Genomic DNA, 922746 nt, shown 5'->3' on the forward strand with positions numbered 1-922746 from the left:
GACTAGATTCTGCAATGTTTCCGGATGCTGCAATAAAGTTTTAGCGCGCAACCTATGCAACAAACACTACATTCGGATGAGGAAATTTGGCGATCCTCTCGCCGGGAAAGACAGGTTTGCCTCACCTGAGGTGAGATTTGAATTTAGTACCGAGATATCAGGTGAGTGCTTACTGTGGACCGGTGCAAAAAACAGCAAAGGATACCCACAACTAAAATCGGAAGGCCGCATCATTTCAGCCCACCGATATGCCTGGGAAAGAGAAAAAGGCCGAATACCTGACGGAATGGAGATTGACCACATTTGCCGCAATAGAGCATGTGTGAATGTAAATCATCTTAGGTTGGCTACTCGCTCTCAGAATATGCAAAATCTTTCACTTGCCGGGAGAGCCGAATCAGGTGTGAGAGGTGTATATAAGGACGGAAATATGTGGCGGGCCACTCTGTTCAACTGTGGCGAAGTGGTGTGGCAAAAATGGTTTAAAAATCTTTCTGACGCAGAAAAAGAAATTATCGCTGCCAGAAAACGAGTTCACACCCACGCACCGACAGAGGCTTACACATGAAATTCGTAGTTTGCGCTCATCACACCCGCTTAGAACATGCACAACGTCTTGCTGCGCTGCTGGATGCTCATCTGCTGATTGATGACGGTAACCACGGCGCGAACTGGAATCACCGACGCGCGCTTGAATGGGCTGCCGAGCAACCTTGCCGGGTAGTCGTGCTGGAAGATGACGCGATGCCTGTTGCTGGTTTTACTGATCTGGTGGGTGAGTGTCTTAACCGCTTCCCTGATTCACTGGTGAGCTTTTACCTGGGCACTGGCCGGCCACCTCAGTACCAGATGCAGATAGCCGAACGACTGATAGTTGCTGATAAAACTCAGGCTGACTACATCACACTTCCGCGGCTGATACACGGCGTTTGTTACAGCGTACCTTCTCAGCATATTGAACGAGTTTTTTCTCGATGGGTCAGCAGCAAGCCTGCCGATTATGCCGTTGGTGATGCCTATGGCGGCACTGTGGTTTATCCCTGTTACTCGCTGGTGGACCATGCAGATGGTGAACCTGTAGAGCGTCACCCTGACTCAGCGCCACGAACAGAACGCCGTCGGGCGTGGAGGTTGCATGTCTAAGCTAACAACGTTAAAGCCACGCCTGAAAGCCATTGATACGCGACGCATCAAGCCGATCTACGGTGAGCAGCGCCGCATAAGTGGAAGTGCAAGGGTGAGTTTGAAGCGCCGTATCTATGCGCGTGACAGTGGTCACTGCTGTATGTGTAATCGGGTTGTTGATTTGACTGACAGTGAACTCGACCACCGTATCGCGCTTCAGTTCGGAGGCGATAACTCGGAGAGCAACCTGTGGACGCTCTGCACTGAATGTCATGCAGGTAAGTCTGCACGTGAAGCCGCTACGGGTCAGCCTGATGAACAAGCCCTGAAGCATGAGGTGCATGATGTCGATCAGGAATCTGTATTTATAGGGCTCTGAGGCCTGCCAACCCCGGGGGGGTATCATCCAGAGTAAACATCGATCGCCCTGGACACCTCGCCCCCTCTCATTCGCAGAAAAAATCCCCCTCTGGAGGGTGTAAACATGTTAACAGCGCAGAAGCGGAAATATGCTCTCGCGCTGATGTCCGGGATGTCTCAGAAGGATGCGGCAATAAAGGCGGGATATTCTGAAAAATCCGCGCGTTCCAAGGGGTCGCAGCTTGCTAAAGACCCGGAGGTCATCGCGTTTATTGAGCGGAAAAAACGAGAAAAAGTTGAGGTGGATGACGAACCTGCGTATCGCAGGAATGTTTATACCCCAGCAGTAAACACGCCTGAAGAAAAACGACCTCCTGCGGCATCGTCCGCCGGTGAGTATGAAGACCCTCTCGACTTCCTGAAATCGGTTATGAACAACGTTGGTTACGAAATCGAAACCAGGAAAGATGCTGCAAAGGCCATGCTGCCTTATATGCATCAGAAGAAAGGTGAGGGCGGTAAGAAGGATGCAAAAGCTGAGGCTGCCAAAAAAGCGGCCAATAAGTTCGCAATTCAGCAGCCGCCGAAACTGGTGGTTAACAATCGCGGGAATACATGATGCCGGAGTGGACAACTGCCTGCCGTGACTGGGCGGAGCGCCTGAAGAAAGGCCAGTCTATTATTCCTGCCCCGATTTACCCGGAGCAGGCTGAAATAGCCCTGAACGTTTTCAGGCAACTGAAAATCGTTGATGCTCCAGGATCGCCAACGTTCGGTGAATCCTGCGCACAGTGGGTTTTCGATCTCGTTGCGGCGCTGTTCGGCTCGTATGATGCCGAAACTGGCCGCAGGCACATTACAGAAGTGTTTGTGCTCATCCCCAAAAAAAACTCCAAGTCTACGCTGGCCGCCGGGATCATGATGACGGCGTTGCTGCTTAACTGGCGTCAGGCTGCCGGGTACACCATCATCGCCCCGACCGTAGAGGTGGCGACAAACGCCTTTAACCCGGCGCGTGACATGGTAAAGCGGGATGATGATCTGGATGACCTCTGCCAGGTGCAGACACACATCAGGACAATCACCCACAGGGGAACGGACACGACGCTGAAAGTGGTGGCCGCCGACCCCAACACCGTTTCGGGGATTAAATCTGTCGGCACGCTCATTGACGAGTTGTGGCTTTTTGGAAAGCAACATAACTCCGAAGATATGCTGCGTGAGGCAGTCGGTGGCATGGCATCACGACCGGAAGGCTTTGTGATGTACACAACCACGCAGTCTAACGAACCGCCGGCAGGTGTGTTTAAGAAGAAGTTGCAATACGCCCGTGACGTTCGCGACGGAAAGATTCACGATCCGCATTTCCTTCCGGTGATATTTGAGCATCCACCGGAAATGGTTGCCAGCGGTGAACATCTTCTTCTGGATAACCTCGCGATGGTTAACCCCAACCTGGGTTACTCCGTAGACGAGCAGTTTCTATACCGTGAATACAATAAAGCGAAAGAGGCCGGGGAAGAAGATTTCCGTGGCTTTATGTCGAAGCACGCCAACGTTGAAATCGGTCTCGCCCTGCGCGCTGACAGATGGGCAGGGGCAGATTTCTGGGAGCAACAGGCAAGGCGCGTCACTTTTGACGATATTTTGCGCCGTTCTGAGGTGGTCACAGTTGGTATCGATGGCGGTGGTCTCGATGACCTTCTCGGCCTGGCTGTTATCGGGCGCGATCGCCAGACGCGCGAGTGGTTATGCTGGTGCCATGCATGGGCACATACCATCGCCCTGGAAAGGCGAAAGAGCGAAATTTCAAAATTAAAGGATTTTGAGAGGGCCGGTGACCTGACGATCGTTAAGCGGGTAGGCGAGGATGTTGAGCAAGTTGCAGAGTACGTCAGCCGGATTTATGAAGCCGAACTGCTGGACAAAATCGGGATTGACCCCTCTGAGGTAGGGCAAATTCTTGATGCGCTCAGTGAGGCAGGCATTCCTGATGAGGCTGTAACCGGGGTCAGCCAGGGCTGGAAACTCGGCGGCGCCATTAAGACTACCGAGCGAAAGCTGGCTGAAGGTGTTCTGCTTCATGGTGGTCAGCCTCTGTTGGCATGGTGCGTAGGCAACGCCCGTGTGGAGCCGAAAGGTAATGCCATACTCATCACCAAACAGGCCAGCGGGAAGGGGAAAATTGACCCTCTTATGGCCACATTCAACGCCGTTACGTTAATGGCTCTTAACCCCGAACCGGTCAAAAAAGACTACCAGGTATTTTTCGTTTAACACACACGTCAGTTAATGGCCCGCGCATGCGGGTTTTTTTCATTTCTGGAGGCCAGCAAATGACGCTTAAACGCGCCTGCACCCTCATGACGGTTAAGTCGGTAAATGAGGATGAGCGGATTATCACCGGCATCGCCTCAACACCGTCTCCCGATCGTGACGGTGACATTATGGAGCCGGAGGGGGCGAAATTCCGTAGCGATACGCCGTTCCTCTGGCAGCACGACCGCTCTCAGCCTATTGGCACCTGCACGCCAAAAATGGTGAAAGAGGGGTTGCAGATCACAGCAAAGCTCGTGAAACCAACCCCTGACATGCCATCCCAGTTAATCGCACGTCTTGATGAAGCGTGGGCTTCGATTAAGGCGGGGCTGGTACGCGGCCTGTCGATTGGGTTCCGCCCAATTGAGTATTCCTTCCTGGATGAAGGCGGTATTCGCTTTTTGTCCTGGGACCTGCTTGAGGTCTCGGCGGTGACCATTCCGGCCAATGCCGAATGCTCCATCCAGACCGTTAAATCTTTCGATCGCCAGTTTCTCGCCGCGTCAGGCAATGAGAAACCGGTAGTGAAAACCTCTAAAACCGCTGGCGCTACAGCACCCAAAACCAAAAAAGGAAACATTTCGATGAATATCGCTGAACAGATCAAAAGTTTTGAAAATAAGCGTGCGGCGCTGGCAGCTTCACAAAGTGACATCATGAGCAAAGCATTCGATGAAGGCCGTACCCTCGATGCTGAAGAAACTGAAAGCTATGACAACGTTTCTTCTGAGATCAAATCTGTAGACGAACACCTGAAACGTCTTCGTGATATGGAAGCCAGCATTGCAGCCACGGCTAAACCGGTAACAAAAACTGCCAATGGCGAAGTCACCACCGTTAAGGCAAACGCGCCGGGGATCATTCGCGTTGAGCAAAATCTGGAGAAAGGTATCGCCTTTGCCCGTTTTGCCAAGGCACTGGCGGCGGCAAACGGCAGCCGTTCTGAAGCGCTGGTAATTGCACGTAAGCAGTACCCGGATGATGCGAAACTTCACCATGTGCTGAAAGCCGCTGTTGGTGCTGGCACAACGACCGATCCTCAGTGGGCTGGTGCGCTGGTGGAGTATCAGGAATACGCAAATGATTTTGTTGAATTCCTCCGCCCGCAGACCATTATCGGTCGTTTCGGTCAGGGTGGTATTCCTGCCCTGCGTCAGGTCCCGTTCAACATTCGCATTCCGGCACAAACTTCCGGCGGATCTGCAAGCTGGGTAGGTCAGGGTAAGGCCAAGCCGCTGACCAAATTCGACTTTGAGTCCATCACGTTCAGCTTCGCCAAAGTCGCAGCCATTGCGGTGCTGACCGATGAGCTGATCCGGTTCTCCAATCCGGCAGCTGATGCACTGGTGCGTAATGCGCTGGCAGAAGCGGTCATTGCACGCCTGGATACGGACTTCATTAACCCGGCGAAAGCTGAAGTTGCTAACGTCTCTCCGGCCTCAATTACCAACGGTATTGTGGCTGTTCCATCAACCGGCGATCCGGATGCAGATGCTGAAGCGGCATTCGCTCAGTTTGTCTCCAATAACCTCCAGCCAACTGGCGGCGTGTGGATCATGTCCAGCACCAACGCGTTGGCGCTGTCCATGAAGAAAAATGCTCTGGGCCAGAAAATGTATCCGGAAATGACCCTGCTTGGCGGCACATTCCAGGGGCTTCCGGCTATCGTTTCGCAGTACGCCGGAAGCAATCTTACCCTGCTGAACGCGCCGGATATTTATCTGGCTGACGACGGTGGTGTGGCAGTGGATATGTCACGTGAAGCCTCTCTGGAAATGGAAAGCGATCCTACTGGCGACAGCGTCAGCCCAACCGGAACGGAGCTGGTTTCCATGTTCCAGACGAACAGCGTGGCTATCCGTGCCGAGCGCTGGATCAACTGGAAGCGTCGCCGCACGGCAGCGGTGGCGGTTATTTCTGGTGTGAACTACGGCTCTAACCAGGGAAGCTAACGCGAAAGGAGGGCGGGGGAAACCCCGCCAAATTGCATGGCAAAAATCAGATATCTGCAACGCACACATGACTCTGTTACGGGAGACGTAAAGACCGTGGACGATCGGTGCGCAAGGGTGCTGGTGCTGCTTGGCAAGGCAGAATATTTCACCGAGGTAACTACCAGGGTGAGGAAGAATAAGCGTAGAGCGGAGAACGGCTAATGTGGAATCCTTTCCGAAGAAAAGAGGGGCAAGTCAAAAATCTACAGCAGCCTGTTGTCAACCGCGGGGGCTGGACGCCGATGTTCAGTTATGTCCACGAACCCTACGCCGGGGCCTGGCAGCAGAACATGGAAATTAAGCCCAAAACGGTTCTCTCCTATTATGCTGTGTTTTCCTGCATATCTCTGATCGCAAGTGATATCGCTAAAATGCCTCCGCGCCTGATGAAACAGGATTCAAATGGCGTTCGGAGGGAAATTAAAACCGGAAAGATAGCCGCGCTGTATTCCAGGCCAAATGCCTTTCAGAACCGCATCCAGTTCTTTGAGCACTGGCTGAATTCCAAGCTGTGCGAAGGTAATACCGTTGCGCTCAAGATCCGGAACAATCGCGGTGAGATAACCGAGCTGAGGCTGCTGGACTGGAACAAGGTTACGCCGCTGGTAGCTGATGATGGCTCTGTCTTCTACCAGATCAATCCGGATAACATGGCCGGTATTGAATCATCTGTGACTGTACCGGCACGAGAGGTTATTCACGATCGGTTCAACTGTCTGTTTCATCCCCTTATTGGTCTTTCCCCGATTTATGCTGCTGGTCTGGCTGCAATGCAGGGTCACCATATTCAGGAAAGCTCAGCGTACTTTTTCCGCAATGGCGGGAAACCCAGCGGTGTTATCGAGGTTCCGGGCTCGATTACGGAAGAGAACGCCAGGAAGATCAAAGAAAACTGGGACACTGGTTATACCGGGGAAAATGCGGGTAAAACCGCCATTCTGAGCAATGGTGCGAAATATGTTCCCCGGACGGTCTCAGCTGCTGATGCGCAAACTGTCGAACAGCTTCGCATGACCGCGCAGATTGTCTGTTCAGTATTTCACGTGCCTGCTTATAAGGTTGGCATTGGTGAACTGCCAACGCATGACAACATCGAGGCGCAGGATCAGCAGTATTACTCACAGTGTCTTCAGTCCCTGATTGAGTCCATCGAATTGCTGCTGGATGAAGCGTTTGAACTTGAGGGTGATACAGGGACTGAGTTTGATGTTAATGCGCTGCTGCGTATGGACAGTGAACGCCGTATCAAATCCCTGGGGGAAGGGGTGAAAAATACTATCCTCACACCAAACGAAGCGAGGAAAAGTGAGAACCTGCCTCCCCTGGCTGGAGGGGACTCTCTTTACCTTCAACAGCAGAACTTCAGCCTTGAGGCGCTGGCGCGCCGTGATGCTTCGGATGATCCGTTTGGTAAAAGCAGTTTGTCCCAACCTTCAGCCTCATCGAATGAAGGAAAGGCTTTAACCGATGCTGAGCAGTCGGCAGCCAAAGCCATGATCAGAGGATTTCTTACAAAATGAATGAACGCGAACTATCCCTGATAAAGGTGCTGGGCGAGGAATTTGGTCAGGTTCTCGCTGAAATGCGTGACAGCTTCAGTAAAAGTATTCAGGCCCTGAAAGAGGACTATCAGGAGAGGCTAACCAGTCTCGCAAAGCAGGTTGAAGAAATCAGTAATGCGCCCGCTCCAGACGTCGAGAGCATGGTGAAAGCGGAAATTGCTAAATTACCAGCCCAGGCAGCGCCGGAGCTTCCAGATGTTGCCACTATGGTCAGCGAGGCGGTAGCTGCTATCCCGGTTCCGCGTGACGGTAAAAGTGTCACGGTCGACGATATCACCCCCGTTTTACAGGAGCTGGTCAGCAATGCCGTGGCAGAAATACCTGCACCAAAGGACGGTAAAGACTTTGATCCCGCCATGCTTAAACAGGCAGTTGAAGAAGCTGTCAGTGAGGCGGTAGCCGCCATCCCGGTACCGCAGGACGGTAAAAGTGTCACAACTGAAGACGTCCAGCCGATGATTCAGGAGTTGGTTTCCGCATCCATGCCGGAGCTGCCAGATGTGAAATCGCTGGTTAATGAGGCGATTGCAGCTCTGCCCGCAGCAGAGCCGGGTAAAGATGGAGAAAATGGCCGGGACGCCCTGGCGCTGGAAATTCTGCCTTTCATTGATGAGGGGAAAAGCTACCCACGTGGCAGCTATGCCACGCATAACGGCGGCCTGTGGCGCGCTTACGAGAAAACCCATGGTATGCGCGGCTGGGAGTGTCTTGTTGATGGTGTGTCGGGTATTGATATTCAGCAATCTGAGCAGCGTAACTTCACTCTGACGGTTAGCCGCACCAGTGGCGCCAGCGAAACCAAATCCTTTGACGTGCCAGTGATGATTTATCAGGGCGTATTCAAATCCGGTCAGGAATATCTGCCTGGCGACACGGTTACATGGGGCGGTTCGCTCTGGCACTGTGACGAACAGACGCAGGATAAACCTGGTGAGGCAGGTTCTAAAGGCTGGACTCTGGCCGCCAAGCGTGGCCGCGACGGGAGGGATAAGACGTGATTGAACTTGTGACACTGGATGAGATTAAGGAACACCTGCACATTGATCATGATGCTGACGACGGCCCACTTAAGGAAAAAATACAGGAAGCCAGTTCGGTGTTGCTGGCTTTTATTCAGGGAAGCCGGGACAAGGTCATTGATGAAACAGGAAAGTTAATAGAGGGTGAAGCGCTCAGTCGGATGAAGGCCGCCACGATGCGTCTGGTGGGTATGTTGTACCGAAATCCTGACCTGGCTGACAAGGAAGATTTACTTCATGGAGAACTTCCTTTCTCTGTGTCGTTTTTAATTCATGATCTCCGACTTCCGACAATTATTTGAGGGCATTCATGGCTATATCCGCTGGTAAGCTCATACAAATTGTTGTGATACAAAACCCCGTACATATCCGTGACGCATCAGGCCAGCCAGTTGAAACATGGGTGGATGGTGAAACCATCCGCGCAGATATAAGGGGCCGGAGCGGAAGAGAATTAATGGCAGCAGGCGCCGAAATTGCCCAGGCTGATGTCAGGGTATGGGTCCGTGGAAAATCGGGAGAAACAATAACGGCAGTATCCAGGATAAAGGTTCTGAGTGGACCATACCGAGGTAAAACACTTAACGTTATAGGCCCGCCTATCCCTGATGAAAAGGGTGAGCGTCTTGAGATATTGTGCAAGCTGGGAGCTGAAAAATGATTGAGACGAGCCTCGATTTTTCCGGGTTAAATGATATCGCAAAGGACCTGGAGGCGCTTAGCCGCGCTGAAAACAACAAGGTCCTGCGTGATGCTACGCGCGCCGGTGCCGAAGTGCTTAAGGAAGAAGTAATCGCACGCGCACCAGTGCGCACCGGGAAACTGAAAAAAAACGTGGTGGTGGTGACCCAAAAAAGCCGCCGCCGCGGGGAGATTTCTTCCGGCGTCCATATTCGTGGCGTGAACCCGCGCACCGGCAACAGCGATAACACGATGAAGGCGAATAACCCGAGAAACGCCTTTTACTGGCGATTCGTTGAATTGGGCACCGCGAACATGCCTGCACATCCGTTTGTGCGACCCGCTTACGATACGCGCGAGGAAGAGGCCGCCAGCGCCGCCATTGCCAGGATGAATCAGGCTATTGATGAGGTATTGAGCAAGTGAATGAAGATGATATCTACGCCTTGCTTTCTTCCCTGGCAGAAGGACGGGTATATCCCTATGTTGCGCCATTAGGTAGTGACGGGAAACCGTCTGTCTCTCCACCCTGGATTATCTTTTCCATCGTCGATGAGGTTTCCGCTGACGTGATGTGTGGCCAGGCAGAGAGCAGGGTTTCCGTTCAGGTCGATGTGTATTCCACTTCGATCGCTGAATCACGCTCCCTGAGAGATTTGGCGCTCGCTTCGCTTAAGCCGTTAAACCCTACAGAGGTGGTAAAAATCCCCGGGTACGAGCCAGAGTATCGGCTCTACCGTGCCACCCTGGATTTTAAAGTTACCCCGTGACAATTAATTCACCCAACGAACCCGCCTGATGGCGGGTTTTCTTTTTCCAGGAGACAGCTATGTCTGCACTTTATGAAAAATCGCAGCTGACGAAGATCCTTATTTCCTCCCTGCCTGCCACCAAAGAAACGATGGATTCCGCAACCTTCCTCGATCTGAGTTGCACCATCAAAGAAATTCAGTTCACCGGTGGTCAGAAGCAGGATATCGACGTAACAACACTTTGCTCTACCGAGCAGGAGAACATCAACGGCCTGCCTTCTCCGTCAGAAATCTCTCTGTCCGGCAACTTCTACAAGAATCCGGCGCAGGACGCCTTGCGTGATGCGTATGACAACGATACGACCTACGCTTTCCAGGTCATTTTCCCGTCCGGCAAAGGCTTTAAGTTCCTGGCTGAAATCCGCCAGCACACCTGGTCTTCCGGTACCAACGGCGTAGTGGCGGCAACGTTCTCCCTGCGCCTGAAAGGTAAGCCTGAAAACATCGAGTCTGGCTCCTGAGAGGTCGCATGAAGAATATTAAAAATCTCGCCCTGGCTAAGATGTCGGGTTTTCGTCATAAGACGGTCGCCGTTCCTGAGTGGGAGGGCGTCAAAGTGGTTCTCCGTGAGCCGTCAGGTGAAGCCTGGCTGCGCTGGCAGGAAGTGGTGAAAGCGGGTGCTGATGATGAAAATGTGTCGGTATCGGAAAAGGCACACCGTAATCTTTGCGCTGACGTGGTTCTCTTCATTGACGTCCTGTGCGACACCGATAAGCAACCGGTATTCAGCGTAGACGAAGAAGAGCAGGTGCGTGAAATCTACGGCCCCGTCCATTCACGCCTGCTCAAACAGGCGCTTGACCTGATCAACAATGCGGACGAAGCGCGGGAAAAGTCTCAACCCCCGGCGTAAAGTTTCTGATGTCGCTTGCGCTCCGGATGGGGCGCACGCTCTCAGAGCTTCGGCAGAATATGACGGCAAGCGAGCTTCTGATGTGGATTGAGTTCGACAGGCAAAGTCCGGTTGGCGATATCCGTGGCGACATTCAGGCAGCTCAGCTCGTCTCTGCCATCTACGGTTCGCAGGGGGCAAAAGTACCGCTGGACGATGCGATCCTGCGGTGGGGAGATGGTGAACAGACAGCACCTAAGGACCCGTTTGCCGGGCTTGAGGCGGCTCTTACAGCTGCAACTCAGTGACAAATGAACTGTAAAAGAATAGGATTATTTTTTTATAATTTGGTGAAGAAAATGAAAAAACTAGTTCTATTTGTATTATTTTATGGTTTCAGTTGTTTATCAAGTGCAACTCAAACACTGGCTCCATTAGAACCAAATGAGTTGCAAAGCTATACGTCTACGGTTTGCTCTGATCATGCAAATCCTGAATTGTGTAAAAAAGCTTTTATTAAATTCATGGGCTATATAAAAACAAACGATGATTACTACTATTTCTGTCAAAAGCAAAAAGAGGCAGGGATGACTGTTAATAAAGATTCCTGCAATAAATCGGAAGCTCTGAGAGAATTTTTAGATAAGCCATGAAATTTATATCACAACAAAAAGCCCGTTAATGGGCTTTTTTTTCGCCTGGAGAAAATTGATGGCAACCTTACGTGAGTTAATAATCAAAATTTCCGCTAACTCGCAGTCATTCCAGACGGAAATTTCCCGCGCCTCACGAATGGGGCAAGATTATTACCGCACCATGCAAAATGGTGGCCGACAGGCGGCGGCCGCGTCCAGAGAGACTCAGAGGGCTTTGGCTGACTTAACTGGCCAACTTAATTCTGCAAAGGCGTCAGCTGTTGGTCTTACTGGGGCATTTGCAGGAGCATATGCCACCGGACACCTTATTTCTTTGGCTGATGAATGGAGTTCAGTTAACGCCCGGTTAAAGCAGGCATCAAAATCCTCCGATGACTTCAAAGAGTCACAGCGCGCACTAATGGATATTAGCCAGCGAACCGGGACCGCATTTTCAGATAACGCCAGCCTGTTTGCCCGTTCAGCCGCCTCCATGCGTGAGTATGGCTACAGTTCAGAAGAGGTTCTGAAAGTAACCGAAGCTATATCGACAGGACTTAAGTTGTCAGGCGCAAGCACGTCTGAAGCCAGCTCAGTAATCACACAGTTCAGTCAGGCGTTAGCACAGGGCGTTCTTCGTGGGGAAGAATTCAACTCCGTTAACGAAAACGGCGATCGCGTTATTCGTGCGCTAGCTTCCGGTATGGGGGTTGCCAGGAAAGACTTAAAGGCGATGGCAGATCAGGGGCAGCTTACTGCCGATAAAGTTGTTCCGGCATTAATCAGCCAGCTTGGAACGTTGCGGGATGAATATAGTGCCATGCCGCAAACCGTTGCTTCAGCAACGACAAAAATTGAAAACGCATTTCTGGCGTGGGTGGGGGGGGCAAATGAAGCCACGGGTGCAACGAGCGCACTTACTGGCGCACTGAATTCCATTTCGGACAATATAAATACCGTGGCCTCTGCTGCTGGCGTGCTGGCGGCCATCGGCGGTTCAAGATTTATTGGCGGCATGATCGGCGAGCTTGGAAGCCAAACGGCACAACTGGTTGAGGCAAGAAAAAATGAAATAGCACTAGCCGCAGCCAGGGCAAATACTGCCACACAGTCACAGCGCAAGGCGGTCGCCGATGCCCTTTCTGCTGAGCGAGCATATCAACTGGCTCAGTCCGAACTTGTCTTAGCTAAAAATACAAATGCTGAGGCCACAGCGACTCAAAATGCTATTGCCAAACGCCGTGCAATGATTACAGCGAACGCTGCTCTGGTGCAGTCAAACAGGGCAGTGGCAGCATCTCAGCAAGCTCTTAACTCTGCAACATCTGTATTGGGGCTGGTAAAAACTGGCGCTACAGGCCTTTTAGGGTTGGTTGGCGGGTTGCCAGGGCTGCTGATGCTTGGCGCTGGTGCCTGGTACACGATGTATCAGAATCAGGAGCAGGCACGTCGTTCCGCTCAGGAGTACGCTGGTCAGATTGATGAAATTAGGCAAAAAACCTCAAAAATGTCTCTGACCGAGACGGATGAAAATCGTGGACAAACTGTTGAGGCTCTCGTTGAACAAAATCGACTTGTTGATGAGCAAGCCAGAAAGGTTGGTAAGCTGAAGAACCAGATCGACGATTTGAATGCATCGCGTGGAAAACCGGGTATTAACAGCGAGAACGATGCAGAAATCCTAAGAGCGATAGCTATTGTTACGGATCAACTCGCTGTTGAAGAGGGAAAATTAAATGACATGCGAGATAAATCTCGCGGCATACAGCAGGCTCTCGAAGAAATTGAGCGACGTCGTAATGATTTAATACGCGAACAAGCCTGGCGACAGAATGCGGTATATCAGTCGATGATCATGATGAATGGTCAGCATACTGAATTTAACCGTCTGCTGGGTCTGGGAAATCAGCTATTAATGGCCCGGCAAGGGCTGGCTAACGTCCCGCTCAGACTCCCTCAGGCCGACCTCGACAAAAAGCAAACTGATGCTCTCGAAAAGAGTCGCCGGGATCTGGAGTTGTCACGCCATAAGGGTGAGGCCAAAGAGCGCCTGCGTCTGAGTTATGCAGCCGATGACCTGGGGTTAACCAGTGATCCGCAATTCCAGACAGGCCGTCAGGAGTTTATTAATAACGGTCTTGCTGAATGGCGGAATAATGAGGCCAACAAACCTAAGGCGAAGGGCGGTAAAACCGAAGGCGAGAAAACCGAGGATGTGTATAAGCGCCTTATCAAGCAGCAAAAAGAGCAGATTGCCCTGCAAGGCCAGAATACTGAACTGGCGAAGGCTAAATACCAGGTCAGCCAGGGCGAACTTGCTTCTCTGACAGAAGCCCAGAAAAAGACGGTATTGCAGAATGCTGCGCTGATTGACCAGGTTAAATTGCGTGAGCAACTGCGGAATTACGAAGCCAACCTTGCTGACAGTAACGCCAGCGCCCGCGCAGCCAATGAAGCGCAACTGCTGGGCTACGGGCAGGGCTCCAGGTTCCGTGAAAGACTTCAGGAGCAGTTCAATCTGCGTAAGGAGTTCGAGCAGAAGAATACCGATCTTCTCCGCCAGCGTCAGGCTGGTGAAATCGACGAGACGTTCTATCAGCAGGGACTGGCACTTAATAAGCGCTATCTCGAAGAGCGCCTGCGCGACCAGGAGGGATATTACGCCGCTTCTGATGCGCAGCGTGACGACTGGATGACGGGACTGTCTGAGGGTTATGCGAACTGGGTGGACGAAGCTACTGACTATTCTTCCATGGCCGCTGAAGGCATGAAGCAGGCTATGGGGGGCGCGGTCACCACGATCACCGACATGCTCAATGGCAACGTTGACAGCTGGAAGGACTGGGGCGTGAGCGTACTGAAGATTATCCAGAACGTTCTGGTGAACATGGCTGTTGCTAATGGCGTCAGCTCAATTGGATCATTGTTCAGTTTTGGTGCCTCGTCAGCCGCAACCGCCAGCAGCGGTACCGCTATTCAGAATGCTGGCGCGAACTTTACCTTTAATGCGAAGGGTAATGTTTACGACTCTCCGTCCCTGAGCGCTTACAGCAATGGCGTTTTTCAGACGCCTCAGCTGTTTGCTTTTGCCAAAGGTGCGGGGATTTTCGGCGAGGCAGGTCCTGAAGCCATTATGCCACTCACGCGGGCACCTAATGGTGATCTTGCTGTTCGCGCAGTAGGGATGCCGCAGGTCTCTGGTGGCGTGCCTTCAGTTAACTTCGGCGATATCAATATTCAGGGCGGTTCTCCACAGGCGTCCAGTCAGGGTACTGCCGGAGCAGCAGGCAGGCAGCTTAAGGATGCCATCACTGGTGTCATTAACGAACAGGCCAGCATGCCGGGTTCGCCTCTGTGGCGATTAATCAAGGGAGTTTAACCATGGCAGTCGAAACCTTCAGCTGGTGCCCAAAGGTTGCCTCTCAGGTTGATACAAATTTTCGTACCCGAAAGGCACAGTTTGGCGATGGCTATGCGCAGGTTGCCGGGGACGGTATCAACCCGGTAACACCTCAGTGGAGCGTGAGCTTTACCGGTGACGAGGCTTACATTCAGACCATTAAAAACTTTCTGAACAGACATGCCGGGTGGAAGTCATTTATCTGGAAGCCGCCGCTTGAGCCTTCAGGTTTATGGCGCGCGGAATCCTTCCAGATATCTACCCACGGCAACAAAAAATACACCCTCAGCAGTACATTCATACAGGCATACCATCCATGAGTATTTCATCTGATGTCCAGAAACTGGAACCGGGTAAGCGCGTCCGCCTGATCGAGGTGGACGGCTCAGCGTTCGGTGCGGGTATTCTTCGCTTTCACAACGAGACAATCCCGCATACCGAGGCGGAAATCATCGCCGCAGGCGGCGACGAGTCAAAACTTGAGCCGAAGTCGGTGTGGTGGCAGGGGCAGGAGTATGGCGCGTGGCCGTATGAACTGACCGGCATATCTGTAAGCAGTGACGGCCAGAGTTCACGGCCGTCACTCACTGTTGCAAACATCAGCGGTACGATTGGCGCGCTGTGCCGCAGGTTTCAGGGGATGGCTAAAGCAAAGGTGATCATCCATGACACCTTCGCTCACTACCTGGACGCAAGAAATTTTCCTGGCGGGAACCCGACTGCGAATCCCAACGAGGAGCGCAAACAGGTTTATTACATCGACCGTAAATCAGGGTCAGACGATGAAACCGTAGAGTTTGAGCTTTCCAGTCCAGCCGATTTGCGAGGGCAACTCATTCCGACCCGGCAAATTCAGCCAATGTGCACGTGGTGCATGCGGGGCTGGTACAAAACCGGGAACGGCTGCACCTACGCCGGGCAAAACGGCTGGTTCGATAAAGACGGCAATCGGGTGGACGATCCTTCACAGGATGTTTGCTCCGGATTGCTGTCAACGGGCTGTAAACCTCGCTTCGGAGAGAATGAACAGCTGGATTATGGCGGGTTCCCCGGCGCTTCACTTCTGAGAGGATAATCATGCGCGACAAAACAGTTAGCGCCATTCTGGCGCATGCCGCCGCATCCTTCCCCGAGGAGTGCTGTGGCGTGGTTATTCAGAAGGGGCGGGTGGAGAAATACATCCCCTGCAAAAATAATGCTGAGTCGCCGACTGAGCAATTTGAACTTAATCCTGAGGATTATGCGGCCGCCGAAGAGCAGGGCACTGTGGTGGCGATCGTCCACAGCCATCCCGGCGACGGGGCAACAACTCAGCCGAGCGAGCTCGACATGCTGATGTGTGATGCCACGGAACTGCCCTGGATTATTGCATCGTGGCCGGAGGGCGACATTCGCACCGTCATGCCTCGCGGAGACCGTCCCCTCACAGGGCGTCAGTTTGTACTCGGGTATGCAGACTGCTGGTCTCTCATCATGGACTATTTCCGCATCGAGCACGGCATTGAACTGCCCAACTACAGCATAGATCGCCACTGGTGGGAGCAGGGTGAAAACCTCTATATGGATAACTGGCAGGAATGCGGTTTCCGTGAGTACGACGGTCCCGCTCAGCCAGGTGACATGGTTATCATGCAGGTTCAGTCCACCGTCCCGAACCATGCCGGGATTTTGCTTGATGGCAACATGCTACTGCATCACATGTATGGCCAGCTAAGCCAGCGTATTCCCTACGGTGGCTATTACCGTGACCGTACCATCAAAATTCTGCGTTATAAGGATTTGATGTAATGGAAAGAAAAACCGTTATCAAACTCAGCGGCTCAATGGCTCAGCGATTTGGCAGGACACATCGCCGTGCACTAACGTCCGCCAGCGAAGTATTCAGAGCGCTTTCTAACACCATTGATGGCTTTGATGCTTACCTGCGCGAGACCAGAGCGAAAGGGCTGGATTTTGTCATCTTCCGAAACCAAATTAACATAGGCAAGGAAGAGTTTGATCTTCTTGGGCCTGGCGATGAGATCCGAATTATCCCTGTCATACGCGGTAGTAAAAGGGCGGGCCTCTTTCAAATTGTTACTGCCGCCGCAATTGCAGCCTTTACCTGGTGGAACCCAATAGGATGGGCAGCAAGCACACAAATGGCACTATATGCCGCAGCTGGTTCTATGGCCGTTGGCGGTGTAGTGCAGATGCTCTCTCCTCAGGTTTCAGGTCTGCGAATGCGTCAGGAACCTGATAACAAACCCTCCTATGCGTTTGGTGGTCCCGTTAACACGACAGCATCTGGCAATCCCGTTCCCCTGCTTTATGGGCAACGGGAGATTGGCGGCGCGATTATCTCCGCCGGGATTTATGCAGAAGATCAGCAATAAGCCTCATCCCTGAGGCCGGAGAGATGTTATGGATAAACAGCTATTTTTACAGCGGTACAGCCTGGCCACTGATGATTTCAGAGTTCAGCCGTTTTGTGGTTTTCACGAGACTATCAAACATTGTTTCAAGCGAGAGCCAGGCATCTTGGATGCCATTCCCGTAAGCCTGGAAATAGATACAGAATCTGTGCCCGGTCAACTTGTTCCCGTCGGGGGTGATGTAGTCCGTTATGAGGGGGCTGATGCGGAAGGAGCCTTTTCTAAAATCGGACCTTTCTATCTGAAGGTATATCGATAATTTATCGTAAACCCATATGATTGCTTCTTTGTTTGCATTCATTTCTATCTGTCGAAGGAAAAATTCGAAGCGGCCTGTTATTCCATGTGTACACCTGAATAAGGCTGCTGATGGATCATCCTTAGGTTCTCCAGAGAGCATACAGTCAGTGCTTTCCAGGGCACTTCCTGGACCGTTTATCCATCTAATAAAATCGTAAAAATTTTGTACCGATATTTGGTCTGCGTGCTCTACAAAGTCTTCTAAATGTGTAGTGATGAGTTCGGGGTGCTCTCTAAAATTATAGTATTTCCCCGCTTTATACTGATGTCCTTCGGTTGCACCCCATGGTTGGGAACGTCTTCCGGATTCCGTTATTTCAAAGGATGACACGACAATCATTTCACTTTCCTTAACCTATTTGATCCAGACGAAAGTTTTATTTAGTAACTACAGCAAAGTACCAACATACCCAGGCTGTAAGGAATCAACATCCTGATATTCAAACAGTAGCCACCTTAAGGTGGCTTTTTTATGGGCGAAATATGACAACGACGATCATCAAAGGCCGCGGTAAAGGTGGCAGCAATCAGACCCGAACGCCCGTGGAAGCACCGGACAGCATTCAGTCTATTGCAAGGGCAAAGGTGTTGATTGCTCTTGGAGAGGGTGAGTTCGCTGGCGGGCTTGATGGTAAAAACATTTTTCTTGGTGACTCATCTTCGTACACGCCTCTTCAGAACGCCGACGGGAGTTATAACTTCAATAATGTGAAATATGAGTTCCGTTCCGGTACTCAGGACCAGGACTACATTCAGGGCTTCCCCGGCATTGAAAACGAACTTCAGGTTTCATATGAGCTGAAACAGGCTGTGCCGTACGTGCGCGCGGTATCCAACACGCAGCTCTCTGCGCTGCGAATTCGCCTGGGGTGGCCAACTCTTTTACTCCAGAAAAACAACGGTGATAAAGTCGGCACCCGCGTTGAGTATGCTATCGATCTGTCGGTCGATGGCGGGCCGTATGAAACGGTGGTTAACGGTGCGGTCGATGACAAAACCACGTCGCTTTATGAGCGCAGTCACCGCGTTAACCTTCCAAAAGCCTCGACTGGATGGCAATTACGGGTTCGCAGAATCACGCCGGATTCCACGAGCGTGAATATCGTGGACACCATGCGCGTTGTAGCTGTAACTGAAATTATTGACGCCAAACTTCGCTACGTTAACACCGCGCTGCTGTATGTAGAGTTTGACGCAAAGCAGTTCCCTAATGGCATTCCTCAGGTTGTGTGCAATCCGAAAGGGCGAATCATCCGTGTACCTGATACTTATGATCCCGAAACCCGCACTTATTCTGGTACATGGGAGGGCGTATTTAAATGGGCGTGGACGGATAACCCTGCCTGGATTTATTACGACATCATTCTGAACGAGCGCTTCGGGCTGGGTCAAAGAATCGATGCGACTCAGATAGACAAATGGGAACTTTATCGCATCGCCCAGTATTGCGATCAACTGGTACCAGACGGCAAGGGCGGCAGCGGGACGGAGCCTCGTTTTCGTTGCAACGTTTATATCCAGGACCGTAATGACGCCTGGACCGTACTTCGTGATCTGGCGGGTATATTTCGCGGCATGACGTACTGGGGTGACAATAAGATGTATGTCCTGGCTGATATGCCCCGCGATGTGTGGCATATCTATAACCACGCCAGCGTTGTTGAGGGTAAATTTACCTTTGCGGACCCGAGTGAAACCACCCGAAACACTGCCGCGCTGGTGAACTGGTCTGACCCAGCTAACCACTACAAAGACACGCCTGAGCCTGTTTACGATAACGATCTGGCCATGCGCTTCGATTATCGTCAGCTCGAAATGACTGCGATCGGCTGCACCAGGCAGTCAGAGGCAAACCGGCGGGGGCGCTGGGCGCTGCTTACCAACGGTATCGGCGAGGTGGTGACCTTCAGCACGGGCATGGACGTTCCCCCTGTTGGTGAGGTGATCGGCGTGGCTGCTAACGAGCTGGCCGGAAGAACTATCGGCGGCAGGGTGAGCGCGGTTAACGGCCGCAACATAACCCTCGATCGCGCTGCTGATGTGAAAGCCGGTAACAGGCTGTTTTTGAATCTTCCGTCAGGCACAGCTCAGGCCAGAACCGTCCAGGCCGTTAACGGAAACACAGTCACTGTCACCACACCCTACAGCGAAACGCCGGAGGCTGAATGTAACTGGGGCGTGGACTCTGACGATCTGTTTATAGCGCTTTTCCGTGTTACGGGAACGCGGGACAACAACGACGGAACTTTCGAGGTCACCGGGACGACTTACAACCCTGATATCTATTCCGCTGTTGATACCGGCGCAAGACTGGACGAGCGGCCAGTCAGTGTCATTCCACCGGGGGTTCAGGCTCCCCCAGAAAATATTGTCGTAGACAGTTACTCTACGGTTAACCAGAACATTGCGATTACCACCATGCGCGTTGCCTGGGATTCTGTTCAGGGTGCAGTTGCGTACGAGGCGGAATGGCGGCGTGACAGCGGCAACTGGGTAAGCGTTCCCCGAACGTCTTCTCTCGGCTTTGAAGTACAGGGTATCTACTCGGGTCGCTATCTGGTCCGCGTCAGGGCGGTGAACGCCAGCGACGTTTCATCAGTCTGGGCGACATCATCAAAAGTGAATCTTACGGGTAAAGTGGGCAATCCGCCGAAACCGGTCGGCTTCACCGCTTCTGATAATGTGGTTTTCGGTATCGAGCTGAACTGGGGATTCCCGGCGAACACCGACGACACGCTGAAGACGGAAATTCAGTACAGCCTGACCGGGACGGAAGACGATGCGATGCTGCTGGCAGACGTACCCTATCCGCAGCGCAAGTATCAGCAGATGGGCCTTAAGGCAGGGCAAATTTTCTGGTACCGCGCGCAGCTGGTGGACCGCAGCGGAAACGAATCAGGGTACACAGACTTTGTGCGCGGGCAGGCCAGCATTGATGTATCCGATATCACCGATGCAATCCTGGAGGAGATTAAAGAGACTGATACGTTCAAAGACCTGATCGAGAGCGCGGTGGAGAGCAGTGAAAAGTTCGCAGAACTGGCTGATGCAATCAAAGAGAACGCAGACGGCCTTGCTGCTGCGGTTGGCTCGAACAAGCAGACCGCTGAAGCAATCATCGGGAACGCGCTGGCTATTGCCGATGTTGTCGTGCGCCAGACAGCCCAACAGGGCGCTAACTCTGCGACCTTCGAACAACTCCGGGAGGTGATCGCCACTGAGACGGAGGCTCGCGTCACGGATGTTACTCGTCTTGAGGCAAAAACTGAGCAGAACGAGGCGGGAATTACCGAGGTAAGGCAGGCTCTGTCAGATGAAGCTCAGGCAAGGGCTACTGCTGTTGATCAGCTCACTGCGAGTACTCAGGTCATTTCTGATAAAGCTAATTCGGCTTCGAGTAAAGCTGATGCTGCATCAGGTAAGGCAGATGCAGCTGAACAAGCCAGCTCACAAAACACTGCTGATATCACCACGTTGCGACAGGTTGTCACCGACACGACTTCATCAATGGCATCCCGCCTGGAGGAGCTGGGAGCAAGAACCGATACTGCCAGCGGCGGCATCCAGAATAACGCTATCGCGCTAATAACGAGTACGCTGGCGCAGGTTGATCAGCAGGTGAGACTCAGCGCGCAGTACGGTGACAGCAAGGCCGGCATCGATCGTATTGATAACGTCATGGCAAGCGACAGGGAGGCAACAGCGCGTTCGCTGCTGAGTTTGCAGACTGACGTGAACGGCAACAAGGCAGCAATCAACAGCCTGAACCAGACGTTTTCCAATTATCAGCAGGCCACGGCCACGCAGATAAACGGCATTACGGCGACCATCAACGGGCACACTTCAGCGATCACCACCAACGCGCAGGCCATTGCGAACGTCAACGGCGACCTGAAGGCGATGTACAGCATCAAGGTTGCCGTGGATGGGAACGGAAAACAGTATGCTGCTGGTATGGGGATAGGTGTTGAGAATACTCCATCTGGCATGCAGTCGCAGGTATTATTCCTCGCAAATCGTTTTGCAGTGATGATGCAGGCAGGAGGAACCCCTACCATCGTCTTCACCACGCAAAATGGGCAGTTGATAATCCGTGATGCTGTTATCGGAGAGGGGACGATCGGTAACACCAAAATCGGTAATTACATCCAGTCATCAACCTGGGATGGGACAGGGAATGTCGGATGGCATATCAACAAGTCCGGGTATGCCGTGTTTAACAACGTGACCGTTCGTGGCTCAATTTACGCCACAACGGGTAACTTTGGATTCAGTGGGCCGAACAAGGCGACGGTGATAGACAGTAATGGTGTAACTATCAACCTGACCGGAGGCGGCCGTATCGTACTTGGAGAATGGACATAACATGCCAAGAGGACTACTAATTGATCTGAATGATGGCGGAAAGCGGATGGAGATAACGGCGGGTCTTCGGTGCCCGTCTTTTGGAGCCTACTTTGACAGTGGCTACCAGAAAGCCAAATACGCTGATATTGCCGGTTATGTTTCCGGGGCGCAGGTGCTGTTTATCCCGCACGCGACAGCTTACCTTGATTCAGGGCTGCTTCATAAAATGAACTCGGTCACCATATCCGGTGGCCGTGTGACGCAGAACTCCACGATGAAGGACGTAAGCATCAGTGAGCGTGAGAGTACGTACACGTTCCCCGGAAGCATCTGGCAGATATTTCCTCCTGGCCAGCGTAAAGGAGAAGGCCTGCTTATTGATGACAGTACTGACTTCCTGGCGATTACCAATGCCACGCAGTCAGGGCAGTGTATCTGGAAGGGTACCGTCAATGTTCCCACTGGCGGCTGGGCTGTTCCCATAATAGCGGGATACGACAAGTCCAAATATATCGTCTTTGGTCGCTGTAATAGTGGTAACACCGTCGATTTCGATGGCAACACGGTCAGATTCTTCAGCCCTCCTTCCACGAATGACGATGCTCCGACTACCGGAACGATTGATATCGTCATCTTCGCCAGTGGCTTGGCGCCGCAGCCTGGCACGGGGCTAAACATCTTTAATGCAGCCGGAGTCTGCACGTTTTCAACGACCAAGCGTCCCTTCGTCTACCTCAATCAGCTCTGGCTGCCTTCAAAAAATGCCGCGAGCATCGGCAGCGGCTATGTTCCGCTGGGCAGATTCGGGCTGATGGCTCACGAAGTAAATGGCATGTATGTGTATCGAATGTTCGGAATAAAAATACAGAACGGCAGTGCTTCAGTTCAGGGTGGGAAATATCTGGGGCGCGAGCGGTATGCAATTTTTGGTAATGACACGGTAACGCCGCTGAATCTTCCCGTTCTACCCGATATGTACGTCTGAAAAAACTGTCTTTTTAATCAACCCCGCTCCGGCGGGGTTTTTTATTGCCTGGAGAAAACATGATTTATACCACTGGCACTATCGCCATCAGCGGAAACACCCTTACAGGTACCGGCACAAACTTCACTGCTGCTGGATCTCTTATTCGTAACGGCTGTACCGTTATTGCAATGACCAGCCCTGTGCAGGTATTTCAGATTACCACCATCGGCAGCGCAACAAGCCTCACCGTAACGCCAGCGGCTAACCCAGCGGTTCCCGCCGGAACCCGATTTGCCATTCTTCTGAGTGACAGTCTGAGCGTGGATGGTCTGGCGCAGGATATCGCTGAAACCTTCACGATGTACCAGCGCTACATGAGCGGGTTCGCTGATGTAATGAACGGGACATCTGATGTCACCATAACTATCAATGGCACTGCCGTTACCGTACCGGGTCAAAAATCGCTGGCGAAGAAAGGTGCAAACAAAGACATTACCAGCCTGAGCGGATTAACAACTGCTCTCAGCATCGATCAGGGCGGTACGGGAGCGAAAACAGCTAATGACGCACTAACAGCACTTGGTGCTCTTAGTCTTAGCGGTGGTACGTTAACAAATGCCCTGAATATCGCCGGTATTGCCGGTAACCCTTACGCTTTCACCGTTGAAGGACTTTCAACGGTGGGTAGTGTATGGGCTCATACGGTGATGGTTAACGGTACTCCTCGCTTCAGGGCAGGTGTTGCAGGCATTGGTGGTGCCGTCTCTTACCAAATCGCAGGAAGAAATAATGGCACCGATGCATTCTCAACAATGCTGTCCGTGAAGCCAGGCTCAGTTGTTTACACTTCTGAAAATACCACTAAATCCTCCGATGGCACGCTGAAAGCAGCTTCGCCGGTGGCCAGAATCGTGAAATCTCAGAACGAGAATCAGCGCACCGATATTGATGAAAATGATTTTATCTGGTGCGGCTGCGGTACGGCTAACACAGAGGCAGAGGGCGTATCCATTTCTCGGCTCGACACAGGGGTTTACGAACTCACTGGTTCGGCTGGCCTGGCGTCTGAAGGATGGCAGTTACTACCGCCAATGGACCCAGGTGGCATGGGAGAGCTTGGGATTGTTGAAGCAGAGCAGACAGTAAGCGGTGGGCTGACTATCCGCCTGTTCAAGCGAAAATACATGCTGAGTGATGACGGAGAGATTGTCAAAACGAAAGGGGAACCGATGGACGTGCCGGTGAACAGTTGGATCGATGTACGCCTGGATATGCCCACTGATTCACACTTTAACCGGCGGATGAATCAGGAGCCTCAGGAATAGCGGCACGCTGATTCCAGATGCTGTTCTGCGGCATTTCCACACGGACGGACACAAACTGATCGCCGGGAATGTCGACAGGATCACCATCACTTACGCCGTCTATTTCGTTCCTGGAAAATGCTGGCGCATCAGGGTGTGTGCGGTGATAGGTTTTTACCAGCACCGAGCCATCCGCGTTAACCTCATAATCCAGCCAGATAAGCGGCTGCCTGTTGCGATCGGTTGGGATGTCAAAACCACCATCGATGCCGCCCCATGCTGCGTCTGAGTTCAGCCCCTGGCAACCTTCAACCAGATATTGGCCTGTGGCCAGACGCGTTACAGTGCAGCCCTCAGATTCATCGTTAGTCTGGTATGTTCCATCTGAAAATACTTTGATCACCAGTGATGCAACTTTAAGCGTTCCATCACTGGCTTTCGTGGCGTTCTGCGTCGAATAAAGGGTGTGCGTCGTTGAGAACCCGACGTTAGTATTGCCCTGAATTGTACCGTTGCCCTGACGATACTTCAGTCCTTGAGAGGTTGACGCAAGCTGCCACGACACATAGCCACCACCTGACGGATCATGCCACCCACGTAGCGTTAGCATACCCGTGTATGTATCTACTCCGCTTCCTCCTCCCCACGCATTACCACCGGACTGAATCCCGAAGGTGATGCCGAGAGGATATTGGGCTATAGAGTCATAAGAGGCGAGACTGCGGTAATCCCGATGAACCTGGGTCATGACAGCAGCTCCGTTCAGATACGCGGAACCTGGGGAAAACTGACTTTCAACGTCTCGTGTAGCGCTGTTTCCCAAACCGACGTTATATAGATTGCCCTGCGGCAGCCATGCCGATAAGTTCACCGGATTTTTTTGCAGAAAATATTGGGTGAAAAACATGCAAATTGGCTACGTAAGGGTGTCAACAAATGACCAAAACACAGATCTTCAGCGACAAGCTCTCGAACGCGCAGGATGTGAACAGGTTTTTGAGGAAAAAATGAGCGGGACGGTAGCGAACCGGCCAGCGCTTAAAAAGCTTCTGCGAACGCTGAGTGAGGGCGATACGCTGGTAGTGTGGAAGCTGGATCGCCTCGGGCGAAGCATGCGGAATCTGGTACTGCTGGTGGACGAACTCCGGCAGCGCGGCATCCACTTCAAAAGCCTTACGGATAGCATAGACACTTCCAGCCCAATGGGGCGTTTCATATTCCACATCATGTCAGCCCTGGCCGAGATGGAGAGGGAGTTAATCGTGGAACGTACCCGGGCAGGACTGGCGGCAGCCTGGGAGAAAGGGCGCATAGGAGGCAGACGTCCGAAGTTAACCCCTGAGCAATGGGCGCAGGCTGGCAGGCTGATCGCAAACGGAGTGGACAGAAAGCAGGTGGCGATTATTTACGACGTTGCGGTGTGCTCCTTGTATAAGAAATTTCCGGCGCGGTAGGGGCAGAGGAAAAAAATATTGAAAATTTAATCCAATTTTCGTAATAAAGTATTGAAAGAAAGTAATAAAATTGTTGAAATTTTGGTGAGCGGTTGGGTTGAGCATTGGGGGTATTCATGGCAAAAACAGATTCTATTACACCAGAAGAGTTCAGGGCTATTCACTTTGAATTGTCTAAAATCTCATCAACATGGGCAGACTTATGGTTAACATTGTTTTCTCTCCGTGCCGAAGGCAGCAGGGTGATTAGTATTAGATATTCCGATATCGAAGATGACATGCTGCACTTTGCTGGAACTCCAAAATTTGAGCCACGAACAATTAGATTAAATTTATTGCTTTCTAAGTTAATTGCGTACAGAAAGGATTGCAATCCTTCTGATATTTATGTTTTTCAGAGTAGATCAAATCGAGTTAAAGGGTTAGCTAGGCCTGTGACTGTAATAGCAATGAATAATGCCTTAAAACAAGCATCCAAATATGTAACAAGGAAAAACATCACCATGAAAAGTGCTTTAAGGGTAATCGGAAGGAACTAGTTGGACGGGGTTTATACACTACATATCCACCTGTTTATGGAAGGTTAGGGCGATGGTCTATGATCACGTCCTTTATCAAGTCATTATTCTCCCTGATGATTTTCGATTTACTACTCGATTGGATGTATGATATTTACTTGCATGAATCTTCGGAGGGATTTCAAGTAAGTAAGATGAGATCCTGATCAGAATAAATCAAACCTGGCATTGAGTAGAGTAAATAATAAAGCAGCACATGCAAGATTTAATAGTATAACAAAACGGGCGGAAACATTCACTGAACAAATCTACTGATCATGTATTAGACAGAGGATGACTGTAATGTAAAACCATCTTACACACACCTACTAAAAAAGATAGATAAACCAAGGTGGCGTCCGATGAGATAGCTAAGCATTTTTGCCTTGGATAGGTCTTATCATCGGAGCATGGGGTTATGTTGGCTTGTTGAGTGCTGAGAAATGAAGAGATTAGAGGTTTAGAAGAGGGAGCCGGCTTGTCAAACGAGATAGTTTACTTACGACGCTCAACCTATTGAATTATGTGGCTTTATAGTGGTGGGTTGAGGGGGGGTAAAACGAACTTATCACAATGCATCACAAGCATACAGTCCTCTTTCGCTTGGTGTCTGAAAGCAGATGGGGACAGTTTTTCACTTTTTCTTCTAAAGGTCCAGAGTACTTTGCCGATAGTGAACATAGCGGCGCAGGAGCCTAATGGTGGAAGCCGTATACTTAAATTAAGTTCAGTCAAATAGGAATTACTATCATGGCACAAGTCATCAATACCAACAGTCTCTCGCTGATCACTCAGAACAACATCAACAAGAACCAGTCTGCACTGTCTTCTTCTATCGAGCGACTGTCTTCTGGTCTGCGTATCAACAGTGCGAAGGATGATGCTGCGGGTCAGGCGATTTCTAACCGTTTCACTTCAAACATCAAAGGCCTGACTCAGGCTGCACGTAACGCTAACGACGGTATCTCTCTGGCACAGACCACTGAAGGTGCGCTGTCTGAAATCAACAACAACTTGCAGCGTGTTCGTGAACTGACCGTTCAGGCTTCGACTGGGACTAACTCTGAATCGGACCTCTCTTCAATTCAGGACGAAATTAAATCCCGTCTGGAAGAGATCGATCGTGTTTCTAAACAGACTCAGTTCAATGGCGTCAATGTGCTGTCTAAAACTGGCAAAATGGAAATTCAGGTAGGCGCTAACGATGGTCAGACTATCTCAATTAATTTAAGTGAAATAAATTCAAAAACACTGAAGCTGAATGACTTCAATGTAACAAGTGGCTTTACTGCAGTTGGTTCAAATTTAACAGGCAAAGATGGTGCAACTGACGTAACCGTTACTAGCGCAGACGCCAAGGATACTAGTGGCAATGCGGTAGACCTGTATACGTATAAAGATAAAAAAGGAGCTACTCAGTACGCTACTAAAGATGCCGACGGTAACTACACCAAAGCGACAGTTGCATTTACCGCAGCGAAGGACGCTGTTGAGGAAGTTGAAGATGATGAGGGTAATGTTACTACCCCAGCACAGGAAGCTCAGGCAGCCAAAGCCGTTGTGACAACTAGTACAGATGCAGTAGATGATAATTCTGTCAAAACGTCAAGCCCACTGGCCGCGCTTGACTCAGCTATCGCGTCAGTAGACGAACTCCGTTCTTCTCTGGGTGCGGTACAGAACCGTCTGAGCTCTGCCGTTACCAATTTGAACAACACCACCACTAACCTGTCTGAAGCGCAGTCCCGTATTCAGGACGCCGACTATGCGACCGAAGTGTCCAACATGTCCAAAGCGCAGATCATCCAGCAGGCTGGTAACTCCGTACTGTCCAAAGCTAACCAGGTTCCTCAGCAGGTTCTGTCTCTGCTGCAAGGCTAATTTTATATTAAGTGTTAAAGCCCCATATATGTGGGGCTTTTTATTGGCTGAATAAAGGTGTTAAAAGTAGTTAAACCCATCAATCAAAGCTCTTACAATAATTTAGTATTTGAGTAGTTCTGTTCCGTTTTATTAGGTCCTATTTGTGATTAAAAAACAGGCGTTCAAATTTTTGCTCGAACCTAATAAGAGCCAGTCATCTGACTTTTTGGCCTTTGCTGGTTCCTGTCGTTTTGTTTACAATAAAGGCCTTGCTCTTCTTAACGAGAATTACCGTTCTGGTAAAAAATTCATAGGCTACAATCAGCTGGCTTCTGAATTGGTTGAATGGAAGAATGAAGAGAGCCTTTCCTGGTTGAAAGAGGCTCCGTCTCAGTGTTTGCAGCAATCGTTAAGAGATTTAGACAAGGCATTCAGAAATTTTTTCACAGGGAAAGCACAATATCCAAATTTTAAAAAGAAAGGTCGGCATGATTCTTTCCGCATTCCGTGTCAAAGGGTTAGAGTTGATCAAGAAAAGAAACTAGTATCTCTCCCTAAAGTCGGCTGGGTAAAGTACCGCAAGAGCCGTGAAATCATTGGTGATTTAAAAAACGTAACCATCTCCATGAAGCACGGGAAGTGGTATATCAGTTTTAATACAGAGCATACTGTCCCTGATCCAATACACCCCTCTGATATCAAAACTACAATTGTACTTAATAATGAGAATAGTGTTCATCTGTCGACTAGGGTTGGCGGGGCTAATACTTACCAAGCGGAAGAAAAGAAAAAGTTAGTTCGTCTTAATAAGATACTGGCCAGAAGAAAAAAACACAGCAATAATTGGCTAAAAACCAAAGGTAAAATTGACAGTGTAATATCAAAGTCAGCAAGGATAAGACTCGATAACATCCACAAAGCCACCACGGCAATTTGTAAAAATCACGCAGTTGTTGAGGTTGTGAACTTGATGGATTCCGTATCGGATAAGAACGATAACACTCTGAGTATGAGATACGAATTTATCAGGCAGTTGATATACAAACAAGAGTGGCTGGGTGGTGAAATTATTCGCCGGTAGAGTCAACTTTTGTAACGGTTTTTTTTGTGATGATGTTGTACTTTGTGATGAGTTTTAAGCGGCAGGGCATGTCGTTTGTGCTTGTGGAGGAAGGTTAATTCAACTTCCGTTGAAGCAAGAATCTCTTGATTGTGAATGAGAATGTCAACGTCTGGTCCAATGCTTTACAAGCAGAAGTATCTTAGCATACTGAAATGAGTTTGAGGGTTTTCAGTTGTGGAAGTCAAAAACTAACCCAAAAAAGTTATCGCTACATGAAAACAGCTGGCTTCATCCGGAAGCTGCGAGGCATTAACTGGCAATTTACTAGTGCTCGATGCAAATTCATGAATAGAGCGCGACCAGCTAGGTTTCGCTGACAAGACGACAGACAGTAGCGACAATCGTTACTGGATCTTACGCAACATGGGGAGGGTTCACTGGTAGGCTTTCCTTCACCAACTATGGGTTACGTCGAACGCCGACTTTCTCCATCCGTTCTGTGCAACATAGGGGCCGAAAGCAGGGTGCTTGAAACAGATGTTGGCTTTGCAGTCATTGAGCCAGCCACGAAAAAAAGGCCGGGAGATGTATTGTTAATTCTTTGCAACGGTCACACTCAGTTTGCAAAACTGATGGGTAAGTCACTTATCACGGATGATGGCGAGGCAATAGAGGGAACCGCTCTGGAAGAGGTAGAAGTTTTGGGCAGAGTGACGTTTTTCATCAACCGAGCATTAGATGATGATTGCCCTGCAATATAGGTAGAGTTTCACCCTACGTCATTGAAGGCAAAAAACCAGCCATAAGCGGCTGGTTTTTTATGTTGTTTTGGTGGGCCCGATAGGATTTTACATCCATCGCATGATGACCATCCTAAAGCTCAAAGGAAGTTGTGCATAATCACTTCTTCAAAATCCCATTCCCCAAAATAAAAGCTAAGCGAATGAAAAATATAGTGAAAATGAAGGGTGAAAATGCAATAAAATCAGCCAGAAAAACATAGTTAACTGGCTGATTAATAACATTTAATTAGAGGTTGTAGAACTCTGCTTCTGGAACAGTTCCCGGAAGACCGGATAGATGTCATCCTGGTCACGAATGTGCTGCATCGCAAAGTTATCAAACATCGCTTGCAGATGCTCATACTCACGCCATAGCGTCTGGTGGGCGCGACGGGTAATTTCAATGTAGCTGTAGTAACGCACCACCGGCAGGATCTTCTTCGCCAGAATTTCATGACACAGCGGCGAGTCATCCGCCCAGTTATCGCCATCCGATGCCTGCGCGGCGTAGATGTTCCACTGCGCCGGATCGTAGCGCTCCTTCACTACCTCATCCATCAGCTTCAGGGCGCTCGACACGATGGTGCCACCGGTCTCCTGCGAGTAGAAGAACTCATGTTCATCCACCTCTTTCGCCTGAGTGTGATGGCGGATGTAGACCACCTCCACGTTCTTATACGTTCTGCTCAGGAACAGATAGAGCAGAATATAAAAACGCTTAGCCATATCCTTGGTGGCCTGATCCATTGAACCTGACACGTCCATCAGGCAGAACATCACCGCCTGGCTGGAAGGCTCAGGGCGTTTTTCGTAGTTCTTGTAGCGCAGGTCGAACGTGTCGATAAACGGCACCCGGTCGATCTTCGCCCGCAGTTCGGCAATCTCTTTTCGCAGGCGCTCCTCTTCCAGCAGTTGCGCCGGTTCCGTGTTTTCCACTACTTTCAGGCTGGTTTCCAGCTCGCGCAGTTCGCGCCGTTTGCCTGCCGTCATCGCCGTGCGTCGCGCCAGCGAGTTTTGCAGTGAACGCACCACGCTGATGTTGGCGGGCACCCCATTTGCGGTATAGCCCGCACGATGGGTTTTGTATTCGTTGAGCTGACGGTGCTGATTCTTTCTCAGATTCGGCAGGGCCAGATCCTCAAACAGCAGATCGAGATATTCGTCTTTTGAAATCTGGAAGACAAACTCATCCTGGCCTTCTCCGTCCTGGCTGGCTTGCCCCTGACCGCTGCCAGAACCGCCGCCTCCGCCTTGGGGTCGCTCGATTCTGTCATTCTGGACGAAGTGGTCATTACCTGGGTGTACACGATGGCGAAGGCCGCCACGCCCCTGATGAAACATCGGTTCGCTGATGTCATCGTTGGGGATGGAGACGGATTCGCCGCTGTCGACGTCGGTCACCGAGCGTTTGTTGATGGCCTCGGAGATCGACTGTTTAATTTGCGCTTTATAACGGCGCAAGAAGCGCTGGCGATTCACCGTGCTCTTGTTTTTGCCGTTAAGACGCCGGTCAATAAACCAGGTCATATATCCCCCGTACTGCATTTGCCAACTTGCAGCGTCCGTAAGTGCCGGACATTTTGTTGGCCCGGTAAGCGCGTTACCGGGCACTTGTTTTAAGACGATTTACGCACGCGCAGATACCATTCACAAAGCAGGCGGACCTGTTTGCGCGTATAGCCTTTTTCCATCATACGGTCGACAAAATCGTCGTGCTTTTTCTGCTCGTCGGTTGAGGTTTTGGCGTTGAACGAGATAACCGGCAACAGCTCTTCCGTGTTAGAGAACATTTTCTTCTCTATAACGGTGCGCAGTTTTTCGTAGCTGGTCCAGTTCGGATTGCGGCCGTTGTTATGCGCTCTGGCGCGCAGCACGAAGTTCACAATCTCGTTTCGGAAGTCTTTCGGGTTGCTGATCCCGGCTGGTTTCTCGATTTTTTCAAGTTCCGCGTTCAGGGATTCACGGTCAAACAGCTGGCCGGTATCCGGGTCGCGATACTCCTGATCCTGGATCCAGAAGTCAGCGTAAGTGACGTACCGGTCGAAGATGTTCTGGCCGTATTCGGAATAGGATTCCAGATAGGCGGTCTGGATCTCTTTGCCAATGAACTCGGCGTATTTCGGGATCAGGTAGCCTTTCAGGAACTCCAGGTAGCGTTCAGCCTGCTCCTGTGGGAACTGTTCACGTTCAATTTGCTGTTCCAGCACGTAGAACAGATGTACCGGGTTGGCGGCCACCTCCGCGTGGTCGAAGTTAAATACGCGGGAGAGGATCTTAAACGCGAAACGCGTCGACAGACCGTTCATCCCTTCGTCGACCCCGGCGTAATCGCGGTATTCCTGGTACGATTTCGCTTTCGGGTCGGTATCCTTCAGGCTTTCGCCGTCATACACGCGCATTTTTGAGTAGATGCTGGAGTTTTCCGGCTCTTTCAGGCGCGACAGGATCGAGAAGCGCGACAGCGTTTCCAGCGTTCCCGGTGCGCAAGGGGCATGGACCAGCTCACTGTGGTTGAGCAATTTTTCGTAAATCTTGATCTCCTCGGAGATCCGCAGGCAATAAGGCACTTTGACGATGTACACACGGTCAAGGAACGCCTCATTGTTTTTGTTGTTACGGAAGGTCACCCATTCAGATTCGTTAGAGTGGGCAAGGATAATCCCGTTAAACGGCAGGGCGGAAATACCTTCCGTCCCGTTGTAGTTCCCCTCCTGGGTGGCGGTCAGCAGCGGATGCAGCACTTTGATCGGTGCTTTAAACATCTCGACGAATTCCATAATCCCCTGGTTGGCACGGCACAGCGCACCGGAATAGCCGTAGGCATCCGGGTCGTTTTGCGCGTGATGCTCCAGCTTACGGATATCGACTTTACCCACCAGCGCCGAGATATCCTGGTTGTTCTCGTCACCGGGTTCTGTTTTGGCAATGGCGATCTGCTCGAGGATAGACGGCCACACTTTCACGACGCGGAATTTGGTGATGTCCCCGCCAAACTCGTGCAGACGTTTTGCCGCCCACGGCGACATGATCGTACCGAGATAGCGATGCGGAATGCCAAACTCTTTTTCCAGAATTTGCGCATCCTCTTGCGGATTAAACAGGCACAGCGGATGGTCATTGACCGGGCTGCGCTCGCCGTTGGCGCTCAGCACATAGATCGGCACGCGCTGCATCAGCGCTTTCAGCCGTTCAGCCAGGGAGGATTTACCCCCACCGACAGGACCCAGCAGGTAAAGGATCTGCTTCTTCTCTTCCAGCCCCTGAGCGGCATGCTTCAGGTAGGAGACGATCTGCTCAATGGCATCTTCCATGCCATAGAACTCTTCAAACGCCGGGTATCGGGCGACCACCCGATTCGAAAAGAGACGGGAAAGCCGTGGCTCCAGGGCAGTATCAACCATGTTTGGCTCACCAATAGCCATCAATAGCCGTTCTGCCGCATTGGCATAGGCACTGCGATCTTGCCGACAAATGGTAAGAAACTCCTGCAGTGTGAACTCTTCGTCCTTGGCAGCTTCGTAGCGCTGGCGATAGTGATCGAATATATTCATGGCATGCCGTCCTTTCGTTTTTTAGCACAGGATAAGAGCCGTTCGTATGAGTAGTGGAGGCTCCCGGAAGAGAATTTTTCGCACCTCACTGCCAGAGCAGCAACCTGTGTGCCAGGTCGAAGGCTATGAACCGCAGGGTGTTCAGCAAAACCTCTTCTTAAATTAAAGCGTAGATGGCAATTGCAAAACTTGCATACGGATAAAATCTACTTTCAATGACATATCAATAACTCATCCAAAAATTTCCACTGCGGTTATAAGCGAAAAGCGGGTTTTTCATTTATCGGTCACATAAATGAAAGCGGGATGTCATCTGAAAAATGAAAAATAACGGGTTAATCAAACGGATTAGTGCGCAAAAAATTTTGGGATGTACGGGAATGGCGGTTACACTTCACCCGCTGATTATTTGACTACAGGAAAGAATGGATTGTGACCAAACTCAAACTTCTGGCATTGGGCATCCTTGCCGCTACCGCAGCGAGCACCGTACAGGCTGAGAGCCAGTGGACTGTTGGCGCGGGTGCTGGCGTGATTAACAGCCCGTACAAGCAGTATGACCGCGACGTTTATCCTGTCCCCGTTGTCACCTATGAAGGCGATAACTTCTGGTTCCGTGGGTTGGGCGGCGGCTACTATCTGTGGAACGATACGGCCGATAAGCTCTCCATCATGGCCTATTACGACCCAACGCACTTTAAACCAGGCGACAGCGACAGCAATGCGCTTCGTCAACTGGACAAACGCAGAAGCTCACTGATGGCGGGGCTTTCTTACGTCCATAATACCGAGTATGGCTTCCTGCGCACTGCGCTGGCGGGCGATACCCTGGACAACAGCAACGGCTTCATCTGGGATCTGGCGTGGCTTTACCGCTATACCAACGGCGCAGTGACGCTGACGCCGGGTATCGGTGTGCAGTACAGCAGCGAAAATTACAACGACTACTACTATGGCGTGTCTAAAGCGGAGTCTCGCCGCAGTGGTTTGAATAGCTACAGCGCGGATGATGGCTGGGACCCGTACCTGGAACTCACCGCATCGTATAACTTCCTCGGTGACTGGAATGTGTACGGTACTGGCCGTTACATTCGTCTGAGCGATGAAGTGAAAGACAGCCCGATGGTCGACAAGTCCTGGTCTGGCATCTTCTCTGTAGGTGTGACCTACAAGTTCTGACCAGAACGTAATGCATTAAAACGGGGCGCTTGCGCCCCGTTTGTTTTTTATGATGCCTGAACAATATTAGCGCTTCACAATCTTGATCGTCTGGCCTAAGCGGGACGGTTTTTCTTCGCTGGTTTTCTGCGGCGCGGTCACGCACGCGGTTTCCACGCAGACGAAGGTCTTGTAACCGTCATCCGGGATATCCGCCATGCTGACGGAAAGGGCAGGGCCCGGGTTCCAGCCCACTACGTTGCTGTGGTGGTGATGAACCACATCAATACCGCGGTTCAGCGCGCTGTCGTGAATGACGCTACAGGCTTCCGGGTGCAGGTATACGCGGTCGGTACGATCCGGGAAAGTCTGCACGCCGTCGTCCAGCTTGCCTTCTTTCGCGTTATCCACTTTGTCGATAAAGGTATCGCCAAGTCCGCTCACCTTAACGGCCTGAATGTCGCCTACGTTGAAATAGGTGTGCAGGGCGGACGTAGTTTCGAATTCGCCGTGCGCTTCCAGTTCAATCTCGCAGGTTTTACCCAGCTTGAAGCGGGCATACAGGGTGAATTCATGTGGCCACAGGGCGCGCGTTTCATCATTCGCCTGGAGCTCAAAGGTCAACACCGCGCCGTTTTCATCTTCGTTGTGGGCTTTCAGCGTCCACTGCTGGTTACGGGCGAAACCGTGAGACGGTAATCCCTGCTGCTCTGACGGGCCAAACCATGGCCAGCAAATCGGTACGCCGCCGCGGATCGCCGCCCCTCTTTTGAACGAGGTGGCCTCGCTCAGCCACAGGCCTTCTTCTTCACCTTCTGGTTTCCAGGATAGCAGGTGGGCGCCATTGAGCGCGACGGAGGCTTTAACGCGCGGATGATCAACGACGATGATATCGGCACCGTCAATCTGACGGCGGGAGAGCACAGGGGTAAGTTGTTCGACTACCGGAAGTGCAAAAATTTTATTAATCATTAAGCAATCCTCTGTCTAAAAACAATAAAAAAGGCGACCGAAGTCGCCTTTTAGGATCAAGCACTCATCTCAACTTATTTGGAGATGTGAGCGATCAGGTCCAGTACTTTGTTAGAGTAGCCAGTTTCGTTGTCGTACCAGGAAACCAGTTTCACGAAGTTGTCGTTCAGTGCGATACCTGCTTTAGCATCGAACACGGAAGTGCACACTTCGCCGTTGAAATCGGTAGATACAACGTCGTCTTCGGTGTAACCCAGAACGCCTTTCATTGGGCCTTCGGAAGCAGCTTTGATTGCTTTCTTAATTTCTTCATAAGAAGCAGCTTTTTCCAGACGAACGGTCAGGTCAACAACGGATACGTTAGGAGTTGGAACGCGGAACGCCATACCAGTCAGTTTGCCATTCAGTTCTGGCAGTACTTTACCTACTGCTTTAGCAGCACCGGTAGAAGATGGGATGATGTTCTGAGCCGCGCCACGGCCGCCGCGCCAGTCTTTGTGAGACGGGCCATCAACGGTTTTCTGAGTAGCGGTGGTTGCGTGAACGGTAGTCATCAGACCTTCGATGATGCCGAAGTTGTCGTTGATAACTTTAGCCAGCGGTGCCAGGCAGTTGGTGGTGCAGGATGCGTTGGAAACGATGTCCTGGCCAGCGTAAGTTTCGAAGTTTGCACCGCGAACGAACATTGGGGTGTTGTCTTTGGAAGGACCAGTCAGAACAACTTTCTTCGCACCCGCAGTGATGTGTTTACGTGCAGTTTCGTCGGTCAGGAAGATACCGGTAGCTTCAGCTACAACGTCAACACCGATTTCGTTCCATTTCAGGTTAGCTGGGTCTTTCTCAGCAGTAACGCGGATGGTTTTGCCGTTAACAACCAGGTGGCCGTCTTTCACTTCAACGGTGCCGTCGAAACGACCGTGAGTTGAGTCGTACTTCAGCATGTACGCCATGTATTCAGCGTCCAGGAGATCGTTGATACCAACGATTTCGATGTCAGAACGTTTCTGAGCAGCACGGAAAACAATACGGCCGATACGGCCAAAACCGTTGATACCTACTTTGATAGTCATATATTCCACCAGCTATTTGTTAGTGAATAAAAGGTTGCCTGTAAAATTACAAAAACCTTACGCAGCGTCAAGCGGAATCGTGTCAATTATTGCGACAAATCAATCCTGTGACTAACGTTTGTGCGACTGACTCGCCTCACTTTCCCTTTGAGCTAGCAACCACATGGGGGCTGCGCCCGGAATTTTAAAGGCCTCGCAGGATTAAAATGTGAAATTGATCACAATTGCCTGACCGCCTTTTCGCGACACATAAGTTTAGAACAAAAGTGCACGCGCGGGTGTTAATGTTTTGTTAGAATCTGGGTTAAAAGATGTCTGTTTCAACAGCGAGATGTAAGCATATGTCGAACCAACGTAACCCCGACGATTTGAAAAAAAACCTTACAGAGATGCAGTTTTACGTGACGCAAAATCACGGCACAGAACCGCCGTTTTCCGGGCGTTTGCTGCACAATAAACGGGAAGGCGTCTACCACTGCCTGGTGTGTGATGCACCGCTGTTTAACTCCCAGACGAAGTACGATTCTGGCTGCGGCTGGCCGAGTTTTTACGAGCCTGTCAGCGATGATGCGATCCGCTACCTGACGGACACCTCGCACGGCATGGTGCGCACCGAAATTCGTTGCGGGAACTGCGACGCCCATCTCGGGCATGTCTTCCCGGATGGCCCGCAGCCGACGGGGGAGCGTTTCTGCGTAAATTCGGCTTCCATGAGCTTTACCGATGATGAAAACGGCGACCAGACCAAGGGTTGAAAAAACGATTCAGCAAATTATTCCTTTGAAAGGGAGAGATCATGAATATTGATGACATGATTGCAGGTATGACCCCGGAGGTTTATCAGCGTCTGGTGACGGCCGTTGAGTTGGGAAAATGGCCGGACGGTGTGGCGCTCACACCTGAGCAAAAAGAGAACAGCTTGCAGCTGGTGATGCTGTGGCAGGCGCGTCACAATACCGACGCCCAGCACATGACCATCGACACTAACGGTCAGATGGTGATGAAAAGCAAGCGCGAGTTGAAAGAAGACTTCGGCATCACGCCGAAGCCGATTGCGACGATGAAAATGCAATAACGGTGCGGGTTTATGCCCTCACCCAACCCTCTCCCAAAGGGAGAGGGCTTGATTGTCTTACTACTGATGCGGGATCCCAAGCGACTCCGCCAGCTGTTTCGCGAGCTGGTTTTCGTCGTCAGCCCCATACTCCCAGAACATGGCGCCGGCAAGTCCTTTCTCCTTGATGTAATCCGCTTTGATCGCCACGGAGCGCGGGTTCTCATAGGAAATCGCAAACAGCGCCTTCCCGTCGGCGGATTTCACCGACAGCCACGGCACCTTCGCCTGTTCGTCCCAGTGCTCGGTAAAGCGTTTTTGCGGATCGTTCAGCAGCTTGCGGACGATATCGTTGTATTTCACATAGGTATCTTTGGTCAGATCATAGCCAAGCGATTTGAACAGGCTCAGTTCCTGCGGCCCGAAGTAGGGCTGCGTCACCGGATTGTTTTGCGCGTCTGGTTTGCTCCAGTCGATCCCTGGCTCTACGGCACGTTTCGGCACGCGCCCATAGAAACCAATTCCGAGATTCATCTGCTGCGGCTTCAGCCCGGCGGCCAGATAGTTATTCACCACAAACTCGACGCTGTATTTGTCTGCGGCAGCTACCGTTGGCCAGTCGCTGGAGTCATACAGATTCGCGTTAAAATACTGAGTACCGTACGCCATGTCGTAGGTCATCAGGTTGATGTAATCGAGCAGGGGGGCAATAGCTTTCACATCCACCCAGCTTTTCGGACTTTCCGCATTCGCGCCCACCGCAATCGTGACCAGCTTTTTCTTACCAAACGCGTCACGCATCTCTTTTAACAGCGCGGTGAAATTATCCCGGTCGGCAGGGGTGCTTTCGACAAGTCCCCACGCGCCGTTGACCGGATATTCCCAGTCCAGGTCGATCCCGTCCAGGCCGTATTGACTGACGATCTCCTGCGCGGAGCGAATAAACACCGCGCGACTCTCTTTGGTTGCCGCTGCGCCAGAAAAACCACGCGCCCCCCAGCCGCCAACGGAAAGCAGGACTTTCAGGTTCGGGTTTTGTTTACGAAGCTGAGGAAGTAACGCCAGATCGGATGCCACCTTAGGCGATAACCAGATTTGATGCAGTTTTGCCGGATCTTTCAGCGCGGCGTTGGTTTCGTCTTTCTCGTTGTTATAGACCAGACCAAACGAGTAGTTGAGGTGGGTGATCTGGCGGACGTCCAGTTTATTAATATCGCCACCCGGTCCGGCGGTAACATCGCCACCCCCATTGAAGTAACCCACGGACATCAGGGGCGCGGCGGAAGCCAGTGACGCGCAAAGCAAGGGTAATGCTGCCAGCAAGGGCAAACGTTTCATATAATTTCCTCTTTGACTGAACAAAAATAACCACGCCACAGAAAAGGCGTGGCGAAAAAACAGCCTGAAGAGAATAGCATCGCCGTTTCGCTTGTGATGCGAGGGAGTTCACTTTATGGGGATTGGGGAAGAAATGCCGGGTGGCGCTGACGCTTACCCGGTCTACAAAACCAGAGAAAGTAGGCCGGGTAAGGCTAAGCCGTCACCCGGCTAAAAAGCTTACGCCTGCGTCTCCATCCAGTCAGCCAGCGTATACAGCGTTGCGCCTTCTGCGGCCATATCCATAAACGCCTGAGCGCTGTCATGCGGCTGAATATTTACCCCGCGACAGCCGTCGGTGATGACATTCACGGTATAGCCCAACTGGAGCGCATCCAGCACGGTGAACTTCACGCAGTAATCCGTCGCCAGGCCCAGCACAATCAGCTCGGTGATCTCATGGTGGCGCAACCACGCGTCCAGCGCCGTCTTCTGACGATGACCGTTATCAAAGAACGCGCTGTAGCTGTCGATGGTGGGGTTTTCACCTTTGTGGAACACCGCGTCGATGGCCTTCTGGTTCAGCAGCGGATGCAGCTCAGCGCCTTCCGTCTGCTGCACGCAGTGATCGGGCCAGAAGGTTTGTGCCAGCCCGTCCAGTTCGCCCTGGCTGTAAGGCTCAACGTTGTGCTGGCTGGCAAAGCTGCCGTGGTTTGCCGGATGCCAGTCCTGACTCGCCAACACCGCTTCACCACGAGCTTTACACCACGCAATCAGCGAATTCGCGACGTCTACGGTGCTGTCGCCTTCCGCGACGGCCAGTGCACCACCCGCACAGAAATCATTTTGCAAATCGACCAGTAACAGGGCGCGTTGCTTCATGGGATCTCCTTATTCGTCCGGCGTCAGTTCACCGCGCAGGTTTTGCATCATGGCGCGGCGAATGGAATCAATATCCAGATCCTGACTCAGTAAATAGTGAAGTTTAGTCAGCGTTGCCTCAACGGTCATATCGAAACCACTTATCACGCCTGCGTGAGCCAGAGCATTACCGGTGGCGTAGCCGCCCATATTGACCTTGCCGGACATACACTGGGTGAGGTTGACCACCACAATCCCGCGATCGCTCGCCTCCTGAAGCTCTTTCAGGAACTCACCGTTCTGCGGGGCGTTACCCACACCATAGGAGCGCAGGATCAGCGCCTTCACCGGCTGGCGCAGGAAGTTGCGCACCACGTCGGCGGAGATCCCCGGATAAATCGTCACCACGCCAATCGGCTGCGGGGTGATCGGATGAACGATCAGCTCGCCTGCCGTATTTGGTGCGGGCGGCGTGCCCAGACGACGGATATGGATCCCCGCTTCCAGCAGCGGTTGCAGGTTAGGTGAGGCAAAAGCGTCAAAGCCATCGGCGTGCGCTTTAGTGGTACGGTTCCCGCGGTACAGTCGGTTGTTGAAGAAAAGCGTTACCTCGTTGATCGGGTAATTAGCGGCCACGTACAGAGAGTTAAGCAGGTTGATCTGCCCGTCTGAACGCAGTTCCGCCAGCGGGATCTGCGAACCGGTCACGATGACGGGCTTGCTCAGGTTCTCCAGCATGAAGGAGAGCGCCGAGGCGGTGAACGCCATGGTGTCGGTACCGTGAAGGATCACGAAGCCGTCGTACTGGTCGTAATGGGCTTTAATATCATCCGCAATATGCTGCCAGTCTTCCGGCGTCATGTCGGAGGAGTCCATCAGCGGCTCATATTCGTGGATGGTAAAGTCCGGCATTTCCGGACGGTGAAATTCAGGCATCAGCGCCAGCTGGCGCTGCAAGTGGCCGGAAACCGGGATATAGCCATTTTCTGAGCGCTGCATACCGATGGTACCGCCGGTATAGGCGACATATATTGATTTCTTCTGCATGGTAATGAGTTCTTGTTCTTCAAAAGAAAAAATCCCCTCTTCACGGGAAGAGGGGACGGTTTTTAACGCACGTTCGCGCAGGTCAGGCAAAACGCGTAACGGCTCTGTGGATCATTAAAGGCTGCGAGCTTGTCGCTCTCCGCTTTCATGGCTTTCGCCGCGGTCGCCACCGGCGCCGGCAGATAAGCCTGAAGCGCGTCCGGCAGCATGGCACGGACGGAGCCGGACATGCTGTCCATGACCATATCGAAGAACGTCGGTTCGTCCTGATAATAGTCCACGTGCCACTGCTTGAGCTTCGCCAGTTCCGCCGCTTTCTTCACGGCGTCGTCGAAGTCACCCAGGCTGTCTACCAGACCGTTGCTCTTCGCATCCTGGCCGGTCCAGACGTGGCCCTGCGCGATCTGGTCAATCTGGTCTGGCGTCTTTTTACGGGAGTCCGCAACCAGCGTGATGAAACGTTTATAGCCACTCTCAATGCTGAGCTGCATCATCTCAGACACCTCAGGCGGCAGGGATTTGGTAACGGACACGTCTGCCAGCGGCGAGGTGGAAACGCCGTCGGTGTGGACGCCGAGATAATCCAGGCTGTTCTCAACGGTGTTGATCACACCGAAGATGCCAATCGAGCCGGTCAGCGTGCTTGGGTTAGCCACGATGTAGTTGGCTGGCGTCGAGATCCAGTACCCCCCGGAAGCCGCCATGCCGCCCATCGAGACCACTACCGGCTTGCCTGCGGCGCGCGCGGCGGCCAGTTCAGCACGGATCACTTCAGAGGCGCTGACGCTGCCGCCAGGGCTGTTCACCCTCAGGACAATTGCCTTCACTTTCGGATCCAGGCGCGCATCGCGGATCTGCGACGCGGTGGTGTCCCCGCCGACGTTCCCCGGCGTTTCTTCCCCGTCCATAATGGCCCCGTTAGCAAACACCACGGCGATGCTGTCACCGCTGTCGTCCGATTTTTTCGCGGCGTAGTCATACATGCTGATGGCGCTGTAGTTTTTGTCCCCTTTACTCCAGCCGAACTGTTTGGTCAGCGCTTTTTCAATTTCAGCGCTGGAACCCAGCTGATCGACCAGTTTGTTATCAAGCGCGTATTTCGCTGTATCGCCGTCCACCTTGCGCAGGCCGTCCAGCACGCCGCGCGCGCCCGGAAAGACCTGCTCAGCGGTAATCTGACGGTTAGCGGCAATGGTGCCGAGGTAGTTCTGCCACAGCTCGCCAATCCAGCGGCTGTCCGCTTCACGAGCGGCAGGGGACATATCATCGCGGATAAACGGCTCCACGGCGGATTTATAGGTCCCGACGCGGAAGACGTGGGTAGTGACCTTCAGCTTGTCGAGTAGCGATTTGTAGTACAGACCGTTAGTGGCGAAGCCATGCAGATCGACCGTGCCCTGTGGCGAAAGCCAGATCTTATTGGCAAAGCTCGCCAGATAATATTGCCCCTGGGTGTAGCTGTCGCCAATGGCAATAACCGGTTTACCGCTGTCGCGAAATTCGCGCAGCGCTTTACCGATGTACTGCATTGACGGCTGATCGGCGCCGGCAAAATCTTTCAGGTCCAACACGATACCGGTAATGTTACGATCGTCTTTGGCCTGACGGATGGTGTCGACAATATCAAACAAGGAGTTTTCCTGGAGACGGTCTGACGTTGCGCCGAACAGCTGGCGGCCAATCACGCCCAGACGGTTGCTGGTCGATGGCTTATCAACAATCACCCCGGTGATATCGAGTAACAGTGCGCCGCGCGTCGAATGCTGCGACTGGTTTGCGTTGCTGATATGCATCCAGATACCAGCGCATACCAGGACCAGGAAGATGAAAAAGATGTTCATCACCAGGTTGCGGACGAAGTTGAGCAGTCGCCACGTCCATTTAAAGAAACCGGCAAAGATTCGCCAAAGGGTTCGCATGTATTCTCCCTAACCAGAAAAGGACTGTTTCCGTCGCCACGGGACGGTAATGTGCGGTTATCGTAATGACCCAACCGCCACTTGTCAGCAGGAATCGCCTGCCACGCTGTAACAAATTCTGCTGTCGTGTTAATTTTGTGAGTAAATTTCATGAAAGGAGTTAACCAATGGACGCACTTGAACTGCTTGTTAACCGTCGTAGCGCTTCCCGCCTGGCCGAACCGGCACCCGTCGGCGAGCAGCTGGAAAACATTCTGCGTGCCGGAATGCGTGCGCCGGACCATGGCACATTGCAGCCATGGCACTTCTTTATTATTGAAGGCGAAGGGCGCGACCGCTTCAGCCATCTGCTGGAGCAGGGGGCTGTTGCCGCAGGCCAGGATGAGAAGGGGATTGATAAAGCCCGCAACGCGCCGTTCCGTGCGCCGATGATCATCGCGGTAGTCGCAAAATGCCTGGCCGATCATAAAGTGCCGGTCTGGGAGCAGGAGATGTCTGCCGGTTGCGCGGTAATGGCAATGCAAATGGCCGCCGTCGCGCAGGGCTTCAATGGCATCTGGCGCACCGGACCGCTGACCGAAAGTTCGGTCGTGCGTGATGGCTTTGCCTGTGGCGAGCACGATAAAATTGTCGGCTTCCTCTATCTCGGCACCCCGCAGCTTAAAGCCTCCAGCACCATCAGCGTGCCGGACACCACGCCTTTCGTCAGCCGTTTTTAATTACCCGCGCTAAACTGTCTGGATTCTGAGCATCCGCCGCAGAATTCAGACAGTCATACTTACCTCTTTATGGAATGAGCGCTACCATAGCGCGATTGAGATGACAGGAGACGTCCATGAGCGAGCAAACCATTCGTTTAACGCAATACAGCCACGGAGCCGGTTGCGGTTGTAAAATTTCCCCGAAAGTGCTGGAGACCATCCTGCACAGTGAGCAGGCGAAGTTTGTCGACCCGAACCTGCTTGTCGGTAACGAAACGCGTGACGATGCAGCGGTTTATGACTTAGGTAACGGCACCAGCATTATCAGCACCACTGACTTCTTTATGCCGATTGTCGACAACCCATTCGACTTCGGGCGCATTGCGGCCACCAACGCCATCAGCGATATCTTTGCGATGGGCGGTAAACCGATCATGGCGATCGCCATTCTGGGCTGGCCGATTAACACCCTGCCGCCGGAAATTGCCCGCGACGTGATTGAAGGCGGACGCTTTGCCTGCCAGCAGGCGGGTATTGCCCTGGCCGGTGGTCACTCTATCGATGCGCCGGAGCCGATCTTCGGCCTGGCCGTCACCGGCGTGGTGCCCACCGAACGCGTGAAGCGCAACAGCACGGCGCAACCGGGCTGCAAACTGTTCCTCACCAAGCCGCTGGGCGTTGGCGTACTGACGACCGCAGAGAAAAAGTCCCTGCTGAAGCCCGAGCATATTGGTCTGGCAACGGAAGTGATGTGCCAGATGAACCTCGCCGGTGCGGCATTCGCCAATATCGACGGCGTGAAGGCCATGACCGACGTGACCGGATTTGGTCTGCTGGGGCACCTCTCTGAAGTGTGTCAGGGCGCGGGCGTGCAGGCGCAGATCTGGTATCAGGATGTGCCGAAACTGCCGGGCGTGGAAGAGTACATTGCTCAGGGCGCGGTGCCGGGCGGGACGCAGCGCAACTTCGCCAGCTACGGCCATTTAATGGGCGAAATGCCGGAAGCATGGCGTAACCTGCTGTGCGATCCGCAAACCTCCGGCGGTCTGCTGCTGGCGGTGACGCCGGAAGCTGAAGCTGACGTTCAGGCGACGGCTGCCGAGTTTGGCATCACCCTGACGGCCATCGGTGAGCTGGTGACCGCCCGCGGTGGCCGCCCGATGATTGAGATCCGTTAATTCGATGCGGTTGTTTATTGCCGAAAAGCCGAGTCTGGCGCGAGCCATCGCCGACGTGCTGCCCAAGCCGCATCGCAAAGGTGATGGCTTTATCGAATGCGGTAACGGGCAGGTGGTCACCTGGTGTATCGGTCACCTGCTTGAACAGGCGCAGCCGGATGTCTACGACAGCCGCTACGCCCGCTGGAATCTCAACGATCTGCCGATCGTGCCGGAAAAGTGGCGTCTGCAACCGCGTCCTTCCGTCACCAAACAGCTCAACGTCATTAAGCGTTTCCTGCATGAGGCGACGGAAGTGGTCCACGCGGGTGACCCGGACAGGGAAGGGCAACTGCTGGTCGACGAAGTGTTGGACTACCTGGAGCTGGCACCGGAAAAGCGCCAGCAGGTGCAGCGCTGTTTAATTAACGACCTCAATCCGCAGGCGGTGGAGCGCGCGATCTCGCGCCTGCGCGCCAACAGCGAATTTATTCCCCTGTGTGTCTCCGCGCTGGCACGTGCCCGCGCGGACTGGCTGTACGGGATCAACATGACCCGCGCCTACACCATCCTGGGACGCAATGCGGGCTATCAGGGCGTACTCTCTGTTGGGCGTGTTCAAACCCCGGTGCTGGGGCTGGTGGTGCGTCGCGACGAAGAGATCGAAAATTTCGTCGCCAAAGACTTCTTCGAAGTCAAAGCGCATATCGTCACGCCGAAAGACGAACGCTTTACCGCCGTCTGGCAGCCGAGCGATGCCTGTGAGTCATATCAGGACGAAGAGGGACGGCTGCTGCATCGTCCGCTGGCGGAGCACGTGGTTAACCGCATTACCGGCCAACCCGCGATAGTCACCAGCTATAACGACAAACGGGAATCAGAGCCCGCACCACTGCCGTTCTCCCTTTCGGCGTTGCAGATCGAGGCCGCGAAAAAGTTTGGCCTGAGCGCGCAGAACGTGCTCGATATCTGCCAAAAGCTCTATGAAACCCACAAGCTGATCACCTATCCGCGTTCGGACAGCCGCTATCTGCCGGAGGAACACTTCGCCGGACGCCACTCGGTGATGAACGCCATTGGTGTCCATGCGCCGGATCTGTTGCCGCAACCGGCGGTAAACCCGGATACCCATAACCGCTGCTGGGACGATAAAAAAGTCGATGCCCACCACGCGATAATCCCGACGGCGCGCACCAGCAACGTCAACCTGACCGACAACGAAGCAAAAGTCTATAACCTGATCGCGCGTCAGTATCTGATGCAGTTCTGCCCGGACGCGGTGTTCCGCAAGTGCGTTATCGAACTGGACATTGCCAAAGGCAAATTTATCGCCAAAGCGCGTTTCCTCGCGGAAGCGGGCTGGCGCACGCTGCTCGGCAACAAAGAACGTGACGAAGAGAACGACGGGACGCCGCTGCCGGTCGTGGCCAAAGGCGACGAACTGCTGTGCGAGAAGGGGGAGGTGGTTGAACGACAGACCCAGCCGCCGCGCCACTTCACCGATGCGACGCTGCTTTCGGCCATGACCGGGATCGCCCGTTTTGTGCAGGATAAAGATCTGAAGAAGATCCTCCGCGCCACCGACGGTCTGGGTACGGAGGCGACCCGCGCGGGAATTATCGAATTGCTGTTCAGGCGTGGTTTCCTTGAGAAGAAGGGGCGTTACATCCACTCAACAGAGCCGGGCCGGGCGCTCATCCACTCCCTCCCTGAACTGGCGGCCAGACCGGACATGACCGCGCACTGGGAATCGGTGCTGACGCAGATCAGCGAAAAGCAGTGCCGCTATCAGGACTTTATGCAGCCGCTGGTGGGGACGCTTTATCAGCTGATAGACCAGGCGCGCAGTACGCCGGTGAAGCGCTTCAGAGGGATGGTTGCACCAGGCGCGGGTGCGAAGAAACCGTTTAAAAAGAAGAAAAGCGCGGCCTGATACGCCCGGTTTTCACCCTCTCCCTATGGGAGAGGGCCGGGGTGAGGGCACCCGGCCGCACGATATAAACCTTAAATCACACCCTGCCCAATCATCGCATCCGCCACCTTCACGAACCCGGCGATATTCGCCCCGCGCACGTAGTTGGTTTGCGATGCCTCCCCGCCGTACTCCACGCAGGCATGGTGAATATCCAGCATGATGTGGTGCAGGCGCGCATCCACTTTCTCCGCCTTCCAGCCGAGACGCGCGGCGTTTTGCGCCATCTCGAGGCCGGAGGTGGCCACGCCGCCAGCGTTCGCCGCCTTGCCTGGTGCAAAGAGTACGCCCGCGTCCAGGAACAGATCGGTCGCTTCAATGGTGGTGGGCATATTTGCCCCTTCCGCTACCGCTTTCACGCCATTGCTAATCAGCGTCCGGGCGGCATCCACGTCCAGTTCGTTTTGCGTCGCGCACGGCAGGGCGATATCCACCGGCACGCCCCACGGCTGTTTACCTTCCAGATAGGTCAGGCCAAACTCACGGGCATAATCCGCTACCCGACCGTCACGGCTGGCTTTGATTTCACACAGACGCGCCAGTTTTTCTGCCGTAAAGCCAGCTTCATCCACTACGGTGCCGCTGGAGTCGGAGGCGGTAACCACGCGCGCGCCAAACGCCATCGCTTTCTCGATAGCGTACTGCGCCACGTTGCCGGAGCCGGAGACCGCCACGCGCATCCCCTCGAAGCTCAGCCCGTGACGCTTAAGCATCGCTTCAGTGAAATAGACCAGACCGTAACCCGTCGCTTCCGGGCGAATCAGGCTACCGCCAAACGACAGACCTTTGCCGGTAAAGACGCAGGCGCTGTTGTTGGAGAGCTTTTTCATCATCCCGGCCATAAAGCCCACTTCACGCCCCCCCACGCCGATATCTCCGGCGGGAACGTCGGTGTCGGGCCCAAGGTGGCGATAGAGTTCAGTGACCAGCGCCTGGCAGAAGCGCATCACTTCGCCTTCGCTCTTGCCTTTCGGATCGAAATCACTCCCGCCTTTACCGCCGCCCATCGGCAGGGTAGTGAGCGCATTTTTAAAGGTCTGCTCGAAGCCGAGGAACTTCAGAATCGACAGGTTCACCGAAGGATGGAAGCGCATCCCGCCCTTAAACGGCCCAATGGCGGAGTTAAACTGCACGCGCCATGCGCGGTTGACCTGCACCTGATTGCGATCGTCCACCCACGCCACGCGGAACTGGATGACGCGCTCTGGCTCTACCAGACGTTCAAGCAGCGCCATCTGGCGGTAGCGCGGATTTTCCTCAAGGAAGGGCCACAGGGTGGTCATGACTTCACGAACGGCCTGGGCAAACTCGCTTTGATGCGGGTCGCGCTGCTGAACATGGGCAAGAAAGCTTTCCAGAGAGCGTGTCTGATCCATAGATATAAGAACCTCTTATAATAATTTATGCGTGTGGCGGAGATGTTTTGTGTCGTTTTTTTGACTATACCACCCGCACCGCTTTGAGAGGCAAGCAGAAATTTATGCTGCAAGGGAAATTAATGACAGGGCGCGCGTCATAACTAAAAGCGATGACGAGATACATTAAAGATCCCGTCCGGATCGACCGTTATAGATATAAACGATGCAAAGGAAACAAAGTCTATGAACCGTTACGCAATGGCCGCGTTATGTTTGATGGTGTCCGCCGGGGCACAGGCTGATCGCATTCGCCCGGATGTCGAGGTTAACGTGCCGCCAGAGGTCTTTAGCGCTGGCGGCCAGCGTGCGCAGCCGTGTAATCAGTGCTGTATCTATCAGGATCAAAACTATTCCGAAGGCGCAGTGGTCAGGGCGGATGGCGTGCTGTTGCAGTGCCAGCGTGATGAACGCACCCTCAGTACAAACCCGCTGGTCTGGCGTCGCGTAAAAGAATAAACGCTTCCAGCAGCGGTATATCCGCCGGGGCTAAATCATACGTGAACGCGTCTTCTGGCGTACACCATACCAGCGCCGAGTGATAATGCGCCTTCAGCTCACCGCTAAATTCAGGCACATGCCAGGCGTGGAGGTGAATCAGCCGCTGCGACACCTCCCGCTGGTGGCTTGCCACATACTGCGCGGGCACGGCCTCAATGCCGAGCTCTTCGCGCAGTTCGCGGATCAGCGCTTCCGGCTGGGTCTCACCGGCTTCAACCTTCCCGCCCGCAAATTCCCACATTCCTGGCTGATCGGCATGTTCGGGACGCTGCGCCAGCAAAATCTTGCCCTCATTTTCGAGGATGGCCGCAACCACATCGAGTGTTTTCAGCATGTTCGTCAATAATTAATAGCGAAAAACGACATATTATCGTGCCCTTCCAAAGAGTCCAGTCATCAGGAGAATCAGGTGAAAGAGATATCCGCCTGGGTTGCGCCCATGGAAACCCTTCCCGTCAGCCTTAGCCCCATCGCCGCCATGCAGAAAAAACACTTCGGCGCGGTGCTGAACCCCACTCGCTGGTGGGGTCGTATGCCGCGTCTTTTCTGGCTGGTGGCGCTGTTTGTCGGCTATCTGGAGCGGCGCAAGGCGCGTTTGACCCCGGTTCAGCGATCGCTACTAATGACGCGGGTCTCGCAGATCTGCCACTGCGCATTTTGTATTGATGCCAACAGCCTGCGTCTGGCCGAGCGGAGCGGGGCGCTGGATAAAGTGCAGGCCGTCAGCGACTGGCAAAATTCCACCCTGTTCAGCGAAGAGGAGCGCGCGGCGCTGGCCTATGCGGAAGCGGTCACCGCCACGCCGCCTGAGGTGGATGAAAATATCAAAAGCCTGCTGAAGCGCCACTTTACGGAAGAGACCATCACCGAAATGACGGCTCTGATTGCCTTTCAGAATCTTTCCGCCCGCTTTAACGCCGCGCTGGATATCCCGACTCAGGGGCTGTGCGCCACGTTTAAAGGTAAACCACATGCTGGATAAACATCTGCACCCCCGGCTGAAACCCGGGTTAAATCAGCTGGCCGCCGCGCTGGATAAACCGTTTATCACGCCTGATGGCTTAACGCTCGCCGGGTTTGCGATTGGCGTGCTGGCGTTACCTTTTCTGGCGCTGGGCTGGTATCCGGCGGCGCTGATCGCCATTGTGCTGAACCGGCTGCTGGATGGTCTGGACGGCGCGCTGGCGCGTCGCCGGGGCCTGACGGACGCGGGAGGATTTCTTGATATCGCCCTCGACTTCCTGTTTTACGCCCTGGTGCCGTTTGGCTTTGCGCTGGCCGCTCCGGCTGACAATGCGATTGCCGCCGCCTGGCTGCTGTTCGCGTTTATGGGGACGGGCAGCAGCTTCCTGGCCTTTGCCGCGCTGGCGGGGAAGCATGATATCGACAACCCCGGCTACGCGCACAAGTCGCTTTATTACATTGGAGGATTAACGGAAGGAACGGAGACCATCGCGCTGTTTGCGCTGTGCTGCCTGTTTCCGGCGCATTTCGCGCTCTTTGCCTGGGCGTTTGGCGCGTTGTGCTGGCTGACCACCACAACGCGCATCTGGAGCGGTTATATCACGCTGAAGTCACTTACCCGCTAGCGTGCGCTCTCCGGTCCGCGCTCGCCGGTGGAGACCGGGTTCTGCGGATGGCTGCTCCATTCGTACCAGCCGCCGTCGTAGACGGCAACGTTCTGCCAGCCCATGGCGCGGGCGTACATAAAGGCTTCAGACGCGCGCCAGCCGGTACCACAGTAAAACGCAACGTGCTGCTCCGGCAGGATATTCCACGTTTTCCACATGGCGGCAATATCATCGGCGCTGCGCATGGTGCCATCCGGATTGTGGAAATCTTCCATGTGGGTCGCGTCGCTGCCCGCATGGCCCCAACGCGCACCGGCAATTTCACCTTTTGGCTTGATATAGCTGTAGCCGCTGGTTTCACCGATAAACTCTGGCCAGGAACGAATGCTCACCAGCGACGCGTCCTGACGGTGCAGCATTCCCCGGGCCTGCTCCATATCCACCATCAGCTGCGGCTGGCCCGGGATCGGCGCGCCAAAATCAGGGGCTGGCTTCACGTTTGCAGGCGTTCCGCGCTCAACGGGCAGGCTGGCGTCGGACCACGCCTTCCAGCCGCCATCCAGAATCCGTACATCCTTCACGCCCGCGTAGAGCATGATCTGCGCCACGCGCGCGGCGGCATACACGTCGCGACCGTACAGAATGACGGTGGTATCGTGACGGATCCCGTGCTTCGCCAGCATCGCTTTCAGCTTTTCGTCAGAGACCTTATTCCACAGCGGTTCGCTTTCCACTTCATTGGTGTCGATATAGCCCGCGTCGGGAATGTGGCTCAGGAGATAAAGCTTCGGCGCACCCCAGCCAGCCTCGATCACCTTCCACTCTCCGGCTGGTGCGGCGGTAACGGGTTTGCCCTGCTGCAACTGGTGGATCCACTGCGAATAAACCAGCTGTTCGAAATGCGCCAGACGTTGCAGACGGTCGGATTGTTGCAGGGCATCGCTCAGGGTGGAGACGTGGGTAAAGCCCGCTTTCTCCAGCCGTGTTTTGACGGTCTGGTTGTCATTATCGTTGCCATAGAGCGCAACCGGCATGTCTGGCGTAAGCCGATGCTGTTTTGCCCAGCCGCTGAGCTGTTCATCGCTCATTGCCCCAAGCCAGCTGGCAGAGAGATTAAGTGCGGCGGGCTCGTGCCCGGACGTTCCGCTCAGGGTCTGCGGCCAGCCGTTATAGAACGCACTGATGCGCGTATCAATTACCGCGCCGTTTTGCGTCTGAAGCTGAGCCAGCGTGAGGGAGTGGGGCATATCAGCCGCCGTGGAGGAGAGTGAGGCGAGGCCGCAGATCAGGGCCAGCGCGGTCAGTTGAGAAACACGTTTCATCGAAAAACCTGACGTCATTAAAAGAGGGGGGCATTGTCGTCTCTCCTGAAGCCAAAAACATTGCGTTAGCACATTATTGCCAGCGAGAAATCTCAATCACCTCGCCGCCGGGCGGAATATCGTCCTCATCATGCGTGACCAGCACCACCGGGATCCTGCGCTGGCGAGTGACCTCGAATACCCACGCCCGGAATGAGGCGCGCAGCGTTTTATCCAGTCGACTGAACGGCTCGTCGAGCAGCAATGCCTGCGGCTGGGCGAGAAGGGCGCGCAACAGGCTGACCCTGGCGCGCTCGCCGCCGGAAAGGGTCGCCGGATCGCTGGTGTAGTGGTTTGCCAGCCCGGCAGTCTCCAGGGCCTGCTCGACCGCGTTGCGGCGGGCGCGCCCGACGATGTGCGCCGGCAGCGCCAGCATCAGGTTTTGCCCCACGCTGAAGGCGTCAAACAACAGGGCATCCTGAAACAGAATGCCGATCCCGCGCGTTTCCACGGGGACCATATCGCAGCGACGATCGTTCAGCCACAGCTCGCCGTGCGCCTTAAAATCAGCGGATAACGCCCCCACCATCCAGGCGAAAAGGCTCGATTTCCCACTCCCGGAGGGCCCCATCAGCGTGACGATCTCCCCCGCCGGGACGCGGAAGTTGACCTCATGTAGGAGCGGCGCAATGGTGAGATTTTTCACGGTCAGCATTAACGTAATCCTTGTCTGTGACGGCCCACGAGCCGGGAGAGCAGCGCGGCAAGGGCAAATACGCTGCTGGTCAACAACAACAGACCCAGCGCCCGGCTGGCGAGGATCGGAATGCTGCCGCCGCTGCTGAGGGCGACCGCCTCCGTCGTCACGGTGGTGAAACGTCCCGCCCCCAGCCAGAGGGTAGGCATGTACTGGGCCATGCTCACGGAAAAGCCGGTGGCAAAGGCCAGCAGGGCCGGACGAACCATCAATGGGCATTTCACTAGCCAGAAAATTTTCGCCCGCCGCCAGCCCAGCGTTCTGGCAGTGAGGATAAGCCGGGGATCGAGCCGGCGCCAGGCCGGTTGCAGCACCAGGAGCATCCACGGGAGGACCCAGAGCATATGGCTCCAGAGCACCGCAGCGTACTGGCCGTCGATGCCCAGCCACAGCGCCACGGCATACTGCCCGGACACGAGGGGCAGCGCCGGGAGGGCAAGCGGCAGCCAGATCCACACCGCGCCGCGCTGGGGTCCCCACTCAAGCCAGATCATGAGGATGGCCAGCGCTGTCAGGCTGGACAGCAGTCCCAGTGAAAGGCTGTCGCTGACGGGGCCGATGTCGTCCCGGCGTGCCAGCATCAGCAGAACCAGCGCACAGAGCACGCCGCACAGCGGCAGTAACCCGCCCAGCGTCCGTGCGGGCAGCGCGCTATGCGAAGCGCGACGTACCCCGGAGGGGGCAGGCTGGGCGCGCCGCCATGCCGTCCAGAAGCCGTATCCCACCGCGGCAAGCGCCGCCAGCAGCAGGAGCAACACCAGACACAGCAGCGTTCCCTTGGTTTGCTGCTGCGCATCGCCCTGGGTGAGCCACTGCCAGGCCAGCACCGCCAGCGTAGGCGGGTTGCCCGGCCCGAGCACGATCGCCACATCCACCACGGAAAGGGACCAGGCGAGCACCGCCAGCATCACGGCGCCCAGCGCGGGGGCGATTGCCGGGAGGACGAGCCAGTAGAGCGCCTGCATTCGTCCGTAGCCGAAGGTATGCAGGACAATTTTCTGCTGTGCGAGGCGCTTTTCAGGCAGCGCGGCGTAGATTGCCCACAGAACGAACGCGCTCTCTTTGACCGCAAGCGTCAGGCCAAGCCCGATACCGTAGCGGTCAAGCTGCGGCGAACAGACTGTACAGATCCGGTAAAACTGCCCCCCTTCCGCAAACAGCAGCAGCGCGCTGGTGGCGAAGGCGACGTGCGGCACGGCTAACAGCCATGGCAAACGGGTGCTCAGGCGCTGCCAGCCTTCACCCGGCCAGAGAAGCGCAAGCAGGGTCAGGGCGATAAACAGTGAGCCCAGCGTCGCGATAAGCGCTGACACCAGCGTGGCGGCCAGCGCCTGCGGCAGCTGCGGGTCGGCAAACAGCGTCGCCCAGTTGCCGGGAGAAAACGCCGGGGCCAGCAGCATGCCGCTGGCGGGAAGCAGGGGCAGATAGATGACCGCCATTGCCGCCCAGACCAGCCCGCTTAGCGGGTTCCGTAGCGGCGAAGCCATTCCTGCTCCAGGGCGTTAACCCAGGCGGCGTGCGGTTCGGGAAGCACATCAGGCGTGCTTGATGGGGTAAAGGCGCGAAGCTGTTTTGCCGCTTTCGCAGGCAGTTTTTCGCCATCCAGCACGCTCGGGTCACCCCAGACGGCAGGATTAGCTTTGCGGATCTGCGCCTGTGGTGACAGCAGGAAATTCGCCACCACTTTCGCACCTGCGCTCGCGCTGGCGTTTGCCGGGATGGCGACAAAATGGACGTTGCCGATCATGCCTTTGAGAAAGCCGAAACTGTAGCTGTCGGCAGGCAGTTCACCGCTCGCCACCTTTTGCATCGCATGGGCGGGGTTAAAGGTGAGCGACAGGTTCAGACTGCCGCTGGCCAGCAGCGTATCCATGCGCGCAGGCGACGGAGGAAAATCGTTTCCTTCGCGCCACAGCAGGGGGTGCAGCGTATCAAGGTAATCCCACAGCGGCGCGGTGACCTGCGCAAAGGTACTGTCTGGCGCGTTTTTTAACGCCTCCGGATGGGCGGTCAGCGCCAGCAGTAGCTGCTCAAGAAACGCCGTGCCGGTAAAATCCGGCGGTCGCGGATAGCTCACCTTGCCAGTGTGCTGTCGGGCGTATACCAGCAGCGCGTGGGGATCTGCCGGTGGTGTCGGCGTACTCGCTTTACGGGCGATAAAGGTTAATTGCGCGCCGCCCCACGGGGATTCTGCCCCATCGGTCGGGATGGCAAAATCTTCCGTTACCGGTTTACGGGTATCGACGTAGCGCCAGTTGGGCAGGGTTTGCGCCCAGCCGGTGAGCAGCAGGTTTGCCGCTTTCAGGTTGCGGAAGTTTTCCCCGTTTACCCAGAGCAGATCCACCGACCCGTTACTGCTACGTCCTGCGGCATGTTCCGTCTGGATCCGCTTCACCGCGTCGGCGGCATCGGCCAGATGAACGATCTTCAGGTTGATGGCGTAGTGCGTTTTCATCTCGCCGCTCACCCAGTCGAGGTAGCGGTTAACGGCCTCATCACCGCCCCAGGCGTTAAACCAGACGGTCTGCCCGGTGGCCTGTTGCTGAATGGATTGCCAGCTCTCTGCGGCGAAGGCAGAGGTTGCCAGCAGCAGACTCGTCAGAAACGCGCAAAAACGCACCCGGCGCATAATGCCTCACTTTTTAATCGAAGGGATGTAACGGGAAAACAGCCAGCGAGTGACCAGCGGTAATAACCCTAACAGTGTAAAGGCGAACAGCAGTCCCGGCGACAGAATATCGCGCAGCGAGGTAAGTTTTCCCAGCTCGCGTCCGGCGTTCAGATAAATGACGGTGGCAGGTAGCATCGCAAGCTGGCTGACCCACCAGTAGTGACGCACCCTGAGACGGGTTAGCCCCATCAGCAAATTGACCAGAAAGAACGGGAACAACGGCATCAGGCGCAGGGCAAAAAGGTAGCGTGCGCCGTCGCGATCCATCCCCGCATCGATCGTATTCATCTGTGCGGCAAAGCGCCGCTGCACCCAGTCGCGCAGCAGATAACGGCTGACGAGCATGGCAAGCGTGGCGCCGAGCGTCGAGGCAAATGACACCAACAGCGTCGCCTCCCACAGGCTGAAAAGCGCCCCGCCGAGCAGCGTCAGAAGCGCGGCTCCGGGGATCGATAGCGCGGAGAGCAGAACGTAAACCGCAAAATAGAACAGCGCGCTCTGAAGGGGCGCTTGCTCCACACGAGCGAGCAACGTTTGCTGGTGTATTTTTAGCGTGTCGAGGGAGAGCATGCCCGGAGGAAGCAAAACAACAATTAAAACAAATGCGCCCAGAAGGGCGCACAGGAGACTGATTTTTTTAATATCCACTGAAGTTTACAGCTTGAACGTTGCCCATACCGGCGCATGGTCGGACGGCTTTTCCATGCTGCGGATGTCATAGTCGATACCGGTTTCGATGCAGCGTTCGGCCAGGGGGGCGCTCGCCAGCAGCAGATCAATACGCAGGCCCCGGTTGTCATCGAAGCCTTTAGAGCGGTAGTCAAACCACGAGAAACGGTCCTGCGTTTCCGGGTTAGCCGTGCGGAAAGTATCCACCAGCCCCCAACCCAGCAGGCGCTCCATCCACTCGCGCTCCTCCGGCAGGAAAGAGCATTTGCCGGTGCGCAGCCAGCGCTTACGGTTCTCTTCGCCAATACCGATATCCAGATCCGTCGGGCTGATATTCATGTCGCCCATGATAAGCACCGGGTTTTCTTTTTTGAGTTCGGTTGTCAGGTAGTTTTGCAGATCCTGATAAAACTTCGCTTTGGCCGGGAATTTGGTTTCATGATCGCGGCTTTCACCCTGCGGGAAATAGCCGTTGATGACGGTCACATTGCCGAGTGCGGAAGGAATTTCCGCCATGATGATGCGGCGCTGCGCCTCTTCACCGTCACCCGGGAAGCCACGGCGCACCGACACCGGCGTATCTTTGGTCAGCAGCGCAACGCCGTAGTGGCCTTTCTGACCGTGGTAAAAAACGTTATAGCCCAGCTTCGCTACCTCTTCGAGCGGGAACATATCGTCGTGAACTTTTGTCTCCTGCAAGCCGATCACATCTGGCTGATGTTGCTCAACAATCGCTTCAAGCTGGTGAGGGCGGGCACGCAGGCCGTTGATATTAAAAGAGACAAATTTCATAGTCGCTGCCAATGCAAGGTGAATAGTGCAAGGATGGTAGCAGAATTTACGTCGTCTGTTATCCGCTTCGCCCAATTACTGCGACAGATAATGCCAACGGTGCAATATTTGCACCATTTCGGCGCGTTTTGCCCTCGAACAGGGCGTAAACGACCGATAAATTTCGCGAGCGATCACAATTCCAGAATTATATTTGGCCTCTGCATACTCTTTCTTGTTTTCATGCGGCAAAGCGCCGCTTGTCGTAAAAATATTCACTATTTATGCATTATAAGTGAATGACTCCATATTGTAACTCATTGATATTCTGTTACCCAAACCCATTTATGCATTTTTATCGCTGGCTGGCACGAACGCTGCAATCTACATTCACAGTGCAAACACTCAATTATTTAACATTTAAACAACCTTTTATTTACCGGATGAGGTCGCTATGTCTCTGTCAGTTACGCGTGAAAATTTCGATGAATGGATGATGCCGGTATACGCTCCGGCGGCTTTTATTCCGGTACGTGGGGAAGGCTCTCGCCTGTGGGATCAGCAGGGCAAAGAGTATATCGACTTTGCAGGTGGGATTGCGGTGAATGCGCTGGGGCATGCAAACCCGGCGTTGCGGCAGGCGCTGAATGACCAGGCGGCGAAATTCTGGCATACCGGCAACGGTTATACCAACGAACCGGCATTGTGTCTGGCGAAGAAGCTGATCGACGCCACCTTCGCAGAAAAAGTCTTTTTCTGTAACTCCGGCGCGGAAGCGAACGAAGCGGCGCTGAAGTTGGCGCGCAAATATGCGCACGATAAATTCGGCGCGCATAAGAGCGGCATCGTAGCCTTTAAAAATGCTTTCCATGGCCGCACGCTGTTTACCGTCAGTGCGGGCGGTCAGCCCTCATATTCTCAGGATTTTGCGCCGCTGCCGCCGGATATCCGTCATGCGGCGTATAACGATTTACACTCTGCCAGCGAGCTGATTGACGACACCACCTGTGCGGTGATTGTCGAGCCCATGCAGGGGGAAGGCGGCGTCATGCCCGCCCAGAAAGCGTTCCTGCAAGGGCTGCGCGAGCTGTGCGATCGGCATAACGCGGTCCTGATTTTTGACGAAGTCCAGACCGGCGTGGGCCGCACGGGTGAGCTGTATGCCTACATGCACTATGGCGTGACCCCGGATGTGCTCTCAACAGCCAAAGCGCTCGGCGGCGGTTTCCCGGTGGGGGCGATGCTGACCACCGAAAAATTCGCCAGCGTGATGACCGTGGGCACTCATGGCACCACATACGGCGGCAACCCGCTGGCAACCGCTGTCGCCGGACAGGTGCTGGATATCATCAACACCCCTGAGGTGCTGAACGGCGTGAAGCAGCGTCACCAGTGGTTTGTTGAGCGACTCACGGCCATTAACAGCAAAACTGGCCTGTTCAAAGAGATCCGCGGTCTGGGGCTGTTAATAGGCTGTGAGCTTGCCCCTGAGTTTGCCGGCAAAGCGAAGCTGATTTCACAGGAAGCGGCAAAGCAGGGCGTAATGGTGCTGATTGCCGGTGCTAACGTGGTGCGCTTTGCCCCTGCGCTGATCGTCAGCGAGGAAGAGGTCAGAACTGGCTTAGATCGTTTTGCGCTGGCCTGCGAACAGGTGAAGTCCGGGGTGTCATCATGATGGTCATCCGTCCCGTTGCGCACGGCGATCTCGCCGGGCTTATGCAGCTTGCCGGTAAGACAGGGGGCGGGCTGACCTCGCTGCCTGCTGATGAAAAAACGCTGTCGGCGCGCATTGAGCGCGCCCTGCAAACCTGGCAGGGGACGTTGCCAAAAAGCGAACAGGGCTATGTGTTCGTGCTGGAAGATACCGACACGGGAACCGTGGCGGGGATTTGCGCTATCGAGGTGGCCGTCGGGCTTAATGATCCGTGGTACAACTACCGCGTCGGCACGATGGTCCACGCCTCGAAAGAGCTGAACGTTTACAACGCGCTGCCGACGCTCTTTCTCTGTAATGACCATACCGGCGCCAGCGAACTCTGCACCCTGTTTCTCGATCCGGACTGGCGCAAAGAGGGCAACGGTTATCTGCTCTCCAAATCGCGCTTTATGTTTATGGCCGCCTTTCGCGACCGCTTCAACGAAAAAGTGGTCGCGGAGATGCGCGGCGTGATTGATGAGACGGGCTACTCGCCGTTCTGGGAGAGTCTGGGCGAACGCTTCTTCTCCATGGAATTTAGCCGGGCGGATTACCTGTGCGGCACCGGTCAGAAGGCGTTTATCGCCGAGTTGATGCCGAAGCATCCTATTTATACCCATTTCCTAACGCCAGAAGCGCAGGCGGTGATCGGCGAAGTTCACCCGCAAACCGCCCCGGCCCGCGCGGTGCTGGAGAAAGAGGGATTTCGCTACCGTAACTACGTCGACATCTTCGACGGCGGCCCGACGCTGGAATGCGACATTGACCGCGTTCGCGCCATCCGTAAAAGCCGCCTGGTTGAGGTTTCAGAAGGCCAGCCCGCGCCGGGCGAGTGGCCAGCCTGCCTGGTCTCGAACGAGAATTACACCAACTTCCGCGCCATGCTGGTGCGAACCAACCCATCATGCGAGCGTCTGGTACTGACGGCTGCGCAACTGGATGCCCTGAAATGTAACGCTGGCGACACGGTTCGCCTGGTGCGGCTCTGCCCTGAGGAGAAAACAGCATGACTCTATGGATTAACGGTGACTGGGTTACGGGCGAAGGTGACGCGCGGACAAAAACTAACCCGGTCGGCCAGGAGGTGCTCTGGTCTGGGAACGACGCAAGCGCCGGGCAGGTTGAGCAGGCCTGTCAGGCTGCACGCCGCGCGTTTCCGGCGTGGGCGAAACGGCCATTCTCCGAGCGCCAGGCGTTGGTTGAGAAATTTGCTGCGCTGCTGGAGGCCAATAAAGCCGAGCTGACCCGCATCATTGCTTGCGAAACCAGTAAGCCGCGCTGGGAGGCAACAACCGAAGTCACGGCGATGATCAACAAAATTGCGATATCGGTGAAGGCGTACCATACCCGCACCGGCGAGCAGCATACCGAGATGCCAGACGGCGCGGCCACGCTGCGCCACCGTCCGCACGGGGTACTGGCGGTGTTTGGCCCGTATAACTTCCCCGGGCATCTGCCGAACGGGCACATTGTGCCTGCGCTGCTGGCGGGGAATACTGTCATCTTCAAGCCGAGTGAGTTAACCCCCTTAACCGGAGAAGCAGTGGTAAAACTCTGGGAGCAGGCGGGGCTGCCGCCGGGGGTGCTGAATCTGGTGCAGGGCGGGCGTGAAACCGGTCAGGCGCTGAGTGCGCTGAGTGACATTGACGGTCTGCTGTTTACCGGCAGTGCCGGAACGGGCTATCAGCTGCATCGTCAGCTGGCGGGGCAACCGGAAAAAATTCTGGCGCTGGAGATGGGCGGCAACAACCCACTGATAGTGGAAGATCCGGAGGATATCGATGCCGCGGTCCACTTGACCATTCAGTCGGCGTTCATTACCGCCGGACAGCGCTGCACATGCGCCCGCCGCCTGCTGGTTAAGCGCGGCGCGCAGGGGGATGCGTTCCTGAAGCGTCTGGTGGAGGTGAGCGCGCGTCTGGCTCCCGCGAAATGGGATGCCGAGCCGCAGCCGTTTATCGGCGGGCTGATCTCCGGGCAGGCGGCGCTGAACGTACTGAAAGCGTGGCAGGAGCACGTGGCGCGCGGGGCGAAAACCCTGCTGGAGCCGAAGCTGGTTCAGCCGGGCACGTCGCTGCTGACGCCGGGGATTATTGAGATGAGTGCGACGAGCAACGTGCCGGATGAAGAGGTCTTTGGCCCGCTGCTGTGCGTCTGGCGCTATGACGATTTTGAGTCGGCGATCGAGATGGCCAACAATACCCGCTACGGCCTGTCGAGTGGCCTGATATCGCCGCATCGCGAGAAATTCGACCAGCTGCTGCTGGAAGCGCGCGCCGGGATCGTGAACTGGAACAAACCGCTGACCGGTGCGGCGAGCACTGCGCCGTTTGGTGGCGTAGGGGCGTCGGGCAACCATCGCGCCAGCGCCTGGTATGCCGCCGATTACTGCGCGTGGCCGATGGCAAGCCTGGAAACCCCGGCGCTGACGCTGCCGGAGACGTTGAATCCGGGGCTGGATTTTACTGAGGGTGACGCCCATGAAAGCGCGTGAGGTTAACTTTGACGGCCTCGTGGGGCTGACGCACCACTATGCCGGGCTGTCGTTCGGTAATGAAGCCTCGACGAAGCACCGTTTCCAGGTCTCGAACCCGAAGCTGGCGGCGAAGCAGGGGCTATTGAAAATGAAGGCGCTGTCCGATGCCGGTTTCCCGCAGGCGGTGATCCCGCCGCAGGAGCGCCCAAACGTGGCCGTGCTGCGCCAGCTGGGGTTCAGCGGTACGGATGAACAGGTGGTGGAAAAAGCAGGCACGCAGACGCCACACCTGCTTTCCGCAGCCAGTTCAGCCTCCTCGATGTGGGTGGCGAATGCCGCCACCGTTGCGCCGTCGGCGGATACGCTGGACGGCAAAGTGCATCTGACCGTTGCTAACCTGAACAACAAATTCCACCGCGCCAGCGAAGCGGAGACCACCGGGCGCGTGCTGCGCGCCATTTTTAATCATGATGCGCATTTCGAGGTACATTCGGCGCTGCCGCAGGTCGCGATGTTTGGCGATGAAGGGGCGGCAAACCACAACCGTCTGGGCGGCGACTATGGCGAGCCGGGTTTGCAGCTGTTTATCTATGGACGGGAAGAGGGCGGCCACGCCGCGCCGGTTCGTTATCCGGCGAGACAAACCTTAGCCGCAAGCCAGGCGGTTGCGCGGCTGAACCAGGTTAATCCTTCTCAGGTGATTTTTGCCCAGCAAAATCCGCAGGTGATCGACCAGGGCGTGTTTCATAACGACGTCATTGCCGTTTCCAACCGTCAGGTACTGTTCTGCCACGAGCAGGCGTTTGCCCATCAGGAAAAGTTGCTGGCCAAGCTGCGCGAACGCGTGCCGGGATTTATGCCGATTCAGGTGCCCACGCAGGCGGTAAGCGTGCAGGACGCGGTCGAAACGTATCTGTTCAACAGCCAGCTGCTGAGCCGGGATGACGGCAGCATGATGCTGGTGCTGCCGCAGGAGTCCCGAAACCATCAGGGCGTCTGGCGCTATCTCAGCGAACTGGTGCAGGCGGATAACCCGATTGATGAACTGCGCGTGTTTGATCTTCGGGAAAGTATGGCCAACGGCGGGGGACCGGCGTGCCTGCGACTACGCGTGGTGTTAACGCCGGAGGAATTGCAGGCCGTGAATCCGGCGGTGATGATGAACGACACGCTGTTCAATACTCTCAATGACTGGGTGGACCGCTATTATCGTGACCGTCTGGTTCAGGCCGATCTGGTTGATCCGCAGCTGCTGCGCGAAGGCCGCGAAGCGCTGGATGCATTATCAACCATCCTGCAACTGGGATCGGTTTATCCGTTCCAGCGCTAAGGAGACGATATGGAAAACTTACTGGCGCTGACGCTGGCCGAAGAGACACCGGAGCGGCAAGAGGGGGCAGGCCCTTCGTTCCACTGGCGATGGCTGGGGCCGGGCGTGCTTGAACTCACGCCGACGGGGAAATATAACCTGTCGCTGCTGCTTTCTACCGGCATTCACGGAAACGAAACCGCGCCCGTGGAGATTGTCGAACTATTGCTGCGCGCGCTGTATCGCGCAGAGATCACGCTGCACTGCCGTCTGCTGGTGGTGCTGGGAAATCCGCCTGCGCTGGCGCAAAATAAACGGTATCTCGTGAGCGACATCAACCGCATGTTTGGTGGTCGCTGGGCGCAGTTTCCACAGAGTGATGAGACGACTCGCGCGCAATGGCTGGAGAAGGTGGTCACGGCGTTTTTTGCCGGGGCGGGGGAAACGCGCTGGCACCTTGATCTGCATACGGCCATTCGCGCCTCGTACCACGTGCGTTTTGGCGTGTTACCGCAGCGTCATCAGCCGTGGGATGAGGCGTTTCTGACCTGGCTTGGCGATGCGGGGCTGGAGGCACTGGTCTTCCACCAGACGCCAGGCGGCACGTTTACCCACTTCACCTGCGAGAATGTTGGCGCGTTATCCTGCACCCTGGAGCTGGGAAAAGCGCTGCCGTTCGGGCAAAACGACCTGACGCGTTTTACCCCTACGCATCAGGCGCTCCGGGCGTTGCTAGCCGGGGTTGCGCCGGAACCCACCCGGGAACCCGTCGTGCGCTATCGGGTCGTGCAGCAGATCACGCGTCAAAGCGAGGCTTTCCAGCTTCATATGGCACCCCATACGCTGAACTTTACGCCGTTTCGCCAGGGCGTCCTGCTGGCGGAAGATGGTGAGACGCGCTATGCGGTACAGAAATCCACGGAATATGTTTTATTTCCTAATCCGTCGGTCGCGTTTGGTTTGCGAGCAGGTCTGATGCTGGAAAAAATGCCCTGAACGTCTCCCCTCGCGCAGACCGGAGGGGAAATGAAGAATAAATTTCTTAGCGTTAAAAGCGCTCTGGTATTGTTTGCGGAATATTCCTGGAGAATTGCTTTATTATTAAACGGCACTTCGCTATACTTCTCCATAATCTCTTTAAAATCATCCTGTTGAATATTTTTGTTTCATCTCTCCACGCTTTTTCCTTAATTTCTCCACAATTGGCGAAAAGTTGTTTTTTACACTTTCATTGTTTTACCGTTGCTCTGACTAATTGACGATAAACGCCGTAAAGTTAATCTCGTCAACACGGCATAGCGCCGAAGAATAACTGAAAGTAAGGAAAGACATTATGCGTAAATTAACTGCACTGTTTGTTGCCTCTACCCTGGCTCTGGGCGCTACCAGCATGGCGTTCGCCGCCGATACCGCGACCACTACCGCCGCGCCGACGGAAGGCAAAATGATGATGCATCATAAAGGCAAGCCGGGTATGCACCATGAGATGATGATGTTTAAAGATCTGAACCTCACCGATGCGCAGAAGCAGCAGATCCGCGACATCATGAAAAGCCAGCGTGACCAGATGAAACGTCCTCCGCTGGAAGAGCGCCGCGCAATGCATGACATCATTGCCAGCGACAGCTTCGATAAAGCAAAAGCGGAAGCGCAGATCGACAAAATGGCCGAGCAGCATAAAGCACGCATGCTGGCCCACATGGAAACCCAGAACAAGATTTACAACATTCTGACGCCGGAACAGAAAAAGCAATTTAATGCCAATTTTGAGAAGCGTCTGACAGAACGTGCAGCGCCGGAAGGTAAAATGCCTGCACCAACCGAATAATCGGTTCACTCTCTTAAGACCGCCGGGCTCCTGTCTACAAAAGCGAAAACGCTGTGGACAGGACCGGCGGTTTTTCTTTTATCCCATGCCTAAGGTCTGGCCTGACTGCTGCCGATAATACGTCTGTGAAAATGCCCTGGCGCACGGTGCGTCCTTCAGGAGTGGTCATGGAATTCTTTGATATCCGTAAAATGCCGGTCAGTCTCTGGCGTAATGGTGCGGGTGAGACGCGTGAGATTTGCTGTTTTCCTCCCGCGACGCGGGATTTTTTCTGGCGGGCCAGTATTGCCTCCATCGCCAGTAACGGCGAATTCTCCGCGTTCCCGGGCGTTGACCGGGTGATTACGCTGCTGGAAGGCGGCGAGGTGACCCTGGATGCAGGCAGGGCGTTTTGTCATACTCTGAAGCATCACCAGCCTTACCGATTTGCGGGCGATCTGGCGGTGAAAGCCGTGCTCACAGAGGGGCAGATGTCGATGGACTTCAACATCATGACCCGACGGGATTGCTGCCAGGCAAAGGTGCGCGTTGCTACCCGAACGTTCACTACCTTCGCGTCACGCGGTGGGGTGGTCTTTGTCTTAAGTGGCGCCTGGCAACTGGGCGACAAATTACTGACCGCCGATCAGGGTGCCAGCTGGGAAGCGGGCAGTCATACCCTACGTTTACTGGAAACGAAGGGGTCGCTGCTGTTCAGTGAAATTACCTGGCTGCCGGGTCACTGAGGACGATGATCTCATGTTTTCCGGTTAATAGTGGCTTACAGAGAATTTTGTAACCATCCTGATCGAACCCGGCAGGGGTGCGCAGCAGGGCGGTAGCGTCATCCAGACTTTCAACGGCGCCAAGCCAGAGCCAGTTGCGGATGATGTGATAGTGCGTCATCGCATCGCGGGTTTCTTTCAGCGCCACCGCGCCTTCCCACGGCCAGCAGTTAACGCTGATAGAGGCCAGGCCCGCCATAAACCGGGCATGATGTTCTTCAACGCTCTCTTTTCCACAACACGCCCCGGCGCAGCGTTTCAACGCGGAGCGGAAACAGGCGCGACCGCGGGTGGTGGCTTCCAGTCCTAACAGGCCGTAACAAAGCTGTAATTCATCAGCCAGGGATTGCAGGGTTTGCAGTGCGGCACGTTTGTTGGCAAACAGACCGTAAAGATTGGGTTCATGCGAAAAATCCACTTCCCGGGCATAAACAACCTGCGGTTTTCCTGCGTTAATCTGCAAGGAACACAGCTGGCGGTTGCGGCGCAGGCGTTTGTTAAACAGCGGCTGCTGTTCCTTGATGAGCCGGGCTTCGAGCAGAAGCGCGCCCAGTTCGCCTGCCGTCTCGATCCAGGTGATCCGCCGGGACTGCCTGAGCATCGATGCTTCATCCGGCGTACGCAGGTGCGACATCACCCGGCTGCGGATATTCACGCTTTTGCCGATATAGAGCGGCATGGTATCGCTGTCGCCGTGGAAGAAATAGACGCCAGGCTGTTTAGGCAGAGCCTCAAGCCAGGGGCGAAGATGCTCGGGATATTCGTAGATAGCCGCCGCTTCAAACTCAAGACGCGGGGCGGATTGACGCCTGCTCACATACTGCTCCATATACTGTTCAGGCATACAGTGTAGCAGGTGTTCGGTGGTTAAAAAAGAGCCGGGTGGCGGTTACGCCTTACCCGGCCTGTAAAACTGAGTTACCGTTTTGCTTTTACTTTTTCCAGAAATCATCAAACACCGTAATCGGCGGACGGCGCTTGTGCTCGGTTTTCAGATACCAGCCTTCGATAATTTTGGCGGTACCTTCGTCGAGCGTTTTGCCTTCCAGATAATCATCAATGTTGTCATATGTGACGCCCAGCGCGGCTTCATCCGGCAGGGAAGGGCGATCGTCCTCCAGGTCCGCCGTTGGCGCCTTCTTATACAGGTGCTCCGGGCAGCCCAGCGCCGCCAGCAGCTGCTTGCCCTGACGCTTGTTCAGGCGGAAGAGGGGGTTGATATCCGTGCCGCCATCGCCGTATTTGGTGAAGAAGCCGGTGATGGCTTCCGCGGCGTGGTCGGTGCCGACGACGACCCCTTTGGTCATCCCTGCGATACTGTACTGCGCTTTCATGCGCTCACGGGCTTTCTCGTTGCCGCGAACAAAATCGCTCAGTTCAATACCGGCTTCACGCAAGGCCTGCTCGCTTGCCAGTACCGAACCTTTGATGTTTACGGTAAGAACACGGTCCGGCTGAATAAACGCGATCGCATCCTGACAGTCCTGCTCGTCAGCCTGCACGCCATACGGCAGACGTACGGCAATAAATTGCAGCGCGGTGTCACCGGTCTCGTCACGCAGCTCGGAGATGGCCATCTGGCTCAGCTTGCCGGCCAGAGTGGAATCCTGACCGCCGCTGATACCCAGCACCAGCGTCTTCAGGAAAGGGTGTGCAGACAGGTAAGCTTTCAAAAAATCAACGCTACGACGGATCTCTTCATTGGCATCAATCGCAGGTTTCGCGCCCAGCGCCTGAATAATTTCTTGTTGCAGAGCCATTACGCCCTCCCTATGCAGAACCAAACAGAAAGTGTGATCTGTTAAAACTAACCCTTTGTCGGGGAAACGACAAGGATCACAGTTTTGAGTGTACTGTTTTACAGCGATTTAGCAGCTTACCGTTGTTTTATTAGAATTTTCCGAAATTCGTCTGGCGTAACTCGCAAAGTTGAACAATAGTAATTTTTATCCCATGCTTAGTTAACACGCTGATAAACAAGAGGACGGAATATGAACAAGAACGTAGCAGGAATTTTAAGCGCAGCGGCGGTACTGACTATGCTGGCAGGGTGTACAGCTTACGATCGCACCAAAGATCAGTTCACACAGCCAGTGGTAAAAGACGTTAAAAAAGGCATGACGCGTTCCCAGGTTGCAGCCATTGCCGGTAAACCTTCTTCAGAAGTTACTATGATCCACGCGCGTGGTACCTGCCAGACCTATATTCTGGGTCAACGTGATGGTAAGGCAGAGACCTACTTTGTCGCCCTGGATGATACGGGTCACGTGATCAATTCTGGTTACCAGACCTGTGCCGAATACGACACCGACCCACAGGCACCTAAGGCACAGTAAGCCTGTTTGCCTGAGAGCGTTAACAAACCGGCCGGAAGGCCGGTTTTTTTATGCATACGTGAATCTTATTTCTTGGCGCGAATTATTTGCCTGAAATGTGAAGGTAGTCAACAAGCCAGGTCAATGAGAGACAATTTCAGTCTATCCAGAATTATCCCCTCCCTGTACCATTGCGTATACTCACTTCAACGATAAACAATGTTCAGCACACTGCCCGTCAGCCAGGATAGCGAGTCGAGTGATAGCGAGACGGCGGGTAGCCAAACAAGAGGGAAGTTATCATGGAAAAGAAACATATCTATCTGTTTTGCTCTGCGGGCATGTCCACTTCGCTGCTGGTTTCCAAAATGCGCGCGCAGGCCGAAAAATATGAAGTCCCTGTGGTGATTGAGGCGTTTCCGGAAACGCTGGCGGGCGAGAAGGGCCAGACAGCAGACGTTATTTTACTCGGGCCGCAAATCGCTTATATGCTGCCAGAAATTCAACGTCTGCTACCCAATAAGCCGGTCGAAGTGATCGATTCCGTTTTATACGGCAAGATTGATGGTTTAGGTGTATTAAAAGCTGCCGTTGCGGCGATTAAAAAAGCTGCTAATTAATTTTTTATTTTTCCCGTCAAAGAGTTATTTCACACACAATACGCCGTAACGATCGTTGCGGCCTTTAAGGGTATTTTCCTATGAGTAAAGTCATCGCTTCACTTGAAAAGGTACTCCTTCCTTTTGCTGTTAAAATAGGAAAGCAGCCTCACGTTAATGCCATTAAGAACGGCTTTATTAAATTAATGCCGTTGACATTAGCCGGGGCAATGTTCGTTTTAATTAACAACGTTTTTCTGAGCTTTGGAGAAGGTTCCTTTTTTTATTCATTAGGAATTAGGTTAGATGCTTCAACTATTGAAACCCTTAATGGTTTAAAAGCCATTGGCGGCAACGTATACAACGGTACGTTGGGTATTATGTCGCTAATGGCGCCTTTCTTTATTGGAATGGCGCTGGCGGAAGAGCGTAAAGTGGATCCGCTGGCGGCAGGCTTACTGTCCATTGCCGCGTTCATGACCGTCACACCGTACAGCGTGGGTGACGCTTACGCCGTTGGCGCCAACTGGCTGGGTGGGGCAAACATCATTTCCGGTATTATTATCGGGCTGGTGGTGGCCGAAATGTTCACCTTCATTATTCGCCGTAACTGGGTTATCCGCTTGCCGGATAGCGTTCCGGCCTCTGTTTCTCGTTCATTTTCCGCGTTGATTCCGGGCTTCATTATTCTCTCCATCATGGGGATTATTGCCTGGGCGCTCTCTCACTGGGGAACTAACTTCCACCAGATCATTATGGACTCTATCTCAACGCCGCTGGCGTCGATGGGTAGCGTGGTCGGTTGGGCGTATGTCATCTTTACCTCCCTGCTGTGGTTCTTCGGCGTGCATGGTTCACTGGCACTGGCGGCGCTGGACAGCGGTATTATGACCCCATGGGCACTGGAAAACGTCGCGCTTTACCAGCAGTACGGCTCCGTCGATGCGGCGCTGGCGGCCGGTAAAACCTTCCATGTGTGGGCGAAGCCGATGCTTGACTCCTATATCTTCCTGGGCGGTACCGGGGCGACGTTGGGTCTGATCATCGCGGTCTTTATTGTTTCTCGCCGCGCCGACCATCGTCAGGTTGCGAAGCTGGCCCTGCCGTCAGGCATCTTCCAGATTAACGAGCCGATCCTGTTTGGTCTGCCAATTATCATGAACCCGGTGATGTTCATTCCCTTCATCCTGGTTCAGCCGCTGCTGGCCGCGATTACGCTGACGGCGTACTACCTGGGCATTATCCCGCCGGTGACCAACATTGCGCCGTGGACGATGCCGGCTGGTCTGGGCGCGTTCTTCAACACCAACGGTAGCGTGGCGGCCTTCCTGCTGGCGATATTCAACCTCGGGATTGCAACCCTGCTCTACATGCCGTTCGTGGCGATTGCGAACAAGGCCGCAACGGTTATCGATGAAGAAGAGAGCGAAGAGGATATCGCCCTCGCACTGAAATTCTAAAATTGCACGGCGCGGGGCAACCCGCGCCAGCGGAAAGGAGCTTAAAAAATGTTAGATTTAGAGAGTATCGTTGCCGAAGAAACCGCAGAGAACGATCTGGAAGAGGTGGTGATGGGCCTCATCATCAACTCCGGGCAGGCACGCAGCCTGGCGTATGCGGCGCTTAAGCAGGCTAAGCAGGGCGACTTCGTTGCCGCGAAAACCATGATGGAGCAGTCCCGTACGGCGTTAAACGAAGCGCATCTGGTGCAGACGAAGCTTATCGAAAGCGACCAGGGCGAAGGGAAGATGAAAGTGAGTCTGGTGCTGGTACATGCGCAGGATCATCTGATGACCTCCATGCTGGCGCGCGAGCTGGTAGCGGAGCTCATCGAGCTTCACGAGAAGATGCAATAAGTCAGGATGAAGTAGCAGGAGGTCAGCACGATGGAAATCAAAACCGCACATGAGCAGCAGCTGTTTAATGGCAAGAATTTTCACGTGGTGATTTACAACAAAACGGAGAGCGCCAGCGGTCTGCACCAGCATGACTACTACGAGTTCACGATTGTTCTGACCGGCCGCTACTATCAGGAGATCAACGGTAAGCGCGTCCTGCTTGAGCGTGGCGATTTCGTCTTCCTGCCGATGGGATCTTATCACCAGAGCTTTTATGAGTTTGGTGCGACGCGCATTCTGAACGTAGGCGTGAGCAGGCGTTTCTTCGAGAAGCATTATCTGCCGCTGGTGCCGTTCTGCTTTGTGGCGTCACAGGTGTATCGCGTTAAAAATGAGTTTATGACCTGGATTGAAACGGTTATCGCCTCGCTGAATTTCCGCGACAATGAATTTGATGAATTTATTGAAACCGTGACGTTCTACGTCATGAATCGCCTCCGCCATCACCGTGAAGAACAGCAGGTGGTGGATGATATTCCTCAGTGGCTGCGTAGTACCGTGGAGCTGATGCACGACAAAGGACAGTTCAGCGATAACGCCCTGGAGAATATGGTGGCGCTGTCGGGTAAATCGCAGGAATATTTGACGCGCGCCACGCAGCGTTATTACCGTAAAACGCCTGTGCAAATTATTAATGAAATCCGCATTAACTTTGCCAAAAAACAGCTGGAAATTACTAATTACTCTGTCACCGATATCGCTTACGAATCGGGTTACAGCAGTCCCAGTCTGTTTATTAAAACCTTTAAAAAATTGACTTCATTCACACCGAACAGTTACCGCAAAAATTTAACGGTAATTAATTAACTTTCGGCGGTTTATCCGCCAGGAATAGTGACGTAATGGCTTGCCCAAATAGCGGGAAGAGCACGCTATACCTTGCAGGCGATTAACCTGATACGCTAAGGGAGATATTATGCAACAGAAATTAAAAGTCGTAACCATTGGTGGCGGCAGCAGCTATACTCCGGAATTACTTGAAGGTTTCCTGAAACGGTATCATGAATTACCGGTCAGCGAATTATGGCTGGTGGATGTTGAAGAAGGTCAGGAGAAGCTGAATATTATTTTTGAACTGTGCAAACGCATGGTTGAAAAAGCGGGCGTGCCCTTAACCGTGCATAAAACGCTGGATCGTCGCCTGGCACTGAAAGATGCTGACTTCGTGACCACGCAGCTGCGCGTCGGCCAGCTGAAGGCGCGTGAGCTGGACGAGCGCATTCCGCTGAGCCATGGTTATCTGGGCCAGGAAACCAACGGGGCAGGTGGCCTGTTTAAAGGCCTGCGTACTATTCCGGTCATTTTTGACATCATTAAAGACGTGGAGGAGATCTGCCCGAACGCCTGGGTGATCAACTTTACCAACCCGGCCGGGATGGTCACCGAGGCAGTCTATCGCCATACCGGTTTCAAACGCTTTATCGGCGTCTGCAATATTCCGATTGGCATGAAGATGTTCATCCGCGATGTACTGGAACTGACCGAGCACGATGATCTGTCCATTGACCTGTTCGGCCTGAATCACATGGTCTTTATCAAAGATGTGATTGTGAACGGGCAATCGCGCTTTGCGGAACTGCTCGACGGCGTCGCCTCTGGTCGCCTGACTGCGGCCTCGGTGAAAAACATCTTCGATCTGTCGTTCAGCGAAGGGCTGATCCGCTCCCTGAATCTGCTGCCGTGCTCGTATCTGCTTTACTACTTCAAGCAGAAAGAGATGCTGGCCATTGAAATGGGCGAATACTACAAAGGTGGCGCACGCGCTCAGGTTGTGCAGAAAGTAGAGAAGCAGCTGTTTGATTTGTATAAAGATCCGAACCTGAACGTCAAACCGAAAGAGCTGGAGCAGCGCGGCGGGGCATACTATTCGGATGCGGCGTGTGAAGTGATTAACGCCATTTACAATGACAAGCAGGCCGAGCACTATGTGAACGTTCCCCATCACGGGCACATCGACAATATCCCGGCAGACTGGGCCGTTGAGATGACCTGCATCCTTGGACGCGAGGGTGCAAAACCGCATCCCCGCATTACCCACTTCGACGATAAGGTGATGGGGCTGATTCACACCATCAAAGGCTTTGAAGTGGCGGCGAGCAATGCTGCCCTGAGCGGCGAACTGAATGACGTGCTGCTGGCGCTGAATCTCAGCCCGCTGGTGCATTCTGACCGTGACGCTGAAAAACTCGCGAGTGAGATGATCCTGGCGCATGAAAAATGGCTGCCAAACTTTGCTGCAACGGTTGAGAAACTGAAACTCACACACCGTTAAGAGGAGGCGCGATGGAAAACCTGCTGATCGTCAATGCCGATGATTTTGGCCTGTCAAAAGGGCAGAACTACGGCATTATTGAAGCCTGTCGCCGGGGCGTCGTGACCTCTACAACAGCGCTCATCAACGGTGAGGCGGTGGAACATGCGGCGCAGTTAAGCCGTGAGCTGCCCGAGCTGGGCGTGGGCATGCATTTTGTGCTGACGCTTGGGTTGCCCCTTTCACCGATGCCGGGTCTGACGCGCGAGGGAAAACTGGGGAAATGGATTTGGGAAATGGCGGAGCAGGACGCTCTGCCGCTCGATGAGATTGCCCGCGAGCTGGAGTGCCAGTTTAACCGCTTTGTGGATGTGTTTGGCCGCGAACCTACCCATATTGACAGCCATCATCATGTGCATATGATCCCGGCGATTTTCCCGCTTGTGGCAGAGTTTGCGCAACGTAAAGGCGTGGCGATGCGCGTGGATCGTGAGGTGCGCGGGTTGCCGGACGTCGCGGTGACGTCAACGGAGGGGTTCAGCAGCGCATTTTATGGTGACGAGATCGATGAAGCGCTGTTCCTGAAGGTGCTGGATGACTCCGCCGCAAAAGGGGAGCGCTCGCTTGAGGTAATGGCGCACCCGGCGTTTGTCGATGAGATAGTACGTAAGAGCGCCTACTGCTGGCCGCGTCTGGCAGAACTGGATGTGCTGACATCGGCGTCGTTAAAGTATGCGATTGCCGAGCGTGGGTATCGTCTGGGGACGTTCAGGGATCTTTGAGGCAAAGCCCGGTGGCGAGGTAAAAGCAAAACGGTAACCTTTTGGTTACCGTTTTTATTGTTTTCTCCCTCTCCCAGGGGAGAGGGCCGGGGTGAGGGCTTCAGGTTTTTTACGCCGGTATCTGGTCAATCTTACTGCTGCGCGACCACACGCGGTGCGCGGCGAGCAGGTCAAACAACCGGGTCATAAACGCATCATCGACGTTATCACCTTCGACAATGCCTTCTTCCCCTTGATCCGGTACCTTCAGCAGAGTTTTAAACTTCCGCGCATCGCCTGCCAGAGCGATTGGCTTCAGGTGCTTATAGGCTTCCAGCAGATAATAGGCGGCATCACCGTTACCGAGCAGGCTCTCAACGTCGCCGCACGGCATAATCACCGCATCAACCGTCAGCGACGGTGCTCCGGCGAAGGTCGCGGCAATCGGCAGGACGGAGCCATCATCGGCCGTCACTTCACCCATGCGAGAGTAGAGCAGTTTGGCATGTACGCCCTGGGTTTTGAGCGCCCGCATGATCCCCAGTACGTCGCTGGCGCGCGGTTTATCGTTCAGCAGAATAGCCACTACGCGGCCTTTAATTGACCCGCCAGGTACCGCGTAAAGGCTCAGGGACGGATCCTTCTTCAGCCCGTTCACGTCTTTTGGCGGTGCGGCATGGCATTGCTCATCGGTGAGCGTGATGCCGAGATTATTCGCCACGCCCTGAGCAAGCTGGATATCAATATGCGCCAGATGGTCGACCACGCGCTCGCGAATGTAGGTACGCACCACTTTGCTCAGCTCAAAGCTGAAACCGCCGATAATGTGCTGCTGTTCAATCGGGGTCTGGCTGTTCCAGAACAGGCGAGGCTGAGCGTAATATTCGCCGAATGACGGGCTGCGCTCGCGAATTTTTGTTCCGTCCACGCGCTCCTGATACGACTCGAATCCGCCACGTTTTGGCCCCGGCGGGGTTTCACGCGGCCAGTTATCGTTAATGGAGTTTGGCTCGTAGTTCGCCGGGTTGGTATCGATATCCTGGCGATGCATCCCGTCACGCTGGAAATTATGGTACGGGCAGGTCGGACGGTTGATAGGAATTTCGTGGAAGTTCGGTCCGCCGAGACGGCTGATCTGCGTATCGGTATAAGAGAACAGACGGCCCTGGAGCAGCGGATCGTTGGTGAAATCCAGCCCCGGCACAATATGGCCCGGGTGGAACGCAGCCTGCTCATTCTCCGCGAAGAAGTTATCCGGGTTGCGATTAAGCACCATTTTGCCCACCAGCTGAACCGGCACCAGCTCTTCGGGAATAAGCTTGGTCGGGTCGAGCAGGTCGAAGTCGAATTTGAATTCGTCCTCTTCCGGGATCAGCTGTAACCCCAGCTCGTATTCCGGGAAATCACCGGCTTCAATGGATTCCCACAGTTCGCGACGGTGGAAGTCCGGATCGCGCCCGGTCAGCTTCTGTGCTTCATCCCACACCAGGGACGCTTTCCCCGCGACCGGTTTCCAGTGGAAACGCACAAACGTCGCTTTACCTTCAGCGTTAATCAGACGGAAGGTATGAATACCAAAGCCTTCCATGGTGCGATAGCTGCGTGGGATCCCCCGGTCAGACATCGCCCACATCACGTTGTGAAGGGTTTCCGGTTGCAGGGAGACGTAGTCCCAGAAGGTGTCATGCGCACTTTGTCCCTGCGGTATGGCCCAGTGTGGCTCTGGTTTTACCGCATGGACAAAGTCAGGGAATTTATGCGCATCCTGAATGAAGAAAACCGGGGTGTTATTCCCGACGAGGTCGAAAATGCCCTCTTCGGTATAGAATTTGGTGGCGAAGCCGCGAATATCACGCACCGTGTCGGCCGAACCCGCGCCGCCCTGTACGGTAGAGAAGCGCACAAATACCGGTGTAATTTTGTTCGGATCGGAAAGGAAATCCGCCTTCGTGATCTCCTTCAGGCTCTTGTACGGCTGGAAATAGCCGTGCGCCGCAGAGCCGCGAGCGTGAACGATACGTTCAGGAATACGCTCATGGTCGAAATGGGTGATTTTTTCCCGCAGGATGAAATCTTCCAGCAGCGTCGGGCCGCGCGTTCCGGCGCGCAAGGAGTTCTGATCATCGGCGATGCGCACGCCCTGATTGGTGGTCAGCGCATAGCCTTCACCCCCTTTGCGGTGCGGGTCGAGAGATTTTAACTTTTCGTTGTCCGCATCGGGTGACTTCATGCTTCCCGGTGCAGTAGGTTGCTCGCCCGGCGCGGAGAGGCCCGGCGACGGTTTATGAGAGCCATCCGCAGGGGCGAGTGAGTCCATTCCCGGTTGAGATTCTTCGGTGCCATGAATAGGGGATTGATGGGGTTTATCATTGTTCGACATTGCACGATTCTCCTTTGTTCGTTCCTGAAAACCCTATTAAGGATAGAACAATGTGATGAATTAGCAGGCGAACTAAGCGTTTTCAGAGGAAGTGATTAGCGAAAGGAGCCATCTGCCACATGTCAGGCGCGACGGGTGGGGGGAGAATCGGCTATGATAGAAATTTCCTGCTTTAAGAATTTGCTTTAGTGAACCCGTCGCTTATGAAACCTCTTCGTCAACAAAACCGCCAGGTTATTAGCTATGTGCCCCGCGTTGAACCCGCGCCGCCTGACCATGCCCTGAAAGTGGATGGTTTTCGCGATGTCTGGATGTTACGGGGTAAATACGTTGCCTTCGTGCTGATTGGCGAGCACTTCCGTCGCTCCCCTGCGTTTACTGTGCCAGAATCGGCGCAGCGATGGGCTATGCAGACCCGCCAGGATGAAGAGGTTGAAGAATAACAGCCATAAAAAAACCGCCCTCAGGCGGTTTTTTTATTTCGGCAGTGATTAACGATGGGCCAGTTCGGCATCATCTTCACTGTCGAGAATTGTTTTGTCGGTCTGCTTCAGCCACTGGCTGGTCAGGGTACCGGCGGTCATTGAGCCACTCACGTTCAGGGCGGTACGACCCATGTCGATCAGCGGTTCAACAGAGATCAGCAGGGCAACCAGCGTCACCGGCAGTCCAAGCGCAGGCAGAACGATCAGCGCAGCGAAGGTCGCGCCGCCGCCCACGCCCGCAACACCGGCGGAGCTAATGGTCACGATACCGACCAGCGTCGCAATCCAGACCGGATCCAGCGGATTAATCCCCACGGTTGGGGCAACCATCACAGCCAGCATCGCCGGGTAGAGACCCGCACAGCCGTTCTGCCCGATGGTGGCGCCAAAGGAGGCCGAGAAGCTGGCGATAGACTCCGGTACGCCCAGACGACGGGTCTGTGCTTCCACGTTCAGCGGGATAGATGCCGCGCTGGAACGGCTGGTAAAGGCGAAGGTCAGCACCGGCCAGACTTTACGGAAGTATTTCAGCGGGCCAACGCCGTTCACCGCCAGCAGAATGCCGTGCACAACAAACATGATGCCCAGACCGAGGTACGAGGCAATCACAAAGCTGCCAAGCTTAATGATGTCTTGCAGGTTAGAACCTGCAACGACTTTGGTCATCAGAGCCAGGACACCGTACGGCGTCAGTTGCATGACCAGACGCACCAGCTTCATCACCCAGCTTTGCAGGGTATCGATGGCCGTCAGAACGCGCTCGCCTTTCGGCGCATCGTCCTTCAGCAGCTTCAGCGCAGCCACGCCCAGGAATGCCGCGAAGATCACCACGCTGATAATGGAGGTTGGGCTTGCGCCGGTCAGGTCAGCAAACGGGTTCTTCGGAATGAAGGAGAGCACCATCTGCGGAACGGTCAGATCGGCCACTTTACCCACGTAGTTGGTCTCAATCGCCGTCAGACGCGCGGTTTCAGCGCTACCCTGCACCAGACCTTCAGCAGTCAGGCCAAACAGATTGGTTACCAGCACACCCACCAGCGCCGCAATCAGCGTGGTGAAGAGCAGGGTACCAATGGTCAGGAAGCTAATTTTACCCAGTTGAGAGGCATTGTGCAGGCGGGCTACGGCGCTCAGAATAGAGGCGAATACCAGCGGCATAACGATCATTTGCAGCAGCTGTACATAGCCGTTACCGACAATGTTGAACCACTGAATGGAGTCTTTCAGTACCGGGCTGTCGGAGCCGTAAATAGCGTGTAAGGCCAGGCCAAACACCACGCCCATGACCAGACCGACCAGTACCTTTTTCGCCAGGCTCCACTGTTTGTGGCGAGCCTGGGCGAGAAGCAATAGCAATACGACGAACACAACAATGTTCGCGATGAGTGGAAAATTCATCCCCGTTCTCCTGATTTATTATACGGTCGGTTTTTACCGAACCTGTTGGCGCAAGGTTATCAGAAGTGTGATGTCACGCTTATATCCATATGGAATGGTTTATGACAAAAGTGATTATATTGTCGGTTTAATGTTCAATCTGGTGATTAATAAAACGATTGAACTGAAATTGCAGCGAGTTGATCATCTGCGATGACCAGCGCACTGCACCATTTTCGGGCAATGTCTGCGGCATCCAGACGGCATACGCAAACAGCGCCATGCACAGAACGCGCTCCAGCTGGTTGCCTTTTTGCGGCACGAGGATTGGCAGGCGGAAACGCCAGCGGCAGGGCCAGAGCAGCGGTACGCCCGCTGGCGTCAGCATATCGGCGAGGATATGGCTTAAGTAGCCAAGCACCATGCCCTGAATGGCATCCGCCGGGACGATCCAGCTCTCCGGAACCTTTAAATAGAAGAGTGTAAGCAGGCCAAATACGGCCAGCAGGCTGTGGGTAAACCCGCGATGACCAAAGGCTCTGGCGATGGGCTTTGAAATCCACTTTAGCCGCTGGCCAAGGAATGACTTTGGATGATCTATGTCCGGCAGCAGGCAGGTAAGTACGGCGGAAGGGACAATATGCCACCAGTCCCCCTGTGCCAGCACAGGGGTCAGTTCAGCGTTTTTGGCAAACACTGCACAGGCAAGTGAAAAAAGCAGGTGGCCTTCCGCCGTCATGATAAAACCCGGTAAACTGTCGATTCATACAGTATAGGGTTTTTATACAGTGTGTGAAAGAGGTGACGGTGTAACTCTTTGTCACAAACGCGCGGTTAGCGCGCCAGCCAGCCACCGTCTACGGCGAGAGTATGACCGTTAACGTAATCAGATGCTCTTGAAGCCAGAAACACCACCGGACCCTGTAAATCCTCCGGGAGACCCCAGCGGCCCGCCGGAATCCGGTCGAGGATCGCCTGGCTGCGCTGCTCATCATCCCGAAGTTGCCGGGTGTTATTTGTCACCATATAACCCGGCGCAATAGCATTCACATTAATGCCCAGCGTTGCCCATTCGTTCGCCAGCAGGCGGGTGAGGCCCAGCACGCCGCTTTTGGACGCCGTATAGGAGGGCACCCGGATGCCGCCCTGGAAGGAGAGCATGGAAGCAATGTTAATGATCTTGCCGCCCTGACCCTGCGCGATAAACTGTTTCGCCACTGCCTGAGAGAGGAAAAAGACTGATTTCAGATTGAGATCGATGACCTCGTCCCAGTCCTTCTCACTAAATTCCAGCGCATCGGCACGGCGGATGGTGCCGGCATTGTTAACCAGAATATCGATGCGGCCCATCTCAGCGATTGCGGTATCCACCACGCTCTGAATACTCTCCTGCTTGCCAAGATCGGCGCGAATCGCGATAAAGCGTCGTCCCAGCGCCGTAACGCGCGCTGCCGTTTCGTCAGGAACCTTGCGGTTAACCCCCACGATATCGCATCCTGCTTCGGCGAGGGTAATGGCCATGCCTTGCCCCAGACCGGTATCGCACCCGGTCACCATCGCCACTTTTCCTGCCAGAGTAAAAGCATCCAGTATCATACGCGCCTCAGAAGTCAGGTTATTGTCATTCTGCACGTAAGAATAGGAGTCTGGAATGAGAAAAGCAAATAAAGTAAAACGTTGTTTTGATTTTGCGGGGCAGGCAGCCGAAGCTGCCTGAAAGAGCGTTACTCCCCACGCAGATGGCGGGCAGTCAATTCTTCAAGAGACGTCAGCCTGACATCCGCTAGGGCAAAACGGGGATCGTGTCGGCCTTCTTCAGCCGGCACAACGATGGAGCGCATACGTGCGGCTTTGGACGCCACCATGCCGTTAACCGAATCTTCCAGCGCCACACAGGTAAGCGGATCCAGCCCCAGTTTCGCGGCGCAGTCCATATACACCTGCGGATGTGGCTTGCTGTACGGAAGCTTTTCGGCCGAGGCCAGCGCGTCGAAGCTGTCGCGCAGCCCGAACATCGTCAGCACTTTTTCCAGCATATGCAGCGGTGAGGCGGAGGCCAGCCCCACTTTCAGCCCTTGCGCCTTGCACAGGGCGATAGCGTCGCGTACGCCCGGTAACAGAGGCTTATACTCTTCTACGAGGGAGATGGCGCGGTTGATAATGCGCGCCGTAACTTCGTCGCGATCCGGGCCAACCCATGGCTGGTGGGCATACCAAAGGTCAACCACCATATCGATGCGCAGCCCCAGGGTATCGGGAAGCTCGTTACGACGACTGATATCGACGCCGAGGCTGGCCATCACGTCCAGTTCAGCCCGATCCCACAGGGGTTCGGAATCAATCAGCAATCCATCCATGTCAAAAATAGCGGCAAGTATCTGGCGCGGTGTCGACATTACAACATCTCCTTATCTTGGGGTAAGACGAACGGTGCTAAGCACAAGCAATTTAGCATATTGCATGCAAAGAGCGGGCGAAATTGACCGACAGCAGGTAGACTTAGGCACAAATAACGCGTCTTTATGAAGAGGAACTAATGACGTATCAACAAGCTGGACGCATCGCGGTCTTAAAACGTGTTGCTGGTTGGGTTATTTTTATTCCCGCCCTGATTTCAACGCTGATCTCCGTACTCAAATTTATGTACGATCACAGCGAAAAACAGCCGGGCATCAATGCCGTTATGCTTGATTTTGCCCACGTCATGATTGAGATGATGCGGTTTAACACCCCGTTTCTGAACGTCTTCTGGTTCAACTCCCCCACGCCGGATTTTCACCACCAGCTGAATGTCGGTTTCTGGATAATCTATGCGTTGATATTTATCGCGATGGCGTTGCAGGCCTCCGGCGCGCGCATGAGTCGCCAGACCCGCTTTTTACGCGAAGGGGTGGAAGATCAGCTGATACTTGAGAAGGCGAAAGGCCCTGACGGGATGAGCCGCGAGCAGATCGAATCGCGCATTGTCGTTCCGCGTCATACCATTTTTGTGCAGTTTTTCCCGCTCTACATCCTGCCGGTCATCATCATTGTGGCCGGGTATTTCTTCTTTACGCTGCTTGGCTTCCTGTAAATCCTAAGGGAAGGGGCGTGATGCTGCCCCTTCCCGCTATGCCGCCAGAATACGGTCCAGCGCCCGCTGGGCATTTACCAGATGACTCCCGCCAAACAAAATAGCCCGGTTTAGCAAGGTGTACAGCTGATAAACCGGCTGACGATCAAGGAAACCCGCAGGTAACGGCGAGACAGACTGATAGCCATCATAAATTTGCGGCGGCTGTTCAGGGTGCAACGGCAGCATCGCGAGGTCACACTCTCTGTCGCCCCAGTAGCAGGCCGGGTCATATATATAGGGACCATCAGGCCCAAGCGCGCAGTTGTTTGACCATAAATCACCGTGCAGAAGGGAAGCCTGAGGCTGATGCGAAGCCAGACGCTGCTGAATATGTTCAACAATCGCGTCGATGTTGCCGAACGCTAATCCCTTTTCAGCGGCCAGCTCCAGCTGCCAGCCGATGCGCTGTTCGGCGAAAAAAGTCGACCAGCGGCGCTGCCATGCGTTTGGCTGTGGGGTGGTGGAGAGGTCGTTATCGAAATCGAGCCCAAACTGAGGTTGATCGCTCCACTGGTGCAAACGGGCGATCTGTTGCCCGAGAATAAAGGCGTTATGCGCATCCAGAGGACGCGCGGGAAGATAGTTCATCACCAGAAAGCTATAGTCACGATCGCTGCCGACGGCTAAAACCTGCGGAACGGTGACTGTTTTACTGCGCGATAACAGCTCAAGCTGATCGGCTTCGGCAGTAAAAATGGGGAGCAATTCGCGCTCATCACATTTAACGAAAAGATCGCGCCCGGCGTAACGTAAATGCCATGCGGCATGGATCTCTCCGCCTGGCAGTTCGTTACGCAGTTCAATTTCACCTTCACCCAGCTGCTCACTTAAAAGATGACTGATAGCCTGCCACATGATGTCTCTCCCATGTTGTCTGCCAGATCATAAAGTTAGCGCAAAACGGCTATAAAAAAACAGGAACTAACGCACAACTGAGCGGTTTAATTTTATACAGGGCACTTATTGTTCTTTTTTATGCCAGTTTTCCCAGCTATCCACATCAATTTCCGTGGCTTTGTCAGTCACGCTTTCCACCAGGCTACTGGCCAGCGCCTTCACCTCTTCCTGACTCAGCGGGCTTATCAGGCCAAATGCCAGTGAGCCGAGATCGTGAATATTGCCCTCATCGTCCGTCAGCGTAAGCAGAAAATTGGCGCGCGTGAACGCGTTGTTGAGTTCATTCAGTTCGGTCAGCGACGCCTCATGAATATTCACGGTTACGACGTAGCGGGTGATATCACCACTGCTCATAATTCACCTCGTTGTTATCCTGAAAGTTTTCTTAGCATAGTCGATAAGCTCTGTTTAGCGACTTCCCCCTCCATGGGAAGGGGAATTAGGTTCAGCTTCTCTCGAGGTAATCGACAATTTTCTGGGTATCCGCAAGCGAACACAGACGCGTTCCCTGATTGATGGTGGCTGCACTCCCTGCCGCGACGCCATAGCGAGCCATCTCCAGAAGCGAAGCCCCCTGCGCCAGCTTCAGCACCATCGCGCCAACCATACTGTCACCGGCACCCACGGTGCTCTGGCTTTTCATCGGCGGTGGCACAACCTGCACAAAGCCCGTCTTATCGACGGCCAGCGCCCCCTGAGGACCGAGAGAAACAACAACGCGATGTGCTTTGCCCGTACGTACCAGCTCTTCTGCGGCAGTACGAACGTCATCAGGCTGGCTGAGTTCTCGATTAACCAGGGCACTGAGCTCTTTCTGGTTAGGTTTAACGAGTTCAAGTTGTCCGGGTTCTAACGCCGCCTTCAGGGCTTCGCCCGAGCTATCGACAACGCAGCGGATGCCGCGCTGGAGCGCCGCCTGAACCAGCGCCGTCAGTTTCTCTGTTTTGACGCCCGGCGGCAGGCTACCGCTGATCACCAGTAATGAGCCGCTTTCAATGGTCAGCACTTTCTCTTCCAGTTGACGAAACTCATCATCGGTCAATTTCGCCCCCGGCATCACAAAGCGATATTGCTCGCCGCTGGATTCAACATGGACATGCAGGTTCTGCCGGGTCCAGTCTTTAGCGTCGACGGTGTCTACGGCCACCTGTTCATCTGCCAGCAACGCCATCAGATGTTCTCCCGTGGCGCCGCCAGCGGGGAAGATGGCGGTGGCTTTTCCGCCGAGATGGGTAATAGCGCGCGCCACGTTGATGCCGCCGCCGCCCGGCTCAAACACCGGCGCGCTACAGCGCAGCTTACCTTCCGGGTAGATTTGCGGCGTCATGGTCGCGGAGTCGAGGGAAGGGGAGAGTGTCAGCGTATAAATCGAAGCCATCATGACCTCCTTTTATCATGGGTTCTTTTAAGCCTGGCACCGTTTGGCAGGAAGGCAACGTAAATAACAGTATGATTTTAAATATGAATGCTGACAAATAAGCTGCGCCGGGCATATAAAATAAAACGCGTTTTGGGATCGTTCTTATTCAAAAAATGAAAGAAGAAAATATTGCTATGTTATTTGCGGCTTTTTATAATTTGTTACCTTTCTATGGTCGCCTTGTCATTGATCCGCAAGAAAGTTTCCGAGACCGTGACGGTCTCTTTTTATGTTGTACGGACTCCTTAAATAAAATGAAGCTTTTGAAGACAGTACCCGCAGCACTGATGCTGGCGGGTGGCGTATTTGCGTCACTGAATGCAACCGCCGATGATACCGTTTTTACTGTCATGGACGATCCCTCCACTGCCAAAAAACCCTTTGAAGGTAATGTGAATGCCGGGTATCTGGCGCAATCCGGTAACACGAAAAGTTCCTCCCTGACCGCAGACAGCACCCTGACCTGGTACGGCAACACCACTGCCTGGTCGCTGTGGGGAAATGCCAGCAACACCTCTGCTAACGATCAACGCTCATCGGAGAAATACGCGGTAGGCGGACGTAGCCGATACAACATGACCGATTATGACTACCTGTTCGGGCAGGCGAGTTGGCTGACTGACCGCTACAACGGCTATCGCCAGCGTGATGTCGTAACTGCGGGTTATGGTCGTCAGTTCCTCAATGGGCCGGTGCACAGCCTGCGTTTTGAATTCGGTCCGGGTGTCCGTTACGACGAGTACACCAACGGCGAAGATGAAACCCAACCGCTGGGTTATGCATCGGGCACCTATGCATGGCAGATGACCGACAACGCAAAATTCACCCAGGGTGTGTCGGTGTTTGGTGCTGAAGATACAACGCTGAACTCAGAAAGTGCGTTGAACGTGGCGATCAATGAACACTTTGGACTCAAGGTGGCGTACAACGTAACCTGGAACTCATCCCCACCTGATTCTGCACCGGAACATACCGATCGCCGAACCACGATTTCATTAGGTTATAAAATGTAATATCGTCGGGCCGAGAATAATCCCGGCCCGTTTTTTATTTTCTGAAACTGTGCTTATTTATATTAAATGGCGTTTTAAAATAATGTGTCTGGTTTCATCTTCATAATTTCTCCATAATTAGCTGGCCAGGGCTTATTCAGTTTATTTGACACGAATTGATAAATAATTTGACTAGGCAAGAATGTGATCCAGATATACACTTACGGCACAGGCGAAAAACTTGCCTCAGGCATATCGCATTAAATAAGTATGAGAATAAAATTATGAAAAAAATCAAAACCGCTACAGCAGCGATGGTGCTTTCCGCACTTTCATTTGGCGTATTTGCTGCTGATAATACGCAACCTGCCAATGACGTTAACAGCCCAATCGGGATCGCTAAAGCCTCTGATGTAGAAGCAGGCTCCAACATTGCCCCTGGCACTCAGTCTACCGGCCAGTCAATGAATGATGCATTTGATGTACATAAGCTGGTGGCGGGTGAGTGGTCCTGATATTTCAACTGCCACGTGTGACGGAATATATACGCTGCCACAGCCTGTCGAAAACCGGATTATGACGTACCGGTTTTGGACCATAAATTATCGTAAAGATAGTTAAGATTTATTCAGTAAATTCACGGCAGGTTTTCGCTGACAAAATATTAGCCCCAGATCATAGCGGCCCAGCGCAGCAGCAACATCGCGCCGCAAATAGCAATTAACACCACGACCATTTTCCAGTGCTTCACGGCAAATCTTTTTGTTGGCATAACCTAATCCTTGTCAGTTGATACCCTTAGTCTACCAAAGTCTGCGCCAGAAAGCGCTCAACAAGGGAGAACAGGTTATGCCGGAACACCGGTTCGGCTTAAAACCAATGGAATCTGTCAGCCAGAATCAATACCAGGCCAGCAGCGGAAAGTAGATTTAATATCACAACGGTTCTACTCGATACGTTCATGTGATACCCCTTCGATGTTTAAGGACCAGATCAAGAATAGCTCAGCACTTTCGGATTGCGAGCACCCGTCAACAAAAGTTCATTAATGCAGACAACAGGATGTGCGGTTCAAAACGGTCGCTGGAAGGTGCATTCGCCCTGTCAATAGTGTTACCATTACGTCGCCTGTCGTAAACCCGCATTATTCTGAAATCGGCCGGTGAATGATGACGAACCAATTTGACGATTGTTGGTCAGATGGTTTCGTAATCTACTGTTTAATCACGATTATTTTCTTTGTATATGCTCTTATGTGTGGGGCATCACTGCAAATAAGGATATAAAATGCCTGTAATTACTCTTCCTGATGGCAGCCAACGCCATTTCGACCACGCTGTTAGCCCAATGGATGTTGCCCTGGATATCGGTCCTGGACTTGCAAAAGCAACCATTGCAGGCCGCGTAAACGGCGAGCTGGTAGACGCGTCCGATCTGATTGAAAGCGATGCAACGCTTGCGATCATCACCGCGAAAGACGAAGAAGGTCTGGAGATCATTCGTCACTCCTGCGCGCACCTGTTAGGCCATGCTATCAAGCAGCTGTGGCCAAACACCAAAATGGCGATCGGCCCGGTTATCGACAACGGTTTCTACTACGACGTTGACCTTGACCACACCCTGACCCAGGAAGATATCGACGCGCTCGAAAAACGTATGCACGAGCTCGCCGAAACTAACTATGACGTCATTAAGAAGAACGTCAGCTGGCACGAAGCGCGTGAAACCTTCGTGAAGCGCGGCGAGAGCTACAAAGTCTCGATTCTTGATGAAAACATCGCTCATGATGACAAGCCAGGCTTGTACCATCACCAGGAATACGTCGACATGTGCCGTGGTCCGCACGTGCCGAATATGCGCTTCTGTCATCACTTCAAACTGATGAAAATCGCAGGCGCTTACTGGCGTGGCGATAGCAACAACAAGATGTTGCAGCGTATCTATGGTACCGCGTGGGCCGATAAGAAAGCCCTGAACGCATACCTGCAACGCCTGGAAGAGGCGGCTAAGCGTGACCACCGTAAAATCGGTAAGCAGCTTGACCTGTATCATATGCAGGAAGAAGCGCCGGGGATGGTGTTCTGGCATAACGACGGCTGGACTATCTTCCGTGAACTGGAAACGTTCGTGCGCTCCAAGCTGAAAGAGTACCAGTATCAGGAAGTGAAGGGCCCGTTCATGATGGACCGTGTGCTGTGGGAAAAAACCGGCCACTGGGACAACTACAAAGATGCGATGTTCACCACTTCGTCTGAGAACCGTGAATACTGCATCAAGCCAATGAACTGCCCGGGCCACGTTCAGATCTTCAACCAGGGTCTGAAATCCTACCGCGATCTGCCGCTGCGTATGGCGGAGTTCGGTAGCTGCCACCGTAACGAGCCATCAGGTGCGCTGCACGGTCTGATGCGTGTTCGTGGCTTTACTCAGGATGATGCGCATATCTTCTGTACTGAAGATCAGGTCCGTGAAGAAGTTAACGCCTGTATTCGTATGGTCTACGATATGTACAGCACCTTTGGCTTCGAGAAGATCGTGGTCAAACTCTCAACGCGTCCGGAAAAACGTATCGGCAGCGATGAGACATGGGATCGCGCAGAGGCGGATCTCGCCGTAGCGCTGGAAGAGAACGGTATTCCGTTCGAATACCAGCTGGGCGAGGGCGCATTCTACGGTCCGAAAATTGAATTTACCCTGTATGACTGCCTCGATCGCGCATGGCAGTGCGGAACGGTACAGCTGGACTTCTCCCTGCCGCAGCGTTTAAGCGCCTCTTATGTTGGCGAAGACAACGAGCGTCAGGTGCCGGTTATGATTCACCGTGCGATTCTCGGTTCACTGGAGCGCTTCATCGGCATCCTGACCGAAGAGTTCGCAGGCTTCTTCCCAACCTGGCTTGCGCCAGTGCAGGTCGTGGTGATGAACATTACCGATTCTCAGGCGGATTACGTTAAAGAATTGACGCAGAAACTACAAAATGCGGGCATTCGCGTAAAAGCAGACTTGAGAAATGAGAAGATTGGCTTTAAAATCCGCGAGCACACTTTACGTCGTGTCCCGTATATGTTGGTCTGTGGTGATAAAGAGGTGGAAGCAGGCAAAGTTGCCGTTCGCACCCGCCGTGGTAAAGACCTGGGGAGCCTGGACGTAAGTGAAGTGATTGAGAAGCTGCAACAAGAGATTCGCAGCCGCAGTCTTCAACAACTGGAGGAATAAGGTATTAAAGGCGGAAAACGAGTTCAAACGGCACGTCCGAATCGTATCAATGGCGAGATTCGCGCCCAGGAAGTTCGCTTAACAGGTCTGGAAGGCGAGCAGCTGGGGATTGTGAGTCTGAGAGAAGCGATCGAAAAGGCTGAAGAAGCTGGAGTAGATTTAGTTGAAATCAGCCCTAACGCCGAACCGCCAGTTTGTCGTATCATGGACTACGGCAAGTTCCTTTATGAAAAGAGTAAGTCTTCTAAGGAACAGAAGAAGAAGCAAAAAGTTATCCAGGTTAAGGAAATCAAATTCCGTCCTGGTACCGACGATGGCGATTATCAGGTAAAACTCCGCAGCCTGATTCGCTTTCTGGAAGATGGCGATAAGGCCAAGATCACGCTGCGTTTCCGCGGTCGTGAGATGGCCCACCAACAGATTGGTATGGAAGTGCTTAACCGCGTCCGTGACGATCTGAGTGAACTGGCAGTAGTCGAATCCTTCCCTACGAAGATCGAAGGCCGCCAGATGATCATGGTGCTCGCTCCTAAGAAGAAACAGTAAGGCCTTCAAGCAGCAAAATCTGTGGAGCCTTCGGGTTTCATAGGTTTTGTTCGCCTATGTTTCGTTTATTTAACAATGCGAAGTGGAAGTTATTAAAATGCCAAAAATTAAGACCGTACGCGGTGCTGCTAAGCGCTTCAAAAAAACCGGTAAAGGTGGTTTTAAGCACAAGCACGCTAACCTGCGTCACATTCTGACTAAGAAAGCTACCAAGCGTAAACGTCACCTGCGTCCAAAAGCCATGGTTTCTAAAGGCGATCTGGGCCTGGTCATCGCGTGCCTGCCGTACGCATAAGTCGTTAACGTTTAACTTTTTTAACTTAGAATAGATACAGGAGAGCACACATGGCTCGCGTAAAACGTGGTGTAATTGCACGTGCACGTCACAAGAAAATTTTGAAACAAGCTAAAGGCTACTACGGTGCGCGTTCACGCGTATACCGCGTTGCCTTCCAGGCTGTTATCAAAGCAGGTCAGTACGCTTACCGTGACCGTCGTCAGCGTAAGCGTCAGTTCCGTCAACTGTGGATTGCGCGTATCAACGCAGCAGCACGTCAGAACGGTATTTCTTACAGCAAATTCATCAACGGCCTGAAAAAAGCCTCTGTTGAAATCGACCGTAAGATCCTGGCTGACATCGCAGTATTCGACAAAGTAGCGTTCACCGCTCTGGTCGAAAAAGCGAAAGCAGCACTGGCATAAGCCAGTTGAGAGAGGGGGCTTTGCCTCCTCTTTTCATTTAACACCATCAGAAGATTGACATTTATCCGTGCAGGCTTTTCAATAAGGTCTTAACGGTTTTTACCCTACAAGGTAACGCAAGCATGAATGCTGCTATTTTCCGCTTCTTCTTTTACTTTAGCACCTGACTTCAGGAGGCTAGCGCGTGAAAGATGAAACGAAAAACAGCGCCAGATAAGCCTCCCGATGGAGGCTTTTTTTGTGCCTGAAGTTAAGAGAATACGTCCAACAATTCGGTGTCTGCACCGACATAATGAGGAAAACCATGTCACATCTCGCAGAGCTGGTTGCCAGTGCAACGGCCGCCATTAACCAGGCCTCAGATGTTGCCGCGTTAGACAATGTCCGCGTCGAATATCTGGGCAAGAAAGGGCATTTGACCCTTCAGATGACTACCCTGCGTGAACTGCCAGCAGAGGAGCGCCCGGCAGCCGGTGCAGTGATTAACGAAGCCAAAGAGCAGGTACAGCAGGCGCTGAACGCGCGTAAAGCCGAGCTGGAAAGCGCAGTACTGAATGCGCGTCTGGCGGCAGAAACGATTGACGTTTCTCTGCCGGGTCGTCGTATTGAAAACGGCGGTCTGCATCCGGTTACCCGTACTATCGATCGTATTGAAAGTTTCTTCGGTGAGCTCGGCTTTACCGTGGCGACTGGCCCGGAAATTGAAGATGATTACCATAACTTCGATGCCCTCAACATTCCTGGCCATCATCCGGCACGTGCTGACCACGACACTTTCTGGTTTGACGCTACCCGTCTGCTGCGTACCCAGACTTCCGGCGTTCAGATCCGTACCATGAAGGAACAGGAACCGCCTATCCGCATCATCGCGCCGGGTCGCGTCTATCGTAACGACTACGATCAGACCCACACCCCAATGTTCCACCAGATGGAAGGTCTGATTGTTGATAAAAACATCAGCTTCACCAACCTGAAAGGCACGCTGCACGATTTCCTGAACAACTTTTTTGAGGAAGATTTGCAGGTTCGCTTCCGTCCGTCCTACTTCCCGTTCACCGAACCGTCTGCGGAAGTTGACGTGATGGGTAAAAACGGTAAATGGCTGGAAGTGCTGGGCTGCGGCATGGTGCATCCAAACGTGCTGCGCAACGTGGGTATCGATCCAGAAGTGTATTCCGGCTTTGCGTTCGGTATGGGCATGGAGCGTCTGACCATGCTGCGCTACGGCGTAACCGATTTACGTGCGTTCTTCGAAAACGATCTGCGTTTCCTCAAACAGTTTAAATAAGGGCAGGACAGAACAATGAAATTCAGTGAACTGTGGTTACGCGAATGGGTGAACACCACGCTGGACAGCGACGCGCTTTCCAACCAGATCACCATGGCGGGTCTGGAAGTTGACGGTGTAGAGCCGGTTTCTGGCGCCTTCACCGGCGTGGTCGTGGGCGAAGTGGTTGAATGCGGTCAGCACCCTAACGCTGACAAACTGCGCGTAACAAAAGTCAATGTGGGCGGTGATCGTCTGCTGGATATCGTCTGCGGTGCGCCAAACTGCCGTCAGGGCCTGAAAGTGGTCGTGGCGACCGTCGGTGCGGTACTGCCGGGCGATTTCAAAATCAAAGCGGCTAAGCTGCGCGGTGAGCCGTCTGAAGGTATGCTGTGCTCCTTCTCCGAACTGGGTATTTCCGACGATCACTCCGGCATTATTGAACTGCCGCAGGATGCGCCAGTCGGTACCAATATCCGCGAATACCTGAAGCTTGATGACAACACCATCGAAATCAGCGTAACGCCAAACCGTGCCGACTGCTTAGGCATCATCGGTGTGGCCCGCGACGTGGCCGTGCTAAACCAGACCGAACTGAACGTGCCGGAGATCGCGCCGGTTGAGGCAACCATCAGTGACGTGCTGCCGATTCAGGTAGACGCGCCTGAGGCCTGCCCACGCTACCTCGGTCGTGTGGTGAAAGGTATTAACGTTAAAGCGCCAACCCCGCTGTGGATGAAAGAGAAACTGCGTCGCTGCGGTATCCGTTCTATCGACGCCGTGGTTGACGTCACCAACTATGTTCTGCTGGAGCTGGGCCAGCCAATGCACGCCTTTGATAAAGATCGTATCGAAGGTGGGATCGTCGTGCGCATGGCGAAAGAGGGCGAAACCCTGGTTCTGCTGGACGGCAGCGAAGCGAAACTGAACGCCGACACCCTGGTGATTGCCGATCACAACAAAGCGCTGGCGATGGGCGGTATCTTCGGCGGCGAGCACTCTGGCGTTAACGACGAGACGCAAAACGTCCTGCTGGAATGCGCGTTCTTCAGCCCGCTCTCCATCACCGGCCGCGCACGCCGTCACGGTCTGCACACTGATGCTTCTCATCGCTACGAGCGTGGCGTGGATCCTGCGCTGCAATACAAAGCGATGGAGCGTGCGACTCGCCTGCTGATCGATATCTGCGGCGGTGAAGCGGGTCCGGTAATTGATGTGACCAACGAAGCGACACTGCCGAAGCGTGCGACCATTACCCTGCGCCGCAGCAAGCTGGATCGCCTGATTGGTCACCACGTTGCCGATGCGCAGGTGACCGACATTTTGACGCGTCTGGGCTGCGAAGTCACTGAAGGTCAGGACGAGTGGAAAGCCGTTGCGCCATCCTGGCGTTTCGACATGGAGATCGAAGAAGATCTGGTGGAAGAAGTGGCCCGCGTTTACGGCTACAACAACATCCCTGACGAGCCGGTGCAGGCGGGTCTGGTGATGGGCAGCCATCGCGAGGCCGATCTGTCTCTGAAGCGTGTGAAAACCATGCTGAACGACAAAGGCTACCAGGAAGTGATCACCTACAGCTTCGTTGATCCTAAGCTGCAACAGCTGATCCACCCGGGTCAGGAAGCGCTGATCCTGCCAAGTCCGATTTCCAGCGAGATGTCAGCGATGCGTCTGTCCCTGTGGACGGGACTGCTGGGCACTATCGTTTATAACCAGAACCGTCAGCAAAACCGCGTGCGTATTTTCGAAAGCGGTTTGCGCTTTGTACCGGATACTCAGGCGAATTTAGGCATCCGTCAGGATCTCATGCTGGCCGGCGCCATCAGCGGTAACCGCTATGAAGAGCATTGGGACCTGGCAAAAGGGACAGTTGATTTCTACGATATGAAGGGCGATCTGGAAGCAATTCTCGATCTGACCGGTAAATTATCCGAAATTGAATTCCGCGCAGAAGCGATTCCAGCCCTGCATCCGGGTCAGAGTGCGGCGATCTATTTAGACGGCAAACGTGTTGGTTTCATTGGGGTTGTTCACCCGGAACTGGAACGTAAGCTGGATCTGAATGGCCGTACCATCGTATTCGAACTGGAGTGGAACCCGGTTGCAGACCGCGTCATTCCTCAGGCGCAGGACGTCTCACGCTTCCCGGCAAACCGCCGTGATATCGCGGTTGTGGTCGCTGAAAATGTGCCCGCAGCAGATATTTTGGCCGAATGTAAGAAAGTTGGCGTAAATCAGGTAGTTGGCGTAAACTTATTTGACGTGTACCGCGGCAAGGGCGTAGCAGAAGGTTTCAAGAGCCTCGCTATTAGCCTTATCCTTCAGGATACCAGCCGTACACTCGAAGAAGAGGAGATTGCCGCTACCGTCGCCAAATGTGTAGAGGCATTAAAAGAGCGATTCCAGGCATCATTGAGGGATTGAACCTATGGCGCTTACAAAAGCTGAAATGTCAGAATATCTGTTTGATAAGCTTGGGCTTAGCAAACGGGATGCCAAAGAGCTGGTAGAGCTGTTTTTCGAAGAGATCCGTCGTGCTCTGGAAAATGGTGAGCAGGTTAAACTCTCCGGCTTTGGCAATTTTGATTTGCGAGACAAAAACCAACGTCCGGGCCGTAACCCGAAGACGGGGGAAGATATTCCCATTACAGCCCGCCGCGTGGTGACCTTCAGACCCGGACAGAAGTTAAAAAGCCGTGTCGAAAACGCAACGCCCAAAGCAGAGTAATATGAACTAACTAAAAAGGCCGCTCACGCGGCCTTTTTTCTTTGCGCTATTTGCTAAACCCGCCGTAAAATCAATGATATCTCAACCGGATAACCTATCGTCTATGCTTGATCTTGCCCGTCTTCAGCACCGCTCCGATCTCCGCCGCCTGTGTCTGCTCGGGGTGCTGTTGATTGTCTCCACCACCGTCAGCCTGTGCGCGGGCGATCGGTGGCTGGGGCCGGAAAGCTGGTTTACGCCTGAAGGGCAGCTCTTTGTCTGGCAGATCCGCCTGCCGCGGACGCTGGCTGTCCTTTTAGTCGGCGCTGCGCTGGCGCTGTGCGGTACGATCATGCAGGCATTATTTGAAAACCCTCTGGCGGAACCCGGGCTTCTCGGGGTCTCGAATGGTGCAGGCGTCGGGCTTATCGCCGCCGTGATGTTGGGGGGAGGCGAGCTCTCCGGCTGGGGGATTAGCCTCAGCGCCATCCTTGGCGCGCTGTTGATAACCCTTATCCTTCTGCGCTTTGCTCGTCGCCATTTATCCACCAGCCGGCTGCTACTTGCCGGGGTAGCGTTGGGGATCATCTGTAGTGCGCTGATGACCTGGGCCGTCTACTTTTCTACCTCCTTCGATCTGCGCCAGTTAATGTACTGGATGATGGGGGGATTTGGGGGTGTTGACTGGCGTCAGGGGTGGCTGATGGTGCTCCTGATCCCGGTTATCCTGTGGATGGTGTTCCAGGCGCAGCCGCTGAATATTCTCGCGCTGGGCGAAACGTCTGCTCGCCAGCTCGGGATGCCGATTGGATTCTGGCGCAACGTGCTGGTTATCGCCATCGGCTGGATGGTGGGCGTAAGCGTGGCGCTTGCGGGGGCGATTGGCTTTATTGGGCTGGTGATCCCGCATATGCTGCGTCTGTGCGGCATTACGGACCACCGAACCCTGCTCCCGGCCTCGGCGGTTGCCGGGGCGGCAACGCTGCTGGTTGCCGATATCATCGCCCGACTCGCCCTGACGGCCGCTGAGTTGCCCATAGGCGTGGTGACCGCAACGCTGGGCGCGCCGGTCTTTATCTGGCTACTATTAAAAGCTGGACGTTAAAACACAACCTGTAAGTCAACCTGAGGGAATGCTATGCAGTCTGATATTCTGAATACCGAAGTGACGACCATTGACGGCGAGAAAACCACGCTGGTAGGCTACAAGGGCAAGGTGCTGCTCATCGTGAACGTGGCGTCAAAATGTGGCCTTACGCCGCAGTATGAACAGCTGGAAAACATTCATAAAGCCTGGGAAAAAGACGGCTTTACCGTACTCGGCTTCCCGTGCAACCAGTTCCTGGGCCAGGAGCCGGGCAGCGAAGAGGAAATTAAGACCTTTTGCAGCACAACCTATGGCGTGACGTTCCCGATGTTCAGCAAAATTGACGTGAACGGGGAAAATCGTCATCCGCTGTATGCCAAACTGGTGGCCGCGGCGCCGACCGCCGTTGCGCCTGAAGAGAGTGGTTTCTATGAGCGTATGGCGAGTAAAGGCCGCGCGCCGCTCTATCCGGACGATATTCTGTGGAACTTCGAAAAATTCCTGATTGGACGTGACGGTCAGGTCGTGCAGCGTTTTTCGCCTGACATGACGCCGGAAGATCCTATCGTGATGGAATCAATCAAGCTGGCGCTGGCGAAATAATGACGCTGCTGATGCAGCTCACGGACGTTGCCGGGAAGGGACGTCTTGAGCCTGTGACTGCCGCAGTCAACGCAGGTGAAATCCTTCACCTGGTTGGGCCAAACGGCGCCGGAAAAAGCACGCTGCTGGCGCGTATGGCGGGGCTGACCACCGGGGAAGGAGAGATAACCTTTCTCGGGCAATCGCTCGTCGACTGGCTACCCGCTACACTTGCCTCCCGTCGAGGCTACCTGGTTCAGCAGCAGGTTCCGCCCTTTGCGATGCCCGTCTGGCACTACCTGACGCTGCATCTGTCTGATAAAAATCAGGTGGGCTTGCTCAACGAGGTTGCTGCGGCGCTCGGGTTAGACGATAAGCTCACCCGGCAGGCAAATCAGCTTTCCGGCGGCGAGTGGCAGCGCGTGCGTCTGGCCGCCGTTATCCTTCAGATCCATCCGGCGGGAAATCCTCACGGGCGGATGCTGCTGCTGGACGAGCCGATGAGCGGGCTGGACGTTGCCCAACAGGCAGCGCTGGATACCCTGCTCAGCGCGCTATGTCGCAAGGGGATCGCCATTGTGATGAGCAGCCATGATTTAAACCATACGTTGCGCCACGCGCATCGGGTGTGGTTGCTGGCGCGTGGCAAACTGATTGCCAGCGGAACGCGCGACAACGTGCTGACGGCCGCCAATCTTGCGAGCGCTTACCACATGTCGTTCCGGAGGCTGGATATTGAAGGCCACAAGATGCTCATTTCCACGGCGCAGGAATAACCTTTCTTGCACAGTCGCATAGATGCACGCTAAATTACCGAAAGAACAAAAAAAGCAGAGGATTCGTCTGAAATGCGATTCTGGTTTCTCCTTGTTGCGGCGCTATTTCTTGCAGGATGCAGCAGCCATCATGCACCTCCGCCCAACCCACGGCTTTCCGATTCCATTACGGTCATTGCCAGCCTGAACGATCAGCTCAGCAACTGGCGCGGCACCCCTTATCGCTACGGCGGCATGAGCCGGGGCGGGGTGGATTGCTCAGGATTCGTGCTGATGACCTTCCGCGATAAATTTGACCTCCAGCTTCCGCGAGAAACGCGTATGCAGGCGAAAATCGGTACTGAAATTGATAAAGACGAACTCCTGCCCGGCGATCTGGTCTTTTTTAAAACGGGCTCCGGTGAAAGCGGCCTTCATGTCGGCATTTATGACACCGATAATCAGTTCATTCATGCCTCGACCAGCCGTGGCGTGATGCGCTCCTCTCTGGATAATGTTTACTGGCGTAAAAACTTCTGGCAGGCCAGACGTATTTAACCGCTGCATATAAATGCAGTGCGGAGGGCCTGGCGGTGAAAATAGACGTCAGGCTTTTCTTGCGGGTTGATTAAAGTTAAATTTTTTGCCCAATTATTTATGTCCGCATGTGCCTGTTTTATCTAAAACTGGCTATTATTCAATAACCAGGATAAAATTAATTAAGATTCAGGGAAAAATCTGAAAATTAATACGGAAAGAATGAAATTAATCTTATTAAAATCAAGACAGTGGAATTGTGCCTGCAATTGCTCCAGAGATGTTCTCTCTCATCTTTAATGCAGGACAAGCGCGATGATTATTACGCTAGATAATGCTTACCAGTCTGAACTTTTACTCCTTCCGGCGCGTGATAGTGCAGGTTTGCTTAAAGGTTTAGAGATTTTGGTTAACTTTACTGGCGTGGGTGCGGACGTACGGATCCCGACTGAACTGGTTATCCCCCATCTTTCTCAGGAAGATGAATTAGCGCTGTTTCAGGAGAAACTACAATTACTCGATACCTGTAAGCTATTTTTTATTCAGCATCAGTTAATTGCATGGATCAATATTACACCTGCAATTGTTGAGTTTTTATTAACTAATGAGAACGCTGTTTCAATCCTTGAACGATATCCGTTTCTTGAGTTTACTGTTAATGAGAACTATCCAGGTTTAAATAACGGGAAAGACGATCCCTGTCTGGCAAGAATGGCGATCCATTTCCCCTTAGTGCTGGCTAACTTCGGTGCAGGGGCTGCGTCCCTTAAGCCGGTTTATGATGGTCTGTTCAAACGGGTGGTTCTGGATAAAAACTTTATCCAGCAGCGTGTCTCGGCACTCTCGTTTGAGCCTTTTATGCGCGCTATTCTCTGGCAGATCGCGCCGCACTGTCAGTCGGTCATGGTCTCGGGAATTGACGATCACGGCATCTTACAACGCGTGCTGCCATTCAATTTTGGTGCAATGCAGGGAAGCCTGTGGCCTGCCGTCCCGGCAGAGCGGGTCACGACTCTCGTACAGCAATAACCCCTTTCTTCGCCCGTGTTTACGTCCAGGGAAACCCTCTACACTTAAAGCAGGAGGACTTATGACCCTGTCTTTTACTGCTCACTGGCACGATGAATTACCCGGCTTTTACACCGCGCTTAAGCCAACGCCTTTACAAAACGCGCGTCTTATCTGGCATAACGATGCATTAGCGGATTCGCTTGGCATCCCTTCGACGCTTTTTCAGCCAGAAAAAGGCGCCGGCGTCTGGGGCGGCGAAACGCTGCTTCCGGGCATGAAGCCGCTGGCTCAGGTCTACAGCGGACATCAGTTTGGCGTCTGGGCGGGACAGCTCGGCGATGGCCGCGGTATCCTGCTGGGTGAACAAGTTCTGCCGAATGGCGAAACGCTCGACTGGCACCTGAAAGGGGCAGGGCTAACCCCATACTCACGCATGGGAGATGGCCGCGCGGTGCTGCGTTCAACCATACGTGAAGGTCTGGCTTCCGAGGCGATGCACGCTCTGGGGATCCCTACCTCACGTGCGCTGTCCATTGTCACCAGCGACACGCCGGTGGCCCGCGAAACGATGGAGCAGGGAGCGATGCTGGTCCGCGTGGCGGAAAGCCATCTGCGTTTCGGTCATTTTGAACACTTCTACTATCGCCGTGAGCCGGATAAAGTCCGCCAGCTTGCCGATTACGCTCTTCGTCGTCACTGGCCGCACCTGCAAAACGAGCCGGACCGCTATGTTCTCTGGTTCCGTGATATTGTTGCGCGCACCGCCGCAATGATTGCCCGCTGGCAGGCCGTCGGCTTTGCCCACGGGGTGATGAACACCGACAACATGTCCCTGTTAGGGCTGACGTTTGACTACGGTCCGTACGGCTTCCTTGATGACTATCAGCCGGGTTACATCTGTAACCATTCGGACTATCAGGGGCGTTACCGTTTCGACAACCAGCCTGCGGTGGGGCTGTGGAACCTTCAGCGGCTTGCACAAAGCCTGTCGCCGTTTATCGACGTTGATGCCCTGAACGATGCGCTGGACAGCTATCAGGAGGTCCTGCTGCGGGAATACGGTGTGTTAATGCGCACCAGGCTGGGGCTGATGACGCAGGAAAAAGGCGATAACGCGCTGCTGAATGGGCTGTTTGCCATCATGGCGCGTGAAGGCAGCGACTATACCCGAACCTTCCGTATGCTGAGTCAGACAGCGCAGCAGAGCGCCGCGTCACCGCTGCGCGACGAGTTCGTCGATCGACAGGCGTTTGATGACTGGTTTGCCGCTTACCGGGCGCGTTTACAGCAGGAACAAATTGATGACGATACCCGCCAGGCGCGGATGAAGGCGGTTAACCCGGCGATGGTATTGGGCAACTGGCTGGCGCAGCGGGCCATTGAGCAGGCAGAGCAGGGGGACTATACCGAGCTGCATCGGCTACATATCGCCCTGCGCACGCCGTTTGCCGACCGGGAGGATGACTATGTCAGCCGCCCGCCGGACTGGGGCAAGCGGCTGGAAGTGAGCTGCTCAAGCTAAGGGGCGAGAAAAACCTGCGGCGCGGCGTGCGCCGGATGTCTGCCGACGTGCACCTGCGCACCGTACCAGCGTGCCAGCGCGTCGGCCTGCAAAACCTTCTCCGGTATGCCCTGAGAAACAATCCTGCCGTTGTGTAACAGCAGGATCCGGTCCGACCATAATGCGGCAAGATTGAGATCGTGCAGCACCACGCAGGCGTGAAGATGGCCCTGACGGGTCAGCGATTTCAACAGGCGCAGCAGATGCTGCTGGTGGTAGAGATCCAGCGCGGAAGAGGGTTCGTCGAGAAACAGCCAGCCGCGTGGCGTTCCGTCACGCCACAGCTGCGCCAGCGCGCGGGCGAGCTGGACGCGCTGTTGCTCGCCCCCCGAGAGGGCATGATAGCGCCTGCCGGCCAGCGGCAGGCAACCGGTCAGCTGCAACACCTCACGCACAATTGACGGTTCCGGGTGACGCGTCCAGGGCGCACGCCCCATTCCAACGATCTCCTCCACCTGCCAGTCAAATTCAGGCTGAGATTGCTGGCGCATCACCGCCCGATAGCGCGACAGCACCTGCGGATGCCATTCATCCAGCGCTTTTCCCGCCAGCGAACAGCCTCCGCTGTCGGGTTTCAGATAGCCGGTCAGCAGCCGCAGCAGCGTGGATTTCCCCGCGCCGTTGGGGCCGATCAATGTAACCAGCTCTCCCTGCGACAGTGACACCGAAACGTTATCTGTCAGCGTGCGGCCAGACCGGGTAAAAGTCAGATTTTCAGCCGTATAACGTTCAGCCATGCTGTTCTCCACGACGAAAAATGAGCCATAAGAACCAGGGAGCGCCAAGGATACTGGTGAGCAGGCCGACCGGCATTTCTGCCGGGGCGACCAGGGTGCGCGCGACCGTATCCGCCACCAGCAGCAGTAAAGCGCCCGCGAGTACCGTGCCGGGGAGGGTTGCCCGGTGATCGGCGCCCAACCACATGCGCATCAGGTGCGGCACCACGAGTCCGACAAAGCCAATCACGCCGCTGACGGCGACAGCCGCAGCGACCAGCAGGGCGCTGCATAACAGTAATATTCGCTGTACAAGGGCAACGTCCACGCCAAGGTAATGCGCTTCCTCTTCACCCAGTTGCAGTAAATTTAACGCACTGGCACAGCGCCAGATCGCCAGAGCGGCAGGCACCATCAGCGAGGTCACGGCGAGCAGCGTGGACCACTGCGCCTGACCAAGACTTCCCATTCCCCAGAGTGAAAGCTGACGCAGCTGGGCGTCATTGCTGACCCACGAAAGCACACCTACTGCCGCACCGCACAGGGCATTGATGGCGATACCCACCAGCAACAGACGTGACAGAGAGGTGTCATGCTGCTTGCTGAGCAGGAAGATCACGCCTGTGGCTGCCAGCGCTCCAAAAAATGCCGCCAGCATAGGGGCGTAAAGCATCACCAGCGCGGGCAGCGCAAGCGGGAGCACCACCCACAGGGCGACGGCCAGCGCCGCACCGCTGCTGATCCCGAGCAGGCCCGGGTCGGCAAGCGAATTGCGGAACAGCCCCTGCATGACGCAGCCGGCGAGCGCCAGCGACCCGCCAATCACCAGCGCCAGCAGCACGCGGGGCAGACGGATGGTGAGCCAGATCTGGCGTAGCGTCTCATCGCTGCCGCTCCACAGCACGTTCACCGGCAGGCGTAACGCCCCAAAACCGGTAGCCATGATCGTCATGACGATAAGCGACCCCGCCAGAAGCCATAACGATAACGTGATGCGCCGGGACATCAGGGCAGTTGCTCCGCTCTGGCACGCAGCTGTTGTATGGCTTTCGGCGTGCGGACGCTGAAGCCCAGCAGGGCCATGTCATCAATAGCCAGCACCTGCTTGCTTCGTCCCGCTGGCGTTTGCGCCAGACCGGGCAGTTTCCACAGATTTTCTTCGCCGCCCAGCGCGTTAAGGCCCTCCTGCGAAATCACCACCAGATCCGGCTGGCTGGCCATCACCCCCTCCTGGGAAAGCGGCTGATAGCGGGTAAAGCCCTGCATGGCGTTCTGCAACCCGGCGGCGCGTATTGCCGCATCCGCACCGGTCTGTTGCCCGGCCGCCATTGCGGTCATTCCGCCGTGGCTGAGGATAAACAGCACCCGCTTGTTGAGCGGTGTTGAGGGCAGTGCCGCCAGCGCCTGACGCAGCGAGTTGCGCAGGGTTTCCCCTTGCGCCTCATGATGCGTCGCCTGAGCTATCACCCGTACTTTTTCGTCAATCGCGCGCAGGTCAGGCGTGCCGGGAACGGTAACCACCCGGACGTGGCTCTGTTCAACCTGCTTCAGCGCCAGAGAGGGCTGCGCCTGGTCGCTTGCCAGCACCAGCGTCGGGCGTACGGACAAAATCCCCTCCGCATTCAGCTGGCGAAGATACCCCACGTCAGGCAGCGCGTTTGTCGCCTGCGGCCACTGGCTGGTACTGTCGCGCGCAACCAGAGAAGACTCCGCGCCGAGGGCGTAGACGATCTCCGTCACATCGCCGCCGAGGGCGACAATTCTCTCCGGCGCGGCGACGGCGACCAGCGGCAGGGCACAGAGCAGGGCAAACCAGTTTTTCATGCCGCCAGCCCTTCCGGCGTCAGGGCGTCAATCTGGCGACGCCACTGGCTCTGCTCAGGCTCGCCTTCGGTACGCTGCCCATAGAGCTGGGCGATCTGAGTGCCATCCGCAGCAAACAGCTCCAGGCTGGTAACGTGTCCGTCCGCCGTAGGTTTACGCGTTACCCACGTCTCGGCGATAGTCTCCTCCAGCAGATGCAGGGTAAAGGTTGGGTTGAAGATGTTCAGCCAGCCTTTCATGGGCGTCAGTTTTTCCACCACACCGGTGAAAATCTGCACGCAGCCGCGGTTGCCGACGAAGATCATGATTTCGTTTCTGTCCTGTCGCGCCGTCTCCAGCAGCTGTGCCAGCGCGCTGTTATCCACCTTACAGGCCAGATCGTCACTCACCAGACGAAACGCCTGCTGGCGGCTCAGGTTATGGCGCTTCAGTAAGCTAAAGAACTGATGCACGTCGGTCATGGCGCGCCACTCTTTCTCCACCGAGCCTGCATCAGCACCGTCGGAATGCGCAGGGGACTCGACAGCCTTTAGCGCCAGAGCGGGGTTATCGGCAATGATAAAACGGGTCAGCACGTCGCCCCAGGCGGCAACGTCGGTGTGATCCGTGGTGTAGACCTTAAGTAAAGCGTCGCCCTGATGATCGAAGAACTGAATGCTCTGACGTTCGCCGCGGGAGGTCGTTTCACTTATGTGAAACGCGCTCGCCCACTGGTTGAGGAACAAACGCAGATCCAGCGCACGCGGATTTAGCACCAGCCCGGCGTGGCCGCCGAGGTGCTGGTTAGTAAACGCTCCGATCTGTTCATGAACGGCGTATTCGTTACGGCAGATGCATTTGGTTTCCCCCACCGACTCCAGCGCCGCCAGAATCTCACGGATTTCACCGCGCAGCCGCCAGGCGTCGTGTCCAACACGCGCAAATGCCAGCTCTGCTTCGCTGATGTGCATTAATCCGGCGATATCACGGGCGTACTTACCCGGATGTTCTTCTTTAAGCTCAAGCCAGCGTGTGTAGTGACCCATAATCTTATCCTTCTGAATCGTTGCCCCGAAGGGAATTACCATTGATAACTGACGAAGATCTTGCCGTTGCGGCCATCCTGCGGGATGCCCTGAGGTGACCAGTAGGCTTTGTCGAAGGCGTTCCCCAGCACGAGGGTGGTGGTGATGCCTTTGAACTGCTGCTGACCTTTATAGCTGACGTAGAAATCATTCACTGCGTAGCCAGGCTGCTCGCTGTAGCTGCTGCTGATGTGCGTTGAACGTTCGACGAAGGAGCCGATCCAGCCCACGGAGAATCCGCTTTGCGCCACCGGGATATCCAGCTTGCTGGTGACGGTGTCCGGGTTGATGCTGGAGATGTATTCGCCCGTGTCGGTATCTTTCCCGCGCGTGCGGTTGTAGGCCACGTCCAGGTTGAACAGACTGGTCGCGTAGGTCGCCATCATGTCCCAGCCCCAGATTTTGGCATTTGGTACGTTATAGGACATGGTGGTGGCCGCCGCAAAATCGACGGTAGTGGAGATGTAATCTTTCGCTTTGGTGTCGAAGTAGCTGGCTTTGAACTCCAGCGCGTCGTTGGCGAGCAGCAGGTCGTCAAAACGTAGCCCAAAACCGAACTCCTGGGTTTCGTTAGTTTCCGGACGCAGGTTCGGGTTCGGCACCCAGTAGTTGGTGTAGAAGCTGCCGATAGAGAAGTGCTTCGAGTCGTTATACATCTCGCCCATCGTTGGCGCGCGGAAGGCCTGGGCGTAAGAGCCGAACAGCATCAGCCAGTCGGCTGGACTCACGGTTAACCCGGCGCGTGATGACCACTTATCCGCATCCACGTCATCGTAACCGCTGCTGCTGCCGCGGTAGTTGTCGTAACGCGTCCCGCCGAGAAGCGTTACCGGCAGGTCGCGCAGGGTAATCTCATCCTGCAACCAGCCGGAGCTGAAGTCGATTTTAGCGTCCGGGAAGCCGGTGGTCGCGCCGCCAGGGTGTTGCTCCTGACGATAGTATTCCCCGCCGTAGGTCAGCAGGTGCGAGGCGAAGGAGTCGCTGAACAGGCGGGTGCGGTTTTCGACTTTGCCGCCTTTGGTGGTCTGCTTACGGAACTCGCCGCTGGCGTCGATGTTCTGGGCGTTGATCCGCGCTTCGGACCAGTAAATTTTCGCATCGGCGTTCAGCCAGTTGTTTCCGGCTGGCGCAATGCGGTAGCCAAGCTGGGCATCGCGCTGAATGGTGGAACGATCGGTCATCGGGTTACTGCTGCTGGCATCCGTGGTCTGCGGATTTTTCGGCTCCTGCGCGTCGTTATTGTAGTAGCGCAGAGAGCCGCTCAGCGTCTGCGCCGGATCGATTTTCCAGCTGCCTTTCGCCAGCATATTGTTGATGGATTCGTCGTTTGGCGCCCTCGCGCCGTCACTCTGGCGAATGTCGCCGCGATCGCGGCTGGACCAGGAGACCACACCGTCCAGGGTATCGGTGCGGCCATAGGCGCTGGCGCCCATCCCGATGCTGTGATCGCCCGTTGCACCGGTAGCAAATACGCGATAGCCGCTGTTTTTACCTGCATCCAGCAGATCGCTGGCGTCGACGGTGTCATACGAAATTACGCCGCCCAGCGCGCCGCTGCCGTACAGCAAGGCGGAAGGGCCGCGCACCACTTCGATACGTTTGATCAGCGCCGGATCGAGGAACGTGCTGTTCAGGTGTCCGGTATCGGTGCCCTGGCGCACGCCATCCACCAGCACCAGCACGCCACGGCGGTCATAGCCACGGAGGTTAACGTCCTGACCGTTGGTGCGCCCGGTGCCGTCCAGCGTCAGACCGGGCACCTTGCGCAGCAGGTCGGCAGCGGAGCTGGCGGTCTGGTTTTCCGGCGCGGTGGCGTCAATCACGCTCACCATCATGGGGGCTTCAAAGGCGCTGCGGGCATTGCCGGTGGCGGTGACGGTGATCTCGTCTGCAGCGGCAACCGTAACGCCCGGCAGGGTGCTGACAATCGCCAGCGCCAGAAGAGACGGGCGTAAAGACGCGGATTGCAGGTGTGGCATAGCAACTCTCCATAAGAATTGAAAAGCGCTGGCTGCCTGGGGATCACCTGGGTGGCTGGCGAATGTGTTGTCTGGTTTATTTAGTCAGGATCAGTTTTCCGGCATTGGTCTGGCGCAGCAGGTAGTGCTGGCCGTCATGCTCGATAATGACCCGTCCCTCCTCACCCAACAGGCTTTTACTGTCGATTCGGCGATCGGTGGGAGCAGGGGACGGCGCTGTGTGTGTTTTTGTTGGCGTTGCCGCGCTGTTATCGGTCGGTGACATAATGTTTATAAATAACAATCAATGTAACAATGATAATCATTATCAATAAACTGCAAATTCACAGCAAGCGTTTTTGTGAAAATTGTGTGACGGGATCAAATTTGGGGGAGAGATGCGGTCTGACGCCCTCACCCCGACCCTCTCCCACGGGGAGAGGGAGAAGGGCACGAATCGTAGGCCGGGTAAGGCAAAGCCGCCACTCGGCAAGGGGTTAGAAGCGCGAATCTACCGCAGACGCCAGCATCTCCAGCAGCCGTTCGCTGTCTTCCCAGCTCAGGCACGGGTCGGTGATTGACTGGCCGTAGACCATTTGCTGTCCGGCGACGATCTTCTGCGTGCCTTCTTTGATAAAGCTCTCCGCCATAATTCCTGCAATGGCGGTCGAGCCGCTGCGGATCTGCTGGCAAACTTCCTCGCAGACGTCCAGCTGGCGGCGGTGCTGTTTCTGACAATTGCCGTGGCTGAAATCCACCACCAGATGCTCGGGCAGGTCAAATTCCGCCAGCGTTTCGCAAGCGGCGGCAATATCTTCTGCATGGTAATTCGGTTTTTTACCGCCACGCATAATGATATGTCCGAACGGGTTGCCGCTGGTCTGGTAGATGGTCATCTGGCCGTTTTTATCCGGGGAGAGGAACATATGGCTGGCGCGTGAGGCGCGGATGGCATCTACGGCAATTCGGGTATTACCGTCCGTTCCGTTTTTGAAGCCCACCGGACAGGAGAGCGCCGACGCCATTTCACGGTGGATCTGACTTTCGGTGGTACGCGCGCCAATCGCGCCCCAGCTTATGAGGTCGGCAATAAACTGTCCGGTCACCATATCCAGAAATTCGGTGGCAGTCGGCACGCCCAGCTTGTTAACCTGTAACAGCAGCTTGCGCGCCAGCGCAATACCGTGATTCACCCGGTAGCTACCGTTCAGATCCGGATCGGAAATCAATCCTTTCCAGCCCACGACGGTACGCGGCTTTTCAAAGTAGGTACGCATCACGATCTCCAGGCGATCCTGATACGTGCCGCGCAGCGTCTGAAGGCGTTGTGCATAATCCATTGCCGCGTCCAGGTCGTGGATGGAGCAGGGGCCAATCACCACCAGAAGACGTTTGTCTTCACCATTGAGAATTTTTTCGATGCGGCGACGGGAGGCCGTCACATGGTCCGCCACCTCGGCGGAAACGGGATGCAGCCGGGCCAGTTCAGCCGGTGTGACCAGGCTATCAATGCGCGCGGTGCGCAGTTCGTCGGTTTTGTTCATGGAATGTCTCAGAAATTTTTTGCTTCATCGGCAGACTACCGGGAAGTGATGGGCATCACCTTAAACCAATCCCTGCTGATTTCAAGTTCGGGGCACGTCGCCCCGAGGATGGCATGATAATAACTGAAACTGGATTAATGTACTAGCATATTAGTACATGCGGCGATTTAGCCCCATGATATCGAGGATCTTGGTGGCAATTTCTTCTACTGAATAGTTGGTACTGTTCAGCCAGGGAATTTGATTTTTCCGGTACAGCGCTTCGACTTCAGAGACTTCCATTCGGCACTGACGCATCGAGGCGTAGCGGCTGTTCTCGCGACGTTCTTCGCGGATCGCCGCCAGTCGTTCCGGGTTGATGGTCAGCCCAAACAGCTTATGCTGGAGCGGCTTGAGCGCGGCGGGCAGCACCAGGTTATCCATATCATCGGCAATAAAGGGGTAGTTGGCGGCGCGAATGCCAAACTGCATTGCCAGGTATAGGCTGGTGGGAGTTTTACCGCAGCGCGACACGCCGAGCAAAATCACCTGCGCCTGGTCGAGATTGCGCAGCGAGATCCCGTCGTCGTGCGCCAGGGTGTAGTCAATAGCGGCAATACGCGCATCGTATTTGGTCAGGTTACCGGGGTTCAGCCCGTGGGTACGGTGGGCGATCGGCGTCGGATCGAGCTTCAGCTCGCTTTGCAAGGGGGCAACCAGCGCCTGCACGATGTCCTGACAGAAGCCCTCGCTTTGCAGAATGATATTGCGGATCTCAGGGATCACAATGGAATAGAACACCAGCGGACGAACGCCGGTCTGCTGGTAAATGGCGTCGATCTGATCCTTGACCGCTTTGGCCCGGCTCTCATTTTCCACGAACGGCAGCGTGATGCTGTTTATCGATACCGGAAACTGCGACATCACCGCGTGTCCCAGCACCTCGGCGGTAATCGCCGTCCCATCAGAAATATAAAAAACGTGGCGATCGACAGCATTATCCATTTTATCCACCCTGAATAGCGTACGTAATTGCCTGAAAGCATAAATTAAAAAAGTTAATTTCACAGCAAAGAACTTATCTGAATTTAAAATGAAATGGTGTTTTTGATTTTCCTGAAAAGTGGATTTCATTTTTCGATTAGCGGCTTTATTTCTAAGGTTTTTGCCGGAATCTATAGGAATCATCGGGTTAGCGAATGGCGGGAAACTGTCCGAAAAGTTGAAAATTTAAATTGCTTACACGATTCACCGTTTTTTTAGCGGAAATAAATATGCCAGTATAAATACGTAGTCAGGTGTTTCTTACTCCGATCAAATATCACAAAAGGATTGTTTCGATGTCCAACAATGGCTCGTCACCGCTGGTGCTTTGGTATAACCAACTCGGCATGAATGATGTAGACAGAGTTGGGGGCAAAAATGCCTCCCTGGGTGAAATGATTACAAATCTGTCCGGTATGGGTGTCTCCGTACCTAACGGGTTTGCCACAACCGCCGATGCGTTTAACCTGTTTTTAGACCAGAGCGGTGTAAACCAGCGCATTTACGACCTGCTGGATAAAACGGATATTGATGATGTCACCGAGCTTGCCAAAGCCGGCGCGCAAATCCGCCAGTGGATTATCGACACACCTTTCCAGCCGGAACTGGATAAAGCCATCCATGACGCCTACAACCAGCTCTCCGCTGACGACGCGCAGGCCTCCTTTGCCGTGCGCTCTTCCGCTACCGCAGAAGATATGCCGGATGCCTCTTTCGCCGGGCAGCAGGAAACCTTCCTCAACGTCCAGGGTTACGAGGCGGTACTGGTGGCGGTGAAGCATGTGTTTGCTTCCCTGTTCAACGACCGCGCCATCTCCTATCGCGTCCATCAGGGCTATGACCACCGCGGCGTCGCGCTCTCCGCAGGCGTACAGCGCATGGTGCGCTCCGACGTGGGCTCTTCCGGCGTGATGTTCTCTATCGACACTGAATCCGGCTTCGACCAGGTGGTGTTTATCACCTCCGCATGGGGTCTGGGCGAGATGGTGGTGCAGGGGGCGGTGAACCCTGACGAATTCTATGTGCACAAGCCTACGCTGGCGGCTAACCGTCCGGCAGTGGTACGCCGCACCATGGGCTCGAAAAAAATCCGCATGATCTATGCCCCGACGCAAGAACATGGCAAGCAGGTCACCATTGAAGATGTGCCGCAGGAGCAGCGGGATCGCTTCTCCCTGACCGACGCCGAAGTGGAAGAGCTGGCGAAGCAGGCGGTGCAGATTGAAAAACACTATGGCCGTCCGATGGACATCGAGTGGGCCAAAGACGGACACACCGGCAAGCTGTTTATCGTGCAGGCGCGTCCGGAAACCGTCCGTTCACGCGGTCAGGTCATGGAGCGCTACACCCTGCACGCGCAGGGCAAAATTGTCGCGGAAGGCCGCGCAATCGGCCACCGCATCGGTGCCGGTCCGGTGAAAGTGATCCACGACATTAGCGAGATGAACCGCATTCAGCCAGGCGACGTGCTGGTGACCGACATGACCGACCCGGACTGGGAACCGATCATGAAAAAAGCGGCTGCCATCGTCACCAACCGCGGTGGCCGTACCTGTCACGCGGCAATCATTGCCCGTGAGCTGGGGATCCCGGCGGTAGTCGGCTGTGGTGACGCGACCGAACGCATGAAGGACGACCAGAACGTGACGGTCTCCTGTGCCGAAGGCGATACCGGTTACGTGTATGCTGATATCCTCGACTTCAGCGTGAAAAGCTCCAGCGTGGATACCATGCCGGATCTGCCGCTGAAGATCATGATGAACGTCGGCAACCCGGACCGCGCGTTTGACTTCGCCTGCCTGCCGAACGAAGGCGTGGGCCTGGCGCGTCTGGAATTTATTATTAACCGTATGATCGGGGTGCACCCGCGTGCGCTGCTGGAGTTCGACGACCAGGACGCAAAACTGCAAAACGAAATCCGCGAGATGATGAAAGGTTACGACTCGCCGAGAGAGTTCTATGTTGGTCGTCTGACGGAAGGGATCGCCACGCTCGGCGCGGCCTTCTACCCGAAACGCGTGATCGTGCGTCTGTCGGACTTTAAGTCGAACGAATACGCCAACCTGGTGGGCGGCGAACGCTACGAGCCGGAAGAAGAGAACCCGATGCTGGGCTTCCGTGGCGCCGGACGCTACGTGTCGGAAAGCTTCCGCGACTGCTTCGCGCTGGAGTGCGAGGCGGTAAAACGCGTGCGCAACGACATGGGGCTGACCAACGTGGAAATCATGATCCCGTTCGTCCGTACCGTGGATCAGGCGAAGGCGGTGGTAGATGAGCTGGCGCGTCAGGGGCTGAAGCGCGGCGAGAACGGGCTGAAGATCATCATGATGTGTGAAATTCCGTCCAACGCCCTGCTGGCAGAGCAGTTCCTGGAGCACTTCGACGGCTTCTCCATTGGCTCGAATGACATGACGCAGCTGGCGCTCGGCCTGGACCGCGACTCCGGCGTTGTCTCTGAGCTGTTCGATGAGCGTAACGAGGCGGTGAAAGCGCTGCTCTCCATGGCCATCCGCGCGGCGAAGAAACAGGGTAAATATGTCGGGATTTGCGGCCAGGGTCCTTCTGACCATGAAGACTTTGCGGCCTGGCTGATGGACGAGGGAATTGATAGCCTCTCCCTGAACCCGGACACCGTGGTGCAGACCTGGCTGAGCCTGGCAGAGCTGAACAAGTAAAACCTGCATAATCTGAAAAAGGCGAGGATATCTGTCCTCGCCTTTTTTATTTTCCTGCGAATATGCTCACCATCACAAATAAAGCAAAAAACCAAATATCATAATTTATCTGTTAATTTAGACAATTGTTAGCGGGCAGGGCGTTGCTAATACTTGAGCCTTACCGCGTACATCCGTCGGGATGATGCGCGACTGGTTGAAATACGTTTTAACCTGATAAAAAGGCAAATAACAATGACAATCTCCTCTGTATTACGTACCAAAGATAAAATAGGTTATGGCCTCGGCGATATGGCCAGCGCGCTGGTCTGGCAAACGGCAACGTTATTTCTCGCTTATTTCTATACGGACGTATTCGGTTTGCCTGCCGCCATTATGGGCACCATGTTTTTAGTGGTGCGCGTGGTCGATGCGTTTGTCGACCCGTGCATTGGCGCGCTGGTGGACCGCACTCAGACCCGCCACGGTCGTTTTCGTCCCTGGCTGCTCTGGTTTGCCATTCCGTTTGGCGTGAGCTGCCTGATTACCTTCTACGTACCGGATGCCGGGCAGACGGCAAAAATTGTCTATGCCTGCGTAACCTATGCCATCCTGAGTCTGATCTATTCTGCGATTAACGTCCCTTACTGTGCCATGCCCGGCGCGCTGACGCTCGACCCGCGCGAACGCCACTCGCTGCAATCCTGGCGCTTTGGCCTGTCGTTTATCGGCGGGTTGATTGTAACCGTCATCGCGCTGCCGCTGGTCTCATTATTAGGCCAGGGGAATGTGCAAAAAGGCTATTTCTATGCCATGAGCCTGATGGGGCTGCTGGGCATTGTTTTATTCTTCTGCTGCTTCTTTATGACCCGGGAGCGTTACTCGCCGCGCAATGACACCTCCGGTTCGATGCTGACGGATTTAAAACTGCTGGCCGCCAATAGCCAGTGGCGAATTGTTTTTCTGTTTAATATTTTACTGTTAACCGCCGTCGTGACGCGTGGCTCTGCGACCATGTATTACGTTAACTATGTTCTGTTACGTCCGGAACTGGTTTTTGCCTTTATTGTTTCCGGCATGGTGGCCTCCTTAAGCGGCGCATTATTATCTGAACGCCTGCTGGGGAAATTTGACCGGGTGCGTGCCTATCAGTGGACCATTATTTCTTTCGTTATTTTTGGTGCGCTGATTTTCTTCATTCCGCCTTCGCAGGTGTGGCTGATATTCGGTCTGAATATTGTGTTTAGCTTTATTCAGAACCTGACCACGCCGCTGCAATGGACCATGTTCTCCGATGTGGTGGACTACGAAGAACACCGTAGCGGCCGCCGCCTGGACGGGCTGGTCTTTTCTACAGCCCTGTTTGCCATCAAGTTTGGGCTGGCGCTGGGTGGGGCGGTGGTCGGTTGGGTGCTTGGCATGGTGGATTACGCTCCGGGTCAGGCAAACCAGGCGCCTCATGTTCTTGCAACCATCAATGCCCTGTTCACCCTGATCCCCTGCGCGCTGTTCCTCTGCATGGTGGCGCTCCTTGCCATCTACAAACTTAACAGCCGGCTGGTGGACAGCATCGCCCGCGAGCTGGCCAGCAAACGCGATAGTCGAAACGATGCGGGGCAGCTCAGCCCGGCAACCCAATCCGCACTACAGGAGTAAACCATGACTGCGATCTACAAGGACGCGGGACGTCCCGTACACGAGCGTGTCGCTGATTTACTGGCGCGTATGACGCCGGAAGAGAAATTTGCCCAGATGCACGCGTACTGGCTGATCCTCGATGAACACGGCAACCACCGCGAGCGCAGCGATCTGAGCGATGAATTCGCTGGCGTGAGCGAACAGGCGTCCCTCAACGAAAGGCTGAAGCTCGGCGTCGGGCAGATCACCCGTCCGCTCGGCACGCACATTGTTAATGCAAAAACCGGCGTGTGTGCCGCCAACCGCCTGCAACGCATGATGATGGAGGAGACCCGGCTCGGCATTCCGGCGCTGTTTCATGAGGAGTGTCTGGTGGGGCTGCTGTGCAAAGATGCAACCCTGTTCCCGTCGTCGCTGAACTACGGTTCCACCTGGGACCCGGCGCTGGTGCAGCGCGCGGCGGAGCAGATTGGTAAAGAGGCCCGATCCGTCGGTTGCCAGCAGGGGCTGGCCCCGGTGCTGGATGTCTCGCGCGATGTGCGCTGGGGACGGACGGAAGAGACATTTGGGGAAGATCCGTGGCTGGTAGGGGTGATGGCGACGGCGTACGTGAAGGGGTTGCAGGGCGATAAGCGCGATCTGCTGGCGACCCTGAAACATTACGTCGGCCACTCCTTCAGCGAAGGGGCGCGCAACCATGCGCCGGTCCATCTCGGTTTCAGCGAGCTAAACGATACCTTCCTGCTGCCGTTTGAGATGGCGGTGAAGCTGGCCAACGCCGGTTCGGTGATGCCAGCCTATCACGACATTGATAATCAGCCAGGGCACAGCGACCATTTCATGCTCACTACCGTGCTGCGTGAACAGTGGGGCTTCGACGGCATTATCGTGGCGGATTACGGCGGCGTCAGCCTGCTGCACCAGCACCACGGAATTTCTCACGATCCAGCGGAATCGGCGGCGCTGGCGTTTAACGCCGGGCTGGACGTGGAATTGCCGAAGGATGACTGCGCGCGTCATCTGGCGGAAGCGGTAGAGCGTGGGCTTATCTCAATGGCGAAAGTGGATGAGATTGTGGCGCGCGTGCTAAGTGAAAAATTCCGTCTCGGGCTGTTTGAAAAACCGTACGCCGACGAAGACGGCATCGATTTGCAGAGTGAGGCGACCCGGCAGGTGGCGCGCGAGGTGGCAACAAAATCGATCACGCTGCTGGAAAACAACGGCATATTACCTCTCGGCGGAAAACCCCGTGTAGCGGTGGTGGGGCCGACGGCTGACGATCCGCTGGCGCTGCTGAGCGGCTACAGCTTCCCGGTTCACCTGATCATCAGCGATATGGTTGAAGAGACCTCACAGGTAACGACGCCGCGCGCGGCGCTGGAGCAGTATCTTGGCGCATCGCAGGTTCGTTACGCGAAAGGGTGCCACATTATCGAAAAACGGATGGCGGGGGCGCCGGTATTTCCGGGCGACAGCGGCGGTAAACCGATGCAGCAATCGCCGGTTTCACAACGTATGGATCTGATCCCCGACGCCGTGAGCGCGGCAAAAGAGAGTGACGTGGTGGTGGCCTGCGTGGGCGACCTTGCCGGGCTGTTCCAGAGCGGCACCGTGGGGGAAGGATCTGATACCGACTCGCTGGATCTGCCAGGCGTGCAGCAACAGCTGCTGGAGGCGCTGGTGGCAACCGGTAAGCCGGTGATTGTCGTCATGACGGGCGGGCGTCCTTATAACCTTCAGGGGCTGGAAGAGAAGGTGGCCGCGCTGATGATGGCCTGGGCGCCGGGGCAGGAAGGGGGCTGGGCGATTGCAGATGTCTTAACCGGCCGCGCGGAGCCGCAGGGCAGGCTGGTAGTGAGCGTGCCGAAAAACGCCGGGGCGATGCCGTACTACTATAACCACAAGCTGAAAAGCGGCGGCACGCCGTTTGCGTTCCATTTCGGCGCACTTTACCCGTTCGGTTACGGTCTCGGCTGGACGCAGTTTCGCTGGGGCGCGGCCCGCCTGGCTGAAAGCCGCGTCCCGATCGACGGAGAGGTGGCGTTAAGCGTCGATATCACCAACACCGGCGAGCGCAGCGGCAGCGAAGTGGTACAGGTGTACGTACGCGATAAGGTCGCCACGCAGGTGTGTCCGCTTCAGGAGCTGAAAGCGTTCCAGCGCGTGACGCTTTCACCGGGAGAAACCGCCACGCTGACCTTTACCCTGCCGGTGGAGATGTTTAATTTCACCCGCCGGGACGGAAAGCGAATTGTCGAGCCAGGGGAGTTTGAGCTACAGGTTGGCGCGTCCTCGGCGGATATTCGCGAGGTGGTGAACGTGCAGGTAAGCGGAGAGACGCGGGTACTGGCGGGGGATTGGCGGATGCTTAGTCGCTGTGACATTACACTGGCGTAAAAAGGATAAAAAAAAGCCCATCGTGGGAGATGGGCAAAGACTACACACAGCAATTCGTTGTTTCACTCAGGGGATTTCCATGCTTATAAATCAAGATGTTGATTTATAACCGTGTCTTAATAGTAGGCATGCCAGGATTTTGAGTCGATCGGATTCGTCTCAATAGTTAAAGGCAGGTAAAGATTTCTTGAAGAGAATGACGGTTTTAGGCAGGAAAAGGCGGGTCTGACCAGTGTGCAGAGAATAAATAGTTTAGCAACGTTTAAGTATTGCTGTGGAGAGTGTAGGCCGGGTAAGCGTTAGCGCCACCCGGCATCCGTTCTTACTGCGCGTTCTTATCTTCCAGCTCTTCAAGTTCGCTTAAGATGACGTCTGGATCGGTTCCCGGCGGCGGTACTTCATGCACCCAGGCGGAGAAGAGACGCCAGGTCACCGCTAGCAGAACCGGACCGATGAACAGGCCAATCATGCCGAAGGCAATTAACCCTCCGATTACCCCGGACAGGATCAGAATCAGCGGCAGGTCAGCGCCCATGCGGATGAGGAGGGGACGGATCACGTTATCCATGGTGCCCACCACGCAACTCCAGACCAGCAGCACCGTGCCCCAGGTCGTATCCCCCGTCCAGTAAAGCCAGATAATGCAGGGAACCAGCACCAGCAGCGGACCGAGCTGCGCCAGACAGGTCATCAGCATGACGACGGTGAAAATGGTGGCATAAGGTACGCCGGAAATCGCCAGCCCGATTCCGCCAAGTACAGCCTGCACCAGCGCTGTGACCACCACACCGAGCGCCACCGCGCGGACGGCCTGGGCTGCCAGCAGCACGGCCGCATCGCCGCGTTTACCTGCCAGTCGGGTGGCGAAATGACGTACCCCCAGCGCAACCTGCTCGCCGCGCCAGTACAGCAGGGCGCTGAAGACCAGCATCAACGTACAATGCATCATGAAGCGACCAATGTGCGCAGCCTGCCCCACAAACCAGGTGGTGGTTGTGCCGATGTACGGACGCACTTTGGCCATCAGGGCGCTACCGCCCATCTCCAGCAGGCTGTGCCAGCCGCTGTACAGTTTTGCGCCCACAACAGGAATACTGTTCAGCCACGCGAGATCCGGCAGCGTCATATCACCGCTGGTGACCGCGCGAATAACCGGGCCGCTACTGTCAACCAGGCTGTTAACCAGTAGTGCAATGGGAATAATAAACAGCAGGAACAACAGCAGCGTCATCACCAGCACGGCCAGGCCGCGGCGACCAAACAGCAGTTTCTGCAAACGCAAGAGTAAAGGCCAGGTGGCGACGACGACGGTCGCGGCCCAGGCAAATCCGAGCACGAAAGGACGAACGATCCACAGACACGCAATAATCATAATGGCTAAGAACAGCACCGACAGCAGTATCTGCGCGACATCCCTGGGCTGACGAAGATTGACCATAAACGAAACTTTCCTTAAATGAACACCAGCAAGGCTGATGGGAATATAAACCGCATCTCTCTAATCATTAGTGATTTCAGCGATTTTTGACAGGCGGATTTTGCCCGTAATTCTACGAAGCACATAAGAAAAAAATGTGATAAAACTTTCCAGACACAACGCAAACGATTTCACACTATTCTCATTAGGGTCGACAGCAATGATCCCACAGATTTCTCAGGCACCGGGCGTCGTTCAGCTGGTGCTTAATTTTTTGCAGGCACTGGAGCAACAGGGTTTTACAGGTGACACCGCTACCGATTATGCCGACAGGCTGACGATGGCGACCGATAACAGTATTTACCAGCTTCTTCCCGATGCCGTCGTTTTCCCGCGCTCTACCGCCGATGTGGCGCTCATCGCCCGTCTGGCATCGCAGGAGCGTTTCAGCTCCCTGGTCTTCACCCCGCGTGGCGGCGGGACGGGTACCAATGGGCAGGCGCTGAACCAGGGCATCATCATTGATATGTCCCGCTATATGAACCGCATCATTGAGATCAACCCGGAAGAGGGGTGGGTGCGTGTGGAAGCGGGGGTGATCAAAGATCAGTTGAATCAGTTTTTGAAACCTTACGGCTATTTTTTTGCGCCGGAGCTCTCCACCAGTAACCGCGCGACCATTGGCGGGATGATCAACACCGATGCCTCGGGGCAGGGCTCGCTGGTCTACGGCAAAACCTCCGACCACGTTATGGGTGTGCGGGCGGTGCTGCTGGGGGGCGATATCCTCGATACCCAACCGATGCCGATCGAACTGGCCGAAACGCTGGCAGCAGAGAGCACCACCAGCGGACGGATTTATCGCACCGTGCTGGAGCGCTGCCGCGAAAATCGCGAGCTGATCCTTGACAAATTCCCGAAGCTAAACCGCTTCCTGACGGGCTACGATCTGCGACATGTCTTCAATGACGATATGAGCCAGTTTGATCTTACCCGCGTACTGACCGGGTCAGAAGGGACGCTGGCCTTCATCACCGAAGCGCGTCTGGATATCACCCGGTTGCCAAAGGTGCGCCGTCTGGTGAACGTCAAATACAACTCCTTTGACTCCGCGCTGCGTAATGCACCGTTTATGGTGGAGGCGCGGGCGCTGTCGGTGGAAACCGTCGATTCAAAAGTCCTGAACCTGGCCCGGGAGGATATTGTCTGGCATTCGGTGAGCGAACTGATTACCGACGTGCCGGATAAAGAGATGCTCGGCCTGAACATCGTCGAGTTCGCCGGGGATGACGCAGAGCTGATTGAGAGCCAGGTAAACACGCTCTGCCAGCGTCTGGACGAGCTGATTGCGCAGGGGGAAGGCGGCGTCATTGGCTGGCAGCTGTGTAACGATCTCTCCGGCATCGAGCGAATCTACGCGATGCGTAAAAAGGCAGTGGGGCTGCTCGGCAACGCGAAAGGGGCGGCGAAGCCGATTCCGTTTGCGGAAGATACCTGCGTGCCGCCGGAACATCTGGCGGATTATATCGTGGAGTTTCGCGCGCTGCTCGACAGCCATGGTCTGAGCTATGGCATGTTCGGGCACGTTGACGCGGGCGTGCTGCACGTGCGCCCGGCGCTGGACATGTGCGATCCGCAGCAGGAGATCCTGATGAAGGCGATCTCCGACGAGGTCGTGGCCCTCACGGCCAAATACGGCGGTTTGCTGTGGGGCGAGCACGGCAAGGGGTTCCGCGCCGAGTACAGCCCGGCCTTTTTTGGCGAACAGCTCTACGCCGAGCTGCGTAAGGTGAAGGCCGCGTTCGATCCTGATAACCGCCTCAATCCGGGAAAAATCTGCCCGCCGGAGGGCGTTGATGCGCCGATGTTGCAGGTGGATGCCGTTAAGCGCGGCACCTATGACCGCCAAATTCCGATTGCGGTACGCGCTTCCTGGCGCGGCGCGATGGAGTGTAACGGCAACGGGCTGTGCTTTAACTTCGATGTGAAAAGCCCGATGTGTCCGTCGATGAAAATCACCAGCAACCGCATCCACTCCCCAAAAGGGCGTGCCACGCTGGTGCGCGAATGGCTGCGCCTGCTGGCCGACCGCGGCGTTGACCCGCTCAAGCTGGAACAGGAGCTGCCGGAAAAACGCGCGAGCCTGCGCGGGCTTATCGAACGCACCCGCAACAGCTGGCATGCGAACAAAGGCGAATACGATTTCTCGCATGAGGTGAAAGAGGCGATGTCCGGCTGCCTGGCGTGTAAGGCGTGTTCAACCCAGTGCCCAATTAAAATTGACGTACCGGAATTCCGTTCCCGCTTCCTCCAGCTGTACCACACGCGTTATCTGCGCCCGATGCGCGATCATCTGGTAGCGACGGTGGAGAGTTACGCGCCGCTGATGGCCCGTGCGCCAAAAACCTTTAACTTCTTTATCAACCAGCCACTGGTGCGAAAACTGTCTGAAAAACATATCGGCATGGTGGATCTGCCGCTGCTGTCGGTGCCATCGCTCCAGCGTCGGCTGGTGGGGCACCGCTCGGCGAATATGACCCTGGAACAACTGGAAGCATTAAGCCCTGAGCAGAAAGCGAAGGTGGTGCTGGTGGTGCAGGATCCGTTTACCAGCTATTACGATGCGCAGGTGGTGGCCGATTTTGTCCGACTGGCCGAGAAAATCGGCTACCAGCCGGTGGTGCTGCCGTTCTCGCCGAACGGCAAGGCGCAGCACATTAAAGGCTTCCTCACCCGCTTTGCGAAAACCGCGCAGAAAACTTCAGATTTTCTGAATCGCGTGGCGCAGCTCGGCATGCCGATGGTGGGCGTCGATCCGGCGCTGGTGCTCTGTTACCGGGACGAATATAAGCAGACGCTCGGCGATAAGCGCGGTGATTTTCAGGTCTTACTGGTACACGAGTGGCTGCCTGCGGTGCTGACGCAAACGCCCCCTCAGGAGGTCAGCGGAGAATCCTGGTACCTGTTTGGGCACTGCACCGAAGTGACGGCGCTGCCGACGGCGCCTGCCCAGTGGGCTTCTATCTTCTCCCGGTTTGGCGCGAAGCTGGAAAGCGTCAACGTGGGCTGCTGCGGTATGGCCGGAACCTACGGCCATGAAGTCAAAAACCACGCTAATTCGCTCGGCATTTACGAGCTGTCATGGCATCAGGCGATGCAGCGCCTGCCACGCAACCGCTGTCTGGCGACGGGCTACTCCTGCCGCAGCCAGGTGAAACGGGTAGAAGGTAACGGCGTCCGCCATCCATTGCAGGCTTTACTGGAGATTATCGGATGATCTGGAAACGTGCGGTCACGCTGGAGGGCTTAAATGCCATGGGCGCGGAGAACATGGTCGGTTTGCTGGACATCCAGTTCACGCGCATTGGCGACAACGAACTGGAAGCGACGATGCCGGTAGACTGCCGTACTCATCAACCGTTTGGCCTGTTACACGGCGGCGCGTCCGTCGTGCTGGCCGAAACGCTGGGATCGGTGGCGGGCTACCTGTGTACGGAAGGAGAGCAGAAGGTGGTGGGTCTGGAGGTCAATGCCAACCACATCCGCTCCGTTCGCAGCGGGCGCGTGCGCGGCGTCTGCCGGGCGCTGCATGCTGGAAGCCGCCATCAGGTGTGGCAGATTGATATCCTGGACGAGCAGGATCGCCTGTGTTGTTCATCAAGGCTGACGACGGCCGTTGTGTAAAGTTTCCGGATGTCTTGCTTTTGGTCAAAAATTAGCCGCCTGATTGTGATATACTGGTCACGTTTTGAACATAAGCGAGGACATCATGGATACTGAAATAACCCCAACACAGCTGGCAATTGAATATTTACGTCGCGATAAAAGCAATCTGTCTCCAGCGCAGTACCTGAAAAAGCTGAAACAGCTTGAGCTGGAATTTACGGATTTGCTGGCGCTCTCTTCAAACGAACTGAAAGAAGAGATCTACTTTGCCTGGCGGTTGGGCGTTCACGTCCATTAAGCAGTGAAGAAAAGGCCGCAAGCGCGGCCTTTTTTGTGTCTGACAGTCAGTATCTGGCAGGCAGTTTATTAATTTTAATCAGCCGGCCTTCTTCCATTTCGATGAACCCGCCCGTTTTCAGGTCAGCCAGGATCCGCATTACGCCGCTGCGGGAAAGCTGGGTTTTATCCCTGATATACCTTTCCGCCGTCACGCTACGTCGGTAGCTGTCATCTTCCTGCATCAGCAGCACGAGCTGCTGGCGAATCATCTCGTACGCGGTTGGCGCGCCTTTCGGCATGACGTTGTGATAAAGCCGGTTATAGACAAACATCAGATGATTAGAAAGCAGCCCCCACAGCGCCTTCTCTTTGATAATTTCAGCCACCCGATCGGTCGTGAGCACACCAATCAGGCAAGGCGTTACCGTTCGAAGGTAGTCGGTAAAATAGATGTCCGTCAGGTTACCGAGGCCAAACAGGGCGGGACTGCGCGCCGTCGAAAGCATCATGTCGTCGCTTCTTCTGTATATGGCGACCGTGCCGTCAAGAATTAAATAACACATGCTCTGCCCGTTTACCTGGAGATTAAGTTGCTCGCCGGGATCGGTTTTATGCGTGGTGCAGTGCGGCTGTAAATGAGAAATCAGTTCCTGAGCATAGGGAGATCCGCGATGCGATGGTTTGTCAGAAGACATAGCGTTAACCTGGAAAGAGACTGTACTCTCTATAGTGTCGCTCTTCTTTTCCACCTTCTCCAGAGATAAATACAGCCTCAGTATTTACGGGGTAAGTGATGGATCTCTACTAGAACGCCACGCTCCATGGTGATGTATTTCCCCGTCCGCAACTCCGCGAGGATCCGCATAATGCCGCTGCGTGAAAGATAGGTGCGGTTTTTGATATAGGCTGCGGCGGTAATGTTTTGTCTAATGGCTTCAGGCTCCTGCATCAACTCAACCAGCTGAAAGCGGATAATGTCATAAGCCGACATTTGCGATATCTGGGCGCAATGTTCGTAAACGCGCGATGCGGTATAGATCAGCAGGTTTGAGAAGTGCTCCCATAAATTCTGTTGTGCGACAACATGATTGAAACGCGCCAGCGAAACGCTGGCCACCTCTGAGGTTTCCAGCGCTCTGACGTACAGGTGCTCAGACGATAACTGGCTGCTCACGCCGAGTATAAATGGCGCAGATTCAGAATTTAAGACGATACCGTCCCCGCGACGGTGCAACGCCACGCTGCCATGCAACAGTAAAAAGCATTGACGGGTATCGCCGGAGCAATAATGGATAATTTCTCCTCTGGCAATAATGCCTCTCTCCGCATGCGGCAAAACATTATCGATTATTTTTTCAATGTGCTTAAAAGGCTTAGCGCCGAGCACTGTTGATTTATCAATTTCTGACTCAGGCGCGAATCGGGTATTCATTTGAGACCTCACTGACTGATGCGATCATTTTTTGATCAGCATAAAGAATTATCTTAAAAAACAGCAGGTCAGGGAATGTTAGCAGCGAGTCTAATTATAGACTTATCTTTTTTTAAGTGTTAATTAATTGAAATTGCAACTTTTTTTGTTCAGGTCTAAAAGTAGACTGTGGACATTATTCTTAAGCTATTCCCGAGTGAATATGTTTTTTATTTGTTAAAAGAGGGTCTACAGCTAGACCTCAAAATTGATTGTATGCGGAAAAGGAGTTGTATAAATTTTGACTCGTCGGAAGGGGTTTAATTTCTGCAACTGAATGTCGGTAATAAATAGAGTAATACGGGGTATAAAATTATGAATAAAAAATTGATGATGGCAATGTTAGCGGCAGGTTCTGTACTCACTATGACCAATGCATTGGCAGCGGCCGGTACCGTTAATTTTAACGGAAATATTCTGGATTCTGCCTGCGACGTTGATGTGGCATCCCAGAATCAGGTGGTGGTATTGGGCGATTATTATAAAACGGAATTCCCGACAACCGGGGCGAGAACGGCTGCGACGCAGTTTAATATTATTTTGAAAAACTGTCCGGTAACGGTCACCAATGCAAAAGTCCGTTTTGATGGCACGCCGGATTTAACCAACGCCAGCCTGCTGGCGATTGATACGTCCGTGGCGGGAGCGGCTACCGGGGTGGCGATTAACCTGATGACGGCAGATAAAGCCGATCTGCCGCTGCACGGCAGCAACAGCTATACCTACGCACTCAGCAGTACGGCTGATAATACGTTGAGCTTCTACGCGCAGTATATTTCCACCGCGGCATCCGTTACCGCGGGCCCGGCTAACTCGGTCGCGAACTTCTCTGTGGTGTACAACTAAGTCAATGGCAGTAATTAGCAGGGGGCCGCCTGGCCCCTTGTTTTATGAGGTAAAAAAATGCGTTTTATCACCACAACGGGCCTGGTTATGGCGCTGTTACCGCTGACGTTAACATCCGCCAGTGCAGGAGTAATTATTGGCGGCACCCGTGTTATTTTTGATGGGGCTAAAAAAGAAGCGTCAATAAATATTACGAATCCTGATAACGGTCCTTATTTAATTCAGTCGTGGATAGATGTTCAGGATGAACAATCGGGTAAAGCGCCTTTTATTATTACTCCTCCGCTGTATCGGCTGGACGGCGGACAAAAAAACCTCGAGCGTATTGTCATGACAGGCTCTCTGCCTCAAGGGCAGGAGAGTTTATTCTGGCTGAACATCAAAGCTATTCCGTCAGCCTCTAAGCAGATGAACTCGCTGCAAATTGCCGTCAAAACGCGCATCAAATTAATTTATCGACCAGAGGCTCTTCGTGCGTCTACCCCCGAGGAGCAGGCCAATAAATTAACCTGGCGTCGTGCGGGAAATACCCATCTGGTTAATAATCCAACGCCGTACGTTATCAATTTCAATGAAATTACGTTGGGTAATAAGAAACTTGACGATGTCACGTATGTGATGCCTTCGGGCACAGCCCGTTTCCCGTTACCGAATGGAACCAGTGGCAATACGCTGACGTTTAAAGTCATTAACGATTATGGCAGCCCTGGTGAATTACACCGGGCTAGTTTGTGATCCTTACGCGTTAATCAGGTGCTCGTCATGACAACGGCATTGAATACAATGCAGCCTGCGCGCCTGGCAATATTTATTGCCCTCGCGCTTGCTGGTGTCTCTCCCACACTGTATGCCAGTGAGACGTTTAATACGGAACTGGTAGAGCTGGATAATCCCGGAATGGGGAAAGCGGATTTATCTGCCTTCGAATCCGGCTCGCAGGCGCCCGGGACATACCATGTTGATATTATTCTTGACGATCGGCTGCTGGAAACGCGGGATATTCGTTTCATGGCAGTGAAGGATGCTAACGGCAGTGAAACGTTGCAGCCGTGCCTGAGTCTCGGGCAGTTAAAAGCGTGGGGCGTGAAAACGGCGCTTTTCCCGCAGCTCGACGCCGCGGAAGGAGAATGCGCCGATCTCAGGGCGATTCCACAGGCCAGCGCGGATTTCCAGTTTGGCGCCCAGCGCCTGGCGATCAGCATCCCACAGGCGGCCATAGACCTGCCAGCGAGAGGTTATGTTCCGCCGGATATGTGGGATGAAGGCATTACCGCGGCCATGCTCAACTACAGCCTGAGCGGGGCAAACAGCCGGGCAAGAAGCGGGGCAGGCACCCGCAGCGACAGCCAGTATGCAAACCTGCGGCCGGGGATCAACGTCGGTCCCTGGCGGTTACGCAACTACACCACCTGGTCCCGCGATGCGTCCGGCCAGGATAAGTGGGACAACGTCTACACCTTGATGCAGCGCGCGATTATTCCCCTGCAAGCCCAGCTTACGCTCGGAGACAGTTCCGCGCCTGCCGATGTCTTTGACAGCATGCCGTTTCGCGGCGTCCAGCTGGCGTCCGACGACGATATGCTGCCGGATTCCCTGAAAGGCTATGCGCCGGTGGTGCGCGGTATTGCGCGAACTAACGCGCAGGTCGTGGTGCGTCAGAATGGCTATCAAATCTACCAAAGCTACGTGGCGCCGGGCGCGTTTGAGATCGCGGATATGTATCCCACCGGCGGCGCGGGCGATCTTGATGTCACGATCGTCGAAGCCGATGGCAGTGAGCAACATTTCACCCTGCCGTACGCTTCGCTGCCGGTCCTGCAACGGGAGGGGCGACTGAAATATGCCCTTACCGCCGGGCAATATCGCTCGTATAACCGTAGCGTGGAGTAAACCCCCTTCGGGCAACTGACCGGAATTTACGGCCTCCCTCACGGGATCACGCTCTATAGCGGCGTCCAGGGGGCAGATAAGTACCAGTCGGTGGCTCTGGGGATGGGCAAGAACATGGGCGATCTCGGGGCAGTATCCGCAGACGTCACCCAGAGCTGGTCAATGCCGGAGCATACCGCGAAAACAAGCGGTCAGTCGTGGCGGGCCAGATACAGCAAGAATTTTATCACTACCGGGACCAACTTTTCGATTGCCGGGTATCGCTACTCGACCCGCGGCTATTACGGGATGCAGGACGTCCTCGGTTCGTACGGAGACAGCAGCGCGCTTCAGGACAGGCGACGTAACCGTGCCGAGCTGACGATGAGCCAGACGCTGGGGGACAACCTGGGCGCGCTTACCCTCAGTGCGGCGCGGGAAGATTACTGGAATTACGGTAAGTCGATGGCTTCGTGGAGCGTCGGCTATAGCAACTACTGGCACAACATCAGCTATGGCCTGACATGGACCTACAGCAAAAATGTCCGCTCAGCGTCAGAAAACCGCAAAAGCCAAAAAAACGCTGACCACGACCAGCTTCTGTCGTTCAACGTCAGCATTCCGCTGGATAAATTTTTGCCGCAGACATGGGCTAACTATGGCATGAACGCCAGCAGCAATAACGGGACGACGTATAACGTCGGCCTGAACGGGGTGGCACTCGAGAACCGTGCCCTGAGCTGGAACGTCCAGCAGGGATATGGCACAGAGGGCGTGGGGAATACCGGCAACGTGAACGCGGACTATAAAGGCACCTATGGCGAAGTCACGGCAGGTTATGGTTATGACAAAAACAGTGAACGCCTGAATTACGGGCTGCAAGGCGGCATTCTCGCCCATGCTGATGGCATCACGCTTTCCCAGCCGCTGGGGGAGACCAGCGTCTTAATCAAAGCCCCAGGCGCCTACTACGTGGATATCCGCAATCAGCCCGGTGTACGGACAGATTTTCGCGGATATACGGTCGTGAGCAACCTTTCTGTCTACCGGAAAAACGATCTCACCCTCGACCCGGAAACGATGCCGGACGATGTCGAGCTGGAGATCAACACCCGCACGGTGACGCCGACGCGGGGAGCGGTGGTGAGAGCCGATTATCTGCCGAAGTCAGGTCGCCGGGTGCTGATGACCTTGACCGATAACGACCGCGCCGTTCCGTTTGGGGCGGTGGTCACCCTTGTGGGTGATGACAGCGGCAGTTTTATTGTCGGCGACCGCGGTCAGGTCTATTTAACCGGGATGCGCGAGCAGGGAACGTTAGTCGCCACATGGGGAAGTCAATCCAGCCAGCAATGCCGCGCTGATTTCACGCTGCCGAATCACTCAATGTACGGTGGGATCGCTGATATGCGCGCCACCTGCCGTCAGGAACGCTAACATGAAATGTCTTAACACGATGCTGCTGCTCTGTTTGCTCGCGGCGGGAAGTATCGCTCGTGCCGGTACCTGCACCACCATCATCCCACAGCTTTCCACCCTGTCCGTGGGGACGATCAACGTGCAGCGCGATGCGCCTGTCGGCACGGTGGTATTTTCCGGCGCGGCGTCAGCCACAGGCTCCTATCTTACCGGGTGTACGAATCCGCTGATGCTGGGATTCAGCATGCGCTACAACAGCGCCACGTTGAGCAGCTACGGCAACCATGTTTACAACACGAACGTCAGCGGGATAGGGATACGCTTTTCCTCCAACGGCTATTTTGAAAACCCGAGCAATACGTTCTCGTACAATGCGCAGACCTCCTATGTGGACTGGTACGGCGGGAGGATTGAGCTGGTGGTGACCGGCCCGGTCTCATCGGGGGCATTAACCCCGGGGGTGATTGGCGTCGTGACGCTTCAGGGAAGCGACGGCCTCTACCGTGACGGTCTGACCACGCAGCTCACCTCCGGCAACATCAATGCCCTGGCGTGCACGGTGAATACGGCCCAGATGACGTTTCCGATAGGGGATATTCCCGCTTCGGCGTTCGGCACCGTGGTGGGCACCACGCCAGCGGGAGCACAGAACACGCAAAACCTGGGCTTAACCTGCGCCGCCGGAACCAATATTACGGTCTCGCTCAGTGGAATACAGAATCCGGACAGCGCCAATACCAGCGTGATGGCCTTAACCGGGCAGGGAAATGCCGGCACTGCAAAAGGGGTGGGGGTGCAGCTAATCTATAACGGTGCACCGCTGGCGATGAACAGCCGACTATTTTTGCGACAGTCTGCCGGGGGGCAAGAGACGTTGCCATTAACGGCCCGATATTACCAGACGTTAACCCGCGTGGAGTCAGGTTCAGCGAATGCCTCCGCCACCCTGAATTTGACCTACCAGTAGCAGGTAAGAAGATGAAAATAAGATGCAGGACACTGCTGTTACTTGCCTTACTCAGCGGGAAGGTATGCTCCGCTGATAGCGTCAACATCGGTGTGACGGGAAATATCGTGGCGTCGCCATGCATATTTAATGGCGGCAATAACAATCTCGATGTCAATCTGGGCAATATTCAGGCAACCAATATGGCGACGCCGGGCTCAACATCGGATCCGGTGCCTTTCAGTCTGCTGTTTACCCAGTGCCCAACGGGAACGCAGAGTGTGACCGTCGCTTTCACCGGCAGCCCCGATCCTGAGGCGGGCGCGGACTATTTTATGAACAGCGGTTCGGCCACACATGTGGCGATAGCCATGCGCGATGCCCAAACCGGTGCGCTTAAAGGAACAGGCTCCAGCATGACCCAGACCATTGCCGCGGACAGAACCGCGACATTAGCTATGCTGGCCTCGGTAAAATCCATGACGGGGGGCGCCACGCCGGGAAGCATCCGCGCGGTTGTGGTGATGACGATGCAGTACAACTGAATGCCGGTGATAAGCCTTTTTTAAAGACGTTGGTGTGAACTATGTTAAATATTCTGATTCAGGAAACGGATCTGTTTTTTCAGGCTGGGCTACAGAGCTTTTTCGAAGATTTTTTTAAGCATAACTTTCATCGCTCCATCACTTTTCACCTGGCGCTGACCAATGAAAACGTCAGCCAGGCCGATATTATTGTTCTTTCATTATGTCAGGGGGAAACGCTGACCTGTTTTCCGGAATTACTGGCCCGGCAAAAAGGAATTGTGATAGGTCTCGTCGACGATGAGCTGCGCTTTTCGGCGCTGCCTTCCTGCTTTCAGGACATTATTTTTCTTCCTCGCCGGGCATCGCTTGATCGTATTAGCGGCGTTCTGTTTATTGCGTGGTTCACGACGCAATTACCGGGTTACACCTGGAATAAAAAGACCTGTTTCGACTGCCAGCATAAAGGGTTATCCCGGCAACAAATTCGTATTCTGGTCAATTTTTACCGAGGGCTGTCGGTAGTGCAGACCGCTCAGGCGCTGGAGATGAGCGAAAAAACGGTCTTTACCCATAAATATATGATGATGCAAAAATTTAATCTGCGAAGCGATTACGAGCTGATCGTACTGTTGAGAAGGCTGATGGAGAAAAAGAGCCGGCCGAACCTGCTTCGCGATTACCTGGAAAATAATTATGCACAACAAATAGCCTGAAACGGCAGCGGATAGCTGGCCGGGCAGCGATAGCCGCCACCCGGCAAGCATTTAAACGTTAACCGCAGCGATCAACCGCGACTTCATGGACTGATACGCCGATGCGGCATAGTCCTCTGCCCAGCGCTGGTCCTCGATTGCCTCAAGCTGCACGGCGCAATACTTCGTTTCCGGCGTTCTGGAGATCGGGTCGAGATTATCCTGCGTCAGCTCATTACAGGCGCCAATCCACCACTGGTAGGTCATATAGATTGCTCCCGCATTGATGCGCTCGCTGATGCTGGCGCGGGTGATCACTTTACCCCGGCGTGAACGTACCCAGACCAGCTGGCCTTCGGCAATCCCCCGTTCATCCGCGTCGGCCGGGTTAATTTGCACCCGGCCCGGCTCGTCGGCCAGGCTTTGCAGCGCGGCGCAGTTCCCGGTCATGGAGCGGCAGGAGTAGTGGCCCACTTCGCGCACTGTGCACAGTACCAGCGGGTAATCCGCATCCGGTGTCTCCGCCGGGGCGCGCCAGGGGGCGGCAAATAGCTGGCCTTTGCCAGTGGGGGTGTCGAACTGATTATCCTTGTACAGGTAGGGAGTGCCGGGATGATCGAGGGTTGGACAGGGCCACTGCACATGACCCATCTCGCCCATTTTTTCGTAGGTCACGCCGTAGAAGAGGGGGCACAGCTCGCGCATTTCGTCCCAGATCTGCTGGTTATCCTCGTAATGCATGGGATAGCCCATTTCCGTGGCCAGCAGGCTGATGATCTCCCAGTCACGCCTGACATTGCCGCTGGGCTCAATGGCTTTGCCGAAACGCTGAAAGCCGCGATCGGCACAGGTGAACACACCGGCGTGTTCTCCCCATGAGGTGGCAGGGAGCAGCACGTCAGCCAGCTCTGCCGTTTTGGTCATAAAGATGTCCTGAACCACCACAAAATCGAGCGCCTCAAAGCCGCGGCGGACCAGACCCAGATCGGCTTCTGTCTGAAGCGGATCTTCCCCCATGATGTAATACGCTTTGATCTTACCTTCCAGCGCGAGATGCGGCACTTCGGTGATACGCGTTCCGACGCGATCGTCCATCCGGTTGACATTGATTTTCCACGCATCGGCAAATTTCAGTCTGACCGCCGGATCAGTGACGTCCTGGTAGCCGGGGAACATATTGGGCAGAACACCCATATCGCAGGCGCCCTGAACGTTATTTTGCCCGCGAACCGGCCCCACGCCGACGGCAGGGCGGCCCAGATTGCCGGTCAGCAGTGCCAGGCTGGAGAGACCTTTCACCACATCGACCGCCTGACCAAACTGCGTGACGCCCATACCCCACATCACCGTTGCTGAAGGCGCCGCTGCGAACATGCGCATTGCCTGACGAACATCCCGCGCGGGGATCCCCGTCAGATGTTCAACCTGCTCGGGTGCGTAATCTTTTACCGTCAGTCGGTACGCCTCAAGCCCTTCTGTAAAGCGAGCAACGTAGTTTTTATCGTACAGTTCCTCTTCAAGCAGGACATAGCCAAAGGCATTGACCAGCGCCATGTTACTGCCATTTTTTAACTGAAGATGAAGATCGGCAATGCGTGCCGTTTCAATATGACGCGGATCGCAGACAATGATTTTAGCGCCATTTTCACGTGCTTTAAGCACGCGTCGGGCGACGATGGGGTGAGAGTCGGCGCAGTTATAGCCGAATACCAGCAGGCATTTTGAGTTTTCAATATCGTTAATGGAATTGCTCATGGCGCCGTTGCCGAGGGTCTCCTGTAAACCGGCAACGGACGGACCGTGACAGACGCGGGCGCAGCAGTCGACGTTGTTAGTATTCAACACCGCACGGGCAAATTTTTGCATCACATAGTTGGTCTCATTGCCCGTTCCCCGCGAGGAACCCGTGGTCATAATGGACCGAGGGCCGTACTGTTCTTTGATGCTTTTAAGCCTGTAAGCGGTATAGCGAATGGCCTCTTCCCAGGTAACAGGGGTAAAGGCCTCGCCTTTGCTGTAGCGGATCATGGGCTGCGTCAGGCGGGGGGTAAGCAACTGAGTATCATTAAGAAAGTCCCAGCCGTAGAACCCTTTCAGGCAAAGCGTGCCCTGATTAGTTACGCCATCAGCGGCTTCGGCACGGATAATCCGATTATTTTTAACGACGAGGTTAAGTTTGCAGCCTGCACCGCAGTACGGGCAGACGCTGGCGATTTTTTTCATCAATAACAGACCTGTTAAGAAATGAAGCAATGTTTACTGGAAAGCCCAGTCCCTTAGCGGACTAAGCAGGATCCATGCCACATTCGGCGTGCTTGATTAACAGGGCGTTAGGGGAGAGAGGGCGTGTCATCGTCAGTCCGTTCGTCAGAATTGACGATGACACGCTATCCGAAGAGATGGGAAGAGAGAGGCGTTAAAGATCGTCCATGGTGTAACCGACGACAATTTCCAGCGTCTTGCGGATCACATCCGCCTTAACGACATCGTCGGTGGATTCCAGCGTCTGGATCAGCCAGAGAATGATCGCTTTGTTGGTCAGATGACCTTCGGAAGCAAGAACACAACGAACCGCAGTCGAAAAAATGGCAGACTCTTCAGCAAAGCGATCGCCTGCGTGACGGAAATACTCCGACAACGCGCTATCTAAAAAGGCGGAGTGGTATTCGGGTTGAAGCTGAATATTTTGTCTCATTTGTTCTCACCGTAGCTGTAAAGTTGTAGTCAATGTATCTTTTTGGGATCGGACGGTTTTCCATTTCCAAATAACGGCACTACATTGTCTCGGTTATTTTTGAGAGATCCCTCTCTCTGAATTCGTCCTTGTGCGGTTCTGCGACCTTTAAAAGCGACCGTGCCAGAGCTGATTTCAGCTATCATCCTCGCTAATGTCTCCCGCCGCTGGGGATCCGTCTCACAGGCTTGCATGTTACGCAGACGCTGAACCAATCCCTCGGTCGTTACAGGACCGCGCTCCTTCAAAAGTGAAAGAGCGGCTTCTCCAATAAGCTGGTCGATCAGTCTGTCCGCATCACTGCTGTTCATAACATTAACGTTCGAAGAGCAGGCCAAGAAGCATGTGATAATGATGCTCCTCTTCCGGGCCATTGGCCTTTTCAAGGCGACTTAACAGTTTTGTGCAGAGCGATTTGCGATTCAGATTCCGTCCGTCGCTAAGGATTTCAACAACAACCTGACCCAATGTTTCCTGTTGGGTTGGAAGCGCGGCTTTTTCGAAGTACTGCGCAATTGCTGTTGCTGTGTCTGCGAGGTGTCCGTTCTGCTGCATGTTTCGCTCCTGTAAATTTTCGTAATCAGTAACGTTACATTTAAGGTATACATAATTTTCAAATCTGTACATTAAAAATGTACAATTTTTTAAATATTTTATTATATATTTGATAAAGTATATATTTATCATATGGTTATATGTATACAGCTTACTGCTAAATTCACAAAATATATTGTACAATTCGAAGTGGCGTTGCAGAGTTGTACAAGCCCGGAAAAGGCGCAAAGAAGTCATGTAAATTGTTGAGATGTAAATTATTTATTGGGTAATTAATGTGCTATAACAGAGTTCTCCCCACGTGTTTTCGTGGTCACCCCCTCAATCTTCAGGATTAGCATGCTCACAACCATTATTTACCGCAGTCATATCTGCGAGGACGTTCCAGTGAAAGCGCTGGAAGACATGGTCGCTGCTGCAAATTGTAGAAATCGCCAGTTCGATGTGACGGGGATTTTGCTGTTTAACGGCACACACTTCTTTCAGTTACTTGAAGGGCCCGCTGATAACGTTAAGGAGATCTATCAGCTCATCTGCCGTGACCCACGGCATCACAACGTGGTCGAATTATTAAGCGATCACGGGCCTTCAAGACGTTTTGGCAACGTAGGTATGGAGCTCTTTGACCTTCGTCAGTACGACACCGACGAAGTGCTACAAAAGGTACTCGATAAAGGCACAACCCGCTATCAGCTGACCTATAACGATCGCGCCCTACAATTTTTCCGCACCTTCGTTGAGGCCACTGAAAAAGCCAACTACTTTGAGCTGCCTCCGGCTGACGCCTGGGAGTTTGTCACCGAAAACACGCCATTATCCTCCCAGCCAACGGTAGTGGCAAAGGGCGCGGACTGTAGTTTCGCATTTCAACCTATCGTCGATCCGTTTATGCAGCAGGTGGTTTCCTGGGAAGCCCTGATCCGCACGCCGTCCGGTGAGTCCCCGGAAAGCTACTTTGCCAACCTGTCGCGTGAGGCGCTGTACGAATCGGATCTGAAGAGTAAGCAGGTGGCTTTGTCGATGGCCAGCGCGCTGGGCCTACAGACTCAAACGTTGTCCATTAATCTGTTGCCGATGACGCTGGTCAATGTTCCTGGCGCCGTCGATTTTTTACTGACGGCAATTGAGGCGAACGGTTTTGTGCCGGAGCAAATTGTGGTCGAGTTCACCGAGAGCGAGGCGATCTCGCGCTTCGAAGAGTTCACCAGCGCGGTCAGACAGCTTAAAAGCGCCGGGATCAGCGTGGCCATCGATCACTTTGGCGCGGGATTCGCCGGTCTGCAACTGCTGGCCCAGTTCCAGCCGGACAGAATCAAGATCAACCGTGATTTGATTGCTAACGTGCACAAGAGCGGCCCGCGTCAGGCAATCATTCAGTCAATCATTAAATGCTGCGCCTCCCTGGAAATTCTGTTCTGTGCGGTAGGCGTAGAGCTGGCTGAAGAGTGGATGTGGCTGGAATCTGCCGGGATTTCTCAGTTCCAGGGGCACCTTTTCGCCAGCCCGCGTCTGGGGGGCATTCCGGCGATTGCCTGGCCCGAGAAAAAGTACGATTTATAAAAAACCTGTACGTAACTGTTAAAAGTGACCTGTACGTACGGCTAAATTTATACAACAATATATTAACGAGTGAGTGGTTCTTTGAGCCATTCACTTGTCTCAGAACGAGGAGTTAGTTATACAAATGATTTGTACAATCTGATAAGGTTGGTTTGGTTAGGTATGGAAGTATTGTGCGTGAGGGAGTTAATGGCCTATTACAGTATCGGCGAAGTGGCCGAACGATGCGGTATCAACCCCGTTACGTTGCGTGCCTGGCAGCGCCGTTATGGATTGTTGAAGCCGCAGCGAAGCGAAGGGGGCCATCGTCAGTTTGACGATGAAGATATCCTGCGTATCGAAGAGATCAAACGCCTGATGAAAACGGGTGTTTCGGTCGGTAAAGTAAAAGCGCTTCTTGAAAATACAGAAGTGATGACTCAGGGGAACTGGGCATCGTTTCAGGAAGAGATGTTAACCGTTCTGCGCTATGCCAGCCCGGCAAAACTGCGCGCCAAAATCGGCGAGTTCCGCCGCGACCATGCGATGGATGTTCTGATAGATAACATCATCACCCCTGTGCGTCAGCGAATGAACCAGGACCAGAATACGGTGCGTCACATGGCGAGCCTGCTCGATGGTGTCCTGATTGAGTTTGCCGTTACAAGCCTGGGTGAGTCGCGAAAAAAAGCAGGTAAGGATGCGCTGCTGATTGGGTGGGAGTGCGACGACCGTACGCATTTATGGCTGGAAGCTGCCCGTCTTGCCTATCAGGGCTGGCATATTGACGTGCTGGCTGAGCCGATTGATTCTCCGCGTCCGGAACTCTTTCCCGGGCAAAAAATTTTCGTCTGGACCGGTAAAGCGCCTACGCCTCGTCAACAGGAGCAGCTCGACCACTGGCGTGAACAGGGTTTCGCCGTTTCGATCCATCACTGATGTTAAGGGGGCCAACGGTAAACCGCCAGCGCGGGTTTTTAGCCTTCTGGCGATACGACAGGGGTATCCGCGAAGATGCATAGCATCAGTACCCCTGTCATATCGTCGGTTTATTCCATCATCAGGTTGTCTGAAATATTCATACTGGCCACGGATTCAACTTTCCACACGCCATCTTCCTTGACCATGCAGTCAATTACGGTGTGATCCCGCTTATTGCCGAATGAGATATAAACCTGCATACAGGCGGCATCGTAATCCAGCGCCCGCGCACTGACGATGCCCCAGTCATCTTCATATCCCTGAGCCTTGATGAACATATCGACGTCAGGCACGTCATATTCATCTGGATCCAGCTTATCCATGTCTTTGAGTTTGCTGATGGTTTTACGGGTTACATAGGGCCTCAGCGCTTCATAGTTTTTCAGGGGCTCTTTCCCGATAATAATTTGCGAGATGTACCACTTATTAAACTGAAGGGCAGCGGATACCTCAGGGGGTAACTTCTGTGCAGCTGATGCGAGAGTGGGCAGAAGCAGGATCGCCAGAATTAAATTGCTTTTCATATCTTTAACATAATGTGTTCTGTAGATTAGCACCGCCGGAGCGAATGGATTTTGAAACAAATTCTGCACATCTTTTTTGGCTATACTGACCTGCATGCTGGCGAGCATAAACTGCGGCTTTATGGGCACTCCACATAATTTAATCCCTTACTGAGTGAGTGGTTAAAAAGGGAAACATTACGCCGAAAAGGGACAAGTTTATGTAATTAATCATGATCGGAATTTAACCACTATCAGACTGATAAATAATGGTTAACTCATCCATCAAACGTCTTTATGCGCGCCCAGGTAAGGCAAAAAAGATTAAAAAGAACCTGGCTTAAGGGAGATGCATACGTAAAAAATGTATAGGGTGCCAGGGCGTACTTTGGCTATCTTAAAAATAGGTATTTCCAATACAATTTTTATCATTGCCCGCCGCCTTACCGCCATTCTCATGAAATGCATTATTTATCAATGCATTGAACAAATCTAACCATCCCATCCGCATCCCGTCACAGGGTCTATGCTTAATGAAAGTAGCCAAAAAGGGCGGTTTAGCCCAAAGCCCCTGCTCGCAGGGGGTTGAAGTGATAATCGTTATCACTAACATGGTGTTATGCCCTGGTGGCTTATCAGATGAGGTGGACCTATGGAACTGCATTCAGAAACCTTCAATCCGGCCGATTTTGCCTGGCGTGGCTTAACGCTGACGCCCGCGGCGGCGGCGCATATTCATGAGCTGGTGGCAAAAAATCCCGACATCCTCGGCGTACGCTTAGGCGTTAAGCAGACTGGCTGCGCGGGATTTGGCTACGTGCTGGATACCGTAACCGAACCTGAAAAGGACGATCTGGTCTTTGAAACCGACGGTGCAAAGTTATACGTCGCACTACAGGCGATGCCTTTTATCGATGGAACCGAAGTCGACTACGTTCGGGAAGGTTTAAACCAGTTATTCAAATTTCATAACCCGAAAGCCCAGAACGAATGCGGCTGCGGCGAAAGCTTTGGGGTATAGGCGGTACTATGTCTCGTAATACTGAAGCAACGAGTGATGTAAACACCTGGAGCGGCGGACACCTCAACTATAAAGAGGGTTTCTTCACGCAGCTGCAAACCGATGAACTGGCGAAAGGCATCAACGAAGAGGTCGTGCGCGCCATTTCGGCGAAACGTAACGAGCCGGAGTGGATGCTGGAGTTTCGCCTGAGCGCATTCCGCGCGTGGCTGGAGATGGAAGAACCCCACTGGCTGAAAGCGCATTACGATAAGCTGAACTATCAGGATTATAGCTATTACTCTGCGCCCTCCTGCGGCAGCTGTGATGATACCTGCGCCTCGCAACCCGGTGCGGTACAGCAAACCGGTGCCGAGAACAGCTTCCTGAGTAAAGAGGTGGAAGAGGCGTTCAATCAGCTCGGCGTGCCCGTGCGCGAAGGCAAAGAGGTGGCGGTAGACGCCATTTTTGACTCCGTCTCGGTGGCAACCACCTACCGTGAAAAACTGGCGGAGCAGGGGATTATTTTCTGCTCCTTCGGGGAAGCCATTCACGATCACCCGGAGCTGGTGAAAAAGTACATTGGCACCGTGGTACCCAGTAACGATAACTTCTTCGCGGCACTGAATGCGGCGGTGGCGTCAGACGGTACCTTTATCTACGTGCCGAAAGGCGTGCGCTGCCCGATGGAGCTCTCGACCTATTTCCGCATCAACGCGGAAAAAACCGGCCAGTTTGAACGCACCATCCTGGTGGCCGATGAAGGCAGCTACGTTAGCTACATTGAAGGGTGCTCCGCTCCTGTGCGCGACAGCTACCAGCTGCACGCGGCGGTGGTAGAGGTGATCATCCATAAAGATGCGGAAGTGAAGTACTCTACGGTACAGAACTGGTTCCCGGGCGACGGCAACACCGGTGGTATTCTGAACTTCGTCACCAAACGCGCGCTGTGCGAAGGCGAAAACAGCAAAATGTCCTGGACGCAGTCAGAAACCGGCTCCGCCATTACCTGGAAATACCCGAGCTGTATTCTGCGCGGCGACAACTCCATCGGTGAGTTTTACTCCGTGGCGCTGACCAGCGGTCATCAGCAGGCCGATACCGGCACCAAGATGATCCACATCGGTAAAAACACCAAATCGACCATCATCTCCAAAGGGATCTCTGCCGGTCACAGCCAGAACAGCTATCGCGGGCTGGTGAAAATCATGCCGACGGCTACCAACGCGCGTAACTTCACCCAGTGTGACTCCATGCTGATTGGCGCGGACTGCGGGGCGCATACCTTCCCGTATGTCGAATGCCGCAATAACAGCGCCCAGCTTGAGCATGAGGCAACTACGTCACGTATTGGTGAAGATCAGCTTTTCTACTGCCTGCAACGCGGGATCAGTGAAGAAGATGCGATTTCAATGATCGTTAACGGCTTCTGTAAGGACGTGTTCTCTGAACTGCCGCTGGAATTTGCCGTTGAAGCCCAGAAACTCCTCGCCATTAGTCTTGAACACAGCGTCGGTTAAGGAAAGCACATGTTAAGCATTAAAGATTTACAGGTTAGCGTGGAAGAGAAAGAGATCCTGCGTGGCCTCAATTTTGACGTCAAACCGGGTGAAGTTCACGCCATCATGGGGCCAAACGGCTCCGGGAAAAGTACGCTTTCAGCGACGCTGGCAGGACGCGAAGATTATGAAGTTACCAGCGGCTCCGTTGAGTTTAACGGCAAAGATCTGCTGGAGATGTCGCCGGAAGAGCGTGCCGGCGAGGGCATCTTTATGGCCTTCCAGTATCCGGTGGAAATTCCGGGCGTCAGCAACCAGTTCTTCCTGCAAACCGCGCTGAACGCGGTGCGCAAGTATCGCGGCCTTGAGGCGCTGGATCGCTTTGACTTCCAGGATCTGATGGAAGAGAAGATTAAGCTGCTGAAAATGCCGGAAGATCTGCTGACCCGCTCGGTAAACGTGGGTTTCTCCGGCGGTGAGAAGAAACGTAACGATATTCTGCAAATGGCGGTTCTGGAGCCAGCGCTGTGCATTCTCGATGAGACCGATTCAGGGCTGGATATCGATGCCCTGAAGATCGTTGCCGACGGGGTGAACTCCCTGCGTGACGGCAACCGCTCATTTATCATCGTGACTCACTATCAGCGAATTCTGGACTACATCAAACCGGACTATGTCCACGTGCTTTACCAGGGACGCATTGTGAAATCCGGTGACTTTACGCTGGTTAAACAACTGGAGGAGCAGGGTTATGGCTGGCTTACCGAACAGCAGTAATGCACTTCAGCAGTGGCACCGGCTGTTTGAAGCGCAGGCTGGAGCGCGCTCTGAACAGGCTCAGCACCATCTCCAGCAGATGCTGCGTCTCGGTTTACCGACGCGTAAACATGAGAACTGGAAATATACCCCGCTGGATGGCCTGCTGAACGGCGAGTTTGTCACCCGTCTGGCGCAGGTCAGCCTCGATCAGCGCGATGTGCTGGCGCTGAGTGTGGATGCCGTGCTTCTGGTGTTTGTCGACGGTCTGTTCCGTGCGGAGCTGAGCGACAGCGTGCAGGAGAGCGGGTTCGATATCGTCATTAACGATGAACGTCAGTCGCTGAACGCGCCTGTTCAGCCTGAAGTCTTCCTGCACCTGACAGAGAGCCTGTCACAATCTGTCACCCATATTCGCGTTAAGCGTAACCAGCGCCCGGCGAAACCGCTGCTGCTGATGCATATCACCCAGGGCGTTGCGGGTGATGAGATTAACACCGCCCACTATCGCCACCATCTTGAGCTGGCAGAAGGGGCGGAGGCGACGGTGATCGAGCATTACGTCAGCCTTAACGACACCCGTCATTTTACCGGTTCGCGTCTGACGATGAACGTGGCGGCCAATGCCCAACTGCACCACATCAAGCTGGCGTTTGAAAATCCGCTCAGTCACCACTTCGCCCACAACGATATTCTGCTGGGCCAGGATGCCGCGGCGTACAGCCATAGCTTCCTGCTTGGCGGCGCGGTGCTGCGCCACAATACCAGCACCCAGCTGAACGGTGAAAACACTATGTTGCGTATTAACAGCCTGGCGATGCCGGTGAAGTCAGAAGTGTGCGACACGCGCACCTGGCTTGAGCATAACAAAGGCTACTGCAACAGCCGTCAGCTGCACAAAACCATCGTCAGCGACAAAGGACGTGCGGTGTTCAACGGCCTGATCAACGTGGCGCAGCACGCCATCAAAACTGACGGGCAGATGACCAACAACAACCTCTTGCTGGGACGTCTGGCAGAGGTGGACACCAAACCACAGCTGGAAATCTATGCGGACGACGTGAAATGCAGTCACGGCGCGACGGTCGGGCGTATTGACGATGAGCAGATGTTCTACTTGCGCTCGCGCGGGATAGACCAGCAGGCCGCGCAAAAGATGATTATTTACGCCTTTGCGGCTGAGCTGACGGAAGCGCTGCCCGATGGCGGACTTAAACAGCAGGTGCTGGCCCGTATCGGTCAGCGACTGCCTGGAGGCGAAGCATGATATTTCCCGTAGAGAAAGTCCGGGCAGATTTTCCGGTACTGACCCGTGAAGTGAACGGTCTGCCGCTGGCCTATCTCGACAGTGCGGCCAGCGCGCAAAAACCGAATCAGGTGGTGGATGCGGAAGCCGAGTTTTACCGCCACGGTTATGCGGCGGTACATCGTGGGATCCACACCCTGAGCGCCGAGGCGACCCAGCGCATGGAAAACGTGCGCACGCAGGTTGCGGCCTTCCTCAACGCGCGTTCGCCGGAAGAGCTGGTATTCGTGCGCGGCACCACCGAAGGGATCAACCTGGTGGCTAACAGCTGGGGCAATGCGCAGGTGCACGCGGGAGATAACATCATCATCACCCAGATGGAGCACCATGCCAACATCGTGCCCTGGCAGATGCTCTGTGAGCGTGTGGGGGCGCAACTGCGGGTGATCCCCCTGAATGAAGACGGCACGCTCCAGCTGGAAAAGCTGGACGCCCTGCTGGACGACAGAACGCGGCTGGTGGCGGTGACCCACGTTTCAAACGTGCTGGGCACGGAAAATCCGGTGGCGCTGATCGTCGACAAAGCCCATCAGGCCGGTGCGAAAGTGTTGATTGATGGTGCCCAGGCGGTGATGCACCATGCGGTTGACGTTCAGGCCCTGGACTGCGATTTCTACGTCTTCTCCGGGCACAAGCTGTATGGCCCGACGGGCATCGGCGTATTGTATGTGAAAGAGGACATTCTCCAGGCCATGCCGCCGTGGGAAGGGGGCGGGTCAATGATCGCCACCGTCAGCCTGACGGACGGCACAACCTACGCCCGTGCGCCCTGGCGCTTCGAGGCGGGTACGCCCAACACGGGCGGGATCATCGGGCTGGGCGCGGCCATTAGCTACGTCTCTGAAACGGGGCTGGCGGCGATTCAGGAGTACGAACAGCTGCTGATGCATTATGCCTTGCAGGAGCTGGCCAGCGTCCCGGAACTGACCTTATATGGCCCTGCTGACCGTCTGGGGGTGATAGCCTTCAACCTCGGCAAGCATCACGCCTATGATGTGGGCAGTTTCCTTGATAATTACGGCGTCGCCGTACGTACCGGGCATCACTGCGCGATGCCGCTGATGGCGTATTATCAGGTACCGGCTATGTGCCGCGCATCGCTGGTGATGTACAACACAACGGAAGAGGTCGACAGACTGGTGGCGGGACTAAAACGTATTCACCAGCTGCTTGGCTAACGGAGAGGCGAGAGATGGCAGATTTGCCGGACAGAGATAAATTGCTGCGCAACTTTGGGCGTTGCGCGAACTGGGAAGAGAAATACCTTTATATCATCGAACTGGGTCAGCGCCTGCCGCCGCTCAGCGAAGAGGCGCATAACCCGGACAACATCATTCAGGGCTGCCAGAGCCAGGTATGGATCCTGATGCAGCAGACGGATGAAGGCGTAATTCAATTACAGGGTGACAGCGATGCCGCCATTGTGAAGGGGCTTATTGCCGTCGTATTTATTCTTTATCACCAGATGTCGGCGCAGGATATTGTCGCCTTTGACGTTCGCCCGTGGTTTGAAAAAATGGCCTTAACTCAACACCTCACCCCGTCCCGATCCCAGGGGCTGGAAGCGATGATCCGCGCCATACGCGCCAAAGCCGCAATCCTTAGCTAAACTGACAGAACAGCATTCATTCTGTTTCGCGGGGTGGTTTCCACCTCGCTGGTTTTTCAGCTTTCTGACGTTTGGTCAGTGAATAAGGAATCTCAGCATGAAGCGCGCGTCTCTAATAACTCTATTACTCCTTGGTTCGCTCAGTGCTGTTAATTCAGCCAGGGCGGTTGATTATCCTTTACCGCCCGCAGGCAGCCGCCTGATTGGGCAAAACCAGACATACACCATTCAGGAAGGGGACAATAAACTTCAGTCTATCGCTCGTCGGTTTAATACCGCCGCACAGCTGATCCTTGAAACCAATAATACCATTGCACCGGTGAATCCTGCGCCAGGAACGGTCATTACGATCCCTTCCCAGATGCTACTGCCGGACACCGAGCGTGAGGGCATTGTGGTGAATCTGGCGGAGCTGCGTCTTTACTTCTATCCGCCTGGCGAAAATATCGTGCAGGTCTATCCGCTGGGTATTGGTCAGCTTGGGCTGGAAACACCGGTCAGCACCACCCGTGTGAGTCAGAAAATCCCTAACCCTACCTGGACCCCCACAGCGGGCATCAGAGCGCGCTCACTGGCCCAGGGAATTAAACTGCCGCCTGTTGTACCCGCAGGGCCAAATAACCCGCTGGGGCGCTTTGCGCTTCGTCTGGGTATCGGGAATGGGGAATATCTTATTCACGGCACCAGCGCGCCGGACAGCGTAGGGCTGCGGGTCAGCTCGGGCTGTATGCGGATGAACGCGCCGGATATCAAAGCGTTGTTTGAGCAAGTGCGCGTCGGCACGCGGGTGCAGATTATCAATGAGCCGGTGAAGTTCTCCGTCGAGCCGGACGGCAAACGTTATATCGAAGTGCACAGGCCGCTGGCGCAGGCAGAGGGCGAAAACCCACAGACGGTGCCGTTCACGCACTCGGCGGCGTTTACCGCTTTTGCAGCGGAGTCAGGTAGCGATAAAACGCTTATCGATAAAGCCCTGGCGCGCAGAGCCGGGATCCCGGTTGCCGTTTCAACAGGCAATGGTTCGTCAGCCAGCAATTCTGTCCTGTCGGTTCAGAATAGTCGTGTCTCAGCGGCGGTGGCGGAAGACGAGGGAGAGAAAGCGCTTCAGTAGAGGTTTGACTAAGGCAAAAAAAATGGCGCACAATGTGCGCCATTTTATTAACAGGTACTATTACTTACGGTATTTAGTAGCCTGGTTGTCCAGACGCTGGTTAGCGCGAGCTGCGTCGTCTTTAGCAGCCTGAACGTCGGAACGCATTGCGTTCACGTCGTTGCTCAGCTGGTCAACTTTAGCGTTCAGAGTCTGAACGTCAGAAGACAGCTGATCGATTTTAGCGTTGCTGGAGCAACCTGCCAGCAGAGTAGAACCCAGGATTACCGCGCCCAGTACCAGTTTAGTACGATTCATTATTAATACCCTCTAGATTGAGTTAATCTCCATGTAGCGTTACAAGTATTACACAAAGTTTTTTGGGTTGAGAATATTTTTTTGATGGGATTACGCCTATTTTTGATCGTTCGCTCAAAGAAGCAACGAAATCGGCAATTTTGACGAAAAAGCTATGTTAAAAAAGGCATTTTTCATCGGATTCATCTTAGATAAATCGCGATTAAATAGAAAAACCCGATTTGCTTTTTGAATAGTTCTGGTTAAAGGCGGGAATAAAAAAAGCGCCCCGAAGGACGCTTTTTAACAAAACAATAATTTGTTCGTGAAATATTACAGCACGTGGACAGATGCCGTGTTGGTGGTGCCGCTTGGAACCAGCGCGCCAGAAACCATAACCACCACGTCGCCTTTCTGAGCCAGGCCACAATCAACCAGTTCCAGAGCCACTTCTTTACCCAGACGATAGAAATCATCGGTAGAGGCAATCTCTTTCACCAGGTGTGGGATCACGCCTTTGCTCAGCACCAGCTGACGCGCGGTGGTTTCGTTGGTGGTCAGCGCCAGAATGGTCGCATCCGGGAAGTATTTACGCACGGCACGCGCAGATTTACCGCCCTGGGTCGCCACGACAATCAGCGGGGCTTCCAGTTTCTCGGCGGTTTCTACCGCACCACGGCACACGGCTTCGGTGATGCGCAGTTTACGGCTGTCGTTGTTGTAATCCAGACGGCTTTTCATCACGCGGTCGGTACGCTCACAGATGGTCGCCATGATGCTGACCGCTTCCAGAGGGTATTTCCCTTTTGCAGATTCGCCAGACAGCATAACGGCATCGGTACCGTCGAGGATGGCGTTCGCAACGTCGCCTGCTTCAGCGCGGGTAGGGCGTGGGTTTTTGATCATGGAGTCCAGCATCTGCGTTGCGGTGATAACCACTTTACGCGCGCGAACACATTTCTCGATCATCATCTTCTGCGCGAAGATCACTTCTTCAACCGGGATTTCAACGCCCAGGTCGCCACGCGCTACCATGATACCGTCAGACGCTTCGAGGATTTCGTCGAAGTTGTTCAGGCCTTCCTGGTTTTCGATCTTGGAGATGATCTGGATGTTCTCGCCGCCGTGCGCTTTCAGGTGCTCACGGATCTCAACCACGTCAGAACGTTTACGGATAAAGGAGGCAGCAACGAAGTCCACGCCTTGTTCGCAGCCGAAGATCAGGTCTTGTTTGTCTTTTTCAGCCAGCGCTGGCAGAGCAATGGACACACCCGGCAGGTTGACGCCTTTGTTTTCGCCCAGATCGCCGTTGTTCAGCACTTTACAGATAACTTTGTTACCTTCGATAGCGGTCACTTCCATGCCGATCAGGCCGTCATCTACCAGCACGGTGTTGCCAACAGACAGGTCGCTGGTGAAGCCTTCGTAGGTCACGGCAACGATTTCGTTATTACCCACAACGGATTTGTCGGTGGTGAAGGTGAAGGTCTGGCCCGCTTTCAGGGAAACGTCGTTACCGCCTTCCAGTTTGATGGTGCGGATTTCAGGACCTTTGGTGTCGAGCAGGATTGCCGCTTTTTTCCCGGTCGTGCTCATCACGTTGCGCAAGTTCTGGATACGCTGACCGTGTTCAGCATAGTCGCCGTGGGAGAAGTTCAGACGCATCACGTTCATGCCGGCATCCAGCATTTTGCTCAGCATCTCTTCGGATTCGGTTTTCGGGCCGATAGTACAAACAATTTTCGTCTTTTTCATGACAGTCTTAGTCTTTAAGTTGGGAAGGATATGGAAATCTCGCTCCGGGGGCGCGCCGCCGCGGAGTCAAACCTGTGTTGCGAAAGAGTATATGACACGCACTAAGAATAGGTGACATCAAATGAGCGTGCAGAAGAAAGTGTGCCTGAGTGCCAGCCCAACGAAGGAGAGGAGAAGTTGTACGTTGTTTTTTGTATTCCAAGCGCTGAAACCATTCACCAGGGATTTGGCGCGCATTATACGCTGATTTACAGTAAAAAGGAAAATGGAAACAGCGTTTCAAAAACAATCTGTGCAGATTCACATAAGTTTGTTATCAAGGCGTTAAGGCCTAATGTCATCTTATGATGGCAGGCGCAACGCCCGCCGTTTTTTGCTCACTTTTCCAGCGCTTGTTTAAGGTCGGCGATCAGATCCTTCGCATCCTCAATCCCCACCGACAGGCGGATAAGCTGCGGCACAATGCCGTTTGCAAGACGCTGCGCCAGTGGAATGGAGGCGTGGGTCATGCTGTAGGGCTGGCTCACCAGACTCTCCACACCGCCAAGGCTTTCCGCCAGGGTAAAGAGCGTAAGATGACGGATCACCTCTGTCGCGCGCTGCGCATCGCCTTTAATCACAACGGAGATCATGCCGCCCGGCAGCGCCATTTGTCTGCGGGCCAGCGCATACTGGGGATGTGATGCCAGCCCGGGATAGAACACGCTGTCTACCTGCGGATGCTGCTCCAGCCATTGCGCAATCGCCAGCGCATTGGCGCTGTGCTTCTCAACGCGCAGTGAGAGGGTGCGAATGCCCCGCAGCGTCAGGAAGCTGCTGAACGGATCCAGAACGCCGCCAATCGCGTTTTGCAGATAGCCCAGACGCTCCGCCAGATCCTTATTCGCCCCCACAACAGCCAGCCCGGCAACCACGTCTGAATGACCGTTGAGATATTTGGTGGCGGAGTGGACCACTATGTCGAACCCCGCCTCCAGCGGCCGGTGAATGACCGGGGAGGCGAAGGTATTATCCGCCACGCTGATCGCATTATGGCGCCGGGCAATGTCCGCGATGGTCTCCAGGTCGGCCAGTTTCAGCAGCGGGTTCGTTGGCGTTTCCACCCAGATCATGCGCGTGTCCGGGCGAATGGCGGCCTCAAGTCCGGCTACATCGTCCGGCTTAACCCAGCTCACCTGTAACCCGGTGCTGCGCTTGCGCACGTTTTCGATCAGGCGATACGTACCGCCATACACGTCGTCAATGGCGACGATATGGCTGTCTTTATCCAGCAGTTCGAGCACGGTGGAAATGGCCGCCAGCCCTGACGCGAAGGCGTACCCGCGCGTGCCGCCTTCCAGTTCGGCGATGGCGGTCTCCAGCGCATGGCGGGTTGGGTTGCCGCTCCGGGAGTATTCGTAGCCGGTATGTTCACCCGGTGCCGGTTGCGCAAACGTCGACGTGGCGTAAATTGGCGGCATCACGGCGCCGTGCGGGTCGTGATACTCACCACTGTGAACGCTGAGGGTGGCCAGGTTTTTCATCTTTTGCTCCTTTTATTTTGTCAGGCGGTTACGCCAGGCGGTGAGTACGTCACTGCGTGTGATCAAACCCAGAAAGCGGTTTTCGTCATAAATAATCGCCACCAGGCCACGGTCAAAGATGGCGTACAGGGCGCTCTCCGGGGCCTGCTTATCCAGATATTCGACCTGACGCGTCATGGCCGCCGTCACGGGGAGGGAGAAGCGATCGGCATCTCCCCCGATGTGTCGCAGCAGGTCCCACTCGTCGATGATGCCGACGACCTTGTTGTTATCGAGCACCGGCAGCTGAGAGATGTCGTACAGGCGCATGTGGGCCAGCACGGTGGAAAGCGTGTCGTCCGGGGCGGCAGTCACCGTCGCGCCTTCATCGTGGCGCAGGGCAATATAGTCCGAAAGATCGCCTGCCTGCGGACGCGAAATCAGCCCCTGCTGGCGCATCCAGTCGTCGTTGAACATCTTCGAGAGGTATTTATTGCCGCTGTCGCAGGCGAAGGTGACCACACGTTTTGGCGTAGTCTGCGCCTGGCAATATTTCAGCGCTGCCGCCAGCAGCGTGCCGGTGGAGGAGCCTGCCAGGATCCCTTCCGTTTTTAGCAGATCGCGGGCGGTGGTGAACGCCTCGCGATCGGTAATGCGCCAGGCGCGGTTAACCCCCTCGATGTGCGCCAGCGGAGGAATAAAGTCTTCGCCAATCCCCTCAACCAGCCACGAGCCGGCATCGTGATGGCGTCCGGTCTCAACCTGGTCCGCCAGTACCGACCCGGCCGGATCGGCAAGCACAAATTCCGTCTGCGGCGAATGTTCTGCAAACCACGCCTGTAAGCCGCCCAGCGTACCGCCGGACCCCACGCCGACGACGATGGCATCGATCTGGCCGTCAAGCTGTTCAAACAGTTCCGGTGCGGTAGTGGTGCGATGCGCCAGCGGATTGGCCGCGTTACTGAACTGGTCGATATAAAACGCGCCCGGCAGTTCGTTCGCCAGCCGCCGGGCATAATCCTGATAATAGGCCGGATGCCCTTTGTTCACATCCGAGCGGGTCAGCACGACCTGCGCCCCTAACGCGCGCAGGTGGAAAATCTTCTCGCGGCTCATTTTGTCCGGCACCACCAGGATCAGCGAGTAGCCCTTCTGCGCCGCAATCAACGCCAGCCCCAGGCCGGTGTTTCCCGCCGTAGCTTCAATAATGGTGCCGCCGGGCCTTAGCTGGCCCGTACGCTCGGCTTCGTTAATCATCGACAGCGCGACGCGGTCTTTAATCGATCCGCCGGGATTCTGGTTTTCCAGCTTCAGAAACAGCGAGCAGGGGCCGGTGTCCAGCTTGTGCAGCTGGATGAGCGGCGTACGGCCAATCAGTTCGGTGACGGAGTGGTAAAGCGTCATGGTCATGTCCTGTGAAGAGGTGATGACCGGATGATAGAACCATGAAATTTTCTCAATAAAGAACGTTTCACCAGGTTTAAGAACAGAAAGGAATAATCCTTGTGTTTTCAGATGGAAAGACAGCAAGACGTAAAGTTGTCCGGATGTGAGGATGGCTAAATCCGCATAAAGTGCTGCAAAATTAACCGATTTCGCCGGGTGAGTGTGACCTGATATGCAAATGGCAGATGATTATTGCTGACATTCATCTAAATGCTTTTTCACCCGCCAGTTCGCTGCTTATTCCGCAGAATTATAAGAAATTCTTTTTTGGTCATTTAAAAGCTGATAACGGCTGTTTACTATCTTTTGGACATCCATACTGCTAAACCGCTATATGCGTAACGGATAACGAATAAGAATGATCGTACTCAGCAATATTTCGAAGGTCTTTGACAACGGAAAGCTGGCGCTGACAGCCGTTGATAACGTCAACTTGACGATAGAGCAGGGACAGATTTACGGGATCATCGGTTACAGCGGGGCCGGGAAAAGTACGCTGATCCGTCTGCTGAACGGTCTGGAAAAGCCCAGCGCCGGCAGCGTCACCATTAACGGTCAGGATATCTCCGCCGCGAAGGGAGAAGCGCTGCGTCAGGCACGCCTGAAAATCAGCATGGTGTTTCAGCACTTTAATTTGCTCTGGTCGCGCACGGTGAAGGAAAACATCGCCTTTTCAATGCAAATTGCCGGTGTGCCAAAAGCGCAAATTCAGGCTCGCGTTGCCGAGCTGGTGGAGCTGGTCGGCCTGAAGGGACGCGAGAATGCTTACCCGTCGCAGCTGAGCGGCGGGCAAAAACAGCGTGTGGGCATTGCCCGCGCGCTGGCCAATCATCCGGACGTACTGCTGTGTGATGAAGCCACCTCGGCGCTGGATCCACAAACCACCGATCAGATCCTCGATCTGCTCCTGGACATTAACCGTCGTTTTAGCCTGACCATCGTACTCATTACGCATGAGATGCACGTGGTGCGCAAAATCTGCGACCGCGTGGCGGTAATGGAGAACGGCAAGGTAGTGGAAGAGGGGGACGTGCTGAGCGTGTTTACGCATCCGCAGCAGCCGATCACCCGGCAGTTTGTCCGCCAGGTGAGCCAGTACGCGGAGGAGGAGACCTTCAATACCGAACTGGCAAACGATCTGGAAGGCACGGTGATCAGGCTGACCTTCACCGGGCACAGCACGCACAGGCCGATCGTCGGTGAACTGACCCTGCGCTACGGCCTGCCGTTTAACATCCTGCACGGCAAAATGACGCAAACCGCCCACGGTGTTTTCGGCCAGCTCTGGGTGCACGTGGTGGCATCGGATGAACAACTGAACAATATCCTCGCCGACCTTAAGCAAAGCGATATTGAAGGCGAGGTAATCAAGCATGGCTGAAGAACTCTTTCCGCACCTGAAGTGGGATCAGCTTTGGGCGGCAACTCAGGAGACGCTTTACATGACCGCGCTTTCCGGCGTGGCGACGTTTGTCCTGGGGATCGCGCTTGGTCTGGCGCTGTTTTTAACCGCCCGCGGCGGGTTATTCCACAACCGCACGGTCTACAGCGTGATGTCGATTGTGGTGAACGTGTTCCGCTCGATTCCGTTCATCATTCTCATCGTCCTGCTGATCCCGTTCACCAAGACCGTTGTGGGGACCATTCTTGGCGCTAACGCTGCGCTGCCCGCCCTGATTGTGGGTGCGGCGCCGTTCTACGCCCGTCTGGTCGAGATTGCCCTGCGAGAAGTGGACAAAGGAGTCATTGAGGCCACGCGTTCGATGGGCGCGCGGCTGAGTACGTTAGTGTTTCGGGTTTTACTGCCGGAATCCTCACCCGCACTGGTTTCAGGTATGACGGTGACGCTGATTGCGCTGGTGAGCTACAGCGCAATGGCAGGGGTGATAGGTGCCGGCGGTTTGGGAAATCTGGCTTATCTGGAAGGATTCCAGCGCAACCATGGTGACGTCACGCTGGTGGCAACGGTGACCATTCTGATCATCGTGTTCATTATCCAGTTCTGCGGCGATGCCATTACTTCACTGTTAGATAAACGCTAATAAATACACACAGGAACCACATCATGAAAAAGACACTGACACTGATCGCCGCCGCAACCCTGAGCGCCCTGAGCTTTGCCTCCTGGGCGGATACGCTCACCGTGGGGGCGTCCAACACCCCGCACGCGGAAATTCTGGAGCAGGCTAAGCCGATTCTGGCGAAGCAGGGGATCGATCTGGAGATTAAACCCTTCCAGGACTACATACTGCCAAACACGGCGCTGGCGGGGCATGACATTGACGCCAACTATTTCCAGCACATCCCTTACCTGAACAGCGTGCTGAAAGATCACGCGGGCGATAAGGATTATGATTTTGTCAGTGCGGGCGCAATCCACATTGAGCCGATCGGTATCTATTCAAAAAAATACAAATCGCTGAAGGATCTGCCGGAGGGCGGCAAAATCATCATGCGTGATGCGGTTTCCGAGGAAGGGCGTATTCTCTCCATCTTCGAAAAAGAGGGCGTGATCAAGCTGAAGCCGGGCATCGATAAAGTGACCGCGCGCATCAGCGATATCGTGGAGAACCCGAAAAAGCTGCAATTTACCCCTAACGTCGAAGCGTCTCTGCTGCCGCAGATGTACAACAACGACGAAGGTGCTGCGGTGGTGATCAACGCCAACTACGCGATTGATGCCGGTCTGGATCCGGTCCACGATCCAATTGCGGTTGAAAGCGGTGAGAATAACCCGTACGCCAACATCATTACCGTTCATCGCGGTGACGAGAAGAAGAAGGATATCGTCGCGCTGGTGAACGTGCTGCACTCCAAAGATATTCAGGACTGGATCCGCACCAAATACAAAGGCGCAGTCATCCCGGTTAACAACTAATCGACTGATTTTCCAGACGAAGCCCGGCGAACAACACGCCGGGCTTCTTTTTTGTATCCAGCCGACGAATGATTTAAGCTGACGGTTTAGGGCAACGGAGTGATGGCAATGGGCAATGTGACCAAAGACGAAGCGCTGTACCAGGAGATGTGTCGGGTGGTAGGCAAGGTCGTTCTCGAAATGCGTGATTTAGGGCAGGAGCCGAAACATATTGTCATTGCGGGCGTACTGCGTACCGCGCTGGCGAACCAGCGCGTTAAGCGCAGTGAGTTGACCACCAAAGCGATGGAAACGGTGGTTAAAGCGCTGGCCGGCTAACGCGCCAGCGCTTCGCGAGCAGCTCAAGCGAGCAGCAGAGCAGGTAATAGATCACACCCGTAAAGATAAAAATGGCCGCCGGGTAAATTTGCACCCGGTTGTTGACCTGTCCCGCCACCGTGGTCAGTTCAGGAACGTTCACGATAAACGCCAACGACGTATCCTTCAGCAGGCTGATAAAAATCCCCACCAGCGACGGCAGAATATTTCTCAGCGCCTGCGGCAGCAGCACGCGCCACAGCGTTTGCTGCGTACTGAACCCTTGAGAAAGCGCGGCCTCATTCTGGCCCGACGGTAGGGCTCTCAGTCCGGCTAATACCGAATGCATCACCGCAGCCGCGGTAAACCAGGCCAGCGCCAGCGTGACGGTCGTCGCGCCAGGGAGATCCCTGCCGGTTATCAGCGGCAGCAGATACCACATCCAGAATATTACGAAGATCAGGGGGATCCCGCGAATCAACTCTGCCCACGCAAACAGCGCACTGCGCACCACGCCGGGATAGCGCCAGGCGACGCATGCCAGCACAATCCCGCCGGGCAGGGCAAGCGCGGCGGCGCCAGCGGCCATCAGCAGTGAGAGCAGTACGCCGCCGGGTTCTCCCGCAGTCGCACGTCCCCAAAGCAGATAATCCAGGTTTTCGACAATAACGTTAAATCCGGGGATCATGATTTTTCCTCCCTGAATGGGGGCCGAGGCGCACCAGCACGCTCCCCGTCACCATCCCGGTAAGTAAGTAGAGCACCGTACCGACGGTAAAGGCTTCCAGGGCATGGGCGTTGTAACTTTCTATCTGGCGAACCTGGTAGGTCAGTTCGGCGAAGCCAATTCCGCTCGCGAGCGAGGAGAGCTTCATCAGGTTAAGGTACTGGCCAACGACGGGTTGCCAGGCGTTAGCGAGTCCCTGTGGCAGAAGAATGTAGCGAAACAGACGCCATGAGGAAAATCCCTGGGCGAGCGCCGCCTCCCGTTGCCCGGCAGGTACGGAACGGAGCCCCGATTCGACTTCTTCAATTAAAAACGCCGAGGTAAATACGCCTAACCCCCAGGCGGAGCATAAAAATTCGGGCGTAAACCACCAGACGTCACCGGGCAAAATGGACCAGCTGTGGTCTGCATTCACCGCGTCACGCAGCTCCTGCGGCAACCCGTTCCAGGCGGCGAAATACCAGAACAGCAGCTGCACCAGCAGCGGCGTATTGCGAAACAGCGATACCCAGCCGCTGACGAACGACGTCCCGAGAAGTCCCCCGGAAAGCCGCAAAAGCATAAAGAACAAGGCGAGCAGGCTTGCCAGCATAATCCCCGCCAGCGTCACCCACAGAGTGGTGAGAAATCCGGAGAGGATCCAGTGCAGGGGCTGTCCGGCCAGCACCCCCTGCCAGTCCAGAGCGGGCATTACAGTTGCTCCTGATGCAGCGGATCCAGCACTTTTTGCAGGAACCGCCTCGCACGCGGATGCGACGGTTGGTTGAAAAATTGCGCCGGGGACGCGGTTTCCAGAATGTGTCCACCGTCGATAAAGACGATTCGATCGGCAATTTCCCGGGCGAACTGCATCTCATGGGTGACGACAATCATGGTGATCCCGCTGTGGGCAAGGGCTTTCATCACCAACAGCACTTCGCCAATCATCTCCGGGTCGAGTGCCGACGTTGGCTCGTCAAAGAGAATGATTTGCGGCGACGAGGCCAGAGCGCGGGCAATCGCCACGCGCTGCTGTTGTCCGCCGGAAAGTTCAGCAGGGTAGCGGTGCGCCTTCTCCAGCATGCCGACCTTCTCCAGCAGCGCCAGCGCGCGCTCCTGGGCGGGCAGGTGTTTCCAGCCGTGAACGTGCTCCAGTGCCAGGGTGATGTTCTGGCTGGCGGTAAGGTGGGCATAGAGATTGAACTGCTGGAACACAAACCCGACGCGGCTGCGTAACTGACGTAGCCTGCTGCCGGAAAGCTGTCCGGTCGGCTTGTGGTCGACCAGAATCTCCCCGCCGCTCAGGCTTTCAAGCTGGTTGATAAGCCGAATCAGGGTCGATTTTCCGGAACCCGAAGGGCCGAGAATGGCAACCACTTCACCCGGCATGATGGTGAGATTAATGTCGGTTAAAACCGGATGGTCGCCGTAGCGTTTGTCCACATGGCGAAACTCAACGCTGGCCTGTTCCAGACGTGAAAAATCCGCGGCATTGGCCGCGGAGTGCGAAAATAAACCTGAGAACATATTACCGGGCTTCTATTTTAAAGTTACGAGGCTGTGGAGCAGGGGTGCCTGGACCGAACCAGACGTCATAGATTTTTGCCGCCTGGCCGTTTTTCTCCAGGTTAACCAGCTCATCGTTAACGGCTTTCAGCAGCGCCGTTTCACCCTTTTTCACCCCCACGCCAATCTCTTCTTTACTGAGCAGGTCGGGCAGGATTTTGAAGTCGGCTTTATCCGGCGCCTGCGCCAGCAGACCAGCCAGAATGGTGCTGTCCTGGGTAATGGCCTGCACGTTGCCATTGCGCAGTGCCGTCAGCGCCAGCGGGATGTCATCGTAAGAGAGGACGCGGGACTGCGGAAAACGCTGGTGCAGCGCCTGTTCACCCGTCGTACCTTTTACGGCGCCAATGCGTGCCCGGCTATAGTCATCAAGCTTGTCCGGTGATTTTACCGGGACCAGGAACTGCTGGCCGGTGACGAAGTAAGGCGTCGAGAAATCAATGACCTGTGCGCGTTCCGGGGTGATGGTGATATCCGCCACGATGAGATCCGCTTTTCCGGACTGTAGCAGCGGAATGCGGTTAGCCGGATTGGTGGCGACCAGTTCAAGCTTGACGCCGAGCGATTTCGCCAGCGCTTTGGCGAAGTCCACATCGTAACCCACGATCTCATGCGTTTTGGCATCAATCGAGCCAAAGGGTGGATTAGCATCAAATGTGGCCACTTTCACCACGCCTGCTGCCTTGATATCCGCCAGCCGATCGGCCTGCGCCTGCGCTGAAACCAGGCCCCAGGCTGCCACTAATCCCAGAACCTGCGCCCGTTTTTTAAACCCTTTCATTTTTGCAGCCATAGTCATACGCCATCCCGTTGTTTTTGTTTTACCCCGTTACGCTCCCATAAGGGAAAGCTATCGCCAAATAAGGAATCGTTCTTTGCTATGAGAAAAAAAGCATGAGTGAACAAGGTGTTAAAGAAGAGAGCAGACGGTGGGGCGCTATTTGCAGATCCTGCACATCGACAGTGGATTTTGATATTTCCCCCCGGCGCAATTTGGGTGTTTAACTGAGGACAGGTTAAGCGAGAAGGGTAATGACGATGAAAAAATGGATAAGCACGTTACGGCGGTTTTTTGCGCCCCGACCAGCGAATGCGGAGAACAGCGCGCAACGTGTTCTTGAGTCAATACTGCCTGTCGCCAGCCTGTATGGCGTGGACGTAGCCAACATCGACCCGGAGTGGTTCCATGATAAAACGTCACGCTGAACTGCGCCGGACGCGCGAAATGTACTGGAATGAGTTGTGCGTGGTGTCTGTAAAGCGAGGATGAAGGGAAAAATACCCAGGCTAATCCTCGGTAATTGATGGCCGTTTTGTTACCACTATCTCCTTTCACAGATGGAGATAATAATGAAACGGACAGTATTAACCCCCGCGCTTTCTGCCACCGCACTTCTGCTTACCATGCAGGCGGCACACGCTGGTCCACAGGCACATGTTGTATGCAGTTATTCCCACACCCTCGGCGATGATGCCATTATGATGTTCGGCATGCCCAACGAGGCTATGCTGCACGATTTTTTTGGTAACGTGCATACGGATGCTTACTCCAGCCGTGAATCGCTGCGTACCCAGGAAAAGACCACCTGCGATAACAAAGCAGACAGCTCGGCCTACTGGGCTCCGTCGCTAAAATTGCCGGACGGAACGGTGGTCAAACCCGCCTATCAAAAAACCTATTATCAAGCATCGAACGTTGACGCCTGGCCGCTGCACCCGTTCCCGGCGGGGCTGTCGCTGCTGGCGGGCGATCACCACGGCACCGCGCCAAATCCGCATATCACCTTTTTATGCGCCAATGGCAAGGGTTACACCACCAGAACGGGTGAAGTCTGCGGCTTACGCAAGGCGAAGGATGCCGTGCAGTTTAATATCGGCATTCAGTTCCCGAACTGCTGGGACGGGGTCAACCTGAAGCCCGCCCACGGCCTGGCTAACGCCACCTACGATACGAAAGGACAGTGTCCGTCCGCCTTCCCGGTGAAGATCCCGACGGTGAACATGAATATTGCGTACGTGCTCCCGACAATTAGCTCTCTGGATACCAGTAAAGTCCAGCTTTCCCTCGACCCCATCATGCATGGCAGTGAGCGTGAAGAGCGGTGGGGTAGCCTGTATACGGCGCATGCTGACTTCATGAACGGCTGGACGGAAGATGCCGCGCGCTTTATGACCGACCTGTGCATGAACCGCGGAATGGATTGCGGCACCACCGTGCCGTATGGTTATTCAAAAGCGAAGGCCAACGTCTGGCTCAGCAGCATGGAACCCGCACTTTCACAGCCCGATCCCCAGGTCTTACTGGTGCAGGATAACTGGAAGAACGGTGGACGCACGAAAAACAGCGAAACATTGTCGCTGGTGAAGTTCCACATTCCACCGCTGCCTGCCGGACAGGATCCTGCCCAGTTTAAATACCGCGTAAGAATTTTTGGCGGGAAAGTGGAAACCAACGGCGCGGATCAAATTTTCTTCTATCCGGCGAGTAACGACTGGGATCCGGCCACCGTAAGCTGGCATTCACGACCGTCCTGCAACTACCGCTCGGATGCGGTGCTTTACCTGAACCACTCCCGCGAATACCGGATGGTGGACGTGGATAAAGCGGTGCGTAAGGCGCTGGCAGAAGGGAAGACCGAAATTTCGTGGTATATCGGTGGCGATCGTCAGGGAAATCACTATCAGTTTGAGACGGGCTCATCTCCCCAAAGCTTGATCTTGATGCTGACCGGGTTTAGCAAAACGCCGGAGATCTGATATCAGGTAGCAAAAGGCATTCATAAAAAAAGCACCGGGGAGCCCGGTGCTTTTTCTTCAGATCTTGCAGGCATCGCCGCAGTCGTCATCGGCGACAATCGCCTGGGCTTTTTTATCCGCATCGTCGAGACGTTCCGCGTTGCGCTCTTCTGCTTCATCCAGCCCGTTAAAGACTAAGTTATCGAGATCAATTTCCATGTGCCACCTGCGTTATTCAGTTTTTGATACTGGCACAGTATAAGTCAAAAAAAGCGGGCCAAGCACCCTTCAGCACATATGGATAATCCCTGCCATACTCAGTGCTTTATTGCTGAGGAAAGCCGATGATTACACTCTGTAAAACCTGCGGTACCGCTTACGATGAACAGCCCAAAAACTGCCCGATTTGCGACGATGAGCGCCAGTATGTTCCGGTGACGGGCCAGGCATGGACGGACTTCGACAGCCTTACGACCACGCACACCAACAAATGGCAACAGCTGGAGCCGCAGCTGTTCAGCATCAAAACCGTTCCCGCTTTTGCCATCAACCAGCGCGCGCTTCTGCTGCGTACGCCACAGGGCAATGTTCTGTGGGACTGCATCGCCAATCTTGACCCGGCGACCAGAGCGTTAGTTGACGCGCTCGGGGGCATCAGCGCGATCGCGATTTCGCACCCGCATTACTACACCACCATGCAGGAGTGGGCCGCCGCGTTTAACGCGCCGATCTACCTGCACGCCAGCGATCGGCAGTGGGTGATGCGTGACAGCCCGGCGATACGCTTCTGGGAGGAGGACGCCCTGGAGATTATGCCTTTGGTGACTCTGCTGCGGCTGGGCGGGCATTTTGCAGGCGGCACGGTGCTGCACTGGCAGTCAGGCGACGGTGTGCTGCTGGCCGGTGATATTTTGCAGGTTACACCCGGAAAAGAAGCCGTGTCGTTTATGTGGAGTTATCCGAATATGCTGCCGCTGCCTGCCCGCACCGTTGAGTCGGTGATCGGCCGACTGACCGGGAAAACGTACCAGCGCCTGTACGGGGCCTTTGAAGGACAGAACATCCCGGTGAACGCAGATGAGATCGTGCAGCGGTCGGGCCAGAAATATATTGCTTGTCTCCGCTAAGACGCGGTGGTTAAATTTTACGAGTGTGATCGCGATCATACCTAAACTAAAACAGATAAAAGAGAAATGGCTATGCAACATATCATTGAAGGTTTTCTCAGCTTTCAAAAAGAGATTTTCCCGCAACGTAAAGAGCTTTTTCGTAGTTTAGCGTCCAGTCAGAATCCCAAAGCGCTGTTTATCTCCTGCTCCGACAGCCGTCTGGTTCCGGAACTGGTTACGCAACAGGAGCCAGGACAGCTCTTTGTCATTCGAAACGCGGGCAACATTGTGCCTCCGTTCGGGCCGGAGCCTGGCGGTGTCTCTGCGACCATCGAATATGCGGTCGTGGCCCTGGGCGTGACCGATATCGTTATTTGCGGCCACTCCAACTGCGGCGCGATGAAGGCGATTGCTGACAACGCCGATCTGGAGCCGATGCCGGCCGTTTCCCACTGGCTGCGCTATTCTGATGCGGCAAAAGCGGTGGTGGAGAAGAAAACCTGGGATAAGCCAATCGATAAAGTGAATGCGATGGTGCAGGAAAACGTCTTTGCGCAGCTGAGCAACATCAAGACCCATCCGTCGGTGGCGGTAGGCCTGCGCAACAATGCCATTCGCCTGCACGGCTGGGTATATGACATCGAAAGCGGCAAAATCCTTGCCCTGGACAAGAACACTAAATCGTTCGTGTCGTTGTCGGAAAACCCGGAAGTCTTCTTCGAGTAATCCGACACCGCAGGGCAGGGAAGCCCTGTTAAAACTCCATGTAAGGTAACTTCCTTCGCACGCCCGACGCAGGTTTTCCAGCTGCTTCCGCCATCGCTCTACCAATTTCAGCGCACTCAGACAAACCCTGAACAAACGGATGATCGTGCATCAGCCAGGGGATTGCCCCAAAAGCGATACGCCCCCGCAGTGATGCAGGCGCCAGCAACGTATAGTCTTCCCCCACGTCCAGGACGTCATCGCCGGTTCCCGCAAGCTGTTTACGCAGGGTGGGGAAGGGAATGTCCTTGTTTCTGAGCGGCTTTTGTCCGCGCGCGTCGATAAACACGTCGAAGCGGTAACTTTTTTTTGCCGTGGTGATGACGGTCTGATCGCTGCCGATATCTAGGTCGTAATCATCACCGAGTGCGACCACGCTAATGATCCCTGCCTCGCGCAGCGCCAGTAACCGGCGGATAGACTGCGGTGGAATGGCGGCATAATTATCGATGAACACACGCTCCAGCCCGGATTTAAACCGCTCTCTGTCATGCTCATTGAGTGAAGGGACGATGGCCTGTACCACTTCATGCAGACGAAGCACGGTATAGCGCCAGGCAACGGTGCGTTTTTCGCGCTTGTTGCGCTCCACTTCTTTCAGATTCGCTTCGGCCCAGGTGAAAGGACCATGCTTTTTACGATCCTCAAACCAGGCATCACGGAGCGTGTCGGCATTCAGCGTGCCGAGCGCTATCGCCTGACACCATCGCGGATCGGCCAGCTCAAGCTCTTTCACCATCAGCGCAAAGATGCGGTCAAGCAGCCCACCCGCGCCTTTGTCGATTTCGCTTGCCACCACACAATCCGTTAACACCGACAGTGGTTCATAAGGGATAGGGCAGTAAAAATCGGCCTCCGGCAGAACGCCCGTGCGGGACATCAGCATGATTTTTAGCCCTTCGCTGCCTTTATTGACAACGAACTGCTTCCCGCTAAACCGGCCATGCTGCATCACAACCGCCATTGCAGCGTCCAGCCCGCTGAGGGATGTACCCATGATCCCCACTTCACAGGCTCGGACCTCCGCGTCCATCAGCCCTGACCATGGGCTTGGAAAATATGCGCGGGTGGTTTCATCTTCATCAGGCCAGACGTGGCCGGTGGCAACAACCGCAAGATCAAACCGCCTTGAGAAAGGGGCATCGTTCACTGAAAGGGCCACGCCGTCTGCATCAGCCTTAATATCAGTGACTTCTGCGTTGGGGTGAACCTCGATATGAAACCCAGCCTTTTTCGCCTCGGCAGCGACAGCGAGAAACCGGTCGTGGAAATATTCACCCAGCAGAATACGGGGCAGAAATTGCCGGTCGTGCAGCTTCTCACTGTCGACGTTATAGCGGGCAAAGCGGGCCGCATTCTGCTGTTTGAGCCAGTCCAGGTAAGTGATGAAAATGGGCGGTATTTCAATACTGGCGATGTTCGCCAGCATCAGCCGGGAATTATCCTCGTCGCTGTAGGGCATTCCGACACCGGGTTGGTCTGCCTTTTCGAAAACGGTGATCGAAAGCGGCGCTGCGTTGTTAAGAAGTGAGTAAAAGGTGTAAATCCCTGTTGGGCCTGAGCCGATAATGGCGATTTTTTTCATCGAAAGCGTTCCTGCGTTTCTGAACCATACAACAAGCGTAGCAGGAGAAAGGCTAAGTCATTCAATGAAGGGAGAAATTAAGACGTTTAGAAGAGGGGATGTTGCGCCCCTTCCTGAATTTATGGGAAAGTCAATTCAATTGACCCTGCTGATTAGATATAATTCTGCCTGATTTTCTGAAAGGAATAACTGTTTGGTCCCAGGTTTATCGATTATCTGTATGTGATAGGGGTTAAAAAGTACGGTAACTTTGCCGGCGGGCTTGACCTGCACGGCGTCAGTGAGGAGAACCAGCTGATTTTATCATGAGAATTCTCCTTCTTACGGTCAGTGTACTTTTTAACATGCAGGCTGATGCCGCCCGTGGAAGACAGCCCTGCTCTGGCTCAAAAGGTGGCATAGCACACTGTACATCGGATGGTCGTTTTGTCTGCAATGACGGCAGTCTGAGCCAGTCGAAGCGATTCTGTTCAGGTTATGGTGCCTCCGAACCGCCCCGGCAGGTAAAACCCTCCCCCCCGCCAGTTTAAACGTTCTTTGTCTGTTATTCGCACTGATAAGACGCTTGCAGGTGGAAACCCACCTGAACGCGCTGGGCGACCTGTAACAGCGTCTGGTATTAAAGCACGCCGTTCGCACCTTCCGGCTACATGGCGAACTTACTGCATGGCTGGCGTTTATGTTTTCTGCATGAGTGATAAAAGGGAGGGAAAATCATGACCAGGGCTGAAGAGTTTTGTCGTTCCTGAAATGTGAACACCGGCAGATGGATGCGCACGCATCGCTCAAAAAACGATCTTTTTCAGGCGGATACTGAGATCAGAAAAGCATATGACCTTGAACAGTAATCACAATGACTGGAGGGATATGCTAATGAAGCGACAAGATATAAACGCATTAAAGAATTTTGATTTTCTGGCACGCAGTTTTGCCCGTATGTACGCCCTGGGCCAGCCAGTTGATATCGATGCCGTGACCGGCAATATGAGTAATGAACAGCAGGCATGGTTCCGGGAGCGATATGACCACTACCGGAAGCAGGCTGAGCGGGCCAGAGTGATAGAACTGCGATGATGTAACGAACAACGGGCTTAACGGCCCGTTGCGTTTTTTAGGTTCCAGCTACATTTTGCAGACTCCTGAGGTTGAAATATTGTGCGGTACCCTCATATAGAAAGCGGGTAAGGAATACCTGCCCGTAAGACATGAACTTTTTGAATATTCTTTTTTACTGTTCAGGAGGTACATGATGACTCTCAGAACTTTTCCCATGTTGAACGATCTCTCCGACTCTCTGTTTGCGGACCGTTTTAACCGTATCGATCGCCTTTTTAGCCAGCTAACCGGCAGTACGCCGTTGCCCTCCACGCCTTCTTACAATATCCGGCGGGTGGGTGATAACCGCTATGAACTGACGCTCAGCGTGCCGGGCTGGAAAGAGAGCGAACTGGAAATTGAAACCGTTGGCGGTCAGCTGAATATCAGCGGTAAACGTGAAGAGGAGAAAACCGAAAACGGCGAAGAAGGGTGGATCCATCGGGGTATCAGCCGCAGCGACTTCCGGGCCAGCTATAGTCTGCCTGAGCATGTGAAAGTAACCGGCGCTTCGCTGGAAAACGGCTTGCTGGCGATTGAATTACACCAGGATATCCCGGAAGAAGAGAAACCGCAGCGCATCGCCATCAACAACAACCCGGCGATTGAACATAAGCCGTAATCATTGACTGACGTTGTTTTCACGCCCGGCAAATGCCGGGCGTTTTGCTAACCTGATGGGGCTTATGCCATTCCGCTTTTCCCGGTACGCGCGGGCTGGAGGTCACTTTCGATGTGCTTAAAAGGTTTGCTGCCTCTGCATGAGGCTGAACGGGAATGAAATGTGCGGAAAAACAGATTGGTGCGTCTGAATGGACTCGAACCATCGACCCCCACCATGTCAAGGTGGTGCTCTAACCAACTGAGCTACAGACGCAGAATGGTGCGTTCAATTGGACTCGAACCAACGACCCCCACCATGTCAAGGTGGTGCTCTAACCAACTGAGCTATGAACGCATTGTGTTGTCGGTGACAACGGGGACGAATATTAGCGGCACAGCCCCAAGGTGGCAAGAGGGAAAATGCATTTTTCTCTCTGATTTCACGCGATTGCTTCATTACCGCGCAAAGTGAAGAGAAAGTAGTCGCCAGCCGGCGGCTACAGGGTCATTAACGTGCAGCGCGCTGCAAAATAACCGTAGAGGGCTGACGTTGCAGGAAACGCATGCGCAGCATCATCATAATGGCCGCAGACGTTAAGCCGATGATAAAGCCCATCCAGAATCCGGCTGGCCCCATGCGATCCACCACCAGATCCGTGAGCGCCAGAATGTACCCGCACGGCAGACCCAGCACCCAGTAAGCGATAAAGGTGATAAAGAAGATGGAACGCGTATCTTTATACCCACGCAGCACGCCGCTGCCAATGACCTGGATGGAGTCAGAGATCTGATAAATGGCCGCCAGCAGCATCAGGTGCGAGGCCAGAGTCACTACCTCCGGGTTGTCGTTATAGAGCAGGGCAATTTGCTCACGCAACAGCACGGTAAAGAGGGCGGTACAGACCGCCATGCAGACGCCGACGCCCAGCCCGGTGCGGGCAGCCGTTTGCGCATCCAGCGTAGAACCTTGCCCCAGACGGAAGCCCACGCGAATCGTCACCGCAGCCGCCAGCGACATCGGCAGAACAAACATCAAAGAGCTGAAGTTCAGCGCGATCTGGTGGCCTGCCACATCAATAATCCCTAACGGCGAGACCAGCAGGGCGACGACGGCAAACAGCGTCACTTCAAAGAACAGCGCCAGCGCAATGGGCAGACCCAGCTGTGTCAGGCGGGTCAACATCGACCAGTCAGGCGTGCTAAAGGTGGTGTCGTTGCGAATGTCGCGCATGGATCGCGCATGCTTAATGTAGGTGAGCATGCTTCCGAACATCACCCAGTACACCGCTGCCGTCGCCACGCCGCAGCCCACGCCGCCGAGTTCCGGCATGCCAAAATGACCGTAAATGAAGATATAGTTCACGGGAATGTTCACCAGCAAGCCGATAAAGCCCATCACCATGCCCGGCTTGGTTTTTGCCAGCCCTTCACACTGGTTACGTGCCACCTGGAAGAACAGATAGCCGGGCGCGCCCCAGAGCAGGGCGCGCAGATAACCGACCGCCTTATCCGCCAGCGCCGGGTCGATATTATGCATGGCGCGAATAATATACCCGGCGTTCCACAGGACGATCATAATCAGGACGGAGACGAACCCGGCCAGCCAGAAGCCCTGGCGCACCTGATGGGCCACGCGGTCACGTCGACCGGAGCCGTTAAGCTGTGCGATGACGGGCGTTAGCGCCAGCAGCAGGCCGTGACCAAACAGAATGGCCGGGAGCCAGATTGAGGTTCCGATCGCCACGGCGGCCATATCGGTGGCGCTGTAACCACCGGCCATTACCGTATCCACAAATCCCATTGCGGTTTGGGCTACCTGCGCGACGATCACCGGTATTGCCAGTGCCAATAACTGACGCGCTTCGATCATATACTTCTGCACGTGAACACCTTTGTATTGTAGTTATTTGAGAGACTAAAAAGGCCGCCGTTACTGGCAGCAAGAAGAAAAAACAGAGGGATGCCAGCTATTGTAGCGGGGTTTAACTAATTATCTAGTGAAAAAATCGCCAGAAATTGCGCATCACTGGCAACCTGTTTTTTCAACTGTTATTGTGGTGGGATTATACGGTGTCATCGCCGTTCGGAATGAACAGGAGCTGTAAGCATGTTTACTGGTATTGTGCAGGGCACTGCCAAAGTGGTGTCCATTGATGAAAAACCGAATTTCCGCACTCACGTGGTTGAGCTGCCTGAATATATGCTCGACGGCATTGAAACCGGGGCGTCGATAGCGCATAACGGCTGCTGCCTGACGGTGACCGAAATTAACGGTAATCAGATTAGCTTTGATTTAATGAAAGAGACGCTGCGCATCACTAACCTGGGTGAGCTGGTGGTAGGAGATATCATCAACGTTGAACGCGCGGCGAAATTCAGCGATGAGATTGGTGGGCATCTGATGTCGGGCCATATTATGACCACCGCAGAAGTGGCGAAAATCGTGACCTCGGAAAATAACCGTCAAATCTGGTTCAAGGTGCAGGATCCGTCATTAATGAAATACATCCTTTATAAAGGATTTATTGGCATCGATGGGATTAGTCTGACCGTCGGTGAAGTGACGCCAACGCGTTTTTGCGTGCATTTAATTCCTGAAACGCTGCAACGTACTACGCTTGGCGCAAAAAAATTGGGGCAGCGCGTAAATATCGAAATTGATCCGCAGACCCAGGCGGTCGTGGATACCGTTGAGCGCGTGCTGGCGGCGAAAGAGGCGGCGATAATAAAGACCGTGGAAGAAGAATAAAAATTAACCCCGGGAAACCGGGGTTATTTTTTCAGCGAGCCACCCGCAAGCCGTGCTCAATCCCACGACTAAACACCACCTGCCACAGCTGTATATCCCGCGCACGGAACGCGCCCGCACAGGCATTCAGATAATAGCTAAACATCCGTTTGAATCGTTCCGAATAGTTGTCGGCGATTTCAGGCCATGCAGCCTGGAAACGTTCATGCCAGGCCATCAGGGTCGTGTCGTAATCTGCGCCGAAGTTATGCCAGTCTTCCACAATAAAATGCGGTTCGCTGGCGTTCGCAATCTGGCGAACAGAGGGTAAACAGCCATTCGGGAAGATATATTTGTTGATCCAGGGGTCCACATTGTTATCGGTGCGCTTAGAGCCGATGGTGTGTAGCAGGAAAATTCCGTCAGGCTTCAGGTTACGATCGGCGACCTCAAAGTAGGTCTTGTAGTTCTTCGGCCCCACGTGCTCGAACATACCTACGGAAACAATACGATCGAACTGCTCATTCAGGTCGCGGTAGTCCTGAAGCCGAATATCAACATCCAGTCCCAGACAGCGTTCCTGCGCCATCTTCTGCTGTTCAGCCGAAATCGTGACGCCGACTACGCTGACGCCGTAATTTTTCGCCATAAACCAGGCAAGACCACCCCAGCCACAGCCGATGTCCAACACACGCATACCGGGCTGTAACTGCAATTTATCGCAGATCAGTTGCAGCTTATCCTGCTGCGCCTCTTCCAGGGTCGTCGCTTTTTTCCAGTATCCGCAGGAGTACTGCATTAAAGGATCGAGCATACGGCTGAACAAATCGTTGCCAAGGTCGTAATGCTCTTTACCGACGATCCATGCCCGTTTTTTACTTTGCAGATTGAACAGGCGGGCGGAGGCGATACGTAAGGTATCTTTGAAATGACGAGGGAGCTGTTTTTCAAGACCGGCGCGTAATACGCTGGAGAAGAACATATCCAGCCGCTCACACTCCCACCAGCCGTCCATATAGCTTTCACCCAGCCCTAACGATCCCTCCTGTAACACGCGTTTGAAAAAATCGGGATGCTTTATCTGGGGATCGGAGGGGGATGAGCCATTAATCGTAATGCCCGCACGTCCCAACAGTTCACTGACGATCCGGGACCAGTTATCGTCCGGAACGCTGACTTCTTCTATACACGATGAACTCATAGCTTCTCCATCACCTTGCTGTGATCAGAACCTTAAAACAGCGTAGACGCTTTTTTGGTTTGTGAGAAATCTCACGGTAAATGCCCGCGAGGCTAATATCCGACGTAGAACAGAGGAAGGGAGATAACCCTTGCCGAAATGCCTTCCATGGTAAAACGGGAGCGCTCCGGCTCCCGTTAACACTTAATATTTATCGTATTTAATCGAACCAAATTCAGTATAGGCCGCAAAATTTGGTGATTCAACAGAAAATTGTTAGCTACCTAATCACTGGTTTTTAACATAGTTTCCCGCGCAATCAGGCGTGCGACGTTTCGGTTTGTGCATTGTCATTCTGCTCGCGAAGCGCGGAGGACTGCATGCGATAGCCCAATCCCGCCAGCGCAACGGTGATCAGCATCACGCTGGTAGTGGTGAGCAGCGGGGTTGCAATCAACGCAGAGACCACGAGACTTGCCAGGAAGCACAGGCCAAGTTGCAGGGTATTTTGCAGCGCGGCAGCGCGGCCTGTCGCCTGCGGAAATGGACGCAACGCCTGGGCTACAACGATAGGGTAGATGGCCCCGTTAGCGATCGCCATGACGCAGAACGGAATCAAAATTTCTGCAAGCCCGGCGCCGGGAATAAAGCCGACAGCCCAGGTCGCAATCACGCTTAGCGCATACAGCACCAGCAGCCAGGGCAGCATCTGTTGGCCTTCCCATTTTTGCAGCGCGGCGCGACAGCCATAGCCACCCACCAGGAAGGCGATGGTCTGTGGTACATAGCTCAGGCCGATAGCCGCCGGGCTGTAGCCCATGTCATGCAGAATGAACGGCGAACCGGTCAGCCAGGCAAAGAAGCTGGCAGAGCAGGCGGCATAAATCAGCACGTTACCGCGATAGGCTTTCGACCGCAGTAAAGAGGTAAAGGTGATGGGCTTCGCGTCCGGATGCGTCTCTTTTTTATGCGCCGGTTTAAGCCCGAACGCGGGCAGCATCAGGACCAGCGTAATAGCAAAGAGCGTGGCGAAAATGGCCTGCCAGTCGAAATGCGCCAGGATCCAGCTTCCCAGTAACGGGGCAAGCGCCGGCGACAGGCCGACCAGGGGCATAATGGTGGCGAATATACGGTTAGTGCGCGAGGCGGGGTAGTAATCGGTTACCAGCGCCTGCCAGGTCACCGCAGCGGCACAGACACCGACCGCCTGAATAAAGCGCAGCGCCAGCAGCCAGGCGGCATCGCGGACCCACAGCATGCCCAGACAGCCTGCGGCAAAAATCGCCAGCCCCAACAACAGGACGGGTTTACGGCCAAAACGATCCGAGAGCGGCCCCCACAGCAATTGCGCAAAAGCAAAACCGGCGAGGAACAAACTCAAACTGGCGCTGATGGCGGCGGCAGGGGTTTGCAAATCTTCCTGCATCGCGGCGAACGCGGGCAGATACATATCGGTCGCCAAAAAGCCCAGCACGCTTAAGCCGCCGAGCCAGACTAAAAATCCTTTCCTGGGTTGCACTTTTTTTCTCCTGAGGAGGCAGGTGTACGTTGGCGCAGAGTGTAGGGAGTGCAAAGCGGCTTGTGAAACGCTAATATTTGGCGGGTGCATTCAAAAAATTTGCAGGCTAAAGATGTGGTCAGATTATTCCCTTGAAGTGGTTGATGCCGTGGCGCGTAACGGCAGCTTTACCGGCGCCGCCCAGGAGCTGCATCGCGTTCCCTCGGCGATCAGTTACACGGTGCGTCAGCTGGAAGCGTGGCTGGCGGTGCCGCTGTTCGAGCGGCGTCATCGCGACGTGGAGCTCACGCCTGCCGGAGCGTGGTTTTTGAAGGAAGGGCGGTCTGTCATCAAAAAAATGCAGATCACCCGTGAGCAGTGCCAGCAGATCGCCAACGGCTGGCGCGGGCATCTCGCTATCGCGGTGGATAACATTGTTAAGCCGGAGCGGACCCGGCAGATGATCGTCGATTTCTATCGTCATTTTTCCGACGTCGAACTGCGTGTTTCGCAGGAAGTGTTCAACGGCGTCTGGGATGCGCTGGCGGACGGCAGGGCGGAGATGGCGATTGGTGCAACCCAGGCGATCCCGGTTGGTGGGCGCTACGCGTTTCGCGACATGGGCATGCTGAGCTGGACCTGCGTGGTCGCGCGCGATCACCCGCTGGCAGCGCTGGAAGGGCCGCTGAGCGATGACACATTACGCAACTGGCCCTCGCTGGTGCTGGAAGATACCTCCCGCTCGCTGCCCAAGCGCATTACCTGGTTGCTGGATAATCAGCGCCGCGTGGTCGCGCCGGACTGGGAGTCGTCAGCCACCTGTCTGAGCGCGGGGCTGTGCGTTGGCATGGTGCCGGTGCATTTTGCGCGCCCGCGCATCGACGCGGGAGAGTGGGTGGCTCTGACGCTGGAAAACCCCTTCCCGGATGCCGCATGCTGTCTGACGTGGCAGCAAAACGACGTCTCGCCCGCCATGGCCTGGCTGCTGGATTATCTGGGAGACAGCGAAACGCTGAACCGGGAGTGGTTGCGGGAACCAGCATAGCTGGCCCCGGAAAGTGATTAACGACGGTAGTCGCGGAACGGACCGTCCGCAACGGAACGGCGTTCTATCAGGCGCGGGTGAACTTCAATGGACTGGGACTGTTCACGCTTGTTGACGATCCTGTCCAGAAGCATGTTGAAGGCCGTTTCACCCAGCGAATCTTTCGGCTGGTGAATGGTGGTCAGCGCCGGGGTAAAGAAGCGGGCGTTGCGCACGTTGTCATAGCCGATCACCGAGATATCCTGGGGGACGCGCAGGCCGAGTTCATCTGCCGCGCATAGCGCGCCCATCGCCATGATGTCACCGCCGCAGAACACCGCGGTAGGGCGATGCGGCTGGGAGACGATCTGCTGCATGGCGCGATAGCCTGACTCCGGCTCGAAGTCGCCCTGAACAATCCAGTTTTCCGGCACGGTGATCAGCGCCTCTTCCATCGCTTTCATGAAACCGGCCAGACGGCCAGCACCGGTGTTACGCTCCAGAGGTCCCGGGATCACGCCAATTTCACGATGACCGCGTTCTACCAGATAACGCCCCGCCATGTAGCCGCCTTCAAAGGCGTTATCAATAACGGAGTCGGTGAAGTCTGCGCGCGCCTCGCCCCAGTCCATGACCACCATCGGAATGTGGCGATACTCTTCCAGCATGGAAAGGACCGACTCAGGGTATTCAGAACACATTACCAGAAGACCGTCGACGCGCTTTTGCGCCATCATTGACAGGTAAGCGCGCTGTTTTTCAATGTTGTTCCACGCATTGCCCAGAATCAGGGTATAGCCTTTCTGGAAGCAGTTTTTTTCAACGGCTTCGATGATTTCAGCAAAATAGGCCGCTTCACTGCTGGTGGCCAGCAGGCCAATCGATTTGGTGTGATTAACCTTCAGGCTGCGGGCGACGGCACTTGGCGAGTAGTGCAGTTCTTTGATTGCCGCCCAGACGGCATTACGCGTCTCTTCAGCGACGAAACGCGTTTTGTTAATAACATGTGATACGGTTGTAGTGGAAACGTTTGCGCGTTTTGCTACGTCTTTAATTGTTGCCATTAAATGTCACTCCAGACCATATCCTAAGCTCCTGAAAAAATTGAAGGTAAACGTTTGCCTTCTCTCACCCATATTACGCAAACATGAGTTGCGACACGCCGGGAAAACGACACAGGACGTCAGGAGGGGGTCAGTGGCCGGTACGCTAATAAATTTAGCGTGGAATTTTGTCCTATCTTGATGAAAAGGGGAAGAGGTAAAGTGGATATCCGTTTAAATCCTGGAAGATTTTTGACCTGAACTGTGTAAAAATGAGCAAGCTCACTTTTCGTAGGGTGAATAAAAGGAGAAAAATTGATGAGTACCGATCTGAAGTTTTCGCTGTTTACCACCATTGTTGTTCTTGCTCTGATTGTTGCCGGTGGTTTAACCGCTGCACTGCACTGATTCAGGCGGAGGGAGAACCTTCTCCCTCTCTTGCCGCTATTGTTACCTCTCCGGCAAAAATCTTTTGCCAAAATGTTAACTTCTCATTTTTTGTGATTGATGTCATGCTTTTGACTTCTTAGTTCTGTGCCGGGTTATGGCACGGTATCCGGAGCCTCTTCATGAAAATCAATTTTCCCCTGCTGGCCCTGGCGATTGGCGCCTTTGGGATTGGCACCACTGAATTCTCCCCGATGGGGTTATTGCCTGTTATCGCCCGGGGGGTAGACGTCTCTATCCCTGCGGCCGGTATGTTAATTAGCGCCTACGCGATCGGCGTGATGGTGGGCGCGCCGCTGATGACGCTGCTGCTTTCGCACCGTGCGCGCCGCAACGCGCTGATTTTCCTGATGGCGATTTTCACTCTCGGCAATGTGTTTTCCGCGATTTCGCCCGATTACACCACTCTGATGCTTTCGCGCATTCTTACCAGCCTCAACCATGGCGCCTTCTTCGGACTGGGCTCGGTTGTTGCTGCCAGCGTGGTGCCAAAACATAAGCAGGCCAGCGCGGTAGCCACTATGTTTATGGGCCTCACCATCGCTAATATCGGCGGCGTTCCCGCCGCCACCTGGCTGGGAGAAGCCATCGGCTGGCGTATGTCTTTCCTCGCAACCGCCGGACTGGGCGTGGTCGCGATGGTTGCGCTGTTCTTCTCACTGCCGAAAGGAAGTGCTGGAGAACGTCCGGAAGTACGTAAAGAGCTGGCGGTGCTGATGCGTCCTCAGGTGTTGTCCGCGCTGCTCACCACGGTGCTGGGGGCCGGGGCGATGTTTACGCTCTACACCTATATCTCCCCGGTGCTGCACGACATAACCCACGCAACGCCACTCTTTGTTACCGCGATGCTGGTGCTGATTGGTGTCGGGTTCTCGATTGGCAACTATCTCGGCGGGAAATTTGCCGACCGCTCCGTGAGTGGGACGCTGAAAGGTTTTTTAACGCTGCTGATTGTCATCATGGTGGCGATTCCGTGGCTGGCGCGTAACGAAGTGGGTGCCGCGATTGCCATGGTGGTGTGGGGCGCCGCAACCTTTGCCGTGGTGCCACCGTTGCAGATGCGCGTAATGCGCGTTGCACACGAAGCGCCGGGGCTCTCTTCATCGGTGAATATCGGTGCGTTTAACCTGGGCAATGCGCTGGGGGCCGCAGCGGGCGGGGCGGTGATCTCCGGTGGTTTGGGTTATAGCTTTGTGCCGGTGATGGGGGCGATCATTGCCGCACTCGGCCTGCTGCTGGTGATAATGTCTGGTCGTAAACAGCCTCAAGCGGTGTGTACGGCGGAATAAACAAAAACGCAGAAGGGCTGCCCCTTCTGCGTGTCTCTTACGCGGCGAAGTTCTTCGCAACAAATTCCCAGTTAACCAGTGCCCAGAAGTGTTCCAGGTAGTTCGGGCGCGCATTACGGTAATCAATGTAATAGGCGTGTTCCCATACGTCCACGGTCATCAGCGGCGTGGCGCTGGTGGTCAGAGGGGTACCCGCATTAGAAGTGGAAACGATAGCCAGTTTGCCATCAGCCTCTTTTACCAGCCAGGTCCAGCCGGAGCCAAAGTTTTTAACGGCTGCGTCAGTAAACTTCGCTTTAAAATCCGCGAAACTGCCGAACGCGGCGTTAATCGCTGCCGCCAGCTCACCGTCAGGTTCTCCGCCTGCATTCGGGGCCAGGCAGTGCCAGTAGAAGGTGTGGTTCCACACCTGTGCGGCGTTGTTGAATACGCCGCCGTCTGAACTGCGCACGATCTCTTCCAGCGTTTTGCCTTCAAAATCGGTGCCCTTGATCAGGTTATTCAGGTTGGTGACATAGGTCTGGTGATGCTTGCCGTAATGGTACTCCAGGGTTTCCGCGGAAATATGCGGGGCCAGGGCGTCTTTTGCATACGGTAGTGCAGGTAATTCGAACGACATTGCTTCTCTCCTTATAGTTTTATACGTTGCCAATAACCCTACAGACAACAAGGACAGGATAGCAAATTGAAAGGGTATGCAAAAGAGGAACTTACCCTGCCACAAGGGCGGCAGGGCAGGGGCTAGCGGATGGTTTTTGGCGTCATCACGCGGCGCGCACCCACATAGTGGCGCACCCAATAATCTTCGCTGAGAGAGGTGATCTGAATGTCCTGACCGCTGCGCGGTGACTGGATAAATTTACCGTTACCCACATACACCCCAACGTGATCTGCCGTACCGCGTCCCTGGGTGCGGAAGAACACCAGGTCGCCATTTTGCAGTTCGCCACGGTTTACAGGGGCGGCGTCGCGCAGATGGTACATCTCATTGGCGGTGCGTGGAATGCGAAACTTCACCAGATCTTTATAGGCATAATAAACCAGCCCACTACAGTCAAAACCGGTGCGCGGAGAGGTGCCACCCCAGCGATACGGTTTACCTATTTGCCCCATCAGTTTGTTCATCGCCGTTTTTTGCGCTTTCTGCATACGCGCTTTATGCACGTCAGCCAGCTTCGTCACTTTTGCGCATTTCGTTTTATGGCCTTTGCGCACGGTGCATTTTTCATTCACCAGGCTGGCGGTTGTTCGGGTGGTTTTGTGCGTGCCGGAACGGAGAGTTTTGGTTTTACTGGAGGCGGTCTTTTTGGTCTGAGCGGTGGTTTTCTTCTTTACTGTTTTACTGGTGGTTTTTTTCTTACGTTCTGTGGATTTTGCCAGATGCGTTTTTTGTACAGCAGAATGCCGCGCCTGTTCAGAGGCGTTCGCCGCTGGCGTAAATGAGAGTGTGGTAAACAGTAAAGCACAGAGCGTCATCGAGATTTTAGTTATCCGCGCCACTGGGCAGTCCCCTGATAAATGCAGGCCACAATGCATACCCGCGTGAGATTTACAAAACCTGTCGATTCTAATCCATAAAATCAGAAGAAGTTAATAGCATTTTTCATTCAAAAATTATGTTTCGTTAGCAAGTGCAAAAAAATTCACCATTCTGACGCACTCCTGTTCGCTCCTTAAGCAAAACCGCACCCCGTCTGGCGATAAACGACATTAGCAATGCAACTTTATGCGATAAGCGATAAAATAATTAGACGTGACAAAAATGTTATTTTCCGATGTCGGCCTGACCCGCTACAATGTCAGACTGATGCCGTAACAGAAGTTAAAGGAAGCAAGACATGAGCACCACTATTGAAAAAATTCAGCGCCAGATCGCTGAAAACCCGATTCTCCTGTACATGAAAGGTTCTCCGAAGCTGCCAAGCTGCGGCTTCTCCGCGCAAGCGGTTCAGGCGCTGTCCGCCTGTGGTGAGCGTTTTGCTTACGTTGATATCCTGCAAAACCCGGACATTCGCGCTGAATTGCCAAAATACGCAAACTGGCCGACCTTCCCACAGCTGTGGGTTGATGGTGAACTGGTTGGCGGATGCGATATCCTGATTGAAATGTATCAGCGCGGCGAACTGCAACAGCTGATCAAAGAGACTGCGGCGAAGTATAAAACCGAAGAGCCGGACGCAGAATAAGTTTTCTGCGGCTATAAAAAAGCGACCACATTATGTTGGTCGCTTTTTTTTGTCCTGTGGGGCTGTTGATAACCCAACCTACGATTGAAGATCGGCCTCGTCGCCCATCGGCAGCGGCCAGCCGCCCAGACGTTTCCAGCGGTTGACGATCTCACAGAACAGCTCCGCCGTACGCTCGGTGTCGTATAACGCGGAATGCGCCTGGGTACCGTCAAACGCAATACCCGCCGTGATGCAGGCTTTCGAGAGCACGGTTTGCCCCAGCGCCAGGCCGCTCAGCGCGGCGGTGTCGAAGGTCACAAACGGATGAAATGGATTACGCTTTAGCGAGGCGCGCTCGGCGGCAGCCATGGTGAAGCTGTGATCGAACGTAGCGTTGTGGGCTACCATGATGGCGCGGCTACAGTCATTCTCTTTCATGCCTTTGCGCACCATTTTGAAAATGGCGTGCAGCGCCTCGTATTCGCTTACCGCCCCGCGCAGCGGGTTTGTCGGATCGATACCGTTAAAGGCCAGCGCCTCTGGCTGTAAGTTTGCCCCTTCAAAGGGTTCAACGTGGAAATGCAGCGTGGTGTCCGGTACAAGCCAGCCCTGTTCATCCATCTTCAGCGTGATGGCGGCAATCTCAAGCAGCGCATCGGTTTTAGCGTTAAATCCGGCTGTTTCAACATCAATGACAACGGGATAAAAACCACGAAAACGGTCGCACAGACCGGTAAATTGAGCGTTATCGGACATCAGGGTCTCTTACAAGGGGAAAAAGCAGTGCGCATTATGGCAAATTTTGAGTGGGGATGCAGCAAAACAACGGGCGCATAGTGCGCCCAGCGGGATCAATTGCCCAGACCGCGACCAGCGTCTTTGGCTTCAATCAGTTCGATTTTATAACCGTCCGGATCTTCCACAAACGCAATGACGGTGGTGCCGCCTTTAACCGGACCGGCTTCACGGGTGACGTTACCGCCATTGCTGCGGATACGTTCGCAGGCTTCGGCGGCGTTATCCACTTCCAGCGCGATGTGGCCGTAAGCCGTACCCAGCTCATAGCTGTCCACGCCCCAGTTGTAGGTCAGCTCGATGACCGCTTCATCAGATTCCGGGCCGTAACCGACAAACGCCAGAGAGTATTTATATTCCGGATTTTCGCTGGTGCGCAGCAGCTTCATGCCCAGAACGTTAGTGTAGAAATCGATGGAACGTTGCAGGTCGCCAACGCGCAGCATGGTGTGAAGTAGGCGCATAATTTCCTCATTAACCAGTGGAATGGATTATCTTTTTGAACAGAAACGATGTTTTAGTATAGCGGCGAAAGGTCGCCGCTATCAATGTACAAAGCGGGATTACAGTGAAGGGTAGTCGGTATAACCTTCCGCGCCGCCGCCATAGAAACTTTCAGGGCGCTGCGGGTTCAGTTCGGCTTTCTTCTGCAAACGGGCAACCAGATCCGGGTTAGCAATGTAGTCACGGCCAAAGGCCACGGCGTCGATCAGGCCTTTCCCGATCAGATCTTCAGCTTTCTCTGCCGTATACGCGCCCGCCCCGATAATCACGCCGTGGAAGCGCTCGCGCACTTTCTGGCGGAAGGCTTCACTATAAGGCTTGCCGCCTGCCCAGTCCGGCTCGGACATGTGCAGATAGGCGATACCGCGTTTCGCCAGCTCTTCAATCAGATACAGCGCGTCTGCTTCTTCGTTCGGACCGTTGTCGACGTTCTGGAAAGTACCGATCGGGGAGACACGAATACCAATGCGGTCTGCGCTCCACTCATTACAGACAGCATCCACCACTTCAAGCACCAGACGCGCGCGGTTTTCAACGCTGCCGCCGTACTGGTCGGTACGCTGGTTGGAAGAAGGGGACAGGAACTGATGCAGCAGGTAACCGTGCGCAGAGTGCAGCTCAACCAGGTCGAAGCCCGCTTCACGGGCGTTGGCGACGGCCTGACGGAAATCATTCACAATACCCGGGATCTCGTCCAGCTCCAGCGCGCGTGGCGTGGTGGTGTCAACGCGGATCGCATTACCGTTTTCATCGCGCAGGGAAGTGCGGGTATTGGCGTTCAGGGCAGAAGCAGAAACCGGCGCCTGACCGCCAGGCTGGATGCTGCTGTGTGAGATACGACCGGTGTGCCACAGCTGAACCGCAATACGGCCATCTTCAGCATGAACACCTGCGGTGATTTTTTTCCACGCGGCGATCTGTTCCGGGCTGTGCAGACCCGGCGCACCGGCGTAGCCTTTTGCCTGGGCTGAAATCTGCGTGGCTTCGGAAATAATCAGGCCCGCGCTGGCGCGCTGACGATAATACTCACCCATCAATGGCGTTGGGATATCGCCCGGCTCGATGCTGCGCAGACGGGTGAGTGGGGCCATAAACACGCGGTTTGGGGCAGTAACGGCACCCACTTTCAGTGGGGTAAACAGCTTTTCAGCGGACATAATGGCTCCTGAGTAGACCAGTCGACTAGTAAAAGGGTAAATAAAAACGCCGGCTACACGCCAGGCGCGGTTATACAGTTTTTCACGTGCGCCAGCGCGCTTTCGAGCGGCACGGCGCTGCGAGACATTTTTGCTTGCAGGTTGGCGCCTAACCAGAGGGAATAGAGCACCTGTGCCTGCGTGAGCGGATCGCCGGAGAAGGAGAGCGTTTTTTCATTGCGCCCGCTCTCCAGCGCCTGAGCCAGCAGTGCAATCACGCCGCTGGCCCCTTTATCCATGGCGGTGCGCATATCTTCGGAGAGATCGCACACTTCGGCAGACAGTTTTACCGTCAGGCAGCCGCTGATGATGCCCTGCTGACAGAACTGCGTCAGCGTTTCCTGATAGTAGTTCAGAACACGATCCCGGTAGTCACCTTCACCGCTGGCGAAGTGGGCTGCCAGGCGCTGATGGTAGCTGGCGTAGTGCCGCTCCAGCATGGCAACGCCGAACGCCTCTTTGGAACGAAAATAGTGATAAAACGATCCCTTAGGTACTTCAGCGGTTTTTAACAACTCGCTAAGCCCCATCCCGGTAAACCCGCGATGCATGCAAAGGCGCTCGCCGGTAGCCAGCAAATGTTCTCGTGTATCGTGTTCAGTGTGTCTGCTCATGCCCTTACTCTAATAGACCGTTCGGTCTAATGCAAGCCCGCTTAGCGACGACACTGCGACAGAATATCCAGCTGCGGCTGATAAACCGCTGATTTCACGTCCATCATGCCCAGAACGGTGGCGAATAAATTGTCCTGTGAAACCGCCTCTTTTGCGGCATGGTCACGCAGGCAATCCGTGTTTACGCCGAAGTTTTTCGCATAATCCGGGGAGAGCCAGAACATAAAAGGAATATGCGTTTGCTGCTCCGGGGCCAGCATATACGGCGTACCGTGCAGGTAAATTCCGCTTTCGCCCAGCGATTCACCGTGATCGGAGAGGTAAATGAGCGCCGTGTTCATGTTGGCCTGCCGGGCTTTCAGTGCGTCGATGGTTCGGCTGACGACGCTGTCGGTATACAGAATCGTGTTGTCATAGGTATTGATCAGCGACTGATGATCGCAATCCTGAATTTCATTGGTATCGCAGGTTGGGGTGAACTTGCGGAAGCTATCAGGGTAGCGTTTGTAATAGGCCGGACCGTGGCTGCCCATCAGGTGAATAACCAGAACCGTATCCTGCTTTATTCCATCCAGCACGTTGTCCAGGCGGTACAGGTTAACGTCGTCGATACAGGATTTGTTCTTACAGAACTGATCCAGTTTCCACTGGGTCATGTCCGTGTGCGGCACGCGGTCGCAGGCGCCTTTACATCCGCCGTCGTTGTCGCGCCACATCAGGTTGAACCCGGCGTGGTTAAGCACATCAAGCAGACCTTCCTGATGATGGGCGAGGTCCGCGTCATATTTTTTCCGCGTCATGCCGGAGAACATGCAGGGGACGGAAACAGCGGTTTCCGTGCCACAGGAGGAGGCCCGCGGGAAGTTGATGACATCCTGCTTTTTCAGCTCGGGGTTGGTTTCACGCGGGTAACCATTTAACGAGTAGTTTGCGGCGCGGGAGGCTTCGCCCACCACCACAACCAGCACGGTTTTCTTGCGTTGGCTGGCAATCAGCGCGCCTTTATGAGCATCTTCGCCAATGCGGACCAGCGTCTGGTCGCCGGCAAACCAGCGCATTTTGCTGTATTTCACCACGGCGCTCACGTAATTCGCCGGGGTGACCATTTTTACGATGCTTTTGTTATTGCGGAACAGCGAAGCATAGTCTTTATAGAACACTGACGCGACTAGGATGATCACCAGCAGCGCACCCAGCATAGCGGCGAAGCGCGTCAGGAGGGCATACCACCATTTTCCGGTGCGAATGCGCGTCAGGGCTAACACAACAGATGGAACCAGACCCGCTACGACCAGCCACAGGATCATCTGCGGCGTCACCAGGGCTGTCGCTTCCTGAGAATTAGTCTCGAACACGTTCACAATCATGTTCTGATCGATAACCGCGCCATAGGTATACATAAACCAGGTCGCGGCGGCACATCCCAGGGTCAGGACAATCAGGAGCGGCTTACGAATATAGGGGATATTTAACAGGCTGAAGACAATCACCCAGCCGCAGAACAGTACCAGCGGCACGCTGGCAGCAAACAGGACATCGTGCAGATGCGCAGGCGCAATAATTGACCAGCTGCGCTGGATAAACAGTGCATTCAGTACGGTAAAGAAAAGTGCACAGCCCAGAGTAAATTTTATATCGTTACAGTGTAACTTTTTTGCGAACCACATGATGAGCAGACCATTCGTTATATCAATGCGGCGAGTATAAGAAGGGAAGATTAGCGAAACCTTAATGTCCTGTTTGTGGCAGACATCCTTGCATGCAAGCCATTTAGGGTCTTCACTGTAGGGAATAATGACGTTCTGGAGGTAGGTGTGGCAGAGCAACTGGAATTTTTCCCTGTCCAGAGCCCGTGCCGGGGTATTTGCCAGGTTGATGAACGAGGATACTGTCGTGGCTGCATGCGCACGCGCGATGAACGTTTTAACTGGCAAAATTTCAGCGACGCGCAAAAGCAGGAGGTCTTACGGCTTTGCCGACAGCGTCTGCTGCGTAAAATACGTGCAAACAAAGCAGTTGAACCCGAAGAACCTCAGCAACCTTCACTGTTTTAGCAGGGTAATTGCGTATACTGGTGACATGACTTCCTTGAGGAAAATGTTATGGTTCAGCGTATTACCCTTGCCCCACAGGGCCCGGAATTCTCCCGATTCGTTATGGGCTACTGGCGCCTCATGGACTGGAATATGTCTCCGGTCCAGCTGGCGGACTTTATAGAAGAGCATCTCGATCTCGGGATCACCACCGTCGATCACGCTGATATTTATGGCGGCTATCAGTGCGAGGCCGCCTTTGGCGAAGCGCTGAAGCGTGCGCCGGGGCTGCGTGAACGAATGGAGATTGTGACCAAATGCGGTATTGCCACCACAGCAAAACCGGAGCATGCGCTTGGACATTACATCACTGACAGCGCGCATATCGTTAAAAGCGCCGAGCAGTCACTGGTCAACCTGGCCACAGATCGTATCGACCTGCTGCTGATCCACCGTCCCGACCCGTTGATGGATGCGGATGAGGTCGCGGAAGCCTTCCTGACGCTGCACCAGAGCGGCAAAGTGCGCCATTTTGGCGTGTCTAACTTCACCCCGGCACAGTTTGCGCTATTGCAGTCTCGCCTGCCGTTTACGCTGGCGACGAATCAGGTGGAGATCTCGCCTGTTCATCAGCCGCTGCTGCTGGATGGCACGCTCGACCAACTGCAACAGCTGCGCATCCGTCCAATGGCATGGTCTTGCCTGGGAGGCGGCCGTCTGTTTAACGATGAGGCATTCCAGCCGCTGCGTAACGAGCTTGAAACGGTGGCGCGCGAACTGAATGCGGAGAGTATCGAGCAGGTGGTTTACGCCTGGATCCTGCGCCTGCCGTCTAAACCGCTGCCAATTATTGGCTCCGGCAAAATTGAGCGTGTCCGCGCTGCGCTTGTTGCTGAGGAGCTGGATATGACGCGTCAGCAGTGGTTCCGCATTCGTAAGGCGGCGCTGGGCTACGACGTACCCTGAGCACGCCTGAACCTGACTTTCCGGTGAAATCTGCGCCTCTGGTATAGACTTAAGGTGCAAAAAATAACCCGTGGAGGTCATATGAAGCGTTTTGCTCTGGCAATGGTCACGCTGGTTGTTTGCGCAGGGGCGCAGGCAGCCAGCGAGGACGTTGAAATGAATCTCGTCACTTCTCAGGGGGTAGGTCAGTCCATCGGGACGGTGAAAATCACCGAAACCGATAAAGGGCTGGAATTTGCTCCCGATCTCAAGGCTCTTCCACCCGGCGAACATGGTTTTCACGTTCATGCTAAAGGCAGCTGTCAACCCGCGATGAAAGAGGGGAAACCAACAGCTGCGGAAGCCGCAGGGGGGCATCTCGACCCGCAGAACTCCGGTAAGCATGAAGGCCCGGAAGGGATGGGGCACCTCGGCGATCTGCCGGTGCTGGTGGTAAATAACGATGGTAAAGCCACCGATCCGGTTGTGGCGGCACGACTCAAAAAGCTTGACGAGGTCAAAGGCAAGGCGCTGATGATCCACGTGGGCGGCGATAACATGTCCGATCAACCTAAACCGCTTGGCGGCGGCGGGGCGCGCTATGCCTGCGGGGTGATCTGATCGCCAATCGTTCCGGGTGGCGGCGCCTGTTCAAGCTGTGACAGGGAGCAGTGCAGCCGCCAGATAATGGATGCCAGATCGCGGGCCGCAGGCTGATGATGGTGCGCCAGCGTGTCGCAAATACGCTGAAGCTCGGCGAGCGTGACGCTCAGGGGGCGCTGCTGCACCCCGCGCTCGCTCATAACATCGCGGAGCATAGAAATACAGTTATCACGGACCTGCGACAGCGGATCGGAACGCGTCTCCCAGGCGCGCAACTGCCACACCACGTGCGAACAGTTTAGCAGCACCACGCCCCAGCGCAGTAGCCAGCGACGGGAGAGTGAATCCTGGCTGTTATTCAGCTGGCTGACATGATGGTAAACCAGCGATTCATACTCGCTTTCGCGCAGATGCGGCCTGCGGCTCAGCTGATCGACAAAACCCCTGCGCAACTCCCGAATATGCCTGCGGCTTTTACGCGCGTCCGAGCCTGGGCGTAGCACGGCGAAAGCCAGCCACGCCAGCCCCACGCCGAGGATCTTCGCCAGGTTGTCGTTGAGAAAATCAGCGTAATCGTAAACCGGTGGATTCGTTACAGAGATAAATGAGCCCATAAAAACAATTAACTGACCCCACAGACCGGCCAGTTTAGGCATTTGCAGTTTGAGCAACTGCATGGTGGTTAATAGCGGGAAGAGAAATAGCAGAAATTGCCAGAGGTCGGTTATCTGCACCATCAAACCAAATTTCACCACGAAGCTGAACAGCGACAGCAGCACCAGCGTACGCAGCAGAAGCGTCAGGGAGTTAAAGGGGGAAGCGGCGACGGAATAGAGCACGCAGCTTATTGCCGCAAGCGTCAGGGCCGCACTGCCCGCATCCCATTGCGTGGTGATGGCCCATGCGCCCACGGCCGTCAACGCGCAAAACGTACGAAAACCGCTCCACAGCGCCTCCATTGCGTCGGTATGCCGCGCCAGAGCAGGACTACCGGGAACGGAAAATTCGGTGACGGGCGTGGCATTCTCGACGGCTTTTAACCAGCGGCTGCTGCGCAGATACAGGCGGCAGAAATAGTTCAGACGCTGCCAGAAGGCGCGATGCCGGTAGTCATATTCATCCGCTGGGGCGAGAGGCGCGATAATGCGGGCCACGGTATAAATATCGGCATCCGAACGCGCAAGGGCTGCGAGCAGCGCCTCGATAATCTCCCGGGTATGGGCTGGGGGTGCAGGCCAGTTCAGCAACATCCGACGAAGGCTCGAGATCGCGCTCGTCATCCGCAATTGCTGGTGCAATAAATAGTTCAGAAGCGTGTTCTGGCGACGAAAACGGTAGTGGCTCCAGAAAGCCTGGATGCGCAACAGGTTCATGGTCAGGATCTGGCCGATGACCTTTTCGTGCGCGAGGCGGATGTCATCGCTGCTGTCAGGCTGCCAGAGCAGGCTGGCATGTTCCAGCAAACGTGCGTGCATCGTTTTAAGGGCGGTGATAAGCGTAGTGCCATCTGAGGTACTGGGCAGGATCATCATCATGACGCCCCCGCACAGAATGCCGACCATCACTTCACACACGCGTGCCTGGGCGATATCCCACAGCTCGGTGGTATCCAGCACGTTGACGACCGGAAAGGCGATAATGGCCGCGGTGTAACCCGCCAGTTGAAACGCATAGGCAACGTTATTGGTAAAATGAGCGCAGGCCCAGGTACACAGCCCCAGCCATGCCGACATGCTTAACAAAAAGAGCCAGGGATCGTTCAGAGTATGGCCGGCAAGAAGCAGTGCGGCGGTTGCCCCAAGCAGGCTACCTGCCACGCGCCCGAGGCTTTTACTGATAACGCCCCCGACGGTAGGGAAGCTGACGACCGCCGCAGAGGTCATCGCCCAGTAAGGCTCATCCAGATTTAGATAATAGGCAACCGTAAGCGCAAGGCACATGGCGATGCCGTTACGCAGCGCGTAACGCCACTGCGGCCGTGTCGCTTTTATCCACGGCGTATTGCGCCAGGAGAGAGCTCCCAGGTTCATCATCGCGATCCGATGGCGACGGTGCAGGTTGTGCCAGAGACCAGGGTAATGTCTTTCGGCAGTTGATCAAACTCGACGCGAACAGGCACCCGCTGAGCCAGACGCACCCACGGTACGTTGGGTTTGATGTCGGGCACCAGGCCAGAATCGGTTTCCACGCTCTGATCGTAAATTGCCCGACCTATGCTGCTAACGTGACCCTGTAACGTTTCTGCGCCGCTGTAAAGCGTGATTCGGGCAGGCGCTCCCTCGCGGATATGGCGCAGCTTGGTCTCTTCAAAATAACCTACAACATAGAAAGAGCGGCTGTCGACCAGGGCAAAGACCGGCTGGCCTGTGGTGGCGTAATCCCCCACACGGGTCGACAGGCTCGTGATCCATCCATCCACCGGAGCTTTGACAACGGTCTGGGTCAGTTGCCACTCGGCCTGTTTCAGCGTTGCCTCTGCAACCTTCAGGCTGGCCTGCATGGCTTTTACATTGATATTGGCGGTATCGAGATCTTCCGCAGAGATGTAATTCCTCGACAGATGTCGGCGACGTTCGGCTTCGTTATTGGCTTTTGCCAGATCGGATTGAGCTTTTGCGAGCTGCGCCTGGGCATTGAGCACCGCAATGTGAAAAGGGGTCTCGTCGATGCGGAATAACACATCACCCGCATGAACGAACTGGTTGTCCTTCACCAGCAGCGCGCTGATACTGCCGGACACCTGTGGCGTGATGCTGACCTGTTCTGCGCGGATCTTGCCGTCACGCGTCCAGGGCGACTGCATGTAATAATTCCAGAGCCACCAGCCGGCGATAAGCGCCAGCGCTAAGACGAAAAGAGTGGAAAAATATTTTAACGTTTTCAATGCTATTCTCACCACACGGTTAACACGGCAAGGCCAAGACAGACGGAGAGGGTAAACAGGGAGAGATCCATTAACATCGGGTGCCAGATTTCACCGGAATACATCCAGTCGCGCAGCAGACGATGCGCAATGAGCCAGATCACAAAACCGACCATCACGGCTTTAAACAGTGGCGGAAAGTAGACCGATGCGCCAACAATCAGATCCTGGAGGGGCAACCCTGCGGAGAAGGAAAACAACGTCACAAGCAGCGATCCTTTGCGGTGGAATGAGGGCCACAATGGCAGATTTCAATGCGATGGCGCATTACCGTTCAGTGTAAATCATCCTTTAAGGAATGATGAATACCGTGATTGCATTTGTTTTGGCAATACAAATACTGCAAACTATTCTAAAATCACTATAATCACTTAGCAAGCTAATTATAAGGAGATGAAATTGGAATCGCCATTCGGTTCTGATCTGGCAAGGTTGGTACGCATCTGGCGTGCTCTGATTGACCATCGCCTGAAACCCCTGGAACTCACACAGACGCACTGGGTTACGCTGCACAACATCCATCAGCTTCCGCCCGATCAGTCACAGATCCAACTGGCAAAAGCGATTGGTATTGAACAGCCTTCCCTGGTGCGTACCCTTGACCAGCTGGAAGAGAAGGGACTCATCTCCCGACAAACCTGCGCCAGCGACCGTCGCGCCAAGCGGATCAAATTGACGGAAAAAGCGGCCCCGATTATTACTGAGATGGAAACCGTCATCAGTAAAACGCGAGGGGAGATCCTGGCCGGTATTTCACCCGCTGAGCTGGAGATGCTGATCGGACTCATCGCCCGTCTTGAGCAAAACATCCACGATTTACAGTCGCGCGACTGACGTTGTTCACTGGCCTTGCTCGTGCAAGGCCTTTGTCATGTTCTGAACACCACCACCCGGTTGCGGCCCGTCTCTTTTGCCTCGTACATGGCTTTATCCGCGCTTTCCACACAGGTTTCAGCGCTGGTTTCCGGCGAGGTAGCGGTGAATACTCCCATACTAATGGTAATCGGTTCCGGAAGCTGCCCACCGCTGCTGGCCTTGTCAAACCCGCTCAACTTGAGGCGAATACGTTCGGCAACCTGATGCGCGACATCGGACGGTGTATTTGTCAGCATGAGCACAAACTCTTCGCCGCCGATCCGCGCCGCGATATCCTGCGGTCGCACCGAATCGGTCAACAGGTTTGAGACAAACTGTAAAACCCTATCCCCCTGCAAATGACCGTAGCAGTCGTTAATGCGTTTAAAACGGTCAAGATCGCTCACGACCACCGACACCGGATGTGTCACCGTGGCCGTGTTTAGCGCGTGATTTAATGAATCATAGAAATAGCTGCGATTATAAAGACGGGTGAGGGGGTCGCGGATGGAATTTTGATAAGACTGCTGATATTTTACATGCGAGTCACGATACAAATTAAATACGTCGGAAAGTAAGATGAAAATAATCATTAACGTAGCGACAGTTTCGAATAACCGTGCCCGGTACCATGAAATATCTTCAGCGTGTCCGCCTAACAATAGCATGAGCAGAGTGACGATATAACAGACACATAAAAAATTGCCGCCGACCCAAAACAAATTCCTCACGCGGGTAATGGCCAACAGGGTGATTAACGTTACTACCCACAGGACGATCAAAATGATATTGATCGCCTGGCTCCAGAGAACCATAAACTGTCGGGTTTCATTATCCACCAGGTCCAGTGTGAGCAGGGTTGAATGGCTGGAATAGAACAATGCCAGCCCAAGCATACAGCCCGTAAAGAGCGAGGCGCCGACAACGATACCAACATGGGCGCTTCGTGAGAGCGCAGAATTGCGCAGGGTATACAGTAATGCTGCGACGATCATCAGCACCGCCATTAAAAAGTGGCGGAACATGTAGAAAATCATGGCGTCGTTATAGTTCGCTTCGTTGAACTGATAGAGATCAAGCCAGGCCGGGAAGCTGGCCAGTGTCCCCACCATCAGTAACGCCGAACCGGCAAAGGCCAGGGCAATGGGAACAAGATATAATCGCCTTTTGTCGCACCAGTATTTCATTGCCATAAAACAGGCAATAAACAGATGGAACACCAGAAGAAATATCGTCAGCGTAGGGAAAAACAAAGGTGAAAACGAAGGAACCCATTCAACAAGTTTTATAAAAAAACCTTGTAATACGGCAATGATAACAATGCACCCAAGCGCGAAGGCCACAAAGCGGTTCTTTACAAATCGACAGATCGCAAGCATAGAGAATTTAAAAATTAAAAAAGGAAAAAGAGATTGCGAAGAGTCTAAGCGAGGGAAATAAAAAATACTTTGCGCACGGACAAGAACGGGTGAAATGAATAATTCACCATGTGAATATATTGTGCCAATATATTATTGGAAATGATGATTTTGGTAAATGGATGCGGTCTGAAAGACCACATCCATCAGGATATTAACGCGGGGAGACGGTGACCTGGCTGCCGTTGCTTGCAAGAACAACACGCTGGCCAGCAGAGAAGCGGGTGTTACCCTGTTTCTGCACAACCATAATAGTGCTGCCATCGTCTTTGCGGATTTCCAGCTCAACGCCCTGAGTTTTGTTCATCGCACCCTGAACGCCCTGACCCGCTACGCCGCCTGCAACTGCGCCCGCTGCGGTCGCCAGAGAACGTCCGGTGCCGCCGCCAATGGTATTACCCAGGAAACCACCCAGCACAGCACCGCCGATTGCGCCCACCACGTTCGTGTCATCGCCACCCTGAATCTGAACAGGACGGGCATTAACGATAGTACCGTATGTCACGTTCTGTACCTGTTTAGCTTCAGAAGCACTATATACGTCGCCGGAGAGTGAACTGTCATTCACACAACCCGCCAGTGTTAAACCAATCAGCGAAACGCCCAGTACACGTAAAATCATTTGACTCTCCTGTTCACCAAAAAACGCCCGGTTGGGGCATCCGTTATGGCTAAATTATATGGCATTCCTGACCACAGTTCATATCTTTGCATGCCGAATAAATAAATTTTACCTGAACAGGGCTTAACGGGACATAAACAAACATCGCCTGTGCTACAGGTCTGAGATTGTTAAAAATTATTATCACCGCATAGCAAAGCCGCGTTATTTATGATGGAGTGTTTGCACTTAGCCCATGTAACGTAAGGAAAGCGCATGAAATCGGGTCGCTATATCGGTGTGATGTCTGGTACCAGTCTTGACGGTGTGGATGTCGTTCTGGCCGCCATTGATGAAAACATGGTGGCGCAGCAGGCAAGCCTGACCTGGCCAATTCCGGTCTCGTTAAAAGAAGAGATCCTGAACATCTGCCAGGGGCAACAGCTGACGCTTTCCCAACTGGGCCAACTGGATGTGCGTCTGGGGGCGCTGTTTGCTGATGCGGTACTGGCCCTGATGCAGCAGGAAAGACTCCACCCGCAGGACATCGTGGCAATAGGCTGCCATGGGCAGACCGTCTGGCATGAACCTGTCGGCGAGGCGCCGCACACGATGCAAATTGGCGATAACAACCAGATTGTGGCAAAAACCGGCGTAACGGTGGTGGGTGATTTCCGTCGTCGCGATATGGCCCTCGGCGGGCAGGGGGCGCCGCTGGTTCCGGCATTTCATCAGGCGCTGCTGGCGCACCCGGTAGAGCGCAGGATGGTCCTGAACATCGGCGGGATCGCCAACCTGTCGATGCTTATTCCCGGGCAGCCCGTGCGGGGGTACGATACCGGACCCGGTAATATGCTGATGGATGCCTGGATTTGGCGTCAGAGCGGTAAAGCCTATGACAAAGACGCGCAGTGGGCCAGCCAGGGGAAAGTGATCCTTCCCTTGCTGCAAACCCTGTTAAGCGATCCTTTCTTTGCTCTGCCTGCGCCAAAAAGCACGGGGCGGGAATATTTCAACTACGGCTGGCTTGAACGTCAGCTGGCGCGCTTCCCCGGCCTTGCGCCTCAGGATGTTCAGGCTACGCTGACGGAGCTCACCGCGGTGTCGATCTCTGAACAGGTGTTGCTGAGCGGCGGGTGTGAGCGCTTGCTGGTATGCGGAGGCGGAAGCCGAAACCCGCTGGTGATGGCACGCCTCGCCGCCTTGCTGCCGGGCACCGAAGTCACGACCACTGATGAAGCCGGGATCAGCGGAGACGATATGGAAGCGCTGGCCTTCGCCTGGCTTGCCTGGCGTACGGTTGCCGGTCTGCCGGGTAATTTACCCTCCGTAACCGGTGCGCGGGAGGCGAGTGTCCTCGGGGCCATTTTCCCCGCAAACCCGCGCCATAATCAGAGTTAACTGAAATTCAGCGGGAGGCGTAACCCGTAAAATAGGGAAAAACAGGAGGGCGGTTAGGCCCTCCAGGACCAGGATAGTCTTCGGAATCTGCCCATGAAAAAACTTCTTCTCATTGCTGTACCTTTTCTTATGACCGGATGCAGCGTCTATAACCAGTTCGTTGAGCGTATGCAAACCGATACGCTGGAATATCGTTGTGATGAAAAACCGCTGACGGTGAAGCTGAACAACCCGCGTCAGGAAGCCAGCTTTGTTTATGACAATAAGTTGTTGACGCTGAAGCAGGGAATGTCGGCCTCCGGTGCGCGCTACTCAGACGGGATCTACGTCTTCTGGTCGAAAGGCGACAGCGCTACCGTCTACAAGCGTGACCGCATTGTGCTGAACGATTGTCAGCTTCAAAATCCGAAGCGTTGAGATTTTTGAAGGGGGCGCGCACAATAGCGCCACCCAATCTCACTTTCAGCTAACGCCATGTCAGATAACGACGAACTACAGCAAATTGCGCATCTGCGCCGTGAATACACCAAAGGCGGTTTGCGCCGCCAGGATCTTCCCGCCGAACCGCTGGTGCTTTTTGAACGCTGGCTGAAGCAGGCCTGCGAAGCGAAACTGGCCGACCCGACGGCGATGGTCGTTGCCACGGTTGATGAAAATGGTCAGCCGTATCAACGCATCGTTCTTCTCAAGCATTATGACGAGAAAGGGCTGGTGTTCTACACCAACCTGGGCAGTCGTAAAGCGCATCACCTTGAAAATAATCCGCGTATTAGCCTGCTCTTCCCGTGGCATATGCTTGAGCGCCAGGTGATGGTTACCGGCAAGGCGGAGCGCCTCTCTACGCTCGAAGTGGTGAAATATTTCCACAGCCGCCCGCGCGACAGTCAGATCGGTGCCTGGGTCTCTAAACAGTCCAGCCGAATCTCAGCCCGCGGCGTGCTGGAGAGTAAATTCCTCGAACTCAAACAAAAGTTTCAGCAGGGTGAAGTACCGCTGCCGAGTTTCTGGGGCGGGTTCCGCATCCCCATTGAGCAGATGGAATTCTGGCAGGGCGGTGAACACCGTCTCCACGACCGCTTTTTATACCAGCGCGACAACGGTGGCTGGAAAATCGACAGACTGGCACCGTAATCCCCAAAATTTGTTGATTTAAGCGCTAGCGCACACCGCGCTGGCGCTTTATTCTATGGTCCTTTCGCATCAGGCGAAAAGTCGTGTACCGGCAAAGGTGCAGTCGTTTATACATGGAGAATTTGATGGCAAGCAGTAACTTGATTAAACAATTGCAAGAGCGGGGCCTCGTGGCCCAGGTGACGGACGAGGAAGCGTTAGCAGAGCGACTGGCGCAAGGCCCGATCGCGCTCTATTGCGGCTTCGATCCCACCGCTGACAGCTTGCATTTGGGGCATCTTGTTCCATTGTTATGCCTGAAACGCTTCCAGATGGCCGGCCATAAGCCTGTCGCTCTGGTTGGCGGCGCGACCGGTCTGATTGGCGACCCAAGTTTCAAAGCCGCTGAGCGTAAGCTTAATACCGAAGATACCGTGCAGGAGTGGGTGGATAAGATCCGTAAACAGGTTGCACCATTCCTGGATTTCGACTGCGGTGAGAACTCTGCGATTGCGGCGAACAACTACGACTGGTTTGGTGGCATGAACGTGCTGACGTTCCTGCGTGACATCGGCAAACACTTCTCTGTTAACCAGATGATTAACAAAGAAGCAGTGAAGCAGCGTCTTAACCGTGACGACCAAGGTATCTCTTTCACCGAGTTCTCCTACAACCTGTTGCAGGGGTATGACTTTGCCTGCCTGAACAAGCTGCACGGCGTATCTCTGCAAATTGGCGGTTCCGACCAGTGGGGTAACATCACCTCCGGTATCGATCTGACCCGTCGCCTCCACCAGAATCAGGTGTTTGGTCTGACCGTGCCGTTGATCACCAAAGCAGACGGTACCAAGTTCGGTAAGACCGAAGGCGGCGCGGTATGGCTGGATCCGAAGAAAACCAGCCCGTATAAATTCTACCAGTTCTGGATCAACACGGCGGATGCCGACGTTTATCGCTTCCTGAAGTTCTTCACCTTTATGGATATCGAAGAAATCAATGCGCTGGAAGAAGAAGACAAGAACAGCGGTAAAGCACCACGCGCCCAGTACGTGCTGGCGGACGAAGTAACCAAACTGGTTCACGGCGAAGAAGGTCTGGCGGCGGCGAAACGCATTACGGCGAGCCTGTTCAACGGGACCCTGAGCGATTTAAGCGAAGCGGATTTCGAACAGCTGGCGCAGGATGGCGTACCGATGGTGGAGATGGAAAAAGGCGCCGATCTGATGCAGGCGCTGGTGGACTCCGAGCTCCAGCCGTCTCGCGGTCAGGCGCGTAAAACCATCGCCTCTAACGCGATCACCATTAATGGCGAAAAACAGGCCGATCCGGAATATACCTTTACCGAGAACGACCGTCTCTATGGTCGCTACACGCTGCTGCGTCGCGGTAAGAAAAATTACTGCCTGGTCTGCTGGAAGTAATTAAAAGTATGCAGGGGCGTGGGAAACCACGCCCCTTTTGTTTTGACAGGGTTTGGTAAGTACAACATGAAGAACATCCTCGCCATTCAGTCCCACGTTGTGTTTGGACATGCTGGCAACAGCGCTGCGGAATTCCCGATGCGCCGCCTCGGCGTTAACGTCTGGCCCCTCAATACCGTCCAGTTTTCGAATCATACCCAGTACGGTAAATGGACCGGCTGCGTGATGCCGCCGTCGCATCTGACGGAAGTCGTTCAGGGGATTGCGGATATCGACCAGCTTAAACGCTGCGATGCCGTACTGAGCGGCTATCTGGGTTCGGCGGAGCAGGGGGAACATATCCTCGGCATTGTGCGCCAGGTGAAAGCGGCAAACCCCGCGGCGAAATATTTCTGCGATCCGGTGATGGGACATCCTGAAAAAGGCTGCATCGTAGCGCCGGGCGTTGCGGAGTTTCATGTCCGTCATGCATTGCCCGCCAGCGATATTATTGCCCCCAACCTGATTGAACTGGAGATCCTCAGCGAGCATCCGGTTAACAGCGTAGAAGAGGCTGTAAGCGCCTCTCGCGAGCTGATCGCCCAGGGGCCAGAGATTGTGCTGGTGAAACACCTGGCACGCGCAGGGTTGAGCCAGGACCGTTTTGAAATGCTGCTGGTGACGAAGGATGAAGCCTGGCATATCAGTCGACCGCTGGTGGATTTCGGTGCACGTCAGCCTGTCGGGGTCGGGGATGTGACCAGCGGTTTGCTGCTGGTGAAGCTATTGCAGGGCGCGAGCCTGCGCGATGCGCTGGAGCACGTCACCGCAGCCGTTTATGAAATCATGATTGCGACGAAGACGATGCAGGAATATGAGCTCCAGGTCGTCGCGGCACAGGATCGCATCGCGAAGCCGGAGCACTATTTTAGCGCAACGCAGCTATAGACACTGCCCGGCGGCGCTGCGCTTGCACGGGCCTACGGAATTTGTAGGCCGGGTAAGCGTCAGCGCCACCCGGCTCCCCAGGCCGCTCCGTTAATTCAACCCTTCCGCTTTCAGCGCCGCCGCCACCGCAGGTCGCTCCGCCACGCGCGTCATATACGATGCGACATGGTCTAATCCTTCCATGTTCAACTTAACCGCGCGCGCCCAGCGCAGAACGGTAAACAGATAGGCATCGGCGATAGTGAAACGCGAGCCACAGATCCACTGGTCGTCTTTCAGCGCGTCGTTAACGTACTGCAACTTTTTCTCCAGCAGCGCGCGCACGGTAGGTTTGTACTCTTCTGGCGTGTCCGGGCGGAACAGGGGCGTAAAGCCTTTGTGCAGTTCGGTGGCAATATAGTTCAGCCACTCCAGCGTTTTATAACGCGCAATGCTGCCGGTGGGGGCTAGGAGCTGACGATCCGGTACGTTGTCCGCCAGGAATTGCATAATCGCCACCCCTTCGGTCAGCAGGGTGCCATCATCCAGCAGCAGGGCCGGAACCTGCCCTTTTGGGTTAATCGCAAAAAAGTCATCCCCGTTTTCCAGGCGCTTTTTCATCAAGTCAACGCCGTCCAGCGTGAAATCTTTACCGCTCTCGCGAAGCGTAATATGGGAAGCAAGAGAGCAGGCGCCCGGTTTATAGAACAGTTTCATCGGTAACTCCTTTTTGCTGAGGTTCCAGCTATGTTAGTGCGCGTTCGGATAAAAAAAAAGCCGCTAATCAATTAGCGGCTTCTGTTCAGTCGTTTCCCGATGACATTACGCGTTCGCGGTTTTAATCGCTTTAGCGGATTTGTCGTCGTCCTGCGTCATACGATTCAGTTTAGGTGCGGTCAGCAGCATCAGTACGGCAATCACGGCGGTCGCGATACCAATTTGCATGAACACGGTGCCGTAGACATTCAGGGAAACCAGCGGGTCGGTAACGTTGTCTGGTACCGCCATCAGGTTCGCAATCTTACCTGCGATGATGGCCGCGCCAGCGGTAGTCAGGAACCAGCTACCCATGATGAAGCCCATCAGACGCTGAGGGACCAGCTGCGCAACCATCGCCAGACCCAGACCGGAGATCATCAGTTCACCGATGGATTGCAGCGCATAGCTCAGGATCAGCCAGTTAACAGAAACGATACCCGCGTCGGTCGCGAATTTCGTCCCCAGCGGCAGCACCAGGAATGCGCCAGAGCACAGCACCATACCGATAGCGAACTTGTGCGGCATAGGCAGACGGTCGCCCATCTTGTTATAGATAGCGGCCAGAATCGGGCTACCAATCATGATCCAGAACGGGTTCAGGGCCTGATACTGCTCCGGCTCGAACGCGATACCGAGGATGGAGTGCTCAACGTTGCGGATAGCGAAGAAGTTCAGAGACGTTGGCATCTGGCTGTACAGAACGAAGAAGATGATCGCTTCCAGCATCAGAATGAACGCCACAATCATCTTACGACGTGCCGCACCCTGCATCGCGAAGGCTTCTTTCGCGAAGATAATCACGATACCCAGCGCAACCACGCCCAGTACGGCACGTGCAACGCCCTGGTTATGCAGCAGCCAGGTGGCGACAGCGGCCAGGATCACGATGCCGACGATGGTTGCCAGCAGTTTGCCCATGTGCACGGGTTCGAAGTCTGGTTTTGAACCATAGTCTTTAACCCAGCTACGGCAGAACAGGAAGTTCACAACGGTGATCAGCATACCCACGAAGCTCAGCGCAAACGCTACGCTCCAGCCGAATTTTGCGGCCAGCCATGGGGTTGCCAGCATAGAGAAGAAGGAGCCGATGTTGATGGACATGTAGTACATTGTAAATGCACCGTCCAGACGTGGGTCATCTTTGCTGTAGCAGGTAGAGAGCAGGGAAGATGGGTTCGCCTTGAAGAGGCCGTTACCTACCGCGATGGTAGCCATGCCCATGTAAACCACACCTGCATCGTGCCCGGACCAGGCAACCAGCCCATAGCCAATCGCCAGAACAACGGCGCCCAGCATAATGACTCGTTTAGTACCGAGGACTTTATCGCCTAACCAGCCGCCGATAGCGACGAGGCCATACACCAGGGCGCTGAAGGAAGAGAATAGCGTGATGGAATCGGCTTCAGACATACCCAGCTGTTTAACCAGGTAAACCGCCATGATCCCTTGCAGGCCGTAGTAGCCAAAACGTTCCCATAATTCGATAGAGAAAATGAGATAGAACGCTTTAGGCTGTTTGAAAGCGTTAAGACTTACGCTCTCATCTGTTGGTTTATTGTTTGCAGTAGACACATATACCTCTTTTTTTACATCCCATATTAACGGGGGTGTTCATAGCGTGATGACCGTAGTCCATCCGCTTTATAGTTATATTGGGAGGGGAAACGGCGGGTAATGTTCACTATCCAGCCCCATCTGGCAATACGTTTGTAATAATCTGTTACATATAACTCTGGCGGTATAATCATCGGTTCCCGCAAATGTTATGCAGCTTTAAATTTCATTGGTTGAAAATTAGTGGTTTTTTTGACTGTGAGCGACCCTGTTTAATGGCTGTATGGCGATATGTTCTGCTATTTCGGGTGATTGGCAGTGATATAGCCCATGTTCTGAAAAATGACTGGTCTTATGTGCGGTGTTGAATAGACGAAATCTTGTCTGACAAAGGGGTTGGGCGGGTTTTAACAACAAAAATCCAACATCAGGTTATCAGAGTGATCGCGATCACAGATGTATAGAAATTTTTGGTGATGAAAAAACTATTAACCTGTTTGAGTGTTAAATGACCGAAGAATCGACAATGCGTAAAGGAGAAAGAGAGGGCAATTTATGGTCAATCGAGAAGATATCAGAGCCCTTGTTAATTCTAAGGGCTTGAACAGGTAAGAAGTAAGGTGGTTTACGCTCAGGGATAGACTTTTTCTTTGTATTCGCAGAGATCTTCGATAATGCAGGAACCGCAGCGTGGCTTACGGGCAATACAGGTATACCGGCCGTGCAGGATCAGCCAGTGGTGGCAGTCCACCTTAAATTCCGCAGGAACGACTTTTAACAGCTTCTCTTCAACCTCTTCCACGTTTTTACCCGGCGCGAAACGGGTGCGATTTGAGACGCGGAAGATATGGGTATCCACGGCGATGGTCGGCCAGCCAAACGCCGTGTTCAGCACCACATTTGCCGTTTTACGCCCGACGCCCGGCAACGCTTCCAGCGCGGCGCGATCTTCAGGGACTTCACCGCCGTGCTTCTCCAGCAGGATCCGGCAGGTCTTAATGACGTTTTCGGCCTTGCTGTTAAACAGGCCAATGGTCTTGATATAGGATTTCACACCTTCAACGCCCAGCTCCAGCATGGCCTGCGGCGTATTGGCGACAGGGTAGAGCAGGGCCGTGGCTTTATTGACGCTCACGTCCGTCGCCTGTGCAGAGAGCAGCACCGCGATCAACAGTTCAAACGGCGAGTTAAAGTTCAGCTCTGTCGTTGGATGAGGATTCTCATCGCGCAGGCGCGTCAGGATCGCAATGCGTTTCTCTTTATTCATACTGCTTTCTCGGGGATCCCTTCCTGTACGCTGCGTTCAGCGGCGCGGCGTTTACGTTTTTCATCAATCAGGTATTTTAACGCCAGCATCATCCCAAGGCCAATGAAGGCGCCAGGAGGTAGCATGGCCAGCAGGAACGGGGTGTCCGTATGGAACACCTCAATACGCAGCGACTTCGCCCAGCCGCCAAGCAGCGCGTCCGCACCGTCGAAGAGCGTACCGTTGCCCAAAATTTCACGCAGAGAGCCGAGGACGAACATGGCGGCAGTCGCGCCCATGCCGATGGAAAACCCATCCAGCGCGGATATGGCCGGATTGTTTTTCACCGCGAAGGCTTCAGCGCGGCCTACGACAATACAGTTAGTCACGATAAGCGGAATGAAGATCCCGAGCGACTGGTACAGGCCAAATGCGTAGGCGTTAATCAGCATTTGCACGACGCTGACCACCGACGCAATGATCATGACATAAATCGGAATACGGATTTCTGACGGCGTCCAGCGGCGCAAAACAGAAATGGAAAAGTTAGTCAGGGTCAGCACCAGCGTGGTCGCCAGCCCCAGCCCGAGCGCGTTGGTGGCGGTAGACGTCACCGCCAGCAGCGGACATAGCCCCAGCAGCTGCACCAGCGCGGAGTTGTTCTTCCAGAGACCCTGGACGATAACCTCTTTAACCTGGCTCATGGTCACTCCTCACAGGTGGAAAGATGATTGATCTGCGCGGGCAGCGTTTCGGCATACAGCCCGGCGCGCTTTACGGCGTTGACCACCGCGCGCGGAGTAATCGTGGCGCCCGTGAACTGGTCAAATTCGCCGCCATCTTTTTTCACCGCGAAAGCAGGATCGTCCTCGCCATGAATCATCTTTCCGGCGAAGTGTAAGATCCAGTCGCTTAAGCGTGTTTCAATTTTGTCGCCAAGGCCCGGCGTTTCGTGATGCTCCGTCACGCGCGTACCCAGTACGGTGCCGGAAAAATCGCTGCCCACCAGCAGCTGAATCGCACCGGAGTAACCGTCCGGCGCGGTGGCTTCCATGACGGCGCCCACGGGGTTATCGCCCTTGCGGGCAATATAAACGCGATGGGGTCCTTTACCAAGCTGCGGAGCCTGCACGACAAAGCAGCTTTTTTGCAGGTCATTATCGTAGAGATCGGATGGGATCACCTGATCGAACAGCGCTTTTTGCTGCTTCATTGCCTGCTCTGCAATGGTGGTTTTCGTCAGTTCATTTACCAGCGCGGTCAGCCCGGTGAGGGCGGCGGCGAAGATCGCCAGCGTGACGCCGTGTTTTTGCATTGTCTTTAGCATGGCGCGACCCTTAGCGATGACCGTACACGCGTGGACGCGTGTAGTAGTCGATGAGCGGAACGGTGATGTTAGCCAGCAGCACGGCAAATGCCACGCCGTCCGGATAGCCGCCAAAGCTGCGAATAAGCCAGACCAGCAAGCCTGCCAGCGCGCCGAAAATCAGACGACCACGGTTGGTGGTAGAGGCGGTGACCGGATCGGTCAGAATAAAGAATGCCCCGAGCATGGTCGCGCCGGAGAGCAGATGGAGCTGCGGGCTGGCCAGTGACTCAGGTGAGATAACCCAGCCGAGCGTCGAGCAGACGGCCAGCGTCACCAGGAAGCTCACCGGAATATGCCAGCGGATCGCCTTCTGTTGCAGCAGGAACGCGCCACCCAACAGGTAGGCCAGATTGACCCACTGCCAGCCAGCACCTGCCAGTACGCCGCTGTAAATAGACGATTTCATCACCTGCTCCACGCTTTGTCCGGCACGCAGGGAGGTTTTGAAGGTATCGAGCGGAGTGGCCTGACTGATGCCGTCCACGCCCATGCGAAGCGCGTTCATATCTGCGCCCAGCGCGGTGTGGCCGGTAAAGATAACGTGCAGGGCATCCATAAAGCCGGGCACCGTGGCGGCGATCTCATGCGGCGGCAGCCAGCTGGTCATCTGTACCGGGAAGGAGATCAGCAGTACTACGTAGCCAATCATCGCCGGGTTAAACGGGTTATGGCCCAGCCCGCCGTACAGCTGTTTGGCGATGATCACCGCAAACACCGTTCCCAATACCACCATCCACCACGGGGCGAACGGGGGAATGCTGATGGCCAGCAACAGGCCGGTCAACAGGGCGGAGTTATCGCTCAGGATGCGAGTCACCTCCATTTTGCGCAGCTTCAGGATCGCGGCTTCCGCTGCGACGGCACTGGCGCAACCCAGAACTAACTGGAAAAGCGTACCCCAGCCGAAAAACCAACACTGTACGGCAATACCTGGCAGCGCGGCCAGGCACACCAGCATCATAATACGCGATGTCTGGCGCTGGTTATGGGTATAAGGGGAACTTGCAATTCTGAAAACCATTTAATCCTCGTTAACGGCTTGCTGCGCGGCTTTCTTTGCCTGAACGCGCGCAATCGCGGCGGCGACTGCGGCTTTGCGTGGATCGTCATTAGCGGCCGCAGGCAGTTCGTCCTGCTGTGCCGCTTTTCGTGCTTTGGCACGGGCGATGGCCGCTTCAACGGCGGCTTTACGCGGATCGACAGGGGCTTCACTCTCTTCGGCAGGTTGTAGCTGTGCCGCTTTACGTGCTTTGGCGCGGGCGATAGCGGCTTCAACGGCCGCCTTGCGCGGATCCGTCGCTTCCTGTTCAACCACCACTGTCTGCTGACCGGCTTTGCGGGCTTTTGCCCTGGCAATAGCCGCTTCCACCGCCGCTTTACGCGGGTCGATGTCGGCTTCCGGTTTGGCGTTTTGCGCTTTCTCCGCCTGACGCGCGCGTGCTTCGGCTTTCCGCGCTTCGCGGGCTGCAATCGCTTCGCTGTTGTCCGGTTTTTCTCCCGGAGCGATCACAACCGTCTGGGCGGCGGTGGCTTTCTTCTCGCGTACGCGGGCCAGGGCTGCGTTAATGGCATCCTGATCTTTCGCCGCAGGCTGCACGGCAGCCTGCTTATGGCGTTCCTGACGGGCTTGTTTCTCGCGCTCCAGTCGCGCCTGGCGCGCTTCAAAGCGGGCCTTCGCTTCAGCGGCACGTTTTTCTTCCATGGAGATGGCGTAGATTTCAGCTTTCTCCTGACGGAAATACTGCACCAGCGGAATATTGCTTGGGCAGACCCAGGCGCAGGCACCGCATTCAATACAGTCAGCCAGGTTATGCGCCTGGGCTTTATCGTGCAGCTGGCCTTTGCTGTACCAGTACAACTGCTGCGGCAGTAAATCTGCCGGGCATGCGTCCGCACAGGCGCTACAGCGTATGCAACCTTTCTCTTCCTGCGTTTCGCCCATCTCCGTCAGGGAAGGGGCAAGCAGGCAGTTGGTAATCTTCACCACCGGCACATCAAGCCACGGCAGGGTAAAGCCCATCAGCGGGCCGCCCATAATGACCAGTTGATCGCTACCCGGGCAGAAGCCAGCCTGTTCCAGCAGATGACGCACCGGCGTACCCAGACGCGCCCAGATGTTGCCGGGACGGGAGACGGACTCGCCGGTCAGTGTGACGACGCGCTCGGTCAATGGCTCGCCGTCAATCACCGCACGTTTCACCGCGTAGGCGGTCCCCACGTTTTGCATCAGCACGCCGATGTCGGACGAACGGCCTCCGTGGGGGACCTGTTTGCCGGTCAGGATCTGCGTCAGCTGTTTTGCCCCGCCGGACGGATATTTGGTCGGGATCACGCGCAGGGCGATATCATGGCTGTCCGCCAGAACCGCACGCAGCATCGAAATGGCCTGCGGTTTATTGTCCTCAATACCGATCAGCACTTCGCGGGGTTGCAGGATATGCGCAAGAATGCGAATACCTTCCACCACCTGCGCGGCACAGTCCTGCATCAGACGGTCATCGGCGGTGATGTACGGTTCGCACTCGGCGGCATTGATGATCAGCGTTTCGATTTTATCGCCGCCGCCGTGAAGCTTAGCGCCGGTCGGGAAGCCTGCGCCCCCCAGACCCGCCACGCCGAACTGATGAATGCGTTCAATCAGCGCTTCACGGCTGTGGGAACGGTAGTCGCTCCAGCCGTCACGCTCGATCCAGCGGTCTTCACCATCGGCTTCAATGATCACGCTCAGCTCAGACAACGCCGACGGATGGGCAACGGTATGGGGGGCAACAGCCACCACCTTACCGGAAGTCGGGGCATGTATCGGCAACATCCGTCCGCGACCAAAGGTCAGCGGCTGGCCGCGAAGAACGCTATCGCCTTCTTTCACGCACAATTCGCCTTCCGCGCCGATATGCTGTTTCAGGGGCATAACGTAACGGGTCGCCAGCGGGATCTGGCGCAGCGGCGTGCCGTTAGACTGCGATTTCATCTCAGGCGGATGAATGCCGCCGTCGAAATCCCAGATCTTCTCTTTTCTGAAGGCAGAAAATAACTTAAGCATGTTGTTCCACAGGAATATTGCGAACCGGAATGGTCTGAAGGTCCCACTTCCAGTTTTCGGTAGTCGTTTCAACCGGGCGCAGTTCTATACACTGCGTCGGGCAGGGCGCCACGCAGAGATTACAGCCGGTGCACAGATCCGCCACAACGGTATGCATCGCGCGCGTTGCGCCCACAATGGCGTCAACAGGACACGCCTGAATACATTTTGTGCAGCCAATGCAGTTGGCTTCGTCGATAACAGCAAGGGCACGAACAGGCTCCTGGGCCTGTTCATCGCCGTCGACAGGCTGGGGATCGACGTTCAGCAGGGCAGCTATTTTAAGCATGACCGCTTCGCCACCCGGCGCGCAGCGGTTGATCTTTTCTCCCTGCACGCCCACCGCCTCAGCGTAAGGGCGGCAGCCAGGGTAGCCGCACTGCCCGCACTGGCTCTGGGGTAAAAGTTCATCAATTTTTTCAACCACCGGATCGTCCTCCACCGCAAACCGGCGGGAGGCGTAACCCAGAATGATGCCAAAGACGAGTCCCAGCACGCTGATGGACGCGATGGCAATCCAGATAGCACTCATTACAACTTCACCAGACCACTAAAGCCCATAAAGGCCAGAGACATTAAACCTGCGGTCACCAGAGCGATGGCGTTACCGCGAAACGGCGCGGGAATATCCGCCGCGGCCAGACGCTCGCGAATCGAGGCGAACAGGACCATAACAAAAGAAAAACCGACCGCGGCGGAAAAACCATACAGCGCCGATTGCAGGAAATTATGCCCAAGGTTGATATTCAGTAGCGCCACGCCCAGCACCGCACAGTTAGTGGTGATGAGGGGCAGAAAAATACCCAACAGGCGATACAGGGCAGGGCTGGTTTTCCGCACCACCATTTCGGTAAATTGCACCACGACCGCAATGACCAGAATAAAGGCCAAAGTGCGCAGGTAGAGCATGTCGAGCGGGATTAGGATCCAGGTATCAATCAGCCATGCGCAAATGGAGGCCATCGTCATCACGAAGGTGGTTGCCAGCCCCATGCCCATTGCCGTCTCCAGCTTTTTGGAGACGCCCATAAACGGGCACAGGCCAAGGAACTTCACCAGTACGAAGTTATTCACCAGCACAGTTCCGACAAAGAGCAGTAAGTAATCGGTCATTATTTAGCCTGAAATAAAATAGCCGCCTATTATCGGATAAACGACAACAGGCCACAACAGGTTAACTGTAAGGTTATTACGGGTTGACAAAGGTCTTCTTAACGCGCGTCGAACGCTTGAAATAAGGGACCAGAAGCGCCGTCGCCAGTAGCGGAAACAGTAACTGGCGAACCGCCAGCGCGTCAGACACAGGCGAGAAAGCGAACGCTTTGACAGCCAGCAGCACGGAGACCAGCAGCCAGATAATGTAATGCTTTGGCACGCTTTTGCGGCGTTTGAAGAAGGCGATAGTCAGCCACAGCGTGTAGTACCACATCGCGATCGCGAAAACGAACGACACAAACCACGTCGCAATATTGAGCGCACTCTGGGACATCAGTGTCTGGATAGCATGAGGCGTAACCAGTGCGGTGGTGTAAAGCAACAGCGCCAGTGAAGCGCTTAATAATGCCACCAGCAGCCATGCCAGCGGGGCGATTAACCAGCCCCCAATTCTCTCTCCAGGCAATGCGGTCATACGCTCTCCCATAGTCTGCGCGAAATGTTATACAGAAATTTGCAGGGCGGAGAGTATATAACATTTCACGCCGAAGGCTACTTTCTTATACAACGTAACGCCATACGGATTTAGGCACTTCCCCCACATTGAACAGACGACCGCCAGAGACCAGTTCGGCGCGACGATGGTCAGCAGCGCGGTACATATTGATGATGTCCTGATTATCCGACAGCGTGTAGTTCAGATGGTCAAACAGTTTTTCCAGGCTTTCAAGGGAATTGATCTTGCGAAATTTTAATAAATAGTCCTGAACTGTCATATTAATAAGTTTCCATATAAAAGGGTAATACCCATAAAGGTAATGCGTTCGAATAATAAACGGATTAATAAAGACGTAAACTGTCCACTCGGGTAACGCGACGAAATTAGGAGTTTTCTTTGCGAAGAATCAGGCATCAGGAGATGCCTGAAAGAGAAGGGTAACCCCGTTCATTACGGCTGGCAATATGTTCCATGACGTAATGTGTCACGCTTTATGACGACACGGCTTACTTTTGTTGTGCGACAGTCACAGGCTCCGGCGGCTGGTAGTTATCGATATGGCTGGCAATGCCGAGCAACACGACTGAAACCCCAAGGACAATCCATCCCGCTAATTCAATGATTCGATTAATTATTGACGTCATAATTTGTGTTTGTAATTTATCCATAAATACAGATTACAAATGTTACAGCGCCCTTTTCTTCAGAGCAAGCGCTTTGGGAACGATTCCCCGGCCCCCTATGCGCACTTTAATGCGAGGTAACAAAAAACGCTGTCGTGAGATGCTATTTTAACTCACAGGGCACATTATTAATGTGTGCGTTAAGCACAAGGCCAGTGATAAATAAGCGCACAGCGAGGGGGCAAACGATGAGTGAAAACATCCGCGTCGGTCTTATTGGCTACGGGTACGCAAGCAAAACCTTTCATGCACCGCTGGTTGCCGGCACGCCGGGAATGGAACTGGCGGCCATCACAAGCAGCGATGAGACTAAGGTCCGCGCCGACTGGCCAGCCGTGCCGGTGGTAACGGAGCCTAAGCATCTGTTTAACGATCCTAATATTGACCTTATTGTCATTCCTACCCCTAACGACACTCATTTCCCCCTGGCGAAAGCGGCGCTGGAGGCAGGCAAACATGTTGTTGTCGATAAGCCCTTCACCGTGACGTTGTCACAGGCGCGCGAGCTGGATGCGCTGGCGCGAAGTCTGGGTCGGTTATTATCGGTCTTTCACAACCGGCGCTGGGACAGCGATTTCCTGACGGTCAAAGCGCTGCTCAACGAAGGCACGCTCGGCGAAATTGCCTTTTTTGAGTCGCACTTCGATCGTTATCGTCCGCAGGTGCGAGATCGCTGGCGCGAGCAGGCGGGACCGGGCAGCGGCATCTGGTATGACTTAGCGCCGCATCTTCTCGATCAGGCCGTTCATCTGTTTGGTCTGCCCGTAAGCATGACGGTCGATTTAGCGCAGCTCAGGCCGGGGGCGCAGACCACCGACTATTTCCATGCCATTTTGAGTTATCCGCAGCGGCGCATTGTGCTGCACGGGACAATGCTTGCGGCGGCGGAATCGGCCCGCTATATCATTCATGGGGCGCGCGGCAGCTATGTGAAGTTCGGCCTGGATCCGCAGGAAGAGCGCCTCAAAAATGGCGAACGCTTACCGCAGGAGGACTGGGGCTACGACATGCGCGACGGGGTGGTGACGCGTGCGGAGGGTGAGGCGCTGGTTGAAGAGACGGTATTGACCCTGCCGGGGAACTATCCGGCGTATTACGCCGCCATTCGTGACGCACTGAACGGTTCAGGTGAAAATCCGGTTCCCGCAAGCCAGGCAATCCAGATTATGGAGCTCATTGAGCTGGGGATCGAATCTGCCAAACATCGCGCAACGCTCTGTCTGGCATAAGTGCCAAACGCTTTTGTAGGCCGGGTAAGCGCAGCGCCACCCGGCAGTAAAGAGGACTACTGAGCAACTTTATCGCGCAGCGCCTGTTTCTCTTCAGGCGTCAGGAAGGCGATCTCCAGCCCGTTGATTTGCGCCTGACGGATCTGCTCGCGGCTCAGCCCGGCCTGCGGCGCGGCGATGTTGTATTCGTGAATAATATCCACGCCCTGAACCGCCGGATCGTCCGTGTTCAGTGAAGCCAGCACCCCGTGTTCAAGGAAGGTTTTCAGCGGGTGTTGCGCCAGCGATGCCACTGTACTGGTCTGAATATTGGAGGTCAGGCAGGATTCGATTCCAATACGTTGTTCGGCGAGGAAATCCATCAGCGCGCGATCTTCAATGGCTTTCACGCCGTGACCAATACGTTCCGCACCCAGTTCACGAATGGCCTGCCAGATGCTTTCCGGCCCCGCGGCTTCGCCTGCATGAACGGTAATATGCCATCCTGCATCACGTGCGCGGTTGAAATGAGACAGGAACAGGCTGCCCGGGAAGCCCAGCTCGTCACCGGCGAGGTCGATGGCGGTGATCTGGTCGCGATGCGCCAGTAATGCTTCCAGCTCCTGAAGACAGGCCGCTTCACCGAAGGTACGGCTCATAATGCCGATCAAACGCGCCTGAACGTCAAAGGTTTTGCAGCCTTCACGCACGCCTTCAATGACCGCTTCAACCACGCCCGCTACGGGGAGATTGTGGGTCATCGCCATATAGCCCGGGGAGAAACGCAGTTCGACATAGTGCAGGCCGTTGCGCGCGGCATCTTCGATGTTTTCAAAGGCGACACGGCGACAGGCATCGACCGAGGCCAGCATCTTCACGCCCCAATCGAGCTTGCTCAGAAAGCTCACCAGATCCGGTTCGTTCGACGTGACCTGAACATGGGGGATCAGGGTTTCAAGCGTTTCGGCAGGGAGGGTTAAATTGAACTGGCGACCAAGATCGAGAATGGTTTGGGCACGAATGTTTCCGTCGAGGTGGCGGTGAATATCAGTTAAAGGCAGGCGTGTATCAATCATGGTCGCACTCTTTGCTGGTTAAAGTGCGCCATATTATAAAAACAAAACGGGGTAAAAAGCTATTTGCGCAAGGGAATATTCCGTTGCGCAAATAATTTACAGCAGCGTGTTGATGCCCGCGATGAGGCGCTGAACGCCCTGTTCAAGCTTACTACGGGGGCAACCCGCGTTCAGACGAACGTAGCCTTTCCCTTCGGCTCCATAGGTATATCCCGGCATGATGGCCACTTTTTGCTGTTCAATCAGCACGTTTTGCAGCGTCTTGTCATCAATGCCAAGCGGGCTGAGATCGACCCAGGCCAGATAGGTTGCCTCGGGCGGTTGCCAGTTGAGTGTCGGAAAAGCACTGTTTAATTCGCGAGCAACATACCGCAGATTCTCTTCGAGATAGGTCCGCAGCGCGTCCAGCCAGGGTTCGCCCTGTCGGTAAGCAGCAATATGCGCGGTCAGCGCCAGCACGGAAGGGGAAGAGAGTCCGTCCCTACCTTTTAATGCATTCAGATAGGCGTTACGGCTGGCGTCATCGGCGATAAGCCCCCAGGCGCCCGTCAGCGCCGGAATGTTGAAGCTTTTGGAACCCGAGGTCAGCAGCGCCCATTTACCGCGCGCAACCTCATTCCACGGGGTATGACGATGCGTGCCCCATACCATGTCCATATGAATTTCGTCGCTGATCACCGCTACGTCATAACGTTCACACAGGGCCGCCATTGTGGTCAGCGCCTCCCGAGTCCAGACTTTTCCGGTCGGGTTTTGCGGGCTACACAGCAGCAACACCTTGTTTTCCGGTTTTGATAGCGCCGCTTCCAGCGAGGCCATATCCCCCTCCCAGCCATGCGCTGTTTTCTGCATCGGCACGGAAACAACGGTACGCTGGTTGCCTTCGATGGCTTTATAAAAGGCATCGTAAGCCGGAGTATGGACCACCACGCCGTCGCCAGGCGAGGACCAGAGGCGGATCAGCTCCGAGACCATATAAATGACCGACGGCCCATACACCACGGTTTCGGTATCAATCTGACTGTTAAAGCGTTGCCGGAGCCAGTGCGCCACGGCGGCCAGAAATTCGTCATTTTTCCAGCGACTGTAACCAAACACCCCGTGGTTTATTCGCTGGTGCAGCGCATCGGTAATGCATGGGGCGGTGGCGAAATCCATATCAGAGATGGTGAAGGGCAGCAGGTCGGCAGCGCCAAAACGGTCAGCGACATAATCCCACTGGGTACACCAGGTGCCGTGTCGATCCACGACGGTTGAAAAATCAAACATGACGGTGCTCCGTAAAGTAAAACCCCCTCATGACGAGGGGGGGCGAGGCATCAGGCTTCGACGGTTCGCATCAGGGTTGCCAGCTCATCCTTCACTGACTGTACCTGCGGGCCAATGACGACCTGCAAATTGTGCTGATTTAACTGTACTACGCCAATAGCCCGGTTAGCTTTAAGTGCGTTGGTATCCACTTTGGACATGTCCGCCACCGACAAACGCAGGCGGGTGATGCAGTTATCCAGAGAGGTAATATTATCCGCACCGCCCAGCGCCGCCAGAATAGCCGGCGTGTTATATCCGGATTTCCCAACGGTACCGGCCACCGCCTGTTCAACGCTGGTGGCCGTATCGGTATCGCGGCCAGGCGTTTTCAGGTTGAAGCGGGTGATGGCGAAGCGGAAGATCCCGTAGTAAACCGCGAACCAGATGGCGGCCACAACCGGCACCAGATACCACTTGGTGGACAGGCCGTGCAGGATACCGAATACCACGAAGTCAATCACGTTACCGTCGGTGTTACCGATGGTCACACCGAGCACAGCCATCACGGTAAAGCCCAGGCCCGTCAGTACGGCGTGGATGAGGTACAGTACCGGTGCCACGAACAGGAACAGGAACTCGATAGGTTCTGTCGTACCGCCCACCACGCAGGCAATAACGCCGGAGATCAGCAGACCTTTAATTTTATGACGATTTTCCGGACGGGCACAGTGGTACATCGCCAGCGCAGCACCCGGCAGGCCGCCGAGGAAGGCAGGCATTTTACCCTGAGAAAGGAAACGCGTCGCACTTTCAGAGAAGCCGTGAGTGGTCGGGCAGCTCAGCTGGGCCTGGAAGATGGTCAGCGCGCCGCTAACGGAATGACCGCAAACGTCCATGGTGCCGCCTGCTTCCGTAAAGCGGATCAGGGCAACCAGGATGTGCTGTAAACCAAACGGTAGCAGCAGACGTTCACCCGTACCGAAAATCATCGGGCCGAAATCACCCGCGCCGTTGATAATGCGGCCAATCCCGGTGATCCCCATGGCAAAAATCGGCCAAATCAGAGGGATGATCAGACCAAACAGACCCATCACAACCAGCGTAATGATTGGCACAAAGCGGGTCCCGCCGAAGAAGGCCAGCGCATCGGGCAGGCGGATGTTGTGGAAGCGCTCGTGCAGCATCCAGATAATCACCCCCGCGATCACGGCTCCAAGGATCCCGGTATCGATGGACTGAATACCAATCACGCTCTGAATGTTATTGGCTTTCAGTACCGCCGCGTCGGTCGTCGGCAGGATCCCTTTGGCGGTCAGCCAGAAGTTAACCGCAAGGTTCATGACCGCATAGCCAACGAAGCCCGCAAACGCCGCCACGCCTTTGTTTTCGCGCGCCAGACCCAGAGGAATGGCGATACAGAACATTACCGGCAGGAAGCTAAAGGCAAACGATCCGACCTTGCTCATCCAGATGAAGATCGCCTGAAGTACCGGATTTCCCAGGAAAGGGATCAGAGTAATGACGTCATGACTGCTTAACGAGCTGCCGATCCCCAGCATAATCCCGCAAAAAGAGAGAAGCGCCACGGGCAGCATAAAGGTTTTACCCAGTTGCTGGAAAAACTCCCACAGCGATATTTTTTGTGCTGCTTTCGTCGTCATAAAACGACTCCTTAAATGGTAGAAAGAGATTTAACGACCTCGATGGGGCGAGAAGATAAAACGTTTTATCAAACTTTAGTGCGCGCTAAATCACATTCTCAGGCTTTTACTGGTAGTATAAAGATAACGTATTGATAAAACGTTTTAGCGATCTCATTATCAAGGAGTCACGCCACCACATGGCTGTAGCGAAAAAGATCACCATCAACGATGTCGCGCTGGCGGCAGGCGTTTCCGTCAGCACCGTTTCGCTGGTATTGAGCGGGAAGGGGCGCATCTCTCCTGCAACGGGTCAGCGCGTCAACGAGGCCGTTGAGCAACTGGGCTTTGTGCGTAATCGCCAGGCGTCGGCGCTGCGCGGCGGGCAAAGCGGGGTGATAGGGCTGATCGTTCGCGACCTCACGTCGCCGTTTTATGCGGAACTGACCGCCGGGCTTACCGAGGCGCTTGAAGCGCAGGGGCGAATGGTTTTCCTGCTCCACGGCGGGCGTGAACCGGAGCAACTGCTGTCCCGGCTGGATATGCTGCTGACGCAAGGAGTCGATGGGGTGATTGTGGCTGGCGCGTCTGGCGTGGGCAGTGAACTGTGCGAACGCGCCGCGCAGAAAGGCGTACCGCTGGTGTTTGCGTCGCGCGCCAGCTATCTCGACGAAGCCGATACCCTTCGGCCAGATAACATGCAGGCCGCACAAATGCTGACCGAACATCTTATTCATCGCGGCCATCAGCGCATCGCCTGGCTCGGTGGGAAAAGCTCGTCCCTGACGCGTGCCGAGCGGGTGGGCGGTTACTGCTCCACGCTCATCAAATACGGCCTGCCGTTTCACAGCGAATGGGTGGTGGAGTGTGAATCCAGCCAGAAAAAAGCCGCGGAAGCCATCGGCACGTTGCTCCGCAACAGCCCGACGATCAGCGCGGTGATTTGCTATAACGATGTCATTGCAATGGGGGCGTGGTTCGGTTTGATCCGCGCCGGACGCCAGAGCGGTGAGGGCGGGGTAGAAACGTTTTTCGGCCATCAGGTAGCGCTGGGGGCGTTTGCGGACGTCGGTGAAAATGCGCTGGACGATCTCCCCATCGTCTGGGCGACAACGCCGGCTCGTGAAATGGGGTATACCCTGGCAGACAGGATCATGCAGCGGATTGAGAAGGCAGACGTGCAGGCCGGGCATCAGATTGTGGCGGCGCGGTTAGTGACGGTGAAGTAAACGCGTTGCTTGTACGGGCCTGCAACGGCTCATGATCGTAGGCCGGGTAAGCGTCAGCGCCACCCGGCTAAAAGATTGTGCAATCTCAAACACTCGTTGGTTTAATCACTAATATGATAAATTATTAGGGCGTTCATCTATGGTGAAATTATTATTTTTCTATGTTCGCCAAATGTGCTCTTTCGTATACGTGCTAAAGGATACTTTTGAACAAGTTTTGTAAAATCCAAATCATTATCATCAAAATGAGGGCCCAGAATTATCGACTTAAGTTCTAACGGGTGAAAACCATAGTCACTGTAGTATCCAGAATTAGCTGTTTTCGAATAGGTTGATATTCTCCATTCTTTTTCGTATGCCCAATCTTCTGTTTTGATAAATGTGATTTCATTGTTTATATAGTCAATTGCTTGACTGTCTGGTAAGAAAAGTAAATCTGCCATACCCTCAGCAGTATAAGTTAAAGGCATTTCATTTGTATAATTTATTGGTTTTGCTATTAACCATGCACTATCAAGTTCATCAATGCATTCAAATTCAATAACAACACCTTTGTATCCGTTAGCATAATGATTCCACATTGGTGGGATTGTAGCACTTTCTGATAAACATAAAATTCTTCTATCATTGAGCATACCTCGCCACATATTTTTCATATCTTCTATAGCAATAGGTGCTCCTGGCCCAACAGGAGGATCGATTTCAATTTCTTGAAATTTTTCCGCTAAACCCGGAGGAATGCCGTATGGGAAAAGTTTTTTATAAATTTCTAAAAGCGTCCTTATTCTTGGATTCACATTTTCAAGATCCTGCCTTGGGTTAAGCAATTCCTGCTTCAGTTTTCGCGCTAATGCTTTACCTAGAGTAATTTCATTGACATTTTTCATTACCTCGCGAGGTACATCAAAAGGGTCATTAAATATTATTGGTGAACTCCATCTTAGACTGCAATTTTCGAGAACAATTTTGGCGGTATTTGCTGACATATATTTATAAAACATTTGCCGCTCATGTGTTCTGTATGATTTTCGCATAAATTGTCTCGCAAAATAAGTTGATTATGATTGCCAGTAATTTTGGCAGCCGAACGAGCTACATGAATTTTGGCATTGAAAATATTATATCATTTCATATTTAGAATTCGAATGATTCCAGGTGTGTTTTTGGAATGCCTCTCGCATTTTTCATTAAAAAATAAATGAAAAAAGAAGGGTTAGTTTCTTTTCTTCATCATATCCATTACAGTTTCCCCACTGCGGCAAATTCCGCAGTCAGGCGTGGAAACCTGAACCATCACACGACGACACAGTTTTAGTGTCGGGGCAGCGCATATCCTTGTAAAATCAACGGTGGCGCTGATAGGGCAGTCGAAAGACTGGCTGAAGACCGTGTGATTCAGTTTCCACCCCTGTCAGCGCCGCCACCCTCTGAGCGTGGAAACTTAGACTGTGGCTTTAAAACATCACACGGAGGCTGCCATATGGCTACGATCCCAACTCTTGCTAACCCTCAATCCATTGATAGTATCGCCTGCCAACTTCTCGATCTGCCGATATCCTCAACGCTTGATCTCTTCGAACTGACAGATTGCTGCTGCGCTTTTGTTAACGTGCTGCTGGAAACCCAAGATCAAGCAGAGCGCTTAGCGCTGTGTGGCCGTCTGGCTTTTACTCTTGATGAGCTAAAAAACAGATGCGATGAAGATTTACCGCCTCATTTGGTAGAGCGACTTAGTACCGCGTTACCTGCACAATCCTGTGTTCCGGATTGCTGGCAAGATACTGAGATGCTGGTGGGATATGCTCAGGCACTTAATCAGGCCTTGTTGAGTCAGACTCTGGCAAATACTATCTCGCAAGAACTTGCTGGCTTATTGCATGACCTGATTTATCTTCTGGCTGACTTTGTCAGAGAACCTTACCTGCTGCGCTGAGGTCACGCCGGGCGGCGCTTTGCTTGCACGGGTCTGCAACGGCTCAGGATCGTAGGCCGGGTAAGCGTCAGCGCCACCCGGCAATAAAAAACCCCTCATGCGAGGGGTTGTTCGTTTACTGCTGCGGTACTGCCGGTGGCGCTGCCGGTTCAGCCGGTTCCGGCATGCCCAGCGTCGGCATCCCAAACATGCCGACAAAATCTTCCAGCGCCATTTTGTCGCCGTTGAGCGTCACCTGACCATTCGCATATTGCAGGCTGGTGGAAATGGTGTTGTCTTCCACCTTCGTGATGCGGAACATCTGGCCCATCGCCGCCAGGCCTTTCACCTGTTGGTTTGCCAGTTTACCTGCATCTTCTTCACCATACCCTTCGAGTTTCGCAATCTGCGTCATGAACTCGGTTGCCATATCCATCGGGATGGTCAGCTTGCTGTCGAGCGATCTCACGCTGCGGTCAACTTCCTGCGCCAGGGTCTGCGGCTCGCCGGTCGCGGCTGCCGGATCCTTCAGGAACAGCGACAGGTTGAAGTTGGTTTCGCCTTTGCCGTTTTTCCAGCTCAGTGGCGCAACGGTAATCACCGGCTCGCCCTTCAGCAGGATCGGCAGGTTATTAAACAGCACCGTCATCGCCTGCTGCTGGTAAGCCTGTGGGTTCTGTTGCAGGGCGGCATCGGTCAGCAGAGCCTGGCTCTCTTTACTGTATTTCTGACTGAATTCGTGCCACGCCTGGCCGTCAATGTTGCCGATTTTCAGAGACAACTTACCGGTACCCAGATCCTGATTCTGTACTTTCAGGCTTTTCAGGCTGTAATCCAGCTGGGTGTTGATGCTTTTACCGTCTTTGGACACGTCAGACTTACCGTCCAGATCCATGCCTTCAAGCACCGCCATCTCTTTGCCTTCGATCGCAATGGCGATCTTATCGAGGCTCAGTTTCTGGTCGCCGATACGCTCATCAAAATCAGTCATACGGCTATTGCCGCTGGCTTTCAGGTTGTTGAAGGTAAGCTGCACCTTCTGGTTATATTCATTGACTGAATTCACCAGGCCGCTGGCGGCATCGCCGGTCAGGGAGACATTCTTGCCGTCGCGATCGGCATCAAGCTGGAAATTACCGCCACTGAAGGCGACTTTATCGGTGCCTTGTTCGTAATTCAGGGCTTTCAGGTCGATGTCGGAATGCGTATCACCGGCATAGCTAATGCGGGTATTGATCTCAAACGGCGACTCATTTTTCGCCATATCGAAAATCGGCTTCGTCACCTCGTTATTCACCAGTACGGTTCTGGCGGATGCCATAGAGGGGATCAGGTTAAACTTTTTCAACTGCGCCAGCGGGAACGGACCGTGGCTGACCACTTCATCCAGCACCACGCTCTGGCCCGGTTTCAGCCAGGCGTTCTGATTACCCGCAACCGGCTTCACCACCACCTGCATATGGCTGGTAAACACGCCACGCTGGTAGTTCTGATAGCTCAGCTCCAGACCTGCTTCAGGCGCGCTGCGCTTAATCTCGCTGTTTGCCTGCGTCATCATCTCTGCCAGACGGCTTTCCAGCTGTTTCCCGGTATACCAGGAAGCACCCGTCCAGATCACGCCTAAAGCAACAATCACTCCTACCGCTACGACCGATTTTTTCATTGCGATTATCCCTAAAATGAAACCAGGCGGTTAAAACCGCCTAGTGTTACAACGCCTGTTACTAGCTTAGCAAGAGTTGTTAAAAAATTCAGTAAGTCCCTAAAGCTTATTAAAAACACGCGCCAGGCGACCGGTGCCGCTCACCCGGACAGGCGACTCGTTTGCTGCGACAAAGGCGGATTCACCCGGTTTGAGCACCAGACGCTCGCTATCTTTGTGCAACGTCGCTTCGCCTTCCACACAGAACAGGATCGCGGCGCTCTCCTGTGCAATGGCGGTTTCGTCTGCGCTGAGGTCGTGCAGGGAGAAGGCAAAATCGTCAACCGGAATCGGGAAGTCCAGCACTGCGCCGTTTTTCACCGGCTGAGTAAGCAGCTCCGCAGCAGGTTTCGCCACAAACTTCACGTTGGCAACCAGCTCAGGGATGTCGATGTATTTTGGCGTCAGGCCCGCGCGCAGTACGTTATCGGAGTTAGCCATCACCTCCAGTGCCACGCCGTTGAGGTAGGCGTGCGGGGTTTCAGCGAACAGGAACATCGCTTCGCCCGGGTTGAGCTTCACCACGTTCAGCAGCAGCGGAGAGAAGAGGCCGCTGTCGTCCGGATAAAACGCGGAAATTACGCGAATGGTGTCCCATGGCTCACCCTGCTGGCTGTTCAGCGCGGCTTTCAGCACCGCCAGCGCGTGGGATTTTTCCTCGCCCTGCATATTCAGCAGGCTGACAAACAGCTCGCTCAAGGCTTCTGCGTTCGGGTTTTCCAGGAAGTGGGCGATCGCGTTGTGAGCCCCGGCGACCGGTTGCAGCAGGGGGATGATCTCGGAAAACTCGCGGAAGGCATTCATCGCCAGGAAAGGGGTAAGGGCGAAAACCAGTTCCGGCTTGTGGTTAGGATCTTTGTAGTTACGCTCTGCGGCGTCTAACGGAATACCGGCGGCATTTTCTTTGGCAAAGCCCAGCTCAGAGGCTTTTTTGTTCGGGTGAACCTGAATGGAGAGCGGCTGGTCGGCGCACAATACCTTGAACAGAAACGGCAGCTCACCAAAACGATTCGCCACTTTATCGCCGAGCAGTGCGGCTTTGTCGGCGTCGATGACGTCACGCAGGCTGCGAACCTGACCGCTGGCATCTTCAATTTTTGAGCTGCTCTTCGGGTGCGCGCCCATCCACAGCTCTGCCATCGGCAGGTTGTCCGGGTTGGCGATACCGTAGAGATCCGTTAACGCAGTTTTACTTCCCCAGGCGTAGTTTTGCACTGAGTTGATGAGTTTTTGCATTATCAAGCCCTGATTCATATGTGGAATTAACTCCGCGTATTAAAGCAATAAACCGAATGGAAGTAACCTGCGGATGTAAAAAGTCGTACTAGTCTCAGTTTTTGTTAAAAAATTGTGTAGGATAAGCTGACTCGCTTTTAAGCCGGGCAGCGGAACATCTGCCCTGAATAAACAGACCGAAGCAGTAAGTGAGAGAACAATGTCGAATAAACCCTTCCATTATCAGGATCCTTTCCCGCTCAGTCAGGATCAGACCGAGTATTATCTGTTAACCCGCGATTACGTTACTGTCTCTGAGTTTGAAGGGCAGGAGATCCTCAAAGTTGACCCGCAGGCGCTGACGTTGCTGGCGCAGCAAGCCTTCCATGATGCTTCCTTTATGCTCCGTCCGGCGCATCAGCAGCAGGTTGCTGATATCCTGAGCGACCCGGAAGCCAGCGAGAACGATAAGTACGTTGCCCTGCAATTCCTGCGTAACTCTGATATCGCGGCGAAAGGCATTCTGCCGACCTGCCAGGACACCGGCACGGCGATTATCACCGGTAAAAAAGGCCAGCGCGTCTGGACCGGCGGCGGTGACGAAGCGGCGCTGGCGCGCGGCGTTTACAATACCTACACCGAAGACAACCTGCGCTATTCGCAAAACGCGGCGCTGGATATGTACAAAGAGGTGAACACCGGCACTAACCTGCCTGCGCAGATTGACCTCTACAGCGTCGACGGTGACGAGTACAAATTCCTCTGCATCGCCAAAGGCGGCGGTTCAGCCAACAAAACCTATCTTTACCAGGAAACCAAAGCGCTGCTTACCCCGGGCAAGCTGAAGAACTACCTGGTCGAGAAGATGCGTACCCTCGGCACCGCGGCCTGCCCGCCGTACCATATCGCATTTGTGATTGGCGGTACGTCTGCCGAAAGCACCCTGAAAACCGTTAAGCTGGCCTCAACCAAATACTACGATGGCCTGCCAACGGAAGGTAACGAACATGGTCAGGCGTTCCGCGACGTGCAGCTTGAGCAGGAACTGCTGGCCGAAGCGCAGAACCTGGGGCTGGGCGCGCAGTTTGGCGGCAAATACTTCGCGCATGACATTCGCGTGATCCGCCTGCCGCGCCACGGTGCTTCCTGTCCGGTGGGGATGGGCGTTTCCTGTTCAGCGGACCGTAACATCAAAGCGAAGATCAACCGCGACGGCATCTGGATCGAGAAGCTGGAGAACAACCCGGGCAAATACATCCCTGAAGAACTGCGTAAAGCGGGCGAGGGGGAAGCGGTTCGCGTGGACCTGAATCGTCCGATGAAAGAGATTCTGGCGCAGCTTTCGCAGTATCCGGTCTCGACGCGCCTTTCCCTGAACGGGACGATTATCGTGGGCCGCGACATCGCCCATGCGAAGCTTAAAGAGCGCCTGGACAACGGCGAAGGGCTGCCGCAGTACATTAAAGATCACCCGATCTACTACGCAGGTCCGGCAAAAACGCCTGATGGATATGCTTCCGGCTCGTTAGGCCCAACCACGGCGGGCCGTATGGACTCCTACGTCGACCAGTTGCAGGCCAACGGCGGCAGCATGATCATGCTGGCGAAAGGCAACCGCAGCCAGCAGGTGACGGACGCGTGCCACAAGCACGGCGGCTTCTACCTCGGTAGCATCGGTGGCCCGGCGGCGGTGCTGGCGCAGGGCAGTATCAAGAGCCTTGAGTGCGTGGAGTACCCGGAACTGGGTATGGAAGCGATCTGGAAAATTGAAGTGGAAGACTTCCCGGCGTTCATCCTCGTGGATGACAAAGGTAACGACTTCTTCAAGCAGATCCAGTCCTCTCAGTGTTCGGCGTGTGTGAAGTAATTCTGTAAATTTCCGGGTGGCGCTGACGCTTACCCGGCCTACATTCTCGTAGGTCGGGTAAGGCGCAGCCACCACCCGACATCAAAAAGAGCGCACAAAGCGCCATAACGTTTCTCAGAAGTCATCAATACTTATCTCTTAAGCATGTGAGCAATCCCATCTTTGTTATCAAGGAGTAAGTAATGACAATGCATCGCCGCGAGAAAGACTCCATGGGCGCCATCGACGTCCCGGCCGACAAGCTATGGGGCGCACAAACCCAGCGTTCGCTGGAGCATTTTCGCATTTCGACAGAGAAAATGCCCGTCTCGCTAATCCAGGCGCTGGCGTTGACCAAACGCGCTGCCGCCAAAGTCAATCAGGATCTGGGCCTGCTGGATGCCGATAAAGCCACCGCCATCATCAATGCCGCCGACGAAGTGCTGGCGGGCAAACATCCCGACGAATTCCCCCTTGCCATCTGGCAGACCGGCTCAGGCACCCAGAGCAACATGAACATGAACGAGGTGCTGGCGAACCGCGCAAGCGAGCTGCTTGGCGGCCTACGCGGCATGGAGCGCAAGATCCACCCGAACGATGACGTGAACAAAAGCCAGAGTTCCAACGACGTGTTCCCGACGGCCATGCACGTGGCGGCCGTCATCGCAATCCGCGAGCAGCTTATTCCGCAGCTCAACGTGCTTAAATCTACGCTTAACGAGAAAGCGCAGGCCTTCCGCGACATCGTTAAAATTGGTCGTACGCACCTTCAGGACGCCACGCCGCTGACGCTCGGCCAGGAGATCTCCGGCTGGGTGGCGATGCTGGAGCACAACCTTAAGCATATCGACAACAGCCTGCCGCATCTGGCGGAGCTGGCGCTCGGCGGGACGGCGGTGGGCACTGGCTTAAACACCCATCCCGAGTACGCGGTGCGCGTGGCCGAAGAGCTCGCGAAGATTACCGGGCAGCCGTTTGTTACCGCTCCGAATAAATTCGAAGCGCTGGCGACCTGTGATGCCCTGGTGCATACCCATGGCGCGCTGAAAGGGCTGGCGGCCTCGCTGATGAAAATCGCCAACGACGTGCGCTGGCTGGCCTCCGGCCCGCGCTGCGGCATCGGCGAAATCAGCATTCCGGAAAACGAGCCGGGCAGCTCCATTATGCCGGGCAAAGTGAACCCGACGCAGTGCGAAGCCATGACCATGCTGTGCTGTCAGGTGATGGGTAATGACGTGGCGGTTAACGTGGGCGGCGCGTCGGGTAACTTCGAGCTTAACGTCTATCGTCCGATGGTGATCCACAACGTACTGCAATCGATTCGTCTGCTGGCCGATGGCATGGAGAGCTTTAACGAGCACTGCGCGGTGGGCATTGAGCCTAATCGCGAGCGAATCAGCCAGCTGCTGAATGAGTCTCTGATGCTGGTAACGGCGCTGAACACCCATATTGGTTATGACAAAGCGGCCGAAATCGCTAAAAAAGCGCACAAAGAGGGGCTTACCCTGAAAGCTTCTGCGCTGGCGCTGGGCTACCTGACGGACGCCGAGTTTGATGCCTGGGTCCGACCGGAAGCGATGGTGGGCAGCCTCAGATAATCACTGCGCCACATACAGGTGCAGCCGCGGAATAATCAGCTGTAGCGGCTGCGCCTGGGGTTTATAGCGATGCTGAACGTTTTCAGCATCGTAGTTCAGCAGTTCCCCGATATCCGGCACCACCGCACCCTGATCGGCATCATAGAGCGCAATCAGCGGCGTCGGGCAGGCGTATTGCACCTGCTTTTGTTGACCGGCATACCAGACACGGGCGATAGGCTGCACCTTCACCGGACGCTTTATTTTAAGACGGGTATCAGCTGGCAGGGAGGCAATGCTGTGGTACTCCTGCTCCAGTCGTTCAATCCACTGTTCCCGCGACCACGGGGCGACCGTTCGCGGCGATTTCAGGCTTTTTTCCAGCTGCGCCAGGATCTCGTCCCGCGCGAAATTTTTAATGATGTGCTTGTTGGCCCAGCCGAAGCGCAGCGTGGCGGGGTGGCGCAGTACCGTCAGCGTGCGGTAGGCATTCAGGGTGATCAGCCCCGGAAGCTGGCGATGCACCCATTCAAAACGGGCAGCCGGTGCCAGCCCGGACTCAACGGTTACAATCTTCTCAAAGGCGGCTTTTAGCGTGTTGATATGCGTAATCTGCGCCTCAATTCCTTCACGCGTTGCGGCATCCGTTTGCAGGCAGATGACGCCGGGCAGGCGAACGGCGGCCTTACTGCTGCGATTTTCGGACTGCTGCTGGATGAAAAGGCGACGATAGTGCTGCAACGTCATTTCCAGCGCCGCCTTGCCAACATGCTGCGTCACCTCAATGGTGTTCAGCGGGTCGTGCTCTGCGCCTTTTGCCACCTCGGGCAGGGAAAAGACGCGGGCGGCCAGCAGGCGGCAGTCCTGAAGTTGCCCCGTGAGGGTCAGTAACGCCTGCTCTATTTCCCGAAATGTGGTGTTAAGCCTTTCGATGAGATCGTAAGTTGTCATGGCAGCCCTTAATTAGTTACAACATACTATTGATATAGCACAACACGCCGGGTCAGGCCAGCGTGCAGTTTAGGTCAGGCAGGTACGGGAAGGGGAATGTTGTGATAGATCGGCCAGCTAAAGACGAACCGGGCCCCACCCAGCTCGCTCGCTTCGCAGCGAACCGAACCGCCCATCGCCTGGGCAATAGAACGGACAATAGCCAGCCCCAGACCACAGCCGCCGGTAGCCCGGTCGCGGCTGGGATCGAGGCGCACAAACGGCTCAAAAACTTTTTCACGCTCCGCCGGCTCAATGCCGGGGCCATCGTCTTCCACACACAGAATCGCCTGGCTTCCCTGCAAATCTAAACCTATGCGCAGCGTCGTTTCGCTGTAGCGCATGGCGTTGTTCATCAGATTATCCAGCACGCGTTCCATCAGGCGCATGTCCAGTGCGCCGTACGCGCCGGGGGTAATGGCTGTCAGCAGTTTTCGCTGAGGGTTAACGCTCTGCACATCGTTAATATGCGTCTGTAGCCAGACGGGGAGATCCGGTGTACTGAGGTGCAACTCCGTCTGAGGCCGATCGAGGCGGGCATAGGTCAGCAGCTCTTCAATTAGCGCTTCAAGCTGGCCAATATCCCGATTGAGCGCCTGCGATTCCGCCCCGGTGAGGTTCTCGCTCATCTCCAGGCGATAACGCAGGCGTACCAGCGGAGTGCGCAGTTCATGCGCAATGCCATCGATCAGCTGCTTCTTGCTGGCAATCAGGGCGTTGATGTTATCGGCCATGTGGTTAAAGGCAATACCGAGCCGGTCAAAACTGGAACCACTGTCGAAATGTATGCGTTCAGTTAAATGACCCTCCCCAAAACGTTGTGCGGCGGATTCCAGTTTCAGCATGTCCTGCCAGTGCGGTCGCATCCAGATGAATACAGGGAAAGCGAGCGAGATGGCAATAAAGCCCAGCAGGGCGAGATCCAGCAGGCGCATCTGGTGCAGGTAATAGAGATAGGGCACCGGCCCGACGGCCAGGACATAATGGCTGCGCGGAATACGCTGAATGAAGGTATATTTCTCGTCCAGCGCGACGATGTCTCCATCGCGCAGACGCTGCATCGCAGGCGGCGCTAAATCAAAATCCTTCATGGGTTCGATACGCAGATCAAACGACAGATTCAGATCCAGCTCTTTTAACGTGCGCGCCCAGTCATGAGGTGGTATTTCTCGCAACTCGCTACGCATCAGGTAGAGCGAGCTTTTCATCAGATCGTCGAGGGATTGTCTGCCCGCGCGCTCTGCGGTGAATTTGTAGACCAGCCCGACCAGCATGGTCATCACCAGAAAGCAGACAAACAGCAGAAGGTAAAACTGCACAAACAGCTTTTTCATTAATCTCACCGAAACAGGGGCTTCACTACACGTCTTTTACCAGCAGGGTCGCCATGGGCGCAAGTCAGGCATGATGAGTTGAAAAGGGTAATTGTCGAGAGGTATTTCAGCGCGGCATCGCTTTATTCCATCAATGCCCGGAAAATCCGTTTACGTTTCAGTTAAACGAGTTTATTTACGATTGCGTATTATTGATCCGTAATAACAATGACAAAGGCCACCTGCGGGTGGCTTTATTTAATGGCGTTAACCAGCGAGAGGGATCCGGCACAAACGGTGCGACAGAAATAATTAGCGTTGTAACCTGAGCATTATCGATCTTCGTTAATGTCTGGATTTAGCTGTACTGACAATCAGTGGATTCGTGGTAAACCCATGCGGGCATTTCCGCGCGTTGCAATGCACCGCGTATGTGCATATCTCTTCTTGCTGGTTTCGGTTGTATGGGCATGCCATCTTGTTTTTAATTTCACTCCACAACATCTCGTTATAAGGTGATATGTTATATATCGATATAGGCTTGAACACACCATTAATGAAGACGCCATTTTTTGTCGGATATATTCTGTCACCGGGGTACAAATAGACATCGCTTTCATACCAAATAATGAGTTTCAAGAACTTGAGTCCCAAGATGCTTGAATAAACGATTCCCGTGTTAGGACAAATTACCGAGCTAATGACTCTCCATGACATTGCTATACCTCTTTCATTAAATAATTGAGAGAGTATAAGGTTTAGCATGAGAATTAGATATCTGCAAACACGTAAGCTATTGAAAAAGATCGATATTATTTATACGCCTTCCACTATCCCCTTTGTTTTCAAAAGGATAAGATAATGATTAAAGCAATTGTAAAGATTATTTTTAGCCCAATGTGCTTTTAAGTGACGGATTTTTGATCGATGATGGCGCCTGCACTGCTGAATATATATTGTACTACAGCACTGAAATACATTAGGAATACTTTTGTTTAGGCGAAAAATGCCCAACGAAATAGCATACAAGGAAGGAATGAGAACAAGGGATATTTTATAACTGACGATGCATATAATCGATAACTTTCGACGGGTACTGATAATAATTCCGATGCATCGTGAGTTATTTTTCGAATATTCCTGTTTTGTTCCTTTTTTCAGGTTTCCCAGGCGTGCGGTGCAAACAGATAGCCCTTATTGCGTACGGTTTTAATGCGGTAAGGTTCCGTGGCGTTATCCAGCAGTTTTTTACGCAGACGCGAAATCGCCACATCAACGCTACGATCCATTCCGTCGTAACTTACGCCGCGCAGATTTTTCAGTAATGCATCCCGGTCCATAATTTGACCGGCATGGGTTGCCAGCTCCCACAGCAGGTCAAAATCTGCGGTTGAGAGCGCAATCAGCTCCCCGGAAAGCATAACCTGTCGGTTGACCGGGTCGATAGAAAGCGTGCCGAAGCGCATCGCTTTGTGCGGCGTTAAAGAGGGGGCAGACGCTTCACGCTCCGCGCCGCTGGCACGCTGACGCAGATGGAGGCGCAAACGGGCAAGCAGGACTGCCGGCGGCGTGGTTTTCAGGATGTAGTCATTCGCGCCCATCTCAAGCGACAGAATATGATTCATATCGCTGTCGAGAGAGGTCAGCAGCACGATCGGACCGTCCCACTTCGTGCGCAGATCCCGGCAGAGCGTCATACCATCTTTTCCGGGCAGCATGATGTCCAGCAACACCAGGTCCGGATTTTCGCGGGTCACGACGTCTTCAGCGCGATCGCCACGAGGCTCGACAACCACTTCCATATCATGTTTACCCAGATAAGCGGCGATCAGTTGCCCCACCTCGGGTTCATCTTCAACATAAACAATCTTATTCATACAACGTCTGTCATCGCAAAAAACGTCAACATACACCGCGCAACCTTAACCTTCCATTAATCTTTCAAAATTAGCCGGACTTCCGTTATCCTGCACGGGAATGTTATTTGATTGTTAAGGGAAAAGAATGGGGCTGGTGATAAAAGCCACGCTGGGTGCGCTGGTCGTGCTGCTGATTGGGGTGCTGGCTAAAACGAAGAACTACTACATTGCCGGGCTGATCCCGCTGTTTCCCACCTTTGCGTTAATCGCGCACTATATTGTGGCCTCTGAGCGGGGTATTGAGGCGCTGCGCGCCACCATTGTGTTCGGGATGTGGTCGATCATCCCGTATTTTATCTATCTGCTGTCGCTGTGGTACTTCACCGGTTTTCTGCGTCTGCCCCTGGCGCTGGGCGGGGCGGTGGTCTGTTGGAGCCTCAGCGCCTGGGTGCTTATCTTCTTCTGGAGCCGCTTTCACTAGCGCAGCGGGCGGCCACCGTCCACGGCAAACGTTCGGCCCGTGACGTAACAGCTGGTCAGCAGATAATCGATCAGGTCGATCACCTCTTTCTCACCGGGCGCAATTTTCATTAACGACTTGTTGAGCGCCTGCTGACGATACTCGGCATCATCGCCTTCGTTAAATAAAATCATCGCCGGAGCAATCGCGTTGACCTTTACCTCGGGCGCCAGCTTGCGTGCGAAAGAGCGGGTCATATTATCCAGGGCGGCTTTGCTGGCCGCATAGGCGATGTGTTTGTCGCTTCCTCGCTCTACCACGTAATCGGTGAAATGGATAATGTCGCCTGCGGCATGACCGTGTCCGCGCAGCAGATCCTGTAGGGCATGGTTGAGCAGATAAGGCGCATTAACGTGGATCTGCATCATGCAGGCGAGCGTTTCGCTGAGCGAATGTCCTGCTTTTTCGGGAAGCCAGGTACTGGCGTTGTGAATAACCGCCCGCAGCCCGTGGGTGGTCGATTTCACTTTGTCCGCGAAGGCGAGTATACCTTCATCCGTGGAGAAATCCGCCTGAATGCAGACTGCTCCGGCATTTCGTAGACCTTCAATGGAGGGATATTCCGTGCGGTAACTGACGATAACCGGATGGCGAAGGTTGAGAAAGTGATGGGCGAGGGCGAGGCCGATGCGACGGCCTGCGCCAGTGATCAATATTGGGCGTTGCTGCGTGTGTCCCATCGTAATCTCCTTTTCAGTTCAACAATGGGACAGGCGACGCTATCCCATTAACATCCACGTTGCCGGTACGGCAGCGACTAACAGCAAACCTATCAACGCCATTTCGCGGCGCTTAAGGGCATTATCAAGCTGATGCGTACGGCGAGCGTAGATAAACACCAGCAGGCCCGGTGCGTAGAGCACCACGGACAGCAGCAGATGCATCGGTCCGGAAGCATACAACAACCATAGACCGTAAATACAGGCGCCGACACCTACCGCATAGTGTGCCGGGCGGGTCGCAATTTTTAACAGATATGCGCCCACTAAGAAATAGGGTACCAGAATCATCTCGGAGGCGATGGTCAGCAGCGTGTTATAGTCCGATCCTGTGAGCCAGATCAGCACCAGACAGACCTGCACGCTGATGTTGGTGAGCCACAAAGAGGCCGATGGCGCACTGTTTTTGTTCTGACGGGCAAACAGGCGCGGGAACGCTTTATGCGTGGCGGCCAGGAACGGCACTTCCGCTGCCATAATGGTCCAGCTCAGATAGGCGCCGCAAACGGAGACAATCAGACCCGCCGCGATAATCACGTCTCCCCAGGGACCCAACATTTTCACCATCAGCCCGGCCATGGACGGGTTACGCATTTCCGCCAGTTCAGGGCGTGCCACCACGCCGAGCGACAACAGCGTCACCAGCAGATAAACGCCCAGCGCCGCCAGTACGGCCAGCAGCGTGGCGCGTCCCACGTCGCGCTTGTTACGCGCGCGGGCAGAGACTACGACGGCACCTTCAACGCCGATGAACACCCACAGGGTGATCAGCATGGTATTTTTCACCTGTTCCCAGACGGGAATGCCCAGCGCAATGCCGCTGAAATCGAGCGTAAAGACATCGAGACGGAAGGCGAGGAAGGCCAGCACGACGAACAGGCCAAGCGGCACAAGCTTGGCCAGCGTTGCCACGAGGTTAATGCTGGCCGCGGTCTGGACGCCGCGCAAAATCAGCCAGTGAACAATCCACAGCAGGACCGAGGCGCCGACGATGGACTGCCAGGTATTACCGTCGCCAAGCAGGCGCAGTTCGGGCGTATCGGTAAAGAAGCTGAGCGCTGAGAAGACGATAACCAGATAGGAGACGTTGGCGATCACCGCGCACAGCCAGTAACCCCAGGCGGAGCAGAAGCCGATCAGCTCGCCGAAACCTTCCCGGGCGTAAGTGAATATTCCGCCGTCCAGATCCGGTCGGATACGGGTCAGCAGCAGCATGGCGAATGCCAGCAGCAAAATCCCGACACCGGTAATGCCCCAGCCAATCAGTAATGCGGCCGGGCTGGCGACGGCCGCCATGTTCTGCGGCAAACTGAATACGCCCGCGCCCAGCATTGAGCTTAATACAAGTGCAGTTAACGCACTCAGGCCAAGTTTCTTTTCCATTGGCTTCCTGTTATGAAAAGTCCAAATCCAGAATAATTATTTCGCTAAGGCGCATAAAAATGGTGGATCACGCTAAGGCGCGGGATTTTACGGAGTGTGAAGGATGCATGCAATGACGTGTGGCAGAAATCAGAAAAAAAGTAACAAAAAAGGCGGCACTGCGCCGCCTTTATGAAACCGTTTTGTTACTTGTACAGATCGGCGCTGATGGTCAGGTTGTTACCACGTTCCTGCCACTGACGGGTGATGTGGTAATACTTCGCGCCTTTCTTCGCAGCACGCTTCGCCACCTGATAGGAGATTTCCGTCATGTTGCCATAGTTGCCCGTAAACTTGATGCTGTCGAACGGCACCATCTGCGCGGCAGTGGCTTTGTTCAGCTCTTCAATTTTCGTGCCGTCTGGTAACGTAACGGTATAACGACCGCCTTTGGTGGATTGGGTTTCAAAGAAACGGCCCACTTCAGCGCTTGGTGCCGCAGACGTTGCTACGCCCGGAATTTCCACTTTCTTCGCTTCTTCACCGCCTTTCGCTAACGCGGCACGTCCCGCATCTGAATCCGCTGGAATGGCATCCGGGCTTTGCACTACGCGTTTTTTCGCATCTTGCTTATAGATGAAAGCGGTGATGCGCTGGTTTCCGCCCTGGTTGGCATCAACCTGACGCACGATATAAAACGCGTAAGCGCCTTTTTCTCTCGCGGCTTTGGTGATGGCATCGTTAACTTCAGGCTGGCTGCGGTAGAAGCCCTGAACGGTCACGGTGTCATACGGTTCCAGCTGAACAGCCTGATCTTTCGGCAGTTCAACAATGCCGTTAATCACGCGGTTTTTCTGTTCATCTGCTTTTGGGGCATTATCTTTGTACAGCGCAATCGTCACGCGCTGGTTGCCGCTGTTGCCTTGATCGGACTGGTCAACAACGTAAAACGAGGCAGCGCCGTTTTTATCGGCGGCTTTTGATGCGGCGGCGACGGCATCGCCAATAGAGTTATAGCGACCCACAATGACCGTATGGTCAAAAGGTTTTAACGCTGCCGCTTGCTCCGGCGTCAACTCTGTCGCGGCATTCGCAGACAGGGCGGTCGCGGAAAGAAGTGCGGACGCCAGGAGTGTGTTCTTAAGCTTCATAAAAATAATCCTTCGCCTTGCGCAAACCATGTACTGGTGTTGTTGTTAATTTGAGACGGTCCCGATTATGGCATTTAACACCCATCGCTGTCTGCGGCATTTTTCACAGCCTGTGCTCACCAAAGGACCTGATTCGATAACATTTTGTGATATGTGGAAAAAACAGGCGTTTCACAAGAAAAACTGATTAAGCATATGACTTTTACAAGTTAATTTAATGTTAATGAGTTGTTCTATTATGGCGCTATATCATGTTTTTACCGCTTCGCTTGCGCGATTTATCGGTCCTGAAGGCGAATTTAAGGTAAATATCTCTGTCAGTAACCCCGATCGCTTATTTTTCACAGATAAAGTAAGAAATAGTGTTTTCTGGCGGTAGATCACGGGCGCTATTTTCAGTAGGTTATAGAAAGTTTGTTACTGTTTTATTTTCCGGGGTTAATCATTCTCCGTCGTTATCGCGATGGTGAAAATTGATACAAACCGCGGGCAATTATCGACAAACCATCATCAAAAACCGATGGAAGGGAAAACTATGCGTATTGGGGTACCAAAAGAACGGTTAGCCAATGAAACCCGCGTAGCGGCAACACCAAAAACGGTGGAGCAACTGCTTAAACTGGGTTTTACCGTCGCGATTGAAAGCGGCGCGGGCACACTGGCGAGTTTCGATGACGAGGCCTTTACTCAGGCTGGCGCGGACGTCGTGGACGGTGCTGAGGTCTGGCAATCACCCATCATTCTGAAGGTAAACGCACCGGAAGAGGGTGAAATTGAACTGCTGAACGCGGGCACTACGCTGGTGAGCTTTGTCTGGCCAGCCCAAAACCCGGAGTTGATGGAGAAGCTGGCGGCACGCGGTGTCACCGTGATGGCGATGGACTCCGTGCCGCGTATTTCGCGCGCGCAGTCTCTGGATGCGCTGAGCTCCATGGCGAACATTGCCGGCTATCGCGCCATTGTCGAAGCTGCGCATGAGTTTGGTCGCTTCTTTACCGGTCAGATTACGGCGGCAGGTAAAGTTCCACCCGCGAAGGTGATGGTGATTGGTGCCGGTGTGGCAGGTCTTGCCGCTATCGGGGCCGCAAACAGCCTGGGCGCTATTGTTCGCGCGTTTGATACCCGGCCGGAAGTGAAGGAGCAGGTGCAGAGTATGGGCGCCGAATTCCTTGAGCTGGACTTCAAGGAAGAAGCGGGCAGCGGTGATGGTTACGCGAAGGTCATGTCTGAAGCCTTTATCAAGGCGGAAATGGCGCTCTTTGCGGCGCAAGCAAAAGAGGTAGACATCATTGTCACCACCGCGCTTATTCCGGGTAAACCGGCGCCGAAGCTGATCACCCGTGAGATGGTGGATTCCATGCAGCCGGGCAGCGTTATAGTCGATCTGGCGGCGCAAAACGGCGGTAACTGTGAGTATACCGTGCCAAATCAGGTCACGACGACCGCGAACGGCGTGAAGGTGATCGGTTATACCGACCTGCCAGGGCGTCTGCCAACCCAGTCCTCTCAGCTGTACGGCACGAACCTCGTTAACCTGCTGAAGCTGCTCTGCAAAGAGAAAGACGGCAACATTACCGTTGATTTTGATGATGTGGTGGTGCGTGGCGTTACCGTGGTGCGTGAAGGGGAAATCACCTGGCCTGCACCGCCGATTCAGGTTTCCGCTCAACCTCAGGCTGCGCCGAAAGCGGCACCAGAGCCCGCGGAGCCAGCAAAACCTGCGTCGCCGTGGCGCAAATACGCCATCATGGCGCTGGTCATAATCCTGTTTGGCTGGCTGGCGGACGTCGCGCCAAAAGAGTTCCTTGGCCACTTCACCGTCTTCGCGCTCTCCTGCGTGGTGGGTTACTACGTCGTGTGGAACGTTTCCCATGCGCTGCATACCCCGCTGATGTCGGTCACCAATGCCATCTCCGGGATTATCGTGGTCGGGGCATTGCTGCAAATTGGTCATGGCGGCTGGATCAGCTTCCTGAGCTTCATTGCGGTGCTGATCGCCAGTATCAATATTTTCGGTGGTTTCACCGTGACTCAGCGCATGCTGAAAATGTTTCGTAAAGGCTAAGGGGTAGCATATGTCTGGAGGATTAGTTACAGCCGCATACATTGTTGCTGCAATCCTGTTTATTTTCAGTCTGGCGGGGCTTTCCAAACACGAAACGTCTCAGCAGGGAAATAACTTCGGTATCGCCGGTATGGCGATTGCGCTGATTGCCACCATCTTTGGGCCGGACACCGGCAACGTGGCGTGGATCCTGGTGGCGATGATCATCGGCGGCGCGATTGGTATTCGTCTGGCGAAACGCGTTGAAATGACCGAGATGCCGGAGCTGGTTGCTATTCTGCACAGCTTCGTGGGTCTGGCGGCGGTGCTGGTGGGCTTCAACAGCTACCTGTACCACGAACCGGGCCTGGAGCCGATTCTGGTGAACATCCATCTGACCGAAGTGTTCCTCGGCATCTTCATCGGTGCGGTGACCTTCACCGGGTCGATTGTGGCGTTCGGCAAGCTGCGCGGGAAGATCTCTTCCAAACCGCTGATGCTGCCTAACCGCCACAAGCTGAATCTGGCGGCGCTGGTCGTTTCCTTTGTGCTGCTGGTGGTCTTCGTGCGTACCGAAAGCGTAGGCTTGCAGGTGCTGGCGTTACTGGTGATGACCATCATCGCGCTGGCGTTCGGCTGGCATCTGGTGGCGTCTATCGGCGGAGCAGATATGCCGGTAGTCGTTTCCATGCTGAACTCCTACTCCGGTTGGGCGGCGGCGGCGGCAGGCTTTATGCTGAGCAACGACCTGCTGATTGTCACCGGTGCGCTGGTCGGTTCTTCCGGTGCGATCCTGTCTTACATCATGTGTAAGGCGATGAACCGTTCGTTTATCAGCGTCATCGCGGGTGGCTTCGGTTCTGACGGTTCATCAACCGGTTCTGATGAGGAAGTGGGTGAACACCGTGAAATCAGCGCGGAAGACACCGCAGAGATGCTGAAAAACTCGCATTCCGTCATCATCACCCCAGGCTATGGCATGGCGGTGGCGCAGGCGCAGTATCCGGTGGCGGAAATCACCGAGAAACTCCGCGCGCGCGGTATCAAGGTTCGCTTTGGTATTCACCCGGTGGCGGGGCGTCTGCCAGGCCACATGAACGTGCTGCTGGCGGAAGCGAAGGTGCCTTACGACATCGTGCTGGAAATGGACGAGATCAACGATGATTTCGCCGACACCGACACCGTGCTGGTGATTGGCGCCAACGACACCGTTAACCCGGCGGCGCAGGACGATCCGCGTAGTCCGATTGCGGGTATGCCTGTTCTCGAAGTGTGGAAGGCGCAGAACGTTATTGTCTTCAAACGCTCTATGAACACCGGCTATGCTGGCGTGCAGAACCCGCTGTTCTTTAAAGATAACACCCACATGCTGTTTGGCGACGCCAAGGCCAGCGTGGATGCGATCCTGAAAGCGCTGTAATTTCGCTTCATCCTGACAAACCGCCCCCTGGGGCGGTTTTCTTATTTCTGCGGCCAGCTTTTCTCCTCTGTCTATACTTTACCCTTTGTGTAATACGAGGAGGTGTAATGCGATTTTTGTCCCGCTTCGACATCATCGAGCTGATGATGACGCCGTCTTTCTGGATCGGCGTCGCCACGGTGGTCTTTGTGACTCTGCTGGTGTACTGGCTGCTGACGCGCCTGATCGCCTTCGTTAAGAAAGGGATCACCACCTGGGGCGACAAGCACCCCAGCACCAACCGGATGCGCTTTATCCTGACGGATATGCTTAACCGCACCAGCCGCGTCCTGCTTTTTGTCGTGGCGCTGTTGTTCAGCCTGCGTTTCGTCGACTTACCGGATCATCTCTTTGGTACCGTGAGCCACGCCTGGTTCCTGGTCTTCGCTATCCAGGTGGCGCTTTGGATGGATCAGGGGGTGGTGTCGTGGCTTCGTCACGTCATGCTGGCGCCGGGAAGCCATAAAAACCCGGTGACGCTGGTGATCACGGGGCTTATCCTCCGTGCCATTGTCTGGTCAGTGATGCTGCTGTCTATTCTTGCTAACGCGGGCGTCAACATCACTGCTCTGGTTGCCAGCCTTGGGGTAGGGGGTATTGCTATCGCCCTCGCGGTGCAAACGATCCTGAGCGACGTGTTTGCATCGCTCTCCATCGGTTTTGATAAGCCGTTCGAAATCGGCGATTTTGTGGTGTTTAACGATGTCGCCGGGACGGTAGAGCACATTGGTCTGAAAACCACCCGTATCCGCAGCCTGAGCGGGGAGCAGATTGTCTGCGGGAACGCCATCCTGCTGCAACAGACGCTGCATAACTACAAGCGGATGCAAACGCGGCGGATTGTTTTTACCTTCGGGGTCGCCAGCGACACGGCGCCGGAAAAACTGCGTTCAGTGGGTGAGATGGTCAAACAGATCATTACCGACGTCGGGGAAACGAAGTTTGACCGCGCCCATTTCCTGGGCTTCGATCGCGATCGCCTGATCTTCGAGGTGGTTCATATTGTTAATACGGCGGATTACAACAAGTACATGGATATTCAGCAGGAGATCAATATTCGTATCCTGGAGGGGCTGAACCAGCAGGAGATCAAGCTGGCGCTACCGAGCATGGTTCTGCACGCGCCCTGGATGAATGCCGGCGACGAGGCATCTGCGCAACGGTTGAGCGAAGCGCAATAAAAAAAGCCCGCCGTTACCGGCGGGCTTTCATTTTGGGGTCAATCGTCTTCCTCATCGTCCAGCTCAACCGGCGTCTGATATTGATCCGGTTTGATGACCAGAAGGTCGCAGCGCAGATGGTCGATCACCTGCTCGGCGGTATTTCCCAGGAACGCGGCAGAAATACCGGTCCGGCCGATGGTGCCCAGCACCACAATCCCGGCCTGCAAATGCTCCGCCAGATCCGGAATAACCTCTTCCGGTAACCCTTTTTCTACGTGGGTCATGTTCTCATCGATACTGAATTTCTGGCGCAGCGCTTTCATGGCCAGCAGATGCTGACCGCGAATCGCGTCGTTATACACGCTCGGGTCAAATTCAGGCAGCTCGATGGCGATATTGATTGGCGTAACCGGATAGGCGCCCACCAGATGGACTTCAGTATGGTTAACCTGGTCTGCAAGCTGAAGCGTCTCCTTCACCAGTTTCTCGTTCAGCGAATTGTGATAATCCTCTTCGCTGGCCAGATTGACCGCCACGACGGCTTTCCCGCCCTCAGGCCACGGCTGATCTTTCACCATCCATACCGGACAAGGGCATTTGCGCAGCAGGTGCCAGTCTGTTGGAGTGAAAATCACGGATTCCAGTTTGTCATGCTGGTGCGCCATTTTCAGCAGCAGGTCATGCCCACCGGCCACCACTTCCTGAATAATGGCTTCGAAGGGGCGGTTGTGCCAGACTACTTTAATATCAATCGGTACGCCCGCTTCCAGGTAATACTTCGCCTGCTCGCGGATCCACGCGGTACGCTGGCTGATCACTCCCTGACGCATAGCGGTGCGCTCGTCAGGCGACAGAAGGGTGGTCATCTCGTATGAGAAGTCATAAATCGGCAAAAAGGCTTTAATTTTGCCACCAATCCGTTGATGTAAATACACAGCACGTCGTAATGCCGGCTGATCGTCCTGATTAGGATCGATAGCCACCAGCATGTTTTGATACTTTGCCATACAGGTCTCCTTACTACTGTCACCACAGTCTGTAAGTAAAAGAGTAACCTATATATCTTGAATGAAACAGGGGGGAAGTTTTTGCCAGATCAATAATCATGAAAATTTATCGACCTGGCATAAGATATCCGGGAGAGTTATGCCACGTTACGTGAGTGACCCGCCAGAATGGCCAGAGCTTCACCGTTTTCGATGGTGATATACTTACCTTTAACCGCCAGCATTCCGCTCTTCTGGAAGCGACCCAGCAGACGGCTGATGGTTTCCACGGTCAGGCCCAGATAGTTACCAATATCACCGCGCGTCATGGTCAGACGGAATTCACGCGGGGAGAAGCCACGTTCCGCGAAACGGCGGGAGAGGTTATAGATAAAGGCGGCCAGACGCTCTTCGGCATTCTTCTTAGAAAGCAGCAGGATCATATCCTGATCGCCTTTGATCTCACCGCTCATCAGACGCATCATCTGCTGACGCAGGTTCGGCATCTTACCGGACAGATCGTCCAGCGTCTCAAACGGAATTTCGCAGACCATAGAGGTTTCCAGCGCCTGAGCAAAGCTCGGGTGATGGCCACTGCCGATGGCGTCAAAGCCGACTAAATCGCCTGCCAGATGGAAGCCGGTGATCTGCTCGTCGCCCTGTTCGGTAATGGTGTAGCTTTTGATGGTGCCAGAACGGATAGCATAGAGCGACTTCAGTTCGTCTCCCGCCTTAAACAGCGTCTGCCCTTTCTGAATAGGCTTTTTGCGCTCGATGATATTGTCAAGCTGATCGAGTTCGTGCTCATTCAGAGTAAACGGGATACAGAGCTGGCTGATGCTGCAATCCTGGCAATGGATAGCACAACCGCCAGACTGAATGCGTCGTATAATTCGCTTTTCCGGGATCATAGGTTTGCTCAAGCCTTAATTGATATTGGTCAATTTTAACATCTTTTTGGTAAGGACGTAAGTCTGGCAAACCCCCAATAAAGACAAGAGACGGCAGCGTGTTGCCATCTCCTTGAAATTCCACAGAATGATTAAGGATTATGAACCTAACAGGAAGAAAATTAAGCACAAAAAGCCTGGGAATTACAGCAGAAAATACCCTTCGTGACGCAGCAGCCACTCTTTGCGCTGTACGCCCCCGGCATAGCCGGTGAGGGTGCCGTTGCGCCCAATCACGCGATGGCAAGGCACCACAATGCTGACGGGGTTAGAGCCATTTGCCGCACCGACCGCGCGCGCCGCGCCGGCACGACCAAGCTGTTCTGCCAGCTGACCGTAGTGCATCACCTGCCCGCAGGGAATATTACGCAGCGCCTGCCACACCTCGCGCTGGAAAGGGGTGCCCGCCGTGGCGGTTGGCAGGGTATTAATAATGCTGAGATCGCCCTCGAAGTAGGCCGTCAGTTTATCGCTCAGCCCGCCAGGATTACGGGCAGTAACACGCTCGTATCCCTCGGCGCGATAATGGATGTTGAGCAGCTCAACCATCCGGTCGCTGTGCTCTTCCCATTCAACCGCGCGAAGATTGAACGCTTCATCCGCGATAACCCACAGCGGCCCTAGCGGCGTCGCAATCTTATCTTCGAGTAATCTCAGCATCAGTACTCCTTAGTTCAGCCTCGGGTAAACACCCGGTCCAATCGGCAGGCCGACAAGATACCACGCCACCAGCATCACCAGCCATACCCCTAAGAAGATAAGCGGATAGGGCAGAACCAGCGAATAGTAGGTACCCAGCTTAGCCTCCGGTCTGTAGCGTTGCAGGAAGCCTAAAAACAGCGGAACGAAGGGTGACACGGGCGCCAGCGGGATCACCGAGGAATCGGCGACACGGAACAGGATCTGGGCGAACGCCGGATGGAAGCCGAGCATCATAAACATGGGGACAAAGATGGGCGCCAGAATCGACCAGATGGCCGACCCGCTGGCAATAAACATGCACAGCAGGGACGACAGCAGCGCCAGGCCGACAAACGCCGGAACACCGCTCAACCCCGCCGCCTCCAGCGCGTCCGTCAGGCTCACGGCCATAAACTTGCCCATGTTGCTCCAGTTAAACATGGCGACAAACTGCGCCAGCGGGAACACCATCACGATAAAACCCGCCATCTCCTTCATCGGCTCGATCATCAGGTGCGGCAGATCTCCCTGACGGCGGATTTTGCCGGTGGCGATGCCGTACGCGAGCGAAACGATGAAGAAGAAGAGAATTATCAGCGGCACAATGCCCTGAATAAACGGCGAGGGCAGTACGGTGTGTTTGATCGGATCGCGCAGCACGCCATTTTCCGGTACCACCATCAGCGCCACCACCGCAATGAACGCCAGCGAGACGATCCCGGCTACGCGCAGGCCGAACTGCTGCTCTTTGCTCAGCGTCTCCAGCTTTTCATCGCTCCGGCCTTCCCATTTACCCAGGCGCGGCTCAATGATTTTATCGGTAATCAGACCCCCGACAATCGTCAGGACAATCACTGAACTGGCCATAAAGTACCAGTTGTCGATCACGCTGACGTGCATGGTCGCATCGATGGTGCTGGCTGCCTCTGTGCTGATGCCGGAGAGCAGCACATCGGTGGTCACGATAAGCAGGTTAGCGGTAAACCCACAGCCGACGCCCGCAATCGCCGACAGCAGGCCCGCAACAGGATGACGACCAACGGCGAGGAAAATCAGCGCCCCCATCGGCGGCATGATCACCAGTGCCGCGTCGGACGAGATATGGCTGAAGAAGGCAATAAACAGCACCATATAGCTGGCATAACGCGCGCTGACGTGCGAGGCCATTTTGACCATCAGCGCGGGCAGGAGACCCACGCGCTCGGCCAGTCCCGCGCCTAACACCAGCGCCAGGATGGCGCCCAGCGGCGCAAAACCGCTGAAGTTTTTAATCACGTTCGGCAAAAACCAGTGCAACCCTTCAACGCTGAGCAGGTTTTTCACTGCCACCATGCTGCCGTCGGCCGGGCTGCGCACGCTCACCTCAAAGGCGGACAGCACGGCCGTCGCGACCATCAGGATGACAATTAAATAGATAAAAAGCAGGAAAGGGTGCGGCACTTTATTGCCGATCCTTTCAACCCAGCCATAGAGCTTACCGGATGGGGAATGCGAAGGTATGGAAGACATACTCATGGGCGTTCCTCGGGACTGTTGTTGTGTTGTTGTGTTGTGTTTTTTTATTTTAAAGGTGACGGTGTCACGCCCTGCGGGATCGGACACTCGTACGGTTTTTCTGTTATGTGTTGTTCGAACTCTTCCCGGCATTTTCGCAACAGGTCGGCATCCTGAAGCAGATGCAGCGCGGTCGCGCCCATCACTTTTCCGGCCAGCAACATGCCTTTATGGGCAATAGAGGTACGCCCCTGCGTCACTAATTGCCAGGTATGCAGCGGGGTGCCCACGGTAAAACAAGGGCTAAAGCACTGTGCAACAGGCATCTTCCAGCTGACATCCCCCACATCGGTGGAGCCTGCCAGCACGTTATCGGTGATGGCATATGGGGCAACTTCATCCACCAGCAGCGTCTCCTGATGGCGTCGGGCAAACGCTTTTCCCTCTTCGGCCCCCGTTGCGGCAATGTTTTTCAGGCTGTTTTGCAGGTCGTTTGCCGTGAGCGTAGCGCGGATTTTACGGGCAAATTCGCGTTCCTCTTCCGTCCAGGCCGGCGTGCCGTAATGCTGCAATGCGCGGTACATCGCCGCTTCGAGCGTTCGATTCGGCAGATAGCTGGAGCAGGCTTTATCAAAGCGGCACTCGACGGTGGTTTCGGTCATCATCGCCGCGCCCTGGGCGATTTTCTCGATGCGCGCGTAGATCTGCTGCGCATCGGCCATCTCCGGGGCGCGGATCAGGTACAGCACCTCGGCCTGGGCTTGCACCACGTTAGGCGAAATTCCGCCGGTATCGGTGATGGCGTAATGAACGCGCGCTTTTTCAATGATGTGTTCGTTGAGGAAGTTTGTGCCGGTGGTCATCAACGTCACGGCATCCAGCGCGCTGCGTCCCAGATGTGGGGAGTTAGCGGCATGGGCGGCGATCCCCTTAAACCGCCAGGCGGCCTGAATATTGGCCAGCGTGCTGACGTTAAACATCCCGGCAAAGGCTTCCGGGTGCCATGTCACGGCAGCGTCCACGTCGTCAAATAATCCTTCACGCACCATAAAGGTTTTACCGGAGCCGCCTTCCTCGCCGGGACAGCCGTAAAAACGCACCGTTCCGCTGCCGCCGTGCTGTTCCAGCCAGCTTTTCACCGCCACCGCCCCGGCAAAGGCAGCCGTGCCTAAGAGGTTATGCCCGCAACCGTGGCCGTTCGCCCCCGGGATGGCGGATTGCGCCGTCGCGCAGTGTGCCTGCTGGCTTAGCCCGGCCAGGGCATCGTATTCGCCCAGAAGGGCGATAACGGGCTTGCCGCTGCCGTAGCTGGCAATAAAGGCGTTGGGAATGCCTCCGGCTTCCCGCGTCAGGGTAAAGCCCTCGGCTTCCAGCGCGCTGGCGAGGCGTTCGGCGGACCAGAACTCTTCAAAGCGCGTTTCGGGGTGATCCCAGATGTCGTCGGCAATATCGGTAAACGTCTGACATCGCGTGTCGATGGCATCAGCGATAAAAGCGTAGTTCTCCTGCATTACACACCTCGCGTCCACGGGAAATTAAGCGCAGTTCGCGCCAGCGTTTCGATGGCAACGTTCATCACCTGCTCATCAAAATCGAATTTTTCGTTGTGATGTCCGGCGCTCAGCTGGGTGCCGAAAACCATATACGAGGCCATGCCGCCGTTCTGCTGCACGCGGGCCATCATTAGCGTGGCGTCTTCAGAGCCCGCAGGCGCTTTGACCTTATTAAAGGCATGAGTCACACCGGGCACCTGGCTTGCCTGCTCGCGCAGATAATCGACCCAGGCCGGGGAAGGGACGCTGGAGGTCGCCGCCCCCATCAGGTTTATCCCGGCTGTTACGCCATAGAGCGCCGCCGCGCCGGTAATTACCGCCTGCGCGCGCTCAAAGACATACTGATTAATGGCCTCGCTTTCGCCGCGGGTTTCAACCTTAAGTAACGCATCAGCCGGAACCACGTTGCGTCCGCTGCCCGCCTGCATGACCCCGACGTTAACCCGGGACGCGCCTTCGCTGTGTGGCGCGATGCCATGCAGCGCGATAGCGGCCTGGGCAGCAGCAAGCAGTGCGTTACGGCCCTCTTCCGGTTTACCGCCAGCGTGTGCGGCGACTCCGGTAAAGCGCACGTCAAATTTGGTGGTCGCCATGAAGTTATCGCTGCCGCAGATCACTGTCCCTTCCGGAACGCCGGTTCCGATATGAATGGCGGTAAAGTAGTCTACGCCGTCCAGCGCGCCTGCGGCGACCATAGCGCGCGCGCCGCGCGTACCCTCTTCGGCAGGCTGGAAGATCAGTTTGATGGTGCCGTTGAGCTGCGCTTCATGCTGCTTAAGCACCTGCGCGAGCCCCAGACCAATGGTGGTATGCCCGTCGTGGCCACAGGCGTGCATCATTCCCGGATTGCAGGAGGCAAACCCGTCGCGGAACGGGCGATGGCTGTCGTCGAGCGCTTCGCTTAAATCAAGGGCGTCCATGTCCACGCGAAACGCCAGGGTTGGGCCCGGGCGGCCGGTATTCAGGGTCGCGACAATGCCGGTGAACCCGCCCTCAAACGGCGCCAGCCATTTCTCCGGCGCGCCCTGCGCCCGGGCGCGGGCAAACTCTCGCGAAAGGGTGGCGTCATCGGGCAGTCCCATACGGCTTTCGGCGTCGACCACGTCGCGACCCATCGCCAGCTCGTAACCCAGTGAGGCGAGGATCTCCGCCACTTTTGCCGCGGTGCGAAACTCCACCCAACCGGATTCCGCGAAATGGTGGAAATCGCGACGCCATGCGCTCAGTTGTGGGGCTAATGTCTGGATGTACTGCGCCAGTGCGTTCATATCTTTTCCTGTCATCATTAAAATATGTGAACTGCTTCACGCTGTGATAGTTTTTACTTATCACTAATCGTTTTTTCACAGTTTTAACCGTTCAGGAATTACCCTCGCACATCCGTTTCCATTAAAGTAGATGACAGTTTCTTTACTCTGATAAACAACGGTTATCGGTCTCGTTATGTCATTTCAGATTAAATTTCATCAAATCAGGGCGTTTGTCGAGGTGGCGCGTCAGGGCAGCATTCGCGGCGCCAGCCGGACGCTTAATCTTTCGCAGCCCGCGCTGACCAAATCCATTAAAGAGCTGGAAGAGGGCATGGCGGCCCAGCTGTTTGTGCGCAGGAGTAAAGGCGTCGCGCTGACCGAGTGCGGGGAAGGATTTTATCACCGCGCTAATTTGATTCTGGAAGAGCTACGCGCGGCGCAGGATGACATCCGCCAGCGGCAGGGCGAACTCGCCGGGCAGATCAATATTGGGATGGGAGCCAGCATTTCACGCAGCCTGATGCCAGCCGTCATTACGCGTTTTCATGCGCAGCATCCTCAGGTCAACGTCCGGATTATGGAAGGCCAGCTGGTGTCGATGATTAATGAATTACGTCAGGGTGAGCTGGACTTTACCATCAATACCTATTATCAGGGGCCGTACGATCACGAATTTACGTTTGAAAAGCTGTTCGAAAAGCCTTTTGCCGTATTTTGTCGGGCAGGACATCCGGCGACAGGGGCGACCTCAATTAATGAGCTTCTGCAATATAACTGGACGATGCCTACGCCCCGGGGAAGTTATTATAAGCAGTTACAGGATACTTTTAACCATCGCTCTCAAATACCGCGAATTGGCGTTGTCTGTGAAACCTTTTCCTCCTGTATTAGCCTCGTCGCACAAAGCGATTTCATCAGCATTTTACCGCAGGAGCTGGGCTGCGATCCGCTTCTGGCGCACCGTCTGATAATGCTGCCGGTTGTCGAAACCCTGCCTAAAGCGGCATATTATTTAATTCAGCGTCGTGATTCTCGCCAGACACCACTTGCCGAATCATTAATCACGCAGTTTCGAAGAGAGGCCAGGAAATTAATTTAATAAAAATAACAACAATAAAAAATAGAGTCTGCCCGACATCAGACAGACTCCACAGAACACACAGTCGTGCATCCTTTCGCGGATCCTACATGCATTATCCATTGGGCAGGTTTATTAAGTTATAACAGCTTTTTCTTAAAAGAGAAGGACGTTGAGTGATTGATTTCACGATTTTTTAACGTAATTTATTTAATTAATTACGGCTGAAATTTAAGTTAATGTTAGATTAAATTTATTGCGTCTGCGATTATCTGTTCCTTAAGCCATTATTTGAACCCGTGCCCGGGTGATTGAGACCCGCAACGGGCGCAGGTATAGTACATCACTCAGATGTAGCCGGAGGATTTCCATGAACCCTGACGACAAATCACTTTTTCTTGACGCCATGGAGGATGTCCAGCCGCTCAAACGCTGCACGGATATTCACTGGCAGCAGAGCCGCAACACGCGGGCGCGTCAGGAAATAGATACTGAGCAGCTCGATAACTTTCTGACGCTGGGGTTTCTGGAACTGTTGCCCCTTGACGAGCCGCTGATGTTCCAGCGTGAAGGGGTACAGCAGGGGGTATTTGATAAGCTGCGTTCCGGCAAATATTCCCGTCAGGCCAGCTTAACGCTGTTACGCCAGCCTGCGGAGCAATGCCGCCAGCTGGTCTATTCCTTTATTCGCCAGGCCGGACGTGACGGGCTACGCAACCTGATCATCGTGCATGGTAAAGGGCGTGAACAGCAGTCGCACCCTAACGTAGTGCGCAGCTATCTTGCGCGCTGGTTGACCGAGTTCGACGAAGTACAGGCCTTTTGCGAAGCGCAGCCGCATCACGGCGGCAGCGGAGCATGCTATGTCTCGTTGCGTAAATCAGAGGATGCGAAGCGAGATAACTGGGAACGCCACGCCAAGCGCAGCCGCTAATCAGGCAGGCGGGCGATATGCCCGCCTGTCACTCAGAAGGTTTCCCAGTTCGCGTCAGCTGTATTCGCGCCTGCCGCTGACGGGCGCAGCAGTACGGGCGTTTTCACGTTTTTAGGGCGAGCCGCCGGCGATGCCTGAGCGTTCAGCCGGAATGCCGCCACGGCCTGACGCAGCTGTTCAGACTGATCTTCCAGCGCCGCCGCCGCCGTTGCCGACTCCTGTACCAGCGCGGCGTTTTGCTGCGTGACGCTGTCCATCTGCGAGACCGCCAGGCTGACCTGCTCTATACCGCGGCTCTGCTCGTCAGACGCCGAGGAAATCTCAGCCATAATATCGGTTACGCGCGTCACGGCCGCGACGATCTCTTTCATGGTCGCACCCGCCTCGCTCACCTGTTCCGAGCCGGTATTCACCCGGCTGACAGAGTTCTCGATAAGCCCTTTGATCTCTTTTGCCGCCTGCGCGCTGCGGCTGGCCAGCGTCCGTACTTCACCTGCCACGACCGCAAAGCCGCGACCTTGTTCCCCGGCACGGGCGGCTTCAACCGCCGCGTTGAGCGCGAGAATATTGGTCTGGAAGGCAATGCTATCGATAACGCCGGTGATATGCGCAATTTGCTGAGAACTGTCGGCAATGTCATTCATGGTACGCACCACGTTATCCACCACCTGACCGCCGCGTGCGGCGGTTTCAGACGCATTCTTCGCCAGCAGCGTCGCCTGGCGGGCGTTATCCGAGTTCTGTTTCACCGTGGCTGTCAGCTCTTCCATGCTGGCGGCGGTCTCTTCCAGCGAGGCTGCCTGCTGCTCGGTTCGGGCGGAAAGGTCGTTACTTCCGGCGGCAATTTCTCCTGCGCCCGTGTAGATAGAATCTGTGCTGCCGCGCACGGCGCTGACGGTGCTCACCAGCGACTGCTGCATCTCGTGCAGACCAGCAGCCAGCTGGCCCATCTCGTTGCGCCCGGTAATCGCGACATTTTGCGTCAGATCGCCGCTCGCGATGGTGCGAATATGGTTCATGATGGCGTTGAGCGGTTTCAGGAGCAGGTGCTGTAAACCCTGCCAAATCACTACCAGCACGGCGATCACGGTCAGGAAGATCGCCGCCAGCGTCCACTGCATCTGGGTAAAGCTGCTCTGGTTCTCTTCGGCGGCGGCTTTCAGCAGAACGTTGTTTTCAGCGCGCCAGCGGGTATAGACCGCCTCCATCTCATCCTGCGCCTGCTGGGCGTCCAGGTCGCCATAGGCCTGATAGTTATCTGCGCGCAGATACTCAATGGACAAGCGCATCACCTCGTGCATTTGCTTCCAGGCTTTCTGCATCTCTTCGGTGAGCGCGGCATTCTGGCCCTTCACCTGCGGAATAACCAGCCAGTTTTTGTAATAGTCTTCGGCTTTGGCCAGCGAACCGTTGGCGGTGCCCAGCAGCGTGTTGATCGCCGCGAGAGAGGCCGGATCGCGCTGGTTTTTCAGGTAGCGGATCGCCACGCGGGTAACGGTAACGCGCGTTTTCACCAGCGTGTTAACGCTGTCGCTCAGGCTTTCCTGTTGGGCATTGAGTAACCCGGAGTTCTGAAAGTTGTGACGATCGTTGTTAACGGCAGAGTAGAACAACCCTCCCGTGACAACTTGCAGCAGACAGAATATGGTGAGGGCAAAGATAATACCGGTAATCACGTGCAGATTTTTCAGCATGGCGGTCATCCGTAAGAGAAGAGGCAGGGTTACATCAATACTATCGTCGTAGCGAATTTAAACTTTAATTTTACTATTGCTTAACTAATGGTTTCGTTGCGGAACCTGTTGTAAATCCGGATCATTTTTTATGAGGAAGGTCAGCATGAGCAGCATAGATAAAAGCGGAACGTTCACGCTCGGAACGCGTACGGTTAAACGATTTGGCTATGGCGCGATGCAGCTTGCCGGGCCTGGCGTTTTTGGTCCGCCAAAAGACAAAAATGCGGCGCTGGCGGTGCTGCGTGAAGCGGTGGCGTTGGGTGTGAATCACATTGATACCAGCGATTTTTACGGACCTCATGTGACCAACCAGCTTATCTGCGAGGCGCTTCATCCGTACCGGGACGACCTTACGATTGTGACCAAGATCGGAGCCCGACGCGGCGAGGATGCCTCCTGGCTGCCGGCGTTTTCCGCGCAGGAGCTGACGCAGGCGGTGCATGATAACCTGCGTAACCTGAAGCGGGATGTGCTGGACGTGGTTAACCTGCGGATCATGTTTAGCGCCCACGGACCGGCGGAAGGCTCGATTGCCGCGCCGCTGAGCACCCTTGCGGAGCTGCAACAGCAGGGGCTGGTTCGTCATATTGGGCTGAGCAACGTCACCGCTTCGCAGGTTGCTGAAGCGCAGAAGATGGTTTCCGTGGTGTGCGTACAGAACATGTACAACGTTGTGAATCGCGGTGACGATGCGCTGGTTGATTCGCTGGCGCAGCAGGGGATTGCCTGGGTGCCGTTCTTCCCGCTGGGTGGTTTCACGCCACTGCAATCTTCCGGACTACAGGCGGTGGCGGATTCACTGGGCGCGACGCCGATGCAGGTGGCGCTGGCATGGCTGCTGCAACGCTCGCCAAATATCCTCTTGATCCCGGGAACCTCATCGGTGGCGCATCTGCGTGAAAACCTGGCGGCAGTCGATCTGGTATTGCCGCCTGAGGCGCTGGAGACGTTAAATTCTCTGGTGGGGTAATCCCGATACCAGCAAAAGCCTGGAGGATTTTTCGGGCTTTTGCTGTTTATGATCCAATCTGACTTCTTTGGCGGTGAAGCGCTAACGCTTCCGCCACGATTTCCTGCTTACTTTTCCGTGTTTCATACGCAGTAATGCGGATGTACTCCATCAGCGCAGGATCGATGCGCGCACTTAACATCCTGAGTTCGGCCTCCTTTGCGACACCGCGAGCAACACGCTTATCGGGATAATCACGGGCGGGCATAGAAAACGTCCTCCAAAAATTGTCTTGTTAATTTGTGCTGTAAAATATGCGCTAGTCTAAATATAAAGTCAACGTATAGTGTATGTGGAGTGATTTGTTGTTACTTTGTTTTCTTTTTATAGTCATGTGAAAGTCATTGCGTAGTGATGTTTTATGACGCGTTACGCTTGTCTGTGCGTAAAAATTTACAAAACAAATAATCTTCATTGCTATAGGGGGTTATAAGCGAAGCGGTTAAGGCGTAGCCAGCCGCTTACGCTGACATGGCTTGATCGATATCTCAGTTAAAACTACTGTATATAAAAACAGTATGGAGGTGTTTATCATGATCTTTTTCAGACCCGCAGAGTTGCGTGAAATCGTTGCTATTCCACTTTTCAGCGACTTAGTACAGTGCGGCTTCCCCAGCCCGGCAGCGGATTATGTAGAGCGGCGTATCGATTTAAACGAGTTATTAGTGGCCCATCCCAGCTCCACTTACTTTGTCAAAGCCGCCGGTGACTCGATGATAGAAGGGGGGATCAATAACGGTGATTTGCTGGTGGTGGACAGTTCCCGCAAGCCTGAGCATGGCGATATCGTGATTGCGGCGGTAGAGGGCGAATTTACCGTGAAGCGCCTCCAGCTGCGTCCCAATATTCAACTCAACCCCATGAACAGCGCCTATTCACCGATTATTGTCGGCAGCGACGATACGCTCGATATCTTTGGTGTAGTGACGTATATCGTGAAATCCGCGAGCTGATCGTGTTTGTGAAGCTTAATTAATAGGCAATAAGTTAATTCTCATCATGCAAAAATCTTACGTCACCTGGGCTGTCTTGTCGGCAAACCTGATATTCATCGCATAAGCCGGAACTGACTGGTCAAATATTCTGGTATTGGCGAATTACAGAGTGATATCCCATTTTTTTTATTTTGTTATGTTCCTGCACTTTAGTGAGTTTTCTTTTCTTCCGACAGAATACATTTTGTCTACATTATAATTTTAATTTATGATTCGCACACGAACAATTGATGTTACGCAGGGTTTTAGCATCGTGGCAGTCAATAAAACCCTGCTGTTATAAAGTAATCAGGAGATTCATTTTTATGTCAGACAATAATCCCCGCTCATCCGGCTGGTTAGGCCCGTGGTGCCTGCTGGTGGGTGTGATACTTCTTGTAACGGGGCTCTTTTTTGCTATCGGCGGTTTTAAACTGGTTTCCCTGGGGGGGAGTTGGTATTTTCTCATCGCCGGGGTTATCACTCTGCTCTCTGCGATTCAGTTCTTCCGCCGCAAGTCCTCTGCCGTGGGGCTGTTTGCCCTGGTGTTTCTTGGCACCCTGATTTGGGCATTTTTCGATGCCGGGCTCGACTTCTGGCCGCTGGTTTCCCGTTTAATGGTACCCGCCGGGCTGATGGTGCTGGCAGCTGCCACCTGGCCTGCATTGCGTAAACGTGAAGGAAAACCGTCCTGCGCAAAAGGGGCCCTGGGGGTCTGCGCGGTCCTTATTATCGCCATGGGCGTCACCTTTGTTCAGATGTTTCAACCCCATCCGACCGTGCCGTTTAGCGGTGAAAAACGTCCGCTGGTACCGGTAAAAGATGATGCGAAACAGCAGAACTGGGATCACTACGGTAATACGGCCGGCGGTAGTCGCTTTGTGGCGCTGGACCAGATAACCCGTGACAACGTGAAAAACCTGAAACCGGTCTGGACCTACCATACCGGTGACGTACCGGAAAGTCCGGACGGCAATGGCGCAGAAGATCAGCAAACGCCGCTACAGGTTGGCGATCGTGTCTTCCTCTGTACGCCGCATAACAACGTGATCGCCGTGGATGCCGATAGTGGGAAAGAGATCTGGAAAGCGGAAATCAACGCCAAATCTGCAATCTGGATGCGCTGCCGTGGCCTGGCATACTTTGATGCCACCAAACCGCTGGCACAGCCAACGGTAGCGGGCTCCACGCCGGTTCTGCCAGCGCAGGTCGCACCGGGCGCTGCATGCCAGCGCCGTATCCTGATGAATACCATTGACGGTAAGCTGATCGCGTTAGACGCCGATAACGGCAAATTCTGTCCGGACTTCGGTACTAACGGCAGCGTTAACCTGCATGAAGGGATGGGCGATGCGTCAGATCCCACCTACGTGCTGACGTCGGCCCCGACGCTGGCGGGTACGACGGTTGTCGTTGGTGGCCGCGTTGCGGATAACGTCAGCACCGATATGCCGGGAGGCGTTATACGTGGTTATGACGTGATCACCGGCCAGCTGCGCTGGGCGTTCGACCCGCGTAATCCGGATCCGAACTATGTTCTGAAGCCGGGCGAACACTACAAACGTAGCTCTGCAAACTCCTGGGCCCCTATGTCCTGGGATGCGTCGATGAATACCGTGTTTATCCCGATGGGGAGTTCCTCCGTCGACCTGTGGGGCGCTGACCGTATTCCGGAAGATCATAAATACGCCACCTCAATCCTCGCGCTGGATGCGACTACCGGGAAAGAGAAGTGGGTATACCAGACCGTGCATAACGACCTCTGGGATTTCGATATCCCGATGCAGCCGAGCCTGGTTGATTTCCCGACAAAAGAGGGCAACAAGCCCGCGGTGGTGGTGGGCACCAAAGCGGGGCAAATTTATGTTCTTGATCGCCTGACGGGTAAACCGCTCACTGAAGTGAAAGAGGTTCCGGTAAAACCAGCGGATATTCCACGTGAACAGTACCCGGCAACGCAGCCGCGCTCTGTGGGGATGCCGCAGATTGGCGCGGAAACCCTGAAAGAATCGGATATGTGGGGGGCGACGCCGTTTGACCAGCTGGCCTGTCGTATCAGCTTCAAATCAATGCGTTATGACGGTCTGTACACGATGCCGGGGACCGATATTTCCCTGAGCTTCCCGGGCTCGCTGGGGGGAATGAACTGGGGTAGTCTGTCCACGGATCCGAACAACCAGTACATCTTCGTCAACGACATGCGTCTGGGTCTGTGGGTCCAGCTGATTAAACAAGATCCGCAAAGCGCAGTGGCAAACACGGGCGGTGAAGCCGTGAACGCCGGTATGGGCGCTGTTCCGATGAAAGGAACGCCGTATTCGGTCAACAAAAACCGTTTCATGTCACCGCTGGGTATTCCGTGCCAGAAACCACCGTTTGGCTCTCTCTCTGCGATTGACCTGAAAACACAGAAAATCGTCTGGCAGGTGCCGGTCGGTACCGTTCAGGATACCGGTCCGTTTGGGGTAAAAATGCGTATGCAGATGCCTGTCGGTATGCCGACGCTGGGCGGTACGCTGGCCACGCAGGGCGGTCTGGTCTTCATTGCGGGAACCCAGGATTACTACCTGCGCGCCTTTGATTACTCTACGGGGGAAGAAGTGTGGAAAGCGCGTCTCCCGGTGGGTAGCCAGGGCGGACCTATCAGCTATGTATCACCGAAAACCGGCAAACAGTACATTCTGATCTCTGCTGGCGGTGCACGCCAGTCGCCGGATCGTGGTGACTACGTGATTGCCTACGCGCTGGATAAATAACAGCGAAATAAGCAGCCTGGCCCCGTCGTAGTACGGGGCTTTTTTTTGACTAAAAACCACGCACAGGAAGAAAGCTGCGGTTCCGGTCAGCCCGTGAAAAGCACCCGCCAGCGACGGCGACGGCGAGTCATCTCGCGCCATAGCGCGACTATCTCGTCAGGTTGCAGGGCATCAATAGCCTGCGGCGTTAACACCGGCAAACCATAGCGCTGGCGCAGGGCGGCCACTGCCGTGGCGCTGGCATCCATCGGTGAGCGGATCTGCGTCGCCAGCTGCTGTCGCAATAGGCTGAACTCGGATTCATCGCACAGCGTCAGCTCTCGCAAAAATCGTTTGCAGCAACCCAACAGGTTCACGGGAGAACGATCAGGCGACTGTAACGCCAGCAGCAGGCCATCGCGATCGGCAATACGCTGATAACGACAGCTGACCACGTAGCCAATCTGCTGTTCCACGCGCAGGCGCTGGAAAAATCGCGGTTCGCAGCATAACGCCAGCAGCCGCAGCGCGGCGAGCGACGCACCCGGCGGCAGAGGAATAAACACCAGCAGCGCCGAATCCGCGCTGGCGTGCGGAATGTGTTCGACCCCGCCGGGACAATCGCTTAACGGCAACGGCTTAGCGTTAACCGGCGCCCGGAGCAGGCCAAGCTGCCGGGCTAACCCGTGCGCGTGTCCGGCGCTGCCGCCAGCTAACGCCGCCAGCCAGCCATTCCGTGACGGTTCCGATGCCAGTCGTTCAGGCAATTGCTTAAGCAACTGACGGATCGCAATGCCATCTGGCGCAGGCGTAATAGCCGGTGTGGGGCGGGAGAGGCGATCGATTATCGCCCCGATGATGGGTTCCGCCATCACCACGGCGTCAGGAAGCCGCAGGGTTAGCTGCCAGCTACCGTCAACCGTTTGCCACTCGCCGCTGCCGCCGATATGGCGCATTTCAGCCAGAAGAGGGCGTAATTGTTTGCCGATCGCCACCCCCTGTGACTCGCTTACGCGCGAATAAAAAGGCTTGCGGAGGATCAACGTCGGCGGTTGTGCCTGCGCCGGTAAATGCAGCAGCGGAACGGCTTCTGGCGTCAGGGCTGGGGCAGAATATTGGGCAGCCTGCGGGTAGAAGGAAAACGCGATGGGGCTCTCATCCGCAACCGGCTGGCGACGCCAGTGGCTAAGCGGCAGGGCAAATCCCTGGCTGGAAATTGTCCCGGCGGCTTCCATTTTTTTGCAGGCCAGATATGAGGTGGGCGCCGCCAGTAAGTCGGCACAGAAGGCGGAAAAATCAACCGGCGCCGCGCCGGGCGCAAAACCAAACGCCCGCTGGCGAAGCTGGTCAAGGGCCGACAGGGCGCTAAAGCGCTGCTGTGCCAGCCGATAATAATGCCGCTGTTGCTCTTGCGTCGTTTGCTGTAGGGCCCGCAGCCAGCGCGTGATTTGCGCGTCTATGGCCTCGGGCCGTTCGCCGTCAAGCGTTAGCGCCAGCCAGCCGTAATCGTCATCCTGATAAAGCCAGTCCAGCGATACCTCTTCTGCCAGCCCGCGCGCCCGCAGCCCGTCAATCAGGCTTCCGGGGGCCTCGTCCAGCAAAAATTCCCGAAGCAAGGTGACGTTGTCACTTTTTCGGATCAACGGACAGCGCCACAGCGCGGGTCGCTCCGTCACTGCCAGCTGATAATCTGCTTCAGCGCTAAGGCGTAACGGGGGGGCGGCTTCAGGCACGCCACCTGAAGCAAAACCTGTCGCAAACGTATGGGCAAGCTCGGCTAACGCATCCAGCGTTTGCGGTCCCTGTAGCCACAATTGCAGGTGTCTGGCCACATAATAGCGGCGATGAAAGTCGCGCAACGCGGCGTGCAGCGTTCCCGTGTCTTGCCCCAGAGAATCATGGCTACCCACCTGAAAACGGCGAAGAACCTCCGGTTGTTCCATCGCGTGGCGCGCCGCGGCTTCGCGCCGGGCGGCATCATGCTGCTGGATAAGCCGGTTTTCCGCATCAATGACCGCCACTTCGCGCTGGATGTCCAGCCGGGAAAGCAGCGGCGCCTGCAACATATCCCGCAGTCGCGCGACGCCGTCGGACAGGTTATCGGCGGCAACGTCGAAGAAAAAAGCGCTGTGGCGAGCCAGCGTGGTGGCATTGACGTTGCCGCCCTGGCGCTGGACCCAGGCCATGAGTCGATCATCGCCCTGATAGCGCTGGCTACCGCGGAACAGCAGGTGCTCAAGCAAATGCGCAAGACCGGCGAATCGCGGTGGCTCGTGATGGCTTCCGGCACTCACGCGCGCCAGCGCCGCCGCGCGTGTCGCCTGCGGCTGATGCACCAGCGTTGCGCGTAAACCGCCTGCCAGTTCCACGATGCGGATGGTCATTATCGTTACAGTTCCCGGGTTTTATAGATAAGCTGAGAACGGGTTCGGTTGCGAAACTGAAGCTGACCGATCTTCATATCACTACAGGCTGCTTCGCGTCGCGCCTCGAGGATTTTATGATGATGCGGCGATTTGCTGCACACCGGATCGGCGTTATCCGCATTCCCGGTGAGCATAAAGGCCTGGCAGCGGCAGCCGCCGAAGTCTTTCTCTTTTTCATCGCAGGAGCGGCACGGCTCCGGCATCCAGTCAAATCCGCGATAGCGGTTGAAGCCGAAAGAGTCATACCAGATGGATTCCAGGCTCTGCTCAAGCACCGAGGGGAATTCCACCGGCAGCTGGCGCGCGCTGTGGCAGGGCAGCGCCGTGCCTTCCGGGGTTACACTGAGGAAAATCGACCCCCAGCCGCCCATGCAGCCTTTGGGCCGCTCCTCGTAATAATCGGGAGTGACGAACAGCAGGTTGGTCAGATTGCCGCTGGCGGCCATTTTTTGCCGATATTCGGCAACCACGCGTTCCGCGTGGGCAATCTGTTCCCGCGTCGGCAGAAGCCCCTGACGATTAAGGAACGCCCAACCGTAGAACTGGCAGGTGGCAAGTTCGACGTCGTCGGCGTCCAGCTCGATGCACAGTTCGATGATTTTATCGATCTGATCGATATTATGCCGGTGCAGGACGAAATTCAGCACCATCGGGTAATCGCGCGCTTTAACCGCTTTGGCCATCGCCAGCTTCTGCTGGAAGGCTTTTTTATTCCCCGCCAGCGCAGCGTTGAGCACTTCATCGCTGGCCTGGAAGCTAATCTGGATATGGTCCAGACCGGCCTCGCTGAATGCGTCGAGCTTGCTTTCCGTCAGGCCAATTCCCGAGGTGATCAGGTTGGTATAAAAACCGAGATCGCGGGCGGCGCGGATCAGCTCCGGCAGATCTTTACGCGTCAACGGTTCGCCGCCGGAAAAACCTATCTGCACGCTGCCCATCGCCCGCGCCTGGCGGAAAACCTCAATCCACTGTTCAGTGGTCAGCTCCTGATCCTGCCGGGCGAAGTCCAGCGGGTTAGAGCAGTAAGGACACTGTAGCGGACAGCGATAGGTCAGCTCCGCCAGCAGCCACAGCGGTGGATTGACGGCAGGTTTATTCTGGCTCACGGAAAATAACCCACTTCTGTTGATAAGCGATTTGCAGGAATTCTACGACGTCGTCATCCACGCCGCCGGCTTCCGGGAACCGTTCGTTGAGTATGGCAATGATAGCCGCCGCGTCGCGTTGGCCATCGACCAGTTCGAGGATTGCGGCCGCGGTCTCATTGAGTTTAGCCATGCCTTCCGGATAGAGGATGACATGGCTGTCCTGAGCGGCTTCCCATTGCAGGCGATAGCCGCGACGAAAGGCGACGATGGAGTTTTTTTGCATGCTTATACCAGTCGGGTTGTGTGCCAGGCCGCTTTGTCGGTGACCGTGTGATAAGGCGGACGCTGTAGCGCGTAGGCCATGGTCATCGCGTCGAGCATCGACCACAGGATATCGAGTTTGAACTGAAGGATCTCCAGCATCCGATTCTGCTTTTCCGCGCTATCGCAATAACGCTTCGCCAGCTCCAGACCGTGTTCAACGTCGCGGCTGGCCTGGCTGAGGCGGCTGCGGAAATAAAAATAGCCTTCCTCTTTGATCCACGGGTAGTGCTGTGGCCAGCTGTCGAGACGCGACTGATGGATTTGCGGGGCGAACAGTTCGGTGAGCGAACTGCATGCAGCCTCCTGCCAGTTGGCGCGGCGGGCGAAGTTAACGTAAGCGTCGACGGCGAAACGGACGCCGGGCAGCACGTGGCGTTCGCTGATTAAGTCCTCGCGGCTGAGCCCCACGGCTTCGCCCAGCTGTAGCCAGGCTTCGATACCGCCGTCATGACCGTTGCTGCCGTCGTGATCGAGGATCCGCTGCACCCATTTGCGACGCGTGTGCGGATCCGGGCAGTTCGCCATAATTGCCGCGTCTTTCAGTGGGATGGTCGTCTGGTAGTAAAACCGGTTCGCCACCCAGCCCTGGATCTGCTCGCGGCTGGCCTCGCCGTTATGCATCGCGATATGGTACGGATGGTGAATATGATAGTAGGCGCCTTTCGCCCGAAGGGCGTGCTCAAACTCTTGCGGCGAGAGCGTTTCGCGAATGTGCATAGTTAGTCCTGAAGCGTGATGTTCATCCCGTCCCAGCTCACTTCTATTCCCTGCTGCGCAAGGGCGTGACGCTGCGGCGACTGCTCGTTAAGGATCGGGTTGGTGTTATTAATGTGGATCAGAATCTTGCGCTTTGCCGGCAGCGAGGCCAGCAGCGCCATCATGCCGTGTTCATCGCCGAGCGCCAGATGGCCCATGTCGCGGCCGGTATTGCGCCCGACGCCGGTGGCCTGGAGTTCATCGTCCTGCCAGACGGTGCCGTCAATCAGCAGACAGTCCGCCTTTTTAAGCCACGGCAGGATGGCGTCATCGGGTTCACCGAGACCCGGCGCGTAGAACAGCGTCTGACCGTTGCGGCGGTTTTCGATAAACAGCGCCACGTTATGCCCCGGCAGCGGGCGGTCGCGCCACGGCGAATAGGGCGGTGCGTTACTGGCGATGGGGACAGCGGTAAACTGCAAATCAGGGCAGGCCTCCACGCTAAAGGCGGTGAGCGGCGCAATCGGGTGATGAATCAGGCCGCCGTTCCAGTGCCGGAGCATGGTAAAAATCGGGAATCCGCTGGAAAGATCTTCATGCACCTCCGGCGTACACCATACCTGATGTGGGCACCCTTCGCGCAGGCTGAGCAGCCCGGTGGTGTGGTCAATCTGGCTATCGGTGAGAATAATGCCGCCAATATGCGTGCCGCGCAGAACCTCTTTCTTATTCAGTTCTGGCGTATGGGCAATCTGCTGGCTGATATCGGGGGAGGCGTTACACAGCACCCACTCTTTGCCGTTATCACTGACGATGATCGACGACTGGGTGCGAGGGGGCGCCTGAAGGGTACCGTCGCGCAAACCCTGACAGTTGGCGCAGTTACAGTTCCACTGGGGGAAACCACCGCCAGCGGCGGAACCGAGGACTTTAATAAACATGAAGATGGGCCAGGTAGTCAAACAAAAATGCCCGCACGTATGGCGGGCAGAGCGATTAGCGGTTGGAAATGTACAGGGTCACTTCCAGGCCAAGACGTAAATCAATAAAAGCAGGTTTCTTCCACATCGTTTTTTCCTCTTTAAAAATGCAGCACCAACGCCATTGTTTGTGCCAGTTTTGTGATGTTCATCAAATAATGCGTCACAGGAGGGCAAAGCTCAACCCGAAAGATGTAAGGAATTAACTTAATGTTTACAACATAACCTATTGTTGCCAAACATTTTGCAATACCTTTTGCCAGTTACCCCACAGCAGCTTATTCAGCACAAATTGATCATAGCCGCTGTCACGCAACGCGCTGATTAGCCGTGGTAAACCACTCACATCGTGTAAGTCATCAGGCAACGTAATGCCGTCAAAATCGGAGCCCAGCGCGACATGATCGTCACCCATGATGTTAATAAGATAGTCGATATGGCGAACAATCGTACTCAGCGGGGTATCGCTATCGCGTTTACCGTCGGCGCGCAGAAACGCGTTGCCGAAATTGACGCCAGCCACGCCGCCGCTGTCGCGGATAGCCAGCAGCTGCCGATCGGTCAGATTGCGCGGTTGCGGGCACAGCGTATGGGCGTTGGAGTGGGTGGCGACCAGCGGTGATGAGGAATGACGAGCGGTATCCCAGAACGCCTTTTCATTCATATGCGAAACGTCAATCAGCATGTTCAGGGCGTTAGCGTGCTTAATGAGGGCGATACCCTCTGCGGTAAGCCCTGAGCCGCTGTCCGGGCTGCCGGGAAACGCCCCGTTAACGCCGGTGCCAAAACGGTTAGCAATGTTCCAGAAAGGCCCAATGCTACGCACCCCGGCGGCATAGAAAGCCTGTAGATCGCCTCCCTCGCCGTCAAAACCGCCCGCGCCCTCAATATGCGCTACCATCGCTAGCACCTTATCCTGACGGCAGCGTTCGATATCCGCCGCGCTCAGGCACAATCGCGCCCGGCCGTCGGAGTGGGCGACAAGCTGCTTAAGGATCGTCAGCTGCTGCCAGAGAATGTCGACCGGCTGCCACGGCTCGCAGGCGGATTGTGGCGCCATGCGGGCGATATACTCCTGCGGCGGCACGAACAGCGCGAACAGCCCGCCGGAAAATCCGCCTTGCTGCATGCGCGGATAATCGAGGTGTCCGTTTTCAATGCCGGAGAAGAAGGCCGTTACCGGATCCTGGCGATGGTGAAGCCATAAATTAAGCAACAGGTCATTGTGACCATCAAAAATCGCCATAGCGCATCCCACTGTCTTTTATTGCTGTGAAAGTTGCCTGGCACGATAACCGATTTGTCCGGTCCGGCAAGGAGAAATTTACAACTTAGCAGCAATTGTTAATATCACTTAACAGTGAGGAGATCCGCAAAGCGGGTTGTGTAGCGGGGTGAAAGCATTTCCCGTTTCATCTGCCACGGCTGCTGAATACCCTGTCCCGCGAAGTAAAGCGTGCCACGGCCATTTTCAGCATTCAGATGGTCTAATACATCCATTAACTTTTGGCTGTTTTTCCTGGGTGCGTTGTCGTCAAACAGATTAAGTTGCGCGACGCCCTGGCTATAAAAATCTCCCAGCATCACGCCGGCTTTCTGGTACCGATGGCCGTTCTTCCAGACCGCATCCAGACAACGAACTGATGCGCCGATAATATCCCGGCTATCCTGGGTTGGGGTAAGCAGTTTTACCGACGCGCTATTGCCATAATATGGCTCGTTAAGCGCGAAGGGCGAGGTTTTAACAAATACGGAGATAAATCGGCAATGCTGATGCTCATTGCGAAGTTTTTCTGCTGCCCGGGCAGCATAACTACAGATGGCCTGGCGTACATCGTCATATTCCGTGATGCGTTCGCCAAACGAGCGCGAACAGACGATTTCTTGCTTTACCGGGGCAAACTCTTCCAGTTCAAGACACGATTCGCCCCGTAATTCACGCACCGTTCTCTCCAGCACGACATTGAAATGTTTTCTTATGAACCGGATATCGGTGTCTGCCAGTTGCAGGACGGTCTTAATCCCCATCATCTCAAGCTTCTTCGCTATGCGACGTCCTACCCCCCAAACGTCTTCGACGGGTAGCGCCGCCATCAGCTTTCTCTGACGATCCACATTGGATAAATCAACAACGCCTCCCGTCTGGCGCTGCCAGCGTTTTGCCGCGTGATTTGCCAGTTTCGCCAGCGTCTTTGTGGGTGCGATGCCCACCCCGACGGTCAGATGGGTGCGTTGCAGTACGGTCGCTCTCATTTCATGCCCAAAATCGGAAAGATCGCGACAATTACGCACCCCGGTAAGATCGCAAAAGATCTCATCAATGGAGTATATTTCGCTACGAGGCGACATCTCTTCAAGCGTGTTCATTACCCGGTTGGACATATCCGCGTAAAGTTCATAATTACTGCTGAAACAAACCACGCCATGATGCCTGAAGCGATCTTTCTGTTTGAAGTACGGTTCACCCATTTTCACAAAGGGTTTGGCTTCAGCGGAGCGAGAGATGACGCACCCATCGTTATTGGACAACACGACCACTGGTCGTCCCTTCAGGTCCGGGCGAAAAACCGTTTCACAGGAAGCATAGAAAGCGTTCACATCACACAGTGCAAACATGGTCAGCTCGCTCTGGTATCGCCAGGTGGGGTGAAAAACTGCATTATGATCACCGTTAATAAATACTGTATTTATATACAGTATTGTATATTGATAGCAAAGATCAAGGGGGAACGAGGAGTGACGTCGTACGGGTGCAGGAGGAAGAGGGTTATATTCAGAATGGCGGCGAGGCAAATCTGGCGGAAAGGGTATTTAATGAAATGTTTAAGGAATATAAGTGCCCATACGGCAGGTATGGGCAGTGAAGCCGTCGATATTACTTCTTCTTGTCCATCATCGCCTTGAGATCGGCAAAGGGGTTAAACGTGGCGACACCCACGTCTTTTTGCGCATCCTCACCCGCGACAACGGTGGTGCCATACTGATCCGCTTCGGTGTACTTTGAGTGTTCGTGATCGTGACAAAACAGGCACAACAGCTCCCAGTTACTGCCATCTTCCGGGTTATTGGTGTGATCGTGGTCGATATGGTGAACCGTGAGTTCACGAAGATTTGAATAAACAAACTCACGCGAGCAGCGTCCACAAACCCAGGGGTAGATTTTTAGCGCTTTTTCACGGTAGCCGCTTTCCAGCCGTGCGTAGTTTTTGGGGATCAGAGCCATTGCTGATGTTACCTGTTAAAAAGAGAATAGTTCACACTATATCCCATTATGAGATGTCAGGAGAATGCCTCCTCTGCGGGAAGGCAGCCTGCGATTTGCGTATTTCTGTCAGTTTATTTGAAGCATTCCGTTAAATAATCACCATTTATTCTCATCCGTTAATGCGTAGAGTAGGGATAACGCAATGCTTTATCAGGATACTCCACTATGAAAAAGATCGGATTTTTGTCGTTTGGTCACTGGACGCCGTCACCCCAGTCCGGCACGCGAACCGCGGCTGACACGCTGCTACAGTCCATCGATCTGGCGGTCGCAGCCGAAGAGCTGGGCGCGGACGGGGCTTATTTCCGTGTGCACCACTTTGCCCGCCAGCTCAGTTCGCCATTCCCCTTGCTGGCGGCAATAGGCGCGAAAACCAAACGTATCGAAATCGGGACGGGCGTGATCGACATGCGGTATGAAAATCCGCTGTATATGGCGGAAGATGCTGGCGCGGCAGATCTCATCTCCGGCGGGCGATTACAGCTTGGTATCAGCCGGGGTTCCCCGGAGCAGGTGATTGATGGCTGGCGTTATTTTGGTTACGTGCCGCAGGAAGGGGAAACCGAATCTGATATGGCGCGCCGCCACACTGAGGTACTGCTTGATGTATTACGCGGTGAAGGGTTTGCGAAGCCTAACCCACAGCCGATGTTCCCAAACCCGCCGGGATTGTTGCGTCTGGAGCCGCATTCAGAAGGCTTACGCGATCGTATCTGGTGGGGGGCTGGCTCTAATGCAACGGCAGTATGGGCGGCAAAACTGGGGATGAACCTGCAAAGCTCAACGCTGAAAGATGATGAAACCGGCGAGCCGTTCCATATTCAGCAGGCAAAACAGATCCGTGCCTACCGACAGGCCTGGGCTGAGGCAGGGCATACCCGTCAGCCACGCGTTTCGGTCAGCCGCAGTATTTTTGCCCTGATGGACGAACGCGACCGGATGTATTTCGGTTCAAGCCGCAATGAGAGCGACAGCGTGGGCTATCTGGATGAGAAAACGCGGGCCATTTTCGGACGCAGCTATGCCGCAGAGCCAGACAAGCTGATTGAACAGTTGAAAAAGGATGAAGCGATCGCGGAAGCGGATACGCTGTTGCTTACCGTGCCGAATCAGCTGGGCGTGGAATACAACGCACATGTGATCGAGTCCATCCTGAAACATGTCGCACCGGAAATGGGATGGCGCGATCGCAATGCGTAATCTGGCCCTCTGGTATCGCCGGTTTGGTGAGCCTGAATCGGTACTGCAAGCGGAAACCACACCATTGTCCCCGCGACAGCCGGGAGAGATACGTGTGCGCATGCTTTTTTCTCCGGTGAACGCCTCCGATCTCATCCCCATCACCGGGGCATATCGCCATCGCACGCCGCTGCCTGCGATAGCCGGTTATGAAGGGGTCGGAATAGTGACCGAAACGCCCGCCGCTTATCCGGCGCTGCTGGGCAAGCGGGTCCTGCCGTTACGGGGGCAGGGAACCTGGCAGCGCTATGTCGACTGCCCGGCGGCGTATGCGGTTCCCGTCCCGGACGACGTCGACTCGCTTCTTGCCGCGCGGGCGTATATCAATCCGCTTGCCGCACAGATGATGCTGGACCGCTATCCTCCGGTCGGGAAAACGGTGCTGCTCACCGCTGCCGGTTCTGACTGCGCCGTTCTGCTCGGGCAATGGGCACGCCAGGCGGGTGCAGAGGCGGTTTACGGGATCCATCGCTCGCCCGTGCACGCTCAACGTCTGGCTGAAAAGGGGATCGTCCCGATTGCGCAACACGATATGGCCGCCGTCAACGCTGCCGCCGCGCGCGCAGACGTGGTGTACGACGCCACGGGCGGCAGCCTGGCGGAGACGATCCTGAGCGTGATGCCCGAAGCCGGCACCTTTGTCTGCTACGGGCTGCTCTCCGGGCAGACCTTCCGGCAGCAGCGGCCGTTGCCGTGCGTGGCGTGGTTTCACATTCGTAACTATCTGGACGCGCTGAGCGCTGAGGCGTGGCAGGCGGAGTTTCGGCGCATCTGGCCTAAACTGCGCGCCAGTCAGTGCAGCGATGTCACCCTCTACCCGCTGTCGGAATGGCAGCGGGCAGTAGGCAACTATCGCGAAGCGGGAAGAACGGGCAAGCCCATGCTGTCGATGGACAATTAATCGGCCTTATGGCTCATGTCGCTCAGCAGTACAGCGATACTTTGCCCACCGGCGGTCTGCTCGAGGCCAATTTTGACAATAATTGTCAGCGGAACGGAGAGCAGCATGCCGACAGGCCCGAGCAGCCAGCCCCAGAAAATTAGGGACAGGAACACAACAAGGGTTGAAAGCCCCAGCCCGCGTCCCATTATCCGTGGTTCAAGAATGTTCCCGAAGACAAGGTTAATCACCAGATAGCCTGCCAGCAGAATCAGGGCATCATACAAACCGCTGAAAACCAGCACCTGAAGGATAGGGGGGATCGCCGCCAGCACGGAGCCGATGTTAGGAATATAGTTGAGCGCAAAGGCCAGCAGCCCCCAGACGAAGGCAAAACGCACATCCAGCGCGGCGAGCATCCCCCAGACCACTAATCCCGTCACCAGGCTGATGGCCGTTTTCAGCACCAGATAGCGTGAAACGCTGTCGAGCGCGCGCTGAATGGCGCCCATTCCCTCTACCGGACGCACCATGATGTGCTGGAGCTTTGCAGGCAGCTGTGGAACTTCCAGCAGCATAAACACAACCGTCAGGAACAGCAGGAAAATTGAGGTCATGGCGTTGGAGAGTTGTGCCAGCAGGCTGGTGACAATCGTCATGGCGGCATTCGGATCGATGTATTTAAGCAGTTCCTCAACCGAGACTTCGATACCCGCGCGTTGCAGCCAGGGTTCAATTTGCAGCAGCGGGGTCGCCAGGGAAGAGCGGTATGTCGGTAGCGTCCGCGCCAGCTCGTTCAGGGAGGTTCCCAGATAGGCGACTAACAGCACCATCGCAACGATAATAATACTGATAAGCAGGCTTATCGCCAGCACACGCGGGATGCGCAGCCGCACCATTCGCTGCACCAGCGGATTGAGGATCACCGCGATAAAAAGCGCCAGGATAAAAGGCACGATGATATCGGCCGCAAAACGAACGCCGGTCAGAATGATCACCAGCATGCCCAGCATGATGACGATCTTAAGCCCGTTGAGGGTGATAATAGGTTTGGCCATGGACGTTCCTGAACAGTTTTTTATTTATAATAGAGGGGAAAGCGGATTAAAAAAACTAACCAAAATCAAACAGACTGGGTAAAGAAATGAAAAGGCTTTGAGTAAATTCCTGGCTTATGATACAAATCAGGCGTGTTCAACTACCGAGGACAATTTTCATCCGCAAAGACGAGAAGCAACACCGCGGATAATTGTAATTTTATGGACAATTTGTTCAGGACGTATTTTTCAAACAACTCTGCTCTGTTTTCAACCTCCCTCTGCCTGCTTTCTGGTGAGCAACACTGGCGTTCCGCGCTATAGTCACGTCTTCTGCCTGAGCTGGCGCTATGCGCTTAGCTAACTGATTTAATTCACAACTTTTTAGTTTGCTGTCCGCAGCGAGCCTCGATGGATTATATTCTCAAGCAGGAGAAAAAACATGTTTTACTGGATTTTATTAGCTCTGGCGATCGTCGCTGAAATTACCGGCACCTTGTCGATGAAATGGGCGAGCGTGAGTGATGGCAGCACCGGTTTTATTTTGATGCTGGTCATGATTACGCTTTCCTATATTTTCCTCTCTTTCGCGGTTAAAAAAATCGCGCTGGGCGTGGCATACGCATTGTGGGAAGGTGTTGGTATTTTATTGATTACGCTGTTTAGCGTCATGTTATTTGATGAAACCCTGACGACAATGAAAATTGCCGGGCTGACGACCCTGGTCGCGGGTATCGTGCTGATTAAATCGGGTACACGCAAACCGGCAAAACAGCAGAAGGAGCAGACCCATGCAGCAGTTTGAATGGATCCACGCGGCCTGGCTGGCTTTCGCCATCGTTCTGGAAATTATTGCGAACGTCTTTCTGAAGTTCTCCGACGGTTTTCGTCGCAAAGCCTACGGCCTGTTATCGATTGCCGCGGTTCTGGGGGCGTTTAGCGCCCTGTCGCAGGCGGTGAAAGGCATCGATCTGTCCGTGGCCTATGCGCTGTGGGGTGGCTTCGGTATTGCCGCCACCCTGGCGGCAGGCTGGATTATGTTCGGGCAGCGTTTAAACAATAAAGGCTGGATAGGGCTGGTATTACTGCTCGCCGGCATGATCATGATTAAACTGGCCTGAGTGACCTACTGCTGCGCCAGGGCTTCCAGCCGGTCGCGAAAACCGGTCACCGACAACGCCCGGTTATCGGCGCGCCAGCGGTCTTTCGCCGCTGGCGCAGAACTTTGAACGCCAATCAGCTGCCAGCCGTTATCGGTTTTTAACATCAGCGGCGATCCGCTATCACCCGGTAGCGTATCGCACTGATGCGACAGCACGCTGTTTTGCGCCCAACCCGTCACCACGCAGTCCGTATGGGTGTACAGCGAATCGAGGTGATCAACAGGGTAGCCTGACTGCGTTACTTTTCGATCGGCGGCTTTCAGGGCGGCGGTGAGCGCGGCTTTATCGCCATCAAAGAGCGGCAGCGGGGTGATCCCGGACGGCGGATAACGTAAAACGATCAGCCCGAAATCCCAGGAGGCCGCCCCGGGCGGCACAATCCAGCCATCACCATCCGGTTTCAGGCGTTTGCCAAGCGACGGATCCACCCGCCCCTCAATACCGTGAATTTCGTAGCGCCATATTCCTTTTTGCGACACAAAGCGCAGGGCGATCGCTTTATCCGGTTTGCCTTCAGGCGGCATTAACAGGCAATGACCCGCCGTCAGCGCAAGGCGTGGCGTAATGAGGGTTGCAGTACATAAATTGCCGCTGGCGGTTTCCAGTTGCCCGATGGCATCCCAGGGCGATTCGGTAGGATCGGTGACACGCGTACGATCGTCATGACCAAAAAACAGCGTCTTTACCTCTTTGGCGCTAATGGCGTCATCGTCGCCATCATCCGCATGTGAAAAGCCAGCAAAAAGGCTAAACGTTCCCAGTAACAACACAACAGATTTACGCATATCACACTCTGGTGGGGGTAATTATGATTATTAAAAGTGATCCCTATAAAAATACTATAGACGCGACGGCGAGAAAGTGGGAGTAAAATCAGCGTGCTACATTCAGGAAAGATAAAAGTGGCTGGCGATGAGCGCGCATAAAATTAGCAGGATAAGAATGAACTCAAACCGATAGCGCCGCAGCATACGCCCTCCGGATAAAAAAACGGCGCTGACCGCAAACCCGTTCAGCGCCGGTTTACCAACGTGCCCCGAAGGGCACGGTTAAGCTTGTACTCTTACGCTGCTGGCTGTGCAGCAGGTTTAGCCGCTTCGTGTTTTGCTGCTTTTTTGTGATGCTTTTTAGCCGCCTGGGCTTTCTGCTCTACCGCTGGTTTTGCCGCTTTTTTGTGGTGCTTTTTAACGGCCTGCGCTTTCTGTTCTGCCGCTGGTTTAGCCGCTTTGTGATGTTTTTTATGGTGAACCGTTTTGGCCGGAGCAGCGGTGGAAGCCGCAGGCGCTGCGGTGGCGGTAGTTTCAGCCGCGAATGCAGCGGAAGACAGACCCATAGCAGCGGCAACAACCAGAGCTAATACTTTTTTCATTTTCATACCCTCGAATTTGGTTTCTCATTTAACCCCACTGCGGGGCCGTTGAAATAACTATATCCCTGTAAATTCGGGGTTTCCGTGAGTGATTGGTATCGGCGTGTAACCGTATGTACAACGCCGGGGCAGATCCCCGGCGCATTCGGTTACAGGTAGCGGGATGTCAGGTGTTCGCGGAAGTAGCGGATATTCAGATCTTCACCCGTGGCCTGGGTGATGAGCTGCGATGTGCTGAAACGGCTGCCGTGCTGCCAGATATTCTGACGCAGCCAGTCAAACAGCGCCGAGAAATCGCCCCCGGCGATGGATGCCTGCAACCCGGGCAGCGCAGTTTTGGCGGCATGGAACAGCTGTGCCGCATACATTGCTCCCAGCGTGTAAGACGGGAAGTAGCCAAAACCGCCGTCGGTCCAGTGGATATCCTGCATACAGCCGTTGCGGTAGTTATCTTTGGTGGATAACCCAAGCCAGGCCTGCATTTTCTCATCCCATAACGCGGGAATATCATCGACTTCAATTTCGCCATTGATTAGCGCGCGCTCGATCTCATAGCGCAGCACCACATGCGCCGGATAGCTCACTTCATCCGCATCAACGCGGATGTAGCCCGGCTTCACGCGCTGGTTCCAGGCAATGAAATTCTCTTCGCTGAATGCCGCCTGGCTGCCGAAACGGGCATGAACCGCCGGAAGCAGATGCTTCAGGAAAGCGTCGCTGCGGCCTAGCTGCATTTCAAAGAACAAGCTCTGGGATTCATGGATCGCCGTAGAGCGCGCCAGCGCAACGGGCTGACCGGCCCATGCTCGCGGAAGGTTTTGCTCGTAGCGGGCATGTCCGGTTTCGTGGATCACGCCGAAAAGCGCGCTGAGCAGTTCATCTTCATCGTAACGCGTGGTGATACGCACATCTTCCGGCACGCCGCCGCAGAACGGGTGGGCGCTAACGTCCAGACGACCGCCGTTAAAATCGAAGCCAAGCATTTTCATCGCTTCCAGGCCCAGCTCGCGCTGCGTGGCGGTCGGGAAGGGACCCTGTGGCGGAACGAACGATCGTTGAGCCTGTTTTTCCACAACCTTTGCCAGCAACTCCGGTAGCCAGGACTTCAGATCGCCGAACAGCACATCCAGGCGAGCGCTGGTCATGTCGGGTTCAAAGATATCCAGCAGCGCGTCGTAAGGCGTGCAGCCTTTAGCTTCAGCGCGCAGGCGGGCTTCTTCACGACTGAGTTTCACCACCTCTTTCAGGTTGGCTGAAAAGCCCTGCCAGTCGTTGGCCGGACGCTGAGTGCGCCACGCGTGTTCACACCTGCTGCCCGCCAGCGATTTGGCCTCCACCAGCGATTCCGGCAGTAAAGTTGCCTGCTGGTAGTGGCGCGTCATTTCACGCAGGTTGGCCAGCTCAACGTCGTTCAGATCTTCGTCTGCCGCCGCCGCCAGCCATTCACCCACTTTTTTATCGGTCAGGATCTGATGTTGCAGGACGCTCATCTCCGCCAGCGCTTCACCGCGCGCGGCGCTGCCGCCTGGCGGCATCATGGTGAACATGTCCCAGCTGGCGATGGAGGAGAGGTGAGAGAAGCGGGAGAGGCGCTGGAAGGTTTTTGTAAGAGATTGATAAAAATGGTTATTTTTCATTCTGTGCTCTCGTTGTGTTTGAATGTCATAACGAGCATACAGAGGTTCATATCTGATTAAAACATATGTTACTTATTCAAATGACGTTGATATTCTATGTTATCGAATAATCTGCGCAAATAAATATTGTTGTTTATATTGATTGGGTGAATTATTTGAATGTTGAAAATAGCTCTCATAGTCAAATATAGAAGAGTGTATAGGAATATTCTTACCTGGCGCGATATTCAATGCGTCAAAGTCAATTAATAGGCAACTCTTATAATGAATAAATTTATTTTCTGCGCGATTGCAGCGCCTTTGCTAAGTGGCTGCGCGATGCAACCCGTTCCTTCTCAGTATAGAAATGCCACAATTACCCTTATTGGGCATAGTAAGGCAGAAGCAATGACTGATTTAGGGATACCAACACGTACAATGCCCATCAATGGCAGTCAGACGATGTATCAGTGGGATAGTAATCAGGGGACAACGTCTGTCGGTTCTTTTAGCACTGATACTAATGCTGTGACGGTGAGTGGTTCCAGTTATCAGGGATATGGTAACGGTTTTTCTGGGGGGGCGGTTGGAACATCTGACACCACTGGAAATTATGGCAGTGCTACGGCAACCCATATTTGTGCATTGTCATTATCAATAGATAATAAAACTGATAAAGTACTTTCGGGCACCTTCAATGGAACTGTTGATGAAGCTTGCATGAATCATTTTAGCAATGTTATTACATTGGACCCTAACGCGGTTAATGCTAATAAAGCAGCAATAATGCATAACCAGCATGTAAAAGAGGCTAAAGCAGTGGTGGGTGTATTGGCTATTGTTGGCGCAGGTATTGCCGCTTATAATACTCGTTGATTTAAGTCATTTAAAAAGAAAGGCCATCAAATTTGGCCTTTCGTAATATGCAATATCGTCAGTGCAATTAAATTTAATGCAGTCGTTTATGCAGGCTCGCGCCCACCAGCAGTGCCGCGCACAGCATCAGCGCGATAAATCCGCCCACGCCGTTCCAGCCGTAGTTATGCCAGAACACCCCGCCGAGCGTACCGGCTATGCTGGAACCAAGATAGTAACTGAACAGATACAGTGACGAAGCCTGACCTTTAGCGCGGCGCGCGCGTGGGCCAATCCAGCTGCTGGCAACGGAATGCGCGGCAAAGAAGCCCGCAGAGAAGAGCAGCATTCCGGCAAAAATCAGCCACAGGGAAGAGAAAAGCGTCATCAGCAGTCCGAACAGCATCACGGCGGTGGATACCAGCATCACCGGACCACGGCCGAAGCGCGCGGTCATGGCGCCCGCTTTTGGCGAACTCCATGTCCCGGTGAGATATGCCACAGAGAGCAAACCCACTAATGCCTGGCTAAGATGCCACGGTGAAAGCATCAGACGATAGCCAATGTAGTTGAACAGCGTCACGAACGAGCCCATCAGCAGGAAACCGGTCAGGAACAAACGGGGCAGCCCTTGATCGCGCCAGTGCAGGCGAAAGTTGATAAATAACGTTTTCGGACGCAGGGAGGTCGGGCGGAAATGGCGCGATTCCGGCAGGATTTTCCAGAACATCAGCGCCGAAGCGAGGGCGAAGCAGCCGATAACGGCCAGCGCAATGCGCCAGTTAAAGAAATCAGTAAACACACCGCTGAGCAGGCGTCCGCTCATCCCGCCGATAGAGTTCCCGCTAATATACAGCCCCATGGAGAAGGCCACGAAGCTCGGGTGGATCTCCTCGCTGAGATAGGTCATCCCGACCGCCGCCACGCCGCTCAGGGATAACCCAATCAGCGCGCGCATGATCAGAATGCCGTGCCAGCTGGTCATCATGGTGGACAACAAGGTACACACGGAGGCCAGCATTAACGCCGTTACCATAACCTGCTTACGCCCGATGGCATCCGAAAGTGGCCCGGTGAACAGCAGACCGATCGCCAGCATCCCGGTTGAAATGGAGAGCGAAATACTGCTGCTGGCTGGCGACACGCCAAATTCATGCGACAGGACCGGCAGGATCGGCTGAACGCAGTAGAGCAGGGCGAAAGTGGCGAGACCCGCTGAGAAGAGCGCCAGCGTGACGCGCATAAACTGGGGGGTACCACGTTTAATAAACTGAACCGGCTGCGGTGCTGCGGGTAAATCATCAATGTCGCTGGCCGGCGCGATATCAACGGTCGTTGTACGGCTCACACATAATCCTTGCTTAAACATCCCCGTGGTTTCTGGTGACGGGTATGACCACAAGATTAGGGTAGGAAAATGTAAATATTCTGTCTAATATATTAATAATCTCAAATGATACTTTAAAAATATGAATATCGAGCTGCGCCATCTACGCTATTTTGTCGCCGTCGCCGAAGAGCTGCATTTTGGTCGTGCGGCGGCAAGGCTGAATATCTCTCAGCCACCGCTAAGCCAGCAGATACAGATCCTGGAGCAGCAGGTCGGGGCGCGTCTGCTGGCGCGAACCAACCGCAGCGTGAGCCTGACGGCGGCGGGAAAACAGTTTCTTGCCGATAGCAGACAGATCCTGAGTATGGTGGAGGACGCCGCCGCCAGAGCGGAACGGCTTTATCTCGGGGAGACGGGAGAGCTGCGCATCGGGTTTACCTCATCGGCCCCCTTTATCAGCGCTGTTTCACAAACGCTATCTTCGTTTCGCCGTAACTTTCCGGATGTGCATATTCAGACGCGCGAAATAAATACTCGCGAGCAGATATCGCCGCTTAACGAAGGATCGCTCGATCTGGGGCTGATGCGTAACACGCAGTTGCCTAATACCCTGGTGTGGCAGGTGATCCTGCGCGAACCGCTGATGGCGATGATCCCCCGGGATCATCCGCTCGCCGCGCAGCACAGCGTCACGCTGGCTGAACTGGCGAAAGAGCCATTTGTCTTTTTTGACCCACAGGTGGGAACCGGGTTGTATGACGATATTCTTGGTTTGATGCGGCGATATGGCCTTGTCCCGACTATCGCGCAGGAGGTGGGGGAAGCCATGACGATCATTGGTCTCGTTGCCGCAGGGCTTGGCGTTTCGATTCTCCCGGCCTCGTTTAAACGGGTACAATTGCCGGAAATGCGCTGGGTGAAGATAGCCGAGCAGGATGCAGTCTCAGAGATGTGGCTGGTGTGGTCTAAACATCATGAACAGAGCCATGCGGCACAGCGTTTCAAAGAACAATTAATTACCGCTTCTCGCGGGCGTTATTTATAGGGAAAAGTGGGCGAAAATGTGCAGTAAATCACATGGCTAAGTAAAAATTTGACGTCAGCCATTGAAGTGCTTCACCATAGCCCTCAGTTTATTTCGAAGCTCGAAAATAAGGGAGTACGAGGTGGTTGCTGATAGTCAGCCAGGGCATATCGATCAGATCAAGCAGACCAACGCGGGCGCCGTTTATCGCCTGATTGATCAGCTTGGTCCGGTTTCGCGTATCGATCTTTCGCGCCTGGCACAACTGGCACCCGCCAGTATTACCAAGATTGTCCGCGAAATGCTGGAAGCCCATCTGGTTCAGGAGACAGAAATTCAGGAGCCGGGCAGTCGTGGCCGTCCGGCGGTAGGGCTTGTGGTGGAAACGGAAGCCTGGCACTACCTGTCGCTGCGGATTAGCCGCGGGGAAATCTTCCTCGCGCTGCGCGACCTCAGCAGCAAGCTGGTGGTGGAAGACCGGCTGGAACTCCCGCTTAATGCAGAGCAACCACTTCTCGATGCCATTCTGACCCACATCGACCAGTTCTTTATTCGTCACCAGCAGCGTCTTGAACGTTTAACGGCGATTGCGATCACCCTGCCGGGAATTATTGATACCGAAAATGGCATTGTGCACCGCATGCCGTTTTATGAAAACGTCAAAGAGATGCCGCTGGGCGACGTGCTGGAAAACCACACCGGTGTACCGGTCTACATTCAGCATGATATCAGCGCCTGGACGATGGCGGAGGCGTTGTTTGGCGCTTCCCGGGGCGCGCGCGACGTGATTCAGGTGGTGATTGATCATAACGTTGGCGCTGGTGTGATTACCGACGGGCGTCTGTTGCATGCTGGCAGCAGTAGCCTGGTGGAGATCGGCCATACGCAGGTCGATCCGTACGGAAAACGCTGCTACTGCGGTAACCATGGCTGTCTGGAAACGATTGCCAGCGTCGAAAGCGTGCTGGAGCTGGCGCAAGTGCGGCTCAGCCAGTCGATGAGCTCCACGCTGCACGGTCAACCGTTAAGCGTCGAGGCACTGTGCGCTGCGGCAAGGCAGGGCGATCTGCTGGCGAAGGACATTATTACCGGCGTGGGCAATAATGTCGGGCGCATTCTGGCCATTATGGTGAATCTGTTTAACCCGCAAAAAATACTGATCGGCTCCCCGCTCAGCCAGGCGGCGGATATCCTCTTTCCGGCGATTTCCGCCTGCATCAATCAGCAGGCGCTTCCCGCGTACAGTAAAAACATCGTGGTCGAAAGTACGCAATTTTCCAACCAGGGCACCATGGCCGGCGCCGCGCTGGTAAAAGATGCGATGTACAACGGCTCGTTACTGATTCGTTTGCTACAGGGCTAACTCTTTTCCAGAGATGTACGAAAAATTGCGCTATCTCAAGCCCGGTAGCGCACGCATCCCGTAGACTTTCCCCACTGAATTATTTACCTGGTTTATATTTTGAAGCATACCCAAGAGGTGGAATGAGTCATGCTTAAGCGTTTCTTTATTACTGGTACGGATACGTCTGTCGGGAAGACAGTCGTATCCCGCGCGTTACTCCAGGCCCTGGCGGCAAGCGGTAAACGCGTTGCAGGATACAAGCCGGTTGCAAAAGGCAGTAAAGAGACGCCAGAAGGGCTGCGCAATAAGGACGCCCTGGTTCTGCAAAGCGTCTCGTCTCTGGAACTGCCTTATGATGCCGTCAATCCTATCGCGTTAAGCGAAGAGGAAAGCAGCGTCGCTCACAGTGGGCTTATCAACTACAGCCTGCTTTCTGATGGCCTGGCAAATCTGAGTGAAAAGGTTGACCACGTTGTCGTTGAAGGGACCGGTGGCTGGCGCAGCCTGATGAACGATTTACGTCCCCTTTCCGAATGGGTGGTGCAGGAGCAATTGCCGGTGATTATGGTCGTGGGCATCCAGGAAGGGTGCATCAACCATGCCTTGCTGACGGCGCAGGCTATCGCTAATGACGGCCTGCCGCTGATTGGTTGGGTGGCGAATCGTATTAACCCGGGCCTTGCGCACTACGCTGAAATCATCGACGTGCTGAGCAAAAAGCTGCCTGGCCCGCTGGTGGGCGAACTGCCTTATCTGCCCCGCGCAGAGCAGCGCGAATTAGCGCACTATATCGATCTCTCGGCTTTCGGCGGTATGCTGGCCGTAGATCGAGTCGTGGCGTAGCGTTCTCGACAATACCGACGCCACAACACAGGCAACCAGCAAACCGGGAAGTAAAAAATACTGCCCGGTCATCTCACAGACCATCAAGGCCGACATGATTGGCGCATGCGTTGTGGCGGCGAGCAGCGTCGCCATTCCCGCCAGCCCAAGCAGGATCGCCGTCTCAGAGCCAGGAAACCACAGCGCAAAGATCTGCGCAAACAGCATTCCCGTTGCCATACCAACGAACAAGGTTGGCGTGAACACGCCTCCCGGCGCGCCGGACCCGCTGCTTGCCAGTACCGCCAGCAGCTTGCAAATAAAGACGCCAGCAATCACCGACAGCAGCGGCGGCGACTGCAAAAACGCCTGAACCACGCTATAGCCATTCCCCCATACTTTTGGCGTCAGCAGCGACAGCAGCCCGACGATCAGACCACCCAGCGCCAGCTGCCACGGCGGTGAGAGTTTGAGACGCAGAAACAGCCTGTGGCTGGCCGCCATCAGCCACATCAGCAGCGGGCCGCAAACGCCAGCCAGCAGGCCCACGCCAACGATCAGGAAATAATCCACCGCCGTAAGCATCTCGCTGAGATGGACATCATATAGCGTATTCGCGCCGGGACTTAACAGGCGGGTGGTCAGCAGGGCCACTACAGCGGCAATCACCACCGGGCCGAGGGAGGCCAGCATCAGCGTGCCAAACAGGATCTCTGCGATAAACAGGCTGCCCGCCAGCGGCGCATGATAGGCGCTGGCCATCCCGGCGGCGGCACCGCAGGCGATCCACAGTTTCCATTCGGATTTTGGCGTACAACGTTGTGCAAAAAAGGAGGCGGCGAGGGCGGCGAGCAGGATCATGGCACCTTCACGGCCGATGGCGCTGCCGCTGGCGACCACCAGCAACGACGCGAGGGATTTCACCAGGCTGGCGCCGTAATCAAACTGGCCGTCACCTGTTTCCAGCGCTTCCATATAATCGGTGGGGGCGTGGGGACGTTGTGCCGTCATGCGCTGCCATCCCCACAGTAGCACTCCCGCGGCCAGACCACCTAGCGCAGGCGTCAGCGCCCGCCGCCAGGGCGATAACGCGGCTGCGGCGTTCACCAGACTTCCGCTTTCGTTGCTGAGAAATAGCCACTCCAGCAGATACATGCTGTGGCGGAACACCGCAACGGCCAGCGCCGCCAGCACGCCGGTGACGGTAGCAATCAGGAGACGGCGAAACATCGCGCGGATGTCGGGGTAAGCGTGAAGACGTTGCATGAAGTCGTGATTTAACGGGGACGATACAATATTGTGGCGGGAAATCGGGAGGTTAGCAAAAGGTATGCGTGCGGAAAATGGCCGGGCAGTACCCGGCCTGAATGCTTAACTCTCGCTATGAATATTTAATGCCCGGCGCGTACGCCCTGAACTCAAATACTCCGCAATATAATCCTGGGATATCTCGCCGTTATAGCGTCCGTCCTCGTCCACAATCGGCATCCAGCTGGTGTTGCTCTCATACAGGCGAGAAAGCACCACGCGCAGGTTATCCTCGGCCTTACCGGTCATACGGAACGGATGCAGAATATCCCCGCAGCTGCCGCTGGCGTTACGCGCTTCGCGGCGCTTCACAAAGCCGAGCGGTTTGCCGTGCTCATCAACCACGGTAATGGCGCGAATATCGTTGTCATCCATGGTGGCGAAGGCCTCCGGCAGCGGCGTCGATTCGCGTACCGTAATGGTAGGCTGCTGGTCGGTGACGTCGCCCGCCGATACCAGCAGCAGGCGTTTCAACGTCCGGTCCTGACCAACAAACGAGCCAACAAACTCATTCGCGGGTTTCGCCAGCAGCTCGTCCGGGCTGGCGCACTGCACGATACGCCCCTGACGGAAGACGGCAATACGGTCGCCCAGCTTCAGCGCTTCGTCAATATCGTGGCTCACCAGCATCACGGTCTTTTTCAGCTTGCGCTGCATCTCAAGGAATTGGTTCTGGATCACCTCACGGTTGATCGGGTCGACTGCACCGAACGGTTCATCCATCAGCAGGACCGGAGGATCGGCTGCCAGCGCGCGGATGACGCCGATACGCTGCTGCTGCCCGCCGGACATTTCGCGCGGATAGCGGTGAAGGAATTTATGCGGATCCATTGCCACCATATCCATCAGCTCTTCGGCACGGGATTTACAGCGTGCCTTGTCCCAGCCCAGCATGCGCGGCACGACGGTAATGTTCTCTTCGATGGTCATGTTCGGGAACAGGCCAATCTGCTGGATCACGTAGCCAATGTTGCGGCGCAGGGTCACGGTGTCCATTCCGCTGGTGTCTTCGCCGTTAATCAGGATTGTCCCGCTACTTGGCGTAATGAGACGGTTGATCATCTTCAGTGTAGTGGTTTTCCCGCAGCCGGACGGGCCGAGCAGCACGCACATTTCCCCTTCAGGCACGTTCAGGTTGACGTTGTCGACGGCCTTAAACGTCTGGCCGTGTTTCTGTGAAAATTGTTTGGTGAGGTTTTCCAGTTTTATCATTATCGAATCCCCTTCGGAGTCAGTACCACCTGCAAACGGTGCAGCAACCAGTCGAGCACAATCGCTAAAAGACAAATCATCAGCGCGCCCGCAATCAACATACGAATATCACTCCCGCCAATACCGTTAAGCAGCAGCAGGCCCAGCCCGCCCGCACCGATCACGGCGGCAATCGCCATGACGCCGATGTTCATTACCACGGCGGTGCGGATGCCGCCAAAAATCACCGGCAGCGCCATCGGGATTTCCACCCAGCGCAGACGCTGCCAGAAGGTCATGCCGATGCCGCGTCCCGCTTCTCGCAGGCCGGGGGGCAGGCTGTCGAGCGCCGTATGGGTGTTACGCACAATCGGCAGCAGCGAATAGAGGAACACCGCAGTAATCGCGGGCAGGGCGCCAATGCCCTGACCGATCAGCGAAAAGAGCGGGATCATCAGGCCGAAAAGCGCAATTGACGGGATGGTGAGCACAATGGTAGCAATCCCCAGCACCGGCGTTGCCAGCCATTTATGGCGGACAATTAAAATGCCCAGCGGCACGCCAATAATAATCGCCAGGCCGACGGCGAGTGCCACCAGCCACAGGTGTTGCAGCGTCAGGGTTAAGAGATAGTCCCAGTTGTCGAGAATATAGTGAATCGTCTCCATAGCGCCTCCTACAGCAACTGTTTGCTACGCAGGAAATCACGGGCGACCTGCTGCGGTGACTGATGGTCGATATCCACCTTCTTATTCAGGTCGGTGATAACGTCGTTATTGAGCTGGGCTGAGAGGGTGTTCAGCGCCTCCTCCAGCCCCGGGTTAGCCTCCAGCGTGTCTTTTCGAACAACTGGCGTCACGGCATAACTCGGGAAGAAGCCTTTATCGTCTTCCAGCACTTTAAGATCGAAGCCCTTTACGCGCCCGTCGGTGGTGTAGATCAGCCCCGCATCGACAAACCCGTCGCGCACCGCGTTATAGACCAGGCCCGGATCCATCTGGCGGATCTGCGGGCGGTCCAGCTCCATCTTGTAGGCCGCCTGCAACGGTTTCATCCCGTCGCTGCGTCCGGCAAATTCCAGGTCAAGGCCCAGCAGCCAGTTGTTATCCGGATCGGTTTTACGGATCTGCTCAATCTTTGCCACCATCTCAGACATGGTATTGATATGTTCAGCCTCGGCGCGCTTGCGCTGCATGGCAAAGGCATAGGTATTGTTCATATCGGCAGGTTTAAGCCACACCAGACCGTGCTTCGCGTCGAGGCGTTTCACCGTCTCGTATGACTCCTGCGGCGACATGCGTTTGTTGATGTGGTTGAAGATGATCAGCGACGTGCCGGTGTACTCCCAGGTCATATCAATCTGCTTGTTGATCATCGCGTTACGGGAAATCACCGTTGCAATATTGGTCTGCGGCTGCACCTGAAACCCTTTCTTTTGCAGATACTGCACGGTCATGGCCGAGAGAATGTGCTGCTCGGTAAAGCTCTTGGTTGCCAGGATCAGCGGCGCGGCGAGCGCCTGGCTGGTGAAGAGCGCGGCGGCGCATAGCGCCGTCAGGCCGGAAAACAGTCTCATAGAAGCTCCTTGTTATAATTATCGCGCGAGATGCGGGCTCAGTAGTCGACCCAGTGCCGCCAGCAGCGTATCCAGAATCAGGGCGAACAGGGCGGTGGCCGCCGCGCCCAGGATCAGCGTCGGGAAGTCATTCAGGTAGATCCCAGGGAAAATCAGCTCGCCGTAGCTGCTGGCGCCAATCAGGAATGCCAGCGGTGCGGTACCGACGTTAATCGCAGTGGCAATGCGAATACCAGAAAGCATCACCGGCCACGCGTTAGGGATCTCAACCTGACGCAGGCGCTGCCATTTGGTCATGCCGATACCGTTTGCCGCTTCCAGCAACGACGCGGGAACAGAGCACAGCCCGGCATAGGTGTTACGCACAATCGGCAGCAGAGAGGCCAGAAAGAGGGCGATAATGGCCGGTTTATCACCGATGCCAATCACCACCATCGCCAGCGCCAGAACGGCCAGCGGCGGCAGGGTGTTACCCACGTTAAAGATTTGCATCACATATTCGGCGATACCACGCGCGGCTGGACGGCTCAGCAAAATACCGCTTGGAATGCCCACCAGCAGGGCAAAGAACATTGATGAAAAGACCAGAATCAGGTGCTGTTGCCCGAGGTAGATCAGGTCAACCTGGCGCGCCTTAATCGTCTCCAGTCCAATTCCCCAGGTGAGGAGAGCGAGAACCACGATAATCGCGCCGACAAAAAGCAGCGAACGTTTAAGTAATGGGTGCATTGCGGTGTGTCTCCCTGTGCGCATGCGTTATAGCAACCACCGGTTGCCTGTTGTTATGCCATGTTTCGGCAGGGGTACTTCACCTATAGCAAGCGAAACGGAAGGGTTCCAGCGAAGGGGGTAAAACAGTAACCCTATGAAATTAGTGACAACCTGGGTGAAGCCTTATGGCATAAGGGCTGTCAGTGGGCAGGCAGAATAGTCTTAAAGAAGCACGCCTTACGTGACAATGTCACGTAAGGCGTGCTGATTAAACCTGTCGACTAAGCGCGGCGCGCACTTTTCGTACCCGCCACGAGATGCGGACGATAGAGAAGGCGGCGACGACTACCAGCATCAGGCCCAGCGCCAGCATCGCGTGGAATCCAAACTCTCTGAACAGGATCAGCCCCGCGATACCTCCGCTGATAAAGGAGAAAAGGGTAGTTAAATGGGTTTTGAGCTGACTCTTTTGCGCGGCCGTATCTTTGGAATAATCCCGGCGCATCATGGCGACCATAACGGAGGCCAGCGAAATGCCCGCATCGGTCAGCGTGCCGGTGATGTGTGTGGATCTTACCCGTCCACCGGATAGCTGAGTGGAGGTGGAATTATGAATTCCCATCAACCCGCACAGGAAAATAATAATCTCCTGATTCGTGGCAAAGGAGTGAAAATACATTTCGTACAGGGATACCCCTGCCAGTAATAGCCCTTCAACAAACAGAACCTGGCTGAATACCAGCCTGATGTTATGGATAATCCCCCAGATAACAATAATCCGCGCAGCGATGGCACCTGAGACAAACGAAAGAATAATGGCGCCGAAGAAAAGAATATCGCTGAGATCGGTGGAGGAAACTTCGCTGGATAGCTGCGAGGTATTGCCCGTCATATGCGAGGGAAAAAAGCCGAATGCGCCCAGCGCAATGGCATTCAGCAGTCCCGCGGAGGTCGCCAGCCAGAGGGCAAGACGACGATCCTCCTGATGCGTTCGTTCTTTCTTTAATTTAATCAGCAAAGAATACCTCCGGTTTGAGCTTTGCCTGAACGCTCAAGCTAACAAAGCGATGTCGCTGGCTGACCAGGATATTGCTTAATTATTATTTCAACGGGAGGAGTGCGAGGTTTTGTAATTAAATAAAATAACCTTGTTAATATAATGCTTTATTGCTGATGACGCGAGCAGACTGGCGGGCATAAATACCGGCCCAGTATGCATGCTCGCTGGAGCGGGATGGGATTTGATTCAGTGTAGACATAGATGTAATTCACAACGACGAGAAGAGAAGCCAGCATCTGGTCGCCGCTGTTCCTGGGAAGGTACAGATCTCCAGCCAGGGTGATCCCGTATCGGTTCTCGAACGTCACCTTGCGGTGGTCGACTTTATCGCTCTCGGCGAAGGTCTTATCTCAGGTTGTCACCATCGAAACGCGGGCGTCAGGATTTCGTGTTTCTTACTAATTCATTGTTTTAACTCAACTTAATGATGCGCATAGCAGCACGGCGGACAGTTTGGTGAATATTTTCATTCGACGCTGGCGTCCGGCTGGGGCCGGATGATTGCCGTGCGCATCACGCCCGATATGGAGATGGCTGTGGTTGCCGCTCCGGCGCATTTTCGGCGCTATGGTTTTCCGCAGACGCCCGCCGATCTGGATGCTCATCCCTGCATTGCCTACCAGTTCGCCGACGGTAACCACTATCAATGGGAGCTTGTGCAGGATGGGAAGCGAGTGACTCACCGCCCGGAGGGGCAATGGGCCTTTTCCGACAGCTACATGGAGGCCGAAGCGGCCCGGCTGGGACTCGGGCTGGCCTATGTCCCGGTTGAGCTGGTGGCTGACGATCTGGAGCGTGGCACGCTTATACGCGTCTTACAGCGCTACAGCCTGCGGATGGACGGACTGTACCTCTATTATCCACACCGCAACGTATCCCCGGCGCTGAGAGCGGTGATTGATACGCTGAAAATTTAGGGTGCCTCTTCGCTACGGTCTATACAGCCCCTGCGTTTGTGATACGCTACTATTTTATATAGCGCAGCTCAACTAAGGCTCTGAAATGACAAAAATAACGCCAGAATATACGGTAGTTGACTTATCACGTTGGGCAAGAAAGGAACACTTTGAAGTATTTCAGGGCTTTGCTCAATCTACATTTAACCAAACGGTTCAGCTGGACATTACCGTGCTGCTAAAGCATATCAAAGAGGTTGGCTGGAAATTTTATCCTGCGATTATTTCCCTTATATCTCACGTCGTAAACCGGCATCCGGAATTCCGTATGGCCATGAAGGATAATGAGCTTGTAATATGGAATGAGGTGCATCCCAGCTATACCCTTTTCCATAAAGAGACGGAGACGTTTTCATCATTATGGAGTCACTTCGACGGGAATATTCATCACTTTCAGAACGTTTATGCAGAAGACGTTTCTCGCTATGGTGATAATCTTGCCTACTGGCCCAAAGAAGAGTCCCGGGAGAATATATTTTTCATATCTGATATTCCGTGGGTCAGTTTTAGCAGTTTTAACGTCAACGTCGCTAACATGCGGAATTTTTTTGCGCCCATGTTCACGTTTGGAAAATACTATAACCAGGATGAAAAAGTCTTGTTGCCTTTCGCCGTTCAGGTCCATCATTCTGTTTGTGATGGCTTCCATGTAGCCAGGATGATCAACGAGTTGCAAGAGTTATGTGATAATTTACCACACCATTCAGAGGCGCCGAACGTGTGATTCACGTGTTTTTAACATACGTCTGACGAGAGGAAATGCTGTAACCAAATTTTACGCCAGAACAGATTAAAATGTTCAATCGCATTGTTTTCGAGAAGATCGAAATAATGCATGATGAAGCCGCGAGCCGTTTCCGGCCCGCGGCGGCATGACAGGTGATGAGTCGTTCTGACGATCAGGCGGCTTTGACGGCCCGGATTTTTTTGCTGCTATCCGCATCTGATGCTGTTTTATCCGTTGCAGCATTGAGCTCGGGAAGCTTGCTGGTACGCAGGATATGCTGCACGGACTCTTTCTGCTCGGCGAGATAAAGACCTAGGTTCTCCGCCTGCGTTTCATCCATCTGCATTCCGCTTTGCAACAGCCAGTCGGTAAACACTTCTGCCATATCGAGCAGTTTGTCGTGAGCGTCAGCCTCTTTCTTACTGGCAAATGTCATTTTTTCTTCACCTTTTCTTACGACAACAAATTTTGTTTCAACAGCCATTGTGCACCCCCGTATACTGTAATTATATACAGTATAGCAGTTGTGACGTTGTGTTGCAGCAAAAATGTGCGAGCCTGGCCTGCACAACGGGTGGACAAGCCAGGTGCTGTTATCGGTACAGCGTTTTTTCGGCAATCGGGATCAGCAAAGTGGACTGCCATTCCGCCAGCGTCAGCTGGGCAAGTTTACCCAGCGCGGTGTAGAACGGATGGGCCGCGTTTTCAACGAATACGCTAAGGAAACGCGTGCTCCATGGCAGCAGATGCCAGGCAAGAAGCTGGTCGCGTTCTGTTTCGCGACCGTTCTCGGCAAGCCATGCCGCCAGCATCAGCAACGTTCCGAAATGATCTTCAGGCTCATTCTGCTGCATCTCAAAGGCGATATGGTTTTCACGCATCCACTGACGCAACGCGAGGGTCGAATCGCCAAACAGCACTGACTCGCGATCAAGCCAGACCGAGCCCCACGGGGGGGCGGGCAGGGCATACGGGCCAATAAACAGACGCTGCCAGGCGTCTTTCAACGCTTCATCCGATGGGGTCTTAAACATACTGGCGACAGGCAGCAGGTTTTCCTCCGCCAGCGGCCAGTCCTGAACCCAGTCACCTGCGGTCAGGGCACTCACCAGCGGCGCGGTCTGCTCGCTGTCTGGGGCGAAATAAAACAGCGCGCCCAGTACCCGGGCGCTGAACGCGAACGATTCGCGGTGTGAGACATCATTCATTACAACTTTCCTTACTTGCGCGCGGGTAGCCCCGCGCACCTGTGTTAACCTGCAATTGCTAACCCTGCGGTCATATGCAGACCATAAAATAGCCCACGGCCAATCAGTTCACCCAGCACCACCAGAACGACACCTGCAAACAGGCCGAGCGTTTTTGGCTCCTGACGACGAATAAGCGGGCAGATCCAGCAGCCTAAACCCGCCGCCAGCAACGCGATGCGCCACACCTGAAGCGAGCCATAATCTGGCAGCAGGGCGCTGGCCTGCTGGATGGAACTCTGTATCGTCCCCAGCGTATTGCTTTGCAACACGACGACCGCCACGCAGACGATAAGTGCCAGTACGCTGACTGACGCGGCAAGAGTACCTTTGAATGTCACGTTTGCGACGCGCAGCAGCAGCGCGGCCAGCAGAGGACCAGCCAGAACCATCGTCAGGAAGAAGCTCAGCGTGGTGTAACCCGTATACCAGGTCGGGACAGTCTCAATCTGATAGACACGGGTCATCGCCCAGACAAAAACGATGCCCAGGATCTGGCTGACAACCAGCCAGATTTTGCCCAAAGCTGGGGGCATTTTACCGATAACCGACACCAGCCACCAGAAACCGCCCACGGCAAAGAAGATCGAACCCGCCGCGATCTCATTACTCAGCGCTGACGCGCCCACGCGGTTAAGCGAGTTGAAGGCACGCAGCGGGGAGCCAAGATGCAGCACCGAAGCCATAAACCCAATACCCATTACCAGCCAGAGAAAAAACAGGCTGCGCACGATGCGCATTCTGGCCTTGTCATCATTTTCCTTAAGCCAGACGAAGCCCATCACGATTAACGCGCCGGCCACGCACTGCCCGAAAACGGTGAAGATCACCAGCGGCCATTCATGCCATCCACTTCCCATCTCACACCTCCTTCGGGTTTGCCAGGTAGCCGGTGGTGTCCCCCGTCGGACGGCTGTTGGCGTTAGGTTTAATCACAATACTCGGCTTTGTGAAGTGCGCAGACGGCAGCGGCGCGACGGCAGCAAGCTGGCCGTGTTTTTTGCGCAGCTCCTCAATCGGGCCAAAGTCCAGCGCGCGCAGCGGGCAGGATTCGACGCAGATGGGCTTTTTGCCGTCCACCACCCGGCTGTGGCAGCCGTCGCACTTGGTCATGTGGCCTTTGGCGGCATTGTACTGCGGCGCGCCGTACGGGCAGGCCATGTGGCAGTAGCGACAGCCGATGCAGACATCCTCGTCCACCAACACAAAACCGTCGTCGCGCTTGTGCATTGCCCCGCTCGGGCAGACCTTGGTGCAGGCCGGATCTTCGCAGTGGTTGCAGGCAATCGACAGGTAATAGGCGAAGACATTCTGATGCCAGACGCCGTTATCCTCCTGCCAGTCGCCGCCCGCGTATTCATAAATACGACGGAAGCTAACGTCCGGGGTCAGATCTTTGTAATCCTTGCAGGCCAGCTCGCAGGTTTTGCACCCGGTGCAGCGGCTGGAATCAATAAAAAATCCATACTGGGTTGTCATCGGTTAATCCTTATGCCTTCTCGATCTGCACCAGGTTCGTGTGCTGCGGGTTGCCTTTCGCCAGCGGTGACGGGCGGTGCGTGGTCAGGGTATTGATGCAGGAGCCGTGATCGACACGATCGCCGTTCATGTTGGCGTCATGCCAGGCGCCCTGGCCCATCGCGCTTACGCCGGGCATGATGCGCGGGGTGACTTTCGCAGCAATGCGCACTTCGCCGCGGTCGTTGAAGACGCGCACCATATCCCCATTTTTGATACCTCGTTGCTCTGCATCCACAGGGTTAAGCCACACCTCCTGGCGACAGGCGGCCTGGAGCACATCTACGTTGCCGTAACTGGAGTGGGTACGGGCTTTAAAGTGGAAACCGAACAATTGCAGCGGGAATTTGCTGCGCTCGGGCGCGTCCCAGCCTTCAAAGGTTGAGGTATAGACCGGCAGCGGGGTGATGGTTTCGTCTTTTTGCAGTTCCCAGGTTGCCGCAATATCCGCCAGCTTGCTGGAGTAGATCTCGATTTTGCCCGACGGGGTTTTCAGCGGATTGGCATCCGGATCGTCACGGAATTTTTTATAGGCCACAAAATGTCCATTTGGATCTTTGCGCTTATAAATACCCATTTTTTTCAGCGCGTCGTAGGACGGCAGCAGCGGATCTTTGGCGACCATTTTGGCGTACAGGTAGCGCAGCCACTGCTCCTGCGTACGGCCTTCGGTGAATTTCTGATGGATATCCGGTCCGAGGCGTTTCGCCACTTCGCTCATGATCCAGTAAATGGGCTTGCGCTCGAACTTCGGGGCGGTAACCGGCTGGAGGAAAATCAGGTATCCCATGTTGCCGGCGTAATCGTTGGGGATGATATCTTCCTGCTCGACGGTCATCAGATCCGGCAGAACAATATCGGCATACTTCGCAGACGAGGTCATGAAGTTATCAATGACGACGATCGTTTCGCACTTGCTCTCATCCTGCAAAATGTCGTGAGTTTTGTTGATATCGGAGTGCTGGTTGATGATGGTATTACCCGCGTAGTTCCAGATGAACTTGATCGGCACATCGAGCTTATCTTTGCCGCGTACGCCGTCGCGCAGGGCGGTCATCTCCGGTCCACGCACGATGGCATCCGTCCAGCTGAAGCAGGAGATTTGCGTTTTCACCGGATTTTCCGGCAGCGGCATGCGTTCGATGGTGATGGTGTAGGTCGATTCGCGTGCGCCGCTGTTACCGCCGTTAATGCCGACGTTGCCGGTCAGGATCGGCAGCATGGCGATGGCGCGGGACGTTTGCTCCCCGTTTGCCTGACGCTGCGGGCCCCAGCCCTGGCAAATGTAGGCCGGTTTCGCCGAACCGATTTCACGGGCCAGCTTAATGATGCGTTCGGCAGGGATGCCCGTTATGCGAGACGCCCAATCCGGAGTTTTCGCGGTTTTGTCATCACCCTGGCCGAGAATATAGGCTTTGTAATGACCATTAGCCGGTGCGCCTTCCGGCAGGGTTTTTTCGTCATAACCCACGCAGTATTTATCGAGGAAAGGTTGATCGACGAGGTTTTCATTAATCAGCACCCACGCAATACCTGCCACCAGTGCGGCATCGGTACCCGGACGAATCGGGATCCACTCGTCTTCACGCCCTGCGGCAGTGTCGGTATAACGCGGATCGATAACGATCATCCGCGCGTTTGACCGTTCGCGCGCCTGCTCAAGGTAGTATGTGATCCCGCCGCCGCTCATGCGCGTTTCCGCCGGATTATTGCCGAACATCACCACCAGTTTGGTGTTTTCGATATCCGATGTGCTGTTGCCGTCGTTGCTGCCGTAGGTGTAGGGCATTGCGCAGGCGATCTGCGCGGTGCTGTAGGTGCCGTAGTGGCTGAGGAAGCCGCCGTAGCAGTTCATCAGGCGCGCGACCAGCGAGGCGTAAGGGGAGGAACGGGTGATGTTGCCGCCTACAATTCCGGAGGAGTAGTTAATGTAGACCGCTTCGTTGCCGTATTTTCGACCACGCTTTTCAGACTCGCGGCGATGGTGTCCAGCGCTTCTTCCCAGGTGATACGCTCAAACTTGCCTTCTCCGCGTTTGCCCACGCGTTTCATCGGATAGTTCAGACGGTCTGGGTGATTGATGCGACGGCGAATTGAACGGCCTCGCAGGCAGGCGCGAACCTGATGGTTGCCGTAAACATCCTCGCCGGTATTATCCGTTTCAACCCAATAGACTTCGTCATCGCGAACGTGCAGACGCAGCGCGCAGCGGCTACCGCAGTTTACCGAGCAGGCGCCCCAGACGACTTTATCTTCTGCGGGCTGAATAGCGGACTGCACAGCGGCGGCGGCGCTTTTCAGACCAAAAGGTAATGCGATCCCACCGGCGGCAAGCGCCAGAGATCCTATGGCAGTAGATTTAACCAGAGTTCGACGGCTTATCCCGCCGTGATGTTCAACTTCGGACATGACTCACCCCATCATTGTTAATAATTATTTTCACCCGTGACTACAACCGGGCTAATGATGGGGGGAGTGTTACTTATTTAGAGGTATTAAATATTAATCCTCGTCAAATCAGGGGAATTGAGTGGGAAAATCATTGCGGCTCAGCGGGCGCATTCTCCTGCGTACCTGCGCCGCTCACCGGGTAGTTGCCGCTACTGGTGCGGGTGTACAAAATTTTGAAAGTATCGTTGGCACAATGCCCAACGACCTGCGCATCCGGCTGATCGGCCTGATCGTTCGGGACGATGTTCAGGGTAAAGCCAGACTCCGGTACGCCGTTGTTGATAATCTTCTGCTGAATGTCGCTTTTCACGCGCTCGCAGGAATCCGGGGCCGCAAGAAGAGCGGGTGAAGCACTCATTAACAGCAGGGCGGTAATCCAGGGTAACCGTTTCATCTGTAGCTCCTTTTCACTGTGTAGACTGTAAGCATAGCAGGGCTAGGGTAAGCTTTTGTTTTTGGGTCTGTCTTTCTGAATTGTCCTGGAGCCCTGCCTGCGTCATAAAATAAATTGCGAATAATGGTGCTGATTGTCTACCAGATAAGAAGGCAGGGTGCGTTTTGATACCTCTTGCCTGACCAGTTTTCGGTCTCGTCCCCATATATCTTCGGCGTTGGTGATAACCTTCATAATATGTTCCGGGTTATTGAATTCCGGCAGATCGTATTCGGTATGAGAAATGGTAGACATTTTTTCGGAAATTCTTTCTGGGGTCATTACCCAGGAGAAATGCCAGCCGCCATCTTTCACAATCTTATTATTGATTTTTAGCCAGTTCCATTTAAACCATGACCAGTTTTTATCTTTGCGCGCACGCTTCCAGTTTCGGAAAGATTCAGGCTCACCGTGGAAGAAATGCTTAAGGTTGTAATAGGACGTCGCGCGCGGCAAGGTACATTTTCTCGGCGTACCATCCGTGTTGTGAACCTGGAGATTAAACTGATAGTTGAATACGTTTTGATGAATAGTCGTGCAGAGCGCGCGCGGATTAATGGCCCTGACCGTGTCGGGAGAGAAGATTTCGTCAACGTCTGACACCAGAATCAGATCGTCGTCTGCCGCGTCTTTTAACCCGTTCATAATGGAGTTGCGAAGCGCTGCTTCATTTGCCCATGCATCAACCTGGTTATTATCCGCCCGGTTTAAAATAGGCTGCGCGTCAAAAGGCACGTAAATGATTTTGTCTTTGAATTTGGCAAACTTCGTAATATCGAAATGCAATTCTCGCGGTATGCCCGTAAAAGAGTGTGTTGCTTCTACAATGACAAAACGGTCAACAACATCAGCGAGAGTATGTAATCTGATGTCGAGCAACATATCTTCGTCATAGTATAAAAAACAGTCGTAAATCATGATGTTAACCCGAAAATTTAAGAATCTAATTTTATAATAGTGTGGAATCTTCCGCGCCCAAAGTAGCCACTTTGGCAGGTCTCGTCAATGCAAACGACGGATTTATACAGCGCGAAGAGTCAAATGAAGTGCTGTTATGTAAGTTGCTGTATTTGCTAATATGATTGTATCTCTCTCTGAACGGTAAATGATGTGAACAAATACGCAGCGATAACGCTACTGGCAACGGTACTGGTGGGATGCGACAACAACACCGTGCCGCTGTCATTTACGCCAGAGATGGCGAGCTTTTCGAACGAGTTTGACTTTGATCCTCTGCGCGGGCCGGTGAAGGATTTTACCCAGACGCTATTCAACGATAAGGGTGAAGTCTCTAAACGTGTGACCGGCACGATGTCAACGGAAGGGTGTTTCGATACGCTGGAACTGCACGATCTCGAAGCGAATACGGGCGTTGCGCTGGTGCTGGATGCTAACTACTACGTCGATGCGGAAACCCAGCAGCAGAAGGTAAAGTTGCAGGGGAAATGCCAGCTGGCGGAACTGCCGTCTGCCGGCCTGACGTGGGACACCGACGATAACGGGTTTGTGGTTGCAGCGCACAGTAAAGAGATGGAAGTGAAGTACCAGTATGACGCCGACGGCTACCCGCTGGGTAAAACTACGGTTTCCGGCGACCAGCGTTTATCGGTCAAGTCGGTGCCTTCGAAAGATCTGCGCAAGCGCATGGATTATACGGCGGTAAGCCTGTTGAACGATAAACCGATGGGCAATGTAAAGCAGAGCTGTGATTACGATCGCCACAACAACCCGGTGAACTGTGAGCTGCTGGTAACAGATGACAGCGTCAAACCTGCCGTTGAGCGCAAGTACACCATCAAAAACAGCATTGAATATTATTGAGAATAAAACCGCGCAGGTTACTGCGCGGTGGGTTTAAGCAGGCTGGCGGAGGAGGACTTATGCCCGGCCAGATGCTGATGCTGGAAAAAGCACATGCGTATGGTGTTACGGTATTCGCCGTTAATAAAGAACTCATGGATCAGTTCACCTTCCACCATAAAGCCCAGCTTACGGTAGATATAAATCGCTTTTTCGTTCTCTTTGTCGACGATAAGGTAAAGCTTGTAGAGATTCAGGACGTTAAACCCGTAATCCATCGCCAGCTTTGCCGCTCGCGACGCAAGACCTTTCCCCTGGTGCTCCGGTGAAATAATGATCTGAAATTCCGCCCGACGGTGAACGTGGTTGATCTCAACCAGTTCAACCAGCCCGGCTTTTTCACCTTCGCACTCCACCACAAACCGGCGTTCACTCTGATCGTGGATATGCTTATCGTAGAGATCGGACAGCTCGACAAACGCCTCATAAGGCTCTTCAAACCAGTAGCGCATCACGCTGGCATTGTTGTCGAGCTGGTGAACAAAGCGTAAATCTTCGCGCTCCAGCGGACGGAGCTTAACGTCACACGGCGTCGACATTACGGTGCTACCGTGCGGCCAGTGCGACGATCGAGACAGCGCAGGGTGTTAGGCTCCCAGTAAGCGTTGACGTTGGCACTTTGCTGGCATTTGTCGCGGGCATCAAACGCGACGTCTTCTTTATCCCACTCTTTCTCCACGCGCTTATTCACTTTCTGACGCAGGCTGCGGGTGTCATTCCATTGTTCTTTGTCCATGGCAGCATTCTGGCGGCTTTGCGCGCTGTCACCAGACTCAATGATGAGTTTGCTGGTTTCGGCTGATGCCGTTGCGGCGAAGGCGAACGAGGACAGTGCCAGTGCGGCTGTCAGACAAAGGCGTTTGCTTAATGTAGTCATAGCGTTTCCTTTAAACGGGTGCAGAGAATCGGATTACCCCGTTGGATTCTACACCAATCCGAAAGGGTGTCATACCCGCGCGGCAGGTATGGGAACGATGTGAACATTATCGCGTATGATGTCTAAATCAATCCTCACGAAACGAGAAAAATGTTCAAAACGACGCTGCTTTTTTTCGCGACCGCGCTGTGCGAAATCATCGGATGCTTTTTGCCGTGGCTCTGGCTAAAGCGGGGCGCTTCCGCGCTGCTGCTGATCCCGGCGGGTGTGTCCCTGGCCCTTTTTGTCTGGCTGCTCACCCTGCATCCGGCCGCCAGCGGGAGGGTATATGCGGCCTACGGCGGAGTGTACGTCTGTACCGCGCTGCTGTGGCTGCGCGTTGTCGATGGCGTCCGGCTAAGCCTGTATGACTGGGCAGGCGCGCTGATTGCCCTGTGCGGCATGTTGATCATCGTGGCCGGTTGGGGACGCGCATAAGCGTCCTTATAGTGTGATCACCCGCTGATTTTACGATCATTATACTTGTATGGTAGTAGTGTAGTTGCGTAAATTTCCTGCATCACAACGAGCGATGTAAGGAAATGGATTATGAAGATTGTCGGGGCTGAAGTATTTGTCACCTGCCCGGGGCGTAACTTTGTCACCCTTAAAATTACGACCGATGAAGGCATTGTCGGCCTGGGTGATGCCACGCTTAACGGACGTGAACTTTCCGTTGCCTCTTACCTGAAAGATCACCTGTGCCCTCAGCTGATTGGCCGCGATGCGCACCGCATCGAAGATATCTGGCAGTTCTTCTATAAAGGCGCTTACTGGCGTCGTGGTCCGGTCACCATGTCAGCGATTTCTGCCGTGGATATGGCGCTATGGGACATTAAGGCGAAAGCCGCGAACATGCCGCTCTATCAGCTTCTGGGCGGGGCTTCCCGGGAAGGGGTGATGGTTTATTGTCACACCACCGGGCACACCATTGACGACGTGCTGGAAGATTATGCCCGTCATAAAGAGATGGGCTTCAAGGCAATTCGCGTGCAGTGCGGCGTGCCGGGAATGAAAACCACCTACGGCATGGCCAAAGGCAAAGGGCTGGCGTATGAACCTGCGACCAAGGGCGCCTGGCCGGAAGAGCAGCTGTGGTCCACCGAGAAATACCTCGACTTCACGCCCAAACTGTTCGACGCAGTGCGCAGCCAGTTCGGTTTCAGTGAACATCTCCTTCACGACATGCACCACCGTCTGACGCCCATCGAAGCGGCGCGGTTCGGCAAATGTATTGAAGATTACCGCCTGTTCTGGATGGAAGATCCGACTCCCGCTGAAAACCAGGAGTGTTTCCGCCTGATCCGCCAGCACACCGTCACGCCAATTGCGGTGGGGGAAGTGTTCAACAGCATCTGGGACTGCAAGCAGCTGATTGAAGAGCAGCTCATTGACTATATCCGCGCCACCATAACCCATGCGGGCGGCATCACCGGGATGCGTCGCATTGCGGACTTTGCCTCACTCTACCAGGTGCGTACCGGCTCACACGGCCCGTCGGATCTGTCGCCGATTTGCCACGCCGCGGCGCTGCATTTTGACCTGTGGGTACCGAACTTTGGTGTGCAGGAGTATATGGGTTATTCAGAGCAGATGCTGGAAGTGTTCCCGCACAGCTGGCGCTTCGATAACGGCTATATGCACCCGGGCGACAAGCCAGGGCTGGGCATTGAGTTTGATGAGAAGCTGGCAGCGAAATACCCGTACGATCCGGCTTATCTGCCGGTGGCCCGTCTGGAAGACGGCACTCTCTGGAACTGGTAAACGAGGAGCGAATGATGAAAAGCGTAGTGATCCAACAGCCGAATGCGCTGGAGATTGCGGAGCGTCCTCTCCCGTTGCCGGGGGCAGGCGACGTCCGCGTCAAAATTAAGCTCGCCGGTATCTGCGGTTCAGACAGCCATATCTATCGCGGGCATAACCCGTTTGCAAAATATCCGCGGGTAATCGGTCACGAATTCTTTGGCGAAATAGACGCGGTTGGCGAAGGCGTGGAGGGCACCCGACTGGGTCAGCGCGTTTCGGTGGATCCGGTGATCAGCTGCGGGCACTGCTACCCCTGTTCCGTTGGTAAACCGAACGTTTGCACCTCGCTGGTGGTGCTGGGCGTCCATCGCGACGGTGGTTTCAGCGAATACGCCGTCGTGCCGGCGAAAAATGCCTGGCACATTCCGGATGCGATCCCTGACAAACACGCGGTGATGGTTGAGCCATTCACCATTGCCGCCAACGTGACGGGGCAGGCGAAACCCACCGAACAGGACGTGGCGCTGATCTACGGCGCAGGCCCGATGGGGCTGGTCACCGTGCAGGCGCTGAAGGGCGTTTACAAGGTGAAGCAGGTCATCGTGGTAGATCGCATTGATGAGCGGCTGGAGATGGCGCAACGCAGCGGCGCAGACTGGGTCTTCAACAACGGCGAGCAGTCGTTACAGACTGCGCTGGATGAAAAAGGCATCAAGCCGACATTAATCATCGATGCTGCCTGTCATCCGTCCATTTTGCAGGAAGCGATTACGCTGGCGTCTCCGGCGGCGCGCATCGTGCTGATGGGATTTTCCAGCGACCCGAGCCAGATCGTGCAGCAGGGGATCACCGGCAAAGAGCTGTCGATCTTCTCTTCGCGCCTGAATGCCAACAAATTCCCGGTGGTCATTGACTGGCTGGAAAAAGGGCTGATCGACCCTGAAAAACTGGTCACCCATACATTTGACTATCACCACGTTACAGACGCCATCGAACTGTTTGAAAAAGACCAGCGGCAGTGCTGCAAAGTCTTGCTCACGTTCGACCAATAATAATTCACGCGGTAAAGAGCCTGCGAAGACAGGCTCTAAGTGGTACGCATCTTACCTTTCAGAGATAGCCATTATGACTCAAGCACAACCTCAAAGAAGTACGTCAGATTTGGTGAAAGCCGCCGTATCTGGCTGGCTGAGCACCGCCCTGGAATTTATGGATTTCCAGCTCTACTCCCTTGGCGCCGCGCTGGTGTTTCATGAAATTTTCTTCCCTGAGCAATCGGCGGCCATGGCGCTGATCCTGGCGATGGGCACCTACGGCGCAGGCTACATCGCGCGTATCGTCGGGGCATTTATTTTCGGCAGAATGGGCGACAGAATTGGCCGTAAAAAAGTGCTGTTTATCACCATCACCATGATGGGGATCTGCACCACCTTAATCGGCGTGCTGCCGACCTACGCGCAGATCGGGATTTTCGCACCGGTGCTGCTGGTGACGCTGCGTATTATTCAGGGGCTGGGCGCGGGGGCAGAAATCTCCGGTGCGGGCACCATGCTGGCGGAGTACGCGCCGAAGGGTAAACGCGGCATCATCTCCTCGCTGGTGGCCATGGGCACCAACTGCGGAACGCTGAGCGCCACGGCGATCTGGGCCGTGATGTTCTTTGCCCTCGATCGTGAAGAACTTATTGCCTGGGGCTGGCGCGTGCCATTCCTCGCCAGCGTGGTGGTGATGATCTTCGCCATCTGGCTGCGTATGAACCTTAAAGAGAGCCCGGTGTTTGAGAAGGTTAACGACGCCGAAACCGTTGCGCCAGCGGCGGCGCAGGATACCTCATTAGGCGCGATGTTTAAGAGCAAATCGTTCTGGCTGGCGACGGGGCTGCGCTTTGGCCAGGCCGGTAACTCTGGGCTTATCCAGACCTTCCTTGCCGGGTATCTGGTGCAGACGCTGTTATTTGATAAGGCGATCCCAACCGATGCGCTGATGATCAGTTCGATTCTCGGCTTCCTCACCATTCCGCTGCTGGGCTGGCTGTCCGATAAAGTGGGGCGCCGTCTGCCGTATATCATCCTTAACATTTCAGCCATTATTCTGGCTTACCCGATGCTGTCGATTATTGTTGATAAGAGTTACGCGCCGGGCGTGATTATGCTCTCTATCATCGTTATTCATAACTTTGCGGTCCTCGGGCTGTTTGCGCTGGAAAACATCACCATGGCAGAGATGTTTGGTTCGCGGAACCGCTTTACCCGCATGGCAATCTCGAAAGAGGCGGGAGGGCTGGTGGCCGTAGGCTTTGGTCCGGTGCTGGCGGGGATCTTCTGCAATATGACCGGGTCCTGGTGGCCAATTGTGGCGATGCTGGTGGCGTACTCGCTGATTGGGCTGGTCTCCGCTTTGCTGATGCCGGAAGTGCGCGACCGCGATCTGAGTGAAGCCGAAGATGCAGCCGAAGCGCCGCATAAAGAAGCGGTAGCCTACGGCGCGCTCTCTTCACGCCGCTAGTGGTTTACATCTTGTGTTACCTGTCACACAACTTTTTACTGATGTCACACCACATGGCGAAAAGTTAATGTAAATCAAGATCTGAAAACGACGTATCAGTATGGTTAATGGCAGCGTTTTTTGACTCCGACTGCCATTCTAGTTGGTGTAGTCAGCAGGCGCTGCCGCTCTGAAAAGGAAGCGGCAGCGGATCACAGCGTTCATTAATTAACGAGTCTCAATCATGGAAAACCAGTTATTACAGGCGAAGGCAACGCGTCCTCAGTACGATCGCGACAGCCTCAAGGCACGCATTGTTCATTTAGGGTTTGGCGCGTTCCACCGCGCGCACCAGGCGGTGTACACCGATATACTCGCCGCAGAACAGGGCAGCGACTGGGGTTACTGCGAAGTTAACCTGATTGGCGGCGAACAGCAGATCGCCGATCTGAAGGCACAGGATAACCTTTATACCGTAGCAGAGATGTCTGCCGATGCGTGGACAGCGCGCGTGGTCGGCGTCGTCAAAAACGCGCTGCATGCGCAGGTCGACGGGCTGGAAACCGTGTTGGCGGCGCTGTGCGAGCCACAGGTCGCCATTGTTTCCCTGACCATCACCGAGAAAGGGTATTGCCATTCCCCGGCAACAGGACAACTGATGTTCGATCATCCGTTAATCGTTGCCGACCTGCAAAACCCCCATCAGCCGAAATCTGCGCCGGGCGTCGTGGTTGAAGCGTTGGCGCGGCGTAAGGCGGCGGGGCTGCCAGCATTCAGCGTGATGTCATGCGATAACATGCCGGAGAACGGCCACGTGATGCGCAATGTCACCTGCGCCTACGCGCGCGCTGTTGACGGCGAACTGGCCGACTGGATTGAAGCGAACGTCACCTTCCCGTCAACCATGGTGGACCGTATTGTGCCCGCCGTCACGGCTGACACGCTGGATAAAATCGAACAGCTGACCGGCGTACGCGATCCGGCAGGTGTCGCCTGCGAGCCGTTCCGCCAGTGGGTGGTGGAAGATAATTTCGTCGCCGGACGTCCAAAGTGGGAAAAGGCCGGTGCGGAACTGGTTTCTGATGTCATTCCGTTTGAAGAGATGAAGCTGCGAATGCTTAACGGCAGCCACTCGTTCCTGGCCTATCTCGGCTACCTTGCCGGTTATCAGCACATTAACGACTGCATGGAAGATGAACATTATCGCGCAGCCGCGCATGCGCTGATGCTGAAAGAGCAGGCGCCGACTCTGAAAGTGAAGGGGGTGGATTTAGCTCACTATGCTGACCTGTTGATCGCGCGCTACAGCAATCCGGCCCTGCGTCACCGCACCTGGCAAATCGCCATGGACGGTAGCCAGAAATTGCCGCAGCGGATGCTCGATTCCGTGCGCTGGCACCTGGTCCACCAGAAACCCTTCCCGCTGCTGGCCCTCGGTGTGGCGGGCTGGATGCGTTATGTCGGCGGTTTTGATGAGCAGGGTAACCCGATTGAGGTGAGCGACCCGCAGCGGGCGGTGATTCAGGCGGCGGTAAACGGTAGCGCTGAAGGCGAAAGCCGCGTTAATGCGCTGTTGGGCATTGAGGCTATTTTCGGTAACGAGCTGCCGAAGGACGCGGTGTTTGTGGCGGCGGTCAAGCAGGCTTATCAGACGTTGCTGCAAAAAGGCGCGAAGGCCACGGTTGCTGAGTACGCCACCCGGCTTTAACGCTATGACATGCCGCCGTCCGCGGCGGCATGTCGGGGCGCAGCTTAGTGCATCCCCAGGCGAATCAGCTCAATCGGTTCGAACTTACCTTCGCATCCTTCCACTTCAACCGTTTTACCACGACGCACCTGCTCGGCATTAAGGCCGTCGCTGTGGATCGTTTTAATCACGCCGAACTGACCTGTGCCGCTAATCATGACGCGGCTGCCAGTGGTGATTGCATTTCGGTTACGGTCGTATGTCATCATGGTATTTTCTCCTCTCGTACTTATCCGCTACGGCGCTAATTCGACGGCTGCCGTTCACGGGGCACTATTAATACGCCTCTCTTTAACGAAATTATTTGCTTTTGATCAAGCTCACACTTTTTTCTTATTTCATGCAGGCGTTGACGGCTCAGGACACCACTTTACAAAGCGGACAGTTATTTTCCTTAATTGATAGTTTCCGCATGCAAGTGTTTAGGCTTTGTTTATATCCACAATGTCATTCTGGAGACAGAAAATAACCCTTCATCGGAAAAGGAGTCAGGCTTATGTATAAGAAAATTTTGATGCCTGTTGACGTGTTTGAAATGGATTTGAGCGATAAAGCGGTACGCCATGCGGTCAACCTCGCGAAGGCGGAAGGCGCGACGATCACCCTGGTCAACATTCTCCCTAACAGCAGCCGTTCGTTACTGCGGGGGTTCAATGCCGATATTAAGAAGTTCGAAGAGTATATGACCGCCGAGTCTGATAAGAAGATGAAGGCGCTGAAACGGCTCTTTGATATGTCCCCGGAAAATATTGATTGTGAAGTTCGCTTCGGCAACGTACGCGATGAAATCATCAAGCTCAGCAAAGAGGGGAAATATGACGTTATTGTTATTGGATCAAGAAATCCGAGCATGACAACCCATCTGCTGGGTTCAAATGCTGAAACTATCCTGCGCTACGCCACTATTCCGGTGTTAGTGGTCCGCTAATTACTTCGCCGCAACCGAAAGGGGGCGGCGAGGTTTTATTCTTCGCTGAACCACTCGCGGTTTTCCTGACGAATTAACTGAACTGACTCACTAATTTCCTGAAGGTGAAGCGTCATCGCTTTATCTACGGCTTCCACGTCGCGTTTTTCCAGCGCGCTGAAAATATCATGATGCTGGCGCAGCAACATCTCTGGCGGAGAAACATGGTCGAGGCTCATGTAGCGCACGCGGTCGATGGTCGCTTTGATGTTTTCAACGGTATCCCACGCGAGCTGGCACTCGGCGATCTGCGCCAGTTTCTGGTGAAACTCGTCGTCCAGCTGGAAAAAGTCGTTTAACTGTTTGCGGTCGATGGCGATTCGTTGCTGATGCAGGTTTTGCTCCAGCAGGTAGCACTGGTTATCGTTGATGAGCGACGCGGCGCGACGCACCACGGCGCACTCTATGGCCTGGCGAACAAAACAGCCATTCCGTACCTGCGAAAGCGAAATTTTATTTACATAGCTGCCGCGCTGTGGGCGGATCTGAATAAGGCCGTTTTCTGCGAGTTTAATAAACGCCTCGCGCACGGGCTGACGGGAAACGTCAAAACGTACCGAAACCTCTTTTTCCGAGAGTGGCGTTCCCGGTGGGATCAGGCAGCGAACAATATCACGGCGTAAGATGCGATATATTTGCTGATTAACGGGCTGGGTAGGATTAAGTTGCGATTCAGCGGCCATGGGTTGTGATTTCTCAGAGAGTTAACCTGAACATACTACCATTCTTTTCCCTGCCATCACATACCCGGCCCGCAGGCCGGGAAGGGTGAATTACCCGCGATGCACGCTGAGTCCGGCATAGGTCTGGCTGACGGGCATCATCTCAACCGTGTTGATGTTGACATGCTTCGGCAAATTCGCGACCCACCAGACGGTTTCGGTGATATCTTCCGGCGTCAGCGCATTCGCGTTTTCATAGGTTTTATCCGCTTTCGCGTCATCGCCTTTGAAACGCACGTTGGAGAATTCGGTTCCGCCTACCAGACCCGGCTCAACATCGGTCACGCGGATCGCAGTTCCGTGCAGGTCGGTGCGCAGGTTCAGACTGAACTGGCGGACAAAGGCTTTGGTCGCGCCATAGACGTTGCCGCCCGCGTAAGGCCAGCTTCCGGCGGTGGAACCGATGTTAATGATATGACCACGGTTACGTTCAACCATGCCCGGCAGCACGGCGCGGGTCATGTACACCAGGCCTTTGTTGTTGGTGTCGATCATGTTCTCCCAGTCTTCCACGCTGGCTTTGTGAGCAGGCTCCATACCCAGCGCCAGGCCAGCGTTATTGACCAGCACGTCAATTTCACGCCATTCGGCAGGCAGGTTGGCAATCATCTCTTCAATGACGGCGCGGTTGCGGACGTCCAGCTGTGCGGTCAGAATGCTGTCACCCAGCTCGTCTTTTAGCTCCTGCAAACGCTCCTGACGACGCCCCGTTGCAATCACTTTGTGTCCGTTGGCGACGAAGCGACGCGTGATGCTTTCACCAAAACCCGCTGTCGCCCCGGTAACTAAAATAATCATCTCACTGTTCCTCAACGCTTTTTGTGTTGTACTAACATAGCACGCTCTCCGGCACGTCGTTAAGGCAACATTTGTATGACGCCATTGCAGGCTGGCGCAGGCTGGCCTACTCTGGGGAGAAATACCGTGCACAGGAGTAAACGATGTCGGTCAACAATCCTTTTTTTGAAATTAGCCTGTTGCCTTATCAGGCGCCACGTTTTGATGCGATCAACGACAGCCATTATCGCCCGGCGTTTGATGAAGCAATGCGCCTGAAGCGTGCAGACATTGACGCGATTATCGCGCAGCGCGCCGCGCCGGACTTCGATAACACCGTGCTGGCGCTTGAAAAAAGCGGGGCCATGCTGTCGCGCGTGAGCAGCGTATTCTTCGCCATGACGTCCGCACACACTAACGATGATCTTCAGGCGCTGGACGAGCAGTTCTCCACCGAACTGGCCGGGCTGGCGAACGATATCTGGCTAAACGATACGCTTTTCGCCCGCGTGGAAGCCGTCTGGCAGGATCGCGAGGCGCTGGATGCCGAATCCCGCCGACTGACGGAGGAGACGTATCAGCACTTTGTTCTTGCGGGCGCGCGTCTGAACGCCGATGAAAAAGCCGAGCTGAAATCTCTGAATACCGAAGCCGCCACCCTGACCAGCCAGTTCAACCAGCGCCTGCTCGCGGCGAATAAGGCGGGAGGGCTGGTGGTGGACGATGTTCGCCAGCTTGACGGGCTCAGTGCGGAGGAGATGGCTGCCGCGGCTCACGCTGCCGCAGAAAAAGGGCTGAAGGAGCGCTGGCTGATCCCGCTTTTGAATACCACGCAACAGCCCGCGCTGGCGGCGCTGGCGTTGCGCGAGACCCGTAAAAAGTTGTTCAGCGCGGGCTGGGAACGCACTCAGAAAGGCGACGAAAACGATACGCGCGAGCTGATCCGTCGGCTTACCGCGTTACGGGCAAGACAGGCGCAGCTGCTCGGCTTTGACAACTATGCGAGCTGGAGCATTGCCGATCAAATGGCGAAAACGCCGGAAGCCGCGCTCGAATTCATGCGCGGAATAGTGCCTGCGGCGCGCGGCAGGGCTGCGCTGGAGCAGGCGGATATTCAGAAAGTCATCGACGACGAGCAGGGCGGTTTTACGGTGCTGGCCTGGGACTGGGCGTTTTATGCCGAACGCGTGCGCTCAGCGAAATACGCGCTGGATGAGTCGCAGATCAAACCCTATTTCGCGCTCAATACCGTGCTTGAAGATGGTGTATTCTGGACCGCCACGCAGCTGTTCGGTATCCGTTTTGTCGAGCGTTTCGATATTCCGGTTTATCACCCGGATGTTCGCGTGTGGGAGATTTTCGACCATACGGGTGAAGGCATGGCGCTGTTCTATGGCGACTTTTTCGCGCGTGATTCCAAAGCGGGCGGTGCGTGGATGGGGAATTTTGTTGAGCAGTCTTACGAGTTTGCTGCGCGTCCGGTGATTTATAACGTCTGCAACTATCAAAAACCGGCGAACGGGCAAACCGCGCTGATCTCCTGGGATGATGTGATTACCCTGTTCCACGAGTTTGGCCATACCCTGCATGGTCTGTTTGCCAGCCAGCGCTATGCCACGCTTTCAGGCACCAACACGCCGCGTGATTTCGTTGAATTTCCGTCGCAGATCAATGAACACTGGGCCAGCCATCCGCAGGTGTTTGCGCACTTTGCTCGTCATTATCAAACCGGCGAACCGATGCCGGATGCGCTGCGGGAAAAAATGCTCAATGCGACCCAGTTTAACAAGGGTTATGACATGACGGAGCTATTGAGCGCCGCGCTGCTGGATATGAACTGGCACGGCATTCAGGAGCCCATTGAAGACGTGGAAGCCTTTGAAGCCGCCGCGTTGAAAAAAGAGGGGTTGGATCTTCCAGCCGTACCGCCGCGCTATCGCAGCAGCTATTTCGCCCATATCTTCGGCGGCGGGTACGCGGCGGGGTATTACGCTTACCTGTGGACGCAAATGCTGGCGGACGATGGCTATCAGTGGTTTGTCGAGCAGGGTGGTTTGACCCGCGAAAACGGACAGACATTCCGCGAGGCGATTTTGTCCCGCGGCAACAGCACTGATTTAGCTGAACTTTACCGGAACTGGCGCGGGCACGATCCGAAGATCGAACCGATGCTGGAGAATCGCGGATTGAGTGCGTAAGGCTTTTTTAGTGTGTAATGTAAACAGAACCGGGCGCGAGGCCCGGTTTTTTGTACGCTTTGGTCCGCTTTGTGTCTGAAAGGTACATTGAGACAAGTATAATTACGGGCCATTAGTCGCTGCGATAAAAGAGGGTTACTGAAATAGCATCGCCAGTAACACCAGGAACAGCAGCATGACATAGATTCGTGCGTGCCAAATATCAGGTACAGCAGGTATAACCCGACGGCTAAAAACTATTCCTGCCCAGCCTGTTAGTACCAACATACCTAAAATTTTCAGGTTGATAAAACCGAGAAATCCATTCACAGGAATAGTTTGCCAGCCAATAACTGCATACGTCACGGCACCACATAGCGCGACGGGCAGGGAAAGCGGATTAGAAGCACTAATGCATTCACGCATCGCATAACCATGGCGCCGTAACAGGGGTACCGTCATTACGCTTCCGCCCACGCCAAGCAATGCGGCTATCATACCAATGGTCACTCCGCCGCCTGTTACTACAGGAAGTGACAAGCGACGCAGAGAACTTCCTCCGAGAAAACCCTTACGCAACAAACAATCGCTGATTGTTGCCAGCATGTAGAAAATGAACAGCGCGCGAACAACACTCTCACTAAATATTCCTGCCAGACAGGAACCCATGATAGCCCCAATGGCTATAAACCATAGTAACGGGAATAACATTTGCGATGAAAGCTCGCAAGCTCGCCAGTTTCGATAGGTGACCCAGCCCGCGTTAAATATCATCACCGATGTAGAGGTAGCAACCGCGATATGCATGGCGTTTAGTGCCAGTTCGGTCTGCCGTAGCATTAGTTGATAAACGAATGGTACTACGACAAAGCCGCCGCCAAAGCCAAAAAGCACGGTGGTAATACCGGTAGTAAAGCCTGCCAGCGCAATGATTGCGATATCATTCAAAATCATACCCTCGACCTGAAAATGATTTCGCAGCTTATACCGGTAGCATCCTGCTTCCCATTCGCGCCGCGCTCAATTACCTTTGTAAATCGGTCATAAGGAGACGGGTGTGCGCAACGTAAAGATTGAAGAGGTCGAGCAGCTAGATCGTGAAGTGGTAGCGATAGGCAATGACTATGTGCAGGGATTTATGCTGCCACAGCACAAACATCGCCGCGCGCAGCTGCTATATGGCGCGACCGGATTAATGCATGTCATAACCCAGGATGGAGAGTGGATTGTTCCTCCACAACATGCTGTTTGGATCCCACCCGAAACTATGCACGCCGTCAAATTTGTTGGCGTGACCACTCGCAGTCTGTATATAGAACCAGATTTCGTGAATGCCTTCTTAAAATATCCTCGTTGTGAAGTTATTAGCGTATCGCCATTATTACGTCAGCTATTGCTTGAGTCAGTGGATTTACCGCCACTGTATGAAAGCACGCGTGACCGTGCACTGATAAATCTGATGATATTGGAGCTGGCGGCTATGCCGGTTCGCGAATTCGATATTCCGCTGCCGCGACATCCGGCCCTACTGGCTCTTTGTCAGGCGTTTTTACTCAATCCCTCAATCCATGATCCAGCAGAGCGCTGGGCAAATGCGCTGTTCATGAGCGACAGCACCTTTCGTCGCCATTTCCTTAAGCAAATGGGCATGTCATTTTCTGTCTGGCGCCAACGAGCATGCGTGGTTAGCGCGCTGGCATTGTTAATAACGGGAAAACCCGTAAATGAAGTAGCCTTGACTCTTGGATACGATAATGCATCATCCTTCGCAACGATGTTCCGCCGTGTCACAGGACAGCCACCTTCGTATTATCACCCGGCATTATTCAAAAAGTTCCACGGGACAGGGCACCGATCATAGCGTCAGCTATGTACCAGCTAAAGACGCTGCCACGTCAAATTCTTTAATTCATGAGAAGGGTTAAGGTGTTAAAATCGTAGGCGTTTTGGATCTTAATACTATTAAACAATGATAAATAAAATACTGGTCAGTGCCTGCCTGATGGGCCTTAAAGTCCGTTATAACGGGAAAGAGAAAGCGCAGATGACTCATCAACTTGCTCGCTGGCAACAGGAGCAGCGCCTGGTGATCCACTGCCCTGAGTTGGCTGCGGGGCTACCTGTTCCGAGACCACCCGCTGAGATTATGTCTGCTGAGGGTAAAGACGTAATGCGTGGACAAGCCAGAATAATTGAAAACACCGGAACAGATGTTACCGGGCATTATCAACTTGCAGCCTGGCTGGCTCTGCGAGCAGCACAAGAAGCAGGATGTACTGCTGCTTTGTTAACTGATGGTAGTCCAACGTGCGGAACTCAGTTTATCTACAACGGTTCTTTCAGTAATCAGCGTAAATCGGGTATGGGAGTGGCAGCGTCATTACTCTCCGAGCATGGTATTGCGGTATTTTCAGAAACTCAGTTTGCGGAGCTTGTGAACTGGATTGAAGAAAGGGAATGAACGATTCTCCAGGATTAACGCCGAGCGGCATCGCTTCCTGGTCATAATGGGTATGCAGCTTATTTTTCCATTTTATGAGCCACCTCGATTAACTCCGCCCCCTGATTCTTCACGTTCCCCACGGCGCGAGTTACAGCATGCCAAATAAACTCGTCGGCGGGTACTGTACCGTCGGCAATGATCTCTTCCGCTTCTTTCCCGCCAACATCCTGTCGCATCCATTCTCTTGCTGCTTCTGGCGACAGAACCAGCGGCCGTCGATCGTGTATATCAATGAGGCCTTTATCCGCAGCAGAGGTCACTATGAGAAATCCCTCGGCTTCATCGCCGCGCTCAAACGGCGTACTGCCGATCGCCGCCATGAATATCGGCTGCCCGTCGGCCCGATGAATAAAATACGGCTGTTTCTTGTCGCCTTCCTTTTTCCATTCGAACCACCCATCGGCAAAGCAGATCGCCCGGCCATGCTGCCAAAGAGGTTTAAACATTCTGCTGGTGGCTGCGGTTTCTACACGCGCGTTAATCAGTGGTGCTTTGTCCCACCATCCAGGCGCGTAGCCCCAGAATACCGGATCGAGGTGCAGTTGTTCGTCACGTTCGCTTAACAGCAGCACTTTGGTACCGGGCGCAACGTTGTAGCGGCCAATGGGTTCAGGGTCATATGCGATATCGCGTTCGCCTTCGTCGGCCAGGTAAGCCAGATATTCTTCACGGGTTTGGGCTTGTGCAAAACGTCCACACATAGAAACCTCCAGTCAGTCAGACTGAAAGTATAGGGCAGGGAGAAAAAGTCGCGCGGGCATGCTTCTGAGATTGAACCGATGCTGGAAAATCGCGGCCTGAATACACAGGGGTATTGTTAGTTGAAAACAGAGCCGGGCTTTGCGCCCGGTTACTCTTGTATCAACCACATATCCGACTCTTCGAACATCTCCTCGAGCATGCGGTTGAGCTTTTCACGGTCGCTTTTGCTGGCGTCGCTGTTCAGGCCGTTCGCTTGCATTGGCTTAACCGTCACGCTGGCATCAGGAAAAATCCGGTGCACGCGTTTTGTCAGCTCGGCCAGGATGATTTCCCTGGCTCCCTCCAGCCCCTGTACGTTTCGCTTGTCATAAACCAGTTCCACAAACATGATTGTTTACCTTATGGATATTACGCATGTGATTCAGCCTGAACGTAAAATACTACTGTATATGGGTACAGTCAAACGGCGTTCAGGCTAAAGCATTGTCCAGAGCAATGCAGACAGCGTTGCCAGTCCGCCCAGAACAACCAGAAACACCGTCACGCCGCGAAGCTCCGCCAGCGAGGGGCGGGTGTATATGAGGTACGCAGGGATAAGGAACAGGATCACCGCGATCAGTGGTCCGCAGAACATTTCAATCAGGCTGAGCACATCCGGATTGGCATAAACAATGCCATAGGTCAGCAGGAACAGCGCCAGAGAGGCCAGCCGCTTGCTGGCGCTGGCCTTTTTGCCGGATACGCTGGCAGCCAGCTGACCAAACGTTTGTGCGACCGACAGGCCTACGCCGAGAAAGGATTTCGTCATACCGATGATAGCGATGAGCGGGGCAATGTGGTAAATCAGGCTGAAATCACCGTTTCCTTTCATCACGGACAGCACATTCAGGTTTTCCGCCTTCGCCCGTACAAAGTTGTCATGCGGGATCCCCAGCACGCAGCTCAGCACGAAAAAGAGGATACTGGCGAAGATGGCTAAATAGGCGATGCGGATCACGAACAGTGCCTTTTTCTCGCCCTCCGCTTTCCTCTCCCGGAAGTAAGAGCTCAGCGGGGAGACCATAGGCGCACAGCAAAACGAGAAGGTAATAAGCGGCAGCGTCAGCCAGATATTTTTCAGCGTTACCGGCAGCGGCGTGGCGTTCATTTCAGCGGCCGTATCGGTCAGGTTAGACAGATGCCATCCCGGGATAAGTGATACGGCGATCAGCAGTACAGATGCCGCGAACGGCAGCGCCAGTGCGCTCATAATGGCCACGACTCTGTCCCGGCCCTTGCTAAGCACCACATACAGCGCAGCAACCACGATAAACGACAATGGCCCACGGCTGAGGGCGGTAATATGCAGATGCTCCACCAGTAAATTACTCAGCGCATTAATCAGCGCCACCCCGTAAACCAGGGTTACCGGGAAGAAGGTCACACAATAGAACAGGGTGATCAGCTTTTCACCCCGTCCGCTGAAGAAGGAGCCGAAGATCGGCAACGTGCCGTTTTCAGTCTTCTCTTCACGCATATACACACGACAAAGAAGTAAATGGGGGATCAGGGATAACGGCAGCCCCAGCAGGTGCATGACCAGGAAAATAACCGGACCACGGGTGCCGATTTCCACGGGCAGGAACAACGTTCCCGCCCCGACGGCTGTACCGTAGAGGCCCAGCGTCCAGATGTTATCCTGCCAGTGCCAGTTAGAGCGTGTTGTAATATTAGCTGAGAGAGTGGTGGCTTTATTCATCATATTTTACCGCGTTGTTAGAGGAGCGACGACTTATTTAGTTTTTATCTGCCTGTAGTCGTTGCTGCGCCATTACACCACGGGTGGGAGGGGTTTGATTTCGCATACCGTAAACCTTATGTGTATGCCTGCAATAACTATCGTTATTCTTTGACGATGCTTTAACAGGCGGTTAATTAAGAAGGAGATTTGTTAAATTTACGAACAAATAACGACTGACTTTCCCTGCCTGCACGTCTGTTAATTAAAGAATAAATACCCTGTTTTATTAAGTAACATAAGGCGCCATCATATTGAAGGGGGGCTTATTTAATTATTTTATTGGATGGAAAATTATCCCGTTATGCCTCAAATTAAAAAACAGGATATAGACAATCACGTAACCTGCTCGCAGCTTTCGAACTGTCTTGTAACATAACGCTATCTTTATGGTGGCGAAGGGGCACAAGGCGTCTTATGCCTGCTATTAAACGCCCCATAAAAAAATCCTCTTCTATACTCAGTTACGTTTAGTGAAATATGCCGCCGCTCCACACGTCGCGTTGCCTTAATAGCGGCGGGCAGCAGAGGCATATATCCACGAAAACGCCTTAATAATGGTCAATTTTGCATTTTTAGAGGGGGATTCCTGGTATGTTGCATTCTCAATCCTCGCGGGTCGGTAGCATGTTGCTGCTGCTGACCGCGATAATAGCCTTCGCGGTGGCGCTATACGCCTGGTGGACGCCGCTTACCGGCGTCACTGGCACCATTGGCGCACTGGGCGTGGTCATTGCCAGCGTAGTGCTGGCGATCCTGACCGTTATGCTACGCGCGGCATCGCGTCGCGGGGCGCGCGTTTTCCTGATTATTGTCACCCTGGTGGTGTTGGCGGGTATTGGTTTTGCCGCCGCGCTGCTGCACCAGTACATCATAACGGCAGCCATGGTGGTCGGCCTGATAGGTCTGATTATGCTGAGCAGCCATTCCGCCCGTTACAACCATCGCGTCAGAAGCTGAGGAGCCGCCCGTGCACAACGATAAGCATTATCCCTTCATAAAAGTCAGCATGACGGCGCTGGCGCTGCTGGTCGCTCCGCTCGCGCTACAGGCGCAGGATAAGGCCACTGAGGCCTCTCAGGGGACCCAGGAATCGCTTAACATTGATGCCGCCGATCAGCAGGCACCCGGAACCACAAAAACCACCGACGATGCCTCAACCGGCAGCGGTGACGGAAAGAAAGTCGCCTCGGCCAGCCAGCCCGCGACGCCGCTGGTGCCCGGCACGCCCACCTGGGACAGCTTCCACGGCCAGCTTAACGCGCAGAAATACAGCCCCCTGACCCAAATTACGGCGGATAATGTCGGGAAATTAACGAAAGTCTGGGAATTCCATACCGGCGACGTCTCGGATGGTAAAGGCGATACGCCAGCCACCGTCTGGTCCGCAACGCCCATTTTCGCCAACGATACGCTCTACATTGGCACGCCATTCGATCGCCTGATTGCGCTGGAACCGGGGACGGGTAAAGAGAAGTGGCATTATGACACGAAATCGTCGCGCAAGGCGCTGACCCAGCCGGTGCTGAAAAACCGCGGCGTTTCCTACTGGCAGGCCAAAAATCCGGTGAGCGGAGAGGCATGCCAGAAGATGGTTTATATGGGCACCGTTGACGGCAAGCTCTTTGCGCTGGACGCCGATTCAGGCAAACCTTGCAGCGGCTTTGCGAATAACGGCGTGTTGGATCTGAACCAGTGGAATACCGTTAACGCGAAGTATCCGCTCTCTGTCCTGCAACCGCCAACCGTTGTCGGCAACCATCTGCTGGTGGGCTGGGCCGGGAAGGACTGGGCCTATGCCGAAGCCCCTCCGGGCACCGTATTTTCAGTCAACGCCCAGACCGGTAAGCTTGAATGGACCTTTGAGGCGATCCCGGCAGAGATCCGCAAGCGTACCGGTACCGCCAACGTCTGGACGCACATGTCCGCCGATGAGGCCAACGGGCTGGTCTATCTCCCGGTTTCATCGCCATCTCCCAACTATTGGGGCGGCAACCGCGTGGACGCTATTCCGCTTGGCACCTCGACCACCGCGCTGGACATCAACACCGGTAAAGTGGTCTGGTCCCGTCAATGGGTACACCACGACGTCTGGGATTACGATATTAACTCCGCCCCGACGCTGATGGACATCACCGTAGACGGCAAGCAGGTCCCGGCGCTGATTCAGGCCACCAAGCAGGGTTTCCTGTTCGTGGTTAACCGCCTGACGGGGGAGGACGTATGGCCAATCGAAGAACGTCCGGTTCCGCAGGGTGATGGTTCGGTTCAGGGTGAAGTTCTCTCGCCCACGCAGCCGTTCCCGACCAAACCCGCGCCGCTGCTCGACCAGTCGAAAAAACCGGAAATCTGGAAGCTGGCGGATATCGTCGGTGGCGGCCAGTGCTCCCGTCTGTGGGATAACCTGACCTATAAGGGAATGTATACTCCGCCGACCACAAAGGGCGAAGGCACGCTAACCTATCCTGATAGCGCGGGCGGCGTACAGTGGGGTGGGGTGGCGTTCGATCCGCAAAAACAGATCGCCATCGTCAACACCTCGCATATCGTCCAGTACGTGAAGCTCTACAGCCGCGAAGATTACGATAACGCAGACAAAGACTCCGGTAACGAAAGCGGCTTTGCCCCACAGGAAGGCGCCCCGTACGGTATGCGTCTGCTGGTGGCGAGCAACTGGCTGGGCATGCCGTGCTGGCAGCCGCCGTTTGGCGAAATCGTGGCGCTGGACATGCATACGGGCGATGTGAAATGGCGTCGTCCGGTTGGCGCCTCCCAGCAGTATGGCTTCTTCATGCCGGAGAGCTGGGGTTCACCTACCATTGGTGGCCCGGCAGTGACGGCGGGTGGCGTGATCTTCATCGGTGCTTCAATGGATGCCAAAGTGCGTGCCTACTCGGTCGAAAGCGGTGAAGAGCTGTGGTCCGATCAGGCAGAAGCGCCGGCAGTAGCGAACCCGTCAGTCTATGAATATAAAGGTCGCCAGTATGTGGCCTTCGTGGCAGGCGGGAATACGATCCTGAAGGATCAGGTGGGCGATCAGGTGGTGGTCTACGCCTTGCCGGAATAATTCATCAGGAAGGGGAAATAAGCGTGGGGCCTGCGGGCCCCACTTTGTTTTGCAATTGTCGTTTACCGACGCGTTATTTATCGGCTGATGCGCCGGAGTGGGTTGACATCTGCTCGGCGGACTTCAGATGCTGCTCAACGACCGGCGTGTGCTCGTTGGCCAGAGCCTTCACATCCGGATCGTCGATTTTACTGGCGTCGCTCTTAAGCTTCGACAGCACCTTCTCGTGGTCCTTCACGCCAGCATATTCCATATACATTTTGTCAAAAGCGTCACCACGCTGGTTTTCCAGCCTTGAGTTCAGGGCTTTATGCGCGGCATCTGGTTCGGTCGGCAGCTCCACGCCCTTTTTCTGGGCAACGGTCTGGTCTTTGGTCAGCGCAGCGCCGTGATCGTCGACCATTTTCTGAGCGAATGTTCTCACTTCACTGCTTTGGGCCTTGTCCAGGGCGAGCCTGGCGGCGGCGACTTCGTTGATATTGGCCTGCGCCATGTCCTTCAACGCTTTCTCGTCGCCGGAGCTGAGTCTGGCGTCCGGTTGAGCCTTGCCCGCAGTTTGAGTTTGTGCGGCGCTTGTCGTCTGGGCTTGTACGCCAACGGTGCTGAACATTGCTGCAACTGCTGATACGGCTAGCAGCCTTTTCAGGGTTTTACTCGTGTGCATATTGTTCTCCTGATGGTCATGGTACAGGTTAGTTTCGGTTGCTTCAGGCGCAACCGGACAGATAAATGCTCACTACAAGGGTCAGTATAGTAGATGAAACTGCTGCACCCGCCGTTCAGGTCAGTGATGGCTGGTCGTGATGCTCAATTCTTCTACAATATTGATACGGATCATTTACATATTTGGTGCTAATGTTAAATATATAGATTCATCAACAGGAGGAATGATATGAAAAAAGCACTATTAGGGAGTGTATTGGCTTTAACAGTAGCAAGCTTCGGCGCATCTGCGGCAGATATGATTTCCAAGGATGAAGCGCACCACTTCAAACTTGAATACCTTGGTAATGTATCTGTAGGGGCTTCAGGTGGACAAATTTCTTCACCTTCAGATCTTCATCAAAAACTCTCAAAACTGGCAGACGAGAAGGGCGGGAAATACTACGTCATTATCGCTGCCCGCGAGCATGGCCCTAACTTCCAGGCCGTCGCAGAAGTCTTTAAATAATTTTCTCGAATACCACAAAAACCCGCTTCTGGCGGGTTTTTTGTTTACAGACAGCCAAAAAAATGCCCCTGATGCGGGGCGAGTTTAAGTCAAAACTTTTCTTATGTTTATGTGCTCTAAGGCTTTGGGACAATAACAGCTTGTTCAAATAATGCAACATAAATGCATGTTTAAATGTGACGGCTCCATCATGCTGCTCATCTTAAGGTTAATGCAGCATACGTAACGCAGATAGTCTACGCTTTACAAAGGGTTATGGTTAAAACCATTTAGAGAATGGATACAGTTAACGGTCGTAAGAGGTAAAGATGAAAGTTGACGCACTGACACAAAAGGCAGAGGAAGAGATTTCAGCGCTTATAGCCAAAAAAATTGCAGAGTTACGAAAAAAAACAGGGCAGGAAGTTTCTGAAATCGAGTTTATCGCTCGTGAGGCCATGACGGGCCTCGAGGGGTATGAAGTAAAAATCAAACTCCTGTAAGCGTTTCTTCCTGAAATGGTCGCTCAATTCTTGCCGCAAAAGAGAACCGGGCGTGATGCCCGGTTGTATTATGGATAATCATCGTCTTTATGAGCGAATAAATGTCAGTATATCGGCGTTTATGGTATCTGCATGCGTGGTATGCATCCCATGCGGGAAGCCTGGATAAATTTTGAGTTCGCTGTTTGCGAGCAGCTTATCCTGTAGAAGGGCGGCATTTTTATAGGGGACAACCTGATCGTCATCACCCTGCAACACAAGGACGGGAACCGTAATGGCTTTAAGATCGTCCGTCTGGTCGGTCTCTGAAAACGCCTTAATGCCTTCATAGTGGGCTTTGGCGCTACCGATCATTCCCTGACGCCACCAGTTCTGGATTGTGCCCTGCGAAACCTCTGCTCCGTCTCGGTTAAATCCATAGAAAGGACCGCTGGCGACGTCGAGGTAAAACTGGGCGCGGTTAGCGGCCAGCGCCTGGCGGAAGCCGTCAAACACCTCAATGGGCGTTCCGCCGGGGTTCGTGTCTGATTTTACCATCAGCGGAGGAACGGCGCTGACCAGTACCGCTTTGGCCACCCGCCCCTGAGGCTGGCCGTACTTCGCAACGTATCTGGCGACCTGGCCTCCGCCGGTGGAGTGGCCGACGTGCACTGCATTACGCAAATCAAGGCTTTCGACCACGGCCGAGGCGTCGGAGGCATAATGATCCATATCATGACCTTCACTTACCTGATCGGAACGACCATGACCACGACGGTCGAGGGCGATGACGCGGAAGCCTTCTGCAAGGAAAAAGAGCATCTGGTTATCCCAGTCATCGGCGCTCAGCGGCCAGCCGTGATGGAAAACGATCGGCTGCGCATCCTTCGGACCCCAGTCTTTGTAGTAAATACTGACACCATCTTTCGTTGTTACGAATGCCATATTTCAGACTCCTCTGCTAATGGCAAAAACGTGTGAAGGCTAAGTAAATAGCCCAGCATTTAGGGACGTAATAAAACTGACTTATATTAATCTTATTACTGATATATCCGCTTAAAGTGTAGAAGGGTTCCTGAAAACAGTTATAGATTAAATTTGTATGGTAATTATTTATTTTTAAACGAAATATCCCCTAAACCAGCCGGGGCACTGTGTTATTTTTCTCGCGTGGTGAATCCCCCTGTGCGGAGGGGCTAAACAGCACATGTAGCTTAGGCAATCAGTAGCGGGTCAAGGTGGCTGACCAACGACTCACCGGGAGGCACCCGGCACCACACATACATTAAAGCTTGTATCTCGCTGAATTTATTAGGGATGGTGTATGAAGTTGGGCTTTTTGGCTGGAACAGTGCTGGCAACCTGGTTGTCTTTAACCTACCCGACGCAAATGAGAGCTGTTTTTGAACAACTGGTTACGATAGTGCAGCAAATCACGCAGCCTTCATCAGAGTCTCATTCTGATATGGTCACACCGGAACAGTCATATCCTTGATTGTTATATTTACGGTGAACGTTACCCGTCTTAATAGTTAACCTGTGCTTATTTTTCTGATGGGCTTGTTATTGGCCGGGCAGAGGTTACCGCCACCCGGCCTGACGGTCTTAAACGATCGCGTTAGGGCACGCTTCGCCCTTATCAAGCTGCTGTAAATTCCCCAGCGTGGTTTCCGATATACTAATCAGCGCTTCGGCGGTCAGAAACGCTTGGTGGCCGGTGAACAACACGTTGTGGCAGGCCGACAGGCGACGGAACACGTCATCCTGAATCACGTCGTTAGATTTATCCTCAAAGAACAGGTCGCGTTCGTTCTCATACACATCCATACCCAACGCGCCAATTTTTTGCGTTTTCAGCGCTTCGATAGCGGCCTGAGAGTCGATCAGTCCACCGCGGCTGGTATTGATGATCATCACGCCGTCTTTCATCTGGTCGAACGCCGACTGGTTAAGCAGGTGATAGTTTTCCGGGGTCAACGGACAGTGCAGGGAGATAACATCAGACTGCGAGAAGAGCGTTTTCAGATCGACATACTCCACGCCCAGCTCCAGCGCAGCGGCGTTAGGGTACGGATCAAACGCCAGCAGGCGCATGCCAAATCCTTTCAGGATGCGTAGGGCGGCCACACCAATTTTGCCGGTACCGATCACGCCTGCGGTTTTACCGTACATGGTAAAGCCGGTCAGCCCTTCCAGAGAGAAGTTAGCATCACGGGTGCGCTGATAGGCACGGTGAATACGACGGTTGAGCGACATCATCATCCCGACGGCATGTTCAGCCACGGCTTCCGGAGAATAGGCTGGGACGCGAACGACCTTCAGACCCAGCTCTTTGGCGGCATCGAGATCGACGTTGTTAAAGCCCGCGCAGCGCAGGGCAATGTATTTCACGCCCTGTTTTTTCAACTCTTCCAGCACCGGTCGGCTACCGTCGTCGTTAACGAAGATACACACGCCTTCGCAGCCGTGAGCGGTTTTAGCCGTCTTTTCTGTCAGCAGAAAGTCGAAAAATTCAAGATCGAAACCGTACGTCTCGTTAACATGTTGCAGATACTTTTTGTCGTACTGCTTTGTGCTATATACCGCGAGTTTCATAAGACTTTCTCCAGTGATTTTGGAACCACGTTAGCATGTTTAAAATTATCTTACAATTTTTCAAAATTCATTGAAATCAATAAGTTCTATGAATTATTGTAGAGCATCTACTCTTAAAAATGGCATTACCTTCAACTGACTGGCTAAACATGCGACAATGAGCGGCAAGAACGGCTTATTTTTTCCGCAAAATCAGGATATTAACTGCCCATGAAGGGTAAATACAAAGCCGCAATCGCGCTATTACTGCTGCTATTACTCGTGCCGCTGACGCTGCTGATGACGCTCGCCCAGTGGGTACCCACGCTCGCCGGGATCTGGCTCCCTGTTGGAACGCGCATCGCGTTTGAAGAAAGCCCACGGCTCACGCGCCACGCCCTGATCATCCCCGATCTCCGCTATCTGGTAGAAGAGTGCGAAATTGCCCGTGTGGAAAACGTGACCCTGTCACACCCCAGCCGTTGGGATCTTGATATTGGCGCACTTGAACTTAACTCTGTCTGCCTGAGCAAATTACCGCAGTCAGCGTCCTCAACGGTGGCGCCGAAAACGCTGGCGCAGTGGCAGGCCATCCTGCCCAACACCTGGCTGACCATCCACCGCTTTACCCTTTCTCCCTGGCAGCAGTGGGAGGGTGAGCTGCATGCTTCACTCACGCCAGCCCGCCAGGACATCACTTATAACGGCGAGCAGGTGAGCATTAAGGGGCAGTTGCGCGGCCAGACGCTCTCCATCAGCCAGTTCGATGTGCAACTGCCGGATCAGCCGCAGCCCGTGAAGCTGATCGGTGAATTTACCCTGCCGTTGGTACCGGACGGCGTGCCGGTGAAAGGGCATACGGTCGCGACCTTTAACGTGCCACAGTTATCCTCGCTGGTCGATGCCGATCTGGACTGGGAGGACAATCAGGGCCAGCTGGTGGTCATGGCGCGGGACAACCCCGATCCACTGCTCGATTTACCGTGGCAGATCACCGCTCAGCAGTTAACCATCAGCGACGGACGCTGGAACTGGTCAGCCTCCGGTATGCCGATGAGCGGTCGCGTCGGGCTGAAAGTGGATAACTGGCAGCAGGGGCTGGAGAAAGCCACCTTCACGGGGCGGCTCAACGTGCTGACCCAGGGTGATGCGGGGAAGGGCAACGCGGTGCTGAATATTGGTCCCGGCTCGCTCAGTATGGAAAACAGCGCTATGCCGCTGCACCTGAGCGGGGAAGCCAAGCAAAACGATCTGATCCTGTATGCCAGACTCCCGGCGAAGCTGACCGGCAGCCTTTACGATCCGCAGCTTACGTTTGAACCCGGCGCATTATTGCGCTCGCGCGGGCGCATCATCGACTCGCTGGATATCGATGAGATCCGCTGGCCGCTGGCAGGCGTGAAGCTCACGCAGAAGGGCGTGGACGGCCGCCTGCAAGCCATTCTGCGGGCGCATGAAAACGAGATGGGCAATTTTGAGCTGCATCTGGACGGCCAGGCTAACGACTTTTTACCGGACAACGGTTTGTGGCAGTGGCGCTACTGGGGTAAAGGGAATTTCACGCCGATGAATGCGCGCTGGGATGTCCGGGGAACCGGGGAGTGGCGCGACAACGTTATCGAACTGACCGATCTTTCCACGGGGTTCGACAAATTGCAGTACGGTACGATGCTGGTCAGCAAGCCGCGCCTGGTGCTGGATCACCCGGTGCGCTGGTCGCGGGACCCGGATAACCCCACCTTTAGCGGCGCGCTCGCGCTCAATGCCGGGCAAACAAGCTTCTCGGGCGGAAGCGTGCTGCCGCCGTCCGTTTTGACCTTCAGCGTTGACGGGACAGACCCGACGGTGTTCCAGTTTAAAGGGAACCTGCATGCGGACGACATCGGCCCGGTCCAGGTGAATGGACGCTGGGATGGCGAACGCCTTCGCGGTAAGGCCTGGTGGCCAAAACAGTCTCTTACGGTGTTCCAGCCGTTGATCCCGCCAGACTGGAAAATGACCCTGCGCGGCGGCGAAATGTACGCACAGGTGGCTTTCTCAGCGGCCTCCGATCAGGGGTTTGAGGCCGGGGGGCACGGGGTGCTGAAAGCGGGCAGCGCGTGGATGCCGGATAACGAAATCAACGGCGTTGATTTTGTTCTGCCGTTCCGCTTAAGCCAGGGTACCTGGTCGCTGGGCACGCGCGGGCCGGTAACGTTACGAATCGACGAGGTAAAAAACCTGGTCACAGCCCGAAATATCACCGCGGATCTCCAGGGCGATTATCCCTGGACCGAAGCGAACCCGCTCCTGCTCACCAACGTGAAGGTGGAAGCGCTCGGCGGGAAAATCACCATGCAGCAGTTGAGAATGCCGCAGCACGATCCGGCTTTACTACGCGTGGATAATATTTCCTCCAGCGAACTGATAAGCGCGGTGAATCCGAAGCAGTTTGCCATGTCCGGCCCGGTGAGCGGCGCGCTGCCGTTCTGGCTGGACAATGAAAAATGGATCATTAAAGATGGCTGGCTGACCAACCCGGGGCCGATGACGCTGCGCATCGACCAGGACACGGCGGATGCCATTGTGAAAGACAACGTGGTTGCCGGGGCGGCGATCAACTGGCTCCGCTATATGGAAATTTCGCAGTCGTGGACAAAACTCAATGTGGATAATCTGGGCGTGTTAACCATGCAGGCGGCCATTAAAGGCACCAGCCGCGTCGAGGGCAAAAGCAGTTTCGTAAACCTGAATTACACCCATGAAGAGAACATTTTTACCCTCTGGCGCAGCCTGCGCTTTGGGGACAATCTGCAAACATGGTTTGAGCAACATGCGGCGATACCCCTTCTCCGCGGTTCGACAGGCAAGGAAAGTGAGGAACAACAATGAAAAAGAGGGCTGGTGTACTCACCGTGGCCGTCGTCGCGCTGCTGTCAGGCTGTACGCCGCGCATTGAAGTGGCGGCGCCCAAAGAGCCGATCACTATCAACATGAACGTGAAAATTGAGCATGAAATCCATATCAAGGTGGATAAAGACGTTGAAGCCCTGCTGAAATCCCGCAGCGATCTGTTCTGAGGATGCCATGAAACGATTAGCTCTGATGTTACTGGCGCTGGGGATGAACGTTCACGCCGCCACGCTTACGCTCAACGATGCACGTGCCCAGGGGCGCGTAGGGGAAACCCTGAGCGGCTATCTTGCGCCCGTTCAGCACGACGCTGAAACCCTGGCGCTGGTGAGCCGTATCAACGCCGCACGCACGGAAAGTTACCAGCAGTTAGCTGACAGCAATAATTTGCCCGTCGACGAGGTGGCGAAAATGGCGGGACAAAAGCTGGTGGCGCGCGCCCAGCCGGGTGAATACGTGAAGGGGATTAACGGCAAGTGGCTAAAAAAGTAACTAGCGGTAACGCTTACGGTATTCGCCCGGCGAAACCCCGAAACGCTGCTTAAAGGCGGTGGAAAAATGGCTATGGTCGGTAAAGCCCCAGCTGTAGCCAATGCCCGCCAGCTTTTCGTCATCGCTGATGGAACGCAGCGCCTGAGCGCATAAATCGAGGCGACGGTTCTTAATATACTGCGCCACCACCAGCCCTTTCCCGGCAAACATGCGGTACAAGCTCCGCACGGACATGCCGCTCTCTGAGGCTATCCACTCCGGTCTTAACGCCTCCGACTGAATATGATTATCAATCAGGGACAGAACGTGGCGGAACTGACGCTCCTTGCGCGGCAGCACCTCGTGTTGCTGCTGGAAGGCCGGACGCAGCAGACACACCATCGCCTCCAGCGCCGCTTCGCTTTCACTGGCGCTGAGATCGGCATTGCCCATGCTCTCCTGTAACAGTCGGTAGCTCAGCTGTACGGTAGGCAGACTGCGGGAGAGGGGCAGCGCGCACCTCACTTCCTGAAAACGCGCGTGTTGCTCAATGATTTGTCGCGGGAGCAGCAGCGAAATCTGGCGGGAACGCTCCTGCCAGTAAATGGAGCACGGGCGGGAGGCGTCAATCAGCGTGATATCCCCGGCTTTCAGCATCGCGCGCTGGTTGTCCTGTTCGATTCCGGCGCTGCCTTCCAGCTGAAACACGGTGTAGAACCAGGCGTCGTTGCCGTTTTTGATCTCCTGACGGGTGCGAAAAAGGTTAACGCCTGCGGCGGTCACCGTGCTCAGCTTCAGACTTTGGGTATAGCTGGTTTCCAGTTCGCCGAGAAACGCCCCCTCTAACGGACGTGCCGCAAAGCGCCCACAAACCTGGTTAATTTGCGCCAGCCACTGCTGAAAATTGTCCTGTTCGCTTGCACACGCCATTGATGTTCTCGCTGCACCGTCACTGTTTTCGCATTGTTGCATTTATGTTGCATTTTGTCAGGGCTACGAGGCTGACTATAGGAAAGAACACTCAACGGTTACAGCGATATAAGCGGGAATTATCACGATTTGCGGAGCCTGTCACAGCTGACAAAGCGAATGTCACACAGACAAAAGCAGGAATGCGATTCCCCTCTTAGACTGCATACACACCCTGCGAAGCATAACGAAGGAGTATCCTATGTCCGAATCACACGTCGCCATCCTGCCAGGCGTGCAGCAGTTTTTAGATCGCCAGCACGGCCTGTGGATTGAAGGGCGTCAGGCGGCATCCGACAGCGAAAAGCGTCTGAACGTCTACAACCCGGCGACCGGAGAGGTTATTGCCTCCACCGCCGATGCCAGCGTCGATGATGTCGATCGTGCGGTGATGTCTGGCTGGCGCGCCTTTGTCGCCAGAAGCTGGGCAGGGCGTCTGCCGGCAGAGCGGGAACGCATCCTGCTGCGGTTTGCCGATTTGGTGGAACAGCATGGCGAAGAGCTGGCACAGCTCGAAACCCTGGAGCAGGGGAAATCCATTAACATCTCCCGCGCCTTCGAGGTGGGATGCACCCTGAACTGGATGCGCTACACGGCAGGGCTGACCACCAAAATTGCCGGTAAAACCCTCGATCTCTCGATTCCACTGCCGCAGGGCGCGCGTTATCAGGCGTGGACGCGTAAAGAGCCGGTGGGAGTCGTGGCGGGGATTGTGCCGTGGAACTTCCCGCTGATGATTGGCATGTGGAAAGTAATGCCCGCGCTGGCGGCAGGTTGCTCCATCGTGCTCAAACCCTCGGAAACCACGCCGCTCACCCTGTTACGGGTGGCGGAACTGGCGAGCGAGGCGGGGATCCCGGATGGCGTGTTCAACGTGGTGACCGGTAGTGGCGCCGTCTGTGGCGCGGCGCTAACCTCGCACCCGCGCATTGCCAAAGTAAGCTTTACCGGTTCGACGGCGACGGGCAAGCAGATTGCCCGCGTGGCTGCGGATACGCTAACGGGCGTGACGCTGGAGCTGGGCGGCAAAAACCCGGCCATCGTGCTGAAAGACGCCGATCCGGCGTGGGTAATTGAAGGGCTGATGACCGGCAGCTTCCTGAATCAGGGGCAGGTCTGCGCGGCCAGCTCGCGTATTTATATTGAGGCTCCGCTGTTCGACACGCTGGTCAGCGGCTTTGAACAGGCCGTGAAATCTCTGAGCGTCGGGCCGGGCATGTCGCCGGATGCGTTTATCAACCCGCTGGTGTCGCGCGCCCATTGCGATAAGGTTCAGGCGTTCCTGGATGAGGCGAAGGCGCACAATGCGGAGCTGATCGCCGGGAACCGGGGGCCAGACGGCAAAGGCTATTACGTTTCGCCAACGCTGGTGGTCAACCCGGATAATCATCTGCGACTGACGCGTGAAGAGGTCTTCGGGCCGGTGGTGAACCTGGTTCGTGTGGACGACGGGGAAGAGGCGCTTCAGCTGGCGAACGACACTGAATACGGCTTAACGGCCAGCGTCTGGACGCAGAATATCAGTAAAGCGCTAGCGTATACCGACAGGTTACAGGCAGGAACCGTGTGGGTGAACAGCCACACGCTGATAGACGCCAACCTGCCGTTCGGCGGCATGAAGCAGTCTGGCACCGGGCGCGATTTCGGCCCCGACTGGCTGGATGGCTGGTGTGAAACCAAGTCGGTGTGTGTGCGGTATTAATAAAACGCCGGGTAAGGCGAAGCCGGCACCCGGCATTATTTAACGCGACCACCTATCCCGCCCGGACTCCTTCGCCCGATACAACGCTGCATCGGCGCGGGCGATGATTTCCGGGCCGGCCAGTCCTGGGGTATAGCCGGCAATGCCCATACTCACCGTCACACATTCACTCACCTTCGACGCGCTGTGCGCAATGGCTGCGGTGCGCAGGCCAGCCTGGATCCGCGCGGCGACTTTCTCAGCAACGCTTTCTTCACAGTCAAAGAGGATCACGACGAACTCCTCACCACCGTAGCGCGAAACCACATCCTCTGGCGTGCGCACCGAGGTGTTCAGCACCTCTGCCACCCTCGCGAGACACGCGTCTCCTGCCTGGTGACCATAGGTGTCGTTATACAGTTTGAAGTAATCGACATCCAGCATCAGCACCGCGAAGCGTTTGCCTTGCTCCACGGCGTTTTCCAGCACCAGCTCCATCGCCCGCCGGTTGGCCGTTTTCGTCAGCGGATCCTGATGGGCCAGCGCATCCAGCCGCGAAATTAAACGCTGATTCTGCTGGTTGCGACGCCACGCCTCTTCAAACCAGCTCAACAGGATATAGCGCCCGCACACGAGAATGAAGGTGAACACCACCCACAGCCCGGCGAAGCGATAATTAATTTCCTGATTCAGCAGCATGCTGGCAACGGGCAGGCTTATCCATAGCGGAACGGTGAAGCAGAGCAGTGCCACCGGGTGAAAATAGAGCGCGGTCATACCGGCCATCAGCAGGGTAACGAATATCGGCCAGGGATGAGGAAGCTGTATCACGTTGATAAACCAGTAACAACTTATCGACCATAGCAGGCTACACATTAACAGCACCGCGCTGACGCCGCGGATGTGGCGCCAGGCCATTATTACCAGCGCCACGGAAAGGATGACTACCCCCAGCATGGAGGCGTCTATCATCTGCCGCAGAGGCGGGCTGATGTGCAGGAGGGCATCGATATGGCCGAAAAGCGAATTGCGCAGCAGGACCATAAGGGCAAAGCTGGCATTCACAAAGGCGAGCCACGGCAGGTTCACGGCCAGCCCGTGAACAACCATTGATTTACGGGTAGGCCATGTCGCAGGTTCTGGCGTTGCGTTGTGTCTTTTTTCCATTATGGTTTTCTTCCCGTCCGGTGGATAGCTCGCTAAAGCCAGGTAGTATTAACTATAAGCAGGCTCGATTATTCCTCAAATGTTTGCACAAAAAAACCGGGCATTGCGCCCGGCGTTTGCTTATTTTTGCTCGGCTTTTTTCTTGCCGAGCGTTGGCGTCTCGTCAAAGAAATTCCACGGCTTGAGCAACGTGTGCACCCATTCCGTCGGCATTATTGGCCACTCCTCGGCACGGGCGACATGGGTGGTGCCGGTGGTCATCCAGATGACGTTATCCTGGTCGTTCAGCGACTCGTTATCTTTGCTGTACTGGCCGAGGCCGGTATCGTGCGTGGAACGGTTCGGGTATTTTCCCTCCGGGTACATCTCGTCGGGATGGTAACGCGTTACCCACAGTTGTTTATCCATAAAGCTCAGGCGGTGATAAATCCACTCGTCCGGGGCAAACTTCGCGCCGGACGCTACCGGGTGTGTACCGCCCGCGTAAGGGATGATCTGATATGAGACCGGGTTGCCCATGCGGTTCTCTTTGCTGGTATTGCTCAGCAGGCGGATGGTGCCCGGGTCAAACTTCTGCGCCGCCTGCTGTTCGGTATCAATATCATACTGATTAACCTGCATGGTGCTGGTGCGCGGTCCGCCAGCGGTGTTCGGTTTGACGTCCGGATCCATGGCCACCAGCTTATTATTGATGCCGTCCACGTCCATATCCAGACGGAAGTTGTAGATGTGCTGGTGGGTGGTACCGACAATATTATGGTCGATCAGCGTTCCGTATCGGGTGTCATCCTTCGCGGTGGCATCATGCATGGTTTTCGTCTGCACGCCTTTCACCGCTTCAATGCCCGTAGCCCCTGCATCAATGCCGATAGTGCCGTTTTCGTGGAATACCCAGTCGAAGATGTAATCGTAGTTACCCACGGTGCTGACCCAGCGCACCACCAGCTCGCGGCGTTCGGTGCTGACGTTGGGTTTTCCTAATTCCTGATGCTTATATTCCGGCCCGGCGTAACGCTCGAAAATGGCGATCGCCCGGGGGATCTCCATTGGCGCGCCGGTGTAATCCGGGATGGTTTCGTTGAGCATCACGGCGTTAGACGGAACATCCTGGCCGCGCACGAGCGGGGAGGTCAGGGTACCCATGCCGTAATCGCCGGAGTCCAGGTAGGCTTTAAAGTACCAGCCGATATCCGGGTCGCCGTACGGCACAATCATGCCGCCGAGCGACCCCTGATACATCACCTGTCGCTTTTTGCCGTTGTCGTTATAGGTCACGGTGGAGATTATCGGGCCGACGCGTGAGTCCAGGCTCAGATGAAAATCCCAGTTCTGCCAGTGCACCCTATCCCCGGTGATGGTGTAGTTCTTGCCTTCCGGCTCGATAATCTCCAGCGGTTTTTTCACCGTTTCAACGCGGTCACGGCCATCATAAGGGCGCGGCGTGAGCGGCACCGGCACGACCGGGCCTTCCTCAATCTTCTGGATTTTCTTCTGCTCGAGATCCACCACCGCAACCAGGTTTTCGATCGGGTGCGCCCAGTAGTTACCGTCGCCCACGTCGAGATAGCTGATCACTTTCAGCAGGCGGTCTTCCTGTTTCAGCCCATCCTTGCCGTCAAAAAAGCCGACGGTAAGCGGGGTGGTGATCACTTTCTTCGGGTCGGTAATGCCGCGCTTTTTCAGCACGGCGGCAAACTCCGGGCTTTCATTGATGATCTGCTGCACGGTATTGAAGTCATCCAGCAGCACCATGCCGTGCGCGTCTTTGATCGGCTCCCAGCGGAGGATCTTTTTCTCCTTCAGATCCACCCGGCTTTCGATGATGTGTTTACCATCAAGCATGATGATATTGGCCTGGCGGGGCGCATCCACCGCCGTGCCGTTAAGCACAAAGTCCCAGACTTTGGCCTTTTCTGGCTCCGCCAGCGCAATCTGGGTAAAGCGGGTATTGGGTTTAAAATCCGCTGAGGCTTTCACGATTGCTACGGCCTGGTTGATTTCATCAGCCGTCAGCGCGTTTAACGGGTGGGGGCTTTTTTCAACCTGGAATGTCTGATCAAGACCGGACTGAAAGACATCGTTGATAAAGGTCTCCGGGATATACGCCTTATTGTTCTTCATCACCACGGGCACCTGGAGCGTCAGCGGTTTGCCGTTAACGATGGCGGTATTTGCGCCGGGTTTGACCTTCACAAAGGCACCGTCTTTGACGATGGTGAACATCTGGGCGTAATCATCCCACTGCACGTCCGCGCCAAACGCCTGAAGCGTTTTGTCCATCGGGACCATATGCGCCTCGCTGCCGTGAGCGTAAACAGGGGATTGCCAGGCGCAACAGAGCGCAACGGCCATGGCCAGTGCCGTTCTACGGGCAGAAAAAGAAGAATTGCTTCCCATCGCAGACCTCATCTTGTTGTGTTTATTGTGTAGTGTCAGCGTTATCCTGACAGGCGCGCACGTAAAGCGTTTGCCTGCATCTGCCAGGTTGTTTGTCAGTCTTGCCAGGTTAAAAAAGAGCGGGGGTGCATCACACCCCCATGGCAGATAAAGTGCGCTTCAGTAAGGCGAGCTATCGAGATGCGTGCGGACATCAAAACCTACCGTCGTGAACGAATAAACCGTACCGCGAACGCGAAGATAAATGTCTCCATTTTTAATTGCCACTGAAGCTTTATCATCATCGGTGATCATGACGGGATTGATATTCTTAATGTTAGACATGAATTCTTCCGGACTTTTTTTCGCATCAAAGAGATAAATATGATACCTGTTTTTAGACAGCGAGCCCGTCTCAACCTGGGTGATGTAAAGAGTTAAACGATCGTTAACCTTGATTTTTTCCTGCAAATTTTCATACACGGTAAAAAGATCGCGGAAAGGGTATGCAATGAATATGAGAAAAATAAAGATAATAATTCCAGCTCGCCAGTTAAAAACCCGAACGTCGCGCATAATCTATTCCTGCCCTTATCCATAACTGATCGACTGGATCATTACCGTAATTATTATTGTTCTGGAATTTTGCAAATTCGGCAGGATCAATTAGGAGGCGAAGATTGTGTGTAAAGCCGGTGACTTCAATGCTTCCCTCACGGTAACGAACATCCACCGAGCCTGTAATTTTTGACCCACCATCTTCAGTTAAGAAAAGGTAAACAGGAATTGCCATAGTTTGTTAATCATCCATGTAATTTAATGCGGAAATATTCCCGGCGCCAAATAATAACCATGCTAACTACATGGTCAATTTGCTTAGTGTTTCCGGTTGTAACTTATCCAAACCAGGCAGACTGGATGGTTCGATTAATCAAAGCCATCCAGTCCCTGTTTTACCTTCCGCTTATTTTGATGCGCTCAAACACTCGAGGCAGCAAGGTTAATGCCATTGCATTGATTAAAAGTCACCCTGCTGGCGCGCCACCAGCGTCAGGATGGAGTAGAGCGCCACGGCCTGCTGGTGCTGGTTGAAGATCTCCACAGCCCATTCCACCACGCCGGTGGGTTTTTCCTCGGCAGTGCGCTGTTTCTTCAGCGTTTTACGTTTACAGGTCAGGCGCACCTGAATGGTATCACCCGGCTTGACCGGCTCGATAAAGCGCAGGTTTTCCATGCCATAGTTGGCAATAACCGGCCCAACCCCGGCATCGACAAACAGCCCCGCCGCGGCGGAAATCAGGAAATAACCGTGTACCACGCGCTCACCAAAAATCGACTCCGCCGCGCCAATTTTGTCCATATGGGCGTAGAAATGATCCCCGCTCAGGCAGGCAAAATTCACGATATCCGCTTCCGTCAGGGTACGACGCGGGGTCAGCAGGCTGTCGCCCGGCTGTAACTCCTCGAAGTATTTACGGAACGGATGAACGCGATCTTCCTGCACCTCCGCGCCACGGACCCACTGTTTACCGATCGCGGCGAGCATGGACGGGCTGCCCTGAATAGCCGTGCGCTGAAGATAGTGCTTCACAGCGCGCAGGCCGCCCAGCTCTTCGCCGCCGCCCGCACGTCCCGGACCACCGTGCACCAGCTGTGGCAGCGGTGAACCGTGGCCGGTAGATTCTTTCGAGGATTCCTGGTTGAGGATCTGAATGCGTCCGTGGGCGCGCGCGGCACCGGCAATAAACTGCCGCGCCACGCGGGTATCTGCCGTAACCAGCGTTCCCGCCAGGCTGCCGCCGCCCGCCCGCGCCAGCTGCATGGCGTGCTCGGTGTTACGGCAGGGCATCAGGGTTGCGACGGGGCCAAAGGCTTCGGTGGCGTGAACGGCCGGTGTTTCGTCCGGCTGCGGGCAGAACAGCAGGGTGGGTGGGAAGAATGCGCCAGGCGCCTGCAAATCAGCTTTACCACCCAGACGGATCTGGCAGCCCGAGGCCAGCAGATGATCGACTTTTTCCTGCACGTCAGCACGTTGCTCACTGTTGACGAGAGCCCCCATCTTCACCCCTTCCTGGGCCGGATCGCCGACGACCACGTTCTCCAGCCGCGCAATCAGCGCCTGGCTGACGGCTTCAACCTGCGCTTCCGGCACGATGATGCGGCGGATGGCGGTACATTTTTGCCCGGCTTTGGCGGTCATCTCGCGCACCACTTCGCGGATAAACAGCGTAAACTCCGGCTGTTCCGGCGTCACGTCCTCACCCAGCACGCAGCAGTTAAGAGAATCTGCTTCCATGGTAAACGGAATGGAATGTGCGACGATATTCGGGTGGACGCGCAGGCTCTGCCCGGTGCTGGCCGACCCGGTAAACGTCACCACGTCCTGGCTGTCGAGGTGGTTCAGCAGATCGCCCGCGCCACCGCAGATCAGGCTGATGGCGCCGTCCGGCACCAGTCCGCTCTCCACGATCGCTTTCACCATCGCCTGAGTCACCTGCGCGGTGGCGGTGGCGGGCTTGATGATGGCGGGCATCCCGGCAAGCCAGGTGGGCGCGAGCTTTTCCAGCATCCCCCAGCACGGGAAGTTGAACGCGTTGATATGCACCGCCACGCCGGATTTCGACGTTAACACGTGACGTGCCGCAAAGCCGCCTTCCTTCGACAGTGGGATCAGCTCATCCTCCGGCCACAGGGTATCGTCCGGCAGCTCACGGCTGCCGAGGCTTGCGTAGGTGAAGAGGGTGCCGATACCGCCTTCAATATCCACCCAGCTGTCAGCCTTCGTCGCGCCGGTCTGGGCTGACAGGGCATAAAACCGATCCTTCTGGCTCAGCAGATGTTTGGCCACCGCCTTCAGCATGGCGGCGCGCTCGATAAAGCTCATTGCGCGGAGCGCTTCTCCGCCGTGTTCAATGGCGTAACGGCGCGCGGCCGCCATATCCAGCCCTTCGCTGGTGACTTGATATAGCGTTTCCCCGCTGATGGCGTGGGTGATGGTGCGCTCGCGGCCCCGGCCTGATTGCCAGATGCCGGACAAGAAGCTGGCTAACTGCTGCATTTCTTCTCTCCAGATGTTTCGTGATTTCACTATAAATAGTTTGATCTCGAATCATAAAAATCAAGCTGAGTTTTAATGAATTGTTAACGTTGTGATCTGTATTGCTTGGCCTGACCAACAGAAAGCCTTGCGCCATCGGCCTTTCATGAAAAGGCTTGCGAGCGTCGTCACAAAATAAACAAACGCTTCTTGGGGTTATATTTAACCTTTGTGTAACTTTTAAGAAACCAAATGATTCACCATTTTGCTATTTGTGGTGATTTAACGAATCACAAAGGTGGTTATGTGACGCAAGAACAACGCTTTGAGCAACGCATCGCACAGGAGACGGCCATCGAGCCGCAGGACTGGATGCCGGATGCCTACCGCAAGACGCTGATCCGCCAGATTGGACAGCACGCCCACTCTGAGATTGTCGGCATGCTGCCGGAAGGGAACTGGATCACCCGCGCACCGACGCTGCGCCGGAAAGCCATTCTGCTGGCGAAGGTGCAGGATGAAGCCGGACATGGCCTGTACCTTTACAGCGCGGCGGAAACGCTGGGCTGCGCCCGGGAGGACATCTATCAAAAGATGCTCGACGGCAAGATGAAATACTCCTCCATCTTCAACTATCCAACCCTGAGCTGGGCCGATATCGGGGTCATTGGCTGGCTGGTGGACGGGGCGGCCATTGTGAACCAGGTGGCGCTGTGCCGTACGTCTTACGGCCCGTATGCCCGGGCGATGGTGAAGATTTGTAAAGAAGAGAGCTTTCACCAGCGTCAGGGTTTTGAGGCCTGCATGGCGCTGGCGCAGGGTAGCGAAGCCCAGCGGCAGATGTTGCAGGACGCCATCAACCGCTTCTGGTGGCCCGCGCTGATGATGTTCGGACCCAACGACGACAACTCCCCAAACAGCGCCCGCAGTCTGGCCTGGAAGATCAAACGCTTTGGCAACGATGAGCTTCGCCAGCGCTTTGTGGACAACACGGTGCCTCAGGTGGAGATGCTCGGCATGACCGTGCCGGATCCCGACCTGCGTTTCGATGAAGAGAGCGGTCACTACCGCTTCGGCGAAATCGACTGGCAGGAATTTGACGAGGTGATCAACGGGCGCGGGATCTGCAACCACGAACGTCTGGCCGCAAAACGTAAAGCCTGGGACGACGGCGCATGGGTGCGTGAAGCCGCTCTGGCCCACGCGGAAAAACAACGCGCCCGCCAGGCCGCATAAGAGGAATCAACCATGAGCAACGTTTACTGGCCGTTATACGAAGTTTTTGTCCGTTCGAAGCAGGGGCTGTCGCACCGGCATGTGGGCAGCCTTCACGCTGCCGACGACCGCATGGCGCTGGAAAACGCGCGCGATGCCTATACCCGCCGCAGCGAAGGCTGTTCCATCTGGGTGGTGAAGGCGAGTGAAATCGTCGCTTCCCAGCCGGAAGAGAGCGGGGAGTTTTTCGATCCGGCGGAAAGCAAGGTCTACCGCCATCCGACGTTTTACACCATCCCTGATGGTATCGAGCATATGTGAGGTTGGGGATGAACAACGTATCTGCTTATGCCCTGCGTCTGGGCGACAACGGTCTGGTGCTCTCACAGCGTCTGGGCGCCTGGTGCGGCCACGCGCCGGAGCTGGAAATTGACCTGGCGCTCGCCAATATCGGCCTTGATCTGCTCGGGCAGGCGCGCAATTTCCTGACCTACGCCGCTGAACGGGAAGGTAAGGGTGATGAAGATACCCTGGCCTATGGCCGCGATGAGCGTCAGTTCCGCAATTTGCTGCTGGTGGAACAGCCAAACGGCAGCTTCGCCGACACCATTGCCCGTCAGTATCTGATGGATGCGTGGAACGTGGCGCTCTACGAGCGGCTGATCCACAGCAGCGACAGTCAGCTTGCCGCCATCGCGGCAAAAGCCATTAAGGAGGCGCGCTATCACCTGCGCTTTAGCCGCGGCTGGCTGGTGCGGCTGGGGGACGGAACAGAAACCTCCGCACAAAAAATGCAGCAGGCGGTGGATAGCCTGTGGCGCTTTACGGCTGAACTGTTCGACGCTGACGAGGTCGAGCTGGCGCTAATTGATGACGGCGTGGCGGTTGATCCGCGCGACCTGCGGGACCCGTGGGAGCGCGAAGTGTTTGCTGGCCTGGCGGAAGCCACCCTCCGCGTGCCCGAAGAGGTGGCGTATCGCACGGGCGGTAAGAAGGGGCTACATACCGAACACCTCGGGCCGATGCTGGCAGAGATGCAGTATCTCCAGCGCGTTTACCCCGGCCAGCAGTGGTAAAGGAGGACGCCATGCAACGCCTCGTCGACATCGCGCCTGCACAAATCCCGCAGATTTGGGCGCTGTTAAGCCAGATCCCCGACCCGGAAGTGCCGGTGCTGACCATCACCGACCTGGGCATGGTGCGCAGCGTGAAGGCACAGGGGGAAGGCTGGGTCATCGGCTTCACGCCAACCTATTCGGGCTGTCCGGCAACGGAGCATCTGCTGGGGGCGATCCGCGAAACCCTGACCGGAAACGGCTTTAGCCCGGTACATATTGTGCTGCAACTGGAGCCCGCCTGGACCACCGACTGGATGACCGACGATGCCCGCAGGCGCCTGCGTGAATATGGCATCAGCCCGCCTGTCGGCCATAGCTGCCATGCCCACGTTCCCGCGGAGGTGAGCTGCCCGCGCTGTGCGAGCACCGATACCTCGCTTATCAGTGAATTTGGATCCACGGCCTGCAAAGCGCTCTACCGCTGCAATACCTGCCGTGAGCCCTTCGACTATTTCAAATGTATTTGAGGCTGCCATGACAACGTTTCATTCATTAACAGTGGCAAAAGTGGAACCCGAAACCCGCGACGCGGTGACCATTACCTTCGCGGTGCCGCAGGCGTTACAGGAGGCGTTCCGCTTCCGTCCCGGTCAGCATCTGACCCTGAAAGCCAGCCCTGGCGGGGATGAACTGCGCCGCTGCTACTCCATCTGCCGGAGCACCGCGTGCGGTGAGATCAGCGTGGCGGTCAAAGCCATCGAGGGCGGACGTTTTTCCCGCTATGCCCGGGACGAGATCAAACCGGGCATGGCGCTGGAGGTGATGGTGCCCCAGGGGCATTTTGGCTACCAGCCGCAGGCTGAACGCGAAGGCCACTATCTGGCGATTGCCGCCGGGTCCGGGATCACCCCGATGCTGGCGATTATGTCCGCTACGCTGGCCACTGAAGCCCACAGCCACTTCACCCTGATTTACGGCAACCGCAGCAGCCAGAGCATGATGTTCCGCCGGGCGCTGGCGGACCTGAAAGATAAATACCCGCAGCGTTTACAGCTGATCGCCATCTTCAGCCAGGAGACGCTCGACAGCGATCTGCTCCATGGCCGCATTGACGGGGAAAAGCTCCAGGCGCTGGCAAAAACGCTGGTGAATTTCCGTCAGTACGATGAAGCCTTCATCTGTGGCCCGTCGGCGATGATGGATGAGGCCGAAGCGGCGCTTAAAGCGCTGGGTATGCCGGAAAAAGCGATCCATCTTGAGCGCTTTAACACGCCGGGTACCGCCGTTAAACGGACAGCCAGCGTGCAGGCCGATGGCCAGAAGGTCACCGTCCGTCAGGACGGGCGCGACAGGGAGATCACCCTGACGGCGGACGACGAAAGCATTCTTGACGCGGCCCTGCGTCAGGGGGCGGATCTGCCTTACGCCTGCAAGGGCGGCGTATGCGCCACCTGCAAATGCAAAGTGCTGCGTGGGAAAGTCGATATGGCGACCAACTACAGCCTGGAGCCGGACGAGCTGGCCGCAGGCTATGTGCTGAGCTGTCAGGCGCTGCCGTTAACCGCCGACGTTATCGTCGATTTTGATGCGAAGGGGATGGCATGAGCGAACTGATTGTTACCCGTCATGGCCGCGTGTTGCAGTTAACGCTTAACCGTCCGGCGGCGCGCAACGCGCTCAACAATGCGCTGCTCCTGCAAATCGCGGAGCAGCTTGAGGCCGCCGCCGCGGATGCTGAGATCGCCGTCTGCGTGATGTACGGCAACGAACGCTGCTTTGCCGCCGGGGCCGATCTCAACGAAATGGCGGAGAAAGACCTGCCCGCCATCCTGAACGATATCCGTCCGCAGCTGTGGGCGCGGATCAACGCCTTCACCAAACCGCTGATTGCCGCCGTAAACGGCTTCGCGCTGGGGGCAGGCTGTGAGCTGGCGCTGCTCTGCGATGTCGTGATTGCTGGCGATAACGCCCGTTTTGGCCTGCCGGAAATCACCCTCGGGATCATGCCGGGCGCAGGCGGCACCCAGCGGCTGATCCGCAGCGTAGGCAAATCGCTGGCCAGCAAAATGGTGCTGACGGGCGAAAGCATCACGGCGGTGCAGGCGCACAGCGCCGGGCTGGTCAGCGACGTCTATCCGGCCTCGCTGACGCTGGAGTACGCCCTGAAGCAGGCAGCGCTGATGGCGCGCCATTCGCCGCTGGCGCTACAGGCGGCGAAGCAGGCGCTTCGCCAGTCGCAGGAAGTCCCGCTTCAGGCCGGGCTGGCGCAGGAGCGTCAGCTGTTTGCGCTGCTCGCGGCCACCGACGATCGCCGGGAAGGGATCAACGCCTTTTTACAAAAACGCACCCCAGACTTTAAAGGACGCTAATTGTGGAATCTATTCTGAGCCATGTTGAGCAGGGCGTAATGACCATTACGCTGAACCGCCCGGAGCGCCTGAACAGCTTTAACGACGTCATGCACCAGCAGCTTTCCGAATGCCTGAAGCAGGCCGAGCGCGATGACGCCATCCGCTGCCTGCTGATCACCGGGGCAGGACGCGGTTTCTGCGCCGGGCAGGATCTTAACGACCGTAACGTCGACCCGAACGGCCCGGCGCCCGATCTGGGCATGTCCGTTGAGACTTTTTACAACCCGCTGGTGCGCCGCCTGGCAAAACTGCCGAAGCCGGTGATTTGCGCGGTTAACGGCGTGGCGGCGGGCGCGGGGGCGACGCTGGCCCTCGGCTGCGACATGGTGATTGCGGCGCGCTCCGCCAGTTTTGTGATGGCCTTCAGCAAGCTCGGCCTCGTCCCGGACTGCGGCGGCACCTGGCTGCTGCCGCGCGTGGCCGGACGCGCCCGCGCCATGGGGCTGGCATTGCTGGGCGATAAGCTCAGCGCCGAGCAGGCACAGGCCTGGGGAATGATCTGGCAGGTGGTGGACGACGAGCAGCTCTCCGCCACCGCACAGCAGATGGCGCTGCATTTTGCCTCGCAGCCGACCTTTGGCCTGGGCTTGATCAAGCAGGCGATCAACGCCGCCGAAACCAACACCCTCGACGCCCAGCTTGATCTGGAGCGCGACTATCAACGCCTGGCCGGACGCAGCGACGACTACCGGGAAGGCGTCAGCGCGTTCCTGGCAAAACGCGCGCCGAACTTTACGGGGAAATAAGATGGTGAATATCCATACGGTCGCCGTCATTGGCAGCGGCACCATGGGCGCCGGGATTGCCGAAGTGGCAGCCAGCCACGGTCATCCGGTTCTGGTGTACGACATTGACGCAGCGGCGATTTCCCGCGCCGTCGACGGCATTCGCCAGCGGCTGTCCTCACGCGTTGCGCGTGGAAAACTCTCTGCCGACGCCGGGGAGCAGATCCTCGCCCGCCTGACGCCGGTGACGAATATCAGTGCTCTGGCGAAAGCCGATCTGGTGATCGAGGCGGCCTCCGAGCGGCTTGAAGTGAAAAAGGCGCTGTTTACCCAGCTGGCAGAGGTTTGTCCGCCGCAGACGCTGCTCGCCAGCAATACCTCGTCCATTTCCGTTACCGCTATTGCGGCGGAGATAAACCACCCTGAACGCGTCGCCGGGCTGCACTTCTTCAATCCTGCCCCGGTGATGAAGCTGGTGGAGGTGGTCAGCGGGCTGGCGACCTCACCAGAAGTGGCCGATGCGCTGTGCGAGTTGGCGCTGAGCTGGGGAAAGCAGCCGGTACGCTGCCAGTCCACGCCGGGGTTTATCGTCAACCGCGTGGCGCGCCCGTTCTACTCGGAAGCCTGGCGCGCGCTGGAAGAGCAGGTGGCAACGCCCGAGGTGATTGACGCCGCCCTGCGAGACGGCGGAGGCTTCCCGATGGGGCCGCTTGAGCTGACGGACATGATTGGTCAGGACGTCAACTTTGCCGTGACATGCTCCGTGTTTAATGCCTTCTGGCAGGAGCGTCGTTTTCTGCCGTCGCTGGTGCAGCAGGAGCTGGTGCTGGCGGGGCGTCTGGGTAAGAAAAGCGGGCAGGGCGTTTACCGCTGGCTGGAGGACAAACCCGCCGTCAGCTGGCTCGCCCCGGTCAGCGACAGCTTCAACCCCATGCGCGTACAGCGAAGAAGTGACGGTGTCACGGAAATTGACGATTTGTTGCTGATCGAAACGCAGGGTGAGACCGCGCAGTCCCTGGCGCTGCGCCACGGCTGCCCGGTGGTGGTGGTCGATCGCATCGAGCAGGATGTGGCCGTGATAGCCGCCGCACCCGGCAACCCGCATGCCGCCACGCAGAAAGCCATTTACTGGTTGCAGCACCAGCAGAAACGGGTGGTACAGATTGCCGATTACCCCGGTCTGCTGGTCTGGCGCACGGTAGCGATGATTGCCAACGAAGCGCTGGACGCCCTGCAAAAAGGGGTCGCCAGCGAGCAAGACATCGATACCGCCATGCGCTTAGGGGTCAACTATCCCTGCGGGCCCATCGCCTGGGGCGAGCGCCTTGGCTGGCAGCGTCTGTTAACGCTGCTGGAGAACCTGCAACGTCACTACGGCGAGGAACGCTATCGCCCCTGTTCACTGCTGCGCCAGCGTGCGCTTCTGGAGAGTAGCTATGAGTCATAACGCCTGGCATAACGCCCGCGCGATGTACGAACGGGACGCCTGCGCGCAGGCGATGGGGATGGACATTCTCGACATGGGCGAGGGCTACGCGGTGGTGACCATGACCATCACCCCGCAGATGCTCAACGGGCATAAAACCTGCCACGGCGGACAGCTGTTCTCGCTGGCCGATACCGCCTTTGCCTACGCCTGCAACAGTCAGGGGCTGGCGGCGGTGGCCTCAGGCTGCGCCATCGATTTTCTGCGTCCGGGCTTTGCCGGCGATAAGCTGACCGCTACCGCGCGGGTGAAGCATCAGGGCAAACTGACCGGCGTATACGACATTGAAATTCAGAACCAACAACAGAAAACCGTCGCTCTTTTTCGCGGGAAATCGCACCGCACCGGCGGCAGTGTGACAGGAGAAGCCTGATGCGTGACGCATTTATTTGTGAGGGTGTGCGTACCCCGGTCGGTCGCTACGGTGGAGGATTATCCAGCGTGCGTGCCGATGACTTAGGGGCCGTGCCGCTTCGTGCGCTGCTGGCGCGTTACCCGCAGCTCGATCTGGAGCGCATAGATGATGTGATCTTCGGCTGCGCAAATCAGGCCGGAGAGGATAACCGCAACGTAGCGCGCATGTCGTCGCTGCTGGCCGGGCTGCCTCAGACCGTTTCCGGTACCACCATTAACCGCCTGTGCGGCTCCGGTCTGGATGCCCTTGGCTTTGCGGCACGCGCCATTAAGGCCGGGGATGGCGATCTGCTGATCGCCGGTGGCGTCGAATCCATGTCCCGTGCGCCGTTCGTGATGGGCAAAGCCACCGCGGCGTTTCAGCGTCAGGCGGAGATCTTCGACACCACCATCGGCTGGCGATTTGAGAATCCGCTCATGCATCAGCAATACGGAACTGACAGCATGCCGGAAACGGCAGAGAATGTAGCGGAATTGTTAAATATAAGCCGTGCCGATCAGGATGCATTTGCCCTGCGCAGCCAGCAGCGCACCGCGCGGGCGCAGCAGAATGGCGTTCTGGCGCAGGAGATTATCCCGGTACAGGTGGCGGGGAAAAAAGGTGCCGTAACGGAAGTGAGCGTGGACGAGCATCCGCGCGCCGAAACCACCCTTGAACAGCTTGCCGCGCTGAAAGCTCCGTTCCGCAAGAACGGTGTGGTGACGGCGGGGAACGCCTCCGGCGTGAACGACGGGGCGGCGGCGCTGATTATCGCCAGCGAGCCGATGGCGCTTGCCCAGGGGTTAACCCCGCGCACACGCATTGTGGCCATGGCGACCGCGGGCGTCGAGCCGCGCCTGATGGGATTAGGCCCGATTCCCGCCACCCGTAAGGTGCTGGAACGTGCCGGACTCAGTATCACCGATATGGACGTCATTGAGCTTAACGAAGCCTTCGCCGCACAGGCGCTGGGCGTGCTGCGTCAGCTGGGTTTGCCGGATGACGCGGAGCATGTGAACCCGAATGGCGGGGCGATCGCGTTAGGTCATCCGCTGGGAATGAGCGGTGCCAGACTGGCGCTGGCCGCGAGCAATGAATTGCACCGACGCGGCGGGCGCTACGCGCTGTGTACGATGTGCATCGGTGTGGGTCAGGGCATTGCCATGATCCTTGAGCGTGTTTGAGCGAACAATAATGTGAGTACCCTGCGATGATAAATACAACAAAGCTTGATCCGATCGAAACCGCGTCCATTGATGAATTGCAGGCGTTGCAGACCGCGCGCCTGAAGTGGACGCTGAACCAGGCCTACAACAACGTTCCGATGTACAAACGCAAGTTTGACGCCGCGGGAGTTCACCCTGACGATTTTAACGAGCTGGCGGACCTGCAAAAATTCCCGTGCACCACCAAGCAGGATCTGCGCGACAACTACCCGTTCGATACCTTTGCGGTGCCGATGGAGCAGGTGGTGCGCATCCACGCCTCGTCGGGCACCACCGGAAAGCCGACCGTGGTGGGATATACCCAGAATGATATCGACAACTGGGCCAATATAGTTGCCCGTTCCCTGCGCGCCGCCGGGGGCAGCGCGAAGGATAAAATTCACGTGGCCTACGGCTACGGGCTATTCACCGGCGGGCTGGGGGCGCACTACGGTGCCGAGCGTCTGGGTGCGACGGTGATCCCGATGTCCGGCGGCCAGACGGAGAAGCAGGCGCAGCTGATCCGCGATTTTCAGCCGGATATGATCATGGTGACGCCCTCATACTGCCTGAATTTAATTGAAGAGCTGGAGCGTCAGATGGGCGGTGACGCCAGCGCCTGTTCCCTGCGCGTCGGCGTGTTTGGCGCCGAGCCGTGGACGCAGGCGATGCGCCGCGAAATTGAAAAACGGCTGGGCATTACCGCGCTGGATATCTATGGTCTCTCCGAAGTGATGGGGCCGGGCGTGGCGATGGAGTGTCTTGAAACCGCTGACGGCCCGACCATCTGGGAAGATCACTTCTACCCGGAGATCGTCAACCCGAATGACGGCACGCCGCTGGCCGACGGCGAGCAGGGCGAACTGCTGTTCACCACCCTGACCAAAGAGGCGCTGCCGGTGATCCGCTACCGCACCCGCGACCTGACGCGCCTGCTGCCGGGCACTGCACGCACCATGCGCCGGATGGATCGCATCAGCGGGCGCAGCGACGACATGCTCATCATTCGCGGCGTGAACGTCTTCCCGTCACAGCTGGAAGAGGAGATCGTTAAGTTCGAACATCTTTCGCCACACTATCAGCTGGAGGTGAACCGCCGCGGGCATCTTGATTCACTTTCGGTGAAGGTCGAGCTGAAACAGAGCAGCTTAACGCTGACCCATGAGCAGCGCTGTCAGGTCTGCCATCAGCTGCGTCATCGGATTAAATCGATGGTGGGGATCTCGACCGACGTGATGATCGTTAACTGTGGCAGCATACCGCGCTCCGAGGGTAAAGCTTGCCGGGTGTTTGATTTGCGTAAAGTGGCAGCCAACGGTTGAATTCCCTCACCCCAGCCCTCTCCCACATGGGAGAGGGTGTATTAATTTCCCTCTCCCTTTGGGAGAGGGTTAGGGTGAGGGTACACTCCAGATTCGTATGCTATGATTCATCCAGGAAAAAAATAACAACAGAATGAATCACATGAATAAACTTGATGCCTTTATCCAGCATGCAGTCAGCTCTGTTCCCGTCAGCGGAACGTCGCTTATCTCCTCACTGTATGGCGACGCGCTTTCGCACCGCGGCGGAGAGATCTGGCTCGGCAGCCTGGCGGCCCTGCTGGAAGGGATGGGATTTGGCGAGCGCTTTGTGCGCACCGCGCTGTTTCGCCTCAACAAAGAGGGCTGGCTGGACGTGTCCCGCATTGGCCGCCGCAGCTTTTACCGTCTCAGCGACAAGGGGCTGCGTTTGACCCGCCGCGCGGAAAATAAAATCTACCGTGCGGAACTGCCGGCGTGGGATGGTAAATGGCTGCTGCTGCTCTCCGAGGGGCTGGATAAAACCACCCTCGCGGACGTGAAAAAACAGCTCATCTGGCAAGGGTTCGGCACGCTGGCGCCGAGCCTGATGGCCTCGCCGTCGCAGAACCTGGCGGACGTGCAGTCTCTGCTGCATGACGCGGGCGTGGCGGAAAACGTCATTTTCTTTGAGGCCCATTCACCGCTGGCCTTATCACGTGCGGCGTTACGAGCCCGCGTGGAAGAGTGCTGGCAGTTGACCGAACAAAACGCGATGTACGAAACGTTTATCAGCTCGTTCCGTCCGCTGTTGCCGCTGCTGAAAGAAGCGCCGCCTGAGGATTTGACCCCGGAACGCTGCTTCCAGATCCAGCTGTTACTCATTCATTTTTATCGTCGCGTGGTGCTGAAAGATCCGCTGTTGCCGGAGGAGTTACTTCCTGCGCACTGGGCGGGACAGAGCGCGCGACAGCTGTGCATTAACATCTACCAGCGCGTGGCGGCGGGAGCCCTGGCGTTTGTCAGTGAGAAGGGGGAAACCTCCGTGGGCGAGCTGCCCGCTCCCGGCACGCTTTATCACCAGCGTTTTGGTGGTCTGAATATCACATAAGGAGAGGGTATGCCTGTTTATCAAATTGATGGTCTGACGCCGGTCGTGCCTGAAGAGAGCTATGTTCACCCGACCGCGGTGCTGATTGGCGACGTGATCCTCGGCAAAGGCGTTTACGTGGGTCCCAACGCCAGCCTGCGCGGTGATTTTGGCCGGATCGTGGTGAAAGACGGCGCGAACATTCAGGATAACTGCGTGATGCACGGTTTTCCGGAGCAGGACACGGTGGTGGAAGAGGACGGGCATATCGGCCACAGTGCGATCCTTCACGGCTGCATTATCCGCCGTAATGCGCTGGTGGGGATGAATGCGGTGGTGATGGACGGGGCGACGATCGGCGAAAACAGCATCGTCGGGGCGGCGGCGTTTGTGAAGGCCAAAGCGGAAATGCCTGCGAATCACTTAATTCTTGGCAGTCCGGCGAAAGCGATTCGTGAGCTAAGTGCGCAGGAAATAGAGTGGAAAAAGCAGGGCACGCGGGAGTATCAGGTGCTGGTGGACCGTTGTAAGCAGACGCTGCACCAGGTGGAGCCGCTGCGGGAAGAAGAGCCAGGACGCAAACGGCTGGTCTTCGATGAGAATTTACGGCCCAAGTCGGCTGGCCGGGATAAATAAGGCTGTTCGCTCCCGCACGTTGATCAAGGCGTGAAAATGAGCTCAATACGCATCCGGCAGGGGCCGGTCAATCGACACCAGCTTTCCGCGCTTCATGGTGATATAGCCCCCGGCTTTTAGATCTGCCAGCACGCGAAAGACATGCGTTCGTGACAGGTTAGTGCGCTTGATGATAAACAGCGCCAGGCCCTCATTCTCTCCCGTTTGGGTCTCCTGCCGATAGAGATAGCGGTACAGCATTGGTTTGATGGTCTGGTAGCTGGTGACCTGCCTGCGTTCATTGTGCAGGTCGATGGTAAATATGGACATGTAGGTCAGTATGGTGGCCAGCGCCTGCATGCGCTCAGGCCCGCCCTGGAAAAATATCTGGTCGAAGTCGACCCAGGATATTCTCACCAGCTTCACCTTCGCACTGCTGCGATATTCATACTTCGCCAGTGGACAATACCTTTCCATTAACCCTATCGGCATATACTCGATAGTATTGCCAATATTAAGGCCATCATCAGGCATTAATATCGTCAGCGACCCTTCAGTGCAAAAATAGATATAGCCAGGCTCGACGGTGAGTTTTTTATTTGCGGCAACGGTTAAGGCCTCGCCTTTACAAAGCATGTGCGGAAAAAATTGCCCAATATTGAGTTGCTGATAATAGGTATGGATATCCTGAAAATTCACGCTAAGCCTCTCCCTGCAACGTTTGCCGTGGTAGCGAGTATAGCAGCAATAGCCCCCGAATTACGAACCCATAAATAACCAGTCCCATATGGGACTATGATGGAAAGGTATTCTGTTTAGAATGGTCGTCAATGAGTTCGCATTAAAATTATCCGCCAACAGTAAATATCCAGGCGGCACAATTAATCTATGAGGCCATTCAATGAAATTAACCCTAATTGCTAAACATCTGGCGCTTGCCGGTGTGTTGACGTCGCTGTCGCTTTCCTCGTTTGCGGAAGTACAGCCGCAGGATGCCACTGCCACGACCCGGCAGGTAAATAACGCCCTGTATAACAAATTACCGTTTGCCGATAAAACCGACTTTGAGTACGCCCATAAAGGTTTTATCGCCCCGCTGCCGCAAAACATGATTAAAGGCGAGCAGGGGAACGTTATCTGGAACCCGGCGAAATATGATTTCGTGAAAGAGGGTGAGAAAGCCCCGGATACGGTAAACCCGAGCCTGTGGCGTCAGTCACAGTTGATCAACATTGGCGGGCTGTTTAAGGTCACCGACGGCGTGTATCAGATCCGTAATCTCGATCTCTCCAACATGACCATCATTGAGGGCGAGAAGGGCATTACCGTTATCGACCCGCTGTTAAGCGCTGAACCGGCGAAAGAAGCGCTGGATCTCTACTATGCAAACCGCGGCAAGAAACCGGTCGTCGCTGTGGTGATCACCCACAGCCACGTTGACCACTATGGCGGCCTGCGCGGCGTGGTTGACGAAGCTGACGTCAAGTCTGGCAAAGTGAAAATCTACGCGCCGGATGGCTTTATGAAAGAGGCGGTTTCCGAAAACATTATGGCCGGAAACGCGATGAGCCGCCGTGCGAGCTATATGTACGGCAACCTGCTGAAGCCGAATGCAAAAGGCCAGGTGGGTGCAGGCCTTGGCACCACCACCTCTGCGGGTACTGTCACCCTCATCCCGCCGACCGACTACATTACCCATACCGGTCAGGAAGAAGTGATCGACGGTTTGACCTACGACTTTATGATGGCGCCGGGTTCAGAAGCTCCGTCGGAGATGCTGTGGTACGTCAAAGAGAAGAAAATGATCGAGGCCGCAGAGGACGTGACCCATACTCTGCACAACACCTACTCCCTGCGCGGCGCGAAAATCCGCGATCCGCTGGCCTGGTCTAAGTACATCAACGCTGCCATTGAGCGCTGGGGGGCGGACGCGGAAGTGATTATTGCGCAGCACCACTGGCCGACCTGGGGCAACGAGAATATCGTCAAGCTGATGAAAGGCCAGCGCGATATGTATCGCTACATCAACGACCAGACCCTGCGTATGGCAAACAAGGGGCTGACCCGCGACGAGATCGCCGCCGAGTTTAAACTGCCGGAATCGCTGGAAAAACAGTGGGCGAGCCGCGGTTACTACGGCTCCGTTAGCCACGACGTCAAAGCCACCTACGTGTTTTATCTCGGCTGGTTCGACGGCAACCCGGCAACCCTCGACGAGCTGCCGCCTGAACTGGCTGCGAAGAAGTTCGTGCAGTACATGGGCGGCGCTGATGCCATCATGCAGAAAGCCAAAGCGGATTATCAGCAGGGTAATTACCGTTGGGTTGCTCAGGTGGTAAGCAAAGTGGTCTTTGCCGATCCTAACAACCAGGCTGCCCGTAATCTGTAAGCCGACGCGCTGGAGCAGTTAGGTTACCAGGCGGAAGCGGGCACCTGGCGTAACTTCTACCTGACCGGCGCGCAAGAACTGCGTAATGGCGTGAAGAAGCTGCCGACGCCGAACACCGCCAGCCCGGATACCGTGCGGGCGATGACCCCGGAAATGTTCTTCGACTACCTGGGTGTGCACATCAACGGGGTACGGGCCGGTAACGCGAAGGCGATCTTCAATGTCGATCTCGGTAAGGATGGCGGCAAATACAAGCTGGAGCTGGAAAACGGCGTGCTGAACCATACCGCCAACGCGCAGGCGAAGGATGCTGACGCAACCATCACGCTGGACCGTACCACGCTGAACAACATCATCCTTAAGAAAGAGACGCTGAAGCAGGCGATGGATAAGGGTGACGTGAAGGTGAGCGGAAACGGGGCGAAGCTGGAAGAGATGCTGAGCTACATGGACACATTTGACTTCTGGTTCAATATTGTGACGCCATAAGTTTAGCGTTCATCCTGGTTAATCCTGGCGCCTTGTTGCGATAAGGCGCCATTTTTTTATTCACGCATTGCCAGCGCGCTGGCGCTTGCCGGATCGAACAGCGAAATACTCTCGATCTGATCCAGCATGATCACTTTGCGAAAATCCATGGCGCTTTTGGGCTCTGAATCGAGCGTAATGTCATGCTCGGCATACCATTTGCTGTAGTTATGTTCGATACAGAGCTGCATGTTTTTCCCGTCACGGTAGCCGCTCAGCATCGGAATAAGCACGATATTGGCCGTTTTTTCATACTCCAGCGTGGCGGTATGGATCATCCCAATATAGATCCGCCGCGATTTCAGCGTGACGTGCGCCAGTTCACCTTCCTCCATGCACTGATAGAGCAGCTGTTCAATCCCGCTCGATTGCGCCAGCCGCTTGTAGAGCTTTTTTCGGCCTTCGCCGTCCAGCCGCGCGCTCCCGGCCCAGTTCGAGCGGTAGAGACAGAACAGGATCGCGAAGGTCAGCATTACCACCACCGGGGCCTGAATCCCCAGGAAGCTCCAGTTCATAAAATCAATTTGCCAGTCGGCATATTTTGCAGACGTGAAATGGAACGTGTTATCGGCGGCGGAGAGGGCGAACAACAGCAGCCACAACAGGCCGGTGGCGATCACTCCCTGAAGAACAAAAATACAGCCATACAGCGCCACAAGAAAATAGACGTCCCAGCCAAAGGAGCGCTTGATTTTAAACCGTGTTGAGAGGTCGCGGCTGGTGTACCAGTACCCGCATACCATCAATACCATGAATATTGCCGTTCCCATTTCAGGCCCTCTTCAGCGCGTTGACATGGCGCAGAAAGTCCTGCCGCACCTCGTGGCTTTTGTAGTTAACCGAGGCGTTTCCATCCTGATCGATGATGATGCGGTCGCCATCCTCTACGGCTTCGATAATTTCCTGGTGACTCATGACCTGCAACAAGGATTCCGGGCTAGAAAAGAGCGTCATCAGTAAATGTTTCATCGCGTGACATCCTTATGAATTAAAAGGATAAGTCTGGAAGATAAATGGCACCTTTGCCTTAAGGTTATCCCTAAAAAAACGGCAGCCTGGCGGCGAAATTAAACTTTATGCACAAAATGGTTGCGCGAGGTAACATTTCAGGTCTTTGAAAAATAATAAGAATAAAAAATATACCTGCGCAAACTTGGACAAATAACGTTAATTGTGTAAGTTTAAATTATGCGATTTCGCTACGTTGTTTACACCCAGGATGTGACCCATGAGCACGTTGCCGTCCGTCATCAGTCGGTTCGTTGATTACTACGCCACGCTGGATACCCAGCCACCTTCGGCGCTGGCGGGGATTTATCGCGCCGATGCCACGCTTATCGATCCCTTTGGCGAACATAGCGGGGTGTTCGCGATCCAGCGCTATTTCACCCATCTGCTGGCTAACGTCCAGCACTGTCGCTTTACCGTTGATGCGCCGTTGCAGCAGGGCGATCGCTTTGTGGTCACCTGGATGATGCACTGGTCGCACCCGCGTATTGCCCGGGGTGCAGTGCGACAGCTGCCGGGCTGCTCCGTGGTAGACATGCGCGACGATCGCATTGTTCGCCAGCGGGATTACTACGATGCCGGAGAGATGATTTACGAACATCTCCCGATACTCGGCTGGGCCGTACGCGGCGTGAAGCGGAGAGTGAAATCATGAAAACGGTTCTGATCACCGGCGCAAGCTCGGGCATCGGGGCGGGGCTGGCGAAATCTTTTGCCGACGATGGTTACCGGGTGATTGCCTGCGGGCGCGATGCGCAACGTCTGGCCGCTGTGCATCAGCACAGCCCCAACATCACGGTGCGCCTGTTCGATATGACAGACAGGGACGCCTGTCGCCAGGCGCTGGCGGACTGTGCTGCCGACACGGTGATTCTCTGCGCCGGAACCTGCGAGTATCTCGACCGCGGCGAGGTGGATGCCGAGCTGGTGGCGCGGGTCATGACCACCAATTTCATGGGGCCGGTAAACTGCCTTGCGGCGTTGCAGCCGCAACTGGTATCCGGCAACCGCGTGGTGCTGGTCAGTTCGATGGCGCACTGGCTTCACTTCCCGCGAGCCGAAGCCTATGGGGCCTCTAAAGCGGCGTTAACCTGGTTTGCCGACACGCTGCGCCTCGACTGGGAACCGAAAGGGATTGCCGTCACGGTCGTTTCACCCGGTTTTGTCGACACGCCGCTGACCCGCAAAAACGATATCCCGATGCCGGGCCGGGTCAGCGTGGGGGACGCCGTCCACGCCATTCGTCGCGGTCTGGCAAAAGGGAAGGATCACATCGCGTTTCCCGCCGGGTTCAGCCTGGCGCTGCGCCTGCTTTCCGGCCTGCCCGATGTACTTCAGCGCGCACTGCTGCGCAGGATGGTGCGACCATGAAAATCGCAATTATCGGCAGCGGCATCGCCGGGTTAACCTGTGCCTGGCGGCTCGCCGGACATCATCAGATCACGGTGTTTGAGGCGCAGGCCACCCCGGGCGGCCATACTGCAACGGTAGATGTCGACACGCCCCAGGGCACCTTTGCCATCGATACCGGTTTTATCGTCTACAACGACCGCACCTATCCGCGCTTCATGGGGCTGCTCAGCGAACTGGGCATCAGCGGGCAAAAAACGCAGATGAGCTTTTCGGTGCAGAACCCGCAGAGCGGGCTGGAGTATAACGGGCACACGCTGACGTCGCTGTTCGCCCAGCGTCGTAATCTGCTGAACCCTGCCTTCTGGACGCTACTGAAGGAGATCGTGCGCTTTAACCGGCTGGCGAAACAGACGCTCCGGGGCGAAGTCGATGGATCCGCCACGCTGGAAACGTTCCTGCGCCAGCACCGCTTTACGCCCTTTTTTGCGCGCCACTACATCCTGCCAATGGGGGCGGCTATCTGGTCGTCGTCGATACAGGAGATGAAACGCTTTCCGCTGCCGCTCTTTTTACGCTTTTTTGAAAACCACGGTCTGCTGGACATTACCCATCGTCCGCAGTGGTACGTCGTGCCAGGCGGCTCCCGGGAGTATATCCGCGCGATGATGGACAAGCTTGGCGATCGCCTGACGCTGCACCTCAACGCGCCGGTTCAGAAGGTTGTTCGCCACGATCGTGGCGTCGATATTGAGCGGGAAGGCGTCACTCATACCTTCGATCAGGTGATCTTCGCCTGTCACTCTGCTCAGGCGCTGGCGATGCTCGCCAGCCCAACGCAGGCTGAACGTGAGGTGCTGGGTGATATCGGCTGGCAGCGTAACGAGGTGGTGCTTCACAGCGATCCGCGCTGGCTGCCGGTGCGCAAGCGCGCGTGGGCGAGCTGGAACTACCGCCTCAGCGAGCAGGATCGGGCCAGCGCCTGCGTCACCTACAACATGAATATCTTGCAGGGACTGCCGCCGGGTAGCCCGCTGTTTTGCGTCACCCTCAACCCGGAAACGCCGGTGGAAGAACGCTATGTGCTGCGCCGCTTTGTCTATGAGCATCCGCTTTTTAACCCGCAAAGCTGGCAAGCCCAGGCCCGACGCGGAGAAATAAACGGTCGCCAGCGGAGCTGGTTCTGCGGCGCGTACTGGTACAACGGCTTCCACGAAGATGGCGTACGCAGTGCGCTGGACGTGGTAAACGCTATCGCGGCCGGGGAGGGCAACTGAGATGAACAGCTGCCTTTACCACGGCACATTGCGCCATCGTCGGCTTGCGCCAAAAGCGCACCACTTTACCTACAGCGTCTTTATGGCCTGGCTCGATCTCGATGAGCTGGACGCGCTGCCCTCCGTCGGCGTGCGCCGTAACCGCGTTGCGCCCGCGGCATTTTATGATGCGGACTACCCGCTGGGCACGCCGCTCAAAGAGCACGTCCTTGAGCGTCTGGAAAATCTGACCGGCGAGCGTCCGGCGGGGCGGGTCATGCTTCTGACTCAGCTGCGCTATTTCGGTTTTCATTTCAACCCGGTCAATTTTTACTACTGCTATGACGGCGAAGACACTCTGCGCTGGGTTCTCGCCGAAGTGCGTAACACGCCGTGGAATGAACGACATTACTACGCGGTAGCGGGGCGGGACGCCCCGCCGACGGAGAAAGCTTTTCACGTCTCGCCCTTTAATCCGATGGATATGGTTTACCACTGGCGCTTCAACAGCCCGGACAGCACGCTGCGCATGCATATCGAAAACCATCAGGAGACGAAGGTGTTTGATGCCACCCTGACGCTACGCCGGGCGCCGCTGACGCGCGCAGCGCTGCGTTCGCTGCTGGCGCGGATCCCGTTGATGACCCTCAAAACCGTTTTCGCCATTTACTGGCAGGCGCTCAGGCTGTGGCTGAAGCGCGTGCCGCTGCATAACCATCCCCTCAGCAGGAGTGAACGCTCATGACCGATCCCGTCTTTGCGCTTGAACCCGATATCCCGCGCAACGTCCGCGTCGCGCGATGGTTGCTCTTCCGCCTGCTGAACGGTCTGCGCGGTGGCTCGCTGACGCTGCGTGAAGGCGCGCAGACGTTCCAGTTCGGCGACGCCTCCGCCGCGCTTCATGCTGAGGTGCAGGTACTTGCTCCGGGCGTCTACTGGCGCATTTTAACCGGGGGCAGCCTCGCCGCGGCACAAGCGTGGATGGATGGCGACTGGGAGACGCCCCACCTGACGCCGCTGCTGGAGCTGATTGCACGTAATAGCCAAATCCTCGGGCAACTGGAAAAAGGGTTCCGCCTGCTCGGGAAACCGGTGGAGCGGCTACGGCACTGGATGCGGCGCAACTCCCGCGCTCAGGCGCGTGAAAATATTGCCGCCCATTACGATCTGGGCAACGCCTTCTACGCCCATTTCCTTGATGAAGACCTGCTGTACTCCAGCGCGCTGTTTAACGGGGACGAGCAGGATTTGAACGCGGCTCAGCAGGCGAAAATGGCCAGGCTGTGCGACCAGCTGGCGCTCACGGCAAACGATCATCTGCTGGAGATTGGCACCGGCTGGGGGGCGATGGCGGAATACGCCGCCCGTCACTACGGCTGTCGGGTGACCACCACCACGCTGTCGCAGGAGCAGTACCACTGGGCCACCGCGCGGATCGTCCGGGCAGGGTTGCAGGATCGCGTTGAGGTGCTGCTTTGCGACTACCGCGATCTGACCGGGGTTTACGACAAACTGGTCTCGGTTGAGATGATCGAAGCCGTCGGCCAACGCTACCTGCCAACGTTTTTCCGTACCTGTCAGGCGCGTCTGCGTCCAGGCGGGCGGATGGCGATTCAGGCCATCACCATTCAGGATCAACGCTATCGCGACTACAGCAAAAGCGTCGATTTTATTCAGCGCTACATCTTCCCCGGCGGCTTTTTGCCCAGCATCACCGCCATGAATGAACTGATGACCCGCCATACCGATTTTGTGGTGCGTAATCTCTTCGATATGGGGCCGGACTACGCCCGCACGTTGGCGCACTGGCGTCAGCGTTTCGTTCACGCCTGGCAGGAGATTGAAAAGCTCGGGTTTGATGACCGTTTCCGGCGGATGTGGCTGTACTACCTCGGCTACTGTGAAGCCGGGTTTAATGCCCGCACCATCAGCGTGGTGCAGCTGACTGCGGAACGCGTATGAAGCGCTACGGGCAGGTATTTCTGTTGGCCATCGGTTTTGATCTCTACTGGACGCTGGTGGTGCTGTTTCGCGAGCAGGGGCTGGTCATCTGGATCGCGCTGGCGGTGCTTGCCTGGCTGTTATTACCGCCATCACACCGGGTATACGCCCTTGTGCTGGCGGCGTCGGGTGCGCTGCTGGACGCCCTCTGGGCGCTGACGGGGCTGATTGCGTTCACGGGCGCGTCCCTGATGCCGCTATGGATGGTGGCGCTGTGGCTAATGTTTGCCACCGTCTGGACGCACCTGACCCGCACGACCACCTTGCCAGGATGGTTGCTGACGGTGCTGGCGACTCTGGGCGGACCGGTAGCCTACCTGATCGGCGAGCATCTTGGGGCCATTACGTTTCAGGAGCCGACCTTTATCGTCGTCAGCTGGATGTTCCCCGGCTGGCTGGTGCTGATGCTGTTTTTCCACCTGTTGATGGGGAGACAACAATGAGAAATCTGGTACTGATGCTCGCGTTAGCCGTCTTCACCTGTACCGTGCAGGCGGCAGACTGGCTGAGCTGGCGCAAGGTGGGTGACGCCACCCTCACCTGGGGGCCGTTTACCGTCTATACCTCTCAGCTTCTGACGCCCGACGGCAGCTATACAGGATTAGACGGCGATAATGCGCTGATTATCACCTATGCCCGGGACATCGATGGTGACGACCTGGTCGAGGCGACCCGCGACCAGTGGCAGGCGCAGGGCATTTTGCAGCAGGAGCCGCAGAGTGAAGCCTGGCTACGCATGCTGTCCACGCTCTGGCCCGACGTCACGCCCGGCACGCAGCTCGCGTTTGTGGTTAATAACGGCCAGGGACAATTCTGGTATCGCCCCACGGCGTCGCAGAAAAAATTTACGCCACTCGGGCCACGCCAGACGGCAGCGTTTAGCTCACGCTTTCTGGCGATATGGCTCGATCCCCGCACCGAATATCCTGAACTGCGTCAGCAGTTAACTGGAGGAGCACAATGAAACGTTTCCTGCTAGTGGCGCTTACCCTGACGATGCTGGTGGCCGGATGTAGCACCGAGGTGACAGAGTATCGTCAGCAGCAGCCACGGCTTGATATTTTTACTTACTTCCAGGGGAAAACCGAGGCGTGGGGGATGGTGCAGGATCGCAGCGGTAAGCAGATCCGCCGTTTTCACGTCGAGATCGCCGGGGATGTTATCGGCGATACGCTGACCCTGAACGAGCATTTTGTCTACGATGACGGCGAAAAGCAGCAGCGCGTCTGGCATATCCGCCGCGTTGGGCAGAATCGCTATGAAGGCACGGCGGGTGACATAGAAGGTGTCGCGACAGGCCAGGCGGCGGGCAATGCCCTTAACTGGCGCTACAGCATGAACGTGAAGGCGGACGGCAAAACCTGGCTGCTGCACTTTGATGACTGGATGTATTTGCAGGACAGTACCCGTCTGTTCAATAAAACGGAGATGAAGAAATTTGGCGTCACCGTCGCCACGGTGACGCTGTTCTTTACCCGCAAAGAGGGCGGTTAATCCTCTTCGGGCTGAGGTTTACTGCTTGAGTAGATGAAGAAGAGCGCAATACTCAGGCAGACGACGGCCCCGAAACGGCTCACTGAAAACGGAATGGCTTCATTGTTCAGCCAGCCAAAGTTATCAATCAGCATGCTCATGGCCAGCTGGCCCAGGATAACCGCTACCGTGGCAACAGCGGTCCCGATGCGCTGCACCGCGAGCACCATAATCACGATATAGGGCACGCCGCACAGGGCGCCCAGAAGCTGCCATTTGGGTACATCCATCAGGCTGACCGCCTGTTTCGGCTCAAAAAAGAAGATCAGCAGGGCGGTCACCAGCGCGCCGACGGAAAACGTCAGAAACGCGCTTTTGAATACCCCCACGCTGCTGCCTAATTGCCCGTTAATGGCAGCCTGAATGCTCAGCGTTGCGCCGCCAATCACCGCCAGAATAATCATAATCACTGTCATAACGTTACCCCTGCGCCACGAGAATGAGCGCGGCGATGATAAATCCCAGCGCAATAATGCGTTTTGTATCGATCCTGCGGTGCGGCGTACCCAGCAGGCCATAGTGGTCGATAATCAGGCTTTTGAAAACCTGGCCTGCCAGAATGCCGATCATCGTCATGGCAATGCCGATCGCAGGCGTGGCAATGGTGAGAATGATGACGTAAACCGGGCCGAGCACGCCGCCCAACAGGTGCCATGAAGGCTGCGCAAAAAATGAGGGACTGTTGCGGGGGCTGAAAAACAGCATCAGCAGAAACGTTAGCCCCGTTCCCACGCTAAATATGCTGAACGCCGCCCACAGGTCGCCCACCTCTGCGCCCAGCGGCCCCAGCAGCCCGGCTTCCACGGACAGCCCCATGCCACCGGCAATCACCAGTAAAATTAAAATAATGTGCATAACGCTTTTTCTCCTTTTTCCAGGCGGAGAAGATTACGTCTGAACATCATTGAGAAAAATGCCATAATGCAGGAAACACCTGTGCAGGAAATGCATTAATGATGGATGCCGGACATATCAGCATTCGCGCGCTGCTGATCTTCATCGACGTTTATGAAACGCAGAATTTCTCCGTGGTGGCGAGGCGGGAAGGGATTTCTGCGTCGCAGGTCTCACGCGTGATCCACCAGCTTGAGGACGCCCTCGGGCAACAGCTTTTCTACCGCAACACGCGGGCGATTATGCCCACAGAGAGCGGGCATCTTTTTGTGCGCTATGCCAGGGCGATGGCCGGGAATATGGAGGACGCGCGACGCGAGTTGGATGAACGCGCCCGCGAGCCGTCGGGCACGCTGCGTATCAATGGCCCGGTCTTTTTCGGACAGAGGCACATCGCGCCGGGCCTGCCGGGGCTTCTGGCGCGTTACCCGCGCCTCTCCATTGAACTGACCCTCACCGACGATTTTATCGATCCGCACCGTGACGCCGCGGACGTTATCTTCCGCATCGGCGCGCTGACGGACTCCTCGTTTCACGCCCGGGTGTTCGGGCAGCAGTTCTACCATCTGGCGGCCTCGCCGGACTATCTGCAAAAACATGGCGCGCCCGAGGGGCCGGACGATCTCAGCCGTCACCACTGTCTGGTTTACCGCGGCTCGTCCGGGCCTAACCGCTGGCTGATCCGACAGCCGGGCGAGGCGTGGGTTCACTATCCCATCGTACCGTTGATGACTTCCAATAACGCGGAAACGCTCCTGATTGCGGCGCTGGGCGGTATGGGCGTTGTGCTTTTCCCGGACTGGATGGTGAGCGAACGACTCAAAAGCGGTGAGCTGGTGGCACTGCTGCCGGAAATGGAGTGTTCAATTAATACGGAGCCATTGACGATTGCGGCGATTTACCCGAACGCGCGTCATCCGCCCCTGAACGTCAGGGCGGTGATTGATTACTATATTGAGCGATTCGGTACGCCGCTGTACTGGCAAACCTGAAGGTTAGCGGGCAAGCTCGCGACGGATAATGTCAGCCCCGGCGCTTAACGCCTTCAGCTTACCGTTGGCGACCTGGCGGGAAAGGGGAGCCATACCGCAGTTGGTGGACGGATAGAGCTTGTCTGCATCAACAAACTGCAACGCCTTACGCAGCGTATCGGCGACCTCTTCAGGCGTTTCGATGGTCTGGGTGGCGACGTCAATTGCCCCGACCATCACTTTTTTACCACGGATAAGCTCCAGCAGATCCATCGGCACGCGCGAGTTGTGGCACTCCAGCGAGATAATATCGATCTTTGAGGTCTGCAACTTAGGAAACGCCTCTTCATACTGGCGCCACTCGGAGCCGAGCGTCTTTTTCCAGTCCGTATTGGCTTTGATGCCGTACCCGTAACAGATATGTACCGCGGTTTCGCATTTCAGTCCTTCAATGGCGCGCTCCAGCGCGGCAATGCCCCAGTCATTCACCTCGTCGAAAAAGACGTTAAAGGCAGGTTCATCGAACTGAATAATGTCGACACCGGCCGCCTCCAGCTCGCGGGCTTCCTGATTAAGGATTTTTGCGAACTCCCAGGCCAGCTTTTCACGGCTTTTATAGTGAGCATCGTATAGCGTGTCGATCATGGTCATCGGGCCGGGCAGCGCCCACTTGATCGGCTTGTCCGTCAGCTGGCGCAGGTATTTCGCGTCGTCAACAAACACCGGTTTCTGACGCGCCACCGCGTCTACCACGGTCGGCACGCTCGCATCGTAACGGTTACGGATGCGTACCGTCTGACGGTTCTCAAAATCCACGCCGCTGAGATGTTCAATAAAGGTGGTGACGAAATGCTGGCGAGTTTGTTCCCCGTCGCTGACGATATCAATCCCGGCGCGAATCTGTTCATCCAGAGACAAACGTAGCGCATCCTGTTTCCCTGCAAGTAATTCCTCGTCCTGGAGTTTCCACGGCGACCAGAGCGTTTCCGGCTGCGCAAGCCAGGTGGGTTTCGGCAGGCTGCCAGCCGTCGATGTCGGGAGCAATGTTTTCATGAGAAGAACCTTTTATCCGTATTAAATGTAAGCGTGAAGTGATGAGACCACTGCTCAAGAAGGGTTTTGTAGGGTTTGATAAACCGCTCTTCGGTATATTTCCCCTGTTCAATGGCCAGCCGGCTGCGCTCTTCACGGTCATAGACGATTTTTGTTAATGAGTGATCCTGCTGATTCAGGTCGGGCTGATAGCACTGTCCCGCAGCGGAATTGGCATTGTAAATTTCCGGTCGATAGATCTTCTGGAACGTCTCCATGGTGCTGATGGTGCCGATCAGCTCCAGATTGGTGTAATCACGCAGTAAATCGCCGGTGAAGAAGAAGGCGAAAGGCGCGACGCTGTTTTCCGGCATGAAGTAGCGAACCTTCAGGCCCATCTTCGCGAAGTACTGTTCCGTTAGCGACTCGCCGTCCGGCTGGTACTCATACCCCAGCACCGGGTGGTGGTTACCGGTACGACGATAGGTGTCTTTGCTGGAGACGCTCAGGCAGATCACCGGCGCTTTTTTGAAGTTCGCCTGATATTCCGCAGAATGAACGAAGCTTTTAAAGATATTGCCGTGCAGCTCGCCAAAATTCTCGGGGAGGGTAAAACGGGGTTGATCTTTATTATGCTCCAGCAGCAGGACGCTGAAATCATAGTCACGAACATACGATGAGAAGTTATTCCCGACGATGCCTTCGATGCGCTCGTGGGTCATTTTATCCACAATCGTCGTTTGCAGAATTTCGATGGCCGGGAAGGTAAAATCGCCGCCGATATTCATATCGACTGAAATAATCTCCAGCTCGACGGCATAGCGGTCAGCTTTCGGGTTATCCCAGCTCGCCAGCGCGTTAAAGCGGTTGTTGATCATCACCAGCGTGTTGCGCAGGTTCTCCTGACGCTTCTCGCCACGCGCCAGGTTGGCGAAGTTGGTGGTGGTACGCGTGTTTTCTGACGGGTTATAATTTTCATCAAAGCAACTGCGCTTAAGGGTAAATGTGAAAGCCTGACTCATTTGGTTATGCATCCTAAGTTCATGTTGCCGGAACGTTATCAATGCATAATTTATGCCTGAGCCCCTGGCGCAGGGGAAGTGACTTAATTTCACTGCAACATGAGGGTTCTTCATGAACTGCGCGATTCAGGTATAATCCCCCGACATTTCCAACCGGTTTAAACGAACATGACAAAACTCACCCTGCAAGAGCAGATGCTGAAAGCGGGCTTGGTCAGCAGTAAAAAAATGGCGAAGGTTCAGCGCACGGCGAAAAAATCCCGCGTCCAGGCTCGCGAGGCGAGAGAGGCTGTTGAAGAGAACAAGAAAGCCCAGCTGGAGCGTGATAAGCAGCTGAGCGAACAGCAAAAACAGGCGGTGCTGGCAAAAGAGTTCAGGGCGCAGGTGAAGCAGCTGATTGAGATGAACCGCATCACCTTGGCGAAGGGCAACATTACCTTTAACTTTACCGACGGCAACCTGATCAAAAAAATCGAGGTCGATAAGCAGACGCAAACCCAGCTGATCAACGGCCGTCTGGCGATTGCCCGACTGGTGATTAATGCGAAGGGCGACTGTGATTACGCGATTATCCCGGCGGTGGTGGCGGATAAAATTGCCCAGCGCGATGCGGACAGCATTGTGCTTAACAGCGCGCTGAGTCAGGAAGAGCAGGACGAAGACGATCCGTACGCAGACTTTAAAATCCCTGACGATTTAATGTGGTAATCCCCGCTCAGAATGGCGCGGCGTGACAGGCGTTTATCGTCTCGCCGCTCAGCGGATGAATAAAATTCAGAACGCTGGCATGCAGCATCAGCCGGGGCGTTTCTTCCGCGCCCGGCCATTCCAGACCACCATACAGATCGCACCCCAGAATCGGGTGGCCTAACTGCTGGCAGTGAATGCGCAGCTGGTGGGTGCGCCCGGTCTCCGGGGTAAGCTCTACCCGCGTCAATGGCATTGTCGTATCCTGATAAATACGTTCCATCACCCGATAGCGGGAGCGAGCGGGCTTACCGGTGCGGGCACAGATCGTCATCAGCGGAAACAGCGCCGGATCTTTGGCAATCGGGGCATCCACGGTCCCTTCGTCCTGTTCCACATGTCCGCACAACAGGGCGGTGTAAACCTTGCTCACGGCGCGCTGGCTGAACTGGTGGCAAAGCGCGGCGTTAATCGCTTTGTTACGTGCAATGACCAGCAGACCCGAAGTGCCAAAATCAAGACGATGCACCAGCGTGCAGCCGGGAAAGGTTTGCACCAGACGATGGTGAACGGAATCACGGTTTTGCGGATTTTTCCCCGACAGGCTGAGCAGACCGGAAGGTTTGTTGATCAGCAGCAGATGCTCGTCCTGCCAGAGGATCTCAATGTCGTCGTGACAGGGTGGTGCAATAAACGTATCGATAATGACAGACATCAGGCCGCCGGGCTGGAGAGTGGGTGCGGATGATAACGAAATATGCAGGAAAAGAAAAACCCTCCCACCGGGCGGTGAGAGGGGGAGATCTTAGGCAGCGACCAGGCTGTCGATAGCGGCTTTCGCGTCGGACTGCGCTTTGGTAGCCACTTCCGGGCCGTAAGCGATACCTTCAGCGAACACAAAGTTCACGTCGGTAATGCCGATGAAGCCGAGGAACAGCGTCATGTACGGCGCCACCAGGTCGGTTGGGGTATCTTTGTGAATACCGCCGCGGCTGGTCAGGACGATAGCGCGTTTACCTTTTACCAGACCTTCCGGGCCGTTCTCGGTGTAACGGAAGGTTACGCCAGCGCGCGCCACCAGGTCGAAGTAGTTCTTCAGCTGGGTAGGAATGTTGAAGTTGTACATTGGGGCGTTGATCACGATAACGTCGTGCGCCTGCAATTCAGCAATCAGCTCGTCGGAAAGCGCCAGGGCTTCCTGCTGACGCGGGGTAAGAGTCGCATCGCTCGGACGCAGCGCGCCAACCAGCTCGCCGTCCAGCACAGGAATTGGGTTTGCTGCCAGGTCACGCACGGTGATTTCATCCGCGCTGTGCTGTTCACGCCACTGTTCAACGAAATAGTCAGACAGCTGACCAGACTGTGAATACCCTGCCAGAATACTGGATTTCAACACTAATACTTTGCTCATGGGAAATTCCTGTTTTGTATTTGATTGAGGGGGTTGCCCCGTTGCTTGTTGACACTTTATTCACAATCCTGCCACAGGGATAGCGCAATATATCGAAGCCTATGTTCGAATTTTTTGAATAAGGCGCGCAATGCGCTGATGTGGTACTCTATAGCAATCATTAAAAAGAGATTTTATCCGGCAGTGCACTGCCCGTTAACGCTATGACAGAACACCAAAAATTGACCTTCTCCATGCTGATGCAAAAGCTTGATTCACTGATGCTGCGCGATAAACATCGGTTTGCGCGCCGTCTGCACGGCGTTAAGAAGGTTAAAAATCCTGATGCACAACAGGCCATTTACCAGGAAATGGCCAAAGAGATTGAACAGGCGGCAGGGAAAGTTGTGCTGCGTGAAGCCGCACGCCCGGAGATTACCTATCCGGAAAACCTGCCCGTCAGCCAGAAGAAACAGGACATTCTTGAGGCCGTACGCGACCACCAGGTGGTGATCGTCGCGGGGGAAACCGGTTCAGGTAAAACCACCCAGTTGCCGAAAATCTGCATGGAGCTGGGCCGCGGGTTGAAAGGGCTGATCGGTCACACCCAGCCGCGTCGTCTGGCGGCGCGCACCGTGGCGAACCGTATTGCGGAAGAGCTGCAAACGGAGCCGGGCGGCTGCATCGGCTACAAGGTGCGATTCAGCGACCACGTCAGCGATAACACCATGGTTAAGCTGATGACAGACGGTATCCTGCTGGCGGAAATCCAGCAGGATCGTCTGCTGATGCAGTACGACACCATCATCATCGATGAAGCGCACGAGCGCAGCCTGAACATCGACTTCCTGCTCGGCTACCTGAAAGAGCTGCTGCCCCGGCGTCCGGATCTGAAAATCATCATCACCTCTGCGACCATTGACCCGGAGCGTTTCTCAAAACATTTCAACAATGCGCCGATCATTGAAGTCTCAGGCCGAACCTACCCGGTTGAAGTGCGCTATCGCCCGATTGTGGAAGAGGCGGACGATACCGAGCGCGACCAGCTTCAGGCCATCTTCGATGCCGTCGACGAGCTGGGCAACGAGAGTTCTGGCGACATTCTGATCTTCATGAGCGGCGAGCGCGAGATCCGCGATACCGCCGATGCGCTCAGCAAACGCGATCTGCGCCATACCGAGATCCTGCCGCTGTACGCGCGCCTGTCGAACAGTGAGCAGAACCGCGTGTTCCAGCCGCACAGCGGACGCCGCATCGTGCTGGCGACCAACGTGGCCGAAACCTCGCTCACCGTGCCGGGCATTAAATACGTGATCGACCCGGGTACGGCGCGCATCAGCCGCTACAGCTACCGAACCAAAGTTCAGCGCCTGCCGATTGAGCCGGTTTCCCAGGCGTCGGCTAATCAGCGTAAGGGCCGCTGCGGCCGCGTGTCGGAAGGGATCTGTATTCGTCTTTATTCGGAAGACGATTTCCTGTCGCGCCCGGAGTTTACCGATCCGGAAATTCTGCGGACCAACCTGGCATCCGTTATCCTGCAAATGACCGCGCTGGGGCTGGGCGATATCGCCGCCTTCCCGTTTGTGGAAGCGCCGGATAAACGCAATATTCAGGACGGGGTGCGCCTGCTGGAAGAGCTGGGGGCCATCACCACCGACGAGCAGGCGACGGCCTACAAGCTAACGCCATTGGGCCGCCAGCTTAGCCAGTTGCCGGTCGACCCGCGTCTGGCGCGCATGGTGCTGGAGGCGCAAAAACACGGCTGCGTGCGCGAGGCGATGATCATCACCTCGGCGCTCTCCATTCAGGATCCGCGCGAGCGCCCAATGGACAAGCAGCAGGCGTCGGATGAAAAACACCGTCGCTTCCACGATAAAGAGTCTGATTTCCTGGCCTTTGTGAATCTGTGGAACTACCTGGGCGAGCAGCAAAAAACGCTCTCTTCAAATCAGTTCCGCCGTCAGTGCCGGGTGGATTTCCTCAACTACCTGCGCGTGCGCGAGTGGCAGGATATCTACACCCAACTGCGCCAGGTGGTAAAAGAGCTGGGCATTCCGGTCAACAGTGAACCGGCGGAGTACCGCGAAATTCATATCGCCTTGCTGACCGGCCTGCTGTCCCATATCGGGATGAAGGATGCGGATAAACAGGAATTTACCGGCGCACGCAACGCGCGTTTCTCCATCTTCCCGGGCTCCGGGTTGTTTAAAAAGCCGCCGAAGTGGACCATGGTCGCCGAGCTGGTGGAAACCAGCCGTCTGTGGGGGCGTATCGCCGCGCGTATCGATCCGGAGTGGGTTGAACCGGTGGCGCAGCACCTGCTGAAACGCTCATACAGCGAGCCGCACTGGGAGCGCGGGCAGGGCGCGGTGATGGCGACGGAAAAAGTCACCGTCTACGGCCTGCCGGTGGTGGCCGCGCGTAAGGTTAACTACAGCCAGATCGATCCGGCGCTGAGTCGCGAGCTGTTTATCCGCCATGCGCTGGTGGAAGGCGACTGGCAGACGCGCCATGCGTTCTTCCGTGAAAACCTGAAGCTGCGCGCCGAGGTGGAAGAGCTTGAGCACAAGTCCCGCCGCCGCGACATTCTGGTGGACGACGAGACGCTGTTTGAGTTTTACTACCAGCGCATCAGCCACGATGTGATCTCGGCGCGCCATTTCGACAGCTGGTGGAAGAAAGCCAGCAAAGAGACCCCGGACCTGCTCAACTTCGAAAAGAGCATGCTGATCAAAGAGGGCGCGGAGTCGGTCAGCAAGCTCGACTACCCGAACTTCTGGCATCAGGGCAACCTCAAGCTGCGTCTGACCTATCAGTTTGAGCCAGGGGCCGACGCGGACGGCGTGACCGTTCATATTCCGCTGCCGCTTTTAAATCAGGTCGACGAGAGCGGGTTTGAGTGGCAAATTCCCGGCCTGCGCCGCGAGCTTGTCATTGCATTAATCAAATCCCTGCCTAAACCGGTGCGGCGTAACTTTGTGCCGGCGCCGAACTACGCCGAAGCGTTTTTGGGCCGCGTCACGCCGCTGGAGCTGCCGCTGCTGGACGCGCTGGAGCGTGAGTTCCGACGCATGACCGGGACCACCATCGACCGCGACGACTGGAACTGGGATCAGGTGCCCGATCACCTGAAAATCACCTTCCGCGTGGTGGACGATAAAAACAAAAAGCTGCTGGAAGGCCGCTCGCTTTCGGAACTGAAGGACGCCCTGAAGGGCAAAGTGCAGGAAACCCTGTCTGCCGTGGCGGACGACGGTATCGAGCAGAGCGGGCTGCACATCTGGAGCTTTGGTCAGCTTCCGGAAAGCTATGAGCAGAAGCGCGGGAACTATAAGGTCAAAGCCTGGCCCGCGCTGGTGGATGAGCGCGACAGCGTGGCGATTAAGCTCTTTGACAATCCGCAGGAACAACAGCAGATGATGTGGCGCGGGCTGCGTCGACTGCTTCTGCTTAACATCCCGTCGCCGATTAAGTATCTGCACGAGAAGCTGCCGAACAAAGCCAAGCTGGGGCTCTACTTTAACCCGTACGGTAAGGTGCTGGATCTGATCGACGACTGCATCTCCTGCGGTGTGGATAAGCTGATCCACGAGGCGGGCGGTCCGGTCTGGACGGAAGAGGGCTTTGCTCAGCTTCATGAAAAGGTGCGCGCGGAGCTGAACGACACCGTGGTGGAGATTGCCAAACAGGTCGAGCAGATCCTTACCGCCGTGTTCAATATCAACAAGCGCCTGAAGGGTCGGGTGGATATGACCATGGCCCTGGGGCTGTCGGACGTGAAGGCGCAGATGGCGGGGCTGGTGTATCGCGGCTTTGTGACCGGCAACGGCTTTAAGCGTCTGGGCGATACGCTGCGTTATTTGCAGGCGATTGAGAAGCGTCTGGAGAAAATGGCGGTCGATCCGCATCGCGATCGCGCGCAGATGCTGAAAGTCGAAAACGTGCAGCAGGCGTGGCAGCAGTGGCTCAACAAACTGCCGCCAGCGCGTCGCGATGACGACGACGTGCGGGAGATCCGCTGGATGATCGAGGAGCTTCGCGTCAGCTTCTTTGCCCAGCAGCTCGGTACGCCGTATCCGATTTCGGATAAGCGTATCTTGCAGGCGATGGAGCAGATCTCCGGCTAAAACCGTTACCCGGTGGCGCTGCGCTTACCGGGCCTACGGGAGAGCATGTGGGCCGGGTAAGGCGCAGCGCCACCCGGCATGTTTTCACGCACTGCTCCAACCGCCGCCCAGCGCTTTATACAAATCAATTTGCGCCAGCAACAGGTTGTTTTTCACCTGTACCACGCTGGTCTGCACCGAGAACAGCGTGCGCTGCGCATCGAGCACATCCAGATAAGAAGAGTATCCGTTGCGGTAGCGGTTTTGCGCAATCCGCAGCGTCTCCTGCGCGACCGCCTGCTGTGCCAGCAGCTCGGTAAGCTGTTCCTGATAGCGGGTGATGGCATCAAGGCTGTCATTCACCTCAGCAAACGCGTTACGCACGGTTTTTTCGTAGCTATACAGAGCCTGATTCCGCTGGGACTGGGAGATATCCACCTGCGCATTCAGCGCCTGACGGTTCAGCAGCGGCGCAAGAATACTGCCGCCCACGCTCCAGAGCTGTAGGGGGTTATCCAGCAATCCCGACAGCGTGCGATCCTGCACCGATCCCGTGGCCGTGAGGTTGATTGACGGCAGCAGGCTGGCGCGCGATGCCGCCAGCGTCGCGTCTGCCGCAATCAGCTGACGTTCCGCCTGAACGATATCCGGGCGCCGGTTGAGTAGTGTCGACGGCAGCTGGGAGGGCAGTTTCAGCGGCGTCAGGGCATCAAAGCTTTCACCGCGCGCAACGTCACCCGGGTTGCTGCCCAGCAGCAGGCTAAGCGCATTTTCCTGCTGTGCAATCTGGTGCTGAAGCAGTGGAACCTGGGCGCGGGTGGCGCGCAGCTCAGAATCCGATTGCATCAGCTCAAGGCGAGAGCTGTATCCCGTCTCAAATTGTCGTTTGGCGAGATTGAACGCCTCTTCACGCGACTTCAGCGTGGATTGGGTAACGCGAAGCTGTTCATCCAGCGACAGCAGGGTGACATACCCGGAGGCCACCGATGATGCGACGGTAAGATCAGCCGCCGCTGCCGCCGCCTTTTGTGCCTCCAGCGATGCTTCAGCGGCACGGGAGGTGCTACGGTTTACGCCCCAGATATCCACGTCGTAGCTGGCGGTCAGGCTGCCTTTGTACAACGTACCGTATACCGGAAGCCCCGTGGCGGCGGACTGCGAGCGTGCGCGCGTCCCGGTCACGCCCGCGTCAAGCGACGGGAACAGACTGCCGTCGGCGGCGAACACCCGGGCCTGGTACTCGTTAATCCGCTCGCGTGCAATCAGCACGTCGCTGTTGTTCTTCAGCGCCTGATCCACATAGCGGTTCAGATTGCTGTCGTGAAAATTTCGCCACCAGAGCTGCTCTGTCGGGCTGGCTGGCCCCGACGTCGCGCGCCACTGGGCCGGTATGTGCAGGGACGATTTGGCGGGCTCAACGTCAACCGACTGGCATCCCGCCAGGATAGCCATCATCAGCAGGCCGGCTATCGGGCGAAGCGTCATTGTTTCGCCTCCCGCGTGTCGATGGTCACCTGCACCGACATGCCAGGGCGCAGCAGCCGGTACGCCTCCGGCTCACCGAGTACTTCAATGCGTACCGGGATGCGCTGGGCGATTTTAACAAAGTTGCCCGTGGCGTTATCCGGGGTGATAGCGCTGAACTCGACGCCTGTTGCCGGGGATATGCTCTCCACGCGGCCCTGATAGGCTTTATCGTTTAAGGCATCGACGGTGAATTTCACCGGCTGTCCGACGCGTAAATTCGCCAGCTGCGTCTCTTTGATATTGGCGATCACCCAGTGCTGCGGCGGGACCAGCGTGGTAAGGTGCGTCCCGGCGGCGACGTACGCCCCCAGACGCACTGCAATCTGCCCGAGCTGACCATCACGCGGCGCGACAATCCGGGTGTTTTGCAGATCGATCTGCGCCAGCTCCAGCGCGGCTTTCGCATTCTCAACGTCGGCCTCCAGCGAACCGCGATTGACGATAACCGTTTGTAAATCCTGACGCGACATCTCAAGCGTTGCTTTCGCCTGGTCGATATCGGCGCTCCCCTGGGCGGCACTGGCCAGTGCCGAATCGCGCTCGCGAATGGAAAGGGAGCCGTCCGCGGTCAGCTCTTTCACGCGTTTCAAATCCGCCTGGGTTTTCAGACTTTGGGCACGGGCGTTTTTCAGCGCCGCCTCGTTTTTGGCAATCACCGCTTCCGCACTTCTGCGCTGTTGCAGGTTGTTATTAAGAGCTGCAATTTTCATTGCCAGCTGCGCCTCGGCCTGATGGACGCGCTGGCGATAGATACGGTCATCTATCTGCAACAGCAGCTCGCCTTTTTTAACCTGCGCGAAATCCTGAACATGGACCTCGGTAATGTAGCCGTTTACCTGAGGACTGATGAACGTAGTCTGGCCGCGCACGTAGGCGTTATCGGTAAACTGGGCATGACGCGTGAACGGGGGCAGCTGCCAGGCATAAAGGATCACCAGTACCCCGACAATGCCGATAGCCGCGGCGGTGAAAATGGACACGACGCGCACGTTTTTACGGGTGTTGGCCTGCTCTTTGGCGGCATCCTGCTGACTCATAACCTCTCCTGAAAAATAGTCATTACTTGTTGCCAGTGGCGTTCTTAAGGGCCATACGGGCGGTGATGCGCAGGCGCAGCAAGCGCCATAAAATCCAGACCAGCGTGGCAGTGGCAATGCTCGCCGTCAGGAGATAAGTATCGTTGTAAGCCAGAATATTTGCCTCAAGCGCCGTCACCGTCTGGAGCTGGGTAATGGCCTGGGTTCCCAGCAGGGAACTGTCGCCAATCAGGCTTTTGTACATCTGGGTGTAAAGCTGAATGCGTTCGTTCACCAGCGGGTTAAGGGTGGTGAGCTGGTCAGCCAGCAGGCTGGAATGGTACTTCTCGCGCCAGGTCTGGAAGGTGCCGAGGATCGCGGAACCCAGCAGGCCCCCAAGGTTCTGACTCATGCCAAACATCACGGAAAAGCTGACCAGGTTGCGCGGGTCGGCGATCACCCCGCCAATGGCTGCCAGCATCGCAGGCGCGAGGAAGAAAGAGCTGCCGAAGCCCAGCAGGAACTGGCTGAAAATAAGCTGATCCGGCCGGGTCAGGTTGTTGGACTGGCTGTCCAGCAGCGAGGCGACGATCATCAGCACCAGCGAGGTGATTATCGGCCAGGCCAGTTTAGTGGGCTTAATCGTCAGACAGCTGGTGACGATACCGCAGACGATCCCGGCGAAAATAGCCCACGCCAGATGGGTCATCTGTTCATTCTGTAGGCCCACATATTGCAGCCAGCCGATGACGCCCGTGTTCTGCTCCGCCAGTACGATGCGGATCAGCAGCATAATCAGCCCCAGGCGTACGATGCTGCCGCTGGACAGCCAACGGGTATTAAGCAGCGGGTTGCTGCGGTTATGTTCAAACACGATCGCAGAGACAATCAGCACCAGCGAGAGGGCCAGCGCCCAGCCGATCCACGGCGATTCAAACCACCAGTCCAGACGCCCTAACGAAAGAACCGCGCACAGCAGCGCCATGCCGGGCGCAAGCAAAAAAAAGGTGATGAAATCTTTCTTCTCGAAGACTTTGCGCCGATCGCCCGGCGGCAGCTTTAGCACCATCACGCAGGCCAGGGAGATCAGGGCCAGACCCAGCTCGAAGAAGTACAGCCCGCGCCACTCATCAAGCTGTAACAGCTCGGTGGAGAACAGCCGCGCCAGCGGGATCGCCAGGGACGACCCGGTAATGCCAATGGTCAGCGCCTTCAGTCGATGCTTCGCGGGCCAGGCCTGTATCTGGTAATAAATGCCGAGCGAGCTGAGCGCGGCGGCGACCATCCCGTGTGCCGCCCTTACCATCAGCGCCGAGCTAAGATCGTTCACAAACAGGTGGAAAAAGGTGACCAGCACATACAGCACCAGGAAGCCTTCCGTAAAGGCGCGCAAACCGTACTGCTGGCGAAACTTTACCAGCAGCAGGTTGATGGACACGTTGGTCATGACATAGACGGCAGGCAACCAGGCGATTTCAGTCGACCAGGCGCCAAAAGTGCCTTGCAGATTTTGCAGATTAGCGGTGACGACCGCGTTACCCAGCGCCCCGGTCAGACATACCAGCAGGCCGACCACGCCATAGGCGATCCGTTTTGGGGTTGGATGTTCCGGGGTGGAAGGGGAACCCAGCAGGGCGGGTTTCTCGTGTGGCTGCCACTCGCGAGGAGCATAAGGGTCGCGTTGGGGCAGGCGCATAACGTGGTTTACCTTTCAAAATGTTGAATTGTGAGCGGGCTAATGATTCTAAGGCTGACGCAAATCATAATTCAAGTGAATACGATTTTCTCAAGTTAATCAAATGTGAGTGCTTTTTGAGAACGTTCCAGCCCGTTTTTTCAGCATTCATGCCATAGCATGACGCGCAGAAAGGGGGATAATCGATGGCTCTGTATGCTGTAAGGAGGTAACGATGACAATGGCACTTTTCCCCTGTCTGCCTGGCACAACCCTCGACGCCGTGAATACCGTTGGGGCGTGGCTTGCTCAGGACGACTATCAGGACAATCAGCCCGTTGATCTGGTGATTCTGGCGGGTAATGCGGTGATCCCCGCGATTGATGCTGCCTGTAAAAACGCGGCTGAACAGGGTGTTCCTCTGATCATCAGCGGCGGGATCGGTCACTCGACGACCTTCCTCTACGCCGCGATTGCGAAACACCCCCGCTATAACAGGATACCCACCACCGGGCGGGCTGAGGCAGCTATTCTGGCCGACATCGCCCGTGAATTCTGGAACATTCCGGCTGAGCATCTTCACGTTGAGGATCAGTCGACCAACTGTGGTGAAAACGCCCGCTTCAGCCGGGCGTTGATGAAACAATCCGGACTGAACGCCGCCCGGGTGCTGGTGGTGCAGGACCCGACGATGCAGCGGCGCACAATGGCTACGTTTGCCCGCGTATGCCGCGACGAGGCCGCAGCGCCCGCATGGGTGAGTCATCCCGGCCTGACGCCCGTGCTGCAAAACAGCGACGACGGTCTGGTATTTAGCGGCCCGGTCGAGGGGTTATGGCCGGTAGAACGTTACCTGTCGCTGGTGCTGGGTGAATTTCCGCGACTCAGGGACGACATCAACGGCTACGGTCCGGCGGGACGTGATTTCATTGCCCATGTTGATATCCCTGCCGACGTGGACGCCGCGTGGCAGATCCTGCGAAACGACGTCATTCTCACCGACGCGCTGGTGAGCCGTTCTCTGCTGTAATGCTCTTGCCCGTTTGCGCCATCTTTTACGCAAACGGGCAGCCTTTGTTGCCGATTTGTGATTTTGGAAACGGGCTGACCCGTATCTTTTATGAGATATCTCACAAAAACAGACTCATAGAGTAGGCAATTGCCCCGGTAATTATAGTTTTTAACAATAAGTTTACTTGTTAAAAACAGTGTGATTACAGGAGCAGGTTATGACAGTACCCGTACAACATCCTATGTATATTGATGGACAGTTTGTTGCCTGGCAGGGTGATGCATGGATTGACGTGATCAATCCGGCCACGGAAGAGGTCATTTCCCGTATTCCCGACGGCACCGCCGAGGACGCCCGCAAAGCCATTGACGCGGCAGAGCGCGCGCAGGCTGGCTGGGAGGCGCTGCCAGCCATTGAACGCGCCAGCTGGCTACGCAAAATTTCCGCCGGGATCCGCGAGCGCGTCAGTGAAATCAGCGCGTTGATTGTGGCCGAAGGCGGCAAGATCCAGCAGCTGGCGGAAGTGGAAGTGAACTTTACCGCTGACTATATCGACTATATGGCCGAGTGGGCGCGCCGGTATGAAGGGGAAATCATTCAGAGCGACCGTCCGGGCGAGAATATTCTGGTGTTTAAGCGTGCCCTTGGCGTCACCACCGGCATTCTGCCGTGGAACTTTCCCTTCTTCCTGATTGCCCGTAAGCTTGCACCCGCGCTGATCACCGGCAACACCATCGTTATCAAACCGAGCGAATTTACCCCAAACAACGCCATTGCGTTTGCCAAAATCGTCGATGAGATTGGCCTGCCGAAAGGCGTCTTTAACCTGGTGCTGGGCCGGGGTGAAACCGTCGGACAGGAGCTGGCCGGGAATCCGAAAGTGGCGATGGTCAGCATGACCGGCAGCGTCGGGGCAGGTGAAAAGATCATGGCTGCGGCTGCGAAAAACATCACCAAAGTGGGGCTGGAACTGGGCGGTAAAGCCCCGGCCATCGTGATGGACGATGCCGACCTTGAGCTGGCCGTGAAGGCCATTGTGGATTCACGCGTCATCAATACCGGGCAGGTGTGTAACTGCGCGGAACGTGTCTATGTCCAGAAGGGGATCTACGACCGCTTTGTGAATCGTCTGGGCGAGGCAATGAAAGCCGTCCAGTTTGGCAATCCGGCTGAGCGAACGGATATTGCCATGGGGCCGCTGATCAACGCCGCCGCGCTGGAGCGCGTGGAGCAGAAGGTGGCGCGCGCGGTGCAGGAGGGGGCCAAAGTGGTCCTTGGCGGTAAAGCGGCAGAAGGTAAAGGGTATTTTTATCCCCCAACGCTGCTGCTGGACGTGCGTCAGGATATGGCCATCATGCACGAAGAGACCTTTGGCCCGGTGCTGCCGGTGGTGGCTTTCGACACCCTGGAAGAGGCCCTGAACATGGCCAACGACAGCGACTACGGTTTAACCTCGTCTGTTTATACGCAGGACCTGAACGTCGCCATGAAAGCCATTAAGGGGCTTAAGTTCGGCGAGACCTACATTAACCGTGAAAACTTTGAAGCGATGCAGGGCTTCCATGCGGGCTGGCGGAAATCCGGTATCGGCGGGGCAGATGGTAAACACGGTCTGAATGAGTATTTGCAGACGCAGGTGGTCTATTTGCAGTCGTAATCAGGAGCCCCCTCCATGCGAGGGGGTTCACATTTTCAGGAAAGGTGGTTATGTTGGCGCGATAATGGTTATTTATCGGGAAACAACATGCGCACAAAATATACGGGTCTGCAAATCAGCATTCACTGGCTGGTTTTTCTGTTAGTTATTATGGCCTATTGCGCCATGGAGTTCAGGGGATGGTTCCCGCGAAGCGATCGTCCGCTCATTAATATGATCCACGTTTCCTGCGGGATCAGCATCCTGGTGCTGATGGTGGCGCGCCTGCTTATCCGCCTCAAATTCCCGGCTCCGCCTATTCAACCGAAACCAAAAGCGATGATCACCGGGCTGTCCCATCTGGGGCATCTGGTTATCTACCTGCTGTTCATTGCGCTGCCGCTGATCGGCATGGTGATGATGTATAACCGGGGAAATGACTGGTTTGCGTTTGGCCTGACGATGCCGCATGCGGCGGAGGGGAATTTTGACCTGGTGGATACGCTAAAAGCGTGGCACGTGACGCTGGCCAATCTGGGATATTTCGTGATTGGTTTGCACGCCTTTGCCGCGCTGATGCATCACTATTTCTGGAAAGATAACACGCTGCTGCGCATGATGCCGAAAAAGCGTCAGTAACCGATAATGCCCTGCAAACCCGCAGGGCATTTTTTGCGGCTTATTGCAGTTGCGCGCGCTCCTGCGCCGTTAAGTCCAGTTCCTGAGTTGTACCCGTTTCTGAAGATTTTACCGCCGCTTCCAGCACCGCCATCACCGCCAGGGCTTCCACCGGCGGGACCGGGTTGTCAATCTTGCCGTTCAGGCCATCGCGCACGTTTATATAGTACTGCCGCTGGTCGCCTTTTGGCGCAGGGATAGCGCTGGCTTCACCCTGGGCATTAAGCAGCACCATAGCGTCGCTGTCTTCACCCCAGCTTTCGCTACCCGGAATGACGCCTGCCAGCAGCTGGGTTTCCTGCTGATCGATGCGTGCTTTCACCACGCTAGCCTTGTCACCGTGAATGGTAAAGCGGGACACGCCGCCCGCCACCAGCATGCTGCAATGGAGGACCACTTTGTGTTCCGGATAATTCAGCACCACGTGCGCCCAGTCGTTAATCTCCGCGCCGTCACGCAGGGTGGCGATGTTGCCCTGTACCGACTGCGGCAGACCAAAAAGCTGTAGCGTCTGGTCAATCATGTGCGGGCCTAAGTCGAACCACAGGCCGCTACCGGGAACGTTTTGCTCTCTCCAGCGCACGCGAACCTCCGGGCGGAAACGATCGATATGCGACTCAAAATGTTTCACCTTGCCGATGCTGCCTTGCGCAATCACCTGCTTAATGCCGAGAAAATCGCTGTCCCAGCGGCGGTTATGGAAGACAGAAAGCAGCAGCTGTTTTTCTTCAGCCAGCGCAATCAGATCCCGCGCTTCCTGCATATCCAGCGTGAACGGCTTATCCACTACCACATGCTTGCCGGCATTGAGCGCCAGGGTGGCCAGCGGCGCATGGGTCGTGTTAGGGGAGGCGATAACCACCAGATCGATATCCGGGTGCTGAATGGCCTCTTCCGGCGTGGCGACAACGAGCACGTCCGGCAGATCGCGTTTCACTTTCTCTTCATCCCGGGATGAGATCACCGCCAGCTTCAGGCCGTCAACGGACTGGATCAGCGGGGCATGGAACGTCTTACCCACAAAACCATACCCGATCAGCGCAATATTCATTGTCTTCACTTTATTCATGACCTTCTCCACGTTAATGTGCGCAAACGGTAACCTGCACGGCGCTATGGTCCCCGAGCTCTGCCCAGGGACGATCTAAAAACAGTTGATGAATCTCGGATAACCCTGACACCAGATACGGTTCGCACTGGTTGAGTTTTAGATGGTCGGCGACTACCCAGTGCGCCTGGCTTGCGGCCAGCATGGCACGCTTCACTTCGGCATCCGCCTCCTGACTGGCGCTCAATCCGAGTTCGGCATGGATGGCGCATGCGCCAAGGATGGCAATATCCGCCCGGTAGCGAGAGAGCAGCGAAAGGGTGGCGCTTCCGGCAAACAGGCGCTGTTTCTGATCCCACTTTCCACCGAGCAGGATCAGGTCGATACCTTCCCGATCGCTCACCTGTTGGGCGATATCAAGAGAAGGGGTGATGATGGTCAGCGGCCCCTGAAGGAAAGAGGCAACGGCCAGCAGTGTGCTTCCGGCATCCAGAAATAGCGTCGAGCCCGCAGGCACGCATTGCGCAACCTGTTTACCCAGCCGCTGCTTGATTTCAGGCAGCAAGGTATTCCTGCTAACCCGGTTCATCGTCGAGAGATTCAGCGCGATGGCGCCACCATGGTTTTTTTGTGCCAGTCCCTGTTTTTCCAGGTCGGTCAGATCGCGACGGATGGTGTCCGCTGAAACCTGCAATCGATCTGCCAGCTCGGTAATGCTGGCCTGGCCTTGTTCAGTAATGATATCAAGCACATATTTCTGTCTGGCGGTTTTATGCATGGGCGCAGTATCCTGCAAAATGTCGCAATACTTCGCATTTTACAGCATTTTGCAGAAAAGGGAATCGGGACAGGCGCGGGATGTTATCCAAGAACAGTTTAATGTTGTGATTATTGATATTGCATTAATCAGTCATAAAAAGCATGTATGTATCTTTTAGGTATGTTGTTATCGCTATGTTTTACTTAAAAATTTGGCTTAAGCTGCCACATTCCAGTGCCTAATTGATATTTATAACTAATTTGTAATTATAAATTAGTGCATATATCTAATAATTTTTGTTTTTAAAGTAAAATAATCCAGTTTTATTCCGTGGATTACTTAAATTGACATTTCTTTGAAAATCTTTGTGTCTGATTCGGGGTGAAATTAACGCAAAAATGTACACCGGGGTATTTTAGAATTTTCTTTAGATTACAGGGGGTTTATTTGTTTCATCTGAAAGGTCTTTTATAACGTTTTGTCCAGAAACCCCATCTTTTTTCTTATTTGTAACAACACATTAACATTGCGGGTGTGGTTGCTTATATCACATTTTGTTATGCTGCGAATCACTAAATATTTAAGTAAATTCTTAAAAGAAAAAAAGGGATTGAACGGCTCTCATCTCAATTGAAATGGGTTAGGGGAACTCTTGCCCGGAATTAATGGAGAAGGGGCAATGGATTTCTGGCGAATTATTTGTACCTCTTCCTGGGTATTTATTTGGCTATCACCTGGAGTCGGGGGATATTATGAAGATGAAATGCAATAACAGGTTACTCAGATTATCTGCCTCCCTGACCTTAATTTCGTTGGTGGTGACTGCGGCTAATGCAAATAACGGCCAGGCGGGGATATCTCCCGTTGCGGCAATGACGATGAAAGAAAGTATTCTTTTCGCTCTCGATCGCGACCCCTCGGTGAGTCAGCAGGCGGCACAGCTGGGGATCGGCCAGGCACAAATAGACGAAGCGCGCAGTGGCTGGATGCCACAAATAGCCCTGAACGGGAGTACAGGTCACAGCCAGACCACCGATTCAAGCGGCTCGTTGCGAAATTCCGCAGCCTGGGGCCTGAGTCTGACGCAGCTGGTGTACGATTTTGGCAAGACCAACAACAGCATCAGCCAGTCTTCAGCTCAGCGTGACAGCTATCGCTACCAGCTGATGAGCACGATGTCTGCCGTCGCGGAAAAAACGGCGCTCAGCTATGTGGAAGTGAAACGCTACAGCGATCTGTTGCAGGCGGCAAAAGAGAACGTGCAGGCGCTTAAAAACGTTGAGCAGCTGGCAAAACTCCGCGCCGACGCCGGCGTAAGCTCCACCTCTGATGAGCTTCAGACCCGCACCCGTATTGCCGGGATGCAGGCGACGGTAGAGCAGTACAATGCGTCCCTGAACAGCGCCCGCGCGCGGCTGGCGGTATTAACTGGCATACAGGCTGAACGCTATTCACCGGTTCCGGGAGGTCTGGCCGTGGAACCGGATTCTCTCAATCGGATTGATTATTCACTGATCCCAACGGTGATGGCCGCGCAGAACATGGAGCGTTCAGCCCAGTACGGCGTAGAAACCGCGAAGTCTCAGCACTGGCCGACCTTAAGCCTGAAAGGGGGCCGCACCCGCTATGAGTCGGATAATCGCGCGTACTGGGATGATCAGATCCAGCTCAATATTGACGCACCGCTTTATCAGGGCGGCGCGGTCTCGGCGCGCGTCCGTCAGGCCGAGGGCGCAAGGGCAATGGCATCGTCTCAGGTCGATCAGGCCCGTTTTGATGTCCTGCAAAAAGCCTCCGTCGCACAGGCCGACTGGACCGGGGCGCGTGGACGAATTGAAGCCGGGAAACGTCAGCTGGAAAATGCGTTGCGCGCCCGCGATGTCTACAAAAATGAATATACCCTGAGCAAGCGCAGCATTAACGATCTGCTCAGCGTGGAGCAGGATGTCTGGTCTGCCACCTCCGCGAAAATAATGGCTGAATACGATGGCTGGAGTGCGGCGATTAATTACGCCTCCGCGGTGGATAATCTCATGCCGCTTATCGGAATAGAGAAAAACGCTGCCGCGAAATTACCTGATTTAAGTTAAAAAAAGGCGCGCCTTTCTGCGCGAAATAAGTCAGACAATAATGGGTGATTTTTCCCCAAGGATAGCTACATCCCTCTGGTGGACATATCCACAGGAATACGCGCACCTGCAAGGAGAAGAATATGAGTACCGCAAAAGTTGTTGATGTCATCATTCGCAAAACGGCAGAGAAGACGAAATTAACCGGTGAAGGGAATCTCTCGGTTTCTATTTCCTCACCGAGCGTGATTGAAATTCAGGGTTCTGCTCAGGACGTGGTGCGTTATGTCCGCCAGGGGAATGACCTCCTCATTTATATGAAAGATGGCAGCGTGATCCGCTGCAATAATTATTTTGTCGAAGACACGGAAACCCATAATCATTCCGAACTGGTATTTAACGATAACCAGGCGTTGACGCATATTTCATTTGCCGATGCCGGCGAAGCATCAGGCGTTGCCGCCACCGAATTAACCGCCCAGGCTGCACCCATTAGCAGCATTGAACCTTTCCTGGAGCAGGGAAGCGTCTTAAGCGATGCGCCGTGGGGCTGGATTGCCGGTGCGGCGTTAGGGGGCGGTGCGATCGGCGCACTGCTGGCTCACGGCGGCGATGGCGAAACCAAAACGAAGGTTATTGATAATACGAAAGAAGTCGAAAGCGCTACGCCGACATTTTTGCTGACGGACAACGCGGGTGACAAGCAGGGCGTGCTGAGTGCAAAAGAGGTCACGGATGACAACACCCCCACCTTCAGCGGTACCGGGCAGCCGGGAGCGACCATTCAGGTTAAAGACGGCAGCGGCAGCACCATCGCCAGCACCATGGTTGCGAAGGACGGCACCTGGACGGTAACACTCCCGACCCAGGCGGACGGGGAACATACCTGGTCCGTCGTACAGATCGACGGCAGTAAAACGACCTCTGCGGGCAGTATTACCGTAACCGTTTCTACAGCGGATACCAGCGTGACGCTCGCCGCCACGGCGGGCGATAACGTGATCAACGCCAGCGAGCAGGCCGCTGGCTTTACGCTGTCCGGCACCAGCAAAAACCTGGCGCAGGGAACGGCGCTTACCGTCACGCTCAACGGTAAAACCTATACCGCAGAAGTGGGGGCAAACGGCGCATGGAGCGTGAAGGTCCCTGCTGCCGACGCACAGGCGCTGGGCGATGGTACCTGGACGGTCAACGTCAGCGGAAAAGACGCGGCGGGCAACACCGTGTCCGGCAGCCAGACGATTGGCGTGGATACCGCCTCGCCAGTGATCTCTGTCGACACGATCGCCCAGGACAACATCATCAACGCGGCTGAACATAATCAGCCGCTGACGCTGACGGGGAAAACCGATGCGGAAGCGGGCCAGATTGTGACGGTCACGCTGAACGGCAAAAATCACACGGCGACCGTGGGCAGCGACGGCAGCTGGTTCGTTACGCTTCCGGCCAGTGAAGTACAGACGCTGGCTAACGGCGAGCACACCCTGACGGTAAACGTCAGCGACAAAGCGGGTAATGGGTCCTCCATCACCGCCGATTTCACGGTCGATACCGCAGCGCCAGTGGTCACTATCAACACCGTCGCGGGCGACGACATTCTGAACACCAGCGAGCAGGGGCAGGCGCAGATTATTTCCGGCCAGGCGAACGGCGCGGCGGAGGGCGACGTTGTCACCGTGACCGTTGGCGGCAAGACCTTTACCGGTGTCGTTCAGGCGGACGGCACCTGGAGCGTCGGCGTGCCTGCCTCCGTCATTGGCGCGCTGGGGGAAGGTAGCCACAGCATTTCGGTTGCCGTGACCGATGCGGCGGGCAACACCGGCAGCGCGACGCACGGCATTACGCTGAGCGGCAACCCGCCGGAATTTACCCTTGATCCCATCAGCCAGGATAACGTCCTGAATGCGCAGGAGGCCATGCAGCCCCTGAGCCTGAGCGGGACCAGTAATCTGCCGAACGGCAGCGCTGTCACCGTGACGCTGAACAACGTTAACTATCAGACCACCGTTGAGAACGGTCGCTGGTCCGTTCAGGTGCCGGTCTCCGACGTGCTGGATCTGGCGAATACCCTTTACACCGTCAGCGTCAGCGGCACCGACAGCGTGGGTAACAGCGGCTCCGCCGAGGCGAATCTGCTGGTAGACACCGTGCTGCCGCAGGTGATCGTCAACACCTTTGCCGGGGATAACCTGGTCAATAACGCCGAAGCGGCGGTTGACCAAACCCTCAGTGGACGCGTCACCGGCGCGGCGGCGGGCGATACCGTCTCTGTCACCGTGGGCGGCAAGAGCTACACCGCGACGGTTGGCAGCGACCTGAAATGGAGCGTGACGATCCCATCGGCCGACCTCCAGGCGTTTGGCGACGGCGATTTAACCTTCAGCGCCTCTGTCACCAATGCGCACGGCAATACCGGCACCGGCGAACGTGATATCAACATCAACGCCGAACTGCCGGGCCTGCGCGTGAACACGATCTCTGGCGATGACGTGATTAACGCCATCGAGCAGCAGCAGGATCTGGCCGTCACCGGCTCCAGCACTCATCTGGCCGAAGGCACACAGATCACCGTTACCATCAATAATGTCGAATACGTCACCACGGTTAACGCCAGCGGCAGCTGGCAGATTGGCGTGCCGGCGGCGGACCTTCAGGCATGGACGGCGGGAGGCATGACCGTCAGCGTCAGCGCGGAAGATGCCTGGGGCAACACCGTGGCGGCTGAACACCCGATCGAGCTTGACCTGAATGCGGTGGCTGTCACCATCGATACCGTAACCACTGACGATATGCTCAACGCGGCGGAAAAAGGCGCGGATGTCACGCTTTCTGGTCAGACGCAGGGCGTGGAGGCCGGGCAGACCGTAGTGGTGAAATTCGCGGATCAAACCTTTACCGCACAGGTGCAGCAGGACGGCTCCTGGCACCTGACCGTTCCGGCGAGCGCGATGGAAACGCTGATCGACGGGCGTGCGCAGGTGAGCGTCAGCGTGACTAACGTCAACGGCAACAGCGCGGACGCCTCACGCGTGGTGATCGTCGATACGCAGCCGCCAGCCATTACGCTTGATAACCTGACCGACGACAACATCATTAATGCGGCAGAAGCGCAGCAGGATCTGGTGCTCAGCGGCAGCACAACCGCTGAAACGGGCCAGACGGTCACCGTGACGCTGAACGGTAAATCTTACCAGACCACGGTACAGGCGGACGGTCGCTGGCAGCTGAACGTGCCTGCCGCCGACGTAGGCGCGCTGACCGATGGCAATGTCACCGTGACGGCCACCGTCACTGACGTGGCGGGCAACAGCAGCAGCGCGGATCGCGTTGGGCTGGTGGATGCCACCGTGCCGCAGGTGACCATCAACGATTTCGTCACCGACACCAACACCGTTAACCAGCTGGCCCATGCTCAGGCGCAGATCCTGAGCGGCTCCGTCACCGGCGCGGCGGCGGGCGATTTGGTCACCATCACCATCAATAACGTGGACTACACCACCGTGGTGGATGCGGCAGGAAACTGGAGTCTCGGCCTGCCTGCGTCCGTCATTCAGGGGCTGACGGACGGCACCTGGACCATTAACGTCTCCGTGACCGATCGGTCCGGTAACACCGGCAGCAGTTCAGTGGATGTGGTGGTCAATACTGTGACGCCCGTTATCGGTATTAACACGCTGGCAGCGGATGACGTGATCAATGCGGCAGAGAAGGGCGAAGATCTGCTGCTTTCCGGTACCAGCAACCAGCCGGAAGGAACCACCATCACTGTTAATCTGAACGGTATCAACTACACCGCCACCACCGACGCCAGCGGCAACTGGAGCGTTACCGTACCCGCCTCTGCGGTGAGCGCGCTGGGTGAAGCCAATTACACCGTAACGGCGAGCGTCACCGATAATGTGGGCAATAGCGCCGCTGCCACGCACGATGTGCTGGTGGACAGCTCGCTGCCGGTTGTTACCCTCAACAACTTCGCGGGCGACAATATCGTCAACGCGGCGGAAGTGACCGCAGGGCAAACCCTGACCGGAAAGGTTTCTAACGCGGCATCGGGCGATACCGTCACGATTATCCTCGGCGGGCAGACATACACGGCTACCGTACAGGACGATCTCACCTGGAGCCTGCCGTTAACCCAGAGTCAGTTAACCGCGCTCGGCAACGGCGATCTGACCGTATCGGCCAGCGTGACGAACGCGCACGGCAATACCGGATCGTCTTCCCTGGATGTCACCATTGACGCCGAGCTGCCCGGCCTGCGCATTGATACCGTCGCCGGTGACGACGTCATTAACGTTATTGAACACGTGCAGAACCTGGTTATCTCCGGCACCAGCACCGACCTGGCGGCGGGTAGCACCGTCACCGTGACCATCAACGGCAAGAGTTATTCCGCATCGGTACTGGCGGACGGCACATGGCAGGCTGCGGTTCCGGCCGCAGACGTCTCCCGGTGGGCGGACGGGTCGCTCACCATCAGCGCCAGCGCGCAGGATACCTCCGGCAACCCGGTGAACATCGGTACCGTTGTGGATGTCGATCTCGCCCCGGTGGCGATAAGCATTAACAGCGTGACGGACGACAACGTGCTGAACGCGGCAGAAAAAGGCCAGGATCTGGTGCTGTCCGGCTCCTCCTCGAACGTTGAAGCGGGCCAGACCGTTACCATTATCTTTGCGGGTAAAACCTGGACCACGACGGTCGATGCCAACGGTGACTGGACCTGCACCGTACCGGCTGCCGATCTGAGCGGCCTGAAGGACGGCGAAGCCAGCGTACAGGTCAGCGTAACCAACGTGAACGGCAACGCGGCCTCTTCCTCGCTGGCATTCAGCGTCGCTACCGCCGCGCCAGCGGTCACCATCAACACAATCAGCGGCGACAACATGCTGAATGCGGCAGAGGCGGCGCAGGAGCTGACCCTGAGCGGGAGGTCTACTGCCGAAGCAGGCCAGACGGTCACCGTGACCTTCAACGGCAATCAGTACACCGCCCAGGTGCAGGCAAACGGCAGCTGGACGCTGGACGTACCGGCGGCGGATCTGGCGGGGATCGCCGACGGCAGCGCGGCGGTCACGGTGACCGTGTCCGATAAAGCGGGCAACCCGGCCAGTGCAGGGGCGTCCGTGCTGGTCGACACTACCGTGCCGCAGATTACCTTCGACATTGTGGCGGGCGACAACATTGTTAATATTGCCGAGCACGGCCAGGCGCTGATTGTCACCGGCAAGGTGACGGGCGCGCAGGCGGGCGATGTGATTACCTTGACCCTGAACGGCAAAGACTACACAGCGATGCTGGACGGTGCCGGTAACTGGAGCGTGGGCGTTCCGGCGACGGACGTGGGCGCGCTGGCTAACGGCGATCAGACGATCTCCGCCACGGTCACCGATAAAGCGGGCAACAGCACCAGCGCGACGCATGCGTTTGACGTTTCCCTGACCGCGCCGGTGATTGCCATCAATACCCTGGCGGTTGACGACGTGATCAACGCGACCGAAAAAGGCCAGGACCTGTTGATCTCCGGTACCAGCAACCAGCCGGACGGGACCCGCATCACCGTAACCCTGAACGGTATCAGTTACGCCGCCACCACCGATGCCAGCGGTAACTGGAGCGTCACCGTTCCGGCGGCAAACGTCTCGGCATTGGGCGAAGCGAGCTATAGCGTGACGGCCAGCGTGACCGATACTGCGGGTAATAGTGCGAACACCAGCCATAGCGTGCTGGTCGACAGCGCGCTGCCGCAGGTCACCATTAATGCGGTTGCCACCGACGACGTGATTAACGCGGCGGAAGTGGCTTCCGGACAAACCCTGAGCGGGAAAGTGAGCGGTGCTGCGAGTGGTGACACTGTCACGATCGGTATCGGGGGCAACACCTATACCGCGACGGTCCAGGACGACCTGAGCTGGTCGGTTAACGTGCCGTCTGACGTCTTAACCGCTATCGGTAACGGCGATCTCACCGTAACAGCGAGCGTGACCAACGGCCACGGCAACACCGGCACCGGCGAACGCGACATCACGATTGATGCCAGCCTGCCGGGCCTGCGCGTGGATACCGTGGCAGGCGACGATGTGATCAACAGCATCGAGCATGGTCAAAACCTGATTATCACCGGCTCCAGCGACGGTCTGGCGAGCGGATCGGCGCTGACGGTCACCGTCAACGGCAAAACCTACGCGGCCACCGTACTGGCAGACGCTACCTGGACGGCCGCCGTTCCGGCAGCAGACGTCGGCGCGCTGAGCGAAGGCACCGTCACCGTGACCGTTGAAGGCCAGAGCGCAGCGGGCAACCCGGTTTCTATCAGCCACGACGTGAAGATCGACCTGGCGACGGTTGCTATCAGCATTGACGCTATCGCTACCGACGACGTAATCAATGCGGCAGAAAAAGGCGCAGATCTGGTGCTGTCGGGTGCCACCACCAACGTGGAAGAAAACCAGACTGTTACCATCACTTTCGGCGGTAAGACCTATATCGCGACGGTGGATGCCAGCGGCCACTGGACGGCGACCGTACCGTCTGCCGATTTAGGTAGCCTGAAAGACGGCGACGCCAGCGTGCAGGTCAGCGTCACCAACGTGAACGGCAACAGCGCCTCGGCGGGCCGCGAGTACAGCGTGGACGCCACCGCGCCGACGGTGTCCATCGAGATCGTCAGCGACAACAACATCATCAACGCGGCCGAAGCGCAGCAGGATCTGGTCGTTAACGGTGTCTCCAACGCCGAAGCGGGCCAGACCGTCACCGTGACGCTGAACGGCGTGGACTACACCACCACCGTACAGGCGAACGGCAGCTGGAGCGTCACCGTACCGTCTGCGGATATCGGCGCGATTACCGACGGCAGTTACACCATCACGGCAGCCGTCGCGGATAAGGCGGGTAACCCGGCCTTGGCGGACCGCGATGTGCTGGTGGATACCACGGTGCCACAGCTGACCATTAACACCGTTTCCGACGACGACGTGATCAACAGCGCCGAGCATGCGCAGGCGCTGATTGTCACCGGTTCCGTGACCGGTGCGGCGGCGGGCGACGTGGTGACCGTCACCATCAATAACAAAGATTACACGGCGACCCTGGACGCTTCCGGCAGGTGGAGCGTGGGCGTGCCTGCGGCGGACGTGAGTGCCCTGACCGCCGGGGATCACACCATCACCGCGGCGCTGACCGATAAAGCCGGAAACAGCAACAGCACAACGCACGAGGTTGAAGTCAACCTCACTGCGCCGGTGCTGTCCATTGACACCGTGTCCGGCGACGATGTGATCAACAGCAGCGAGAAAACGCAGGATCTGACCATCACAGGTACGGCTTCCGGGCTGGCCGCGGGCGCGGTGGTCACAGTGATGCTCAACGGCAAAGCGTACAGCGCCACGGTGGATACCAATGGCCAATGGACCACAACCGTTCCGGCGAGCGAGGTGGGGCAACTGGGTGAAGCGCTTTACACCGTGTCGGCCTCCGCAACGGACAGCGTCGGCAACAGCACCAGCACCTCGCACACCGTGAACGTGGAATCCGTGCTGCCTGGCGTCATCATTAACACCGTGGCGGGCGACGACGTGATCAACGCGGCGGAGCTGGCAACCGGCCAGACCATTAGCGGCACAGTGGTGAATGCCGAAGCGGGCAACACCGTGACTGTGTCTGTTGGCGGCCATAACTACACCGCAACGGTGCAGAGCGATCTGACCTGGTCCGTCAGCGTACCGGAATCTGTGCTCACCGCGCTGGGCAATGGCGATCTGACCGTGACCGCCAGCGTCACGAACGGCGTGGGCAACAGCGGCAGCGGAGAGCGCGATATCACTATCGACGCGAATCTGCCGGGCCTGCGCGTGGACACCGTAGCGGGCGATGACGTGATTAACAGCATCGAACACGGGCAGAATTTGATTATCACGGGTTCAAGCGACGGCCTGACGGCGGGCACAGCGCTGACCGTCACCGTAAACGGTAAAACCTATGCAGCCACGGTGCTGGCAGACGGCACCTGGAGCGCGGCGATCCCTTCTGCGGACGTGAGTGCCCTTGCCGCAGGCACGGTCACCGTGAACGTTGAAGGCCAGAGCAGCGCGGGCAATCCGGTGACTATCAACCATGATGTGACCGTGGATCTGGCAAACGTCGCGATCAGCATTGACGCCATCGCTTCCGATGACGTGATCAACGCCGCCGAGAGGGGTGCGGATCTGGTGCTCTCCGGCACCACCGCGAATGTAGAGGAAAATCAAACCGTCACCATCACCTTCGGCGGCAAGAGCTACACTGCCACGGTGGACGCTGAGGGTAAATGGACCGCCACGGTGCCGTCTGCGGATCTGGCTGGCCTGAAGGACGGTGACGCCAGCGTGCAGGTGAGCGTCACCAACGTGAACGGCAACAGCGCGTCTGCGGGCCGCGAGTACAGCGTGGATGCTACCGCGCCGTCCGTGACCATCAACACGATTGCCACCGACGATATCCTCAACGCCTCAGAAGCACAGTCCGACCTTGCAATCTCCGGCACCAGCACCGCCGAAGCAGGCCAGACGGTGACCGTATCGCTGAACGGCAAAGATTACACCACAACCGTCAGCGCGAACGGCAGCTGGACGCTGAACGTGCCGGCAGCTGACCTTGCAGGATTAACCGACGGCAGCGTCACCGTAACCGCGAGCGTGAGCGACAAGGCGGGTAACCCGGCGTCGGTTGACCACGCCCTGACGGTGGACGTCACCGTACCTGCGGTGACCATCCACACCGTGGCAGGCGACGACGTGATTAACGTGGCTGAACACAATCAGGCGCAGATTATCAGCGGCTCCGCCACCGGCGCGGCGGCGGGCGATAAGGTCACCGTCACGATCGGCGGCCAGACTTATACCACCGTGCTGGATGCGGCGGGTAACTGGAGCGTGGGCGTTCCGGCGAATGTGATTTCAGGCCTCAGCGACGGCACCGTGACCGTCTCTGTGTCAGTCACCGACGCGGCGGGCAATACCGGCAGCGGCACGCATAATGTGACCGTCGATACCGGTCTGCCATCGGTCAGCTTCAACGCCATCAGTGATGACAACGTCCTGAACGCCGTTGAAAAAGGCCAGGATCTGAGCGTCAGCGGCACCAGCGCCAACCTGGCGGAAGGCACCCAGGTCACCGTGACCCTGAACGGTAAAAACTACACGGCGACAACTGCGGCAGACGGCACCTGGAGCCTGACGGTTCCGGCTGCGGATCTGACCGGTCTCGGTCAGGCCAGTTACACCCTGAACGCGACGGCCACCAACGGCGTGGGCAATAGCGTGAGCAGTTCTGCGAACCTGCTTGTCGACACCGCGCTGCCAACCGTCACCATCAACACCGTGGCGGGCGACAACGTCATCAACGCGGCGGAAGTGGCCGCGGGTCAGACCCTGAGCGGCACCGTGGCGAATGCCGAAGCGGGCAACACCGTGACCGTGACTATCGGCGGCTACAGCTACACCGCAACGGTGCAGAATAATTTGTCCTGGTCCGTCAACGTGCCGTCTGACGTGCTGACCGCACTCGGCAACGGCAGCCTGAGCGTAACCGCGACCGTCACCAACGGCCACGGCAACACCGTCACCGGCGAGCGCGAGATCGCTATCGACGCTAACCTGCCGGGGCTGCGCGTCGATACCGTGGCGGGTGACGACGTGGTCAACACCATCGAGCACGCGCAGAACCTGATTGTTTCAGGCACCAGCGACGGGCTGGCGCCGGGCACGGCGCTGACGGTTACCGTCAACGGTAAAGATTACGCGGCAACGGTGCTGGCAGACGGCACCTGGCGCGCTGCGATCCCGTCCACCGACGTGAGCGCGTGGCCGGAAGGCACCGTGAAAATCAGCGTTACCGGTGACAGCGCGGCGGGTAATCCGATCACCATCAGCCACGACGTGACCGTTGATCTGGCTACCGTTGCCATCAGCATCAATGCGCTTGCCACCGACGACGTGATTAACGCGGCGGAGAAGGGCGCGGATCTGGTGCTGTCCGGTGTGACCACCAACGTGGAAGCCGGGCAGACCGTGACCATTAGTCTGAACGGCAGGATCTACACCACCACCGTGGACGACAGCGGCAACTGGACTTACACCGTGCCGTCAGCGGATCTGGCTGGCCTGAAGGATGGTGACGCCAGCGTACAGGTGAGCGTCACCAATGTGAACGGCAACAGCGCCTCGGCGGGCCGTGAGTACAGCGTGGATGCTACCGCGCCGTCCGTGACCATCAACACCATTGCCACCGACGATATCCTCAACGCCTCAGAAGCGCAGTCCGACCTGGCAATCTCCGGCACCAGCACCGCCGAAGCGGGCCAGACGGTGACCGTATCGCTGAACGGCAAAGATTACACCACAACCGTCAGCGCGAACGGCAGCTGGACGCTGAACGTTCCGGCGGCGGATCTGGCAGGATTAAGCGACGGCAGCGTCACCGTGACCGCGAGCGTGAGCGACAAGGCGGGTAACCCGGCGTCGGCGGACCACAACCTTACGGTGGACGTCACCGTTCCGGCAGTGACCATCCACACCGTGGCAGGCGACGACGTGATTAACGTGGCTGAACACAATCAGGCGCAGATTATCAGCGGCTCCGCCACCGGCGCGGCGGCGGGCGATAAGGTCACCGTCACGATCGGCGGCCAGACTTATACCACCGTGCTGGACGCGGCGGGTAACTGGAGCGTGGGCGTTCCGGCGAATGTGATTTCAGGCCTCAGCGACGGCACCGCGACCGTCTCTGTGTCAGTCACCGACGCGGCGGGCAATACCGGCAGCGGCACGCATAATGTGACCGTCGATACCGGTCTGCCATCGGTCAGCTTCAACGCCATCAGCGATGACAACGTCCTGAACGCCGTTGAAAAAGGCCAGGATCTGAGCGTCAGCGGCACCAGCGCCAACCTGGCGGAAGGCACCCTGGTCACCGTGACCCTGAACGGTAAAAACTACACGGCGACAACTGCGGCAGACGGCACCTGGAGCCTGACGGTTCCGGCTGCGGATCTGACCGGTCTCGGTCAGGCCAGTTACACCCTGAACGCGACGGCCACCAACGGCGTGGGCAACAGCGTGAGCAACACCGCGAACCTGCTGGTAGATACCGCGTTGCCAACCGTCACCATCAACACCATTGCGGGCGATAACGTCATCAACGCGGCGGAAGTGGCCGCGGGTCAGACCCTCAGCGGCAAGGTAGCGAACGCGGAGGCGGGCAATACCGTCACCGTGACCATTGGCGGCAACACGTACACCGCGACAGTGCAGAGCGATCTGACCTGGTCCGTGAACGTGCCGGAATCCGTCCTGACGGCGCTGGGCAACGGCGACCTGACGGTGTCTGCGACTGTGACCAACGGCCACGGCAACATGGGAACGGGCGAGCGCGATGTCACCATCGACGCCAGCCTGCCGGGGCTGCGCGTGAATACCGTGGCGGGCGATGACGTGATCAACAGCATTGAGCATGGTCAAAACCTGATCGTCTCCGGCACCAGTGACGGGCTGGCGGCAGGCACAACGCTCACCGTGACCGTGAATGGCAAGACCTATGCCGCGTCGGTACTGGCAGACGGCTCCTGGACCGCGGCGATCCCGGCGGCAGACGTGGGCGCTCTGGCCGCAGGCACGATGACCGTCACCGTAGCGGGCCAGAGCACGGCGGGCAACCCGGTCTCCATCAGCCATGACGTGACCGTCGATCTGGCGGCGGTGGCTATCAGCATTGATGCGATTGCCACCGACGACGTGATTAACGCGGCGGAGAAAGGCGTGGATCTGGTGCTCTCCGGCAGCACCTCGAACGTTGAGGAAAACCAGACCGTTACCGTTACCTTCGGCGGCAAGACGTACACCGCGAAGGTGGATGCTGACGGTAACTGGACGGCCACCGTGCCTTCCGCCGATCTCGCGGGCCTGAAGGACGGTGACGCCAGCGTGCAGGTGAGCGTCACCAACGCGCACGGCAACAGCGCCTCGGCGGGCCGCGAATACAGCGTGGACGCGACTGCGCCAACCGTGACCATTGATACGGTAGCCGGCGACAACGTGATCAACGGCAGCGAAGCGGCTGCGGGCGTGGCCATTTCCGGCACCACCACGGCTGAAGTCGGTCAGACGGTCACCGTGACGCTGGGCGGAAACAGCTACACCGCACAGGTTCAGCAGGGCGGCGTCTGGAGCGTGAACGTGCCGGGCACAGACCTTTCCGCACTGGCGGATAACGGTTACACCGTGCAGGCCAGCGTGAGTGACGCCGCGGGTAATCCGGGCAGCGCGGGGAAAGCGATTACGCTTGATACCACGCCGCCGACCGTCAGCTTTAACGTTGTGGCGGGCGATGACGTCATCAACAGCGTGGAGCACGGGCAGGCGCAGATCGTCAGCGGCACCGCAACCGGCGCCAGCGTCGGCGATAAGGTGGTCATCACCATCGGTTCGAACCAGTACACCACCACCGTTGACGCCAGCGGCAAATGGAGCGTGGGCGTTCCGGCCAGCGTGATTTCCGCGCTGACCGACGGCACCGTGACCCTTAGCGCGACTATCACCGACAGTGCGGGTAACAGCAGCACCCAGACCCACGACGTGGTGGTAAATACCGCATCGGTCGCGCTGACCGTCAACACCCTCAGCGGTGATGACGTGATCAATGCGGCAGAAGCGGGCGCGTCGCTGGTCATCAACGGCTCCAGCGCGCAGTTCGCCAGCGGTACGCAGGTCACTATCACCCTGAATGGTAAGAGCTATACGGCCACTATCCAGAGCGATAGCTCCTGGACAACCACCGTACCGGCCGCCGACGTGGGCACCCTGGCCGACGGCGCGAGCTACCAGGTTTCTGTTTCGGCGCAGGACAGCGCCGGGAACAGCGCCTCGGCGACGCACACCATCAGCGTGGACACCACCGCGCCGGTGATTAGCGTGAACACGTTGTCGGGCGACGATGTGCTGAATGCGGCGGAAGCGCAGCAGCCGCTGACCGTGCACGGATCTTCCAGCGCGGAGGCGGGGCAGACCGTTACCGTGACGCTGGGAGGAAAAACCTACACTGCGCTTGTCGGCAGCGACGGCACTTGGACGCTCGACGTGCCGGCAGCCGACCTGGCCGCCCTGAGCCAGGGCGCGCTGACGGTCACCGCTTCGGTCAACGATAAAGCCGGTAACAGCGGCCAGACGACGCATACCTTAACGGTCGATACCATCGCGCCAGCCGTCACCATTAGCACCGTGGCCGATGACGATATCGTCAACAACGCCGAGCAGCTGGCGGGGCAGACCATCAGCGGGACCACCACCGCGGAACAGGGCCAGACGGTGACCGTCTCCTTCAACGGCCACAGCTATCAGGCGACCGTGGCGGCGAACGGCTCCTGGTCGGTCTTCGTGCCGGGGCGTGATTTCCTTGGCCTGAGCGACGGGGATTACACCATTACGGCTACGGTGAGCGATAAGGCAGGTAACCCGGGCAGCGCAACGCACGACGTGACGCTTAACGGCGACGTGCCGACCATCGCCATTAACACCTTTGCGCAGGACGATATCGTAAATGCCGCCGAACATGGCACGCCACTGGTTATCAGCGGCACCACCGATGCGCCAGCGGGCCAGACGGTGACAATTACGCTTAACGGTAAAACCTACACGGCTACCGTTCAAAATGACGGCACCTGGAGCTATACGGTCGGCAGCGCAGACGTGACCGCGCTGGCGGACGGCGGTTCGTACGTGATTAACGCGCAGGTGAGCAACGCCATCGGCAACAGCGTCAGCGATAACCACACCGTAACCGTGGATCTCACCGCACCGTCGATGGGGATCAGCATTGATTCCCTGCAAAACGATACCGGCCTCAGCGCGAATGACTTCATCACCAACGACAGCCAGGTGGTGGTGAATGGTTCCCTGACCGCGCAGCTCGGCAATAACGAGAAGGCGCAGATCAGCCTTGACGGCGGCGTCACCTGGATCGACCTGACCGTCACCGGCACCACCTGGCGCTACACTGATGGTCGCACCCTGACGGACGGTACGTATCAGTACCAGGTGCGCGTGATTGATAACGCGGGCAACGTTGGGGCAACGGACAGCCAGGACGTGGTAATCGATCTGACGAAGCCTGCGGCGGCGACCATTACCGTGGATTCCGTCTCGCAGGATACCGGCCTGTCCGACAGCGACTTCATTACCAGCGACAACCAGATCAGCCTGAAAGGGACGCTCGGCGCGGCCCTGGGCAGCGGCGACCACGCCCAGATCAGCCTGGACGGTGGCGCGACCTGGACTGACGTGAGCGTTAGCGGCCTGAGCTGGACGTATATTGATGGCCGTACGCTGACCGACGGGGATTACAACTACCAGCTGCGCGTGATTGACGAGGCGGGGAATATCAGCGCCACCACCAGCCAGGTGGTGACCATTGATACCGTCGCGCCGGACGCCAGCAAAACGATCGCTATCGACAGCATCAGCGACGATACCGGCCTGAGCAGCAGCGACTTTATCACTCGCGACACGTCCCTGACCCTGCACGGCTCACTCGGCGCGACGCTGGCCGACGGCGAATATGCCCAGATCAGCATCGACGGCGGCGTCACCTGGCAGAACGTGATCGTCACCGGCAACAGTTGGTACTACGTGGACGGCCGCACGGTGGGTAACCAGACCTATGACTACTACGTTCGCGTAGTGGATGCGGCGGGCAACGTGGGTGCCAGCGCTCATCAGCAGGTGACGGTCGATACGGTCGCGCCGGATGCGGCGATTACGGTGACCGTGGATAACATCACCGTCGATACCGGTTTCGATAACAATGACTTCCTGACCAGTTCGACCTCGTACACGCTCAACGGGACGCTCGGGGCCGAACTCGGGGCGGGTGAGTATGTGCAGGTGAGCATGGATGGCGGCACCACCTGGGTTTACGCCACGGTAAGCGGTACCCAGTGGCGCTATACCGACGCGCGCACCCTGGCCGACGGCGACTACCGCTATCAGGTGCGGGTTGTCGATCAGGCGGGCAACGTCGGGGCCACCACCACGCAGGACGTGACGGTGGATACCCAGGCGCCGCAGTACGGCATCACCATTGACAGCATCAGCGAAGATACCGGGCAGTCCGGAAGCGATTTCATCACCATGGACACCTCGCTGACGATCAACGGTTCGTTGGGCAGCGCGCTGGCCAGCGACGAGCGCGTACAGATTAGCCTCGACGGCGGCAATACCTGGATTGACGCTACCGTCACTAACCAGCGCTGGAGCTATACGGACACCCGCGATCTGGCGGACGGGGATTACAACTACCAGGTGCGGATCATCGACCAGGCGGGCAACGTCGGCTCAACCACTTCGCAGGTGGTAACGGTTGATACCACGCCGCCTGACACGGTGGGAACGGTGGTCAGCTATACCGACGGGGAAGGCGAACGTCAGGGCAGCTTCGGCGCTTCGGTGGCAACAGATGACAACTCTCCAGTGATTAACGGGACGCTTAACCGTGCGCCGGACAATGGCGAGATCGTGCAACTGTATCGTGACGGTGTGCTGCTGGGACAGGTGACGATGAACGGCGCCGCCAGCTGGTATTTCCAGGACAGTGGTCTGAATGACGGTAATCACGTCTATATGCTGCGTGTTACCGATCTGGCAGGTAACTTCACCGACTCAGATGATTTCGTGCTGAAAGTGGATACGAGCATCCCGACCACCACCGTGACCATTAACCCTCAGACGACGACAGATAGCACCCCGATTCTGAGTGGACTGGTATCGGCGGGACTGACCAACGGCGAGTACGTGGTTATCACCGTGAACGATAAAACCTACACCTCAGAGACTGGCGGTGCGGTCGTGGTCGATCCGGAGAACAACACATGGTATTTGCAGCTCCCTGACGGCGATGCGCTGAGCGTGAAGAATTATGATGTTACGGCACAGGTGAAAAGCAGCGCCGGCAACGGTAATACCGCTGGGTTGACCACCGGTAGCCTGATTGTAGGGAGTGAAGAATCATTGACGCCGGCCTGGTCATTTACCGCCGCGAACTACTCCTATTCTGCCAGCTATATGCTGGATTCGGATGGGCTGTGGACGATTATGGCCAACCAGCAATTCGCATCCGCCAATACCAGTAGCCGTAACGATTACACCGTTTCAGGCAATTTCTCAATGACGGGAAGTTACACAACCGGTACTTACGCGGATATCAACCGCGACGGGCTGGCTGACGTGCTGGCGGAAGGGACAAGTTACTCGTACATGGTGCAGCTGATTAACAATGGAGACGGTACATACACCTCCAGTACGCTGACCAATATGGGGGCTGCGGTGTGGTATGGCGCGGTGGTCGCCATTGACATCAAGGGCGATGGTTACACTGACTTTGTCATCGGCGATGCTGGCGGGCCTGATTCCAGCACCGTTATGCTCAATAACAACGGCACGCTGACGGGCAGTTCGAAGTCCGGTACGTACTCCAGTTTCGTATCGGGATCAACGGTAGGTAACTACAACAGTCTGATTGAAACGTCCGGTGTGGATTTGAACAACGACGGAAAAGTGGATATTGCCCAGCATACGACCAACGGGGGCAACAACTATGCCCTGTCGACCATGTTTAACCAGGGCAATGGCTCATTTACGTGGGGGCAAAACTTCACCAATACCATGTACAGCGGCTATGGTTCCGCCGCAGCGTCCAATGCCGTGAGTATGACCTGGGCCGACTTTAACGGTGATGGTTACATGGACCTGTATATGAGCATGTCCCGTACTTCCAGCGGAACCAGTCAGGGCGGGGTGTTAATGCTGAACGACGGTAGCGGCAACCTTCTGGCCGGCACCGCGGTTGGAACGGCGACCACGGATAAGTTTGTGGGTAACGTCAGCGTGGCGGTGGACTGGAACCTCGACGGTCACATGGACATCATCAAGCTGGCGAATAGCGGGCAGTCTTATCTTTACACCAATGATGGACTGGCAGGTACTGCAAGCTTTACTGCTTCGAAATTCAGTACCGCTACGTCAACTCAGGTATCCGGCGCGGCTCTGCTTGATTACGACTGGGATGGCGCACAGGATCTGCTCATTTTCCGTCAAAACGGAACGGTTTTACTGGAGCGGAATACCAATACGGTCGCACCAGGTACGGCCTTGCATCTGAAGATTGTCGACAGCGAAGGGATTAACGCCTTCTTTGGCAACACTGTCCAGCTGTACAACGCGGCAGGCCAGCTGGTCGCCAGTGAAATCATCAATGCCCAGTCCGGGATTGGCATTAACGATTCCTCGTCGCTCATCAGTTTTTACGGCCTGGATCCCAGCGAGACGTATCACGCGGTGCTGGTTCGTGCCGTTAACGGTGTTTCGAGTAACGTAACCTGGGACGGGCTGACGGCAGGAGACGGTAAAGAAAGTTACGCCCTGACGGCTGAAGCTGCTACGGGCGGTCACCAGGGCACCCTGACAGGAACCGGCTACAACGATACCTTTATCGCTGAAGCAGGGACGTATACCTACAACGGTTCCGGTGGCTGGACGACGACCTCTGAACACGACACGTGGAGCAGTACGGGCGGCATGGATGTCGTGGATTATCGCAACGCCACTTCCGGCGTCACCGTCGATTTAGGACGCTCTACGGCGCAGAGTACCGGATTCGATACCGCGACACTGGTGAATATTGAAGGCATCAACGGCTCCGACTATGACGACGTGATCACCGGCAACAGCGGTGATAACCAGTTCGAAGGCAGGGGCGGGAACGACACCTTCAACATCGGCAGCGGCGGTCACGATACGTTGCTCTATAAGCTGATCAACGCGTCTGACGCGACGGGCGGCAACGGCAGCGATGTGGTAAACGGCTTTACCGTCGGCACCTGGGAAGGGACGGCGGATACGGACCGTATCGACCTGCGCGACCTGCTTTCCGACAGCGGTTATACCGGCACCGGCTCGGCGAGCTACGTCAACGGCGTGGCGACGCTGGACAGCAGCGCGGGCAACATCGCCGACTACATCCGCGTGGTGCAGAACGGCAGCAACACCGAGATCCAGGTTGACCTGGACGGCACCGGCGGTCAGTTCTCGCCCACCACGCTGGTGACGCTGAACGGGGTGCAGACAGATCTGGCGACGCTGCTGGCGAACCACCAGCTGTTAATTGCGTAAAACACTGCCGCGGGGAGCGATTCTCGCGGCTTTTTGCGTTTCTTTAACGAATTGCATTAACCCGGAGATTATGAAGACACATCCACAGTACGAACCCTGGTTACAGGGCATGCTCATCATCGCGAAATATTATCGGCTGGATTTTTCGGCGGAGCATGTTCGGGTCACGATTAACCATGAAAGCCAGTCGCCACGCCAGCTGGTGCTGGAGGAGATGGCGCGCCAGCTTGGGCTGGGGATGCGGTGGGTGGCGGCGGAAGCCCTATCGCTGGATCCCTGGCGTTTACCGCTGCTGGCGGAGTTTACCGGCGGGCAAATTGCGGTCATCAACCGTATGGACAACGATGGGAACGTCAGCGTGCAGTTTAGCGGCGACGGCGGCCTGGAGACAACGCTGACGCGGGACGAGCTCGGTTCGCGGTTAAAGGGGCTGATGGTGCTGCGTCCCCTGGAGTCCACGCCGGATGCGCGCGTGGATGATTACATCAAACCCTATGAGAAAAACTGGTTCTGGCAGCTGGCGCTGAAAGACTGGCGTCGTTACAGCGATATTATGCTGGTGGCGCTGGTCGCCAACGTGCTGGCGCTTTCCGGCATGGTCTTCTCCATGCAGGTCTACGACAGGGTGGTACCGTCGCAGTCAGAAGCCACGCTGTGGGTGCTGTTTGGCGGCGTGATGATTGCCATCGTGTTCGAATTCATCATGCGCATGCTGCGCGTGCACATTTCTGACGTGGTGGGGAAGCGCGCCGATCTGCGCATCTCTGAACGCGTCTTTGCCCACGCGCTGCGGATTAAAAACGGCGCACGCTCGAAATCAACCGGATCGTTTATCGCGCAGATCCGCGAGCTGGAGTCGGTGCGCGAGCTGATCACCTCGACGACCATTGCGGCCCTCTCCGATCTGCCGTTCTTCCTGCTGTTCGTCTTCATTCTGTGGATGATTGGTGGTCCGCTGGTGCTGGTGGTCCTGCTCGCCGTGCCGCTGTTGCTTATTCCTGGCCTGCTGGTGCAGCGCCCGCTGGGGAAACTCTCCAGCGAAGGGATGCGTGAATCGGCGATTCGCAACGCCACGCTGGTGGAAGCGGTGCAGGGGCTTGAGGACATCAAGCTGATGCGCGCTGAGCAGCGGTTCCAGAACCAGTGGAATAACACCAATGACGTTGCCGCCAGCGTCGGCATGAAGCAGCGCTGGCTGACGGGGCTGCTGCTAACCTGGACCCAGGAGGTGCAATCTATCGTCTACGCCGTGGTGCTGCTGGTGGGGTGTTACCTGGTCATCAGCGGTGACATGACCACCGGTGCGCTGGTGGGCACCTCGATTCTGGCGTCCCGGACCATTGCGCCGCTGTCGCAAATTTCTGGCGTGCTTTCCCGCTGGCAGTCAGCAAAGGTGGCCCGCAAGGGACTGGATGACCTGATGCAGCGCCCGATTGACGATCCCCAGCACGGAAAGAAGGTGCATAAAGCCCACCTGCGCGGTGATTATCTGCTGGACGACGTGGGGTTTTATTACGACGAAGAAGAGAAGCTCACCGTGCTGAATATCAGCAAACTACGCATTCGCGCCGGGGAGCGCGTGGCGGTGCTCGGGCGGAATGGTTCGGGGAAAAGCACCTTGCTGCACCTCCTCGCGGGAATGCAGGAGCCGCAGCAGGGCAGCATTTTGCTGGACGATATTGCTCTCAATCATCTTGACCCGGCCGACGTGCGCCGCGATATGCGGTTGCTCATCCAGCAGGCGCGGCTGTTCTTCGGCTCCGTACGCGACAACATCCTGATGGGTAATCCGCTGGCGACAGACGAGGAAATCCATCAGGCGCTGGTCAACAGCGGCGCGCTGGAGTTTGTGCGCAAGCAGAAAATGGGGCTAAACACCATCATCAACGAGGGCGGAACGGGGCTTTCCGGCGGGCAACGTCAGGCGCTGCTGCTGGCGCGCGCGCTGATCACCTCGCCGAATATTCTGCTGCTGGATGAACCCACCGCCTGGCTGGATGAGGTCAGCGAGAAGCAGTTTATCCAGCATCTGCACCAGTGGCTCGGTAAGCGCCGGACGCTGGTGGTGGCGACGCATCGCCTGCCGATTCTGGACCTGGTTGACCGCATCATCGTCCTGGAAAACGGCAAAGTGGTGATGGATGGCCCTCGTGATGCCATTTTACGCCAGCACGGAATGGCCCCGCAGCAGGCGCCGCAGCGTACGGTTAAACTGAAAACGGAGGGCGTGGCATGAATGATTTCTCCCGCTTTAATAGCCGACTGAAGGAGCCCCGCCTGCCGCGTTCGTCGCTGGTGGCATGGTCGCTGTTTGCCCTGCTGGTGGTGTTTATTACCTGGGCCAGCCTGTTCCAACTGGATGATGTCACGACGGGCAGTGGCAAGGTGATCCCGTCCTCCCACGAGCAGGTGATCCAGTCCCTGGAAGGGGGGATTATTCACAGTCTGATGGTGCGCGAAGGCGACATCGTCGAGCGTGGTCAACAGCTTGCCCAACTGGACCGGACGAAAACCGAGTCCAGCGTGCTGGAGAGCGAGTCTCGATTAAACGCTGCAATGGCGACGGCCGCGCGTCTGAATGCTGAGGTGAACGACACCGGGCTGACATTCCCGGCAGAGCTGGATGACGACGTTGAGCTGGTCAAACAGGAAACGGCGCTTTATCAGTCACGTCGCGAAAGCCTTGAAAAAGGGCTGGCGGGTTTACGCCAGGGAGCGGATCTCGTGCAGCGTGAACTGGCATTAACGCGCCCGCTGGTGACGCAGGGGGCGGCCAGTAAGGTCGAAGTCTTACGCCTTGAACGCCAAAAAAATGAGCTGGAGAGCAAAATCACCGAGATGAAAAACCAGTACTACGTTCGCGCCCGCGAAGAACTGGCGAAAGCGAACGCAGAAATAGAGGCGCAGCGTTCGGTCATGAAAGGACGCGAAGATTCACTCACCCGCTTAACGTTTAATGCGCCGGTGCGTGGCATCGTGAAGGATATTGACGTGACGACGGTGGGCGGGGTGATCCCGCCGAACGGCAAACTGATGAGCCTGGTACCGCTTGATGACCAGATGGTGATAGAAGCGAAAATCTCGCCGCGCGATGTCGCGTTTATCCATCCCGGGCAAAAAGCGCTGGTGAAAATCACCGCCTATGATTACTCGATCTACGGCGGGCTGGAAGGGGAGGTGACGATGATTTCCCCGGATACCCTTCAGGACGAGGTGAAACGGGATGTTTATTATTATCGCGTTTATATTCGTACAGACAGTAACCATCTGACCAACAGGCAGGGCAAGGCGTTCCCGGTGTTCCCGGGCATGATAGCCACAGTTGATATCAAAACCGGCAGTAAATCCGTCATTGATTATCTGCTGAAACCGTTGAATAAGGCAAAAGAGGCGCTGCGCGAGCGGTAAAAAAGGCGTTCAGCAAACCGAACGCCCGTTAGATCAGAGTGTAGGCGTCATGTTGACAGCATGGCGTCGTTCTTTTGGTACCACATTGATGTAATGTGTGACATACGCAAAATATAATCCGGCATAATTTTCGACAAGCTCGATAAAGGCCGGATAAATTGACATCCGGCCATCGCCGCGATCTTTAAGATAACCTGCCTCCTGCGCCGATTTGATAATGCGGTTGACGTGAATACGCGAGACAAAAAATTCTTTTGCCAGCGTGCTGGCTGAATACGCTATTATGGCACCGTGTGCTGTTTTGTTTTTAATGGCCTGCAAATAGAGATAGAGCATAATCATCCGTCCACCATCCTTATCAATAAATAAACCCACCTCCGGAAGCACTTTCCTGAATGTTAATCCGCGGAAAAGGTACTCTGCGGCGCGCCGGAAAAAGTTGTGCCTCAGAATGTCATTGTCCAGAAGGTTAACATTAATGTTGAATGCCGGATAAAGAATGCTGACAGGCGTAAACGCCCCGGACATATAGCGTTTAAGCTCATCGAGTCCTTTTTCCGTCGGCGCAATTTTTGTTTTTCGGCGATCTTCACTACAGCGCCAGGTCTTAATTCGCCCGGTAGTTTTAAGTATGGTAATGATCGCGATAACACTGTTAGGGCTGGCGATATTGTAACGGGTGCATAGCGCCTTAATCTCTGAAACTGACTCAGCCTGATTGCCAAAAACAAAACAACACATGGACAATATTATGTTGAAGCGTGATTCCTGAAGCATCGTTTTGTAGAACAAGGGTTGTTTTTTATAAATGGCATCATTAATTCTGTAGTGTTCTGTTATAGCTTCACCAAATCGCGGGTTGTTTTTAATGACATCCCTTCGATGTAGCAAAGCCCTGGATGAGATGTGATTATCCATAGCATTTTCTCTTTTTGTCTGGGCCGATAAGATGAAGTGTCCGGTCTTCTTTTTCGGAATTTTCATTATACCTTGAGAAATGCATATTTACTGTCGTTATATGAAAAGAAAGTAATATTTATGCTGCATATGGATGAGTCGGTTGATTAACGCAAAAATGTTCCTGTGCATAACATTGATAACGGTTTATTAACCAAACAGGGTGCGGTAAAATTATTCAATGCGACAAAGAGTATTGGCTTTAATTACAGATGGGAATACTATTTGCATTCTCAGGAGCAGGTTATGTCTCAAAATTTACCTTTTAGACAAGGTACGTGCTACAAGCAACGGTTTGTTATTTCAGCCTGCGGTTTCACCTTCGAGGGGTATAGCCTGCTTCTGAAGTCACGTGGCGTAAACGCCACGCGGCTCCATTTTGAAGAGGATGAAGTTTGCTCAGGTGATGTTCAGAAAATGATGCAAAATCAACCACCTGAAGTTGCTGTTTTTCTTGGTCGCGACGTCGCTGCCTTTCTTGAAAGCCTGAAGCAGTTGGTATCGGTGCTGAATGCGCTGCCGGTTATTTGTAGCGTGACGCTGTATGGCGCAATACCAGAGAGATGGCTTTATGCCACGTTGTGTAGTCTCGTTAATAATACCAAATCGTTATCGATGATCAGGATAGCGAATATTTCAGACGTAATGGACTGTGCAGACAACATTTATGACGTGCATACCGATTCGTCACGCATATTGCGTGATGGACCCGAGAAAGAAGGTAAAGAAAGTCTGAATGGTTTAACAAAGCGCGAATTAACCGTATTGCTGAATTTTTATCGGGGTATTTCGATAAAAGAGCAGTCTGCGAGGTTAGGGTTGTCAGATAAAACCATTTATACCCATAGAAAAGTGGGGTTGGATAAATTATATCTTATCAGGGTGTGGTTTAGCGATGCACGTGTTTTCAGAGATGAAGTCTGTGCAGTAAAAAATAATTCGCAGGGGTTTTCGGATGCGGAAATTGATATTTTGCAGGCGTTACATAAGCGGGAAATCTTTGCGGCTTATCAAATTATTACCAATGGCGATTAAAAAGGAGTAGGCTTTGAAATTCTGCTGCGCTGGCATAAAAACGGTCAGGTTCTGAAGGCTGCCCAATTTCTGGGTGGGGTGAAAAATGGCGAAATATGGCTCAAGCTGACGGCGTTAGTCATCCACGCGGCCGTGTCAGGTATCAACAGATACAATGGGAAATATTATTTTTCGGTTAATATTCCGCCTCCACTGGCTACCGGGAACGCGCTGCCGGGAATGGCGAAAAAAGCCGTTGAGATGTTACTGAAGCCGCAGTGGGCCGGGAAACTTGTCTTTGAATTAGCTGAAGCGATTGATGTGACAAAGGATCCAAATATTCCTGTCACTCTTCAGCGTTTACGCGCCGAGGGGTGTCGGCTGTTTCTGGATGATTGCTTTTCCAGAGATTACGCTATGTTACCCATCCGACAGATTAATGTTGATGGATTGAAGCTTGACCGCGATATAGTTGAGCACTTTGTTGCTAACGACAATGACTATAGCATTATTAAAGCGATACAGATATACAGCGACATGACGGGAAGGGAATGCGTTGCGGAAGGCGTCGATAGCGAAGAAAAATTTGAAAAACTTGTCGCGTTAGGGGTTAAACGCTTTCAGGGATATTATCTTTCCCGGGCGGTTAAAGAAGAAGAGCTTGATCGAATGGTACGGCTATTTAGTTAATGGGTTCACTATGCTGGTGGTACGACAGAGAAACTTTTCTACCACCAGCAAAAACAGTCACTCACCAGCGCAATAATCTGTTATCAGATATCATCGCGCGTAAAACCGACAACAATTTCAAGCGTATTTCGAATGACATCGCAGGCTTCGGGCTCCTCGGTAATTTCGAGGGCGTGAATCAGTTGCAGGATAATCTCTTTATTAGAGAGATTGTCACCGGTCAGCATAATACAGCGTATTGCCGAGCCCAACACTTCAACCTCACCACTGAGATGTTTTCCTGCATTAAGAAAATGTTCCGCCAGTCCTTTATCGTGCAAGGCTTCAAAATTATACGTCTGCTGCATAATCGCTTTACTCATGGTGGTCACCGTTTCGGTTAAAATTAGTGTTTCTTGTCTGGGGTCAAAAGCGTGTTGTGAGTAAAGAGAGATCGCATGCGACCCATGTCATAATTGCCCATCACTCTTCCCCGGTCGTGCGAGACGCCGGTTACACGCTGGCGCACTACATCTTCAGCGGCAATCAATGCATTTTTACGTTCATCATTTGATTCAACGTTAGCCATCGCCCGCAGGCGATTAGCAAGAGACACAAAGGTAATAGGTCCGTTCTCTTTCAGTATGGATAATACGGCCTCACCGATAAGGTCATCCTTAAGTCGTTCAAATTTAGTTCTATGCATACCTTCAATCTCACTCTGCTACACGCGGCAGGCTGTAGCATGGGGTTAGTCATCGCATTCAGAAGCTCTATTCTCACTCAGCATGACTAACTTAGTAAGTTAAAAAACAGTGTTCAGGTTAACGCTCGAAGAAGAGGGCTATCAAACCGTTGTAGTGCGCTTTCTCAACGTCAGACGTGGATTCTTCAATTCTGCGCAACAGCTTTGTACAAATTGTCATTCTGCTCAGTTGTACATTTTCTTTGATGATCTCACTGACGATGGCACCAAGGGTTTCCTGCTGTGTTGGGACGTTATCCTTGTTAAAATACAAGGTTATAGCGCTTTCTGCTGTAGAGGGAGCATGGTTGCGACGCATAATTTTCCACCGTTAACAAACAATTTTGTAACATCACTGGCATCGAATTTATACTATATGGTCAAATCTGTACATCAAAATTGTACAACTTTTTCGTATGGATTGAGCTTTTATCAGGAGAACTATCAAAATTAGGGGGGGGGAAGAGAAGGAAAGAGGGGGAAAAGAAAAGGCCCCGGAGGGCCTGAAATTATTTACGTCCCAGCAGAAGTCCCAGAACGATACCTACCGCACCCGCAGCGATTAAGCCCGTTAACGGGTTATTTCTGACGGCTTCAGTAACATCCGAGACGGCATCACTGGCCTGGGCAGCATATTTTTTCGCTGCACCTTTCACCTGGTGTTTAGGGGAGTCAACGAATTCACCAAACTGCTGCTGCGCAGAGCCGGATAATTCATCAAGTTTGTTTTTGGCTTTATCGCCAGCGTATTGTGCATTTTTATCAGTGTCGAAATCAGACATTCCAGCCTCCTTTTGTTGATAGTCTAAGGATAGACGCTGATTTCAGGCGTGAGCGAGAATTCGCTGAAATCGACGCCTGATTGCCCCTTTTTAGGATATGTCTTTCTTACATGACAACCCTAACGTCCTTAGGATGTTGTTGATCACTATTTCCCTCGCCGTCTCTCTACGCAGTGTGAAGAGATTATTTTTGTCGTGCGTGAGCGGGAAAGGTAACGTAATAACCAAGGGATGCGGCCAGGCACAGCATATAACCGAACGATTCCGAACCTTCCTCCACGGCGTTTTTCACGACACGCATATAGCCATGCTCCAGGATGGCGTGCCACAGCACCTGCATGCCAAAGAGGCGGGAGAAGACCAGTACAGCCAGCAGGCCGCTCAACAGAATACCGTACCAGGGGGATTGGGTATATTTTGCCAGCTGTTCCAGGGTAGCACGAAAATGCATAACGGGGCGAATTAACGCCAGCACAGCGGTAATCAGCGCGAACCACACCCAACTCCCATGAGAAATGAGATCAAAAAGCGCGTCCAGCTCACGAATTAGCATTGTCAGGAAAAATCCGCCCACCAGAATATTACAGTAACGCATGGATTCGTACATTTTCGCCAGACGAAAATGGAGAAAGACAATACTCGCTAATACCGTTTCCTGCATAATTTCGGTCAGTGATAATTCCGGAATATCATGGCCGACAAACCGCATATCAACCCAAAGACACAGTACAATAAGTGCGCAAGCGGCCGCCGCGCCAACGAAGAATAAAAAGCTCTTTAGTACAATCATTAACACCACCATTTTGTTTGTAGCGGGTATGTTAGGTGACGAGAATGTTATTTCTGTTCACAATGTGCCATATAAGTGCGGATTTTTAACATTTTGAGCTAAATAGGGTTGGTCGAGGTGGGGGTAAACCCTAAATATGGTTGCACCATCTCTGAGAGAGACGTTAAGGGTAAACCCCAACCGCTCGTTAAACAGCTGTAGCTGCTCAACATAGAACTCGTTGAAGCAGGTCGAATATACCAGATACAGCATTTCCGCTTCTCCACACCCGAGCTGGCAGGCGAAGAAAGAGTGGCTAAGTCAGCAGCTGGTGACCAGCACGTGTATAAGTGCTAAATGCCGCAAGGCCAATAACACCGCGGCCGCAGTTGTACAGACAGGCTATAGTGATCTCCTTTGCCTGCTCAATACGGATCTTAACTTGAGTTTAAAACTGGCCGCAATTTTTAGGTATGGCCATCTGGTTTTGAATTCATTGATAGCTACTTCATACAATGTAGAAATACACTGCGGGTATTATAATTACTATTATTAGCAATAAAATATTTGTTGTTTTTTTACTGACGTTTGATGGCAGGCCATTTTTACTAACATACAATATCGCTTCAAAAAGAAACCAGTACATAGAAATACAAACAATGAAAAATAAAGGCATTATTGTTTTTGATATACCTTCAGAGAAGGATAATATTAAGGTTAACCCTGTCATCATGCCGACCATCGTAGAAGCATATGCTTTCCCTACTTTGATAACAGGGAAAATAATGAGTGTATATATGAGTTTATTATATTTTTTCTTGACATTTATGCTGCCGACAAATCGAAGTGTCAGAGACGTAATAGACGTTGCTATTACAAGCATTGCTGCAAGAGAATGAGGGGCCATATGTTCTTCAATGATAGTTTCTATCTCCTGAGTATATTTATCACTAAGGAAATTGAAAGGTATCAATACAACCAGACTAAGAAGAAAGAAAAATAAACTATCTTTGCATAATGCATTTATACTTCGTCTTAAGAAAATGCTCATTAAAAGCCCTTAATAAAAGTTTTCATTCATAAAAAGCATTTGACATTTAAAAATGTTAACTATCGCCTATTAGTCTATTCCTCATTGTATTCTTAAGAAACCTACAGTCTTTGGTGGGGACGGGAATTTGCGTGAATGCAGAAACCTTCAAAAATGCGGATACGACGGTATTTATTACAACTATGTTTTTACAGAATGTGTCATAGCTTAGTTCAGATGTTCGAGTTAAGAAAAGAAACACACTATAAATTACATGATACCTGATACCCTCATAAAACTTAATGTTTACATTAAATTCCCATGAAGGATACAATACCCCCCTATAGTATCAGGAGGGCGTATGCCGCATTCACCCGAAGATAAAAAACGTATTCTGACCCGCGTCCGCCGCATTCGGGGCCAGGTTGATGCCCTTGAACGCGCCCTGGAATCGGGCGATCCCTGTCTCGCCATTTTGCAGCAAATCGCCGCCGTGCGCGGCGCTGCCAATGGCCTGATGGGGGAAATGGTTGAAATTCACCTCAAAGATGAGCTGGTGACGGGGGAGACCACCCCGGATCAGCGGGCTGTGCGGATGGCGGAAGTCGGCCATTTACTGCGCTCTTATCTAAAATAAATCCACACACCTCACAACAAGGGAAAGACATCATGAAATCTCGCGCAGCTGTCGCGTTCGGCCCAGGCCAGCCGCTGAAAATCGTTGAAATTGATGTTGCTCCGCCGAAGAAAGGCGAAGTGCTGATCAAAATTACCCACACCGGCGTTTGCCATACCGATGCGTTTACCCTGTCCGGTGACGATCCGGAAGGCGTATTCCCGGCGGTGCTCGGCCACGAAGGGGGCGGTGTGGTGGTGGAAGTGGGTGAAGGCGTCACCAGCCTGAAGCCCGGCGACCATGTGATCCCGCTCTACACCGCAGAGTGCGGCGAGTGTAAGTTCTGCAAATCCGGCAAAACTAACCTCTGCCAGGCCGTGCGCGCCACGCAGGGTAAAGGTCTTATGCCGGACGGCACCACCCGTTTCTCCTATAACGGCGAGCCCATTTATCACTACATGGGGACCAGCACCTTCAGCGAATACACGGTGTGCGCCGAGATCTCACTGGCGAAAGTGAATCCGCAGGCCCCGCTGGATAAAGTCTGTCTGCTCGGCTGCGGTGTCACCACCGGTATCGGCGCGGTGCATAACACGGCGAAAGTGAAAGAGGGTGACACCGTGGCGGTGTTCGGCCTCGGCGGGATCGGTCTGGCAGTCATCCAGGGCGCGGTACAGGCGAAAGCTGGCCGCATCATTGCTGTGGATACCAACCCGGAAAAATTTAAGCTCGCAGGTGAGATGGGCGCGACCGATTTCATCAACCCGAAAGACTACGACAAACCGGTTCAGGAGGTGATCGTTGAGCTGACCGACGGCGGCGTGGACTTCAGCTTCGAATGTATCGGCAACGTCGATGTGATGCGCTCAGCGCTTGAGTGCTGCCACAAAGGCTGGGGCGAGAGCATCATTATCGGTGTGGCCGGCGCGGGTCAGGAGATCAAAACCCGTCCCTTCCAGCTGGTGACAGGGCGCGTATGGCGCGGGTCGGCATTTGGCGGCGTGAAAGGCCGTACCCAGCTGCCGGGCATGGTTGAAGATGCGATGGTCGGTAAAATTCAGCTCGACCCGTTCATTACGCACCGCCTGCCGCTGGAGCAGATCAACGAAGCCTTCGATCTGATGCACGAAGGAAAATCTATTCGTACCGTTATCCATTTCGGCGACAACTGATTATTCTGCCAGCGGTTTTTTCCGCTGGCATTTCTTCCCTGATCTTTTCTAAAGTGTGACCTGTCTGGCGCTTTTAACCGTAATCTAATTCTACGCCGTGCCGATGACTCTTTTACAGGCGTGTTTTTACGCATCTTACCTATAAGAGAGTCGACGGTCATGGACAACACAACATCGATGCAGGCGCAGCATAAGCTGAGTTTCTTGCACCACATCCGGCTGGTTCCGCTGTTTTCCTCCATTCTCGGTGGCATTATTCTCCTGTTTGCATTGAGCTCGGGTCTGGCAGGCTATTTCCTGCTCCAGGCCGATAACGATCAGCAGGATGTTACGGCAGAAATCCAGGTGCGCACCGGGCTGTCAAACAGTTCCAACCATTTACGCACCGCCCGTATCAACATGATCCACGCGGGGGCGGCGAGCCGTATCGCGGAGATGGAGGCGATGAAACAAAACATCGCTGAGGCTGAGACCCGCATCAGGCAGTCGCAGGATGGATTTGCCGCCTATATGAAGCGCACTATTCGCACACCGGCTGATGAAGCGCTGGACGGCGATCTGAAAGCCCGCTATGACGCCTACATCGCCGGTATGCAGCCGATGCTGAAATATGCCAAAAACGGCATGTTTGAAGCCATTATTAACCACGAAAATGAGACCGCGCGTCCGCTGGACGATGCCTATAACGCGGTGCTGCTGAAGGCGATAAAAATCCGCACCGAACGCGCCAACGCGCTGACGGCGCAGGCTCACACCCGCACCCGGCTGGGGCTGATGTTTATGTTCGGCGCGTTTGGCCTGGCGCTGGCGCTGGCGGTGATCACTTTTGTGGTGCTGCGCCGTACGGTGATAAACCCGCTCCAGCGAGCCGCTACGCGTATCGAAAATATCACGAAAGGCGATTTGACCATGCCGGACGAACCGACCGGGCGCAGTGAAATTGGCCGCCTTACGCGCGATCTGCAAACGATGCAGCACGCGCTGGTGACCACCGTAGGCACCGTGCGGCAAGGGGCGGAGGAGATCTACCGGGGAACCAGCGAGATCTCCGCGGGTAACACCGATCTCTCTTCCCGTACTGAGCAGCAGGCGGCGGCGATTGAACAGACGGCGGCCAGCATGGAGCAGCTCACCGCGACGGTGAAACAGAACGCCGATAACGCGCATCATGCAAGTAAACTGGCAGAAGATGCCTCCGGGAAGGCCAGCCGCGGGGGGCAGATGGTCTCCGGCGTGGTGAAAACCATGGGTAATATTTCCACCAGCTCGAAGAAGATCTCTGAAATTACCGCCGTGATTAACAGCATCGCGTTCCAGACCAATATTCTGGCGCTCAACGCGGCGGTCGAGGCGGCGCGTGCGGGTGAACAGGGACGCGGCTTTGCGGTCGTGGCGAGTGAAGTTCGCACCCTGGCAAGCCGCAGCGCAAACGCGGCGAAAGAGATTGAAAGCCTGATCAATGAATCGGTGTCGCTTATCGATCAGGGTTCCGGGGAGGTGGTTGCAGCGGGCAATACCATGAATGAAATCGTCGAGGCGGTTAAACGCGTCACCGATATCATGCTGGAGATTGCAGCGGCGTCCGATGAGCAGAGCCGCGGCATCGTTCAGGTGAGCCAGGCGATTTCCGAGATGGATAAGGTGACGCAGCAGAATGCCTCGCTGGTGGAAGAAGCTTCTGCGGCAGCGGCTTCGCTGGAGGAGCAGGGCGCACGTCTGACGGAAGCCGTTGGCGCGTTTCGTCTCAACGGGGCGCGTGCAGGACGGGCTCCAGCCGCTGCAAACGCAGCGAAACCCTCGCCTTTAACCCCGGCGGCGGTCGTCTCAGGTGATAACTGGGAAACGTTCTGAGTAAGACAGACCCGCCCTCGCGGCGGGTTCTGCGTTTATGGTCAAAGAGGCATTGATTTACGAATGGCGCTTAACAGCGTTTGGGCACCTTCAGAGAGCGGGGCATCTACCCGCGTCAGGATCCCAATCGGTTCTCCCGCGCCGGGCGATGTTACCGGCAGCGCCGTAAGCACGCCGCGTCGCAGATCGTCCTTCACCGCGCCGGACGGCACAAACCATACGTAGTCATAATCCACCGTAAGCTGGCGCGACAGCGACGCCGAGAGCGTTTCAATACACCCGGAAGGCAGCGTGCAGCCCTGCATTTGCAGCAACGCTTCCGCATTCTGACGCGGAACGGTTCCTTTTGGTGAGACCACCACCGGCCACTCCATCACACGGCTCAGGGTCACGGTGTCCTGCAACAGGGGATGATTCGGACGCACGACCAGCTTCAGCGATTCCAGGAACAGCAGCTCGTAGTTCAGGCCGCTCATCAGTTCCGGATCGGACATCCGCCCAATGCCCAGATCCAGCTCGCCTGACTTCAGGCCCGCCAGCAGCATGGTGTTATTCATGGTCGCGACCTGAAGCGTGGCGTGCTTTTGCTGACGGTGGAACTGGCCGATCGCCGCAGGCAGTATGCCCAGCGCCGCCGTTGGCAGCGCGCCCACGCGCACGATGTCGCTGGCCGGCTCCTCTTTACGGTTTAACGCCTGACCGGCGGTATTGAGGGCATCGAGAACTTTAACGGCATGCGTCAGGAACTGTTCGCCCACGAGCGTAAGCTGAGCCCCCAGACGGCCGCGATCGAACAGGCGGGTTCCGGTAAGCTGTTCCAGTTCGTTCAGCGTTTTGGAGAGTGCAGGCTGACTGAGGTTAAGGGTTTCAGCCGCTCGCCCCAGCGTTCCCTGTTGAGCGACGGCCACAAAAGTATGCAAATGGCGCAAGCGTATGCGCTGACTGAACAGACCATTTTTTTCCATAGGCGATGTTAAAAACAGAGCGACGCGGGTGACAAGTTAAGATGTTTGAATTTGATAACCTGATAGCAAAATATTTTTAACATTTGATCTGTTTGAGTTACAACCGTTTTTCGAAAATGCCCACGCTTTGACCACTCGTCTGCCTGGATCACAATTCGTAAATTCTTCCCAACGAAAGGAACGGGCTTCTCTACACTCCAGGTAGTATTCACTGGAGGCATGACATCATGGCGAACACCATCACGGCTGATGATATTCGGGAACACTTTTCGCAGGCTATGTCGGCGATGTACCAGCAGGAAGTTCCGCAGTACGGCACCTTGCTGGAACTGGTGGCGGACGTTAACCTGGCGGTTCTGGAAAATAACCCACTTTTACATGAACAACTGGCGAACGCAGACGAACTGGCGCGCCTGAATGTTGAACGTCACGGTGCGATCCGCGTTGGCACCGCGCAGGAGCTTTCCACCCTGCGCCGGATCTTCGCCATTATGGGCATGTACCCGGTCAGCTACTACGATCTCTCCCAGGCGGGCGTGCCCGTCCACTCGACGGCGTTTCGTCCGACAGACGATGCGGCGCTCTGCCGTAATCCGTTTCGCATTTTTACCTCGCTGCTGCGCCTGGAGCTGATTGAAAACGTTGCGCTGCGCGAAAGGGCGGCGGAGATCCTCTCCCGGCGCAACATCTTTACGCCGCGCTGTCTGGAACTGATCGACCTGCATGATGCGCAGGGACACTTTACCGAGGCACAGGCGCGCGAATTTGTGCAGGAAGCCTTAGAAACCTTCCGCTGGCATCGCCATGCGACGGTCGATCAGGAAACCTATCTGGCGCTGAGCAACGAACATCGCCTGATTGCCGACGTGGTCTGTTTCCCGGGGTGCCACATCAACCATCTCACGCCGCGCACGCTGGATATCGACCGGGTGCAGGAGCTAATGCCGAAGTACGGCATCGAGCCGAAAATCCTGATTGAAGGCCCGCCGCGCCGCGAGGTGCCGATCCTCCTGCGTCAGACCAGCTTTAAGGCGCTGGAGGAGCCGGTGCTGTTCGCGGGGGAACACAAGGGCACCCATACCGCGCGTTTCGGTGAGATTGAGCAGCGCGGCGTGGCGCTTACGCCGAAAGGGCGCGAGCTGTACGACAGCCTGTTAAACCAGGCCGGGACCGGCAAAGACAACCTGACCCACCAGCTTCACCTGCGCGAGATCTTCAGCGCCTTCCCGGACAGTGAAATGTTCCTGCGCCGTCAGGGGCTGGCTTATTTCCGCTACCGTCTGACCCCGACAGGTGAGGCGCATCGCCACGCTTTTCGTCCCGGCGACGATCCGCAGCCGCTGATCGAGCGCGGCTGGGTTGTGGCACAGCCCATCACCTACGAGGATTTTCTGCCCGTCAGCGCGGCGGGGATCTTCCAGTCGAATCTTGGCAATGAAACGCAGGCGCGCAGCCACGGCAATGCCAGCCGCAATGCCTTCGAAGCCGCGCTCGGCTGTGCGGTGTATGACGAGTTTTCGCTTTACGAGGAGGCGGAAGCGCGCAGCAAACAGCGTTGCGGTTTGCTCTGAAACCGTTACTCTGCAAGGGTGTGATGGAAAAAGAAGGTTGGTATGGAAAATCCCTCCGCCCCTGTGGTTGAAACGCGCCAGGGCGCACTGATTGGTTTTACTGAAGGCGATACCCATGTATGGTGTGGCATTCCCTATGCGGCACCCCCTGTTGGCCCGTGGCGCTGGCGCTCCCCGCGTCCCCCTGCACGCTGGGATGGCGTGCGTCCGGCGACGGCGTTCTCCGCCTCCAGCTGGCAGAGCAGCGAAAGCTGTCAGGAGCTGGGCGGCGGCGACCCCGGCCAGTTCTCTGAAGACTGCCTGTACCTTAACGTCTGGTCGCCAGTGGCTCGCGCCGCTCCGCTTCCGGTGATGGTCTGGCTGCACGGCGGAGGATTTACCCTCGGCGCTGGCGGGCTGCCTCCGTATAACGGCAGGGCGCTGGCGAAGCGTGGCACGGTGGTGGTGACGATCAATTACCGTCTCGGCCACCTCGGCTTTTTTGCTCATCCGGCGCTGGAGGGGGAGGAAGAGCGCGTGGTGCATAACTTTGCACTGCTCGATCAGATCCAGGCCCTGGAATGGGTGCGCGATAACATTGCCGCGTTCGGCGGCGATCCTGAGAACATCACCGTATTTGGCGAGTCGGCCGGTGCGCGCAGCGTGCTGTCGCTGATGGCTTCCCCGCTTGCGGGAGGACTGTTCCATAAAGCCATTGTGCAAAGCGGGTACACGCTGCCCGACACCCCGCGCGAGCAGGCCCTGCATAAAGGCGAAGCGATTGCCGCCCATTTCGGCCTGCACAATGCTACCGCGGAACAGCTTCGCGCGATCCCACCTGAGGCGTTCTGGCCGCTGACCTCGCCGTTGAATATCGCCCCTGCGCCCATCGTGGGGGATTGCGTTTTGCCTGAGGCCATGCTCGACGTTTTCTTCGCGGCCCGCCAGCATCCTGTACCGGTGATGATTGGGTCGAACAGCGACGAAGCCAGCGTGATGTCGGTATTCGGGGTCGATATGGCCGGGCAGATCCAGAAGCTCCGCCGTGAGCGGCGTTTTGGCCTGGGGCTGATAAAGCTGCTTTATCCTGGCGTGAAGGGGGATGAGGAACTCGGCAGGCAGGTATGCCGCGACATGGCCTTCACCACCATGGGATACGTGGTAATGCAGGCCCAGCAGCGGGCGGGCGGCCTGTGCTGGCGATACTGGTTTGATTATGTGGCCGAAGCAGAGCACGCGACGTACATCAACGGCGCCTGGCACGGCAACGAAGTGCCCTACGTCTTCGATACCCTTGGACAGGTGGAACCTTCGCGGCAGTATGTGAATGAACGCGATCTGGCCTTCGCCGCTCAGGTGGCGGACTACTGGGTGAGCTTCGCCCGGGATGCGGGGGCACGCGATAGCCTGGCAGGGCCCACGCGCTGGCCCGCCTGCCGGAAAGGGCGGGACGTGCTGTTACGTATTGGTGTGAATAAACATGCAGGTTTTCGGCTTGAAAACCGCTTCATGCGTGCCCGTATGAGCCTCTTCAAACGGGTGATGAAACACCACGTCAGCCTCGACTGAGCAGACAGGCGCGAAACGCATCCAGCCCGTTTTCAGGGCCGGGTGCGTCGCGTAATACCAGCCGGTAGCTCGCCCCCGTTTTTATGCTTGTGTCAAACGGGCGCATCAGCCGTCCGGCGTGCACGTCCTCCTCCACCAGCGTTTCATCCGCGATGGCGATGCCCAGCCCCTGAATGGCGGCGGTAATGGCGAGATCCATGGTTTCGAAGTGTTGATTTTTGAGCATAGCTGGCGGCGGACCCGGCTGTTTCGCCAGCCACAGCGACCAGTCCGTTTTGTCCCGCGTGGGGTGAAGGAAGGTGAGTGCTTCCAGCGCAGAGCCGGCCCGTAGCGGGCTCATCACCGGGGTTAAGGCCTCTTCGAACAGCAGATCGCCGGCGCTCATGTGCGTCCCAAACACAATCGCCGCGTCACAGGATTCGGTTTTGAAATTGACGTTGTGATCGGTGGTGGTGGTCAGCGCAATCTGGAGTTCCGGCTGTTCGCGCTCCACCTGTAACAGACGCGGCACCAGCCAGCGCATCGCGCACGTCGGCGCTTTCAGCCGAATTACGGTCTGGTGCGTTCGCGCCTGTTCAGCAACGTTCAGCAGGTGCTCAAAGGCAGATTGCAGCTCCGGCAGCAGGGCGCTTCCCTGTGAGGAGAGACGCAGGCCGCGGGCATGGCGCTCGAACAGCGGGAAGCCGAACCAGCTTTCCAGCGAGGCGATTTTACGGCTTACCGCCCCCTGCGTCAGACAAAGCTCCTTCGCGGCATGGGTAAGATTCAGGTGACGCGCGGTCACGATGAACGTCTCTACGGCATTAAGCGGAAATGAACGACGCGACATATCTCACCTTAGCTATGCATTTTTGTCATGGCTATTATGACAACAATTCGATTGTCCCGGCAATGAAGTTGTTGTTTGAATAGTTATGCATTCACCACGAGAAGGGACAGAGGATGACTTTGAAAACGCCGGTGCAGACACGATCCAAATTGCCCGATGTAGGAACCACCATTTTTACCGTTATCGGCCAGCTTTCAGCCCGGCATAACGCCATCAACCTTTCTCAGGGTGCGCCGAATTTTTCCTGCGACCCAAAACTTATCTCCGGCGTGACCCGCGCCATGGAGGCAGGGTATAACCAGTACGCCTTCATGACCGGTCTGCAACCGCTCAGAGAGCGCATCGCGGACAAAATTGCCACGCTCTATGGCACACACTATGACCCGGCGAGTGAGGTGCTGGTGACCGCCAGCGCCAGCGAAGGGCTTTACTCAGCCATCAGCGGGCTGGTTCATCCTGGAGACGAGGTGATCTATTTCGAGCCCTCCTTTGACAGCTATGCGCCGATTGTCCGTCTGCAAGGAGCGACGCCGATTGCCATTAAACTGACGGTACCGGATTTTGCCGTGAACTGGGATGAAGTACGGGCGGCTATAACCCCACGCACGCGGATGATCATCGTCAATACGCCGCACAACCCGAGCGGACAGGTGTTTTCAGCCGCCGATCTGCACCAGCTGGCAGCGCTGACGCGCCACACCGACATCATCATTTTGTCTGACGAAGTGTACGAGCACGTCGTTTTTGATGGCGAACCGCACCACGGAATGGCGACGCACCCGCAGCTGGCGGAGCGCAGCGTGATTATTTCTTCTTTCGGAAAAACCTATCACGTCACCGGCTGGCGCGTGGGTTATTGTGTGGCACCCGCGGAACTGATGGATGAGATATGTAAAGTCCATCAATTTTTAATGTTCTCGGCCGATACGCCGATGCAGTACGCGTTTGCCGAACACATGACCGATCCGCAAACCTGGCTGTCGCTGGCGGCGTTTTATCAGCGCAAGCGCGATCTGCTGCAAAGTTTGCTCGCCGACTCACCGTTCAGGCTGCTACCAAGTGCCGGTTCGTTCTTCCTGCTGGCGGATTACAGCGGCTTTAGCGACGAGCGCGACAGCGAGATGGTGAAAAGGCTGATTGTCGAGTACGGGGTTGCCACCATTCCGCTGTCGGCGTTTTATGCCGATGGCACGGACAATAAGTTAATCCGTCTCTCTTTTGCGAAAGATGAGGCGACGTTACGGGCAGGTGCCCAGGCCCTTTGTCGGGTTACACCACGTTAAGGAATTTGAGATGAAATTACACGCGTTAGTTGTCGGCATGGGACTGTTGTGTTCATTCTCGTCGTTTGCCGCCACCGAGTTGCGATACGGGCTGGAAGCGGAATATCCACCGTTTGAAAGCCGCAATGCGTCAGGGGAGCTGGAAGGGTTTGACGTAGAGCTGGGAAATGCCATCTGTAAAGCCGCCGCGCTGAAGTGCAGCTGGGTTGAAACCTCGTTTGATGCGCTGATCCCCGGTCTGGTGGCGAAAAAGTTCGACGCCATAAACTCGGCGATGAACATCACCGAGCAGCGTCGCAAAAGCATTGATTTCACCCAGCCCATCTATCGCATTCCCTCCCAGCTGGTGGGCAAAGCCGGTTCTGCGGTAGAGGCTACCCCCGAAGGGCTGAAGGGCAAAACCATCGGCGTTCTCCAGGGTTCAATTCAGGAAACTTACGCCAAAGAGCACTGGGAAAAGCACGGTGTCACCGTGGTGTCTTATAAAGATCAGAATATGGCCTGGGGAGATCTGCTGAATGGCCGCATCGATGCCTCGCTGGTCATGTCAGCGGCCGGGCAGGCAGGTTTCCTCAGTAAGCCGCAGGGTAAAGGGTTTGGCTTTATCGGCAAACCGGTGTCGGACGACACCATCCTCGGCAGTGGGATCGGCTTTGGGCTGCGTAAAGGGGATGAGGCCACCAAAAAGCAGCTTGATGCCGCAATTGATAAAGTACGTGCCGACGGCACGATCGCTAAACTGGCTGATAAGTACTTCCCGGGTATCGATGTCAGCGTAAAATAACCGCCTCGTTGGTCCCGGCTGTCGATGTCCAGCCGGGGCATTTTTATACATAACTTTACCCCTTTTTCAGGCCGTTCTGGTCGACAGAAAATATTTCTCGGTTTGTTCAGATAATCACCCGCCAACAATTGGATTCTTAACCGTTTTTGTTTAGGCTGTGCGTTCTTTCTTGCCGTCATTTCGCTGCGCGCGAAACTCATTCACACGACCATAAGGACGTTTTCTCAGGCATGAATCGCAGACGTTTTCTCAAAGGTTCCCTGGCAATGGCTGCCCTGAGCGGCACTTCTGGCCTTGCTTCTCTGTTTTCCCAGGCGGCGTATGCTGCTGACTCCGACATTGCCGACGGTCAGAGCCGTCGCTTTGACTTCTCTGTTCTGCAATCCATGGCGCACGATCTGGCGAAAACCGCGTGGGGCGGTGCGCCGCGTCCGCTGCCGGAAACGCTGGCCACCATGACGCCGCAGGCGTACAACGCCATCCGTTACGATGAGAAGCAGTCGCTGTGGAATAACATTGAAGGCCGTCAGCTGGACGCCCAGTTCTTCCATATGGGGATGGGATTCCGCCGCCGCGTGCGCATGTTCTCGCTGGATCAAACCACCTCTCAGGCGCGTGAGATCCACTTCCGGCCTGAGCTGTTCAGCTACGGCGATACGGGCGTGGATACCCGCCAGCTTGAAGGGCAGAGCGACCTCGGCTTCGCCGGATTCCGCGTCTTTAAAGCGCCGGAACTGGCGCGACGCGATATCGTTTCGTTCCTGGGCGCGAGCTACTTCCGCGCAGTGGATGATACCTACCAGTACGGCCTTTCCGCGCGCGGGCTGGCGGTGGATACCTTTACCGACACCCCGGAAGAGTTCCCGGATTTCACCTCCTTCTGGTTTGAAACCGTTAAGCCGGGTGATACCACCTTTACCGTCTATGCGCTGCTGGACAGCCCGAGCATTACCGGTGCCTATAAGTTTGTGATCCACTGTGAGAAGAGTCAGGTGATCATGGACGTCGAAAACCATCTCTATGCGCGCAAAGACATCAAGCAGCTCGGCATCGCACCAATGACCAGCATGTTCAGCTGCGGCAACAACGAACGCCGCATGTGCGACACCATACATCCGCAGATCCATGATTCAGACCGCCTGGCGATGTGGCGCGGTAACGGGGAGTGGATCTGCCGACCGCTGAACAACCCGCAAAAGCTGCAATTCAACGCCTACCTGGATAAAAACCCGAAAGGCTTTGGTTTGTTACAGCTTGACCGTGACTTCTCCCATTACCAGGACGTCATGGGCTGGTATAACAAGCGACCAAGCCTGTGGGTCGAGCCGCGCAACAACTGGGGGAAAGGATCCATCGCCCTGATGGAGATCCCGACAACCGGCGAGACGCTCGATAACGTGGTCTGCTTCTGGCAGCCGGAGAAACCGGTGCAGGCGGGTGATGAGCTGGACTTCAAATACCGTCTCTACTGGAGCGCGCAGCCGCCGGTGCGTTCCCCGCTGGCAAACGTCTACGCTACCCGTACCGGTATGGGCGGCTTCCCGGAGGGCTGGGCGCCGGGTGAAAATTACCCGAAAGTGTGGGCCCGTCGCTTTGCCATTGACTTCGTCGGGGGCGATCTGAAGGCCGCCGCACCGAAGGGCATTGAGCCGGTGATTACCCTGTCCAGCGGTGAAGCGAAGCAGGTGGAGATCCTCTATGTCGAACCGTTCGACGGGTATCGCATTCTGTTTGACTGGTATCCAACCTCTGACTCCACCGAGCCGGTGGATATGCGCCTGTTCCTGCGCTGTCAGGGCGATGCCATCAGCGAGACCTGGCTGTACCAGTACTTCCCGCCCGCGCCGGACAAACGTAACTACGTTGACGACCGGATCATGCGCTAGTCCTTATGGGTTTGTGCCGGGTGGCGGCTTCGCCTTACCCGGCCTGCTCTGGACGCATTTGTAGGCCGGGTAAGCGTTAGCGCCACCCGGCAATTAAGAGGCACTATGTCTTCAGAAATCATCCCCGTTAACCAGGAAATCGAGCTTCGCGCCGTCGAAGAGCGCTATACCACCGATCTGCATAACCTCGTAATCAAAAACAAAACCTGGCTGCAAACCGCCTTCGACTGGGCGCAGCATGTCGGCAGCGAAGAGGACACGCGCCGCAACGTGCAGAGCAATCAGATGTTGCACCAGCGCGGTTACGCCAAAATGTTCCTGATTTTCATGAAGGACGAGCTGGTGGGCGTGCTGACCTTCAACGCGATCGAGCCTGCGAATAAAACCGGGTACATTGGCTACTGGCTTGACGAGGCGCATCAGGGGCAGGGTATTCTTTCTCAGGCGCTCCAGACGTTTATGCGCTATTACGTTGAGCGCGGCGAGATCCGCCGTTTTGTGATCAAGTGTCGCGTGGATAACCAGTGCAGTAACAGTGTGGCGCAGCGCAACGGTTTCACGCTGGAAGGTTGTTTGCGGGAAGCGGAGATGCTCAACGGGCGTTACGATGACGTGAACCTCTACGCCAGAATCTTCCCGCTATAGCGCCCCCAGCAGCGGCGTCCGGGTGATCCGCGTGTCGCCGTTGATCACTTTGGCTCCCCGGACGTGAATGCTCTCACCCTCCAGCGCCTCGATAACCGCATCGTCCGTTATTTCCACCTGATGCTCAATCAGGACATCGCCGCTGATACGCGCCCGCCCCTGAATAACCACTTTGTCATCAATCAGGATTGGCCCGCCGCGTAACCACGCCTCGCCGCCTATTAATACGTGGTGTTTAATGACGCAGTTGCCTTCAACGAGGGCGTTTTCCGCGACCTGTGAACTGTACCGCACGGTCGGGATGGCATCATCCTCCAGACCGGCCAGCAGACGGGCGTTGCCGTACACTTTGGCGCAGTCGCACACCCAGACGTTATTCAGCGCGTTGCCCTCAAGAATGGCGCGATCGAACACCTCGGCACGGTGCTCAACAAAGGCCCAGGTCACCATGGCATCGCCGTAGATTTGCGCCTGATGCACAATACGCGACTGGCTGACCGTGGCTCGGTCATAAATTTGCAGGATCTGCTGACGGTCGGGTGTCAGCCCTTTGGCTGCAATCACCAGGCTGTTATGCAGCACCCGCGCGTCACCCGCGATACGACATTCCCCGCGTACGGTGGAATGCTGAATGGTGACGTTGTCACGTATCATCGCGCCGTGACTCACCTCTGCCGCGTCAAGCCAGCCGTTGCCGCCAACGTGTGCGCGGTGGCTTACGATGCAGGGTTGGGTGAGGCGGGCGTTACCGGATATCCTGGCCCCGGCAAACACCACGCTGTTTTCATCGTAAACCCAGCAATCCCCGTCCTGGGCGAGCGCGTGTTCATCCTCAACCCAACCGCCTTTAGTCCCGCTGGTCACATCGTTAAAATCCTTCACGGCAATAATTTGTCTTAGAGGCGTTGTGCACGGTGTTGATCCGTCCTGCCAGCGCCAGAGACGCGTTTCATTGCTGAGCCGATATTTTGTCATCGTGTTATCCCTGAAAAGCCTTTCAATAAACGTAGCTAAGTTTTGGTTTTTCGAAGTGCTGGCGTCCGCACAGGAAACCCCTTAAAATGGCATTTAAAATACATTTTAAACTTTAAAAAAAATGCATAACCTAAACCAACGCGTTCTTAACTTGCCCGCCGGGTATTTCGGTATGGTCCTCGGGACCATAGGTATGGGGTTCGCCTGGCGTTATGCCAGCACCATCTGGCCGGTGACGCGCTGGCCGGGCGAGATCCTGGTGGCGCTGGCGGTGGCGATCTGGTTCCTTCTGAGCGTGGCGTTTCTTACCCGTGCGGTACGGTTTCCACATAGCGTGTTGGCCGAGATGCGGCATCCGGTAATGAGCAGTTTTGTCAGCCTGTTTCCTGCCACAACGCTGCTGGTGGCCATCGGCTTTGTGCCGTGGTATCGCCCGGTGGCGCTGGGGTTGTTTAGCGTGGGCGTGGTGATCCAGCTTGCGTATGCCGCCTGGCAAAGCGCCGGGCTGTGGCGCGGCAAGCATCCGGAAGAAGCCACGACGCCGGGACTCTATCTGCCGACGGTGGCGAACAATTTTATCAGCGCGATGGCCTGCGGTGCGCTGGGTTTCCACGACGCGGGGCTGGTGTTCCTTGGTGCCGGGGTCTTTTCCTGGCTGAGCCTGGAGCCGGTCATTTTACAACGCCTGCGCAGCGCGGGCGAGCTGCCCGCTGCCCTTCGTACCTCGCTCGGGATCCAGCTTGCGCCTGCCCTGGTGGCCTGTAGCGCCTGGTTTAGCGTCAACGGCGGCGAAGCGGACACCTTCGCCAAAATGCTTTTCGGCTATGGCCTGTTGCAACTCCTGTTTATGCTGCGTCTGATGCCGTGGTATCTGTCGCAGCCGTTCAACGCGTCGTTCTGGAGCTTCTCGTTCGGGGTGTCGGCGCTGGCGACCACCGGTTTACATCTTGGACAGAGCAGTCCGTCAGGGTTCTTTCATGCCCTCGCGGTTCCCCTGTTTATTTTCACCAACGTCATCATCGCGATGCTGCTGGTCCGTACTTTTATCTTGCTGATGCAGGGCAAACTTCTGGTGCGCGCTGATAAGGCACTGCTTATGCAATCTGAGGAAAAATAATGACTGTCGATGAAAACTACTTTACTGAGAAATATGGGCTGACCCGCACGCACTCAGAGGTGCTGCTCAGCGCGGACATTGTTAAGCCGGGAAAAACGCTCGATCTGGGTTGCGGAAATGGCCGTAACAGCCTCTACCTCGCTGCCAATGGCTATGACGTGACGGCGTGGGATAAAAACCCGATGAGCATCGATAACATTGAGCGCATTAAGGCGGCGGAAGGGATCGCGAATCTGCAAACGGCGATTAAGGATCTGAACAATCTGACCTTTGACGGCGAATACGACTTTATTCTTTCCACCGTCGTGTTGATGTTCCTCGAAGCGAATACCATCCCTGGTCTTATCGCCAATATGCAGCGTTGCACCAGACCAGGCGGCTATAACCTGATCGTTGCCGCCATGGATACGGAAGATTATCCGTGCACCGTCGGCTTCCCGTTTGCCTTCAAACCCGGTGAACTGAGTAACTACTACGAAGGTTGGGAGCTGATCAAGTACAACGAAGAGGTGGGGGAACTCCACCGTACCGATGCCAACGGGAACCGTATCAAGCTGCGCTTCGCCACCATGCTCGCACGCAAGCCCGCTTAACGCGCGGCCAGCAGACAGAGTTGCAGTGCAGTGCGACAGGAGGCCTCGAACGACGACAGCGGTAAAAACTCAAACTTCGAGTGGAAGTTATGGGCGCCGGTGAAGAAGTTCGGGGTGAGCAGGCCTTTAGCTGACAGGGCCGCCCCATCCGTGCCACCGCGCATGGGGATCGGTTTTGGGGTGATGCCGAGCGACTCCATCGCCTCGAACATCAGGTCGATCGCGCGGCGGTCTTCGCCAATCGCATTGCTGATATTGCTGTAGGTATCTTCAATGCGATACTCCACGTTTGCCGTGGGATGCTGCGCGGCTATTTGCGCCGCCACATCGGCAATTTGCTGCTTGCGGGCGGCAAAACCGTCTTTGTCAAAATCACGAATGTTGGCTTTCAGCACCGCTTCGTTTTGCCCGGCCTGGATGCCGTTAAACCAGATATAACCTTCGCGCCCCTCGGTGCATTCCGGGGTTTGCCGGCGATCGAAATGGCTGATAAAATCCGTTGCCATCAGCAGCGGATTGACCAGCACCCCTTTGGCGGACATCGGGTGCGCCGTGACGCCGGTAAAGCGAATTTCAGCCGCTGCCGCGTTAAAGTTCTCGTAAACAATTTCGCCCAGCTCGCAGCAGTCGATGGTCCAGGCAAAATCGACGTCGAAGCGCTTTAAATCCAGCGCTTTCGCGCCGCACAGGCCAATCTCTTCATCGGGCACAAACGCCACCACAATATCGCCATGGTTGTGCTCAGCGGTGAGGTTTTCCAGCACCGTCATGACCACGGTGACGGCCGCTTTATTATCTGCGCCTAATACGCTGGTTCCGTCGCTGAAAATAATCTCCTCATCATGATAAGCCAGAATTTCCGGGTGCTCTTTTACGCGCAGCCAAATATCTTTCTCTTTATTCAGACAGAGATCATCCCCCGTAAAGGTTAATATTTGTGGATGAATATCCGGGGATAAACCGACGTCGACGGTGTCGATATGGGTAATAAAACCAATACGCGGCGCGCCGGGAACATTACCTTTTTTCACGGCGGTAACGGTGGCGAACTCATCAATCACAATATCGTCTAACCCCAGCGTTTCCAGCTCCTTCGCCAGCTCCCGCGCCATGTCGTGCTGGCCCGGGGTGGAGGGCAGGGTTTTGACTTTCGGGTCGCTCTGGCTGGTGATGGCGAGATAGCGGAAAAAGCGTTGGGTTAATTGTCTGGAGAGTTCCGAGCCCATAGTGTTTCCTTCTGTATTTATTTTTCATGTGTTTGCGCCATCACTTTAATGTTATTTATGAAATGGCAAAAGAAGTAATTAGCCGTCGAATTAAAAAGACAGGAATAAATGATGAAAAGCACATTCACAATGATAACGCTGGCGCTTGCTGCACTGACGGTCAGTTCCACCGTCGCGGCAAAAACGCTGGTGTATTGCTCCGAAGGATCGCCGGAAAATTTCAATCCTCAGCTCTATACGTCGGGGACCAGCGTGGACGCCAGCGCCGTACCGGTTTATAACCGTCTGGTCGATTTCAAACCGGGCACTACCGAACTGGTACCGAGCCTGGCGGAAAGCTGGGAGGTAAGCGAGGATGGCAAGGTCTACACCTTCCACCTGCGCAAAGGGGTGAAATTCCACAGTAATAAGCTGTTCACGCCGACGCGCGACTTCAACGCGGACGACGTGATTTTCTCGTTTATGCGCCAGAAGGATGTGAATCATCCTTACCATAACGTCTCCAACGGCAGTTATTCCAACTTCGAAAGTCTGGAGTTCGGCAGCCTGATTACCGCCATTGATAAAGTTGACGATCGCACCGTGCGCTTCACCCTGGCGCATCCGGAAGCGCCGTTTGTCGCTGACCTGGCGTGGTACTTTGCCTCCATTCTGTCGGCGGAGTACGCCGATGCCATGCTGAAAGCGGGCACGCCAGAAAAGGTCGATATGCAGCCGATTGGCACCGGGCCGTTTAAGCTGTCGCAATATCAGAAGGATTCCCGCATCCTCTTTACCGCTTTCCCTGACTACTGGCAGGGAAAATCGAAGCTGGATCGTCTGGTGTTCACCATCACGCCGGACGCCTCGGTACGTTTTGCCAAAGTCGAGAAGAATGAGTGTCAGGTGATGCCGTTCCCGAACCCGGCGGACCTGCCGCGTATGAAGGCTAACAAAGACATCAACCTGATGAGCAAGGCCGGTCTGAATACCGGTTTCCTGGCGTTTAACACGCAAAAGCCGCCGCTGGATAACGTAAAAGTGCGCCAGGCGCTGGCGATGGCGATTAACAAACCGGCCATCATTGAGGCGGTCTTCCACGGCACCGGCACGGCGGCAAAAAACCTGCTGCCGCCTGGCGTCTGGAGTGCCGACAGCGAGCTGAAAGACTACGATTACGATCCAGAAAAAGCGAAAGCGCTGTTAAAGGAGGCGGGGTTTGCCAACGGCGTAAGCATCGATCTGTGGGCCATGCCCGTGCAGCGGCCGTATAACCCGAACGCGAAGCGTATGGCGGAGATGATCCAGGCGGACTGGGCGAAAGTTGGCGTGCAGACCAAAATCGTGACCTACGAATGGGGCGAATACCTGAAGCGCGTGAAGGGCGGGGAGCATCAGGCTGCGCTGATGGGCTGGACAACGGCGACGGGGGATCCAGATAACTTCTTCGGCCCGCTGTTTACCTGTACGTCCGCCAACGGCGGGTCGAATTCGGCGAAATGGTGTTATAAGCCGTTTGATAACCTGATTGCCGAAGCAAAATCGATAACCGATCGCGAAAAACGCGTGGCGCTGTACAAGCAGGCGCAGCAGATGATGCACGATCAAATGCCGGCGGTAATGATTGCTCATTCAACGATTTTTGAGCCAGTCCGTAAAGAGGTCACGGGCTATGAAATTGATCCCTTCGGCAAACACCTGTTCTGGCAAGTGGACCTGAAAGAGTAATTTTCACTGCCCGGTTTCGGTCGGGCAGTTTTTTCGCTATTTGTGCTGTCTTCGTCATTTTTTGCCACAACACATCGCCCCATTTTTTGTTATAACTTCAAGTGCATACTTGCAGATAACATGGAATACCATCATGCGTACTCACACTTTTTTTAAAGTTGCAGTGCTTTCTGGTCTGTTGGCCCTTTCAGGCTGTGCGTCAAAAGTCGCAGCCCCCGATCAATATTCAGGCTTTTTAAAAGATTACTCAGGCTTGCAGGAGATGAAATCTGCAACCGGGAAGCCAACCCTGCGTTGGGTTGATCCTTCTTATAATGAGGCGAATTATGACAGCATTATCTGGACGCCGATAACCTATTACCCGACGCCAAAACCGACCACTCAGCTTGGGCAAAAAACGCTTGATGAGCTGTTGAATTATACCAATACCAAACTGAAAACCGCGATTGGCCAGCGTAAGCCGATTGTGACGACGCCGGGCAAACATAGCCTGATCTTCCGCGGCGCCATCACGGGTGTGAGCTCAGACAAAGAAGGTTTGCAGTTCTATGAAGTGGTGCCTGTCGCGCTGCTGGTTGCGGGTACGCAGATGGCCACGGGCCATCGTACCATGGATACGCATCTGTTCTTCGAAGGTGAGTTAATCGACGCGGCTACGAACAAACCGGTGATTAAGGTTGTTCGTAAGGGGGAAGGGAAAGAGCTGGCGAACGAGAATACGCCAATGGGCTTCGGCACCCTGAAGCAGGTTGTGGATGACATGGCAACGGATGCCACTATGTTTGATGTTCATCAGACAGCAAATTAATAAAAAAAGGCCTGCATTTTCGCAGGCCGTTTTTTTATGCCGTCCGCAGGCGGCGGAACCAGGTTTCCGGCTTCGTAAACATCACCATATTCCCCCCCAGTATCAACAACAGGCCGACGATCCCGTTGAGATGCCACACGTAACCCTCGTACACCGTTGAAATCGACAGCGCCACCAGCGGGAACAGCAGGGTGCTGTAGGCGGCTTTACCGGGACCAATGCGGCCTACCAGCGTAAAGTAGGCGCCGAAGGCAATCACCGAGCCAAACAGCGCAAGATAGAGCAGCGCCCCCATATAGCTCACCGTCCATTCCGGCATAAAGTTATCGCCTCTGAAGAGGGCGATAAGTCCCATCACGACGGTGCCATACAGCATCGCCCAGGCGTTGGTGGTCATGGTTTCCAGCCCGTTTCGCTGATGACGCATGCTGATCATATTCCCCAGCGAGAAGCCGTAGGTGCCGAGGGCGGAAAGCCCGATGCCCGTAAGCAACGACGCGCTCCAGCCGCTGGCGAGCAGATCGTTCCAGAACAGGGTAATGATCCCGATAAGCCCCAGCGCTGCCGCCGTCCAGAAGCGTGCGGGTGGACGCTGGCCGAAGAAGATAAAGCTGTTGATGGCGTTATACAGCACGGCCATCGAGAAAATCACCGACTCAAGGCCGGTATTGATATGGGCGGCGGCGGTGTAAAAGCACCAGAAGTTGAAACAGAAAACGCAGCAGCCCTGTAGCATGCAGTAGAGATGATCCCGCAGCGCCAGCCTGCGCAGGCGGCGAAGGGCGACCAGGACGATCATCATCGTGGCGCTGGCCACGGCGAAGCGCCAGAAAATGGAGACCGGCGCTGCAACCGGCCCCTGTTGTAAAAAAATGGCGATCCAGGTCGTGCCCCAGATAACAACAACCAGCCCATAGAGTAATGCGTTCATGGTGTCTCTCTTCTCATACCGCGAAAAACAACAGTGTGGCGAAAGAAGAGGGACCCGGCTTTCATCGCCTTGCGCCGGACTTGCAAATTCTTGCGCTTTTTTCTCGCACAATGGCTGGTAACAGGCTGCAACACTTCTTAGACTGACAGTCTGATTAATCACCTGTTTACGGCCATGTCTCTCGTTTACGACACCTTTGAAACGTTACGCCAACAAAATGCGGTGCTGCGGGAAACCGTCGCGCTCAATACTGGCATTCAACTGGCGGCGTGGTACAACAAGCACGACACGATCACCGTGAAAAGCAACCATCACACCCTTAGCCTGTACGTGGCAGATGGCTATGAAAGCTATCAAAAAACGCCGGGTGGCTGGAAAAATGGCGGTGGGCCGGATCGTTTTTGTCTGATGCCGGAAGAGAGCGAATCCACGTGGGATATTCGTGACGACCTGTCGTTCGTGCACCTCTACTGCACCGATGAACACCTGCGGGACGTGGGGGAGAAAATCTGGGATAAACGACCGCTATCGCTGACGCTGGAGGAAAAAATATTCGGCAGCGATCCGAAAATCACCGCCCTTTATCGCCAGTTTTTGCTCGGCTGCGACTGGCAGCAAAACGCCAATCAGCTCACCCTGAGCACCGCGTCGACCTTATTGCTGACGCATTTAGTCCAGCACTATTCCAGCGTACAGTGGAAGCTGCCGGTAGTGACCGGCGGGTTATCGCCGTTTGTGCTGCGCAACGTGCTGGCCTTTATCGAGGAAAACCTGGCGCAACCCTTAACGCTGGCGGAACTGGCGGGCCAGGCCGCACTCAGTGAGTATCACTTTGCGCGGATGTTCCGCCAGTCGATGGGCCTGGCGCCGCATCAGTACGTTATGCAGCGCCGCATGGAGAAGGCCAAAGCGATGGTGCAGCACACGACCACGCCGCTCACCGACATCGCGCTGGCCTGCGGATTTAACTCCGCCAGCCATTTCAGTAACCGTTTTCGCAGCATGACCGGCATTACGCCGTCACAGCTACGCGCGGCGAAGGCGTGAGAAGACGGCGTAACAGATCCCTCCCAACACCAGCCCCCAGAAGGCGGAGCCAATCCCCAGGAGCGTGACGCCGCTGGCGGTCATCAGGAAGGTGACGATCGCCGCGTCGCGCTCTGCTTCATGATTCAGTGCCTGATACAAACTCCCGCTGATAGTGCCGAGCAGGGCCAGCCCGGCCAGCGTCTGGATGCCGCTCAGCGGCAGGGCGGCCATCAGCCCCGAAATCGACCCGCCGAACACCCCCGCCAGCAGATAAAACCCACCTGCGGCCGCCGCAGCCAGCCAGCGTTTACTGGCATCCGGGTGGGCGTCCGGGCTCTGGCAGATGGCGGCGGTGATGGCGGCGATGCATATAGAATAGACGCCGAAGGGGGACAACAGCAGCGCCAGCCCGCCTGTGGCAACGATCAGCGGTGAGACCGCCAGCGGATAGCCCGATGCCTGCATGGTGGCGAAGCCGGGCGCATTCTGCGACGCCATGGTCACCAGGAAGAAGGGTAAGCCGATGCTGATCAGGCTGGTGAAGGTGAACGCAGGGGCAATGAATTCCGGCATGATGACCGATAACGTCATCCTGTTCGTGACAACGTCACCTCCAGCCCAGGCAACGAACACGCCCACCAGCAGCGTGGCGACAATGGCGTACCGGGGCGCTACAGCTTTGGCCACCAGCCAGGCGGCCAGCATACTGCCGCAAAGAAAAATGTGTCCCTCAAGATTGCTGAATGCCTTCAGGCCAAACTGTAACAGCACGCCCGCCAGCATAGCGGCGGCAAGCGAGTGCGGGATCAGTTTCATCAACCGGGCAAACAGGCCGGTGACGCCGCACAGCAGAATCAGCGTATTCGCGAATATAAATACCCCGATGGTTTCCGCCAGCGTCACGCCATGCAGGCTGGTGGCGAGCAACGCCGCGCCAGGAGTCGACCAGGCGGTCAGCACGGGGGCTTTATACCACCACGACAATGCCAGCGTGCTGATCCCCATCCCGAGCCCTAGCGCGGTCATCCATCCGGCGATTTGCTGTGTACTGGCGCCAGCCGCCGCAGCCGCCTGCCAGATAATGGCGGCAGAGCTGGCATAGCCCACCAGAACGGCAACAAAACCGGCCAGCACGGCAGGAAAGAGAGAGGCAGTCGATCGCATGGAAACTCCGTTGTGCGTTATAACGTCCGGGATAAGGTATCACTGTGCGCTATAGCGTACAAGTGGTATGCTTTGCCGCAACGGGAGGAACTATGGATATCACTCAACACCTGGCAACCACACTGAAAGCGCTGCGTCAGGCGCGGGGCTGGAGCCTGTCAAAACTGGCGGAAGAGACGGGCGTGTCGAAAGCAATGCTTGGGCAAATCGAACGCAATGAGTCCAGCCCGACGGTTTCTACCTTGTGGAAAATCGCCACCGGGTTGAACGTACCTTTTTCGGCGTTTATCACTCCAGAAAGCGAACCGCAGGCGGTATTCGATCCGCAGCAGCAGGCGATGGTGGTGAAACCGCTTTTCCCCTGGGATGAACAGCTTAAGTTCGACCATTTCTCCATCACCCTGTCGCCCGGCGCGCTGAGCGAGTCCACGCCGCACGAAGCCGGGGTGATCGAACATGTGGTGGTGATAAGCGGTGAGCTGGATATGCAGATCGACGGTGTCTGGCGCACAATATACGCTGATTCCGGCGTGCGTTTTGCCGGCGATAAACCGCACGCGTACCGCAACAGCAGCGCCCGGACGGTGCATTTTCACTCCCTGATCCATTATCCCCGCTAAAGCGTCGCAAAACGGTTTCACTGACACAGACTTCTGACTACAATAGCCGCCATTTTGACCATAACGGATAACGACGAAGTATGCGCCTGCACTCCCATCATCTTGAACTGCTAAGCCCGGCCCGCGACGCCGCCATTGCCCGTGAAGCCATTCTTCACGGTGCGGATGCCGTCTACATTGGCGGCCCTGGCTTCGGTGCCCGGCATAACGCCAGCAACAGCCTGCGCGACATTGCCGAGCTGGTACCGTTCGCTCACCGTTTCGGGGCGAAGGTGTTTGTGACCCTGAACACCATTCTTCATGATGATGAGCTGGAGCCCGCGCAGCGTCTGATCACCGATCTCTACCAGACCGGCGTTGACGCCCTGATCGTTCAGGATATGGGCGTTCTGGAACTGGATATCCCGCCGATTGAGCTGCACGCCAGCACTCAGTGCGATATCCGCACCGTCGAGAAGGCGAAGTTTCTTTCGGACGTCGGGTTTACGCAGATTGTGCTGGCGCGCGAGCTGAACCTGAACCAGATCCGCGATATCCATCAGGCGACCGACGCGACCATTGAATTCTTTATCCACGGTGCGCTGTGTGTGGCCTATTCCGGGCAGTGTAATATCTCTCACGCCCAGACGGGGCGCAGCGCTAACCGGGGCGACTGCTCTCAGGCCTGCCGTCTGCCGTATACCCTGAAAGACGATCAGGGCCGCGTGGTGGCATTCGAAAAACACCTGCTGTCGATGAAAGATAACGATCAGACGGCGAACCTCGGTGCGCTGATCGATGCTGGCGTACGCTCCTTCAAAATTGAAGGGCGCTACAAGGACATGAGCTACGTGAAAAATATCACCGCCCATTATCGTCAGATGCTGGATGCCATCATCGACGATCGCGGTGATCTGGCGCGCGCCTCCGCCGGGCGTACAGAGCATTTCTTTATTCCGTCTACGGACAAAACCTTCCACCGCGGCAGCACGGACTATTTCGTGAATGCCCGTAAAGGGGATATTGGCGCGTTCGACTCACCGAAGTTTATCGGCCTGCCGGTGGGTGAAGTGCTGAAAGTGGCGAAAGATCATCTTGACGTTCAGGTGACAGAGCCGCTGGCGAACGGCGATGGTCTCAACGTGATGATCAAACGTGAAGTAGTGGGTTTCCGCGCCAATACGGTGGAGAAAACCGGCGAAAATCGCTATCGCGTCTGGCCGAACGAAATGCCTGCCGATCTCTACAAAGCCCGTCCTAATGCGGCGCTTAACCGTAACCTGGATCACAACTGGCAGCAGGCCTTGCTCAAGACCTCCAGCGAGCGCCGCATTGCGGTGGATATCGCGCTGGGGGGCTGGGAAGAGCAGCTGATCCTGACCATGACCTGCGAAGACGGCATCAGCGTGACGCATACACTCGACGGCCTGTTCGAGGTGGCGAACAATGCGGAGAAAGCGCTCAACAACCTCAAGGATGGCGTGGCGAAGCTGGGGCAGACCATTTATTACGCGCGCAATATTGAGGTGAATCTGCCGGACGCGCTGTTCGTGCCGAACAGCCTGCTGAACCAGTTCCGCCGTGAAACGGCCGAGATGCTGGATGAAGTACGCCTGGCAAACTATTCGCGCGGCAGCCGTAAGGCCGAAGCGGTGCCTGCGCCGGTCTACCCGGACACGCATCTTTCTTTCCTCGCGAACGTATACAACCACAAAGCGCGTGCGTTTTATCATCGTCACGGCGTGCAGCTGATTGACGCCGCGTATGAAGCGCATGAAGAGAAGGGCGATGTGCCGGTGATGATCACCAAACACTGCCTGCGGTTTGCTTTTAACCTTTGTCCGAAACAGGCGAAAGGCAATATTAAAAGCTGGAAAGCGACGCCGATGCAGCTGGTGAATGGCGATGAAGTGCTGACGCTGAAGTTTGACTGCCGTCCGTGTGAAATGCACGTTATCGGCAAGATGAAGAATCACATCTTCAAAATGCCGCCGCCGGGAAGCATTGTGGCCTCCGTCAGCCCTGACGATTTGATGAAGACCCTGCCGAAGCGTAAAGGCAGCTAACCCGCAGAGTGGGTATCCGGTTTGCGCGATTTCTGCCAGGTATGGTGCTCGCGCAACCCCTCCGCAGACTCCTCAGCCGCGCTGCGTAACTCGTCGCTGTCAGCTTCATGACGAAGCTGATGGTCGGCGTTTTTCACATACACAAATTCATGCCCTTTGTGCTCCGCCATAATCTGTCCTGAGAACAGGGCGCTAATCACCAGCAGTAGCGAAAATTCTTTTCTGAACATCCTTTATCCCCTGAAAATACGCTACGGTCATCGTAGGGATAATTTCATAGAGTAATTATTCGACTCTTTAAATTTGAGAAAATAGAGTGTCAAAAATTGTGGTCGCAATAAAACGCGCTTAAGACTATTCTTAAAAGCGATATCGACGTTGTAAACTCCCATTTCTGGTATGCAAAGAACAACTAGATTTATTGGGAAATCATTTACAATAAGATTTTTCTGGCTAAGGATTGGATCGAATAAATGAAAAAAATAATCGTGCTATCACTTCTGGGCGTAGTGGTTGCGGTGGGTGCTGCGGCCAGCATCTATTCAAATGAAGAACCAGAATATATTCAGTCAGCAAAAAGCCGTGTCGGATCGTATTTAACCAGCGATTACGGACGTGTCGAATGTAATAGCACCCAGGTAAGTGAAGATCGCTGGGAGCTGGGCTGTACCAATAAGGCGAGAGGCAAAACCTTCCAGTTCGCCGTTTACCCACCCGAGCAGGCACCGTATGGGGTCTCTCGTGCGTTTTATCTCGAAGCGATTAATGATGATGCCCGCCAGAGTGCAGATCAGGGGCTGATGCGTTATCTGCAAATTAATACCAAAGCGGGTTAATCGATTCGTTTATGCTTCGTTGAGGCTCACAGTGGTAGATTGCTGGTGATCCACATCCCGGTAGGGAATACCGGAGCGTAGATACCAAAATACAAATCTATCCATGCAAGCATTTACCGCCAGATTATGGCGGTTTTTTTTTGCCCGTTTATCGTACCGGCTGTAAAAATTGTTTGCGATATTGCGCGGGCGAAAGCGCAAATTGCTGCCGGAAATGGTGGCGCAGCGTGGCGCTTTGTCCAAATCCGGTTTGTTCCGCAATATTATCAATGCTGAGCCGACTGTTTTCGAGATAATCTTTTGCCCGCTGCAATCGCGCAGTCAATAACCAGCGCGCGGGCGTTGTCCCGGTCGCGTCCTGGAAACGGCGCAGAAAGGTGCGTTGACTCATACCCACCCGCAGGGCCAGCGATTCGACGGTATGGGAAACGGCCAGATGCTGGTGAAGATAATCGAACAGCTGGCCTAGGCGCTGGCTCTCCCGCAACTGAGCCACCGGTCGGCTAAGTTGCTGGGTTTGCGAGCCGTCCCGATGGGGCGGGATCACCAGTCGACGCGCCACGCGGTTTGCTGCCTCCATACCGTAATTCCGGCGCACCACGTGCAGACACAGATCAATCCCCGCGGCGCTGCCGGCGGAAGTGAGAATATCGCCTTCGTCCTGGTAGAGCACATCTTCGACCACGGTGATGGCGGGAAAGCGTGTTTTCAGAGCTTGCGTGTAGCGCCAGTGGGTGGTTGCCTTCCGCCCGTCAAGCAGGCCTGAGGCTGCCAGAACGAAAACGCCAGAACAGATCGAGAGTAGCTGGCAGCCGCGGGCATGCGCCGCGCGGAGCGCCTGGCAGAGCGCTTCGGGTACGGGTTCATCCAGCCCTCGCCAGCCGGGTACAACAACCAGATCCGCCGTTTCAAGCAGACGCAGATCGCCGTCGGCCAGAATACGGATCCCGCCCGTTGCCCGGAGCTCGCCGCCATCCACGCTCGCCACGGCGAACTGATACCAGTCATCGCCCATCTCCGGGCGCGGCAAGCCAAAGATTTCTACCGCCACGCCAAACTCAAAGGTACATAAACCGTCATATGCCAGCACGACCGCGCGCGGCGAGGGATGTCTTAAGTTTGTCATCTTTTTGCTGTTTTCTGGCATAGGCGGACGCATTCATGTGCTGAATTAAGGGATAGAGTAGTGTTAACACAAACACCACAAATGAGGAAGATTCATGAGCTATGTTACTGAATTTCCGGCTGCTGAGCCGCAGGAAGCCGTGGGGCATTTTCTGCGTCGTCTGAGCGTCGAGACGGACTGCGCCGATGTCCATCACGCGGTATCCAGCGGTGAGCAGGACTTTGTTCTGCTGCACGTTGTCGGGAAGCCTGAACATTTTGCCCGGCGGCATCTGCCCGGCGCGCTGCATTTACCCTGGAGCCAGATCACCGCCGAGCGGATGACAGCGTGGCCAGAGGGCACGCTGTTTGTCGTCTATTGTGCAGGCCCGCACTGCAACGGGGCGGACAGGGCGGCGCTGAAGCTGGCGCGTCTGGGTCTGCCGGTTAAGATTATGCTCGGGGGCATGACCGGCTGGGAAGATGAGCGGTTCGCGTTTGCAGGATCTTCATCGCCCGCCCTGTGAACATGAATTTATTTCAACACAGATGAAATTTTCTCGTTTGTCGGCGGCGAGCCGGTATGACATCTTTTTAGGACGTTTAGACATCCAGAAGTCTAAATGTTCAAGAGATGAATTATCACTGTGGGCAATTAACGCCGACAGACAGAGGAGATTTCCATGCAGCGACACCACGCCCCGTACCGCGCCGATGTAGTCGGCAGTTTTTTACGCCCGGACTCTGTTAAACAGGCCCGTCTGCAATTTGCCAGCGGTGAGATCGATGCCGGTCAGCTTCGCGCGGTTGAGGACGAGGCCATTCGCCATGTTGTCGAACAGCAGTGCGCCTGCGGTCTGCATGTGGTAACGGACGGTGAATTCCGCCGCGCCTGGTGGCACTTTGACTTCTTTGACGGGCTACAGGGCGTAGAGCGTTATGATTCGCAGCAGGGCATTCAGTTCAACGGGGTGCAGACCAAAGCCCACGGCGTGCGCGTAACGGGCAAACTGGGCTTCGGCGATCATCCTATGCTGGAAGATTTTCGCTACCTCAAAAGCATCAGCGGTAACGCACAGCCGAAGATGACCATTCCGAGCCCGAGCGTGCTGCACTTCCGCGGTGGCCGCAAGGATATTGATGCCACGGTCTACCCGGATCTGAAGGATTACTTTGACGATCTGGCGACAACCTGGCGCGATGCCATTCGGGCCTTTTACGATGCAGGCTGCCGCTATCTGCAACTGGATGATACCGTCTGGGCCTACCTTTGTTCAGAAGACCAGCGCCGCCAGATCCGCGAGCGCGGTGACGATGCAGACGAACTTGCCCGAACCTATGCCCGGGTGCTGAATAAGGCGCTGGAGGGCAAACCGGACGACCTGACCATCGGGCTGCACGTCTGCCGCGGCAACTTCCGCTCAACCTGGATTTCCGAAGGCGGCTATGAGCCGGTGGCGGAGGTGCTGTTCGGCACGGTGAACGTCGACGCGTTCTTCCTGGAGTACGACAACGACCGTAGCGGCGACTTTGCGCCACTGCGTTTTGTGCGCCCGGGTAAACAGCAGGTGGTGCTGGGGCTGATCACCACCAAGCACGGTGAACTGGAGAACCCGGAAGGGGTGAAAGCGCGTCTGGAAGAGGCTGCGCGCTACGTGGCGAAAGAGCAGATTTGCCTCAGCCCGCAGTGCGGATTTGCCTCCACGGAAGAGGGTAACAGCCTGAGCGAAGCCCAGCAGTGGGATAAAATTCGCCTGGTGACGAAAATCGCCAGCGACGTCTGGTAACGCCGTTCACAGCGCTGCATTATTACAGTGCAGCGCTGTACCATTCTGAGTCGTTTACCGTAAATCCTCTCTTCGAACCCGTTTAAATCCTGCCTCTGCAACCTGGCACCCTTTTTGCTCTCCTGAAACTGACGTTACTTTTTCTGCGTCCGGGCGGTAACGGACGTCTTCGCACAGCTTTCTTTTTCAGGAGTGAAAATATGCACCGTCGTACCTTTATAAAAGCGTTCGCCTTGTCCGCCTCCGTGGTCGCCATGGGGGTCAGTTTTGGCGTCCAGGCCGCAGAGACCATTAAAGTCGGGATCATGCACTCACTCTCCGGCACGATGGCCATTTCAGAAACGCCCCTGAAAGATGTCGCCCTGATGACCATCGATGAAATTAACGCCAAAGGCGGCGTGCTCGGGAAAAAGCTGGAGCCGGTGGTGGTTGACCCGGCCTCCAACTGGCCGCTGTTTGCCGAAAAGGCCCGCCAGCTTCTGAGCCAGGATAAGGTCGCCGTGGTGTTTGGCTGCTGGACCTCCGTATCGCGTAAATCGGTTCTGCCGGTTTTTGAGGAGCTGAACGGTTTGCTGTTCTATCCGGTGCAGTACGAAGGTGAAGAGATGTCACCTAACGTCTTCTATACCGGCGCGGCGCCTAACCAGCAGGCGATCCCGGCGGTGGAGTACCTGATGAGCGAGGACGGCGGCAGCGCGAAACGCTTCTTCCTGCTGGGAACGGACTACGTTTACCCGCGCACCACGAACAAGATCCTGCGCGCCTTCCTGCACTCGAAAGGCGTGGAAGATAAAGATATTGAAGAGGTCTACACCCCATTTGGTCATAGCGATTACCAGACCATCGTCGCCAGTATCAAGAAATTCTCTGCGGGCGGTAAAACGGCGGTGGTCTCCACCATCAACGGTGATTCCAACGTGCCTTTCTATAAAGAGCTGGCGAACCAGGGGCTGAAAGCCACGGACGTGCCGGTTGTGGCGTTCTCGGTGGGCGAGGAGGAACTGCGCGGCATTGATACCAAACCGCTGGTGGGTAACCTGGCGGCGTGGAACTACTTTGAATCCGTCGATAACCCGACCAACCAGACCTTTGTCGCGGCCTACAAAGCCTACGCGAAAGCCCATAAGCTGCCGAATGCCGATACCGTCGTCACCAACGATCCGATGGAAGCGACCTACGTCGGCCTGCATATGTGGGCGCAGGCGGTTGAAAAAGCGGGGACAACCGACGTGGACAAAGTGCGCGCGGCAATGGCGGGCCAGTCGTTCAACGCGCCGTCCGGCTTTACGCTGACCATGGATGTCACCAACCACCACCTGCATAAGCCCGTCATGATTGGTGAAATCGAAGGCAACGGCCAGTTCAACGTCGTCTGGCAAACCGAACAGCCGGTACGCGCTCAGCCGTGGAGCCCGTTTATCGCCGGGAATGACAAAAAACCTGACCAGCCGATGAAAACCGCCAGCAACTAAGCCACCACCAGGGAGAGACGTCATGAATGCCATGCGCATGATGATTGCGATTGTGTGGCTTACCGGACTGCTGCCAGGGATGGCGCAGGCATCGGATGCCGATGATTTTGTTGCCGCTAGCCGCAGCCAGCAGACCGCCATGCTGACCCGCTGGGCAGCCACGCCGGAACCTGCACGTTTGCCGCTGCTTAAGGCGCTGCAACAGGAGAACCTTTATGGCGACAGCCAGAAGAAGGCTTTTACCCGCATCGACGGCGAAATGGTTGCCCTGGGCGCGGCAAAGAGCGCCGAAGGAACGACCAAAGCCGTGCGGCTGACCAACCGGCTGCGCGTGTTAACCGTCACGGCGCTGGCGACGCATCAGCTTGTAAGTGACAGTGTCACCGAAAGGCGTCATGCCGCGCGGCAACTTCAGCGTGACGCCCAGCCGGGTATGCTCGGGTTTCTGCAACAGCGGGCTAATCGCGAAACGGACGACGTCACCCGACAGTCGCTGAGGCTGGTGCTGGCAAATCTTCAGCTGGCGAGTCCGCAGGCGGAAACGCGCCTCAACGCGGTTGAACTGTTGGGACAGTCTGACGATCCGGACGTTCAGGCCACGCTGACGCCGTTCACCCGGGCGCAAACCGAGCCGGACGCACGGGTACGTGCCGCCGCCGCTGAGAGCCTGGACCGTATTCAGCACCGGCTGATGTGGGGTGAACTGCTGGGGCAGGCCTTCATGGGCCTGTCGTTGGGGTCGGTACTCTTGCTGGCCGCGCTCGGGCTGGCTATCACCTATGGTCTGCTGGGGGTGATTAACATGGCCCACGGTGAAATGCTGATGCTCGGGGCGTATGCTACCTGGTTGGTGCAGCAGGTGATGGCGCAGTGGATGCCTCAGTGGCTGGCGCTCTATCCGGTGGTGGCGCTGCCGGTGGCGTTTTGCCTGACGGCAGGTATCGGGATGGTGCTGGAGCGCACGGTGATCCGCCATCTGTATGGCCGCCCGCTGGAAACCCTGCTCGCCACCTGGGGGATCAGCCTGATGCTTATCCAGCTGGTGCGCATGACCTTTGGCGCTCAGAACCTTGAGGTCGCAAACCCGGCCTGGCTGTCCGGCGGGGTGCAGGTTTTCGCCAACCTGACGCTGCCGTGGAACCGTATTGTGGTGCTCGGGTTTGTGTTGCTGGTGCTGTTCTTCACCTGGCTCATTCTGAATAAAACGCGTCTGGGGCTGAACGTGCGGGCGGTGACGCAAAACCGCAGCATGGCGGCCTGCTGCGGCGTCCCCACCGGACGGGTAGATATGCTGGCGTTTGGCCTCGGGTCCGGCATTGCCGGGCTGGGCGGCGTGGCGTTGTCCCAGCTGGGGAACGTGGGACCGGAGCTGGGCCAGGGATACATCATTGATTCGTTCCTGGTGGTGGTGCTCGGCGGCGTCGGCCAGCTGGCCGGTAGCGTCGCGGCGGCCTTTGGTCTGGGGATCTTCAATAAAATTCTTGAACCGCAGATGGGCGCCGTGCTGGGCAAGATCCTGATTCTGGTGGCGATCATTCTGTTTATCCAGAAACGTCCGCAGGGGTTATTCGCACTTAAAGGGAGGGTGACAGACTGATGAGCCAGCCATTGACCTTAACACTGGCGCGCAGGGCACCGCGCACCGCGCAAATCTTCGGCAGTCTGCTGGTTGCGGCGCTGCTGGTGCTGCCTTTTCTCGCGCTGTTGCCCGCCACCCATCCGCTGGCCGTTTCCACGTGGATGTTGACGCTCATCGGCAAGATCCTCTGCTACGCGGTGGTCGCCGTGGCCCTCGATCTGGTCTGGGGCTATGCCGGTATGCTCTCGCTGGGGCACGGCATATTCTTCGCCCTGGGCGGCTATGCGATGGGCATGTACCTGATGCGCCAGGCGGCCGGAGACGGGCTGCCCGCGTTTATGTCGTTTCTCTCGTGGAGCGAACTGCCCTGGTTCTGGTGGGGAACGCAGCATTTTGCCTGGGCACTGGTGTTAATTGTGACGATACCCGGCCTGCTGGCGCTGGTCTTCGGCTGGTTTGCTTTCCGCTCGAAGATCAAAGGGGTCTATTTCTCCATCATGACCCAGGCGCTGACCTATGCGGGCATGCTGCTGTTCTTTCGCAACGAAACCGGCTTTGGCGGCAATAACGGCTTTACCGGCTTTACCACGCTGCTCGGATTTTCCGTCACGGCGACCACCACGCGGATCGCGCTGTTTCTCGCAACGGTCGTGCTGCTGCTTCTGGCCCTGGGCACAGGCTACGCGCTGGCGAAGAGTAAATTTGGCCGCATTTTAACGGCGGTGCGCGATGCGGAAAACCGTCTCACGTTCTGCGGCTACGATCCGCGCGGTTTCAAGCTGCTGGTCTGGACGCTTTCCGCCGTGCTGTGTGGCCTGGCGGGGGCGCTGTACGTTCCGCAGGTGGGTATTATCAACCCGGGTGAAATGTCGCCGACCAACTCGATTGAAGCGGCCATCTGGGTGGCGCTGGGCGGCCGCGGCACGCTGGTGGGCCCGGTGATGGGCGCGGCGCTCGTCAACGGTGCGAAGAGCTTTTTCACCGTGGCGATGCCGGAGTACTGGCAGCTGTTTCTGGGGCTGATTTTCATCGCCGTGACGCTGTTTTTACCACGCGGCGTGTTCGGTCTGTTTCGTAAGGGAGAGAATTAATGCAGCCCTCTGAAGGACTCTTTACCCGCCAGCTACCGGGCGATCGTTACCGTGAGCAGACCGATCCGGTGTTGCAGCTCGAGGCCATTAACGTCAGTTTCGACGGTTTTCAGGCGTTGACCGATCTTTCGCTGAATATCGGCGTCGGAGAATTGCGCTGCATCATTGGCCCTAACGGCGCCGGTAAAACCACGCTGATGGACGTGATCACCGGCAAAACCCGGCCAAAAAGCGGGAAAGCTATTTACGATCAGTCCATCGATCTGACAGCCCTGGAACCGGCGGCCATCGCCCGTCAGGGCATTGGCCGTAAGTTCCAGAAGCCGACCGTGTTTGAAGCGCTGACCGTAGGAGAAAACCTCGAAATCGCCATGAAAGCCGACAGGTCCGTCTGGGCGAGCCTGCGGGCCACGCTCAGCGGCGAGCAGCGCGACCGCATTGACGAGATGCTGGTTTTGCTGCGGCTTGGCAGTGAGCGCGATCGCCGTGCCGGACTGCTTTCCCACGGACAGAAGCAGTTTCTGGAGATCGGCATGCTGCTGGTGCAGGACCCGCACCTGTTACTGCTGGACGAACCCGCTGCCGGTATGACCGACGCAGAGACGGAATACACAGCCGAGCTGTTCCGAACCCTGGCAGGCAAGCATTCGCTGATGGTGGTTGAGCACGATATGGGCTTCGTCGAGACCATCGCCGACCACGTCACGGTGCTGCATCAGGGGCGGGTACTGGCGGAAGGTTCGCTTCGCGAGGTACAGGCCAATGAACAGGTAATTGACGTCTATCTGGGACGTTAAGGAGAGGGGATGTTACAGGTTTGCGAACTGAATCAGTACTACGGCGGAAGTCATATTCTGCGCGGGGTGAGCTTTGAGGCGGTCGTCGGGGAAGTTACCTGCCTGCTGGGGCGCAACGGGGTGGGCAAAACCACGCTGCTGAGGTGCCTGATGGGGCTGATCCCGGTGAAAGCCGGGGAGGTCGTCTGGCAGGGAAAGACCATCACTCACAGTAAACCGCACCAGCGAGTGCAGTCCGGCGTGGCGTATGTTCCGCAGGGGCGGGAGATTTTTCCGCGTCTGACCGTAGAAGAAAACCTGCTGATGGGGCTGTCGCGCTTCTCAGCGGGAAACGCAAGAAGCGTACCGGAGGAGATTTGGCAGCTTTTCCCGGTGCTGAAGGAGATGAAGCACCGACGCGGAGGCGATCTTTCCGGTGGTCAGCAACAGCAGCTGGCGATTGGTCGCGCGCTGGCGAGCCGTCCACAGTTACTGATTCTGGATGAACCCACGGAAGGTATTCAGCCGTCGGTGATTAAAGAGATTGGGCAGGTGATCCGCAGCCTGGCGAACCGGGGGGATATGGCGATCCTGCTGGTGGAGCAATTTTATGATTTTGCGGCAGAGCTGGCCGACAGCTATCTGGTGATGTCGCGCGGAAGCATCGTCCAGCAGGGGCGCGGGGAGAATATGGAGCAGGAGGGCGTTCGCGGGCTGGTTGCGATCTGAAATGTTATAATATAACATCCCTATTCTTATAAAACGGAATGAGGATTTTGCTGTGGCTGCACAACCTGGAAAAATTGCGCTGACTTTGGGAACGCTGCTGGTAAGCGGCTCGCTTTTTGCCCATTCGCACGGTCATCAGATGACGGAGGCGGAACAGAAGGCGGCAAACGGCGTCTTTGAGGATAAAGACGTCAGGGACAGGAAGCTGTCTGACTGGGACGGAACATGGCAGTCTGTTTACCCGTTCCTGCTTGATGGTTCGCTGGATCCGGTTTTCGAAAAGAAAGCGCAGAAGGGAGAAAAATCTGCTGCCGAGGTGAAGGCCTACTACCGCAAGGGTTACGCGACGGACGTGGACGCCATCGGCATTGAAAACAACGTGATGGAATTCCACCGAGGCAAAACGGTGAGCAGCTGCCGCTACGACTACAGCGGCTACAAAATTCTGACCTATGCGTCGGGGAAAAAAGGTGTGCGCTACCTGTTTGAGTGCAAGGATAACGCGAGCGAGGCGCCTAAGTTTGTGCAGTTCAGCGACCATATCATCGGGCCGAAAGCCTCTTCACACTTCCATATCTTTATGGGCAACACCTCCCACGAGGCGCTGCTGAAAGAGATGGATAACTGGCCGACCTACTACCCGAATGAGATGTACAAGGAGCAGGTGGTGGAGGAGATGTTGCACCACTAAGGTGTTGGTTTTGCCGGGGGACGGCTTCGCCTTACCCGGCCTGGGATTAGGGTTTTCCAGGTCGGGTAAGCGCAGCGCTACTCGACACGCTATCTTCACTTTTCACGCGCATCCCGCGCAATATCATCAGCCAGGCCGCAATGATGGCGGCCATCATAATGATAAATAATGACCAGTGCGGCAGATGGGTCAGGATGAGCCCGGTGATCATCGGGTTCGCCGCCGCGCCCAGCCAGCCCAGCGCTTGTGCGGAGAAGTAGCTCGCCTTCATGCCCGGCGGGGCGATATTGTCGATCAGCATGTATTCACCCGGTGCATAAATAACCTCACCCAGGGTGAAAATCGCTGCCGCGATCCCCCAGTAAATCAGGTTCTCGCCGGAAAGCATAAACCCCCCCAGCCCGAGGATGAAAAAAAGCGTCGCGGCGGTCATTAGCGGACGGATATTGCTGGCGGTGATCTTCCGTCCAAGCGCATATTGCAGGGTGACGACCACCGCCGCGTTGACGGGCAGCACAACGGCCACCACCTTTTCTGCGAAATCACTGTCCGCATGTGCAGCGAGGACATACTGGGAAATGCAGGTGGCAAACGATCCACCCACATACGACGCCAGCAGCCCGGAAAGCGTGTACCAGAACAGCGCCCGGTCTTTCAGCAGCACCGAGGGTTGCCATGGCATTTTCTCCTCAGGGCTGTCCGAGGCTATGCTTTTCTGCACAAAGAAATGGATAAACCCGAGCGGCAGTGCGGCGCAGAAGGCCGCCAGCCAGAACGGCAGTTGCAGGCTGTACATCACAAGCAGGGTGCCGATCGGCGGCCCGATCGTCCAGCCGATGTTCAGGAAACTGTAGTTGAGTGAGAAAACGCGCGCCTTTTCGCTGGAGGTCAGCACGTCGGCAAACCATGCTTTCAGCACCGTTGAGAAGACGGAATAGGCGCAGTTAATCAGGGCAAAGAACAGCACTACCAGCGTCACGTTATTCACCAGCGGAATGGCCACAAACCCGGCGATAAAGGCGACGATGGCGATCAGCATATAGCGTTTTTTGTCGAATTTATCCGCCAGGATGCCAAACCCCAGGCTAAACACCACGCCAATGGTCAACGCCACGGTAAGGGCATAGCCAATATTCTCCACGCTCATATCGTACACGCGTGTAAGATATATGGTCATAAAGGGCAGCGTTGCCCCGCGGCCAATTGTTAATAACAATGACGATGCCAGCAGCGCTGCGGTTGAGCGCCTGATTGATGGTTTCATTTTCCTGCCCGACAAATGCTTATGCTTTTTTTGTTGTGTTATTACAGGATTATCATGGGATCGGCAGCTTGTATAGCACCCAATTTATCCGCAAGTGCTTCTCTTCAGTACCAGAATTAATGATCTTCTCGCGGGGCTATTTTTTCTGTTACCTTGAAGTGTTTACAAAATTTTAATATTTCAGGGGCGGAAAATGACGCGGAAAGACGGGCTGTTAGCGTTGCTGGTTGTCGTGGTGTGGGGACTCAATTTTGTGGTCATCAAAATGGGGTTGCACAACATGCCTCCACTGATGCTGGCGGGTCTGCGCTTCCTGCTGGTGGCGTTTCCGGCGCTGCTGTTCGTCGCCCGCCCGAAAATTCCCCTCAAGCTGCTGCTGGGCTACGGCCTCACCATCAGCTTTGGTCAGTTTGCGTTTCTTTTTTGCGCTATTAAATTCGGTATGCCTGCGGGCCTGGCTTCGCTGGTGCTTCAGGTGCAGGCGTTCTTTACCATCATTCTCGGCGCGTTTGTCTTTGGCGAACGCTTGCAGGGCAAACAGCTGGCGGGCATTAGCCTTGCGGTCTTTGGCGTGCTGGTGCTGATTGAAGGCAGCCTCAACGGTCAGCATGTCGCGCTGCTGGGCTTTATGCTCACCCTGGCGGCGGGTCTGAGCTGGGCGTGCGGCAATATCTTTAACAAGCTGATAATGCAGCACGAGGCGCGTCCGGCGGTATTATCGCTGGTGGTCTGGAGCGCGTTGATCCCCATCGTACCGTTTATGGCCGCGTCGTTTATTCTGGAGGGGCCGCAGGCGATGCTGAAAAGCCTGGTGGAAATCGACCTGACGACTATTTTGTCGCTAATCTACCTGGCGTTCGTTGCCTCAATCATTGGCTATGGTATCTGGGGATCGCTGCTCGGACGCTATGAAACCTGGCGCGTGGCGCCGTTATCGCTGCTGGTACCGGTGGTCGGGCTTGCCAGCGCCGCACTGTTGCTGGATGAAAAGCTCAGCGTGCTGCAACTGTGTGGCGCAGGGCTGATTATGGCCGGGCTGTATATCAACGTCTTTGGCTTGCGGGTGCGTCGGGCGACGCGGGTGCAGAGTTAAGGCAGAAAAAAGCCCCGCATTAGCGGGGCAAAAACGAATTACAGGTCGTGGTTGTAATACGGCACGCCTAATTCGTCGGATTTGTCGCTGCCAGCGCCCATGTGATTGAAGTCCCAGGGCGACTGGTTTTGCGTGGACGGCATAATCATGGTGTCGCGATTATTTTGCTGACCCGCACTGGGGGTTTGCTCCGCGAAGCTCTGGCCGGAAACCAGCACCAGCAAGGTGAGGGCGGCGGAGGCGATAAATTTCATGATTTCCTCGGTTACGTCTTAACAGGCGATGATTAACTGCAATGTTTTAGTGGATACAGATAACGGGATTCACCCGGCATACTGGTAATACGGTACTTATGAGGCGGCACGTCAAAGTAGTTCTTGAACGTACGCGTCAGGGTTTGTTGCGATTCAAATCCGTAACGTTCCGCCAGATAGAGGATCGGCTCATTGCTTTCTTTCAGTTTTTGGGCAATCTCCGTCAGCTTGCGGCTGCGAATATATTGTCCTAATGAATGGCCGGTCTCTTTTTTAAACATCCGTTGCAGGTGCCATTTTGAGTAACCTGAACGCTCAGACACTTTCTCAAGGGAGAGCGGAGATTCCAGGTTATCTTCGATCCAGTCCAAAATGCTATGAATGGTGATAGCGTCAGTATTGCGTCTGGACATCGTCATACCTCTTTTTCTGTTTACGGCAGGATTTTCTTGAGTAAAAGCTCAAGCGTTGCCACTTCATCCGCCGTTAAGTTTTTTGTCAGTTCCTGGTGCAGTGTTTGTCCTACTAATTGATGACATTGCTCACACATGGCCGCGCCATCGCTGGTCAGTTTCACCAGTACGCCACGTTTGTCATTTGGGTTAGGGCTTCGTTCTACCCATCCTTTACAGACGAGACGATCCAGCATGCGGGTTAACGCACCCAGATCGACAGAGAGCACCTTTTTCAGCTCAACCGGCGTGATACACACTTCGCAGCGAATGGAACACAGCACTTTAAACTGTGTTGCGGTGATATCCAGCGGTGACAGATAGTCATTGAGCAGGCGATCTTTTTTCTGATTAACCATATGAATAAGACGACCCAGTGGGATTATGTCGTTAAAGAGGTCACTGGTGCTTTTCACAATGGTTGCCCTGGCAAGTAGTTTAGTCACGGCAGATATTATTGCTCAGGCAAGTATAAGTCAACTGAATGAATCGGCCGATGCCACGAAATGCTAAAACGCTTCAGGAACTCATTCTGTACGCTTTTAAATCATACAGATAATCTGGGGTTATGAATTACGAGAGACAATTATGGTTACGCTGCGCGGATGGCTACGGACGAGGATTTGCCCCTATAATTGCGATGTTGAATAAGGATAAGGACTGCGGTGCATTATGTTGGATTTGATTAAAGCAGTGGGACTTGGGCTGGTGGTGTTGCTGCCGCTGGCGAACCCGTTAACGACGGTGGCGCTTTTTCTGGGGCTGGCGGGGAACATGAACAGCGCGGAGCGCAATCAGCAGTCGATGATGGCCTCTGTGTATGTCTTTGCCATAACGATGGTGGCTTATTACGCCGGGCAACTGGTGATGAATACCTTTGGTATTTCGATTCCCGGTCTGCGTATCGCTGGCGGGCTGATCGTGGCCTTTATTGGTTTCCGGATGCTGTTCCCGGCGCACAAAGCGCACGAATCCCCGGAAGCCAAAAGCAAATCGGAGGAGCTTGAAAGCGAACCGAGCGCCAACATCGCGTTTGTGCCGTTAGCCATGCCGAGCACGGCAGGGCCGGGAACGATTGCGATGATCATCAGTTCCGCCTCAACGGTGCGTGATGGGTCGACATTTCCGCACTGGGTTATCACCGTTGCGCCGCCGATCATTTTTGCGCTTATTGCCATTATTGTCTGGGGGTCATTGCGCAGTTCCGGGGCGATTATGCGCTGGGTGGGCAAGGGGGGGATTGAGGCTATCTCCCGTCTGATGGGTTTCCTGCTGGTCTGTATGGGCGTGCAGTTTATTATTAACGGCGTGCTGGAGATTGTTAAGACGTATCATTGAAAACGTTGCCGGGTAAGCGCAGAGCCACCCGGCACAACAAACGTCAACCGTGGCTGGACTGCTCTTCCATCGCGACCGGCCATTTACGGAAGATAAGCACCGACCAGATCAGCGCGATCAGCGCCGGAATCGCCCCGAGATAGCCAATGGCCGACATCGATACATGCAGGCTGATCTGATTTCCCACCAGCGCACCGGCGCCAATCCCCAGATTAAAAATCCCGGAGAAGAGCGACATCGCTACGTCCGTGGCGTCCGGGGCCAGCGCCAGCACTTTGACCTGCATTCCCAGACCAATAATCATGATCGCCACGCCCCAGAACAGACTGAGGATCGCCAGATGACTCTCGCTGCCTGCCGCAGGCATCAGTAACAGCAGACATGCCAGCAGCAGGCCAATCGCACTGCTTACAAGCGCAGACGCATGCTGATTGCCCAGCTTCCCGAACAGGATGCTCCCGATAATCCCCGCGCCGCCCAGGATCAGCAGCAGAACGGTGGCAAAGTTAGCGCTAAAGCCCGCCACAACCTGAACAAACGGCTCAATATAGCTGTAGGCCGTGTAATGGGCGGTCACCACAATCACGGTCAGCAAATAGATGCTCATCAGCGCCGGTCGACGCATCAGCAGCGGAAGACTTTTCAGCGAGCCGGAGTGTTCGCTGGGCAGTTTTGGCAGCAGTTTGATCAGACACACCAGGGTGATCAGCGCCCCCATGCCGATGGCAAAGAAGGTGGTGCGCCAGCCGAAGTATTGACCCACAATGCGCCCGATCGGCAGGCCTAACACCATCGCCAGCGCCGTTCCGGTGGCAATCAGGCTCAGCGCCTGGGCGCGTTTCCCCGCCGGGGCCAGACGAATGGCGAGCGATGCGGTGATCGACCAGAAAACGGCATGGGCAAACGCGATGCCGACGCGGCTGATGACCAGCACGGTGAAGTTCCATGCCATAAATGACAGCACATGGCTGGCAATGAACACCACAAACAGCCCAATCAGCAGCTTACGACGTTCCATCTGGCTGGTCAGCAGCATAAACGGCAGCGACATCAGCGCTACCACCCATGCATAGATGGTCAGCATAATGCCAACCTGTGCCGTTTCCATATGGAAGCTGGCTGCAATGTCGGACAGCAGCCCAACCGGAACAAATTCCGTGGTGTTGAAAATAAACGCTGCGATGGCGAGCGTGACCACGCGTAGCCACGCGACCCTGCGGGAAACCGTGTGTGTTGTCATAGGGATATCTGGGATTCGTTGCCTGAAAGATGAGGAGACGATCTTAAAGCCTTAAACGGCGAAAACTCAACCGTTATGTGATATGAATCACAAAATTTACCTTCATGCAGCGGTAGCGAACGCGGTTGTTTTCATTGAAGATAAAGAACAACACAACAAAAACAGGCGGTAACACAATGCAGGAGATTGATTTTTATCTGGTAGATGCGTTCAGCGCGTCCTCTTTTGGCGGCAACCCGGCGGCGGTGTGCCCCCTCGACGCGTGGCTACCGGATGAGACGTTACTGCGGATGGCACAACAGCATAACCAGTCGGAAACCGCCTTTTTTGTGTGTACCAAAGGGGGGATCGAGTTGCGCTGGTTCACCACGCTAACCGAGGTTAATCTGTGTGGTCACGCGACGCTTGCCGCGGCGTATGTTCTGTTTAACGAACTGGATTATCCGGACTCACGCCTTCATTTTGACACTGCCTCTGGTCGCCTGACCGTCAGCCGTGAAGGTGACTGGATGACGCTGGACTTCCCGGCCTGCCCGACGCAGGCACAGACGCCGCCACCGGAGTTGCTCACCGCACTCGGTATCACCCACTACGTCGAGGCGCGAAAAGGCCGCGCCTGGGTGCTGGTACTGGAGAGCCGCGAGCAGGTGGAAGCCATTAATCCGGATTTCTCCGCCATGACGCCGGGGGAGCATAAAGTGGCCGTCACCGCCCGGGACGAAGGAGAATACGACTTTATCAGTCGTTTCTTCTCGCCGGGCGTGGCCGTGCCGGAAGATCCTGTCACCGGCTCCGCGCACACCATGCTGATCCCTTACTGGAGTGAACGGCTTGGCAAAACACAGATGTTTGCCCGCCAGGTTTCCGTCCGTGGAGGAGACGTACGCTGCGAACTCAAGGGCGACCGCGTGTGGATGGGCGGGCAGGCGGCGCTGTATCTGAAGGGCACAGTATTTCTGCGCTGAATAAATCTAAGAGGAACAAATGATGCAGAAAATTGATTTTTATCTGGTAGATGCCTTCAGCGACAGGGCGTTCGGCGGCAATGCGGCGGCGGTGTGTCCGCTGGAAGCGTGGCTGCCGGATGAGACGCTGCTGAAGATGGCGAAGCAGCATAATCAGTCAGAGACGGCGTTCTTTGTCCGAACGGATAACGGGTTTGAACTGCGCTGGTTTACCACGCAGGATGAAATTAACCTCTGTGGCCACGCAACCCTCGCGGCTTCTCACGTTATTTTTGAATACCTGGATTATCCGCATACGGAAATCACCTTCACCACGCGCTTTGTCGGCGAACTGACGGTACAACGCAGCGGCGACTGGCTTACGCTTAATTTCCCGGCGTGGTCAACCGAGGTTGTCGATACTCCACCCCCAGTGCTGTTCAGCGCGCTGGGCATTAACGCGGCAAACGAGGTCCGTGTGGGGCGTGACTACATGGTGGTGCTCGACAGCCAGCGGCAGGTGGAGGCGCTGACGCCGGATATCGCGGCTATGCTCCCGCTGGGGAAAATGGTCTGCGTTACAGCGCCGGGAGATGAGTATGATTTCGTCAGCCGCTTCTTCTGCCCGGGGGAAGGGGTGCCCGAAGATCCGGTGACGGGATCAGCTCACAGCATGCTGATCCCGTACTGGAGCGAAAAGCTTGGTAAAACGCAGATGTCGGCCCGCCAGGTCTCCTTGCGCGGCGGGGATCTGCGCTGCGAGCTGAAAGGCGACCGCGTGCTGATTGGCGGGCAGGCCACGTTGTATATGAAGGGAAAAATTTTCCTTCGACTCCAGGACTACGTTCAACTTTAACAACTGGGCGCAGGTGGCTGACGCTCGTTCAGCAGCGCGATAAATGCCTCCAGCTGGCGTGTCATCGCCCCGCGTCGCCACACCAGCCAGGTGGTGAGCCAGCGCCAGTTTTCCGCCAGCGGCCACGCCGCCACCTGATGATGCCCCGGCATGCTCTCCAGCATGGAGCGGGGCATCAGCGCAATGCCTGCCCCGGCAATCACACAGGCGAGCATCCCGTGGTAGGACTCCATCTCATGGATCCTTCCCGGCGTTACGCGGTCGGCATGGAACCAGCTCTCCAGATGACGCCGGTAAGAACAGTTGGCGCGAAAGGCATACACGTCGCTGCCGCTCACCTGCGTGGCTTTTGACACTTCCGCGTGGCCCGCAGGGGTGACCAGCATCATCTCTTCCCGGTAAACCGGCATTCCTTCCAGTTCCGGGTGCGAGAGCGGCCCGTCGACAAAGGCGGCGCTAAGCGTCCCTTCAAGCACGCCGTCAATCATCGTACCGGAAGGCCCGGTGGATAACGCAAACTGAATGCGCGGATAGCGCTGGTTAAACCGCGCCAGACTTTCCGGAATGCGTACGGCGGCGGTACTTTCCAGCGCGCCGAGCGAGAATAATCCCTGCGGTTCATCCCCGGCGACGACCATTCGCGCTTCGTCGACCAGCGCCAGGATCTGTTTGCTGTAGCGCAAAAAATTGTGCCCGGCGGGGGAAAGCCGCAGGCGCTGATTCTCGCGAATAAACAGCTCCACGCCGAGATCCGCTTCTAGCTGTCGGATGCGGGTGGTGAGGTTTGAGGGCACCCGGTGTACCTTCTGCGCCGCCTGGGTAATGCTGCCGGTCAGTGAGACGGCGTTAAACATCTCAAGCTGTGTTAAGTCCATGCTGTTCTCGATTCGTGAATAAGGTGGTGAGTATTATTCATTTTTAAGAAATAGCAGAGTAGGCCACAATCAATCAACTGTTATTACGTGGAGGACATCATGACGTATTCATCTGCTACCCATGCCCACTCTGTCAACCCGGCTACCAGCGAAACGCTGGCTGCTTACCCGTGGGCAACGTCCCGTGACGTTGAGCGTGCCATTGCACAGGCGGATACCGGTTTTCGTCAATGGCGACGCGAAAGCGTGGCGCACCGGGCGCAAAAACTTCGCGATCTGGGTGCGGCACTGCGTAGCCGTGCGGAAGAGATGGCGCAGACTATCTCCCGGGAGATGGGCAAGCCCATTGTGCAGGCGCGTGCGGAGGTGGCTAAGTCCGCCAGCCTTTGCGACTGGTACGCTGAACACGGCCCGTCGATGCTGCACCCGGAATCAACCCAGGTCGAAAATGCGGTGATTGAGTACCGTCCGCTGGGACCTATTCTTGCGGTGATGCCGTGGAATTTCCCGCTCTGGCAGGTGCTGCGCGGTGCGGTGCCGATCCTGCTGGCAGGGAACAGCTATCTGCTTAAACATGCGCCAAATGTGCTCGGCTCGGCGGAGCTGATCGGGAAGGTATTCGCGGATGCCGGTTTCCCGGAGGGGGTCTTTGGCTGGGTGAACGCGACAAATGACGGCGTCAGCCAGGCGATTAACGATCGGCGTATCGCGGCGGTGACCGTAACCGGCAGCGTTCGGGCTGGTGCGGCAATTGGCGCGCAGGCGGGCGCGGCGCTGAAGAAATGCGTGCTGGAGCTGGGCGGTTCCGATCCGTTTATCGTTCTGAACGATGCGGATCTTGATCTGGCCGTCAACGCGGCGGTGGCCGGACGTTATCAGAATACCGGACAGGTTTGTGCGGCGGCAAAACGCTTTATTGTGGAAGCGGGCGTAGCGGACGCCTTTACCCAACGCTTTGTTGACGCGGTCAAGGCGCTGAAGATGGGCGCACCGGATGAAGAAGATAACTATATTGGCCCGATGGCGCGATTTGATCTTCGCGATGAACTACATCAGCAGGTGCAGGCTACGCTGGCGGAAGGGGCGACCCTGCTGCTCGGCGGAGAGAAGCTTGCCGGGAGCGGTAACTATTATGCGCCAACCGTACTCGGCGGCGTCACCCCACAGATGACGGCCTTCCGTCAGGAGCTGTTTGGCCCGGTGGCCGCGATTACCGTCGCCAATGATGCGGCGCACGCGTTGCAGCTGGCTAACGACAGCGATTTTGGCTTATCGGCGACGGTCTTTACCGCGAACGATGCGCTGGCTGAAACCTTCGCGCGTGAGCTGGAGTGCGGCGGAGTCTTTATCAACGGCTATAGCGCAAGCGATGCGCGCGTTGCCTTTGGCGGAGTGAAGAAGAGCGGCTTCGGGCGAGAGCTATCTCATTTCGGTCTGCATGAGTTCTGTAATGTGCAGACGGTGTGGAAGGATCGCATCTAATATTGTTGCCGGGTAAGGCCAGGCCGCTACCCGGCAGTTCACGTTTCCTGTCATTTTTGCGTAATGGTTCTGTCATTTTCGTTTCGTAGACTCGCCGCGTCTAACGTATTGTTACAGAAGAAAATTATGAACCTAACGCAAATTTTTAGTCGTCTTGCGCCGCGCTTTATTCCTCGTCAGTTTGGCCTGCTGACCGGCATCTTTTGTATCATTGGCCTTTTCTCCGCCCTGCAACTCTCTTCCTCCTTCCTGCTCACCGCCTCCCTGAATGAAGCCCAGCGTAACGAACAGCGCAATCAGCTGGCCTGGCAGCAACAGAGCAGGCTGGATCAGGCCCGTATTTCGCTGCTTGCGGCGAGCGATCTGCTCAACCGCTCCGGCGTGTACTTTATGCAGGATAAAGAGACCGGTTCGGAAGGGAGCTGGCATAGCCTGATGGACGAGGCGCAAAAATCCCTGGCGACGTCTCAACAGGCATGGCAAGCATGGCTCGCGCTTAATCCTCCGCAGGACGAGGGGCTTGTTAACAGCTATCAGCTATTCTTCGGTGCCATTAGCGAGCAGGCGGAAGGGCTGGTGAAAACCAACAGCATCGACCTCTTTTTTGCCGTACCCGCCCAGGCCTTTCAGACCGATTTTAATGACAACTTTGCACGCTATCAGCAACGGAGTGAGAAGCAGGCGATACAGGGGCGTCAGTCGCTCATGGAACAACTCTCAGGCCTGCAACGGCTGTTCCTGTTTGCGCCGCTGGTGCTGCTGGCCATTGCCATAGCCGTCTGGTTTGGAATGGCGAAGTGGGTGATATCCCCGCTACGCCGTCTGATTATCCATATTAACCAGCTTGCGGCAGGGGATTTATCAGGCACGCCGCCTGACGTTGTGCGCTTTAACCGTGAAATCAGCCAGCTCTGCGGCAGTATTACTGCCATGCAGCTTGGGCTACAGCAGCTGGTGGCTCAGGTCAGCGAGGCCACTACCGCCATGGTTGAAAATATTGGGTCACTTGCGCAGGGGAATCAGAAGCTTTATCAGCAGTCTACGCGACAAGCCAAAGAGCTGGAGGAGGTGACCGCGCATATCGCCGATCTCGAAACCCACGTTGAGGGGAACACAGGTTATGCAAAACTCGCCCGCTCGCGCGCGGATGAGGCCCGACAGGCTGCCGTAGGCGGGGAGCAAATGATGGCGGCGGTGAATGGCTCGATGCAGACGATCGTCGACCGATCCTCAGAGATGCGCGGGATCGTCGCGATGATCGACAGCGTGGCGTTTCAGACCAACATTCTCGCCCTCAATGCTGCCATTGAAGCCGCCCATGCAGGAGAGCAGGGGCGCGGATTTGCGGTGGTCGCCCGGGAAGTGGGGTTGCTGGCCAGAAAAAGCAGTCACTCTACGCAAACCATCCAGGCGCTGATTAACCACTCGCTTCAGGGCATTGAGGAAGGATCTCAGGTGGTAAACCGTCTGGAAGAGAATTTGCAACAGGTCACCGGGCTGGTGGCGAATCTGAGCAGCTTGCTAAATGATATTTCCTTGGCCACCCTGAATCAGGGGGATAGCATTCATCAGATGACGCGCCAACTTCAGGCGCTGAATCAGGTATCGCGTCAGACTGATGTGCTGGTTAGCGAAGCGTCAAATGCCTCTGAGCGCCTGCATCAACAGTCCGATCTTTTGTTGCAGGCCGTCTCGCGTTTTCGTCTCCCTGCCTGACGTGACGTATAAGCCTCTGTTATACTCGCAGCCCGTTTTAGCCTGAGGGCAAGGAGCAAAGTGTGGCTGCGGTCATCCATAATGAGATGCTGGACGAGATTCTGGCGCAGGTTCGTCCGTTACTGGGGCAGGGTAAGGTTGCCGATTACATTCCCGCGCTGGCCTCGATCAGCGGTAATAAGCTCGGCATCGCCATTTGTACTGTCGACGGGCAGCGTTTTCAGGCGGGAGACGCGCTGGAGCGATTTTCCATTCAGTCGATCTCAAAAGTGCTTAGCCTCGTTGCCGCCATGCGCCAGTATGACGAGCAGGAGATCTGGCAGCGGGTGGGCAAAGATCCGTCCGGTCAGCCGTTTAACTCCCTTCTTCAGCTGGAAATCGAACAGGGTAAGCCGCGTAACCCATTTATTAACGCCGGGGCGCTGGTGGTGTGCGATATGCTGCAAAGCCGGCTGAGCGCGCCGCGTCAGCGGATGCTACAGATTGTGCGGCAGCTTTCCGGCGTGCAGGACATCGCCTACGATCCGGTGGTAGCGCGCTCTGAGTTTGAACACTCTGCACGTAACGCCGCCATCGCCTGGCTGATGAAGTCCTTCGGCAACTTTCATAATGACGTTGCCACGGTGCTGCAAAACTATTTTCATTACTGCGCGCTGAAGATGAACTGCGTTGAACTGGCGCAGACATTTCTGTTTCTGGCGCATCAGGGCCATGCCCCTCATCTGGGCGAGGACGTTGTCTCCCCGATGCAGGCCCGGCAGATCAACGCCTTAATGGCAACCAGCGGAATGTATCAGAATGCCGGGGAGTTTGCCTGGCGCGTGGGGCTGCCGGCTAAATCCGGCGTTGGCGGTGGGGTCGTGGCGATTGTCCCCCACGAGATGGCGATTGCCGTCTGGAGCCCGGAACTGGACGAGACCGGAAATTCACTGGCGGGCGTAGCGGCGCTGGAACAGCTGACCAAACGTCTTGGACGGTCCGTATACTGATGTCCACGTTAGATCCTCTGTTCGCGCGCCTGGCTCGCTCCACGTTTCGTTCACGATTTCATTTAGGGACGAAAGAGCGGCAATACTGCTGGGATAAGGGCGCAGAGACTATCGATAAGCATGCCGCCGATTTTGTCGCCGCGCGGCTGGCGCCTGCACACCCGGTGAATGACGGTAAGCAGACGCCGATGCGCGGCCATCCGGTTTTTATCGCCCAGCATGCCACGGCAACCTGCTGTCGGGGCTGTCTGGCTAAGTGGCACGCTATTCCGCAGGGCGTGCCGCTGAGTGCGCAGCAACAACAGTATATCGTCAACGTAATCCATCATTGGCTGGTCATAGAGGTAAATCGTGCCTCCTGAACTGACAATGTCTCTGTTTAAGCTACGCTTTTACTAATGCTCAGCGTCAGGAGACGTTATGAAGGCACCTCAAATTCCCGTTAATGAAGCGGAGCGCATGAATGCGCTGCGCGAATCCGGTCTGCTTGAGATCGACAATTATCCCGCGTTTGATCGTCTTACGCGGCTGGCAACACGCTTTTTCAGGGTGCCGCTGGCGATGATTACGCTGGTGGATGACCACGCCGCGATCGTGAAATCTGCTGACGGCCGGGCACTCGCCAGCCAGCCTCGCGACCTCTCGTTTTGCGGTCATACGATCCTGGGTGACGCGCCGCTGGTGGTGAGTGACACGCTGCTGGACGAACGCTTCGCGGATAATCCGCAGGTGGCGGGAGATCCGGGCGTGCGCTTTTATGCCGGTTTCCCGCTGCGTTTACGCGACGGGGCGTGCGTAGGATCGTTGTGTCTCATTGATTACGCGCCGCGGGAGTTTACCGCGGCGGATGCCGCCGTACTGGCCGATCTCAGCGCGCTGGCGGAGGATGAATTTGCAGCCGTTAGCGCCGCCACGACCGATGAACTCACGGGATTGTTTAACCGTCGCGGGTTTAACCAGTTTGCGCAGTTTGCACTGTCGGTTTCGCAGCGTCGGGCAGAACCGTTAACTCTTGGCTGGCTGGATCTGGACCATTTCAAAACCATTAACGATCGCTTCGGACATCAGGAGGGTGACAAAGCTCTGAAAGCGATGGCCGCCCTGATGCGTTCCTCGTTCCGCGAGGCCGATCTGCTGGTACGTTTCGGGGGAGATGAGTTCGCGGTGCTGTTTGCGGATACCGATGAGCCTGGCGCCTGGATCGCCATGCAGTATCTCGTCGAACAAACGGAAAAGTATAACGCGCGTCAGCTGCATCCCTGGTCGTTACAGTTCTCCTGGGGGCTGAGCGAGTTCGATCATCACCGCAACGATATTCAGGCATGGTTAAAACACGCGGATGCGCAAATGTACGCCATGAAGCGGCAACACCACGGCGAAAAATGACATAACGAAATTCTATGTCATCGCTTATTGCGTTACAAAAATGTTAATAGCAAAGTGGAGAGATTCAACCTAAGGACGCGCAATGAACTCTCCCATGCTGATTAAACCTCTCTCCCGACAGGACATCCTCACCCACATTGATGCCCTGAACGATATTCTCGTCAACTGTGTCAACGGCGGCGCCTCCGTCAGCTTTATGCTGCCTTTTTCTGCCGGGAAAGCCCGAACCTTCTGGCTCGGCGTCGCAGACAGCGTCGGGCGCGACGAGCGTACCGTCCTGGGCTGTTTTGATGCGGAGCAGGGGCTGGTTGGCACGGTCCAGCTGATCACCGATCAGCCTGAAAACCAGCCGCACCGTGCAGATGTCGCGAAACTGCTGGTTCATGAGAAGGCGCGCCGTAAAGGGGCGGCAATGGCGCTGATGGAAGCCCTGGAGGCGGTTGCGCGTGAAAAAGCGCTTACGGTGCTGGTGCTTGATACCTCGACCGGCAGCGGCGCGGAGACGTTTTATCAGAGAGCGGGCTGGCAAAAGGCGGGGGAGATCCCACGCTACGCCCTGATGCCGAACGGGGACATGACGGCGACCTCGATGTTCTATAAATTTCTTTGATATTTTTCACCATCGCGTCCTGAGTTGATCCAGACAGGGGTACTGGTCCTGAAGTTTTGATAAGTTATCACACCAATCTTATCAGGCTGTATGACTAATCATAAAGGACCTCCATTGTGAACACTCTCAACCGTCGTGATTTCCCCGGTGCGTGCTACCCTGAACGTATCATCCAGTTTGGCGAAGGTAACTTCCTGCGCGCGTTCGTTGACTGGCAAATCGACCTCTTAAACGAGCATACCGATCTCAATGCCGGTGTGGTGATTGTGCGGCCGATCCAGAGCGATTTTCCGCCGTCGCTGAGCACCCAGGAAGGTCTGTATACCACGATTATTCGTGGTCTGAATGAGCAGGGAGAAGCGGTAAGCGATGCGCGTCTTATTCGTTCCGTAAATCGTGAAATCAGCGTCTACAGCCAGTACGATGAATTTCTGAAGCTCGCCCATAACCCGGACATGCGGTTTGTCTTCTCCAATACCACGGAAGCGGGCATCAGCTATCATGCGGGCGATAAGTATGACGATGCGCCTGCTGCCAGCTATCCGGCCAAACTGACGCGTCTGCTGTTCGAACGCTTTACCCACTTTAACGGGGCTGCGGATAAAGGCTGGATCATTATTCCTTGTGAGCTTATCGACTACAACGGCGATGCCCTGCGTGAACTGGTGCTACGTTATGCACAGGAGTGGGCACTGCCGGCGGCATTCATTGCGTGGCTGAATGATGCTAACACTTTCTGTTCGACGCTGGTTGACCGCATTGTTACCGGCTATCCGCGTGATGAGGTGGCAGAGCTGGAAGCTGGTCTGGGCTATCAAGACTGCTTCCTCGACACGGCAGAACATTTCTATCTGTTTGTTATTCAGGGGCCAAAATCACTTGCAGCAGAACTGCGCCTGGATAAATACTCGCTTAACGTCCTGATTGTTGACGATATCAAACCGTATAAAGAGCGTAAGGTGGCGATCCTCAACGGCGCGCACACGGCGCTGGTTCCGGTCGCTTTTCAGGCCGGCCTGGATACGGTTGGGGAAGCCATGAACGACGCGGAAATTTGCGCGTTCGTAGAGAAGGCTATTTATGAGGAGATTATTCCGGTCCTGGATCTGCCGCGCGACGAGCTGCACTCCTTCGCCAGTGCCGTAACGGGGCGTTTCCGTAATCCGTACATTAAGCATCAGCTGCTGTCGATTGCACTGAACGGGATGACCAAGTACCGCACCCGCATTCTGCCGCAACTGCTGGCAGGGCAGAAGGCGACCGGCAAACTGCCAGCACGTCTGACCTTTGCTCTGGCGGCGCTGATTGCATTTTACCGTGCCGAGCGCAACGGTGAGCGCTATCCGGTGCAGGACGATGCGCACTGGCTTGAACGTTACCAGCAGTTGTGGACGCAACATCACGACAAACAGGTCACTACCCGTGAACTGGTATCGTCGGTGTTAAGCGTGAGCGAACACTGGGAACAGGATCTCACTCTGGTTAACGGACTGGTAGACCAGGTTGCGCTGGATCTGGATGCGATTTTAAGCAAAGGCATGCGCGATGCGGTGAAACCGCTCTGCTAATCATAATGCCCGGCGTTTGCCGGGTTTTTTAAAGACCCCATTTAGTTACAACATACTATACGTTCTTTTTTTAGAAAGCACTTGCGGCACCGTGCGGTTCAGGCTTAACAGGTCAGAAAATGCAATGAACTATTAACATGCTTGCAACCGTGAGGGGGATCACGTTTAATAGCCGCGCTCTTTACTTTTCTGAAGCTGATTATGATTGTTCGTCCTCAACAGCACTGGCTGCAACTGATTTTTGTCTGGCATGGTTCGGTACTTCCCAAAATTTATACCCGACTGCTGCTTAACTTCCTGCTTTCCATCGCCGTGATTGTCATGCTGCCGTGGTACACCTCGCTGGGTATCCGGTTTACCGTCGCGCCGTTCAGCATTCTGGGTGTGGCTATCGCCATCTTCCTGGGGTTTCGCAATAACGCCTGTTATTCGCGCTACGTTGAGGCGCGTCTGCTTTGGGGGCAGTTGATGATAGCGGCGCGCTCGCTGTTTCGCGAGGTAAAAAACACCTTGCCGGATGATAAACATCTTGGAGAGTTTGTCCGCCTGCAAATCGCGTTTGCTAACTGTCTGCGAATGACTCTACGCAGAGAAACCAATGCCGATCAGCTGTCCCGCTATCTGGCTCCAGACGATTTACGCAAAGTGATGGACGCCAACTCGCCGGCGAACCGTATCCTGCTGATCATGGGGGAGTGGCTGGCCGTGCGGCGGCGTAGCGGGCACCTTTCAGACATTCTGTTTCACAGCCTCAACAACCGCCTTAATGATATGTCCATCGTGCTGGCTGGCTGTGAGCGTATCGCCAATACGCCAGTCCCGTTTGCCTATACGCTGATCCTGCACCGGACGGTGTATCTGTTCTGCATCATGCTGCCGTTTGCGCTGGTCGTTGACCTGCATTACATGACGCCCTTTGTCTCTGCACTGATTTCCTACACCTTTATCTCGCTGGACACGCTGGCGGAAGAGCTGGAAGATCCGTTTGGGACGGAAGATAACGATCTGCCGCTGGACGCCATCTGCAACATGATGGAGCGCGATCTGTTGCAGATGAACGATGAAGAGAACATACCTGAAAGACTGATGCCGGATAAGCATTATCAGCTGACCTGACGGGCATTCCACTCGTCGCGGGTGATTTCCCACAGCTCCGAATCCAGCAGACCGCTGACATAGGCTTTCTTCTCCGTCCTGATGAGCCGCATGCCGCTGCTGTCTGAAATACATCGGGAGCGGCTGTTTGCAGCCGCTTTCGGCGCGCGCAACACCGGTTTATTGAGCGTATTGAACCAGTAATCCGTGGCCGCAATACTCGCCTCGCGCATATATCCCTGGCCCTGAAATTCCGGCGCGAGCCAGAAGCCCCGATTGTTGTCCTCCACGTCATACAGGCAAATCAACCCCATCAGTTCGTCAGGCGCTTCGCGACGGCGAATCGTCCAGAACCACGCAATCCCTTTGGCCATATCGGGCAGTGCAACGTTGTTGACATAATTTTCTGCACCGTTTTCCGGGTAGGGCCAGGGGACTGAAGCCACCATATAGCGGACAATCTCCCAGCGCGGATAGTGTTGCTGGATCTGAACGGCATCTTCTGCAATCAGGGGGCGTAATATCAGGCGCTCGGTGGTAAGCGTGGGTATGGTCATCCGCTGATCTCCATAATTAAGCGTTATGCTTTTGTTTGGGTTCTGGTATTTTCATCAATATCACATTCTATTTGGTCGTGCTTTTGTTATTCAGGTTTATCCATAAAAGGGGTTATATGATGCTGAGAAAAGCCAGGCCCGAAGAAGCCGAAACACTCTGGCACGTCCGTAACGAAGCGATTCGCCATGGCTGCAAAATCTAGTGGGTTTTGCCATGCTGGGTGAAAATACGCATTACTCGCGTATGGCCGACGCGCATTTACGCTGTATTGAAATGGCAATTGATTTGTAAGGTCAGAACAGATGACGCTAACCGTACGTCCTTTATGCACAGATGATTACCCACAATGGCGACCGCTGTGGGATGGCTATACCCATTTTTATGAGTGCTACCTTGACGAGTCCGTTACCGCGGCCACCTGGGACAGGGCGCTCGCAGATTCATCATCTCTGTTTTGCCGTGTCGTGGAGAAGGACGGCCGCGTCATCGGCTTCGCCATGTGCGTCCTGCATGAAGGGACCTGGTCAACCGCGCCCGTTTGCTATCTGGAAGATCTGTTTGTTGACGCTGCTGAACGTGGCGCAGGGGCGGGTAAAGCGCTTATCGACGCCCTGATCGATGAAGGCAAGCGGGAAGGGTGGTCAAAACTCTACTGGGTAACCCGCATGAATAATCCTGCGCGTAAGCTGTATGATCACTATGGTGAAGCCGACGATTACGTCCGGTACCGAATCTCGCTTTAGTCGTTTAATACCTGGGTTTGTATCACACTGTATCTGCCTCTGTGATACATACACAGGTATGCAATAAAACCGCATCCGCACACATCTCCTGTACAAACGCATGGTGTTATATCTCCGTCAACTGAACTTACCCGGAGATAACATCATGTTTAATAAACTCGCATACTCAGCCGTCGCCCTGACCGTATCACTTGGCACCGTGATGTCCTGTCAGGCAGAAGCGACGGGTAAGGATTACGCGTCGGCCTTTAACCAGGTTAAACAGATTAACGCTGGCGATTTGAACGTCGGTTACGTCGATATCGGGCCAAAAGAGGGGCAACCGGTGATCCTGCTGCATGGCTGGCCGTACGACATTCACAGTTATGCAGAAGTGGCCCCCGCGCTGGCCGCGAAGGGGTATCGTGTCATTGTGCCGTCCCTGCGCGGGTACGGCACCACACGCTTTATTTCTGATAAAACGCCGCGAAACGGCCAGCCTTCGGCAATGGCAAAAGACATCGTCAACCTGATGGACGCCCTGAATATCAAACAGGCGGTGTTTGCCGGTTATGACTGGGGGGCGCGTACGGCAGATATCGTTGCAGCGCTCTGGCCGGAACGGGTGAAATCGCTGGTCTCGGTAAGTGGCTACCTGATCAGCAGCCAGGCGATTGGCAAACAGCCTTTACCGCCGAAGGCAGAGGTTCAGTGGTGGTATCAGTTCTATTTCGCCACGCCGCGCGGGGCGGAGGGCTATGCTAAAAATACGCACGATTTTGCCCGGTTGATCTGGTCCCAGGCTTCGCCTGACTGGAAATTCAGCGATGCCACCTTCAATGCCAGCGCCAAATCCCTCGATAACCCGGACCACGTTGCCGTCACGCTCAGTAATTACCGCTGGCGTCTGGGGCTGGAGAAGGGTGAGCAGAAATATGACGCCTACGAACAAAAGCTAGCTACGCTGCCGAATATTACGGTGCCGACCATCACCATCGAGGGTGGTAACAACGGAGCACCACATCCTGCACCCGCAGCCTATGCGGGGAAATTCACCGGAAAATATGAGCACCGTACTTTCGGCGCAACGGTTGGCCACAACCCGCCGCAGGAAGATCCGCAGGACTTTGTTAAAGCCGTTGTCGACGCGGATAAGCTCTGATATGTGCTATTTTCAATCCGTTACCTCTTAATCAGGAGCCTGCGGTGGAGCATATTGATCACATCCTTGTCGTCGATGACGACAGGGATATTCGTGAACTGATTGTCGATTACCTCGTGAAATCCGGTTACCACGCCTCTGGCGCGGCGAACGGGAAAGAGATGCGCGTAGTGCTCGACAAACAGCATATCGACCTGGTGGTGCTGGACGTGATGATGCCCGGCGATGATGGCCTGACGCTGTGTCGACAGCTGCGCAGCAGCAGGCATAAGGATCTGCCGATCCTGATGCTCACCGCGCGCAACGAGGACACGGACCGGATCCTGGGACTGGAGATGGGCGCCGACGATTATGTGGTGAAACCGTTTGTGGCCCGCGAACTGCTGGCGCGTATCAAAGCTATCCTGCGTCGTTTTCGTACTATGCCGCCTAATCTTCAGGTGACCGAGGCAGGGCGCCTGGTGGTGTTCGGTGAATGGCAACTGGATACCGTGGCGCGTCATCTGATTGATAACGAGGGGATGGTTGTGGCGCTCAGCGGGGCGGAATATCGCCTTTTGCGCGTATTCCTCGATCATCCTCAACGGGTGCTGACCCGCGATCAGCTGCTGAACCTGACGCAGGGACGTGATGCCGAGCTGTTTGAGCGTTCGATTGATCTCCTGGTGAGCCGCGTGCGACAGCGCCTGAATGAAGATGCCCGCACGCCGGCCTACATTAAAACCGTTCGCAGCGAAGGCTACGTTTTTACCATGCCGGTGACCATCGTCGAGGCCAATGAATGACACTATGGCCCCGCACCTTACTGGCCCGGCTGCTGATCATTGTGCTGCTTGGACTCTTACTGGCTAACGCGCTCAGCCTGACGCTGGTCATGGTTGAGCGAATGCACAGCGCGCGCACGGTTATGCTGGGCAATCTTGAGAATGACGTGGCGACCAGCGTGGCCATTCTCGACCGGCTTCCGGCCAAAGAGCGGCCAGAGTGGCTGGAACGGCTCAGTCGCGGTAATTATCGTTATATCCTTGGCCCCGGCGAGGCAGGCGCCGCACCAACGGACAAGCGCTCGCGGGATGCAATTCGCACCCTGAAAGAGACGCTTTCAGCCCAATATCCGCTCCAGTTTACGGCGGTGCCAGGGCCGATCTCCCATATTCAGGCCCATCTGGCGCTCCGCGACGGCGCACCGCTCACTATCGATCTGATCCCGCGCATGCCGCCTGTCGCCAGCTGGTTACCCGTGGTGCTAGTTCTTCAGCTGTTACTTGTCGCGCTCTGCTCCTGGATTGCCGTACGCCAGGTTGTCCGGCCTTTCCTGCAATTCACGCGTGCGGTTGATTCCCTCGATCCTGCGGCCCATTCACCGATGACTGAAAAAGGACCGGTTGAAGTGCGCCAGGCTGCACACGCTTTTAATGAGATGCAATCGCGGATACAAACGTATCTGCGTGAACGCGCGCAGATTCTGGCGTCCATTTCTCACGATCTCCAGACGCCCATCACGCGCATGAAGCTGCGGATCGAAATGGCAGATCAGCCCGAACTCCGCGATAAGCTGCTGAGCGACCTGGATAATATGTCGCGCCTGGTACGGGAGGGGATTGCCTATGCCCGGTCATCAGAATCTCTGGAAGAGACCACGCTGAAGCTGGAGCTGAACGCGTGGGTTAACAGCATCGCCAGTGATTATCAGGACATTGGTAAAAACGTGCAGTTTCATGCACGCAATGCGCGTCTGCCGATCGTTACTCGTCCACAGGCATTGCGCAGGGTAATGACCAATCTGCTGGATAATGCGCTCAAGTTTGGCGATAGCGCGGTTATAGAGATTGATGAAGATGAAAGGCAGGTCGCGATCCGTATTATGGATAACGGCCCCGGCATCCCGGAGGCAGAACTGGAGGCGGTGTTACAGCCGTTCTACCGGGTTGAAACGTCGCGCAACCGCGAAACGGGCGGCACCGGGTTAGGCCTCGCCATTGCCGCGCAGCTCACCGCCCAGCTTGACGGGAAATTGCATATTGCAAACCGGGCAGAGGGCGGGCTGGTCGTAAGCGTGACTCTTCCGCGCGGTTAATTGTACGCCTGTGTATCTGCACCCCATGCCGATACGCAGGCAGACAAAATTCAGCTTTTCGCACACGGCCTGAACACATTCGTACGGTCAAATAACCTCACTGCACCTTCGCAGCAACCGTATCGTGAGGTCGTTATGTTTCTGATAATCGCTTTTTTGGGCGGCATGATTAGCCTGCTCAGTCCGTGCACGCTTCCCGTCATTCCTCTGCTGTTCGCTAGCTTTCAGGGGCAGCGCAAACACATTCTGGCGCTTCTGGCGGGAATGATTGTGATGTTCACGTTGGTGGCGATGGTAGTAACGGTTGCCAGCGAGTGGATCGCTGACGCCACCGTTATCGGTCGCTGGATTGCGCTGCTGATACTGAGCATTGCTGCCCTGGCTCTGATCTTCCCGCAGTTTGCTCAGCGCATTGCCCGTCCGGCGGTCAGTGCGGGAAACGTTCTCAACACCCACAGCGTTCAGCGACACGGCCTGGTTTCGGCTTTTCTGGCAGGGCTGGCCGTTGGACTTCTGTGGTCCCCCTGTGCCGGACCGATTCTCGGGGCGATCTTCAGCATTAATATTGCGGGCCACTCGGCCATCGCAACCGGAGCGCTGTTAGCCGCTTACGGCAGTGGGTGCGCGTTGATGCTGGGGCTGCTTGTCGCGGGGGGCCGTAAGCTGATAACCCCTCTGAGAGCCAAATCCGCATTGATGGCGCGTTTGCGTCAGGGAGCGGGAGTGATGATGTTAGCTGCCGTTGCGTTCAACGCCAGCGGGATGACCTCAGCCCTGAAAGGTGCCAACGGTATTGCCGACCAGCTGGAAAACGCTCTGTTGAGCCTTGCGCAACCATCCTCCACGCAGGTGAAACTGCAACCAGTCGCTGACGCAACGCCAAGCAGCCAGCTACCATCATTAAGCGGCGGTACGGGCTGGGTAAACGGTGACCCTGTCACGTCTGAGGCCTTGCGGGGGAAAGTTGTGCTTATCGATTTCTGGACCTGGGACTGTATCAACTGCCAGCATACCCTTCCGCATGTTCGAGACTGGGCGAAGAAATATGAGTCACAAGGTCTGGTGGTGATTGGCGTCCATACCCCGGAATACCCCTGGGAAAAGCCGTTATCATCGGTGAAAAACGCGGTCAATAAATGGCAGCTGCCGTACCGCGTAGTGACGGATAATAACTACAAAATCTGGAGCGCGTTCGGAAATCAGTACTGGCCAGCGCATTACTATTTCGATGCGAAAGGGCAACTGCGTTACACCGCGTTTGGCGAAGGTAACTACGACAAGCAGGAGGCCGTGATTCAGCAGTTGCTCAAGGAAGCGCGTTCCTGATCCGGCTTACGGAACCCGCTGAGCCACCATAAACAGGCGCGGAAAAGCCAGCAGTATCTGCCCGTTCTCCTGGAGCGGATACTGCTCTTCCAGCAGCTCAAGGTAGCGTTTCAGATAGTTTTTCTGCTCGCTTTCGTTGAGTTCCTGTAACCACGGCCGTAACCCCGTCGCGCTGACCCAGTCAATAATCGCCTGATGAGAGCTCATCTGATGGAAGTAGGTGGTGCGCCAGATATCCACGTCACATCCCGCTTCCGTCAGAATATCGTAGTAGGCATGGATACCCGGCAATGGCTCGCGGCCACGATCGGGGTAGCCCTGTTCCCAGGCAACTTCACGCATCAGGGCGTGCGTCGGCTCAAGCCAGTTGTCAGGCATTTGCACCGCCAGCACGCCGTTTAACTGGAGCAGTGAAACCAGGTGTGGCAGAAGGTGGTAATGGTCCGGGATCCATTGCAATGAGGCGTTGGCGTAGATCAGGCTGAGCGGCTGGTCAGGTTTGTAGTGCCGGATATCCGCCTCAACAAAGTGGCAGTCTGGCAGGGCCTGTCGGGCTTCCTCCAGCATGGCCGGGGAGTTATCCACGCCGGCGATCTGCGCTGAAGGCCAGCGCTGTTTCAGCAGCGCGGTGCTGTTGCCTGGCCCGCAGCCCAAATCCACGGCAGAGGTTATGTCAGCAAGCGGCACCCGGGCGAGTAACTCAGCGGCGGGACGTGTGCGTTCTGCGCTGTACTGTAGATAAAGAGAGGGATCCCAGTCGGCCATTTTCGCATCTCCGTGTTGAGGTATTCAGCAAGAATAGCACAGGCAAACACCTGCGCCGGGGCAGGTATCTGGCTAATGGTGAGATTATAAAATGCCTTTGAGGGCCAGGTGATAGAGCAGCATGATGGTTTTTCCGTCGACAATCTGCCCATTTTCAATGCCCCGAAGCGCGTCGTCCAGCGTCATTTCCAGTACGTCGATATCTTCTCCCTCTGCTTTAACGCCGCCGCCCGCGCTGGTCCGATCCTGCGGGTGATATTCCGCCAGATAGAAGTAGAGTTTCTCGGTAACCGAGCCCGGGCTCATATAGGCCTCAAAAATTTTCTCTACGCGCGTCACCTTATACCCGGTTTCTTCTTCCGCTTCGGCCTTAATCCGGCTTTCCGGGTCAAGGTTATCGAGCAACCCGGCGGCCGCCTCAATGAGATCCTCTTCGTGACCATTTATAAACACCGGGAAACGGAACTGACGCGTCAGAATGACGGTTTTGCTGTCGCGATTATAGAGCAGTATCGTCGCGCCATTCCCCCGGTCATACACTTCACGCTCTTGCCGCTGCCAGTCGCCATCGCTGCGCTGGAGTTCATAAGTGTATTTTTTCAGGTTATACCAGTTGTCGGACAACGTTTCGCTGTTGATGATGCGTATATCTGCACGTTTTGATTGCACGTTTGGCTCTCCTCTCGTAGAGTAAGCATCATAAACAGCACTATCGTGCAAACACAAGACATATCGTGCAACATCAGGAATAATTCATGCTCACAAGCCAGCGTAAACAGTTGATTCTGGAAAAACTGGAGGCGGAAGGCCAGGTCCAGTCAACCGCGCTCAGCCTCTTTTTCTCGGTGTCTGAGGACACTATCCGCCGGGATTTACGTGAACTGGCGGCAGAAGGGCGTTTGCAGCGTGTTCACGGCGGTGCACTGCCAGCATCTTCAGCGATTGCGCCTTTTGCCGAGCGTCAGTCCGTCAAAATGGATGCAAAAAAACGCGTGGCACGGCGAGGCGCGCAGCTCATTTCACCGGGGCAGGTGGTGATCATTGATGGCGGGACGACCACCTCCGAACTTATTACATTCTTGCCACCCGATTTACCGATAACCGTGGTGACGCACAGCCCGGGTATCGCATTGGGTCTGGTCGGCCATCCGAGCATAGAGGTGATCCTGATCGGTGGTCGTTTGTATAAACACTCCATCGTCACGGTCGGCGCGGCCGCAATTGAAGGCATCAATAATATTCATGCGGATCTGTTTTTCATGGGTGTCACCGGCGTGCATCCTGAGGCCGGGCTGACCACCGGAGATTATGAAGAAGCGTGCATCAAACGTGCATTTTCCGGCAGAGCGGCGGAAACGGTGGTACTGGCCTCGCCGGAAAAGATCAACACGGCCTCGGCGTTCGTGATTGGCGACCTGTCGCTGGTGAATACGCTGGTTGTTGAAAACACAACGGATGAACGCTGGGTGAGCGCCATGAAAGAAAAGGGCGTTACGGTGATCGCAAGCCAGTAAATAACCGCTTTTTTGCCAGCCTGACCGCCAGGCTGTCAAACAGACAAAGGTTATCCTTCACGCGGATTTCTAGACTAAGGCTTTCATCTGTTTAAGGACAAGCCATGAAAGCGATCTCCATTCTGGCGTGTGGCGCGGACCCAACCGCGCAACGCATGTCAACGTCTGCCATTCAGCAGGCCATAAACAGTGCTCAACAGAACGATGTCATTGTTATTCCGCAAGGCCGTTTTCTGACCGGCGCACTGTTTCTGAAAAGCGGTGTTTCGCTTCGCCTGGATGCTGGCGCACAGCTCGTTGGAAGCCAGGATCTGGCTGATTATCCCCTGATAAACACCCGGGTGGCCGGCATTGATATGCGCTGGCCGGCAGGGATTATTAATATCATCGATTGTGAAAACGTCAGCATTACCGGTACAGGTACGATAGACGGGCAGGGTGTCATCTGGTGGCAACGCTTCTGGGGCGATGACGAACGCAGCGGCATGGTTGGCGATTACAGCGCCAGAGGATTGCGCTGGGTGGTTGATTACGACTGTCAGCGCCCGCGCAATATCCTGGTCTTTGAAAGCCAGAACATTCTGCTGCGTGATTTTACCAGTCGGGAGTCCGGATTCTGGAACATACACCTCTGTTATTCGCGCCGTATCGCGGTTGAGGGTGTGCAAATCAGCAATTCTGCGGGGCCGAGCACCGACGGGATTGACGTCGACTCCTGCGAACAGGCGCGGATTGAACGCTGCATTGTGTCCTGCAATGACGACAATATTTGCATCAAATCTGGACGAGGACGCGAAGCGGCGCAAAAAGCACGTACCGCGCGGGATATAGTGATTCGAGGATGTACGCTGAATAAGGGATCCGGGATCACGCTGGGGAGTGAAACTTCAGGTGGCATTGAACGCGTCCTGATAGAAGATAACGCGTTTAACGGAACGGGCGTCGGGTTTCGCATTAAGTCGGCCCGCAACCGTGGCGGGTTTATCCGTGATATCACCGTCCAAAATTTACGTCTTACGGACGTACGTTTTCCGGTGCTGATCCAGCTGAACTGGTTTCCGCAGTACAGCTATGGCGACCTGAGCAATTTATCTGATAAACCAGAACACTGGCGCAAGCTGGCTGAAGGTGTTGAGGGCGAAGCCGGTCTTACTGAGGTCAGCGGACTGACGATTAAAAATATGACGGCGCGTCGCTCAGACAACAAATATTTCTCGCGGGCATTTTTCATTGAGGGGTATCCGGAGCGTCCTGTGGCCGGGTTAACGCTGGAGGGGATTTTTATTGACGCGACAGAGTTTGGGAAAATTTCCGGTGTGGATGGGTTGCGCTTTCAGAATGTGCAGGTGACTGCCGTAGAGAACACGCAAGACTGTAACGACAGTTATGAACGTTGATGGCATAGAATCTATGGGCATAATTCGCTGAATGAGCAGAACAAAGGCTGGGCCCGAAACGGCTGGATTTGTTCTTAATTAATCTTAGTGCGCATAATGTATATTATGTTAAATCATGTTGATTGTTAACTTACTTCATGAACTTAGATGGCTCGCATAAAATCATAGGGTTAAGCCCCCTCTTAATCTTTAGTTTGCTGGCATTATGTTTAAGAGCTATTTTCTTCATATCCACGAACCTCTCTGAGGATGTCTCAGATGTATGTACTTGACCAGTTGAGCGTTGCTCCTAACCGGCGACTTTGGACATTGGTTGACACCACTACTAACTTACCGCTTCTGTTTCCACTTCTCTTTCTCATTGATCGCTTAGCTTCACGTTCCGAATCCACGCAGTCATCTACGCTACAGGCTCTAAAGTTTTTTTATGAGTACTGGTATCAAAAACATGGTGTCACTTTCTGTTTGAGCTTCCAATTGTCTGGATACAATCCTTCGATTGCGGTTAGTGAGCTTGAAGCATTTCTTCATTATCTTGAATCAGGAAAGCTTATGTTGCCTACACTCGGATATGCAGTAATTAGCAAGCACAATACGACTATAAATCATGTACATGCAGTCTGCCGTTTTATAAACTATCTGATCAATACTTACGTTTCTCCTCGTTATATGGATGGCACCCCAAAAGAGCTTTCTCGTTATGCTTTACAATTATCCAAGCGTTTGTCGACCTATCGTTCTGATTTTCGACCCAGCAAGCAAAAGCATTCACACAAACATTTTAATAGCCTTACAGCAGACATGGTCAGGAGATTTTATGAGATTATTAGACCAGAATCGTCTTTCAAGCCAAATCCTCTTAATCCCTTCCCTGCTGGAGAAGTTCAATTCAGAAATTATTTAATCTGTCGTCTTCTTTTGAATTATGGTTTGCGAGTAAGTGAATTGCTCCTGTTAGAAAAACACTCAATTAAACCTAACATCCAAGGCGGACAATTCAGTATCATAGTGACCTCTGTAGATGATGATGTCAGAGATCCAAGAAAACGATTGCCGTCATTAAAAAACTCATGGGCGCATCGAGTTTTAGCGTTAGACATAAATGATTACAACCACTTGAAAATATACATTGATAAAATAAGTAAAAATACCTCTCATAACTTCATATTCACATCAACAAAAAGTAACTTGCCTCCTCTATCATATCACTCTATATATGATATTTTCTCAAAAATTGATTGTGTATTTAAAAAAGAGTACCCGCAATTCAGCGATGAAAAAAGTATTGATTCTGTAGTTAGCATAACCCCACACGTAACTCGCCATACATGGGCTTATTTGATCTTAAAGAGAATTTATGCTGCTAAATATCAGTCTGTTATGAGAAATTGCAAGCTTGCCGGAGTTGATTTCGCTATTGCAGGTCTGATGAGTGAAGCTAAAGATGAGCTTCGTCTTTTAGGTGGATGGAGTCATAATAGCCGCATGCCAGAATTCTATGCCCGGCGTTTTCTTTCTGAGCGAGCTAATTTTTCCAATGTCAGACGTATTGCCGCTGACTCCTCAGAGGATGAATTTTTTTCATTGATACATCAAGCGTTTAGGGAGGTTATCAAATGAATAAGATCCCAGTAATAGAAAGCGAAGATAAGCATGTCTTTTTTTCACGTGAACAAATGATACAAATAAAAAGTCTCTACATCCCTTCAAAAATCCACTTAAGGTCAGCTGATGTTTTTGATGACAAGAATATATTTGCAGAGACTAATGATTGGGTGTTCCATTACTCAGGTAGCCAGTCACACATTAATTTCAAAACGGATGATTACACGACTAAACTAATTAAGTATATATTATACCGTTATGCATCATCAAAATCTCCTGGGACTATTTATCGTGTGCATCGCGCATGGCTAGACGCAATTGAATATGCTTCGAAGCAAGGAATGTTTAACTTTAAATTGTTAAGTTCTTTCCTTGAAAATGAAAACTTATTGCCGACTTATTTTTTTGTATTGTTTTTGGTCTGAAAATTCTTTGTGTAGATGAATTTCCGGGTTTTACTTTAGATGACTACGAAGACCTTGAATTGATCCCTCGCCCTAATTCAAATGATTGGAATGTATATCAAAACATAGATAATATTCTTGACCCATTTGAAAAGAACATGATCAGCAAAGGTCTTTTTGAAATGGCTGCCGCTATCTCACGAGGCAGAAAATACAATCTGGTGGACCTTCGCAATGCCACTGTTCTGGGGCTAAGTTATGTCACAGGTAGTCGTCCGGTTCAGTTAGCTAAATTGGCTGCTGGTGACTTTCGAATCGATACTTGCAATACGACAACAGGGTTGGTTCGTTATAGCGTACTTTTACCTTATGCTAAACAAAGGCACGTCACTACGGAACGGTTGATTCTGGCGCTCCCGCCAGAAATAGGTGCACTGGTTAAGCATTATATAGATGAAGCCAGATTATTACCTACCGATAAAATGTTTAATATGGGGGGATCAGCGCCTAAATTTGTTTCTCAGTCGATTAGCCAAACGATTCTATCCTTTAGCCCACAAGATTACCAGTTTGCCGTATCGTGCGGTGAAGCCGCCCTACCTTCAATAACATCAACTGATTTGCGCCACAACGTTGGTCACTCACTTGCAATGCAGGGCGCTAGTGCAGAGGAAATTGCTCACATTCTCGGCCATTCATCTCTGGTTGTAGCAAAGCACTACATCCGTGCGACCCCAGCCTTGGCATTGATCCGCGCTAAAGCACTCGGTTCTAACCCTGTGTGGCAAAACATGGTGGCTATGATGCTTACTGGGAAACTAGTTCCTTCAAAAGAATGGGAAGGTCGACGCGTGGTTGGTATGGTTGGTGATCGATTACACTATGAGATCGGTGGCTGTGCGAGAACCGATGATGAATGCCCCTTCTGTGAAGTTCGTTGCTGCTATGGTTGCTTATATTACCGCCCTTTCCTTGATGGCCATCACCAGGGCGTATTGAATAGCGTCTCTAAAGAAGTCGATGAGCTGATAGCAGTATCAGATAGTGTTGGTAATGCTCTCAATCCACTAATTTCTATCCACGAGACGACGCAAATAGAAATCAAGTCAGTGATTGCCCGTTGTCATTTGCATAACGTCAGAGGTTGTGGGAAATGAAAAAAAATATAGCGAACTTTGAGACTTTTATCATAGAACAGAAAGCTTGGTTCGAAGAGAATCTGGCAGCAGATTTTGCAGAATCATGGGATAGCTTTGTCTGGATATGTGGGATCAAAGGCTCCGGCTGGTTACGTGGCAATGGGGCTAATTTATTACGTTTTGATGAGGTTAACCGGCTCAAAGGGATCGATGATCGCCATACAGTATCCGAGCCTTATCAGTTATTCATGAAAGCGATGCTGGTACTCGTCTATCGAGGGAGAAATCGCAGTATTTCCTCTGCGGTTGCTGTCGCAACGCTGATTATTTTGAAACGATGGTACTGCGCTCTCATTAAGTTAACTGGGCAAACACATCCCATCTATCTGACTACAGATGTCGTACGTAGCGCAATGGATACTCTGAGTGCAGCATCCCGGCCAGGTGATACCAACCTAGCCAACTACAAGGGGCGTTGTGTTAAGATTCAGAAATTAGTAAACCATCACGCCTTCACATTAGTAACATTGCAATATGTTTCCGATGATTGTTATACCAATCAGACTAATTTGACCCGGAAAGCCCGGGAAACAATCTCACTAAAAGAAAAAGACAAACTGGATGATACTTCCACTGATGGTGAAGATACACTGATTACCATTAAAGGTTTCCTCAATATCGTGTCGTTAATCCAGCGAGTTGAAAGCGGTACTGAAAAGATTGCCCTCAATTGTCTTCTGTTACTGATCGTCACTGGATTCCGTTCTGTTGAGGCATTCAATCTCAGACAGGATGCCTTGGTCAAACGACATATAGATAACTCTGACCTCAGCAAACGTCTGCGGAATAAAGGATTGCCAGATTATTTTCTTGGCATACGCTATGTTGGTGTTAAGGGGGCTGGCGAACGAACGCATTGGGTCGAGCCTTTAGCTGTACCTCTGGTCGAAAATATATTTAAGTCGGTGAAGTTACTAACAGCTGAGTTTCGCAAACATATCGAATATTTACGATCAAAAAAATTTTCTGATTATTTACCAAAGCCAATCAGTGATATTACCAGTGAACTCGTTGAGCTTGATGATATTGTAAAATACATAGTCCAATCCTCATCAGAGCTTCGGGGGCGTGCAGGCTTACGTGATAAAGCTTCGAAAGCATTAGAGAAACGTGGCTTTATACCGGCAAAAGTCATCCTTAAATCAGGTAATGAAAAAGAAAAATATTTTACAAAGTCTGATCTTAGTCATTTTCTTAAAAGTGAATTCGGTGATAACAGTGCAAATACTCCCTGTACTCATGCATGGGCAGAAAATGGCAAAAGATATGAGATTAAATATGAAGAGCTATTGTTCCTTTTCCCCAAAGGATCACTGACTCTCAAGAGAGTATTGCAACTAAAAGCCACGCCACTACCTCTAAATAATAACGGCCTAAACAAATTTCTAGGTAACGTTGCTGGCTATGTATCTGTTTTCAGCAAATACAGGTTGCTTGAAGATGACGGCCGCCCTACTCAGCTCCGAACGCATATCCCTCGACACAATATTAATACTTTTCTCGCAATTGCAGAGATCTCAGACCACTTACAAGCGATGTTGATGGGGCGTGTTGATATTACTCAAAATCAGCATTATCAGCACCTGGCTCTCAAGGAACGGCGAAAAGCAGCTTCTCTAACCCCTTTAGTTCGAACCGTACCGGAGCAGTCAGCATTTACTGCTGTTGACGTTGATTCACCTCTCGATATGGTAAAGCAAAGCGATTTAATGACGTTTAATAGTACCCAAACTCTGGAAACCAACATAAAGGCAAACCTGCATACCTTTGATGATCGTAACGATGTTGCTGGTTTCATTGAAGCGTCGTCAGGGGATGGATTATTCGAAGACATAGCCGCTGCGTTCGAGGAAATCAGTAAAAATGAAGGGCCATTACAAGCGTCAGAGATGGTACAAAGGCATGCGGTATTGCATCCATTAAAACTGGGCTCCTGCATGAGAGACGTTAACTTGTGGGGATGCCCTTATCGAATGAAGTGCCAAGCATTGAAACCCTGTGAGCATTTCACGTTGACAGGTCGTATTGATGAATACTCAACTATTGCAGTAAAAGGTCGGGCATTAAACGAGGCTTCGCTCGCTTTTGAACAGTATATCGCGGCCCTTCCAGACAACCAGTTAATACAAGGCAATATCGAAGAAAATCTAACTCACCTGGATGCCTTAAGCGAGCAATTACGCAGGCGCTCAAACTTGTTACAAGTTCTCTCTGCTCGAGAGATTCTGTCTGGAGAGATAAAAGTGGAAGGTGAAATTCGTACATTAGCTCAATTATTTGCCCTTGAGCACCATAAAAACAAAGAGGAAGAAAACTAATGCGTGGTAAAGAATTGGATACTCAGATAGAGCATGAACTCCAGTTGATGTTGATTGAAGGGTTTGATAAATCGCCTATTTCAGCTAAAAACTTACATGCCAGACTTAAATCAAAAGGAATCATTAATGGTGGCTTAAGTACATTAAGTAACATTGAACGAAGGCGTCTTATTGCAGCCTATGTCGATCAACAACTATCGCCTCTGAATCTTCGTCCCAAAGAAAAACAGCAGTATGTGAACCGTAAGACTCGGCAGGCCTTGCTTGGTCGTAATCAGCAGTTACAGGAAGAGAATAAAGAGCTTCGCGAACAACTAGCTCAGAATACCTTGTCATTGATTGAAATTGTCAAAGCGGTAAAAGTCAATACGGTTATACCGGTAGAAAGCCTTCTTGCTCCGCATTTGATCATGGAATTACACAAAAGGAAAAAAGATCAATGATAGATATAGCGGTATATTCGCACTACGAACTCATGAATAAACACCTTGCTCTATTCGAAAGATGAGCATTGCAACTTTCAACGCCCACTCATTAGAGTCCATTTTCTCAGAGGCGTCTACTACTGTAATGCCCTGCTTGGTTTATTGCACTGCACTTTTGTTACCTTCAAAAAGTTTAGCAGGCGTTTGTACAACATCATTTTTTGTCAGCAGTGTTGTCACCTGAAGACGTTTTGAGTGCTTCGATAAGTTTACTTCGCTCTTCCTCTGTCATTCGGGATATGAGTAATGCAAGTTCTGCTGTCGTCTGATCATCACAAAAAAAGTAGTTCAACGGCACGTTTAACTCTGCCGCCATCCGTCGAAGCGTATCAATGTCGGGGACATGGCGCCCTTTCTCATAGTGATTCATACGACTACTAGCCGATGCGGGATCAAAGCCAATAAGTAGCCCCAGAGAGCGCTGTGATAGTCCCGCCCTGCATCTCGCTTCTTTAAGTCGTTCTGGTATCGGGTTTTTTTCTGACACTGAATCATCTTCATCGGCCTCGGATGCTTAGATTGTCTAAGTATCTGTCATTGTTGTATACTTAGCAATCCTAAGTTAACAGCCTTTTTTTAGTGATATGAATAGTAGAGTAACCAACCCTGAGTCGTACATATTTTCTGCAATCATCTATATTGGCAAAGATAACTTCACCAGTAACGAAGTAGCGAAAATTCTTATCGAGCGATTTTCGCTTCCGAAAAATTATTTAAAGGCAAAAGCTTTTGCTTATAACCAAATTCAAGGTCTGGTTAGAAAGGGATTGTTAAATAAAGTAAGAAAATTAGGTGCGTATCAATATTTATACTCAGCTACATCTGAATTCAATGTCGTAAAAGAAAACGTAGAGTTAATTGAGGCACCCAAAAAAAGCCCCTGTCAATTTATTTCAAGTGCTACCAGTCATGAACATAGCAATGTAAACATTCAAATAAGAACTCTTATTGAAAAATACAGCAGCGAGTTGGAAAAAGTATCAGGAGCAAAGGAGATTTATGAAGAATTGATAATTGCCGTGCCGAGCAGGGAAAATGAATTCAGGAAACTTTCTCTCGAACAAGAGAAAAAGCAAATTAAGATAAATGAAAAAATAAACACATTGATTGGGATTTTTAATAAAACCATTGCAATAAAGCAATGACTTTTAAAAAACATTTAAAGTTAAATAAGTTCATGAAAGAGAGAGGGCGAAGCAGAGTCCGCCCTCTCCCTTCATACCCTGATCAGCCTCATTATAATGAGGTTAACAGCGTACACCACTATATGCTAGTCCTTAATAAATATAATCCCAGCCAGAGCGAGATGCAACCTTTAAAATTCAAGCAGTACTAGTTAAACAACGAGTTCATCCTTACACCTTTTAAACTGTAAAGTAATAAAACACCTTACAGGCTGTTTTTTACGAGGATTGAATTTATTATGAAGACATCGATATGGCCACGTACTTATGGATACTATTTTTCCCGTTAGACTTCTAAGCCAGTTACGTCCACTTTTAATTGGTTTTCGTAAATCAAAAGGATTAACTCAAAGAGAATTATCTGCCATGTTGGGTGTAACTCAGCAGACTTATGCTCGCCTTGAAGCAAATCCTTCAAAAGCAAGTTTTGAGCGTCTATACAAAGTGTTAAATATTTTAGGGGTGGAGATTTCGCTCAGTTCTGCACCTCTTTCAACTTATACAAAGCCTACGAATTTTGTAGAAAAGGAGTTTGATTCACCGGCAAGGCGTGAGGAATGGTGATAGGAGCAAGCCTATTTGATAGGTCTAGACATCAGGCACCGCCTCTAAGCATTTGATCTGTATCCCCATTGATCAACTCAGACTGTTTAGCCACGACCGATTCTGGCTCGGTGCGGATAAATTGACCAGTTTAAATGTCCGCTGTGAGCGAAAAGCGGACTTAATATAACATGAAGGCACGTTGACTATCCTGCGCCTGGTGCCGAGATATGGACATCATCTTTTTACTAAATTTTTAATTTTTCAGCAAAGTTCTGCATATATAACATATGTGTTGATATTTTTAGGGGCGCATTGATATTTGTGAGCTACTCTGTTTTTTAATGCTTGACTTTCAGAAATAAATTTTAACGTAGCCCCTTTTGCGAACAAAACCTCCAACTCATGACCATGCCCGGCTAATTCTTTATCATAGACAAATGCCTTTGTTTTAGTTGCATTCGTTTTTATAACAATGAGATCCAGCCTGTTAGCATCCCATGCTTTTCCCCTCCATTCTCCATTATTTAGAGCAACCTTTGGGCAAAATGATGTAGACAGGACTCTATCAGTTACAAACGTGGAGGAAGGATTACCATGCTTATCACTCGGCCATAGCCCGCCGTGAAATAAGAATTGTCCATCTGGGAGTAATATCCCATATGTTTTGACTGCTTGATCAATAATATTAAAGTCATTTGGCGGGTATGAATCTTGATAATCTAGCAATTCAATAGGCACAAAGGATGGCATTAGGCTTAACCATTTCGAGTACTCATCACTTGTATCAAGAAATTTTGCAACAAACCTATCAAGCCTTGATTCATGTTGGTTTGCAGCTAGAAACTCTGCCGCATCCATTGGATGGCAAATAGTTTTATCAATCTGTACGTTGATACTCACACAAGGTTTCCATATACCTTGCTTTATCATTTCCAAACTTTCTTCATTAGTAGGTTCGCGTGTTTTCCATATGTCATGTGGAACACCGAATGGATTGATACTTTTAATATTCATAACAAACCAAATTTAGCTTAAGGTTAACTACATGAATAGTTGATATTATTGAATAACTTTTCTAGAGTCAAATGTATGTACTGGCATAGAACGGACAGCTACCGGAGTATGATGTCCGTTGTGAGCGATAAGCAGACGCTAACTCTAAGTGGCTGAAACTTGTAGGATCTACAACACCTCTAAATCCTTAATACTGTTTATTATTTTTTGAGCGGTGATTTTGCCAATTCCTTTGATTTTAATTAATTCATATTCATTCATGCTAGACAGTGCTCGTAAAGTATTTACTCCCTCACTCTTTAGTGAAGCTGCTATTTTTTCACTTACTCCATTAACCAAGGTTAATTTGTTTGGCTCATCCAAATAGAATTTAAACCTCTCAAGCTTAGGGATATATGACGACATTACGTCAGCTATATTTGCTTCTCCATAAAAACGTAGCAGCCCCATTTCTACTCTTTTTTTAGACTCATTGCTTCCAGCATAAGCTAACGCTTGAGTCATCTTGTCATTAATTGATGCGCTTGATTCAAAAATTTCAAGTAAACCAATGGCGTAATCAACATACTCATCAGCATTAACTGGCCCAGCATCAGATGCTGAAGTAGCCCCTTTATCAAGAAAATCAAATGTACTACCTCTCAATTTTGGAACCCAAATACCATCTCTTGTAGATCCATATGCTGGGGGTGTCCCGTCACCTTTAAAAACTTCACCGTGTTTTTTCAAAACAAATATAGGGGTCCGTAGTTGGCATGTTGCATGGAATTGCATCCCCTCAATTATATCTTTGTTCTGCGCGGCAATATTTATATATTGTGCAGGGGCTTGTGCTGTATTTTCTAAATGCTTGCTATTCTCATTTCTTTTCGTCTTTCTAAAGATGAAGTCAAAAATACCCATTTTACTAATCCTGCATCAGATTTCTATTCAATATACGCCAAATGAAATACAGGTCAAATGCTACGCCTTACCTGACCTGCCCCCTGGATTAGATACAACCCTCAGTTAGTAATGTCGGTTGGTTTTTCTTCATATTTCCCGTTTCGCCAGCCCGCTGCAAATTCCGCTGGCGTCTGGTAATTCAGCGATGAATGTGGACGGCACTCGTTATAATCCTGTCGCCAGTCATTAATCGTTTTCCTGGCATAAGCAATATCGCTGAACCAGTGCTCATTCAGACATTCATCGCGAAATCGTCCGTTAAAGCTCTCAATAAATCCGTTCTGCGTTGGCTTGCCCGGCTGGATTAAGCGTAACTCGACACCATGCTCAAAGGCCCATTGATCGAGTGCGCGGCAGGTAAATTCCGGGCCCTGATCGGTTCTTATTGTCGCCGGATAGCCCCGAAACAGCGCGATACTGTCCAGAATACGCGTAACCTGAACGCCTGAAATACCGAAAGCGGAGGTGATCGTCAGACACTCCTTCGTGAAATCATCCACACAGGTCAGGCACTTGATCCTCCGACCGTTGGCCAGTGCGTCCATAACGAAATCCATCGACCAGGTCAGGTTCGGCGCATCTGGGCGCAGAAGCGGAAACCGTTCGGTCGCCAGCCCTTTACGACGTCGTCTGCGCTTTACGCTCAGTCCATTAAGGCGGTAAATGCGGTATACCCGCTTGTGATTGACGTGATGGCCTTCCCGACGCAGTAGTTGCCAGATCCGCCGATAACCAAAACGTCTGCGTTCAAGCGCCAGCTCAGTGATACGCCCTGATAAATGAGCATCAGCAGATGGACGCTGAGCGTCATAACGGCAGGTCGACAGGGACAAACCGGCCAGTCTGCAGGCACGACGTTGCGACAGACCGGTCGCATCACACATCAACACTACGGCTTCCCGCTTCTGGTCTGTCGTCAGTACTTTCGCCCAAGAGCCACCTGAAGCGCCTCCTTATCCAGCATGGCTTCGGCAAGCAACTTCTTGAGTCGGGCGTTCTCCTCTTCAAGCGATTTAAGCCGCTTCACCTCAGGGACTTCCATGCCGCCAAACTTCTTACGCCAGGAGTAAAAGGTGGCGTCTGAAATGGCGTGCTTACGGCAGAGCTCACGTGCAGAACCCCGGCTTCCGCTTCACGGAGGATACTGATGATCTGTTCGTCGGAAAAACGCTTCTTCATGGGGATGTCCTCATGTGGCTTATGAAGACATTACTAACATCGGGGTGTGTTAATCAACGGGGAGCAGGTCAGCTCGGCTAGGCGATCCCAACATAGCCAACTACAAGGGGCGTAGCGTTAAGATTCAAAATTTAGTAAACCATCATGCTTTCAGATTAGTAGCACTACTATATGTATCCGATGATCGTTATACCAATCAGACTAATTTGACCCGGAAAGACCGGGAAACAATCGCTTTAAAACAAAAAGATAAGCTGGATGATAAGGCCACTGATGATGAATATGCGCTGATTACCATAAGGAGGTTCCTCAAAATCGTGTCATTAATCCAGCGAGTCGAAAGTAGTACTGAAAAGATTCTGAGCTGTCTTTATCATTTGCGCTTCGCCTTGTCGTAATTGCCGAACAGATCTGCTTGCGAAATTACGTACGGTGAGCTCACCAAACAGAGTCTGGACTTGTATCAAGCCTGCTTTGGAAAGCGTCAGATAGCAACCTTCCCCCCATATATAATCATCATCAATATCAACTGGTCCGGCGTCTCGCCAATTCACTAATCTTGCTACGACTTTTGAATTCTGGTCGGTATAAATATTAGGCATCTCGCTGCATTCATGCCATCCCAGATGCATCTGGATATTAGGGCATAATGCAATGGCATATCCCGGCGAAGACATTGTCCCGATGGAACTGACTACACGTCTGACTATTGTCGGTGCGAGGTCTTCGTCGAGTGGGATCATTTGACCCAGCCAAACGACTGCGGGCAAACTTTGATACCATGCCATGAATTTGGCATCAGAAATATGAATTTGAGGTGCGCTAATTCGATAGACCTGGTATTCAGCTCGCCGGGTATCATGCATTTTGAATTGTGAAACCTCGGCTATTACGAATTCATCGGCACGATCTCTCCAGGGTTTTACATCCTCTTCAACCAAATTTGTCCACATTTCTTCAGCTTCACTCCACGGGGCATCCTTGACTTTCAGCGGTCGCCTAATGCCAGTTGGTCGGATTTGCATTTCAGGGCGAGGTGCTGGCGGAAGTGCTGCATCCAATTGTTCCAGTAGCGATGGTTTATCCCTTGGTGAAAGCAAGCCTGCCAAGCTCAGCTCTCCAGCGACATGACGAAGTGCCAGTATGCCAATGTAAGCATGGGGCTTAAGATAGGAGATTTGCATTGAGAGTGTGCGTAACTGAGATTCGGTCTTTTTTGTTGCTCCAGGGCCAAAGGCTGCCAGCCCTCCCCATTGCTGGATAAACGTTGCGGCACGCTGGCGTATGTTCATTTCCTCACAATCAGCCAGCTCTGCAAGTCTCCTTGCAACGGGACGAAGCATTTGCGTCCATCCTAAGTCGACTTCAATACGCATCGCCCCACTCACAGGATCTAACAGAGCATGTTCATGATCAGGGTCTCCGTCGAGTGCCAATCGATATGTCAACGGCAACGGATGAAAATCAATCGATATAGGTAGCTGCCAATATTGTGCTAGCAAGCACGCAGCTTCAGCAACAGCTATATCACGATGATTCGTAAGGCCAGAGACTAAATCACCAATTTCAGCTGCAAAGTGGTTCTGTTTTAGCAAAAGCAAAACTTGCAATGCCTGGAGTGGTTCATCAAGGGGGCCAGTCAGGAGTCGTGTGATAGTGTGCTCAAATACGATTTGCCCTCCTGTTGAATGTTCCGCCAGAATTAGTGCAGTTTTCTCTGCATGTTGTCGAGCTTCGGTGATAGGCAATCGTAATGAAAAATGGAGCAATTCCGCGAGTAACTCTTCGTCGGTTATATTTTCATTCTCAAATTCGAAAATTTCACCAATACGGTGTTCGCGAGTGAAAGACATCTGCTCTGCTAAGATAGACCAAACGGCGGGCCAGTCTGGCGACTCACAGATCACAGGAAGAATGTCGGCCATATCTGTTAGCAACGACATGGTGCTTTCTTTCCCCGCCACAATTGAACTGATGAAGTCTTCATATGCTTCATGATGAATTGCTGCGCCATCGAGTAGCTTACGCGCGCGGAAGAGACGGAATCGATTTCCTCCTAACCATTGGCTCCATGACATCTCCCGGTCACTACTGGTATCGTAATCATCAACTAATTTTCTGGCTAACGTAGTGTCCCCCGCATTAACTAGCCGCTCTGCAACCAAAAAACGACAACGTGCATCCGACTGCAGGCAATGCCAGCGCTCATACATTTTCACCACCTTGTCTAATGCGGCGGACTTTGCAAGCTCACAAAAACGATAAGGCGCATGATATTCAGGTTCTGAATCATTTGATTCAAATGCCTGTTGAAGTTCGTCAAGGGTTGAAGCCTCGTCGTACTTTTGTGGCGTGTAGGAGCGGCGGGCTTCGGGGGCCTCTGAAGTCCATCGAGTAATGGCATTATCAAGTTGGTTATCGGTATAACCGTGTCTCAATGCCGCCTTGCTCAGGCGATTTAATAGTGTGAGTCGCTCGTGAGCTCGACTATGAACCTGGATTGCCGGTAATAGAATTGATACCAGTTTGGCAATCGATGAAGGCCCCGCTGCATTTGCAGCAACGTCAATATAATTGCCTACATGTGTAGGGTCACGATAATAGGGTTCAATGTAGAATGGAAGGCATAGCCCGCACCAAATTGGTGTACAGAGAAACACCATTTCAGGACGGCGTTCTAGCATACCAATTACCAGTTCATTTACCTGATTTGGCCATGGAATCAGCCCCCAGTTGCTGAGTTTCTGTGCCACGGTATAACCACTGTGCGCATTCATACGCATTGCTTCATTGATTAACACTTCTGTCAAACGATATGCGGCAGATGCTCCCTCGGTTTCCTTCATACCATCAACCTGTCGTATCAACTGACCTATTCGTTGAGCACGGTGTTCTGGGTCTGCCGCATTGGCCAAAATCAATATGTCTTTCCAGACAGAGTATAAAGGGTCCTTACGCGCTGCCAGAGCGTAGCCTAAACAGTGGTCATGTATCGAAGCAAGTAAGTTTAGTGCCCGGTCAACATCACCAATTGCAGCAAAGCTGTTTGCCAGAACTGACAGGGTCTCGAGTTGTTCGCTAGGTGTATTTTCTACCAACTCGTTTACCATATGCTCAAGTCTGGCGGCCGCCCTTTCACGGTCACCGTCAGCCTGATACATTGCCAATGCTATTTCACGCCGGAGTAGTGTATTGCCTTTTAATATTAAAGCAGGCATTACATTATCAATTTCATTTAGTACTGAATTATATTCGACCTTACCACGCAGCGCAGAAATTTTAATTAATGTACAAATCAGTGGTGATGTAGCTGTCAATGCCAATTGAGCCTGATAGGTATCGTTTCCAGAATGGCTATTGAGTTGCATTACATATCTCATCACCATGCGACAGACCATTTGAATATTTCCAGAAGGAATGCATGATGCATTTATTATGGACAGCCCCAACAAGCGTCCCGTTTCTGAAGCATGTGTCTGCAGCGGTCGTAAGATAGCGTGTGTGGAGGTGACTACGTCGGGCAGGGATTTGCCGAGCAAAACGCAAAGTTGCGCATGTTCCATGGCTGCAAGAGTCAGTGCTTTTGTTGATTCTAATTCATTGTCTCCCATCGAAATTGCAGGTGCAAAAAGGTTTTCGAATAATATTGAAGCCAGATCGGTGCAACCCGAGGTGGCATAAAATAATGCAATCGATCTTCGCCCGCCATTAGAAACATCATTAAAATCAGACAGTGCCATGGCAGTCTTAAATAATTCCAATGCTAAGATATTATTTCCTCTGTCTCTAGCAGTAAATCCAGCCTGAGTCATCAAAACCGGTATCTCTTGCTCATGAATGCCATACTGATTGCAGGTATCCTGAATATTAACGTCTGCTTGCCAGTTAACAATTGCCTCGACCACTGTCCACTTTAACTGTTCGCGAATAGAGGTAATATTTTCTTCTGTTGATACACTTGTGGCGTGTTTTAACCCCTCAACGGTCAAATAGTCTATTGCCTGCTTAATTTGCTCAGAGTCGCGGAAGTGAAAAACTCGTTTTGCCCATTTTTTGAATTCTTGTAGATTATGCGAGTCCCCATAGTGCTCGAATCTGGGGGTATGCAAGTGAGACAATGGCTCAAGGTGCTCAAACAGTTCTTTCGCGCGGTCAAAATCACCCTGTTCCAAAAGCAGGTCAACGACTTCATAGCCCGCATTGGGAAAGTCCTGGACGAAAGAGATCGCCGCATCAATATCGCCAACTTTTAACATCGCGCGCGGAAGTTCATTAGCATACTCCAGTGCTTGAGTTCGTCTGGATATCTCTTCACGGCAAAGTAGCAACCGTGTGGCAATTACACCATCATACGTGGAACGTGCAGCAATCAGAGCCAAGTGGATGTCCGAATCAATCTCTGAACAGGAACGTCCATGTGCAAACTGGTGTCGAAAATATGCTGGCGTTGCGAGCACCAGAAGTTCATCACGCTCTCCTGACCGGGCGAGATAGCGCAGTGTTAGCCAGGACTGTAATGAATGCTCTGGTGCATGACGAGATAGTTCAGCTAATTCACGATAAATATGTTGTGAATAGGTTTCATCTATACTGCCCAGTGTTATCTTTGGTTTGGAGAGTACAAATAGACGGAAGCTGTTATGGAATACAGTCCACCCCTTTGAGGTTTCCTTGAGTAAATGCCGGACGGTCTTTAAGGTACGCTCTATCGCCTGAGCATCTACGATTGTTGCCAGCAATTTCAGCGGCATCGGAGCTTCGATACGGGCAATGAAACCCAGAACATGCATAACATCAGGGTCGTTTGCGATTTCTCTCCAGGCGGATGCGTAAACTGATTCAATATCGCCATTAAATTCCATCCCTCCGGCGAGGATGCATGATGTGTCCTGTTCATCTGCCGATAACAGTGCCTTAATGAGATAATTGGCCGCCAGCGGATGACCGCGGCTAAGTTCATAAAGTTTTACACGCGAAATGGTTGAATCAAGACCCAAAACGTCTGCCATCCTGGCGACCGCCACTCTCTCAAGTGGATGCATTGTTACGAGACGATCCGGATGCCCAGCCTGTTCCTGTACTGCGGGTTTGAGATGCCTGAGTTCCAGTCGCTGGGTACCAAGTATAAATGTCACGCCCAAAGGGATGGCTGCAGGCAGCGGCAATTCGCCTAACAGCGAATGGGCTGGTAGTTCTTCGCGGGGGATATGATCCAGCCCATCAACAATAATGATGGTTCTTACTGTATCACGTTGATAACGCTCGCCAGCTTGTTTGAGCAGTTCACCGAATTGTTCGCGCCTTTCAAATTGGCTGCTGTCTCGAAGGCGAAGCCCAGGCAGCCCGCTGCTGCGTAACTGGGCAGAAATGTCTTCGAAGAAATCATCAGCTTCCCCGCGGCCTACACCTTGCGCAGCTCCCGGTATGAAAGCCAGATAGCGCACGACCCGAGTGTTATATTCGGTAGCCAGGGTTGTCTGTAGCAAGGTCGATTTCCCCGAACCTGGAGGCCCAATCAATGCCACATAGCCCTGGATTGTGTTGCGTATCGTCTGGAGAAGTTGTAGTTCCGTATCGCGGTTGCGTTGGACGTGAGCACCGATGGGAAAGCGATGTACGTGGCGTGTTTTGGTCGGATCTTTCCACCCTAGTTCATTTAATAGTTCTTCACAGGACCATCGGTCCCTATCTCGTTTATCGGAGACCAACTGAGGTAATATTTTTGCTATATCAGACGCCAGTCTCGCTTGTTCTGCACTGAGTTTATGAAATTGTATAAAATCTGCTGCTGAGCCATGAATTATGCGCAACGCATGAAAAAATCTCTCGAAATCATCGCCACCTAGGCAAGAATGTTGAAACAATATTTCGACTAAACCGCCCCAGTTACTGTAGCGCCATTCCTCAAGCGTGCGTTTGGGAAAATGTTCAAACTCATCAAGGAAGGCAGCACTGTGAGCTGGAGCTTCCATTCCGGGGGCGTCGTTTACTGATGGATAGTCGTTGACAACTAAACGAATTTCTACGTGAGACGTTGGGTTAGCACTACAAAGATTTTGCCAGGCGCAAACTAATGGCTTAAGCAGACCATCAGCCCCTACTAAGAGTGTCTGTACTGTAAATGTACCTGGGAAACGGGACGTTTTGAACTGGTGCCCAACGATAAGGCCATTAAATCCAAGTACTAAATCATCAGCGATACCCGCACTGCGGTCCGCCACGCCTATCCACTCCAATTGCCCACGCTCTAATTCAGCATAAATGGCTGCACCGGCTCTTTCATATTGGCCCATATAGCCACGCATTGCCCGGCGCTCGCCCTCTGCTGGGGGCAAGGTTTTTGTTTTCTCAATCTTCATTGATGAATCGGGCTTTTCATTTAAAGTCATTCGCTATGCCGCCTAATGATCTCGATTTGCCAAACCAGACAAACAATTCCGGTGTACTTTTTTGCGCAGGTAATAGAGTGCACAGATTATCGTACATTGGCATATTCTATTCTTTACTATGCTTATAAAGGTCGAAGACCCACTGTAAGCATCCCTGCATATCGGTCCATTCACTTTTAGAGATCATCCGGCATACTGGTTTTGTTCTGATAGGAGATTGCCATGCGCAAAGCACGATTCACCGAACACCAGACCATCATTATTCTGAATTCCGTCGAAGCTCGACGCACCGTTAAGGATCTCTGTCGCGAAATTTCTTATGGAGAAACAAAAAATTTAAGATCTATACCAAGACTTTTGGATTGTAATAGCCATGAGTCTATAAGTTGATATGATTGCATTGATTCTTGTGATTTTTTCACTACTGAAGGATTAAATTGTGACTTAAAATGACTCAATGAAAATCCGTTACCAACAACGATCCATATTTCTTTTCTTACTAATGAACTGGCTCTTCGTTTGTTTATCTTTTCTAAGACATCATTTATGTCGTGATTAATATTGAAAGTTCCCTCAAACAATCTTATTCTACTGTCTAATTCTATATTATGCTTATTACCTCCTAATTTTGGCCAAGGATTTCTCAGCCTAGTTAAATTGGCAAATTGTAAATTTTTATCATTACTAATCAAGTAATGTATGTTTTTTATCGCTTGGCTACCGACTTCGCAAATCGAACCTGCTGAAGATTCAGGTTTTCCTGCGGCACCGCATTTTATGTGTACATAGATAAGTTTGTCTTTGGAAGAAAGAACAAAATCAGCTGGTTCTGTATCCATATCCGTACAAAGAATCAAATCAACATTAGGGATATATTGATAAAATGGTCCCAATTGAGATAGTTGCACAGATTTAGTTCTCAGGTTTGACAGTTGATCTATCAAATAAAATATCGATGAGGGGCTAAAACTAGTTCCGATCAATCCATCCTCATCTTTTTCTGATAATCCACCTGACAACAAATCTTGTAATTCTACAAATCTCGAGAAAAATTCATCTGCAACTCTTGCATTGTCTGTGGGGAGAGTAAATTTATAAAACAGACCATTTAAGTAAGTGATTCCATTGTCAAATATTAATTTCACGGTGTTATTGTTAAAAATATCACTTTCATTAACAACTTCATTATCAACCATAAAGGTTAGAGTTTGATTACGTGTTTTTAATTCACCTTTGTCAACATAAAAATCTAGTTCTCGAGGTAAGAATATCGCTGACCTTATGGCCCCCCCCATCTTTGATAGATTACTTCCATTGGTGTTTATAACAAGCGGAAGTAGTGTTTTGTCAAAAAAAGAAATGCCAAAATTATATTTTTTAAATAGATAGTTTGATGTTATTTTTTTGTGCTTGCCATTACAATACACTTTCAACAAACCGTTATAGTTGCTTAGATCAATAATACAAGCAACTGGTTTTTCAGTAGGTATACCATCAACAGTTTGAGCAAATGAATTAAGAAATGAACTAGATACTTTGTTAGCGCCTTCTAAATTGGTTTTTACATCATTAACCCATTCACAAAACCTTTCAAAACTAAATTGTCTTTCTTTTTGATCACTAACACGGCCGGATCCTACGCCTAAATAATATGAGGACATGATCGAAAGATCATCATGAAGATTAGAACCTATTGTAGTTGATACTGCATAGCTTCCATTGGCTTGAGTTGAAGTCGTTGACTCTAACCTATCAGACACATAAAGAATACTTTCTGCTTGCTGTGAATTAATCTGTATAGCCCTTGTGCTAGCTTGCGTTGTTTTAGATTTTTCATTTAGCGAAATTAGCTTAAATAGCTTATCCGGGCCAACTGGTTGTCTGATACCTAATTCAATTCTTTTATTGTATTTTCTACCGCGACTATCATAAATCGCAACAATATCACCTACTTCACGTATAATTACAAACTCAAGTGATGGTTGAAAGAATAACGTATCCTTAAGAAATCTGGAACTGTCAAAACAAACTGATGTAATGATGCCAGAGTCACTATCAATTTTTGATAAAGACCCTTCTCTTGTAAATTCCCAATATATTTTATCTAAACAATCAATTAGATTAAAGCCCTTATCTTTGTAATAAAAACATACTGACGCGAGAGGTATTTTTAAGGATGTGGAAGGGTTGAATGTTTTGAAGTCAAATTTCTTTTTATATGTCGCGTCAAAATAACTAATTTCCGGAAATGCGTCTAAATACTTTTCAACTAAAGATGCTGTATTTAAAGTATTAATGAATTTCCTTAAAGATGTTTTATCCGTCAAGTAATTATCAAATTCTTGGTAGTTCTCCCATAAATCAACGTTGGTGCACTCATTGTAGTCTATAACCAGTGGGCTTTTGTCTTTGTACCACCTTACAACACGCCCCATTGTTTGTACTAATTCCTTACCACTCCGAACACTATAGGTTAATATTAGTAGTTTTGCATTCGGAAGATCGATACCTTCATCTAACATACGTTGATGAATTAGTATTTTATAAGGGCTTTCAGATAAATTGCTTGGTACATTATATAAATTCTCATCCAGTGGTGAAGTCTCAAATTGTCTATGAATCGCAAGCGTTTTAAATTCATCTTTAAAAAGATTATAATATTCGCATATGTTTTTAAAATTATCACACTTGACAATACACAATGTATCACTATTTTTGTTTAAGTAATCCCTTACTACACTGACTAAATCTTCCTTTTTTGCTTTTGCAAAAACAGGTGCTGATATTATGCCTTCTTCTATGGCATTTTTGTATGTATATATATATGAGTGATCTGTATCAATATCAAAACTAAATAAGTCGTTTCGGTATGGTGTGGCAGTCACTATTATTTTTTTTGCTTTAAACTTACGAATAATTCCTCCCCATTCTGGCGATGGTTCGGAATGACCTTCATCAATAATGATCAACTCAAATTCATCACAGATTTTATTGATCTCATCATTGTTGATTTTTAGCAATTTTTGGAAGGTAGTGCAAAATATCCCACTGTTACTTTCTTTATTGATGTCATTATGCACATCTTTAATTGTAAGTGATTTAGATTTACCAGAATCGGTTAGTTTAGTAAAAAAATCACCTCTAATCTGTTTATACAACTGATCACAAACAGCTCTTCGATATGTAACAATTAATATATTTTTATATTTACTGAATTGACTTAGACAACATATAACACCACTTTTCCCTGCACCTGTCGGCAAGCTTATAAGACATGATCCAGATGAGCGCGATCTAAAATATTTTGCAGCTACACCAATACTTTCCACTTGACATGATCTGAGTTTTTCTTCTACTTCAGTAGGTGTACCATTGTACATTTAAATTCCTCTTAAAATGAAAAACTGCTGAATTAGAAACTTATATAATTGTGTTTATATAAGCACGGGCAAGGGGCCGACAAATTAATTTGTCAGTTAGCTGGCTACTACGGACTGAGCTTATCTCCCTTCTGGCAAAACCAGTCAGTCTTGATTAGTACGATGAAAACAGCCATACGACTCTTTGCTCTCTTCCTCCACATGAATTCCGGCTTCGGTTAAATTAAAAGCAAAAATTTATAGTGTCGTTAGGCATGAGATCTAAGGCTGCATACGATTTAAATTAGGTTTTAAAATTTACCGCGTTAGTGCAATATGTACTTTATTCATGCGCCCTAGAATCTACCAGCACCTCACTCACAAACTTTCTGTTTTAAATCTCCATGAGTGCATCACAGCAGTCATCGGTACGAACCGTTGATTCGCTGACATCTGTAATGACGTTCTGACAGTAAGGTATCATCAGCGTTATACGCATGAATCTCTACAAAATTCCTAGCTGATTTGCGCATCCTTGTCAATAATTTAATTAAGAACGCTACCGCCCTCAGAGACATAAGCCTTGATAAAATCTATGCTATCGCAACCAATTTTTTATTCAATAGATCAATCAGATAACCATCTAATGCTATGATGTGTTGCGACACCAGCCTTGGCATTGATCCGCGCTAAAGCTCTTGGTTCTAACCCCGTCTGGCAAAACATGGTGGCTATGATGCTGACTGGGAAATTGGTCACTTCAAAAGAATGGCAAGGTCGACGTGTGGTTGGAATTGTTGGGGATCGGCTGCACTACGAGATCGGCGGTTGTTCTAGAGCCGATGACGAATGCCCTTTCTGTGAAGTCCGTTGCTGTTATGGTTGCTTATAGCTGGCCTTCACGATCGACAATTTCCCTTAGAACTCTTGCGTGCATATCCTCCAGTTTTGACTCCGGACAGTCAGTACATTCATGCAATATCCGCAAACTTTCCAGGGAAGCAGGTTTTACAATCTTTACAGGCGTTTTTCCGTCATCGCCAATATCCCAGACACCATGTATGTTTGGCTAATAAAGAACATAGCGGCTCTCCCTCCCTTTTCCGATGCGGAAAAGCTTGTCCATATAGTGTCCCTGATCGCTAACCATGCTGGTACGTGATGCACGATATTGGGCACGCTGATTATCATTGACAGTGAGCGCCTGGAATTGTGATCGAATTTCGTTTAACTTAAGCGGTGCGTTGCTAAAATCAAGCCATTCGATGACCTGCGGAATCGAAACTTCTCCCAGTTGAGTGACGGCGTAAACAACACGGCGTAGTTGTGGATCTAAATATTCCTCGGGTATAACATTAAGGAACCTCTCTGCTTTCTCCGTGCTTTCATAACCGTGGTATAGCTTCCATTCAATTCTCTGCCTTCCGTAAGTACTTAGTCCAGCCCTTTCGGGTTCGCGTAACTTCATCTCCTGCAAGATCTTTGTCGGAGACTTTTTCCTTAACAAACATCCGCGCACGAAAGCACCGGAAATTTCAACAGTGCTTTCAGTACCGGTATGTTGTGTCTGCGTATGTAATCAATATTTCCCACAAGATAAACGCAATCTCTTGCGCGGGAGATCGCAACATTTATCCGCCTGTCATCGGCATAAAACGTTGCAGGACCAACAGTACGTACGAAGGAAAAGAACACTACGTCCGCTTGTCTACCCTGAAAAGCATCGACGGTATCAACTTCAATGATGAGGCAGGCAGAGAAATCGTTTTTCAATATCGCCCGACGGAGTTCCTGGCACTGTGCTCTGTATGGCGTAATAACCGCAACTGTCAGTTTTTTTCCCCTCTGATAAATCGCGTCATTATCACTACCAACCAACAGGTTCGCTTCAGCGATCTGCGTACACATCGCCTTCAGTTTATCGAGGATTACTGTAACTTCAGCCTGATTAATAAGTGTTTTTCGCTGATTCCCTTTTTCCGGCGGCACCGAGAAATTTCTGGCGCGATAAGTGAGCCACGCAAAATGTTCGAACAGCCCGTTACCCTTAATCCTACTATGGCTCAGGCTTTTGTTGTAAAAATTTTCTGAAATGAACTGACCAATTTGCGGCAACATTCTGTATTGCCTGAGCAGCGTGCCTTTCATGCTTTCGGGAAAGTTTTCAAACATCCGTTCAATAACTCCGTCACGGATTAACTTTTCTTGGCTGTAGCTGAGTACGGACAGTGCTTCTGACTCTTCCTGGCAAAATGTGGGCGGGAGCTGTTTATGATCGCCCACAAGGATACACTTTTGTGCCACGGACAGGGCCATAATCCATTCCGGAAGTGTCGCTTTTGAACATTCATCTACGATAGCAAGATCAAATATCTCGCTTTCTTTATCCAGAAGATGGTCGAGTTGGTTACATGTCACGCCAATGATTTGGTGATTGTCAGCCAGGTTGCGCACTAACCAGCGTGGCAATTCATGTTTACCCTTCTCATTTTTCCGACCCCGGTCGAGCCGTTGCCATAAATGACAGGTCAGTTCCGGTGCGGTTTGATGAGCCTGATTCCAGAGTGCATTTGCCCGCGACTGTGCCTGAACCAGTATGGCATCCGGGTTTTCTAATGCCGATACGGTAAACCGGGGATAACGCAGCAAAGTGGCCATCTGCCCGCTGGACAAATGGCTTGTAAGGCGATCGAGGGCATTATCAACCGCCACATGAGTTTCTGAAGTGATAAGAATGCGTGCATCGGGTTTGTGCCGTAGCGTCTGAAGAATAATCTCAACAATCGCGGTTGTTTTACCGGTACCAGGTGGCCCCTGTAAAAAGAAAATATCTTCGCAGGCCAGCGCCTTTTGAACCTGTTTGAAAGCGTAGACATCCGATAAATAGCATGACTGAACCGGTTTCCCGACCTCAAAAGCCATTGGTCTGACTAACGCATAAAGGGAATCATGCTCGTCGGAGTTATACTTTTCACTGCTTCCGGGTGCGTCCTCATATTTATTGGCCCGCTTCGTGTAATACCTTGCAAGTGTGATGTTATGCGTGATATTGCAGTTTGCACCGTACCGAAACCGTACAAGATACTTTATCTGCCTTCTATATTTGATTCGTGTTTTCACATCGGTGGTCATACCGACCAGTTTCACCAAATATGTTAACCAGTCGTCAATATGATCGATGAGATCCATCGTGGCCGGTAAGCAAGCCACTTCCGACGTGGGTTCCGGCTGGATAAGCAGCGTTTCAGAGGTCATCTTTTATCTCTTCGACTCGGGATTTGAGAAGCACCAACGATCCAGCCGGGTTTTTAATGCCAAGACTAAGCAAGATCGCGTTCAACAGAGGGGGGGTACGCTTCAATTGTTGCATTTCCAGCGGTAAATCAAGCGGATGACCTGCAGCAAGCGCTTCAATAATCAACATGTCGTTATCGATGGTTAATCTGCCCATGTTGATATACGCCATCTCGGCAGCAATTAGGGTGTCCAGTGCCACAATCAGGCGATTCACTGAAAACTGCGGGAGCGCGGCAAGTAAAGTTTCCCGGGTATCGAACCCAAATCGTACCGCTGCACAAATAGCTAGATAACACTCTTTTGCATTCATCGCACGCCAGCTAAACGTTAATCTTACCGGTGGAATATCACAGACGCTCATGCTGCCCTGCCCTCCGGACCTTGCAGATTTCGGGTTTTCAGGCCAATTGCTGACCAGTACATATCGTCATCCTCTTGTGACAGCAATGCGAAGAAATCTTCAACGGTTTTGGAGGGGTGAAAATCTCTGATTCTATCCAGCATTTGAATAATCTCTGTCCGGCGTGCTTTCAGAACATTCCGCGCCTTATAAACACAATCCTGTCGCTCTTTTGCCTGTTTTATCGCATTAAAGACGGTCTGCCGTTCCGCTTTATCTGTATCCAGTCGCGAGTAATCCTGATTATCGTGTGCGCTTTTAATCCGGCTCTTTATGGAGTCCATGCGTTCGTAAAGCGACTGTACTTCACTGCAGGCTGAATCACAGTGTTCCTGAGCGTCCTGAATCAGTTGTCTGATCTCGTTGAAGGTTCCCCCTTGAGGCATTCGCGACAACCATTGGCTAGCCAGTTCGGATTCGCTGTTACTATATTGATAGTGGTGTTCGACGTCGGTTCGCAGATCATCCCATCGGTCTCTGCATTCACGGTAAACCGTTCGCAATTGCTGTTTCTGTTCGCGGTGCTCATTGCGGTCGCGGTCTAAAGCCTCTTTACATGCAGTGCGGTTTTTTTTGACCTCTTGCAGTTGTCTGAACAACGAATTCTTGTAACTCTTTATTCGCCGCAACTCCGTCTCATAGGCTTTTGCCTCCGATTCAATTTCACCTTGAACCCGTTTGGCATGTTGCCTGATGGTGTCATCTGTCGTACTAAGCGGACGTTCAGCAATGCGTTTTTGCCAAGTGAGACGGTCATCCGATCGCGACAGTCGTATCATCTCTTCGGCCAATTCGTCCAGATAACGCAACGTTGAGAGCAGCACCTGCGATTTTTCCTGTTCTATCTTCCATCGCTGTTCGCTTAGAGATTGCCTTATCCAGCTTTCAGTACAGGCAAACATAGTTTGCTGAAGATCCCTGAGCAAAAGCGAATAGGCATAAACGTTCTCAACATTTCTGTTCTGCCAGGCCATGTAATCCGCGATTTGTTCATGGCGTTGCTCCGCCATTCGCTCTATTTCTGACGTGTATTTGTCTGCCTGGGCCTGTACTCTAGCATTGCTGGCTGCCGCGCGACGTTCATACTCATCGATCATGCACTGAGTTTTTAAGCGGTGCTTCTCGAGGCGTTTACTTGTAATGTAGTGTACAAGTTTCTTAAACATCACAGGCTCCTGGCATCTGGACTCACAAAAAATTCATAAGCCTGATCCCAGGATGTTTTCACAGGCAAAATTTGTTTCAGACGGCCACCGACAGTCACAAGCATAATGCGTCCAAGTTTCTCAGTATCACCGCCCTGATTGGTTAATTGTTCGAACTTTTGATGAAGTCTTTTCAATTCAGCCTCGTAAGATGCAATCTGCACCTGACGAAAATGCTGTTTGCGATATTCAGCCTCAAGTTTCTTGTTTTCAGCGTGATGGGCATTTTTCAAGGGAGTGTAGATCAAAAACTGTAACTCAAGATACGCACTCAGATCCTGGCTCAGGCGATGATAATGTGCATCAGCCTGTTCCGTGATAGCCTGACGCTGTAGCGCATATTCTTCTTCAATCTGCGCTACTTTTTGTTTGTAACTTGCGTTGAGCTGATAAAGTACTTCCCGTTCCTCTTGCGGAAGTTGCGAAATCCGCGCTTCTAGGTTTTTCTGTAAAGCCATAAGCTGGCTTTTTCGGGATCGGTATTCCGCAAAGACCGAGATACTCCCGGAGAATGGCAACATGTCCTTCCATTCAAATTTAAACTCAGACATGGTTCCTACCAAACCCGTATATTGAGATAGATTGATGGAGCCATTGTTGAGTTTGGCCATGGCATCCTGCATCTCGTTAATCGCCAGTTTTTGTCCATTACGTGAGAAGTGACCAACATAAGCACCTAGCGCGAAGGAAAAACCGATAGAGAAAATAGTTCCCAAAGCAATCGGCCCCAGTGCACCGAGTGTGGTGCCAAAAATGGCGGTGGCGGCAATCTCGGATGCGACCCACTGACCCAGAAATGTCGCGGTTGCCGTGCCCGCACTATAGGCTAATACCCCGCCCACCACTGTCACGGTCGTGTTGACCATCGAACCACCAAATTCAAGGCTATCGATTTCTCCACGGGAAAACTGAAAGATGTTTTTGCCAAGACTCAGAACAATACTTGCAGCTGCTGAAGCTATATTACCCTTTACTATCCCTTTGCCCGCGGCTTTGAGAGCCCCATGTGCGGCATTATCAAGAAGGCTTTGGCCAAGATGCTGAATACCCGTGACAAGAACTGCATTTCCCGCCCCTTTCAACGAATTCACCACAATGCGCTCTGCCGCTTCCATGCACTGTTCCATGGTCAGAGGTTCATCGCTACCCAGGATTGTAATAAGTTCAGACGCGGCACTTAACGACGCGCCGCAAAGCGCTCCTGCTTTGGCTGCGTTGGCGTACTGCATGCTGTTGAATTCTGATCGTACGCGGTCTTTATCAGCATATTCTGGCCCTCTTCCTTCTTTTTTGGTCTGCTCAACTAACTCTTCGGAACTGCCTTCACCCTTTCGTTTAAGCGGCTTACTATGGATATCAGTTCGATCATCAGATTTAATGGAATCATCAAGCGTCTCTGCCGTGTTTTTGTAGTTCTCACTGACTTCCGGCCGCGTTTGTGCGTTACGTGCTGACTCCTTATTTGCTACTGAACGGGCATCCGCAAGTTGTTCTTCCGGGACCACTTTGCCAACGTCTTGGTATCTTGGCTCATTAATGGCTTTTGCGCTGCTTTCGCCATCTTTATAAAACTTTAATTGGTAATCTTTTGTTCCTTCAGGGGTAGTGATACGGACATCGGAGACCGGATGATTTCTCTGACCCACATCCATCGTCGCCCGATGGTTATTGGCCCCTTTTGCTGCGGCTTCAATATTGTAAGAACCGGTGTGATGGGCTTCAGCGGCAAAACCCTGCTGAATATCGAGCGACTGGTTTGTAATCACACCGTTGTCGGTACTTATCGAATTTTTGATGAGCACGGAGTACTGGTCAAGAGCATCAACCAAAAAAGCATTCTGGAGTTCGTTAAATCCCCCCAAAGCTTGCGTAAATCCCTGTTCAAGGATGTCTTTCTTTTCCTCACCCTCGGCCATTATTCAAACCCATACTCAGCAAGAGATAATGACAATACTGCTTTGATAGAGGCGTGTTTGGTAGAAGGTAACTGTTTGGTGATCCTAAAGGTTTTTGAGCTTGAATGTAAAACCCATTCTTCTTTGTTGGGCACTTTGCGGGTTTTTATTTTTCCATCTGCAAATCGGGAAAGAGCGCGGTAAAAGCCAGCCCTCACACCAATAGAGAACGCTTCAAGAATAAGTGCGTCAATATCATCACCGCCATTTGTCGCTTTGCGTTTCAGTTGAGCAATCAGGCTCTCTAATTTTTCCGTTGGGATCATGCCTTCGGCTTTGACATCAAACTCGCCTTCAAACCGGTTCACAACTTTATTTATGGATTGTGAGTGTGCTTCTATTTTGATCTTGTTGTACATGGATTTTCCGCTAAACAATCGAGTGGTTGCTGTATGTTTGTTTACTTTGGCTGCTTTTAAGAGGAAATTAGATAGAGGTTGAATGACTCATTAAGCCAGATGTTTTTTTGAGACAACGGAGTAACGGGCGAAATAATTTTTTAGAGTCAATTAGCATCTGTTCGCTTTTGGGCTTGAACGATTTCCCAGTATCTCGTATTAACACTGATTTCGCAACGCGAAGGTATGTCAGACGGGGACCTGGAGCGTGTGACAAATGCCTCGATTACATTTTCCCCTTCATCAGACACTTTAGTATCAGGTAATCTGTTAAGAGTCTCGTTTAATATTTTAGTGGCTCCATCTCTCATCTTAACTGATTCAGTTTCTCCGAGAAGTTCATCACACATCCTTGAAACAGCTGTTGCGTGTCCCCAGACAGGTACTGGATCACTTTTTTTATACTGTTTTTCACTGGCATGAACAGGAAATACCAGTGATATTACTCCTGCCAATACGATGTTTTTAATTTTCATATCTTTTTCCGTGACTATCACCAAGTTTAAAACATAAGTTTTATACCACGACATTTTCTGAACAATAAAAAGCTCTTTGTAGCTGGGGTGAATAATTATTTCATCCCGGCGTTCAACTGATACCGGGAACAGAAACCGTCCAGAATTTTAAGGCATAGATAAATTGTTATCACGCCAATATTGATGCAACGCTGCAATACATAGTTTCGAGATTTCCGACAACGTCTATGCTAGATCACACATACATTCAGGTGTGAATATCCGGACCGACTCCCCCATACCGTCACTCACTGTAATGATGTACTCCAAAATGTTCCCGTGACATAAATTGTGCCGAACCCTCACAATTTTCGCAAAGGGTAGTTTCGGGGCGCCGACCGTCCGTAATCTTAGCTAGAAGATCCTGCTCGTCGGGAAAGACCCTTGTGTCAGCGGCAGCCGTCCTGGCGAGCTCTTCTTAGTAGAGCATTCTGAGTGTGGCTATATCGCTTAAATCCACCAGCAGTGTGGGTGGCTGCGGGTGTGCCTGTGACGCCTTCAGTTTCATCGTCACCCTTATCTTGCGGAACTAGCTGTATTATACGCACCGCTCTAAAACTTTTAGGGATATATCCTGAGAATATCGGGTTTGCATCCTTAGCATCCCAGCTAGTTCGCTTCACGCCGATCGGCCAACATAGATCTTAATAGCCCTCTTACCCGACCGATTCTTCTCAGGCAAACCTAGCAAACTTGACAACGCTACCGCCATCAGAATTATCAGTTCTGATTAGGTATTAACGAATCTAAATGTCATTGAAAATCATGATTTTTTCAATAAAACAATAAGATACCACCTAAAATTGGTAGGGGTTTATATGCGATTGTGAAGGGTAAAGGTTTGTGTAGCAGGTTGCCAGGAAATGCCTATAAGAAGCAAATCTTTTGTTAGTTCATGAAGTTCTCCGCAAAGTGAACTGGCCTTTAAATTACAAATAGTAAATTAAATCATACGGATAAAAACAACATGACTCATGAACTGAATTTTCGCTCAACATAAGTTAAATAAGATGTTATGAATCCTGTCACTCATCAGATAAGCCCATCGCATACCACCCTTTCCTTTGCCTCCACTGAGGAAGCCGGAGAAACAGTGTCCGTTCCTGAGTCTGCGAGGCTTTAAAACCATGGTGGATATAAAACGCTTTGGCTTCCTCAGTGAGTGCATGAACCATGATCGCCCGCACCCCAATATTCTCAGCTACCCGATAACAGCGTAAAACCGCATCGTGGAGTAAATCGGCTCCCAACCCGTTTCCGCGTAACGAGACATCAACAGCCAGACGGGCAAGTATAATCACGGGAATGGGATCCGGCATGTTACGCCGCAGATTACCTGTCGCTTGCGTATGGTTAACGCTGCCGGTAGCCAGTGAGTAAAATCCCGCGACCTGCTTCGTGCCCGTTTTACAAATGACAAACGTTCGGGCTGCGCCGAGCGCCTGGTTTTTCAGATCTCTTTGTTTTAGCCATTCGTCAAGCACGGCCTCTCCGCTGACGAACTCCGCCAGTTGATGGACGCTGGATAAGGGCTCTGGCGCTGTTACACGTCCCACTGCGGTTTCCTTGCCAGCAGTTTTTCTATGGCAGGATCGTCCGCGACCGGGGCATCGAGCATGTCAATGAACTCTGCGTACTGTTCATCGTTAAAATTGAATACACGTCGATCGAGGATCACATTCTCGGCTGCCTGACAGGCCATCTCCAGAATGAAGTCTGTACGTGATTTATGGAGGATCTCTGCGGCGGCATCGATAAGCGCCCGCTGGGATTCTTTGGCTCTGAGATTGAGTTGAACATCTGATTTCATGGGTATACCTCTTGTATAGCAATTGCTTTACAAGCATAACATTAGCGGCGTGTATAGCAATCGCTATACAGCGCTCTTTATCATGTCTGACCTCTCCACACCGCATATCGCAAGAATTTGCTCTCTCAGCCAGCGGTGACCAGGGTCGCGTTCCATTCTTGGGTGCCACATCTGTGAAACCGTAATACGACGGCTTTTGAACGGCAGCTCGAAAACGTGTAACTGCTCCGTTATCTGCTGATTGAGTAAATAGAGCGCGGGTATCATGGCAATAAGATCTGATGCCAGCGCCACGGACAGCGCCGTCGGAAATCCCGGTACGACGCTGGCGATTTTACGTTTTGTCCCCAGTTCGGCCAGCGCATCGTCAACGGAACCGTGCAACGCGCCCTCAGGTGACGCTACCACATGGCCCCAGGCGACATAATCCTTCACCCCTATTTCTGCCTGATTAGCCAGCGGATGCCCCTTACGCACGACGCCCACAAACCGATCCTCAAACAGTCGTTGCAGCCGTATTTCAGGCCCCATATTGCTCTGGACGCCAATCTCCAGATCAACCAGCCCTTCCCGAAGATAGCGCGACGTTTTTTCCGGCTTAGGCGCGAAGCGTATACAGACGTCCGGCGCGGCGTCGGCCACAGCCGCTATGAGCGCAGGCCCAAACGCCACCACAAAACCATCGTTTGCCCTGATGGTAAAAAGACGCGCCAGACTCTGCGCGCTGAACGTTTCAGTTGAGGGCTGCAATACCGCCCTCGCCTCGTGCACTGCACGCCTGGCGCGATCCCGGGTCGCTTCGGCCCACGGGGTCAGTACCATGCTACGCCCGGCGCGCACCAGGATCGGGTCGCCTGTAACGTCGCGTAACCTGCTTAATGTCCGGCTCATGGCCGAGGTGCTGAGGTTCAGACGGCGTGCCGCACCTGCGACACTCGCTTCGCTCAGCAATATGTCTAGTGCAATCAGTAAATTAAAATCAGGATCGGTCATAGCGCTCATTCCTGTACATTCAGATAAGGCGTTTCATGCAACGATAAAGTGCAAATGGTGCGCCTTCCGCCCTGTAAAAGCCATCTTTATAGTTTTGTCATCCATACACTCTTCTCAGAGGACAACATAATGACGCTCTTTTCCAGTCAACCCGGCGACGAAGGACTTCCCGGCCCGGCGCGCGCGCGGGTGATGGCCGCAATTATGACCACCACCTTAATGGGCGTGTTTGATGGCACCATGATCAACATTGCCCTGCCCTCCATGGCTCAGGAGATGCAGGTACCTGCCAGTATTGCCGTCTGGTTTGCCAACGGGTATCTGCTGGCGGCCGCGATGTCGCTGGCGATATTCGCGGCGCTTGCGGCCCGCCTGGGTTATCGCCCCGTTTTTCTGGCAGGTCTGACAACCTTTACCCTGACATCGCTGGGTTGCGCGCTGGCGAAGACGCCCGAAGTGCTCATCGGTATGCGCGTGCTTCAGGGGATCGGCGGCGCGGCGACGCTGAGTATTGCCCCCGCAATCCTGCGATCCGTATTTCCCGGGCGATTACTTGGCCGCATTCTGGGGTTACACGCTCTGCTCATCGCCTCCAGCTCCGCTATCGGGCCGGTATTGGGTGGGACGATCCTTCACACCCTGAGCTGGCAATGGCTGTTTGCGATAAACGTGGTTCCCGGCACCCTCGCCTTACTGCTGGCGGTCAAAGCGCTGCCGCGGGATGCGGTTCGAAAGCAAGCGCCCTTCGACACCCCGGGCGCCATATTGTCGGCGCTGCTGCTGGGGTCGACGATCATGGCGGCGAACAGCCTCCAGGAGGCTACTTATCACCCCGGCAGTCTTTGCTGGACGGTGCTCGCTGCGCTGAGCGGCATGGCGTTTATCTGGCAGATCCGCCGCACGGATAACCCCTTGCTGCCGCCGACGATGTTTAAAAATGAACGTTTTACCCTCGCGGCCTTCACGTCAATGATTGCTTTTGTCAGCCAGGGGATCACTTTTATTGCACTGCCTTTCCTGTTTCAGAGCGAATACGGCTACAGTCCGGTGTTGTCTGCCCTGCTGTTTACGCCGTGGCCGCTAGGGATCGTACTGATTGCGCCGCATGCAGGCCGGTGGGCGGACACGATTTCAGCCCCGGCGATATCCACCCTGGGGCTGGTGATTTTTGTCGTGGGTTTGATCCTTCTTGCGACATTACCCGACCGCCCTACAATGTGGGATATCTGCCTGCGGAGTCTGGTATGCGGCATGGGGTTTGGCTGCTTTCAGAGTCCCAATAACCGGGAAATGCTCTCCAACGTTATTCGTGAGCATGCGAGCTATGCATCCGGTGTTTTATCCATTATGCGCACGTTCGGGCAGTGTCTGGGCGCCGCCGCCGTGGCCGTTCTGCTGGCCGCAGATGAAAGGTCAATTCATGTTGCACTGTGGGTCGCCGCCGCGGCTTCTGCGGTAGCGGTCGTCGTCAGCGCGAGTCGGTTGCGTAAAATCACTCATCCTGCGGAAACAGGATGAGCACGAAAATATAACTAAGCGCTACTCCAGCGCCAGCAGCGCAAAACTCGCCAGCCAGTGCCCGCCGCTGTAGTGACTGCCGACAACATGCTCCACGCTTGCCGAGAGATGGCGCGCAACGGCATCGTGTAATGGCTTCCGGGCGTGATGATTTTCCGGCAGAGCACGGGCAATGTGCTTCATACACCAGGCGCGGCTGAGGTTGAGACCGTCAAGATGCGCGATTTTCGGGTCGGTGCGGTCGCTCACCTCGGCCGGGTTCATGAGCGCAGAAACGGCGCCCACTTCAGGCAGAAACGCATCGAACCAGGTCGGGAAATCCCCCACCACCTTACTCATCAGCAGGGCCTCGGTCAGCGCTCCGGAGATATACTCGTCGCCACCCGGCTCATAATGCGCAGGATATTGCGTGTCCGCGAGGTAAAACCGCGTTGCCGCGTCCAGGATGGCGCGCTCAAGCGTGTCATCGTTCACCGCCCGGGCATAATCCAGCCCCAGCGCGAGCGCAAACGCCGTGTTGTAGTGCGTCCCGACGCGGATCGGATAGGTAAGCTTGCTGAGGTAATCCACCAGCCGCTGGCGAATATCCCGCGTTAACGGTTGCAGCGTCTGGTACCAGCGCTCCGCCTGCGGCAGTGACGATTGCTTCAGCTCCTGCGCCAGCGCCAGCAGCCAGCCGTAGCCATAAGGCCGCTCAAACGACGCGCGGAACGGCGCGGTAAAATAGGCCAACTCCTTCGCCACCTTCTCGTCGGTCAGGTGTTCTTCGAACAGAGTGATGATCTCTTCCCGGCACGGCAGTTCGGGCCAGAGACGCAGGCAGCGCAGCAGCAGCCAGTAGCCGTGCACCGCAGAGTGCCAGTCAAAACAGCCGTAAAAGATCGGGTGCAGCTCGCGAGGCGGCAGAACGTCGCCGTCATCGTTGAGCAGATGCATAATGTGGTTCGGGTATTCCTGACGTAAATAGGTCAACGGCATTCTGGCGAAGGCGTCAGCCTGATGTTGCGTTAATTCCATTGCAGCTCCTTAGCGAAACACGAGGAAATACATTAAGAACACGTTCACCACCAGCAGGGTTAACGCGGTCGGGATCTGGATCTTGATAACCTGATATTTGTCTTTTAGCTCCAGTAGCGCGGCGGGCACAATGTTGAAGTTGGCGGCCATCGGCGTCATCAGCGTGCCGCAATAGCCAGCGTACATACCGATAGCCAGCAGCGGCGCCGGGTTACCGTGATGGACATTAATCAGGAATGGCAGAGCGATACCGGCGCTTAACACCGGGAAGGCTGCGAAGGCGTTACCCATGATCATGGTAAACAGCGCCATCCCCACGCAATAAATGACCACCAGCATGAAGCGGCTGTCCGGGTTCACAAACAGGCTGACCACCTTTTGTACCGATTCGCCGGTATTCGCCACCACAAACACCCCGCCGAGCATGGCGAGCATCTGCGGCAGGATCACCGCCCAGCCAATGGTATCGACCAGCCGACGCGACTGACGAACCGCATGCAGCGGCGTACCTTTTGTCAGCCACCAGCCGGTGAGGATAGCTGCCACACAGGCCACGCACAGCGCCGCCAGCGTAAGCTGTTTCTGGTCGAGCAGATAGACACCGCCAATCGACACGCCTTTCAGAAATAGCGTCCCGATGACCGTTACCACGGGGATCATCAGTGCCGGTAAAAACAGCGAGTTTTTCAGCCGGTTCGACGAGGCAACACGCTCCTCCTCGGTGGACATTTTATAATGCCCCTTCCCGACCAGCCCGAAACCGGCCAGCAGCGCAATCACGATAACGGCGCCGCCAATAATGCGATACGCCAGGGGCTTACCCAGCTCCTGCACCATCAGATCGCCAAACAGGAAGATCCCGCCAAACAGAAACCAGAACAGCGCCGTGGTATAGCGTTTCGGGTTAGCGCGATCGCGAAGGGTCATCACAACCAGCAGCATCACGACGAAGCCGATCAGGTAGTACACGCGGTTAATGGTGATGAGGGTCATCATGGTGCGATCTCCTGCGTACCCTGCTCTGCTTTCCAGGCCATCACGTCGCGACGAATGCTGGCATCAAGGCGTAGCAGACGCGTCATATGGATGATCAGTGCCGCAATGGCGGTCGGAATGGCCCACAGGCCGATATGCAGCGGTTCGATCCCCTCGATCCCGTTCTCTTTCAGGAACGCATCAATCAGCAGTACCGCGCCAAAGGCGATAAAAATATCTTCCCCAAAGAAAACCGCGATATTGTCACACGCGGCGGCATGGGCTTTGATTTTGTCGCGGATAGTCTGCGGCAGTTCCCCGTATTCATTCAGAGCTGCCCCTTCCGCCATCGGCGCCAGCAGCGGACGCACCGTTTGCGCGTGGCCGCCAAGCGACATCAGGCCCAGCGCAGCCGTTCCTTCGCGGGCAACAAAGTAGAGCATCAGGATACGCGCCGAGGTGGCGCTGGCGATCTTCGCGACCCAGGCCTGGGCGCGTTCTTTCAGCCCGTAATACTCTAATAGGCCAATCACCGGCAGGATCAGAATGAAGGTGGCAAGCGATCGGCTATTCACGAACTTTTCGCCAAAGGTTTCCAGCAGCATACCGAAATCCATGCCAACCAGCAGGCCCGTCGCCAGGCCCGCCACCACGACAACCAGCAGCGGGTTGAAACGCAGTGCAAAACCAATAACCACCACCGGAATCCCGATAAGTGGCAACAGTGTAGAACTGTCCATAAACGTTACCCTATCCAAAGTGAGCGTTGCGCGCCGACGGCTATTTTTTATACTTCGCAGCAGAGCGAAGCCGGTGCATTACGGCGCGCGATGTTGTGTTTTGCGTGAGGCTCCACAGAACCTGCACTAAAAAGCTATATCTGAACGTCAAAAACATGTAAACAATTTATCAATAAAATGTTCTTATTTTATCGACGGGTTTACATTTCGGGGGAAGGATCGTTATGACAGTAAAGAAAAAGACGACAGCGTTAAACCACGACGATATTGCGGACGGGCGAATCGTCTCCTCCCGTCATCTCGTCTCAGAGCGGTGTGCTGAATTATCAGAGCTGGAATATGCGCTGATCATGACCAGCAATGCGTTTAACAAATGGATGGTGCGCTGCATGACCGCAGCGGGTGAACCGGATATGGGGGCCTTTGATGTTTCGCTTCTGCACCACGTGAATCACCGCAACCGTAAGAAAAAGCTGGCTGACATCTGCTTTGTGCTGAACGTGGAAGATACCCACGTGGTGACGTATGCGCTGAAAAAGCTGGTCAAGGCGGGCTACGTCACCAGCGAGAAAGCGGGAAAAGAGCTTTTTTTCTCCACTACGGAGGAGGGAAAAGCGCTGTGCATGAAGTACCGGGAGGTGCGGGAGGCCTGCCTGATCAACATTCATGCGGAAAGCGGTATTCCGGGCGCGTCGATTGGCGAGACCGCGCAGTTACTCCGCGCGATCTCCTCCCTGTATGATACCGCCGCACGCGCGGCGGCCTCGCTTTAAGGACGGCGGAACAGGGTGATACTCCGCCCGGCCAGCTCGTAATCGACAGATTCAGTGATGATTTCCCCCGTGGGGGCATCCTCCGACGTCGAGAGTTCGAGCACCCAACCCCCTTCGCCAAACTGCGGGATCTGGAATGGCACCGTACCTTCAAACGGGTTAAACAGCATCAGCACGTCTTGCCAGACGCCCTCTTCCTGCTCAAGATCAGGACGGCTGATGGCAAGACCAAGGGTGGAACCCTCGTCCCACTGTTCCGACTGCTGCGGTCCGCCACCGGCGTTAAACCAGCGGATCTCCAGCCCGTCGCGCCAGTTCTCACGTCGCAGCAGCGGCTGCGTCGCGCGCAGGGCAATCAACCGACGGGTAAAGTCGCGCAGCTTCTCGTCGTTTTCAGTGAGTCCTTCCCAGTTTACCCAGGAGATCTCGCTGTCCTGACAATAGCCGTTATTATTGCCCTTTTGCGTCCGGCCAAACTCATCGCCTGCCAGCAGCATCGGCGTGCCGTGCGAGAAGAAGAGCGTGGTGAGGAAGTTGCGCTTTTGCCGCTCGCGGGTGGCAATGATATCCGGGTTTTCCGTCGGCCCCTCTTCGCCGTAGTTATACGACCGGTTATCGTTATGTCCGTCGTTATTATCTTCCCCGTTATCGGCGTTATGTTTCTCGTTGTACGATACCAGGTCGTTCAGCGTGAAGCCGTCATGCGCGGTGATAAAATTGACGCTGGCCCACGGACGACGCCCGCGCAGATCGTACAAATCACCGGACCCTAACAGACGGGCGGCAAAATCGTTAGAAACGTTATCCCCCTTCCAGTATTCACGTACCGTATCGCGGTATTTGTCGTTCCACTCACCCCAGCCAGGTGGGAAGCCCCCCACCTGATACCCGCCGGGGCCGATATCCCACGGCTCACCGATGAGCTTCAGCTTCGACAGAACCGGATCCTGGGTCACGGCATCAAAGAAGCCGCCGCGCGGATCGAACCCCTCCGGCTCACGTCCGAGAATGGTCCCGAGGTCAAAGCGGAAACCGTCAATCTGCATCGACTCCGCCCAGTAGCGCAGGGAGTCCATGACCATCTGCAACACGCGCGGGTGCGAAGTATTAACGGTGTTCCCGGTGCCGGTGTCGTTGATGTAATATCGGTGCTGATCCGGCATGGTGCGGTAATAACAGAAGTTATCAATCCCCTTAAACGACAGGGTTGGTCCCAGCTCGTTGCCCTCCGCCGTGTGGTTATAGACCACGTCGAGGATCACCTCGATGCCCGCGTCATGATAGGCACGCACCATGTCGCGGAAACCCTGGATGCCCGCCGGGCCGTAATAGCGGGACGCTGGCGCAAAGAAACCGAGCGAGTTATAGCCCCAGAAGTTTTTCAGGCCGCGATCGAGCAGGTGCTGATCGTCAGGGAACCAGTGAACCGGTAGCAGCTCGACCGAGGTAATGCCGAGGCTTTTGATGTACTCCACCGAGGCTTTATGCCCCATTCCCTCAAACGTACCGCGCAGTTCAGGCGGAATAGCCGGGTTAAGCTGGGTAAAGCCTTTTACGTGGCTTTCATAGACCACGGTATGCGGCCACGGGATATCGGGCCGGCGTGAGTCCTGCCAGTCAACGGCATTGGGGTCGATGACCTTACATTTGGGTGTAAATGGCGCGCTGTCTCGCGTGTCAAAACTGAGATCCAGCTCATCGTGTCCCAGCTCATAGCCGAAGTGGGCATCGTTCCACTCAATGTCACCCACCAGTTCACGGGCATAGGGGTCAATAAGCAGCTTATTGGGGTTAAAACGGTGACCGTTCTCCGGATCGTAGGGGCCATACACACGGTAGCCATACAGCGCCCCCGGTTTCAGATCCGGCACATAGCCGTGCCAGACCTCATGGGTATATTCCGGCAGTTCCAGGCGGGCGATTTCTGTTTTTCCCGAAGGATCAAACAGACACAGCTCCACCCGCTCCGCGTGGGCGGAAAACAGGGCGAAGTTTACCCCTTTCCCGTCATAATTTGCGCCCAACTGCTGGCCATGACCGGCCCGAATTTCAAACGTTGTATCCTTTGGCATTTTTGTTCTCCTCGATTAGTCGCAGGTAAGCAGAACCAACAAACATCCCTTTTCAGACGTTAAATCCAGCGTCTCTGGCAGAAGGCGACGCTCACCGGTAAACAGATCCCGGTAGTGCTTCCCGGCCAGCTCCTGGGGTATGGCCACGGTAGTGTTGGCCCACAGCAACGCATTGTCGGTGACGTCAAACACCAGACGCGGCACGGCGACGATCAGCGCCTCGTCATCTTTTATGCGGGCATAAACGATCAGATTCTCCTCCCGCTCACCGGTTACCTTCAGCGGCAGCCAGTCGCCGTAGCGGAAAAGTGCGGGGTAATGTGGCCGAAGCCGTAACAGCGTGGCGGTAACGTACTGCTTCACGCTGCCGTCTCGCCAGCGTTGCGCATCGTTAAAAACGGTGCCATCCGCTACGCTGAGGTTTTCCGCCAGTGCGGCGAAATCCGGTTCGCGGCGGTTATCCGGGTCGACGAGGCTGAAGTTAAGCCCCTCGCTGCCCTGGTAGATGTCCGGTACGCCAGGCGCAGTCAGCTTGATCACCGTCTGGCTCAGGCTGTTCATTAACCCAGCCCGAATAAACGGCTGGAGTGCGGCACTGAAATCACGCAGGAACAGGGTGTTATCCGGGGAAAGCAGATGGCGCACGTAGTCCAGGACCACGCTCTCGTAACCTTCGTTGCTGTCGATCCAGTCGGTACGCTGCTTGGCCTCGCGCAGGGCTTTCTCGATAAAGCTGAGGAAACGCTCTTCCAGTGACTTAAGGCCATCACGATCCTCAGGCGACAGGGTTGCTGGCCAGACGCCCGCCAGCGCCTGGAAGATCATCCAGGTGTCGGCGGCGTTCGGCGCGGTGCCGTCGTTTAGGAATCGGACCTGCGTCTGGTTCATCTGCCGCCAGCGCGCCAGATTTTCTCCCCACAGATCTGGCGCTTCCGTCAGCGTATACAGACGAGCTCGTGCATCCTCGCCGCGTTTGGTGTCGTGGGTGGAAGTTCCCAGCAGCGCATCGGGCTGGCGGGCAAGTCGAATGCGCATCTCCTGATGAAAACGGGAAAGTGAAAACGCGCGCGGCGTCGGGTCGGCGCCGACTTCGTTCAGGGCCAGCTCCATGTTATGGCGGAAGAACAGCGTATCCTCTACCGATTTCGCCATCAGCGGCCCGGTCAGTTGCTGAAAACGGGTGCGGAAAAGCGAGGCCAGCGCGTGGTCATGCTCCGGCAGATCGCCGGTAAGAATACGCACGATCAGGCTCAGAGCGGGTTCAGAGGCGTTGACGCTGGCGACCACACGGCTGAGCAGCGCCACATCCGGTGGCGTCAGTCCCTCAGCGGTGCCGTAGGTGCGATACACCGGAAACGCGATAAGCAGCTCACGCAGGGCATGGCGGATATCATCATGCTCCACTTCGGCGCCGTTATGCCCGGCCAGCTCGCTGGCTATTTTGAGCAACGTGGTAAATTCACCCTCAAAATTACGATCGGTCATCAGCCCTTTGGCGTTGCGAAGTTCCGCCTGCCTGTCCACGGTCGTACCCAGCGTCTCGTCGTAGAGCATCTCCAGCCGCGAGAGGTTGGTATCATCCACCAGCACTTCCGCCAGGGAGGCGATAAACTCATAACCCGTAGTACCTGAGATGGGCCACTCCGGAGGAAGCTGTTCCCCTTTGGCGAGGATTTTTTCCACCGTGATGTAGCAATCCGGTCCGGTAGCCGCACGCAGTCGCTGCAAATAGCCCAGCGGATCGGCAAGCCCGTCCACATGGTCAATGCGCAGGCCGTCGACAACCCCGGCGTGGACAAGCTCAAGGATCAGGTGGTGCGTATCTGCGAATACCGCCTCATCCTCTACCCGCACGCCGACCAGCCCGGTGATTTCAAAAAAGCGCCGCCATGAAAGCTGTTTCGGCGCTTCCCGCCAGGACATCAGCCGCCAGCTTTGCGCCTCGTGGATCTCAGCGATGCTCTTGCCTTCGGCATACGTGCCGGGATTAAGCGGATAGGCGGTATCATAGTAAATCAGCGCTGCGCTGTTGGTGACACTGTCACGTTTTAAGGTGATAGTCCCCCGCTCCAGCTCGGCTTCAAAGGTGTCGCCAAGAAACGGCAACGTCAGCGGTCGGGACCAGTCGATATCAAAATACGCCGCATAGCGGCTCTGCCCGCCGTGTTCGATAACATCGCGCCACCAGCGGTTTTCCAGCGAGGTCGACATATGGTTAGGAACGATATCCAGAATCAGCCCCATCCCCGCCTGTTTCAGCGCCGCCGCCATGCGGTCAAACCCTTCCCGCCCGCCAATCGCCGGGTCAATTTCGTTGGGGTCGGTCACGTCATAGCCGTGGGTGGAATTCGTGGTTGCGGTGAAAACAGGCGACGCGTAAAGATGGCTGATACCGAGGTCTTTCATATACGGAATCAGGTCTGCCACGCGGTCAAAGGTCATGCCGTTGCGAAACTGAATTCGGTAAGTAGAGGAAGGGATCATAGCGCTGCTTCTCCATCAGCAAAGCGAACAACAATGCTGTTCGACGGCAGGTTTTCGACTGCCTCCGGCCAGCTAAAGATCGTTTTTCCGGGCAGGTCCGGTAAGGCGAGCGGCTTTTTGCCGATATTCAGCGCCAGCGACAACGTGCCGGACGGAAAACGCCAGCTCACGGCAACCATGCCGAGCGCCGTTTGCAGGACGTTACCCTCCACGGTGCCCCGCTGTTTCAGTAACGGGACGATAAAGCGCTGACGCAGCACAATCAGCTCGCGCGTGACGTGCAGCCACGCCCTGCCTTCCTCCGTGTCTGCCTTGTTCCAGTCAAGCTTCGACCGCATAAAGGTATTTACGTCATTGGGGTCCGGTACGGTTTCATCGTGCCCGGCATGGCCGGTAAACTCTTTCGCGCGCCCTTCCCGCACCGCTTTCGCCAGGTCGCCGTGGAAGTCGGTGAAAAAGAGGAACGGATGCGTTTCGCCATACTCCTCGCCCATAAACAGCAGCGGAATATGGGGCGACAGGAGCAGCGCCGCGAACAGCACGCGCGTTTTATCCGCCCCAGCCAGAGAGATAAGCCTCTCCCCCTGGGCACGGTTGCCGACCTGGTCGTGATTTTGAATAAAATCGACAAAAAACTGTGGGGGTTGCTCGCGACACTCTACCCCGCGCGATTTTCCGGTCTGAAGCGAGATTTCCCCCTGGTAGACAAAGCCTTCTGCCAGCGCCCGCGCCAGTTTTTTCTCCGGCTCAAAGGCAAAATCCTGATAGTAGGTGTGTGATTCTCCCGTCGCGAAGACATGCGCGGCGTTGTGAAAATCATCATTCCATTCGGCGGTGAAAAGCGGCGTCTGACCATGCTCATCACGCGGATGCAGGAAAATCACGTTGCGACTGTCTTCGGTGGTCAGATGGATATGCCGATCCGGAAAGGCGTCGCGGATCCGTTGCGCTATCTCGGGAAGAATATGGGTCTCAGCGTCGTCATGGATCTGGTCGATGGCGTCGAAGCGCAGACCGTCAAGATGATACTCCGAGAGCCAGAATAACGGCGCCTCAGCGATGTATTGCCGGACAGCTTCAACCTCATAGGCAATACCGTTGCCCCACGGGGTCATACGATCCTGATGGAAAAACGCCGGCGAGAGCAACGGCAGGTAGTTCCCTTCCGGGCCAAAGTGGTTGAGTACGATATCCAGCACCACGGAAAGCCCGAGCGCGTGGGCGGCATCAATGAAGGCATGAAAATCATCCGGTGTACCATAAGCCGAGTGCGGGGCATACAGCAGTACACCGTCATACCCCCATCCGCGCGCGCCCCCGAACTGGGACACGGGCATCACTTCCAGTTGCGTAATACCCAGTTCGGCCAGATAAGGCAGTTTGTCGATGGCCGCCCTGAAGGTTCCTTCCCCGGTGAAGGTGCCGATATGCAGCTCGTAGATCACCGTCTCTTCCCACGGTCGTCCTTGCCATTCGCGCTGAGCGGGCAGGCTGCGACGCGGGTCGATCACCACCGACGGGCCATTGACGTCAGCCTGCTGCGCGCGCGAGGCCGGGTCCGGCACCGCCATTCCATCCTGTAAAACAAACTGATACGTCGTACCGTGCCTGACGCCGGGCACGTCAATCTGAAACCAGCCGTCGCCCACCGCCGCCATGGGAATGTCGGTATCGGTTAAACGCAACGTGAGATCTTTTTGCCCTTCTGCCCAGACGCGAAAACGTACAACGTCATCGGAAATAAACTCAGCACCCCAGTGCCTGCGACATGTTCTGAATTCCATTCATTGTCCTCGAATGACCACATTTTACGCGGAACGAAATACAAGCTTAGACCAGGATCTACAGAGTGTTATGCCAGCAGAGTATGCCGCTTCGTCTATTATCTATTTATAACTCCCACTTAAGGAATACTATGCATATTCGAAAAGGATTAAGCACCGACCTCGCCCGTCTTGAATGCTGTGATTTTTCTTTTACGGTCGATGAGATTGCCAGAGAGCCTTTTCTCAATGGTGATTTGCATATCGAGGCGCTGACCGAACCTTATCTTAAAACCTATGAACTGGATCTCCAGACGCTGGAAAATCATTGTGTTAATCCGGATTCAATATTTCTTATCGCCGAAACGGATGACGGTGAAATCGCCGGTTTTATTACCGCGTCCTGCAACTGGAATAAATTTATATCGGTGGATTACATTGCCGTGGAGCGTTCAAAGCGTCGTACGGGCGCGGCGCACAAGCTGATGTCCGCCACCCACGTCTGGGCGCGAAGCCTCAATGCGCCCGGTTTACGGCTGGAGACGCAGAACGTCAATGTTTCTGCCTGTCTTTTTTATCGTCACTATGGGTTTATTCTCGGCGGTTACGATCGCTACCTTTACAACGCCCTGCCGGAAAAAGATGAGGTCGCCCTTTTCTGGTATTACATGCTGGCTTGAGAAAATATTTTATATCCGCTACCGGAAGATAGATTTGTCTGAATTTGTCAATTTTGCCCGCTTACGTTTAATTAACGACTAATCTTGGAATTCACTATTAAGGAGGCCGGTATGTCTACAGGAAATAATCACACGCTGCATTACCCTCGTCCACCGTTTGCTGAACAACCGCAAAGGGCCCCCGGGCTGGCATCGGAAATGAAGCCAATACCGGATCATGGTGAAACAAGTTATATCGGGTCAGGAAAACTGGCAGGAAAAAAAGCGCTGATTACCGGCGGTGATTCCGGAATTGGTCGCGCGGTAGCGATCGCCTATGCCCGTGAAGGCGCAGATGTCGCTATTGGCTATCTGCCGGAAGAGGAGTCCGATGCGGCATCGGTCATTGCGCTGATTCAGGCTGAAGGCCGTAAAGCGGTCGCCATTCCGGGCGACATTCGCGTGGAGTCGTTCTGCGATACGCTGGTGGAAAAAGCCGTTGCCGAACTGGGTGGCCTGGATATCCTGGTGAATAACGCCGGACGCCAGCAGTACTGCGAATCGATCGACGATCTCACCACGGCAGATTTTGACGCGACGTTTAAGACCAACGTCTATGCCCCCTTCTGGATCACCAAAGCTGCGCTGCGCCATTTGCAGGAAGGCGCCGTGATCATTAACACCACTTCCGTTCAGGCGTTTAAACCGAGCGCGATCCTGGTGGACTATGCGCAGACCAAAGCCTGTAACGTAGCCTTTACCAAGTCTCTGGCCCAGCAGCTGGGACCGCGTGGCATTCGGGTGAATGCCGTCGCGCCAGGTCCATACTGGACGCCTCTTCAGTCCAGCGGCGGACAGCCGCAGTCCAAAGTTCAGAAGTTCGGGGAAGATACGCCCCTGGGCAGACCGGGCCAGCCGGTTGAAATCGCACCGCTGTATGTATTGTTTGCCTCCGATACCTGCTCATACGCCTCCGGGCAAGTGTGGTGCTCTGACGGCGGTACCGGCGTGCTGTAAAGCATCCTCTCAGACCTATCCATTCCATGGATAGGTCACATTCACTTCCCGGCGGTTCTCAAAAATCGCAGTTGAACTATGATGAACTTACTATTGAGGAGCCCATCATGTTTACTGTGAAAAAACTTGCGATATCAACCCTGTTGACCGGTTCGGTTTTATTCTTTCCCGCTATCCACGCGGTGGCCAGCGTTCCGCAGCATGTGGTGAAACAGCAGGCTGGCGGCTACAGCGTTCAGGTTGGCGATACGATTGTCACCGCCTTTACGGACGGGAGCGTGCCGCAGGATCTGCACGCCTTACTGCGCCGGACGACGGCGGAAAATACCGATGCGTTACTGGCTAAAAACTTCCAGGCCAATCCGGTGGAAGCGTCGATTAACGCGTTCTATATCGCCATCCCCGGCCACAAAATTCTGGTGGATACCGGTTCTGGTCAGCTTTTTGGTCCCGGCAAAGGCGGGCGGCTGATTGAGAGCCTGGCGACCCAGGGCATCAAACCCGAAGATATTACCGATATTCTGATCACCCATGCGCACTCCGATCACGCTGGCGGCCTGGTTAAAGACGGTCAGCGCGTGTTTACCCGCGCGCAGGTGTATGTCGGCAAACCGGATATCGATTTCTTCTTTAACGACGATAACCAGAAAAAGTCTGGCTATGACCAGAACTACTTCGACGTCGCGCACAAGACCTTAAAGCCCTATCTGGATGCCGGAAAAGTGACGACCTTCTCCGGCACGGAACAGCTTCTGCCGGGCATCAGCGGTACGGTTCACCCGGGTCACACTCCAGGCTCCGCGTTCTACACGCTGGAGAGCAAAGGTGAAAAAATGACTTTTGTCGGCGACATCATTCACGTTGCCGCGGTTCAGTTCCCACAGCCCAACGTGACGATTGCTTACGATGAGGATCAGGACGGCGCCGCCCGGGTGCGCAACGCTGCTTTCGCTGAGTTTGTGAAAAATAAAGCGCTGATTGCGGCGCCACATCTGCCTTTCCCCGGGATCGGCTATGTGACGAAAGGTGAGCGGGACGGCTACGCGTGGGTTCCAGTGACCTATACCAACCGTGACGCAAAATAAGATGTCCCCCTCCGATATGGATATGGACCTGATCCTGACGCTGGATGCGTTACTCAGGGACCAGAATATCACCCATGCCGCCGCGCGGCTGGGCATCAGCCAGCCGGCGATGTCTGCCCGCCTTGCGCGCCTGCGCGTGTTGTTTGGTGAGCCGCTGTTTGTCCCTTCCCCACACGGACGTGGGGTGTTACCGACGCCGCGCGCCGAGGCGTTAAGGCCTCAGGTCGCGACGGTTTTGCAGGGTATATCGGCGATGCTTGAACCCACCACGTTTAACGCGCAGAACAGCAACCGCACCTTTGTGATTGCCCTGCACGAGAACCCGGCGCTGATGCTGGGGGCAGAGTTGCAGAATCAGATTAGCAGTGCGGCGCCAGGTATCCGCCTGCGTTTTGCGCTCCCGGAAACCCAACTGCTGCCAGCGCAGATGGAAAATGGCGATGTGGATATTTATGTCGGCGTTAACGCGGTGGCGCACGATGCATGGGTCAGACGCAAGCTGTTTGACGATGAATATGCCACAGCCCAGCGAAAAGGCCATCCGCGCGGTACGGGTCCGATGGATCTGGATAGCTATTGTAGCCTTTCCCACCTGGTGGTTTCATCCGAGGGCGACCCGTTCGCGGGCTTTGTCGATCAGCATCTGGCGGGGCTTGGCCACCAGCGTAACGTAGTGATGTCGACGCAAAGCTATGCGATGGCGCCTGCGATTGTTGCCGGTACCGATTTGCTCTGCACCTTACCCAGACGCATGTTGCTACGGTTTACGCAAACGCTTGATATTTTTCCGCCGCCGCTGGATCTCCCGCCGATCGTCATCGGGATGTACTGGCACCCGAAAAGCAGCCAGGATCCGGCTAACCGCTGGCTGCGAGAACAGCTTCTTCAGGCCGCTGGACGTCAGGTATGATCGAGGATACTCATCAATTTTTTCAGCACCTCAGAGCGAATAATCCGGTGGCAAACCAGCGTCAGCTCGCTCTCCCGGAGTCGGTCAAGAATATCCACAAAGACGACGTTTCGTACGCATATCGCCTTCGCTGAAGCCGGCAGCATCGCGATGCCAAACCCTGCCGAGACGAGGCTTACCACCGTGGGGACATCGGTGGCATTTTGCACAACGTCAGGCTGTATGCCCGCGCTGTGGCAGGCATCATAGAAATATTGCTCCAGCCCCATCCCCTCCGGGTCGCGCAGGGCGATCCACTTCTCCTCTTTCACCGACGCAAGCGTCAGCGCGGCGGAGCCCGCCAGGCTGTGTTGACGAGGTAAGGCCAGCACGGCTTTTTCCGTTGTGAAAGGACGGCTTTGCAGATCGTCAGGCAGCAGCGGTAACGGGGCACGAATAATGGCCACATCCAGCTGGTTGCTTTGCACGCCGGTATAAAGGGTTTGCACGTTTCCCGTCATCATGGAAAGGCTGATGGCGGGCCATTTCTCATGTAAAAGCCGCAGCGCGGCGGGCAGCTTACTGTCGAATATCGCACTTGAAACACATCCGAGATTCAGCACGCCCTGTTCTCCTCTGGCCGTCTGTCTGGCATCCAGAATCGCCTGATCGGTCATTAAAATCGCGACTCTGGCTTTACTGAGAAACGCCTCACCGGCTGGCGTCAGCGTCAGGCGACGATTCGCCCGGCTAAAGAGCATTACCCCCAGACGATCTTCAAGCGTTTTTATCTGCTGACTCAGCGCGGGCTGCGCCATGTTAAGGCGCTCCGCCGCTCGATGCATGTGAAGCTCTTCCGCCACCACGATAAAATTGCGCATCAGTCGAAACTGCATACCATGCCTTTATTATTGATAATAAAATTCATATTAAAATAGCATAAATGATGCAATTGATAGCCCTCTTCGTCCGGTTAAGAATGGATGCATTCATCCGAGGGAGGAAAAATATGGAAAACCACATCAACGATCTCAGAAGTGCTATCGAACTGCTAAAACGCCATGAAGGTCAATACCTTGAAACCAGCCATCCGGTCGATCCTGACGCGGAGCTGGCGGGTGTGTACCGGCATATTGGTGCTGGCGGCACGGTAAAACGTCCTACGCGCATTGGCCCGGCGATGATGTTTAACGCTATTAAGGGATACCCCGACTCCCGTATTCTGGTCGGAATGCACGCCAGCCGCGAGCGGGCGGCGCTCCTGTTGGGCTGCGAACCCTCTGAACTGGCAAAACATGTCGGCCAGGCCGTGAAAAACCCGATTGCTCCCGTTGTCGTCCCGGCGGCCCAGGCGCCGTGTCAGGAACAGGTGTTTTATGCCGACAATCCGGACTTCGATCTGCGTAAATTGCTTCCGGCACCGACCAACACGCCGATAGATGCCGGTCCGTTCTTCTGTCTGGGGCTGGTGCTGGCAAGCGATCCGGAAGATGCCTCACTGACCGATGTCACTATTCACCGTCTCTGCGTTCAGGAGCGCGATGAGCTCTCCATGTTTCTTGCCGCGGGCCGCCATATTGAAGTGTTCCGTAAGAAAGCCGAGGAGGCGGGTAAACCGTTGCCGGTCACGATCAATATGGGTCTCGATCCCGCTATCTATATTGGCGCCTGTTTCGAAGCCCCTACCACGCCCTTCGGCTACAACGAGCTGGGTGTCGCCGGCGCGTTACGTCAGACCCCCGTCGAGCTGGTGCAGGGTGTGGCCGTAAATGAAAAAGCGATAGCGCGTGCGGAAATTATCATCGAAGGCGAACTGCTGCCGGGCGTGCGTGTAGAAGAAGATCAGCATACCCACACCGGGCACGCGATGCCGGAATTTCCCGGCTACTGCGGGGAGGCTAACCCCTCCTTACCGGTAATCAAAGTGAAGGCCGTCACGATGCGTCATCAGGCGATCCTGCAAACCCTGGTAGGACCGGGCGAAGAGCACACCACGCTGGCCGGTTTGCCAACGGAGGCCAGCATCCGTAATGCGGTGGAAGAAGCCATCCCCGGTTTTCTGCAAAACGTCTATGCGCATACCGCTGGCGGCGGCAAGTTCCTTGGCGTATTGCAGGTGAAAAAACGCCAGCCCTCTGACGAAGGGCGTCAGGGTCAGGCGGCTCTCATTGCGTTAGCCACCTATTCCGAGCTTAAAAACATTATTCTCGTCGACGAAGATGTGGATATTTTCGACAGCGACGACATCTTGTGGGCGATGACGACCCGTATGCAGGGCGATGTCAGCATCACCCATCTGCCGGGGATCCGCGGACACCAGCTCGATCCGTCTCAGGCGCCGGACTACAGCCCCTCCATTCGTGGCAACGGGATCACCTGCAAAACGATTTTCGACTGTACGGTGCCCTGGGCGCTGAAGTCCCGCTTTGAGCGTGCGCCCTTTATGGAGGTAGACCCAACGCCGTGGGCACCTGAACTGTTTAAAAAATAGCGTTAACCGGAAAATCTTCTTCACCCTTCACGGGTGAAGAACCTCACGCTGAAATTGCCGCGTCCCCTGCTTTCTTGTAACCTTTGAGCGTTTATCACATCCCCATAAAAAATGAGACTACCGGACGCCTATGACAGCACATGTTTCCAACGATCCTTTGCATGGCGTAACCCTCGAAATGCAGGTTAACGCGCTGGTTGCGCGATATGGCTGGAATGAACTGGGCAACCGAATCAAAATCAACTGTTTTCGCAAGGACCCGAGTGTTAAATCGAGTCTGAAGTTCCTGCGCCGCACCCCATGGGCGCGGGCGGAAGTTGAAGCCCTCTACCTCGACTCCCTTCACGATGACGGTAACGGGGAACAGGACGAACCGGCGTTTAATCCCTGGACGGATAGCCGGACACCCAGGAGCTAACACGCAAATGATGCGACACGTAAAACGGACTGGCGCGCTGCTTGGCTGCGCGCTTTTACTGGTAAGTTGCACTTCCAAACCACCTAAATCACTCGTAACCCCGCTGCCGCAGGCGAAACCTGTACAGCAGACTAACGAACCCATGCGCGGGATCTGGCTGGCGACCGTCTCCCGTCTCGACTGGCCTCCCGTTTCATCGGTGAATGGCCGTAGCGCGGACCAGCGCATCGCCCAGCAACAGCGGGCGTTGACGGACAAGCTCGATAAGCTGAAAAATCTTGGGATCAACACCGTCTTCTTTCAGGTAAAACCGGACAGTACGGCGCTGTGGGCTTCTAAAATACTGCCCTGGTCAGATACCCTGACGGGGACTATCGGGGAAGATCCCGGTTACGATCCGCTTCAGTTTATGCTGGATGAAGCGCACAAGCGCGGGATGAAGGTTCATGCCTGGTTTAACCCATACCGCGTTTCCACCAACACGAAGCCGTCGACCATCGCCGCGCTTAACCGCACCTCGTCGCTTCATCCTTCGAGCGTGTACGTCCTGCATCCGGAGTGGATCCGCACCTCGGGGGATCGTTTTGTTCTCGACCCGGGCATTCCCGAGGTGCGGGACTGGATAACCCAGGTGGTGATGGAAGTGGTAAATCATTACCCTGTCGACGGCGTTCAGTTCGATGACTATTTTTACACCGAGACGCCGGGCTCCCCCCTGAATGATGCCTGGACCTTCAGGCGCTATGGCGAAGGATTTGCGTCAAAAGCGGACTGGCGTCGACACAATACGCAGCAGTTGATTGTGCAGGTCTCCAGGGCGATCAAGCAGGCTAAACCTGAGGTCGAATTTGGCGTCAGCCCGGCGGGGGTCTGGCGCAATCGCTCCTTCGACCCGGCAGGCTCGGACACGCGCGGCGCCGCAGCCTATGATGAATCCTACGCTGACACGCGCAAATGGGTACAGCAGGGATTACTGGATTACATTGCGCCGCAGATCTACTGGCCCTTCGCCCGCGACGCGGCACGTTACGATGTGCTGACAAAATGGTGGGCTGACGTGGTGAAACCAACCCATACCCGTCTGTATATCGGGATCGCGTTCTACAAAGTGGGCGCGCCTTCCAGAAACGAACCGGACTGGACGGTGAACGGCGGCGTACCGGAGCTGAAAAAACAGCTCGACCTCAATGATTCACTGCCAGACGTTAAGGGCACCATCCTGTTCCGTGAAGACTATCTTAACCAGCCGCAGACGCAGGAAGCAGTAAATTACCTCCGGGGACGCTGGGGTAGTTGACTGAAAAAAGGCAGAAACGTCCTGTTTCTGCCTTTCTTTTTACGGCTTCGGTCCGAACATTGCCTCAAGCTGTTTTGCATCTGGCATACCCACGACCTGTTGCAGTTCGTTTTGCTCATTCAGGTAATAAATAGCCGGTGTGGCATTCGCGCCGAGACTGTCCATGAGCGTCTGGTGATTTTGCAGGATCTCAACGGTTTCCCGGGACGCAGCTCCTTCAGGTTTCGGCAGCTTTTTACCGCCGGACAGCTCGTACGCTTTCCAGGCCGACACCGGATCTTTCGCATTCAGGATCGCGGAGGCGTTACGCCCGCTGTTCGGGTTAAGAAACGCAACCAGCAGCGTGTTGAGCTGGACCTTGCCAGCCTTCACCCACGGCTGCGCTTCAGCCCAGAACTGCTTGCAGTACGGGCAGTACGGGTCGGCAAAGACGAAGACTTTGCGCGGGGCACTCTCCGCGCCCTCCTTCAGGGGATGCGCCGCATTGAGCTTTTTCCACATCTCGCGGCCCATCGGGGCGTAGATCTATTTCTGGAAAAAGGCCTCGCTGAGGTTGGTTCCCTTCTCATCATACAGATAGCCAGACACGACGTGCTTTCCGTCAGGGGTCAGAAAGAGCGTCACGCCCATGTCCTGATATTGCCCCAGCCACGCTGGCGCGCCGCCGGGGGCGTCAATTTTCTTAATGATCTTGATGTCCTGCTGTTCACTGAAGTGCTTCACCACATCCGGAAGCGACTCCTCTGCGCTGACCAGCCCCGAAACCATCAGAGCAGAGAGTAACAGCACCTTTTTCTTTGCTAACCGTTGAAGCATAACGACCCCTCTAAAATATTGTTTTTCAGAGTGGTCGAAGTTTATTGCCCTGTCAACGCTTCATAAATATCCTTGAGGCGACTACGCAAAAATCGCACGGCTTTGTGTTTACGGGATAATAACGCCTGCACACTGTCGCCTGTTTCCTCTGCCAGCACCTTCATGCTGTAGCCCTCAAATTCCGTTTTTTCAAACACCTCGCGCTGAGGTGGCGGCAGTTCCGACAGGGCTTGCCCCAACTCTTCCCATAGCAGCATGTTGAGATACTCCTCTTCCGGCGTTTGCGGTACGCCGAATAACGTTTCTGCAATCTCCTGCTCCGGAAAGTCCTCGTCATCTGCTGTCAGGTACCCCGGCAGTGAAACCTCGTGCTTTTTTCGCGCCCGGTCGATCATCTCATTTCGTGCGGCGCGAAACAGCCAGGCGGCGACGTTCTCGACCGGTTGTTCCACTTTCATCAACTGCCAGGTCACTTCCTGAAGAATATCATCGACATCATCACGAACCGCAGTCCTTCCGCGAATGAAGGCTTTTAGCCGCCTGCGGCAGGCATTGAGTGCCGAGATCAGTAATGATTCCCCCGCCTCACCGGCTTTCATATCGCTCACTCGGCTTCCGGCGCTTTCGCACCGTTATCATCTCGTTTTTCATCCCGGCCATCGTGCCATCGGCAATGACCATGGCGACCAAATCCCGCCCGACGCTGCTGAATGAAGGCCTCACGTTGTTCGGGGCTCATATTCATCCATTGTTCGTGCATACGGCGGTGCGCACCGAACATACCGGGACGGAAACCCAGCCCACCGAAAAGAATGCGGCTCAGCAGCAGGATCCCCAGCGCCTGCCAGAAGCCAATGGCTTTAACCCCCAGGATGGCCGGGAGCAACGCGTTCCACAGGGACATGACCAGCAGGCCAAGCACCACGAACAGGACTGCGCCAATCACGATGCCCTTACCCATACGATGGCGGCCCAAACCACGCCCGTGACCTTTTCCGTGCATATCAAAATTTCTCATGTGTGCCTCGTTTATGTTGAATGATTATGGTCTCTGATGAGGTAGACGGATGAGAAACAGAAATATTGCCGGGGAAAGAGAAAATTTATGTGATAGCGGCGTTGTATGGATAACAGTATTGGCTGAAGGAGATTGTGCAGCGGCTGAATACAAACATTAAAAAGGCTCCCTCGGGAGCCTCTCTGAACATCACGCCGTAGCAGGCAAACTAAAGCGCGAGATACTTTGGGACAGCTGCTGCGCCTGCTCCTCCAGCGAGGCCGCGGCGGCGGCGGATTGCTGCACCAGCGCCGCGTTCTGCTGGGTCACACCGTCCATCTCCGTTACGGCCTGCCCAACCTGACCAATCCCGCGGCTCTGCTCTTCTGAGGCAACCGAAATCTGTTCCATCAGCGTATGCACTTTATTCACAGAGCTGATAATAGAATCAATCACCTCTCCCGAACGATTCACCAGTTGTGCACCGTTTTTCACGCTGGAAACAGACTGGGCGATAAGGCTTTCGATATCTTTCGCCGCCACCGCGCTTTTTTGTGCCAGGGTGCGCACTTCACTTGCTACCACTGCAAATCCTCGCCCCTGCGCGCCAGCACGCGCCGCTTCAACGGCCGCGTTTAGCGCCAGAATATTAGTCTGGAAAGCAATGCTGTTGATGACGCTGGTGATGTCTTCAATACGCTTCGAATTGGACGCGATAGTATTCATCGTTTCGATGACTTCACGGGTTACCGCTTCACCGGTATGGGCATTTTTCACGGCATCCTGCACCAGCTTACCGGCCTGGAAAACGTTGTCGGTGTTATTCGCCACCGTCGCGCTCAGCTCTTCCATGCTGGCGGCCGTCTGGGTCAGGGCCGAAGCCTGTTGCTCTGTACGGGAGGCCAGGTCGATATTGCCGGAGGCAATTTCCTGCGCCGCATGCGTCACGGTGTGGCTTGCGTCGCGCACCTGAGAAATGGTGGAGAGCAGCGCCTGGCGCATCTGCTCCATCGAGGACATCAGGTGATTGATTTCATTCCCGGAATCACGCTTGATCGGTACCGGTACGTCCAGCTTCCCGGCCGCAATCTGGCGACAGTGCTCGCGCGCCAGGTTCACCGGCGCAAAGACCACGCGTTTCATCAGCAGGCTGACGGCGAAGATAACCACCACGAACAGCACCGCAATGCAGGCGATAATAACCAGACCCGACACGAAATTATGACTCGCATCCTCGTTCAGCGTTTTGGCGTACTTCTGGTGAACGGAGAGAACCTGATCGAGCACAATTTCATATTGGCGATCGAGTTGAGACACCACGGGAATAAGAGCGTTGAACCGCGACACATCGTGAGCGGCGGCAGCGGCAATCAGCGGTGCCAGTCCCTGGTTACGGTAGTTTTGCCACGCCTCCTGGTAGGCAGTGACCAGCGGGGCTTCTTCCTGCAAACGCGGCGAGGCCATAAACGCCGAAAATGCACTATCGGCTTTGGTCAGCGCCTCTTTAACCGAGGCCAGTTTCGCAGACGGGTCGGTAGCGTCCCCCGCTTCCACCATTTTCACATACTCCATAACCCTGACGCGCAGGGTTCGGCTGTGGTTAATGGGATCAATAATGGACAGGACAACCTGAATTTCTTTGTTCACATTATCCAGCGAAGTATTACTTTTAATGATGAGCCCAACGCTGGTGATAGTGCTGGCCACAAAGAAGAAAAGCAGGGAAAACAGGATAATCAGGGATGATTTTTTCAACGACATAACACACCTCAGGGATATAATTTCCCTTTGGTTATCGGCTGAATCCAATCTTTAATTAATTAAAGTTATATATGTACCCCTCATACGTTACCCTGTCACTCCACGGCCTTGTATCGCCGTTGCAGGGTGGCATCCAGCTTACGCTGGATCGGCTCCGGCGTTTCCCCTTCAATCAGTTTGCCAATCAGATCAAAGCAGTGCCAGGCGAGCTGGCGGTTATCCTGACGAACGGTATCGACAGGAATGGTCAGAGAATCATAGAGATAGTGATCGTCAAAGCTGGCCAGACGCATATCGCTTTGCAGCAGATTATGTTGCCCCATATAGCGCAACACCCCTTCCAGCAGACCGCAGGCGGCGGTAAAAAGGGCTTTTGGCGGGCGGCCCAGGCGTGCGCAAAGCTCGGCAAACATTTCGTAGCCGGAGCTCGGATGGTAATTACCATGAATGATCCACTCCGGACGTAACTCGACGCCAGCGTCACGCAGCCCCTGCTTAAACCCTTCAAGACGGTCACGTGTCGGGGAAAGCCGCGGCTGACCGCCGAGGAAGTAGAACTCATCCGGATGCTGGCGCGCGATGTCGGCCACCAGTGTGGCGGTTGGGGTAATTGAATCGGTGAGGACCAGCGGCAGAGTACTGTCGTTCATATGACGGTCAAAAAGCACAACGGGCAACTGTTCGCTCAGCTTTTGATAGTCCGCGTCGTTGAGCATGCTGGAGGCGACAATCAGCCCGTCCACCTGGCGGGCCACCATGTTATTGACCACCACCGTCTCCTGGCCCGGATTTTCATCGCTACAGGAGATCAGCAGCTGAACACCCGCCTCGCGGCAGAGGGTCTCCAGCTCATGAGAAAAAACGGCAAACCCGTAGTTGGTGATTTCCGGCACCACCAGACCAATGGTGTGGCTGCGGTTATCCCGCAGCGAACGGGCGTGAATACTGGGCTGATAATGATGTTCTTTGGCAATCGCCAGCACGCGCTCGCGTGTCTCCTCCGCCACCCGAAGCTCTTTGCTGCGGCCGTTCAGCACCAGGCTGGCGGTGGCTTTTGATACCCCCGCGAGCTCCGCGATATCTTTAATGGTGACGCGTTTTGTTTTTCTCACAACGACTTAGATCCGGCTGCCAAAACCTCTATTCTATCATGCAGCTGCGCAGCGACCAGTAGCGTAATGTGATGTCGGACGCACCTTCGAAGCGTACCTGGGCCGGATGGTCAGGAAAATAGCGGCTGCTCATGACGCCTTCACCGTGATTGATGAAAATTTCGACGCTGGAACGGTCACACAGCACGCGTAAATGATGAACAGTGCCCTGCCAGTAGCGGGTCAGCGTGTCTGCGGTTTTCAGACTGGCGCGTTCCAGACGGATCCCCGCATCATCCACAATCAGTCGCAACGCGCCGGCAAAATCCACGTTGACGCACGAGGCGCTCAGTTCGAACTCAAGACGCGCTCCCGCCAGCACCGGGGCATCGCTGGCGCGTCCCTGCCAGTGGTGTTCATCCTCGCGCAGCGTTTCCAGCTCACGGACCGGGGTCTGCCAGAGCTTACCGTCGCGGTAGCGCAGCTCGCGAGGACAGGTCATCTGGTGGATCCAGCCGTGCGCCCGCGTAGGCTGGAGCATCTCTTCGCCGTCCGGCACGCCCATCCAGCCGATGAGGAGGCGGCGGCCATCTTCTGCCACCGTGGTTTGCGGCGCGTAAAATTCGAATCCGGCGTCAAGCTCATGCAGCTCGCCGTGCGTAAATGCAGGCGTTTGATAATCAAAGGCCCCGCTCATCCAGACGGCCGGATAGGTGTTGAGATAGCGATGCGGTTCGCGCGCCAGCCCCTGCGGGCAGCAGATCAAGACGTGTGTGCCATCAAGCGCAAACAGATCCGGGCACTCCCACATATAGCCCGCGTCCGTGAGTCCGTTGACGCCGTGACCGGCGATTTCGCCGCAGGGCGCCCAGGTGTGTAAATCGGCTGACGTAAACAGCAGCACCTTGCCGCGCTTATACCGATCCTGCGCCCCGAGCACCATGTACCACTGCCCGTCATGGCGCCACACTTTCGGATCGCGGACGTGCCCGGTATACCCGTCCGGCAGAGGCAACACCGGTCCCAGTTTGGCAAACGTGCCGTCGTCATTTTGCACCGCCAGACACTGCCAGGCGGTGCGGCCGCCATCGTCAAACTTAACGTTGCCGGTATAGCACAGGGTCAGCACGCCGTTGTTATCCACGGCGCTGCCGGAGTAACAGCCGTTGCGGTCATACTCTTCGTCAGGCATCAGCGCCATTGGCTCGTGCTGCCAGTGCACCAGATCTGCTGAGCTCCAGTGTCCCCAGCACTTGTAGCGATGATCGCAGCCCAGCGGGTTCCACTGATAAAACAGATGATAGCGTCCGGCAAACCAGATAAAGCCGTTCGGATCGTTCATCAGCCCCGTCACCGGCGCGGGATGCCATTGCGGATAGTGGCTGTCCGCCAGCGCACGCGGCTGGCCTTGCATCACGGCCTGCAACACGGCAGGCCAGCGGGAAGGTAAGGTCATTATTCAGAGTCCGTCTTATATTTCAGCAGCAGAGAGACGGTGAACGCCACGCCAAAGGCAATCACCATGCCGATAATATAGTTGAGCAGCGAGCTGGCCTGAACGATAGCCATACCGGGAATCGCGGTCAGGCCAACGGCGGTCATGTAGACATGCACCGACACCACCCAGGCACCGCCCGCCGCACCACCGATCAGCGCCGCGATAAACGGCTTCACAAAACGCAGGTTGATGCCAAAAATTGCCGCTTCGGTGATGCCCAGCATCGCGGAAAACGCCGACGGTAAGGTAATGGCTTTGATTTTAGCATCGCGGGTTTTGAACCACACCGCCAGACACGCCCCGCCCTGCGCCACGTTCGCCATCGCCCAGATCGGCAGCAGGAAGTTAACGCCAATCGACGGATTACCCAGCAGTCCGGCTTCAATGGCGTGGAAGCTGTGGTGAATGCCGGTAATGACAATCACCGAATAGAGCCCACCAAACAACAGCCCGGCCAGCCAGCCCGCGTGGGCAATCAGGGTGCTAAGAATGAAGGAGATCCCGTCGCCCAGCGCGCGTCCCGCCGGACCAATAATCAACAGCGCGATAAAGCCGGAGATAATGACGGTCAGGAACGGCGTCAGGATCAGATCTAACGCATCCGGTATTGCCCGGCGCAGCTGTTTTTCCACAATGCTCATAAACCACACCGCCAGCAGCACCGGGAAGACGGTTCCCTGATAGCCAATCATGGCGATTTCAAGACCGAAGAAGTTCATGGTGTGGAAGCCGGACGCTACGCCCCAGGCGTTGGTCAGCGCCGGATGAGTCAGGATGCCGCCGAGCGTTGCCCCCAGATACGGGTTGCCGCCAAACTCCCGCGCGGCGGTGAAGCCAATCAGGATCGGCAGAATAATAAACGCCGCCGAGCTGCACATATCCAGCATGATATAGAGCGCGTTATCCGGATTAACCCAGCCGTAGGTTTTAACCATCCCCAGCAGGCCCATCAGCAGACCCGAGGCCACGATCGCCGGGATAATCGGCACGAAGATGTTGGAGAGCAGACGCGCGATACGCTGGAACGGGTTCAGCTTGCGGGCCGCAATATCCGCCGCTTCCGATTTACTGGACTCGCTAATTCCTGCCGCCTGAATAAACGCGGCGTAAACCTTATTCACCACCCCGGTGCCGAAGATCACCTGCATCTGCCCGGCGTTGCGAAAACAGCCTTTCACGCCTTCAACCTTGCCGATAGCCTGCTGGTCGGCAAGCGCATCATCGACCAGCACCAGACGAAGGCGCGTGGCGCAATGTGCCGCGCTGGCAATGTTCTCTTTGCCACCGAGCAGCGGAATCAGCTCGCGCGCAATATGATTAAAATCCATAGATACCTCTTCCTGACCTCTTTTTATGGTGTTTGAAACGCCCCCGCGATGCGGGAGCGTGAAGGGTTAAAACCAGGTTTCCATCTGCACCCCAAAGTTCCATTCCCCGCCCGCGTTAAAGCCGCTGCTGCCAAAGGCGTCATCGCTGGCGTAGTTATCCAGCTTGCTGCTCCAGTCCATCCAGGTGGCGAACAGACGCAGCTCCGGACGGCTGAAGAAATCGCCAATCTTGCCCGCCTTTAACGTCGGGGCGAAGGTCAGCTTGTAGAAGCTACCGTTAACCGCATTGCGATCCTTGTAGCCTTCCGGGCTTAAATCCATGTACTGATAGCTGCCCTCGAACGCGAGGGCGAAATTCTGGGTCACCTCTTTGATCAGACGCGTGTTGAGCGTGACCCACTCATAGCTGTCGCCCTTCACGTAGCGGTCTTTACTGCTTTGCGCCAGCACGGCGGGCGCAATGTGCCAGCCACCGCCCAGAGGCGTGACACCGTAACTAGCAAAACGCCAGGTATCGGCTTCTGACAGCAGCGCGCCGTCTGAACCAATGCTTTTCACCTCGGCGCCCAGACCGTGGCCGTAAAGGAGCGCCGTTTTGGCGGAACCTTCCCGCAGGCCGTAGAAGCTCTCGTTATGCAGACCAACCAGCGCATGTACTCCGTTATTGGCCGCGTCGGTTTTAATCGGATCGCCGTTGCTGTCCTTACGGTCGTCGTTATCTTTTGCCCGTAAGCCGCTGACCATCATCTGCACCGGCCCGGCGAAGTGATTCATGCTGAGGATGTAGTTCTGAACGTTGTTGTCGATCTCCTCTTCGCTGCCGAAGTTACGGCCATAAAGGGAGAAGTTACTGCGCAGCGTATCGTTCCACTTCACGTCGTAGACGCCGCCACCGGTCCCGGCGAGAAATACTACGTCGGAATCCAGCCAGTGAATGTCGAAGTTGTCGCGGTCAAAACGCTTACCCGCCCAGAAGGTGCTGCCCTTCAGCGCGCCGGTAAAGTCCGGCAAATCGCCCAGCTCGGCAAAGGCCTGACGAATGTTCAGGTCGCTGCTGTCTGCCGACCAGTCGTTATAGGTTTTCTGACCGTCGGCCAGCATCGCCTTAAAGCGCGTCGTCGCGCCATTCTCCAGCGTCTGTTTGTGCTCAACATTCAGCTCAACGTAGGTATCCGCTTCGTTCCCCAGACGCCCGATGGCCCCGCCCGTTTCCCCGGCGGGCGTCAGATAAGGGCCGCTTTTGCTGCTGGAGGCCGCGTCGTTCATCAGCAGGCCGGAACGGGCGTAACCGTGAAATTCAAAACCGCCTGTCCGGTCGGCTTTTTCTTCCAGCACCGTGGTGCGTTGCGCCACCGCCTGTGTGGAGGTTTGCGCTTCGTGCTGCGCAGCCACCAGCAGCTGTGTTTTCTGTTCCGCTGCCGTGGCGCGCTTTTCAGCAACCTGCGCGCGGGTTTCCGCCTCCTGCAAACGCTGCTCCAGCGCCGCCAGGCGCGCTTCGATACGGGTCATATCCGTCTGGGCAAAAACAGAGGTACTGCCGGCCAGCATGCCTATCATCACGGCAAGTCTGCGTTTTTTATACATTTTGTCGCATCCCTAATAACTATCGGTGAAAGTGCTAAATTGCTAAACCGGTTTAGGCTGGTGATACTAAACCGTTGAATTTTAGATCGGCAATGTTTTTTGCTAAACCGTTTTAGTAAGTGTGATCGAGGCGACAATTCAGGCCGCCGAATGGTGGCCTGGAGAGGTGAATTACAGTTCGTGATGATAAGGCAGCGCGGTCATTGCCCCTTTTGCGGTTGTCGCCAGCGCCCCACAGCGCTGCGCTAACGTGATGACCTCTGAGAGACGGGCCTGGCCATAACGTGCCAGACCGAACAGTAGCCCTGCGACGAAAGCATCCCCCGCGCCAGTGGTATCAATGCATTCCACGGGTGATGCAGCATAGTGTGTCAACGCGCCTTCCTGCCAGGCGGTGACGCCCTCTTTTCCCTGCGTTACCAGCACCAGCCTGGCCGGACAGGTGCGCATCAGCGCCGCCAGCCCCTCATGGACCTGCGCATTTCCGGTTAAGAACGCCAGCTCTTCCACCGAGATTTTCACCACATCTGCACAGGCTAATACCCGTTCAAGACACTGACGCAGCTCGACTTCATCGTGCCAGAGATCGGCGCGAATATTGGGATCAAAGCTGACGAATCCCCCCGCCTGTCTGATCGCGGCCATCGCCAGAAACGTCGCGGAACGGCTGGGTTCGGCGCTGAGCGCGATAGAGCAGACGTGCAGCCACTCCCCGGCGCGGAATGGCGGGAGATCGGCAGCGTCGAGGAATAAATCAGCGCTCGGGCGAACCATAAAGGTAAAGGAACGTTCACCGTCGTTATCGAGATCCACCACCACCGTGGAGGTGCGATGCTGCGGATCCAGCCGCAGCCATTCTGTATTAACCTGCTCATCCGCAAGCGTTTTTTGCATAAAATGCCCGAAGGGGTCGTCGCCCACCCGGCCTATAAAGGCGCTTCTGCCGCCCAGACGCGCTACCCCTACCGCGACGTTGGCCGGTGCGCCGCCAGGACATTGCAGCAGTTTGCCCTCTCCGTCGGGCAACAGATCCACCACTGCATCGCCAAGTACCCAGATCGTCTCCATATCACCTCCTTAGCTAAATCATGTTAAACCGGTTTAGCTATTTAAGCACAGGCAGGGTGTCGGGGAAATATGGCGAGGGAAAATTTGCTTAACCCACCCGATGGGGCCAGTGGATATCACCCACGCCATTGAGCTGCGGGCGGGCGAACAAAAAGCCCTGGAAGCGGCGAATACCGGCGTATTCAAGCCAGCACCACTCTTCTATCTTCTCAATGCCTTCTGCGACCAGCGTAATCTCCAGATCGGTGCAGCAGCTGATTATCGACTTCACAATCGCCTGCTTGGGCCCGCTCAGGTGGATATCGCTGACGATCTCTCTGTCGATTTTGAGTTTATCCGGCTGGAACCGCGTGAGCAGCGAAAGACCAGCATAGCCGGAACCAAAATCATCTATCGCCAGCCCAACCCCTTCCGCCCGCAGCTGTTTAATCGCGCTGTTAAACTGGTTGAAGCCTGAAATCATCTCGTTCTCAGTGACTTCAATGATCACCTGCTCCGGCTGTAGATTGTGCTTTTTGATCTGCGTTACCAGGAACTCTACCGCGCCCGGCACGTTAACCAGCGACATTGGCAGCAGGTTCACCGCCAGTTTGTGGCTGCCGATGCCGAGCTTTTGCGCCAGCGCAAAGGTCCAGGCTTTGGTTTGCAGGTCGACTTCGTAAATCAGTTCACGATCGAGACTACGGAAGAAATGCTCCGGGCTGCCGCCGTCGTTTCCGCGTATAAGCGCTTCGAGAGAACTGATCTTGCCTTCGGACGGCTCGACAATGGGTTACAGCGCAAACTGGCAGGGCTGTCCCGCCAGCAGACCTAACCCTTTACCAAACGGCGCGCGCTCTCGCGAAAGCGTCCATTTATCGGGCTCATAGTCCGAAGCGGGTGGGATAGCGGTTTTACCGGTGATAAAGGTCTGAATGAATTTGAAGACCCGATCCTCAGAAGTCAGATAACTTTCCAGCTTGCTGTAATGCAGAACCGACGCCAGAACCGCTTTCGGGGTCTGAACGTCCAGGTCAAACAGCAGCATTCCCACGTCTTCGAAACGTCTGCGCGGGCCGTAATCGCGCATCAGCTCCACTACGCCGGTATGCCGGTCATCAGCACGGATGGAGTTAAAAAGCGCGACGACGCGCTGTTCCGTGCCTTCGAGAATTTGCAGAACGTCACGTCCACGGGAGAGAAGAATGCCTGAGATGCCCTGCTCCGTGTTACGGATCCTGGCCTGTTCAACCAGCGCGCTTAACGCTGCGGAGGTGCAGGTTAAGCTCAGCTGGCTTCGATAAATGAGAGTTGTCAGCACAGAAACGGGGTCCGGTATGGGGTATACGCCTGAACGGTACTGTTTAACACAGTTCCCCGGTGTGACCTAATCTATTCCACGTTGGGCTTAATTATCACCGATACGGCTGTCGATCCGCGTCTGCATATAGTCGTAGAACGGATTCGACGTCACGCGCATCAGCGCATCTTTGCCGACGCTCAGAACCGATGTTTCTCCCCACAGGGCTATCGTCCCGAGGCTGATACCGTAGCGGTTTTTCACCGCAGGATGGCGGCCATACAGATCGTCATCAGGCGGGAACGGAATAGCAACATGCGACAGGGAATAAACCTCCTGCGGATACGCGACCGACAGCGGCATCACCGTTTCCCGGGTGCTGCCCGCTGGCGTTGTCTTTGCCACCATATCAAACCTGTCGGGGCTGGCATTGGTCACAATTGTGACACTGTAACGTCTTTTTGCCTCCGGCAGCAGGTCAGCCACCGCCGTCCAGGATGATGGCCTGAACAGTGGACGGAAACTCCCGGCCTGGTTGATATCAAAAACCACCAGTTCGCTGCCGTTTGCCGGAAGCTGGTCAAACAGCCCGCTGACCACGGCGCGGGTACTGACCGTTGAATCCATGACCGACTGGAAAGCAAGTATCGGCGGAAGCTGCGCCAGTTTGTGATCATGAACACCGCGATTTATCTGCTCATGCAGCGCCTGGGTAAGCAGCCAGGACTGACGTGCCGCATTCACCGGGAACGAATTGTATTTATAAGGATTATATTCTGGCGAAATGTTGAGCCACGCGGCTTTGGCAAACGCCGGTAACATAGCCGGTAGCCCGGCGAATCCGGCAAAGCGCGCAAACGCCGTGACGCCAATCATCGGTGAGAGCAAAACGATCTGCTCAGGTTGACGCAGTGCAGGCGCATCAAGGGCGTCGAGGGCATATTTCATCGCCAGCGCCCCGCCGTTGGAGTAGCCCACCAGATGCAGGGGGAGATCGTTCCCCGTCAGGCGTGTCGCTTCACGAACCGCGAGGCGCGTTGCCGCCAGCCACGCCTCCCAGTCAACGTCTGTCAGCGCGCCCGGTGCCGTGCCGTGTCCGGGCAAACGAGGCACTACGGCCACAAAGCCGTGCTTTTGATAATTCTCTGCCAGATGCCTGACGCTGTAGGGCGAATCCGTCAGACCGTGCAGCAATACCACCCCCCCGCGCGGCTTTCCGGCAGGCATCAGCACGAACGACCGGTTTGCATCCGGGGAAAAGTGTCCTGGCCACACCAGGCTCTGGCGGTAATAACGGTTCAGCGGCGTGCGCTCTGCGGGGGTGACTTTCGCCGTCACCTCAGCGTCGAGAGCGGTGAAGATGGCGTTTTCCCGCGCGACATACGCTGCGAAGGTCGCGTTATCCATCTCCTGCACAGACATTTCATCAGCCCGCCAGGTGTGCCAGTGATGCAGGGCTGGCCCCTGCTGCGAAAGATAAACCCGCACCGAAAGCAGAACGAGCACAATGATCCCGATGACCATCGCTATTTTTTTTGCGAGAGCCATCAGGCGCACGCTGACCCGCCAGGGCAAATTCGCCATGTAAGGCTCCCTCTTTTTTCCCAGAGCTTTCATCTTACCAAAAAATGTGAAGAGGCTGACGTATTCACCAAATAGATACCCTTCAGCCTGCACACTGCACCAAAAGTGAACTACGCTGCACAAATGTTGATCACCTGTTAAACAAATATTGCATTAACTTTGCTGCACAGCGCGTTTTCGCCGCAATGTGAACATGGCACGCGTCCTGCATTGTTAATCCGGTAACAGAAACCCGGCCTTTGACAGCCAGTTAACAGCGAGGCGGTATGACGACCAAACCTGAGGTGTTGAGCCGTATCGAAGCGACCTTTAGCCAGCTCACCCCAAGCGAAAAGCGGGTGGCAAGCTGGATGCTGGCGCACGTCGGGCAGATCCCCTTTGAAACGGCAGAGAGCGTGGCGCTGGCCACGGCCACCAGCGGGATCACCGTCGGACGCTTTCTGCGCAAGCTGGGCTACCGCAACCTGGACGACGCCAAAAAAAGCCTGCGCGATCCCCACCAGCCCTGGGGCATTAACGAGCGTCTCGACTCCTGGAAGCAGCAACAGCCGCTGTCGGATCGCCTTCAGAACTCCCTGTCGCTGGAGGTGGACGCCATTGCCCATGTCTACCAGCTGGCGCAAAGCGAAACGTTCAGGCAGGTGGTCCAGCAACTTACCCATGCCGACGCCGTTTTCGTGCTGGGGATCCAGTCCACGCGCGGGATCGCCAATGCGTTCTTCAGCCATCTGGAGTATCTGCGCCCGCGGGTGAGCTATTCAGAAGGGCTCTCCGGTAGCTGGGTGGAGTCGCTTAACTCCGGATTTGCGAACCCGTATATCGTGCTGACGGATACCCGCGCCTACTCCGCCATTGCCCGCCAGTACTGCCGCGTGGCGAGCGAAAAAGGCCTGGCGATGGCGCTGATCACCGATATCTGGTGCCCGTGGGCGCGGGATTACCCGATTGATTTACTCCAGGTGAAGACCGATACCGGCCATTTCTGGGATTCGCTGGCGCCGGTGAGCTGTCTGTTCAACCTGCTGCTGTCGGGCGTTGTGGAGGCGCTGGGGGATGCGCTGCCGGAACGTCTGGCAATCAACCGACAACTACAACAAGAGTTTGGTCAATTTGAACGCTAAAGGAGCGGAGCTATGCCTGAAGAGAGTCAACTGATTGATGTGGCGAAAACCTTTCCCACGCTGCATATCGATCTGAAATACGCGACCGCCGATAACATCACTGGCCGCCCGATCTACCAGCACGCCGCGTGCCTGTTGCATACGGATGCCGCCACCGCGCTGGCGAAAGCGATCGGCATCGCCGCGCTGGCCGGTCTGAAGCTGGTGGTTTACGACGCCTACCGCCCCCAGCAGGCGCAGTCGCAACTCTGGGATGCCTGCCCCAATCCGGAATACGTGGTGGATGTCGCAATTGGCTCTAACCACAGCCGGGGCACCGCCATTGACGTCACGCTGATGGATGAACACGACAACGTGCTGGATATGGGCGCCGGGTTTGACGAAATGCACGACCGTTCTCATGCCTGGCACCCTTCCGTTCCGCCTGAGGCGCAGCGAAATCGTCTGCTCCTGAACGCCGTTATGTACGGCGGCGGTTTTGTGGGCATCAGCAGCGAATGGTGGCATTTCGAACTGCCGAATGCCGCCAGCTACCCGCTGTTAGATGACCAGTTCGCCTGTTATCCGACCACACACTCACTGTAATTCTGGAGCCCCGCCATGAAAACAACGCTGCTTACAACCCTGATTGCCGCTACGCTCACCCTGAGCGCCCCTCTCGCGCTGGCGGCGGTGCCAAAAGATATGCTGGTGATTGGGAAAGCTGCCGATCCGCAAACGCTGGATCCGGCGGTCACTATCGATAACAACGACTGGACGGTGACCTACCCCTCGTACCAGCGTCTGGTGAAATACAAGCCTGGCACCACGGAGGTGGAAGGCGATCTGTCGACGGGCTGGAAGGCGTCTGACGACCAGAAAGAGTGGACGTTCACCCTGGCAGATAATGCAAAATTCTCCGACGGCACGCCGGTGACCGCCGAAGCGGTCAAGCTGTCGTTTGAACGTCTGCTGAAAATTAACCAGGGACCTTCCGAAGCGTTCCCGAAAGATTTGAAAGTGGACGCGGTGGATGAGCATACGGTGAAATTCACCCTCAGCCAGCCGTTCGCCCCGTTCCTCTACACGCTGGCCAATGACGGCGCGTCGATCGTCAACCCGGCGGTGCTGAAAGCCAATGCCGCCGACGACGCTCGCGGTTTCCTGGCGCAAAACACCGCGGGTTCCGGACCGTTTATGCTGAAAAGCTGGCGGAAAGGTCAGCAGCTGGTGATGGTGCCCAACCCACACTGGCCGGGTGAAAAGCCGCACTTCAAGCGTGTCTCGGTGAAGATTATCGGTGAAAGCGCCTCGCGTCGCCTGCAACTTTCCCGTGGCGATCTGGATATCGCCGACGCCCTGCCGGTGGATCAGCTTGCCGCTCTGAAGCAGGAAGGCAAAGTGGCCGTGGCGGAATACCCGTCCCTGCGGGTGACCTACCTCTATCTGAACAACAGTAAGCCTCCGATGAATCAGGTGGATTTGCGCCGCGCGGTCTCCTGGGCGACCGATTATCAGGGGATGGTGAAAGGCATTCTCAGCGGGAACGGCAAGCAGATGCGCGGCCCGATCCCGGAGGGCATGTGGGGCTTTGATGCGAACGCCATGCAGTACAGCTTTGACGAGGCCAAAGCCAAAGCGGCGCTGGAAAAAGTCAACGATAAACCCGCCAGCCTGACGTTCCTCTACTCCGATAACGACCCGAACTGGGAGCCTATCGCCCTCTCCACGCAGGCGAGCCTGGGCAAGCTGGGGATTAACGTCAAGCTCGAGAAACTGGCGAACGCCACCATGCGCGACCGCGTCGGCAAAGGTGATTATGACATTGCGATTGGTAACTGGAGCCCGGACTTCGCTGACCCGTACATGTTCATGAACTACTGGTTCGAATCGGACAAAAAAGGGCTGCCGGGTAACCGCTCATTCTATGAGAACAAAGAGGTCGATGCGCTGTTGCAGGCGGCACTGAAAACCACCGATCAGGCGGAGCGCACCAAAGATTACCAGCAGGCGCAGAAAGTGGTGATTGACGAGGCGGCTTACGTTTATCTGTTCCAGAAGAACTATCAGCTGGCGATGAACAAAGAGGTCAAAGGCTTCACCTTTAATCCGATGCTTGAGCAGGTCTTTAACATCGCCACCATGAGTAAGTAACGGCCCACGCCGGGGGGAAGTGTATGACGTTCTGGAGCATTGTGCGCCAGCGCTGCTGGGGGTTAATCCTGGTGGTGGCCGGTGTCTGTATTATTACTTTTATTATTTCACACCTGATCCCCGGCGATCCGGCCCGCCTGCTGGCCGGTGACCGCGCCAGCGATGAAATCGTGCAGGGCATCCGCCAGCAGCTGGGGCTGGATCAACCGCTCTATATTCAGTTTGGCCGCTATGTAGAGGCGCTGGCGCATGGCGATCTGGGCACATCCATTCGCACCGGTCGCCCCGTTGCGGAAGATTTGAAAGCCTTTTTCCCCGCCACGCTGGAACTGGCCTTCTGCTCTTTGCTGCTGGCCCTGGTGATTGGCGTGCCGCTGGGCATTTTATCGGCGGTGTACCGTAACCGCTGGCTGGATCACCTGGTGCGACTGATGGCGATGACCGGCATCTCGACGCCTGCCTTCTGGCTGGGACTGGGTGTTATCGTTCTGTTCTACGGGCAACTGCAAATTCTGCCCGGCGGCGGCAGGCTGGACGACTGGCTCGATCCGCCCGCCCACGTTACCGGTTTTTATCTACTGGACGCTCTGCTGGAAGGCAACGGCGAGGTGTTTTTCAACGCCCTACAGCACCTGATTCTCCCCTCCCTGACCCTGGCCTTTGTGCATCTGGGTATTGTGGCGCGTCAGGTACGTTCCGCGATGCTGGAGCAACTGAGCGAGGATTATATTCGTACCGCCCGCGCGAGCGGGTTGCCGGGGTGGTACATCGTGCTGCGCTACGCCTTACCCAACGCCATGATCCCCTCCATTACCGTGCTCGGGCTGGCGCTGGGCGATCTGCTGTACGGGGCAGTCCTTACCGAAACCGTGTTTGCCTGGCCGGGAATGGGAGCCTGGGTGGTGACCTCCATTCAGGCGCTGGACTTCCCTGCCGTCATGGGCTTCGCGGTCGTGGTATCGCTGGCCTATGTCTTCGTCAATCTGGTGGTGGATCTGCTGTATCTGTGGATCGACCCGCGAATCGGGCGCGGAGGTGCCGAATGATGTTAACTCAGGAAACGCCCGTCCCTGTCAGCACCGCTAAACAGCGCATTAACTGGGCAAAGCTATTCTGGATGTTACGCAAAAGCCCGCTCACGCTGATCGGCGGGGTGATTATGATCGTGATGCTGCTGATGATGATGGTCTCGCCGTGGATAGTCCCGCACGATCCGAATGCGCTGGATCTGACCGCGCGATTGCAGGCGCCTTCAGCCCAGCACTGGTTTGGCACCGATGAGGTGGGCCGGGATCTGTTCAGCCGCGTGCTGGTGGGCAGCCAGCAGTCCATCACGGCGGGGCTGGCGGTGGTGGTGATTGCGGGCGGCATCGGTTCTCTGCTCGGCTGTTTGTCCGGCGTACTCGGCGGACGCGGCGACGCCATCATTATGCGTATCATGGACATTATGCTCTCCATCCCCTCGCTGGTGTTGACGATGGCGCTGGCCGCCGCGCTCGGCCCAAGCCTGTTTAACGCGATGCTGGCGATTGCGATTGTACGCATTCCGTTTTACGTGCGGCTGGCACGCGGGCAAACGCTGTTGGTGCGCCAGTTCACCTACGTGCAGGCCGCCCGCACCTTTGGCGCATCGCGCTGGCACCTGATCAGCTGGCATATCCTGCGTAACGCCCTGCCGCCGCTGATCGTACAGGCGTCGCTGGATATCGGCAGCGCCATTCTGATGGCCGCCACGCTGGGCTTTATTGGATTAGGCGCGCAGCAGCCGACCGCCGAATGGGGCGCGATGGTGGCCGTGGGGCGTAACTACGTGCTTGACCAGTGGTGGTACTGCGCGTTTCCGGGGGCGGCAATTCTGATCACGGCGGTTGGGTTTAATCTGTTTGGCGATGGTCTTCGCGACCTGCTGGATCCCAAATCAGGAGGGAAGCAGTCATGAGTGATTCCGTATTATCGATTGAAGATTTGCATCTGAGCTTCCCCATTTTTCGCGGTGACGTCCACGCGCTCAACCACGTCTCGCTGGAGATTGGCCGGGGTGAAATTGTCGGCGTGGTGGGCGAATCCGGCTCGGGAAAATCGGTCACCGCGATGCTGGCGATGCGCCTGCTGCCGGAAGGCAGTTACCATGTTCACCATGGCCGGGTCACCCTGCTCGGGGAAGATGTCCTGAACGCGTCGGAAAAACAGCTTCGTCAGTGGCGCGGCGCCAGGGTGGCGATGATTTTTCAGGAGCCGATGACGGCGCTTAACCCTACGCGCCGGATTGGCAGACAAATGGTGGAGGTGATCCGCCAGCATCAGTCGCTTTCCCGCCGCGACGCGCAGCAGAAGGCGATCGCCCTGCTGGGCGAGATGCAAATCCCGGATGCGGCACAGGTGATGGATCGCTATCCGTTTGAGCTTTCCGGCGGCATGCGCCAGCGGGTGATGATCGCCCTTGCCTTCTCCTGCGAGCCGGAGCTGATCATTGCCGATGAGCCGACCACCGCGCTGGACGTGACCGTTCAGCGTCAGGTGCTGCGGCTACTGAAACACAAAGCGCGCGCCAGCGGGACGTCGGTGCTGTTTATCAGTCACGATATGGCGGTGGTGTCGCAGCTTTGTGACCGGATGTACGTTATGTACGCGGGCAGCGTGATCGAAAGCGGCAGCACGCAGACTTTGATCCACCATCCTGTACACCCCTATTCGATTGGCCTGCTGCGGTGTGCCCCGGAAAATGGTGAACCGCGCGAGATCCTCCCGGCCATTCCCGGCACGGTGCCTAACCTCAGCCACCTCCCGCGCGGATGTGCCTTTCGCGAACGCTGTTTTGCTGCCGGGGCGAAATGCAGCGAAACGCCACGCTTAATTTCCACGGGCGCAGAAGGCCAACAGGCTGCCTGCTGGTACCCACAACAGGAGAGACGACATGTCTGAGGTACTGCTGGAACTGGATAGCGTGCATGTGAATTTTCCTGCGCGCAAAAACTGGCTGGGGCGCGTGACGGAGCAGGTACACGCCCTCAACGGCATGGATCTCCGGATCCATCGCGGCGAAACGCTGGGCGTTGTGGGGGAATCCGGCTGTGGAAAGAGCACGCTGGCGCAACTGCTGATGGGCATGCTCAAACCGAGTACAGGTGCCTGTCAGCGCGCAAATGCGGCAGGCGGTATGCAGATGGTATTTCAGGACCCGCTCTCGTCCCTCGATCCGCGTTTACCCGTCTGGCGCATCATCACCGAGCCGGTGTGGATACAGCAACGCCGCAGCGAACGGGAGCGTCGTCAGCTGGCTGAGACGCTGGCGCAGCAGGTGGGCATTCGAGCAGAATATCTTGACCGCCTGCCGCATGCGTTTTCGGGCGGACAGCGCCAGCGCATCGCTATCGCCCGGGCGCTCTCTTCAGATCCTGACATCATCGTGCTGGATGAACCCACCAGCGCGCTGGATATTTCTGTCCAGGCGCAGATCCTCAATTTGCTGGTTGCCCTGCAACAGCAGCGAAATCTGACCTACGTACTGATCTCGCACAACGTCTCGGTGGTCCGGCACATGAGCGACCGGGTGGCAGTGATGTATCTGGGGCAGATCGTGGAGCTGGGTCCGGCGGACCAGGTGCTGAGTCAGCCGCGGCATCCGTATACGCAGCTGCTGCTTGACTCCGTTCCCCGTACCGGAGAACCGCTGGACGAAGATCTGGCATTACGCAAAACCGATCTTCCCGGTAATCGCCACCTGCCCGTTGGCTGCTACTTCCGCGACCGCTGCCCGCTGGCGATGCAGGGATGTGAACGGCCGCAGCCGCTTCAGCCCGCAGCCGAAGGCCGAAGCGTACGCTGCTGGCGTAACCGCTAGATTTGCGCCATCCCGCCATCGACAAACAGCTCCGTGGCGTTAATAAAGCTGGCGGCATCGGACGCCAGAAACGCCACGGCTTTCCCGACTTCGCCCGGCGCGCCCAGGCGACCCAGCGGTACCTGGGCCGCCAGCGCAACGTATAATCCCTGACGCTGTTCTTCGGGAACCAGATCGCCAAGACCGGGCGTTTTCACGGGGCCAGGGCTGACGACGTTGACGCGTATCCCGCGGCCCTGTAAGTCCAGCGCCCAGGAGCGGGCAAAGTTACGCACGGCGGCTTTACTGGCGCTGTAGACGCTAAAATTCGCCGTCCCCTTAATCGAAACCGTCGATCCGGTGAGGATAATGGATGAACCAGATGAGAGCAGCGGCAGCGCTTTCTGGACGGTGAACAGCACGCCGCGCACGTTGGTGGCAAAAATCCGGTCAAACTGCTCTTCGGTGATAGCGCCCAGCGGCAGCATGTCGCCGCCCCCGGCGTTGGCGAACAGAATATCGAGTCGTCCTTCTTCTTTAGCAATCTGCGCGTAAACCGCATCCAGATCGGCCATTCTGGAGACGTCCGCGCGGATAGCTACCGCCGCGGCGCCAATGTCTGCCCGGGCAGCATCCAGTTCGGCCTGACGACGTCCGGTGATATAGACCTTCGCTCCCTGCGCCGCCAGCTCCTGTGCCGTTGCGAGACCAATACCGGTGCTGCCACCGGTCACCAGAGCGATTTTTCCTGCAAGCGTTGTATTCATACTCATAACCTTTGTTGTGATGTAAAAGAGGAGCGTTTGCCCGCGTCAGGCAGACTTTAGACCTTGCGGGATTAGCGATAAACGGGCAAAAATGAAAATGAATTTTCACAGCAGGAAATAATCAGAGGAGATCTATGTGGATCAGCTAATGGCAATGCGTGCCTTTACGCGGGTGGTTGAATCCGGAAGCTTTACCCGAGCGGCAGACTCCCTGAACATGCCGATAGCCACGCTGAGCAAGCTGGTAAAATCACTTGAAGCGCACCTGGAAACACGGCTGCTGCATCGCACGACGCGCCGGGTGGTCACGACGGCAGAAGGCATGGAATACTACGAGAAAGCGCTACGGGTATTAATTGATATAGAGGACATTGATACCGCCTTTCGCGCATCGTGCTGCACGCCCAAAGGCCATTTGCGTATTGACGTGGGGGGCTCAACCGCCCGGGACGTGCTGATCCCCCTGCTGCCGGATTTTTTTCAGCGCTACCCGGATCTGCGCATTAACCTGGGGGTAGCCGATCGTCCGGTAGATTTAATCAGCGGAAACGTGGACTGCGTGATCCGCGGCGGCCCGCTGGATGACTCTTCGCTTATCGCGCGGCATATCGGTGATGCCGGGATGATCGCCTGCGCGGCGCCGGGCTATCTTAAAGCTCACGGCATCCCTGCCTATCCGCAGGAGCTGCGCAACGGCCATAAGCTGATTAGCTACCTTTCCCCGGTTACCGGACGCGCATTTCCGTTCCGCTTCCTTGACCGGGGTGAGCCCCTGGAGATCAGCGTTCCGCACCACCTTGGGGTCAATGAAAGCAACGCACATCTGGCCGCGGCGCTGGCGGGTTTAGGGATTATTCAGACGTTTGGCTATGCTGCGAGAGCGCATCTGGAAACGGGCGCGCTGGTAGAGATCCTGAGCGACTGGCGTCCTAAGGCGTATCCTTTTCACGTGGTCTATCCCCAGAGTCGGCATTTAACGCATCGCCTGAGAGTGTTTATTGCGTGGCTTGCCGAGGTTTTCCCTGCGGCAGTGAAAGGTTAGCCGGGCATTTGCCCGGCCTGATATCAGTTCAGTTTGTAATCCAGCGTGATTTCGGCTTTCAACAGCTGCGATACCGGACAACCCGCCTTCGCTTTCTGAATAATGCCGTCGAACTGCTGCGGATCGATACCCGGTACCGTCACCTTGCTTTGTAGCGCCACTTTGCTGATGGCAAAACCGCTGTCGGTTTTATCCAGCAAGACATCCGCCGTGGTATCGATGGAATCGGCAGTATAACCCGCTTCGCCCAGCATTAGAGACAGGGCCATAGAGAAACAGGCCGCGTGCGCTGCGCCAATCAGCTCTTCCGGGTTAGTCCCTTTTTCGCCCTCGAAGCGGGTGTTAAAGCCGTAAGGTTGCTGGTTAAGGACGCCACTCTCTGTTGAGACCGTCCCTTTGCCGCGTTTGATGTCGCCAGACCAGTGTGCTGAACCGTGCTTATGAATCGTCATTCTTGCTCTCCTTTTGGCTTACAAAGGGATAAGTATAGGACGCATAATCCATTTTGCAGGGAAGACAGACTAGTCCGAGCGCGTGGCAAGGTGGTTTGCAAGTGCATCCAGGAACACACGCTGCGCCGCAGGCTGATAGTCTCGCGACTGATAAATACCAAAAATACCGATCGGTTTTGGCGTAAAGGCGCCGAGCACCGGCACCAGGCTGCCCTGCCGTAGCGCCGCGTCGGCCTCGCGCTCGGGCAGCATGGCAATACCACAGTGGTTTATCGCCGCCTCCATCAGCAATGACGAGATACTGGCGCTGAGATTGCCGCTGACCGCCGTCGTGACCGACTCCCCTTCTGGCGTCAAAAAACGCCACGACTGACCGGCAAAAAAGCTGTAATGCAGGCAGTTGTGCCGGGATAAATCCTCCAGCTGCACTGGAACGCCCCGACTGGCAAGGTAGTGCGGCGAGGCGCAAAGTACGGACCGACACTCTCCCAGTCGGCGGGCGATCATGCCCGGTTCAGGGTTATCGGTGATGCGGATCGCCACGTCAATTCGCTCGCCCACCAGACTTACCGGATGATTGTTAACATCCAGCTCAATGCGCAGCTGAGGGTAACGCTGCAACAGATCGGGCAGCACCGGAACGATAATATGCATCGCCGTAAAGTGCGCGCAGGCGACACGAAGCGTGCCTGAGGGTAAATCCTTCACTGACTGATCTTCAATTTCCTGAGAAATTTGCGAGAGCGTGCGGGTCTTTTGCAGGACCTTCTCCCCCGCAGCCGTCAGCGTCAGCTTGCGGGTGGAGCGGTTCACCAGCCGCGCCCCGGCCCACTTCTCCATCTGCTCCAGATAACGGCTCACCATCGGACGGGAGATCCCCAGCGCCCGCGCCGCCGCGCTTAAACTCCCCAGCTCACAGATGCGGTTGTACACCTGGGCGGCAATAACGCGATCCATTTTGACCTCCATTTGCTCGATTTATGAAACTAAGCATCTCCTGTTTCAGGAATTCTGGCAAATGAAGAGATCCGTACAATAGAGACTTTCCTGAAGAACAGAGACATGACCATGACTATCGCCCGCCTTGCTTTGCTGACAACCCTTTTCACTCCGGCCGTCTTTGCCGCGCCGTTGACCGTTGATACGTACAACCCGCAGGAAAAAGGCATTTTTGCCGTCTCATCCACCCTGGTATCTGGGCCGAAAGAGGCAGTGCTGTTTGACGCGCAGTTCAGCGTGAAGGATGGCGAAGCGCTGGTAGAAAAAATTCGCCACAGCGGTAAAACGCTGAACAAAATCGTGATCACCTCCGGCGATCCGGATTTCTATTTCGGCCTGCAACCGCTGGTGAAAGCCTTCCCTAATGCCAAAGTTGTCGCCACGCAACAGGTGGTGGACCATATCAGGGCCACAAAAGACGCGAAGCTCGCCTTCTGGGGGCCACAGATGAAAGACGGCGCGCCGTCACAGCTCTACGTGCCGCAAGTGCTTGCCTCAACCACCTTTATGATTGATGGTGAAAGAGTGAATATTGAAGAGCCTGAGAGCTATGCGGCGTACGTCTGGATCCCATCCGCAAAAACCATCCTCGGCGGCACGGGCGTCTCGTGGGGTATTCACGTCTGGACGGCGGATACCCAAACGCCGGAAAGCCGCAAACAGTGGCAGCAGACGCTGGATAGCATGGCAGCCCTTAAGCCCGAACACGTTATTCCGGGCCACTACCTTGGGACACCGCCAGCGGGTACCGGCGCTATCGACTTTACCCGTCGCTATCTACATCAGTTTGAACAGGCCCTCATGACACATAAAGCGTCAACCGGCGTCATTAGCACGATGAAAAAACAGTGGCCGAATCTGGCGGAAGCCAGTTCGCTGGAATTGAGTGCCAAAGTGAATACCGGCGAAATGAAGTGGTAATATCCTGATTATCTCCTGCTATATTTAAATTTTTTATAGCAGGAGTTTACTATGCCATCGTCAGTAAGGGGCATCGACCATATCGGTATTACGGTGCCCGACATTGAAAAAGCCACCCTATTTTTTGAACGCGCTTTCGGCGCACAGGTTTTATATCATTCTGTCGATGCGGAAACCGATAATATTGATCAGGCCGCCCAACAGCACACCTTAAAATTATTTCCCGGCACAAAAATTCACGCCATTCGCATGCTTGTTATGCCCCATGGACCCGGCATTGAACTTTTCGAAATGCATGGCCCTGAACAGGGAATGCCCGCCCGCGCCAGCGACTTTGGCCTCCAGCATTTTGCTGTTTATGTTGATGATTTTGATAAGGCGATAGCCGCTTTCACCGCTGCCGGCGGGGAGATGTTTACCGCGCCAAAGCCGCTCACGTTTCCGGATGAGCAAGGTGAAGGGAATGCTTTCTGCTATGGACAGACCCCCTGGGGCAGCATTGTGGAATTGATCTCCTGGCCGACGCCCATGCCTTATGAAAAAACGACAAATTTACGCCGCTGGAAACCCTGAATTTTATTTGTGTGCCAGGAGAGATGATATTTTTATTTCCAGGACGAATCTGAACCACAACGGCGAAAATATTTGCCAATCTGAATGTGAATTACGATTTTGCACGCCGTAACATTAAACAGACAACGACACGGAGGCAGCATGTTTACTTATTACCCGGCACATACCACAGCAGCACAACCCGAACTCGTTAACGCGATTGCGCAGGGTCTTCAGGCAGAGCACGGCGTTGTTACCGAAGATGACATTTTGATGGAACTGACCAAGTGGGTGGAAGCCACAGACAATGACATCCTCAGTGACATCTACCAGCAAACCATCAACTATGTGGTCAGCGGGCAAAATGCACCTTTGTAAAAACCTGCTAAGCTGGATCTGCAACCTAAGGGGTTACATTTCGTTTGCGTGAGCAAACTTGTCCTTAAAACTATCAACGGGATTGAGGAGTTAAAATGAAATCGAACCGTCAGGCACGCCACATTCTGGGACTGAACTACAAGCTCTCTAACAAGCGTAAAGTGGTTATTGAGGAGGGTAACGAAACGCAGGTTACCCACGCTACCGGCAGAAAACGCCCTTCCGGCAAGTAAGTTCCGGCACGATATTCACAACACCATCGGTAATCCCGATGGTGTTTTTGTTTATGTGTTGCGGTAATTAATATTCAGCTCCTTTATAATATCAACCGACCGCACCCCGTAGCACAGGCCAGAAAGATGACAAACAGCAGTGTCAGGGACGGATCTTCTTAAAAAGAGTGAGTGACATGGACAACAAACTGAAAAAACATCGTTCCCTTTATATTCCTTACGCCGGTCCGGTTTTACTGGAGTTTCCCCTTCTGAACAAAGGCAGCGCCTTTAGCATGGAAGAGCGCAGCAGCTTTAACCTGCTGGGCCTGCTGCCTGAAGTGGTTGAAACCATTGAAGAACAGGCGGAACGCGCCTGGATCCAGTATCAGGGTTTTAAAACCGAAATCGATAAGCACATCTACCTGCGTAATATCCAGGACACCAACGAAACCCTCTTCTACCGCCTGGTGCAGAACCATCTCGAAGAGATGATGCCCGTCATTTACACCCCAACCGTCGGCGCGGCATGTGAACGCTTCTCGGAGATCTACCGTCGTTCCCGCGGCGTGTTCATCTCTTATCAGAACCGTCACAACATGGATGACATTCTGCAAAACGTGCCGAACCACAACATCAAGGTGATCGTGGTAACCGATGGCGAACGTATTCTGGGCCTTGGCGACCAGGGCATTGGCGGGATGGGTATTCCCATCGGTAAGCTCTCGCTGTATACCGCCTGCGGCGGGATCAGCCCGGCCTACACCCTGCCGGTGGTCCTGGACGTGGGGACCAACAACCAGCAACTGCTGAACGATCCGCTGTACATGGGCTGGCGTCACCCGCGCATTACCGACGACGAGTACTATCAGTTTGTGGATGATTTCATCCAGGCCGTGAAGCACCGCTGGCCGGACGTGCTGTTGCAGTTCGAAGACTTCGCACAGAAAAACGCCATGCCGCTGCTGAACCGCTACCGCGATGAGATCTGCTCGTTCAACGATGACATTCAGGGCACTGCGGCAGTGACCGTCGGTACGCTGATTGCTGCGAGCCGTGCGGCAGGCAGCCAGCTTAGCTATCAGAAAATTGTCTTCCTGGGTGCAGGCTCCGCGGGCTGCGGCATCGCCGAGCAAATTATTGCCCAGACCCAGCGCGAAGGCTTAAGCGAAGAGCTCGCCCGCTCCCGCGTCTTTATGGTGGACCGTTTTGGCCTGCTGACCGACGGTATGCCAAACCTGCTCCCGTTCCAGACCAAACTGGTGCAGAAGCGCGAGAACTTGAAAAACTGGGATACGGATAACGAAGTGCTCTCGCTTCTTGACGTGGTGCGCAACGTGAAGCCGGATATTCTGATCGGCGTATCCGGGCAGACCGGCCTCTTCACGGAGGAGATCATTCGCGAGATGCATAAGCACTGCGAACGCCCTATCGTGATGCCGCTATCGAACCCGACCTCACGCGTGGAGGCGACGCCGCAGGATATCATCGCCTGGACCGAAGGCAATGCGCTGGTCGCGACCGGCAGTCCGTTCGATCCGGTGGTGTGGAAGGACAAGCTCTACCCCATTGCGCAGTGCAATAACTCCTATATCTTCCCGGGTATTGGTCTGGGAGTGATCGCTTCCGGCGCGTCCCGCATCACCGACGAAATGCTGATGTCCGCGAGCGAAACGCTGGCAGGTCACTCACCACTGGTGAATAACGGTGAAGGCCTGGTACTGCCGGAGCTGAAAGACATTCATAAAGTGTCCCGCGCAATTGCCTTCGCGGTAGGCAAAATGGCGCAGCAGCAAGGCGTCGCGGTGAAAACCTCTGCCGATGCGTTGCAGCAAGCGATTGATGATAATTTCTGGATGCCGGAATACCGTAGCTATCGTCGTACTTCGATTTAAGCATTACCCCTCACCCAGCCCTCTCCCCAAAGGGGAGAGGGTGAAAACCGCACCGGACAGTCCCCTCGCCCCTTTGGGGAGAGGGTTAGGGTGAGGGGAATATACGGCACTTCCCACTAGCCAAACCCATTTTCCCCCGCTACACTCCCTTCATCCATTAACCTACTGAATATATAAGGAGGCCAATTATGCTGTACTGTGAAATTTTCAATGTTTCACATACATTTGGTGATCGCACCAGCTCAAGCGTTATCGGTATCGTGCTGCGATAACTTCCGCTTGAGCGAAGACACTAACCCCTGAAATCCCTTCTCTCGGGCTTACTGAGTTATCGTCAGCGATGTTTGACGAGGCATAAACATGCCTGTAACTCCTGGGTAAGCAACAATGAGCACTCTACTCACTGCACATTCTTTACGTGTTGATACCGCGTTTGGCACGCTCTTCGACTCTCTCTCCTTTACGTTGAAAAAAGGCGACCGCATTGGCCTGCTGGGTGATAACGGCTGCGGAAAAAGTACGCTGCTGAAAATCCTCGACGGGACGCAGTCCCCTGCTGCCGGAACCGTTTCACTGGCGGGACATTGCCTGCTGGCGCGCGTGGAACAACATCTGCCGGAGACCCTTTATCCCCTGACCATGCTGGATGCTGTGCTGGCGCAGCTGCCGACCGGTGAGCGCGACAGTCTTCGCTGGAAGGCCGAGACGCTGCTGGCCGGAATGGGCTTTACGACGCAGGAAACGGCGCTGCAATCCGCCACGCTGAGCGGCGGTCAGCATACGCGGTTGCTGCTGGCGCGGGCGTTGATAAGCGATCCGGATCTGCTGCTTCTGGACGAACCGAGCAACCACCTCGACCTGCCGACCCTGCTGTGGCTGGAGCAGTTTTTACAGAGCTGGTCCGGCAGCTTTGTGCTGGTTTCACACGACAGGCAACTGCTGGACGCGGTAACCAACGGCAGCTGGATCCTGCGCGATAAAACACTGCACTACTTCGCCCTTCCCTGCACTGCCGCCCGTCAGGCGCTGGAGGCGAAAGACGAAAGCGATGCGCTGCGGCATAAGGCAGAGCAAAAAGAGATCGACCGCGTCACGGCCAGCGCCAAACGCCTCGCGACCTGGGGCAAGGTCTACGACAACGAAGATCTCTCCCGTAAGGCTAAGCAGATGGAAAAACAGGTCGAACGGCTTAAAGAAAACCAGACGGAACTGACGGCGGGAAGCCCGTGGACCTTAACCCTGCGCGGGGACGCGCTTCGGGCCGACCGCCTGCTGGAAATAACCGACCTCGGCGTCCCCCCGGCGCCGGGTCTGCCAGACCTGTTTACCCTCGTCAGCGCGCGGCTGAAGAGCGGCGATCGCGTGGCAATTGTGGGTCGTAACGGCTGCGGAAAATCGTCGCTGCTGAAGCTTATCTGGCGACATTTTCGCGACGAGATCGCGGACGAGCGGCTTAAGCGTCATCCGCGCGTCTCACCCGGCTACTACGATCAGACGCTGCATCAGTTGCCAGACGATACGGCGCTGCTGGATGCGCTTGAACCTTTCGCGCCAGATCCGCAAACCCGTAAAATGGCACTCATCAGTGCCGGCTTCCCGTGGGCGCGGCACGGGCAAAAAGTCAGTACGCTGAGCGGCGGGGAACGTTCGCGCCTGCTGTTCGTCGGCCTGACCCTTGCCCGTTATAGCCTGCTGATGCTGGATGAACCGACCAACCACCTGGATATGGAGGGCAAAGAGGCGCTGGCGGAAACGCTGCAACAGTTTGAAGGCGGAGTGCTGCTGGTGAGCCACGATCGTCAGTTAATTAGCCAGTGCTGTAACCGCTTCTGGCTGATTGAGGACGGCAGGCTGAGCGAATGGCACGATGCGGAGGCGGTCTTTGAGCGCCTGCGTGAGGACACCGGTCCGGTTGTACCTGATGCATCGAACGCCGCATTGAAGGCACCCTCTTCAGCGTCAGACGATCTGCTCGAACGCCTTGTCGCCCTGGAAACGTTGCTGGAAGAAGATTTGGCGCGTAAGCCCAAACATCAAAAACCGCAGTTGCAGGCGCAATGGCGAAAAGAGATTGAGGAGATAGAAGCCCAACTGTAAGCCTGTACCCGGCGGTCATTACGCCGGGTCTTTTTTACGTCAGTGTTTTTCCCTACTGATTATTAGAGGATCGCCGTATTCTTAATCTGAAACTGAGCTAAATGATGACATTATGTTGCGGTTGCCTTGCATTACAGCGTCAAAGTATTAATCCTTAATGGGTATTACACCTGCTATGCAGATACTCATCATGAAAGGAGAAACACATGAAGGCTGCTGTTGTCACTCAGGATCATCAGGTTAATGTTACAGAGAAAACCTTACGCGCGCTTAAACATGGTGAAGCGCTGCTGAAGATGGAGTGCTGTGGCGTGTGCCATACCGATCTCCATGTTAAGAATGGTGATTTTGGCGACAAAACCGGGGTGATCCTCGGCCACGAAGGGATTGGTATCGTCAAAGAGATTGGTCCTGGCGTCACGTCGCTAAAAGTAGGCGACCGTGCAAGCGTGGCGTGGTTCTTTGAAGGCTGTGGCCACTGTGAATATTGTAATACCGGCAACGAAACGCTGTGCCGTGACGTGAAAAACGCGGGTTACTCCGTTGACGGCGGCATGGCGGAAGAGTGCATCGTAACCGCGGATTACGCGGTTAAAGTCCCGGACGGGCTGGACTCCGCGGCGGCCAGCAGCATCACCTGCGCCGGGGTCACCACCTACAAAGCGGTAAAAGTCTCTGACATCAAACCCGGCCAGTGGATTGCGATCTATGGCCTGGGCGGTCTGGGCAACCTCGCGCTGCAATACGCCAAAAATGTCTTCAATGCGAAGGTTATCGCCATTGACGTGAATGACGAGCAGCTGAAGCTCGCTGCCAGCATGGGCGCAGACTTAACCGTGAACTCTCGCAGTGAAGATGCGGCAAAAGTGATTCAGGAGAAAACCGGCGGTGCGCATGCGGCGGTGGTGACGGCAGTAGCGAAAGCGGCCTTCAACTCTGCCGTTGACGCAGTTCGCGCCGGAGGCCGCGTGGTGGCTGTTGGCCTGCCGCCGGAAGCGATGAGCCTGGATATTCCACGTCTGGTCCTGGATGGGATTCAGGTGGTGGGCTCTCTGGTGGGTACCCGTCAGGATCTGCTCGAAGCCTTCCAGTTTGCGGCTGAAGGTAAGGTGGTTCCGAAAGTCACGATGCGCCCATTGGAAGATATCAACGCCATCTTTAAAGAGATGGAACAGGGCCAGATCCGTGGCCGTATGGTGATTGATTTACGTTCTTAACCGCGGCGGCCGGGTAGCGGCTTTGCCCTGCCCGGCTTTTCACGTGGACGAACGGCGATCGGAAATCCACTCCTGAACCTCGATCTGGAACGTGTCAGGCGCTTTTCGATACATCTTCCGCGCCAGATCCAGGATGGTATGGCGCCCTAACTCCTCTTCCATCCGCTGCTGCGCGCTGTCCATAACCGAGCGCACCCCACACGGGCCGTCACAGACCCAGGCAGGTGGCGTTTCATCAAACACCGCCAGGCGCTGACGCACTTCCCGACACTCAAACATATTCTTCTCGCCGTCGATGGCATGCGCCACGTCCAGCACGCTGATCAGCTCTGCCGGACGCGCCAGCCGGAAGCCTCCCCCTTTACCCTCGGTGCTGATGACCAGCCCCGCGCGTGATAAACGGGTGAAGATTTTTCCAAGATAGTCGTACGGCACGCCCTGCAAGGCCGCCATCTCCCGGACGCTCATCTCACGTTCATTGCCTTTTGCATCCACCATACACATCAGGCTATGAATGCCATATTCCACACCAGAACTGTAAAACGCCATGGCTCACTCCGGGTCATTGTTCGCTGCATTATAACGTTTTTGAACTCAGAAAGAAGTTGTCGCAGTTAACTCCGACAAGTATAGTGGCAGTTATGTCAGACATACAGCCTGACGCACTAAAGGATCGAGTATGAAAAAGCAGATTTTAATTGTGGGTAGTGGATTTTCCGGTATGTGGGCTGCGGTCAGCGCCGCGCGCCTTTCTGCTCTGGCGGGTAACAATAGCCTCAGCATTGCCGTGCTGGCCCCTGTTGCGGAGCTACGCGTTCGCCCACGCTTTTATGAAGAGAACGTGTCGACGATGGTCGCGCCGCTGACCGAACTGTTTGCTGAGCTGGGCATTACCTTTATTGCGGGCGAAGCACAACGTATTGATACCTCGTCTAAAACCGTTTTATATCGCGATTCAAACGGCGCGATTGCTGACGTCGCCTGGGAACGTCTGATCCTCGCAACCGGTAGCCAGACTAAACGTCCTCCTGTTGCCGGTCTGGCTGAATACGCCTTTGATATCGACCAACTCGACTCCGCCAGGTTATTCGAGCAACATCTTGATTCGCTGGTTTCGCGCCCCTCCACCCCGGAGCGTAATACCGTGGTCGTGTGTGGCGGCGGCTTTACCGGCATCGAGCTGGCAACGGAACTCCCTGGCCGACTCCGCACTCGCTTCGGCGCCAATACAAAGACTAAAACAATCGTAGTTGAAAGGGGGGCAACCATTGGCGGGCGTTACAGCGAGGCGCTGAGAAACACCATTGAAGAAGCAAGCAGCGCGCTGGGCGTTGAATGGCGTTTAAACAGTGAAGTTGAAGCCATCAATGCCAGCGGCGTAACGCTGAAAAACGGAGAACGCATTGCCAGCGCCACTGTAGTGTGGACGGCAGGGGTAGAAGCTAACCCCCTCAGCCTGCAAATTGACGGGGAACGCGACACTCAGGGACGCCTTATCGTCACCGACACATTGCAGGTTCCTGCGCATCCGGAGGTTTACGCGACGGGTGATATGGCGCATGCCAAAACGGACGATGTGGGCAACACGGCGCTGATGACCTGCCAGCACGCGATCCAGTTGGGGAAATTCGCCGGACACAACGCAGCGGCCAGCCTGTTAAATGTGGAGCCGTACCCTTACCGTCAGGTGAACTACGTTACCTGTCTGGATTTGGGTAGCTGGGGCGCGGTATACACCGAGGGTTGGGACCAGCGCATTAAATCCGTGCGCGAGGAAGGCAAAAAGATCAAAGTTGCCATCACCAACGAACTGATTTACCCGCCAGCAGCAGACAAAGCGGTTGCTTTTGCCGCCGCTGACCCGCTGGCGAAATTCGTGTAGTCCACTCCAGCACCCGCGACCAGCGGGCAACATGTGGAATCAGGCCAGCGCTCCTGCGTTGGCCTGACGCTTTTTGGCACATAAATAACCATACATCAACAGAGAGGTCATCGCCGAGAAGGATAAGATCGCTGCCGGCAGCGTGACATAACTCCAGCTAAAGCCGAGCGTAATCATCATTCCACCGAAATACGCGCCAATTGCGCTGCCGAGGTTAAACGCCATTTGTCCGCCTGCGGCCCCCAGCATCTCGCCGCCTTTCGCATTTTGCAGCAGCAGAATTTGCAGCGGCGCAGAGAGCGCAAACAGCCCGGCGCAGCACACGAATCCCATTACCAGTGAAGCTGTTTTAAGCTCGCCAAAGGCGAACAACGCCAGCAGCGAAGCCACAATCACCAGGTCGGTGGTGGCAGCAATGCGCAGCGGGCTAAAGCGCGACGACAGCTTGCCGCTGAAGACATTTCCCAGCACCATTCCCAGCCCCATCAGCATCATGATCGCAGTCATCACGCCCTCGGAAAAGCCTGACACGTTGACCATAAACGGCTTCACGAAGCTAAACCAGGCAAACACCCCGGCATTGCCAAACATCGTAGCGGCAAAAATCAACCACGGTTCCGGTTTCTTCAGGAAATGGAATTGTTCTGTCAGCCGGGTGGTTGTCGTGTCGTGAATGTCTGGCACCCACAGCAGAACAGACAGGATCACCAGCGCGTCAAAGACCGCAATCAAAAAGAAGGTGTAACGCCAGTTAAATTCATGTCCCAGCCACGTCCCGAGTGGCACGCCAAGCAGGTTGGCAACGGTCATCCCGGCAATCATCCCGGCCACAGCGACCGTCACTTTACCCGGCGGTGCGATTTTTGACAGGATTATCGCCCCCACGCCGAAAATCGCGCCATGCGGAAAACCAGAGATTAAGCGCCCCGCCGCCAGCCCCACGTAGGAGTCAGAGAAGGTAAAGAGTGTGTTACCAACGACGCACATCGCCACCAGAAACAGCAGCGTTGTTTTCAGCGAAAATTTGCTGGAGAACAGCGCCACAATCGGCGCGCCGATCACCACGCCAAAAGCGTAAAACGAAATCATATTTCCGGCAGAGGGAATCGAAATGCCCGTATCATGGGCCAGTTCTGTCAGCACGCCCATGATGCCAAATTCAGCCATCCCCAGGCCAAAGGTAGCCAGTGCTAACGAAAAAATTGTCTTTTTCATACCGCGACCACTGTTAAAAAATACGCAGCGTGCATTATTGATTAAACTTGTATGGTGAACCAGTTCAAATCAGCTTTCTGACACATTAATCCATTCATTCAGGCCGATTACACGCTTAGTACGGCCTCGATCCCGCGACCGGACCCATAGGGAGACCCGCCATGGTCAGTAAGAAGAAAACCCGTGTTGTTGATGATGTCGTTAAAAACGCGCCGCTCAAAACCAAAACGTACGAGCAAGAGCTGCGCCGCCTCCATGTTGAACTGGTTAAGCTCCAGCAATGGGTGGTCGCCAAAGGGTTAAAAGTCTGTATTGTTTTTGAAGGGCGAGACGGCGCCGGTAAAGGCGGCGTCATCAAAGCCATCACCGAACGCGTCAGCCCCCGGGTGTTTCGCGTTGTTGCGTTACCGGCCCCCACCGATAAAGAGAAAAGTCAGCTCTATTTTCAGCGTTACGTTCCTCATCTGCCCTCTGCCGGGGAAATCGTTATTTTTGACCGCAGCTGGTACAACCGCGCGGGGGTGGAAAAAGTAATGGGTTTCTGTACTGAAGAGCAGACCGAAAAATTTCTTGATGGAACGCCAGTAATGGAAAAAGCGATGGTCGATGCCGGGATCATATTGTTGAAATACTGGCTTGAAGTAACGCCAAAAGAGCAGGAACGCCGCCTGCGCGATCGCATTAATGATGGTCGCAAGATCTGGAAGCTTTCTCCAATGGACATAAAATCTTTTAATCTGTGGGATGAATATACCCTCGCCCGTGACGCGATGTTTAAAGCGACCGACACCGCCTGGGCGCCGTGGTTTGTGGCGCGCTCAGAAGATAAAAAACGGGTGCGGCTGAATATTATTTCGCATCTGCTTTCACAGATCCCCTATAAAGAAATTCACGTAGACAAAGTGGATTTACCGAAACGCAAGATCGGCAAAGTGAAGCCTACAAAATATCCCTTCCGGTATATTGCAGAGCGATTTTGATACGGGGAAGCAGGCCAGCACAAGCGCAGCGCCGCCGGACAATGCCGACGGCGCAAGGTTTACTTCAACCCTTCCGAACTCTCTTTTTGCGCTTCAAGACGCTCAACGTCGCGGTACCAGCGCGGATGGTGCTTCTGCGCCCAGCGGCGGCTCACCTTCCCTTCAATCATGCCTTTAATCGATCCTTTCACCCAGAAGGCCATATACATATGGATCAGAATGGCGTGGATCAGAATAATGGCCGAGGTCGCGTGGATCAGCAGCGCATAACGCACTACCTGAATCGGGAAATAGTGCGCAAAATACGGACGCCAGATGATGACCCCGGTCACCAGCAGCACAAAAATCATGCTCATGATGGTCCAGAACATCATCTTCTGCCCGGCGTTGTATTTCCCCACCTTCGCGACTTTATGCTCGTTGCCTTTCAGAACCTCAACAATCCCTTTTAGCCACGGAATATCCTGCTTGTCAGGGATGTTGTGATGAACAAAACGCACGAACATAAACATCAGCACCACGAAAATCAGCACGCCGAAGAACGGATGCAGAATGCGCCCCATCTGCGGTGTCCCGAAGGTTTCCGTGAGCCACTGTAGCGTCGGGAAGAAGAACGATATGCCGGATACCGCCACCAGGAAGAAGCAGATGACTACCGTCCAGTGACAGGCGCGATCGACAAATTTTGTGCGCACTATCATTTTCGACTTACTCATGATGCTCCTCCTCGTCGTCATCCACCTCTTTATTCGGCCCGATACCGATGTAGTGATAAATCAGCCCGGCAAAGGTGGCGATAAAGCCCGCCGCTGAAAGCGGTTTAAGCGCCCCTTTCCACAGGTTGATTGATGTATCGATCGCCGGATCTTTCGGCAGATTATGATACAGCTCCGGCTGGTCATTGTGGTGCAGAACATACATGACGTGCGTGCCGCCCACGCCCTGCGGGTTATAAATCCCGGCCTTGTCATAGCCGCGCGCTTTGAGCTTATCCACCCGCTGCTGCGCCACTTCCAGCATCTCTTTTTTGGTGCCGAAGTGGATCGCCCCGGTAGGACAGGTCTTCACGCAGGCAGGCTCCTGGCCGACGCTGACGCGATCGACGCACAGGGTGCATTTATAGACCCGGTTATCCTCTTTATTGAGACGCGGGATATTAAACGGACAACCCGCAATACAGTAACCGCAGCCGATGCAGTTATCCTGCTGGAAGTCGACGATCCCGTTGGCGTACTGAATGATTGCCCCGGCAGACGGGCATGCCTTCAGGCAGCCCGGATCTTCACAGTGCATACAGCCGTCTTTACGGATCAGCCACTCCAGCTTGCCGTTCTGGTCGGTTTCGCTAAAGCGCATCACCGTCCAGGACTTGGCGCTCAGATCAGCAGGATTGTCATAGACCCCTACGCAGTGCCCCACCTCGTCGCGGATATCGTTCCACTCCGAGCAGGCCACCTGGCAGGCCTTACAGCCCACGCAGGAAGAGACATCGATCAGCTTGGCGACTTCTGCCTTGTAGTCCCGCGCACGAGGCGCGGGCGTTATTGGGTTGGTCGCGGAGCGTTTAATAATGTCTTGTGTTTCCATCGCCATTTAATCGCTCCTTACGCTTTCTCGATGTTGACCAGAAACGCTTTATACTCCGGCGTTTGCGAGTTGGAATCGCCGACGTTTGGCGTCAGGGTATTGGCGATGTAGCCTTTCTGCGCTACCCCTTCAAAGCCCCAGTGCAGTGGTATGCCCACCGTTTCCACCTGCTGGCCGTGCACGTTCAGCGTTTGCAGACGACGGGTGACCACCGCCACCGCGCGAATAAAGCCGCGCTTGCTGCTGACCTTCACGCGATCGCCATTGGCAATGCCTTTCGCCTTCGCCAGGGTTTCGCTTATCTCCACAAACTGTTCCGGTTGCGCGATGGCGTTAAGCCGCGCGTGCTTGGTCCAGGTATGGAAATGCTCGGTCAGGCGGTAAGTAGTGCCGACATACGGGAACTTGTCTTTTTTACCTAAACGCAGCACGTCGTCTTCGTAGATGCGTACCACCGGGCTTGACACCACGTTCGGGTGCAACGGGTTAGTGCCGAGCGGCGTTTCCATCGGCTCGTAGTGTTCAGGGAACGGCCCTTCCGCCAGTTTGTCGATAGCAAACAGACGTCCCAGCCCTTCCGGCTGCATGATAAACGGCCCGGTGTTGCTACCCGGCGCGGCGGTGTTGAAGTCCGGGATATCGTTCCCCGTCCACTTCGTGCCGTTCCACTCGATCAGCATGCGTTTCGGATCCCACGGCTTACCGTTCACGTCTGCGGAGGCACGGTTGTACAGTACGCGGCGGTTTAACGGCCACGCCCATGCCCAGCCCAGGGTGTTACCCAGGCCTGACGGATCGGCGTTATCGCGGTTGGCCATCTGGTTACCCTGCTCAGTCCAGCTGCCGGTGTAGATCCAGCAGGACGAGGCGGTGGTACCGTCGTCACGCAACAGCGCGAAGCTATTGAGCAACTGGCCTTTCTTCGCCACCAGATTGCCGTTGGCATCGTACAGGTCGGCCAGCGCCACGCCGTTGTTCTCTTTTGCCACCTCTTCGGACTCAGGATGATCCGGCTGCTTGTAGTTCCAGCTCATCTTCAGCAGCGGCTCAGCGCCTTTGCCGCCTTCGGCGCGGTACATCTCGCGCAGACGATGGTAAATCCCGGCCAGAATTTCGCCGTCATTACGCGCTTCACCCGGCGCATCCTGACCTTTCCAGTGCCACTGTAGCCAGCGGCCAGAGTTGGCAATAGAACCGTCCTCTTCCGCAAAACAGGTCGATGGCAGGCGGAACACCTCGGTCTGAATGGATGCCGGATCGACATCGTTTGATTCACCGTGGTTCTGCCAGAACGTAGACGTTTCGGTGACCAGCGGATCGATAACCACCATGTACTTCAGCTTGCTCAGGCTGCGAACGACTTTGTTTTTATCCGGGAATGACGCCACCGGGTTAAAGCCCTGGCAGATATACCCCGTGACGTCGCCCTTATCCATCATATTGAAATACTTGATGACATCGTAAGCCTGGTCCCATTTCGGCAACCATTCAAAGCCCCAGTCATTCTCTTTCTGCGCCGCGTCGCCGTAGAACGATTTCATCAGACTGACGGCAAACTTCGGATAGTTACTCCAGTAGTTCACCTGGTCCGGACGCGTCGCTTTTGGCGTGTTGGCGTCAAGCCAGCTTTGCCAGTCGGTCTGCTTCTCGGACGGCAGGGTCAGGTAACCCGGCAGGCTGGTCGACAGCAGGCCGAGGTCGGTTAAGCCCTGAATGTTAGAGTGCCCGCGCAGGGCGTTCACGCCGCCACCGGCCATCCCCATGTTGCCGAGCAGCAGCTGGATCATCGCCATGGTGCGAATGTTCTGCGCGCCCACGGTATGCTGCGTCCAGCCCAGCGCGTACAGGAAAGTAGTGGTTCTGTCGGCGGCACTGGTGGAGGCCAGCACTTCACACACTTTCAGGAAGTCCGCTTTCGGCGTACCGCAGATGTTTTCCACCACGTCCGGCGTATAGCGGGAAACGTGCTGTTTCAGCAAGTTCCACACGCAGCGCGGATCGCTCAGGGTCTCATCGCGTTTCGCGTAGCCGTTTTCGTCGAACTGATAGTTCCAGGATGATTTATCGTACTGACGTTTCTCGGCGTCATAGCCGCTGAACAGACCATCTTCGAAAGCGAAATCTTCCCGCACCAGCAGGCTGGCATTGGTGTAATGCTTAACGTATTCCGCGTTAATCTTATTGTTTTCGATCAGGTACAACAGTACGCCGGAAAGGAACGTAATATCCGTACCGGAGCGGATCGGCGCATAGATATCAGCCACCGATGCCGTACGCGTAAAGCGTGGATCGACGACAATCAGCGTCGCATCGTTGTTGTTTTTCGCTTCCATCGCCCAGCGGAACCCCACCGGATGGGCTTCAGCGGCGTTACCGCCCATAACCACCACGACGTTTGCGTTTTTGATATCAACCCAGTGGTTGGTCATCGCACCGCGACCAAATGTTGGAGCAAGACTTGCTACCGTTGGTCCGTGTCAGACGCGCGCCTGGTTATCAACCGCCAGCATGCCGAGGGAGCGCGCAAATTTTTGCGTCAGCATGCCGGTCTCATTACTTGCCGCAGAGGCACACAGCATCCCGGTGGAGGTCCAGCGGTTTACCGTGATGCCCTGCTCGTTCTTCTCAATAAAATTGGCGTCGCGATCCGCTTTCATCAGTTTTGCAATTCGGGAGAAAGCGTCGTCCCAGGAGATACGCTGCCATTTGTCAGACCCCGGCGCACGATATTCCGGGTAGCGCAGACGGTTTTCACTGTGGACGTAGTCCAGCAGCCCCGCCCCTTTCGGGCAAAGCGCCCCGCGGCTCACCGGATGGTCCGGGTCCCCTTCAATATGATAAATCGCTTCTTTGGCGTTCTTCGCGCCATCACCCAGGCTATACATTAATAGCCCACAACCCACGGAGCAGTATGTGCAGGTGTTACGGATCTCTTTCGCGCGCAGCAGTTTATAGTTGCGTGCCTGAGCCAGCGCCATTTTGGGAGCGAATCCCAGCATCGCGGCTGTTGTTCCGGCCATACCGCCCGCGCAGATTTTAAAAAATTGTCTGCGGCTGACGTCCATTGTTGTCCTCGTTATCTGATAAGACTTCGCGCGGCAAACTAACAGCAAAGCCCCTTTTTTTATTGCGTCAAATCAAGGTCGCTATACTTAGCCCCCCAAATAGTCACCGCTGGTACGATTTGCTACTCTTTTCGGGGTATCTCCCCCGAAGAAAATTCGCCAGGTGTAGCGGATAGATGCTATAAGTTTTCCCTTTGATTTTTTGAAGACTGGCAGGGTAATGGACAGAAAAAGAGCAACGCTGACAGGCCTGGCGGCCATATTGCTGTGGAGCACCATGGTGGGTCTCATCCGCAGCGTCAGTGAAGGACTGGGCCCGGTGGGCGGCGCGGCGATGATTTACACCGTCAGCGGGCTGCTGTGTCTGGTAACGGTGGGTTTTCCCGATCTTCGGCGTTTTTCCAGGCGCTATCTTCTTGCGGGCAGCATCCTGTTTGTCAGCTATGAGATGTGCCTGGCCCTGTCGCTGGGATATGCCGCGACGCGCTCACAGGCGATTGAAGTCGGTATGGTCAATTATCTGTGGCCAAGCCTGACGATTGCCTTCGCGATTTTGTTCAACGGGCAAAAATCCACCCTGTGGGTCATCCCTGGGCTTCTCATCTCGCTGTTGGGGGTGTGCTGGGTTTTAGGTGGCGAAAACGGTCTGCAACTGAATGACATCATGCAGAACGTCGTTTCAAGTCCGCTGAGTTATGGGCTGGCGTTTGCTGGCGCTTTTATCTGGGCCGCCTACTGCACCGTCACCAGCAAGTATGCCAAAGGGCAAAATGGCATTACCCTTTTCGTCCTGCTGACCGCCCTGAGCCTGTGGGTCAAATATGCCGTCAGCGATCAGCCCGAAATGGTGTTCAGCGTCCCGGTTGTGGTGAAGCTATTGATGTGTGGGGTTGCGCTTGGCTTTGGCTACGCCGCCTGGAATATCGGTATTCTTCACGGTAACGTCACGGTGCTTGCGGCTGTCTCTTATTTCACGCCCGTTCTTTCCGCCGCGCTGGCGGCTATTGTGCTGAGCTCTCCGCTTTCATTCTCATTCTGGCAAGGGGCATTAATGGTGTGCGCCGGATCGTTACTGTGCTGGTATGCCACCCGCAAATAGTATTTTTATTTTTTGCCGGGTACCCAATATGCCCGGCACAAAATTAACAATTTTTTAATATGTGATCACACCCTCGAATATAATTAGTAACATTCGAGACAACTAAAATTTCTGTATAGAATGCCCACAGATAGCCAGAGCCGTTGTGGAAGTTGACATAAACTGACAACACAGGTAATTAGTTCAGCGCCAATATTACCCCGCTATATAGCACAAAGTGCAATAGTTTATTTCTGAACATTTCACTTAGAAAACAGACATTGGCTCACCGAAAAATTCATAATCCGCTGTTTTACAAGATGTTATCGCGCCCCACACGTTGATACTCTCTGTCAAATTCCTTTAATTCCCCCGAAAAACTAAAACGTCCGACAATTATTTACAGCCATATTATCGTGCTTTGTTAATAATCAATTTATGTCTATATATTAACCTGATTGAGCGATTTAAGGGTAATTTACCCGATCAGGATCACACTAATTGAAATTATCTTTAATATTTTGAAACTTATTATTGAAAGCAGTCTACGGAATTTTAAAAATAGTCTGCCATTGACGATAAGCCTCGTTTAAAAATCGCTCAGATGGCTTAGGAAATACCTAAATAAAATTATAAGGATTATTTAAGATGAAACTTAAATTAGTTGCAGTGGCAGTGACTTCCATGTTGGCAGCTGGCGTTGTTAACGCGGCTGAAGTTTTTAACAAAGACGGTAACAAACTGGATCTGTACGGCAAAGTTACTGGTCTGCACTATATTTCTGATGATGCTGGTAGCGACGGCGACAAAACGTATGTTCGTCTGGGCTTCAAAGGTGAAACTCAGATCAACGATCAGCTGACCGGATACGGCCAGTGGGAATATGAGTTCAAGGGCAATCGCTCCGAAGCTCAGGGTTCCGACGGCAACAAAACCCGTCTGGCCTACGCTGGTCTGAAATTCGATGAATTCGGTTCCTTCGACTACGGTCGTAACTACGGTGTGGCTTATGACATCGGCGCGTGGACTGACGTTCTGCCAGAGTTCGGTGGCGATACCTGGACGCAGACTGATGGCTTCATGACCGGCCGTACCACTGGCGTTGCAACCTACCGTAACACCGACTTCTTTGGTCTGGTTGACGGCCTGAACGTGGCTGCTCAGTACCAGGGTAAAAACGACCGTTCAGAGATCACCGAATCCAACGGTGACGGCTGGGGTCTGTCTTCTACCTATGAATTCGACGGCTTCGGTGTGGGTGCGACCTACGCGAAATCTGACCGTACTGACCGTCAGGTTCGTGCTGCAAGCAACCTGAACGCCGGTGGCGAAAACGCAGAAGTCTGGGCTGCTGGCCTGAAGTACGATGCGAACAACATCTACCTGGCAACCACCTACTCTGAAACCCGCAACATGACGGCGTTCGGTAACGGTCACGTTGCCAACAAAGCGCAGAACTTCGAAGTTGTGGCGCAGTACCAGTTCGACTTCGGTCTGCGTCCATCCATCGCTTACCTGAAATCCAAAGGTAAAGACATCGGTTCTTATGGCGACCAGGATCTGGTTGAATACGTTGACGTTGGCGCGAGCTACTACTTCAACAAAAACATGTCCACCTACGTTGATTACAAAATCAACCTCGTGGATGACAGCCAGTTCACCAAAGATGCCAAAGTGGCTACCGACAACATCGTGGCTGTAGGTCTGACCTACCAGTTCTAAGATCTGTTAGTTCAAAAGGCCAGCCCTCGCGGCTGGCCTTTTTTATTACTGCTGCCCTCCGACCTTCGCCAGACTAAACCAGATCCCGACCGCCAGAATCAGCAGCATACCTCCCGCACTGCCCAAGGCCACGCTGTGCGAGGTGATGAACGCAGTTTTCGCCGCCGTCATCACCGGCTCGGCCAGTGACGGCGTCAGCTCCTGCGCCACCTTCATCGCTTCACCGATGGACGACGAGGCTTTATCGGTCAGCGACGCGCTCAGCCCCTGCGGCAGTACAATAGACGCCGAAAAGCTGCGGGTTAACAGCAAACCGAAAATGGCGATCCCCAGACCAGCGCCCAGCTTGTAGGACATGGTTTCGATCGCGCCTGCGGCGGCCGCTTTCTCTTTCGGCGCGGCAGCCATGATCGCTGACGTCGATGCCAGCAGTGCGCTGGCGGCACTGAAGCCCAACAGCACCATCAGGCTCCACGCCTGCCACTGTTGGGTGCTGAAATCAAGCATCGACAGGCCGATAAAACTGACTGCGCTTAGCCCCATGCCTCCGGCCGCGACAATGCGCAGCCCCAGACGCCCGACCAGCACACCCGCGATCGGCCCGCTAAATCCGCTCGCCACCATCACCGGCAGCATAAATATCCCTGCTTCAAACGGCGTAAAACCATGCACAAACTGCAACTCCTGCGCCATCAGCAGTTCAAAGCCCACCAGCGCAATCATGGCGGTCATCGCCATGACCACGCCGCTTAAAATAATGCGATGGCAAAACAGACGCATGTCGATCATCGGTACGCGCGCGCGCAGCTGGATACGGACGAAGATAAACAGCATCACCGCCCCGGTAAGCAGCGTAATGGTCACCATCCACGGCGACAGCACCCCTTTCAGGGCGGTTTTGGCGCTATAGACCAGCAGTAAAATCGCCACAATTAGCATAATGGCATGGCTGATATTGAGCGGCTGCTCGGGCCGCCCCTGCTGAGCAGGCACAAAGCGCGCAGCAAGCGAAACCACCATCAGCACGATCGGCACATTAATCAGGAACACCGAACCCCAGTAAAAGTGCTCCAGCAGCATGCCGCCAATCAGCGGGCCAAACGCCGCGCCGCCCGACCCAACGGCAGCCCAGACGCCGAGGGCGATATTACGGTGCCGCGCATCAATAAACAGCGTGCGGATCCCTGCAAGCGTAGCCGGAATAATCATCGCCGCGCCTATCGCCAGCGACGCGCGGGCGGCAATCAGCCAGCCCGCGGACGGCGCAAAAGCCGCCGCTAAGGATGACAGGCCAAACAGCACGCTGCCGATCATCAGCAGGCGCTTAAAACCTATGCGATCGCCCAGCGCGCCCATCGGCAGCACCATCCCCGCCATCACCAGCGAGTAAATATCAATAATCCACAACAATTCGTTGCCGCTGGCACCCAGCGTCATGCTCAATGTTGGCGCCGCCACGTGCAGCACCGTCGCGTCAATCGCCATCGGGATATATACCAGCACGATAATCACTAACGCTAACCACTGACGAAACATAAATTTCCTTTTCAGTTAAAAATTGGACACATGTCCAGATTGCGATCCTACGTAAAGTTGAACACTTGTCCAGCTCTTTGTTACACTCGTTTCGTTGCCATTGAGAGTGAGAAATTATGCGTTATCTGAGCAAGGACGAGCGGCGGGAAGAGATCCTCCAGGCCGCGATGCGCGTGGCGCTGACCGAAGGATTCGCTGCAATGACCGTGCGCCGCATCGCCACCGAAGCGGGCGTCGCCACCGGGCAGTTGCATCACCACTTTGCGTCGGCGGGCGAGCTTAAGTCGCTGGCGTTTGTCCGGCTAATCCGCGATTTGCTGGATGCTGAAATCGTTGGCGAAAACGCTGGCTGGCGCGAGCGCCTGCATGCCATGCTCGGCAGCGATGACGGCGGGTTTGAGCCCTACATTCGGCTGTGGCGAGAGGCGCAAATTCTCGCCAGCCGGGATAGCGATATTAAAGGCGCCTACGTTTTGACTATGGAGATGTGGCACCAGGAAACGGTTGCGATTATCAGGGCCGGGGCGGAGGCCAACGCCTTTACGCTTGCTGACCAGCCGGAAAATATCGCCTGGCGTTTAATTGGTCTGGTATGTGGCCTTGATGGCATATACGTATTAAATATGCCTGAAATGGACGACGCGGCCTTTAATAAGCATCTGGATAAACTTATCTCCCTCGAATTGTTTTAATACTCCCATCGGGGTATTAATTTCCGCAAAAAGTTACAATTAGTAACACATAAAGCGAACCCAGATTCCCATTCCAAACTCAGGGATTCGCTTTTTTATCTATCCTTTCAGATGTATCCCATAACATCCAATAATTCCTACAAGCTACCGACAGATATCTTTCTGTTTTTATTTAATTTTTTCTCTCCACTTGGGTAAGCAAGAGGGTGATATGTCACATCAAAGCGAGAAGAGTAACCAGCATCTGTTGAGTAACTGGAAACCGGAAAATGCGCAATTTTGGGAGAATAAAGGGAAACATATCGCACGAAGAAACCTATGGATTTCCGTGGCGTGTTTGCTTCTCGCGTTTTGTGTCTGGATGTTGTTTAGCGCTATTGCGGTAAACCTTAATAAGGTCGGATTTAATTTCAGCACCGATCAGCTTTTTATGCTAACGGCATTACCTTCTCTCTCCGGCGCGATATTGCGTGTCCCCTACTCTTTTATGGTGCCGATATTTGGCGGGCGTTACTGGACCGTGTTAAGCACCGTTATCCTGGTCGTACCCTGTGTCTGGCTTGGGATCGCCATCCAGAATACCGCCACGCCTTACTGGGTCTTTATCATCATTGCACTGCTGTGCGGTTTTGCCGGCGCCAACTTCGCTTCCAGCATGGGAAACATCAGTTTCTTCTTCCCGAAAGCCAGACAGGGCAGCGCGCTGGGCATTAACGGCGGGCTGGGTAACCTGGGTGTGAGCGTGATGCAGCTGGTTGCGCCGCTGGTGATTTTCCTGCCGATGTTTACCTTTCTCGGCGTTCACGGCGTCCCCCAGGAGGATGGCTCGACGATGTGGCTGGCGAACGCGGCGTGGATCTGGGCGCCGCTGCTGATTCTGGCCACCCTTGCGGCGTTTTTTGGCATGAACGACATCGCCAGCTCGAAAGCATCCATTGCCAGCCAGCTTCCGGTACTTAAGCGCTTTCACCTCTGGCTGCTGAGCCTGCTTTATCTGGCAACCTTCGGCTCGTTTATCGGTTTCTCGGCAGGCTTTGCCATGCTGTCGAAAACCCAGTTTCCGGACGTAAATATCCTCCACCTCGCCTTCTTTGGTCCGCTGATTGGCGCCCTGGCGCGTTCGGCTGGCGGGATGATTTCAGACAGGCTGGGCGGCGTACGGGTGACGCTGATCAACTTCGTCTTTATGGCCATCTTTAGCGCCCTGATTTTCCTGACACTCCCCGGGTCTGGTTCAGGCAGTTTTATCGCCTTCTATCTGGTCTTTATGGGCCTGTTTCTGACCGCAGGCCTGGGCAGCGGCTCGACCTTCCAGATGATCGCGATTATCTTTCGCCAAATCACCCTCGACCGCGTAAAAAAACAGGGCGGGAGCGACGAACAGGCACAGCATGAAGCGGTGACCGAAACGGCTGCCGCGCTGGGCTTTATCTCTGCCATCGGTGCGGTGGGCGGGTTCTTTATTCCCAAAGCCTTTGGCACATCCCTGGCGATGACCGGTTCTCCGGTGGGCGCCATGAAGGTCTTCCTCGTGTTTTACATCGTCTGCGTGCTCGTCACCTGGCTGGTGTACGGCCGCAAATCCTCACAAAAATAATAACTACCTCTTCGCCGGAGCGTGATGCCTCACCCTCCGGCCATGCTATCGAAGCAGGAGAAATGTCATGAGCAAACTGTTGGACCGCTTCCGTTACTTCAAAACAAAAGGCGACAGTTTCGCCGATGGGCACGGGCAGGTGTACCACACCAACCGCGACTGGGAGGACAGCTACCGTCAGCGCTGGCAGTTCGACAAGATTGTGCGATCCACCCACGGCGTTAACTGCACCGGCTCCTGTAGCTGGAAGATTTATGTCAAAAATGGCCTGGTGACCTGGGAAACCCAGCAGACCGACTACCCGCGCACCCGCCCTGACCTGCCTAACCACGAACCGCGCGGCTGCCCACGTGGCGCAAGCTACTCCTGGTATCTCTACAGCGCCAACCGCCTGAAATACCCGCTGGTGCGCCGCAGGCTGATCGAACTCTGGCGCGAGGCGCTGGCGCAGCATACCGACCCGGTGCTGGCCTGGGACGCCATTCAGAACGATCCGCAGAAAGCGCAGAGCTACAGGAAGGCGCGCGGTAAAGGCGGTTTTATCCGCTCAAACTGGAAAGAGCTTAACCAGCTGATTGCTGCCGCCAACGTCTGGACCATCAAAAACTACGGCCCGGATCGGGTAGCCGGTTTTTCCCCCATCCCGGCCATGTCGATGGTCTCTTATGCCGCCGGTACGCGCTATCTCTCCCTGCTCGGCGGCACCTGCCTGAGCTTCTATGACTGGTATTGCGATCTGCCTCCGGCGTCGCCGATGACCTGGGGCGAACAGACCGACGTGCCGGAATCGGCGGACTGGTACAACTCCAGCTATATCATTGCCTGGGGCTCGAACGTGCCGCAGACGCGTACCCCCGACGCCCACTTCTTTACCGAAGTGCGTTACAAAGGCACCAAGACCGTCGCCATTACGCCGGACTTCTCGGAGGTGGCAAAGCTCAGCGACCAGTGGCTGGCCCCCAAACAGGGTACCGACAGCGCCCTTGCCATGGCGATGGGGCATGTGATCCTCAAAGAGTTCCATCTTGATAACCCGAGCGATTACTTCCTCAACTATTGCCGCCGCTACACCGACATGCCGATGCTGGTTCTGCTGGATGAACAGGCTGACGGTCGCGTGGTGCCGGGCCGCATGCTGCGTGCATCGGATCTGGCCGACGGGCTGGGTGAAACCAATAATCCGGAGTGGAAAACCATCGCCTTTGACGTGGCCGGAAATCTGGTGGCGCCGAATGGTTCCATCGGCTTCCGCTGGGGTGAAAAAGGCAAATGGAACCTGGAGTCGCTGGCCGCGGGACAGGAAACCGAGCTGACGCTTTCCCTGCTCATCACCCACGACAGCGTGGCAGACGTGGCCTTCCCTTACTTCGGGGGCAACGAGAACCCGCATTTCCGCAGCGTGAAGCAGGAGCCGGTGCTGACGCGCCGAGTACCGAGTAAAACCCTGACGCTGGCCGACGGCAGCCAGAGACGCGTGGTTAGCGTGTACGATCTGGTGCTCGCAAACTACGGCCTCGATCGCGGTCTGGAAGACAGTAACGCGGCGACAAACTACGCCGAGATAAAAGCCTACACCCCGGCCTGGGGCGAACAAATTACCGGCGTCCCCGCTTATCTGATAGAAAAAATCGCCCGTGAATTTGCCGACACGGCGCATAAGACCCACGGACGGTCGATGATCATTCTCGGGGCCGGTGTGAACCACTGGTACCACATGGACATGAACTACCGCGGGATGATCAACATGCTGGTCTTCTGCGGCTGCGTCGGGCAGAGCGGCGGCGGCTGGTCGCACTATGTCGGCCAGGAAAAGCTGCGCCCGCAAACCGGCTGGCTGCCGCTGGCCTTCGCGCTGGACTGGAACCGTCCGCCGCGCCAGATGAACAGCACATCGTACTTTTACAACCACGCCAGCCAGTGGCGCTATGAGAAGCTCACCGCAAGGGAATTGCTTTCTCCCCTTGCAGACGCATCGAAGTTTACCGGTCATCTGATTGATTTCAACGTCCGCGCCGAGCGTATGGGCTGGCTCCCTTCCGCGCCGCAGCTCAACCTCAACCCGCTGCACGTGAAAGCTCGCGCCGACGCCGCCGGGATGTCGCCGCAGGATTACACCGTACAGGCGTTAAAATCGGGTGATATTCGCTTCGCCTGCGAACAGCCGGACAACGGCAAGAACCACCCGCGCAACCTGTTCGTCTGGCGTTCTAACCTGCTCGGTTCGTCCGGGAAAGGCCATGAATACATGCTGAAATACCTGCTTGGCACCGAGAGCGGTATTCAGGGTGAGGATTTAGGCTCAACGGACGATGTGAAGCCTGAGGAAGTGGAATGGCAAACCGCCGCCATTGAGGGCAAGCTGGATCTGCTGGTGACGCTTGATTTCCGTATGTCCAGCACCTGCCTGTTCTCGGATATCGTCCTGCCCACCGCCACCTGGTATGAAAAAGACGATATGAATACCTCGGACATGCATCCGTTTATTCACCCGCTCTCCGCCGCCGTTGACCCGGCGTGGGAGTCCCGCAGCGATTGGGAGATTTACAAGGGCATCGCCAAAGTCTTCTCTGAAGTGTGCGTCGGGCATCTTGGCACCGAAACTGACGTGGTGCTACAGCCGCTACAGCATGACTCCCCGGGGGAGCTGTCGCAGCCTTTTGATATTCTGGACTGGCGCAAAGGCGAGTGCGATCTGATCCCCGGCAAAACCGCGCCAAACATTGCAGTCGTCGAGCGCAACTATCCGGAAACCTACGAGCGCTTTACGGCGCTTGGCCCGCTGCTGGACACGCTCGGCAACGGCGGAAAAGGCATATCGTGGAACACCCAGAATGAGGTCGATTTCCTCGGCAAGCTCAACTACGTCAAGCCCGACGGCCCGGCGAAAGGCCGTCCGCGCATCGAGACCGCCATTGATGCTTCAGAGGTGATCCTGGCTCTTGCGCCGGAAACCAACGGTCAAGTCGCGGTCAAAGCCTGGGAGGCCCTCGGCGAACTGACCGGGCGCGATCACACCCATCTGGCGCTGAACAAAGAAGACGAGAAAATCCGCTTCCGCGATATTCAGGCGCAGCCGCGCAAAATTATCTCCAGCCCAACGTGGTCCGGCCTTGAGAGCGAGCACGTGTCGTATAACGCAGGCTATACCAACGTTCACGAGCTGATCCCGTGGCGCACGATTTCCGGCCGCCAGCAGCTGTATCAGGATCATGCCTGGATGCGCGCCTTCGGTGAAAGTCTGGTGGCCTATCGTCCACCGATTGATACCCGCAGCGTAACCCATATGCGCGAGATCCCGCCGAACGGCTTCCCTGAAAAAGCGCTTAACTTTCTGACGCCGCACCAGAAATGGGGCATTCACTCCACCTACAGCGAAAACCTGCTGATGCAGACCCTGTCGCGCGGCGGGCCCATCGTCTGGATCAGCGAAACCGACGCGCGCGAGCTGGGCATTGAGGACAATGACTGGATTGAAGCCTTCAACGCCAACGGCGCCCTCACCGCCCGCGCGGTGGTCAGCCAGCGCGTGCCGCCGGGCATGACCATGATGTACCACGCTCAGGAGCGAATCCTGAACATTCCGGGTTCAGAAGTAACCGGACGGCGCGGCGGGATCCACAACTCGGTTACCCGCGTCTGCCCGAAACCGACCCACATGATCGGCGGCTACGCGCAGCTGGCGTACAGTTTCAACTATTACGGCACCGTCGGCTCGAACCGCGACGAGTTCATCATGATCCGCAAAATGAAAAACATTAACTGGCTGGACGGCGAAGGTCGGGATCAGGTACAGGAGGCGAAAAAATGAAAATACGCTCACAGGTTGGCATGGTACTGAATCTCGATAAATGCATTGGCTGCCACACCTGCTCGGTCACCTGTAAGAACGTCTGGACCGGGCGCGAAGGGATGGAGTACGCGTGGTTTAATAACGTCGAAACCAAACCCGGCATCGGCTATCCGAAAAACTGGGAAGATCAGGATGAGTGGCAAGGCGGCTGGATCCGCGGAATTCACGGCAAGCTGACCCCGCGCCTGGGCGGCAAAATGGGCGTGCTGTCGAAGATTTTCGCTAACCCCGTCCTGCCGCAGATTGACGATTACTATGAACCTTTCACCTTCGATTACCAGGATCTGCACCGCGCCCCGGAGGGAGACCACCTCCCCACCGCCCGCCCACGTTCGCTGATCGACGGCAAGCGAATGGATAAAATCAAATGGGGGCCCAACTGGGAGGAGCTGCTGGGCGGCGAGTTCGAAAAACGCGCCCGCGATCGAAACTTTCAGAAGATCCAGAAAGAGATGTACGGCCAGTTCGAAAACACCTTCATGATGTACCTGCCGCGCCTGTGCGAGCACTGCCTGAACCCGAGCTGCGTCGCCACCTGCCCGAGCGGTGCGATTTACAAACGCGAAGAGGACGGCATTGTGCTGATCGACCAGGACAAATGCCGCGGCTGGCGTCTGTGCATTAGCGGCTGTCCGTACAAAAAAATCTACTTCAACTGGAAAAGCGGCAAGTCAGAGAAGTGCATCTTCTGCTATCCGCGCATCGAGTCCGGCCAGCCGACTGTCTGCTCGGAAACCTGCGTCGGACGCATCCGCTATCTCGGGGTGCTGCTGTATGACGCAGACCGCATTGAAGAGGCGGCCAGCACCGAGCATGAAACCGATCTGTATGAGCGCCAGTGCGACGTGTTCCTTAACCCGAACGATCCGGCGGTGATAGAAGAAGCGCTGAAACAGGGTATTCCGCAGAACGTCATCGACGCAGCGCAGCGTTCCCCGGTTTACAAAATGGCGATGGACTGGAAGCTCGCCCTGCCGCTACACCCGGAATACCGCACCCTGCCGATGGTCTGGTATGTGCCGCCGCTGTCACCGATTCAGTCCTACGCGGACGCGGGTGGTCTGCCGCAGAGCGACGGCGTACTGCCTGCGGTAGAAAGCCTGCGCATCCCGGTGCAATACCTGGCAAACATGCTCAGCGCGGGCGATACCGGCCCGGTGCTGCGCGCCCTGAAGCGCATGATGGCGATGCGCCACTACAAACGCTCCCAGACCGTGGAAGGCGTGACCGATACCCGCGCCATTGAGGAAGTGGGCCTGACCGAAGCGCAGGTTGAGGAGATGTACCGCTATCTGGCGATTGCCAACTACGAAGACCGCTTCGTGATCCCCACCAGCCACCGCGAAATGGCACGCGACGCTTTCCCGGAGAAAAACGGCTGCGGCTTCACCTTCGGCGACGGCTGTCACGGCTCCGACACAAAATTCAACCTCTTCAACAGCAGCCGCATCGACGCGATCAACATCACCGAAGTGCGCGATCACGGGGAGGGAGAGTAATGCAAATCCTCAAAATCATCGCGCTGCTCATTGAGTATCCCGATGAGCTGCTGTGGGAAAACCGTGACGAAGCGCTTTCCCTGGTGGAACAGGATGCGCCCATGCTGCTGCCGTTTGCGCAGCAGCACCTGAGCGCCCCGCTGCTGGATAAGCAGGCCGAATGGTGTGAAGTCTTCGAGCGGGGACGCGCAACGTCGCTGCTGCTGTTCGAGCACGTTCACGCCGAGTCGCGCGATCGCGGTCAGGCGATGGTCGACCTGATGAGCCAGTATGAGAAAGCCGGGCTGGAGCTGGATTGCCGCGAGCTGCCGGACTATCTGCCGCTCTATCTGGAATATCTCAGTATCGTCAGCGACGACGAGGCACGTGAAGGGCTGCAAAACGTCGCGCCTATACTGGCGCTGATTGGAGGCCGCCTGAAACAGCGCGAGGTCGCGCATTACCAGCTGTTTGACGCCCTGCTGTCGCTGGCGGAAACACGGCTTTCCAGCGACAGCGTGGCGAAACAGGTATCCGGTGAAAAACGGGATGATACCCGTCAGGCGCTGGACGCCGTGTGGGAAGAGGAACAGGTCAAGTTTATCGAAGACAACGCCACATCGTGCGACAGTTCGCCGATGCAGCAATATCAACGACGCTTTAGCCAGGACGTCGCGCCGCAGTACGTGGACGTCAGCGCCGGAGGCCCAAAATGACTCATTACCTGAACGTGTTTTTCTATGACATTTATCCGTACATCTGCGCCACCGTCTTTTTCCTTGGCAGCTGGCTGCGCTACGACTACGGGCAGTACACCTGGCGCGCCTCGTCGAGCCAGATGCTCAGCAAGCGCGGGATGAACTGGGCTTCGAACCTGTTTCATATCGGCATTCTGGGGATCTTCTTCGGGCACCTGTTCGGCATGTTAACCCCGCACTGGATGTACGCCTGGTTTTTACCCATCGCGGTTAAACAGCAGTTAGCCATGATTGCGGGGGGCATTTGCGGGGTGCTAACGCTGATTGGCGGCTCTATGCTGCTGATCCGCCGCCTGTTCAACCAGCGGGTACGTGCCACGTCCACCACGCCGGATATTATCATCATGAGTATCCTGCTGCTTCAGTGCATCCTTGGGCTGTCGACCATTCCTTTCTCCGCCCAGTATCCTGACGGAAGCGAGATGATGAAGCTGGTGGGCTGGGCGCAGGGGATCGTCACGTTTAAGGGAGGCTCGTCGGAAATGCTGAGCGGCGTCGCGCCGATCTTCCGCGTGCATCTGGTGCTGGGGATGACGATCTTCCTTATCTTCCCGTTCACCCGCCTGGTGCACGTGTGGAGCGCGCCGTTTGAGTATTTTACCCGTCGTTATCAGGTTGTGAGATCGCGCCGTTGATTTTGTCGGGTGGCGGCTACGCCTTATTCCACCTACGTTCACACTCCCGTAGGCCCGGTAAGGCGTAGCCGCCACCGGGCTATTTCCCCGCCTGCGGATGCGTATCAAACCCCGCCATCACGGCCGTCAGCTCTGCCAGGGTAAAGCCGTGCTTCGGGTCATCAACGCCCAGGCCAAACCGCGCCTGCATCAGCTGATACAGCGCCTCCGCATCCGGCAAATGGATCTGCTCTTCCACATGACCGTTCTGCCAGTGGGTAAAATTAAAGTTGGTCAGCGTTAGCTTGCCCCCGTCCGGCAGGTGGCGACACATCAGCAGGTGATGACGGAAATGGGACTGCGGCCAGTGCGCCGACCAGAAGTTTCCCATCACGTAATCGTTGAAGTACTGGGTCGCCAGGTCAAAATGATACATCGACTGCCAGTGGTCGTGATGGCGGAATTGCAGTATCCAGTCGTTACCCTCGCTCAGCAAACGATAACGCCCGTGCGGGGTTTCCTGTTCCTCGTTGGCGATCAAACGAATCGGCGCCGTCAGCGTTTGTCCGCCAAATCCCACATCGGCGATCCAGCGCTCGCCGTTCAGCTCAACCAGCAGCAACCGGTGCGTACGCGGCGGCATCTGCGACGGATTGGCCATCACAACCCGCCCCAGCACGCTGCGCACCGTAAACCCGACTTCGCGCAATACCCGCTCAAACAAGCCGTTTTGCTCGAAGCAATACCCCCCTCGACGTGCGGTGACCAGTTTATCCACCAGACACCCGTCGTCCAGATGGATTTCCCGCGGCAAAACGACGTCGATATTTTCGAAGGGGATCGCGCAGTTATGGTGTAAATGCAGCCCCCGCAGGGTATCGATATTAACCTGTACGGGCTGCTGCCAGCCCGTGCGGGCAAAATAAGCACTCAGAAATGGGGACATGATTTGCTCCAGGAGGTGATATCCCCTGTTTATAAACTATTTTCCCTTTTGCATATGCGTAAAAGTGCTTTTTCGTCATACTCATCGTGTACACGAGGAGATCCTATGAGCCACTTTCGCCCTGTTGAATTACGTCACGCCAGCCGCCTTCTGAATCACGGTCCAACCGTGCTCATCACCAGCCGGGATGAGACCATCGATCGTCGCAATGTCATGGCCGCCGCATGGTCTATGCCGGTGGAATTTGAACCCCCGCGTATCGCGATTGTGGTAGACAAAAGCGCGTGGTCACGGGAGTTGATCGAACGCAGCGGGAAATTCGGCATTGTGATCCCCGGCGTGGCGGCAGCCAACTGGACCTGGGCGGTCGGCAGCGTCAGCGGGCGCGACGAGGATAAATTTAACTGCTACGGGATCCCGGTTATTTATGGCCCTGAGCTTGACCTGCCGGTTATAGAAGAGAAATGTCTGGCTTGGATGGAGTGCCGGTTATTACCTGTCACCTCTGCGGCAGAGAAATATGACACTCTGTTTGGCGAAGTGGTTTCCGCCGCGGCGGATGAACGCGCATTTGTCGCCGGACGCTGGCAGTTTGACGGGGATAAGCTGAATACGCTGCATCATCTGGGAGCGGGTACGTTTGTCGCGAGCGGGAAAATGGTGAAGGCGCTGGAATGATTTTTTAATTATACCCATATGAATTATATAAAATTTCTATGGCATTTTATGTTTATCATGACGATGTTAAACGGAGGATATTTCAGAAGCTGTTGCATAAACAATCTTTCGTAAAGGAAATATCCATGTCATGGAACAAAGATGGCGCAATATCATATGCGAAATCACACGCGCAACCCAGCAGCACGGGTTATTGTGCTCGTTACGTAACAGAAGCGATCAGAGCGGGTGGTCGATTAAAAATCCCCAACACGCGTCTGGCAAAAGATATGGGGCGCACATTAGTCAATGCAGGCTTTCACCTGGTATATGATCAACCCCATGCTGGTGACGTCGCAGTTATCCAAAATATAGTTGGTCATGATAGCGGTCACGTTTGTATATACGATGGTCAACAGTGGATCAGCGATTTTGTGCAACGCACCATGTATCCTGGGCAGGCTTACCGCAACATACAACCTCATTACGAACTGTTCAGGCATGATTAATGAAACCACTCTACTTTTTACTTTTCGCCCTGTCTCCGCTCGCGGCCGCAGAAAATATTTATGCACCGGGTCAGGCGGCACTTAAATTCAATCAATGGTATATAGCGCAGTTAGATCAGAACAAACCGCACGTACTCAATCCAGACATTATGAACGAGTACGTGGCCTCAGGGACCATTGCAGCAATTAAAGAAATGTACTCTGGCGACAGTAACGATAAAGATATGCCCGATGCGGATATGTTTATCAAAGCGCAGGACTGGGATGATGACTGGAATCAGATAACCGTCTTACATTCTGATTTTGACGCCGTTTGCACAAATGTCTATGTCGCATTTGGTAAGAAGCAAGATCATGTTATTGCAGATTGTCTCGTTGAAGAGCAAGGAAAATGGAAAGTGCGATCGGCGACGCTAATTAAGTAACAGGCATAAACTCCCTGTCGTAATAATAAAGGCACATGGTAGCCAAATGACTACCATGCGCAATTAATCAACTCTTCACACGCTTCGCAATGATCTCATCCGCCACATTCCGCGGAGCTTCCGCAAAATGATGGAATTCCATCGTATACGTCGCGCGCCCCTGGGACATCGAGCGCAGCGTGGTGGCATAACCAAACATCTCAGCCAGCGGGACGTCAGCGCGAATAATCTGGCTGCCGTACTGCTCTGCCATCCCCTGCACCAGGCCGCGACGGGAGGAGAGATCGCCCATAATGTTCCCGGCATACTCTTCCGGCGTTTCCACCTCAACGTGCATGACCGGCTCAAGAATAACCGGGTCCGCCCGCCGTGCGCCCTCTTTGAAGCCGAGGATCGCCGCCATGCGGAAGGCCATCTCCGAGGAGTCAACGTCATGGTAAGAACCAAACGTCAGGGTCGCTTTCACATCCACCACCGGATAGCCCGCCAGCACACCCGTATTCATGGCTTCTCGCAAGCCTTTTTCCACCGACGGGATGTACTCCCGCGGCACCACCCCGCCTTTGGTGGCATCTTCAAACACAAAACCACTCCCGGCTGCTAACGGCTCAAGGCTCAGGACCACATGACCGTACTGCCCTTTCCCGCCGGACTGTCGGACAAATTTACCTTCTATATCTTTCACCGCTTTACGCAGGGTTTCACGGTATGTGACCTGCGGACGACCAATGTTCGCCTCAACGCCAAACTCGCGCTTCATACGGTCGACGATGATCTCCAGATGCAGCTCGCCCATCCCGGAGATAATCGTCTGACCGGACTCTTCGTCCGTGTGCAGGCGGAACGACGGATCTTCCGCCGCCAGGCGCTGTAGAGCGATCCCCATTTTCTCCTGATCGGCCTTGGTTTTCGGCTCAATCGCCAGCGAAATAACCGGATCCGGGAACTCCATCCGTTCAAGGGTGATCACCGCATTCGGGTCGGTCAGCGTGTCACCGGTGGTGACGTCTTTCAGCCCGACACAGGCTGCGATATCCCCTGCGCGCAGCTCGTCCACCTCATGGCGATCGTTGGCATGCATCAGCACGATGCGCCCGATACGCTCTTTTTTGCCCTTCACCGGGTTGTACACCGCGTCGCCTTTACGCAGTATGCCGGAATAGACGCGGATGAAGGTCAACTGGCCGACGTACGGATCGCTCATCAGCTTGAAGGCCAGCGCCGAGAACGGTTCATCATCGCTTGGGTGGCGCTCGGCGTGCTGTCCGTCTTCGTCTACCCCATCAATAGCGGGCACGTCCAGTGGAGACGGCATCAATTCAATCACCGCGTCGAGCATGCGCTGCACGCCCTTGTTCTTGAAAGCGCTGCCGCACAGCATGGGCTGTATTTCACCGGAGATAGTCCGGATCCGCAGTCCTTTGATGATTTCCGCTTCATCCAGTTCGCCCGTCTCAAGATACTTATCCATAAGCTCATCGCTGGCTTCTGCCGCAGACGAGACCATTTTTTCTCGCCACGTCTGGGCGGTACTCAGCAGATCGTCAGGCACCGGCGCGTAGCTAAATGCCATGCCCTGCGTCGCATCGTCCCACAGAATGGTGCGCATCTTGATGAGATCCACCACGCCGGTGAAGTGTTCTTCTGCCCCCACGGGGATCACAATCGGGACAGGATTGGCTTTCAGCCGCTCCTGCATCATCCGCACCACGCGGAAGAAATCTGCGCCCGGGCGGTCCATTTTGTTGACGAATGCCAGACGCGGAACATGATATTTATTCGCCTGACGCCAGACGGTTTCCGACTGCGGCTGCACGCCACCGACGGAGTCATAGACCATTACCGCGCCGTCGAGCACACGCATGGAACGTTCCACCTCAATGGTGAAATCCACGTGCCCGGGGGTGTCGATAATATTGATGCGGTGCGGTTCAAAGCCTCTGTCCATACCAGGCCAGAAACAGCTTACCGCCGCCGACGTAATGGTGATCCCGCGCTCCTGCTCCTGCGCCATCCAGTCGGTGGTTGCCGCGCCATCGTGTACTTCACCCAGCTTGTGGCTCATCCCGGTGTAAAACAGGATGCGCTCAGTGGTGGTTGTTTTGCCCGCATCGATATGCGCGGAGATACCGATGTTGCGATAACGTTCGAGTGGAATGGGTCGGGGCATGTTATTTCCTTAAGTCTTCAAGACTGGTTTGTGACGACCGGGATGGTCGCGTATTCATTCGTTTGTTATAATAGTCCCATTGTACGAGTATTATCGAACTATTTTTTAACGGTTGACCTATTGTTGATATAGCTCAATCTCACGCGAGACGCAGGAAAACGATGATCCCAAACCACCCGGAACCTGAACAAATAGTGTTGGAAAATGTGCTGTTCGCCCTCGGCAACCCGCTGCGATTAGCGATTATTCGCAGGCTGGCCGACGGCAGCGAACTGAGCTGTAACGCGCTGCGCCCGGAAGAGGTGGTGAAATCCACTATGACTCACCACTGGCGCGTGCTGCGCGACAGCGGCGTGATCTGGCAGCGCCCGCAGGGGCGCGAGAATATGATCTCACTGAGAAGAGAGGATCTGGACGCCCGCTTTCCGGGACTGCTGGCGATCCTGCTCCAGACTAAGTAGCGGCAGCGTCCTCAAGACGATAAACCGGAATGCGCCGTGTTGTTCCGGTAAGGGTGTCGAACACCTCCGTATCGGACGTCACTATTCTCATCCCGGTCTTCCTTAACCGCTGCACGTCGGCGGCTATGCGCTGGAGGCCAAACCAGAAAAGCCCGTCAAGCGCGGTGACCGCAAGCCCCTGTTCCAGCGCCAGCTGGAGGCGCTCGCGGGGGGCTTTCACCTGCTGAGCGATTTGCCGGTAAGGCACTTCCGAACCACCGGACGCATCGATACGCTGAATACGGGTCTTCAGGTGGTAGGTAAATTCATCTGGTATGCCGTTCAAATCCTGTTTAAGGCTGTAAACGCAGCCAAACCGCTTGCCGTTGAACAGGACATTTTTTTGACTGAGCTGGAACTCATTTCTGATGCCATCAATCAGCTGCGGTGAACGGGTAAGAAGTAACCGGAAGGGAAGCTCAAAGCTGGTCACATAATCCACGTTCAGCAGCGCGAGACGCAGCCGCTCTTCTGCCCCGGATTTCTGGTCATGACACTCGCGCATCACCTCGGCCCACTGGCGCGTCAAACGTTCGGGCTCGCCGGCTTCGGTAAGGAGGTATTTTTCAAGATGATAATCGACTCTTCCGGTCATGTAGGGCATCCCGTCAATGTGGATGCGGTAATTCTATCCAGCGCGGCAGGATTTATAAAGGGCGGAGCGCACCGGCATCCGCCCTGACCGACTACTGCTGGATACTCGACCGGTCCGAAATATCGCTGGCAGATAAGGTTCTTGCAGTAGACGCGACCTGTTTTTTGCGTTTATACCGGTCCGGCTGGCCTTCAGGGCGGGTTTTGAACCGGCGATGCAGCCACATATATTGCTCAGGCGCCATCATCACGGCGCGCTCAATCGCTCTGTTCATTTGCGTGGCCACCGACGCTTTATCGCCTCCCTGCAAGGTATCGCTGATATCTTCCAGAATAAGCAGTTCATATCCTGTGCCATCTGCTTTTCGGCGCGGTACAAACGGGATCACGGCCGGTCTGGCACTTTTCACCAGCATGTAGCTCCCGGCAGTTGTCGCGGCGTCCGGGACGGCAAAAAACGGCACAAACACGCTATTCGTTTTGCCATAGTCGTGGTCCGGGGCATACCACAGGATCTCGTTTTGCTTCAGTGCGCGGATCATGCCCTTCAGGTCATAGCGGTCAAGCATGGTTTTATTGGAACGCAGACGACCGCGCGTTTGCAGCCAGTCGAGCAACGCATTATTGTTGGGACGATACACACCAATACCCGCGTTGAGCATGCCAAAGATGCGTGCGCCTAATTCCAGCGTGAGAAAATGCATGCCAATGAGCACCACGCCCCTACCTTGCGCCCGCGCCTGTTCCATATGTTCGTAGCCGGTCACGCTGAAGTGTTTCCGCACGCGCCAGTCAGGCCAGAACCACGCTATCCCGGTTTCGATGACGCCCATTCCAACCGATTCAAAATTACGCTCAAGTAAACGCTCGCGCTCGTCCTCTTTCATATCAGGAAAGCAAAGCTCAAGATTTCGTCTGGCGATCTCCACGCGGCGTGGAAGCAGGCGCATAGCCAGACGCCCAAGCCTGTGACCTGTTTTCAACAGCAGCGGGTACGGAAGCTGAACCGTGCACCAGAGCGCGGCAATGCCTGCCCAGCTGAGCCAGTAACGAGGATGAATAAAGGCGAGTGAAAACTGAGGTAATTTTGTCATGGAAAAATTATCCTTTTACTAATTTGTACTTAATCTGGTGCAGTTGCAGTGCTTACCTGCTGATTTAACGAATATTGTTCGGAAGGATGAATTGTAGCGGAATCGTTATGGTTTTTATTATCGATTTTTGCGAAAGGGAATAAAAATGGGGATCGCCGGGTGATATTGCACCACCCGGCAGGCAAGTTACATTGAATAACCGGGCTTCTTAATCAGTTCATCCAGTTTCGGGCCGATCTCGGTATCCCAGACCTGCGCCTTCCAGTCAGCTTCCTGAACCTCCTGAAGCGCCACGGAGATTGAGCGATCTTTGCTGTTCAGATGACGGGCGATCGCTTCGGCGATATCCGCCGCCAGGGCCGTTTTTTGTTCGTCAGTCAGATCGCGTGGAAAACATTTGATATCAACGTGTGGCATGGGCAGGGCTCCTTTTATAGGTGAGCGTTCCACGTTATCAGATTATATCGTTAGCTTTTAGCACCTTGTGCAGTTCCGGCAGCGCGCAGACGGCATCCGCGACGGCGGTAATATTAGGCGTGTTGGTGGCAAACCACTCATGGCGTGGACCCCAGGTACGCGCAACGGCAATATAGACGTCAAGCAGCGTCAGCTGTTTGCCAAACGCAAACGGCGAGGCGCTGAGCTGGCTGTCGAACCACAGATAAAGCGATTTTCGGTACTCAATGCAGTTTTTCTTCAACTGTTCCGGGGCATCAGGCACCCAGCGTTCCGGGTAATCTGCATACGTAAAGGTGGGATAGACGTTCGCCACAAACCAGATGAGCAGGCGCTGAAACTGCTGGCGCTCGGCCTGCCCAATGGGCGGCGCGAGGTCGGGACGTCTGTCGAGCACCATCAGGGCGATCGCCGCGGTTTCCGTCACGATCGCCCCGTTTTCCAGCTCCAGCGTCGGCACCTGGCACAGCGGGTTCAGTTTCAACAGCAATTCGCGCTGCGGGCCGGGCTGGTCAAACCCGTCCACGTTGACGAACTGATACGGGATGTCTGCCAGAGTCAGCATCACTTCACTGATTGCCGATCCCCAGCCAGGTACACCATAGAGTTTGATCATGTTGCCCCCTCAGGGATGAAAACCCTAAGTGTATACCCGTCATACTTCAAGTTGCAGGTGCGTTGGCTGCATTCACTCACCCCAGTCACGTACTTATGTACGCTCCCGGGGATTCGTTCCCTTGCCGCCTTCCTGCAACTCGAATTATTTAGGGTATAGAGCACCATTAGTAGGTTATCCCGGGCGGATTAACGTCTGAAGACGTCACCGCTTCGCCTGCTTCCCCCCAGCGCGCCAGCACCTTTTGATACTCCCCGCGCTTAATCGCACCGTCCAGCGCAGCCTGCAACGCATACACCAGCCCATTACCTTTTTTGGTTGTGGTGGCGACATAGGCTTTCTTCGGGCCTAAACCCACGACGCGGGTTTTGCCGGTTAACGCGGCTTTATAGGCCGAAACGGACTGCGGTCCAAAGAACACATCCGCCCTGCCGGACTGAATATAAAGATTGCCTGAGGCGTCGTCGGTCAGGTAAACCGGCAACGCAGGCTCGCGCCCGGCCTTTTTATTCTCTTCGTTCCAGCCCAGCAGAATACGCTCCTGATTGGTGCCAGACCCGACAATCACCTTTTTCCCGGCCAGATCTTTCGCACTGGTGATCGACTGTACGTTGCTGGTGGATTTCACCGAGAAGGCCAGGGAATCGACGCGATAGGTCGCAAAATCGAACTTCTCCTTACGTTGCTCGGTGACGGCGATATTCACCAACGCCACGTCATAGCGCCCGGAAGTGATCCCCAGCGGCCAGTCTTCCCACGCCGTTGGCACCAGCTTCAGCTTCAGCCCCAGACTGCCCGCCAGCAACCGGGCGATATCCGGGTCGCTGCCAATACGGGTGCGGTTATCACTGGCCAGCAGCGCAAGCGGCGGAGAATTCAGGGCTGAAATCGCCACCGTGAGGGTACCCGGCTCAACAAATCTATAGTTCGCCGGGATTTTCGCCACTGCCTGTTGATCAACCGTCACCGGCAGCGGCTGTTCGTTGGCCTTTAAATCAATGCTGGCGTGGCTCGCCGTCGTGAAGACCAGCCCCGCCAGGAGTCCATATTTCATCTGCGCTCCTTACAGCACTTTTGAGAGGAACTGGCGCGTTCGCGGATGAGACGGTCGGTTTAAAACGTCATCGCTGCTGCCCTGCTCCACAATTTTACCGTCGACCATAAATACCACCTGGTCCGCCACTTCCCGGGCAAAGCCGATCTCATGGGTGACCACCACCAGCGTAGTGCCGGAACGGGCGAGTTTTTTAATCACGTCCAGCACTTCGCCAACCAGTTCCGGATCCAGCGCCGAGGTTGGTTCATCAAACAGCATCACGCGCGGGCGCAGCGCCAGCGCGCGGGCAATGGCGATACGCTGCTGCTGGCCGCCGGAGAGGTGACGCGACCAGGCATCGGCTTTATCGCGCAGTCCTACCACATCCAGCAGGCTGTAGGCGTTTTCAACAGCCTCTTTTTTACTGAACTTTTTATGCGCGATGGGTGCTTCAATCAGGTTTTCCAGCACCGTGAGATGCGGAAAAAGATTGAAGTTCTGAAACACGTACCCAACGTTGACGCGCTGTTTGAGGATCTCTCTCTCTTTTAGTTCGTAGAGTTTGTCACCCTGACGGCGATAGCCGATGTAATCCCCGTCAATCTGAATAAAGCCTTCGTCTACGCGCTCCAGATGGTTAATGGCGCGCAGCAGCGTCGATTTTCCCGATCCAGAGGGGCCGAGGATCACCGTCACGGAACCCGGCGGGATCTCAAGCGTGACGTTATCGAGCGCTTTATGTCGGCCAAAAAACTTACTGACGCCGGTAATGGAAATGTGTCCTTCAGGAGAGGCTTGCATGAACAGGCTCCTGTGCTGGCGAAGTGGTGACCGAACGCGAGCGACTCGCCGCCCGGTTCTGGTTTACGGCGGAGCGGCGCTCGCTGCGGGCGAGTCCACGCTCAATAACATGCTGGATGGCAGACAGTACGGTGGTGATCACCAGATACCAGACGGCCCCCACCATCAACAGCGGGATCACCTCCTGGGTGCGGTTGTAGATCATCTGGATCGTGTAGAACAGTTCCGGCATCGCCAGCACGTACACCATCGCCGTCCCTTTGGCGAGGCTGATAATTTCGTTAAACCCGGACGGCAGGATGGTGCGCAGCGCCTGCGGGAGAATTATGCGCACGGTGCGACGCCACGCCGGCAGACCTAGCGCAGCGGCCGCCTCATACTGACCGTGGTCGACCCCAAGGAAGCCCCCGCGAATGATCTCCGCAGTATAGGCGCTCTGCACCAGCGTCAGCCCCACGATGGCGGTAGAAAACTGCCCGAGAACGTTGATGGTTTCAAAGCTGCCCCAGGTAATGCCGGTAAAAGGCACGCCGAGAGAGAGCGTGTCGTAGAGATAGGAGAAGTTATAGAGGATAATCAGCACCACGATCAGCGGCAGCGATCGGAACAGCCAGATGTAACCCCACGCCAGGCTGCTCAACAGCCATGATGACGAGAGCCGCGCCAGCGCCAGCATGCCGCCAATCACCACGCTCAGTACGGTGCTTATCAACGTCAGCAGCAGCGTCTGGCCGACGCCTTCGAGGATCACCGGGTCGAAGAACCAGCGGGCAAATACCGCCCACTCCCAGCGCGGATTAAAGGCCACGGACTGGATCACGACCGCCAGCACAAACAGCGCCACCACGGCGCCAGCAGCGCGCAGCGGATAACGTGCCGGGACCACTTTTATGGTTTCAACGTTGCTCATCGTCGCTCCTTATGCGGTTTTGCTGAGCGCTTCGCGGATCAGCGTCTTGGTGAAACGCAGCCGACCGTCGAACGGCGGCTGGCTGTACTCTTCCGGGTCGCGGTTGAGATCGAACTGCGGCTGATACCCCTGGCTGAGATAGAGCCGCACCGCCTCCGGCTGACGAAACCCCGTGGTCAGGTAGATGTGGCTGTAGCCCGCCAGCACCGCCCGGCGCTCCAGCTCCTGTACCACGCGCGCGGCCAGCCCCTGCTGGCGCAGCGTTTTATTCGTCCAGATACGTTTGATCTCTGCGGTATGTTCGTCGAAGGGCTTATACGCCCCGGTGGCGATGATCTCGCCATCGCGCTCCAGAACGATAAACAGCCCCTGCGGCGCCAGGTACCACTCTGTCAGCTCGACTTCCGCATCCTTTGAAAAGTAGTCGCCGTAACGAGCAGCGTATTCACCAAAAAGCCCCTCGATAATGGGCTGAAGATCGGTATCTTCCGGCGAAACGTCACGAAATTGTTCGCGCATAGCGCCTCCTTAATCGCCCAGACCCGCCGGGTTAACTTCGGAACTGGGGATACGCTCCACGCCTTCCCCCCAGCGGTTCAGCACCTTGTCGTAATCTCCGTTCTTGATCGCGCCATTCAGCGCGGTTTGAACCGGTTCGACCAGGCCGCTGCCTTTTTTCAGCGTCACCGCGATATGCGCTGCCTTCGGCCAGCCGCCATCGACGCTGCCGACCAGTTTGGTTTTACCGTTAAGCGCCGCTTTCCAGGCACCGATCACGTTCGGGCCAAAGTAGGCGTCCGCGCGTCCGGACTGAAGCGCCAGCGTTTGGGCCGCGTCGTCTTTGGTGTAGATCGGCGTAAAGGGTTTAAGCCCTTTTTTGAGGTTCTCTTCGTTCCATGCCAGCAGGATGGCCTCCTGGTTGGTGCCGGAACCCACGATGATGCGCAGCCCGGCGATATCCTCTGCCTTCACAAGCGAGTTGATCGGACTGGTGGATGTCACATAGAAGCCAAGTGAATCCTTGCGGTAGGTGGCGAAGTCGAACTTCTCTTTGCGCGCTTTAGTGACGGTGATGTTGCTAATAGCCGCGTCGTATTTCCCGGAGGCAACCCCCAGCGGCCAGTCCTCCCAGGAGGTGGGCACCACGTTCAGCTCCAGTCCGAGGCTGTCCGATACCAGACGCGCAATGTCGACCTCACTTCCCAGCAGAGTTTTGTTGTCGTCGGAAAAGACCGTCAGCGGCGGTTGATTCAGACCCGCCACCGCCACGGTAAATTTCCCCGGCACGGCAAAGCGATAGTCTTTCGGCAGTTGCGCGATCGCATCGCTGTTTTTGGCGGTATTGATCGGCGTTTTATTGGCCTCAATGCTCACGCCGGTGCCGTTAATATTGACATTCTCTGCCCAGACGGCAGGGGTAAAGGCCAGCGCAAGCGCCAGAATAAGCGATGATTTCTGCATAGCGTTTTTCTCTTTTATTGTTGTGTGAACTGATTTTTGGGCTCGTCTAAGCCCAGACTTTCGCGCAGCGTGGTGCCGGGATAGTCGGTGCGGAACAGGCCACGCGCCTGTAAAACGGGCACCACCTGGTCAACAAAGCGCGGGAAGGTGTCCGGCGTGCCGCCCTGAATGATGAAGCCATCCGCCGCCTTCTCTTCGAACCAGGCCTGTAAACCATCGGCCACCTGCTCCGGTGTGCCGGAAAAACGCGGGCGCGGCGATGCGGCTTCCAGCGCGACCTGACGCAGAGTTAAGTTGCGCTCACGGGCGTTACGCTTGATTTCATCGGTGTTGCTGCGAAAGCTGTTTTTGCCCAAATCGCCAATATCCGGGAACGGCGCGTCGAGGGGATACTGGCTGAAGTCGTGATGCTCGAAATATCGTCCGAGGTAATTCAGCGCATCATTAATGGAGACCAGTGCCGCCGTAGTTTGATACTGGTTTTCTACGTCATCGGCGTCGTTTCCAACAATCACGCTGACGCCCTGGAATATATGTAAATCCCCTGCGCGACGGCCGTGACTTTCCAGCTGCTGTTTAACATCGCGGTAAAAAGCCTGGGCTTCTTCCCGCGTGTCATGGTGGGTAAAGATGGCGTCAGCGTGTTTTGCCGCCAGCTTTTTACCGTCGTCGGACGCGCCAGCCTGAAAGACAATCGGACGTCCCTGCGGCGTGCGGCCAATATTCAGCGGGCCGGAAACCTGGAAGAAATCACCGTGGTGATCCAGAGTATGCAGTTTCGACGCATCAAAGAACTGTCCGCTCTCTTTATTGCGGATAAAGGCATCCCCTTCCCAGGAATCCCACAGTCCTTTCACCACGTCGAGATACTCATCGGCAATGCGGTAGCGCAGCGCATGCTCCGGGTGTTTTTCACGTGAGAAGTTCCTGGCTGACCCTTCCAGCGGTGAGGTCACCACGTTCCAGCCCGCGCGTCCGTTGCTCAGGTGATCGAGGCTGGCGAACTGGCGTGCAACGGTGAAGGGCTCGCTGTAGGAGGTGGACAACGTGCCGACCAGCCCCAGGCGCGAGGTGATACTCGCCAGCGCGGACAACACCGTCAGCGGCTCAAAGCGGTTTAAAAAATGCGGAATGGATTTCTCGTTAATATAAAGGCCGTCGGCCACAAATATAAAGTCGAGCTTGCCCTCTTCTGCTTTTAAAGCCGTTTCTTTAACGAAATCAAAATTAATGCTGGCATCCGCGACCGCCGCGGGATGGCGCCAGGCAGACATATTACCGGATGCACCATGCAAAATGGTCCCCAGCCGCAATTGACGATGTGCAGTCATATTCACCTCAAATTAATTAAACGTGTTGCAGGGCTTTTTCCGCGAGCTGAGCAAAATAGCGGGCAGCGGGTTCGATTAATGCTTCGTCCGGGTTAAATGCCGGGTGATGTAACCCAAACGGACTGTTGCTGCCAATGCTGACAAACGCGCCGGGTATGTTTTGCAGATAGACCGCGAAATCCTCCCCGCCCATGTGCAGTTCCGCATGCCGGGTTTCATATCCCGCTTCGCGCGCGACCGAGGTGGCAAACCCGGCCCAGTGCTCATCGTTCACCAGCGCGGTGGGCCCGGCGTACCAGGTGATGTTGATCTGCGCGCTAAAGGCGCTGGCAAATCCAGCGGCGATTTCACCGACGCGCGCTTTCACGTTCTGCTGCACTTCCGTGCGGTGCGTGCGCAGCGTGCCCTCCAGCTCAACGCTTTCCGGCAGCACATTCCAGGTATTCCCCCCGGCGATGCGCGTCACGCTCAGAACAACCGAATCCAGCGTGTTGACGTTACGGCTGGCTACGCTTTGCAGCGCTGTTACCAGCTGGCTTGCCAGCACGATGGCGTCGTTGCCTTCATGGGGACGTGCGGCATGCGCGCCTTTGCCGGTCACGTGAATAACGAAGCGATCAACGTTGGCATAGAACGGGCCGCCGCGCGTGGCAAACTCGCCGACCGGCAGTGACGGCTCGTTATGCATCCCGAAAATCGCGCGTACGTCGCGTAACGCCCCGGCACGCACCATGCTTTTCGCTCCGCCGAAATTTTCTTCCGCAGGCTGGAACAGGATCCGCACGCGACCGTTGAGCGAGGCTTCCCGCTCTTTCAGCTTTAGCGCGGCGCCGAGGATCACGCTGGTGTGAATGTCGTGTCCGCAGGCATGCATCACCCCGGCACGCCGGGAGCTAAACGGCACCCCGCTGCGCTCGTCGATGGGTAACGCGTCGATATCGGCGCGCAGCGCAACCAGTGCGTTGCCCGTGCCGATCTCCGCAACCAGCCCGGTCTGGAGATCGTAAGGCAGCGGTGCAATCCCGGCTGCCGTCAGCCACTCGCGCAGGCGGGCCGTTGTTTCGACCTCCTGACCGGAGAGTTCAGGGTTCTGGTGCAGCTCACGGCGCCAGGCAATCAGTTGTTCGCTAAAGCTCATACGGTAACCTCCCTGTTAAGACGCACCTCGGCCAGCAGTCGCAGGGACTGCACGTGCGTTGCGCCATCAGCGACCGGCGTGTCGATGATAAATTCGTCAATCCCCCACTGCTGATGCAGCGCGTTGAGCTGTTCAAGCACCGACGCCGCCGTTCCGGCCAGCAGAGACTGCGCCCGACGCGCAATGCGCACCGGTTCACTCCCCGCCTGCCGCGCAAAGGCGTAGGCCTGTTCTTCGCTGGCGACGGTGACGCGCTGTCCGTTTGCCAGCTCCACGCCCCACACTTCAACCTTCTGCGCCAGCGCATCGGCCTCAGCCTGGGTTGGGGCAACAATGACCTGCACGGCCACAATCACCTCCCGGACGCTGTGTTGACGCCAGGCTGTGACGACCTCGCGCAGCAGCTCAGGATCACCATTCAGATGGGCGGCAAAGACAAAATGCCAGTCGAGGGAGGCCGCCAGCAGCGCGCTTTCGGTACTGGCGCCCAGCAGGAATCCCCGGGCAGGCGCCGGTGGCAGCGGGGTGGCGCGAACGTCCTCCTCCGCTGACTGATTTTCAGGGCGGATCCAGCGATCAAGCTGCGTCAGCTGGTCTGCAAAGCTTCCTTTTTCCTGCGGATTTAGGCCGTACTGCAAGGCGCGGGTAGAGAGCGGCAGACCGCCGGGCGCTTTGCCAACGCCCAGATCAACCCGGCCCGGCGCAATGGCGGCCAGTACGTTAAAATTTTCGGCGACTTTGTAGGGGCTGTAATGTTGCAGCATGACGCCGCCTGAGCCCACGCGAATACGCTTTGTTTGCCCGAGGATCCAGGCAATCAGCAGCTCCGGCGAGGGGCTGGCAAGCTGCGGGGTATTGTGGTGTTCGGCAATCCAGAAGCGGTGATAACCCAGCGTTTCTGCCTGCTGCGCCAGTGCTAAGGTTCGCGCCAGCGCATCGGCGGCTGTTTCGTGTTCTGCGACGGGGCTTTTATCCAGAATGCTGATTCGCCATGACATGTTGCGTTCTCGTTTGACTTAACATGTCGTCATTATTAAAGGCGGATTTCACCTCTGAGAAACAATTAATTTACATTTGGATTGCCGGAAAACGGCAATAGAGAGTCTGTCATCGGCGTGAATTAAGCGAGGCAATGAGTCTTTCGGCATCCTGCCGTCGGGTAATGCGGAGAAAGCGAATGTGTTTGTACTGCGGGTTTTGCATATCCGCTTGATAGCGTTTGCGGTTGCTGCGCCAGGTTTTGATCGTCCAGATGATAATAGAGTCCTTGCTAAGGAACGACCGACGAAAGCTTTCGCGGTTCCCCGTGCCGGGCCAGAGCTCCTGTTTGTGCCAGGCGCGTCTGGAGGCCCGCGTCACCGCTTGCCAGAGCGTGCGGATAAACCCACGATCTATCCACACCACCAGATCGACGTCGCGCCACTTAACGTCGCGTGTGCGGTTGTAATTCCCGTCCAGGACCCAGTCAGGCGAGGCGGCGAGCGCTTTTCCCAGGGTTGCAAGAAACTCATTGTCCGGTGTTCCCTGCCAGTTCGCTCGCCAGTAAAGCCTGTCCATCTCAATGTAAGGGATAGCCAGCGCCTCCGCGATTCGCCTGCCAAACGTGCTTTTCCCACTTCCGCTGGTACCTATGATATTGATTTTCACCGTTCCGCCTGCAAATGCTGAAGAAAACGGATCGAATCATAACGTTAATAATTTGTTTACGAAACGCCAGACTACTCGTTCGGATACTGCTCGTCGGTGACCTTCTCCAGCCACGCCACCGGACTCCCGTCGACCGCTTCTGCGATGGCGATATGGGTCATCGCCGTCTGCGCGCTTGCGCCGTGCCAGTGCTTCACGCCGGGTGGGATCCAGGCGATATCCCCCTGATTCAGCGGTTCCGCCTCTTTCCCCCACTCCTGTAACCAGCCGCGCCCCTGCGTCACGATCAGCGTTTGTCCAAGAGGATGCGTATGCCAGGCGGTACGTGCGCCGGGTTCAAAGGTGACGGTCGCGCCACCGACTTTTGCCGGTTCAGTCGCCTGGAAAGGCGCGTCAATGCGCACGCTGCCGGTAAACCAGGCCTCTGGACCCTGAACGGAAGGTAACGAACCGCTACGGATAATTTTCATGATTTACTCCTCGTTTGCTGTTGCGTTAACAGTAGCGTAAAGCCATGGGGAGCATTAGAGTGCATAATCAGAAAGGAACCATGAGTTCAATTCATAAATTGAGTAAGCCGCCATGTTAAAAGACAACTTCAACGATCTGCTTTCCTTTATGGTCGTCGCCCGGGAGCGCAGCTTTACCCGCGCCGCGGCGCAGCTTGGGGTATCTCAGTCGGCACTCAGCCACGCAATGCGCAAGCTGGAAGCGAGGCTGGAAGTCCGTCTGTTAACCCGCACCACCCGTAGCGTAGCCCCTACCGAGGCCGGCGAGCAACTCTTCATGCGCTTAAGCCCCCATCTGCTGGAGATCGAGCAGGAACTCATCGCGTTGCGTGATACCCGCGACAGACCTGCCGGGAATATTCGTCTTACCGCCGGGGAACACGCCATGTCTACGGTGCTGTGGCCTGTGCTTAAACCCTTTATGGCGCAGTATCCTGACATCAACGTTGAAGTCACGGTGGACAATGGGCTGACTGATATTGTCGATGGCCGCTTTGACGCGGGGGTGCGTCTGGGTGAGCAGGTGGCGAAAGATATGATTGCGGTACGTATTGCGCCGGACATGCGCATGGCGGTTGTCGGGTCGGCAGAGTATTTGCAACGTTTCGGCATACCGAAAACGCCGGAGCAGCTCGATCAGCACCGCTGCATTAATATGCGCCTGCCCACACGCGGCGGATTATATGCCTGGGAATTTGAACGGGACGGACGTGAGCTGCGCGTGCGGGTTGACGGCCAGCTGATCCTCAACAGCCTGCCGCAGCGCATCGATGCCGCCGAAAACGGTCTGGGGCTGGCGTATGTTCCGCAAGATGCGGTTCAGGACGCCCTTGCTAAGGGCCGGTTAGTGGGTGTGCTTGAAGCCTGGTGTCCGGCTTTTACGGGATACCATCTGTATTATCCGAGCCGCCGCCAGCACACTACCGCCTTTGCATTACTTATTGCAGCCCTGCGGCATACATAGTCTCTACCTATAAGTAACTATTAAGTAAACCTGATGATTAAATCAGCATTCGCAGACCTTTTTGCCTAAAAAAAACGCCACGATTCAGCGCGTTGTGATCCCCGTCTGCTCTGACCACACGATTTCCTTCGACGTGCATCACTTTCGGCACGGTTATATTTTGCGTCGCTTATCAATTGCGGGTAGGATGCCTCGCCATGTTTTGCCTTATCCATACACAGAATGACTGGAAAGGCAGCATGTGTCTGCGCAGAAGCAATCGTTTGTTTCGGCATCTGCCAGGCAGGACTATCACGTTAATGGTTCAGACAGGCAAACAGGTAACTCAATGAAAACAAGCAATAAAAGCGCAGCCGATCATCATGCTGCGAAACGTCGCTGGTTGAACTCTCATGAAGAGGGCTATCACAAGGCGATGGGCAACCGTCAGGTGCAGATGATCGCCATCGGCGGCGCTATCGGTACAGGTCTGTTTTTAGGTGCAGGCGCACGTCTGCAAATGGCTGGCCCCGCTCTCGCCCTTGTCTATCTGGTGTGCGGGATCTTCTCTTTCTTCATCCTTCGTGCCCTCGGCGAACTGGTACTCCACCGCCCTTCCAGCGGCAGCTTTGTCTCTTACGCCCGCGAGTTTCTTGGTGAAAAAGCCGCGTATGTCGCGGGCTGGATGTACTTCGTTAACTGGGCAATGACCGGTATTGTCGATATCACCGCCGTTGCGCTGTATATGCACTACTGGGGCGCGTTTGGCGATGTGCCGCAGTGGGTGTTCGCCCTCGGAGCGCTGGCAATTGTCGGGACCATGAACATGATCGGCGTGAAATGGTTCGCCGAAATGGAGTTCTGGTTCGCGCTGGTTAAGGTGCTGGCCATTGTGATCTTCCTGGTGGTCGGGACCGTATTCCTCGGCACCGGTAAACCGCTGGACGGTAACGCAACCGGCTTCCACCTGATTACCGATAACGGTGGTTTCTTCCCGCACGGCCTGCTGCCAGCGCTGGTTCTGGTGCAGGGGGTGGTGTTCGCCTTTGCCTCCATCGAACTGGTCGGTACGGCGGCAGGTGAATGCAAAGATCCTCAGACGATGGTGCCAAAAGCCATCAACAGCGTGATCTGGCGTATCGGCCTGTTCTATGTGGGCTCCGTGGTGCTACTGGTTCTGCTGCTGCCGTGGAACGCATACCAGGCGGGCCAAAGCCCGTTTGTAACCTTCTTCTCTAAGCTGGGCGTGCCGTACGTGGGCAGCATCATGAACATCGTGGTACTGACCGCCGCGCTCTCCAGCCTGAACTCCGGACTCTATTCGACGGGCCGTATCCTGCGCTCCATGTCGATGGGGGGCTCTGCGCCGAAGTTTATGTCGAAGATGAGCAAGCAGCAGGTGCCTTACGCGGGTATTCTGGCCACTCTGGTGGTGTATATCTTTGGCGTGTTCCTGAACTATCTGGTGCCGTCTCAGGTGTTTGAGATTGTGCTGAACGTCGCTGCACTGGGCATTATTGCCTCCTGGGCCTTTATTGTGGTGTGTCAGATGCGTCTGCGCAAAGCGATCAAAGAAGGAAAAGCGGCTGACGTCAGCTTCAAGCTGCCGGGCGCACCGGTGACCTCCTGGCTTACCCTGCTGTTCCTGCTGAGCGTGCTGGTGCTGATGGCCTTCGACTACCCGAACGGTACCTACACCATCGCCACAATCCCGCTGCTGGCGGTGCTGTTGATTGCTGGCTGGTTTGGCGTTCGTAAACGCGTGAATGAAATCCACAGTACCGCACCGGTTCATCCTGGAGATGACAAACAGGACGGTCCACTGGTGGAAGAGACGTCGCGTTAATAAAAAAGCCGGGTGGCGGCTTCGCCTTACCCGGCCTGCATTTCATGGTTTTTTTATGCCCGGTAAGCGCACCACCACCGGGCAAATCCCACATCAGAGCGCGATACGAATCACATCGTCAGGCTGGGTCGCTTCCTGCTGACGGGTTGATTTCTGTTTCACCGTTACGTACAGCGTTTTACCGTCCGCGGACAGCGCCAGGCTGTTCGGGTAAACCGGGGTATCGTAGGTCTTGGTCACTTTGTAAGTTTTGGCGTCGATCACGCTCACCTTGCCCGCCTCGCGGTGCGTCACATAGGCTTCGTTACGCGCCGGGTTAAACAGTACGGCCAGCGATTCTGGCGCGGCGATTTTCTGCATCACGCTGCCATCTTTCAGATTCACCACCAGCACTTCTGGCTGTTTTGAATCCGTCACAAACGCACGCTGGCCGGCAGTGTCCAGGCTCAGGTTCAGGTAGAAGTGCTCTTTTCCGTCATCCTGCACTTTTTTACGGCTGAGGATTTTGTTGGTTGCCGTATCAATGGTCACCAGCTCGCCGTCCGCATTGGTGGTATACAGGCGTTTTGCCTTCGCATCCAGCGCCAGTCCGGTGCTGAACGTGCCGGTGTTCGTGATAGTGTCCTTCAGCTTCAGCGTTGCGCCATCAACAACCCAGATCACGCTCTCCTTGCCGATGCCGGTAATGTACACCGTATTGGTCGTGTCATCGGCCACCAGCTGGCGCGGCTGAAGCGGCTTCACCGTGTCGCTACGCTTGCGATCGTCCAGCACCAGGCGCCCTTTAACCTCGCTCGTTTTGGCGTCAATCGCCGTCACGGCGCTGTTGACGGTGTTACCGAACCACAGCGTCTGGGTGGCGTTATCGATCGTGGCGCCAAACGGCTTGAGATCGTTATGAATCGCCTGCGTCACTTCCAGCGTGACCGGATCCAGACGATAAACCACGCCGCCCTTATCGGTTTTGCGGCTTTGTGACGTCGCAACCCACAGCGCGTTTTCCTGCTGGCTGACGGCCATTTCATACGCGCCCTTGCCGACCGCTTTGCGCAGCATCTCTTCAGCGGCATGAACCTGGAACGTACCGGCAAACAGTAAAGAGCCCAACAGCAGAGACCCACGCAGGCGCGGCGAGCACAGATGACGTAAAGACATAACAATTCCTTTTTAAATGAGGAGATTTACCGCTGACATCACTTCCGGTGGGCAAAGTCATCGCTTTGCCGTTATTTTAATGAGAATAGTAATCATTAATCAGTTGAATGTGGAGTATTTCTTTCCTTCAAAACCTTACATTCACGAAATGTGCGGTTATAGTTTTCATAACATTTACAAAGGATTTAACATATATACACAGGTTCCAGTTGATTTGGTTCGAATTTTTCTTAACCGGTTTACTCCATGAAAATTATTACTGCCCGCAAGGCATCACTACCACTGCTGTTCGTTCCTGTCATTTTTGGCCCGCTGAGTGCGATGGCCGCGGATGAACAGACCCTGATCGTCAGCGCCACGCCGCAAACCGTCTCCGAACTGGACACCCCGGCAGCAGTCAGCGTGGTGAGCGGCGAGGATATGCGACATGCCACACCGCGCATCAACCTTTCTGAATCCCTTGGGAGCGTGCCTGGCCTGCAAATCCAGAACCGCCAGAACTATGCTCAGGATCTGCAACTTTCCGTTCGCGGATTCGGCGCGCGTTCAACCTTCGGCGTACGCGGGATCCGCATGTACGTGGACGGTATTCCGGCAACCATGCCCGACGGCCAGGGGCAGACGTCAAACATAGACCTCAACAGCATTGAGAGCGTCGACGTGCTGCGCGGCCCCTTCTCTGCCCTGTACGGCAATGCCTCCGGCGGCGTAATCAACATCAACACCCAGACCGGACAACAGCCAGCCACAATTGAAGCCAGCAGCTATTACGGCAGTTACGGCACCTGGCGTTACGGCATGAAGGCCACCGGTGCGGTGGGCGACGGGACTCAGGCGGGGGATGTGGACTATGCGGTATCCACAACCCGCTTCACCACCCATGGCTATCGCGACCACAGCGGCGCACGGAAAAACCTCGCCAATGCGAAACTGGGCGTACGCATTGATGATGTCAGCAAGCTAACGCTGATTTTTAACAGCGTCGACATGAAAGCCAACGATCCGGGCGGACTGAGTTATCAGGAGTGGCAGAACAACCCACGCCAGTCACCCCGTGGCGATCAGTACAACACGCGTAAAACCATTAAGCAGACCCAGGCCGGGATCCGCTACGACCGTCAGTTGAGCGAACAGGACGACCTCAGCGTGATGATGTACGCCGGTGAGCGTGAAATGACCCAGTACCAGTCCATTCCGGATACCGCGCAGACTGAAAATCCTGCGCATTCGGGTGGCGTAATTGATATGCAGCGCCACTATCAGGGTATTGATACCCGCTGGACCCACCGCGGTGAGCTGCTGGTGCCGGTAACGTTTACCACCGGCCTGAACTACGAAAATATGAGTGAAAATCGCCGCGGGTATGAAAACTTCGTGATGAACAACGGCGTGCCGGATTTTGGCGTGAAGGGTAACAAACGCCGTGACGAACGTAACCTGATGTGGAACCTTGATCCCTACCTGCAAACCCAATGGCAGCTCACGCAAAAGCTGTCCGTTGAGGCGGGCGTGCGTTACAGCTCCGTCTGGTTTGACTCCAACGATCATTACATTACCCCGCAAAACGGCGATGACAGCGGTGACGCCAGCTACCATAAATGGCTCCCGGCTGGTGCGGTGAAATACGCCGTGACCGACGCCTGGAACCTGTATGCCGCGGCGGGACGGGGATTTGAGACCCCTACCATCAACGAACTCTCATACCGTTCTGATGGCAAAGGCGGCCTCAATATCAACCTGCAACCGTCAACCAACAACACCTATGAGATTGGCAGCAAAACCCGCATCGGCAATGGCATCCTGACGGCGGCGCTGTTCCGCACGGATACCGATAATGAGATCGTGGTAGATAAAGACAATGAACGCCGTACCAGCTATAAAAATGCCGGTAAAACGCGCCGTCAGGGTGTGGAAATTGCGCTAGATCAGCAGTTTGCCGAGAACTGGAAGCTGAAAATGGCGTGGACCTACCTTGACGCGACCTACCGTACCAACGTCTGCGATAAAGCAGATTGTAGCGGCAACCGAATGCCGGGGATTGCCCGTAACATGGGGTATGCGTCGTTTGGCTGGGAGCCTGAGGAAGGCTGGTACGCGGGGGCAGATGCCCGCTACATGAGCGACGTGATGGCAAACGACACCAATACCGCCAAAGCGCCCTCTTATACCGTGGTCGGTCTGAATACCGGGTATAAACTCAATTACGGCAAATGGGGAATGGACATCTTTGGTCGCGTCGATAACCTGTTCGATAAAGAGTACGTCGGTTCAGAGATTGTAAACGCCGGCTACAATCGCTATTACGAACCCGCCCCTGGCCGTAACTATGGCGTGGGCCTGTCGGTCTCTTATCGCTTTGAGTAAAACATTTTCCGGCAGCGCACGTTGCCGGTAAAAAAATAACATCATTCCCGGTAGCCTTAAGCGCCGGGAATATACTCAGGGAAGTTTAAAACGAATAAAAAAATAAGTGCGCCAGTGCGATCCTTAACTGTAGTATTGCCGTTGCAGGAGGATATTGGCTTCATCAATGGCTCGGTCGATCGCTTCCCGACTGGCCGTCACGTCCTTTTGCTCAAGCGCAGAAAGCAGATCGGCATAATGGTAAGTCGTGGCAGGGATATCTTTCATCTCTTCGTGCAGGTAGTTGATACACGGACCAATCCGTACCCATAGCTGCTCAATCAGCGAGTTCAGGGTCGGCATTTCGGCATACTGATAGAGCGTAAACCGGAACACGCGGTTGGCATGGATCGCCTTCTGCACGTCGCCCTGATGCATGGCGGTGCTGAAGTTATCTGACAGCGCGCGTAATGCATCCAGTTTGGTCTCGGTCATATTCTGACACGCCGCCGCAACGGCCATCGGCTCAAGCTGTTTTCGGATGGCGTTAATTTCGTTATAACGCTCCAGCGTAACCTCTGGCACCAAAAACGCCTGAGCAGGCGTGGCCTGTAATGCGCCTGCCGACACCAGGCGCAGCAGGGCTTCGCGCACTGGTGTGATGCTGGTGCCTAATTTATCCGCAATCTCTTTCGTGATGAGTCGAGCCCCAGGTTTTAATGAGCCCGTAATTAACGCTCCCTTTAAACTGTTCTCAACTTGCATCGTCAGACTGATTCTTTGTGCTTTTTCCAGGTTTTCCAAATCAAGCATGTTTAATTCCCGTAGCCAAAACAAAATGCCATTTTCAGCGACTGTTTAAAAAAACATCGCCGGTTTGATATATCCTGTATCGTCATGCCTGGTATGAAGGGCGCGCGTTAAAATAAAAATTGTTCAATTACTATTACGTTTACCATTTCTGGCTCAGCTGGGCCGATGGCGCGCAATGCTTATGGATTAATTAAAGACAATATATCGTATCTTCACAAATAATTATGGCGGACTTTGCCCGCCATAACCGATGCTCTGTTTAGTCCGCCGCCACGCGGATCACGACCTTGCCGAAGTTTTTCCCTTCCAGCAGCCCAATCAGCGCCTCCGGCGCCGCGTTCAGCCCTTCGGTGACCTGCTCGCGATAGTGTATTTTGCCTTCCTTCACCCAGCGTCCCATTTCCTGCTGGAACTCGACGATACGATGACCATAGTCCTGAGCGATGATAAAGCCCTGCATGCGGATGCGTTTTTTCAGGACGGTCCCCATCAGCAGCGGCAAGCGATCCGGCCCCTCCGGCAGGTTGGTCGCGTTGTAGCCGCTGACCAGTCCGCAAACCGGCACGCGCGCGGAGGTATTCAGGAGCGGCAGTACGGCGTCAAAGACTTTACCGCCGACGTTTTCATAATACACGTCAATGCCCTGCGGGCAGGCTTTCGCCAGCTGTTCGGCAAAATCATCCGCATGGTGATCCAGACAGGCGTCGAAACCGAGCACGTCGACCGCATGACGGCATTTCTCCTCCCCGCCAGCCACGCCGATGACCCGGCACCCTTTGATTTTTCCGATCTGCCCCACCGTTGCGCCAACCGGCCCCGTGGCCGCCGCCACGACGAGGGTTTCCCCTGCCTGAGGCTGGCCGATATCAAGCAGCCCCATATACGCGGTGAAGCCCGGCATCCCGAGCACGCCGAGTGCCCATGAAGGGTGCGACGGGTTTTCGCCCAGCCTGACCAGCCCTTTCCCGTCGGAAAGTTCATACTCCTGCCAGCCGCTGTAGCCCAGAACCCACTCGCCCTCTTTATAATCCGGATGGCGGGAGGTCTCGACGCGGCTTACCGTGCCGCCCACCATCACCGCGCCAATCTCGACAGGAGGTGAATAGGATGGGGCATCGCTCATACGGCCACGCATGTACGGATCAAGCGAGAGCCATACGGTGCGTAATAACACCTGTCCCTCTGCGGGCGTGGGGATCGGCTGCTCTTCCAGGCGGAAATTTTCGGCAACCGGCGCGCCGTGTGGACGGGAAGCCAGTACCCAGCGTCGGTTTTGCGTAGTTGATTGATTCATTCTTCGCTCCTTACTGCTGAAAATGTCATTCAAGTCTGGCACGTTATCCAGCGGATCGCCTTTGCATTATGAGCCGGACTGATTAAGCCGCACGACCAGATAGAGGCACGATTCATCCGTTTCGTTGATAAACCGGCAGTCGTTCGGCGGCCCGAGTTCCAGACAATCTCCGGCCTTCATTTCATGGCGGGTATCCCCCTCCAGAAAGACCAGTTCACCTGCCTGCAACCAAATCAGCTGTCGCGCCAGCGCGTAAGAGGAAGCGGGCATCGGCACATCGCTGCCTGCGGGTAGCTCCACCTGGACGAGGTCGATAGGCATATCGGTGCGCGGCGACACATGACGACGCAAATAGTGGGTTTGCGGATCGCGCCAGACGGGCTGGTTCGCCAGACGTAACAGTTTGCCCTCCTGCATTTCCGCTCGCGCAATGAGCGTAGACATGCTAATACCGAAGGCACCGGATAACCGCGCAAGCAGCGTCGCCGTTGGGCTACTGTCACCCCGTTCAATCTTATGGATCATGGCGCGTGAGATACCTGCCCGTTCGGCCAGTTCGCTTAATGACCAGCCACGCGACTCGCGTTCAAGGCGTATGCGGGCGCTAATGCGTTGATTCATATTGTCTGTCATTGTATTCATGACGTCATACTATAGTGTACGGATGGTTTTTCGGGGCAGTTTTGTGACAAAAAAACAGGGATTTTGTCGTAGCGATGGAATACATGAACTGTGTAATATTGTGAGAAAATCATACTACTATAGTGAACAACACAGCCAGAGGTTAACCATGATTGTTCGTCATGCCTGCAAAGAAGATTGTGCCGCTATCGGTGAAATTTATAACCATGCGGTGCTGCACACCGCCGCAATCTGGAACGATACAACTGTCGATACCGATAACCGTATTGCATGGTTTGAGGCGCGCACGCTGTTGGGTTATCCGGTGCTGGTCAGTGAAGAAGAAGGTGTAGTGACGGGATACGCCTCATTTGGCGACTGGCGAGCATTCGACGGTTTTCGCCATACGGTGGAGCACTCGGTTTACGTTCATCCCGATCATCAGGGCAAAGGCATTGGTCGACTGCTAATGACGGAATTAATTAAGGAAGCCCGCCAGATTGGTAAACATGTGATGGTTGCCGGTATTGAGGCGCAGAACCAGGCGTCGATTCATCTGCATGAAACCCTGGGCTTTATTACCACCGGAAATATGCCGCAGGTAGGAACCAAATTCGGTCGCTGGCTGGATTTAACCTTTATGCAACTCCAGCTCGATGAGCGCAGCGATCCGGATGCTCTGCCATGAATCAATCGTTGACGTTAGCATTTCTGGTGGCCGCCGGGATTGGGCTGGTGGTACAAAACACCCTTATGGTGCGCATTACGCAATCCTCTTCCACCATTCTTATCGCCATGCTGCTGAACTCGCTGGTGGGGATTGTGTTGTTTGTCAGCATGTTGCTGGTGAAAAATGGCATGGCGGGGTTTAACGAACTGGCGTCAACGGTGCGCTGGTGGACGCTGATCCCCGGCCTGCTGGGGTCATTTTTTGTCTTTGCCAGTATTAGCGGATATCAGAATGTGGGCGCGGCAACGACCATTGCCGTACTGGTGGCAAGCCAGCTGATTGGCGGTCTGGTGATGGACATCCTCAAGAGCAACGGCGTTCCCCTGCGCGCGCTGGTTGGCCCGGTCTGCGGCGCAGTGATGCTGGTGGTTGGCGCCTGGCTGGTGGCACGGCGCCAGTTTTAACCCTTACAGGATAGTCCCACCCTGCGTGAGGTGGGCATGGCGTGCCTCCGCCTCTTCTTTATGTTGCTTGCCATGATGCGCAATCGCGGTACGCAGGCGCTGCTGCTGGGTATAACGATCTTCACGGCTGAGCTCTGCATCGTCGCTTAATTCGATCAGCAGTTCGTTCATGTGGGTAATCACGCTCTCTTCGATGGTGGCATCGACGCGGGCGATAACTTTGTTTAAATGTGACATTGTCACTCCTTATCACGTGCCGGGTGCTAACTGTAGGCCGGGTAAGGCATAGCCGCCCCCCGGCAAGAATACGATCAGTTCAGCTTCGCTTTCGAGAAGTCACTGCCCATCAGACTCACGCTGTACCCGGTCACGTTGCTGCGGGTCGCGTAGAACGTTTTGCCGTTAGCTAACGCAATCCACGGTGCCTGCTGATAGAAAATCTCCTGTGCCTGTCCATACAGCTTCGCACGTTCGTCCGGGTTGCTGGTCAGTTTGGCCTTTTGCACCAGATCATCATACCCCTTATCACACCAGCGCGCGGCGTTAGATCCGGTTTTGATGCTGTTACAACCCAGCAGCACATCGGCGAAGTTGTCCGGATCGCCATTATCAGACATCCAGCCGAACAGCGCGGAATCATGCTCGCCTTTACGCATGCCGGAGAGGTACTCACCCCACTCGTAAGAGACGATTTTCGCCTTCACACCCACTTTCGCCCAGTCAGCCTGGATCATCTCCGCAATGCGTCGTGAGTTCGGGTTGTACGGACGCTGAACCGGCATGGACCAGAGGGTCACTTCCGCGCCCTTTTCCAGACCCGCCTGCTTCAGCAGCGCTTTCGCTTTTTCCGGATCGTAGCCGTAATCCTTCAGGTCTTTATTAAAGCCGAGCATGTTCGGCGGGATCGGCGATTTAGCGACCGTACCAGACCCCATAAAGACCGCGTTCACAATGGCCTTTTTGTCCGTCGCGTAATTCAGAGCCTGGCGCACCAGCACGTTATCAAACGGTTTTTTCTCCGTGTTGAACGCCAGGTACCCCACGTTCAGCGCATCCACCGAGTGCAGGGTCAGGTCTTTGTTTTTCTTGATCGCTTCAAACTGCACCGGCGACGGCGCAGGAATGATCTGACACTCGTTCGTTTGCAGCTTCGCCAGACGCGTCTCAACGTTTGGCGTGATGGAGAAGATCAGGTGTTTGGTCGGCACCTCACCGTCCCAGTAGTTCGGATTGGCGACGTAGCGGATCAGCGAATCCACCTTGTACTGCTGAAGCACATACGGGCCGGTGCCGATTGGCCAGGTGTCCACATTTTCAGGTGTCCCCTTTTTCAGCATCGCGTCCGCGTACTCGGCAGAGAGGATCGAGGCGAAGTCCATTCCCCAGTCGGCCAGGAACGCCGCGTTGGGTTCGCTCAGCGTGAACTGGACGTGATAATCGTCGATCTTTTTCACATCCTGAATGAGCTTGTCGAGGCCCACGTCATTAAAGTATTCGTAATTACCCTGGGAAACATTGTGATAGGGATGCTTAGGGTCTTTCTGACGCATAACGGAGAAAATAACGTCATCAGCGTTAAAATCACGGGTAGGTTTGAAGTATTTATTGCTGTTGAATTTTACCCCTTTACGCAGGGTAAACGTGTATGTTTTGCCGTCTGGCGAAATGGTCCACGACTCGGCCAGAGAAGGCACCGGCGTGTTTTTTACCGGGTCGAAGTTAATCAGACGGTTATACAGCGTTTGCGAGCTGGCAACAAACGAAGGTCCAGAGCTGGCGATCTGCGGGTTAAACGACTCCGGCGACGCCTCGGAGCAGTATATAATGGTGTCTTTATTTGCCGCCCATGCGGCGCTTGCCGGTAGCAGCGCGCTCAGCGCGAGGGCGAGCACGGTTTTCCCTGTAGACATGGTTATTACCCTTTCGGTTTTATTATAGTGAACAGTAATAACAGCACAGACGTATTGGCCTGACAAATAACGAATCACTATCAGGTTATTCTAAAGCCGTACATTTCGCTGGTTTTAGCATCACCCCGCAGAAAGCGATTTGCCTTAAGGTTCATTATTCGTCAAGCACAACCATCACGATCAATGCCGCAAGAAATCGTCCCTTTTATCGTCTACTCCGCCGTTTGCTTGCTTAGCTGTTTCGTTAAAGTAATGGCGTGAAGAAGTCTACAGGACCAAATCGTGGCAAAAACACTTTTACGCAGCGGTAATCTGGATGATTTTCAGGCCGTTGGTGGCGGCGGACAGGCCGTTTTTGAATCAGCGCTGCAAATCCGCGAAGCGCTTCGGTTGCGCAAACAACAGGCTATCGTCGATTGTCTGGCCATCCCCCAGGTCTACGACGGCGGCGATCGCGTTGACTGGTACTCCCCAGTTGAGGGAACCGTCTCCAGCTGGAAGGCGGCGGATGAAGATGATCGTTATCGCGCCCTACGCTATCTGGAAAACACGCTCGCCAGCGTGGAGTCGCTGAGTAAAAAATGCCTTCAGTCACCGAAAACGGCGCAGCAACTGTTTGGCTCTCTGCTCTCAAAAGCCTTTCAGTTTCCCGGTGAAAACTTTGTTTTCCTGGTGGATGGCAAACCGGTGATCTGCTTCTGGGGTTTCGTCAATCTTAACGAGAACGCGCGCGACGACGTGCTGGACTGCCTGCGCGAATCGTTGGTCCCTGAACCTGAGCCAGTGGTGATTAACGAGCCTGAACCTGAACAGGAGCAAGAACCGGCCCCGGTAGTGACCTTTGAGCAGGCCGACGCGCCGCTTATCACGCCTGTGGCTTCCGTCCGTATCACCGAAGATGAACTGTATACGCCAGAGCCGGTGCGCATGAACGCCGCGCCGCCAGAGCCCGCACCGGCGGCCATGCAGAAAAAACGTCGCTCCCCCCTGTGGTTGCTGCCGGTTGCCGCCGTCATTATTGCGGCCATTGCCACACCGCTGCTTTGGCCAAAACAGGCCCCGACCGCAGCGCCTGTTGCCACACCAGCGCCAGTGCCTGTCGCCATTGCTCCGGCCCCCGTAAAGACGGTCGAGCCGCTTGAGCTGAAACTCCCGCTGCACCAGGCCGAAGTGGTAGAGCCGAAGGTGAAAACGCCTGGACCGGCAGCCGAACCAGTGGTCATTACCGCGATACCGAAAGATGCGATGGTGATGGAGGCAAACCAGGTCAAAGCGGGGTTAACGCGCTTCCTGAATGGCACCTGGCGCGCGTTTCTCGATGTGCAGGATCCGCTCACCGGCAAACCGCCGTCGCTGCGCTACCAGATCCAGAACAATAAAGGTTTCGCCCGGGTTGTGCATGGCGACAACATTGTCTGCCGGGTAGACGTCTTTTCCGGATTACACAGCAACGGCGAGCTGTTGATCAAAACGCGCGGAAACGCTCGTTGCACCGACGGTTCACGCTATCCGATGCCGGAAGTGACCTGTAAGGCAGGTGCCAGCGACGTGGCGGAATGCACCGCACGTTACGATGCCAACACCATCGTTCCTCTGACGTTCAAGAAAGCAGGTGTCTGATCCTATGCTGGTTAATCTTTGCGACTATAAACAGAGCGTGACGCTGATTGCTAACAGCGGCGTGCAGTTTCTCGATTTTGGCCTGACTCCGCAGGACACCGCCAGCAACGGGCGTTTCGTGCGTAAAACGGCAAATGGCCCGCTGTTGCGCCTGGATTTTGATCTGGTTAATGGCCGGTACACGCTGCCTGCCACCGATGGCGGGCAGCCGGAAGTGGTCAAGCCTGAAAGCACCATTCCACTGCATAACTCCCTGAACGTGCTGGACGGCGTCTGGCTGCCGCTCCCTTTCCTGCGCTTTAACCCGCCGCGGACGTTTGTTGATGGTCCGGATAACTGGGCGCGCGTCCAGGTACGAAAGCTTTCCACTCCCGACGCGGCTGGCAATACGCACAGGGTCACCGTCGCGCTCGACAGCCAGATTGCAGAGCATGCAACGTCTGCCCTGTCGCCGGTTGAAAACGATATCCTTAACGGCACGCGTTTCGCGCTCGCCTGGCGCGACAGTGAGGTTGAGAGTTTCCTTGACCAGACCTGGATTGACGGCTGGCTGCGCGAAGCCTTTACGCAGTTTGCCGACGGGGTTGAAAAACGCTCCGAGCGCGAGCTGCATCAGGCCATGCGAAGCTTTGAATATCAGGCACACTGGCTCAACCTGCTCTCCATGCTCGGGGAACAACTCACCGTGCCGGAAGTGAAGTTTGTCACCCATACCCTGAGCACCCCTGCTATTCCTGTCGATCTGATCCTTGACGTAGGCAACACCCACACCTGCGGCGTGATTATTGAAGATCATGGTGATGCCAACGACGGCCTGCGCCAGACGGCTGAACTTCAGGTACGATCTCTGAGTGAGCCACAGTTCCTGAATGAGCCGCTGTTTACCAGCCGTCTTGAATTTTCCGAAGCGCGTTTTGGCAAGCAGCACTTCTCGGTGGAAAGCGGCCGGGAGGATGCATTCGTCTGGCCGTCCATTGTCCGCGTGGGTGATGAAGCGCGTAAGCTGGCAATGCAGCGTCTGGGCACGGAAGGCAACAGTGGAATTTCCAGCCCGCGTCGCTATCTGTGGGACGAGACGCCGGTAGTGCAGGACTGGCGCTTTAGCCAGATGAACAGCAAAACCCAGCGCGAACCGCTGGCAACTGCGTTTCCGCTGATGAACCTGATGAACGACGACGGGGAACCACTCTTTACGCTGCCGCAGGATGAGCGTCTGCCGGTGTTCTCTCCGCAGTACAGCCGCAGCACCCTGATGACGCACATGCTCTGCGAGCTGCTGGCTCAGGCGCTTGGCCAGATTAACAGCGTGGCCACCCGCTTGCGGCTCGGCTTCCCGGCCTCTACCCGCCAGCTGCGGACGCTGATCCTCACCCTGCCTTCGGCAATGCCGAAACAGGAGCGCGAGATTTTCCGTCGCCGCATGTTCGAAGCCATCGCCATCGTCTGGAAAGCGATGGGCTGGCACCCGCAGGATGAAGATTTTGCCAGCCGCAAGCAGCAGGAAAAAAGCGTGGTGCCGGTCCCTGAGATCCAGATGGAGTGGGACGAGGCCAGCTGCGGCCAGCTGGTGTGGCTGTATAACGAAGCCATTTCCCATTTCGGTGGCCAGACCGAGGCCTTTTTCGCCTCCCTCGCCCGTCCGGATCGCGCGCCTGAGCCTGGCGTCCTGCCGGGGCGTGCGCTGCGCGTGGCCTCGATTGATATCGGCGGCGGCACGACGGATATGGCCATCACGCACTATCAGTTAGATGATGGTTCCGGAAATAACGTCAAAATCACCCCGCAGCTGCTGTTCCGCGAAGGGTTCAAGGTCGCTGGCGATGATACGCTGCTGGACGTGATCCAGCGCTACGTTCTGCCCGCGCTGCAAACCCAGCTTCAGAAATCCGGCATAGCCGATGCCTCCCAACTGATGGCATCCCTGTTCGGTGATTCCGGGCGGATCGATACCCAGGCGGTCCTGCGCCAGCAGACGGCGCTTCAGCTTTTTATGCCGATAGGTCACGCGATCCTGGCGGCGTGGGAATCGAGCGATGTTGACGATCCGCTGGCCGGGCTGCATGCCACCTTTGGCGACCTGCTTACGCAAAAACCGACGCGCAACGTGATGAATTATCTCCAGCAGGCGATTGACCATGCGTTGCCTGCCGGCTCAGAACACTTTGATCTGTTCAGCGTACCGCTGCACGTCAGCTTTCGGGAGATGCGGGACGCCATGCTGGCGGGTCAGTTCACGCTTGCCGCCCCGCTTCATGCGGTATGTGAGGCGATCTCTCACTACAGCTGCGATATCCTGCTGATCACGGGACGGCCGGGCTGTCTGCCGGGCGTTCAGGCCCTGATTCGCCACCTGCAACCGGTGCCCGTCAACCGCATCGTCTGGCTGGATAAATACCAGGTTCATGAATGGTATCCGTTCAGCCAGCAGGGACGGATCGGCAACCCGAAATCCACCGCTGCGGTGGGAGCGATGCTCTGTAGCCTGGCGCTGGATCTTCGTCTGCCGCGCTTTAACTTTAAAGCAGCGGATATCGGCGCGTACTCTACGGTGCGCTATCTGGGCGTGCTGGATAACACGATCAATACCCTGAGGGACGAGAACGTCTGGTATCACGATATCGACCTCGATAAACCCGGCGCGAAACTGGACGCCCGTCTGCACTTCCCGCTGCGCGGCAACGTTACGCTCGGCTTCCGGCAGCTTGCCAATGCCCGCTGGCCCGCGACACCGCTCTATACCCTGAGCATCAACTCTGCCGAGCTGGCGAAAGCCATTGCGGGCGACGGCGTACTGAACGTGCGCCTGAAGCTGCGTGGCGGCACTAAACAGGAAGGTCCGGAATCTTTCGAGCTGAGTGATGCCTGGCTACAGGACGGCACGCCAGTGCCGCCGGATGCCCTGACCTTTAAACTTAATACTCTGGCCGATCGCCGACACAGCGGCAGCCACTACTGGATCGACAGCGGGAGCGTATACCTCAAATGACTGCGACGACTGCCACCACTCAGGCCTTAATCGGGTGGATCAACGAGACGCGACAGCACGCCCCGATGCTGGATAACGAAGCCGACGCCCTGCTTGCCCGCCTTAACGCACTAAGCGCGCGTGAAGAGGCGCTCGATCGCGCCCTTGTCAGCCAGGGCAGTATCGGCCTATATGGCCATTCGCAGGCCGCGAAAGCGCACCTGCTGGCTGCTCTGTGCGGCAGCGGGGACGAACGGCTGAACGTAACGCCGGGTCAACGCACGTTTGATTACTTCTCGCATATTAACCCCGGGCATGCACCGACCAACATGGCCGTGCGTTTCAGCAGAGCGTCCCGCGAGGTCGCAGACGACGCGTTTCCCCTGCGCCTGCGCCTGGTAACGGAGGCCGAGCTGGTGCAGCTGTTTATCGCGCGCACCACGCTGGATCCGCAGATCCGCGCGGTGGATAAATCGGTGATTGAAGCACGGCTTGAGAAGTGGCGGGCGCTGCGTCAACCGCAGAGCGTGCCGGGAATGACGGCGCGGGAAGTCGCGACCATTGCCCGGTTCTGGCAAAGCGTAGTACCCGGCGCTAAGCAGCATATTGATGATGCCCTGTGGCACCAGTTTGCTCTGCTGGTTCCGTCGCTTGATCTCAGCACCCGCGCCAGCGTCTGGTCTCTGCTGTGGGGTGAGCAGCAGGAGTTAACCCAGCAGTGGCTTAAATTCGCCCAGGTGCTGCATCAAACCAGCCATACCAGCGCACTTGCGGCGCCGTTGAGTCTGCTGGTGGACAGCTTTGGTCTACCCTGCGAAGGCTTTCTTACTCACGGGGCGTTTACCGTGCCGGAAGCACAGGAAACACTGCTTCATCCGATAAAAAACGGCGAGCTGCTTAACGCCATTAGCCTGTCCGTTGATGTACTGGCATCTCTGACCCGCGAAGTGGTGCTGCCCGTTGAGAACTGCGTGCTGGATACCGTTGACGTCATTGATATTCCGGCCATTCCTGAGGAAAACACGCCGCTGATGATGCAGGCAAAATGCCTGTGGTTGCTGGAGCATTATCGTCAGCACATTCAGCCGGATGTCCTGGTTATCTGCAATGCAACGGCGCACCACCAGCAGACCGCGAAAACGGCAAGGCTCCTGCAAAACTGGGTCAAAGAGACGCAGCCGGTTGAAGAATCCGCGTTGCCGGGGCTGGTCTGGGCCATTACCCCTCATGATGCGCGGTTTACCACAAAGCAGAATCTGGACGAAGCGGTGCAGCAATTGCTGGGCCAGCCGGGTCTGCGCTGGGGCACGCTTCAGGCGCTCGATAGCCACAGCATGCAGCGAGTGATTGAGTGGCTGTCCCAGGCTACCCTGCCGGCACAGCGCCAGAAGCGTCTCCGCGCGCTGAAAAAGCTGTTACAAGAGTCGCTGTCAACGCTGATGCGCCCATATGTCGCGCCTCTCACTCAGGAGCCAGGCGCAGGGCGGGCAATGGCCGAAAAAATGGTCCGAACGCTACAAGGCAGTGCCGCTCGTCATGGTGAACTGCTTGAGGGGCTTCTGCCGCCGTTAAACGCGTTTGAGACGCTGCTGACCGTTCACCAGCCTCGTGAGGAACAGGTCAACGGCCTGTTTAACGATGTTATCGATCTGTTTGCGGAAGAGACGCAGGAAAATCCAGGCGCGTTGCAGACCAAAGACAAAGCGCGGCTGGCCCATAACGTGTGGGTTAACCATCTTCGTCAGTGGAGTCGCAACGACGCGGCGGCTGCCCGTCTGGGCCTGGACGCAGAGGTACTACAGCAGATTGCGGATGTGCTGATCGTTACCAGCTACCGGCTGGATCTGCCGCTGCAACTGCAACGCATTGCAGAAAAAGATAAAAGCAGCGCCGCGCAGCTGCATGCCGCGACAGGCAATTTCATTAGCTGGCTTGGCTATGAACTGACACCCGTTTCTGAACGGCCTGCAAGCCGGATCCGCAAAGGTGAGCCAATTTTTGTGACGCCCGTTGTGAGCAGCGCTTCACCCCGTCTTACCCGACTTGGCGAGCAGCCTGTCCATGCGGCGACAGCCTATGTTTATGACTGGTTGGTTGCGCTCTACACCCGCGCGATTGAGAACGTGGATTATCAGTGTCCGTATGACGTTCAGCCTGCGGCACGGAAAGCCTTGTCTGCCTTGCTGTCTTAATCATTCCAGCCCGCAACAATGCGGGCTGCCCATTCATGAGCCGTTTATGAAGCCAGACAAAGCCTGAGCCAACGCTGACGGGTTTTCCCAGGACATTGAATGGCCCGCATCAGGGATAATTTTTACAGCAACGCCGTTTTGTTGCAGACGATTAAAATCGTCATCAGGCAGGGATCGCTCACCAAAAACTAACATTACCGGGCAGCGCAATGACAAGAACAGGTGTTCCCAGTCAGGTTTAACGCCCTCGACCAGGCTTGTTGCGCCGCGCCAGACGGCCCAGGGGGCATTACTTTGAAGGCTTCCAGCCCACGGCGACGTTTCCGCCCGCAGCATGTCATCATAGCCCTGAGCCAGAAAATGTTGTTCCGTTTGGGCCGCAATTGCCCGGCTGAACATCCCGCCACCCGCATGAAAATTGGGTTCAGACACTATCAGGCCCTTAACGCGCGACGTTAACAGCGTTGCCGTTTCGATCGCGATACTCCCCCCCATGCTATGACCATAGAGCCATAGACTATCCAGGCCGAGATGGTTTAACAGTTCAACCACCACCTGCGCCTGTTCGCTCGTGCGATAACGGTAGTTGTCAGGTTTGTCACTGTAACCGCTACCGGGAAGATCGATCAGAATGGCTCTGCGCCCCCCGAAACGGGTATCACAGACAATACGAGGATATTCATACGACGATGCACAGCCCAACCCGTGGATAAACACAACCGGGTCACCGAAACCGGGAAGATCCTGCCAGCGCACAGTGCAGCCTGCTTGCTGCGAATAGAAACTGTTCATAAGCACTCCATGTATGACAAACTGTATATTTATACAGCCTCAATGTATGGAATGCTATGTCTGGATGCCGATTCTGGAAGCGTGCTTCAGAAAAGAGAGATCAACAGGGCAACAGGAAAGCTCATCGGCCAGGTGGAACCCACCAGGAATGCGCTCAACAGGCGAATACGTTTACGATCTTTAGACAGGAACCAGGTGATTAATGCGCAGATGGAGGCCATGATTGCGTAGAACACCAACATCTTTTGATACAACGTCATTCTGTTTACCTGAGCCGAAAAATAACCGCACGCAATATGCGTCATATGTTGACACAGATCAAGTTTTTTCGTTACATCATAACCACTTAAATACTATGGATAATAACAACTGAGTACCTTGTGTAACAACGCCGGGTAAAGCAAAACGGTTATTATTGATAACATGCAAACTAAATGCACTTTTTGATAAATCCATCCCCGCAGAAAGCAGTCTAATAACAGCAGGCTTTTAAGGGAGGAAACATGCTACGCATTCCGCAGAGTTGCATTCACACCCGTTCCACGCCTTTCTGGAACAAAGAAACGGCCCCAGCTGGCATTTTTAAACGTCACCTTGATACGGGCACGCGTCCGGGCGTTTACCCTCGCCTTTCGGTGATGCGTGGCGCAGTGCGTTATCTGGGCTATGCTGATGAATTTACACCTGAGCCTGACAGCGAGCTCGTCATTGAAGCGGGTCGTTTCGGCGTTTTCCCGCCAGAGAGATGGCACCACATTGAGGTGATGACCGACGACACCCTGTTCAATATTGAATTCTTTGTTGAACCTGAGGTGCTTAAGTCCCTTTAAGCACCCGCCAACATGAAGGAAACTATGATGTTACGTATTCCTGAAAACTTTGTTCATACCCGCTCGACGCCGTTCTGGAATAAAGAGACCGCCCCAAAAGCGCTTTTTACCCATCACAACACCAAAGCCGGCGTGTACGGTCGGTTGTCCGTCATGCAGGGTGCGGTGCGTTACTTTGGCTTTGCCGATGGCGACGCCACCGAGCCCGATCTGGAAGTGGTCATTGAGGCCGGTTCTTTTGGCATCTCCCCACCGCAAAAATGGCACCGCATTGAGCTTCTGACCGACGACACCTATTTTAATATCGACTTTTTCGCGGATCCTGCCGTCACGCTCAGCGGTGCGGGCATCGGTAAAGTGGTCAACACGCATAAGGAGTAAATAATGGGTAAGGCTACCTATACCGTGACCGTCACCAACAACAGCAACGGCGTGTCAGTGGATTATGAAACAGAAGCGCCAATGGAGCTGTTGATCCCGGACGTCGCGGCAGATGTCGTGAAGGATCTGGTGAACACCGTTCGCGCCTACGATACGGAAAATGAACACGAGGTATGTGGCTGGTAAGCTGAATCGCCCGGCACTGCGCCGGGCATGAGGGTTTAGTGTTTAAACATGACATGTCGCACAACCGTGTAATCCTCAAGTCCGTAGACCGACATATCTTTTCCGTAACCGGATAACTTCATCCCGCCGTGCGGCATTTCGCTCACCAGCATAAAATGGGTATTGACCCAGGTGCAGCCATACTGCAACCGTGCGCTGAGGCGATGGGCGCGTCCGACGTCTTTTGTCCAGACGGACGAGGCCAGGCCGTATTGCGAATCGTTAGCCCAGTTCAGCACCTGCGCTTCATCCTCAAATTCTGTCACGCTGACCACCGGGCCAAACACTTCTCGCTGGACGATCGCATCTTCCTGCTTCGCCCCGGCCAGCAGCGTTGGCTGGAAGTAATATCCTGCCCCCTCTTTTTTACTGCCACCGGTGACGACGCGGATATGTCCAAGGGTTTTGGCTTCGTCCACGGCAGCACAAACGCGGGAAAGATGCGCTGCGGAGCTGAGCGGGCCCAGCTCGGTTGAAGCATCGTCCGGCGCGCCCATTTTCAGGCTGGCAACGGCTGCGCCCAGCTTTTCGACCAGCGCGGGGTAAATCCCCTTCTGGGCATAGATACGACAGGCTGCGGTACAATCCTGACCAGCATTGTAGAAACCAAACGTACGCACGCCTTCAACCACGGCATCCAAATCTGCATCGTCAAAGACAATGACCGGCGCTTTTCCGCCCAATTCCATATGGGTACGTTTAACTGAAGATGCGGTATGCCCGATAATATGTTCTCCGGTAGCAATAGAGCCGGTGAGAGAAACCATACGGACTTTTTCGTGGCCGGTCAGCGGATCTCCTACGGTTTTTCCGCGACCAAACAGCACGTTCAGCACGCCTGGAGGGAAGATATCTTTCGCCAGTTCCGCCAGCTTCAGCGCCGTCAACGGGGTGATTTCAGACGGCTTGATGACGACACAGTTTCCCGCCGCCAGCGCGGGCGCCAGCTTCCACGCCGCCATCATCAGAGGATAGTTCCAGGGCGCAATAGAGGCGACAACGCCAACCGGGTCGCGGCGGATCATCGAAGTATGTCCTTCGAGGTATTCTCCGGCAGCCAGCCCGTTCAGGCAGCGGGCGGCCCCGGCAAAGAAGCGAAACACATCGACCACGGCCGGGATCTCGTCCCCCTGGACACAGTGCAGCGGTTTCCCGCAGTTAAGGGATTCCAGATTTGCGAACGCGTCAGCGTTGGCTTCTATCACATCAGCCAGTTTCAACAGACATTCGGCGCGCGTTTTCGGCGTCGTTTGTCCCCACTCTGTGAACGCGCGATCGGCAGCCTGGACGGCAGCGTCCACCTGTGCTTCCGACGCTTCAGCAATCTCCAGCAGCACTTCACCCGTGGCAGGATTATAAACCGCCTGCTTCTCACCTTCGCCGGCCACCAGTTCACCATTAATCAGCAATTGATTTTGCATAGCATCGTCCTGTTGAAATCGACCTTGTTTTCGCTGTCAGCACACTTTCTGGCGGACATGTACGTGACAACGTCACGTCACCAATCCGCACTCCCTTACTAAAGGTAGACCGCGCGTCATGTCGCTTCAGGAATTTTCATCAAGGTGTGACTGGGTGCAGCATCATTTCGCGGATTACCCCCGCCAGCTGGACGACCGCCTGCTCTTCCCGCTCGCCCCATCCCCATGAGGTATTGAAACGGAAAAACGGTGTCCAGATATTGGAGGTGGAAAACATCTTGCCGGGCGCAATGCTGATTTGATGGGTTAACGCCTTCTCACTCAACCGCCCCGCATCCAGCTGTTCAGGCAGTTCCAGCCATAAAAAGTAGCCGCTGTCGTTATGATGGATTTTGACGCCGGCAGGCATATGGCGCAAAAGCGATTGCCAGGCCTGCTGTTTGCGTTCAGCAAGCGTGCGTCGCAGGCGGCGAAGGTGGGCGTCGTAACGTTTGGTCGCCAGGTAATCCACCAGCGCCAGCTGCATGGGAGAACTGGTGGATAACGTACTCATCAGCTGCAACTGCTGAATACGGCGCGCATGTTTTCCCGCCGCCACCCAGCCAATACGAAAACCAGCCACCAGACACTTGGAGAATGAGGAGCAGTGCAACGTCATATCCTGCTTATCCCAGGCCTTTGCCGGAAGCGGCTTTTCGCGGCCAAAGTAGAGTTCGCTGTAAACATCGTCTTCAATCAGCGTGACGTTATGCCGGGTTAATAACGCCACCAGCTGAGCTTTCTTCTCTGCACTCAGCGTGAAGCCGAGCGGGTTCTGACTGTTGGTCATCAGCCAGCAGGCTTTCACCGGATAATCTTTTAACGCCTGCTCAAGGGCACTGAGATCGATGCCCTCACGCACGTCAGTGGCAACCGACAGCGCTTTCAGTTTCAGACGTTCAAGCGCCTGGAGTGCGCCATAAAAACAGGGATTTTCAACGATAACCCAGTCCCCTGGTTCAGTCACAGCCTGCAAACTGAGGTTGAGCGCCTCAAGCGCGCCCGCGGTGATCACAATTTCATCCGGGGAGATATTCATTCCCTGCTGAGCGTAGCGACGGGCAATGGCATGACGTAAGTCGACGTTACCCGGCGGCAGGTTTTCGATCACGCTCATGGCGGTAGCCGTTTTGCTGACGTTAGCCAGCGATCGGTTGAGTTGCTGAAGCGGGAAAAGGCGCGGATCGGGAAACGCCGAGGCAAAAGGGACAACGGAGGGGTCGCGGCTGGCCTGTAGCACGTCGAAGATATAGGTGTTGATGTCGACCACTTCATCGCGCATCACCTGCGCGGGCGGTGCAGGCTGGTGTGTGGTCGGGCGCGCGGCAACGTAATAGCCTGACTGCGGTCTGGCAACAATGCGCCCCTGACTTTCCAGCATCTGATACGCGTGGCCCACGGTCATAAAACTCATGCCGCTGCTTGCCACCTGCTCTCGCAGAGAAGGCAGCTTATCGCCCGGCAACCATACGCCAAGCTCAATCTGCGAGATAAGTTGTTGCGCCAGACGCTGGTATTTTTTCATCAGATTCTCCTTATTGCTGTCAGTGTATATCAGCAGGAGAAAAAGAGAAGATTTTGCTAACTGTTATGGGAAACGCGGCAGATTACTTGCGGTACTCAGTAATGTGATTCTGAGCCGAACGCGCTGCGGCCAGGTGGTCGAGCGTGATCATTGGCGATTTGCAGAAAATGCATTTCGCGCCGAACGGATTTTTGTCAGACACATCAAAAGCTGAGGTGCGGTACTGCGAGCCATGACAGCATGGGCAGCGGAAATGGATATAAGAAGTCATAGGATTCTCCTGTAAACGTAAAAACGTAAATTACTCATGAGCCGATCAGGCAAAAAATGGTTCGATACAAAACTAATCGGAATGTAGATAAAGACCCAAGAGAGGCTGCGGAGAGGCACAACGTGATGAGAACTGCTTTATAAAACTACGTCAGATATTTATTTGGATTCAAAACCAGAAATCCATTAACGCATGTTGCTGGCGACAAAGCAAGCTGTTTAATGCGTAATAATCATAAAAAGAAATTTTTTATTCTTACTTGTTAGCTATATCAGCCAGATGAAGTTCACCTTTTCACACAACTGTTATAGATAAATTATCAATTTCTGCTTCTGATATCTCATTCCCCCCCTCTTTATCATAACAGTACACCGTTTAACATTGAGGCAATGCATGTTTGGTCCAGATGCGTTTCATCTTGCGCGAATACAGTTCGCCTTTACCGTATCCTTTCATATTATTTTTCCGGCGATAACCATTGGCCTGGCGAGCTATCTCGCCGTGCTGGAAGGGCTGTGGCTGAGAACAAAAAATCCCGTCTGGCGATCGCTGTACCATTTCTGGTCAAAGATCTTCGCCGTCAACTTTGGGATGGGCGTGGTCTCCGGCCTGGTGATGGCTTATCAGTTTGGCACCAACTGGAGCGGGTTTTCGCAGTTCGCGGGCAGTATTACCGGCCCCCTGCTGACCTATGAAGTGCTTACCGCGTTCTTCCTTGAGGCGGGGTTCCTCGGGGTGATGTTGTTTGGCTGGAATAAGGTCGGGCCGGGGCTGCACTTCTTTTCGACCTGCATGGTCGCACTGGGGACCCTCATGTCTACGTTCTGGATCCTCTCGTCAAACAGCTGGATGCAGACACCGCAAGGGTATGAAATCATCAACGGTCAGGTCGTTCCGGTGGACTGGTTTGCCGTGGTGTTTAACCCCTCCTTCCCTTACCGCCTGCTGCACATGTCGATAGCGGCATTTCTCAGCAGCGCACTGTTTGTTGGTGCCTCCGCGGCCTGGCATTTGCTGCGCGGAAACAATACCCCCGCTATTCGCACTATGTTCTCCATGGCGTTGTGGATGACGTTAATCGTGGCCCCAGTCCAGGCGCTGGTGGGGGATATGCACGGGCTTAATACCTTAAAACACCAGCCAGCGAAAATAGCCGCCATCGAAGGTCACTGGGAGAATCCGCCGGGTGAGCCTACTCCACTGCTGCTGTTTGGCTGGCCGGATATGGAGCAGGAACGGACCCGTTTTGGCCTGGAAATTCCCGCTCTCGGCAGCCTGATCCTGACCCACAGTCTCGATAAACAGGTTCCGGCATTGAAGGAGTTCCCAAAAGAAGATCGCCCGAACGCCACCATTGTCTTCTGGTCTTTCCGCATCATGGCCGGCCTGGGGATGTTGATGCTGCTCCTGGGCGTGACGGCAATCTGGCTGCGTTACAAACAGCGCCTTTATACATCACGTTCCTTCCTGTGGTTTGCCCTGCTGATGGGACCGTCCGGGCTGATCGCGATCCTCGCCGGATGGGTAACAACGGAGGTCGGCCGCCAGCCGTGGGTCGTCTATGGACTACAGCGTACGAAGGATGCGGTTTCCGCGCATGGCGATCTGCACATGAGCGTCAGTTTGCTGGCCTTCTTCGTGGTTTATACCGCGGTATTCGGCGTGGGTTACAGCTATATGGTGCGTCTGATTAAAAAAGGGCCGCAGCCCCATGAATCCTTCGCGACTGAATCCGATGGCCGCCCTGCTCGTCCGCTTTCTGCCGTCACCACTGAATTTAAGGAGTAACCGTAATGGGTATCGATCTTTCCATTATCTGGTTCGTGATTATCGTTTTCGCCACGTTGATGTATATCGTGATGGACGGTTTTGATCTGGGGATAGGCATCCTGTTTCCGGCAACGCCGAATGCGGACGACCGCGACGTGATGGTCAACAGTGTGGCTCCCGTCTGGGATGGCAACGAAACCTGGCTGGTGCTTGGCGGTGCGGCCCTGTTTGGCGCCTTTCCTCTCGCCTATGCGGTTATCATCGACGCGCTAACCATTCCACTGACAATAATGCTGATCGGGCTTATATTTCGTGGGGTCGCCTTCGAATTTCGCTTCAAGGCCACTCCGGCGCACCGCCCGTTCTGGGATAAGGCCTTTATTGGCGGGTCAATTGTGGCGACCTTCAGCCAGGGCATCACCGTCGGTGCGGTCATCCAGGGGTTCAGCGTCACCGGTCGAGCTTACAGCGGTGGTCCGTTTGACTGGTTTACCGCGTTCAATTTTTTCTGCGGTGCGGGTCTTGTAGTGGCTTACGCGCTGCTAGGTTCAACGTGGCTGGTAATGAAAAGCGAAAATGCCCTGCAAAAGCGGATGCGTCAGGTATCGAAAGTGCTTCTGCTCCTGCTTCTGGTATTCATTGCAGTAATCAGTATCTGGACCCCTCTCGCCCAACCAGCTATTGCTGCGCGCTGGTTTACGCTGCCGAATCTGTTTTATCTGCTGCCCGTTCCTGCGCTGGTTGCGATCCTGAGTCTGTGCCAGTGGCGCTGCCTGCACGATCCTGCGAGCCATACCCTGCCGTTTATCATGACGTTAGGGCTGGTTTTTCTTGGCTTTAGCGGGCTTGGGATCAGCATCTGGCCGCATATCATCCCGCCGGACATTACCCTCTGGCAGGCCGCTGCGCCAGCCCAAAGCCAGGGCTTTATGTTAGTGGGTGCACTGTTGATCATTCCCGTGATTCTGGTCTACACCTTCTGGAGTTATTACGTTTTTCGCGGAAAAGTACAGCATGGGGAGGGTTATCACTGATGCAACAACCTGTATGGAAACGTTTGATGTGGCTTGCCATCATCTGGGGCGGCAGCGTCCTGGCGCTGGCCTGCGTAAGTATGCTCTTTAAAATGCTGATGGCCGCAGCTGGATTTAAATCGCACTAACTCGCTGACCGGGCGCGCCGCCGCCCGGTCCCTTCCCGCACTTTCAGATAAACCCCATTAACACCCAGGAGGGTATGGTTACACTGAAAAAATATTTACAGCATTGATAGTTTGAGAAGAAAAATGAAAAAGCTCGCGGCAGTAAGTTTAATCAGCCTTGTACTGGCTGGATGCGTTAATCCTGGTAAAGCCTCCGTTCAGACCGATCAGTTAGAGAATCACCGTTTCGTTCTTGAAAATGTGGATGGCAAAGCAGTCAAAGGCGGGAAAACGCAGCCTGAAATTCGCTTCAGTGCGCAACCCAATATCAGCCTGATTAACAACATTGTCGTCTCCGGCACAATGTGCAACGGCTTCAACGGCCAGGGTAAACTGTCCGAAGGAGAGTTGACGGTCAAAACGCTGGCAATGACGCGGAAACTCTGCACCGAGCCGCAGCTAAATGAACTGGATCAGACCATCGCCGATATGCTACGCACAGGCGCACAGGTAGACCTGACCGAAGACCAGTTAACGCTGGCGACAGCCAATAAGACATTGATGTTTAAGCGAGTTGAATAACTCAGTAGCTTCCGCACGAACCAACGGCAAGCGACTGCTCACTACAGCGTTTGCCATTTGGCAACGCGCACATGCCGATGGCTGAGCCGTCGAGCTGACGGGCAACGGAGAGTGAACCGCCGATCATTGCGCAGTTGGCCTGACCTGAACTGGACATAGCCGCTCGCATACCCGGCGTAACGTGTGCCGCTGTCGCCTGCTGTACTGGTTCATTGCTGCATGCCGACAACAGTAACGCGGCACATCCGACCCAAAATGCTGAACGCATACCTTCCTCCCCATAATTAACGCGAAACCTATGCATAATAGGCATCACGCGCCGCATCGTCGAGAGCGGATGTGCGTATTTATGCGCCCTGGTAACAATTTCTCGCAATTTTTTAACGCGAATAGCCTTCGAGTCATTGATACAGCGCATACCAAGGACACAAAAGCGAAAATCGTAAAACCTGAGCTTTGCTAAAATACACAGATAATATTCAGGGTCTGTCGTCGTTTTACAGACCCCTCTTTTTGCGCAATGTAAGGGTGTTGTCCTATGCAAACTATTGACGGCAATGGTGCAGTCGCGTCTGTTGCGTTTCGTACCAGCGAAGTGATCGCCATCTACCCCATCACTCCCAGCTCCACGATGGCTGAACAGGCTGACGCCTGGGCTGGTAATGGGATAAAAAACGTCTGGGGCGATGTCCCGCGGGTTGTTGAGATGCAGTCCGAAGCCGGGGCCATTGCCACCGTGCATGGTGCGTTGCAGACCGGTGCCCTGTCGACCTCGTTTACGTCGTCTCAGGGGCTGCTGTTGATGATCCCCACGCTTTACAAGCTGGCAGGGCAATTAACGCCGTTTGTGTTGCACGTTGCCGCACGCACCGTAGCCACTCACGCTCTCTCTATTTTTGGCGACCACTCAGACGTGATGGCCGTGCGTCAGACCGGCTGCGCTATGCTCTGCGCCAGCAGCGTACAGGAAGCACAGGACTTCGCGCTGATAACGCATATCGCTACGCTGAAAAGCCGAGTGCCATTTATTCATTTCTTCGATGGTTTTCGCACGTCCCACGAGATCAACAAAATCGTTCCACTGCCGGACGACACCATTCTGAATCTGCTGCCGCAGGCTGACATCGATGCGCATCGCGCTCGCGCCCTCAATCCGGAACATCCGGTGATCCGGGGTACCTCTGCGAACCCGGATACCTATTTCCAGTCCCGCGAGGCGACAAACCCGTGGTACAACGCGGTGTATGAGCACGTTGAACAGGCTATGGACGATTTTGCCGCTGCGACGGGCCGCGAATATAAGCCGTTTGAATATTATGGTCATCCACAGGCCGAGCGCGTGATCGTCCTGATGGGCTCTGCCATCGGCACCTGCGAAGAGGTGGTCGATGAGCTGCTGACGCGTGGTGAAAAAGTTGGCGTGCTCAAAGTTCGCCTCTACCGTCCCTTCTCAGCGAAACACCTGCTCGCAGCCCTGCCGGACAGCGCGCGTGCCGTGGCAGTACTGGACCGCACCAAAGAACCTGGCGCACAGGCTGAGCCACTTTATCTGGATGTGATGACCGCACTGGCTGAGGCGTTTAACCGCGGTGAGCGCGAAACGCTGCCGCGCGTCATTGGCGGGCGTTATGGATTGTCTTCAAAAGAGTTCGGGCCGGAGTGCGTCCTTGCGGTATTTGCTGAACTGCGCGAGGCAAAACCGAAGCCGCGCTTTACGGTCGGCATTTATGATGACGTGACTAACCTTTCTCTCCCTTTGCCGGAAAACACCCTGCCCTCGAATGCGAAACTGGAAGCGCTGTTCTACGGTCTGGGCAGCGACGGCAGCGTCTCGGCGACCAAGAACAACATCAAAATTATCGGCAACTCTACGCCGTGGTATGCGCAAGGATATTTCGTCTACGACTCCAAAAAAGCGGGCGGACTGACCGTCTCCCACCTGCGCGTCAGCGAACACCCGATCCGCTCGGCATACCTGATTTCTCAGGCGGATTTTGTTGGCTGTCACCAGCTCCAGTTCATTGATAAATATCAGATGGCCGAGCGCCTAAAGCCCGGTGGTATTTTCCTGATCAACACCCCTTACAGCGCCGACGAGGTTTGGACACGCCTGCCCCAGGAAGTGCAGGCAGTGCTTAACCAGAAACAGGCGCGCCTGTATGTCATTAACGCCGCGAAGATCGCCCGCGAATGCGGCCTGGCGGCGCGCATCAATACGGTTATGCAGATGGCGTTCTTCCACCTGACGAATATTCTGCCGGGCGACAGCGCGCTGATGGAACTCCAGGGGGCGATCGCCAAAAGCTACAGCAGCAAAGGTCAGGAACTGGTTGAGCGCAACTGGCAGGCGCTGGCGCTGGCCCGCGAATCGCTGTTCGAGGTGCCGTTGCAGCCGGTCAATGCCAGCAGTCCGAACCGGCCGCCAGTGGTGTCTGACGCCGCCCCGGATTTCGTCAAAACCGTCACGGCGGCGATGCTTGCCGGACTGGGAGACACCCTTCCCGTCTCTGCGCTTCCGCCTGACGGCACCTGGCCGATGGGCACGACCCGCTGGGAAAAACGCAACATTGCCGAAGCGATTCCTATCTGGAAAGAAGAGCTGTGCACCCAGTGCAACCACTGCGTGGCGGCCTGCCCACACTCGGCTATTCGCGCCAAAGTGGTGTCACCAGAAGCGTTAGATGGCGCACCGGAAAGTTTGCACTCGCTGGATGTAAAATCCCGCGATATGCGTGGTCAGAAATATGTTCTTCAGGTGGCGCCGGAAGACTGTACCGGCTGTAACCTGTGCGTCGAGGTGTGCCCGGCGAAAGATCGTCAGGACCCGTCAATCAAAGCCATCAATATGATGTCGCGTCTTGAACATGTTGAAGAAGAGAAAGTGAATTATGATTTCTTCCTCGACCTGCCCGAAATCGATCGCAACAAGCTGGAACGCATTGACATTCGTACCTCGCAGCTCATCACCCCGCTCTTCGAGTACTCCGGGGCGTGCTCCGGCTGCGGCGAAACACCGTATATCAAACTGCTTACCCAGCTTTACGGCGACCGGATGCTGATTGCCAACGCGACGGGCTGCTCGTCGATCTACGGAGGTAACCTGCCGTCCACGCCGTACACTACCGACGCAAACGGTCGCGGCCCGGCGTGGGCAAACTCGCTTTTCGAGGACAACGCAGAATTTGGTCTGGGATTCCGTCTGACGGTCGATCAGCACCGCGCCCGCGTAATGCGTCTGCTGGCACAGTTTGCCGATAAGATCCCGGCAGAACTGAATGATGCCCTGCATGCGGAGGCCACACCTGACGTTCGTCGTGCGCAGGTTGCTGAACTGCGCCACGCGCTTCAGGGTGTTGAAGGGGCTGAACAACTCCTGACTGATGCTGACGCGTTGGTTGAAAAATCTATCTGGCTGATCGGCGGCGACGGGTGGGCCTACGATATTGGTTTCGGTGGTCTTGATCATGTCCTGAGCCTGACCGAAAACGTCAATATTCTGGTGCTCGATACTCAGTGTTATTCCAACACCGGCGGACAGGCCTCGAAAGCAACGCCATTGGGGGCGGTCACGAAATTTGGTGAGCACGGCAAGCGCAAGGCGCGTAAAGATTTGGGCGTCAGCATGATGATGTATGGGCACGTCTACGTCGCGCAAATTTCGCTTGGGGCGCAGCTCAACCAGACGGTGAAAGCCATTCAGGAAGCGGAAGCGTATCCAGGCCCGTCGCTGATCATCGCCTACAGTCCGTGTGAGGAGCATGGCTACGATCTGGCACTCAGCCACGACCAGATGCGTCAGCTCACCGCAACCGGCTTCTGGCCACTGTACCGCTTTGACCCGCGCCGTGCCGATGAAGGGAAATTGCCGCTGGCGCTGGATTCGCGTCCGCCGTCAGACGCCCTTGCCGAAACCTTACTTCAGGAGCAGCGTTTCCGCAGGCTGAACGCCCAGCAGCCTGAAGTAGCAGAGCAGCTATGGAAGGATGCGGCAGCGGATCTTCAGAAGCGTTATGACTTTCTGGCGCAACTGGCAGGAAAAGCCGAAAAATCGACCAGTGAATAACCTGTATGCCCGGCTTGTCCGGGCATTTTTTTGCTATAAAAAAGCCCGATGCACGTGCACCGGGCGAATCCAGAAGATCGGTGAAAATTGCCTCAATGTTCTGAACAATATTCACGTGAATTATGGGGTAATGACTCCAACTTACTGATAGTGTTTTATGTTCAGATAATGCCCGATGACTTTGTCATGCAGCTCCACCGATTTTGAGAACGACAGTGACTTCCTGCCCAGCCTTGCCAGATGTTGCCTCAGATTCAGGTTATGCCGCTCAATGCGCTGCGTATATCGCTTGCTGATAACGTGCAGTTCTCCCTTCAGGCGTGATTCATAAAGCGGCCAGCCATCCGTCATCCATACCACGACCTCAAAGGCCGACAGCAGGCCCAGAAGACGCTCCAGCGTGGACAACGTGCGTTCACCGAATACGTGCGCCACAACCGTCCTCCGTATCCTGTCATACGCGTAAAACAACCAGCGCTGGCGTGATTTAGCGCCGACATAACCCCACTGTTCGTCCATTTCCGCGCAAACAATGACGTCACTGCCCGGTTGTATGCGTGAGGTTACCGACTGCGGTCTGAGTTTTTTAAGTGACGTAAAATCGTGTTGAGGCCAACGCCCATAATGCGTGCACTGGCGCGACATCCGACGCCATTCATGGCCATATCAATGATTTTCTGATGCGTACCGGGTTGAGAAGCGGTGTAAGTGAACTGTAGCTGCCATGTTTTACGGCAGTGAGAGCAGAGATAGCGCTGATGTCCGGCAGTACTTTTACCGTTACGCACCACGCCTTCAGTAGCTGAACAGGAGGGACAGCTGATAGAAACAGAAGCCACTGGAGCACCTCAAAAACACCATCATACACTAAATCAGTAAGTTGGCACCATTACCGAATTATGGATGAAATAATCTTAAAGGCATATAACGGCGTGGAGATTACCTTGTTTTCCGCGTAATTAATAATTTTTATTTTGTATTGATTATAATAATTCATTCATGACGTTTATCATTATTTCAACCGCATCATTTAGTTTAGATTTTACTTAACCCGTAACAATTATATTTTATTCATCCGCCGCCAGAGTGATTTAGCATGGGACACCTTTCCAGCCCGGAAAGTTCACTAAGCAATAAAAAAATAACTGCAAAGGAATAATCAAAATGCAAAGAAAAGTACTGGCACTGATGATCCCCGCTTTGTTAATGGCTGGAGCCGCTCACGCAGCTGAAATTTATAATAAAGACGGCAATAAACTGGATCTGTATGGCAAAGTAGATGGTCTGCATTATTTCTCTGACGACGCGTCTAAAGATGGCGATCAAACCTATATGCGTCTGGGTTTTAAAGGTGAAACCCAAATCAACGACATGATGACCGGCTTCGCCCAATGGGAATATAACATTCAGGCAAACAACACCGAAGGTTCTGACAATCAGTCCTGGACGCGTCTGGCCTTCGCGGGCGTGAAAGTGGGCGATTACGGCTCCTTCGATTACGGCCGCAACTATGGCGTCCTGTACGACGTTGAAGGCTGGACCGATATGCTGCCAGAATTTGGTGGCGACTCTTATACTTATGCCGATAACTTTATGACCGGTCGTGCAAACGGCGTGGCGACCTACCGTAACACCGACTTCTTTGGTCTGGTGCAGGGTCTGAACTTCGCGGTGCAGTATCAGGGTAATAATGAAGGCAGCAACTGTGACGAGTATGGCTGCTCTCAGGAAGGCACTAATAACCGTTCAGATAACAACATTCGTAATCAAAACGGTGATGGCTTCGGTATCTCCACCACCTATGACTTTGGCATGGGCTTCAGCGCGGGCGCGGCATATGCGTCATCTGACCGTACCAACGATCAGGTTAGTGCTGGCACTGGCGCAGCATCTCAGTATGCAGGTGGCGATAAGGCAGATGCATGGACTGCCGGCCTGAAATATGACGCTAACAATATTTACCTGGCGGCAATGTATTCCGAAACCCGCAATATGACCCCTTATGGTTCAACTGATAGCCAGGATGGCGGCGGTATTGCAAACAAAACCCAGAACTTCGAAGTCACCGCACAATATCAGTTCGATTTCGGTCTGCGTCCGGCCATTTCCTATTTACAGTCTAAAGGTAAAGACCTGGGCAATGGCCAGGACGATAAAGACCTGGTGAAATATGCTGACGTCGGTGCTACCTATTATTTCAACAAAAATATGTCCACCTATGTTGATTATAAAATCAACCTGCTGGATGAAGATGATTCATTCTACAAAAACAATGGCATCGGTACGGATGACATCGTAGCGTTAGGTCTGGTTTACCAGTTCTAATCCCGTTAGCCCGCAGCGATCTGCGGGCTAGTTTTCATCGCTGTTTCGCCTGTTCTTTACGGAAAGAGAGATAGCCAAATACCCCGCTGTCGCCATCCATAGGGTGATTTACTCCATCCATTACCACCACTTCCGGGAAGTCGAATGGAGTGACATTTTCCAGACAGGCGACATTCACTCCATATTCATTGGGATTGGAACGTCGTTGGTGGAACGTGTAAATACCGCAAATCGAACAGAAGAAATGGCGCGCCGTGCCGGTGTTGAAACGGTACTCTGTGAGCGTGTCCGCGCCCTGCGTCACCTTAATGCCCGTCAAAGGCGCTGAAACCACGACCGCCCCACGCATCCTGCAAAACGAGCAGCTGCATCGACGTGCGGTATTCAGGCCGTCCGTCAGCTCAACCGTAAATTTCACCGCCCCACAATGACACTGTGCATGACGAATGTCAGCCATCGCTTATACCCCTTTTCTCACTAACTCAGCCGCTTTTAAAAAGACCTCATCTTCGACACCATCCCCCTTCTGCCTGCCGAGCCTTACCAGTTCATCGACAATGCTTTCACGGTTGATGATCTTCTGGGATGAAACCAGCCCGATAACGGCGGCACCAATCGCCAGCCCAACTAATCCTGTCTGCTCGTCTTTATTTTTCATAGAAGCGCTCCCTTGTCCCCCTCAAAAGCGTAGCAGGAGAACTGTAAAACGCGCTGGTACGCGGGAATGAAATCCGTGCTTTATCTCACCCGTTCATCCGGCAAAAAAGGGATGGATTCTGAGCGGTTATCAGACGACGTTGATGAGGATAACGTGAATAGCGGTGCGCGTAGAGAGGCCGTAATGGGTGTTAAAACCGCCTTCGTAAAGGCGGTTGGTCATTACTCTGGATCTTTATCGCCTGATTCAGGCGCTGAGCCAGGATCATCTTTCGGTTTTCTTCCATCCTTTTCCGGGTTATCCGGGCTGGGATTATAATCAGGATGGTCACCATGAACGGGACGGTCAGTCATTTTCACCTCCGTTTTTACTGCGTAAGCTGTAAGTGTAGACAACCCTTCAGTCTTAACCAAACTTCTCCTGTGGGGCTCATTTGTAAATCGTGCTGGCATTCGGCGCTGCAATCCGTACCATACACGACACACTTTCGCATGCTGGTTTTTACCGGTAGCCGCAAACCCGTCTTTTATAGCTAACCAGATGGGGCACGTAAATGCGCAGATGGTGTATGAAATCTATGCTACATGGATAGAAGAGATGAACACGAAGCTGACGCTTTGAAATCGTTTTCCTCACCCTGTGCCCCATTTGAGATCTGAGTAACGAATAGATGCAACAAAATCAAGAGATTAACAAGAAAGAACAATACAACCTGAATAAACTGCAAAAGCGACTGCGCCGTAACGTGGGCGAAGCCATTGCAGACTTCAACATGATTGAAGAAGGCGATCGCATCATGGTCTGCCTGTCGGGCGGTAAAGACAGCTACACCATGCTGGAGATCCTGCGTAATCTACAGCAAAGCGCACCGGTGAACTTTTCCCTGGTCGCGGTTAACCTCGATCAGAAACAACCTGGCTTCCCGGAGCATATCCTGCCGGAGTACCTTGAGAACCTGGGCGTTGAGTACAAAATCGTAGAAGAGAATACCTACGGCATTGTTAAAGAGAAGATCCCAGAGGGCAAAACGACCTGCTCGCTCTGCTCACGTTTGCGTCGCGGCATTCTGTACCGCACCGCAACCGAACTGGGTGCCACCAAGATTGCGCTTGGCCATCACCGGGACGACATTCTGCAAACGCTGTTTCTGAATATGTTCTACGGCGGCAAAATGAAGGGAATGCCACCGAAGCTGATGAGCGACGACGGCAAACACATCGTGATCCGCCCACTTGCCTACTGCCGCGAGAAAGACATTGAGCGTTTCTCTCAGGCCAAAGCCTTCCCTATCATTCCGTGCAATCTGTGCGGCTCACAGCCGAACCTGCAACGTCAGGTCATTGGCGACATGCTGCGTGACTGGGATAAACGCTATCCGGGCCGCATCGAAACCATGTTCAGCGCCATGCAGAACGTGGTGCCTTCGCACCTCGCCGACGTTGAACTGTTCGATTTCAAAGGGATTAACCACGGTTCAGAAGTGGTGAATGGCGGGGATCTGGCGTTTGATCGCGAAGAGATCCCGATGCAGCCTGCTGGCTGGCAGCCAGAGGAAGAGGATGCGCAATTCGATGAACTGCGCCTGAACGTAGTAGAAGTCAAGTAACCTGGCAGCGTCTCAGATATCGTTTCTGAGACGCGTTTTAAGCTTACTTCAGCAGTCGAACGCGGCAGGTTTTCCCTTTAATCTTCCCGCCCTGCAACTGTTTCCAGGCCTTATGCGCAACCGACTGGCGAACCGCTACGTAGACATGCGCAGGGTAGACCGTTATCTTGCCAATATCTGCCCCGTCGAGACCGATATCCCCTGTTAACGCCCCCAGAACGTCACCGGGACGCATTTTGGCCTTTTTACCGCCGTCGATGCACAGGGTGGCCATTTCCGCCGCCAGCGGAGCGATGCTGATATTACCTGGGGTATTCACCCAGTTGAGTTTCAGTTGCAGCATTTCCGAAAGAATATTAGCGCGCTGCGCCTCTTCAGGTGCGCAGAAGCTGATGGCGAGACCACTGTTACCCGCACGCGCAGTACGCCCGATGCGGTGGACATGCACTTCCGGATCCCATGCCAGTTCGAAATTCACCACCAGCTCAAGCGATTTAATATCCAGGCCACGGGCCGCCACATCCGTTGCAACCAGCACGCGAGCGCTGCCGTTAGCGAAACGCACCAGCGTCTGATCGCGATCGCGCTGTTCCAGATCACCATGCAGCGATAATGCGCTCTGCCCGGCATCATTCAGGGCATCGCACACCGCCTGACAGTCTTTTTTGGTATTACAGAACACCACGCAGGACGCTGGCTGGTGTTGGCTCAGCAATTTTTGTAGCAGTGGAATTTTGCCCTGCTGCGATGTCTCGAAGAACTGCTGCTCAATCGCCGGCAACGCATCGACAGTATCGATTTCAATGGTCAGCGGGTTCTTCTGCACGCGCCCGCTGATCGCCGCAATCGCCTCAGGCCAGGTGGCAGAAAAGAGCAGCGTCTGACGCGTGGCTGGCGCAAAGCGGATCACTTCGTCAATCGCATCGCTGAAGCCCATATCCAGCATGCGGTCAGCTTCATCCATCACCAGCGTTTGCAGTGCATCGAGTGAAACGGTGCCTTTTTGCAGGTGATCGAGCAGACGGCCCGGCGTTGCCACAATGATATGCGGCGCGTGCTGAAGGGAATCGCGCTGCGCACCAAACGGTTGCCCGCCGCAGAGCGTTAAAATTTTAGTGTTAGGCAAAAAACGCGCCAGACGACGCAGCTCACCCGCGACCTGGTCGGCCAGCTCGCGCGTCGGGCAGAGTATCAGGGACTGAGTCTGAAACAGGGTTGCATCAATGTGTTGTAACAGGCCTAGCCCGAATGCAGCCGTTTTTCCACTGCCGGTTTTCGCCTGCACGCGCACGTCACGGCCTTCAAGGATAGCCGGCAGCGCGGCGGCCTGGACAGGGGCCATAGTGAGGTAGCCCAACTCATTCAGGTTAGCCAGTTGGGCTTCAGGCAGAACGTTCAGCGTGGAAAAAGCGGTCACAATATACTCTCGTAGTAATGATTGCAGTCAGATGGCGCGTATCCTCGCAGATCTGCGCTAACGATGCGACAATTTAATCGGCTCTTCATCCGGCGGTGGATCAGGCATCGGCTGCGGACGTGGGACAGGATCGGGTATCGGCGTCGGATCGGTGGGCACCGGATCGGACTGCCAGGTGTTCAGGCGTTGCAGGGCAAGTAGCATACTCATCTTTTCCTCCAGATTAGGGTGCTGACCCCTAAAGGGTAGACGCAGATAAACAGGAGGCAAAAAAAAGCCGACTATGAAGTCGGCGTCGTACGAATCAATTGTGCTATGCAGTAATTCAAAAAAAGGAAGTAAGACAATATGGAGCGCAACGCCCATCGCTTGACGTTGCATTCACCTGCGGGAGTAATATTGCACCTAACATGGTCGGAGTTTATTGACTTCGCTCAATTAAAATGTCGTTTTGAAGCCGACTCTGCCACAGAAAAGCGTAAATTTACAGCCATTTACTACGATGCAACCACCACGCAACACCGCCAATCAAAACCACTAACATGACGCAAAATGTCGTGAAGCCATAGTGATATTCACCGCCGGGGATCCCTCCTAGGTTTACGCCAAACAACCCCGTCAGGAAGGTACTCGGTAAAAAGACCATCGCCATCAGCGACATGGTGTACGTTCTCCTGGCTAACGACTCCTGCATTACCTGGGCTATCTCATCCGCCATGACTGCCGTTCTGGCAATACATGAGTCAATCTCGTCCAGACCACGTCCGAGCCGGTCAGCGATATCCTGCATTCTGCGGCGCTGATCGTCGTTCATCCAGCTCATGCGTTCGCTGGCCAGTCGCGCATAAACGTCGCGCTGGGGGGTCATATAGCGGCGCATCACGATGAGCTGTTTACGCAGCAACGCCAGAAAACCACGTGGTGGGATTTGCTGATCGAGCAAGTTATCTTCCAGATCGATGATTTTATCGTGAAGTTCTTCTATAAACTCGCTGGCATGATCGGTCAACGCATCACACACATCCACCAGCCAGCTGCCGCAATCCGTTGGTCCCGTGCCCTCTTTCAGATCGTTAATGACGTCATCCAGCGCCAGCACTTTTCGCTGGCGGGTGGAAACAATCAGCCGTTCATCCATATAAACACGCATGGCCACCAGCTGATCCGGACGCTCATCCGTACTGCCGTTTATACAACGCAGCGTAATTAACGTCCCCTCACCCATCCGGCTGACGCGGGGTCTGAGACTTTCTCCCGCCAGCGCATCCCGAACGTTGTTGGGCAATAGCGGCGTGGACGCGAGCCACTCGGCGCTGTCCGGGTGCGTGTAGTTGAGGTGCAGCCAGCATGGATGTTCGTTGTCGATATGATCCTGATCTTCAAGCGGCCTTGCGCCGCCACGTCCATCAAACACCCATGCAAAAACTGCGTCAGGTACGTTAACCTCAGACCCTTTGATGCTCTCCACAGCGCCTCCACCGTTTTATCTCTTTCGGTGTCAGTCTAGCTTTCGCCGAGGGTTAAGCAATAATTATGTGAGGCATCGTCCTGAATACGCTCAGGAATTCACCGCCCATTCGCGGCTTCTTAACGCATTGTCAGCCTGGAGCTCATTTTCCAGACGGAAATTACGTGTTCGTGTCTGGAGCTCAATCACCTGATTGCGCAGCACATCTGACGATCCATTGAGTTCTTCAACCATCGACACGTTGCTCTGCGTTACGCGTTCAAGCTCAGACAATGCCTGCGTAATTTGTGAAATACCTTTTTCCTGTTCTGATGTTGAGGCGGATATTTCATCCATCAGTCTGCTCACATTGCCCGAACCGGTAACAATATCATGCATATTTTTTTCGGCTTCAGAGACCACGTTAACGCCCTGTGTCACGTTATGGCTGGTAACTTCAATCAATGACTTAATATTTTTTGCCGCTTCGGCGCTACGATGCGCAAGGCTTCTCACTTCGCCCGCGACCACAGAAAACCCTTTACCATGGTCGCCCGCTCTTGCCGCTTCAACGGCGGCGTTAAGCGCCAGAATATTGGTCTGAAAAGCGATACCGTCAATCAGCGAGATAATCTCTGTCATTTGCTGGGCGCAGTCGGTAATCGACTGCATATTGTTCGCGACCTGCCCCATTAACTCTCCGCCTTTACGCGCCTGCAACGTCGCGAGATTCGCCTGTTCGCTGGCTAAACGGGTATTGTCGGCATTATTTTTTGTACTTGCAGCCATCTCTTCCATGCTGGCTGCCGTTTGCACCAGCGAAGCTGACTGCTGTTCTGTTTTGACGGAAAGCTGCGCGCTGCGTGAAGAGAGTTGATCTGACAGGGTCATCGCGGTTTGCGAGGAGGCGCGGATCTCACGGACCAGCGTTGCAATGTTGCTGGAGAGACTATTAATCCCCGGGATCAGACGTCCCGCACAGTTGTTGCCAAATTCAGGTATCGACACGCCAAGTTTGCCTGACGTCACTTCTTCAATACTTTTTTTCACAGTATTGATCGGCGTCACAAGATATTTTGTCATGTACGCCCAGAGTAAAAATAAGGCGATGAATTGTACAATTATGACTGCAATAAAAAGCGAAGAATTCCGTGAATATAGCGCTATAACTCCATCACTTACCAAAAATACACATAAAAGGAAATAGACAATGAACGTTCTGACACTAATATTTCTTAGCATACGTTTTCCTGGGACATTATATTTTGGTTGGCATTAAGGGTTATAGCATTGCCATACGAATTTGTCCTCACGTTCGTCGCTGGTTTGTTGTTTTGCAGTTTGATATGTGCAGTTTTACTTAAGGCGGATAAAAAGCATGTGTTACGGTAAATATCTGGCTTGTCGTTTGGTTACTGATACTCCTTCAATAACGGTAATTATATATTTAAGGAGAGATACTGTAGAGTGCCGATGTTTAGTGGTGCTTAATAAGTTAACGTAGTTAATATATATTAACTACGTTATTGCACGCCCCTTCCGTTAGGGTGGCTGACGTTCAGGCCAGACAGTCGATAGACTGGAAAAAACAGTCCTCAGTCATGAGGATATTCTCTTTTGCACTTTGATGCCCGCGACGAATATACCAGCCTGCTTCAGGCGCCATGCTTAAATGGAATATCCTTGCCCCCGACAGACTATCGGGGACAGTAATACTCATCGTCACACACCCCTTCTCCGACCCCCTGATCACCTGTTTTGGCATAATGGTGACGCTGCGATCCCCATTTTGCAAAATGATCGTCGTAATAGCATAACGACATATACCGCTACTAAGGCTGTAGCCAACCGTACTTAAATCGGTGATATGTTTTTTAGATAAAAATATTTCAATACCAGAACCTTCAAACCATGTAATGATTTGCTGCGCAAGATCCTCCATCCGCTCACAAAACGCCCTGACTTCGGCCTCAGCCGTATTAACATAGATCGGTTTGTCCCCGATACTCTGTTGCACTTTCTTAAAAAAACGCTCTCTTGCTGACATGTCAACTCCGTGTTTTTCGCCAGTCTCATTATTCTTTTTGGTGCTTCAGCAGAGCATAGCTGGCAATCAACTGCTGAAGATGCTGTTCGGTCTGGTTTAGCTGCGCTGCTGACAGGGGTTGCCCGGCAGGTAAAATGGAAAGCAGACGAAGCTGCTCCTCAAGCGGAACGGTATGGCTGAAGGACTGCGACATGGCAAACACGGCTGATTTCAGTTCACTCACCGTCATATACCTCCCCTTCTGTTCATCCAGTGCGTTCAGCCTGTTCGTCAACTGCTGTAACTGCGTCATCCCCTGATGCCAGCCATTCAGATCTGATTCTGCAAGTCCGGCAACGCTAATCTGCTTGTGCCACTGTTGCGCCAGGGGTTTGGCCTCTTCAGGCCACAGCGTCAGCGCCTGCTGCACCAGACGGTCGCCGTAGCTTACTGCCCAGTCTGGTTTCAGGTGTAAAAGCTGCGCTAACATCTGCTGTGTCTTACTGATCCCCGGTTCAGGTGGCGGTGACGTTTGTTGCAGCGCCTGCAACTGTGCTGTAGAGAGTCCTTCAGGTATAGGAGCCAGGGACGCGGCCAGCTGCATTTGCGCCGAATCTGGCGCATGCATCATCTGCCATCCCACTGCGACAACACTGGCAGCCACCAGCATGGACAACATACCCGCAGCAAATGGCTTCCACTGCTTCACGGATACAGGAGGCTCTTTATTCAGCAACGGCTCGGGCTGAACCACATAAACCCTTTTACAACGCTCTGTCGGTTCTGTGAGGTGGAGTTCCGCGGCCCCCACCGCGTTCCCCGGCAGACTTACGCCCGTATTTTCGCTGTTTTCCAGACGCACTGCTGCGTTCTGCATCATCGAGCGCAGGGCATCAAGCTGAGCAGCATGCTTAAGTTCGAGGCGCTGCAACATGTCACTCAGAGCGTTCAGATTCTCCTCAGCCTGATAAAGCTGCCCTAAATCGGCATACGTCAACGTCAGCGTTCTCATCACCTGTTGCAGGCGTTTGCTCAGTGCGCTGAGGATTTCAACTCGCGCATGAACAGGCTGTGGCCAGAGGCTACCCCACTGACGGACGACCAGGGCAGCCAGTAGCGCCAGCCCTTCATTCATGCCGTAGAGTCCGGCAAGATGCGTGCGGGCGAGCGTATACCAGGCAGCCGTTTGTAGCTCCACACCGTTGTGCTCGAACAGTGACAGACAGAGCGTTTCCGCATGTTGCCAGTTAACATCCGGGCGTGCCGGATGGGTGAGCTTGTTCATTTCGTCGCGCAAGGCAGCGTAATCCGCAAGCGTGCGCGGATCCCCGCCGGTTTTAAGTTGGCGTTCAGAATTTATTGTCATAACTGTTTTAACCTGAGTAATAACTAGATGGCGGCTCGTGCATCGAGGTATTGCTGTTGTTTCAGATGACGGATTAATACCCTGCCCTCGGGCATAAATTCCGTGCCGTAGCGCACCAGCCCGACCCCCTTCAGCTCCGCATCAATGGCGTAGCGGAGTTCACCGGGCTGAATCTGTTCCTGCATCACCACATTAATCCGGCTCAGGCGCGGCTCGTATTTCAGCAACACAGCCGACAGTGTGGTGATCAGCTGGTGGGCGGTCCCGGGCATTCCCTGGAGGATTTTTGTCATATCCGGCAGGCCGTAGTCCGGCAGGTGAGCCAGCGTACCGGCGCGGCAGTTGAGTACCCGCTGCATATTATCGAGTACCGATAAAATCACCTGATTCTGTTCGCTGACCTGGTTGAGGCTCAGGCCTCCTGAGAAATTACCGCTCAGCATTTCATAAAGCGATGGCGTGTTGTGTCCCTGTGGCATCAGTCATTATATGAACACATTCCGTTTGCAAAGCATCCATTGTTTAGACATTGACGGGTAGGGTTCAGCATCATTCCTGGCTTATTTGCAGCTATAACGCTGCCAGCCCTAATGTAATTCGCTGACTCCCCCCTTATTTCCTTTGCGGCTTTAAGCCCAGTGACTGATTCAGGTGTAGTGAGTCCTGGTCTTACCTGTCTTTGTCATTACACTGGCCGCCAGAGCAACCTTTCAGTATTCACCCATTTGTTAAGAGTTTATATTCATCCGTATCAGCGATTAGTATGACCGGATACTGATATGATCCTTACCGTACTTATGGTAATAAGTCGCTATAGCCCATCCTATTTCATTGCCTTAATCGCGTTTCCAGGTCAATTCTGACCAAGGGGGCGGAGGGGATTGGCATTTTAAACGTTAAGCACACTCTGGAATTTTCCATCCAGCCCACCCTTCACTTGTTGGATACATTGCATATTGCCCGTGCCATTCTGGTGCAACCGAATCAGAGAACTGAGCTTGCCAAAAGTGCCATGCAGAGCTTTTTATTTTATTCCCATTGGAATCATATACAACAAAAAAAGATTGGTTGGAAAACAACCGTAACACTCTCCCGATACCACCATATGGTCGATAGTCAGGAATATAAGTAGTCAGTTCGCATTTATTATCTCGACTCCATATAGTATCATTCTTGATTGCGTTTTGATAAGCCATGGTCTTAATCACCATTAGCAAAACGCAAAAGAAGAAAACTGATATCAACATGAAGCAGCACGTTTTTTTTATAAAGCTATGCATTTATATTCACCTCTTTCCAGTAAATATATTCCTCCATATCTACCTTATTCAAATGAATGATAATGTTCGTAGGGATTTTTTTCACCGTCGAGTATACGAAAAAATCTCCAGTTTTATTTTCGCCCTTATATTTTTCCCGGTATCTCACAAAAGATGAGTTAGTAACTCTAAAGTATCTACAGTCACCTTCATCAATATATTCTTTTTTCAATAGTTCACTTATAATCCCTGGTTTGATGACACCATTCTCTCCCCAATAGCCTAACGGTTGATCATCACCATCATTCATAAACTCGTAGGTATCCCTAACGTACAATCCAAGCTCTTTAATTTCTAACCTCATAAAACCATCAGTATCTTTCGTGACATTAAGTTCTGTAAACGCAATTTTGATTATGAAAGAACCAAGAGCACCATACACATCATCCAGGGTATCTGTTGCTTTTTCCCACAATGTACTACCAATTTTTATAAAGTTAAATTGACTTGTTTTATCAAGCTCTATTGCTGACAGATTGCCATTATTTAAATAACAGTCCTTTATTTCATTATCAATAAAAAGACCTAATTCATCCAATCTGTTAATGATATAACAAAGGCCATTAGACAACTGTTGTGAGATTTGTTTTTTTCGCCCCAAATAGTCATTATACTCAATGACATTCGATACTTGCCCCACAAAAACATCGTAAATTGGCTTGATTCGTAACGAAGACGTTAGTAACCAGTCAAAGTCCAAATCTTCAATGATGTGACTTTTGTCCACAGTATTCACATCAACTTTATTTAGCTTCTCTTCACGTGACATTTCGTAATATGGATCATTGAACCATTTTCGCATGAAACGTGCTGACACTGACCAACCTTTTTTCTCCATCACATCCGGGATGTCAGTTATTTTGAAGATTTTGACCGGGACTGTTTGTTTACTTTCACTTTCATTTGTTAACTTTGATTTAATTTTTACATTCGCCACAAAATCACCCTATAAATAATGAATCTTGTTCTAGAACATTTAATTCCACTTCAGCCTCATCGGGATGACTAACGAAACTTGTGAAGCCCTTCTTGCATGTAGTCCCTTTAACGACCGAGCCTGTAGGTGAGGTCAATTCATATCCAATATTTGATATTGGCTCTTGGGTTCTATTATCTACAAGAATAAAACTCCTACGGAAAACATCTCCTGGCCCAGGTAAGAATGGGAGTTCTGGAGACTGAGCATTACTTCCCGCCACCATCGTCCTTTTAACCCGGCGCAGGTAGGTCGCCGTCGTGCCGTACTCGATTTTCCCCGCCTCCAGCCGCAGATAACTCCCGCCCCCGATGAGCGTGATGCGCTTTTTCCCCGCAAACGTGATGTCGCTCGCGGACGACAGGGTGAGCTTCTTTTCCGCGAACAGCTGCATTCTCCCGTTCTGCGCCTGCATCTCAACCGGGCCTTCACTGGCTTTCAGGCTCAGCTGGCCCGTTCTGGCAAACAGCCCGAGCTTTTCCCCCGACAGCGCCGTCATGTTGCCCATGACACCGGCACTGATATCCCCTCCGGCGTTAACGGCGACGTTTTTTGCCGCTGTCATCTGCATGTGCTCCCCGCTGGTCACGGCAACCCCTTCCGGGGCAGAGAACAGCAGGGTTTCATTCAGCGGCTTCAGGCGCTGCTCAAACATCTGTATCTGGCTGTCGATATCCGCCTTCAGCGCCTGCGCCTGCTCTGCCGCCATCTCCAGCTGCTGAAGCTGTCGCAGGCAGACGTCGATTTCCCTGAGTGCCGTGCTCATGTCCAGCACCCCGCCTGCGGCCTTCTGCTGCCCGTCCGCAGTGACAAACAGCCCCTTTGCGACGCGAATGACGCCGTGTTCATCGGTCCGGAGTTCAAATCCTTTGCCCCGGGGCTGCTCCTGCGCGTCCACCAGATGCCCGCTGTTCAGCTGCGTTTTGCCGTATTCCGTGGCGAGTTTGACATGCTCCTCCCCGCGCTTATCCTCCATCCGCAGCTTGTTGTTCGCCGGAGTGCGCAGCACGTTGCGGGTGTGGTTGTCGCGGGTCACGGGGTCGGGGTGTCTGGAGTCGTGCAGGGCGTGAGAGATATACGGCAGGTCGATGTCGCCGTTGCTGTACGCTATCGACACTTCGGTCCCGTCGGTGAGCGGCGTATGCCAGCCGTACGTCTCTCCGGCATACGGCTTCGCCATCCGCAGCCACAGGTATGCGAATCCCTGTTCCGCATCGTTCCGGTCAAAGTCCAGCCTGACGCGGTAGCGGCCCTGGTCGTCCAGGTGGGCGTAGATATCGTTCTTTTCCCGGCTCTCAATGCGGGCGGGCAGGGTACCGTGGATTTCCGGGCGCGAAACTTCCCTCGGGCGGAAACAGTACCGTTCGGTGTAGGGCATGCCCCAGACCGACACGTGCAGGCGGGAATCACGGGCGCCCCGGAAGGTCACCAGCGTGAGGATGACCCCCTCTTTCAGGGCAGCAATGACATCGCCCTGCGGCTCCAGCACCTGACCAGGTGACAGTACGGAGGCGTTGCTGAACAGGTGGATACGGACTGATTTATTGAGTTCCCGCTCGTGATGAAGCCGGGCATAAAATGCGCCGGATTCGGTTTCCGGCTCCGGGTCGCTGTCGTCGCCTGCTTCCCGGTACGGCGCGGCGTAGCGGTAGTGCTCGCCCGTCGTCACCGCATCACTGCGTACGCTGACCGTCGCATCCATCGGCGTGGTGGCTGTCCGGTAGTTGTAATCCCGCGTGGCGACGGTGCCGGTGACAATCCTGTGCCAGGTCCGCACATCCCAGACCGATTCTGCCGCACCGTCAAACAGACCCGATGGTTCGCGGTACGGCAGGCGCACGTCAAACCGGTAGTTAAGCTGGCTGTCGGCAAAAATGTACGTATCCAGACCGCACACATCATCCATCTCCGTACGCCAGTAAATCCCCACCTCAGACAGAATGCGCTGAATGAACTGCAAATCCGTCTCCCGCCACTGGGTAATAATTTCACGCGGCGGGTAGCTGCGCTCCAGCCGGAATTCAAAATCAGGCCCCTCCAGCCCGTGTCTGCGCAGAACCTGCTCCACCACCTCCGGCACGGACTGGTTCTGAAATACGGCGCACTGCCGGGTGTATCCCAGCAGCGCCAGCCGGGAACTGAGCGTGAGCCGGTAGTGAGACTGGTCTTTTGATGTGGACAGCCATTCAAGACGGGTCACTATGCCGTGCACATTTTTACCGCTCAGCATCCGGAAGGAGGCATATTTCATCAGCACCTGTTCCGGGGGAATATTCGCCTGCCCGGAGGTGAACTCGATGTCCCACCGGAAGGGCTCGCTCAGGGCTTCCCTGCCGCGAAAGCGCAAAACATCCGCCGTCACGGTACTGTCATTAATATCCAGAAAATAACGCGTCTGTCCGTCAAAAAGCGCCAGCCAGTTATCCATTACATCACTCCTTTACCGGAACGAGGCTGAGCCAGCCATCACCCAGTTCAATCTTACGGGGTTTGTCCGGGTCGAGGTCGTCACGGGTCAGTACCAGCCGCCAGCGGTTGTCCTGCATGTCGGGACGGTTAAACAGCCCCACCACCGCCACGAACTCAGCGTCTTCATCCATGGGCATATTAAGCGTCACGCTGCCCCCGGGCATCACCAGCAGCTATTTTGACGCCAGCTCGTCCTCTTTCAGGACCGTATCGGCCTTACGCAGTAGCGTCTGGTAGTCTGCTGCATCAATATTCTTACGGTCTTTAAGCTGGTAGACCCGCACCATCGTCGCCAGCGGCGTCTGTGCGCCATCGGCATTTATGGCCGTGCGCGGGGTAAAATCCAAATGCAGCGTTTTAATTTTCTTGTAGAAGATGGATTTCGTGATGCTAACCGTACCGTCCGTGACGGTCTGTGTCAGACCGCAGCCTGTGAGCAGACCACAGGCAATAAGCGTCAGCGCCCACCAGCGGGTTACTGTTGCCATTCAAAAGTTCCTTTATTGAGAATGTGAATACGTATTTAGTCGAAGCGGTAATGCCCGTCTTCAGCGGGAGGGAACACTGAACACCGGAGTCCTTCATAGCAGCCCAGACTGACGGTCAGTGTTTCCCGGTTATCGCTGAGTCTGCCGTCCTTCAGTCCGAGCAGGCCGGTACGCCCGAGCTGAATACGCCTGCCTTTGCCAAGGCGCGGCTCAGGCAACAACCACACGGGTACAGTGAGGCGCAGTCGGGCATTGCTGCGGTAACCAAGATAGACGCGCATCAGGACCAGCAAATCGGTATGGAGGATGCCACCGGGTAACCAGCCTTCGGCTTCGCCGGGATCTTCCGTGGCCAGTGTCACCAGCACTCTGCTACAGGCTTCCCTGCCCGTTTTACCCAGCGTGGCCCGCTGTGAAAGATGAACGCGGTTTCCGGTACCCAACCCACTGCGATTATCGATATGGACCTTTACCGGATCCGGTTCGGTGATAAATACCCGGGTATTCGGTGCCAGCAGGCTCACCAGAGCCTGGATGCCTTCAGCATTGCGGGTGGGCAATCGCATGGTACCCAGCAAGGCCAGGAAACGGGAAACCGGTGTTGCCACCTGATCAGCCGTGCCCGGTATACCGAGTCCCACCAGACCCAGCAGACATTGCGATGTGGCATCGCGCCCCCCCGCCTCAAAGGTGGCCGGATACGCGTATTTTCGCCAGATCCGGTAATACTGCGTGGTGATGCGGTGGCTGAAGATATCCAGAAACGAGGTGACCGCCTCATAGCCTTCCCGGCGCTGTGCAATGTCATCCAGATAAGACGTCGGCAGAGGGGAGTCCACGCCATACATCCCCAGAAATGTCGTGCGGACCGTTGGAGGCAATGTCGGATGGTCTTCGTCGGTCTCCACCGCTTTCAGGGTGCTGACCGGGAAACCCATTCCCGGCCAGGGTCTGAAACGTACCGGGTCGTTGCCCGGATGGCTGGTGGTGCCCAGTTTTGGCGCGTCCGGATTTTCCTGCTCCAGCAACTGGCAGAAACGATAGAAATTGACCCGCCAGATGTCTTTATCAAGAGCTAACGTCAGCCCGGTACGTGCTGGCTGTGATTCTCGCGCCATCTCAGTCGTTTCCCTGTCGGTTGCAGTACCAGCGTGAGCTGGTTAAAGAGGTGAATATCGGCATAGAGCGCGAAGAACCGGTGCAGCATCTCGCCGAAGAGATTCACATCGCCCTCGCCTGCAAAATTGTCCATATTCAGCGTGACCTCAATGTCCACTCCCCGCAGCATAAAGCCCTTCTCAAAACGGCGGATCAGAGTGTGCTTCACGGCGACGATTGCTTCAAGCCGACGGCGGTTCATTTCATCGTCGGTCCAGTCGTACAGCGCCAGCGTGCCCCGCAGGACCTCAGGATTGTCCATCATGCTGAGGAAGTTTGAGCCGAGGTGGCTCATCACTCGCCAGTGAAAGCGGTCGTTTGCAGGGGGGTACAGCGGCATCGTCGGTGCTGTGAGGTTGAGGACCCTGACGGGCACCTTGCCGGATTTGACCACCCTGTCCAGCAAAGTACTTTCCAGTGCCTTACGCGGAAGCTGACCGTTGGTCCCGGTTATTCGCATCGAGAGTGACTCCGGTTTTTCGGACAACTGCTCCAGTTCAAACGAGCGGCCACCGAGAATTAACCAGGTGTCATACAGGCCAGAGGGACCGCGTTTCACGCGGGTGTGGTAATAACGTTCAGGGGCATCGTGGCGCATCATACCGCCCCGGTGTCGGAAGCTGGTGAACGGTACATAAGGATGTTTGCCATTCTTGACCGCGCCGTGAATATTATCGACGCTGTAAATCTCGGTGTGACCATCCTGAAGACGCAATGGCCTGAGCAGGTATTCGTTCTCCAGAGGATTTAGCGTCAGCGGGTCGGCTTCCAGGGTAAAAAGGTTGATAACCGGCGCACAGTGCAGCCGGAAGTCTTCCGTCTCAAAGGGCAGATCGGATGACCAGGCTTCACTGAGTACAATGTCGATTTCAAACCAGGTGCTGGCCGCATTGAGCCCGATAGTGTCGAGACCGCGCAGCTCCACAAACATAAACTTTGGACGGAAGCTGAAATACTCCAGCAGCAGCTGGTAACCACTGAAGGCCGTATCGGCTTTTTTCCACAGGCCGTCATTGTCATCGAAGCCCATGGGTTTGCACCAGCCATCAAACTGATGACGTTCAGTATGCGTCCCGGCATGACGCGCATACATGGCATGTACACGCCGGGTCATTGCCAGATGCAGCGCAGAACTCACAGGACTCTCTGCGTTAAGGAATATGGCGACCTTGTCGATCCCGGCTTTACTCCAGTCCACTTTTTCAGGGCATTCGAAACGCAGACGGATAGCAGAGCGTCCATCGTTTTCAGTATGCAGGCGGGCATCTGCAAGGTGCAGCGGTTGTAGCGGCACATCGCGGGTCGTCCGGTACTGACAGGCGGTTTTATGCGGCCCGACAGGACGTGACAGAACGGAGAAGCCTTCAACCAGCATTTCGGCCTGACGCAGACCACGCCAGTCAGGCGAAAACTCAACGATGGCCAGCGACGGGATAGTCCGCATATAGTGCGGCCACAGCAGACTCACCAGTCCTTCAGTCAGTTCCGGCAGATCATCATCCAGCTTTTCTCGCAGACGGCCCATCAGGAAGGCAAAGCCTTCAAACAGGCGTTCCACATACGGGTCCCGGGCTCCGGGCTTATCGAGATTGAGCATTGCCGCCCGGTCCGGATGTGCCCGGGCAAATTCTTTTCCTGCCTCGCGCAGATAGCGCATTTCGGCTTCAAAATAGCGCAGGGTTAAATCATCCATGCTCGGTATTCCTGATAGTTAACAGACAAAATTCAGCCACACAGCACCATGGCACGGGCAGGATCGATGGTAATCAGCCCCGCCAGCAGGGCATCCATCTCAGGCATCAGCCGGATTTTATCGGACTCGCTGCGACCGGCTTTCATGCGCAACAGTTTCAGACGGCGGGCCTGAACTTCGAACATCAGGCCCGGCTCCCAGTCCCCCATCGTCAACTGCGCCGCACCGGATGTCAGCTCGGCCAACAGATGAAGCGCCATGTCGTTACGCCCGTATTGTTCCGCAACACGGGCCATCAGCAGGCGTATCAGCCAGCGATTTCGCGGAGAGTCCAGTCCGGGGCGGGTCTGGAGCCACGTCAGAGCCGCTTCGGGCCCCTCACTGTCACCCTTCTCCATCGCCTCGGCCTCAAGTGACAGCACCTCGTCCCCGTATCCGGTTGCCGTCGTGACCGGCTCGCTACCGAATGACAGCCCTTCCTCATTCACCTTTTCCGCAATCCATCCCGTTGTCACCTCATCGGCAAACGGGGTACCGTCATTCCAGGCCTGGCTTTCAAGCCCGGGCAGACGCCTGAGGAGGAACCGAAGATCCAGCAAGACTGACTCCGCCAGGTTCTCCCAGGGCTGTCCCGCATGGCTGAGTCCCTGCCAGAGGTACCACTGGAGATCGAGCCAGAAATGATTCACCCCTTCGCAGTACATCTGGCCGGCCTGCTCCACCAGCTCAGCCCAGCTTTTTTGCAGGTACAGACGCTTCAGCTGCGCCCGGTACTCTGGTTTAGGCGGAATCAGCCGGGTACGACCACTGCTGTCCAACGGTGGAATTTGATCGACGGTATCCCAGCGAACGGTTTTCATCAGCCGGTGAGAGGCCAGCCACCCCTGGGGTTGTTCTCCGAGCCAGCGGGAGAGTACCTTTGCCTGATCCAGCAAATCGCGCCCCGACTTCACGTCCGTCAGCAGTGGCGACGGAGAAAAGACAGCGTCATGCCCGGTATCCTGAGTGCTGCTGTTCTGGGGGATTAGCGCTGTCACCCCGCCAGAACGCGCCAGACGGTTTTCCAGCGCGCTACAAAGGCCAGCGAATGCGGGTTTTTCATTTTCAGGCCAGTCTGAGACCACCTTACTCAGCAGAGTGACCGCTCCGGCCGTCAGGCCGGCATCATCCCGTTCGACTTCCGGCCAGCGCGAGAGCGTATCAAGTACTTTTGTACTGTTGAGCCACTCCAGCGCGGCTTTCCGGGCATTCGGGCGCAGCGGATGACAGTGTCTGCCATAGCGGGACAACATCGCGACCAGCAGCAGTATCCCTTCCGCCAGGCCTTTCTCGCCGTCACGGCTCAGCCGGGCCTGGGTATACCAGGTAACAACACGGATATCTTTGGCGCATTCACACAGTATTTTTTCCGCCAGCGTGCAGAGCAACTCCGGATCGGTGCCCGAAAGTTTGTTGATTTCTTCACGCATCAGTTGGAAATCATCGTCACAGGCCGGATCGTCACCCGTTTCCTCCCCAGGGCGGATCGGTTTTAACCAGTTCTCCCAGAGGGACAGGGTGCCGGAGGCGCTTTCAGTAAGGCGCAACTGCGCTTCGTGGTTAGTGGTGCATGCCGATAACAGGGCTTCCGGTGAACTCATGTTTTTCCTTGTCTTGTCTTTATTCGACATCTTCAGCGCTGGCCACAACCGTAAAGATGGTTTCAGGCAGCATAAATCCCTGGAGCTTCAGCAGGGCAAGCGGACCGTCACCCAGCTCACTGCGCATAACAAACTTCAGCGGATTACCGTCGGGGGTGATCCAGACCAGCTGTGTGCGGCTTGCATCAAGAGGTGTAATTAATGCCTTATCCAGCAGCCGGATGAATCCCCAGTTCCCCTGGTTGCTGGTGTAGAGCTGCATCCCGCTGTTCACGCTGCGCCAGCGAAGGCTGACACCCGGGTAATACGTGTTTCCCGGCCAGGTAAAGCTCTGCCAGCTTTCCATCTGGTTAAAGAAGTCCAGGTTCTGCTCATCAAGCGTCAGTTGCATACGGGCCACATCACGGGAAGGACGCGCCATTAATTCGAAGTGAACGCCCGCATCGCCCTGGGCAAAAACGATATCCGACAGTTCGGCCAGCTGGTTAATTGCCCGCAGGAAATCCGGGCTCACTTCCATTCCCTGGCTTGCAGAAGGATCCACCACCCAACGGTTCCCCTCCTGGTGGAGAATGCCGCCAAGGCTGGTTTTCAGGAACGTGGCGATGCGACCTGAATCGCCGCGCAGGAACTGAGCCAGCAGCGGTAAGGAGGCATCACTGCCGGTAGCTTTAAACGGATAGCGGCCGGCAAACGCTTTATTCCACTGATCGACAATGGTCGTCTGCCAGCGGGTATTGAGGCTTTCTGCTGCTGGGGTCAGCACCTGCCGCCAGGCCAGATCCAGCGGCTGAACAAACAGTGACTGGCCGAACCCGCTCCACTCCTGGCCCAGACTCGCCGCCACCAGACTGCTGTAGTCACGCGTGTCGGTCAGATCAATAGCCTTGCCCTGGAACACGGTCTGAGCCAGCATTTGAGACATTGCCTGTGGATCCGGCGCGCTGGTGACCTGCTGGAGTTTCAGGCGTACCTGGGTAACACGGGCAAGCCAGGACTGAAAACTCAGGTTACCGTTACGTCCGGTTCCCTCTTTTCCCTCCATGAATCCCGTCAGCGGACCAAACACATCGTCCAGCGGACCGCGCGGTCCCTGCGCCTGTTCGATAAACTGCTTCACGTTCTTTTTCCGGCCAACCAGCTTTTTCGCCGAATCCACTATCGAATCCGCCAGCGCTTCCCCCTTCTCGCCGGTTTTTCCCTGCCATGCCAGGGTATTCATCAGCGCCACCAGTGGTGACTGGCGCACGTCACCGATCAGATTGAGCTGGGCGATCGCGTCAGAGAGCGAGGCCGCTTCGTGCCACTGGATGCTGTTGACCATATTCAGCCAGGCATTGCCGAAATCGGTAAAGTAACGTTCGGTCAGTCTGGACTTCAGCGCTTCCGGCGAAATATCGCTTCCGGGCTGGTGAGTTTTATCCGTCAGCACCCAGTCGATTTCATCGCGGCGGGTTTTAACCACCTCATCAATTGCATCCTGCACCTGTTCTTCCCAGGCCTGGCGGGTAAACATGCCCGGCACCACTTCTTCTGTACTGAAGACGGTGGAGGCATCCGTGTCGCCGGTCATATCGGCAAGCGTTAAATCAGGCCAGTTGCTGGCAACGCGCTTCAGCATGTCCTGGTACAGCCCGGATTCAGCATTACGCTGGCCAATCTGTTTAAGGAGGATCTGGCGCACGGTCGTGACAAGTCCGGCATCAGGCTTAATTTTCCATTCCGGATGTGAAGGAAGATTCTGAGCGTAAAAGCCCAGCAGTTTGGGTGCCATTTCCTGCCAGGCGCCATCTGACATACCCTGCCGTTTCGGCCAGGCCTTCAGCATATTCTTCGCCAGCCATCCTGCTTCGGCTTTGTCCGGTCGGGCCAGCATCAGATAACTTTTCAGCACATCGTAAGCCCGTTGTGTTCCCTGCGTACGGGCATCACTGGCCGGAGGGAGATTAACAAAAGCCTGAAGCTGCTGTTTCAGGTGCGCAGCTGTGGCATCCCGTACCAACAGCGCATTATTACGGGCATACAGCGGCCACAGGGCCACGAGCGTGTCGTGGTCCTGATTGAGTCCAAAGCAGGTGTACCAGGGCGCACCGGTTGCTTCCCGGTTCTGCAGTCGGGCAATCGCCTGCTGGAGCACAAGCTGGTTACGCAGACGCTCTGTCAGCGGGCTTTCAGTATCCGCGGCAAGACGGGCGGTACTCTGAGCCTGGTATATCTGCGCCCGGTTGACGGCAAGCGACAGCAGTGTACCGGCTCCCCAGAGGACAATCAGGGCAAGCACAAGTAAACACAGCCCTTTAAGCCAGTCGAAGGTTAATTTTCTGGCGCGGATGGTAGAGCAGTCATCAATAACGGCTTTCCAGCCGGGCGTATCAAGCCGGGTATTGGGTACTGAACCGGCAACGGCCAGTTCAGGGCTGAACATCGCTCCCCGGAGCCGATAAGCAGCAGAGCCCTGCATCAACCCGTCAAACAGGGCGTGCAGGCCTACCTTCAGGTCCCCCTGCAGGCGGGACGAGAGTTGCAGCAGCCAGTTATGATGCGGGTTGTTCAGCACCTCTGACATCCCGACCTGGCGTAAATGCGGAACCAGCGTATCCAGCGTGCTGAGCGCATCCTGCGAGGTCACGCCAGGGCCAAATAACGCGCCGGTCGCTACAGGGTCAGCCTGATCGCCGGAAGTAGCTGTCCTGTCGATCAGCCATAGCCAGACCGGAGCCTGCCAGCCCAGAAGATAATCGGCTTTCTGGCGGCACCGTAAAAACGCATCGCGCTCTGTATCGGTTGGCAACGCTGCGGTATCCATTACGTGGATGATGCCATCCACAGGTTTGCCAGGACGCAGGCGTTTTAACCGGGACAGGAAGTGCTCGTCGGGAAGAGACTGCGCATCGCCGCCATATACCAGAACATTACCGTCACCTTCCTGCCAGATGTCGTGACAAAGTCCGGGCGCAGCTTTTTCCGTCTCGTCAGTATTACCCTGCACAAGCAGGATCCGGACCTTAGACCGCCAGCGACGTCCATAGCGCATCTCCAGATGTTCTGACATCTGTTCATCACTGTAAGTGGCTACCTGCCCATCACCATCAGCAGACGGGATCTCTGCTGAATGCGCCATGGCCTGCCGTTGGCTATTTCCCCAGTGAAGATAAAGACCCGCTTTCCCCGCATAGCTGAACGCTTTTTCTGTCATCCATCCCAACAGGAATATGGCTGCATTCAACAATGCGCAAAATGTCAGGATGCGCTGTCCATCATACGGTCCCAGCCCGGTGGCAGATGCCAGCCATTGCGGGAACGCATAAAACAGAAATGCGACGGTCGCTGTCAAAAAAAACAGAACTCCAGCCGTTGCGCCAATGAGCGTTTTGACTTTTACCTTAGCCATTCCCTTGATTTTCCTTACGAACGTCTTTTTTATTAACGACGGCTACCCAGACATCTTCTTCGTCTGCTGCTGATTGGGCTGCGATGACCTGTGGGCCATTATCGTGACATGCGGCAGAAGCAAGAATAATGACAAGCCAGGGAGCGGCTCGCCCGGTATATCCCATAGCGTAATCAATACTGCGATTGTCATCTGACAGGCTGAATGTCACTCCGTTATCTTCACAAGCTTTGTTCCACCCGCTCCCGCTGGCAAGAGCTGGTCCTGTATGCCATGCAGCCTTCAGTGATTCAGGGTCTGTGTCGGACCAAAGCAGTGCCCGGTTCAGCGTTTTTACCAGCGCGGGCTCTTTGCCTTTTTCCGGGCGGTGCAGGCACACTGCGTGAGGATAATCAGCAGCCTTTCGGTTGCAGAGCACCACCAGTGTAATGGCATCGGCGTCACCCTGACTGGGGTACGCTGGTACCGAGAATGTCACAGCGGCAAGAATGCCCGGGTTTTCCCAGCGCTGGTCCAGCCAGGTATCAAACGCCGACAGACCTTTGCCAGACAGGAGCCTGAAACTTCTCCCTGTTTTGGCAGCAAGTTCATTTTTGAGATGTGACTCAACGCATTGCCTGATATCGTCATCACAGTCCAGCATCAGGCAGCAGGGAATATCCGTCGGGAGTGTTGCGGTAATATCCTGCACCCGGGCGGCAAGTGTTGAGGTGGTGGCAATGATTTCTGCCTCCAGGTCAACCTGAAATCCTGTCAGGGCTGCATATCTGACAGCGACTTTACTGCCTCGCGGCGTTGAGAACTGCACTATGGGCATAGTATGGCTCGCCGTCTGCAGTAATGCTCCGGGCTTATTTCCTGCAGGGTGCTGAATGTGATAACCCAGCACCCAGCCGCAACGCTGACCACGGCGGATTTCCTGCTGAATCAGCGCTTCCCGCTCAGCATTACGGGATTCAGCCCCGACCTGTTCCGCTTTGTACGCAAACCGCCGCAGGGAAAAGAGCAATCCCCATAAACAAAATGGCAGCCCCAGCGCGGTAAACCAGAAAATGAATCCGTTTCTACCGGAGGTCCATTGCCAGAACGTTAACGTGATACCAGTCACCAGCATAAGTGCCAGAAACAGCAACCAGCGCCGGGGATTGGGGCGCATAACTTTCGGCGCTTTTTCGGGAATGGCGTCCAGCCAGACGGGCATGTTCAACCAACCTTTGCAGGAACAAAAGAACTGATCAAAGTGCAGCCGCAACCGCACCTGTGGCCGTGAAAAGCAACAGGGATACCATTATCCAAATAGTTGGGATTACCTTCGATAATCGTTGTCGGACCATGTCCAGGTATCGGGCAGGAAACCCTGTCACCTTTACGTGCCACGCCAATTCCACCAAAAATCATGGTTTCGGAACAGGTCATTACGGAACCACCGTGGGTGGTTTTGTCGCCTTTTCGAATAATTTGCAACATATTTATTCCTCTGCTGGGATTTAATTTTCATATCACCTGTTAATATTCTCTAAACATTATTTATTTCTTCCTGTCATTCTCAACCCCCCCTGTCCATAAACGAGAGGCTCTCCTTTTATATACATATGGTTTCCTTTTTTCTTAATGTGGAATTGAGGTGACGGATACGCACATCCATCATCTCCGCCTGTATAGACTAAAACATATTCTTTATTATTGTTTTGCATATTATAATCACCATCACATGAGACGGGTGCATGCCATGTAGTTATCCTGATATGTGCTTTTTTTGTTCGTAAAACATATCCACATCATATCGCATATAAACTTGTGAACCATCAGATAACGTTTCACCATTCATTTCAAAGAAATATTTCTCATCAGAGCGAGTAAGTTCTGAGGCACTTGAAGCGTAGTTAAATAAAAACGTTATAAAGAATACAAAACTTGATATCAGGTTGACCATCGCCCCCCCTCTTTAACCGGCACAAAACACGTCAGTTAACTTTAATGGATCTTTATTTATAGTATCAAACGTATATGAACAACTAAACTCAGCAGTCATACTCTCCGGCGCAGAAATGAGCATGTTTTCAAAAATAACAACCCGCCCATTTTTTATTTTCACCCGAAAAGAATAACTCCCATTTTTGTCAGTAAAGTTTTTTTATTTCCATTCAAAACGTCACCATTCAAAAAAGTGGAGTTGACAAAATTGATAAAGAACTTTTTAGATGCCGCACCATTAAATATAACATTTGAATTATGCAAATCGTTGTTATCAAATGATTCTGGAGGGGATTTCCCGAAATCAACAAATAGCTCAGGATGAAGTTTATAAGAAGATAATTTTGAATAATCATTCACTGAAATAATCGGGGGCGTAAACGCCTCTGTAAAATCCCTAAAATAATTAGAATATATCAACTCATCAGCAATTGAAGGTATAGACACGAATAGCAAAAAAAACGATATTCTTTTCATTCATTACCCTTAATGTGTATCAGAATAACTTGAATCAGGTCCAGAAACATTCATAATTTCTAAATCATAAACTTCTGGCCTGACGTTATAACCCTTTGGCTTCATAAAATACTTAACAGCTGTTATCGAGTTGGCTCGGATAGAAATGCAATTTGCAGTTCCTTCTCGCCCACCCCCCTGGTTTCCTCCCAGTATAAGTAGTCGACCCTGAGCGTTAATGCCGCAAACGAATCCAACGTGGCTATATTTCATCACAACAATAGCTCCATAGAAGGGCTTATCTACAACCTCACCATTTTGCCAGGAACCCAGGCCCCAAGAATACGCCAAAGCACTCTTCGTAGCTAATGGAGCATACTTAGTCTGTGTAAAGCACCAGTTTACAAATGAAGAGCACCATGAGCTTTCACCATCTTTGCCCTTAGCGTTAGTTGTGTCATGATATATCTTAATTTTATCATTTAATACAGAATCGGTCTCAATTAAATCTTTATATTTATTATATTCTGATAATGCAATTGGCATCCAGTCTGGGTTATTATTTTTCTGAGCCACACATGAACACTGATTCTTATATCTTTCCCCTTCGCCAATCAAAACATACAACCTTGCAAGCAATTCACTTTTTTGTATAAAACCATCATTATTTCCTTTATTTCCATGTTCTGTAGTGTCTAAACTGGCATTTCTGCCATATGCTTTCTCATTGTCCATTTTTGAATACAGAACTGCATCATTCGGCTTCCCTACACCTTCAGGACAGAATATAAAGGTATAAACATCTTCCGGACTCTTTATTTGCCAAAACTTTTCTTTATCTGAAGTAAAATATAACTTCACATAATCTAATTGTTCAACCTCGTCCATATCTGCAAGCTGCATTTTAGTCAAAGATAAATTGTGAGTTATATTTATTTGTTGCACTGCTATAGAAGTAAACTGAATCAACCCCACTGCATTTTTCTCTACTATACTTTTATCTTCAATTATTTCATTTTTAGTAAATACATGAAGTTCAATTTTAGGTGTAGTCCCCGACTTACTGGAAATAAATATAATATCACCATTTTTATGGCGCGCTTTTCTGTAAGCTACAACAGAAGATGTGAACATTCGATTTGTTTCAACAGACATACATCCCATTAAAACATCAGCATATCTTATTTTATCTTTCTCTCCCCAAATTTCAGAACATATCTTGACAACTTTTTTCCTGAATTCACAAGCCTTAGCAGCACCTAATCTCTGGTTTACCACATCACCCCAGATTAATTGTGCGCAGTCCTATTCAGTGTTTAGTGAATATAAAAACACCACCGGATGAAAATGCCACACCGACTCATCCTTATCAAACGGCGGCACCCTGCTCATCCACTCCAGATCTGACTGCCATTTCTCGCAGTACTTTACTTCCAGTGGGTCCAGATCCTGATAAAACCCTTCCGAGCGCCCCGTCGAACGGCCTTTACTCCATTCGCTGTGATGTTTTACCACCAGACGGTTCACCACATTTTTCACCAGCGGATCACGCACCGCCAGCGCCTGCCTGATTTCCTCTGCCGTCACTTTACCGTCACGGTTGCTCTCCATCTCTGCCATCAGTTCGCGATAAAACGGCGGCACCTGGCTGTACTGATAATCAGCCCCCTGCTCCGCTGACCGGCTTACCGCATCAAACGCCTGGGACACCCAGCCCTCATACGGACTGTCCATCACATCACCGCCGCTCTCTTCCTCCAGCGCGTGAAACCCGAGCTTCAGTAGATCATACTGATTCACATCTTCAACATCGCTTTGCGGTAACCAGCCACTCCCGGTGACTTTGTACCACCAGTTCCGGGAGCCATCCGCAACCGGTGTTGCCGCGTCCCGCGTGAGCAGGCACTGCGCGCCCAGCCTGGCGGAGGTCGGCGTAAATACCGGTTGTCCCGCAGCATCCTGCCGGATAAACAGGTTTTTTCCCTTTGGGACCAGAACTGACCTTTTTTCGCCCCTCACACCTTCCAGGTTGGCTAAAAACCCGGGCATACGGGTATCGGTACTCAGCACTTCCAGATGGATAAACCATTCTTTGTCCACAAGTTTATTCCCCGCACCCGGGGTTTTCGTACACCCCATAAACCCTATAGGTAAATGACGTCGGTTTCAGCAGTAACGTGTCGCGGACAATATCCGAAGAAGAACAGATGACTGTCACATTATATCGCCATGGCTGAGAGGGATTCCACCGCTCTGTGACACAACACATTCAGAAATTCGGTACATTCATACACGTCAACGCGATAATATGACTGGCCGATCAGCTTTTCTACCAGACCGAGTCCTTTATCCATCAGTGACCCGTTAATTGCATTTGTCCTCCTGCCTGCCAAATCAATATCTGCACAATGTTCCTTGATCAGGAAAACCATATTTATTCAAATTTAATATTGAGTTTCTTCTGTGACTTCAAGGCTGGTTCCCATTGAATTTTCATTAAAAGAAAAAGTCACACTCTCATTATCTCTGACCACTGATATTTTTAACGAATTACTCTCCTGCCATGCATAACTAACCTTTGCATCATTGAATTTATCGACTTTATTTGTACTGGGTAGTTGCTTTTTGAATAGCGTATTATCATATTGAATCCTTCTGAATTCCTCATAAGCATCCCTTAATTTCAAATCAGGAAAAAAACACGTATATTTACTTACACCATCATATTCTCGGCTGGGACGCCTCTCCTTACAATAAGTTGCCCAGCTATCTTTTTTTTGATTATTATTCTTTGTTTCCGCCTCTTTAAAGAATAAAGCATAGTTTTGATCCAAAAGAACAAGATAATCATTAACTTCGAGAATCTCACTATAAGGAGGTGGGCATTCATCCCCTGGTAAAAGAGCTGTCAGAAGATAAATATATTTAGGTAGAGACACACCTTCATACTTAAAAAGCCGTTCATATAGTGCCATTGTTTTTTCAGACAAATAATATGATATGGGTGTTTTTTTAATTTTAACATAATCAATCGAACACACATTGTTATCTTCAAGAAAATCATTTTTTATTGTTAGCGTTTTACCACTAAATGTAAATTTTACTTTACTGTATATTTCATTCAAATTGTTAATCGTATTTAAATCATGCTTACCAAAAACATCAACACCAGAAACTTTTTCATACACCCACAGTTTATGATCTACCCCATTATCAGAAATGGCTATCTTTGGAAAAAAACAAAAAAACATCAAAATAATTGAAAAATAAATTTTACTCATGACACAACTCCAGATTAAAATTAACGAGAGAAATCATACGCTCCAGTTAAAAATAAATCACGTTCCTTTTGACGTCGAGTAACAAGCCCGGATACCCCACCATTTGTAATATCCAAAAACTCATTCGCCGCACCTTCATAATTTGCCTGGTTGAGTTTTAAAGTCAATTGTGGTGCTTTACTCATTCGTCCCATATTAAACAGCAAACTAATCAAAGCATCGAATTCATATTGATATAAATCTGTACTGACAGATGCCTTTAATTCTTTAATATAATTCGAGAGTCTAGATTCAAATAATTCATCAGCCTTAGAATTAGTTATTCCATTTCTGAATTCTTCTGGAAGAGATATATCTTCACACCTAGCTCTTGCAATTAAATGTCCATAACCAATAGAACAAAAACCTTCTGAATCATTGTAAGCTGTCGACCTAAAACTTTCCCATTCCTTGATAAAGGCCTTACCCATATCAGAAACGGTCAGTTCACTGATAGCACTCCTACTTTCAGTATCATTATTTTCGTTGCAAAATGTGTTGTTATAACCTTCTCTCAATATATCAATAGGATCTTGTAAATCATTACGTCGTTGAAATGGTGGAGTGGGTGTATTATTTGGAGGCGGCAGAGTTTCATTACCGGGGTAATACTCAAAATGAAGCATATAGACAACCTGACCAGGAATGATATTAGGATGTCGCCGTGTTGATGGATCAATCATCAACCCTGTTTTTGCAATAACAGTCCCCTGCTGGACCTTCTCTCCGTTCCCGAAAACAATGCTTTGAGGATCAACTTCACCATATCTAATATAAAAATGCCGCCCATCATTAGTAGTATGCTCGATAGTGATTTGCCAAGTCCCAAAGTAATAGTGAGAAATACTCCTAACAATTCCATTGCTCACTGCAACAATTTCAGTTAGTGGTTCAGAATATAAATCGCGAGCAGCATGCTTTCTATTCCCTCGAGATCTATTACGCCCAAATATAGCCTGCGATGCATTACTATCAGTCAAAGATGCAGCCCAATAATATCGTTTCCACACCCCTTCGATATCATTTTTAGGTTTTACTTTAAAGGGGAAAATAATTTCTTTGTTTCTCTTTTGACCGATCGCATCCAAGAACACCACCGGATGAAAATGCCACACCGCCTCATCCTTATCAAACGGCGGCACCCTGCTCATCCACTCCAGATCTGCCTGCCATTTCTCGCAGTACTTTACTGCCAGTGGATCCAGATCCTGATAAAACCCTTCCCAGCGCCCCGTCGAACGGCCTTTACTCCATTCGCTGTGATGTTTCACCACCAGACGGTTCACCACATTTTTCACCAGCGGATCACGTACCGCCAGCGCCTGCCTGATTTCCTCTGCCGTCAGTTTCCCGTCATGGTTGCTGTCCATCTCTGCCATCAGTCCGCGATAAAACGGCGGCACCTGACTGTACTGATAATCAGCCCCCTGCTCCGCTGACCGGCTTACCGCATTAAACGCCTGGGGTACCCAGCCCTCATACGGGCTGTCCATCACATCACCGCCGCTCTCTTCCTCCAGCGCCTGAAACCCGAGCTTCAGTAGATCATACTGATTCACATCTTCAACATCGCTTTGCGGTAACCAGCCACTCCCGGTGACTTTGTACCACCAGTTCCGGGAGCCATCCGCAACCGGTGTTGCCGCGTCCCGCGTGAGCAGGCACTGCGCGCCCAGCCTGGCGGAGGTCGGGGTAAATGCCGTCTGTCCCGCCGCATCCTGCCGGATAAACAGGTTTTTTCCCTTTGACACCAGAACTGACTTTTTATCCCCCGTCACACCTTCCGGGTTGGCTAAAAACCCGGGCATACGGGTATCGGTACTCAGCACTTCCAGATGGACAAACCATTCCTTGTCCACAGGTTTATTCCCCTCTGCCGGGGATTCCGTACATCCCATAAACCCGACAGGCGCGCCCGCGCTGACCTGCCATTCTTCCGTTCCTCCCGTCAGTTCCACAGAGTCAAAAGCCCCTTTCTGTTTTGCTCTCTGCATCCACGCCGGCATCAGTCCCTGTATTTCTCCGGCCGGCTCCATCAGCGCCGGATCCAGCGTCACCCAGTACTGTTCTTTTCCCGGAACATTGTCTTTCAGTAAACGGACCAGGCCAAAGGTCGTCAGGGTGGTCTGTCCGTTCCTCGTGACATAAAAACGCCCCGTACGGGAAGACACAAAACGATCGCCTGCCTTCAGGCTTTTGTTCGCTTTCGCCGGGGCAGGATATGTCCCGGCTTCGCCGTTATCCGGCGCCCCCTCCGGCAGCCCGTTCTGCCCGTTTTTATACTGACGTAACAGTATGCCGCTGTGCCCGTCCCTCACTTTGTAGCAGGGAGAGGCAGGATAGTCTGACACCGGAGCCAGATGCATATACAGGCTGTAAAACTCCAGCCAGCTTTTTTCCTTTTGCGGATCGGGCCGGCACAGTGACTTCACCAGCACAAAGCAGCTGCTGTAACGCAGCTGCTGTCCGCAGTACGGGGCTGTCAGGTACTCCTTATTCAACCGGTATGCAACGACAGTACCGTCTGCCATGAACCGGATGGGCTCGGGCTCGCCGGTATTAAGGGCATCCGGGTTAAGCGCCGAGAAGGGACTGGAGACATCACTGATGTGGATACCACCATGCCACAGTCCGTTCGTGCCCAGCAGCCACGTTCCGTGCGCCTCCCCGTCAACAAGACGCATGACTTCATCCGGCGAGCGGAACTCCTGGCCGCTGGTGTTTCTGATGGGGTAACAGATTTTCACAGGCACTCCTTAGCGTGAGAAACGTCCGCGCCGCTGCGCAGGTATTACTGAAGGTCCATCCTGCTGTTGCTCTGCCAGGGAAACCGGGATCTGGCTGAGGCTGGCTCTCTCAAACCATAACCTTCGCGCAATTTTCCAGCGGATTTAGCAAATAAAATTAATCGGGAAGCGACTTAGTCACGACTCGACAACCCTGAACTTCTTTACTGAAGGAAATCTCTGTTTCACCACCATCAAACTGCTGCGAAATGGTAAGATGATCTGGCCCGTCCCATTTATAGATAACGGTAATACATCCGTTATCACATTTCATGGAGAAATTTTTATTTAACTCTATATTTTCCTGGAGATATTTTTTGTTATCATTAGTTAAACTATCTCTATATTTTTGATAAGAACTCAAAATATTTTTATTTTTATAAAAACACTCATCAATATCACCATTTTCAAATATTTTCTCCAGTGGTTGTTCTTTATGTATACATACAGAATTGGGAACATCATCATTTTTATTATTGTGAGAATAAATAATTGCTCTATTATTAAGAATAAAAACTAATGAACCATCAACCTCAATAAAATAAGAAAACGGATAATCACATTTAACAGAAGGATTTATCGGAGTAATTAAGTTTAATTTACCTCCTAGCTTAATGTTATAAGCAGAAAGGAACTTTTTATATAAATCAACTGTTTTTTCACTATGCCAGTATTCCAGAGGAGATATACTTTCCTTACTGTATTCATATTTGCAAATATTGCCGATAGAGACATTAGTGTTATCAATAACAATGTTGTTCCCTTTAAAAATAACATCAATTGAATCCTTAGTAACATCTTCTCCTCCAGGAATAATAGGCTCGGAGATCAGATAACTCACCCAAGACGTAGAATTATTCGGTGATAATATATCCGTCACGACAGGAACGGTTTTAGCATTTAAAAAAAATGAAGCAAACACCAATGGCAGAACTAATATAAATTTATTCATAATAGATTTACGTCGCATTTAATCCTTAGAATCATAAACATTGTTTACAAATAAGTTCCTTTCAGATAACCGTCTTTTCACAAGGCCGGGGTCGCCACCATTTGTTATATCCATGAATTCATCAGCCGCAGATTCATAGTTTTCTGAATTTATTAACCTCAATAAATTCGGAGCCCCGTTAGATGAAAAGAAAAATTCCCCACAGTTAAATAACAAACTAACAAGTGCGTCAAACTCATATTGATATAAATCAACATTAATATTTCTTTTGACACCATTTTCAAATCTAACCAAATCAATATCAAATATTTCATTTGCTTTACTTTGAGTGATTCCGCCTTGATACTCAGTTGGCAATGAAATATTCTCACATCTTTTACTGTCTATTAAATGACCATATCCTATAGTGCAATGTCCGTGCGAGTCATTATAAGCGTTAAGGCGTAATGATTCCCATCCTTTTATAAATATCTTACCATTTTCTGATGTATGTAGTGTTGTTGTATCCAAACGTTCTTCCTTCGAGGTACTATTATTAAATGTATTAGCATACCCTTCCGACAAAATTTCAATAGGATCAACCAAATCACTACGCCTTAAAAATGGAGGCTTTGTTTTGTCTGTAAGTGGAGGATTAATACTACAAGAGACTTTGCTAGTATATAATTCAAGATGGAGCATATAAACAATGACATTTCCTAATTTCAACCTTGGTCGATTGGTTTTCGGATTTATAAGTTTCCCTGTATTACCTATATGTTGTCCTTGTTTTACTTCATCCCCAATTTTTACTTTAATACTCGGTGGATCAAGCTCCCCATATCTAACAATAAATTTACGTCCATCTGTTGTTGTATGAAAAATAGCAATCTCATTGGTTCCATCATAGAAAGGATTTGTACCAAGAACTTTGCCATCACAGATTGCTACCACTTTTTCATAAGGTTTAGTATACAAATCACGTGCAGCGTGCTTTCTGGCCCCTCCATTACGATTGGTTCCATATGCAGCCATGTTAGACTGATGCATATTTCTCCAGTCATAATGAGACCATATATGCCCGGGATCGTTTTCCGGCTTCACGGTTAGCGGAAAAATTACCTGCTTATCAAGCTCATGCTCAATCGCATCCAAAAACACCACCGGATGAAAATGCCATACCGCCTCATCCTTATCAAACGGCGGCACCCTGCTCATCCACTCCAGATCCGCCTGCCATTTCTCGCAGTACTTTACTTCCAGTGGGTCCAGATCCTGATAAAACCCTTCCCAGCGCCCCGTCGAACGGCCTTTACTCCATTCGCTGTGATGTTTCACCACCAGACGGTTCACCACATTTTTCACCAGCGGATCACGTACCGCCAGCGCCTGCCTGATTTCCTCTGCCGTCAGTTTCCCGTCATGGTTGCTGTCCATCTCTGCCATCAGTTCGCGATAAAACGGCGGCACCTGGCTGTACTGATAATCAGCCCCCTGCTCCGCTGACCGGCTTACCGCATTAAACGCCTGGGGTACCCAGCCCTCATACGGACTGTCCATCACATCACCGCCGCTCTCTTCCTCCAGCGCCTGAAACCCGAGCATCAGTAGATCATACTGATTCACATCTTCAACATCGCTTTGCGGTAACCAGCCACTCCCGGTGACTTTGTACCACCAGTTCCGGGAGCCATCCGCAACCGGTGTTGCCGCGTCCCGCGTGAGCAGGCACTGCGCGCCCAGCCTGGCGGAGGTCGGGGTAAATGCCGGCTGTCCCGCCGCATCCTGCCGGATAAACAGGTTTTTTCCCTTTGGCACCAGAACTGACTTTTTATCCCCCGTCACACCTTCCGGGTTGGCTAAAAACCCGGGCATACGGGTATCGGTACTCAGCACTTCCAGATGGACAAACCATTCCTTGTCCACAGGTTTATTCCCCTCTGCCGGAGATTCCGTACATCCCATAAACCCGACAGGCGCGCCCGCGCTGACCTGCCATTCTTCCGTTCCTCCCGTCAGTTCCACAGAGTCAAAAGCCCCTTTCTGTTTTGCTCTCTGCATCCACGCCGGCATCAGTCCCTGTATTTCTCCGGCCGGCTCCATCAGCGCCGGATCCAGCGTCACCCAGTACTGTTCTTTTCCCGGAACATTGTCTTTCAGTAAACGGACCAGGCCAAAGGTCGTCAGGGTGGTCTGTCCGTTCCTCGTGACATAAAAACGCCCCGTACGGGAAGACACAAAACGATCGCCTGCCTTCAGGCTTTTGTTCGCTTTCGCCGGGGCAGGATATGTCCCGGCTTCGCCGTTATCCGGCGCCCCCTCCGGCAGCCCGTTCTGCCCGTTTTTATACTGACGTAACAGTATGCCGCTGTGCCCGTCCCTCACTTTGTAGCAGGGAGAGGCAGGATAGTCTGACACCGGAGCCAGATGCATATACAGGATGTAAAACTCCAGCCAGCTTTTTTCCTTTTGCGGATCGGGCCGGCACAGTGACTTCACCAGCACAAAACTGCTGCTGTAACGCAGCTGCTGTCCGCAGTACGGGGCTGTCAGGTGCTCCTTATTCAACCGGTACGCAACGACAGTACCGTCTGCCATGAACCGGATGGGCTCGGGCTCGCCGGTATTAAGGGCATCCGGGTTAAGCGCCGAGAAGGGACTGGAGACATCACTGATGTGGATACCACCATGCCACAGTCCGTTCGTGCCCAGCAGCCACGTTCCGTGCGCCTCCCCGTCAACAAGACGCATGACTTCATCCGGCGAGCGGAACTCCTGGCCGCTGGTGTTTCTGATGGGGTAACAGATTTTCACAGGCACTCCTTAGCGTGAGAAACGTCCGCGCCGCTGCGCAGGTATTACTGAAGGTCCATCCTGCTGTTGCTCTGCCGGGGAAACCGGGATCTGGCTGAGGCTGGTTCTTTCGAATACCTGCGCGACATTCTTCAGTGACGCCCCTGTACCAGGAACCAGATAGGTCGCCACTTTCATTATCATCATCCCTTCGGAGCCATGCTCTATCCCATTCTGGTTCAGCTTCAGGTATGACCCGCCGCCATTCAGCGTCAGCGTTTTCGGGGTGCTGATGATGATTTCATCTTCGCTGCTCGTCACGGTCAGTTGCTTTTCAGCAAACAACGCCAGGGTGTTGTGCTGAGCCTGTATTTCCACATCCCCCTGGTTTGCAACCAGCTTTGCTCCTTCCTTATGCACAAACAACCCCAGCGCCTTCTCCACCGAAACCGACAGGTTTTTCATTGCACCGATATCAAGGTGTTCACCTGCGTTTATCATGGTGTTCTTCGTACTGGTCAGTTGAAGATGTTCACCGGAGGTAACAGCCACTCCCTGCGGGGCGCTGGCCAGCAGCACCGCCGACTGAAGTTCTCTTAACCGTTCCGAGACCAGGTTAGCCTGCGTGCTGATATCCGACACCAGCGCACCGGCTGCTTCAGCCGCGCCATTCAGCGCCTGCATCTGGCTGTTAGCCTTGTTAATCTGATTCACCGCCGGACTCATCTCCAGTACCGGCCCGTGCGCCTTCGGCTGTTCATGCGCGGACAGATAAAGTCCTTTCGCCGCACGGACCGCGCCATATTCATCCGTGCGCAGTTCAAAACCGCTACCGCGCTGTGAGCGCTGCGTATCAACCAGATGGCCCATATTGAGCTGGGTTTTGCCGTACTCCGTGGCGAGTTTGATATGCTCCTCACCGCGTTTGTCTTCAAGCCGCAGCTTGTTATTTGCAGGCGTGCGCAGCACGTTGCGCGTATGGTTATCACGAGTGACATGATCCGGATGTTCGGAGTCATGCAGGGCATATGCAATATACGGACGATCGGGGTCCCCGCTGTCAAACATCACCGACACTTCCGTGCCGTCAAGCAACGGCGCATGCCAGCCGTAGGTATCACCGGCATACGGTTTTGCCAGCCGCAGCCATAGATACGCATATCCCTGTTCAGTGCTGTTGCGGTCAAAGTCAAGCCTGACCCGGTAGCGTCCCTGTGAATCAAGCCAGGCGTAAGTGTCGCCTTTTTGCATGCTTTCCACCCTTGCCGGCAGCGAACCGGAGATCACCGGGCGGTTGAGCGATTTCGGGCGGTAACAGACCGTTTCACTGTATGGGATCCCCGCGAACTTCACCCGGAAACTGTCCTGACGCGAGCCGCTGGCTTCCACAGTAGTGATAACTATCCCGTCCTTCAACACCTCCGGCAGACCTGCATCCGTTTCCAGCACCTGGCCCGGTGTCAGATGCGGGCAGGAGCTGTGCCCACTGACGGTATACTGTTCGTTCAGGATGCGTTCATGGCGCAGACGAGCAAAGAACGCACCGGTTTCAGGACTTTCCGTATCGCCTGCTGTCAGAAACGGCTCTGCATAATGATAGATCTCACCTGTGGTGATCCCTTTCCGCCCGCTGACGCTGACCGTACTGTCCTGTGGCGTCAGCGCATCCCGGTAGTTGTAATCCCGGGTAGTCACCCCGCCGCTGACAACATGGTACGCGGTATGGATATCCCAGACACTTTCCTGCCCGCTGTCGCTCATGCCGGACGGGTTTCGCAGCGGCAGGGTCACGCCAAACTGATACTGCTCCGGGCTATCCTGGAAAATAATGACATCCTGTTCAAGACGGCTGTCCATTTCGAACCGCCAGAAAATTCCCACTTCGGCCAGCAGTCGCTGAATAAATTCAAGATCGGTTTCCCGCCACTGAGTAATCAGCTCTCGGGCTGGGTATTCACGGGACAGACGAAACTCAAAGTCCGCCCCTTCCAGACCGTGCCTGCGGAGTACTTTTTCCACGACGTCAGTAACGGAATGATTGAGAAAAATCTCACACCTTTTCGTTTTCGCTAACAGGGCGATACGTGGCACCAGCGCCAGGGTATATACGGTATCTTCTTTTGAGGTGGATACACGTTTAAACGATTCCACCATGCCATAAACGGTACGTACCGGCATAGCCGGCGTCCCGTCAAACACCGGGGTCTGAAACGTAAAAGATGCGGGTTTTAACAGCACAGCGTCACCGGCAATATCCGGCGAGGAAGAGGTCACGGAGATATCAAATCGCCAGGGTTGGCTCAGAGTCTCCACCGAACTGAATTTCAGTACATCAAGAAATTCAGTGCAGCCATGCACATCCAGCCGATAACGTGACTGACCGAGCAACTGCCTGACCAGACCAGTCGCATCGTTTAACAGTGAATCACTCATGGCTGTATTCCTCTATTCTCGCCATCAAATGCCAGCACAATCCCCTCCTCCTCATTCCAGCCCAGCGTAAGATGCTGCGGCTTCTGCCCCGCTGCCATATGCATCAGCAGCTGCTGGCTCAGCACCGGCAGGATCTGCTGGTTCAGCAGACTGTCAACATTGCGCGCCCCGGTGTCCGGCAGCAGGCAGGCGGCGGTCAGCGCGTCGTACAGGCTTTCGTGGATATCGGTCTTCATACCGTAGTGACGGTTGAGGCGTTTACTGACCTGCGCCAGCTTCATTTCCACGATGGTGCGCATCGCTGCCTGCACCAGCGGACGGTAAATCACCGTCTGGAAGCGCGCCAGCAGCGCGGGCTGGAAGTGGTCCCGCAGGACAGGACGCAGCAGTTCATGCAGGTCCGGCTCTGTCGCCTCCGGCTGTTCCTCCAGCATCTGCATGATGAGGTCGCTGCCGAGATTGGAGGTCATCAGAATCACCGTGTTGCGGAAGTCAATTTCCCGCCCCTCGCCGTCGCGCATGAAGCCCCGGTCAAACACCTGGTAGAACAGGTTCATCACGTCCCGGTGCGCCTTTTCCACTTCATCCAGCAGCACCACGCTGTACGGGCGCTTACGGACGGCTTCGGTCAGAATGCCGCCCTGACCGTAACCCACGTAGCCCGGAGGTGAGCCCTTGAGCTGCGAGACGGTGTGTGGCTCCTGGTATTCCGAAAGGTTGATGGTGATAAGAGACTTCTCGCCGCCGAACAGTTCATCGGCCAGCGCCAGGGCGGTTTCGGTCTTGCCGGTGCCGCTCGGCCCCACAAGCAGGAACACGCCCTGCGGGCCGTTCTCCGGCGCCAGACCGGTTTTGCTGGCGCGCAGGCGCTGCGCAATGGCATTGAGAGCACTGTCCTGACCGACAACGCGTTTCGCCAGACTGTGCTCAAGGCTCAGCAGTTCCGTCTGCTCGTCCTTCATCAGGGAAGAGAGCGGTACGCCCGTCCAGTCGGCGATAACGGTGGCGACGGTACGCGCGTCCACATCCAGCCCCAGCAGCGGTGTATTCTGCTGCACGGCAGTAAGCTGCATCTGAAGGTCAGCAATCTCCCCCTGACGGGAGATATCCGTGCGGCAGGCAAGCAGTTCTTCCGTGATTTTCAGCTCCTGACCGTACCGGGTTTCCCGTTCGTCGAGCTGCAAAATGATGGCGACTTCTTCCTCTCCGATGGCCGCCAGACGCTCGCCGTGGGCGGTATTGCCCACCGCGATATCCTCCAGCAGCGCCTGTTTCTCCATAGCAAGGGCCGTGAGCTGCGCCTTCATGCGGGTCAGCGGCTCCGGAATAGTGTCGAGGCTCATACGGACACGGGCAGAGGAGGTATCCAGCAAATCCACCGCCTTGTCCGGAAGCTGGCGTCCGGTCAGATAGCGTCTGGAGAGCGTAACGGCGGCTTTAACCGCTTCATCGGTAATATGCACGCCGTGGTGCTCCGCGTAGCGTGACTTGAGTCCGCGCAGCATCAGGCAGGCGGTGTCGTCGTCCGGTTCATCAACTTTAACCATCTGGAAACGACGCTCCAGCGCGGCGTCGCGCTCAAAGTACTGTTTGTACTCGCTCCAGGTTGTCGCGGCAATGGTACGCAGTTCACCGCGGGCCAGTGCCGGTTTCAGCAGGTTGGCCGCATCGGCGCCGCCCGCCTGGTTGCCCGCGCCGATAATGGTGTGCGCCTCGTCAATGAAGAGCAGAACCGGCAGGGGTGACTGCTGCACCGCGTCGATGATGTTTTTCAGGCGCTGCTCGAATTCCCCCTTCACACCCGCCCCGGCCTGTAACAGGCCGAGGTCAAGGGTGCGCACCGAGACCGGCTTCAGCGCGTCCGGCACATTGCCCTCATGAATGCGCAGCGCCAGTCCTTCCACGAGCGCGGTCTTGCCGACTCCCGGTTCGCCGACCAGAATCGGGTTGTTCTTGCGGCGCCGGGAAAGAATTTCCACCATCTGGCGGATTTCATTGTCGCGGCCACAGACCGGGTCGATTCTGCCCTCACGGGCGCGGGCGGTGACGTCGAGGGTGAACCTGTCCAGCGCATTCTGCAACGCCGGGTTCAGCTCTCCTTTTATATCCGCATTCACCGGACGGCCGACAAACTCCACCTCATCCCCCTGCGTAAGCTCCGCTTCCTGCTGCACCTCCGGGCGCTCATCCGACTGCGCATCCAGAAGTCCACGCAGGCGCTCAAGCTGGCTCTGCGCCAGCGTCAGCAGCGGCCACAGGCCGTCGCAGCGCAGCAGTTTCGGTTTTTCCACCAGAGCCATCAGGAGGTGAATGCTGCGGATATGCTCTTCCCCCGCCAGCGAGGCGTGCAGCCAGGCGTCCTGCATCAGTGACTGCACGCCATCCGAAAGCTGCGGACGGCTGCGCACTGACCGTGGCAGGCTGTCCAGAAAACCCAGCATATCCTGCCATATCGTATCCATATCCCATTCGTAGCGCCGTGCCAGCACCGTCAGGTCGCCCTCACCCTGTTCCAGCAGTTTCAGCAGCCAGTGCTCAGGCAGGATTTCCGCATGGGCGCGGGTCTGGCACAGGGAAGCGGCCCCTTCCATCGCGCGGGCACAGTAAGGGTTAAGACGGCGTAACAGGATGGCTGGATTTTCCATGAGACTCTCTCTTTATCAGTTCCGGACACGCTACCGCCCGTCGCTGTTCCCTGTTATTCAGGAACCCAAAGCGCATCAGGTCGGGCAGGCAGATTGTGTTTTTCTTTGCTGACCACCCGTCAGTGCAGGCGCTCAGCAAAAAAAGCAGACGGCTGACCGTCTGCTCGGGGCTCTTACGCGGTGGTACGTTCGTTCCAGGAATCGGAATGAATGATGTTGCCGTCCTTGTAGGTCCAGGTGATTTTTTCGTAGCGCAGTTCAATCTGCTCGAGGTGGTTGTGCTTCTCGAAAGCAGGATCCTTGATGTCATGCATCTTCGGATTCACTTTCACCAGCTTCACGTTCTCAAGCTTGGTGTTGAAGTACTCCACTTCCTGGCCTGCGTCATTGATTCTGTACCATTTGAACTCGGCCGATTTCAGGGTCTGGCCGGTCGTCACCGCCTTGTACAGGTACGGGCTGGAGGAGTCGATTTCCTTGGTGAACAGGAACGGGGTGTGGATACGGGTGCCGGTCAGCTTGCCGGTATTGTTATCGGTCGGGATGTACAGGTTGTGCTCCTGGGCCACCACTTCGATACTGCCTTCACGATCTTTCACGTCCACGGACCCTTTGATGTCCGCGCCGCCGTCGTCCTTCAGCCACAGATAGACTGGAATTGCCATGTTAATTACTCCGTTACATTGTTATCAGCGCCATCATCCTGCGATGACGCATGGGTCGTGCCCGGTGCCTGACAGGCATTCGCCTGCGGCACCAGACTGATTTCGACACGGCGGTTCAGCGCCCGGCCTTCAGCCGTGTCGTTGGTGGCGACAGGACGGCTTTCACCATAGCCCTGCACCGCAAAACAGCTTTCCGGCACGTCGCCGGTATCCCGCATCCAGTCGCGCACCGACTCCGCGCGCTTAAGCGACAGCACCTGGTTGGACTGGTCATCCCCGGTGCTGTCGGTATGGCCCGCCACCACAATCAGCCAGCCGGGCTTCGCCTTGATCCCCACCAGTGAGTTCACCAGCAGCTTTGTTGAGGCGGGTTTAAGCGCCCACTTTCCGGTATCGAACAGTGACATGCTGTCGAGGCGGATGATTTTCGGTACCGGTTCCATGGCGGGAGCTGGTGGCGGCACATACGTGTCAATCGCCTTCTGTAACGCCAGCCACAGACGCTGACCGGGGTAATAGCCCAGCGCATACCTGAGCGGTTCCCCCTGCCGCTGCCAGCGCTCCAGCAGAAGGGCGTCCTGTTTCAGTGCGGCAAGTGACTGCGCCTTCGGCTCATAATGGTTCATGGGGATGGCATACCAGCGCTGTAGATTCATTCCCACCTGGCGGATCAGCGCCGCGTTATTCATGGCAGAAAAACCAAGGGCGTTAAGAACGCAGGCCAGGACCCACACAATGAGACGGCGGGTGCGCTTCCCGCCCTGAACAGGTGCGCAGTAAGGCGTGAGCAACGGTAGTACCGCATCAGGAAAACGACCGGATGCCTCCGCCATTTCGTCTGTCTGCGGCAGAAGCAGGTGTGTCAGGCGACAAAGCCAGAGTGCCCATAAAGACGTATTGCTGGCTGAAGCGCCGCCGCTTTTCAGAGCCACCGCAAACGGGTGGACCGGCGGAAATAACCGATCTTCTTTCGCCAGTTCATCCATAAGAAGGGTGCGCATAAAAGCAAAGCCTTCCCGCAGTACAGGCATCAGCGCCAGACGATTTGCCTGTTGCCAGTCGTCCGTAGCCTGTGGCGTCTCATCAACAGGGTAAACAACCGGTTTGTCGCCATGGACAATAACCCACGGGGTTTCAGGGCCGGAAAACTCAGCGCTCAGGATCACCGGCGGAGTGAATCCGGCGATCAGGCTCAGCTGTTTCATCTGCTGGCGCAACGCTTTCAGGGTCGCGCGCAACACCGCTTCATCCTGGTACCCGTCGGGATGGGAGGCATACATAACGGCGATCTGTCCAGCCTGGCGCGGCTGCCGCTCCTGAATATCGCGCACGAAATCACTGAGCCTGCTGACGTCATTCACCCGCAGCCACCAGCCATGCGCTGTTTTACGCAGAGTATGCTCCCCGAACAGGGCATCCAGTCTGTCTCCGCAAACAAGAACAACCGGACCCGCATCAGCAAGTACGGGCAGATCAAAACTAGTCCCGCCATTGCCCTGAGCCTGGCTGAAACGGCTTTTTCGCCGGATCTGCCAGACGGCCAGCGCAACAATGCACAGCGTCATCACGCCTTTAAACAGCGTGCCTGCCGGAATGAAGCCCCACAGAAGCCATAAAAGCGCCGCGGCACCCGCCAGTACGTGGAATATCAGAGAAACCATGACCGATTTACGCATTAATGGGGCAACTCCGGTAACTGCGCGGACAGCAGAGCCTGGAGCCAGAGATGACCGCCCCACCATACGGCACCGGTGATTACCGCCGCCGCCGCGATCCAGAACCAGACAGAGCGCAGCAGGCTGTAACGGTGTTTTCCGGTCCTGCGAACCACCAGAGAAAGGCCGGCATCAAGAGGCGGAACCCGCTCAGCAAGCGCTTTCATTGCCTCTTCACGCTGGGTCTGGCTGACAGAGCCCATGCTGTACAACCCCTGGAATCCCAGCGCGAGCACCCGGTGATAGCAGGTCAGAACGGCCATGTTTGGCGCTGGCTGGCGCAATACTTCCGCAATACGATCCCACAGGGCTTCACCTGCATGCAGCGACCCAAAATAGCGCGCCTGTAGCGGCGCTTTTCGCCAGGCTACCTGGCCCGCATCAGCATCTGCCCCGTCAGGCAGTTTTCTGCTCATGACCACTTCGTCAAGCAGCGCACATTGCGCATAAGAGATATGATCGACACTGGCTTCATCATATCCTGCTCGATCCAGCGCCTCGCGCACGCTTTCCACATGTTTGCAGCAGGTGTCGTACAGCACATTCCCGTCAGGCGTTGTTGCCCCCTGCTTAAGCAGGGTGACGGTGAGCCAGGTCTCCGCCATCAGAGCATCGATATCGGTTTCTTTTCTCATGATCGCAGTACCGCAAACAGTTCAAGTTCAAGCTGTCCCAGCAAAGCAGGCACATAGAACATACAGATCCCCTGCTCCAGCATGTCCCGTGCCGCAGCACTTTCCATGTCCAGCGCGAAGTACTGGTTCTCCATTCGCACCGGTAACGCAGCAGGCACGCGATTCACGGCAATGAGTGGGATCCCCTGCAGCGCAACGGTGGAAATCGCATTCACATCATCCGGGGAACCCGCCTTGCATAATGCCGGGAATTTCTCCGCCACTTGCCAGGCTGGAACGTCAGACCGGACAGAGAGCCAGAGATCGGCTTCTTCACGCAGCCGAATGTCGTGCAGCGAGGCTTTCCAGGTCTGGGCGTCAGGTCGGGACATCTCCAGCGCTATCACACGGGACGGCAGGCTGGCTTCCAGTAAACCGGCGATCAGTTCAAACAGCGGTGGAAACGTCATTTCAGGCCGGGCGTGGTCATAGCCAGGGATTGCGTCCAGATCGCTGTCCAGAGAAAACGTCAGCATACTGCCCGCAAGCCGCGCAAGCTCTGCCCACACCTGTTCCGGATGGCGAGCCGGAAAACGTTCAAACTCGACCAGTACCCTGGCATGAGAGTTAAGCGCATTGAGAAGCCAAAAAAGAGAAACATCCGCCACAGCAAAATCCGCCAGGCGCTCATTACTTTCCCGACGCATAGCCATCAACCGTTGGCGGCGGGAGCGAAGCTGGCGGTTCAGTAACACCAGCCTTTCCCGCATCGCCGGGCTGGCAGAAAACAGGGCCATAGGCGGAATGAATGCCGGATCATGACGCCAGCTCCCCTGTCCGTCCCGGATCAGCCGTGCAACCGGACAGCACTGCCACGACGCGTTATCCTCATGCTCAAAACGGATCGCCAGATTAAAGCGGGCAACAGCGACGGACTCCTCTTCGCTGCCAAACGCATCCTGAACATTGACCCACTCCTCACGATAGCGGAGCGGCCGATCAGCCACTGCCGCTTCCTGGAGCACGTTATTTAACCCGGACTGCATCAACGGCAGGGCAATCACCACCGTAACCGCGTCTGAATGAGGTGATAAATCCAGTTCACGCGGTTCCGGCGGCAGGTCGCTGACTACCGTATCCACCAGCGTGCCATCGGGCAGCCAGAGCCGCAGCTGTGAAATCTGTATCAGACCTGTTTCCAGCAGTCTTTCATCAATTTCAACTCGCTCAACGCCCCATGCAAACGGCGAGGCAAGTGCCGCAACGCCTGTGCTGCGAAAAGTTTCCCAGTCGGACTGTTGCTGGAATTGTTGAGGGGACAGCAACGCCCCCTCGTTCCACAGCGGACGATAAATTTTCATCCCTGCTACCGCCTTACGCTTTCGCTTTCGGCATCTGGCTCACCAGAGACAGGTTCACATCCATGCCTTCCACCTGGAAGTGCGGCACCGCAAACAGCTTCACGCGGAAGAAACCCGGGTTGTCTTCGATATCTTCCACCACCACCTTCGCGTCACGCAGCGGATGAGAAGCCTGCAACTCATCGCCCGGATCGGTCATTTCCGTCACCAGACTACGCACCCAGGTATTCAGCTCCAGCTCCAACAGACGGCGGTCCTTGGTGGTGCCGATGTTCTCGCGCTGGATGAGCTTCAGGTAGTGCGCAATACGCGACAGCAGGAAGATGTACGGCAGACGGGCGTTGATGCGGCTGTTGGCCGTGGCATCTGCGGTGTCGTACAACGCCGGTTTCTGCGCGGAGTTCGCCGAGAAGAAGCAGGCATAGTCGCGGTTTTTGTAATACGAGAGCGGGATAAAGCCGAGGTTGGCAAACTCAAACTCGCGGGTCTCCGGGATCATCACCTCAGACGGAATTTTAACCTGGTTGCCGGTGCCCAGATCGTACAGATGAATAGGCAGATCTTTCACCGCCCCGCCCGCCTGCGGGCCACGGATCTGCACGCACCAGCCGTTATTGATGAAGCTCTTCACCATGTTTGACGCGAAGGAGAACGACGCGCTGGTCCACAGGTATTTCTCGTGATCCGGGCCTTTCACCTGCTCAACGTAGTTAAAGCTGCGTACCGGTACGGTGTCCGGGCCATACGGCAGACGCCCCAGCACGCGCGGCATCACGAGGCCGATGTAGCGGGCGTCGTCGGTGTCGCGGAAAGATTTCCACTTGATGTACTCGGCGCGGTCGAAGTAGTTGCCGATATCCTTAATTGCAGCGACCTCTTCCATCGAGTCTTTCAGGAAAAATTTCGGACCGACAGAGCCAATAAACGGCATATGTGCGGCAGCTGATACTTTAGAGATGTTGCGCAGCAGCGCCACATCCTGCGGGCTGGCGTCAAATTCATAGGATGAAATCACGGAGCCAATCGGCTCGCCGCCCGGGGTGTCGTATTCGGCGGTATAGGTGTGCCAGTAGAGGCCGCTCTGGATAAGTTCCGGCGCGTCTTCAAAGTCCTGACGCAGATCTTCTTTCGACACATCCAGAATTTCGGTTTTCACGTTCTGGCGGTAGTCGGTGCTGTCCACCAGCTGCTTCAGGCCGCGCCACAGGGACTCCACCTTCTGGAACTCCTGGTGATGCATTACGGCATCCAGCTGACGGCTGATCTGGAAATCCAGCTCAGCGATATGGTGGTCAATCAGCGTTTTGTCGAGCTTCTCCACCGGCTGACCGGATTTGCGGATGCAGTCCATAAACACCTGCATCGCCGCCGTCAGGCGTTCACCCGCCGGAGCGTCAGAAAGCGCGGCGTCATCCAGAAACGCATTGATATCACCCAGGCTGGAGGCCGGGGTCAGGTTGATTTTTTCAAACAGGGAGGCGTAAACGCCCTCTTTTTCCAGTACGGTGGTCTGCCCCTGCGCGGAGGCGGTTTCAGTATTCACAGACATCAGCATATTCCCGGTTAATCCATTAAATTACACATGCCGCTTATTTCGGGGCCAGTGCACTCATTTCGTCGCGTAATTCCTGAGACAGCGCCGGGTCTTTGAGAATTTTCTCGAGTTCTTTTCTGAAAGTGGCGTTATCAAGAAGATTGGATTTGAGGTCGCGTAATAAATTACGCATGGCCAGCATGGCGCGGAGCTGGGGGATCTGGCGGGCAACCTGTTCAGGTTCGAAATCCTTAATATCGGAGAAATTCAGTTTTATGCTTTCTTCCGAGCCATCCCCGGCCATTGTGTTAGGAACCGTCAGATTCACTTCCGGGTTAAATTCCGAAAGTACGCTGTTGAAGTTATTTTTATTGACGTTGATTTTCTCCCTTTCCGATAATGGGCGATTCTCTTTTCCATTACTGAAATCACCGACGGTGAGGAGTTTAAGCGGCAGTTCGATTTTCTTTTGCGCGCCACCTGTATGCAGAGCCAGCTTTAAGTTTATGCGTGCCTTGGGCACCTCATTCTGGAATGAATCGGCCATAGCAATCCCTTTCTTTAAAAGAAATAAATGTTAAGTGAGTGACGTTTCTTTACAAAGCCATATTAGAGCAAAAACCCATTTAAAATCAACTTCCCAGATCAAAGATCTACCATTAGACTTTTCTTAAGAATATTCCACTAAATTAGTGTACTCATAAATGCCATAGATACATGATACACAGTAAAAATTAACTATTTATTCACATTAATTTGGCAGAAATGACTGCTTTGATTGGAAATATTGAACTTATTGTCCCATGAGGTTGAATAATTGATTTACATCAATGCATTTATTAACACACCCCGTAACAGCGCAGAGAAATAAGGCTTTAATTCAATAAATGGCCTGAATATGAAAAAATCCTGTATCGGACAAATTCAATCTTTAAAACAGTAATGACTATACTGCTACAGGAATGGCGAATAAATGACTACGCGTTTTTCGATAAACGGGAGAAAGAATCTCTCTGAAGATATTCATCATGACAATAAGTGATGGGCTGATATGAAGGGGATATTTGGTAATAATCAGGCTGTAAAACTATCAACCCTGAGAGCGGGCGCTTATGCGGTTAATGGATATTTACCATAATCACGTAGCGCCCTGACCTCTTTTTTAATGCTTTTCAATATACATTGTACGGCTGTACGCAACATCCTCCGGGTTATTTATCGGATAACCTTTAACCCATGGCTTGATGAGACGGCCATTGGTGTACTGATAAATAGGGGCAATTGGTGCTTTCTCGGTGAGGATCTTCTCGGCCATGTTGTAGTCGGCATTACGCGCTTTTTCAGTAGTTTCGAGCGTCGCCTGATGAATAATCTTATCGTAAGCAGGATCGTTGAATCGTGAGATATTCCCGCTATGGGAGGAGGTCAGCAGCGACAGGAATGTAGACGGCTCATTGTAGTCCCCTACCCACGATGCACGGATGACGTCAAAATTCCCGGTATTGCGGCTGTCGATGTAGGTTTTCCACTCCTGATTCTGCAACTTAACGTCAACACCCAGATTTTTCTTCCACATGGATGCAACGGCAATCGCGATTTTCTGGTGGTTTTCAGACGTGTTATACAGCAGCGTTAATTTTAGCGGACGCTGGGGGCCATAGCCTGCCGCCTGCAACAACGTTTTCGCTTGCGCATTCAGCTCCTGCTGTGACATCTGCTCAAATGGCGAGGTTTCCGGCGTAAAACCCGCAGTGACATCGGGAGTAAAATGCCAGGCCGGTTTCTCGCCGGTCCCCAAGACTTTTTCCGCCATAATACGTCTGTCTATAGTCATGCTGAGCGCGAGACGTACGCGGGCATCCGCGGTTGGGCCTTTTTGCGTGTTAAACGCGTAGTAATAGGTCCCAAGCTGTGGCGGTGTATAAACCTGTCCCGGAATATCTTTAAGCAGCTTCTGGTACATGTTTTTCGGAAACGATTCTGTAATATCGATATCGCCCGCCAGATAGCGTTTGGTCGCCGAGGACTCCTGGTTGATCGGCACAAAGGTGACTTTTTTAAGCACCGTCCTGGCGTTATCCCAGTAATGTGAATTCGGCTCAACCACCAGTTTTTCATTCACCACGCGATCTTTCAGCACATAAGCACCGTTGCCAATGAGCGCGCCAGGGCGCGTCCATTCCTTACCGCTCTCCACATTGGCCTTTTGAACAGGATAAAACGCGAAGTTAGCCGTCAGATTACTGAACCAGGGTAGCGGTTTGTCCAGCTGCACGCGCAGCGTTTTAGCATCGACCGCCGTCACGCCGAGCGTATCCGGAGCAGCTTTGCCGTCGATGATGGACTGGGCATTGTTAATGCCCGCCAGCGCCGCAAACCAGGCGAAAGGTGACGTTGTTTTAGGATCAACCAGACGACGCCAGCTATAGACAAAATCTTGTGCCGTCACTGGGGTACCGTCAGACCACTTAGCGTTATCCCGCAGCGTGAACGTCCAGACGCGGTTGTCATTGCTCTGCCAGCGCGTCGCCACGCCGGGAACTAACTCCCCTTTTTCGTTCTGATTTACCAGCCCTTCATAGAGGTCGCGAATCACCTGTATCTCGGGCAATCCCACCGCTTTTGCCGGATCGAGCGAAGCGGGCTCATCTTTGATATGTCGAACCAGCTCCTGCTTTTGCGCCAGAACCGTTCCTTCGGGAACCTCCGCGGCATATGAAAGTGAAGAAAGCCCGCACAGCCACAGCGCAGTACAAAGAAGCGAAACAGGATGCTTCATACGATCCCCTTAATGATGTCAGGTAACAGGCAGATGCGTAATTATTTGTTTCGAAACGGAGAAATGCAAATGCTTCCTCTGGAAAGTTGATGTCAGGCAATTTTCCACACACACGGAAACTATTTGATTAAGCGCGGCTTTTGCACAACACTGCCAGAAGTGACTTTATCATCAGGGTTTACTATGGCAACTACCCGACCAAGAACGGAACGCGGTGCCTTCCCGCCAGGAACTGAACATTATGGACGCTCATTTTTAGGCGCGCCGCTGATCTGGTTTCCGGCCCCCGAGGCCGATCGCAATAGCGGCTTAATCATTGCAGGCACGCATGGCGATGAAAACTCGTCTGTCGTGACACTCTCGTGCGCGCTACGTACGCTGGCCCCCGATTTACGACGTCATCATGTGATTTTGACCGTCAACCCGGACGGTTGTCAGCTTGGATTGCGGGCGAATGCACGAGGCGTTGACCTGAACAGGAACTTCCCGGCGGCAAACTGGCGCGCCGGTGAAACGGTGTATCGCTGGAACAGTTCGGCGCAGGAGCGAGATGTGGTCCTGCTCACGGGAGACAAACCCGGTTCCGAACCGGAGACTCAGGCGCTATGCCAGCTTATTCATAAGATCCACCCGGCCTGGGTTGTCTCTTTCCACGATCCCCTCGCCTGTATTGAAGATCCTCGTCATACGGCGCTCGGGCAGTGGCTTGCGGATGCGTTTGCTCTACCTCTGGTGAGCAGCGTTGGCTATGAAACACCCGGGTCGTTTGGCAGCTGGTGCGCAGATCTCAGCCTTCACTGTATCACCGCAGAGTTTCCGCCCATCTCCTCGGATGAAGCGAGCGAAAAATACCTGCGGGCGATGACAGATCTCCTGCGCTGGCAGCCTCAAAGATGAAGCACGCCGGAAGTAAAATTCAGCGCGGGTGAGACGTCAACCGCCAGCCAGGTTGGGCCGTCCAGATCGGCAAAACGCACGCTGTTCACCAGCGGGAGCGCAGCGCCGATCGCTCTGGACGTGCACAACATACAGCCCAGCATCAGAGCAAAGCCTTGCGCCTGCGCATCTTGTGCCAGTGCCAGGGCCTCGGTTAATCCACCTGTTTTATCCAGCTTAATGTTCACCATTTCGTAGCGTCCCTTGAGAGCTGACAGGCTCGCACGGGTATGACAGCTTTCATCTGCACAGACGGGAAGCGGATGAATAAAATTCGCCAGCGCGGCATCGTCTCCTGCCGGGAGGGGTTGCTCCAGCATGGCGACGCCCAGATCGGCAAGCAGCTGACAACGGGCTGCCAGCCCTTCGCTGTGCCATGATTCGTTCGCATCGACGATAAGAGTGGCATCAGGCACCGCCGCACGAATGGCGACCATGCGTTCGCTAATCAGACGATCGTCGAGCTTCACCTTTAATAAGGTTGCACCGGTGGCATACAACGCCTGAGCGCTGGCGGCCATTTGCTCTGGTTCACCGATGACCACCGTTTGCGCGGTGACGATCGATTGCGGCAGCGTAACGTCCAGCAGCGCAGGCAGCGGTTTTTGTTGTTTCGCCGCTTCCAGACTCCAGAGTGCGCAGTCAATCGCGTTGCGTGCCGCGCCGGCCGGCAACCGAAGCTGAAGAGCCTCACGCGTCAGGCCCGCCTGCAACTCGGGCACCACCGTCATAATTTGCGCCATGACTGACGCCAGGCTTTCTCCGTAGCGAGGATAAGGGGTACATTCTCCGACGCCTTTTACGCCGTCCTCTTCACATTCAACCACGACCACGCAGGCCTCATTACGGCTGCCGCGCGAGATCACAAACGGGGTGTGCAATGGCCAGGCTTCTTCATAGACCTTAACGCTTCTCATCACTGACTCCTTGCAGGCCGGAAAGGCAGAAAATTGGTTTGCCGTGCTAACTGCGGATGACATACACTAGCCACGACGTTAACTATTTGTAAACAGGAAGATATCTATGTCACAACTCGTTCATTTCCAGGGCAACCCGGTTGCTGTTGCAGGTTCCATCCCACAGTCTGGCAGCAAAGCACAGCCTTTTACTCTGGTGGCTAAAGATCTGTCTGACGTCACGCTGAGCCAGTTTGCTGGCAAGCGTAAAGTCCTGAACATTTTCCCAAGCATCGATACTGGCGTTTGCGCTGCATCAGTGCGTAAATTCAACCAGCTGGCGACCGAAATGGATAACACCGTGGTGCTGTGCATTTCTGCTGACCTGCCGTTTGCCCAGTCCCGCTTCTGCGGCGCTGAAGGCCTGAGCAACGTTATCACCCTTTCCACTCTGCGCAGCCCGGATTTCCTGGAAAAATACGGTGTTGCCATTTCCGAAGGCGCGCTGAAAGGTCTGGCTGCTCGTGCGGTGCTGGTGATCGACGAAAACGACAACGTTGTTTTCAGTGAGCTGGTGAACGAAATCACTACCGAACCGGATTACACCGCTGCACTTGAGGCGCTTAAAGCCTAAACGTAAAAAAGCCTCTGCAAAGAGGCTTTTTTATTTATTCGTCACCCTTCTTCTGATTTAACCCATACTCGCGCAACTTATTCGCAATCGCGGTATGTGACACCCCAAGACGTTTAGCCAGCTTGCGCGTGCTCGGATAGCTGCGATATAGCTGCGTTAACACCGAACGCTCGAAACGGCTGGTGATGTCATCCAGCGAGCCTTCCATTGCCTCTTCGCCTACCGAGACCGTCCCGGCATCGTAATCCGGCAACAGAATATCCTGAGGGCGCAGTTCATACCCTTCAAGCTGAGTTAATGCGCGATAGACCGCATTTTTAAGCTGACGAATATTGCCCGGCCAGCCGTAACGCGTCAGCACGGTGCCCAGGTCGGCAGAGAGCTTCGGACGCGGCACGCCCTGCTCATCGGCAAAACGGGCCACGAACAGTTCTGTCAACGGCATGATGTCCTGTGGGCAATCGCGCAGCGGCGGAATATTGAGCGTCAGAACGTTGAGACGATAGTAGAGATCTTCGCGGAATACCCCTTTCTGCACCAGCTCCACCAGGTTTTTCTGGGTGGCGCAGATGACGCGCACGTCCACGTGAACTTCATGATCTTCCCCCACGCGGCGGAACGTGCCGTCATTGAGGAAACGCAGCAGTTTCGCCTGCATGCGTGGCGACATTTCGCCAATCTCGTCCAGCAGCACCGAGCCGCCATTCGCCTGTTCAAAGAAGCCTTTTTTACCTTCCGGTGCATGCCCGAACAGCTCACTTTCAACGGCATCTTCAGGAATAGAGGCGCAGTTCAGCGCCAGATACGGTTTTGCCGCACGCGGGCTGGCCATGTGCACAGCATGCGCCAGCAGATCTTTCCCCGTACCGGTATCCCCGGTAATCAGCAGCGGCGCCGTAAGATTTGCCAGCTTGCGCGCCTGGTCGATCACATGACGCATCTTCGGGCTCACCGCAATAATCTGGCTGAATGCGCCGACGTCCTGGCTGGAAAGGTTCTGTAACTGACGCCCCATTCGCACCGTGGAGCGCAGCATGATCACTGCGCCGGTCAGCACCCGCGCGGCATTTTCCCCTTTCAGGTAGACCGGTGTGATCTCCATCAGGAAATTCTGTCCGTTGATGACGACATGCTCGCTATGGGTATTTTGCGGGTTGCTGTCCAGCCAGCGCTGGAAATTAAAACCGGTGATCAGTTGCGTGGCGTGGTGCCCGATAAGTTTTTCCTGAGTCTGCGCAAACAGCTGGCAGCTGGCCTGGTTAACGCGCTCGACTTTATTTTTCAGATCGAGAGAGAGAAACGGCTCCGGCATTGCTTCCAGCAGCGCGCTCAGCGCAAGATGTTCCCGCTCGGACGGCATCCAGGGGATGGTACGTACATCCGTAACGCCAGCGATACGGCGGATTTCCGCCATCAGGCTACTGAAGGTATTAAATTCAATTTCGGCAAAATTGAGGTAAATTCGCCCGACAGGGTCGATCTCTATGCCACGTAAATCAATGCTACGTAAAACAAGAAGATCGAGTAACTCGCGGGTCAGACCGAGACGGTCCTCACAAAAGACTTCCAGACGCATGGGAAATTCACCGTTTAAGCCAATAACAGTAAAATGATATGTCAGATCACGGTGTTCGGGAAGGTGGCTGTCAACAAATATTGACAGCCCGCACGATTAGTAAACAAAACCTCACTGAGCAGGTTTTTTATTGAGCGTCTCTTTAAGCTGGCCAATCAATTCGCGACGGAAATCCCCCAGCCGCGGCTTATCGCCATCGATCCAGGGGAGTGGACGACAAACCTCCATCGCTTTGATACCCAGGCGTGCCGTCAGCAGACCGGCACCAATCCCCTGCGCCGCCCGGGCAGAGAGACGCGCCGCAAGATCCTGCGACATCCAGTCCATCCCGACCTCCCGTACCAGTTCGCTTGCCCCGGCGAAGGCGATATTCAGCAACACCAGTTTGAACAGGCGCAGTCGGCTGTAATAGCCAAGCTCAATGCCGTACAGCCTGGCGATGCGGTTGATCAGACGCAGGTTGCGCCAGGCGATAAAGGCCATGTCCACCATTGCCAGCGGACTGACGGCGATCATCAGGGTAGATTCCGCCGCCGAACGGCTGATCTCACGACGAGCCTGCGCATCCAGTACCGGCTGAACAATGTGCGCATAGAGCGTGACCACTTCCTGGTCATTCTGGGTTTCGTGTATCGCCGCATACCAGCGCTGAAGCGCCGGGTGAGAGTGATCTATCCCGGCCTGAGCCGCAAGCTTTTCACAAAAAGCACGCCCTTTTCCTGTGCCGTGACTGTGCAGCAGATCCCGCGCTTCATCGCGTTCGTGGGCACGCTGACGCAAACGCCAGAGGCGACGCCACTCGCTGACGACTGAGCCAACGCCCGCACCAACAATCAACGCCCCGGCGGCGCATCCCCCCAGCGCCACCCAGTCCTGCGTTTGCCAGGCATTGACGCCCCACTGCACGCCCTGGCCGATTACGCTCACACCAAAAAGGGCTAACCCGGCGGTCACCATCTTACGCCACAGGCTGCGTTTCGGGCGCAGTGCCGCATCAACCACCGCTTCCGCCTGCCCCTCTTCAACCATCGGTTCGTCTGCCAGCACGGGAGCAAAGTTGTCAGCCTGCGGGCCGCTGAAGGTTTGCGCCGTTTTGAACGCCTCATGGGGCGTCTGCTCAAGCTGGCCGGTAAAATCAATGCGAGGTTTTAACGGTTCCGTCATCGCAATTTATCTCCAATTAAAAACTCCAGCGCAGCATCCAGACGGATATGCGGCAATGGCTGATCAACGTTCATGCTCTGCGGACGGAAGGCTTCGAACTGAAAACCCTGGCTTTGCCAGAAAGCCTGGCCGGGCAGACGCGCCGGAACTTCCCCCGGATAGACCGTGAGCGGTTCGCCGTCGCTGAGACGGTTGCCCCGCAGGGCCGGAATTTTCTCGCCATTCAGGTCAATCAACCCACTCTGCGTAGCCTGTACGGACGCCAGCCCCAGACAGTCCATGCTGATCCCTTCGAAGGCCGCATTCTGCCAGGCATCCTGCACCAGCTGTTGCAGCAGGGATACCATGTTGGCGTGCTGATCGACCGTCACATGGTCAGCTTTTGTGGCGGCAAACAGCAGCTTGTCGATGACCGGCGAGAACAAACGGCGAAACAGCGTACGCTGGCCATAATGAAAGCTTTGCATCAGCTGCGTCAGCGCCAGCCGCATATCATTGAACGCTTGCGGCCCGCTGTTGAGCGGTTGCAGGCAGTCCACCAGCACGATCTGGCGGTCAAAGCGTAAAAAGTGATTTTTATAAAAGCCCTTAACCACCTTCTCACAGTAATAATTGTATCGCTCGCGGAGCATACCGGCGTTGGTGGTCTTGTCCGCCTGCGCCAGTTTCGATTCGCCGATGCTGTCAACGTCCGGCCACGGGAAAAACTGTAGCGCGGGAGCACCGGCTAAATCACCCGGCAGAACGAAGCGGCCCGGCTGAATGAAATGCAACCCCTCCTGCTTGCACTGATGCAGGTAATCCGTCCAGGCTTCGGCTATGACGGCCAGACGGTTTTCATCCGCCGGCGCCAGCGGGTCCAGCCCTTCGCAAAGCTGGCGCCATTGGGTCGACCACTCTGCCCGCTGCCCCTGCAACAAACCGGTCATCTGTCGGGACCAGTTCAGGTAATCCTGCGCCAGCATCGGTAAATCGAGCAGCCATTCTCCCGGATAATCCACAATTTCGAGATAGAGCGTGGACGTTTCTTTGAAGTGACGCATCAGGGATTCATTCGAGCGGAAACGAAGCGCAAGCCGGATTTCGCTCACGCCACGCGTCGGGGTGGGCCAGGCGGGAGGTTCCCCGTATAACTGCGCCAGACCTTCATCATAGGTGAAACGGGGGATGCCAAAATCACGTTGCGGTACGCGTTTCACCCCCAGCAACCGCTCCTCGCGCACTGCGCTAAGCAGTGGCAGGCGCGCCCCTGCATGCAGGTTCAACAGCTGATTGACCATCGCCGTAATGAATGCTGTCTTACCGCTGCGGCTCAGCCCCGTCACGGCAAGACGCAGATGGCGATCAACGCCACGGTTCACCAGAGAATTGAATTCGTTTTTAAGTCGCTTCATCGCCGTCCTTCATTGCCTGGAACCCTGAAAAAAGTCACTTCAGAATACAGTAAATTGGGGCAGATCGTTGATTATCAATTCTTAATTATTGCTATTGCCGTTTTCTCTCCAGTAAGATGGGCGCAATTGCTGTCCGTCTGGAGTGAGTAAGGTGTATGTCACCCACCATCTATGATATTGCCCGCGTTGCTGGCGTTTCGAAATCAACCGTGTCGCGCGTTCTGAATAAACAAACGAATATTTCTCCTGAAGCGCGCGAAAAGGTGTTGAAGGCGATAGAAGAATTAAATTATCAACCGAATAAACTTGCCCGCGCACTCACCTCTTCTGGCTTCGACGCCATTATGGTTATTTCGACCCGTTCAACCAAAACCACCGCAGGGAATCCGTTTTTCTCTGATGTACTGCATGCCATAACGGCAAAAGCAGAAGAAGAAGGTTTTGATGTTATTTTACAAACGTCCAAAAGCAGCGAAGATGATCTGCAAAAATGCGTGGGTAAAATAAAGCAGAAGATGATCAAAGGGATCATCATGCTAAGCTCGCCGGCGAACGAGTCTTTTTTCGCGACGCTGGACGAATACGGTGTGCCCGTGGTCGTTATTGGTAAAGTGGAAGGCAATTACCAGAATATCTATTCTGTCGACACGGATAATTTCCACGACAGCGCCATATTAACCGACTCATTTATCACACATGGTCGCACTAAAATTGCCTGCCTGCATGCCCCTCTCGATTATCACGTTTCTATCGATCGCCTGGCGGGCTATAAATCGAGCCTTGAGAAGCACGGTATTGCGATTAATCCGGACTGGGTTATTGATGGCGGATATACCCATGAAAGCGCGCTTCAGGCGGCCTGTCAGCTACTCTCATCAGACAACCCGCCCGATGCGGTTTTTGCGACGGACAGCATGAAATTGCTGAGTCTTTATCGTGCCGCGGATGAGCTAAATCTGACGATCCCGGAACAGGTCGCAATGGCAGGATACAGCGACCCGATGCTATCTCTCATTTTAACCCCTGCACCAGGCGGTTTTGATATCCCCACGAGAAAGCTGGGCGAAGAGAGCTGCGATTTGTTGTTCAGGTGCATTGCGGGTAAACCTGCCCCGCATAAGGTATTGGTTGAAACGCATTTTTCAGATGCGGCTTCATTACGCTAAAAACCAGGGGCAAACGCCCCTGGTGAAGTGTTATCAAAACGCGTAATTCACGCCGATACCGGCATAGTGGAAGCGGTCACTTTCCCCTTCGTCATGGTTTTCCCATTCGTAGGCATATTCCAGCGTCATGGATAAACCATTGTTAAAATCATAGGCGTACAGCATACCCAAACGGTTGAAATCATGTCCTTCACGCTCAGGATCGTCTTGCCAGTCCCAGTTTGACCAGCGATCGAGTCCCAGACGGGTATAAGGCGTTAGCGTCGTCTGACCCAATGAAATCGGCAGATAGGCGCGAATTTCCTGAGTGGAGAATTCACCGTTATTACGTGAACTGTCCATATTGAAACCCCGCTCTAAATAGTAATTAACTTTTGCAGAGACGGTTTCGTTAATTGTCCAGGTAAAACCGGTTTCCGTTTCAACACGGCTCTCAGAATAACCGTTTTTTGCCAGGTCATTCGCAAACTGGTACATGGCAAACCATCCGCCAAAACGCCAGTCATCGGTTAATTTTACATCCCAGTCCGGTTGAATTTTATAGCGCTGCATATTTGCGCTGCCCGCTTTCGCGCCATCCTCATCTTTGAAATGATAGCTGTAATTACGGAAACCACCCGTCAGTCCCAGCGTGAAATCATCGGTACCAATAATACGATAGCGTAATTCTACTTCGGGACGATCGAAATAGGTGCCGCGCGTCATGCTACTGTAATCAACCGGCCCTTCCTGATACATAGTCAGCGAAATGGTCCATGCATCCCAAGTGGCATTAAACCACACGGAGGGTTCATATAATCCATCTTTATCGTCTGCCTGACCTTCGACGTTTTCAATTTCATACATGGCGCCAATATTAAATTCCCACTGTTTGGCTGATTCAGTTGCTTATGCGCAGCTCACCCCTGCGCACAGGACGAGCGCAGCACTTCTTAGTAGAGTACTCATTAAAATATTCCTTTTTAATTAACATACAAAAAACCGGAAACTTTCATTTCCGGCGAACACCTTTCTTATCTAATAGCTGTTTCAGTATCAGCATCGAAGAAATGGCACTTATTCATGTCGAACTGGATGCCGATATTATCTCCGGCAACGTAATCATCCGCCGCTCCCGCACGGACAACCAGTTCATGCCCACCCACGGTGGCATAAAGCATAAATTCAGCCCCGGTCAGCTCAGCAACGCTGATCTTCGCCGTGATGTTTTCGCCGCTTCGCTGTACGGTGAGAATATCTTCCGGACGGATCCCAAAGACAACCGCTTTACGCTGGTAACCTTGCGCATTCAGTACGGCCAGCTTGTCCTCCGGGATCTCCAGACGCAGCGTTTCCGTCACAAAATAGCGGTCGTCGATTGCGCCACGAATGAAGTTCATCGCCGGTGAGCCAATAAATCCTGCAACGAACATATTCGCCGGCTCGTTGTAGACCTGCTTCGGCGCGCCCACCTGCTGAATGATGCCGTCCTTTAAAATCACGATGCGGGTCGCCATCGTCATGGCTTCCGTCTGATCGTGCGTCACGTAAATCATGGTGGTATTAAGCTTCTGATGCAGCTTGCTGATTTCAGCGCGCATCTGCACACGAAGTTTGGCATCGAGGTTGGATAAGGGCTCATCCATCAGGAACACCCCCGCTTCGCGCACTATCGCCCTGCCTAACGCCACGCGCTGACGCTGACCGCCGGACAACGCGCCAGGTTTACGCTGGAGATAATCGCGCAAGCCCAGGATCTGTGCCGCCCAGGTAACGCGTTCTTCAATGACGGAGGGCGCAATTTTTTGCATTTTCAGGCCAAACGCCATGTTGTCGTAGACCGTCATATGCGGATAGAGCGCATAGTTCTGGAAGACCATCGCGATATCACGGGACTTGGCGGGAACATCATTCATGCAAACCCCGTCAATAATCAGTTCACCCGCGCTGATCTCCTCGAGGCCGGCAATCATTCGCAGCGTCGTGGATTTCCCACAACCCGATGGACCGACGAAGACGATAAATTCTTTGTCTTCAATTTCGAGGTTGAAATCCTTCACCACGTGGACCTGGTTATCATAAATTTTCTGAATGTGTTTCAGAGACAGTTGAGCCATTATTAATTCCTTATCAATACGCCCGGGATGCCCAGAAAGCCGTCAGGCGTTCCCAGGTCAGTTCCTGCGTTGAATGAAGTTGTAATCCCGCATGGTTCAGGCCAGGCCCAATCCCGACCGACAGCATTCCTGCGGCGTTGATCGCATCTACCCCTGCGGCGGCATCTTCGATACCAATGGCCTCTTCAGGACGCACGTTCAGTCCTTTACAGGCCGCAAGGAAGATTTCCGGGTCCGGCTTTGAGCGGCTAATACGCGAAGCATCGGCGCAAAAATCGAAAGCCTGATGAATACCCAACGCGTGCAAAATCCCAGGAGCATTAAGCGATACGGATGCCAGGCCAATTTTGACCTTCGCGGCGCGAATATCCGCCAGCACGTCGCGAATACCCGGCAGCAGCGAATCCTGCGTCAGTGATGCCAGCGACTGGACGTAAAGCGCGTTTTTTTTCGTCGCCAGCGCCAGGCGCTGCTCGTCACTGAACATCCCCTCTTTCCCGCCATGTTTCAGAATGCGCTGGAGGGAGTCCATACGGCTTATTCCTTTCAGCTGTTCGTTAAATACTTCATCGAAGGTGATACCAATCTCCTCCGCCACGGCGCGCCAGGCCAGAAAGTGAAGATGCGCGGTATCGGTGATCACCCCGTCCAGATCGAATACAACAGCGTTAAGCGTCATGGCGCCCCTCCGTGGTAGCGGTCCCATTAACAGGTACAAGAAAGTCCTTACGCTCACAGACCTTTCGCCCTGATACATGCAGCGTTTCCCCCCACAGCGTCAACGTGACAGGTGCGGTGGTTTCAATGGTTAACTGGTCATCTTCACAGGTAATGTGCATTGTTGCGCCCCGCCACCGCAGCGGGAAGGCGAGTTTCTGCCAGTGAGCAGGCAGCTTCGGCGCAAGATGCAGCTCCCCTTCGCTAATGTGCAGGCCAGCAAATCCCTGGATGGCGCCCAACCAGATCGCACCGGTGGCGGCAGCATGAATACCGTCATCACTGCTGTGCGGGTCGTCCCCCAGGTCGATGGCAATCCCATCGCGCCAGAAGGCATACGCCCCCTCGGTGTCACCGCAGCGTGCGAGCACAATGCCGTGAATGGCTTTACTCAGGGATGAATCATGGATCGTGCGTGGCTCGTAGAACGCCAGATTGGCGGCACATTGCTGCGGCGTAAACCGTTCCGGCAGCAGGTAGTTAAGCATCACCACGTCGGCCTGCTTCAGGATCTGCATCTCGTTCACTTCCGCGCGAGAGTAATCAAGCAGAATGGTTTGCTTACCCGCTTTGGCTTTATAGCGGCTCAGATCGATGGCAGGTTTTGCCATGAAGGTATCATCCTGCGGGATCACACCCTCTGCGTCGGCCTCTGGCAGCCACAGGCGCGCCAGGAACTTACCGGCATTCTCCGTAAAACGCGCATCTTCACGCCCAAACTTCGCCATAAACTGACGCGCGCAGGCCACGTTGTGCCAGGCCAGATAGTTGGTGTAAGCGTTGTTGTTGACATGCTCGGTGTATTCATCCGGTCCGATCACGTCATGGATCTCAAGACGACCATTAATTTCCGTCGCGCGTCCCATCCAGAACGAAGCGGTTTCCATCAGCAGCGTCAGACCCTCATTGCGCATAAAGGCATCGTCGTGTGTTGCCTGCCAGTAAGCGACAACGGCCCAGGCAATATCAGCCACGATGTGGTGTTCAGCGAGTGCGGAGGCGACCTTCTGGCGAACCCCGGTGCGGATGTTAATGGCTGCGAATTCTGGCGTCTCTTCCTCTCCGCTGGCGGCGCTTTCCCACGGGAACAACGCGCCCGGCCAACCGTTACGGCGTGCTTTTTCACGCGCGCCAGAAAGATTCAGCCAGCGATAGCGCAGCAGGCTGCGGGCAATCTGTGGACGGGTAAACAGATGGAACGGCAACAGGAAAATTTCGGTATCCCAGAAGACGTGCCCTTTGTACCCTTCCCCCGTCAGCCCTTTCGCGGCAATGCTGCTTCTTTCGCTATGGGCTGGCGTCATTGTCGTCAGGTGCCAGACGGCATAATCCAGTGCAAGCTGATCCTGCTGTTCTGCACAAGTCACTTCCACCCGAGCGTCACGCCAGACCGCTTCCCAGGCGTACGCTGAGCTTTCAAGCAACGCATCGTAGCCTCTTGCCGCGCAGACTTTGAGATCGGCCAGCGCGTTGCGGGCGAAAGACTCCTGTGAGAGCGCTTTATCGCTGCGATGGGTCAGCCAGACGATCTTCTCAAGCGTGACGGTGTCACCTTGCGAGATAGTCAGAGAATGATGAACGCTGAGGCGACGATTTTTGGCGGTGAAACAGCTGTCGCTCTGAGCGGAGAGCTGACAAAACGCCGAAACAACAACTTCAGACGCCCGGTCCTGCGTTTCATACACACCCTGCATGTAGTGCTGGTCAAAAACCCTGACCGAGATTTCATCCAGATGCTGCCTGCCGCTGTTCGTCTGTGTCGCATCTATGCCGGTTTTCAGCACGGCCTGAGCGGCGCCATCAAGCGGTGTAATCGAGAGCCGCATTGCCACTAAGGGCAACTGGTCCAGCGAAACAAAACGACGGCTCTCGAGGCGATAGCGTTTTCCGTCCGGCGAACGCCAGACAACGTTACGATGCAGTTCGCCGTTAGCAAAGGCCAACTCGCGTTGCCACTCAAGAATTTCGCCTGACAGGAGCGTGAAATTGACGCCGTCCAGCTCAACTTCAACCCCGGTGACATCCGGCAGATTGATCAGCTCTGTGGTTTCGTTGCGTCCCGCGCGATGATACAGCCCCGCGAGATACATGCCTCTGGTCTGCTGGGTGTAATCTTCTTCATGCGTGGCGCGAATGCCCATGTAGCCATTGCCGCAGGCCATAATGGACGCGTACTTATTCAGGCTATGCGGGCAAAAGCTCGGATCGGTTAATACAGACTGGTTCAGCATAACGTCACGCTTTCCCCTGTTTCCGCGGCTTCATATAACGCCGCGACTAATTGCTGGATCACCAGCCCCTGCTCCGCATCGGCAATCATGACCGGCTCGCCCAATACGTGGCGAACAAACGCGTCCATACTGCGCAGATGTCGGCGATCGTCAGCTTCTTCCCGCTGGGTCAGCGTCTGTAAAACACCGGCTTCGTCGTTATAAATGTGTGCCGGGAACAGCGTTGCACCCGCCTTCTCACCGCAGAAAGAGACGTTCATGATCGACTGCTCGCGGATATTAAGCGCAAAAGAGGTGTCCAGACGCAGAATGCCACCGTTGCAGAACTCAATCGTGCCAAACAGGGCATCTTCCACGGTAAACTGCGCAGGATCCCATTCGCCAAACTGGCCGGTGTGTTTCCGGTTCCCCAGTCTCTGGAAGCTGTGCGCGGTTACCCGCTTCACGGGCGGGAAACCCAGCACGTACATCGCGGCGTCCAGCATATGAATGCCGATATCGATCAGCGGCCCGCCGCCCTGGAGCGATTTATTGGTGAAAACGCCCCACCCCGGCACACCGCAACGACGCAGCGCCTGCGCGGAGGTGAAGTAAATTTCACCGAGCGTTCCGTTCATTACCGCATCGCGCAGGTGCTGGGTATCCAGCGCAAAGCGATGGTGAAAATCGTACGCGAGGACTTTTCCGGCCTTGCGCGCCGCGAGACGCATCTCATCCGCCTGGTGCGGCGTCATCGCCGGCGGCTTTTCACACATCACATGACAACCTGCTTCGAGAGCCGCCATCACATGTTCAAAATGGAACCGGTTAGGCGAACAGACGCTCACCACATCCGGTTTTACTTCCTGCAACATCTCGTGAGCGTCCTGCCATGCCGATGGAATAGCATAACGTTCCGCGAACGCCTGTGCCTGCTCAAGGCGGCTGTCCATGACAGCCACCATTTGAACATCACTGCGCGTGGCGTAATACGAGGCATGCACTTTGTCTGCAACCTGCCCGGCGCCAATGATGGCGACGCGCAGAGGCAAAGGTGTAGAAGCACTCATCACGCTCGTCATCCTTAGCATTCACGCAAGTAAGTGAGAGAGTCCTTATAGGCCTGAGCCGGATCGTCGGCACGCACCCGGCACTCGTACACGACGTAACCCTGATAATTATCGGCACGCAGCTGATCGAACAGGCTGGCGAAATCGAGGCTGCCGCTGCCCGGCTGATAGCGGTGGTTATCAGCAATGTGCACATGACCCAGCAGGTCGCGGTTCTGATGCAGCGCTTCCGTCAGGGAGTCTTCTTCAATATTCATGTGGTAGAAATCACCGATGATCTGCACGTGCTTCAGGCCGTTCTCTTCGATATAACGACGCGCGTCGGCCAGAGTGTTGATCATATGATCCTGATAGCGGTTCAGCGGCTCCAGGTAGACGGTAGTTCCGGTGCGCGCTGCCACCTCATCCAGCCAGCGCAGGGAAGCGCTGACCGCTTTGCGATCGCCGTCCAGACTACGTGGCGAAGTCATTGGCGGCAGACGGAAGGTAAACATCCCCCAGGCAGCCGGAACGATAATCCCCTTTCCGCCCACTTCTGCCAGCGCTTCCAGAATGCGTTCAATCTGCTGTAGACCGTTCAGGCGGCGTTCTTCAATGAAATCCCCGATCCAGCCATCGTATCCGCCACAGGCCGTCGTGACCGGCAGGCCGGTGGCTTTGATAGCCGCTTTTACTTCGTCGAGGTTTTCCACCAGCAGTCGGCCATCAATTTCGTAGCCATCAAATCCCATCGCTTTGATGTATTCGAATTTTTCCATGATAGCGGTCGGGAAAAAGGCCTGGTTTTGTGTTGCGATTTTCATGATTGCTGTCCTTAGCTTAAAAAATGACGCCCATTTTGATACTGAGTTCCGGGTGCTGATCGACATACTTCATATAGCTTTCCGGGCTGGTGGTGAAGGTGACGACCGGGTCGATCAGATCTTCGCAATTGAGATAACCGTTCATCAGCAATTCCCAGCAGGTCTCTTCAATACGCTTGCGGCTCCAGCGCGGATAATCCGGGTTGGGTTCACTGCATGCGCGGGAGAAGACAATTTTGGCGTTATTGAAGTGTGCTTCGCGACCAAGGTTGAAGCCTGCCGCAAACGGCTTGGCGAAAGCCACGTAGGAGATCGTTCCACCGTAGGCGAGACCGCGCAGCGCAGATTGCAGCGCATCTGCAAATCCGCTGGTTTCGATGATCACATCGGCGCCCTGCTTGCCGGTCAGTTTCTTAATTTCCAGACCGACATCGGTACCGATTGGGTTCAGGCAGTGGTCTGCACCGTGACGGCAGGCGATCTCACAGCGATGTTCGATAGGATCGACACCAATAACCACTGACGCACCGGCTTTTTTCGCCAACTGAATCGCAATCTGGCCAATCGCGCCCAGCCCCACAACCACGACGAAATCCCCTACGCGGACGTTAGCATCACGCACGCCGCTCATGGCGAACTGCGCCGGATCGTAGCAAACGGCGTTTTTCCAGGATGCGCCCTGCGGCATTTTGCGCAGCTTATAGTTGTTCACCGCGTTTACGATGACCGTTTCCTGCAACGGGCCGTAGCAGCAGACGCTGTCGCCGATCTGGTATTCCGTCACGTCCGCACCACATTCGATAATGTCGCCGACGATCATGTTCCCCAGCTGGAATTTACCAAATTCGATGCCGCGCGCTGCACCTTTTTCACGCGGGGTAAACATCTGCCACTCAGCGTTGAACTCTTCATCGATGAACGGGCTTGCCGCGCGGAAATCCACGACTTCGGTGCCGTGTTTCGGGGCACCATAACGGGCACGAATCTTCACCTCATGTGCTGCAACAGGACGATCTTCGTATTCCACCAGCGCCGCTACACGAGGCGCTGTCGCAACTAATTTTTTCATGACTGACTCCTTGTTAATATCGGCCGCCTCAGCCCTTCACGCCGCCGGCGGTCAAACCACTTTTAATGAAACGTTCAGACAGGGCATACATAATGACGACCGGAAGTGCCGTTACCAGCGATGCCGCCATCATGCGACCCCAGATGTAATCTGGCGTACTGAAGAGCGTGTTCAGCCCCACCGGCAACGTGAAGTTGCTGGCGCTGGACAGGAAAATGGAGGCGAACAGATAGTCATTCCACGCCACCATGAAGCAGTAGACAAAGACCGACACCAGACCCGAGATCGCCAGCGGCACGGTGATGCGGAAGATGATTTGCAGGCGGTTCAGGCCGTCCATCATCGCGGCTTCTTCGATTTCGTCCGGGATGGTGTCGAAATAGCTGCGCAGCATAAAGACCGCGGTAGGCAACGTCTGCGTCACCATGGTGATGATCACCGCCAGTTCGGTGTCATAAATGCCGAGCGCGGTGATGATTTTGAACAGCGGCACCACCAGCAGGATCCCGGAGAACATATAGACGGTGTAGAAGCTCGCATTGATCGTCGTGCGCCCTTTAAAGCGCAGTTTGGATAACGCATACGCGCCCAGCGTACCGAGAAACACCGCAATGACCGAGGAGGTCAGCGACACCACCATGCTGTTACGGAAGTAATCCACAAACGGGAAAATCAGCGGGTTAAAGATGTCGATGTAGTGCTGTAGCGTCCACTCCTGCGGCAGAATGGTCGGGTGCAGCGAGATCGCCTCTTTCGCGCTTTTGAATGACGTCATCAACATTACAAAAAACGGAAACAGCGTGATAATCAGGAATACCGCCAGTCCCAGATAAAAACCGATACGGCCCAGAACGCGTTTATTTGTTGCCATTGAGGTTTACCCTTTTTCTGGTCAGCAGAATGACCGCGAAGATGATCACAAACAGCACAACGGAAATGGCGGCTGCTTTACCCAGGTCATTGAACGCAAAGGCGGTTTTGTAGAGATATACGCCCAGAATGTCGACCTTGGTGGTGAGCAGATACACATCCGCAAACATGTAGAACATCCAGATGGTTCGCAGCGTGACCACCGTGGCCAGCACCGGCATGATGGCGGGCAACGTCACGATACGAAAACGCTGCCAGGCATTCGCCCCGTCCATCTCTGCCGCTTCGTACAATGATTTATCAATGGTCTGCAAAATTGCGAGGAACGAGATAAAGGCGTACGGGAAGTAACGCCAGATGGCGAACAGCACAACCAGGACAAAACTGCTGCCAGGATTATCGAACCACAGCGGCGCCTGATCGTAGAGATGCAGCAGATCAACGCCCAGGTAGTTCACAATCCCGTAGCCGTTGTTGAACATGTATTTCCAGGCAAATACCAGTGAAATAGACGGCGTCACGTAGGACAGAATCACCAGTGAACGTGCCGTTTTCCGCATGCGGAATTCACGGTTAAAGAAGATCGCTACGGCCAGTCCCAACCCGGTGCTGCCGAGCACGACCAGGGCCGTATACCAGAACGTCATCCACAGGGAGTGCCAGAACGCAGCATCGCCCAGAATGCGAATGTAGTTATCCAGGCCGACGAACACCGCATCAATACGCGGGTTCAGCGGTAAACGTAAAAAACTGATTTCAATGTTGGAAATCATTGGCCAGGCCACCAGGCCCCCCAGCAAAATCAGGCTGGGGGCCAACAGCAGCATGGCGAAAGGCATATCTGAACGACCAGAAAACAACGTCTTCATAATTCCCTTCGCAAAGCGCTCCTATCGTTGTGAGATCAGGTCAGTCAGTTTCTTCTGGCTGTTGCTTAACGTCGCATTGAGATCTTTTTGTCCCACCGTTACGTTATGCACCATGGAACTGATAATGCCGGACCCGGTAACATCTCCCATGCGGGTAAAGTTTTTGTCGCCTACGGCGCCAAATACCTGGACGTTCGGGAACTGCGCAATCAGCTCGTAAGGCAGTTGACCAAAGGCTTTGATCACGTCGTTGTTTTTCCAGCTCTCAGTGCCCACCACGAGTTTGTTCACCGGCAGCGCCGCACCAGGGGACATCATCACCCAGTCAGACGCGTTTTGAGCCTGCTCCATCCAGGTCACAAATTTTTCTGCCGCCTGCGTTTCCTCTTCGGTCTGGCCGGTCGTGATCGTCAACGAGGTGATCATGCCGTACACGGCTGATGATTTTTCCGTCGGGACCACGAACCCCAGGTTGGCCGGATTGCCATCTTTGTAGACCGCGGGCAGGATATAGGTGGAGTAAACGGCCATCGGCGCAGAGCCGTTCATGAAGGCGTCTTTGATCTCCATGACATCATTCGAGCCCGGCATGGTGTTCGCGGCCAGTGCCCGATAAAACGCCAGCGCTTTCGACATTTCAGGGGTATCGATTTTCACGTTGCCGTTTGCATCAAAGACGTTGGCTCCGCCTGACAACGCAAACTGCGAGAAAGCCTGCTCGGTCATGACGCTTTCTGCGGTTGGCAGCGCGATACCGTAATGTTTTTTCGCCGGATCGTTGAGCGACTGACTGGCCTTCAGCAGTTGCTCCCAGTTGTGCGGTTCTTCGATTCCTGCTGCCGCGAGCGCATCTTTGTGATACCAGACGCCGGACAGCCAGGCGCTAACCGGCACCCCCGTCCATGCCTTGCCGTCTTCAGTGCGAACAACGCGTAAAATGCCGTCATAAAAGGTATCTTCACCGACGGCTTTAATCGCGTTGCCGATCGCGTCACGGTCCAGCAGTTGCTCTTTATCCATGACTTTGGCGTAGTCATGGCTGACTTCAATCACTTCCGGCAGCGCGCCGGTACGGGCCAACGTAATGACCTTGGTGTTATAGGCATCTTCCTCAACGGGTACCTGTTTCACCGTAATAGTCGGGTTCTCTTTCTCGAATTTTTCGATCAGTTTCGTAATAACTGCCTGACGCTCCTGTTCTACCGACGAGTGCATAAACTCAATTGTGACCTGAGATGCTTTATCGTCCTTACAGCCTGATAACAGGGCGCACGAAACCAGTGCTGATAACAGCACAATTTTGGGCATTTTCATTTTAGGGTCCTTTTTAGTTTTCTTTAATCCACATTACCTGCCATGGATTGAGGTTCAGTTCCGTACCGCTAATATCGTGTCCTGATAGTAATTCCCTACCAAAGAGCGTTTGTCCATAAATGGTCTGCATTTTATTGCTAAAATTAAATAATGCTGTCATTCGCTCGCCATTTTCAGCAACACGAACAATTTTAAGAATATGTTCGCCGATTGCGTCAAAAATAGCCTGACTATCCGGATGGAACGCACTCTCGCCGCGACGAATAGCAATAAGCTCACTCAAACGAGAATAAATTTGATAACGAATACTCTTCTTATTATTGAGTTCCAGATCAACCTGACCTGCGGTGTATTTCTTCCTGTTTATTGCGCGGTTATATCCAAGACGTTCGACACCTTCATAATCGTTACGCGAACCGAGAATGCTTTGAATATATACAGCCGGTACGCCAGGAAAACTTAACAACACAGCATGCGCCAGGATGAACCGTGCAATGCGCTCATCATCTGAGCTGTCTCGCAAACTCAACGCATCAAGATAGGTGACATTAATTTCATAGGGGCTTCGCGTACCGTCAGGATTATTTTTCCAGTTGACCAGCGCGCCTTCCTGCTGAAGCTTTTCAACCAGCGAGAGGATCTCTGATTCCGGAAGGATGCCGCGTAACGGGTTCAAACCGATACCATCATGCGAGGCCAGGAAATTAAACCAGGTGGTATGAGTTGAAGGCAGCGCCAGTGACCCCGCCCACTGGCATAGGGCTTTAACATCCTGACGATGAACAGCATGCAGCACCAGCGGAGGTAAGGAAAACTGATAGACCATCTGGGCTTCATTTTCACCATCACCGAAGTAAGAGACATTGTCTTTGTGGGGAACATTTGTCTCAGTGATGATCACCGTTCCAGGCGCCACAGCGTCCGTAATGGCGCGGAACAGCTGGATAAGGCAATGGGTTTGTTCCAGATGGATACAGGTGGTTCCCGGGATCTTCCACATAAACCCGACCGCATCCAGACGGATATAACGCGCCCCTTCCATGAGGTAATGGAGCAGAACGTCAACCATGGCAATCAGCACCTGCGGCGAGGCGAAATTGAGATCGATCTGGTCATCGCTGAATGTGGTCCACAGATGACGAACGCTGCCATCATGAAGCGTGAACGGCGTCAGCAGCGGTAATGCGCGTGGACGCGTCACCGCGGATAAATCGGTTTCGGGGTCGACAGAAATAAAGAAATCTTCGTAGCCCGGCTTCTGCGCAAGATAATTAGCAAACCATTCGCTTTTCGCTGACATATGATTGCAAACGAAGTCAAACATTAAGCTGGCTGAATGTTTTAATTCCGCGACATCTCGCCAGGTTCCTGTTTCAGGAGCAACCTCGTGATAATCAATAACGGAAAATCCATCATCCGAAGACCACGGATAAAAAGGTAACAGATGGACATGGGAAAACGTACGAGAAAGCCATTCATTATAGAACCGGGTAAATACCGGCAACGCTTGCTCCCCTTTTGCGGAGAACTGATCGGCATAGGTAATCAGCACAACGTCTTTTTCATCCCAGCCTGACTTACGCTTTTCCGTAATATTAGTCGCCGCTTTTTCAAGCTTAGTTAATAACACGTTAAGGTGTGCATCTGAAAATGATTCACCGTAGATATGATTGATGAGTTTTTTAATTTTTGCGTTCACATTATTTTCCATGGTAGCGGTCCCACGGAGTGGCAATCTACTCCCATGAAAAATAACTGTCAACGGACCCGGGGGCAGAAAGCAGCATTCTCAGCGCAGCGCAACGCATTATTGTGAGCTGCCGCAAAGAAAGCAGAAAAGCAGAAGAAACGCAGAAAGGAAAGTCATGCCCCTTCTCTGGGGGAGAAAGGGCTTATGCGGGAGGATCTAGCGTGACAAGTAGCGCCGGGAAACGCGTTTTGCCAGTTTCTGTAACAGCGGCTCCAGAGCGACCGCCAGCATCATTCTGACCGGCTTGCGGGCAACAGACTTGATCGCCCAACCCGCCACACCGGCCGGGCCATAACGTAACGCCGTCATCAGAACCAGTTTACCTGCGATTTTCAGGCCGGGTTTTACCTTCTGACCGGCCTGTTGCCAGTTTTGTTTCATGTAAGTTCTCTCTTAAAGCTGACGAAAACGACTTCTCAGCGTAAAGGTATCGGAGGTGACATAACGTTCCATCTCGCGCAATCGCTTCTCCCCTGCGCTCAGCTGTTCATCCACCGCGTTCAGGAGATCGCTGCTGGTTGGCGTGTTCTCAGCATTCAGCTCACCTTCCGGCATAGGATCGAGTACAAACGACAGAATGATGTATGCCACCAGCGTAATAAAGGCCAGGCCGAAGAAAATCGACAATACGGTGACCACACGCACCAGTTTTACCGGGACATCCAGATAGTGCGCCAGCCCGGCGCAAACGCCCCGAACCATGCCCTGCTGTGGGATCCGCCACAGTTTTTTATTCAGATTCAGTCCAGCCATTACCGTTCCCTCCAGTTTGGGTGTTCCGCGTCCAGGATGGCTTCCAGCGCCTGAATACGTTCGCGCATTTTATTTGCCTCGGCAGAGAGCTGCGCCAGCCGCTGTTGTTCACTCTGCGACAGCTCACCGCGTGAAGAGCGGTTGCTGTAGTGCAGCCATAACCATATGGGCAGAACAAACAGCACGAAAATGGTCAGGGGTATAGCCAGAAAAAGCGCGCTCATGTGTACTCCTTGTCTAACGATGCGGCACGCTCAGGTGCCGCAGGAATTATTATTGGTTGTCTTGTTTCATTTTGGCTTTCAGCGCAGCCAGTTGCTCGCTAATTTCATCATCGGCCTTCAGGTCAGCAAACTGCTGATCCAGGGTTTTCTGCTTACCGATGCTGTGGCTTTCGGCTTCCGCTTCCATGTGGTCGATACGACGTTCAAACGATTCGAAACGCGCCATTGCTTCATCCAGTTTGCCGCTGTCCAGCTGGCGACGCACGTCGCGGGACGAGCTTGCAGCCTGGTGGCGCAGCGCCAGCGCCTGTTGACGTGCACGGGTTTCGCTGAGTTTGTTTTCAAGCTCACCAATCTCTTTCTTCATACGCGTCAGAGTATCATCCACCAGCGTCACTTCATGTTCCAGCGTGGCAACCATGTCGGTCAGCTTCTGCTTCTCAATCAGCGCAGCGCGGGCCAGATCTTCTTTACCTTTACGCAGCGCCAGTTCCGCTTTTTCCTGCCACTCGTTAAGCTGGGCAGTCGCCTGCTCGATACGACGTGTTAACTGCTTTTTCTCTGCCAGCGCGCGGGCGGAGGTGGAGCGTACTTCAACCAGCGTGTCTTCCATCTCCTGAATCATCAGGCGCACCAGCTTCTGCGGATCTTCCGCTTTCTCCAGCAGCGAGTTGATGTTGGCGTTCACGATGTCGGCAAAACGAGAAAAAATACCCATAATTCAATCCTCATAGTTCTGTTATCGGGCGATGCCCTGCTGAACAGATAATACAAATCCCATGCCAACTTTTTATCTTATTGATTTTACTCAATGTGATTGATATTTATCCATCCAGCGGCTATTCTCACCTGGTGAATATCACTAAGGAGTGGTTAATTTCATCATGGCTGAATATAAAGATAATTTGCTTGGCGAAGCCAACAGCTTCCTGGAAGTGCTTGAACAGGTTTCGCGCCTCGCGCCGCTGAATAAACCGGTGCTGATTATCGGTGAGCGCGGAACGGGTAAAGAACTTATCGCTAACCGCCTGCACTTTCTGTCTGGCCGCTGGGACGGCCCTTTTATTTCCCTTAACTGCGCGGCGTTGAATGAAAATCTGCTCGACACCGAGCTGTTTGGTCATGAAGCTGGCGCCTTTACCGGCGCACAAAAACGCCATCCCGGACGCTTTGAGCGCGCCGATGGCGGAACGCTCTTTCTCGACGAGCTGGCGACCGCGCCGATGCTGGTGCAGGAAAAGCTGCTGCGCGTCATTGAGTATGGCGAACTGGAACGCGTTGGCGGCAGTCAGCCGCTCCAGGTTAACGTTCGCCTGGTGTGCGCTACTAACGCCGACCTGCCCGCGATGGTGGCAGAAGACAAATTCCGCGCCGACCTGCTGGACAGGCTGGCTTTCGATGTCGTTCAGCTGCCGCCGCTGCGGGAGCGACGTAGCGATATCATGCTGCTGGCCGATCAGTTTGCCATTCAGATGTGTCGGGAACTGGGCCTGCCGCTCTTTCCGGGCTTTAGCGAACAGGCCACTGAGACCCTGCTCGGTTACCACTGGCCGGGCAATATTCGTGAACTGAAAAACGTGGTGGAACGGTCCGTTTACCGGCATGGCAGCAGCGAAACCGAACTGGACAACATTATTCTCGATCCGTTTCGTCGCGAGGATAAACAGCCCCCGGTTCCGGCGACGCGCCAGCAGGATCCGGCGTTGCCGCTCGATTTACGCCAGTTCCAGCATCAGCAGGAACAAAACTTGCTCGAGCAGAGCCTGAAAGAGGCGAAATATAATCAGAAACGGGCGGCTGAACTGCTGGGCCTGACCTACCATCAGTTAAGGGCATTGCTCAAAAAACATCAAATGCGCTGACATTATCAGCACTTACCCCCAGACATTTTTACGAAGCAGGCGTAAGTGCGATACACTTTGCAGATCGAATCTAAAAACCTTAAAAACTATGCGCCTGGTTTTATCGTCCCTGTTTGCACTCGGTCTGTTCAGCAATCTGGCCTTTGCTGCGCCCGATCGCGCTGTGCCCCCTGATATCCGAGAGAGTGGTTTCGTCTATTGCGTCAGCGGGCAAGTTGATACCTTTAACCCACAAAAAGCGGGGAGCGGCCTGATTGTTGATACGCTGGCCGCACAGCTCTACGATCGCCTGCTCGACGTCGATCCTTATACCTATCGGCTGGTTCCGGAGCTTGCTGAAAGTTGGGAAGTGCTTGATAACGGTGCTACATACCGCTTTCGTCTACGCGATGATGTCGCCTTTCAGCACACCCCGTGGTTTACGCCAACCCGTAAACTCAACGCGGATGACGTGGTTTTCACCTTCCAGCGCATATTCAACCGAAATCATCCGTGGCATAACGTTAATGGCGGGAACTTCCCCTATTTCGACAGTCTGCAATTCGCGGACTCGGTCAAAAGCGTTCGTAAGCTGGATAACCGCACGGTTGAGTTTCGCCTGACTCGCCCGGACGCCTCCTTCCTCTGGCATCTGGCGACGCACTACGCCTCGGTCATGTCAGCCGAATACGCAGATCAGCTGACGAAAAAGGATCGTCAGGAACGTCTCGATCGTGAGCCTGTGGGCACAGGTCCGTTCCAGTTAGCAGAGTACCGCGCCGGACAATACATTCGCCTGCAACGCCACGATCGTTTCTGGCGCGGCAAACCGCTGATGCCGCAGGTAATTGTCGATCTGGGTTCAGGTGGAACAGGCCGACTCTCCAAACTGCTGACCGGCGAGTGCGACGTGCTTGCCTGGCCTGCGGCCAGCCAGTTGACCATTTTGCGCGACGACCCACGCCTGCGCCTGACCCTGCGCCCGGGAATGAACATCGCTTATCTGGCGTTTAACACCGATAAGCCGCCGCTGAATAATCCGGCCGTGCGCCATGCGCTGGCGTTAGCGATCAACAATCAGCGTCTGATGCAGTCGATTTACTACGGGACCGCGGAAACCGCCGCCTCTATTCTTCCGCGCGCCTCCTGGGCCTATGACGGCGAGGCGAAGATTACCGAATATAATCCGGCGAAAGCGCGCGAACAGCTTAAAGCGCTGGGGGCAGAAAACCTGACGCTACAGCTGTGGGTGCCCACCAGCTCTCAGGCGTGGAACCCCAGCCCGCTGAAAACGGCTGAGCTGTTGCAGGCTGATATGGCGCAGGTGGGCGTTAAGGTGATCATCGTGCCTGTCGAAGGCCGTTTCCAGGAGGCGCGTCTGATGGACATGAATCACGACTTAACGCTGGCTGGCTGGTCCACCGACAGTAACGACCCGGACAGCTTCTTCCGTCCTCTGCTGAGCTGTGCGGCAATCAACTCCCAGACCAACTACGCCCACTGGTGTAACCGGGAATTTGATGCCGTGCTGCAAAAAGCGTTGGCGTCTCAACAGCTTGCCTCACGCATTGAGGCCTATGATGAAGCGCAAAATATTCTGGCCAGAGAACTTCCCGTGTTGCCGCTTGCCTCTTCCCTGCGCCTCCAGGCCTACCGTTACGATATTAAAGGGCTGGTACTCAGCCCGTTTGGTAACGCCTCCTTCGCGGGCGTCACCCGTGAGAAAGAACAAGAGGTGAAGAAACCATGATTATATTTACCTTGCGTCGGCTGCTGTTACTGCTGGTCACCCTGTTCTTCCTGACCTTTGTCGGCTTTAGCCTGAGCTACTTTACGCCGCACGCCCCGCTTCAGGGCTCATCCCTCTGGGACGCCTGGCTGTTCTGGTTTAATGGCCTGCTACACTGGGATTTTGGCGTGTCCAGCATTAACGGACAGCTCATCTCCGAGCAGCTGAAAGTGGTTTTCCCGGCCACCATGGAGCTGTGTGTACTCGCCTTTGGCTTTGCCCTCATGGTGGGGATCCCGGTGGGGATGCTGGCGGGCATTTATCGTAATAAGTGGCAGGATAAATTCATCAGCGCGCTTGCCTTAATTGGCTTTTCCATCCCTGTTTTCTGGCTGGCGCTACTGCTTACCCTCTTCTTCTCACTGACGTTAGGCTGGCTGCCGGTATCTGGCCGTTTTGATCTGCTGTATAACGTGCAAACGGTGAGCGGCTTCGCCATCGTTGACGCCTGGCTTTCTGATTCAGTCTGGCGCGACGAAATGATCGTGAGCGCGCTGCGCCACATGGTGCTGCCGGTGCTCACGCTGGCCGTCGCGCCGACGACCGAAGTAATTCGCCTGATGCGTATCAGCACTATCGACGTCTTCGATCAAAACTATGTGAAGGCCGCCGCCACGCGCGGACTGTCTCGCCTGACGATTCTCCGTCGCCATGTGCTACACAATGCGTTGCCACCCGTAATCCCACGTCTTGGGCTGCAATTTTCAACCATGCTGACGCTGGCGATGATCACCGAGATGGTTTTCAGCTGGCCGGGCCTTGGACGCTGGATGATCAACGCCATTCGCCAGCAGGATTACGCGGCGATCTCTGCCGGCGTGATGGTGATTGGCTCCCTGGTCATTATTGTTAACGTTGTTTCCGATATTTTGGGTGCCATGGCCAACCCATTGAAGCATAAGGAATGGTATGCCTTACGATAACGTCTACAGCGAAAAGCGCACGCCCGGTGCGCTACGTACCGTGTGGCGTAATTTTTACGGCGACACCACGGCGATGATCGGCTTTTACGGCTGCATTGGCCTCGTGTTGCTGTGCGTTTTGGGTTCGTGGTTTGCACCGTATGGCATCGATCAGCAGTTCCTTGGTTATCAGCTTTTACCGCCGTCGTGGTCGCGTTACGGGGAGGTTTCGTTCTTCCTGGGGACTGACGATCTCGGACGCGACGTGCTAAGTCGTTTACTGAGCGGCGCCGCACCTACGGTAGGCGGCGCGTTCGTGGTCACCCTGGCTGCCGCGATCTGCGGCCTGGCGCTGGGCATTTTTGCCGGCTCAACCCACGGGCTGCGGTCGGCCGTGCTTAACCATATTCTTGATACCCTGCTCTCTATTCCTTCGCTGCTGCTGGCGATTATCGTCGTGGCCTTCGCGGGGCCGCACCTCACCCATGCGATGTTCGCCGTCTGGCTGGCCATTCTGCCGCGCATGGTGCGTTCGGTTTACAGCCTGGTTCACGACGAGCTGGAAAAAGAGTATGTCGTCGCCGCCCGTCTGGATGGCGCCACCACGTTTAATATTTTGTGGTTTGCCGTGCTGCCTAACATTGCCGCCGGGCTGGTGACGGAGATCACCCGCGCCCTGTCGATGGCGATTCTGGATATCGCAGCGCTGGGCTTCCTGGACCTTGGCGCGCAGCTTCCCTCCCCGGAATGGGGCGCCATGCTCGGCGATGCGCTGGAGCTGATTTACGTTGCGCCGTGGACGGTCATGCTGCCGGGCGCGGCCATCATGGTGAGCGTGCTGCTCGTTAACCTGCTGGGCGACGGGATCCGCCGCGCAATCAATGCGGGGGTGCAATAATGCCGTTACTCGATATCCGCAACCTCACGATAGAAATTAAAACGGGCGAAGGCTGGGTCAAGGCCGTGGATCGCATCAGCATTACGCTCGCAGAGGGCGAAATCCGCGGGCTGGTGGGCGAATCGGGTTCGGGGAAAAGTCTGATCGCCAAGGCCATTTGCGGCGTTGCGAAAGACAACTGGCGGGTGACCGCCGATCGTATGCGCTTCGACGACATCGATCTGTTGCGTCTCTCCCCGCGCGAACGCCGTAAACTGGTGGGCCATAACGTCTCGATGATTTTCCAGGAGCCGCAATCCTGTCTCGATCCGTCCGAGCGCGTCGGGAAACAGCTGATGCAGAACATCCCCGGCTGGACCTATAAAGGCCGCTGGTGGCAGCGTTTCGGCTGGCGCAAACGCCGTGCCATTGAGCTGTTGCACCGTGTCGGGATCAAAGACCATAAAGACGCGATGCGCAGTTTCCCCTACGAACTGACCGACGGTGAATGCCAGAAAGTGATGATTGCCATCGCCCTGGCGAATCAGCCGCGTCTGCTGATTGCGGACGAACCAACGAACGCGATGGAGCCAACCACCCAGGCGCAGATTTTCCGCCTGCTCACGCGTCTGAACCAGAATAACAACACCACCATTTTGCTGATCAGCCACGACCTGCAAATGCTGAGCAAGTGGGCGGATAAAATTGATGTAATGTATTGCGGCCAGACGGTAGAAACCGCGCCAAGTGAAGACCTGGTGACGACGCCACATCATCCCTACACGCAGGCGCTGATCAGGGCGATCCCGGACTTTGGCAGCGCGATGCCGCACAAAAGCCGTCTGAATACGCTGCCTGGCGCGATACCGCTGCTGGAATCGCTGCCCATTGGCTGCCGTCTGGGACCACGTTGCCCGTATGCTCAGCGTAAATGCATTGAAACACCGCGCCTGACAGGGCCGAAAAACCATCTGTTTGCCTGTCATTTCCCGCTGAACATGGAGAGAGAGTGAAATGGTCGAAACCTTACTGGAAGTACGTAACCTGAGTAAGACCTTTCGCTATCGCACCGGCCTGTTTCACCGTCAGACCGTCGAGGCGGTTAAACCGCTGAGCTTTACGCTGCGCGAAAAGCAGACGCTGGCGATTATCGGTGAAAACGGCTCGGGCAAATCGACCCTGGCAAAAATGCTCGCGGGCATGGTCGAGCCAAGCGGCGGTGAAATACTGATTGACGATCATCCTCTGGAATTTGGGGACTATTCTTTTCGCAGTCAGCGCATCCGGATGATTTTTCAGGATCCGTCGACGTCCCTGAACCCGCGCCAGCGTATTTCCCAGATCCTGGATTTCCCGCTGCGGTTGAATACCGACCTGGAGCCGGAAGCGCGTCGCAAACGGATTGTCGAAACCCTGCGTCTGGTAGGCCTCCTGCCCGACCATGTCAGCTATTACCCGCACATGCTGGCCCCGGGCCAAAAACAGCGTCTCGGTCTGGCCCGCGCGCTGATCCTGCGCCCGAAAGTTATTATCGCCGACGAAGCGCTGGCGTCGCTGGATATGTCGATGCGTTCGCAGCTCATTAACCTGATGCTGGAGTTACAGGAAAAGCAGGGGATCTCTTATATTTACGTGACTCAGCACCTGGGCATGATGAAACACATCAGCGACCAGGTGCTGGTGATGCACCAGGGAGAAGTGGTCGAGCGCGGCAGTACCGCTGACGTACTGGCATCCCCGCTCCATGACCTGACAAAACGCCTGATTGCCGGACACTTTGGTGAAGCATTGACGGCGGACGCGTGGCGTAAAGATCGTTAGCCGTTGCGTAACCCGCTTGCCAGCAGAGTAAACACCTCTATGGCATACGGAAGGGTCTTCTGCGGTTCATCACTCGCGGCAATCAGCAGAGCCGCATTCAGCGCAGCGCCGTTCAGCAGATGGGCTGCGACTCTGGCATCCATCTTTTTGATTACGTTGCACTCCATCATTTTTTCGATGGTCTGACGGGTCGACTCAAGGCAGTTGTTCTGGCTGGGCCATTGCGCCGGGTCACCCAGAACAGCCGGGCCGTCAAGAAGGACGATACGCTGAACTTCCGGAACGAGCGCCATTTTGATATAGGCGATGCCCTCCGCCAGCAGTCGCTCCCAGTCATCATCGGCGGCGGCGGCAATCGCTTTCGCGTTTGCTGCCATTTCGCTGTCTATCTGCGCGACCACCGCCGCCAGTAATCCCTTCTTGTCGTTGAAATTATGATATAGCGCGCCGCGTGTTAACCCCACGCTTGCCGTGAGTTCATCCATTGACGCTGCGGCATAGCCTTTTTCAGCAAATGCCTTCCGCGCCGCCTGAATCATTTTCTCGCGATTTTCCTGGGCCGTTTCAGCACGACGTTTTGTAGCCATGGGACTTCCTTCATTAAGCGGTAATTATAATTTGACATACGCGGCGTATGTGGGTTACATTTTTGACATACATCGCGTATGTTACTTCTACTGCGTAAGCACAACAATACCTCTGACAGAAAAGGAAAAGCCATGCATCCACGTGACCCCGTCTTTCCGGCTAATCGACATGCCCTCTATGAAGAGCATGGCTATTCAGCAGCAATCCGCTCTGGCGATCTGTTATTTGTTTCCGGTCAGGTTGGCAGCCGCAGCGATGGCACACCTGAACCCGACTTCCCCGCTCAGGTGCAGCTGGCGTTCGATAATTTACGGGCGACTCTGGCAGCCGCAGGGTGTACTTTTGACGATCTGATTGATGTCACGACATTTCATACCGATCCTGAAAACCAGTTCCCCGCCATCATGGAGGCAAAAAAACTGGCGTTTCCGCACCCCCCTTACCCAAACTGGACAGCAATAGGCGTTAACTGGCTTGCGGGTTTTGATTTCGAAATTAAGGTTATCGCCAGGATCCCTACGCCCGCGAATTAACATCTGGCAGCAAACTGATTTACCGTTAAGCTATCACTGACGCACAAATGAAAGACAGCATCAGCAACTATATTCTCTCCTGGGTAGAAGAAAATAACTTTACTATTTTACACATTGGTGATTTGGTTGCAGATATTGGATACAGCAGAAGAACCATCGAAACATGGTTTAAAGAGAAGTATCGGCTCTCTTTAGGTGAATATATTCTCCGACGGAGGTTAAGCCGTGCCGCCATTATGCTGAGAATGACGTCGATTCCGGTGACGGATATTGCGTATTTATTCCATTACCAGAGCAGTCAAGGATTTTCCAGAGCCTTTAAAAAAATGATGGGGCTGACACCCTCTGAGTACAGATGTGCCAGAGGGTGGAATTTTGACATCTTACAGCCCTCTTTTTTATTAAGCGAACATGAAACGCCTGAGCTCGAGGTCTGCTATCTGGATGAAACGTTTATCTATACGCATGAAATTATCGAACACGATCATCTTTTTGATACCTCAGTGCATGATATTACTAAAAAAATCAAAAAGCTCCTGACAGAAAACCGCCATGATATCGATAAAATTATTCTGATGCCCCGCCGCCCCGAGTTAGGCAAAAGCCGATCGTATCTGGTCGAGGTATTAATATCGTACGCGTTACAAAGCGACACGGTGACAAATAAAAAATCCTGCATTGTGCGTGGGAGATACGCAAGAATGCCCTTTAGCGGTAGCTGGGAAATCTACAGCGCGTTTAACAAGATTGCCTTCGTTAAGGCGATGGTAAATCAACGCCTGACGTTGCGCGACGGTATTTACCTGATGAAAATTAATGGGTACAGCGACGAGTCTGTCGATTTTGATGTTTTCATCCCCATCCTGTAACCTCAGCTTCATTCAGCCTGTCTGGTAACAATTCTGTTTTTACCGTTGTGCTTAGCCTCATACAACGCCTCGTCCACGTCACGCATAATATCATTGCCGTTGACGTTATTCTGAATGGCTGAGCACACGCCGATACTTAATGTGACCTTTACAGGGAGAGCATAATGATAGCCCGGCCCGGTGCGCTGTTGAACGTTCTGGCGAATACGCTCCGCGACGGCCATAGCCTGCTTACCGTCGGTATCCGGCAGCAGCAGACCAAATTCCTCGCCTCCCAGTCGGGCAAAGATGTCGTTATCGCGAATGCTGTCTTTGATAATATCCACGACCGCCAGAATCACGCGATCCCCCACAAGATGCCCCCAGTTATCGTTAATCGACTTAAAGTTGTCGATGTCCAGCATCATAATGCTGGTCCCCTTTTCTGTCCTGAGCGAGCGGACCCGCGGAAGTGCCTCATAAAAATATTTACGGTTGTAGATCTGAGTAAGCGGATCGCGATCAACCCGATCGCCGAAAATTTTCAACAGGTTAAAGACATGGAATATTAAGGTACAAATCACAAATAATTTGCTGAGGACCTCTACTGCCCGGCTGATATACCAGAGCGACAGATTGTAAGTATCAAGCAGTAAGAGGAAAAAATTGTAAACGATGGCGGAAAGGCAAACCACAATAATACTGTTCCAGATCCCGGACGCCAGGCGTGTCACAGAGATCATATAACAAAGTAAAGCCGACCAGAGCAGGATCAGAACGTTTACGTACCTGATATCCCAGACAGGATAATGATGTTCATCTTCGTATGCTGCAATCGTTAATGTCCAGGCCGGATGGTAGCTGCTGAGATAATGGGCCAGCATCGGAAACATAACCAGTGTCATCATTAATGCTAACGTCATGCTGATCTTATTTCGGAATCTGAGCGTGGATCGTATCGTGATTTTTTCCACACGGACCGCCAGCGCCAGTAATACGATAAAGCTCAGCTGCCGAAAAAAATAGAATACCGCCGTATCGTTGGTTTTTGCCGCCTGGGTAAAACCAGCATGCTCCGGAAGCTGAATGACAATGATCGTCTCAATGAAATAAACCAGCCCACTAAGAAATGCCAGGCTCAGAATGAATAAGGAAAAACGCGATCGGTCGGAGGCATACAGCATCTGGATAAAAATAAAGATAATGGTATCCAGAAAGAACAGCGCAATCATGACGATCAAATAGGTGGTCATAGGCACCCTGAAACCAGGATTATCATTCACGCAAAAGGAGTTCACCGCGATCATAAGCGCAAAAAGCGCCGCACCTGACAGCATGATCAGTTTTTCGGCCAACGTTATATTTTTCATCTTCCTTCTTACCGCACACAGATAAAGACGCAAAATGGCATAGCCGTTATCGACCCTCGCGCAATTTTAAAGCGTTTAAAGGGCTAAACGGATCATTTTGCGCAAAAGGCGCTGGACACATCAGCATGAGGGCGGCGTCACGGTGCCCGCTGGTTGGATGAGGCGAACCCCGCGTGCGGTGATATACTGCTGGGATACACACGAAACGGCCTGATGAAGAGTCAGTTCAACCTCTTCCGTGAGCCCATTCACGGCGCAGGAGCGAGAAATATCGTGACACATGGGGCTGTGAGTGGGCTATAATTTCGAGCTAATTTCGAATGATTTTGAAATACTGCCTGTAACGCTATGAATTACAAGGCAAAATAAGCAATGAATATAAGGATTAAAGCTATGGGTTTTCTTTCCGGTAAGCGCATTCTGGTGACTGGCGTTGCCAGCAAACTGTCCATCGCATACGGCATCGCACAGGCAATGCATCGCGAAGGCGCTGAGCTGGCGTTCACCTACCAGAACGACAAGCTGAAAGGCCGTGTAGAAGAATTTGCCGCGCAGCTGGGTTCCAGCATTGTTCTGGAATGTGACGTTGCACAAGACGAAAGCATTGATGGCATGTTTGCTGAACTGGCAAAAGCATGGCCGAAATTCGACGGTTTTGTTCACTCCATCGGCTTCGCTCCTGGCGACCAGCTGGACGGCGACTACGTGAACGCGGTTACCCGTGATGGCTTCAAAATCGCCCACGACATCAGCTCCTACAGCTTCGTTGCAATGGCAAAATCCTGCCGCGCGATGCTGAACCCGGGCGCAGCCCTGCTGACCCTGTCCTACCTCGGCGCAGAACGTGCTATCCCTAACTACAACGTTATGGGTCTGGCGAAAGCGTCTCTGGAAGCCAACGTGCGCTACATGGCGAACGCAATGGGTCCTGAAGGCGTGCGTGTTAACGCTATTTCTGCGGGTCCAATCCGTACCCTGGCCGCTTCCGGTATCAAAGATTTCCGTAAAATGCTGGCACACTGCGAAGCGGTTACCCCGATTCGTCGTACCGTTACCATCGAAGATGTGGGTAACTCTGCGGCATTCCTGTGCTCTGACCTTTCCGCAGGTATCTCCGGCGAAGTGGTTCACGTTGACGGCGGCTTCAACATCGCTGCAATGAACGAGCTGGAAATCAAATAAGCTTGTCACTCTCTTCCCGCCAGGGAAGAGAGTTTCTCCCCGCCCCGCTCCTCGTTATTCCGTTCTGCTATTTGTTATCACCTAACAATATTTTTCCCCTCATCCGCCTTACGCCAGGATATTGATCGCCATTTTGAGATCAAGGAACGCCCATGGAACAACGCCGTTTTTCCGGCAAAGGCCACTGGTATCATGAAACCCAGTCGAATCATTCGCAGACGGACGTTCTGCCGCTGGTGCCCGAAGCCGCTAACGTCGACGACCGTTTTTTGCTCGATTTAGCCCTGCCCGATGACATTCTCGCAAGCTGTGCTGGTTGGCTTACGCCTGCCCGAACCCTGTGTCATCTTTTGTTCCCGCTTGATACTCCCGTGAACCGTCTGCATACGCTCAGCGCCTACGACAGGCTGAGCACGGCATTAACGGTTGCCCAGGCGTGTGGTGTTCAGCGGCTCTGTAACCACTACGCTGCCCTGCTTGCCCCTCTTCCGGGGCCGGACTCCTCCCGGGAAAGCAATCGACGCCTTGCAGAAATTACCCAGTATGCCCGCCAGTTAGCAAGCTCACCCGATGTGATCGATGACAAAGCCCAAAACCAGCTTGATGAGGTTGGACTCACAACGTATGACATTGTGCTTATCAACCAGATCATCGGCTTTGTCGGTTTTCAGGCGCGAGTGGTCGCGGTATTTCAGGCATTGCTTGGCCATCCGGTACGCTGGTTGCCCGGGCACCACATTCAGCCCCATACGCTGCCGGTCAGCTTCAGCAGATGGACCGCCACGCTACCCGCGGTAGAGCTAAAATATGCCAGTGCGCTTCAGCTTGAGGCGCTCTCACGCTGGCAGGCGGAACCGGCGCTTGAAGCGCTCACCCCTGTGCTGTGTCATGAGCCGATGCTACTTAATCTGACGGGCGAAATTCTGCTTAACCATCCGCTAAGTGAAGGTCCCGCGTCTTCGATGATCTCAGCCGCTCGTGCGCTGCTCGTCGCCTCTCCGGATCGCTTTAGCGCCGCTCAGTTAACGCCCCTGACCGGGTCAGGTCTCTCGCCAGAGAAGGCCATCAATCTGCTAACCCGAGATGCATTTTATGGCTGGCTGGACCGTCTGCGTGTGGCGCTCGGCAAAGAGGAATAACCATACTCTTTACCTAAAGAGCGCTTGCTGTAGCAGTGAGATTCGCGTAAAACTGTCAGCCGCTCAATGGCTACGAAAATAGAACATTATGTTTCAGGACAACCCGCTGCTAGCGCAGCTTAAACAGCAACTGCATTCCCAGACGCCGCGTGCAGAAGGGGTCGTAAAAGCCACGGAAAAGGGCTTTGGCTTTCTTGAAGTTGACGGGCAGAAGAGCTACTTCATTCCGCCTCCTCAGATGAAGAAAGTGATGCATGGCGACCGTATTTCGGCCGTTATTCATACCGAAAAGGAACGAGAGTCTGCCGAGCCGGAAGCACTGATCGAACCTTTCCTGACCCGCTTTGTCGGGAAAGTGCATAAAAAAGACGACCGTCTTTCCGTCGTGCCGGACCATCCTCTCCTGAAAGATGCTATTCCGTGCCGCGCCGCGCGTGGCGTTGAGCATGATTTTGTTGAGGGTGACTGGGCGGTTGCTGAGATGCGCCGTCATCCTTTAAAAGGCGATCGCGGTTTCTACGCCGAGCTTACCCAATACATTACCTTCGGCGACGACCATTTCGTCCCATGGTGGGTGACGCTGGCGCGCCACAACCTCGAAAAAGAAGCGCCTGATGGCGTGGCGACTGAAATGCAGGACGAAGGTCTGGAACGTCGCGATCTGACGGCGCTGGACTTTGTCACCATTGACAGCGCCAGCACCGAGGATATGGACGATGCGCTGTATGCCGAAGAGACAGCCGATGGCAAACTGCATCTGACCGTCGCCATCGCCGACCCTACCGCATGGATTGTCGAAGGCAGCAAGCTGGACGAGATGGCCAAAGTGCGCTCGTTCACCAACTACCTGCCGGGCTTTAACATTCCGATGTTGCCGCGTGAACTTTCCGACGATCTTTGTTCGCTGCGTGCGCATGAAGTACGTCCGGTGCTGGCATGTCGGATGACCATTGCAGCTGACGGTACCATTGAAGAAGATATTGAATTCTTCGCCGCCACCATCGAATCCAAAGCCAAGCTGGCCTATGACGACGTGTCCGACTGGCTGGAGAACACGGGCAACTGGAAACCCGAGTCGGACAACATTGCCGCACAAATTCGTCTGTTGCACCGCGTCTGCCTGAGCCGCAGCGAATGGCGTCAAACTCACGCGCTGGTCTTCAAAGATCGTCCGGACTACCGTTTTGTGCTGGGTGAAAAAGGTGAAGTGCTGAATATCGTCGCTGAGCCGCGCCGTATTGCCAACCGCATCGTTGAAGAAGCGATGATTTCCGCCAACATTTGTGCTGCACGCGTGCTGCGCGACAAATTAGGCTTTGGCATTTACAACGTGCACACCGGGTTTGATCCGGCGAACACCGAAGCGCTGGCTGCCCTGCTGAAAACCCATGACGTACACGTCGATCCTGAGGAAGTGCTGACCCTGCAAGGTTTCTGCAAACTGCGCCGCGAGCTGGACGCACAGCCGTCAGGGTTCCTCGACAGCCGTATTCGCCGCTTCCAGTCCTTTGCGGAAATCAGCACCGAGCCTGGCCCACACTTCGGCCTTGGCCTTGAGGCTTACGCGACCTGGACCTCCCCGATCCGTAAGTACGGCGACATGGTTAACCATCGTCTGCTGAAAGCGATCATCAAAGGGGAATCTGTTGCCCGCCCACAGGATGATACGACATTGCAGATGGCAGAACGTCGCCGTCTCAACCGTATGGCGGAGCGTGATGTCGGCGACTGGTTGTACGCGCGCTTCCTGAATGATAAGGCAGGGACTGATACCCGTTTCCCGGCTGAAATCATTGACATCAGCCGCGGCGGTATGCGCGTTCGCCTGGTGGATAATGGCGCCGTTGCCTTTATTCCTGCCCCGTTCCTGCATGCCGTCCGCGACGAACTGGTTTGTAGCCAGGAAAACGGGACCGTGCAAATTAAAGGCGAAACGGTTTACAAGGTCACTGACGTGATTGATGTCACCATCGCTGAAGTGCGCATGGAAACCCGCAGTATTATCGCGCGCCCTGTCGCCTGATAACCGCGTAAACTTCCGGCCGTTCCGTTAAGGGATGGCCGGGAGTTCTCTCCTGAATTATCTCCCGCAAAATCATCGTTTTTTCTCACACTTTTCTGTTTCCCAACGCCACATTTCTCCAGAATTATCTACAGTAAAAGAGAGCCGTCATTGTCGACTGCAAATGAATAATTTGTGCGCTACTCAGCAGCCGCGGGAGAAAACGTGATGGACGATCTGGAGCAGAATTTGCTGTTTCGTTACATGGGTACGCATAGCCCCTGGTGGCGACTGACAGCAGACAGCAATGCTCTGCATCTTGCTGCCAGTGAAAGCGCTGACATCATTCAGGTGGTTGCGCTGGATGATGAACAGGCCGCGCTGATCCGCCAGCTCACCGTAATCACCTCCAGCATTGCCATGACCCTGCCTTTGTACGGTGTGGACGTTCCCGTTCATCTTGTCGGCCGTAAAATTAACAAAAATGAGTGGGCAGGAACGGCATCAGCCTGGAACGATACTCCTTCCGTTGCGCGCGACCTGGCGCAGGGGCTCTCCTTCGCCGAACAGGTAGTTTCCGAGGCTAACTCCGTGATTGTGATCCTCGACCAGAACGGGAATATTCAGCGCTTCAACCGTTTAAGTGAAGAATATACGGGCCTGAAGGAACAGGAAGTTATCGGGCAAAACGTGTTCAAACTGTTTATGAGCCGCAGCGAAGCCGCGGCCTCCAAACGCAACATCACCGGTTTTTTTCGTAACGGCAGCTCCTACGAAGTTGAACGCTGGATCAAGACCCGCAAGGGGCAGCGCCTGTTTCTCTTCAGAAATAAATTTGTTCACAGCGGCAGCGGAAAAAATGAAATTTTCCTCATCTGTTCAGGTACCGACATAACCGAGGAGCGTCGGGCTCAGGAGCGCCTGCGCGTTCTCGCCAATACGGATACGATTACCGGTTTGCCTAACCGAAATGCCATCCATGAGCTGATCTCTGATGCCATCACCGCTCGGGGTGACACGCAGGTTGGCGTAGTTTATCTCGATCTGGATAATTTTAAAAAAGTGAACGATGCCTATGGGCATATGTTTGGCGACCAGCTGCTACAGGCCGTTGCGCTGGCGATCCTGAGCTGCCTGGACGAAGGACAAACCCTGGCGCGCCTGGGTGGGGATGAGTTTATCGTGATGGCCACCGATACCTCGCAGGGCGCGCTGGAAGCGATGGCGTCGCGAATACTGACCCGACTGCGTCAACCTTTCCGCATCGGGCTGATTGAGGTTTACACCGGCTGCTCGCTGGGCATCGCGCTTGCGCCCCAGCACGGTAACGATCGCGAAAGCGTCATTCGCAATGCCGACACCGCCATGTACACCGCCAAAGAAAATGGCCGGGGCAAATTCTGCGTCTTCTCGCCAGAGATGAACCAGCGCGTATTTGAATACCTGTGGCTGGATACCAACCTGCGTAAAGCGCTGGATAACGATCAGCTGTTAATCCACTACCAGCCCAAAATGACCTGGCGCGGCGAAGTCAGAAGTCTGGAGGCGCTGGTGCGCTGGCAGTCGCCAGAGCGTGGCCTGATCCCGCCGATGGAGTTTATCTCCTATGCAGAGGAATCAGGGCTGATTGTGCCTCTGGGCCGCTGGGTTATGCTTGATGTGGTGCGCCAGGTAGCAAAATGGCGCGACAAGGGGATCAACATGCGCGTCGCGGTCAACGTCTCCGCCCGTCAGCTGGCGGACCAGACCATCTTCAGTGACCTGAAGCAGGCGCTGAAAGACCTGAATTTTGAATACTGCCCGATTGACGTGGAATTAACCGAAAGCTGTCTCATTGAAAATGAAGAACTGGCCCTGTCAGTGATCCAGCAATTTAGCCGCCTGGGAGCGCAAATTCATCTGGATGACTTTGGTACGGGGTACTCTTCCCTGTCGCAACTGGCGCGCTTCCCTATCGATGCCATTAAGCTTGACCAGTCTTTCGTGCGGGATATCCATAAGCAGTCCATTTCACAGTCGCTGGTGCGTGCGATAGTCGCCGTGGCCCAGGCGTTAAATTTGCAGGTCATTGCTGAAGGGGTGGAAAGTGCAAAAGAAGACGCCTTTCTGACGAAGAATGGCGTCAACGAACGGCAGGGTTATCTTTTTGCTAAGCCCATGCCCGCTGCCGCATTTGAGCGATGGCTAAAACGTTATCAGGCAAGGAATGTCCGTTAGCTGGCTTTACGTAAGCCCGTCGCCTGATGGCGATTTTGCAGCATAACCAGCCGCTCCATGTAGGCGATATCCTTCGGTTCAAGGCAGAAGGCGGCATCAACCCAATCCTCAGTAATGTCCATCAACTCGCTTCGCGGAAGTGGCAGCACGCGCGTACGTGCACGCAGCATGGCCCTTACGCCGTTCAGCTTCGGCTGTAGCGTGTCGATAAACGTCCGCACCGAAACATAGCTCTGTAACGGCTCAAATAAGAGATCCACAAGACCATGCTGCTCATACCATTCCGCCGTATGCGTCTCACCTTTGTAGATCAGCGCCTCCGCCATTTTCATGCCGGCACGACGCGCCACCAGTGAATAGCCGCCCATGCCCGGGAACAGATTGAACGCGATTTCCGGAAAGCCTAATCGGGCATCGCGCTGGGCCAGAATGAAATGATGCGCCAGCGCGGCTTCAAACCCGCCCCCTAAAGCGCTTCCTTCCACCATAGCCAGCGTGACAGCGCCGGTATCAAACCCTCGCGAGGCGGCATGAACGCAGTCCACACAGGCCCGGGCATAGGCGCGTAACGCTTCGCGTCGGTTGTTTTTGATGCACTCAACGAAGAACTGTAAATCACCGCCGGTATTGTAGATGTCGGGGACCAGCGATCCGGTGACCCAAAAATCAACGACAAATCCGGACTGTCGAACCAGCCAGGAGAGATTCATGATCTCCTCGATCAGCGCATGGTTGAAGCAAGGCCGTGGCGTGGCGCGTAACATCATCCACACCGTACGCCGTTCGGCCTCATAATAAGCCGCCAGTTGAGTGAATCGTTCAGCATCAGTAAACAATGTGCAGGTTGTCTGGTTGATAACTGTCATAGTCGAATTCCTCTTATAAAAAAGCGCGTTGCGCGCAGTTTTAGACTAATCCACCCCTACAACCCGCAGCAGACGGGGGTTAAATTTATCACTTTCATTTATGGACTTTGGTTATTGCATTTTTTACCTTCTCTTTTGAATCAATTTTCTGCATCATTGATAATATTAACTTTTCGCTTCAGGGTGAGCTTATGTCTAACATTGATGCAACAGCCGTGGCGCAGCGTATTGATACTGTGCTGGATATTCTTGTCGCAGGCGATTATCACTCTGCTATCCGTAATCTTGAGATCCTCAAGTCTGAACTGCTGGCTGAGAACGGCGCTGATAACGCTCCAGAATCCACTCAACCTAAAGCCCCGTGGGAAGTGTAACAACGTCGTTTCCGACCTTGCCTTTTAAATGGATGCTATGAACTCCCGACAACAAATCATTTTGCAGATGGTGATCGATCAGGGACGCGTAAGCGTGGTCGATCTCGCTAAAGCCACCGGCGTTTCTGAAGTCACCATTCGTCAGGATCTGAATCTTCTGGAAAAACAGAGCTACCTGCGGCGTGCGCACGGATATGCCGTTCCACTGGACAGCGACGACGTTGAAACCCGCATGATGAACAATTATGCGCTCAAGCGGGAGCTGGCGGAGTTTGCTGCATCCCTGGTGAATAACGGTGAGACCGTCTTTATTGAAAATGGCAGCAGTAACGCCCTTCTGGCGCGTACGCTTGCCGATCAAAAAGACGTTACCATCATCACCGTAAGCAGCTATATTGCCCATCTGTTGAAGGAAACTCGCTGCGAGGTGATTCTGCTGGGCGGCATTTACCAGAAGAAAAGCGAAAGCATGGTGGGGCCATTAACGCGCCAATATGTTCAGCAGGTTCACTTCAGTAAGGCATTCATAGGTATTGATGGCTGGCAGCCCGACACCGGCTTTACCGGCCGCGACATGATGCGTTCAGACGTGGTTAACGCCGTACTCGCCAAAGAGTGTGAAGCGATTGTGCTGACCGACAGCTCTAAGTTTGGCGCCGTACACCCTTATACGATGGGGCCGGCCTCGCGCTTCAGCCGTGTAATCACGGATGAGCGTTTGCGTGATGAATATCGCCAGCAATTAGAACAAGACGGTCTGACTGTCGATATTGTAAAAAAAACGGCCTGATTATCCTGCTGCGCCCGAATAATGGGCGCACTTAAACCTTTCTCTGAGAGTATTCCGACCCTTCCTTTAAGAGTTTTTACCTGTTGAAACCGTTCTAAACACGTAAAATTGACATTAGCGATATAACAGGAAGTGACTATCACCTGCGTGATGATGAAACGCCTGCGCGACCAGCTTTCACGGGAACAGAATTTAAGTATGGATATTGTCTATACTCAAAGTGCATTCCTTTCCGTGAATCGATAATTCAGGAGAAAGTATTATGACCTTTACCAGCAAAAAATTAGCCGCCGCTGTTCTGGCAATCACTGTAGCAATGTCCCTGAGCGCTTGCTCTAACTGGTCTAAACGTGACCGTAACACCGCGATTGGTGCCGGTGCTGGTGCGCTTGGTGGTGCAGTCTTAACGGATGGTAGTACGCTGGGTACATTAGGTGGTGCTGCCGTAGGTGGTATTATCGGTCACCAGGTGGGCAAATAATCACCATAACGGCTCTCACCGGCATAATAATATATTAAGTATTTTCAGGTCTGACTTACGCACGTAAAAAAAAGAGCCACGGCAATGTCCGTGGCTCATTTATTTTAGCCGCCCGCCAGTTTGACTTTCATTCCTTTGGCTTCCAGCAGCGTTTTAATTAAATCTCGTTTATCGCCCTGAATCTCAATAATGCCGTCTTTTACTGCCCCACCGCATCCGCACTTCTTTTTAAGCTCAGCGGCGAGCTTTACCAGGTCTGCAACATCCAGGTCAATGCCGGTGACAAGGCAAACGCCTTTCCCTTTTCTGCCGCTGGTCTGGCGCTGAATTCGCACGATACCATCGCCTTTTGGACGTTCAGCTTTCTCTTTTGGCTCTTCAATGCGCCCGGTATCCGTTGAATAGACCAGACGACTGTTGGCGTCACGCATTATGCCCCCTTTTTCAGTGATGCATTAATCGCTTTCAGGGTCTCTGCCGGATGAGCGGATTGCGTCACCGGGCGACCAATCACCATATAGTCTACACCCGCGCTCAGCGCCTGCTCTGGCGTCATGATACGTCGCTGATCCCCTGACTCGCTGCCTGCTGGACGAATACCTGGCGTCACCAGTTTAAAATCGCGGCCCAACTCAGATTTGAAGCGAACCGCCTCCTGAGCCGAACAGACCACGCCATCGAGACCACACTGTTGCGTGAGGCGCGCCAGACGCTCTGCATGTTCGGCAGGTGACAACGTCACACCCAGGTCGCGCAGGTCGGATTCATCCATACTGGTCAGCACGGTGACGGCGATCAGAAGCGGAGCGTCATTACCAAACGGCACCAGCGCTTCGCGCGCAGCCGTCATCATGCGTGCCCCGCCCGATGCATGTACGTTAACCATCCACACGCCGAGTTCAGCTGCCGCAGCAACGGCGTGCGCAGTGGTATTTGGAATGTCGTGGAATTTCAGGTCGAGGAAAACGTCGAAACCACGTTGATGCAGATCGCGGACGATTTGTGGGCCGAACAGCGTAAACATCTCTTTGCCTACTTTCAGACGGCAATCGCGGGGATCAATGCCATCAACAAAGGCCAGTGCGGCGTCACGGTTATTGTAATCCAGAGCAACAACTACGGGAGAATCGGTAACTACGCGGGAAGTGGAGGATGTAACAGACGTCATGACCAGCCCTTTTCGTCTATGGGCGCGCAGCGGCGCGGAACAGATAAACGGCGTGCATTCTACCTGCCCTCGGGGTAAATGAACAGAATCGAATGCTTTTCCTGCTGAACCCCAGACCGCACGGTGCTGATGGAATTACTGTAACCATTAGTATGTTGTTACTAAAGCGCAGCGTTTTAAAAAATTACTGTCCGTCCAGACCTCGGATTGGCTTAATGGTGGACCACGCCCGGCAGGAAGGGCAATGCCAGTAGAGCGAATAGGCGGTGAAGCCGCATTTCTGGCAGCGATAGCGCGGTTTGCTGCGCACCTGTTCACCCACCATGTCTCGCAGCACCATCAGGCTCTCTTTAGCGCGCCCTTCTTCTGCGTCATTAAGGTGGTAATCCATCAGCTTATGGAAGACACGCATGGTAGGATGACGCTGCAACTGACGGGTAATGTATACCTGGGCGGTATCGCTCCCTTCATGCTCTTCGACGACATCTGACAGCATCAGCTCGGCTGTGGCACCTGTATTCTCTTCAACACAGCGACGCAGAAACGCAACCCACTCGTCCTGCTTACCGAGCTGCTGATAGCAGGTTTGCAGCATTTCCAACGTTTCGCTGACCAGCTCTTTGTCCTGATCGATAACGCGAAGCAGGCTCTCCACGGCTTTGGCGTAATCACCGTTAGCCATAAAGACCCGCCCCATCATGATCGAGATGCGCGCGCTGTTGCGATCGGCCGCTGCGCCTTTCTTTAACAGTGCCATGGCTTTATCCATGTCATCGCTACCCATCTGCTGGAGAGCCAGCTCGCAATAGAAGTGGGCAATTTCGACGCGCTGTTTGTCTTTGCCGAGTTTGACCAGCCGTTCAGCGGTATCAATCGCTTTTTGCCAGTCGCTGGTGGCCTGATAGATTTGCAGAAGCTGCTGAAGCGCACCGATACGGAAGTCCGTCTCATCCACCAGCTGAGAGAACATATCCTCGGCGCGATCGTAAAGCCCCGCGGCCATATAATCTCGCCCCAGCTGCTGCACGGCCAGCAACCGTTGCTCATAGGTCAACGAAGCGCTTTCCATCAAGGTCTGGTGGATACGAATGGCACGGTCAACCTCTCCGCGCGAGCGGAACAGGTTTCCCAGGGTGAGATGCGCCTCAACGGTGCCGGTATCCTCTTTAAGCATATCGAGGAACAGATCCACCGCTTTATCCTGCTGATTGCTCAGCAGGAAGTTCACCCCCGCTACGTAGTCACGGGAGAGTCGGTTTGCTTCATCCTGTTTTGTTTGTTGCGCGCTTCTGCGGCCCATATACCAGCCATAGGCTGCGGCGACAGGCAAAAGCAGAAACAACAACTCCAGCATATTCGATTATTCCTTGACTACCGGCACACCAGAGCTCGCCGGAATGTCAGACGCAGGCGTAAGTTGATGTTCAAGTCGTTTAATTTTACGTTCAGCGCGAACAAGAGAAACACGAACCTTAAGCCAGAACAGGCCGCATACAAGCCAGCCGATGACAAACCCCGCCGCGAATAACACAGCCAGCAGGCTCGACACCCGGTACTCGCCCTGCGCCAGCAGATAGTTGAAACTTACCTGTTGATCGTTTTGCGCGCCCAATGTGACTGAAATGACAAAAATCGCCAACACCAGTAAGAAAATGAGTAAATATTTCACATGACTTCCCGTTATGTGGTTCGAGCGTATAAAGCGTGTTCAACTCACTGCAATCAGCCTTATAAGCTACCATTTTAGTGGCGGGCGCGAAATGGAAAAAGTAACGCGCCCTACATGGATTTATGGTCAAAATGCGGAATATCAACCTTCAGGTTCCGCCATATTCTCTTTCGGCTATTTCTTCCTTCTCTTCCGGCGGCGGCGTCAGGGGTCCACAAAAACGTTGTGCAAGCCAGGTCGCCAGCGTTACCAGTACCCACGAGATCAGCGTTGCCACCACCAAATCACGCGGCCAGTGCATCCCCAGCAGCATCCGGCTGCCCATTACGCCTGTCGCCCAGACCAGCAAAATCGCAATCGTGAGGGTACGCCGACGCGGCCACAGCAGTCCTACGCCAAGTAGCGCCCAGCTGGCAGCAAACATCGTATGCCCGGAAGGAAACGCAAAGCCGGTCTCTTTTTGCCAGTGTTTGCGTAAAAAGGTCGGGATATCCTGTTGTTCCGCAAGCTGCTCCTTTACCAGCGCACCGCGATCTTTACGCTTTAAATTGTAGAACTCATCCACCGGAACATGGTGCGTTTTTTCCAGCCAGACGACGAAAGGACGGGGTTCCTGCACGCGATCTTTCACCCACGACTTCACCCCCTGCCCGATGAGTATGGCCCCGCCGAGAATGGCAAACAGTACCAGCGCCGCGCGAAGGCGAAAGCGCAGGCACCACAGGAACCAGCCACAGAGCAGCACGTGCGTAATAATCCCCCACGGCTGGGTGACCGTCTCGGTTATCCAGTATAGGGCTTTCAGCCACGTCTCGTTTTGTCCGGGCTGCCACATCCAGCCGGAGAACCAAACGACCAAGGGTATAACGAGCAATACGGCGGCACCTGCGGCCGTTCGTCTGGCAATCGAAAGCATGTCCTCTCCTTTTTCACTAAGCACCACAATCATAACTGAATTTCTTCATTCAGGTGGATATGTCGGATTGTGCGTTTAACGTTTGTAAAGCGTGGTGGTGATTAGGTGAAGTTGCCGGGCTTGTGGCAAAATAGTCCAATACAGAAAGCATAATGGGGCAAAGGCACGAAACGTGTCAGCCTGGTCTGGAGAATCACATGCAGCTTAAACGTGTGGCAGAAGCCAAACTGCCAACCCCATGGGGCGATTTCCTGATGGTGGGTTTTGAAGAACTGGCAACCGGGCAAGATCACGTCGCCCTGGTATTCGGCGACATTTCGGGGCAAACGCCGGTGCTGTCCCGCGTTCATTCAGAGTGTCTGACCGGTGACGCCCTGTTCAGCCTGCGGTGCGACTGCGGTTTCCAGCTTGAAGCCGCCCTTTCTCATATCGCAGAGGAAGGACGTGGCGTTCTGCTGTATCACCGTCAGGAAGGACGCAATATTGGCCTGCTGAATAAAATCCGCGCCTACGCGTTGCAGGATCAGGGCTACGATACCGTCGAAGCGAACCATCAGCTCGGCTTTGCTGCTGACGAGCGCGATTTCACCCTGTGCGCAGATATGTTCAAGCTGCTGGGCGTGGACGAAGTGCGTCTGTTGACCAATAACCCGAAAAAAGTGGAAATCCTCACTGAAGCGGGCATCAATATCGTGGAACGCGTGCCGCTGATTGTCGGCCGCAACCCGAAAAACGCGCACTACCTCGATACTAAAGCCGCCAAAATGGGGCATCTGCTGAGCGAGTAAACGCAAAACGCCCGGCACATGTGCCGGGCGATTTTATCAGTCCAGCATCTTACGAATTACATAATGTAAAATGCCGTCGTTCTGGTAATAGGTCAGCTCTGTTGCCGTATCAATACGACACCGGCAATCCAGCACTTCTGTCGTACCATCTGCGCGCGTTAATTTCACCGGAACGGTTTTACCCGGTTGCAGATTTTGCAGACCGCTGATATCAATCTGCTCTTCCCCGGTCAGACCCAGCGTTTTACGCGTCACGCCCTGCGGGAACTCCAGCGGCAAGATCCCCATGCCGATCAGGTTTGAGCGGTGGATACGTTCAAAGGATTCGGCAATCACCACGCGAACCCCGAGCAGACGCGGACCTTTTGCCGCCCAGTCGCGACTGGAACCGGAACCGTACTCTTTACCGGCAATAACGGCCAGCGGCGTCCCCTCCTGCTGATACTTCATGGCTGCGTCATAAATTGAAATGACCTCTGTATCCGGCAGGTGGCGCGTCATGCCCCCTTCCACGCCCGGAACCATTTCATTGCGAATGCGGATGTTGGCAAAGGTCCCGCGCATCATCACTTCGTGGTTACCACGGCGCGAACCATAGGAGTTGAAATCGCGACGTTCCACGCCACGGCTTTGCAGATACCGACCTGCCGGACTATCCGCCTTGATGCTCCCCGCCGGAGAGATATGGTCGGTGGTGACGGAATCGCCCAGCATCGCCAGGATCCGCGCGCCGTGAATATCTTTCAGCGGTGCAGGCTCCGCCAGCATTTCGTCGAAGAATGGCGACAGGCGAATATAGGTGGAATCATCCTGCCAGTCATAGGTATCGGAACCCACCACGTCGATCGCTTTCCATTCCGCTGTGCCTTCGAACACTTCCGCATACTCTTTGCGGAACATCTCGGTGGAAACTTTCTCTACCGCGCGCGCAATTTCACGCGATGATGGCCAGATGTCTTTCAGATAGACCGGTTCATTTTTGCGATCGTGACCAATCGGATCGGTCGCCAGGTTAATGTTCATGTTTCCGGCCAGCGCATAAGCTACAACCAGCGGCGGCGAGGCCAGCCAGTTGGTTTTCACCAGCGGATGAATACGCCCTTCAAAGTTTCGGTTACCGGAAAGTACCGCGCCAACGGTCAAATCACCCTGCCTGATCGCCACTTCAATAGGCTCAGGCAGTGGACCAGAGTTACCGATACAGGTCGTACAGCCGTAGCCCACCAGGTTGAAGCCCAGCTCGTCGAGGTAAGGCGTGAGTCTGGCCTGCGCCAGATAATCGGAAACCACTTTCGAACCAGGCGCCAGAGAGGCTTTAACCCACGGCTGTGGCTTGAGCCCCAGTTCTACCGCTTTTTTTGCCAACAGCCCGGCAGCCATTAACACACTCGGGTTGGATGTGTTGGTACAGGAAGTGATAGCGGCGATCACCACGGCGCCGTCAGGAAGCTGATACTGATGCCCGTTCAGAACATAGTCCACCGGACGGTGATCTTTTTGCGCGGCGTTAACCTCCAGCTCATTGCTGGCGGCAAAGGCTTTGGGAACGTTGCTCAGGGCGACGCGGTCCTGCGGACGTTTTGGCCCTGCGAGGCTTGCTTCAACGGTGCCCATATCCAGTTCCAGCGTACTGGTAAATACCGGCTCGTCACCCGGGTTACGCCACATGCCCTGCGCTTTAGTATAGGCCTCAACGAGGGCCACCTGCTCCTCGCTGCGACCACTGAGGCGCATATACTCCAGCGTAACGCTATCAATCGGGAAAAAGCCGCAGGTCGCGCCATATTCCGGCGCCATGTTGGCGATGGTGGCCCGGTCCGCCAGCGGCAAGGAATCCAGACCATCGCCATAAAATTCAACGAATTTACCCACCACACCATGCTTACGCAGCATCTGGGTGACCGTCAGAACCAGATCCGTGGCGTTGATGCCTTCGGACAATTTACCGGTCAGCTTAAAGCCCACCACATCGGGAATGAGCATTGATACCGGCTGGCCGAGCATGGCCGCTTCCGCTTCAATACCACCGACGCCCCAACCCAGAACGCCAAGGCCGTTAATCATGGTTGTGTGTGAATCGGTGCCCACCAGCGTATCCGGGTAAGCCACCCACTCTTTATCCTGCAATTCACTCCAGACGGCTTTGCCGAGATATTCCAGGTTGACCTGGTGACAAATGCCGGTGCCCGGTGGAACAACGCTGAAGCGGCTGAACGCCTGCTGACCCCATTTCAGAAATACGTAGCGTTCATGGTTACGTTCCATCTCCAGACGGACGTTTTCGCCGAAAGCATCGTCGTCACCAAAGTGATCGACGGTGACGGAGTGGTCAATGACGAGGTCTACCGGGGACAGGGGGTTAACCTTAGCAGTATCGCCTCCGAGACGCTTAACGGCTTCACGCATGGCAGCCAAATCCACAACCGCTGGTACGCCGGTGAAATCCTGCATAAGCACCCTGGCCGGGCGATAGGCAATTTCTCTGTCTGCATGTGCATTCTTCAGCCACCCTGCCAGAGCCTGGATATCCTCCTCGGTAACCGAGTCGCCATCCTGCCAGCGCAAGAGGTTTTCCAGTAAGACTTTCAGCGACTTGGGTAACCGCGAAATGTCCCCAAGCGTTCTGGCAGCCAGCGATAAGCTATAGTAGCGCCAGGTTTTATTTTCCGCCTGTAATGTGTCCTTACTGGCTTCGCGTAGGGTTAACGACATAAGCTCCTCCTTAAAAACAGGGATGTCCTGACAATCATCAGGGCTGTAATTAAAGATAACACAAAGATGTCGTAACGTTTTGATATCAACCCAAATTGATAAATTTAGGAATGGTCCAACGCGAGGGATAAAACAAAAAACCCCGCCGTGGCGAGGTTTTACGATTTAGTGCAAGGCCAGCCAGAGGAACTGACACCAGAAGAGGATCGACGCTGAGAATACGCCGAGCCATGACCAGTATTTTACGGTTGTCATGTTATTCATCATAGGGACACCAGACTTTAATTATTTAAGGTTGCGAGGTCTGCCCTCGTTCTATATTGCTGATGTGTATTTATTAAGGAGTACAAAAGCGCACAGTCTTTATTCAGACTATTTGCATCATTACGCAAAATTCAAAATTATTGTTTTTTGGGTTCGTCTTCCGCGAACACATCAATAAAGGCCTGCTGCTGTGGCGTCAGTTTCCAGGAAGCTGGCACGCTGGTTGCTGGCGCCTTACGGGCTTTGTGAGCATTGTCACGAAGCTGACACATCTCTTTTCTCGCTTCTGTACGCACCGTCATGACCATAATCAACCCCAGTAATTCCAGACAAGAAGAGCAACCACCACCCAGAACAGGGCAGAGCCAAGAAAGACCGCCAGCCAGGCTTTACGCTTAAGCGCGGGATCCCTTTGCGGTTCTTCACTTCCTGACGGCATTGCTAACCTCATACAATCGACATCGCTTATCATTTAGAGACCAAACAATTGGCACAAGTAATCATCTGATGAGATAAATCCTAAAGAAACTTTAGCCGAAAAGCCAGTGAATTTACGTATCTGGGCCTGGGAAAATTCAATCTTTTGACCCGAAATAAATAATTGAAAAGAATAATTTGCACACCTGTAAATTAGTTTCTACTTTTGTCGCAAATTTGCGACAGTAAAACCATAGTCATTTAATGGGTTATGACGATATATGACAGTGGACGTAGATGATGATAATTCTAATTCAGGTTTAAAGGGGAATGACGGTATCTTTCCGTACCAGAAAGATACCGGGTGTGATTATTTGGCGGGAAGTTTAATGTCTTTAAACATCTCTTCGATGTCTTCATTGGAGCGTAACGCTACAGCTGTATCCACCACGTCGCGCGTTAAATGTGGCGCGAAGCGTTGAATAAAATCATACATATAGCTGCGCAGGAACGTGCTGCGACGAAAACCTATCTTGGTGGTGCTGTGGCTGAAAATATCATGCGCATCCAGACGCACCAGATCCGGGTCTGAGACAGGATCTACCGCCATGCTGGCAATAACCCCAACGCCCAGGCCCAGACGCACATACGTTTTTATGACGTCCGCATCCGTCGCCGTAAAGACAATCCGTGGCGTTAATCCGGCGCGGTTAAACGCGGTGTCCAGTTCAGAACGGCCCGTAAAGCCGAACGTATAGGTCACCAGCGGGTATTGCGCCAGTTCTTCGATTGTCACTTCGCCCTTCCCCGCCAGCGGGTGATCCGGGGTCACGACAATAGAGCGGTTCCAGTGGTAGCACGGGAGCATGACCAGATCATCGTACAGATGGAGGGCTTCCGTCGCGATAGCGAAGTCTGCATTGCCTTTAGATACGGCCTCTGCGATTTGCGTCGGTGAGCCCTGATGCATATGCAGGGAAACGCGGGGATAGCGTTCGATGAAACCTTTGATCACCCCGGGAAGCGCATAACGCGCCTGGGTGTGCGTGGTGGCAATATACAGAGAGCCTTTATCCGGCCAGGTATGTTCCCCGGCGACGGATTTAATGGCGTCGACTTTGGAGAGCACTTCCCGTGCGATGCGTATGATTTCCTGTCCAGCCGGCGTGACCTGAGTCAGGTGCTTACCGCTGCGGGCAAAGATCTGAATACCTAACTCATCCTCCAGCATACGCACCTGCTTGCTGATGCCGGGCTGCGAGGTATAAAGACCCTCTGCGGTGGAAGAGACATTGAGGTTATGATTGACGACCTCAACGATATAGCGAAGCTGCTGTAATTTCATGCCAGACCATCCGATTTAGCGCATGAGTCAATCGCTTAAGACGATTTAATAATAAGAAAAGGGTTAACTATAACCACTATATCATTTATAGCCAGGCTGTATAGTACGGAACAAAAAATAATAACTACGTAATAAAAAAGGGCCGGAAGTCCGGCCCTTTCACAGGTAAATTACGGTAAGGGAAGATTATTTCTTGCCTTCAACCCATTTCCCGTCGACGAAGAAGGCTGACCATCCGGTCGCTTTGCCCTCTTTCTCTGCCGCCACGTACTGCTGCTTCGTTTTACGGCTGAAGCGCACCACGGTTTTGTTGCCTTCCGGATCCTGCTGTGGCGCATCGGCCAGGTAACGCAGTTTTTCCGGCAGACGGTCACGGAAGCGGTACAACTCTTCTACCAGCGGCGCACGGGTTTCGCGCGATTTCGGGAAGGTGTTGGCCGCCAGGAATACCCCGGCAGCGCCGTCACGTAGCACGAAATACGCGTCTGACTTCTCACACGGCAGCTCAGGAAGCGGAACCGGATCTTCCTTCGGCGGCGCAACTTCACCGTTACGCAGGATCTTACGCGTGTTTTTACAGTCGTCGTTGGTGCATGCCATGTACTTACCGAAGCGTCCCATTTTCAGGTGCATTTCGGAACCACATTTCTCACACTCAACGATCGGACCGTCATAGCCCTTAATGCGGAACTCACCTTCTTCGATCTCATAACCATCGCAGGTCGGGTTATTGCCACAAACGTGCAGTTTGCGTTTTGGATCGATCAGGTAGCTGTCCATCGCCGTGCCGCATTTCTTACAGCGGCGTTTGGCGCGCAGTGCGTTGGTCTCCGCATCGTCACCTTCCAGCACGTTGAGAACTTCGTTCTCCGGCACGAGGTTGATGGTGGTTTTGCAACGCTCTTTCGGTGACAGCGCATAACCAGAGCAACCGAGGAACACGCCCGTGGTCGCGGTACGGATCCCCATTTTACGGCCACAGGTTGGGCAGTCGATGCTGGTCAGTACCATCTGGTTAGGCAGCATGCCGCCTTCTTCAGGATCTTTCTCGGCTTTCTCAAGCTGATTGGTAAAATCGCTGAAGAAGCTGTCGAGAACTTTCTTCCACTCTGCCTTATGGCTGGCAACCTCATCGAGGCTGTCTTCCATCTGCGCGGTGAAGTCATAGTTCATCAACTCGCGGAAGTTCGCTTCCAGACGGTCGGTGACAATCTCCCCCATTTTTTCAGCATAGAAACGACGGTTCTCAACGCGAACGTATCCACGATCCTGAATGGTCGAAATGATTGACGCATAGGTGGACGGGCGACCGATGCCGCGTTTTTCCAGCTCTTTCACCAGCGATGCTTCGCTAAAGCGCGCAGGTGGCTTGGTGAAGTGCTGAGCCGGGACCAGATCAACCAGCGACAGCTCGTCACCTTTGTTGACTGAAGGCAGCGTTCTGTCTTCATCACCTTTACGCAGCGCAGGCATCACTTTTGTCCAGCCGTCGAAGCGCAGAATACGGCCGCGCGCTTTCAGGCGGAAATCACCCGCGCCGACGGTCAGCGTGGTGGAGTCGTATTTCGCTGGCGTCATCTGGCAGGCTACGAACTGGCGCCAGATCAGCTGATACAGCTTCTGGGCGTCCGCTTCCATATCTTTCAGCGATTCTGCCAGAACGGAAACGTCAGAAGGTCGAATCGCTTCGTGCGCTTCCTGAGAATTCTCTTTGCTGGCGTACTGATTAGGACTGTCCGGCAGGTATTTCTTACCGAAGTTGTCCTCGATATAGCCGCGCACCATGTTGACAGCATCCTGGCTCAGGTTGGTGGAGTCAGTACGCATGTAGGTGATGTAACCCGCTTCATACAAACGCTGGGCCATCATCATGGTTTTCTTCACGCCGTAACCCAGACGCGTACTCGCCGCCTGCTGAAGCGTTGACGTGATAAACGGTGCGCCAGGCTTGCTGCTGGTCGGTTTGTCTTCACGATCCAGAACCTGATAACGCGCTTTTTCCAGCAGCGCCACGGCGGCCATGGTCTGATCGCGATTTTCAGGACGGAACGGTTTGTCGTTGTGGTGGCTCACCTGCAACGGCAGCGCATCGCCGCCCGGCGTGGTGACATTCGCATCCACTTCCCAGAACTCTTCCGGGACGAACGCTTTGATCTCGCGTTCACGCTCAACAACAAGACGAACAGCAACAGACTGCACACGCCCCGCAGACAGGCCGCGAGCGACCTTTTTCCACAGCAACGGCGAGACCATGTAGCCTACAACGCGGTCCATAAAGCGACGCGCCTGCTGAGCGTTAACACGGTCGATATTCAGTTCACCCGGCTTTTCAAACGCCTGACGAATCGCATTCTTTGTAATTTCGTTGAACACTACACGGCTGTAGCGTTTGTCATCACCCCCGATCACTTCCCGCAGGTGCCATGCGATGGCCTCCCCTTCGCGGTCAAGGTCGGTTGCGAGATAAATGTGGTCTGCTTTTTCAGCAAGCTGTTTCAGCTCGTTAACGACTTTTTCTTTGCCTGGCAGCACTTCGTAATGTGCATCCCAGTTGTGCCATGGGTTAACACCCATGCGGTTGACAAGCGCGCTACGTTCATCCTTTTTAGGCTTTTTAGCCCCTTTGGTGGAGGTAGAGTCTGCGCTCTTTTTGCTGGCTGAGCCACTGGTCGGCAAGTCGCGAATGTGACCAACGCTGGACTTAACCACGTAGTCATTGCCCAGATATTTATTGATCGTTTTGGCTTTTGCCGGGGACTCAACGATGACGAGAGCTTTACCCATATTCACCTTTACCTAATTTAATTCTTCCAGGAATACGCCGCACGTTGATTTCCCTTCCGCTGACGACGAGCCATTGATATTGCGACGTCGTCAGGGGATATCAACCCCTATGTGTTACCGAACGTCAGAATGGCGACATCCAGGTCATTGAGTTTTCGGGTATTTTTCTCACATCAAAGTTCATTCGTGACGAATTCCCGGTCGAATGTCAAGCAATTCTGTTGCCAGAATGACGAAAGCGCACACTGTACCTGATAAAATTCGTTACGCAACTTTATTAGCATGCAAAAGCAAATCCCGCCAGCCAGCCCCTGTTCCTTATCCCCTCTGATAACAGGGAAAATTTGCCCCCGAAGCGACCCAGGCGTAGACTATTGTCACTGTTTAAGGAGTGGAATATGCAGAATACGACCCAACCCATTGACCGAGCTTCACTGCTTATCGAAGCAAACAAACTCATTCGCGACCATGAAGACACCCTGGCGGGGATTGAAGCGACTGGCGTGGAACAACGTAATGGCGTGCTGGTGTTCAGCGGTGAATACTTCCTTGATGAACAAGGATTACCCACCCCAAAAAGCACCGCCGTATTTAACATGTTTAAATACCTGGCGCATACCCTCTCAGAGAAGTACCACCTGGTCGATTAAAACGAAAACGCGAGGCATCTGCCTCGCGTTTTTCTTTACAGCAGCGGCTTTTGTCCGCGCTGCAACCAGCGTAGCAGCAGGCGATCCGCGCTTTCTGCCGCGCTATTGGTAAAACGGTCGAGCAGGCGCTTACGTCGGGTGAAGCGCACCCCCACCAGCTCACGGCCGTCCATCAGGTTGAGCAGGAGGTCGTCGCTGGTACCCACTTCATCCACCAGCCCTTTCTCCTGCGCCTGCGTGCCGTACCAGTGCTCGCCCGTAGCCACCTGCTCAATGTCCAGCGTTGGGCGCATGCGGTGCACGAAATCTTTGAACAGATGGTGGGTTTCGTTCAGATCTTCCCGGAATTTCTGCCGTCCCTCTTCGGTATTTTCGCCGAGCAGCGTCAGCGTACGTTTGTACTGGCCCGCCGTATGCAGTTCAATGTCGATCTCTTTGTTTTTCAGGAAACGATTGAAGTTAGGGATCTGCGCGACTACCCCAATCGAGCCGATAATGGAGAACGGTGCCGCGACGATTTTATCCGCCACGCACGCCATCATATAGCCGCCACTCGCCGCGACCTTATCTACCGCCACGGTGAGCGGGATCTGTTTATCCCGCAGACGTTGTAACTGCGAAGCCGCCAGTCCATACCCATGCACTACGCCACCCGGGCTTTCAAGGCGTACCACCACCTGATCCTGGGCTGTCGCCACGGCCAGCACCGCCGTCACTTCTTCACGCAGTGAGGAGACTTCATGCGCATCCATGCTACCTTTAAAATCGAGCACATAGACGCGCGGTTTTGCGTCAGCCTGTGGCGTGGCGAGTTTAGCTTTCGCCTTCGCAGCTTTGGCGTCCTGCTTATGTTTTTTCTTCTGGGCTTTTAGCCACAGCTTCTGTTGATGATCGTCAAGCAGCGCCAGAGACATCTCCTCCTGCATCTCTTTATACTGTTCGCTCAGGCGGGTAATGCGTAACTCACCACGCTGACGCTTACGCTGCGTCAGGTTAACAATCAGGACGGCAATCACCGCGACAGCTATAACCACCGTCGCGATTTTGGCCAAAAACAACCCATACTGAGAAAGTAATTCCACGCGTTCCACCTTGATTTAACCACGAATCTTTCACGCCAGTGTACAACAGCCCTGCGCAGGCGTCTCGCTCTGGACATTACCTCTGCGAGGCGGCTTCAGGAATCCCCCGTTTCTGGTTTAAATCTTTGCAAATTGTTAATTTCCCAGCGATCTGTCCTGTAGACTGATTGAATTCTGACGCTGTTTCGGGCATAAAGCCGAAAAGTCATAAATAAAGGTGCAAGTCACGCCCAATGCGCCTGAGGAGCCACCGTGCATTATCAGCCACAAAAAAACCTTCTACAGAACCGCATCATTCTGGTTACCGGTGCCAGCGACGGGATTGGTCGCGAAGCGGCGCTGACCTATTCTGAATACGGTGCGAGCCTTATTCTGCTGGGACGTAATGAAGAAAAGCTCAAGGCCGTCGCCCGTGAAATCGAAAACGCCGGCGGTACCCCCACGCCCTGGTATACGCTCGATCTGCTGACCTGTACGCCAGCGTCATGTCAGGCCCTTGCCCAGCGTATCAGCACGCATTATCCGCGTCTGGATGGCGTACTGCACAACGCGGGGTTACTGGGCGAAGTGCGCCCGATGGATGAACAGGATCCGGAGATTTGGCAGCAGGTGATGCAGGTTAACGTCAACGGGACGTTCTTCCTGACCCAGGCCTTGCTTCCTTTATTACTCAACTCCGATTCCGGCTCGCTGGTCTTTACCTCCTCCAGCGTGGGGCGTCAGGGGCGTGCGAACTGGGGGGCTTACGCCGTCTCAAAATTTGCCACCGAAGGAATGATGCAGGTGCTGGCCGAAGAGTACCAAAGCCGCCACCTGCGGGTTAACTGTATTAACCCGGGCGGTACACGCACCAAAATGCGTGCCAGCGCCTTCCCGACAGAAGATCCGCAAAAGCTTAAAACCCCGGCCGATATTATGCCTCTTTACCTGTGGCTGATGGGTGACGACAGCCGTCGTAAAACCGGAATGACCTTCGATGCCCAGCCAGGCCGCAAACCGGGGATATCGCAATGAGTGAAGATCGTCATCAGCAGCGCCAGCAGCGTCTGAAAGAACAGGTTGATGCACGCGTGGCAGCCGCTCAGGACGAGCGCGGGATCCTCATCGTGTTCACCGGCAACGGTAAAGGCAAAACCACCGCCGCATTTGGTACCGCCACCCGCGCAGTCGGACATGGGCAGAAAGTGGGCGTGATCCAGTTTATCAAGGGTGAATGGCCCAACGGCGAGCGTAATCTGCTCGAGCCGCATGGCGTTGAGTTTCAGGTGATGGCGACCGGTTTTACCTGGGATACCCAGAACCGGGAAACCGATACCGCAGCCTGCCTCGCCGTCTGGGAGCATGCCAAAAGAATGCTTTCAGACCCGTCGCTGAACATGGTGTTGCTGGATGAGATCACCTATATGGTGGCTTATGACTACCTGCCTCTGGAGGCCGTGCTGGCTGCCCTGAAAAACCGCCCAGCGCATCAGACGGTTATCGTCACGGGGCGCGGGTGTCATCGGGATATTCTGGAGCTGGCCGATACCGTCAGCGAGCTGCGTCCGGTTAAGCATGCGTTCGATGCGGGTATCAAAGCGCAAATGGGGATTGATTACTAAAGAAAAAAAGCCCGGTATATTCACCGGGCTTTTCGATTAACCGTTGTTATTACGGCTGCCAGAGCGGCGATTGCTGCTAACCTGGCTGTGACGCTTCACCGCACGGCGGATCTGATTCGCCTTCATGCGACGACGATCTTTCTCTACCGCCACTTTCGACGTGGTTTCTGGCGTCAGGCCAACCAGATCGCGCAGGTAGTTGGTTTGCGTCAGATCCAGTTCGGTATAGCCGCCACGTGGCAGGCCTTTCGGCAGCAGAATGTCGCCATAGCGAACGCGAATCAAACGGCTCACCTGGACACCGACCGCTTCCCACAGACGACGCACCTCGCGGTTACGTCCCTCTGTCAGGGTAACGTTGTACCACTGGTTAATGCCTTCACCACCGGTAAACTTGATGGTTTTGAACGCCGCTGGGCCGTCCTCCAGTTGAACGCCACGCGACAGGTCGCGCAGTTTGTTCTCATCAACCTGGCCGAAAACACGAACGGCGTATTCACGTTCCACTTCACGACTCGGGTGCATCAGACGGTTTGCCAGTTCACCATCGGTGGTGAACAGCAGCAGGCCGCAGGTGTTCACGTCCAGACGTCCTACGGCAATCCAGCGGGCGCCACGCAGTTTTGGCAGACGGTCAAACACCGTCGGGCGACCTTCCGGATCGTTGCGGGTACACAGTTCGCCTTCCGGCTTGTAGTAAGCCAGCACGCGGCAGATCTGTTCAGCAGACTCTTTCACGGAGATAAGATGGCCGTCAATGCGGATCTTCAGCCCCGGTACGATTTCAACGCGGTCACCGAGCGTGGCGATTTTACCGTCCACACTCACGCGGCCTGCTTCAATAATGGCTTCGATTTCACGGCGCGAACCGTGGCCGGCACGCGCCAGCACTTTCTGTAACTTCTCGCTCATTGAGCTTCCTCAGGTGTCGCCTTCACAGGCGTCGAATCAGGTCAAAAACAGGGCGGCGCCCTGCTTTGATGGCCGCGTAGTATATCTGCTTACACCCTTACAAGAAAGGCTTAACATCGCCCACGCCTTCACGAATGACTTCTGGCGCGTCTTCGGTGAGATCCACCACGGTGGTCGGCTGCTGGCCAAGATAGCCGCCATGGATAATCAGCTCCACCACCTTCTCCAGACGATCTTTGATCTCTTCCGGGTCGGACTCGGTAAACTCACTGCCCGGCAGCATCAGCGATGTGGAGAGCATCGGCTCGCCGAGGGTTTCCAGCAGCGCCTGGGCAATCGGGTTCGACGGCACGCGCATGCCGATGGTTTTACGTTTTTCCTGCAACAGACGACGCGGCACCTCTTTTGTCCCTTTCAGAATGAAGGTGTAGTTACCGGGCGTGTTGTTCTTAATCAGGCGAAAGGCCACGTTATCAACATAAGCGTAGATCGACAGTTCAGAGAGATCGCGACACATCAGGGTAAAGTTGTGGCCGTCCGGCAGCTGGCGGATGCGACAGATGCGCTCCATCGCCCCTTTGTCCTCAATTTTACAGCCCAGCGCGTAGCCAGAATCGGTTGGGTAGACAATAACGCCGCCTTTGCGGACGATCTCCACGGCCTGATTAATCAGACGTGGCTGGGGGTTATCCGGATGGATATAGAAAAACTGACTCATACTTCCCTCTCTTCAATTTGCTGTGGCTGTTCCCAGAGCTGCCAGACAGGCTCAACGCCCGCGGGTAACCAGAGCTTGCGCCCCAGTTCAATCCACGCGCAGGGCTGATGGAAATCTGAACCCTGTGAGCCAAGCAGGCCAAACTGACGGGCGTAGGTCGCGAGCTGCGAACGTTCATTGGGTGCCTGCTGACACTGGGCAACTTCCATCGCCTCACCGCCGCATTCGGCAAAGTGTGCCAGCAGTCTTTTCAGCCATTTAGCAGAAAGATTATACCGCCCCGGATGGGCCAGCACGGCCTTACCGCCAGAATGATGAATCACATCAATAGCTTGTTTTATTGTACACCACTGTGGGGGAACGTATCCGGTTTTCCCGCGCGCCAGATACTTTTTAAAGACATTCGCCATGGTCGTCGCCTTACCAGCGTCCACCAGAAAACGGGCGAAATGGCCGCGCGTCACCGCCCCACCGTTCGCCAGCTTTCGCGCGCCTTCCAGCGCACCGGGAATATGCGCTTTTTCCAGACGTTCGCCAATCATCTCCGCGCGTTGATTGCGGCGTGTTTTTTGTTCTTGCAAAAAAGCACGCATGGCCGGATGTTCTATATCGATGTTCAGGCCAACGATATGAATTTCGTGGTTTTCCCAGACCGTCGAGATCTCAACCCCGGCCACCAGATCCAGCGCCAGTCCGCTGCGGACAATCTCGGCGCGCGCGGCGGGAATGCCGTCAGTGGTATCGTGATCGGTTATTGCCAGCGTGCCGACACGCATTTCAACGGCGCGATGGACCAGAGCTTCGGGTGTCAGCAGGCCATCTGAAGCCTGCGTATGGCTGTGTAAATCATAAATTACGGCGTAGGTGGTATCGCTCAAAGCACTTCCCATAACAGGTTGGAGACATCCGAAGCCCCTATGATACCGACTAACCGTGAAATACTGAAATCAGGGGTTGACAACACGCCATCGAACTAGTTAACTAGTACGCAAGTTCACACGAGAAAGGTATCTGAAAATGACAGCACATTTCGCTCTGCACGGTTGGTGGCGTACTTCCTGATCTTCGGGCAGTGTCACGCGTCTGCGATAAGCAAACAGATACCCAGCCCGCTACCCAGCGGGCTTTTTTTTGAACAGAATATGAGAACAACAACATGCAAACAGCCAAACCCCACCTCGAACTGCTGACCTGCGAGGCGGCCTATCGCCATAACCCTACCGCGCTGTTTCATCAGGTGTGCGGTGCACGTCCTGCGACGCTGCTGCTGGAATCTGCTGATATCGACAGCAAGGACGATCTCAAAAGCCTGCTGCTGGTTGACAGCGCGCTGCGCATTACCGCAGCGGGTGATACTGTCACTATTAAGGCGTTATCTGAGAATGGCGCGTCGCTGCTGCCGCTGCTGGATGCGGCTCTGCCTTCAGGTATTGAAAATGAGCGTCATCCGGACCTGAGAATTCTGCATTTCCCACCGGTAAGCCAGCTGCTGGATGAGGATGCCCGCCTCTGCTCGCTCTCCGTTTTTGACGCCTTCCGTCTGCTGCAAAATTTGGTGGCCGTACCGGAAGATGAGCGCGAAGCAATGTTCTTTGGCGGGCTGTTTGCTTACGACCTGGTTGCTGGCTTTGAAGATTTACCCCAAACCGAGCAGGGTAACCGCTGCCCGGACTACTGCTTCTACCTGGCCGAAACCCTGCTGGTGATCGACCATCAGAGAAAATACACCCGCATCCAGGCCAGCCTGTACACGCCGTCTGCGTCTGAGAAAAATCGCCTCGCGCAGCGCATCGCCCAACTGCAACAGCAGATGTCGGAAGCACCGCCCGCACTCCCGGTGCAGCGTGTTGAAAAGATGACCTGCGAGGTGAGTCAGACCGACGATCAGTACGGCGCGGTGGTGCGTCAGATGCAAAAAGCGATTCGTGCCGGGGAGATATTCCAGGTGGTGCCGTCCCGTCGCTTCTCACTGCCCTGCCCGTCGCCGCTGGCGGCTTACGATGTGCTTAAAAAGAGCAACCCAAGCCCTTACATGTTCTTTATGCAGGACAATGATTTCACCCTGTTTGGCGCGTCGCCGGAAAGCTCCCTCAAGTACGACGCCACCAGCCGCCAGATTGAGATCTACCCGATAGCGGGAACCCGCCCACGCGGCCGTCGTGCCGATGGCTCCCTGGACCGCGATCTCGACAGCCGCATTGAACTGGAAATGCGTACCGACCATAAGGAGCTCTCCGAACACCTGATGCTGGTTGACCTGGCGCGTAACGATCTGGCACGCATTTGCACGCCTGGCAGCCGCTACGTGGCGGACCTGACCAAAGTCGACCGCTACTCCTTCGTCATGCACCTGGTCTCCCGCGTGGTGGGTGAGCTGCGCCACGACCTCGACGTCCTGCACGCCTACCGCGCCTGCATGAACATGGGCACGTTGAGCGGCGCGCCGAAAGTCCGCGCTATGCAGCTGATCGCCGAAGCGGAAGGACGCCGTCGCGGCAGCTACGGTGGTGCCGTGGGCTATTTCACCGCTCACGGTGACCTCGATACCTGCATCGTGATCCGCTCCGCCTACGTTGAGGACGGCATTGCCACCGTCCAGGCCGGGGCCGGAATTGTGCTGGATTCTGTTCCGCAGTCGGAAGCCGACGAAACCCGCAGTAAAGCGCGCGCGGTACTGCGCGCCATTGCTACCGCACACCATGCACAGGAGATTTTCTGATGGCTGACATTCTGCTGCTCGATAATATCGACTCCTTTACCTACAACCTGGCAGATCAGCTGCGTGCGAATGGTCACAACGTTGTTATCTATCGCAACCACGTTCCGGCCCAGACGCTGATTGACCGTCTGGCGACCATGCAAAACCCGGTGCTGATGCTCTCCCCGGGCCCAGGCGCACCGAGCGAAGCAGGCTGTATGCCTGAGCTGTTGACCCGTATGCGCGGCAAGCTGCCGATTATCGGCATCTGCCTTGGCCATCAGGCGATTGTCGAAGCCTACGGCGGTTACGTGGGTCAGGCGGGGGAGATCCTGCATGGCAAAGCGTCAAGTATTGAACATGACGGTCAGGCGATGTTTGCCGGGCTGCCGAACCCGCTTCCGGTAGCGCGTTACCACTCGCTGGTTGGCAGCAACATTCCGGCCGGGCTGACCATTAACGCCTCGTTTGAAGGGATGGTGATGGCGGTGCGTCATGATGCGGATCGCGTCTGCGGGATGCAGTTCCACCCGGAATCTATCCTGACGTCCAACGGCGCGCGCCTGCTGGAGCAAACGCTCGACTGGGCGCTGCAAAAGCTGGAGCAGACCAACACCCTGCAACCGATTCTGGAAAAACTGTATCAGGCTCAGACCCTGAGCCAGCAGGAGAGCCACCAGCTGTTCTCCGCCGTCGTGCGCGGCGAGCTGAAGCCTGAGCAGCTGGCCGCTGCGCTGGTGAGCATGAAAGTGCGCGGCGAAAGCCCGCAGGAGATCGCCGGTGCCGCAACCGCGCTGCTGGAAAATGCCGCCCCGTTCCCGCGCCCGGACTACCCGTTTGCCGATATTGTCGGGACCGGTGGCGACGGCAGTAACAGTATCAATATTTCCACCGCCAGCGCCTTTGTGGCCGCGGCATGCGGTCTGAAAGTGGCGAAACACGGCAACCGCAGCGTGTCCAGCCGTTCAGGATCGTCCGACCTGCTGGCAGCTTTCGGTATCAACCTGGACATGAACGCCGAGCGTTCCCGTGAAGCGCTGGATGACCTGGGCGTCTGTTTCCTGTTTGCGCCGAAGTATCACACCGGTTTCCGCCACGCGATGCCGGTTCGCCAGCAGCTTAAAACCCGCACGCTGTTTAACGTGCTCGGTCCACTCATTAACCCGGCGCATCCGCCGCTGGCGCTGATTGGCGTTTACAGCCCGGAGCTGGTCCTGCCGATTGCGGAGACGCTGCGCGTCCTCGGTTACCAACGCGCCGCCGTGGTACACAGCGGCGGGATGGATGAAGTTTCCCTGCATGCGCCCACGCTGGTGGCCGAACTGAATCACGGCGAAGTGCTGAACTATCAGCTTGAGGCCGCTGACTTCGGGTTGACCCCGTACCATCAGGACGCCCTGGCGGGCGGCACGCCGGAAGAAAACCGTGACATTCTCACGCGCTTATTACAAGGTAAAGGTGAGGCCGCCCATGAGGCCGCCGTGGCGGCCAACGTAGCCATGCTGATGCGTTTACATGGCGAGGAAGATCTAAAAGCCAACGCCCAAAAAGTTCTGGACGTACTGCGCTCCGGTGCAGCTTACGATCGCGTTACCGCACTTGCGGCAAGAGGGTAAATAATGCAGACCGTTTTAGCGAAAATCGTCGCCGATAAGGCCATCTGGGTGGAAGCCCGCAAGCAACAGCAGCCGCTCGCCAGTTTTCAGAATGACGTCGTTCCGAGCAGCCGTCGTTTTTATGATGCGCTCCAGGGCGCGCGTACCGCGTTTATTCTGGAGTGTAAAAAAGCGTCTCCGTCCAAAGGCGTGATCCGCGACGATTTCGACCCGGCGCGTATTGCCGGTATTTACAAGCATCATGCGTCTGCCATTTCTGTGCTGACGGATGAGAAATATTTCCAGGGCAGCTTCGATTTTCTGCCCGTAGTCAGCGGCATCGCGCCGCAGCCGATTCTGTGCAAAGACTTTATTATCGACCCGTATCAGATCTGGCTGGCGCGCTTTTACCAGGCCGATGCCTGCCTGCTGATGCTCTCCGTGCTGGATGACGAGCAGTATCGCCAGCTCTCCGCCGTCGCGCACAGCCTGAATATGGGCGTGCTGACCGAAGTGAGCAACGAAGAGGAGCTGGAGCGCGCCATCGCGCTGGAAGCCAAAGTGGTCGGCATTAACAACCGCGACCTGCGCGACCTGTCGATTGACCTCAACCGTACGCGCCAGCTTGCGCCGCGTCTGGGCGCAGGCGTCACGGTGATCAGCGAATCCGGGATAAACAGCTACGCTCAGGTGCGCGAACTCAGCCACTTTGCCAACGGTTTCCTGATCGGCTCCGCGATGATGGAACACGACGATCTTAATGCGGCCGTGCGCCGCGTGCTGTTGGGTGAGAACAAAGTCTGCGGCCTGACCCGTGAACAGGATGCGCAGGCCGCATATGAAGCGGGCGCAATCTATGGTGGTCTGATCTTTGTTGAGTCCTCTCCTCGCGCCGTTAATGAGGAACAGGCGCGCAAGGTGATGACGGCTGCGCCACTGAACTACGTGGGCGTGTTCCGCGATGCGGATATTAACGACGTTGCGGCTAAAGCGGACGCGTTATACCTGAGCGCGGTTCAGCTGCATGGCGATGAAGATCAGGCATACATTGATGCTCTGCGACATGCTCTGGCGCCTCAGGTTCAGATCTGGAAAGCGCAAAGCGTTGGCGCCACCCTGCCCGCGCGTAACCTGAAGCATGTTGATAAATACGTGCTCGACAACGGCCAGGGCGGCACGGGGCAGCGTTTCGACTGGTCACTGCTGCGTGGCGAAGTGCTGGACAATGTCCTGCTGGCGGGGGGATTAAGCCCCGATAACTGTGTGGAAGCGGCCAAAACCGGCTGCGCCGGCCTCGATTTCAATTCAGGCGTAGAGTCCCAACCGGGCATTAAAGACGCCAGCAAGCTGGCATCGGTATTTAAAACTCTGCGTGCATATTAAGGAAGAGAAGATGACGACATTACTTAACCCGTATTTTGGTGAGTTCGGTGGGATGTATGTCCCACAAATCCTGATGCCCGCGCTGCGCCAGCTGGAAGAAGCGTTCGTGAGCGCACAGAAAGATCCGGCGTTTCAGGCGGAGTTTACTGACCTGCTGAAAAACTACGCCGGTCGTCCGACGGCGCTGACAAAGTGCCGCAACCTGACCGAAGGCACTAAAACTACGCTGTATCTTAAGCGTGAAGATTTGCTGCACGGTGGCGCGCATAAAACTAACCAGGTGCTGGGCCAGGCGCTGCTCGCGAAGCGGATGGGTAAAACCGAAATCATCGCCGAAACCGGCGCGGGGCAGCACGGTGTGGCCTCAGCGCTCGCCAGCGCCCTGCTCGGCCTGAAATGCCGCATTTACATGGGGGCGAAGGACGTTGAGCGCCAGTCGCCAAACGTGTTCCGTATGCGTCTGATGGGGGCGGAAGTGATCCCGGTGCACAGCGGTTCTGCCACGCTGAAAGATGCCTGTAATGAAGCGCTGCGCGACTGGTCTGGCAGCTACGAAACCGCCCACTACATGCTCGGTACCGCCGCGGGCCCGCACCCGTTCCCGACCATCGTGCGTGAATTCCAGCGCATGATCGGCGAAGAGACTAAAGCGCAGATCCTCGAAAAAGAGGGTCGCCTGCCGGATGCGGTGATCGCCTGCGTTGGCGGCGGATCTAACGCCATCGGCATGTTTGCCGATTTTATCGACGAAACCAGCGTTGGGCTGATTGGCGTTGAGCCTGCCGGCCACGGCATTGAAACGGGCGAGCATGGTGCGCCGCTGAAGCATGGCCGCGTGGGGATCTACTTCGGCATGAAGGCCCCGATGATGCAGACCGATGAAGGGCAGATTGAGGAGTCTTACTCGATCTCTGCCGGGCTGGATTTCCCGTCCGTAGGGCCGCAGCACGCGTTCCTGAACAGCACCGGCCGCGCGGATTATGTCTCCATCACCGATGACGAAGCGCTGGAGGCCTTCAAAACGCTGTGCCGCAATGAAGGGATCATCCCGGCGCTGGAGTCTTCCCACGCGCTGGCGCACGCGCTGAAAATGATGAAGGAAAACCCGGAAAAAGAGCAGCTGCTGGTGGTAAACCTTTCCGGTCGCGGTGACAAAGATATCTTCACCGTTCACGATATTCTGAAAGCACGAGGGGAAATCTGATGGAACGCTACGACAACGCATTTGCACAACTGAAAGCCCGCCAGGAAGGCGCGTTCGTTCCCTTCGTGACGCTGGGCGACCCCGGCCCGGAGCAGTCGCTGAAGATTATCGACACCCTGATTGATGCCGGTGCCGACGCGCTGGAGCTCGGTATTCCGTTCTCCGATCCGCTGGCGGATGGCCCGACCATTCAGAACGCAACGCTACGCGCGTTTGCCGCGGGCGTGACGCCGAGCCAGTGCTTTGAAATGCTGGCGGCGATCCGTCAGAAGCACCCGACCATTCCGATCGGCCTGCTGATGTACGCCAACCTGGTGTTCAGCCGCGGTATTGATGCGTTTTACGCAGAGTGCGCCCGCGTGGGCGTTGACTCCGTGCTGGTGGCTGACGTGCCCGTTGAAGAGTCTGCGCCATTCCGTCAGGCGGCAATGCGCCACAACGTCGCGCCGATTTTCATCTGTCCACCGAATGCCGATGACGATCTGTTGCGCCAGATTGCCTCTTACGGACGAGGTTACACCTACCTGCTCTCCCGTGCGGGCGTCACCGGTGCGGAAAACAAAGCCGCGCTGCCGCTGCATCATCTGGTGGAGAAGCTTGCAGAATACCATGCTGCACCGCCGCTTCAGGGCTTTGGCATTTCCTCACCGGATCAGGTTACTGCGGCGATTGACGCGAAAGCCGCCGGGGCCATTTCGGGTTCGGCTATCGTGAAAATTATCGAGAAGAACGTGGATAAGCCACAGCAGATGCTGGCTGAATTACACGCATTCGTCACATCCATGAAAGCGGCCACGCGCAAGGCGTAACCGTTAACACCGTCTGGCCCCGGCGTCAGGCGGTTTTCCCTCCTCTCTTCCTGAAAGAAGCAGGTCAAAATTGATCCTGTCGATATTTTCGGTGTGAATGACTTTCCAAACTTTCGCGTAAGCGTATGATCTGGGCTCTTTTTAGCGTTACCCTTCTGAGTTCAGAGGTTATTCATGTCATGGTATTCCTTCAAACAGACTTACCTGGTTAAGTTCTGGTCACCTGTTCCGGCCGTTATCGCGGCAGGCATTCTCTCTACCTATTATTTCGGTATTACCGGCACCTTCTGGGCTGTTACGGGTGAGTTTACCCGCTGGGGTGGGCAGCTATTACAGCTGGCAGGCGTCCATGCCGAAGAGTGGGGCTACTTCAAACTGATCCATCTTGAGGGCACACCGCTGACCCGCATCGACGGGATGATGATCATTGGCATGTTCGGCGGCTGTTTTGCGGCCGCGCTGTGGGCCAACAACGTTAAGTTGCGCATGCCGAAAAGCCGCATCCGCATTATGCAGGCCGTGGTCGGCGGCATCATTGCCGGGTTTGGCGCTCGTCTGGCGATGGGCTGTAATCTGGCCGCGTTCTTTACCGGCATTCCGCAGTTCTCGCTGCATGCCTGGTTCTTTGCCGTCGCCACCGCCATCGGCTCCTACTTCGGGGCTAAATTCACCCTGCTGCCGCTGTTCCGCATTCCGGTGAAAATGACGAAAGTTAGCGCTGCCTCTCCGTTAACGCAAAAACCCGATCAGGCGCGTCGTCGCTTCCGCCTCGGTATGCTGGTCTTTTTTGCCATGGTTGCCTGGGCGATTTGCACGGCGATGAATCAGCCCAAACTCGGTCTGGCCATGCTGTTCGGCGTCGGTTTTGGTCTGCTGATTGAACGCGCGCAGATCTGCTTTACCTCCGCGTTTCGCGATATGTGGATCACCGGACGAACCATGATGGCGAAGGCGATCATTGCCGGTATGGCCGTGAGCGCGATCGGCATCTTCAGCTACGTTCAGCTCGGCGTAGAACCGAAAATCATGTGGGCGGGCCCAAATGCCGTGATTGGCGGGCTGCTGTTTGGCTTTGGCATCGTGCTGGCGGGCGGGTGTGAAACCGGCTGGATGTATCGCGCTGTGGAAGGCCAGGTGCATTACTGGTGGGTGGGTCTGGGTAACGTGATTGGCTCTACCCTTCTGGCCTGCTACTGGGATGACGTCTCTCCGGTGCTGGCAACAAACTGGGACAAGGTCAACCTGCTGAAAACCTTTGGTCCACTCGGGGGGCTCCTGGTGACCTATGCCCTGCTGCTCATCGCCTTCTTACTGGTTGTTGCACAAGAGAAGCGCTTCTTCCGACGCGCCACCGCCAAAACTGAAACTCAGGAGAATGCCGCATGAAAGAGATCGTGCCTGATTATCGTCTCGATATGGTGGGTGAACCTTGCCCTTACCCGGCCGTCGCCACGCTTGAAGCGCTACCGCAGCTAAAGAAAGGTGAAATTCTGGAAGTGGTGAGCGATTGCCCCCAGTCGATCAATAACATTCCGCTTGATGCCAAAAATCACGGCTATACCGTGCTGGATATCCAGCAGGACGGACCAACCATTCGTTATTTAATTCAGAAGTGATTTCACGATCGAAAAAGGCCTCTCAGAGGCCTTTTCTAGTTTACTGGCTTTGGCCACCGTCGTCGTCTGAGCTTCGGCAGGCATGAATGAATGGTGAGACGTGTTCCGCAAACGGAACAGATAGCACCGTGAGGTAGGCTATGTGCTGGGCTGAACGTCGTGAACTGAAACTGTTTACCTGCACAAACCGGACACTCAAATTTGATGTTGGGGATATCCCCTCCAGACAGGTGTGTGGAACAACCACCATACAGCAATCACCGGCTGACAGGGGATATATCTTCTGTCAGAAACGATAGCCTGCTGAGAACATAAATACCCACGGATCCAGACGGGTATTGATACTTTGCTGCTGCCCGCCAGCTTTAAAGCGCACGTCCGTATCAATGTCCATATACCAGACAGAGGCGTTGATCAGCCAGTCACGATTAATCAGATAATCCAGACCAACCTGTCCCGCCATGCCCCACGAGTCTTTCAGGCTGAGATCGGAGAGCCCGGCCTCTTTACCGGTATCGTTAAATTTCTCATCAAAGAAGGTGGTGTAGTTAACGCCTGCACCAATATAAGGGCGCACCTTGCTGCTGGAATCGCCGAAGTACCACTGCGCCATCAGCGTTGGTGGCAAATGGTGCACCGTGGCAATGTCCCCGGTCGGTCCTAAACCGACGCGGTGACGGAATGGCGTGGCGGCTAAAAGCTCGACGCCAATGTTATCCGTTGCCATATACGTAAACGTCAGGCCTAACTGGGTGTTATTGCTAACGTTAAACCCGCCCATACCCAGCACATTGTCGGACCCTTCCGTTGGACGTACCGTTGCCGAACCGGCACGAATAAAGAATTCACCTGCTTCATGCGCGTAAGCGCCGCCAGAGAGACTGCTTAAGATAAGGGCTGCCACCGCTAATTTTTTCATATCCGCTCCATCGTTGTGGTTTTAATTGCGGAGGAGAATATACTCACAAATGAGTAATAAGTGATCTAACACAGATCACATTAAAACCAGTAAGTTAACATTCATTGATCTAGGTTAATTTTTGGTGACGCCTCATAAAGCAATAAGTTGTTACCGCGTCAATTTTTGGCATTTCATGGTTACAAAATTTTCTGTTTTCCCTCTCTTGCGCTTCCTGTAGCGGCTGGATAATTTATCACTCTCACAATGTGATTTGATGCGTTCTACTTTTGCAGGTGTGCCATGAGTGATCATAACCCGTGCATGACGTGCGGAGCCTGTTGTGCGTATTTTCGAGTCTCTTTCTATTGGGCTGAAGCCAGCGATGGCGGCGGCACCGTTCCGGTCGATCTCACTGAACCCTTAACCCCTTTTCTGCGCTGTATGTGCGGCACCAATCAAAAACAGAGCCGCTGTGTGGCACTGGAAGGTGAACCTGGGGTATCCACCCGCTGCTCCATTTACGCGGATCGCCCCAGCCCGTGTCGCACTTTCGCGATGTCGGGAGAGGATGGGCAGGTCAATGAGGCATGCAATCGCGCCCGCGCCCGCTATGGATTACCGCCGCTTTACAAAGATATGCTTTTCCATACAAGCCTTGATGCTGCCACCAGCGTGTTATCCGGTGTACAATTGCCGGCTAATTAACACCTGCAATACTCAAGGAGAGTGCATGTCTATCACGGCGAAGTCTGTCTACCGTGACACGGGAAATTTTTTCCGCAATCAGTTCATTACCTTTTTACTGATCGCGTTGTTGTGCGCCTTTATTACGGTGGTGCTGGGTCATGCGTTCTCACCCAGTGATGAACAGATTGCCACGCTGAGCCAGGGGGATCATCTTGCAGGCAGCGCAGGGTTGTTTGACCTTGTGCAGAATATGACGCCAGAGCAACAGCAAATCTTGCTGCGCGCATCTGCGGCATCTACCTTCTCGGGTCTGATTGGCAACGCCATTCTGGCGGGTGGCGTGTTGCTGATGATCCAACTGGTATCTGCCGGCCAACGCGTCAGCGCGTTACGTGCAATCGGGGCCAGTGCTCCGGTGCTGCCAAAGCTGTTTATCCTCATCTTCCTGACCACGCTGCTGGTCCAGATGGGGATCATGTTGGTGGTCGTTCCGGGCGTGCTGCTGGCTATCGTGCTTTCATTCGCGCCAGTAATGGTTGTGCAGGACAAACTGGGCATTTTCACCGCCATGCGCAGCAGCATCAGGCTCGCATGGGCCAATATGCGACTGGTCGCCCCGGCCGTTATCAGCTGGCTGCTGGCCAAGACTCTGCTGTTGCTGTTTGCGCCGAATTTTGCGGTGTTAACGCCAAATGTCGGAGCGGTTGTCGCCAATACGCTGAGCAATCTGATTTCAGCCGTGCTGCTGGTCTATTTGTTCCGCCTGTACATGTTAATTCGTCAGTAACTGGGATCGCAGAATGAAGCAGTTTCTTGATTTTTTACCGCTGATCGTATTTTTCGCTTTTTATAAGCTGTACGACATTTATGCCGGCACGCTGGCGCTGATTGTGGCAACGGCTGTGGTGCTGATTTACAGCTGGGTTCGCTATCGCAAAGTTGAAAAGATGGCGCTCATCACCTTCCTGATGGTGGCGGTGTTTGGTGGTCTGACATTGTTCTTCCACAATGATGAATTTATCAAATGGAAGGTCACGGTGATTTACGGCCTGTTTGCGGGCGCACTCCTCATCAGCCAGTGGGTGATGAAGAAGCCACTGATCCAGCGCATGCTGGGGAAAGAACTGACCCTGCCGCAGGCTGTGTGGGGACGTCTGAACATCGCCTGGGCGCTATTTTTTATTCTGTGTGGTCTGGCGAATATCTATATCGCATTCTGGCTGCCGCAGAATATCTGGGTCAACTTCAAGGTGTTTGGCCTGACGGCGCTGACTCTTATCTTCACCCTGCTCAGCGGCGTTTATATTTATCGCCACATGCCGCAGGATGACAAGCACTGATCCTTCTGGCCAGATCGTCACGCGGTCTGGCCTCGTTTCCCGCCTTCTCTTTTCTCTACATCCTTCCTGCGAAAATGTCTGAATTATGAAGATTTTATGGAGATCGCTGTCACTTTATTGTAATGAGAATGACTATCATTAATATTCGTCATCGCATTTTTAACAAATGGAAATGAGTTGATGAATAACATAATAAGATTTGCCCCGGCTACACTTACGCTCGCCATTTTTTCAACGCTATACCAGAGCGCTCACGCAGCGGAAGAGACTCTCACCGATGGTGAAACAATGGTTGTTCAGGCCACCGCTGAAGAGGCGCTGAAGCAACAGCCGGGGGTTTCCATCATCACGGCAAAGGACATAGAAAAGGATCCACCGGTTAACGATCTTTCAGAAATTATTCGCAAAATGCCCGGGGTTAACCTCACCGGAAACAGCGCGACAGGCAGCCGCGGTAACAACCGCCAGATCGACATCCGCGGTATGGGGCCGGAGAACACGCTGATTCTGATTGACGGTGTGCCGGTGACGTCACGTAACTCGGTGCGCTACAGCTGGCGCGGGGAGCGCGACACCCGCGGGGATACTAACTGGGTTCCGCCAGAGATGGTTGAGCGCATTGAAGTGCTCCGGGGACCTGCTGCCGCCCGCTATGGTTCGGGGGCGGCCGGCGGCGTCGTCAACATCATTACCAAACGCCCGACCAACGACTGGCACGGCTCACTCTCCCTGTACACTAACCAGCCTGAAAATGATAAAGAGGGGGCGACAAAACGCGCTAATTTTGATCTGAGCGGCCCCCTTGCGGGCGATGCGTTAACGATGCGCCTGTACGGGAATATCAATAAAACTGACGCAGATGCTCAGGACATCAACACCGCGCAAAATGGCTCTTACGCCGCCGGACGTGAAGGCGTGCGCAACAAGGACATCAATGCCCTGCTCTCCTGGAAACTCACGCCACAGCAGATTATCGATTTCGACTACAGCTACAGCCGCCAGGGCAATATCTACGCGGGTGATACTCAATACAGCAACAGCAACGTCAGCCCTGACGGTCTGGTGTCGTCCCTGTATGGACACGAAACCAACCGAATGTACCGCCAGTCTTATGGCATTACGCACAACGGCATCTGGGACTGGGGTCAGTCAAAGTTCGGTGTCTATTATGAAAAGACCAACAACACCCGCCTGGAAGAAGGCTCTACGGGCAAAGTTGAGGGGATGATCAATAGCGATAAATACGATACCAGCCGGCTGGAGTCATACCGTTCAACGGGTGAGCTGAACATTCCTTTCTTCTGGCTGGTCGAACAGACGCTAACCGTGGGTGCAGAATGGAACCGTGATGAACTGAACGATCCGGCCTCAATGCAGGCGACAAATGTGTCGGGAGAAGTGATTAACGGCGTTCCCGGCACGGCTTCTGAGCGCAACAGCAAAAACAGCGCTGACCTCACCGGCATCTATCTTGAGGACAATATTGAAGCGCGTCAGGGCACCAACCTGATCCCAGGGATCCGCTTTGATTATCACAATCAGTTCGGCAGCAACTGGAGCCCTAGCCTGAACGTCTCTCAGGATTTGGGTGACATGTTCAAGGTTAAAGCGGGTATCGCTCGGGTATTTAAAGCGCCAAACCTGTATCAATCCAGCGAAGGCTATCTGCTTTCCACCCGCGGTAATGGCTGCCCGAACAACGTTTCCGAAGGAAGCTGTTATTTGTTAGGCAACCCGGATCTGGATCCGGAAATCAGCGTGAACAAAGAGATTGGCCTGGCCTTTGCGCTGGAAGGCTACGAGGCTGGCATAACCTGGTTCCGCAACGATTACAAAAACAAGATCGTTTCAGGAACGGATGTGCTGGGCCAGACAAGCAGCGGCGCAAATATCCTTCAGTGGCAGAACGGAGGAAAGGCCGTTGTTGAAGGGCTGGAAGGCAACCTCACCGTCCCTGTTATTCGCGACACGCTAACCTGGCGTACTAATGCGACGTATATGATTCAGTCTAAAAGTAAAGACACCGGTAATCCGTTGTCGATTATCCCCAAATATACCGTCAACACCATGCTGGACTGGGAGGTTAACAGCAAGCTTTCAGCCAACGTAAGCTGGACGATGTACGGCCGCCAGAAGCCCAGAGAAAACGCTGAAATCCGCAAAGAGGAAAATGCGATGTCCAGCAGAGAGATCGGCGCGTATTCCATCGTGGGTATCGGCAGTAACTATCAGCTGACCAAAAACCTGCGCCTGAATGCCGGCATCAGCAACCTCTTTGACAAGCAGATTTACCGTGAAAATGACGGTGCATCGACCTATAACGAACCAGGCCGTGCGTATTACGCAGGCGTGACCCTGTCCTTCTGACCCTAAGGCGCCTGCTCTGCGGGCGCTAACCCTATTCTCTCCAGCCAGAAATCATAGTAGCATCCCGCCTGAAGTCTTCAGTTACGAGTTTAAAAACAATGACAACAAATGACGCCCCACAGGGCGAACTGGTTTTACGCACACTGGCAATGCCTGCGGATACGAATGCCAATGGCGATATTTTTGGCGGCTGGTTGATGTCGCAGATGGATATGGGCGGTGCAATCCTGGCAAAAGAGATTGCACACGGGCGCGTGGTAACCGTCCGGGTCGATGGCATGACCTTCCTGCGTCCTGTCGCGGTGGGGGACGTGGTGTGCTGTTATGCACGCTGCGTAAAACGCGGCACTACGTCTGTCTCCATCAACATTGAAGTCTGGGTGAAAAAAGTCTCTTCTGAACCGATTGGTCAGCGCTATAAGGCGACGGAGGCATTGTTCATCTATGTGGCGGTGGATAGCGACGGTAAGCCCCGCCAGCTTCCACGGAGCTGATCCTCAGGTAAAAAAAAGCCTCCTTGCGGAGGCTTCTTTTATTCCATCTGTGCCCCGCCGTTCAGGCGGAAGACAATGTTCACAATCAACCCATTGCCGGGTTTACCGGCTTCATAGCGCCACCTGCGCATGGCCGATTTAACTTCACGTTCAAACATATTCGCCGGCTGTGCGGACAGGATTTCCACGTTATCGACACGTCCATCGGCCGTAACGTCGAATTTCACCCGTACACGCCCTTCAATACGTAACGCCTGAGCACGTGCCGGGTACTGCGGCTGGTTACGGCTCAGCGCGCGCGGGCCTGCTGGCGCCGTTACCGTCGGTTTTGTCGCGGTCGTGGTGTTATTCATCAGCGGACGTGACGGGGCGGCATTTTCAACCGGCTGCGTGGCGCGTGGCTCAACCGGACGCACTTCGCGTTTCGGACGTTCTTCAACCTTTTTGACCGGCTTGGGTTTTGGCTTCGGCTTAGGTTTCGGCTCCGGCTTATGGATCACCACCGGCGCTTCTTTCGGCGGTTCAGGAACAGGCTCGGGCTCTGGCTCCGGCTCGGGTTCAACAACGGGCTGTGGCGGCGGCGGCGCAACCTGCGGCGGCTCAAGATCCGCAGGCGATACCATGGTCACAGAAATTGGCTGCGCTGGCGCCGGCATTTCAATAACCTGATGAACCGAGGTATAGAGCAGACCCGCCACGACAGCACCGTGAATAACGACGGAAAGCAGCGTCGGCCATGGAAAGCGGCGAGGTAAATCAAGGGTCATCGAAGTCATAATCATCAACGTTAAAAAACCGAACCTTGATTTTAAATGCAAATAGCAATCATATTCAATAAGACACTTTGTCCTGGCGCAATTTAAGCGTACATGAGGGCAAAAAAGGGGCATCCAGATCAGGGTTTTAACATTGTTATTATCTTTACATTGCAGTCATTTGTGCTTTCACATAACGTAATTGTCACTTTTACCGGTTAAGGAGCTTTGCCGTGCTTTACGTGATTTACGCTGAAGATGTACCTGATTCTCTGGAAAAACGTCTTTCCGTTCGCCCTGCCCATCTGGCGCGTTTACAGTTGCTACAGGATGAAGGTCGGTTGCTGACCGCAGGCCCGATGCCTGCCGTTGACAGCAACGATCCGGGCGCGGCGGGTTTTACCGGCTCCACGGTGATTGCCGAGTTTGAATCTCTTGAAGCCGCGCAGGCCTGGGCAGAAGCAGACCCGTACGTCGCAGCCGGCGTGTACGAGAAAGTCACGGTTCGTCCGTATAAAAAAGTATTCTGAAACGAAAGGCTCCCTCGGGAGCCTTTTCTTCATTCAGTGCAGCGACGCCAGCCTCGCCGCAAATCCGACAAACAGCAGGCCTATCAGCCCGTTCCCCAGCTTCGCCAGTTTCTTTTTGGTTTTCAGGTAACGCGTGACAAACGCGCCTGAGAAAATCAGGAAGCTCATGTACATGAAGCTGATCAGCTCAAGCGTTGTGGCGAGGATCAGGAACGACGTGCCGGTATTCTTCGCATTGACATCAATGAACTGCACGAAGAACGACACGTAAAAGAGAATCGCTTTCGGGTTCGTCAGGCTCAGCACCAGCGAACGCTTAAGGATTGCGCTTGCCGGTTCGGCGCTACTTTCGTGCGCATTTTTTTGACGCGTCATAACGGACCAGAGCATTTTTCCGCCCAGCCACAGCAGATAAAACGCGCCCAGATAGCGGACAATATTAAATAATACCGGAGTGGTCTGGATCAACGCGGCGACGCCTGCCCAGGCCAGAAACATCAGCACGGCATCACCAATAAACACACCGGTGGCTGCCAGATAGCCTTTCTTAACGCCGTGGCCAATCCCTGTTTTCAGCACAAACAAGGTGTTCGGTCCTGGAACCAGCACGATAAAAAATGCGCCGACAACATAGGTCCAGAAATTCAGTACACCAAACTCCGCAAACACGTCTTACTCCTTTCGCTCAAAAACAGCGGGGATACCGGTAATTACGGTATCCCCTGAATCAGTTGCGCTATTGTACGCCGTTATAGCCATCAAGATAAGTCGCGGCCAGTTCGTTACCAAATAACAGGGCGTCTTTACTGTCCATGTCCGAAGACCATTTATCCTTCGCGTTGCCTGCGAACAATTCCTGCGACTTCGCATTTTCTTTCAGCTGATCGCGAATGCTTTGCGCGTATTCACTGGCTTCAGCCTGAGTCCGCCCTTCCGCGCGGTCAGCTTTGCCCCGGGCATAAAGCTCGCGGAACTGCGCCACGTTCAGCTGATAATTTTTCTGCACGCTGGAGGTGTAATTGCCGCCAGTAAAGCTGGACTGATGCGACACGAAATAAAACGCGTGCCGTTCGGGTGAGGTTTTGCTGCTGGCACAACCGCTTAATATCGCAATCCCAAAGAGTGCTGCCATTACTTTTCCGTTCATCCTTTTTTCCTTTAATAAAGCCAATGTATTCCCCATGCGAAAACATAATCTGCCAATGAGGAAAATGACGAAAGTCCTAAATCTTCTCTGAGCGCATCCAGCGCCAAAAGTACAATAAAAATCCAGAGATAAGGATTCATCTTTTAATATCATGACGTTATGGGGACTTAGTATATCGCGAAAAGCAAACGGAAGGAGACTGCAAAAATTGATAGCCTGGATGTTTAATGGGCACCTTTACGGTGCCCTTCATGCTTTTCAGATGTCCTGGACTGCGAACAACAGCGCGTTACGGTGTCTGTTCAGGCCACATTTTCTGATGGCGTGGATACGCATATTGCGGCGGGATTGTGCTTCCAGCCAACGAGCCTTACGACGACTCACCTGTCGCAACATGCGCCAGCGCCCAACTTCAGTTCTACTGCGCTTCATGTCTACAACTCTTTCTCTAACAGAGATGCCATTATATGCCTAAGCAGGCGGCAAACCAGCGCTTTTATCTGCCGTTTTTATTTGCCAGATGAATCCTGATGCGTAAACTCATAACATTACGCTTTCAAAAGGATTTTTTATTTATGACAACCTTCTACACCGTGGTGAGTTGGCTGGTCATTTTAGGATACTGGCTGTTAATTGCCGGGGTAACGTTGCGCATTCTGATGAAACGCAGAGCGGTACCTTCCGCCATGGCCTGGCTTCTGATTATCTACATTCTGCCGCTGGTGGGCATCATCGCCTATCTCTCTTTCGGTGAACTTCATCTGGGTAAACGCCGCGCCGAACGCGCCCGCGCCATGTGGCCCTCCACGGCGAAATGGCTTGCCGACCTTAAAGCCTGCAAGCATATCTTCGCTGAAGAGAACAGCAGCGTGGCCGCATCTCTGTTCAAGCTGTGCGAACGCCGCCAGGGGATTGCTGGGGTAAAAGGCAATCAGCTGCAACTGATGACCTCTTCTGATGATGTGATGCAGGCGCTGATCCGTGATATCCAGCTCGCCCGGCATAATATCGAGATGGTGTTTTATATCTGGCAGCCGGGCGGCATGGCGGACCAGGTCGCCGAATCGCTAATGGCCGCTGCACGTCGCGGTATCCACTGCCGCCTGATGCTGGACTCCGCCGGCAGCGTGGCCTTTTTCCGTAGCCCGTGGGCAGGCATGATGCGCAACGCCGGTATCGAGGTGGTCGAGGCGCTTAAAGTGAATCTTTTCCGCGTCTTTCTGCGCCGCATGGATCTCCGCCAGCACCGGAAAATGGTTCTGATCGATAACTATATCGCCTACACCGGCAGCATGAACATGGTTGACCCCCGCTTCTTCAAGCAGGATTCCGGCGTGGGGCAATGGATCGATCTGATGGCGCGGATGGAGGGACCGATCGCGACCTCAATGGGCATCGTCTACTCCTGCGACTGGGAAATTGAAACCGGGAAACGCATTCTTCCCCCGCCGCCGGATGGCAATATCATGCCGTTTGAGGAAGCCAGCGGGCACACTATCCACACTATCGCCTCCGGTCCTGGCTTCCCGGAAGATCTGATCCATCAGGCACTGCTGACCGCCGCGTACTCCGCGCGGGAATATCTGATCATGACCACGCCCTATTTCGTTCCCAGCGACGATCTTCTGCATGCCATCTGTACAGCGGCACAGCGCGGAGTGGATGTGAGCATTATTATGCCACGCAAGAACGATTCGCTGCTGGTCGGGTGGGCAAGCCGCGCGTTCTTTAGTGAGCTGCTGGCCGCAGGCGTTAAAATTTATCAGTTCGAAGGCGGGCTGTTACACACCAAGAGCGTGCTGGTGGACGGAGAGCTGAGCCTGGTGGGTACCGTCAACCTCGATATGCGCAGTCTGTGGCTGAATTTTGAAATTACGCTGGTCATTGATGACGCCGGGTTCGGTGGCGATCTGGCGGCGGTTCAGGACGATTATATCTCCCGCTCACGCCTGCTGGACGCCAGACTGTGGGCGAAACGTCCGCTCTGGCAGCGAATTGCCGAACGACTGTTTTACTTCTTTAGCCCGTTGCTGTAAAACGTGCCCAACGATGTTTAACAGGTAGTCATCATGGAAATGGATCTGAACAATCGCCTGACCGAAGACGAAACGCTCGAACAGGCCTACGATATTTTTCTCGAGCTGGCGGTCGATAATCTCGACCCTGCTGACGTCATTCTTTTCAACCTGCAATTTGAAGAGCGTGGCGGTGCTGAGCTGTTCGATCCGTCTGAAGACTGGGCCGAACACGTCGATTTTGACCTCAATCCGGACTTCTTCGCCGAGGTGGTGATTGGCCTGGCAGATGAAGACGGCGGAGAAATTAACGACATCTTTGCCCGCGTCCTGCTGTGCCGCGAGAAAGACCACAAACTGTGCCATATTCTCTGGCGCGAATAATAAAAAAGGCTGCCCGCGCAGCCTTTTTTATTTAATCCGGTAAAGCATTTCCACAGCGGTGACAAAACCGCGCGCCGGGTTCATGATTCCCCTGCTGACACTTCGGACATTTGCGTTGCTGCTTGCTGTTCTGGAAGGCGCTGCTCATATGGGTGGTAATTAACCCCGTTGGTATCGCTATTACTGAATAGCCGATCAGTATAAGAACCGATGCCACAATACGTCCGAGCGGCGTATGCGGGGTAATATCGCCGTAGCCCACGGTGGTCACCGTGACGATAGCCCAGTAAACAGACGCATTAAGCGTGGTAAACCCGTATTTTGGCCCTTCGATTAAATACATCAGGGAGCCAAAAACGATCATCACGATAGCAATAAACGAATAGAAGAGAATCAGCTGGTGGCGGGCGCTGACAATGGCGACCCAAAAAACCCGCAGCGACGGCATAAAGCGCAGCAGTTTGAGTATTCGTAACACACGAATCGCCCGCATTGCACGCCAGGCAAACACATAATTCAGGCTGATCTCAGGCCACAGCCACATGACATACAGCGGCAGGATGGTGGCTAAATCAATAAACCCCCAGAAGCTGAAAACGTATTTCGCCGGATTTGGCCAGCTAATGACCCTCAGCACATATTCCGCGGTAAACACCAGCGTGACAATCAATTCCAGCCAGACGAAAACGTGCCACTCCTCATACGTCATATGGTACTGCGTTCCGGCGCCGGATTCGATAAAGATAATAATGACGCTAATCAGGGCAAATAAACCACAAAGGCCTTCGAAACGGCGACCGGAAACCGTCTCAGGATCAAATAAAAGGTGATACAGCCGCTGACGGGCCGACGTGAATAATCGCGACACATTAACCTCGAAAAATAAGGGCTGACATCATGTCAGCCCTTGCGATTATAACGGGTCTACTTTCAGGCAGGAAACCGCATGTCGGAAACTGCCCTCCAGAACCGGCCGTGTTTTTGCACATTCCGGCCCGGCTATTGGGCATCGCGTACGGAATACGCAGCCTGAAGGCGGGTTGATTGGCGAAGGCAGTTCACCTTCCAGAAGCTGAATGGTTTTATTTTTTTCCAGATCGGGATCCGGAACGGGAACCGCAGACATCAGCGCTTTGGTATAAGGGTGCAGCGGATTGTGGTACACCTCATCATACGTACCCAGCTCCACGGCGTGGCCCAGATACATGACCAGCACACGGTCCGAAATGTGTTTTACCACCGCCAGATCGTGGGCGATGAAGATCAGCGACAGCCCCATTTCCCGTTGCAGTTTCTGTAGCAGGTTAACCACCTGGGCCTGGATGGAGACGTCCAGCGCCGAAACCGGCTCGTCACAGATAATCAGTTTTGGTTCAAGGATCAACGCGCGTGCGATACCGATACGCTGGCACTGACCGCCGGAAAACTCATGTGGGTAGCGGTTGATGAGGTTAGGCAACAGACCCACCTTGAGCATCATCGCTTTCACCCGATCGCGAACTTCCTGGCGCGGCATCTTCGGATGATAGGTGCGCAGCGGCTCGGCAATGATTTCGCCAATGGTCATACGCGGGTTCAGGGATGCCAGCGGATCCTGGAAAATCATCTGGATGTCGCTGCGCACGTCGCGCCATTCATCCGGCTTCATCCCCAGCAGATCTTTGCCAAGCCAGGCCACTTTCCCGTCGGTGGCTTTCACCAGGCCGATGATCGCACGCGCAAATGTCGATTTGCCGCAGCCAGATTCACCCACCACGCCCAGGGTCTCCCCTTCGTACAGGCGTAGCGTGACGCCATCCACCGCTTTCAGGGTTTTGGCAGGCTGCCAGAACCACTGTTTACCGTCTTTGATATCGAAATGGACCTTCAGGTCAGCGATTTCGAGCAGCACATTTCTTTTTTCGTCGATTGCGTTCATACCAGCTCCTCCAGCGGCTTAAAGCAGGCGCGCAGACGGCCTGGGACAAACGCTTCCAGCGGCGGTGCGCTGTTACAGATTTCCATCGCATGCGGACAACGCGGCTGGAACGGACAGCCTTTTGGCAGACGCAGCAGGTTTGGCGGGTTACCCGGGATAGTCAGCAGCGACTCCCCTTCCGCATCAAGGCGCGGTACGGCATTCAGCAACCCGATAGAGTACGGATGGGCTGGCTGGTAGAACACATCGCGGGCATTACCGTATTCCATCGTGCGACCTGCATACATGACTAACACTTTGTCGCAGATCCCGGCAACGACGCCTAAATCGTGGGTGATCATGATGATGGCGGTGTTGAACTCGCGCTTCAGCTCGTTCAGCAACGTCATGATCTGCGCCTGGACGGTCACGTCCAGAGCGGTGGTCGGTTCATCAGCGATCAGCAGTTTTGGCCGACAAAGCAATGCCATCGCGATCATGACGCGCTGGCGCATACCGCCGGAGAATTCGTGCGGATACATGCGCATGCGCTTACGTGCCTCAGGCATTTTCACCGCATCCAGCATTTTGACGGACTCTTCAAACGCTTCGGCTTTACCCAGCCCCTTGTGGAGCATCAGCACTTCCATCAGCTGTTCGCCCACACGCATATAGGGGTTCAGGGACGTCATCGGATCCTGGAAAATCATTGAAATCTGCTCCGCGCGCAGCTTATTCAGCTCATGTTCCGGCAAATTCAGGATCTCTTTTCCGTTAAACGTCGCCGAACCACCGATCACGCCGTTTGACGCCAGCAGGCCCATCAGCGCGAATGCGGTCTGGGATTTACCGGAACCGGATTCGCCCACAATGCCCAGCGTTTCACCGGCACGCAGGTCGAAGTTGAGATCGTTAACGGCAGTAACATCACCGTCGGGGGTTTTAAACGTCACGCGGAGGTCTTTAACGTCCAGCAGTGCGCTGGTCCGCTGTTGCGCCTGTGGCGCGGTTGCCGTTTCAATAATAGTCATGACGGCGCTCCTTAACGGTCTTTCGGGTCGAGGGCATCACGCAGGCCATCGCCGATAAAGTTGAAACAGAACAGGGTGACGACCAGGAAGCCCGCCGGATACAGGAGTAACCACGGTGACACTTCCATGGAGTTTGCGCCATCACTTAACAGAGCGCCCCAGCTACTCAGCGGCTCTTGCGTACCTAATCCCAGGAAGCTCAGGAAAGATTCAAACAGGATCATACTTGGCACCAACAGGGAGGCGTATACCACCACCACGCCCAGCACGTTAGGAACGATATGACGCACCACAATATTGGCGGTAGAAACGCCACCAACCTGTGCGGCTTCGATAAACTCCTTACGTTTGAGGCTCAGCGTCTGGCCGCGCACAATACGCGCCATATCCAGCCAGGACACCATCCCGATCGCCACGAAGATCAGCAGGATATTTTGACCAAAGAAGGTCACCAGCAGAATGACGAAGAACATGAACGGGAAGGAGTTCAGGATTTCTAGCAGACGCATCATCACGGAGTCCACTTTCCCGCCGAGGTATCCGGAAAGCGAACCGTAAAGCGTGCCGACGATCACCGCCACCAGCGCCGCCGCGATGCCAACCATCAGGGAGATACGGCCGCCAATCGCCACACGCACCAGCAAATCACGCCCGGAAGAGTCGGTACCGAAATAGTGCCCGGATTCCATATCCGGCGCGCTGGACATCATGCCCCAGTCCGTATCGAAATAGGTGAACTGAGAGAGCATTGGCGCCAGGGTGACAAACAGCGCAATAAGCACCAGCACGACCAGGCTGGCAACGGCGGCGCGGTTATGCATAAAACGACGGCGGGCGTCCTGCCAAAGGCTACGACCTTCAACCTCCAGCTTTTCACTGAAGTTTTCCAGCGCCTCGCTGTTTTTCTTACTCAACATCATGGCGTGCTCCAGTTAGTAACGGATTTTAGGGTCGATAACGGCATACAGCACATCGACAACGGCATTAAACAGAATGGTCAGCGCGCCCACGAGGATCGTCAGGCTCAGCACCAGCGAATAGTCACGGTTAAGCGCCCCGTTAACAAACAGCTGCCCGATGCCCGGCAGACCATAAATGGTTTCAATCACCATTGAACCGGTGATAATGCCGACGAAAGCAGGCCCCATATAGGAGAGTACCGGTAACAGTGCAGGCTTGAGGGCATGACGGAAAATAATCCGGCGCATCGGCAGCCCTTTCGCACGGGCGGTACGGATGAAGTTCGAATGCAGGACTTCAATCATTGAACCGCGGGTAATACGGGCGATACTGGCGATGTAGGCCAGAGATAATGCCACCATCGGCAATATCATGAACTTCAGCGCCCCGCCGTTCCAGCCGCCTCCGGGAAGCCATTTCAGGGTTATGGCGAATATCATGACCAGCAACGGCGCAACAACGAAGCTGGGGATAACCACCCCGGTCATTGCGACCCCCATTACGGCGTAATCCCATCGGGTATTTTGTTTAAGCGCGGCGATAACGCCCGCAGTGACACCGAGAACAACGGCCAGGATAAATGCAGCAGCTCCTAATTTAGCCGATACCGGGAAGCTGGACGCCACCAGGTCGTTAACGGAATAGTCTTTATATTTAAATGACGGACCAAAATCACCGTGTGCAAGCTGCTTCAGATAGTTGAAGTACTGCGTGGTGATAGGATCGTTTAAATGGTATTTCGCTTCGATGTTGGCCATAACTTCTGGCGGAAGCGTGCGTTCACCGGTAAAAGGACTGCCCGGTGCAAGACGCATCATGAAGAAGGAAATTGTAATTAGAATAAATAACGTTGGAATCGCTTCAAGACAGCGACGCAGGATAAATTTCAACATTGCCCGTACCTTCTGGCGTGTGCCTGATGAATGTTACAAAATAGACACAGTGGGGCAAGCTCGCTCGCCCCACGTATTGCCATTAATGCTTGATAATATAAAGATTCTTAACGGAAATATTATCCAACGGGTCTTTACCGGTATAACCCCCTACCCATGGTTTCACCAGGCGGGCGTTAACGTAGTAGTAAACCGGAACGATCGCAGAGTCTTTATCGAGCTGTTGTTCTGATTTCGCGTACAGATCGGCGCGCTGGGCGTCATCTGCCACCTTCAGGGTTTCGCCAATCAGCTTATCAAACGCCGGGCTCTTATAGTGTGCGGTGTTGTTCGAACTGTCGCTCAGCATGGTGTTCAGGAATGAGGTCGGTTCGTTATAGTCCGCACACCATCCTGCACGTGCCACGTCAAAGGTTCCCTGGTGGCGCGTATCGAGGAAGGTCTTCCATTCCTGGTTTTCCAGCTTCACGTTCACGCCGAGGTTTTTCTTCCAGATAGACGCGACGGCAATAGCCAGCTTTTTATGCAGATCGGAGGTGTTGTACAGCAGGCTAAAGGTCAGCGGCTTGTCGGCGGTATAGCCAGCTTCAGCCAGCAGTTTTTTCGCTTCTTCGTTACGTTTTTCCTGGGACCATTTGAACCATTCAGGTTCAACCAGCTTCATACCGTCGGTGTAAGGCGGGGTGTAGCTGTAAGCTGGCAGGTCGCCCTGATTCTTCACTTTATTCACGATAATGTCGCGATCCAGAGCCAGCTTCAGTGCGGTACGAACACGTACGTCGGTGAACGGTGCTTTCTGGTTGTTAATTTCGTAATAGTAGGTGCACAGATACGGATCGACGTGAACTTCTTTCGGGATCTCTTTTTTCAGCTTCTGGAACAGTTCAATCGGCATGTTGTTATAGGTCATGTCGATTTCACCACTGCGGTAGCGGTTTACGTCCGTCACTTCAGAAGAGATTGGCAGGTAGGTGACCTGATTGATAACGGTCTTCGCATTATCCCAATACTGCGGGTTGCGCTCCAGCACCATACGTTCGTTAACGACCCAGTCCTTCAGCTTATATGCACCGTTGGTCACGATATTCGCAGGCTGCGTCCATTTTTCACCAAATTTTTCCACCGCGGATTTTGGTACCGGGGAGACGGACGGGTGAACCAGCAGCTTATAGAAGTACGGAACAGGTTCGCTCAACGTCACTTCAAAGGTGTTGGCATCGATGGCTTTTACGCCCAGGTCGGTTACTGGCTTTTTACCCGTGATGATGTCATCGATATTGGCAATATGGCCATACTGGAGGTAACTCGCATACGGGGAGGCGGTATTCGGATCCGCCAGACGCTGCCAGCTATAGACGAAATCTTCGGCGGTAACCGGCGTACCGTCGGACCATTTGGCATCTTTACGCAGATGGAAGGTCCAGACTTTGAAATCTTTGTTGTCCCATTTTTCCGCCACGCCCGGAGCCGGGTGGCCGTCTACGTCAGTCACCAGCAGACCTTCAAACAGATCGCGGTTAACGTTAGACTCTGGAACACCTTCAATTTTGTGCGGATCAAGAGACTGCACTTCCGCACCGTTATTACGTACCAGCGTTTGCTTCTCAGCCAGCTGAACACCAGCAGGAACGTCCGCAGCCATTGCAGCGTTGCCCGCGATTAGCGCAGTTAAAATCCCCGCCGCTACCAGACTTTTTTTTGTGATGATGGACATTGTGTTGATACTCCACTCATTATAATGACTGACCTTCGCCAGTTGTGTAATCCCCTGTTGGGGCCTGTACAGCGCAGGAGTTTTTTTTGCTACTGTCAGGTTCTTTTTTTACTTCTTGCTATCACCGACTTCATTATTACTGACCGCTCGAACGGCGGTCTTGCGTCGATTCTTTACACCGCTCCCCTGTCAGAGAGATGCGTTGGATATCTTACGTGAGGGCTATATGAAAATAGTTCTCATCAACTTGTTTAATGCTGCAAAATATAAGGCCGGAAAGTACCAAATGGTGCCAACTCTCGCCAATACATTTTGCAAATTTGTTAAGCATTTCTCTTTTACGATGGCTGGCATAACTAAGGCGCCAACCCTGGCTTACGCCGAAATCAACAAAAAGAGATATAATTCATACAGATAAGAAATTTTGTTGCTCCAAACGCGACGACATGGCTTAGTTGAACGACTTTTCACGATAATTTAACAATTGATTATTATTTAGCACATTCGTCTGAGTCAGCATCGAAATTACTAATATCATTTCGGTTATCTGTCAGCAAGCCCCAGAGTATCATGTGAGTAAAATAACAGAGGGTTTGAGGGATTTATGCGCGGCAAGGGAAAATGAAAATAAACAACCTCTTGAAAAACAACAAAAGAGAGTTATTAGTAGAACTTATTATGACTGGCGCCTATTTCAACTTTATTTATATGATTTGCAGATAATCACGTAAAAAAAACGGAGCCGCTGGCTCCGCTCTTTCAAATGAAAGTCAGTGTACTAACCCGGGGAAAATACTTTTTATACCGGTAACGATAAATTCGATGCCCAACGCCATTAACAACAGACCCATGATACGGGTAATCACGTTGATGCCCGTTTGTCCCAGCAAGCGAACCAGCCATGGCGCCATACGAAATACGCCCCAGCAGCACAGCGCGAACAGCGCAATGGCGACGGAAAAGCCAATCAGGTGCATCAGGCTGTGGTAGCGCGTTCCCCAGACAATGGTGGAACTGATCGCCCCCGGGCCCGCCATCAGCGGCAGTGCCAGTGGCACAACCCCAATGCTCTCGCGGATAGCTGTCTCTGATTTTTCCTGTTTGTTCTGTTTATCCTCCCCCAGCTTGCCGCTGATCATCGACATGGCAATCGTCACCACCAGGATCCCGCCTGCTATACGGAACGAATCAATCGAGATGCCGAAGACCTGAAGAATGGCGTCCCCGAGATAAAGAGACGTAAGTAGGATGATCGCCACCGACAGGTTTGCCGTCAGGTTGGTTTTATTTCGTGCCGCAGCCGTCTGATAGCTGGTCATACTGATGAAGACAGGGATGATCCCTACCGGGTTAACCAGAGCAAACAAGCCGATAAAAAACTTGAAATATGTAGGGAAATCAAAGAGCGTTTGAATCACATTAAGCTCCGCAATTGAGCATGTCCAGGGAGAAACTGCGTGTCATGATAAATCCGCGCTGAAGATACGCTTTTTAGCCGCACACTTCACCAGAAATCTGTTCTTAAACGTTATCAATTCATGATGTTAAACATTTGTGTAATCAATGATATTGCCGCTTCCAATAGTTACTTAATTATTTAACAGTAGAATAATTAGTACAAAATAACCCTGCTGAAAGGTATCAGCTTAGGACAAAATTGATCTTGATCATAATTTTCGTACTCAGAAGTGAGTAATCTTGGTTACGCCGCCAGGGAGATCACCTATCAAAAAGGTATGATGCTAAGGTAAGGCTCTTTTAGTAAATTAGTGAGCTGGAGCAGTGAGTAATCCTTTGTTTTACTGTGTGTTACGCAAGTGGGATCGGCTCTGACTATACTGTCAGACGTATCGAGCGCTGGTTTACTAAAAGAGTTTAAACATTATCAGGAGAGCATTATGGCTGTTACCAATATCGCTGAACTGAACGCCCTCGTCGAGCGCGTAAAAAAAGCCCAGCGTGAATATGCCAATTTCACCCAAGAACAGGTTGATAAAATCTTCCGCGCGGCCGCTCTGGCTGCTGCTGATGCTCGAATCCCTCTCGCTAAAATGGCCGTTGCCGAATCCGGCATGGGTATCGTTGAAGATAAAGTGATCAAAAACCACTTTGCTTCAGAGTATATCTACAACGCCTATAAAGATGAGAAAACCTGCGGTGTGCTGTCAGAAGACGATACTTTCGGCACCATCACCATCGCAGAACCGATCGGCATCATTTGCGGTATCGTTCCAACCACTAACCCAACCTCTACCGCCATCTTCAAATCTCTCATCAGTCTGAAGACTCGTAACGCAATCATTTTCTCTCCGCATCCACGTGCGAAGGACGCCACCAACAAAGCAGCAGATATCGTGCTTCAGGCAGCCATTGCTGCGGGTGCGCCAAAAGATCTGATCGGCTGGATCGACCAACCTTCTGTTGAACTGTCCAACGCTCTGATGCATCACCCGGACATTAACCTGATTCTGGCGACCGGTGGTCCTGGTATGGTTAAAGCAGCATACAGCTCCGGTAAACCAGCCATCGGCGTAGGCGCAGGTAATACTCCTGTTGTGATCGACGAAACGGCAGATATCAAGCGTGCAGTTGCTTCTGTGCTGATGTCTAAAACCTTCGATAACGGCGTTATCTGCGCATCTGAACAGTCTGTTGTCGTGGTTGATTCGGTATACGACGCCGTTCGTGAACGTTTCGCCAGCCACGGCGGCTACCTGTTGCAAGGTAAAGAACTGAAAGCCGTTCAGGACGTGATTCTGAAAAATGGTGCACTGAACGCAGCTATCGTAGGTCAGCCAGCGTATAAAATTGCTGAACTCGCTGGCTTTAGCGTCCCTGCTACCACCAAGATTCTGATTGGTGAAGTGAAAGTCGTTGATGAAAGTGAGCCGTTTGCTCACGAGAAACTCTCCCCAACGCTGGCAATGTACCGTGCGAAAGATTTTGATGACGCGGTAGAAAAAGCAGAGAAACTGGTGGCAATGGGCGGTATCGGCCACACCTCTTGCCTGTACACCGATCAGGATAACCAGCCTGAGCGTGTTGCTTACTTCGGTCAGAAGATGAAGACGGCACGTATCCTGATCAACACCCCTGCTTCTCAGGGTGGTATCGGTGATCTGTACAACTTCAAACTCGCACCTTCCCTGACTCTGGGTTGTGGTTCCTGGGGTGGTAACTCCATCTCTGAAAACGTTGGTCCAAAACACCTGATCAACAAGAAAACCGTTGCTAAGCGAGCTGAAAACATGTTGTGGCACAAACTTCCGAAATCTATCTACTTCCGCCGCGGCTCTCTGCCAATCGCGCTGGATGAAGTGATTACTGATGGCCACAAACGTGCGCTCATCGTGACTGACCGTTTCCTGTTCAACAATGGCTATGCAGACCAGATCACCTCTGTTCTGAAAGCGGCTGGTGTGGAAACTGAAGTCTTCTTTGAAGTTGAAGCTGACCCAACCCTGAGCGTTGTACGTAAAGGCGCTGAACTGGCGAACTCCTTCAAACCTGATGTGATCATCGCACTGGGTGGCGGTTCCCCAATGGACGCCGCGAAAATTATGTGGGTGATGTACGAGCATCCGGAAACTCACTTCGAAGAACTGGCGCTGCGCTTTATGGATATCCGTAAACGTATCTACAAGTTCCCGAAAATGGGCGTGAAAGCGAAAATGATCGCCGTCACCACCACATCCGGTACTGGTTCAGAAGTGACGCCATTTGCCGTTGTGACTGATGACGCAACCGGTCAGAAATACCCGCTGGCTGACTACGCACTGACGCCAGATATGGCTATCGTTGACGCCAACCTGGTCATGGAAATGCCGAAATCACTGTGTGCGTTCGGTGGTCTGGATGCGGTAACTCACGCTCTGGAAGCTTACGTTTCCGTACTGGCTTCTGAGTTCTCTGACGGTCAGGCTTTGCAGGCGCTGAAACTTCTGAAAGAAAACCTGCCAGCTTCTTACAACGAAGGTTCGAAAAACCCTGTTGCGCGTGAACGTGTACACAGTGCGGCAACAATCGCGGGCATCGCGTTTGCTAACGCCTTCCTGGGTGTCTGTCACTCTATGGCGCACAAGCTGGGTTCACAGTTCCACATTCCTCACGGTCTGGCGAACGCCCTGTTGATCAGCAACGTTATCCGCTATAACGCCAACGACAACCCAACCAAGCAAACTGCATTCAGCCAGTACGACCGTCCACAGGCGCGCCGTCGTTATGCTGAAATCGCCGATCACCTGGGTCTGAGCGCACCGGGCGACCGTACTGCCGCGAAGATCGAAAAACTGCTGGCATGGCTGGAAAGTCTGAAGGCGGAACTGGGTATTCCTAAATCTATCCGCGAAGCAGGCGTTCAGGAAGCTGACTTCCTCGCTCACGTAGATAAGCTGTCTGAAGATGCATTCGATGACCAGTGTACTGGTGCTAACCCGCGCTACCCACTGATTTCCGAACTGAAACAGATCCTGCTGGATACTTATTACGGTCGTAACTTCACTGAAAGCGATGTCGCAGCCGTAAAAGTTGAAATCCCCGCAGTTGTAAAGGCTGACAAGAAAGCGAAGAAAAACGCTTAGTTGACAGTGTGATAAAAAACCCGCCAGCAGCGGGTTTTTTTATATCTGAGGATCGGTAAAACATTCTTGTTATTTTCGATTGTCGCCCTGTAACGCCGTCAGCGAGCCTACAGCCAGCGCCTCTTTATAATGCTTGCGGCAGACCGAGACATAACGTTCATTGCCTCCTATCACCACCTGCTCGCCATCAGCATAGGGTTTACCCGACTGGTCCAGGCGAAGAACCATACTTGCCTTGCGGCCACAAAAGCAGATTGTTTTCAGCTCAACCAGCTTATCCGACCAGGCGAGCAGATACTGGCTGCCGGCAAATAACTCCCCACGAAAATCGGTACGTAATCCATAGCAAAGAACGGGAATATCCAGCTCATCAACGACCTCTGAAAGCGCATGGACCTGCTCACGGGTCAGGAACTGGCTTTCATCTACCAGCACGCAATGGACAGGCTTAGAGGCATGCTCGGCACGAATGTCCTCCAGCAGGTCCGTTTCAGGGTTAAACAGCCTTGCAGGCGATGAAAGCCCTATTCTTGAGCTTACCTTCCCTGCCCCAAAGCGATCGTCGATTTCGGCGGTATAAACAACGGTACGCATCCCCCGCTCCTGATAATTGTATGAGGATTGCAGTAACGCCGTCGATTTCCCTGCATTCATTGCCGAATAGTAGAAATAAAGTTGTGCCATTGGCCGAAGAACCCTAATCAATGTGAAATATTCCCGATGGATCATTGTACCATATTTTGTACCGTCATTAGCGGCGAGCAGCACACTCCAGCCTGCCATGCACCCGTAAATCCTTCGCGAGTAGCGCAAAATAATGCGTTAAAACAGGCAGTAAAGGCATTAAACACTGACAATAAGGTGAGACCGCAACCAGAGATAACACTTCTTTTTATAGTGTCTTCTTCGTTCATTAAAATTCACTATTTATTAACTATTCCTGGCTTCGCTGCGTTTACACGGGGTAATACAAAAGGCTGATATTTATCAACCGCAACTATAATTCCTGAGGTAAAAGTCACAAAACAAACATGCAAATGACGCGCTTTTGCCGTTTGAAACGATATCTCGCAGCCTCAACAAACAATGAAATTTAAGTTAGCGTAATTAATAATAGCGTCGTTTATTTTGTATTTTTTGAATTCCTTACATTCCCACCTATTGCACAAGTGAAATTAAGGCTCTATTATTAGGACAACAAACCCACCCCCATTATAAGTTTGAGATTACTACAATGAGCGAAGCACTTAAAATTCTGAACAACATCCGTACTCTTCGTGCGCAGGCAAGAGAATGTACCCTTGAGACGCTTGAAGAAATGCTCGAAAAATTAGAAGTTGTAGTTAACGAACGTCGTGAAGAAGAAAGCGCAGCTGCGGCTGAAATCGAAGAACGTACACGTAAACTGCAACAGTATCGCGAAATGCTGATTGCCGATGGTATCGATCCAAACGAATTGCTGAACAGCATGGCTGCGGCTAAAACCGGTACCAAAGCAAAACGCGCGGCACGTCCTGCTAAATATAGCTACATCGATGAGAACGGCGAAGAGAAAACCTGGACCGGCCAGGGCCGTACTCCTGCTGTAATCAAGAAAGCAATGGACGAACAAGGTAAACAACTGGATGACTTCCTGATCAAGGATTAATCTGGAAAGATTCTGAAAAATCCCGCTTAATGCGGGATTTTTTATGCCTGTAATATCCGCCAGAACATCTCCTTACATTCTGTCATATTGTGAGGCTCCGTATTTAACGTCCTTGACAATCCCCCGTCAATTACAGAGTGACAGGCATAAAAAAACCGGTGGGCGACGCCACACCGGTCTTGTTCACAGGCTGGTGAGTTTATTACTTAATACCCACGCTACCTTTGAGCCAGGCTTTAAATTCTTCACCCAGGCTGTTATGGCGAATACCATATTCGACGAATGCCTGCATATAACCGAGCTTATTCCCGCAGTCATGGCTCGTACCTTTCATATGGTAGGCTTCCACGGTCTCTTTCTCGATCAGCATATCGATAGCATCCGTCAGCTGGATTTCATCGCCCGCACCCGGAGGCGTTTTCGCCAGCAGCGCCCAAATTTCAGCGCTCAGTACGTAACGACCAACTACAGCAAGGTTAGACGGCGCGACGTCCGCTTTAGGTTTTTCAACAACGCCAACCATCGGTACGCTTTCGCCAGGTTGCAGGTCAACGCCTTTGCAGTCAACCACGCCGTAAGCGGTCACGTCGTCGACTGGCTCAACCATAATCTGGCTGCTGCCGGTTTCGTCGAAGCGTTTAATCATTTCCGCCAGGTTTTCCTGGGAAAGATCGGACTCGTACTCATCAAGGATCACATCAGGCAGAATAACCGCGACCGGCTCATCACCCACTACCGGGTGTGCACATAATACTGCGTGTCCCAGGCCTTTCGCCAGGCCCTGACGAACCTGCATAATGGTAACGTGTGGAGGACAAATAGACTGCACTTCCTCCAGCAGCTGGCGCTTAACACGTTTTTCCAGCATTGCTTCGAGTTCGAAACTGGTATCGAAATGGTTTTCGATAGAGTTTTTAGATGAATGCGTCACCAGCACAATTTCGGTGATACCTGCTGCAATACATTCATTCACGACATACTGGATTAATGGCTTATCAACCAGAGGCAGCATCTCTTTTGGGATTGCCTTCGTCGCTGGCAACATCCTGGTACCCAATCCCGCCACCGGGATAACGGCCTTTCTGACTTTCGAATTTAGGGCAGCCATTGAAATTCTCCTGAACTGTTCAAGTTTTGAACTTTTATGCATTGAATAAGCTTTGAGTATACAGTCTCAGCCACTAATACGGGTCTGAAAAGAACGCGTTGCCGATCAATTAAGACAAATACGCATGAAACTTGCAGCGATAGTAGCACTGCCAGCAAAAACACAGGTAAAGCAATCTGAAAAATAAAATCTGACTGCTTACTCCGTGGACAACATTAAGCGTAACCGCCCTCCGGCACCCCAAATTTGGCACTGCCAGGAGGTGCAGCGATGGCTAATTTGATTAAGGTAAGTATTTCCCAGCGTACCCAACGGCACGCCGTTACTCACCTGAATATGGTGTTCGCCAGTATTCAGTGTGGCATTTAATCCCGCAGACACCAGAATAAGGTTATTCAACCCGCTGTGATAATAGCCAACCAGAAGCGGGAACTGCCCCGGTAAATTGGCCTGGCGAAAAAGTTGGTTGACCTGTTTTAGTAAACTGCCTAACTCAGGAAGTCGTTGCCCCTGATGGGATAATTGTTCCTGTAGCAATCCATTAAACAGCGCCCGGAGTAATAAGGCCGCCAGAACGCCGTTATCTCCCGCTCGGGTAACATCCAGGCAATAAAAAGCGAGGTCGGAATCCGAGAGCGGCGCAATATCCAGCACCAGTCCAGGCTGGTCAGCCGCTACCAGCTGGCGATAATTTACTCTGCAAGGAGAGATATTTTGCTGCACCGGCGGCTGAAGTTCCTGAAGCAGCTTCGCGGCCGCGAGCGGATTACTGACTAAAGCATCCCAGTCCTGGAAAAGACGTTCTTCTTCTTCCACCCGGGAATTGAACATATTGGGATACAGGCAGGCCAACACCGTTTCGCGCAGACGGTTTAAATCTTTAACCGGTTTGAGCAGGATATCCTGCACTCCTAAACGCAACGCCTTAGCAATATCCGCCATATTTTCGGTGGCCGAGATCACCAGTATCGGTGTCTGATAACCTTCATTACGCAGGTTTTCTACCAGCATTAATCCGTCCATGCGCGGCATCTCAAGATCGCAGATCATCAGATCCGGCGCCATGCTGGCCATTTTTTCCAGTGCCTCGACGCCATCTTCGGCAAGGGACGTGGTTGCACCCAGTGAGGATAACCACGAATCCAGTAGCGATCGGAAAACGGGCTCGTCTTCTACTATCAAAATATGTTTTCCGGCCAATGGCTGTGTCATGGTTCCTCCCCTGGCTGACAGTTACTCAATAGTGGCATGCTATTGGTACTATCGCCTGTCAGATTTTGCTGAAGTAATCAAAAAAGTGCTCAACGTGCTGTACGCACAAAAGGCAACAGTTCATTTATTTTCTTTTCGACGGCTAACGAGCCCGCTGCTATGGCGGCCTCAGCCCGGTGGAAATCAAGGGTAGAGATTTGTGGACAATAGGGTTGAATAAGAATATCCGGAGGATCGCCAGCCATACGGTTTCGCTTCAGGCGATTCTCAAGAATTTGAATAGAGGTCGTCATGATTTCAATGGCGTTCGGTGCGGTCACCGCGCGACGGGCAGCCAGGCGCCCTATTCTGCCGCGTAATCGAGCATGCCAGGCAAGTTTCTCTTCTTCCGCATCATCGCTCTGAAGATTAACCGGCATCAAATCTTGCTGCATGAGGTGAGCATCGTGCTGTAAATCCACGGCAATAACGATATCCGCCCCCATGGCGCGCGTCAGAGAGACAGGGACAGGATTCACTACACCACCGTCAACGAGCCAGTAGCCGTTGTGAGGCACAGGCGCCATTAACCCAGGCATACTACAGGATGCACGAACGGCGAGATGAATATCCCCTTCGGTGAGCCATAACTCCCTGCCCGTACTGAGGTTGGTTGCAACGGCCCCGAAAGGCATTTGGCAGTGGCTGAAGTCAGCGAGGGGCATTATCTTGCGAAACTGATTGAACACGCGTTCGCCGCGCAGCAGGCCGCCACGCTGCCAGGAGAGATCCATCAGGCGCAGCACATCCCAGTAACTGAAGGAGCGCACCCAGCTTTCAAGCTCCGGGAGCTTACCGCAGGCGTACGCAGATCCGACCAGCGACCCGATAGAACATCCTGCAACAATATCAACGTCAATCCCCATCTGGTTTAAGGTATTGATAACGCCAATATGTGACCAACCCCGGGCAGCACCTGAGCCCAACGCCAGTCCAATTTTTACCTTTCTCATTAGCCCTGTTTTACTTCCCCTGGATTCCCGACATAGCGTCAACGCACCTGCTCAGTTAACATATTGCTACCTTAAGCGTTTAACGCCTTATTTTTTGTTCCAGGAAGAGAATCGTGTCTCAACTCTGCCCCTGTGGTAGCGCTCTGGAGTATAGCCTATGTTGCCAGCGATATCTTTCTGGCGAGCAGGTTGCACCAGAGCCGTCACACCTTATGCGCTCGCGGTATACTGCTTTTGTGATCAAAAACGCAGACTACCTGATTAAAACCTGGCATCCGTCCTGCCATGCTGCCGATTTTCGCCAAGAGATTGAAGCCGGATTTGCCAACACCGTCTGGCAGGGCCTCACCGTCTTTGAAGCCGCTCCCGGCCGCGATGCCAACGAGGGCTATGTCAGTTTTGTCGCCCGCTTTAGCGAACAAAACAAACCCGGCGCCATCATTGAACGCTCACGGTTCTTAAAGGACAGCGGGCAATGGTATTATATTGACGGCACACGTCCGCAATTCGGTCGTAACGATCCCTGCCCCTGTGGTTCAGGAAAAAAATTTAAAAAGTGTTGCGGCAGTAATGCCTGACAACTCAGACTTCGCAAATACATAAACAGGATTTCCCGGCGATGCAATCATTACAACGTAAAGTTCTGCGCACTATCTGTCCCGATCAAAAAGGGCTGATCGCACGAATTACCAACATTTGCTACAAGCATGAACTGAATATCGTGCAGAACAACGAGTTCGTTGACCACCGTACCGGTCGCTTCTTTATGCGTACCGAACTGGAAGGCATTTTCAACGACACAACCTTGCTTGCCGATCTGGACAGCGCCCTGCCGGAAGGCTCGGTGCGCGAGCTGAACCCGGCGGGCCGTCGCCGTATTGTCATTCTGGTCACCAAAGAGGCGCACTGCCTGGGCGATCTGCTGATGAAAGCCAACTACGGTGGCCTGGACGTCGAAATTGCCGCCGTCATTGGCAACCACGAGACGCTGCGTACACTGGTAGAACGTTTCGACATTCCGTTTGAGCTGGTCAGTCACGAAGGCCATACCCGTGAAGAGCACGACAACCTGATGGCTGCTGCGATTGAAGCGCATAACCCGGACTACGTGGTGCTGGCGAAATATATGCGCGTGCTGACGCCATCCTTCGTGGCGCGCTTCCCGAACAAGATTATCAACATCCACCACTCCTTCCTGCCAGCCTTTATTGGCGCGCGTCCGTATCACCAGGCATACGAGCGTGGGGTGAAGATCATTGGCGCAACCGCGCACTACGTGAATGATAATCTGGATGAAGGCCCAATCATCATGCAGGACGTGATTCACGTGGATCACACCTACACGGCAGAAGATATGATGCGTGCTGGCCGTGACGTTGAGAAGAACGTACTAAGCCGTGCGCTGTATCAGGTACTTGCCCAGCGCGTCTTTGTGTACGGCAACAGAACGATTATTCTTTAATCCCTCGGAAAATGAATTGATTAGCTTTACGCCTTTGCGGATAAAAAGCAGGCAAACAGCTTCATTTTCCTAAAGGAATGCTTTACAGGGGCGTCTCATTTGATATGATGCGCCCCGCTTCCAACAGGAAGCAGGCCAGTTAAAAGCATTACCCCGTGGTGGGGTTCCCGAGCGGCCAAAGGGAGCAGACTGTAAATCTGCCGTCATCGACTTCGAAGGTTCGAATCCTTCCCCCACCACCATCTCCAGCTTTACCTCAAAATATGAATTACCCCTGGTGGGGTTCCCGAGCGGCCAAAGGGAGCAGACTGTAAATCTGCCGTCATCGACTTCGAAGGTTCGAATCCTTCCCCCACCACCATCACTTCCAGATTCTTTAGCACTATCCAAAAGCACAATGCCCCATGGTTCTCCCATGCGGGGACGGATAAGAAGCTTCGACCAAGGTTCGATTCGAGCATAGTGGCCGGGTAAGGCGCAACCGCCACCCGGCATCCGCACGAAACCCTGGATCGGGGACAAAAAAAACCCCGCATATGCGGGGTTGTATTAATACAGCGAATCAGCGACGAGCACGCACAACCTGATATTTGCGCGTCAGGTACTCCACCGGCGCACTCCAGATGTGCACCAGGCGAGAGAACGGGAACAGCACAAACAGGGTCATACCCAACACCAGGTGAACGCGGAAGATGAACGCCACGCCGTCCAGATGCTCAGAGGCGCCCCCGCGGAAGGTCACGACAGACTGCGCCCATCCCACCAGCTTCATCATCTCGCTGCCGTCCATATGCTGCGCAGAGAATGGAATGGTCAGCAGACCAAGCGCACACTGCACCATCAGCAGGGAGAGGATCAGGATGTCCGCTCCGGTCGTGGTAGCCCGCACGCGTGGGCTGAACAGACGGCGTTTCAGCAGCAACAGACCACCCACCAGGGTCATCACGCCGCAGGCGCCACCGGCGAGCATCGCCATCTTCTGCTTCACGTCAATCGGCAGCCACGCTTCGTACATCCAGTGCGGGGTCAGCATCCCCAGGAAGTGACCGGCGAAAATCCCCAAAATCCCGATGTGGAACAGGTTTGACGCCAGGTTCATCCCTTTACGATCCAGCATCTGGCTGGAGGCAGCACGCCAGGTGTACTGGCCATAGTCATAACGCAGCCAGCTTCCCACCAGGAATACGGTGCCCGCGATATACGGGTAAATGTCAAAGAAGAACATATTCAGGAAGTGCATTAGTGCTGTCCTCCGTTAGAGATATTCAAATATTGCGGAGCCACCGCTCCGGCAAAACGACGCTGATGCGCGGAGATTTCAGATTCGCCACAGCTCTGGTCAGCAAAGAATTTCACCTGCTCTTCTTCCCAGACGGCATCCAGTGCTTGTGGGGTATCGTCCCGGGCTTCATCCGCGATTTTTTCCGCCACTTTTTGACTGTCAACCGAGGCGTTAGCCAGTTTCACCAGCAGATCAAACAGGACTGCATAGCTGCTCTCACGTTGCTGGAGACGCGCGCCGAGCAACGCCAGAATGGGAGCAATATCCTGCAACCCGCCCAGCGCTTCCTCTTTCGGCAACTGCGCCAGATATTCCAGATACAGCGGCAGGTGATCCGGCAGCTCGCGGCTGTCGAGTTGCAAACCGTGCTGCTCGTACTGGGCCATCAGATCCACCATCGCCTGACCACGGTCGCGGGATTCACCGTGAACGTGTTCGAACAACAGCAGAGACGTGGCACGACCCCGGTCAAACAGCTGGCTGTAGTCCGCCTGCGCATCAAGAAGATCGCGCGCCAGCAGATCGCGGAGGAAAACGCCCAGCTTCTGGGCATCCTCTTTATCCAGGTTTTCAGATGACGCGAGTGCATCAAAGAGTTCCTGTTGATGCTGCACAAGCGCAGCATCAGGGTACTCGAGCAGACGCGAAACAATGACGAGTTCAATCATTGGTGCGGCTCCGTTTTGCTGGTCACATCCATCGCGTCGATGCGGCGGCTGTTGAACAGGTTGAATTTGCTGTCTGACCCGTGGCAACCGTCGCCAAAGGTAAAGCCACACCCACTTTTCTCCGGGAAGGCCTCGCGAGCCAGTTCACGGTGGCTGCTCGGCACCACGAAACGATCTTCGTAGTTAGCGATTGCCAGATAGCGGTACATCTCCTGCGCCTGCGCTTCGGTCAGACCAACCTCTTCCAGCGCGCGGGTATCGTTCACGCCGTCAACAGTTTCCGCACGTTTGAAGTGACGCATCGCCAGCATACGTTTCAGCGCCAGCAGTACCGGCTGGGTATCCCCGGCGGTGAGCAGGTTGGCCAGATACTGAACCGGGATACGCAGGCTTTCCACGTCCGGCAGAATGCCGTTGCTGCCCAGTTCACCCGCATCCGCCGCAGACTGAATCGGAGACAGCGGCGGCACGTACCAGACCATCGGCAGCGTGCGGTATTCCGGGTGCAGCGGCAGGGCCAGCTTCCAGTCCATCGCCATTTTGTACACCGGAGACTGCTGTGCGGCGTCAATCACGCTCTGCGGAATACCGTCTTTAAGCGCCTGCTCAATAACCTTCGGATCGTTTGGATCGAGGAAGACATCCAGTTGACGCTGATACAGATCTTTCTCGTTCTCGGTGCTTGCGGCATTTTCAATCGCGTCCGCGTCGTACAGCAGCACGCCGAGGTAGCGGATACGACCTACGCAGCTCTCTGAGCAGACGGTCGGCATACCGGCTTCGATACGCGGGTAGCAGAAGATGCACTTCTCAGACTTACCGCTCTTCCAGTTGAAGTAGATTTTTTTGTACGGGCAGCCGGTGATGCACATACGCCAGCCGCGGCACTTGTCCTGGTCGATCAGCACAATGCCATCTTCTTCACGCTTGTAGATGGCGCCGCTTGGGCAGGTCGCCACGCACGCCGGGTTAAGGCAGTGTTCGCACAGGCGCGGCAGGTACATCATGAAGGTGTTTTCGAACTGGCCGTACATCGCCTTCTGCATGTTCTCGAAGTTCTGGTCTTTGGCGCGTTTTTCGAACTCGCCGCCCAGAATCTCTTCCCAGTTTGGACCGCTGGTAATTTTGTCCATGCGCTGGCCGGTGATCAGCGAGCGAGGACGGGCGATCGGCTGGTGTTTGCTTTCCGGCGCGTTGTGCAGGTTCTGATAGTCGTAATCAAACGGCTCGTAGTAATCATCGATGCCCGGCAGATGCGGGTTAGCGAAGATTTTACCCAGCAGCATGGCACGGTTACCCATGCGCGGTTGCAGTTTGCCGTTGATTTTACGGATCCAGCCGCCCTTCCACTTCTCCTGGTTTTCCCAGTCGGTCGGGAAGCCGGTGCCCGGCTTACTTTCCACGTTGTTGAACCAGGCGTACTCCATACCTTCACGGCTGGTCCAGACGTTTTTACAGGTGACTGAGCAGGTATGACAGCCGATGCATTTATCCAGATTCAGCACCATGCCGACTTGTGAACGAATTTTCATTTTACGCTCTCCTGTACCTGGTCATTACCTTCGCCATCTAACCAGTTAATATTCTTCATCTTACGTACCACCACGAACTCATCGCGGTTCGATCCTACGGTGCCGTAGTAGTTAAAGCCGTAGGCCAGCTGGGCATAACCACCGATCATGTGGGTCGGCTTCGGCGTAATACGGGTCACGGAGTTGTGAATACCGCCGCGCTGTTCGGTGATCTCAGACCCCGGCAGGTTAACGATACGTTCCTGCGCGTGGTACATCATGGTCATCCCGGCCGGTACACGCTGGCTCACCACCGCACGTGCCGTCAGGGCACCGTTGCTGTTGAACACTTCAATCCAGTCGTTATCTTCGATACCCAGATCTTTGGCGTCCGCTTCGCTCATCCAGACGATTGGCCCCCCGCGCGACAGGGTCAGCATCAGCAGGTTGTCGCTATAGGTGGAGTGGATACCCCACTTCTGGTGCGGCGTCAGGAAGTTCAGCGCCTTCTCAGGGTTACCGTTCGATTTCGCACCCATCACCGATTTCACGGAGCGGGTGTCGATTGGCGGACGGTACACAAGCAGGCTTTCACCGAAGTCACGCATCCACTGGTGATCCTGATACAGAGACTGACGGCCAGAAAGCGTGCGCCATGGGATCAACTCGTGAACGTTGGTGTATCCGGCGTTATAGGACACATGTTCATCTTCGAGGCCAGACCAGGTCGGGCTGGAGATAATCTTGCGCGGCTGGGCCTGAATATCGCGGAAGCGGATTTTCTCTTCCTCTTTATTCTTCGCCAGGTGCGTATGGTCACGACCGGTAAACTCGCTCAGGGCCGCCCAGGCTTTCACCGCCACGTGGCCGTTGGTTTCCGGGGCCAGGGTCAGGATCATTTCCGCCGCATCAATCGCCGTGTTCAGCATCGGCTGGCCTTTCGCCGGGCCGTCCGCTTTGGTGTAATTGAGCTTGCGCAGCAGGTCCATTTCACTCTGGGTGTTCCAGGCGATCCCTTTCCCGCCGTTACCGATTTTTTCCATCAGCGGGCCGATAGAGGTAAAGCGCTCGTACGTTGCCGGGTAATCACGTTCAACCGGAATAATGTGCGGCGCGGTTACGCCTGGGATCAGGTCGCACTCGCCTTTTTTCCAGTCCTTCACGTCCAGCGGTTGCGCCAGTTCGGCAGCGGAGTCGTGCTGGATTGGCAGCGTCACCACGTCGGTCTCTTTGCCCAGGTGCCCTACACAGACTTCGGAGAATTTCTTCGAGATGTCTTTGTAGATTTCCCAGTCGCTTTTTGATTCCCATGCCGGGTCAACGGCCGCAGACAGCGGATGAATAAACGGATGCATATCCGACGTATTCATGTCGTCTTTTTCGTACCAGGTGGCGGTAGGCAGCACGATATCGGAGTACAGGCAGGTACTGGACAGACGGAAGTCCAGCGTTACCACCAGATCCAGCTTGCCGTCCAGACCGTTGTCTTTCCATTCAACTTCTTCTGGCTTCACGCCGCCCTGCTTGCCGAGATCTTTACCCTGAATACCGTTTTCGGTACCGAGCAGGTATTTCAGCATGTATTCATGGCCTTTACCGGACGAACCCAGCAGGTTAGATCGCCAGATGAACAGGTTACGCGGATGGTTTTTACCGTTCTCCGGCTGTTCTGCCGCGAAGCGGATTGAGCCGTCTTTGAGGGATTTAACGGTGTAGTCAACCGGTGACATGCCCGCTTTCTTCGCCGCTTCCGCAATGCGCAGCGGGTTCGTGCCCAGCTGCGGCGCAGACGGCAGCCAGCCCATACGCTCAGCGCGCACGTTGAAGTCAATCAGGTGGCCGCTGTAGCGGGATTTATCCGCCATCGGCGACAGCAGTTCCTGGGCGGTAACCGTCTCGTAGCGCCACTGGCTGGAGTGGTTATAGAAGTAGGAGGTGCTGTTCATGTGACGGGCCGGACGCTGCCAGTCAAGGGCAAACGCCAGCGGCTGCCAGCCGGTCTGCGGACGCAGTTTTTCCTGGCCCACGTAGTGCGCCCAGCCGCCGCCGCTCTGCCCGACGCAGCCGCAGAAGATCAGCATGTTGATCAGGCCGCGATAGTTCATATCGAGGTGATACCAGTGGTTCAGACCGGCACCGACGATGATCATGGAGCGACCGTGGGTTTTGTCGGCGTTTTCCGCAAATTCACGCGCGATACGGGTGATCTGCGCGCGTGGCACGCCGGTGATCTGCTCCGCCCAGGCCGGGGTATAAGCCTTCACGTCATCATAGCTGGTCGCGCAGTTTTCATCGTTCAGGCCGCGCTCCAGGCCGTAGTTCGCCATGGTCAGATCGTAGACGGTAGTGACCAGAGCAGTAGAACCGTCCGCCAGTTGCAGGCGCTTAACCGGCAGTTTGTGCATCAGAACGTTTTGCAGCTCAACCTTGTTGAAGTGCTCGGAACCTTCATTACCAAAGTACGGGAAGCCGACATCGGCGATCTCATCCTGGCTGCCCAGCATGCTGAGACGAAGTTCCGTCTCTTCACCCGTGGTGCCGTTACGCTGCTCCAGGTTCCATTTGCCTTTTTCGCCCCAGCGGAAGCCGATAGAGCCGTTTGGCGCAACCAGCTCGCCGTTGCTGTTGCAGGCGACCGTTTTCCACTCCGGGTTGTTTTCCTGACCCAGCGCGTCCACCAGATCTGCGGCACGCAGCATACGGCCTGCGGCGTAATAGCCGTCACGCTCTTCGAGCATCACCAGCATTGGCATGTCGGTGTAGCGACGCACGTAATCGGTGAAATACTGGCTTGGCTTGTCGAGGTGGAATTCGCGCAGCATGACGTGGCCCATCGCCAGCGCCATGGCGGCATCGGTACCCTGTTTCGGCGCCAGCCACAGGTCGCACAGCTTGGCGATTTCGGCGTAGTCCGGGGTCACGGCAACGGTTTTGGTCCCTTTGTAACGTACTTCGGTAAAGAAGTGCGCATCCGGGGTACGGGTCTGCGGAACGTTAGAGCCCCAGGCGATGATGTAGCTGGAGTTGTACCAGTCAGCGGACTCCGGCACGTCGGTCTGCTCGCCCCAGGTCTGTGGCGACGCTGGCGGCAGGTCGCAGTACCAGTCGTAGAAGCTCAGGCAGGTTCCGCCGATGAGTGACAGGTAGCGCGCGCCGGAGGCGTAAGAGACCATCGACATCGCCGGGATTGGCGAGAAGCCTGCCACACGGTCAGGACCGTAAGTTTTCACGGTGTAGACGTTGGAAGCCGCAATCAGCTCGTTCACCTCTTTCCAGGAAGAGCGAACGAAACCACCGCGACCACGCGCCTGCTTGAAGCTTTTCGCTTTGTCGGCATCTTCAATGATGGAGGCCCAGGCATCAACCGGATCGCTGTGCTGCACTTTCGCTTCACGCCACATTTTCATCAGGCGTTTACGCATCAGCGGGTATTTCAGTCGGTTTGCGCTGTAGAGATACCAGGAGTAGCTGGCCCCACGCGGGCAGCCACGCGGCTCGTGGTTCGGCATATCCGGACGGGTACGCGGATAATCGGTCTGCTGCATTTCCCAGGTCACCAGACCGTTTTTAACGAAAATCTTCCAGCTACATGAGCCAGTGCAGTTTACGCCGTGGGTAGAACGGACAACTTTGTCATGCTGCCAGCGTTGACGGTAACCGTCTTCCCAGTCCCGGTTGGTATCCAGAACCTGGCCGTGCCCATCGGCAAAAGTTTCACCCTTCTGTTTGAAGTAGCGAAACCGGTCCAAAAATTTGCTCATCGGGTATCTCCTGTGTGGAGCCTGTGGCTCTCTAAATCGACATTGCTGATTTGCAGCGAAGGTAACGCTATGAAAGATGGTGAGAATTGATAACGATCAAGACGAAGGGGGACTCTGAGGGGGGGTATTAGATCAAATACCACCAAAGCGGTAGCTGTTAATATTTTTTAACCTTATGATTTATATAGATATATTTTATTTATCGTACAATAAGCGAGGCAAAATTTAACATCTTAGGTATTAAGGGGTAGAAACACCTGTAAAGCGATGGCGATCACAGCGTGACCTGCGGGTGAGCACGGGTAACGCCATTAGTATGTTGTAACTATTCAGCGATTAAAAAAAGCGCGGCACTCAGGCCGCGCAAACGGATAATCAAGCTTACTTGTTTTTCTTGGTATTACGGCCATATACCAGCCAGGTGATGACCACGCAGGCGATATAGAAGACGAGGAATACTTTCATCGCACCCGCCGGAGAGCCGGTCAGATCCAGTGAGATACCGAACGCTTTTGGAATAAAGAAGCCGCCAATCGCGCCTATCGCAGAGATAAACCCAAGCGCCGCAGCGGTATCGGTGGCGGCTTCACGCATTGCCTGCTCGTCGCTCCCACCCTGCGCTTTCACGCGGTCCATGGTCAGCTTGCGGAAGATGACAGAGATCATCTGGAAAGTAGACGCACTGCCCAGCCCGGCGGTCAGGAACAGCACCATGAAGACGCCGAAGAAGGCAAAGAAGTTACCCCCCTCACCACCCGCAGGCAGCGTCAGGAACAGCAGCGCACAGAAGATGGCCATTACAACAAAGTTCACCAGCGTAACGCGCGTCCCGCCCAGACGGTCGGAGATCATCCCGCCCAGCGAACGTGCCAGCGCGCCGATAAACGGACCGAAGAAGGCAAACTGAAGGATCTGCACGTCCGGGAACTGGGTTTTAGACAGCATGGCAAAGCCTGCGGAGAAACCGATGAACGAGCCGAAGGTCGCCAGATACAGCAGCGCCATCACCCACAGGTGGCCACGCTTCAGAACCGGCAGCTGCTCGCTCAGTGACGCTTTGGACGCGGACAGATCGTTCATGAAGAACCACGCCGCCAGGGTAAAGACCACCAGGAACGGTACCCAAATCCAGGAGGCGTTTTGCAGGAACAGCACGGAACCGTCGGGCTGCGTCACACCGCCGCCGCCAAAGGCCGCAAAGATGGAGACAGAGATCGCCAGCGGGGCAATCAGCTGCATCACGCTCACGCCCATGTTACCCAGACCGCCGTTAATGCCCAGCGCGCCACCCTGCTTCGCTTTCGGGAAGAAGAAGCTGATGTTTGCCATACTGGACGCAAAGTTCGCCCCCGCAAAACCGCACAGCAGAGAGATAATCACGAACACGCTAAACGGTGTGGAGGTATCCTGCACCGCAAAACCGAGCCACACGCACGGTATGATCATGATCCCGGTACTGAAAGCCGTCCAGCGACGACCACCAAAGACCGGCACCATAAACGCATAAGGAACGCGCAGCAGTGCGCCTGAAAGCGACGGCAACGCGGTCAACATAAACAGCTGGTCGGTGGTAAAGGTAAAGCCCACTTTTGGCAGGTTAACCGCAACCGCACTGAACAACATCCAGACGCAAAACGCCAGTAACAGACATGGAACGGAAATCCACAGATTACGACTTGCTACACGGTGGCCGCGCTGTTGCCAGAACGCCGGATCCTCTGGACGCCAGTCTGTAATAACGGCACCAGTTTCCCTTTCGGGAGCGGAAGAGTGACTCATAGACACCTCTGATTCTCGAATGATGCTGCAAACATTAGGGCTTTAGAGCGGCGGTAAGTTGATATAAATCAAAGGAAAAGTGGGAGGTTTTGCGGCAAAAAAAAAGCCATCACTCTTAATGAGTAGATGCAAAACGTAAAAAAGGTGTGGTTTTTCACGGTGCTGAGGCATCCCTGCTTCGTCCACCCACTAACCGTTACCTCTCTGGCAATTTAGAGGTAATCCTTTATTGGTATGGGTATACTCCAGGGTATGCACCAGAATAGCGCCATTCCTGCAATCAGGTCACGTCAGGAGCCCGGCAACTCTATGTTAAAAAGATGTTTATCTCCGCTGACGCTGGTTAACCAGCTGGCGCTTATTGTTCTGCTGTCCACCGCTATCGGTGTGACCGGCATGGCTATTTCTGGCTGGCTGGTACAGGGTGTACAGGGTAACGCGCATGCCATCAACGAGGCAGGCTCGCTACGTATGCAGAGTTACCGGCTACTGGCGTCGGTGCCGCTGACGCAGGCTGACCAACCGCTTATCGACGAAATGGAGCGTACCGCATTCAGCCCTGAACTGGAAAGAGCCGCCATCCGTGACGGTCAGCAATCTCAGCTTAAGGCGCTTCAGGGCTACTGGCATACCCAGCTGGAGCCCGGCTTAAAGCGGGCGGAAGACCGGGAAACGGTCGCCCAGGATGTCGCCGGGTTTGTGTCACGCATCGATCATCTTGTCTCCTCATTCGATCGCACCACAGAGTTACGCATTGACCGTGTGGTGATGGTTCACCGTGCAATGGCGCTGTTTATGGGTTTGCTGCTGATTTTCACGGTTATCTGGCTGCGCGCACGGTTGCTAAACCCCTGGAAACAGCTCCTGGCAATGGCCCGCGCCGTCACACAGCGCGATTTTACCCAGCGCACGCACATCAGCGGGCGCAACGAAATGGCGATGCTTGGCGAGGCGCTCAATACCATGTCGGCAGAGCTATCAGAGAGCTACGCGGTACTGGAACAACGCGTCCAGGAGAAAACCGCCGGGCTTGAGCAGAAAAACGAAATCCTCTCTTTCCTCTGGCAGGCGAACCGTCGCCTGCATATGCAGGTCCCGCTTTGCGAACGTCTCTCGCCAGTACTGAACGGCCTGCAAAACCTGACTCTGCTCCGCGATCTTGAGCTTCGGGTTTACGACGTTGAAGATGAGGAAAACCATCAGGAATTTACCTGTCAGTCGGACATCTCCTGCGACGATAAAGGGTGTCATCTGTGCCCGCGCGGCTTGCCGCCGCTTACCACTAGCGGCACGACCCTCAAGTGGCGGCTGATGGACAGCCATACCCAGTACGGTATTTTGCTGGCCACCCTGCCCGCCGGACGTCACCTGAGCCACGACCAGCAGCAGCTGGTCGATACGCTTGTTGAGCAGCTCACGGCCACGCTGGCGCTCGACCGCCACCAGGAGAAACAGCAGCAGCTGATCGTGATGGAGGAGCGTGCCACCATCGCCCGCGAGCTGCACGACTCCATCGCCCAGTCCCTCTCCTGCATGAAGATGCAGGTGAGCTGCCTGCAAATGCAGGACGAAGGCATGCCCGAGAGCAGCAAACAGCTGCTCAGCCAGATCCGCAACGAGCTTAACACCTCGTGGGTTCAGCTTCGCGAGCTGCTGACCACCTTCCGTTTGCAGCTCACCGAGCCGGGGCTGCGCCCTGCGCTGGAGTCCAGCTGTCAGGAGTTTAGTGCCCGGCTGGGCTTCCCGGTGAAGCTGGATTACCAGCTGCCACCGCGTTTTGTCCCCTCTCACCAGGCGATCCATTTGCTGCAAATTGCCCGTGAAGCCCTGAGCAACGTGCTCAAGCATGCCGAGGCGACGGCCGTTACGGTCACCGTCAGCTGCCAGGATAATCAGGTGAAGCTCAGGGTTCAGGATAACGGCCGCGGCGTGCCGGAAAATGCCGAACGAACGAACCATTATGGTTTAATTATCATGCGAGACCGCGCGCAAAGCCTGCGCGGTGATTGCCAGGTTCGCCGGGGAGAGTCAGGTGGCACCGAAGTAGTGGTCACCTTTATACCCGAAAAGCCCCTCATAACTGCTCAAGGAGAAAACCATGACTAATCAGGAACCGGCATCTATCCTGTTGATTGACGATCATCCGATGCTGCGCACTGGCGTTAAACAGCTTGTCAGCATGGCGCCAGATATCACCGTCGTCGGGGAAGCCAGCAACGGCGAACAGGGTATTGAACTTGCCGAATCGCTCGATCCTGATTTGATCTTGCTCGATCTCAACATGCCGGGCATGAATGGCCTGGAAACCCTCGACAAGCTGCGGGAGAAATCCCTCTCTGGCCGGGTGGTGGTTTTCAGCGTCTCAAACCATGAAGAAGACGTGGTCACCGCCCTCAAGCGAGGGGCAGACGGCTATCTGCTGAAAGATATGGAGCCGGAAGATCTGCTCAAGGCGCTGCAACAGGCTGCCGCAGGCGAGATGGTGCTGAGTGAAGCGTTAACGCCGGTACTGGCCGCCAGCCTGCGTGCGAACCGCGCCACGTCTGATCGTGACGTCAGCCAGTTGACCCCGCGCGAGCGTGACATTCTGAAGCTGATTGCCCAGGGGCTGCCGAACAAAATGATCGCCCGCCGTCTGGACATCACCGAGAGCACGGTCAAAGTGCATGTCAAACACATGCTGAAAAAAATGAAGTTAAAATCCCGCGTCGAAGCCGCCGTCTGGGTGCATCAGGAGCGCATTTTTTAACTTACTCATCCGGCAGCAACTTCCACCGTGGATCGTCGGCAGGCATTGCGACGAGCGGTTGCACCACGGAAAGCGTGATCTCATTGGAGGAGACACGCTGCCCATCCTTATCTTCCACCACGGCCGTTAGCCGCCATGCGTTTTTCGCCCCTTCTGAATCATCCCATGCAGGCATGATCACACTCCAGCCATCGCTGCTGTTGCCGTTTGCCGGTGAGGTCAGGCTGAGCGCCTGGGTATCACCCAGCCAGTGGATCTGCCGGATACCGTGCTTGCTGCGAATTTGCAGCTTCAGCATCACGGTTTCGCCTGGCTTAAGATCCCACGGCGGCGTGGCCAGATATACCGAGAGGGTTTTGCGCTGACGGAATTCCATCACGGGCAGATTATCGCGCTCAGGTGAATCATAGCGGCTGCCCCTCAGCGAGCGCGTCGCCGCCACTTCCCCGGCGGAAAGCTGTTTCGCCAGCGGCACGCCAAAGCGATAGTTGAGCTTCAGCCCGAGGTTATTCTGGCTAACGCCGCTCTCCCCCTGCTTATGGGCAGCCGTCAGGGTGACCAGCGGAACGGGGGTATAGTTCAGCCCCAGGTTGACCGCAACCGGATTGTGATACCCCGTACCGCTGTTAAACAGATCGACGTTATCGCCAAAATACTGTTCAAAGCTGACGCTGGTGTTCAGGTGATGAAACCAGGGAAGCCAGGCTTTGGCCGTTACGTCGTACCCGCGCGCCATGCGCTGTTCGCGGATGTCGGAACGCGGCTGCCAGCCAGCGAACGGCTGGTAGTAATTGGCCGACAGGCGCAGGTTTTCACCCCACGCCTCTGCGCCCAGCCCGGCACGTTGCAGGTTGTCTTCCAGCAGGTTGTCGTAAAAAGTGTTGTAGCCCAGCAGCCAGTTTCCGGCAACCCAGCGCTGCCCGATCCCGACATTGCTCACCAGCCCATCTGTCTGCTGCGTCAGGCCAAGCTGGCTCCAGCTCAGATAACGGGTGTTGTCGTTCCAGGGGATAAACCAGCTACCGCTGCTGCCGTTAAAGTTGCCGTCGTCATCCACCAGTACATTGACGTTGGCGTTTCCCCAGGGTGAAAGCCAGGATTCAATCTGCTCGTTGACTTCCCCGCTGACGGCATCCCGCACTTTGCCAAACGCGAACTGTCGCGCCTGCTGCCCGGCCGTCAGGCCGTTATCGGTCATACTGGCTTCACCGAAGGCCTTTGCCATTTCAGCCAGATGCTTTTCGCCTTCGGTGGTCGGTTGCGCCATACCGAGATCCGGCAGGCTATCGCCGTTATTATCAAACGGATTCTGCGCCTGCTGCACGAAGGATTTCGGCGCACCGTGAAGGGCTCCAGCCGTAAAAAGGGGGAGTAACAGCAAAAAACGGATGCGGGACGATACAGCCTTCAACGTCGTCAATCAGAACCTGTGTTTATGAACAAACACTTATTATGTTAACGCCATAAGCCCTGAAAACCAGTCTTAACAGAAATTTCAGGAATATCCTGAAAAGATTTGTCGGGTGGCGGCTTCGCCTTACCCGACCTACAAATTCGTACCGGTGCGAAGCCGCCAACCGACGCCCTTGCACTATTATCCCAACAGCGCTTTCAGCTCCGGCACGCAGGAGCCGCAGTTCGTGCCGCAGCGCAGCTTCACGCCCAGCGCTGCGGCAGAATCACAGCCTCCGGCTATCGCCTTACGTATCGTATTTTCACCCACGCTGAAGCAGCTACAGATAATTCGCCCGGGATCGGCATCTTCGCCCGGCCGTTGTCCGTGCAGCAGCGCATGGCGTTCAGCGAGTTGTACGGGTGCAGCAGCAAAGGCTTCTTCAATAAACGCATGCGCCAGCGCCGGCAGCGTATGGCCCTCCCAGTAGCCCAGCATCAGCTCGCCGTGATGCCAGGCGAGCACGCTGCTGCGTTCTCCCGTCTGTGCCACCTGTAACTGCCAGCCCCGACCGCTGGCGTACGCCCTGACCCACGACAGCAACGGCTGCTCCCCCGCCACCGTCAGACGTGAGGCTTTACGCCACCAGCAGACCGACGGCGGCAGCGCTGGCAGCTCGCGGGCATACAGTTCACCCTGCCAGGCCGGTAGCCAGGGCATGATCCTCACCGCGGTTTGTTTACTCTCCGGCTGGCCGGAACCAGCATCAATCCGCCCTTCTACCAACGCATTGACCTTCCCCTGCCGTGCAAATTGCGCGTTCCAGTGCATCGGCGCAAACAGCTCGCCCGCACGCTGCGCGGTGGAGATACGTACTCTGGCAACCATCACCCCGCGCGGGGAACTTATCCGCGCCAGCTGGCCGTCAGTCAGCCCAGCGCGCGCCGCATCGGTTGCGTTCATCTCAACAAAAGGCTCATCAATATGCTGCATCAGGCGCGGAACATACCCCGTGCGCGTCATGGTGTGCCACTGATCGCGGATCCGCCCGGTATTCAGTATCAAGGGGTACAATTCGTCGACGCCTGCCCCATGCGAGGAAGGATCAACCGGTACAAGATTTCTTTGCGGGAAATCACCGGCATGCCACTGATAAGGCGCCAGCGCGTCCCACGCCTCTCGCGACAGCGACGCCAGTTCGCGCAGGTTTAGCGCCCGTTCGCCGTTATTTTCAAACGCCGTCAGCGCCGCATGTTCACAAAATATCTCCTGAGGGTGTTCCCAGGCGAAGGCATCGCCATAACCGAGCTGGTCTGCCATCCGGGCGATTATCCACCAGTCCGGTCTGGCCTCGCCCGGCGCAGGCAGAAAGGCACGCTGGCGGGAGATACGGCGTTCAGAATTGGTCACCGTGCCGTTTTTCTCGCCCCAGCCCAGGGCGGGAAAACGGATATGGGCAAACCGGCTGGTGTCCGTCTCCTGCATCACCTCAGATACCATGACCAGCGGGCAGGCTGCCAGAGCCTGACACACCGCGTGGCTGTCGGGAAGCGACACGGCAGGGTTGGTGCCCATGATCCACACCGCCTTCACCTCGCCGCGCGCAATGGCGTCAAACAATTCCACCGCCATCAGGCCCGGGGTCTGCGCCAGCCGTTCCGTTCCCCAGAAACGCGCCACGCGCGAAAGATCGTCCGGCTCGAAGTTCATGTGCGCCGCCAGCTGATTCGCCAGCCCGCCCACTTCCCGCCCGCCCATGGCATTTGGCTGTCCGGTCAGCGAAAACGGGCCGCAGCCAGGACGGTTGAACTTCCCGCTGGCAAGATGCACGTTAATGATGGCGTTACACTTGTCGCTGCCGGTGGAGGACTGGTTGATCCCCATGGTGTAGAGCGTGATCGCGCGTGGCGCGGTGATAAACCAGTCGTAGAAGGTGCTAATCTCGTCTGAAGGCAGATCGCAAAACGCCGCCACGCGAGGGATCGGCCACTCGCCCCGCCCCTGAATCAGATTGAGCAACCCCACAAACAGCCCGGCGTCGCTGCCGGGTCTGAGCGCGAGGTGGAGATCGGCGATATCGCAGGTGGCGGTTTTACGCGGATCGATCACGACCACTTTCATCTGCGGATTGTTGTGCTTTGCCTGCACCAGCCGCTGATACAGCACCGGATGCGTCCAGGCCGCGTTTGAGCCAACGAGTACCACCAGATCGCTGTTTTCCACGTCCTCGTAGCTGCACGGCACCACGTCTTCACCGAAGGCGCGTTTGTAGCCCACCACCGCCGATGACATGCACAGCCGCGAGTTGGTATCAATGTTCGCCGCCCCGATAAAGCCTTTCATCAGCTTGTTGGCGGCATAGTAATCCTCGGTCAACAGCTGGCCGGAGGCATAAAACGCCACCGCCTGCGGCCCCCATTCGTTGATGATGTTCCGTAGCCGCTCGCCCGCTTCGCCCAGCGCCTGCGGCCATGCCACCTCCCGGCCATCGACCACCGGGCGCAGCAGGCGTCCCTGCAACCCCGTGGTTTCCCCGAGGGCAGATCCTTTTACACACAGACGACCGAAATTCGCCGGATGAGTTTCATCCCCCCGAATGCTCACCTTTTCACCGTCTGCGCTGGCGACCACGCCGCAGCCCACCCCGCAGTAAGGGCACGTTGTCCGGGTTTCGGTCATGAGGCCTCCGCACGCATCACCAGCTCTTCATTTCCAACCCATACCTTGCCGTTTTCAATTTTTACCGGCCAGGCGCGCACCACGGGTTCGCCATTCTCCACCTGACAGCCGTCGCGCAGACGAATACGTTGCTTGTAGAGCGGCGAGATCACCACCGGTTCCCCCGCCGCATCGCCGAGGATGCCGCGTGAAAGCACGTTCGCGCGGCTACCCGGCTCCCGATCGTCGAGGGCATAAACGTTTTTGCCAAAGCGGAACAGCGCAATCGGTTTGCGCCCAAGATGCGCACCGATGCCCGCCTGCTCCGGGATCTCATCGATATTACAAATTTCCTGCCAGCGCTTGTTCTCCTCCGCGGCGGGGACGTTCACCGCAGTGCGGAACAGCGCCAGGCGGTCAGGATCGTTAAGGGTGGTTTGCCATTCGCACTGGTAAGTTTCCACCACCCGAGCCATCTCCTGCTCCAGCTCGTGGGCGATCCCCAGGCTGTCGTTGAGGATCACCTCGCGCAGATAGTCGAGGCCGCCTTCCAGGTTATCCATCCAGGTACTGGTACGTTGCAGACGATCTGCCGTGCGAATGTAGAACATCAGGAAACGGTCAACGGTGCGGATCAGCGTTTCGTCGTCCAGATCGCTGGCGAAGAGGTCCGCGTGGCGCGGCTTCATCCCGCCGTTGCCGCACAGATAGAGGTTCCAGCCTTTGTCCGTGGCAATCACCCCCACGTCTTTGCTCTGCGCCTCTGCGCACTCACGGGTACAGCCGGAGACCGCCATTTTGATTTTGTGCGGCGCGCGCAGGCCCTTGTAGCGGTGCTCCAGCCTGACCGCGAGGCCGGTGGAATCCTGCACGCCGTAGCGGCACCAGGTCGACCCGACGCAGGATTTCACCGTGCGCAGAGATTTCCCGTAGGCATGTCCGGTCTCAAACCCGGCCTCCACCAGCGCCTGCCAGATTTCCGGCAACTGTTCGAGCGTGGCGCCAAACAGGTCAATACGCTGCCCGCCGGTAATTTTGCTGTAAAGGCTATAGCGTTTCGCGATCTGGCCGATGGCGATCAGCCCGTCGGCGGTCACTTCACCCGCAGGCATCCGCGGGACGATGGAGTAGGTTCCGTCCTTCTGAATATTGGCGAAATAGCGATCGTTGGTGTCCTGCAACGGCAGATGCGCCGGTTTCAGCAGATACTCGTTCCAGCAGGAAGCCAATACCGATCCCACCAGCGGCTTACAGATCTCGCACCCGTGCCCCTGACCGTAGCGGCTGATAAGCTGGTCAAAAGTGCGGATATGGTTGACGCGCACCAGGTGGTAAATCTCCTGACGCGAGTACGGGAAGTGTTCGCAGATATCTTTCTTCACCTCCACGCCCTGCTCCGCAAGCTGGAACTCCATCACCTGCTTCACCAGCGCGCTACAGCCTCCGCAGCCGGTCGCCGCTTTGGTGCACTGCTTAATGGCGCCGATATCCGTTGCGCCCGCGCTTACCGCCTGGCAGATATCCCCTTTGCTGACGTTATGACACGAACAGATCTGCGCGCTTTCCGGCAGCGCCGCCACGCCCAGCGCTTTCGGCGCGCTGCCTGACGATACGGGTAAGATCAGCGTTTCCGGTTCTTTTGGCAGGCTGATGCCGTTGAGCATCATCTGCACCAGCGTGGCGTATTCGCTGGCATCGCCCACCAGCACGCCACCCAGCAGGGTTTTGCTGTCGTGGCTGACCACAATTTTTTTGTAGATTTGCTGCGGCCCGTGCGTCCACTGGTAGCTCAGCGCACCCGGCGTGCGCCCGTGAGCATCGCCAAACGACGCCACATCCACGCCCAGCAACTTGAGTTTGGTACTCATATCCGCGCCGGTGAAGCGCTTCTCCTCACCCGCCAGCACAGCGGCGGCCACGCGCGCCATCTGGTAGCCCGGGGCCACCAGGCCAAAGATTTTTCCCTCCCACAGCGCGCATTCGCCGATGGCAAGCACGTCCGGATCGGAAGTCCGGCAGCCGTCGTCAATACAGATCCCGCCGCGCTCGCCGATAACCAGCCCGCTGCTGCGCGCCAGCGCGTCCTGCGGACGAATACCGGCAGAGAAGACCACCATGTCCGTTTCCAGCTGTTCACCATCGGCAAAGCGCAGCACCAGCCCGTCGTCTGCGGTGGCAATCTCCGTCGTCGATTTACTGGTGTGCACCCCTACGCCCAGCGCCTCAATTTTCTTGCGCAGCATTGCCGCGCCGTCGCTGTCGAGCTGCACCGCCATCAGGTTCGGCGCAAACTCCACCACGTGAGTTTCCAGCCCGAGCTGCTTAAGTGCATTCGCCGCCTCCAGACCCAGCAGGCCGCCGCCAATTACCACGCCGCGTCGAGAGCCTGCCGCATGGGCCGCAATGTTGTCCAGATCGTCGAGGGTGCGGTAGACAAAACAGCCCGGCAGATCGTTGCCCGGAACGGGTGGTACGAACGGGTACGAGCCGGTCGCCAGCACCAGCTTGTCCCAGTGAGTCTCATGGCCACTGGCGGTACGCACTACGTCTGCATCACGATCGATAGCAACGATCTGCTGCGAGAGGCGCAGCTCAATGCCGTTATCGGCAAAGAACTCCCCCGCCACCAGCGAGAGCGAGTCCGCGCTGCGTCCGCCAAAATATTCCGACAGATGCACGCGGTCATAGGCGGCATAGCGCTCTTCGCCAAAAACAATAATCTGATACTGCTGATGCAATTTGCGGTTAACGCAGTCTTCGAGGAAATGATGGCCGACCATACCGTGCCCAACCACCACCAGAGTAGGTTTTGTCATAGCGTTCTGTCCTGCAACCTGCGGTTGCGTTGTGAAACGATCGAACAGCCAGTCCGCGTGGGCGGGCGCAGCCGTTGCCAGTAAATCGGTAAAGGTTGCCGCGCTGCGGCAGTCACCCAGCAGCAGCACGCCAGCCAGCGCCCCCTGATGGATCAGTAAACGTCGATAGTGACGGGTCAGCGGATCCCATGAACTCCAGACCACATCGTCCGCCTGCGCCGTCGCGCGCCCGAGGCTGAACAGATCCACGCCGGTCACCTTAAGGCGCACGCCGTTGTCGGTCAGGGTAAACGGCGCGGTGACCTCCCCGGCCAGCCGCGCGGCAAGAATATCCGCCTGCGCCAGACAGGGAGCCACCAGGCCAAACGTCTGGCCGTCAATTTCGCAGCACTCGCCGATGGCGTAGATACCCGGCACGGAGGTTTGCATCTCCTGATCCACCACGATGCCGCGCGCGCAGCGAATGCCGCTGGCATTCGCCAGCGCAACGTTGGGCTGCACGCCGGTTGCCAGCACCACGCGCGTGGCGGCAATGCGGCGTCCGTCGAGCGACGTCACGGCATCGTCAGCGATGGCGGTGATGCCGGAGGCGAGTTCACAGCTAACGCCCCGCGCCGCCAGCGCCTCTTCCAGCAACAGTCCCGCCTGCTGATCCAGCTGCTGTTCCATCAGCCACGGACCGCGATGCACGAGCGTGACGTTGTCACCCTTGCGCGCCAGCGCTGCCGCTGCCTCCACGCCGAGTACGCCGCCGCCCAGCACTACCGCCGGCCCGGAGATATTCTGGATGGCGCGGGTTTCTGCCAGGGTGCGAAAGGTGAACACATGCGGCGCATCGCCGCCGGGGATCGGCGGCACAACAGGGGTAGAACCGGTGGCAAACACCAGCGCATCCCAGCCCAGCGTGCGAGCAGAGGTATGCACTTCACGCGCGTTGACGTCTACTGCGAGCGCCGTTTCTCCTCGCAGCACCGTCACGCCTCGTGCCGTGTACCAGTCTTCATCGTGCAGACAGATGTGCTCCGCCTGCTTTTCGCCACCCAGCACTGGCGAAAGCTGGATGCGGTTGTATGCCTGCTCCGGCTCGTCACCGATGACGGTGACAGCGAAACGACCGGGAACACGCCCGGTGAGCGACGCAATCAGCCGGGTTGCCGCCATACCATTACCGATAATGACCAGTCGCATCGTGCCCCCTCATTACGCCGCTTTCGGCTGTTTTTCGTAGAGGAAATGGAGGATCTGCTGGCGTATGTGGTGATAGCGGCTGTCGTCCGCCAGCTGCACCCGGTTGCGCGGGCGCGGCAGATCGACGCGCAGGATCTCACCCACGGTGGCCGCCGGGCCGTTGGTCATCATCAGTACGCGGTCAGAGAGTAGTACCGCCTCGTCCACGTCGTGGGTGATGAGCACGATGGTGGTGTTCAGCGCCTGCTGGATCTGCATCACCGAGTCCTGAAGATGGGCGCGCGTCAGCGCATCCAGCGCGCCGAAGGGTTCATCCATCAGCAGGACTTTCGGCTTCATCGCCAGCGCGCGGGCAATCCCGACGCGCTGCTTCATACCGCCGGAGATCTCCCCGGGGCGCTTATGCAGCGCGTGGCCCATCTGCACCCGGTCGAGATTGTGCTCAATCCACGCTTTGCGCTCGGCCTTACTCATGGTGTGACGGAAGACCTGATCCACCGCCAGCGCCACGTTGTCGAAGCAGGTCAGCCACGGCAGCAGCGAATGATTCTGAAACACCACCGCGCGCTCTGGCCCCGGCCCGGCGATTTCGCGGTTGTCGCAAATCAGCCCGCCTTCCGTCGGCAGCGTGATCCCGGCGATCAGGTTTAACAGCGTCGACTTGCCGCAGCCGGAGTGACCAATCAGACTGACGGTTTCGCCCTCGTGGATATCAAAAGAGACGTTTTGCAGCGCCAGAAACTCGCCGCTGGCGGTGGAAAAACGCTGGCTCACGGCCTGGACCTGAATTAACGGTTTCATCTTCACTCCTTATTTTTCCTGCCAGCTAAAGCGACGGGCGATCAGCATCAGCCCCTGCTCCAGCAGCAACCCGACCACGCCAATGATGACGATGGCGATGAGAATGTTTTCGACGTTGAGGTTGTTCCACTCATTCCAGATCCAGAAGCCAATGCCTAAACCTCCGGTGAGCATCTCGGCGGCGACAATCACCAGCCAGGCAATGCCAATGGAAAGACGTACCCCGGTCAGCACCGCAGGCAGCACGGCCGGGAAAAGAATGCGGCGCATGATGGTCCACTCTGAGAGTTGCAGCACCCGGGCCACGTTGAGGTAGTCCTGCGGAATACAGCGCACCCCTTCGGCGGTGTTAATGACCATCGGCCAGATGGAGCAGATAAAAATAGTCCAGCTCGATGCAGGCTCCGCTTTCTGGAACAGCAGCAGGCCGATAGGCAGCCAGGCCAGCGGGCTGACCGGACGCAGTAGCGCGATCAGCGGGTTGAACATGCGGGAGAAAAAGGTGAAGCGGCCAATCAAAAAGCCCAGCGGAATGCCCGCCAGCGCCGCCAGACCGAAGCCGATGGCGACGCGCTGCAACGACGCCAGCACGTTCCAGCCAATGCCCATATCGTTTGGCCCGTCGCGATAAAACGGATCGGCAAACAGGGTCATGGCCGAATCGAGCGTGCTGAGCGGCGTCGGAAAGCCTTTACTGTTTATCGCCGCCAGCTGCCAGAGCACCACCAGCAGGCCGAGACCGAGCAGCGCCGGGATGACGCGCTGTAAAAAATCATTCATCCGACGCGTAAACGCGGGCGCACGACGGCGAACCTGTAACGGAGGCAGGACTATCACTTCCCCGCTCTCTGACGTCTCTTGTGGTTTTGCATTTTGCAGATGCTGCATACTCAGGCCCCTTTACGGTGAATGGCGAAGCGGTTGGCGTACCCTTCCGGATCGGTGCCGTTCCAGACGGTGCCGTCCATCAGGGTGCTGCTGCGATACGGTGATGACGGTGTGGACATGCCGCCCACGGCGGTCGCGGCATCCTGCCAGACCGCGGTCTGGTTAATGCGCTGTGCAATGCCCGCGTAATCCGGCGCGGCGTTGAGCAAGCCCCAGCGGCGGAACTGGGTTAAGAACCACATGCCGTCGGAGAGATACGGGTAGCTCACGGCACCCTCGTTGAAGAAACGGATCGGGTGCGCATCCTGCCAGCGCTGACCGACCCCGTTGTCGTACTCGCCGAGCATGCGTCCGGTGAGATACTGTTCCTTGCAGTTGAGCCAGGCGCGGCGCGAGAGGATCTGCGCGGTTTCGCGTTTGTTTTCCGCTGACGCCTCGATCCAGCGCGCGGCTTCCATCACGGCGCTCACCAGCGCCCGTGCGGTGTGCGGATTTTTCGCCACCCAGTCGCGTCGGGTGCCGAGGATCTTTTCCGGGTGATCGGCCCAGATGGACTGTGACGTGGCGGCGGTAAACCCGATGCGGTCGTTAATCGCCCGCGCGTTCCACGGCTCGCCAACGCAAAACCCGACCATGTTGCCAATGCGCATGTTCATCACCATCTGCGGCGGCGGCACCACCACGGTGCGCACGTCGTCAAACGGGTTAATCCCCGCGCTGGCCAGCCAGTAGTAGAGCCACATGGCGTGCGTTCCCGTCGGGAAGGTATGCGCGAAGGTGTAGGTTCCCGGCGCCTGCTGCGCAATCAGCTTTTTCAGCCCGTCGAGGTCACGAACGCCCTTCTCCGCCAGATCGCTGGAGAGCGTAATGGCCTGACCGTTCTGGTTGAGGGTCATCAGGTTCGCCATCTGCTGCGGCTTGCCCGCGATACCCAGCTCCAGACCGTACAGCAGGCCGTAAAGAATGTGCGCGGCGTCCAGTTCGCCCGCCACCAGCTTGTCGCGCACCGCCGCCCAGCTCGCCTCTTTGGTCGGCACAATAGTAATGCCGTGTTTTTTATCGAACCCCTTCAGGGCCGCGATAACCACGGGCGCGCAGTCGGTCAGAGGTATAAACCCGATACGCACGGTATCCTGCTCCGGCTTATCTGACCCCGCCGCCCATGCGGCCTGCATGACACCCGGCAATAGCATCGCACCACTCACCAGCATGCTGGCCTGCAATAATCGCCGTCTCGACAAATCCGCCATAATTGCTCCTGAAAAAAGGCAAAAAAAAGCGCCCGACGGTGCTGAAGCACCGCTGGACGCCTTTATCCCGAAGACGCATGCACCGCCGTTGGCGCATCGTCGAAAATGGTTAATCTGTTAATGCAAAGGTAATGCCAGCTTTTCATCCCCGGCGTTACGGGGTTTCTGCAAGAAGAGCGCTGTATTACGCACCTCAATCAGGCATAAATTGCCCACTGACTGTGCAACTACTCCCCAGGGGGTATCTTCCACAGATTTTTCACCGTAAGCAGCGCACGGGCGATATCTACCATGCGTTGGTTTTTATCCATCGCCATTTTGCGCAGGGCGGTCCACGCCTGCTCCTCGCTCATGTTCTGGTGCGTCATCAGCACGCTTTTGGCTTTGTCGATGGTCTTACGCTCCTCCAGCGTGTCGCGCAGGGAAGCAAGCTGACGGGAGAGTTGCTCAATTTCACGCGCCTGCTGGCGCACCAGCGGCAGCAGCGGTTTATCCGGAAATCGCGCCAGGATATCGTCGTGTTCATCGTCTGCGTGCAGGTTTTCGCTATAGCGGCGCTCCTCAACTGCCGTCATCAGATCGGCAATTGCCACCTCCTCCAGCGTGCGCAGGTGCTCAAGGCGCGCGGTTTGCAGGGCAAACCATTTGAGGGCGGTATCACCGTTATCTGCCGGAGGCTGGCGGGTGCACGCTTCACGCCTGAGTTTTTCAGTCTCCAGACCCGGCAGGCAGTTGAGGGTAAATGACTCCTGCACGTCTGGAGTGCAATGGGAGATAAAAACCTCAAAGCAGGCCTGCTGGCCATCAATGCGATCCACCAGCCGCTGGCGGGTTTCATCGTCAAAGAATCCCTGGGTGAAACCAATAGCCCCCAGCGCCCGCTCTTGTCCCACAAGTTCTTTGCCCTGCATCAGGCTGTAAAGGGCCACAAATCGGCCCGCGATGTGCGGATCGTCAATGCTGTCGCTGAGTTGGGGTACGATACTGAGCAAATGACGCAGTATGCGGCTGTAATGTTCCATCGCCTGCGGCGCGGTGACGCATTGACCTGTAACGCCATCACGCAGCGCCGTTAGCGTCTCAAGGCCGTGCAGTGCGCTGGCAATACGTTCGCACAGGGCGCTGCCCGGGAGCGGTTCGTTAAACTGAAGGTGCAATGCGGCGAGGTTTTCATCCACCAGGGCCCTGCTGGCCTTGCATTCAGGCGCGTACAATTTGCCCTGCGAGCAGAGCCAGACATTTGACGCACCGCGCTCGCACTGTAGCATATGCACCAGTCGACTGATGCCGTTCACCAGTGCGCCCAGCTGCGCCAGTCTGCCGAGCTGTTCCTCGCGCAACATTCTCGCACGCTGGAACCATTCGGTTGCGCCAGGGGAACTGCCAGCCACTATCGTCATCGTTTCTCTCCCCGATACGTATTCTTCGGTACGAGAAGCAATATTCGTGCCTTTTCAAAGAACAGGAGTCAACATGCAGAAGATTATGATCGTCGCCAACGGTGCGGCCTACGGCAGTGAATCCCTTTTTAACAGCCTGCGCCTGGCAATCGCGCTGCGCGATAAGGAGAGTGAGCTGGAGCTGCGCCTCTTTTTGATGTCCGACGCCGTCACGGCCGGGCTGAAGGGGCAAAAACCCGCAGAGGGCTACAACATTCAACAAATGCTGGAGATCCTGACCGCGCAAAACGTTCCGGTCAAACTGTGCAAAACCTGTACCGACGGGCGCGGCATTACCGGGCTGCCGCTGATTGATGGCGTGGAAATTGGTACGCTGGTGGAGCTGGCTGAATGGACGCTTTCCGCCGATAAAGTATTAACTTTTTAATAATAACCCGCTAAAAATATTATTTTCTTATGGACGCGGTTTCAGCATCAAGTTTACCTGCACCGTTGCCGATAGGCATGGAAACAACACAGCAGGTATTACACTTATGTTCAGATCCATTCGCGCCCGCATCATTGCCGCGACGACAGGCTGTCTGGTCGTCGCCCTTCTTCTTAATACCATTATTAACTTTCAGGTCACGCGCCAGGATAATCAGCAGTCGCAGCGCGATATTCTGACCAGCACCAGCGCCAGCCACAACATGGCGATTGCCGACTGGGTGAACAGCAAAATAACCGTCATCACTTCGGCGCAGTCGGTCGCGCTCAGCGACGATCCGGTTCCGGTGTTTAAACAGCTTGCACTGGCGGGTGGATTTACCAACGTCTACGTGGGTTATGCCAGCAAAACGGCTAAATTTTCTGACCCAACCGGGGTGCCCGCTGATTACGATCCCACCCTTCGCCCGTGGTATCAGCAGGTCGTCAGCGCTGATGGCCCGGTAGTGACTGCACCCTATGTGGATGCGGGCACCGGGAAACTGGTGGTGACGTTCGCGGTACCCGTTAAAGAGCAAGGCGCCCTGAAAGCGGTGGTGGCGGGCGATGTGGCAATGGACAGCGTGGTGGCTAACGTGCGCGGTATTCACCCGACTCCGGCCAGCAGTGGACTGCTTTTGGACAGCAACGGCACCGTAATTGCCGGCAGCGATCCTGCGCTGACGCTTAAGCCGTTTACTGAAACGATCAAAGGGACCGATTTTGCCACTCTGAAAAGCGGCAACCTGGTTGACGGAACGTCAAACGGACGCGAAAAAACGTTCCTGGCCACCGCCGTGCCGGGGACGCACTGGCTGCTGGTTGTGGCGCTTGATAACGGCGATGCCACCGCCGGGATGCGCTCATTGCTTAAAGCATCTGCACTGTCGCTGGCAATCCTCGCCCTGCTGAGCGGAGCCCTCATGCACCTCCTGATTGCCCGCCTGCTTAAGCGGCTGTTCGGTATCCGTGACGCGATGAACAACATTGCCAACGGTACTAACGATCTGTCGCAGCGTCTGCCGGATAAGGGGGGCGATGAAGTGGCGCAAATCGCGCAGGCGTTTAACGCCTTCAGCGATAAGCTTTCTGTGGTGATGGTCCAGCTGCGTGATGCCAGCGCCTCAGTGAAAAACGCCGCGCATGAGATTGCGGCGGGTAATCAGGATCTTTCCGGGCGTACCGAGCAGGCGGCATCAAGCCTTCGCGAAACCGCCAGCGCCGTGGAAGAGATCACGGCCTCCGTTACGCAGTCAAACGAGTCGGCAGCAGAAGCGAACGAACAGGCGAGCAAGGCCTCTGCCGCCGCATCCCGCGGCGGCGACGTCGTCGCTCAGGCCATCAGCACCATGCAGTCCATCGAACTGGCTTCCGCGAAAATCGGCGATATCACCAGCGTCATTGACGGCATCGCCTTCCAGACCAATATCCTGGCGCTTAACGCCTCGGTGGAAGCGGCGCGTGCCGGGGAACAAGGCCGTGGGTTCGCGGTCGTTGCGGGGGAAGTACGTAACCTGGCCAGCCGCAGCGCTCAGGCGGCGAAAGAGATCAAATCCCTTATTGATTCCACCACCGAAAGCGTAGCAACCGGCTCCCGGTTTGTGCACCTTGCGGGCGACAGCATGGATGAGATCCGCGCCAGCGTCGGGAGCGTGTCTGGCATTATGCGTGAAATATCCATTGCCACCCGGGAGCAGATGAAAGGGATCCATGAGATTAACCACGCGGTGACTCACCTGGATCGCATGGTGCAGCAGAACGCCGAGCTTGTTGTACAGTCTGCTGCGGCGGCCAGCGCGCTGCAAAGCCAGGCGGGCGACCTTGCTGAGACCGCTGGCCATTTCCGCATATAATTTTTCCCGGGCGCGCGTTAAGCAGGGTAAACGCGCGTCCGCTGAAAGGTTTCATGGATTTTGTCATTTTTGTTTAATCGTTGCGCCATTTTTTGATCGAAATCAGCATCCCACCCCTGCCCCTTTGGTGTTATGCAATGAGTAAATTGTGAACAACATCACGCTCGGGATGGGCAAAAACGACGGGGTATAAAATGGCACGAGTGAAAACAAGTCTGAAACTGTTTGGCGGGGATACGGTAGTGGTGCGTTGCTCAGAGCGTTGCCGCATCCATCTGATAAGTTCGAAAGGACAGAAACAATCGCAGGCAGATATCCTTACCGTCCAGGACGACAAGGCCTGGCTGACGGTGCCTTACACCGGCACCTGGGATGTGCTGATCGACAGCCACAGCCAGTCGCTCGAACATTCCGTAAGTTACGTGGCGGCATAACCATAAACGCCCGGCCAGCCGGGCGTATTATCAGGCAAAACCCGGCCGCAGCGTATTGCTGAGCGGGTTCCCTTCCAGCAGCGCTTTCACCTTCACCACCAGCTCACTCAGACAGTCGTCCTGCATACCGAGACGCGTCAGCTCCTGATCGAGCGAGAAAAGGTACTGGGCGTTAGTACCCAGCGGTCCACTGGCGGCGGCAATCAGCGGGGCAATCACCTGGGTTCGGGTGTCGGCTTCATACAGCGGGTGGCGCGGATCCATAATGAACACCAGCGCGTTGACGGTGCGGCCGTCATCCAGTTCCAGCTTGCACCAGCTGGGCATATAGCAGCCGGTGATCATCTCGCGCTTCCACAGCAGCGTCAGCTCATCTTCCAGCGTGGTATCCGGCAGCCGGTATGCCACGCCCGTGGTGCGCCCGCCCTCTTTTAGTGCAAGCATGCGTCCTGGCTGACACGCGCTGCCGCGTCCGGCGGTCAGGCGCAAACAGAAGGCGCGGTGCCAGCCAGGCAGCGTTCCGGTTGCCGATTCAACAAATTCGAGCGCCGGGTTCCACATCAGCGAGCCGTAACCAAAGATCCAGACCGGGCCATCATCCGGGCGGCAGGCCAGCGTTGCCGCAAGCGACGCCGCACGTTGTTCAGCCGACCACAGAAGCGATTCCTCAATAGCACCAAATGCCGTCTTACAATCTGCCTTCATCAAGAAATCACGCGTTAACACATTCCACCTCCGCCACTGCATGCTTCCTTGCGACTTCTGTAATTCGCCTTCCCGGCATTCTGTGCTGTTCATTTTAACAGCAGTTGAGCAACGATAAGCAATTCGCGGGCCAGATGCAATACAGCGGCAGGTCAACCGCCTGAAATGTCAAAAGGGAGGCAGCGTATTATTCGCGGCTATTTCTTTTTGTGCCATTTATCATCGTCCCCTTTCTCATAGTCATTTTTTACGGCGGCCCAGGCCACCTTATGGGCCGTCTCTTCGCGGCTGGCATCGTCCCGGCGATCTTTTTTATCTTTGTACTGATCCCAGGCGCTGTTAAAGGCTTCTTTGTAGATATCCTGGGCGTGGGCAGGCAATACGTTTTGCACGTTATCTGGTAATTCGCTTTTCGATTTGTATGGCATCGTTAACCTCTCTTTTGGCTAAAAGATAAGTGTGGACGACGATACGCGAGGGTGCCAGCCAACAGAAAGAAATAAACAATATAAAAATGCAAGTCATTGTTATTAAATTAATATTTAACAGAGATATGCCATTATAAGCCTCAGACATAAAAATTATAATAAAGGGTAAAACTAAGTAAAAAATACAGGGTATTTAAAAGATTTCTGTTAGTTTAATACCTTTAAAATCTATCTATAATTACAAGCACCTGCATTGTTGGAGAAACACATGACAGCAACACACGAGGCGGTGAAAACCCGCCACAAGGAGACCACTCTCATTTTCCCGGTTCTGGCACTGGCTGTGCTGCTCTTCTGGGGAAGCAGTCAGTCATTGCCAGTGGTTGTGGGGATCAATATTCTGGCTCTGGTGGGTATTTTAACCAGCGCATTTAGCGTGGTACGCCATGCGGATGTTTTAGCCCACCGTCTTGGAGAGCCGTATGGGTCATTAATTTTAAGCCTTTCGGTTGTGATTCTTGAAGTCAGTCTCATTTCCGCATTAATGGCCACCGGCGACGCCGCGCCAACGCTAATGCGCGATACGCTCTATTCCATCATTATGATTGTTACCGGCGGCCTGGTCGGTTTTTCACTTTTATTGGGTGGTCGCAAATTTGCCACCCAGTACATGAACCTTTTTGGCATTAAACAGTACCTGATCGCCCTGTTCCCGCTGGCGATTATTGTGCTGGTATTCCCGATGGCGCTGCCGGGTGCAAATTTCACCACCGGCCAGGCGCTGCTGGTGGCGCTGATTTCCGCGGCGATGTACGGCGTGTTCCTGCTGATCCAGACCAAAACGCACCAGAGCCTGTTTGTTTACGAGCATGAAGACGACGGTGACGACGATGACCCGCATCACGGTAAGCCGTCGGCTCACAGCAGCGCGTGGCATACGGTTTGGCTGATCGTGCATCTGATTGCCGTTATTGCTGTCACCAAGATGAATGCGAACCCGCTGGAGGCGCTGTTAACTGAACTGAACGCGCCGGTCGCCTTTACCGGTTTCCTGGTGGCCCTGTTGATCCTGTCGCCAGAAGGCCTGGGAGCGCTGAAAGCGGTGCTCAATAATCAGGTGCAGCGTGCGATGAATCTGTTCTTTGGCTCTGTTCTGGCGACCATCTCCCTTACCGTTCCGGTGGTAACGTTGATTGCTTTTATGACGGGAAATGAATTGCAGTTTGCGCTGGGTGCGCCAGAGATGATTGTGATGGTGGCATCCTTGCTGCTGTGCCAGATTTCCTTCTCCACCGGCCGCACCAATGTGCTGAACGGCGCGGCGCATATGGCGCTGTTTATTGCGTATCTGATGACAATATTTGCGTAATTTTTTTGCGGGGTGGCGCTGCGCTTACCCGGCCTACAAAACCCGTAGGCCCGCGCAAGCGTAGCGCCGCCGGGCAAAGAAAAACCCGCCGAAGCGGGTTTTTTTATTAGTTGCTGGTATCCAGCTCGTCGAAGCTCTTCACCAGATCGTCAATCGCTTTGATCTGTTTCAGGAACGGCTCCAGCTTATCCAGCGGCAGCGCGGATGGACCGTCGCATTTCGCGTTAGCCGGATCCGGGTGCGCTTCAATGAACAGACCCGCCAGGCCAGTTGCCATACCGGCGCGCGCCAGTTCGGTCACCTGCGCACGACGCCCGCCAGACGCGGCGCCAAACGGGTCGCGGCATTGCAGGGAGTGGGTCACGTCGAAAATCACCGGAGACTGGTTAGAGACGTTCTTCATCACGCTGAAGCCCAGCATATCCACAACCAGGTTGTCATAACCGAAGTTTGAACCACGGTCGCACAGGATAACCTGGTCGTTACCGCCTTCGATAAACTTGTCGACGATGTTACCCATCTGGCCTGGGCTCACGAACTGCGGTTTTTTCACGTTAATCACGGCACCGGTTTTCGCCATCGCTTCCACCAGGTCAGTCTGGCGAGCGAGGAACGCCGGAAGCTGAATCACGTCTACCACATCAGCCACCGGCTGTGCCTGAGACGCCTCGTGCACGTCGGTGATCACTTTCACGCCAAACGTCTGTTTCAGCTCCTGGAAAATCTTCATCCCCTCTTCCAGGCCCGGGCCACGGTAGGAGTGAATGGAGGAGCGGTTGGCTTTGTCAAAAGAGGCTTTAAACACGTACGGGATGCCCAGTTTTTGGGTCACGGTCACGTAGTGTTCGCAGATGCGCATAGCGAGATCGCGGGATTCCAGCACGTTCATACCGCCAAACAGCACGAACGGCAGGTCGTTTGCCACGTTGATATCACCAATGCTAACCACTTTTTGTTTCATAGGATCGCCTTATTCAGGTGTGAATCGGAATTAAGATTAATGCAGTGTAATGTGTTTATGCGCGATCGCGTTGATCTGCGCGCGGATCATCTCGCTGATCGGGTCTTCCGGACATTGCTCGACGAAATAATTTAAATCATTCAGCGCCACGTGCTCGCAGTCGAGCTGCGCATAAATCAGGCCGCGGTCGCGGATTTCGTACGGATCTTCCGGATTGAACTGCAACAGCACTTCGCTTGCGCGCAGGGCCAGCTCCATCTGACGCTCTTCCATCAGCGCAGACTTCAGCGTATCCAGGAGCTTGCGGATCACTTCGGCGTTATCGGCTTCATCGAGATCTTCATTGAACAGCTCAGCTATCGGGCTGATGTTGCCTTTCAGCCAGACGTCCAGCGTATGCTCATCCAGCGTGTCGCCGTTAAACGGATTGATTAACCACATCTCACCGTCCAGCCACTCCGCCCGCAAAATCATCTGCGTCGGGAAAATGACCGGCACCAGTGGAATCTCCAGCTCGTGCGCAACCCACAGTAAAATGGCGCCCAACGCGACGGCGCTGCCCTGACGATTTTTCAACACCTGGTCCAGCCACAGTGCGTCAGACAGGCGGTACACGCCTCGCGTGTCGCAGAAACCCCATTCGCCGTAGAAAAGCTCAATCAGCTTCTCTAATTGCCAGTCCTGCGGACGTGCCTGATTGATCTCTTCGCGCGCCAGGCTGACCAGATTCTCCAGTTCAGCGTAAACGTACTGTGACGTAAAATCGTCGCGGATCATCTCTGAAATCAGGATCATACCATCGCAGAGCGGCACTTTGTTAAATTCGAAATCGGCTAAGGACCTCATGACTTACCCCAGTAACGGTATTCTTGTGGTGGCGAGTTTAATGATGATGTACAGCACCACCAGACCCAGCAAAAAGGCGATAAACCCTGTCTGCTGGCTGCGCGGACGATGACGCCCAAGCGCGATAAAACCCAAAACGATGTAGATGATAACGCCAAACAGCTTCTCAGTCAGCCATGCGCCTTTATCAGTAAATGGCAGATAGCCGGTCTTCCACATTAACCCGGCTCCGGAAAGGAACAGCACCGTGTCGATACAGTGCGGGGCGATGCGTACCCAGCGGGCGTTAATCAGCGGATTGTTGTTGTAGCGCCACCAGTAGCGGGCAATAAAAAAGCCAATGGTCAGGGCAACGGAAACCAGGTGAACGGAGATCAGCAGCGTAAACAGGCTCATGACCGCTGCCCCAGCGTCAGACGTTCATTGCCGCCGTAATCCCGGCAGGTTTCCACGGCAGCGTATCCGGCATGCGTAAACAGCGCTCGCACCGCCTCTCCCTGCGTCCAGCCATGTTCCACCAGCAGCCAGCCACCGGGAAGCAAATGTTGTCGTGACGTTGTCACAATGTGATCGAGATCCGCAAGTCCCTGATTCGCAGCGACCAGCGCGGTCAACGGTTCAAAACGCACGTCCCCCTGCGCGAGATGCGGATCGTCTTCGTCGATGTAGGGCGGATTGCTGACAACCATTTCAAACATGCGGCTTTCAAGCGCGGCAAACCAGCTGCTTTGCAGAACGGAAACATTGTTCAGCCCCAGCCGTTCAACGTTGCGCCGCGCGAGGGCGACCGCATCAGGCATCACGTCTACCGCCGTCACGGTGCAGTCCGGTCGCTCGCTGGCAAGCGCCAGCGCAATCGCCCCGGTGCCGGTGCCGAGATCGAGGATCTGACACGGCTGCGCTGGTAACCGCGCCAGCGCCTGCTCCACCAGACACTCGGTGTCCGGGCGCGGGATCAGCGTGGCCGCTGAGACGTACAGTGGAAGGGACCAGAACTCCCGCTCGCCAACCAGATGCGCCACCGGCTCGCCGGTTTTACGGCGGGCAAGCAGCGTCTCCAGCTGCGATTGCTGTTCAGCGGTCAGCGCGGTTTCGCCGAAAGCCAGCAGATACGTGCGGGCTTTACCCGTCACATGCTCAAGCAGAATTTCGGCGTCGCGCTTCGGGCTTTCACTTGCAGAAAGCTCACTGGCGGCATGGCGTAACCAGCGCTGAAAATCCATTAATCCTGCTCGGACAGTGCCGCCAGCTGGTCGGCCTGGTATTCCTGCACGATAGGCTCAATCAGCATATCGAGCTTGCCTTCCATTGCCTCATCCAGACGGTACAGCGTCAGGTTGATGCGGTGGTCGGTTACGCGCCCCTGCGGGAAGTTATAGGTGCGGTTACGATCGCTACGGTCGCCGCTGCCCAGCAGGTTACGGCGGGTAGAGGCTTCCGCCTGCTGGCGTTTCGCCATTTCCGCCGCGTGGATACGGGCGCCCAGCACGGATAACGCCTTAGCTTTGTTCTTGTGCTGGGAACGTTCATCCTGACACTCAACCACAATCCCGGTGGGCAGGTGAGTAATACGGATAGCGGAGTCGGTGGTGTTAACGTGCTGACCACCTGCCCCTGAAGAGCGGAAGGTGTCGATGCGCAGATCCGCCGGGTTGATATCCGGCAGTTCCGCTTCCGGCAGCTCCGGCATCACCGCCACCGTACAGGCCGAGGTATGAATGCGCCCCTGCGATTCCGTCGCAGGCACGCGCTGCACGCGGTGACCGCCGGATTCAAATTTCAGTCGACCGTACACGCCGTCACCGCTGATTTTGGCGATAACCTCTTTGTAGCCGCCATGCTCGCCTTCGTTGGCGCTCATGATCTCCACGCGCCAGCGACGGGATTCGGCATAACGGCTGTACATACGGAATAGATCCCCGGCGAACAGCGCCGCTTCGTCGCCGCCGGTACCGGCGCGGACTTCCACAAAGGCGTTACGCTCATCGTCCGGATCTTTCGGCAGCAGAAGCACCTGAAGCTGCTGCTCCATCTCTTCTGAACGCGCTTTCGCATCCTGTAACTCTTCCTGCGCCATCTCGCGCATCTCAGGATCGTCGAGCATCATCTGCGCGGTTTCGATATCTTCCTGGACCTGTCGCCAGTCGGTAAAGCATTTTGAAACATCACTTAACTGCGCGTATTCACGCGACAGCGCACGAAAACGTTCCTGGTCGGCAATGGTCCCGGCATCGCCGAGCAGCGCCTGGACTTCTTCATGGCGCTCGTGCAGAGCTTCCAGTTTAGCGACGATAGAAGGCTTCATAGGCGTAAATGCACCTTGTCTTAGAAAATGGGTATAGGGCGCTATTCCAGCCCGAGGCTGTTGCGCAGAATTGTCAGGCGTTCATCGTCCCCGTCACGGGCAGCCTGCTGAAGAGATTTGGTTGGGGCATGGATCAGGCGGTTGGTCAGTTTCCAGGCCAGATCCTGCATAATCGCCTGCGCGTCGCCGCCCTGTTCAAGGGCCGCTAACGCTTTGGCCGTCAGGTCATCACGCACCTGCTCCGCCTGACCGCGGTATTCGCGGATGGTCTCGCTGACGCTTTGCGCGCGCAGCCAGGCCATAAATTCGCTGGTTTCCTGTTCAACGATGGTTTCCGCCTGCACAGCCGCCGCCTTACGCTGGGCAAGGTTGTGCGAAATGATGCTTTGCAGGTCATCCACGCTGTACAGGTAGGCGTTCGCCAGTTTGCCCACTTCCGGTTCGACATCACGCGGAACGGCGATATCCACCAGCAGCATCGGCTGATTGCGGCGGGATTTCAGCGCACGCTCGACCATCCCTTTCCCGATAATCGGCAGCGGGCTTGCGGTAGAGCTGATAATAATGTCCGCCTCTTTCAGACGTTCATCGATGTCGCTCAACGCAATCACCTCAGCGCCCACTTCATCTGCCAGCACCTGTGCACGTTCGCGGGTGCGGTTGGCGATGATCATCTTCTTCACCTTGTGTTCGCGAAGATGGCGCGCCACCAGCTCGATGGTTTCGCCCGCCCCCACCAGCAGTACGGTGACGGTCGACAGCGATTCGAAGATTTGACGGGCAAGGGTACAGGCCGCGAAAGCAACCGAAACCGCACTGGCGCCAATGTCGGTTTCGGTTCGCACACGCTTCGCCACGGAGAATGACTTCTGGAACATTCGTTCCAGTTCGCTGGCTTTCAGATGCCCTTTCTGGGAATCCGCGAAGGCTTTTTTCACCTGGCCGAGGATCTGCGGCTCGCCCAGCACCAGCGAATCCAGACCGCTGGCCACGCGCATCAGATGGCTGACCGCATCGTTATCCTGATGCCAGTACAGGCTGTTGCGCAGCTCTTCTTCGTTGAGGTTGTGGTAGTCACATAGCCAGCGGATCAGCGCCTCGTGAAGGTTGTCCTGCTCCTCCACGCTTAAATAGAGCTCGGTACGGTTGCACGTCGACAGCACCACGCCACCCTGCACCATCGGCTGTGCAAGCAGGCTGTCCAGCGCCAGGTCGAGCGTATCCGGCGAAAACGTAACGCGTTCTCGCAGTGAAACCGGGGCCGTTTTGTGGTTAATACCGAGTGCTAATAGGGTCATGTTGAGCGGGAGTAGTACCAGCGTTAATAAGGTTAGCAGGACGCATCATACAGGATGCGCGAGATCAATAAAAGAGACTGCCCCCTTTCGGAGTAATAGCTTACGCCACGCTTTGAGATAATTTGAACGTAGACGGTGGCACCCTTCAACGCTAGCATTAACAGTTATAACTGCAACGTATCTCAAGGATTTGTCATCATTATGACCCGAATGATTCGCCTGTTGCCTCTGGCGGCCCTGGTTCTGACCGCCTGTTCCGTTCATCAGCCGAAAGGCCCGGGCAAAAGCCCTGACTCACCGCAGTGGCGCCAGCACCAGCAGGACGTGCTGAAATTAAGCCAGTATCAGACCCGCGGTGCATTTGCTTATCTCTCTGACGAGCAAAAAGTTTACGCTCGCTTCTTCTGGCAGCAAACGGGTCAGGACAACTATCGCCTGCTGCTGCTGAACCCGCTGGGCAGCACCGAACTGGAGCTGAACGCGAAGCCTGGCGAAGCGCAGATTACCGATAACAAAGGCCAGCACTACACGGCAACCGACGCCGAAGAGATGATTGGCAAGCTGACCGGGATGCCGATTCCGCTCAATAGTCTGCGCCAGTGGATCCTTGGCCTGCCGGGTGACGCAACCGACTACACGCTCGACGATCAATACCGTCTGAGCCAGGTAAATTACACTCAGGGCGGTAAAACCTGGAAAGTGGTGTACAGCGCGTATGACAGCAAGACTCAACCGTCGCTGCCGTCCAATATGGAGCTGACGCAGGGTAGCCAGCGTATCAAGCTGAAAATGGACAACTGGATCGTTAAATGATGACCCACTGGCCCTCTCCCGCAAAACTGAACCTGTTTCTCTACATTACCGGACAGCGCGCTGACGGCTATCACACCCTGCAAACGCTGTTTCAGTTTGTCGATTACGGCGACACGATCTCCATCGAACCGCGTCAGGACGGGCAGATTCACCTGCTGACGCCGGTCGACGGCGTGGCGCATGAGGATAACCTGATCGTGCGCGCTGCTCGCTTTCTGATGAAAACGGCGTCGTCGTCGGGTCGTCTGCCAGCGGGAAGCGGTGCGGATATCCGTATCGACAAACGCCTGCCAATGGGCGGCGGTCTTGGTGGCGGTTCATCGAACGCCGCGACCGTACTGGTGGCGCTTAACCACCTCTGGGACTGCGGTCTGACGACGGACGAACTGGCAGCGTTAGGATTGACGCTGGGCGCCGATGTACCGGTGTTTGTGCGCGGCCACGCGGCGTTCGCTGAAGGTGTCGGTGAAATCCTCACGCCGGTCGATCCGCCGGAAAAATGGTATCTGATCGTTCACCCTGGCGTGAGCATTCCTACCCCGGTCATCTTTAAAGATCCTGACCTGAAAAGAAATACCCCGGTACGGTCAATAAAAACGTTATTAAATTGTGAATTCAGCAACGATTGCGAGGATATCGCAAGAAAACGTTTTCGCGAGGTTGATGCGGTGCTTTCCTGGCTGTTAGAATACGCGCCGTCGCGCCTGACCGGTACAGGGGCCTGTGTCTTTGCTGAATTTGACACCGAAACCGCCGCCCGTCAGGTGCTTGAGCAAGCGCCGGTTTGGCTGCATGGTTTTGTAGCGCGCGGGATGAACATCTCCCCCCTACAGCAGGCCATTCTGGCGCAGACTGAGTTTCGGTGACAACGTCACCCTGTTCCAGACGTTGCATCGCGCTCTTTAATACACCGCCTGGATAGCGTTTGCTTAGGCCCCGCAGTTTGCGGCGAACGCTATCCACCACTGGACGCATGCCTGAGGTTCTTCTCGTGCCTGATATGAAGCTTTTTGCTGGTAACGCCACCCCGGAACTAGCACAACGTATTGCCAACCGCCTGTACACTTCCCTCGGCGACGCCGCTGTAGGTCGCTTTAGCGACGGCGAAGTCAGCGTACAAATTAATGAAAATGTACGCGGTGGTGATATTTTCATCATCCAGTCCACCTGTGCTCCAACGAATGACAACCTGATGGAATTGGTTGTTATGGTCGACGCGCTGCGTCGTGCTTCTGCTGGCCGTATCACTGCTGTTATTCCTTACTTTGGCTATGCACGTCAGGACCGTCGCGTCCGTTCCGCGCGTGTGCCAATCACCGCTAAAGTTGTCGCTGACTTCCTGTCCAGCGTCGGCGTTGACCGCGTACTGACGGTTGACCTGCACGCAGAGCAGATCCAGGGCTTCTTCGACGTGCCGGTTGATAACGTATTCGGCAGCCCAATCCTGCTGGAAGACATGCTGCAACTGAATCTGGACAACCCGATTGTGGTTTCTCCGGACATCGGCGGCGTGGTACGTGCGCGTGCTATCGCGAAGCTGCTGAACGATACCGACATGGCGATCATCGACAAACGCCGTCCGCGCGCTAACGTTTCTCAGGTGATGCACATCATCGGTGACGTGGCTGGCCGTGACTGCGTGTTGGTGGACGACATGATCGATACCGGCGGTACACTGTGTAAAGCCGCTGAAGCGCTGAAAGAGCGTGGTGCGAAACGCGTATTCGCTTACGCCACTCACCCGATCTTCTCCGGCAATGCGGTAAACAACCTCCGTAACTCCGTCATTGATGAAGTTGTGGTGTGCGATACCATCCCACTGAGTGACGAGATCAAAGCGCTGCCAAACGTGCGTACGTTGACTCTGTCCGGGATGCTGGCCGAAGCGATTCGTCGTATCAGCAACGAAGAATCCATCTCTGCAATGTTCGAACACTGATCGAACACGGCCAAAAAACCCGCTACGGCGGGTTTTTTTGTTTATAGTATTTATTTGTATGACTTATGCCTCCTTCACCTGCCATTCATATGACAGATGATGCGCACACGGATGATAGATAATTGTGAAAAAAGTAACCTCCTCACATGTTCTGCCCTTTCGCGCCCTCATCGACGCCTGCTGGAAAGAGAAATACACGTCGTCACGCTTTGTTCGTGACCTGATAGCCGGGATCACCGTCGGGATTATTGCCATCCCGCTGGCGATGGCGCTGGCGATTGGTAGCGGCGTCGCGCCGCAGTACGGGCTGTACACCTCGGCCGTTGCGGGGATTGTGATTGCGCTGACGGGCGGGTCCCGCTTCAGCGTCTCCGGCCCGACGGCCGCCTTTGTGGTGATCCTCTACCCGGTTTCCCAACAGTTTGGTCTGGCAGGCCTGCTGGTTGCCACCCTGATGTCCGGCATCTTTTTAATTCTGTTTGGTCTGGCCCGCTTTGGTCGCCTGATTGAATATATTCCCCTTTCCGTAACGCTGGGGTTCACCTCGGGGATAGGGATTACCATCGGGACCATGCAGATCAAGGATTTCCTCGGCCTGCAAATGGCCCATGTTCCGGAGCACTATTTACAGAAAGTGGGCGCGCTGTTTATGGCGTTGCCGACGGCCAACCTGGGCGATGCGGCCATTGGCATCGTTACCCTCGGCACACTTATCGTCTGGCCTCGCTTAGGCATTCGTCTCCCGGGGCATCTGCCCGCTCTGCTGCTGGGCTGCGCGGTGATGGGCGTCGTCAACCTGCTCGGTGGACAGGTCGCCACCATTGGCTCCCAGTTCCACTATGTTCTGGCGGACGGCTCACAGGGCAGCGGCATTCCGCAGCTGCTGCCGCAGCTGGTTCTGCCGTGGGACATGCCGGGCTCCAGCTTCACCCTGAGCTGGGATTCCCTTCGCGCTCTGCTGCCCGCTGCATTCTCCATGGCAATGCTGGGCGCGATTGAATCTCTACTGTGCGCCGTTGTGCTCGACGGCATGACCGGCACTAAGCATAAAGCCAATAGCGAGCTGGTCGGCCAGGGCTTAGGGAACATCGTTGCACCGTTCTTCGGCGGTATTACGGCTACGGCTGCGATTGCCCGTTCCGCCGCGAACGTACGTGCGGGCGCGACATCACCGGTTTCGGCGGTCATTCACTCCCTGCTGGTGATCATGGCGCTGCTGATCCTTGCCCCGCTGCTTTCATGGCTTCCGCTCTCTGCCATGGCTGCGTTGCTGCTGATGGTGGCCTGGAACATGAGTGAGGCGCATAAGGTGGTTAACCTGCTGCGCCGCGCGCCGAAAGACGACATTATCGTGATGCTGATCTGCATGTCGCTGACCGTGCTGTTCGATATGGTTATCGCTATCAGCGTCGGCATAGTGCTGGCCTCGCTGCTGTTTATGCGCCGCATCGCGCAGATGACGCGTCTCTCCCCGGTTAACGTTGAGGTGCCTGACGATGTGCTGGTGCTGCGCGTGATTGGTCCGCTGTTCTTCGCCGCAGCGGAAGGTTTGTTCAGCGATCTGGAATCCCGCATCGCGGGCAAACGGATTGTGGTGCTGAAGTGGGATGCCGTCCCGGTGCTGGATGCCGGCGGTCTGGATGCCTTCCAGCGCTTTGTTGCCCGCCTGCCGGAAGGCTGCGAGCTGCGGATAAGTAACCTCGAATTCCAGCCCCTGCGCACCATGGCGCGCGCAGGCGTGCAGCCGATCCCTGGCCGATTGTCCTTCTACCCTAACCGTGAAGCTGCATTAGCGGATCTGTGAGTCATCTGATGCAGAGACGCGTCTTTGCATCATCACCCCGATCGCCTGCTGGAGCCATTCAAGCACGGCAGGCGTCATCCACGTGCCTTTCATCAGATGCGGCTCCTGCTGCATGGCGAGGCGAAATTTTTGCTGGGTCTGCGGGTTTGTTCCCGCATAGGACTGGAATAAAACCAGCCACTTTTCTGCCAGCTTTTGCGCATCGTCAGAAGCGGGACTGAGATTATCTCGCTGCGCCTGATGCAGCTTCGCCACCAGCGGCGGCCACTCCATCATCCGGTCAAAGTAGTGCGCCCGGGTAAAGGCCATCTCTTCGGCAGTGAGATATTTCTCCCAGATGCTGAGCTTTGATTCGGCAAACGCCCGCGTGATGTAATCAGTTATCTCCGGCGTAATGCCGGTTTGCTCCTGCATCTGCGGCTCCACGCTGTGCATCTCGTTCAGGCGGGTCAAAAATTCCGGTTTGCCTGCGGTATCCTGCTCCAGGCGTTCCATCCACCGTGAAGCCAAATCGGTCGCCCGCGCGTCCGTGACGCTGACGTTCTGTTCCAGCAAGTGTTTAACCTCCCTCACCAGCCCCGACCAGATATCCGCCAGCGCCTCTTTCTCTACCGCAAACGGCAGTTGCTGCAACTCTTCTTTGCTAAACCAGCGATCGTACATATTCATTAACTCCAGAGTCTGTAGCCAGGATTCCAGATCCGGCGTCGCATCGTCGGTCAGCCCGGTACGCAATTCCACCAGCCGGTTGCGCAGCGTATGGATACTACGCAGTTGCTTGTCCAGCAGAGTGATTTGCCCGTCGAGTAATTCGGCTAATGACAGCGAACGCTGTTTCAGAAAATCCCTGATTTCGGCAAGCTCCAGCCCGGCTTTTGCCAGCGTCTGGATCATATGCAGACGCTGCACATCCGCCAGGTTATAAAGCCGGTAGCCTGCCGCGCTTCTGGCAGAAGGTAACAACAGCCCTGTTTGCTCGTAGTGATGCAAAGTCCGCACGGTGATCCCGGCACGTTTCGCCAGTTCTCCCACCTGTATCAACATAACGGCTCCTTTTGTTCTGCCAGTGTCGTTACTCTGAAGCCTTACGTTACGTGAGGGTCAATGCGTCATGCAAAAAAAAACGACTTCAGATGAAGTCGTTTCGGTGTTCTTTATGGGGCACTAGCTATGCTTGCGCTGGTCGCGGCGGCATCGTTTATCGTAATGACGCACCCACCAGTATTTATCGCAGACTTCCTCATGTCCGCTCACGCGCGCCCCGGCGAGCCACAGTACCGCACCGAGGAAGATACTCAGCACCGCGCCATGCGCAAAGTATTGTGGGAGGTCAAGCTGCGGTAATTGGTTTAAGATTGAATAACCGACACCGGCGACCATCACGAACAGTCCCAACCCCATTAGCACGTTACCGAGCATTGAAGCGTTTTTGCGTTTCATATGTCACCTCCGGAACTTTGGGTTGTCAGGGGAAAAGCCCCTTCTCCTTGTGTGTAAAGTATAGACAACGCCTCTTATATGAGTTGCGTGAATGATCACATTTACTGATAACTCCCGGACAAAAATTTACAAATAAGACATTGAACAGCTTGAAATTCTAATTGTTCAAAGAAGAAATTATTCGCATTTCGGTGTACAGCAGGCAGAACTTTGTCAAGCGGCGCGCCAGACAGTAAACTACGCGCCAGATCTGGAACCCATTAGGAAGTAAATCGTGACGATTAAACTGATTGTCGGCCTCGCCAATCCGGGCGCAGAGTATGCTGCTACCCGCCATAACGCCGGTGCCTGGTATGTTGATCTGCTGGCGGAGCGTTTGCGCGCTCCCCTGCGTGAAGAACCCAAGTTTTACGGGTATACCTCACGCATCAATCTTGCGGGTGCTGACGTGCGGTTGCTGGTGCCAACCACCTTTATGAACCTGAGCGGCAAAGCCGTGGCGGCCATGGCAACGTTTTATCGCATCAATCCGGATGAGATCCTGGTGGCCCACGACGAACTGGACCTGCCGCCAGGCGTGGCGAAATTCAAACTGGGCGGCGGTCATGGCGGCCACAATGGTCTGAAAGACATCATCAGCAAACTGGGTAATAACCCTAATTTCCACCGTTTGCGCGTGGGAATCGGCCATCCGGGCGATAAAAACAAAGTTGTTGGTTTCGTACTGGGTAAACCACCGGTTTCTGAGCAGAAGTTGATTGACGAAGCGGTGGACGAAGCGGCCCGCTGCACCGAGATTTGGCTTCAGGATGGCCTGACAAAAGCCACCAATCGACTGCACGCTTTCAAAGCGCAATAATCGGCGCCCCGGGGCTTTTTTACCGCGCGTCGCGCGGGTTACGTGTATAATAGGCGTAGTTATTTACTTTTCTTCAATCGGTTATCGTTAACGGATTGATTATCAAGATATTAAGGTGATTTAGAAATGGGATTCAAATGCGGTATCGTCGGTCTGCCAAACGTGGGCAAATCCACCCTGTTCAACGCGCTCACCAAAGCAGGTATTGAAGCGGCGAACTTCCCGTTCTGTACCATCGAGCCGAACACCGGCGTTGTGCCTATGCCCGATCCGCGTCTGGACCAGCTCGCGGAAATCGTGAAGCCGCAGCGCATTCTGCCCACCACCATGGAGTTCGTGGACATCGCGGGTCTGGTAAAAGGCGCATCCAAAGGTGAAGGCCTGGGCAACCAGTTCCTTACCAACATCCGTGAAACCGAAGCGATCGGCCACGTTGTGCGCTGCTTCGAGAACGACAACATTATCCACGTTAACAACAAAGTGGATCCGGCTGACGACATCGACGTCATCAACACCGAGCTGGCGCTCTCTGACCTCGACACCTGCGAGCGCGCAATTCACCGCGTGCAGAAGAAAGCCAAAGGCGGCGACAAAGACGCGAAAGCGGAACTGGCTGCGCTGGAAAAATGTCTGCCACAGCTGGAAAACGCGGGCATGCTGCGCGCGCTGAAAAACCTGACTGACGAAGACAAAGCGGCGATCAAATACCTGAGCTTCCTGACCCTGAAGCCAACCATGTACATCGCCAACGTTAACGAAGACGGTTTCGAGAACAATCCGTATCTGGACAAAGTGCGTGAAATCGCTGCGGCTGAAGGTTCTGTAGTGGTTGCGGTTTGCGCTGCCGTTGAATCTGATATTGCAGAGCTGGACGACGCCGATCGTGAAGAGTTCATGGCCGAGCTGGGTCTGGAAGAGCCGGGCCTGAACCGCGTGATCCGCGCGGGCTATGAGCTGCTGAACCTGCAAACCTACTTCACCGCTGGCGTAAAAGAAGTGCGTGCGTGGACCATCCCTGTGGGTGCGACCGCGCCTCAGGCGGCTGGTAAGATCCACACCGACTTCGAGAAAGGCTTCATTCGTGCGCAGACTATCGCGTTTGAAGACTTCATCACCTACAAGGGTGAGCAAGGCGCGAAAGAAGCAGGCAAGATGCGTGCGGAAGGGAAAGATTACATCGTTAAAGATGGCGACGTGATGAACTTCTTGTTTAACGTTTGATTTGAATGAAAAAAATCCACGCTTTGGCGTGGATTTTTTTATTGTGAGGTTAAAACACATTGTCTAAGAGATCAGTTTTCATGCTGGAATCTAAGGGAATGATTTCGGCAGACACAAGCCTAACGCCTGAAAAGAGCCCTCGCGCTAGCGCTCTTTAAGAGATGCAGGACTCTCAGATTTAGCGAGAATGACCCCACCAGTTCTTGGGATCCGTCTTCCGGAAGTCAGAAATATCCCCTCTGAATACCCTTTTTTAGTCACTCAACATGAGAAGGTATCGTTGGGTCAACCTCCTCAAGGGGTTTATATACGTCAATATGACAATGTAAACCGTAGTCATCTTTTTCCTCGTAGCCTTTTTTAAACTGCTTGATATAACTGCTGATACAGTTCCTTTTTTGCCACCGGTTATAGTTATCATTTTTTTGGCGCTTTTGAACTTAATACGCAGGGCCCGATTGAGACAACACGTTACGCTTCATATCCCAGGAATAAAACCAATCATGCCAGCCATTTTTTTTTGCTGGATAGCTACAGACAACGATCACTTCCTTTGACAGGTTGAATGTTAAGTAATAGAAAGTCGCACCTTCAGGAGGGGCAGACCAAAATAGTTTTTCGCCCTGCACATTGAAGATGGTCAAAACGGTTGGTAATGGCTTAGGCTCGCTTAACACAAAGACTAACTGGCGTGTTAAGTCGACCAATGCATAGCTTAAAAATGGCACACTAACCAGTATGTTACTTTCACCACATGCCCATTGAAGCAGGTCTTTTTCTTTAATACAAATGAGATTTTCAATCATTGGTAAACCTCAACGTTTAAAGTTTGATCTGCTTCAAATCACCTTCAAAAAGCCCCACAAGATATACCCGGTATCGGGCTGGCTGCACTTCTTTATACGTTAATATAGCGGAAAACTCTTTTAAACACTTTGAACATGTGTTTTTCGAAACATCTAATTGGCTTTCATCATAGCTATATTTCTTATGTTCACTATCTAGCTTCACACCTCTCATTTTCTTAACCAAAAAGCATTTTACCTCTTCTGTGAGCGTGTCAAACTCATATGAGTTTACGATAGAGTAGACTATTACCCCCTCGCATTCAGGGCATGTTATTTCCTTTCCATACTCTATGAAATCATTGTCAATGCCATCAAGGACTAATAACTTCTTTTTCAGTCGATTAGTAAGTTTCATTATTTAAATTTTAAGTTTATCAATAAAAAAGTAAGGCTATAAGAAATGGAGGATTTTATTAATCATTAACATCATTTAGTCAAACATTCCATTCTATATAAACACCACAATCGAAGCTTTTTTCATTAGACTGTACAACAATATTTCCCCATTCATGCCTCCATTGAAATCCATATGGGGGATTGTTAATTTTAAGATTAGGCTTTGATGTTATTTCATTCTCAACCCATACTGTCAAACGCTGCTGCTCATCCGATAAATTACTCAGACTAGCCCTTTTATCCCAATCCTCTAACGTTTTATAAAAACTTCCATCCTTACTAGTAAGGAATAATGATGGAGAAAAAGAAAATGCTGAAGGCCTCAGTTCCAAAATGAAAACTTGATCTTTCCATTTAACATTATCGATAGCGAAATAAAAAGGACCTACTGTAGTCAATGGCGAGAAAAAACTTGTAAAATGCGGAATTTTTAAAAGTATCAACATCTTTTAATTCGATGGGGTAGTTGTTAATTTCTACAAATCCAGTATGAACATCAAGTTTCATTTCTAACATATCTAAACCACCTTTTTTGGAAGTGACTACTTTATATTCCAAACTATATATACCCCATGATTAAATGACTTTGTCTCATATGAGACTGAAACCCGCCCCCACTCAAAGTTCCACCTAATGATGTCTGTTTCCGTGGTATCAGGCGTGTCCAGGTTCAGTGATTCTTTCAGCCAATCAGACAGGCTTTTCACTGATTCATTTAGCATGTGAACATTAGTTCGTGCATTCCAATCATTTAATGATTTATAGTATTGACTATTTTTATCAACAAGATGAAGCATAAAATGAAAACCATAGCACACCGGGCGTATAGTAACTTGAAATTCTTTATCGAAAAACATTACTGAGTCAACAAGGTAGTGATTCGACATATTTTTATTTACAGCTTTGCGTTTTACTAATTCGTGGTATAAATCACACTTACAAAAGCCTTCTTCAGTATCTATTTTTAAAGGAAGACCATCAAGGTTTAGCTCACCGGTAATCGGGTTGAATTTAAATTCAATCATGCGACCTGAAGCTTATTTTTATTTGTAATAAAAAATGGCACTACAATGCAGCGTTGAGCAGTTTCATCTAATATAAAAGAATTATCTATTTTGATATTGACGTTGGCTCCAAATGCGTCCTCTGGTAATGGGTCGAATATAACATAATCTTTGTGAAGAACAGCACCTTGAGAAACATTGCCTTTTCCCCAGTAATTCAGCTTTTCGTCATAGTCTCTGGATCGTAACAACATTTGACTATGTGAAATCAGTAGCTCAACTATTTGTATTTTTTTATCATTCATTACATTACCTCGATTTTTATTATCGTTCTACCGATAATGTGGGGTCAGTCCATTAAAAATAAAATGCTTGTGAAATTCTTTAAGGGGTTAATGATTAGCTGTAATATGAAAACTGATAGGGGAAGCACCCTTCCCCTGCTGCTCAAACTTTGAGCAGCATGTTAGTAACAAGCGCAAACCCTGAAACCCCCATTATAGTTTAATTAGGATATTCGGCAACAACTAACCGCCTGATTTAGTCCTCTCCATTATACAAATCACCAGCATAATTAAATATTTTCAATTATTTTTTTCTGTGAGATCAGCGTAACTAATAATTTCCTAAACGCCATTGCTGATATTTTGATTGCCGGTAAAGATAATTTTCATCTCTTTACCGAGCCATTCCCAACCAAAAAAATATAAAAAACGAACGGAAAAATAAATCCCCCACGTAATTATCTGTCAACAAAAATAAAAGTAAATATCCCGTATTAAATCTCCATCAACTTCATCAACAGTTCTGGTTTTGATTTTATTAAAGTCAGCTAAAATACCTTTCACTGGCACAGTAGACTTTGATATATCATCATAAAATGCTTTTTGTTGACTTTCCGGAACATATTTTTTTATTAAAAAAACAAGATTCTTTCGTAACTCTTCATCTGTCATCGCTTTTACTCCGGAATTATAGTAACACGTTCAAAAATAACAGGGTAATTACGTTCGATTGGTAGCAACTGTAATGCCCCACCTTTACCATACTCAGGATATGCACTGGTGAAAAGCTCATATCCAGGCCCTCGACCACCATTGGCAAGAGGTACTTGCACCTGAGGCACTCCATTTTTATACAGTTGTAATGTATCAAACTCACCTAATAAACGTGCATCACTCCATGAATCAGGATTACCTTTCTCATAAAAAATTTGATAGGCGTCCCTGGCTTCATGTGCAGATTTATATTTCGTATACCCAAAATAACTTAACGGGGCTGATTTATTTTCTATTGTCTGTGGAGCATATTTGCTATCCATATAACGATATGCTGTAGAAGGCATAGTCGAACTAGGGCCATTTGGACCAACATAGAAATCAGGTTTTGTTTTACCGCTACACTCGCGGCTCAACCCCCACGGATCCACCCACCCCAGCGCGTTCGGCGCATACTGGTAAAGGTTTATCCCCCCCGCCAGCCCTATCGGGTCCTGCTGCGTAAACCGCCCGCAGTCCGGGTCGTAATACCGGAACAGATTGTATGCAGCCCTGTCTCACGATCCAGGTGTTGCCCCTGCATACGCAGGTTCTGGGAATATCCTGATACCTGCGTCTCGCTTTCCCGCAGCAGTTTGCCCCAGGCGCTGTTCACCCCTTCCCAGCGCACCTGCCCTTCGCTATCCGTCATCCGCTCCGGCGTGCCGTTGGGCTGGCAGTGGAACCAGAAGATTTCCGAGGCATCAACGCCGTCGATACGCGCCAGCGGGTCGTAGCTGTCCTGATCGCTGTAGACGTAGGTCAGCGGCACATCCCCGTGCACTTCCTGCAACAGCCGGAACCCTTCCCAGACAAACCAGGTGGTGACTGGGTTACCGGTTGGCTGTCCGCCCACCATCTGGCGACGCGTTTTGCTGATGCGTCGCCCGAGCGGGTCATAGCGTAAGCTGGCCTGCGTCTGCGGCCTGTTGCGATTCCGCGGCTGGCTGATGACCTCCGTCAGGCGATGCTCGCTGTCGTAGCGGTAGTGCCAGCGGGTCTGGCCGTTATCCTTCTCCACGGTGCGGCCGTGGATGTCATAGCGCCAGCGAATGCCGTTCAGCTGCGTCAGGCGGTTGTGCGTGACCTTCTCAGCAGACTCTTCAAGCGATAAAGGTTCTGTAGTGGTAGCGTTTTGGAACGCGGTTGAATCCGATATCGCTGAAATGAACGACGCCGATCGTGAAGATTTCATGGCCGAGCAGGGTCTGAACCGCGTGATCCGCGCGGGCCATGAGATGCTCAGCCTGCAAACCTACTTCGCCGCGGGCGTAAAAGAAGTGCGTGGACCATCCCTGTGGGTGCGACTGCGCCTCAGGCGGCCGATAAAATCCACACCGATTTCGTGAAAGGCTTTATTCGTACACAGACTATCGTGTTTGAAGACTTTATCACCTACAAGGGAGAGCAAGGCGCGAAAGAAACAGGCAAGATGCGTGCGGAAGGCAAAGATTACATCATTAAAGATGGCGATGTGATGAACTTCTTGTTTAACCTTTGAGTTGTTTTTAATGGGAAAAATCCCCGCTTGGGCGTGGATTTTTTTTACATGGTAAAGAGAATGATGTCGGCAGTCGCAAATTTTAACGTCTGAAAAGGGTGCTGGTGTAAACGCTCTGCTGGTCAGGCAAGTCTCTCACCTTTAGCAGGTATACCCCCTTTGCGTACGCCAGTTTCAGGCACTCTTGTCGCTGTAATTTTAATGTTAAATGTGAATTTAGTACGAAGGTCCTGATCTAGACAACGCGTTACGCTTCATATCCCAAGAATAAAACCAATTATGCCAGCCATTTTGTATTACTGTAAAATTACATACAACAACCACTTCCTTTGACTGGTTTAATGTTAAGTAATAGAAAATAGCACTTTCAGAGATGCAGACCAAAATAGTTTTTCACCCTGAGCGTTGAAGATGGTCAAAACGATTGGTAACGGCTTTGTCTCGCATAACACAAACACAAATTGGCGTGTTGAATCGACCATTGCATTGTCTAAAAATGGTTTGCCGAAAATATATTTTATCCTTTAGCGATCAAAACGCTTCTATGATCAGTTTCATTTTTTATCCAGAACATTTCATCTTGAGGTAACGATCCATTACTGCAAAAATCAACAAGTTCACCTTGCCAACCATCAGGAACATATTCTTGATAATGCATACTCTCAACATATTCCGAATATAATCTTTTATTATCAAAGTCTATAAATAAATCCGGCATAAGTTCATATATATCCCACCAAATTGTTTTTTGCGAAAGCCTTTTATAAAACTCCTCAGCAATGTCATCCTTATCGTATGAATAACCATCGTTAATTAAACCATCAATGAATATCTGCGCGTTTTCTTCATTTACAACTGGTATGTCATATCTTTCCTTATGGGTATTCTGTAGGTTTATTTCCACCCCACTTTTCACAAAATCCTCTACCCATTTTACTCTGTCTAAGACCCACATTTCCTTGAACGCAACGAACCAATAAAATCTTCCTTCATACTTAACTATCACAAGGAGTTCGTCATCTTTATTGATATTCATATAGTAACCTATCTTACATTCCCGGAGCCTGGAATCGCTACTTCTTCAAGCCATTCTGCCCATATTGATGGTAATTCACACGACCTACCTGGCGTTGTCGGATCCACGCGTAATGTTTGATTTTTTTATAGAGTAACGAACTTATCCCTTTTGCGCAGATAGAACTCTAGATATTTTTTAGGTCTATCCTGAAACGCACGCTCTTTGCTGTAGTTATAAGCATCGTTAAAATATTTATACGCTTCCTCGAATTGATTTAACTCATAACAGACCATGCCGAGATCGATTAAGGGTGCAGTGTCTATATCCGATCCACGTGTCCGTAATGTCGTTTTTCCCCATTTGTTTTCCTCAGCATAATCCGCGAGATCAAAACATGCGCTGTACATGCAGGCAGCGATCCAGTTGGCGAGTTCCCATTCGAGCTTTGGCTCAGGAAGCGCTTGCCAGGCTTTTTGGTTTTGCTCTAAAGCCTCGGCGTATTTTTGGTTGTCGTGAAACTCGTTCCCTTGATCAATAGTATATTGTTATAGATATTATAATACTTAAGATCTTGTCCTTTTAAATAAAAAACTTTGCCTAAGAAACCGCCAAAAACACCATAATCTATGGTTAAATTTTATTTAAAATTATAAAGTTATTACATTGCAATCAATCATTTTATAGCAAATATTTTTTAGTATTAAGGACTCTATAACATTCCAATCACCACCACCGAGGCCAGCTCCTATCCTTGGCATTTGTATAGAAAGGCGATTAACTAAAGCAAAGTCAGATAATTTTTCAAGACAAACTTTCAGAGAGTCATAACATACGTATTGTTTTTTGTCGTTGATATTTTTCTTTATACCATCCTGCGCATACATATTCGCAATAAATATCTTCTCCTGAGCATCAACCATAACAAAATCAACCACCCCTAATTCTGGGAAGTTATTTTCTTTGAAGCAACTAAGATAGCTTTTTTTTGCCGCAGGATATTTATTTGAAAGGGACAGAACAAAACCTTTACCCCACTTCCCTTTATTATTCACAATATGAGCAATAACTGTGGATTTTTTCAAAGGTTCCACAGCATCTCCAGACAAGTATTTTATTCGCTTTTTTTCTTGCAATGAACCCGTTGATGTTTGCCAGAAAACTTCAAATTCCTCATTTGAAATTTCTTCGGCGTCACTTAAGTTCAGGTCGCTTTTCTTACCATCATACAGCAGGAAGCCAACTTTTTCTTTTTTATCTAGCAAAGAGGAAGAAGCATAATAATTTCCATCTATAATATTTATTTGTCGCGTGGCTACTTCTCCTATGAACTCATTGAGAATAGTCCCTTCACCTGCAATAAAATCAACACTTCCTTTATAATATTTTTTCACCTCAACCACAACTCCTCCCACTTTTAACAATTCTTTTAGAGACAACGAGATCTTTTGTGTTTAAGATCAAAAATGTATTTTTCCGGGGTTCAATTACATCTAAGCCAGTTACATCTAATTTTACCTGTAACGCTTGATGATAACCCAAAGGATCACCTCTATATTGATTGACTGTTGGGAATGTCACAATTTATGAGGGTAACGGAAGCTGACCTGCGTCCGCGGCCTGTTACGGTCCCGCAGCTGGCTGATGACCTCCGTCAGGTGATGTTCACCGTCATAACGGTAGTGCCAGCGAATGACGTTCAGCTGCGTCAGACGGTTGTGCGTGACCTTCTCAGCAGAGTCTTCAAGCGGTAAAGGTTCTGTAGAGGTAGCGGTTTACGCCGCGGTTGAATCCGATATCGCTGAAATCATCGACGGCGACCATAAAGAGTTCATGGCCGAGCGGGGGCTGAACCGCGTGATCCGCGCGGGCTATGAGCTGCTCAGCCTGCAAACCTACTTCACCGCGGGCGTGAAAGAAGTGAACGCGTGAATCATCCCTGTCGGTGCGACTGCGCCTCACGCGGCCGGTAAGATCCACACCGACTTTGAGAAGGGCTTCATTCGTGCGCAGACTATCGCGTATTAAGACTTTATCACCTGCAAGGGTGAGCAAGGCGCGAAAGAAGCAGGCAAGATGCGTACGGAAGGGAAAGATTACTTCGTTAACGAGGTTCATGTGGTGAACTTCTTGTTTAACGTATGATTTTTTTTCATTCGATTTAGTTATTATTAACTTTAAAACAAACCCTCTTTTAGAGGATTGTATTTTTTCCCTCCCCAAGGGTCGTCTAATAAAAACTTAGCAGGGATTGCTTCTTTTTCAGGCACAAGAGTAAAATTATAATAAATCTCGTCCCCTTCACAAACCTCATAAAAGAGCGAATAAATCTTGCCGGTTACGTTAATGCTTACATCAAATTTCTCTGTCGCAGATGCGATCTGGATCTTATTTTTATCCGTAATAAAAAATGGAACAACAATGCAGCGTTGTGCATTTTGATCTAATTTAAAAGCATTATCTATTTTGATATTGACGTTTGCTCCAAATGCGTCCTCTGGTAATGGATCGAATACAACATAATCCTTATGTAAAACAGCGCCTTGAGAAACATTACCTTTTCCCCACTGACTCAGCTTTTCGTCATAGTCTCTGGATCGTAACAATATTTGACTATGTGAAATTAGCAGATCTACTGTTTGCATGATCTTATCACTCATTATATTCCCTAGACTTTTATTTTTGTTCCATATGATTGTTATGGAAAAACATTACCAATACTCGAACCTGCACCAAAATTACTGCTTTTAGATATCAGTTATAAGTTGTGCCGTGCCGTTGGATTGGCAATGGACCCAGAAGATATATGAAGCATCAACACTATCTACACGCGCCAGCAAATCGTAGTTGTCCTGACCACTTTCGTCGACGTAGGTGAACAGCACATCCCCGTGCGCTTCCCCCAGTAGGCAGTCATTCCCAGACACACCGGGTGGTGATGGCTTGCCGGTTGGCTGTCCGCCCAGCTTCTGGCGTCGCGTTTTACTGATGCGGCGACCGAGCGGATCGTAGCGGAAGCTGACCTGCGTCTGCGGTTTGTTGCGGTTCCTCGGGTTTGGCCGTTATCCTTCTCTACAGTGCAAGCATGGGTATTATAACGCCAGCGAATATCATTCAGCTGCGCCAGGCGGTTGTGCGTAATGTTCTCAACAGAACCTTCGAGCGGGTTAGCGGCTGCATCCCAGACCCCCTGCTCCTCTCCGGCCAGCGTGCCGTCCTGAACCAGGAGACGCCCGGCACTGTCTGTCGTACTGCCAGCGGTACCATTTGAGCGGGTTATCGTCCCGCTCTTCGCGCACCAAGTTATTGCGGTAGTAGTAATCCCAGCGGCGCTGCGACGGGCGCTGGGTATTTTACTTACGACAGTGGATGTCATGACGCCAGAGAATGCTTACCTAGGGTTTTATGTAAAGTAAATAATCCGAGGGATCATGATCCTACCCGCGTAATATGGACACAACCCTAAGCGAGGTTCTGGTTTTCAAATTGTTCCGGACTGAGACCGCCACAGGCACTGTGACGACGCCACCGATTGTAATCGCACTCAATATAATTAAACACTGCTGTTCGCATGATTTCCCGGCTGGCAAAGTCCTCTCCGTGGATACATTCCACCTTCAGCGTGTGGAAGAAGCTTTCTGCACAGGCATTGTCATAACAACAGCCTCTGGCGCTCATACTGCCCTGCAGATTATGGCGTTTCAGTAAGCTCTGATAATCCGTTGAACAGTACTGACCGCCTCTGTCTGTATGCACGATGACATTTTCCGGACGTTTACGCCGCCACAACGCCATCTGTAACGCATCGCAGGCTAGCTGTGTCGTCATCCGCGAGGACATCGACCAGCCAATGACTGACCGCGACCACAGGTCGATAACCACGGCCAGATAAAGCCAGCCTTCACCGGTGCGAAGATACGTGATGTCACCCACCCACTTCTGATTCGGGCCGCTGGCGTAAAAGTCCTGCTTCAGCAGATTCTCTGAGACTGGCAGACCATGTTCGCGGTAACTGACCGGACTGAACTTTCGTGAAGCTTTCGCCCGCAGCCCCTGACGACGCAGGCTGGCTGCCACGGTTTTCACGTTGAACCGGTAACCCTGAGCACGAAGCTCATCCGTCAGGCGTGGCGCACCATAGCGTTGTTTTGCGTCACTGAATGCTTCCCGGACGACGTTATCACAGACAAGGCGGAACTGCTGACGCCGGTTTATCTGATAACGACGCTGATACCAGATGTACCAGCCGCTACGGGCAACCTGAAGTACACGGCACATGGCTTTGATACTGAACTCAGCCTGATGTTTTTCGATGAAGACATACTTCATTTCAGGCGCTTCGCGAAGTATGTCGCGGCCTTTTGGAGAATGGCCAGTTCCTCATCCCGTTCTGCCAGTTGACGCTTCAGACGGGCGATCTCTGCGGACATCTCCTGTTCGCGTTCAGAAGAAGAGAGCTGATTTTGCTGTTTGCTTCGCCAGTTGTAGAGCTGTGATTCATACAGGTTAAGTTCGCGGGCGGCTGCGGCCACCCCAATGCGTTCAGCCAGTTTCAGGGCTTCGTGACGAAATTCAGGCGTGTGCTGCTTGCGTGGCTTTTTGGTGGTTGATGCTGGTTTTGTCATGTGAGTCACCTCTGGTTGAGAGTTTACTCACTTAGTCGCGTGTCCACTATTGCTGGGTAAGATCATCAACCCTAACCCACACTTCAGCGTTTTATTTTTTGTGGGTTCCAATCAGAGTAATCAGCAACACGGATTTCATTAAGAACAAGATCTAGTGGAACATGTGCAATGCTATCTGCAATTTCATCATATGGCGCTGGCAACTCGAATGAAAAACCAAAGTCGTCATTTATAATAATACAGCCATTAAATATACGCTGTTTGTAAGTCAACCCTATTATTTCCCCCATCGTTTGGCCTGTTTGTAATATTTTATTATACCTCCCCTTATAGTTTACGTTACAACCAATAGAAATGATCGTTCCATCTTCAAGGGTAGCGATTGTCATTGTGTCATCTACAATATATGCAAGCCTTTTCTTATCATCAGGCAAGAAATAATCAAAGTAAGTTACCTTATAGCCAGCATATAACTCGCTTATGTACTTACTGATATTATCCCCCAAAAAAACGTTACCTAGTGCTCTTCCTGATAAAATATCAGCATTAAAATCAATCATATTATACCCCCCCATTAAGTAAAACTCCGTCAACATAAACAGGTGAATCGGTTATTAAATCATAATTTTTAAACTCTCCATGACCAATTCTCCCATATACTACATCAGCACCATCAACTTCGCGATAAACTTTCCAGTAATCATTACCATGAATATTAGGTTGAGTTGGAGTCCCTCCGGGATGATAATCTAATTTGTACGTAGTACCTGATTTTGTTGTTTTGACATATTGAATATGTTGGATAGCTCCTGGTTTATTGGCTTGTGGATATGTTCTCGTCTAACCTTTGGATGTCAAAATATTATGAACATCAGCGGGTTTTTTCCCTGTTAATCTATCCACCCATCTTTGTGTTATACGATCTTTTTGAGAAAAACCACATTTTAACCCCCACGGATCCACCCACCCCAGCGCGTTCGGCGCATACTGGTAAAGGTTTATCCCCCCCGCCAGGCCTATCGGGTCCTGCTGCGTAAACTGCCCGCAGTCCGGGTCGTAATACCGGAACAGATTGTAGTGCAGCCCTGTCTCACGATCCAGGTATTGCCCCTGCATGCGCAGGTTCTGGGGATATCCTGATATCTGCGTCTCGCTTTCCCGTAGCAGCTTGCCCCAGGCGCTGTTCACGCCTTCCCAGCGCACCTGTCCTTCGCTATCCGTCATCCGCTCCGGCGTGCCGTTGGGCTGGCAGTGGAACCAGAAGATCTCCGGGGCATCAACGCCGTCAATACGTGCCAGCGGATCGTAGCTGTCCTGATCGCTGTAGACGTAGGTCAGCGGCACATCCCCGTGCACCTCCTGCAACAGCCGGAACCCTTCCCAGACAAACCGGGTGGTGACCGGCTTGCCGGTTGGCTGGCCGCCCAGCATCTGGCGGCGCGTTTTGCTGATGCGTCGCCCGAGCGGGTCATAGCGGAAGCTGACCTGCGTCTGCGGCCTGTTGCGGTCCCGCGGCTGGCTGATGACCTCCGTCAGGCGGTGCTCGCCGTCGTAGCGGTAGTGCCAGCGGGTCTGGCCGTTATCCTTCTCCACGGTGCGGCCGTGGATGTCATAGCGCCAGCGAATGCCGTTGAGGTGCGTCAGACGGTTGTGCGTAACCTTCTCAGCAGATCCTTCGAGCGGGTTACCGGTAGTATCCCAGCGGTACAACCAAGAGCACTGAAAATTACCGGTAACTATATCCCGGCGATGCAGGCGGCCAAGACGGTCATATTCGCTGCGGGTTCGTTAGTGTTAGTAGTTTGCGCCACGGTTGAATCCGATAATACTGAACTGGACGATGCCGACCGTGAAGAGTTTATGGAAGAGCTGGGTCAGGAAGGGCCAGGCGCGAAAGAAGGAGGCAAGATGCGTGCATAAGGAAAAGACTACATTGTTGAAGATGGCGATGTGATGAACTTCTTGTTTACGTTTAATTTTTATGAACGGGAAAAATCCACGCTTTCACGTACATTTTTTATTAGGGAGTCAAAAAAATATCTTAGAGATCTGACTTCTTGCTCACCTCCAAAGAAATGATTTGTGTAGTCGCAAGCTTTAACGTCTGAAAAGGCAACTCGATTAATCACTCAACAAGTAAGGCCAGACTCTAATACTTAGCGAGGCTGACACCACCGTTTCTTAGGAGAGGTCTGCCGGTCGACAATAATATATCTTCTAAATCCTTTTTTTTGCGAGCGGGAATCGTTAAAAGTTTTGAATCGCATTTTATCATAATAAGCAGGGCCTGATCGAGACAACGCGTTACGCTTCATGCCATTTAAATAAAACCAATCATGCCAGCCATTTTGGTTTTCCACATAGCTAAAGACAACAACCCCTTCTTCGTTCAGATGATTTTTAAGTAATAAAAAAATGTGCCTCGTGGCAGTGCAGGCAAAGAAGCTTTTGCCCTAAGCATCAAATAGGGTTACAACGGTTAATAATGGCTTTTTATCGGTTAACACAAAAATTAACTCGCGTGTTGTAAGACCATTGCATAATCTAAAATGGTATGCTGAAAATTTTTTTTACCCTTTAGCAATGATAACGTTTCTATGATTTGTTCCATTCTTTATCCAGAACATTTCATCTTGAGGTAACGTTCCATTACCGCAGAAATCAACAAGCTCACCTTGCCAACCATCAGGAACATATTTTTGATAATGCATACTTTCAACATACTCCGAATATAGTCTTTTATTATCAAAATCTATAAGCAAATCCGGCATAAGATCATATATATCCCACCAAGTTGTTTTTTGCGAAAGCCTACTAAAAAACTCATCAGCTATGTCATCCTTATCGAATGAATAGCCATCTTTAATTAACCCATCAATAAAAATCTGCGCGTTTTCTTCATTTACTACGGGTATGTTATATCTTTCCTTATGGACATCCTGTAGATTTATTTCCACCCCACTTTTCACAAAATCCTCTATCCATTTAATTCTATCTAAAACCCACATTTCTTTGAACGCCACGAACCAATAATATATTCCTTCTTTCTTTACTATCACAAGGAGATCATCATCTTTATTAATATTCATATAGTAACCTATTTTACATTACCGGAGCCTGGAATCGCTACTTCTTCAAGCCATTCTGCCCATACTGATGGTAATACATACGATCTACCTGGCGTTGTTGGATCAACGTGCTTAGGAGCCAATCCCCCTTGATTTAACGGATTAAGCATGCGTCAGGGGGTTGTGCGTGTCCTTTCCAGCAAGTCGTTCGAGGTGGATTACCAGCAGACGATCGCAGTTGTCATAATTTCATTATTGCGTACAGCTGGTAAAAGACTTTTAAATGCTCAGAGTCTAATATCTAAAGACTTTACACTTAAAAGAATGAGCATGACGTAAAGAAAAAGGTAAGTTGCGTGCAGAAAGCATAAAATCAAATCGTTAAAAATGGCGATGGGATGAACTTCTTGTTTAAAGTTTGATTTGTTTTTTATGAAAAAAACGAACTTGCGCACCCTTAGGAAAATAGAACTCAAGGTATTTTTCAGCTCTGTCTTGAAACGTTCGTTCTTTGACGTAGTTATAAGAATCATTAAAATATTTGTACGCTTCATCAAATTGATTCAACTCATAAAAAACCATGCCGAGGTCGATTAACGGCGCTGTCTCTATATCCGATCCACGTGTACTAAGTATCCTCTCCCCCCATTTTTTCGCCTCATCGTTCTCCTTGAGAGCAAAGCAAGCACTGTACATGTACGCAGAGTTGCAGTTGGCAATTTTCCATTCGATCTGCGGCTCAGGAAGAGCCTGCCGGACATTTTGTTATTGCTCTATAGCCTCGGCTTATTTTTTTATCATGAAATTCGTTTCCTTTTTCTACAAGAGATGTAAATATTATTCACGTGTTTATTCATTAGCAATAGCAAATAAACCTCCTCACCTATAAAAAGGGGAATAAGAAATAAATGCTTTTAGAAGCAAGGAGGTATCTAAGACAGTAAATCTTTATTATTAAAAAACTTAAAAACTAACCAAAAAAGAATTTCTTAAACCCTTCAACCTCAACATCTTTTAGTTTAGTTTTAAGCATCACATCGATATCTTCCAGAAAATCTTCTCTTAAATTAAATTCATCATCTGTAGCATCACCATCATAATTATTTTGTTCCATCTCAATAGCAGAACAAAAAGCATTCAAAAAGTCAGCTAAGGAACCAGAAATTATAAAGTTTCGTTTTTGAATGCTACCATAAACAGGAGATGTTAGATTTTGGGTGTCACAAAAAAGAACGTCACCATTTCTTTCAGCAAAGATTATATATTCATCGCGCCAAGCCGTATCATTTTGAACTCGCCAACCGGATAATATTTCGTTGAGATCTTGAGGTTCAATAATCTGTAAATAAAAAGTACCATCAAATGTTGGACTGTCATTTAAAATCAAATGACGATAAAAAAAATCAACCTCCCCATTTAAATTCACGGGAAAAGAAGTCTCATTTTCATCGTCTGTATATTCTATCTCTCCCATATTCAATTCATTCATTTTAAATTTGTTCACAAGATCTTGGACTGCATTTTTTATGTTCATCTTTCCACCTATAATTGCTTACATCGTTGTCTAGATTTTAGTGTTCTTTCTCTATCGATTAAGCGCCCACGCGTCGAGTTCTTAGTATTCCCTCTATGTCCTTGATCACCATGGACATGCTCATTGAACTTGTCGGGATGGTTATGATTTTTCAAGAATACAATGTTCCTCGGATCACCTTGCCATTTGGAACCAAGTGTACCATTGCCTTCTACCGAATTGATATGATGCCCCGTATAACCTGCCCGGGACATCACAGAGGTTAGGCTCTTGTTGGGAGTCTTCAAAATTAAATCCCTCTCTTGCGCTGTCCAATTTCTTGTGCCAGCCCCACCATCCTGCAATAAGGCTTTTTCTTGCACCCATGCCCTAGAAATAGCAGAGCTTCTAGCTCCACCTTGAGCAGAAAGAGAATCATGTGGCCGGTAACGAATGAGATCGTCAGGAGTCAACCCCCACGGATCTGCCCACCCCAGCGCATTCGGCGCATACTGGTAAAGGTTTATCCCCCCCGCCAGCCCTATCGGGTCCTGCTGCGTAAATCGTCCGCAGTCCGGGTCATAATACCGGAACAGATTGTAGTGCAGCCCTGTCTCACGATCCAGGTATTGCCCCTGCATGCGCAGGTTCTGAGAATATCCTGATACCTGCGTCTCGCTTTCCCGCAGCAGCTTGCCCCAGGCGCTGTTCACCCCTTCCCAGCGCACCTGTCCTTCGCTATCCGTCATCCGTTCCGGCGTGCCGTTCGGCTGGCAGTGGAACCAGAAAATCTCCGGAGCATCAACGCCGTCAATGCGCGCCAGCGGGTCGTAGCTGTTCTGATCGCTGTAGACGTAGGTCAGCGGCACATCCCCGTGCACTTCCTGCAACAGCCGGAACCCTTCCCAGACAAACCGCGTGGTGACTGGCTTACCGGTTGGCTGGCCGCCCAGCATCTGGCGGCGCGTTTTGCTGATGCGTCGCCCGAGCGGATCGTAGCGGAAGCTGACCAGCGTCTGCGGCCTGTTGCGGTCCCTTGGCTGGCTGATGACCTCTGTCAGGCGATGCTCGCCGTCATAGCGGTAGTGCCAGCGGGTCTGGCCGTTATCCTTCTCCACGGTACGGCCGTGGATGTCATAGCGCCAGCGAATGCCGTTCAGCTGCGTCAGGCGGTTGTGCGTGACCTTCTCAGCAGATCCTTCGAGCGGGTTACCGGCTGCATCCCAGCGCCACTGCTCCTGGCCGGGCAGCGTGCCGTCCTGAACCAGCAGCCGGCCTGCGCTGTCGTACTGCCAGCGGTACCAGCTGAACGGGTTATCGTCCCGCTCTTCGCGCACCAGGTTATGACGGTAGTCGTAATCCCAGCGGCGGGACCAGCGGCGCGGCGACGGGCGCTGGGCATTGCCGGTAAAAACGTCCCGGCGGTTCAGTCGGCCGAGGCGGTCGTATTCGCTGCGGGTGGTCAGCAGCCCCTGCGTGCGGCTGGTCTCGCGGTGAAGCTCGTCGCGGGTAAAGTCGGAGACCGACAGCTTATCGAGGGCAATGCTGAGCAGATGCCCGCTGCCGTAGTAGAACTGTTTCAGCTCGCGGCCATCGGGCAGCGTGACGGAGGTGCGGTTGCCCAGCGCATCATATCCCCACGCCAGCTCACCATGCTCGCCCGCTTCGCGCGTGACGCGCCCGAGCGCGTCATACTCAAACACAAGCTCCTGCTCTGCCTCGGTGGTCCACACGTCGGCTGAAAGCGCAGGATGAAGCCCAATCCGGCTCAGAAGGCCGGACGGCGTGTAATGGTAGCGGGTCTGCCCTTCCGGCGTGGTGCGGGCGACCAGCTGGCCGCTCGCGCTCCAGGCAAAGGCATGGGTGATGGCCTCCGGATGACCGGCGGCAAAGGTGCGCGCAATCGTGCGCCCGCAGGCGTCATAGCGATACTGCGAGGCCACGCCATCAAGCCCCACCTCTTCCAGCAGCAGCGAGTCTGGCCCCCAGCGGAACTGATACGCTTCGCCGTTCTCGTTTTCCAGGGCAATCAGACGCCCGCGGCTGTCCCAGCGGCGGCGCACCTCTTCACCCTGCGTATTTCGGGTGGCGGTTAAGCGCCCCGCTTCGTCGTATCTGAACTCGCTCTCTTTCCCGTCGGCGCCCGCATGCTTCACCGGCAGGCCACGTTCGTTCCATTTGAGCGATTCCGTCCAGCCTTCCGGGCGATCGAGTTGCACCGGACGCCCTGCGGCGTCGTAGCGGTAGCGAGTCTCTTCACCGTCGGCGGCTGTCTCAGCCACCAGCCAGCCCAGCGGATGATAACGGTATTGTGTCACACGGCCCGAACAGTCCGTCGCACGCACCATCTGCCCGGCCTCGTTGTACTCCTGGTAGCGGCTGTTCCCGGCGGCATCGACTTCTTCCACAACCTGACCAAACTCGTCCCGACGCAGCAGCGTGGTCTGCCCCATCGGGTCCACCACGCGCTTCAGCCCGTGATGTTCGTCGTACCAGAACCGGGTGGCGCTGCCGTCAGCTTCGATAATGGCCGCGGGAAGCGCGCGGTGCTCCAGCCAGGTGGTGGTGCGGGTGTTGCCGTCGGCGTCGATCTCCTGCACCCGGTTGCCCATGTCGTCATAGACGAAGGTAACGGCATTACCCAGCGGATCGATGCGACGCGTTAGGAGTTCGTTGTCATCCCACTCGTAGCGCCAGTTCTCACCGCTCTCGTCAACGTAGCGAACAATGAGGTTTTGCGCGTTCCAGTAATGCTTTCGCGTCTGACCGTCGTAGTGTTCGACGGTCGTCAGCCCGGCGGCTAGATCATAGGTAAAGCGACAGCCGTCGCCGGTGCTGGTGCGGTTTTCCACCACGCGCCAGTGGTCGAATTTTTGCCAGCGGTATTCGCTCTCCAGCCCCCCCGGCAAGCGGTGCCAGGCCATCAGGCCGTGGTCGTTGTAACGGTATTCACGCGTCACCACGCCGGAGGCATCCGTCGCGCTCGCCAGCTGGCCGCGCGCATCGTACCCCCACTGCATCAGCGGCCAGGTTTTGTTGCCGTCGAGATGGCTGGCTGCGGTAACACGCTGCGGGAAACGTTCATCGTCATAGCGCAGGGTGACGTCGATGGCCCGCGGCTCATCATGGATACCAACCAGCCTGCCGTGCTCGTCCCATTCCGTCAGCAACGCGTTGCCGTACTCGTCGCTGAGGGAGGCCAGGCGCATGATGGCTGGGTTAGCGCGGGTCGGTTTATACAGACGCCACACCGCGCCGTCATCGTCGGCAATCGCCACGTCGCCGCTATCATTGCGGCGGATGATAATGCCTTCGCTGATGCTGTAAAACGCGCGGTCGACCGGCGGCAGTTCAAAGCTCAGCTCGCGCCCGGTTTCATCGAACCAGGTGGCATTGTTTTCTTCCAGCGTCAGATAGCTGTCAAAGGTGGTAGCCCAGCCCAGACCAAACAGCCCTTCGCGGATGGTCAGGCTGTTGTAGCTGCGCTGCCAGCGCAGCGGAAAGCGCCCCGGCAGCGAGAAATCGAGTTCATCGTCGTCATTCAGCACCTTCACGCCGGTAGCAGCGTGAACCGGGTGCGAGGAGCCGAACACGGCGTTGACGGCCATATCAGCCAGCATCCCGCCACCGGCAGCAGCCAGCGCGCAGGGCATGTTTTTCAGGATCTTGCCCGGACGCCCGCGCAGCAGGGAGAGCGCAATCATCCCCAACGCCAGACCCGGCGTTTTACCGCTTTTGATATCGCGGACCGTGAGGGTGTCGCCGCCGATGATCACGTTCGGGGAGACGTCGTCGGAAACGGTGCCTTCGCAGGTGGTGCGATCTTTCGCGCGTACCGCGGGTTGTCCGTTGATAAAGACGCTTTTAGAGCCTTCCGCCAGATACTGCGGCCCGGAGTGCTTTTCGCAAGCCACCTTGTCTTCTTCCAGCGGCGAGGTTCCCGCGGCAGCAGAGGCGACGCTCGGCTGCCACATCTCGCTGCCGAACTGTCCGGCAGCGGAGAGCAGCATACCCGCGTAGTCGGCAAAGCTGCCCGGCGACTGCGGCTCAGGAGACGGGGTATCGGCAGGCGTTAACGTCCCGGCTGCGCGTGCAGCGGGAAGTTTATTTGTCAGAACATTGCTCGAACCGGTGGTGATCTTACCCGCAGGCGACGGCGGAAAAAGCGCGTTGCCCAGCCCTTCAGCAGCATTGCTGATATCGTCGGTGATCCCCGCGACGTTCGCCAGAACCCCACCAATAATGCCGCTCAACAGACAGCTGGATCCAATTGCCGCCACGCCTGCCGCTGCGGCCCCGGCTCCCAGCAGTGGGGCCGCGACGGTCGCTGCCGCGCCCACCGCCGCGCCAATCACCGCATAGGCAGCGCCTTCCGCCACAATGCTGGTAATATCAGCAAAAATGCTGGAGTGAATAATCTCGTCGCCCTTACGGGCCGCGTTGTTATCGCTCATGCCTTACACATTCCGGTTGTCGTTTAGCGTCAGACTCTGCTTCAGTGCGCTCCAGCGCGCCTCGTCCTCTTCCGTAAAGGCTTTTAAGGCCGAGAGGGTAAAAATCATCAGTACCGGTTTGCCCGGCGTCTGCACGGCCAGCTGTTTTTGCCACAGGCGCTGGCCGTTACGGTCAAAGGTGGTCTCAACTTCCAGTCCGCTAATGTTTCCGTCTGGCCCGGCTTTTACGTGCTGAAATTCGCTCTGGGCGATCTCCCCCATCTGAGGGCGCAGGACTTCCCACTGACGGTGGAACTCTTGTTCGTAATCGCTACCATCCGGGATGACGCCGCGGCTGACTACCACGGACAGCCCGCTTTCGTCATCGCGAATGATGTTCATGCTGTTGTCCTGCCAGGCGGCAGGAAAAAGGGTAAAGGAACCTTCCTGGAGGGTGTATTTCATAAGTGAACTCGGGATGATTTATTAGAAAAATAAAATTAAAAGCGCTAAAATTTTTACCGCCAATATTAATTACTGCTTAGCGACTCAGAGAAATATGATCATTAGAACGTTAGCACTTTCTTTTTTTCCGCAAAAACTTTAGGGGCAGCGATATTATTAGCCGTTTGATAATTATCTTCTTTCACAGCCCGTAAAATTGCCTCGCAACTTATTGTTCGTAGCGTGACATAACTACCCTGCCCAGGCATTCCTGATTCAGAACTGGAAAGCTAAATGCCCATGCCAGCCCGCGTTCATCGGTAGGGGTGCGATATCCAACTGATTGTCCCGGCGTGTTTCCGCGAGGGATATTAGACAATTTCAGATCCGGAAAATGAGATTTGACTTGATCAAGAGTAATACATGGTTGATTAACTACGAAAGAAACCAAAGATACGCTGTTATCACCATTTCCCCATAAACGAACATCCACATTACTGATCCGTGTGCCATCAGTTAACGTAAAGGGAGCTGAAGTATAACGGTCTTCTTTCTCCTGTGTATTATTAATCAGCGGTTGGTTAAACAGTTTACTGACATCCTCAACTTGTTTACCCCACACTGATTTCATTTCTTTAATCATTTGCCACAACGAATCTTGATTCATTTTATTATGCCCTGCATAGGTAAATATTGAAAATAGTGGAAGAACAATGAGGAATGTAGCTTTAATCATCCTACTTTCCATAGAATCCTCCATAGTAATCATTATAATTTAGATTAGTCCCTGAGGCTATTTCGCCTTTACCATACACTTTTCCTATTGCTTTGGCTGCATCAATGCGAGATAACTCACCACTTACCATTTTATCATAGGCAGAATTATATGCTTTTAGGTTTTCGGCACTTCCCGCTATATCAATATCAATACCGCCGTTTGCAAGGATCTCGCGTTGTATTTTAATGTTATTCAGCGTTGCTCCACCTTCATCCATAAGCTGGCTGTTGATGAAGCTTTCCTTACTCGAAGAATCTACCGCAACAGGATAAGTTGCATGCCCTGCCTCATGTGCCAGAGTTTGCACCGTTGTGGCTGTATCTTCCATGTGTTCAGGGTCCATGACAATCAATTTGTTATTCGTATCAGCGTAACTCCCCCCTCCTGCTGCTCCCGGCTGAATAGCCCACCCTTTATCTTTTAGATCTTTTAATTGTGTCTGAAGCGTTGGTGACTTATTGATTTCCTTAACTACATCTTCACTGAAGGGCATCACATCAGAGTTGTAGGAATTATTTTGATAGACGTAACTCCCTTTTAATGGTGGCGCTGATGCAAATTTTGTTGTTGGTTTTGGTCTGGTTGCTGCTGGCGCTGAAGCTGCGGGAGCCGGATTCTTAGCACTTTTATTCGGAGAAAACTTCTCCTGCACCGCCGCATCAATATCCCCTTTATGCCCCGATCCCGGCGCCGTTGTGCCCGGCTTGGTGCCCGACGTATTCAGATGCAGCTTACCGCCTGTGGTGATATACCCATCCCCTTCCACAAAGAAGTTAAACTCTTTGCCGATCAGGTTAATTTTGCCGTTAGCGTTAAGCTCAATAGCACTCTCGCCCGAGACCAGCCGCAGCTTCGTCCCGGAAGCAATGACGTACTGCTCCACCGCTGCATCCAGCTTGCCTTTACCCGTCAGGATCTCGGTTCCGCCTTTCACGGCCTGGATCTGATTAGCCTCCACGCGATGCAGCTCATTTTTCTTCACGTAATGGCTGCGCGCGCCGCCAACGGTGTGCGTTTCATCATTTTTAACGCTGGTGTCCATGTTGCGCTCGGCCTGGATCCACACCTGCTCTGCGCCCGCCTTGTCCTCAAAGCGCAGGGCGTTGGCGTTGTCCACGGAACCGTCTTTTGTCCGGCTCATAAAGCCCATCTGCGTCGCCGCAGCCGGCAGCGCCCAGGGCGGCATGCTCGCGTCGTTGTACACGCGACCAGTAATGATCGGACGGTCCGGGTCGCCGTTGATAAAGTCCACCACCACCTCATCGCCGACGCGCGGGATTTGCACCCCGCCGTAGCCCTGGCCCGCCCACGCGCTCGACACACGCACCCAGCAGGAGCTGGTGTCATCGCCCTTCGCCAGACGGTCCCAGTGGAACTTCACCTTCACGCGACCGTATTTGTCCGTCCAGATACTCTCCCCCTGCGGCCCCACCACTTTCGCCGTCTGCGGGCCGTAGGTGCGCGGCCACGCCGTGGACTGTGCCGGACGGTAGGACACCGACGCCGGAATGACCGTGAAATCGGTGCGGTGAATGGTTTCCCCCTCACCGCTCGCGTAGCGGTTCTCCTCGAAATGGTAGCCCGCCGCCGTCACCAGATACTCGCCGTTGTCGCTGAAGAACGGCGCGTTGGTCAGGGTGAAGATGTGGCCCGGCGCAATGCCCGCCGCCGTGGCGGTGGCCTGAATCTGCTGATGCTCAACCTGCCAGCGCTCCTGACGGATGCGGGCGTAGAACTCCGCATGGCCTGTCTCCACAAAGCGACCCGGCCAGTCGTACACGTCGATGCTGCCCGGTTTCGGTGACGCCGGGTTCTGCTGCGCCTGGAACAGCCACGCATTCGGCTTGCGGAAGTCGTAGTCGTCGAGGCTGTAAATCCCCGGCGTGACGCTGTCCTCCAGCGCCCACTGGCTGATGCCCTCTTCATCCGTACTGCCGCCGGACGGCGTCTGATGGTAAGGAATGACCTCATAGCCGCTGAACGGCTGATGCTGCGTCGCGGCGTCGGTCAGCACCAGGGTGTGCTTGTCCGCCTCATGGCGGAAGTGATACGCAATCCCCTCCAGCTCCATCAGGCGGCTGATGAAGTCCAGGCTCGACTCCTGATACTGCACGCAGTAGTCCCACACCCGGTAGCTGCCGGTGAGTTTGTCTTCGAGGTTAACCTGATGCTCACCCAGCAGGGTTTTGACAATCTGCGGTACCGTCTGGCCCTGGAAGATACGCAGGTTACGGTCGCGCTTCATTGGCCACAGGTCCGGCTCCACCGTCAGCTGGTACACCGCATAGCGGGTGCCCGTCAGCTCCACGGCGCTCACCGCCACGCGGGTAATCTTGCCGTTAACATAGCGGGAGGTCAGTAGATTCTGCGTCGGGATGGTCACCGTGACCGGCTGGCCGAGCAGCCTGCTGCGGTCGATGCGCGCGTCTGTGCCGAGCACGGTCAGCGTCAGCGCGAACGACTCGGACATCGCCTCGCGGCCGGAGAGTTTCCAGAAGAGCAGCCCCTCAACCGGGAGCTGGACGGTAATTCGGTTGAGCATAATCTTTATTCCACTATGGACGAATCTCAGTGCCAGAAGTTAACTCATCTCAGTATGCAAAGCGGAAACGCCGTTGATGTGATAATGAGTAGCTGTAAGATTGACTTCGCTTGCCACAAAATAAAACTACTTTTCCTGTAGTTTCATTGAGATAAACAGTTATAAGAAAGTGTCTTCGGGGGCTCTATCGAACAATTCACCAGCCATTTTGGCGATACGTTCATGTTGTACAAGATTGTTTTTCCACTCCTGCGGAATACCGGAATAACCATATAATGCTCCAGCTATTTGTCCCGCCGTCGCCGCAACGCTGTCAGCATCATCGGCAAGGTTGGCTGCCAGCAGAATGGCATCACGGAAATTATCCGTATTCCATACGGACCACATCGCGGCTTCAAGCGTATCGATAACATAACCACTTGAACGAATCTGATCGCGAGTTTTTTGCTTATATTCACCCGCGTTGATAATCATTACGCGTGGCTGAAGCGGCATAACGTGCGGAGAAAAAACAAAATCTTTATTGCTACCGTTAATCATATGCACAAGCAAATAACTTAAATACTGCGTGCTATTGATTGCTTCCGCGGCACCGTGTGTTGCGATACATTGTTTTTTAGCTTCATAAAACGCTTTGCTTAATGACTTTCTAAAAAAAATAGAGACAGGGGCTTGTCTGATAATGGAAGCATTACCCGCAGTTTCTGGAGCAGTATTGCCGCTCCATCCTGGGCCAATTGTTAAATATTGCTCTAAAGCAAATCGCGTTGTATTACCTATATCAAAACAGACGCCATTTGAACTGTTATAACCATGCTGATACCATTCCAGAAGCTTATTCCTGAAACATATAGTATCAGCATCGCCTTTCTCAAGAAGCGTTTCCGCAAGACATAATGCCATGGATGTATCATCCGTCCATTCACCTGCACGAAGTTGAAATGGCCCACCTCCTGTCATATCTTTGACGTATGCTCTGTCACGAGGCAAAAATTCGAGCGTCGTACCTACAGCATCTCCAACAGCAAGACCAATAAGCGTACCTACCGCACGATCCCGTGATTGCGCTAGTGAGATATTACATGGTGGTGGTAAATCCCATTGTTTTTGTACATCACTATTTGAGGATGACTCTAATGGCTTATTATCATACGTATACTGCATCCTTCGCTGGACTGAAGGTCTGCTAATGGGTAAGTATTTACGATATCTATCAACATATTTTAACAAGGCATTTAAATCAGCATGTAAGTCAATCACCTTTCACCCATAATAAAAAATATTATTCATATGAAATACTAAAATTCATCAGGGAATTTCTTCATGAGGTTTTGTTTCTTTTTATTATAGTTGGTATCGACCTCATGCGGCAGCCTAACCTTTAACCCTCGGCGGATTTGATCCACAATAAACCAGGCATCTGACAACCTTTCAAAAAACAACTCATCAGAATGATCAAACTCCTTCCCTGCATACATACCGAACGTCATATCCCATAATTTCGCTCTATCCTTTTCCTTGCCTTCGATTAAATCCCGTAGAAATAATAATTGTTGTACAATAGAGTCGTACATTTGCAAAAGCGGGGATTGGGGATCACGATTCTTGACGTCTGCATATCTTTTCTGTGCTAAAGTTAATGCTCTATCAACGTAACCAAACATTGTCATTTCATTCATTGCAGTAGATTCAGTTAACTAAAAATTCCATACCTGATCGCAAGTCATCATATGCCCTCGCTTACCCTTGGTAATTCTAACTATAAAAAATTATCCTCAGGTGCTCTATCGAATAGTTTACCCGCCATTGTGGCAATACGTTCGTGTTGTACGAGTTTATCTTTCCAGTCCTGCGGGATAGCGGAATAACCATACAACGCCCCCGCTATTTGTCCCGCCGTCGCCGCAACGCTGTCAGCATCATCGGCAAGGTTGGCTGCCAGCAGAATGGCATCACGGAAATTATCCGTATTCCATACGGACCACATCGCAGCCTCAAGCGTATCGATAACATAACCACTTGAACGAATCTGATCGCGAGTTTTTTGCTTATATTCACCCGCGTTTATGATCATGTTTCTGTGCAACAAAAATAAAACCACATTTCTATGGTTTTATTTAGATGGCCATGAATTAACTTTGTCAGCTCATCGTTTTTCTATGCGAAACGTAGAAAGAATAATTTCCATACATCGTTTATTAGTTTCGTAATAATAATCCCGATGATTACGATGGGGCCCAACCACCTCAACGTAACACCATAAATCATTAATTTTGAAGATACGCATGTCGTAATAAGCCCTGATATTCTCAGCAGCGCTGACAACCTCTCCAGTACAGCTATAAAGATCGCCTGTAAACGTGAGATTGATATCATTTGGAATGCTGGCAATGTCCGACGTCGCAAGAGAGACCGCACTATCGTGACGGTTAAAACGCGCAGTTGCTACTTCGAAAATAGCCTGCGCAGAAGGATAATCAGTCTGACGGAAAAGACAGAAATTAATCACTCCATGGTTGACATTACCTAACGTGTGTTCAATTACCAGACGATTATCATCCAGTGTACTCACCTGCCATGAATCCGGAATTTTAAATCCATTGTCATTTTTGTTGCTAAGGCTAACTGTTTTCAACAGTTCTGAAAGCATCATATTGCTGCGATGCATTAAATCCCAGTTGATAGCAATCAGGAAAATAGTATCGGCGATCGAGTTGTAATCCTTAGAACCACAAGCCGTTTTCAAAAGGAAGTAATTACCTCCACCATTTACAGGATTATAATCCTTTTGCACCGTATACCGTGAAACGACCTCATCACCCGATGGCATCTTTTTAATGGACAGGATATCCGCAAATTTCCCACTTCCTGAAGGATGCGTAATTATCCTCTGGCTCAGTACTTTCTCGCCCATTAAGTCGAGCTTATTGATAAGCCAGTCTGACGCATTCATCTCCCACTGGCAGTGTTCATACGCAGCCCAGACTTCAATATAGGGGCCGGTGTCATCGGCGATGTATCGTCCAATATTCGTCAGTCCAACCTCCTGAAACGTGACCGGTTTTAACTCTGCTGGCTTAACATTCTGTGGTAACAGTAGCCAGTAATGGAACATCTCTTTTTCTCCGGAGGTATAGAGACATTTCCAGAATTTTTCCCGAATCTCTTTTTCCTGATCCTTCATCTCGAGAGGAAAAAGATATTTTTTTTCAGTAACCATAATGCAACCTCACTCGTCGCGCTTACTTAAGCCATAAACCCGAAAACATAAGGAAGCTTCCGAGGGTAATTAAGCTTTTAGCAAAGATAAGTAAGCCAGGCGCCACGGCACGTGTCATAGACGATAATTTTTCATAATTTTCTGCGTTGTATCTTTTGTGCCCCCCCATAATCCCGGAAAATAACGTGCACAGCAGGACTACTGTGACCTTTAATCCCCAGACGCACAGGAAAGACATGGATAAGATGATCGAATAATGTTTGGCCGTTGCGACGGAAAATAATGACATTGACTGAGCAAGCCATTTCAACGTAAAGCCAATGACGACTGTAGCCACTAGCACCAGAACGAACATCAACCCAGCCAGGAGCCATTGTTTTTTGTTAAATAAATCTTTTCCATTCCAGATTAGCGCTAGCGTCCAAATCATAAAGAGAATAAAGAAAAACCAATGCATTACAACGTTCCCCATTTACACATTTTAATCTCCTACCAGGACTGTAACACAGCCCGTCTTAATCACACCATCGCCACTGCCCGCCGCTGGAGAAGGCTTGCTCTCATCATCGTCATAAATCCAGTCAAGGATCGGTTTGAGAGCCAATTTGATACTGGCATCCCCTCCCAGACCAAGCGCCACTGCAAGCTCACCTGATACCTTGAGGTTAAACGAATAATCTGTACTATCAATCCAGGTTCCCACGCCAGCAGAAGCGCCAGCGCTCCCTGCACTCCCTGAAAGTTTGCCATCGGCAACGACTACGCCATAAAAATCGGCTTTAGCCGTCGCTTCTCCTTTGACCGCCGCTGCTTCTGCGCCAAGTTCCACATTAAAACCATAACGTCCTTTATTACCGTCGTACATTTCACTGACAGCCTTCGCTTCAGCGGTTGCCAGATACACGTCCCCACCAACCCCGCCGTATTGCTCCCCTTCTTTTCCAATGCTACCCGAGGCGCCATATTGTATCGCGGTAGCGTTAGCATTGAGGTTGATAGCCCCGTAATCGGCCCTATCTGTCACTAACGTGCCGCTGGCATTCGCCACCCCTACTTTTGTACGAACCTCGCCTTTATATTTATCCTGGCTTTTTGTATTCCCGACCGTGATATCGGCAAGCGCGAATCCGGCTGAAGCCGTATCGGGTTTTCCAAAGCCGGATTTATCTTCAAGACTTGCATAGGCGCCGAGCACCCGGGCGTCGTAAACATCACCATGTATAGCACCATCTTTACCCGCACCCTTCGCCGCCGTTCCTCCCCAATATTGCGGAGGTGCAGGTTGAGTGGTTGCGACCGCAGGGGTCGCTGAAGTATTGCAACCCGTCTTGTCGCCTTCCCTGGCGAGAGGTAAACCGTTCACAAATACCGTTGTTGAACCGCTGAGAATACTTCCCTGACCATGTTGAGAACATGAAAGCGGGTCGCCTTTTCGTGCCGCCGGAAATCCGCCAATAATTACGTTGGGACTTCCGCTTTGAATTGGGCCAGTATGTGCGCTGGAATCAATGCGCGCTCTGGCGGCTGGTTTTCCCATAATAGCGTTCTCTGTACGCAGATTAACTGTTAACTTTTACAATCGCGCCCTTAATATCGGTAAGGTTAGTTCCCGTTATACTCACCGTATCATTTGCCTTGAGCTCGGTATTGATCCCATCACCCAGTTTTGTAAGCTCTTCACCTTTGAAGATGGCTTGTTCCACAGCCTCTGCTTTGAGGTTGCCTTGGCCTACGTGAATCTCAATGGTATCCGGGGCGATCAGAATATAGTTGTCTTTAACTTTTAGTTTAATCGTGGTCACAGATTCCAGCAGCGCGTTACCTTCTTTATCCATGGTCAAGACGGTTTGATCTTTCCCAACGTTTATAACGTGCTTGTTACCAATATTATGCGTTTCATTATTACCTACATCTGATTTCTGGTTCCGCTTAATCGTTATATTCTCATCCTGTCCGATGGTTTTTCTACGATCGACACCGACATCATGAGTTTCAGAATTTTCTATATCCGTATCCATATTTTTTTCTGCATGGATCCAGATCTGCTCGTGCCCGGCTTTATCTTCAAAACGGAGAATATTGGCATTGTCTTTATGGCCATCTTTGCTGCGGCTATAAAAGCCCATCTGCGTCGCCGCGGCCGGCAGCGCCCACGGCGGCATGCTCGCGTCGTTGTACACGCGCCCGGTAATGATCGGACGGTCCGGGTCGCCGTTGATAAAGTCCACCACCACCTCATCACCGACGCGCGGGATCTGCACCCCGCCGTAGCCCTGGCCCGCCCAGGCGCTCGACACGCGCACCCAGCAGGAGCTGGTGTCATCGCCTTTCGCCAGACGGTCCCAGTGGAACTTCACCTTCACCCGGCCGTATTTGTCCGTCCAGATACTCTCGCCCTGCGGCCCGACCACTTTCGCCGTCTGCGGGCCGTAGGTGCGCGGCCACGCCGTGCTCTGCGCCGGACGGTACGACACTGACGCCGGGATAACGGTGAAATCGGTGCGGTGAATGGTTTCCCCCTCGCCGCTCGCGTAGCGGTTCTCCTCGAAGTGATAGCCCGCCGCCGTCACCAGATACTCGCCGTTATCGCTGAAGAACGGCGCGTTGGTCAGGGTGAAGGTGTGGCCCGGCGCAATGCCCGCTGCCGTGGCTGTGGCCTGAATCTGCTGATGCTCAACCTGCCAGCGCTCCTGACGGATGCGGGCGTAGAACTCCGCATGGCCTGTCTCCACAAAGCGACCCGGCCAGTCGTACACGTCGATGCTGCCCGGTTTCGGGGACGCCGGGTTCTGCTGCGCCTGGAACAGCCACGCGTTCGGCTTGCGGAAGTCATAGTCGTCGAGGCTGTATATCCCCGGCGTCACGCTGTCCTCCAGTGCCCACTGACTAATCCCCTCTTCGTCAGTGCTGCCACCGGACAGCGTCTGGTGGTAAGGAATGACCTCATAGCCGCTGAACGGCTGATGCTGCGTCGCGGCGTCGGTCAGTACCAGGGTATGCTTGTCCGCCTCATGGCGGAAGTGATACGCAATCCCCTCCAGCTCCATCAGGCGGCTGATGAAGTCCAGGCTCGACTCCTGATACTGCACGCAGTAGTCCCACACCCGGTAGCTGCCGGTGAGTTTATCCTCAACGTTAACCTGATGCTCAGCCAGCAGGGTTTTGACAATCTGCGGTACCGTCTGGCCCTGGAAGATACGCAGGTTACGGTCGCGCTTCATCGGCCACAGGTCCGGCTCCACCGTCAGCTGGTACACCGCATAGCGGGTGCCCGTCAGCTCCACGGCGCTCACCGCCACGCGCGTCACCTTGCCGTTGATATAGCGGGGGGTAAGCAGGTTCTGCGTGGGGATGGTCACCGTGACCGGCTGGCCCAGCAGCCTGCTGCGGTCAATGCGCGCGTCTGTGCCGAGAAGGGTCAGCGTCAGCGCGAACGACTCGGACATCGCCTCGCGGCCGGAGAGTTTCCAGAAGAGCAGCCCCTCCACCGGGAGCTGGACGGTAATTCGGTTGAGCATAATCTTTATTCCGTAATGGTTTATGCTGGGAACGTTTATGAACGTAAAGCTAATTTCGACGAGGTGGATTTGGATTGATGCAATGCTGGGTTGATTTGTCTGGAGGTACGAACTTTCGTTTTTATAAATCCAAAGAGTGCAGGCTTTTGGAAGCTCCGGAAAAAACCTTATCTCTGGCTTTCATGAAAGTTGAGCAATCACTTAACCGGCGCAGGTGGCCACACGCCCCCTTTCTGAATAAGTTTCTCTTTTATTTCGTTTAATTTCTCGTATTGCTCACTGCCTCGCTCGAGTCCATTAAGCGCGTCCGCGAGCGCATTGCTCATCGACCAGCCATTTTTGGCCTTAATTGACGGATCCGCTCCACGATCGAGCAGCAACAAGACATGATCGTAAGCCTGGTTATCCAGCGCATCAAACACCAGCGTTTTACCCAGTGAGTTGGTTGAGTTGACGTCAGCACCGCGATCGAGCATGGCTTCCAGCGTCTCTGTATTTTTCGCTTTTAGCGACTGGAAGATGATGGGTTCGTGGAAAACCTTATCTTTCACGTTGGGTAAGAGGCCACCGTCCAGCATCGCGTCGATCCAGTCCGCACTGTCTCCCTTTAGGGCAAATTCGGCAGGACTGCTTTTTCCCTGCGGTCGAGGCTGGAGCGGATCTGCGCCAGCCTTAACAAGCAACGTAATCACCTTTAAATGGGGCGATGTCTTTTTATCATTAATCGCGTTGCCGATGGCCCAAAAAAGCAGGGTCATATCCTGCTTTCCCGGTTTATTAAGATCGCTGTCTGGTGCAAGCGTCTTCACCGCGTCGACATCGCCTTCTTCAATCGCTTTCGCCAGTTCAAGCTGCTGACCGCTGAAGTAGTCCTGTGGATTAAGGTCCATATCCTGCTTACACCCCTGAATCATGAATAAAAAACATAACGCGACAAAAGCCATCAACCCTTTTTTCACAATCGACTCCCGATTATCGAAATATCCTCATCCTTCTGTTGCTCTATGCAATCAATCGCCTGATTAATCCCGTGGCGGTCCAGCGCACTTCCGGTTCCACCGGGAAGGTCATGGGGTATTCCGGCAGCATTAGGGCTCAGCGCAGAGATTTCCTCTTTGAGGATCCACGAAGGGACATGCCCTTTCATCGTTTTCAGATCTTCCCAGGGGTTAACTTCCTGAATCTTCGTCAGCAGTTCACCTTCAACCCGATACGCCTGGATATTATCCGTACTGCCTAATATCTTACCGCCGTATTTTTCTACGGTTCCGGCATTGAGGCCGGCGGCGTTAAACGTCCACCCCGCTTTCCCGCTGCCCATAGAGGTTGCAGAGGCGAGACCACCGCCAAGGGAATGACCGGCAATATCAATATTCTGGCCTGACCTTGCCAGCTCCTTACCGATACTCACGGCCTTTTTATAATAATCTGAAGCCATACCCATGCCCTGTGAGAAGTTGTTCGACCAGTCAGCCCCGTTTACCACCGGCGCCAGTTCCCCTTTGGTCAGTAGAGAGGAGACATTCTCAGACAGAGAGGCGAAGCCAGGCTCGCGCGATCCCCTGAATACCAGCGTGGGGTTCATATCTGCACCAAACACTTCCGGCTTCGGTTGATAGACGCGCGCCAGAAAATTGGGGGACGTATCATCGTCAAAGAGCATGGATTTGTTCAGCCCGAACTTTCCTAACAGCGCATCGTCATTACTGATATCCGTCCATCCCTCCGGCACGCCCGGTGTGGTTTCCAGCGGGTTCACGGTCTTATAAATATTTTCCGCAAGCTTCGCTTTTTCCACCGCGATATTATTCGCCGCCAGACGTTTCGCGGCGATCTGGGCATCCGGATAAAGGCTATTGCTCCCCTTCGCGATCAGATCTTTACGCGCCTGCCAGCGTTCTGCTTTGGTCATCTTCTGAAGCTGCCCGGCATAGGTTTTACCGTCCTTGCCCGGAGTAGGTTCATCCGGCACCTGTGCCGTTTTAGATTTCACCACCTGTTTTGGCAGTACCGTTGGCGCAGGGCGAGATCCGTACGTTCTAACCATGGTTTCGTAGCGGTCAACAATCGTACTCACCGGATACCAGCCCAGGCCGACCAGCGAGGCAGCCTGGAGTTGCCCTTTGGCGTTGATATAAAAAATTTCCGTTACTGATGACCAGTCACGAAAACTTTCGTCAATGGCAACCACTCTGCCCATCTCTAAATCCTGCGCGATCAGCGTACGGGTATCGCGCCCGGACTGATATGGATTCGCACCGGTGATCGTGCGCAGCAGATCGTAGCGCGTGAAGAGTGAGCGCAGCGAATGGTCGGGAACCGACATAATCCACTGTCCGGCAACGGACGGGCGGATTATTTTCGCAAACAGCGCTGGCGAGACGTTCTCGTGGAACAGATAGACAAACTTGATGTTATACATTCGCTCCGTCCTGTTACCCGCAGGCTTACGGATTCACCAGCCAGGTGCCTGGCTTCGCAATATCCAGCGTCTGGGTACGCGTTCTTCCATTGCCTTCCAGTTCAATGCGGGTCTCGCCCGCAGGCAATTTCAGCGATGCGTAACCGTTATTCCCCGGACGCAGCGCTTTAGACTCGCCGTTCACCTTCAGCGTCTCGCCATCAAGCATGCGGATGTAGACCAGCGCGACCGGGCTGGCGTCGACAGGCGGCGCACTCTGCTGCGCCGTAGCAGGTGGCGCACTCTGCTGCGCCGTAGCAGGTGGCGCTACCGGCTCGCTCACGTCTGCCGTTGCCGGTCTGGTTTCCGATTGGGATGAGGTCTCAGCCGGAGGGCTCACGGCAGGGGTTTGCGCCGTCTGCTCTGGCGTTTCCTGACTGCCGCCGCCGAACAGCATCGCACCGGCAACCACCCCAACCAGCACGCCCGCGGCCACCAGCCCCGGAAGCTTGTAACGTCGCCAGTCCAGCGCGGAAGCAGATGCCTCCTCTTCCACCGGCACCAGCATCGTGCCGGTCTTCTTCGCGGTCAGCACCTCGTCGATACCGGCGACGGGCATCTCGATCAGCGCCGCGAACTCCTCAATGGATTGCGGACGGTCTTCCATATGCAGCGCCAGCGCCTTGTCGATGGCCTGTAGCAGCGGGATGGAATAGCCCTGCGGCATCAGCTCCACCAGCGGTTTGCAGGTGTCCTGAATCGAGCGCACCACGCTGACCGGTGGCGGAGAGCCCACGATGAGGGTGCGCAATACGGCGCCGAGCGCGTAGATATCCGTCCACGGCCCCTGCTCGCTTTCATTGTCGTCGGTATACTGCTCGATAGGCGCGAAGCCCGGACGCAGCATGGTTTCCGTCTCATCCGAGAGATTACCGATGGTGCGGCGCGCCGATCCGAAATCGAGCAGCACCGGCAGGCCGTTATCCTGAATCTGAATGTTATCCAGCGAGATGTCGCGGTGTAGATAACCCTCGTCGTGGATCGTTTTGATGGCGCCGAAGAGCATTGGCAGCATGCGGCGGATCCACGCCTCGTTAATCAGCTCCGGTTTCTCTTCGCGCAGACGCGACAGCGTGGTACCGCTGTAAAACAGCGTCCCCATATAGGCCGTGTCGTTTTGCACCCAGAAACGCAGTACGTGCAGCAGGTTCGGGTGGTTAAAGCGCGCCAGCAGGCGGGCTTCCTGGATGAAGCTGTTCAGACCGGCAGAAAACGCTTTGCCGAAGCGCTCGCTGCGCAGCACCAGCGTCATATCCTCGCCGCGCACGGCGAGGGAGGAAGGCATAAATTCTTTGATAGCGATAGTGCGTTCGAGCTGGTGATCCCAGGCGCGATAGACGATGCCGAATCCGCCGCCGCCAATCACCTCTTTTATCTCAAACTCATTGAAACGGTACCCGACCGGGAGCGCGTTTGGGACAGTCCGATTGTTATCATTATCCGTCATCTTTTACAGTTCTCTTGATGATTATTACGCGGCAAACTGACAGTGGAACTCGCCCTGCTCGCAGGTGACATGCAGACGTCGGTACTGCTGGTCGCTGCGGCTGGCGGTAAGTAAAATCTGGCTCATCTGAGGCAGCAACGTATTGGTCAGAATCGCATCCACCATACGCCCGCCCGACTCAACCTCGGTACAGCGCTGAACAATCTGTTCGACCACGCTGTCGTCAAATTCAGAAATAATGTTGTGATTCTCTTCCAGACGACGCTGAATGCGCCTGAGCTGAAGACGCACAATCTGCCCCAGCATCTCGTCGCTGAGCGGGTAGTACGGCACCACCAGCAGACGGCCCAGCAGCGCCGGTGGGAACACCTCCAGCAGCGGCTGGCGCAGCGCGCCGCTTAAGGCCTCAGGCTCCGGCATGAGGTCCGGATCGGCGCACATGGCGCTAATCAGCTCGGTGCCGACGTTGGAGGTCAGAATAATAATGGTGTTGCGGAAATCAATATGGCGCCCCTCGCCGTCTTCCATCCAGCCTTTGTCGAAGATCTGGAAGAAGATCTCGTGGACGTCCGGGTGCGCTTTCTCAATTTCGTCCAGCAGCACGACGCTGTATGGACGGCGGCGGACGGCCTCGGTTAATACCCCGCCTTCACCATACCCTACGTACCCCGGAGGCGCACCTTTTAAGGTGGAGACGGTGTGCGCTTCCTGGAACTCGCTCATGTTGATGGTGATGACGTTCTGCTCGCCGCCGTACAGGGATTCGGCGAGCGCCAGCGCGGTTTCGGTTTTACCGACGCCGGACGGACCGCACAGCATAAAGACGCCCACCGGCTTGTTCGGATCATCAAGCTTCGCCCGCGAGGTTTTCACGCGGCGGGCAATCAGATCCAGACCGTGACGCTGGCCAATAACACGCTGGTTCAGCGTGTCGGCAAGGTTCAGAACCGCGTCGATCTCGTTTTTCACCATCCGGCCCAGCGGGATCCCGGTCCAGTCTGAGACCACCGCAGCCACCACGTTCTCATCCACCGCGGCAAACAGCAGCGGTTCGTCACCCTGTAAGATCTTCAGCGCCTGCTGCTGTTCTGCCAGCTGGCCGCGCAGCTCGGCGGTATCTTCTTCGCCCGCCGCGAAAAGCGCGGCGCGCAGGCGGATAATCTCCTGCACCAGGCTGCGCTCTTCTTCCCAGCGTCGGGCCAGGGCTTCGCGTTTTGTCTCATACGCGTCGCGTTCGGCGCGTAATGCCGTGACGCGCTCGGCATCACCGGCCGCCACGCGCGCTTCGCGTTCTGCGATCTCAATTTCCACATCCAGCGCGGCAAGATGGCGCAGGCAGTCTTCCAGCTGAGCAGGCGGCGCGCTCTGGCTGACGGCCACGCGCGCGCAGGCGGTATCCAGCAGCGCCACCGCTTTATCCGGTAGCTGACGCGCAGGGATATAGCGATGCGACAGTTTCACCGCCGCGCTGACCGCTTCGTCGAGGAGTAAAACCTGATGATGGGTTTCCAGCGGCGACACGGTGCTACGCAGCATCAGTACGGCTTTCGCTTCATCCGGCTCGTGAACCTGTACGGTCTGGAAGCGGCGGGTCAGCGCAGGATCTTTCTCAATGTATTTTTTGTATTCCGCCCAGGTGGTCGCGCCGATGGTGCGCAGTTGCCCGCGCGCCAGGGCTGGCTTGAGCAGGTTAGCGGCATCGCCGGTGCCCTGCTGTCCGCCTGCGCCAATCAGGGTGTGGATCTCATCGATAAACAGAATAATTGGCGTGGCGCTGGACTGCACCTCGTTAATCAGCGCCTGGAGGCGCGCCTCAAATTCCCCTTTCATGCCCGCTCCGGCCTGAAGCATGCCGATATCCAGCAGCCACAGCTGAACGTTTTGCAGCGGCTCCGGCACGTCGCCGTCGGCGATACGCAGCGCTAGCCCTTCCACCACTGCGGTTTTCCCGACGCCGGCTTCCCCGGTCAGCAGGGGGTTGTTCTGGCGACGACGCATCAGGATATCGACCATCTGGCGGATCTCTTCATCGCGCCCCACCACCGGGTCAATCTTGCCTTCCCGGGCGCGCGCCGTCAGATCCTGACCATACTGCGCCAGCGTGCCCTGCGCAGCCGGTACTGCCCCGGCAGGCGCGTCCGCAGCGGCGGCGGCCTGCTGGCTCTCTTTGCTGCTGGCGCAAATGGCGTCGAACTGCTCGACCAGCACCTCAACGTTAAGACGGGTGAACTGCGCCGAAATACTTTTCAGCACGTTAGCCAGATTCCACGTTTTCAATATGCCGATCAGCAAATGGCCGCCGCGGATGCGGCTGACGCCAAACTTCAGCGAGCCGTAGACCCAGGCGCGCTCGACGGCGCTGTCGATATGCTCGGAAAGATCAGACACGGAACTCGCGCCACGCGGCAGGGCATCCAGCGCCGCCACGATATCGCGCGTCAGCTGCTGTTCATCAAGGGCGAAGTGACGGATGACCTGTTGCAGATCGCCATCCTGCTGCTGCATCAGCTGATGCAGCCAGTGCACCAGCTCAACGTACGGGTTGCCGCGCAGCTTACAGAAGGCAGTCGCGCTTTCCAGAGAGGTAAATAACAGCGTATCCAGTTTGCCGAAAAGCACGGCACGGCTAATTTCTGACATGTTAGTTTCCATTAACAATGATTCGGTATACGGAAGGATTATCGCTCTGCGCGATACACCAGATCGCCACGCGGAACAGGCTGAGGCTGAAGGCCGAGCCAGGTGTTGTACCCTAATCGCCCGGCGCTGCCGAGCGTGGCGCCCTGCACCGCATCGGCGCGCAGGATCACCCGTGTTTCCCATTCAAATTCCACCCCGGCGTACTGTCGCACCCAGTCGCGCAGCTCGGTGACCCATCCTTCGCCCGGTAGAAAACGGTTGTAGTCGTCTGCGCTCAACGGGCCAATCTCGAGCCGGAATTTATGCTGCACGTCGCGTACCGCAATGCCGAGAAAAGCGGACTCTCCCATGCGCGGCAGGCGACGCCCCTCACCCAGCTGTGCCTGCTCCCGCGTTGAGAGCGGCATCCACTGCGGGACGTTGGCCACCAGCCTGACCGGCACGTTGAAATAGTTGCGCAGGATTTTCTCCAGCCCTTCCGGATCCCGCCCGTGGCGGGTCAGGTGCCCGGCGTGAGTAAAGCGGGCATGCGCGCTCAGGCTGCCTTTCGACATCTGGGCAGGCTGCCCCATGCCAATCAGCGATGCCAGATACCCTTCGAAGCGCCTGTTGTCGTCGCGATCCAGTGAAACGGCAGGCTGCGCGTCCGCCCAGGCGCGGTAGAACAGCAGCGTCAGGCGGTGGTGAAAGAGGTCGGCAAACGCGCTGAGGCTGTGATCCTGATGATGATGAATACGCTCGCGGGCGTACTCAGTCATGTGCACCGGCAGTGGGCCGTTAGGACCAAACAGGCCGAAGCTCAGAATGGAAACCTCATGCAGTCCGTTCTCTTCCCGCTGCCGGACCTCAGCAACCGTTGACGGCGCAAAGCCCATTGAAGGCTGCTGACCAATACGCAGCGGCTCAAATTTAGGCAGCGGCGCGCGTCCCAGCGGGTAACGCTCGCCGCCCTGGGCATCAATGCGTCTTAACAGCTGGAACAGATCGTAGCGCCACGGCGTCTCGCGCACTCCGCGCCAGAACGCATCGGGCAGCGGCGTCAGGCGATGCACGCGCAGCGTTGCAGGGGCAACTTCACTCATACCAGCGCCCTTTTACCCATACGCGGCGCCCAGTAGCCGATTTCGCCGCGCTGCTGGCTCTTGAGCGTGAACTCCGTAAAGCTGTTGATGGAGACCAGGCGGGCAAAAAGGCGCTCCAGCACGCTGCCGAAAAGCCACGGGCTGGCGCCGGAAAAGGCACGTTCGTCCACCGTCAGGGTGATGCCGATCCCGCGGGCGAACACCACCGGGCCGGGTTCCGGCACGCGGCGGTGCACCGGCTCCAGCACGCAGTGACTAACGCCATCCACCTGACGGGCAACCGGCGTCTCGGCGAGGTTGGCGTACAGCCCTAACAGCTGACGCAGCGCGGCAGCGCCCTCTTCGTTTTCGCTGTCCATCAGGCTAAGGTAGTTCATTTGCAGCTGGCTGATGAGCCGCCAGGTGCTGAACCCTTCGGCCAGTGCCGGACGCGGCGGCGTCGGGCCTTTACGCAGGGTTAACGCCATCACCGGCATGGAGTCGGCCATAATAAACTGCCCAAGCTCCTGCTGGAGCATCAGCGGCAGGTCACGGCTGGTGCACAGCACCTCGGCGGAGATATAGCGCAGGTTTTCCTGCCACGGCGCGTGCTGCGCATCCACCAGCGAGACGAAGACCTCCGAGCCGATATAGCCCGTGCGGGTGCCATAGCGCAGCGCGTGTTCGGAGAGAACGCGCTGCTCACGGCGCAGGGAAAAATAGGCGCCGTAGTTGCCCGCGTCCCCGCTCCAGGTACTCCAGAACGGACGAAACGTCTGGTCGTCCCGCTGACCATCCGCGCTGGCATAGATTTTTTTCACGGCATAAATTTCATAATCCAGCGGGCGGATGTTATCCACCACCAGGTGGTATTCATGCTGGCTTTCGCTCAGCTTCTGCCGGGCCGCCACTTTCGGGAACAGGTTGATCACCGGCGTGCAGTGCAGCGCCAGGTGGCTGGCATCCACCACGCGCTCCAGCTGATCGTCGCTCTTGTCGAGCAGAATGAAGATATCAAACGCTTTTTCGTCTTCGCAGCGCTGGATCAACTTGCCCAGCCCGCTCAGGCTGATGAAGCGAAAACGCGCCGGGAACGCGAAGTACTCCTGCAACAGGCGATAGCCGTCAAAGTTACGCAGATCGTCCGGGAGCAGGGCCTGGTCCGCATCAAAGCCTTCCTGACGCAGGGCGTCAGACGACAGCAGCTGGCGCTGGGGCTGCTTGCTGACCGTCTGGCAGACGATGCCCGCGTGGTGCTCCATCACCAGCTCCAGCAGCTTCAGCGCCTCGATGTCCGGGCCGCTTAAGAAGAACTCCAGGCGGTCAAAATCCAGGTGCCCGAGATGCTGCGGGCCATCGCAGGCAATGCGGACCCGTAAGGCGCTGCTGATCCCCCGCTGACTCAGGCCGAGCTGGGCCAGCGGCAGATCGGCGGGAACGCCGCCCAGCTCGATCCGCTCAATTTTTAACGGCAGCAGGTTGACCTCATGCGCCGTGGTATAGCTGCACGTAACGCCGGTTTTTTTCAGCGCCAGGCTGTCCATCATGGTGCCGCGCGGCACAATAAAGCCTTTGCTCAGGTCGCCCCGGCTGCTGTCGGGCTGAATTTCAGCGATCGCCATCGACGGCGTAGGCGCCAGATAATTTGGCGCAATCATCTCCAGCATACGCTGTGAAAAGCGCGGGAATTCGGCGTCCATTTTCATCTGCACGCGGGAGGTCAGGAAGGCGAAACCTTCCATCAGGCGCTCAATGTACGGGTCTGCCACTTCGATGCCGCGCATGCCGAGCCGCCCCGCCACTTTCGGGTAGCGTTCGGCGAACTCCGCGCCCATCTCGCGCAGATAGGCCAGTTCACGGTTGTAATATTCGAGCAGTTTGCTTTCCATCATTACCCCGCATCTTTCAGTTCAAAATGGCCGTTTTCCAGATCGACGTCGGTGCGAAAGAGAAACTCCAGCGGATACGGCACGCACCACAGGCGGCCTTTGATTTCGATAGACAGAACGTTGTGCAGATCTAACGAGGAGGTATCGGACACGCAGCGAACCTGAAGCCCCTGGGGCAGGATCCGCGGTTCAAAGTTAATAATCGCTTCGGTGAGCTTGCGCTGAATGTCGTGCCATTCGATATCAGACATTCTTTTCCCCGCCAGCGGCGCGACGCCGAAGTTAACGACGGAACGGCTCACCTGCGTCAGCCCGCTCAGATCGCTGGAGGCATCGTGGTTGATGGTATTAAACAACCACTGTAAATCCCGCAGGACGTTACGACGCAGCGCGGCGTGGGTAATCAGATTGCTGTTGGCGGACTCGCGTTTTTTTTCCGGATCGTTATCCGTCAGGCGATCCAGCAGTGAGGGCTGCATTTTGTCGCGCGCCCCCACTTTCTCCTGCCTGCTGCGGGCCTGCCAGCCGCTGCGCAGCAGATCGCCTTCGCCAGCGGTATTACTCATCCGCACCATCCGAGGTAAATGTCACCAGGCTCAGGGTAAGCAGCGGGCTTTCGCTTTGCTCGCTCAGCCAGGCTTTCTGCCCCATGCCTTCATACAGGACACCGTCGTCGTCGAGCGGGAGCCACTCGGTGGTGCGCCCCAGTCTAACGCTATCGGAAGCGCCGTCAGCAAACGGATAACGCGCCGGGATCTGACACACCTGCTCGGTGCCGTCCGTTAGGCGGACCAGCGCATGACGCCACACCAGATCGGTCACGCTGGCCGGAGCCTGAAAACGGATCGCATCGATGGCGCAGAACGGCACCCAGAAATAGCGGCCATTGACCAGGGTTTCACACACCGGCCCCAGACGGGCATCGCCGTCCATCAGCCATTCAAAGGTGTGGCTCTCTTCATTCTCCAGCGTGACCTGCCCGCGGCTTGCCGGGGCCTGTTCGAGTGCCGCCAGGCGCAGCGTTTGCGCTTGCCCGGCGCGTTCGGTCAGCGCCTGGGCTAACGTCGACAGCCACGGCCACTGCGCCTCGGGCATTGCCGGTCGCGCCTCTCCCGCGAACACGCGCGCCCGCTGCTGTTCACCCTGAATGGCCTGCTCCAGCAGCGTTACGGTTGGTTTTGCCTGCGGCTTCAGCGCCAGCCAGCTCTTCAGCTGGGTCAGGGCGCGCGCCCAGTTGCCGCTGAGGATCAGAAACTGCACAAACGCGGCGCGCAGATCGGCATCCGCCGCACGAGCTTTGATTTCGGCTTCCAGGCGAAGCAGCGCGTCGCTAATCGACTCACCCGCCAGACGTTGATAAAGCGTATTCATAGCCCCCCCTTAATTCGCCGCGCGCCAGGCGCCCACTGCCGGATCGCGCAGCTGCGGACGCAGCGTGTCAATCAGAACAACGTTCAGCTCCGCGCCCGGTGCAACCCATGCGCTCCAGATCTTCTTCACCTCTGCGATACGCGCCTGGAGTCTGGCGTCGTCGCTGGCGATCTCACGGGTGATTTCCACCGCCACCGTGCCGTTGCTCTTCCAGCCGTTCAGAGTGCTGTCGTACGGCAGGATCATCCAGCTCTGGTCGCTGTTCGGGGTGCTGAAGACCATGCGCTCTTTGTTGACGGAGGTGATCAGCGCCTTTTCAGGATCGACCGCGTTGTTCAGTCCCATCACCGGGAAGCCGTGAATGTAGGTGACCGGAATCGCTTTCTGCGCCCCGTTACGATTTTGCGTCACCACGGTGTGGCCGCTGAGCCAGCTACCGTTGCCGCAGCGGGTGGTGTCGGAATCCGGAATAAACAGCGCCGGCGCGGAGGAACCGCCCTCCCAGAAGGTGCGCAGGTGGCAACCGTCCTGAAGGGTGAACTCCTGCCATGGCGTACGATCTGCCGCCACGGTGTGCGTCTCCGGATTCTGGTCAGGCGGCAGCAGCGCGCCTGAGGTGGTGGTCGTTGCCGCCGTCGTTTCCTGCTGTTTCACCACCAGCGCCCAGTCCTGTGCTTTAGCCGCTGTGCCCCGGGCAAGCGTCGTGCCTTCCGGATCGTTAAGCGTCCAGTTCAGGGTATTCAGCTTGCTGCACTGGTGCTCCAGCAGCGAGCCAAGGCGCGGCACGAAGTTTTCCAGCACCGAAACCTCTTTCTTGCCGTTCGCCACGATACGCAGCGCAACGTCCGCCTTACACCAGCTTTGCGGCGTATTGTCTTTAATGTTGTCGATCCAGATATCCAGCTTCTGCGCAGGAGACTGCACGATGCGGAAGTTTTCAGCCTGTGCGGTGGTCGCCACCGTCAGAAGAGCCAAACCCGATAGCCAAAGTTTCATATCAATCCTTGTGTGTCTAATCAGTTCCGCAGGGAAGAAATTGTGCTGCGTCAGAGAGCGTATGCAGCAAAGTGGTGTCCTGAGGGTTGCCCATCCACACCGCCACGGCGGTATAGTTATCCTGAGCATTGCCCTCCTGTTCGGCATTCTTTTGAATGATTTGGTTCATTAAGGTCAGCCACTCCTGTGGCGTATTGACCATGTGCAGCGACTGCTTCATCTGCTCTTCGCTAACGCCGTGCCAGAAACCGTCGGTGCAGAGCAGGAAGGCATCACCGTCCTCGACCTGCACGACATCGCTGTAGCTCGCTTCCGGTCCGCCATTCTCAATACCCAGCGCCAGATACAGCAGGTTGCTGTTGAGATCGTCGGTCTGATGCCCGGCATCTTTCATCTGCTGGACGAGGCTGTGATCGGTGGTGACATGCCACAGCCAGCCGCGGCGAAACAGGTACAGGCGGCTGTCTCCGGCGTGCGCCCAGTAAGCCAGACGGTAATCCCTGTCGATAAACAGGCTGACCAGCGTGGTGCCCATCCGGCGATAGTCCTGCACGGCCTGTTGTTCGCTGAGGATGGTGCGGTTCGCCGTTTGGACGTAGTCACGAATATGCTGCGCATTAAGGTGCTTGTCGCCGTCAAAGCGGGAAATAATGCTGTTGCGGGCCAGCTCAGCGGCCACCTCGCCGCCCGGCAGGCCCGCGATGCCGTCACAGACGACAAAGCAGGCTGAACGTTCCCCGATGGTTTCTCCCGTCTGATCCTGGTTGCTGGCGCGCGTCCCCTGGCGGGAGAGAGAAGCCGTTGCGATATTCATTTTTCTTCCGATCCGCTTTGTGAGTCTTTGTACTGATTGACCTCCATGTCATAGGCATGGAGGAAGGCTTCGCCAAACAGGGTATGGAAGTCGTCCTCGATCTCGCCCGCCGTCTCGCCATAGCTGCGAACGAAATAATCCCACAGCGCGGCTTTACGGCTGCCCGGCAGCGCCAGGCGTGACGTCATCCCGTTCTGCTTCGCCTGCTCTTCCAGCTGTTCCGGATTAAAGGATTGCAGCATGGCGGCGATAATGGCGCGGATACCGGAGATCATCCCCAGCTGGTGCGCCTGGAGATCGATTAGCGCATCACGCACCGATTTGGTCGGCGGCATAAAGCCCGGCATCGGCGTGCCGAACATCTGGATCAGCACCGTTTTCCCGGTCGGCAACAGTTTGAACGGGTTGTTCGCATCGTCGAGCACCATGGTCATATCGGCTTTCACCCCACGCTTGAGGATGGAGCGCGAGGAGAGCAGCGCCACGGTCCCCTGCGAGAACATGCCCAGGATCTGCCCCAGCTGACGCATATTTTCCCGGTCAAACTGCGGCACCGGCTGCATTTCGCTCAGGCCCATGCCCTCCAGCAGCGCCTCCAGCAGTTCGCCCTGAAGCACCTCGCCCCGCTCGCCGGTCTGCGCGGAGGCAGCAGGCGAAGCAGCGTTTTTAACCGGGTCTATACGCAGGCGGCCTTTAGGCGCCTGCGCGTTGCTGCGCGCCACGGCCTGCGGCGTTGGCATGGTGAAGCCAGCGTAATCGGGACGCGCGGGCTCTTCTTCCGCGCGCGGCGCATCCTGTGGTTCAGTCGGTTCCGGATCGAACAGCGGTGAGCTGGACAGCGCATCCTCTTCCTGTGCGGCTTGCGGTTCAGGCTTTGGCTCCGGCTTATCGGCCACGATTTCACCCGGATGGGTTAACGGCGCGCCACCCATCAGGCCGAGGGGGTCATCGTGACGCGCGGCAGGTGCGCTCGCCGACCCGCCAAACAGGGCTAACGGATCAAGTTCGTCCGACGCCTCTTCCTTTGGCTGGGCAGGTTTGCTTTCGTCCGGCTGTACCAGCGTTGAAGGGGTGACATCGTCAAAGATGCTCTCTTTTTTAAACAACGCTTCATCGCTGAACAGCGTGTCCGGGTCAACGTTTTTACGTTCAAGCGACGGTTCGGCGTCGTTAAACATTGCCAGCGGATCTTCGGCATTCCGCTCCGGGGCCGCAGGCTGAGAGAACGGATCGTGGGATGCCGCGGGCTGTGGTTTTGCCCGGTTGCTGGAGATGCTGTCGGAGATGGAAAACTCCTGCATCAGGCTGTCCCAGATTTCCGACGGCACGGCCGTAGGTTCAGCTTTTCCGCGAGGCGCGGCGCTGGCCGGTTTCGGTTGTGGCGCCGGAGCAGGTGTCGCCGCTGGGCGCGCCTGCTGCATGCTGGCCGCCATGCGGCTTACGGGCTGGGTGTCATGAATGAGTTCGCTGACTTCAATGCGATAATCATCAATACCGAGAATATCCCCATCCTGAAGCTCAACCTGACGCCCACGCTCCAGCGGGATATCATTCAGTACCACGCGGGTAACGCTGCCGCGGTTCGTGACGCGGCATTCGCCACTGGCGTCGACGTGAACGATGGCCTGCAAACGCGAGATAGTGCGGTCATTGTCCGGCAGCACCAGATTGTTATCCGTACCGCGCCCAATGGTGCCGCCCGGGGCATAAAAATCACAGCTGCTTTGCGGCGGCTGATGACCGGGTTTCGTAGAAATAATCGTGAATCGCATGGCGTATTCCTGCTGGTATGATTAGCGCTCAAACGCTGCCGCTCTCGGGGGTGAAAACGGCGGGGTTTGGGGGTTAAGGGCTGATTAAAATTATTTGACTACATTCAGGAAAATAATGCCAATAAGCAGCCATAGCGTAAAAAGAAAGGCCTGAGCTTTATAGCGTCGATGCAGTTTTAATATCCAGCCGATTCTCTCTTCCGGTAATGCCTGAACGAATTTATAGGCATCGTCCTGAACATTTCTGTCTTTGGTAAATTTCATCTTCACGCCTTTGCGAAGACGAACAAACCAGATTATTTTTTGATAGTTTGCCAGCGAGCCAAAAAATGATGCGTAATTTGTCACCAGATCGAGATCGTAGCCTTTTTGCCTATATTCTGAAAGAAGCTGATTATATTCGGCCTCGTGTTTTTTAAAATAGCGGGAACTGATGAAGTCCATAATTACGACAAGTAAAAATAAAACAACAATCAGAAATAAAAGAATATTTTCTAAATTCACCATAGCTTATCCATGACATATTCAGTTGCTCCACCGGCAACTTCGCCACCAATGTATCCACCCGAAGCGGCTCCTACCACAGAACACGCGAGCAACCCTACACCACCTGTTGCCACGCCCAATGCAACACATACGCCAGCCCCAGCCATGGCGCCATATTTTCCGCCATAAATCCCGCCCGCAAGACTGGCGCCAAATTGACTGTACTTCTTAACGGCGACTTTGGAACAACTCTGCTCTCTACCTACTGTACAGGCATCGTAAACTTCATTGGTTGTGTTTGCACCAGCGAAGCCGATAGCAAGCCATCCTCCCATTTTCAGAAAACGGGCAGCTTTTGAAGCATTGTCTACATATGTTGAATACCCTCGTATCGAGGCAACACCCGCAGTACTCCATTCGTGGACAATTGACCTGCTTGATAAACCTAAAGCGTGCTTGATTTCTTCATAAGGTTTCAGTTTCAGCGTTAGTCTGGACAGCTTATTTAATAAAACGTCCAGCTCAGAAAAAAGTTTTTGCCTTTCAACAAAAAACTGCTGCCCGATCAATGTGCCTTGCGTTCTGTATTGAATTTGATAAGCCAGTTCGATAGCTTTTAATTTCTTTTCTATTTCGCTAAAGTACCTTTCACCTGCATCAGCAACCACCCCGAGAGATTTATCCATAAAATTAGTTAATGCTGCGATGGTACTAAAATGCTTGTTAAAGAAATTAGCTTCATCTGTATTCAGTTCTGCCAATGCTCCATTAACCTTTTGCTTTGCATTTTGTAATTGTTTTAGCTGAACCGCATTTTCAGCACCCGGAGCATTAAGGATCAATATTTGCCCGGGTTTTAACCACCGTGTGTCCCTGTTCACTTGCATAAAATAACGTGCCGCTTCACTGTCTGGTTTATTGAACAGTAGTCTTGCCTGGAAATCTAACGTACCAGCCTGCTGAACAACACAATAACCAGGAGCAACCGTTGATTTTACGCTCATATTGACATCCCTTTGCAAACGAAATTAAGTCTCTGTAAATAATGACCGGGGAAAACTCCCCGGTCACGCGCGCAATTACGCTTCTTTGTTTTCTTTGATGTTCCAGCCAGCGCTGCTTTCAGCACCTTTACCACCGGCAGTGGTCTGCTCCCAGTACTGCTGTTTCACTTTCGCAGCCTGGAATGCATAGGTCACGCCAACGGTATCGCCGTTGTCTGCACCCGTGTACTGAACGGAAGTCACGAGAACGTCTTCCAGGGTGATGCGGGTGTATTCAACCTGCTGACCACCCGCTTTGCAGACGGACAGTTCAACTTTGGTCAGGTGTTTACCGCTTGCGCAGTGTTTCAGGATTGCTGTAGTGGATTTGTCGATCAGAGCGTTAACGTGCAGATCGTTAAAGTTCACTTTACCGGCACCGCCGCCACCGCCAACGCTCATATTACCTGGCTGGGACGCGCCCCAGGAGAAGGAGGTAATATCAGTCCAGCCGGTGTGGTTAGAATCTTTAGATTCGCCCGTAACACCCTCGACCTTCAGAAACATATCAATAGCCATAATATCTACTCTTCGTGGATGAACAATATTGCTTTCGAAAAAGCCCTTATATGGCAAACAGGAAAGCATGGGGCTGAATAAAACCGTCCATATTTTACCTCTGCCTCATATCAAACGACCCGTGTCATTTGACAGTCTTACATTCCCCCTGAACGAAAGGAAAGAATGTGAAGTCTTATACTATTGTGGATTATCCTGAATCCAGGTACGATCAGGATCGCCAATGATGAGCTGCGGAACCAGTTTATTCAGTTCGTCACTATGATAAAGACGTAGACAATTTAAGGTTACGCCTTTTACATCAGGTTTGCGCTCCGAGTGGAAACCATTAATTTGGTTTTTATACTTCCCAATAATGGCGTTAACTTTGTCAGTACCGTTTTCAGCATCAAACGGTATCCATTCAATAAATGCGCTCGCACTGCGGGCCGCATCAGCAGAAAATTGACTGCCTTTATCTGCTACCTGCGCAAGGCAGCGCGCCAGGACAAAATCTTTAACCACCTGCCGGTATGTTTGCTGCTGATAAAAATCAACGTAAGGGTTGTCACCGCGAGCAGAAAAAGATAAGCAAGTGAGCAAAAGAAATACGGTCTTTAAACACCTGAATATAATTAATTTAATTCCCAAAACCAGATTTCCTGACAGTACGGAAAGCAATCGGAGTTACATATAAACGAATTATTACTCAGAGGCTCGATAAGGTCGATATGACCACCGCCATACCCATCAATTTTATTGAAGAAAACAACACCTTTTCGGCCCAACATTGAGCGTGCACCAGCCTCGCGGTCTTTAAAGATTTCTGCCTTGCCAAACACATGGGATTTATAAAGCTGATCGGCAAGTAATTTTGCGCCAGGCTCGATTGTTTTTCCCTTATAGGGACCGGTCTTTATGGGTAAACGCCCTGTAAATTCAACATTACATTTTAACAATGCCAGGCTCATTCTTACCGCACAGGTATTTTCGTATGCCGGTTGTTGCTTGATAATCGTCGAATAATCGTAGCCAATTTCTGAAAAAACCTGTTCACCCGAGGCAAAACCCGCGCGTGTGTGATTTGAAGAGTAATGCTGACGTTTAAGTTGTTCGTATAATGGTCTCATTTGTCACTCTCCTTTTTTGCACGGGCGTAATTCTTTCATGCCGTCAATGATGATTTTTGAAGCGCGCTCCTCGCCTTGCTGTTTCGATAAGTTCGCAAAACGAGAATAGAGAAACTCATGTATTGTATTTGGCAAAAAAGGCCTGCCCTTGCACCATGCAGTGCCCTCAGACGCGTCGACTACGCCGAGAAGATACATATTTGCCTTAATGCGTTCACGTTCATTCGTTTTCGACAGCCAGGCTTTAGCAAAACGCTCTGCACTCAGATTTAAATCGTACCCTGTTAACAGCGTCGGATCGCGTTGGAAGTTTGATGTGTCATCCTGAGGCAATGCTTCCGCTTGAGGGTATTTATAATTTCCGGCGTCCGCGCTTGCGAGAGTAGAAACTGCCAGCAAACTGGTCGCGATCACAAGTATATGTTTCACCGTATATCCTTATTCACTGACAGAAATAAGTTAAGCTTTTACGCACAAATGGCCGGCCCCTGCGGGCCGGCAATTATTATCACGCGTCTTTCGTCTTCAGCGACGGCAGTTTAGAAACCAGGCGCAGGGAAACGGTCAGACCTTCCAGCTGGTAGTGTGGACGCAGGAAGAACTTCGCGGCGTAGTAGCCCGGGTTGTCCTCAATCTCCTGCACCTGCACTTCCGCCGCCGCCAGCGGTTTACGGGACTTGGTTTCCTGGGAGGAGTTCGCCGGGTCACCGTCGACGTAGTTCATCACCCAGTCGTTCAGCCAGCGTTCCATCTCTTCGCGCTCGCGGAAGGAGCCGATTTTGTCGCGCACGATGCACTTCAGGTAGTGAGCAAAACGACAGCAGGCGAACAGGTAAGGCAGACGGGAGGCCAGGCGCGCGTTAGCGGTGGCATCCGGGTCGTGGTACTCGGCCGGTTTTTGCAGGGACTGCGCGCCGATGAAGGCGGCGAAGTCGGAGTTTTTGCGGTGAACCAGCGGCATAAAGCCGTTTTTCGCCAGTTCCGCTTCACGGCGATCGCTGATGGCGATCTCGGTCGGGCACTTCATGTCCACGCCGCCGTCATCGCTCGGGAAGGTGTGGCACGGCAGGTTTTCCACCGCCCCGCCGGATTCGACGCCGCGAATCGAGGTGCACCAGCCGTACTCTTTAAAGGAGCGGTTGATGTTGGCCGCCATCGCATAGGCCGCGTTCGCCCAGGAGTAGCTGTTGTGGTTCGCGCCGTCGGTCTGCTCTTCAAAATCAAAGCTGTCGACCGGGTTGGTGCGAATGCCGTACGGCAGGCGCGACAGGAAGCGCGGCATCACCAGGCCCAGATAGCGGGCATCTTCCGATTCACGCAGTGAACGCCAGGCGGCGTATTCGGTGTTCTGGAAGATTTTGGTCAGATCGCGCGGGTTAGCCAGTTCCTGCCAGGACTCCATCTGCATCACGCCCGGTGCGGTACCGGTGATGAACGGACAGTGGGCCGCGGAGCCAATGCGCGCCATCTCGCCCAGCAGCTCAACGTCCTGCGGGCTGTGGTCGAAGTAGTAGTCGCCTACGATGCAGCCAAACGGCTCGCCACCGAACTGGCCGTACTCCTGCTCGTAGATTTTTTTGAAGATCGGGCTCTGGTCCCAGCCCACGCCCTTGTAGCGCTTCAGGGTGCGGCCCAGCTCCTGCTTGGAGATGCTCATAAAGCGGATCTTCAGCATCTCGTCGGTTTCGGTATTGTTCACCAGGTAGCTCAGGCCGCGCCAGGCGCTTTCCAGCTTCTGGAACTCCTCGTGGTGAATGATCTGGTTCACCTGCTGCGAAAGCTGCTCGTCAATACCGGCAATCAGGTTCTGAATGGTGCGGTAGGTATCGTTTGAGAAGGTCACGGTGTTTTCCAGCGCCTGCTGCGCCAGGGTTTTAACCGCGCTTTCTACGGCAGAGCGCGCCTGATCGGTTTTCGGGCGGAACTCTTTATTCAGCAGCGCGCTGAACTCGTCCTGGCTGAATGCCTGGCCCGCCTGCTGATCGTGTTGTTGAGTCTGGTTGCTCATCGATTATTCCTCGCTACCTTTCGCACTTTCGTCATTTTTCGGCAACTGGCTCAGGGATTTGAGCAGCGTCGGATCCTGAAGGATTTTTGCAATCAGCTCTTCCGCGCCGTTTTTGCCGTCCATGTAGGTCAGCAGGTTAGAGAGCTGGGTGCGGGCTTCCAGCAGCTTGTTCAGCGGCTCTACTTTACGGGCCACCGCGTCCGGCAGGAAGTCGTCCATGCTGTCAAAGGTCAGATCGACGTTGAGCTTACCTTCGCCGGTCAGGGTGTTATCCACCTGGAACGCCACGCGCGGCTTCAGCGCCTTCATGCGTTCGTCGAAGTTGTCGATGTCGATTTCCAGGAATTTACGCTCGTCGACGGCTGGCAGGTTTTCCACCGGCTTGCCAACCAGATCGGCCATAACGCCCATCACAAACGGCAGCTGAATTTTGCGTTCTGCACCGTAGATCTCTACGTCGTATTCGATCTGCACGCGGGGAGCACGGTTGCGTGCGATGAATTTCTGTCCACTGTTACTCATTGCCATGATGTTCTCCATCAAAGATGCGCGGTGAAGGTGAAACGGCAGACTCCATGCCTGTCGTCATAATGCCAGGACGCGTCATTCGCGGCGTCCAAAGATGTTTTCCAGTTGGTTAACGCCGTCTGGCGCCAGGTCGCGAATAATGTCCATAAAGTTGAGTTCAGACAGCCGCTGCACCCGTTCAATCATCAGCGGTGCGGGATGGCTGGGTTCGTACTGCGCAAAGTACTGTTTCGCTTTTTCCAGCATTAGCTGCGCGTCGGCGCGGCTGGTCACCTGCACGCTGCGCCAGTCGGTGACCGGCTGAACGGGCTGCGCTGCCGCAGGCTGCGGCTCAGCGTGCTGTTCAGCCTGCGCGTCACGGTTCGGCAGCAGCTTACTGATGTCGGTCACCTGACACGCGCTGGCGACCAGCCCGACGGTTTTCAGCAGCTGTTCCATCTCCGGTACGCCACTTTCCCCGAGATAGCCGGTAAGCAGTTCGCGGATGGCCAGCAGGCGTTCGTTGATCACGATTACCGCTTCGGTGCCGGGCTGATCGCCCCGGGCCAGCTCATCGATCAGCCGTGGGCGCCCGCCGGGATAGTCCGGACACTCGGTTTTACTGCCGTCAAGCAGCGCCTGGGCGTCACGGAGCGAAATTTCATCGCCGTTTGAGCGGAGCAGTGAGGCGTTACGTACCGCGGCCGTCAGGTCAGATTTATCACTCAGCCCGGCGAGGGCGTTGATGCGGTAGAACGGATCGGTTTCGCCATACTCTTCCAGCAGCGGGTAAAGTTGCTCCCAGTAACGGGACAGGGCTTCCTGCACCAGCAGTAGCCCGTCGGCGTAACCTGCCAGCCCGCGACGACGCGTCCAGGCATGGGTTAACGCCAGCATGACGCGAAGATCTTTGGTGCGACCCAGCAGGCTGGTGGCGAGTTTTTCCACCGTGTTCCAGTCGGCAGGCTCTGCCGGAATGATGGTGTCGCCAAACTGCTGCTCGGCTTTACCCTGACTGGCCTGACCCATGGCCTGGAAATCAGCGTCGTACTCCAGGTTTTCACCGCAGGGGTTATCGGGGCTTATCGGCGCGAGAAATTCATCGATATTCATAAGATCCCTGCTTATTCAAACATAGGCGGGTAAAGACCGTGGCGGCCCGGACGGGCGCCGCCTGCCGGATCGAACAGCAGCGTAAAGAGCTGCCCGGTAAAGTTTCCGCTGTGGACGTGGGTGTACAGCGGATAGCCGTCGCAGCGGTTTGTCCACCAGTAGCTGGTCTGGCGCAGCGGATCAAAACACTCTGCCGCCTGCGGCCAGCCCAGCGTGCTCTGACCCTCGTCATCATAGCCAATCACGTCGAGAATGTCGGAGCGCTTTTGCGGCTCAACCGGCTGGGGCGCCGGGATGGTCATCAGCATTTCATCCAGCTGGGAGGCAGAATAGCTGTTACGCACCGCGTGCAGCCCCAGACGACCAAGCTGCTGGTACCAGCTCTCAGCCTGCCCGAGCAGGCGGGATGACCACTCGGCGGGAGTGAAACTCAGTTGCAGGCATACCGGATAGTGGCGGCCTACGCTGTCACGGCCCGGCAGCAGGCAGCCCATCTGAATCATCTGGCTACCGAGCATCGGCGGGACGACAAAGTTCCACACCGGGGCTTTTGAAAATGGGCGCTCGCCGCTGCGCTGCTCTTCCTGTTGCCAGGCCAGCAGGCCGACCTGGAACCAGTGCGACCACTGGCGTTGCAGGGTATCCGGAAAGCGACGCTGCAAAAAATCTCCGGCGCTGGGTAATTTGCCATACCAGCTATAACGGTTCATCGCAGGGGTATTCGTCATACGGCTGTCCTTGCGGTTATGGGCATGAGAAACGGGGAAGCTGGAACGGGTTGCGGATGCTGTTCGGGGCAAACTCCAGCGTGACCTGATGTCCGTCGACGTTGAACGTGGCCTGACGGCTCAGGCTACCCGCGCCAGGGCTGGTGCGCGCCTTGTCGAAAAAGCGGTTGAGCGCCCAGGAACCGTTGGTCACCAGCGTTGCGGTGCTGCCATTGGCCAGACCGAGCTGCATACGCACCTGGTTCGTCCCGCCCGGCCCCGGCCAGGTCATGATCTGCACCGCCTGCGGACCGTGGCTGTAGCGCAGCAGTTGGCCGTCCACGTCCAGCGTCAGGTTCAGAATGGTGTTGTCCATCCGCACGGTGCGCACCGTCACCTTAAAGGATGGCGTGGTCGCGCCGTTGGCGAAAAAGGCATCGCGGACAGACTGCGCCTGCTGGAACGGACGCAGCAGCCCTTCACTGCCCGGCAGCGTTTTACCGTCAATGCCCGGCATAAAGCGCCAGTTCGCCTGGGTGGTGTCCACCTTGTTGGTCAGGTTGTCGCGAAAGAAGGTGTCCATCAGCCCGGTGCCCGGCGCGAACATGCGGGCAAGATCGTCCGGCGTCACCTCGGTGCTGGCGCTGCGCACCAGCGGGTAACGCCCGGCAATCGCCTGACGGCAGAACCCGCCCACTTCCACGTTGATGCGCTTACGCACGTTCTCCAGATCGCGACGCTGGGTATCGCTGCTGGCGCCGACGGCCATATTACTGAACATGGTTTGCAGCCCGCCCGGCAGACGGCCCGCGCTGGCTTGCAGGCGGCTGATGGCATCGCCGCCCGGCGCGGGCATACCGCTGTTTGCTGCATCCTGAACGGCTGTCAGGTAGCGATAAAGCTCGTCAACCTGCTTGAGAAAATCATCAAAGACGATGGTCTTACCGCCCTTCTCCAGCGGCTGCGCCAGCTCAATCATCGGCGCATAGTGGTCGGTCACCAGTTGCTCAGGCGCCTGCGTCACAACCGCGCCCTGCGTCGGGGCATTGTCACCGTTGCTGAACAGCGCTTCCAGCGTGCGAGTGGCGCGGTTGCTTTGGTCTTCCGCTTTCTGCGCATCTTCAGGGGCAGGCGCAGTGCGCGACAGGGTCAGCACCTTGCTCAGGTTAAGTACCAGACGGCGCAGCGGCGAGTTGGTGCCTGAAAGCAGGCGCGCGGTGTTGATGCGCTGGGAAAGATCGGCGCTGTTGTTGAGCTGTATGTCCGCGAGAAAGCGATCCCAGTTGACGATAAAGTCGCGCATGTAGAGCTGGCGCACGGCGTTATCGATCTGCTGTTTATCTTCCTGGGCGGTGGCTGCTCCCAGCACCCAGGCATCGTCCTGGTGCAGGGCGGTGGTCACGCTGTCGATCTGGTCGTTAAAACTCTTCCAGTAGCCGTCCGGCGTATAGAGCCCCGGCACGCCCTCACTCACCGGCTTGCCGCTCTTACGGGAAAACACCAGCTCGCTCTGCGGGCCGCCGAGATCTGAAAGCGAAACCGGCTTCAGGTTCTCATCATGCTCCAGCAAACGTTTCAGGCGTCCGTACACGCGGGTGGAGAGCGGCTGCTGGTTGATGAGCGCCCTTTCACGGGCCACCAGATCCTCATCCTGCGCATACGGTGAAGCCTGAATTTTTGGCTCCAGCAGCTGGGTCAGGTGCCATTCCAGCTCCTGAAGCTGCGCCTGCGTCACGTTCTGCGGCAGGTTGCGTTGCAGGTTGAGCATTACCCACGAGTGCAGGAATTTGCCGTCATAGTGCTTCGGCTGGTAGAGCATCTGATAGGCTTTCAGCGCCTCATAGCTGTATTCCACGTCGCTGCCGTTGTCGTTGCGCAGCCAGGTGGTAATGTGCATCGCCACGGCAGGCAGCAGCATCTGATCCAGCGCCTTCTGATACAGAGACTGCGAGGCATCGCTGACGTCATCCCCGCGATAAAGCCCCATGCGGCGGGAAACCGGCGGGTCGTTAACGTCGAAGGCATCGCTTTTCGGCAGATCCACCAGGCTGTTAAGCAGCGGCAGAAGCGCAAACAGATCGCGCTGGGGCTGGTTTTGCAGCGCCTTGCTCTGCTGCTCCAGCATCGGCACTTTTGCGTCCACTTCTTCCAGATAGACTTTATTTTTAGCGTAGCTGGTCAGCCACAGGCCACCCAGGATCACCAGCAGAGCCAGCAGCGCCGCGTAGCCGGACCACATCACGGCGCGGTTGCGAAGCTCCCACCAGCGGTTTTCCCCGGCGATGCCCGCTTCCTGGAAAATCACGTTTTGCAGCAGGTTCTTAATGAAGAAGCTTTGACCCTTCGCGCCCGGGATCGGCGCCTCTTTGCTCACCGAATCCCAGCGCGTGCTTTCCTCCCCTTCAGGTAAGGAGAGCGCGCGGTTCAGCTCGCCCATCACTCGGTCAAACGGCATCCCTTCCTGGGTGCCGCTGGCGAAGTAGATGCCGCGCGGCGAAAATTCGGTTTCGAAGTTTGAGCGGGCAAAGACCGTGCTCAGGTAGTCTGCCAGCAGCGGACGCAGCGCGGCGAACTCCTGCGGGAAGAGATAGGCTTCCGCACGGGTTTTGGCGTCATGCTCTTTGAGCATGGTTTCCGGAAGGCCCGCATCCAGACGCTGTTGCAGCAGGGAAAATTCCTGCTGGAAGTTGCCCATAAGATCGTAATCGGCGTGTTTGGTCTGCTCCCACGGCAGCGTAAAGCCCCAGATCTGGTCGCGCTGGGCTTTGTCGTAATCCGCAAACCAGGCGCGGAAGCCTTTAAGCAGGTCCGCTTTGGTCACCATCACATAAACCGGGAAGCGAATACCCAGCTGTTCATGCAGCTCGGAGAGACGCTGGCGCAGGTTGACCGCCTGCTGCCGGGAGGCCTCAGCGGACTGCGACAGCAGGTCGGAAATACTGATAGTAATAATCACGCCGTTGATGGGCTGGCGACGACGGTATTTGCGCAGCAGGTTGATAAATTCCAGCCACTCCCCGGCGTCCTGAACCTGCTCACTCTCCTGAGTGGTATAGCGCCCCGCGGTATCCAGCAGAACCGCCTCGTTGGTAAACCACCAGTCACAGTTGCGCGTGCCGCCAATGCCGCGCAGCGCGGTTTTACCGAAGCGATCCGCCAGCGGGAATTGCAGCCCGGAGTTGGCCAGCGCGGTGGTTTTACCGGAACCCGGCGCGCCAATAATGACGTACCACGGCAGCTGATAGAGGTATTGCGTGCTGAAGCGCTGCGTCCACTGTGCGCCATGTCCCGCTTTGCTGAAGTGGGCTTTTTTCAGCATCTGGGCGGCTTCATCGAAACGCCCGGCAAGGATCTGCTCCTCGCTGTTCAGACGTTTCTGCGGATCGGCCGCCTCCGGGCTGGTGGTATTTTCGTTGAGCTTGTCCATCAGCTTACGGTTCAGCCAGGCGTTATACAGCCGCGGCAGAATGTGGCTCTGGGCCCAAATCAGGTAGACCACCGCAATGCTGATGACGCGGTTCTGCTCTGATTCAAGCGGGCGGGTATCTACGATGGACAACAGCGGGCCAATCATCCAGATGACCGCCGCGAGCGCCGTTACGCCCAGGAAGCTCCACAGAATGCGATTGGTCAGTATAGAAAGTAGAGTAGTCAGCATCCTTAGTTTCCTTGCGGCAATCCGTTCAGCTCGGCCTGGGTATTGTCAGGCGATACCAGCAGCGTAATTTCCACGCGGCGGTTACGGGCGCGATTTTCAGGCGTGGTGTTAGGCGCTACCGGGTTGATCTCACCCCGCCCTTCGGCTTTGACGCGCTCAGGCTGCGAGAGGCTACCCTGGAGCTGTTTTTGCACCGAACGGGCGCGCTCAAGCGAGAGTTCATAGTTGGAGGCGAAGCGTGCGCTGCGGATCGGCACGTTGTCGCTGTACCCCACCACCAGAATTTTGCCGCTGACGTTATTCATCGCCTGGGCGATGCGGTCGATGACCGGCTCATAGCGATCGCGCACCACCGTTGAGGCCGAGGCAAAGAGTCCGTCCCCTTTCAGGATCACCACGCTGCGATCCGCCTCATCCTTAACGGCCACCAGACCGGCATCAATTTCCGGTTTCAGGAAGCCGCGCAGGTTCAGCACTGCCGGCAGCTGACGCGCAGGCTGCTGGATCGTGGTTTCCGGCAGTTGGGACTGGTAAATTTTCGCCAGTACCGGGCTGGTGTTATCACCCAGACGCCAGTTCAGCACGATATAAAACAGGCAGGCGATAAAGCCGACCAGCGCCACGCACGCCCAGAGTGGGATCATCGGCCGCCAGAGCTTGCGCAGAACGGGGCGATCTTCCGGGTGCGGCGAGAGCGGCGGCGGGTAGCTGCCGCGCACGCCACGGATCATCTGCCACAGGCGCTGTTTGATGGTTTCAAGCTGGGTCCGGCCATTGTCCAGCACGCGGTAGCGGCCTTCAAAGCCGAGCAGCAGACAGTAGTTGATCATCTCCAGCAGCAGAATGTGTTCGCGCGGATTCTGCGACAGACGCGCCAGCAGCTGGAAAAACTTCTCGCCGCCCCAGGTTTCGTTATGAAACGTCACCAGCAGACCATTGCTTGACCAGACGCCGCTGCTTCCCCAGGGAGTCAGCGCGGCGGCTTCGTCCAGCGCCGTGCAGAGGCAGTAGCGCGCGCCGACAATCACTTCATACGGTAAGCCCGCCTGCTGGCATCGCACCTCGAAACGGCGAATTTCGTCAATCAGGCGCTGGCGCAGCCCGACCTGATCGTCGTGGGAAACCGAATGACGGATTTGCGGAATCGCATTGAGCAGCGGATTGGCGGCCGCCACCAGCTGATTGTTCCCACTGGCTCCGGTAAACACGGCATCACTGCCGGTATCCTGTCGTTCCTGCATATTAAGCGCTCGCTTTATTATTCTGTCGGGCTACGGATGGCCCAGAACTCCATATCGAGACCCGGGAATTCCCCTGCGAGATGCAGCGCGAATGCCCCGGACTTGTCCATCTCGTGCCACAGTTCGCTGCCCCTCTCGAGTTCGAAATAGCTGTAGCCTGCATGCCACGGGATCTGCGGCGGCGCGACGGGCATTGCCCGAAGCATGATGCCCGGCAGCTGAAGCTGAACCAGATCGCGGATTTTCGAGACTGGCGCAACCTTCATCTGGGCAGGAAAATGGGTTTGCAGGTGTTCGCCGGGGACATTGGCTTTTACCGCCAGCACGAAGCCAAATTCGCGGACCATGCTGGTCTCCGGCACGGTGGCGATGTTCAGACCGTGGGAGCGTTCGTGCAGCGGCAGCTGGATGGCATGATCTTCCATCACCAGCGACAGTCCCTGACGCAGCATCAGCATCAGTTTGCTGAAGCAAACGGCGAGATCGTCATGGTCGTATACCGGCAGTATGCTCTCTGCGGTACGCTGCGGCGTCCAGGTGGCGAGCTCCGTGGCAAACGGCAGCCAGCTGCGCCAGAGCGCTTCCGGATGAAGCAGCGGCAGCGTTTTTAAATGTGAGACATCGCCAAGGTGGCGGTTGATCAGCGAGAGAAGCGTGAACTCAACCATCTCAGACGTATTGAAACGCCCCGGCTGACGCAGGCGGCCGCCGATCTGCTGGCTACGCTGCACCAGCAAGCCGTGCAGGTCATTGATCATGCCGTACAGCTGCGGGCTGTTATTGGCGTTCAGCATTGGCGGGATGTAGCTGTTATCCAGCCGCACGTGGTTGTCGTTACGCTTTTCAGCGACGTACGCCACGCCGATGGCGGTCCATTCTGCCGTCAGATCTTTCTCCAGCATCAGGGTCAGACGCAGGCGGCCAAACTGAACCGTCGCCTCCCCGACCGACATCGCGTTGTCGTCTTCCACCTCTTGTTCAAAGGTAATAAAACGCGCCAGAGAAGACTGCTCCTCGCTGAAAATCACCTCTTCACGGCCACCGCGACGAACCGGCAGCGCAAGCACCACCTTTTCATTGGTGAGATTATCGGGGATTTTTAGCGGAGCCGGACCGTTGCGGTCGCTGCGCACCTGGAAAAAGGTGCCGTCAGGCAGCAATCCGCTACAGTAGCTGAGGGCAATACAGCCCTGGCGAAGCATCGCTTCATCCAGCTCAAGGTCGAGAAAGCCCCAGAGATACGAACGCTGCAAGGCCCCCCACTCACGAACGTGGTTGAGGAGGTAACTTTCTGTCCGCTGAAAATGGTGGGGACGCAGGAACATGCCCTCGGTCCAGACGACCTTTTCTGCTTTCGTCATGATGATCTCTTTCCTGTTATGAAGGGCGTTACTGGCTGATGACCCGGATACCATTTACGTCAAGGAAGACGCTGGCCTGGAGTTCATCTGCGGACCATTTCCAGAACTGGTAAATCGCGTTTTCGCCGGGAACAGGCAAAGGAAGTGAGACGCGCCATTTTTTGCCGTCCAGCGCCTGGTATTCCGCCATCACGCCGATATAACGCGCTTCCGGTGAGCTTTGCCCGCTCAGGGTTTTCGAAAGCTGGCCCGGCATCAGGAAGAACACATCGCTGTTTAGCAGATTCGCGCCAAGCGTGGCTGACGCGTTGTTCTGTAAGGAGTAGAAGTCACTGGACATGAAATCCGCATCGGATTTCAGCAGCAACACTCTGACCTTAAGCGGCGCAGAATCATTGATTTGAGGATGAGCCTGAAACTGAAGATTGTAGCGGGAGGGGTCGCTGTGTGAAGACGACGTACAACCACCGATCAGCGCGAAAATCAACGCAAAAAAAGGGAACCACATCCGATGAAAATTTTTATTATTCATAAAAATATGCTCGTGAAACCCGTTTAGTTCAGGATCCAGGTACCGTTCGCGCTGTCTTTGCAGGCTTTGCTGTTGCCATCGACATCAACACAGGTGGTTTTCTTACGCGCTTTCGGGCGCAGTGCCTGTTTACGCACGGTGGCTTCGTACTGGTCAGCCTTGATCACGGCACGCATCGGCACATAACCAATCAGCTGTTCACTCCCTTCATCGGCCAGCGCCATCCAGAAATGTTCAACCTGCCCCAGCACGACGTAAGTTTTGCCGGTATCAAGCGTACGGATCACTTTTCCACCGTAGTCAGGACGGCTCATCAGGGATGCCGGGTACATGGCACGATACGGTTCATTCACTTGTGTGAACTCCGCCGGAGGGGTAACAGCGTGACGGTGCGTCAGCGTGATGCCATTCACCTGGCTGGTCACAATCGTATCATCGGTGATCGCTGGTTTTTGCGGCGCCTTACAGCCCGCCACCGCCATAACAAACAGAAGTGATAACAATACACGCAGTTTCATATGCTTTTCCGTAGCGATATTTAGAGGATGAAGAGAGGGGATAAAATTTGACTTAGGTGCTATTGTTAAAATAGTCGGGGTATTTTCAGCAGGTAACTATTTTAAGGCATAGCTACCGCACGAACCCAACAGAAATGGGCCCAGCATGCTCCTGACATATTTTGACAAACGGTAGACAAGTTTACATGAGCTTGTCATCAATTCAATATTTCTTGCCTGCTTAACGGCGTTTAATGATACGCCCAATGCATTATAGGATTAATCTCATAAAAAATGCGCACTTAGCTGAAATCGTCTTTTTCTTAGACGAATTTCTATCGTAACTGTATGAAAATTAATGGCTAAAAAGGCAAAAGAGAACCACTATCATTAACGTAACCCCTTATTATCGCCACTACCATAATTAGTAGAATTTCATTTTTTCTGTGCGCTGTGGGATATATCTGGGATATTTTCATTGTTGCATCTGGAAGATAACTTTTATTGGGTGCGAGCGTCCCGCATTAACAAATGACGGTGAAGAAAATGGCAGGGATTTAATTTCGCGATCCGAAATAACCTAGCCGAAATTATCCTCCGAGGTTATTTTTTGAGCCTTAATAATTAAGCATGGCTACATCTTTTTGTTCTCTTATTGTTCAGAACACTTCATTGCAGCCCATAAACTGGGGGTTTCAGCGGCAGTAACAGTAAACCTAACGCAAAAAGTTTTACCGTTACTACATATTTCTTTTACTTCTTTCCAACATCTGCCGTTCCAGGCTTTCACCCGGCACGCCTCATTTGTCTCTGCGACGGTGTTTGTCTGCCGCTTGACTTATTTTGTGATAAAGGTACTTTTCAGGACATGAAGAAGATCCTGATTATCGTACCTGACGGTGGCATGTTGTTTGAGGCTGCCGGTATCGCCGACATTCTGATGCAGGCCAACCGGCTGCACCCGGACGGCCTGGCGCAGCCCCGCTACTGCATCATTATCGCCACCACCCAGCCTCACCTGGTGATCCACGGCCAGTCCGGCTTAAACCTGCTGGCGGACTATCGCCTGCCGGAGCTGGATCCGCGCGAGCCGCTGGATACGATCATCATTACCGGTCGTGGCATGAATGAACAGGAAAGCACCGCGGTGGTGGACTGGCTGCACCTGGCCGCGCCGCATGCGCGCCGCGTCGCCTCTGTCTGCGGCGGGGCCCTGCTGCTGGCACAGGCCGGACTGCTCGATGGGCGCCGGGCGACGACCCACTGGCGGCTGCTGGAAACCCTGAAAACCCGCTATCCTGCGGTCAACGTTGAGGGCGGCCCGCTCTATATTCAGGATGGCCCCGTCTGGACGTCCGGCGGCGTCAGTTCCGGGTTTGATCTGACGCTGGCGCTGGTGGAGGATGATTACGGCTTCACCCTCGCCCGCAACGTGGCGCAGGATATGGTGATGTACCTGCGTCGGCCTGGCGGCCAGCTACAGTTCAGCCGCTATAAACTGGAGCAGTCCGGCGCGACCGGACCGGTTAGCGAACTGCAAAGCTGGATCCTGCAAAACCTCACCGCAGATTTGTGCGTCGAAAGGCTGGCCGAACGGGTCGCCATGAGTCCGCGCAATTTCACCCGCGTGTTCACGCGTGACGTCGGTGTACCTCCGGCCCGTTATGTCACCGAAGCGCGCCTGGCCGCCGCACGACAGCTTCTGGAGCAGACCTCGTATCCGCTTGAGGTCATTGCCGAAAAAAGCGGGTTTGGGACCAGCATCAACCTGCGCCGCGTTTTTGAAAAGCAGCTTCATCTCACGCCGGGCGAATATCGCCAGCGCTTCCACTGCCGCAGAATGGCGTAATCTGATCCTTTTTTGTCATTTACGCCATCCGACCTGACGCCTAAAGTCACTCCAGACAACACAGATAAGGAGTGCATCATGGTTAAGGTCGGTATTAACGGTTTCGGCCGTATCGGACGTAATGTTCTTCGCGCGGCGCTGGGCAACCCGGATCTCCAGATTGTGGCCATTAACGATCTGACGGACAGTAGAACCCTCGCCCATCTGCTGAAATATGACTCTCTGCTCGGCACGCTGCCGGTGCCCGTTGAAGCGGCGGACGGCGCGCTACAGGTTGACGGGCAACGCATCACCGTATTCAGTGAACGCGACCCGGCAAACATTGCGTGGAAAGACGCGGGCGTTGAGGTGGTAATCGAAGCCACCGGCTTCTTCACCGAACGTGAAAAAGCAGCGGTGCATATCACGAGCGGCGGCGCAAAACGCGTCATTATTTCCGCCCCGGCTAAAAATGATGATCTGACGGTGGTAATGGGCGTGAACCACACGCTGTACGATCCGGCCCAGCATTTTGTAGTCAGCAACGGGAGTTGCACCACTAATGGTCTGGCGCCAGCGGCGCAGGTGCTGCACCAGCAATTTGGCATTGAACACGGGCTGATGAACACCACGCATGCCTACACCAACAGCCAGGCGCTGCATGACCAGCCGGAAAAAGATCTGCGCGGCGCGCGCGCGGCAGCATTATCGATTGTGCCTTATTCCAGCGGCGCGGCAAAAGCGCTCGGGAAAGTGATCCCCGAACTTGACGGTAAACTCACCGGATATTCCCTGCGCGTACCGGTTCCGGTGGTGTCGATTGTCGATCTGACGGTGACGCTGAGCCGCAACGTGACCGCCGAAGAGGTGAATGACGCGTTCCGTCAGGCCGCCGTCAGCGGGCCGCTGAAAGGCATCCTGGGCTACAGCGATGAACCGCTGGTCTCCCGTGATTATCAGGGCGACCCGCGCTCATCCATCATCGACGGGCTTTCAACGCTGGTGATTGGCGGGAATATGGTGAAGATCCTGTCGTGGTATGACAACGAATGGGGCTTCTCGAACCGTCTGGTGGATCTGGCGGTGCTTATGGATAAAAAAGGGTTGTAGGGCTTAAGCCGGGTGGCTTGAAGCTTACCCGGCCTTTCTGTGATGTGGTTAAAAATTAAGTAAACCACCCCCGGTGTTGTGAAAGCGCACCCGAATTATCTGGTTATGTGAAAAATGGGATATTCAACACGCGAAGTTAACGATATTCGTCTAAGGTTTTCAGGTAATTGACAACAGCGGTCACGCTGCTCAGTGAAGACAGGAGACGAACCGATGATAAGACCTCGCGCACGACGCCCCGCTTTTTTACCCCTTGCGTTGGCAGGCGCACTACTCGGTGTTACCGCATTTGGTTATGCTGAAGACCAGCCAACGAGCCAGCAAAGCTCACCTGATATTCTTCTTGGCCCCCTCTTTAATGACGTACAGAGCGCCAAACTGTTCCCGGATCAGAAAACCTTCGCGGATGCCGTTCCCAAAAGCGACCCGCTAATGATCCTGGCGGATTACCGGATGCAGCATACCCAGTCCGGTTTTGACCTGCGCCACTTTGTGGAGATGAACTTTATCCTGCCGAAGGAGGGTGAGAAGTATGTTCCCCCTGAGGGCCAGAGCCTGCGCGAACACATAGACGATCTGTGGCCTGTTCTGACCCGCACCACCGACAAAGCGAACAAATGGGACTCCCTCCTGCCTCTGCCAAAACCCTATGTCGTGCCGGGAGGACGCTTCCGCGAAGTCTATTACTGGGACAGCTATTTCACCATGCTGGGGCTGGCCGAGAGCGGCCACTGGGATAAGATCGGCGACATGGTGGACAACTTCGCTTACGAGCTTGATACCTGGGGCCATATCCCTAACGGTAACCGCACCTACTACCTGAGCCGCTCTCAGCCGCCGTTCTTCTCGCTGATGGTGGAATTGCTGGCCACGCATGACAGCGACGCGTTAAAGAAATACCGTCCGCAGATGGAAAAAGAGTATGCCTACTGGATGGAGGGGGCTGATGGGCTCCAGCCTGGTCAGGCGAACAAACGCGTGGTGAAGCTGGATGACGGCGCGATCCTCAACCGCTACTGGGACGATCGGGACACGCCGCGCCCTGAGTCGTGGCTGGATGACGTCACCACCGCCAAAAATAACCCTAACCGTCCGGCCACCGATATCTATCGCGATCTGCGCTCTGCCGCGGCCTCGGGCTGGGATTTCAGCTCCCGCTGGATGGACGATCCTCAGAAGCTGGATACCATCCGCACCACCAGCATCGTGCCGGTGGATCTGAATGCGCTGATGTTTAAGATGGAAAAACTGCTGGCCCGTGCGAGCCAGGAAGACGGGGATACCGCCAGCGCAAGTAAATATGACGCGCTGGCCTCCGCGCGTCAGAAAGCCATGGAGAGCCACCTGTGGAACGATAAAGAGGGCTGGTATGCGGATTACGATCTGAAAACCAGGAAGGTGCGTAATCAGCTGACTGCCGCGGCCCTCTTCCCGCTGTATGTGAAGGCCGCATCACAGGATCGCGCCGATAAAGTGGCCGCAGCCGCATCGTCGCGCCTGCTGAAACCGGGCGGTATTTCTACCACCACCATCAACAGCGGGCAGCAGTGGGATGCGCCGAACGGCTGGGCGCCGTTGCAGTGGGTAGCGGTGGAAGGGTTGCAGAACTATGGTCAGCAGAAAGTGGCGATGGACGTGACCTGGCGTTTCCTGAAAAACGTTCAGCATACCTACGATCGCGAGAAGAAACTGGTTGAGAAGTACGATGTCTCTTCGACCGGTACCGGCGGTGGCGGCGGTGAGTATCCGTTGCAGGACGGTTTCGGCTGGAGTAACGGCGTGACGCTCAGGATGCTGGACATGGTCTGCCCGAAAGAGAAGCCATGCGACACCGTACCGGAGAATCAGCCTGCGGCAAACGATGATGTTGCACCTGCGAAACAGGCGGCGCAGTAGCGCCCCTCACCCTGACCCTCTCCCCAAAGGGGCGAGGGTCAGGTTCCGTGCAATAAAGAGACCCGCTAGCGCCACCGGGCTTTTTTCAGAAGCTGTAACTCGCCCCGACCTGGAAGGTGCGGTCGCGGCCTATCCAGCAGTTGGTCGCGTCATAGCAGGTGAGCGTCTCTTTGTTGGTGACGTTCTGCGCGCTCGCTTTCAGCGTCAGCCCCTCCAGCGATGGCGCCAGTTCACCCATGCGGTAAGATGCCGCCAGATCGTACTGCGTCGTACCGCCCAGCTTGCCTGCGTCGTTGGCTGGCGAGATCTCCATCGGCCCGGTGTAGCGTGCGCCTCCCCCCAGCGTTACCCCTCTCAGCGGCGTGCTGTCGAAGGTGTAATCGCCCCACAGATTAAAGGCGTTCTCAGGGACCTGCGTCGGTCGTTTGCCCTGGTACTTGTCATCTTCGGTATTGATGGCGTGGGTGTAGGCATAGTTGGCAATCAGCGTCAGGTTATCCGTTGGACGACTCATAGCGGAAAGCTCCGCGCCTTTCGATTCCACTTCCCCGGTCTGGCGATAGTTGAGGAAGCCCGGATCGCTGGTCACCACATTTTTCTGACGAATGTTAAACACCGAGGCGGTGAAGGTGGTTGCGTATTCCGCCAGCAGGTATTTCACCCCACCCTCCACCTGCTTGCTGGTGGTGGGCTTAACGTCTTTCGCGGTCAGCGTGCCCTGCGGCGATACTGGGGCGAACCCTTCTGAATAGCTGATAAACGGCGAGAGTCCATTGTCGAAGGCATAAAGCGCGCCCAGTCGTTTGGTGAGGCGATCCTGCGATACCCAGGCTTTGTCACCGTTTTGCAGATAGTTAGTGGTGACGGAACGGTAGTCGTCATAGCGCAGGCTGGCCAGCATGTTCAGCCCGCCAAACGCAATCTGATCCTGGAGGTAATAGCCATTCTGCTGATAGCTGAGTCGGTTTTTCTGCGCGGTTTCAAGCCCCAGCGCATCGTTATCGATCTGCGAGTGATCCGGATGACGCATATCGATACCCGGGGTGGATGAGGCGTAACGATAATGGAAGTGAGAGTTCAGCTTCTGGTAGTCAAAGCCCGCCAGCAGATGATGTTTCCAGTCCCCCAGCGCGACGGTTCGGGTGACCTGGTTATCAATATTGAAGCTCTGCAAATCTTCATCCGTGGTATAGGCGAAGCGGTTAAGCTGGTAGACCTCGCTGCCCGTCCCGGTGGAATAGGCGCTGCGCTGGTGGGTGTCCACGTCAAAGTAGCGCGCTTTCTGGTTAAAGCCCCAGCCACTGTCAAACTCATGCTCAAAGCTGTATCCCAGCATCCACTGGCGCTGCTTAAAGCCGCTCCACTCATCCCCGGCATAGTCACGACGATCGGCGTATTTAGACCGCAGATAGCTTAGCGGCATCGGATCAGACGGCGTCAGGCTCGGCGTATTTTGCGCCAGCGCGTCAATGGTCAGGCGCGTTTTGTCATCAGGCTGCCAGGTCACGGAGGGGGCCACCAGATAGTTTTCATAGCGCGTGGTGTGCGCCTGTTCGTCACTTTCCGTCGCTTTGCCCAGCAGGCGATAGTTCCAGTCGCTGTTCGCGATCTGCCCCGTGGAGTCCAGGTATCCCTCTTTCAGATTGCGGTTTCCGGTATTAAAGCCCAGTTCCGTTTTCGCCTCTTTCTGCGGCTTTTTACTCTGAATATTGACCAGCCCGCCCGGTGAGCCGCCGCCATACAGCACGGATGACGGCCCCTTCAGGATATCGACGCTCTCAATCAGCAGCGGATCGATTCGCGCTTTGGTGTTCCCGGTGACGTTATAGGGAAGTTGCAGGCCGTTGTAGAACTCCTGATCGACGTTGAACCCGCGGATTTTGTACTCGCTCATGTAAGAGGTGCTCCCGCGCACCTCCGTGGAAACGCCCGGCGCATAGCGCAGGATCTCGTTTACCGAACTGGCGTGCCGCTGCTCAATCTCTTTAGCGGCGATGGTGTTGATTACCTGCGGCGTTTTACTTTCCGCGACGGCTGATTTCGTGGCGCTATTGGTCCAGGCAGGGAGCGCGCTGCCCTGCTCTGTACCGGTTACCACGATGGTGGGCTCTTCTGCGAAAGCCTGTGTCTGCAATGCCAGCGTGACGGCGCCTGCCAACGCGCATAACGCAAAACGTGAAGTGCTCATAGTGTCGTCTTGTTATTAGATGGTATTGGGAACGGCAATTATTATCATTTCCATTAGCAAATCAATATCGGCGGAGAAAAACAGATCGTTTGTATTAAGTTTCATGCCCGCGTGCCGATAACCCAGAGACAGTCTGTCATCTATCGAGGAGCCATCTGGCGTGAGTAGCTACAGTGAGCAGTTCCTGAAACAAAATCCGCTGGCTGTATTAGGGGTGTTACGCGACCTGAAAAAAGGCGAGGTGCCGCTGCGCATCAACTGGTCAACCAGCCAGTTTATCAGCAAGATCCTGGACGTGACGGCAGAGCACCTGATCGTCGATCTGGGTAGCCAGAGCGATGAAAACCGTGCCGCGCTACAGGCAGAGAATCTCTCGGTGATGGCCGAAACGCAGGGGGCGAAAGTCGAGTTTGTGCTGCCTCGTCTGACCACGATCGCGTACCAGGGTTTGCCTGCGTTTATCGCTCCCCTGCCCGCTAACCTCTGGTTCGTGCAACGCCGGGAGTTTTTTCGCATCAGCGCTCCGCTTCACCCGGCCTATTTCTGTAAGGCAAAAATGCCGGACAAAAAAGAGATCCGCTTTCGTCTCTTCGACCTGTCACTGGGCGGGATGGGCGCGTTAATGGATACGCCGAAGCCGGAAGGGCTGGTGGAAGGTATGCGTTTTAGTCAGATTGAGCTGGATATGGGCGGATGGGGACGCTTCTGGTTTGACGCCCAGCTGATTGCCATCAGCGAGCGCAAGGTGGTGGACAGCAAAAACGAAACCATTACCACGCCGCGACTGAGCTTTCGCTTTCTGAATGTCGGGCCAGGCGCCGAACGCGAACTACAGCGCATCATCTTCTCACTGGAGCGTGAAGCGCGGGAACGCGCGAATAAAGTGCGCTGATAGGCGTCGGGCAGCGTGCTGCCGCCCGACAAAGGCGTTACATGGCGTCCATCGCTTTCTGGACTTTCCAGATATAACGTGGAGCCTGTGCTGACGGATGATTCTTCACAACGTGCTCGAAGAATTCATCTTTATCCATATCGTTAATCTCTTCTATCGCCTCTTTGCGATCGGATGAGAAGGTTCGGAGCAGCGCGCCGGCTCCGTTAACGTACGACACCACCAGTGCATATTGCATCACTTCCGGATCGTCAATCCCCTTCAGAATGCCATGCTCGAGAATGCTCAGGTAAGCGGTTCCCATAGAGATATTACGCTCCGGGTTTTTCAGCTCGCTGGTGGATGGCTGTCCCTTCCAGCCCATGTAGCGATAGACCTCTCTTCCCGCCGTCGAGGCTTTTAACTGCATCAGCCCCACCGCATTCGATTTACTCACCAGCGTCGGGTTGCCGCCGGACTCCACGGCAATGATCGCCGTGATCAGACGCGGGCTCACGCCCCAGGCCTTCCCGGCTTGTTCGCTGATCGGCATCCACTGCATGGCCCGCTTTACCGGCACTTCAGGGTTCCAGGGGGGATTTTGATAATCATGTTTTGAACTACAGCCAGCGAGCAGCACAATCAAAAAAGCAAACCATCTCAATTTCACGTCATCTATCCTTATAGCCGGTCATCGCGGTACGTCGCCCCTTGAAGCAGGCGGCGTATAAGCGGCATGATATAGACAATTAGATTCTCATTCAGCAAGGAATTGCCATGCCTCAGTTTCATCTCATCGCACCGTCAGGCTACTGCATCAATCAGGAGGCGGCACAGCGGGGCGTTCAACGCCTGCTGGAAATGGGCCATCAGGTAGAAAATCAGACAATTATCCCCCGCCGCATGCAGCGTTTTGCCGGTACGGAGGCGCAGAGACTGAGCGATATCAACAGCCTGGCGACGCTGGAAGGTGAAAACACCATTGTGCTGGCCGTGCGCGGCGGCTATGGCGCAAGCCGGCTGCTGGAGAGCATCGACTGGGCCGGGCTGGCCGCGCGCCAGCAGCAGGATCCGCTGTTAATCTGCGGACACAGCGATTTCACGGCGATCCAGCTCGGCCTGCTGGCGTTGCATAACGTCATTACCTTTAGCGGCCCGATGCTGGCCGGTAACTTTGGCGCGCCGGAGCTGGATGCGTTTACGCAGGACCATTTCTGGCGCGCCCTGCAAAACCCGACGTTCACCATCGAGTGGCAAGGCAATGGACCGCACTGGGAATGTGAAGGACAGCTGTGGGGCGGCAACCTCGCGATGCTGGTGTCGCTAATTGGTACGCCGTGGCTGCCGCAGATCACGGATGGCATACTGGTGCTGGAAGATATCAATGAACACCCGTTCCGTGTCGAACGCATGCTGTTGCAGCTGTATCACGCCGGGATCCTGGATCGGCAGTCGGCCATTGTGCTGGGCAGTTTTAGCGGTTCAGCCCCCAACGATTACGATGCAGGCTATTCCCTGGAAACGATGATTGATTTCATTCGTTCCCGCCTGGATATCCCGGTGATCGCCGGCCTGGATTTCGGCCATGAGCAGCAAACCGTTACGCTGCCGCTGGGTGCCCGGGCGCACCTTGTACACGATAATTCAGGCAGTCGGTTAACAATCAGCGGTCATCCGGTCTTAAAGGCATAAAAATGCCGTTATTCCCCCTCAATAAAACGCTGTTACCGTTGTTAATATGTTAGGGTTTTAATAACAGCGTTCACATTGAGGTGGGAGTAAGACGACATTGGGTGCCACAGCGATAATCAGTCTTTTCATTCTGGGTTCCATCCTGGTAACCTTCAGCATTTTATTAAGTTCATTTTCATCGCGCCTTGGCATACCTATTCTTGTCATTTTCCTGGCTATCGGCATGCTGGCGGGAGTCGACGGAATCGGCGGTATCCCCTTCGATAATTACCCTTTCGCCTATATGGTGAGTAACCTCGCGCTGGCGGTCATCCTGCTGGACGGCGGTATGCGCACCCAGGCAAGTTCGTTCCGCGTGGCCTTAGGCCCGGCGCTGTCTCTGGCGACCGTCGGGGTGCTGATCACCTCCGGCCTGACCGGTATGATGGCGGCCTGGCTGTTTAACCTCGATATTATGGAAGGCCTGCTGATTGGCGCGATTGTCGGCTCGACCGATGCGGCAGCGGTTTTCTCGCTGCTCGGCGGCAAGGGGCTGAACGAACGCGTTGGCTCCACGCTGGAGATTGAATCCGGCAGTAACGATCCGATGGCGGTGTTCCTGACCATCACTCTGATTGAGATGATCCAGCAGCACGAAACCGGCCTGAGCTGGATGTTCGCCTGGCACATCCTCCAGCAGTTTGGCCTGGGGATTATCATTGGTCTCGGCGGCGGTTACCTGTTACAGCAGACGATCAACCGTATTACGCTGCCTTCCGGCCTTTACCCGCTGCTGGCCCTGAGCGGCGGGATCCTGATCTTTGCCGTCACCACCGCGCTGGACGGCAGCGGTATTCTGGCGGTTTACCTTTGCGGTTTCCTGTTGGGCAACCGACCGATTCGCAACCGTCACGCCATTTTGCAGAACTTCGACGGTCTGGCCTGGCTGGCGCAGATTGCCATGTTCCTGGTGCTGGGCCTGCTGGTGACGCCGTCGGACCTGCTGCCTATCGCCGTACCGGCGCTGCTTTTGTCGGCCTGGATGATCTTCTTCGCCCGTCCGCTGTCGGTGTTTGCCGGGCTGCTACCGTTCCGCGGGTTTAACCTGCGTGAGCGGATATTTATCAGTTGGGTGGGTCTGCGCGGCGCGGTGCCGATTATTCTGGCAGTGTTCCCGATGATGGCCGGGCTGGACAACGCCCGCCTGTTCTTTAACGTCGCCTTCTTCGTGGTGCTGGTGTCGCTGCTGTTCCAAGGGACGTCGCTGGGCTGGGCGGCGAAAAAAGCCAAAGTGGTGGTACCGCCCATTGGCTGGCCGGTCTCCCGCGTGGGGCTGGATATTCACCCTGAGAATCCCTGGGAACAGTTTGTCTACCAGCTAAGCTCCGATAAGTGGTGCGTGGGCGCGTCCCTGCGCGATCTGCATATGCCCGCTGAAACGCGCATTGCCGCCCTGTTCCGGGATAACGCCCTGCTTCACCCGACCGGCAGCACGCGGCTGCGTGAGAACGATATTCTCTGCGTGATTGGCCGCGAGCGCGACCTGCCTGCCCTCGGCAAGCTGTTCAGCCAGTCGCCCCCGGTGGCGCTGGATCAGCGTTTCTTCGGCGATTTTATCCTCGAAGCCAGCGCCCGCTTTGCGGATGTGGCGCTGATTTATGGCCTGGAAGGTGGACTGGAGAATCGCGATAACCAGCAAACACTGGGTGAAATTATTCAGCAATTATTAGGGGCTGCGCCGGTCGTCGGTGACCAGGTGGAGTTTGCCGGGATGATCTGGACGGTAGCCGAGAAAGAAGATAATGCGGTGCGCAAAGTCGGCGTAAGGCCGATGGAGGAAGAGGCGGAGTAGCTGCTTTTTTGCCGGGTGGCGATAACGCTTACCCGACCTACTTTCGGGCTTTTGTAGGCCGGGTAAGGCGAAGCCGCCACCCGGCACATACACAAGTTACACCGTCACAACAGGCACTCTGGGTGCCAGCGCGCACATCAGCTCATACCCAACGGTGCCCGCCGCAGCGGCCACATCATCAATTTTAACTTCGTTGCCCCACAGCTCAACCGGTGACCCGATCCCCGCCTGGGGACACGGCGTTAAATCAATGGCCAGCATGTCCATTGAGACGGTGCCTACCGTGCCGGTGCGCACGCCATCGACCCACACCGGCGTGCCGCTCGGGGCGATGCGCGGATAACCATCTGCATAGCCCCCCGCCACGATACCGATACGCTGTTCGCCCGCTGCCCGATAACGGCTGCCATAGCCCACCGTATCGCCCGCTTTTAACGTCTGCACGCCGATAATCTCGCTTCGTAACGTCATCACCGGCTTCAGGCCGCTGTTGGCGATATCCTGCCACTGACCTGAGGGTGACGCGCCGTACAGAACGATCCCCGGACGCACCCAGTTGTAGTGCGCTTCAGGATGCCAGAGCGTTGCCGCTGAGTTCGACAGCGAACGTGGACAGTCCAGCCCTTCTGCCGCCTGCTCAATGCGGACCATGGCATCGGCAATTCCGTCCGGCTTTTCCGCATCGGCGAAATGCGCCATCAGCGTCATCTCACCGACGTTTTTCAGCGCACGAAGCTGCTGCCAGACCGTGTGCACCCGTTCAGGCTGAAAGCCCAGACGGTTCATCCCGCTGTTCACTTTGAGATAGATATCCAGCGGGGCATGCAGCTTCGCGTCCTGAATCGCCTTGATCTGCCAGTTACTATGAACGCTGGTCGTCAGGCGGTACTTATCCAGCAGAGGCAGATCCTGCGCATGGAAGAATCCTTCCAGCAGCAGGATCGGTCCTTTCCAGCCGCGCTCGCGCAGCAGGATGGCCTCTTCCAGATTCAGCAGGGCAAAACCATCGGTGGCGCCGAGCGCACTCCAGATACGGTCGATACCATGACCGTAGGCGTTGGCTTTCACCACCGACCAGACACGAGAACCCGGCGCAGCACGGCGAACAATTTGCAGGTTATCCTTCAGCGCCTGCAAATCCAGCTGGGCCAGAATAGGACGGGACATTGCGACTCCTTAATTATGCGCGCCGTGCAGGTGTTGTGGACGCGATGGGGTAAACCCTGATTGATAGCGTGCGGCGCTCAAATCGTCAAACGGAATTGCCGGCGTCCGCCCGGAGATCAGGTCGCTCAGCAGCTGGCCCGAACCGCAGGCCATGGTCCAGCCAAGCGTACCGTGGCCGGTGTTGGTCCACAGATTTTTGTATGGCGTACGGCCCACAATCGGCGTGCCGTCCGGGGTCATTGGGCGCAGGCCGGTCCAGAACGTCGCCTGCTCAATGAAGCCGCCGCGCGGGAAGAGATCGCCCACGACCATCTCCAGCGTTTCACGACGCGGTTTAAGCAGCTCAGTATTAAAGCCCACGATTTCCGCCATGCCGCCGACGCGGATCCGGTTATCGAAGCGGGTGATGGCGATTTTGTAGGTTTCATCAAGAATGGTCGAGACCGGCGCACCGCTGTCCTCTTTCACAGGAATGGTCAGGGAGTAGCCTTTCAGCGGATAGACCGGGATATCCAGGATCCCTTTCAGCATCGCGGTTGAGTAGGAGCCAAACGCCATCACGTAGGCATCGGCTTTGATTACCTCTTCCCCACACTTCACGCCGTAAATCTTCTCCCCTTCCGACAGCAGTTTGTCGACAGAAGTATTGAAGCGGAATTTCACCCCGGCCTGCTCACACATGCGCGCCAGACGCTGGGTGAAAAGCTGGCAGTCGCCGGTTTCATCGTTCGGTAAACGCAGACCGCCCGTCAGCTTGTGCGCGACCTCGGCAAGCGCTGGCTCCACCTGCGCCAGCTGGCTGGCTTCCAGCAGCTGATACGGTACGCCCGCATCTTCAAGCACGGCGATATCGCGGGTCGCGTTTTCGTACTGTTGCGCGGTACGGAACAGCTGAAGCGTGCCGCCCTGGCGTCCTTCATATTCAATGCCCGTTGAGGCACGCAGCGCCTTCAGGCAGTCGCGGCTGTATTCCGCCAGACGCACCATGCGCCCTTTGTTTTCCATATAGTGGCGGGTGTCGCAGTTGCGCAGCATCTGCCACATCCACTTAAGCTGGAACTGCGTGCCGTCGAGGCTGATCGCCAGCGGCGCATGTCGCTGAAACATCCATTTGATCGCCTTCAGCGGAACGCCCGGGGCCGCCCACGGCGCAGCGTAGCCCGGGGAGATTTGCCCCGCATTCGCCGCACTGGTTTCCAGCGCCGGACCGGATTCGCGATCGATAACGGTAACCTCATGTCCCGCCTGACTTAAATACCAGGCGCTGGTTACGCCAACGACACCACTTCCCAGTATGACAACACGCATAGCCACTCCATTATGAGCAAAAGAACAATCATCTAATTACAGATTGATAACCTAGTTGAAAATATTATTCAACATATGACTTTTTTATGGTGACTCAACTCACATATCCCGCTGTATCAGGGGATAGCGCTTATTTGGGATCTCCTGCTGCGCGTTATTTTTAACCAGTAGAAAATTCTGTGAGCACCGCTTTTTTTGCCGTATCGAAAACGTGAAATCGCAAAGAAAAAATTTCTGCGCCCCGCGTATTTGAATGGGGTGATCTATGCTTGAAAGGAGGCTCTCCAGTCAGAGAGAGCGACCAACAACGAGGGCGCGCTAATGGCTACACTAGATTCCATGTCCAGGGACAGCACCCGTCTGAGCGATGGACCCGACTGGACCTTCGAGTTGCTGGATGTCTACCTGGCGGAGATCGACCGGGTGGCCAAACTCTATCGTCTGGATACCTACCCCCATCAGATTGAAGTCATCACCTCGGAACAGATGATGGACGCTTACTCCAGCGTCGGGATGCCGATTAACTATCCGCACTGGTCGTTTGGTAAAAAATTCATTGAGACAGAGCGGCTGTATAAGCACGGGCAGCAGGGATTGGCGTATGAAATCGTCATTAACTCTAACCCATGTATTGCCTATCTGATGGAGGAGAACACCATTACCATGCAGGCGCTGGTGATGGCGCACGCCTGCTATGGACATAACTCGTTCTTCAAAAATAACTATCTGTTCCGCAGCTGGACGGACGCCAGCTCCATCGTTGATTACCTCATCTTCGCCCGTAACTACATTACCGACTGCGAAGAGCGCTACGGCGTGGACGAAGTGGAGAAACTGCTGGACTCCTGCCACGCGCTGATGAACTACGGCGTTGACCGCTATAAGCGTCCGCAGAAGATCTCCTTGCAGGAGGAGAAAGCCCGGCAGAAGAGCCGCGAGGAGTATCTGCAAAGCCAGGTGAATATGCTGTGGCGTACCCTGCCAAAACGTGAGGAGGAGAAAACCGTCGCCGAGGCGCGTCGCTACCCTTCCGAGCCGCAGGAAAACCTGCTCTACTTTATGGAGAAAAACGCCCCGCTGCTGGAGCCGTGGCAGCGTGAGATCCTGCGCATCGTGCGCAAGGTGAGCCAGTATTTCTATCCGCAGAAGCAGACCCAGGTCATGAACGAAGGCTGGGCGACCTTCTGGCACTACACCATTCTGAACCACCTGTATGACGAGGGAAAAGTCTCTGAACGGTTTATGATGGAGTTCCTGCACAGCCACACCAACGTGGTGTTCCAGCCGGCATATAACAGCCCGTGGTACAGCGGTATTAACCCGTACGCGCTCGGCTTTGCCATGTTCCAGGATATCAAGCGTATTTGTCAGTCGCCCACCGAAGAGGACAAATACTGGTTCCCGGATATTGCCGGTTCCGACTGGCTGGAAACGCTGCACTTCGCGATGCGTGATTTTAAGGATGAGAGCTTTATCAGCCAGTTCATGTCGCCGAAGATCATGCGTGATTTCCGCTTCTTCACCGTACTGGATGATGACCGCAACAACTTCCTGGAGATCTCCGCGATCCACAACGAAGAGGGCTATCGCGAGATCCGCTCGCGCCTGTCGTCCCAGTACAACCTGAGTAATCTTGAGCCGAACATTCAGGTCTGGAACGTGGATCTGCGCGGCGATCGCTCTCTGACGTTGCGCTATATTCCGCACAACCGCGCGCCGCTGGATAAGGGGCGTAAGGAAGTGCTGAAGCATGTGCATCGCCTGTGGGGATTTGACGTCTTGCTGGAACAGCAGAACGAAGATGGCAGCGTGGAGCTGCTGGAGCGGTGTCCGGCGCGGTTGAATACGCTGTAGTGGGATTTTTTGCCCGGTGGCGCTACGCTTACCGGGCCTACGGGACCTGTAGGCCGGCTCAGGCGAAGCCGCCACCCGGCGAAAAAAAACCTCTCAATCGAGAGGTTTTTTCTTTTACCGGCCCTGAATCGCTAAATCACCCGGCAGCGTTTTCTGCATCCGGTGCCAGATTTCACCGGAGTCGTGGCCGTAACGACGCACGGTTTCATAGACCTGATCGTGCAGCCCTTCGGTGCAGAGTTTGCTCAGTTTATGATAGAAGCCAAGCGCCAGACTGCGGGCTTCAGGGTTAGCAAAGTAGTGACGACCAATGCGCGTATATAACCCTTTCATTCCATTCAGGATCAGACCGTAAACCGGATTGCCGGAAGCAAACGCCAGACCACGGAACACGTTGTAATCCAGGGTCGCAAAGGCATCCGCGTGGTCTTCCACCTCATTGGCGGTAGCAAGTACCTTCAGCGCATCTTCAGGGTGCTGGCGAAACGCGGTGCGGATGAAAATGGTGGCGATGTTGGTGCGCACGGAAAGCAGATTATCAATCAGCTGCGGTACGCTTTCGTGATCGAGACGCGCCAGCGTTTCCAGAATGTTCAGCCCGGACGTTTCCCAGAAGTTATTCACTTTAGTGGGTTTGCCATGCTGTATCGTCAACCAGCCATCGCGCGCCAGACGCTGGAGCACTTCTCGCAGCGTGGTACGGGTGACGCCAATCAGTTCAGAGAGTTCGCGTTCAGCAGGTAGAATTGATCCCGCAGGGAAACGATTATTCCAGATGCTTTCAATGATGTACTCTTCCGCGAAACCCGCCGGGCTCTGCGCCTTAATGACCATAGTGAGATTTCCATTACACAGCTTTAGCAAATTGCACTCATCATACCAGAGGCGTGCAGAGGCAGATAGCGCAGCAGAGACAGAAAAGAGGGATCGCCGTTTCATTTTTATGAAATTTACAAATGGCTTAATCCCCCGCTTTGCCGCCATTTTTGCGTATACTGATGTCTTGTCTTATTTGACGGGGAAAGGACGTCTGTCGTGGAAATTTCATTTGGGCGCGCGCTGTGGCGCAACTTTTTAGGTCAGTCACCTGACTGGTACAAACTCACTTTACTGGTATTCCTGGTCGTTAATCCCGTTATCTTTTTGCTGGATCCCTTCGTTGCCGGGTGGATGTTGGTCGCCGAGTTTATCTTTACCCTGGCGATGGCGCTGAAGTGCTATCCGCTGTTGCCCGGCGGGCTGCTGGCGCTGGAAGGCGTGGTCATTGGAATGACCAGCGCGGAGCATGTTAAAAACGAGATAGCGTCGAATCTTGAAGTCCTGCTGCTGCTGATCTTCATGGTGGCGGGGATCTACTTTATGAAGCAGCTTCTGCTGTTTATCTTCACCCGTTTGCTGTTGAGCATTCCGTCGAAAACGCTGCTCTCGCTGGCGTTTTGCCTCGCCGCAGCCTTCCTCTCTGCCTTCCTGGATGCGCTGACGGTCGTGGCGGTAGTGATCAGCGTCGCCGTCGGCTTTTACGGGATTTACCACCGGGTGGCCTCGTCTCGTCCTGGCGATAACTTGCAGGACGACAGCCACGTTGAGGCGCACAACCGCGATGTGCTGGAACAGTTCCGCGCATTTCTGCGCAGCCTGATGATGCATGCAGGCGTGGGGACGGCGCTGGGCGGCGTGATGACCATGGTCGGGGAGCCGCAAAACCTGATTATCGCCAAAGCAGCTGAGTGGCATTTTGGCGAATTTTTCCTGCGCATGGCGCCGGTCAGCGTACCCGTGCTGGTCTGCGGGTTAGCCACCTGTGTGCTGGTCGAAAAATTCAACCTCTTTGGGTATGGCGCGACGTTGCCCGATCAGGTCCGCCAGGAGCTGCATAAGTTTGACGAGCAGAGCCGCAAACAACGCACGCGCCAGGAGACGCTGCGCCTGATTGCACAGGGTTTCATCGGCGTGTGGCTTATCGCTGCGCTGGCCTTCCACCTTGCCGAGGTGGGGCTGATTGGCCTGTCGGTAATTATCCTTGCAACCAGCCTGGGCGGCGTTACGGACGAACATGCTATTGGAAAAGCCTTTACCGAAGCGCTGCCGTTTACCGCCCTGCTGGCGGTGTTTTTTGCCGTCGTGGCGGTGATTATTGACCAACATCTGTTCGCGCCGATCATCGCGTTTGTGCTTCAGGCTACGCCAGATTCGCAGCTAACACTGTTCTATTTGTTTAACGGTCTGTTGTCCTCTATATCCGATAACGTCTTTGTCGGGACGGTATACATCAATGAGGCCAAAGCCGCAATGGAGCAAGGGATTGTCAGCAGTGAACAGTTCGAGCTGCTGGCGGTGGCGATCAACACCGGAACCAACCTCCCCTCCGTGGCAACCCCGAACGGTCAGGCGGCATTCCTCTTCCTTCTGACCTCGGCACTGGCACCACTCATACGACTTTCTTATGGAAGAATGGTCTGGATGGCGCTGCCGTATACGCTGGTGCTTACCCTGGTTGGTTTACTGTGCATCAAAATTACTCTCGTTCCCTGTACGCAATGGTTATTGCAAGCAGGTATACTTGCGGCGCATTAAAATTCGTTTACACTGCGCTGTCTAAGCATGTTCCAGGGAAATGATTATGTTGCGATTTTTGAACCAGTGCTCACGCGGTCGCGGAGCGTGGTTGTTGATGGCCCTGACCGCCTTTGCGCTGGAAATGGTCGCGCTGTGGTTTCAGCATGTGATGGCGCTGAAACCTTGCGTACTGTGTATTTATGAGCGTTGTGCGCTGTTCGGCATTATGGGCGCGGGTCTGGTAGGTGCGATTGCACCCAAATCACCGTTACGCTATGCGGCAATTGCCATCTGGCTGTACAGCGCCGGGAAAGGCATTGCGCTTGCCTGGGAGCACACCCAAATGCAGCTTCACCCGTCGCCGTTTATGACCTGCGATTTTGCCGCCCGCTTCCCGAGCTGGCTGCCGCTGGATAAATGGCTGCCGCAGGTGTTTGTGGCCTCCGGTGACTGCTCTGTACGCCAGTGGGAATTCCTGACGCTGGAGATGCCGCAGTGGCTGGTGGGCATTTTTGTCGCCTACTTTGTGGTGGCGCTGCTGGTGCTGATTGCCCAGCCGTTCAAACCAAAGAAACGCGATCTTTTTGGAAGGTAAAAGCAGAACGGCAACGTCAGTTTTGCAGGTCGGGTAAGCGCAGCGCCACTCGACACAATTGTGAACAATAAAAAACCCGCCTCGGCGGGTTTTTTATTATCACCGATTAGGGTGATTCATAATGTGGTCTTCCCAGTCCCGCACCTCGGACTCTTTCACCGCAATGTGGCGCACGGAAATACGTTCGCCGTGCATCGCCGCTTTCGACCCCGTCAACAGCGGATGCCATGTGGGCAGATCTTTCCCTTCCGCCAGCAGGCGATACGCGCAGGTATGCGGCAGCCACTCAAAGGTCGGTAGATTTTCACGGGTTAACTTGATGCAGTCCGGCTCATATTCGAAACGGCGCTCATAGTTGCGGCACTGGCAGGTTTTGATGTTTAACTGCTTGCAGGCTACGTTGGTGAAATAGATCTCGTCCGAATCTTCATCCATCAGCTTATGCAGGCAGCACTGCCCGCAGCCGTCACACAACGATTCCCACTCCGCGTCGGTCATGTCGTCGAGAGTTTTGCTTTGCCAGAAAGGAATGTCGTTCATCGGGATGTCCACACGTCAAAATAGAGCGCACCTTATAACGAGTCTGGCACGTTGATGCAAGTTTTGCCGCCCTTTTCAGGCGGCAAGGTGCTTTTACAGCACGCGGGTTTTCAGCGACAGGCCGTTAAAACTGACATCCAGTTCGTCGCCGCTAAGCAGCGGCCCCACACCTTCCGGAGTGCCGGTGAGGATCACGTCGCCAGGTTTCAGGGTGAAGAAGCGGCTCATGTAGGCAATCAGCGGAACGATCTTATGGATCATGTCAGCGGTCGTTCCCTGCTGGCGGATCTCGCCGTTGACCTTCAGGCTGAGCGGCGTGTTCTGCGGATCGTCGGTAAATTCACTCACCGGAATGAAACCGGAAATCGGGCATGAATTATCAAAACCCTTCGCTTTTTCCCACGGCTGCCCCGCTTTCTTCATTTTGCCCTGAACATCACGCAGCGTCAGGTCAAGCGCGACACCGTAACCCGCAATCGCTTTCTCTACATGCTCTTCGGTCGCCTGGCGCAGCGTCGCGCCGATCAGCACCGCCAGCTCCACTTCATGATGCACCGAGCCCAGTCCCTGCGGCAGAACCAGCGGCTGGCGAATATCGCACAGTGCGGTTTCTGGCTTAATAAACAGAACCGGCTCTTCCGGCACGGCGCTGCCCATCTCCTGAATATGTTTTGCATAGTTGCTGCCCACGCAGACCACTTTGCTGACGGGATAATCCAGTAATGCACCTTGCCAGTTATGATGTTGATACATGGTCGACCCCTAATCGGTTGATGAGTTGTTCCCGGAAGGACCCGGGCTTATTTCTTTCCGCTCACCTCAAGATGCTGTTTTAATAAATTCTCCGGTGGCGGCGGAAGCTGTAAATAATAGCCCTGCTCGGTTAACGCCTTTTTGACTTTCTCCAGATCGGCGTTCACCAGCTTCTTACGGCCGTCCAGCGGCAGCAGCATCGCCAGCTGCGGTCGGCCAAAGCTTTTCATTAATTCTTCAGGCACGCGGGAAAAATCGTCTTTCTTTTCGACATAAATGTAGGTCTGGTCGCGGCTGGTACTTCTGTAGATCACACAAAACATGTTTTTACTCTGAATTAACGGGTGGTTGCTTGCCTCAATATACTCCTGACTATAACATGCCTGGTACTCTTCGGAATATCGCGGCGATGTGTTGCGGTTAATAGCAAATTGAGTAAGGCCAGGATGTCAAATACGCCCATCGAGCTTAAAGGCAGTAGCTTCACCTTATCAGTGGTTCATTTGCATGATGCAAAACCCGAGGTTATTCGTCAGGCGTTAGAAGACAAAATCGCGCAGGCTCCCGCTTTTCTTAAGCATGCTCCTGTCGTCGTCAATGTAAGCGACATTGAGGGGCCGGTTAACTGGAAGCGGCTCCAGCAGGCCGTCGCCTCCACGGGGTTGCGCATCGTGGGCATTAGCGGCTGCAAAGACGCAGAGTTAAAAGCCGAAATTGAACGCGCGGGTTTGCCCTTGTTAAACGAGGGCAAAGAAAAAGCCCCACGTGCAACGCCTGCAACCGTTCCCGCTCCCCCGCCTCCGGCGCAAAATGTAGCCCCAGTCACAAAAACGCGATTGATTGATCTGCCGGTTCGTTCCGGTCAGCGCATTTATGCGCCAAACTGTGATCTGATTGTTACAAGCCACGTCAGTGCGGGCGCTGAACTGATTGCAGATGGCAATATTCACGTTTACGGTATGATGCGTGGACGTGCGCTTGCGGGCGCCAGCGGCGATCGAGAAGCACAAATTTTTTGTACTCACCTGACGGCAGAACTGGTGTCTATCGCAGGTGAATATTGGCTGAGCGATAAAATCCCAGCCGAATTTTATGGCAAAGCAGCCCGTCTGCAACTGGCAGATAACGCTTTGACCGTTCAACCGTTAAATTGATCCCTTTTAACAAGGAATTTCTATGGCACGCATTATTGTTGTGACTTCGGGTAAAGGAGGCGTTGGCAAGACCACCTCCAGCGCGGCCATCGCTACTGGTTTGGCCCAGAAGGGAAAGAAAACCGTCGTAATCGACTTCGATATCGGTCTGCGTAACCTGGACCTGATCATGGGTTGCGAGCGTCGCGTGGTGTATGACTTCGTGAACGTCATTCAGGGCGATGCCACCCTTAACCAGGCGCTGATTAAAGATAAGCGTACCGAGAACCTCTACATTCTTCCGGCGTCCCAGACCCGTGATAAAGACGCCCTGACCCGCGAAGGCGTGGAAAAGGTGCTCGACGATCTGAAAAAGATGGAGTTCGACTTCGTGGTCTGCGACTCCCCGGCCGGTATCGAAACCGGCGCGCTGATGGCGCTCTACTTCGCGGATGAAGCCATCATCACCACCAACCCGGAGGTCTCGTCAGTACGTGATTCCGACCGTATTCTCGGCATTCTGGCCTCGAAATCCCGTCGCGCGGAAAATGGCCAGGAGCCAATCAAAGAGCACCTGCTGCTGACCCGCTACAACCCGGGCCGGGTGAACAAAGGTGACATGCTGAGCATGGAAGACGTGCTGGAGATCCTGCGCATCAAACTGGTTGGCGTGATCCCGGAAGATCAGTCCGTGTTGCGCGCCTCTAACCAGGGCGAGCCCGTGATCCTGGATACACAGGCAGACGCGGGTAAAGCGTATGCGGATACCGTTGACCGTCTGCTGGGAGAAGAACGTCCTTTCCGCTTCATTGAAGAAGAGAAGAAAGGTTTCCTCAAACGCCTGTTCGGAGGATAAGTTATGGCATTACTGGACTTTTTTCTCTCGCGGAAAAAAAGCACCGCCAACATCGCAAAAGAACGTCTGCAAATCATTGTGGCGGAACGTCGTCGTAGCGACGCCGAACCGCACTACCTGCCGCAGCTGCGCAAAGACATTCTGGAAGTGATCTGCAAATACGTGCAGATTGACCCGGAAATGGTCACCGTTCAGCTGGAGCAAAAAGACGGGGATATTTCGATTCTGGAGCTGAACGTGACGCTTCCGGAAGCGGAAGAGTCGCGTTAATCCGGTTGTGGTTTTGTAGGCCGGGCAAGCAACGCGCCACCCGGCAATTTCCCCGGTGGCGCTGCGCTTACCGGGGCTACAATTCTTTAGCGCGGATACCCTTCCAGCAGGGTATTCAGGCGTTCGGCCATCAGTTCCCCCCGCCATCCGGCGACCAGCTCCGGTAAACCATTTTGCGGTTTCAACTTCCAGTGCCAGTTCAGCAGCTGGTTAATCTGACGACGTGAAGCCAGCAGTTCGGCACTCAGTTTGCTTTCCCCCGCCACCGTCTGCACCAGCGCTTTGATATCTTTGAACGCCTTGCGGTAGCCCGGCATATCCATCAGGTTAAGCAGTGGTTCTGGCAGTGCGTCCTCCGGCAGCTGCTGAGCTTTCTCTACCAGCGCGAGCAGCGTTTTACCGTGGAAACGGATCTCACTCCCGGAAAGGCCAATGCTGTCCAGTTCGCCAAGGCTACCCGGCATATAGCGCGCCACCGCCCACAGGTGTTCTTCACGCACCACGAAGTTAACCGCCAGATCGCGCTCACGTGCTTTACGCAGACGCCAGTCAGCCAGCAGTTGCAGACAGGCCAGCTGGCGGGTGCGCAGCTGCCAGGCGTTGGTGATGTCACGCCAGGCCTCTTTCGGATCAACCACTTCCTGACGACGCTGCTGCGTCATGCGGCACTCGTCCAGTGCGGCAGACAGCCAGCCGGACGCCTCAGCCTCTTTCATAAGCTGGCCGGCAATTGGAAGAAGGTAAAAGACGTCTGCCGCGGCGTATTCAAGCTGACGCGCCGTTAGGGGACGCGCGAGCCAGTCGGTACGCGATTCGCTCTTATCCAGCGTCAGACCGGTGTACTCTTCCACCATCGCGGCGAAGCCCCAGGAGAGCGGACGACCGCTGAACGCCGCGAGGATCTGGGTATCAATCAGCGGCTGCGGCATGATGCCAAAAGTGTTGAGAAAGACTTCCAGATCTTCACTGCCCGCGTGCAGATATTTGGTCACGGCGGTATCCAGCAACAGATCGCGCATTGGCGCCCAGTCGGTAATGCCGAGGGGGTCAATCAATGACACGTGTTTGCCGTCATACATCTGAATCAGACCCAGCTGCGGATAGTACGTTCGGGTGCGGACAAATTCCGTATCCAGGGCGATAGCGGGAAATTCACGCGTCACCTCGCACAGCGAAGCCAGCTCGTCGTTGGTAGTGATCATCTGGTAATTCAAATCGGACTCTCTTTTGTTTGCGCCCATAAAAAACGCCGGCTTAACCGGCGTCTGGGCGATTAACGTGAAGCTCAGGCCTTATTGTCCACTTTGGCACGGGCTTCGTCACGTAATTCTCGTCGTAATATCTTCCCGACGTTGGATTTCGGCAGCTCATCCCGGAATTCCACCAGCTTCGGCACTTTATAGCCCGTCAGCTGACGGCGACAGAACGTTATCAGCGCATCCTCGGTCAGAGAAGGATCTTTCTTGACCACAAATATCTTCACCGCTTCACCGCTGCTGCCGGAAGGAACGCCCACCGCCGCCACTTCCAGCACGCCGCTGTGCTGCATCACCACGTCTTCGATTTCGTTCGGATAGACGTTGAACCCTGACACCAGGATCATGTCTTTCTTGCGATCGACGATGCGCAGGAAGCCTTCGTCATCCATCACCGCGATGTCGCCCGTGTGCAGCCAGCCGTCTTTGATGATCTCATCCGTGGCATCCGGACGTTGCCAGTAGCCCAGCATCACCTGCGGCCCTCTGACGCATAGCTCCCCTGGCTCACCGTGAGGCACTTCGTTATCCTCATCATCCACCAGTTTTGCTTCCGTCGACGGGACCGGCAGACCGATACTGCCGCTGTGGTAGTCGATGTCATGCGGGTTAACGCTGACCAGCGGGGCGCACTCCGTCAGACCATAGCCTTCCAGCAGATACTGCCCGGTGAGTTTCACCCAGCGCTCGGCAACAGCCTGCTGAACCGGCATCCCGCCGCCCGCGGAGAGGTGCAGCGTGGAGAAATCGAGCTGCTGGAACTCTTTATTGTTAAGCAGCGCGTTAAACAGGGTGTTCACGCCGGTCATGGCGGTGAACGGGTATTTCGCCAGCTCTTTGACCAGCCCCGGGATATCGCGCGGGTTGGTGATCAATACGTTTTGACCGCCAAGCTCGATAAACAGCAGGCAGTTCATGGTCAGCGCAAAAATGTGATACAGCGGAAGCGCGGTGATCACCAGCTCCTTGCCCGGGTGCAGCAGCGGCCCGTAGGTGGCGTTAACCTGCTCAAGGTTCGCCAGCATGTTACGGTGGGTCAGCATCGCCCCTTTCGCCACGCCGGTGGTGCCGCCCGTGTATTGCAGGAAGGCCAGATCCTCGGACACGATCTCCGGCTTTACGTATTGCATCCGGTAGCCCGCATGCAGGGCGCGGCGGAAGGAGATGGCATCCGGCAGGTGGTATTTCGGCACCAGCCGCTTAACGTATTTAACGACAAAGTTGACCAGCGTACCTTTCGCGGTAGAGAGCTGGTCACCCATGCGCGTCAGGATGACGTGCTTAACCTGAGTTTTTTCAACGACTTTTTCCAGCGTGTGGGCAAAGTTGGAGACAATCACAATCGCCGCCGCGCCGCTGTCATTCAACTGATGTTCCAGCTCGCGCGGGGTATAGAGCGGGTTAACGTTAACCACGATCATCCCTGCCCTGAGGATGCCGAACAGCGCCACCGGGTATTGCAGCAGGTTTGGCATCATCAGCGCGACGCGATCCCCTTTCTGCAAGCCCAACCCTTCCTGTAAATAGGCCGCAAACGCCCGGCTGCGCTCTTCCAGCTTACGGAAAGTCATCACTTCGCCCATATTCACAAACGCGGGCTGGTCAGCGTAGCGCCGTACCGAGTGTTCAAATAATTCAATCAGGGATTGATAACGGTCAGGATTGATCTCCGCAGGGACATCCGCGGGATAACGGTTAAGCCAAACCTTTTTCAATGCATCACCTCTGAAATGAGTGTTCGTCGTCATCACAGCCCCGATAATAAACAGTTTGTTAACATTATATTAACTCAGCGTACCAGTTTATTAATTGTTCAGATTGCAGGTTGCGAAGCGCGTCACTCTTTTTTTTCGTTTTATCCGTAAAAAAACAGAGACAGCGGCTGAGCCGCTGTCTCTTTCCTAGCAATAACAGTAACTTACTCAGTTACTATTGTTTGAACCTGTGCAGGGCCTGGATTGTACCACCCCCAGCCACCGTAGCCGTAACGATACGGATGCGGTCCCCACATCCACGGATCGATTGGCTGTGGCGGCATCACCACCTGCTGGGCGATACGCCAGCGTTTGTAGCCGTTCACCTGCATGGTCATAAATTTGTATGGCGTATTGCCGATTTTCCCCGCCACCGAACCGGTAATCGGCCCGACGACGGTCACCAGCTGCCCGCGGAAATCTACCGGATCGAGGAAGCCGCTGACGTCAGCGTAGATCCGCCCGCGCGAGGCTTCACCCAGAACAGGCCGCGCGCCGTCGTCCAGCGGGACAGTGGCAATCTCCAGCCGGGTTTTCCCCTGCTGGTTTAGCACTTCAACCACCTTGCCGCCAAACCGCGCTTCCTGCCCGACATACAACTCCGGGGCATTCATCACGCGTACCAGATCCTGCTGTGGCGTCGGGCTGGTGCCCTTGATCGCATCAGGAACGGTGACGCACCCGCTCAGTGCTATGGCAACCGCGCCTGCCATAAGAAAGCGTACAACTTTAGTCTGAACCGCCATGATGCGACTCCTTTTTCTCAGTTCCTGTTACTGAGATTCACTCGCGGCCAGGAAGTTTCTTCCACGCGACGGTGTTTCGTAAATAAACCGGTTCAGCATGTTCAACCGCCACGGTTTTTCCTGCGGCAAGTAGCTGACAGGCAATCGGCAGCATATCTTCTGCGGCGGGCAGGAGCATGTTACCGTCCACCAGCGTAAGGCCGGTGTCCTTCGCCATCTCAGGCCATGCCGCCCAGCCGGTTCCGACCGTCGCCCACTCACCGGAGAGCTGTTTCAGGCGCCCGGTGACGGCTTCAGGTTTAAGCACCGCTTCCGTCTCTTCGCCGTGCCAGACGCCGTTTTCGTCACGGGTGTACTCCGCCCAGTAGACTTCCCCCATGCGGGCATCAATCGCAGCCAGCACGCGGGTGGCGCCGGTCATGCGCCATGCTCCCTGGGCCATGGTCGCAAGCGTGGAGACGCCGATCATCGGCAGGTCAGCGCCCAGCGCCAGCCCCTGCGCAATGCCAATCCCGATACGTACGCCCGTAAAGCTGCCCGGACCACGGCCGTAGGCCAGCGCGTCGAGGTCAGTCAGGGCGGTGTTGCCCTCGGTTAAAATGGTTTTTACCAGGGGCAGAATACGTTGGGTGTGTTCCCGTGGGCACTCTTCGAAATGAGCAAAAATCGTACCGTCGTTCCACAGGGCAACGGAACAGGCCTCTGTCGCGGTATCAATAGCCAGAATTCGCATCAGTCGTCGCGCTCTCGCAATGGTCAGTCACAAAATGGCGCGCATCTTAACACACTCCGGGAAGAATTACTCCGCCGTCGGGTTCGCCAAGAAGCGGACCGCGCGTTTAATATCCCGCGTGCGCGGCGCGGGCGGCAGGCTGGCGAGGAAGGTCGCGCCGTAGGGACGCATCACCAGGCGGTTGTCGCAGATCACCAGCACCCCGCGATCGGTGACGTCGCGGATCAGTCGCCCTACCCCCTGTTTAAGCGTGATGACCGCGTCCGGCAGCTGGACGTCGTCGAACGGATCGCCCCCGCGCAGACGGCAGTCCTCCATGCGCGCTTTCAGAAGCGGATCGTCCGGCGATGTGAACGGCAGCTTATCGATAATCACCAGCGAGAGCGTGTCGCCGCGCACGTCTACCCCTTCCCAGAAACTACTGGTCGCCACCAGCAGGGCATTACCGGCGCTGACAAACTGCTGGAGCAGCTGGCCTTTACTGGTTTCCCCCTGCAACAGCACCGGTAGCGTCATGGTGGCGCGGAACTGCTCGGCCAGATCGCGCATCATGGCGTGTGAGGTGCAGAGCATAAAGCAGCGCCCGTTGTTGGCCTCGATCATCGGCTTCAGCATGGCCGCCAGATGTCGCGCCGCGCCCGGCTGGTTAGGCAGCGGCAGATTGCGCGGCACGCACAGCAGCGCCTGTCTCTCATAGTCGAACGGGCTCGGCAGAAGCAGGGATTCCGCCTGCTCAATGCCGAGGCGCTCGGTAAAGTGGTGCAGATCGTCATTGACCGACAGCGTGGCCGAGGTAAAGACCCAGGTGCCGGGCTTTTGCGCCATCACCTCTTTAAATTTATCAGCAACGGTCAGCGGCGTGAGCGCCAGGGTGAAGTGGCGCGAGGTACATTCGTACCAGTAGCTGTAGCCCGGCTGGTTGATCTCTTTCAGCCGCTTCAGCCGCCCACGGTAAAGCGTGGCGCGCTCGAAGGCGGCGTCCAGCAGCGCTGAACGTCCGAGGGACAGCTTCGCCACGTCGTAACAGAGTTCAAGGGCATCATCGAGCAGCAGCAGCGCGCGCTGGATATTTTTGTCTGCGAGCAGTTCGCGCAGGTTGCCGCGATAGCCCGGCTCGCCAAGCTGTAAGCGGAAGTCCTGTGCGCATTGCGCCAGGCGGTCCGCGCACTTCTGCAACTGCTGGGTATCTTTGAGTTCGGTGCGATAGGCAATGGTAATATCTTTCGCCAGATCCTGAAGCTGACGACTGGAAAGCGACTGCCCAAAATACTGGCTGGCGATGTCCGGTAGCTGATGGGCTTCATCGAAGATCATCACCTCCGCCTCCGGGATCAGCTCGCCGAAACCACTGTCCTTGACCACCATATCCGCAAGAAACAGGTGATGGTTCACCACCACCACGTCGGCGTCCATCGCGGTTTTACGCGCTTTCACCACAAAACAGTCTTTATACAGCGGGCAGTCGCTGCCGAGGCAGTTGTCATTGGTGCTGGTCACCAGCGGCCAGGCCGGGGAGTCTTCCGGCACGCTCGCGCAGGTGCTGATGTCCCCCTCCTCCGTCTGGTTGGCCCAGGCGCGCAGGACGATCACATCGCTCAGGGTTTGTACCGGCAGGTCGCCGCCCGCCAGCGCCTGCTGTTCAAGACGCTCCAGACACAGGTAGTTAGAACGCCCTTTCAGCAAGGCCAGACGCCCTTTGTATTTCAGCGCTTTCGCCACCGTGGGTAAATCGCGGCTGTAGAGCTGATCCTGGAGCGCTTTTGATCCCGTAGAGATGATCACCTTCTTTTTCGCCCGCAGCGCAGGAGCGAGGTAAGCATACGTTTTCCCCGTACCGGTACCGGCCTCCACGACCAGCGGCTGCGCCTTGTCGATAGCGTGCGCAACGGCATGCGCCATCTGACGTTGGGGTTCGCGCGGTTTAAAGCCGGGGATAGCCTGTGCTAACTGACCCTCTGGGAAAAAATCGTCTGCCACGGTGTTCTCTCACTGTATTTTTGCACAGGGATTATGTCAGCCCCTTCTCTCCGGTGCCACCCCAAATAGTGACGACGGCGGAACATTATGGCAGTCTTGCCGCCTGACGACGAAAGATAACGAGGATACGTTTATGACAATTACGCGCATTGATGCCGAAGCCCGCTGGTCTGATGTGGTGATCCACAACCAGACGCTGTACTACACCGGCGTCCCTGCCAATCTGGACGCCGACGCTTTCGAGCAGACCGCCAACACCCTGGCGCAGATCGACGCCGTACTGGAAAAACAGGGCAGCGACAAATCCCGCATTCTGGATGCGACGATTTTTCTGGCGAATAAAGACGATTTCGCGGCGATGAATAAAGCATGGGATGCGTGGGTGGTGGCGGGTCACGCGCCTGTACGCTGCACCGTACAGGCCACGCTGATGAAACCGGAATATAAGGTTGAGATCAAGATTATCGCGGCAGTGTAAGCCGGTTATTCTTCATCTTCATCCTCAAAGCGCGCCACGATCCGCTCGCCGGTATGGGTGGCGCGAAGTTCTTCCGCGACCTGGGAAATTGCCTGTCCGCTGCTCATCCCCTGGGACATCAGCTCCTGAATACGTTCAACGGCTTTCTGCTGTTGGTCATGGCTGAGAGAAGGTAAACCTGCAAACATCGTTAACTCCTGCTAAATTATTCGCGCTAATTATTTCACGCTGCCCGGTAGTATGCCATACATGAACATGCGCTTCCCCACTGTTATGACCTTGCCCTGGCGTGCTGACGCCGCGGAGTTCTGGTTTGCCCGTCTGAGCCACCTTCCTTTTGCCATGCTGCTGCACTCCGGCCATGCGGATCACCCCTACAGCCGCTTTGATATTCTGGTGGCCGACCCGGTTAAAACGCTGACGACCGATGCGCTGTCGCCAACGGACGATCCGCTGATGCGGCTTCAGAACGAGATCGATGCTCTGGGCTTAACTGCCACACCTGATCCGGATCTGCCTTTCCAGGGGGGCGCGCTGGGCCTGTTTGGTTACGATCTGGGTCGCCGTTTCGAAACGCTGCCTGAGCATGCGCAGGCGGATATTTCCCTGCCGGATATGGCGGTGGGGCTGTATGACTGGGCGCTGATCGTGGATCACCGTAAGCAGACGGTTTCTCTACTGAGCCACCGGGACGTACAGGCGCGTCTGGCCTGGCTTGAGGCGCAACGGCCCGCCGCCCCGGAACACTTTATGCTGACCTCCGGCTGGCGCTCGAACATGAGCGCGGAGGAATACGCGCAAAAATTCTCCCGTGTGCAGGCGTATCTTCACAGTGGCGACTGTTATCAGGTCAACCTTGCCCAGCGTTTCCAGGCGGCGTACAAGGGAGACGAATGGCAGGCGTTTACCCGCCTCAATGCCAGCAATAAGGCCCCGTTCAGTGCATTTTTACGCTTTGAACACGGCGCCATACTCAGCCTTTCGCCTGAGCGTTTTATCCACCTGGCTGACGGTATGATTCAGACCCGCCCAATAAAGGGCACACTGCCGCGCCTTGCCAACGCCGACGCCGACCGCCAGCAGGCGGAGACGCTGGCGGCCTCTCCCAAAGATCGTGCCGAAAACCTGATGATTGTCGATCTGATGCGCAATGATATTGGTCGCGTCGCCGAGCCGGGCAGCGTGCGCGTGCCGGAGCTGTTCGTCGTGGAGCCTTTCCCGGCGGTGCATCATCTGGTCAGCACCATCACCGCACGCCTGCCGGCCTCGCGAACCGCCTGCGATCTGCTCCGCGCCGCGTTTCCGGGCGGCTCCATCACCGGCGCGCCGAAGGTCCGGGCGATGGAGATCATCGACGAACTGGAACCACATCGCCGCAACGCCTGGTGCGGCAGCATCGGCTATGTGAGTCTGTGCGGCACCATGGATACCAGCATCACTATTCGCACCCTGACGGCGTGCGACGGTAACCTGTACTGTTCCGCAGGCGGTGGCATTGTGGCCGATAGCCAGATCGAGGCGGAATATCAGGAAACCTTTGATAAAGTGAATCGTATCCTGAAACAACTGGAGAACTCACGGTGAAGAAAGACAACCTGACGCTGGATGATTTTCTGTCGCGCTTTCAGCTTCTGCGGCCCCAGGTTAGCCGCGCCACGCTGAATCAACGTCAGGCGGCGGTGCTGATCCCGGTCGTGCGCCGTGAGCAGCCGGGTCTGTTGCTTACCCAGCGCTCACCGCATATGCGAAAACACGCCGGTCAGGTTGCGTTTCCGGGCGGCGCGGTGGACAGCACCGATGCATCCCTGATTGCCGCCGCACTGCGTGAAGCGCATGAGGAAGTGGCGATCCCCCCGGAGACAGTCGAGGTGATCGGCGTGCTGCCGCCAGTGGACAGCGTAACCGGTTTTCAGGTCACGCCGGTCGTTGGCATTATTCCGCCCGATCTTCAGTATCACGCCAGCGTCGATGAAGTTTCAGCGGTGTTCGAAATGCCGCTGGAAGAGGCCCTTCGTCTGGGCCGCTATCACCCACTGGATATTCACCGCCGCGGACACGATCATCGGGTCTGGCTGTCGTGGTATCAGCATTATTTTGTCTGGGGCATGACGGCAGGCATCATTCGTGAGCTGGCCCTGCAAATCGGCCTGAAGCCTTGACTATACTTTACATTCCACCCTTTTCTGGCAGGTTTGCGATCGGCGTCGCGCTATTAGCAAAACCATCGTTAACCATTAGTTTAATTCATGTGAATAGTTAAGCCGAGGTTGGTGTTCCCTCTTACACTATGCGCAGTTATAACATCGTTACTGGAACCCCAGTAACCCTGTCAGGAGTGTGAAAGTGATTAGTATATTCGACATGTTCAAAGTGGGGATTGGTCCTTCCTCTTCCCACACTGTAGGGCCGATGAAGGCCGGTAAACAGTTCGTCGATGATCTGGTCGAAAAAGGATTACTGGAAAGCGTTACCCGTGTCGCCGTAGACGTTTACGGTTCACTGTCATTAACGGGTAAAGGCCACCACACCGATATCGCCATTATTATGGGTCTGGCAGGCAATATGCCGGACACTGTCGATATTGATGCCATTCCGGCATTTATCCGCGACGTGGAAACGCGCGGACGCTTACTGCTGGCTAACGGTCAGCACGAAGTGGACTTCCCGCAGGATGACGGGATGCGTTTTCGTAGCGACAACCTGCCGCTGCATGAAAACGGCATGACCATCCACGCCTGGAGCGGCGAAAAAGAGATCTACAGTAAAACCTACTACTCCATCGGCGGCGGCTTTATCGTTGACGAAGAACACTTTGGTAAAGAGAGCGCGGGCGACGTCAATGTGCCCTATCCGTTTAAATCGGCCACCGAGATGCTGGGCTACTGCAAAGAGACCGGTCTGTCCCTGTCCGGCATGGTGATGCAGAACGAACTGGCGCTGCACAGCAAGAAAGAGATCGAAGACTATTTTGCTAACGTGTGGCAAACCATGCGCGCCTGTATTGACCGCGGGATGAACACCGAGGGTGTTCTGCCTGGGCCTCTGCGCGTACCGCGTCGTGCCTCTGCGCTGCGCCGCATGCTGGTCACCACCGACAAGTTCTCCAATGACCCAATGAACGTGGTCGACTGGGTGAACATGTTTGCCCTCGCGGTTAACGAAGAGAACGCAGCGGGTGGTCGCGTGGTGACGGCGCCGACCAACGGCGCGTGCGGTATCGTTCCGGCGGTGCTGGCCTATTACGATCACTTTATTGAGCCCGTGACACCGGATATCTATATCCGTTATTTCCTCGCGGCAGGCGCTATCGGCGCGCTGTACAAAATGAATGCGTCCATCTCTGGTGCCGAAGTAGGCTGTCAGGGTGAAGTGGGCGTGGCCTGCTCTATGGCGGCAGCGGGTCTGGCGGAACTGTTGGGCGCCAGCCCTGAGCAGGTGTGCGTGGCGGCGGAAATCGGTATGGAGCACAACCTCGGTCTGACCTGTGACCCGGTTGCCGGTCAGGTGCAGGTGCCGTGCATTGAGCGTAACGCCATCGCCTCCGTCAAAGCGATCAACGCCTCGCGTATGGCGATGCGCCGTACCAGCGAGCCACGCGTGTCGCTGGATAAGGTTATTGAAACCATGTACGAAACCGGCAAGGACATGAACGCGAAGTACCGTGAGACCTCACGCGGCGGTCTGGCCATTAAGGTGCAGTGCGACTAAGCCTTCCTTTCGCCCATCTGCAACGGATGGGCGAATTTTCCCCTCTCGTCTCGTCGCTTCACGTATTCCCCACTACACTGTCACTGTTGCGTCTGGCTTTTCTGGCCGGTGCTTAACAGGCGACCGTTCATGCAAACTGCACAAACGATCATTAAAGACTATCGCCGAAAACGCGTTATCGTCTGTGTCACGGTTGCGCTCGTTACGCTCGTCCTGACGCTGGGCATTCGCTTTATTTCACAGCGCAACATAAATCAGGATCGGATCCACGACTTTACCCACCACACCGTGCGTGCGCTTGATAAGGTGCTTCTCTCGTTAGAGGTCCAGCGTGAAACGCTACTTTCACTGGTTGGCATACCCTGTTCCGAAGCAAATCTGATCCTGCGAAAACAGGCGGCGATCCTCCAGACCGTACGCTCCATCGCCCTCATTCAAGACGGAATACTGTATTGCTCAAGCGTCTTTGGCAGCCGTAATGTGCCCGTCAGTGAGTTTGTGCCGGAGCTTCCAGTCAGTGAATCCAGGCTGCTGCTGTCGACTGACCGGTGGCTGGTAAAAGGCAGCCCGGTACTGATTCAGTGGTCTCCCGTTGCGGGCGACGGCAACGACGGGGTGATGGAGGTGGTGAATATCGATCTCATCACTAAAATGATTCTCGAGCCGCAGCGGCCGCAGATCACCGACGTTGTCCTGAGAGTAGGAGATAACTTCCTCCGCGACGGGCAACAGGTGACGACTACGCCGACCTTCGATGAAAACGCCTCCCTGCTGGAACAGTCGTCACAACATTACCCTTTCAGCGTCACGGTGAGCGGCCCCGGGCCTGGCGAAATGGCGTTAAAAAATCTGCCCACCCAGCTGCCGCTGGCGTTGATGCTCAGCTTACTGATGGGCTATATCGCCTGGCTCGCCACGGCGCGGCGAATCAGTTTCACCTGGGAAATCAACATGGGAATTGCGGCCAGGGAGTTTGAGCTCTTCTGCCAGCCGCTGGTGAATGCCCGCACCCGGGAATGCGTCGGCGTCGAGATCCTCCTGCGCTGGAACAACCCGCGTCAGGGATGGATTTCGCCCGATGTCTTTATCCCTCTGGCCGAAGAACATAACCTGATTGTTCCGCTTACCCGCTACGTCATCAGCGAAACGGTGCGGCAGATAGGCTATTTCCCTGCCTCGCGCGATTTCCATATCGGCATTAACGTGGCCGCCAGCCATTTTCGCCGCGCTGCGCTTATCCAGGATCTCAACCGCATCTGGTTTAACGCCAGCCCTGTTCAACAGTTGATCGTGGAGTTAACCGAACGCGATGCGTTGCTGGATGTGGATTACCGCATCGTGCGGGAGCTGCACCGCAAAGGGGTGAAACTTGCGATTGATGATTTTGGTACCGGCAACAGCTCACTTTCATGGCTAGAAAAACTGCATCCGGATGTGCTGAAAATTGATAAATCCTTCACCACCGCGATCGGCACCGACGCCGTGAACTCAACGGTAACAGATATTATTATTGCGCTTGGCCAGCGGCTGAATATTGAACTGGTTGCGGAAGGGGTGGAAACCGAGGAGCAGTCACGCTACCTGCGCCGTCACAGCGTACATATTTTGCAGGGGTACTTGTATGCGCGGCCAATGCCGCTGCGCGAGTTTCCGAAATGGCTGGCGGAAAGTCACTCTCCGCCAGCCCGTCACAACGGACACATCGTGCCCTTACTGCCGTTACGCTAGATAACGTTACTCTTCTTCGTCGTGCGCAGAGTGCTCTTTAACAATACGCACCATATCAACGCGATAGTCGTTGGCTTCGACGATGGTAATTTGCAGCGGCGGCAGCTCCAGCACATCACCGATACGCGGGATCTGCCCGTTAACGGAGATCACCAGCCCCGCCACGGTGGCAATATCTTCATCATCATTGACCACGTTTTCGACGCCCAGCGTGTGCGAGAGCGCGTGCAGGTCGGTGGTGCCTTTCACCAGCCAGCCGTCACCGTCGGCAACGATTTCAGGGGTTTCATCCGCATCAGGGAATTCACCGGCAATGGCTTCCAGCACATCCAGCGGCGTCACCAGGCCCTGTACCACACCAAATTCGTTGGTGACGATAACAAAGCTCCCGCGAGCACGGCGCAATACGCCCAGCAGGTTGATCGGATCCAGCGTTTCAGGCACCACGATAGCGGGCGACGCGGCCGCTACGGCCTCGACGTTAACGCCCTCTTCCAGCGCCACCAGCATCTCTTTCGCGCGTACCACACCGATGATCTCATCCAGCTCACCCCGGCAGACCGGGAACAGGCTGTGCGGCGAGGAGAGCAGCTGCTGACGAATTTCGTCGACGCTCAGGTTGGCGTCCACCCAGCTGATTTCGCCGCGCGGCGTCATAATACCGCGCAGGGAGCGGGAAGCCAGCGAAAGCACGCCGTTGATCATGTAGCGTTCTTCTTCCACAAACGCGCCTTCCGGCACCGGAACCGGGTTGCGGTTCTCGTTATCAGCCTGCACGTTCACCTGACGACGCCCGCCCATCAGTCGCAGAATCGCATCTGCGGTACGGGCTCGCAGCGGCTGATTCGACTGCTGCTTAATAAAGTTACGGCGCGCAATCTGGTTAAACAGCTCGATCAGAATCGAGAAGCCAATCGCGGCGTACAGGTAGCCTTTCGGAATATGGAAGCCAAACCCTTCTGCCACCAGGCTCAGACCAATCATCAGCAGGAAGCTCAGACACAGCACAACGACCGTCGGATGCTGGTTGACGAAACGCGTCAGCGGTTTCGACGCCAGCAGCATTACCGCCATCGCAATCACCACCGCCGCCATCATCACCGGCAGATGGTTCACCATGCCGACCGCCGTAATCACCGCATCCAGTGAGAAGACCGCATCAAGCACCACAATCTGGAGAACAACCACCCAGAAGCTGGCATAACCCTTACCGTGGCCATCATCGTGCTGCCGGTTCTCCAGCCGTTCATGCAGCTCTGTTGTGGCTTTGAACAGCAGGAACAGTCCCCCTACCAGCATAATTAAATCGCGGCCGGAGAAGGTGAAATCCATGACGGTGAACAGGGGCTTCGTTAGGGTGACCATCCACGAGATAACAGACAGTAAGCCCAGACGCATGATCAGCGCCAGCGAGAGGCCGATCAGACGGGATTTATCACGCTGTTTCGGCGGCAGTTTATCTGCGAGGATGGCGATAAACACCAGGTTATCAATACCGAGAACGATCTCCAGCACGACCAGCGTAAGCAAGCCTACCCAGATTGACGGGTCCATTAAGAATTCCATGACACGCTCCTGCTAAAGGAATGACAAAACGGTGCCCCGCTAATGTCGGGCATTTCAAAGGGAATGAGAGTCGATGCGTGGCGAAGATCGCCGGTGATTAAGGCGCGGAATGGCCTGGAAGATGACTGACGTCGGTGACGGTCCATATAGTGGGCTGTAGCCCTATACTCCTGAATAATTAAACGGACGCTAAACATATCAGAGACAATTGGTTTTTAGCAAAGATTTACGTTCCTTTGCAAACTTCTGTAACACACGCGGATTATCTTAGAGAAAAATCTGTAAGGCGTAGCTAAATTACGGATCTTCATCACATAAATTATTTTTTCACTATCTAAAATAATTCGCGGAAGTCTTAGTTTTTTTGAACTCTAACCCTTATCTGAATCGATTCGGTTCGCCAATACGATTCTCAGTACGCCTGCCTGGCAGACGTATAAATGATAATAAAAGGAGGTAGCAAGTGACCATTGCTATTGTCATAGGCACACATGGTTGGGCTGCGGAGCAGTTACTCAAAACGGCAGAAATGCTGTTGGGCGAGCAGGAAAACGTCGGCTGGATCGATTTCGTTCCCGGTGAAAATGCCGAGACGCTGATTGAAAAATACACTGCTCAGCTTGAGAAGCTGGATACCAGCAAAGGCGTGCTGTTTCTCGTGGATACATGGGGCGGCAGCCCGTTCAACGCTGCCAGCCGCATTGTCGTCGATAAAGAGCATTATGAAGTCGTCGCCGGGGTGAATATCCCGATGTTGGTGGAAACCTTCATGGCGCGTGACGACAACCCAGGCTTTGACGAGCTGGTGGCGCTGGCGGTGGAAACCGGTCGCGAAGGCGTGAAGGCGCTGAAAGCGCAGCCGGTTGAAAAACCTGCCCCTGCCCCTGCTGCACCAAAAGCCGCTGCACCGGCGAAGCCAATGGGTCCGAACGATTACATGGTTATCGGCCTTGCGCGTATTGATGACCGTCTGATCCACGGCCAGGTGGCGACGCGCTGGACCAAAGAGACCAACGTACAACGCATCATCGTGGTCAGTGACGAAGTGGCCGCCGACACTGTCCGTAAAACCCTTCTTACCCAGGTTGCACCGCCGGGCGTCACCGCGCACGTCGTGGATGTCGCCAAAATGATCCGCGTTTACAACAACCCGAAATACGCGGGCGAACGCGTGATGCTTCTGTTCACCAACCCGACAGACGTTGAACGCATTGTTGAAGGCGGCGTGAAAATCACCTCCGTTAACATTGGCGGTATGGCTTTCCGTCAGGGCAAAACGCAGGTCAACAACGCGATTTCAGTGGATGCGAAAGATATCGAGGCCTTCAACAAGCTGAACGCACGCGGTATCGAGCTGGAAGCCCGTAAGGTTTCCACGGATCAGAAACTGAAAATGATGGATTTGATCGGCAAAGTGGGGAAATAAGCCCGGGCCGGTTTTTCATATAGAGCTTATGTAATAGGAGAAGTGCAATGGAGATTACTACTCTTCAGATTGTGCTGGTGTTCATCGTCGCGTGTATTGCGGGTATGGAGTCCGTACTTGATGAATTTCAGTTCCACCGCCCTCTGGTGGCCTGTACGTTGATTGGCGCCGTTCTCGGTGACATGAAAACCGGTATCATCATCGGTGGTACCCTGGAAATGATCGCCCTCGGCTGGATGAACATCGGTGCGGCAGTTGCGCCAGATGCCGCGCTGGCGTCCATTATTTCGACCGTTCTGGTTATCGCCGGTCATCAGAGTATTGGTGCCGGTATCGCGCTGGCCATCCCGCTGGCCGCAGCGGGTCAGGTGCTGACCATTATTGTCCGTACTATTACCGTGGCCTTCCAGCACGCGGCGGATAAGGCGGCCGAAAACGGCAACCTCACCGCGCTCTCCTGGATCCACGTTTCTTCCCTGTTCCTGCAAGCGATGCGTATCGCGATCCCTGCGGTTATCGTGGCGATTTCTGTCGGTACCAGCGAAGTTCAGGGCATGCTGAATGCGATCCCTGAAGTGGTCACCAGCGGTCTGAATATCGCCGGGGGTATGATCGTGGTGGTCGGTTATGCGATGGTCATCAACATGATGCGCGCGGGCTACCTGATGCCATTCTTCTACCTCGGCTTCGTTACCGCTGCGTTCACCAACTTCAACCTGGTTGCGCTGGGTGTGATTGGTGCGGTGATGGCGATTCTTTATATCCAGCTCAGCCCGAAATACAACCGTGTCGCGGGTGCCCCTGCGCAGGCTGCTGGTAACAACGATCTCGATAACGAACTGGACTAACAGGTGAGCGAAATGGTTGATATGACAAAAACTACCACTGAGAAAAAACTCACTCCGGGTGATATTCGTGGCGTGTTCATCCGTTCTAACCTGTTTCAGGGTTCATGGAACTTCGAACGTATGCAGGCGCTCGGCTTCTGCTTCTCCATGGTGCCGGCCATCAAACGCCTGTATCCGGAAAACAACGAAGCACGCCGTCAGGCAATTAAGCGTCATCTGGAATTCTTCAACACCCATCCTTATGTTGCGGCGCCGGTTCTGGGCGTGACGCTGGCGATGGAAGAGCAGCGTGCGAACGGGGCTGAAATCGACGATGGTGCCATCAACGGTATCAAAGTTGGTCTGATGGGGCCGCTGGCAGGCGTGGGCGACCCGATTTTCTGGGGTACCGTGCGTCCGGTCTTTGCGGCGCTGGGCGCCGGGATCGCCATGAGCGGCAGCCTGCTCGGTCCTCTGCTGTTCTTCATCCTGTTCAACGCGGTGCGTCTGCTGACCCGTTACTACGGCGTGGCGTACGGTTACCGTAAAGGGGTGGATATCGTTAAGGATATGGGCGGCGGCTTCCTGCAAAAACTGACTGAGGGGGCGTCAATCCTCGGCCTGTTTGTAATGGGGGCGCTGGTTAACAAGTGGACGCACGTAAACATCCCGCTGGTGGTATCAACGATCACCGGTCAGGATGGTCAGACGCGCGTTACCACCGTGCAGACCATTCTGGACCAGCTGATGCCGGGCCTGGTACCGCTGCTGTTAACCTTCGCCTGTATGTGGCTGCTGCGTAAGAAAGTGAACCCGCTTTGGATCATCGTTGGCTTCTTCGTCATCGGTATCGCGGGCTACGCTGTCGGCCTGCTGGGTCTGTAATAAAATGCGTTACTGACCGGGGGCTTGCCCCCGGTCTTTTTATCTGGAGGATGAATGACTGTCACGGACACCGTACTGGTTTTATTTATTGTTGCCCTTCTGGCTTACGCGATCTATGACGAGTTTATTATGCCTCGCCGCCACGGCGAGACGCTGCTGACCCTTCCCCTCTTACGCCGTGGACGCATTGATGCGTTTATCTTCGCCGGTCTGGTAGTCATCCTCATTTACAATAATGTGACCAGCCACGGCGCAATATTAACCACATGGTTATTATGTGCGCTGGCATTAATGGCGATTTACCTGTTCTGGATCCGCTCGCCAAAACTCATTTTTAAAAAACACGGATTCTTTTTCGCCAATGTCTGGATAGAATATAACCGTATTAAAGAGATGAATTTATCCGAAGACGGGGTTCTGGTGATGCAATTAGAACAACGCCGCCTGCTCATCCGGGTCAGAAATATTGATGACCTGGAAAAGATATACAAATTACTTGTTAAAACTCAATGATTTATAATTATAGCATCGGCTATATATTGCATTATTCTTGAACCAGCAATATAGCCGGTGCTATATCTCCTCTGTTAATTGACTTATATTTATTAACGATATTTTCACGCATAAATCTAAATGAAAATCGTTATCAACATAGTGGCTATATAAAGCCATCTTCGTTGTTGTTTTATATTCTCAAAATATGTTAAGGTTGCGCCCGTCGTTGGGGAGTAGCCGATTTCCTGCCTGCGGGAAATGTACGTGTCAACATACTCGTTGAAAAACGTGGCGCGTACGGATCGTTTTTAAGCCCATTTCTGTGCCAGAAGCGATCAGGCGAGACCATAGATACATCAACTGCTGTTTACTGGGGGCAGTGATGTGTCATATGGATATCCCCGGTCTGGACGCTCTTATGAATATCTCCGCTACGATCCTTCTGGCTTTTGGCATGTCCATGGACGCATTTGCCGCCTCTATCGGCAAAGGTGCCACTCTCCATAAACCTAAATTTTCCGAAGCCCTGCGTACCGGTCTCATCTTTGGCGCTATCGAAACGCTGACGCCGCTTATCGGCTGGGGACTGGGGATGCTCGCCAGCCAGTTTGTGCTGGAGTGGAATCACTGGATTGCTTTCGTGCTGCTGGTGTTCCTCGGCGGACGTATGGTGATTGAAGGTTTTCGTGGCAACGGCGATGAAAATGATGCGCCGCTGCAACGCCACGGCTTCTGGCTTCTGGTGACAACCGCCATCGCAACCAGCCTGGATGCAATGGCCGTGGGTGTCGGTCTGGCGTTTTTGCAGGTCAATATTATCGCCACCGCGCTGGCGATTGGCTGCGCCACGCTGATCATGTCAACGCTGGGGATGATGGTGGGTCGGTTCATTGGCCCGCTGTTAGGCAAACGCGCCGAAATTCTGGGCGGTATCGTGTTGATCGGGATTGGTGCCCAAATCCTTTGGGCACACTTCGCGGGTTAACCTTCGCGCTGCCAGCAATGGATGCTGAAATCCGTCTGGCAGCGAAATTCTGTCTGCGCTGCCAGCGTTTCCCACACCTCTGGTTTTGCCCGCCACGCAAACGGCGTCATTTGCAGTAACGCCACCGCTTCACTTCCCTGCAACGTCATTTCATACGCTACCGACTGCGCCTGCTTTAACGCAAAGCCTGCCAGCTGTTCAGAGTGAGGCGCATGCAGGTGAACTTCATCATAGATCAGCCCTTTTAGCTCCAGCAGATGACGCGGCCCTGGCGTGACGGTGATAACCCAGCCACCGGGCTTAACGACGCGCGCCAGCTCCTCAGCCTTGCACGGCGCATAGATACGCACCACGGCGTCCATACTCTCTTGCTCAAACGGCAGGCGGTGGCTGGAGGCCACGCAGAACGTTACCGCTGAGTAGCGTTTGGCTGCCGCACGGATAGCCACTTTAGATACGTCCAGCCCGTACGTTTCGGCGCCCTTCTCAGCCGCCACGTCAGCAAACGTGGCGGTGTAGTAACCTTCGCCGCAGCCGATATCCAGCATGGCGGATGCGCCTTCTGTCAGATATTCACGGAGTAAGGCGACAACGGCATCCCTGAGCGGTTGATAATGCCCGGCATCGAGAAACGCCCGGCGCGCCTGCATCATCTCCGCGCTGTCACCCGGGTCCCGGGAGCGCTTGTGCTGTACCGGCAGAAGATTTACATAGCCCTCTTTCGCCCGGTCAAACTGATGTCCCTGTGGACAGATAAACGTTTTCTCCGCGCGCGTCAGCGGCGCGTGGCAAAGGGGACAACTGAAAGACATGACAGCTCCAGGGCGTAAACCAAAAGGCGAAGTGTACCGCTATTCGCCAGGGTTATAAACGGCTGGGTGATGCATCACGATCAGATGGTCAGAATCTGCCGGCAGCCCGTCAGGCTTTACGTTTTCCAGACGCAGAACGTTCCCCATGATTTCGCTGAAAACGGGCGCGGAAACGGCCCCGCCGTAATAGGCACCGTTTTGCGGATCGTTAATCACCACCACCAGCGCAAAACGGGGATCGCTGGCAGGCGCAACGCCTGCGGTATAGGCGACGTATTTATCCACATACTTACCGTGTTCATCGATTTTTTTGGCCGTCCCGGTTTTTATCGCCACGCGATAGTTACGCACCGCCGCTTTGATTCCACCACCGCCGGGTAACGCGACGCTCTCCATCATGTGCTCCACCTCGTGAACAATTTCCTCGGGCATCACCCGCTTGCCAATCACCGGCGGATCGATTCGGGTGATGGACAGAGGCCGTTCAATGCCATAGCTGCCGATGGTGGCATACACATGCGCCAGCTGGAGGGGGGTTACCATCAGGCCATATCCAAAGGCAAAGGTCGCCCGGTCTAACTGGCTCCAGAATTTCCGCTGCGGCAGTAAACCTGCGCTTTCTCCCGTTAAGCCAAGCCCGGTACTCTCGCCAAAGCCAAAGTGTTTATAGGTATCCAGTAACCGTTGCACAGGCATCGCCAGCGAAAGACGGGACACGCCCGTGTCACTGGATTTTTGCAGGATGCCGGTCATCGTCAGCTCGGGGTAGTAGCCCACGTCGCGGATACGATGGCCATCAATGGTGTAGGGATGCGTGTCTATGACGCTGTCAGGCTGTACCAGCCCCTGCTGTAGCGCCGTCATCAGCACCAGAGGCTTAACGGTCGAGCCAGGTTCAAAGGTGTCGCTGATCGCGCGATTGCGAAAATCATCCAGCGTTGCCCCTTCCCGGTTGTTGGGGTTGAAGTCGGGGAAGCTCGCCATCGCCAGAATTTCGCCCGTCTGGATATTAATTAGCACCGACGCGCCTGACTCAGCTTTGTTCCACGCCACGGCATTATCCAGCGCGTCTTCGGTGATAGTTTGCAGGCGTTCATCGATACTAAGCTGGATATTATGTGCAGGTACGGGAGCCACCTCCGTGAGGTTCTCCACCACATGTCCGTAGCGATCTTTCCTGACCAGCCGCACGCCTGCCTTCCCGGTAAGCTGCGTGTTGAAGCTTTTCTCGACACCCTCAATGCCCTGACCATCAATATTGGTGAAGCCAATCAGGTTCGCCGCCACGTGCCCGGCAGGATAAAAGCGGCGGGACTCATCGCGAAGGTTGATACCCGGAAGACGCAGCTTATCGATCCACTTTGCCTGGGAGGGATCAACCTGACGGGCAAGGTAAATAAATCGCCCGTGCGGGTTACTGTTGATTCGCGATGCGAGCGTGCTCAGAGAAAGGTGTAAGGCATTTGCCAGGGCCTGCCAGCGCGAATCATAACCGATCCCCCCTTTTTCCAGCACTGTTTTGGGATCGGCCCAGACGGCCTGGACAGGTACGCTCACCGCAAGGGGTCGTCCTTCACGGTCCACAATCATCCCCCGCGGGGCGTCTATCGCCACTTCGCGCAGGGAGCGCATATCCTCCTGCTTAACCAGATTATCCGGTTTGATAATTTGCAGCCACGCCACGCGGCCCAGCAGAAACGCAAGACTACAAAAGATAGCGAGACACAGAAGTGCAAAACGTGCCGGAGTAAAGTTTCCGGTGGTCGTTATTGTCTTTTTTTTCACCTTAACCCCAGGGCTGTTGATCAACGCCCTGATTTAACGGGAAAAGCGGATAAGAAGGCGGGAAAACAATGCTAATAATCTCGAGGGTTTGCAACAAGATAATAACAGCGGAGGATTACGTAATATTTTGAAAAATAAGCGAATAAAAAAGCCCCGCATCGGCGAGGCTTATGTCTGAGATCGAAGCGCTGAGCGCTTCAGTCAGCAGTGATTCGATCAGATAGCAGTTACGTTAACCGCAGCTGGGCCTTTCTGGCCATCCTGAATTTCGAACTCAACGTTCTGGCCTTCAGCCAGAGTTTTGAAGCCGTTACCCTGGATTGCAGAGAAGTGTACGAACACGTCTTTGCTGCCGTCAGCAGGAGTAATGAAACCAAAACCTTTAGACTCGTTGAACCACTTAACTTGACCTTTAATCTTTGCCATTTGCAAAATTCCTTAGAGTGTTTTCTTAGCCCGCGGGCTTTGACATAGATAAAACTGAGACATTACTGCTTGAGGCACTAATATAAGGTTCGGCAGAGAAGCGGTATTCAACGACAACGTGTTTACTCAGGACTTCTTTACTGAAAATGCCACACATAAACAGAACTGTACCTCGTTTGACCCAAAACGTGTTATCACACACAACGTTTAATATGGCAAGCCATTTTTAAACATGTCTCGATCCGCCGCACAAATTCAGGTGTTACTCCATAACAATCTGCACAGTTATGCGAATTGTCAAATGAAGCGCTACCTGACCTCACTGCCCGCAGGGTGCGTTGACGCGCCCTGTAATCAAAGACTTTTTAAACATAGCTCAATCATTTCAAAGCGTCCATCCCAATCCCTGATTTTCTTTAAAAGAATGACTGAGTTAGAACATTTTGTGAAAAGTTATGCTGAAAACATTGCAACGCACCGACATGTGTCAGGGAATATACGATGTTAATTACATTTTGCTAATTGTATTAAAATCCACCATTTAATTAGCGTTATTCTGCACCAAAATAATGAAATTTTTATGACTCTGCCTCAAAACAAGGCAAGCAAAACGTTTCGATAAAAATAAAACACTTCGGGAAAGATAAAACACACAATTTATTCAACGAAACGGTAATTATCGAATAAGGATAAATATTCACCAGTTTTCAGTATGCTGAAACAATAGTTAACTGCTGCTTAATTATATGTTGGGATGTTGTGGATCACATTTGATAAGGGAGGGGATTTACGCCGTACGTCAGGCCACCTCCCTTTCCGGGCAAACTATCGTTCGGCTACCAGGCGAATGAAGTTTTCCTCGTCCTGTTGTTGAGCAACAGCGTCCTTAGGTACCGCTTTCTCCTCCGGCTCGTTGGCTTCGCACAGACGACGCAGCAACGCATTCTGCCGTTTCTGCTGATCGAGCAATGCTTCCAGCAGTTCAATCTGCTCGTTTGTGCGGGAGCTGGCGCGGTTAACGAAGAACCACAGTACCAGCCCAACGACCAGCACCACCAAAGACATTACCAGGGATGCAATGCTCAGCAGCCCCGAATTCAGTAACTCACCCATTTCACCACCTCAGTAAAAACAGTCATTTTACCACTGCCGCCACGTAAGGACATCACTCAGCGTAAAAATGGCCTCTACCAGGGGATAAACTTATTGATTGAACAAATGCCGCTAAAGAATTGTACATCCTGATCGCACATCACATTGATAGTCTGCGTCCACAGCACCACACAAGCTATCAACACTATAATCAGAATTACCCAGCGTATTTTTTTCACTCCACACTCCGTCTTATGACCTGATGCAGCCAGGTTATCACGGTTATCTTAAACAGGGGCTAACTGTACCTTCAACAGACGCTTTTCGGAATCGTGCACTTGTTTCACTGCGTAAACCCGTTACGCTTACTCCATGACAACAAAGAAAAAAGAGGCAACGATGCGTTTACTTATTCGTACAGTAATTGTACTGGCCATTGTGTGGATCGGCCTGTTATTAAGTGGGTACGGCGTATTAATGGGAAGCAAAGAAAATGCCGCGGGTCTGGGTATCCAGTGTAAATATCTTACCGCCCGGGGGGTAAGCACGGCGCAGTACATTCATTCCGACAGCGGGATCATCGGGTTAACCAACTGTCCTGTGCTGCGTAAATCATCTGATGTGATTGATAACGGTTAATCAGCGTTGAATTTCGCTTACAAGAACGCCGCACTGTTGCGGCGTTTTTATTGAAAGCGTCGATCAGAACGGATAATCGTTATAGCCCATCTGCTCTGAAATTTTGCGCGCTGCGGTATGCAGGATCGCCACATATTCATGAAGACGCTCTTCAGAGAAACGCAGCGTTGGGAACGAAATGCTCAGGCCCGCAATGACAACGCCGAAACGGTCAAATACCGGCACACCGATGCAACGCAGCCCCTCTTCCTGCTCTTCGTTATCTTCCCCGTAACCCTGCTCACGCACATTATCCAGCACGCTCAGCAGTTCATCCGTACTGGTAATGGTGCGGTCGGTGCTGCGTTTGTACTCCACCCCGTCAAGGATCTGCTTCACCTCTTCGCGATCGCGCCAGGCCAGCAGTACTTTACCAATTGCGGTGCTGTAGAGCGGGTTACGACGACCGATGCGTGAATACATGCGCAGGTTGTACATGGAGTCAATTTTGTGGATGTAAACAATGCTGTCTTCATCCAGCGCACCGAGGTGAATTGTCTCTTTCGTCAATCGTGAAAGTTCACGCATCTGAATGTCAGCGCTGCGGATCAGATCCACGTTTTGCAAAGCGCGGGCGCCCAGTTCAAACAGTTTCAGCGTCAGAGAATATTTTTCTGATTCTCCTTCCTGCGCGACATAACCCAATGATTTCATCGTCTGCAAAAAGCGATAAACGGTGCTTTTCGACATCATCACACGCTGCGACAACTCTGTAATACCAATTTCACGCTCTTCTCCGAGCGCCTGCAAGATGCCAAACACCTTCAGCACGGAAGAAACAGAATCTGGCTGCTTATCCAAATCTGCGATTGCCATTTATCACCTCATGGAGAGTGTTTTATAAAAATCAGAACCGGTTTTTATTATAAATTCGTGTGATGCGTGCTGCAATCTATCTGGGTTTACTTCGTTACAAATCTGCGACATAAAACCGAAATAACGATGCTAAAATAGTTACTCTGAAAATAATTTCACGCTGAGTCATTCTTTTCCCATGCAAAAAAACGTTTCTGATGGCCTGCCCTTACCGCAGAGGTACGGGGCAATTGCCACTATTGTCATCGGTATTTCGATGGCTGTCCTTGACGGTGCGATTGCCAACGTTGCTCTTCCTACCATTGCAAAAGACCTTAATGCTTCTCCCGCAAGCTCCATCTGGATTGTGAACGCGTACCAGATAGCAATTGTGATTTCCCTCCTGTCACTCTCTTTCCTGGGCGATATGTTTGGCTATCGCCGGGTTTACCAGTGCGGGCTGGTGGTCTTTACCCTCACCTCGCTCTTCTGTGCCCTTTCCGATTCACTGCACACCCTCACCCTGGCGCGTATCGCGCAGGGCTTTGGCGGCGCGGCGCTAATGAGCGTGAACACGGCCCTCATACGGCTTATCTATCCTCACCGCCACCTGGGGCGCGGCATGGGCATTAATTCCTTTATTGTGGCCGTGTCGTCCGCTGCCGGGCCGACGATTGCCGCCGCCATTCTGTCCGTTGCCTCGTGGCAGTGGCTGTTTGCCATTAATGTGCCGCTGGGTATTGTGGCGATCTTCTTCGCCCTGCGCTATCTTCCGGAAAATGGTCCGAAAAACACCATGCCGCGTTTTGACCTGCCCAGCGCCGTGATGAACGCGCTGACCTTTGGCCTGCTGATTACCGCGCTGAGCGGATTTGCTCAGGGGCAGTCTCTGTCGCTCATTGCCGCAGAAATCGTTGCCATGCTTATCATCGGATTTTTCTTCGTACGACGTCAGCTGGCGCTGCCCGTGCCGTTACTGCCGGTGGATTTGCTGCGTATTCCGCTGTTTTCGCTATCCATTTGTACCTCCATTTGCTCGTTCTGCGCCCAGATGCTGGCGCTGGTTGCGCTGCCGTTCTTTTTGCAGAGCGTGATTGGCCGTTCGGAAGTGGAAACAGGCTTGCTGCTCACGCCCTGGCCTCTGGCAACCATGGTGATGGCCCCGCTGGCCGGTTACCTTATTGAGCGCGTTCATGCCGGGCTTCTGGGGGCGATTGGGCTGGTTGTCATGGCGGTGGGACTGTTTGCACTGGCGCTCCTGCCCGCCTCGCCAGGGGATCTGGATATTATCTGGCGCATGATCCTGTGCGGGGCCGGTTTTGGTCTGTTCCAGTCCCCTAATAACCACACGATTATCACCTCTGCCCCACGTCATCGCAGCGGTGGCGCCAGCGGGATGCTGGGCACGGCAAGACTGTTAGGGCAAAGCACCGGGGCCGCACTGGTAGCCTTGATGTTTAACCTGGCCGGGCAGAATGCGACACACGTTGCGCTGATTACCGCAGGGACACTGGCGACCCTCGCGGCTGTCATTAGCGGTCTTCGTGTCACCCAGCCAAAGGCGCAGGCATAAAAAAACCGGGCGGAGAAGGACTCCTGCCCGGTTGTTTTCAACCCGATTACGTTACTTCAGATATTCGCCGCTACGCAGCGCTTCAATACGTTTATCCAGCGGCGGGTGAGACATAAACAGCTCGCTCAGCGACTTTGACTTGCCGTTGATGCAGAAGGCCATCATGCTGTTTGCTTCCTGCGGCTCGTAGCTGGTTTTAAGACGTTGCAGCGCAGCAATCATCTTTTCACGACCCACCAGTTTCGCGGAACCGGCATCCGCATGGAACTCACGATGACGGGAGAACCACATGGTAATAATGCTTGCCAGGATACCGAACACCAGCTCCAGCACCATTGAAACAGCAAAATAGATCAGCGGGTTGCCGTTGCTCTCTTCACCCTCATCACGGTTGCCACCCATAAACCCGGCAGCAATCTGCGCCAGAATACGGGAAATAAAGATAACGAAGGTGTTCACCACGCCCTGGATCAGGGTCATGGTGACCATATCGCCGTTGGCGATGTGGCTGATCTCGTGAGCAATAACCGCTTCCGCTTCGTCACGGCTCATGTTTTGCAGCAGACCGGTGCTGACGGCCACCAGGGACGCGTCACGACGCGCACCGGTAGCAAACGCGTTGATATCCGGCGCGTGGTAGATGGCTACCTGCGGCATGGCAATGCCCGCCTGCTTTGACTGCTGAGCAACCGTGCTCATCAGCCACTGCTCCATATCGTTACGCGGTTGCTCAATAACTTCACCGCCCACGGATTTCAGTGCCATCCACTTCGACATTAGCAGTGAAATGAAAGAGCCACCGAAACCAAACAGCAGCGCCATAATCAACAGACCCTGAACGCTGCTCGACTGAATTCCCGTCAGGCTTAGCACCAGCCCGAATACCACCATCACCGCCAGGTTGGTGAGCAGGAAGAGCGCGATTCGCATCATAATATTCTTTTAACCTCAGTTTAACAAAACGCACTATGCGATTACCCACATCGTATGGGTATTACGGCTATTTTCAAGCATCCAGACGGCGTAAGTCACCAGAAAGACACAACTTTACACAATTGGAAATCTGCCTGACGGAAGGATGAGGAACAAAAAGAAACAGGCACAATTTCTTGTGCCTGTTGGGGGATTATTTTGTCGGAGCAGGTTGCACAGCAGGTTTCTCTTTTTCCAGCTTCGCGAGATCAAGCGCGATATGCACCGTCTCGTCCAGATACGGATCGGGCTCCTGGTAATCCTTAGGCAGATCGTCCAGTTTTTTGAGCAGAGGCTTGCCTTCACGTTTGAAGCGATCGTTGATACGCGCCAGACGTGTCGCGTCATCTTCATTGTTCTCTTTCTCACGCTGAGCGTAGTTCAGAGACACAATGTTCCGTTTTGCTTTCAGGGCGTTGAAACGCGCGATGTCCTTCATGATGTACTGGAATTCCGGATCCTTCCCGATGCGATCGTTGTGATTTTTCAGCAGTTCCGGTCCGAACTGTTTCATATCACCCGATTTCACGAATGTCGCGGCATCAATGCTATCCCACGGCAGCGCGTTATCTTCAAACTTCTCGCCCGTTTCCGTCTCTTCGGTACCTGTCGGCATCATAATATCCGGCGTCACGCCTTTGCGCTGCGTGCTGCCGCCGTTGACGCGGTAGAACTTCTGAATGGTGTACTGTACTGAGCCCAGCGCCGGCCATTCAGGGCGCAGCATCTGGTCGTAAATACGGTTCAGAGAGCGGTACTGCTGAACGGTGCCCTTGCCAAACGTCGGTTCGCCGACGATTAACGCCCGGCCGTAATCCTGCATGGCAGCAGCGAAGATTTCCGATGCAGAGGCGCTGAAGCGATCGACAAGCACCACCAGCGGCCCCTTATAGTAGACCACACCATCGGTATCCGCATCTTCACGCACTTTACCGTTGTTATCGCGCACCTGTACCACCGGGCCAGACGGGATAAACAGCCCGGAAAGCGAGACGGCCTCGGTCAATGCCCCGCCGCCGTTGCTGCGCAGGTCAATGATCACGCTGCTGACATTCTGCTTTTCAAGCTTCTGAAGCTGCACTTTCACATCATCGGTCAGGCCGACGTAGAAACCAGGGATATCCAGAACGCCAACCTTCTCTTTACCCACGGTTTTCACCGACATTTTCACCGCGCGATCTTCCAGACGGATACGCTCACGGGTCAGAGTAACGATACGGGTTTTGGTCCCCTTACCGGCTGGCAGGATCTCCAGGCGAACTTTGCTGCCCTTCGGCCCTTTGATCAGCGCAACTACGTCATCAAGACGCCAGCCAATCACGTCCACCATGCTCTTTCCGGTTTGGCCCACACCGACAATACGGTCGCCTACGCTGATCGCTTTGCTTTTCGATGCAGGGCCACCGGCCACCATGGAGTTGATTACGGTGTAGTCATCGTCCATCTGAAGCACAGCACCGATACCTTCCAGAGACAGGCTCATTTCGGTATTGAACTGTTCGGTGTTACGTGGAGAGAGATAATTAGTGTGCGGATCAATTTCGTGCGCAAACGCGGTCATCGCCAGCGAGAAAACATCTTCACTGTTGGTCTGCGCCAGACGGCGAATAGCGAACTTGTAGCGACGGTTTAACGTCTCACGGATCTCTTTCTCGTCTTTGCCTGTGAGCTTGAGGCTCAGTTCGTCATATTTGACTTTTCCATCCCACAGCGCATTCAGTTCAGCCTCGTCTTTCGGCCATGGCGCTTTGCTGCGGTCCAGATTAAAGGTGTCGTTGCCGGTGAAGTCCATAGGACGTTCCAGCACTTTCAGCGCGTATTGATAACGCTCAAAACGGCGCTTTTGCGATAAGTTGTACAGATCGTAGAACAGATCGAGTTTTCCGGAGCGCAGCTCATCACCCACTTCGGATTTGCGTTTAGCGAACTGTTCGACATCGCTGGCCAGCAGTACGTTATGGCTGTAATCCAGCAAGTTCAGATAACGGTCAAAGATTTTGGCCGAAAAGGCCTGATCGAGATCGAACTGACGATAGTGCGAACGAGTAAAGCGCGACGTCACGCGCTCACTCACCGTCGCGTGCTGAGTCTCTTCCTTGAGAACCGGAATTTGATCAACACGCGTAATATCGTCCACAGCGAAAGCGTGGCCTGTTATAGCAAACAGGCCAGCCAGCGCGGTGAGCTTAAAAAAAGTGTTCATGCCAGGCTCGGCCTCCGTTTCAGAACAACAAGTGTTCTGCGCGTACAATCATTGACATACCAGAAGTCAGCTGTACACGAACGCCATCTTTGGTGATTTCCAGTACGGTGGCGTCCATCGCGTTGTTACCCGCTTTCACCTTCAGAGACTGACCTACGCTCAGCGCATTGATGTCAGAAACCGGGGTGTGGCGCGGCTCTTCGCGCGGCGCACGTGGGGCTTTAGCTGCTGGTTTGTCAGCACGCGGTTTGCGATCGTTATTTTCAGTACGACGCGGTGCCGGGCGCGGTTTACGCTCGCGACGAGGGGCGTCTTCCTGACCGTTTGCCGCTGCGGCTTCGCGTTTTTTCGCCTGCTGTTCCGCACGCTGTGCCTGCACGCGAGCTTTGGCTTCTTCAAGCTGCTTACGCGCATGTTCTACGTGCTGCTCGTCCAGCTCACCGCACGGGTTGCCGTCAAGGTCGACACGGGTCGCACCCGGCTTGATACCGTACAGGTAACGCCAGCTCGAGGTATAAAGGCGCAAGGCAGAACGAAGCTGCGTTTTGCTGAGGTTCATCTCCCCCTCAACGCGCGCGACCAAATCCTGAAAGATACCGACTTTCAGAGGACGCGCTTCACCTTCAGCGCTGAAGCACTGCGGGAAACGCTCGGCCAGAAATGCGATAACTTCTTTACTGCTATTCAACTTAGGTTGATTTTCCATGAAATTTCCTGATTACAACGGACGTTGCCAACAAGCGCAGGCATGAACAGGCGACATTATAATGACGCTATCAGTAAATGCTACGTTATCCGTTGATTATCCTGCGACGCTCGCAAAGAATTTATGATAATCGGTCTCTGCCAGAACATTTTCCAGGTTTGCGGCCAGCGCGCGCAGCCCCTGCTCATCCTCGGCAGTAAAGCGACTGAAGACCGTGCTGTCGATATCCAGAACGCCAATAATCTGATTTTTAACCACCAGCGGCAGTACGATTTCAGAATTGCTGCTGGCATCGCAGGCGATGTGGCCGTCAAACGCATGAACATCTTCGACACGCTGAACCTGACGGGTCGCCACTGCGGTACCGCACACGCCGCGACCTACCGGGATACGCACGCAGGCGAGTTTCCCCTGGAAAGGCCCCAGTACCAGCGTGTCGCCTTCCAGCAGATAAAAGCCCGCCCAGTTCACGTCAGAAAGGCGTTCGAACAGTAACGCACTGGTATTTGCCAGAGTGGCTAAGAAACTGGTTTCCCCTGCCATTAGTGCCTTAAAATCGCGATTCAGATCCGCGTAGAATTCTGTTTTGTTCATTATTCAATCACTTAGTTATCTTACATAGTTACCGCATAGCCTATTAAAATAAGCATTAAATGCGCTCATGCTCAAGATGAATCCGTTCATGAGTTATTATAACTTTCAACAATACTAATCTGTGTGCGACTGATGGCCCTAAAAACACCCCAAATTACGCCGACACGAAAGATCGTTGTCCGTACGGTAAGCCAGGCTCTGCCCCGTGCACATTATCAGCGTTGTCCCCAGTGCGATACGCTTTTTATGTTGCCGAAGATGAAATCGCACCAAAGTGCTTTTTGTCCATGCTGCGATGCCAAAATTCGCGATGGCCGGGACTGGTCATTGACGCGTCTGGCGGCAATGGCGGTCACCATGCTACTGCTGATGCCCTTCGCCTGGACCGAGCCGCTGTTAAAGCTCTACCTGCTTGGCGTGCGTATTGACGCTAACGTGTTGCAGGGGATCTGGCAGATGACGCGCCAGGGCGATCCGCTTACGGCCGCCATGGTGCTGTTCTGCGTCGTCGGCGCGCCGTTGGTGCTGGTCGCGGCAATTGCCTACCTGTGGTTTGGCAACATACTGGGGATGAACCTGCGCCCCGTCCTGCTCATGCTGGAAAAGCTCAAGGAGTGGGTGATGCTGGACATCTATCTGGTGGGCGTCGGCGTGGCGTCTATCAAGGTGCAGGATTATGCATTTTTACAACCTGGCATTGGCCTTTTTGCGTTTATTTCACTGGTCCTGCTGAGTATTCTGACCCTGATTCATCTCAATGTTGAACAGCTTTGGGAGCGATTTTACCCGCAGCGTCCCGCGACCCGGCCTGATGACAACCTGCGCGTCTGCCTGGGGTGCCATTACACCGGTTTTCCGGATAAACGCGGGAGATGTCCGCGCTGCCACATTCCGTTAAGATTGCGACGCAACAACAGCCTGCAAAAATGCTGGGCGGCGCTTATCGCCTCCCTGGTATTTTTGTTCCCGGCCAACATGCTGCCGATCTCCGTAATTTATGTGAACGGCGCCCGTCAGGAAGATACTATCCTTTCAGGGATTATCTCTCTGGCGCACAGTAACGTGGGGGTCGCCGCCATTGTTTTCATCGCCAGTATTCTGGTGCCCTTTACCAAAGTGGTGGTGATGTTTACGCTGCTTATCAGCATTCACTTTAAATGCGAACAAGGACTACGCACCCGCATCCTGCTTCTGCGATTCGTGACCTGGATTGGTCGCTGGTCGATGTTGGATCTGTTCGTGATTTCGCTGATGATGTCGCTCATCAATCGCGATCAGTTACTTGCTTTTACCATGGGACCCGCAGCTTTTTATTTCGGCTCTGCGGTGATATTGACTATTCTTGCAGTGGAATGGCTGGACAGCCGCTTACTTTGGGACGCACATGAGTCAGGAAACGCCCGCTTCGCCGACTGAAGCGAGAATTAAAACAAAACGCCGCATTTCGCCATTCTGGTTGCTACCTGTCATCGCGCTGATGATCGCAGGCTGGCTTATCTGGACGAGCTATGAAGATCGCGGAAGTACCATCACGATTGATTTCCAGTCTGCGGACGGCATTGTCGCCGGACGTACCCCCGTTCGCTTCCAGGGGGTGGAAGTGGGTACCGTGCAGGATATTTCCCTCGGCAAAGGGCTGAACAAAATTCAGGTCCGGGCGAGCATTAAGTCTGATATGCAGGATGCCCTGCGCGCCGAAACGCAGTTCTGGCTGGTCACGCCTAAAGCCTCCCTGGCCGGCGTTTCCGGGCTGGATGCGCTTGTGGGCGGTAACTATATCGGCATGATGCCCGGCAAAGGCGAACCACAGGATCACTTTGTTGCGCTGGACACCCAGCCGAAATATCGGCTGAATAACGGCGATTTGATGATCCACCTCCGCGCGCCGGATTTGGGCTCGCTGAACAGTGGTTCTCTGGTCTATTTCCGCAAAATTCCGGTTGGTCGCGTTTACGACTACGCCATTAACCCGAACAAAGATGGCGTGACCATTGATGTACTCATCGAGCGCCGTTTTACCAACCTGGTGAAAAAAGGCAGTCGCTTCTGGAACGTCTCCGGCGTCGATGCCGACCTGAGCTTAAGCGGTGCGAAAGTGAAGCTTGAGAGCCTGGCGGCGCTGGTGAATGGCGCTATCGCCTTCGACTCACCTGCTGACTCCAGCCCTGCCGCCGCAGAAGATACCTTTGGCCTGTACGCCGACCTGGCGCACAGCCAGCGCGGTGTCATCGTCAAGCTGACCCTGCCGGATGCCAAAGGCCTGAAAGCCGGTTCGACCCCGTTGATGTACCAGGGTTTAGAGGTCGGGCAACTGACAAAATTAACCCTCAATGCGGGCGGCTCCGTTACCGGCGAAATGACGGTGGATCCGAGCGTGGTGGATCTCCTGCGGGAAAAAACGCGCATTGAACTGCGTAATCCGAAGCTCTCCCTCAGCGACGCCAGCATCAGTTCCCTGCTGACGGGAAGCACCTTTGAGCTGATCCCCGGTGAAGGCGCGCCGAACAAAAACTTTGTTATCGCCCCGGCGGATAAAGCCCTGCTGCAAAAACCGGGCGTGTTGACGGTTACGCTGAATGCGCCGGAAAGCTACGGTATCGAAGCCGGGCAACCGCTGATCCTGCACGGTGTGCAGGTGGGCCAGGTCCTCGAACGTAAGCTGACAGAAAAAGGGGTCTCCTTCTCCGCCGCCATCGATCCGCAGTACAGCAATCTGGTTCACGGCGACAGTAAATTTGTGGTTAACAGCCGGGTCGACGTGAAGGTGGGTCTGGACGGCGTTGAGTTCCTCGGCGCCAGCGCCAGCGAGTGGGTTAACGGCGGGATCCGCATTCTGCCGGGCAGCAAAGGTGCGCTGCGCGAGAGTTATCCGCTGTTCGCCAATCTGGACAAAGCCATTGAAAACAGCCTCGGCGACCTGCCGACCACCACGCTGACCTTAAGCGCTGAAACGCTGCCGGACGTCCAGGCAGGCTCCGTCGTGCTTTATCGTAAGTTTGAAGTCGGGGAAGTGATCACCGTTCGTCCTCGTGCGGACGCGTTTGATATCGAACTGCATATCAAGCCGGAGTACCGCAAGCTGCTCACGCCAAACAGCGTGTTCTGGGCTGAAGGCGGCGCGAAAGTGCAGCTCAACGGCAGCGGGCTGACCGTACAGGCGTCTCCCCTCTCCCGTGCCCTGCGCGGTGCGATCAGCTTCGATAACCTGAGCGGCGCGGGCGGCAACATGCGTAAAGGTGACAAGCGGATCCTCTTCCCGTCCGAAACCGCGGCGCGCGCGGTCGGGGGGCAGATTACCCTGCACACCTTTGATGCCGGTAAACTGGCTGAAGGCATGCCCATCCGCTATCTCGGCATTGATATCGGGCAGGTCCAGAAGCTGACGCTGATCACCGCGCGCAACGAAGTTCAGGCGACCGCCGTGCTTTATCCGGAATATGTGCAGACGTTCGCCCGGGCAGGCTCGCGCTTCTCGGTGGTTACGCCGCAAATTTCTGCCGCAGGGGTTGAGCATCTCGACACCATACTTCAGCCGTACATAAACGTTGAACCGGGTCGTGGCAACGTGCGTCGTGAATTTGAGTTGCAGGAGGCCACCATCACCGACTCCCGTTATCTGGACGGTCTGAGCATTGTGGTTGAAGTTCCGGAAGCCGGTTCGCTGGGCATCGGTACGCCGGTCTTGTTCCGCGGCATTGAAGTAGGGACAGTAACAAGCCTGACGCTGGGTAATCTGTCCGATCGCGTGATGGTCGGCCTGCGCATCAGCCAGCGTTATCAGCATCTGGTTCGCAACAACTCGGTGTTCTGGCTCGCTTCAGGCTACTCGCTGGACTTCGGCCTGACCGGTGGCGTGGTCAAAACGGGGACCTTTAACCAGTTCATTCGCGGCGGCATTGCCTTCGCGACGCCGCCTGGCACGCCTCTGGCGCCTAAGGCGCAGGCAGGTAAACACTTCCTGCTGCTGGAAAGTGAACCGAAAGAGTGGCGCGAATGGGGAACGGCGCTGCCGCGTTAATCTCGCAGGCTCCGGTGTCAACGCGCCGGAGCCTTTATGTTACACTGCGCACCTGAATGTTTCCCTGTGGTGTGCCCGTGGCTCAAAACTCCGTATTTCTTCCCGAACAATTCCTCGCACAGATGCGCGAGGCGCTTCCAGCTCATCTCTCTTTCGACGATTTCGTCGCCGCATGCCAGCGCCCTTTGCGCCGGAGTATTCGCGTCAATACGCTGAAAATCAGCGTCGGGGCGTTTCTGGATCTCGTCTCCCCGTACGGCTGGCAATTAACGCCAGTGCCGTGGTGTGAAGAGGGTTTCTGGATCGAACGGGATGAAGAGGAGAGCCTGCCGCTCGGCAGCACCGCCGAGCACCTGAGCGGGCTGTTTTATATTCAGGAAGCCAGCTCCATGCTGCCGGTTGCTGCGCTGTTTGCCGACGGGAACCAGCCTGAGCGGGTTATGGATGTCGCGGCGGCGCCGGGCTCTAAAACCACGCAGATTGCCGCCCGGATGAACAACCGCGGCGCGATCCTCGCCAACGAATTTTCCGCCAGCCGCGTCAAAGTCCTGCACGCCAATATCAGCCGCTGCGGGATCCACAACGTCGCGTTAACGCACTTCGACGGTCGCGTGTTTGGCGCTGCCCTGCCGGAAGCCTTTGATGCCATCCTGCTCGACGCGCCCTGCTCCGGCGAAGGCGTGGTGCGTAAAGATCCTGATGCGTTAAAAAACTGGTCCGTTGAAAGCAACCTGCAGATCGCCGCCACGCAGCGCGAACTGATCGACAGCGCGTTTCATGCCCTGCGCCCAGGCGGGACGCTGGTTTACTCTACCTGCACGCTGAATCGCGATGAAAACGAGGACGTCTGCCTGTGGCTCAAGCAACGCTATGTGGATGCCGTCGAGTTTCTGCCGCTGGACACCCTCTTCGACTCGGCCAGCCATGCGGCCACGCCTGAAGGCTTCCTGCATGTCTTCCCGCAGATTTACGATTGCGAAGGCTTCTTTGTTGCCCGTCTGCGTAAAACCCGCGCCGTCGATCCCTTGCCTGCCCCTAAGTTTAAGGTCGGCAACTTCCCGTTCGCGCCGGTCAAAGGCCGTGAGGCGGCACAGGCGCAAGCGGCTGCGAGCAAAGTCGGCCTGCACTGGGATGAGAGCCTGCGCCTCTGGATGCGTGACAAAGAGCTGTGGCTGTTCCCGGTCAACATCGAACCGCTGATTGGTAAGGTGCGTTTCTCCCGCCTCGGTATTCGCCTGGCGGAGATCCACAACAAAGGCTATCGCTGGCAGCACGAAGCGGTCATTGCGCTGGCCGGCAGTGAGAACACCTTTGCCCTGACGCATCAGGAAGCGGAAGAGTGGTATCGCGGTCGTGACGTTTACCCGGAAGACGGCCCGTTACAGGATGAAGTCATCGTGACGTATCAGGGCTATCCGCTGGGGCTGGCGAAAAAAGTCGGCTCGCGGCTGAAAAACAGCTATCCGCGCGAACTGGTACGCGATGGCCGCCTGTTTACCGGTAACAACCGCAGCGCCTGAAAAAAAGCGCATTTTTTTACTGGCGATTTCGCTCTCCTTGTCTAGGATCAAAAATGGGTGACTGCACTGGTCATACCAGATTTTGGGCAACAAACCGGAGAGCATTATGACGAAAACCAGCGTACGCATTGGCGCTTTTGAAATCGACGACGCTGAATTGCGCGGCGAATCACAAGGCGAACGAACGTTAAGTATTCCCTGCAAATCCGATCCGGATTTGTGCATGCAGCTGGACGCCTGGGATGCAGATACCAGCGTCCCGGCAATCCTTGATGGGGAACATTCCGTTCTGTACCGTGAGCATTACGACAGTAAAACCGATGCCTGGGTCTTGCGTCTTGCCTGACCCAAAGAGAACCCGCCCGAAGGCGGGTTATTTATTACTGAAGCTGCGCCAGTGTCAGAAAGCCCCCGAATACTGCCCCCGTATCAATGTAGTGCAGATTGTTAAAATCGTAGCGTTTGTCCACAGGCGTATGTCCAAACCAGAAGTGATCCGCGCCGCTAATGCCCTGCCCTTTGCCCACCATAAAGCCCATTAACCGGTCGCGATCCCACAGCACGCGCTGGGCATCCACCGGCTTATGCCAGCCATATTCGGCGGAGGGATAATCCGCATGAGCAATCACGTTGAGACCGTTTTTGCAGGTTATTTCAATAATGTGCGGTAAGTCCCGACACGCGTTGAGTAAACCCTTCACCTGTTTTTGTTGAGCGTCCTTAAGCCCGGTAAACCAGTTACCACCATTTATCGACCAGAGACTAAAATCATTATTTTTAAGCGCATCTAACGCCATTTGCTCGTGATTACCGCGTACCGCATAAAACCAGTTTTCCTGCATCAGCTGTAAACATTTTACGCTGTCAGGCCCGCGGTCGATAATATCCCCCACCGAGATCAGCAGATCCGTATCAGGATTAAAATGTCGTCGTTTCAGCTCATCCATAAGCCACTGATAGCAACCATGAATATCGCTGACAACCCAGACATGACGCCAGTGTTCTCCCTCTATTTTCTGATACATAACGCCTCCTGTAAGAAGTATAGCTGCCACAGAAAATGTCATGAACTGGCGTCGGATTTCGCGAATCCAAACAAACCATAAACCAGCCGGAAATAAAGATCGCTGCGCTATTAATCCCTTATTCCCTGGCCTTTAAAATAGAGCGGAATAAAAAGAGGGATTTTCACGTGTCAAACATACACCTGCAAAACGATGTTTTTTATCCGCATCGCACAAATATTATTTCTGAACTGGTGAGAGGAAAACGCGTTCCCGGCCCAATCTGGCACAAACGTGATTACCGGTTAAAGTTTCTTCTACGCTCGCTTTTATTCTGGTCCTCCACCCATCGCATGCTGGAGGCCCTGTCCGGGCGCGATGATTTCGACAGGCTGCTCACCTCTCAAATTACCTTGCCGAGCAAAACTCACCGCCAGTATCTGATGCGCGGCCTGAACTCAAACGATCGGGCCGATGCTATCATCAGCCACTATCAGTGGATTGATAGTCTGAAAAACATCGCCCTCGCCCACGCGCTGACCAGCCCGCAAGAGGCGCCAGTTGTCCGGTTCGAGGCAAAAAACGGCGAAATCTATACAGTCCACGCCTCGTCCGCAGGTAAGGCCGAACGCGAAGGCGAAAGCACGCTTTGGCTGCACGACAATGACAATACGCTGCTTGCCAGCCTGACGTTCTGTGTCGCACGCAGTAACGGCCGTACGGTGCTGGTGATCGGCGGCCTTCAGGGTCCACGTCGTCATGTTTCACGGGAGGTGATTAAGCAGGCTACCCGTGCCTGCCATGGGCTTTTCCCGAAACGCGTGCTGATGGAGGTGATCTTCCAGCTTGCCTCACGCTCGAACATTAGCGCGATTTTTGCCGTCAGCGATGAAGGCCATGTTTTCCGCGCGCTGCGCTACCGTCTGAGCAAAGGCCGTCATTTTCACGCCAGCTACGACGAGTTCTGGGAAGGCCTGAACGGAAAGAAACTCTCCCCCTTCTGCTGGCAGTTGCCGCTCCAGATGGAGCGTAAAGCACTGGAGGAGATTGCCAGCAAAAAACGCGCCGAATACCGTCGCCGCTTTGCGTTACTTGATGATATTGCGGCTTCCGTACAGGCGCGCATTGATCCCGCAGTCGTCTCAGGCAAAATACAAACAAAAATTTAACAAAACAGCCAAAAAGGACTGGACTTACGCCTGCCGGGTTGTGGTATGTTTGAGGCAGGCGCACAGGAAGTGAACCTTCTGCTGAGACGAAAACCGGATTTTATCGTTTATTTTCATGCGGATAAAAAGAGACCGAATACGATTCCTGTATTCGGTCCAGGGAAATGGCTCTTGGGAGAGAGCCGTGCGCTAAAAGTTGGCATTAATGCAGGCTCAATCGCCTTGCCCTTTAAGAATAGATGACGACGTCAGGTTTTCCAGTCCACAGTAAAAGTGGTCTGAAAAAAAGCGTCAGAACATCACTAAATGTGAAAAACCGCAGAGCTTTTACAAGCACCTGCGGTTTTTTTTACTGGAAACCTGACGGCTAGCAGAGCTTTTCAGCGCGCTCAATAAACGGTGCCAGACTTTTCTTCTGCCCGGGGTTTGCCGGGTCATCCACCTGGATCACGCTGACAGGCTGTCCGTTACTTTTCCCGCTGGCCACCTGCTGCTCCGCTACGTCATTTAACGGATACTGCACGAGCGTACTGGGATTGATGACATACAGCGCGTTACCGGGACGGCAGGTGAGCATGACCTCTTCACGATTAAATGCCCAGTTGTCCTTGCCCACTTCAAACCGGCTGACGGTGATGACCTGCGGCGCGGCCAGCGCACTGCTGGCACAGGTGAGAAGTAAAAGAGAAAGCAGTGTCTTTTTCATATGTTATTTAACCTTGTCAGAAGGGTTCCCAGGTCGCGAACAGGCTGACGGCCGCCAGTACCAGCGCGCCCAGCACCACCTCTGCCTGTGTCATCCTGATAAAAATCTGTTGTTCCCGCCCGGCCTCCGGGCGAAAGCGTGGCACAAGAAAATACCGATTCGCCAGCGCAATTGCCACCATCATCATGACCAGCGCACATTTGAACAACAACAGCTGGACATAAGGCGCATGCCACGGCACGTTTATGCCAACAATAAAGAGCGTATTGATTATCCCGGTCAGCAGCACGCCTGCCACGGCGTAATGCCCCACGCGGGAGAAGCGCATCATGGTAAAGATAGCGGCTGGCTGCCAGCGGCCTTTCGCCAGACGCATACAAAACAGCAGCGGCAGTAAACCACCCACCCAGGTCGCGGCGCAGAGCAGATGAAGCGCATGGTTGAGACGATGCAATGCTCCCGGTGCGCCACCGTTCATCGCGGCATGTCCCACGCCCGCCAACAGCACCAGCTGCCCCATCACGAGCAGTAACAGCCGTGAGCCTTTTTGCGGGGTAAGCCATGCAGCGCCCGCCGTCGCAGCGGCCAGCACCATTTGCCACAACCAGACGCCGCCAAATTGCGTTCCCAGCACGCTGCGCCAGACCGCCGGACGAATGACATCGCCCCAGCCGTTGCCCATCAACCCACTTTGCAGGCCAAACATCAGCAGAGCCGCCATCAGGCTGATTAAGGCCGCGAGTTTCTGCTGCCGCTGGAAACGCCGGGTCATGAGGCGCTGCAACGAAGACGGTGCAAACCAGACGCTGTAAAGCGCGTTGCCGAAAAGCAGCATCAGCGCAGCAAAATGGATAAAGCGTAACGCGACGTAGCTCAGGGCCAGCATACTATTTCACGCTAAAGTGATAGCTGCCCTTGGTTTTGTGGCCGTCCACGGAGACCACGTGCCAGTCCACCGTGTAGGTGCCGGTCGGCAACGGTTTCTCAAGAGGAACAATCAGCTTTGCGTTATCCTTCTCGTCACGCTTCACCGCGCCGGTCTGGATCTTGTGCTGCTGCGCGTCCGTCACCACCACGCCGCTGAAGGCAGGCTCAATGCCTTCCGAGAAGTTCAGGGTAATGACCTCTGGTGCCACCGCAACGGTATTTTCCTGCGGGGATTGCTGCTTAAGATGCGCATGGGCCAGAGCTGAGGTCGCGGTTGCTGAAGAGAGCAAAAATGCCAGCGCGCACGCGACGCGGGAAGGGGTAAAGTGCATCACAATCATTCCTTTTCGTTATGCCTGAATGCTAAAGAATAACTCTGTATAATTAACGAGTCGAGGAACATCCTTTGCTCCCTTGTCATCGTTGAACAATCGCGGTAACGTTGCCGCCGCAGAAAAAGGAGAAGGAAATGAACGTTAACCTGGCCGCCCTTCCTCAGGACGAGATGGACAAAGTGAATGTCGATCTCGCCGCCGCGGGTGTCGCATTCAAAGAGCGTTACAACATGCCCGTCGTAGCTGAAGTGGTAGAGCGTGAACAACCCGCACATCTGCGCGACTGGTTTCGCGAACGTCTCATTGCGCATCGTCTCGCCTCCGTCAATCTCTCGCGCCTGCCGTACGAACCTAAAGTTAAATAAGCTTAACGTCTCGTTACACTTCCTTACGCGTTATGTGGCAGGATAAGAAAACCCTGATAAATTTAGGTGTAATCTTAAAATCCCAGCGACTTAGTGTATAAGGAAGTCACGATGTCACGATGGAATATTGCCGCGGCTCAGTATGCCCCGCGGCACAACTGTGTTGATGAGCACGTAAAACATCACCTGCACTTTATTGCCGAAGCTGCCTGGCATGGGTGCGATTTGATCGTCTTTCCGGAGCTTTCGCTTACCGGCCCAGGCGGAACATCCTTACCCCCACCTCCTGACGATTTGCAGCTTGCCCCCCTCCTTCACGCCGCCCAGTCACGTTTCATCACGGTGATTGCTGGTATTACGCTCCAGCAACACGGCCAGCGCCAGAGAGGACTCGCGCTTTTCACCCCTAACCTGTCGACCATCCGGCGTTATCCGCAGGGCAACGGTGCGGGTGTTATTCCTGGCGATAAAAGGTTAACCATCGTGGATAACCAGGCTGACGCCCCGGAACTGGACCCGGAGGCAACGCTGTTCACCAGCAGCCTGGCCGTGGGCGAGCACCGCTGGCGACAATCGATCGGTTCGTTACAACGCTTCGCGCACAAGTACGCCATCGCGGTATTAATGGCGAACGCGCGCGGCGGTAGCGCGTTATGGGATGAAAAAGGTCAGCTGATTGTACGTGCCGATAAGGGAGAACTGCTGCTAACCGGTTCTTTAGGCCAACAGGGTTGGCAAGGCGATATCATTCCATTAGGCTAGGCATTTTAGGATCAGGAGCGATCAATGCTGCGCGTTATCGATACCGAAACCTGTGATTTGCAGGGTGGAATTGTGGAAGTCGCTTCTGTCGACGTGATTGACGGAAAGATAGTCAACCCAATGAGCCATCTGGTGCGCCCGGATCGTCCCATCAGTGCGCAGGCGATGGCTATACATCGCATTACGGAATCGATGGTGGCGGATAAGCCGTGGATTGAAGAGATCATCCCTCTTTACCACGGTAGCCAGTGGTATGTCGCCCATAACGCCAGCTTTGACCGCCGCGTGCTGCCGGAGATGCCCGGCGAATGGATTTGCACCATGAAGCTGGCGCGCCGTCTGTGGCCTGGGATCAAATACAGCAATATGGCGCTGTATAAGTCGCGCAAACTCAGCGTGCGGACGCCGGAAGGGCTGCATCATCACCGTGCCCTTTATGACTGCTACATCACCGCAGCGCTCCTGATTGATATCATGAATACTTCCGGCTGGACGCCAGACGATATGGCGACCATTACCGGGCGCCCCGCGCTACTGACTACCTTTACGTTCGGTAAATATCGCGGGAAGCCAGTATCGGAAGTGGCGGACAAAGATCCGGGCTATCTGCGCTGGCTGTACAACAACCTCGACAGAATGAGCCCGGAACTGCGCCTGACGCTGAAGCATTATTTAGGCGAAGCCTGAGTCCCCGCCCGGCCTGGCAGCGTATCCTGCGCCAGGCCAATCAAAAAGGCGTACTCCAGCGCCACCCCTTCATAGGATTTAAATCGCCCTGATTTCCCTCCGTGCCCTGAGTCCATATCGGTACACAGCAGCAGCAGATTATCGTCAGTTTTCAGCTCACGCAGCTTCGCCACCCATTTCGCGGGCTCCCAGTACTGCACCTGGGAATCGTGCAGGCCGGTGGTCACCAGCATATGCGGATAGGCTTTCGCCTCGATGTTATCGTACGGGCTGTACTCTTTCATGTAGCGATAATAGGTTTCATCCTGCGGATTCCCCCACTCCTCAAACTCCCCGGTGGTCAGTGGAATGGACTCATCCAGCATGGTCGTCACCACGTCCACAAACGGCACCTGGGCGATAACGCCTTTAAACAGTTCAGGCCGCTGGTTGATCACGGCGCCCATTAGCATGCCCCCGGCGCTGCCCCCCATGCCAAAGCAGAGCTGCGGATCGCCATAACCCTGCGCGATCAGCGCATCGCAGACATCAAGGTAGTCGTTAAAGGTATTTTTCTTTTTGAGAAATTTTCCGTCTTCATACCAGTGCTGACCCAGTTCGCCGCCCCCGCGAATATGGGCAATCGCATAAACAAAACCGCGGTCGAGCAGGCTCAGCCTGCTGCTGCTGAAATCGGCGTCCATGCTTGATCCATAGGAGCCATAGCCATAGACGAGGATGGGGTTTTTACCTTTGTTGAAGTGCGCCTTGTGATAGACGAGCGATACAGGGACTTCAACGCCGTCGCGTGCGCTCACCCACAGGTGCTCACTGCGATAATTTTCCGACTCAAAACCCCGGACCTCAGCCTGTTTAATCACCTGACGCTGCCCGGTGTCCATATCCAGTTCAAACAACGTATCCGGGGTGGTCATCGACGAATAGCCGTACCGCAGGCGGGACGATTCCGGTTCCGGGTTAAAGCCGATCCACGTTACGTAAGCCGGGTCATCGAACGCAATGCCCACCACTTCGCGGGTTTTGCGGTTGATTTGGCGGATACTGGTCAGTCCGCGCTGACGCTCTTCCACCACCAGCCAGTCGGTAAACAGGGTGAACCCCTCCAGCATCACCTGATCGCGCGCGGGAATTAACACTTCCCATTTGCGTTCATCGCGCACTTTGGTTTTATAAAGGCCAAAGTTTTTGCCCTCGCGGTTCGAACGCAGGTAAAAGCTGTGCTGGAAGTGATCCAGGCTGTACTCATGATCTTTACGGCGCGGCAGGAAGCACAGCGGCTGCGCATCCGGCAGCTCTGCATCCAGCAGCAGCACTTCTGAAGTGGTGGCGCTGGAGAGGAAAATGATCACGTAGTGGCGAGACGACGTTTTGTGCAGGCTGACATAGAACGTCTCGTCTTTTTCCTCGTAGACTAATTCATCGTCGGCGGAATCGGTCCCCACCGTATGACGCCAGACCTGATAAGGCAGCAGCGTTGAGGCATGCTTTTTAACGTAGTAGACCGTTTCTGAATCGTTACCCCAGACGAAATCGGGGGAGACATTATCCAGCATTTCGGGATACCAGTTTCCCGTTTCAAGATTGCGGAAACGCAAACCGTACTGGCGGCGGGAGAGGTAATCCTCAGCCAGCGCCATAATGGCGTTATCGGGGGAAATGGACATGCCGCCCAGCGTATAAAACTCACTGTGGGCAGCACGTTTGTTGGCATCCAGCAAGATCTCCCATTCGTCCCACTCGGCGCTCAGCACAGACTGGCGCTGGTAGATGGGATATTCGTTTCCCGGCTCATAAATATGGCGATAGCGATAACCGTTTTTGCACCACGGGGCAGAGACATCACGCTGGGGGATACGCTGCACCATTTCGTTCAGGAGCTGATCCTGAAGCGCCTGCTGGCTGGCCATGACCTGGCGGCCATAGTCGTTTTCCTCGTGCAGATAGTCGAGCACCTCTGGCCGGGAACGAGAATCGTCCCGCAGCCAGTAGTAGTTATCGATACGCGTATCGCCATGCGTGGTGATCGCATAAGGAGTACGTCGGGCTTTTGGAGGCATGGCATTCTTACTTTTTCGTTTTACATCCTATAAGGTTGGCAAAACACGCGTATGATGCAAGCGAAACATGGCCTTCTAGCCCGCGAGAGTCTGCTTCTGCTGCTGAATATCCTGCTCAATTCCCTCGCGAACGTCCTGGGGGATCTTCAGCGCATCGCCCAGGGCGTTCAGGTAGCTGCGCTCCATAAAGTGATCGATATCGATGGCGGCACAGCTCAGAAAATAGAGTTCCAGCGCCTCTTCTTCGTTTTTCACGCCTTGCGCCAGACGCTGCGGATCGAGCGGCTGTTCAATGGCCTGCGCCACCAGCGCCCTGCCCTGCTCCTCAACGCCCGCTTCCCGCATCTGCTGTTCAATTGCGGCACGTTCACTGGCATCAATATGCCCGTCGCTCTTGGCTGCAAAGACCAGGGCGAGGATCAGGCGCTCGGTGCGTAAATCTAACGGCGATACCTGCTTCCCGTACTGCGGTTCATCCTGATGCGCGCTGCGCACCTTGTCTTTGTATTTGTTCCATAAGACGGAGCCTGCAATAGCCCCTCCACCCGCCAGCAGCGCGCCGGTACCGTATTTGGTAAGCAGTTTCCGCGATGATTTATTGGCAACCAGCAAACCGGCCAGCCCGCCAAGCGCACCCGGCACCAGCAGCTTGCTTAGACCCTGCTCGCCCGACGACGAGCCTTTTTGTCCCAACAGGGATTGCAGTTGATTCATCCAGCCTGACATATTTTTCCTCACGTAACAGTGCGTAATCTTCACAGCCTAAGCGAGCAGGTGTCAGGAAATGTCTGTCAGTGCTAAAGAAGCGCAAATTTCCCCCTTGTCCGGTTATCCCCATACAAGACAGACGCAAACGTTTTCGTTTATACTGCCCGCATCTTTTTCAGGGGGATTTTTATGACTCGTTTAGGAACCGCGCTGCGCCCTGCCGCGACGCGCGTCATGCTGTTGGGATCGGGTGAACTGGGTAAAGAAGTGGCCATTGAATGCCAGCGTTTGGGCGTGGAGGTGATTGCAGTGGACCGTTACGCGAACGCCCCTGCCATGCACGTTGCGCATCGCTCGTACGTCATCGATATGCTTGACGGCAATGCCCTGCGGGCGTTAATTGCCGAGGAAAAACCGGATTTCGTGGTGCCTGAAATTGAGGCCATTGCCACTGAGATGCTGGTTGCCCTTGAGCAGGAAGGCCAGCGCGTAGTGCCTTGCGCCACTGCGGCAAAACTGACCATGAACCGGGAAGGCATTCGTCGCCTGGCGGCAGAAGAATTACAGCTCCCGACCTCCAGCTACCGTTTTGCCGGGGATAAAGCTGCGTTTCTCCAGGCCGTCGAAGAGATTGGCTACCCGTGCATCATTAAGCCGGTAATGAGCTCCTCCGGCAAAGGGCAGAGCTTTATCCGCGACAGCAGCACGCTGGACCAGGCCTGGGACTATGCCCAGCAGGGCGGTCGTGCCGGTGCCGGGCGCGTCATCGTGGAAGGCGTGGTGAAGTTTGATTTCGAAATTACCCTGCTTACCGTCAGTGCCGTGGACGGCGTTTATTTCTGCGACCCGATTGGTCATCGTCAGGAAGACGGCGATTATCGAGAATCCTGGCAGCCGCAGCAGATGAGCGCGCTGGCGCTGGCACGCGCGCAGGAGATCGCCCGCAAGACGGTGCTGGCGCTGGGCGGCTACGGCCTGTTCGGCGTGGAATTGTTTGTTTGCGGCGACGAGGTGATCTTCAGCGAAGTCTCCCCTCGCCCGCACGATACCGGGATGGTTACACTGATTTCACAGGATCTCTCCGAGTTCGCGCTGCACGTGCGCGCTTTCCTCGGCCTGCCGGTTGGCGGCATCCGTCAATACGGCCCGGCAGCCTCCGCGGTGATCCTGCCGCAGCTGACCAGCCAGAATGTCACCTTTGATAACGTCGAAGGTGCGGTTGGTGCAGGCTTACAGGTCAGACTGTTCGGCAAACCGGAGATCGACGGAAGCCGTCGTCTGGGCGTGGCATTAGCAACCGGGGAAAACGTGGACGAAGCCGTCGCGAGAGCGAAAATAGCGGCTGCGAACGTCAGCGTAGCAGGATAAAAAAACGGACCGAAAGGCCCGTTATAACTGTCTGGCAGGCCGGGTAAGGCGCAGCCGCTACCCGGCAAACAAACTTACTCTTTCGCGCCTTCTACCGCTTCGCGAGCCAGTTTAGTGATGCGATCCCAGTCGCCTGCTTCCAGCGCATCCGCCGGAACCAGCCAGGAGCCACCGATGCACAGCACGCTTTTCAGCGCCAGGTAGTCACGGTAGTTGGCCGGAGAGATGCCGCCCGTTGGGCAGAAACGCACCTGGGAGAATGGGCCCGCAATCGCCTGCAACGCTTTGGTGCCGCCGTTCGCTTCAGCCGGGAAGAATTTGAACTCTTTCAGGCCGTAGTCCATGCCCAGCATCAGTTCAGAAACGGTGCTGATACCCGGGATCAGCGGAATAGAACCTTCGGTTGCGGCTTTCAGCAGGGGCTCGGTCAGCCCCGGGCTGATGGCAAACTGTGCGCCCGCTTCGGTCACTTCCGCCAGCTGCTGCGCATTCAGAACCGTACCTGCACCGATGATCGCTTCCGGCACTTCTTTGGCGATAGCACGGATCGCATCTATCGCACAGGCCGTACGCAGGGTCACTTCCAGAACACGAACGCCACCCGCAACCAGCGCCTTCGCCATTGGGACAGCGTGCTCCAGTTTGTTTACCACAATAACCGGCACGACAGGGCCAGTAGTCAGGATTGCTTCTGCACTTGTTTTCCAGTTTTTCATCAGAGTTTTCTCTCGCCAGATCGTTAAAATCAAGTCGTCTTAAAACGTAATACAGGTTGCGCCCTGCTCCGCACCGGAGAGTTTCTCACGCAACGCACCAAACATTTCGCGTCCGGTACCCACGCGGGATGCGCTCAGGTCAGGAATATGTGGCTGACGCGCCGCCAGCTCTGCTTCGTCCACCAGCAGGGTTAACTCGCCTGTCTGACCGTTAACGCGGATCATGTCACCATCACGCACTTTCGCCAGCAGGCCGCCGTCGTAGGCTTCCGGGGTGACATGAATCGCTGAAGGCACTTTACCGGATGCCCCCGAGAGGCGTCCATCGGTCACCAGTGCAATTTTGAAACGGCGGTCCAATAATACACCAAGCGGCGGCATAAGTTTATGTAATTCTGGCATCCCGTTCGCTTTTGGTCCCTGATGACGCACCACGACCACACAGTCTTTATCAAGCAGACCCGCGTCAAAAGCAGGTAAAACGTCGTGCTGGCTTTCAAACACCACCGCCGGGGCTTCAATCACCTGATTCTCTTCCGGCACGGCAGAGGTTTTCATCACGGCACGTCCAAGGTTACCGCTCAGCACTTTGGTGCCGCCGTGAGGAGAGAACGGCTGTTCGAAGGTTGCGATAACCTGAGGATCGAGCGAGTCGCTCGCTCCTTCGCGCCAGTCCAGCTCACCGTTGTTCAGCCAGGGTTCAAGGGTATAGCGATGCAGGCCAAAGCCCGCCACCGTGTTGACATCCTCATGCAGCAGGCCGCCTTTCAGCAGCTCGCGCATCAGCACCGGCACGCCGCCCGCGGCCTGGAAGTGGTTGATGTCCGCCGGACCGTTCGGGTACAGACGCGCCATCAGCGGTACCACAGAGGAGATATCGGAGAAGTCATCCCAGTTAATCAGAATGCCCGCCGCGCGCGCCATCGCGACAAGGTGCATGGTATGGTTGGTTGAACCGCCGGTCGCCAGCAGGGCGACAATCCCGTTTACGATAACTTTTTCATCCACCATTTTGCCCATTGGCATCCACTCGTTGCCGTTACCGGTCAGGCGCGTCACCTGACGGGCTGCGGCTTCGGTCAGCGCTTTACGCAGTGGCGCATCCGGCTGGATGAACGACGAGCCCGGTAGCTGCATCCCCATAAACTCCACCACCATCTGGTTGGTGTTGGCCGTACCGTAGAACGTACAGGTGCCCGGCGCGTGATAAGACGCGGCTTCCGCTTCCAGCAGTGCCTGACGGTCCGCTTTTCCTTCGGCATACAGCTGACGGATACGGACTTTTTCCTTGTTTGGCAGACCGCTAGCCATCGGGCCTGACGGCACAAAAATCGCTGGCAGATGGCCAAACGACAGCGCGGCCATCACCAGCCCCGGGACGATTTTGTCGCACACGCCCAGATAGAGCGCGCCATCAAACATATTGTGAGACAGGCCCACTGCCGCCGACATGGCGATCACTTCGCGGCTCAGCAGGGACAGCTCCATACCGTCCTGGCCCTGGGTTACGCCATCACACATGGCCGGCACGCCGCCTGCAACCTGGCCCACCGCGTTCACGCTGTGCAGCGCATTGCGGATGATAGACGGGTAGACCTCATACGGCTGGTGGGCTGAAAGCATGTCGTTATAGGAGGTAATGATGGCGATATTGTTACGCAACATGCTTTTCAGCGCGTCTTTATCACCAGGCTGGCAGGCCGCAAAGCCGTGGGCCAGATTTCCGCAGGCCAGCTGTGAGCGATGGACCGTTTCACTCTTCGCCTGTTCGATGCGGGCAAGGTAGGCAGCACGGGTCTCTTTCGAGCGTTCAACAATGCGTTGTGTTACGCGTAACAATGTCGGATTCATAAAAGCTCCTCTAATTTATCTGTCCAGGCTCGGGAGTTTACACAGTTTCTGACGGTTGTTAACAACGCTGAAACGCCTGATATCCGGAGCACAGGGGCAAAATGTCTGAAGGGAGTGTAATAAAAAAAGCTCCGCGGGTGAATCCACTCGGAGCTTAAAAGATAAAAATTATGCCACTTGCTGTGTTAGATCATGTTACCGGTAAAATAACACCTTTGGGCTAGAGAAGGTGGTTATTCAAACTCGTTCCAGGAGCGGCCATCACGGGTGATCATCGCAACGGAGGCGACAGGTCCCCATGTTCCCGCCTGATACGGTTTTGGCGCGTCCTGATCGGCTGCCCACGCTTCAGTGATGGAGTCGACCCACTTCCACGCCTCTTCCACTTCATCGCGGCGGACGAACAGCGCCTGGATACCACGCATGGTTTCCAGCAGCAGACGCTCGTAAGCGTCGGCCAGATGCGTCTGGTTGAAGGTTTCAGAGTAGCTCAGGTCGAGCTTGGTGGTTTGCAGGTTGTGTTTGTGATCAAGACCCGGCACTTTGTTCAGGATCTGAATATCCACACCCTCGTCCGGTTGCAGACGGATGGTCAGTTTATTCTGCGGCAGTTCCTGCCAGGATTCTTTGAACAGGTTCAGTTCCGGATTTTTGAAGTAGACCACCACTTCGGAGCATTTTGCCGGCAGACGTTTCCCGGTACGCAGGTAGAACGGCACACCGGCCCAGCGCCAGTCGTCGATATCCACGCGGATCGCCACAAACGTCTCGGTGTTGCTGGACTTGTTCGCGCCCTCTTCTTCCAGATAGCCAGGAACTTTTTTCCCCTGGGCAAAACCTGCGGTGTACTGGCCGCGCACGGTTTTCTCACGCACGTTGGAGCGGTCAATACGGCGCAGTGATTTCAGCACTTTCACTTTGGCGTCACGAATGCTGTCGGCCGTCAGATCTGACGGTGGAGACATGGCAATCATGCACAGAATTTGCAGCAGGTGGTTCTGGATCATGTCACGCATCTGGCCGGCCTGGTCGAAGTAGCCCCAACGGCCTTCGATGCCCACCTCTTCCGCCACGGTAATTTCCACGTGGTCGATAGTGCGGTTGTCCCAGTTGTTCACAAACAGGGAGTTGGCAAAACGCAGCGCCAGCAGGTTCAGTACCGTCTCTTTGCCCAGATAGTGGTCAATACGGTAAACCTGACACTCCTCAAAGAACTCGCCTACCTGGTCGTTGATTTCACGCGAGGTCGCCAGCGACGTACCCAGCGGTTTCTCCATCACTACGCGCGCCGGTTTGGCGTTCAGCTTCGCCTCGCCCAGACCTTTGCAGATGGCGCCGAAGGTGCTTGGCGGCATGGCGAAATAGTTAATAGTGACACGATTTTCCTGGTCAAGCATTTCACCCAGACGGGTAAAGGCGCCTACATCGTTGACGTCCAGGTTGCAGAAATCGAGACGCCCGCTCAGCTTATCCCAAAGGCTTTCATCGATTTTCTCTTTCATGAACGTTTCGAGCGCCTCACGCACGACTTTGGTATAAGCCTCCTTATCCCAGTCTGCGCGCCCTACCCCAAGGATCCGGGTGTCGGGATGGATCTGGCCCGCTTTTTCGAGCTGATACAGGGAAGGCAGCAATTTTCGGCGTGCAAGATCGCCTTTCGCGCCGAAAATGACCAGGTCACATGCCTGGGCTGTTTGCGTTACCGCCATGTCATTCTCCTCAGTTAGATCGCCTGGTACTCTGCCAGGTATCGTTGTAATTTTATTACAATGCACTGTACTGCTTTTACGCGTTTCCTGAAACCATTAGCGCTTAACGTCACGTGCGATACGGTGATTTTTCGTCGCCTGGGCCATTACGCCCGTCTGATAACGCAACAAACGTCGATTCTTTGCGCAACGGGGTCAGAGCAAAACCCGACGTCGATCAAGTAATGAAAAAAAACAACAACATTTCTTGTCGACGATTACCCTTTCGGGAGTCCTGGGGGTAATATCGGCTAAATCGAATCAAGGTTTCATCTCTTTATGAAATCGTTTATGCCCTCATGAGCGTCTTGTTAACAATGAACATGCTGGAAAAAATCCAGTTTCAACTGGAACACCTTAGCAAATCCGAGCGCAAAGTGGCTGAAGTTATTCTCGCCGCGCCCGCTCAGGCGATTCATTCAAGCATCGCCGCTCTGGCACAGGAATCGGGCGTCAGCGAACCGACGGTCAATCGATTCTGTCGTAGTCTGGACACGCGCGGCTTTCCTGATTTTAAACTGCATCTGGCCCAAAGTCTGGCAAACGGCACCCCGTATGTTAATCGCAATGTCGATGAAGACGACAGCGTTGATGCATACACCGCAAAAATATTTGAATCGGCAATGGCCACGCTCGACCACGTTCGCCAGTCTCTGGACATGAGTTCAGTAAATCGCGCGGTCGATCTTCTCACGCAGGCCAAACGGATTGCCTTCTTTGGCCTTGGCTCGTCCGCCGCCGTGGCGCATGACGCCATGAATAAGTTCTTTCGCTTTAACGTGCCGGTGATTTACTCCGATGACATTGTGCTGCAACGCATGAGCTGTATGAATTGTAGCGAAGATGATGTCGTGGTACTCATCTCTCATACGGGCCGCACCAAGAGCCAGGTGGAGCTGGCGCAGCTCGCGCGTGACAACGATGCGATGGTCATCGCACTGACGACGGCAGGTACGCCGCTCGCCCGGGAAGCGACGCTCGCCATTACCCTGGACGTACCGGAGGATACCGACATGTACATGCCGATGGTCTCCCGCCTGGCGCAGTTGACGGTCATCGACGTACTGGCGACCGGTTTTACCTTACGCCGGGGCGCAAAATTCCGGGATAACTTGAAGCGGGTCAAGGAAGCCCTGAAAGAATCGCGTTTTGATAAAGAATTGCTTATAAAGAGCGATGTTCCCTAATAACGACGAAGTACGATTTACGGCATTCGGTCCCCTCGCTACTGCCTTGCGATAGATGAAGGCCGATTCTATGTTCACGCAACACCAAAGTTGTTTCAGTCAACGGAGTATTACATGTCCAGAAGGCTTCGCAGAACCAAGATCGTCACCACCTTAGGCCCGGCCACCGACCGCGATAATAACCTCGAAAAGATTATCGCCGCGGGTGCTAACGTGGTGCGTATGAACTTCTCTCACGGTACGCCAGAAGACCATAAATTACGTGCCGACAAAGTGCGTGAAATCGCAGCTAAACTGGGCCGCCATGTTGCTATCCTCGGTGACCTGCAAGGTCCAAAAATCCGCGTATCGACCTTTAAAGAAGGCAAAGTCTTCCTCAACATCGGCGATAAATTCCTGCTGGACGCCAACCTGAGCAAAGGTGAAGGCGATAAGGAAAAAGTGGGTATCGACTACAAAGGTCTGCCTGCTGACGTTGTGCCTGGCGACATCCTGCTGCTGGACGACGGACGCGTACAGCTGAAAGTGCTGGAAGTTCAGGGTATGAAGGTGTTCACCGAAGTGACCGTCGGCGGCCCGCTCTCCAACAACAAAGGCATCAACAAACTCGGCGGTGGCCTGTCTGCCGAAGCGCTGACCGATAAAGACAAAGCGGATATCGTGACCGCAGCGCAGATCGGCGTGGATTATCTGGCCGTCTCCTTCCCGCGCTGCGGTGAAGATCTGAACTATGCTCGCCGCCTGGCGCGCGATGCAGGCTGCGATGCGAAAATCGTTGCAAAAGTGGAACGCGCTGAAGCGGTCTGCGATCAGGACGCGATGGACGACGTGATCCTGGCGTCTGACGTGGTGATGGTTGCCCGTGGTGACCTGGGCGTGGAAATTGGCGACCCTGAACTGGTCGGTATCCAGAAAGCGCTGATCCGTCGCGCGCGTCAGCTGAACCGCGCGGTGATCACCGCCACCCAGATGATGGAATCCATGATCACCAACCCAATGCCGACCCGTGCAGAAGTCATGGACGTGGCGAACGCCGTGCTGGATGGTACTGACGCGGTGATGCTGTCAGCGGAAACCGCGGCGGGCCAGTATCCGGCGGAAACCGTGGCCGCCATGGCGCGCGTCTGCCTGGGTGCAGAGAAGATCCCAAGCATTAACGTCTCCAAGCACCGCCTGGATATCCAGTTCGACAATGTGGAAGAAGCGATTGCGATGTCCGCGATGTACGCAGCCAACCACCTGAAAGGGGTCACGGCGATCATCACCATGACCGAATCTGGCCGTACCGCGCTAATGACGTCCCGTATCAGCTCCGGTCTGCCGATCTTCGCCATGTCCCGTCACGAGCGTACGCTGAACCTGACGGCGCTGTATCGCGGCGTGACGCCAGTATACTTCGACAGCACCAACGACGGCGTGGCCGCCGCGCACGATGCCGTGAACCTGCTGCGCGACAAAGGTTATCTGGTATCCGGTGATATCGTTATCGTGACGCAGGGTGACGTGATGAGCACCATCGGCTCAACCAATACCACCCGCGTACTGACCGTAGAGTAAGCTCCGCACCCCTCTTCCCTAAGGGAGAGGGGTGAAGGTTTCCTATTTCTTCGGGAAAAGTTCTTTACGCTTGTACGGCTCTGTTTCGCCAGGTTTACGCGTTTTGAGCAGCTTCAGGATCCACGTATATTGCTCCTTATGCGGCCCCACCAGCACTTCCACCTCTTCATTCATGCGGCGTGCGATGGTGTGATCGTCTGCGGTCAGCAGATCGTCCATCGGCGGACGTACCTCAATGCTCAGGCGATGCGTTTTACCGTCATAAGCCGGGAACAGTGGGATCACGCGGGCGCGGCAGACTTTCATCAGGCGACCAATCGCTGGTAGCGTGGCTTTATAGGTTGCGAAGAAATCGACAAACTCGCTGTGCTCAGGACCATGGTCCTGATCGGGCAGATAGTAGCCCCAGTAACCCTGACGTACCGACTGAATGAAAGGCTTAATGCCATCGTTTCTGGCGTGCAAGCGTCCGCCAAAGCGACGGCGCACGGTATTCCAGACGAAATCGTAGATTTTGTTTCCCTGATTATGGAACATCGCCGCCATTTTCTGGCCCTGCGACGCCATTAACATCGCCGGAATGTCGACCCCCCAGCCGTGCGGCACCAGGAAAATCACCTTTTCATCATTGCGACGCATCTCGTCGATGATCTCCAGCCCTTTCCAGTCAACGCGTTCGACGATCTTCTCCGGCCCTTTCAGCGCCAGTTCCGCCATCATCGCCATCGCCTGCGGCGCAGTGGTATACATGTCATCAATGATTGCTTCGCGTTCGGCGTCGCTTTTATCCGGGAAACAGTACAACAGGTTTATTTGCGCGCGTCGGCGCGCGCTTTTACCCAAGCGCCCTGCCAGGCGCCCCACTTTACCGAGCACCGGATCGCGAAGGGAAGCAGGTAGCAACGCCATGCCAGCAAACGCGTATACGCCAATCCAGGCGCCCCAGTTACGCGGGTGGCGAAAAGATTTTTCAAACTCAGGAATGTACTCAATATTGTTTTTTTTGGTTTCCATGCGGGTTCCAGGGTCTGGTGACGCAAAAATATATGCGGATAGTGTAGCGAGGCTGCCGCCCGCGCACAAAAGAAAAAGCCGGCGCATACTGACGCCGGCTTTTTAAATCAGGAGAGCTTAGTCGAAGCGCAGCTGCGGCATCACCTCTTTCACCTGCGCCAGGTAATCTTTGCGATCTTTTCCGGTCAGCCCTTCGGTGCGCGGCAGTTTCGCCGTCAGCGGGTTAACCGCCTGCTGGTTGATCCACACTTCATAGTGCAGGTGCGGCCCCGTCGACCGGCCGGTGTTACCGGACAGCGCGATGCGATCGCCACGTTTCACCTTCTGGCCCGGTTTGACCAGCAGTTTACGCAGGTGCATGTAGCGGGTGGTGTACGTACGACCGTGACGAATAGCAACGTAATAGCCAGCAGCACCGCTGCGTTTCGCCATGACCACTTCACCATCTCCTACCGCCAGCACTGGCGTGCCCTGCGGCATAGCGAAGTCAACGCCACGGTGCGGCGCTACGCGGCCCGTTACCGGGTTCAGACGACGCGGGTTAAAGTTGGAGGAGACGCGGAACTGTTTCGCCGTTGGGAAACGCAGGAAGCCTTTTGCCAGACCCGTACCGCTGCGGTCATAGAACTTACCGTCTTCCGCGCGAATAGCGTAGTAGTCTTTGCCGTCTGAACGCAGACGAACGCCCACCAGCTGGCTCTGCTCGCGCTTACCGTCCAGCATTTCGCGGGACATCAGGACAGAGAACTGATCGCCTTTTTTCAGTTTGCGGAAATCCATCTGCCACTGCATGGCTTTGATCACCGAGCTGATTTCAGCGCTGGTCAGGCCGGCATCGCGTGCGCTGGAAACAAAGCTGCCGCCGACGGTTCCTTTCATGACGCTGTTAACCCAGTCGCCCTGCTGCAATTCACTGGTCATTTTGAAACCGTTTGCAGTGCGATCGTAGGTGCGGGTTTCGCGACGGGACATCTCCCAGGTCAGACGTTGCAGATCGCCGTCGGGCGTTAAGGTCCAGGAAAGTTGCTGACCAATTTTCAGGTTACGCAGCTCTTTATCGGATGCGGCGAGCTGGCTGATGTTGCCCATGTCGATACCGTACTGGTTCAGGACGCTGCTCAGCGTATCGCCAGTGGATACAACATATTCATGAATGCCAGCTTCATTCTGGATCTTGTCATCCAGCTCATCCTGGGGAATCGCTTCATCTTCCTGAGCGGCCTGATCGATAGGCTCGCTGGCCTCGGGCAGCAGAGAGCGGATCTCGCTCTTCTCCAGTTCGATGGTTTTGATGATTGGGGCGGAACTCGGGTGGTAAACATAGGGCCGCCAGACGGCGACCGCTAATGTGAGAACTGTAAGCGACCCCAGCATAACGCGGTGGGGTCGAGGCAGATTGTTAAATGCCAGGGCGACAGAGCGGGCTATCTGTTGCACGTATTCACTTCCTCGTTAATCTCCTTTCAGGCAGCTCGCATACTGATTCGCCAGTTGGCTGAGGAACTGCGAATAGCTCGCTTTGCTCAACTGGATGTTCGTACCTAGCGGGTCAAGGGTTCCCATGCGCACGGATGTTCCCCTGGCCACGGCTTCTACGACCGCTGGCCTGAACTGTGGCTCAGCAAAAACGCATGTCGCTTTTTGCTCAACCAACTGTGTTCTGATTTCATGTAAACGCTGCGCACCAGGCTGAATTTCAGGGTTGACGGTAAAATGCCCCAGCGGGGTCAGACCGTAATGTTTCTCGTAATACCCGTAGGCATCATGAAAAACGAAGTACCCTTTTCCTTTAAGCGGTGCGAGCTCGTTACCCACCTGTTTGTCGGTTGCGGCTAATTGAGCCTCAAAATCCTTCAGGTTGGCGTCGAGTTTGATTCGACTTTGCGGCATAAGTTCCACTAATTTGTCGTGGATTGCAACCGCTGTAAGCCGCGCTATCTCTGGGGAGAGCCAGAGATGCATGTTGTATTCACCGTGATGGTGATGGTCGTCACCTTTTTCACCATGAGCATGGTCGTGGTCGTGCTCATCACCCTCGTCCTCAGCTCCTTTCATGAGTAACGGTTTCACGCCGGACAGCCCGGCAATCGTCACCTGTTTCTCAGCGGGAAGCTGTCTGGCTGACTTCTGCATGAACGCTTCCATCTCAGGACCAATCCAGACGACTAAGTCCGCGTTCTGTAAGCGTTTTACATCAGATGGACGCAGAGAATAATCATGCTCGGAAGCCCCGTCAGGCAGCAGAACCTGTGTCTCAGTGATCCCGTCCGCGATGGCAGAGGCAATAAATCCAAGCGGTTTAAGCGAAGCGACAACAGCGGCGTTAACATCTTGTGCTGTTGTACCCCAAAGAGCAGCGGATAAAGCTGCGAAAAGAAGCGTATTTTTCTGTAACATAATGCGACTAATCATCGTAATGAATGCGTGGAATGTGATATTATAACATTCGATGACTTCTGCAAGCTTAAATTGACATGACGACTTTAGTTTCTCTTGAAAATGTTTCGGTCTCATTCGGCCAGCGCCGCGTCCTTTCTGACGTGTCGCTGAATCTGAAGCCCGGCAAAATACTCACGCTGCTCGGCCCTAACGGTGCAGGCAAGTCGACGCTGGTACGCGTCGTATTAGGCCTGGTAGCCCCTGACGCAGGTGTTATCGTCCGCGAAGACAAATTGCGTATCGGCTATGTGCCGCAAAAATTACACCTCGATGCCACCCTGCCCCTGACGGTGAGCCGCTTCCTGCGCCTCCGTCCCGGTACGCGTAAAGCGGATATCCTCCCGGCGCTGAAACGCGTTCAGGCGGGACATCTTGTTGAGGCGCCCTTGCAAAAGCTGTCGGGCGGTGAAACCCAGCGCGTATTGCTTGCCCGTGCCCTGCTCAGCAGCCCTCAGCTGCTGGTCCTGGACGAGCCGACGCAGGGTGTTGACGTCAACGGTCAGGTTGCGCTGTACGATCTGATTGACCAGCTCCGTCGGGAGCTTAACTGCGCGGTGCTGATGGTCTCCCATGATCTGCATCTGGTGATGGCCAAAACCGACGAAGTACTGTGCCTGAACCATCACATTTGTTGTTCCGGCACGCCGGAAGTGGTGTCAATGCATCCCGAATTTATCTCC

The 922746-nt window shown here is 54.7% G+C and carries 837 protein-coding genes, 4 tRNA genes, 1 other RNA gene, 30 pseudogenes, 1 riboswitch and 2 other annotated features (2 of these 875 running past the window's edge); of the genes and pseudogenes, 399 read left to right on the forward strand and 473 right to left on the reverse strand.

Annotated elements, in window-relative coordinates; translation table 11 throughout:
- The 21 genes and pseudogenes from O1724_RS09585 to O1724_RS09685 form a co-directional block, all read left to right on the forward strand.
- Nucleotides 1–568, forward strand: the 3' portion of a protein-coding gene (locus tag O1724_RS09585) for an HNH endonuclease signature motif containing protein (protein ID WP_049019491.1). The gene continues 2 nt to the left of window position 1, outside the view; only the last 568 of its 570 coding nucleotides appear in the window; only part of the start codon is in view: it crosses the left edge, with 1 base visible at nucleotide 1; it ends in the stop codon at nucleotides 566–568.
- Complete coding sequence (locus tag O1724_RS09590) at nucleotides 565–1143, forward strand: hypothetical protein (protein ID WP_126296657.1); 579 nt, start codon at nucleotides 565–567, stop codon at nucleotides 1141–1143. Before O1724_RS09585 ends, O1724_RS09590 begins: the two co-directional genes overlap by 4 nt.
- The gene (locus tag O1724_RS09595; RefSeq protein WP_045895687.1) at nucleotides 1136–1504 is read left to right on the forward strand and encodes an HNH endonuclease; all 369 of its coding nucleotides are present in this window, start codon (nucleotides 1136–1138) and stop codon (nucleotides 1502–1504) included. The genes O1724_RS09590 and O1724_RS09595 overlap by 8 nt, the downstream gene beginning before the upstream one ends.
- A gap of 105 nt (nucleotides 1505–1609) precedes the next feature.
- Nucleotides 1610–2104, forward strand: coding sequence for a terminase small subunit (locus O1724_RS09600; RefSeq protein WP_000954404.1), 495 nt, complete (start codon nucleotides 1610–1612; stop codon nucleotides 2102–2104).
- Nucleotides 2101–3762 (forward strand): terminase large subunit, encoded by a 1662-nt coding sequence (locus tag O1724_RS09605; RefSeq protein WP_126296656.1) that lies wholly within the window; start codon nucleotides 2101–2103, stop codon nucleotides 3760–3762. The genes O1724_RS09600 and O1724_RS09605 overlap by 4 nt, the downstream gene beginning before the upstream one ends.
- A gap of 59 nt (nucleotides 3763–3821) precedes the next feature.
- Complete coding sequence (locus O1724_RS09610) at nucleotides 3822–5756, forward strand: phage major capsid protein (RefSeq protein WP_479983969.1); 1935 nt, start codon at nucleotides 3822–3824, stop codon at nucleotides 5754–5756.
- Nucleotides 5757–5959: 203 nt separating this feature from the next.
- Complete coding sequence (locus O1724_RS09615; protein ID WP_032104588.1) at nucleotides 5960–7318, forward strand: phage portal protein; 1359 nt, start codon at nucleotides 5960–5962, stop codon at nucleotides 7316–7318.
- Nucleotides 7315–8358, forward strand: coding sequence for a phage gp6-like head-tail connector protein (locus O1724_RS09620; RefSeq protein WP_126296654.1), 1044 nt, complete (start codon nucleotides 7315–7317; stop codon nucleotides 8356–8358). The genes O1724_RS09615 and O1724_RS09620 overlap by 4 nt, the downstream gene beginning before the upstream one ends.
- Entirely contained in the window at nucleotides 8355–8681 is a 327-nt protein-coding gene (locus O1724_RS09625) for a head-tail connector protein (RefSeq protein ID WP_117309018.1), read from the forward strand. Before O1724_RS09620 ends, O1724_RS09625 begins: the two co-directional genes overlap by 4 nt.
- A gap of 8 nt (nucleotides 8682–8689) precedes the next feature.
- Nucleotides 8690–9040, forward strand: coding sequence for a phage head closure protein (locus O1724_RS09630; RefSeq protein ID WP_126296653.1), 351 nt, complete (start codon nucleotides 8690–8692; stop codon nucleotides 9038–9040).
- Nucleotides 9037–9486, forward strand: coding sequence for an HK97-gp10 family putative phage morphogenesis protein (locus O1724_RS09635; protein ID WP_126296652.1), 450 nt, complete (start codon nucleotides 9037–9039; stop codon nucleotides 9484–9486). Before O1724_RS09630 ends, O1724_RS09635 begins: the two co-directional genes overlap by 4 nt.
- Nucleotides 9483–9830 (forward strand): tail completion protein gp17, encoded by a 348-nt coding sequence (gene gp17 / locus O1724_RS09640; RefSeq protein ID WP_126296651.1) that lies wholly within the window; start codon nucleotides 9483–9485, stop codon nucleotides 9828–9830. The genes O1724_RS09635 and gp17 overlap by 4 nt, the downstream gene beginning before the upstream one ends.
- A 59-nt stretch (nucleotides 9831–9889) precedes the next feature.
- A pseudogene (locus O1724_RS09645) lies at nucleotides 9890–10309 on the forward strand (phage tail tube protein); the annotation flags it as partial.
- Nucleotides 10310–10341: 32 nt separating this feature from the next.
- Nucleotides 10342–10725, forward strand: a complete 384-nt coding sequence (locus O1724_RS09650) for a phage tail assembly chaperone (RefSeq protein WP_001549114.1) — start codon at nucleotides 10342–10344, stop codon at nucleotides 10723–10725.
- Between the two features lie 8 nt (nucleotides 10726–10733).
- A complete protein-coding gene (locus tag O1724_RS09655) occupies nucleotides 10734–11012 on the forward strand; it encodes a phage tail assembly protein T (RefSeq protein ID WP_126296650.1) in 279 nt (92 codons plus the stop codon).
- A gap of 51 nt (nucleotides 11013–11063) precedes the next feature.
- On the forward strand, nucleotides 11064–11357 hold the full coding sequence (locus O1724_RS09660; RefSeq protein WP_071785226.1) for a hypothetical protein: 294 nt from the start codon (nucleotides 11064–11066) through the stop codon (nucleotides 11355–11357).
- 58 nt (nucleotides 11358–11415) lie between these two features.
- The gene (locus tag O1724_RS09665; RefSeq protein ID WP_126296649.1) at nucleotides 11416–14718 is read left to right on the forward strand and encodes a phage tail tape measure protein; all 3303 of its coding nucleotides are present in this window, start codon (nucleotides 11416–11418) and stop codon (nucleotides 14716–14718) included.
- A gap of 2 nt (nucleotides 14719–14720) precedes the next feature.
- Nucleotides 14721–15059, forward strand: coding sequence for a phage tail protein (locus O1724_RS09670; protein WP_006809151.1), 339 nt, complete (start codon nucleotides 14721–14723; stop codon nucleotides 15057–15059).
- Nucleotides 15056–15814 (forward strand): phage minor tail protein L, encoded by a 759-nt coding sequence (locus tag O1724_RS09675; protein ID WP_016240208.1) that lies wholly within the window; start codon nucleotides 15056–15058, stop codon nucleotides 15812–15814. Before O1724_RS09670 ends, O1724_RS09675 begins: the two co-directional genes overlap by 4 nt.
- A 2-nt stretch (nucleotides 15815–15816) precedes the next feature.
- Complete coding sequence (locus O1724_RS09680; protein ID WP_117309022.1) at nucleotides 15817–16527, forward strand: C40 family peptidase; 711 nt, start codon at nucleotides 15817–15819, stop codon at nucleotides 16525–16527.
- Nucleotides 16527–17114 carry a tail assembly protein gene (locus tag O1724_RS09685; protein ID WP_045325237.1) on the forward strand — a complete coding sequence of 196 codons (588 nt, stop codon included), beginning with the start codon at nucleotides 16527–16529 and terminating at the stop codon, nucleotides 17112–17114. The genes O1724_RS09680 and O1724_RS09685 overlap by 1 nt, the downstream gene beginning before the upstream one ends.
- 46 nt (nucleotides 17115–17160) lie before the next feature.
- Here the strand turns inward: O1724_RS09685 and O1724_RS09690 are convergent, their stop codons facing one another.
- Nucleotides 17161–17793 carry a hypothetical protein gene (locus O1724_RS09690; protein ID WP_044703935.1) on the reverse strand — a complete coding sequence of 211 codons (633 nt, stop codon included), beginning with the start codon at nucleotides 17791–17793 and terminating at the stop codon, nucleotides 17161–17163.
- A gap of 143 nt (nucleotides 17794–17936) precedes the next feature.
- Here O1724_RS09690 and O1724_RS09695 point away from each other — a divergent pair, with 143 nt between their 5' ends.
- Genes O1724_RS09695 through O1724_RS09705 form a run of 3 tightly spaced genes read left to right on the forward strand, consistent with a single transcriptional unit; the run spans nucleotide 17937 to nucleotide 24092 of the window.
- On the forward strand, nucleotides 17937–21818 hold the full coding sequence (locus O1724_RS09695) for a TipJ family phage tail tip protein (protein WP_414539931.1): 3882 nt from the start codon (nucleotides 17937–17939) through the stop codon (nucleotides 21816–21818).
- Between the two features lies 1 nt (nucleotide 21819).
- On the forward strand, nucleotides 21820–22785 hold the full coding sequence (locus O1724_RS09700; protein ID WP_045895702.1) for a DUF6453 family protein: 966 nt from the start codon (nucleotides 21820–21822) through the stop codon (nucleotides 22783–22785).
- 59 nt (nucleotides 22786–22844) lie between these two features.
- Nucleotides 22845–24092, forward strand: a complete 1248-nt coding sequence (locus O1724_RS09705) for a phage tail fiber protein (protein ID WP_045895703.1) — start codon at nucleotides 22845–22847, stop codon at nucleotides 24090–24092.
- On the opposite strand, the gene O1724_RS09710 is transcribed toward O1724_RS09705, so the two are convergent.
- Entirely contained in the window at nucleotides 24058–24978 is a 921-nt protein-coding gene (locus tag O1724_RS09710) for a phage tail fiber protein (protein ID WP_234833950.1), read from the reverse strand. The genes O1724_RS09705 and O1724_RS09710 overlap by 35 nt on opposite strands.
- Between O1724_RS09710 and O1724_RS09715 the strand changes: the two genes are divergently transcribed.
- From O1724_RS09715 to O1724_RS09735, 5 genes are all read left to right on the forward strand, one after another.
- Nucleotides 24977–25525: a recombinase family protein gene (locus O1724_RS09715; RefSeq protein WP_126296647.1), complete on the forward strand. Its 549-nt coding sequence runs from the start codon at nucleotides 24977–24979 to the stop codon at nucleotides 25523–25525. The genes O1724_RS09710 and O1724_RS09715 overlap by 2 nt on opposite strands.
- A 116-nt stretch (nucleotides 25526–25641) precedes the next feature.
- Nucleotides 25642–26064: a hypothetical protein gene (locus tag O1724_RS09720; RefSeq protein WP_126296646.1), complete on the forward strand. Its 423-nt coding sequence runs from the start codon at nucleotides 25642–25644 to the stop codon at nucleotides 26062–26064.
- Nucleotides 26065–26832: 768 nt separating this feature from the next.
- Complete coding sequence (locus tag O1724_RS09725) at nucleotides 26833–27963, forward strand: FliC/FljB family flagellin (RefSeq protein ID WP_126296645.1); 1131 nt, start codon at nucleotides 26833–26835, stop codon at nucleotides 27961–27963.
- 145 nt (nucleotides 27964–28108) lie between these two features.
- Nucleotides 28109–29026 carry an RNA-guided endonuclease InsQ/TnpB family protein gene (locus tag O1724_RS09730; protein ID WP_045895310.1) on the forward strand — a complete coding sequence of 306 codons (918 nt, stop codon included), beginning with the start codon at nucleotides 28109–28111 and terminating at the stop codon, nucleotides 29024–29026.
- A gap of 443 nt (nucleotides 29027–29469) precedes the next feature.
- On the forward strand, nucleotides 29470–29769 hold the full coding sequence (locus O1724_RS09735) for a hypothetical protein (RefSeq protein WP_063944817.1): 300 nt from the start codon (nucleotides 29470–29472) through the stop codon (nucleotides 29767–29769).
- 264 nt (nucleotides 29770–30033) lie between these two features.
- On the opposite strand, the gene O1724_RS09740 is transcribed toward O1724_RS09735, so the two are convergent.
- Both O1724_RS09740 and yeaG read right to left on the reverse strand, forming a co-directional pair.
- Nucleotides 30034–31317, reverse strand: a complete 1284-nt coding sequence (locus O1724_RS09740; RefSeq protein ID WP_023299884.1) for a YeaH/YhbH family protein — start codon at nucleotides 31315–31317, stop codon at nucleotides 30034–30036.
- Nucleotides 31318–31406: 89 nt separating this feature from the next.
- Complete coding sequence (gene yeaG, locus O1724_RS09745) at nucleotides 31407–33341, reverse strand: protein kinase YeaG (protein WP_006809140.1); 1935 nt, start codon at nucleotides 33339–33341, stop codon at nucleotides 31407–31409.
- Between the two features lie 432 nt (nucleotides 33342–33773).
- On the opposite strand from yeaG, the gene O1724_RS09750 reads away from it, so the two are divergent.
- Nucleotides 33774–34520, forward strand: a complete 747-nt coding sequence (locus O1724_RS09750) for a MipA/OmpV family protein (RefSeq protein ID WP_022650867.1) — start codon at nucleotides 33774–33776, stop codon at nucleotides 34518–34520.
- A 66-nt stretch (nucleotides 34521–34586) separates the two neighbouring features.
- Here O1724_RS09750 and O1724_RS09755 read toward each other — a convergent pair whose 3' ends face one another.
- Nucleotides 34587–35471 carry a D-hexose-6-phosphate mutarotase gene (locus tag O1724_RS09755; RefSeq protein WP_063869517.1) on the reverse strand — a complete coding sequence of 295 codons (885 nt, stop codon included), beginning with the start codon at nucleotides 35469–35471 and terminating at the stop codon, nucleotides 34587–34589.
- A gap of 74 nt (nucleotides 35472–35545) precedes the next feature.
- The gene (gene gapA, locus O1724_RS09760; protein ID WP_006809136.1) at nucleotides 35546–36541 is read right to left on the reverse strand and encodes a glyceraldehyde-3-phosphate dehydrogenase; all 996 of its coding nucleotides are present in this window, start codon (nucleotides 36539–36541) and stop codon (nucleotides 35546–35548) included.
- Between the two features lie 341 nt (nucleotides 36542–36882).
- Between gapA and msrB the strand changes: the two genes are divergently transcribed.
- Both msrB and O1724_RS09770 read left to right on the forward strand, forming a co-directional pair.
- Nucleotides 36883–37296, forward strand: a complete 414-nt coding sequence (gene msrB, locus O1724_RS09765; protein ID WP_003857865.1) for a peptide-methionine (R)-S-oxide reductase MsrB — start codon at nucleotides 36883–36885, stop codon at nucleotides 37294–37296.
- Nucleotides 37297–37337: 41 nt separating this feature from the next.
- A complete protein-coding gene (locus O1724_RS09770; protein WP_003857863.1) occupies nucleotides 37338–37616 on the forward strand; it encodes a YeaC family protein in 279 nt (92 codons plus the stop codon).
- A gap of 60 nt (nucleotides 37617–37676) precedes the next feature.
- On the opposite strand, the gene chiD is transcribed toward O1724_RS09770, so the two are convergent.
- The 4 genes from chiD to sppA all read right to left on the reverse strand — a co-directional run bounded on the left by chiD (nucleotide 37677) and on the right by sppA (nucleotide 42739).
- A complete protein-coding gene (chiD, locus tag O1724_RS09775; protein ID WP_022650869.1) occupies nucleotides 37677–38933 on the reverse strand; it encodes a chitinase ChiD in 1257 nt (418 codons plus the stop codon).
- 219 nt (nucleotides 38934–39152) lie between these two features.
- Entirely contained in the window at nucleotides 39153–39794 is a 642-nt protein-coding gene (pncA, locus tag O1724_RS09780; protein ID WP_032658145.1) for a bifunctional nicotinamidase/pyrazinamidase, read from the reverse strand.
- 9 nt (nucleotides 39795–39803) lie between these two features.
- Nucleotides 39804–40820: an asparaginase gene (gene ansA, locus O1724_RS09785; RefSeq protein ID WP_023303507.1), complete on the reverse strand. Its 1017-nt coding sequence runs from the start codon at nucleotides 40818–40820 to the stop codon at nucleotides 39804–39806.
- A gap of 62 nt (nucleotides 40821–40882) precedes the next feature.
- Nucleotides 40883–42739, reverse strand: a complete 1857-nt coding sequence (sppA, locus tag O1724_RS09790; RefSeq protein ID WP_126296644.1) for a signal peptide peptidase SppA — start codon at nucleotides 42737–42739, stop codon at nucleotides 40883–40885.
- A 167-nt stretch (nucleotides 42740–42906) separates the two neighbouring features.
- Here sppA and O1724_RS09795 point away from each other — a divergent pair, with 167 nt between their 5' ends.
- The 3 genes from O1724_RS09795 (at nucleotide 42907) to O1724_RS09805 (ending at nucleotide 46530) form a co-directional block, all read left to right on the forward strand.
- Nucleotides 42907–43458: an NAD(P)H nitroreductase gene (locus O1724_RS09795; RefSeq protein ID WP_126296643.1), complete on the forward strand. Its 552-nt coding sequence runs from the start codon at nucleotides 42907–42909 to the stop codon at nucleotides 43456–43458.
- Nucleotides 43459–43574: 116 nt separating this feature from the next.
- On the forward strand, nucleotides 43575–44618 hold the full coding sequence (gene selD, locus O1724_RS09800; RefSeq protein WP_045330569.1) for a selenide, water dikinase SelD: 1044 nt from the start codon (nucleotides 43575–43577) through the stop codon (nucleotides 44616–44618).
- A 4-nt stretch (nucleotides 44619–44622) separates the two neighbouring features.
- Nucleotides 44623–46530, forward strand: a complete 1908-nt coding sequence (locus O1724_RS09805) for a DNA topoisomerase III (RefSeq protein WP_126296642.1) — start codon at nucleotides 44623–44625, stop codon at nucleotides 46528–46530.
- Between the two features lie 71 nt (nucleotides 46531–46601).
- Here the strand turns inward: O1724_RS09805 and gdhA are convergent, their stop codons facing one another.
- The gene (gdhA, locus tag O1724_RS09810; protein WP_126296641.1) at nucleotides 46602–47945 is read right to left on the reverse strand and encodes an NADP-specific glutamate dehydrogenase; all 1344 of its coding nucleotides are present in this window, start codon (nucleotides 47943–47945) and stop codon (nucleotides 46602–46604) included.
- 225 nt (nucleotides 47946–48170) lie between these two features.
- Between gdhA and O1724_RS09815 the strand changes: the two genes are divergently transcribed.
- Entirely contained in the window at nucleotides 48171–48443 is a 273-nt protein-coding gene (locus O1724_RS09815; protein ID WP_003857857.1) for a YnjH family protein, read from the forward strand.
- Here O1724_RS09815 and O1724_RS09820 read toward each other — a convergent pair.
- Nucleotides 48403–48819, reverse strand: a complete 417-nt coding sequence (locus O1724_RS09820; RefSeq protein WP_045346455.1) for a pyrimidine (deoxy)nucleoside triphosphate diphosphatase — start codon at nucleotides 48817–48819, stop codon at nucleotides 48403–48405. The two genes, O1724_RS09815 and O1724_RS09820, sit on opposite strands and share 41 nt — an antisense overlap.
- A gap of 75 nt (nucleotides 48820–48894) precedes the next feature.
- Here O1724_RS09820 and O1724_RS09825 point away from each other — a divergent pair, with 75 nt between their 5' ends.
- Together O1724_RS09825 and O1724_RS09830 are read left to right on the forward strand one after the other, a co-directional pair.
- Entirely contained in the window at nucleotides 48895–49467 is a 573-nt protein-coding gene (locus O1724_RS09825; RefSeq protein WP_126296640.1) for a carboxymuconolactone decarboxylase family protein, read from the forward strand.
- Complete coding sequence (locus O1724_RS09830; protein WP_048208849.1) at nucleotides 49457–50074, forward strand: CDP-alcohol phosphatidyltransferase family protein; 618 nt, start codon at nucleotides 49457–49459, stop codon at nucleotides 50072–50074. The genes O1724_RS09825 and O1724_RS09830 overlap by 11 nt, the downstream gene beginning before the upstream one ends.
- On the opposite strand, the gene O1724_RS09835 is transcribed toward O1724_RS09830, so the two are convergent.
- The 6 genes from O1724_RS09835 to xthA form a co-directional block, all read right to left on the reverse strand.
- Nucleotides 50071–51378 (reverse strand): sulfurtransferase, encoded by a 1308-nt coding sequence (locus O1724_RS09835; protein WP_126296639.1) that lies wholly within the window; start codon nucleotides 51376–51378, stop codon nucleotides 50071–50073. The two genes, O1724_RS09830 and O1724_RS09835, sit on opposite strands and share 4 nt — an antisense overlap.
- Nucleotides 51379–51451: 73 nt before the next feature.
- Complete coding sequence (locus tag O1724_RS09840; RefSeq protein WP_063979138.1) at nucleotides 51452–52072, reverse strand: ATP-binding cassette domain-containing protein; 621 nt, start codon at nucleotides 52070–52072, stop codon at nucleotides 51452–51454.
- Nucleotides 52072–53601 carry an ABC transporter permease family protein gene (locus O1724_RS09845; protein WP_126296638.1) on the reverse strand — a complete coding sequence of 510 codons (1530 nt, stop codon included), beginning with the start codon at nucleotides 53599–53601 and terminating at the stop codon, nucleotides 52072–52074. Before O1724_RS09845 ends, O1724_RS09840 begins: the two co-directional genes overlap by 1 nt.
- On the reverse strand, nucleotides 53574–54743 hold the full coding sequence (locus O1724_RS09850; RefSeq protein WP_126296637.1) for an ABC transporter substrate-binding protein: 1170 nt from the start codon (nucleotides 54741–54743) through the stop codon (nucleotides 53574–53576). The genes O1724_RS09845 and O1724_RS09850 overlap by 28 nt, the downstream gene beginning before the upstream one ends.
- A gap of 6 nt (nucleotides 54744–54749) precedes the next feature.
- The gene (locus tag O1724_RS09855; protein WP_059294586.1) at nucleotides 54750–55433 is read right to left on the reverse strand and encodes a TVP38/TMEM64 family protein; all 684 of its coding nucleotides are present in this window, start codon (nucleotides 55431–55433) and stop codon (nucleotides 54750–54752) included.
- Nucleotides 55434–55439: 6 nt separating this feature from the next.
- Nucleotides 55440–56246, reverse strand: a complete 807-nt coding sequence (gene xthA / locus O1724_RS09860) for an exodeoxyribonuclease III (protein ID WP_022650885.1) — start codon at nucleotides 56244–56246, stop codon at nucleotides 55440–55442.
- 433 nt (nucleotides 56247–56679) lie between these two features.
- Between xthA and astC the strand changes: the two genes are divergently transcribed.
- From astC to ves, 7 genes are all read left to right on the forward strand, one after another.
- On the forward strand, nucleotides 56680–57900 hold the full coding sequence (astC, locus tag O1724_RS09865) for a succinylornithine/acetylornithine transaminase (protein ID WP_059294585.1): 1221 nt from the start codon (nucleotides 56680–56682) through the stop codon (nucleotides 57898–57900).
- Nucleotides 57897–58931 (forward strand): arginine N-succinyltransferase, encoded by a 1035-nt coding sequence (gene astA, locus O1724_RS09870; protein WP_022650887.1) that lies wholly within the window; start codon nucleotides 57897–57899, stop codon nucleotides 58929–58931. Before astC ends, astA begins: the two co-directional genes overlap by 4 nt.
- A complete protein-coding gene (gene astD / locus O1724_RS09875; protein ID WP_059294584.1) occupies nucleotides 58928–60415 on the forward strand; it encodes a succinylglutamate-semialdehyde dehydrogenase in 1488 nt (495 codons plus the stop codon). The genes astA and astD overlap by 4 nt, the downstream gene beginning before the upstream one ends.
- Nucleotides 60402–61727, forward strand: a complete 1326-nt coding sequence (gene astB, locus O1724_RS09880) for an N-succinylarginine dihydrolase (protein ID WP_126296636.1) — start codon at nucleotides 60402–60404, stop codon at nucleotides 61725–61727. Before astD ends, astB begins: the two co-directional genes overlap by 14 nt.
- Nucleotides 61728–61736: 9 nt before the next feature.
- Nucleotides 61737–62702 carry a succinylglutamate desuccinylase gene (gene astE / locus O1724_RS09885; RefSeq protein ID WP_022650890.1) on the forward strand — a complete coding sequence of 322 codons (966 nt, stop codon included), beginning with the start codon at nucleotides 61737–61739 and terminating at the stop codon, nucleotides 62700–62702.
- Nucleotides 62703–63039: 337 nt separating this feature from the next.
- The gene (gene spy, locus O1724_RS09890; protein ID WP_015570753.1) at nucleotides 63040–63534 is read left to right on the forward strand and encodes an ATP-independent periplasmic protein-refolding chaperone Spy; all 495 of its coding nucleotides are present in this window, start codon (nucleotides 63040–63042) and stop codon (nucleotides 63532–63534) included.
- 167 nt (nucleotides 63535–63701) lie between these two features.
- Nucleotides 63702–64259 (forward strand): environmental stress-induced protein Ves, encoded by a 558-nt coding sequence (ves, locus tag O1724_RS09895; protein WP_022650891.1) that lies wholly within the window; start codon nucleotides 63702–63704, stop codon nucleotides 64257–64259.
- On the opposite strand, the gene cho is transcribed toward ves, so the two are convergent.
- Complete coding sequence (gene cho, locus O1724_RS09900) at nucleotides 64237–65115, reverse strand: excinuclease Cho (RefSeq protein ID WP_197620701.1); 879 nt, start codon at nucleotides 65113–65115, stop codon at nucleotides 64237–64239. The genes ves and cho overlap by 23 nt on opposite strands.
- A 115-nt stretch (nucleotides 65116–65230) precedes the next feature.
- The gene (gene nadE, locus O1724_RS09905) at nucleotides 65231–66058 is read right to left on the reverse strand and encodes an ammonia-dependent NAD(+) synthetase (protein WP_003857837.1); all 828 of its coding nucleotides are present in this window, start codon (nucleotides 66056–66058) and stop codon (nucleotides 65231–65233) included.
- Nucleotides 66059–66289: 231 nt separating this feature from the next.
- Between nadE and osmE the strand changes: the two genes are divergently transcribed.
- The 7 genes from osmE to chbG all read left to right on the forward strand — a co-directional run bounded on the left by osmE (nucleotide 66290) and on the right by chbG (nucleotide 72143).
- On the forward strand, nucleotides 66290–66634 hold the full coding sequence (gene osmE / locus O1724_RS09910) for an osmotically-inducible lipoprotein OsmE (RefSeq protein WP_003857836.1): 345 nt from the start codon (nucleotides 66290–66292) through the stop codon (nucleotides 66632–66634).
- A 281-nt stretch (nucleotides 66635–66915) separates the two neighbouring features.
- Nucleotides 66916–67233 carry a PTS N,N'-diacetylchitobiose transporter subunit IIB gene (gene chbB, locus O1724_RS09915; RefSeq protein ID WP_015570750.1) on the forward strand — a complete coding sequence of 106 codons (318 nt, stop codon included), beginning with the start codon at nucleotides 66916–66918 and terminating at the stop codon, nucleotides 67231–67233.
- Between the two features lie 80 nt (nucleotides 67234–67313).
- Nucleotides 67314–68672 (forward strand): PTS N,N'-diacetylchitobiose transporter subunit IIC, encoded by a 1359-nt coding sequence (gene chbC / locus O1724_RS09920; protein WP_017384664.1) that lies wholly within the window; start codon nucleotides 67314–67316, stop codon nucleotides 68670–68672.
- Between the two features lie 48 nt (nucleotides 68673–68720).
- Complete coding sequence (gene chbA / locus O1724_RS09925; RefSeq protein ID WP_003857835.1) at nucleotides 68721–69068, forward strand: PTS N,N'-diacetylchitobiose transporter subunit IIA; 348 nt, start codon at nucleotides 68721–68723, stop codon at nucleotides 69066–69068.
- Between the two features lie 30 nt (nucleotides 69069–69098).
- Nucleotides 69099–69917, forward strand: a complete 819-nt coding sequence (gene chbR, locus O1724_RS09930; RefSeq protein WP_017384663.1) for a transcriptional regulator ChbR — start codon at nucleotides 69099–69101, stop codon at nucleotides 69915–69917.
- Between the two features lie 109 nt (nucleotides 69918–70026).
- Nucleotides 70027–71382, forward strand: a complete 1356-nt coding sequence (locus tag O1724_RS09935; protein ID WP_126296635.1) for a 6-phospho-beta-glucosidase — start codon at nucleotides 70027–70029, stop codon at nucleotides 71380–71382.
- Between the two features lie 11 nt (nucleotides 71383–71393).
- Complete coding sequence (gene chbG / locus O1724_RS09940) at nucleotides 71394–72143, forward strand: chitin disaccharide deacetylase (protein ID WP_022650895.1); 750 nt, start codon at nucleotides 71394–71396, stop codon at nucleotides 72141–72143.
- A gap of 109 nt (nucleotides 72144–72252) precedes the next feature.
- Here the strand turns inward: chbG and katE are convergent, their stop codons facing one another.
- Entirely contained in the window at nucleotides 72253–74502 is a 2250-nt protein-coding gene (gene katE / locus O1724_RS09945; protein WP_022650896.1) for a catalase HPII, read from the reverse strand.
- Between the two features lie 188 nt (nucleotides 74503–74690).
- On the opposite strand from katE, the gene cedA reads away from it, so the two are divergent.
- A complete protein-coding gene (cedA, locus tag O1724_RS09950) occupies nucleotides 74691–74945 on the forward strand; it encodes a cell division activator CedA (protein ID WP_071785203.1) in 255 nt (84 codons plus the stop codon).
- A gap of 48 nt (nucleotides 74946–74993) precedes the next feature.
- Here cedA and tcyP read toward each other — a convergent pair whose 3' ends face one another.
- The 4 genes from tcyP to hxpB all read right to left on the reverse strand — a co-directional run bounded on the left by tcyP (nucleotide 74994) and on the right by hxpB (nucleotide 78760).
- On the reverse strand, nucleotides 74994–76385 hold the full coding sequence (gene tcyP / locus O1724_RS09955) for a cystine/sulfocysteine:cation symporter (protein ID WP_022647826.1): 1392 nt from the start codon (nucleotides 76383–76385) through the stop codon (nucleotides 74994–74996).
- A gap of 127 nt (nucleotides 76386–76512) precedes the next feature.
- A complete protein-coding gene (locus O1724_RS09960) occupies nucleotides 76513–77103 on the reverse strand; it encodes a metal-dependent hydrolase (RefSeq protein ID WP_015570742.1) in 591 nt (196 codons plus the stop codon).
- A 95-nt stretch (nucleotides 77104–77198) separates the two neighbouring features.
- Entirely contained in the window at nucleotides 77199–77960 is a 762-nt protein-coding gene (kduD, locus tag O1724_RS09965) for a 2-dehydro-3-deoxy-D-gluconate 5-dehydrogenase KduD (RefSeq protein WP_126296634.1), read from the reverse strand.
- Between the two features lie 128 nt (nucleotides 77961–78088).
- Nucleotides 78089–78760: a hexitol phosphatase HxpB gene (hxpB, locus tag O1724_RS09970; protein ID WP_003857825.1), complete on the reverse strand. Its 672-nt coding sequence runs from the start codon at nucleotides 78758–78760 to the stop codon at nucleotides 78089–78091.
- Between the two features lie 140 nt (nucleotides 78761–78900).
- On the opposite strand from hxpB, the gene O1724_RS09975 reads away from it, so the two are divergent.
- Entirely contained in the window at nucleotides 78901–79437 is a 537-nt protein-coding gene (locus O1724_RS09975; RefSeq protein ID WP_003857823.1) for a YniB family protein, read from the forward strand.
- Nucleotides 79438–79473: 36 nt separating this feature from the next.
- Here the strand turns inward: O1724_RS09975 and O1724_RS09980 are convergent, their stop codons facing one another.
- The 3 genes from O1724_RS09980 to pfkB form a co-directional block, all read right to left on the reverse strand.
- Complete coding sequence (locus tag O1724_RS09980) at nucleotides 79474–80334, reverse strand: fructosamine kinase family protein (RefSeq protein WP_022650899.1); 861 nt, start codon at nucleotides 80332–80334, stop codon at nucleotides 79474–79476.
- Between the two features lie 105 nt (nucleotides 80335–80439).
- The gene (gene ghoS, locus O1724_RS09985; protein ID WP_003857822.1) at nucleotides 80440–80730 is read right to left on the reverse strand and encodes a type V toxin-antitoxin system endoribonuclease antitoxin GhoS; all 291 of its coding nucleotides are present in this window, start codon (nucleotides 80728–80730) and stop codon (nucleotides 80440–80442) included.
- Nucleotides 80731–80821: 91 nt separating this feature from the next.
- A complete protein-coding gene (gene pfkB, locus O1724_RS09990; RefSeq protein ID WP_126296719.1) occupies nucleotides 80822–81754 on the reverse strand; it encodes a 6-phosphofructokinase II in 933 nt (310 codons plus the stop codon).
- Nucleotides 81755–82050: 296 nt separating this feature from the next.
- Between pfkB and O1724_RS09995 the strand changes: the two genes are divergently transcribed.
- Nucleotides 82051–82809 (forward strand): DUF481 domain-containing protein, encoded by a 759-nt coding sequence (locus O1724_RS09995; RefSeq protein WP_026080717.1) that lies wholly within the window; start codon nucleotides 82051–82053, stop codon nucleotides 82807–82809.
- Nucleotides 82810–83072: 263 nt separating this feature from the next.
- Nucleotides 83073–83303: a YdgH/BhsA/McbA family protein gene (locus tag O1724_RS10000; protein WP_003857817.1), complete on the forward strand. Its 231-nt coding sequence runs from the start codon at nucleotides 83073–83075 to the stop codon at nucleotides 83301–83303.
- Nucleotides 83304–83452: 149 nt separating this feature from the next.
- Here O1724_RS10000 and yniD read toward each other — a convergent pair whose 3' ends face one another.
- Both yniD and yncL read right to left on the reverse strand, forming a co-directional pair.
- The gene (gene yniD / locus O1724_RS10005; RefSeq protein ID WP_003857815.1) at nucleotides 83453–83560 is read right to left on the reverse strand and encodes a small membrane protein YniD; all 108 of its coding nucleotides are present in this window, start codon (nucleotides 83558–83560) and stop codon (nucleotides 83453–83455) included.
- A 98-nt stretch (nucleotides 83561–83658) separates the two neighbouring features.
- On the reverse strand, nucleotides 83659–83751 hold the full coding sequence (gene yncL / locus O1724_RS10010) for a stress response membrane protein YncL (protein WP_071785204.1): 93 nt from the start codon (nucleotides 83749–83751) through the stop codon (nucleotides 83659–83661).
- Between the two features lie 324 nt (nucleotides 83752–84075).
- Between yncL and thrS the strand changes: the two genes are divergently transcribed.
- The 14 genes from thrS (at nucleotide 84076) to selO (ending at nucleotide 96720) form a co-directional block, all read left to right on the forward strand.
- Nucleotides 84076–86004, forward strand: coding sequence for a threonine--tRNA ligase (thrS, locus tag O1724_RS10015; RefSeq protein WP_126296633.1), 1929 nt, complete (start codon nucleotides 84076–84078; stop codon nucleotides 86002–86004).
- Nucleotides 86005–86007: 3 nt separating this feature from the next.
- Nucleotides 86008–86550, forward strand: coding sequence for a translation initiation factor IF-3 (infC, locus tag O1724_RS10020; protein ID WP_023616141.1), 543 nt, complete (start codon nucleotides 86008–86010; stop codon nucleotides 86548–86550).
- 97 nt (nucleotides 86551–86647) lie between these two features.
- On the forward strand, nucleotides 86648–86845 hold the full coding sequence (rpmI, locus tag O1724_RS10025) for a 50S ribosomal protein L35 (protein ID WP_001124225.1): 198 nt from the start codon (nucleotides 86648–86650) through the stop codon (nucleotides 86843–86845).
- A 50-nt stretch (nucleotides 86846–86895) separates the two neighbouring features.
- Complete coding sequence (rplT, locus tag O1724_RS10030; protein WP_000124850.1) at nucleotides 86896–87252, forward strand: 50S ribosomal protein L20; 357 nt, start codon at nucleotides 86896–86898, stop codon at nucleotides 87250–87252.
- 117 nt (nucleotides 87253–87369) lie between these two features.
- Nucleotides 87370–87494, forward strand: a sequence feature (Phe leader region).
- The gene (gene pheM, locus O1724_RS10035) at nucleotides 87375–87419 is read left to right on the forward strand and encodes a pheST operon leader peptide PheM (protein ID WP_001386830.1); all 45 of its coding nucleotides are present in this window, start codon (nucleotides 87375–87377) and stop codon (nucleotides 87417–87419) included. Its footprint overlaps the feature before it by 45 nt.
- A 62-nt stretch (nucleotides 87495–87556) precedes the next feature.
- Nucleotides 87557–88540 carry a phenylalanine--tRNA ligase subunit alpha gene (gene pheS / locus O1724_RS10040; protein WP_003857809.1) on the forward strand — a complete coding sequence of 328 codons (984 nt, stop codon included), beginning with the start codon at nucleotides 87557–87559 and terminating at the stop codon, nucleotides 88538–88540.
- Between the two features lie 15 nt (nucleotides 88541–88555).
- Complete coding sequence (pheT, locus tag O1724_RS10045) at nucleotides 88556–90943, forward strand: phenylalanine--tRNA ligase subunit beta (RefSeq protein ID WP_126296632.1); 2388 nt, start codon at nucleotides 88556–88558, stop codon at nucleotides 90941–90943.
- 4 nt (nucleotides 90944–90947) lie between these two features.
- Complete coding sequence (gene ihfA, locus O1724_RS10050; protein ID WP_003857805.1) at nucleotides 90948–91247, forward strand: integration host factor subunit alpha; 300 nt, start codon at nucleotides 90948–90950, stop codon at nucleotides 91245–91247.
- 103 nt (nucleotides 91248–91350) lie between these two features.
- The gene (gene btuC, locus O1724_RS10055) at nucleotides 91351–92331 is read left to right on the forward strand and encodes a vitamin B12 ABC transporter permease BtuC (RefSeq protein ID WP_003857801.1); all 981 of its coding nucleotides are present in this window, start codon (nucleotides 91351–91353) and stop codon (nucleotides 92329–92331) included.
- Between the two features lie 33 nt (nucleotides 92332–92364).
- Complete coding sequence (locus tag O1724_RS10060; RefSeq protein ID WP_003857800.1) at nucleotides 92365–92916, forward strand: glutathione peroxidase; 552 nt, start codon at nucleotides 92365–92367, stop codon at nucleotides 92914–92916.
- Nucleotides 92916–93671, forward strand: coding sequence for a vitamin B12 ABC transporter ATP-binding protein BtuD (gene btuD / locus O1724_RS10065; RefSeq protein ID WP_045336628.1), 756 nt, complete (start codon nucleotides 92916–92918; stop codon nucleotides 93669–93671). Before O1724_RS10060 ends, btuD begins: the two co-directional genes overlap by 1 nt.
- 72 nt (nucleotides 93672–93743) lie before the next feature.
- Nucleotides 93744–94208 carry an NlpC/P60 family protein gene (locus tag O1724_RS10070; RefSeq protein WP_003857796.1) on the forward strand — a complete coding sequence of 155 codons (465 nt, stop codon included), beginning with the start codon at nucleotides 93744–93746 and terminating at the stop codon, nucleotides 94206–94208.
- Nucleotides 94209–94502: 294 nt separating this feature from the next.
- Complete coding sequence (locus O1724_RS10075; RefSeq protein WP_003857794.1) at nucleotides 94503–95216, forward strand: EAL domain-containing protein; 714 nt, start codon at nucleotides 94503–94505, stop codon at nucleotides 95214–95216.
- Nucleotides 95217–95277: 61 nt separating this feature from the next.
- A complete protein-coding gene (gene selO, locus O1724_RS10080) occupies nucleotides 95278–96720 on the forward strand; it encodes a protein adenylyltransferase SelO (protein ID WP_126296631.1) in 1443 nt (480 codons plus the stop codon).
- On the opposite strand, the gene O1724_RS10085 is transcribed toward selO, so the two are convergent.
- From O1724_RS10085 to ppsR, 8 genes are all read right to left on the reverse strand, one after another.
- Complete coding sequence (locus tag O1724_RS10085) at nucleotides 96717–97496, reverse strand: heme ABC transporter ATP-binding protein (RefSeq protein ID WP_126296630.1); 780 nt, start codon at nucleotides 97494–97496, stop codon at nucleotides 96717–96719. The two genes, selO and O1724_RS10085, sit on opposite strands and share 4 nt — an antisense overlap.
- The gene (locus O1724_RS10090) at nucleotides 97489–98481 is read right to left on the reverse strand and encodes a FecCD family ABC transporter permease (RefSeq protein ID WP_032658176.1); all 993 of its coding nucleotides are present in this window, start codon (nucleotides 98479–98481) and stop codon (nucleotides 97489–97491) included. The genes O1724_RS10085 and O1724_RS10090 overlap by 8 nt, the downstream gene beginning before the upstream one ends.
- Nucleotides 98481–99299, reverse strand: a complete 819-nt coding sequence (locus O1724_RS10095) for a heme/hemin ABC transporter substrate-binding protein (protein ID WP_003857788.1) — start codon at nucleotides 99297–99299, stop codon at nucleotides 98481–98483. Before O1724_RS10095 ends, O1724_RS10090 begins: the two co-directional genes overlap by 1 nt.
- The gene (chuS, locus tag O1724_RS10100) at nucleotides 99296–100324 is read right to left on the reverse strand and encodes a hematinate-forming heme oxygenase ChuS (RefSeq protein ID WP_023315933.1); all 1029 of its coding nucleotides are present in this window, start codon (nucleotides 100322–100324) and stop codon (nucleotides 99296–99298) included. Before chuS ends, O1724_RS10095 begins: the two co-directional genes overlap by 4 nt.
- Before the next feature lie 35 nt (nucleotides 100325–100359).
- A complete protein-coding gene (locus O1724_RS10105; RefSeq protein ID WP_479983970.1) occupies nucleotides 100360–102342 on the reverse strand; it encodes a TonB-dependent hemoglobin/transferrin/lactoferrin family receptor in 1983 nt (660 codons plus the stop codon).
- A 76-nt stretch (nucleotides 102343–102418) separates the two neighbouring features.
- Entirely contained in the window at nucleotides 102419–102607 is a 189-nt protein-coding gene (gene hemP, locus O1724_RS10110; RefSeq protein ID WP_015570723.1) for a hemin uptake protein HemP, read from the reverse strand.
- A gap of 211 nt (nucleotides 102608–102818) precedes the next feature.
- Nucleotides 102819–103865, reverse strand: coding sequence for a 3-deoxy-7-phosphoheptulonate synthase AroH (gene aroH / locus O1724_RS10115; protein ID WP_003857781.1), 1047 nt, complete (start codon nucleotides 103863–103865; stop codon nucleotides 102819–102821).
- 150 nt (nucleotides 103866–104015) lie between these two features.
- A complete protein-coding gene (gene ppsR / locus O1724_RS10120) occupies nucleotides 104016–104849 on the reverse strand; it encodes a posphoenolpyruvate synthetase regulatory kinase/phosphorylase PpsR (protein ID WP_017384644.1) in 834 nt (277 codons plus the stop codon).
- Nucleotides 104850–105184: 335 nt separating this feature from the next.
- Here ppsR and ppsA point away from each other — a divergent pair, with 335 nt between their 5' ends.
- The 3 genes from ppsA (at nucleotide 105185) to O1724_RS10135 (ending at nucleotide 111577) form a co-directional block, all read left to right on the forward strand.
- Nucleotides 105185–107563, forward strand: coding sequence for a phosphoenolpyruvate synthase (ppsA, locus tag O1724_RS10125; RefSeq protein WP_126296627.1), 2379 nt, complete (start codon nucleotides 105185–105187; stop codon nucleotides 107561–107563).
- Nucleotides 107564–107797: 234 nt separating this feature from the next.
- Nucleotides 107798–109198 (forward strand): MFS transporter, encoded by a 1401-nt coding sequence (locus O1724_RS10130; protein ID WP_003857776.1) that lies wholly within the window; start codon nucleotides 107798–107800, stop codon nucleotides 109196–109198.
- Between the two features lie 3 nt (nucleotides 109199–109201).
- Nucleotides 109202–111577, forward strand: a complete 2376-nt coding sequence (locus O1724_RS10135) for a glycoside hydrolase family 3 N-terminal domain-containing protein (RefSeq protein ID WP_214595363.1) — start codon at nucleotides 109202–109204, stop codon at nucleotides 111575–111577.
- Nucleotides 111578–111582: 5 nt separating this feature from the next.
- Here the strand turns inward: O1724_RS10135 and rprA are convergent.
- Together rprA and ydiK are read right to left on the reverse strand one after the other, a co-directional pair.
- Nucleotides 111583–111690, reverse strand: an RNA gene (gene rprA, locus O1724_RS10140) — antisense sRNA RprA.
- A gap of 209 nt (nucleotides 111691–111899) precedes the next feature.
- Nucleotides 111900–113015, reverse strand: coding sequence for an AI-2E family transporter YdiK (gene ydiK, locus O1724_RS10145; RefSeq protein ID WP_015570721.1), 1116 nt, complete (start codon nucleotides 113013–113015; stop codon nucleotides 111900–111902).
- Nucleotides 113016–113214: 199 nt separating this feature from the next.
- Here ydiK and ydiJ point away from each other — a divergent pair, with 199 nt between their 5' ends.
- The 3 genes from ydiJ to O1724_RS10160 all read left to right on the forward strand — a co-directional run bounded on the left by ydiJ (nucleotide 113215) and on the right by O1724_RS10160 (nucleotide 116958).
- On the forward strand, nucleotides 113215–116271 hold the full coding sequence (ydiJ, locus tag O1724_RS10150; RefSeq protein WP_045342737.1) for a D-2-hydroxyglutarate dehydrogenase YdiJ: 3057 nt from the start codon (nucleotides 113215–113217) through the stop codon (nucleotides 116269–116271).
- On the forward strand, nucleotides 116268–116678 hold the full coding sequence (gene menI, locus O1724_RS10155; protein ID WP_045336604.1) for a 1,4-dihydroxy-2-naphthoyl-CoA hydrolase: 411 nt from the start codon (nucleotides 116268–116270) through the stop codon (nucleotides 116676–116678). Before ydiJ ends, menI begins: the two co-directional genes overlap by 4 nt.
- Before the next feature lie 85 nt (nucleotides 116679–116763).
- The gene (locus tag O1724_RS10160) at nucleotides 116764–116958 is read left to right on the forward strand and encodes a YdiH family protein (protein WP_003857766.1); all 195 of its coding nucleotides are present in this window, start codon (nucleotides 116764–116766) and stop codon (nucleotides 116956–116958) included.
- Between the two features lie 46 nt (nucleotides 116959–117004).
- Here the strand turns inward: O1724_RS10160 and O1724_RS10165 are convergent, their stop codons facing one another.
- Both O1724_RS10165 and O1724_RS10170 read right to left on the reverse strand, forming a co-directional pair.
- On the reverse strand, nucleotides 117005–117634 hold the full coding sequence (locus tag O1724_RS10165; protein ID WP_126296624.1) for a helix-turn-helix domain-containing protein: 630 nt from the start codon (nucleotides 117632–117634) through the stop codon (nucleotides 117005–117007).
- Nucleotides 117635–117711: 77 nt separating this feature from the next.
- Nucleotides 117712–118371, reverse strand: a complete 660-nt coding sequence (locus O1724_RS10170) for a winged helix-turn-helix transcriptional regulator (protein ID WP_126296623.1) — start codon at nucleotides 118369–118371, stop codon at nucleotides 117712–117714.
- A 354-nt stretch (nucleotides 118372–118725) separates the two neighbouring features.
- On the opposite strand from O1724_RS10170, the gene O1724_RS10175 reads away from it, so the two are divergent.
- The 6 genes and pseudogenes from O1724_RS10175 (at nucleotide 118726) to O1724_RS10200 (ending at nucleotide 124730) form a co-directional block, all read left to right on the forward strand.
- Nucleotides 118726–119256: a fimbrial protein gene (locus tag O1724_RS10175; protein WP_022650915.1), complete on the forward strand. Its 531-nt coding sequence runs from the start codon at nucleotides 118726–118728 to the stop codon at nucleotides 119254–119256.
- A 57-nt stretch (nucleotides 119257–119313) separates the two neighbouring features.
- Complete coding sequence (locus O1724_RS10180) at nucleotides 119314–119991, forward strand: fimbrial biogenesis chaperone (RefSeq protein WP_126296622.1); 678 nt, start codon at nucleotides 119314–119316, stop codon at nucleotides 119989–119991.
- 27 nt (nucleotides 119992–120018) lie between these two features.
- Nucleotides 120019–122562, forward strand: a pseudogene (locus O1724_RS10185) (fimbria/pilus outer membrane usher protein).
- 1 nt (nucleotide 122563) lies between these two features.
- A complete protein-coding gene (locus O1724_RS10190; protein WP_126296620.1) occupies nucleotides 122564–123511 on the forward strand; it encodes a fimbrial protein in 948 nt (315 codons plus the stop codon).
- Nucleotides 123512–123522: 11 nt separating this feature from the next.
- A complete protein-coding gene (locus tag O1724_RS10195) occupies nucleotides 123523–124035 on the forward strand; it encodes a fimbrial protein (RefSeq protein WP_022650916.1) in 513 nt (170 codons plus the stop codon).
- 41 nt (nucleotides 124036–124076) lie between these two features.
- The gene (locus O1724_RS10200) at nucleotides 124077–124730 is read left to right on the forward strand and encodes a helix-turn-helix transcriptional regulator (protein ID WP_023324523.1); all 654 of its coding nucleotides are present in this window, start codon (nucleotides 124077–124079) and stop codon (nucleotides 124728–124730) included.
- 51 nt (nucleotides 124731–124781) lie between these two features.
- Here the strand turns inward: O1724_RS10200 and fdhF are convergent, their stop codons facing one another.
- From fdhF to ycgZ (O1724_RS10220), 4 genes are all read right to left on the reverse strand, one after another.
- Nucleotides 124782–126932, reverse strand: coding sequence for a formate dehydrogenase subunit alpha (fdhF, locus tag O1724_RS10205; protein ID WP_058673108.1), 2151 nt, complete (start codon nucleotides 126930–126932; stop codon nucleotides 124782–124784).
- Between the two features lie 193 nt (nucleotides 126933–127125).
- A complete protein-coding gene (locus tag O1724_RS10210; RefSeq protein WP_003857748.1) occupies nucleotides 127126–127404 on the reverse strand; it encodes a biofilm/acid-resistance regulator YmgB/AriR in 279 nt (92 codons plus the stop codon).
- A 29-nt stretch (nucleotides 127405–127433) separates the two neighbouring features.
- Nucleotides 127434–127754: a hypothetical protein gene (locus tag O1724_RS10215; RefSeq protein WP_126296619.1), complete on the reverse strand. Its 321-nt coding sequence runs from the start codon at nucleotides 127752–127754 to the stop codon at nucleotides 127434–127436.
- A gap of 4 nt (nucleotides 127755–127758) precedes the next feature.
- Nucleotides 127759–127998, reverse strand: a complete 240-nt coding sequence (gene ycgZ / locus O1724_RS10220) for a regulatory protein YcgZ (protein WP_003857747.1) — start codon at nucleotides 127996–127998, stop codon at nucleotides 127759–127761.
- Nucleotides 127999–128337: 339 nt separating this feature from the next.
- Here ycgZ (O1724_RS10220) and O1724_RS10225 point away from each other — a divergent pair, with 339 nt between their 5' ends.
- On the forward strand, nucleotides 128338–129558 hold the full coding sequence (locus O1724_RS10225; protein WP_003857746.1) for a diguanylate phosphodiesterase: 1221 nt from the start codon (nucleotides 128338–128340) through the stop codon (nucleotides 129556–129558).
- A gap of 189 nt (nucleotides 129559–129747) precedes the next feature.
- A complete protein-coding gene (locus O1724_RS10230; protein ID WP_045342730.1) occupies nucleotides 129748–130476 on the forward strand; it encodes a MerR family transcriptional regulator in 729 nt (242 codons plus the stop codon).
- A gap of 110 nt (nucleotides 130477–130586) precedes the next feature.
- Here the strand turns inward: O1724_RS10230 and O1724_RS10235 are convergent, their stop codons facing one another.
- Nucleotides 130587–131042, reverse strand: a complete 456-nt coding sequence (locus O1724_RS10235; protein WP_104468937.1) for a DUF3828 domain-containing protein — start codon at nucleotides 131040–131042, stop codon at nucleotides 130587–130589.
- Between the two features lie 631 nt (nucleotides 131043–131673).
- Here O1724_RS10235 and sufA point away from each other — a divergent pair.
- The 7 genes from sufA to ldtE all read left to right on the forward strand — a co-directional run bounded on the left by sufA (nucleotide 131674) and on the right by ldtE (nucleotide 138302).
- A complete protein-coding gene (gene sufA, locus O1724_RS10240; protein ID WP_003857741.1) occupies nucleotides 131674–132042 on the forward strand; it encodes a Fe-S cluster assembly scaffold SufA in 369 nt (122 codons plus the stop codon).
- Nucleotides 132043–132050: 8 nt separating this feature from the next.
- Nucleotides 132051–133541 carry a Fe-S cluster assembly protein SufB gene (sufB, locus tag O1724_RS10245; protein ID WP_003857739.1) on the forward strand — a complete coding sequence of 497 codons (1491 nt, stop codon included), beginning with the start codon at nucleotides 132051–132053 and terminating at the stop codon, nucleotides 133539–133541.
- 9 nt (nucleotides 133542–133550) lie between these two features.
- Complete coding sequence (sufC, locus tag O1724_RS10250) at nucleotides 133551–134297, forward strand: Fe-S cluster assembly ATPase SufC (protein ID WP_003857736.1); 747 nt, start codon at nucleotides 133551–133553, stop codon at nucleotides 134295–134297.
- Nucleotides 134272–135543 (forward strand): Fe-S cluster assembly protein SufD, encoded by a 1272-nt coding sequence (gene sufD, locus O1724_RS10255; RefSeq protein ID WP_126296618.1) that lies wholly within the window; start codon nucleotides 134272–134274, stop codon nucleotides 135541–135543. Before sufC ends, sufD begins: the two co-directional genes overlap by 26 nt.
- Nucleotides 135540–136760 (forward strand): cysteine desulfurase SufS, encoded by a 1221-nt coding sequence (gene sufS / locus O1724_RS10260; RefSeq protein WP_126296617.1) that lies wholly within the window; start codon nucleotides 135540–135542, stop codon nucleotides 136758–136760. Before sufD ends, sufS begins: the two co-directional genes overlap by 4 nt.
- Before the next feature lie 14 nt (nucleotides 136761–136774).
- Nucleotides 136775–137191 carry a cysteine desulfuration protein SufE gene (gene sufE / locus O1724_RS10265; RefSeq protein ID WP_015570705.1) on the forward strand — a complete coding sequence of 139 codons (417 nt, stop codon included), beginning with the start codon at nucleotides 136775–136777 and terminating at the stop codon, nucleotides 137189–137191.
- A 97-nt stretch (nucleotides 137192–137288) separates the two neighbouring features.
- Complete coding sequence (gene ldtE / locus O1724_RS10270) at nucleotides 137289–138302, forward strand: L,D-transpeptidase LdtE (RefSeq protein ID WP_022650923.1); 1014 nt, start codon at nucleotides 137289–137291, stop codon at nucleotides 138300–138302.
- Nucleotides 138303–138362: 60 nt separating this feature from the next.
- On the opposite strand, the gene lpp is transcribed toward ldtE, so the two are convergent.
- The 5 genes from lpp to O1724_RS10295 all read right to left on the reverse strand — a co-directional run bounded on the left by lpp (nucleotide 138363) and on the right by O1724_RS10295 (nucleotide 143239).
- On the reverse strand, nucleotides 138363–138599 hold the full coding sequence (gene lpp, locus O1724_RS10275) for a murein lipoprotein Lpp (protein WP_001082307.1): 237 nt from the start codon (nucleotides 138597–138599) through the stop codon (nucleotides 138363–138365).
- 312 nt (nucleotides 138600–138911) lie between these two features.
- On the reverse strand, nucleotides 138912–140333 hold the full coding sequence (gene pykF, locus O1724_RS10280; RefSeq protein ID WP_126296616.1) for a pyruvate kinase PykF: 1422 nt from the start codon (nucleotides 140331–140333) through the stop codon (nucleotides 138912–138914).
- Nucleotides 140334–140340: 7 nt separating this feature from the next.
- Entirely contained in the window at nucleotides 140341–140637 is a 297-nt protein-coding gene (ynhH, locus tag O1724_RS10285) for a protein YnhH (RefSeq protein WP_418250632.1), read from the reverse strand.
- Between the two features lie 73 nt (nucleotides 140638–140710).
- Entirely contained in the window at nucleotides 140711–141856 is a 1146-nt protein-coding gene (locus tag O1724_RS10290) for a trans-sulfuration enzyme family protein (RefSeq protein ID WP_126296615.1), read from the reverse strand.
- A gap of 12 nt (nucleotides 141857–141868) precedes the next feature.
- Entirely contained in the window at nucleotides 141869–143239 is a 1371-nt protein-coding gene (locus O1724_RS10295) for a pyridoxal-phosphate dependent enzyme (protein ID WP_126296614.1), read from the reverse strand.
- Nucleotides 143240–143639: 400 nt separating this feature from the next.
- Between O1724_RS10295 and O1724_RS10300 the strand changes: the two genes are divergently transcribed.
- The 4 genes from O1724_RS10300 (at nucleotide 143640) to fumD (ending at nucleotide 146477) form a co-directional block, all read left to right on the forward strand.
- Nucleotides 143640–144662: a methionine ABC transporter ATP-binding protein gene (locus O1724_RS10300; protein WP_126296613.1), complete on the forward strand. Its 1023-nt coding sequence runs from the start codon at nucleotides 143640–143642 to the stop codon at nucleotides 144660–144662.
- Nucleotides 144655–145323 (forward strand): methionine ABC transporter permease, encoded by a 669-nt coding sequence (locus tag O1724_RS10305; RefSeq protein ID WP_017384621.1) that lies wholly within the window; start codon nucleotides 144655–144657, stop codon nucleotides 145321–145323. Before O1724_RS10300 ends, O1724_RS10305 begins: the two co-directional genes overlap by 8 nt.
- A 23-nt stretch (nucleotides 145324–145346) precedes the next feature.
- The gene (locus O1724_RS10310) at nucleotides 145347–146159 is read left to right on the forward strand and encodes a MetQ/NlpA family ABC transporter substrate-binding protein (RefSeq protein ID WP_126296612.1); all 813 of its coding nucleotides are present in this window, start codon (nucleotides 145347–145349) and stop codon (nucleotides 146157–146159) included.
- A 108-nt stretch (nucleotides 146160–146267) separates the two neighbouring features.
- Nucleotides 146268–146477 carry a fumarate hydratase FumD gene (gene fumD, locus O1724_RS10315; RefSeq protein WP_003857676.1) on the forward strand — a complete coding sequence of 70 codons (210 nt, stop codon included), beginning with the start codon at nucleotides 146268–146270 and terminating at the stop codon, nucleotides 146475–146477.
- On the opposite strand, the gene O1724_RS10320 is transcribed toward fumD, so the two are convergent.
- From O1724_RS10320 to O1724_RS10335, 4 genes are read right to left on the reverse strand one after another with little or no spacing between them, the layout of a single operon-like run.
- The gene (locus O1724_RS10320; RefSeq protein ID WP_022650927.1) at nucleotides 146458–147144 is read right to left on the reverse strand and encodes an amino acid ABC transporter permease; all 687 of its coding nucleotides are present in this window, start codon (nucleotides 147142–147144) and stop codon (nucleotides 146458–146460) included. The two genes, fumD and O1724_RS10320, sit on opposite strands and share 20 nt — an antisense overlap.
- Nucleotides 147128–147874 carry an amino acid ABC transporter permease gene (locus O1724_RS10325; RefSeq protein WP_023324532.1) on the reverse strand — a complete coding sequence of 249 codons (747 nt, stop codon included), beginning with the start codon at nucleotides 147872–147874 and terminating at the stop codon, nucleotides 147128–147130. Before O1724_RS10325 ends, O1724_RS10320 begins: the two co-directional genes overlap by 17 nt.
- Entirely contained in the window at nucleotides 147874–148689 is an 816-nt protein-coding gene (locus O1724_RS10330) for an amino acid ABC transporter ATP-binding protein (RefSeq protein WP_126296611.1), read from the reverse strand. Before O1724_RS10330 ends, O1724_RS10325 begins: the two co-directional genes overlap by 1 nt.
- Before the next feature lies 1 nt (nucleotide 148690).
- Nucleotides 148691–149521: an ABC transporter substrate-binding protein gene (locus O1724_RS10335; RefSeq protein WP_048241858.1), complete on the reverse strand. Its 831-nt coding sequence runs from the start codon at nucleotides 149519–149521 to the stop codon at nucleotides 148691–148693.
- A 245-nt stretch (nucleotides 149522–149766) separates the two neighbouring features.
- On the opposite strand from O1724_RS10335, the gene O1724_RS10340 reads away from it, so the two are divergent.
- Nucleotides 149767–149934: a hypothetical protein gene (locus tag O1724_RS10340; protein WP_032609053.1), complete on the forward strand. Its 168-nt coding sequence runs from the start codon at nucleotides 149767–149769 to the stop codon at nucleotides 149932–149934.
- A 144-nt stretch (nucleotides 149935–150078) separates the two neighbouring features.
- Nucleotides 150079–151485 (forward strand): DUF1996 domain-containing protein, encoded by a 1407-nt coding sequence (locus O1724_RS10345; RefSeq protein WP_023315954.1) that lies wholly within the window; start codon nucleotides 150079–150081, stop codon nucleotides 151483–151485.
- A gap of 57 nt (nucleotides 151486–151542) precedes the next feature.
- On the opposite strand, the gene O1724_RS10350 is transcribed toward O1724_RS10345, so the two are convergent.
- Nucleotides 151543–151683 carry a hypothetical protein gene (locus tag O1724_RS10350; protein WP_003857665.1) on the reverse strand — a complete coding sequence of 47 codons (141 nt, stop codon included), beginning with the start codon at nucleotides 151681–151683 and terminating at the stop codon, nucleotides 151543–151545.
- Between the two features lie 125 nt (nucleotides 151684–151808).
- Between O1724_RS10350 and O1724_RS10355 the strand changes: the two genes are divergently transcribed.
- Both O1724_RS10355 and O1724_RS10360 read left to right on the forward strand, forming a co-directional pair.
- Complete coding sequence (locus O1724_RS10355) at nucleotides 151809–152591, forward strand: MBL fold metallo-hydrolase (protein WP_126296610.1); 783 nt, start codon at nucleotides 151809–151811, stop codon at nucleotides 152589–152591.
- Nucleotides 152592–152663: 72 nt separating this feature from the next.
- Nucleotides 152664–153299, forward strand: a complete 636-nt coding sequence (locus O1724_RS10360; protein ID WP_003857662.1) for a carbonic anhydrase — start codon at nucleotides 152664–152666, stop codon at nucleotides 153297–153299.
- A 28-nt stretch (nucleotides 153300–153327) separates the two neighbouring features.
- Here the strand turns inward: O1724_RS10360 and O1724_RS10365 are convergent, their stop codons facing one another.
- On the reverse strand, nucleotides 153328–154923 hold the full coding sequence (locus O1724_RS10365) for an FAD-NAD(P)-binding protein (RefSeq protein WP_126296609.1): 1596 nt from the start codon (nucleotides 154921–154923) through the stop codon (nucleotides 153328–153330).
- A 344-nt stretch (nucleotides 154924–155267) separates the two neighbouring features.
- Here O1724_RS10365 and O1724_RS10370 point away from each other — a divergent pair.
- From O1724_RS10370 to O1724_RS10380, 3 genes and pseudogenes are all read left to right on the forward strand, one after another.
- Nucleotides 155268–155396 (forward strand): annotated as a pseudogene (locus O1724_RS10370) (YdcA family protein); the annotation flags it as partial.
- 400 nt (nucleotides 155397–155796) lie between these two features.
- On the forward strand, nucleotides 155797–155997 hold the full coding sequence (gene glgS / locus O1724_RS10375; RefSeq protein WP_026080713.1) for a cell surface composition regulator GlgS: 201 nt from the start codon (nucleotides 155797–155799) through the stop codon (nucleotides 155995–155997).
- A 172-nt stretch (nucleotides 155998–156169) separates the two neighbouring features.
- On the forward strand, nucleotides 156170–156640 hold the full coding sequence (locus O1724_RS10380; protein ID WP_080337613.1) for an Hsp20 family protein: 471 nt from the start codon (nucleotides 156170–156172) through the stop codon (nucleotides 156638–156640).
- Between the two features lie 178 nt (nucleotides 156641–156818).
- Here the strand turns inward: O1724_RS10380 and O1724_RS10385 are convergent.
- From O1724_RS10385 to mdtK, 3 genes are all read right to left on the reverse strand, one after another.
- A tRNA-Val gene (locus O1724_RS10385) sits at nucleotides 156819–156895 on the reverse strand.
- A gap of 4 nt (nucleotides 156896–156899) precedes the next feature.
- A tRNA-Val gene (locus tag O1724_RS10390) sits at nucleotides 156900–156976 on the reverse strand.
- 153 nt (nucleotides 156977–157129) lie between these two features.
- Nucleotides 157130–158503 carry an MdtK family multidrug efflux MATE transporter gene (mdtK, locus tag O1724_RS10395; RefSeq protein ID WP_003857645.1) on the reverse strand — a complete coding sequence of 458 codons (1374 nt, stop codon included), beginning with the start codon at nucleotides 158501–158503 and terminating at the stop codon, nucleotides 157130–157132.
- A 225-nt stretch (nucleotides 158504–158728) separates the two neighbouring features.
- Here mdtK and O1724_RS10400 point away from each other — a divergent pair, with 225 nt between their 5' ends.
- Nucleotides 158729–159370, forward strand: coding sequence for a riboflavin synthase (locus tag O1724_RS10400; RefSeq protein WP_003857643.1), 642 nt, complete (start codon nucleotides 158729–158731; stop codon nucleotides 159368–159370).
- A 31-nt stretch (nucleotides 159371–159401) separates the two neighbouring features.
- Here O1724_RS10400 and cfa read toward each other — a convergent pair whose 3' ends face one another.
- Together cfa and punC are read right to left on the reverse strand one after the other, a co-directional pair.
- Entirely contained in the window at nucleotides 159402–160550 is a 1149-nt protein-coding gene (gene cfa, locus O1724_RS10405) for a cyclopropane fatty acyl phospholipid synthase (RefSeq protein ID WP_003857641.1), read from the reverse strand.
- Nucleotides 160551–160848: 298 nt separating this feature from the next.
- Complete coding sequence (punC, locus tag O1724_RS10410) at nucleotides 160849–162048, reverse strand: purine nucleoside transporter PunC (protein ID WP_003857639.1); 1200 nt, start codon at nucleotides 162046–162048, stop codon at nucleotides 160849–160851.
- A gap of 112 nt (nucleotides 162049–162160) precedes the next feature.
- On the opposite strand from punC, the gene punR reads away from it, so the two are divergent.
- The gene (punR, locus tag O1724_RS10415; RefSeq protein WP_003857638.1) at nucleotides 162161–163072 is read left to right on the forward strand and encodes a DNA-binding transcriptional activator PunR; all 912 of its coding nucleotides are present in this window, start codon (nucleotides 162161–162163) and stop codon (nucleotides 163070–163072) included.
- Between the two features lie 17 nt (nucleotides 163073–163089).
- Here the strand turns inward: punR and purR are convergent, their stop codons facing one another.
- Nucleotides 163090–164115: an HTH-type transcriptional repressor PurR gene (purR, locus tag O1724_RS10420; protein WP_003857634.1), complete on the reverse strand. Its 1026-nt coding sequence runs from the start codon at nucleotides 164113–164115 to the stop codon at nucleotides 163090–163092.
- 297 nt (nucleotides 164116–164412) lie between these two features.
- Here purR and cydH point away from each other — a divergent pair, with 297 nt between their 5' ends.
- Together cydH and O1724_RS10430 are read left to right on the forward strand one after the other, a co-directional pair.
- A complete protein-coding gene (gene cydH, locus O1724_RS10425) occupies nucleotides 164413–164502 on the forward strand; it encodes a cytochrome bd-I oxidase subunit CydH (protein WP_003857632.1) in 90 nt (29 codons plus the stop codon).
- A 161-nt stretch (nucleotides 164503–164663) separates the two neighbouring features.
- Nucleotides 164664–165830 carry an MFS transporter gene (locus tag O1724_RS10430; RefSeq protein ID WP_003857631.1) on the forward strand — a complete coding sequence of 389 codons (1167 nt, stop codon included), beginning with the start codon at nucleotides 164664–164666 and terminating at the stop codon, nucleotides 165828–165830.
- A gap of 37 nt (nucleotides 165831–165867) precedes the next feature.
- Here O1724_RS10430 and sodB read toward each other — a convergent pair whose 3' ends face one another.
- Nucleotides 165868–166449 carry a superoxide dismutase [Fe] gene (gene sodB / locus O1724_RS10435; RefSeq protein WP_003857629.1) on the reverse strand — a complete coding sequence of 194 codons (582 nt, stop codon included), beginning with the start codon at nucleotides 166447–166449 and terminating at the stop codon, nucleotides 165868–165870.
- A 122-nt stretch (nucleotides 166450–166571) separates the two neighbouring features.
- Entirely contained in the window at nucleotides 166572–167330 is a 759-nt protein-coding gene (locus O1724_RS10440; RefSeq protein ID WP_022650940.1) for a C40 family peptidase, read from the reverse strand.
- Nucleotides 167331–167668: 338 nt separating this feature from the next.
- Between O1724_RS10440 and grxD the strand changes: the two genes are divergently transcribed.
- Nucleotides 167669–168016 carry a monothiol glutaredoxin 4 gene (gene grxD / locus O1724_RS10445; protein WP_003832760.1) on the forward strand — a complete coding sequence of 116 codons (348 nt, stop codon included), beginning with the start codon at nucleotides 167669–167671 and terminating at the stop codon, nucleotides 168014–168016.
- A gap of 78 nt (nucleotides 168017–168094) precedes the next feature.
- On the opposite strand, the gene rnt is transcribed toward grxD, so the two are convergent.
- From rnt to eptA, 5 genes are all read right to left on the reverse strand, one after another.
- A complete protein-coding gene (gene rnt, locus O1724_RS10450) occupies nucleotides 168095–168754 on the reverse strand; it encodes a ribonuclease T (protein WP_003857625.1) in 660 nt (219 codons plus the stop codon).
- Nucleotides 168755–168849: 95 nt separating this feature from the next.
- The gene (gloA, locus tag O1724_RS10455; RefSeq protein WP_003857623.1) at nucleotides 168850–169257 is read right to left on the reverse strand and encodes a lactoylglutathione lyase; all 408 of its coding nucleotides are present in this window, start codon (nucleotides 169255–169257) and stop codon (nucleotides 168850–168852) included.
- A gap of 99 nt (nucleotides 169258–169356) precedes the next feature.
- Nucleotides 169357–170454: an alkene reductase gene (gene nemA, locus O1724_RS10460; RefSeq protein ID WP_015570682.1), complete on the reverse strand. Its 1098-nt coding sequence runs from the start codon at nucleotides 170452–170454 to the stop codon at nucleotides 169357–169359.
- 53 nt (nucleotides 170455–170507) lie between these two features.
- Entirely contained in the window at nucleotides 170508–171107 is a 600-nt protein-coding gene (locus O1724_RS10465; RefSeq protein ID WP_003857618.1) for a TetR/AcrR family transcriptional regulator, read from the reverse strand.
- Between the two features lie 41 nt (nucleotides 171108–171148).
- On the reverse strand, nucleotides 171149–172774 hold the full coding sequence (gene eptA / locus O1724_RS10470) for a phosphoethanolamine transferase EptA (protein ID WP_126296608.1): 1626 nt from the start codon (nucleotides 172772–172774) through the stop codon (nucleotides 171149–171151).
- A gap of 147 nt (nucleotides 172775–172921) precedes the next feature.
- Between eptA and O1724_RS10475 the strand changes: the two genes are divergently transcribed.
- The 3 genes from O1724_RS10475 (at nucleotide 172922) to sodC (ending at nucleotide 174706) form a co-directional block, all read left to right on the forward strand.
- Nucleotides 172922–173161 carry a DUF1289 domain-containing protein gene (locus O1724_RS10475; RefSeq protein ID WP_003857614.1) on the forward strand — a complete coding sequence of 80 codons (240 nt, stop codon included), beginning with the start codon at nucleotides 172922–172924 and terminating at the stop codon, nucleotides 173159–173161.
- A 48-nt stretch (nucleotides 173162–173209) separates the two neighbouring features.
- Nucleotides 173210–174106, forward strand: a complete 897-nt coding sequence (locus tag O1724_RS10480) for an aldo/keto reductase (RefSeq protein WP_023313962.1) — start codon at nucleotides 173210–173212, stop codon at nucleotides 174104–174106.
- A gap of 81 nt (nucleotides 174107–174187) precedes the next feature.
- Nucleotides 174188–174706 carry a superoxide dismutase [Cu-Zn] SodC gene (gene sodC, locus O1724_RS10485; RefSeq protein ID WP_045332183.1) on the forward strand — a complete coding sequence of 173 codons (519 nt, stop codon included), beginning with the start codon at nucleotides 174188–174190 and terminating at the stop codon, nucleotides 174704–174706.
- Here the strand turns inward: sodC and O1724_RS10490 are convergent.
- Genes O1724_RS10490 through O1724_RS10500 form a run of 3 tightly spaced genes read right to left on the reverse strand, consistent with a single transcriptional unit; the run spans nucleotide 174685 to nucleotide 177817 of the window.
- On the reverse strand, nucleotides 174685–176718 hold the full coding sequence (locus O1724_RS10490; protein WP_003857609.1) for an FUSC family protein: 2034 nt from the start codon (nucleotides 176716–176718) through the stop codon (nucleotides 174685–174687). The genes sodC and O1724_RS10490 overlap by 22 nt on opposite strands.
- Nucleotides 176718–177578 (reverse strand): efflux RND transporter periplasmic adaptor subunit, encoded by an 861-nt coding sequence (locus tag O1724_RS10495; RefSeq protein WP_032610212.1) that lies wholly within the window; start codon nucleotides 177576–177578, stop codon nucleotides 176718–176720. The genes O1724_RS10490 and O1724_RS10495 overlap by 1 nt, the downstream gene beginning before the upstream one ends.
- Nucleotides 177579–177580: 2 nt before the next feature.
- Entirely contained in the window at nucleotides 177581–177817 is a 237-nt protein-coding gene (locus O1724_RS10500) for a DUF1656 domain-containing protein (RefSeq protein ID WP_003857607.1), read from the reverse strand.
- Between the two features lie 187 nt (nucleotides 177818–178004).
- Between O1724_RS10500 and slyA the strand changes: the two genes are divergently transcribed.
- Entirely contained in the window at nucleotides 178005–178445 is a 441-nt protein-coding gene (gene slyA, locus O1724_RS10505) for a transcriptional regulator SlyA (RefSeq protein ID WP_414540222.1), read from the forward strand.
- Nucleotides 178446–178480: 35 nt separating this feature from the next.
- Here the strand turns inward: slyA and O1724_RS10510 are convergent, their stop codons facing one another.
- Both O1724_RS10510 and slyB read right to left on the reverse strand, forming a co-directional pair.
- Nucleotides 178481–179845 carry a GGDEF domain-containing protein gene (locus O1724_RS10510; RefSeq protein ID WP_023313968.1) on the reverse strand — a complete coding sequence of 455 codons (1365 nt, stop codon included), beginning with the start codon at nucleotides 179843–179845 and terminating at the stop codon, nucleotides 178481–178483.
- A gap of 193 nt (nucleotides 179846–180038) precedes the next feature.
- On the reverse strand, nucleotides 180039–180506 hold the full coding sequence (gene slyB / locus O1724_RS10515) for an outer membrane lipoprotein SlyB (protein WP_003857604.1): 468 nt from the start codon (nucleotides 180504–180506) through the stop codon (nucleotides 180039–180041).
- 255 nt (nucleotides 180507–180761) lie between these two features.
- Here slyB and anmK point away from each other — a divergent pair, with 255 nt between their 5' ends.
- The 5 genes from anmK to pdxY all read left to right on the forward strand — a co-directional run bounded on the left by anmK (nucleotide 180762) and on the right by pdxY (nucleotide 185344).
- Nucleotides 180762–181886, forward strand: a complete 1125-nt coding sequence (gene anmK, locus O1724_RS10520) for an anhydro-N-acetylmuramic acid kinase (RefSeq protein WP_022650944.1) — start codon at nucleotides 180762–180764, stop codon at nucleotides 181884–181886.
- Between the two features lie 93 nt (nucleotides 181887–181979).
- Nucleotides 181980–182303: a C-type lysozyme inhibitor gene (gene mliC / locus O1724_RS10525; protein WP_023324546.1), complete on the forward strand. Its 324-nt coding sequence runs from the start codon at nucleotides 181980–181982 to the stop codon at nucleotides 182301–182303.
- A 57-nt stretch (nucleotides 182304–182360) separates the two neighbouring features.
- Nucleotides 182361–183017 carry a pyridoxamine 5'-phosphate oxidase gene (gene pdxH / locus O1724_RS10530; protein WP_003857601.1) on the forward strand — a complete coding sequence of 219 codons (657 nt, stop codon included), beginning with the start codon at nucleotides 182361–182363 and terminating at the stop codon, nucleotides 183015–183017.
- 125 nt (nucleotides 183018–183142) lie between these two features.
- Complete coding sequence (gene tyrS, locus O1724_RS10535) at nucleotides 183143–184417, forward strand: tyrosine--tRNA ligase (RefSeq protein ID WP_003857600.1); 1275 nt, start codon at nucleotides 183143–183145, stop codon at nucleotides 184415–184417.
- 66 nt (nucleotides 184418–184483) lie between these two features.
- Nucleotides 184484–185344, forward strand: a complete 861-nt coding sequence (gene pdxY / locus O1724_RS10540; protein WP_045344119.1) for a pyridoxal kinase PdxY — start codon at nucleotides 184484–184486, stop codon at nucleotides 185342–185344.
- 90 nt (nucleotides 185345–185434) lie between these two features.
- Here pdxY and gstA read toward each other — a convergent pair whose 3' ends face one another.
- The 12 genes from gstA to blr form a co-directional block, all read right to left on the reverse strand.
- Nucleotides 185435–186040, reverse strand: coding sequence for a glutathione transferase GstA (gene gstA, locus O1724_RS10545; protein ID WP_003857598.1), 606 nt, complete (start codon nucleotides 186038–186040; stop codon nucleotides 185435–185437).
- A gap of 105 nt (nucleotides 186041–186145) precedes the next feature.
- Nucleotides 186146–187654: a dipeptide/tripeptide permease DtpA gene (gene dtpA, locus O1724_RS10550; RefSeq protein ID WP_003857596.1), complete on the reverse strand. Its 1509-nt coding sequence runs from the start codon at nucleotides 187652–187654 to the stop codon at nucleotides 186146–186148.
- Between the two features lie 613 nt (nucleotides 187655–188267).
- The gene (nth, locus tag O1724_RS10555; protein ID WP_003857594.1) at nucleotides 188268–188903 is read right to left on the reverse strand and encodes an endonuclease III; all 636 of its coding nucleotides are present in this window, start codon (nucleotides 188901–188903) and stop codon (nucleotides 188268–188270) included.
- Nucleotides 188900–189586 carry an electron transport complex subunit E gene (locus tag O1724_RS10560; protein WP_003857592.1) on the reverse strand — a complete coding sequence of 229 codons (687 nt, stop codon included), beginning with the start codon at nucleotides 189584–189586 and terminating at the stop codon, nucleotides 188900–188902. Before O1724_RS10560 ends, nth begins: the two co-directional genes overlap by 4 nt.
- 2 nt (nucleotides 189587–189588) lie before the next feature.
- The gene (rsxG, locus tag O1724_RS10565; protein ID WP_003857590.1) at nucleotides 189589–190209 is read right to left on the reverse strand and encodes an electron transport complex subunit RsxG; all 621 of its coding nucleotides are present in this window, start codon (nucleotides 190207–190209) and stop codon (nucleotides 189589–189591) included.
- A 10-nt stretch (nucleotides 190210–190219) separates the two neighbouring features.
- Nucleotides 190220–191272: an electron transport complex subunit RsxD gene (gene rsxD, locus O1724_RS10570; RefSeq protein WP_003857588.1), complete on the reverse strand. Its 1053-nt coding sequence runs from the start codon at nucleotides 191270–191272 to the stop codon at nucleotides 190220–190222.
- The gene (rsxC, locus tag O1724_RS10575) at nucleotides 191273–193294 is read right to left on the reverse strand and encodes an electron transport complex subunit RsxC (protein WP_003857585.1); all 2022 of its coding nucleotides are present in this window, start codon (nucleotides 193292–193294) and stop codon (nucleotides 191273–191275) included.
- Entirely contained in the window at nucleotides 193287–193865 is a 579-nt protein-coding gene (rsxB, locus tag O1724_RS10580; RefSeq protein ID WP_003857583.1) for an electron transport complex subunit RsxB, read from the reverse strand. Before rsxB ends, rsxC begins: the two co-directional genes overlap by 8 nt.
- The gene (gene rsxA, locus O1724_RS10585) at nucleotides 193865–194446 is read right to left on the reverse strand and encodes an electron transport complex subunit RsxA (protein WP_003857582.1); all 582 of its coding nucleotides are present in this window, start codon (nucleotides 194444–194446) and stop codon (nucleotides 193865–193867) included. Before rsxA ends, rsxB begins: the two co-directional genes overlap by 1 nt.
- 76 nt (nucleotides 194447–194522) lie before the next feature.
- On the reverse strand, nucleotides 194523–194963 hold the full coding sequence (locus tag O1724_RS10590) for a DUF2569 domain-containing protein (RefSeq protein ID WP_015570663.1): 441 nt from the start codon (nucleotides 194961–194963) through the stop codon (nucleotides 194523–194525).
- Nucleotides 194964–195048: 85 nt separating this feature from the next.
- A complete protein-coding gene (ydgT, locus tag O1724_RS10595) occupies nucleotides 195049–195264 on the reverse strand; it encodes a transcription modulator YdgT (RefSeq protein WP_000217941.1) in 216 nt (71 codons plus the stop codon).
- A gap of 229 nt (nucleotides 195265–195493) precedes the next feature.
- Nucleotides 195494–195619, reverse strand: a complete 126-nt coding sequence (gene blr, locus O1724_RS10600) for a division septum protein Blr (protein ID WP_151884424.1) — start codon at nucleotides 195617–195619, stop codon at nucleotides 195494–195496.
- Between the two features lie 239 nt (nucleotides 195620–195858).
- Between blr and O1724_RS10605 the strand changes: the two genes are divergently transcribed.
- Nucleotides 195859–196899: an oxidoreductase gene (locus O1724_RS10605; protein WP_003857576.1), complete on the forward strand. Its 1041-nt coding sequence runs from the start codon at nucleotides 195859–195861 to the stop codon at nucleotides 196897–196899.
- A 56-nt stretch (nucleotides 196900–196955) separates the two neighbouring features.
- Here O1724_RS10605 and add read toward each other — a convergent pair whose 3' ends face one another.
- From add to malX, 3 genes are all read right to left on the reverse strand, one after another.
- Nucleotides 196956–197954, reverse strand: a complete 999-nt coding sequence (add, locus tag O1724_RS10610) for an adenosine deaminase (protein WP_015570661.1) — start codon at nucleotides 197952–197954, stop codon at nucleotides 196956–196958.
- 96 nt (nucleotides 197955–198050) lie between these two features.
- The gene (locus O1724_RS10615; RefSeq protein ID WP_126296605.1) at nucleotides 198051–199223 is read right to left on the reverse strand and encodes a MalY/PatB family protein; all 1173 of its coding nucleotides are present in this window, start codon (nucleotides 199221–199223) and stop codon (nucleotides 198051–198053) included.
- Nucleotides 199224–199273: 50 nt separating this feature from the next.
- Nucleotides 199274–200866, reverse strand: coding sequence for a maltose/glucose-specific PTS transporter subunit IIBC (malX, locus tag O1724_RS10620; RefSeq protein WP_023324552.1), 1593 nt, complete (start codon nucleotides 200864–200866; stop codon nucleotides 199274–199276).
- 179 nt (nucleotides 200867–201045) lie between these two features.
- Between malX and O1724_RS10625 the strand changes: the two genes are divergently transcribed.
- A complete protein-coding gene (locus O1724_RS10625) occupies nucleotides 201046–202074 on the forward strand; it encodes a Mal regulon transcriptional regulator MalI (protein WP_048974073.1) in 1029 nt (342 codons plus the stop codon).
- A gap of 137 nt (nucleotides 202075–202211) precedes the next feature.
- Here O1724_RS10625 and O1724_RS10630 read toward each other — a convergent pair whose 3' ends face one another.
- Entirely contained in the window at nucleotides 202212–203075 is an 864-nt protein-coding gene (locus tag O1724_RS10630) for a DUF2971 domain-containing protein (protein WP_226860922.1), read from the reverse strand.
- A 479-nt stretch (nucleotides 203076–203554) separates the two neighbouring features.
- Here O1724_RS10630 and O1724_RS10635 point away from each other — a divergent pair, with 479 nt between their 5' ends.
- A complete protein-coding gene (locus O1724_RS10635; protein ID WP_063854965.1) occupies nucleotides 203555–204007 on the forward strand; it encodes a hypothetical protein in 453 nt (150 codons plus the stop codon).
- Between the two features lie 115 nt (nucleotides 204008–204122).
- Here the strand turns inward: O1724_RS10635 and O1724_RS10640 are convergent, their stop codons facing one another.
- Nucleotides 204123–205649: a YdgA family protein gene (locus O1724_RS10640; RefSeq protein ID WP_126296604.1), complete on the reverse strand. Its 1527-nt coding sequence runs from the start codon at nucleotides 205647–205649 to the stop codon at nucleotides 204123–204125.
- A 99-nt stretch (nucleotides 205650–205748) separates the two neighbouring features.
- Entirely contained in the window at nucleotides 205749–206924 is a 1176-nt protein-coding gene (gene manA / locus O1724_RS10645) for a mannose-6-phosphate isomerase (RefSeq protein ID WP_126296603.1), read from the reverse strand.
- Between the two features lie 199 nt (nucleotides 206925–207123).
- Here manA and fumA point away from each other — a divergent pair, with 199 nt between their 5' ends.
- On the forward strand, nucleotides 207124–208770 hold the full coding sequence (gene fumA, locus O1724_RS10650) for a class I fumarate hydratase FumA (protein WP_023314046.1): 1647 nt from the start codon (nucleotides 207124–207126) through the stop codon (nucleotides 208768–208770).
- A 182-nt stretch (nucleotides 208771–208952) separates the two neighbouring features.
- The gene (fumC, locus tag O1724_RS10655) at nucleotides 208953–210347 is read left to right on the forward strand and encodes a class II fumarate hydratase (RefSeq protein WP_126296602.1); all 1395 of its coding nucleotides are present in this window, start codon (nucleotides 208953–208955) and stop codon (nucleotides 210345–210347) included.
- On the opposite strand, the gene tus is transcribed toward fumC, so the two are convergent.
- The 4 genes from tus to rstA form a co-directional block, all read right to left on the reverse strand.
- A complete protein-coding gene (tus, locus tag O1724_RS10660; protein ID WP_023314048.1) occupies nucleotides 210348–211277 on the reverse strand; it encodes a DNA replication terminus site-binding protein in 930 nt (309 codons plus the stop codon).
- Between the two features lie 74 nt (nucleotides 211278–211351).
- Complete coding sequence (gene rstB / locus O1724_RS10665; RefSeq protein ID WP_045894564.1) at nucleotides 211352–212650, reverse strand: two-component system sensor histidine kinase RstB; 1299 nt, start codon at nucleotides 212648–212650, stop codon at nucleotides 211352–211354.
- Nucleotides 212651–212974: 324 nt separating this feature from the next.
- A complete protein-coding gene (gene iraM, locus O1724_RS10670) occupies nucleotides 212975–213394 on the reverse strand; it encodes an anti-adapter protein IraM (RefSeq protein WP_058659747.1) in 420 nt (139 codons plus the stop codon).
- Between the two features lie 392 nt (nucleotides 213395–213786).
- Complete coding sequence (gene rstA, locus O1724_RS10675) at nucleotides 213787–214506, reverse strand: two-component system response regulator RstA (protein WP_003857553.1); 720 nt, start codon at nucleotides 214504–214506, stop codon at nucleotides 213787–213789.
- 127 nt (nucleotides 214507–214633) lie between these two features.
- Here rstA and O1724_RS10680 point away from each other — a divergent pair, with 127 nt between their 5' ends.
- Nucleotides 214634–214969 (forward strand): GlpM family protein, encoded by a 336-nt coding sequence (locus O1724_RS10680; RefSeq protein WP_003857551.1) that lies wholly within the window; start codon nucleotides 214634–214636, stop codon nucleotides 214967–214969.
- On the opposite strand, the gene folM is transcribed toward O1724_RS10680, so the two are convergent.
- The 3 genes from folM to ydgH all read right to left on the reverse strand — a co-directional run bounded on the left by folM (nucleotide 214966) and on the right by ydgH (nucleotide 218240).
- Entirely contained in the window at nucleotides 214966–215688 is a 723-nt protein-coding gene (gene folM / locus O1724_RS10685; RefSeq protein WP_003857550.1) for a dihydromonapterin reductase, read from the reverse strand. The two genes, O1724_RS10680 and folM, sit on opposite strands and share 4 nt — an antisense overlap.
- A 39-nt stretch (nucleotides 215689–215727) precedes the next feature.
- Nucleotides 215728–217110 carry an amino acid permease gene (locus O1724_RS10690; protein ID WP_479983971.1) on the reverse strand — a complete coding sequence of 461 codons (1383 nt, stop codon included), beginning with the start codon at nucleotides 217108–217110 and terminating at the stop codon, nucleotides 215728–215730.
- 185 nt (nucleotides 217111–217295) lie between these two features.
- Complete coding sequence (gene ydgH, locus O1724_RS10695) at nucleotides 217296–218240, reverse strand: DUF1471 family protein YdgH (protein ID WP_003857546.1); 945 nt, start codon at nucleotides 218238–218240, stop codon at nucleotides 217296–217298.
- A gap of 535 nt (nucleotides 218241–218775) precedes the next feature.
- Here ydgH and pntA point away from each other — a divergent pair.
- From pntA to O1724_RS10710, 3 genes are all read left to right on the forward strand, one after another.
- The gene (gene pntA, locus O1724_RS10700; protein WP_023324557.1) at nucleotides 218776–220305 is read left to right on the forward strand and encodes a Re/Si-specific NAD(P)(+) transhydrogenase subunit alpha; all 1530 of its coding nucleotides are present in this window, start codon (nucleotides 218776–218778) and stop codon (nucleotides 220303–220305) included.
- 10 nt (nucleotides 220306–220315) lie between these two features.
- Nucleotides 220316–221704 (forward strand): Re/Si-specific NAD(P)(+) transhydrogenase subunit beta, encoded by a 1389-nt coding sequence (gene pntB / locus O1724_RS10705; protein WP_003857541.1) that lies wholly within the window; start codon nucleotides 220316–220318, stop codon nucleotides 221702–221704.
- Between the two features lie 107 nt (nucleotides 221705–221811).
- Nucleotides 221812–222924 carry a mechanosensitive ion channel family protein gene (locus O1724_RS10710; RefSeq protein WP_116291129.1) on the forward strand — a complete coding sequence of 371 codons (1113 nt, stop codon included), beginning with the start codon at nucleotides 221812–221814 and terminating at the stop codon, nucleotides 222922–222924.
- A 38-nt stretch (nucleotides 222925–222962) separates the two neighbouring features.
- Here O1724_RS10710 and uspE read toward each other — a convergent pair whose 3' ends face one another.
- From uspE to O1724_RS10740, 6 genes are all read right to left on the reverse strand, one after another.
- Entirely contained in the window at nucleotides 222963–223913 is a 951-nt protein-coding gene (uspE, locus tag O1724_RS10715; protein ID WP_003857535.1) for a universal stress protein UspE, read from the reverse strand.
- Nucleotides 223914–224050: 137 nt separating this feature from the next.
- Nucleotides 224051–224803 carry a fumarate/nitrate reduction transcriptional regulator Fnr gene (gene fnr / locus O1724_RS10720; protein ID WP_000611906.1) on the reverse strand — a complete coding sequence of 251 codons (753 nt, stop codon included), beginning with the start codon at nucleotides 224801–224803 and terminating at the stop codon, nucleotides 224051–224053.
- Between the two features lie 183 nt (nucleotides 224804–224986).
- Nucleotides 224987–225502 carry a methylated-DNA--[protein]-cysteine S-methyltransferase gene (gene ogt, locus O1724_RS10725; protein WP_003857532.1) on the reverse strand — a complete coding sequence of 172 codons (516 nt, stop codon included), beginning with the start codon at nucleotides 225500–225502 and terminating at the stop codon, nucleotides 224987–224989.
- 9 nt (nucleotides 225503–225511) lie between these two features.
- Nucleotides 225512–227038 (reverse strand): p-aminobenzoyl-glutamate transporter, encoded by a 1527-nt coding sequence (gene abgT / locus O1724_RS10730; protein ID WP_116291130.1) that lies wholly within the window; start codon nucleotides 227036–227038, stop codon nucleotides 225512–225514.
- Nucleotides 227039–227082: 44 nt separating this feature from the next.
- Nucleotides 227083–228528 (reverse strand): M20 family metallopeptidase, encoded by a 1446-nt coding sequence (locus O1724_RS10735; RefSeq protein ID WP_126296600.1) that lies wholly within the window; start codon nucleotides 228526–228528, stop codon nucleotides 227083–227085.
- A complete protein-coding gene (locus O1724_RS10740) occupies nucleotides 228528–229838 on the reverse strand; it encodes a M20 family metallo-hydrolase (protein ID WP_126296599.1) in 1311 nt (436 codons plus the stop codon). Before O1724_RS10740 ends, O1724_RS10735 begins: the two co-directional genes overlap by 1 nt.
- Before the next feature lie 175 nt (nucleotides 229839–230013).
- Here O1724_RS10740 and O1724_RS10745 point away from each other — a divergent pair, with 175 nt between their 5' ends.
- Nucleotides 230014–230919: a LysR family transcriptional regulator gene (locus O1724_RS10745; RefSeq protein ID WP_003857524.1), complete on the forward strand. Its 906-nt coding sequence runs from the start codon at nucleotides 230014–230016 to the stop codon at nucleotides 230917–230919.
- A gap of 349 nt (nucleotides 230920–231268) precedes the next feature.
- On the forward strand, nucleotides 231269–231832 hold the full coding sequence (gene smrA / locus O1724_RS10750) for a DNA endonuclease SmrA (protein WP_050871153.1): 564 nt from the start codon (nucleotides 231269–231271) through the stop codon (nucleotides 231830–231832).
- A gap of 32 nt (nucleotides 231833–231864) precedes the next feature.
- On the opposite strand, the gene tcp is transcribed toward smrA, so the two are convergent.
- The gene (tcp, locus tag O1724_RS10755; RefSeq protein WP_023314051.1) at nucleotides 231865–233526 is read right to left on the reverse strand and encodes a methyl-accepting chemotaxis citrate transducer; all 1662 of its coding nucleotides are present in this window, start codon (nucleotides 233524–233526) and stop codon (nucleotides 231865–231867) included.
- Nucleotides 233527–233671: 145 nt separating this feature from the next.
- Here tcp and O1724_RS10760 point away from each other — a divergent pair, with 145 nt between their 5' ends.
- Nucleotides 233672–234538, forward strand: a complete 867-nt coding sequence (locus tag O1724_RS10760) for an aldo/keto reductase family oxidoreductase (protein ID WP_022651043.1) — start codon at nucleotides 233672–233674, stop codon at nucleotides 234536–234538.
- Between the two features lie 46 nt (nucleotides 234539–234584).
- Here O1724_RS10760 and O1724_RS10765 read toward each other — a convergent pair whose 3' ends face one another.
- Complete coding sequence (locus O1724_RS10765) at nucleotides 234585–234785, reverse strand: hypothetical protein (RefSeq protein ID WP_003857516.1); 201 nt, start codon at nucleotides 234783–234785, stop codon at nucleotides 234585–234587.
- 325 nt (nucleotides 234786–235110) lie between these two features.
- Between O1724_RS10765 and O1724_RS10770 the strand changes: the two genes are divergently transcribed.
- Nucleotides 235111–235530, forward strand: coding sequence for a translesion error-prone DNA polymerase V autoproteolytic subunit (locus O1724_RS10770; protein WP_003857514.1), 420 nt, complete (start codon nucleotides 235111–235113; stop codon nucleotides 235528–235530).
- 347 nt (nucleotides 235531–235877) lie between these two features.
- On the forward strand, nucleotides 235878–238307 hold the full coding sequence (locus O1724_RS10775) for a glucose/quinate/shikimate family membrane-bound PQQ-dependent dehydrogenase (protein WP_479983972.1): 2430 nt from the start codon (nucleotides 235878–235880) through the stop codon (nucleotides 238305–238307).
- Nucleotides 238308–238393: 86 nt separating this feature from the next.
- Here O1724_RS10775 and pqqF read toward each other — a convergent pair whose 3' ends face one another.
- The 9 genes from pqqF to yajD form a co-directional block, all read right to left on the reverse strand.
- Complete coding sequence (gene pqqF / locus O1724_RS10780; protein ID WP_126296598.1) at nucleotides 238394–240670, reverse strand: pyrroloquinoline quinone biosynthesis protein PqqF; 2277 nt, start codon at nucleotides 240668–240670, stop codon at nucleotides 238394–238396.
- Nucleotides 240671–240675: 5 nt separating this feature from the next.
- Nucleotides 240676–241818 (reverse strand): pyrroloquinoline quinone biosynthesis protein PqqE, encoded by a 1143-nt coding sequence (gene pqqE / locus O1724_RS10785; RefSeq protein ID WP_023324563.1) that lies wholly within the window; start codon nucleotides 241816–241818, stop codon nucleotides 240676–240678.
- Entirely contained in the window at nucleotides 241805–242083 is a 279-nt protein-coding gene (gene pqqD / locus O1724_RS10790; protein ID WP_022651047.1) for a pyrroloquinoline quinone biosynthesis peptide chaperone PqqD, read from the reverse strand. The genes pqqE and pqqD overlap by 14 nt, the downstream gene beginning before the upstream one ends.
- Before the next feature lie 2 nt (nucleotides 242084–242085).
- The gene (gene pqqC, locus O1724_RS10795; protein WP_003857506.1) at nucleotides 242086–242841 is read right to left on the reverse strand and encodes a pyrroloquinoline-quinone synthase PqqC; all 756 of its coding nucleotides are present in this window, start codon (nucleotides 242839–242841) and stop codon (nucleotides 242086–242088) included.
- Nucleotides 242842–242843: 2 nt separating this feature from the next.
- Nucleotides 242844–243761 (reverse strand): pyrroloquinoline quinone biosynthesis protein PqqB, encoded by a 918-nt coding sequence (gene pqqB, locus O1724_RS10800; protein ID WP_103883250.1) that lies wholly within the window; start codon nucleotides 243759–243761, stop codon nucleotides 242844–242846.
- Between the two features lie 55 nt (nucleotides 243762–243816).
- The gene (gene pqqA / locus O1724_RS10805) at nucleotides 243817–243888 is read right to left on the reverse strand and encodes a pyrroloquinoline quinone precursor peptide PqqA (protein ID WP_002905689.1); all 72 of its coding nucleotides are present in this window, start codon (nucleotides 243886–243888) and stop codon (nucleotides 243817–243819) included.
- Nucleotides 243889–244026: 138 nt separating this feature from the next.
- The gene (locus O1724_RS10810) at nucleotides 244027–245046 is read right to left on the reverse strand and encodes a dipeptidase (protein WP_126296597.1); all 1020 of its coding nucleotides are present in this window, start codon (nucleotides 245044–245046) and stop codon (nucleotides 244027–244029) included.
- A 104-nt stretch (nucleotides 245047–245150) separates the two neighbouring features.
- Nucleotides 245151–246416 (reverse strand): Y-family DNA polymerase, encoded by a 1266-nt coding sequence (locus tag O1724_RS10815; RefSeq protein ID WP_048210389.1) that lies wholly within the window; start codon nucleotides 246414–246416, stop codon nucleotides 245151–245153.
- 259 nt (nucleotides 246417–246675) lie between these two features.
- On the reverse strand, nucleotides 246676–247023 hold the full coding sequence (gene yajD / locus O1724_RS10820; protein ID WP_003857471.1) for an HNH nuclease YajD: 348 nt from the start codon (nucleotides 247021–247023) through the stop codon (nucleotides 246676–246678).
- A gap of 207 nt (nucleotides 247024–247230) precedes the next feature.
- Between yajD and O1724_RS10825 the strand changes: the two genes are divergently transcribed.
- Both O1724_RS10825 and O1724_RS10830 read left to right on the forward strand, forming a co-directional pair.
- The gene (locus O1724_RS10825; RefSeq protein ID WP_003857470.1) at nucleotides 247231–248265 is read left to right on the forward strand and encodes an LLM class flavin-dependent oxidoreductase; all 1035 of its coding nucleotides are present in this window, start codon (nucleotides 247231–247233) and stop codon (nucleotides 248263–248265) included.
- On the forward strand, nucleotides 248258–249205 hold the full coding sequence (locus tag O1724_RS10830) for a zinc-dependent alcohol dehydrogenase family protein (protein ID WP_032628222.1): 948 nt from the start codon (nucleotides 248258–248260) through the stop codon (nucleotides 249203–249205). Before O1724_RS10825 ends, O1724_RS10830 begins: the two co-directional genes overlap by 8 nt.
- Here O1724_RS10830 and O1724_RS10835 read toward each other — a convergent pair.
- Complete coding sequence (locus tag O1724_RS10835) at nucleotides 249202–250242, reverse strand: AI-2E family transporter (RefSeq protein ID WP_003857467.1); 1041 nt, start codon at nucleotides 250240–250242, stop codon at nucleotides 249202–249204. The two genes, O1724_RS10830 and O1724_RS10835, sit on opposite strands and share 4 nt — an antisense overlap.
- A gap of 132 nt (nucleotides 250243–250374) precedes the next feature.
- On the opposite strand from O1724_RS10835, the gene O1724_RS10840 reads away from it, so the two are divergent.
- The 3 genes from O1724_RS10840 to mdtI all read left to right on the forward strand — a co-directional run bounded on the left by O1724_RS10840 (nucleotide 250375) and on the right by mdtI (nucleotide 251342).
- Nucleotides 250375–250545: a protein YdgV gene (locus O1724_RS10840; protein ID WP_006808891.1), complete on the forward strand. Its 171-nt coding sequence runs from the start codon at nucleotides 250375–250377 to the stop codon at nucleotides 250543–250545.
- 118 nt (nucleotides 250546–250663) lie between these two features.
- The gene (gene mdtJ / locus O1724_RS10845) at nucleotides 250664–251026 is read left to right on the forward strand and encodes a multidrug/spermidine efflux SMR transporter subunit MdtJ (RefSeq protein ID WP_003857465.1); all 363 of its coding nucleotides are present in this window, start codon (nucleotides 250664–250666) and stop codon (nucleotides 251024–251026) included.
- Nucleotides 251013–251342 (forward strand): multidrug/spermidine efflux SMR transporter subunit MdtI, encoded by a 330-nt coding sequence (gene mdtI / locus O1724_RS10850; RefSeq protein WP_003857463.1) that lies wholly within the window; start codon nucleotides 251013–251015, stop codon nucleotides 251340–251342. Before mdtJ ends, mdtI begins: the two co-directional genes overlap by 14 nt.
- A 5-nt stretch (nucleotides 251343–251347) precedes the next feature.
- Here mdtI and O1724_RS10855 read toward each other — a convergent pair whose 3' ends face one another.
- The 4 genes from O1724_RS10855 to O1724_RS10870 all read right to left on the reverse strand — a co-directional run bounded on the left by O1724_RS10855 (nucleotide 251348) and on the right by O1724_RS10870 (nucleotide 254390).
- Nucleotides 251348–252169: a trypsin-like serine peptidase gene (locus O1724_RS10855; protein ID WP_003857461.1), complete on the reverse strand. Its 822-nt coding sequence runs from the start codon at nucleotides 252167–252169 to the stop codon at nucleotides 251348–251350.
- A 102-nt stretch (nucleotides 252170–252271) separates the two neighbouring features.
- Nucleotides 252272–252355: a small membrane protein YdgU gene (gene ydgU, locus O1724_RS10860; RefSeq protein ID WP_057979992.1), complete on the reverse strand. Its 84-nt coding sequence runs from the start codon at nucleotides 252353–252355 to the stop codon at nucleotides 252272–252274.
- Between the two features lie 92 nt (nucleotides 252356–252447).
- Nucleotides 252448–252753, reverse strand: a complete 306-nt coding sequence (gene asr, locus O1724_RS10865) for an acid resistance repetitive basic protein Asr (RefSeq protein WP_023314057.1) — start codon at nucleotides 252751–252753, stop codon at nucleotides 252448–252450.
- Between the two features lie 149 nt (nucleotides 252754–252902).
- Nucleotides 252903–254390: a carboxypeptidase M32 gene (locus O1724_RS10870; RefSeq protein WP_032609092.1), complete on the reverse strand. Its 1488-nt coding sequence runs from the start codon at nucleotides 254388–254390 to the stop codon at nucleotides 252903–252905.
- Between the two features lie 264 nt (nucleotides 254391–254654).
- Here O1724_RS10870 and O1724_RS10875 point away from each other — a divergent pair, with 264 nt between their 5' ends.
- Nucleotides 254655–255245: a hypothetical protein gene (locus O1724_RS10875; RefSeq protein WP_123922060.1), complete on the forward strand. Its 591-nt coding sequence runs from the start codon at nucleotides 254655–254657 to the stop codon at nucleotides 255243–255245.
- A 73-nt stretch (nucleotides 255246–255318) separates the two neighbouring features.
- Here the strand turns inward: O1724_RS10875 and O1724_RS10880 are convergent, their stop codons facing one another.
- Nucleotides 255319–256572 (reverse strand): MFS transporter, encoded by a 1254-nt coding sequence (locus O1724_RS10880; protein WP_003857455.1) that lies wholly within the window; start codon nucleotides 256570–256572, stop codon nucleotides 255319–255321.
- 121 nt (nucleotides 256573–256693) lie between these two features.
- Between O1724_RS10880 and O1724_RS10885 the strand changes: the two genes are divergently transcribed.
- From O1724_RS10885 to bioD, 3 genes are all read left to right on the forward strand, one after another.
- Nucleotides 256694–257599 (forward strand): LysR family transcriptional regulator, encoded by a 906-nt coding sequence (locus tag O1724_RS10885; protein WP_126296596.1) that lies wholly within the window; start codon nucleotides 256694–256696, stop codon nucleotides 257597–257599.
- Nucleotides 257600–257720: 121 nt separating this feature from the next.
- A complete protein-coding gene (gene mlc / locus O1724_RS10890; RefSeq protein ID WP_003857451.1) occupies nucleotides 257721–258941 on the forward strand; it encodes a sugar metabolism global transcriptional regulator Mlc in 1221 nt (406 codons plus the stop codon).
- Between the two features lie 129 nt (nucleotides 258942–259070).
- Nucleotides 259071–259766, forward strand: coding sequence for a dethiobiotin synthase (bioD, locus tag O1724_RS10895; RefSeq protein WP_015570628.1), 696 nt, complete (start codon nucleotides 259071–259073; stop codon nucleotides 259764–259766).
- On the opposite strand, the gene clcB is transcribed toward bioD, so the two are convergent.
- The 7 genes and pseudogenes from clcB to O1724_RS10930 form a co-directional block, all read right to left on the reverse strand.
- Nucleotides 259701–261011, reverse strand: coding sequence for a voltage-gated ClC-type chloride channel ClcB (clcB, locus tag O1724_RS10900; RefSeq protein ID WP_003857448.1), 1311 nt, complete (start codon nucleotides 261009–261011; stop codon nucleotides 259701–259703). The genes bioD and clcB overlap by 66 nt on opposite strands.
- A 105-nt stretch (nucleotides 261012–261116) precedes the next feature.
- Nucleotides 261117–262265, reverse strand: a complete 1149-nt coding sequence (gene osmV, locus O1724_RS10905) for an osmoprotectant ABC transporter ATP-binding protein OsmV (protein ID WP_003857446.1) — start codon at nucleotides 262263–262265, stop codon at nucleotides 261117–261119.
- Nucleotides 262265–262912 carry an osmoprotectant ABC transporter permease OsmW gene (gene osmW / locus O1724_RS10910; protein ID WP_006808875.1) on the reverse strand — a complete coding sequence of 216 codons (648 nt, stop codon included), beginning with the start codon at nucleotides 262910–262912 and terminating at the stop codon, nucleotides 262265–262267. The genes osmV and osmW overlap by 1 nt, the downstream gene beginning before the upstream one ends.
- A gap of 8 nt (nucleotides 262913–262920) precedes the next feature.
- The gene (gene osmX, locus O1724_RS10915; RefSeq protein ID WP_003857443.1) at nucleotides 262921–263820 is read right to left on the reverse strand and encodes an osmoprotectant ABC transporter substrate-binding protein OsmX; all 900 of its coding nucleotides are present in this window, start codon (nucleotides 263818–263820) and stop codon (nucleotides 262921–262923) included.
- Between the two features lie 18 nt (nucleotides 263821–263838).
- Nucleotides 263839–264549: an osmoprotectant ABC transporter permease OsmY gene (gene osmY / locus O1724_RS10920; RefSeq protein WP_003857442.1), complete on the reverse strand. Its 711-nt coding sequence runs from the start codon at nucleotides 264547–264549 to the stop codon at nucleotides 263839–263841.
- Nucleotides 264550–264799: 250 nt separating this feature from the next.
- Nucleotides 264800–265549, reverse strand: coding sequence for a YoaK family protein (locus tag O1724_RS10925; protein ID WP_023314061.1), 750 nt, complete (start codon nucleotides 265547–265549; stop codon nucleotides 264800–264802).
- A 257-nt stretch (nucleotides 265550–265806) separates the two neighbouring features.
- Nucleotides 265807–265998, reverse strand: a pseudogene (locus O1724_RS10930) (alpha/beta hydrolase); the annotation flags it as partial.
- Nucleotides 265999–266060: 62 nt separating this feature from the next.
- Between O1724_RS10930 and O1724_RS10935 the strand changes: the two are divergent.
- Nucleotides 266061–266508: pseudogene (locus tag O1724_RS10935) on the forward strand (LysR substrate-binding domain-containing protein); the annotation flags it as partial.
- A gap of 85 nt (nucleotides 266509–266593) precedes the next feature.
- On the forward strand, nucleotides 266594–267271 hold the full coding sequence (gene catA, locus O1724_RS10940; protein WP_022651054.1) for a type A chloramphenicol O-acetyltransferase: 678 nt from the start codon (nucleotides 266594–266596) through the stop codon (nucleotides 267269–267271).
- A gap of 175 nt (nucleotides 267272–267446) precedes the next feature.
- Here catA and O1724_RS10945 read toward each other — a convergent pair whose 3' ends face one another.
- From O1724_RS10945 to O1724_RS10975, 7 genes and pseudogenes are all read right to left on the reverse strand, one after another.
- The gene (locus O1724_RS10945; RefSeq protein WP_126296594.1) at nucleotides 267447–267758 is read right to left on the reverse strand and encodes a YebG family protein; all 312 of its coding nucleotides are present in this window, start codon (nucleotides 267756–267758) and stop codon (nucleotides 267447–267449) included.
- A gap of 109 nt (nucleotides 267759–267867) precedes the next feature.
- A complete protein-coding gene (gene dmsD / locus O1724_RS10950; RefSeq protein WP_015570619.1) occupies nucleotides 267868–268482 on the reverse strand; it encodes a Tat proofreading chaperone DmsD in 615 nt (204 codons plus the stop codon).
- Between the two features lie 44 nt (nucleotides 268483–268526).
- Complete coding sequence (locus tag O1724_RS10955) at nucleotides 268527–269381, reverse strand: dimethyl sulfoxide reductase anchor subunit family protein (RefSeq protein ID WP_023324575.1); 855 nt, start codon at nucleotides 269379–269381, stop codon at nucleotides 268527–268529.
- Nucleotide 269382: 1 nt separating this feature from the next.
- Nucleotides 269383–270000 (reverse strand): DMSO/selenate family reductase complex B subunit, encoded by a 618-nt coding sequence (locus O1724_RS10960; protein WP_058662665.1) that lies wholly within the window; start codon nucleotides 269998–270000, stop codon nucleotides 269383–269385.
- 10 nt (nucleotides 270001–270010) lie between these two features.
- Nucleotides 270011–272448, reverse strand: a pseudogene (ynfE, locus tag O1724_RS10965) (selenate/tellurate reductase subunit YnfE).
- 130 nt (nucleotides 272449–272578) lie between these two features.
- Nucleotides 272579–272884 carry a DUF1161 domain-containing protein gene (locus O1724_RS10970; protein WP_003857424.1) on the reverse strand — a complete coding sequence of 102 codons (306 nt, stop codon included), beginning with the start codon at nucleotides 272882–272884 and terminating at the stop codon, nucleotides 272579–272581.
- Between the two features lie 102 nt (nucleotides 272885–272986).
- Entirely contained in the window at nucleotides 272987–273841 is an 855-nt protein-coding gene (locus tag O1724_RS10975) for a glycosyltransferase family 17 protein (RefSeq protein WP_003857421.1), read from the reverse strand.
- A 192-nt stretch (nucleotides 273842–274033) separates the two neighbouring features.
- Here O1724_RS10975 and O1724_RS10980 point away from each other — a divergent pair, with 192 nt between their 5' ends.
- Nucleotides 274034–274744, forward strand: a complete 711-nt coding sequence (locus O1724_RS10980) for a YnfC family lipoprotein (protein WP_126297306.1) — start codon at nucleotides 274034–274036, stop codon at nucleotides 274742–274744.
- A gap of 17 nt (nucleotides 274745–274761) precedes the next feature.
- Here the strand turns inward: O1724_RS10980 and speG are convergent, their stop codons facing one another.
- A complete protein-coding gene (speG, locus tag O1724_RS10985; protein WP_126297305.1) occupies nucleotides 274762–275322 on the reverse strand; it encodes a spermidine N1-acetyltransferase in 561 nt (186 codons plus the stop codon).
- The gene (locus O1724_RS10990) at nucleotides 275322–275660 is read right to left on the reverse strand and encodes a DUF1283 family protein (RefSeq protein ID WP_023300007.1); all 339 of its coding nucleotides are present in this window, start codon (nucleotides 275658–275660) and stop codon (nucleotides 275322–275324) included. The genes speG and O1724_RS10990 overlap by 1 nt, the downstream gene beginning before the upstream one ends.
- 150 nt (nucleotides 275661–275810) lie before the next feature.
- Between O1724_RS10990 and O1724_RS10995 the strand changes: the two genes are divergently transcribed.
- From O1724_RS10995 to O1724_RS11015, 5 genes are all read left to right on the forward strand, one after another.
- Complete coding sequence (locus O1724_RS10995) at nucleotides 275811–276137, forward strand: YnfA family protein (RefSeq protein ID WP_003857412.1); 327 nt, start codon at nucleotides 275811–275813, stop codon at nucleotides 276135–276137.
- A gap of 111 nt (nucleotides 276138–276248) precedes the next feature.
- Nucleotides 276249–277463, forward strand: a complete 1215-nt coding sequence (gene manD / locus O1724_RS11000) for a D-mannonate dehydratase ManD (protein WP_063979166.1) — start codon at nucleotides 276249–276251, stop codon at nucleotides 277461–277463.
- A gap of 14 nt (nucleotides 277464–277477) precedes the next feature.
- A complete protein-coding gene (locus O1724_RS11005) occupies nucleotides 277478–278497 on the forward strand; it encodes a Zn-dependent oxidoreductase (RefSeq protein ID WP_126297309.1) in 1020 nt (339 codons plus the stop codon).
- A gap of 73 nt (nucleotides 278498–278570) precedes the next feature.
- On the forward strand, nucleotides 278571–279950 hold the full coding sequence (locus tag O1724_RS11010) for an MFS transporter (protein WP_479983973.1): 1380 nt from the start codon (nucleotides 278571–278573) through the stop codon (nucleotides 279948–279950).
- 223 nt (nucleotides 279951–280173) lie between these two features.
- Nucleotides 280174–281637: a mannitol dehydrogenase family protein gene (locus tag O1724_RS11015; RefSeq protein ID WP_126297304.1), complete on the forward strand. Its 1464-nt coding sequence runs from the start codon at nucleotides 280174–280176 to the stop codon at nucleotides 281635–281637.
- A gap of 44 nt (nucleotides 281638–281681) precedes the next feature.
- Here O1724_RS11015 and ydfZ read toward each other — a convergent pair whose 3' ends face one another.
- Nucleotides 281682–281885, reverse strand: a complete 204-nt coding sequence (gene ydfZ, locus O1724_RS11020; RefSeq protein ID WP_063979168.1) for a putative selenium delivery protein YdfZ — start codon at nucleotides 281883–281885, stop codon at nucleotides 281682–281684.
- A 287-nt stretch (nucleotides 281886–282172) separates the two neighbouring features.
- Here ydfZ and O1724_RS11025 point away from each other — a divergent pair, with 287 nt between their 5' ends.
- Nucleotides 282173–282604 carry a universal stress protein gene (locus tag O1724_RS11025; protein ID WP_003857404.1) on the forward strand — a complete coding sequence of 144 codons (432 nt, stop codon included), beginning with the start codon at nucleotides 282173–282175 and terminating at the stop codon, nucleotides 282602–282604.
- 35 nt (nucleotides 282605–282639) lie between these two features.
- Here O1724_RS11025 and O1724_RS11030 read toward each other — a convergent pair whose 3' ends face one another.
- Both O1724_RS11030 and ydfG read right to left on the reverse strand, forming a co-directional pair.
- Nucleotides 282640–283326 (reverse strand): GntR family transcriptional regulator, encoded by a 687-nt coding sequence (locus tag O1724_RS11030; protein WP_003857403.1) that lies wholly within the window; start codon nucleotides 283324–283326, stop codon nucleotides 282640–282642.
- 90 nt (nucleotides 283327–283416) lie between these two features.
- Entirely contained in the window at nucleotides 283417–284163 is a 747-nt protein-coding gene (gene ydfG / locus O1724_RS11035) for a bifunctional NADP-dependent 3-hydroxy acid dehydrogenase/3-hydroxypropionate dehydrogenase YdfG (protein WP_003857402.1), read from the reverse strand.
- A 143-nt stretch (nucleotides 284164–284306) separates the two neighbouring features.
- Between ydfG and dcp the strand changes: the two genes are divergently transcribed.
- Nucleotides 284307–286340, forward strand: coding sequence for a peptidyl-dipeptidase Dcp (dcp, locus tag O1724_RS11040; protein WP_032658321.1), 2034 nt, complete (start codon nucleotides 284307–284309; stop codon nucleotides 286338–286340).
- Nucleotides 286341–286475: 135 nt separating this feature from the next.
- Here the strand turns inward: dcp and O1724_RS11045 are convergent, their stop codons facing one another.
- A complete protein-coding gene (locus O1724_RS11045; RefSeq protein ID WP_045343003.1) occupies nucleotides 286476–287267 on the reverse strand; it encodes a sulfite exporter TauE/SafE family protein in 792 nt (263 codons plus the stop codon).
- A 109-nt stretch (nucleotides 287268–287376) separates the two neighbouring features.
- Here O1724_RS11045 and O1724_RS11050 point away from each other — a divergent pair, with 109 nt between their 5' ends.
- Both O1724_RS11050 and O1724_RS11055 read left to right on the forward strand, forming a co-directional pair.
- Complete coding sequence (locus O1724_RS11050) at nucleotides 287377–288180, forward strand: AraC family transcriptional regulator (protein WP_039268873.1); 804 nt, start codon at nucleotides 287377–287379, stop codon at nucleotides 288178–288180.
- A gap of 108 nt (nucleotides 288181–288288) precedes the next feature.
- The gene (locus tag O1724_RS11055) at nucleotides 288289–288780 is read left to right on the forward strand and encodes a 2-thiouracil desulfurase family protein (protein WP_003857394.1); all 492 of its coding nucleotides are present in this window, start codon (nucleotides 288289–288291) and stop codon (nucleotides 288778–288780) included.
- A gap of 59 nt (nucleotides 288781–288839) precedes the next feature.
- On the opposite strand, the gene O1724_RS11060 is transcribed toward O1724_RS11055, so the two are convergent.
- From O1724_RS11060 to O1724_RS11070, 3 genes are all read right to left on the reverse strand, one after another.
- Entirely contained in the window at nucleotides 288840–289523 is a 684-nt protein-coding gene (locus O1724_RS11060; protein WP_003857392.1) for an SOS response-associated peptidase, read from the reverse strand.
- Between the two features lie 149 nt (nucleotides 289524–289672).
- Nucleotides 289673–289912 (reverse strand): DinI family protein, encoded by a 240-nt coding sequence (locus tag O1724_RS11065; protein ID WP_003857390.1) that lies wholly within the window; start codon nucleotides 289910–289912, stop codon nucleotides 289673–289675.
- Between the two features lie 87 nt (nucleotides 289913–289999).
- The gene (locus O1724_RS11070; protein WP_126297308.1) at nucleotides 290000–291262 is read right to left on the reverse strand and encodes an amino acid permease; all 1263 of its coding nucleotides are present in this window, start codon (nucleotides 291260–291262) and stop codon (nucleotides 290000–290002) included.
- A gap of 633 nt (nucleotides 291263–291895) precedes the next feature.
- On the opposite strand from O1724_RS11070, the gene O1724_RS11075 reads away from it, so the two are divergent.
- Both O1724_RS11075 and O1724_RS11080 read left to right on the forward strand, forming a co-directional pair.
- The gene (locus O1724_RS11075; RefSeq protein ID WP_022651139.1) at nucleotides 291896–292261 is read left to right on the forward strand and encodes a hypothetical protein; all 366 of its coding nucleotides are present in this window, start codon (nucleotides 291896–291898) and stop codon (nucleotides 292259–292261) included.
- Nucleotides 292262–292271: 10 nt separating this feature from the next.
- Nucleotides 292272–294368, forward strand: a complete 2097-nt coding sequence (locus O1724_RS11080) for a pyrroloquinoline quinone-dependent dehydrogenase (RefSeq protein WP_126297303.1) — start codon at nucleotides 292272–292274, stop codon at nucleotides 294366–294368.
- Between the two features lie 73 nt (nucleotides 294369–294441).
- Here the strand turns inward: O1724_RS11080 and O1724_RS11085 are convergent, their stop codons facing one another.
- A complete protein-coding gene (locus O1724_RS11085; RefSeq protein WP_126297302.1) occupies nucleotides 294442–295032 on the reverse strand; it encodes a DUF4142 domain-containing protein in 591 nt (196 codons plus the stop codon).
- 228 nt (nucleotides 295033–295260) lie between these two features.
- Between O1724_RS11085 and O1724_RS11090 the strand changes: the two genes are divergently transcribed.
- On the forward strand, nucleotides 295261–295539 hold the full coding sequence (locus tag O1724_RS11090; RefSeq protein WP_003857380.1) for a YdgH/BhsA/McbA family protein: 279 nt from the start codon (nucleotides 295261–295263) through the stop codon (nucleotides 295537–295539).
- Nucleotides 295540–295847: 308 nt separating this feature from the next.
- The gene (locus tag O1724_RS11095; RefSeq protein ID WP_003857379.1) at nucleotides 295848–296021 is read left to right on the forward strand and encodes a GnsA/GnsB family addiction module toxin; all 174 of its coding nucleotides are present in this window, start codon (nucleotides 295848–295850) and stop codon (nucleotides 296019–296021) included.
- An 87-nt stretch (nucleotides 296022–296108) separates the two neighbouring features.
- On the opposite strand, the gene O1724_RS11100 is transcribed toward O1724_RS11095, so the two are convergent.
- Together O1724_RS11100 and O1724_RS11105 are read right to left on the reverse strand one after the other, a co-directional pair.
- A complete protein-coding gene (locus O1724_RS11100; RefSeq protein WP_003857377.1) occupies nucleotides 296109–296945 on the reverse strand; it encodes an alpha/beta fold hydrolase in 837 nt (278 codons plus the stop codon).
- A 660-nt stretch (nucleotides 296946–297605) separates the two neighbouring features.
- Nucleotides 297606–298595 carry a 2-hydroxyacid dehydrogenase gene (locus tag O1724_RS11105; protein ID WP_126297301.1) on the reverse strand — a complete coding sequence of 330 codons (990 nt, stop codon included), beginning with the start codon at nucleotides 298593–298595 and terminating at the stop codon, nucleotides 297606–297608.
- A gap of 210 nt (nucleotides 298596–298805) precedes the next feature.
- On the opposite strand from O1724_RS11105, the gene O1724_RS11110 reads away from it, so the two are divergent.
- The 3 genes from O1724_RS11110 to O1724_RS11120 are packed head-to-tail and all read left to right on the forward strand — an operon-like array spanning nucleotide 298806 to nucleotide 301958.
- Nucleotides 298806–301445 (forward strand): YdbH family protein, encoded by a 2640-nt coding sequence (locus O1724_RS11110; protein WP_126297300.1) that lies wholly within the window; start codon nucleotides 298806–298808, stop codon nucleotides 301443–301445.
- The gene (locus O1724_RS11115) at nucleotides 301442–301633 is read left to right on the forward strand and encodes a YnbE family lipoprotein (protein ID WP_003857369.1); all 192 of its coding nucleotides are present in this window, start codon (nucleotides 301442–301444) and stop codon (nucleotides 301631–301633) included. The genes O1724_RS11110 and O1724_RS11115 overlap by 4 nt, the downstream gene beginning before the upstream one ends.
- Before the next feature lie 7 nt (nucleotides 301634–301640).
- The gene (locus tag O1724_RS11120; RefSeq protein WP_022651144.1) at nucleotides 301641–301958 is read left to right on the forward strand and encodes a YdbL family probable chaperone protein; all 318 of its coding nucleotides are present in this window, start codon (nucleotides 301641–301643) and stop codon (nucleotides 301956–301958) included.
- Here O1724_RS11120 and feaR read toward each other — a convergent pair whose 3' ends face one another.
- Entirely contained in the window at nucleotides 301959–302867 is a 909-nt protein-coding gene (gene feaR, locus O1724_RS11125) for a transcriptional regulator FeaR (RefSeq protein WP_022651145.1), read from the reverse strand.
- Between the two features lie 241 nt (nucleotides 302868–303108).
- Between feaR and O1724_RS11130 the strand changes: the two genes are divergently transcribed.
- A complete protein-coding gene (locus tag O1724_RS11130; protein ID WP_126297299.1) occupies nucleotides 303109–304608 on the forward strand; it encodes an aldehyde dehydrogenase family protein in 1500 nt (499 codons plus the stop codon).
- A gap of 39 nt (nucleotides 304609–304647) precedes the next feature.
- Here O1724_RS11130 and O1724_RS11135 read toward each other — a convergent pair whose 3' ends face one another.
- The 5 genes and pseudogenes from O1724_RS11135 to paaZ form a co-directional block, all read right to left on the reverse strand.
- Nucleotides 304648–305754: a GGDEF domain-containing protein gene (locus tag O1724_RS11135; protein ID WP_058647849.1), complete on the reverse strand. Its 1107-nt coding sequence runs from the start codon at nucleotides 305752–305754 to the stop codon at nucleotides 304648–304650.
- A gap of 120 nt (nucleotides 305755–305874) precedes the next feature.
- On the reverse strand, nucleotides 305875–308151 hold the full coding sequence (gene tynA / locus O1724_RS11140; protein ID WP_126297298.1) for a primary-amine oxidase: 2277 nt from the start codon (nucleotides 308149–308151) through the stop codon (nucleotides 305875–305877).
- Nucleotides 308152–308310: 159 nt separating this feature from the next.
- Nucleotides 308311–308706, reverse strand: coding sequence for a hypothetical protein (locus O1724_RS11145; RefSeq protein WP_022651150.1), 396 nt, complete (start codon nucleotides 308704–308706; stop codon nucleotides 308311–308313).
- A gap of 85 nt (nucleotides 308707–308791) precedes the next feature.
- A pseudogene (locus tag O1724_RS11150) lies at nucleotides 308792–308923 on the reverse strand (type VI secretion system tube protein Hcp); the annotation flags it as partial.
- 225 nt (nucleotides 308924–309148) lie between these two features.
- Nucleotides 309149–311188, reverse strand: a complete 2040-nt coding sequence (gene paaZ / locus O1724_RS11155; RefSeq protein ID WP_045333010.1) for a phenylacetic acid degradation bifunctional protein PaaZ — start codon at nucleotides 311186–311188, stop codon at nucleotides 309149–309151.
- Nucleotides 311189–311473: 285 nt separating this feature from the next.
- Here paaZ and paaA point away from each other — a divergent pair, with 285 nt between their 5' ends.
- The 13 genes from paaA to paaY all read left to right on the forward strand — a co-directional run bounded on the left by paaA (nucleotide 311474) and on the right by paaY (nucleotide 322667).
- A complete protein-coding gene (gene paaA, locus O1724_RS11160) occupies nucleotides 311474–312403 on the forward strand; it encodes a 1,2-phenylacetyl-CoA epoxidase subunit PaaA (RefSeq protein ID WP_003857355.1) in 930 nt (309 codons plus the stop codon).
- Between the two features lie 12 nt (nucleotides 312404–312415).
- Complete coding sequence (paaB, locus tag O1724_RS11165) at nucleotides 312416–312703, forward strand: 1,2-phenylacetyl-CoA epoxidase subunit PaaB (RefSeq protein WP_003857353.1); 288 nt, start codon at nucleotides 312416–312418, stop codon at nucleotides 312701–312703.
- A gap of 8 nt (nucleotides 312704–312711) precedes the next feature.
- Nucleotides 312712–313458: a 1,2-phenylacetyl-CoA epoxidase subunit PaaC gene (gene paaC / locus O1724_RS11170; RefSeq protein ID WP_023314089.1), complete on the forward strand. Its 747-nt coding sequence runs from the start codon at nucleotides 312712–312714 to the stop codon at nucleotides 313456–313458.
- 11 nt (nucleotides 313459–313469) lie between these two features.
- Nucleotides 313470–313967, forward strand: a complete 498-nt coding sequence (gene paaD, locus O1724_RS11175) for a 1,2-phenylacetyl-CoA epoxidase subunit PaaD (protein ID WP_003857347.1) — start codon at nucleotides 313470–313472, stop codon at nucleotides 313965–313967.
- A gap of 7 nt (nucleotides 313968–313974) precedes the next feature.
- Nucleotides 313975–315045, forward strand: a complete 1071-nt coding sequence (gene paaE / locus O1724_RS11180) for a 1,2-phenylacetyl-CoA epoxidase subunit PaaE (RefSeq protein ID WP_126297297.1) — start codon at nucleotides 313975–313977, stop codon at nucleotides 315043–315045.
- Nucleotides 315042–315809 carry a 2,3-dehydroadipyl-CoA hydratase PaaF gene (gene paaF, locus O1724_RS11185; RefSeq protein ID WP_126297296.1) on the forward strand — a complete coding sequence of 256 codons (768 nt, stop codon included), beginning with the start codon at nucleotides 315042–315044 and terminating at the stop codon, nucleotides 315807–315809. Before paaE ends, paaF begins: the two co-directional genes overlap by 4 nt.
- On the forward strand, nucleotides 315809–316597 hold the full coding sequence (gene paaG / locus O1724_RS11190) for a 2-(1,2-epoxy-1,2-dihydrophenyl)acetyl-CoA isomerase PaaG (protein WP_026080707.1): 789 nt from the start codon (nucleotides 315809–315811) through the stop codon (nucleotides 316595–316597). Before paaF ends, paaG begins: the two co-directional genes overlap by 1 nt.
- Nucleotide 316598: 1 nt before the next feature.
- Nucleotides 316599–318023, forward strand: a complete 1425-nt coding sequence (paaH, locus tag O1724_RS11195; protein ID WP_116291055.1) for a 3-hydroxyacyl-CoA dehydrogenase PaaH — start codon at nucleotides 316599–316601, stop codon at nucleotides 318021–318023.
- Nucleotides 318013–318435 carry a hydroxyphenylacetyl-CoA thioesterase PaaI gene (gene paaI, locus O1724_RS11200; protein WP_003857335.1) on the forward strand — a complete coding sequence of 141 codons (423 nt, stop codon included), beginning with the start codon at nucleotides 318013–318015 and terminating at the stop codon, nucleotides 318433–318435. The genes paaH and paaI overlap by 11 nt, the downstream gene beginning before the upstream one ends.
- Nucleotides 318435–319640 (forward strand): 3-oxoadipyl-CoA thiolase, encoded by a 1206-nt coding sequence (gene pcaF / locus O1724_RS11205; RefSeq protein ID WP_126297295.1) that lies wholly within the window; start codon nucleotides 318435–318437, stop codon nucleotides 319638–319640. Before paaI ends, pcaF begins: the two co-directional genes overlap by 1 nt.
- A gap of 26 nt (nucleotides 319641–319666) precedes the next feature.
- Complete coding sequence (gene paaK, locus O1724_RS11210) at nucleotides 319667–320983, forward strand: phenylacetate--CoA ligase PaaK (protein WP_126297294.1); 1317 nt, start codon at nucleotides 319667–319669, stop codon at nucleotides 320981–320983.
- Between the two features lie 133 nt (nucleotides 320984–321116).
- Nucleotides 321117–322052: a phenylacetic acid degradation operon negative regulatory protein PaaX gene (paaX, locus tag O1724_RS11215; RefSeq protein WP_003857327.1), complete on the forward strand. Its 936-nt coding sequence runs from the start codon at nucleotides 321117–321119 to the stop codon at nucleotides 322050–322052.
- 9 nt (nucleotides 322053–322061) lie between these two features.
- Entirely contained in the window at nucleotides 322062–322667 is a 606-nt protein-coding gene (paaY, locus tag O1724_RS11220) for a phenylacetic acid degradation protein PaaY (protein WP_006810541.1), read from the forward strand.
- Nucleotides 322668–322709: 42 nt separating this feature from the next.
- Here the strand turns inward: paaY and O1724_RS11225 are convergent, their stop codons facing one another.
- Complete coding sequence (locus tag O1724_RS11225; RefSeq protein ID WP_126297293.1) at nucleotides 322710–323345, reverse strand: helix-turn-helix domain-containing protein; 636 nt, start codon at nucleotides 323343–323345, stop codon at nucleotides 322710–322712.
- A 202-nt stretch (nucleotides 323346–323547) separates the two neighbouring features.
- Here O1724_RS11225 and O1724_RS11230 point away from each other — a divergent pair.
- A pseudogene (locus O1724_RS11230) lies at nucleotides 323548–325524 on the forward strand (alkyl/aryl-sulfatase).
- A 56-nt stretch (nucleotides 325525–325580) separates the two neighbouring features.
- On the opposite strand, the gene O1724_RS11235 reads toward O1724_RS11230, so the two are convergent.
- Nucleotides 325581–326333 (reverse strand): hypothetical protein, encoded by a 753-nt coding sequence (locus O1724_RS11235; protein WP_022651152.1) that lies wholly within the window; start codon nucleotides 326331–326333, stop codon nucleotides 325581–325583.
- Between the two features lies 1 nt (nucleotide 326334).
- Nucleotides 326335–326532, reverse strand: coding sequence for a hypothetical protein (locus O1724_RS11240; RefSeq protein ID WP_003857318.1), 198 nt, complete (start codon nucleotides 326530–326532; stop codon nucleotides 326335–326337).
- Between the two features lie 259 nt (nucleotides 326533–326791).
- Between O1724_RS11240 and O1724_RS11245 the strand changes: the two genes are divergently transcribed.
- Genes O1724_RS11245 through O1724_RS11280 form a run of 8 tightly spaced genes read left to right on the forward strand, consistent with a single transcriptional unit; the run spans nucleotide 326792 to nucleotide 332672 of the window.
- Nucleotides 326792–327226, forward strand: a complete 435-nt coding sequence (locus O1724_RS11245; RefSeq protein ID WP_003857316.1) for a nuclear transport factor 2 family protein — start codon at nucleotides 326792–326794, stop codon at nucleotides 327224–327226.
- Nucleotides 327223–327942 (forward strand): SDR family NAD(P)-dependent oxidoreductase, encoded by a 720-nt coding sequence (locus O1724_RS11250; protein ID WP_126297291.1) that lies wholly within the window; start codon nucleotides 327223–327225, stop codon nucleotides 327940–327942. Before O1724_RS11245 ends, O1724_RS11250 begins: the two co-directional genes overlap by 4 nt.
- Nucleotides 327939–329198, forward strand: a complete 1260-nt coding sequence (locus tag O1724_RS11255) for an NAD(P)/FAD-dependent oxidoreductase (protein ID WP_045894322.1) — start codon at nucleotides 327939–327941, stop codon at nucleotides 329196–329198. The genes O1724_RS11250 and O1724_RS11255 overlap by 4 nt, the downstream gene beginning before the upstream one ends.
- 1 nt (nucleotide 329199) lies before the next feature.
- The gene (locus tag O1724_RS11260; protein WP_048244026.1) at nucleotides 329200–329922 is read left to right on the forward strand and encodes a DUF1365 domain-containing protein; all 723 of its coding nucleotides are present in this window, start codon (nucleotides 329200–329202) and stop codon (nucleotides 329920–329922) included.
- Nucleotides 329919–331139 carry an SAM-dependent methyltransferase gene (locus O1724_RS11265; protein WP_058659964.1) on the forward strand — a complete coding sequence of 407 codons (1221 nt, stop codon included), beginning with the start codon at nucleotides 329919–329921 and terminating at the stop codon, nucleotides 331137–331139. The genes O1724_RS11260 and O1724_RS11265 overlap by 4 nt, the downstream gene beginning before the upstream one ends.
- On the forward strand, nucleotides 331136–331621 hold the full coding sequence (locus tag O1724_RS11270; protein WP_003857308.1) for a DUF2878 domain-containing protein: 486 nt from the start codon (nucleotides 331136–331138) through the stop codon (nucleotides 331619–331621). The genes O1724_RS11265 and O1724_RS11270 overlap by 4 nt, the downstream gene beginning before the upstream one ends.
- A complete protein-coding gene (locus tag O1724_RS11275) occupies nucleotides 331618–332142 on the forward strand; it encodes a chalcone isomerase family protein (protein ID WP_126297290.1) in 525 nt (174 codons plus the stop codon). The genes O1724_RS11270 and O1724_RS11275 overlap by 4 nt, the downstream gene beginning before the upstream one ends.
- Nucleotides 332139–332672, forward strand: coding sequence for a DUF3833 domain-containing protein (locus tag O1724_RS11280; RefSeq protein WP_126297289.1), 534 nt, complete (start codon nucleotides 332139–332141; stop codon nucleotides 332670–332672). Before O1724_RS11275 ends, O1724_RS11280 begins: the two co-directional genes overlap by 4 nt.
- Here O1724_RS11280 and O1724_RS11285 read toward each other — a convergent pair.
- Together O1724_RS11285 and O1724_RS11290 are read right to left on the reverse strand one after the other, a co-directional pair.
- On the reverse strand, nucleotides 332669–333127 hold the full coding sequence (locus O1724_RS11285; protein WP_003857305.1) for a DMT family transporter: 459 nt from the start codon (nucleotides 333125–333127) through the stop codon (nucleotides 332669–332671). The two genes, O1724_RS11280 and O1724_RS11285, sit on opposite strands and share 4 nt — an antisense overlap.
- A 4-nt stretch (nucleotides 333128–333131) precedes the next feature.
- Nucleotides 333132–333566, reverse strand: a complete 435-nt coding sequence (locus O1724_RS11290; protein ID WP_003857304.1) for a DMT family transporter — start codon at nucleotides 333564–333566, stop codon at nucleotides 333132–333134.
- A 98-nt stretch (nucleotides 333567–333664) separates the two neighbouring features.
- Between O1724_RS11290 and O1724_RS11295 the strand changes: the two genes are divergently transcribed.
- Nucleotides 333665–334597 carry a LysR family transcriptional regulator gene (locus tag O1724_RS11295; protein WP_023303693.1) on the forward strand — a complete coding sequence of 311 codons (933 nt, stop codon included), beginning with the start codon at nucleotides 333665–333667 and terminating at the stop codon, nucleotides 334595–334597.
- A 3-nt stretch (nucleotides 334598–334600) separates the two neighbouring features.
- Here the strand turns inward: O1724_RS11295 and O1724_RS11300 are convergent, their stop codons facing one another.
- Both O1724_RS11300 and O1724_RS11305 read right to left on the reverse strand, forming a co-directional pair.
- Nucleotides 334601–335629, reverse strand: a complete 1029-nt coding sequence (locus tag O1724_RS11300) for a methionine synthase (RefSeq protein ID WP_003857302.1) — start codon at nucleotides 335627–335629, stop codon at nucleotides 334601–334603.
- Nucleotides 335626–336630: a DUF1852 domain-containing protein gene (locus O1724_RS11305; protein ID WP_126297288.1), complete on the reverse strand. Its 1005-nt coding sequence runs from the start codon at nucleotides 336628–336630 to the stop codon at nucleotides 335626–335628. Before O1724_RS11305 ends, O1724_RS11300 begins: the two co-directional genes overlap by 4 nt.
- 168 nt (nucleotides 336631–336798) lie before the next feature.
- Between O1724_RS11305 and O1724_RS11310 the strand changes: the two genes are divergently transcribed.
- Entirely contained in the window at nucleotides 336799–337338 is a 540-nt protein-coding gene (locus tag O1724_RS11310) for a DUF2058 domain-containing protein (RefSeq protein ID WP_045346300.1), read from the forward strand.
- 7 nt (nucleotides 337339–337345) lie between these two features.
- On the opposite strand, the gene O1724_RS11315 is transcribed toward O1724_RS11310, so the two are convergent.
- Nucleotides 337346–338032, reverse strand: a complete 687-nt coding sequence (locus O1724_RS11315) for an RluA family pseudouridine synthase (protein WP_126297287.1) — start codon at nucleotides 338030–338032, stop codon at nucleotides 337346–337348.
- A 90-nt stretch (nucleotides 338033–338122) separates the two neighbouring features.
- A complete protein-coding gene (gene azoR / locus O1724_RS11320; RefSeq protein ID WP_126297286.1) occupies nucleotides 338123–338728 on the reverse strand; it encodes an FMN-dependent NADH-azoreductase in 606 nt (201 codons plus the stop codon).
- 203 nt (nucleotides 338729–338931) lie between these two features.
- Here azoR and hrpA point away from each other — a divergent pair, with 203 nt between their 5' ends.
- Nucleotides 338932–342834, forward strand: a complete 3903-nt coding sequence (gene hrpA, locus O1724_RS11325) for an ATP-dependent RNA helicase HrpA (protein WP_126297285.1) — start codon at nucleotides 338932–338934, stop codon at nucleotides 342832–342834.
- Between the two features lie 84 nt (nucleotides 342835–342918).
- Here hrpA and O1724_RS11330 read toward each other — a convergent pair whose 3' ends face one another.
- Genes O1724_RS11330 through O1724_RS11340 form a run of 3 tightly spaced genes read right to left on the reverse strand, consistent with a single transcriptional unit; the run spans nucleotide 342919 to nucleotide 347052 of the window.
- On the reverse strand, nucleotides 342919–344298 hold the full coding sequence (locus O1724_RS11330) for an efflux transporter outer membrane subunit (protein ID WP_023324614.1): 1380 nt from the start codon (nucleotides 344296–344298) through the stop codon (nucleotides 342919–342921).
- Entirely contained in the window at nucleotides 344295–345377 is a 1083-nt protein-coding gene (locus tag O1724_RS11335; RefSeq protein WP_003857294.1) for an HlyD family secretion protein, read from the reverse strand. Before O1724_RS11335 ends, O1724_RS11330 begins: the two co-directional genes overlap by 4 nt.
- 22 nt (nucleotides 345378–345399) lie before the next feature.
- Nucleotides 345400–347052 carry an MFS transporter gene (locus tag O1724_RS11340; protein WP_372645809.1) on the reverse strand — a complete coding sequence of 551 codons (1653 nt, stop codon included), beginning with the start codon at nucleotides 347050–347052 and terminating at the stop codon, nucleotides 345400–345402.
- A gap of 214 nt (nucleotides 347053–347266) precedes the next feature.
- On the opposite strand from O1724_RS11340, the gene O1724_RS11345 reads away from it, so the two are divergent.
- The 3 genes from O1724_RS11345 (at nucleotide 347267) to cybB (ending at nucleotide 350318) form a co-directional block, all read left to right on the forward strand.
- Complete coding sequence (locus O1724_RS11345) at nucleotides 347267–348061, forward strand: YdcF family protein (protein WP_072202968.1); 795 nt, start codon at nucleotides 347267–347269, stop codon at nucleotides 348059–348061.
- A 199-nt stretch (nucleotides 348062–348260) separates the two neighbouring features.
- Complete coding sequence (gene aldA / locus O1724_RS11350) at nucleotides 348261–349700, forward strand: aldehyde dehydrogenase (protein WP_032658358.1); 1440 nt, start codon at nucleotides 348261–348263, stop codon at nucleotides 349698–349700.
- 87 nt (nucleotides 349701–349787) lie between these two features.
- Complete coding sequence (cybB, locus tag O1724_RS11355; RefSeq protein WP_003857288.1) at nucleotides 349788–350318, forward strand: cytochrome b561; 531 nt, start codon at nucleotides 349788–349790, stop codon at nucleotides 350316–350318.
- Between the two features lie 40 nt (nucleotides 350319–350358).
- On the opposite strand, the gene O1724_RS11360 is transcribed toward cybB, so the two are convergent.
- Nucleotides 350359–351426, reverse strand: a complete 1068-nt coding sequence (locus tag O1724_RS11360) for an oxidoreductase (protein ID WP_126297284.1) — start codon at nucleotides 351424–351426, stop codon at nucleotides 350359–350361.
- A gap of 13 nt (nucleotides 351427–351439) precedes the next feature.
- Entirely contained in the window at nucleotides 351440–352183 is a 744-nt protein-coding gene (locus O1724_RS11365) for a DeoR/GlpR family DNA-binding transcription regulator (protein ID WP_032658360.1), read from the reverse strand.
- Between the two features lie 734 nt (nucleotides 352184–352917).
- Here O1724_RS11365 and O1724_RS11370 point away from each other — a divergent pair.
- From O1724_RS11370 to O1724_RS11385, 4 genes are all read left to right on the forward strand, one after another.
- Complete coding sequence (locus O1724_RS11370; RefSeq protein ID WP_126297283.1) at nucleotides 352918–354255, forward strand: TolC family outer membrane protein; 1338 nt, start codon at nucleotides 352918–352920, stop codon at nucleotides 354253–354255.
- Nucleotides 354256–354377: 122 nt separating this feature from the next.
- Nucleotides 354378–372431, forward strand: coding sequence for an Ig-like domain-containing protein (locus O1724_RS11375; protein WP_479983974.1), 18054 nt, complete (start codon nucleotides 354378–354380; stop codon nucleotides 372429–372431).
- 70 nt (nucleotides 372432–372501) lie between these two features.
- The gene (locus O1724_RS11380) at nucleotides 372502–374667 is read left to right on the forward strand and encodes a type I secretion system permease/ATPase (RefSeq protein ID WP_414539363.1); all 2166 of its coding nucleotides are present in this window, start codon (nucleotides 372502–372504) and stop codon (nucleotides 374665–374667) included.
- Nucleotides 374664–375839: an HlyD family type I secretion periplasmic adaptor subunit gene (locus tag O1724_RS11385; RefSeq protein ID WP_126296781.1), complete on the forward strand. Its 1176-nt coding sequence runs from the start codon at nucleotides 374664–374666 to the stop codon at nucleotides 375837–375839. The genes O1724_RS11380 and O1724_RS11385 overlap by 4 nt, the downstream gene beginning before the upstream one ends.
- A gap of 33 nt (nucleotides 375840–375872) precedes the next feature.
- Here the strand turns inward: O1724_RS11385 and O1724_RS11390 are convergent, their stop codons facing one another.
- Entirely contained in the window at nucleotides 375873–376757 is an 885-nt protein-coding gene (locus O1724_RS11390; RefSeq protein WP_032634546.1) for a hypothetical protein, read from the reverse strand.
- A 285-nt stretch (nucleotides 376758–377042) separates the two neighbouring features.
- Between O1724_RS11390 and O1724_RS11395 the strand changes: the two are divergent.
- A pseudogene (locus tag O1724_RS11395) lies at nucleotides 377043–378500 on the forward strand (EAL domain-containing protein).
- Between the two features lie 83 nt (nucleotides 378501–378583).
- Here O1724_RS11395 and O1724_RS11400 read toward each other — a convergent pair.
- The 6 genes from O1724_RS11400 to O1724_RS11425 all read right to left on the reverse strand — a co-directional run bounded on the left by O1724_RS11400 (nucleotide 378584) and on the right by O1724_RS11425 (nucleotide 381826).
- Nucleotides 378584–378862: a biofilm development regulator YmgB/AriR family protein gene (locus O1724_RS11400; RefSeq protein ID WP_044596271.1), complete on the reverse strand. Its 279-nt coding sequence runs from the start codon at nucleotides 378860–378862 to the stop codon at nucleotides 378584–378586.
- Between the two features lie 23 nt (nucleotides 378863–378885).
- Nucleotides 378886–379185 carry a hypothetical protein gene (locus O1724_RS11405; protein ID WP_126296782.1) on the reverse strand — a complete coding sequence of 100 codons (300 nt, stop codon included), beginning with the start codon at nucleotides 379183–379185 and terminating at the stop codon, nucleotides 378886–378888.
- 118 nt (nucleotides 379186–379303) lie between these two features.
- Nucleotides 379304–379543: a regulatory protein YcgZ gene (ycgZ, locus tag O1724_RS11410; protein ID WP_003857265.1), complete on the reverse strand. Its 240-nt coding sequence runs from the start codon at nucleotides 379541–379543 to the stop codon at nucleotides 379304–379306.
- A gap of 190 nt (nucleotides 379544–379733) precedes the next feature.
- Nucleotides 379734–380006, reverse strand: a complete 273-nt coding sequence (locus tag O1724_RS11415) for an ElaB/YgaM/YqjD family protein (protein WP_003857263.1) — start codon at nucleotides 380004–380006, stop codon at nucleotides 379734–379736.
- Between the two features lie 184 nt (nucleotides 380007–380190).
- Entirely contained in the window at nucleotides 380191–380796 is a 606-nt protein-coding gene (locus O1724_RS11420; protein ID WP_022651169.1) for a hypothetical protein, read from the reverse strand.
- A gap of 487 nt (nucleotides 380797–381283) precedes the next feature.
- Complete coding sequence (locus tag O1724_RS11425) at nucleotides 381284–381826, reverse strand: hypothetical protein (protein WP_126296783.1); 543 nt, start codon at nucleotides 381824–381826, stop codon at nucleotides 381284–381286.
- Between the two features lie 340 nt (nucleotides 381827–382166).
- Here O1724_RS11425 and O1724_RS11430 point away from each other — a divergent pair, with 340 nt between their 5' ends.
- From O1724_RS11430 to O1724_RS11440, 3 genes are all read left to right on the forward strand, one after another.
- Nucleotides 382167–382442, forward strand: a complete 276-nt coding sequence (locus O1724_RS11430) for a metal/formaldehyde-sensitive transcriptional repressor (protein WP_003857256.1) — start codon at nucleotides 382167–382169, stop codon at nucleotides 382440–382442.
- Between the two features lie 32 nt (nucleotides 382443–382474).
- Nucleotides 382475–383593 carry an S-(hydroxymethyl)glutathione dehydrogenase/class III alcohol dehydrogenase gene (locus O1724_RS11435; RefSeq protein WP_003857251.1) on the forward strand — a complete coding sequence of 373 codons (1119 nt, stop codon included), beginning with the start codon at nucleotides 382475–382477 and terminating at the stop codon, nucleotides 383591–383593.
- Between the two features lie 159 nt (nucleotides 383594–383752).
- On the forward strand, nucleotides 383753–385444 hold the full coding sequence (locus O1724_RS11440; protein WP_126296784.1) for a methyl-accepting chemotaxis protein: 1692 nt from the start codon (nucleotides 383753–383755) through the stop codon (nucleotides 385442–385444).
- Nucleotides 385445–385485: 41 nt separating this feature from the next.
- Here the strand turns inward: O1724_RS11440 and O1724_RS11445 are convergent, their stop codons facing one another.
- Entirely contained in the window at nucleotides 385486–386409 is a 924-nt protein-coding gene (locus tag O1724_RS11445) for a LysR substrate-binding domain-containing protein (protein WP_003857247.1), read from the reverse strand.
- Nucleotides 386410–386636: 227 nt separating this feature from the next.
- Here O1724_RS11445 and hglS point away from each other — a divergent pair, with 227 nt between their 5' ends.
- Both hglS and O1724_RS11455 read left to right on the forward strand, forming a co-directional pair.
- Nucleotides 386637–387980, forward strand: a complete 1344-nt coding sequence (gene hglS, locus O1724_RS11450; RefSeq protein ID WP_003857245.1) for a 2-oxoadipate dioxygenase/decarboxylase HglS — start codon at nucleotides 386637–386639, stop codon at nucleotides 387978–387980.
- Between the two features lie 42 nt (nucleotides 387981–388022).
- Nucleotides 388023–389528, forward strand: a complete 1506-nt coding sequence (locus O1724_RS11455; RefSeq protein ID WP_126296785.1) for a carboxylesterase/lipase family protein — start codon at nucleotides 388023–388025, stop codon at nucleotides 389526–389528.
- Here the strand turns inward: O1724_RS11455 and O1724_RS11460 are convergent.
- On the reverse strand, nucleotides 389515–390357 hold the full coding sequence (locus tag O1724_RS11460; RefSeq protein ID WP_100397324.1) for a LysR family transcriptional regulator: 843 nt from the start codon (nucleotides 390355–390357) through the stop codon (nucleotides 389515–389517). The genes O1724_RS11455 and O1724_RS11460 overlap by 14 nt on opposite strands.
- A 113-nt stretch (nucleotides 390358–390470) precedes the next feature.
- On the opposite strand from O1724_RS11460, the gene O1724_RS11465 reads away from it, so the two are divergent.
- From O1724_RS11465 to rimL, 4 genes are all read left to right on the forward strand, one after another.
- Entirely contained in the window at nucleotides 390471–391640 is a 1170-nt protein-coding gene (locus O1724_RS11465) for a pyridoxal phosphate-dependent aminotransferase (protein WP_126296786.1), read from the forward strand.
- A gap of 10 nt (nucleotides 391641–391650) precedes the next feature.
- A complete protein-coding gene (locus O1724_RS11470; RefSeq protein ID WP_023314127.1) occupies nucleotides 391651–392424 on the forward strand; it encodes an ABC transporter substrate-binding protein in 774 nt (257 codons plus the stop codon).
- A 230-nt stretch (nucleotides 392425–392654) separates the two neighbouring features.
- Nucleotides 392655–394310 carry a glucan biosynthesis protein D gene (locus O1724_RS11475; RefSeq protein WP_045334842.1) on the forward strand — a complete coding sequence of 552 codons (1656 nt, stop codon included), beginning with the start codon at nucleotides 392655–392657 and terminating at the stop codon, nucleotides 394308–394310.
- Nucleotides 394311–394415: 105 nt separating this feature from the next.
- On the forward strand, nucleotides 394416–394955 hold the full coding sequence (gene rimL, locus O1724_RS11480; protein WP_126296787.1) for a 50S ribosomal protein L7/L12-serine acetyltransferase: 540 nt from the start codon (nucleotides 394416–394418) through the stop codon (nucleotides 394953–394955).
- Here rimL and ydcK read toward each other — a convergent pair.
- Nucleotides 394950–395930, reverse strand: coding sequence for a YdcK family protein (gene ydcK / locus O1724_RS11485; RefSeq protein ID WP_063944711.1), 981 nt, complete (start codon nucleotides 395928–395930; stop codon nucleotides 394950–394952). The genes rimL and ydcK overlap by 6 nt on opposite strands.
- A 121-nt stretch (nucleotides 395931–396051) precedes the next feature.
- On the opposite strand from ydcK, the gene tehA reads away from it, so the two are divergent.
- Nucleotides 396052–397047, forward strand: coding sequence for a dicarboxylate transporter/tellurite-resistance protein TehA (tehA, locus tag O1724_RS11490; protein WP_023324635.1), 996 nt, complete (start codon nucleotides 396052–396054; stop codon nucleotides 397045–397047).
- A complete protein-coding gene (gene tehB, locus O1724_RS11495) occupies nucleotides 397047–397640 on the forward strand; it encodes a tellurite resistance methyltransferase TehB (protein ID WP_023314132.1) in 594 nt (197 codons plus the stop codon). Before tehA ends, tehB begins: the two co-directional genes overlap by 1 nt.
- On the opposite strand, the gene pepT is transcribed toward tehB, so the two are convergent.
- Nucleotides 397637–398866, reverse strand: a complete 1230-nt coding sequence (gene pepT, locus O1724_RS11500; RefSeq protein WP_022651180.1) for a peptidase T — start codon at nucleotides 398864–398866, stop codon at nucleotides 397637–397639. The genes tehB and pepT overlap by 4 nt on opposite strands.
- Nucleotides 398867–398977: 111 nt before the next feature.
- Here pepT and O1724_RS11505 point away from each other — a divergent pair, with 111 nt between their 5' ends.
- Nucleotides 398978–400573 (forward strand): ABC transporter substrate-binding protein, encoded by a 1596-nt coding sequence (locus O1724_RS11505; RefSeq protein WP_003857222.1) that lies wholly within the window; start codon nucleotides 398978–398980, stop codon nucleotides 400571–400573.
- Nucleotides 400574–400706: 133 nt separating this feature from the next.
- Nucleotides 400707–401381: a DUF3313 domain-containing protein gene (locus O1724_RS11510; protein WP_003857221.1), complete on the forward strand. Its 675-nt coding sequence runs from the start codon at nucleotides 400707–400709 to the stop codon at nucleotides 401379–401381.
- A 34-nt stretch (nucleotides 401382–401415) separates the two neighbouring features.
- On the opposite strand, the gene O1724_RS11515 is transcribed toward O1724_RS11510, so the two are convergent.
- On the reverse strand, nucleotides 401416–402312 hold the full coding sequence (locus O1724_RS11515; RefSeq protein WP_003857219.1) for a DMT family transporter: 897 nt from the start codon (nucleotides 402310–402312) through the stop codon (nucleotides 401416–401418).
- A gap of 174 nt (nucleotides 402313–402486) precedes the next feature.
- On the opposite strand from O1724_RS11515, the gene O1724_RS11520 reads away from it, so the two are divergent.
- A complete protein-coding gene (locus tag O1724_RS11520) occupies nucleotides 402487–403359 on the forward strand; it encodes a helix-turn-helix domain-containing protein (RefSeq protein ID WP_003857218.1) in 873 nt (290 codons plus the stop codon).
- Here the strand turns inward: O1724_RS11520 and O1724_RS11525 are convergent.
- Nucleotides 403339–404505 (reverse strand): benzoate/H(+) symporter BenE family transporter, encoded by a 1167-nt coding sequence (locus tag O1724_RS11525; RefSeq protein WP_023314135.1) that lies wholly within the window; start codon nucleotides 404503–404505, stop codon nucleotides 403339–403341. The two genes, O1724_RS11520 and O1724_RS11525, sit on opposite strands and share 21 nt — an antisense overlap.
- 92 nt (nucleotides 404506–404597) lie before the next feature.
- On the opposite strand from O1724_RS11525, the gene O1724_RS11530 reads away from it, so the two are divergent.
- Together O1724_RS11530 and O1724_RS11535 are read left to right on the forward strand one after the other, a co-directional pair.
- Complete coding sequence (locus tag O1724_RS11530) at nucleotides 404598–405125, forward strand: helix-turn-helix domain-containing protein (RefSeq protein ID WP_045336245.1); 528 nt, start codon at nucleotides 404598–404600, stop codon at nucleotides 405123–405125.
- 80 nt (nucleotides 405126–405205) lie between these two features.
- Entirely contained in the window at nucleotides 405206–407170 is a 1965-nt protein-coding gene (locus O1724_RS11535) for a peptidase U32 family protein (protein WP_003857212.1), read from the forward strand.
- Here the strand turns inward: O1724_RS11535 and O1724_RS11540 are convergent.
- Nucleotides 407167–407400, reverse strand: a complete 234-nt coding sequence (locus tag O1724_RS11540; protein WP_003857211.1) for a DUF2554 family protein — start codon at nucleotides 407398–407400, stop codon at nucleotides 407167–407169. The genes O1724_RS11535 and O1724_RS11540 overlap by 4 nt on opposite strands.
- A 243-nt stretch (nucleotides 407401–407643) precedes the next feature.
- On the opposite strand from O1724_RS11540, the gene O1724_RS11545 reads away from it, so the two are divergent.
- The gene (locus tag O1724_RS11545) at nucleotides 407644–408006 is read left to right on the forward strand and encodes a hypothetical protein (RefSeq protein ID WP_003857209.1); all 363 of its coding nucleotides are present in this window, start codon (nucleotides 407644–407646) and stop codon (nucleotides 408004–408006) included.
- A 148-nt stretch (nucleotides 408007–408154) separates the two neighbouring features.
- Here the strand turns inward: O1724_RS11545 and ftrA are convergent, their stop codons facing one another.
- Nucleotides 408155–409153: a transcriptional regulator FtrA gene (gene ftrA / locus O1724_RS11550; protein WP_022651184.1), complete on the reverse strand. Its 999-nt coding sequence runs from the start codon at nucleotides 409151–409153 to the stop codon at nucleotides 408155–408157.
- Nucleotides 409154–409226: 73 nt separating this feature from the next.
- On the opposite strand from ftrA, the gene O1724_RS11555 reads away from it, so the two are divergent.
- From O1724_RS11555 to zinT, 8 genes are all read left to right on the forward strand, one after another.
- The gene (locus O1724_RS11555; protein ID WP_003857206.1) at nucleotides 409227–409637 is read left to right on the forward strand and encodes a rhodanese-like domain-containing protein; all 411 of its coding nucleotides are present in this window, start codon (nucleotides 409227–409229) and stop codon (nucleotides 409635–409637) included.
- Nucleotides 409638–409793: 156 nt separating this feature from the next.
- Nucleotides 409794–410897 (forward strand): cobalamin-independent methionine synthase II family protein, encoded by a 1104-nt coding sequence (locus tag O1724_RS11560; RefSeq protein ID WP_048240824.1) that lies wholly within the window; start codon nucleotides 409794–409796, stop codon nucleotides 410895–410897.
- Nucleotides 410898–411097: 200 nt separating this feature from the next.
- On the forward strand, nucleotides 411098–412369 hold the full coding sequence (urtA, locus tag O1724_RS11565; protein ID WP_003857201.1) for an urea ABC transporter substrate-binding protein: 1272 nt from the start codon (nucleotides 411098–411100) through the stop codon (nucleotides 412367–412369).
- A 22-nt stretch (nucleotides 412370–412391) separates the two neighbouring features.
- Nucleotides 412392–413966, forward strand: a complete 1575-nt coding sequence (urtB, locus tag O1724_RS11570) for an urea ABC transporter permease subunit UrtB (protein WP_050870629.1) — start codon at nucleotides 412392–412394, stop codon at nucleotides 413964–413966.
- Nucleotides 413966–415039 (forward strand): urea ABC transporter permease subunit UrtC, encoded by a 1074-nt coding sequence (urtC, locus tag O1724_RS11575; RefSeq protein WP_050870627.1) that lies wholly within the window; start codon nucleotides 413966–413968, stop codon nucleotides 415037–415039. The genes urtB and urtC overlap by 1 nt, the downstream gene beginning before the upstream one ends.
- A complete protein-coding gene (gene urtD, locus O1724_RS11580) occupies nucleotides 415039–415836 on the forward strand; it encodes an urea ABC transporter ATP-binding protein UrtD (protein WP_015570541.1) in 798 nt (265 codons plus the stop codon). Before urtC ends, urtD begins: the two co-directional genes overlap by 1 nt.
- A 9-nt stretch (nucleotides 415837–415845) precedes the next feature.
- Nucleotides 415846–416544, forward strand: coding sequence for an urea ABC transporter ATP-binding subunit UrtE (urtE, locus tag O1724_RS11585; protein ID WP_059294158.1), 699 nt, complete (start codon nucleotides 415846–415848; stop codon nucleotides 416542–416544).
- Nucleotides 416545–416596: 52 nt separating this feature from the next.
- Nucleotides 416597–417235, forward strand: a complete 639-nt coding sequence (zinT, locus tag O1724_RS11590; RefSeq protein WP_003857190.1) for a metal-binding protein ZinT — start codon at nucleotides 416597–416599, stop codon at nucleotides 417233–417235.
- Nucleotides 417236–417281: 46 nt separating this feature from the next.
- On the opposite strand, the gene ydeE is transcribed toward zinT, so the two are convergent.
- Nucleotides 417282–418499, reverse strand: coding sequence for an efflux MFS transporter YdeE (gene ydeE, locus O1724_RS11595; protein ID WP_003857189.1), 1218 nt, complete (start codon nucleotides 418497–418499; stop codon nucleotides 417282–417284).
- 193 nt (nucleotides 418500–418692) lie between these two features.
- Between ydeE and eamA the strand changes: the two genes are divergently transcribed.
- Complete coding sequence (gene eamA / locus O1724_RS11600; protein WP_116290835.1) at nucleotides 418693–419592, forward strand: O-acetylserine/cysteine exporter; 900 nt, start codon at nucleotides 418693–418695, stop codon at nucleotides 419590–419592.
- A 38-nt stretch (nucleotides 419593–419630) separates the two neighbouring features.
- Here eamA and marB read toward each other — a convergent pair whose 3' ends face one another.
- The 3 genes from marB to marR are packed head-to-tail and all read right to left on the reverse strand — an operon-like array spanning nucleotide 419631 to nucleotide 420714.
- Nucleotides 419631–419846 carry a multiple antibiotic resistance protein MarB gene (gene marB / locus O1724_RS11605; protein WP_003857184.1) on the reverse strand — a complete coding sequence of 72 codons (216 nt, stop codon included), beginning with the start codon at nucleotides 419844–419846 and terminating at the stop codon, nucleotides 419631–419633.
- A gap of 32 nt (nucleotides 419847–419878) precedes the next feature.
- The gene (marA, locus tag O1724_RS11610; protein ID WP_001303241.1) at nucleotides 419879–420259 is read right to left on the reverse strand and encodes an MDR efflux pump AcrAB transcriptional activator MarA; all 381 of its coding nucleotides are present in this window, start codon (nucleotides 420257–420259) and stop codon (nucleotides 419879–419881) included.
- Between the two features lie 20 nt (nucleotides 420260–420279).
- Nucleotides 420280–420714 carry a multiple antibiotic resistance transcriptional regulator MarR gene (gene marR, locus O1724_RS11615; RefSeq protein ID WP_003857182.1) on the reverse strand — a complete coding sequence of 145 codons (435 nt, stop codon included), beginning with the start codon at nucleotides 420712–420714 and terminating at the stop codon, nucleotides 420280–420282.
- A gap of 256 nt (nucleotides 420715–420970) precedes the next feature.
- On the opposite strand from marR, the gene O1724_RS11620 reads away from it, so the two are divergent.
- The gene (locus tag O1724_RS11620; RefSeq protein WP_126296788.1) at nucleotides 420971–421636 is read left to right on the forward strand and encodes a MarC family NAAT transporter; all 666 of its coding nucleotides are present in this window, start codon (nucleotides 420971–420973) and stop codon (nucleotides 421634–421636) included.
- 43 nt (nucleotides 421637–421679) lie between these two features.
- Here the strand turns inward: O1724_RS11620 and O1724_RS11625 are convergent, their stop codons facing one another.
- The gene (locus O1724_RS11625; protein ID WP_017693434.1) at nucleotides 421680–422876 is read right to left on the reverse strand and encodes a sugar transporter; all 1197 of its coding nucleotides are present in this window, start codon (nucleotides 422874–422876) and stop codon (nucleotides 421680–421682) included.
- A gap of 176 nt (nucleotides 422877–423052) precedes the next feature.
- Here O1724_RS11625 and O1724_RS11630 point away from each other — a divergent pair, with 176 nt between their 5' ends.
- Together O1724_RS11630 and O1724_RS11635 are read left to right on the forward strand one after the other, a co-directional pair.
- Complete coding sequence (locus O1724_RS11630) at nucleotides 423053–423841, forward strand: PhzF family phenazine biosynthesis protein (RefSeq protein WP_126296789.1); 789 nt, start codon at nucleotides 423053–423055, stop codon at nucleotides 423839–423841.
- Nucleotides 423842–423863: 22 nt separating this feature from the next.
- Nucleotides 423864–424676 (forward strand): PhzF family phenazine biosynthesis protein, encoded by an 813-nt coding sequence (locus O1724_RS11635; protein WP_126296836.1) that lies wholly within the window; start codon nucleotides 423864–423866, stop codon nucleotides 424674–424676.
- Here O1724_RS11635 and ptrR read toward each other — a convergent pair.
- Nucleotides 424673–425551, reverse strand: a complete 879-nt coding sequence (gene ptrR, locus O1724_RS11640; RefSeq protein ID WP_126296790.1) for a putrescine utilization regulator PtrR — start codon at nucleotides 425549–425551, stop codon at nucleotides 424673–424675. The two genes, O1724_RS11635 and ptrR, sit on opposite strands and share 4 nt — an antisense overlap.
- 99 nt (nucleotides 425552–425650) lie before the next feature.
- Here ptrR and sad point away from each other — a divergent pair, with 99 nt between their 5' ends.
- The 8 genes from sad to O1724_RS11680 all read left to right on the forward strand — a co-directional run bounded on the left by sad (nucleotide 425651) and on the right by O1724_RS11680 (nucleotide 434418).
- Nucleotides 425651–427033, forward strand: a complete 1383-nt coding sequence (gene sad, locus O1724_RS11645) for a succinate-semialdehyde dehydrogenase (RefSeq protein ID WP_126296791.1) — start codon at nucleotides 425651–425653, stop codon at nucleotides 427031–427033.
- 126 nt (nucleotides 427034–427159) lie between these two features.
- Nucleotides 427160–428749, forward strand: coding sequence for a methyl-accepting chemotaxis protein (locus O1724_RS11650; protein ID WP_126296792.1), 1590 nt, complete (start codon nucleotides 427160–427162; stop codon nucleotides 428747–428749).
- A 62-nt stretch (nucleotides 428750–428811) separates the two neighbouring features.
- Complete coding sequence (gene glsB, locus O1724_RS11655; RefSeq protein WP_003857165.1) at nucleotides 428812–429738, forward strand: glutaminase B; 927 nt, start codon at nucleotides 428812–428814, stop codon at nucleotides 429736–429738.
- The gene (locus tag O1724_RS11660; RefSeq protein ID WP_003857163.1) at nucleotides 429738–430100 is read left to right on the forward strand and encodes a DUF4186 domain-containing protein; all 363 of its coding nucleotides are present in this window, start codon (nucleotides 429738–429740) and stop codon (nucleotides 430098–430100) included. The genes glsB and O1724_RS11660 overlap by 1 nt, the downstream gene beginning before the upstream one ends.
- Before the next feature lie 58 nt (nucleotides 430101–430158).
- Nucleotides 430159–431124, forward strand: a complete 966-nt coding sequence (locus O1724_RS11665) for a sensor domain-containing diguanylate cyclase (RefSeq protein WP_032609205.1) — start codon at nucleotides 430159–430161, stop codon at nucleotides 431122–431124.
- A gap of 82 nt (nucleotides 431125–431206) precedes the next feature.
- Nucleotides 431207–431734, forward strand: a complete 528-nt coding sequence (locus tag O1724_RS11670) for a GNAT family N-acetyltransferase (protein WP_045333039.1) — start codon at nucleotides 431207–431209, stop codon at nucleotides 431732–431734.
- 116 nt (nucleotides 431735–431850) lie between these two features.
- Nucleotides 431851–433302 carry a tagaturonate reductase gene (locus O1724_RS11675; RefSeq protein ID WP_003857157.1) on the forward strand — a complete coding sequence of 484 codons (1452 nt, stop codon included), beginning with the start codon at nucleotides 431851–431853 and terminating at the stop codon, nucleotides 433300–433302.
- Nucleotides 433303–433503: 201 nt separating this feature from the next.
- Entirely contained in the window at nucleotides 433504–434418 is a 915-nt protein-coding gene (locus tag O1724_RS11680) for a bestrophin family protein (RefSeq protein WP_003857155.1), read from the forward strand.
- On the opposite strand, the gene O1724_RS11685 is transcribed toward O1724_RS11680, so the two are convergent.
- Nucleotides 434406–434954: a GNAT family N-acetyltransferase gene (locus O1724_RS11685; RefSeq protein WP_023314155.1), complete on the reverse strand. Its 549-nt coding sequence runs from the start codon at nucleotides 434952–434954 to the stop codon at nucleotides 434406–434408. The genes O1724_RS11680 and O1724_RS11685 overlap by 13 nt on opposite strands.
- 303 nt (nucleotides 434955–435257) lie before the next feature.
- Here O1724_RS11685 and O1724_RS11690 point away from each other — a divergent pair, with 303 nt between their 5' ends.
- The 5 genes from O1724_RS11690 to O1724_RS11710 all read left to right on the forward strand — a co-directional run bounded on the left by O1724_RS11690 (nucleotide 435258) and on the right by O1724_RS11710 (nucleotide 440242).
- Nucleotides 435258–435698, forward strand: a complete 441-nt coding sequence (locus tag O1724_RS11690; protein WP_003857152.1) for a GNAT family N-acetyltransferase — start codon at nucleotides 435258–435260, stop codon at nucleotides 435696–435698.
- 145 nt (nucleotides 435699–435843) lie between these two features.
- On the forward strand, nucleotides 435844–436839 hold the full coding sequence (locus O1724_RS11695; RefSeq protein WP_003857149.1) for an alpha/beta fold hydrolase: 996 nt from the start codon (nucleotides 435844–435846) through the stop codon (nucleotides 436837–436839).
- A 44-nt stretch (nucleotides 436840–436883) separates the two neighbouring features.
- The gene (locus O1724_RS11700) at nucleotides 436884–437624 is read left to right on the forward strand and encodes a response regulator (protein WP_022651194.1); all 741 of its coding nucleotides are present in this window, start codon (nucleotides 436884–436886) and stop codon (nucleotides 437622–437624) included.
- Entirely contained in the window at nucleotides 437621–438916 is a 1296-nt protein-coding gene (locus O1724_RS11705) for an ATP-binding protein (RefSeq protein WP_126296793.1), read from the forward strand. Before O1724_RS11700 ends, O1724_RS11705 begins: the two co-directional genes overlap by 4 nt.
- Nucleotides 438917–439051: 135 nt before the next feature.
- Complete coding sequence (locus O1724_RS11710) at nucleotides 439052–440242, forward strand: cytochrome c biogenesis protein/redoxin (protein WP_058674662.1); 1191 nt, start codon at nucleotides 439052–439054, stop codon at nucleotides 440240–440242.
- A 6-nt stretch (nucleotides 440243–440248) separates the two neighbouring features.
- Here the strand turns inward: O1724_RS11710 and tam are convergent, their stop codons facing one another.
- Together tam and O1724_RS11720 are read right to left on the reverse strand one after the other, a co-directional pair.
- Nucleotides 440249–441007: a trans-aconitate 2-methyltransferase gene (tam, locus tag O1724_RS11715; RefSeq protein WP_023314159.1), complete on the reverse strand. Its 759-nt coding sequence runs from the start codon at nucleotides 441005–441007 to the stop codon at nucleotides 440249–440251.
- A gap of 84 nt (nucleotides 441008–441091) precedes the next feature.
- Complete coding sequence (locus O1724_RS11720; RefSeq protein WP_126296794.1) at nucleotides 441092–441676, reverse strand: NUDIX hydrolase; 585 nt, start codon at nucleotides 441674–441676, stop codon at nucleotides 441092–441094.
- Nucleotides 441677–441762: 86 nt separating this feature from the next.
- Between O1724_RS11720 and O1724_RS11725 the strand changes: the two genes are divergently transcribed.
- The 7 genes from O1724_RS11725 (at nucleotide 441763) to O1724_RS11755 (ending at nucleotide 449887) form a co-directional block, all read left to right on the forward strand.
- Entirely contained in the window at nucleotides 441763–442521 is a 759-nt protein-coding gene (locus tag O1724_RS11725) for a DeoR/GlpR family DNA-binding transcription regulator (protein ID WP_003857136.1), read from the forward strand.
- A gap of 104 nt (nucleotides 442522–442625) precedes the next feature.
- Complete coding sequence (locus tag O1724_RS11730) at nucleotides 442626–443918, forward strand: glycoside hydrolase family 28 protein (RefSeq protein ID WP_126296795.1); 1293 nt, start codon at nucleotides 442626–442628, stop codon at nucleotides 443916–443918.
- Between the two features lie 258 nt (nucleotides 443919–444176).
- A complete protein-coding gene (locus O1724_RS11735; RefSeq protein ID WP_061070137.1) occupies nucleotides 444177–445538 on the forward strand; it encodes a site-specific integrase in 1362 nt (453 codons plus the stop codon).
- Nucleotides 445535–445948: a hypothetical protein gene (locus O1724_RS11740; protein ID WP_234833956.1), complete on the forward strand. Its 414-nt coding sequence runs from the start codon at nucleotides 445535–445537 to the stop codon at nucleotides 445946–445948. The genes O1724_RS11735 and O1724_RS11740 overlap by 4 nt, the downstream gene beginning before the upstream one ends.
- Before the next feature lie 59 nt (nucleotides 445949–446007).
- Nucleotides 446008–447084: a site-specific integrase gene (locus tag O1724_RS11745; RefSeq protein WP_234833957.1), complete on the forward strand. Its 1077-nt coding sequence runs from the start codon at nucleotides 446008–446010 to the stop codon at nucleotides 447082–447084.
- Complete coding sequence (locus O1724_RS11750) at nucleotides 447081–449444, forward strand: hypothetical protein (protein ID WP_061070135.1); 2364 nt, start codon at nucleotides 447081–447083, stop codon at nucleotides 449442–449444. The genes O1724_RS11745 and O1724_RS11750 overlap by 4 nt, the downstream gene beginning before the upstream one ends.
- Entirely contained in the window at nucleotides 449444–449887 is a 444-nt protein-coding gene (locus O1724_RS11755; RefSeq protein ID WP_042718069.1) for a hypothetical protein, read from the forward strand. Before O1724_RS11750 ends, O1724_RS11755 begins: the two co-directional genes overlap by 1 nt.
- 196 nt (nucleotides 449888–450083) lie before the next feature.
- Here the strand turns inward: O1724_RS11755 and O1724_RS11760 are convergent, their stop codons facing one another.
- Complete coding sequence (locus tag O1724_RS11760; protein WP_042718067.1) at nucleotides 450084–450416, reverse strand: helix-turn-helix domain-containing protein; 333 nt, start codon at nucleotides 450414–450416, stop codon at nucleotides 450084–450086.
- Between the two features lie 97 nt (nucleotides 450417–450513).
- Between O1724_RS11760 and O1724_RS11765 the strand changes: the two genes are divergently transcribed.
- Nucleotides 450514–451074 (forward strand): hypothetical protein, encoded by a 561-nt coding sequence (locus O1724_RS11765; RefSeq protein ID WP_042718066.1) that lies wholly within the window; start codon nucleotides 450514–450516, stop codon nucleotides 451072–451074.
- A 306-nt stretch (nucleotides 451075–451380) separates the two neighbouring features.
- Nucleotides 451381–451677 (forward strand): helix-turn-helix domain-containing protein, encoded by a 297-nt coding sequence (locus O1724_RS11770; protein WP_047668715.1) that lies wholly within the window; start codon nucleotides 451381–451383, stop codon nucleotides 451675–451677.
- 243 nt (nucleotides 451678–451920) lie between these two features.
- Here O1724_RS11770 and O1724_RS11775 read toward each other — a convergent pair whose 3' ends face one another.
- From O1724_RS11775 to O1724_RS11785, 3 genes and pseudogenes are all read right to left on the reverse strand, one after another.
- Nucleotides 451921–452673, reverse strand: coding sequence for a hypothetical protein (locus O1724_RS11775; RefSeq protein WP_126296796.1), 753 nt, complete (start codon nucleotides 452671–452673; stop codon nucleotides 451921–451923).
- 168 nt (nucleotides 452674–452841) lie between these two features.
- Nucleotides 452842–453576, reverse strand: coding sequence for a helix-hairpin-helix domain-containing protein (locus O1724_RS11780; protein ID WP_126296797.1), 735 nt, complete (start codon nucleotides 453574–453576; stop codon nucleotides 452842–452844).
- A 101-nt stretch (nucleotides 453577–453677) separates the two neighbouring features.
- Nucleotides 453678–454797, reverse strand: a pseudogene (locus O1724_RS11785) (IS3 family transposase).
- A gap of 62 nt (nucleotides 454798–454859) precedes the next feature.
- On the opposite strand from O1724_RS11785, the pseudogene O1724_RS11790 reads away from it, so the two are divergent.
- Nucleotides 454860–455168, forward strand: a pseudogene (locus tag O1724_RS11790) (hypothetical protein); the annotation flags it as partial.
- Here O1724_RS11790 and O1724_RS11795 read toward each other — a convergent pair.
- The gene (locus O1724_RS11795; RefSeq protein ID WP_104010312.1) at nucleotides 455121–461186 is read right to left on the reverse strand and encodes an ATP-binding protein; all 6066 of its coding nucleotides are present in this window, start codon (nucleotides 461184–461186) and stop codon (nucleotides 455121–455123) included. The pseudogene O1724_RS11790 and the gene O1724_RS11795 overlap by 48 nt on opposite strands.
- Before the next feature lie 317 nt (nucleotides 461187–461503).
- Nucleotides 461504–464566: a DEAD/DEAH box helicase gene (locus tag O1724_RS11800; protein WP_061070131.1), complete on the reverse strand. Its 3063-nt coding sequence runs from the start codon at nucleotides 464564–464566 to the stop codon at nucleotides 461504–461506.
- 637 nt (nucleotides 464567–465203) lie between these two features.
- Here O1724_RS11800 and O1724_RS11805 point away from each other — a divergent pair.
- Nucleotides 465204–465434 (forward strand): annotated as a pseudogene (locus tag O1724_RS11805) (site-specific integrase); the annotation flags it as partial.
- A 180-nt stretch (nucleotides 465435–465614) separates the two neighbouring features.
- Here O1724_RS11805 and O1724_RS11810 read toward each other — a convergent pair.
- The 10 genes from O1724_RS11810 to O1724_RS11855 all read right to left on the reverse strand — a co-directional run bounded on the left by O1724_RS11810 (nucleotide 465615) and on the right by O1724_RS11855 (nucleotide 475118).
- A complete protein-coding gene (locus O1724_RS11810) occupies nucleotides 465615–466013 on the reverse strand; it encodes a hypothetical protein (protein ID WP_225851806.1) in 399 nt (132 codons plus the stop codon).
- A gap of 32 nt (nucleotides 466014–466045) precedes the next feature.
- Nucleotides 466046–467800, reverse strand: a complete 1755-nt coding sequence (locus tag O1724_RS11815; RefSeq protein ID WP_061070130.1) for a DEAD/DEAH box helicase — start codon at nucleotides 467798–467800, stop codon at nucleotides 466046–466048.
- Complete coding sequence (locus tag O1724_RS11820; protein ID WP_061070129.1) at nucleotides 467790–468203, reverse strand: hypothetical protein; 414 nt, start codon at nucleotides 468201–468203, stop codon at nucleotides 467790–467792. The genes O1724_RS11815 and O1724_RS11820 overlap by 11 nt, the downstream gene beginning before the upstream one ends.
- Entirely contained in the window at nucleotides 468200–469408 is a 1209-nt protein-coding gene (locus tag O1724_RS11825) for a hypothetical protein (RefSeq protein WP_061070128.1), read from the reverse strand. The genes O1724_RS11820 and O1724_RS11825 overlap by 4 nt, the downstream gene beginning before the upstream one ends.
- Nucleotides 469408–471363 carry a hypothetical protein gene (locus tag O1724_RS11830; protein ID WP_061070127.1) on the reverse strand — a complete coding sequence of 652 codons (1956 nt, stop codon included), beginning with the start codon at nucleotides 471361–471363 and terminating at the stop codon, nucleotides 469408–469410. The genes O1724_RS11825 and O1724_RS11830 overlap by 1 nt, the downstream gene beginning before the upstream one ends.
- On the reverse strand, nucleotides 471363–471761 hold the full coding sequence (locus tag O1724_RS11835) for a hypothetical protein (RefSeq protein ID WP_061070126.1): 399 nt from the start codon (nucleotides 471759–471761) through the stop codon (nucleotides 471363–471365). Before O1724_RS11835 ends, O1724_RS11830 begins: the two co-directional genes overlap by 1 nt.
- Nucleotides 471762–471907: 146 nt before the next feature.
- On the reverse strand, nucleotides 471908–472276 hold the full coding sequence (locus tag O1724_RS11840) for a hypothetical protein (RefSeq protein ID WP_061070125.1): 369 nt from the start codon (nucleotides 472274–472276) through the stop codon (nucleotides 471908–471910).
- 1064 nt (nucleotides 472277–473340) lie between these two features.
- Complete coding sequence (locus O1724_RS11845) at nucleotides 473341–473871, reverse strand: GNAT family N-acetyltransferase (protein WP_126296798.1); 531 nt, start codon at nucleotides 473869–473871, stop codon at nucleotides 473341–473343.
- A complete protein-coding gene (locus O1724_RS11850) occupies nucleotides 473859–474125 on the reverse strand; it encodes a type II toxin-antitoxin system TacA family antitoxin (RefSeq protein ID WP_003857131.1) in 267 nt (88 codons plus the stop codon). Before O1724_RS11850 ends, O1724_RS11845 begins: the two co-directional genes overlap by 13 nt.
- Nucleotides 474126–474188: 63 nt before the next feature.
- Nucleotides 474189–475118 (reverse strand): LysR family transcriptional regulator, encoded by a 930-nt coding sequence (locus tag O1724_RS11855; protein ID WP_126296799.1) that lies wholly within the window; start codon nucleotides 475116–475118, stop codon nucleotides 474189–474191.
- Nucleotides 475119–475247: 129 nt separating this feature from the next.
- Between O1724_RS11855 and O1724_RS11860 the strand changes: the two genes are divergently transcribed.
- Nucleotides 475248–476636: an MFS transporter gene (locus O1724_RS11860; RefSeq protein WP_023314162.1), complete on the forward strand. Its 1389-nt coding sequence runs from the start codon at nucleotides 475248–475250 to the stop codon at nucleotides 476634–476636.
- A gap of 21 nt (nucleotides 476637–476657) precedes the next feature.
- Here O1724_RS11860 and O1724_RS11865 read toward each other — a convergent pair whose 3' ends face one another.
- The 3 genes from O1724_RS11865 to O1724_RS11875 are packed head-to-tail and all read right to left on the reverse strand — an operon-like array spanning nucleotide 476658 to nucleotide 479368.
- A complete protein-coding gene (locus O1724_RS11865) occupies nucleotides 476658–477653 on the reverse strand; it encodes a DUF2891 domain-containing protein (RefSeq protein WP_126296800.1) in 996 nt (331 codons plus the stop codon).
- 9 nt (nucleotides 477654–477662) lie between these two features.
- The gene (locus O1724_RS11870) at nucleotides 477663–478649 is read right to left on the reverse strand and encodes a DUF979 domain-containing protein (RefSeq protein ID WP_063159052.1); all 987 of its coding nucleotides are present in this window, start codon (nucleotides 478647–478649) and stop codon (nucleotides 477663–477665) included.
- Nucleotides 478646–479368, reverse strand: coding sequence for a DUF969 domain-containing protein (locus O1724_RS11875; protein WP_003857121.1), 723 nt, complete (start codon nucleotides 479366–479368; stop codon nucleotides 478646–478648). The genes O1724_RS11870 and O1724_RS11875 overlap by 4 nt, the downstream gene beginning before the upstream one ends.
- A gap of 224 nt (nucleotides 479369–479592) precedes the next feature.
- On the opposite strand from O1724_RS11875, the gene O1724_RS11880 reads away from it, so the two are divergent.
- Nucleotides 479593–480141 (forward strand): winged helix DNA-binding protein, encoded by a 549-nt coding sequence (locus O1724_RS11880; protein WP_003857118.1) that lies wholly within the window; start codon nucleotides 479593–479595, stop codon nucleotides 480139–480141.
- Here the strand turns inward: O1724_RS11880 and glgX are convergent.
- The 3 genes from glgX to treZ are packed head-to-tail and all read right to left on the reverse strand — an operon-like array spanning nucleotide 480138 to nucleotide 486481.
- The gene (glgX, locus tag O1724_RS11885; protein WP_003857116.1) at nucleotides 480138–482213 is read right to left on the reverse strand and encodes a glycogen debranching protein GlgX; all 2076 of its coding nucleotides are present in this window, start codon (nucleotides 482211–482213) and stop codon (nucleotides 480138–480140) included. The genes O1724_RS11880 and glgX overlap by 4 nt on opposite strands.
- A 15-nt stretch (nucleotides 482214–482228) precedes the next feature.
- Nucleotides 482229–484697: a malto-oligosyltrehalose synthase gene (treY, locus tag O1724_RS11890; RefSeq protein ID WP_414539336.1), complete on the reverse strand. Its 2469-nt coding sequence runs from the start codon at nucleotides 484695–484697 to the stop codon at nucleotides 482229–482231.
- Complete coding sequence (treZ, locus tag O1724_RS11895; RefSeq protein WP_126296802.1) at nucleotides 484694–486481, reverse strand: malto-oligosyltrehalose trehalohydrolase; 1788 nt, start codon at nucleotides 486479–486481, stop codon at nucleotides 484694–484696. Before treZ ends, treY begins: the two co-directional genes overlap by 4 nt.
- A gap of 131 nt (nucleotides 486482–486612) precedes the next feature.
- Here treZ and O1724_RS11900 point away from each other — a divergent pair, with 131 nt between their 5' ends.
- The 4 genes from O1724_RS11900 to O1724_RS11915 all read left to right on the forward strand — a co-directional run bounded on the left by O1724_RS11900 (nucleotide 486613) and on the right by O1724_RS11915 (nucleotide 490131).
- A complete protein-coding gene (locus tag O1724_RS11900; protein WP_003857109.1) occupies nucleotides 486613–487140 on the forward strand; it encodes a GNAT family N-acetyltransferase in 528 nt (175 codons plus the stop codon).
- 111 nt (nucleotides 487141–487251) lie between these two features.
- On the forward strand, nucleotides 487252–488136 hold the full coding sequence (locus O1724_RS11905) for an SDR family oxidoreductase (RefSeq protein WP_022651207.1): 885 nt from the start codon (nucleotides 487252–487254) through the stop codon (nucleotides 488134–488136).
- A 107-nt stretch (nucleotides 488137–488243) separates the two neighbouring features.
- Nucleotides 488244–489221: an MBL fold metallo-hydrolase gene (locus O1724_RS11910; RefSeq protein ID WP_126296803.1), complete on the forward strand. Its 978-nt coding sequence runs from the start codon at nucleotides 488244–488246 to the stop codon at nucleotides 489219–489221.
- A gap of 1 nt (nucleotide 489222) precedes the next feature.
- The gene (locus O1724_RS11915; protein ID WP_126296804.1) at nucleotides 489223–490131 is read left to right on the forward strand and encodes a LysR family transcriptional regulator; all 909 of its coding nucleotides are present in this window, start codon (nucleotides 489223–489225) and stop codon (nucleotides 490129–490131) included.
- Here the strand turns inward: O1724_RS11915 and O1724_RS11920 are convergent.
- The gene (locus O1724_RS11920; protein ID WP_048210350.1) at nucleotides 490122–491006 is read right to left on the reverse strand and encodes a LysR substrate-binding domain-containing protein; all 885 of its coding nucleotides are present in this window, start codon (nucleotides 491004–491006) and stop codon (nucleotides 490122–490124) included. The genes O1724_RS11915 and O1724_RS11920 overlap by 10 nt on opposite strands.
- 113 nt (nucleotides 491007–491119) lie before the next feature.
- Between O1724_RS11920 and O1724_RS11925 the strand changes: the two genes are divergently transcribed.
- The 3 genes from O1724_RS11925 (at nucleotide 491120) to O1724_RS11935 (ending at nucleotide 494316) form a co-directional block, all read left to right on the forward strand.
- The gene (locus tag O1724_RS11925) at nucleotides 491120–492601 is read left to right on the forward strand and encodes a UbiD family decarboxylase (protein WP_023314167.1); all 1482 of its coding nucleotides are present in this window, start codon (nucleotides 491120–491122) and stop codon (nucleotides 492599–492601) included.
- Between the two features lie 130 nt (nucleotides 492602–492731).
- On the forward strand, nucleotides 492732–493019 hold the full coding sequence (locus tag O1724_RS11930; protein ID WP_003857097.1) for a VF530 family protein: 288 nt from the start codon (nucleotides 492732–492734) through the stop codon (nucleotides 493017–493019).
- Nucleotides 493020–493026: 7 nt separating this feature from the next.
- Nucleotides 493027–494316: a glycoside hydrolase family 10-like protein gene (locus tag O1724_RS11935; RefSeq protein WP_032658450.1), complete on the forward strand. Its 1290-nt coding sequence runs from the start codon at nucleotides 493027–493029 to the stop codon at nucleotides 494314–494316.
- Between the two features lie 39 nt (nucleotides 494317–494355).
- Here the strand turns inward: O1724_RS11935 and dsbG are convergent.
- From dsbG to O1724_RS11990, 11 genes and pseudogenes are all read right to left on the reverse strand, one after another.
- Nucleotides 494356–495132 (reverse strand): annotated as a pseudogene (dsbG, locus tag O1724_RS11940) (thiol:disulfide interchange protein DsbG).
- 41 nt (nucleotides 495133–495173) lie between these two features.
- Entirely contained in the window at nucleotides 495174–495731 is a 558-nt protein-coding gene (locus tag O1724_RS11945; RefSeq protein ID WP_170851368.1) for an RNA polymerase sigma factor, read from the reverse strand.
- Between the two features lie 5 nt (nucleotides 495732–495736).
- Nucleotides 495737–496150: a hypothetical protein gene (locus O1724_RS11950; RefSeq protein WP_015570500.1), complete on the reverse strand. Its 414-nt coding sequence runs from the start codon at nucleotides 496148–496150 to the stop codon at nucleotides 495737–495739.
- Between the two features lie 189 nt (nucleotides 496151–496339).
- Nucleotides 496340–497890, reverse strand: a complete 1551-nt coding sequence (locus tag O1724_RS11955) for a methyl-accepting chemotaxis protein (protein ID WP_126296805.1) — start codon at nucleotides 497888–497890, stop codon at nucleotides 496340–496342.
- Between the two features lie 95 nt (nucleotides 497891–497985).
- The gene (locus O1724_RS11960; protein ID WP_003857087.1) at nucleotides 497986–499002 is read right to left on the reverse strand and encodes a LacI family DNA-binding transcriptional regulator; all 1017 of its coding nucleotides are present in this window, start codon (nucleotides 499000–499002) and stop codon (nucleotides 497986–497988) included.
- Between the two features lie 28 nt (nucleotides 499003–499030).
- Nucleotides 499031–500437 (reverse strand): sucrose-6-phosphate hydrolase, encoded by a 1407-nt coding sequence (locus O1724_RS11965; RefSeq protein WP_058663453.1) that lies wholly within the window; start codon nucleotides 500435–500437, stop codon nucleotides 499031–499033.
- Entirely contained in the window at nucleotides 500437–501807 is a 1371-nt protein-coding gene (locus O1724_RS11970) for a sucrose-specific PTS transporter subunit IIBC (RefSeq protein ID WP_032609238.1), read from the reverse strand. Before O1724_RS11970 ends, O1724_RS11965 begins: the two co-directional genes overlap by 1 nt.
- Nucleotides 501808–501873: 66 nt before the next feature.
- Entirely contained in the window at nucleotides 501874–503391 is a 1518-nt protein-coding gene (locus O1724_RS11975; RefSeq protein WP_022651216.1) for a carbohydrate porin, read from the reverse strand.
- 171 nt (nucleotides 503392–503562) lie between these two features.
- Nucleotides 503563–504459 (reverse strand): aminoimidazole riboside kinase, encoded by an 897-nt coding sequence (locus tag O1724_RS11980; RefSeq protein ID WP_126296806.1) that lies wholly within the window; start codon nucleotides 504457–504459, stop codon nucleotides 503563–503565.
- Nucleotides 504460–504547: 88 nt separating this feature from the next.
- Nucleotides 504548–505759, reverse strand: a pseudogene (locus O1724_RS11985) (diguanylate phosphodiesterase).
- An 87-nt stretch (nucleotides 505760–505846) separates the two neighbouring features.
- The gene (locus O1724_RS11990) at nucleotides 505847–507322 is read right to left on the reverse strand and encodes an alpha/beta hydrolase (RefSeq protein WP_110115469.1); all 1476 of its coding nucleotides are present in this window, start codon (nucleotides 507320–507322) and stop codon (nucleotides 505847–505849) included.
- 266 nt (nucleotides 507323–507588) lie between these two features.
- On the opposite strand from O1724_RS11990, the gene O1724_RS11995 reads away from it, so the two are divergent.
- The 8 genes and pseudogenes from O1724_RS11995 (at nucleotide 507589) to O1724_RS12030 (ending at nucleotide 514460) form a co-directional block, all read left to right on the forward strand.
- Nucleotides 507589–508443: a MurR/RpiR family transcriptional regulator gene (locus O1724_RS11995; protein WP_022651219.1), complete on the forward strand. Its 855-nt coding sequence runs from the start codon at nucleotides 507589–507591 to the stop codon at nucleotides 508441–508443.
- A 12-nt stretch (nucleotides 508444–508455) separates the two neighbouring features.
- Nucleotides 508456–509028: a D-alanyl-D-alanine dipeptidase gene (gene ddpX / locus O1724_RS12000; RefSeq protein WP_003857079.1), complete on the forward strand. Its 573-nt coding sequence runs from the start codon at nucleotides 508456–508458 to the stop codon at nucleotides 509026–509028.
- Nucleotides 509029–509043: 15 nt separating this feature from the next.
- A complete protein-coding gene (locus O1724_RS12005; RefSeq protein WP_022651221.1) occupies nucleotides 509044–510576 on the forward strand; it encodes an ABC transporter substrate-binding protein in 1533 nt (510 codons plus the stop codon).
- A gap of 23 nt (nucleotides 510577–510599) precedes the next feature.
- Nucleotides 510600–511622 carry an ABC transporter permease gene (locus O1724_RS12010; protein ID WP_003857077.1) on the forward strand — a complete coding sequence of 341 codons (1023 nt, stop codon included), beginning with the start codon at nucleotides 510600–510602 and terminating at the stop codon, nucleotides 511620–511622.
- A complete protein-coding gene (ddpC, locus tag O1724_RS12015; RefSeq protein WP_003857076.1) occupies nucleotides 511619–512515 on the forward strand; it encodes a D,D-dipeptide ABC transporter permease in 897 nt (298 codons plus the stop codon). The genes O1724_RS12010 and ddpC overlap by 4 nt, the downstream gene beginning before the upstream one ends.
- Nucleotides 512512–513498: an ABC transporter ATP-binding protein gene (locus O1724_RS12020; protein ID WP_022651223.1), complete on the forward strand. Its 987-nt coding sequence runs from the start codon at nucleotides 512512–512514 to the stop codon at nucleotides 513496–513498. Before ddpC ends, O1724_RS12020 begins: the two co-directional genes overlap by 4 nt.
- Before the next feature lie 94 nt (nucleotides 513499–513592).
- Nucleotides 513593–514393, forward strand: a pseudogene (locus O1724_RS12025) (ABC transporter ATP-binding protein); the annotation flags it as partial.
- Nucleotides 514350–514460: a hypothetical protein gene (locus tag O1724_RS12030; RefSeq protein ID WP_349861263.1), complete on the forward strand. Its 111-nt coding sequence runs from the start codon at nucleotides 514350–514352 to the stop codon at nucleotides 514458–514460. The pseudogene O1724_RS12025 and the gene O1724_RS12030, both read left to right, overlap by 44 nt.
- Here O1724_RS12030 and O1724_RS12035 read toward each other — a convergent pair.
- Complete coding sequence (locus tag O1724_RS12035; protein ID WP_126296807.1) at nucleotides 514414–515163, reverse strand: SDR family oxidoreductase; 750 nt, start codon at nucleotides 515161–515163, stop codon at nucleotides 514414–514416. The two genes, O1724_RS12030 and O1724_RS12035, sit on opposite strands and share 47 nt — an antisense overlap.
- Nucleotides 515164–515299: 136 nt before the next feature.
- On the opposite strand from O1724_RS12035, the gene O1724_RS12040 reads away from it, so the two are divergent.
- A complete protein-coding gene (locus O1724_RS12040; RefSeq protein ID WP_023324676.1) occupies nucleotides 515300–516205 on the forward strand; it encodes a LysR family transcriptional regulator in 906 nt (301 codons plus the stop codon).
- 23 nt (nucleotides 516206–516228) lie between these two features.
- On the opposite strand, the gene O1724_RS12045 is transcribed toward O1724_RS12040, so the two are convergent.
- Nucleotides 516229–516657 (reverse strand): OsmC family protein, encoded by a 429-nt coding sequence (locus O1724_RS12045; RefSeq protein ID WP_126296808.1) that lies wholly within the window; start codon nucleotides 516655–516657, stop codon nucleotides 516229–516231.
- A gap of 69 nt (nucleotides 516658–516726) precedes the next feature.
- Entirely contained in the window at nucleotides 516727–517614 is an 888-nt protein-coding gene (locus O1724_RS12050) for a LysR family transcriptional regulator (protein WP_003857067.1), read from the reverse strand.
- A 111-nt stretch (nucleotides 517615–517725) separates the two neighbouring features.
- Between O1724_RS12050 and O1724_RS12055 the strand changes: the two genes are divergently transcribed.
- From O1724_RS12055 to adhP, 7 genes are all read left to right on the forward strand, one after another.
- Nucleotides 517726–518577 (forward strand): Vmh family MBL fold metallo-hydrolase, encoded by an 852-nt coding sequence (locus O1724_RS12055; protein WP_032666370.1) that lies wholly within the window; start codon nucleotides 517726–517728, stop codon nucleotides 518575–518577.
- 51 nt (nucleotides 518578–518628) lie between these two features.
- Nucleotides 518629–519150 (forward strand): VOC family protein, encoded by a 522-nt coding sequence (locus O1724_RS12060; RefSeq protein WP_003857065.1) that lies wholly within the window; start codon nucleotides 518629–518631, stop codon nucleotides 519148–519150.
- Nucleotides 519151–519291: 141 nt separating this feature from the next.
- Nucleotides 519292–519507, forward strand: coding sequence for a biofilm-dependent modulation protein (gene bdm, locus O1724_RS12065; RefSeq protein ID WP_003857061.1), 216 nt, complete (start codon nucleotides 519292–519294; stop codon nucleotides 519505–519507).
- Nucleotides 519508–519602: 95 nt separating this feature from the next.
- Nucleotides 519603–519740, forward strand: a complete 138-nt coding sequence (gene sra, locus O1724_RS12070) for a stationary-phase-induced ribosome-associated protein (protein WP_045896840.1) — start codon at nucleotides 519603–519605, stop codon at nucleotides 519738–519740.
- Between the two features lie 176 nt (nucleotides 519741–519916).
- The gene (locus O1724_RS12075) at nucleotides 519917–521614 is read left to right on the forward strand and encodes an NAD-dependent malic enzyme (protein ID WP_003857058.1); all 1698 of its coding nucleotides are present in this window, start codon (nucleotides 519917–519919) and stop codon (nucleotides 521612–521614) included.
- Nucleotides 521615–522001: 387 nt separating this feature from the next.
- Nucleotides 522002–523711: an ABC-F family ATP-binding cassette domain-containing protein gene (locus O1724_RS12080; protein ID WP_126296809.1), complete on the forward strand. Its 1710-nt coding sequence runs from the start codon at nucleotides 522002–522004 to the stop codon at nucleotides 523709–523711.
- A 206-nt stretch (nucleotides 523712–523917) separates the two neighbouring features.
- A complete protein-coding gene (adhP, locus tag O1724_RS12085; protein ID WP_023314184.1) occupies nucleotides 523918–524928 on the forward strand; it encodes an alcohol dehydrogenase AdhP in 1011 nt (336 codons plus the stop codon).
- A gap of 39 nt (nucleotides 524929–524967) precedes the next feature.
- Here the strand turns inward: adhP and O1724_RS12090 are convergent, their stop codons facing one another.
- Nucleotides 524968–525477 (reverse strand): RrF2 family transcriptional regulator, encoded by a 510-nt coding sequence (locus O1724_RS12090; RefSeq protein ID WP_015570482.1) that lies wholly within the window; start codon nucleotides 525475–525477, stop codon nucleotides 524968–524970.
- 130 nt (nucleotides 525478–525607) lie between these two features.
- Here O1724_RS12090 and O1724_RS12095 point away from each other — a divergent pair, with 130 nt between their 5' ends.
- Nucleotides 525608–526810 (forward strand): NAD(P)/FAD-dependent oxidoreductase, encoded by a 1203-nt coding sequence (locus O1724_RS12095; RefSeq protein WP_126296810.1) that lies wholly within the window; start codon nucleotides 525608–525610, stop codon nucleotides 526808–526810.
- Between the two features lie 39 nt (nucleotides 526811–526849).
- On the opposite strand, the gene araJ is transcribed toward O1724_RS12095, so the two are convergent.
- Complete coding sequence (gene araJ / locus O1724_RS12100) at nucleotides 526850–528025, reverse strand: MFS transporter AraJ (RefSeq protein WP_003857053.1); 1176 nt, start codon at nucleotides 528023–528025, stop codon at nucleotides 526850–526852.
- Nucleotides 528026–528186: 161 nt separating this feature from the next.
- Between araJ and ppk2 the strand changes: the two genes are divergently transcribed.
- Nucleotides 528187–529005: a polyphosphate kinase 2 gene (gene ppk2, locus O1724_RS12105; protein ID WP_023314186.1), complete on the forward strand. Its 819-nt coding sequence runs from the start codon at nucleotides 528187–528189 to the stop codon at nucleotides 529003–529005.
- 59 nt (nucleotides 529006–529064) lie between these two features.
- Here the strand turns inward: ppk2 and fdnI are convergent, their stop codons facing one another.
- Genes fdnI through fdnG form a run of 3 tightly spaced genes read right to left on the reverse strand, consistent with a single transcriptional unit; the run spans nucleotide 529065 to nucleotide 533657 of the window.
- Nucleotides 529065–529721 (reverse strand): formate dehydrogenase-N subunit gamma, encoded by a 657-nt coding sequence (gene fdnI / locus O1724_RS12110; RefSeq protein ID WP_003857050.1) that lies wholly within the window; start codon nucleotides 529719–529721, stop codon nucleotides 529065–529067.
- A complete protein-coding gene (gene fdxH, locus O1724_RS12115) occupies nucleotides 529714–530598 on the reverse strand; it encodes a formate dehydrogenase subunit beta (protein ID WP_003857048.1) in 885 nt (294 codons plus the stop codon). The genes fdnI and fdxH overlap by 8 nt, the downstream gene beginning before the upstream one ends.
- An 11-nt stretch (nucleotides 530599–530609) precedes the next feature.
- Nucleotides 530610–533657, reverse strand: a complete 3048-nt coding sequence (gene fdnG, locus O1724_RS12120; protein WP_104468645.1) for a formate dehydrogenase-N subunit alpha — start codon at nucleotides 533655–533657, stop codon at nucleotides 530610–530612.
- Nucleotides 533658–533877: 220 nt separating this feature from the next.
- Between fdnG and yddG the strand changes: the two genes are divergently transcribed.
- Nucleotides 533878–534756: an aromatic amino acid DMT transporter YddG gene (gene yddG, locus O1724_RS12125; protein ID WP_023314188.1), complete on the forward strand. Its 879-nt coding sequence runs from the start codon at nucleotides 533878–533880 to the stop codon at nucleotides 534754–534756.
- Between the two features lie 627 nt (nucleotides 534757–535383).
- Nucleotides 535384–536457, forward strand: a complete 1074-nt coding sequence (gene ompC, locus O1724_RS12130) for a porin OmpC (protein ID WP_126296812.1) — start codon at nucleotides 535384–535386, stop codon at nucleotides 536455–536457.
- 45 nt (nucleotides 536458–536502) lie between these two features.
- Here the strand turns inward: ompC (O1724_RS12130) and O1724_RS12135 are convergent, their stop codons facing one another.
- The gene (locus O1724_RS12135) at nucleotides 536503–537993 is read right to left on the reverse strand and encodes an MFS transporter (RefSeq protein WP_126296813.1); all 1491 of its coding nucleotides are present in this window, start codon (nucleotides 537991–537993) and stop codon (nucleotides 536503–536505) included.
- Between the two features lie 116 nt (nucleotides 537994–538109).
- Here O1724_RS12135 and O1724_RS12140 point away from each other — a divergent pair, with 116 nt between their 5' ends.
- The 6 genes from O1724_RS12140 to narI (O1724_RS12165) all read left to right on the forward strand — a co-directional run bounded on the left by O1724_RS12140 (nucleotide 538110) and on the right by narI (O1724_RS12165) (nucleotide 547003).
- Nucleotides 538110–538685 carry a TetR family transcriptional regulator gene (locus tag O1724_RS12140; protein WP_003857036.1) on the forward strand — a complete coding sequence of 192 codons (576 nt, stop codon included), beginning with the start codon at nucleotides 538110–538112 and terminating at the stop codon, nucleotides 538683–538685.
- 211 nt (nucleotides 538686–538896) lie between these two features.
- Nucleotides 538897–540282: a NarK family nitrate/nitrite MFS transporter gene (locus O1724_RS12145; protein WP_003857034.1), complete on the forward strand. Its 1386-nt coding sequence runs from the start codon at nucleotides 538897–538899 to the stop codon at nucleotides 540280–540282.
- 67 nt (nucleotides 540283–540349) lie between these two features.
- Nucleotides 540350–544090, forward strand: coding sequence for a nitrate reductase subunit alpha (locus tag O1724_RS12150; protein ID WP_047055489.1), 3741 nt, complete (start codon nucleotides 540350–540352; stop codon nucleotides 544088–544090).
- Nucleotides 544087–545631 carry a nitrate reductase subunit beta gene (narH, locus tag O1724_RS12155; protein ID WP_022651229.1) on the forward strand — a complete coding sequence of 515 codons (1545 nt, stop codon included), beginning with the start codon at nucleotides 544087–544089 and terminating at the stop codon, nucleotides 545629–545631. Before O1724_RS12150 ends, narH (O1724_RS12155) begins: the two co-directional genes overlap by 4 nt.
- Nucleotides 545631–546326 carry a nitrate reductase molybdenum cofactor assembly chaperone gene (gene narW / locus O1724_RS12160; RefSeq protein ID WP_022651230.1) on the forward strand — a complete coding sequence of 232 codons (696 nt, stop codon included), beginning with the start codon at nucleotides 545631–545633 and terminating at the stop codon, nucleotides 546324–546326. The genes narH (O1724_RS12155) and narW overlap by 1 nt, the downstream gene beginning before the upstream one ends.
- Complete coding sequence (narI, locus tag O1724_RS12165; protein ID WP_003857027.1) at nucleotides 546323–547003, forward strand: respiratory nitrate reductase subunit gamma; 681 nt, start codon at nucleotides 546323–546325, stop codon at nucleotides 547001–547003. The genes narW and narI (O1724_RS12165) overlap by 4 nt, the downstream gene beginning before the upstream one ends.
- Before the next feature lie 79 nt (nucleotides 547004–547082).
- Here the strand turns inward: narI (O1724_RS12165) and nhoA are convergent, their stop codons facing one another.
- On the reverse strand, nucleotides 547083–547928 hold the full coding sequence (gene nhoA / locus O1724_RS12170) for an N-hydroxyarylamine O-acetyltransferase (protein WP_126296814.1): 846 nt from the start codon (nucleotides 547926–547928) through the stop codon (nucleotides 547083–547085).
- A 105-nt stretch (nucleotides 547929–548033) separates the two neighbouring features.
- On the opposite strand from nhoA, the gene O1724_RS12175 reads away from it, so the two are divergent.
- From O1724_RS12175 to O1724_RS12185, 3 genes are all read left to right on the forward strand, one after another.
- Entirely contained in the window at nucleotides 548034–548606 is a 573-nt protein-coding gene (locus tag O1724_RS12175) for a flavin reductase family protein (protein WP_003857024.1), read from the forward strand.
- 125 nt (nucleotides 548607–548731) lie between these two features.
- Nucleotides 548732–549094: a hypothetical protein gene (locus O1724_RS12180; protein WP_038416106.1), complete on the forward strand. Its 363-nt coding sequence runs from the start codon at nucleotides 548732–548734 to the stop codon at nucleotides 549092–549094.
- Nucleotides 549094–549519, forward strand: a complete 426-nt coding sequence (locus O1724_RS12185; protein ID WP_063979221.1) for a DUF3828 domain-containing protein — start codon at nucleotides 549094–549096, stop codon at nucleotides 549517–549519. Before O1724_RS12180 ends, O1724_RS12185 begins: the two co-directional genes overlap by 1 nt.
- A gap of 67 nt (nucleotides 549520–549586) precedes the next feature.
- Here the strand turns inward: O1724_RS12185 and fusA are convergent, their stop codons facing one another.
- Nucleotides 549587–551689 carry an elongation factor G gene (gene fusA, locus O1724_RS12190; protein ID WP_003857019.1) on the reverse strand — a complete coding sequence of 701 codons (2103 nt, stop codon included), beginning with the start codon at nucleotides 551687–551689 and terminating at the stop codon, nucleotides 549587–549589.
- A 161-nt stretch (nucleotides 551690–551850) separates the two neighbouring features.
- Between fusA and O1724_RS12195 the strand changes: the two genes are divergently transcribed.
- A complete protein-coding gene (locus O1724_RS12195; RefSeq protein WP_058686360.1) occupies nucleotides 551851–552150 on the forward strand; it encodes an ArsR/SmtB family transcription factor in 300 nt (99 codons plus the stop codon).
- Here the strand turns inward: O1724_RS12195 and O1724_RS12200 are convergent.
- From O1724_RS12200 to O1724_RS12260, 13 genes and pseudogenes are all read right to left on the reverse strand, one after another.
- Nucleotides 552143–552784 (reverse strand): ECs1377 family protein, encoded by a 642-nt coding sequence (locus O1724_RS12200; RefSeq protein ID WP_032658507.1) that lies wholly within the window; start codon nucleotides 552782–552784, stop codon nucleotides 552143–552145. The two genes, O1724_RS12195 and O1724_RS12200, sit on opposite strands and share 8 nt — an antisense overlap.
- Nucleotides 552785–552875: 91 nt before the next feature.
- A complete protein-coding gene (locus O1724_RS12205; RefSeq protein ID WP_045336328.1) occupies nucleotides 552876–553877 on the reverse strand; it encodes a Kdo(2)-lipid IV(A) acyltransferase in 1002 nt (333 codons plus the stop codon).
- Between the two features lie 186 nt (nucleotides 553878–554063).
- Entirely contained in the window at nucleotides 554064–554294 is a 231-nt protein-coding gene (pptA, locus tag O1724_RS12210; RefSeq protein WP_003857012.1) for a tautomerase PptA, read from the reverse strand.
- A gap of 37 nt (nucleotides 554295–554331) precedes the next feature.
- The gene (locus tag O1724_RS12215) at nucleotides 554332–554949 is read right to left on the reverse strand and encodes a glutathione S-transferase family protein (RefSeq protein ID WP_126296816.1); all 618 of its coding nucleotides are present in this window, start codon (nucleotides 554947–554949) and stop codon (nucleotides 554332–554334) included.
- 166 nt (nucleotides 554950–555115) lie between these two features.
- Nucleotides 555116–556003 carry an ABC transporter substrate-binding protein gene (locus tag O1724_RS12220; protein ID WP_463726370.1) on the reverse strand — a complete coding sequence of 296 codons (888 nt, stop codon included), beginning with the start codon at nucleotides 556001–556003 and terminating at the stop codon, nucleotides 555116–555118.
- A 9-nt stretch (nucleotides 556004–556012) separates the two neighbouring features.
- Nucleotides 556013–556786 carry an amino acid ABC transporter ATP-binding protein gene (locus tag O1724_RS12225; RefSeq protein WP_003857007.1) on the reverse strand — a complete coding sequence of 258 codons (774 nt, stop codon included), beginning with the start codon at nucleotides 556784–556786 and terminating at the stop codon, nucleotides 556013–556015.
- Nucleotides 556770–557696 carry an amino acid ABC transporter permease gene (locus O1724_RS12230; RefSeq protein WP_003857005.1) on the reverse strand — a complete coding sequence of 309 codons (927 nt, stop codon included), beginning with the start codon at nucleotides 557694–557696 and terminating at the stop codon, nucleotides 556770–556772. Before O1724_RS12230 ends, O1724_RS12225 begins: the two co-directional genes overlap by 17 nt.
- 9 nt (nucleotides 557697–557705) lie before the next feature.
- Nucleotides 557706–558215, reverse strand: coding sequence for a GNAT family N-acetyltransferase (locus tag O1724_RS12235; RefSeq protein ID WP_022651238.1), 510 nt, complete (start codon nucleotides 558213–558215; stop codon nucleotides 557706–557708).
- 9 nt (nucleotides 558216–558224) lie between these two features.
- Nucleotides 558225–560488: pseudogene (locus tag O1724_RS12240) on the reverse strand (NtaA/DmoA family FMN-dependent monooxygenase).
- Nucleotides 560489–560504: 16 nt separating this feature from the next.
- A complete protein-coding gene (locus O1724_RS12245; RefSeq protein ID WP_017382285.1) occupies nucleotides 560505–561626 on the reverse strand; it encodes an amidohydrolase in 1122 nt (373 codons plus the stop codon).
- Complete coding sequence (locus O1724_RS12250) at nucleotides 561623–562624, reverse strand: MsnO8 family LLM class oxidoreductase (RefSeq protein ID WP_126296820.1); 1002 nt, start codon at nucleotides 562622–562624, stop codon at nucleotides 561623–561625. The genes O1724_RS12245 and O1724_RS12250 overlap by 4 nt, the downstream gene beginning before the upstream one ends.
- A 109-nt stretch (nucleotides 562625–562733) precedes the next feature.
- On the reverse strand, nucleotides 562734–563273 hold the full coding sequence (locus O1724_RS12255) for a shikimate kinase (protein WP_126296821.1): 540 nt from the start codon (nucleotides 563271–563273) through the stop codon (nucleotides 562734–562736).
- A 71-nt stretch (nucleotides 563274–563344) separates the two neighbouring features.
- Nucleotides 563345–563743, reverse strand: coding sequence for a (R)-mandelonitrile lyase (locus O1724_RS12260; RefSeq protein WP_023314200.1), 399 nt, complete (start codon nucleotides 563741–563743; stop codon nucleotides 563345–563347).
- Between the two features lie 112 nt (nucleotides 563744–563855).
- Between O1724_RS12260 and O1724_RS12265 the strand changes: the two genes are divergently transcribed.
- Together O1724_RS12265 and ansP are read left to right on the forward strand one after the other, a co-directional pair.
- The gene (locus O1724_RS12265) at nucleotides 563856–564746 is read left to right on the forward strand and encodes a LysR family transcriptional regulator (protein WP_126296822.1); all 891 of its coding nucleotides are present in this window, start codon (nucleotides 563856–563858) and stop codon (nucleotides 564744–564746) included.
- A 328-nt stretch (nucleotides 564747–565074) separates the two neighbouring features.
- Nucleotides 565075–566571 (forward strand): L-asparagine permease, encoded by a 1497-nt coding sequence (gene ansP / locus O1724_RS12270; RefSeq protein WP_022648235.1) that lies wholly within the window; start codon nucleotides 565075–565077, stop codon nucleotides 566569–566571.
- A gap of 93 nt (nucleotides 566572–566664) precedes the next feature.
- On the opposite strand, the gene yncE is transcribed toward ansP, so the two are convergent.
- Nucleotides 566665–567726 carry a 7-bladed beta-propeller protein YncE gene (gene yncE / locus O1724_RS12275; RefSeq protein ID WP_058674692.1) on the reverse strand — a complete coding sequence of 354 codons (1062 nt, stop codon included), beginning with the start codon at nucleotides 567724–567726 and terminating at the stop codon, nucleotides 566665–566667.
- Nucleotides 567727–567972: 246 nt separating this feature from the next.
- Here yncE and pqqU point away from each other — a divergent pair, with 246 nt between their 5' ends.
- The gene (gene pqqU / locus O1724_RS12280; RefSeq protein ID WP_039268903.1) at nucleotides 567973–570090 is read left to right on the forward strand and encodes a TonB-dependent receptor PqqU; all 2118 of its coding nucleotides are present in this window, start codon (nucleotides 567973–567975) and stop codon (nucleotides 570088–570090) included.
- 123 nt (nucleotides 570091–570213) lie between these two features.
- Here pqqU and O1724_RS12285 read toward each other — a convergent pair whose 3' ends face one another.
- The 3 genes from O1724_RS12285 to O1724_RS12295 all read right to left on the reverse strand — a co-directional run bounded on the left by O1724_RS12285 (nucleotide 570214) and on the right by O1724_RS12295 (nucleotide 572818).
- Nucleotides 570214–570882, reverse strand: coding sequence for a GntR family transcriptional regulator (locus tag O1724_RS12285; protein WP_050870538.1), 669 nt, complete (start codon nucleotides 570880–570882; stop codon nucleotides 570214–570216).
- Nucleotides 570883–571141: 259 nt separating this feature from the next.
- Nucleotides 571142–572176, reverse strand: coding sequence for an NADP-dependent oxidoreductase (locus O1724_RS12290; RefSeq protein ID WP_126296823.1), 1035 nt, complete (start codon nucleotides 572174–572176; stop codon nucleotides 571142–571144).
- A 66-nt stretch (nucleotides 572177–572242) separates the two neighbouring features.
- The gene (locus O1724_RS12295) at nucleotides 572243–572818 is read right to left on the reverse strand and encodes a helix-turn-helix domain-containing protein (RefSeq protein ID WP_003856978.1); all 576 of its coding nucleotides are present in this window, start codon (nucleotides 572816–572818) and stop codon (nucleotides 572243–572245) included.
- A gap of 148 nt (nucleotides 572819–572966) precedes the next feature.
- Here O1724_RS12295 and O1724_RS12300 point away from each other — a divergent pair, with 148 nt between their 5' ends.
- Both O1724_RS12300 and O1724_RS12305 read left to right on the forward strand, forming a co-directional pair.
- Nucleotides 572967–573485: a GNAT family N-acetyltransferase gene (locus tag O1724_RS12300; protein WP_003856975.1), complete on the forward strand. Its 519-nt coding sequence runs from the start codon at nucleotides 572967–572969 to the stop codon at nucleotides 573483–573485.
- Nucleotides 573482–573931 (forward strand): DMT family transporter, encoded by a 450-nt coding sequence (locus tag O1724_RS12305; protein ID WP_003856973.1) that lies wholly within the window; start codon nucleotides 573482–573484, stop codon nucleotides 573929–573931. The genes O1724_RS12300 and O1724_RS12305 overlap by 4 nt, the downstream gene beginning before the upstream one ends.
- Nucleotides 573932–573934: 3 nt before the next feature.
- Here the strand turns inward: O1724_RS12305 and O1724_RS12310 are convergent, their stop codons facing one another.
- Nucleotides 573935–574168, reverse strand: a complete 234-nt coding sequence (locus tag O1724_RS12310; protein ID WP_003856971.1) for a YdcY family protein — start codon at nucleotides 574166–574168, stop codon at nucleotides 573935–573937.
- Nucleotides 574169–574242: 74 nt separating this feature from the next.
- The gene (locus O1724_RS12315) at nucleotides 574243–575841 is read right to left on the reverse strand and encodes an ABC transporter substrate-binding protein (protein WP_126296824.1); all 1599 of its coding nucleotides are present in this window, start codon (nucleotides 575839–575841) and stop codon (nucleotides 574243–574245) included.
- A gap of 282 nt (nucleotides 575842–576123) precedes the next feature.
- On the opposite strand from O1724_RS12315, the gene O1724_RS12320 reads away from it, so the two are divergent.
- Genes O1724_RS12320 through O1724_RS12330 form a run of 3 tightly spaced genes read left to right on the forward strand, consistent with a single transcriptional unit; the run spans nucleotide 576124 to nucleotide 582618 of the window.
- A complete protein-coding gene (locus O1724_RS12320) occupies nucleotides 576124–577461 on the forward strand; it encodes an SrfA family protein (RefSeq protein ID WP_126296825.1) in 1338 nt (445 codons plus the stop codon).
- A gap of 4 nt (nucleotides 577462–577465) precedes the next feature.
- The gene (locus tag O1724_RS12325; RefSeq protein ID WP_126296826.1) at nucleotides 577466–580447 is read left to right on the forward strand and encodes a virulence factor SrfB; all 2982 of its coding nucleotides are present in this window, start codon (nucleotides 577466–577468) and stop codon (nucleotides 580445–580447) included.
- The gene (locus O1724_RS12330) at nucleotides 580444–582618 is read left to right on the forward strand and encodes a virulence factor SrfC family protein (RefSeq protein ID WP_126296827.1); all 2175 of its coding nucleotides are present in this window, start codon (nucleotides 580444–580446) and stop codon (nucleotides 582616–582618) included. The genes O1724_RS12325 and O1724_RS12330 overlap by 4 nt, the downstream gene beginning before the upstream one ends.
- Nucleotides 582619–582651: 33 nt before the next feature.
- Here O1724_RS12330 and O1724_RS12335 read toward each other — a convergent pair whose 3' ends face one another.
- Complete coding sequence (locus O1724_RS12335; RefSeq protein ID WP_003856961.1) at nucleotides 582652–583410, reverse strand: alpha/beta fold hydrolase; 759 nt, start codon at nucleotides 583408–583410, stop codon at nucleotides 582652–582654.
- Nucleotides 583411–583496: 86 nt separating this feature from the next.
- The gene (locus tag O1724_RS12340; protein WP_003856960.1) at nucleotides 583497–583670 is read right to left on the reverse strand and encodes a GhoT/OrtT family toxin; all 174 of its coding nucleotides are present in this window, start codon (nucleotides 583668–583670) and stop codon (nucleotides 583497–583499) included.
- Between the two features lie 243 nt (nucleotides 583671–583913).
- On the opposite strand from O1724_RS12340, the gene O1724_RS12345 reads away from it, so the two are divergent.
- The 3 genes from O1724_RS12345 to O1724_RS12355 are packed head-to-tail and all read left to right on the forward strand — an operon-like array spanning nucleotide 583914 to nucleotide 584807.
- Nucleotides 583914–584240: a TehB family protein gene (locus O1724_RS12345; RefSeq protein ID WP_015570441.1), complete on the forward strand. Its 327-nt coding sequence runs from the start codon at nucleotides 583914–583916 to the stop codon at nucleotides 584238–584240.
- A 27-nt stretch (nucleotides 584241–584267) separates the two neighbouring features.
- Nucleotides 584268–584621 (forward strand): TehB family protein, encoded by a 354-nt coding sequence (locus tag O1724_RS12350; protein ID WP_003856958.1) that lies wholly within the window; start codon nucleotides 584268–584270, stop codon nucleotides 584619–584621.
- A 3-nt stretch (nucleotides 584622–584624) separates the two neighbouring features.
- Nucleotides 584625–584807, forward strand: a complete 183-nt coding sequence (locus O1724_RS12355; protein WP_003856955.1) for a DUF1869 domain-containing protein — start codon at nucleotides 584625–584627, stop codon at nucleotides 584805–584807.
- 35 nt (nucleotides 584808–584842) lie between these two features.
- Here O1724_RS12355 and patD read toward each other — a convergent pair whose 3' ends face one another.
- The 3 genes from patD to ymcF (O1724_RS12370) form a co-directional block, all read right to left on the reverse strand.
- Complete coding sequence (gene patD / locus O1724_RS12360; RefSeq protein ID WP_003856950.1) at nucleotides 584843–586267, reverse strand: aminobutyraldehyde dehydrogenase; 1425 nt, start codon at nucleotides 586265–586267, stop codon at nucleotides 584843–584845.
- 139 nt (nucleotides 586268–586406) lie between these two features.
- On the reverse strand, nucleotides 586407–587831 hold the full coding sequence (locus O1724_RS12365) for an aminotransferase-like domain-containing protein (protein WP_126296828.1): 1425 nt from the start codon (nucleotides 587829–587831) through the stop codon (nucleotides 586407–586409).
- An 82-nt stretch (nucleotides 587832–587913) separates the two neighbouring features.
- Entirely contained in the window at nucleotides 587914–588102 is a 189-nt protein-coding gene (gene ymcF / locus O1724_RS12370) for a cold shock small protein YmcF (RefSeq protein WP_003856945.1), read from the reverse strand.
- A gap of 393 nt (nucleotides 588103–588495) precedes the next feature.
- On the opposite strand from ymcF (O1724_RS12370), the gene O1724_RS12375 reads away from it, so the two are divergent.
- The 4 genes from O1724_RS12375 to hslJ all read left to right on the forward strand — a co-directional run bounded on the left by O1724_RS12375 (nucleotide 588496) and on the right by hslJ (nucleotide 591595).
- The gene (locus tag O1724_RS12375) at nucleotides 588496–589890 is read left to right on the forward strand and encodes a cytochrome ubiquinol oxidase subunit I (protein ID WP_045333086.1); all 1395 of its coding nucleotides are present in this window, start codon (nucleotides 588496–588498) and stop codon (nucleotides 589888–589890) included.
- 5 nt (nucleotides 589891–589895) lie between these two features.
- On the forward strand, nucleotides 589896–590906 hold the full coding sequence (gene cydB / locus O1724_RS12380; RefSeq protein ID WP_022651249.1) for a cytochrome d ubiquinol oxidase subunit II: 1011 nt from the start codon (nucleotides 589896–589898) through the stop codon (nucleotides 590904–590906).
- On the forward strand, nucleotides 590906–591034 hold the full coding sequence (locus O1724_RS12385) for a DUF2474 domain-containing protein (protein WP_017693358.1): 129 nt from the start codon (nucleotides 590906–590908) through the stop codon (nucleotides 591032–591034). Before cydB ends, O1724_RS12385 begins: the two co-directional genes overlap by 1 nt.
- Nucleotides 591035–591157: 123 nt before the next feature.
- Entirely contained in the window at nucleotides 591158–591595 is a 438-nt protein-coding gene (gene hslJ / locus O1724_RS12390) for a heat shock protein HslJ (RefSeq protein WP_023314216.1), read from the forward strand.
- Between the two features lies 1 nt (nucleotide 591596).
- On the opposite strand, the gene O1724_RS12395 is transcribed toward hslJ, so the two are convergent.
- Nucleotides 591597–591863: a putative hemolysin gene (locus O1724_RS12395; RefSeq protein ID WP_003856935.1), complete on the reverse strand. Its 267-nt coding sequence runs from the start codon at nucleotides 591861–591863 to the stop codon at nucleotides 591597–591599.
- A 270-nt stretch (nucleotides 591864–592133) separates the two neighbouring features.
- Here O1724_RS12395 and nifJ point away from each other — a divergent pair, with 270 nt between their 5' ends.
- Entirely contained in the window at nucleotides 592134–595658 is a 3525-nt protein-coding gene (gene nifJ, locus O1724_RS12400) for a pyruvate:ferredoxin (flavodoxin) oxidoreductase (protein ID WP_126296829.1), read from the forward strand.
- A gap of 141 nt (nucleotides 595659–595799) precedes the next feature.
- On the opposite strand, the gene O1724_RS12405 is transcribed toward nifJ, so the two are convergent.
- Nucleotides 595800–596497 (reverse strand): IS1 family transposase gene (locus O1724_RS12405; protein WP_223433957.1). Its coding sequence is split into 2 segments (ribosomal slippage): nucleotides 595800–596248 and nucleotides 596248–596497, totalling 699 coding nucleotides; the frame shifts between segments, so codons are not numbered across the junction.
- A 325-nt stretch (nucleotides 596498–596822) separates the two neighbouring features.
- Between O1724_RS12405 and ompC (O1724_RS12410) the strand changes: the two genes are divergently transcribed.
- Entirely contained in the window at nucleotides 596823–597983 is a 1161-nt protein-coding gene (ompC, locus tag O1724_RS12410; RefSeq protein WP_003856933.1) for a porin OmpC, read from the forward strand.
- Between the two features lie 34 nt (nucleotides 597984–598017).
- On the opposite strand, the gene O1724_RS12415 is transcribed toward ompC (O1724_RS12410), so the two are convergent.
- The 3 genes from O1724_RS12415 to O1724_RS12425 form a co-directional block, all read right to left on the reverse strand.
- A complete protein-coding gene (locus O1724_RS12415) occupies nucleotides 598018–598440 on the reverse strand; it encodes a GFA family protein (protein ID WP_032648425.1) in 423 nt (140 codons plus the stop codon).
- A 3-nt stretch (nucleotides 598441–598443) separates the two neighbouring features.
- Nucleotides 598444–598641 (reverse strand): hypothetical protein, encoded by a 198-nt coding sequence (locus O1724_RS12420; protein ID WP_003856931.1) that lies wholly within the window; start codon nucleotides 598639–598641, stop codon nucleotides 598444–598446.
- A gap of 221 nt (nucleotides 598642–598862) precedes the next feature.
- Nucleotides 598863–598994 (reverse strand): hypothetical protein, encoded by a 132-nt coding sequence (locus O1724_RS12425; RefSeq protein ID WP_255301129.1) that lies wholly within the window; start codon nucleotides 598992–598994, stop codon nucleotides 598863–598865.
- Nucleotides 598995–599064: 70 nt separating this feature from the next.
- Here O1724_RS12425 and O1724_RS12430 point away from each other — a divergent pair.
- A pseudogene (locus tag O1724_RS12430) lies at nucleotides 599065–599262 on the forward strand (tyrosine-type recombinase/integrase); the annotation flags it as partial.
- A 49-nt stretch (nucleotides 599263–599311) separates the two neighbouring features.
- On the forward strand, nucleotides 599312–600247 hold the full coding sequence (ttcA, locus tag O1724_RS12435; RefSeq protein ID WP_001186974.1) for a tRNA 2-thiocytidine(32) synthetase TtcA: 936 nt from the start codon (nucleotides 599312–599314) through the stop codon (nucleotides 600245–600247).
- Nucleotides 600248–600290: 43 nt separating this feature from the next.
- Here ttcA and dbpA read toward each other — a convergent pair whose 3' ends face one another.
- The 34 genes and pseudogenes from dbpA to O1724_RS12605 all read right to left on the reverse strand — a co-directional run bounded on the left by dbpA (nucleotide 600291) and on the right by O1724_RS12605 (nucleotide 645643).
- Entirely contained in the window at nucleotides 600291–601664 is a 1374-nt protein-coding gene (dbpA, locus tag O1724_RS12440) for an ATP-dependent RNA helicase DbpA (RefSeq protein WP_126296831.1), read from the reverse strand.
- A 57-nt stretch (nucleotides 601665–601721) separates the two neighbouring features.
- The gene (ynaL, locus tag O1724_RS12445) at nucleotides 601722–601874 is read right to left on the reverse strand and encodes a proline-rich small protein YnaL (protein WP_015570430.1); all 153 of its coding nucleotides are present in this window, start codon (nucleotides 601872–601874) and stop codon (nucleotides 601722–601724) included.
- Between the two features lie 274 nt (nucleotides 601875–602148).
- Nucleotides 602149–603132, reverse strand: coding sequence for a zinc transporter ZntB (zntB, locus tag O1724_RS12450; protein WP_023314230.1), 984 nt, complete (start codon nucleotides 603130–603132; stop codon nucleotides 602149–602151).
- Between the two features lie 90 nt (nucleotides 603133–603222).
- Nucleotides 603223–604353 carry a methyl-accepting chemotaxis protein gene (locus O1724_RS12455; RefSeq protein WP_126296832.1) on the reverse strand — a complete coding sequence of 377 codons (1131 nt, stop codon included), beginning with the start codon at nucleotides 604351–604353 and terminating at the stop codon, nucleotides 603223–603225.
- Between the two features lie 316 nt (nucleotides 604354–604669).
- Nucleotides 604670–605158 (reverse strand): hypothetical protein, encoded by a 489-nt coding sequence (locus O1724_RS12460; protein ID WP_126296833.1) that lies wholly within the window; start codon nucleotides 605156–605158, stop codon nucleotides 604670–604672.
- A gap of 28 nt (nucleotides 605159–605186) precedes the next feature.
- The gene (locus tag O1724_RS12465; protein ID WP_126296834.1) at nucleotides 605187–606503 is read right to left on the reverse strand and encodes a VasL domain-containing protein; all 1317 of its coding nucleotides are present in this window, start codon (nucleotides 606501–606503) and stop codon (nucleotides 605187–605189) included.
- A 23-nt stretch (nucleotides 606504–606526) separates the two neighbouring features.
- Nucleotides 606527–606982, reverse strand: a complete 456-nt coding sequence (tssE, locus tag O1724_RS12470; RefSeq protein WP_045895854.1) for a type VI secretion system baseplate subunit TssE — start codon at nucleotides 606980–606982, stop codon at nucleotides 606527–606529.
- 417 nt (nucleotides 606983–607399) lie between these two features.
- Nucleotides 607400–607699 (reverse strand): hypothetical protein, encoded by a 300-nt coding sequence (locus O1724_RS12475; RefSeq protein ID WP_223307880.1) that lies wholly within the window; start codon nucleotides 607697–607699, stop codon nucleotides 607400–607402.
- A 76-nt stretch (nucleotides 607700–607775) separates the two neighbouring features.
- Complete coding sequence (locus O1724_RS12480) at nucleotides 607776–608759, reverse strand: DUF6402 family protein (RefSeq protein WP_126296835.1); 984 nt, start codon at nucleotides 608757–608759, stop codon at nucleotides 607776–607778.
- Between the two features lie 4 nt (nucleotides 608760–608763).
- Complete coding sequence (locus O1724_RS12485; RefSeq protein ID WP_126501558.1) at nucleotides 608764–611226, reverse strand: type VI secretion system Vgr family protein; 2463 nt, start codon at nucleotides 611224–611226, stop codon at nucleotides 608764–608766.
- 4 nt (nucleotides 611227–611230) lie between these two features.
- Nucleotides 611231–611755: pseudogene (gene tssJ / locus O1724_RS12490) on the reverse strand (type VI secretion system lipoprotein TssJ).
- Between the two features lie 35 nt (nucleotides 611756–611790).
- Nucleotides 611791–612873: a type VI secretion system baseplate subunit TssG gene (gene tssG / locus O1724_RS12495; protein ID WP_045895805.1), complete on the reverse strand. Its 1083-nt coding sequence runs from the start codon at nucleotides 612871–612873 to the stop codon at nucleotides 611791–611793.
- Nucleotides 612837–614606 (reverse strand): type VI secretion system baseplate subunit TssF, encoded by a 1770-nt coding sequence (tssF, locus tag O1724_RS12500; protein WP_045895803.1) that lies wholly within the window; start codon nucleotides 614604–614606, stop codon nucleotides 612837–612839. The genes tssG (O1724_RS12495) and tssF (O1724_RS12500) overlap by 37 nt, the downstream gene beginning before the upstream one ends.
- 32 nt (nucleotides 614607–614638) lie before the next feature.
- The gene (tssA, locus tag O1724_RS12505; protein WP_126297466.1) at nucleotides 614639–616246 is read right to left on the reverse strand and encodes a type VI secretion system protein TssA; all 1608 of its coding nucleotides are present in this window, start codon (nucleotides 616244–616246) and stop codon (nucleotides 614639–614641) included.
- 19 nt (nucleotides 616247–616265) lie between these two features.
- On the reverse strand, nucleotides 616266–619637 hold the full coding sequence (locus O1724_RS12510; protein ID WP_479983881.1) for an ImcF-related family protein: 3372 nt from the start codon (nucleotides 619635–619637) through the stop codon (nucleotides 616266–616268).
- A complete protein-coding gene (locus O1724_RS12515; RefSeq protein ID WP_045895798.1) occupies nucleotides 619630–620838 on the reverse strand; it encodes a membrane protein in 1209 nt (402 codons plus the stop codon). The genes O1724_RS12510 and O1724_RS12515 overlap by 8 nt, the downstream gene beginning before the upstream one ends.
- A 2-nt stretch (nucleotides 620839–620840) precedes the next feature.
- A complete protein-coding gene (locus tag O1724_RS12520; RefSeq protein ID WP_071887075.1) occupies nucleotides 620841–621104 on the reverse strand; it encodes a PAAR domain-containing protein in 264 nt (87 codons plus the stop codon).
- Between the two features lie 624 nt (nucleotides 621105–621728).
- Complete coding sequence (locus O1724_RS12525) at nucleotides 621729–622088, reverse strand: hypothetical protein (protein WP_126297468.1); 360 nt, start codon at nucleotides 622086–622088, stop codon at nucleotides 621729–621731.
- A gap of 9 nt (nucleotides 622089–622097) precedes the next feature.
- The gene (locus O1724_RS12530) at nucleotides 622098–623345 is read right to left on the reverse strand and encodes a CHAP domain-containing protein (protein ID WP_214595398.1); all 1248 of its coding nucleotides are present in this window, start codon (nucleotides 623343–623345) and stop codon (nucleotides 622098–622100) included.
- 27 nt (nucleotides 623346–623372) lie between these two features.
- The gene (locus O1724_RS12535) at nucleotides 623373–624167 is read right to left on the reverse strand and encodes a hypothetical protein (RefSeq protein ID WP_252061442.1); all 795 of its coding nucleotides are present in this window, start codon (nucleotides 624165–624167) and stop codon (nucleotides 623373–623375) included.
- Nucleotides 624168–624286: 119 nt separating this feature from the next.
- Nucleotides 624287–624421: a hypothetical protein gene (locus O1724_RS12540; RefSeq protein WP_257394126.1), complete on the reverse strand. Its 135-nt coding sequence runs from the start codon at nucleotides 624419–624421 to the stop codon at nucleotides 624287–624289.
- 90 nt (nucleotides 624422–624511) lie between these two features.
- A complete protein-coding gene (locus O1724_RS12545) occupies nucleotides 624512–625348 on the reverse strand; it encodes a hypothetical protein (RefSeq protein ID WP_126297485.1) in 837 nt (278 codons plus the stop codon).
- Between the two features lie 20 nt (nucleotides 625349–625368).
- Nucleotides 625369–628134 carry a glycoside hydrolase family protein gene (locus tag O1724_RS12550; protein WP_479982719.1) on the reverse strand — a complete coding sequence of 922 codons (2766 nt, stop codon included), beginning with the start codon at nucleotides 628132–628134 and terminating at the stop codon, nucleotides 625369–625371.
- Nucleotides 628135–628291: 157 nt separating this feature from the next.
- Nucleotides 628292–629143, reverse strand: a complete 852-nt coding sequence (locus tag O1724_RS12555) for a hypothetical protein (protein ID WP_063855879.1) — start codon at nucleotides 629141–629143, stop codon at nucleotides 628292–628294.
- A complete protein-coding gene (locus O1724_RS12560; RefSeq protein WP_479982721.1) occupies nucleotides 629144–631855 on the reverse strand; it encodes a glycoside hydrolase family protein in 2712 nt (903 codons plus the stop codon).
- 72 nt (nucleotides 631856–631927) lie between these two features.
- Nucleotides 631928–634330: a type VI secretion system Vgr family protein gene (locus tag O1724_RS12565; RefSeq protein WP_251842251.1), complete on the reverse strand. Its 2403-nt coding sequence runs from the start codon at nucleotides 634328–634330 to the stop codon at nucleotides 631928–631930.
- Nucleotides 634327–636975, reverse strand: a complete 2649-nt coding sequence (tssH, locus tag O1724_RS12570; RefSeq protein ID WP_479983882.1) for a type VI secretion system ATPase TssH — start codon at nucleotides 636973–636975, stop codon at nucleotides 634327–634329. Before tssH (O1724_RS12570) ends, O1724_RS12565 begins: the two co-directional genes overlap by 4 nt.
- Nucleotides 636976–637148: 173 nt before the next feature.
- Nucleotides 637149–637640: a type VI secretion system effector Hcp gene (gene hcp, locus O1724_RS12575; RefSeq protein ID WP_032611100.1), complete on the reverse strand. Its 492-nt coding sequence runs from the start codon at nucleotides 637638–637640 to the stop codon at nucleotides 637149–637151.
- Nucleotides 637641–637645: 5 nt separating this feature from the next.
- Complete coding sequence (locus O1724_RS12580; RefSeq protein WP_479983883.1) at nucleotides 637646–639316, reverse strand: OmpA family protein; 1671 nt, start codon at nucleotides 639314–639316, stop codon at nucleotides 637646–637648.
- Nucleotides 639316–639990 carry a type VI secretion system protein TssL, short form gene (gene tssL / locus O1724_RS12585; RefSeq protein WP_045895871.1) on the reverse strand — a complete coding sequence of 225 codons (675 nt, stop codon included), beginning with the start codon at nucleotides 639988–639990 and terminating at the stop codon, nucleotides 639316–639318. Before tssL ends, O1724_RS12580 begins: the two co-directional genes overlap by 1 nt.
- Nucleotides 639987–641330 (reverse strand): type VI secretion system baseplate subunit TssK, encoded by a 1344-nt coding sequence (gene tssK, locus O1724_RS12590; RefSeq protein ID WP_045895872.1) that lies wholly within the window; start codon nucleotides 641328–641330, stop codon nucleotides 639987–639989. Before tssK (O1724_RS12590) ends, tssL begins: the two co-directional genes overlap by 4 nt.
- A 13-nt stretch (nucleotides 641331–641343) precedes the next feature.
- On the reverse strand, nucleotides 641344–642879 hold the full coding sequence (gene tssC / locus O1724_RS12595) for a type VI secretion system contractile sheath large subunit (RefSeq protein WP_023324775.1): 1536 nt from the start codon (nucleotides 642877–642879) through the stop codon (nucleotides 641344–641346).
- Nucleotides 642880–642919: 40 nt separating this feature from the next.
- The gene (gene tssB / locus O1724_RS12600) at nucleotides 642920–643411 is read right to left on the reverse strand and encodes a type VI secretion system contractile sheath small subunit (RefSeq protein WP_003856899.1); all 492 of its coding nucleotides are present in this window, start codon (nucleotides 643409–643411) and stop codon (nucleotides 642920–642922) included.
- A 615-nt stretch (nucleotides 643412–644026) separates the two neighbouring features.
- Nucleotides 644027–645643 (reverse strand): peptide ABC transporter substrate-binding protein, encoded by a 1617-nt coding sequence (locus O1724_RS12605; RefSeq protein ID WP_045343273.1) that lies wholly within the window; start codon nucleotides 645641–645643, stop codon nucleotides 644027–644029.
- 183 nt (nucleotides 645644–645826) lie between these two features.
- Here O1724_RS12605 and mpaA point away from each other — a divergent pair, with 183 nt between their 5' ends.
- Nucleotides 645827–646540 carry a murein tripeptide amidase MpaA gene (gene mpaA, locus O1724_RS12610; RefSeq protein WP_023314235.1) on the forward strand — a complete coding sequence of 238 codons (714 nt, stop codon included), beginning with the start codon at nucleotides 645827–645829 and terminating at the stop codon, nucleotides 646538–646540.
- Here mpaA and ycjG read toward each other — a convergent pair.
- Entirely contained in the window at nucleotides 646531–647496 is a 966-nt protein-coding gene (gene ycjG / locus O1724_RS12615) for an L-Ala-D/L-Glu epimerase (protein WP_058675165.1), read from the reverse strand. The two genes, mpaA and ycjG, sit on opposite strands and share 10 nt — an antisense overlap.
- A gap of 106 nt (nucleotides 647497–647602) precedes the next feature.
- Here ycjG and tpx point away from each other — a divergent pair, with 106 nt between their 5' ends.
- Nucleotides 647603–648109, forward strand: a complete 507-nt coding sequence (gene tpx, locus O1724_RS12620; RefSeq protein ID WP_003856889.1) for a thiol peroxidase — start codon at nucleotides 647603–647605, stop codon at nucleotides 648107–648109.
- 34 nt (nucleotides 648110–648143) lie between these two features.
- Here the strand turns inward: tpx and tyrR are convergent, their stop codons facing one another.
- The 3 genes from tyrR to O1724_RS12635 form a co-directional block, all read right to left on the reverse strand.
- Nucleotides 648144–649685 carry a transcriptional regulator TyrR gene (tyrR, locus tag O1724_RS12625; protein WP_003856887.1) on the reverse strand — a complete coding sequence of 514 codons (1542 nt, stop codon included), beginning with the start codon at nucleotides 649683–649685 and terminating at the stop codon, nucleotides 648144–648146.
- A gap of 111 nt (nucleotides 649686–649796) precedes the next feature.
- Entirely contained in the window at nucleotides 649797–650849 is a 1053-nt protein-coding gene (locus O1724_RS12630) for a YcjF family protein (RefSeq protein WP_032609317.1), read from the reverse strand.
- Nucleotides 650846–652243, reverse strand: coding sequence for a YcjX family GTP-binding protein (locus O1724_RS12635; RefSeq protein ID WP_032658603.1), 1398 nt, complete (start codon nucleotides 652241–652243; stop codon nucleotides 650846–650848). Before O1724_RS12635 ends, O1724_RS12630 begins: the two co-directional genes overlap by 4 nt.
- Before the next feature lie 155 nt (nucleotides 652244–652398).
- On the opposite strand from O1724_RS12635, the gene O1724_RS12640 reads away from it, so the two are divergent.
- On the forward strand, nucleotides 652399–653409 hold the full coding sequence (locus O1724_RS12640; RefSeq protein ID WP_023324782.1) for a LacI family DNA-binding transcriptional regulator: 1011 nt from the start codon (nucleotides 652399–652401) through the stop codon (nucleotides 653407–653409).
- 33 nt (nucleotides 653410–653442) lie between these two features.
- On the opposite strand, the pseudogene O1724_RS12645 reads toward O1724_RS12640, so the two are convergent.
- The 15 genes and pseudogenes from O1724_RS12645 to pspA form a co-directional block, all read right to left on the reverse strand.
- Nucleotides 653443–654357, reverse strand: a pseudogene (locus O1724_RS12645) (OmpG family monomeric porin).
- A 65-nt stretch (nucleotides 654358–654422) separates the two neighbouring features.
- Nucleotides 654423–655505 carry an ABC transporter ATP-binding protein gene (locus tag O1724_RS12650; RefSeq protein ID WP_003856876.1) on the reverse strand — a complete coding sequence of 361 codons (1083 nt, stop codon included), beginning with the start codon at nucleotides 655503–655505 and terminating at the stop codon, nucleotides 654423–654425.
- A gap of 13 nt (nucleotides 655506–655518) precedes the next feature.
- Nucleotides 655519–656184 carry a beta-phosphoglucomutase gene (pgmB, locus tag O1724_RS12655; protein ID WP_032658607.1) on the reverse strand — a complete coding sequence of 222 codons (666 nt, stop codon included), beginning with the start codon at nucleotides 656182–656184 and terminating at the stop codon, nucleotides 655519–655521.
- Complete coding sequence (locus O1724_RS12660; RefSeq protein WP_032609327.1) at nucleotides 656174–658453, reverse strand: glycoside hydrolase family 65 protein; 2280 nt, start codon at nucleotides 658451–658453, stop codon at nucleotides 656174–656176. The genes pgmB and O1724_RS12660 overlap by 11 nt, the downstream gene beginning before the upstream one ends.
- A complete protein-coding gene (gene ycjS / locus O1724_RS12665) occupies nucleotides 658447–659505 on the reverse strand; it encodes a D-glucoside 3-dehydrogenase (RefSeq protein WP_104469341.1) in 1059 nt (352 codons plus the stop codon). Before ycjS ends, O1724_RS12660 begins: the two co-directional genes overlap by 7 nt.
- Before the next feature lie 11 nt (nucleotides 659506–659516).
- A complete protein-coding gene (gene ycjR, locus O1724_RS12670) occupies nucleotides 659517–660305 on the reverse strand; it encodes a 3-dehydro-D-guloside 4-epimerase (RefSeq protein WP_003856868.1) in 789 nt (262 codons plus the stop codon).
- A gap of 16 nt (nucleotides 660306–660321) precedes the next feature.
- Nucleotides 660322–661374, reverse strand: coding sequence for a D-guloside 3-dehydrogenase (gene ycjQ / locus O1724_RS12675; protein WP_045333117.1), 1053 nt, complete (start codon nucleotides 661372–661374; stop codon nucleotides 660322–660324).
- Nucleotides 661375–661402: 28 nt separating this feature from the next.
- Nucleotides 661403–662245 (reverse strand): carbohydrate ABC transporter permease, encoded by an 843-nt coding sequence (locus O1724_RS12680; RefSeq protein ID WP_126297055.1) that lies wholly within the window; start codon nucleotides 662243–662245, stop codon nucleotides 661403–661405.
- The gene (locus O1724_RS12685) at nucleotides 662232–663113 is read right to left on the reverse strand and encodes a carbohydrate ABC transporter permease (protein WP_003856862.1); all 882 of its coding nucleotides are present in this window, start codon (nucleotides 663111–663113) and stop codon (nucleotides 662232–662234) included. Before O1724_RS12685 ends, O1724_RS12680 begins: the two co-directional genes overlap by 14 nt.
- A gap of 21 nt (nucleotides 663114–663134) precedes the next feature.
- Nucleotides 663135–664427 (reverse strand): ABC transporter substrate-binding protein, encoded by a 1293-nt coding sequence (locus O1724_RS12690; RefSeq protein WP_003856860.1) that lies wholly within the window; start codon nucleotides 664425–664427, stop codon nucleotides 663135–663137.
- A gap of 13 nt (nucleotides 664428–664440) precedes the next feature.
- Complete coding sequence (locus O1724_RS12695) at nucleotides 664441–666138, reverse strand: sugar phosphorylase (RefSeq protein WP_126297054.1); 1698 nt, start codon at nucleotides 666136–666138, stop codon at nucleotides 664441–664443.
- Nucleotides 666139–666333: 195 nt separating this feature from the next.
- Entirely contained in the window at nucleotides 666334–666558 is a 225-nt protein-coding gene (gene pspD / locus O1724_RS12700) for a phage shock protein PspD (RefSeq protein ID WP_003856857.1), read from the reverse strand.
- 12 nt (nucleotides 666559–666570) lie between these two features.
- Nucleotides 666571–666930, reverse strand: a complete 360-nt coding sequence (gene pspC / locus O1724_RS12705) for an envelope stress response membrane protein PspC (RefSeq protein ID WP_003856855.1) — start codon at nucleotides 666928–666930, stop codon at nucleotides 666571–666573.
- The gene (gene pspB / locus O1724_RS12710) at nucleotides 666930–667154 is read right to left on the reverse strand and encodes an envelope stress response membrane protein PspB (RefSeq protein WP_003856853.1); all 225 of its coding nucleotides are present in this window, start codon (nucleotides 667152–667154) and stop codon (nucleotides 666930–666932) included. Before pspB ends, pspC begins: the two co-directional genes overlap by 1 nt.
- Before the next feature lie 49 nt (nucleotides 667155–667203).
- Nucleotides 667204–667872, reverse strand: coding sequence for a phage shock protein PspA (pspA, locus tag O1724_RS12715; protein WP_126297053.1), 669 nt, complete (start codon nucleotides 667870–667872; stop codon nucleotides 667204–667206).
- Nucleotides 667873–668023: 151 nt separating this feature from the next.
- Between pspA and pspF the strand changes: the two genes are divergently transcribed.
- The 6 genes from pspF to sapF all read left to right on the forward strand — a co-directional run bounded on the left by pspF (nucleotide 668024) and on the right by sapF (nucleotide 674384).
- The gene (gene pspF, locus O1724_RS12720; protein ID WP_160863291.1) at nucleotides 668024–669016 is read left to right on the forward strand and encodes a phage shock protein operon transcriptional activator; all 993 of its coding nucleotides are present in this window, start codon (nucleotides 668024–668026) and stop codon (nucleotides 669014–669016) included.
- An 88-nt stretch (nucleotides 669017–669104) separates the two neighbouring features.
- A complete protein-coding gene (gene sapA / locus O1724_RS12725) occupies nucleotides 669105–670745 on the forward strand; it encodes an ABC transporter substrate-binding protein SapA (protein ID WP_003856847.1) in 1641 nt (546 codons plus the stop codon).
- Nucleotides 670742–671707, forward strand: coding sequence for a putrescine export ABC transporter permease SapB (gene sapB, locus O1724_RS12730; protein WP_003856845.1), 966 nt, complete (start codon nucleotides 670742–670744; stop codon nucleotides 671705–671707). Before sapA ends, sapB begins: the two co-directional genes overlap by 4 nt.
- Nucleotides 671694–672584, forward strand: a complete 891-nt coding sequence (gene sapC / locus O1724_RS12735) for a putrescine export ABC transporter permease SapC (protein ID WP_003856843.1) — start codon at nucleotides 671694–671696, stop codon at nucleotides 672582–672584. The genes sapB and sapC overlap by 14 nt, the downstream gene beginning before the upstream one ends.
- Nucleotides 672584–673576, forward strand: coding sequence for a putrescine export ABC transporter ATP-binding protein SapD (gene sapD / locus O1724_RS12740; protein ID WP_003856840.1), 993 nt, complete (start codon nucleotides 672584–672586; stop codon nucleotides 673574–673576). The genes sapC and sapD overlap by 1 nt, the downstream gene beginning before the upstream one ends.
- Nucleotide 673577: 1 nt before the next feature.
- On the forward strand, nucleotides 673578–674384 hold the full coding sequence (gene sapF / locus O1724_RS12745; RefSeq protein ID WP_003856838.1) for a putrescine export ABC transporter ATP-binding protein SapF: 807 nt from the start codon (nucleotides 673578–673580) through the stop codon (nucleotides 674382–674384).
- Here the strand turns inward: sapF and O1724_RS12750 are convergent.
- On the reverse strand, nucleotides 674381–674971 hold the full coding sequence (locus O1724_RS12750) for a TetR/AcrR family transcriptional regulator (protein WP_022651344.1): 591 nt from the start codon (nucleotides 674969–674971) through the stop codon (nucleotides 674381–674383). The two genes, sapF and O1724_RS12750, sit on opposite strands and share 4 nt — an antisense overlap.
- Before the next feature lie 132 nt (nucleotides 674972–675103).
- On the opposite strand from O1724_RS12750, the gene O1724_RS12755 reads away from it, so the two are divergent.
- Together O1724_RS12755 and O1724_RS12760 are read left to right on the forward strand one after the other, a co-directional pair.
- Nucleotides 675104–675505 carry a RidA family protein gene (locus O1724_RS12755; protein ID WP_003856835.1) on the forward strand — a complete coding sequence of 134 codons (402 nt, stop codon included), beginning with the start codon at nucleotides 675104–675106 and terminating at the stop codon, nucleotides 675503–675505.
- A 47-nt stretch (nucleotides 675506–675552) separates the two neighbouring features.
- A complete protein-coding gene (locus O1724_RS12760) occupies nucleotides 675553–676374 on the forward strand; it encodes a helix-turn-helix transcriptional regulator (protein WP_045894822.1) in 822 nt (273 codons plus the stop codon).
- 8 nt (nucleotides 676375–676382) lie between these two features.
- Here the strand turns inward: O1724_RS12760 and O1724_RS12765 are convergent, their stop codons facing one another.
- The gene (locus O1724_RS12765) at nucleotides 676383–677723 is read right to left on the reverse strand and encodes a sensor domain-containing diguanylate cyclase (protein WP_032658628.1); all 1341 of its coding nucleotides are present in this window, start codon (nucleotides 677721–677723) and stop codon (nucleotides 676383–676385) included.
- A 393-nt stretch (nucleotides 677724–678116) separates the two neighbouring features.
- Here O1724_RS12765 and fabI point away from each other — a divergent pair, with 393 nt between their 5' ends.
- The 4 genes from fabI to pdeR all read left to right on the forward strand — a co-directional run bounded on the left by fabI (nucleotide 678117) and on the right by pdeR (nucleotide 684263).
- Nucleotides 678117–678905 (forward strand): enoyl-ACP reductase FabI, encoded by a 789-nt coding sequence (gene fabI / locus O1724_RS12770; protein WP_003856831.1) that lies wholly within the window; start codon nucleotides 678117–678119, stop codon nucleotides 678903–678905.
- Nucleotides 678906–679057: 152 nt separating this feature from the next.
- On the forward strand, nucleotides 679058–680044 hold the full coding sequence (locus O1724_RS12775; protein ID WP_022651347.1) for a CMD domain-containing protein: 987 nt from the start codon (nucleotides 679058–679060) through the stop codon (nucleotides 680042–680044).
- 88 nt (nucleotides 680045–680132) lie between these two features.
- On the forward strand, nucleotides 680133–682067 hold the full coding sequence (locus O1724_RS12780; RefSeq protein WP_022651348.1) for an exoribonuclease II: 1935 nt from the start codon (nucleotides 680133–680135) through the stop codon (nucleotides 682065–682067).
- Between the two features lie 204 nt (nucleotides 682068–682271).
- Complete coding sequence (pdeR, locus tag O1724_RS12785) at nucleotides 682272–684263, forward strand: cyclic di-GMP phosphodiesterase (RefSeq protein WP_003856827.1); 1992 nt, start codon at nucleotides 682272–682274, stop codon at nucleotides 684261–684263.
- On the opposite strand, the gene O1724_RS12790 is transcribed toward pdeR, so the two are convergent.
- Nucleotides 684260–685129, reverse strand: a complete 870-nt coding sequence (locus O1724_RS12790) for a crotonase/enoyl-CoA hydratase family protein (RefSeq protein WP_003856826.1) — start codon at nucleotides 685127–685129, stop codon at nucleotides 684260–684262. The genes pdeR and O1724_RS12790 overlap by 4 nt on opposite strands.
- Before the next feature lie 191 nt (nucleotides 685130–685320).
- Here O1724_RS12790 and O1724_RS12795 point away from each other — a divergent pair, with 191 nt between their 5' ends.
- The 3 genes from O1724_RS12795 (at nucleotide 685321) to osmB (ending at nucleotide 686774) form a co-directional block, all read left to right on the forward strand.
- Entirely contained in the window at nucleotides 685321–685503 is a 183-nt protein-coding gene (locus tag O1724_RS12795) for a YciZ family protein (RefSeq protein ID WP_003856825.1), read from the forward strand.
- Nucleotides 685504–685540: 37 nt separating this feature from the next.
- Nucleotides 685541–686293: a DNA-binding transcriptional regulator YciT gene (yciT, locus tag O1724_RS12800; RefSeq protein WP_003856824.1), complete on the forward strand. Its 753-nt coding sequence runs from the start codon at nucleotides 685541–685543 to the stop codon at nucleotides 686291–686293.
- Nucleotides 686294–686555: 262 nt separating this feature from the next.
- Nucleotides 686556–686774, forward strand: coding sequence for an osmotically-inducible lipoprotein OsmB (gene osmB / locus O1724_RS12805; protein WP_003856823.1), 219 nt, complete (start codon nucleotides 686556–686558; stop codon nucleotides 686772–686774).
- A gap of 104 nt (nucleotides 686775–686878) precedes the next feature.
- Here the strand turns inward: osmB and yciH are convergent, their stop codons facing one another.
- From yciH to pgpB, 5 genes are all read right to left on the reverse strand, one after another.
- Complete coding sequence (yciH, locus tag O1724_RS12810; protein ID WP_126297052.1) at nucleotides 686879–687205, reverse strand: stress response translation initiation inhibitor YciH; 327 nt, start codon at nucleotides 687203–687205, stop codon at nucleotides 686879–686881.
- Nucleotides 687205–687942, reverse strand: coding sequence for an orotidine-5'-phosphate decarboxylase (gene pyrF, locus O1724_RS12815; protein WP_003856820.1), 738 nt, complete (start codon nucleotides 687940–687942; stop codon nucleotides 687205–687207). Before pyrF ends, yciH begins: the two co-directional genes overlap by 1 nt.
- 184 nt (nucleotides 687943–688126) lie before the next feature.
- Entirely contained in the window at nucleotides 688127–689296 is a 1170-nt protein-coding gene (lapB, locus tag O1724_RS12820) for a lipopolysaccharide assembly protein LapB (protein WP_003856819.1), read from the reverse strand.
- Nucleotides 689297–689302: 6 nt separating this feature from the next.
- The gene (locus O1724_RS12825; RefSeq protein WP_003856817.1) at nucleotides 689303–689611 is read right to left on the reverse strand and encodes a LapA family protein; all 309 of its coding nucleotides are present in this window, start codon (nucleotides 689609–689611) and stop codon (nucleotides 689303–689305) included.
- Nucleotides 689612–689759: 148 nt separating this feature from the next.
- Nucleotides 689760–690527: a phosphatidylglycerophosphatase B gene (pgpB, locus tag O1724_RS12830; RefSeq protein ID WP_126297059.1), complete on the reverse strand. Its 768-nt coding sequence runs from the start codon at nucleotides 690525–690527 to the stop codon at nucleotides 689760–689762.
- 197 nt (nucleotides 690528–690724) lie between these two features.
- Between pgpB and ribA the strand changes: the two genes are divergently transcribed.
- Complete coding sequence (gene ribA / locus O1724_RS12835; protein WP_003856813.1) at nucleotides 690725–691315, forward strand: GTP cyclohydrolase II; 591 nt, start codon at nucleotides 690725–690727, stop codon at nucleotides 691313–691315.
- Between the two features lie 36 nt (nucleotides 691316–691351).
- On the opposite strand, the gene acnA is transcribed toward ribA, so the two are convergent.
- From acnA to topA, 6 genes are all read right to left on the reverse strand, one after another.
- Nucleotides 691352–694027: an aconitate hydratase AcnA gene (gene acnA, locus O1724_RS12840; protein ID WP_126297051.1), complete on the reverse strand. Its 2676-nt coding sequence runs from the start codon at nucleotides 694025–694027 to the stop codon at nucleotides 691352–691354.
- Between the two features lie 165 nt (nucleotides 694028–694192).
- A complete protein-coding gene (ymiC, locus tag O1724_RS12845) occupies nucleotides 694193–694291 on the reverse strand; it encodes a small membrane protein YmiC (RefSeq protein ID WP_234833966.1) in 99 nt (32 codons plus the stop codon).
- Between the two features lie 137 nt (nucleotides 694292–694428).
- A complete protein-coding gene (locus tag O1724_RS12850) occupies nucleotides 694429–694599 on the reverse strand; it encodes a hypothetical protein (RefSeq protein WP_006810843.1) in 171 nt (56 codons plus the stop codon).
- Nucleotides 694600–694601: 2 nt separating this feature from the next.
- Nucleotides 694602–694742, reverse strand: coding sequence for a YmiA family putative membrane protein (locus O1724_RS12855; protein WP_213083754.1), 141 nt, complete (start codon nucleotides 694740–694742; stop codon nucleotides 694602–694604).
- 336 nt (nucleotides 694743–695078) lie between these two features.
- Nucleotides 695079–696053 (reverse strand): HTH-type transcriptional regulator CysB, encoded by a 975-nt coding sequence (cysB, locus tag O1724_RS12860; RefSeq protein WP_006810844.1) that lies wholly within the window; start codon nucleotides 696051–696053, stop codon nucleotides 695079–695081.
- 186 nt (nucleotides 696054–696239) lie between these two features.
- A complete protein-coding gene (gene topA / locus O1724_RS12865; RefSeq protein WP_003856806.1) occupies nucleotides 696240–698837 on the reverse strand; it encodes a type I DNA topoisomerase in 2598 nt (865 codons plus the stop codon).
- Between the two features lie 398 nt (nucleotides 698838–699235).
- On the opposite strand from topA, the gene O1724_RS12870 reads away from it, so the two are divergent.
- Entirely contained in the window at nucleotides 699236–699487 is a 252-nt protein-coding gene (locus O1724_RS12870) for a YciN family protein (RefSeq protein ID WP_003856804.1), read from the forward strand.
- A gap of 35 nt (nucleotides 699488–699522) precedes the next feature.
- On the opposite strand, the gene sohB is transcribed toward O1724_RS12870, so the two are convergent.
- On the reverse strand, nucleotides 699523–700569 hold the full coding sequence (sohB, locus tag O1724_RS12875; protein ID WP_022651351.1) for a protease SohB: 1047 nt from the start codon (nucleotides 700567–700569) through the stop codon (nucleotides 699523–699525).
- A 252-nt stretch (nucleotides 700570–700821) separates the two neighbouring features.
- Here sohB and O1724_RS12880 point away from each other — a divergent pair, with 252 nt between their 5' ends.
- Complete coding sequence (locus O1724_RS12880) at nucleotides 700822–701583, forward strand: YciK family oxidoreductase (protein ID WP_017384219.1); 762 nt, start codon at nucleotides 700822–700824, stop codon at nucleotides 701581–701583.
- Entirely contained in the window at nucleotides 701580–702170 is a 591-nt protein-coding gene (cobO, locus tag O1724_RS12885; RefSeq protein ID WP_023314251.1) for a cob(I)yrinic acid a,c-diamide adenosyltransferase, read from the forward strand. Before O1724_RS12880 ends, cobO begins: the two co-directional genes overlap by 4 nt.
- A 36-nt stretch (nucleotides 702171–702206) precedes the next feature.
- On the opposite strand, the gene rluB is transcribed toward cobO, so the two are convergent.
- From rluB to rnm, 3 genes are all read right to left on the reverse strand, one after another.
- Complete coding sequence (rluB, locus tag O1724_RS12890) at nucleotides 702207–703082, reverse strand: 23S rRNA pseudouridine(2605) synthase RluB (RefSeq protein ID WP_003856794.1); 876 nt, start codon at nucleotides 703080–703082, stop codon at nucleotides 702207–702209.
- Nucleotides 703083–703179: 97 nt separating this feature from the next.
- Nucleotides 703180–703800 carry an L-threonylcarbamoyladenylate synthase gene (locus O1724_RS12895; RefSeq protein WP_126297050.1) on the reverse strand — a complete coding sequence of 207 codons (621 nt, stop codon included), beginning with the start codon at nucleotides 703798–703800 and terminating at the stop codon, nucleotides 703180–703182.
- Nucleotides 703797–704690, reverse strand: coding sequence for an RNase RNM (gene rnm / locus O1724_RS12900; RefSeq protein WP_022651354.1), 894 nt, complete (start codon nucleotides 704688–704690; stop codon nucleotides 703797–703799). Before rnm ends, O1724_RS12895 begins: the two co-directional genes overlap by 4 nt.
- Before the next feature lie 127 nt (nucleotides 704691–704817).
- Between rnm and trpL the strand changes: the two genes are divergently transcribed.
- The 8 genes from trpL (at nucleotide 704818) to yedF (ending at nucleotide 713105) form a co-directional block, all read left to right on the forward strand.
- Nucleotides 704818–704862, forward strand: coding sequence for a trp operon leader peptide (trpL, locus tag O1724_RS12905; RefSeq protein ID WP_071524153.1), 45 nt, complete (start codon nucleotides 704818–704820; stop codon nucleotides 704860–704862).
- Nucleotides 704839–704933, forward strand: a sequence feature (Trp leader region). It overlaps the preceding gene by 24 nt.
- Before the next feature lie 23 nt (nucleotides 704934–704956).
- The gene (locus O1724_RS12910; protein ID WP_045346340.1) at nucleotides 704957–706519 is read left to right on the forward strand and encodes an anthranilate synthase component 1; all 1563 of its coding nucleotides are present in this window, start codon (nucleotides 704957–704959) and stop codon (nucleotides 706517–706519) included.
- Nucleotides 706519–708114 (forward strand): bifunctional anthranilate synthase glutamate amidotransferase component TrpG/anthranilate phosphoribosyltransferase TrpD, encoded by a 1596-nt coding sequence (gene trpD / locus O1724_RS12915; protein WP_032609354.1) that lies wholly within the window; start codon nucleotides 706519–706521, stop codon nucleotides 708112–708114. Before O1724_RS12910 ends, trpD begins: the two co-directional genes overlap by 1 nt.
- A 3-nt stretch (nucleotides 708115–708117) precedes the next feature.
- Nucleotides 708118–709476: a bifunctional indole-3-glycerol-phosphate synthase TrpC/phosphoribosylanthranilate isomerase TrpF gene (trpCF, locus tag O1724_RS12920; protein WP_126297049.1), complete on the forward strand. Its 1359-nt coding sequence runs from the start codon at nucleotides 708118–708120 to the stop codon at nucleotides 709474–709476.
- A gap of 10 nt (nucleotides 709477–709486) precedes the next feature.
- Nucleotides 709487–710680: a tryptophan synthase subunit beta gene (gene trpB, locus O1724_RS12925; RefSeq protein ID WP_003856780.1), complete on the forward strand. Its 1194-nt coding sequence runs from the start codon at nucleotides 709487–709489 to the stop codon at nucleotides 710678–710680.
- Nucleotides 710680–711489 carry a tryptophan synthase subunit alpha gene (gene trpA, locus O1724_RS12930; RefSeq protein ID WP_032609356.1) on the forward strand — a complete coding sequence of 270 codons (810 nt, stop codon included), beginning with the start codon at nucleotides 710680–710682 and terminating at the stop codon, nucleotides 711487–711489. The genes trpB and trpA overlap by 1 nt, the downstream gene beginning before the upstream one ends.
- Nucleotides 711490–711663: 174 nt before the next feature.
- Entirely contained in the window at nucleotides 711664–712875 is a 1212-nt protein-coding gene (gene yedE, locus O1724_RS12935; protein ID WP_022651357.1) for a selenium metabolism membrane protein YedE/FdhT, read from the forward strand.
- Nucleotides 712872–713105, forward strand: a complete 234-nt coding sequence (yedF, locus tag O1724_RS12940) for a sulfurtransferase-like selenium metabolism protein YedF (protein WP_003856774.1) — start codon at nucleotides 712872–712874, stop codon at nucleotides 713103–713105. Before yedE ends, yedF begins: the two co-directional genes overlap by 4 nt.
- Before the next feature lie 35 nt (nucleotides 713106–713140).
- Here yedF and ymcF (O1724_RS12945) read toward each other — a convergent pair whose 3' ends face one another.
- Nucleotides 713141–713362, reverse strand: coding sequence for a cold shock small protein YmcF (gene ymcF / locus O1724_RS12945; RefSeq protein WP_463726345.1), 222 nt, complete (start codon nucleotides 713360–713362; stop codon nucleotides 713141–713143).
- A 29-nt stretch (nucleotides 713363–713391) separates the two neighbouring features.
- Nucleotides 713392–714024: an outer membrane protein OmpW gene (gene ompW / locus O1724_RS12950; RefSeq protein ID WP_003856769.1), complete on the reverse strand. Its 633-nt coding sequence runs from the start codon at nucleotides 714022–714024 to the stop codon at nucleotides 713392–713394.
- A gap of 282 nt (nucleotides 714025–714306) precedes the next feature.
- On the opposite strand from ompW, the gene O1724_RS12955 reads away from it, so the two are divergent.
- From O1724_RS12955 to yciA, 5 genes are all read left to right on the forward strand, one after another.
- Nucleotides 714307–714711 carry a YkgJ family cysteine cluster protein gene (locus tag O1724_RS12955; RefSeq protein ID WP_023314254.1) on the forward strand — a complete coding sequence of 135 codons (405 nt, stop codon included), beginning with the start codon at nucleotides 714307–714309 and terminating at the stop codon, nucleotides 714709–714711.
- Between the two features lie 25 nt (nucleotides 714712–714736).
- The gene (locus O1724_RS12960) at nucleotides 714737–715480 is read left to right on the forward strand and encodes a YciC family protein (protein ID WP_003856765.1); all 744 of its coding nucleotides are present in this window, start codon (nucleotides 714737–714739) and stop codon (nucleotides 715478–715480) included.
- Between the two features lie 13 nt (nucleotides 715481–715493).
- The gene (locus O1724_RS12965) at nucleotides 715494–716033 is read left to right on the forward strand and encodes a septation protein A (RefSeq protein ID WP_003856762.1); all 540 of its coding nucleotides are present in this window, start codon (nucleotides 715494–715496) and stop codon (nucleotides 716031–716033) included.
- A 180-nt stretch (nucleotides 716034–716213) separates the two neighbouring features.
- The gene (locus O1724_RS12970) at nucleotides 716214–718400 is read left to right on the forward strand and encodes a TonB-dependent siderophore receptor (protein ID WP_126297048.1); all 2187 of its coding nucleotides are present in this window, start codon (nucleotides 716214–716216) and stop codon (nucleotides 718398–718400) included.
- Nucleotides 718401–718498: 98 nt separating this feature from the next.
- Nucleotides 718499–718894: an acyl-CoA thioester hydrolase YciA gene (yciA, locus tag O1724_RS12975; protein WP_023314256.1), complete on the forward strand. Its 396-nt coding sequence runs from the start codon at nucleotides 718499–718501 to the stop codon at nucleotides 718892–718894.
- A gap of 38 nt (nucleotides 718895–718932) precedes the next feature.
- On the opposite strand, the gene tonB is transcribed toward yciA, so the two are convergent.
- Complete coding sequence (gene tonB, locus O1724_RS12980; protein ID WP_017384230.1) at nucleotides 718933–719661, reverse strand: TonB system transport protein TonB; 729 nt, start codon at nucleotides 719659–719661, stop codon at nucleotides 718933–718935.
- A 221-nt stretch (nucleotides 719662–719882) separates the two neighbouring features.
- On the opposite strand from tonB, the gene O1724_RS12985 reads away from it, so the two are divergent.
- The gene (locus tag O1724_RS12985; RefSeq protein ID WP_003856755.1) at nucleotides 719883–720179 is read left to right on the forward strand and encodes a YciI family protein; all 297 of its coding nucleotides are present in this window, start codon (nucleotides 719883–719885) and stop codon (nucleotides 720177–720179) included.
- A 33-nt stretch (nucleotides 720180–720212) separates the two neighbouring features.
- Here O1724_RS12985 and leuE read toward each other — a convergent pair whose 3' ends face one another.
- The 4 genes from leuE to O1724_RS13005 form a co-directional block, all read right to left on the reverse strand.
- Nucleotides 720213–720848 carry a leucine efflux protein LeuE gene (gene leuE / locus O1724_RS12990; protein WP_006810877.1) on the reverse strand — a complete coding sequence of 212 codons (636 nt, stop codon included), beginning with the start codon at nucleotides 720846–720848 and terminating at the stop codon, nucleotides 720213–720215.
- 67 nt (nucleotides 720849–720915) lie between these two features.
- Complete coding sequence (locus O1724_RS12995) at nucleotides 720916–721326, reverse strand: Exc2 family lipoprotein (RefSeq protein WP_032609416.1); 411 nt, start codon at nucleotides 721324–721326, stop codon at nucleotides 720916–720918.
- Between the two features lie 11 nt (nucleotides 721327–721337).
- A complete protein-coding gene (locus tag O1724_RS13000) occupies nucleotides 721338–721466 on the reverse strand; it encodes a KPN_01571 family protein (protein ID WP_208985927.1) in 129 nt (42 codons plus the stop codon).
- Nucleotides 721467–721584: 118 nt separating this feature from the next.
- On the reverse strand, nucleotides 721585–721758 hold the full coding sequence (locus tag O1724_RS13005) for a YciY family protein (protein WP_017384232.1): 174 nt from the start codon (nucleotides 721756–721758) through the stop codon (nucleotides 721585–721587).
- Nucleotides 721759–721901: 143 nt separating this feature from the next.
- On the opposite strand from O1724_RS13005, the gene cls reads away from it, so the two are divergent.
- Nucleotides 721902–723362, forward strand: a complete 1461-nt coding sequence (cls, locus tag O1724_RS13010; protein ID WP_003856750.1) for a cardiolipin synthase — start codon at nucleotides 721902–721904, stop codon at nucleotides 723360–723362.
- 33 nt (nucleotides 723363–723395) lie between these two features.
- Nucleotides 723396–723725: an HI1450 family dsDNA-mimic protein gene (locus O1724_RS13015; protein ID WP_006810881.1), complete on the forward strand. Its 330-nt coding sequence runs from the start codon at nucleotides 723396–723398 to the stop codon at nucleotides 723723–723725.
- Nucleotides 723726–723756: 31 nt separating this feature from the next.
- Here O1724_RS13015 and O1724_RS13020 read toward each other — a convergent pair.
- From O1724_RS13020 to O1724_RS13050, 7 genes and pseudogenes are all read right to left on the reverse strand, one after another.
- Nucleotides 723757–724624: pseudogene (locus O1724_RS13020) on the reverse strand (ion transporter).
- Nucleotides 724625–724638: 14 nt separating this feature from the next.
- A complete protein-coding gene (gene oppF, locus O1724_RS13025; RefSeq protein ID WP_003856743.1) occupies nucleotides 724639–725643 on the reverse strand; it encodes a murein tripeptide/oligopeptide ABC transporter ATP-binding protein OppF in 1005 nt (334 codons plus the stop codon).
- Nucleotides 725640–726653, reverse strand: a complete 1014-nt coding sequence (gene oppD, locus O1724_RS13030; protein WP_003856742.1) for an ABC transporter ATP-binding protein — start codon at nucleotides 726651–726653, stop codon at nucleotides 725640–725642. Before oppD ends, oppF begins: the two co-directional genes overlap by 4 nt.
- 11 nt (nucleotides 726654–726664) lie before the next feature.
- Nucleotides 726665–727573: an oligopeptide ABC transporter permease OppC gene (oppC, locus tag O1724_RS13035; RefSeq protein ID WP_003856740.1), complete on the reverse strand. Its 909-nt coding sequence runs from the start codon at nucleotides 727571–727573 to the stop codon at nucleotides 726665–726667.
- Nucleotides 727574–727585: 12 nt separating this feature from the next.
- The gene (oppB, locus tag O1724_RS13040; RefSeq protein WP_003856738.1) at nucleotides 727586–728506 is read right to left on the reverse strand and encodes an oligopeptide ABC transporter permease OppB; all 921 of its coding nucleotides are present in this window, start codon (nucleotides 728504–728506) and stop codon (nucleotides 727586–727588) included.
- Nucleotides 728507–728588: 82 nt separating this feature from the next.
- Nucleotides 728589–730220 (reverse strand): oligopeptide ABC transporter substrate-binding protein OppA, encoded by a 1632-nt coding sequence (oppA, locus tag O1724_RS13045; protein ID WP_003856736.1) that lies wholly within the window; start codon nucleotides 730218–730220, stop codon nucleotides 728589–728591.
- A gap of 770 nt (nucleotides 730221–730990) precedes the next feature.
- Complete coding sequence (locus O1724_RS13050; protein WP_017384236.1) at nucleotides 730991–731638, reverse strand: YchE family NAAT transporter; 648 nt, start codon at nucleotides 731636–731638, stop codon at nucleotides 730991–730993.
- A 480-nt stretch (nucleotides 731639–732118) separates the two neighbouring features.
- Here O1724_RS13050 and adhE point away from each other — a divergent pair, with 480 nt between their 5' ends.
- On the forward strand, nucleotides 732119–734800 hold the full coding sequence (gene adhE, locus O1724_RS13055; RefSeq protein ID WP_003856730.1) for a bifunctional acetaldehyde-CoA/alcohol dehydrogenase: 2682 nt from the start codon (nucleotides 732119–732121) through the stop codon (nucleotides 734798–734800).
- 69 nt (nucleotides 734801–734869) lie between these two features.
- Here the strand turns inward: adhE and tdk are convergent, their stop codons facing one another.
- Nucleotides 734870–735484 carry a thymidine kinase gene (gene tdk, locus O1724_RS13060; RefSeq protein ID WP_003856726.1) on the reverse strand — a complete coding sequence of 205 codons (615 nt, stop codon included), beginning with the start codon at nucleotides 735482–735484 and terminating at the stop codon, nucleotides 734870–734872.
- Nucleotides 735485–736034: 550 nt separating this feature from the next.
- On the opposite strand from tdk, the gene hns reads away from it, so the two are divergent.
- Nucleotides 736035–736448, forward strand: coding sequence for a histone-like nucleoid-structuring protein H-NS (hns, locus tag O1724_RS13065; protein WP_003856724.1), 414 nt, complete (start codon nucleotides 736035–736037; stop codon nucleotides 736446–736448).
- A 202-nt stretch (nucleotides 736449–736650) separates the two neighbouring features.
- On the opposite strand, the gene galU is transcribed toward hns, so the two are convergent.
- The 3 genes from galU to rssA all read right to left on the reverse strand — a co-directional run bounded on the left by galU (nucleotide 736651) and on the right by rssA (nucleotide 739760).
- Nucleotides 736651–737556: a UTP--glucose-1-phosphate uridylyltransferase GalU gene (gene galU, locus O1724_RS13070; protein ID WP_126297047.1), complete on the reverse strand. Its 906-nt coding sequence runs from the start codon at nucleotides 737554–737556 to the stop codon at nucleotides 736651–736653.
- Nucleotides 737557–737754: 198 nt separating this feature from the next.
- Nucleotides 737755–738768 (reverse strand): two-component system response regulator RssB, encoded by a 1014-nt coding sequence (gene rssB / locus O1724_RS13075; RefSeq protein ID WP_479983884.1) that lies wholly within the window; start codon nucleotides 738766–738768, stop codon nucleotides 737755–737757.
- An 89-nt stretch (nucleotides 738769–738857) separates the two neighbouring features.
- Entirely contained in the window at nucleotides 738858–739760 is a 903-nt protein-coding gene (gene rssA, locus O1724_RS13080; RefSeq protein WP_479983885.1) for a patatin-like phospholipase RssA, read from the reverse strand.
- A gap of 113 nt (nucleotides 739761–739873) precedes the next feature.
- On the opposite strand from rssA, the gene O1724_RS13085 reads away from it, so the two are divergent.
- From O1724_RS13085 to O1724_RS13100, 4 genes are all read left to right on the forward strand, one after another.
- A complete protein-coding gene (locus O1724_RS13085) occupies nucleotides 739874–740338 on the forward strand; it encodes a YchJ family protein (protein WP_126297046.1) in 465 nt (154 codons plus the stop codon).
- Nucleotides 740339–740379: 41 nt separating this feature from the next.
- Nucleotides 740380–741222, forward strand: a complete 843-nt coding sequence (gene purU / locus O1724_RS13090) for a formyltetrahydrofolate deformylase (RefSeq protein WP_003856715.1) — start codon at nucleotides 740380–740382, stop codon at nucleotides 741220–741222.
- A 157-nt stretch (nucleotides 741223–741379) separates the two neighbouring features.
- Nucleotides 741380–741464, forward strand: a tRNA-Tyr gene (locus O1724_RS13095).
- A gap of 34 nt (nucleotides 741465–741498) precedes the next feature.
- Nucleotides 741499–741583, forward strand: a tRNA-Tyr gene (locus O1724_RS13100).
- Between the two features lie 201 nt (nucleotides 741584–741784).
- Here O1724_RS13100 and narI (O1724_RS13105) read toward each other — a convergent pair.
- The 5 genes from narI (O1724_RS13105) to O1724_RS13125 form a co-directional block, all read right to left on the reverse strand.
- Entirely contained in the window at nucleotides 741785–742462 is a 678-nt protein-coding gene (gene narI / locus O1724_RS13105; protein ID WP_003856712.1) for a respiratory nitrate reductase subunit gamma, read from the reverse strand.
- Complete coding sequence (gene narJ, locus O1724_RS13110; RefSeq protein ID WP_022651366.1) at nucleotides 742462–743172, reverse strand: nitrate reductase molybdenum cofactor assembly chaperone; 711 nt, start codon at nucleotides 743170–743172, stop codon at nucleotides 742462–742464. The genes narI (O1724_RS13105) and narJ overlap by 1 nt, the downstream gene beginning before the upstream one ends.
- Nucleotides 743169–744704, reverse strand: coding sequence for a nitrate reductase subunit beta (narH, locus tag O1724_RS13115; RefSeq protein WP_017384243.1), 1536 nt, complete (start codon nucleotides 744702–744704; stop codon nucleotides 743169–743171). The genes narJ and narH (O1724_RS13115) overlap by 4 nt, the downstream gene beginning before the upstream one ends.
- Nucleotides 744701–748444 carry a nitrate reductase subunit alpha gene (locus O1724_RS13120; RefSeq protein WP_126297045.1) on the reverse strand — a complete coding sequence of 1248 codons (3744 nt, stop codon included), beginning with the start codon at nucleotides 748442–748444 and terminating at the stop codon, nucleotides 744701–744703. The genes narH (O1724_RS13115) and O1724_RS13120 overlap by 4 nt, the downstream gene beginning before the upstream one ends.
- 381 nt (nucleotides 748445–748825) lie before the next feature.
- Nucleotides 748826–750223, reverse strand: a complete 1398-nt coding sequence (locus O1724_RS13125; RefSeq protein WP_003856705.1) for a NarK family nitrate/nitrite MFS transporter — start codon at nucleotides 750221–750223, stop codon at nucleotides 748826–748828.
- 309 nt (nucleotides 750224–750532) lie between these two features.
- Here O1724_RS13125 and narX point away from each other — a divergent pair, with 309 nt between their 5' ends.
- Entirely contained in the window at nucleotides 750533–752329 is a 1797-nt protein-coding gene (gene narX / locus O1724_RS13130) for a nitrate/nitrite two-component system sensor histidine kinase NarX (RefSeq protein WP_003856703.1), read from the forward strand.
- Nucleotides 752322–752972 (forward strand): two-component system response regulator NarL, encoded by a 651-nt coding sequence (gene narL, locus O1724_RS13135; RefSeq protein ID WP_003856701.1) that lies wholly within the window; start codon nucleotides 752322–752324, stop codon nucleotides 752970–752972. The genes narX and narL overlap by 8 nt, the downstream gene beginning before the upstream one ends.
- 1 nt (nucleotide 752973) lies before the next feature.
- On the opposite strand, the gene O1724_RS13140 is transcribed toward narL, so the two are convergent.
- The 7 genes from O1724_RS13140 to nasR all read right to left on the reverse strand — a co-directional run bounded on the left by O1724_RS13140 (nucleotide 752974) and on the right by nasR (nucleotide 765366).
- Nucleotides 752974–754392 carry a YchO/YchP family invasin gene (locus O1724_RS13140; protein ID WP_058648255.1) on the reverse strand — a complete coding sequence of 473 codons (1419 nt, stop codon included), beginning with the start codon at nucleotides 754390–754392 and terminating at the stop codon, nucleotides 752974–752976.
- A gap of 174 nt (nucleotides 754393–754566) precedes the next feature.
- Nucleotides 754567–757044 (reverse strand): nitrate reductase, encoded by a 2478-nt coding sequence (locus O1724_RS13145; RefSeq protein ID WP_032609435.1) that lies wholly within the window; start codon nucleotides 757042–757044, stop codon nucleotides 754567–754569.
- Nucleotides 757041–761027 carry a nitrite reductase large subunit NirB gene (gene nirB, locus O1724_RS13150; RefSeq protein ID WP_126297044.1) on the reverse strand — a complete coding sequence of 1329 codons (3987 nt, stop codon included), beginning with the start codon at nucleotides 761025–761027 and terminating at the stop codon, nucleotides 757041–757043. Before nirB ends, O1724_RS13145 begins: the two co-directional genes overlap by 4 nt.
- A gap of 12 nt (nucleotides 761028–761039) precedes the next feature.
- Nucleotides 761040–761828, reverse strand: coding sequence for an ABC transporter ATP-binding protein (locus O1724_RS13155; protein ID WP_099543500.1), 789 nt, complete (start codon nucleotides 761826–761828; stop codon nucleotides 761040–761042).
- Nucleotides 761829–761837: 9 nt separating this feature from the next.
- On the reverse strand, nucleotides 761838–762716 hold the full coding sequence (gene ntrB / locus O1724_RS13160) for a nitrate ABC transporter permease (protein WP_023324814.1): 879 nt from the start codon (nucleotides 762714–762716) through the stop codon (nucleotides 761838–761840).
- Between the two features lie 2 nt (nucleotides 762717–762718).
- Entirely contained in the window at nucleotides 762719–763966 is a 1248-nt protein-coding gene (locus O1724_RS13165; RefSeq protein WP_022651372.1) for a CmpA/NrtA family ABC transporter substrate-binding protein, read from the reverse strand.
- 227 nt (nucleotides 763967–764193) lie between these two features.
- The gene (gene nasR / locus O1724_RS13170) at nucleotides 764194–765366 is read right to left on the reverse strand and encodes a nitrate regulatory protein NasR (RefSeq protein ID WP_003856683.1); all 1173 of its coding nucleotides are present in this window, start codon (nucleotides 765364–765366) and stop codon (nucleotides 764194–764196) included.
- Nucleotides 765367–765439: 73 nt separating this feature from the next.
- Here nasR and O1724_RS13175 point away from each other — a divergent pair, with 73 nt between their 5' ends.
- The 3 genes from O1724_RS13175 (at nucleotide 765440) to O1724_RS13185 (ending at nucleotide 768118) form a co-directional block, all read left to right on the forward strand.
- Nucleotides 765440–765793: a DsrE/DsrF/TusD sulfur relay family protein gene (locus tag O1724_RS13175; RefSeq protein ID WP_003856681.1), complete on the forward strand. Its 354-nt coding sequence runs from the start codon at nucleotides 765440–765442 to the stop codon at nucleotides 765791–765793.
- Between the two features lie 106 nt (nucleotides 765794–765899).
- Nucleotides 765900–767684 (forward strand): methyl-accepting chemotaxis protein, encoded by a 1785-nt coding sequence (locus tag O1724_RS13180; RefSeq protein ID WP_045351013.1) that lies wholly within the window; start codon nucleotides 765900–765902, stop codon nucleotides 767682–767684.
- A gap of 194 nt (nucleotides 767685–767878) precedes the next feature.
- The gene (locus O1724_RS13185) at nucleotides 767879–768118 is read left to right on the forward strand and encodes a hypothetical protein (protein ID WP_003856678.1); all 240 of its coding nucleotides are present in this window, start codon (nucleotides 767879–767881) and stop codon (nucleotides 768116–768118) included.
- A 30-nt stretch (nucleotides 768119–768148) separates the two neighbouring features.
- On the opposite strand, the gene O1724_RS13190 is transcribed toward O1724_RS13185, so the two are convergent.
- Entirely contained in the window at nucleotides 768149–768844 is a 696-nt protein-coding gene (locus O1724_RS13190; protein ID WP_017384255.1) for a gamma-glutamylcyclotransferase, read from the reverse strand.
- Nucleotides 768845–769020: 176 nt separating this feature from the next.
- Nucleotides 769021–769251, reverse strand: a complete 231-nt coding sequence (chaB, locus tag O1724_RS13195; RefSeq protein WP_023314272.1) for a putative cation transport regulator ChaB — start codon at nucleotides 769249–769251, stop codon at nucleotides 769021–769023.
- Nucleotides 769252–769519: 268 nt separating this feature from the next.
- On the opposite strand from chaB, the gene chaA reads away from it, so the two are divergent.
- A complete protein-coding gene (chaA, locus tag O1724_RS13200) occupies nucleotides 769520–770620 on the forward strand; it encodes a sodium-potassium/proton antiporter ChaA (RefSeq protein ID WP_126297043.1) in 1101 nt (366 codons plus the stop codon).
- Between the two features lie 106 nt (nucleotides 770621–770726).
- Here chaA and kdsA read toward each other — a convergent pair whose 3' ends face one another.
- From kdsA to hemA, 6 genes are read right to left on the reverse strand one after another with little or no spacing between them, the layout of a single operon-like run.
- Nucleotides 770727–771581, reverse strand: a complete 855-nt coding sequence (gene kdsA, locus O1724_RS13205) for a 3-deoxy-8-phosphooctulonate synthase (protein WP_003856671.1) — start codon at nucleotides 771579–771581, stop codon at nucleotides 770727–770729.
- A gap of 36 nt (nucleotides 771582–771617) precedes the next feature.
- Nucleotides 771618–772427 (reverse strand): invasion regulator SirB1, encoded by an 810-nt coding sequence (gene sirB1, locus O1724_RS13210; RefSeq protein ID WP_003856670.1) that lies wholly within the window; start codon nucleotides 772425–772427, stop codon nucleotides 771618–771620.
- Nucleotides 772428–772430: 3 nt separating this feature from the next.
- Nucleotides 772431–772823: an invasion regulator SirB2 gene (gene sirB2, locus O1724_RS13215; protein ID WP_003856669.1), complete on the reverse strand. Its 393-nt coding sequence runs from the start codon at nucleotides 772821–772823 to the stop codon at nucleotides 772431–772433.
- On the reverse strand, nucleotides 772820–773650 hold the full coding sequence (prmC, locus tag O1724_RS13220; RefSeq protein ID WP_003856668.1) for a peptide chain release factor N(5)-glutamine methyltransferase: 831 nt from the start codon (nucleotides 773648–773650) through the stop codon (nucleotides 772820–772822). The genes sirB2 and prmC overlap by 4 nt, the downstream gene beginning before the upstream one ends.
- Nucleotides 773650–774732: a peptide chain release factor 1 gene (prfA, locus tag O1724_RS13225; RefSeq protein ID WP_003856667.1), complete on the reverse strand. Its 1083-nt coding sequence runs from the start codon at nucleotides 774730–774732 to the stop codon at nucleotides 773650–773652. Before prfA ends, prmC begins: the two co-directional genes overlap by 1 nt.
- Before the next feature lie 41 nt (nucleotides 774733–774773).
- On the reverse strand, nucleotides 774774–776030 hold the full coding sequence (gene hemA / locus O1724_RS13230; protein WP_003856666.1) for a glutamyl-tRNA reductase: 1257 nt from the start codon (nucleotides 776028–776030) through the stop codon (nucleotides 774774–774776).
- A gap of 201 nt (nucleotides 776031–776231) precedes the next feature.
- Between hemA and lolB the strand changes: the two genes are divergently transcribed.
- The 4 genes from lolB to dauA all read left to right on the forward strand — a co-directional run bounded on the left by lolB (nucleotide 776232) and on the right by dauA (nucleotide 780586).
- Nucleotides 776232–776843: a lipoprotein insertase outer membrane protein LolB gene (lolB, locus tag O1724_RS13235; RefSeq protein WP_003856665.1), complete on the forward strand. Its 612-nt coding sequence runs from the start codon at nucleotides 776232–776234 to the stop codon at nucleotides 776841–776843.
- Nucleotides 776840–777709 (forward strand): 4-(cytidine 5'-diphospho)-2-C-methyl-D-erythritol kinase, encoded by an 870-nt coding sequence (ispE, locus tag O1724_RS13240; protein WP_126297042.1) that lies wholly within the window; start codon nucleotides 776840–776842, stop codon nucleotides 777707–777709. Before lolB ends, ispE begins: the two co-directional genes overlap by 4 nt.
- Before the next feature lie 125 nt (nucleotides 777710–777834).
- Entirely contained in the window at nucleotides 777835–778782 is a 948-nt protein-coding gene (prs, locus tag O1724_RS13245; protein ID WP_003856663.1) for a ribose-phosphate diphosphokinase, read from the forward strand.
- 124 nt (nucleotides 778783–778906) lie between these two features.
- Complete coding sequence (gene dauA / locus O1724_RS13250; RefSeq protein ID WP_003856658.1) at nucleotides 778907–780586, forward strand: C4-dicarboxylic acid transporter DauA; 1680 nt, start codon at nucleotides 778907–778909, stop codon at nucleotides 780584–780586.
- Here dauA and O1724_RS13255 read toward each other — a convergent pair.
- Nucleotides 780572–781630 (reverse strand): MerR family transcriptional regulator, encoded by a 1059-nt coding sequence (locus O1724_RS13255; RefSeq protein ID WP_022651374.1) that lies wholly within the window; start codon nucleotides 781628–781630, stop codon nucleotides 780572–780574. The genes dauA and O1724_RS13255 overlap by 15 nt on opposite strands.
- Before the next feature lie 120 nt (nucleotides 781631–781750).
- Nucleotides 781751–782026 carry a stress-induced protein YchH gene (gene ychH, locus O1724_RS13260; RefSeq protein ID WP_003856655.1) on the reverse strand — a complete coding sequence of 92 codons (276 nt, stop codon included), beginning with the start codon at nucleotides 782024–782026 and terminating at the stop codon, nucleotides 781751–781753.
- Nucleotides 782027–782300: 274 nt separating this feature from the next.
- On the opposite strand from ychH, the gene pth reads away from it, so the two are divergent.
- Both pth and ychF read left to right on the forward strand, forming a co-directional pair.
- A complete protein-coding gene (gene pth, locus O1724_RS13265) occupies nucleotides 782301–782885 on the forward strand; it encodes an aminoacyl-tRNA hydrolase (RefSeq protein WP_006810922.1) in 585 nt (194 codons plus the stop codon).
- A gap of 126 nt (nucleotides 782886–783011) precedes the next feature.
- On the forward strand, nucleotides 783012–784106 hold the full coding sequence (gene ychF, locus O1724_RS13270) for a redox-regulated ATPase YchF (protein ID WP_003856650.1): 1095 nt from the start codon (nucleotides 783012–783014) through the stop codon (nucleotides 784104–784106).
- 49 nt (nucleotides 784107–784155) lie between these two features.
- Here ychF and O1724_RS13275 read toward each other — a convergent pair.
- From O1724_RS13275 to O1724_RS13310, 8 genes and pseudogenes are all read right to left on the reverse strand, one after another.
- Nucleotides 784156–784446 (reverse strand): annotated as a pseudogene (locus tag O1724_RS13275) (YciI family protein).
- A gap of 100 nt (nucleotides 784447–784546) precedes the next feature.
- A complete protein-coding gene (locus O1724_RS13280; RefSeq protein ID WP_003856647.1) occupies nucleotides 784547–784912 on the reverse strand; it encodes a hypothetical protein in 366 nt (121 codons plus the stop codon).
- A 476-nt stretch (nucleotides 784913–785388) separates the two neighbouring features.
- Nucleotides 785389–785796 carry a hypothetical protein gene (locus O1724_RS13285; protein WP_223307894.1) on the reverse strand — a complete coding sequence of 136 codons (408 nt, stop codon included), beginning with the start codon at nucleotides 785794–785796 and terminating at the stop codon, nucleotides 785389–785391.
- A gap of 96 nt (nucleotides 785797–785892) precedes the next feature.
- Nucleotides 785893–786375, reverse strand: a complete 483-nt coding sequence (locus O1724_RS13290) for a hypothetical protein (RefSeq protein ID WP_023314281.1) — start codon at nucleotides 786373–786375, stop codon at nucleotides 785893–785895.
- A complete protein-coding gene (gene comJ, locus O1724_RS13295) occupies nucleotides 786372–786659 on the reverse strand; it encodes a competence protein ComJ (RefSeq protein WP_023314282.1) in 288 nt (95 codons plus the stop codon). The genes O1724_RS13290 and comJ (O1724_RS13295) overlap by 4 nt, the downstream gene beginning before the upstream one ends.
- 444 nt (nucleotides 786660–787103) lie before the next feature.
- The gene (locus O1724_RS13300) at nucleotides 787104–787310 is read right to left on the reverse strand and encodes a hypothetical protein (RefSeq protein WP_022648388.1); all 207 of its coding nucleotides are present in this window, start codon (nucleotides 787308–787310) and stop codon (nucleotides 787104–787106) included.
- A gap of 5 nt (nucleotides 787311–787315) precedes the next feature.
- Complete coding sequence (locus tag O1724_RS13305; protein ID WP_072199564.1) at nucleotides 787316–787675, reverse strand: hypothetical protein; 360 nt, start codon at nucleotides 787673–787675, stop codon at nucleotides 787316–787318.
- Nucleotides 787676–787756: 81 nt separating this feature from the next.
- Nucleotides 787757–788499, reverse strand: a pseudogene (locus O1724_RS13310) (RHS repeat domain-containing protein); the annotation flags it as partial.
- Here O1724_RS13310 and O1724_RS13315 point away from each other — a divergent pair.
- A pseudogene (locus O1724_RS13315) lies at nucleotides 788495–788892 on the forward strand (DUF933 domain-containing protein); the annotation flags it as partial. The pseudogenes O1724_RS13310 and O1724_RS13315 sit on opposite strands and share 5 nt — an antisense overlap.
- A 517-nt stretch (nucleotides 788893–789409) precedes the next feature.
- On the opposite strand, the gene O1724_RS13320 reads toward O1724_RS13315, so the two are convergent.
- The 3 genes and pseudogenes from O1724_RS13320 to O1724_RS13330 all read right to left on the reverse strand — a co-directional run.
- Nucleotides 789410–789928, reverse strand: coding sequence for a hypothetical protein (locus tag O1724_RS13320; protein ID WP_023324823.1), 519 nt, complete (start codon nucleotides 789926–789928; stop codon nucleotides 789410–789412).
- 629 nt (nucleotides 789929–790557) lie between these two features.
- Complete coding sequence (locus tag O1724_RS13325) at nucleotides 790558–791346, reverse strand: macro domain-containing protein (RefSeq protein ID WP_044704307.1); 789 nt, start codon at nucleotides 791344–791346, stop codon at nucleotides 790558–790560.
- Between the two features lie 153 nt (nucleotides 791347–791499).
- Nucleotides 791500–791658: pseudogene (locus tag O1724_RS13330) on the reverse strand (RHS repeat domain-containing protein); the annotation flags it as partial.
- On the opposite strand from O1724_RS13330, the pseudogene O1724_RS13335 reads away from it, so the two are divergent.
- Nucleotides 791645–792052 (forward strand): annotated as a pseudogene (locus tag O1724_RS13335) (DUF933 domain-containing protein); the annotation flags it as partial. The pseudogenes O1724_RS13330 and O1724_RS13335 overlap by 14 nt on opposite strands.
- Before the next feature lie 32 nt (nucleotides 792053–792084).
- On the opposite strand, the gene comJ (O1724_RS13340) reads toward O1724_RS13335, so the two are convergent.
- The 5 genes and pseudogenes from comJ (O1724_RS13340) to O1724_RS13360 all read right to left on the reverse strand — a co-directional run.
- Nucleotides 792085–792567 carry a competence protein ComJ gene (comJ, locus tag O1724_RS13340; protein WP_126297041.1) on the reverse strand — a complete coding sequence of 161 codons (483 nt, stop codon included), beginning with the start codon at nucleotides 792565–792567 and terminating at the stop codon, nucleotides 792085–792087.
- A 164-nt stretch (nucleotides 792568–792731) separates the two neighbouring features.
- Nucleotides 792732–793283: a hypothetical protein gene (locus tag O1724_RS13345; protein ID WP_022651387.1), complete on the reverse strand. Its 552-nt coding sequence runs from the start codon at nucleotides 793281–793283 to the stop codon at nucleotides 792732–792734.
- A gap of 86 nt (nucleotides 793284–793369) precedes the next feature.
- A protein-coding gene (locus O1724_RS13350) for an IS3 family transposase (protein WP_139154853.1) occupies nucleotides 793370–794532 on the reverse strand; the annotation gives its coding sequence in 2 pieces (ribosomal slippage) (nucleotides 793370–794271 and nucleotides 794271–794532; 1164 coding nt in all).
- An 83-nt stretch (nucleotides 794533–794615) separates the two neighbouring features.
- Nucleotides 794616–795092, reverse strand: coding sequence for a hypothetical protein (locus O1724_RS13355; protein WP_032628402.1), 477 nt, complete (start codon nucleotides 795090–795092; stop codon nucleotides 794616–794618).
- A gap of 382 nt (nucleotides 795093–795474) precedes the next feature.
- A pseudogene (locus tag O1724_RS13360) lies at nucleotides 795475–796317 on the reverse strand (RHS repeat domain-containing protein); the annotation flags it as partial.
- Between O1724_RS13360 and O1724_RS13365 the strand changes: the two are divergent.
- Nucleotides 796276–796452, forward strand: a pseudogene (locus O1724_RS13365) (hypothetical protein); the annotation flags it as partial. The pseudogenes O1724_RS13360 and O1724_RS13365 overlap by 42 nt on opposite strands.
- A gap of 650 nt (nucleotides 796453–797102) precedes the next feature.
- Here the strand turns inward: O1724_RS13365 and O1724_RS13370 are convergent.
- From O1724_RS13370 to O1724_RS13560, 39 genes and pseudogenes are all read right to left on the reverse strand, one after another.
- Complete coding sequence (locus O1724_RS13370; protein ID WP_032658889.1) at nucleotides 797103–797621, reverse strand: hypothetical protein; 519 nt, start codon at nucleotides 797619–797621, stop codon at nucleotides 797103–797105.
- Nucleotides 797622–798570: 949 nt separating this feature from the next.
- Nucleotides 798571–799134, reverse strand: a complete 564-nt coding sequence (locus O1724_RS13375) for a hypothetical protein (RefSeq protein WP_045343234.1) — start codon at nucleotides 799132–799134, stop codon at nucleotides 798571–798573.
- A gap of 8 nt (nucleotides 799135–799142) precedes the next feature.
- A complete protein-coding gene (locus O1724_RS13380) occupies nucleotides 799143–803567 on the reverse strand; it encodes an RHS repeat-associated core domain-containing protein (RefSeq protein WP_176691012.1) in 4425 nt (1474 codons plus the stop codon).
- A 3-nt stretch (nucleotides 803568–803570) separates the two neighbouring features.
- Entirely contained in the window at nucleotides 803571–804011 is a 441-nt protein-coding gene (locus O1724_RS13385) for a DcrB-related protein (RefSeq protein WP_023314292.1), read from the reverse strand.
- A gap of 208 nt (nucleotides 804012–804219) precedes the next feature.
- On the reverse strand, nucleotides 804220–804726 hold the full coding sequence (locus tag O1724_RS13390) for a hypothetical protein (protein WP_223831766.1): 507 nt from the start codon (nucleotides 804724–804726) through the stop codon (nucleotides 804220–804222).
- A 1-nt stretch (nucleotide 804727) separates the two neighbouring features.
- Nucleotides 804728–807310 (reverse strand): type VI secretion system Vgr family protein, encoded by a 2583-nt coding sequence (locus O1724_RS13395; RefSeq protein WP_214595479.1) that lies wholly within the window; start codon nucleotides 807308–807310, stop codon nucleotides 804728–804730.
- 159 nt (nucleotides 807311–807469) lie between these two features.
- Nucleotides 807470–808570: an ADP-ribosylarginine hydrolase Tri1 gene (gene tri1, locus O1724_RS13400; protein WP_032634185.1), complete on the reverse strand. Its 1101-nt coding sequence runs from the start codon at nucleotides 808568–808570 to the stop codon at nucleotides 807470–807472.
- A gap of 38 nt (nucleotides 808571–808608) precedes the next feature.
- Complete coding sequence (locus tag O1724_RS13405; protein WP_022651396.1) at nucleotides 808609–808989, reverse strand: immunity protein Tsi6 family protein; 381 nt, start codon at nucleotides 808987–808989, stop codon at nucleotides 808609–808611.
- An 80-nt stretch (nucleotides 808990–809069) separates the two neighbouring features.
- Nucleotides 809070–809393 (reverse strand): annotated as a pseudogene (locus O1724_RS13410) (ADP-ribosylglycohydrolase family protein); the annotation flags it as partial.
- A gap of 63 nt (nucleotides 809394–809456) precedes the next feature.
- The gene (locus O1724_RS13415) at nucleotides 809457–810530 is read right to left on the reverse strand and encodes a hypothetical protein (protein WP_045895848.1); all 1074 of its coding nucleotides are present in this window, start codon (nucleotides 810528–810530) and stop codon (nucleotides 809457–809459) included.
- 22 nt (nucleotides 810531–810552) lie between these two features.
- The gene (locus O1724_RS13420) at nucleotides 810553–810987 is read right to left on the reverse strand and encodes a hypothetical protein (RefSeq protein WP_022651399.1); all 435 of its coding nucleotides are present in this window, start codon (nucleotides 810985–810987) and stop codon (nucleotides 810553–810555) included.
- A gap of 24 nt (nucleotides 810988–811011) precedes the next feature.
- Nucleotides 811012–812067 carry a PAAR domain-containing protein gene (locus O1724_RS13425; RefSeq protein ID WP_049125430.1) on the reverse strand — a complete coding sequence of 352 codons (1056 nt, stop codon included), beginning with the start codon at nucleotides 812065–812067 and terminating at the stop codon, nucleotides 811012–811014.
- A gap of 22 nt (nucleotides 812068–812089) precedes the next feature.
- Nucleotides 812090–814048 carry a type VI secretion system Vgr family protein gene (locus O1724_RS13430; protein ID WP_061856472.1) on the reverse strand — a complete coding sequence of 653 codons (1959 nt, stop codon included), beginning with the start codon at nucleotides 814046–814048 and terminating at the stop codon, nucleotides 812090–812092.
- A 197-nt stretch (nucleotides 814049–814245) separates the two neighbouring features.
- The gene (locus O1724_RS13435) at nucleotides 814246–814992 is read right to left on the reverse strand and encodes an ankyrin repeat domain-containing protein (RefSeq protein WP_176691011.1); all 747 of its coding nucleotides are present in this window, start codon (nucleotides 814990–814992) and stop codon (nucleotides 814246–814248) included.
- Between the two features lie 11 nt (nucleotides 814993–815003).
- Nucleotides 815004–816470: a Tle-like phospholipase domain-containing protein gene (locus O1724_RS13440; RefSeq protein ID WP_003859977.1), complete on the reverse strand. Its 1467-nt coding sequence runs from the start codon at nucleotides 816468–816470 to the stop codon at nucleotides 815004–815006.
- Between the two features lie 25 nt (nucleotides 816471–816495).
- Nucleotides 816496–817956 (reverse strand): serine/threonine protein kinase, encoded by a 1461-nt coding sequence (locus O1724_RS13445; RefSeq protein WP_063937655.1) that lies wholly within the window; start codon nucleotides 817954–817956, stop codon nucleotides 816496–816498.
- Nucleotides 817957–817980: 24 nt separating this feature from the next.
- Entirely contained in the window at nucleotides 817981–820596 is a 2616-nt protein-coding gene (gene tssH / locus O1724_RS13450) for a type VI secretion system ATPase TssH (protein WP_126296974.1), read from the reverse strand.
- Nucleotides 820597–820634: 38 nt separating this feature from the next.
- A complete protein-coding gene (tssG, locus tag O1724_RS13455) occupies nucleotides 820635–821678 on the reverse strand; it encodes a type VI secretion system baseplate subunit TssG (RefSeq protein WP_022651406.1) in 1044 nt (347 codons plus the stop codon).
- Nucleotides 821675–823546 (reverse strand): type VI secretion system baseplate subunit TssF, encoded by a 1872-nt coding sequence (tssF, locus tag O1724_RS13460; protein WP_479983976.1) that lies wholly within the window; start codon nucleotides 823544–823546, stop codon nucleotides 821675–821677. The genes tssG (O1724_RS13455) and tssF (O1724_RS13460) overlap by 4 nt, the downstream gene beginning before the upstream one ends.
- 2 nt (nucleotides 823547–823548) lie before the next feature.
- Entirely contained in the window at nucleotides 823549–824112 is a 564-nt protein-coding gene (tssE, locus tag O1724_RS13465; protein WP_003859970.1) for a type VI secretion system baseplate subunit TssE, read from the reverse strand.
- Nucleotides 824105–824917 (reverse strand): type VI secretion system accessory protein TagJ, encoded by an 813-nt coding sequence (locus tag O1724_RS13470; protein WP_126296975.1) that lies wholly within the window; start codon nucleotides 824915–824917, stop codon nucleotides 824105–824107. Before O1724_RS13470 ends, tssE (O1724_RS13465) begins: the two co-directional genes overlap by 8 nt.
- A gap of 9 nt (nucleotides 824918–824926) precedes the next feature.
- Nucleotides 824927–825913 carry a hypothetical protein gene (locus tag O1724_RS13475; protein ID WP_023314307.1) on the reverse strand — a complete coding sequence of 329 codons (987 nt, stop codon included), beginning with the start codon at nucleotides 825911–825913 and terminating at the stop codon, nucleotides 824927–824929.
- Nucleotides 825914–825929: 16 nt separating this feature from the next.
- Entirely contained in the window at nucleotides 825930–826727 is a 798-nt protein-coding gene (locus O1724_RS13480; RefSeq protein ID WP_003859969.1) for a PP2C family protein-serine/threonine phosphatase, read from the reverse strand.
- Nucleotides 826724–828499 carry a type VI secretion system-associated FHA domain protein TagH gene (gene tagH, locus O1724_RS13485; RefSeq protein ID WP_126296976.1) on the reverse strand — a complete coding sequence of 592 codons (1776 nt, stop codon included), beginning with the start codon at nucleotides 828497–828499 and terminating at the stop codon, nucleotides 826724–826726. Before tagH ends, O1724_RS13480 begins: the two co-directional genes overlap by 4 nt.
- Nucleotides 828500–828589: 90 nt before the next feature.
- Nucleotides 828590–829006, reverse strand: coding sequence for a hypothetical protein (locus O1724_RS13490; RefSeq protein ID WP_045896022.1), 417 nt, complete (start codon nucleotides 829004–829006; stop codon nucleotides 828590–828592).
- Complete coding sequence (locus tag O1724_RS13495) at nucleotides 829000–829989, reverse strand: hypothetical protein (protein WP_126296977.1); 990 nt, start codon at nucleotides 829987–829989, stop codon at nucleotides 829000–829002. Before O1724_RS13495 ends, O1724_RS13490 begins: the two co-directional genes overlap by 7 nt.
- Nucleotides 829990–830064: 75 nt before the next feature.
- Nucleotides 830065–830547, reverse strand: coding sequence for an Hcp family type VI secretion system effector (locus tag O1724_RS13500; protein ID WP_014884229.1), 483 nt, complete (start codon nucleotides 830545–830547; stop codon nucleotides 830065–830067).
- Between the two features lie 180 nt (nucleotides 830548–830727).
- On the reverse strand, nucleotides 830728–831177 hold the full coding sequence (locus O1724_RS13505) for a T6SS amidase immunity protein Tai4 family protein (RefSeq protein WP_052703902.1): 450 nt from the start codon (nucleotides 831175–831177) through the stop codon (nucleotides 830728–830730).
- A complete protein-coding gene (locus O1724_RS13510) occupies nucleotides 831162–831656 on the reverse strand; it encodes a T6SS effector amidase Tae4 family protein (RefSeq protein ID WP_045911215.1) in 495 nt (164 codons plus the stop codon). Before O1724_RS13510 ends, O1724_RS13505 begins: the two co-directional genes overlap by 16 nt.
- Before the next feature lie 3 nt (nucleotides 831657–831659).
- Nucleotides 831660–832085 (reverse strand): Rap1a/Tai family immunity protein, encoded by a 426-nt coding sequence (locus O1724_RS13515; RefSeq protein WP_022651414.1) that lies wholly within the window; start codon nucleotides 832083–832085, stop codon nucleotides 831660–831662.
- 79 nt (nucleotides 832086–832164) lie between these two features.
- Nucleotides 832165–833664: a type VI secretion system contractile sheath large subunit gene (gene tssC, locus O1724_RS13520; RefSeq protein ID WP_006810956.1), complete on the reverse strand. Its 1500-nt coding sequence runs from the start codon at nucleotides 833662–833664 to the stop codon at nucleotides 832165–832167.
- Nucleotides 833665–833667: 3 nt separating this feature from the next.
- Entirely contained in the window at nucleotides 833668–834192 is a 525-nt protein-coding gene (gene tssB, locus O1724_RS13525) for a type VI secretion system contractile sheath small subunit (RefSeq protein ID WP_008502644.1), read from the reverse strand.
- A gap of 75 nt (nucleotides 834193–834267) precedes the next feature.
- Entirely contained in the window at nucleotides 834268–835284 is a 1017-nt protein-coding gene (tssA, locus tag O1724_RS13530) for a type VI secretion system protein TssA (protein ID WP_126296978.1), read from the reverse strand.
- Between the two features lie 11 nt (nucleotides 835285–835295).
- Nucleotides 835296–836012: a type VI secretion system-associated protein TagF gene (tagF, locus tag O1724_RS13535; RefSeq protein WP_006810959.1), complete on the reverse strand. Its 717-nt coding sequence runs from the start codon at nucleotides 836010–836012 to the stop codon at nucleotides 835296–835298.
- A 16-nt stretch (nucleotides 836013–836028) separates the two neighbouring features.
- Complete coding sequence (gene tssM, locus O1724_RS13540) at nucleotides 836029–839649, reverse strand: type VI secretion system membrane subunit TssM (protein WP_211988729.1); 3621 nt, start codon at nucleotides 839647–839649, stop codon at nucleotides 836029–836031.
- A 2-nt stretch (nucleotides 839650–839651) separates the two neighbouring features.
- Nucleotides 839652–840890 (reverse strand): DotU family type VI secretion system protein, encoded by a 1239-nt coding sequence (locus O1724_RS13545; protein ID WP_003859963.1) that lies wholly within the window; start codon nucleotides 840888–840890, stop codon nucleotides 839652–839654.
- A gap of 17 nt (nucleotides 840891–840907) precedes the next feature.
- A complete protein-coding gene (tssK, locus tag O1724_RS13550) occupies nucleotides 840908–842251 on the reverse strand; it encodes a type VI secretion system baseplate subunit TssK (protein ID WP_022651416.1) in 1344 nt (447 codons plus the stop codon).
- Between the two features lie 28 nt (nucleotides 842252–842279).
- A complete protein-coding gene (gene tssJ, locus O1724_RS13555; RefSeq protein WP_015570327.1) occupies nucleotides 842280–842783 on the reverse strand; it encodes a type VI secretion system lipoprotein TssJ in 504 nt (167 codons plus the stop codon).
- Between the two features lie 23 nt (nucleotides 842784–842806).
- A complete protein-coding gene (locus O1724_RS13560) occupies nucleotides 842807–843301 on the reverse strand; it encodes an SH3 domain-containing protein (protein WP_126296980.1) in 495 nt (164 codons plus the stop codon).
- Between the two features lie 847 nt (nucleotides 843302–844148).
- Here O1724_RS13560 and O1724_RS13565 point away from each other — a divergent pair.
- The 3 genes from O1724_RS13565 (at nucleotide 844149) to O1724_RS13575 (ending at nucleotide 848114) form a co-directional block, all read left to right on the forward strand.
- On the forward strand, nucleotides 844149–845129 hold the full coding sequence (locus tag O1724_RS13565) for a GlxA family transcriptional regulator (RefSeq protein ID WP_022651417.1): 981 nt from the start codon (nucleotides 844149–844151) through the stop codon (nucleotides 845127–845129).
- A gap of 78 nt (nucleotides 845130–845207) precedes the next feature.
- On the forward strand, nucleotides 845208–846218 hold the full coding sequence (gene gap / locus O1724_RS13570) for a type I glyceraldehyde-3-phosphate dehydrogenase (RefSeq protein ID WP_023314315.1): 1011 nt from the start codon (nucleotides 845208–845210) through the stop codon (nucleotides 846216–846218).
- A gap of 213 nt (nucleotides 846219–846431) precedes the next feature.
- A complete protein-coding gene (locus O1724_RS13575; protein WP_126296981.1) occupies nucleotides 846432–848114 on the forward strand; it encodes an alpha,alpha-trehalase in 1683 nt (560 codons plus the stop codon).
- Between the two features lie 85 nt (nucleotides 848115–848199).
- On the opposite strand, the gene O1724_RS13580 is transcribed toward O1724_RS13575, so the two are convergent.
- A complete protein-coding gene (locus O1724_RS13580) occupies nucleotides 848200–850302 on the reverse strand; it encodes a TonB-dependent siderophore receptor (protein ID WP_126296982.1) in 2103 nt (700 codons plus the stop codon).
- 160 nt (nucleotides 850303–850462) lie between these two features.
- Between O1724_RS13580 and ycgR the strand changes: the two genes are divergently transcribed.
- Nucleotides 850463–851194 carry a flagellar brake protein YcgR gene (ycgR, locus tag O1724_RS13585; RefSeq protein WP_022651421.1) on the forward strand — a complete coding sequence of 244 codons (732 nt, stop codon included), beginning with the start codon at nucleotides 850463–850465 and terminating at the stop codon, nucleotides 851192–851194.
- A gap of 37 nt (nucleotides 851195–851231) precedes the next feature.
- Here ycgR and emtA read toward each other — a convergent pair whose 3' ends face one another.
- A complete protein-coding gene (gene emtA / locus O1724_RS13590) occupies nucleotides 851232–851843 on the reverse strand; it encodes a membrane-bound lytic murein transglycosylase EmtA (RefSeq protein WP_017384310.1) in 612 nt (203 codons plus the stop codon).
- A gap of 107 nt (nucleotides 851844–851950) precedes the next feature.
- On the opposite strand from emtA, the gene ldcA reads away from it, so the two are divergent.
- Entirely contained in the window at nucleotides 851951–852865 is a 915-nt protein-coding gene (gene ldcA, locus O1724_RS13595; RefSeq protein ID WP_023324854.1) for a muramoyltetrapeptide carboxypeptidase, read from the forward strand.
- Between the two features lie 97 nt (nucleotides 852866–852962).
- Nucleotides 852963–854630: pseudogene (locus O1724_RS13600) on the forward strand (potassium/proton antiporter); the annotation flags it as partial.
- On the opposite strand, the gene O1724_RS13605 reads toward O1724_RS13600, so the two are convergent.
- From O1724_RS13605 to O1724_RS13615, 3 genes are read right to left on the reverse strand one after another with little or no spacing between them, the layout of a single operon-like run.
- Entirely contained in the window at nucleotides 854571–854789 is a 219-nt protein-coding gene (locus tag O1724_RS13605) for a hypothetical protein (protein WP_463726377.1), read from the reverse strand. The pseudogene O1724_RS13600 and the gene O1724_RS13605 sit on opposite strands and share 60 nt — an antisense overlap.
- 3 nt (nucleotides 854790–854792) lie before the next feature.
- Nucleotides 854793–855863, reverse strand: coding sequence for a catabolic alanine racemase DadX (gene dadX, locus O1724_RS13610; RefSeq protein WP_003859954.1), 1071 nt, complete (start codon nucleotides 855861–855863; stop codon nucleotides 854793–854795).
- 9 nt (nucleotides 855864–855872) lie between these two features.
- Nucleotides 855873–857171, reverse strand: coding sequence for a D-amino acid dehydrogenase (locus O1724_RS13615; RefSeq protein WP_015570317.1), 1299 nt, complete (start codon nucleotides 857169–857171; stop codon nucleotides 855873–855875).
- A 321-nt stretch (nucleotides 857172–857492) separates the two neighbouring features.
- Between O1724_RS13615 and O1724_RS13620 the strand changes: the two genes are divergently transcribed.
- On the forward strand, nucleotides 857493–859025 hold the full coding sequence (locus tag O1724_RS13620; protein ID WP_022651425.1) for a SpoVR family protein: 1533 nt from the start codon (nucleotides 857493–857495) through the stop codon (nucleotides 859023–859025).
- A gap of 114 nt (nucleotides 859026–859139) precedes the next feature.
- Here O1724_RS13620 and fadR read toward each other — a convergent pair whose 3' ends face one another.
- Nucleotides 859140–859859 (reverse strand): fatty acid metabolism transcriptional regulator FadR, encoded by a 720-nt coding sequence (fadR, locus tag O1724_RS13625; protein ID WP_003859951.1) that lies wholly within the window; start codon nucleotides 859857–859859, stop codon nucleotides 859140–859142.
- A 201-nt stretch (nucleotides 859860–860060) separates the two neighbouring features.
- Here fadR and nhaB point away from each other — a divergent pair, with 201 nt between their 5' ends.
- Together nhaB and dsbB are read left to right on the forward strand one after the other, a co-directional pair.
- Nucleotides 860061–861599: a Na(+)/H(+) antiporter NhaB gene (nhaB, locus tag O1724_RS13630; RefSeq protein WP_479983886.1), complete on the forward strand. Its 1539-nt coding sequence runs from the start codon at nucleotides 860061–860063 to the stop codon at nucleotides 861597–861599.
- A 46-nt stretch (nucleotides 861600–861645) separates the two neighbouring features.
- Entirely contained in the window at nucleotides 861646–862176 is a 531-nt protein-coding gene (gene dsbB / locus O1724_RS13635; RefSeq protein ID WP_126296984.1) for a disulfide bond formation protein DsbB, read from the forward strand.
- A 99-nt stretch (nucleotides 862177–862275) separates the two neighbouring features.
- On the opposite strand, the gene O1724_RS13640 is transcribed toward dsbB, so the two are convergent.
- The 3 genes from O1724_RS13640 to O1724_RS13650 form a co-directional block, all read right to left on the reverse strand.
- A complete protein-coding gene (locus tag O1724_RS13640; RefSeq protein ID WP_015570314.1) occupies nucleotides 862276–862716 on the reverse strand; it encodes a YcgN family cysteine cluster protein in 441 nt (146 codons plus the stop codon).
- Between the two features lie 93 nt (nucleotides 862717–862809).
- Nucleotides 862810–863469, reverse strand: a complete 660-nt coding sequence (locus O1724_RS13645) for a fumarylacetoacetate hydrolase family protein (protein ID WP_003859945.1) — start codon at nucleotides 863467–863469, stop codon at nucleotides 862810–862812.
- A 47-nt stretch (nucleotides 863470–863516) separates the two neighbouring features.
- A complete protein-coding gene (locus tag O1724_RS13650; protein ID WP_126296985.1) occupies nucleotides 863517–863792 on the reverse strand; it encodes a YcgL domain-containing protein in 276 nt (91 codons plus the stop codon).
- A 123-nt stretch (nucleotides 863793–863915) separates the two neighbouring features.
- On the opposite strand from O1724_RS13650, the gene minC reads away from it, so the two are divergent.
- The 3 genes from minC to minE are packed head-to-tail and all read left to right on the forward strand — an operon-like array spanning nucleotide 863916 to nucleotide 865728.
- Nucleotides 863916–864623, forward strand: coding sequence for a septum site-determining protein MinC (minC, locus tag O1724_RS13655; RefSeq protein WP_045343586.1), 708 nt, complete (start codon nucleotides 863916–863918; stop codon nucleotides 864621–864623).
- A 22-nt stretch (nucleotides 864624–864645) separates the two neighbouring features.
- Complete coding sequence (minD, locus tag O1724_RS13660; protein ID WP_003859938.1) at nucleotides 864646–865458, forward strand: septum site-determining protein MinD; 813 nt, start codon at nucleotides 864646–864648, stop codon at nucleotides 865456–865458.
- A 3-nt stretch (nucleotides 865459–865461) separates the two neighbouring features.
- A complete protein-coding gene (minE, locus tag O1724_RS13665; protein ID WP_003859937.1) occupies nucleotides 865462–865728 on the forward strand; it encodes a cell division topological specificity factor MinE in 267 nt (88 codons plus the stop codon).
- An 86-nt stretch (nucleotides 865729–865814) separates the two neighbouring features.
- Here minE and rnd read toward each other — a convergent pair whose 3' ends face one another.
- The 5 genes from rnd to yoaA form a co-directional block, all read right to left on the reverse strand.
- On the reverse strand, nucleotides 865815–866930 hold the full coding sequence (gene rnd, locus O1724_RS13670; protein WP_122975202.1) for a ribonuclease D: 1116 nt from the start codon (nucleotides 866928–866930) through the stop codon (nucleotides 865815–865817).
- 83 nt (nucleotides 866931–867013) lie between these two features.
- On the reverse strand, nucleotides 867014–868699 hold the full coding sequence (fadD, locus tag O1724_RS13675; RefSeq protein WP_003859933.1) for a long-chain-fatty-acid--CoA ligase FadD: 1686 nt from the start codon (nucleotides 868697–868699) through the stop codon (nucleotides 867014–867016).
- A gap of 203 nt (nucleotides 868700–868902) precedes the next feature.
- The gene (locus O1724_RS13680; protein ID WP_015570309.1) at nucleotides 868903–869484 is read right to left on the reverse strand and encodes a Slp family lipoprotein; all 582 of its coding nucleotides are present in this window, start codon (nucleotides 869482–869484) and stop codon (nucleotides 868903–868905) included.
- A gap of 37 nt (nucleotides 869485–869521) precedes the next feature.
- The gene (gene tsaB / locus O1724_RS13685; RefSeq protein WP_045332149.1) at nucleotides 869522–870217 is read right to left on the reverse strand and encodes a tRNA (adenosine(37)-N6)-threonylcarbamoyltransferase complex dimerization subunit type 1 TsaB; all 696 of its coding nucleotides are present in this window, start codon (nucleotides 870215–870217) and stop codon (nucleotides 869522–869524) included.
- 66 nt (nucleotides 870218–870283) lie between these two features.
- Nucleotides 870284–872194: a DNA repair helicase YoaA gene (gene yoaA, locus O1724_RS13690; RefSeq protein WP_126296986.1), complete on the reverse strand. Its 1911-nt coding sequence runs from the start codon at nucleotides 872192–872194 to the stop codon at nucleotides 870284–870286.
- Between the two features lie 133 nt (nucleotides 872195–872327).
- Here yoaA and O1724_RS13695 point away from each other — a divergent pair, with 133 nt between their 5' ends.
- Nucleotides 872328–872672, forward strand: a complete 345-nt coding sequence (locus O1724_RS13695) for a RidA family protein (RefSeq protein ID WP_003859927.1) — start codon at nucleotides 872328–872330, stop codon at nucleotides 872670–872672.
- A 5-nt stretch (nucleotides 872673–872677) separates the two neighbouring features.
- Here the strand turns inward: O1724_RS13695 and O1724_RS13700 are convergent, their stop codons facing one another.
- The gene (locus O1724_RS13700; protein ID WP_003859925.1) at nucleotides 872678–872860 is read right to left on the reverse strand and encodes a YoaH family protein; all 183 of its coding nucleotides are present in this window, start codon (nucleotides 872858–872860) and stop codon (nucleotides 872678–872680) included.
- A 61-nt stretch (nucleotides 872861–872921) separates the two neighbouring features.
- Between O1724_RS13700 and pabB the strand changes: the two genes are divergently transcribed.
- From pabB to O1724_RS13720, 4 genes are all read left to right on the forward strand, one after another.
- Entirely contained in the window at nucleotides 872922–874256 is a 1335-nt protein-coding gene (gene pabB / locus O1724_RS13705) for an aminodeoxychorismate synthase component 1 (RefSeq protein ID WP_126297009.1), read from the forward strand.
- Nucleotides 874253–874831 carry a CoA pyrophosphatase gene (locus tag O1724_RS13710; protein ID WP_003859921.1) on the forward strand — a complete coding sequence of 193 codons (579 nt, stop codon included), beginning with the start codon at nucleotides 874253–874255 and terminating at the stop codon, nucleotides 874829–874831. Before pabB ends, O1724_RS13710 begins: the two co-directional genes overlap by 4 nt.
- A 184-nt stretch (nucleotides 874832–875015) precedes the next feature.
- Nucleotides 875016–876380, forward strand: coding sequence for an L-serine ammonia-lyase (gene sdaA, locus O1724_RS13715; protein ID WP_003859920.1), 1365 nt, complete (start codon nucleotides 875016–875018; stop codon nucleotides 876378–876380).
- Between the two features lie 129 nt (nucleotides 876381–876509).
- The gene (locus O1724_RS13720; protein ID WP_022651433.1) at nucleotides 876510–878108 is read left to right on the forward strand and encodes an EAL domain-containing protein; all 1599 of its coding nucleotides are present in this window, start codon (nucleotides 876510–876512) and stop codon (nucleotides 878106–878108) included.
- A 6-nt stretch (nucleotides 878109–878114) separates the two neighbouring features.
- Here O1724_RS13720 and yoaE read toward each other — a convergent pair whose 3' ends face one another.
- Nucleotides 878115–879674 carry a CNNM family cation transport protein YoaE gene (gene yoaE, locus O1724_RS13725; RefSeq protein WP_414539846.1) on the reverse strand — a complete coding sequence of 520 codons (1560 nt, stop codon included), beginning with the start codon at nucleotides 879672–879674 and terminating at the stop codon, nucleotides 878115–878117.
- A 463-nt stretch (nucleotides 879675–880137) separates the two neighbouring features.
- Between yoaE and manX the strand changes: the two genes are divergently transcribed.
- The 5 genes from manX to mntP all read left to right on the forward strand — a co-directional run bounded on the left by manX (nucleotide 880138) and on the right by mntP (nucleotide 884292).
- Nucleotides 880138–881100 (forward strand): PTS mannose transporter subunit IIAB, encoded by a 963-nt coding sequence (gene manX, locus O1724_RS13730; RefSeq protein WP_022651434.1) that lies wholly within the window; start codon nucleotides 880138–880140, stop codon nucleotides 881098–881100.
- A gap of 47 nt (nucleotides 881101–881147) precedes the next feature.
- Nucleotides 881148–881948 (forward strand): PTS mannose transporter subunit IIC, encoded by an 801-nt coding sequence (manY, locus tag O1724_RS13735; RefSeq protein ID WP_003859914.1) that lies wholly within the window; start codon nucleotides 881148–881150, stop codon nucleotides 881946–881948.
- A gap of 12 nt (nucleotides 881949–881960) precedes the next feature.
- Entirely contained in the window at nucleotides 881961–882812 is an 852-nt protein-coding gene (locus O1724_RS13740) for a PTS mannose transporter subunit IID (RefSeq protein WP_006810994.1), read from the forward strand.
- Nucleotides 882813–882866: 54 nt separating this feature from the next.
- A complete protein-coding gene (locus tag O1724_RS13745; protein ID WP_003859912.1) occupies nucleotides 882867–883325 on the forward strand; it encodes a DUF986 family protein in 459 nt (152 codons plus the stop codon).
- 198 nt (nucleotides 883326–883523) lie between these two features.
- Nucleotides 883524–883724, forward strand: a riboswitch (yybP-ykoY riboswitch).
- Nucleotide 883725: 1 nt separating this feature from the next.
- Nucleotides 883726–884292, forward strand: coding sequence for a manganese efflux pump MntP (mntP, locus tag O1724_RS13750; protein WP_022651435.1), 567 nt, complete (start codon nucleotides 883726–883728; stop codon nucleotides 884290–884292).
- On the opposite strand, the gene rlmA is transcribed toward mntP, so the two are convergent.
- From rlmA to mgrB, 6 genes and pseudogenes are all read right to left on the reverse strand, one after another.
- Nucleotides 884289–885104 (reverse strand): 23S rRNA (guanine(745)-N(1))-methyltransferase, encoded by an 816-nt coding sequence (gene rlmA, locus O1724_RS13755; protein ID WP_022651436.1) that lies wholly within the window; start codon nucleotides 885102–885104, stop codon nucleotides 884289–884291. The two genes, mntP and rlmA, sit on opposite strands and share 4 nt — an antisense overlap.
- A gap of 39 nt (nucleotides 885105–885143) precedes the next feature.
- The gene (gene ftsI / locus O1724_RS13760; protein WP_003859909.1) at nucleotides 885144–886889 is read right to left on the reverse strand and encodes a peptidoglycan glycosyltransferase FtsI; all 1746 of its coding nucleotides are present in this window, start codon (nucleotides 886887–886889) and stop codon (nucleotides 885144–885146) included.
- A 216-nt stretch (nucleotides 886890–887105) separates the two neighbouring features.
- A complete protein-coding gene (gene cspE, locus O1724_RS13765; protein ID WP_001062678.1) occupies nucleotides 887106–887315 on the reverse strand; it encodes a transcription antiterminator/RNA stability regulator CspE in 210 nt (69 codons plus the stop codon).
- 12 nt (nucleotides 887316–887327) lie between these two features.
- Nucleotides 887328–887472: pseudogene (locus tag O1724_RS13770) on the reverse strand (DUF2627 domain-containing protein).
- Nucleotides 887473–888140: 668 nt separating this feature from the next.
- Nucleotides 888141–888428 (reverse strand): YebO family protein, encoded by a 288-nt coding sequence (locus tag O1724_RS13775; protein ID WP_126296987.1) that lies wholly within the window; start codon nucleotides 888426–888428, stop codon nucleotides 888141–888143.
- 74 nt (nucleotides 888429–888502) lie between these two features.
- On the reverse strand, nucleotides 888503–888646 hold the full coding sequence (mgrB, locus tag O1724_RS13780; RefSeq protein WP_003859906.1) for a PhoP/PhoQ regulatory lipoprotein MgrB: 144 nt from the start codon (nucleotides 888644–888646) through the stop codon (nucleotides 888503–888505).
- A 160-nt stretch (nucleotides 888647–888806) separates the two neighbouring features.
- Here mgrB and O1724_RS13785 point away from each other — a divergent pair, with 160 nt between their 5' ends.
- Nucleotides 888807–889046, forward strand: coding sequence for a YobH family protein (locus O1724_RS13785; RefSeq protein ID WP_003859905.1), 240 nt, complete (start codon nucleotides 888807–888809; stop codon nucleotides 889044–889046).
- Nucleotides 889047–889109: 63 nt separating this feature from the next.
- Here O1724_RS13785 and kdgR read toward each other — a convergent pair whose 3' ends face one another.
- The gene (gene kdgR / locus O1724_RS13790) at nucleotides 889110–889901 is read right to left on the reverse strand and encodes a DNA-binding transcriptional regulator KdgR (protein ID WP_003859903.1); all 792 of its coding nucleotides are present in this window, start codon (nucleotides 889899–889901) and stop codon (nucleotides 889110–889112) included.
- A 178-nt stretch (nucleotides 889902–890079) separates the two neighbouring features.
- Between kdgR and O1724_RS13795 the strand changes: the two genes are divergently transcribed.
- On the forward strand, nucleotides 890080–891453 hold the full coding sequence (locus O1724_RS13795; RefSeq protein ID WP_023314330.1) for an MFS transporter: 1374 nt from the start codon (nucleotides 890080–890082) through the stop codon (nucleotides 891451–891453).
- Between the two features lie 51 nt (nucleotides 891454–891504).
- On the opposite strand, the gene htpX is transcribed toward O1724_RS13795, so the two are convergent.
- The 4 genes from htpX to O1724_RS13815 all read right to left on the reverse strand — a co-directional run bounded on the left by htpX (nucleotide 891505) and on the right by O1724_RS13815 (nucleotide 895928).
- Nucleotides 891505–892386: a protease HtpX gene (gene htpX / locus O1724_RS13800; RefSeq protein ID WP_003859899.1), complete on the reverse strand. Its 882-nt coding sequence runs from the start codon at nucleotides 892384–892386 to the stop codon at nucleotides 891505–891507.
- Nucleotides 892387–892579: 193 nt separating this feature from the next.
- Nucleotides 892580–894628 (reverse strand): carboxy terminal-processing peptidase, encoded by a 2049-nt coding sequence (gene prc / locus O1724_RS13805; protein ID WP_003859896.1) that lies wholly within the window; start codon nucleotides 894626–894628, stop codon nucleotides 892580–892582.
- A 19-nt stretch (nucleotides 894629–894647) separates the two neighbouring features.
- Nucleotides 894648–895334 (reverse strand): RNA chaperone ProQ, encoded by a 687-nt coding sequence (gene proQ, locus O1724_RS13810; RefSeq protein ID WP_003859895.1) that lies wholly within the window; start codon nucleotides 895332–895334, stop codon nucleotides 894648–894650.
- A gap of 96 nt (nucleotides 895335–895430) precedes the next feature.
- Nucleotides 895431–895928 (reverse strand): GAF domain-containing protein, encoded by a 498-nt coding sequence (locus O1724_RS13815; RefSeq protein ID WP_006811006.1) that lies wholly within the window; start codon nucleotides 895926–895928, stop codon nucleotides 895431–895433.
- Nucleotides 895929–896060: 132 nt separating this feature from the next.
- Between O1724_RS13815 and yebS the strand changes: the two genes are divergently transcribed.
- The 4 genes from yebS to O1724_RS13835 all read left to right on the forward strand — a co-directional run bounded on the left by yebS (nucleotide 896061) and on the right by O1724_RS13835 (nucleotide 901812).
- Nucleotides 896061–897344 carry a membrane integrity lipid transport subunit YebS gene (gene yebS / locus O1724_RS13820; RefSeq protein ID WP_003859890.1) on the forward strand — a complete coding sequence of 428 codons (1284 nt, stop codon included), beginning with the start codon at nucleotides 896061–896063 and terminating at the stop codon, nucleotides 897342–897344.
- Nucleotides 897313–899946, forward strand: a complete 2634-nt coding sequence (locus tag O1724_RS13825; protein WP_023314332.1) for a PqiB family protein — start codon at nucleotides 897313–897315, stop codon at nucleotides 899944–899946. The genes yebS and O1724_RS13825 overlap by 32 nt, the downstream gene beginning before the upstream one ends.
- Nucleotides 899947–900002: 56 nt before the next feature.
- Nucleotides 900003–901466 (forward strand): 16S rRNA (cytosine(1407)-C(5))-methyltransferase RsmF, encoded by a 1464-nt coding sequence (rsmF, locus tag O1724_RS13830; protein ID WP_045347138.1) that lies wholly within the window; start codon nucleotides 900003–900005, stop codon nucleotides 901464–901466.
- Between the two features lie 106 nt (nucleotides 901467–901572).
- Entirely contained in the window at nucleotides 901573–901812 is a 240-nt protein-coding gene (locus O1724_RS13835; RefSeq protein WP_003859885.1) for a YebV family protein, read from the forward strand.
- A gap of 34 nt (nucleotides 901813–901846) precedes the next feature.
- On the opposite strand, the gene pphA is transcribed toward O1724_RS13835, so the two are convergent.
- Nucleotides 901847–902491, reverse strand: coding sequence for a protein-serine/threonine phosphatase (gene pphA, locus O1724_RS13840; protein ID WP_045337547.1), 645 nt, complete (start codon nucleotides 902489–902491; stop codon nucleotides 901847–901849).
- Nucleotides 902492–902658: 167 nt separating this feature from the next.
- Here pphA and O1724_RS13845 point away from each other — a divergent pair, with 167 nt between their 5' ends.
- On the forward strand, nucleotides 902659–903639 hold the full coding sequence (locus O1724_RS13845; protein WP_023314335.1) for a VirK/YbjX family protein: 981 nt from the start codon (nucleotides 902659–902661) through the stop codon (nucleotides 903637–903639).
- A gap of 45 nt (nucleotides 903640–903684) precedes the next feature.
- Nucleotides 903685–903882, forward strand: coding sequence for a hypothetical protein (locus O1724_RS13850; RefSeq protein WP_032609507.1), 198 nt, complete (start codon nucleotides 903685–903687; stop codon nucleotides 903880–903882).
- Nucleotides 903883–904006: 124 nt separating this feature from the next.
- Here the strand turns inward: O1724_RS13850 and O1724_RS13855 are convergent, their stop codons facing one another.
- From O1724_RS13855 to yobA, 3 genes are read right to left on the reverse strand one after another with little or no spacing between them, the layout of a single operon-like run.
- Complete coding sequence (locus O1724_RS13855) at nucleotides 904007–904345, reverse strand: YebY family protein (RefSeq protein WP_003859787.1); 339 nt, start codon at nucleotides 904343–904345, stop codon at nucleotides 904007–904009.
- A gap of 16 nt (nucleotides 904346–904361) precedes the next feature.
- Nucleotides 904362–905231, reverse strand: a complete 870-nt coding sequence (gene copD, locus O1724_RS13860; RefSeq protein ID WP_045341063.1) for a copper homeostasis membrane protein CopD — start codon at nucleotides 905229–905231, stop codon at nucleotides 904362–904364.
- 1 nt (nucleotide 905232) lies between these two features.
- A complete protein-coding gene (gene yobA / locus O1724_RS13865) occupies nucleotides 905233–905604 on the reverse strand; it encodes a CopC domain-containing protein YobA (protein ID WP_045329847.1) in 372 nt (123 codons plus the stop codon).
- Between the two features lie 137 nt (nucleotides 905605–905741).
- Here yobA and O1724_RS13870 point away from each other — a divergent pair, with 137 nt between their 5' ends.
- From O1724_RS13870 to exoX, 3 genes are all read left to right on the forward strand, one after another.
- Nucleotides 905742–905972: a DNA polymerase III subunit theta gene (locus O1724_RS13870; RefSeq protein WP_003859784.1), complete on the forward strand. Its 231-nt coding sequence runs from the start codon at nucleotides 905742–905744 to the stop codon at nucleotides 905970–905972.
- A gap of 111 nt (nucleotides 905973–906083) precedes the next feature.
- Entirely contained in the window at nucleotides 906084–906734 is a 651-nt protein-coding gene (locus O1724_RS13875; RefSeq protein WP_045350792.1) for a carbon-nitrogen hydrolase family protein, read from the forward strand.
- Between the two features lie 24 nt (nucleotides 906735–906758).
- Nucleotides 906759–907421, forward strand: coding sequence for an exodeoxyribonuclease X (exoX, locus tag O1724_RS13880; RefSeq protein WP_015570288.1), 663 nt, complete (start codon nucleotides 906759–906761; stop codon nucleotides 907419–907421).
- Here exoX and ptrB read toward each other — a convergent pair.
- A complete protein-coding gene (gene ptrB / locus O1724_RS13885; protein WP_022651440.1) occupies nucleotides 907403–909478 on the reverse strand; it encodes an oligopeptidase B in 2076 nt (691 codons plus the stop codon). The genes exoX and ptrB overlap by 19 nt on opposite strands.
- Nucleotides 909479–909553: 75 nt before the next feature.
- The gene (locus tag O1724_RS13890) at nucleotides 909554–910204 is read right to left on the reverse strand and encodes a tellurite resistance TerB family protein (RefSeq protein ID WP_032609515.1); all 651 of its coding nucleotides are present in this window, start codon (nucleotides 910202–910204) and stop codon (nucleotides 909554–909556) included.
- 171 nt (nucleotides 910205–910375) lie between these two features.
- Here O1724_RS13890 and purT point away from each other — a divergent pair, with 171 nt between their 5' ends.
- Nucleotides 910376–911554, forward strand: coding sequence for a formate-dependent phosphoribosylglycinamide formyltransferase (purT, locus tag O1724_RS13895; RefSeq protein WP_126296988.1), 1179 nt, complete (start codon nucleotides 910376–910378; stop codon nucleotides 911552–911554).
- A gap of 74 nt (nucleotides 911555–911628) precedes the next feature.
- Here the strand turns inward: purT and kdgA are convergent, their stop codons facing one another.
- From kdgA to zwf, 3 genes are all read right to left on the reverse strand, one after another.
- A complete protein-coding gene (kdgA, locus tag O1724_RS13900) occupies nucleotides 911629–912270 on the reverse strand; it encodes a bifunctional 4-hydroxy-2-oxoglutarate aldolase/2-dehydro-3-deoxy-phosphogluconate aldolase (RefSeq protein WP_109948694.1) in 642 nt (213 codons plus the stop codon).
- 39 nt (nucleotides 912271–912309) lie between these two features.
- A complete protein-coding gene (edd, locus tag O1724_RS13905; RefSeq protein ID WP_015570284.1) occupies nucleotides 912310–914121 on the reverse strand; it encodes a phosphogluconate dehydratase in 1812 nt (603 codons plus the stop codon).
- A gap of 233 nt (nucleotides 914122–914354) precedes the next feature.
- Nucleotides 914355–915830: a glucose-6-phosphate dehydrogenase gene (gene zwf, locus O1724_RS13910; RefSeq protein ID WP_003859771.1), complete on the reverse strand. Its 1476-nt coding sequence runs from the start codon at nucleotides 915828–915830 to the stop codon at nucleotides 914355–914357.
- Between the two features lie 356 nt (nucleotides 915831–916186).
- On the opposite strand from zwf, the gene O1724_RS13915 reads away from it, so the two are divergent.
- Nucleotides 916187–917056, forward strand: coding sequence for a MurR/RpiR family transcriptional regulator (locus O1724_RS13915; RefSeq protein ID WP_003859769.1), 870 nt, complete (start codon nucleotides 916187–916189; stop codon nucleotides 917054–917056).
- 114 nt (nucleotides 917057–917170) lie between these two features.
- On the forward strand, nucleotides 917171–918613 hold the full coding sequence (gene pyk / locus O1724_RS13920) for a pyruvate kinase (protein WP_003859767.1): 1443 nt from the start codon (nucleotides 917171–917173) through the stop codon (nucleotides 918611–918613).
- Nucleotides 918614–918655: 42 nt separating this feature from the next.
- On the opposite strand, the gene lpxM is transcribed toward pyk, so the two are convergent.
- The 3 genes from lpxM to znuA all read right to left on the reverse strand — a co-directional run bounded on the left by lpxM (nucleotide 918656) and on the right by znuA (nucleotide 922024).
- Nucleotides 918656–919627, reverse strand: a complete 972-nt coding sequence (lpxM, locus tag O1724_RS13925) for a lauroyl-Kdo(2)-lipid IV(A) myristoyltransferase (protein ID WP_022651444.1) — start codon at nucleotides 919625–919627, stop codon at nucleotides 918656–918658.
- 117 nt (nucleotides 919628–919744) lie between these two features.
- Nucleotides 919745–921064, reverse strand: coding sequence for a murein DD-endopeptidase MepM (gene mepM / locus O1724_RS13930; protein ID WP_003859762.1), 1320 nt, complete (start codon nucleotides 921062–921064; stop codon nucleotides 919745–919747).
- 15 nt (nucleotides 921065–921079) lie between these two features.
- A complete protein-coding gene (gene znuA, locus O1724_RS13935) occupies nucleotides 921080–922024 on the reverse strand; it encodes a zinc ABC transporter substrate-binding protein ZnuA (protein ID WP_032610246.1) in 945 nt (314 codons plus the stop codon).
- 77 nt (nucleotides 922025–922101) lie between these two features.
- Here znuA and znuC point away from each other — a divergent pair, with 77 nt between their 5' ends.
- On the forward strand, nucleotides 922102–922746 hold the 5' portion of the coding sequence (gene znuC / locus O1724_RS13940; RefSeq protein ID WP_003859757.1) for a zinc ABC transporter ATP-binding protein ZnuC. The gene runs 111 nt beyond the window's last position; the window shows 645 of its 756 coding nt (coding positions 1–645); the start codon lies at nucleotides 922102–922104; the stop codon falls past the right edge of the window.

This window comes from Enterobacter cloacae complex sp. HYC074_NIDB, from assembly GCF_056673345.1.

Bases quoted from the DNA above. Each gene is read 5' to 3' on its own strand.
- O1724_RS09590 (WP_126296657.1), top strand. From the start codon at position 565: ATGAAATTCGTAGTTTGCGCTCATCACACCCGCTTAGAACATGCACAA.
- O1724_RS09595 (WP_045895687.1), top strand. From the start codon at position 1,136: ATGTCTAAGCTAACAACGTTAAAGCCACGCCTGAAAGCCATTGATACG.
- O1724_RS09600 (WP_000954404.1), top strand. From the start codon at position 1,610: ATGTTAACAGCGCAGAAGCGGAAATATGCTCTCGCGCTGATGTCCGGG.
- O1724_RS09605 (WP_126296656.1), top strand. From the start codon at position 2,101: ATGATGCCGGAGTGGACAACTGCCTGCCGTGACTGGGCGGAGCGCCTG.
- O1724_RS09610 (WP_479983969.1), top strand. From the start codon at position 3,822: ATGACGCTTAAACGCGCCTGCACCCTCATGACGGTTAAGTCGGTAAAT.
- O1724_RS09615 (WP_032104588.1), top strand. From the start codon at position 5,960: ATGTGGAATCCTTTCCGAAGAAAAGAGGGGCAAGTCAAAAATCTACAG.
- O1724_RS09620 (WP_126296654.1), top strand. From the start codon at position 7,315: ATGAATGAACGCGAACTATCCCTGATAAAGGTGCTGGGCGAGGAATTT.
- O1724_RS09630 (WP_126296653.1), top strand. From the start codon at position 8,690: ATGGCTATATCCGCTGGTAAGCTCATACAAATTGTTGTGATACAAAAC.
- O1724_RS09635 (WP_126296652.1), top strand. From the start codon at position 9,037: ATGATTGAGACGAGCCTCGATTTTTCCGGGTTAAATGATATCGCAAAG.
- O1724_RS09650 (WP_001549114.1), top strand. From the start codon at position 10,342: ATGAAGAATATTAAAAATCTCGCCCTGGCTAAGATGTCGGGTTTTCGT.
- O1724_RS09655 (WP_126296650.1), top strand. From the start codon at position 10,734: ATGTCGCTTGCGCTCCGGATGGGGCGCACGCTCTCAGAGCTTCGGCAG.
- O1724_RS09660 (WP_071785226.1), top strand. From the start codon at position 11,064: ATGAAAAAACTAGTTCTATTTGTATTATTTTATGGTTTCAGTTGTTTA.
- O1724_RS09665 (WP_126296649.1), top strand. From the start codon at position 11,416: ATGGCAACCTTACGTGAGTTAATAATCAAAATTTCCGCTAACTCGCAG.
- O1724_RS09670 (WP_006809151.1), top strand. From the start codon at position 14,721: ATGGCAGTCGAAACCTTCAGCTGGTGCCCAAAGGTTGCCTCTCAGGTT.
- O1724_RS09675 (WP_016240208.1), top strand. From the start codon at position 15,056: ATGAGTATTTCATCTGATGTCCAGAAACTGGAACCGGGTAAGCGCGTC.
- O1724_RS09680 (WP_117309022.1), top strand. From the start codon at position 15,817: ATGCGCGACAAAACAGTTAGCGCCATTCTGGCGCATGCCGCCGCATCC.
- O1724_RS09685 (WP_045325237.1), top strand. From the start codon at position 16,527: ATGGAAAGAAAAACCGTTATCAAACTCAGCGGCTCAATGGCTCAGCGA.
- O1724_RS09690 (WP_044703935.1), bottom strand. From the start codon at position 17,793: ATGATTGTCGTGTCATCCTTTGAAATAACGGAATCCGGAAGACGTTCC.
- O1724_RS09695 (WP_414539931.1), top strand. From the start codon at position 17,937: ATGACAACGACGATCATCAAAGGCCGCGGTAAAGGTGGCAGCAATCAG.
- O1724_RS09700 (WP_045895702.1), top strand. From the start codon at position 21,820: ATGCCAAGAGGACTACTAATTGATCTGAATGATGGCGGAAAGCGGATG.
- O1724_RS09705 (WP_045895703.1), top strand. From the start codon at position 22,845: ATGATTTATACCACTGGCACTATCGCCATCAGCGGAAACACCCTTACA.
- O1724_RS09715 (WP_126296647.1), top strand. From the start codon at position 24,977: ATGCAAATTGGCTACGTAAGGGTGTCAACAAATGACCAAAACACAGAT.
- O1724_RS09710 (WP_234833950.1), bottom strand. From the start codon at position 24,978: ATGTTTTTCACCCAATATTTTCTGCAAAAAAATCCGGTGAACTTATCG.
- O1724_RS09720 (WP_126296646.1), top strand. From the start codon at position 25,642: ATGGCAAAAACAGATTCTATTACACCAGAAGAGTTCAGGGCTATTCAC.
- O1724_RS09725 (WP_126296645.1), top strand. From the start codon at position 26,833: ATGGCACAAGTCATCAATACCAACAGTCTCTCGCTGATCACTCAGAAC.
- O1724_RS09735 (WP_063944817.1), top strand. From the start codon at position 29,470: ATGGGTTACGTCGAACGCCGACTTTCTCCATCCGTTCTGTGCAACATA.
- O1724_RS09740 (WP_023299884.1), bottom strand. From the start codon at position 31,317: ATGACCTGGTTTATTGACCGGCGTCTTAACGGCAAAAACAAGAGCACG.
- yeaG (WP_006809140.1), bottom strand. From the start codon at position 33,341: ATGAATATATTCGATCACTATCGCCAGCGCTACGAAGCTGCCAAGGAC.
- O1724_RS09755 (WP_063869517.1), bottom strand. From the start codon at position 35,471: ATGATTAATAAAATTTTTGCACTTCCGGTAGTCGAACAACTTACCCCT.
- gapA (WP_006809136.1), bottom strand. From the start codon at position 36,541: ATGACTATCAAAGTAGGTATCAACGGTTTTGGCCGTATCGGCCGTATT.
- msrB (WP_003857865.1), top strand. From the start codon at position 36,883: ATGTCGAACCAACGTAACCCCGACGATTTGAAAAAAAACCTTACAGAG.
- O1724_RS09770 (WP_003857863.1), top strand. From the start codon at position 37,338: ATGAATATTGATGACATGATTGCAGGTATGACCCCGGAGGTTTATCAG.
- chiD (WP_022650869.1), bottom strand. From the start codon at position 38,933: ATGAAACGTTTGCCCTTGCTGGCAGCATTACCCTTGCTTTGCGCGTCA.
- pncA (WP_032658145.1), bottom strand. From the start codon at position 39,794: ATGAAGCAACGCGCCCTGTTACTGGTCGATTTGCAAAATGATTTCTGT.
- ansA (WP_023303507.1), bottom strand. From the start codon at position 40,820: ATGCAGAAGAAATCAATATATGTCGCCTATACCGGCGGTACCATCGGT.
- sppA (WP_126296644.1), bottom strand. From the start codon at position 42,739: ATGCGAACCCTTTGGCGAATCTTTGCCGGTTTCTTTAAATGGACGTGG.
- O1724_RS09795 (WP_126296643.1), top strand. From the start codon at position 42,907: ATGGACGCACTTGAACTGCTTGTTAACCGTCGTAGCGCTTCCCGCCTG.
- selD (WP_045330569.1), top strand. From the start codon at position 43,575: ATGAGCGAGCAAACCATTCGTTTAACGCAATACAGCCACGGAGCCGGT.
- O1724_RS09805 (WP_126296642.1), top strand. From the start codon at position 44,623: ATGCGGTTGTTTATTGCCGAAAAGCCGAGTCTGGCGCGAGCCATCGCC.
- gdhA (WP_126296641.1), bottom strand. From the start codon at position 47,945: ATGGATCAGACACGCTCTCTGGAAAGCTTTCTTGCCCATGTTCAGCAG.
- O1724_RS09815 (WP_003857857.1), top strand. From the start codon at position 48,171: ATGAACCGTTACGCAATGGCCGCGTTATGTTTGATGGTGTCCGCCGGG.
- O1724_RS09820 (WP_045346455.1), bottom strand. From the start codon at position 48,819: ATGCTGAAAACACTCGATGTGGTTGCGGCCATCCTCGAAAATGAGGGC.
- O1724_RS09830 (WP_048208849.1), top strand. From the start codon at position 49,457: ATGCTGGATAAACATCTGCACCCCCGGCTGAAACCCGGGTTAAATCAG.
- O1724_RS09835 (WP_126296639.1), bottom strand. From the start codon at position 51,378: ATGAAACGTGTTTCTCAACTGACCGCGCTGGCCCTGATCTGCGGCCTC.
- O1724_RS09840 (WP_063979138.1), bottom strand. From the start codon at position 52,072: ATGCTGACCGTGAAAAATCTCACCATTGCGCCGCTCCTACATGAGGTC.
- O1724_RS09845 (WP_126296638.1), bottom strand. From the start codon at position 53,601: ATGGCTTCGCCGCTACGGAACCCGCTAAGCGGGCTGGTCTGGGCGGCA.
- O1724_RS09850 (WP_126296637.1), bottom strand. From the start codon at position 54,743: ATGCGCCGGGTGCGTTTTTGCGCGTTTCTGACGAGTCTGCTGCTGGCA.
- xthA (WP_022650885.1), bottom strand. From the start codon at position 56,246: ATGAAATTTGTCTCTTTTAATATCAACGGCCTGCGTGCCCGCCCTCAC.
- astC (WP_059294585.1), top strand. From the start codon at position 56,680: ATGTCTCTGTCAGTTACGCGTGAAAATTTCGATGAATGGATGATGCCG.
- astA (WP_022650887.1), top strand. From the start codon at position 57,897: ATGATGGTCATCCGTCCCGTTGCGCACGGCGATCTCGCCGGGCTTATG.
- astD (WP_059294584.1), top strand. From the start codon at position 58,928: ATGACTCTATGGATTAACGGTGACTGGGTTACGGGCGAAGGTGACGCG.
- astB (WP_126296636.1), top strand. From the start codon at position 60,402: ATGAAAGCGCGTGAGGTTAACTTTGACGGCCTCGTGGGGCTGACGCAC.
- astE (WP_022650890.1), top strand. From the start codon at position 61,737: ATGGAAAACTTACTGGCGCTGACGCTGGCCGAAGAGACACCGGAGCGG.
- spy (WP_015570753.1), top strand. From the start codon at position 63,040: ATGCGTAAATTAACTGCACTGTTTGTTGCCTCTACCCTGGCTCTGGGC.
- ves (WP_022650891.1), top strand. From the start codon at position 63,702: ATGGAATTCTTTGATATCCGTAAAATGCCGGTCAGTCTCTGGCGTAAT.
- nadE (WP_003857837.1), bottom strand. From the start codon at position 66,058: ATGGCTCTGCAACAAGAAATTATTCAGGCGCTGGGCGCGAAACCTGCG.
- osmE (WP_003857836.1), top strand. From the start codon at position 66,290: ATGAACAAGAACGTAGCAGGAATTTTAAGCGCAGCGGCGGTACTGACT.
- chbB (WP_015570750.1), top strand. From the start codon at position 66,916: ATGGAAAAGAAACATATCTATCTGTTTTGCTCTGCGGGCATGTCCACT.
- chbC (WP_017384664.1), top strand. From the start codon at position 67,314: ATGAGTAAAGTCATCGCTTCACTTGAAAAGGTACTCCTTCCTTTTGCT.
- chbA (WP_003857835.1), top strand. From the start codon at position 68,721: ATGTTAGATTTAGAGAGTATCGTTGCCGAAGAAACCGCAGAGAACGAT.
- chbR (WP_017384663.1), top strand. From the start codon at position 69,099: ATGGAAATCAAAACCGCACATGAGCAGCAGCTGTTTAATGGCAAGAAT.
- O1724_RS09935 (WP_126296635.1), top strand. From the start codon at position 70,027: ATGCAACAGAAATTAAAAGTCGTAACCATTGGTGGCGGCAGCAGCTAT.
- chbG (WP_022650895.1), top strand. From the start codon at position 71,394: ATGGAAAACCTGCTGATCGTCAATGCCGATGATTTTGGCCTGTCAAAA.
- katE (WP_022650896.1), bottom strand. From the start codon at position 74,502: ATGTCGAACAATGATAAACCCCATCAATCCCCTATTCATGGCACCGAA.
- tcyP (WP_022647826.1), bottom strand. From the start codon at position 76,385: ATGAATTTTCCACTCATCGCGAACATTGTTGTGTTCGTCGTATTGCTA.
- O1724_RS09960 (WP_015570742.1), bottom strand. From the start codon at position 77,103: ATGACGGCGGAAGGCCACCTGCTTTTTTCACTTGCCTGTGCAGTGTTT.
- kduD (WP_126296634.1), bottom strand. From the start codon at position 77,960: ATGATACTGGATGCTTTTACTCTGGCAGGAAAAGTGGCGATGGTGACC.
- hxpB (WP_003857825.1), bottom strand. From the start codon at position 78,760: ATGTCGACACCGCGCCAGATACTTGCCGCTATTTTTGACATGGATGGA.
- O1724_RS09975 (WP_003857823.1), top strand. From the start codon at position 78,901: ATGACGTATCAACAAGCTGGACGCATCGCGGTCTTAAAACGTGTTGCT.
- O1724_RS09980 (WP_022650899.1), bottom strand. From the start codon at position 80,334: ATGTGGCAGGCTATCAGTCATCTTTTAAGTGAGCAGCTGGGTGAAGGT.
- ghoS (WP_003857822.1), bottom strand. From the start codon at position 80,730: ATGAGCAGTGGTGATATCACCCGCTACGTCGTAACCGTGAATATTCAT.
- pfkB (WP_126296719.1), bottom strand. From the start codon at position 81,754: ATGGCTTCGATTTATACGCTGACACTCTCCCCTTCCCTCGACTCCGCG.
- O1724_RS09995 (WP_026080717.1), top strand. From the start codon at position 82,051: ATGAAGCTTTTGAAGACAGTACCCGCAGCACTGATGCTGGCGGGTGGC.
- O1724_RS10000 (WP_003857817.1), top strand. From the start codon at position 83,073: ATGAAAAAAATCAAAACCGCTACAGCAGCGATGGTGCTTTCCGCACTT.
- yniD (WP_003857815.1), bottom strand. From the start codon at position 83,560: ATGCCAACAAAAAGATTTGCCGTGAAGCACTGGAAAATGGTCGTGGTG.
- yncL (WP_071785204.1), bottom strand. From the start codon at position 83,751: ATGAACGTATCGAGTAGAACCGTTGTGATATTAAATCTACTTTCCGCT.
- thrS (WP_126296633.1), top strand. From the start codon at position 84,076: ATGCCTGTAATTACTCTTCCTGATGGCAGCCAACGCCATTTCGACCAC.
- rpmI (WP_001124225.1), top strand. From the start codon at position 86,648: ATGCCAAAAATTAAGACCGTACGCGGTGCTGCTAAGCGCTTCAAAAAA.
- rplT (WP_000124850.1), top strand. From the start codon at position 86,896: ATGGCTCGCGTAAAACGTGGTGTAATTGCACGTGCACGTCACAAGAAA.
- pheS (WP_003857809.1), top strand. From the start codon at position 87,557: ATGTCACATCTCGCAGAGCTGGTTGCCAGTGCAACGGCCGCCATTAAC.
- pheT (WP_126296632.1), top strand. From the start codon at position 88,556: ATGAAATTCAGTGAACTGTGGTTACGCGAATGGGTGAACACCACGCTG.
- ihfA (WP_003857805.1), top strand. From the start codon at position 90,948: ATGGCGCTTACAAAAGCTGAAATGTCAGAATATCTGTTTGATAAGCTT.
- btuC (WP_003857801.1), top strand. From the start codon at position 91,351: ATGCTTGATCTTGCCCGTCTTCAGCACCGCTCCGATCTCCGCCGCCTG.
- O1724_RS10060 (WP_003857800.1), top strand. From the start codon at position 92,365: ATGCAGTCTGATATTCTGAATACCGAAGTGACGACCATTGACGGCGAG.
- btuD (WP_045336628.1), top strand. From the start codon at position 92,916: ATGACGCTGCTGATGCAGCTCACGGACGTTGCCGGGAAGGGACGTCTT.
- O1724_RS10070 (WP_003857796.1), top strand. From the start codon at position 93,744: ATGCGATTCTGGTTTCTCCTTGTTGCGGCGCTATTTCTTGCAGGATGC.
- O1724_RS10075 (WP_003857794.1), top strand. From the start codon at position 94,503: ATGATTATTACGCTAGATAATGCTTACCAGTCTGAACTTTTACTCCTT.
- selO (WP_126296631.1), top strand. From the start codon at position 95,278: ATGACCCTGTCTTTTACTGCTCACTGGCACGATGAATTACCCGGCTTT.
- O1724_RS10085 (WP_126296630.1), bottom strand. From the start codon at position 97,496: ATGGCTGAACGTTATACGGCTGAAAATCTGACTTTTACCCGGTCTGGC.
- O1724_RS10090 (WP_032658176.1), bottom strand. From the start codon at position 98,481: ATGTCCCGGCGCATCACGTTATCGTTATGGCTTCTGGCGGGGTCGCTT.
- O1724_RS10095 (WP_003857788.1), bottom strand. From the start codon at position 99,299: ATGAAAAACTGGTTTGCCCTGCTCTGTGCCCTGCCGCTGGTCGCCGTC.
- chuS (WP_023315933.1), bottom strand. From the start codon at position 100,324: ATGGGTCACTACACACGCTGGCTTGAGCTTAAAGAAGAACATCCGGGT.
- O1724_RS10105 (WP_479983970.1), bottom strand. From the start codon at position 102,342: ATGCCACACCTGCAATCCGCGTCTTTACGCCCGTCTCTTCTGGCGCTG.
- hemP (WP_015570723.1), bottom strand. From the start codon at position 102,607: ATGTCACCGACCGATAACAGCGCGGCAACGCCAACAAAAACACACACA.
- aroH (WP_003857781.1), bottom strand. From the start codon at position 103,865: ATGAACAAAACCGACGAACTGCGCACCGCGCGCATTGATAGCCTGGTC.
- ppsR (WP_017384644.1), bottom strand. From the start codon at position 104,849: ATGGATAATGCTGTCGATCGCCACGTTTTTTATATTTCTGATGGGACG.
- ppsA (WP_126296627.1), top strand. From the start codon at position 105,185: ATGTCCAACAATGGCTCGTCACCGCTGGTGCTTTGGTATAACCAACTC.
- O1724_RS10130 (WP_003857776.1), top strand. From the start codon at position 107,798: ATGACAATCTCCTCTGTATTACGTACCAAAGATAAAATAGGTTATGGC.
- O1724_RS10135 (WP_214595363.1), top strand. From the start codon at position 109,202: ATGACTGCGATCTACAAGGACGCGGGACGTCCCGTACACGAGCGTGTC.
- ydiK (WP_015570721.1), bottom strand. From the start codon at position 113,015: ATGGTCAATCTTCGTCAGCCCAGGGATGTCGCGCAGATACTGCTGTCG.
- ydiJ (WP_045342737.1), top strand. From the start codon at position 113,215: ATGATCCCACAGATTTCTCAGGCACCGGGCGTCGTTCAGCTGGTGCTT.
- menI (WP_045336604.1), top strand. From the start codon at position 116,268: ATGATCTGGAAACGTGCGGTCACGCTGGAGGGCTTAAATGCCATGGGC.
- O1724_RS10160 (WP_003857766.1), top strand. From the start codon at position 116,764: ATGGATACTGAAATAACCCCAACACAGCTGGCAATTGAATATTTACGT.
- O1724_RS10165 (WP_126296624.1), bottom strand. From the start codon at position 117,634: ATGTCTTCTGACAAACCATCGCATCGCGGATCTCCCTATGCTCAGGAA.
- O1724_RS10170 (WP_126296623.1), bottom strand. From the start codon at position 118,371: ATGAATACCCGATTCGCGCCTGAGTCAGAAATTGATAAATCAACAGTG.
- O1724_RS10175 (WP_022650915.1), top strand. From the start codon at position 118,726: ATGAATAAAAAATTGATGATGGCAATGTTAGCGGCAGGTTCTGTACTC.
- O1724_RS10180 (WP_126296622.1), top strand. From the start codon at position 119,314: ATGCGTTTTATCACCACAACGGGCCTGGTTATGGCGCTGTTACCGCTG.
- O1724_RS10190 (WP_126296620.1), top strand. From the start codon at position 122,564: ATGAAATGTCTTAACACGATGCTGCTGCTCTGTTTGCTCGCGGCGGGA.
- O1724_RS10195 (WP_022650916.1), top strand. From the start codon at position 123,523: ATGAAAATAAGATGCAGGACACTGCTGTTACTTGCCTTACTCAGCGGG.
- O1724_RS10200 (WP_023324523.1), top strand. From the start codon at position 124,077: ATGTTAAATATTCTGATTCAGGAAACGGATCTGTTTTTTCAGGCTGGG.
- fdhF (WP_058673108.1), bottom strand. From the start codon at position 126,932: ATGAAAAAAATCGCCAGCGTCTGCCCGTACTGCGGTGCAGGCTGCAAA.
- O1724_RS10210 (WP_003857748.1), bottom strand. From the start codon at position 127,404: ATGAGACAAAATATTCAGCTTCAACCCGAATACCACTCCGCCTTTTTA.
- O1724_RS10215 (WP_126296619.1), bottom strand. From the start codon at position 127,754: ATGAACAGCAGTGATGCGGACAGACTGATCGACCAGCTTATTGGAGAA.
- ycgZ (WP_003857747.1), bottom strand. From the start codon at position 127,998: ATGCAGCAGAACGGACACCTCGCAGACACAGCAACAGCAATTGCGCAG.
- O1724_RS10225 (WP_003857746.1), top strand. From the start codon at position 128,338: ATGCTCACAACCATTATTTACCGCAGTCATATCTGCGAGGACGTTCCA.
- O1724_RS10230 (WP_045342730.1), top strand. From the start codon at position 129,748: ATGGCCTATTACAGTATCGGCGAAGTGGCCGAACGATGCGGTATCAAC.
- O1724_RS10235 (WP_104468937.1), bottom strand. From the start codon at position 131,042: ATGAAAAGCAATTTAATTCTGGCGATCCTGCTTCTGCCCACTCTCGCA.
- sufA (WP_003857741.1), top strand. From the start codon at position 131,674: ATGGAACTGCATTCAGAAACCTTCAATCCGGCCGATTTTGCCTGGCGT.
- sufB (WP_003857739.1), top strand. From the start codon at position 132,051: ATGTCTCGTAATACTGAAGCAACGAGTGATGTAAACACCTGGAGCGGC.
- sufC (WP_003857736.1), top strand. From the start codon at position 133,551: ATGTTAAGCATTAAAGATTTACAGGTTAGCGTGGAAGAGAAAGAGATC.
- sufD (WP_126296618.1), top strand. From the start codon at position 134,272: ATGGCTGGCTTACCGAACAGCAGTAATGCACTTCAGCAGTGGCACCGG.
- sufS (WP_126296617.1), top strand. From the start codon at position 135,540: ATGATATTTCCCGTAGAGAAAGTCCGGGCAGATTTTCCGGTACTGACC.
- sufE (WP_015570705.1), top strand. From the start codon at position 136,775: ATGGCAGATTTGCCGGACAGAGATAAATTGCTGCGCAACTTTGGGCGT.
- ldtE (WP_022650923.1), top strand. From the start codon at position 137,289: ATGAAGCGCGCGTCTCTAATAACTCTATTACTCCTTGGTTCGCTCAGT.
- lpp (WP_001082307.1), bottom strand. From the start codon at position 138,599: ATGAATCGTACTAAACTGGTACTGGGCGCGGTAATCCTGGGTTCTACT.
- pykF (WP_126296616.1), bottom strand. From the start codon at position 140,333: ATGAAAAAGACGAAAATTGTTTGTACTATCGGCCCGAAAACCGAATCC.
- O1724_RS10290 (WP_126296615.1), bottom strand. From the start codon at position 141,856: ATGAAAAACCTGGCCACCCTCAGCGTTCACAGTGGTGAGTATCACGAC.
- O1724_RS10295 (WP_126296614.1), bottom strand. From the start codon at position 143,239: ATGACGCTTTACCACTCCGTCACCGAACTGATTGGCCGTACGCCGCTC.
- O1724_RS10300 (WP_126296613.1), top strand. From the start codon at position 143,640: ATGATCGTACTCAGCAATATTTCGAAGGTCTTTGACAACGGAAAGCTG.
- O1724_RS10305 (WP_017384621.1), top strand. From the start codon at position 144,655: ATGGCTGAAGAACTCTTTCCGCACCTGAAGTGGGATCAGCTTTGGGCG.
- O1724_RS10310 (WP_126296612.1), top strand. From the start codon at position 145,347: ATGAAAAAGACACTGACACTGATCGCCGCCGCAACCCTGAGCGCCCTG.
- fumD (WP_003857676.1), top strand. From the start codon at position 146,268: ATGGGCAATGTGACCAAAGACGAAGCGCTGTACCAGGAGATGTGTCGG.
- O1724_RS10320 (WP_022650927.1), bottom strand. From the start codon at position 147,144: ATGATCCCCGGATTTAACGTTATTGTCGAAAACCTGGATTATCTGCTT.
- O1724_RS10325 (WP_023324532.1), bottom strand. From the start codon at position 147,874: ATGCCCGCTCTGGACTGGCAGGGGGTGCTGGCCGGACAGCCCCTGCAC.
- O1724_RS10330 (WP_126296611.1), bottom strand. From the start codon at position 148,689: ATGTTCTCAGGTTTATTTTCGCACTCCGCGGCCAATGCCGCGGATTTT.
- O1724_RS10335 (WP_048241858.1), bottom strand. From the start codon at position 149,521: ATGGCTGCAAAAATGAAAGGGTTTAAAAAACGGGCGCAGGTTCTGGGA.
- O1724_RS10340 (WP_032609053.1), top strand. From the start codon at position 149,767: ATGAAAAAATGGATAAGCACGTTACGGCGGTTTTTTGCGCCCCGACCA.
- O1724_RS10345 (WP_023315954.1), top strand. From the start codon at position 150,079: ATGAAACGGACAGTATTAACCCCCGCGCTTTCTGCCACCGCACTTCTG.
- O1724_RS10350 (WP_003857665.1), bottom strand. From the start codon at position 151,683: ATGGAAATTGATCTCGATAACTTAGTCTTTAACGGGCTGGATGAAGCA.
- O1724_RS10355 (WP_126296610.1), top strand. From the start codon at position 151,809: ATGATTACACTCTGTAAAACCTGCGGTACCGCTTACGATGAACAGCCC.
- O1724_RS10360 (WP_003857662.1), top strand. From the start codon at position 152,664: ATGCAACATATCATTGAAGGTTTTCTCAGCTTTCAAAAAGAGATTTTC.
- O1724_RS10365 (WP_126296609.1), bottom strand. From the start codon at position 154,923: ATGAAAAAAATCGCCATTATCGGCTCAGGCCCAACAGGGATTTACACC.
- glgS (WP_026080713.1), top strand. From the start codon at position 155,797: ATGAAGCGACAAGATATAAACGCATTAAAGAATTTTGATTTTCTGGCA.
- O1724_RS10380 (WP_080337613.1), top strand. From the start codon at position 156,170: ATGATGACTCTCAGAACTTTTCCCATGTTGAACGATCTCTCCGACTCT.
- O1724_RS10400 (WP_003857643.1), top strand. From the start codon at position 158,729: ATGTTTACTGGTATTGTGCAGGGCACTGCCAAAGTGGTGTCCATTGAT.
- cfa (WP_003857641.1), bottom strand. From the start codon at position 160,550: ATGAGTTCATCGTGTATAGAAGAAGTCAGCGTTCCGGACGATAACTGG.
- punR (WP_003857638.1), top strand. From the start codon at position 162,161: ATGTGGTCAGATTATTCCCTTGAAGTGGTTGATGCCGTGGCGCGTAAC.
- purR (WP_003857634.1), bottom strand. From the start codon at position 164,115: ATGGCAACAATTAAAGACGTAGCAAAACGCGCAAACGTTTCCACTACA.
- cydH (WP_003857632.1), top strand. From the start codon at position 164,413: ATGAGTACCGATCTGAAGTTTTCGCTGTTTACCACCATTGTTGTTCTT.
- O1724_RS10430 (WP_003857631.1), top strand. From the start codon at position 164,664: ATGAAAATCAATTTTCCCCTGCTGGCCCTGGCGATTGGCGCCTTTGGG.
- sodB (WP_003857629.1), bottom strand. From the start codon at position 166,449: ATGTCGTTCGAATTACCTGCACTACCGTATGCAAAAGACGCCCTGGCC.
- grxD (WP_003832760.1), top strand. From the start codon at position 167,669: ATGAGCACCACTATTGAAAAAATTCAGCGCCAGATCGCTGAAAACCCG.
- rnt (WP_003857625.1), bottom strand. From the start codon at position 168,754: ATGTCCGATAACGCTCAATTTACCGGTCTGTGCGACCGTTTTCGTGGT.
- gloA (WP_003857623.1), bottom strand. From the start codon at position 169,257: ATGCGCCTACTTCACACCATGCTGCGCGTTGGCGACCTGCAACGTTCC.
- nemA (WP_015570682.1), bottom strand. From the start codon at position 170,454: ATGTCCGCTGAAAAGCTGTTTACCCCACTGAAAGTGGGTGCCGTTACT.
- O1724_RS10465 (WP_003857618.1), bottom strand. From the start codon at position 171,107: ATGAGCAGACACACTGAACACGATACACGAGAACATTTGCTGGCTACC.
- eptA (WP_126296608.1), bottom strand. From the start codon at position 172,774: ATGTGGTTCGCAAAAAAGTTACACTGTAACGATATAAAATTTACTCTG.
- O1724_RS10480 (WP_023313962.1), top strand. From the start codon at position 173,210: ATGGTTCAGCGTATTACCCTTGCCCCACAGGGCCCGGAATTCTCCCGA.
- sodC (WP_045332183.1), top strand. From the start codon at position 174,188: ATGAAGCGTTTTGCTCTGGCAATGGTCACGCTGGTTGTTTGCGCAGGG.
- O1724_RS10490 (WP_003857609.1), bottom strand. From the start codon at position 176,718: ATGAACCTGGGAGCTCTCTCCTGGCGCAATACGCCGTGGATAAAAGCG.
- slyA (WP_414540222.1), top strand. From the start codon at position 178,005: ATGAAATTGGAATCGCCATTCGGTTCTGATCTGGCAAGGTTGGTACGC.
- O1724_RS10510 (WP_023313968.1), bottom strand. From the start codon at position 179,845: ATGCTTGCGATCTGTCGATTTGTAAAGAACCGCTTTGTGGCCTTCGCG.
- slyB (WP_003857604.1), bottom strand. From the start codon at position 180,506: ATGATTTTACGTGTACTGGGCGTTTCGCTGATTGGTTTAACACTGGCG.
- anmK (WP_022650944.1), top strand. From the start codon at position 180,762: ATGAAATCGGGTCGCTATATCGGTGTGATGTCTGGTACCAGTCTTGAC.
- mliC (WP_023324546.1), top strand. From the start codon at position 181,980: ATGAAAAAACTTCTTCTCATTGCTGTACCTTTTCTTATGACCGGATGC.
- pdxH (WP_003857601.1), top strand. From the start codon at position 182,361: ATGTCAGATAACGACGAACTACAGCAAATTGCGCATCTGCGCCGTGAA.
- tyrS (WP_003857600.1), top strand. From the start codon at position 183,143: ATGGCAAGCAGTAACTTGATTAAACAATTGCAAGAGCGGGGCCTCGTG.
- pdxY (WP_045344119.1), top strand. From the start codon at position 184,484: ATGAAGAACATCCTCGCCATTCAGTCCCACGTTGTGTTTGGACATGCT.
- gstA (WP_003857598.1), bottom strand. From the start codon at position 186,040: ATGAAACTGTTCTATAAACCGGGCGCCTGCTCTCTTGCTTCCCATATT.
- nth (WP_003857594.1), bottom strand. From the start codon at position 188,903: ATGAATAAAGAGAAACGCATTGCGATCCTGACGCGCCTGCGCGATGAG.
- O1724_RS10560 (WP_003857592.1), bottom strand. From the start codon at position 189,586: ATGAGCCAGGTTAAAGAGGTTATCGTCCAGGGTCTCTGGAAGAACAAC.
- rsxG (WP_003857590.1), bottom strand. From the start codon at position 190,209: ATGCTAAAGACAATGCAAAAACACGGCGTCACGCTGGCGATCTTCGCC.
- rsxD (WP_003857588.1), bottom strand. From the start codon at position 191,272: ATGGTTTTCAGAATTGCAAGTTCCCCTTATACCCATAACCAGCGCCAG.
- rsxC (WP_003857585.1), bottom strand. From the start codon at position 193,294: ATGCTTAAGTTATTTTCTGCCTTCAGAAAAGAGAAGATCTGGGATTTC.
- rsxB (WP_003857583.1), bottom strand. From the start codon at position 193,865: ATGAGTGCTATCTGGATTGCCATCGCGTCCATCAGCGTGCTGGGACTC.
- rsxA (WP_003857582.1), bottom strand. From the start codon at position 194,446: ATGACCGATTACTTACTGCTCTTTGTCGGAACTGTGCTGGTGAATAAC.
- O1724_RS10590 (WP_015570663.1), bottom strand. From the start codon at position 194,963: ATGACCGCATTGCCTGGAGAGAGAATTGGGGGCTGGTTAATCGCCCCG.
- ydgT (WP_000217941.1), bottom strand. From the start codon at position 195,264: ATGACAGTTCAGGACTATTTATTAAAATTTCGCAAGATCAATTCCCTT.
- O1724_RS10605 (WP_003857576.1), top strand. From the start codon at position 195,859: ATGAGTGAAAACATCCGCGTCGGTCTTATTGGCTACGGGTACGCAAGC.
- add (WP_015570661.1), bottom strand. From the start codon at position 197,954: ATGATTGATACACGCCTGCCTTTAACTGATATTCACCGCCACCTCGAC.
- O1724_RS10615 (WP_126296605.1), bottom strand. From the start codon at position 199,223: ATGTTTGATTTTTCAACCGTCGTGGATCGACACGGCACCTGGTGTACC.
- malX (WP_023324552.1), bottom strand. From the start codon at position 200,866: ATGACGACGAAAGCAGCACAAAAAATATCGCTGTGGGAGTTTTTCCAG.
- O1724_RS10625 (WP_048974073.1), top strand. From the start codon at position 201,046: ATGGCTGTAGCGAAAAAGATCACCATCAACGATGTCGCGCTGGCGGCA.
- O1724_RS10630 (WP_226860922.1), bottom strand. From the start codon at position 203,075: ATGTTTTATAAATATATGTCAGCAAATACCGCCAAAATTGTTCTCGAA.
- O1724_RS10635 (WP_063854965.1), top strand. From the start codon at position 203,555: ATGGCTACGATCCCAACTCTTGCTAACCCTCAATCCATTGATAGTATC.
- O1724_RS10640 (WP_126296604.1), bottom strand. From the start codon at position 205,649: ATGAAAAAATCGGTCGTAGCGGTAGGAGTGATTGTTGCTTTAGGCGTG.
- manA (WP_126296603.1), bottom strand. From the start codon at position 206,924: ATGCAAAAACTCATCAACTCAGTGCAAAACTACGCCTGGGGAAGTAAA.
- fumA (WP_023314046.1), top strand. From the start codon at position 207,124: ATGTCGAATAAACCCTTCCATTATCAGGATCCTTTCCCGCTCAGTCAG.
- fumC (WP_126296602.1), top strand. From the start codon at position 208,953: ATGACAATGCATCGCCGCGAGAAAGACTCCATGGGCGCCATCGACGTC.
- tus (WP_023314048.1), bottom strand. From the start codon at position 211,277: ATGACAACTTACGATCTCATCGAAAGGCTTAACACCACATTTCGGGAA.
- rstB (WP_045894564.1), bottom strand. From the start codon at position 212,650: ATGAAAAAGCTGTTTGTGCAGTTTTACCTTCTGCTGTTTGTCTGCTTT.
- iraM (WP_058659747.1), bottom strand. From the start codon at position 213,394: ATGCTAAACCTTATACTCTCTCAATTATTTAATGAAAGAGGTATAGCA.
- rstA (WP_003857553.1), bottom strand. From the start codon at position 214,506: ATGAATAAGATTGTTTATGTTGAAGATGAACCCGAGGTGGGGCAACTG.
- O1724_RS10680 (WP_003857551.1), top strand. From the start codon at position 214,634: ATGGGGCTGGTGATAAAAGCCACGCTGGGTGCGCTGGTCGTGCTGCTG.
- folM (WP_003857550.1), bottom strand. From the start codon at position 215,688: ATGGGACACACGCAGCAACGCCCAATATTGATCACTGGCGCAGGCCGT.
- O1724_RS10690 (WP_479983971.1), bottom strand. From the start codon at position 217,110: ATGGAAAAGAAACTTGGCCTGAGTGCGTTAACTGCACTTGTATTAAGC.
- ydgH (WP_003857546.1), bottom strand. From the start codon at position 218,240: ATGAAGCTTAAGAACACACTCCTGGCGTCCGCACTTCTTTCCGCGACC.
- pntA (WP_023324557.1), top strand. From the start codon at position 218,776: ATGCGTATTGGGGTACCAAAAGAACGGTTAGCCAATGAAACCCGCGTA.
- pntB (WP_003857541.1), top strand. From the start codon at position 220,316: ATGTCTGGAGGATTAGTTACAGCCGCATACATTGTTGCTGCAATCCTG.
- O1724_RS10710 (WP_116291129.1), top strand. From the start codon at position 221,812: ATGCGATTTTTGTCCCGCTTCGACATCATCGAGCTGATGATGACGCCG.
- uspE (WP_003857535.1), bottom strand. From the start codon at position 223,913: ATGGCAAAGTATCAAAACATGCTGGTGGCTATCGATCCTAATCAGGAC.
- fnr (WP_000611906.1), bottom strand. From the start codon at position 224,803: ATGATCCCGGAAAAGCGAATTATACGACGCATTCAGTCTGGCGGTTGT.
- ogt (WP_003857532.1), bottom strand. From the start codon at position 225,502: ATGCTGAGATTACTCGAAGATAAGATTGCGACGCCGCTAGGGCCGCTG.
- abgT (WP_116291130.1), bottom strand. From the start codon at position 227,038: ATGAGTATGTCTTCCATACCTTCGCATTCCCCATCCGGTAAGCTCTAT.
- O1724_RS10735 (WP_126296600.1), bottom strand. From the start codon at position 228,528: ATGCAGGAGAACTACGCTTTTATCGCTGATGCCATCGACACGCGATGT.
- O1724_RS10740 (WP_126296599.1), bottom strand. From the start codon at position 229,838: ATGAACGCACTGGCGCAGTACATCCAGACATTAGCCCCACAACTGAGC.
- O1724_RS10745 (WP_003857524.1), top strand. From the start codon at position 230,014: ATGTCATTTCAGATTAAATTTCATCAAATCAGGGCGTTTGTCGAGGTG.
- smrA (WP_050871153.1), top strand. From the start codon at position 231,269: ATGAACCCTGACGACAAATCACTTTTTCTTGACGCCATGGAGGATGTC.
- tcp (WP_023314051.1), bottom strand. From the start codon at position 233,526: ATGCTGAAAAATCTGCACGTGATTACCGGTATTATCTTTGCCCTCACC.
- O1724_RS10760 (WP_022651043.1), top strand. From the start codon at position 233,672: ATGAGCAGCATAGATAAAAGCGGAACGTTCACGCTCGGAACGCGTACG.
- O1724_RS10765 (WP_003857516.1), bottom strand. From the start codon at position 234,785: ATGCCCGCCCGTGATTATCCCGATAAGCGTGTTGCTCGCGGTGTCGCA.
- O1724_RS10770 (WP_003857514.1), top strand. From the start codon at position 235,111: ATGATCTTTTTCAGACCCGCAGAGTTGCGTGAAATCGTTGCTATTCCA.
- O1724_RS10775 (WP_479983972.1), top strand. From the start codon at position 235,878: ATGTCAGACAATAATCCCCGCTCATCCGGCTGGTTAGGCCCGTGGTGC.
- pqqF (WP_126296598.1), bottom strand. From the start codon at position 240,670: ATGACCATCCGCATCGTGGAACTGGCAGGCGGTTTACGCGCAACGCTG.
- pqqD (WP_022651047.1), bottom strand. From the start codon at position 242,083: ATGCAAAAAAACTCCATCGTCGCCTTTCGTCGCGGCTATCGCCTGCAA.
- pqqC (WP_003857506.1), bottom strand. From the start codon at position 242,841: ATGCACATTCGCGAAACGCTCTCGCCGCAAGAGTTTGAGCACGCCCTT.
- pqqB (WP_103883250.1), bottom strand. From the start codon at position 243,761: ATGTTTATTAAAGTCCTCGGTTCCGCCGCTGGCGGTGGTTTCCCCCAG.
- O1724_RS10810 (WP_126296597.1), bottom strand. From the start codon at position 245,046: ATGGCGATTTTTGATGGTCACAATGACCTGTTGCTTAATTTATGGCTT.
- O1724_RS10815 (WP_048210389.1), bottom strand. From the start codon at position 246,416: ATGTTTGCACTGTGTGATGTGAACGCTTTCTATGCTTCCTGTGAAACG.
- yajD (WP_003857471.1), bottom strand. From the start codon at position 247,023: ATGGCTCTGATCCCCAAAAACTACGCACGGCTGGAAAGCGGCTACCGT.
- O1724_RS10825 (WP_003857470.1), top strand. From the start codon at position 247,231: ATGAAAAAGATCGGATTTTTGTCGTTTGGTCACTGGACGCCGTCACCC.
- O1724_RS10830 (WP_032628222.1), top strand. From the start codon at position 248,258: ATGCGTAATCTGGCCCTCTGGTATCGCCGGTTTGGTGAGCCTGAATCG.
- O1724_RS10835 (WP_003857467.1), bottom strand. From the start codon at position 250,242: ATGGCCAAACCTATTATCACCCTCAACGGGCTTAAGATCGTCATCATG.
- mdtJ (WP_003857465.1), top strand. From the start codon at position 250,664: ATGTTTTACTGGATTTTATTAGCTCTGGCGATCGTCGCTGAAATTACC.
- mdtI (WP_003857463.1), top strand. From the start codon at position 251,013: ATGCAGCAGTTTGAATGGATCCACGCGGCCTGGCTGGCTTTCGCCATC.
- O1724_RS10855 (WP_003857461.1), bottom strand. From the start codon at position 252,169: ATGCGTAAATCTGTTGTGTTGTTACTGGGAACGTTTAGCCTTTTTGCT.
- ydgU (WP_057979992.1), bottom strand. From the start codon at position 252,355: ATGCTGCGGCGCTATCGGTTTGAGTTCATTCTTATCCTGCTAATTTTA.
- asr (WP_023314057.1), bottom strand. From the start codon at position 252,753: ATGAAAAAAGTATTAGCTCTGGTTGTTGCCGCTGCTATGGGTCTGTCT.
- O1724_RS10870 (WP_032609092.1), bottom strand. From the start codon at position 254,390: ATGAAAAATAACCATTTTTATCAATCTCTTACAAAAACCTTCCAGCGC.
- O1724_RS10875 (WP_123922060.1), top strand. From the start codon at position 254,655: ATGAATAAATTTATTTTCTGCGCGATTGCAGCGCCTTTGCTAAGTGGC.
- O1724_RS10885 (WP_126296596.1), top strand. From the start codon at position 256,694: ATGAATATCGAGCTGCGCCATCTACGCTATTTTGTCGCCGTCGCCGAA.
- bioD (WP_015570628.1), top strand. From the start codon at position 259,071: ATGCTTAAGCGTTTCTTTATTACTGGTACGGATACGTCTGTCGGGAAG.
- clcB (WP_003857448.1), bottom strand. From the start codon at position 261,011: ATGCAACGTCTTCACGCTTACCCCGACATCCGCGCGATGTTTCGCCGT.
- osmV (WP_003857446.1), bottom strand. From the start codon at position 262,265: ATGATAAAACTGGAAAACCTCACCAAACAATTTTCACAGAAACACGGC.
- osmW (WP_006808875.1), bottom strand. From the start codon at position 262,912: ATGGAGACGATTCACTATATTCTCGACAACTGGGACTATCTCTTAACC.
- osmX (WP_003857443.1), bottom strand. From the start codon at position 263,820: ATGAGACTGTTTTCCGGCCTGACGGCGCTATGCGCCGCCGCGCTCTTC.
- osmY (WP_003857442.1), bottom strand. From the start codon at position 264,549: ATGCACCCATTACTTAAACGTTCGCTGCTTTTTGTCGGCGCGATTATC.
- catA (WP_022651054.1), top strand. From the start codon at position 266,594: ATGACAAAAATAACGCCAGAATATACGGTAGTTGACTTATCACGTTGG.
- O1724_RS10945 (WP_126296594.1), bottom strand. From the start codon at position 267,758: ATGGCTGTTGAAACAAAATTTGTTGTCGTAAGAAAAGGTGAAGAAAAA.
- dmsD (WP_015570619.1), bottom strand. From the start codon at position 268,482: ATGAATGATGTCTCACACCGCGAATCGTTCGCGTTCAGCGCCCGGGTA.
- O1724_RS10955 (WP_023324575.1), bottom strand. From the start codon at position 269,381: ATGGGAAGTGGATGGCATGAATGGCCGCTGGTGATCTTCACCGTTTTC.
- O1724_RS10960 (WP_058662665.1), bottom strand. From the start codon at position 270,000: ATGACAACCCAGTATGGATTTTTTATTGATTCCAGCCGCTGCACCGGG.
- O1724_RS10970 (WP_003857424.1), bottom strand. From the start codon at position 272,884: ATGAAACGGTTACCCTGGATTACCGCCCTGCTGTTAATGAGTGCTTCA.
- O1724_RS10975 (WP_003857421.1), bottom strand. From the start codon at position 273,841: ATGATTTACGACTGTTTTTTATACTATGACGAAGATATGTTGCTCGAC.
- speG (WP_126297305.1), bottom strand. From the start codon at position 275,322: ATGTCGACGCCGTGTGACGTTAAGCTCCGTCCGCTGGAGCGCGAAGAT.
- O1724_RS10990 (WP_023300007.1), bottom strand. From the start codon at position 275,660: ATGACTACATTAAGCAAACGCCTTTGTCTGACAGCCGCACTGGCACTG.
- O1724_RS10995 (WP_003857412.1), top strand. From the start codon at position 275,811: ATGTTCAAAACGACGCTGCTTTTTTTCGCGACCGCGCTGTGCGAAATC.
- manD (WP_063979166.1), top strand. From the start codon at position 276,249: ATGAAGATTGTCGGGGCTGAAGTATTTGTCACCTGCCCGGGGCGTAAC.
- O1724_RS11005 (WP_126297309.1), top strand. From the start codon at position 277,478: ATGAAAAGCGTAGTGATCCAACAGCCGAATGCGCTGGAGATTGCGGAG.
- O1724_RS11010 (WP_479983973.1), top strand. From the start codon at position 278,571: ATGACTCAAGCACAACCTCAAAGAAGTACGTCAGATTTGGTGAAAGCC.
- O1724_RS11015 (WP_126297304.1), top strand. From the start codon at position 280,174: ATGGAAAACCAGTTATTACAGGCGAAGGCAACGCGTCCTCAGTACGAT.
- ydfZ (WP_063979168.1), bottom strand. From the start codon at position 281,885: ATGATGACATACGACCGTAACCGAAATGCAATCACCACTGGCAGCCGC.
- O1724_RS11025 (WP_003857404.1), top strand. From the start codon at position 282,173: ATGTATAAGAAAATTTTGATGCCTGTTGACGTGTTTGAAATGGATTTG.
- O1724_RS11030 (WP_003857403.1), bottom strand. From the start codon at position 283,326: ATGGCCGCTGAATCGCAACTTAATCCTACCCAGCCCGTTAATCAGCAA.
- ydfG (WP_003857402.1), bottom strand. From the start codon at position 284,163: ATGATTATTTTAGTTACCGGGGCGACAGCGGGTTTTGGTGAAAGCATC.
- dcp (WP_032658321.1), top strand. From the start codon at position 284,307: ATGTCGGTCAACAATCCTTTTTTTGAAATTAGCCTGTTGCCTTATCAG.
- O1724_RS11055 (WP_003857394.1), top strand. From the start codon at position 288,289: ATGATAAATAAAATACTGGTCAGTGCCTGCCTGATGGGCCTTAAAGTC.
- O1724_RS11060 (WP_003857392.1), bottom strand. From the start codon at position 289,523: ATGTGTGGACGTTTTGCACAAGCCCAAACCCGTGAAGAATATCTGGCT.
- O1724_RS11065 (WP_003857390.1), bottom strand. From the start codon at position 289,912: ATGTTTGTGGAACTGGTTTATGACAAGCGAAACGTACAGGGGCTGGAG.
- O1724_RS11070 (WP_126297308.1), bottom strand. From the start codon at position 291,262: ATGAATAAAGCCACCACTCTCTCAGCTAATATTACAACACGCTCTAAC.
- O1724_RS11075 (WP_022651139.1), top strand. From the start codon at position 291,896: ATGTTGCATTCTCAATCCTCGCGGGTCGGTAGCATGTTGCTGCTGCTG.
- O1724_RS11085 (WP_126297302.1), bottom strand. From the start codon at position 295,032: ATGCACACGAGTAAAACCCTGAAAAGGCTGCTAGCCGTATCAGCAGTT.
- O1724_RS11090 (WP_003857380.1), top strand. From the start codon at position 295,261: ATGAAAAAAGCACTATTAGGGAGTGTATTGGCTTTAACAGTAGCAAGC.
- O1724_RS11095 (WP_003857379.1), top strand. From the start codon at position 295,848: ATGAAAGTTGACGCACTGACACAAAAGGCAGAGGAAGAGATTTCAGCG.
- O1724_RS11100 (WP_003857377.1), bottom strand. From the start codon at position 296,945: ATGGCATTCGTAACAACGAAAGATGGTGTCAGTATTTACTACAAAGAC.
- O1724_RS11105 (WP_126297301.1), bottom strand. From the start codon at position 298,595: ATGAAACTCGCGGTATATAGCACAAAGCAGTACGACAAAAAGTATCTG.
- O1724_RS11110 (WP_126297300.1), top strand. From the start codon at position 298,806: ATGAAGGGTAAATACAAAGCCGCAATCGCGCTATTACTGCTGCTATTA.
- O1724_RS11115 (WP_003857369.1), top strand. From the start codon at position 301,442: ATGAAAAAGAGGGCTGGTGTACTCACCGTGGCCGTCGTCGCGCTGCTG.
- O1724_RS11120 (WP_022651144.1), top strand. From the start codon at position 301,641: ATGAAACGATTAGCTCTGATGTTACTGGCGCTGGGGATGAACGTTCAC.
- feaR (WP_022651145.1), bottom strand. From the start codon at position 302,867: ATGGCGTGTGCAAGCGAACAGGACAATTTTCAGCAGTGGCTGGCGCAA.
- O1724_RS11130 (WP_126297299.1), top strand. From the start codon at position 303,109: ATGTCCGAATCACACGTCGCCATCCTGCCAGGCGTGCAGCAGTTTTTA.
- O1724_RS11135 (WP_058647849.1), bottom strand. From the start codon at position 305,754: ATGGAAAAAAGACACAACGCAACGCCAGAACCTGCGACATGGCCTACC.
- tynA (WP_126297298.1), bottom strand. From the start codon at position 308,151: ATGGGAAGCAATTCTTCTTTTTCTGCCCGTAGAACGGCACTGGCCATG.
- O1724_RS11145 (WP_022651150.1), bottom strand. From the start codon at position 308,706: ATGCGCGACGTTCGGGTTTTTAACTGGCGAGCTGGAATTATTATCTTT.
- paaZ (WP_045333010.1), bottom strand. From the start codon at position 311,188: ATGCAGCAGTTAGCCAGCTTCTTGTCCGGCATCTGGCAATCAGGCCGG.
- paaB (WP_003857353.1), top strand. From the start codon at position 312,416: ATGAGCAACGTTTACTGGCCGTTATACGAAGTTTTTGTCCGTTCGAAG.
- paaC (WP_023314089.1), top strand. From the start codon at position 312,712: ATGAACAACGTATCTGCTTATGCCCTGCGTCTGGGCGACAACGGTCTG.
- paaD (WP_003857347.1), top strand. From the start codon at position 313,470: ATGCAACGCCTCGTCGACATCGCGCCTGCACAAATCCCGCAGATTTGG.
- paaE (WP_126297297.1), top strand. From the start codon at position 313,975: ATGACAACGTTTCATTCATTAACAGTGGCAAAAGTGGAACCCGAAACC.
- paaF (WP_126297296.1), top strand. From the start codon at position 315,042: ATGAGCGAACTGATTGTTACCCGTCATGGCCGCGTGTTGCAGTTAACG.
- paaH (WP_116291055.1), top strand. From the start codon at position 316,599: ATGGTGAATATCCATACGGTCGCCGTCATTGGCAGCGGCACCATGGGC.
- paaI (WP_003857335.1), top strand. From the start codon at position 318,013: ATGAGTCATAACGCCTGGCATAACGCCCGCGCGATGTACGAACGGGAC.
- pcaF (WP_126297295.1), top strand. From the start codon at position 318,435: ATGCGTGACGCATTTATTTGTGAGGGTGTGCGTACCCCGGTCGGTCGC.
- paaK (WP_126297294.1), top strand. From the start codon at position 319,667: ATGATAAATACAACAAAGCTTGATCCGATCGAAACCGCGTCCATTGAT.
- paaX (WP_003857327.1), top strand. From the start codon at position 321,117: ATGAATCACATGAATAAACTTGATGCCTTTATCCAGCATGCAGTCAGC.
- paaY (WP_006810541.1), top strand. From the start codon at position 322,062: ATGCCTGTTTATCAAATTGATGGTCTGACGCCGGTCGTGCCTGAAGAG.
- O1724_RS11235 (WP_022651152.1), bottom strand. From the start codon at position 326,333: ATGGGAACGGCAATATTCATGGTATTGATGGTATGCGGGTACTGGTAC.
- O1724_RS11240 (WP_003857318.1), bottom strand. From the start codon at position 326,532: ATGAAACATTTACTGATGACGCTCTTTTCTAGCCCGGAATCCTTGTTG.
- O1724_RS11245 (WP_003857316.1), top strand. From the start codon at position 326,792: ATGAGCACGTTGCCGTCCGTCATCAGTCGGTTCGTTGATTACTACGCC.
- O1724_RS11250 (WP_126297291.1), top strand. From the start codon at position 327,223: ATGAAAACGGTTCTGATCACCGGCGCAAGCTCGGGCATCGGGGCGGGG.
- O1724_RS11255 (WP_045894322.1), top strand. From the start codon at position 327,939: ATGAAAATCGCAATTATCGGCAGCGGCATCGCCGGGTTAACCTGTGCC.
- O1724_RS11260 (WP_048244026.1), top strand. From the start codon at position 329,200: ATGAACAGCTGCCTTTACCACGGCACATTGCGCCATCGTCGGCTTGCG.
- O1724_RS11265 (WP_058659964.1), top strand. From the start codon at position 329,919: ATGACCGATCCCGTCTTTGCGCTTGAACCCGATATCCCGCGCAACGTC.
- O1724_RS11270 (WP_003857308.1), top strand. From the start codon at position 331,136: ATGAAGCGCTACGGGCAGGTATTTCTGTTGGCCATCGGTTTTGATCTC.
- O1724_RS11275 (WP_126297290.1), top strand. From the start codon at position 331,618: ATGAGAAATCTGGTACTGATGCTCGCGTTAGCCGTCTTCACCTGTACC.
- O1724_RS11280 (WP_126297289.1), top strand. From the start codon at position 332,139: ATGAAACGTTTCCTGCTAGTGGCGCTTACCCTGACGATGCTGGTGGCC.
- O1724_RS11285 (WP_003857305.1), bottom strand. From the start codon at position 333,127: ATGACAGTGATTATGATTATTCTGGCGGTGATTGGCGGCGCAACGCTG.
- O1724_RS11290 (WP_003857304.1), bottom strand. From the start codon at position 333,566: ATGCACATTATTTTAATTTTACTGGTGATTGCCGGTGGCATGGGGCTG.
- O1724_RS11295 (WP_023303693.1), top strand. From the start codon at position 333,665: ATGATGGATGCCGGACATATCAGCATTCGCGCGCTGCTGATCTTCATC.
- O1724_RS11300 (WP_003857302.1), bottom strand. From the start codon at position 335,629: ATGAAAACATTGCTCCCGACATCGACGGCTGGCAGCCTGCCGAAACCC.
- O1724_RS11305 (WP_126297288.1), bottom strand. From the start codon at position 336,630: ATGAGTCAGGCTTTCACATTTACCCTTAAGCGCAGTTGCTTTGATGAA.
- O1724_RS11310 (WP_045346300.1), top strand. From the start codon at position 336,799: ATGACAAAACTCACCCTGCAAGAGCAGATGCTGAAAGCGGGCTTGGTC.
- O1724_RS11315 (WP_126297287.1), bottom strand. From the start codon at position 338,032: ATGTCTGTCATTATCGATACGTTTATTGCACCACCCTGTCACGACGAC.
- azoR (WP_126297286.1), bottom strand. From the start codon at position 338,728: ATGAGCAAAGTATTAGTGTTGAAATCCAGTATTCTGGCAGGGTATTCA.
- hrpA (WP_126297285.1), top strand. From the start codon at position 338,932: ATGACAGAACACCAAAAATTGACCTTCTCCATGCTGATGCAAAAGCTT.
- O1724_RS11330 (WP_023324614.1), bottom strand. From the start codon at position 344,298: ATGACGCTTCGCCCGATAGCCGGCCTGCTGATGATGGCTATCCTGGCG.
- O1724_RS11335 (WP_003857294.1), bottom strand. From the start codon at position 345,377: ATGAGTCAGCAGGATGCCGCCAAAGAGCAGGCCAACACCCGTAAAAAC.
- O1724_RS11340 (WP_372645809.1), bottom strand. From the start codon at position 347,052: ATGCGCCTGCCCCAACGCGACCCTTATGCTCCTCGCGAGTGGCAGCCA.
- O1724_RS11345 (WP_072202968.1), top strand. From the start codon at position 347,267: ATGACAATGGCACTTTTCCCCTGTCTGCCTGGCACAACCCTCGACGCC.
- aldA (WP_032658358.1), top strand. From the start codon at position 348,261: ATGACAGTACCCGTACAACATCCTATGTATATTGATGGACAGTTTGTT.
- cybB (WP_003857288.1), top strand. From the start codon at position 349,788: ATGCGCACAAAATATACGGGTCTGCAAATCAGCATTCACTGGCTGGTT.
- O1724_RS11360 (WP_126297284.1), bottom strand. From the start codon at position 351,426: ATGAATAAAGTGAAGACAATGAATATTGCGCTGATCGGGTATGGTTTT.
- O1724_RS11365 (WP_032658360.1), bottom strand. From the start codon at position 352,183: ATGCATAAAACCGCCAGACAGAAATATGTGCTTGATATCATTACTGAA.
- O1724_RS11370 (WP_126297283.1), top strand. From the start codon at position 352,918: ATGAAGATGAAATGCAATAACAGGTTACTCAGATTATCTGCCTCCCTG.
- O1724_RS11375 (WP_479983974.1), top strand. From the start codon at position 354,378: ATGAGTACCGCAAAAGTTGTTGATGTCATCATTCGCAAAACGGCAGAG.
- O1724_RS11380 (WP_414539363.1), top strand. From the start codon at position 372,502: ATGAAGACACATCCACAGTACGAACCCTGGTTACAGGGCATGCTCATC.
- O1724_RS11385 (WP_126296781.1), top strand. From the start codon at position 374,664: ATGAATGATTTCTCCCGCTTTAATAGCCGACTGAAGGAGCCCCGCCTG.
- O1724_RS11390 (WP_032634546.1), bottom strand. From the start codon at position 376,757: ATGGATAATCACATCTCATCCAGGGCTTTGCTACATCGAAGGGATGTC.
- O1724_RS11400 (WP_044596271.1), bottom strand. From the start codon at position 378,862: ATGAGTAAAGCGATTATGCAGCAGACGTATAATTTTGAAGCCTTGCAC.
- O1724_RS11405 (WP_126296782.1), bottom strand. From the start codon at position 379,185: ATGCATAGAACTAAATTTGAACGACTTAAGGATGACCTTATCGGTGAG.
- ycgZ (WP_003857265.1), bottom strand. From the start codon at position 379,543: ATGCGTCGCAACCATGCTCCCTCTACAGCAGAAAGCGCTATAACCTTG.
- O1724_RS11415 (WP_003857263.1), bottom strand. From the start codon at position 380,006: ATGTCTGATTTCGACACTGATAAAAATGCACAATACGCTGGCGATAAA.
- O1724_RS11420 (WP_022651169.1), bottom strand. From the start codon at position 380,796: ATGATTGTACTAAAGAGCTTTTTATTCTTCGTTGGCGCGGCGGCCGCT.
- O1724_RS11425 (WP_126296783.1), bottom strand. From the start codon at position 381,826: ATGAGCATTTTCTTAAGACGAAGTATAAATGCATTATGCAAAGATAGT.
- O1724_RS11430 (WP_003857256.1), top strand. From the start codon at position 382,167: ATGCCGCATTCACCCGAAGATAAAAAACGTATTCTGACCCGCGTCCGC.
- O1724_RS11435 (WP_003857251.1), top strand. From the start codon at position 382,475: ATGAAATCTCGCGCAGCTGTCGCGTTCGGCCCAGGCCAGCCGCTGAAA.
- O1724_RS11440 (WP_126296784.1), top strand. From the start codon at position 383,753: ATGGACAACACAACATCGATGCAGGCGCAGCATAAGCTGAGTTTCTTG.
- O1724_RS11445 (WP_003857247.1), bottom strand. From the start codon at position 386,409: ATGGAAAAAAATGGTCTGTTCAGTCAGCGCATACGCTTGCGCCATTTG.
- hglS (WP_003857245.1), top strand. From the start codon at position 386,637: ATGGCGAACACCATCACGGCTGATGATATTCGGGAACACTTTTCGCAG.
- O1724_RS11455 (WP_126296785.1), top strand. From the start codon at position 388,023: ATGGAAAATCCCTCCGCCCCTGTGGTTGAAACGCGCCAGGGCGCACTG.
- O1724_RS11460 (WP_100397324.1), bottom strand. From the start codon at position 390,357: ATGTCGCGTCGTTCATTTCCGCTTAATGCCGTAGAGACGTTCATCGTG.
- O1724_RS11465 (WP_126296786.1), top strand. From the start codon at position 390,471: ATGACTTTGAAAACGCCGGTGCAGACACGATCCAAATTGCCCGATGTA.
- O1724_RS11470 (WP_023314127.1), top strand. From the start codon at position 391,651: ATGAAATTACACGCGTTAGTTGTCGGCATGGGACTGTTGTGTTCATTC.
- O1724_RS11475 (WP_045334842.1), top strand. From the start codon at position 392,655: ATGAATCGCAGACGTTTTCTCAAAGGTTCCCTGGCAATGGCTGCCCTG.
- rimL (WP_126296787.1), top strand. From the start codon at position 394,416: ATGTCTTCAGAAATCATCCCCGTTAACCAGGAAATCGAGCTTCGCGCC.
- ydcK (WP_063944711.1), bottom strand. From the start codon at position 395,930: ATGACAAAATATCGGCTCAGCAATGAAACGCGTCTCTGGCGCTGGCAG.
- tehA (WP_023324635.1), top strand. From the start codon at position 396,052: ATGCATAACCTAAACCAACGCGTTCTTAACTTGCCCGCCGGGTATTTC.
- tehB (WP_023314132.1), top strand. From the start codon at position 397,047: ATGACTGTCGATGAAAACTACTTTACTGAGAAATATGGGCTGACCCGC.
- pepT (WP_022651180.1), bottom strand. From the start codon at position 398,866: ATGGGCTCGGAACTCTCCAGACAATTAACCCAACGCTTTTTCCGCTAT.
- O1724_RS11505 (WP_003857222.1), top strand. From the start codon at position 398,978: ATGAAAAGCACATTCACAATGATAACGCTGGCGCTTGCTGCACTGACG.
- O1724_RS11510 (WP_003857221.1), top strand. From the start codon at position 400,707: ATGCGTACTCACACTTTTTTTAAAGTTGCAGTGCTTTCTGGTCTGTTG.
- O1724_RS11515 (WP_003857219.1), bottom strand. From the start codon at position 402,312: ATGAACGCATTACTCTATGGGCTGGTTGTTGTTATCTGGGGCACGACC.
- O1724_RS11520 (WP_003857218.1), top strand. From the start codon at position 402,487: ATGTCTCTCGTTTACGACACCTTTGAAACGTTACGCCAACAAAATGCG.
- O1724_RS11525 (WP_023314135.1), bottom strand. From the start codon at position 404,505: ATGCGATCGACTGCCTCTCTCTTTCCTGCCGTGCTGGCCGGTTTTGTT.
- O1724_RS11530 (WP_045336245.1), top strand. From the start codon at position 404,598: ATGGATATCACTCAACACCTGGCAACCACACTGAAAGCGCTGCGTCAG.
- O1724_RS11535 (WP_003857212.1), top strand. From the start codon at position 405,206: ATGCGCCTGCACTCCCATCATCTTGAACTGCTAAGCCCGGCCCGCGAC.
- O1724_RS11540 (WP_003857211.1), bottom strand. From the start codon at position 407,400: ATGTTCAGAAAAGAATTTTCGCTACTGCTGGTGATTAGCGCCCTGTTC.
- O1724_RS11545 (WP_003857209.1), top strand. From the start codon at position 407,644: ATGAAAAAAATAATCGTGCTATCACTTCTGGGCGTAGTGGTTGCGGTG.
- ftrA (WP_022651184.1), bottom strand. From the start codon at position 409,153: ATGCCAGAAAACAGCAAAAAGATGACAAACTTAAGACATCCCTCGCCG.
- O1724_RS11555 (WP_003857206.1), top strand. From the start codon at position 409,227: ATGAGCTATGTTACTGAATTTCCGGCTGCTGAGCCGCAGGAAGCCGTG.
- O1724_RS11560 (WP_048240824.1), top strand. From the start codon at position 409,794: ATGCAGCGACACCACGCCCCGTACCGCGCCGATGTAGTCGGCAGTTTT.
- urtA (WP_003857201.1), top strand. From the start codon at position 411,098: ATGCACCGTCGTACCTTTATAAAAGCGTTCGCCTTGTCCGCCTCCGTG.
- urtB (WP_050870629.1), top strand. From the start codon at position 412,392: ATGAATGCCATGCGCATGATGATTGCGATTGTGTGGCTTACCGGACTG.
- urtC (WP_050870627.1), top strand. From the start codon at position 413,966: ATGAGCCAGCCATTGACCTTAACACTGGCGCGCAGGGCACCGCGCACC.
- urtD (WP_015570541.1), top strand. From the start codon at position 415,039: ATGCAGCCCTCTGAAGGACTCTTTACCCGCCAGCTACCGGGCGATCGT.
- urtE (WP_059294158.1), top strand. From the start codon at position 415,846: ATGTTACAGGTTTGCGAACTGAATCAGTACTACGGCGGAAGTCATATT.
- ydeE (WP_003857189.1), bottom strand. From the start codon at position 418,499: ATGAAACCATCAATCAGGCGCTCAACCGCAGCGCTGCTGGCATCGTCA.
- eamA (WP_116290835.1), top strand. From the start codon at position 418,693: ATGACGCGGAAAGACGGGCTGTTAGCGTTGCTGGTTGTCGTGGTGTGG.
- marB (WP_003857184.1), bottom strand. From the start codon at position 419,846: ATGAAATTTATCGCCTCCGCCGCCCTCACCTTGCTGGTGCTGGTTTCC.
- marA (WP_001303241.1), bottom strand. From the start codon at position 420,259: ATGTCCAGACGCAATACTGACGCTATCACCATTCATAGCATTTTGGAC.
- O1724_RS11620 (WP_126296788.1), top strand. From the start codon at position 420,971: ATGTTGGATTTGATTAAAGCAGTGGGACTTGGGCTGGTGGTGTTGCTG.
- O1724_RS11625 (WP_017693434.1), bottom strand. From the start codon at position 422,876: ATGACAACACACACGGTTTCCCGCAGGGTCGCGTGGCTACGCGTGGTC.
- O1724_RS11630 (WP_126296789.1), top strand. From the start codon at position 423,053: ATGCAGGAGATTGATTTTTATCTGGTAGATGCGTTCAGCGCGTCCTCT.
- O1724_RS11635 (WP_126296836.1), top strand. From the start codon at position 423,864: ATGCAGAAAATTGATTTTTATCTGGTAGATGCCTTCAGCGACAGGGCG.
- ptrR (WP_126296790.1), bottom strand. From the start codon at position 425,551: ATGGACTTAACACAGCTTGAGATGTTTAACGCCGTCTCACTGACCGGC.
- sad (WP_126296791.1), top strand. From the start codon at position 425,651: ATGACGTATTCATCTGCTACCCATGCCCACTCTGTCAACCCGGCTACC.
- O1724_RS11650 (WP_126296792.1), top strand. From the start codon at position 427,160: ATGAACCTAACGCAAATTTTTAGTCGTCTTGCGCCGCGCTTTATTCCT.
- O1724_RS11660 (WP_003857163.1), top strand. From the start codon at position 429,738: ATGTCCACGTTAGATCCTCTGTTCGCGCGCCTGGCTCGCTCCACGTTT.
- O1724_RS11665 (WP_032609205.1), top strand. From the start codon at position 430,159: ATGAAGGCACCTCAAATTCCCGTTAATGAAGCGGAGCGCATGAATGCG.
- O1724_RS11670 (WP_045333039.1), top strand. From the start codon at position 431,207: ATGAACTCTCCCATGCTGATTAAACCTCTCTCCCGACAGGACATCCTC.
- O1724_RS11680 (WP_003857155.1), top strand. From the start codon at position 433,504: ATGATTGTTCGTCCTCAACAGCACTGGCTGCAACTGATTTTTGTCTGG.
- O1724_RS11685 (WP_023314155.1), bottom strand. From the start codon at position 434,954: ATGACCATACCCACGCTTACCACCGAGCGCCTGATATTACGCCCCCTG.
- O1724_RS11690 (WP_003857152.1), top strand. From the start codon at position 435,258: ATGACGCTAACCGTACGTCCTTTATGCACAGATGATTACCCACAATGG.
- O1724_RS11695 (WP_003857149.1), top strand. From the start codon at position 435,844: ATGTTTAATAAACTCGCATACTCAGCCGTCGCCCTGACCGTATCACTT.
- O1724_RS11705 (WP_126296793.1), top strand. From the start codon at position 437,621: ATGACACTATGGCCCCGCACCTTACTGGCCCGGCTGCTGATCATTGTG.
- O1724_RS11710 (WP_058674662.1), top strand. From the start codon at position 439,052: ATGTTTCTGATAATCGCTTTTTTGGGCGGCATGATTAGCCTGCTCAGT.
- tam (WP_023314159.1), bottom strand. From the start codon at position 441,007: ATGGCCGACTGGGATCCCTCTCTTTATCTACAGTACAGCGCAGAACGC.
- O1724_RS11725 (WP_003857136.1), top strand. From the start codon at position 441,763: ATGCTCACAAGCCAGCGTAAACAGTTGATTCTGGAAAAACTGGAGGCG.
- O1724_RS11730 (WP_126296795.1), top strand. From the start codon at position 442,626: ATGAAAGCGATCTCCATTCTGGCGTGTGGCGCGGACCCAACCGCGCAA.
- O1724_RS11735 (WP_061070137.1), top strand. From the start codon at position 444,177: ATGTATGTACTTGACCAGTTGAGCGTTGCTCCTAACCGGCGACTTTGG.
- O1724_RS11740 (WP_234833956.1), top strand. From the start codon at position 445,535: ATGAATAAGATCCCAGTAATAGAAAGCGAAGATAAGCATGTCTTTTTT.
- O1724_RS11750 (WP_061070135.1), top strand. From the start codon at position 447,081: ATGAAAAAAAATATAGCGAACTTTGAGACTTTTATCATAGAACAGAAA.
- O1724_RS11755 (WP_042718069.1), top strand. From the start codon at position 449,444: ATGCGTGGTAAAGAATTGGATACTCAGATAGAGCATGAACTCCAGTTG.
- O1724_RS11765 (WP_042718066.1), top strand. From the start codon at position 450,514: ATGAATAGTAGAGTAACCAACCCTGAGTCGTACATATTTTCTGCAATC.
- O1724_RS11770 (WP_047668715.1), top strand. From the start codon at position 451,381: ATGGATACTATTTTTCCCGTTAGACTTCTAAGCCAGTTACGTCCACTT.
- O1724_RS11775 (WP_126296796.1), bottom strand. From the start codon at position 452,673: ATGAATATTAAAAGTATCAATCCATTCGGTGTTCCACATGACATATGG.
- O1724_RS11780 (WP_126296797.1), bottom strand. From the start codon at position 453,576: ATGGGTATTTTTGACTTCATCTTTAGAAAGACGAAAAGAAATGAGAAT.
- O1724_RS11795 (WP_104010312.1), bottom strand. From the start codon at position 461,186: ATGACTTTAAATGAAAAGCCCGATTCATCAATGAAGATTGAGAAAACA.
- O1724_RS11800 (WP_061070131.1), bottom strand. From the start codon at position 464,566: ATGTACAATGGTACACCTACTGAAGTAGAAGAAAAACTCAGATCATGT.
- O1724_RS11810 (WP_225851806.1), bottom strand. From the start codon at position 466,013: ATGAAGTTACGCGAACCCGAAAGGGCTGGACTAAGTACTTACGGAAGG.
- O1724_RS11815 (WP_061070130.1), bottom strand. From the start codon at position 467,800: ATGACCTCTGAAACGCTGCTTATCCAGCCGGAACCCACGTCGGAAGTG.
- O1724_RS11820 (WP_061070129.1), bottom strand. From the start codon at position 468,203: ATGAGCGTCTGTGATATTCCACCGGTAAGATTAACGTTTAGCTGGCGT.
- O1724_RS11825 (WP_061070128.1), bottom strand. From the start codon at position 469,408: ATGTTTAAGAAACTTGTACACTACATTACAAGTAAACGCCTCGAGAAG.
- O1724_RS11830 (WP_061070127.1), bottom strand. From the start codon at position 471,363: ATGGCCGAGGGTGAGGAAAAGAAAGACATCCTTGAACAGGGATTTACG.
- O1724_RS11835 (WP_061070126.1), bottom strand. From the start codon at position 471,761: ATGTACAACAAGATCAAAATAGAAGCACACTCACAATCCATAAATAAA.
- O1724_RS11840 (WP_061070125.1), bottom strand. From the start codon at position 472,276: ATGAAAATTAAAAACATCGTATTGGCAGGAGTAATATCACTGGTATTT.
- O1724_RS11850 (WP_003857131.1), bottom strand. From the start codon at position 474,125: ATGAAATCAGATGTTCAACTCAATCTCAGAGCCAAAGAATCCCAGCGG.
- O1724_RS11855 (WP_126296799.1), bottom strand. From the start codon at position 475,118: ATGACCGATCCTGATTTTAATTTACTGATTGCACTAGACATATTGCTG.
- O1724_RS11860 (WP_023314162.1), top strand. From the start codon at position 475,248: ATGACGCTCTTTTCCAGTCAACCCGGCGACGAAGGACTTCCCGGCCCG.
- O1724_RS11865 (WP_126296800.1), bottom strand. From the start codon at position 477,653: ATGGAATTAACGCAACATCAGGCTGACGCCTTCGCCAGAATGCCGTTG.
- O1724_RS11870 (WP_063159052.1), bottom strand. From the start codon at position 478,649: ATGATGACCCTCATCACCATTAACCGCGTGTACTACCTGATCGGCTTC.
- O1724_RS11875 (WP_003857121.1), bottom strand. From the start codon at position 479,368: ATGGACAGTTCTACACTGTTGCCACTTATCGGGATTCCGGTGGTGGTT.
- O1724_RS11880 (WP_003857118.1), top strand. From the start codon at position 479,593: ATGACAGTAAAGAAAAAGACGACAGCGTTAAACCACGACGATATTGCG.
- glgX (WP_003857116.1), bottom strand. From the start codon at position 482,213: ATGCCAAAGGATACAACGTTTGAAATTCGGGCCGGTCATGGCCAGCAG.
- treY (WP_414539336.1), bottom strand. From the start codon at position 484,697: ATGATCCCTTCCTCTACTTACCGAATTCAGTTTCGCAACGGCATGACC.
- treZ (WP_126296802.1), bottom strand. From the start codon at position 486,481: ATGGAATTCAGAACATGTCGCAGGCACTGGGGTGCTGAGTTTATTTCC.
- O1724_RS11900 (WP_003857109.1), top strand. From the start codon at position 486,613: ATGCATATTCGAAAAGGATTAAGCACCGACCTCGCCCGTCTTGAATGC.
- O1724_RS11905 (WP_022651207.1), top strand. From the start codon at position 487,252: ATGTCTACAGGAAATAATCACACGCTGCATTACCCTCGTCCACCGTTT.
- O1724_RS11910 (WP_126296803.1), top strand. From the start codon at position 488,244: ATGTTTACTGTGAAAAAACTTGCGATATCAACCCTGTTGACCGGTTCG.
- O1724_RS11915 (WP_126296804.1), top strand. From the start codon at position 489,223: ATGTCCCCCTCCGATATGGATATGGACCTGATCCTGACGCTGGATGCG.
- O1724_RS11920 (WP_048210350.1), bottom strand. From the start codon at position 491,006: ATGCAGTTTCGACTGATGCGCAATTTTATCGTGGTGGCGGAAGAGCTT.
- O1724_RS11925 (WP_023314167.1), top strand. From the start codon at position 491,120: ATGGAAAACCACATCAACGATCTCAGAAGTGCTATCGAACTGCTAAAA.
- O1724_RS11930 (WP_003857097.1), top strand. From the start codon at position 492,732: ATGACAGCACATGTTTCCAACGATCCTTTGCATGGCGTAACCCTCGAA.
- O1724_RS11935 (WP_032658450.1), top strand. From the start codon at position 493,027: ATGATGCGACACGTAAAACGGACTGGCGCGCTGCTTGGCTGCGCGCTT.
- O1724_RS11945 (WP_170851368.1), bottom strand. From the start codon at position 495,731: ATGAAAGCCGGTGAGGCGGGGGAATCATTACTGATCTCGGCACTCAAT.
- O1724_RS11950 (WP_015570500.1), bottom strand. From the start codon at position 496,150: ATGAGAAATTTTGATATGCACGGAAAAGGTCACGGGCGTGGTTTGGGC.
- O1724_RS11955 (WP_126296805.1), bottom strand. From the start codon at position 497,890: ATGTCGTTGAAAAAATCATCCCTGATTATCCTGTTTTCCCTGCTTTTC.
- O1724_RS11965 (WP_058663453.1), bottom strand. From the start codon at position 500,437: ATGACCTTACCTTCCCGCTGGCCTGCCGTGTTGCAGGCCGTGATGCAA.
- O1724_RS11970 (WP_032609238.1), bottom strand. From the start codon at position 501,807: ATGGATTTTAATCATATTGCGCGCGAGCTGATTCCGCTGCTCGGTGGC.
- O1724_RS11975 (WP_022651216.1), bottom strand. From the start codon at position 503,391: ATGTATAAAAAACGCAGACTTGCCGTGATGATAGGCATGCTGGCCGGC.
- O1724_RS11980 (WP_126296806.1), bottom strand. From the start codon at position 504,459: ATGGAGACGATCTGGGTACTTGGCGATGCAGTGGTGGATCTGTTGCCC.
- O1724_RS11990 (WP_110115469.1), bottom strand. From the start codon at position 507,322: ATGGCGAATTTGCCCTGGCGGGTCAGCGTGCGCCTGATGGCTCTCGCA.
- O1724_RS11995 (WP_022651219.1), top strand. From the start codon at position 507,589: ATGACGACCAAACCTGAGGTGTTGAGCCGTATCGAAGCGACCTTTAGC.
- ddpX (WP_003857079.1), top strand. From the start codon at position 508,456: ATGCCTGAAGAGAGTCAACTGATTGATGTGGCGAAAACCTTTCCCACG.
- O1724_RS12005 (WP_022651221.1), top strand. From the start codon at position 509,044: ATGAAAACAACGCTGCTTACAACCCTGATTGCCGCTACGCTCACCCTG.
- O1724_RS12010 (WP_003857077.1), top strand. From the start codon at position 510,600: ATGACGTTCTGGAGCATTGTGCGCCAGCGCTGCTGGGGGTTAATCCTG.
- ddpC (WP_003857076.1), top strand. From the start codon at position 511,619: ATGATGTTAACTCAGGAAACGCCCGTCCCTGTCAGCACCGCTAAACAG.
- O1724_RS12020 (WP_022651223.1), top strand. From the start codon at position 512,512: ATGAGTGATTCCGTATTATCGATTGAAGATTTGCATCTGAGCTTCCCC.
- O1724_RS12035 (WP_126296807.1), bottom strand. From the start codon at position 515,163: ATGAATACAACGCTTGCAGGAAAAATCGCTCTGGTGACCGGTGGCAGC.
- O1724_RS12045 (WP_126296808.1), bottom strand. From the start codon at position 516,657: ATGACGATTCATAAGCACGGTTCAGCACACTGGTCTGGCGACATCAAA.
- O1724_RS12050 (WP_003857067.1), bottom strand. From the start codon at position 517,614: ATGGATCGCGTTATTGCCGCCCAGGTGTACAACCGCATCTGTGAGCTG.
- O1724_RS12055 (WP_032666370.1), top strand. From the start codon at position 517,726: ATGACTATCGCCCGCCTTGCTTTGCTGACAACCCTTTTCACTCCGGCC.
- O1724_RS12060 (WP_003857065.1), top strand. From the start codon at position 518,629: ATGCCATCGTCAGTAAGGGGCATCGACCATATCGGTATTACGGTGCCC.
- bdm (WP_003857061.1), top strand. From the start codon at position 519,292: ATGTTTACTTATTACCCGGCACATACCACAGCAGCACAACCCGAACTC.
- sra (WP_045896840.1), top strand. From the start codon at position 519,603: ATGAAATCGAACCGTCAGGCACGCCACATTCTGGGACTGAACTACAAG.
- O1724_RS12075 (WP_003857058.1), top strand. From the start codon at position 519,917: ATGGACAACAAACTGAAAAAACATCGTTCCCTTTATATTCCTTACGCC.
- O1724_RS12080 (WP_126296809.1), top strand. From the start codon at position 522,002: ATGAGCACTCTACTCACTGCACATTCTTTACGTGTTGATACCGCGTTT.
- adhP (WP_023314184.1), top strand. From the start codon at position 523,918: ATGAAGGCTGCTGTTGTCACTCAGGATCATCAGGTTAATGTTACAGAG.
- O1724_RS12090 (WP_015570482.1), bottom strand. From the start codon at position 525,477: ATGGCGTTTTACAGTTCTGGTGTGGAATATGGCATTCATAGCCTGATG.
- O1724_RS12095 (WP_126296810.1), top strand. From the start codon at position 525,608: ATGAAAAAGCAGATTTTAATTGTGGGTAGTGGATTTTCCGGTATGTGG.
- araJ (WP_003857053.1), bottom strand. From the start codon at position 528,025: ATGAAAAAGACAATTTTTTCGTTAGCACTGGCTACCTTTGGCCTGGGG.
- ppk2 (WP_023314186.1), top strand. From the start codon at position 528,187: ATGGTCAGTAAGAAGAAAACCCGTGTTGTTGATGATGTCGTTAAAAAC.
- fdnI (WP_003857050.1), bottom strand. From the start codon at position 529,721: ATGAGTAAGTCGAAAATGATAGTGCGCACAAAATTTGTCGATCGCGCC.
- fdxH (WP_003857048.1), bottom strand. From the start codon at position 530,598: ATGGCGATGGAAACACAAGACATTATTAAACGCTCCGCGACCAACCCA.
- yddG (WP_023314188.1), top strand. From the start codon at position 533,878: ATGGACAGAAAAAGAGCAACGCTGACAGGCCTGGCGGCCATATTGCTG.
- ompC (WP_126296812.1), top strand. From the start codon at position 535,384: ATGAAACTTAAATTAGTTGCAGTGGCAGTGACTTCCATGTTGGCAGCT.
- O1724_RS12135 (WP_126296813.1), bottom strand. From the start codon at position 537,993: ATGTTTCGTCAGTGGTTAGCGTTAGTGATTATCGTGCTGGTATATATC.
- O1724_RS12140 (WP_003857036.1), top strand. From the start codon at position 538,110: ATGCGTTATCTGAGCAAGGACGAGCGGCGGGAAGAGATCCTCCAGGCC.
- O1724_RS12145 (WP_003857034.1), top strand. From the start codon at position 538,897: ATGTCACATCAAAGCGAGAAGAGTAACCAGCATCTGTTGAGTAACTGG.
- O1724_RS12150 (WP_047055489.1), top strand. From the start codon at position 540,350: ATGAGCAAACTGTTGGACCGCTTCCGTTACTTCAAAACAAAAGGCGAC.
- narH (WP_022651229.1), top strand. From the start codon at position 544,087: ATGAAAATACGCTCACAGGTTGGCATGGTACTGAATCTCGATAAATGC.
- narW (WP_022651230.1), top strand. From the start codon at position 545,631: ATGCAAATCCTCAAAATCATCGCGCTGCTCATTGAGTATCCCGATGAG.
- narI (WP_003857027.1), top strand. From the start codon at position 546,323: ATGACTCATTACCTGAACGTGTTTTTCTATGACATTTATCCGTACATC.
- nhoA (WP_126296814.1), bottom strand. From the start codon at position 547,928: ATGTCCCCATTTCTGAGTGCTTATTTTGCCCGCACGGGCTGGCAGCAG.
- O1724_RS12175 (WP_003857024.1), top strand. From the start codon at position 548,034: ATGAGCCACTTTCGCCCTGTTGAATTACGTCACGCCAGCCGCCTTCTG.
- O1724_RS12180 (WP_038416106.1), top strand. From the start codon at position 548,732: ATGTCATGGAACAAAGATGGCGCAATATCATATGCGAAATCACACGCG.
- O1724_RS12185 (WP_063979221.1), top strand. From the start codon at position 549,094: ATGAAACCACTCTACTTTTTACTTTTCGCCCTGTCTCCGCTCGCGGCC.
- fusA (WP_003857019.1), bottom strand. From the start codon at position 551,689: ATGCCCCGACCCATTCCACTCGAACGTTATCGCAACATCGGTATCTCC.
- O1724_RS12195 (WP_058686360.1), top strand. From the start codon at position 551,851: ATGATCCCAAACCACCCGGAACCTGAACAAATAGTGTTGGAAAATGTG.
- O1724_RS12200 (WP_032658507.1), bottom strand. From the start codon at position 552,784: ATGACCGGAAGAGTCGATTATCATCTTGAAAAATACCTCCTTACCGAA.
- O1724_RS12205 (WP_045336328.1), bottom strand. From the start codon at position 553,877: ATGACAAAATTACCTCAGTTTTCACTCGCCTTTATTCATCCTCGTTAC.
- pptA (WP_003857012.1), bottom strand. From the start codon at position 554,294: ATGCCACACGTTGATATCAAATGTTTTCCACGCGATCTGACTGACGAA.
- O1724_RS12215 (WP_126296816.1), bottom strand. From the start codon at position 554,949: ATGATCAAACTCTATGGTGTACCTGGCTGGGGATCGGCAATCAGTGAA.
- O1724_RS12220 (WP_463726370.1), bottom strand. From the start codon at position 556,003: ATGAAATATGGACTCCTGGCGGGGCTGGTCTTCACGACGGCGAGCCAC.
- O1724_RS12225 (WP_003857007.1), bottom strand. From the start codon at position 556,786: ATGCAAGCCTCTCCTGAAGGACACATTTCCATTACCGGCGTCAGTAAG.
- O1724_RS12230 (WP_003857005.1), bottom strand. From the start codon at position 557,696: ATGAGCAACGTTGAAACCATAAAAGTGGTCCCGGCACGTTATCCGCTG.
- O1724_RS12235 (WP_022651238.1), bottom strand. From the start codon at position 558,215: ATGCGCGAACAATTTCGTGACGTTTCGCCGGAAGATACCGATCTTCAG.
- O1724_RS12245 (WP_017382285.1), bottom strand. From the start codon at position 561,626: ATGAGCTTTAGCGAACAACTGATTGCCTGGCGCCGTGAGCTGCACCAG.
- O1724_RS12250 (WP_126296820.1), bottom strand. From the start codon at position 562,624: ATGTCATGGCGAATCAGCATTCTGGATAAAAGCCCCGTCGCAGAACAC.
- O1724_RS12260 (WP_023314200.1), bottom strand. From the start codon at position 563,743: ATGAAAATTATCCGTAGCGGTTCGTTACCTTCCGTTCAGGGTCCAGAG.
- O1724_RS12265 (WP_126296822.1), top strand. From the start codon at position 563,856: ATGTTAAAAGACAACTTCAACGATCTGCTTTCCTTTATGGTCGTCGCC.
- ansP (WP_022648235.1), top strand. From the start codon at position 565,075: ATGAAAACAAGCAATAAAAGCGCAGCCGATCATCATGCTGCGAAACGT.
- yncE (WP_058674692.1), bottom strand. From the start codon at position 567,726: ATGTCTTTACGTCATCTGTGCTCGCCGCGCCTGCGTGGGTCTCTGCTG.
- pqqU (WP_039268903.1), top strand. From the start codon at position 567,973: ATGAAAATTATTACTGCCCGCAAGGCATCACTACCACTGCTGTTCGTT.
- O1724_RS12285 (WP_050870538.1), bottom strand. From the start codon at position 570,882: ATGCTTGATTTGGAAAACCTGGAAAAAGCACAAAGAATCAGTCTGACG.
- O1724_RS12290 (WP_126296823.1), bottom strand. From the start codon at position 572,176: ATGAATCAATCAACTACGCAAAACCGACGCTGGGTACTGGCTTCCCGT.
- O1724_RS12295 (WP_003856978.1), bottom strand. From the start codon at position 572,818: ATGAATACAATGACAGACAATATGAATCAACGCATTAGCGCCCGCATA.
- O1724_RS12300 (WP_003856975.1), top strand. From the start codon at position 572,967: ATGATTGTTCGTCATGCCTGCAAAGAAGATTGTGCCGCTATCGGTGAA.
- O1724_RS12305 (WP_003856973.1), top strand. From the start codon at position 573,482: ATGAATCAATCGTTGACGTTAGCATTTCTGGTGGCCGCCGGGATTGGG.
- O1724_RS12310 (WP_003856971.1), bottom strand. From the start codon at position 574,168: ATGTCACATTTAAACAAAGTTATCGCCCGCGTCGATGCCACCATCGAA.
- O1724_RS12315 (WP_126296824.1), bottom strand. From the start codon at position 575,841: ATGTCTACAGGGAAAACCGTGCTCGCCCTCGCGCTGAGCGCGCTGCTA.
- O1724_RS12325 (WP_126296826.1), top strand. From the start codon at position 577,466: ATGCTGGTTAATCTTTGCGACTATAAACAGAGCGTGACGCTGATTGCT.
- O1724_RS12330 (WP_126296827.1), top strand. From the start codon at position 580,444: ATGACTGCGACGACTGCCACCACTCAGGCCTTAATCGGGTGGATCAAC.
- O1724_RS12335 (WP_003856961.1), bottom strand. From the start codon at position 583,410: ATGAACAGTTTCTATTCGCAGCAAGCAGGCTGCACTGTGCGCTGGCAG.
- O1724_RS12340 (WP_003856960.1), bottom strand. From the start codon at position 583,670: ATGACGTTGTATCAAAAGATGTTGGTGTTCTACGCAATCATGGCCTCC.
- O1724_RS12345 (WP_015570441.1), top strand. From the start codon at position 583,914: ATGCTACGCATTCCGCAGAGTTGCATTCACACCCGTTCCACGCCTTTC.
- O1724_RS12350 (WP_003856958.1), top strand. From the start codon at position 584,268: ATGTTACGTATTCCTGAAAACTTTGTTCATACCCGCTCGACGCCGTTC.
- O1724_RS12355 (WP_003856955.1), top strand. From the start codon at position 584,625: ATGGGTAAGGCTACCTATACCGTGACCGTCACCAACAACAGCAACGGC.
- patD (WP_003856950.1), bottom strand. From the start codon at position 586,267: ATGCAAAATCAATTGCTGATTAATGGTGAACTGGTGGCCGGCGAAGGT.
- O1724_RS12365 (WP_126296828.1), bottom strand. From the start codon at position 587,831: ATGAAAAAATACCAGCGTCTGGCGCAACAACTTATCTCGCAGATTGAG.
- ymcF (WP_003856945.1), bottom strand. From the start codon at position 588,102: ATGACTTCTTATATCCATTTCCGCTGCCCATGCTGTCATGGCTCGCAG.
- O1724_RS12375 (WP_045333086.1), top strand. From the start codon at position 588,496: ATGTTTGGTCCAGATGCGTTTCATCTTGCGCGAATACAGTTCGCCTTT.
- cydB (WP_022651249.1), top strand. From the start codon at position 589,896: ATGGGTATCGATCTTTCCATTATCTGGTTCGTGATTATCGTTTTCGCC.
- O1724_RS12385 (WP_017693358.1), top strand. From the start codon at position 590,906: ATGCAACAACCTGTATGGAAACGTTTGATGTGGCTTGCCATCATCTGG.
- hslJ (WP_023314216.1), top strand. From the start codon at position 591,158: ATGAAAAAGCTCGCGGCAGTAAGTTTAATCAGCCTTGTACTGGCTGGA.
- O1724_RS12395 (WP_003856935.1), bottom strand. From the start codon at position 591,863: ATGCGTTCAGCATTTTGGGTCGGATGTGCCGCGTTACTGTTGTCGGCA.
- nifJ (WP_126296829.1), top strand. From the start codon at position 592,134: ATGCAAACTATTGACGGCAATGGTGCAGTCGCGTCTGTTGCGTTTCGT.
- ompC (WP_003856933.1), top strand. From the start codon at position 596,823: ATGCAAAGAAAAGTACTGGCACTGATGATCCCCGCTTTGTTAATGGCT.
- O1724_RS12415 (WP_032648425.1), bottom strand. From the start codon at position 598,440: ATGGCTGACATTCGTCATGCACAGTGTCATTGTGGGGCGGTGAAATTT.
- O1724_RS12420 (WP_003856931.1), bottom strand. From the start codon at position 598,641: ATGAAAAATAAAGACGAGCAGACAGGATTAGTTGGGCTGGCGATTGGT.
- O1724_RS12425 (WP_255301129.1), bottom strand. From the start codon at position 598,994: ATGACTGACCGTCCCGTTCATGGTGACCATCCTGATTATAATCCCAGC.
- ttcA (WP_001186974.1), top strand. From the start codon at position 599,312: ATGCAACAAAATCAAGAGATTAACAAGAAAGAACAATACAACCTGAAT.
- ynaL (WP_015570430.1), bottom strand. From the start codon at position 601,874: ATGAGTATGCTACTTGCCCTGCAACGCCTGAACACCTGGCAGTCCGAT.
- O1724_RS12455 (WP_126296832.1), bottom strand. From the start codon at position 604,353: ATGCTAAGAAATATTAGTGTCAGAACGTTCATTGTCTATTTCCTTTTA.
- O1724_RS12460 (WP_126296833.1), bottom strand. From the start codon at position 605,158: ATGTCAGCAAGAGAGCGTTTTTTTAAGAAAGTGCAACAGAGTATCGGG.
- O1724_RS12465 (WP_126296834.1), bottom strand. From the start codon at position 606,503: ATGACAATAAATTCTGAACGCCAACTTAAAACCGGCGGGGATCCGCGC.
- tssE (WP_045895854.1), bottom strand. From the start codon at position 606,982: ATGCCACAGGGACACAACACGCCATCGCTTTATGAAATGCTGAGCGGT.
- O1724_RS12475 (WP_223307880.1), bottom strand. From the start codon at position 607,699: ATGGCTTATCAAAACGCAATCAAGAATGATACTATATGGAGTCGAGAT.
- O1724_RS12485 (WP_126501558.1), bottom strand. From the start codon at position 611,226: ATGGATAACTGGCTGGCGCTTTTTGACGGACAGACGCGTTATTTTCTG.
- tssG (WP_045895805.1), bottom strand. From the start codon at position 612,873: ATGGCGCGAGAATCACAGCCAGCACGTACCGGGCTGACGTTAGCTCTT.
- tssF (WP_045895803.1), bottom strand. From the start codon at position 614,606: ATGGATGATTTAACCCTGCGCTATTTTGAAGCCGAAATGCGCTATCTG.
- tssA (WP_126297466.1), bottom strand. From the start codon at position 616,246: ATGAGTTCACCGGAAGCCCTGTTATCGGCATGCACCACTAACCACGAA.
- O1724_RS12510 (WP_479983881.1), bottom strand. From the start codon at position 619,637: ATGGCTAAGGTAAAAGTCAAAACGCTCATTGGCGCAACGGCTGGAGTT.
- O1724_RS12515 (WP_045895798.1), bottom strand. From the start codon at position 620,838: ATGCCCGTCTGGCTGGACGCCATTCCCGAAAAAGCGCCGAAAGTTATG.
- O1724_RS12520 (WP_071887075.1), bottom strand. From the start codon at position 621,104: ATGTTGCAAATTATTCGAAAAGGCGACAAAACCACCCACGGTGGTTCC.
- O1724_RS12525 (WP_126297468.1), bottom strand. From the start codon at position 622,088: ATGAAAAGAATATCGTTTTTTTTGCTATTCGTGTCTATACCTTCAATT.
- O1724_RS12540 (WP_257394126.1), bottom strand. From the start codon at position 624,421: ATGGATAAAGGACTCGGTCTGGTAGAAAAGCTGATCGGCCAGTCATAT.
- O1724_RS12545 (WP_126297485.1), bottom strand. From the start codon at position 625,348: ATGAGTAAAATTTATTTTTCAATTATTTTGATGTTTTTTTGTTTTTTT.
- O1724_RS12555 (WP_063855879.1), bottom strand. From the start codon at position 629,143: ATGCGACGTAAATCTATTATGAATAAATTTATATTAGTTCTGCCATTG.
- O1724_RS12560 (WP_479982721.1), bottom strand. From the start codon at position 631,855: ATGCGTCTTGTTGACGGGGAGGCGCACGGAACGTGGCTGCTGGGCACG.
- O1724_RS12565 (WP_251842251.1), bottom strand. From the start codon at position 634,330: ATGAGTGATTCACTGTTAAACGATGCGACTGGTCTGGTCAGGCAGTTG.
- tssH (WP_479983882.1), bottom strand. From the start codon at position 636,975: ATGGAAAATCCAGCCATCCTGTTACGCCGTCTTAACCCTTACTGTGCC.
- hcp (WP_032611100.1), bottom strand. From the start codon at position 637,640: ATGGCAATTCCAGTCTATCTGTGGCTGAAGGACGACGGCGGCGCGGAC.
- O1724_RS12580 (WP_479983883.1), bottom strand. From the start codon at position 639,316: ATGCGTAAATCGGTCATGGTTTCTCTGATATTCCACGTACTGGCGGGT.
- tssL (WP_045895871.1), bottom strand. From the start codon at position 639,990: ATGAGAAAAGAAACCGATATCGATGCTCTGATGGCGGAGACCTGGCTC.
- tssK (WP_045895872.1), bottom strand. From the start codon at position 641,330: ATGAAAATTTATCGTCCGCTGTGGAACGAGGGGGCGTTGCTGTCCCCT.
- tssC (WP_023324775.1), bottom strand. From the start codon at position 642,879: ATGTCTGTGAATACTGAAACCGCCTCCGCGCAGGGGCAGACCACCGTA.
- tssB (WP_003856899.1), bottom strand. From the start codon at position 643,411: ATGGCCGATTCATTCCAGAATGAGGTGCCCAAGGCACGCATAAACTTA.
- O1724_RS12605 (WP_045343273.1), bottom strand. From the start codon at position 645,643: ATGAAGCATCCTGTTTCGCTTCTTTGTACTGCGCTGTGGCTGTGCGGG.
- mpaA (WP_023314235.1), top strand. From the start codon at position 645,827: ATGGCAACTACCCGACCAAGAACGGAACGCGGTGCCTTCCCGCCAGGA.
- ycjG (WP_058675165.1), bottom strand. From the start codon at position 647,496: ATGAGAAGCGTTAAGGTCTATGAAGAAGCCTGGCCATTGCACACCCCG.
- tpx (WP_003856889.1), top strand. From the start codon at position 647,603: ATGTCACAACTCGTTCATTTCCAGGGCAACCCGGTTGCTGTTGCAGGT.
- tyrR (WP_003856887.1), bottom strand. From the start codon at position 649,685: ATGCGTCTGGAAGTCTTTTGTGAGGACCGTCTCGGTCTGACCCGCGAG.
- O1724_RS12630 (WP_032609317.1), bottom strand. From the start codon at position 650,849: ATGACGGAACCGTTAAAACCTCGCATTGATTTTACCGGCCAGCTTGAG.
- O1724_RS12635 (WP_032658603.1), bottom strand. From the start codon at position 652,243: ATGAAGCGACTTAAAAACGAATTCAATTCTCTGGTGAACCGTGGCGTT.
- O1724_RS12640 (WP_023324782.1), top strand. From the start codon at position 652,399: ATGTCACCCACCATCTATGATATTGCCCGCGTTGCTGGCGTTTCGAAA.
- O1724_RS12650 (WP_003856876.1), bottom strand. From the start codon at position 655,505: ATGGCTCAACTGTCTCTGAAACACATTCAGAAAATTTATGATAACCAG.
- pgmB (WP_032658607.1), bottom strand. From the start codon at position 656,184: ATGACGCTTAACGCTGTTGTATTCGATCTGGACGGGGTGATCACCGAT.
- O1724_RS12660 (WP_032609327.1), bottom strand. From the start codon at position 658,453: ATGCTGAACCAGTCTGTATTAACCGATCCGAGCTTTTGCCCGCATAGC.
- ycjR (WP_003856868.1), bottom strand. From the start codon at position 660,305: ATGAAAATCGCAACACAAAACCAGGCCTTTTTCCCGACCGCTATCATG.
- ycjQ (WP_045333117.1), bottom strand. From the start codon at position 661,374: ATGAAAAAATTAGTTGCGACAGCGCCTCGTGTAGCGGCGCTGGTGGAA.
- O1724_RS12680 (WP_126297055.1), bottom strand. From the start codon at position 662,245: ATGGCAACAAATAAACGCGTTCTGGGCCGTATCGGTTTTTATCTGGGA.
- O1724_RS12685 (WP_003856862.1), bottom strand. From the start codon at position 663,113: ATGAAGACGTTGTTTTCTGGTCGTTCAGATATGCCTTTCGCCATGCTG.
- O1724_RS12690 (WP_003856860.1), bottom strand. From the start codon at position 664,427: ATGAAAATGCCCAAAATTGTGCTGTTATCAGCACTGGTTTCGTGCGCC.
- O1724_RS12695 (WP_126297054.1), bottom strand. From the start codon at position 666,138: ATGGAAAATAATGTGAACGCAAAAATTAAAAAACTCATCAATCATATC.
- pspD (WP_003856857.1), bottom strand. From the start codon at position 666,558: ATGAAACAAAACTGGCAACAGGCCGGTCAGAAGGTAAAACCCGGCCTG.
- pspC (WP_003856855.1), bottom strand. From the start codon at position 666,930: ATGGCTGGACTGAATCTGAATAAAAAACTGTGGCGGATCCCACAGCAG.
- pspB (WP_003856853.1), bottom strand. From the start codon at position 667,154: ATGAGCGCGCTTTTTCTGGCTATACCCCTGACCATTTTCGTGCTGTTT.
- pspA (WP_126297053.1), bottom strand. From the start codon at position 667,872: ATGGGTATTTTTTCTCGTTTTGCCGACATCGTGAACGCCAACATCAAC.
- sapA (WP_003856847.1), top strand. From the start codon at position 669,105: ATGCGCCTGGTTTTATCGTCCCTGTTTGCACTCGGTCTGTTCAGCAAT.
- sapB (WP_003856845.1), top strand. From the start codon at position 670,742: ATGATTATATTTACCTTGCGTCGGCTGCTGTTACTGCTGGTCACCCTG.
- sapC (WP_003856843.1), top strand. From the start codon at position 671,694: ATGCCTTACGATAACGTCTACAGCGAAAAGCGCACGCCCGGTGCGCTA.
- sapD (WP_003856840.1), top strand. From the start codon at position 672,584: ATGCCGTTACTCGATATCCGCAACCTCACGATAGAAATTAAAACGGGC.
- sapF (WP_003856838.1), top strand. From the start codon at position 673,578: ATGGTCGAAACCTTACTGGAAGTACGTAACCTGAGTAAGACCTTTCGC.
- O1724_RS12750 (WP_022651344.1), bottom strand. From the start codon at position 674,971: ATGGCTACAAAACGTCGTGCTGAAACGGCCCAGGAAAATCGCGAGAAA.
- O1724_RS12755 (WP_003856835.1), top strand. From the start codon at position 675,104: ATGCATCCACGTGACCCCGTCTTTCCGGCTAATCGACATGCCCTCTAT.
- O1724_RS12760 (WP_045894822.1), top strand. From the start codon at position 675,553: ATGAAAGACAGCATCAGCAACTATATTCTCTCCTGGGTAGAAGAAAAT.
- O1724_RS12765 (WP_032658628.1), bottom strand. From the start codon at position 677,723: ATGAAAAATATAACGTTGGCCGAAAAACTGATCATGCTGTCAGGTGCG.
- fabI (WP_003856831.1), top strand. From the start codon at position 678,117: ATGGGTTTTCTTTCCGGTAAGCGCATTCTGGTGACTGGCGTTGCCAGC.
- O1724_RS12775 (WP_022651347.1), top strand. From the start codon at position 679,058: ATGGAACAACGCCGTTTTTCCGGCAAAGGCCACTGGTATCATGAAACC.
- O1724_RS12780 (WP_022651348.1), top strand. From the start codon at position 680,133: ATGTTTCAGGACAACCCGCTGCTAGCGCAGCTTAAACAGCAACTGCAT.
- O1724_RS12790 (WP_003856826.1), bottom strand. From the start codon at position 685,129: ATGACAGTTATCAACCAGACAACCTGCACATTGTTTACTGATGCTGAA.
- O1724_RS12795 (WP_003856825.1), top strand. From the start codon at position 685,321: ATGTCTAACATTGATGCAACAGCCGTGGCGCAGCGTATTGATACTGTG.
- yciT (WP_003856824.1), top strand. From the start codon at position 685,541: ATGAACTCCCGACAACAAATCATTTTGCAGATGGTGATCGATCAGGGA.
- osmB (WP_003856823.1), top strand. From the start codon at position 686,556: ATGACCTTTACCAGCAAAAAATTAGCCGCCGCTGTTCTGGCAATCACT.
- yciH (WP_126297052.1), bottom strand. From the start codon at position 687,205: ATGCGTGACGCCAACAGTCGTCTGGTCTATTCAACGGATACCGGGCGC.
- pyrF (WP_003856820.1), bottom strand. From the start codon at position 687,942: ATGACGTCTGTTACATCCTCCACTTCCCGCGTAGTTACCGATTCTCCC.
- lapB (WP_003856819.1), bottom strand. From the start codon at position 689,296: ATGCTGGAGTTGTTGTTTCTGCTTTTGCCTGTCGCCGCAGCCTATGGC.
- pgpB (WP_126297059.1), bottom strand. From the start codon at position 690,527: ATGCTTTCGATTGCCAGACGAACGGCCGCAGGTGCCGCCGTATTGCTC.
- ribA (WP_003856813.1), top strand. From the start codon at position 690,725: ATGCAGCTTAAACGTGTGGCAGAAGCCAAACTGCCAACCCCATGGGGC.
- acnA (WP_126297051.1), bottom strand. From the start codon at position 694,027: ATGTCGTTAACCCTACGCGAAGCCAGTAAGGACACATTACAGGCGGAA.
- ymiC (WP_234833966.1), bottom strand. From the start codon at position 694,291: ATGAATAACATGACAACCGTAAAATACTGGTCATGGCTCGGCGTATTC.
- O1724_RS12850 (WP_006810843.1), bottom strand. From the start codon at position 694,599: ATGGTCATGACGGTGCGTACAGAAGCGAGAAAAGAGATGTGTCAGCTT.
- O1724_RS12855 (WP_213083754.1), bottom strand. From the start codon at position 694,742: ATGAGGTTAGCAATGCCGTCAGGAAGTGAAGAACCGCAAAGGGATCCC.
- cysB (WP_006810844.1), bottom strand. From the start codon at position 696,053: ATGAAATTACAGCAGCTTCGCTATATCGTTGAGGTCGTCAATCATAAC.
- topA (WP_003856806.1), bottom strand. From the start codon at position 698,837: ATGGGTAAAGCTCTCGTCATCGTTGAGTCCCCGGCAAAAGCCAAAACG.
- O1724_RS12870 (WP_003856804.1), top strand. From the start codon at position 699,236: ATGCAGAATACGACCCAACCCATTGACCGAGCTTCACTGCTTATCGAA.
- cobO (WP_023314251.1), top strand. From the start codon at position 701,580: ATGAGTGAAGATCGTCATCAGCAGCGCCAGCAGCGTCTGAAAGAACAG.
- rluB (WP_003856794.1), bottom strand. From the start codon at position 703,082: ATGAGCGAGAAGTTACAGAAAGTGCTGGCGCGTGCCGGCCACGGTTCG.
- O1724_RS12895 (WP_126297050.1), bottom strand. From the start codon at position 703,800: ATGAGTCAGTTTTTCTATATCCATCCGGATAACCCCCAGCCACGTCTG.
- rnm (WP_022651354.1), bottom strand. From the start codon at position 704,690: ATGGGAAGTGCTTTGAGCGATACCACCTACGCCGTAATTTATGATTTA.
- O1724_RS12910 (WP_045346340.1), top strand. From the start codon at position 704,957: ATGCAAACAGCCAAACCCCACCTCGAACTGCTGACCTGCGAGGCGGCC.
- trpD (WP_032609354.1), top strand. From the start codon at position 706,519: ATGGCTGACATTCTGCTGCTCGATAATATCGACTCCTTTACCTACAAC.
- trpCF (WP_126297049.1), top strand. From the start codon at position 708,118: ATGCAGACCGTTTTAGCGAAAATCGTCGCCGATAAGGCCATCTGGGTG.
- trpB (WP_003856780.1), top strand. From the start codon at position 709,487: ATGACGACATTACTTAACCCGTATTTTGGTGAGTTCGGTGGGATGTAT.
- trpA (WP_032609356.1), top strand. From the start codon at position 710,680: ATGGAACGCTACGACAACGCATTTGCACAACTGAAAGCCCGCCAGGAA.
- yedE (WP_022651357.1), top strand. From the start codon at position 711,664: ATGTCATGGTATTCCTTCAAACAGACTTACCTGGTTAAGTTCTGGTCA.
- yedF (WP_003856774.1), top strand. From the start codon at position 712,872: ATGAAAGAGATCGTGCCTGATTATCGTCTCGATATGGTGGGTGAACCT.
- ompW (WP_003856769.1), bottom strand. From the start codon at position 714,024: ATGAAAAAATTAGCGGTGGCAGCCCTTATCTTAAGCAGTCTCTCTGGC.
- O1724_RS12955 (WP_023314254.1), top strand. From the start codon at position 714,307: ATGAGTGATCATAACCCGTGCATGACGTGCGGAGCCTGTTGTGCGTAT.
- O1724_RS12960 (WP_003856765.1), top strand. From the start codon at position 714,737: ATGTCTATCACGGCGAAGTCTGTCTACCGTGACACGGGAAATTTTTTC.
- O1724_RS12965 (WP_003856762.1), top strand. From the start codon at position 715,494: ATGAAGCAGTTTCTTGATTTTTTACCGCTGATCGTATTTTTCGCTTTT.
- O1724_RS12970 (WP_126297048.1), top strand. From the start codon at position 716,214: ATGAATAACATAATAAGATTTGCCCCGGCTACACTTACGCTCGCCATT.
- yciA (WP_023314256.1), top strand. From the start codon at position 718,499: ATGACAACAAATGACGCCCCACAGGGCGAACTGGTTTTACGCACACTG.
- tonB (WP_017384230.1), bottom strand. From the start codon at position 719,661: ATGACCCTTGATTTACCTCGCCGCTTTCCATGGCCGACGCTGCTTTCC.
- O1724_RS12995 (WP_032609416.1), bottom strand. From the start codon at position 721,326: ATGAACGGAAAAGTAATGGCAGCACTCTTTGGGATTGCGATATTAAGC.
- O1724_RS13000 (WP_208985927.1), bottom strand. From the start codon at position 721,466: ATGAATCCTTATCTCTGGATTTTTATTGTACTTTTGGCGCTGGATGCG.
- O1724_RS13005 (WP_017384232.1), bottom strand. From the start codon at position 721,758: ATGAAGCGCAGTAGAACTGAAGTTGGGCGCTGGCGCATGTTGCGACAG.
- cls (WP_003856750.1), top strand. From the start codon at position 721,902: ATGACAACCTTCTACACCGTGGTGAGTTGGCTGGTCATTTTAGGATAC.
- O1724_RS13015 (WP_006810881.1), top strand. From the start codon at position 723,396: ATGGAAATGGATCTGAACAATCGCCTGACCGAAGACGAAACGCTCGAA.
- oppF (WP_003856743.1), bottom strand. From the start codon at position 725,643: ATGAACGCAATCGACGAAAAAAGAAATGTGCTGCTCGAAATCGCTGAC.
- oppD (WP_003856742.1), bottom strand. From the start codon at position 726,653: ATGACTATTATTGAAACGGCAACCGCGCCACAGGCGCAACAGCGGACC.
- oppC (WP_003856740.1), bottom strand. From the start codon at position 727,573: ATGATGTTGAGTAAGAAAAACAGCGAGGCGCTGGAAAACTTCAGTGAA.
- oppB (WP_003856738.1), bottom strand. From the start codon at position 728,506: ATGTTGAAATTTATCCTGCGTCGCTGTCTTGAAGCGATTCCAACGTTA.
- oppA (WP_003856736.1), bottom strand. From the start codon at position 730,220: ATGTCCATCATCACAAAAAAAAGTCTGGTAGCGGCGGGGATTTTAACT.
- adhE (WP_003856730.1), top strand. From the start codon at position 732,119: ATGGCTGTTACCAATATCGCTGAACTGAACGCCCTCGTCGAGCGCGTA.
- tdk (WP_003856726.1), bottom strand. From the start codon at position 735,484: ATGGCACAACTTTATTTCTACTATTCGGCAATGAATGCAGGGAAATCG.
- hns (WP_003856724.1), top strand. From the start codon at position 736,035: ATGAGCGAAGCACTTAAAATTCTGAACAACATCCGTACTCTTCGTGCG.
- galU (WP_126297047.1), bottom strand. From the start codon at position 737,556: ATGGCTGCCCTAAATTCGAAAGTCAGAAAGGCCGTTATCCCGGTGGCG.
- rssB (WP_479983884.1), bottom strand. From the start codon at position 738,768: ATGACACAGCCATTGGCCGGAAAACATATTTTGATAGTAGAAGACGAG.
- rssA (WP_479983885.1), bottom strand. From the start codon at position 739,760: ATGAGAAAGGTAAAAATTGGACTGGCGTTGGGCTCAGGTGCTGCCCGG.
- purU (WP_003856715.1), top strand. From the start codon at position 740,380: ATGCAATCATTACAACGTAAAGTTCTGCGCACTATCTGTCCCGATCAA.
- narI (WP_003856712.1), bottom strand. From the start codon at position 742,462: ATGCACTTCCTGAATATGTTCTTCTTTGACATTTACCCGTATATCGCG.
- narJ (WP_022651366.1), bottom strand. From the start codon at position 743,172: ATGATTGAACTCGTCATTGTTTCGCGTCTGCTCGAGTACCCTGATGCT.
- narH (WP_017384243.1), bottom strand. From the start codon at position 744,704: ATGAAAATTCGTTCACAAGTCGGCATGGTGCTGAATCTGGATAAATGC.
- O1724_RS13120 (WP_126297045.1), bottom strand. From the start codon at position 748,444: ATGAGCAAATTTTTGGACCGGTTTCGCTACTTCAAACAGAAGGGTGAA.
- O1724_RS13125 (WP_003856705.1), bottom strand. From the start codon at position 750,223: ATGAGTCACTCTTCCGCTCCCGAAAGGGAAACTGGTGCCGTTATTACA.
- narX (WP_003856703.1), top strand. From the start codon at position 750,533: ATGTTAAAAAGATGTTTATCTCCGCTGACGCTGGTTAACCAGCTGGCG.
- narL (WP_003856701.1), top strand. From the start codon at position 752,322: ATGACTAATCAGGAACCGGCATCTATCCTGTTGATTGACGATCATCCG.
- O1724_RS13145 (WP_032609435.1), bottom strand. From the start codon at position 757,044: ATGACCGAAACCCGGACAACGTGCCCTTACTGCGGGGTGGGCTGCGGC.
- nirB (WP_126297044.1), bottom strand. From the start codon at position 761,027: ATGCGACTGGTCATTATCGGTAATGGTATGGCGGCAACCCGGCTGATT.
- O1724_RS13155 (WP_099543500.1), bottom strand. From the start codon at position 761,828: ATGAAACCGTTAATTCAGGTCCAGGCCGTGAGCCAGCGTTTTTCCACC.
- ntrB (WP_023324814.1), bottom strand. From the start codon at position 762,716: ATGCAGCATCTGCAAAATGCAAAACCACAAGAGACGTCAGAGAGCGGG.
- O1724_RS13165 (WP_022651372.1), bottom strand. From the start codon at position 763,966: ATGGCGGATTTGTCGAGACGGCGATTATTGCAGGCCAGCATGCTGGTG.
- nasR (WP_003856683.1), bottom strand. From the start codon at position 765,366: ATGACGATAGTGGCTGGCAGTTCCCCTGGCGCAACCGAATGGTTCCAG.
- O1724_RS13175 (WP_003856681.1), top strand. From the start codon at position 765,440: ATGCAGAAGATTATGATCGTCGCCAACGGTGCGGCCTACGGCAGTGAA.
- O1724_RS13180 (WP_045351013.1), top strand. From the start codon at position 765,900: ATGTTCAGATCCATTCGCGCCCGCATCATTGCCGCGACGACAGGCTGT.
- O1724_RS13185 (WP_003856678.1), top strand. From the start codon at position 767,879: ATGGCACGAGTGAAAACAAGTCTGAAACTGTTTGGCGGGGATACGGTA.
- chaB (WP_023314272.1), bottom strand. From the start codon at position 769,251: ATGCCATACAAATCGAAAAGCGAATTACCAGATAACGTGCAAAACGTA.
- chaA (WP_126297043.1), top strand. From the start codon at position 769,520: ATGACAGCAACACACGAGGCGGTGAAAACCCGCCACAAGGAGACCACT.
- kdsA (WP_003856671.1), bottom strand. From the start codon at position 771,581: ATGAAACAAAAAGTGGTTAGCATTGGTGATATCAACGTGGCAAACGAC.
- sirB1 (WP_003856670.1), bottom strand. From the start codon at position 772,427: ATGAGGTCCTTAGCCGATTTCGAATTTAACAAAGTGCCGCTCTGCGAT.
- sirB2 (WP_003856669.1), bottom strand. From the start codon at position 772,823: ATGAGCCTGTTTACGCTGCTGATCTCCGTTCACCTGGTTTCCGTTGCC.
- prmC (WP_003856668.1), bottom strand. From the start codon at position 773,650: ATGGATTTTCAGCGCTGGTTACGCCATGCCGCCAGTGAGCTTTCTGCA.
- prfA (WP_003856667.1), bottom strand. From the start codon at position 774,732: ATGAAGCCTTCTATCGTCGCTAAACTGGAAGCTCTGCACGAGCGCCAT.
- hemA (WP_003856666.1), bottom strand. From the start codon at position 776,030: ATGACCCTATTAGCACTCGGTATTAACCACAAAACGGCCCCGGTTTCA.
- lolB (WP_003856665.1), top strand. From the start codon at position 776,232: ATGACCCGAATGATTCGCCTGTTGCCTCTGGCGGCCCTGGTTCTGACC.
- ispE (WP_126297042.1), top strand. From the start codon at position 776,840: ATGATGACCCACTGGCCCTCTCCCGCAAAACTGAACCTGTTTCTCTAC.
- O1724_RS13255 (WP_022651374.1), bottom strand. From the start codon at position 781,630: ATGTTGATACAGGTGGGAGAACTGGCGAAACGTGCCGGGATCACCGTG.
- ychH (WP_003856655.1), bottom strand. From the start codon at position 782,026: ATGAAACGCAAAAACGCTTCAATGCTCGGTAACGTGCTAATGGGGTTG.
- ychF (WP_003856650.1), top strand. From the start codon at position 783,012: ATGGGATTCAAATGCGGTATCGTCGGTCTGCCAAACGTGGGCAAATCC.
- O1724_RS13280 (WP_003856647.1), bottom strand. From the start codon at position 784,912: ATGATTGAAAATCTCATTTGTATTAAAGAAAAAGACCTGCTTCAATGG.
- O1724_RS13285 (WP_223307894.1), bottom strand. From the start codon at position 785,796: ATGTTGATACTTTTAAAAATTCCGCATTTTACAAGTTTTTTCTCGCCA.
- O1724_RS13290 (WP_023314281.1), bottom strand. From the start codon at position 786,375: ATGATTGAATTTAAATTCAACCCGATTACCGGTGAGCTAAACCTTGAT.
- comJ (WP_023314282.1), bottom strand. From the start codon at position 786,659: ATGAATGATAAAAAAATACAAATAGTTGAGCTACTGATTTCACATAGT.
- O1724_RS13300 (WP_022648388.1), bottom strand. From the start codon at position 787,310: ATGACAGATGAAGAGTTACGAAAGAATCTTGTTTTTTTAATAAAAAAA.
- O1724_RS13305 (WP_072199564.1), bottom strand. From the start codon at position 787,675: ATGGATAGCAAATATGCTCCACAGACAATAGAAAATAAATCAGCCCCG.
- O1724_RS13320 (WP_023324823.1), bottom strand. From the start codon at position 789,928: ATGAATATCAATAAAGATGACGAACTCCTTGTGATAGTTAAGTATGAA.
- comJ (WP_126297041.1), bottom strand. From the start codon at position 792,567: ATGAGTGATAAGATCATGCAAACAGTAGATCTGCTAATTTCACATAGT.
- O1724_RS13345 (WP_022651387.1), bottom strand. From the start codon at position 793,283: ATGACATCCACTGTCGTAAGTAAAATACCCAGCGCCCGTCGCAGCGCC.
- O1724_RS13355 (WP_032628402.1), bottom strand. From the start codon at position 795,092: ATGATTGATTTTAATGCTGATATTTTATCAGGAAGAGCACTAGGTAAC.
- O1724_RS13370 (WP_032658889.1), bottom strand. From the start codon at position 797,621: ATGAATATTAATAAAGATGATGATCTCCTTGTGATAGTAAAGAAAGAA.
- O1724_RS13375 (WP_045343234.1), bottom strand. From the start codon at position 799,134: ATGAACATAAAAAATGCAGTCCAAGATCTTGTGAACAAATTTAAAATG.
- O1724_RS13380 (WP_176691012.1), bottom strand. From the start codon at position 803,567: ATGAGCGATAACAACGCGGCCCGTAAGGGCGACGAGATTATTCACTCC.
- O1724_RS13385 (WP_023314292.1), bottom strand. From the start codon at position 804,011: ATGAAATACACCCTCCAGGAAGGTTCCTTTACCCTTTTTCCTGCCGCC.
- O1724_RS13390 (WP_223831766.1), bottom strand. From the start codon at position 804,726: ATGATTAAAGCTACATTCCTCATTGTTCTTCCACTATTTTCAATATTT.
- O1724_RS13395 (WP_214595479.1), bottom strand. From the start codon at position 807,310: ATGCTCAACCGAATTACCGTCCAGCTCCCGGTTGAGGGGCTGCTCTTC.
- O1724_RS13405 (WP_022651396.1), bottom strand. From the start codon at position 808,989: ATGAATGAAATGACAATGTTTGGTTACGTTGATAGAGCATTAACTTTA.
- O1724_RS13415 (WP_045895848.1), bottom strand. From the start codon at position 810,530: ATGGTTACTGAAAAAAAATATCTTTTTCCTCTCGAGATGAAGGATCAG.
- O1724_RS13420 (WP_022651399.1), bottom strand. From the start codon at position 810,987: ATGCATTGGTTTTTCTTTATTCTCTTTATGATTTGGACGCTAGCGCTA.
- O1724_RS13425 (WP_049125430.1), bottom strand. From the start codon at position 812,067: ATGGGAAAACCAGCCGCCAGAGCGCGCATTGATTCCAGCGCACATACT.
- O1724_RS13430 (WP_061856472.1), bottom strand. From the start codon at position 814,048: ATGCTCAACCGAATTACCGTCCAGCTCCCGGTGGAGGGGCTGCTCTTC.
- O1724_RS13435 (WP_176691011.1), bottom strand. From the start codon at position 814,992: ATGGCTTTTGTCGCGTTATGTTTTTTATTCATGATTCAGGGGTGTAAG.
- O1724_RS13440 (WP_003859977.1), bottom strand. From the start codon at position 816,470: ATGTATAACATCAAGTTTGTCTATCTGTTCCACGAGAACGTCTCGCCA.
- O1724_RS13445 (WP_063937655.1), bottom strand. From the start codon at position 817,956: ATGACGGATAATGATAACAATCGGACTGTCCCAAACGCGCTCCCGGTC.
- tssH (WP_126296974.1), bottom strand. From the start codon at position 820,596: ATGTCAGAAATTAGCCGTGCCGTGCTTTTCGGCAAACTGGATACGCTG.
- tssG (WP_022651406.1), bottom strand. From the start codon at position 821,678: ATGAGTGAAGTTGCCCCTGCAACGCTGCGCGTGCATCGCCTGACGCCG.
- tssF (WP_479983976.1), bottom strand. From the start codon at position 823,546: ATGGAAAGCAAACTGCTCGAATATTACAACCGTGAACTGGCCTATCTG.
- tssE (WP_003859970.1), bottom strand. From the start codon at position 824,112: ATGAGTAATACCGCTGGCGAAGGCGATCTGCTGCGCAGCGGCTGGCAG.
- O1724_RS13470 (WP_126296975.1), bottom strand. From the start codon at position 824,917: ATGAATACGCTTTATCAACGTCTGGCGGGTGAGTCGATTAGCGACGCG.
- O1724_RS13475 (WP_023314307.1), bottom strand. From the start codon at position 825,913: ATGAAACTTTGGCTATCGGGTTTGGCTCTTCTGACGGTGGCGACCACC.
- O1724_RS13480 (WP_003859969.1), bottom strand. From the start codon at position 826,727: ATGAATATCGCAACGGCTTCTCTCTCCCGCCAGGGGACGCGCGCCAGC.
- tagH (WP_126296976.1), bottom strand. From the start codon at position 828,499: ATGCGATTCACGATTATTTCTACGAAACCCGGTCATCAGCCGCCGCAA.
- O1724_RS13490 (WP_045896022.1), bottom strand. From the start codon at position 829,006: ATGGTGAATTTAGAAAATATTCTTTTATTTCTGATTGTTGTTTTATTT.
- O1724_RS13495 (WP_126296977.1), bottom strand. From the start codon at position 829,989: ATGAGCGTAAAATCAACGGTTGCTCCTGGTTATTGTGTTGTTCAGCAG.
- O1724_RS13500 (WP_014884229.1), bottom strand. From the start codon at position 830,547: ATGGCTATTGATATGTTTCTGAAGGTCGAGGGTGTTACGGGCGAATCT.
- O1724_RS13510 (WP_045911215.1), bottom strand. From the start codon at position 831,656: ATGAGACCATTATACGAACAACTTAAACGTCAGCATTACTCTTCAAAT.
- tssC (WP_006810956.1), bottom strand. From the start codon at position 833,664: ATGAGCAACCAGACTCAACAACACGATCAGCAGGCGGGCCAGGCATTC.
- tssB (WP_008502644.1), bottom strand. From the start codon at position 834,192: ATGGCAATGAGTAACAGTGGACAGAAATTCATCGCACGCAACCGTGCT.
- tssA (WP_126296978.1), bottom strand. From the start codon at position 835,284: ATGAATATCGATGAATTTCTCGCGCCGATAAGCCCCGATAACCCCTGC.
- tagF (WP_006810959.1), bottom strand. From the start codon at position 836,012: ATGACGAATACCCCTGCGATGAACCGTTATAGCTGGTATGGCAAATTA.
- tssM (WP_211988729.1), bottom strand. From the start codon at position 839,649: ATGCTGACTACTCTACTTTCTATACTGACCAATCGCATTCTGTGGAGC.
- O1724_RS13545 (WP_003859963.1), bottom strand. From the start codon at position 840,890: ATGCAGGAACGACAGGATACCGGCAGTGATGCCGTGTTTACCGGAGCC.
- tssK (WP_022651416.1), bottom strand. From the start codon at position 842,251: ATGACGAAAGCAGAAAAGGTCGTCTGGACCGAGGGCATGTTCCTGCGT.
- tssJ (WP_015570327.1), bottom strand. From the start codon at position 842,783: ATGAATAATAAAAATTTTCATCGGATGTGGTTCCCTTTTTTTGCGTTG.
- O1724_RS13560 (WP_126296980.1), bottom strand. From the start codon at position 843,301: ATGAAACTGCGTGTATTGTTATCACTTCTGTTTGTTATGGCGGTGGCG.
- O1724_RS13565 (WP_022651417.1), top strand. From the start codon at position 844,149: ATGAAGAAGATCCTGATTATCGTACCTGACGGTGGCATGTTGTTTGAG.
- gap (WP_023314315.1), top strand. From the start codon at position 845,208: ATGGTTAAGGTCGGTATTAACGGTTTCGGCCGTATCGGACGTAATGTT.
- O1724_RS13575 (WP_126296981.1), top strand. From the start codon at position 846,432: ATGATAAGACCTCGCGCACGACGCCCCGCTTTTTTACCCCTTGCGTTG.
- O1724_RS13580 (WP_126296982.1), bottom strand. From the start codon at position 850,302: ATGAGCACTTCACGTTTTGCGTTATGCGCGTTGGCAGGCGCCGTCACG.
- ldcA (WP_023324854.1), top strand. From the start codon at position 851,951: ATGCCTCAGTTTCATCTCATCGCACCGTCAGGCTACTGCATCAATCAG.
- dadX (WP_003859954.1), bottom strand. From the start codon at position 855,863: ATGTCCCGTCCTATTCTGGCCCAGCTGGATTTGCAGGCGCTGAAGGAT.
- O1724_RS13615 (WP_015570317.1), bottom strand. From the start codon at position 857,171: ATGCGTGTTGTCATACTGGGAAGTGGTGTCGTTGGCGTAACCAGCGCC.
- O1724_RS13620 (WP_022651425.1), top strand. From the start codon at position 857,493: ATGGCTACACTAGATTCCATGTCCAGGGACAGCACCCGTCTGAGCGAT.
- fadR (WP_003859951.1), bottom strand. From the start codon at position 859,859: ATGGTCATTAAGGCGCAGAGCCCGGCGGGTTTCGCGGAAGAGTACATC.
- dsbB (WP_126296984.1), top strand. From the start codon at position 861,646: ATGTTGCGATTTTTGAACCAGTGCTCACGCGGTCGCGGAGCGTGGTTG.
- O1724_RS13640 (WP_015570314.1), bottom strand. From the start codon at position 862,716: ATGAACGACATTCCTTTCTGGCAAAGCAAAACTCTCGACGACATGACC.
- O1724_RS13645 (WP_003859945.1), bottom strand. From the start codon at position 863,469: ATGTATCAACATCATAACTGGCAAGGTGCATTACTGGATTATCCCGTC.
- O1724_RS13650 (WP_126296985.1), bottom strand. From the start codon at position 863,792: ATGTTTTGTGTGATCTACAGAAGTACCAGCCGCGACCAGACCTACATT.
- minC (WP_045343586.1), top strand. From the start codon at position 863,916: ATGTCAAATACGCCCATCGAGCTTAAAGGCAGTAGCTTCACCTTATCA.
- minD (WP_003859938.1), top strand. From the start codon at position 864,646: ATGGCACGCATTATTGTTGTGACTTCGGGTAAAGGAGGCGTTGGCAAG.
- minE (WP_003859937.1), top strand. From the start codon at position 865,462: ATGGCATTACTGGACTTTTTTCTCTCGCGGAAAAAAAGCACCGCCAAC.
- rnd (WP_122975202.1), bottom strand. From the start codon at position 866,930: ATGATCACTACCAACGACGAGCTGGCTTCGCTGTGCGAGGTGACGCGT.
- O1724_RS13680 (WP_015570309.1), bottom strand. From the start codon at position 869,484: ATGGCGGTTCAGACTAAAGTTGTACGCTTTCTTATGGCAGGCGCGGTT.
- tsaB (WP_045332149.1), bottom strand. From the start codon at position 870,217: ATGCGAATTCTGGCTATTGATACCGCGACAGAGGCCTGTTCCGTTGCC.
- O1724_RS13695 (WP_003859927.1), top strand. From the start codon at position 872,328: ATGACAATTACGCGCATTGATGCCGAAGCCCGCTGGTCTGATGTGGTG.
- O1724_RS13700 (WP_003859925.1), bottom strand. From the start codon at position 872,860: ATGTTTGCAGGTTTACCTTCTCTCAGCCATGACCAACAGCAGAAAGCC.
- pabB (WP_126297009.1), top strand. From the start codon at position 872,922: ATGAACATGCGCTTCCCCACTGTTATGACCTTGCCCTGGCGTGCTGAC.
- O1724_RS13720 (WP_022651433.1), top strand. From the start codon at position 876,510: ATGCAAACTGCACAAACGATCATTAAAGACTATCGCCGAAAACGCGTT.
- yoaE (WP_414539846.1), bottom strand. From the start codon at position 879,674: ATGGAATTCTTAATGGACCCGTCAATCTGGGTAGGCTTGCTTACGCTG.
- manY (WP_003859914.1), top strand. From the start codon at position 881,148: ATGGAGATTACTACTCTTCAGATTGTGCTGGTGTTCATCGTCGCGTGT.
- O1724_RS13740 (WP_006810994.1), top strand. From the start codon at position 881,961: ATGGTTGATATGACAAAAACTACCACTGAGAAAAAACTCACTCCGGGT.
- O1724_RS13745 (WP_003859912.1), top strand. From the start codon at position 882,867: ATGACTGTCACGGACACCGTACTGGTTTTATTTATTGTTGCCCTTCTG.
- mntP (WP_022651435.1), top strand. From the start codon at position 883,726: ATGAATATCTCCGCTACGATCCTTCTGGCTTTTGGCATGTCCATGGAC.
- rlmA (WP_022651436.1), bottom strand. From the start codon at position 885,104: ATGTCTTTCAGTTGTCCCCTTTGCCACGCGCCGCTGACGCGCGCGGAG.
- cspE (WP_001062678.1), bottom strand. From the start codon at position 887,315: ATGGCAAAGATTAAAGGTCAAGTTAAGTGGTTCAACGAGTCTAAAGGT.
- O1724_RS13775 (WP_126296987.1), bottom strand. From the start codon at position 888,428: ATGGGTGAGTTACTGAATTCGGGGCTGCTGAGCATTGCATCCCTGGTA.
- O1724_RS13785 (WP_003859905.1), top strand. From the start codon at position 888,807: ATGCGTTTACTTATTCGTACAGTAATTGTACTGGCCATTGTGTGGATC.
- kdgR (WP_003859903.1), bottom strand. From the start codon at position 889,901: ATGGCAATCGCAGATTTGGATAAGCAGCCAGATTCTGTTTCTTCCGTG.
- O1724_RS13795 (WP_023314330.1), top strand. From the start codon at position 890,080: ATGCAAAAAAACGTTTCTGATGGCCTGCCCTTACCGCAGAGGTACGGG.
- htpX (WP_003859899.1), bottom strand. From the start codon at position 892,386: ATGATGCGAATCGCGCTCTTCCTGCTCACCAACCTGGCGGTGATGGTG.
- prc (WP_003859896.1), bottom strand. From the start codon at position 894,628: ATGAACACTTTTTTTAAGCTCACCGCGCTGGCTGGCCTGTTTGCTATA.
- proQ (WP_003859895.1), bottom strand. From the start codon at position 895,334: ATGGAAAATCAACCTAAGTTGAATAGCAGTAAAGAAGTTATCGCATTT.
- O1724_RS13815 (WP_006811006.1), bottom strand. From the start codon at position 895,928: ATGAACAAAACAGAATTCTACGCGGATCTGAATCGCGATTTTAAGGCA.
- yebS (WP_003859890.1), top strand. From the start codon at position 896,061: ATGGCCCTAAAAACACCCCAAATTACGCCGACACGAAAGATCGTTGTC.
- O1724_RS13825 (WP_023314332.1), top strand. From the start codon at position 897,313: ATGAGTCAGGAAACGCCCGCTTCGCCGACTGAAGCGAGAATTAAAACA.
- rsmF (WP_045347138.1), top strand. From the start codon at position 900,003: ATGTTTCCCTGTGGTGTGCCCGTGGCTCAAAACTCCGTATTTCTTCCC.
- O1724_RS13835 (WP_003859885.1), top strand. From the start codon at position 901,573: ATGACGAAAACCAGCGTACGCATTGGCGCTTTTGAAATCGACGACGCT.
- pphA (WP_045337547.1), bottom strand. From the start codon at position 902,491: ATGTATCAGAAAATAGAGGGAGAACACTGGCGTCATGTCTGGGTTGTC.
- O1724_RS13850 (WP_032609507.1), top strand. From the start codon at position 903,685: ATGTTTGAGGCAGGCGCACAGGAAGTGAACCTTCTGCTGAGACGAAAA.
- O1724_RS13855 (WP_003859787.1), bottom strand. From the start codon at position 904,345: ATGAAAAAGACACTGCTTTCTCTTTTACTTCTCACCTGTGCCAGCAGT.
- copD (WP_045341063.1), bottom strand. From the start codon at position 905,231: ATGCTGGCCCTGAGCTACGTCGCGTTACGCTTTATCCATTTTGCTGCG.
- yobA (WP_045329847.1), bottom strand. From the start codon at position 905,604: ATGCACTTTACCCCTTCCCGCGTCGCGTGCGCGCTGGCATTTTTGCTC.
- O1724_RS13870 (WP_003859784.1), top strand. From the start codon at position 905,742: ATGAACGTTAACCTGGCCGCCCTTCCTCAGGACGAGATGGACAAAGTG.
- O1724_RS13875 (WP_045350792.1), top strand. From the start codon at position 906,084: ATGTCACGATGGAATATTGCCGCGGCTCAGTATGCCCCGCGGCACAAC.
- exoX (WP_015570288.1), top strand. From the start codon at position 906,759: ATGCTGCGCGTTATCGATACCGAAACCTGTGATTTGCAGGGTGGAATT.
- ptrB (WP_022651440.1), bottom strand. From the start codon at position 909,478: ATGCCTCCAAAAGCCCGACGTACTCCTTATGCGATCACCACGCATGGC.
- O1724_RS13890 (WP_032609515.1), bottom strand. From the start codon at position 910,204: ATGTCAGGCTGGATGAATCAACTGCAATCCCTGTTGGGACAAAAAGGC.
- purT (WP_126296988.1), top strand. From the start codon at position 910,376: ATGACTCGTTTAGGAACCGCGCTGCGCCCTGCCGCGACGCGCGTCATG.
- kdgA (WP_109948694.1), bottom strand. From the start codon at position 912,270: ATGAAAAACTGGAAAACAAGTGCAGAAGCAATCCTGACTACTGGCCCT.
- edd (WP_015570284.1), bottom strand. From the start codon at position 914,121: ATGAATCCGACATTGTTACGCGTAACACAACGCATTGTTGAACGCTCG.
- zwf (WP_003859771.1), bottom strand. From the start codon at position 915,830: ATGGCGGTAACGCAAACAGCCCAGGCATGTGACCTGGTCATTTTCGGC.
- O1724_RS13915 (WP_003859769.1), top strand. From the start codon at position 916,187: ATGAACATGCTGGAAAAAATCCAGTTTCAACTGGAACACCTTAGCAAA.
- pyk (WP_003859767.1), top strand. From the start codon at position 917,171: ATGTCCAGAAGGCTTCGCAGAACCAAGATCGTCACCACCTTAGGCCCG.
- lpxM (WP_022651444.1), bottom strand. From the start codon at position 919,627: ATGGAAACCAAAAAAAACAATATTGAGTACATTCCTGAGTTTGAAAAA.
- znuA (WP_032610246.1), bottom strand. From the start codon at position 922,024: ATGTTACAGAAAAATACGCTTCTTTTCGCAGCTTTATCCGCTGCTCTT.